Genomic DNA, 907,485 nt, shown 5'->3' on the forward strand with positions numbered 1-907,485 from the left:
TGGATCGAATGATCCCCGCCTGCGATCAGAGGATGACGCAGCGGGAGACGCATCATGGTCGCGCATGTCGACATTGCCGATGACCGCAAGGTCGCGCGGGCCCACCGCTACGCGATCTTGCCGGGGCTGCTGCTGACAGCCGGCATTGCCGGCGCTGCCTTCGCGCTCCGGCAGCTTCCCATGGTGGGCATCCTGAGCCCGATGATCCTCGCCATCATCATCGGCATCGGCTTCCACAACCTCGTCGGCACGCCCGCGCGTGCCAGGCCGGGCGTGCTTTTCGCCATGCGCCGCATTTTGCGCGCCGCCATCGTGCTGCTCGGGCTGCAGCTCACCGCCGCGCAAGTGGCCGAGGTCGGCGCCATGGGCCTCGCGATCATCGCGCTGACCCTCGTCTCCACCTTCCTGTTCACCACCTGGCTGGGCCGGCTGATGGGCGTCGAGCGCGGCCTCGCCCAGCTCATCGCCGCCGGCACCTCGATCTGCGGCGCCTCGGCGGTGATCGCCACCAACACGGTGACGCGCGCGCCCGACGAGGATGTCGCTTACGCGGTCGCCTGCGTCACCGTCTTCGGCTCGGTGGCGATGTTCCTCTATCCCCTGCTCCCGGTGGTGCTCGGCCTCACCCCGCATGCCTATGGCCTGTGGACGGGCGCCTCGATCCACGAGATCGCCCAGGTGGTCGCCGCCGCCTATCAGGGCGGACCGGCGGCGGGCGAATTCGGCACCATCGCCAAGCTGTCGCGCGTCATGCTGCTGGCGCCCATGGTCATCGCCCTCGGCCTCATGGCCGCCCGCCGGGCCGCCCGGCTCGGCCACGATGCCGGCCGCGCCCGGCCGCCCATGCCCTGGTTCGTTCTCGGCTTCCTCGCCATGGTGGGGCTGAACAGCCTCATTACCATGCCGACGGAGATGAAATCGGCGCTGGTGCTGCTCACCACCTTCCTGCTCTCCATGGCGCTGGCGGCGATGGGGCTGGAAACCGACATCGCCAAGCTGCGGGCCAAGGGCGCGCGGCCCTTCCTGCTGGGTTTCGCGGCCTTCGTCTTCATCGCCCTGTTCAGCCTCACTCTGATAAAGATGACCGCCTGAGCGAGGCCGAGGACGGTGGATGACCCTGGAGCAGCTGCGCATCTTTGTGGCGGTGGCCGAGCGCGAGCACATCACGCAGGCCGCCCGGGACATCCACCTCACGCCCTCGGCGACCAGCGCGGCCATTGCCGCGCTGGAGGCGCGCCACGCCACCCGCCTGTTCGACCGCGTCGGCCGGGGGATCGTGCTCACCGAGGCTGGCCGGCTCTTTCTGCCCGAGGCGCGGGCCGTGCTCGCCCGTGCCACCGCCGCCGAGAAGGTGCTGGCCGATCTTGCCGGGCTGGTCCATGGAACCCTGGCCCTCGCCGGCAGCCAGACGGTGGCAAATTACTGGCTGCCGCCGCTGATCGAGCGCTATCGCGCCCTCTATCCCGGCGTCTCGGTGAGTCTCGCCATCGGCAATAGCGACTTCGTCACGGCGCGGGTGCAGGAAGGCGCCGCCGATCTCGGCTTCATCGAAGGCGATGTCGACGCGCCGGTGCTGGCGGCGGCGCCCGTGGCCGACGACGAGATGGTGCTGGTGGCGCCGGTGACGCATCGCTGGCACTGGCGCGCGCCGGCCTCCGCCGCCGAACTGGCGGAGGGGCCCTGGGTGCTGCGCGAGCCGGGCTCGGGCACCCGCGCCATCTTCGAATCCTATCTTCTGGACGCGGGCGTCTCTCCCGGCGCGCTGCGCGTCGAGCTGGAATACCCGTCCAACGAAGCGGTGCGCGCGGCGGTGGAAGCCGGCAGCGGCGCCACGGTCATTTCCCGGCGGGTGGTGGAAGGCGCCATCCGCGCCGGCACCATGGCGCTGATCGACTACCCCCTGCCTTCGCGCCCCTTCCTCTCGCTGCGCCACCGCGAGCGCTACGCCACCAAGGCGGCTCAGGCCTTTCTGGAACTGGCGGCGGCGGCCGGGCGCTAAGGCCTATCGCCCGCCGAAGATGGCGCTGCCGACGCGCACATAGGTGGCCCCCAGCGCGATCGCGGTCTCGTAGTCGCCGCTCATCCCCATGGAAAGCGTCTCCAGCCCGTTGCGCCGGGCGATCTTGGCCAGCAGGGCGAAATGCGGCGCGGCCGGCTCGTCCGCGGGGGGAATGCACATAAGTCCCTCGATCGCCAGCCCGTGCTCCACGCGACAGGCGGCAAGGAACGCATCCGCCTCCTGCGGGGTGACACCGGCCTTCTGCGGCTCCTCGCCGGTATTGACCTGGACCAGCAGCCGCGGCGCGCGCGGGGCGCCCTCGCGCCGCAGCTCCTTGGCCAGCGCGGCGGCGAGCGAGGGGCGGTCCAGCGTGTGGATCACGTCGAACAAAGCGAGCGCCTCGCGCACCTTGTTGGTCTGCAGCGGGCCGATGAGATGGAGGTCGAGATCGGGACAGGCCTCGCGCAGCGCCGGCCATTTTGCCGCCGATTCCTGTACGCGGTTCTCGCCGAACAGCCGCTGGCCGGCGGCGATGGCGGGCGTGATGTCCTCCGGCCCGAAGGTCTTGGAGACGGCGATCAGCCGAACGGAAGCGGGATCGCGGCCGGCCTCGCGGGCGGCCTGCGCGATCCGCGCGCGCACCAGCGCCAGGCGTGCGGTGACAGTGTCGGTCGGATCCGGCTGCATCTGGGCCTCCTCAAGCATGTCAGCGGCATTCGATACGCCAATCCCGCCGGGGCGGGAACGACGCGTTGGGCAAAAACCGCGCCTCTCCGCACCCGGCCCGCCGCAGCGCAGCGAAAGGTTGACCGGGAACGCGACTTCGTGCCTAGTCCGGCGCCATCCGTAAACCTTCTGCGGCCTTTCTTTGCGACGTCCGCCTATCCAAGAAGCCTGTCCATGAGCACCGAGCGCTACAACGCCCGCGAGGCCGAGCCCCGCTGGCAGAAGATCTGGGACGAACGCGGGATCTACCGCACCCGCAACGACGATCCGCGCCCGAAATACTATGTGCTCGAAATGTTTCCCTACCCGTCGGGGCGCATCCATATCGGCCATGGCCGCAATTATGTGATGGGCGACGTGGTGGCGCGCTTCAAGCGGATGAAGGGCTTCAACGTCCTCCACCCCATGGGCTGGGATGCCTTCGGCCTGCCGGCCGAGAACGCCGCCATCGAGCGCAAGACCCATCCGGGCAAGTGGACCTACGAGAATATCGCCACCATGCGCGAGCAGCTGAAGCTGCTGGGCCTGTCGCTCGACTGGTCGCGCGAGATCGCCACCTGCGACCCCTCCTATTATGGCGAGCAGCAGCGCATCTTCCTCGAGTTCCTCAAGGGCGGCTTTGCCTATCGGCGCGAGAGCGAGGTCAATTGGGACCCGGTCGACAATACGGTGCTCGCCAATGAGCAGGTGATCGACGGGCGCGGCTGGCGCTCCGGCGCGCTGGTGGAACGGCGCAAGCTGGCGCAGTGGTTCTTCCGCATCTCCGACGCCTCCGAGGAACTGCTGGCGGGTCTCGACACGCTGGAGCGCTGGCCCGACAAGGTGCGCCTGATGCAGCGCAACTGGATCGGCCGCTCCGAAGGCCTGCATGTGCGCTTCGTGGTCGACCACGCGCCCGAAGGGATGCCGGAAGGCCTCGCCTCGGAGATCAAGGTCTACACCACGCGGCCCGACACGCTGTTCGGCGCCTCCTTCCTGGCGCTCTCGCCCGGCCACCCGCTGACCGAGGCGCTTGCCGCCCACAATGCCGCCCTGGCGACCTTCGTCGAGGAATGCCGGCGCGGCGGCACCTCCACCGCCGAGATCGAGACCCAGGAGAAGATGGGCTTCGACACCGGATTGCGCGTGCGGCACCCGCTCGGCGGGCCGGACCTGCCGGTCTATGTCGCCAATTTCGTGCTGATGGAATACGGCACCGGCGCCATTTTCGGCTGCCCGGCGCATGACCAACGCGACTTCGACTTCGCCACCAAGTACCAGTTGCCGATCACCCCGGTGGTGCTGCCCCCCGATGTCGATCCGGCCAGCTTCTCGGTGGCCGACGGCCCCTATGAGGGCGAGGGCACGCTGTTCAATTCGGGCCTGCTCGACGGGCTCACCGTGCCGGCGGCGAAGGAGAAGGTCGCGCTCACGCTGGAGAACCAGATTCTCGGCAACGCGCCGGTCGGCGAGCGGGCAGTGAATTACCGCCTGCGCGACTGGGGCATCTCGCGCCAGCGCTATTGGGGCTGCCCGATCCCGATCATCCATTGCCAGACATGCGGCCCGGTCCCGGTTCCCGAGGACCAGCTCCCCGTGCGGCTGCCCGACGACGTGACCTTGGACCAGCCGGGCAACCCGCTGGACCGGCACCCCACATGGAAGCACGTGAACTGCCCGCACTGCGGCGCGGCGGCGCGGCGCGAGACGGACACGATGGACACCTTCGTGGACTCGTCCTGGTACTTCGCCCGCTTCGCCTCCGAGCCCGGCACGGCGCCGCTGCAGAAGGCGGCTACCGACCAGTGGCTGGCGGTCGACCAGTATATCGGCGGCATCGAGCACGCGATCCTGCACCTGCTCTATTCCCGCTTCTTCATCCGCACGCTGAACAAGCTCGGCCGCGTCTCGCTGAACGAGCCCTTTGCCGGCCTGTTCACGCAGGGGATGATCGTCCACGAGACCTACAAGGACGCGGAAGGACGCTGGCTCTTCCCCGAGGAGGTGGAGCGCGACGGCGAGGGCCGGCCGGTGAAGGTGGGCACGGGCGAGCCCGTGACCATCGGCGCGCCCGAGAAGATGTCGAAGTCGAAGAAGAACGTGGTGCCGCCGGAGATCGTCGCCGACACCTATGGCGTCGACTGCGCGCGCTGGTTCATGCTCGCCGACACCCCGCCCGAGCGCGACAGCGAATGGACCAGCGCCGGCATCGAGGGCGCGTGGCGCTTCGTTCAGCGCATCTGGCGCCTGATCGGCGACGCGGTGGCTCTGGCACCGGAGGCGGTGGCGCGACCGGCTGATTTCGGTGCCGAATCGATGGCTCTGCGCCGCGCCGCCCACAAATTGGCGGCGCAGGTGGAGGAAGATGTCGAGCGGCTGCGCTTCAATGTCGCCGTGGCGCGGGTGCACGCCTTCGCCAACGTCTTCAGCGAGGCGCTCGCCGCCGCCCGAAAGGCGGAGATCACGCCGGACCTCGCCTTCGCCCTGCGCGAGGCGGCAACCTTCCTCGTGGGGGCGGTTGCCCCGATGGTGCCCCATCTGGCGGAAGAATGCTGGCAGGTGCTGGGCGGCACGGGGCTGATCGCCGAGGCGCGCTGGCCCGCAGTCGAGCCCGCGCTGCTGGTCGATGACAGCGTTACGCTGCCGATTCAAATCAATGGCAAGCGGCGCGGCGAGATTACCGTCGCGAAGGATGCCAGCCCCGCCGAGGTCGAGCAGGCCGTGCTGGCGCTGGACCTGATCGCGCAGGCACTCGACGGGCGCGCCCCGAAGCGTATCATCGTGGTGCCGCAAAGGATTGTGAATGTCGTCGCCTGACCGGAGGAACCTGATGCCCTCACGCCGCCGCTTCCTGGGTCTCGCCGGGGCGGGACTGCTCGCGCTGTCCACCGCAGGCTGCTTCCAGCCCATGTATGCCGAGACCAAGCCCGGCGGCGGCCCCTCGCTGCAGGACAGCCTCAGCCAGGTGGAGGTTGTGTTCTCCGATGGCCGCGTCGGCAACGAGGTCCGCAACGACCTGATCTTTGCGCTCACCGGCGGCGCCGGCAACCCCGCCGGGGCGCCCTACCGGCTGCTGTTGAACGTGCGCAGCACGACGTCGCAGGCCTCCGTCGTCAGCCCGGTGACCGGCCTGCCGGAAGTCGAGGTCGTTTCGGTCGATGTCAACTGGCAGCTCTTCGAGGCGGGCAACACCAAGACGCCGCTGAAGACCGGACGCGCCACCGGCCGCGCCTCGCTGGACAGCGGCTATCAGCGTTTCGCCCGCGCCCGGGCCATTCGCGACGCCGAGAACCGTTCGGCCTCGGTAACGGCCGAGACGATCAAGAGCCAGCTTGCCTCCTTCTTCCTGACGCAGCCCCCCAAGAGCTGAGGCATGGTCGCGGTTCGGCCCGGTGACGTCGAGGCGACGCTGAGCCGCCTCGACCCCCTGCGCCCCATCCTGCTGCTGTTCGGCCCGGATAGCGGCTTGGTGCGCGAACGCGCGCGGGCCTACCTCGCCCGCGCCACGCAGGGATCGGACGATCCCTTCGGCGTGGTCCGGCTCGATGGCGACGAGATTTCTGGCGATCCCGGCCGGTTGGTCGACGAAGCCGGGACGGTGGCGCTGTTCGGTGGGCGGCGCGTCGTTTCGCTGCGGGTCGGCACGCGCAACGTGATGCCGGCGGTGGAAGCGCTGCTGGCCGCCCCTCCCGCCGACGCCATCGTGGTGATCGAGGCCGGCGACCTCAAGCGCGGCGTGGGACTTCGCGCGCTGTGCGAAGGCTCGCCGCATGCGCTCGCCATCGCCTGCTACGCCGACAGCGACCGCGATGTCGCGCGCCTCATCGACACCATGACCGCGGAAGCCGGCCTCGCGATCGACCGCGACGCCCGCGCCGAGCTGGCGGACCTGCTGGGCGGCGACCGCATGGCCTCGCGCGGCGAGATCGCCAAGCTGCTGCTCTATGCCGCCGGCGAGAGCCGCATCACCAGCACGCATGTGCGCGCTATTGTCGGCGATGCCTCCGGGCTGGCGCTGGATGACATCGCCGATGCGACCTTCGCCGGCCAGGCCGCGGAGATGGCCGTCGCCTTCGCCAAGGCCACCGGGGAAGGCATGCGCGCGGATATCGTGCTGGGTGCGGTCTGCCGTACCGCGCAGAGCCTGCACCAGATGCGGCTCGGCATCGAGGCGGGCGGCAGTGTCGAGCGGGCCATCGAAGGCGCCCGCCCGGCCCTCCATTTCAGGCGCAAGCCCCTGATTGAAAAAGCTCTTCGGGGCTGGACCGCGGCGCGGCTGGAAATGGCCCTCTTCGCCCTCGACGACGCGCTGCTCGCCGCCCGGCGCAGTGCCGCGCTGGGCCCGGCGCTGGCGGAGCGGGCCCTGCTGCAGGTCGCGGGCCAGGCCCGTCGCGGCTGACGCGTCAGCCGCCGGCGAGGCGCCGGCAGACCTCGTCGAGCTGATCGAGCGAGGAGTAGCGGATACGGATCTCGCCCGCCTCGCCATCATGCTTCAGCGTGACGTTCAGCCCCAGCTCGTCGGAGAGCCGCCGCTGCAGCGCCGCCGTGTCGGCGTCGAGCGCGGGGTGGGTCTTCACCTTCTTCCCCGGCTTGCCCGCGGCTTCTGCCTTGGCGACGTTGAGTTCCTGCGCCAGCGCCTCGATCGCCCGCACATTCATGCCCTGCGAGACGATGGCCTGCGCCAGCGCCTCGGGATCGTCCTGGGTGAGAAGCGCGCGCGCATGGCCGGCGGAGAGCCGGCCATCGGCGAGAAACTGCTTCACCGTCTCCGGCAGGCGCAGCAGCCGCATCGTGTTGGCGACATGGCTGCGGCTCTTGCCGATCACCCGCGCCAGGTCGTTCTGCGTGTAGTTGAACTGGTCGGCCAGCGACTGGTAGCCGGCGGCCTCCTCCAGCGGGTTGAGATCCGCGCGCTGCACGTTCTCGATGATGGCGATTTCCAGCGCCTCGCGGTCATCGACCACGACGACCACGATCGGCACCTCGTGGAGGTGGGCCCGCTGCGCGGCACGCCAGCGACGCTCGCCGGCGACAATCTCATAGGCATCGCGCTCGCCGGCCACCTCGCGCACCACGATCGGCTGGATGATGCCGCGCTCATGGATCGACGCGGCAAGATCCTCGAGATCGCCCTCCGCGAAGGAGCGGCGCGGGTTGCGCGGATTGGGCCGCAGAAAGGCGAGCGGCACCTTGCGCGCCCCGCCGCCGATGCGGCCACGGTCGTTGGCCGCGCCGCTGTCCTCGCCCATATCGCCAATGAGCGCGGCAAGGCCGCGCCCGAGCCGCGAGCGTCCACCGTCTTCCGACATTGCCATCCCGCTCTCCCTCACGCCGCCGCGACGCGTAAAGTCCGCTCGCGCTGGATTATTTCGGATGCGAGACGAAGATAGGCCTGCGATCCGACGCATTTGAGATCGTAGAGCAGCACCGGCTTGCCGTAGGAGGGCGCTTCCGACACCCGCACATTGCGCGGGATGATGGTTTCATAGACCTTCGCCCCCATGAACTGGCGCACATCGTCGACCACCTGGGTCGAGAGGTTGTTGCGCGCATCGAACATGGTCAGCACGATGCCATGGATGGTCAGCTGCGGGTTCAGCGTGGTGCGCACCTGCTCGACCGTCTTGAGCAGCTGCGAAAGGCCTTCCAGCGCGAAGAACTCGCACTGGAGCGGCACGAGAATGGCGTTGGAGGCCGCCATGGCGTTGACGGTGATGAGATTCAGTGACGGCGGGCAATCGATCAGAACGTAGGTGTAATCAACATCGTTTCGGTCACGCTCGAAATGCTCGGCCGGCGCGTTGAGGCGGCGAATGGCATCGCGGAGCCGGTAGGCGCGGTCGCGCTGGCTGGCAAGCTCCAGCTCGAGGCCGGACAGATCCATCGTCGACGGCGCGATATGCAGGCGCGGCACGGCGGTTTCGAGAACCGCGCCGCGCAGATCAGTCTCGCCGGTGAGCACGTCATAGGTGGACACGCGGCGGCTGCGCCGGTCGATGCCCAGGCCCGTCGAGGCATTGCCCTGAGGGTCGAGATCGATGATCAGCACCGTCTCGCCGATGGCGGCAAGCGCGGTGCCGAGATTGATCGCCGTCGTGGTCTTGCCGACCCCGCCCTTCTGGTTGGCCAGCGCCAGGACGCGGGGGATCGGCCGTGGCGCGGCCGGAGCGAGCGAAGCCTCATCCGTCATGATGTCCACCCTGCGAATTTCCCCTGTCGCCCGCCGATGCGAGCCCGAGCTTCTCCGCCGCCCGGACGATCAGGACATGCCCGCCGCCATCGGTGAGACTGGCCTTAATCTCAGCCTCGATTCTCCAAGATTTAGATGCCTGGGTCAATTCGTTATCAACATCTTGTCCCTTCAGGAACAACCCCGTCGCCCCTTCTGCAAGAAACGGCGCGGTCAGTTCGAGCAGTCTGGGCAATGGCGCAAGCGCGCGGGCGGAAACCACCTCAACCCCGGGTGCGATGCTGCGCGCGACCTGCTCGATCCGCGCCGGCAGCACGGTGACGGGCAGATCCGCCAGCCGCGCCGCCTCGCGCAGGAACGCCGCCTTGCGGCTGTCGCTCTCCACAAGGGTGACGTCGGCGCCCGGCCGCTCGGCCAGCACGGCGGCCACCACAAGACCAGGAAAGCCGCCGCCCGAGCCGAGATCGACCCAGCGCCGCACCTCGCCCACCAGCGGCAGCAGCTGCAGAGAGTCCGCGACATGGCGGGTCCAGACGGCCTTCAGGCTCGCCGGCGCCACGAGATTAATGGTGCGCTGCCACTTTTCCAGCAGTGCCACGATGGTGTCGAGCCGCTGCTCTGTTTCACGTGAAACAGGCGTGAGGCTCAGCGCGTGGCGGCGGTCGGACGAATCGGCGTGAGACATGGCGCAGTATAGCCTGACTGGCGCTTCACGGCGCGCGGCGCGAATGAGCGGCCAGCAGCGCCAGCGCCGCCGGGGTCATGCCGTCGATTCGTCCGGCCTGGCCAATGGTACGGGGCCGAATCGATTCCAGCTTCGCCTTGATCTCGTTGGAGATCCCGGCAAGGCCGCGATAGTCCATCTCGCCGATCTCCGCCGCTTCGTCGCGGCGGAATGAGGCAATGTCGGCTTCCTGGCGGTGAAGATAGACGGCGTATTTGGCGTCGATCTCCACCTGCTCGCCGATACGCGCATCCTCCGCCGCGGCCTCGGGCCAAATGCGGCAGATGTCGGCCCAGCCGACATGCGGATAGGACAACAGGTCGAAGGCGGTCCGCCGCTGCCCGTCGCGGTTCAGGGTCAGGCCGTGCCGGTCGCCCTCCCCCGGCGTGATCGATATGGCGCGGCTCCAAGCCGTCACCCGCGCGAGCGCCTCGCTCTTGGCGGCGAAGTGCGTGCGCCGCGACGCGCCGACGAGACCGAGAGCGTCACCCTGCGCCGTCAGTCGCTGGTCGGCATTGTCGGCCCGCAGCGACAACCGGTACTCGGCGCGCGAGGTGAACATGCGATAAGGCTCGCTCACCCCGCGCGTGACGAGGTCGTCGACCATCACGCCAATATAGGCCTGCGAGCGGTCGAAGACCGCGCCGTCGGCTCCCCCCGCGCGCCGGGCGGCGTTGAGCCCTGCGAGCAGCCCTTGCGCCGCGGCCTCCTCATAGCCCGTCGTTCCATTGATCTGGCCGGCGAGGAACAGGCCGCGCGCCTTGCGCACCTCAAGGGTCGGCTCCAGCTCGCGCGGGTCGACGTGGTCATATTCGATGGCGTAGCCCGGCCGCATCAGGCCGACCCGCTCCAGCCCGGGGATGGTCGCCAGAAGCTGGCGCTGAACCTCCTCCGGCAGCGAGGTGGAAATGCCGTTGGGATAAACCGTCGGGTCGTCGAGCCCCTCGGGCTCCAGGAAGATCTGGTGGCCTTCGCGCTCGCCAAAGCGGACAATCTTGTCCTCGATGGACGGGCAGTAGCGCGGCCCGACGCTTTGTATGTTGCCGGAGTACATCGCCGAGCGGCCGATATTCGCGCGGATCACCGCATGCGTCTGCGGTGTCGTACGGGTAATACCGCATTGCACCTGGCGATTGGTGATGGCGTCGGTCAGGGTCGAGAATGGTTCCGGAGGCAAATCGCCGTCCTGCATCTCCAGCCCCGCCCAATCGATGGTCCGGCCATCGAGGCGCGGCGGCGTGCCGGTCTTCAGCCGGCCGAGCGCCAGCCCCAGCGCCGCCAGCGACGCAGACAGGCCGCGCGCGGGTGCCTCCCCCATCCGGCCGGCCGGTATCTGCTGATCGCCGATGTGGATGAGCCCGTTCAGGAAGGTGCCGGTGGTGACTACGACAGCGCCGGCGCGCATGGTCCGGCCATCTGCGAGAACGAGACCCGCGACGCGGCCGTCCGTGAAGACCAGCCGGTCCGCCTCACCTTCGACGACCGATAGGTTCGGCTGCGAATCGATCGCGCGCTGCATGGCCTGCGCGTAAAGCTGCCGGTCGGCCTGCGCTCGCGGACCGCGCACGGCCGGCCCCTTGCGGCGGTTGAGCACGCGGAACTGGATGCCGCCCTGATCGGCGACCAGGCCCATCAGCCCATCCAGTGCATCGATCTCGCGCACGAGGTGGCCCTTGCCGAGCCCGCCAATCGCCGGATTGCACGACATGGTGCCGATCGTCGCATGGCTGTGCGTTACCAGCGCTGTATGCGCGCCGAGCCGCGCGGCGGCGGCGGCGGCCTCGGTGCCGGCATGTCCGCCGCCGACAATAACGACGTCGAAAGAGAGATCGGGGTTGGTCATGAGGCTCGGAAGGTTGGCGCACCACGACATGAGTGCCGCGCGCGGAATGGAAGAGGTTCAGCCAGCGAATCGGCCCGACGTCAAGCCGGCATGCTTTCGCCGCAAGCTGGGGAAACCGGCGCGACCTGATTCACGTGAAACATTTCGTTTACGAATCGGCCCGCGCGCTGCCGCTGTTTCACGTGAATCCCCTCTCCTCCGGCAGGTTATTTGCCGATGCAGAACTCGCGGAACACGACATCGAGAAGGTCCTCGACGCCGATAGCCCCGGTGATGCGGCCGAGCGCGCGCGCCGCCAGCCGCAGCTCCTCGGCGAGAAGCGCGTCGTCGAGATCGTCCCACCCCCCCAGAGCCACCCTCAGATGCGCACCGGCCTCTTCGGCGTTGGCACGGTGCCGCTCCCGGATCAGCGCGGGGTGCTCACCCTCCCCCGCCCGATCGCCGACGAAGCGCCCAATGGCGTGGGAGAGCTGATCCAGCCCCTGCCCTTCGCGGGCCGAGACGGCGAAGCTCTGCGAGGCCCAATCCCCCTTCAGGGCGCCGGACTCCCCGCGCTTGTCCTGCTTGTTGCCTACCAGCCAGACATCGACGCCGGCGTCGTTGAGAGGCCGATCCGCAGGTGCCGATGCGGCCGCCGCGTCATGCACCCACAGCACGAGATCGGCCTGCGCGATGCGGGCCCGGGCGCGGCGAATGCCCTCGGCCTCAACCTTGCCCTCGGCCTGGCGCAGCCCCGCCGTGTCGACGAGCGTGACCTTGTGACCGTCCAGATCGAGCGCGATTTCCAGGAGGTCGCGTGTCGTCCCGGGCTCGTCCGAGACGATGGCAACGTCGCGCGCGGCCAGCGCATTGATGAGCGAAGACTTGCCGGCGTTGGGCAGGCCGGCGATGGCGACCACCGCGCCTTCCCGAACCATCGCGCCGCGACGATCGGACAGCGCGTGCACAAGCTCGGCCAGCAATGCCTCCACCTCGGGCCGCGCCAATGCGCGGGCTTGCGCCGGCACATCGTCCTCATCGGCGAAGTCGATGCCAGCTTCGACCAGCGCCATCGCCCGGATAAGGCGGTGGCGCCAGTCCTCGACCTGCTGGCCGAGATGGCCGAAGGCGTGGGCGAAGGCCAGCCGACGCTGGGCTTCGGTTTCCGCGCCGATCAGATCGGCGAGGCCTTCGGCCTCGGTCAGGTCCATCCGTCCGTTCAGGAAGGCGCGCCTGGTGAACTCGCCACGCTCGGCCGGGCGCACGCCGGGCACCGCCAGCACCGCGCCGAGCACTGCCGCCATCACGGCGCGGCCGCCATGGATCTGCAATTCGGCCATGTCCTCGCCGGTGGCGCTGTGCGGTGCGGGAAACCACAGTACCAGCCCCTGGTCGAGAGCCTCCCCGGAAACCGGATGACGCAGCCGCGCCAGCGCCGCCCGGCGCGGCTCCGGCCGGCGCCCCGCCAGCGCCGCGATGACCTCCCCCGCCGCCGGGCCGGACAGGCGGATGACCGCCACCGCGCCACCGGTTCCCGAGGACACTGCCGCGATGGTGTCTCCCGTCGCGGCGTCGCCAAATGCGCTTTTCTCCTGCACGCTCACCCGCTACGCCCTATCTCTTGAATCGGCCGCCCGCTGCCGAACAATTGCTGCACCTGTCATACGCCGGAGAGACCGCTTGCCCAATCACCTCGCCGACGCCGCCAGCCCCTATCTGCTGCAGCACAAGGACAACCCCGTCGACTGGTGGCAGTGGCAGCCGGAAGCCTTCGAGGAAGCCCGGCGGACACGCCGGCCGATCCTGCTCTCCATCGGCTATGCCGCCTGCCATTGGTGCCATGTCATGGCGCATGAGAGTTTTGAGGATGATGCGACGGCGGCGGTGATGAACGAGCTGTTCGTCAACATCAAGGTCGATCGCGAGGAACGGCCAGAGGTCGACCAGATCTACATGGCCGCGCTGCAGCAGCTCGGCGTGCAGGGCGGCTGGCCGATGACCATGTTTCTTGACCACGAGGGGGCGCCGTTCTGGGGCGGCACCTATTTCCCCAAGGAGGCGCGCTATGGGCAGCCCGCCTTCACCGACGTGCTGAAGACCATGGCCGGCGCCTATGCCTCCAGCGATCCGCGCATCACCCAGAACCGCGCCGCCCTGCTCGAGCGGCTGCGTCAGAAGGCCCGCCCCGCCGGCCAGGTGGTAATCGGCACCAACGAGCTCGATGACGTCGCCGGGCGCATTCTCGGCATCATGGATACCGAGCATGGCGGGTTGCAGGGCTCGCCCAAATTCCCCAATACGCCGTTTCTGGAGCTGCTGTGGCGCGGATGGGAGCGCACCGGCCGGGAGCGGCTGCGCGACGCGGCGCTGCACGCGCTCGACGGCATGAGCGAGGGCGGCATCTACGACCATATCGGCGGCGGCTATTCCCGCTACTCCGTCGACGATCGCTGGCTGGTGCCGCATTTCGAGAAGATGCTCTACGACAATGCGCAGATCCTCGACCTGCTCGGCCTTGCGTATAGCGAGACGCTGGCCGAGCTGTTCCGCTCCCGCGCCGAACAGACCGTGGGCTGGCTGCAGCGCGAGATGATGACGCAAGGCGGCGCCTTCGCCGCCAGCCTGGATGCCGATTCGGAGGGGCATGAGGGCCGTTATTATGTCTGGACGCTCAAGCAGGTGCTCGATGCGCTCGGCGCCACGGACGCGGAATTCTTCGCCCGCCATTACGACATCGTCCCCTTCGGCAATTGGGAAGGTGTTTCGATCCCGAATCGTTTGAAGGAGGTCGCTCGCAGCGGCGCCGACGAGGCGCGCCTTGCGCTGCTGCGCGACAAGCTCCTCGCGGTGCGCGAGGCCCGCGTGCCGCCCGGCCGCGACGACAAGGTGCTGGCGGATTGGAACGGGCTGATGATCGCCGCGCTCGCCAATGCCGCGCCGCGTTTCGGCCGGCCGGAATGGGTGGAACTGGCCGCCGGGGCGTTCCGCTTCGTCGCGGAAACGATGGTGCGGGAGGGTCGGCTCGGCCATAGCTGGCGCGAGGGAAGGCTCGTCTTCCCCGGGCTCTCCTCGGATTATGCCGCGATGATCGGCGCCGCCCTCGCCCTGCATCAGGCCACCGGGGAACGACATTATCTGGATCTGGCGGTCGACTGGCAGTCACGGCTGGAGAGCCATCACGCCGCCGAGGATGGCGGCTACTACCTCACCGCCGACGATGCAGAGGGGCTGATCCTGCGGCCTGAGGCTACGGCCGACGACGCCGTCACCAACCCGAACGCGCTCATCGCCCGCAACCTCGTCCGCCTTGCCGTGCTGGCGGGCGACGACGCCTATCGGGCGCGCGCCGACCGCTTGTTCGACGGGCTGCTGCCGCGCGCGGCGCCGAATCTCTACAGCCATGCCGGACTGCTCAACGCGCTCGACACCAAGCTGCGGGCGCCGGAGATCGTCGTCGTCGGCAATGGCGAGGATGCCGACGCGTTGTTTGAGACCGCCCGCCGGCTGCCGCGAGCCGACATCACCGTGCAGCGGATCGAAGACGCGGCGCTTCTCCCGCCGGAGCATCCGGCACGCGCCAAGGTGGACGCGCTTGCAGGAGGCAACGCCGCGTTTGTCTGCGCCGGAGGCGTATGCTCGCTTCCCGTTACGGAATCGAATCGATTGGCGGACGCGGTGCAGACCGCCGCGCCGGGCTAGGGCTTGCCGCAGATAGGCTCTCGCAGCTCACACGAAGCCCCCGCCGCCTGTTTGCAGAGCGCGGGGATAAGCCTGTGGATAAGTGGCGCACAAAAACGCCGGCCCCGGCATAAATCCACAGAAATGGCCGCTGACGGGCTTTTTCGGTTCTGTGATGGACGGATCGGAAGTGACCCTCCTCGCCCGCCCTGAGTCAAATGTGAGGGTCATCGTTTCGGGAGCGAAATATCGTTTGGAGGGCATGCACGCCTTCCGAACCGCTCTAACCGAAGTTTTCCGGGCAATTTTGCAATGTCGTGAATGACAGCATCAGCGGCATCGGCTGATGCCGCTTGGTTCAGTATTTCCGGCTGAACTGGATGTTCGCGAACATCAGCGGCACCACCAGCATCAGCGCGCCGGCGAGGTCCGCCTGCAGCACATAGGCGAGCCCCAGTTCTTCCCGCACCGCCGGACCGATGACCGGGTCGGCGAAGTCGGCCACCAGGCTTGCGACGAAGAGCGCGGTGGGAAGCCAGACCGCCAAGGGCAGCCACCAGCGCCGGCAGGCCATCACCCAGCTGAGCGCGGCGATGCCGATGACGAAGAGCCACAGCTCGGCCGGCGGCGGTTCCCGCTCGATCACGCCGGCATGAACCGGAGCGGCAAGCAGCAGCGCCGCAGGAAACGACATCAACGAGAGCTGGAAGAACCGTCCTGCGCTCATGCCCGCCTCCTCGCGGCGTTCGTTCCGTGTTGGGCTCAGGTGTTCATGGAATCGAAGAAGTCGCCATTGGTCTTGGTCTGGCGCAGCTTGTCGACCAGGAACTCGATGGCGTCGACCGTCCCCATCGGGTTCAGGATGCGACGCAGCACGTACATCTTCTTCAACACGTCCGCCGGCACGAGCAGTTCTTCCTTGCGGGTGCCCGAGCGGGTGATGTCGATGGCCGGGAAGACCCGCTTGTCCGACACCTTGCGGTCGAGGATGACCTCGGAATTGCCGGTGCCCTTGAACTCCTCGAAGATCACCTCGTCCATGCGCGAGCCGGTGTCGACCAGCGCGGTGGCGATGATGGTCAGCGAGCCGCCTTCCTCGATGTTGCGGGCCGCGCCGAAGAAGCGCTTGGGGCGCTGCAGGGCGTTGGCGTCGACACCGCCGGTCAGCACCTTGCCGGACGACGGCACGACAGTGTTGTAGGCGCGGCCGAGACGGGTGATCGAATCCAGCAGGATGACCACGTCGCGCTTGTGCTCGACCAGGCGCTTGGCCTTCTCGATCACCATTTCCGCGACCTGCACATGGCGCTGGGCGGGCTCGTCGAAGGTGGAGGACACCACCTCGCCCTTCACCGAGCGTTGCATGTCGGTGACTTCCTCCGGCCGCTCGTCGATGAGCAGCACGATGAGGTAGCACTCGGGATGATTGGTGGTGATGGACTGGGCGATGTTCTGCAGCAGCACCGTCTTGCCGGTGCGCGGCGGCGCCACGATCAGGCCGCGCTGGCCCTTGCCGATCGGCGCCACGACGTCGATGACACGGGCGGAGAAATCCTTGCGGGTCGGGTCTTCGATTTCGAGCTTCAGCCGCTCATCGGGATAGAGCGGGGTGAGATTGTCGAAATTGATCTTGTGCCGGATCTTGTCCGGGTCCTCGAAATTGATCGTGTTGACCTTGAGGAGAGCGAAGTAGCGCTCGCCATCTTTCGGGGAGCGGATCTGGCCCTCCACCGTGTCGCCGGTGCGCAGACCGAAGCGGCGGATCTGGCTGGGCGAGACATAGATGTCATCGGGGCCGGGCAGATAATTGGCATCCGGCGAGCGCAGGAAGCCGAAACCGTCGGAAAGGATCTCGACCACGCCCTCGCCGATAATGTCGGTGTCGCGGGCGGCGAGCTGCTTGAGAATGGCGAACATCAGCTCCTGCTTGCGCAGCGTGCTGGCGTTCTCGACCTCAAGTTCCTCGGCCACGACGAGAAGTTCGGCGGGGTTCTTGGACTTGAGGTCCTGGAGCTTCATTTCCCCCATGGGAAAGGGCCTCGATATTTAAATGTGGACGTAGCCGGTCAGGGAAAGACCCGCCGGAACGACAAAAGGTGGGAAGCGCTGGTCTGCGGACCCAGGCCGAGAATATCGGCTTCTTGTCCGGCACACCGGGCGGCATCGGGGAAGATGCCCGCCTGAACGGAGCGACAGCCAGCTTCGTGGAGTTCGCGCACCATAGGCAAAGGCACGATTCGGCGCAAGTCCGCCGTAAGCGGCTTTAAACCGGTCAAAACGGCTTTACGATGACCATGATGACGATGCCGATCATCAGCAGCGTCGGCACTTCGTTCATGATCCGGTAGAAACGCGCCGGGCGTGCGTTGGCGTCGCGCGCAAAATCGGTGACCCAGCGGGCCTGAAATTCCTGCGCGACGCTCAGCCCGATGACAAGCGCCAGTTTCACGTGAAACCATCCGGCGGCGAACCACCCCCCCTGCCAGGCAAGGTACAGCCCGGCCAGCCAACTTACCCCCATGGCGGGGCGCGCAATGGCCTTGAGCAGTCGCCGTTCCATGATCTTGAAGGTTTCGGACTGCGGCGAGCCAACCGGGGCGTCGCAGTGATAGACCATGAGCCGCGGCATGTAGAGCAGCGCCGCCATCCACGAGATGATGGCGATCACATGCAGCGCCTTGATCCACTCGTAGAGCATGGAAAACACTCGCTTCGCTTCCAAAGCCGTCATGGCCGGGCTTGTCCCGGGCATGACGGCCCGTATGCGGAACCTGGCTCAGCCGCCGCGAATCCGGGCAATCATCTGTTCGACATGGGCGATGGGCGTCTCCGGGCGGATGCCGTGGCCCAGATTGAACACATGCGAAGCCCCCTGGAAATCCGCCAATAGGGCGTCGACCGCGGCATCGAGCGCGCGCCCGCCGGCGATCAGGGTCAGAGGGTCCAGATTGCCTTGCAACGCGCATTTGCCGCCCAGCGCATAGCGCGTCGCCGGCCGATCGGCAGTCCAGTCGAGCCCGACCGCATTGACCCCAGTCGCCCGCACCATGGCGGTGAGGCCCGAGAGCGTCGCCCCCTTCGGAAAGGCGATGATCCGCGCGCCCGGCAGCTCGGCACGCACCAGCGCCACGATCCGGCGGATCGGTTCGATCGACCAGCGCCGGAAGCTCTCGGGATCGAGCACGCCGGCCCAGCTGTCGAATATCTGCACCGCATCCGCGCCGGCCCGGAGCTGGCCGATGAGATAGCGTGCGGAGGTCTCCACCAACCGGTCGATCAGCGCGGTGAAGAAAGCGGGATCGGTCAGCGCCGCCAGGCGCGCCGGCGCCTGGTCGGGCGTGCCCCGCCCGGCGATCATGTAGGTCGCCACCGTCCACGGCGCCCCGCAGAAGCCGAGCAGCGCCGTCTCGGCGGGAAGCTCGGTGCGCAGGCGGCCGACGGCTTCGAGCACCCGGTCGATCTTCGAGGGATCGAGATCCTCGCGCAGCGCCGCGAGTTCGGCTCCATTGGTGACCGGCACGAGGCGCGGGCCCTCGCCGGTCTCGAAGGTCAGCGGACAGCCCAAAGCATGCGGGACGACGAGAATATCCGAGAACAGGATGGCTGCATCGAAGCCGAAGCGTCGGATCGGCTGGAGGGTCACCTCGACGGCATAGTCCGGCGTGTAGCAGAGGGTGAGGAAATCGCCGGCCTTCTCGCGTACCGCCCGATATTCCGGGAGATACCGCCCCGCCTGGCGCATCATCCAGATCGGCGTGCGCTTTGGCACATGCCCGTCCAGCGCCTGCAGCATGATCGACTGTCCGCTCACGCTGCCACCCGTCCTTCCGTCCCTGCCACGCTGCTCACCGTCCGGTTATCCCCGCGCTCTTCATACTTCTTTAATCACTTTGAATCGAAAGTTGTCTGTGTTTAGAGCAGGGGATTAGACATGTTCCTCGCCGCTCACAACACGCCCCCAGCCTGGCGCTCGCCGGTGCGTCCGCGCGCGATGGCAAACGCCAGTACCGATAAGCGCTTATGACAGGCGCGGCAGATTATCCACGCAGTTCGCCATGGCCGTCTTGATTTTGCGCACAGGCGGGTGGCTTGTGGAGGAATCGGGCCTCTATCCCCAGGGCCCACTTGCGAACGTGTAAAGGGCGTGGCTTGTTCCCTGCCTATGCACAGGCCTGTGGATGACCGGCGTGACTGATGCCGCCCGCCCGTCGGAGAGCTATTACCACCTCCATCTCGTGTCGGATTCGACCGGCGAGACGCTGATCAGTGTCGGCCGCGCGGCTGCGGCACAGTATGACGTGAAGCCGATCGAGCACATTTACCCGCTGGTGCGCTCGCACAAGCAGCTCGACAAGGTCGTACAGGCGATCGACGAATTTCCCGGCATCGTGCTCTACACCCTCACCGATCGCGAGCTGCGCAACCGGCTGAAGACCTATTGCCGCGATCATGGCGTGCCGGTGTTGTCGGTGCTGGCGCCGGTGGTGCAGCTGTTCCAGGCCTATCTCGGTGGCGTACCCGAGCCGCGCGTCGGCGGCCAGCATCAGCTCGACGGCGATTATTTCCGCCGCATCGACGCGATGAACTTCACCGTCATGCATGATGACGGGCAGCATGTGGATGGGCTGGAGGCGGCGGATGTGGTGCTGCTCGGCATCTCCCGCTCGTCGAAGACGCCGACCAGCATCTATCTCGCCAATCGCGGCATCAAGACCGCCAACATCCCGCTGGTGCCCAGCCTGCCGGTGCCGCCGGGCCTTGCCGAGCTGAAGCGGCCGCTCATTGTCGGCCTGCTCGCCAGCGCCGACCGGGTGGTCGAGATCCGCCGCAACCGGCTGCTCGGCCTCAATGCCGCGCAGTCAGTGGAAGCCTATACCGACCATGACGCTGTAGCGGAGGAGATCGCCTTCTCCCGCCGGCTCTGCGCCCGCCACGGCTGGCCGATGATCGACGTGACCCGCCGGTCCATCGAGGAGACGGCGGCGGCGATCATCGCGCTGCTGCAGGAACGCCGCCGCAAGATGACAGAGAATCCCAATGGTTGATCGCTCCACCGATACCGGCTTGTGGCGCGGCGCGGCACCGCTGGTGCTCGCCTCGAAAAGCCAGGCGCGCCGAGCGTTGCTGGAGGCGGCACAACTGCCCTTCGAGGCGGCCGGGGTGGCGGTCGACGAGCGCGCGATCGAGGCGCAGGCGGTGCGCGAGGGAGCTGCGCCGCCGCTCGTCGCGCTCATTCTCGCCCGCGCCAAGGCGCTGGTGGGCAGCGCCGCCTCTCCCGGCCGCCTGGTCATCGGGGCTGACCAGACGCTGGCGCTGGGCAGCGAGGCGTTCCACAAGCCGGTGGACCGGGCCGGCGCCAAAGCGCAGATCGCCGCGCTCGCCTGCCGCACCCATGCGCTTCATTCGGCGCTTGCAGTGGCGCGGGATGGCGAGGTGCTGTTCGAGACCGTCGAGACCGCCCATCTCACCATGCGCCCACTGGATGAGACGGCGCTCGACGCCTATCTGGCCGTGGCCGGCGAGGCGGTGCTGTCCAGCGTCGGCGGCTACCAGCTGGAGGGGCTCGGCATCCATCTGTTCGAGCGCGTCGAGGGCGACCATTCGGTGATACTGGGCCTGCCGCTGCTGCCGCTGCTCGCCTTCCTTCGCCGTCGGGGAGACCTGCTGTGACACGCCGCGTCGCGATTATCGGCCATCCCGTAAGCCATTCACGATCGCCGCTGATCCATGGCTATTGGCTGCGCCAGCACGGTATCGATGGCGACTACGGCGTGCGCGACGTCGCGCCGGAGGATATTGCGCCCTTCCTGGCAGACTTCCCGGCGTCCGGCCTGGTCGGCGGCAACGTCACCGTGCCGCACAAGGAGGCGGCCTTCCGGGCCTGCGCGGTGCGGGATCCGGTCGCTGCGGCGCTCGGTGCCGTGAACACGCTCTGGCTGGAGGGCGACAATCTCCACGGCGCCAATACCGATGTTCACGGATTTCTCGCCAATCTGGATGCCGCCGAGCCGGAATGGGCGCGGGCGCTCGGCGAGGCGGTGGTGCTCGGGGCGGGAGGTGCGGCGCGCGCCATCCTCTATGGTTTGCTGGAGCGCGGCGTCGACCGCGTGGTGGTGGCCAATCGCACCCTTGCCCGCGCGCAGACGTTGCGCGACCAGTTCGGCCCGCGAATCCTGCCCGTCGACTGGCGCGATCTCGGCGGGCGGCTCATCGGGTGCCGGCTGCTGGTCAACACCACCTCGCTCGGCATGAAGGGCCAGCCGCCGCTCGACCTGGACCTCTCCGCGCTGTCGCCCGACGCGCTGGTGACCGATATCGTCTATGTGCCGCTGGAGACGCCGCTGCTCAAGGCCGCCAAGGCGCGCGGCCTCGCCACGGTCGACGGGCTCGGCATGCTGCTGCACCAGGCGGTGCCCGGCTTCGCGCGTTGGTTCGGCGTGCGCCCGGAGGTGACGCCCGAATTGCGGGCGCTGGTGATCGCCGACCTGAAGGCCAAGGGGCAGTTCGCGTGAGCCCTGCCCGTCCCTTCCGGCTCGGCCTCACCGGCTCGATCGGCATGGGCAAATCCACCACCGCGCAGATTTTTCGCGACATGGGCGTGCCGGTGCACGATGCCGACGCGGCCGTTCACGCGCTCTATGGCGCGGAGGGCGTTGCGCCGGTGGAGGCGGCGTTTCCCGGCGTGGCGGTTGAAGGGCGCATTGACCGAGGCCTGCTCGGCGCGCGCGTGCTCGGCGACGACGCGGCGATGAAAAGGCTGGAGGCCATCGTCCATCCGCTGGTGCAGGCACGCGAAGCGGCGTTCCTGGAGCGTGCTGCGGTGGCCGGCGAGCCGATCGCCGTGCTCGACATTCCGCTGCTCTACGAGACCGGCCGCGAAGGCCGCGTCGATGCGGTCCTGGTTGTCAGCGCACCGGAAGAGGTGCAGCGCGCCCGGGTTCTTGCCCGTCCGGGGATGACGGAGGCGAAGTTCGCGGCCATCCTCGCCCGGCAGGTGGCGGACGCCGAAAAACGCCGGCGCGCCGATCATGTGCTCGACACCAGCCGGGGGCTGGACCATGCCCGCACCGCCGTGGCAGAGCTGCTGGACGCGCTGCGCCTGAAGCTCGGCCGGCATGAGAAGCAGGGAGACGGCGATGCGTGAGATCGTTCTCGACACCGAGACCACTGGCCTCAACCCGCTCACCGGCGACCGGCTGGTCGAGATCGGCTGCGTCGAGATCTATAACCGCATTCCCACCGGGCAGGTCTTCCACGTCTATCTCAACCCCCAGCGCGACATGCCGGTGGAGGCGTTCAACGTCCATGGCCTGTCGGCGGAATTTCTCGCCGACAAGCCGCTCTTCCCGCACGTCGTGGACGATTTCCTGGCCTTCATCGCCGGCGACCCGCTGGTGATCCACAACGCCGCCTTCGACATCGGCTTCCTCAATGCGGAACTGGCGAAGATCGGCCGGCCGGTGCTGACCTTCGACCGGGTGATCGACACGCTGTCCCTCGCCCGCCGCCGGCATCCTGGTGCGTCGAATCGTCTCGACGACCTGATGAACCGCTACGGCATCAACAGCTCGCGCCGCACCAAGCATGGCGCATTGCTGGATTCGGAGCTGCTGGCGGAAGTCTATGCCGAGCTGTGCGGCGGCAAGCAGACGGCGTTGAGCCTGACCGCCGCCGAAACGACGGCGATCGTGATCGAGGGGCAGGTGGCGACGCCGCTGCAGCGCCCGCGCCCGCTGGCGCCGCGCCGGAGCGAGGCGGAGGACGCCGCGCACGCGGCCTTCATCGCTACGCTGGGCGAAAACGCCATCTGGAACGAATACACGGCCGGAAGCTGACGCCGCCGGCCGTGCTTTTCACATCAGGCTGTCGCGGTCTGGCGCCTCAGGAGGCGAGAACGTTGCTCGGCGCCTGCTGCGCCATGCGCTGGCGATAAAGCGTCACGAAGTCCACCGGGTCGATCATCAGCGGCGGGAAGCCGCCATTGCGCACGGTGTCGGCGACGATCTGGCGCGCGAAGGGGAAGAGCATGCGCGGGCATTCGATCAGCACGAAGGGGTGGATCGTCTCCTGCGCCACGTTCTGGGCGCGGAAGATGCCGGCATAGACCAGCTCCAGCGCGAACAGCGTCTTGCCATTCAGCTCGGCCTTGGCCTCGACCTTCAGCTCGACTTCGTACTCGGTGCCGTCGCGCAGCGGCTTGGCATTAACGTTGATCTGGATGCCGATCTGCGGCTGGCCCTTCACGACCAGCGATTCCGGTGCGCCCGGATTCTCGAAGGACAGGTCTTTCGTGTACTGCGTCAAAACCTGCAGCGTCGGCATCTGGGCGTTTTCGGTTTCGGCCATAGGTATCTCCGTGGGGTTCGCCGGATCGGCCATCCTGGGCACCGGCGAATGCTGCCGCTGGGTCGGTCATCCCGCCTCAGCCGGTCTTTCAAGGGGCGGGTGTCGCTAACACGGTTGGCTGCGGCTCACAAGCGCGCCTTATCTGCCGGCCGCGAGGCGATGCGCGTGCCCGGCCGCTTTGCGCAGGGTGCGCCTTGCTCTACTGTGAGGGGGATGTCTGGATGCGCTGTTCCGCCCGAAGTGATGACCCAGGGGCAGGGACGGGGTGGCGAAATCGGCCAGACGTCGTAAATAGGTCATGCGGGATGTCCGGTCCGCTGTGCCCGAAAGGGCCGGTGCCGGCGCCACATGATAGACAGGCCAGTGTCGGGTATGGATCCGGCGGCGGCATAACAGCGGCGACTGAGACGTGTTCGACATTTATACGATCATCTTCCTGGCCCTCGCCGTGTTCATCTTCATACGGCTGCGGAGCGTGCTGGGTCAGCGGACCGGGCGCGAGCGGCCTCCCTATGATCCGTATTCGCGCAACGATGCCGCAAAGACACCCGTCGGGGCTTCCGACAAGGTGGTGAATTTCCCCGGCGCGGCCAATGACAAGCCAGCCGTTCCGGCACCGGTGGAACCGGTGGCGAGCGACGAGCCGGCGCCGGCGCGCTGGGCGGGCGTGGCCGAAGTCGGCTCGGCGGTGGCCAACGGCCTCGACGCCATTGCCGCGCAGGAGCGCGAATTCGACGCCAAGCATTTCCTCACCGGCGCCAAGGCCGCCTATGAGATGATCGTCGTTGCCTTCGCCAATGGCGACCGTGCCAATCTCAAGGACCTGCTGGCCCGCGATGTGTTTGACGGCTTTGCCGCCGCCATCACCGACCGCGAACAGCGCGGCGAGAAGATGGAGACGCAGTTTGTCGGCATCGACAAGGCGGAGATCATCGAGGCCGAGGCGCGTGGCCGCTCGGCACAGATCACCGTGCGCTTCCTCTCCCAGCTCATTTCCGTCACCCGCGACAAGACCGGCGCGGTGATCGACGGCGATCCCGAGCAGGTGGCCGACGTCACCGATGTGTGGACCTTCGCGCGCGAACTCGGTGCCCGCGACCCCAACTGGAAGCTGGTCGCCACCGAAGCGGCTTCGTGAGAAGATGACGGGGTGCGCACCCATCTCGTCATCGCAGCGCTTTCCGGGATTCTGACCGGCGCCCTTGCCCTCGGCGAGGGTCCCGCTTTTGCGTCCGCACCGCCGACATTGTTTCCGCAGGCGGCTCTCGAGCCGACCGGCTTTGCCGATCTTCCCGGCTGGGCGGCGGACGACCACGCCAAGGCGCTGGCGACCTTCCGCCGGAGCTGCGGCGCTATCGCCCGCAAGCCGGACCTCGTCCAACCTCCCCGCCCGATATTCACCGCGCTGCGGCAGATCTGTGCCCGCGCGGCACGGCTGCCGGTGAAGGTCGACGACAGGGCAGCGCGCGCCTTCTTCGAGAAGGAGTTCCGCCCCTACCAGATCACCGCCCTCGACCAGCCCAACGGTTTCCTGACCGGCTATTACGAGCCGGAAGTGGAAGGCGCACGCACGCGCTCGGACGCTTTTGCCACGCCGCTTTACGCCCGCCCCGGCGATCTCATCATCGAGGCGCCGCCCGGCGGCGGGCCGCCGACCAACAAGAGCGGCGCCTTCCGCAAGGTGGATGGCGCGCTCGTGCCCTATCACGACCGCGCCGCCATCGAGGACGGGGCTCTCGGCGCCGAGGCGCACGCCGTCGCCTGGATCCGCGACCCCGCCGACGCCTTCTTCGCCCATATCCAGGGCTCGGTGCGGGTGCGCCTGCCGGATGGCGAGGTGCTGCGGCTGAACTATGACGGGCACAACGGCCAGCCCTACACGCCGATCGGCCGCCTGCTCATCGAGCGCGGGCTGGTGCCCCGCGAGAAGATGTCGATGGACGCCATCCGCGCCTATATCGCCGCCCATCCCGAGGAAGGGCGCGCGCTGATGCGGCAGAACCGCTCCTATGTCTTCTTCCGTGTCGCCCATGAGCTGAAGGCCGATGACGGCGCGGTGGGGGCGCAGGGGCTGCCGTTGACGGCCGACCGCTCCATTGCCGTCGACAAGGCGATCCATGTCTACGGCACGCCCTTCTTCATCGACGCCGTGCTGCCGATCGGGCCGGAGGCGGCCGACCAGCCTTTCGAGCGGCTGATGATCGCGCAGGATACCGGCTCGGCCATTGTCGGCCCTGCCCGGGCGGACATTTTCTTCGGCGCCGGCAAGGAAGCCGGCACGCGTGCCGGCCGCATCCAGCATCATGGCCGGTTCGTCATCCTGTTGCCGCGCGCGCTCGACCCGGCCCACGCGCGCGTGCCGCTGCCGAAGCGCCGGCCGCTCGTTCCCGCCGCCGTGTCGGAGACGCCGTGATGGCAGGGCCAACCGAGCCGCGCGGGCGTCCGCGCCGGCGGCGCCCCCTCGATGCCGAGGAGAGGGCGCTGTGGGATCATGTCACCCGCTCCATCAAGCCGATTCGCCCGCCGAAGCGGGCCGCCGTGCCGGTGATCGAGACCGTTGCCGTGCCGGAGCCGGAGCCGGCTGCCGACAAGCCGCCCCGCGCCGGCCGGGCCATGCCGATCCCCGTTGTGCCGGTGCCCAAACCGCCCGGCCCGCCGCCGCTAACGCCGCTGGAGCCGAAAATGCGCCGTCGCCTGGCGCGCGGGGCGGAGGTCGATGCACGGCTCGACCTGCACGGCATGACCCAGGCTGCGGCGCATGGCCGGTTGATTTCCTTCCTGCGCGGGGCGCAGGATTCCGGCCATTCGCTGGTGCTTGTCATCACGGGCAAGGGCGAGGCGATGCGCGTGCTGGCCGGCGAGGGCGGGCGCGGGGTGCTGCGCCGGCTGGTGCCGCAATGGCTGGGTGCGCCGGAACTGCGTACCGTGGTGCTCGGCTTCGAGACGGCGGCGCGCGGCCATGGCGGTGAAGGCGCGCTTTATGTGCGGGTGCGCCGCATACGGGGAGGCCGCCCATGACGCCGTTCGGCCGCCGCCTTCGCGAGATGCGGGGCGAGCGTGGCGTGACGCTCAGCCAGATGGCGCAGGCGATCGGCGTTTCCGCCGCCTATCTCTCGGCGCTCGAACACGGCAAGCGCGGCCAGCCGACCTGGCTCATGCTCCAGCGCATCATGGCCTATTTCAACGTCATCTGGGACGAGGCGGAAGCGCTGCGGGCGCTGGCCGAGATGTCCGATCCGCGGGTGGTGGTGGACACGTCCGGCCTGTCGCCGGAAGCGACCGAGCTGGCGAACCTGCTCGCGCGCGAGATCGCCACCCTGCCGCCCGAGGCGGTGGCCGAGCTGCTCGGCCGGCTGAAGATATTGGGACGGCCGGGTTAGCTGCTGAGCATCTGCGTGCTTCGAGACGCGGGGCAAAGGCGCCCCGCTCCTCAGCATGACGCGGTCGTTTCGTCTTCTTCTGCGATGACCCGCTGGGCAAGGTCATTCATGCGTATCGTCATGCTGAGGTGCCGGCCGTCGGGCCGGCCTCGAAGCACGCGGGCGAGGCCCGCGCTCCCCCCGTTTCACGTGAAACCTTCATTCCGCTCAGCACTCGTTACGGTTCCGAATCAGAGAATGTAGCGGCTCAGATCCGTATTGCCGGCGAGGTCGGCGACGCGCTCGCGCACATAGGCGCCATCCACCACGATGGTCTCGCCGCCGCGGTCCGGCGCGGTGAAGGACAGCTCGTCCAACACCCGCTCGATCACCGTCTGAAGGCGCCGCGCACCGATATTCTCGACGCTGGCATTCACCTGCACGGCGATGTCGGCAATGGCCGCCACCGCGTCCTCGGTGATGATGAGCTCGACGCCTTCCGTGCCCATCAGCGCCACCGACTGCTTGACGAGGCTCGCCTCGGTCTCGGTGAGGATGCGGGTGAAATCCTCCCGGGTCAGCGCTTCCAGCTCGACGCGGATCGGCAGCCGGCCCTGCAGTTCGGGCAGGAGATCGGACGGCTTGGAGACGTGGAAAGCGCCGGAGGCGATGAACAGGATATGGTCGGTCTTCACCGCGCCGTGCTTGGTCGAGACGGTGGTGCCCTCGATCAGCGGCAGCAGGTCGCGCTGCACGCCCTCGCGGGACACATCGGCGCCGCCGCGACGCTCGCTGCCGGCGATCTTGTCGATCTCGTCGAGGAAGACGATGCCGTTCTCCTCCACCGAGCGGATCGCCTCCTGCACGATGGCGTCCTGGTCGATCAGCTTGTCGGCTTCTTCCGAGAGCAGCAGGGGATGCGCGTCCTTCACCGTGACGCGGCGCGGCTTGGAGCGGCCGCCAAAGGCCTTGCCGAGCATGTCGCCGAGCGAGACCGCGCCCATCTGCGCGCCCGGCATGCCGGGAATCTCGAACATCGGCATGCCCTGGCCACTGCCGGAGGAAATCTCGACCTCGATTTCCTTGTCGTCCATCAGCCCGTCGCGCAGCTTCTTGCGGAAGCTCTCGCGGGTGCCGGACGAGGCGGTGGTGCCGACCAGCGCGTCGAGCACCCGTTCCTCGGCGGCGAGGTGCGCCTTGGCCTCGACACCCTTGCGGCGCACGTCGCGCACCAGGCCGATGCCGACCTCGACCAGATCACGGATGATCTGCTCGACATCGCGCCCGACATAACCGACCTCGGTGAATTTGGTGGCCTCGACCTTGAGGAAGGGCGCGCCGGCGAGCCGGGCGAGGCGGCGGGAGATTTCCGTCTTGCCGACGCCGGTGGGGCCGATCATCAGGATGTTCTTGGGCAGCACTTCCTCGCGCAGCTGGCCTTCCAGCTGCTGGCGCCGCCAGCGGTTGCGCAGGGCGATGGCAACCGCCCGCTTGGCCTTGTGCTGGCCAACGATGTAGCGGTCGAGTTCGGAGACGATTTCGCGGGGCGAGAAGCTGGTCATGATGATGCAATATGTGTGGTGAGAAGGGCGTTCGGATGCGGCAGGCGCCGCGCGAAACGGGCCGGGAGCAGGGCGAGCACGGCCCGGCGCAGCGGATGCCACAAGGCGCTGAGCAGCAGGATGAAGGCGCCGAGCACGAATATGGTCAGCGGCGTCGTGCTGCCGGCAAAGCCGCTGCCCTTCATGAGCGAGGCAAAGGCAAGGCCGGCATAGGCGAGACCGGAGACCAGCAGCGCGCGGCGGTCGATCAGCACCGCGACCACGCCGAGCCCGGCGAACACCGCGAGTATCGGCAGCGCGCTTCCCTCGCCGGGCGCGCCGTCCGGCCAGATGAATCCGCGGATCAGCGGATGCACGATCATCGGCGCCGCCAGCAGATGCAGCCAGAAGGCGATGTCGGTGCGCCGCGTGAGCCGCTGCGGATCGCTCATGTCGAAGCGCATCGCGAGGGCGAAGACGCAGAGGCCGCAGACCATGAGCACCGGATTGATCGCGGCCGCGAGGCCGCCGGGTGCCGCGGCAGCCACGAGGCCGACCACGACCGAGACCAGAGCGGCGGCCGCGGCGGCGATGGTGATCGGCACCCGAAAGCGCCAATAATGCAGCATTGCGGCCGCCAGCGTCGCCAGTCCGGCCAGCACCAGCACCAGCGGATTCTCGCCGAGCGACAGGAGGCTCGGGATGAGGGGCGGGATGACGCCGAGCCATGTGGACGACGCCATGAACACCGATGCGCAGAACACCACCAGCAGCACGATGCTGGGCAGGGCCATGCGCTGCACGCGGGTGAAGAATTCCGCCAGCAGCCAGCTGGCCACGCCGATGACGGCCCACATGCCGGCAGCGCCGAGCGCCTCGCCGAAATAGCTCAGCGCGCCGAGGAACAGCGCCAGCCCGATGGTGACGAAGATGTCGCCGAAGCCGGTGATGAAGCGCAGCCGCTCGTCGTCGTCCGGCTGCGGGAGGACGGCATCCGTGCCGGGCGCCAGCTCCGCCTCCAGCGCGCGCAGGCTTTCCGCCTGGTCCGGCGTGATGACGCCGCGCTCGGTGGCGATGAGGACGGTGCGGTCCGAGATGGTCACCCGATCGTCTCCACCACGACATTGTGGTTGGTATAGATGCAGATATCGGCGGCGATGCCGAGAGACTTGCGAACGATCGCCTCTGCGTCCTGCCCGCTATCGGCGAGCGCGCGGGCGGCCGCCAGCGCGAAGCCGCCGCCCGAACCGATGGCGGCGATGCCGTTCTCAGGCTCCAGCACGTCGCCGGTGCCGGTCAGCACGAGGGAGATGTTGGCATCCGCCACGATCATCATCGCTTCCAGCCGGCGCAGATAGCGGTCGGTGCGCCAGTCCTTGGCGAGCTCGACGGCCGCGCGCTGCAGTTGGCCGGGATACTGCTCCAGCTTGGTCTCCAGCCGCTCGAACAGGGTGAAGGCATCCGCCGTGGCGCCGGCGAAGCCGCCGATCACGTCGCCCTTGCCGAGCCGGCGTACCTTGCGGGCGTTGGATTTCATCACCGTATTGCCGAGCGTCACCTGCCCGTCGCCGCCAATGGCGACACGCCCGCCGGCGCGGACGGAGACGATGGTGGTGCCGTAAATCGTATCGGGAGAATGGGACATTTAGGGCTCCGGTCGAGAGCCCTTACTTAAGGCCTGAAAACGCCCGCGCAACACGCCGGCCGCCGGTATCGGCTGCCGTGCGTCGGCATATGGCCTTGCAACACGTTAGCTGCTAAGACGCGCGCTCTTTCGGGAGCCTCTCGCCATGCGCACGGCCAGCATCACCCGCGCCACCAAGGAAACGCAGATCCGCCTCTCCGTCGATCTCGACGGCACGGGGAAGGGCACGATCGGGACCGGCGTCGGCTTCTTCGACCACATGCTGGACCTGCTGGCCCGCCATTCGCGCATCGACATGGAGATCGAGGCCAAGGGCGACCTGCACATCGATTTCCACCACACGGTGGAGGATGTCGGCATCGCGCTCGGCCAGGCGGTGAAGACGGCGCTCGGCGACATGCGCGGCGTCACGCGCTACGCCAGCCTGCATCTGCCGATGGACGAGACGCTGACCCGCGTGGCGCTCGATATTTCCGGCCGCCCCTTCCTGGTGTTCCGCACGGAGTTTGCGGTGCCGAAGATCGGCGAGTTCGACACCGAGCTGGTGCGCGAGTTCTTCCAGGCCTTTGCGATGAATGCCGGGCTGACGCTGCATGTCGAGACTCTGTATGGCGTCAACGCGCACCATATAGCGGAGAGCTGCTTCAAGGGGCTGGCCCGCGCTCTGCGCGCGGCGGTGGCCATCGATCCGGCGGCAGTGGGGGAAATCCCCTCCACCAAGGGCAGCCTTGGCGGCTGAACGCACAAGGCTGAGGGAACCCATGGCGGTCTGGACGGTCTTCGAGCCCGAGGAAGCAGGCGAACGGCGCACCACCCTGCACTGGGCGGATGGCTGCGTCTTCATACCCGAGCGCCTGTCGCGGAGCGCGCTCCTCCTCGCGCCGCTGGTACTGCTGCGCCACCGCCTGTGGCTGGCCTTCATCGTCTATGCGCTGGTGCAGGGCGCCCTGGTCGCCGCCATTATCGGCCTCGACCTGGACGGCGCGGCCTTTGCGCTGCTGCTGGTTTCCCATATCGCCGTTGCCGTGGACCTGCCGGGCCTGCGCCGTGCCAAGCTCGCCGGCAAGGGCTATGAGGAGGCAGGCTGCGTGGTGGCGCCGAAGCTGGAGGCCGCCGAACAGCGCTATTTCGATGCCCGGCTCGGCAATGTCATGGTCTCAAGCCCGCCGCCGCCTCCCAGCGCCCGCATCCATGCTGCGGCGCGTCCGGTCACGGCTGGCGTGCTGGGCCTATTCCCGGAGGCCGCCCGATGACACCCCCCGCGCCCGTCGCCCTGATCGATTACGGCTCCGGCAATCTTCATTCCGCCGGCAAGGCGCTGGAGCGCGCCGCGCGCGAGGGCGGCAGCGGCAAGAGCGTGCTGGTGACCGCCGATCCCGAGGTGGTGCGCCGGGCCGATCGCATCGTGCTGCCCGGCGTCGGCGCCTATGCCGATTGCCGGCGCGGGCTCGATGCGGTGCCTGGCATGGTGGAGGCGCTGACCGAGGCGGTCATGGAGCGCGGCCGGCCGTTCCTCGGCATCTGCGTCGGTCTCCAGCTCATGGCGACGCGCGGGCTGGAGCACGGCATCACGCAGGGGCTGGGCTGGATCGACGGCGACGTGGTCAAGATCGAGCCCGCCGACCCCGCCCTGAAGATTCCGCATATGGGTTGGAACTCGCTTGATGTGGCGCGCCCGCACCCGCTGCTGGCAGGCATCCCCACCGGAGAGGGCGGGCTCGACGCCTATTTCGTCCATTCCTACCACCTCCATGCCGCGCGTCCGGGCGACGTGATCGCGACGACCTCCTATGGCGGCGCCATCACCGCCATGGTCGGGCGCGACAATATCGCCGGAACGCAGTTTCATCCCGAGAAGAGCCAGCGCCTTGGCCTCGCTTTGCTCGCCAATTTCCTGAAATGGACGCCGTGATTCTTTTTCCCGCCATCGATCTCAAGGACGGCAAGTGCGTGCGCCTGCAGCAGGGCGACATGGCACGCGCCACCATCTTCAACCATGATCCCGCCCAGCAGGCGGCGCAGTTCGAGGCGCAGGGCTTCCGCTATCTGCACATCGTCGATCTCGACGGTGCCTTCGCCGGCCAGCCGGTGAACGCGGGCGCGGTGGAGCGCATTCTGGAAGCCGTCGGCATGCCGGTGCAGCTCGGCGGCGGCATACGCGATCTCGCCCGCGTGGAAGATTGGCTGGAAAAGGGCATCACCCGTGTCATCCTCGGCACGGCGGCGGTGCGCGACCCGGACTTTGTCAAAGAAGCGGCGCGCCGGTTTCCCGGCCGTGTCGCGGTGGGGCTGGACGCCAAGGACGGGCGCGTCGCCGTGGAAGGCTGGGCGGAGACGAGCGACCTGACGGCGCTGGAACTGGCGCAGCGCTTCGAGGATGCCGGCGTCGCCGCCATCATCTACACCGACATCGACCGTGACGGCCTGCTGAAGGGCCTCAATCTCGACGCCACCATCGCCTTGGCCGAGGCCATTTCCATCCCGGTCATCGCCTCGGGCGGGCTCGCCTCGCTCGACGACGTGAAGGCGCTGCTGGAACCGCGCGCGGCGAAGCTGGAAGGCGCCATCACCGGCCGGGCGCTTTATGACGGGCGGCTCGACCCGCGCGCCGCGCTGGCGCTGGTCGCCGGGCTGCCGGCATGAAGAACGCATCCGCTCGCGGGGATTCCATGCTCAAGGTGCGCGTCATTCCCTGCCTCGACGTGAAGGACGGCCGGGTGGTCAAGGGCGTCAAATTCGTTGATTTGCGCGACGCCGGCGATCCGGTGGAGGCGGCCAAGGCTTATGATGCGGCCGGGGCGGACGAACTCTGCTTCCTCGACATCACCGCCAGCGTCGAAGCCCGCAGCACCCTGATCGACGTGGTGAGCCGCACCGCCGAACAATGCTTCATGCCGCTCACCGTCGGCGGCGGCGTGCGTACGGTGGAAGACATCCGCGCGCTGCTCAATGCCGGCGCCGACAAGGTGTCGATCAACACGGCAGCGGTGAACCGGCGGGAATTCGTGCGCGAGGCGGCTACGAAGTTCGGCGAGCAGTGCATCGTCGTCGCCATCGATGCCAAGAAGGTGTCGGCGGAGGGCGAGCCCGACCGCTGGGAGATCTTCACCCATGGCGGGCGCAACCGCACCGGCCTCGACGCCATCGACTATGCACGGGAGGTCGTGGCGCTCGGCGCTGGCGAAATCCTGCTCACCTCCATGGACCGCGACGGCACCGGCGAGGGGTTCGACCTCGCCTTGACGCGCGCCATCTCCGATGCCGTGACCGTGCCGGTCATCGCCTCCGGAGGCGTCGGCACGCTCGATCATCTGGTGGACGGCATCCGCGAGGGCGGGGCCTCCGCAGTGCTGGCGGCCTCGATCTTCCATTTCGGCACCTTCACCATCGGTGCTGCCAAGGAGGCACTTGCCGAGGCCGGGCTTCCCGTCCGCATCGGCGGTGGCGATCTCGAAGGAGCCGGACAGTGACCGAGACAGCCGCCCGCGTCACGCTCGAGGAACTCGCCGCCATCGTCGCCCGCCGCGCCAATGGCGAGGGCGAGGCTTCCTATACGCGCGCCCTCATCGCCAAGGGCGTCGCCAAATGCGCCCAGAAGCTCGGGGAGGAAGCGGTCGAGACGGCGCTGGCGGCTGTCGGGTCCGATACCAAAGCCGTCGTTTCGGAAAGCGCCGATCTTCTCTACCATCTGGTCGTGCTGCTCCAGGCGCGCGGCGTGTCGCTGGAAGACGTGTATGCGGAACTGGGCCGCCGGACGAACCAGTCCGGCCTCGAGGAAAAGGCGTCCCGGCCCAAGGGCTGAGGCCATTTCGGCCGCAGCGGCGGAACTGCCGCTGCGCGGTATCACGCCTTGTCCTAAAGTGGTATACCGTCGACCAACGCTTGGCGCTTTGAATGTCCGGGCGAGCCGGGAAACGCTGCCATGGATGTGAAGCTCGACGGAGCGGGGCTCTCGCCCTTCCGCAATTTCAGCCGCGCCGAATGGGCGGCCTTGCGTGCCGATACGCCCCAGCCGCTGAAGGCGGACGAGATCCAGCGTCTGCAGGGTCTCAATGATCGGCTGTCGATCCCCGAGATCGAAGAAATCTATCTGCCGCTTTCGCGTCTTCTGTCGATCTATGTCGGCGCGACGCAGAAGCTGTTCCGGCAGATGCAGAAGTTTCTCGGCCCCGAGCAGAACGGCAAGATGCCCTACATCATCGGTGTGGCCGGCTCGGTGGCGGTGGGAAAGTCCACCACCGCGCGCGTGCTGCAGGCGCTGCTGGCGCGCTGGCCGAACACGCCGAAGGTCGCGCTTATCACCACGGACGGCTTTCTCCTGCCCAACGCCATTCTGGAGCAGGAAGGGCTGATGGGCCGCAAGGGCTTTCCCGAAAGCTACGACCTGCCGGCGCTGCTGCATTTCCTCACCGACATCAAGGCCGGGCGGCGGCCGGTGCGGGCGCCGGTGTACAGCCATTTCGCCTATGACGTGACGCCGAACGCCACCATCGAGGTCGACCAGCCCGACATCCTCATCGTCGAAGGGCTCAACGTGCTGCAGACCAGCCGCCCGCCAAAGGACGGCAAGGGCATTCCGTTCGTCTCCGACTTCTTCGACTTCAAGGTGTATATCGACGCCGACGAGACGATCCTTGAGCGCTGGTATGTCGAGCGCTTCATGCGGCTGCGCGAAACCGCGTTCCGCGACCCGAAGGCCTATTTCCACCGCTATTCCAGCTTCACCGATGCCGAGGCCGATGCCACCGCGCGCGCCATCTGGCGCTCCATCAACCTGGTGAATCTGCGCGAGAATGTCCTGCCCACCCGCCAGCGCGCCGATCTCATCCTGCGCAAGGGCGGCGACCACGAGGTCGAACTGGTCTCGCTGAGGAAGCTCTGACGGTGGCGCCGGTCGAGATCGTGCCCGGCTGCCTCTACTGGCCCGGCTGGCTGGACCGGGCGGGCCAGGAAGCGCTGGCCGCCGAGCTGCGCACCATCCTCGCCAAGGCGCCGCTGTTCGTGCCGCGCATGCCGCGCACCGGCAAGCCGTTTTCGGTGCGCATTTCGAGCTGCGGCCCGCTGGGCTGGGTGTCGGACATTGCGGGCTATCGCTACCAGGCCACCCATCCGGAAACCGGAGAGGCGTGGCCGCCATTGCCGCCGCTGCTGACCCGCGCCTGGGCGGAACTGGCGGGTTCGCCGCTGGAGCCGGAGGCGTGCCTGATCAACTGGTACGCGCCCGACGCCCGGATGGGATTGCATCAGGACCGCGACGAGGACGAGTTCTCCGCGCCGGTTCTCTCGCTCTCCCTGGGCGATACGGCCGTCTTCCGCATCGGTGGCACGGCCCGCAAGGACCCCACCCGCTCCATCCGTCTGGCCTCGGGCGATGCGCTGCTGCTGTCGGGCCCGGCGCGGCTGGCCTTTCACGGCGTCGATCGCATCGTGCCCGAGACCTCGACCCTGCTGAAGCAGCCCGGCCGCATCAATCTGACGTTACGGCGGGTACGTCGGGCCGAGCTGGGCGAAATTCGGCCTTGATGAACACGCAGAAAGGGCGAAGTTACGGTTTCCGTAAGCCCGAAGGATTGCGAATGCGCCTTTTTGCCCGCCTTGCTGCCTCTCTTGCCGCCGCTGCCCTTTCCCTGACAGTGCTCGGCCTGCCCGCCTCGGCCCAGACGGTCTTCGCCAATGACGGCACGATCGGCATGGTTCCGCCCGAGGGCATGGTGGCCGTTCCCGGCGTGCCTGGCTTCCAGGATCGCGCCGCGAGTGCGTCCATTCTCATCCTGGAAATGCCCAAGCTCGCCTTTAGCGAGATCACCGGAAATTTCGCACCGGATGAACTCAAGAAGCAGGGCGTGACCGTCGAGGAGAAGCGCGACGTCACGCTCGCCGACGGCGTTCCTGCGGTGCTGCTGAAGGGCTACCAGACGGTCGGCGCCGATGCGCTGAAGAAATGGATCCTCATCGCCGGCGGCAAGGACCAGACCGGCATGGTGACGGTGCAGTTCCCCGAAGCCTCCACTGGCCGCTACCCGGACGCGAAGGTCGAGGATGCCCTGAAGACCGTGGTCTTCCGTGCCCCGCCGAGCACCGAGGAGATGCTCGCCAAGCTGCCGTTCACCCTGGGCGATCTGGCCGGCTATAAGGTGATGAAGGTCGTGGGCACCAGCGCCGTTCTGCTCACCAAGAACGAGGCTGGCGGGGCGGAGCCGCAGAGTCAGTCCTTCTTCATCGTCGCCGCCGGCCCGGGAGAAATCCGCGAGGATGATCGCGAGGGCGTGGCCAAACGGGCGATCTCCAGCGTTCCGGGCGTCAAGGAACTGCGCATCGAGCGCGGCGGCCCGCTGCGCATCGGCGGCCAGCCCGGCTTCGAGCTGATCGGCAATGCGGCCGACCAGCAGACCGGCAAGCCGGTGAAGGTGGCGCAGTGGCTCAGCTTCGGCCGGAACGGCTATCTGCGCATGGTCGGCGTGGCGCCTACCGAGAACTTCGACAGTGATTACGGCGCCATGCGCGGCGTGCGCGACGGCGTGTCGATGCGCTGACAAAAAAGGGCCCCACCGGGGCCCTTTCTACATCTGCCGGTCAAGCAGGGGCTCAGGCTTCCGAGCCCGGCGTTTCGGCCGGCGCAACCTTCGGGCCGCCCTTGGAGACGCCGACCAGCGCAGGACGCAGCACCCGATCGCCCAGCTTGTAGCCGGGCTGGATCACCTGCACGACGGTGCCGGTGGGAACCTCCGCATTGGGCACCTCGAACATCGCCTGATGCATGTTCGGGTCGAACTTGGCGCCCTCCGCCTCGATCCGCGCGACGCCATGCTTGGTCAAGGTGTGGGTGAGGGCGCGGCTGGTCAGGTCGATGCCGTCGAGCAGCGTCTTGAGCGTGCCCTCGGCCTTTTCGCGGGCGTCCGCGTCGATCGCGCCCAGCGCCCGCTCGAAGTCGTCCGCCACGGTGACGATGTCGCGGGCAAAGCCGGTGATGCCGTAGACCTTGGCGTCCGCCACCTCGCGCTCGGCACGGCGGCGCACATTGTCGGCCTCGGCGAAGGCGCGCAGGAACTTGTCCTTCAGGGCAACGATCTCAGCCTCCAGACGCTCCTTTTCGGCCGCGAACTGGGCGGCGAGGTCGTCCGGCGCGGCCGCAGCGCCGTGCTCGGCGTCGACAGTCTGATCGGCCATTTCGGGCTGATCAGCCGGAGTGCGGTTCTCGTCGCTCATGAATACCTCGTCGAAGAATGAACAGGTCCGGCGGCAAGCCGCGCGGACGCCCGCCATATCGGGTTGGACAGCGCAAAAATCAAGCCGCGTCAATCCCCGGCCCGGCAAGGACACGGCTCACCACGCGGGCGGTGAAGTCGACCATCGGCACGATGCGGGCGTAGTTCAGGCGCGTCGGGCCGATGACGCCGAGAACGCCCACCACCCGTCCCTGCCCGTCGCGATAGGGTGCCACGATGGTGGAGGAGCCCGAGAGCGAGAACAGCTTGTTCTCCGAGCCGATGAAGATGCGCAGTCCCTGCGCGTCCTCGGCCCGGCCGAGCAGATCGACCACTTCCTGCTTGGCTTCTAGGTCGTCGAACAGCAGGCGCACCCGCTCCAGATCCTCGATGGCGCGGAGATCGTGCAGCAGCCGCGTCTGCCCGCGCACGATCAGCCGCCGGTCGGCCTTCTCGCCGCCGGACCAGCTGGCCATGCCGCTCTCGACCACCCGGGCGGTAACCTCGTCGAGCTCGGCGCGGCGGGCGGCCAGCGTGCGCTCCACTTCGGTGCGCAGCTCGGCCAGCGTGCGCCCGCGGGTCAGCGACGAGAGGAAGTTGGTCGCCTCCACCAGCGCCGAGGACGGCAGGCCCTTGGGCAGCGGCACGAGGCGGTTCTCGACCTCGCCATCGTCGGAAACGAGGATCAGCAGCGCGCGGGTGGCGTCGAGCGGCACGAATTCGATGTGCTTGAGCCGCACATCGGTTTTGCCGGTGGTCACGACGCCGGCGCCGCGCGACAGGCCGGAGAGCAGATTGGAAGCCTCCGCCAGCACCCCGTCCACCGTCTGCGCGCGGGCGGCGGCGCGCACCTGCGTCTCGATCGAGTTGCGCTCGTCCTCCGACACGTCGCCGATTTCCAGCAGCGCATCAACGAAGAAGCGGAGCCCGCGCTCGGTCGGCAGCCGCCCGGCGCTGGTGTGCGGGGCGAAGATGAGCCCTGCCGCCTCGAGGTCCGCCATCACGTTGCGCACCGAGGCCGGCGACAGCGTCATCGGGATGAGGCGGGAGATGTTGCGCGAGCCGGCAGGCTCGCCCGTCGCCAGATAGGTCTCGACGATCTGCCGGAAGATCTCGCGCGAGCGCTCGTCGAGCCGGGCGAGCGAGGGGGCATTGGCGGACAGAAAGGGATCGAGGGGCATGGACACTCCGAGCCGCTGCCCCGGAAGCGGGAGCACGGCTCCCTACTATCTGTTCTCTCTGCCCGCCTGTTCAAGCCGCAATGATGCCGGAGCGGCCTTAAGCACGGAGCCGACACGAAAACGCCGCCGCTCCCGGTGGGGAACGGCGGCGTTTGGCACCTTCCGCCGCCTGAGCGGCGCGGCAATCAGAACTTGTAGCTGACGCCGGCGCGGACCACGTCGAGCGTGTTGTCGAAACGGGCCCGTTCATTTTGGATGTTGGTGTGGGTCTCGTCGCCGAGATCGATGTGCAGGTACTCGACGCGCAGCAGCCACGCATCCGTGAGGGCGTATTCCACGCCGCCGCCGACCACCCAGCCGACATTGGTGCTGGAGCCGGAGACCGACGAGTTCCTGTCGAGAAGCCCGTCATCGGTATCGCCATAGCCGACCTTCACCTTGCCGAAGGCCACGCCGCCCGTGACATAGGGCAGGAACCGGTCGATGGCGTAACCGAGGCGGCCGCGCACGGTGCCGTACCAGTCGACCTTGGCGGAGAAGATGTCGTCCGAATCGTCGATGCCGGTCTTGGTCTTGTCGATATCGAGATAGGCGAGATCCGCCTCGACGCCGAGCACGACATTATTGTCGAACTGGTAGTTGAAGCCGATCTGGCCGCCGACCGTGAAGCCGTTCTGCTTGTTCTTGGCATGCAGGCCCTCGTCGAGGACGGCATTGTAGGAGTTGTCCTGGACCTCGGTCTCCGACCACGCCCAGCCGGCATTGGCGCCGATGTAGAAGCCGGTCCAGCTGAACACCGGCACCACCGCCACCGGGGCCTTGGTGGGGTAGGACATGTCGGCAGCAAAAGCGCCGGTGCCAGCAAGAAGAGCGGCGGCAAACGCGGCGGAGCCGAAAAGACGAGACATGGGATGAACTCCGGACAGACGCGCTGTGTGAATCTCTTCTCGGTATTTCAAAGAGACAGGGGTGCGGATAGTGCTGGAAAGCAACACGTCGGCTTCATGTGACGCCAAACCCGGCGTTCCATTCCCCGGTTACCGCCCCTTGCCGGGAATGGTGGGACGCACGTAAAAGGGCAGCGAACAAAAAGGAGAAAAGTCCATGCGCCCTTCCCGCCGCCAGCCCGACGAGATGCGAGCCGTGAGCTTCGAGCGCGGCGTGCTGCGCCATGCCGAAGGTTCCTGCCTGGTGAAATTCGGCGAAACTCATGTGCTGGTGGCCGCCACATTGGAAGAGCGCCTGCCGCCCTGGCTCAAGGGACAGGGCCGCGGCTGGGTGACGGCCGAATATGGCATGCTGCCGCGCGCCACCCACGACCGTACGCGCCGCGAAGCCTCAGCCGGCAAGCAGTCCGGCCGCACGCAGGAAATCCAGCGCCTCATCGGCCGCTCGCTGCGCGCCGTGGTCGATCTCGAAAAGCTCGGCGAGCGCCAGATCACCATCGATTGCGACGTGATCCAGGCCGATGGAGGCACCCGCACCGCTTCCGTCACCGGGGCGTGGATCGCGCTGCATGATTGCCTGAGCTGGATGAAGTCGCGCGGCATGCTGCCGACCATCCCGCTGCGCGACCATCTCGCCGCCGTCTCCTGCGGCATCGTTGACGGCGAGCCGCGCCTCGACCTCGACTATGCCGAGGATTCGGACGCCCATACCGACGTCAATTTCGTCATGACCGGCTCGGGCGGCTTCGTCGAGATCCAGGGCACTGCCGAGAAGACGCCGTTCTCGCAGGCCGAGTTCGACGCCATGCTCGGCCTTGCCCGCAAGGGCGTCGGCAAGCTGGTCGACCTGCAGAAGCTGGCCGTGGCATGAGTGCAGAGCACCACCGCCGGCTGGAAGGCCGCGTCATCATCGCCACCCACAATCCCGGCAAGCTGGAGGAGATGGCCGGCCTGCTGGCGCCGTACGGTATTGACGTGGTCTCGGCCGGCGAACTCGGCCTGCCGGAACCGGAGGAGACCGGCCTCACCTTTACCGAGAACGCCCGCATCAAGGCGATCGCCGCCGCCGATGCTGCCGGGCTGCCGGCCTTTGCCGACGATTCCGGCCTGTGCGTCGATGCGCTGGGCGGTGCGCCGGGGCTCTATACGGCCCGTTGGGCCGGGCCGGAAAAGGACTTCATGGCGGCGATGACCCGCGTCGAGGAGGAGCTTCGCGAGGCCAATGCCGAGCTGCCCGACCTGCGCCGCGCCCATTTTATCTCGGCTCTGTGCCTTGCCTGGCCGGATGGCCATGTCGAGGATTTCGAGGGCGTGGTGAACGGCACGCTGGTGTGGCCGCCGCGCGGCCCGGCCGGCTTCGGCTATGATCCCATGTTCCAGCCGGACGGCCAGCCGGAAGACAACCTGCGTACTTTCGGCGAGATGACCGGCGCCGAGAAGCACGGCCTGCCGCCGCTCGGCCGGGGCCTGTCGCATCGCGCCCGGGCCTTCATGTCGCTGGCGCAGGCCTGCCTCGGGGCGAGCTTTGACTGAGCGCGCCCCGGCGCCGCCCCCGGTCGATCCCGGATTCGGCGTCTATGTGCACTGGCCATTCTGCAAGGCCAAATGCCCCTATTGCGACTTCAACTCGCATGTCCGCCACGCCCCGCCCGACCAGGCGCGCTTCGTCGCCGCCTTCAAGGCCGAGATCGCCCATACGCGGATCCGCATCGGCCAGCGCCGCACCCATAGCGTGTTCTTCGGCGGCGGCACGCCCTCGCTGATGGAGCCGGGCACGGTGGGGGCGATCCTCGACGCCATCGACGCGGCCTGGCCGCTCGACGCCGGGGCCGAGGTGACGCTGGAGGCCAACCCTACCAGCGTGGAGGCGGGCCGCTTCCGCGGCTATCGCGCGGCCGGCGTCAACCGCGTCTCGCTGGGTGTTCAGGCTTTGGACGACGCCTCGCTCCGGGCCCTGGGGCGCATGCACACGGCGCAGGAGGCGCTGGGCGCGGTGGCGGTGGCGCGCGCGGCCTTCGAGCGCGTGTCCTTCGATCTTATCTATGCCCGGCCCGGCCAGAAGCCGGAGGACTGGGCACGGGAACTCGGCCGCGCCATCGACGAAGGCTGCGAGCATCTCTCGCTCTACCAGCTCACCATCGAGGACGGCACGCCCTTCGCCGCGCTGCACCGCGCCGGCAAGCTCATCGTGCCGGAGGACGACGTCTCCCGCGCCCTGTGGGACGTGACGCAGGAGACCACCCGGGCCGCCGGCCTTCCCGGCTATGAGGTTTCCAACCACGCCCGTCCCGGCGCCGAGAGCCGGCACAACCTGCTCTATTGGCGCTACGGCGAATATGCCGGCATCGGACCCGGCGCGCATGGGCGGCTCGACACGCCGGAGGGGCGCGTCGCCACCTCCACCGAGCGCGGGCCGGAAGACTGGGTGGGGCGCGTCGAAGCGGCCGGCCATGGCGTCACCGTCGACGAGGCGCTCAGCCGCACCGAACAGGCCGACGAATATCTGCTGATGGGGCTGCGGCTGCTGGAGGGCATCGACACCGGCCGCTTTGCCCGGCTGGCGGGGCGCCCCTTCGACCCGGCGCGGGTGGCGGCGCTGCTGCAAGACGGCATGATCGAGCAGCTGCCGGATGAGCGCCTGCGCGCCACCGCCCTCGGCCTGCCGGTGCTCGACGCCATCGTCGCCGACCTGGCGGCGTGAGTGCTCCTATCAGCCCTGCGCGAAGCTGCGGGGGGCGGGGCTGACGATTTGCGTGGTGCCGCTGGAAATCTGCATCACCGCCAGCCCGCGCTGGTTGGTGCCATCGGCGCGGAAGCGGAAGATGCCGTCGACGCCGGCGAAGCCCGAGGGGTTCTGGATCGCCGCATCGGTGATGCCGGTCTCGCCATAGCCGTTCACCAGCGCCGCCATTAGCGACACCGCGTCATGCGACAGCGTGGTGGTGCGCACCGGCTCGCGGCCGAAGCGCGCCCGGTAGCGTGCGGCGAAGGCGCGGAAGCCGGCGGGATCGGGCGCGGCGAAGATGCCGCCATTCACTGCCGGGTTGGCGAACAGCTTCGCATCGTCCCACAGGCCGGTGCCGATGAGCTGCTTGCCGCCGAGGCTGACGCCGGCCGCCGCCATGGCCTGCAGGATCTGCGGCACGGTGTCGGCGGCATCGGGCAGGAACACCGCATCGGCCTGCGCTACCGAGGCGGCGAGACGGCGCGCGGCTTCCGCGTACTGGCCGGCGCCATAGCGCTCCAGCCCGACGACGCGCCCGCCGACGGCCGGCACGGTCTCGCGGAAGGCGGCCTCGACCACCGAGCCATAGGCGTTGTCCGGCACCAGCCCGGCGAAGGAGCGCCGTCCATTGGCGGCGGCATAGCGGATCGCCCGCTCGACATCGGTCTGCGGCAGGAAGCTGAGAAGATAGACGCCCTGCGTCGCCACATTGGTGTCGGTGGAGAAGCCGACCAGCGGCACGCCGCGCTGCCGCGCCACCTGGCCGGCGGCGCCGACGGAATGGGCGAAGAGCGGGCCGATGATCGCCCGGGCGCCCTCGTCCAGGGCCTGCTGGGCCGCCGCCTGGGCGCCCGGCCCGGTGCCGCCGTCGTCCTTGACGATCAGCCGGATGCGGGCGCCGGCAAATTCCGACAGCGCCATCTCCGCCGCATTGCGCAGCGAGAGGGCCACTGCGCCGGCATTGCCGCTGGCGCCGAGCGGCAGGATGAGGGCGATGGGCGTGCCGCTGCCGAGGCCGGCATTGGGGTCTGGCGGCAGGGCCGGCGCGGGGAGCGCCGCCTGGGGCGCCCCGACCTCCGGCCCGGAGGAACAGGCGGCCAAGGTCGCCGCCCCGGCCAGCATGAGGAAGCCGCGCCGGCTGGTCCGGGCGAGGCGTCTGCGGATGGCGGCCGTGTCCTTCGCGTTCATGCGGTGCGTTCGGCTCGGCTGTGCGCCCGCCCCACTGGCCGACGTCTCCACACCTTTTTAGGACGGGGCAGAACGCCCTGTCACCTTGCGGCCGCCCGCACGGGCCGTGTGGGGCAACATATCCACGCGTTCGGGCGCGTTTTCCGGCGGAGCGCGCCTTTCGGGCATCGGCCACGTGAGGCATGACGCCAAGGCCGGCGCTCTCTACAATAGCCCGATCATGATGCCTTCACCCGACACAGCTTCTCCCGAGCCCAGTCCTGCCCGCAGCTTCCGCATCGGTGCGCACAGCCTTCCCGCCGGGCGCCCGCAGCCGGGGCTGTACATCGTCGCCACGCCGATCGGCAATCTCGGCGACGTCACGCTGCGCGCCCTGGAGACCTTGGCCGGCGCCGACCTGATCGCCTGCGAGGACACCCGCATCACCCGGCGCCTGCTGGAGCGTTACGGTATCGAAACGAAGCTCGTGGCCTATCATGACCACAATGCCGAACAGGCGCGGCCTCGTCTGCTGGCGCGTCTGGCGGAAGGCGGCGTGGTGGCGCAAGTCTCCGATGCCGGCACGCCGCTGGTTTCCGATCCCGGCTACAAGCTGGTGGCGGCGGCGATCGAGGCGGGGCACCGGGTGATTCCGCTGCCGGGCGCCTCGGCCAGCCTGGCGGCGCTGGTGGCGGCCGGGCTGCCGACCGACCGCTTCTTCTTCGAGGGCTTCCTGCCGGCCAAGAGCGGCGCCCGCCGCACCCGCATCAGCGAGCTGAAGACCCTGCCGGCGACGCTCATCCTCTATGAGAGCGGCCCGCGCCTGCCGGAGAGCCTCGCCGATCTCGCCGAGGGCCTTGGGCCGCGTCCGGCGGCGGTGTGCCGGGAACTCACCAAGACCTTCGAGGAGGCGCGGCGCGACACGCTGGACGAACTCGCCGCCTTCTATGCGCAGGCCGGTCCGCCCCGGGGTGAAATCGTGCTGGTGATCGGCCCGCCGGGCGCGCAGGAATCCAGCGAGGCCGATCTCGACGCCGCGCTGAAGACCGCGCTGGCCAGCCTCTCGGTCAAGGATGCGGCGGCGGCGGTGGCCACCGCGACCGGGCTTCCCCGCCGCGCCGTCTATGCCCGCGCGCTCGCCCTGCAGGGCGGCGATGGCTGACGAGGCGTCGCCGGGTGCACTGAAGGAGCGCGCCCGGGCGCGCCGCCAAGCCGCCTTCACCCGTGGGATGGCGGCGGAAGCCGCCGCTGCGGCGCTGTTCGAGGCCGAGGGTTTTGCCATCCTGCACCGGCGGGTGCGCACGCCGCGCGGCGAAATCGACCTGGTGGCAAGGCGCGCCGACCTGCTGGTGTTCATTGAGGTGAAGGCGCGCGCCTCGCTGCGTTCCGCAGCCGAATCCATCCTGGCGCGGCAGCGCCGGCGCATTGTCGGCGCGGCGGAAATCTTCCTGTCGCGCCACCCCGAGCTTGCCGGGCTCGACATGCGGCTTGATGTCGTGCTGGTCGCTCCCGGCGCGCGACCGCTGCACCTGCCCGGCGCCTTCGAAGCTGAATGACGCGGCGCCCGTGGCGCGGCACGGCGCAAGCGATTAAAAGGGGTGAACGCCAAGCGACCTCGTGTCTGGCTGGCTCCCACCTGTCGCAGACGGAATCCCCATGAGCCTTAACGTCGCCGTCCAGATGGACCCGATCGACCGCATCAATATTGCGGGCGATTCCGCCTTCGCCCTCATGCTGGAAGCGCAGGCGCGCGGCCACGCGCTTTCCTACTACACCACCGACCGCCTCGCGATGCGCGACGGCGAGGTGTTCGCCACCGTGCAGCCGCTGGAGGTGCGCGACGTGAAGGGCGACCACTTCGCGCTCGGCGACGCGCACCGGGTGCGGCTCGACACGTTCGACGTGATCCTGATGCGGCAGGATCCGCCCTTCGACCTGAACTACATCACGGCGACGCATCTTCTGGAGCGCATCCATCCCCGGACATTGGTGGTGAACGACCCCGCCCATGTGCGCAACGCGCCGGAGAAAATCTTCGTCACCGAATTTCCCGATCTGATGCCGCCGACGCTGATCACCCGCGATCTCGAGGAGATCAAGGCGTTCCGCGAGGAGTTCGGCGACATCGTCATGAAGCCGCTCTACGGCCATGGCGGCGCCTCGGTGTTTCGCCTCACCCGCGACGATCTGAATTTCGGCTCGCTCTACGATTTGTTCGCCGCCACCTTCCGCGAGCCCTGGGTCATTCAGCGCTTCATTCCCGAGGTGAGACATGGCGACAAGCGCATCATTCTGGTGGATGGCGTCTTCGCCGGTGCGGTGAACCGCGTGCCGAGCGAAGGTGATCTGCGTTCCAACATGGTGCGTGGCGGCGCGGCGGCGGAAACCGACCTGACGCAGCGCGAGCGCGAAATCTGCGAGCGGTTGGGGCCGGCGCTGCGTGCGCGGGGGCTTCTGCTCACCGGCATTGACGTGATTGACGGCAACCTCACCGAGATCAACGTCACCGCGCCAACGGGCATCCGCGCCATCAAGCGGATCGGCGGGCCCGATATCGCGGTGACGGTGTGGGACATGATCGAGGCGAAGCGAGCCTGAACCGCCGCGCAGCCTGCGCTAGCGGGTTTGTTTCGGCTCCAAAACGAAAAACGGCACCGCTTCTTTCTCGCGGTGCCGTTCGTCGTTCCGGGGAAATGGCTTAGTGGACGCTGAGCGTCACCAGCTCGTTCTGCATGGCATTGGCGATCGCCGCCTCGCGGCTGTCGGTCAGCATGATCGGCGTGCCGTCGGCGGCGTGAAGAGTGAACAGCGTCAAGCCAGGAGAGAGATGGGCCTGCGGGAACATCTCGGCCGCGTCTTCGGAGCGGATGGTGCGCAGATACGCAATATGCCCGCCACCCAGATTGGCGAAGTCCTCCGCCGTCAGGGCGCCGGCCAGTGCCGAACCGGCCGAGGCGGCGTCGATGTGAAATTCGTTGGTCATGGTCCGCAACTCCTCAACGTGCTGTCGAGAACGGCTTCGGGCTCCGTCACTCGTCCGTCGCTATGGTGATACGCCGGACGATGCGTTCCGGTTCCGGCCGAACCAGGTCAACCCAGAGGAGTCCGTTCTTCAGCTCGGCGCCGGTGACGCGCATGCCCTCGGCCAGCACGAAGATGCGCTGGAACTGGCGCGCGGCGATGCCACGGTGAAGGAAGACCCGCTCCGGATCCTCGGCCTGGCGGCCGCGGATGACCAACTCCTTCTCTTCCACGGTCACCTCCAGCTGCTCGCGGGTAAAGCCCGCGACGGCCAGGGTGATGCGGAGCCTTTCCGGCTGGTCCGGCGCTGCCACCCGCTCCACATTATAGGGCGGATAGCCGTCCGAACCTTTCATGACGCGGTCGAGCGCCCGCTCGACCTCGTCAAAGCCGAGCAGGAAGGGGCTCGACAGCGAGGGAATACGCGACATGCTCCCAAAGTCCTCTTGAAGCGACTTTGTGTGATGGGACCCCGTCAAGGCATCCCGTTGCGGACGATATGGGAGACCGGTTCGCTCCGCGCAAGACGCGGTTGCCGGGAGGCGCAACGCGGCGCGGGCGGTCGACGCCGCACCGTTGCCGATAGCCGGATTGCGAGAGGGGCCTGCGATCAGGCGGCGTGGCGTTCGCCGTTCACGCCGAAATGGTCGAGATAACGCGGGCTGATCTTCTCGACCGGCAGCACGATCAGCACATCGGTGGTGCCGAACTGGCGATCGACCACGGCGCCGCGGCCGATCTGCGCGCCGAGGCGCAGATAGCCCTTGATAAGCGGGGGCAGTGCCGCGAGCGCGGCCTTCGCGTCCAGCGCCTCCACCGACACGAGGTCCATCGAGGCGGCGCTGTGCGGCAGCGCCTCCGCCGCCCATTCCGGATCCGTCGGGGCGAAATGGTGGAGAAAGGCCAGCGGGCGGGCAAGGGCCTGCGGATCGACGCCCTCCAGGCTGGCGCAGCCGAACATCACGTCGATGCCGTGCCGGCGCACATAGGCCCAGATGCCGTGCCAGAGCAGCTCCACCGTGCGCTTGTTGCGGTAGGAGGCGAGCACGCAGGACCGTCCGAGCTCCAGGAAGCGCCGGTGGGGATGGCGTGCGAGCAGCGGGGCGATGTCGAACTCGCCGGCGGTGTAGAAGCCGCCGTGGCGGTTGGCGATGTCCTGCCGCAGCAGTCGGTAGGTGCCGACGACGCGGGGCACCCGGCGGCCGCGCACGGTGCGGCAGGACTCGTGGTCAAGAACCAGCAGATGGTCGCAAATGCCGTCAAAGGCATCGACATCGCGCCGCGCCAGCCGCATGGCGGCGGCGGGCGTGGCCGACATTTCCTCGTAGAACACTTCGTAGCGCAGGCGCTGGGCGCGGCGCACATCCGCCGCCGTCACCGCCAGCCGTACTTCCAGCGCGCCGATCCGTCCCAGCGCCGCGGGCCCCGGCTCGCTTCGGCTGCCGCGGTGGCGCACGCCTGAATAGGAGCGCAGCGCCGGAAGCAGGCGCGACGGGGCGAAGGCGGCGGGAACCAGCCGCAGCGGTGCGGCGCCGGGGGCCTTCTCCGGGCGCTTGCCGGTCGCGGCAGGGGAGAGAGAGCCCTTGGGGGTGAAAAAACTGCGCAACGCCATCAGGCTGGGCGCGGCGAGCGAGGCGGTCAGGGTGGCGACCCGCGAGGCCGGCGGCGTCTCGACCGTCCTATCGACGAGCATCTGCGTCATGACCGACCCCCCACGCTGCGTTCACTATAGCGCTTTGTGACAGGAATCACATTTCTCGGACGCCCATGTGACAGCGCACACCGCGCGGCATGGCCGGGCGGGATTGCACGGGCGATGGCCACGCCGGCGGGCGGAGCGCGAACTGGCATCACAATGATTCCGAGAGCCGGATCGCGCGCTAAGCGGGCATCCGTCACCCATGCGAGGTGCTTGATTTCCCAGCGCGGAATGGCGCGGTTACGCGGTTGGCGCAAGCATTCTGCCCAGGCGGGACCGAACCCGGCTGAGAGCGGGATCGCACGCGCGTTCGCTGCAAGGGAAGGTCCGCATCGAAGGCCGGTTTGAGGAAATGTGCGAGCGAGCGGGATGGCAAGCGCGCGCTTGAGGGGAGCCGGCGGCGCCGTCCCGTCCGGTATCACCCGTCGCGACCAGGATAGCACGCTTACGCGTTTGCGGGAGCTCACGCAGCACGTAGATAGGCCGGGCCTTGCCCGAGCGGGATCGCACGCGCGCTCGCTGCAAGGGAAGGCCCGCAACGAAGGCCGGTTTGAGGCGATGTGCGAGCGAGCGGGATCGCACGCGCCCGCCAAGCGGGAGAAGCAGTGGGGCAAACACGCCGCCGGCCGTCTGCGAGCGGGATCGCCCGCGCGTTCGCTGCAAGGGAAGGTCCGGCTTCCGCGTCATGTCCCGCGTGCCAGGCGGCGGGTTCGCCGGTGCCGGGGTGAGATGCCGCCGTTGCTGGTGGCAGCGTAGCGCGCGGGCCCGCCCGGCGCCGCGCTCCGCCGTTCGCTCCGCCTTCTCAGGCCGCGGCGGCATTGCGGTCGGCGGCGGCGCGATAGGCGAGGGCTTCGGCGAGGTGCGGACGGCCGACCGATTCGGCGCCCGCCAGATCGGCCAGCGTCCGTGCCACGCGCAGCACCCGGTGATAGCCTCGGGCGGAGAGCCGCATGAGCCGCGCCGCGTCCGTGAGCAGCGCCGTGCCGGCGGCATCGGGCGTGGCGATGTCCTCCAATACGGGGCCGCTCGCTTCCGCATTGGTGAACAGATCGGGCCGGCCAAGGGCCAGGAACCGCTCGCGCTGCGCCCGACGCGCCTGCGCAACGCGGGCGGCGACCGCGGCGCTGGGCTCGGACGGGCCGGTGCGGACAAGGTCGATCGCCGCCACCGCCGGCACGTCCAGATGCAAATCCACCCGGTCGAGAAAGGGTCCGGACAGCCGTGCCTGATATTCGCCGGCGCAGCGCGGGCCGCGCCGGCAGGTCTGGCCGGGTTCACCGGCCCGGCCGCAACGGCAGGGGTTCATCGCGGCGATGAGCTGGAAGCGCGCGGGATAGGAGATGCGGTGATTGGCACGGGCGATCACCGCTTCGCCGGTCTCCAGCGGCTGGCGCAGTGAATCCAGCACGGCCGGGGCGAATTCCGGCAGTTCGTCGAGGAACAGCACGCCATTATGCGCCAGCGACACCTCGCCCGGCCGCGCCCGCATGCCGCCGCCGACCATGGCCGCCATGCTGGCGGAGTGGTGCGGGGCGCGGAAGGGCCGCCGGCTGGTGAGCGCGCCGCCCTGCAGATTGCCGGCGACCGAGGCGATCATCGAGACTTCGAGCAGCTCGGACGGGACGAGCGGCGGCAGGATCGAGGGCAGGCGCTGCGCCAGCATGGACTTGCCGGCGCCCGGCGGGCCGCTGAGCAGCAGGTTGTGGCGTCCGGCGGCGGCGATCTCCAGCGCCCGGCGGGCCGTCTCCTGGCCCTTCACCTCGGACAGGTCCGGCAGATTCGCCGCGCCGCCTTCCAGTCGGGGCTCGGGACGGGGGAGGAGTTGGCGGCCGGCGAAATGATTGACGAGTTGGACCAGCGAGAGCGGCGCCAGCACCGGCATGTCCGGGCTGGCCCAGGCGGCCTCCGGCCCGCAGGCCTCCGGGCAGATAAGGCCATGGCCGCGCGCATTGGCACCGATGGCGGCCGGCAGCACCCCGGCGACGGCGGCGATACGTCCATCGAGTGCCAGTTCGCCGACCACGGTAAAGCCGTCCAGCGCTTCGGGGGCGATGGCGCCGATCGCCGCCATCAGTCCCAGTGCGATGGGCAGGTCATAATGGCTGCCTTCCTTCGGCAGATCGGCCGGGGCGAGGTTGACCGTGATGCGCCGGGCCGGCAGCGCGAGGCCCGAGGCGGTGAGCGCGGCGCGCACCCGCTCCTTCGCCTCGGTGACCGCCTTGTCGGCAAGACCCACCAGATTGAATGCCGGCAGCCCCGGGCTCACCTGGACTTGAACGTCGACCGGGCGCGTTTCGACGCCTTCGAACGCCACTGTCGCCACGCGCTGGACCATCCCCGCCCCTCCGCCGATGTCTCTCAGGCTGCGCCCAGCCCGAGGCATCGGTGGCAGGATAAGGCATCACGCGTCCCGGTCAAGAACATTACATGAACAAAACGCCAGAGAGGTTGACCAAAGGTAAACGCCACCCCAGCTACACTGTTGATAGAAAAATTCTATCAAGGCACGGAACACCTGAATTGATTTCGGTTTCGCCGCGTACCATCCTTACCTTTGGAAAATTCTAAAAGAAGGCTACGGGAGAAATGCCGCATTACGAACCCTGGAGCGAAGAGCGCGCTCGCGCGGTGGTGGATGAGTTCGCTCATCTCGAAGGCCCGCTGATGCCGATGCTCCATGCGGTGCAGGAGACGTTCGGGCACGTGCCCGACGCCGTCGTGCCGATGCTGGCCGAGAAGCTCAACGTCTCGCGCGCCGAAGTCCATGGCGTCGTGACCTTCTATCATGATTTCCGCCACGAGCCGGCGGGCCGCCACGTGCTGAAGCTGTGCCGGGCCGAGGCCTGCCAGGCCGCGGGCGGCGACGCGCTGACCGACCATGCCGAGCACAAGCTTGGCTGCAAGCTCGGCGAGACCACGGCGGACGGCCGGGTCACGGTCGAGCCCATCTATTGCCTAGGCCTGTGCGCCACGGCGCCGGCGGCGATGCTGGATGGCCGGATCGTCGCGCGGCTCAATGAGCGTCGGCTCGACGCTCTGATCGCGGAGGCGCAGTCGTGACCATTCGCATCTACGTTCCCAAGGACGCCTGCGCTATCGCCTGCGGCGCCGACGAGGTCGCCGAGGCGATCGCCGCCGCCGCGCTGGCCGCCCGGCAGCCGGTCGAGATCGTGCGCAACGGCTCGCGGGGCATGCTGTGGCTCGAGCCGCTGGTCGAGGTCGTCACCGACGAAGGCCGTATCGCCTATGGTCCGGTCGAGGCCGGCGACGTCGACGGGCTGTTCGCGGCCGGTTTCCTCACCGGCGGCGCCCATGCGCTGCGCATCGGCAAGCCGGAGGAACACCCCTTCCTCGCCAAGCAGACGCGCCTCACCTTCGCGCGCTGCGGCATCATCGATCCCGCTTCCTATACCGATTACCGCGCCCATGGCGGCTATCGCGGGCTGGAGCGCGCGCTGACGCTCGGCCCGGCGGATATCATCGAGGAAGTGAAGAAGTCCGGCCTGCGCGGCCGTGGCGGCGCCGGCTTCCCGACCGCCATCAAGTGGAAGACGGTGGCGGATGCCAAGGGCGACCGCAAATACATCGTCTGCAACGCCGACGAAGGCGACAGCGGCACCTTCGCCGACCGCATGATCATGGAAGGCGACCCCTTCGAGCTGATCGAGGGCATGACCATCGCCGGCATCGCGGTGGGCGCCACCAAGGGCTATGTCTACACCCGCTCGGAATATCCGCACGCCATCTGGGCGATGGAGAAGGCGATCGAGGTGGCGCGGGCCAATGGCATGCTGGGCACCCATATCGCCGGCTCGCCCTACAGCTTCGACATGGAAGTGCGCATGGGCGCCGGCGCCTATGTGTGCGGCGAGGAAACCGCCCTGCTCGACAGCCTGGAAGGCAAGCGCGGCACGGTGCGCGCCAAGCCGCCGCTGCCGGCGCATAAGGGCCTGTTCCAGAAGCCGACCGTCATCAACAACGTGCTCTCGCTCACCGCCGTGCCGCATATCCTGGCCGATGGCGGCGAGTTCTACGCCAATTTCGGCATGGGCCGCTCGCGCGGCACGATGCCGATCCAGATCGCCGGCAATGTGAAGTTCGGCGGCCTGTTCGAGACCGCCTTCGGCATCACGCTGGGCGAACTGATCAACGATATCGGCGGCGGCACCGCCACCGGCAAGCCGGTGAAGGCCGCGCAGGTCGGCGGCCCGCTCGGCGCCTATGTGCCGACCTGGCAGTTCGACCTGCCCTTCGACTACGAGGCCTTCGCCGCGAAGGACGCGCTGATCGGCCATGGTGGAATCGTGGTGTTCGACGAGGATTCCGACCTCGCCAAGATGGCGCGTTTCGCCATGGAGTTCTGCTCCGTGGAAAGTTGCGGCAAGTGCACGCCCTGCCGCATCGGCTCGACGCGCGGCGTCGAACTGATGGACAAGATCATTGCCGGCGATCGTGTCGAGGCCAACCTCGTGACGCTCACCGATCTCTGCCAGACGATGAAGCTCGGATCCCTTTGCGCCCTTGGCGGGTTTACCCCCTATCCGGTGCTGAGTGCGCTGAACCATTTCCCCGAGGATTTCGGCGCGCCCCCGCGCGTCGTCCTCGAAGCCGCCGAATGAGGAGGACGCATCATGTCACTCGTCCATGAGATCGACTACGGTACGCCCGCTCCCAAGACCGACAAGATGGTGACGCTCACCATCGACGGGATGGAAGTCACCGTGCCGGAAGGCACCTCCATCATGCGCGCCGCGATGGAGATGGGAACGCAGATCCCCAAGCTCTGCGCCACCGACTCGCTGGAAGCCTTCGGCTCCTGCAGGCTCTGCCTGATCGAGATCGAGGGCCGCAACGGCACCCCGGCCTCCTGCACCACCCCGGTGGCGCCGGGCCTGAAGGTTCACACCCAGACGCCGCGCCTGGCGCAGCTGCGCAAGGGCGTGATGGAGCTCTATATCTCCGATCACCCGCTCGATTGCCTGACCTGCGCCGCCAATGGCGATTGCGAGCTGCAGGACATGGCCGGCGCGGTCGGCCTGCGCGAAGTGCGCTACGGCATGGAAGGCGCGAACCACTTCGCCCCCTCCTCCGAGCTGGTGATGCCGAAGGACGAGTCGAACCCCTATTTCACCTATGACCCGGCCAAGTGCATCGTCTGCAACCGCTGCGTCCGCGCCTGCGAGGAAGTGCAGGGCACCTTCGCGCTGACCATTTCCGGCCGTGGCTTCGACAGCCGCGTGTCGCCCGGCCAGTCGGAAGCGTTCCTCACCTCCGAATGCGTGTCCTGTGGCGCCTGCGTGCAGGCCTGCCCGACCGCCACCCTCTCCGAGAAGCGCCTCATCGATATCGGCACGCCCGAGCATTCGGTGGTGACGACCTGCGCCTATTGCGGCGTCGGCTGTACCTTCAAGGCGGAAATGCGCGGCCAGGAAGTGGTGCGCATGGTGCCGTGGAAGGATGGCAAGGCCAATCGCGGCCATAGCTGCGTCAAGGGCCGCTTCGCCTGGGGGTATGCCACCCACCAGGACCGCGTCATCAAGCCGATGATCCGCGCCAAGGTCACCGACCCGTGGCGGGAAGTGTCGTGGGACGAGGCGATCGCCTACACCGCCTCCGAGCTCAAGCGCATCCAGGACACCTATGGCCGCAAGTCGGTCGGCGGCATCACCTCCTCGCGCTGCACGAATGAGGAAGCCTATCTCGTCCAGAAGATCATCCGCGCCGGCTTCGGCACCAACAATGTCGATACCTGCGCCCGCGTCTGCCATTCGCCGACCGGCTACGGCCTGAACCAGGCCTTCGGCACCTCGGCAGGCACGCAGGACTTCGATTCGGTCGAGGATTCGGACGTCATCCTGGTCATCGGCGCCAACCCGACCGACGGTCATCCGGTGTTCGGCTCGCGCATGAAGAAGCGGCTGCGCGAAGGCGCCAAGCTGATCGTCATCGATCCGCGCCGCATCGACCTCGTGCGCTCGCCCCACATCAAGGCCGAGTACCACCTGCCGCTGCAGCCCGGCACCAATGTCGCGGTCGTCACCTCGCTGGCGCATGTCGTGGTCACCGAGGGCTTGGTGAACGAGGCCTATGTCCGCCAGTTCTGCGACTGGGAAGAGTTCCAGGATTGGGCCGAGTTCGTCGCCGATCCGCGCCACTCGCCCGAAGAAGTGGAGAAGCTCTCCGGCGTGCCGGCCGAACAGATCCGCGGCGCGGCCCGGCTCTATGCCACGGGCGGCAACGGCGCGATCTATTACGGCCTCGGCGTCACCGAGCACTCGCAGGGTTCGACCACCGTCATGGCGATCGCCAACCTTGCCATGGCGACCGGCAATATCGGCCGCCGCGGCGTGGGCGTGAACCCGCTGCGTGGCCAGAACAACGTGCAGGGCTCGTGCGACATGGGCTCCTTCCCGCATGAGCTGCCGGGCTATCGCCACATCTCCGACGACGCCACCCGCGCGACGTTCGAAGCCATGTGGGGCCGGCCGCTCGACGCCGAACCGGGCCTGCGCATTCCCAACATGCTGGATGCGGCGGTCGACGGCACCTTCAAGGCCATCTACATCCAGGGCGAGGACATCCTTCAGTCCGACCCGGACACCCACCACGTCGCCTCGGGTCTCGCGGCGATGGAACTGGTGATCGTGCAGGACCTGTTCCTGAACGAGACCGCCGCCTACGCCCATGTGTTCCTGCCGGGCTGCACCTTCCTCGAGAAGGACGGCACCTTCACCAATGCCGAGCGCCGCATCCAGCTCGTGCGCAAGGTGATGGCGCCGAAGAACGGTTATGGCGACTGGGAAGTCACCCAGATGCTGGCCCGTGCCATCGGCATGGACTGGAACTACACCCACCCCTCGCAGATCATGGACGAGATCGCCGCGCTCACCCCGAGCTTCGCCGGCGTGTCGTTCCAGAAGCTGGACGAGATGGGTTCGGTGCAGTGGCCGTGCAACGACGCCAACCCCGAGGGCATGCCCATCATGCACATCAACGGGTTCGCGCGCGGCAAGGGCAAGTTCGTCGTCACCGAATATGTGCCGACCGACGAGCGTTCCGGCCCGCGCTTCCCGCTGCTGCTCACAACCGGCCGCATTCTCAGCCACTACAATGTCGGCGCCCAGACCCGCCGCACCGAGAACGTGGCCTGGCATCCGGAAGATCTGCTGGAAATCCACCCGCACGATGCCGAGCAGCGCGGCGTGCGCGACGGCGACTGGGTGCGCATCGACAGCCGCGCCGGCTCCACCAGCCTGCGCGCGCAGATCACCGACCGGGTCGCGCCGGGCGTCGTCTACACCACCTTCCACCACCCGACGACGCAGGCAAACGTCGTGACCACGGACTTCTCGGACTGGGCGACCAACTGCCCCGAGTTCAAGGTGACCGCCGTCCAGATCGCCCGCTCGAACGGCCCGTCCGAGTGGCAGGAAGACTATGACGAGTTCACCCGCCAGAGCCGCCGTATCGCGGTTGCGGCGGAGTGAGCGGGACGGCCCGTCGATGATCGCGCCGGTCGTCCGCGTTTCCCGCCTTGCCGTCACTCCCTCGGGAGCGGCGGAGGGCGAGCGGGCGATCCCCGAGGAGACGCCCGTCGCCATCGTCCATAACGGCTCCACCTATGCCGTGATGATGGCGACGCCGGCTGACCTCGACGATTTCGGCTATGGCTTCAGCCTGACCGAGGGTGTGATCGACAGCCTTGCCGACGTGCAGTCGATCGAGACGCTGGAGTTCGAGGACGAGGCCGGCGTGCTCGGCGTCGAGGTCCGCCTCTGGCTCGACGAGGCGCGCGCCAGCCAGATGGTGGCTCGGCGCCGGCAGATCGCCGGTCCCACCGGCTGCGGCCTGTGCGGCGTGGAAAGCCTGGAACTGGCGGTGAAGCCGGCCCGCACCGTGGGGGACGAGGCGCGCTTCGGGGCCGCGGAGATTTCCCGCGCGGTGGCCTCGCTGCCGCCGGCGCAACTGCTGAACCACCAGACGCGGGCCGTGCACGCAGCCGCCTTCTGGCAGCCATCCGCCGGGCTGGTGGCGGTGCGCGAGGATGTCGGGCGCCACAACGCGCTCGACAAGCTCGTGGGCCATCTGGTGCGCGGCGGGCATGTGGCGTCGCAGGGCATCGTGCTGCTTACCAGCCGCGTGTCGATCGAGATGGTGCAGAAGACCGCCATGCTGGGCGCTTCCGTCCTGGTGGCGGTGTCGGCGCCGACGGCGCTCGCGGTGCGCACGGCGGAGAAGGCCGGTATCACCCTGGTCGCGATCGCGCGCGACGACGGATTTGAAGTGTTTACCCATCCCCATCGCATCGTGCTGGACGGGGCAGAGAAGGAGCGCATCGCCCATGTCGGCTAACACGATGGATCGCCTGGTCTACATGGCGAACCAGATCGGCAAGTTCTTCGAGCCGCAGGGCCATGAGAAGACCGTGAAGGGCGTCGCCAAGCACATCAAGGACTTCTGGGACCCGCGCATGCGCGCGCGCATCGAGGATCACATCGCCGCCGGCGGCGAGGGGCTGAAGCCCGACGTGCTGGAGGCACTGAAGTCGCTGCCGCCTGTCACGCGCGATACCATTCCGGCGGCCCGCCCGACGCTGGATCCGCCCGGCCCGACCGCCCACCATCACTGATCCCCCACAGCGATCTGAGAGTCATAAGAGGCCGGCACGCCGAAGGGCGCTGCCGGCCTCGTGCGTTTGAGACGCACAAGACGACACGACCTTCCGTAAGGTCATGTTCTCGCGTGCCTTTCTGCCGGACGGCTTATCGCCAAATCGCCCGCCCAAAGGCCCAAACTTCGTCACTACACCACGCTTCTGCCATCGGCCCGCGTCATCGGATCCTCTATTGTGGGATGAATGCGGTGGGTGGAGGACGGCGGGTCCATGCATGAAGACGGACACGGATTGCTGCTGGGGGCACTGATATTCCTCGCAACGGCCGTCATTGCGGTGCCGCTCGCGCGGCGCCTCGGGCTTTCTCCCATCGTCGGATACATCCTCGCCGGCGTCGCCATCGGCCCGTCCGGCATCGGGGCGTTCGACGACCCCGAGCGGATCATCACGGTCGCCGAAATCGGCGTGGTGCTGCTGCTGTTCATCATCGGGCTGGAACTGCAGTTCTCGCGGCTGCTGGCGCTGCGGCGGGCGATCTTCGGGCTCGGCACGGCGCAGCTTCTCTTCAGCGGTGCCGCCATCGCCTTGCTGACCCATTACGCCGCCAATGGCTTCGACTGGCGCGGCGCCCTGGTTGCGGGCATGGCACTGGCACTGTCGGCGACCTCGATCGCGCTGCAGCTGCTTGAGGAGAAGAGCGGGCTCTCGCAGCCCTATGGGCAGCGGGCCTTCGGCGTGCTGCTGTTCCAGGACATGGCGATCGTGCCGCTGCTCGCCCTCCTGCCCTTCCTGGCGCAGGGCGTGCACGAAGAGCGCAGCTTCGCCGAATCGGCGGAGCATGTGGCGATCATCGTCGGGGCGATGCTGGTCATCATCGGGGTCGGGCGTTATCTGCTCACGCCGCTGTTCCGCATCCTCGCCCGCTCGGGCGCGCGCGAGGTGATGACGGCCGCCGCGCTGCTGGTGGTCCTCGGCGCGGGGGCGCTGATGGCCTCGGCCGGCATGTCGATGGCGCTCGGCGCGTTCCTGGCCGGCGTGATGCTGTCGGAATCGAACTTCCGCCACGAGCTCGAGGCCAATATCGACACGTTTCGCGGCCTGCTGATCGCGTTGTTCTTCATGGGCGTGGGCATGTCCATGAATCTCGAGGTGGTGCTCGCCAATGCGCCGCTGCTCATCACCGGCACGCTGCTGGTGACGCTGGTGAAGGCGGTGTCGGTGTGGGCGGTGTTCCGCTTTTCCGACAGCACGCGGGCGGATGCGGTGCGCTCCGCCTCGGTGCTGACGCCGGCGGGCGAGTTTTCCTTCGTGCTGTTTCCGCTGGCGCTCGGCCTCGGGCTGATCGATGCGCGCCAGTCCGACATGCTGGCCGCCTGCGCGGCCATGACCATGCTGCTGGGGCCACCGGTGGCGCTGATCGGCGAGCGTCTGGCGCGGCGGCTGGAAAACCGCACCGAGAGCCTGCCCGATGAGGATTTCACCGACGCCGGCGGCTCCGTGCTGGTCGTCGGGTTCGGCCGCTTCGGCCAGATCGTCTCGCAATGCCTGCTGGCGCGCGGGCTGGAGGTGACCATCATCGACAATGATGTCGAGATGATCCAGAACGCCGGCCGCTTCGGCTTCCGCATCTATTACGGCGACGGCACGCGGCTCGACGTGCTGCGCGCCGCCGGCGCCGAGCGGGCTCGCGTCATCGCCGTGTGCGTAGACCGGCCCGAGACCACGGACCGGATCGTCGAGATCATCCGGCAGAACATGCCGGATGTGCATCTGCACGCGCGCGCCTTCGACCGCACCCACGCGGTGGCGTTGCGGGGGCGCGGCGTCGACTTCGAGATTCGCGAGACCTTCGAATCGGCGCTGGCCTTTGGCGAAGCCACGCTGCGCGCCAATGGCGTCGACGCCGCCACGGCGCTGGCGACGGTGACCGATGTGCGCCAGCGCGACCTGGAGCGGCTGCGCCGGCAGCTTGCCGAGGGCGAGGACCGTGGCCCGCTTCCCCTCGAACCGGAGCCGCTGGTGGTTCCCGAGCGGGCCGCCCGGCCGCTCAACCCGGAAGCGGAGGACGTGCTCAAGCACGAGACCGAATTCTCGTCGTGAGCCTGTGCGCACGCCGCTGCACGATGTCGTGGCGCGCCTGCGGTCGCTTTCACGCCGGTCCCCGTTCCAATTGTCGCATGGCCGGCATAGGCTCACGCTAGACATTCGGCTTGAATGCAATGGGCGCCCGCCCGGGCCCGTGGGTCCTGAAGGTGCGGGCGTCGTATCGGGGAGAACAGCAGATGCAGCTCGGAATCGTTGGCCTTGGCCGCATGGGTGGCAATATCGCGCGTCGTCTCACCAAGGCGGGGCATGACTGCGTCGTGTGGGACCGCAACGAGGCCGCCGTGCAGGAACTGGGCGGCGAGGGCAACCGTCCGGCCGGCGATCTCGCCGATCTCGTCGCCAAGCTCGATGCGCCCCGCGCCATCTGGGTGATGCTGCCGGCCGGCGCGCCGACCGAGACGACCATCGCCACGCTGGCCGGCATGCTGGCGCCGGGCGATGCCATCATCGATGGCGGCAACACCTTCTACAAGGACGACATCCGCCGCGCCGCCGATCTGGAGCCCAAGGGCATCCATTATATCGATGTCGGCACCTCCGGCGGCGTGTGGGGGCTGGAGCGCGGCTACTGCATGATGATCGGCGGCACCAAGGAGGCCGTGGACCGGCTCGACCCGATCTTCGCCGCCCTCGCCCCCGGCCTCGGCGACATTCCCCGCACCCCCGGCCGCGAGGCGCGCGATACGCGCGTCGAACACGGCTACATGCATTGCGGCCCGGCCGGCTCCGGGCATTTCGTCAAGATGGTGCATAACGGCATCGAATACGGCCTGATGCAGGCCTATGCCGAAGGCTTCGAGATCCTCAAGCACAAGAACTCCACCGCCCTGCCCGAGAATGAGCGCTTCACGCTCGACCTCGCCGATGTCTCCGAGGTGTGGCGGCGCGGCAGCGTCGTGTCGTCCTGGCTGCTCGACCTCTCGGCCATCGCGCTGACCAAGGACGAACAGCTGAGCGACTTCCCCGGCGAGGTGGCCGATTCCGGCGAGGGCCGCTGGACGGTGATGGCGGCGATCGAGGAGGCGGTTTCCGCCGAGGTGCTTTCCGCCGCCCTCTACACCCGCTTCCGCTCGCGCCAGGACCACACCTTCGGCGAGAAGCTGCTTTCGGCCATGCGCTACCAGTTCGGTGGCCATACCGAATTCAAGACCAAGTGAGCGGCGGGCCAGCAATCCATGGGAAGCGAGTCCGTCGTCCTCGGCCAGAAGGTGTTGGCGCCCGATACGGCGCCGGCACCGGCCTCGACCTTCTTCATCTTCGGCGCCTCCGGCGATCTCACCAAGCGCCTGCTGCTGCCCTCGCTCTACAATCTCGCCCATGAGGGCGTGCTGGTCGACGATTTCGCCATCGTCGGCGTCGACCATGTCGAGCGGAGCGAGGAGGATTACCGCGCCTTCCTCACCGAGGCGGTGAAGGAACTGCCGGGATCGCTCGATACGGCGGGCGAAACCTGGTGCTGGCTGATCAGCCGGATCTTCTACGTCGCCGGCGATTTCGCGGACCCCGCCACCTATGGGCGCATCCGCGAGCGGCTGGACCAGCGCAAGCCGCAGACCGGCAACGCGGTGTTCTACCTCGCCGTGGCGCCGCGCTTCTTCGCGACCATCTCCGAGCAGCTCGGCGCCGCCGGGCTGCTGAAGGAGGCGGAAGGCGCCTTCCGCCATGTCGTGGTGGAAAAGCCCTTCGGCTCCGACATGGCGTCGGCCAAGACCCTCAACCGCCGCCTGCTGGCGGTCGCCGACGAGCGGCAGATTTACCGGATCGATCATTTCCTGGGCAAGGAAACGGTCCAGAACATGATGGCCCTGCGTTTCGGCAACGGCATTTTCGAGCCGATCTGGAGCAAGGAATATATCGACCATGTGCAGATCACCGCCGCCGAGACGGTGTCGGTGGAGCAGCGCGGCGGGTTCTACGACGCCACCGGCGCGCTGCGCGACATGGTGCCAAACCACATGTTCCAGCTTCTCGCCATGACCGCGATGGAGCCGCCGAACTCCTTCGATGCCGATGCGGTGCGCTCGGAAAAGACCAAGGTCATCGAGGCCATCCGCCATATGCGCCCGAGCGAGGCCATCGGCGCGGCGGTGCGTGGCCAGTACCGCGCCGGCTTCGTCAATGGCGAGGCGGTGAAGGACTATCGGGACGAAAAGGACGTCAATCCCGACAGCCGCACCGAGACCTATGTCGCGCTCAAGTGCTTCGTCGATTCGTGGCGCTGGAACGGCGTGCCGTTCTATGTCCGCACCGGCAAGGCGCTGGCGGTGCGGCGCACCGAGATCGCCATCCAGTTCAAGCGGGCGCCGGGCGTGCTGTTCCGCCATCTGCCCACGGCGCTGAAGCCCAACCTGATGGTCATCCATGTCCAGCCGGATGAGGGCGTGTCGCTGCGCTTCGCCGCCAAGGTGCCCGGCCGCAAGGTGAAGCTCTCGGATGTCGAGATGAGCTTCAAATATGCCGACTACTTCAAGGCGGCCCCGAGCACCGGCTACGAGACGCTGATCTATGACTGCCTGTGCGGCGACCCCACCCTGTTCCAGCGCGCCGATACCATCGAGGCCGGCTGGGAGGCGGTGGAGCCGATCCTTGAGGCGGTCGGGGCCGGCGAAAACGAGGTACAGTACTATTCCGCCGGTTCCAGCGGCCCGGCAATGTCGGACGTGATGCTGGCGCAGGACGGCTTTCAGTGGCTGCCGCTTGAGAGGGATCGCCCGCGATGACCGAATCGAATCTCGCCGACGCGGCGACCGGCGCGCGCGGCGGTGCCGCCAGCGCCCCGGCCTCGCGCATCCGCCTCATGGTGTCGGATGTCGACGGCACCCTCGTGAACAAGGCGAAGGAGGTAACGCCGGTGACCGTGGAGGCGGTGCGCCGCCTGCACGCCGCCGGTATCGCCTTCGCCGCCGTCTCCGCGCGCCCGCCGCGCGGCATGAAGCTGATGGTCGAGGCGCTCAATGTCGACCTGTTCGGCGGCTTCAATGGCGGCTCCATCCTGCGCCGCGATTTCTCGATCGTGGAGGAGCATTTCGTCTCCCCCGACGCGGTACGCGCCGGCATCGCCATGATGAAGCCGCGTGGCGCCTCGATCTGGGTGTTCGCCGACAATGAATGGTTCATCACCGACCCCGGCAACCCCTATGTGGCGGGGGAAACCCGAACCGTCGCCTTCCAGCCGACGGTGGTGGACGATTTCGGCGATCACCTGAACCGCGCCGGCAAGATCGTGTTCTCTTCAACCGATTTCGACATGCTGGCGCAGAGCGAGCCGGAGCTGCAGGCCCTGGTGGGCGCCGGTGCCACGGCGCGGCGCTCGCAGGCCAAATATCTCGATATGACGCCCCCCGGCACCGACAAGGGCCATGCCGTGCGCGCCTTCGCCCGGCACTATGGGGTTTCCCTCGACGAGGTGGCGGTGATCGGCGACATGCCGAACGACCTGCCGATGTTCGAGGTCGGCGGCCTCGCCATCGCCATGGGCAACGGCGCCCCCGAGGTGAAGGAGCGGGCGCACTTCGTCACGCTGACCAACGAAGAAAATGGCGTCGCCGACGCCATCGACCGATTCGTCCTGCCCCGCGCGCCGCGCGGCTAGCCTTTCGCGACGAAGCTCAGTGACCGGGCGCCTCTCATGGACGTCCGGTCGCCCTTCCCAGCGCTCGTAAGGCGCAGGGGGAATGCCGGGCGCGGCCTGGCACGATCAGCCACATATTCAGGCGGTTTGCGCGGCGAGCCGATGAGAGCGCGGCGACGCGCCGTGTCACCTGCAGGGGCGGGAACGCGAGCGCGTGGCTGCGCCGCAGCTTCGGCAATTCAAGAGTGGTACGGACTGAAAGCTGCGGAGGCCGGCAACGGCGCCTGGCCGCAACGAGCGGCGCCGGCACGGCAGGGAATGTTCGCAGCGCAGGAGAGAATTGGTGGAGCCAGGCGGAATCGAACCGCCGACCTCTTGAATGCCATTCAAGCGCTCTCCCAACTGAGCTATGGCCCCACCGAGGGTGCCGGATGCGTGGAGCGCCGGGGCGCTGCACCTTGGGTTCTCATCCGGACTTGCCGACCCGGATCACTCCGGGGCGGAACGGTCGTAAAGCATATGGCGGATCGGACTGCAAGCCTCGATTTCAAATCGAGTGATCCATCCCCAGAGCTTTCGCTGTTCAGCTTTCCTCGTCGTCCTCGATGCCGTCGCCGATCAGGTCGGTCACGTCATCGTCGGCATCCTCGTCTTCTTCGAGGAAGGTATCATCGTCGTCGCTGGCAACCTCGTCCTCGTCGACGTCCAGATCGTCGTCGACGACCGCCGCCTTCGTGGTGCCGGCGGCCTCCTCGTCGGCGTCCTCCAGCGAGACCAGCTCGACCTCGGCGACCTCTTCCAGGTCAGGATCCGCCACGGCTGCCACGGCCGCACGCGGCGCTTCCGCGCGACCACGCGTCACCGGCAGGGTGATCGGCACGATCTGGCCGGTATAGGGCGAGATCACCGGATCCTTGTTCAGGTCGTAGAACTTCCGCCCCGTGACGGGGCAGACGCGCTTGGTGCCTAATTCAGGTTTCACCACGGTTTGGACCTCGGGTGGTGATGGAAAGGGTGCTCCCATTGAACCGCTCGCGGGGCGGAGTCAAGCCGCAACTGCGCGGGGCCGTGGCGGCAGGTAAGCCACCGTGCTAGGACGTGCCCGCATTGCGGCGCCAGAAAGGCTTCCCCGGCGTCGTGAATTACCGCTCCCGGCCGGGGCGGATCCCGAATCTACCGCAAGACAAGGCTTTGTGATGAGCAGCACCGGTCACGCCACTTCCCCCGTTCCCGCCCTCGCCCGCCGCTCGGGCGCGCTGAAGGGCCGGGTGCGCGTGCCCGGCGACAAGTCGGTCTCGCACCGCTCGCTCATCTTCGGTGCACTCACCGTCGGGGAGACCCGAATCTCCGGCCTGCTGGAGGGGGAGGACGTGCTCAACACCGCCAGGGCCTGCGCCGCGCTGGGCGCCCGCATCGAGCGGGTCGGCGAGGGGGAATGGCGGGTGGAAGGCGTCGGTGTTGGTGGCCTGCGCGCGCCCGAAGGCGTGCTCGACTTCGGCAATGCCGGCACCGGCTCGCGGCTGATGATGGGCATGGTGGCCGGCAACCCGATCACCGCCACCTTCGACGGCGATGCGAGCCTGCGCCGCCGGCCGATGCGCCGCATCCTCGATCCGCTGGAGAAGATGGGCGTGGAGGTGGTGGAAGCCGCCGAGGGCGGGCGCCTGCCGCTCACCCTCAAGGGCCCGCAGGAGCTGGTGCCGATCGTCTATGAGAGCCCGGTCGCCTCGGCGCAGATCAAGTCCGCCGTGCTGCTCGCCGGGCTGGGCGCGCCGGGCGAGACCACGGTGATCGAGAAGGAGGCGAGCCGCGACCATACCGAGCGCATGCTCACCCATTTCGGTGCCGAGGTGACGGTGGAGCCCTATGGCGCACACGGCCGCAAGGTGACGCTGAAGGGCAGGCCGGAGCTGAAGCCGGCGCCGATCCGCGTGCCGGCGGACCCCTCCTCCGCAGCCTTCCCGCTGGTGGCGGCGCTGATCGTGCCGGGCTCCGACCTCGTCATCGAGGGGGTGATGACCAATCCGCTGCGCACCGGCTTGTTCATCACGCTCAAGGAAATGGGTGCCGACATCGCGTTCGAGAACGAGCGCGTGGAAGGTGGCGAGAGCGTTGCCGATATCCGCGTGCGCGCCTCGGCGCTGACCGGCGTCCATGTGCCGGCCGAGCGGGCGCCGTCCATGATCGACGAATACCCGGTGCTGGCCGTGGCGGCCGCCTTCGCCACCGGCGAGACGCGAATGAACGGGCTCTCCGAGCTGCGGGTGAAGGAATCCGACCGCCTTGCCGCCGTGGCGGCGGGGCTGGCGCAGGCCGGTGTCGCCTACCGCATCGAGGGCGACGACCTGATCGTCGAGGGCGCGGGCGGCGCGGCGGGGGGCGGCACGGTGGAAACCCACATGGACCACCGCATCGCCATGAGCTTCCTCGTCATGGGCCTCGCCACCGCCAAGCCCCTGTCAGTGGACGATATTTCCTTCATCGCCACGTCCTTTCCGACCTTCCTGTCGCAGATGCGGGAACTGGGCGCGCGCATCGACGCTGAGGCCGTCGCGGCATGATCATCGCCATTGACGGGCCGGCCGCTTCGGGCAAGGGAACGATCGCGCGCCGGCTCGCCGCCCATTACCGCCTGCCGCATCTCGACACCGGGCTGCTCTACCGCGCCGTGGGCGCCAAGGCCTTGGCGGAGCACGTCGATTTCGATGATGAGGCGGCACTGGCGGTGCTGGCGGGCGGGCTCGATCTTGGCGCCTGCGATCCTGAGACCCTGAAATCCGGCGCCGTCGGCGAAGCGGCCTCGCGGGTCGCCGCGGTGCCGGATGTTCGAGCCAAGCTGTTGAGATTGCAGAAGGACTTCGCCGCACAGCCGGGCGGCGCGGTGCTGGACGGGCGCGACATCGGTACCGTCATCGCGCCTGCTGCCGACGTGAAGCTGTTCATCACCGCGACGCCGGAAGCCCGCGCCGCGCGGCGCCACCGCGAGCTGCTCCAGCGCGGCGAAGAGGCGACGCTGGACGCCGTTCTCGCCGATATTCTCAAGCGTGATCAGCGCGATAGCGCCCGCGCCAGCGCCCCGCTCATCCGCGCGGATGATGCCGACATTCTCGATAATACCCGCCTCGACGTCGAGCAGAGCTGGCAGGCGGCGCTCGATCTGGTCGAGCGGCGGCGTCCACATGGGGGGCTTCATGAGCGTGGGCAGTGAGGACGATCAGGCCGATGGCGCCGCCCTGGACCGCCTCGCCCGCGGCAAGGCGCGGCTGGCTGAGATCACCGGCCGCTCGGGGGCCGAGGTGATGGAGGCGCTGGGCGAGGTGGCGCCGGATTTCGCACGCTACATCTTCGAGTTCGGCTATGGCGACGTGTATTCCCGCCCCGGTCTCGATCTGCGCGCGCGCCTGCTCGCCACCGTCGCCGGGCTGGTGTGTCTGGGTCATGCGTCGCGCGAGTTGCGGGTGCATATCGGCTCGGCGCTGAATGTCGGGGCGACGCGCGAGGAGGTGGTGGAGGTCATCATGCAGATGGCGCTCTATGCCGGCTTCCCGGCGGCGCTGGATGCGCTGCTGATCGCCAAGACGGTGTTCGCCGAGCGCGGGCTCACCCCGCCGGCGCCCTGAGCCATGCGCCGGCTGCTGGTCATCGGCATCGGCATGGGCGAGCCCGAGGGGCTGACCGGCCGCGCCATCGCGGCGATCGGGCGGGCGGATGTGTTCTTCCTGCTCGACAAATCCGACGGCGCCGGCGAGCTGGTGAGCGCGCGGCAGGCGCTGATCGCCGGCTTCGGCAGGCCCGGCCACCGGGTGGTGCGCGCCCCCAGCCCGCCGCGCCGCCCCGCCTCCCTTGAGGGCGCCCGGGAGACGTATGAGGGCGCGGTGGCGGACTGGCACGGCGCCCGCGCCGCGCTTCTCGCCGGGCTGATCGCGTCTGAATTGGGCGAGCACCAGACCGGGGCGATGCTCGTCTGGGGCGACCCCATGCTCTATGATTCCACTTTGCGCGTGCTGGCGCGGGCGGGGGCCGGCACGGACTTCCTTGTCGAGGTTTTTCCGGGGGTTACCGCGCTCCAGGCGCTGTGCGCGGCGCATGCCATGCCGCTCAACGCCATTGGCGAGGAGGTGCTGCTCACCACCGGCCGCCATGTCGCCGCCGCCACGCCGCACGCCCCCGCCTTCGCCGTGCTGCTCGACGATGGAGCGGGGCTGGCGGCGCTCATGGCGCGCGGCTTCGACGGCGCGCTCTGGTGGGGCGCCAATCTCGGCACGGCGGCGGAAATCCTCATTGCGGGAAGGCTCCGCGAGGTCGCCCCGGCGGCGCTGGCGGCGCGGGCGCGGGTGAAGGCGGCGCGCGGCTGGGTGATGGATGTGTGGCTGGCGCGGCGGGACGCGCCGCCGCGCGGGTGAGCCCTCCCGGGCCCCGCCCGGCCGTCGCAGCCCTGCGTTCCGCGCATGGATTTCACCCCTCCGGCGGGCGGTAATCGGGCTTCGGCGCGGGCGATTTCCGGCGCATAATCGGTGCTTCAGCCCTCTTGAGGAGGAGACGATGCCCGCCGAGCCGCCCAATTCCGCAGCAGCTGGCCGCCTTGCGCGGAGCCCCGACGCCCCGGACGCCCAACTGCCGGCGCTGCTGCCATCGCAAGCTGCAGAACCGGCCTTTCAGGCTGCAGGGGAGCCCGCAGCCCGGGGACAGGCTGCCGCTTCCGCGCTGGACTGGCTGGCGGCGCCCCCGACCCACCCGGAGGAGATGAAGGCGGCCTATGATGTCCGCCTCGGCCCGATGCGCCTTTCCGGCGGCGCCCGCATGACCCCCGCCGCCGTCATCGCCGCCGGCGTGTGCACCGGCATCATCCTGCTGGGCGTGGCGGTGGTGATCCGGGCGGGGAGACGGTGAGGGCCGCTTCCGCTTCAGGGACGTCGCCGCCAAATACGCCGGTCGCATCCGCGCGCTTGGCTTGATCCGGATGACCGGCTACGATTCGGAATTATCGGAGGAATTAGAAGATAGATGGCGAAGGCAGTGCCATTGCGCGGTGTACAACCTGCACTCCTTAAGTGGGCGCGGGAATCCGTCCATCTGTCGGTTGATGAGGTTGCGGGTAGACTAAACAGAGCGGTTGAGGAGGTAGATGCGTGGGAGAGTGGCGCAGAATCGCCCTCATATGCTCAGTTGGAGAAGCTGGCGTACGACCTCTACAAGCGGCCGCTTGCGATCTTTTTTCTGCCGGCTCCCCCAGCTGAGCCCAAGCCCGAGGCTGAATTTCGCGCTCTTCCTCTCGCCGATCTACGGCGTTTGAAGCGCGATACCATTTTGTTGATCAGACGGGCCCGAGCCTATCAAGAATCTCTAGTAGAGCTCTTCAACGGTCAATCACCTGTCGATGAGCCTATCTGGAAGCAGGTGAGCCTGGATGCCAGAAAGTCTATCACGGAGCAGGCTGATGCGATCCGTGCTGCACTTCGGGTACCTGCTCCGGGAGCGCATGAATGGGGCGCTTCCGACGGAGATGAAGCCTTGAAGCGCTGGCGCAAGGCTGTTGAATCCAGCGGAGTGTTTGTATTCAAGGATTCATTTAAGCAGAGAGAAATATCGGGCTTCTGTCTCGATCACGATCAATTCCCTATAATTATGATCAATAATGGGACTACCAAGACGCGGCAAATATTTAGTCTTATGCATGAATTATCCCATATTTTATTGGGTTGGCGCGCAATAAGTACATTTGATGGAAATTCAGTTAATATGCTTCCGGATCGAGAGAAGCGTATAGAAGTCTTTTGTAATAAGATAGCTGCAGAAATATTGGTGCCATCGGCAGACTTTTCTGAGCAGTTGGAGCGAGTCCCGGTTAATATTGAGTTGGCAGGGCCCGAGCTTTTTGCTTCGCTGGCGGAGCGTTATCGCGTTAGCCGCGAGGTTATTTTACGCCGATTTCGGGATGCGAACCGAGTCAGTCAAGAATTTTATGAGGAGCGCAAGCGAGACTGGGACGGTCAGCGAATTCAGCGAGCCTCATCGGGCGGCAGCTTCTATCTGACTAAGGGTGCATACCTTAGCGAAAAGCTGATGAATGAGGTATTTTCTCGATATGGTCGGCGGCAAATAACAATTGATGAAGCTGCGGATTTTATTGGCGTAAAACCTAAACAAGTTGAAGAGTTGGAAAGTCGATTCCTCCGGGGATTGGCTGCATGATTTATATTATTGACACCAGTAGCTTTAGGGAGCTTGAGCGTTATTATCAGTCTATTTTTGTAACATTTTGGACATTATTTCAGGACGCCGTCGACTCTGGTGAGGTTGTCTCCGTGAGCGAGGTTTGGAGGGAGCTCGGGGCCTGCCCTGAAACAAATGTTATCGAATGGGGTAAGAATAATCCTTCGATATGCCGAAGGCCAACGTCAGAAGAGACCGAGTTTGTAGGTCATATTTTTACAGTTCCCCATTTTTCCCAATTAATATCGGCGAAGGCGCAGACAACTGGACAGCCAGTCGCAGACCCATTTTTGATAGCAGCTGCGAAAATTTACGGCGGAACTGTAGTTACGGAAGAAAGGTTCAAGCCTAACGCGGCAAAAATACCGAATGTCTGCGCCCATTTTGGAATTGAATGCACCAACCTGCAGGGCTTTCTTCAGGCAAAGGGCTGGAGTTTCTAGCTCGCCCCGCCATTCCCCCCACCCGCTGCCCCCGTCGCCCTTGCCCTTCCCCTCCCCTTGCGCTATTGCACGCGCTTGTCCGGGCCACCCCTTCATCGAGGCGGTCCATCGGGAGGGCCGGGGGCGCGGGATGCGCGCTCTCCGTGCTTGGAGGCCAGCCCTCCGATCCTGCCTCGCGGCGTGCCCCGGACAGTACCGCGTGCCTGTGCGTGTCGGCTCCCTCTGAGGGGCCGCGCCCGGGCGGCGTGGCGTAAAGCTTTCAAAGCCTTGTCCCTCACGGCCAGCGCGCCGGGTTCGCCTTTGCGGGTGGACAGCGCCGGGCCTGCCAGTCCCGGCGCCCGTGGAGGAAGAGGCTCATTCAACCCAATCCGGCGCAGATCCTGGCAAGGAGCCTCTATGTCCGCTACTCAAACGCTTGCCGCCGCACGTGACGATTTCGCCGCCATGCTCGAAGAGAGCTTCGGTGAATCGGAGCTCGCCGAAGGTTCGGTCGTCAAAGGTATCGTCGTCGCGATCGAAAAGGATCTCGCGATCATCGATATCGGCCTGAAGACCGAAGGCCGCGTGGCACTGAAGGAATTTGCCGGCCCCGGCCGCGACCAGGAAATCAAGGTCGGCGACGAGGTCGAGGTGTATCTCGAGCGCGTCGAGAACGCGCTGGGCGAAGCCGTGCTCTCGCGCGACAAGGCCCGCCGCGAAGAGAGCTGGGTCCGTCTCGAGAAGGCGTTCAACGCCACCGAGAAGGTCACCGGCGTGATCTTCAACCAGGTCAAGGGCGGCTTCACCGTCGACCTCGACGGCGCCGTGGCGTTCCTGCCGCGCAGCCAGGTGGACATTCGCCCGATCCGCGATGTCGGCCCGCTGATGCACAACCCGCAGCCCTTCCAGATCCTCAAGATGGATCGCCGCCGCGGCAACATCGTGGTGTCGCGCCGCACCGTGCTGGAAGAGACCCGCGCCGAGCAGCGCCACGAGCTGGTGCAGAACCTCGAAGAGGGCCAGGTCATCGACGGCGTGGTCAAGAACATCACCGATTACGGTGCGTTCGTGGACCTCGGCGGCATTGACGGCCTGCTGCATGTCACCGACATCGCCTGGCGCCGCGTGAACCACCCGACCGAGGTGCTCTCCATCGGCCAGACGGTCAAGGTGAAGATCATCAAGATCAACCACGAGACCCACCGCATCTCGCTCGGCATGAAGCAGCTGCTGGGCGATCCGTGGGAGGGCATCGAGGCCAAGTACCCGGTCAATGCCCGCTTCAAGGGCCGCGTGACCAACATCACCGACTACGGCGCGTTCGTGGAACTGGAGCCGGGCATCGAAGGTCTGATCCACGTCTCCGAGATGAGCTGGACCAAGAAGAACGTCCACCCCGGCAAGATCGTCGCCACCTCGCAGGAAGTGGAAGTGGCGATCCTCGAGGTCGACCCGGTCAAGCGCCGCATCTCGCTCGGCCTCAAGCAGACCCTGCAGAACCCCTGGGAAGCCTTCGCCGAGAAGTATCCGGCGGGCGCGACCGTCGAGGGCGAGGTCAAGAACAAGACCGAGTTCGGCCTGTTCCTGGGCCTCGACGGCGACGTCGACGGCATGGTCCACCTGTCGGATCTCGACTGGAACCGTCCCGGCGAGCAGATGATCGAGGAGTTCAAGAAGGGCGACATGATCAAGGCGGTCGTTCTCGACGTGGATGTCGAGAAGGAGCGCATCTCGCTCGGCGTGAAGCAGCTCGGCGGCGACCCCTTCCAGGAGACGGGCGAGCTGCGCAAGGGCGCGATCGTCACCTGCGAGGTGATCGACGTGAAGGATGGCGGCGTCGATGTGAAGATCATCGGTTCCGACATGACCGCCTTCGTGAAGCGCTCGGAACTGGCCCGCGACCGCGGCGACCAGCGCCCGGACCGCTTCGCCGTCGGTGAGAAGTTCGACGCCCGCGTCACCCTGTTCGACCGCAAGGCGCGCAAGGTGCAGGTCTCGATCAAGGCGCTGGAAATCGCCGAGGAAAAGGAAGCCGTGGCCCAGTTCGGCTCGCAGGATTCCGGTGCCTCGCTCGGCGACATCCTCGGCGCCGCGCTGAAGAAGCAGGCCGAGAAGGCGGATTGATCCGCCTTTCCGGTGAGGGCGGAGCGATCCGCCTGACCCGGCTGGCCTGACGGCCGATCGACACGAGTACGGAACGGCCGGCGTGGCGACACGCCGGCCGTTTTGTTTGGGGAGCCTCGCACCCGATGGAACGGCCGCGGAGGATCGGCTCCGGCTCTCACGCCCGTCGGCGGCCCTTCCGCACGGCGTGGCCGCGAGCGATCCGTTCCGGGAAGGAGACGCCATGACGGACGAGGAGGACGGCTCAATCCGTGATGCGCTGCAATGAACATGTGGACCTACACCGCGCAGCATGACGGCAAACGGTTCTTCTTCGATGAGGTCATGAACCTCGTCGCAAGGCTGGAGCCGCATGCCGCCCGGCTCGACGAGGTCGTGAAGACGGGCGGCACGATTGAGCTGATCGTCAGCCTGGACGGGTACAACACTATCGGCGACACGCTGCCGCCGGCGCAGATGGCGCGGCTGGCCCATCTGAACATCGCTCTTGGCATCGAGGTGTTCCCGGAATTCTCGTGACGCGGGCGCCGCGCTGGCACGCCAGTCCGGAACACCGGATCGATCCTGCCGGAGAGCTCACCGCCGCCGAGCCGCCCTCGCCGCCGGCACCGTCATCGCCGCCACGCCGATAACGACCGCGACGAGGCCGAGCCAGGCGGTGGGCGCCAGCGCCTCCCCGAGGAAGACGACGCTGATGCCGACGCCGATCGGCACCCTGAGATAGGCCTGCGCCGTGGCGCCCAGCGGGCCGAGCGTCCGCAGCAGCCGGAAATACAGCACGAAGGCCGCCGCCGTGGAGGCCAGCGCCAGCGCCACCAGCGCCGCCAGCGAGGCGGGCGAGGGGGCGAGCGTCCACGGCCGGTCCACCACCAGCGCCAGCGGCGCCAGCAGCACCGTGCCGCAGAGCAGCGAGCCGCAGGCCGGCAGCATCGGGTCGAGCCCGGCAAAGCGCGCGCCGAACAGCGCCGCGCCGGCATAGCAGGCGGTGGCGAGGAGGATGGCAAGCGGCGCCAGCATCGCGTCCGGTGTCGCGAAGGCTGGTGGGTTGAAAGCCTCGAACCCCACCACGAGGCCCGTTCCCACCAGACCGCAGGCGACGCCCACGAGCCGCAGCGCCCCGCCGGTGGGGCGGCGCCCGCCGGCGGCCATCATCACGAAGGCGAAGATCGGCGTGGTGGCGTTGAGGATGACCGCGAGCCCGGCGTCGAGATGCGTCTCCGCCCAGGCGATGAGGGTGAACGGCACCGCGCTGTTGAGGCAGGCCTGAAAGAGGAAGGCCCGCCACGTCGCCCGGTCCGCCGGCAGGCGAAGGCCGCGCCACGCCAGCAGGACATAGAGCGCGCCGCCGGCCAGCGCCGTGCGGGCGGCGATGAAGCTGAGCGGCGGTATGGTCTCCACCCCGATCTTGATGAAGCTGTAGGAGGCGCCCCACAGCGTCGACAGCAGCAGCAGCAAGGCGAGTTCGACAGCGAGGCGGGGCTTTTCCATAAGGCGTCCGGCGTTGAATGGGCGTCTTGTCTAGCCCGCCGCGCGGCGCCGATGTTTCGGCGGTGGCCGAAGCGTCATCGGCTGACGCGCCGGCCGCCGGCGGCTAGACTTGGCGACATGAACGCCCCCGCACCCCTCGATGCCGCCCCGGCCTTCGCCTCCGGCGCCCGCATCGCCGAGATCGCCGCTCTGCTGGGCGATCCGGCCCGCGCCCACATGCTGCTGGCGCTGATGGGCGGGCAGGCGCTCACGGCCGGAGAGTTGGCGCGCCATGCCGGGGTGAGCGCCCCCACCACCAGCGGCCACCTCGCCCGGCTGGCCGAGGCCGGCATTGTGGCAGCGCGGGCGCAGGGGCGGCACCGCTATTACCGGCTGGCCTCGCCCGAGATCGCCGAGGTCCTGCACGCGCTGATGGTGGCCGCCACAATGGGCCCGCCGCGCCACCGCCCGCCCGGCCCGCGCGACGGCGCGCTGCGCCTCGCCCGCAGCTGCTACGACCACCTTGCCGGCCGGCTGGCGGTGGCGCTGCTCGGAGCATTGGAGGCGCAGGGCCATGTGCGGCTCTCCGCCGAGGGCGAGGCGGCCGAGCCGACGCCGCAGGGGCGGGTCTTTCTCGCCGATTTCGGCCTCGACCTCGATGGGCCGGGCCAAGGCCCTGGGAGAGGCGCCCGCGCCCGCCCGCTCTGCCGCACCTGCCTCGACTGGAGCGAGCGCCGCCCGCACCTTTCCGGCCGGCTCGGCGCCGGCCTGCTGGAGCGGCTGCTGGCGCTCGGCTGGCTTACCCGCGTTCCGGGAAGCCGCGCCCTCGCCCTCGCCCGCGCCGGGGAGGCCGGCCTGATCGCCACCTTCCACTTGCCGCCGGACTGGCGGGAGGGGGTGGGTGCGCCGGTTCGTGTGGCCCGCCTACAAACACCAAGAACGTATTCATGACGGAACAGTACGACGACAATTACGCGACCTGCGATCGCACAGCGGTTCATCTCAACATCTACACCGGCGCGTCGAATCCCGATGAGGTCACGCGCGGGACCGGCATCACACCAACGCGTCTGACGCGGAAGGGGGAAGTTGTCCTGTTGAGCCGTGGGCGCCACCATGTCTCGCCCCTCAATGCATGGTTTCTCGATACGGAGAGCCATGTCACATCACGGGATCTCCGCCGTCATATCGACTGGATGCTGACCCGTCTGGTCGAGGCGCGCTTTGATGCCGCCGCCTTGAGACAAAGAGGATGGGAGATTCGTTTCAACTGCATCTGGTGGTCCCGGTACAATACGGGAGGGCCTATCCTTTGGCCCAGGCAGTTGATGGACATCGGCGCCCTTGGTCTTGAGTGCGGGTTCGAGTTCGCCTTCTACAGTGACACGACCGACGTGGTGTTTGCCGAGGATGCGTGAGGGCGGCTGGACCGCCCTTTTAGGGGGATAAGCCCCGAGGGATGGTGCGCCAGTGCATCTCGCCGATTTTGATCTCCCCTTGTGTGTGCGCCATCTCTCATCGGCGCCGCTTTGAGCCTGCCCCATCCTCCGCTAGCATCGGCGTACCGGCATGCAAGTGACCGGTCGGTGCAGGCGCAGAGGGTGACGTTGATGGCCGCAGAAACGTCGGGCTGGCTGGGCCGGCAGATCGTGCGCGTGGTGCTGCTCAGCCGCTGGGCGATGGTGCCGCTGTTTCTCGGCCTGTCGCTGGGGCTGGTGCTGCTGGTCATCGCCTTCGCGCTGCGGCTGTGGAACTTCGCCTTCCAGCTGGCCAGCCTCACCGAGACGGCGGTGATCATGGAGCTGCTGACCCTGCTCGATCTCGTGCTGGTGGGCGGGCTGATGGTGATCGTCATCCAGTCCGGTTACGAGAATTTCGTCGAGCAGATCGACCGCCGCCATGCCCCGGATTCGCCGGCCTGGATGATGCGGATCAGCTTTTCCGGGCTGAAGCTCAAGCTGTTCGCCTCGCTGATGGCGATCTCGGCCATCACCCTGCTGAAGGCGCTGATGCGGTTGGAAACCGATGTGAGCGAGACGCAGGTGCGCTGGCTGATGGCGGCGAGCGTGCTCTTCCTCGCCGCCTATGCGGTGCTGGCCTTTACCGACCGCTTCGCCGGCACGGCGCGGGACGACTAGGGCCGGGATCAGGCGCGCCTCAGGGCGTCTGGCGGGGCGGGAGCATCCGCGCCGGGTTGCCCACCACTGTGGCCCCGGCGGGAACGTCCTTCGTCACCACGGCGCCGGCGCCGATCACCGCATCGTCGCCAATGGTGACGCCGGGCAGGATGACCGCCTTGCCGCCGATCCACACATTGCGGCCGATGGTGACCGGGCGGCCATATTGCAGGCCGGAACGGCGCACCTCCGGGTCGCGCGGGTGGTCGGCGGTGTAGATGTGGGTGCCGGGGCCGATCTCGGTGCCGTCGCCAATATGGACGGGCATCACGTCGAGGATGACGCAGTCGAAATTGAGGAACACCCCGGTGCCGAGGTGGATGTTGAAGCCGTAATCGCAGTGGAAGGGCGGGCGGATGCCGGTGCGCTCGCCGGCCGAGCCGACACCCTCGCGCACCAGTTCGCGCCGCTCCTCGCGCGAGAGGGTGAGCGAGGTGTTGAACCGCGCCAGCCAGGCGAAGTTGGCGCGCTGCGCCGCCTGGATCTCCGGATCACCGGCACGATACAGGTCGCCGGCGCGCATCTTCTGCAGTTCGGTGCGGGGGGCGGGTTCGGCTGCGGACATGCTCGGCGCTCCGTGGGCGGCACAGGGCCTCTTCCATCGGCGATGGTGGCCGGGACGGCAACACACGTTCGGTTTCCGGCCGTGCCATGAAGGGTCGTCATCCCGGCCGGCGCCGCAGGCGACGCGCCGGGATCGGCTTCAACGATGCAGGCGCAAACGGCACGCGATCCCGGATCGACCTTCGGCCGTCCGGGATGACGCCGGGGGCGGAAGCGCCCGCCCCCTACAGCTCCACCCAGCCCTGCAGCTCGCGCGTGACCACCGCTTCCAGCACCTTGATGCCGCCGGGCGAGTCGTTGAGGCAGGGGATGAAGTGGAACTTCTCGCCGCCATTATGGTGGAAGATCTCGGCGTTCTCGCCGGCGATTTCCTCCAGCGTCTCCAGGCAATCGGCCACGAAGCCGGGGGTGAGCACGGCGAGGCGCTTCACGCCGGATTTCGCCAGCGCCTCGATGGTCTTGTCGGTGTAGGGCTGCAGCCATTCAGCGCTGCCGAAGCGCGACTGGAAGGTGAGGCGCAGCTTGCCCTCGGGCCAGCCGAGCCGTTCGCGCACCAGCCGCGTGGTCTTGTAGCAATAGCAGTGATAGGGGTCGCCCTTGTCGAAATATTCCTTCGGAATGCCGTGGAAGGAGGCGATGACCAGCTCCGGCTCCCAGTCCAGCGTGGCGAGCTGCGAGGTGATGGAGTTGGCCAGCGCCTCGATATAGGCCGGCTCGTCCGGCCAGTGCGGGGCGACGCGCAGCACCGGCTGCCAGCGCATCTTCTTCAGCGCGTCGAAGGCGGCGTCGCACACCGTGGCGGAGGTGGCGGCGGCATATTGCGGATAGAGCGGCACCAGCAGCAGGCGCTCGCAGCCCTGGGCGTGCAGCGCCTCGATGCGCGAGGCGATGGACGGGTTGCCGTAGCGCATCGCCCAATCGAAGACGAGCCGGTCGCTGCGCACGCCCAGCGCGGCCGCCAGCTTTTCCGACTGCGCCCGGGTGATGGTGCGCAGCGGGCCCTCATCGCGTTGCTTGTTCCAGATGGTGGCGTAGTCCTTGCCCTTGGCCTGCGGGCGGATGGACAGGATGATGACGTTGAGGATGAACCACCACAGCACGCGGTTGACCTCGATCACCCGGCGGTCGGAGAGGAACTCCTTGAGGTAGCGCCGCATCGACCAGTAATCGGTGCCGTCGGGCGTGCCGAGATTGACGATGAGCACGCCGATCTTGCCATGGGCGACAGGGGGGTGGCCGACGGGCAGGCCGCCGCCGGGGGCGGGGTGCAGCGCGACGGACGCCGCGTCCAGCGGAACAGGCTTGGTCATCGGAACTCCCTCGACGGATCGCTGCCGGCAGCGTCTGCCGTGCTTATAGGGGGGCGGGCGGCGCATTCCAACCGGGCCGGTGTCGCGGCGCGGGCGCATCTGCGCCGGCTGTTCTACGCCCGCGCGGGCGCCTAGGTTCACCCGGGGAGGAGCATGCATGAACATTTTCGAGGGAGGTTTCGGCCTTGTCGGCTGCGGCCAGCTCGGCGCGGCGATCGGCGGGGCGCTGCTGCGGGCGGGGGCGGTGGCGCCGGGGCGGATGTGGATCGCCAACCGCTCCGGTCCGGTGCCGGCGCTTGCCGTCCCTCCCGGGCTGCGCTGGACGGGCGACGTCCAGGCGCTGGCGGATGAATGCGACACCGTCCTGCTCGCTTTGCCCCCCGCCGCCGGGCGGGCGCTGCGCTTTGCCGGCGCCGGGCGGCTGGTGATTTCGGTCATGGCGGGGGTGAGCGTGGAGGAGCTGCGGGTCATCACCGGCGGGGCGCGGCTGGCGCGGGCGATGTCCAACCCGGCGGCGCAGATCGGCATGGCCTATTCGCCCTGGTTCGCGGCAGACGGCGTCACGCAGGCGGACCGCGCGGTGGTGCGGGCATTGTTCGCCGCCTGCGGGACCACCGACGAGGTGCCGCAGGAGAGCCAGATCGACGTGTTCACCGCCATCACCGGGCCGGTGCCGGGCTTCGTCGCCGCGTTCGCGCAGGCCGTGCAGGACTATGCGCAGGCGCAGGGCGTCGCCCCCGACGTGGCGCGCCGGGCGGTGGGCCAGCTGTTTCACGCCGCCGGTGCGATGCTGGCAACGAGCGAGCGGCCGGCAGAAGCCTTCGTGCAGGAGATGGTGGACTATGCCGGCACCACGGCGGCCGGGCTGGGGGCGCTGCGCACGGCCGGCCTTACCGAAATCGTCGCGCAGGGGCTGGACGCCGCCCGCCGACGCTGCCTCACCATCGGGCGGGAGGAGGGGTGAGGCGTCGTGCGCGCCCTTCTGAGAAGGCTGGTGGGTGCCACGCACCCCGTCGCCTGCATTCGCTGTTGGCGGCCTCGCGAGACCGGAAGTGTGGGTGACCCAGCGGCACTTTCCAATCTCTCCCGCCGCTCTGCTTAGAGGCTCCAGATTTGCTGAAGGGGAGACCATAATACCGCTTGTGTATCGGCGTTCATAACCTCTATGGTTGTAGGTGCAAAATGGGAGACTGCGATGCAGTGTTTCCTCAGAGCCGCCGCTTGTTTGTCAGTGCTCGTCGCGGCGGGGGCAACATTCGGTCAAAATGCAGGGGACTGTTCCTGCGATGAAATAGCCGATGTGGATGCGCGTATGCGATGTCGGCTGCAATGCTTGCCCCCGCCCGTTGCGCCCCTTCCAGATCCTTCTATTCCAACGCTACAGGTCCCGCAGGAGCGCGAGCAACTGCGTACGGATACCAATGCAAAAGGTGGTTAGCCGCGATGCTTATCTCGCCGCTCTTCTGGGGATATGCCGCGCTTTTCGGTACCGCTCTAGCGCTCTGCGGGTCTCTAGCGCTTATTGCTGTAACAACTCTGAAGTTGATCGGAGATAAAATCTCCATTCGGCCCGCCATTACGGCGGTTTCAGCTTTTTCTATGCTCGGTTTTGCTACGGGCTTGATTATGGCTCAGAGCCGCGAGGCAGCCGTCGACGTGGTCCTCCCCGCCATCCTTACTTTCCTCAGCGGCATCTTGGTCTATATGATCGGGGCGAAGGGATTGAGAACTCAGGCGGGTGCCTCGGCTATGGTATTCTGCTTCGCGCTCTCCCTGCTGGTCGGCTCCCAATACGGAGCGTGGCTTCGGTTCGAGCACGATTCGAAGCAGGCGGACGTGTCGTATCTAATCGCGCGTGAAGCGGCGCTGGAACAAGGCCACCACAACTTAGCCATTCGACGGCTGGCCAACGCAAGTGAGATCCAATCTTTCATCTCGGCCTACGCCGAACAGAAGAAGCTAGATCCCGTCCGTCTTTATGAAGCGGTGTACGGCAACAAGCCCTTGCCCTGACTGAGACGAAAGGCAGGACCGGAGCGAAATTCGTCTTGCTCCCCGGTCCTCCTGACCCCTCACCGCACCAATATGTTGCGGAACTGCCAGGGGTCGGAGGTGTCGATGTCCTCGGGGAACAGGCCGGGGCGGCCGTCCAGCGGGGTCCAGTCGGTGTAATAGCCCTTCACCGCGCCGAGATAGGGCTTCTGGATGTCCAGGCAGCGGCGATAATCCATCTCGTCGGTTTCGACGATGCCGGCTTCCGGGTTTTCCAGCGCCCACACCATGCCGGCGAGCACGGCGGAGGTCACCTGCAGCCCGGTGGCGGTCTGGTAGGGGGCGAGGTTGCGGGCTTCCTCGATGGTGAGCTGCGAGCCGAACCAGTAGGCGTTCTTCGCGTGGCCATAGAGCAGCACGCCGAGCTCGTCGCGGCCGTCGACGATCTCGTGCTCGTCGAGAATGGTCCAGTTGCCGTCGAACCGGCCCTCATTGCCGAACATCTCGTGCCAGGACAGCACCGCGTCGTTGCAGGGATGGTAGGCATAGTGGCAGGTCGGGCGGTAGGCCACCTGGGCGCCGTTGCGCACGGTGAAATAGTCGGCGATCGAGATCGACTCGTTATGGGTGACGAGGAAGCCGTGCTGCGGGCCCAGCGTCGGGCACCAGGTGCGCACCTTGGTCGCCGCGCCGGCCTGCATCAAATAGATCGCCGCGCCGGAGCCGAAATTATGGGTGTGGGCGTTGGCGGGCATCCATTTTTCATGGGTGCCCCAGCCGAGCTCGGAAGGCTGCAGCCCCTCGGAAACGAAGCCCTCGACCGACCAGGTGTTGACGAACTTGCCGAAGGGGCGCGGGTCGCGGGCGCGCTGGGTGTCGCGCTCGGCGATGTGGATGCCCTTGACGCCGACCTGGCTCATCAAAGCCGCCCAGCCGTCGCGGGAGGTCGGCTCCTCGAAGGCGAGGCCGAGATCGGTGGCGAGGTTGACCAGCCCCTGCTTGACGAACCACGACACCATGCCCGGATTGGCGCCGCAGCAGGAAACCGCCGTCGGTCCGCCGGGGTTGGCGCGCTTGGCCCTGAGCATGGATTCGCGCAGCGCGTAGTTGGAGCGGCTGGCGGCGGTGGCGTCCTTGTCGAAATAGAAGCCGAGCCAAGGCTCCACCACCGTGTCGATGTAGAGCGCGCCGAGCTCGCGGGCGAGCGTCATCAGGTCGACCGAGCCGGTATCCACCGACAGGTTGATGACGAAGCCGCGCCCGCCGGCGGTCAGCAGGGGGGTGAGAACCTCGCGGTAGTTCTCCTGGGTGATCGCCTGCTGCAGGAAGCGGATGCCGCGCTCGTCAAGGAGGGCGCGGTTGTCGTCCACCGGGTCGATGACGGTCAGGCTTTCCTTGTCGAAATCGAAGTGCCGCTCCAGCAGGGGCAGGGTGCCGCGACCGATCGAGCCGAAGCCGATCATCACGATGGGACCGTCGATTTTTCCGTAGACCGGCCAGACTGACATTCTCGGGGACACTCCTTTGGTTCCGAAGGGGAAAAGATGCGGGCGCACCATGGGGTGCCGCAGCCTGCCGCGTCAATGGTGACGGCTGCGTGACGAGGCGCGGGGGCGGACGAGTAATTGGCAGAACGACGTCATGGCCGGGCTTTGCCCGGCCATCCATGCCTTGGGGCGCCGGTGGCGGCGGCGACGTCGTGGATGCCCGGCCCGAGGCCGGGCATGACGGTGCTGATCGGGCCGGGCGTGTGACGGGCCATCTTGGCAGGCACATACGCCGAAAAGGGGCTCTCGCCGGTATTTGGCAACTGCCACACTCGCTTCATGAGCGGCGGTTTCGTCTATCTCCTGACCAACCGCCCGAACGGCACGCTCTATGTCGGCGTGACGTCGGATCTGGTTCGCCGCGTCTGGGAGCATCGGGAAGGTGCGGTCGAGGGTTTCACCCGCCGCCACGGCCTGAAGCGGCTCGTTTATTTCGAGCGCTACGATGAGATCGTTTTGGCGATAGCGCGCGAAAAGGCCATCAAGCACTGGCCGCGCGCCTGGAAGGTCCGGCTTGTCCATGCCGGCAATCTCGAATGGCGCGACCTTTACGGCGAGTTCGTGCGCTAGCCCCGGCGGCACAGTCGCGGATGCCCGGCCCAAGGCCGGGCATGACCTCGGTCTGGTGGGGCAACAGGTCGGCTCAAAACACCGTCATGGCCGGGCTTGGCCCGGCCACCCACGCCTTGTCGGCAGGGGCGCGGCGGGGTCAAAGTCGTGGATGCCCGGCCCAAGGCCGGGCATGACGGTGCATTGGGTGAAGGCTTGCCCACCCTCACGCGTCGGCGGCGAGGATGTGGTTGCGCACCAGGGGGTAGACCTGCGCCTTCCAGCGGCGGCCGGAGAACACGCCGTAATGGCCGACGCCGGCCTGCATGTGGTGGCGGCGCAGGTGCGGGCGCAGCCCTGAGCAGATGTCCTGCGCCGCCACCGTCTGGCCGACCGCGCAGATGTCGTCGCGCTCGCCCTCCACGGTGAGCAGCGCGGTGCGGCGGATTGCGCGGAAATCCAGGCTGCCGCCGCGATAGGTGAGCACGCCGCGCGGCAGCTCGTGCTGCTGGAACACCTTGTCGATGGTCTCCAGATAGAACTCGGCGGCGAGGTCGAGCACGGCGAAATACTCGTCATAGAAGGTCTTGGTGGTGTCGGCCTTGTCGTGCTCGCCCATGGCGAGGTTCTCGAACAGCCCGACATGCGCCTTCACATGGCGCTGCAGGTTCATCGCCATGAAGGCGCCGACCTGCAGGAAGCCGGGATAGACCCGCCGGCCCGCGCCCTTGAAGCCGGGCGGCACGGTGGCGATGAGGTTCTGCTCGAACCATTCCATCGGCTTGGAGGTGGCGAGCTCGTTGACCTTGGTGGGGTTGATGCGGGTGTCGACCGGGCCGGCCATCAGCGTCATGGAGAGCGGCTGGGCCGGGTTGTTCTCCTGCGCCATCACCGCGCAGGCGGCGAGCACCTGCACGCAGGGCTGGCACACCGCGAGCACATGGCCGCCCGGCCCGATCGCCTCCTGGAAGCGTATGACATGGGCGACATAGTCGTCGAAGCCGAAGCCGCCTTCGGACAGCGGCACGTCGCGGGCATTGTGCCAGTCGGTGATGTAGACGTCGTTCTCCGGCAGCAGGGTCTTCACCGTGTCCAGCAGCAGGGTGGCGAAATGGCCGGACAGCGGGGCGACGACCAGCAGGCGCGGCTGCGGCTGGTCGACATCCTTGGCGAAGTGCACCAGCGAGCCGAAGGGAAGGGTGAGCGCCACCTCCTCGCGCACCGCCACCTCGCGATTGCCCACGCTCACCGTGCCGATGTCGAAGGCCGGCCGCTCATGGCTGAGGCCGGCGCGCTCGATCATCTCGAAGGTGGCGGTGAGGTTGCGCAGCAGCGGCGTGTCACCAAAGCCCCCCATCGTGCCGATCATCTGGCGCGACAGGCGCGCCGCCAGGCGGATCGGGTCGAGCAGGTCGGACTGGGCCTGGTAGGCGGCATAGATCATCGGCGGGGGATCTTCCGGCAAAGGGTCTTCCGACAGGCGCTCGGACGGCGAGAAGGCATGCGCGCTCCGGTGGAAGCCTCGAGCCTCGGGACGGATGCGGGGTGCACCGTCGATGAAGGTCCGGGAGGCCGGCAGGAGCCATCCTAGAGCGGATGCAATGGCGCTGCCAAGGCGGTTGCCGGGCCGCAGGCCGCACGCGGCCGGTGCGGGCGTCACACCCCCGTCAGGGATGGCACGAAGTGTGATTGCGGAAAGGGGGCCGTATCGTCTACGCCCGCCCAGACAGGAAGCCTGCCATGCCCGCGCCGACCTCGACCTCCAGGCCCGCCACCGCGCGCGGGACGAAGAAGGCCCCGGCGAAGGCGGCGGGTGCCAAGGCCGGCGCGACGGCCGGCGCGAAGGCCGGCTCTAAGCCGGGCAAGGCCGCCGCCGCCAAGGCTCCACCGGCGGCGGAGGCGGCCCCGCCGGCCGGCGTGCTGACGATCAGCAGCAAGAACTACTCGTCCTGGTCGCTGCGCGGCTATTTGCTGTGCCGGCTGGCCGGGCTCGACGTGGCGGAGGCACGGGTCTCGGCCGACGACCCCTCCATCCGTGCCGAGCTGCTGCTGCAATCCTCCTCCTTCCTGGTGCCCCGCCTCGACCATGAGGGGCTGCGCATCTGGGACACGCTGGCCATTGCCGAATACCTGCACGAATGGGCGCCAGAGGCGGGACTTCTGCCCAGCGATCGGGCAGCGCGGGCGCATTGCCGCTCGATCTGCGGCGAGATGCATTCGGGCTTCGCCAATCTGCGCTCGGCGCTGCCGATGAACCTCAAGGCGCACCATCCCGGCTTCAAGGTGTGGGCCGGCGCGCAGGGCGACATCTTGCGCATCGTCGAAATCTGGGCCGAGTGCCTGAAGACCTATGGCGGGCCCTATCTGTTCGGCGCGGCCCCGACCATGGCGGACGCGATGTACGCCCCGGTCTGCGCGCGCTTCACCACCTATGACGTGCCGCTCGACCCCAAGAGCCGGGCCTATTGCAAGGCCATCCTCGCCCTCCCCGCCCTGCAGGAATGGGTGGCGGCGGCGCTGGAAGAGCCGGACGAGATGGAAGAGCTGGACGTGGAGTTCTGAGGGGCGCGCGCCTCGTCTCCCGGAGACAGAGCGAAAGAGTCGCTTTTCAGCGCCCATCCTTCGAGGCTCGCTGCGCGCGCACCTCAGGATGACGGCGTGTCAGGGGGCGAAGACCTCGTCATGCTGAGGCGCCGGCCGGTAGGCCGGCCTCGAAGCATGCAGGCCGTTCCCCTCACGCACGTACCAACGACGTCCTTCCGGACGTCGTGGATGGCCGGGCCAAGCCCGGCCATGACGTTGTGTGGGTGGTGAACGAGGCCTCTCAGTGCGCCTCGTCCCAGTTGTCGGCGGCGCGGGCGTCGACCTTGAGCGGCACCTTCAGCGCCACTGCGGGGAAGGCGGCGAGCTCCATCACCTCGCGCACGACCGGGATGGTGGCGGCGACCTCGTCGTCCGGCACCTCGAAGATCAGCTCGTCATGCACCTGCAGCAGCATGCGGGCGGACAGGCGGGCCTTTTCCAGCGCGCCTTCCATCCGCACCATGGCGCGGCGGATGATGTCGGCGGCCGAGCCCTGCAGCCGGGCATTGATCGCCGCGCGCTCGTTGAAGGCGCGGATCGAGGGGTTCTTGGCGTTGATGTCGGGGTAGTGGCAGCGCCGGCCGAACAGCGTTTCCACGTAACCGTGCTCGCGGGCGAACAGCCGGGTCTCGTCCATATAGGCGCGGATGCCGGGGAAGCGCTCGAAATAGCGCTTGATGTAGGCGCCCGCCTCCTCGCGCGGGATCGACAGCTGGTTGGCCAGCCCGAACGCCGAGATGCCGTAGATGATGCCGAAATTGATCGCCTTGGCCCGGCGGCGCACCTCGCCCGGCATGCCCTCGATCGGCACGCCGAACATTTCCGACGCCGTCATGGCGTGGATGTCGAGTCCGTCCTGGAAAGCCTGGCGCAGCGAGGGCGTGTCGGCGATCTCGGCCAGCAGGCGCAGCTCGATCTGCGAATAATCCGCCGAGACCAGCTTGTGGCCCTTGGCGGCGACGAAGGCCTTGCGGATGCGGCGGCCTTCCTCCGAGCGCACCGGGATGTTCTGCAGGTTGGGCTCGGAGGAGGAGAGCCGGCCGGTGGTGGTGGCCGCCAGCGCGTAGGAGGTGTGCACGCGGCCGGTGTCGGGGTGGACATAGGTCGGCAGCGCGTCGGCATAGGTGGATTTGAGCTTCTGCAGCTGGCGCCAGTCGAGAATGCGGCGGGGCAGCTCGTGGCCCTGCTCGGCCAGCTCCTCCAGCACGTCGGCACCGGTGGACCACGCGCCGGTCGGGGTCTTGCGCCCGCCGGGAATGGCCATCTTGCCGAACAATATGTCGCCGAGCTGCTTGGGCGAGCCGGGGTTGAAGGTTTCCCCGGCCATGGCGGAGATGTCGGCCTCCAGCCGGCCCATGCCCTGCGCGAACTCGCCCGACAGCCGCGAGAGCATCTGCCGGTCGATCATGATGCCGCGCGCCTCCATGCGGGCGAGCACGGCGATGAGCGGACGCTCCAGCGTCTCGTAGACCGTGGCCTTGCCCTCGCTGGCGAGGCGGGGCTTGAGCACCCGCCACAGGCGCAGCGTGACGTCGGCATCCTCGGCGGCGTATTCGCTGGCCTTGTCGAGCGGCGCGCGGTCGAAGCGGATCTGCCCCTTGCCCTTGCCGCACACCTCCGCGAACGTGATCGGCGTGTGGCCGAGCCAGCGCAGCGAGAGCGGGTCCATGCCGTGCGGCGAGGCGCCGGCATCCAGCACGTAGGACAGCAGCATCGTGTCGTCATACGGGCCGACCTCGATGCCGGCGCGCCTGAGCACCAGCCAGTCATATTTCAGGTTCTGGCCGATTTTGAGGACGGAGGAGTCCTCCATCAGCGGCTTCAGCACCGCGAGCGCCTCGCCCGGGGGAATCTGGCCGGGCAGCAGCCCCTCGCTGAACAGGCCTTCGTCGCCGCCCTTATGGGTGAGCGGGACATAGCAGGCCTCGCTCGGCCCGGTGGCGAGGGAGAAGCCGACCAGTTCCGCCTGCATCGGGTCGAGGCCGGTGGTCTCGGTGTCCACCGCCACGATGCCGAGGTCGGTGGCGCGGGCGATCCATTCCTGCAGGCGGGCGAGTGTCGTCACCGTCTCGTAGCGGGCGCGGTCGACCGGGGTGGCGCGGGCTTCCGCCTGCCGGGCGGCGGCGAGCGCCTGCGGGGTGAGGCCTTCCGCCGGGCTGGGCTGTTCCTCCAGCGGAACCGCCGTCTCGCCGGTGTCGGGATCGAGGCCCGCCGCGAGCAGGCCGCTCTCGCCGCCGCCCGCCTTCAGGCCGGGATCGGGCTCGACGGCGGCGATGTCGATCTCATAGGCCTCGCCGACGCGCCGGGTGAGGGTGGTGAACTCCATCGCCTTGAGGAAGGCGATGAGCTTGCGGCCCTCCGGCTCGATGACGGCAATGTCGTCGAGCGGCACGTCGAGCGGCACGTCGCGCTTGAGGGTGACAAGCTGGCGCGACAGGCGGGCCTGGTCGGCGAACGCGAGCAGGTTTTCCCGGCGCTTGGTCTGCTTGATCTCGTCGGCGCGGGCCAGCAGCGTGTCGAGGTCGCCATAATCGGCCAGCAGCTGGGCGGCGGTCTTCACGCCGATGCCCGGCACGCCGGGCACGTTGTCCACCGAATCGCCTGCCAGCGACTGCACGTCCACCACCTTGTCGGGGGTGACGCCGAACTTCTCGAACACCTCCTCGACGCCGATCGCCTTGTCCTTCATCGGGTCGTACATGCGCACGAGGCCGTCGACGAGTTGCATCAGGTCCTTGTCGGAGGAGATGACGGTGACGCGGGCGCCCCGCGCCTTGGCCTGCTCGGCATAGGTGGCAATGAGGTCGTCGGCCTCGAAGCCCGCTTGCTCGACGCAGGCGAGATCGAAGGCGCGGGTGGCCTCGCGGATGAGCGGGAATTGCGGGCGCAGGTCTTCCGGCAGCTCCGGGCGCTGCGCCTTGTAGAGCGGGTAGATATCCTTGCGGAAGGTCTGCTCCGACTTGTCGAACACCACGGCGAGATGGGTGGGCCGGGGCTCGAAGCCGGACTGCGCGTCCTTCGCCCGCACCAGCTTCCACAGCATGTTGCAGAAGCCGGCCACCGCGCCGACGGGCAGCCGATCGGACGAGCGGGTGAGCGGGGGCAGGGCGTGGTAGGCGCGGAAAATATAGGCCGAGCCGTCGATCAGGACGACATGGTCGCCGGTCTCGACGTTCTCATGGTGGGAATCTTGCGCGGGCATTGCGGGCTCCGTTTCGGGCCGCACGATGCCCCTGCCGGCTCAAAGGGGCAAGGGGCGGGCGAGTGAGGAAGCGGGACCTTGACGCCGCTCGTGGTCTCCCGCTCGCATGGTGACATCCCACGGCGACATCCCACGGCGACCTGCCATGGCGACATCCCATGGCAGGTGACGCGGCGCGCGTGCGGCGGTACAGAGCGCCATGCCCCGCTACAAGCTCACCATCGAATATGACGGCACGCCCTTTGTCGGCTGGCAGATGCAGGCGGCGGGCACCACCGTGCAGGGCGTGCTGGCGGAAGCGGTGCGCCGCTTTTCCGGCGAGGAGGTGACGGTGCACGGCGCCGGGCGCACCGATGCCGGCGTGCACGCCTCCGGGCAGGTGGCCCATATCGAACTGGCGCGGGAGTGGAAGCCGGACACGGTGCGCGACGCGATGAACGCGCATCTGCGCCCGCACCCGGTCGCCGTGCTGGCGGCCGAGCCGGCGGCACAGGATTTCCACGCCCGCTTCTCCGCCACCGGGCGGCGCTATCTCTACCGCATCATCATCCGCCGCCCCGATCTCGTGCTGGAGCGCAACCGGGCCTGGCGGGTGCTGCGCCCGCTCGACGCCGGCGCGATGGCGCTGGGCGCCGCGCGGCTGGTGGGCCGGCACGACTTCACCACCTTCCGCGCCATTGGCTGCCAGGCCGCCTCGCCGGTGAAGACGCTGGACCGGCTGGCGGTGGAGGAGGTGGCGATCGAGGGGCCGGGAACCGAGATCCGCGTGCACGCGCAGGCGCGCTCCTTCCTGCATCACCAGGTGCGCTCCATGGTCGGCACGCTGGTGAAGGTGGGAGAGGGCGCGTGGACGCCCGACGCTGTGAGCGCCGCGCTGGACGCCGCCGACCGCACCCGCTGCGGCCCGATGGCACCCTCCGCCGGGCTCTATCTGGCGGAAGTAACGTATTGAGCAGGTGAGGCTCGGGCGGCGCAAATCGGTGTGCCTCATAGCCGGCCTGGCGGCCGGCACCTCAGCATGACGAGGATTCCCGGCTTTCCACTGATGCACCGTCATCCTGAGGTGCGCGCGTGAGCGCGCCTCGAAGGAGGGTTGCCCCGGAGGCGTCCGGCGACGGTGGCGTATGTGAGAGGGCCGTCATGGCCGGGCTCGGCCCGGCCATCCACGCCTCTGCGCGCTGGTTGCCCGTAGAAGTCATGGATGCCCGGCCCAAGGCCGGGCATGACGGGGCTCCGGATCAAGGGCTCACGGGAGCGGCCCGCGTGCCTCATAGCCGGCCGGACGGCCGGCACCTCAGCATGACGAGGTTTCCCGGCTTTCCACTGATGCACCGTCATCCTGAGGTGCGCGCGTGAGCGCGCCTCGAAGGATGGTTGCCCCGGAGGCGCCCCGACGCCTCACCCCTGCCCCAGCGTCTCCAGGAAGCGGATGGCCTCGCCCTGTGCGGGGGTGACGAGTTCGCCTTCCCACATCACGCGGTTGCCGCGGAGGAGCGTGCCGACCGGCCAGCCGGTGACCTCCACCCCGTCATAGGGCGTCCAGCCGGCCTTGGAGGCGATCCACTCGTTGCGGATGGTCTGGCGCCGCTTCAGGTCGACGACGGTGACATCGGCGTCGAAGCCGACCGCGATGCGGCCCTTAGTGGCGATGTTGAAGATGCGGGCCGGGCCGGCGCTGGAGAGGTCGACGAAGCGCTCCAGCGTCAGGCGGCCGGCATTCACATGGTCGAGCATCATCGGCACCAGCGTCTGCACGCCGGTCATGCCCGAGGGGCTGGACGGGTAGGGCTTGGCCTTTTCCTCGAGCGTGTGCGGCGCGTGGTCGGAGCCGAGCACGTCGACCACGCCTTCCGCCAGCCCGCGCCACAGCGCCGCCTTGTGGCGGGCCTCGCGCACCGGCGGGTTCATCTGCACCAGCGTGCCGTGCGTGCCGTACCAGCTGGCGTCCATGGTGAGGTGATGGGGCGTCACCTCGACGGTCGCGACATCCTTCTGGGCGCGCAGATACTCGATCTCCTCCTGGGAGGTGATGTGCAGCACGTGCACGCGCTTGCCCTCGGCGCGGGCGAGGTCGACCAGGCGGGTGGTGGCGGTGAGCGCGGCGATCTCGTCGCGCCACACCGGGTGCGAGGCGGCGTCGCCGGCCACGCGCAGGCCCTTGCGCTCCTCAAGGCGCGGCTCGTCCTCGCAATGGAAGGCGGCGCGGCGGCGGATGACCTTGAGGATGGCGCGCACGCCGGGATCGTCGGCCACCAGCAGCGAGCCGGTGGAGGAGCCGATGAACACCTTCACGCCGGGGACGCCGGGCAGCATCTCCAGCTCCGGGAGATCCTTCACATTGTCATGCGTGCCGCCGACGAAGAAGGCGAAGTCGCAATGCATGCGGTGGTGGGCGCGCGACAGCTTGTCGTCCAGCGCCTCGGCGGAGGTGGTGAGCGGGTTGGTGTTGGGCATCTCGAACACGCCGGTGACGCCGCCCATGACGGCGGCGCGAGAGCCCGATTCGAGGTCTTCCTTGTGGTCGAGGCCCGGCTCGCGGAAATGCACCTGGGTGTCGATGACGCCGGGAAGCAGATGCAGGCCGGTGCAGTCGACCGTCTCGCCCGCCTGCCCGGCGTCGAAGGAACCGATGCCGGCGATCCGCCCGTGCCGTATGCCGACATCGCGGGCAATGGTGCCGTCCTGGTTCACCACCGTGCCGCCCTTGAGGAGAAGATCGAAGGTCTGCGCCATGGGGTCCCCGCCGGTGATGAACTGGTTTGCCCGCTCTTACGCCAAATGGGCGCCGAGGTGAACGCCCCCTCGTGGTGGCGACGGCGCGCGGTCAGACGACCGCGAAGCGCACCCGCACCGCCGTGCCGCGGCTGGGCTCGACCCGGTTGGCGAGCTCGACATGGCCGCCGAGCTGGGTGGCGAGGCTCTGGATGATGCGCCAGCCGAGCCCGTCGCCCCGCGACAGGTCGGCACCCGGCGGCAGGCCCCGCCCGTCGTCGGCGATGGTCATTTCATATTGGTTGCCGCCGCTCGACAGCACGGTGATGCCGATCGTGCCGGCATCGGCGTCCACAAAGGCGTGCTTGAGCGAATTGGTGACGATCTCGGCCACCAGCATGGAGAGGGTGGTGAGCTGGGCGACGTTGAGCGGCAGGTTGGGCGAACTCACCGTCGAGGTGACGCCGCGGGCGCCGGACGCGGTGACGAGGTCGCAGCAGAGCTGGCGCAGATACTGCTCGGTCGGCAGGTCCAGCCGCTCGGGCGCATAGAGCTGGCGGTGGATGCGGGCGATGGTGTCGAGCCGCGAGCGCGCCTCATCGAGGGCGGTGACCGCCTGGCTGGCATCCTGCCCCACCTTGCGCTTCTGCAGCGTCAGCAGCGCCGCCACGAACTGCATGTTGTTGGCGACGCGGTGCTGCAGCTCCTGAAACATGGTGCGCTGGCTCTCCAGCAGCCGCGCGGTGGTTTCCTTCTCCGTGCGCAGCCGGTCGGCGGCGCTGAAGGTGAAGTGGATCAGCGTGATGTCGATGGCGGCGATGACGACGAAAAAGCCGAGCGCCAGCAGCGTCTGCCCGTCGAGGCGCATGCCGTTGGCCGGGCCGATGAAGAAGAACCACGCGGCCACGGTGGACAGCGCGGCGCAGATGATGCCCGGCCGCAGCCCGCAGAAGAAGGTGGTGAGGATGACCGCCGGAAAGAAGGTGAGGAACGGAAAGCCCGGCGGCAGCACCGCGTCCACCGCGAAGCGCAGGCCGAGCGCGAGGGCGAACATCAGCACCCCGACCGCATGCGGCAGCCAGGGATGGCGGCGCAGCGGCTGGGCGGCGCGCACCAGCGACCAGAACAACGACCCCTCGAAGAATTTTTCCCGCATGACCGGCGTGCCGCCGCTGCCCGGCGCGGTGGAGGCCACGATTTCCCGCGGCGGGGCGGCTTTTTCGTTCATGAACGTGACGCGGCTGCGCCGGCCGTGCCGCGCGTGTCGGCCCCCGCCAGCGCACGGGCGAGCATGTTTCCAGCAAGGCGGGACAGGAGAAGCCGGGCGGCCGCAAGGGCACCCGTGGAAGTCGCACGCATCGAACTGGACTCCCGGAAGGCGCCGCCGGATTCTGCCGGTGCGCGAGTGTGCCTTGTTCTACAGAACTCGTTACCCGAGTTCTGTCCGCTTGTGAACATTTCGGCGGTATCCGCGTTGAGCCGAAAACGGGGGACGTTTCATGCGCGTCAATGAAAACGACGAAAGCGGCGGGCACGGCGGCGGCGCCGTCCTGTCGTCCGGCGGCAACAACCTGCTGGGCGCGCTTCGCCCGGCCGATTTCACGCTGCTGCGCGCCCATCTCAGGCGCATCGACCGGCCGGCCGGCTCGGTGCTCTATGAGCCCGGCGACGATGTGCGGCATGTCTATTTCCCCTGCGGGCAGGCGCTGGTGTCCTTCATGGTGCTGCTGGAAGACGGCCGGCAGGTGGAGATCACCAGCATCGGCCGCGAGGGCGCGGTGGGCGGCATTGTCAGCCAGGGCCGGCTCCCGGCCTTCTCCCGCGCCGTGGTGCAGATGGGCGGTCCGCTGCTGCGGCTTGACAGCGTCGAGCTGGAGCGCGCCAAGGAAACCTCGCCGCCGCTGCGCAACCTGTTCGCCCGCTACGCCGACTGCCTGCTGGCGCAGGTGTTCCAGTCGGTGGCCTGCAACGCCACCCACAGCATCGACCAGCGCACCGCCAAATGGCTGCTCGCCGCCTATGACCGCACCGGCGACGACACGCTGCGCCTGACCCAGGAGCAACTCGCGGCGATGCTGGCCGTGGGGCGGCCCTATATCAGCCGGGTGCTGGGGGCGATGAAGGAGGCCGGCGCCGTCGAGCCCCGGCGCGGGCGCATCCATATCCGCGATTCCGAGCGGCTTCGCTCGCTGTGCTGCGGCTGCCACGCGGCGGTGCGGCGCCATTTCGACGACGTGCTCGGCGGGGTTTATCCTCGCGGCAACGAGGTGGCGGGCCATGGCATCCTCATCACCAACGGCCCCTCCTTCCGCCCGTGAGCGGGCCGGCGGCACGCCCGCGCATGGCCGACCCGCTTGCGCAGGCCTTGCCTGATCCGCGCGCGCATGGCATGCGGCCGCGCATGGATATCGAAACCGTTCCGCCCATCGTGCCGTCCTTCGCCGCGCTGGCGCCCCGCTACGACCTCGTCCTGTGCGACATCTGGGGCGTGCTGCACAACGGCGTCGCCGGCTCGCCCGCCGCCGCGCAGGCGCTGATGCGTGCCCGTGAGGGGGGCGCGACGGTGATCCTGGTCTCGAACGCCCCGCGCGAGCCGGAAGGCGTCGCCCGCATCCTCGACGGCTTCGGCATTCCGCGCACCGCCTATGACGCTATCGTCACCTCCGGCATGGTGACCACGGCACTGCTGGCCGGAAAGCCCGGCCTTCGCATGTGGCACCTCGGACCGCAGCGCGACCTCGGCATCTATAAGGGCCTCGACCTCACGCTCGCTCCCTTCGAGGAGGCGGAGCTGATCGTCTGCACCGGCCTGTTCGACGACACGGTCGAGACCCCGGACGACTATGCCGACACGCTGAAGGCGGCGCGGGCGCGCGACCTGCCCTTCATCTGCGCCAACCCCGACATCGTGGTGGAGCGCGGCGGCGACCTGATCTGGTGCGCCGGCGCCATCGCCGAGGCCTATGCCGAATTGGGCGGGCAGGTGGTGTTCTGCGGCAAGCCGCACCGGCCGATCTACGAGACCGCCTTCGCCACCGCCGCACAGCTGCGCGGGGCGCCGGTGGAGCGGGCGCGCACCCTCGCCATCGGCGATGCGCTGCGCACCGACCTTGCCGGCGCGCTCGGCTTCGGCATTGACTGCCTGTTCGTGGCGGCCGGCATCCATGCCGGCGAGCTCGGCCTCGAACATGGCGCGCAGGTGGAGCCCCGCGCGCTCGCCCGCCTGCTCGCCGACGGGCCGGGCCGCCCGGCCGCCGTGACCACGCGCCTCGGCTGGTAGCCTTCCCTCGGATTGACGGCGGGGCGGGACGGGGCCACTTAACGAGGCCACCTCACCGCTCCCGCGCCCGGGCCGGGCGCACACTCCTGCGTAGCGCTGCCATGACCCACGCCGCCGCCTCCCCGCACCCCTTCCCCGTTCTGCGCGAGGGCGACGCGCTGCCTGCGGACCTGGCCGCGCCAGTGGTCGCCATCGGCAATTTCGACGGCGTGCATCGCGGCCACCGGGCGGTGATCGGCACCGCCGTCGACCAGGCGCGCTCGCTGGGAAAGCCGGCGCTGGCGGTGACCTTCGAGCCGCATCCACGCGCCTTCTTCCGGCCGACGGAGCCGATCTTCCGCCTGACCCCGGAGCCGATGAAGCTGAAGCGGCTGAGCGAGACCGGCCTCGACGGCGCGGTGGTGCTGGCGTTCGACGCGGCGATGGCGGCGCGCGAGGCCGAGGCTTTCGTCGCCGACATACTGGTCGCGCGGCTCGGCGTCTCCATGGTGGTGGCGGGCTATGATTTTCATTTCGGCAAGGGGCGCGGCGGCTCGCCGCCGTTCCTGCGCGAGGCCGGCAAGCGCCATGGCTTCGGCGTCGAGATCGTCGCGCCGCTGCTGGACGAGGGTGCGCAGGTCTCCTCCAGCGTCATCCGCGCCGCGCTGGCGCAGGGCCGCGTCGAGCAGGCCGCCCATATGCTGGGCGCGCCGTTCGAGATCGCGGCCGAAGTGATCCACGGCGACAAGCGCGGGCGCGATCTCGGCTACCCCACCGCCAATATGCGCCTCGACCCGGCGGTGACCCTGGCCCACGGGATCTACGCAGTGACGGTGGAGATCGACGGCACGCGGCACAAGGGCGTGGCGAGCTTCGGCCGCCGCCCCACCTTCGACGACGGCGCGCCACGGCTGGAGACCTTCATCTTCGACTATGTCGGCGACCTCTATGGCCGGGTGCTGCCGGTCGCCTTCCACGCCTGGCTGCGGCCCGAGCTGAAATTCGACAGCATCGACGCGCTGATCGTGCAGATGGATATCGACAGCGCACGGGCGCGGGCGGCGCTGGGGTAGAAGTCCGGGACCCGGCGTCAAGACCGCGCGTAGCGGCTTGACCGACGTGACCGCCGGCCGTCCCCGCCCTTGCACCGCTTGGCGCCTGCGCTTAAACCGGGCGGCGATGGCAAGGAGCGCGTCATGACGAGCCGCAACAGTGATGGTCGCAACGGGAACGAGCCTGCCGGCGAGGCGGCGGGCGAGGGCACGGCGCACGACTATTCCGCCACGCTGTTCCTGCCGCAGACCGATTTCCCCATGCGCGCCGGCCTGCCGCAGCGCGAGCCGGAGCTGCTGGCGCGCTGGGAGCGGATCGACCTCTATGGCCAGCAGCGCAAGGCGGGGACCGGCAAGCCGCGCTTCGTGCTGCATGACGGCCCGCCCTATGCCAATGGCAACATCCATATTGGCCACGCGCTCAACAAGATCCTGAAGGACGTGGTGGTGCGCGCGCAGGGCGCGCTGGGCCACGATTCCAACTATGTGCCGGGCTGGGACTGCCACGGCCTGCCGATCGAATGGAAGATCGAGGAACAGTACCGCGCGCGCGGCAAGAACAAGGACGAGGTGCCCGTCGTCGAATTCCGCCAGGAATGCCGCGCCTTCGCGCAGGGCTGGATCGACGTGCAGCGCTCCGAGTTCAAGCGGCTCGGCGTCGAGGGCGACTGGTCGCACCCCTATGTGACGATGAGCTACGACGCGGAAGCGCAGATCGCCCGCGAGATCATGAAATTCGCCACCAATGGCCTGCTCTATCGCGGTTCCAAGCCGGTGATGTGGTCGGTGGTGGAGCGCACCGCGCTGGCCGAGGCCGAGGTCGAGTATCACGACCATCAGTCGACCACGATCTTCGTCAAGTTCCCGGTCACCGGATACCGCAAGAGCGCGGCCACCGCCGGCGGCCTGCCCAAGGGGCTGGAGCCGCCGGACGAGGCCGCCGACATCCACCTGTTCCCCTCCTATGAGGGCGCGTCCGTCGTCATCTGGACGACCACGCCCTGGACCATTCCCGGCAACCGCGCCATCGCCTTCTCGCCGAACGTGACCTATGCGGTCTACGAGGTGACGGAAGCCCCGCACGACAACTGGGCCAAGGTGGGCGAGCACTTCATCCTCGCCGACAAGCTGGCGGAAGACGTGTTCAAGGCCGCCCGCGTGACCGGCTATGAGCGCCACCGCGAGGTCGACCCCACCCATCTGGTCTGCGCCCATCCGCTGAAGGGCGTCGAGGGGGCGAGGGACTATTTCGACTTCTGCGTGCCTGTCGTGCCCGGCGATTTCGTGACCGACGACACCGGCACCGGCTTCGTCCACATCGCCCCCGGCCACGGCGCCGACGACTTCAACCTGTTCATGTCCGCGCATCTGGGCGAGGTGCCGCACACGGTCGGGCCGGACGGGCGCTATTACGACCATGTGCCGCTGTTCGCTGGCGCCCGCGTGATGGACGACAAGGGCCGGGATGGCGACGCCAATGACGCGGTGATCAAGGCGCTGGCCGGCGCCGACAAGCTGATCGCCCGCGGCAGGCTGAAGCACCAGTACCCCCATAGCTGGCGCTCCAAGGCGCCGATCATCTTCCGCAACACGCCGCAATGGTTCATCGCGATGGACAAGGACATCGCGGCGGCGGACGGCTCGTCCAATGCCGGCGACACGCTGCGGGCGCGCGCGCTGGGCGGCATTCAGCAGGTGCAGTGGGTGCCGGCCTCGGGCCAGAACCGCATCACCGGCATGATCGAGAACCGCCCGGACTGGGTGGTCTCGCGCCAGCGCGCCTGGGGCGTGCCGATCGCCGTCTTCGTGCGCGACCGGGGCGACGGCACGGTGGAGATTCTGCGGGACGACGCGGTCAACCAGCGCATCGCCGACGCCTTCGCCAATGAGGGCGCCGATGCCTGGTACGAGGAAGGCGCGGGCGCGCGCTTCCTCGGCAATGACCATGACCCGGGCGAATGGACCAAGGTCGACGACATTCTCGACGTGTGGTTCGATTCAGGCTCCACCCACGCCTTCACGCTGGAAGTGCGCGACGACCTGAAGGTGAAGCGCGCCTTCGCCGGCGGGCCGGACCGGGTGATGTATCTGGAAGGCTCGGACCAGCATCGCGGCTGGTTCCATTCCTCGCTGCTGGAGAGCTGCGGCACGCGCGGGCGCCCGCCCTATGACGTGGTGCTGACCCATGGCTTCGTGCTCGATGAGCAGGGCCGCAAGATGTCGAAATCGGTCGGCAACGTGGTCGCCCCGCAGGAGGTGATCAAGAATTCCGGCGCCGACATCCTGCGCCTGTGGGTGTGCGCCTCCGACTATTCCGACGATCTGCGCATCGGGCCGGAAATCCTCAAGACCACGGTCGAGACCTACCGCAAGCTGCGCAACACGCTGCGCTGGCTGCTGGGCTCGCTGCACCATTACCGCGAGGCCGAGCGCGTCGCCTATGCCGACATGCCGGCGCTGGAGCGCATGGTGCTGCACCGGCTGACCGAGCTCGACACCACGGTGCGCGAGGCCTATGCGGCGTTCGACTTCAAGCGCGTGCACGCGGCGCTGACCGCCTTCATGACCAGCGAGCTCTCGGCGTTCTATTTCGACGTGCGCAAGGACGCTCTCTATTGCGATCCGCTCTCCTCGGTGACGCGCCGGGCCTGCCTCACCGTGCTCGACGAGGTGTTCGCCCGCCTCGTCGTCTGGCTGGCGCCGATCCTGCCGTTCACGGCGGAGGAAACCTGGCTGGCGCGCTTCCCCTCCGAGACCGGCTCGGTGCATCTCGAAACCTTCCCCGACACGCCGGCCAAATGGCGCGACGCCACGCTGGCGGATGAGTGGCGCAAGGTGCGCCTGGTGCGGCGCGTGGTGCTGGGCGCGCTGGAGGTGGAGCGGGCGGCCAAGCGCATCGGCTCCAGCCTGGAGGCGGCGCCGGTGGTGCATGTGTCCGACCCCGGCCTGTTCGCGGCGGTGAGCGCGGTGGACCTCGCGGAAGTGTGCATCACCTCCGACGCGCATCTCATGCCGGACGAGGGCCCGAAAGACGCCTTCCGCCTGCCCGACGTGCCGGGCGTGGCGGTGGTGCCAAACCGGGCCGAGGGCCGCAAATGCGCCCGCTCGTGGAAGATCTCGCCGCTGGTCGGCACGGATGCGGACTATCCCGACGTGACGCCGCGCGACGCCATCGCGCTGCGTGAGCTCGCCCATGCACGGCGGGCGGCGGAATGAGACGCGCCCCGTGAAGCTGCGCCTCGCCGGACCGCTGACCCTCTATGGCGGCGCCTTCGCGCTCGCCGCGCTGGTGATCGACCAGGCCTCGAAGCTCGCCGTGCTGCACGGGGTCGATTTCGGCCCCGACGGCATCGTCCCCGTCACGCCCTTCCTCGACATCGTGTGGGCGTGGAACACCGGCATCAGCTACGGCCTGTTCTCGCTGGGTGCCGAGGGCTGGTGGATTCTCGGCGGGGTGAAGGTGCTGGCGGCGCTGCTGTTCTGGCTGTGGCTGGCCTGGATCGACAACCGGCTGGAAGCGGCCGCGGTGGGGCTGCTGATCGGCGGCGCGCTGGGCAATGCCATCGACCGCGCGGCCTATGGAGCGGTGTTCGATTTCATCTCGCTGCACGCCTTCGGCTTCTACTGGTACGTGTTCAACCTTTCCGACGTCGCCATTGTTGCCGGCGTGGGTCTGCTTTTGTATGCTTCCTTCTTCGGAGGCGCCGCAAAATCGCCGCCCTGAGGTGAGATCGGATCTTCCGCACGCTTGAGCGGTCGCCTGGAGGCGGCAGTCTCGCCCGCCCATTCGACCGGCAGGAGACGACCGGATGACGAAACGAGTTCATGCCACCCGCGCCGCGCGGCTCGCCGGCGCCATGGTCTGCACGGTGACCCTCCTCGGCAGCGCGCCGCTTTTTGCGGCCGACGATCCGCCGGAGATGAACCTCACTGGCCAGATCCTCACCGGCCTCGGCTTCGTGGCCCCGCCGCCGCCGGACATCGATTACCGCGAGCGCGCCCCGCTGGTGGTGCCGCCGACCGGCGACATCCTGCCGCCGCCGCGCGACGCCACCGCGATCTCGCAAAACCCGGCCTGGCCGAAGGATCACGACCAGGTCGCCCGCCAGCAGGCGGAAAAGACCAACTGGGCGGATTCGTGGGAATCCATCAGCCGCACCGGCTCGACCGCCTCGCGCACGCTGACGCCGGCCGAGCTCGACAAGGGCTACAAGTCCGGCAAGGCCACCGGCAGCGGCTTCGCCAATCGCGGCAACAACGAGAGCAACCGCCTCTCCGCGAACGAGATGAGCTTCTTCGGCTGGGACAAGAAGAAGGACGAGACGCTGCAGTTCCAGGGCGAACCGGACCGCGAGTCGCTGATCGAGCCGCCGCCCGGCTACCAGACCCCGGCCCCCGGCGCCAAATATGGCGTGGTGGCCGACCGTCCGGAAGACAAGGACTGGAAGATGCCGAGCTGGTTCGACCGCACGCAGAAGAACCACTGACCGGCTGAACCGCGTCCTGCGCGGGCCGCGCCTCCCGGCAGCGGCCCCGGCCGCGACGGGCTGAGGACGGCGCCTCATGGCGCGGCGCCTGCGCCCGCCGGCCTGAGCACTCACTTCGCGGTGATGACCGCCTGTCGCGCGTCGCGGCACCGGCGCTTCGTCGCTACATTGCCCTGCGATCCCCGCCCCGCGCCGCCCGACCCCGGGCAGCGCCCCCTCCGCGTCCTCCGGGGCCGGGCCGCGAAACGGATGCCGCTGTGACTGGAAGATTCATGCCCGCACTCATGCTGCTCGCCGGCGCCGCCGCCGGCCTCGCCATCGCCCCCTCGCGGGCCGACGCCGCCGAGGTGTCCGAGTTCACCCTCGGCAACGGCATGCAGGTGGTGGTGGTGCCCGACCATCGCGCCCCGGTGGTCACCCACATGGTGTGGTATCGCGTCGGTTCGGCCGACGAGCAGGCGGGCAAGTCCGGCATCGCCCATTTCCTCGAGCACCTGATGTTCAAGGGAACGGCCACGCATCCGGCCGGCGAGTTCTCGCAGGTCGTCGCCAAGCTCGGCGGGCAGGAGAACGCCTTCACCTCGCAGGACTACACCGCCTATTTCCAGCGCGTCGCCAAGCAGAACCTCGCCACGGTGATGGGCTTCGAGGCCGACCGCATGACCGGGCTGGTGCTGACCGACGAGGTGGTGCTGCCCGAGCGCGACGTGGTGCTGGAAGAGCGCCGCATGCGCACCGACAACGACCCCTCCTCGCAGCTCTCCGAGGCCGCCCAGGCGGCGATGTATGTCAACCATCCCTATGGCCACCCGATCATCGGCTGGGAAGACGAGATCCGGAAGCTGAACCGCGAGGACGCGCTGGACTTCTACCGCCGCTTCTACACGCCCAACAACGCCATCCTGGTGGTGGCGGGCGACGTGGAGGCGGAGGAGGTGAAGAAGCTGGCCGAGGAGACCTATGGCAAGATCGCGCCACGGGCCGAGACCGCGGCGCGCAACCGCCCGCAGGAACCCGCGCCGCGCGCCGAGCGCCGGCTTGTTCTTGCCGATGGCCGCGTCGGCCAGCCGAGCCTGTCGCGCAGCTACCTCGTGCCCTCCTATCGCGGCGACAAGCAGGAGAGCGTCGCGCTCGACGTGCTGTCGCAGGTTCTCGGCGGCGGCTCGACCAGCCGGCTGTACCGCACGCTGGTGGCCGACAAGGCCGTCGCGGCCAATGCCGGTGCCTGGTATCAGTCCACCGCGCTCGACGACACGCGCTTCGGCGTCTCGGTCACGCCGCGCCCGGAAGTGACGATGGAGGCGCTGGAGACGGCGCTGGACGAGGCGATCGCCGCGCTGGCCAAGGACGGGCCGGATGCCGCCGAGCTGGAGCGCGCCAAGACCCGCCTCGTTGCCGAGGCGATCTATGCGCAGGACAACCAGGCGACGCTGGCGCGCATCTATGGCGCGGCGCTGACCACCGGCTCCACCATCGAGGACGTTAAGATCTGGCCGGAACTGGTGAAGGGCGTCACCGCCGAGCAGGTGCGCGACGCCGCCCGCCGCTGGCTGGTGCCCGCCCGCGCCGTGACCAGCCAGTTGCTGCAGGCCAAGCCCGCCCCGGCTGCCGCCCTGCCCGCCCCGGGCGACGAAAAGGCGGCCCGCCCGGAGGACCGTTCGTGAGCGGGCCTGCCGCCGGCCAGCCTTCCGGCTATCTCCGTCCCCTCCTCTCCCTCGCCGCGGCCACCCTCATGACCCTCGCCCTTGCACCCGCCTCCCCCGCCCAGTCCGAGACCACGCGCATCCAGCGGGTGATCAGCCCCGGCGGCATCGAGGCGTGGCTGGTGCACGACACCACCCTGCCGCTGGTGGCGATGGAGATTTCCTTCCTCGGCGGCGCGGCGCAGGACCCGGCGGAAAAGCCCGGCGTCGCCACCCTCACCGCCTCGCTGCTCGACGAGGGCGCCGGCGATCTCGACAGCCGCGCCTTCCAGGACCGCATGGCGGAAAAGGCCATCGAACTGCGCTTCGACGCCTCGCGCGACAGTGTCGGCGGCTCGCTACGCACCCTGTCGGAGAATGTCGACGACGCCTTCGCGCTGATGGCGCTGGCGGTGAAGGCGCCGCGCTTCGACGACGAGGCGGTGGAGCGCATCCGCCAGGGCCAGCTCGCCATGCTGCGCCGGCGGATGAACGATCCCTCCTCGCTGGCGAGTCTGGGCTGGTCGGCCCGCGCCTTCCCCAACCATCCCTATGGCCGCCCGGTCTCCGGCACGCTGGAAAGCGTGCCCACCATCAGCCGCGACGACCTGAAGAATTTCGTCGTCCGCAATCTCGCCCGCGACAATCTCAAGATCGCGGTGGTGGGCGACATCACGGCGGAGAAGCTCGGCCCGGCACTCGACGCCATGTTCGGCGCGCTGCCCGCCAAGGCTCAGCTGACGCCGGTGCCCGATATCGAGCCGCAGGGCCTCGGCACGGATGTGGTGAAGACGCTGGCCGTGCCGCAGACCTCCATCGTCTTCGGCGGCATCGGCCTGAAGCGGGCGGACCCGGATTTCATACCGGCCTTCGTGCTGAACCACATTTTCGGCGGCTCGGCCTTTTCCTCGCGGCTGTTCAGCGAGGTGCGCGAGAAGCGTGGCCTGGCCTATTCGGTCTACAGCCAGCTCGCCCCGCTCGACCATGCGGCGCTGATCCTCGGCGGCACGGCGACCAAGAATGACCGCGCCGGCGAGAGCGCCGAGCTCATCCGCTCGGAATATCGGCGGCTGCTGACGGTGGGGCCGAGCGAAGAGGAGCTGGAGGACGCCAAGAGCTACCTTATCGGCTCCTTCGCGCTGCGCTTCGACAGCTCGGCCAAGGTGGCCCAGCAGCTGCTGCAGATCCAGATCGACGATCTCGGCATCGACTATATCGACGTCCGCAACGAGCTTGTGGCGCGGGTGACGCTGGACGATGTGAAGCGCGTCGCGGCGCGGCTGAACGAGCATCCCGCCCTGCTGTTCAGCCTGGTCGGCGAGCCGGCCGGCCTCCCCTCCGCTCCCGCCTCGGGCAATGGCGGCTGAGCGGGCTGGACGGCGGCGTTCGATGTTCGCTTGCCAAAGGTCGCGTTGATTGCGACAGGGCATGTTCCCTGTCTGCGATCGCCTGCTATAAGAGCGTCCGGGAAAGCGGATCCAGGATCATCGGCTGTCCGGCGCTCCGGGGGGAAGGCGCCACGGCTCATCCAGCCGGCACGGCGGGGAGTATGCGTATGGGTAACGGGGACGTGCGGAACGGGATGGTCGGCCACGCGGGGCGTGGGCGGGCGCGGACATGGCTTGTGGTTCCGGCGCTGGCGCTGCTGCTGGCGGGCTGCGCCGGCAACGGCATAGGCGGCGGCAACGGCAATGACGGCCCGATGGGCGCCGGCAATGCCGACGAGCAGGGGGCCTTCGGTTCCTCCATGCAGACCACCACGGTGGCGCCGACATCCGGCGCGGGCGTGGCGGCCGCCAATCCCGGCGCCGACGAGTTCACCTGCCCGCCGGTGCAGGTGCGCGCCGGCGCGGCGGCCTGGCAGGTGACGGAGCCCGGCGATGGCGGCGTGCGCTACCAGGCGACGCTCGGCCAGTTCTCGCGCGAATGCCGCTTCAGCGCCCCCGAGATGAACATGCGCATCGGCATCCAGGGCCGGGTGCTGCTCGGCCCCAAGGGCGGCCCGGGCAAGCTGACCGTGCCGATCCGGCTCGCCGTGGTCGAGGAAGGGCCGGCGCCGAAATCGGTGTGGACCAAATTCTATTCGGTGCCGGTGGAAGTCGGTCCCGGCGTCATGCAGGTGGATTTCGGCCTGGTCGCCGACGACGTGAACTTCCCGCGCCCGACGCCCGACCTTTCCGAGCGCTATGTGGTCTATGTCGGCTTCGACCCGCAGGGCAAAGAGGAAAAGGCCACCCGTACCCGCCCGGTGACCCCGCGCGCCCAGCCGCAGGCTCAGCAGGCGGCGCCCCGTGCGACGCCCGCCGTCACCACGGCGCCCCGCCCTGCTGCCCCTGCGGTGACCGCGGCGCCGCGCCCGGCGCCCGCCACCACGGCGCAGCCGCGCCAGATTCCGCCGGCCACCGCTGCGGTTCCTGCCGCGACGGCGGCGCCGCGCAGCAGCACCTCGGCGCCGACCTCCACGGTGCAGAGCGCCCCGGCCACCGCCGCCCCGGCGGCGAGCGCGGCCACGCCGGCGCCGGACAACAGCCAGACGCAGTGGATCGGCGCCCCGGCGCCCTCGACCGGCGGCTTCTCGCAATAGGCCGGGAACGCCCGGCCAGAGGCGAGATCGACGCCTGCAAAAAGCAAAAGCCCCGGTTCGCCCGGGGCTTTTTCGTTGGGACGCGAGGTGCGCGCTTATGCGTCCTCTTCCGCATGGCCGCGGCGGATGCGGCGGACCACAGACCAGATGAGCAGCACCGCGATCGGCACGGCGATGGCGGTGGTGACGCCGACGTCATAATGCAGACCGGCGGCCTCGGCGCGCGGGTGCAGCCCTTCCAGCGCGTAATGCAGCAGGCTGATGACGTAATAGGAAATGGCGGCGACCGAGAGCCCTTCCACCGTCTGCTGCAGGCGCAGCTGCATGCGGGCGCGGGTGTTCATGCTGCGCAGCAGGTCGCGGTTCTGCTGCTCCAGCTCGACATCGACGCGGGTGCGCAGCAGGTTGGCGGCGCTGGTGAGCTTGACCGAGAGATTGGCCTGGCGCTGCTCGATCGCCTGGCAGGTGCGCATGGCGGGCTGCAGCCGGCGCAGCAGGAATTGCTGCCAGGTGGGATAGCCCGAGATCGGCCGCTCGCCGATGGTGCGCAGCCGCGAGGAGACGATCTCCTCATAGGCGCGGGTGGCGCCGAAGCGGAACAGCGAGGCGGCGGCGTCGGCCTCCAGCTGGGCGGCAAGCCCGGTCAGCGCGTCGAGCAGCCGGTTATTGGCGGCGAGGCCCTCGCTCTGGCGCATCTGCTCGGTCAGCGTCGATAGCTCCTGCTCGCTATGGGCGACGGTGGGGGCGAGGCGCTGCGCCTCCGGCAGGCCGAGCAAGGCGAGGGTGCGGTAGGTCTCGATCTCCAGCACACGCTGCACCAGCGCGCCGGCGGCGTCGTCGGTCATGCCGCGATCGCGCACCAGAATGCGCACGAAGCCGGAGGGGTCGGGCTGAAAATCGGTGGCGATCTCGGCAAAGCCGTCCTCGACATCCGAGCGGGCGAGGCTGGTGCGGTCGAACAGCCGGTCGAGGGGGAGCGCGTCGGCCGTGTCGGTGACGAGGTGCAGGTCGACCGCCACTAGCAGCGGCCCGGGCTGGGGAAGCTGGGTGAGCACGTCGGCAAGGCTGGCGCCGGAGGGCTGGAAGGGCAGGCCGCCCTCCACCACGTCCTCGGCCGGCAGCTCCCAGGTATAGGTGGTGAATTCGGCGTGGCGCTCCCAGCGCACGATGAAACGCCCGAAGGCGACGCGATGCTGCTTGGCATCCCGACCCGGCGCCGGCTGGCCGCGGGACATGCACAGGCTGGCGAAGGCGGCGCGGTCGGCCAGGGCCTGGGCGCGGTCGACCAGGAAGGCGACATGCAGGATGCGCGCGGGGGTCGACACCGCCACGAAGGGCCGCGCATGCAGTTCCGCCAGGACCGGGGCGCGCAAGGGATGGTCGTAGAAGGCCTTGCCGGCGGCGGGGGCCGTCGCATTCACTGTCACCGGGCCTGCTCCTCACTTGCCCCCGCAACATACCGTCGCACCGGGGGAACTCCGCGCGCCCCAGTGGGTTGCACGCTCGCGGAGCGCTGGCAAGGGCAGCGTGCGCACGCGCATCGGTGCGGCGCGCGGCGAAGCGTCCCGGCAGGTGGGGGCATGCCTCGGCGCTGCATCGTCGTTCTGCCGCCACGGAACTGTTGCCCGTGAGCATCAGATATTCGGCAAAACGGGAACGATTTAGAATCTGTTTGCAAGGGCAGGGGGGCCAAGAGCATGAAGTCAGACGGTCATTTCGGGATTTGTGACATGAAGTTCTCGCGTGTCTGGGCCGCGTGCCTTGCCGTTGTCGCCGTTCTTGCGCTCAGCTTTGCCGGGCCGGCGCAGGCCCAGTCCAAGCCGAACCCCAACCAGCCCCGGGTCTACCTGCTGCGCGGGCTTGCCAACATCTTCTCGCTCGGCATGGACGACCTCGCCGCCAAGCTGCGCGCGCGCGGCATCGAGGCGAGCGTGCATTCCTATGTCGATTTGGAAACGCTGAGCCGCTACGCCGTCGAGCAGGCCAGCGCCGGCAAGCGCCGGCCCTCCCCGGTCATCATCATCGGCCATTCGCTGGGCGCCGACGCGGCGGTCACCATGGGCAACCGCGTGACGGCTGCCGGCGTCCCGGTGCCGCTGGTGGTGACCTTCGACCCGGTGACGGCGATGACCGCCTCGCCCAAGATCGGCAAGGTGGTGAATTATTACCAGGCAGGCGGTTCCGGCAAGGCGGTGTCCGGGCCGCGCGTCGAGAATATCGACCTCACGGGTTCCGGGGCGCTCAGCCATTTCAACATCGACAAGGCGACGGAGCTGCATAGCAAGGTGATCGCCATGGTGCAGCGCGCCCCGCGCCCGGTGGCCGCCAAGCCGAAGCCGAAGCCCGCCGATGCCGTCGGCATCGCGCCGGCCGCCGCTGTCTCGGCGCCGGCGGTGATTCCCGCAGCGGCGCCTGCCGCTCTCCCGGCCGCCACGCCGGCGCCCGCCGCCTCCACCTCCAGCAGCCTCCAGCCGGCCGCCACGACGGAAACCGCCTCGGCGCCCAGCGCCGTGCCGACCTCCCCGGCCGGGACCGGCACCTCCAACTGACGCACGCGCACCGCTTCCGGGCGGGCATGGCGGGGATAGGACGGCGCGGGCCCGGCAGGGCGCCGCGCCGTTTTTCGTTTCCGGGCGCTGCGTGTGCCCAAGCGATGACGTCGCGCCTCGCTCATTCGTGTTTGGTCTAGTTTTTTTACCATAGGAAGGTTAGAGGCTTTTCCCTAGAATGGCTCGAAACCGGAAGCGTTCGCCGCAAGAGACGCCGGATCGAAAGGGAGGAGTGCCATGTCCGGTCTCGTCATGCCGGTGCCGAAGGCGGATGTGCTGGCCCGCCGCGCCCAGATCGTCGCCGATCTGCGCGCCATCGTCCCCGGCGAGGGGGTGATCGACACCGAGGCCGAGATGCGCCCCTTCGAAAGCGACGGGGTGACGGCCTATCGCCAGCTGCCGCTCGTCGTGGTGCTGCCCTCCACCACCGAGCAGGTCTCGAAAGTGCTGGCCTATGCCAATGCCAACGGCATTCCGGTGGTGCCGCGCGGGGCGGGCACCTCGCTCTCCGGCGGCGCGCTGCCGCTGCAGGACGGCATCCTGCTCGGCATGGGCAAGTTCAACCGCATCCTCGACATCGACTTCGCCAACCGCACCGTGGTCACCCAGCCGGGCGTGACCAATCTCGGCATCACCACGGCGGTGGCGGAACACGGCTTCTACTACGCGCCCGACCCCTCCTCGCAGATCGCCTGCACCATTGGCGGCAATGTCGGGGAGAATTCCGGCGGCGTGCACTGCCTGAAATACGGCCTGACCACCAACAACGTGCTGGGCGTCGAGATGGTGCTGATATCAGGCGAGATCATCCGCCTCGGCGGCAAGCACCTCGATTCCGGCGGGCTGGACCTGCTCGGCCTCATCGTCGGCTCGGAGGGGCTGCTCGGCGTGGTGACCGAGGTGACAGTGCGCATCCTGAAGAAGCCGGAGACGGCCCGCGCGGTGCTGGTCGGCTTCCCCTCCTCCGAGGCGGCGGGCGCCTGCGTCGCCGCCATCATCGCCGCCGGCATCATTCCCGGCGGCATGGAAATGATGGACAAGATGATGGTGCACGCGGCCGAGGCCTTTCTCGGCGCCGGCTACCCCCTCGATGTCGAGGCGCTGCTGATCGTCGAGCTGGACGGGCCGGAGGCGGAGGTGAACCACCTCATCGACCGCGTCGCGGAGATCGCCGGCGGCCTCGGCTGCATGACGCTGCGCGCCTCCACCAGCGAGGAGGAGCGCGTCGCCTTCTGGGCCGGGCGCAAGGCGGCCTTCCCGGCGGTGGGACGCATCTCGCCGGACTACCTCTGCATGGACGGCACCATTCCGCGCAAGGCGCTGCCGTTGGTGCTGAAGCGCATGGAGGAGATGTCGGAGAAATACGGGCTGCGCTGCGGCAATGTCTTCCACGCCGGCGACGGCAATCTCCACCCGCTGATCTGCTACGACGCCAATACGCCGGGCGAGCTGGAGAAGGCCGAGGCCTTCGGCGCCGACATATTGCTGCTCTGCGTCGAGGTGGGCGGCGTGCTCACCGGCGAGCACGGCGTCGGCGTGGAAAAGCGCGACCTCATGCCCTCCATGTTCAGCGAGATCGACCTCGACCACCAGCAGCGGCTGAAATGCGCCTTCGATCCCGAGGCGCTGCTTAACCCCGGCAAGGTGTTCCCGGTGCTGCGCCGCTGCGCCGAGCTCGGGCGCATGCATATCTCGGGCGGCAAGCTGCCCTTCCCCGACCTGCCGCGATTCTGATGACCACGCTTCTCGTCAAGAATGCCACGGTGCTCGTCACCATGGACGGCGCCCGTCGCGAGATATCAGGCGGCGGCCTGTTCGCGCGCGATGGCCTCATCGAACAGGTTGGCCCGAGCGAGAGCCTGCCGGAAACCGCCGACGCGGTGCTCGACCTCGCGGGCCATGTGGTGCTGCCGGGGCTGGTGAACGCCCATCACCATCTCGACCAGACCCTCACCCGCAACCTGCCGGCGGCGCAGAACGTCAACCTGTTCCGCTGGCTCGCCGCGCATTACCGGCTCTGGGCGGCGCGCACGCCGGAGGCCTCGCGCACCGCAACGCTGGTGGGGCTGGCCGAGCTGGCGCTGTCGGGCTGCACCACCTGCTTCGACCACGCCTATGTGTTCCGCAATGGCTGCGCGGTGGACGACCAGATCGGCGCGGCGCGCGAGATCGGCATGCGCTTCATGGTCTCGCGCGGCTCGATGTCGCTCGGCCAGTCCCGGGGCGGGCTGCCGCCGGACGATTGCGTCGAGGCGGAGGACGCGATCCTGGCGGACAGTGCGCGGGTCATCGACCGCTATCACGACGCCGCGCCCGGCGCGCTGCTGCAGATCGCCCTCGCCCCCTGCTCGCCCTTCTCGGTGACGCCGGCGCTGATGCGCGACAGCGCGGCGCTGGCGCGGGAGAAGGGCGTGCGGCTGCACACGCATCTGGCGGAGACCATCGACGAGGAGCGCTTCACCCTGGCGCGCTTCGGCAAGCGGCCGGTCGCCTATATGGAGGAACTGGGCTGGCTGGGCGAGGATGTGTGGTTCGCCCATGCGGTGCATGTGAACGCGCACGAGATTTCCTGCTTCGCCGGGGCCGGGGTCGGCGTGTGCCACTGCCCCTCCTCCAATATGCGCCTCGCCTCCGGCATCGCGCCGGTGAAGGCCTATCGGCGCGCGGGGGTGAAGGTCGGGCTCGGGGTGGACGGTTCGGCCTCCAATGACGGCAATAATCTGCTGGCCGAGGCGCGCCAGGCGATGCTGCTCGCCCGCCTGCAGATCAGCCTGCGCCCGCCCGAAGGGCCGGACACCACGCTTTCCACCGCCGACCCCGCGCGCGATGCGGAGTGGATGACCGCGCGCGAGGCGCTGGAGCTGGCGACGCTCGGCGGCGCGGCGGTGCTCGGGCGCCGCGATATCGGCGCGCTGGCGCCCGGCATGTGCGCGGATTTCTTCGCCCTGCGGCTCGACGACGTGGCCTTTGCCGGCGGGCTTTCCGACCCGGTGGCCGCCGCTTTGTTCTGCACGCCCTTCCGCGCCGCCTTCACCTATGTGCACGGCCGGCCGGTGGTCGCCCATGGCGAGGTGGTGACGATCGACCTGCCGGCGGTGGTGGCGGAACACAACAGGCATGCCGCGCGGCTCGCCGCGCTTTCGGGAGATGGCTTGAGATGAGCGAGAGGCTGTGCCCGCGCGACGAGGCCGATGTGGTGGAGGCCGTGCGCTGGGCCGTTTCCAACCAGCGCACGCTCGATGTGGCCGGCGCCGGCTCCAAGGCGGCGCTGGGCCGGCATATCCAGACCGACGCGACGCTGGAGCTGACGGGCCTGACGGGCGTCACCCTCTATGAGCCGGAAGAGCTGGTTCTGAGCGCCAAGGCCGGCACCAAGGTGGCGGAGATCGAGGCGCTGGTGGCCGCCTCGCATCAGATGATGGCGTTCGAGCCGATGGATTTCGGCCCGCTGCTGGGCGTGGCACCCGGCGGCGGCACGCTGGGCGGGCTGATCGCCTGCAACCTCGCCGGCCCGCGCCGGCCGAGCGCCGGGGCGGCGCGTGATCATGCGCTCGGCGTGCGCGCCGTCTCCGGCCGGGGTGAAGCCTTCAAGGCCGGCGGCCGGGTGGTGAAGAACGTCACCGGCTATGACCTGCCGCGCGGGCTCGCCGGCTCCTATGGCACGCTGGCGGCCTTCACCGAGCTGACCATCAAGGTGCTGCCGCGCCCGGAGACGGTGGAGACGCTGCTGGTGCTCGGCCTCGCGGACGCTGCCGCCAGCGCGGTGATGAGCGCGGCGGTCGGTTCCTATTACGACGTTTCCGGCGCCGCCCATGTGCCGACGGATGTCGCGGCGCGCCTTCCGGCGGTCGCCGGGGCCGGTGCGGCGGTCACGGCGCTGCGGCTGGAAGGGGTGAAGCCGTCGATCGTGCACCGGCGCGGCAAGCTGGAAGCCATGCTAGGCGCCCATGGCACGCTGTCCGTGCTCGACGCCGACGCCTCGCTCGCCTTCTGGCAGGCGGTGCGGGACGTGGAGCCGTTCGCGCTTCCCGTGGGGGCCGATCTCGGCACCGCACCCGTGGTGTGGCGCGTCTCGGTGGCGCCGATGGCCGGGGCTTCCATCGGCGCGGCGCTGCGCGAAACGGGGGCGATGAGCCTTTACGACTGGGCCGGCGGCTTGGTGTGGCTCGAGATGCCCGGCGCCGAGCCGCACACGGCGCGCGTGCGGGCGGCGGTCGCGGCTGCCGGCGGCGGCCATGCGACGCTGATCCGCGCGAGTGCGGCGGTGCGGGCCGGCGAGGAGGTTTTCCAGCCGCTCGACGCCGTCACCGGCGCGCTGATCGGGCGGATGAAGAGCGGTTTCGACCCCGGGCGGGTGCTGAGCCCGGGCCGTATGTATGCGGGAGTGTGAGCCATGCAGACCAGTTTCTCCCTCGCCCAGCTCGCCGATCCGCAGACCGCCCGCTCCGAGCAGGTGCTGCGCGCATGCGTCCATTGCGGCTTCTGCACCGCCACCTGCCCGACCTATGTGCTGCTGGGCGACGAGCTGGATTCCCCGCGCGGACGGATCTACCTGATCAAGGACATGCTGGAGAATGACCGGCCGGCGACGCAGGAGGTGGCCAAGCATATCGACCGCTGCCTCTCCTGCCTCTCCTGCATGACCACCTGCCCCTCCGGCGTGCACTACATGCACCTGGTCGACCATGCGCGCGACCATGTGGAGAAGACCTATAATCGCCCGCTGATGGACCGGCTGACCCGGGCGCTGCTGGCGCGGGTGCTGCCCAGCCGCACGCTGTTCCGCCTCGCCATCGGCGGCGCCATGCTGGCGCGGCCCTTCGCCGGGCTGTTCGAGGCGGTGCCGGGCCTGCGCCCCATCGCCGCCATGCTGCGCCTAGCCCCCGCCCGTCCGGCGACGCGCTCGGCCGACGAGGGCGTGCGCCGGTTCGCGGCGCAGGGCGCCCGCCGCGCCCGCGTCGCCCTGCTCGATGGCTGCGCCCAGCCGGTGCTGCGGCCGGAGATCGACGCGGCGGCGATCCGGCTGATGACGCGGATGGGGGTGGAGATCGTGCGGCCGGTGGGGGGCGGCTGCTGCGGCTCGCTCACCCACCATATGGGCAAGGAGGACCTCGCGCTCGCCAATGCCCGCGCCAATGTCGACGCCTGGATGCGCGAGATCGAGGGTGAGGGGCTGGACGCCATCCTCGTCACCACCTCGGGCTGCGGCACCACCATCAAGGATTACGGCCACATGCTGCGCAGCGAGCCGGCCTATGCCGAACGGGCGGCGAGGGTGTCGGCGCTGGCCATGGATGTCAGCGAATTCCTGGCCGCGCAGGAACTGCCGGCGCCGGTCATCGCCCCCGGCATCCGCGTCGCCTATCATTCCGCCTGCTCGCTGCAGCACGGCCAGCGCGTGCGCACCCCGCCCAAGGCGCTGCTGGCGGCGGTGGGCTTCACCGTGCTGGAGCCGGCCGAGGGGCATTTGTGCTGCGGTTCGGCCGGCACCTACAATATTCTCCAGCCGGAGATCGCGGCGCGGCTGCGGGCGCGCAAGGTGGTCAATATCGAGCGCACCGACCCGCAGGTGGTGGCCGCCGGCAATATTGGCTGCATGACGCAGATCGGCGGCGGCACGCGCCTGCCGGTGGTGCACACGGTGGAACTGCTGGACTGGGCGACCGGCGGGCCGATGCCGGCGGAGCTGGCCGGGATAAGCGTGGCGGCGTGAGCGCCTGACAGGAGGCGCGGCGGGCGGCTATGATCGTGGCCGCTCCGTCGAACCAGGGTCTGCCATGTCTGCCTCGCCCCCGCGTCCCCGCCTTCTGGTACTTTCCCTCGGCGGCACCATCACCATGACGGCGGGCGCCGGCGGGGGCATTTCCCCGACACTCGGCGCCGCCGAGCTGGTGGCCGCCGTGCCCGGCCTTGCCGAGGTGGCCGACATCGAGGCGCGCTCGCCGCTGAAGGTCGGCAGCGCCTCGCTGACGCTGGAGAACATCGTCGCCGTGGCGGGCGAGATCCGTGCCGCCTTCGCGCAGGGATTTGACGGCGCGCTGGTCATCCAGGGCACCGACACCATCGAGGAAACCGCTTTCGCGCTCGATCTTCTGGTGCCGGGGGAGCGCCCGGTGGTGGTGGTCGGTGCCATGCGCGGGCCGCAGCAGCCGGGGGCCGACGGACCGGCCAACCTGCTCGCCGCCGCTCTGGTCGCCACCAGCGAAGCCGCAAGGGGGCTCGGCACGCTGGTGGTGATGAATGACCAGATCCACGCCGCCCGCTTCGTGCGCAAGGCGCATACCGCGCTGACCTCGGCCTTCGTCTCGGAGATGACCGGCCCGCTCGGGCTGGTGGCGGAAGGGCGGGTGCGGATTCTCACCCGCGTGGCGCGTCCATGCCTGCCGGCGCTCGCTACTCCGGACGGTGCCCTCCCGCCTGTCGCGCTGCTGAAAATCGCCATGGGCGACGATGGCCGGCTGCTGCGGGCGGTGCCGGGCCTCGGCTACACCGGGCTGGTGATCGAGGGGGCGGGCGCCGGCCATGTGCCGGGGGCGATGGCCGAAATCGTCGGCGAGGTGGCCACGCGCATCCCGGTGGTGCTGGCGAGCCGCACGCTGGCCGGCCCGGTATTCGAGCGGACCTATGGCTATCCCGGCTCGGAGGTCGACCTGCTGGCGCGCGGCGCACTGTCCGCCGGGCTGCTGGGCGGCGTGAAGGCGCGGCTGTTGCTCACCCTGGCGCTGGCGGCCGGCTGGGAGCGCGACGCGATCGCGCGGGGGCTCGACGCGTTCGGGTGAGACGATGCACCGGCGCCCCCGCTGGCCCCGATGCAGGCTGTCATAGCCGGGCCTCCTGCGTCATTCGCCGCGTACGCCGTCATCCCCGGGCTTGGCCCGGGGATCCACGCCTTCCGTCGCCGTCGAAGACGTAGATGGCCGGGACACGCCCGGCCATGACGGCCCTCGGCCGGCCAGCGGGGTGAAGGCGCCGCGCTCCCTGAACGCAACGGGGCGCCCGAAGGCGCTAGGCTCCGGCAATAAAAAACGGGGCGCCCGAAGGCGCCCCGTTCAAACTCTACGGAAGCTGACGGCCGATCACTCGGCGGCGCCGGCCTCGGTGTCCTCGGCGGGCTTCGCCTTGGCTTCGAGGTCCTCGCCGGTCTCCTGGTCGACGACCTTCATCGACAGGCGGGTCTTGCCGCGCTCGTCGAAGCCGAGCAGCTTCACCTTCACCTTGTCGCCTTCCTTGACGACGTCGGAAGGCTTGGCCACGCGCTCCTTGGCGAGCTGCGAGACGTGCACGAGCCCGTCCTTGGCGCCGAAGAAGTTCACGAAGGCGCCGAAATCGACGACCTTCACCACCGTGCCCTCGTAGATCAGGCCGATCTCGGGCTCGGAGGCGATGGACTTGATCCAGTTCAGCGCCGCCTTGATCGATTCGCCGGAGGCGGAGGCGACCTTCACCGTGCCGTCGTCCTCGATGTTGATCTTGGCGCCGGTCTTCTCGACGATCTCGCGGATCACCTTGCCGCCCGAGCCGATCACTTCACGGATCTTGTCGACCGGGATCTGGATCACCTCGATGCGCGGGGCATGCTCGCCGAGCTCGGAACGGGCGCCGGTGAGCGCCTTGTTCATCTCGCCGAGAATGTGATGACGGCCATCCTTCGCCTGGGCGAGGGCGACCTTCATGATCTCCTCGGTAATGCCGGCGATCTTGATGTCCATCTGCAGGGCGGTGACGCCCTTGTCGGTGCCGGCCACCTTGAAGTCCATGTCGCCGAGGTGATCCTCGTCGCCGAGAATGTCGGAGAGCACGGCGAACTTCTCACCCTCGAGGATGAGGCCCATGGCGATGCCGGCCACCGGGCGGCGCATCGGCACGCCGGCGTCCATCAGAGCGAGCGAGGTGCCGCAGACGGTCGCCATGGAGGAGGAGCCGTTCGACTCCAGGATCTCCGAGACGGCGCGCAGCGTGTAGGGGAACTCGTGCGCGGGCGGCAGCAGCGGGCGGATGGCGCGCCAGGCGAGCTTGCCATGGCCGATTTCGCGGCGCCCGGGCGAACCCATGCGGCCGGTCTCGCCGACCGAGAAGGGAGGGAAGTTGTAGTGCAGCAGGAAGCGCTCCTTATAGGTGCCTTCCAGGCTGTCGATGAACTGCTCGTCCTCGCCGGTGCCGAGGGTGGCGATCACGAGGGCCTGCGTCTCGCCGCGGGTGAACAGTGCGGAGCCGTGGGCGCGCGGCAGCACGCTGGCTTCGGCGACGATCTGGCGGACGGTCTTGGTGTCGCGGCCGTCGATGCGGATCCCCTCGTCGAGGATGTTCCAGCGGACGATCTTGGCCTCGAGCTCCTTGAGCACTTCGCCGAGCACCTGGGCGTCCGGCACGGCCTTGCCTTCGGCAGCCTGGGCGGCGTAGTGCGCCTTGGCCTTCGCCTTGGCATTGCCGACCGCCTCGTAGCGATCCTGCTTGCGGACGATCTTGTAGGCGGCGCGCAGATCGCCGTCGATCAGGGCACGCACCTCGGCCTCAAGCGCCGAATGATCCGGAGCGGCGTAGTCGCGCGGCTCCTTGGCGGCCTTCTCGGCAAGGCGGATGATGGCGTCGATCACCGGCTGGAAGTGGCGGTGGCCGAACATGACCGCGCCGAGCATCACGTCCTCGGAGAGTTCCTTGGCCTCGGACTCGACCATCAGCACGGCGTCGGCGGTGCCGGCGACCACGAGGTCGAGCGCCGATTCCTTGACCTCGTCGGTGGTCGGGTTCAGCACATATTCATTGTCGATGAAGCCGACGCGGGCGCCGCCGATCGGGCCCATGAAGGGCACGCCCGACAGGGTGAGGGCGGCCGAGGCGGCGACCAGCGCCACGATGTCCGGATCGTTCTCGAGGTCGTGCGAGAGCACGGTGACGACGACCTGCGTCTCGTTCTTGTAGCCGTCGGCGAAGAGCGGGCGGATCGGGCGGTCGATGAGGCGGGAGACGAGCGTCTCCTTCTCGCTCGGGCGGCCTTCGCGCTTGAAGTAGCCGCCGGGGATGCGGCCGGCGGCGTAGGTCTTTTCTTGGTAGTTCACGGTCAGGGGGAAGAAGTCCTGGCCGGGCTTCGCCGACTTGGCGGAGACGGCGGTGGCGAGCACGGTGGTGTCGCCATAGGTCGCGAGCACGGCGCCATCGGCCTGGCGCGCCATGCGGCCGGTCTCGAGGGTGAGCGTGCGCCCGCCCCAGTCGAGTTCCTCGCGGTGAATATCGAACATGTCTGTCTCTGGCTTTCCGAAGCGGGGCCATGGGCAAGACGGCGAGAGGTTCGGGCGGTGGCGCCTCAGCGAGGGCGTGCCTTACGAAATCGAGCCTCCGGCGATCCTGCCATGGCGCGCCGCTTCACTATCGGTCGCGGCGAGCCCCATGCCCGCCACTCATGCTTACGTTCTCGGCGCTGCGGGTCCTCCGCGCGCGCCGTCTTTCGCAGCACGAGGCCCGCACCATGGCGGCGCGAGCCTCGCGTCTAACTCAGCGGCGGATGCCCAGGCGCTGGATCAGCGACTTGTAGCGGGCTTCCTCGGTCTTCTTGAGATAATCGAGGAGACCGCGACGCGCCGACACCATCTTGAGCAGGCCGCGACGGGAGTGGTTGTCCTTGGCGTGGCCCTTGAAGTGGCCGGTGAGATTGCTGATCCGCTCGGTGAGGATCGCAACCTGCACTTCCGCCGAGCCGGTGTCGTTCGGCTTGGTGGCGTATTCCTTGATGAGCGCCTGCTTGCGCTCGGCAGTGATCGACATCGGAAACTCCTTTTCCATAAGGGAGGGGGTGAAGAAGCGCTTGCGCGCCGCTTCGGACCATTGCCGCGGGCCGAGCCGGGATGTCGTCCAGCACGGTCGATGCAACAATGGGTTCGCGCGGACGAGGGGGTCCGCGACGCGCGCGCACCATACACGAAAACGCCGCAGGTGCTAGTGGCGGGTCAGCGGGCCAAAGGGGGCGGCGCGAGGCGGCGGCGCCCCCGCCGATGATCACTTGGCCGAGTGGAAGATCCGCTTCGGGTGGATCTCGCCGGCTTCGGCCTCGCCGAGCGCGATGAGGCGCCCGCCGGCGGTGATGGCGACCGGGCCTTCCAGCACCGGCGCGTCGCGCCCACGCAGAATGATCGGCTGGCCATGGGCGAGGCGGGCGGCGTCCGAGGACGAGACGCGCAGCGCCGGCAGGCTGTCGAGCCCGATCTCGACCGGGCGCAGGGCGTAGCTCGGCGGCGCGTCGTCCATCGCCTCGGAAACCTCGCGCAGCTTGGCCAGCGGAATGAGCTCTTCCTCGGGGAAGGTGCCGACGCGGGTGCGGCGCAGCGCCGAAATATGACCGCGCGCGCCAAGCGCCCGGCCGAAATCGCGCGCCAGCGAGCGCACATAGGTGCCCTTGCCGCATTCGGCCTCGAACACCGCGTGGTCGGCATCCGGCTGCTCGACCAGTTCGAGCGAATGGATCACCACCGTGCGGGCGGCGAGCTGCACCTCGATGCCGTCGCGGGCGAGGTCATAGGCGCGCTCGCCATTGATCTTGAGCGCGGAATAGTTCGGCGGAACCTGCTCGATCTCGCCACGGAAGCCGGGCAGCAGGTCGAGAATCGCCTCGCGCGTCGGGCGCAGCTCGGAGGTTTCGGTCGGCTGGCCCTCGCTGTCGTCGGTGTCGGTCTCGACGCCCCAGCGCACGGTGAAGCGGTAGACCTTGCGGCCGTCCATGACGAAGGGGACGGTCTTGGTGGCCTCGCCGAGCGCGATCGGCAGGCAGCCGGAGGCGAGCGGGTCGAGCGTGCCGGCATGGCCGGCCTTCTTGGCCTGGAACAGCCATTTCACCGCGCCGACCGCCTGGGTCGAGGTCATGCCGACCGGCTTGTCGAGCAGCACCCAGCCATCGACGTCGCGCTTGGGCCGGCGCTTGCGCGGCGCGTCGCGCTGGGCGTCGGGGGCCGCCTCGCGGGGGTCGGAATGGGTTTCGGCAGCGGCGCCGGCGGGAGCGGTATCGTCCTCGCCCAGGCTGCTGGTCTCGAGCGGGCCGTTCATGCCTCGTCCTCTCGGCTGTCGTTCGGGTCGGTGTCGGTTCCGTCGAGATCGCGCTTCACCTGCGGCAGGCGCAGCAGGGCGTCGATGCGCGAGCCTTCGTCGAAGGAGGTGTCGATGCGGAAGCGCAGCTCGGGGATGGATTTCAGCGCGACGCGGCGGCCGATCGCGCCGCGCAGCGGCTTGGCATTGGTCGCCAGCGCGGCGATGGCCGCCTTCGGGTCCTTGCCGCCGAGCGGCATGACATAGCAGGTGGCGATCTTCAGGTCGGGGCTCATGCGCACTTCCGGCACGGTGATCACCACCCGGGCCAGCGCCGGATCCGGCAGGTCGCCCCGCGCCAGGATCTCGGCGAGGGCGTGGCGCACCAGCTCGCCCACGCGCAGCTGGCGCTGGCTCGGGCCGGCGCCCGAGCTCGCTTTGTTCTTCATGCGATAAAACCTTCAAGGCCCCGCCCGCATCAGGGGGCAAAGGGGCCGGCCTCGACCGGAGCGAACGGGCTTGGACCGCGCGCTCCCGTGGAAAGGCCGCCCCCGCGTGCGGGAACGGCCGGAACGTGTCCGCTCAGAGCGTGCGCTGCACGACTTCGACGCGGTAGCACTCGATGACGTCGCCGGCGCGCATGTCCTGGTAGTTCTCGAAGGACATGCCGCATTCCTGGCCGGACTGCACCGTGTTGACCGCATCCTTGAAGCGGTTGAGCGTGGCGAGCTTGCCTTCGTGGATCACCACGTTGTCGCGGATCAGGCGGACATGCTGGCCGCGCTCGACCGTGCCGTCGGTGACCAGGCAGCCGGCGACCTTGCCCACCTTGGAGACCGCGAAGATCTCTTTGATGAGGGCGTTGCCGAGCATGGTCTCGCGGTTCACCGGGGCGAGCAGGCCGCCCATCGCCGCCTTCACGTCATCCACCAGGTCGTAGATGATGTTGTAGTAGCGGATCTCGATGCCGGCACGCTCGGCCGCGTCGCGGGCTTCCTTGTTGGCGCGCACGTTGAAGGCGATGATCGCCGCGCCGGCCGTCTCGGCCAGCGTCACGTCGCTCTCGTTCACGCCGCCGGCGCCGGAGTGGATGATCCGGGCCTGCACCTCGTCGGTGCCTAGCTTCTCCAGCGAGGAGGTGATCGCCTCGATGGAGCCCGACACGTCGCCCTTGATGATGAGCGGGAATTCCTTCCGGCCGGCCGTCTTGGCCTGGCTCATCATCTGCTCCAGCGAGCCGCGGACGGTGGCGGAACGGGCCGCCGCCTTCTCGCGCTTCTGGCGCTGGCGGTAGTCGGTGATCTCGCGGGCGCGGGCTTCGTTCTCGACCACGGCGAGACGGTCGCCCGCCTCCGGCGTGCCGTTGAAGCCGAGCACCTCGACCGGGAAGGACGGACCGGCGCTGGTGACGTTGGCGCCCTTGTCGTCGATCAGGGCGCGCACGCGGCCCATCTCGGCGCCGGCGACGACGATGTCGCCGACACGCAGCGTGCCGCGCTGCACCAGCACGGTCGCGACGGGGCCGCGGCCACGGTCGAGCTTGGCCTCGATGACGGTGCCCTCCGCGTCGCGGTCGGGGTTCGCCTTGAGGTCGAGCACTTCGGCCTGCAGGCTGATCAGCTCCAGCAGCTTGTCGAGATTGGTCTGCGCCTTGGCGGAGACCTCGACTTCCAGCGTGTCGCCGCCGAGGCTTTCCACCTGAACCTCGAACTGCAGCAATTCGCTGCGCACGCGCTCGGGCTTGGCGTCCGGCTTGTCGATCTTGTTGATAGCCACGATCAGCGGCACCTTGGCAGCGCGCGCGTGGTTGATGGCCTCGATGGTCTGCGGCATCACGCCGTCATCGGCCGCCACCACCAGCACCACGATGTCCGTCACCTTGGCGCCACGGGCGCGCATCGCCGTGAAGGCGGCGTGGCCGGGCGTATCGATGAAGGTGACCTTGCCGCCGAGCGGCGAGGTGACCTGATAGGCACCGATATGCTGGGTGATGCCGCCGGCTTCGCCGGAAACGACATTGGCCTTGCGGATGGCGTCCAGCAGCGAGGTCTTGCCGTGGTCGACATGGCCCATGATGGTCACGACCGGGGGGCGCGATTCCAGGTGCTCGTCGGTGTCCGTGGTGTCGAACAGGCCTTCTTCCACGTCGGATTCGGCGACGCGGCGCACGCTGTGGCCGAGCTCCTCGGCGATGAGCTGGGCGGTGTCGGCGTCGATCACGTCGGTGATCTTCACCATCTGGCCCTGCTTCATCAGCAGGCGGATGACGTCGACCGCGCGCTCGGCCATGCGGTTGGCCAGCTCCTGGATGGAGATGGTCTCCGGCACGATGACTTCGCGGGCGATCTTTTCCTTCGCCTCGACATGGCGATGGCCGCTCATGCGCTGGGTGCGGCGGCGGAACGAGGCGACGGAGCGCTGGCGCTCGTCATCCGACGACTGGGCGGTGACGACGGTCAGGCGGCCGCGGCTCTTCTCGGGACCGGCGGGACGGGTCGGCTTGGCCGGGGCGGCCGGGCGGGCCGGGGCGCCGCCGGGACCGCGACGGACCGGACGACGATCGTCCTCCTCGGCATCCATCGGGCCGCGCGGCGTGGCGACGCGGGGCGCGCCGGGAGCGGCAGGCGCCGACGACGGGCTGGCGGGCGTGGCGGCGCGGGGCGCATTGCCGGCCGGCGCCGAGGCGGCGGCGGGCTGGTCATCGCCGAAGCGCTTGCGCGCCTCCTGCTCGGACTTGCGCTTGGCTTCCTCGTCGAAGGCGCGGCGCGCGTCTTCCTCGCGCTTGCGGGCTTCGGCGGCGTCGCGCTCGATCTTCTCGCGGGCCTCGCGCTCGGCGCGGCGCACGGCTTCGATCTCGGCGCGCTTGCGATCCTCGACCTCGCGGACGCGGGCGTCCTGGAGGGCGGCGGTGCGGGCGCGGGCTTCTTCTTCCGTAAGGGTGCGCAGCACCACGCCACCCGGGCGGCTGCCCTGCGGGGCCGGACGGGGGCTGGAAAGATTGGCGCCCGGGGAGGGCTGGGTGCGCAGCGGCGGCCGGCCGGAGGGCTGGCTGGACGCGGCGGGCTGGCTCGCCGGCGCGGCGCTGGGCGCCGGGCGCGCGGGGGCCGGTGCCGCCGGGCGTGCGGCCGGGGCGGCGGGCGCAGCAGCAGCGGCGGCCGGAGGCGCAGCGGGTGCGGCCGCAGCCGGCGCCTCGGGCTTGTCGCCCGGGCCGAGCACGCGGCGCTTTACCTTCTCCACCACGACGGACTTGGACCGTCCATGGCTGAAGCTCTGGCGGACGACGCCCTGCTCGACAGGTCGCTTGAGCGTGAGGGTGTTCTTGCCACCCTGTCCGACGCCCATCGTCTTCTCGCCCGGGTTCTTCGTATCGGTCATTCGGTATCCGTTCCTGTACCTTTCCGCCTCATGCGGAAAGGCCCCACTATCGTCGGCCAGCCTGCTTATTCCGCGCGCCAGCCTTCGAGCCTTTTCATGCGCGCGAGGAACCCCGCGCTCGTCGGATGCGCGAGCAGCGCAGCATGTACCACATTTGCCCGCCCCAGCGCCAAGTCCAATTGTGTTCCCGGCAAGCTGTCGATGCGGGCAATCCCGCGGCCGGCCGCTTCACCGATCCGCCGCGCCAGCGCATCGAGCTTGGCGGCCCCGTCCGGGGCGGCTTCGCTCGCGTGCATGAGCACCGCGACCTTCCCGCTCTGCAGCGCCTCGATCACCTTGGCGTTGCCCGTCACCACCTGCCCGGCCTTTTTGGCCAGGCCGAGGGCGCTGAGCGCGTCCTTCTCCAGCAACTGCCCGACGAGGTCGGGCAGTGCCGCGTCGGCACGTCCTTTACCGCGAAAGGCGCGCGAAAACGCCTTCCTCTTCATTGCGTCGGCCAGCACGGCGCGCCGTGCCGTCACCCAGGCGCCCCGCCCGGGAAGCCGGGCGTGGATGTCCGGCACCACCGTGCCATCCGGCGCCACGACGAAGCGCAGCATCTCCTCCACCGGGCGCACCGCCCGGCTGGCGATGCACAGCCGGCTCGGCGCCCGGCCCGCATCGGGCAGGCCGGCGTCGGTCAGCCCGACATCGGTTGCGCCCGCTTCGGTGTCGTCCGGGTCCGCCGCTGGAGGCGCCGTCTCGTCCGTCACCGCTGCCATTCCTTCGGTCCTCAAACCGCGTCTGTGCCGGCCGCCTCGTGTGGCGGCCGCGTCGATCGAGCCGTGGAACCAGCCGTCAGGCCGGGTTCTCGTCGGCGTCGGTCTCCTCGCCGGCCTCGGCCGCGTCATCGGACGCGGCAACGAGATCGTCGGCGCTGATCCAGCCGGCCTTCACGCGGGCCTGCATCACCAGCTGCTCGGCCTCCTCGCGGGAAAGCTCGAAGCCCTCCAGCGCGCCGGCCACGCGGATAACCTCGCCGTCCTTGCGCTCGGTCCAGCCGACGAGATCGTCGGTGGCGCAACCAGCAAGGTCCTCAACCGTCTTGATGTCGTTCTCGCCGAACGCCACCAGCATCGGCGAGGTGACGCCCGGCACTTCGCGCAGCGCGTCCTCGACGCCGAGCGCCTTGCGGCGCTCGTCATACTCGGCCTCGACCTGCGCGAGATGCGCGAGGGCGCGGTTCTGCAGCTCCTGCGCCGTGTCCTCGTCGAAGCCCTCGATGCTCGCCAGCTCGTTCAGCGCCACATAGGCGATTTCCTCGACCGAGGCGAAGCCTTCGGAAGCGAGGAGCTGGCCCATCATCTCGTCGAGATCGAGCGCCTCGGCGAACATCTTGGTGCGTTCGGCGAATTCCTTCTGGCGCCGCTCGCTCTCTTCCGCCTCGGTCATGATGTCGATGTCCCAGCCGGTCAGCTGGGAGGCGAGGCGCACATTCTGGCCGCGGCGGCCGATCGCGAGGGATAGTTGGGCATCCGGGACCACAACTTCAATACGCTCGCGGTCCTCGTCGAGCACCACCTTGACCACTTCGGCCGGGGCGAGGGCGTTGACGATGAAGGTGGCCACGTCCTGCGACCACGGGATGATGTCGATCTTCTCGCCCTGCAGCTCGTTCACCACGGCCTGCACGCGCGAGCCGCGCATGCCGACGCAGGCGCCGACCGGGTCGACCGAGGAATCGCGCGAAGTGACGGCGATCTTGGCGCGCGAGCCGGGATCGCGGGCTACCGACTTGATCTCGACGATGCCGTCATAGATCTCCGGCACTTCCTGCGCGAACAGCTTGGCCATGAACTGGGGATGGGTGCGCGACAGGAACACCTGCGGGCCGCGCTGCTCGCGGCGCACGTCATAGACATAGGCGCGGATGCGGTCGCCGGTCTTGAACACTTCGCGCGGCAGCAGCTCGTCGCGGCGCAGCGAGGCTTCGCCACGGCCGAGATCGACGACGACGTTGCCATATTCGACGCGCTTGACCGCGCCATTGACGATTTCGCCGATGCGGTCCTTGAACTCGTCATATTGCCGGTCGCGCTCGGCCTCGCGCACCTTCTGCACGATGACCTGCTTCGCGCTCTGCGCGGCAATGCGGCCGAAGTCGAAGGGGGGCAGGGTGTCGGCGATCGAATCGCCGATCTGCGCCGCCGGGTTCAGCCGGCGCGCGCCGACCAGATCAATCTCGACGGCCGGGTTGTCGACCTGCTCGACCACCAGAAGGTGGCGGGCGAGGCGAAGTTCGCCGGTGCGGGCGTTGATCTCGGCGTGGATGTCGGTCTCGGCGCCGTAGCGCGAGCGCGCCGCCTTGGCGATCGCATCTTCCATCGCGGCGATCACGATGCTCCGGTCGATCGATTTTTCACGCGCGACCGCATCGGCGATCTGCAGCAGTTCGAGCCGGTTTGCGCTGACGACGGCCATCAATGCGTCTCCTTCGCATGGGATTTGCGTTTGGCGTTGGATTTCTTGCCGGGCTTCGCCGCGCCCTTGGGCTTCAGCAGGGGCTTGGACGCCTGCTTGCCGCGAACCGGCATCTTCTTCGGCGGGATGACGCGCAGCACGCCGCCGCCATCTCCGTCAAACGAACGTTCCGTTCCGGAATCGTCGCTGTCGGAATCGTCGTCCGCCTCGTCGTCGAGCGGCACGTCGCCGATATCGGCGGTGTCGATGTCGTCCTCGTCGATGCCGGCGCCTTCGCGCAGCGCCTTGTCGCGGCGCAGGGCGGCGCGGATCAGCGCGTCCGTCATCACGAGGCGCGCGTCGCCAATGTCGGCAATCGGCAGGGAGACGGTGTCGGGCGCGCCGGCCGGGGCATCGGGCAGGCGCAGCAGCGCTTCGTCACCCTTGGCGCCGACCAATATGCCGCGAAAGCGCTTGCGACCGTCCACCGGCACGGCCATGTCGATTTTAACGTCATGGCCGGCCCAGCGCACGAAATCGGAAACGCGCACCAGCGGCCGGTCGATGCCGGGCGAGGACATTTCGAGATTATAGGCGCCGGTGATCGGGTCCTCGACGTCGAGCACCGGCGAGATGGCGCGGCTCGCGGCCTCGCATTCGTCGATGCCGAAGGAGCCGTCGGCGCGCTCGGCCATGATCTGCAGGGTCGGCGGGCTGCCGCCGGATATCTTCGCCCGCACCAGGCGGAAGCCGAGGCCTTCCAGCACCGGGCCGACAATGGCGGCGACGCGCGCGGCCGGACCGGTCTCGATGACGAGACGCGGCTCGTCGAGGCGGCCCTCGGGCAGGTCGTTGGCGTCAGTAGCGTGGGCTTCGGTTTCGCTCATCGTCCTCGTCGGATCGCCTTACGATCCGCAATGCAAAAAGAGCGGGCCCCGGCGACGGAACCCACTCTCAACCGACCAGATGATCGTTTGTGAGATCGTTGAATGCCGTGCTTATACAGCCAAAGTGCCGCCGGGCGCAAGCTGGCGCTGCGCGGGCGTGCCGGGCCTCGCTTGCCGCCGGCGAAGGCCCGTCGCATAAGCGGCTTATGTGCGCCCCCGTGCCCCCATTTTCCGCGCTGCTGCGCGAACGCGCGCCCGCCAAGGTGAACCTCACCTTGCGGGTGCTGGGGCGGCGCACCGACGGCTATCACGATTTGTCGAGCGTCGTCGTCTTCGCCGGCACGGGCGACCGGCTGGCCCTCGCGCCGGGCGGCGCTCTGGCGCTGGCGGTCGAGGGGGCCGGCGCCATGGCGCTCGCCGGCGAGGCCGACAATCTGGTGCTGCGGGCGGCGCGGGAACTGGCAGAGCGCGTGCCGGGGCTCGTCGTCGGCCGCTTCACCCTGGTCAAGCGGCTGCCGGTGGCGGCGGGGCTCGGCGGCGGCTCGGCGGATGCGGCGGCGGCGCTGCGGCTGCTGGCGCGGGCGAACGGCCTGCCCGCCGACGATGGCAGGCTGTTCGAGGCCGCGCTCGCCACCGGATCGGACGTGCCGGCCTGTCTTCACGGGCGCAGCTGCCTGATGGAAGGGCGGGGCGAGACCCTGACGCCGCTCGCCTCGCCACGCTTCGGCGCCGTTCTGGTCAATCCACGCGTCGCGGTAGCGACCGCCGCGATCTTCCGCGCGCTGGCGCTGGTGCCGGGGACGCAGAGGGTGGCGCCCGCCGCCTTTCCCCTCAACGCCTCGCGCGGCGAACTGCTCGGCTGGCTCGCCGGCGAGCCGAATGATCTCGAACCGCCGGCCCGCGCGCTCGCCCCGGTGCTCGGCGAGGTCGAGGAAGCGCTTCGGGGCACTGCCGGCGCACGCCTGGTGCGGATGTCGGGCTCCGGGGCGACGATGTTCGCGCTTTATGATGATTGCCGCGCCGCCGCCGCGGCGGCCAAGGCGATTGCCGGCCTTCATCCTGCATGGTGGGTGACATCCACCGTGCTGGGCTGAACCGAGAGAAGCGAGCCACGATGCGCACCGCCCTGTTCTTCGCCGCTTCGGCCTTCTTCGAGATCGCCGGCTGCTTCGCCTTCTGGGCGGTGGTGCGCAATGGCGCGAGCGCGCTGTGGCTGGCGCCGGGCGGGCTCAGCCTGCTGGCCTTCGGGGCGCTCCTGACACAGATCGACGCGGCGGCGGCGGGCCGCGCCTTCGCCGCCTATGGCGGGGTCTATGTCGCGGCGTCGCTGGTCTGGCTGTGGGCGGTGGAGGGCTTCCGGCCGGACCGCTGGGACCTCGCCGGGGGCGCGGTCTGCCTGGTCGGCGCCGCGCTCATCGTGTTCGGCCCGCGCGGCTGACGGGTTCAGCGCACTCGCGCGATGCAGAAATCCACCACGTCGAGCAGCGCGTCGCGGGCGGGGCCGGTGGGGAAGCCGTCGAGCGCCCGCTTGGCGGCGGCGCCATAGGCGCGGGCGCGCTCCACCGTCTCGGCAATGGCGCCGTGGCGGACCAGCAGCGCCAGCGCCCGGTCGAGGTCGCCCTCGCCGATCTCGCCCTGTTCGAGGCAGCGGCGCCAGAAGGCCCGTTCCGCCTCGGTGCCGCGCCGCACCGCCAGCACGATGGGCAGGGTGATCTTGCCCTCGCGGAAATCGTCGCCGACATTCTTGCCGAGATCGGCCTGCGAGCCGCCATAGTCCAGCGCGTCGTCGACCAGCTGGAAGGCGATGCCGAGATTCATGCCATAGGCGCGGCAGGCGGCCTGCTCGGCCGGGGTGCGCCCGGCCAGCACCGGCCCGACCTCGCAGGCGGCGGCGAACAGTTCGGCGGTCTTGCCACGGATGACGGCGAGATAGGCCTCTTCGTCGGTGGCGATGTTCTTGGCGGCGGCGAGCTGGGCGACCTCGCCCTCGGCGATGACCACGGCGGCGGTGGAGAGGATGTCGAGCGCCCGCATGTTGCCGACCTCGATCATCATGCGGAAGGCCTGTCCGAGCAGGAAGTCGCCGACCAGCACGCTGGCCTCGTTGCCCCACAGCATGCGGGCGGCGAGCTTGCCCCGGCGCATCTCGCTGTCGTCGACCACGTCGTCATGCAGCAGCGTCGCCGTGTGCATGAACTCGACCGAGGCGGCGAGCTTCACCGTGCCCTCGCCCTCATAGCCCGACAGGGCGCCGGTCGCGAGGGTGAGCATGGGGCGCAGGCGCTTGCCGCCGGACGAGATCAGGTGCTGGGCAACCTCCGGGATCATCGCCACGTCGGAGCCGGTGCGCGACAGGATCAGCGCGTTGACGCGCTGCATGTCGGCACGCACAAGGGTGACGATCCCTTCGATTGAGGGCTCGGGCGTGAGTTCGGCGGCGGAATTGAACGGCAATACGACGGACACGGGTCGGTTCCGGTTCTGACCACGAGAGCATCCTAATACCCCTGTCGGGTCCGGCCAAGTTCGCCGCTGCGGCGCTCCGGGCTGTCTGCGCAGGGGCACCTCGGCGCCCTTTCCTCCCCGCAATAGCGCAATCGCGGGACAAGGGGAAAGCCGCATGGCGTACGGGACTGCGCTTTTGTGCCGATCGTGGCATCATGCCGCCATGCGTGAACTGATGCGAACCAACGATATCGTCTTGATTTCCGCGGTCGCCGCGTTGCTCGACAGCGCGGGGATCGGCCATCTGGTGCTCGACCAGCACATGAGCGTGATGGAGGGCTCGATCGGCCTGCTGCCACGCCGCCTGCTGGTCGAGGACGAGCGGGAGGACCAGGCGCGGGCCCTGCTGGACGAGGCCGGATTCGGCGCCTCCCTCGTCGATGAGGACGACGCCCGGTGAAGGCGCGAACGGCCGAGCGGGACGATTCGCCCGCCGCGACGGGGGCGGCCCATGCGGTGACGCCCGACCACGGCGTGACGGACGAGGCCCTGACCGACGATGCCTTCCTCGGCGGCCGGCTGCGGCTGCTGCAGCCCCTGCGTGGCCACCGCGCCGGCCATGACGCCCTGCTGCTGGCGGCGAGCGCGCCGGCGGCGCAACGGGCGGCCGATCTCGGCGCCGGGGTGGGCGCGGCGGGCCTCGCCTATGCTGTGCGAATCGACAAGACCACGATGACGCTGCCCGAGCTGACGCTGGTCGAGATCGTGCCCGAACTCGCCGCCCTCGCCGCCCGCAACGCCGCCCGCCAGCCGGACCTTGCTGGCCAGGTGCACGTGGTGAATGCCGATGTCGCGACGCTTGGCCGACCCTCCGGTCCTGCGTTTCCCGCCGCCCGATCGGTGGATCTCGTGCTGATGAACCCGCCTTTCAACGATCCCGCCCACCACCGCACCTCGCCCGATGCCGGGCGGGCGCTGGCGCATATGGTGCCGGATGGCGATATCGGAACCTGGCTGCGCGCCGCCGAGCGGCTGCTGGCGCCGGGCGGGCGGCTGGCGCTGATCCACCGTCCCACCGCTGTCGAGGCGTTGCTGGCATCGCTGAAGGGCCGTTTCGGCTCGGTCACGATCCGCCCCGTCCACCCCGCGCCCGAGGCGCCGGCGCATCGCCTGCTGATCGGCGCGATCAAGGGCCGCCGGACGGCTCCCGCCTTCCTTCCCGCCCTCGTGCTGACGGATGCCGCCGGGCGGCCGAGTGCGGCGGCCGTGCAGGTGCTGCGCGACGGCGGCGCCATCGGGCCGGAATGACGAAGCGTCATCCCGACACGGGAAGCATTGAGCGCAGGCCGAAGCCGCCCTATCTCTAGCCTATGGCAAACTCATCCCTCTTCAGCGATTTCCGCCGCCGTCTCGATCCCTTCCTGCCCGCCAGGCTGCGCGGCGGCACGCCTGTCGTGCCGGTGGTGCGGCTGAACGGGGCGATCGGCATGGCCAGCCCCTTCCGCCCGGGCATCACCTTCGCCAATACGTCGCGGGCGCTGGAGCGCGCCTTCGCGGTGAAGGGCGCCAGGGCGGTGGCGCTGGTGATCAATTCGCCGGGTGGCGCCCCGACGCAGTCGCACCTCGTCTACAAGCGCATCCGCTCGCTGGCGCAGGAGAAGCAGCTGCCGGTGATCGCCTTCGTCGAGGATGTCGCCGCCTCGGGCGGCTATATGCTGGCCTGCGCCGCCGACGAGATCGTCGCCGATAATTTCTCCATCCTCGGCTCCATCGGCGTGGTGAGCGCCGGCTTCGGCTTTCCGGCAGCGCTGGAGAAGCTGGGCATCGAGCGCCGGGTCTACACCGCCGGCAACCGCAAGGTGATGCTCGACCCGTTCCAGCCGGAAAAGGCCGAGGACATCGAGCGGCTGAAGGCGCTGCAGCAGGAAATCCACACCGGCTTCGTGGCTCTGGTGAAGGAGAGGCGCGGGGACGTGCTTTCCGGCGACGACGACACGCTGTTCTCCGGCGAGTTCTGGGCGGCGCCGCAGGCGCAGTCTCTGGGGCTGGTGGATTCCATCGGCGATCTCCGGGGCTTCCTGCGTGCCCGCTACGGCCAGACTGTCCGCACCCCGCTGATCGAGGTGAAGCCCGGCCTGTTCGGCCGTCGCTCGCCCGGCGTGGGCATGGGCGGCGCCTTCGGCGGCGGGCCGGCCGCCGAGATCGGCGCCGGGGCGGCGGAGGCCCTCATTTCCGCCGCAGAGGAGCGCGCATTGTGGAGCCGCTTCGGGCTTTGACGCCCGCGGCGCCGCACCCCGTGCCGCACCCCTTGGAGCCATCATCATGCCGCCCGTCTTCGTGATTGCCCTCGGCGCCCTGGGCGCCGCCGCCCTTGTGAAGGTGCTGACGCGCGAATCGCGCCGGGTGAATGGCGAGCTCGACGCCCAGCGCCGGGCCGAGCAGGCCGGCCGGCTGGACGGCCGCACCACGCTGCGCCGCGACCCCGCCACCGGCGACTACCGGCCGGGGGATTCGTAAGGCACAGCTTCCCCGCTGCGCTGCGCCCTCGCCGCGCGGGCCCGGCCATCCCGCCTTGCGGCGTGTGGGCGCATCCTCGCTGGAACGCCTCCAATCTTGCCGCGCGGGCCCATCATTACCGCGAATTCACTTTATATGCCGTGACTTGACCCTTACGCCTTGCGGATAGCTGGGATGGGACGGCACGATGTTGCAGAAGGCGGAGAACGGCTGGACGGGTGAGAAGACGACGCGCCGCCGGCGCCGTCGCCGCTGGCCGTGGGTCCTTGCCGCCGTGCTGCTCGCCGGGGCCGGCTATTATCACTATGCGGGAAGCGCGACCCCCGAGGCTGGGCCGGCCTTCCAGACCGCCACGGTCGAGATCGGCGATATCGAGACCAGCGTCAACGCCATCGCCAAGATGCAGCCCAAGACCTATGTCGATGTCGGCACGCAGGTTTCCGGCCAGCTGCGCACCATTCACCCCGATGTCGGCAGCGTGGTGAAGAAGGGCGACCTGCTCGCCGAGATCGACCCTACCGTCTACCAGACCCGCGTCGCCGGCGACCGCGCCAGCCTCGACAATCTGCGCGCCCAGCTGGCGCAGGCGCAGGCGCAGCTGACCCTCGACACGCTGCGCAACACCCGCGCCCAGCAGCTTCTGGAAAAACAGTCCGGCAGCAAGGACGCCGCCGATGCCGCCACGGCAACGGAAAGCATCAGCGTCGCCAAGATCGACGCACTGAAGGCGCAGATCGCCCAGATGCAGGCGACGCTCGACGGCGACCTCGCCAATCTCGGCTACACCAAGATCTACGCGCCGATGGATGGCACCATCGTTTCCATCACCGCCCGCGAGGGCGGTACGCTGAACGCCAACCAGTCCGCCCCCATCGTGCTGCGCATCGCCGACCTGCAGACCATGACGGTGACCGCGCAGGTGGCGGAAGGCGACATTCCCCGCGTCACCGTGGGCACGCCGGCGTCGTTCTCGACGCTCGGCCTGCCGGACCGGCGCTGGCGCGGCATGGTGCGGCAGATCGAGCCGACGCCCACCATCGTCAACGACGTCGTGCTCTACAACGTGCTGATCGACGTGCCCAATGAAGACCTGATGCTGATGACCGACATGACGGCGCAGGTGTTCTTCCGCCTCGGCGAGGCCAAGGGCGTGCCGCTGGTGCCGACCCCGGCCATCCGCTCGGCGCGCGACGGCACGCAGAGCGTGCGCGTGCTCACCCCGCAGGGACCGCAGGAGCGCACGGTGAAGACCGGCCTGTCCAACCGCAGCCAGACCGAGATCACCGAGGGGCTCTCTCCCGGCGAGACGGTGATCACCGGCACCAACGCCCCGGCAGCCGCCCGCCCGGCGGGCGGGCGCCCGCCCATGCCGCCACGGCTGGGCTGAGGCGGATGACCGAGCTCGCGCGCCGCATCGAGGAAAGCCGGCCGGCCTCCAGCCCCGCGCCGGGCGAGGGCCTGCGGCCGATCGTCGAGCTGGTCGAGGTGAGCCGCATCTACCCCAATGGCGAGAGCGTGGTGCGCGCGCTCGACCGGGTGTCGCTGTCCATCATGCCGGGCGAGTTCATCGCCATCATGGGGCAGTCGGGCTCCGGCAAGTCGACGCTGATGAATATTGTCGGCTGCCTCGACCGGGTGTCCTCCGGCCTCTACCGCGTCGATGGCGTGGATGTGGAGGATCTCGACCCGGACGAATTGGCGGAGCTGCGCTGCTCGGCCTTCGGCTTCGTGTTCCAGCGCTACAATCTCCTGCCCAGCCTGACGGCGGCGGAAAATGTCGCCATTCCCGCCATCTATGCCGGCACGGGGCGCGAGGCGCGCGAGGAGCGGGCGCACGGCCTGCTCGCCCGGCTCGGCCTCGGGGAGCGCAGCGAGCACCGGCCGAACCAGCTTTCCGGCGGGCAGCAGCAGCGCGTTTCCATCGCCCGGGCGCTGATGAACGCCGCGCCGGTGATCCTTGCCGACGAGCCCACCGGCGCGCTCGATTCGCGCTCCGGCGAGGAGGTGCTGGCGCTGCTCGGCGAGCTCAACGCCGAGGGCCACACCGTCATCCTCATCACCCACGACCCCGATGTGGCGGCGCATGCGCGGCGCGTCGTGCGCTTCCAGGACGGGCGCATCGTTTCCGACGAGCGGCGCGAGGCCGAGCCTTCGCGCGCGCCGCTGCCCGGCACCGGCCCGGCCCGGCGCGGCGGGCTGGCGCGCTTCCTGCCGGATCTGGCGGAAGCGGTGCGCATGGCCTTCGCCTCGATGACGGCGAACCTGTTCCGCACCGCGCTGACCTTGCTCGGCATCGTCATCGGCGTCGCCTCGGTCATCACCATGCTGGCGGTGGGCGATGGCGGCAAGCAGAGCGTGCTCGACCGCATCTCGCAGATCGGCACCAATCTGTTGATCGTGCGTCCCGGCGCGCCGGGTATCCGCACCGCCGGCGACAACGCCACGCTGCTGGCCGAGGACGCCGAGGCGCTCAAGGCCATTCCCGGCGTCGAGGCTATCGCGCCCGACCGCTCCGGCCGCTACACGCTGCGCTACGGCTCGCTGGACTATTTCACCACGGTGACCGGCACCACGCCGGACTTCCTGATCGCCCGCGACTGGCCGCTGGCGCGCGGGGTGATGTTCACCGCAGCCGATGTGCGCGCCTATGCCCCGGTGGTGGTGCTGGGCCAGACCGTGGCGCAGAACCTGTTCGGCGCCGACGATCCGGTGGGGCGCTACATATTGGTCAAGAACGTGCCCTATGAGGTGATCGGCGTGCTCGCCCCGCGCGGCGCCAACGCCTTCGGCCAGGACCAGGACGACGCGGCGCTGGTGCCGCTCTCCACCGGCTTCGTGCGGGTGTTCGGCCGTCAGTTCCTCAACTCGGTCACGGTGAAGGTGACGGAGGCCGGCGACATCCCACGGGTGGAGGCGGCGATCACCCGCACCCTCACCGAGCGCCACCAGGCCGAGGACTTCCAGGTGCGCAACACCGCGCAGTTCCTGGAAACGGCGATGGAGACGCAGAACACGCTCACCCTCGTGCTCGGCTGCGTCGCCGCCATCTCGCTGCTGGTGGCCGGCATCGGGGTGATGAACATCATGCTGGTGAGCGTGACCGAGCGCACCCGCGAGATCGGCATCCGCATGGCGACCGGGGCGCGCATGAGCAACATCATGCTGCAGTTCAACACCGAGGCGCTGGTGGTGTGTTCCGTCGGCGGGGCGGTGGGCGTCGGGCTCGGCCTTGCCGCCGCGCTGGGCGTCGAATGGATGGGCGCCACCATCGTGCTCTCGCTGATGCCGCCGCTGATGGCGTTCGGCTGCGCCTTCCTCACCGGCCTCGTCTTCGGCTACCTGCCCGCCCGCAAGGCGGCCGGGCTCGATCCCGTGGTGGCGCTGGCCTACGAGTGAGGGCCCTCAGCCACCGTCATCCCGGACGGCCGCAGGCCGCGCCGGGATCGCGCGCCTTGCATGTGAACGATCCCGGCTCTTCGGCTTCGCCTGCGGCCGGGATGACAGACGCGGGACGCGGCCCTCCCTCTTGCTCCTCGCCGCCCGAACGTTTAGGCCGAACGCTCGATCGGGGCGCTGGAGGCTTGCCGCATGAACGTTCTTCTGCTCGGCTCGGGCGGCCGCGAGCACGCGCTCGCCTGGAAGCTGGCCCAGAGCCCGCTGATCGGCGCCTTCTTCGCGCTCCCCGGCAATCCCGGTATCGCGTCTTTCGCCACCTGCCTCCCCGGCGTGCCGCTGGAAGACCACGACGCCATCGTCACCCTGTGCCTTGCGGAAAAGATCGACCTCGTGGTGGTCGGCCCGGAGGCGCCGCTGGTGGACGGAATCGCCGACCGGCTGGTGCAGGAGGGCATTGCGGTGTTCGGCCCGCGCCGCGTGGCGGCGCAGCTGGAAGGCTCCAAGCTGTTCACCAAGGAATTGTGCAAGGCGCACGCGATCCCCACCGCCGCTTTCGGCCGCTTCACCGATGCCGAGGAGGCCAAGGCCTTCGTGCAGCGCCAGGGCGCGCCAATCGTGCTCAAGGCGGACGGGCTTATGGCCGGCAAGGGTGTGATCGTGGCGATGACGCTGGCCGAGGCGCTGGCCGGCGTCGAGGAGGTGTTCGCCATGGGCGGCATCGGCACCGAGATCCTGATCGAGGAATTCCTCGAGGGCGAGGAGGTGTCGTTCTTCTGCCTGGTCGACGGCGAGACCGTGCTGCCCTTCGGATCGGCGCAGGACCACAAGCGCGCCTTCGACGGCGACGAGGGCCCCAACACCGGCGGCATGGGCGCCTATTCGCCCGCCCCCGTCTTCACCGCCGAGATGGAGCGGCGCACCCTGCACGACATCGTCAAGCCGACCGCGCGGGCGCTGGCCGATGCCGCCAGCCCCTATCGCGGCGTGCTGTTCGCCGGGCTGATGATCACCCGCGAGGGGCCCAAGCTGATCGAGTACAATGTCCGCTTCGGCGACCCCGAATGCCAGGTGCTGATGATGCGGATGGAGGGCGACCTGCTGCCGCTGCTGCACGCCGTCGCCACCGGGCGGCTGGAGGACCAGCCGGTGCCCTTGAAGCCGGACGCGGCGATTTCCGTCGTCATGGCGACGAAGGGCTATCCCGGCGCCTATGCCAAGGGTTCGCGCATTGGCGGGCTTGCAGCGGCCGAGACCATTCCGGGGGTGAAGGTGTTCCACGCCGGCACCCGGCGGGAAGGCGACGACATTCTTGCCAATGGCGGGCGCGTGCTCAACGTCACCGCCGTGGGCGCCAATGTCGCCGAGGCGCGCGAGCGCGCCTATGACGCCGTTGCCCGCATCGACTGGCCGGAGGGCTACTGCCGCCACGACATCGCCTGGCGGGCGCTGGGCGACTGAACGGGTGGGCGCGGCCGATTGCACGCGCCCGGCCCTGGCGGCATCGCGCCGCCGTGCCCATGTTCAAACAAATGCCGCGGGCCCGTGGCAGGAGAAGCGTGTCTCACGCGAGGCGGCTCTGGCACGAGGCGGATGGGCGAAGCCATGGATGAAGCGACCACAGGCCGGCGTCGGCGCCCGCCGGCGGGTGACACGAGCGCCGACGACCCGCACGACCGCGCGGCGCCCGACGGGCTGCCGGTGGCGGGAGAACGCGCCGGCAGCGCCGTCATCTCCTCCTCCGGCGGTGCCGTGCCGGGCGCGGCTGGCCCTGCCGGGCCGACGATCGGCGTGGCGCTGGGCTCGGGCGGCGCGCGCGGGCTCTCGCATATTCTGGTGCTGGAGGCGCTCGACGATCTCGGCCTGCGCCCCACCGCCATGGCAGGGGCCTCCATCGGCGCGCTGTTCGCCAGCGTCTATGCCGCCGGGGTGCCGGCGCGCGACATCCGCCATCTCGTCACCCACACGCTGAAGAACCGGGGCGAGGTGATGAAGCGGCTGCTGGCGGCCCGGGTGGGGCGCATTGCCGACCTGTTCGGTGCCGGGCTCGGCAATCCGGTGCTGATCGACGCCGAGCGCTTCATCGGCGGGTTCCTGCCGGGGATGGTGCCGGAGACCTTCGAGGAACTCTCCATTCCGCTGCAGGTGGTGGCGACCGACTATTGGGAGCGCTGCGAGCGCACCTTTGCGCGCGGCGCCATTCGCCCGGCGCTGGCCGCCTCGCTCGCCATTCCCGGCCTCATCCGCCCGGTGCAGCTCGACGGCCACACGCTGGTCGATGGCGGGGCGGTGAACCCGCTGCCGTTCGATCTGTTGCGCGCCCGGGCCGATGTGGTGATCGCCGTCGACATCACCGGGGGGCACGGCGCCGAGTCGCGCGGCGTGCCGGCGCCGTTCGAGGCGATGTTCGCCACGCTGCAGATCATGGCCTCCTCGATCGTCGGCGAAAAGCTGAAGGCCGGGGCGCCGGACATCCTCATCCGCCCCAACGTGCATGATTTCCGCGTGCTCGACTTCTTCCGCGCCGCCGCCATCCTCAAGGCCGCCGAGCCGGTGAAGGACGAGGTGAAGCGCCGGCTGGAGGCGGTGCTGGGCTAGAACTAAACAGCTAGGTCCGTCGCCCGGCGAAGAAATCGCGCAGCAATTGCGCGGATTCGCGCTCGCCCAGGCCGCCATAGGTGTCCGGCCGGTGGTGGCAGGTGGCCTGGTCGAAGAAGCGCACGCCGCTTTCCACCGCCCCGCCCTTGGGGTCGGGCGCGCCGTAATAGACCCGCCGCAGCCGGGCGAAGGAAATGGCGCCGGCGCACATGGTGCAGGGCTCCAGCGTCACGTAGAGATCGCACGCGCCCAGCCGGTCATTGCCGAGACGGGCGGCTGCGGCGCGGATGACCAGCATTTCCGCATGGGCGGTGGGGTCGGCCTGTTCGCGGGTGCGGTTGCCATCGGCGGCGAGGACCTCGCCCTGCTGCACCAGCACGGCGCCGACAGGCACCTCGCCACGGGCGGCGGCGTTCGCGGCTTCGGCGAGCGCGCGCGCCATGAAATCGGCCCGTGCCGGCACCGCGCCGACATTTTCACCGCCCGAATGGTTCGTCGCCAAGGTCCTGCTCGTCAAAAGCTCGCTTCATACCGCAGGACATGCTAGCACCCGCCGCCCGGAGTCCGGATCATCCCCATGCCCAAAAACACGCCGCCCCGCAAGGATCACAACCGCGTTCCCCGCGCCGCCCGCCCGGCAGCGCCAGAGGAGGCGGGCCCGCGCGAGGCGGAGCGCATCGCCAAGGTGGTCGCGCGCGCCGGCCTCGGCTCGCGCCGCGAAATCGAGGAATGGATCCTCGCCGGCCGCGTGGCGGTGAATGACGAAGTGCTGGAAAGCCCCGCGCGCACCGTCACCGCCGAGGACCGGATCACCGTCGACGGGGTGCCGCTGCCGGACAAGGAGCGCACGCGGCTGTTCCTCTACCACAAGCCCAAGGGCGTGGTGACGACCAATTACGACCCCGAAGGCCGCCCGACCCTGTTCGAAATCCTGCCCGCCGGCCTGCCGCGCCTGGTTTCCGTCGGCCGGCTCGATCTCAATACCGAAGGCCTGATCCTGCTCACCAATGATGGCGGGCTCTCGCGGGTGCTGGAGCTGCCGGAAACCGGCTGGCTGCGCCGCTACCGCGTGCGCGCCAAGGGCGACGTCACCCAGGACAAGCTGGACGCGCTGATCGCCGGCATCACCGTCGATGGCGTGCAGTACGGCCCGATCGAAGCGGTGCTGGACCGCGTGCAGGGTGCCAATGTGTGGCTGACGCTGGCGCTGCGCGAGGGCAAGAACCGCGAAGTGCGCAACGTGCTCGGCTCGCTCGGCCTCGACGTGAACCGGCTGATCCGCCTCTCCTACGGCCCGTTCCAGCTCGGCGAGCTGCCGCAGGGCGAGGCCGAGGAGGTGCGCACCCGCATTCTCGCCGACCAGCTCGGCGAGACGCTGGCCAAGGCCGCCGGCGCCGATTTCGAGGGCCCGATGTTCAACCATGGCGACGAGGACGCGCCTAAGGGGGCGGCCAAGGGAGCCGCCAAGGGGGCCCCCAAGCCGCGCTATGCCAAGCCGGAAGGCGCCGAGGAACGCCACCGCCGCCTGCCCATCGATACCGAGCCGGGCGAGGGCAAGAGCGTGAAGGCCGGCATCCTTGCCGACCGCAAGGGCCGCAAGGTACTGGTGCAGCGCGTGCGTTCCACCGACGCGCCGGCCGAGGACGCACCTGCCCGTGCGCCCGCCCGTGTCCGACGCGACGAGGAACGCGCCAGCGTGCGGACCGGCGAACGCCCCGGCACGGCGCGCGGCGAGCGCGGCGGCGAGCGTACCTTCCGCAAGCGCCCCGATGCGTCCGCTGGCGAGGCCGGAGAGGGGCGCGAGGAGCGTCCCTTCCGCGAGCGCTCGGGCGAGCGCCCCGCCCGCGCCGCCTCCAGCCGCGACCGCAAGGTCGGCGGCCCGCGCCCCGCGCGTCCGCGCGACGATCGCGAGGGCGATGCAGGCGAGCGCAGCTTTCGCCCCCGCGGCGATTCCGACGCGCCGCGCGCGGAGCGTCCCGCCCGTGGCGACCGGCCGGAACGCGGCGAACGCCCCTTCCGCGAGCGCACCCCGCGCCCCGAGGGCGAGCGCGGCGAGCGCCCCTCTCGCGGCAGCGCCCCTTCGCGCGGCGAACGGCCCGAGCGCAGCGAGCGCCCCGCCCGGCCGGAGCGGCCCGAGGGCGGACGCTCCTTCCGTGGCGCCGGCACCAGCCGGCCCTATAGCGGCCGGGTGAAATCCGAGCAGTCGCGCTCCTTCCGGCCCCGCCCCGAGGGTGACGAACGTCCCGCGCGCCGCGAGCGCCCCGAGGGCGACCGTCCGCAAGGGGCGCGTCCGCAAGGGGAGCGTCCGTTCCGAGAGCGCACGTCGCGTCCCGAAGGCGAGCGCCCCGCGCGTTCCTTCCGACCGCGACCGGAAGGCGATGAGCGTCCCGCCCGTCGCGAGCGCCCCGAAGGTGGGCGTCCGCAGGGTGAGCGCCCGTTCCGTTCCAGCGGCGACCGGCCGGCGCGTGACGACCGCGCGCCGCGCGGCGACCGTCCCTCCGGCGGCCGTTCCTTCGGCGACAAGCCTGCAGGTGGCCGTTCCTTCGGTGACAAGCCTGCCGGTGGTCGCTCGTTCGGTGACAAGCCGGCCGGAACCCGGACCTTCGGCAAGGGCGGCGCTGGGAAGAGCTACGGCGCCAAGAATTTCGCCGACAAGCCGGGTGGACGCCCCACGGGCGGCAAGCCCGGTGGTCGTCCGACTGGTGGCAAGCCGACTGGTGGCAAGCCGGCCGGCGGGCGGCCTTCCGGCGGCAAACCGTCTGGCGGCAAACCCTCCGGGCGTCCGCCCCGGTCGCCGCGTAGCTGACGGGCGCGCTCATGCGCATCGTCGGCGGGCGCTTCAAGGGGCGCGCGCTGCGCGGCCCCAGCTCCAACGCCACCCGGCCGACCTCGGACCGGCTGCGCGAGGCGCTGTTCAACGTGCTTGCCCATGCCTATGGCGACGCGGCGGACGGCGCGCGCGTGCTCGACCTGTTCGCCGGCACCGGCGCGCTGGGGCTGGAGGCGCTGTCGCGCGGCGCGCGGATGGCCGTGTTCGTGGACGAGGCGCCCGAACCGCGCGGGCTGATCCGCGCCAATGTCGAGACGCTGGGCGTCGGCGGCATCACCCGCATCTTCCGCCGCGACGCCACCAAGCTGGGCGACGCCTTCGCCAGCGACGCCTTCGACCTCGTCTTCTGCGATCCGCCCTATGGTCGCGGGCTGGCCGAGCAGGCGCTCATCGGGGCGCTGGCCGGCAAATGGCTGGCGCCCGGGGCGCTGCTGGTGGTGGAGGAATCGGTCGAGGCCGCCTTCACCGCCCCGCTGGGTTTCGAGGAGCTGGAGCGCCGGCGCTACGACAGCAGCGAGATCGTCTTCCTGCGCGCGCCGGGCTAGGTCCGGGCGGCTTTCGGCTCAGCCTACCTCTTCGACCGCCGCGAGGATGCGGGCGAGGTCCTCGGGGCGCGAGAGGCGGTGGTCGCCATCCTTGATGAGGCTCAGCACCACATCGTCCTCGGCGAGGCAGGTGACGAGGCGCAGGGCGTGCTGCCACGGCACGTCGGGGTCCGCCACGCCCTGCAGGATACGCACCGGGCAGCCGACGGCGAAGGGCGCGCCGAGCACGAGGTTTCGCCGTCCGTCCTCGATCAGCGCGCGGGTGATGACCTGTCCCGAACCATATTGCGAAGGGCGTACCCAGCGGCCCTCCGCCATTATGGCGGCGCGCACCTCGTCGGGCATCGCCTTCCACATCAGTTCGTCGGTGAAGTCGGGCGCGGGGGCGATGAGCACCAGAGCGGCCAGCCGCCCTGTTTCTCCGCGCGCCGCCAGCGCCCGGGCGAGCAGCAGGGCGATCCAGCCGCCCATCGAGGAGCCGACGACGATTTGCGGGCCCTGCGTCGCCCGATCGAACACCGCGAAGGCGTCCTCGGCCCAGCGCGATATCGTGCCCTGCTCGAAGGCGCCGCTGGATTCGCCATGGCCGGAATAATCAAAGCGCGTGACGCAGCGGTCGGTGCGCGCGCCCCATTCGGCCAGCGCCTCGGCCTTGGTGCCGCGCATGTCGGAGAGAAACCCGCCGCACCAGAGCACGCCGGGATGCGTGGGCGTCGAGCGGCCGGGGGTCACCCGCAGGGCGATCTGGCGCGCGTCGTCGCCAGCGGTGAGGAAGCTGGGCGTGGCGCCCGTTTCGGTGCCGGCGGGGGCGGGTTCGCTCATCTGGTGTTCCTTCCGGTCGGCGCCGCGCACGCAGCAGGTTGGGGCGCCGCGAGGCTTGCGATTCGCTCCCGCCGCGCCATCTTGCCTTACAGGCAGGGATTGCGCGCGAACAGCGTGACGGGCGGCTCGCCAGCGCGAGTGCCCCCGCATGCGGATTTACATGCGATCCAGGCCGTCACGCCGTTGACTTCTGTCGGGTTTGTCACGATCTTCTGCGACCGTTTTACGCGCGCGGACAACAGCCGGCCGGCGACCCTTCGAGGCGCGGTGTAAACGTCTAAATCTGAAATGGCAGAGGAGAAGACGCCATTCGTCGCCCCATGAGACCCGTCGCGCCGGAAAAGGACGGTCCGCGCGTCAACGAAGACATCCGCATCCGCGAAGTTCAGCTGATCGATCAGGAAGGGCTGAATCGAGGCGTCGTGCTGACGCGCGACGCCATCCTGATGGCGCAGGAAGCCGGCCTCGATCTCGTCGAGATCGCGCCCAATTCCGTCCCGCCCGTCTGCAAGATTCTCGACTTTGGCCGGTTCAAGTACCAGAACCAGAAGAAGGCCAACGAGGCGCGCAAGAAGCAGCACGTCGTCGAGATCAAGGAAATCAAGCTGCGCCCCGGCATCGACACCCACGACTATGAGGTGAAGATGAAGTCCATCCACCGCTTCTTCGAGGAAGGCGACAAGGTGAAGATCACCCTGCGCTTCCGCGGTCGCGAGATGGCGCATCAGGAGCTGGGCTACAAGCTGCTGAACAAGGTCAAGGAAGAGCTGGCTCCCATCGCCAAGGTTGAGGCCGAGCCCTCGCTCGAAGGCCGCCAGATGGTCATGGTGCTGGCGCCGCGCTGAGCCTCGCGCTCGGCGCTGCCGCTCCCATCCTGCGACGTCATCCCGGAACGGCCGAAAGGCCGGGTCCGGGATCGTCATTTCTGGCGTCCTTCGTGTCGTCCCGCGGGCACGACCGGGCGCGCTAGTCCGGCAACGCGCCGTTCTCGCCCAGCACGGCGCCGGCGAGATAGAGCGAGCCGGCGATCAGCACGCGTGGCGCCGGGCCGACCGGGAAGGCCGCGAGCCCCTCCAGCGCCGCGGCGACGCTCACGGCGGTGGAGGCGTCCATGCCGTGCGCCCGCGCCGCCTCCGCCACCGCTTCCGGCGGTTGGCCCTTGTGCTCGCCGGGCACCGGCACCGCGACGAGTTCGCGGGCGAGGCCAGCGAAGGGCGCCAGGAAGGCGTCCGCATCCTTTGACCCCAGCATGCCGACGATCAGCACCAGCGGCCGTGAGACCCGGTCTTCGAGATCGGCCAGCGCGGCGGCGAGCGCCAGACCGCCGGCGGCGTTGTGGCCGCCGTCGAGCCAGATGTCGACGCCCTCCGGCGCCCGCGCGGTGAGCGGGCCGGGGACCAGACGCTGCAGCCGCGCGGGCCACTGCGCCGTGCGCATCCCTTCCTCGAAGGCGTGGGCGGGCAGCCCCAGATTGGCGACCCGCAGCGCCTCCACCGCCAGCCCGGCATTGCCGATCTGATGCGGCCCGACAAGGCGTGGGCGCGGCAGGTCCAAGAGGCCGGCCTCGTCGGCGACGACCAGACGGCCGCCCTCCTCATGCGCCTGGTAGTGCTCGCCCATGGTCGACAGGGGCACGCCGAGCCGCGCCGCCTGACGCTCGATCACCGCCAGCGCCTCGCGCGGCTGGTGACCGAGCACGGCGGGCACGCCGCGCTTGAGGATGCCGGCCTTCTCGCCGGCGATCTCGGCAACCGTCTCGCCGAGGAAATCCACATGGTCGATGGACACCGGCGTGATGACGCTCAGCAGCGGCCGGTCAATGACGTTGGTAGCGTCGAGCCGCCCGCCGAGGCCGACTTCCAGCAGGAGGATATCGGCGGGAACTTCCGCGAACAGCAGCAGCGCGGCGGCGGTGGTGATCTCGAAGAAGGTGATCGGCTCGCCGCCATTGGCCGCTTCGGCCCGCGCCAGCGCCTGGGTGAGGCGGGCATCGTCCACCAGCGTGCCGGCAAGGCGGATGCGCTCGTTGAAGCGCACCAGATGCGGCGAGGTGTAGACATGCACGCGCTTGCCGGCGGCCTCCAATATCGCCCGCATGAAGGCGACGGTGGAGCCCTTGCCATTGGTGCCGGCGACATGGATGACCGGCGGCAGGCGATGCTCGGGGTGGCCGAGCCGCTCCAGCAGTCGCCACATCCGGTCCAGCGACAGGTCGATCAGCTTCGGGTGCAGGGCCAGCAGCCGGTCGAAGATGTCGTCCACGGGCCGCCGCGGCCCCTCGGCGGGGGCGGGGCCGGCGGCGGGAAGCGCGGTCATGGCTGGCCTCAGGCGCTCGTCGGCGCGGGGGCCGGCAGGGCCGGGGCTCCGGTCGCCTTTTCCTCGCCCGGCCGCGTCGCGGACTCCTGTGCGGCCTGATCCCGCGCGGAAGCCTCCTTCGCGCCCGGCTCCTTCGCGGAGGCGTCCCTGGGCTCGGCGACGGCCGGCGCACGCATCAACAGGCGGCACAGGCGGGCGAGGGTGGGGCGCATCTCGTGGCGGTGGACGACGAGGTCGATCATGCCGTGGTCGCGCAGATATTCGGCGCGCTGGAAGCCCTCGGGCAGCTTTTCGCGGATGGTCTGCTCGATGACGCGGGGGCCGGCAAAGCCGATCAGCGCGCCTGGCTCGGCGATCTGGATGTCGCCCAGCATGGCGTAGGAGGCGGTGACGCCGCCGGTGGTCGGGTTGGTCAGCACCACGATATAGGGGCGCTTGGCCTCGCGCAGTTCCTGGATGGCGCAGGTGGTGCGCGGCATCTGCATCAGCGAGAGGATGCCCTCCTGCATGCGCGCGCCGCCCGACGAGGCAAACATGATGAAGGGCGTGCCGCGCGAGGCGGCGGTCTCAAGGCCGGTGACGATGGCCTCGCCGGCCGCCATGCCGAGCGAGCCGCCCATGAAGCCGAAATCCTGTACGGCCACGGTGACCGGCAGGCCTTCCAGCTTGCCATAGCCGACCTTCACCGCATCCTGCGCGCCGGTCTTGGCGCGGGCGTCCTTGAGGCGGTCGACATAGCGCTTCTCGTCGCGGAATTTCAGCGGGTCGATGGCCACCGCCGGCAGGGCGATATCGTACCATTTGCCGCCGTCGAACACCGAGCGCAGTCGGGTCGCGGGGTCCATCCGCATATGGAACCCGGAGCCGGGGATGACGTGGAGATTGGCCTCCAGATCCTTGTGGAACACCATCTGCCCGGTCTCGGGGCACTTCACCCAGAGATTTTCCGGCACTTCCCGGCGGTTCAGGAAGGAGCTCAGCTTGGGGACGACGTTCGAGATCCAGTTCAAAGGTCAGGCTCCGGACGGTGGTGCGGGCGGCGGCCCGCGAGGGTTTGCCCCGCCGGCCGCGCCTTCATCTAATGCCGCAGAAGGGCGATGAAAAGGCACAAGCGCGAATCAGGCGCCGGGCCCCTTGCCGCCGGCCCTTACTCCGCCGCCTGCCGGCGCACGCCGCGCACCGCCTCGGCAAGCCGGCCGACCAGCTGGGTAACCGCGGAAACGGTGGCGGGCGTCGCCTTGTCCTCGCTGTCGAGGCTGGCGCGCAGCGCGTCGATCAGCGCCGAGCCGACCACCACGCCATCGGCGCCGGCGGCGATGGCGGCGGCGCTCTCCGGCGTCTTCACGCCGAAGCCGACCGCGACGGGCAGCGTGGTGTGGCGCTTGATCCGCGCCACCGCCTGCCCCACCGCCGCAGGATCGGCCTGCGCCGCGCCGGTGATGCCGGTGATCGAGACGTAATAGACGAAGCCCGCCGTGTTCGCGAGAACGGCCGGCAGGCGCTTGTCGTCGGTGGTGGGGGTGGCGAGGCGGATGAAGTCCAGCCCCGCCGCCAGCGCCGGCAGGCACAGCTCGTTATCCTCTTCCGGCGGCAGGTCGACCACCACGAGGCCATCGACGCCGGCGGCCTTGGCATCGGTGAGGAAGCGCTCGACGCCATAGACATAGACCGGGTTGTAATAGCCCATCAGCACGATGGGCGTGGCGGCATCGCCCTCGCGGAAGGTCTTCACCATGGCCAGCGTCTTGGCCAGCGTCTGGCCGGCTTTGAGCGCGCGCAGCCCCGCCGCCTGGATTGCCGGGCCGTCGGCCATCGGGTCGGTGAAGGGCACGCCGAGCTCGATGATGTCCGCCCCCGCCGCCGGCAGCGCCTTGAGCAAAGCGAGCGAGGTGTCGTGGTCGGGATCGCCGGCGGTGATGAAGGTGACGAGGGCCGCGCGCCCCTCGGCGGCGCAGGCCTTGAAGCGCGTCTCGATGCGGGTGCTCATAGGCTCGTTCCCAGAATGTCCGCCACCTGCGGAATGTCCTTGTCGCCGCGTCCGGAGAGGTTGACCACCATCAAATGGTCCTCGGGCAAGGTCGGGGCGAGGTCGGCGACCCGAGCCAGCGCATGCGCCGGCTCCAGCGCCGGGATGATGCCTTCCAGCTTGGCGACGAGCTGGAAGGCCGCGAGTGCCTCGTCGTCGGTGGCGGAGATGTAGGTGGCGCGGCCGGTGTCGTGCAGCCAGCTATGCTCCGGGCCGATGCCGGGATAGTCGAGGCCGGCCGAGATGGAATGCGCCTCGGCGATCTGGCCGTCATCGTCCATCAGCAGGTAGGTGCGGTTGCCGTGCAGCACGCCCGGGCGCCCGCCGGTGAGCGAGGCGGCGTGCTGGCCCGAGGGAATGCCGTGGCCGGCGGCCTCGACGCCGAAGATCTGCACGCCGGGATCGTCCAGGAACGGGTGGAACAGGCCCATGGCGTTGGAGCCGCCGCCGATGCAGGCGATCAGGCTGTCCGGCAGGCGGCCTTCCATCTCCAGCATCTGCTCGCGGGTCTCCGCGCCGATGATGCTCTGGAAGTCGCGCACCATGGCCGGGTAGGGGTGCGGGCCGGCGACCGTGCCGATGCAGTAGAAGGTGTCGGTGACATTGGTCACCCAGTCGCGCAGCGCCTCGTTCATCGCATCCTTCAGCGTCTTCGAGCCGGACTGGACGGGAACGACGGTGGCGCCGAGCATCTTCATGCGGAACACGTTGGGCGCCTGACGCGCGACGTCGACGGCGCCCATATAGACCACGCAGTCCAGCCCGTAGCGGGCGCAGAGCGTCGCGGTGGCGACGCCATGCTGGCCGGCGCCGGTCTCGGCGATGATCCGCTTCTTGCCCATGCGGCGGGCGAGCAGGATCTGGCCGAGAACGTTGTTCACCTTGTGCGAGCCGGTGTGGTTCAGCTCTTCGCGCTTGAAGTAGATCTTGGCGCCCATCCCGGGCGCGGCGCCCTTGCGCAGGTGCTCGGTCAGCCGCTCGGCATAGTAGAGCGGGCTCGGGCGGCCGACATAATGCTTCAGCCCGGCATCCATCTCCGCCTTGTAGGCGGGGTCGGCCTTGGCCGCCTCATAGGCGGTTTCCAGGTCGAGGATGATCGGCATGAGTGTTTCGGCAACGAAACGACCGCCGAAGAGGCCGAAATGCCCGTTCTCGTCGGGGCCGGTACGGAAGGAATTGGGAGCGTTCACGACGGGCTCGTCTCTCTGGCGGGTGAAGGCTGCGTCGGCGTGGGGCCGGTTGGTTCGGATCGGGCGGCGCGCGCCCGGCCTTCCGCCTCGGCCGCTCGCGCGACGCGCAGGAAGGCCTCGATGCGGGACGGGTCCTTGATGCCGGGTTCGCGCTCGACACCGGAGGATACGTCTACGCCGGACGGATGGATGAGCGCGATGGCCTGCGCCACATTGTCCGGGTCGAGCCCGCCCGACAGCATATAGGGCGCGGCAAGGTCGAGATCGGCGATGAGGGTCCAGTCGAAGGCGACGCCATTGCCGCCCGGGAGCACCGCGCCCTTGGGCGGCTTGGCGTCGAGCAGCAGCCGGTCGGCCACCGCCTCATAGGCGGGAAGCGCGGCGAGGTCGTCCCGCGTGGCGATGCCCAGCGCCTTCATCACCGGCAGGCCGAAGCGCGCCCGCACGGCGGCCACGCGCGCCGGGGTCTCCCTGCCATGCAGCTGCAGCATGTCGGGGCGGACGGCGTCGACGATGGCGGTCAGCGTCGCGTCGTCGGCATCGACGGTGAGCGCGACGATCTGCGCCCGCCCGCGCGCCTGCGCGGCGAGGCGGGTGGCCGTGGCGAGGTCGACATGGCGCGGCGAGGGGGCGAAGAACACCATGCCCACCATGTCCGCCCCCGCACCGAGCGCTGCCTCCAGCGTCTCGGCGGTGCTGATCCCGCAAATCTTGATGTCAAGCGACAAGGACGCCTCCTCGAAGAGAGCCACCTAGCACGGACCGCCCGGCGAGGCGAGGGCATCGCCGAAGCCCATGCTGAAGCGGCGCGACATGGCGTGCCGTTGTGTGCCGCCGTTTGGGAGGTCTCGCCGGCGGGGGTTGAAATTACCCCTTCCGTCACGACATTCCCCATGCTACTCACATTCGACTGTGAAATTATTAAATTCACGCACTTATGATGGATATTGCGGCCCGCATCCTGGTCGCGTCCGGTGCCGACCCTGGAGACTGCCCATGCGCCTCTCGCGCCGCCTGATCCTCGCCTCGACCTTCGCCGCCGCGCTCGGGCCGTTCGTGCTGCCCGCCTTCGCGCCGGAAGCCCGTGCCGCCGAGCCGAACCAGATCCTCAACGCCTCCTATGATGTGGCGCGCGAGCTGTTCGAGGCCGAGAACAAGCAGTTCGAGCCGGCCTACAAGGCCAAGACCGGCAACGACATCAAGGTCAACCAGAGCCATGCCGGCACCTCCAAGCAGGCGCGCTCCATCGTCGAGGGTCTCGAAGCCGACGTGGTGACCTTCAACCAGATCACCGACATCACCTTCCTCGCCGACAAGGGGTATGTCGCCAAGGATTGGCAGACCCGCCTGCCGAACAATTCCTCGCCCTGGTATTCCTTCCCGGCCTTCCTCGTGCGCGAGGGCAACCCGAAGAAGGTGAAGAACTGGGACGACCTCGTCCGTGACGACGTGAAGCTGGTCTTCCCCAACCCGAAGACCTCCGGCAATGCGCGCTACACCTATCTCGGCGCCTATGCCTTCGCGCTGGAGAAGTTCAAGGGCGACACCGCCAAGGCGGATGCCTTCGCCAGGAAGCTGCTCTCCAACGTCGTGGTGTTCGACACGGGCGGGCGCGGCGCCACCACATCCTTCGTGGAGCGCGAGCAGGGCGACGTGCTCATAACCTTCGAGGCCGAGGTGATCGGCGTGAAGGACGCCTACAAGGACAAGAAGTTCGAGGTCGTGGTGCCGGAAATGAGCCTGCTGGCCGAATTCCCGGTGGCGGTGGTCGACAAGGTGGTCGACAAGCGCGGCTCGCGCCAGGTCGCCACCGACTACCTGACCTATCTCTATTCGCCGGAAGGCCAGAAGGTCGCCGCCGAATATAATAACCGCGTCGTCGACCCGAAGGTGGCGGACGAGTTCAAGGGCAAGTTCGCCCCCGTCCGCCTCGTCAAGGTCGAGGACGTGTTCGGCGGCTGGGCCAACGCGCAGAAGACCCATTTCGCCTCCGGCGGCAAGCTCGACGAGCTGTTCGTCGCGCCGTGAACGGCGCAGCGCCCCATCCGCACCGGCGGAGCCTTTGCTGAACGCCGTGCGCTTCCAGAGCGTCGTCATGGCCGGGCTGGTCCCGGCCATCCACGCCTCTCCGGTGATCACGTCGTGGATGCCCGGCCCAAGGCCGGGCATGACGGGGCGGTGGCGGCCGCCGCGCTGGACATTCATGTTGAATTGCGGCATGGCCGGGCTTGTCCCGGCCATCACCGTTTCCGATAAGGCCCGTGCCGAACGGGGCCGCCGATCGAAGGAGCCGCCCGTTGAACCGCGTCATACCGGGCCTTCCGCTCTCGCTCGGCATCACCGTGCTCTATCTCAGCCTGATCGTGCTGCTGCCGCTCGGCGCGCTGGTCTGGCAGGCGCTCGATGTCGGCTGGGAGCGCTACCTCGCCATTATGAGCGGCGCGCGCACCATGGCCGCCTTCCGCGTCACCCTGTCGACCGCCGCCATCGCCACATTGTTCAACTGCATGTACGGGCTGGCGCTGGCCTGGGTGCTGGTGCGCTACGAGTTTCCCGGCAAGCGCTTCCTCGACGCGCTGGTCGACGTGCCGTTCGCCCTGCCCACCGCCGTGGCCGGCCTCGCGCTCTCGGCGCTGTTCGTGAGGAATGGCTGGTTCGGCGCGCCGCTGGCCGCCCTCGGCATCGAGGTCGCCTACACCCCGCTCGGCATCGCCATGGCCATGGCCTTCACCTCCATTCCCTTCGTGGTGCGCACGGTGCAGCCGGTGCTGGAGGATCTCGCCAGCGATGTGGAGGAAGCCGCCGCGACGCTCGGCGCCTCCGATCTGCGCATCTTCGCCCGCATCATCTTCCCGGCCATCCTGCCGGCCTTCCTCACCGGCGCCTCGCTGAGCTTCGCCCGCTCGCTGGGCGAGTTCGGCGCCATCATCTTCATCGCCGGCAACCTGCCGCTGAAGACCGAGGTGGTGTCGCTGCTCACCTTCATCCGCATCGAGGAATATGACTACCCGGCCGCCGCCGCCATTGCCGCGACGCTCCTCGGCTTCGCCTTCGTGATGCTGTTCCTGGTCAACATGATCCAGCTCTGGCAGCAGCGCCGCATCGGCACGGGGGACTGACGATGGCGCGCGAACCGCTTCCCCCCGCCCCCACCCATCTGCCCCGCCGCATCCGTGTCGGCGATGGGCCGCTGGTGCGCGCCGTGCTGGTCGGCGGCGTGCTGCTGGTTACCGCGCTGGTGCTGGTGGCGCCGCTGGTGGCAATCTTCGCCGAGGCTTTCCGCCACGGCGTGGCCGCCTATGCCGCCTCCTTCGCCGCGCCCGACACGCAATACGCCATCGGCCTCACCATCTTCACGGCGCTCATCGCGGTGCCGATCAATGTCGCCTTCGGCATCGCGGCGGCGTGGAGCATCGCCAAGTTTCGTTTTCGCGGCCGCAACCTGCTGGTGGCGCTGGTGGAGCTGCCCTTCTCCATCTCGCCGATCATCGCCGGCGTCGCCTATCTCTTCGTCTATGGCGCGCAGGGGCTGCTCGGGCCATGGCTGGCCGAGCACGACATCAAGATCATGTTCGCGGTGCCGGCGATCATCCTCGCCAGCCTGTTCGTCACCGCGCCCTTCGTGGCGCGCGAGCTGATTCCGCTGATGATCGCTCAAGGGTCGGAGGAGGAAGAGGCGGCGGTGACGCTGGGCGCCGGCGGCTGGCGCATACTGCGCCTCGTCACCCTGCCCAATGTGCGCTTCGCCCTGCTCTATGGCGCGGCCTTGTGCAATGCGCGGGTGATGGGCGAGTTCGGCGCGGTGTCGATCGTCTCCGGCAATATTCGCGGCCAGACCAACACGCTGCCGCTGCAGATCGAGCTGCTCTACCAGGACAACAACGCGGTGGCGGCGTTCGCGGTGGCAACGTTGCTGACCCTCGTCGCGCTGGTCACGCTGGTGGCCAAGGCAATCATCGAGCGGCTCGATGCGGCGCGGGTGAAGGCGCAGGGCAAGCCGGGGCATTGAGGGGGCCGCGCTCTGCGGTCCGAGCCTGCGTGCTTCGAGGCCGCCCGTGCGGGCGGCACCTCAGCATGACGGCCCCTGCACGGAAAGACGACACGTCATCCTGAGGTGCCCGGCCATCGGCCGGGCCTCGAAGGACGCACGCGGCGGATGCCGTGTGGCGGCGCTCAGCCCTTCAACGCCTTCCACACCAGCTCGGCGGCGGCGAGGTCCTCGATGGCGGTGCCGACCGACTTGAACAGCGTGATCTCGTCGGCGCTGCCGCGCCCGGCGGCGGTGCCGGCGGTCAGCTCGAACAGGTCGCCATGGATGTCTTCCGGCTTCAGCAGCCCGCTCGCCAGCGGGATGACGATGTCGCCCGCTTCCTTGCCGGCGCCGGCCCGCGTGTCGACATAGACCCGTGCCCGGCGGATCGCCTCGTCATCGGCCTCGCGCATGGTGGGGGTGAAGCCGCCGACAAGGTCCACATGCTGGCCGGGCTGGAGGTAGCGCCCCTCCACCAGCGGCTGCGGCGACAGCGTGGCGGAGGTGACGATGTCGGCATCCGCAATGGCGGCGCCGCGGTCGGCCTGCGCGCGGGCGTCGAAGCCCTCGCTGCGCAGGCTTTCCGCCATCGCCTCGGCCTTGGCCAAGGTCCGGTTCCAGATGGTGATGGTGCGGATCGGCCGCACGCTGGCATGGGCGCGGGCGAGATAGGGCGCTAGCGCCCCGGCGCCGATCACCGCCAGCCGGCTGGCATCCGGGCGGGCGAGATAGCGCGCGGCGAGCGCCGAGGCGGCGGCGGTGCGCCAGACGGTGAGCGCGCGCGCGTCCATCACCACCAGCGGCTGGCCGGTGGCACCGGAATTGAGGATGTAGAGGCCGGTGATGCTCTCGATGCCGCGCGCATTATTGCCGGGGAACACCGTCACCAGCTTGGTGCCGAGCATGTCCGCTTCGCCGCCACCGCCGGTCCAGGCCGGCATGAGCAGCAGCATCGCGTCCCCGTCCGGGCGCGGCAGCGCGTGATGGTGGCGCACCGGCACGGTGATGGAGCGGCGGAAGGCCGCCTCGATGGCGTCGATCAGCGCGGGAAAGGACAATAGCCCGGCGATCTCGCCGGACGAGACGAAACGAAGATCGCTCATGGATCGAACCTGTCAGGCCGCGTTGCGGCGATGTGCCAGTGCGGTGCGGGCCGGCGCCTCGCGGGTGGACGCGCGCAGCTCCTCGACCTCGTCATGGGCGGAACGGGCCTCGCGCGCGGAACGGCGGGCGGCCTTGCGGTAACGGCCCTGGCTCAGCCACGCGGCGGTGCCGCCCAGCAGCACGCCGATGATCATCGCCGCCGAAACGACGAGGAACAGCGGCAGGTCGATCGACGCGCCATCGGCGCCCGAGAGCGGGTCGACGAACAGCGTCACCGCGTGGCGGTTGGCCACGGCGAGCATGACGAGCCCGACCGAGATCGGCAGGACGATGAGGATCAGCAGCACACGACGCAGCACGAGTTCTCCCTCGGAAATTTATTCCAGATCGACGCCATCATTCAGGCGCTCGCGCATTTCCTTGCCCGTCTTGAAATAGGGCACGGCCTTGCCGTCGACATCCACATGCGCACCGGTGCGCGGGTTGCGTCCGGTGCGCGCCGGGCGCGCCTTGACCGAGAAGGCGCCGAAGCCGCGCAGCTCGACACGGTCGCCGCGCGCCAGCGCCGCCACCACCTCGTCGAGAATGGCATTCACGATGTTTTCGACATCGCGCTGATAAAGATGCGGATTGGCTTCAGCAATCCGCTGCACCAGTTCGGACTTGATCATCGACGCCCCGGCCCCTTTTTTGTTCGGCTCGTCGGTACTCCAAAAAATTGATATTTTGGAAGCTCTTGGCCCCGTCTAGCCTCCACGAGGGTGCCAGAGGGCCAGAAGACCGTCAAGGCGGGCCTGCGTGGCGGCCTCGCCCGCTGCATCTGCCACGAACCGCCCCAGATCTTCAAGCCCGATCAACGACATGAGCTTTATTCCCATACCGTGTAGCCAACCGAATTCGTCGCCGGCACGGCTGGTGCGCCAATCGCGTACGGGAAGATCCTTCTCGACGCCGCGCTCGCGCTCCAGCCAGTCCCGCCCGGTGCGCTCGTCGCCGATCTCGTCGATGAGCCGCATCGGCAGCGCCTGGTGGCCGGTGAACACCCGTCCGTCGGCGGCGAGAGCCAGCTTTTCGCCCTCCAGCAGGCGGCGCTCGGCGACGAGGCCCTTGAACCAGTCATAGCTGTCCTCGACCAGCGAGCGCACCGCCGCGCGGGCGTCCTCGGTCGGCGGGTCGAACATGTTGGGCGCGGCTTTGAGCGGGCTCGACTTGATCTCCTCATAGGAGATGCCGACCGTCTTCATCAGCTCGGAGAAGTTGGGGAACTGGAAGATGACGCCGATCGACCCGACCAGCGCGTTGCGCGGGGCGACGATATGGTCGGCGCCCATGGCGGCGATATAGGCGCCGGAAGCAGCGATTCCGCCCACCACCGCGACGATGGGCTTCTTCTCCGACAGCCGGCGCAGCCCGTCATAGAGCGCGGCCGAACCCACCACGGTGCCGCCGGGGCTGTCGATGGAGAGGATCACCGCCCGGGCGCCCGAGCGGCCGATGGCGTCGAGCATTTCGATCCGCTCGCGCTCATTGCGGATGATGCCGCCAATGGCGACCCGGGCGACATGCGGGGAGGAGCGCGGCAGCAGGCCCCCGTCGCTCCACCAGGCGAAGGCGCCGAGGCCGCCGAGCAGCACGATGAGAAGCGCCAGGACGCGCCAGAAGGCGAGCTTGCGCCGCAGCCGGCGGCGGGCGAGCACCTCGTCGACGTCCAGTGCGCTTGCGGCCATCGCGTCCTCCCATGTCTGCGCCAAGGCGTAGCCGGGCAGCGGGGGCGGCGCAAGGGCGGCGCAGGGGCAGCGGGGAAGGGGGCGGGACGCGCCGCGCCCGCCTCTCCCGATGAAGCCTCAGCTGCCGAAGGGAAAGCGGGCGATTAGCCGGAACGGGCCGGCTTCCTGACGGTAGAGCGCGATCTCGCGCACGATGAGCGGGCCGTCGGCGCCGCTGGCGGAGAAATGCTCGGCCAGTTCCGCCTCGGCGAGCGCCCGCTCCTCGTCGTCCAGCGTGCCGGTCAGCGTCATGTGGAAGCGGAAATCGGCGAGCACATAGGGATAGCCCCAGCGCGCGAGATATTCCTGCTGGCGCGGCGTGAGGGGTGCCCGCAGGCGCTTCTCCCGTTCCGCCTCGGTCATCGGGGCGCGGAAATCGTCGAGGTCGGCGACGGCGCTGGCGGCGAGGCGGTCCAGCGCCGCGCTCGGCGCGGCGAGGCGCAGCGCCAGGAACCGGCCGATGCTGGCCAGCGTCACCCCGGGGCAGGCAAAGCCGGCGCGCTCCTTCGCGAAGCGGGCGCAGGCGGCGTGCAGCTCTTCCTCGGTGCGGCCCGGTGCGAGGCGGAACGGCGCCTTCAGTGTGCCGTGGAAGCCGTAGCGGCGCGGCTCGGCGGTGATCTCGCGCCAGCGGACGGCGTCGAAGCGGCGCAGCGGCAGCGGTGCAGCCTCCGTGCCGGTTTCCGCGTCGTAGCCGAGGGCGGCCGAGCCGAAGCGCCAGAGCGGGCTCTGCGCCGGCGGGGCGAAATAGAGCGCGTAGCGTGGCGTCGCCGGCCGCGTGGCGGCTGCCGCGATGGGCTGCGCGGCGTTCGGTGTGGCGGACATGGGCAGCCCTTTTAGAAGACGCGCCGGCCGGCGACAAAGACCTCGTCGATCCGGGGGGTGTCGTCGGCAAGTCGGAAGCGCACGAGGTCGGCGCGCAGCCCCATTTCCAGCCGGCCGCGATCCTCCAGCCGGGCGAGCCGGGCCGGGGCCGAGGTGACGAGGGCGAGCGCGGCGGGGATGGAGAGGCCGGCCGTCCGCGTCAGCGCCAGCGCCGCCTGCAGAAGGCTCGCCGGCACATAATCCGAGGCAAGGGCGTCGAGCAGCCCGTCGGCGGCGAGGTCGCGCATGGAAACGCCGCCGGCATGCGAGCCGCCGCGCACCACGTTCGGCGCGCCGCCGATCGTGGCGAGGCCCTGTTCGCGGGCCGCGCGGGCGGCCTCCACGGTGGTCGGGAACTCGGAGATGGTGCAGCCCGCCGCCACCGCCTCGTCGACATGGTCGGGCGTGGTGTCGTCATGGCTCGCCAGCACGAGGCCGGAAGAGGCGAACAGCGCCACCATGCGGCTGTAATTGCCGGCGACGGCGCCGCGCGCCCGCTCGATGCGGTCGGCCACCTCGGCATCGATGTCGCCGCCACTCTTGCCGATGCCGGTGAGGTAGACCTTGAGATGCTCGACATTGCGCCATTGGCGGGTGCCGGGCGTGTGGTCCATCAGCGAGGCCAGCGCCAGCGTCGGGCGTCCCAGCGCGGCGTCGACAAGGTCGGGCAAGGTGTGGTCGGTCAGTTCGCAGCGCAGATGGATGCGGTGGTCGACGCGGAACAGGCCGCGCTCGACGCCGGAATCCACCGCGTCGAGCATCACCTCGTAGAGCGCCCGCCGGTCCGCCTTGGCCTGGTCGAAACCGCCGGCGCAGATGGCGTCGAAGACCGTGGTCACGCCCGAGGCCGCCATCTGCGCGTCGTGCGCCAGCGCGGCGGCGCGGGCATCCGGCCAGATCACCTTCGGCCGTGGCACGAAATGGCCTTCCAGCGCATCGGTGTGCAGATCGATCAGCCCGGGCGCGAGATAGGCGCCCTCGCAGTCGATCGCGGCGGGGAGATGCGAGCGGCCTTCGTCGATCGCGCGGATGCGCCCGTCCGCATGGACCAGCGTGCCATCGACGACGCGGTCTTGGAGAACAAGGCGAGCATTGGTGAGAATCACGTCCATGGCGCGCCTCTCGCATGTTGTTGTGACCGTTCGATGAAGTCCCCCATCGGCAGGTCGCTATATTCCGGCCGCGTCGCCATCGGCGCGCGGATCGTGCGCGCCCTCCAGCCCGCCCTTGCCCGGGTGCAGCACCACTGCCCCGGCATGGCCCACCAGGTCGGAGGCCGGCTCGGCCAGCATCTCGACATCGTGACCGGCGACGGCGAGCTGCTCGGCAATGGCGCCGTCGAACGCGCCCTCGATGCGCAGATTGACCGGGTCGGCGCTTCCCTCGCGCCCGAGCCGCCAGCGCGGGGCAGCGATCGCCTCGCCGAGCGGCAGGCCGAACAGGGCGTAGCGGCTGATGACCGCCGCATCGGTCTGCGGCTGGCCGTCTCCCTCCGAGGCGCCGAAGACGACGACGCGCCCGTCCGGCAGGCGCGCGAGGCCGGGAGCCGGCGTGCAAAGCGGGCGGCGGCCGGGCGCGAGCGCGTTCTTCGCCCGTGGATCGAGCGACAAGGTCGTGCCGCGATTGTGTATCAGCACGCCGGTCGCCGGCAGCACGAGGCCGGCGCCGAACGTCCCGTGATTCGACTGGATATAGGAGACCATGATCCCGCTGCGGTCCGCCGCGCCGAGCCACGCCGCCGCGCCGGGCATCGCCCGATGCGACCAGGGCGCGGCGCGCTTCGGGTCGATCGCCGCCGCCTCCCGGGCGAGCGCCTCGGGCGTGAAGGCGTCGGCGGGGTCGTGAAGCAGCAGCTCGCGCTCGCTCATCAGCCCGTCGCGCACCCCGAAGGCCCGTTTGGTGGCCTCGACCAGACCGTGGACATGGGCAGCGCCCTCCGGCCGGGAAACGCCCGCCCGCGCGAAGAGCGCCAGGATGAGCAGCGTCGCCAGCCCCTGCGTCGGCGGGGGCGAGGACCACAGCTCCATCTCCGGCAGCTTGACGGTGAGCGGCCGCCGCGTGGCGGCGCGATAGGCGCGGAAGTCTGCGCGGGTCAGCGGGCTGCCGGCCCGCTCAAGATCCGCCGCCATCTCGCGCGCCACGTCGCCCCGGTAGAAATCGTCCAGCCCGGCGCCGGCGAGCTGCGCCAGCGTGTCGGCGAGGCGCTCGCACGGCAGCACCACGCCCACCGCCGGCACCTTGCCGTCGGGCGTCAGGAAGCCCGCCCGGAAGCCGGGAATCGCCTCGAGCGCGGCGTGGGTCGCCAGGCTTGCCCTGTACAGGGGCGGCGAGACGGCGATGCCGGCGCGCGCGTGCTCGACAGCCGATTCCAGCAGCCGGCGCAGGGGCATCCTGCCGCCGAAGGCCTGAGCCGCCTCCTGCGCCAGCGCCCAGCCGCCCACCTGCCCCGGCACGGTGAGGGCGGCGAGCGGGCCGCGCGCGGGAAGCTCGTCATGGCCGCGTTCCCGATAGAAGGACGGCGTGACGCTCGCCCCGACAGGGCCGGCGGCATCGATTGCGGTGACGCGCCCGGCCGGGTCGCGGATCAGCCAGACGCCGTCGCCGCCAAGCTGGCAGAGGTGCGGACAGGTCACGGCGAGTGTCGCGGCGGCGGCGAGCGCCGCCTCCACCGCATTGCCGCCCTCTTCCAGCACGGCACGCCCCGCCTCGGTGGCCAGAGCGTTGGGGGTCGCCACCATGCCGGCGCCGGCGCGCGCGCTCTCGTGAAGCCGATCGTGAGCCATTTCGCACTCCCCGCGGCGCCGCGGGGAGCCCGCCGCTTGACCCGCGCCGCCGGGCATAGCAGTTTGCGGCCCGCCGAAGTAGACGGATTGGGACGAGATGAGCACGGGCCGACGCATTCGCTGGGACAATGTCAGCACGGTGGGCAGCGCCGCCATCCTGCTGGGTGCCGAGCTCATCGGCGCCGGCCTTGCCGCCGGCTGGGCCATTGCTGCCCTGTTCGACGCCGGCCTGATGTGGGAACTCATTTTTGAAGGTGTGTTCGCCGCACTCGCCATCTACGGCATTTACCGCTTCGTGATGAAGGCGAAGTCGATCGAGCCCTTCGTCGAAGGCTGACCGCGCGCCGCGAGCCGACAGGCTTGCCGCAGATGGGTGGGCGACGCGCCTCGAAGACAGCCGGCAAACCTTTGCCTTGCCGGCTTTTCGTCACATTCGCACGGCTTTGCGGGTACCAAGCTGCCTGATTGGGCGCGAACGACGAAAAATCCGCAAAACCCGCTTGCATATGACGGCGCGAATCCATACATCGCGCTTGCCCAACATTCGCACGTGCCTGTGGTCGCGTGCCGATCGGCGGAAGTCCGGACAAGAGGCCGGAAAGTCGCCAGTCAGATCGGTAGCCGGAGGCGAAACCGGCGCACCTCGCTCTCAGCGGGGAACGTGACTTGAAGCAACGACGTAGCGGGCTTTTTTAGTCTCTGTCGGCCCTCCAAAGGTCGGGAAACTGAAGAGGCACTACATCTTGCCGGGCGTGCGGTCGGGTCTCCCGTACCAAGCGAAGGCATCGAACGGACGCTGCGCTCTCCACACGCGCAGTCGGACGGGTTCGTGCCACGGCTCCATTCCATACGGCCAATCGGCAAAAGCCGTGCGGTCGGCGAACGGATGCGCATTCTCGCCATCAACGCGGCGCATTGGCGCCGCGGGCGGGTGTTCGCATCCGGATGTTCGCTTCATCTGGTTCGAAGCCTTCGGGTCTGTGGGGATCTGCCATGACTGACCGTATCCGTGAATTTCTGCGTACCCGCCGTGAAGACGGTCCCTGTGTCGTGGTCGACCTCGACGTCGTGCGCACCAATTATGCGGCCTTCGCCCGGGCGCTGCCGGACACCCGCGTGTTCTATGCCGTGAAGGCCAACCCGGACGCGGCGGTGCTCGCCGCCCTGGCCCAGCTCGGCTCGTGCTTCGACTGCGCGTCGGTCGCCGAGATCCAGATGGCCCTCGCCGCCGGTGCCACCGCCGATCGCATCTCCTTCGGCAACACCATCAAGAAGGAGCGCGACATCGAGCGCGCCTATCAGCTCGGTGTGCGCCTGTTCGCGGTCGACTGCGTCGAGGAAGTCGAGAAGGTGGCCCGCGTCGCCGCCGGCGCCAAGGTGTTCTGCCGCATCCTGTGCGACGGCGCCGGCGCCGAATGGCCGCTGTCGCGCAAGTTCGGCTGCGAGCCGGACATGGCGGTCGACGTGCTGGAGCACGCCCATCGGCTGGGCCTGCGCGCCTATGGCGTGTCGTTCCATGTCGGCTCGCAGCAGAAGAACGTCGAAGCCTGGGATTCGGCGCTGGCCTCGGCCGGCGCGATCTTCCGCGAATGTGCCGAGCGCGGCTTCTCGCTGAGCCTGGTCAATCTCGGCGGCGGCTTCCCGGCGAAGTACCTGCAGGACGTTCCGGCGGCCGAGGCCTATGGCGAGGCGATCTTCCGCGCCTTGTCCCGGCATTTCGGCAATGCCATCCCGCAGACCATCATCGAGCCGGGTCGCGGCATGGTCGGCGCGGCCGGCATGATCGAGGCCGAAGTGGTGCTGATCTCGAAGAAGTCGACCACCGATTCGGTGCGCTGGGTCTATCTCGACATCGGCAAGTTCGGCGGCCTCGCCGAGACGATGGAAGAGGCCATCCGCTACCCGATCGTGACGCCGCGCGACGGCGACGCGGTGGAGCCCTGCGTGCTCGCCGGCCCGACCTGCGATTCGGCCGACGTGCTGTACGAGAAGACCCCGGTCATGCTGCCGGTGTCGCTCGCCATCGGCGACAAGGTGCTCATCGAAGCGACCGGCGCCTACACCACCACCTATTCGGCGGTGGCGTTCAACGGCTTCGACCCGCTGCGATCCTATGTGATCTGAGCGGGCCGCGCCGGCGCCGTCCGACAGCCTGAATCCGCAATTCCCTGTCCCTCTTTGCCCGGCGATCCCGGGTGTTGGAGGCCATCATGCTCGTCACTTCCGCTCCCGCCATTTCGCTCGAGACTCAGGCTGACATCGCCCAGCGCGAGGCCCTGCTCGATCTCGCTTTCGGCCGCGCCGCCCGCCTCGCCAAGACCAGCGAGCGCCTGCGTGAAGGTCGCAAGCCGGCCGAAGGGCTCGCCTTCGCCTCGCACGGCCCGGACGGCCGCGTGGTCGCGACCCTGCGCCTGTGGCACGTCACGGCGGGCCCGGCCCGGCCGGCGCTGCTGCTCGGCCCGCTGGCCGTGCACCCGTGGTTCCGCGACCGCGGCCTCGGCGCCGCGCTGATGACGACGGCGATCTGCGAGGCGACCCGGCTCGGCCATGGCGCCATCCTGCTGGTGGGCGATGCGCCCTACTACGCCCGCTTCGGCTTCGATGTCGGTATGACGGAGGGCTTGTGGCTGCCGGGGGCGTTCGACCGCAACCGCTTCCTCGGGCTGGAACTGCAGCCGGGCGCGCTCGACGGCGCGCGTGGCCTGGTCAGCCCCACGGGCGCGCCGGTGGAATTGCCGAGCCTTGGCGAACTGGTGGCGCAGGGCGGCGCGGGCGAGATGCGCCGCTCCGCGTGAGCGGGCGGTCGCTCCCCGGCATCTCCGCTCCCGAGGCGACGTCATGGCCGGGCAAGCCCGGCCATCCACGACTTACGCGACTTCGCAAAAACATGAATCCCCGGGCGAGGCCCGGGGATGACGTCGTTCAGGCGGTGCTGCGGCCGTCGTCGCGGCCGCAGCCGCAGCGGGAGAACCGGGATCGGCTTTCGCGACTGAACGCGGAAAATCCCGGATCGCCGCGGCGGCGTCCGGGATGAGGTTTTCAATAACGCTAAATCAGCGAGGGATCAGCCGACGCTGAGCTCGACCGGGATGTTGTTGCGGGTCGCCTTGGAATAGGGGCACATCTGGTGCGCCGCTTCCAGCACCTCCTGGGTCTGCTCGGGGGTGAGGGCGGGCGCCTTGAGGGAGAGCTTGGCGGCGAGGCTGAAGCCGTCATCGCCCTTCACCAGCGAGACCGCGACAGTGACGGCGGCGCCGGTCACGTCCAGCTTCTTCTGGTGGCCGACGGCCTCGACGGCCGAGCCGAAGCAGGCGGCATAGCCGGTGGCGAACAGGTGCTCGGGCGTGGTCTTGCCGGAATCGAGCACGCCGTTCTTGGGCATGCCGAGATCGACCGAGACCGAGCCGTCGCTGGTCTGGGAATGGCCGTTGCGCCCGCCGATGGCGGTGGCAGTCCCGGTGAAGAGAACAGTGCCGGACATGAAAATCTCCCTGGAAAATGCGGGCCGGAACAGGGCGGCCCCGCCAGAAGATGGTGCGGCTTGCGCACCGGGCAACCATTCCGGCGAAATTGTCTTGCGCCGGCGCACGGCGTTTGTGCCTGTTCCCGTTTCGTTTCTTTGCGCTTGCCCCGTGGCCCGGGCCGTCGTACCTCTCGGGCAACTCGCCCGCGCCGCCGGGCTCATCCATTCGGAGCGCGCCTCCATGCCGATCGCGATCCTTCGGGAGCGTGCCGTCGCCCGCATCGCCGGTGCCGACGCCGCCCACTTCCTCGACAACCTGCTCACCTCCCGCACCCCCGCGCCCGGCGAGGCGCGCTATGCCGCGCTGCTCGCCCCGCAGGGCAAGATCGTCGCCGACATGATCGTGCTGGCGACCGAGGGCGGCTTCCGCCTCGACATTCCCCGGGCGGTGGCCGCCGACCTGATGAAGCGGCTGCAGCTCTACCGGCTGCGGGCCAAGGTCGAGATCGGCCTGCTCGACGACCTCGCCGTAGCGGTGGCGTGGGGCGGGGCCAGCCCGCTGGTCGACACGCTGGCCTATGACGACCCGCGCCTGCCGGCGCTCGGCCGGCGCTTCCTGCTGCCGGCCGCCGAGGCGGCGCAGATTTCCATGGTGCCCGAGGCCGAATGGCACGCCCACCGCATCGCCCTCGGCGTGCCGGAAGGCGGGCAGGATTTCCTCTATGGCGACGCCTTCCCGCACGAGGCGGACATGGACCAGCTCGGCGGCATCGATTTCGACAAGGGCTGCTATGTTGGGCAGGAAATCGTCAGCCGCATGCAGCATCGCGGCACGGCGCGCACCCGCATCATCCCACTCGCTCTGTGCGGCCCGCCGCCCGCCGAGGGCACGCCGATCACCGCCGGCGGCAAGAGCATCGGCCGCATCGGTTCGGGCGTGAACGGCCGGGCGCTGGCGCTGGTGCGTCTCGACCGGCTGGAGGAGGCGCGCGCCGCCGGCCAGCTGGTGGAGGCGGACGGCTTCGCGCTGGTGCCCGAGCGCCCGGACTGGGCGCGCTTTGCCGTTCCCGGCACGGAGAGCGCTTCGAGGGAGGACCCGGCATGAAGGTTCACACCCATGAGGACGGCCTCACCCGCTGCGCCTGGTGCGGCACCGACCCGCTCTATGTCGCCTATCACGACAGCGAATGGGGCGTGCCGGAAGAGGACGACCGCGCGCTGTTCGAAAAGCTGATCCTCGACGGCTTCCAGGCCGGCCTCGCCTGGATCACCATCTTGCGCAAGCGCGAGGGATTCCGCGCGGCGTTCGACGGCTTCCAGCCGGAGATCATCGCCCGCTACACGCCCGATAAGGTCGAGGCGCTGATGCAGGATGCCGGCATCGTGCGCAACCGCTCCAAGATCGAATCGACCGTGCGCTCCGCGCAGGTCTGGCTCGACATCCAGGAGCGCGGGCCGGGCTTCTCCAGGCTGCTCTGGGACATTAACGGCCCGGTGCTCGACAACAGGCGCGAACCGGGCGACCCGCCGCTGGTCACCTCGCCGGTGGCGATCGCCATGTCGAAGGAGCTGAAGAAGCGCGGCTTCAATTTTGTCGGCCCGACCATCGTCTACGCCTTCATGCAGGCGGTTGGCATGGTGGACGACCACGCCGTCACCTGCCACCGCCATGGTGCGGCGCGTGACGGCACGCGGGCGTGAGGGCGGCGCGATGAGTGTCGCCGACGAGGCCGTCCCCGCAAAACCCGCCCCCGCCAAGCCTGCCCCTGCGAAGCCCGCCCCCGCAAAACCCTTGCGCGCCTGGCAGCGCATGCTGTCGGGCCGGCGGCTCGACCTGATCAACCCTTCGCCGCTCGACATCGAGATCGAGGACATCGCCCATGGCCTCGCCCGCGTCGCCCGCTGGAACGGCCAGACGCGCGGCGAGCACATCTTCTCGGTCGCCCAGCATTCGGTGTTGGTGGAACTCATCGCCCGCCGGCAGGCGATGACCCGCGGCACCGACATCGACCGGCGCTGGCGCCTCGCCATGCTGCTGCACGACGCGCCGGAATATGTGGTCGGCGACATGATCAGCCCTTTCAAGGCGGTGATCGGCGGCGACTACAAGACCGTGGAGGCGCGGCTGCTGGCGGCGGTGAGCCTGCGCTTCGGCCTGCCGGCGCACTGGTCGGCGGCCCTGGTGGCGCGGGTGAAGGCGGCCGATCGCGCCAGCGCCTTTCTGGAGGCGACCCGGCTCGCCGGCTTCGAGATTGCCGAGGCCCGCCGCTTCTTCGGCGCGCCCTGCCCGCTCGACAGCGCCGACGAGCGGGACTACCTCACCCCCTGGAGCGCGGACGAGGCCAAGGCCCGCTTCCTCGCCCGCTTTCAGGAACTGGTCGCGGAGACACCATGATCCACGTCTGCCCGCTCTCGCGTCTCGAAGAGACTGTCACCCGTACCGGCGCCGAGCACGTGCTGAGCGTCATCAATGTCGCGACGCCGGTGACGCTGCCGGCCACCGTGCTGCGGGAGAACCATCTCTTTGTCGGCTTCAACGACATTGTCGCCCCGCAGGAAGGACTGATCCACCCGGCGGTGGAGCATGTGGAGGCGATCCTCGCCTTTGCCCGCCGCTGGCCGCGCGCCGCGCCGCTGGTGGTGCATTGCTATGCCGGCATCAGCCGCTCCACCGCCTCGGCCTATATCGCCGCCTGCGCGCTGGAGCCGGGACGCAACGAGGCCGAGATCGCGCAGGCGCTGCGCGCCGCCTCCCCCATCGCCACGCCGAACGCGCTGCTGGTGCAGATAGCCGATGCCGCGCTCGGCCGGCAGGGCCGCATGAGCGCCGCCATCGCCGCCATCGGCCGCGGCCGCGAGGCGATGGAGAACGAGCCCTTCGAGATCCGGCTGGGCTGAGGGACCCGGCGCGCCCGTCGCCGGGCCTGCCTGAACCGCGCCGTCACGGCCGGGCCTGTCCCAACCTCGCCCGTCATCCCCGGCTTGGCCCGGGGATCCACGACTTGGCGGAAGTGGGACAGCAGACGTGGATGCCCGGGCCACGCCCGGGGAGGGCGTTGTCTTGCCAAGCAGTGTCGTTTCGCCAGGGCACGACGTTGCCTCCCGGGAATGCCGTCGCGCCAATAGCGCGGGGCCGGGCGTCGGAGCGGCCTCCCCGAGGAGCCTTCCGCCCTCGCCCGCCGTAACCTCAGCCGACCGGCGTTCCGGTGGCGGGCATGACGATCACACGGGTGCCGGTGGGCACGCGGCGGTACAGGTCGATGATGTCCTGGTTGATGAAGCGCACGCAGCCGGACGACACCTGCGTGCCGATGGTCCAGGGCTCGGTGGTGCCGTGCAGGCGGTAATAGGTGTCGCGGCCATCCTTGTAGAGGTAGAGCGCGCGCGGGCCGAGCGGGTTGGTGGGGCCGCCGGGCAGGCCGCCGGCATAGGGGCCGTAGCGCTCCGGCTCGCGGGCGATCATCGCCGGGGTCGGCGTCCAGCCCGGCCAGGAGGCCTTGCGGGCGACGACGCCCTCGCCACGGAAATTGAAGCCTTCCTCGCGGCCGACGCCGACGCCGTAGCGCAGCGCCCGGCCATTGGCCATCACCAGATAGGCGAAGCGCTCGTTGGGATCGACCACGATCGTGCCGGGCTGATAGCGCGTGGGATACGCCACTTCCTGGCGCAGGAAGCGCGGGTCGATCTCGGTCAGGTCGACCGCCGGCACCGGGAAGGGCTCGTCCGTGATCGCCGCATACATGCGCAGATAATGCGGGTCCATCGCGGGCGGCAGGACACGGCTCGTCAGCGGCTCGCGCGTGGTGGCGCAGCCGGCAAGGGCGAGGGGCGAGGCGATCAGGAACAGGCGGCGGTCGAGAAGCATGGGGGGCGCACGCGGGAAACGGAGACGGGGAGGGTGAAATCGGGCAATGATCCTCACCTACCCCGCCAAGCGTGGCAAAGTTCGTACACCCCCGATCACGGGCCTGTCAGGCGGGACGATTCCCGCCCGCTGTGGCACTTCCGCCTCACTCTTGCCGTAGCCGGCCACCGGCCGCAGCGGGGCGTTGCGAGCCGCCATTCATTTTGCTGATGCCCGTCCGGAAAATAATTCGTTTTCCACGCAGGGGCGCCCGGCGCTAGCTTTCCCGGCGAGGCGGCGCGGGCCGCTGAGATTCGAGGCCCTCATGTCCGCCGTCACCGATGCCCCCCGACCCAGCCTCGCGGCCCGTGCTCCCTGGCTGATCGTGCTGTGCGGCTGTCTCATCGCCATGCTCAGCTTCGGCCCCCGTGCCTCATCGGGCATCTTCCTGCTGCCGATGACCAGCGAATATGGCTGGGGCCGCGACACGTTCGGCCTCGCCATCGCCATCCAGAACCTGCTCTGGGGCGTGGGCACCCCGTTCGCCGGCGCCATCGCCGACCGCTTCGGCGTGATGCGCGTGCTGTGGGTCGGCGCGGTGCTGTATGGCGCCGGGCTGGTGCTGATGGCCTATTCCTCGACGCCCGGCCTGCTGCACATGTCCGCCGGCGTGCTGGTGGGCTTCGGCCTGTCGGGCTGCTCGTTCAACATCGTGCTCGCCGCCTTCGGCAAGATGCTGCCCGAGAAGTGGCGCCCGCTCTCCTTCGGCGCCGGCACGGCGGCCGGCTCGTTCGGCCAGTTCCTCTTCCCTCCGCTCGCTGCCGGATTGAACACCACCATTGGCTGGCACGAGACGCTGACGATCTTCGGCCTCGCCATGCTGCTGATCCTGCCCTTTTCGCTGGCGCTGGCGGGGGCGCCCACTGCCGCGAAGGCGGGCGAGCGCCAGCAATCCATCGGTGCGGCGCTGGGCGAGGCGTTCCGCCATCCCAGCTATGTGCTGCTGGTGCTCGGCTTCTTCACCTGCGGCTTCCAGCTCGCCTTCGTCACCACGCATCTGCCGGCCTATCTCATCGATCGCGGGCTCTCCATCACGGTCGGCGGCTGGACGCTGGCGGTGATCGGGCTTGCCAACATGGTCGGCTCGCTGGGCTCGGGCTGGCTGTCCAGCCGCATGCCGCGACGTTATCTGCTGGCGGCGATCTATTTCGCCCGCGGCCTCGCCATCATCGCCTTCATCCTGCTGCCAGCGACACCGGTGACGGCGATCGGCTTCGGCATCGTGCTCGGCCTGCTCTGGCTCTCCACCGTGCCGCCGACCTCGGGGCTGGTGATGCTGATGTTCGGCACGCGCTATCTCGCCATGCTCTACGGCTTCGCCTTCTTCAGCCACCAGGTGGGCGGCTTCCTCGGCGTGTGGCTGGGCGGGCTGCTCTATGAGCGGCTCGGCTCCTATGATTTCGTCTGGTGGCTGTCGGTGGCGCTGAGCTTCGCCTCCGCCGCGATAAACCTGCCCATTGTCGAGAAGCCGGTGGTGCGCAGCCCCCAGCCGGCGGCACCGTGACGCGCGCCTTGTTTGCCCGGTGTTAACCCTCCTCGTTCACGATAGGCCTCGTGATACCGAAGGCGTTGCGGCGGTGCCACACCCGGCGTGTCGCGTGCCCCCACAAGGGACCGTGATTCGCCGCGCGGCCTTGACAAGGCAGGCCCTTCGCAGCGCATCGTAAACGCTCCCGAGCGATGGAAACTCTCATGCGCGTCTCTTCTGCCCTGCCGGCTGTCGCCCTCCTCGCCGCCACCACCGTGGCGCCGATGGCTTCGGCCGAAACGCTGACGGCGCAGGATGCCCAGCGCTTCGTCATGGGGCAGACGTTTTCCTACACCTGCTATGAGGGCACGGCCGGTTCCGGCCGCATCATGCCCGACGGCTCGGTCGCCGGCACCATCCAGATGCGCGGCAAGGGCAATGCGCGCTATGTCACCCTGCCGGCCGGCACCATCATGGTGCGCGGCGAGTCGGTGTGCGCCAAGCTGAAGGGCATGGCGTTCCAGCCCTGTTTCGAGCTGGAGAAGACCGACAAGGTGAGCTTCCGCGGCAACCTTGCCGGCGCGGACCGGCTGTGGTGCGAGTTCAAGCGCGGCGGCAGCGGCCGCACCCGGCTGGCCGAGCGCGGCACCCGCAAGAGCGCGGTGCCGGCCAGCGCGGTCGCCGTCGACGCGGCGACGTCCGAACAGAAGACCGCCGACATCACCACCGAAAAGTAGGCTTCCGCCTCCGGCATCGGCGTAGTCGCCCCGCCGCAGGCGCGGCAAGCGTTTTCGCGCGGCACTGTCAACCGGTTGCGCATTGCGCAGATGCAAGGTCGCTCCGGTATTTGCGGCTATCGTGTTGCAGGCGGCGCTGAGCTAGCTGTGGGTCATCGGCAGGCCTCGCCTGCTACGTCCCTCACCGCTCCCGCGAGACCCGCCATGATCGATTCCCGTTCCGCGCCGTACGGCGCCCTCGTCCTCCGCGTCGCCCTCGGCCTGATGTGGGTGTCCCACGCCTTGCTGAAATATGCCGTGTTCACCATTCCCGGCTTTGCCGGTTTCCTCGGCAGCCTCGGCCTGCCGGAGGCGCTGGCCTGGCCGGTGTTCCTGGCCGAGCTGATCGGTGGCCTGCTGATCATCGCCGGCGTCTATGCCCGGCACGTCGCGCTGCTGCTCATCCCGGTCATGGCCGGCGCGATAAGCGTGCACATTCCCAATGGCTGGCTGTTCTCGTCCGCCGGCGGCGGCTGGGAATATCCCGGCTTCCTGATCGTCGCGTCCTTTGCGCTCTGGCTGATCGGTGACGGGGCCTTCTCCCTGCGCTCGCGCCCGCTGTTCTTCGTCGGGCGCCCGGTCACCGCCTGATCGCGCCATCGCCAAATTGAAAAGGGCGGGTCCCGCGTGGGCCCGCCCTTTTTGTGTCGGCGCTGGACAGCGGCGAACTCAGCCGCCGTCGCCGGGCTTCTGGACGTCCGGCGTCTTATCCACGGCCGCCTTCTGCGCGGCAGGGACAGGGGCGGGCGCCGCTTCGGTCTTCTGGACCTCGCTCTTCTGGCCCTCGTCCTTGCCCGATTTGATGCGCTCGGCCTCGTCGAGCCCAACGGCGATTTTGCGCTCGATATCGGCGAGTTCCTCGGCGTCGGGCTTCAGGTCGCGGGCGTGGTTCCACTTGAAGCGGGCTTCCAGCTTGCGGTCGACCTTCCAATAGGCGTCGCCGAGATGGTCGTTGATGACCGCCTCGTTCGGCTTCAGTTCCACCGCGCGCTCGAGCTCGCGCACCGCCTCGTCATAATGGCCGGTGCGGTAATAGGCCCAGCCGAGGCTGTCGATGAAGAAGCCGTCATCGGGACGCAGCGCCACGGCCTTGCGGATCATCTCGGTGCCGGCGTCGAGATGCACGCCCTGGTCGATCCAGCTATAGCCGAGATAGTTCAGCACATGCGGCTGGTTGGGGCTGAGCGCCAGCGCCTTCTTCAGGTCGGCCTCGGACTTGTCCCACTGCTTGGTGCGCTCATAGCAGGTGCCGCGGAAGTAATAGAGCACCCAGTCCTTGGCCTCCGGCGTGCCCAGCTCGTCGATGGCCTGGGTGTAGACTTCAGCCGCCTCGGCGAATTTCTCGTTGGAGCGCAGCACGTCGCCCAGCGCCATGATCGAGCGCTGGTCCTTGACGTTGGCGCTGACCACCTGCTTCAGCACCGCCAGCGCCTCGTCGTGCCGGTCGATGGCGTCGAGGTTGAGGGCGCGCTGCACCTCGGCATTGGTCTTGAACGGCGAGGAGTCCGGCACGGCGGCATAGAGCGCGATGGCGTCCTCGTGCCGCTTCATGGTCTCGAACAGGTCGGCGAGTGTGATGCCGATCAGCGGCTGCGAGGGGTCTAGCCAGCGGCCGAGCTGGAGATAGACCAGCGCGAGATCCTCCCCGCCCTGGCGGCCCAGCGCCGCGCCGATGCCGTACAGCACTTCCGCCGCGCCGGCGGCGGGGGTGGTTACCAGCGGCGGCAGGGTCTTGCCGGCTTCAAGCTGCTCCAGCGAGCGGGCCACCAGCGGGTCGCCGGGCACCAACTTGTTGAAGGCCTCATAGGTGTCGATGGCGAGCTTCTTGTCGGCGTTGCGCGAGGCCCAGCGCGCATAGGCGTCGACGACGCGCAGCGTGCGCGGGTCGAGCTTCAGCGCCGCTTCCAACCGCTGGCCGGCTTCCTTCTTGACGCCGGAGACGTCGAGGATCAGCCCGGCGTGGAAATCCTTGAAGCCGGCATACCATTCCGGCCCCTGCAGCGCGTCGATCGCCTTGACGCCGGCGCGGGCATCGCCGGAGCCGAACTGGCTCCAGGCGGTGAGCAGCGTCGCGTTCAGCTCGGCGATGGCGCCCTGGCCGGAGCGACGCAGATTGCTGCGGGCGGTGACATATTGCTTGCCCTTGATGGCCCGCACGCCGAGCACCAGCCGCGCCAGCGTGTGCTCGGGATCGATGCGCACGATGCGCTGCGCCAGCTGCACGGCCTCGTCGATCGAGCCTTCCGCCAGCAAGGTGAGGAAGGCGCGTTCCAGCAATTCGCCGTTGCGGGGGAACAGACGCACCAGCTCGCGGTAATAGGCCGCCGCCGCCACCGTATCGCGCTCGCTGATGGCCAGCCGCGCGGCGAGGTAATTGCCGGCGGGGGCGGAGCGGGCGATGAACTCGGCGGGAGGGGCGTCGGCGCGCGCGGGCACGGCAACGCCCAACGCCGTGAGCGGACCCAACGCCGTGAGCGTGGCGAGAATGGCCGCTCCCGGCCGCAGCGACAAACGTCGGAACGTCAAGTTTGAACCTCCTGCGGCAAGCGGAACGACCCTGCGCCACGCGAGTGGCGCCGGGCTCCGGCCTTCATGGCAGATTGGTCCTTTTTAGCCGCTGCCGCAATAACGGGAGACTAATGCGGACCGGACCCTTGCGGGCCCGGCGCCACATTTTCAGACGCGTCGGCCAAGAATAAGGCCGATTACGGCCGCGCCCGCCGCAATGCCCAGCACCGTCTTCACGCTGGCGGGAGGCAGCAGGCCGGCAGGCGCGACGCCCGGTACGACACCGGGAGCAAGCGGCGGCACGGCGCCATAGGCTCCATAGCCACCGAACGCCAGCGGCCGACGGCGACGCCGCGTGCGCAGCAGCGCCACGAGCACGAAGATCAGCCCGAGGACCAGATTGAAGCCGGCGATCACCAGGGAGGCGGTGAGCGCGTCATAACGGTCGGCCAGCACGATGAAGGAGGCCGCCATGAAGAAGATCGCCGAAAGCGCGATCAGCAGGCCGCCGATGACGCACAGCACCGCCGTAATGGCAGCCCTGCGTGCTGTCAGCCGTAGTTCCGCGCCAAAGATGGACAGCAGAAGGCGGAGCATCACTTGCCCCGCGACAGCAGGCCGAACAGGAATCCGACACCCAGCGCCGCGAGCACCGAGCCATAGGGATTGCGCTCGATCGTCGCGCCGAGGTCGCCGCTCAGAGCCTGCGCTCGGGCCTTGGCGTCCTGCAGGGCGGCATAGCCCTCTTCGGCAAGGCCGGAGGCGGCGGCTTCGGCACGGGCGGCACCGGAGCGGAACCGGCCGGTAATGGCGTCGGCCGCGGCCTCGCCTTCCGACTTGGCGATGGCGGTCAGCGTTTCAGTCAGCTTCGCGACATCGCTCCGCAGGGTCGAAAGGTCAGCAGACAGCTTGGCAAAATCGTCCTGCGCATTCGGCTGGGCCATGGGAATCTCCGGGTAAGATCATAACAGGGGACGTCCCACTCAACGCGGGCGCCAGTGCCATGGTTCCCAGTCTAGGCGGTAATCATCGGCGCCGGAACTCGTAGTATCCCGGCATCCGCCCTTCCCGCAGCGCCTTGGCCTCATAACGCGTGCCGGGCCAGCCGTCCCAGGCGAGACGCCAGTCGTCGGCGCGCTCCGCCGTCCAGTCGAATCGGCAATCCGCCAGAAACTGGCGCAGCGTCCAGCCCGCATAATGCTCAATATCCGTGGCGAAGCGGAAATGCCCGCCGGGCACGAGAAGCCGCGCGATCCGGTCGATATTGTCGGCCTGCACGAAGCGGCGTTTCCAGTGGCGGCGCTTCGGCCACGGGTCGGGGTAGAGCAGGTCGATGCGCTCCAGGCTGCCGCCGGGCAGGCGGTCGAGCAGCGGAATCACGTCATCGCCATAGAGCCGCACATTGGCGAGGCCGTCTTCGCTCACCCGCGCGGTCGCCTTGGCGATGCCGTTGAGGAAGGCCTCGGCGCCGATATAGCCGATATCGGGATGCCGCCGCGCCTCCGCCAGCAAATGCTCGCCGCCGCCAAAGCCGATCTCCAGCCGCACCGCGCGCACCGGATGGGGGAAGAGCGCGGCAAGTGCGTTCGCCTCATGCGGCGCCGTGCCGATGTCGTCGAGCGCGATGGCCAGACGCGGCAGGTCCTGTTCCATATGGGCGGCCTGCGCGGTGCGCAGCTTTTTGCCCTTGCGGCGGCCGTAGAAGGCGGCGTCGCGCGGGGCCGGCGCGCCGGGCGGCGCCGCGTCGTCGGTCACGCGGGAGCGGGGTTCGTCGTCGGCGGTCATGGCGAAACTCGAAAAGCAGGCGGGGCGGACAATGACTGTCCGCCCCGCATAATCACAGTGCCTGCCGCGCGCAATCGCGGGCGGGGCGGACCTCTCTCAGCCGACGGCCGACTTCAGCGCCGCGACCAGGTCGGTGCGCTCCCAGGAGAAGCCGCCATCGGCTTCCGGGGCGCGGCCGAAATGGCCATAGGCGGAGGTGCGGGCATAGATCGGCTTGTTGAGGCCGAGATGCTCGCGAATGCCGCGCGGGCGCAGGTTCATCACCTCGCGCAGCGCGCTCTCCAGCTTGGCTTCCTCGACCTTGCCGGTGCCGTAGAGGTCGACATAGACCGCGAGCGGGTCGGACACGCCGATGGCATAGGCGAGCTGGATGGTGCAGCGGTCGGCGAGATCGGCAGCGACGACGTTCTTGGCGAGGTAGCGCGCGGCATAGGCGGCCGAGCGGTCGACCTTGGTCGGATCCTTGCCGGAGAAGGCGCCGCCGCCATGCGGGGCCGCGCCACCATAGGTGTCGACGATGATCTTGCGGCCGGTGAGGCCGCAATCGCCGTCCGGCCCGCCAATGACGAACTTGCCGGTCGGGTTGACGTGCCACACCGTGGCCGGGGTGATCCAGCCATCCGGCAGCGCCTGGCGGATATAGGGCTCCACGATGCTCTGCACGTCGTGCGAGGAGAGGTCGGCATCGAGGTGCTGGGTCGAGAGGACGATCTGCGTCACCTCCACCGGCTTGCCGCCCTCGTAGCGCACCGTCACCTGGCTCTTGGCGTCGGGGCCGAGCACGGTGCTCTCGCCGGAATGGCGGGCATCGGCCAGCAGCTTGAGGATCTTGTGCGCGTAATAGATCGGCGCCGGCATCAGCTCGGGCGTCTCGCGGCAGGCATAGCCGAACATGATGCCCTGGTCGCCCGCGCCTTCATCCTTGTTGCCGGTGGAGTCGACGCCCTGGGCGATGTCGACGGACTGGGCGTGCAGATGCACGTCGATTTCCGCCTTCTCCCAGTGGAAGCCGTCCTGCTCGTAGCCGATATCCTTGATGGCGAGCCGGGCGATGTGGCGGAGGAAATCCTTGGTGAGCTGGGCCGGGCCGCGCGTCTCGCCGGCGATCACCACCCGGTTGGTGGTGGCCAGCGTCTCGGCGGCGACGCGCAGATGGCTCGGGTCCCAGCCGAATTCCGGCCCGTGCTTGAAGAAGGCGTCGACGATCTCGTCCGAGATGCGGTCGCAGACCTTGTCCGGATGGCCTTCGGAAACGGATTCGCTTGTGAAGAGATAGGCTTGGCGGGACACGAGTCGGCTCCTCGATTCTCGGCAGGCGCATCTGCCCGCGCCCGGCCGCGCATCTTTTGCAAGCGCGGTCGGGGCGGTCAAGGTTTTAAAGGCGGAATCGTTCGGAAAAAAGAACGCGGTGGCGCGGAAGTCTCAGGCCGCCGGGGCGGGCTCGGCGAGCGCCTCGACGAGGTCCACGATACGGCGCCGAACCTTGCCATCGGTGATTTTCAGGAAGGCGCGCGTCAAAGCGAGACCTTCCGAAGAGGCAAGGAAGTCGGCGACATAGGCAGGCGAGGCGTCTTCGGCGAAGCCGGCCACTTCACCGCCCATGGTGGGGGCGCCGTCGAAGAAGAAGGAGACCGAAACGCCGAGCACCTGGGAGATGTTCTGCAGGCGGCTGGCGCCGATCCGGTTGGTGCCCTTCTCGTATTTCTGGATCTGCTGGAAGGTGATGCCGAGGCTCTCGCCAAGTTTTTCCTGGCTCATCCCGACCATCATGCGGCGCATGCGAACCCGGCTGCCGACAAACTTGTCGACGGGATTGGGAGATTTTTTAGTCATCGGCTTCCCCGACTGCATACAAAAAAATACCTCTCCCCCCAATGAGAGGGAAAGAAGCAGTGCCCGAGCCCGAGGGCAGTCTAGGCAAACGCGGTTCTACCGTCGATCAATCTAGGCGTGTATATCTCGCAGACGCAGCACGAGTACACCGAAGAGCGCGCCAACCATCAGGAAATACGGTATCAGATTGCCCTGGGCGGCATAGATTGTAGCGGCCAGACCTTGCGGCAAGCTGTCATCCAGCACGCCTCGTACACCCAGGGGTAGAGACGACGTGATTCGGCCGACAGGGTCGATCACGGCGGAAATGCCATTATTGGTGACACGCACCAGCGGCAGTCCTTGTTCGATTGCCCGCAGCCGCGACTGCTCGAAATGCTGGTAGGGCCCCGGCGTCAGGCCGAACCAGGCGTCGTTGGAGAGGTTGAGCAGGAAGCCCGGCCGCTGCCCGTCGGCGAGATCGGCCGGCATCACCTCGTCGGGAAAGATCGCCTCGTAGCAGATCAGCGGCACGGCGGCGGGAAGGCCGGGAATGTCCAGCAGGGTGCGCGTGCGCGCCGCCGCGAACCCGCCGCGAACCCGGGTGAGCGCTTCCAGCCCGATCGCCTCCAGCGTTTCCTGAAACGGCAGATATTCGCCGAAAGGAACGAGGTGCACCTTGTCGGCATTGCCGCGGATCGCCCCGCTGGAATCTATCACCCGCACGCTGTTGAACACGTCCGGCCGGTCGCGTCCGGGCACCGTCTGGAAGCGCGCGGCGCCGGTGACGAGGGTGGTGCCGGGCGGCAGCATCGCCACCATGCGCGCCAGCGCCTCCGGCTCGCGCTCCAGGAAGAAGGGGAACGCCGATTCCGGCCAGAACAGATGGGTGACGCCGTCGAGGCCGCCCTGGCTCTCGCTGGTGGCGATATACAGGTCCATCACCGTGCGGCGTGCGTCGTAGCGGAATTTCTGGTCCTGCGGCAGGTCCGGCTGCATGAGCCGAAGCCGCACGCCGGGCACCGTGCCGATCTCGGTGGTGGCGAGGCGCCACTGCCCGCCCGCCCACAGCGCGGCGAGCAGGCCCACGGCGAGGCCGAGCGGCAGATGGCGCAGACGGCCTGAATCATAGGCGCCGAACAGCGCCGCCGGGCTCGCCAGCGTCGCCAGCGCGATGAGGCACAGCCCGGTCAGCCCGATCACCGAGGCGGCCTGCGCGAAGCGCAGATCGGTGGCCAGCGCATAGCCGAAATCGTTCCATGGGAAGCCGGTCAGCAAGGCGCCGCGCAGCACCTCCGCGACGGTGAGGGCGAGCGCGAAGGCGAGAATGCGCCCCGGGCCCGGCATCCACATCAGCCGGGCCAGCGCGCAGCCAAGGCCGGTATAGAGCGCGAGATAGGCCGGCAGCCCGACTACGGCGAACGGCATGAGCCAGATAAAGGCGTCCGCCTGCACGAGGAACGCCTCGCCGATCCACCACAGGCCGGCGATGAAATAGCCGAGGCCGAACAGCCAGCCGGCAAGGAAGCTGAGCCCCAGCGCGCGGCGCAGCGGCAGGCCGGCGGTGGCGTCGATAAGGAACACCAGAACCGGTAGCGTCAGCGCCAGCACGGGCCACAGGCCGAAGGGCGGCATGGCCAGCGCCGAGAGCCCGCCGGCGAGGAGGGCGGCGAGCGCCCGCCAGCGCGCCGGCGCCGCCCGCAGGAGGCCGGGCATCAGCATGCCAGGCCGGCGGGATGCAGGCCGCGCGGGGCGTCAGGCGGCATTGCTGCCGCGCGCCGGATCGGTGTTCTGCTGGGCCGGAGGCGGCAGCTGGCGCGGCTCCCCGGCGATGGCGCCGGTCGGCCGTGCTTCCCCGCCGGCGTCGCCGCGCGCCGGCGAGATACGCAGCCGCTTGACCCGGCGCGGATCGGCGTCGAGCACCTCGATCTCGAAATCGCCGGGGCCGAGCACGATCTCGCCGCGCACCGGCACGCGGCCGGCCAGCGTCACCAGCAGGCCGCCCAGCGTGTCGACTTCCTCCGCCTCCTCCCCGAGCGCGAAGGCCGGGTCGATCATCTCGGCGACGTCCTCGAGGCTGGCGCGGGCATCGGCAATGAAGCTGCCATCGGCCTGGCGGGCGATGGTGGGCGTCTCGTCCTCGTCATGCTCGTCCTCGATGTCGCCGACGATCTCCTCGACCAGATCCTCCATCGAGACAATGCCGTCGGTGCCGCCATATTCGTCGATGACCAGCGCCAGATGGATGCGGCTCGCCTGCATGCTGGCCAGCAGCTCGATCGTCGGCATGGACGGCGGCACGAACAGCAGGCGGCGGATCAGTTTGGCGCCGCTGAGCGAGTTCGAGAGGTCGATGGCCTTCAGGTTGAAGGCCGGCCGCGCGGCCTTGCCGCCAGCAGTGGGGGCGCTCTCTGCGGCGGGCGCGGCCTCGCGCAGGCCATTGCCGCGTGGAGCGATGCCGCGCGGGGTCATGGCACGGGGCGTCATGGCGCGCTGGGTGAGATAGGTCACGAGGTCGCGGATATGGACCATGCCGACGGGATCGTCGAGCGTGTCGTCATAGACAACCAGACGTGAGTGGCCGGCATCGGCGAAGACCGCCAGCAGTTCGCCCAGCGAGATGTCCTTCTGCACCGCGACGATGTCCGCGCGGGGAACCATCAGGTCGCCGATCCGCAGCTCGCGCAGTTCGAGGATGCTTTTCAGCATCGTGCGCTCGGTGGCGGTGAGGTCGGCGCCCGGCTCCGCGCTGGTCGAGGCGAGGATGGCGGCAAGGTCGGTACGCAGCGAGCCGGTGGAGCGCCAGCCGCCGATCAGGTGGCGGAGGCGGCCGAATATGCCGGCGCGGGGCTCGCTGGAGCGCACGCCGGCCTTGCTTCGCTGCCCGGCGCTCGCCGGGCTGCCACTGGAGGCGCCGCTGCTGGCGGCGCCGCTACTTGGGCCCTCGCTGCCGGGAGAGGAGGACGCGGAAGAGGTTGAAACAGGTTCGGACATCGGCCTTGGATCAGGGTTGCGTGGATAGGTGTGGGTCAGGGGTGAAGAACAGGTTCGGTTTCGGCGTAGGGGTCGGGAATCGCCAGTCCGGCAAGGACGCGGCGCTCCATGGCTTCCATCTCCTCGGCCTCCTCCACGGTTTCGTGGTCGTAGCCGAGCAGGTGCAGCGTACCATGGACGGCCAGATGCGCGAGATGGTCGGCGAAGGGCTTTCCCTCGGCCTCCGCCTCGCGCGCCAGCGTCTCATAGGCAATGGCGATGTCGCCGAGATGGGGATCGCCGCCGGCCCGCGCCACCTCGGGGGTGGGAAAGGACAGCACATTGGTGGCGCTGTCCTTGCCGCGCCAGTCGCGGTTGAGCGCGCGGATGGTGGCGTCGTCGGTGAGCTTCACCGCGATCTCGGCGCCGTCGATGTCCATCTCGTATTCGGTCAGCGCGCCGGCGCAGGCCGCCTTCACCGCCCGCGCCACGAGGTCGTCCGCGCCGGGGAGCGCCGGCCAGGGGCCGGCCTCCACCAGAACGTCGACCTCGATCTGCGCCTCTTCGCTCATCGGCGCGACGCCCCGTCACCGGCGGCCGCTGCGGCCCGCGCCGCCGCATCCTTGGTCTCGTAGGCGGCGACGATGCGGCCGACCAGTTCGTGGCGCACCACGTCGGCGGCGTTGAAGTGGCATACTTCCACGCCCTCGACATTGCCGAGCAGCCCCACCGCCTCGGCGAGGCCCGAGGTCTGGCCCGGCGGCAGGTCGATCTGGCTGGGATCGCCGGTGATGATCATGTGCGAGTTCTCACCGAGGCGGGTGAGAAACATCTTCATCTGCATCGAGGTGGTGTTCTGCGCCTCGTCGAGGATGACGCAGGCATTGGCCAGCGTGCGCCCGCGCATGAAGGCCAGCGGGGCGATCTCGATCTCGCCGGAGATCATCGCCCGCTCGACGAAGGCGCGGTCCATCAGGTCGTGCAGCGCGTCGTAGATCGGGCGCAGATAGGGGTCGACCTTCTCCTTCATGTCGCCGGGCAGGAAGCCGAGCCGCTCGCCCGCCTCCACCGCCGGGCGGGAGAGGATGAGCCGGTCGACGACGCGGCGCTCCAGCAAATGCACGGCATAGGCGACCGCCAGCCAGGTCTTGCCGGTGCCGGCCGGGCCGACGCCGAACACCAGCGTCTGCCGCTTGAGCGCGCGGATATAGGCGTCCTGCGCGGCGGTGCGGGCGCGCACCGGGCGGCGACGGAGCTGGATCTCGTCGAAGCTCTGCTTCTTGGTGGCGGCGTCGAACTCGAACAGCATTCCCTGCGCGGCGGCCTCGCGCAGCACGCCCTCGACATCGCCGGGCAGCAACTCGCCGCCCTTCTTCAGCCGGGCATAGAGCGTTTCCAGCACATGGCGCGCCTGCTCGCAGGCCTCGCGCGGGCCCTCCAGCGTGACATGGTTGCCGCGCTGCTCGGCGACGATTTCCAGCCGCCGCTCGATCAGAGCGAGGTTCTGGCCGTAATGGCCGAAGAGCTGGCTGGCGACTCGGTTGTCGTCGAAGGCGAGGACGATCTGGCCGTTGGCCTCGTCGTCAGGCGCTTCCAGCCAGTGGGCGCTCGGGCGCGCCGGCGCCGGGTTCGGCGCGGCCGGTCGCGGCGCCGTCTGGGTGGAACCGGCGGGCCCGCCCGCTCGGGTGGATACCAAGGCACGTTCCGTATCGCTGCCAGTTCCGGCTCCAGGTCGACGCACGCTCACGCCTCCAGCTTCTCGCTCTGCCCGATGAAACGCGATTCCCGTGCCGGGTTTCCAACGAAGAATTCCCCGCCGCGCAAGTCGCCCGAAAGATTCCTGGTGCTGAACTCGCGCACTTCCACCTGCGCCAGCGTGCCGATGGCCTCCTGAGGGCCTTCGACGACGACGGACTGGAGATAGGGCGAGCGGCCGATGAGCTGGCCGGGGAAACGGCCGGGCTTCTCGATCAGAATGTCGAAGCGCCGGCCGACGCAGGCGGCGTCGAAGGCGGTCTTCTGCGCGTCGAGCCGCGCCTGCAGCGCATGGATGCGCGCCGACTTCACCTCTTCGGGAACCTGCCCGTCCATGCCCGCCGCCGGGGTGCCGGGGCGGGAGGAATATTTGAACGAGAAGGAGGAGGCGAAGCCCACCTTCTCCACGAGGTCCATGGTGTCGGCGAAATCGGCGTCGCTCTCGCCGGGGAAGCCGACGATGAAATCGGAGGAGAAGGCGATGTCCGGCCGCGCGGCGCGCACCTTGGCGACGATGTCGAAGAACAGCTCGCGGTCGTGCTTGCGGTTCATGCTCGCGAGGATGCGGTTGGAGCCGGACTGCACCGGCAGGTGCAGATAGGGCATGAGCGCGGGGATGTCGCGATGCGCGGCGATCAGCTCGTCATCCATGTCGCGCGGATGGCTGGTCATGTAGCGCACGCGGGCGATGCCGGGCACCTCGGCGATGCGGCGGACCAGCTCGGTGAGGTTGGCGCTGCGGCCGGCGGCATCGAGCCCGTGATAGGCGTTGACGTTCTGGCCGATCAGCGTGATCTCGCGCACCCCGCCATCGGCGAGGCGGATCACCTCGTCGAGGACTTTGGAGACCGGGCGCGAGACTTCCGCGCCGCGCGTATAAGGCACGACGCAGAAGGTGCAGAACTTGTCGCAGCCTTCCTGCACGGTCACGAAGGCGGCCGGGCCGCGCTTGGCGATGGCGGCGCGGCTGGGCGCGGGCAGGAAATCGAACTTGTCCTCGACCGGGAACTCGGTTTCGACGATGCCGACCGGCCGGTTGCCGCCCCGCCGTTCGGCAGCGGCGATCAGCTCGGGCAGCTTGTGGTAGCTCTGCGGGCCAACCACGAGGTCGACCGAGCGGGCCCGCTTGAGGATCTCCCCGCCTTCCGCCTGCGCCACGCAGCCGGCGACCGCCACCATCTGCCGGCGGCCGGCCACGTCCTGCGCCTTCTTCAGCCGGCCGAGTTCGGAATAGACCTTCTCGGCGGCCTTCTCCCGGATATGGCAGGTGTTGAGGATGACGAGGTCGGCGTCGTCCGGGGTGTCGGTCTCGACATAGCCTTCCTTGGCCAGCGTGTCCGTCATGCGCTGGGCGTCATAGACGTTCATCTGGCAGCCGAAGGAGCGGACGTAGAGCTTGCGTGATTCAGTCATTGCGTGTCGATCGACCCGTGCCACGCCGCCGCGAGGGGCGCGCTGGCGCATTCCGTTGGAAACCGCGTGGCGCACCGGGCACGCTCTCGCAAGGCGCCCTCGTCCATCGCCGCTCGTTCCCACCTCGGTATCGCGCAGGTCGAGATCGTCTACGTCTCCACGATTGACGCCTATGGCCCTGTGTAGCGGGATTCCCGCCAAAAGGAAATGCGCCGGGGCCGGCGCCATCGCCTCAAAGCCGTGAATTTCCGTCTCATTGTCTCAGGTGGGGCGGCCGGTCAGCGCGCGCGCCAGCATCAGGCGCACCGACCTTTCGGCCTCCTGCGCCGCCGCCTTGCGCCCCGCCGCCGCCAGCGGTTCGCCGAAGCGCAGCTCCACCTCCACCCCGCCGCGCCGCAGCACCTCCATCAGATGCGGGGCGAGGTCCATGTCGCCATACCAGGCGAGTCGCGGGCGCCCGGCGCGCCCGAGCGGCAGGCCGGAAAGCCCGACATAGGCGATGGCGAGCGGCTGGATGGTCGCGCCCGCGCCGTCCGCCTCGCCCAGGCTCTGGCGGGCGGCGCCGATCAGCGCCGAGCGGAAGGGCAGCACCCGGTTGCCGTCGCTGGAAGTGCCTTCCGCGAACAGCACCACCGGGTCGCCATCGTTCATCCGCGCCGCCATCTCGCCGGCGACCCGGCCGGTGGCGGTGCGCGAGGAGCGGTCGACGAAGATGGTGCGCTGGAGCCGGGCCAGAAGCCCGATGCCCGGCCAGCGCGCGACCTCGCTCTTGGCGACGAAGCACAGCGGCAGGCGCGAGCCGAGCACGGGAATATCGAGCCACGACGCGTGGTTGGCGACGATGAGGAGAGGGCGTTCCGGGGCGGGCTCGCCGATCGCCCGCACCCGCACGCCGACCAGCGCCAGAACGATGCGGTGGTAGAGCACGGGAAGGCTGCGCCGCGTCGGCAGGCGCAGTGCCACCGACAGCCATTGCAGGGGAATGCCGACCAGCGTCACCAGCACGACCGGCACGATCACCAGCCAGGCGCGCAAGATCTCAGTCCTTGCCGGACGAATCGGCGGGCGACGAATCGGCAGATGACGAATCGACAGGCTTGGCCAGCGGCGTCGATTTGGGCGCGTCGAGCGGCACGCCGTAGAGCTCCAGCCGGTGGCCGACGAGGCGGAAGCCGAGCTTGCGGGCGATTTCCTCCTGCAGGTGCTCGATCTCCTCCGAGCGGAATTCCACCACATGGCCGGTGCGCAGGTCGATCAGGTGGTCATGGTGCTCGTCCGGCACCGGCTCGTAGCGCGAGCGGCCGTCACGGAAATCATGGCGCTCGATGATGCCGGCGTCCTCGAACAGCTTGACGGTGCGGTAGACGGTGGAAATCGAGATGCGGTCGTCCACCGCGACGGCGCGCCGGTGCAGTTCCTCGACGTCGGGATGGTCCTGCGCGTCGGCAATGATGCGGGCGATCACGCGCCGCTGGTCGGTCATCCGCAGGCCCAGCGTGACGCAGGCTTCCTCGATCGGGGTGGGCTTGTCGTTCATTCCTCGGCCTGTTCCCTTCAGCCCGTCCCGGGTCGGCGTTGCCGCGCGCCCCTGCCTTATGGCGCAGCCAAGCGGGCGAGGGCAATGGGGTCGCTCAGGCGATGTCGCGCCGCATGGTGACCGCCGCGACCGGCGCGCCGGCCTTGTCGCGATAATAGCCGGGTCGCCGGCCGATTTCACGAAAGCCGGTGCGGGCATACAGCCGCAGCGCCGCCGCGTTGCCGTCCTCGACCTCCAGGAACACGGTACGGTAGCCCTCCGCCGCCAGCGTGCCGAAGGCCGCCTGCACCAGCGCGAGGCCGATGCCCGTCCCGCGCCGTCTGCCGTCCACGGCAATGGAGAGGATCTCCATCTCCGGCGCGACGCCGCTCAGCAGGATGAAGCCGACCGGCGCGCCGGTGGGCCCGTCCGTCGCCACCATCCCCCGGCTCAGCCGGTTGGCGATCAGGCGCTCGAACTCGGCCGCGTCCCAGCCGATGCGGAAGGACTGGGCGTGGATGCGCGCGAGCGCGTCGGCATCGGCGGCGCGGAAGGGGCGCAGGGCGACGTCACGCCGGCGACCGAGCGCCGCCCATCCCAGCCAGGCCGGCAGCCGGCTCATCGACGGGCGATCCGCCCGCCGGTCTGCGGCTTGGCATCGGCGTCGCGCAGATAGAGCGGCTTGGGTTCCGAGCGCGCGGGGTCGGCGACGCTGGCGATGCGCGCCAGCCAGACCGGGTCCGGCGTCGCGGTGGCCCGCACCTCGGCGGGAGGATGCGCCCCTGCGGGCCAGGCATCGGCGAGCAGCCCGGCACCGGACCCCACCAGCCGCACCGGCCCGTTGGCGACCGAGCGGACGGCATCCTTCACCGCCATGGCGCGGGGGCTCACCAGCACCCGGCCGGCGGGGCCGATCATCTGCAGATAGACATTGCCGTGCCTTGCATCGATGGCGGCGGCCACCGGCACGCTGTCGTCGCGCGCCAGCAGCGGGGCGGCGAGCACGGTGAGGGTGGGCAGGCCGATCACCCTTTTGCCGGTGGCGAGGCCGAAGCCGCGCGCCGCCGAAATGCCGACGCGCAGGCCGGTGAAGCTGCCGGGGCCGACGGTGACGGCAAAGGCGTCGATCTCGTCGAAATCGGCGCCCGCCGCGGCGAGCACCCGCTCGACCATGGGAATCAGCGCCTCGGCGTGGCCGCGCGCCATGACCACATGCTCCACCGCCCGCGTGTGGTCGGTGGCCATGTCGTGCAGTGCTGCCGAACAGGCCTCAAGCGCGGTATCGATGGCGAGAATCAACATGGGCGAGATATAGGCCACAATCCTGGGGAACGTCCGGTCACCCGCTCACCATGCGCATGGGTGCGGCAGGTTGGAAAGTGGGCGCCGGCCGCGCTCAGACCGGGCGGACCTCGACAACGTCGGGCACGAAGTGGCGCAGCAGGTTCTCGATGCCGTTCTTCAGCGTCGCGGTGGAGGAGGGGCAGCCGGCGCAGGAGCCCTTCATGGCGAGGAACACCACGCCGTCCTTGTAGCCGCGGAAGGTGATGTCGCCGCCATCATTGGCGACCGCCGGCCGCACGCGGGTGTCGATGAGCTCGCGGATGGTGTCGACCGTCCCGGCATCCTTCTCCTCGAAGAAGGCCTCGTCGGCGGCGTGCGAATGGTCCGCCGGCAGGATCGGCTGGCCGGAGACGAAATGCTCCATGATGGCGCCGAGGATGGCGGGCTTGAGATGCGCCCACTCGCCCTGCGCCTTGGTTACGGTGACGAAATCGGAACCGAAGAACACGCCGGTCACGCCCGGCACCTCGAACAGGCGCACCGCCAGCGGCGAGCGGGCGGCCTCATTGGCGTCGCGCGCCTCGAAGGTGCCGTCGCCCAGCACGGTGCGGCCGGGCAGGAACTTCAGCGTGGCGGGATTCGGGGTGGGCTCGGTCTGAATGAACATGTCGGTCTCCTTGCCAACCGGGGTTCAAGGCCGCGGCGACGGGGGAATTTGCTCTTTAGATAAGCGCTCCGGCGGCGCGGGGGAAGGGGCGTGCCGGAAGTCGCCAACGCCTCGCCCGCTCACGCCAGTGCGTCGATCTCGGTATCGGAGAGCGAGCCGGGCACGATGGTGACGGGCACGGGCAGGCCCGCCCACACGCCCTTGGCCAACGAGGCGACGAGCGGGCCGGGCCCCTCATGGCCGGTGCCGGCGGCCAGCACGAGGATGGCGATGTCCTCGTCCTCCTCGATGATCTTGAGGATCTGCTCGGCAATGCCGCCCTCGCGCACCACCCGCTCGGACTCGATGCCCGAGATGCCCTTTGCACGGGACGACAGCAGGTCGAGCCGGGCCTCCGCCTTGTCGGTCGCTTCCGCCCGCATCAGGTCGGCGACGCCCAGCCACTGGCTGGGCGCGTCTTCCAGCTGCAGCACGCTGAGCAGCACCACGGCGCCGCCGGTGCGCGCGGCGCGCCGCGCGGCGTAGTACAGCGCGCGGTCGCATTCCGGCGTGTCGTCGGCGAAGACGAGGAACTTGCGGCGATGGCCGGGTTCATGGCTTTGGCGCCGGCGCGGCATGGGCTCTCCCCGACGGGCGTGTCCTGACGCGAAGGCTAGCGCACGAAGCCGACAATGTCGCGGACATTGGCCATGGTGGCCTCGGCCAGCACCCGGGCGCGCGCCGCGCCATCTCGCAGGATGGCGTCGATATGGTCCGGCTCGGCCACCAGGCGCTGCATCTCGGCGCCGATCGGCCCGAGCTTGGTCACCGCGAGATCGACCAGCGCCGCCTTGAAGGTGGAGAACTGGCCGCCGCCGAACTGGGTCAGCACCGCGTCCTTCGGCACCTCGCCCAGCGCGGCATAGATGCCCACGAGGTTCTCCGCCTCCGGCCGGCCCTTCAGCCCTTCCGCCTCGGAGGGCAGCGGCTCGGGGTCGGTCTTGGCTTTGCGGATCTTCGAGGCGATGAGGTCGGCATCGTCGGTGAGGTTGATGCGCGAGAGGTCGGAGGGGTCGGACTTCGACATCTTCTTCGCCCCGTCGCGCAGGCTCATCACCCGCGCCGCCGGCCCGCCGATCAGCGGCTCGGGCAGCGGGAAGAACGCCTCGCCCAGGCCGTTGGCGGCGATGGAGGGGCCGAAGTCGTTGTTGAACTTCTGCGCGATGTCGCGGGTCAGCTCCAGATGCTGCTTCTGGTCCTCGCCGACAGGCACATGGGTGGCGCGGTAGAGCAGGATGTCGGCGGCCATCAGGTTCGGGTAGGCGTAGAGGCCGACGGACGCGGCCTCGCGGTCCTTGCCGGCCTTTTCCTTGAACTGGGTCATGCGGTTGAGCCAGCCCAGGCGGGCGACGCAGTTGAACACCCAGGCGAGTTCGGCATGGCCGGAGACTTGGCTCTGGTTGAACACGATGTGCTTGGTCGGGTCGATGCCCGAGGCGATGAAGGCCGCGGTGACCTCGCGGATCTGCCGCTTCAGGTCGACCGGGTCCTGCCACACCGTGATGGCGTGCATGTCGACCACGCAATACAGGCAGTCATGACTTTCCTGCAGCGCCACGAAACGCTGGATGGCGCCGAGATAATTGCCGAGATGCAGGTTTCCGGTCGGCTGCACGCCGGAAAAAACGAGCGGCTTGAATTCCATGTCGGGACGTCCTGTGGTCTGCGCCCTGCCGTGCCGCGAAACTTCGCCCCGGCGCGGGGGCGCTATGGCACGCATGAACTGCAGGGGCAAGCACCTTCGGGCCCAGGCATCTGAAGGCGCAGGCTCCCCGGGCGACGCCACGGGGGTGCTATTTGCGGAAGCCCGCCCGCAGCGCGGTGCGGTCGATGCCGCCCAGCACCAGCGCGAGCGTGGCATAGACCGCCGACCCCAGCGCGACGAGGCCGGCCAGCGTGCCGGCGGCGGCAAGCCCCCCCTGCGCCAGCGCGCCCGCCGCGCCCTCTCGCCCCAGCGCGACCGCGCCCGCCATTCCAAGGGCCGCGACCACCAGCCCGCCGAGCCGGCGGCGCGAGGGCGCGGGCAGCACGATCAGCCGGCGGCGGGCCAGGCCGATGCCGAGCCCGGCAAGCCCCACCAGGCTGGAGACCAGCACGCCCAGCGCCGGCCCCGCCATGCCGAGCGCGCCGACGCTGAGAAAGCCGACCAGCGCGCCGGCCGGCAGCGCCGCGAGGCTGGCGAGAGTGACCAGGCGGGACAGGCCGCGCGCGAAGGCGATGGTGATCAGCACTTTTTCCAGCGCCTGCACCGGCAGCGTCAGCGCCAGCAAGGCGAGGGCACCGGCGGTGAGCCTGCTGGCGGAGGCATCGAAGGCGCCGCGCTCGAACAGCACCACGACGATGGGGTGGGCCAGCACGGCGAGGCCCAGCGCCGCCGGCAGCGAAAGCGCCAGCGCCGCCGTGAGCCCGCCCGCGCCGAGGCCGCTCCCGTCTTGCCCCCGCTCCCCTGCCGCCAGCGCCGGCAGCAGCACGGCGCCGGCACTGGCGCCCACCAGCCCGAGCGGCAGCTCGACCAGCCGGGTGGCGTAGAACAGCGCCGCCACCCCTCCGGCGATTCCCGATGCCGCCGCCGCCGCGATGAGGAAGCGCAACTGCGGCAGCGCGGCGGCCAGCAGCGGCGTCGCCGCGCCGGCGAGCAGCGGCAGCGCCGCCTTGAGATCGGCGGGCGCAAGCGAAAGCCGCACCAGCCCGCGCGGCACCGCCAGCATGTTCAGCACGAACTGCGTCGCCGCCCCGGCCACGGCGCCCGCCGCCAGCCAGGCCAGCGCGGCGGAGGGGCTCATGGTGTGGGCGCCGGCAAGCCAGAGCATCACCAGCAGCGCGATAACCGCCACATTGGCGGCGGCCGGGGCCATGGCCGGCCGGGCGAAGCGGCCGGCCGCATTGGCGAAGGCAGCGAGCACCCCGGCCAGCAGGGCGAGCGGCAGGCACACCACCGCCAGCCGCCCGGCCAGCACGGCGCCTGCCGCGCGCGGGCCGTCCATGGCGAAGCCGGGCGCCAGCAGCGCCACCAATTGCGGCATGAACAGGAGGAACAGCCCGGCAAGGGCAAGCCCGGCGAGGCCGAACAGCACCAGCGCCGCCCCGGCCAGCCGGCGGCGCGCCTCGCCCTCGGCCTGCGCCAGCGCCGGCAGCAGCGCGGCGTTGAGCGCCCCCTCGCCCAGCAGCCGACGGGCGATCTGCGGCAGAGCGAGGCCGGCCACCGAGGCGTCGGCCACCACGCCGGTGCCGAACAGCGCTGCCACGCCGGCATCGCGCACGAAACCGAGCACGCGCGAGGCGAGCGTCAGCAGGGCGACGGTGGAGGCGTGGCGGAGCAGGGCCATGGGCCAGCAATAAGCGGCCGGCGCGGGAAGGGGAAGGCGCGAGGCCGGGCCCCCCGCCTTTGATGCCGTCGCCCGGCCCGCTCCCTCCATGGGGCCCATCCTTCGAGGCCCGGCGGGTGGCCGGGCACTTCACGATCATGCTCCCTTGGAATCGAGCGAGAAAGGCGGGCCGGGCTCGGTCGCAGGCGGCGCGAGCGTTGCGGCGCGGGCGCCTGTCTGCTACCGCCAAATCTGCCTTCCCCAGGACGAACCCCTTTCGGAGAAACGCCGTCCATGACCGTCCCCCCGCTCGATGTGATCGGCTTCGGCAACGCCATCGTCGACGTGATCGCCCGTTCCGAAGAAGCCTTCCTCGACCGGCACGGCATGCGCAAGGGCGGCATGACGCTGATCGACGAGGAACGCGCGCAAGCCGTCTATGGCGCCATGGGGCCGGGCGTGGAAATCTCCGGCGGCTCGGCCGCCAACACCATGGTCGGCATCGCCGCGCTGGGCGGCAAGGCCGGCTTCATCGGCAGGGTGCGGGACGACGAGCTGGGCGGCATCTTCGCCCATGACATCCGCGCCGCCGGCGTCGCCTATGCCACGCCCGCCGCCGCGGCCGGCCCGGCCACGGCGCGCTGCCTCATCCTGGTGACGCCGGATGGCGAGCGCACCATGAACACCTATCTCGGCGCGGCGCAGGACCTCTCCCCCGCCGATGTCGACGAGGCCATGGTGGCGAGCGCCAAGGTCACCTATCTCGAAGGCTATCTCTGGGACCCGCCGCCGGCCAAGGAGGCCTTCCTCAAGGCCGCCGGCATCGCTCATGCGGCCGGGCGCACCGTGTCGCTGACCCTGTCGGACGCCTTCTGCGTCGGGCGCTACCGGGCGGAGTTTCTCGATCTTATCCGCCAGGGCACGGTGGATCTCGTCTTCGCCAATGAGGCGGAGCTGATGTCGCTCTACGAGACCGATTTCGACGCCGCCCTCGCCCAGCTGCGCCAGGAAGCGCGCCACGCGGTGGTCACCCGCAGCGAGAAGGGTGCGCTGGCAGCCACGGGAAGCGAGCTGGTGTCCGTCCCCGCCTTCCCGGTGCCGAAGGTGGTGGACACCACCGGGGCGGGAGACCTGTTCGCCGCCGGCTATCTGCACGGCTTCGCCAAGGGCCTCGGTGCCGAGGAATGCCTTCGGCTCGGCGCGCTGTGCGCGGCCGAAATCATCAGCCATATCGGTGCCCGCCCGGAGCGCCGGCTGAAGGATTTTGCGCAGGAGAACGGCCTCGCCGTCTGAACGGCGTCGCCGTCCAGACAAAAAAGAACAGGCCGGTGAGGGGCCGGCCTGCTGGAAGTTGGGAAGTGCCCGCCGCCCGAAGGCGGCGGGTCAGCACATGCGGGGGTCCTTCCCGCGATCAGAACTCGTCGCCGCCGCCGCCGAACCAGTCGCCGCCGCCGAAGAAGCCGCCATCATCGCTCACGGACCCGTCGTCGACGCCGCTCTCGGCGCCCGCATCGGTCGGCTCTTCCGCCGCCGCCGGCGGTTCCGCCGGGGCCTCGGCGGCCTTCGCCTCGCTGCCGCCGCCAAACATGCTGCCGATGGCGCTGCCGAGCAGCACGCCGCCTGCCACGCCCATCGCGGTCTGCGCCGCGCCGGCCAGGAAGCCGCCGCCGCCGCCGAAGCCCGGGCGCCCGAAGCCGCCCTGCGGCTGACCACCGGGCCCGCCCATCGGCTGGCCCTGCGCGGCACCGGACTGCCATGCGGGAGGAGCGTCTGCCGGAATCTGGCTGCCGGCGCCGGCCGCGCCGCTACGCGGCATCGAGGGCACCGGGCTGCGGCGCGCCGGCTCGCTGGAGCCGAACAGGCCGCCGAACAGCCCGCCGCCGCCGGCCGGACGAGCACCCGCCGATTGCTGCGCCTGTTCCTGCGCCTGCCGCTCCAGCTCCTCGATGCGGGCCTGCGCCTGCTGCAGCGCGTAGTCCTGCATCACGATGGTCTGCGCCATCAGATACGGCGCGGCCGGCTGCTGGCCGACGCGCTGGGCGATGAAGCCTTCGGCGTCCGCGTCACGGGGCCCCGACTGGCGCTCGGCCTCGGCGAGCTTGGCGAAGAGGCCGTCAATGGCCTGGCGATCCTGGTCGTTCATGACTGGGTTCCTTTGGCGGTTGTCCGCCTCACTCCCGCTCGCCGGTAAGATTCAGCAGAAGCTGGAAGATGTTGATGAAATTCAGGTAGAGCGAGAAGGCGCCGAACACGGCGAGCTTCTGCTGCGATTCGGCGTCGAAATTGTCGGCGTACTGCTCCTTGATCGACTGGGTGTCCCAGGCGGTCAGGCCGACGAAGACGAGGATGCCGACCACGGAGACGATGAACTGCAGCATCGTCGAGCCGAGGAAGATGTTCACCACGCTGGCGATCACCACGCCGATCAGCCCCATGATCAGGAAGGAGCCGAACTGCGAGAGGTCGCGCTTGGTGGTGTAGCCATAGAGGCTGGTGGCGCCGAACATGGTCGCGGCGATGAAGAAGGTGCGCGCGATCGACGTGCCGGTGAACACCAGGAAGATCGAGGCCATGGACAGGCCCATCACCGCGCAGAACGCCCAGAACATGGTCTGCGCGCTCGACGCCGACATCGACTGCATGCGGAACGAGAAGAACAGCACGAAGGCGAGCGGGGCGAGCATCACCACCCATTTCAGCGGGGTGGAGAAGATCGGCACATAGAGCGCCGGCGTGGTGCCGACGATGAAGGCGACCGCGCCGGTGAGCACCAGGCCGAGCGCCATGTAGTTGTACACCCGCAGCATGTGGCGGCGCAGGCCCTCGTCATAGACGGCCTGGTCGACAGAGGCGGTGCGGGACCATTGGAAGCCGGAATTCGGCGTGTTCATGTCAGTCTCCCGATGAGAAGCATTTGGGTTCAGTAGAGCGTCCGGGCAAGGCGCGCGGCCGCCCGGTCGAGATCACGCGTATCGGTGGCGGCGCCGGTATGGGCGACGAGCGCATAGGCCACCTCGCCGACCTGCCAGTAGGCGGCGGTGAGGTCGTCGCGCGGCACGGTGGTGGCGGGCACCACGTCGAACCCGCCGGGCCGCACCGCGAAGAGCGAGGCGGTGCCGATCTCGCCAGCCCGCAGGGTTATCTCCACGCTGGGGCCGAAGGTGGAGGGGAACACCTGGACGTCCTCCACCTTCCACTCCTCCGGCAGGGCCGGCATGACGATGGCGGTGGCGGCACGGATCTCCGCCGGGTTGTACTGGCGGATGCCCGGCTGCGAGGGCATGTCGGCGCGCACCAGCGCGGTGCGGTGCGCGCGCACCGCGTCCTCGAGATAAGCGGGCGCCAGCCCCGAGGCGACGACGCGGCTCACCCCGAAATGGCCGAACTGCGCATTGGCGATCCAGCCCGCGCCGACCAGCAGCGCCACCACGGCGGCGACCCGCAGCCGGCGGATCCAGCGCTCGCGCGACAGTGCCCCCTGCAGCCGCCGCGCCGCTTCCGCGGTCGCGAGCCGCGCCGCCGCCGTCGAGGCGGCACGCGGCGTCTGCGCCAACGCGAGGCGCAGCTCGTCGCGGATGCGAAGGTCGCCCATCACCCGCGAGGCGGCAGCGGGATTGGCGCTGAGATAGGCCTCGACATCGATGCGCCGCGCCACGCCGAGCTGGTCGTCGACATAGGCCTGCAAATCGTCGCTGGAGACGGGATCAACGGGACGATTCATCCGTACCTCCTACGATGCGCAAATGGTTGGCCGCTTCCGCCCCCGTGCCGTCCTCCATCGCCCGCAGCGTGGCGCGGGCACGGGACAGGCGCGACATCAGCGTGCCCTGAGGAATGCCGAGCGTGGTGGCGGCATCGGCATAGCCGAGCCCCTCTATGGCGACGAGGTGCAGCGCCGCCCGCTGTTCCTCCGGCAGCGCCATGAAGGCGTCGCGCACCTGGGAGAGGCGCAGCCCGTGCTCCTGCGCCGGGGCGGCGATGGTCTCGGCAAGGTCGAGGCTGTCGCGCTCGCGGCGGGCCTCTGCCGCGCGGGAGCGGCGGCGGTCGATGAACACGTTGTGCAGCACGGAGAGCAGCCAGCCGCGCAGCCGCGAGCCTGGCTGGCCCGAGTCGCGCAGTCCCGGATCTGGTTTCCCCTTGCCGGGGGTGCCGCGCTCGGCGTCGAAGCTGCCCCGGCGCTCATAGGCGCGCACCAACGCGTCGTGCACCAGGTCTTCAGCCTCGATGTCGTCGCGCGTCAGGGCGCGCGCATAGCGCCGCATCACGCCGAGCTGGGCCGGCACGTCGAAGGGGGGCTCGTCGCGCTTCATGTCTCGTATACGGAGCCGTGCCCGTCTTTCATCCCGCCGCATCGCGATATTTATCGTCCGCTCCACACATAACGCAGCGGCAGGGCGCGCGCCGCTCACAAGGGTGGGGGCGCCGCACGTGTTCGGCCGCGCCGCGCGCCGCCAGCCATGCGGGAGGCGCGCGGCGTCCCTTCCGTCGTTGCGCTTGCCTGCGCGCCGGGCCAATGCCTAATACGCCGATCGGTCGCGGCGCCCGGCGCCGTCAGCTCAGGGGTGACGAGGGTGCAGAACGCGACGCGCGAGGTTTTGGCCGCCGGCATTCTTCCCGCCCTCGCGGCGCAGGCCGACGAGCTGGCGGGGTGGCGGCGCACCCTGCACGCCATGCCCGAGACCGCCTTCGAGGAGCACCGCACCAGCGCCTATGTCGCGGCGAAGCTGGAGAGCTTCGGCCTGCCGGTGCACAAGGGCCTCGCCGGCACGGGGCTGGTGGCGACGCTGAAGGGCACGGGCGGCAACGGCCCGGCCATCGGCCTGCGCGCCGATATGGACGCGCTCGACATCCATGAGGCCACCAACCTGCCCTGGCGTTCCGACACGCCCGGCAAGATGCACGCCTGCGGCCATGACGGGCACATGACCATGCTGCTCGCCGCCGCGCGGCATCTCAGCGACAACCCGGATTTCGCCGGCACGGTGCATTTCATCTTCCAGCCGGCGGAAGAGAATGAGGGGGGCGCCAAGGTGATGGTCGAGCAGGGGCTGTTCGACCTGTTCCCGATGCAGGCGGTTTACGGCCTCCACAATTGGCCCAACGCGCCCTTCGGCACCTTTCTCGGCCGGCCGGGTGCGATGTTTGCCGCCTTCGACATCTTCGAGGTGAAGGTCATCGGGCGCGGCGCCCATGCCGCCATGCCCCAGCGCGGCATCGACCCGGTGCTGGCGGCCTCCCACATCGTCGCCCAGCTGCAGTCCATCGTCGCGCGCTCGGTCAGTCCGCAGGAGGCGGCAGTGGTCACCGTCACCCAGATCCATGGCGGCGACACCTGGAACGTCATTCCCGACGAGGTGGTGCTGCGCGGCACGGTGCGCACCTTCACCCGCGAGGTGCGCGACCTTGCCGAGGCGCGATTCCGCGCCATCGTCGAGGGCGTCTGCGCCGCGCAGGGCGCTCGGGCGGAGATCATCTACGACCGCCGCTATCCCTCGCTGGTGAACCACGCGCAGGAGTTCGGGCAGGCGCTGGCGGCGGCGCACGCCACGGTGGGGGAGGCGGTGGATCCCGCTTTCGAGCCGATCATGGCGGCGGAGGATTTCGCCTATATGCTGGAGGCGGTGCCGGGGGCCTATCTCTGCCTCGCCAGCGGTCCCGGCGCGAACCTGCACAATGCCGGCTACGACTTCAACGACGCGCTGCTGCCGGTGGGCGCGAGCTATTGGGTGAACCTCGTGGCATCGCTGCTCGGGCCGGCGCCCCGCCCCTGAAGGTTTCGCGAGTGCGCGTGTCGTGACCCCGGTCCCCCCTGCCGAAGCCGCGCCGCCCAACGGGCGCAGCCCGTTCATCATCAAGCTCGGCGTGGCGCAGCTCTGTTCCTGGGGCAGCCTGTTCTACAGCTTCCCGCAGATCGCGCAGGCGATGGGCAGCGATCTCGGCTGGTCGAAGGCCGAGCTGTATGGCGCGGCGACGCTCGGCCTCGCCCTTGCCGGCGTCGCCGCCTATCCGGTCGGCGCGGCCATCGATCGCGACCATGGTCGCGCGATCATGGCAGGGGCCTCCGTGCTGGCCGGCGCCCTGCTCGTGCTGTGGGCGCAGGTGGAGAGCCTGGCGCTGTTCTATGTCGCGGTGGCCGGCATCGGCGCGGTCCAGGCGGCCACGCTCTATGAGCCGGCCTTCGCCGTCGTCGCCCGGCGGGCCGGGCCGCTGCGTGCCCGCGGCGGCATCACGGCGCTGACCCTGTGGGGCGGCTTCGCGTCCACCGTCTTCATTCCGCTGATCCAACTGCTGCTCGACGCCATCGGCTGGCGCGGCACGCTGCTCGTGCTCGGCGGGGTGAATATCCTCGTCTGCGCAACCATGAATTTCCTCGCCGTCGACGCCGCGCGCGACCGGCCCGCGCCGCGCGGCCGCGCGGCCGGCGCGCCGCGCTCGGTCATTGGCGAGGTGGTCCGGCAGCCGGTGTTCTGGGCGCTGGCGGTGGCCTTCACCGCCTATTCCGCGATGTTCTCCGGCTTCACCTTCCACATGTACCCGCTGCTGGTGGAGCGCGGCTTCGACACGGCGAGCGTGGTGAGCGCCCTCGCGCTGATCGGCCCGGCGCAGGTCGGGGGTCGGGTGCTGGTGTCGCTTCTGGCACCGCGCGCGCCGGTGCGGGTGGTCGGCTCGGTCATCGTGGCGGTGTTCCCGCTCGCCTTCCTGGCGCTGGAACTGATCCCGCCGGACTTCGTCTTCGTGGCGCTGTTCGCCCTCGCCTATGGCTCGGTCAACGGCATTCTCACCATCGTGCGCGGGCTGGTGGTGCCGGAACTGCTGACCCGGCGCGCCTATGGCGCGGTCAATGGCGCGCTGGCGGCGCCGGCGACCTTTTCCCGCGCGCTGGCGCCGGCCGGCATGGCGGCGCTGTGGACGGCCTCGGGCTCTTATGACGCGGTGCTGCTCGCCATTGTGGCGCTCGCCTGCGTGCTGGCGCTGGGCTTCTGGTGCGCGGCGGCGATGGCGCGGCCGGTGGAGGACTGAGCACACCCCGGACGGCGCGCATCGCCTGCCGTTCGGAAAAGGTGTTCTCACGCGTGGCGTCAGCCGCCGATCATCCCCGCCGCGCCGTCCCAGCTCAGCTTCAGCGAGATGAGGAACAGCGCGCCCATCACCAGCCGGAAGAACAGCTTTTCCGGCAGCCGCCGGGTAAGCCACACGCCGACGAAGGTTGCCGCCACCGCCACCGGCATCAGCAGCGCGGTGACGGTGAGATTGGCGGGGTTGAGCTGGCCGAGCGCCGCATAGGGAATGAGCTTGATGGCGTTGATGGCCGCGAAGGCCAGCGTGGTGGTGCCGGCATAGACCATCTTCGGCAGCTTCTGCGGCACCACATACATCTGGTAGGGCGGCGCCCCGCCATGGCTGACGAAGCTGGTGAAGCCCGACACCGCGCCCCAGAACAGCCCGCGCGGCAGGTCGGCGGGCCGCGCCTCCTGCCCGGCCCCGCCGAGCCAGCGGATCAGGCAGAAGGCGAGACCGATCAGCCCGACGATCAGCATCACCATCGAATCGGTGACAATGGAGGCGGTGGCCCAGCCGATGCCGATGCCCACTGTCGCGGCGGGGATGAGGATGGCGAGGTTGCGGGAGGAAAATTCGCGCCGATAGGCCCAGACGCCAAACATGTCGCTGACCACATAGACCGGCAGCAGCAGGCCAGCGGCGACCACCGGCGACATGAACAGCGCCATGGTCGGCACGGCGAGCGAGCCGATCATCGGCACGCCGCCCTTGCTCATGCCGACAAAGAAGGCCGCAAGGCCGGCGGCAAGGACGAAGCCGAGATCGGGCACGGGCATGGACGGGGGACCGACGGGAAAGGGCGGAGGAGGGCGCGGCCCTCCCCCTCGTGGCGGCTGCATCCCGCAGCTTGATGAAGCAGCACGCGGTGCAGTCTGGTGTGGCAGTCTGGCGTGGCAGTCCGGCGCTGCCGCCGGATCAGGCGGCCTTGGCGCCGTCCAGCCGCTTGGCGACGATGCCGCGCAGCGAGTTGAGGTCGCGCACGAACTGGCGGATGCCCTCGGAGAGCTTCTCCGTCGCCATCTGGTCCTCGTTGAAGGTGTAGCGGAAGCCGCGCTCGTCGAGATGCAGCCGCTCCGGCGCGCCCTCGGTGTTCGACGGGTCGAGCTTGCGCTCCAGCACGCCGTCATCGGCGGCCAACGCGTCGAGCAGCGACGGGCCGATGGTCAGCCGGTCGCAGCCCGCCAGCGCCTCGATCTCGCCGGTGTTGCGGAAGGAAGCACCCATCACCACGGTCGGGATGCCGTGCTTCTTGTAATAGGCGTAGATCTGCTTGACCGAGACGACGCCGGGATCGGTTTCGGGGGTGAACGGGCCCTCGCCCGCCTTCACGTGCCAGTCGAGGATGCGGCCGACGAAGGGCGAGATGAGAAACGCGCCGGCATCCGCGCCCGCCGCCGCCTGGGCGAGCGAGAACAGGAGGGTGAGGTTGCAGTCGATACCTTCCTTCTGGAGGATTTCGGCGGCGCGGATGCCTTCCCAGGTCGAAGCCAGCTTGATGAGGATGCGGTCGCGTCCGACGCCGCGTTCCTCATACGACTTGATGAAGGAGCGCGCCTTGGCGAGGCTCGCCTGCGTGTCGAAGGAGAGGTCGGCATCCACCTCGGTGGAGACGCGGCCGGGGACGATTTTCGACAGCTCCGTGCCGAAGTTCACCGCCAGCCGGTCGCAGGTTCCCGATACCACCGCGTCCGACGTGCCGCCCTGCCGGCGCCCCCAGTCGATCGCCTCGTCGACCAGCGAGGCATAGGCGGACATTTCCACCGCCTTGAGCAGCAGCGTCGGGTTGGTCGTGCAGTCCTGCGGCTTCAGCCGACGCACCGTTTCGATGTCGCCAGTATCGGAGACGACGACGGTCATGGCACGCAATTGATCGAGTTTGGAGGGCATGGCGCTTTCTCTCTTCTCGCGGGAACGGGACCCCCGTGGTCCGGTCCGCAGGCACGGATAGACGGTCGGCTTGGTTGGACCACATTTGGGGCGCTGTCTTCAAGGTGCCCCAACGATGACGCGCATGTGACGCCGGCAGCAGGACGGCCTTGTCGAGCCCTCGCGGGAGGCGTAAATCTTCACTCCGGCGTGCGGCTGGCGGGACCTTCCATGGACGATATTCACTACCGCGAATACAAGATCCTGCTCCGTCCGGAGCGCTTCTTCGACCCCCACCAGTTCGAGGTTTACTGGCACAAGCTGGGCCTGATCGCCGCCGACTTCAAGGTCGGTGTCGACACGAACAAGGACGGCTTCAAGCGCCAGGTGCGCGAGGTGCTGTTCTACGACACCCCGGACTACGACCTTTACCGAAACGCCTTCATTCTGCGTAAGCGGACCTTCTACACCGATGGCTGGCCGGAGTCGGAGCATGAGCTCACCCTCAAGTTCCGCCACCCTGAACTTGCCGTGGCGGCGGCCGTGGACGTGGTGCCCCATCTCAGCGGCAAGGCCGACATCAAGTTCAAGGAAGAATTGCTGCCGCTGAAGGACAGTCTCGGCGGCATGCGCTCGCTCTATTCGCATAATTGCGTGCTGCTCAGTCCCGGCCTGGTGCTCGATGCCGGCCTTGAGCGCATCACCACCGTGTTCCCGGAACTCGCCGAGCACTGCCCCGCCGACAAGGCGGCAAAGATCTCGCTGGTGAACAACCTTCCCGTCGAGGAAGTGCAGGTGAATGTCGGCGCGTTCGATTTCGGCCACGGGCTGGTCGCCAAGGCCACGCTCTCCGTCTGGCGCGACCGCGCGACCGAGAGCGCGATCATCGGCGAGTTCGCCTTCCAGGCAAAGTTCGACCGCTATGACGCGCTGCACGCCAAGGCGCTGGCGCGCTCCGAAGAGTTCTTCAAGGCGGCGCAGACCCAGGCGCCCGAATGGGTGAAGCTGGGGGCGACCAAGACCGCGCTGGTCTATAATTTCGGCAAGCAGCTCGTGGCGAGTCACGAGGGCTGAACGCTCGCCCATTCGGAACTCCCACGCCATGACCCCCACTTCCCCGCCTGTTCCGGGCGCCTCGGCCGATGCCGGGGCGCCCGTCGCCTATGCCGTCCCGCGCGATGTGCGCCTCTGGGACATCTTCGTCACCTTCCTGTTCATCGGCGCCATCAGCTTCGGTGGCGGCGTGGTGGCCTATCTCCGGGCCAGTCTGGTGCTGAAGAAAGGCTGGCTCGACGAGGAGCATTTCCTCTCGGCGCTGGAGATCGCGCAGGCGCTCCCCGGCCTCAACGCCACCAATATGAGCATCATCGTCGGCGACCGGCTGCGCGGCGTGGCGGGGGCGATCGTCGCCTTCACCGGCATGACGCTGCCCGGGGGCAGCATGGTGCTGGCGCTGGGCGTCGCTTACGCCGCCAACGCGCATAACCCCTATGTCAACGCCGCCCTGGTCGGCGTCGGCGCGGCGGCGGTGGGCATGCTCTCGGCGGTGACGCTGCAGATCGGCCGCAAGCAGCTCAGCCAGAGCATCAACGTGGCCATCATCACGGCGACGGTGGTGATGGTGAGCTTCCTGCACATCTCGCTGGTGTGGGTGCTGCTGACGGTCGGGCCGGTCGCGGTGTTCCTGTTCCGCCCGCGCGCGGGCGATGACGCCGCTGGGGACGGGAAGACGTCATGAACGAAAATCTGTCGGTCCTCGGCGTCTTCTCGCTCCTGTCCATCCTCGCGGTCGGCGGCGGCGCTGCCGTGCTGCCGGAGACCAAGGCACTGGTGGTGGAGACCCATCACTGGCTGACCGACGACCAGTTCCGCGACATTTACGGCCTCGGCCAGGTGGTGCCCGGCCCCAACATGCTGATGGTGATCGTCATCGGCTATCACGTCACCGGCTTTGTCGGGGCGCTGATGGCCTTTCTCGGCTTCTTCCTCCCGGCCGGGGCGATCTCCTGGGCGGCCTCGCGCGTGTGGGACCATTTCGAGGGATCGCGCTGGCGCCGGTCGCTGCAGCTCGGCCTTGCGCCGCTGGTGGTCGGGCTGATGGCCTCGGGCACCATCTCCATTGCCCGCACCGCCATCGACGGCACGCTCACCATCCTCATCGCGTTTGCGGTCTTCGCCGGGGTCTACTGCGTGAAGCGGGTGAACCCGGCGCTCCTGGTGCTCGGCGGCGGGCTGGTGGGCCTCGCTCTGCTCAGCGGCACGGGGGCGGGCATGCCCCCGCCCTGACGGCGCCGCTAGTTCCGGTGCTCCGGCAGATAATGGCTGATGGCATGGGCGAGGCCTGGCGCCGTCAGGCTCTGCAGCCACACCTTGCCCGGCCCGGAGAGCCGCACCAGGAACAGCCCGTCGCCGCCGAACAGCGCGTTGCGCACGCCGCGCATCGTCGTCATCTCGAAGGAAACGCTTTCCTCGAACATGCCGACATGGCCGGGATGGACGAGGATCTGCTGGCCGGCCTGGAGGTCGTAGGTCACCAGCTCGCCGCTCAGCTCGACATAGGCGCTGGCGCGGCCGGCGAGCTTCTGCAGCACGAAACCCTCGCCGCCGAACACCGCCCCGCCGAGCGTCTGCTGGAAGGCTGTGGTGACCTCGATGCCGGTCGTGCCGCACACGAAGCCGTGGCGGTGGACGAGATAGCCGCGTCCCGGCTCGATCTCCACTGTCACGAAGCTGCCGGGCAGCTTGGCGGCGAAGGCGACATTGCCGGGCCCACGCTCGGCGTGGAATTCGGTCATGAACAGGCCGCCGCCCGAGACCGCCCGGCTCACCAGCCCGAACAGGCCGCCCGCGCCGCCGCCGGCGGTGGAGGTGGAGAGGGCGATGTCGCCGGACATCCAGGAAAGCTGGTCGGGCACGCCGATGATGCGGTCGCCGGCATCGAGCTGGAGTTCGAGGACAGGCAGCGTGGTGCCGATGATCTTCGAGCGCATGGAAGGTCTCCGGAAGGGCAGGGTTGCGGGGAGAGCGGACACTTTAGGGGAGGCGCGCAGAGGCGTCGCGCCCCAAACAATTTTTTTGCTGCCGCATGGGGTTACGGCTGGTGCGCGGTAACGCTCATGTTATCGTGCCTTGTTGTCGCCACCTTTCCCGGGAGTGCTTGATGCGTCATCCCTACATCACTACCGCTTTCGCTCGGCTGCGCCGGGCGGTCCTGGGCGCCGCAGTGGCGCTTGCGGCGTTCGGGGCCATCGGCCTTGCGGCCGGCCCGGCCGATGCCGGCGTCGCCATGCCGAGCCTCTCCGCGCCGGCTGCCGCAGCCGACATCGCCGCGCCGTCCGCCGCGCTCACCGAGAATGTGCGCTGGGTGTGCGGCCCGTTCCGCTGCTTCTGGCGTCCGAACTGGAACAACTGGTATGTTCCGCCCTACGCCCGCGGCTGGGGTCCCCCGCTGCGGCCGAACTGCTTCTGGCGTCGGGGCTGGGGTGGCGGCTGGGCGCATGTCTGCCCCTGATCGCCTGCGCACATGCGAGGAGGAAGGGCGCTTCAAGCGCCCTTTTTCTTGGCCGGAAGGACGGGGCAGACTCCGTCCCGGTCGTTCGCGGTACTTTGCCGTTCGTGCTGCGTCCGGCGCTCAGTCGCGGGCGATCATCTCGCGCTCGCCGCGATGCACGGCGAGCTCGCCGGATGGCCGCCCGACACCGCGCCGGCGGTAGACGCTCGGCCGCCGATGCTTGAGCGCGCCGCGCCGCGCCCGCCGTGCCCGCACCTCGCCGACGGGGAGCCGGCCGATCATCGCATAGGCCGGCCGGCGGCTGCCGTCCGCCTCGCTCACCAGCATGGGCAGCCCGAGCGCCTCGCTCCAGCCGCGCCACTCCGCCACCACATCGTCGATATGCGGCGCGCTGTAGAGCGTGACCGCCAGCGCCGGATCCTGATGCGCCAGCACGATCGCGACGCCCTCGCCGTCGCCGTCCGGGTCGAGCAGTTCCACGGCGAGGCCCTGATAGGAGGCGAGCGGCCGTGCTGCCTTCATCGGCACGCCGGCGACCCGACGGCGCAGCACGACATCGCCGAGCCCGAGCTCGACATGCCGCACGCGGTCATCGGCGCCCGGGTCGTGCGATTCGAACCGGAGCGGCCAGCCCTCCGGCCCGGCGGGGCGCTGCAGCGCCACATAGTCACGGGCGGCCGACGTCCACGCCGTGCGCTTGTCTGCTTCCATCATCTGCTGACGCATCTCGCATCTCCCCGCCGATCTTCTGGCTCTGTGGCCTCGGTCGTGGGGACACTGTAGTCGCGGTGGCTTGCCGGCCCGCTTAAGGGAGATGGTTGACGGTTTCTTCTCGGCGGCGAATGGCACCTATGCTTGATGAAACCTTGTCGGATTGCCGCTGAATGCCGATATCGCGTTTGCAATCCTGTGCTCTCCCGCGTACGTCCCCCGAATGGATTCCATGCCGACCCTTGCCAGCGAACTGCCCCACCACGACCCCCTCGCCGATCCCGCCATTGCGGCGCAGCATCTGGCCGACGCGGTGGTGGCCGGCGGCGCCGTGGCGGTGGCGATGTTCCGCGACGGCGTGAAGAGCTGGTCGAAGCACAATGATTCCCCCGTCACCGAAGCCGACATCGCCGTCGATCTGATGCTGCGCGAGCGGCTTAGCCTGGTCGGGCCCGACTATGGCTGGCTGTCGGAGGAGACGGTGGACGAGCCGTCCCGCCTGTCGCGGCGCCGGGTGTGGATCGTCGACCCCATCGACGGCACCCGCGCCTATATGGCCGGGCGCGCGGATTGGTGCGTCGAGGCGGCGCTGGTGGAGGATGGCCGGCCGATCGCCGGCGCGCTGTTCGCCCCGGTCACCAACGAGCTGTTCGTCGCGGTGCTGGGCGGCGGCGCGACGCGCAACGGCCAGCCGATCCACGTTTCGCACACGCGTGCCCTGCCGGGCGCGGTGATTGACGGACCCGCCCCCTGGCTCGCCCATCTCGACCAAAGCGGCAGCTGGCGCCGGGTCGATCGCATCCGCTCGCTGGCGCTGCGCGTCGCCCGGGTGGCCACCGGCGAGCTGGATGCGGCGCTGGCGTCACCGAACGGGAATGATTGGGACCTTGCCGCAGCGGACCTTTTGGTGCACGAAGCAGGCGGACGGCTGACGACGCTCGACGGTCGTCCTCTCGCCTATAACGCGCCGGTGCCGCGGCATGGGGCGCTGGTTTCCGCCGGCAGCCTGCTTCACCCGGCCCTGATGGCCGCGGCGCGCTGACGGCTCCCGAGCACAGGACGCGACCGGAATGCCCGAGACCACCAGTCCCCAGCTTCTGCACCTCGTTTTCGGCGGCGAGCTCGAGAAGATCGACGGCGTGACCTTCAAGGACCTCGACGCGCTCGACGTGGTCGGCGTCTTCCCGAACTACGCCACGGCCCATGCCGCGTGGAAGGCGAAGGCGCAGCAGACCGTCGACCAGGCGCAGACGCGCTATTTCATCGTGCACCTCCATCGCCTGCTGGACCCGGAAGCCAGCGCGAAGACCAGCTGATCGCCGGCCTCCCGCATGTGGCGTCGACTGCGCACCTCTCCGACCGTTCGCACCTTTCTCGGGCGCGGCATGGCATCCTATCTGCGCTTCGTCTGGCGCACGCAGCGCGTGGTGATGGAGCCGGCCAACCTCTATGAGCTGGCCGACGCCCAGCTGCCGATGATCCTCACCTTCTGGCATGGGCAGCATTTCCTCACCCCATTCATCGTCCGGCCCTATCACCGCGCCAAGGTCATGATCTCGCGCAGCGCCGACGCCGACGTGAACGCCATCGCCGCCGAGGCGCTCGGCATCGGCGCGGTGCGCGGCTCGGGCGCGCAGGGGCGCGACTTCCGCACCAAGGGCGGGTTCAACGCCACGCTGGAGATGATCCGCCATCTCGGCGAGGGCACCAATGTCGCGATGACCGCCGACGTGCCGAAGATCTCGCGTGTCGCCGGCCTCGGCGTCGTCACCATCGCCAAGCATTCGGGCCGGCCGATCTACCCGGTCGCCATCGCCACCTCGCGGCGCATCATCGCCCGCAGCTGGGACCGGTCCGCCATTCACCTGCCGTTCGGCCGGGCGGCGGTCGTTGCCGGCGACGGCGTGCGGGTGGCGGCCGATGCCGGGCCGGAGGAACTCGAAGCCGCGCGGCGCGAACTGCAGCGGCAGCTCGAAGTCGCCACGGCGCGCGCCGAGGAACTGGTCGGCCGGCCCGGGGAAGCCCGGGCGCTCGCCGGCAAGGGCGCCGTCGAGGCGCCGACTCCGGCCGGTAAGGGCGCCGTCGAGGCGCCGACTTCCGCCGCAACGGCCGCTGACCACGCGCCCGCCCGCTCCCACAACGGCTAGCGCGCCATGGCCCGCGCCCGCTCTCCCCTCCTTGTCCGCCTTTACCGGACGGCGACCTGGATCGCGACGCCGTTCATCGGCCTGATGCTGGCCCGCCGGCTCAAGCGCGGCAAGGAGGATGGCGCCCGCCTCGGCGAGCGCTACGGCAAGGCCAGCGCGCCGCGCCCGCGCGGTCCGCTGGTGTGGGTGCACGGCGCCAGCGTCGGCGAGATGATCGCCGTCCTGCCGCTGATCGAGCGGCTGCGCGGGCGCGGCTTTCGCGTGCTGTTCACATCGGGCACCCTCACCTCGGCGCGGCTGGCGCAGTCGCGCCTCCCGCCCGACGTGCCGCACCAGTTCGTGCCGCTGGATTCCCCGCTCTTCGTGCGGCGCTTTCTCAAGCACTGGCGGCCCGACCTGGTTCTTCTGGTCGAATCCGAGCTCTGGCCGAACCTGATCATGGAGGTGAATGCGCGCGGCACCCCGCTGGTGCTGGTCAATGCGCGCATGTCGCCCTCCTCCTTCGCCAGTTGGCGGCGCGTGGCCGGCAGCGTCGCGGCGCTGCTGTCCTGCGTCGACCTGTGCCTGGCGCAGGGGCCGGAGGATGGCGAGCGGCTGAAGCAGCTCGGCGCGCCGCGCGTCGTCGCCACCGGCAATCTGAAATTCGACGCGCCGCCGCCCCCCGTCGACATCGCCGCCTTCGACGCGCTGCGCACCGCGACGGCCGGTCGGGTGGTCTTTGTCGCCGCCTCCACCCATCCGGGCGAGGAGGAGATCGTCATCGAGGCGCATCAGCGGCTGGTCAAGGAACTGCCGAACCTGCTCACCGTCATCGCCCCCCGCCATCCCGAGCGCGGCGCCGCGGTGGTGCAGCTGGCGACGGCAGCGGGATGCCCGGCGGTGCTGCGCAGCGACGGCTACCGCCCCGACAAGGGCACCGCCATCTATGTCGCCGACACCATCGGCGAGCTGGGCCTGTTCTACCGGCTGGGCCAGGTGGCGCTGCTCGGCGGTTCTCTGGTGCGCAGAGGCGGGCAGAACCCGATCGAGCCGATCAAGCTCGACACGGCGATCCTGCACGGCCCCAATGTGACGAACTTCAATGCCCTGTATTCCCGCCTCGACGAGGCGGGCGGCGCCGTGCCGGTGACCGATGCCCGCTCGCTCGCGGCTGCCGCCTACATGCTGCTGGCGGATGGCGCCTCGCGCGGGCGTATGATCGCGGCGGGGCAGGCCACGGTGGAGAGCTTCGGCGGCGCGCTGGAGCGCACGCTGGGGGCCATTGATCCCTATCTTGTGCAGATAAGGCTGGAGAGGCACTGAGCTTCATGCGGGCACCGGCCTTCTGGTGGCAACGGCAACACAGCCCGCTGGCAAAGCTGCTGGCGCCGCTGGGCGCGCTGGTGGGCGGGGCGACGCTCGCCCGCATGCGCCAGACGGGGTCCGAGGTCGGCGTGCCGGTGATCTGCGTCGGCAACCCCACCGTGGGCGGCGCCGGCAAGACCCCCACCGTCATCGAGATCGCCCGCCGGCTCTCTTTGCGCGGCCACAAGCCGGCGGTGCTCACGCGCGGCTATGGCGGGCGGCTGAAGGGCCCGGTGCGGGTCGATCCGCTGCTGCACGGCGCCGACGAAGTCGGCGACGAGCCGCTGCTGCTGGCGCGCGCCGCCCCGACCTTCGTCGCCCGGGACCGATTGGCCGGCGCGCAGGCGGCGGCGCAGGCGGGTGCCGACGTGCTGATCATGGATGACGGCTTCCAGAACCCCGCGCTCGCCAAGTCGCTGTCGATCCTCGTCGTGGATGCCGGGGTGGGGGTGGGCAACGGCCTGTGCCTGCCGGCGGGCCCGCTGCGCGCGCCGCTCGCCCCGCAGCTGGAGCGGGCGCAGGCGCTGCTGGTGATCGGCGAGGGTGCGCCCGGCGAGCGCGCCGCCCGCGAGGGCTATGCGGCGGGCGTCGTGGTCCTGCGCGGCCGGCTGGCGCCCGAGGCGCAGGCGGTGGCGCGGCTGTTCGGCAGGCGGGTGCTGGCCTATGCCGGCATTGGACGCCCGGCCAAGTTTTTCGAGACGCTGCGCACGCTGGGCGTGCTGCCGGTGGTGACGCGGGCCTTTCCCGATCACCATGTCTACACGACCGCCGACGTCGAGGAACTCCGCGCACAGGCCGAAGCGCTGGATCTTGTGCTGGTGACCACCGAGAAGGACGCGATGCGCCTCGCCGGAAGCGAGGCGGGCCAGCCCCTCATCGAGGTGTCCGACGTGCTGCCCGTCCGCATGGCGTTGGAGCCGCAGAGCGCCAAGGCGCTGGAGCGGATGATCGGCGGACTGAGAAGCTGAGCCGCGTCCTCAGCGGGGCGCGAGACGAGTGGGAAAGAGCCGGGCGAGCACGGCCTGCGGGCTGGCATAGGCCTCCTGCAGATCGACGCTCCAATAGCGCAGCTCGTCCAGCGGGATCGATTCGCCTGTCACGGCGCACCGCACATAGGTGCCCGGGCGCACGACCCTGAAATCGCCGTCGAGATAGCGGATTTCGGCTTCGCCGGAACTGGGAAAGCGTTCGAAGCGGTTCATGATCCCGCTCCTCCTGTCGGTTCGGTTGGCGCAACAATAAGGACCCGGGGCGGGTGCCGGCAAGCCCGCCGCTCGGGTATAGGCGTAGCGACGTTCAATTATCGAACAAGGTGGGTTGGCGGGCCTCATCCGGCAAGGGCGCGGCGCCCCGGGGTTTTGCCGGTTTGCGGGCAGGGCGGGGCGGCGTCGGCGGAACATCCGGGCCGCGCTCGCTCGCCTGCACGGCCACGCGGCCGTCGCGGAACTCGATGTCCAGCGCGTCGCCGGCAGCGATGCCTTGCGCCGCATGAACTGGGGCGCCCGTCGCGTCGCGGATGACGGCGTAGCCCCGCGCCAGCACCCCCTTGTAGGACAGAGCGGTGAGCAGCTTGGCGGCGGCGTCGAGACGGCCGGCGCGCTCCGTTGCCTGCTGGCGGCGGCAGCGGCGCAGGCGTTCCAGCAGGCCGTCCAGCCGGTCGCGGCCGCGCTCGCGGCGGTCGCGCTGCGACTGGGCGATGAGGCGCAGCCGCGAATCGATCCGCGTCAGGCGCAGGCCATGCCCCGCCGTGTTGGCGCTTAGGCCGCGCGGCAGCCGCGCGCCGACGACGGCGACACGCTCCTGCCGGCGGGCGAGGGCGGAGATCAGCACCTGCGGGGCGAAGCGGCTCTCGGCGCGGGTGAGCCGCAGGCGATGCGCCCCCGCATTGGCTTTCAGCGCACGCGGCAGGCGTTGGCCGGCGATATCGAGCCGCTGGCGCGGCACCGCAAGCACCGCCTCAGCGGAGGGCAGCAGCCGGCCGAGCGCCCGCGCATCGCCGCGCCGCCGGTCCAGCCCGCGCGCAAAGGCGGCGCGCAGCCGCGCATGCAGTTGCGCCACTTCGGCGACGAGGTCGGCCCGCACCGGCACCGCCATCTCGGCCGCCGCCGTCGGCGTCGGGGCGCGCAGATCGGCGGCGAAGTCGATCAGCGTCACGTCGGTCTCGTGGCCGACGGCAGAGATCAGCGGAATGGCGCTTTCCGCCGCCGCCCGCACCACGCTCTCCTCGGAAAAGCCGAGCAGGTCTTCCAGCGAGCCGCCGCCGCGCGCCACGATGATCACGTCCGGGCGGGGGATCGGCCCGCCCGGCACCAGCGCATTGAAGCCGCGAATGGCGGCGCTCACCTCGGCGCCAGACGTGTCGCCCTGCACCCGCACCGGCCACACCAGCACATGGCGCGGGAAGCGGTCGGCGAGCCGGTGCAGGATATCGCGGATCACCGCCCCGGTGGGCGAGGTGACGACGCCGATGACGGCTGGCAGGAAGGGCGGCCGGCGCTTGCGCTCGGCGGCGAACAGACCTTCGGCGGCGAGCCGGTTCTTGCGCTCTTCCAGCATCGCCATGATGGCGCCGGCGCCGGCGAATTCCAGCTGCTCGATGACGATCTGGTAGGAGGACTTGCCGGGAAAGGTGGTGATCCGCCCGATGGCGATCACTTCCAGCCCTTCCTCCGGGCGCACCTTCAGCCGCCCGAACACGCCCTTCCACACCACGGCGTCGAGGCGGGCATTGGTGTCCTTCAGGCTGAAATAGGCGTGGCCCGACGAGTGCGGCCCGCGATAGCCGGAAATCTCGCCGCGCACCCGCACATGGCCGAAGGAATCCTCCACCGTGCGCTTCAGCGCGCCGGAAAGCTCGGAGACGGTCCAGTCGGCGGCGTTGGAGACGGGCGATTCGAGAGGCGTGTCGGGCATGGGGCAGTGATAGTCGCATTTTGGCCGGGCGGGAACGGGGCGGGCTTCGACGTCATCCCGGCCGGAGGCGGAGCCGGAGAGCCGGGATCGCTCTCCGCGGCCCCCCGATCCCGGATCGGCCTGCGGCCGTCCGGGATGACGGCAGCCGGATGATCGCGCCGCGCCCGCGCACCTTGATCGCCGCCCCCGGCCGGCCTAGGTTGCGCCGCCTTTTCAAGCCAACCGCCGGCTCATTTCCATGATCGATCCCGCCTTGCCGCCGCATATGCGCCCCGACAGGTCCTTCCAGGGGCTCATCCTCGCGCTCCACGCCTTCTGGGCGGACAAGGGCTGCGTGGTGCTGCAGCCCTACGACATGGAAGTGGGCGCCGGCACCTTCCACCCCGCCACCACGCTGCGCGCGCTCGGCCCGCTGCCGTGGAAGGCCGCCTATGTGCAGCCCTCGCGCCGGCCCAAGGATGGGCGCTACGGCAAGAACCCCAACCGGCTGCAGCATTACTACCAGTACCAGGTGATCCTGAAGCCTTCGCCGTCCGACCTGCAGGACCTCTACCTCGCCTCACTCTCGGCCATCGGCATCGATCTCAATCTGCACGATGTGCGCTTCGTCGAGGACGATTGGGAGAGCCCGACGCTCGGCGCCTGGGGGCTCGGCTGGGAGTGCTGGTGCGACGGCATGGAGGTCTCGCAGTTCACCTATTTCCAGCAGGTGGCCGGCATCGAATGCGCGCCGGTGGCGGGCGAGCTGACCTATGGGCTGGAGCGCCTCGCCATGTATGTGCAGGGGGTCGAGAACGTCTACGACCTCAATTTCAACGGCCGCGAGGGCGACGAGAAAGTCACCTATGGCGACGTGTTCCTGCAGGCGGAAGAGGAATATTCCCGGCACAATTTCGAGCATGCCGACACCGACATGCTGTTCGACCAGTTCCGCAAGGCCGAGAGCGCGGCGGCGAGATACCTCGAAGCCGGCTGGGAAGATGGCAGCCGCACCCGGCATTTGATGGCGCAGCCTGCCTATGACCAGTGCATCAAGGCCAGCCACGTCTTCAACCTGCTGGATGCGCGCGGGGTGATTTCCGTCACCGAGCGCCAGAGCTACATTCTGCGCGTGCGCGAGCTCGCCAAAGCCTGCGGGGCGGCCTGGCTGGCGACCGCGGCGGGGGGCACGCCCGCGCCCTGATGCCTTTCCCGCCCGCCGGAGCCGCGCCATGTCCAGCATCGACGTCGCGTCCCTTTCCGACGGCCGGCCCGTCGGCACCCTGCCCGCCGGGCCGCGCGCGCTCATCGCCGGGGCGCTCGGCAATGCGCTGGAGTGGTACGACTTCGCCGCCTATGGCTTCCTCGCCGCCATTTTCGCCAGGAACTTCTTTCCCGGCAGCGACGCCTTTGTCGGGCTGATCGCCGCCTTCGGGGTGTTCGCCGCGTCCTTCGTCATGCGCCCGGTCGGCGGCGTCGTGTTCGGCCATATTGGCGACCGCTATGGGCGTCGCCGGGCGCTGTTCATTTCCGCGGGGATGATGACGGGGTCCACCGTCGCCATCGGCCTGCTTCCGACCTACGCCACCCTTGGCGCAGCGGCGCCGCTGCTGTTGCTGCTGCTTCGCCTGCTGCAGGGGCTGTCCATCGGCGGCGAATACACCACCTCGGCGATCTTCCTCGCGGAGAACGCGCCTATGCGCCGGCGCGGGCTGATTGCCTCCTTCGCCGGCTGCGGCGCCTCCGGCGGCACGCTGCTCGGCTCGGCGGTGGGCGCTCTCACCGCGACGGCGATGAGCACGGACGACCTCGTTGCCTGGGGCTGGCGCATTCCGTTCCTGCTGGGCATCCTGCTGGGCGGCTTCACGCTTTATCTGCGCAGCACCTCCACGGGCCAGGATGCCATCGCGCCGGTGCGTCGCCCCGGCCACCTGCCGCTCGTCGAGGCGCTGCGCTCGGACGGGCGCGACATGATCCGCGCGGCGGTGCTGAACCTCACGCTGGGCGTCAGCTTCTACATGCTGTTCGTGTATCTCACGACCTACATGCACCAGGTGGACGGGCTGACCGAGCGCCTGTCGCTGCAGATCAACACCATCAGCATGGTCGTCGTGCTGGTGCTCGCGCCGGTCTTCGCCGCGCTGTCCGACAGGATCGGGCGCAAGCCGGTGATCGTCGCCGGGCTTGCCGGGCTGGTGCTGTTCTCCTGGCCGCTGTTCCGCCTGCTCGATTCTGGCAGCGCTGGATATGCGCTGCTCGGCCAGCTCGGCTTTGCCGTGCTCACCGCCTGCTATGCCGGGCCGATGCCCTGCGCACTGGTGGAGATGTTCCGCCCGGCGACACGCTGCACGGCGCTCTCGCTCAGCTACAATCTCGCCCTCGGAATTGCCGGGGGCACCGCGCCGATGGTCGCGGTCTATCTCGTCGACCGCGAGCAGTACGACATGGGCCCGGCCGTCTATCTCATCGCCGTCGCGGTGCTTTCGCTGGCGGCGGCGCTGACGATGAGGGAGACCCGCGCCGTGCGGCTTTCCTGAACGGACGCCTCCCCTCGCGCGCCGCGACGTGCTAGGGCGTCCCGCGACATTCCCGCAAGGGCGCGCGCCGCAAGGCACCGCCCGCCAGCCACCGCCTGCAGCCGACGTGACGCCATGCCCGATCTCCTGCTCGAACTGTTCTGCGAAGAAATTCCCGCCCGCATGCAGGCCGGCGCGGCGGAGAGCCTGCGCAAGCTCGTCACCGACGCGCTGGTCGAGCGCGGCCTTGTCTATGAGGGCGCCAAGGCGTTCGTCACCCCGCGCCGGTTGGCGCTGGCGGTGCATGGCCTGCCGGCCCAGCAGCCGGACACGCATGAGGAGCGCAAGGGCCCGCGCGTCGGCGCCCCGCAGCCGGCCATCGACGGCTTCCTCAAGGCGGCGGGCCTCGCCTCGCTCGACCAGGCGAGCATCGAGAGCGACCCGAAGAAGGGCGAGTTCTATGTGGCGCGCCTGCACAAGCATGGCCGCGCCACCCCGGACGTGATCGCCGAGATCGTGCCCGCCGTGATCCGCGCCTTCCCCTGGCCGAAGTCGATGCGCTGGGGCAAGGGCTCGTCCAGCCCCACCACGCTGCGCTGGGTGCGCCCGCTGCAATCCATCCTGTGCACCTTCGGCCCCGAGACCGAGGAGCCGGAAGTGGTGGCCTTCGAGGTCGACGGCATCCGCTCGGGCGACACCACGCGCGGCCACCGCTTCCTCTCGGAGGGCACGATCCGCGTGCGCCGGCTGGAAGACTGGATGGCCAAGCTGGAGGCCGCCTTCGTGGTGGTGGACCGCGAGCGCCGCAAGGACATCATCCTCAACGACGCCAAGGACCTCGCCCTCGCGCAGGGGCTGGAGCTGGTGGAGGATGCCGGGCTGCTGGAGGAGATCGCCGGGCTGGTGGAATGGCCCGTCGTGCTGATGGGCGCCTTCGACCCCGCCTTTCTCGACGTGCCGGACGAGGTGATCCGCGCCACCATCCGCGCCAACCAGAAATGCTTCGTGCTGAACGACCCGGCCACCGGGCGGCTCGCCAACCGCTTCATCCTGGTGTCGAACCTCGAAGCCAACGATGGCGGTGCGGCGATCATCGCCGGCAATGAGCGCGTCATCCGCGCCCGGCTGTCGGACGCCAAGTTCTTCTGGGAGACCGACAAGAAGACCAATGCCACCGTGAAGCTGGACGAGCGGCTGGAAAAGTTCGGCAACGTCACCTTCCACGAGAAGCTCGGCTCGCAGCTGGAGCGCATCCGCCGCATCGCCGCGCTGGCGAAGACGCTGGCGCCATTGGTCGGCGCCGATCCGGAGCTGGCCGAACAGGCGGCGCTCTACGCCAAGAGCGATCTGCGCACCGAAGTGGTGGGTGAATTCCCCGAGGTGCAGGGGCTGATGGGCAAGTACTACGCCCGTCTGGAAGGCCTGCCCGAGGACATCGCGCTCGCGGCGGAAGAGCACTACAAGCCGCAGGGCCCGACCGACCGCGTGCCCATCGCCCCGGTCTCGGTCGCCGTGGCGCTGGCCGACAAGCTCGACACGCTGGTCGGCTTCTGGGCCATCGACGAGAAGCCGACCGGCTCCAAGGACCCCTACGCCCTCCGCCGCGCCGCGCTGGGCGTGGTGCGGATCGTGCTGGAGAACCGTCTGCCCTTGAAGCTGCGTGTGATTATTCGCGAAGCTTTGGCCGCACGCACCCATGTTCTCCACTCACAGACCGGTACGGACGGTTCTTACGAGCTGGGACTCAATTTCTACATTGGTGATCACAGAATTGCGTCGTCTCTTATCTCGAAGAAGGATGCTCCGTTTTCTTTTGAAGAAGAAAACGAGGAGATTTCGAAATTTCGCGCTTTCCATGAGAACAGGATCGCAGACGACCTCCTTTCCTTCTTCGCCGACCGCCTGAAGGTCCATCTTCGCGAGGCCGGTGCCCGCCACGATCTGGTCGATGCCGTCTTCGCCCTTCCCGGCCAGGACGACCTCCTGCTCGTCGTGAAGCGGGTCGAGGCGCTGGGGCGGTTCCTCGCCACCGAGGACGGCCGGAACCTGCTCGCCGGCACTAAGCGCGCGGCGAACATCCTGCGCATCGAGGAGAAGAAGGACGGCGTCACCTATGAAGGCGGCGTCGATATCGTTCTGCTGCACGAGCCGGAGGAGCGTGCGCTGGCCGATGCCATCGCCGCCCTCGGCCCGCAGATCGAGGCGGCGCTGGCGCGGGAGGATTTCGAGGCCGCCATGACACTGCTCGCCGGGCTGCGCGCGCCGGTGGACGCCTTCTTCGAGAGGGTGACGGTGAACGCGTCGGAACCCGCGCTGCGGGTCAACCGCCTGCGCCTGCTCGCCGACATCCGCGCCGCCACCCGCGCCATCGCCGATTTCGAGCGCATCGAGGGGTAGGGCGCCGCCGGGCTCTTTACACCGTCATCCCGGAACGGCCGCAAGGCCGTCTGCGGGATCGCGTGCTGTCTTGCCTTCCCGTGCGCGTCGCCCCACACCGTCATCCCGGCTCTCCGGCTTCGCCTGCGGCCGGGATGACGGTGTGGGGCGAGGGAAGGTGGATGGCCGGGTCACGTAAGGGGATGACGGCCGTTGGACCAACGAGGTGAACGGCCTCGCCGCCCCCCGCTTGCGCAGACCCAAGGGCGGAACCATCCGGCGTGCGGCGGCTTATGTCGTTACCATTCAGCGGAGCGTCCCATGGACATCAACATCATCGCAATCCAGCCGATCGTCGCACTGGTCGCCGGCATCCTCATCCTCCTGATGCCGCGCCTTCTCTCCTACATCGTCGCCATCTACCTCATCTTCATCGGCGTCACCGGCCTGCTCGGCACGGGCGGACTCGAAAATCTCGGCCAGCGCCTCGGCATCTAGGCCTTGATGAAGCGCCATGCCCGGGGCCCGGGCATGGCTGGGTTCGGGCATGGCTGGGTTCGGGGAGAGCGAGCGCGTCAGCGCGGCTCGCTTCCGCGCATGGCGTCGACGCTCAGCGGGCCGGGGCCGGCGAAGGTCAGGAAGAAGAATACGAAGCAGTACAGCGCCGCCAGTTCGCCGCCATTCACCAGCGGGAAGAAGTTCTGCGGCGCGTGCACCATGAAATAGGCCACCGCCGTCATGCCCGAGAGGATGAAGGCGGTCGGGCGCGAGAACAGCCCGATCAGCAGCAGCGCGCCGCCGACCAGTTCGATGATGCCGGCGATGCCGGGCGGCGAGGTGAGGCTGACCCCGCTCATCTGGGTCGCCGGGAAGCCAAGAACCTTGGTCGTGCCGTGCTGGAGCAGCAGCAGCGCGGAGGCGATGCGCAGCAGGCTGAGGACATAGGGGGTATAGCGGGTCAAAGTGCCAATCATGGAAGGTGCCTCTCGGGCTCATGGGTTGCCGGCCGGCGGAGCCTGCCTCAACCGTCGCGCTGCGGCAATCGGGTGGGGGCCGCTACCATCGGTGCATGGCACAAAGTTCATGACGCAGCTGCGAATGATGGATTGAAGGAAAGACCTCAAAACGCTAGACCAAGAGTGGGAAAAGCGCCGTGTCCTTTTGCAGGGTGCGGCTCAACCTGTTGGCGTTGCGTATATTTCAGCCACGGCTGAATTTCCATCAGGGCGTCGGGGCTCTCTTCCGCCTCAGCCAAAAGGGCATCTGCAATGACGAAATGGGTCTACACTTTCGGCGACGGCACCGCGGAAGGCGCCTCGCAGATGCGCGATCTGCTGGGCGGCAAGGGCGCCAACCTCGCGGAAATGTCGAATCTCGGCCTGCCGGTGCCTCCCGGCTTCACCATTTCGACCGAGGTGTGCACCTATTATTACGCCAATGGCAACGTCTACCCCGACAGCCTGAAGGGCGATGTCGACGCCGCGCTCGCCCATGTCGGCCAGCTCGCCGGGCGCACGTTCGGCGACCCCGCCAACCCGCTGCTGGTTTCCGTGCGCTCGGGCGCCCGCGCCTCCATGCCCGGCATGATGGACACGGTGCTCAATCTCGGGCTGAACGACGTGACGGTAGAGGCCGTGGCGGCTTCGTCCGGCGATGCCCGCTTCGCCTATGACAGCTACCGCCGCTTCATCCAGATGTATTCCAACGTGGTGCTGGATTTCCCCCATCACCATTTCGAGGAGGTGCTGGACGCCTTCAAGGGCGACCAGGGCTACAGCCTCGACACCGATCTCCATGCCGATGACTGGAAGGAAATCGTCGCCCGCTACAAGGCGCTGGTGCTGCACGAGCTCGGCAGCCCCTTCCCGCAGGACCCGCACGACCAGCTCTGGGGCGCCATCGGCGCGGTGTTCGGCTCGTGGATGAACCAGCGCGCCATCGTCTATCGCCGGCTGAACCAGATCCCCGAGAGCTGGGGCACGGCGGTGAACGTGCAGGCCATGGTGTTCGGCAATATGGGCGAAACCTCCGCCACCGGCGTCGCCTTCACCCGCAACCCCTCCACCGGCGAGAACGCGCTCTATGGCGAGTTCCTCATCAACGCCCAGGGCGAGGATGTGGTGGCCGGTATCCGCACGCCGCAGAACATCACCGAGGTCGCGCGCATCGGTGCCGGCTCGGACAAGCCCTCCATGGAGAAGGCGCTGCCGGAGGTCTATACCGAGTTCGTCCGCATCGCCGGCGTGCTGGAGGGCCATTACCGCGACATGCAGGACCTCGAATTCACCGTCGAACGCGGCAAGCTGTGGATGCTGCAGACCCGCTCGGGCAAGCGCACCGGCAAGGCCTCGCTGCGCATCGCGGTGGAACTCGCCCATGACGGGGTGATCACCCGCGAGGAGGCGATCGGCCGCGTCGATCCTGCCGCGCTGGACCAGCTGCTGCACCCGATGCTCGATCCCAAGGCCGACAAGAAGGTCATCGGCTCCGGCCTGCCGGCCTCGCCCGGCGCGGCTTCCGGCGAGATCGTGTTCTCCGCCGATGAGGCCGAGCTGCTGAAGACGCAGGGGCGCAAGGTCATTCTGGTGCGGATCGAGACCTCGCCGGAAGACATTCACGGCATGCACGCCGCGCAAGGGATTCTCACCACACGCGGCGGCATGACCTCGCACGCCGCCGTGGTGGCGCGCGGCATGGGCAAGCCCTGCGTCTGCGGCGCCGGCACCATCCGCGTTGACTATGCCGCCGGCACGCTCACCTCGGGCGGGGTTACGCTGAAGAAGGGCGACATCCTCACCATTGACGGCGCCACCGGCCAGGTGATCGCCGGCGCGGTGCCGACCCTGCAGCCGGAGCTTTCCGGCGAGTTCGCCACGCTGATGGGCTGGGCCGACGGCGTGCGCCGCCTGAAGGTGCGCGCCAATGCAGAGACCCCGCTCGATGCCCGCACCGCCAAGAATTTCGGTGCAGAGGGCATCGGCCTGTCGCGCACCGAGCACATGTTCTTCGAGGGCGACCGCATCCGTTCCGTGCGCGAAATGATTCTCGCAGATGATGAGAAGGGCCGCCGCGCCGCACTCTCCAAGCTGCTCGCTGCCCAGCGCTCGGATTTCCAGCAGCTGTTCGAGATCATGGACGGGCTGCCGGTGACGATCCGCCTGCTCGACCCGCCGCTGCACGAATTCCTGCCGCACACCGATGCCGACATCGCCGAGGTGGCGCAGGGGCTCGGGGTGAGCGCCGCCAAGCTGGCCGCCCGCAAGCGGGAATTCGACGAGTTCAACCCGATGCTCGGCTTCCGTGGCTGCCGCCTCGCCATTGCCTTCCCGGAAATCGCCGAGATGCAGGCGCGCGCCATCTTCGAGGCGGCGGTGGCCGCCGAGAAGACCACCGGCAAGAAGGTGGTGCCGGAGATCATGGTGCCGCTCATCACCGGCAAGCGCGAGTTCGATCTCGTCAAGCACGACATCGACACGGTGGCGAAGCAGGTGGAAAGCGAGACCGGGGTGACGCTGGAATATCAGGTCGGCACGATGATCGAGCTGCCGCGCGCCGCGCTGATGGCGGGCGAGATCGCGGAAACCGCCGAGTTCTTTTCCTACGGCACCAACGACCTCACCCAGACCACCTACGGCATCTCGCGCGACGATGCCGGCACGTTCCTCGGCACCTACATCGCCAAGGGCATCTTCGCCGTGGACCCCTTCGTGTCGATCGACACCGAGGGCGTGGGCGAACTGGTGAAGATCGCCACCGAGCGCGGCCGCGCGGTGCGCCCCAAGCTCAAGCTCGGCATTTGCGGCGAGCATGGCGGCGACCCGGCCTCGGTCGCCTTCTGCGAGGAGGTCGGGCTCGACTATGTCTCGTGCTCGCCCTTCCGCGTCCCCATCGCCCGCCTGGCGGCCGCCCAGGCCGCGCTGAAAGTGCAGGCCGCCAGCCAGGCGTGAGGGGTCGGCTTCTGACCGCCGCTCCGCAAAACCCGTCATTCCGGACGCCGCGCAGCGGTGATCCGAGATCGCGCGCAGGATTAAGAGCACGCCACCTTCGCGCGATCCCGGACAGGACCTGACGGTCCTTCCGGGATGACGGTCTGTTATGGCCGCAGCCGATTCCGAGAACAGTACCAGTATCGACCGCACCCGAAGCGCGCGGCTCAATTTCCCGTCTTGACTTAGAGCGCGCTCGAACCCCTAGCCTTCGCTGCGTCGTGGCGAAAAGGGCGATCATGAAGATCGGGGAACTGGCCAAGCAGTCGGGATTGTCGGTCCATACCATCCGCTATTACGAGCGGATCGGGCTGCTGCCCTACGCCGACCGGGACCGTTCGAGCCAACGCGATTACGACGCATCGATCCTGGTCTGGATCACCTTCCTCGGCCGTCTCAAGACGGTGGGGATGCCGATCCGTGACATGCTGCGCTACGCAGCCTTGCGGGAACGCGGCGTCGAAACCGAAGCCGAGCGGCGCCTTTTGCTGCAACAGCACCGGGAGCGCGTGGCTCTTCATCTGGCCGAACTGCAAGACTGCCTTCTGGTCCTCGACACCAAGATCGCCGGCTATGCTGGCTCGGAGCAGAGGATGAAGGATTATGACGCAACACCACCGCAGCGCAGACGAAAGCCGGCTGGAACGCGGGCGGCGCGCCCTCGCGGAGATTGACGGCGAGGCCGGCGAAAAGGTCGTCGCCGCGCTCAAAGACATCGCCCCCGATTTCGCGACCTATGTCATCGAGTTCCCATTCGGCGACATCTATTGCCGTCCCGGCCTCGATCTTCGCGCGCGCGAGATCGCGACGGTCGCCGCGCTGACCGCGATGGGCAACGCCGCTCCGCAGCTGAAGGTGCATATCGCGGCCGCTCTGAATGTCGGCCTGTCTCGGGAGGAAATCACCGAGATCATCATGCAGATGGCGGTCTATGCCGGCTTCCCCGCCGCGCTTAACGGCCTTTTCGCCGCGCAGGAGGTATTTGAGCAGAAACGCGCCGCAGTGAAGGTGGGATAAGTGGCAAGTGCCCCGCTGTTCCGCCATGCCCGGGCGTGACCCGGATATCCACGCTGGAGCAGGTGGGCCGCTCACCCGCCCTTCGCCGCCGCCTTTAGCCGGTACAGCGCTTCCAGGGCCTCGCGCGGGGTCATCTCGTCGGGGTGGAAGCCGTCCAGCGCGGTCTTGATCGCCGCCGCCACCGGGTCGGCCTTGGCTACCGGGGCCGCAGGGGGCGGCGCGCGGTTCAAGGCGGCGAAGAGCGGGAGGTCGTCGAGAATGCGCTGGGTGGGAGCGGCGCGGTCGGCGGACTCCAGCTCGGTGAGCACCGCGCGGGCGCGCTCCACCACCGCGTGCGGCAGGCCGGCCAGCTTGGCCACCTGGATGCCGTAGGACCGGTCGGCGGCGCCCGGCACCACCTCGTGCAGGAAGATCACGTCGCCCTCCCACTCCTTCACCTTCACCGTCGCGTTGACGAGGCGGGAGAGGCGCTGGGAGAGCGCGGTGAGCTCGTGGAAATGCGTGGCGAACAGGCCGCGGCAGCGGTTGCTCTCGTGCAGGTGCTCCAGGCTCGCCCAGGCGATGGACAGGCCGTCAAAGGTCGCCGTGCCGCGCCCGATCTCGTCGAGGATAACCAGCGAGCGCTCCGTCGCCTGGTTGAGGATGGCGGCGGTCTCCACCATCTCGACCATGAAGGTCGAGCGCCCGCGCGCCAGGTCGTCCGCCGCGCCGACGCGGGAGAACAGCCGGTCGATCACCCCAAGCCGAGCTGCGCGTGCCGGCACGAAGGCGCCGGCCTGGGCGAGGATGGCGATCAGCGCGTTCTGCCGCAGGAAGGTCGACTTGCCCGCCATATTGGGGCCGGTGACCAGCCAGATGCGCCCAGCGCGGGCGCCATCCGGCGGCGACAGCTCGCAATCATTGGCGACGAAAGGCCCGCCATCCCGCCGCAGCGCCTGCTCCACCACCGGGTGGCGCCCGCCCTCGATGCGGAAATCGAGCCCATCATGGACCTCGGGGCGCACATGGCGCTCGTCCACCGCCAGCTTGGCGAGGCCGGCGGTGACGTCGATCACCGCCAGCGCCTCGGCACAGGCGCGGATGGCCTCGGTCTGGCCCATCACCGCGACGACCAGTTCGTCGAACAGGCGCTGCTCCAGCGCCAGCGCCCGCTCGCCGGCGCTGGAAATCTTCGCCTCCAGCTCGGCCAGCTCGGTGGAAGTGAAGCGCATCGCGCCCGCCATGGTCTGGCGGTGCAGGAAAATCGCGTCGAAGGGCGGCTCGCGCAGCCGGTCGGCATTCTGCTGGCTCACCTCGACGAAATAGCCGAGCACCGCATTGTGCCGGATCTTGAGGGCACGGACTCCCGTCTCCTCGACATAGCGCCGCTCCAGCGCCGCCACTACGCGCCGGCTCTCGTCGCGCAAAGCCCGGGTGGCGTCGAGTTCTTCCGCATAGGCCGGGCGGATGAAGCCGCCGTCGCGGCGGTTGAGTGGCAGCTCGTCGTCGAGCGCCGCAGTCAGCGTCGCCGCCAGCGCCGGGTCGACGTCGGCGAGCGCAGCGGCGGCGGCGGTGAGCTCGTCCGGCGCCGGCGACGCCGCGATGAGCGCGGAAATCGCCATGCCCTCACCCAGCCCCCGGCCGATGGCGGCGAGGTCGCGCGGGCCGGCGCGCCCCAGCGACACCCGCGAGAGGGCGCGGGCGAGGTCCGGGGTGCCGGCGAGCCGCTCGCGCAGCTGGGCGCGCAGGCTGGTCTCCTCGACCAGGCACTCCACCGCGTCAAGCCGGTCGGCCACGCGCCTGGGGTCGGTCAGCGGCTCGGCGAGGCGGCGGGCCAGCAGGCGCGCGCCGGCTGAGGTGACGGTGCGGTCCACCGCCGCGCACAGGCTGCCGGTGCGCTCGCCCGTGGTGGTGCGCAGGATTTCGAGATTCGCCCGCGTCGCCGGGTCGATGATCATCGCCTCTGTGGAAGCCTCGCGCTGCGGCCGGCTGAGCGGCGGGCGGGCGCCGAGCTGGGTGCGCTCGATATAGGCGACGATGGCGCCGGCGGCGGCCAGCTCGGCGCGCGAGAAGGTGCCGAAGGAATCGAGCGTCGCCACCTGGAAGAAGCCGGCGATGCGCCGCTCGGCCGTCGCGCCGTCGAAGCTCTCCTTCGGCAGGGGGGTCACGGCGGGCAGGTCGCGCCAAATCGGGCGCAGCTCGGCCTCGTCATAGACGGCGTCGGCCACCAGCAACTCCGCCGGCTCGATGCGGGCGAGGTCGGCGGATAGCCTTGTGCTGTCGGTCTCGGCGACGCGGAAGGAGCCGGTGGAGATGTCGGCGAAAGCGAGGGCATAGACATAGCCGTCGCCTTCCTCAATGGCGCCGCCCTTTACCCGGGCGAGGCTCGCCAGCACGTTTTCGCGCCGCGCGTCGAGCAGCGCGTCCTCGGTGAGGGTGCCGGGGGTGACGAGGCGGATGACGTCGCGCTTGACCACGCTCTTGGGGCCGCGCTTCTTCGCCTCGGCGGGCGGCTCCATCTGCTCGCACACCGCGACGCGGTAGCCGGCCGCGATCAGCTTGTGGAGATATTCCTCGGCGCGGTCCACCGGCACGCCGCACATGGCGATGTCCTCGCCCTGGTGCTTGCCGCGCTTGGTGAGCACGATGCCGAGCGCGCGCGCGGCGATCTCGGCATCCTCCAGGAACAGCTCGTAGAAATCGCCCATGCGGTAGAACAGCAGGCTGCCCGGATTGGCAGCCTTGATCTCGATGTACTGCGCCATCATCGGGGTGACGCGCTCGGCGTCGGCTGCCGACTTGGGCGCGGTGGTGTTCACGGGCTGATCCATAGAGGGACGCTGGCAGAGGCAGGGGCGGCGTTTCAAGCGCCACGGCCGGTTATCCCCTCACTGTTTCGCAGGAAGGCGCTTTCTGTCGCCCGGAGGGCTCATCCGGGCGGAACAGCGTCAGAGCGCAATGCCGCGCAGCGCTTCGGGGTCCATCAGCCCCATCAGCCGTCCGGCGGCGGCGCGGGCGAAGCGCAGGGTCAGCGCCTTGCGGGTGGCGCCCGGCATCGGGTGGTGCGGCGCCTCGCGCACCAGCCCGGCGCCGAACGGGTCGGCGACAAGAATGCCGGTGTCCTCGGGCAGGATGTGAAGCGGGAAGTCCGGCCCGACGGCGAAGAACAGCCGGTCGCTGTGCAGGCGGTAATCCGTCCATTTGCGGTCCGTGCGGAAGTCGTTGACCGACGACTTGATCTCGATCACCCACACCTCGCCGCGCATGTCGAGGGCGGCGATATCCGCCCGCCTTCCCGAGGCGAGGCAGAATTCCGGCACGCCAACGAGGCCCCGCGCCGCGAGGTAGCGCATGGCGCCGCGCTGGATGCCGCGGGCGGTCTCGGACTGGCGCCCGTCCGGGGGCAGCACCAGGTCGGGCAGGATGAGGTCGGAAAGGGCCGTGTCGCTCATTCCCGTACTCTATCCGTTCTCCCCGCCGCGAGGAAAGGGGTCGCGCGCGGTCTCGATGGCGGGCGCGTCCTCGCCGCGCGAGAAGGGCGGCAGCTCGGCGCCGGCCAGCGGCGTCGCCGGCGGAGGCGGGGCTGCGCCATCATGCAGGCGCCGCACCACGGCGAAGGCGCAGATCAGCGCCGCCACGCCGAAAGCGACCGAGCCGAGCGCCTGGCCGGCGATCACGCCCTCCACGCCATACCAGCGCCCGCCGAGCCAGACGAAGGGAATGGTGCCGAGCGTCGCCCGTCCCCAGTTGAACAGGGTGGAGAGCAGCGGCGCGCCGAGATTGTTGAAGGCGGCATTGGCGACGAAGAGCGCGCCGAAGAACACATAGGCGCCGGCCGCGTACAGGCAGAAGAACTCCACCAGCGCCACGCCTTCCTGCGACAGGCCGAACACGCCGGCGATGGGCTGGCGGGCGAGCGCCAGCAGCAGCCAGACCCCGAGCACATAGCCGACCGTCAAGGTGAGGCTGTCGCGCACGGTCTGCCGCACGCGGTCATAGCGTCCGGCGCCGACATTCTGGCCGATCACCGGGCCGATGGCGCCGGTGAGCGCGAAGAGCGGGCCGAAAGCCACCGGGATCAGCCGCCCGATCACCGCCCAGGCCGCCACCGAGGCGTCGCCATGCGGCGCGAGGGCGTGGGTGACATAGGCATTGCCGACCGGGGTGGCGATATTGGTGAGGATCGCCGGCACGGCGATGGCGGAGAGCGGGCCGAGATCGGCGAGGAAGCCGGCAAGGCTGGGGCGCGAGGCCAGCTTATGGATGCGGATCACCGCGTTGAGGCCATAGGCGGCCATCACCACCCGGGCGATCACGGTCGCAATGGCCGCGCCTTCCACGCCAAGGCCGAGGCCGAGGATCAGCACCGGGTCCAGCACGGCGGTGGCGAGCCCGCCCGACAGCGTGACCCACATGGAGCGGCGGGCATCGCCGATGCCGCGCAGCGTGCCGGACGCCGCCATGCCGATGCCGAGCAGCGGCGTCGACGGCAGCACGATGAGCAGGAAGCTGCGCGCCAGTTCCAGCGTGCGGCCGGTAGCGCCGAGCAGTGCCAGCATCGGGCCGAGCAGGGGCAGCATGATCGCCGTCATCAGGCCGGTGGCGAGCGCCATATAGATCAGCGACGAGGTCGAGAGCCGGCGTCCATTGTCGATCCGCCCGCCGCCTATGGCGCGCGAGACCAGCGCCGAGCCGCCGATCATCACGCCGATGCCGACCGAGGTGGTGAAAAACATCACCGTGCCGGCATAGCCGATGGCCGCCGCCAGTTCCTCCTCGCCGAGCAGCGAGATGTAGAACAGGTTCAGCAGGTCGACGACGAACACCGCGACCAGGCCGATCGAGCCGGCCGCCGTCATGGTCGCGACATGGCGCATCGTCGAGCCTTCGACGAAGCGTGCCTTGAGCGGGCGGTTGCGCGGAGCGGGCGTGTCCATGCGCAGCATATGGCATGCGCAGGTGGCGCCGGACAGGCTGTGCGGCGCAAGCACGTGCTTGCATGCCCGCCCGCGTCTGCGTCACCTGCGTGACACAAGGCGATGATTGAGAAGCGTCATTGAAATCGGCTAGAAGGGCACTCCTCCTTCCGGCCGCTCTCGCGGCCACGCGCCTGTCTCACCCCTGCTCGCGTGCGAACGGACCCGCCAATGACTGCTGAGACCATCGACGACCACACCAAGGCCCGCGTGCTGGTGCAGGCCCTGCCGCACATGCAGCGCTATGACGACGCCGTCATCGTGGTGAAATATGGCGGCCACGCCATGGGCGACGAGCAGGTGGCGCGCGACTTCGCGCAGGACATCGTGCTGCTCGAGCAATCCGGCGTGAACCCGGTGGTGGTGCATGGCGGCGGGCCGCAGATCGGCGCCATGCTCGCCAAGCTCGGCATCAAGTCGGAATTCGCCGCCGGGCTGCGCATCACCGACAAGGCCACCGTCGAGATCGTCGAGATGGTGCTGGCGGGCTCGATCAACAAATCGCTCGTCGGCTTCATCAACGAGGCCGGCGGCAAGGCGCTGGGCCTGTCCGGCAAGGACGGCAACATGGTCGTCGCCTCCAAGGTGACGCGCTCGGTGCGCGATCCCGATTCGAACATCGAGCAGGTGATCGACCTCGGCTTCGTCGGCGAGCCGGAGACGGTGGACACCACGGTGCTCGACCAGATCCTCGGCCGCGAGCTGATTCCCGTCCTTGCCCCCGTCGCCACCGGCAAGGGCGGCGGCACCTTCAACGTAAATGCCGACACCTTCGCCGGCGCCATTGCCGGCGCACTGGACGCCAAGCGGCTGCTGCTGCTCACCGACGTGCCCGGCGTGCTCGACCGCGACAAGAAGCTCATCAAGGAGCTGACCATCGCCCAGGCGCGCGCGCTCATCGCCGACGGCACCATTTCCGGCGGCATGATCCCGAAGGTCGAGACCTGCATCTACGCGCTGGAGCAGGGTGTCGAGGGGGTGGTGATCCTCGACGGCAAGGTGCCGCATGCGGTGCTGCTGGAACTGCTGACCGACCATGGCGCCGGCACGCTGATCACGCGGTAGTCCCAACGTCGCGTGACGCTGGATCCACGTCATCCCCGGGCTTGTCCCGGGGATCCACGGCTTCGGCGAGGCGCACGGGCACGAAAGTCGTGGATGGCCGGGCCAAGCCCGGCCATGACGGCTCTGAAGCCCCGTGGCGATGCGGCTTGCGGAGAGTGTTCCAATCGGCGCTCGCCCCGCCGCGCGGTCTTCGCTATGGAGGAGGTCATGACGACGCCCCCCCGAGACCTCCCCGCCACGCCCGTCGATTTCTCCCACGTCGACACCTGGGTGTTCGACCTCGACAACACGCTCTACCCGCCCGGCCTCGACCTGTGGCGGCAGATCGACATGAAGATGCGCGCCTATATCGCGGACTTCCTCGGCCTGACGCTGGACGAGGCGTTCGCGCTGCAGAAGGGCTATTACCGGAAATACGGCACCTCGCTGCGCGGGCTGATGATCGAGCACGCCATGGACCCGGACGACTTTCTCGCCCATGTCCACGCCATCGACCTTGCCAGCCTGGACGCCGCCCCCGCGCTCGGCGAAGCGCTCGGCGCGCTGCCGGGGCGCAAGCTGATCTACACAAACGGCTCGCGCGGCCATGCCGACCAGGTGTTGGCCAAGCTCGGCATTTCCGAGCATTTCGCCGACGTGCACGACATCGTCTCCTCCGAATTCCACCCCAAGCCGCACGAGATCGCCTATCGCGGCTTCCTGCAGCGCTTCGATGTCGACCCGACCCGCGCGGCGATGTTCGAGGACCTCGCGCGCAATCTCGAAGTGCCGGCGCAGCTCGGCATGCGCACCGTGCTGGTGGTGCCGCCCGGCCTCGCCGTGAACCCCGCCGACCGCGAGGCATGGGAGCATGAGGGCCGCGACGGCGACCATATCGACGTGGTGACGGAAGACCTGACCGCCTTCCTGAACAGCCTGAGGGGCGGCTGACACCACTCGACCGTTGACAGAAGCGGCGCGCGCCCGGACAAGACCCGCGTACAGCGGAGAGTGACATGTCGAGCCAGCTTCAGAGCATCATCGAGACCGCCTTCGACAACCGGGCCGAGATCAATTTCGAGACCGGCGGCGAGATCCGCCACGCGGTGAACGAGGCGCTGGGCCTTCTCGACGCCGGCACGGCGCGCGTGGCCGAGCCGGGTGCGGACGGCAACTGGAGCGTCAACCAGTGGCTCAAGAAGGCGGTGCTGCTCTCCTTCCGCCTCAACGACATGACCGCCATTCCCGGCGCCCCCGGCGGCGCCCATTGGTGGGACAAGGTGCCCTCCAAGTTCGAGGGCTGGGGCGAGGGCGAGTTCCGTGCCGCCGGCTTCCGCGCCGTGCCGGGCGCGATTGTCCGCCGCTCGGCCTTCATCGCGCCGAATGTGGTGCTGATGCCGTCCTTCGTGAATCTCGGCGCCCGCGTCGATGCCGGCTCCATGGTCGACACCTGGGCGACGGTCGGCTCCTGCGCGCAGATCGGCAAGAACGTGCATCTCTCTGGCGGCGTCGGCATTGGCGGCGTGCTGGAGCCGCTGCAGGCCGGCCCGGTCATCATCGAGGATGACTGCTTCATCGGCGCGCGCTCGGAAGTGGTCGAGGGCGTCATCGTGCGCCGGGGCTCGGTGCTCTCCATGGGCGTGTTCATTTCGGCCACCACCAAGATCGTCGACCGCGCCACCGGCGAGATCTTCGTCGGCGAAGTGCCGGCCTATTCGGTCGTGGTGCCCGGCGCGCTGCCCGGCAAGCCGCTGCCCGACGGCACGCCCGGCCCCTCGCTCTATTGCGCGGTGATCGTCAAGCGGGTGGACGAGCAGACCCGTTCCAAGACCTCGATCAACGAGCTGCTGCGGGATTGAGCGGCGGTTCCTCGCGCTCCCGCTTGACCGTCATCCCGGCCGAAGCGTAGCGAAGAGCCGGGATCGCGCGTGGCAGCCGGGGCATGCCGTCGGCGTGCGATCCCGGATCGGCCTGTGGCCGTCCGGGATGACGATGAGAGGAACATGCATGACCACCCCCGCTGCCCTCTCCCAACCTTCCGCCGACCCCGTCGAGATCCTGCGCACGCTCATACGCTGCCCCTCGGTGACGCCGCACGAGGGCGGCGCGCTGGCCTATCTCGACGCCGTGCTGTCCAATGCCGGCTTCGCCACCCACCGGGTGACGCTGACCGGCCCGGACACACCGGATGTGGAGAATCTCTACGCCCGCTTCGGCACGCGCGGTCCCAATCTGTGCTTCGCCGGCCATACCGACGTGGTGCCGCCCGGCAATGCCGAGAACTGGCGCTTTCCCCCCTTCGAGGGGGCGATCCAGGACGGGCTGATCTATGGAAGGGGCGCGGTCGACATGAAGGGCGGCGTCGCCGCCTTCATCGCCGCCGGGCTGGATTTCGCCCGCGCCCATGGCCATGACCCCAATCACGCCGATCTGCCGGGCTCGATCTCCTTCCTGCTCACCGGTGACGAGGAAGGCCCGGCCATCAACGGCACCGAGAAGCTGCTGCGCTGGCTGGCGGACCGCGATGAGCGCATTGACCATTGCGTGCTCGGCGAGCCGACCTCGCGCGCGGAGCTGGGCGACATGGTGAAGATCGGCCGGCGCGGCTCGCTCTCCGGCACGCTCACCGTGCTGGGCCGGCAGGGCCATGTGGGCTACCCACATCTTGCCGAAAACCCCATCCCCGGCATGGTGAAGCTGCTCGCGGGCCTGAAGGCCGAGCCGCTCGACAGCGGCAACGTGCATTTTCAGGCCTCGAACCTCGAAGTCGTGTCGGTCGATGTCGGCAACCCGGCGTTCAACGTCATTCCAGCGCAGGCGCGAGCGCGCTTCAACATCCGTTTCAACGATCTGTGGACACCGGAGACGCTCGCCGCCGAAATCGAGCGCCGCATGGTGGCGGCGGCCGGCAACGAGGTGCGGTTCGAGCTGGCCTTCGAGGCACGCTCTTCCGACAGCTTCCTCACCGCGCCGGGCGACTTCGTCGACCTTGTCGTCGACGCGGTCGAGGCGACCACCGGCCGGCGGCCGGAGCTCTCCACCACGGGGGGCACGTCCGATGCGCGCTTCATCAAGGATTACTGCCCGGTGGTCGAGTTCGGGCTGGTCGGCACCACCATGCATGCGGTGGACGAATCGACCCCGGTCGACGAGGTTGCGGCGCTCGCCCGCGTCTATGCCGCCATGATCGAACGCTATTTCGCGGCTTTCGGGCGCTGAGTGCGGGCTGTCGGGCTATTTGCTCTGCAGCCCCGGCGACAGGGCGTTGACCCGCGACGAGCTGTTGACGTCGGTCGAATAGACGTCGACCTGCACGCCGCCGCTGATCTTCACGCAGGTGGACGAGCCTGCCAGCCGGGTGAAACCGGCGCCGTAGCTGGCACAGGCCGGATCGGACGTAGCGTCCGCCTGTCCCGGCTTCCGGCCGGGGCCGGTGGCCTGCGCCGCCGCCGGCAGGGTGGCGAAGGTCGTCGCGCCGGCGAGAACCAAGGCGAGGGTGCTGTAGCGCAGGCGCGTGCGCCCGGTTTCTGCCATCCTGCTCATGATTCCCCTCGCCGCCTGCCGCATCGCATCGGACTTTCCGACGCGAATGCGGCTCCAATCGGGCCATTGGGGGCGGTCGTCAAGGTAACGCGCGAAAGCCGCTAGGATGACAGCGATTCGTCCCGCCGGAGCCGCCAACATGCCGAACACCCTCCGACCCGTGCTAGCGACCAGTGCTGCCGTGTTTCGCGATGGCCGGGTGCTGCTGGCGCGGCGCGGCCGCGAACCCTCGCGCGGCCTGTGGACGCTGCCGGGAGGCCGCGTGGAGCCCGGCGAAACGCTGGCGGCTGCTGCGGCACGCGAGGTGATGGAGGAGGTCGGCGTCACGTGCCATGTGCTCGGTGTCGCCGGCGCGCTGGATATACTCCAGCGCGATCCGGCCGGCGCGCTGGTCGGCCATTTCGTCGTGGTGAGCCACGCCGCGCGCTGGGTCGGCGGCGAGCCGGCCATCGGCCCCGAGGCGGAGGAAGTCGGCTGGTTCCTTCCCGCGGCGCTGCCGCCGGAGACGACGGAGGGGCTCGCCGGCATCGTCGAGGCGGCCTATCTCCTGGCGCGCGCCGACGACGCACCGGAAGCGCAATAGCCGCCGTGCGGCCTCTTGACGCCCGCGCGGCGCCGGCGCACCACAGCCTCATGCGACGCACCCGACCCCGCGCCCTCCCGCTCGCTGTCCTGCTGGCAGGCCTCGCTCTCGCCGCTCTGCCGGCGGCGGCGCAGTCGACGCAGGGCGGTGCCCCGCCCTATGAGGCCGACCTCCTGCACCTCGCCGAGATCTTGGGCGCGCTGCATTATCTGCGCCCGCTCTGCGGGGCGGCGGAGACGACGCGCTGGCGCGACGAGATGCAGGGATTGCTGGAGGTCGAGGCGCCATCGGGCGAGCGCCGCGGGCAGCTCACCGGCGCCTTCAACACCGGCTATGAAAGCTACCGGCAGGTCTACCGCAACTGCACGCCGTCGGCGGAACTGGCCAGCCAGCGCTATTTGGAGGCGGGCACCAAGCTCGCGCGCGACGTGGCGACCCGCTACGGCAGCAACTAAAGGCCCGGCGACCGAGCCCGCACGATTATGTCACACCTGTCACCTTTATGCCGCGTCAAATTAACCGTCCTTCAATTCTTGGGCGGACGGGCCGGCGGGGCATGCTAAGGTTCCTGCGTTGCGTGCCGCACAGGCGCAGGAATTTCGGCACGCGGAGGGTATGGTTTGTCTCAGCTTCCTGGAACGCTCGACATCGACGACAAGGCCGACCAGGCCCATGAGGATGAGCGCCACGCGGCGCTCGCCTATCTCGATGAGGCGTGGAACGAAGCCGTCTATGACGGGCTCGACGAGGATTGCCTGGCGCAGGCGGCGCTGTTCACCGCCATCCGTTCCATGGTCGCCACCTATGGCGAGGAAGCCGCCGCCGGCTTTGCCGAGCGCCTGGCCGAGCGTATCCGCGCCGGCGAGTACACCATTCCCTATAACCGCCAATAGGGCGCGTTTGCGCGTTCAGCCGCCGCGCCGCCTGATGAGGATGTCGAGGCCGTCGACATCGGCCTCCATGCGCGCCCAGCCGCGCACGAGGTAATAGGGCGCCAGCGCCGGCTTGGCCGCCAGATACACCTGCGCATGTCCGGCCGCGAAGGCCGCCTCTATGGCGTGCGCCGTCAAGGCCGCGCCGAGCCCCTGCCGTCGCGTATCGGGCTCCACCCAGAGCGCGGCCACCCAGGGGGTCAGCGACGGGCGCCGATCGACATCGCTGGCAATGAGGGCGACGCAGCCGAGGAAGCAGCCCTCCGCATGGGCGACAAAAGTCGCCGGGATCGCGCCGGAGCCGAGGCTTTCGTCCAGCCGGGCGCGCAGGGTGGCGAGCGCCACGCCATCCGCCTCCCACCACGCCCGCCAGACCCGCTCGGCCACGATGGCGGCAAAGTCGGGGACGTCGCGCAGATCGGAAAGCACATGGAGCTGGGTCATGCAGACGGATTTCCAACGCAAAAAGCGCGGTGACCTGCGTCACCGCGCCTGAAAATCGCTTGCCGTGCAGGCCCCGAAGGTGGGGCCAACGCGGTCGTGTCAGCGGGGGGCGCCGGGAACGACCTTGGGCTTCGAGGGCAGCAGGCCTTCGCGCTGGGCGCGCTTGCGGGCCAGCTTGCGCGCGCGGCGGACGGCCTCGGCCTCCTCGCGGGCGCGCTTCTCGGACGGCTTCTCGTAATGGCCGCGCAGCTTCATCTCGCGAAAGATGCCTTCGCGCTGCATCTTCTTCTTCAGCGCCTTGAGGGCCTGGTCGACGTTGTTGTCCCGAACGAGAACCTGCACGTGTCTTCCTCTTTCGTGCTTCGCGTATCGCGCATCGTTGAATTCTGGCGACCGGCGCGGGCCTCCCGAAACCTACGGGAAAGCGGGCAGCCGATCAGGGTGAGGGCACATAGCAGGACTCGTTTGCGTTGTCCACCGGCCGCGCGTGCTCTCGCCCGACAAAGCGGCGTGAGCTTGCGCCGCTGCCCGCAACGGGCGCATGTTTTCAACGGCCATACGGCTTTGCGCAAGCCGGCGGGCGCGTCAGGCGCCCCGGATGGCGATCACCTCCGCCACCGCTGCCCGGGTACGGAAGGCCAGTGCCGCCTGGTATTCCGGCGAGTGGTAGCAGGCGAGCGCGGTCTCATAGTCCTTGAACGCGACCAGCACATTGCGCGAGCGTGCCTGCCCGTGCACGCCCTCGTGCCGGCCGCCCCGCACCACGAACCAGCCCTCATATTTGGAAACGGCGTGCGTATCGGCGGCGATGTACGATTTGTAGGTCTCCATGTCGTGCACGTCGATGCGCATCACCCAATAGCCGGTGCCGGGGCCATCCGCAGGGCCTGCGATGGTGGCAGCCGCCGGCTGCTCGCCCGTATAGCCCTCGATGATCAGATGCTCGCCCTCGGACGAGGCGACGCGATGGATGTAGGCGGCCTGGTATTCCGGCGAGCGAAAGCAGGCGAGCGCGGTCTCGTAATCGCGGAACTCTACCACGACATTGCGAGAACGCGCGGTGCCTTCCAGTTCGGCATAGTCGCCCCCGCGCACCAGGAACCGGCCGCCAAAGGAGGCGATCGCCGGCTCCGCGCCTTGCAGATACGGCTTGTAGCCATCGGCATCATGAACATCGAGGCGGCTGATCCAGTAGCCCTTGGCCATCATCTCGGTCCTTATGCGTCGGTAGGGGAAAGCGCGCGGGCGATCTCGGCCTGCACGGCGCGGGCCGCAGCGGCCGGATCGGGCGAGCCGACGATCGGCCGGCCGACCACCAGATGGTCGGCGCCGGCGCGAATGGCGGCGAACGGCGTGGCGATGCGCTTCTGGTCGCCAACGGCGCTGCCGTCCGGGCGGACGCCGGGGGTGACGATGGCGCCCTTGGGCCCGAGCGCGGCACGCACCGAGGCCGCGTCGGTCGGCGCGCAGACGATGCCGTCAATGCCGATCTCGCGGGCCTGCGCCACCCGGCGGGCCACCGTTTCCGCGACACTGGCGGCATAGCCGGCCTCGCCGAGGTCGGCCTCGTCATAGGATGTGAGCACGGTGACGGCGAGGATGCGCAGCGGGCTCGCGCCCTTGCCTTCCATCGCCGCGCGCATGGTCTGGGGGTAGGCGTGCACGGTGGCGAAACTGGCGCCGAGCGCGGCCAGGCTGGCGACACCGCGCGCCACCGTGTTGCCGATGTCGTGCAGCTTGAAGTCGATGAACACCTTGCGGCCGTCGGCGATCAATTCGCGGGCGAAGCCGAGGCCGCCGGCAAAGCCGAGCTCATAGCCGATCTTGTAGAAGCTCACCGTGTCGCCGAGGCGCGAGACGATGCTTTCCGCCGCGCCGACCGAGGAAAGATCGAGCGCGACGATGAGCCGGTCGCGCGGATCGGCAACGGGGGCGTGCATGCAGGCGGTTCTCCGCAGGCTCAGGCGCGCAGACCGGCCCGCAGCGCCGCCTGCTCGATAAGCGCTGTCATCACGCCGCGCAACCTTTCGCGCGCCTTCTCGTCCTTGAAGTCGCCGCGTGCGTCGAAGGCGCCGCTGGCACCGGCCACCATCACCTGCTCGGCGAGCACCAGGCAGCCAAGGCCGAGCGCCAGCGTCTGGCGCAGCATCATGGAGGCGCGATAGCCGCCAAGACCGCCGGGCGAGGAGGAACCGATGGCGTAGACCGGGCCCTTGAAGGCATCGCCTTCCCCGCCACGCACCCGGCTCGCCCAGTCGAGGGCGTTTTTCAGCAGGGGCGGAAGGCCGGCATTGTATTCGGGCGTGGCGATGAACACGCCGTCGGCGCGGGCAAGCTGGTCCCGCAGCTGCCTGGCGGCCGGCGGCACGCCCTCGGCCGCTTCCAGGTCGCCATCATAGATCGGCATCGGATAGTCGGCGAGCGAGAGCAGCACCGGCTCGCATTCCATCAGCGCCAGTTCCCTGGCCGCCAGCGCGGCGAGGCTGGCGGAGAAGGAGCCGGTGCGGATGGAGCCGGCGAACACGACGATACGCGGCGGGCGCATGAAGACCTTCTCCTGTCGAGCGGCCGGTGCGCCAGGCTCACGCGTCGGCGGCGTTCAGCTCCGGCACCGGCGCGCCCTGCGCGGTGGAACGATAGACCCAAACCCGCGCGGGCGGCAGGTTTGCCCAGATGCGCTGGCTGACATGGGCGTCGAACCGCTCCGGCGCCAGCGGCACCGGCGAGACGACCGCATAGGTGAACTGGATGAAGGGCGCGCGCGCCGCGCACAGGCCGAAGGCCTGGTCCAGCAAGGCGTGGCGCTCCGGAGCCGGACGGGTGAACAGCGGCAGGCTCGACACCACGGCGGCGGAGGGCCGGTCGATATTGCCTTCCACCGTCCGGGCCATGTCATAGGCATCGCCACGGATCACGGTGGCGGCGGGGAAGCGCAGCCGCAGCAGCTTGCAGAATTCCGGGTTGTACTCGATCAGCACCAGCCGCTCGGGCGCCACGCCGCGGGCGATAAGCGCCGCCGTCACCGGGCCGGTGCCGGGCCCGAGCTCGATGACCGGGCCGTCCTGCTCCGGGTCGACATAGCTCGCCATGGTGCGCGCCAGTGCCCGGCCCGAGGGCGACACCGCGCCGGTGCGGAGCGGGTTCTGAAACCAGGACTGAAGGAACCGGACTTCGTCGGGACGCTCTTTCGGCGAGGGGCAGGCAGAACGATGGAGCATGCGACTTCAATTCCGGTATGCCGTGGCGGGAAGGCGCGGCGACGCAGGGGCGAAAGTCAGGGGCGCCGGGACACGGGCGCGAAGCGGAGGCGACCGGGCCAACATTAGAGGCCGGACGGCCTCCTGTTAAGGCCCCGCGATGACGCGTCGATTACGTTTCTTCGCTTATTCGGTGTCTCCGGCAAAGAAATCCTTCACCTTGGCGAAGAAGCCGCTGGATTCGGGATGCGTGTCCTTCGAACATTCGGCGTCGAATTCCGTCAGAAGTTCACGCTGACGTCGCGTCAGGTTTTGCGGCGTTTCGACGACGACCTGAACATACATGTCGCCACGGGTGCGGCTGCGCAGCACCGGCATGCCCTTGCCGGAGAGCCGGAAGCGCTTGCCCGATTGCGTGCCCTCGGGAATCTTCACCTTGGTGGTCTCGCCGTCGATGGTCGGCACCTCGCAGGTGCCGCCGAGCGCAGCGGAGACCATGGAGATCGGCGCGCGGCAGAACAGGTCCGCCCCGTCGCGCTGGAAGAAGTCGTGCGGGGCGAGCGACAGGAAGATGTAGAGGTCGCCGGGCGGACCCCCGCGCACCCCCGCTTCGCCCTCATTGCCGAGCCGGATGCGGGTGCCGTCCTCGACACCGGCGGGAATTCCCACCTCCAGAGTGCGCTCCTTGGTGGTGCGGCCGGCCCCGGCGCAGGCCGGGCACGGGTCCTCGATCACCTGGCCACGGCCCTGGCAGGTCGGGCAGGTGCGCTCCAGCGTGAAGAAGCCCTGTGCCTGGCGGATGCGGCCGGAGCCGGAACAGGTGCGGCAGGTGGTGGGCTGGGTGCCGGGCTTGGCGCCGGTGCCGGTGCAGGTTTCGCAGACGATCGAGGTCGGCAGGCGGATGGTGGCATCCTTGCCGGCGAACGCCTCCTCGAGCGTAATTTCCATGTTGTAGCGCAGGTCCGCGCCGCGCTCGCGGCCGCCGCGTCCGCCGCCGGCGCCGCCACCCCCGCCGCGCCGTCCGCCCGACATGCCGAAGAGGTCGTCGAAAATGTCGGAGAAGGTCGAGGCGAAATCCGCGCCGAAGCCCGGCCCGCCGGGCGCGCCCATGCCGCCGTCGAAGGCCGCGTGGCCGAAGCGGTCATAGGCGGCGCGCTTCTGCGGGTCCTTGAGTATGTCGTAGGCCTGGCTGATCTCCTTGAACCGCACCTCGGCCTCGGCACTGCCGGGGTTCTTGTCCGGGTGCCACTTCATGGCGAGCTTGCGGTAGGAGCTCTTCAGCTCGCCGTCGCTGCAGGTCTTGGTGACTTCGAGGAGTTCGTAATAGTCGGTTTTGGACATGGGTCGCTGTGCCGTCGCATCCTTGGCCGCCGCCAGCGCATCCCGCAGCGGGCGGCCCGGGTCGCCATGCAGGAAGCCTGCCGGAAATGTCCGGCGGTGATCGCGCCTGCCGGGCCCGTTCGCAGCCGTGGCACGCGGGCCACTGAGGCAGCCCGGCCACGGAAAGAAATCCGCCCCCGGAAGCTAATCCGGGGGCGGCGCTCAGATGTCGATCAGGCCGACTTCTTCTTGTCGTCGTCGACCTCGGTGAACTCGGCGTCCACTACATCGTCCTTCGGCGCTTCGCCGGTGCCGGCATCGCCCTGCTGCGAGGCATACATCGCCTCGCCGAGCTTCAGCGAGGCCTGCGCCAGCGTGTTGGTCTTGGCGGCGATGGCCTCGGCGTCGTCACCTTCCATGGCCGATTTGAGGTCGGCAAGGGCGGCCTCGATCGCGGCCTTCTCCGGCGCGCCGACCTTGTCGCCATATTCGGCGAGCGACTTCTCGGTCGAATGCACCAGCGCCTCAGCGTGGTTCTTCGCCTCGACGGCGGCGCGACGCTTCTTGTCTTCCTCGGCGTGCGCCTCGGCGTCCTTCACCATCTTGTCGATGTCGGTGTCGGACAGGCCGCCGGAGGCCTGGATGCGGATCTGCTGCTCCTTGCCGGTGCCCTTGTCCTTGGCCGAGACATTGACCAGGCCGTTGGCGTCGATGTCGAAGGCCACCTCGACCTGCGGCACGCCGCGCGGCGCCGGGGGAATGCCGACGAGATCGAACTGGCCGAGGATCTTGTTGTCCGCCGCCATTTCGCGCTCGCCCTGGAAGACGCGGATGGTCACCGCGGTCTGTCCGTCCTCGGCCGTCGAGAACACCTGGCTCTTCTTGGTCGGTATGGTGGTGTTGCGGTCGATCAGGCGCGTGAACACGCCGCCCAGCGTCTCGATGCCGAGCGAGAGCGGGGTTACGTCGAGCAGCAGCACGTCCTTCACGTCGCCCGCCAGCACGCCGGCCTGGATCGCGGCGCCGATGGCGACCACTTCATCCGGGTTGACGCCCTTGTGCGGCTCCTTGCCGAAGAACTGCTTTACCATCTCCTGGACCTTGGGCATGCGGGTCATACCGCCGACGAGCACGACCTCGTCGATCTGCCCGGCCGTGAGGCCCGCATCCTTGAGCGCCTTCTTGCAAGGCTCCATGGTGCGCTGGATCAGGTCGTCGACCAGCGCCTCGAACTTGGCGCGGGTGAGCTTCATGGTGAGATGCTTCGGGCCCGAGGCATCCGCCGTGATGAAGGGCAGGTTGATTTCGGTCTGGGTGGCCGAGGACAGCTCGATCTTGGCCTTTTCCGCCGCTTCCTTGAGGCGCTGCAGAGCAAGCTTGTCGTTGCGCAGGTCGATGCCCTGCTCCTTCTTGAACTCGTCGGCGAGATAGGTGACGAGCCGCATGTCGAAGTCTTCACCGCCGAGGAAGGTGTCGCCGTTGGTGGACTTCACCTCGAACACGCCGTCGCCGATCTCCAGCACCGACACGTCGAAGGTGCCGCCGCCGAGGTCATAGACCGCGATGGTGCCGGCCTGCTTCTTGTCGAGGCCATAGGCCAGCGCGGCAGCGGTCGGCTCGTTGATGATGCGCAGCACTTCGAGGCCGGCGATGCGGCCGGCGTCCTTGGTGGCCTGGCGCTGGGCGTCGTTGAAATAGGCCGGGACGGTGATGACCGCCTTGTCGACCTTGGCGCCGAGATAGGCCTCCGCGGTCTCCTTCATCTTCTGCAGCGTGAAGGCGGAGATCTGCGAGGGCGAGTATTTCTTGCCGTCCGACTCCAGCCACGCGTCGCCATTCTCGCCGCGCACGATCTGGTAGGGGACGAGCTTCTTGTCCTTCTCGACCATGGGGTCGTCATAGCGGCGGCCGACGAGGCGCTTCACCGCGAAGAAGGTGCGCTCGGGATTGGTGACGGCCTGGCGCTTGGCCGGCTGGCCGACGAGCCGCTCGCCATCCTCGGTAAAGGCGACGATGGAGGGCGTGGTACGCGCGCCTTCCGCATTCTCGATCACCTTCGGGGTCGAGCCTTCCATGACCGCGACGCAGCTGTTTGTCGTTCCGAGGTCGATGCCGATGACTTTAGACATATTGTTTCTCCTTCCGGCAGGCCGGCCGGACCTTCTTGAAGCACCCGGGGAGGAACGGACAGGATGTGCCGTGCCCCCGGACCGGCCCCCAAACAATAGGGTACGCCGCTATGCGCGACGTTCGTGGCCGATATAGGGGGCGGCCGTTTCCGCCGCAAGAAGGAGCGTGGGCGGAAAAGCGGCGGCGTGGGCCAACCGCGCCGGGCCTTTCAGTGTGCGGGCCGGCCGCGCCTGCGGCCGTGCGGCTCACACCACCGGCGCGAGGTCGGCCCGGAACCGGCCGGCAAGGGCGCGCAGGACCGGGACCTGGTCCTTCAGCTCGCGCCAATGGCGGGGGTTCAGCTCCAATATGGCGGTGGAGCCGGCTGCGGGGCGCACCGTCTGCACCACGGCGTCCCAGTCGATGCCGCCCCAGCCGATCGGCAGGTGCAGGTCGCCCTCGCCGAAGGCAACCGCCTCGGCCGGATCGTAGAACCACATATCGCCGGCACGCCGCTCATTGGGCCGGCCGAAGGAATCGTGCAGGTGGAAATGGGCGACATGGGGCGCCAGAGCCGCCATCTCGGCGATAGGGTCGAGCCGCGCATCGGCGCAGCGAATATAGGCGTGGCTCACATCCAGCGTCGCCTTCACCGCCGGGTGGTCGATCGCGGCCAGCTCGCCGGCGAGCTTGGCCGGGGTCGCCGTCTCGCGGGCATGAACGAAGCGGAAGATGTTCTCCACGCACAGCGTGACGCCGCAGGCCGCCGCAAGGTCGCCGGCGCGGGCGAGCGCGTCGCGCTGGCGGGAATAGGCGACCTCGAGGTCGTCATCGGGGTCGCGGACGAAGCCGGTATGCATGACGAGATGCGGCGCGCCGAGCGCTGCGGCGATCTCGATATTGGCGGCCAGCACCTTCTCGTGGCGCGCCAGTCGCTCCGGCAGGTCCATGAGGTTGATGGCCAGCGCGCCGTGCACGCTGTAGCCGAGCCGGCGTCCCGCGACGGCCTTCACGAGGTCCTTCACCCGGGAATCGAGGATTCGCCCGTCGACAATGAGGTGCCAGGCATAGACCGGCAGTTCCACCATATCGACGCCGAGGGCCTCCGCCTCGTCGAGCCCGGCCCCCACATCGTCGAACTCGGGACTCCCCTCGCAAAGGGAGTAGCCGCAGGCACGGATGGCGGGGGTCGGGATGTGGAGCTGCATCGTGTGGTTCTTCCCCAGGGAGAGGCGTTGCGAGAGGCGGGGGCGCTGGCGCGACGGCCACACCCCCTACGCCACATTTATGGCACACTCGTTACGGCCGAGCCGAATCGTCAGGAATTTCGGGGCGTTAGCCCGAACGGCCGCAACGCCGGCTTACATGGTCGGCGTCATCCAGCCGGCGACGGCGCCCTGCGAATCACGCACGATCGCGATCCGGCCGACATCGGGGACATCGAAGGGCTCGCGCAACAGGGAGCCCCCGGCGGCAACCGCCCGCGCGCACCGCGCGTCGACGTCGTCGACCGCGATATAGGGCAGCCAGTGTTCCGGCGCGTTGGCGAATTCCGGCCCGTCGAGCGGGAAGATGCCGCCTACCCGGGCCTCGCCATTCTTGATGATCCAGTAGTCCGGCCCGCCCTCCACGGGCATCGGCTCGAAGCTCCAGCCGAGGGCGGCGGCATAGAACGCCCGGGCGGCGGCAACGTTGCGGCTGTTCAGTTCATTCCAGACGAAGATGCCGTGCGGCCGGGACGCGTCCATCGTTTCCTCTCCTGCGGCGTTAACCGTGTGGACACCATAATCCGAAATCGGCAGGCACGTTCGCGCTCCGTGGCGGCCTGCCCCGCCTTGTTGACGCCGCGATGGCTTGCGATGTGGCGCGAACCCTTCTAGACCGATTTCAGGCGCCGCCTGGCGACGGCCCTCCAACCTTCCCGGAAAATGCAGCTCTATCATCATCCCTTCTGCGCCCATTCGCGTCTCGTGCGTCTCGCCCTCGGCGAGATGGGCATCGAGCCCGAACTGATCGAGGAACGGGTCTGGGAGCGGCGGCCCGAATTCCTGATGCTCGACCCCGCCGGCGTTACGCCGGTGCTGGTGGAGGATGACGGCTTCGTGGTGCCGGGCATCGACACCATCACCGAATATCTCGACGAGACCAGGGGCGCGCCGCTGGGCACGCGCCGCCTGCTGCCGGTGCATATCGGCGAGCGGGTCGAGGTGCGCCGGCTCGGCTCGTGGTTCAACCACAAGTTCCACCTCGAAGTGTCCGAGCCGCTGGTCCGCGAGAAGGTCTACAAGCGCTACACGCCGCGCGAGCTCGGCGGTGGGCCGCCCGACATGGCCATCATCCGCGCGGCGCGGGCCAATATCCGCTATCATCTGCAGTATATTGGCTGGCTGCTGAAAGCGCGGAACTGGCTGGCCGGCGAGCGCATGACCTATGCCGACCTCGCTGCGGCGGCGCATATTTCCTGCGTCGACTATCTCGGCGACGTGCCGTGGGACGAGGATGAGGGAGCGAAGACCTGGTACGCGCGCATCAAGTCGCGTCCGGCGTTCCGGCCGCTGCTCGCGCTGACCATGGCGGGCATGCCGCCGGCACCGTCCTACGCGGATCTGGATTTCTGACGCCCGAGGCAGCCAAGGCCTATCTGTTCGCGCTGGCCCGCGAAGAGGGTTTTGACGCGATGGGCATCGCCGGCGCCGATTCCATACCCCATGCCGCGCCGCGTCTGCATGAATGGATCGCCGAGGGGGCCCATGGCGACATGGACTGGATGCCCGAGACGGCGCAGCGCCGCGCCGCCCCCGCGAATATGTGGCCGGACGTCGCCTCCCTGCTCATGCTGGGCCTGAATTACGGGCCGGACGAAGACCCCCGTGCCGTACTGGGCGAGCGCCTGCGGGGCGCGATCTCGGTCTATGCGCGCGGCGACGATTATCACGAGCTGATCAAGGGCAAGCTGAAGCGCATCGCCTCGCGCTTCGTGCCGCGCGCCGGGCCGGCGGGCGCGGTCGAGGTCAAGGTGTTCGTCGATACCGCGCCGCTGATGGAAAAGCCGCTGGCGCAGGCGGCCGGGCTCGGCTGGCAGGGCAAGCACACCAATCTAGTCTCGCGCGACAAGGGTTCCTGGCTGTTCCTCGGTGCCATCGCCACCAATCTCGCGCTACCGGCGGATGCGCGGGAGGTCGACCATTGCGGCTCCTGCCGCGCCTGCCTCGATGCCTGCCCGACCCGGGCCTTTCCCGCGCCGTACCGGATCGACGCGCGCCGCTGCATCTCCTATCTCACCATCGAGCTGAGGGGCGCCATTCCGCGCGAGCTGCGCCCGCTCATCGGCAACCGCATCTATGGCTGCGACGATTGCCTCGCCGCCTGCCCGTGGAACAAGTTCGCGGTGCTCGGCCGCGAAACGCGCCTTTCCGCCCGCGACGACAACCGCGCGCCGGCGCTTGGCGACCTCGCCCGCTTGGACGATGCGGCCTTCCGCACGCGCTTCGCGAAGAGCCCGGTCAAGCGCATCGGGCGCGCCCGGTTCCTGCGCAATGTGCTGGTGGCGATCGGCAATTCCGGTGACGCCGGCCTCGCGCCGGAGGCTGGGCGGCTGCTGGCCGATCCCCTCCCGCTGATACGCGGCGCGGCGGTGTGGGCGCTGTCCCGCCTGTTGCCGCCGGGCGAGTTCGACGCTCTGCGCATCGCCCATGCCGGGGAACGCGACGAGGACGTGCGGGCGGAATGGCGCGCCGCAGCGGCCGACACGGATGGGGAGACGGCATGAACCAAACCTTGCTCTGCCTCGGCTATGGCTATTGCGCCCAGCGCTTCGTCGCGTTGCATGGCGATGCCTTCACCCGCCGCATCGGCACCAGCCGCGAGGGCGAACGGCGCCCCGGCATGGAGATGCTGCGCGTCGACGGGGAGCCGTCGCCGGCGCTGCTGGAGGCGGCCCGCATGGCCGATGCGGTCGTCGCGTCCGCCGCGCCGGGCGATGCGGGCGATCCTTTCCTAGCGGCACTTGGCGAGGCACTGGCGGCGGGGCAGGGCCCGCTGGTCTATCTCTCGACCATCGGCGTGTATGGCGATTCGGCCGGCGCCTGGATCGACGAGACTGCGCCGCTTTCCGCCGCCACGCCGCGCGCGCAGCGCCGCATCGAGGCCGAAGCCGCCTGGCTGGCGCTGGGGCGCCGGGCGGGGCGGCCGGTGGCGGTGCTGCGCCTCGGCGGCATTTACGGCCCCGGCCGCAACGCGCTGATCGACGTGGCGGACGGCACCGCCCGCTGCATCGAGCGCGAGGGGCAGGTGTTCAACCGCATTCATGTCGACGACATTGCCGGCGCCATCAGCGCCGCTATCGCCGAAAAATTCGACGGCGTGGTGAATGTGGTGGACGACGAGCCGTCGCCCTCCTGCGCGCCGGTGCGCCATGCCGCGGCGCTGCTGGGGATGCCACCGCCCCCGGCGGAGAGCTTCGAGGCGGCCGCGCGTTCCATGTCGGCGATGGCGCTATCCTTCTGGGCCGACAACCGGCGGGTCCGCAATGACCGCCTGCACGCGCTGCTGGGCGGCGGCCTGCGCTATCCCACGTTCCGCGAAGGCCTGTCCGCACTCGCGGCAGCGGGATCGAGCCCACCGGGGCGCCCGGCCATCTGAGGCGATCCTGCATCCATGTCCAGTGCGCCGGCCCCGGGACAGGCGAAGGCTCGCATGAAGGATTCGACGGTCCGATCCACGACGTTGCGGATCATCGCGGCGTCGGGGCGCGCATTGTCGCCGAAGATCATGGGCATGATCAGCTTGCCTTGGCAGCCCAGCATGAACTGCCACGCGGCGATCTCGACCTCCTCAATGGCGAGCTCGCCCTGCACGTTCTTGGCCCGCAGCCACTCGGACAGCCGGGTTACCCCGGTTTCCTGTCCGGCCTGCAGAAAGGCGCGACCGATCTCGGGCAGTTTCTCGGCAACCCCGATCACCATCCGCACCGTGCGGATATGGCTCGGCTCCAGCATGGCGTGGATGTAACGGCAGCCCAGGCTGCGCAAGGTGGCCTCGGCCGGGGCGTCGAGGTCGAGGTGGAAGCACGCCTCGGCAGTGCGCTTGCACTCATCCGTCACCAGCGCGGTGAACAGGTCTTCCTTCGAATCGAAATAGACATAGAGCGTGCCCTTCGAGACACCCGCCTCCCGCGCGATCTCGCCCATGCTGGCGCCGTCGAAACCCGAGGCGAGGAAGATCTCGCGCGCACCACGAAGAATCTGGTCACGCTTTGTCGGCGTCGTGCCGGGGTTCTGAGGCGGAGAATCGAGGCCGCTCACCCGCCCGTCATCCGGACGCCGTTCGGCGCGTTGATGTTCAAATTCCGGTAAGGAAGCCATGAATAATCTAATGAACCCAAGCAGCAGAAACGAAACTTAGGGCGGTAGTCTGGAGGGGCAACCCGGTTTAGGCAACGGTGCAACCATTCCATAAGTCCGGCGCAAGGTAAATTGACCGAACGGTTCGGTCGTTGTTGATTGTAAGGGGCGAACCGTCTATTGATCCAGCCTCGCCACCGGACCTGGTTCAAAGGAACCCGCAAGCCTTTGGACGCTACGGGTCTGTTGGCAGAGGGAGGGGGATCAATCCGCCCCCCAATCCCCCTCCCTCATCTCAGTTTGTCAGGCGAAGCACTGGCCGCGGCGAGGCTTTCACATTTGCGTGGGGGCCCAAAGCCGGCGCGAGCGGCCCGTCATGGAGTCAATGCTTGGCGCGGCGGCGCTGCCGGAGTATTGCTGCGACGCCCCCGATGCTTTGGCATTGTCCTGCGCGAATCCGGCTTCATGTTCCGTTCCGCCGCGTCCCCTTCGCTGACCTCCCGCCGTTCTCGTGCGGAAACGACTGGCCGCCCGCGGCCCGTCCCCAACGATCCGCGCCGTCGCGCGGTCCGCACCAGGATATGCCATGGCTAAGCGTCGCCGTGCCGGTCGCCGGCCTATTCCCTTCGCGGCCGAAATGGCGGCGCTGGGCGTGGTGTTCGGGGATATCGGCACCAGTCCCCTTTACGCCTTCAAGCAGGGCCTCAATGCCGTCGGCGGCGCGGGCGTCTCGGACGCGGATGTGCTCGGGCTGCTGTCGCTCATTACCTGGGCGGTCATTCTCTCCGTCACCATAAAATACGTCATGCTGGTGCTGCGGGCGGACAATGACGGCGAAGGCGGCATCCTCGCGCTGGTCACCCTGCTCGATCTGCATCGCTCGGCGAATGGCAAAAGGCTGTTCCTGCTGGTGGCCGGGCTCATCGGCGGGGCGATGCTCATCGGCGACGGCGTGCTCACCCCCGCCATCTCGGTGCTCTCGGCCATCGAAGGGCTGGAGGTCATCGCCCCGGCGCTCGATCATTGGATCGTCGCCGCCACCGTGCTTGTCATCATGCTCGTCTTCATCTCGCAGCGGGCGGGGACGGAGCGGATCGGGGCGTTTTACGGGCCGGTGATGCTAGTCTGGTTCCTGTCGCTCGGGGCGCTCGGCGTCCATGGCATCGTGCAGGCGCCGCAGGTCGTGGCGGCACTCGATCCGCGCCATGGCATCCTGCTTCTCGCCGATCATCCGCTGCTGGCCGGCGCCATTCTCGGCGCCACCTTTCTCGCCATCACCGGCGGCGAGGCGCTCTATGCCGATCTCGGCCATTTCGGCCGGCCGGTGATCACCCGCGCCTGGCTCACCGTGGCGATGCCGGCGCTGCTGCTGAACTATTACGGGCAGGGCGCCAATGTGCTCGTCCACCGCGATTCGGTACGCAACCCGTTCTACGATCTGGCGCCGGACCTCTTCGAAGTCCCGCTGCTGATCCTGGCAACCCTTGCCACCGTCATCGCCTCCCAGGCGATCATCACCGGCGTCTTCTCGCTGGCCAAGCAGGCGATCGAGCTCGGCTATCTCCCGCCGATGCGCATCCGCTACACCAGCGAGCACAACGACCAGCACATCTATGTCGGGCGGCTCAACTGGATCATGATGCTCGCCTGCGCCGCCATCGTGGTCTCCTTCGGCTCGTCGGACCGCCTGGCCTCGGCCTATGGCATCGCCGTGGCCATGGCCATGGTGTCGACCACCATCCTGTTCGTCGCCTATGTGCGCCGCAGCTGGCACTGGCCATTGCCGGCGCTGATCGCCCTCGCCGGCGGGCTGGCGGTCATCGACGTATCCTTCGCCGCGGCCAATCTGACCAAGCTGCACGATGGCGGCTGGCTGCCGGTGACTATCTCCGCGCTGGTGCTGGTCATCATGGTGTCGTGGCGGCGCGGGCTGGAAGGGCTGGGCATCCAGCAGCGCCGCTTCACCGAACCGCTCGACGATTTCGTGGCCAAGGGGCGCCCGCCCGGCTGTGCGGTGAGCCCCCGCACCGCGATCTTCCTGTCGCGCGGCGGCGCCGTCACGCCGGTGGCGCTCGGGCGCCTGTCGGAACTGCTCAACGTGCAGTTCACCCGCGCCGTCATCGTATCGGTCTGGATCGCCTCGCGCCCGCGCGTTCCCGTCGACGAGAGGGTGCGCGTCCTGCCCCTCGACTCGGCCCATCTCAGGGTCGATGTGCGCTTCGGGTATATGCAGCAGATCGACGTTCCCGCCGTGCTGGGGCCCGCGCTCTACGCGCAGGGCATCGATCCCGACGAGGCGGTCTATGTCATCGGTCACGAGCGCGTGATGCCGCCGGACGACATTCTGGGCGTGCGGGACGTGCTGTCGCACGTCTTCGCCTTCCTGGCGCGCAATGCCGAGCGGTCGGTCGACCGCTTCGGCCTGCCGCGCCCGCGCACCATCGAGATCGGCTATCCGGTGCGTCTGTGAGCGCGAGCCGCTGTCACGCCCCCGCGAGCGTCATTGCATCGTCACGCCCGCGCTGCCATCTGGGCGCGACGGACGGGCGTGCGGTAATGCGCCGCCGGGCGCACTGAACGTGTTTCCCAAGCCCGCCGGGTCTGCTAGGGCTGCCTGGTATACCGGCATCATGAGGAGGGCAGGCGCGCGATGAAGGGACTGAAGCTGATCCCCGGCTGGCTGCGCGCGCGGCTGGGCTGGCAAACGCTCGGTCTTGTCGCGAGCCTCGTGATCATCGGGATCGCGGTCTTTGTCCTCTACGAGATGCTGCGGAATATCCGGCCGCGCGAGGTGCTCGAAGCGATTTCGGGCACTGACCCGTGGCGCATCGGGCTGGCGGCGCTGTTCGTGGCGGGCGCCTATTTCACCCTGACCTTCTATGACTGGTTCGCGCTGCGCACCATCGGCAAGCCCCACGTGCCCTACCGCACGGCGGCGCTCGCCTCGTTCACCTCCTATGCCATCGGCCACAATGTCGGGTTCTCCGCCTTCACCGGCGGCACGGTGCGCTATCGCATCTATTCCGCGCACGGGCTCGGCGCGGTGGACGTGGCCAAGCTGTGCTTCATCACCGGCCTCACCTTCTGGCTCGGCAACATCGCCATTCTCGGCCTCGGCATCACCGTCGAACCCTGGGCGGCGAGCGCGGTGGACCACCTGCCGCCCTGGGTCAACCGGCTGATCGGGCTGACGCTGCTGGCCGGCCTCGCCGCCTATATCGTCTGGGTCGGGCTGAAGCCGCGCCGCATCGGCGTCGGCAAGGGGCACTGGACGGTCACGCTGCCGGGCTGGAAGCTGACGCTGCTGCAGATCGTCATCGGCATCATCGATCTCTCCTTCTGCGCCGCGGCCATGTATGTGCTGATGCCGCAGCAGCCCTTCATCGACCCGATCGCGCTCGGCGTGGTGTTCATCTCGGCGACGCTGCTCGGCTTCGCAAGCCATGCGCCCGGCGGCCTCGGCGTGTTCGATGCGGCGATGCTGGTGGCGCTGCCGCAGTTCGAGACGGAGCCGCTGCTGGGCGCGCTGCTGCTTCTGCGGCTGCTCTATTACGTGACGCCCTTCGCCATCGCCCTCATCCTCATGGGCACGCGCGAGCTGATGATGAGCCGCCGTCGCCTCGCGGCGGCGGGAGTCTCGCCCGACCCGCTGGCGGCGCCCCCGGTTATCGCGCCGGATGCGTCAGCCAAGCCTGAATCCGCCAAGCCTGAACCCCGGCGCGCGGCCGGCTAGCGCTTCAGCGCGCGAGGTCCGGCAGCAGCCCGCGCATGCCGGGCGGCAGCTTGCGCACCTTCACGCCCTTGGGAAGCGTGAATATCGCCGGGTCCTGCGGCACGCGCTCGAATTCGGTGACCTCGAACAGCACAACGGGCTTGCCGCCCAAAGTGGCGGTGGTGCGCAGCACGATGCCGTCGGCCGTGACGCAGCTCTCGACCGGCTGGTTCAGCGCCTTGGTGTCGAACCGCCAGAGGTCGCAGGCTTCCCCCAGCGCCTGTCCGGTGCCGGTGCGCGTGCCCTGGCGGGCGGCGTCGGAAAAGGAAAAGCCCGGCGGCAGGTCCATTTCGACGGCCATGCGATCCATGCCCGGCACCTCCACCAGCACGACCATGCCGTGCTTGGCGAGATCGATCAGGCTGACCATCCCGTTGGACAGGCCGTCGCTTTCTATCTCGATGCGCAGGCGCCCCTCGCGGTGCGCCAGCTCCATCTCGATGCCGCGCGGTGCCTTGGCGCGGGCGCGATAGTCGACGGCCGGCGCCGGCATGGGCTCGGCGGCGGCACACGCGACGTCGAGCGACATCCCGATACCGAGCAACCAGCAGGCGATCCCATAGCGGCGCATCCGTGCCCCTTCGCGCATTCTTCAGCCGGCGTGGCGCGCCAGGAAGGTGCGCCCGTCAAGAACGATGGCGGGATCGGGGATCCCCACGATTCCGTCATCCCTGCCGTCATACGGGATTTGGGCGAGGATTTGGCGAATGACTCCGAGCCGCGCCCTCATTTTGTCATTGGCCAGCACCGCGGACCACGGAACGGGCGACTGGCTCGCCTCGATCATGGCGTTGCGATGGGCCGAGATGGCCTCCCAGCGCGACGGCGCCGCAAAGTCGACCGGCGACAGCTTCCAGCGCTTCAGCGGATCCTGGTGGCGCTCGTGCAGGCGCATCAGCTGCATTTCGCGCCCGATATCGAGCCAGATCTTGAACAGGCGGATGCCGTCATCGACCAGCATCTTCTCGAAGGTCGGCACCTGCGTGAGGAAGTGCGCGGTCTGGGCGGGCGTGCAAAAGCCCATCACCGGCTCGATGACGGCGCGGTTGTACCAGGACCGGTCGAAGATCGCGATTTCGCCCCGCTGCGGCAGATGGGCGATGTAGCGCTGGAAATACCACTGCCCGGCCTCCGCATCGGTCGGCTTGTCGAGGGCGACAACGCGCACGAAGCGCGGATTGAGGTGCTGCACCAGGCGGTGAATGGTGCCGCCCTTGCCCGCGGCATCGCGCCCCTCGAAAACGATGGCGACGCGCTCATGCTGCGCCTTGACCCATTCCTGCAGCTTCAGAAGCTCGATCTGCAGGCCGTGCAGTTCCTTCTCATAGGCCTTGCGCTTGGGCCGGTCGCTATAGGGATAGGCGCCGCTGCCATAGGCATGCGCGGCGATGAGCGGATCAAGCACCGGCGCGTCGACCGCGAAGGCGGCGATGGAAGCGGCGAGTTCCGCGTCCATGCGGCCCGCTTTGGACTCCTGCGCCGCTTTTTTCTTCGAGGGGGCCTTCCCACCGGCGGCGGGGGAAGCCGGGACGGGCTTCTTCGTCATATGGAAGCCTTTCGCGTGTAGCATAAGGACGCAACGTGTCGGCCGGGCGAAGGTTCGGTCGCCCGAAGCGATTCGGGTTTCCAACCGGCGTGGAAAACGAGCATATCAGGAAAGACCGGCGCGCCTTTAACGCCGGCCGGGAAACGTCGTGCGCGGCGTGTCGGGCAGGAAGCGCAGGAATGGCCCTGGGTGAGACGCATCAATTGGCGGAGGATACGCTGCGCGGGCGCCTCGTGGGCGCGCGGTGGATTCTCGCCGCGTCCGCGCTGGGCCTCGGTGGCGCCAGCTGGGAGGGCACGATGACGCCCGGCGCGGCGTTGGCGGTCGGCCTTCTCATCGCTGTGGGGGCAAGCCTGCCGGCGCGCAAGCGCCCGGTCGCGGCGGCCTTCGCCCGCTTCGGCGGCGAGCCCAAGCCCTCGCCCCGCGCCGAGGAGCGGCTGCCCGCGCTGGTGCGCGCGCTGCCCGAGGCGGCGCTGCTGCTCGACGCCCGCGGCACCGTGCTGACGGCGAATGCCGGCGCGGTCGGCCTCCTCGCCAGCGTGCGGGTGGGCGATCCGGTCTCCTTTGCCGTGCGCGTGCCGGAGGTGCTGGAGGCCCTGCGCGCCTCGGTCGCCGACGGGGCCGCCCGCCGCATCGAATTCGCCGAGCGGGTGCCGATCGACCGCTGGCTGCGCGCCGACATCGTGCCGATCCGTGCCGGCCTGCTGCGCGAGGGGGCGCCGACCGAGGCGGTGCTGCTGAGCTTCGTCGACCTCACCCCGCAGCGGCGGGTCGAGCAGATGCGCGTCGACTTCGTCGCCAATGCCAGCCACGAGCTGCGCACGCCTCTGGCCTCGCTGTCCGGCTTCATCGAGACCCTGCAGGGCCCCGCGCGCAACGACGCCAATGCCCGCGAGCGCTTTCTCAAGATCATGAACGAGCAGGCGCGGCGGATGTCGCGGCTGATCGACGACCTGCTCTCGCTCTCGCGCATCGAGCTTAACGCCCATCTGCGCCCCGAGGCGGCGGTCGACCTCGCCGCCGTCATCAGCCATGTGCGCGACGCGCTGGCGCCGCTCGGCCGCGAGCGCGGGGTGGACATCGTCTTCGAGCCGCCGGCGGAAGCCGTGGAGGTGCGCGGCGACCGGGACGAGCTGATCCGCGTCTTCGAGAATCTCGTCGAGAACGCGCTGAAATATGGCGGTGCCGGCGGGCGGGTGGAGATCACCATCCAGCGCGAGGGGACGGACGCGCTCGCCACGGTGCGCGACTACGGTCCCGGCATCGCCCCCGAACATGTGCCGCGCCTTACCGAGCGCTTCTATCGCGTCGATACCGCCCATTCGCGCGAACAGGGCGGCACCGGGCTGGGGCTTGCCATCGTCAAGCACATCGTGGCCCGGCATCGCGGCAAGCTGGGCATCGAAAGCGTGCCCGGCACGGGCTCGACATTCTCGGTCCGGCTTTCGACGGGCGCTCCAAAGACTGCAAAAAACGTATAAAAATCAATATATTACACTGTCATCAAGGCTTCATCGAAGGGTCATAGAACCTTGGTGCCCGGGCGGTAAGACTCCCGTGTGAAATCGAAACCGCCCTTCGGCCAATCGCGCATCCGGGCCTTGTCTCCGCGGTGCGGCCGATCTCCCGACCTAAGGAGAAGACCCTTGAAATTTACCCATTTGCTCGGCGCCGCGGCGCTGTCGTTCGGCGCCGTGTTTTCGGGCGCCGCCTTCGCCGCCGACATCAATGGCGCCGGTGCCTCGTTCCCGGCCCCCGTCTACCAGGCCTGGGCTGCCGCCTATAAGGAAAAGACCGGCACGGGCCTGAACTATCAGTCGATCGGTTCCGGCGGTGGCCAGAACCAGATCGTCAACCGCACCGTCGATTTCGGCGCTTCCGACGCGCCGATGAAGGACGACAAGCTCGAATCCGCCAATCTCCTGCAGTTCCCGACCGTGATCGGCTCGGTGGTCGCCATCGTCAATCTCGGCGAAGACCATGCGCTGACCCTCAATGGCGACATCATTGCCCAGATCTACCAGGGCAAGATCACCAAGTGGAACGACCCGCAGATCGTCGCCCTGAACAAGGACGCGAAGCTCCCCGACATCGCCATCGTGCCGGTCTACCGTTCGGACTCGTCGGGCACCTCCTTCGTGTTCACCTCCTACCTCGCTTCGGCCAGTGCGGACTGGAAGTCCGGCGTCGGCGCCGCGACCTCCGTGCAGTGGCCGGCTGGCGCCGGTGCCAAGGGCAATGAGGGCGTTGCCGGCACCGTGAAGAACACCAAGGGCGCGATCGGCTACGTCGAGTTCATCTACGCCGCCGCCAACAAGCTCGCCACCACCGACCTCGTGAACAAGGCCGGCAAGGTTGTGAAGCCCGACACGAAGTCCTTCATGGAAGCCGCTGGCGCCGCTGACTGGAAGGGCGCGAAGAACTTCGCCGCCTCGATGGTGGACACCGCCGGTGAAGGCGCCTGGCCGATCACCTCCGCCACCTACATTCTGCTGCCGAAGAACCCGACCAACGCCGCGCAGTCGGCCGAGGCGATCAAGTTCTTCGACTGGGCCTACGGCCCCGAGGGCGACGCGATCGCCGAGAAGCTGCACTACATCCCGCTCCCGGACGCGGTTGCGGCCGAAGTGCGCAAGGCCTGGACGACGGACGTCAAGGCCGACGGCAAGGCCGTCTGGACCAACTGATACCAGCCGCATAGGGAAGAGGCGGTCCTCGTGGCCGCCTCTTCTCATGCGCCCGGCCGTACTATTTGCTTCAAGCCCGCGACGCCCACGCTCCGTCACAGCACGCCGCCCCTCAAGCCGACCGCGGCTTCGGGTGACAAGGCGCTCTAAGGAACACACCACATGGACGCCACTCTTAGCGGAAGGCAGGCGGGCACCGGCCTGATCGCCGCGCGCAAGCCGACGGGCCGGGTCAGTGACCCCGTATTTGTCGGGATTCTCTGGGGCAGCGGCGTTCTCGTGCTGTTGCTGCTGGGCCTCATCATCGCCATGCTGTTCGAGGGTGGCCTGCCGGCGCTGCGGGAATTCGGCCTGTCCTTCGTCTGGTCGACGACGTGGAACCCGGTGACCGAGGTGTTCGGCGCCGGCGTCATGGTGTTCGGCACCATCTTCAGCGCTGTCATCGCCGTCATCATCGCCCTGCCGCTGTCCTTCGGCATCGCCTTCTTCCTCACCGAGATCGCTCCCGGTCCGCTGCGCCGGCCGATCGGCGTCGCGATCCAGCTGCTCGCCGCGATCCCGTCGATCATCTACGGCATGTGGGGCTTCTTCATCATCGTGCCGCTGATGGCCGCCTATGTTCAGCCGCCGCTGATCGAGTGGCTCGGCCCGCTGCCGGTGATCGGCGCCCTGTTCCAGGGCCCGCCGCTCGGCGCCGGCATGCTCACCGCCGGCCTGATCATGGCCATCATGATCCTGCCCTTCATCACCGCGATGTTCGTCGAGGTGCTGGAATCGGTGCCGCCGATGATCAAGGAATCCGCCTACGGCGTCGGCGCCACCACCTATGAGGTCTACCGCAACGTCTCGGTGCCCTATGGCAGCACCGCCATGGTCGGCGCCGTCATGCTCGGCCTCGGCCGCGCGCTCGGCGAGACGATGGCCGTGACCTTCGTCATCGGCAATGCCACGCGCATGTCGGCCTCGCTCTTCGCCCCTGGCGCCACCATCGCCTCGACCATCGCCAATGAGTTCCCCGAGGCCTCCACGGGCTCGCTGAAACTGCAGTCGCTGCTCGAACTGGGCTTCATCCTCTTCGTGATTTCGTTCATCGTGCTCGCGCTTTCGCGCCTGCTCGTCCGGTCCCGGCTCAAGGGCTGAGGAGAGACACACATGGCATCCCTGGCCCGCCGTCGCGCGACCGACTACACCGTCAAGGCCATCAGCATCGGCTTCGCCGCGCTGTCTCTCGTTCTGCTCGCCTGGATCCTGTGGACCCTGGTGTCGCGTGGCCTGCCCGCGCTCGGCCCGCATGTCTTCACCAAGATCACCGCGCCGCCCGGCGCCGGGGGCGGCCTGCTCAACGCCATCGTCGGCTCGCTGATCCAGATCGGCGTGGCGCTCCTCATCGGCACTCCCATCGGTCTGATGTGCGGCACCTTCCTGGCCGAGAACGGCCGCGGAACCCAGGTCGGCAACGCGGTCCGCTTCGTCAATGACGTGCTGCTCTCCGCTCCCTCGATCCTCATCGGCCTGTTCGTCTACCAGCTCCTCGTCGTCCCCTTCGGCGGCTTCTCCGGCTGGGCGGGCGCGATCGCCCTCGCCATCATCATCATCCCGGTGGTGGTGCGCACCACCGAGGACATGCTGAACCTGGTGCCGATAGGCCTGCGCGAAGCGGCCTTCGCCCTCGGCGCGCCGCAGTGGAAGGTGGTTACCTTCATCACCTGGCGCGCCGGCCGGGCCGGCATCGTCACCGGCATCCTGCTCGCCATCGCCCGCGCGGCCGGCGAGACCGCGCCGCTGCTGTTCACCTCGCTCGGCAACAATGGCTGGTCGCTCAGCCTCGACGCACCCATGGCGAGCCTTCCCATCGCCATCTACCAGTATGCCGCCAGCCCGTTCGAGGATTGGGTGGCGCTGGCCTGGGCGGGCGCCCTCATCATCACCGTCGGGGTTCTGACCCTGAACATCCTTTCCCGCCTCGTCCTGGCGAAGATGAAGTGAGACGGACCATGAATTTCGCACCTGAAACGTCGATCGACATCGCTTCCGCCGTCAACCGCGCCACCGCGCCCTCGACCGAGTCCAAGCTCAAGGTCGAGAAGCTCAATTTCTACTACGGCGACAACCACGCGCTGAAGAACATCAATTTCGAGATCCCGGAAAAGCGCGTCACCGCGATGATCGGGCCCTCGGGCTGCGGCAAGTCCACGCTGCTGCGGGTGTTCAACCGCATGTACCAGCTCTATCCGGGCCAGCGCGCGGAAGGGAAGATCCTGTTCGACGGCGCCGACCTGCTGAGCAAGGAGCTGGATTCCACCGTGGTGCGCTCGCGCATCGGCATGGTGTTCCAGAAGCCGACGCCGTTCCCGATGTCGATCTACGACAACATCGCCTTCGGCGTGAAGCTGCATGAGCGCCTGAACAAGTCGCAGATGGACGAGCGCGTCGAGTGGTGCCTGCGCAAGGCAGCGATCTGGGAGGAAACCAAGGATCGCCTGCACACCTCCGCGCTCGGCATGTCCGGCGGCCAGCAGCAGCGCCTGTGCATCGCCCGCACCATCGCGGTTCGGCCGGAAGTGATCCTGCTCGACGAGCCCACCTCGGCGCTCGACCCGATCTCGACCTCGAAGATCGAGGACCTGATCGACGAGCTGAAGCAGGAATTCACCATTGTCATCGTGACACACAACATGCAGCAGGCGGCGCGTTGCGCCGACATCACCTCGTTCTTCTATCTCGGCGAACTCATCGAGGTCGCCGCCTCGAACGAGATCTTCACCAATCCGCGCGAAGCCCGCACCCGCGACTACATCACCGGCCGCTTCGGCTGATTCCGCGACGAGAGAGGCCTCCCCAATGACCGAACATATCGTCTCGTCGTTCGACACCGACCTGAAGGAACTTGGCCGCCGCGTGGTCGAGATGGGCGGACAGTCCGAGCGCCTCGTCGCCGACAGCGTTCAGGCGCTGGTGAAGCGCGACAGCGAACTCGCCCAGAAGGTGATCGTGCTCGACGGCCCGGTCGACCTGCTGCAGCGGGAGATCGAGGAGAAGGCGGTGCTCGTCATCGCCCGCCGGCAGCCGCTCGCCGGCGACCTGCGCGAGATCGTCGCCGCCATGCGCATCGCAAACGACCTGGAGCGTATCGGCGACCTCGCCAAGAACACCGCCAAGCGCGTGCTCGCCCTCACCGGCGAGTTCCACCCGCAGAAGCTGGTGCGCGGCGTGGAGCACATGTCCAACATCGTGCTCGAGCAGCTGAAAATGGTGCTCGACGCCTATGCCACCCGCGACGCCGCCCGCGCGCTCGACGTCTGGCAGCGTGACGGCGAGGTCGACGTTCTCTACACCTCGCTGTTCCGCGAACTGCTCACCTACATGATGGAAGACCCGCGCAACATCTCGCTGTGCACGCATCTGCTGTTCTGCGCCAAGAACATCGAGCGTATCGGCGACCACGCCACCAACGTTGCCGAGACGATCCACTATCTCGTCACGGGCCAGCTTCTCACCGAGGAACGGCCGAAGCAGGACACCAGCAGCCTGACCAGCGTGGCGTTCCCGACCTGAGAGCCTCGGCACCCCACGAACGTCCGGGAACGCGACCATGCCGACCAACATACTGATCGTGGAGGATGAGGAGCCCCTCACCCTCCTGCTCCGCTACAACCTCGAATCCGAGGGCTACTCGGTGGACAGCGTCGGGCGGGGTGACGAGGCGGAGACTAGGCTGCGCGAAAGCGTACCGGATCTTCTCATCCTCGACTGGATGCTTCCGGGGCTTTCCGGGATCGAGCTCTGCCGGCGGCTGCGGGCCCGGCCCGATACCGAGCGCATGCCGATCCTCATGCTCACCGCCCGTGGCGAGGAGACCGAGCGCGTGCGCGGCCTCGCCACCGGCGCGGACGACTATGTGGTGAAACCCTTTTCGGTGCCCGAACTCGTCGCGCGGGTGCGGGCGCTGCTGCGCCGCGCCAAGCCCGAGCACGTCTCCACCCTGCTGCGCGCCGGCGACATCGAGCTGGACCGCGAGACCAAGCGGGTGCACCGCGCCGGCCGCGAGCTGCATCTTGGCCCCACCGAGTTCCGGCTGCTGGAGTTCCTCATGCAGTCGCCCGGCCGGGTCTATTCGCGCGAGCAATTGCTCGACGGCGTGTGGGGACAGGACGTCTATATCGACGAGCGCACGGTCGACGTGCATGTCGGGCGCCTGCGCAAGGCGCTGAACCGCCCGCGCCAGCCCGATCCCATCCGCACCGTGCGCGGCTCCGGCTACTCGTTCAACGAGATGTTCGCCCGCGCGCATTGAGCGCGCAGGCGAACCGGGGCCACCGCTCCAGGCTGCGTCAGGTGCGGTTGATCGACAGGCCGCCATCGACGAGATGCGCGGTGCCGGACACGAAGGACGCATCGTCCGAAGCGAGATAGAGCACCGAGCGGGCCAGTTCCTCCGGCGCCGCGACGCGCTTCAGCGCATGCAGCCCGGTAATAAAGGCCTGGGCTTCCGGCGTGTCGTTGGCTTCCCGGTACATCTCGGTTTCCACCGCGCCCGGCAGGATCGCGTTGACGCGCACACCCTGCGGCCCGAATTCGGCCGCCAGCACCTGGGTGAGGCCAACGAGCCCGGATTTCGAGGCGGCATAGGCGGCAAGGCCGGGAAAGCCGGCCGTATAGCCCACGAAGGTCGAGGTGAAGACCACCGAGCCGCCGCCGGATTTGAGCATCTCGGCGATCTGGTGCTTGGCGCCGTAGAACGCCCCGGTGAGGTTCACCGCCAGCGTGTCCTCCCAGCCCATGGCGGAAATGCCGGTGCTAGGGCCCTTCTCGCCGAGCGTGCCGGCATTGTTGACCGCGATGTCGAGCCGGCCGAAGCGCTCCACCGCCAGCGCGGCCAGCGCGCGGTCATAGGCCTCCTCGCGCACATCGCCGGCAAGCACGGCCGCTTCGCCGCCTGCCGCCGCGATTTCCGCTGCCAGCGCGTCCAGTTCGCCTTGGCGCCGGGCGCCGAGAACGAGCCGGGCGCCCTCGCGGGCGAACAGCACCGCCACCGCCCGGCCGATGCCGGAACTGGCGCCGGCGATCAGCGCAACCTTGCCATCAAGACGTCCCATCGAAAGTCTCCAACCTGAGGAATCGCCGCCCTCGGCGGCGTGTCGCGGAGGAGTATGGCGATGCCGACGCGTTCGGATTAGACTTCAGCAAGCGGAAACCATGTCCGGAAAACGCGAACGATGAAACTTGACGGGATCGCCGCTTTCGTCGCCATTGCCGAGGCCGGCTCCATCAGCGAGGCGGCGCGCCGGCTGAGACTGGCGAAGTCGGTCGTCAGCGACCGTCTGGCGCAGCTCGAACGCCAGCTTGGCGCCAGGCTGGTCCACCGCTCCACCCGCCGATTGACGCTGACCGAGGACGGGCTGATCTTCCTGGAACTGGCCTCCCAGTCCCTGCGCGGCATCGAGGCGGCCGCCGCCACTCTCGCTGAGCGGCGCGGCACGCTCTCCGGCCCGCTGCGCCTTTCAGCGCCGGTGACGCTGACGGCGCTCCACATCGGGCCGGCGCTCTACCCCTTCCTGCGTAGCCATCCGCAGATCGACCTCAGCATCGAGCTGGATGATCGCGTCGTCGACGCGCAGGCCGAAGGCTATGACGGGGTGATCCGGCACGGGCCGATGCGCGACAGCCGGTTGATGGCGTGGAAGCTCGCGCGCAGCCGGCGGTTGCTCGTCGCCTCGTCCGAATATCTCGAACAGCACGGCACTCCGCGCAATCTTGATGAGCTGGAGCAACACCGGGGTATCTTTTACAGCCATCGCGGCATCGCCGACTGGCGCTTCGAAACGGCGGGCAGGGCAGTGCAGGTGCGTGGAAAGGCCGGGCTGCAGGTCAATAATGGCGTGGTGATGCGTGATGCGGCAGTGGCCGGGCTGGGCGTCACGCTGCTGCCGCTGTTTATCGCCGGGCCTCAGATCCGCGACGGCACGCTGCGGGTGATCGATGTCGGCGCCGAGCCGGAGGCGGAATTCATCTATGTCGCGCATCCCGAGGGCCGGCATCCTTCGGCGAAGCTGCGGGCGCTGGCGGACTGCCTGCGGGAAGCCTTTGGCGATCCGCCCTATTGGGAGGCCGGCCTCTAGACTACGCAGGCGCGCGGCTCAGTCCTGCGGACGATTATGGCCCTTCTTCGGCCAGTTGTGCGAGAGCACGAAGTCGGAAATGCGCGGCGCGATCTCGGCGCGGAACCGCGAGCCGTTGAACACGCCGTAATGGCCGACCGTGGGCTGGAGGTAATGCGCCTTCATGTCATCGGGCAGGCCCGAACACAGCGTTTGGGCGGCGCGGGTCTGGCCGACGCCGGAAATGTCGTCATTCTCGCCTTCGACGGTCAGCAGCGCCACGTTACGGATCTTCGACGGGTCCACCTTCACGCCGCGATGGGTCATGGTGCCCCTCGGCAAGGCGTGGTCAATGAACACGGTCTGCAGCGTCTGGAGATAGTACTCCGCCGGCAGGTCCATGACCGAGAGATACTCGTCGTAGAACTCCCGGTGCTTGGCGGCGGAATCGCCGTCGCCCTTCACCAGATGGCCGAACATGTCGGCATGCGCCCGCAGATGCCGCTCCAGATTCATCGCCATGAAGCCATGCAGTTGCAGGAAGCCGGGATAGACCTGCCGCATCACCCCGGCATTCGGCCAAGGAACGGTGGTGATGACATTGCGGGAAAACCAGTCGATGCCACGGTCCTGCGCGAAGTGGTTTACCGCCGTGGGGCTCTCGCGGGTGTCGATGGGCCCGCCCATCAGCACCATGGAGGCGGGCACGTCCGGGTCGCCCATCTCCTCCATGCGCGCGACAGCGGCGAGCACCGGCACAGCGGGCTGGCACACGGCAAGGGCATGTACGCCGCCGCCGAGATGGCGGAAGATCTCGATCACATAATCGATGTAGTCGTCGAGATCGAACGTGCCCTCCGACATCGGGACGTTGCGCGCGTCGACCCAGTCGGTGATGTAAAGGTCGTGATTGGGCAGCAGGGTCTGCACGGTTCCGCGCAGCAATGTCGCGTAATGGCCCGACAGCGGCGCGACGATCACCATGCGCGGCTGCGGCCGGCGCGGCTTGTGCTGGAAATCGCGCCGGAAATGCAGCAGCTTGCAGAAGGGCCGCTCCCACACCGTCTCGATTTCGACAGGGACGTCGACGCCGCCGACCTTGGTGTCGCAGATGCCCCAATCGGGCTTGCCATAGCGCCGCGTGGTGCGCTCGAACATCTCGAACGAGGCCGACATGGTCTTGCCGAATTCGGTATGGGCGAGCGGATTGGCCGGGTTGCGATAGAACAGCCGTCCGGCATCCGCCATCATGCGCAGCGGATCGAGTGCCGCATGGCCGAGCTCGAACATCCAGTACATGGGCTGCGCGAGCGCCGATGCGGCCTCAAGCGTTGCCTCGGGTGTCTGGACCGCCTCTTCCGCGTCAGGCACGTCGCCGAAAACGCCGATCGCCATGAATGCCTCCGTGAGAGAGAGCCCGCCCCGTACACGCTGTTCTTGTGCGTTGCAGCATAGATAGGCTCTTTCTCGCCGCCGTCAACGCGAGCCTTGCTCTCGCTCTTCGGCCGCCTACGGGGCTATAGAGGCACGGCATCGCCCGCGAGACGGTGCGCAGGGGCCGTTTCATGTCGCTTTCCCTCGACCATCCAATCGGCGAACGTTTCTTCGGCCTGCGGCTCGACACGCTCATTCGCCTGCGATGGCTGGCGATCTCCGGACAGACGGTAGCGATCGTCGTCGTCCAATGGCTGCTCGGCTTCTCCCTGCCCATCGGCGCCTGCCTTGCGGTGGTGGCGCTTTCCGCCTGGCTCAATCTGGCGCTGAGGCTACGCAATCCCGGCGCGCGGCGGCTGTCGGATATCGAGGCGGCGTGGCTGCTGGCCTATGACATCCTCCAGCTCGCGGCGCTGCTGTTCCTGACCGGCGGCCTCGCAAATCCCTTTGCGCTGCTCTTCCTCGCCCCGGTGCTGATATCGGCGACCGCCCTCTCGCCCCGCACCACCATTCTGCTCGGCATGCTGGCGGCGGCGTGCGCCGCGCTGGTCGGGTTCTGGCAGATGCCGCTGCCCTGGGGTGCGGGCGGCACGCTCGGCCATCCACCGGAACTGCCGACGCTCTACCTGCTGGGCATCTGGCTGGCGCTGGCCATCGCCATCGCCTTCATCGGCGTGCACGCCTGGCGGGTGGCGGAGGAAACCCGCGAACTTTCCGAGGCGCTGGCCGCGACCGAGCTGGTGCTGGCGCGCGAACAGCACCTCTCCGCGCTGGACGGGCTGGCGGCGGCGGCGGCGCACGAGCTGGGCACGCCGCTCGCGACCATCACGGTGGTGGCGAAGGAATTGGCGCGCGCCCTGCCCGCGGACAGCCCGCTGAGCGACGACATCAGGCTGATGAGCGAACAGGCCGAGCGCTGCCGCGCCATCCTGCGCCGTCTCACGACGCTTGATGCTGGCGAGGCACCGTTCGATCGCATGCCGATCTCGCACATTCTGGAAGACGTGGTGGCACCGCACCGCAATTTTGGCATCGCCATCGCGGTCACCCTGCCCACCGGCGCGCCCGACGAGCCGATCATTGCCCGCAATCCCGGGCTTCTCTACGGGCTGGGAAACATTGTCGAGAATGCCGTCGACTTCGCGCGGGACCGTGTCAACATCGTCGCCAGCTGGAGCGAGGAGGAGGTGACGATCAGCGTCACCGATGACGGCCCCGGCTTCCCGGTCGAACTGCTCGACAGCATCGGCGCGCCCTATGTCACCAGCCGCGGCCGCAGCCGCTGGAAGCGCGGCGCCGAGCCGGAGGCGGATGAGGGGCAGCAGGGGCTCGGCCTCGGTGTCTTCATCGCCAAGACGCTGCTGGAGCGTACCGGCGCGGCGCTGACCTTTGTCAACCGGCCACCGCCCGCGCATGGTGCCTCGGTCGGCGTACGCTGGTCGCGGCGGGTGATCGACATTTCGGGCGATCGCGGGCCGGGCGGCGGCCATGACGCGCAATCGTGACAGATTTGGGGTGCCGCAATTTTGCGCTCTCGCTATCGGCGGGGTATAAACTCACCCAAAAGTCGACGTTGCGGCGTTCCGCCAGGCCGTTGACCCGGCACTTGCGAACGTCGCAGCCGGCATAAGGGAAAGCGTGAGATGCTCGATATCGCCACGGAACCGCAGGACCGCACGCTGCTGATCGTCGATGACGATCGGCCGTTCCTGCAACGGCTCGCCAGGGCGATGGAGATGCGCGGCTTCACCGTCACCACGGCGGAAACCGTGGCCGACGGCCTTGCCAGCGTCGAAGGCGGCGCGCCGGCCTATGCGGTGGTCGACATGCGGCTCGGCGATGGCAACGGGCTCGACGTCATCTCCGCGCTCAAGCGCCGCCGCCCGGAAGCGCGCGGCATCATCCTCACCGGCTATGGCAACATCGCCACCGCGGTGAATGCGGTGAAGATCGGCGCCGTGGACTATCTCGCCAAGCCGGCGGATGCCGACGACATCTGCGCCGCGCTGAACGCCCAGGGTGACTACAAGCCCCAGTTGCCCGAAAACCCGATGTCGGCGGACCGGGTTCGCTGGGAGCATATCCAGCGGGTCTACGAGCTGTGCAGCCGCAATGTCTCAGAGACGGCGCGGCGGCTTTCCATGCACCGCCGTACGTTGCAGCGCATCCTCGCCAAGCGCGCGCCGCGCTGAACGGCGCTGGCAGAGCCGGCCTCTCCGCCTAACGTGTCGAAGGAGTAGGACATGCGCCTGCGCGCTCTCGGAAACAGCGCTCTCACGGTCTCGGAGCTTGGCTTCGGCTGCATGGGGCTGACATCGGCCTATGGCACCGCGCCAGACAAGGCCGACGCCGTCGCGTTGCTGCGCGGCGCCGTGGAACGTGGCGTCACCCTCTTCGACACTGCCGAATTTTATGGCCCTTTCATCAATGAGGAACTGGTGGGCGAGGCGTTGGCGCCCGTGCGCGACAAGGTGGTGCTCGCCACCAAGTTCGGCTTCAGAATGGAGCCTGGCACGCTTCGGCGCGTCGGCATGGACAGCCGGCCCGCACATATAAGAGAGGTGGCGGAAGCCTCGCTTCGCCGGCTGCGCACCGACCGGATCGACCTGCTCTACCAGCACCGCGTCGACCCGGACGTGCCGATCGAAGAGGTGGCGGGGACCGTGGGCGAGCTGATCCGCGAGGGCAAGGTGCTGCATTTCGGCCTGTCCGAGGCCGGCGCCGGCACAATCCGCCGCGCCCATGCGGTGCAGAAGGTGACGGCGCTGCAGAGCGAATATTCGCTGTGGTGGCGTGAGCCGGAGGCGGAAATCTTCCCCGTGCTGGAAGAGCTGGGCATTGGCTTCGTGCCCTTCAGCCCGCTGGGGCGTGGCTTCCTCACCGGTGCGATGGACGCGCAAACGACCTTCGCCACGACCGATATGCGCGCCACCCAGCCACGCTTCACCGCCGCCGCTCTCAAAGCCAACCAGGCGCTCATCGACGTTCTCAAGGACGCGGCAAAAGCCCGGAGCGAGGGCGACCGCGTTGCCACCCCCGCGCAGATCGCGCTCGCCTGGCTGCTGGCGCAGAAGCCGTGGATCGTCCCCATTCCCGGCACGACCAAGGTTCACCGGCTGGAGGAGAACCTTGCCGCCGGGTCCATCGAGCTGACCCCGGCCGAATTGTCGGGCATCGAAGCCGCGCTCGCCGCCGTCGCGGTGGAAGGCGCCCGCTACCCGGAAGAGCAGATGCGCATGATCGACCGCTGACCGGGCGGCCGAGCCCTCGGCCCTGATGCCACGGCGCGCGCGGCGCGGCGCTTCGCCCTCTGGCGCCGGCTAGGTCAAAAGCTCTTCCAGCGCGTCCACCAGCATGTCGACATGGCCGGTGGTGACGCAGAGCGGGGGGCGGATCTTTAAAACATTGCCGTAGCGGCCGGCGGCGCCGATGAGGATGCCGTGCTGGCGCAGCCCGTTGATCAGCCCCTTGGCGATCTCCGGTGCCGGGCCTTTCTCCGTACCGAACTCGACGCCGATATAAAGCCCCGCCCCGCGCACGGCGGTGATCGGCGCGCGCGCCTGCAAGCGCTTCAACCGCGCCTCGAGATGCCGCCCGACACGGGCGGCATTGGCGATGAGGCCGTCCTCCTCGATCACCTCCAGCACCGCGAGCCCGGCCGCGCAGGCCGCCGGGCTGCCGGCGAAGGTGTTGAAATAGCCGAAATCGGCGCAGAAGGCGGCGAGAATCTCCGGCCGCGTGACGACGCCGGCGATCGGGTAGCCATTGCCCATCGGCTTGCCCATGGTGACGATGTCCGGCACCACGCCATGGCGGGAAAAGCCCCACATGCCCGTGCCGGTGCGCCCGAAGCCCGGCTGCACCTCGTCGGCGATGAACAGGCCGCCGGCGGCGCGGGTCACCTCCACCGCCGGCTTCAGGAAGCCCGGCGGGTCGGCATAGACGCCGTCCGAGGAGAAGATGGTGTCGACAAGCAGGCCGGCGAAGCGGATGCCGTCGGCCTCCAGCGCCGCGATCTCCGCCCGCACGGCGTCGGCGAAGCCCTGCGCCACATCATTGCCGAACAGAGCGGGGTCGGGCGCCGGCACCATGCGCACATGGCGGGGCGGCGCGCCGTTCTTGTAGGAGGAGGGGGAAACCTCCGTCACCGCGGCGGTGTTGCCGTGATAGGCGGTGCGGGTGACGATGATGCCCTCGCCGCCGCTGATCTTGCGGGCGAGGCGGAGGGCGAAATCATTGCTTTCGCTGCCGGTGCAGGTGAGCACGACATTGCTCAGCGCGGGTGGGAAGGTGGCCAGCAGCTTCTCGGCATAGTCATGCGACACGTCGAACAGGTAGCGCGAGTGGATGTTCAGTTCGCCGATCTGCGCGCGTACCGCCTCCACCACCTTCGGGTGGCAATGCCCGACGGTGGGAACATTGTTGTAGAAATCGAGATAGGCGCGCCCGTCCGAGGCGTGGAGATACGCGCCTTCCGCCCGCACCATGCGCAGGGGTTCGTCATAGAACAGCACGGAGCCGGCGCCGAAGCTGGCCCGCCGGCGCTCTACCAGCGCCGCGACATCGGGGGCCATCGGCCCGGTGCTGCCGGAAAACGCGTTGAGCGAGAGAATCTGCAGTTCCTGGCTCTTCACGAGACCGCCCTCCCGGTTACGGCTGCGGTGCCATCACTGTCGTAGCGACGGAGAAACGCGCGGGCGAGGTCGACCGTGCCGTGGGTGTAGCCTTCGCCCAGCGCCTTGGCGGTGGGCGTCTCGGCATGCGAGGCGATCCAGGCAGTGAGCAGCATGCGGCGCAGCATGATGAAGACCGGCAGGATCGCGCAGTCCTCGTCCGGCAGCGGCGCCACCGTGCGGTAGCCCTCGATCCACGCGGCCTGAAGCGCCGGGACATAGGGCTCGTGCTCGCTGAAGCTGATGGCGGCGGCGAAGTCGTAGAGATACCAGCTGAAGCCGCAATCGTCGAAATCGATCACCGAGAGCGTGTCGTCGTCGACCAGCAGATTGGCCACCCGCATATCGGCATGGACGAGGCCGAAGCGGTCCTCGCCGGTGCCATAGGTGTCGAGCAGATCGCGCAGAACCTGGGCGGTGCGCTCCAGCACGGCGCGGCCTTCCGCGTCGAGGCCGAGCGCGGCGCGCCAGTCGCCCCAGAGCTGCACGTCGCCCAGCATGGCGTCATAGTCCCAGCGCTTGCGGGTGAAGCCTTCGGGGCGCTGCCAGCCGCGCGCATGGATATGAAGCCGCGCATTGATCGCGCCGAGCTCGCGGTACCAGCGGGGAAGGTCGTCGCCTTCCGCTGGCTCGCGGCCGGGCACGAGGCCGAATGCCACCACATGCCGGATTGTTCCGTCCTCCTGCAGGTCGGCGATGAGGCGGCCATCGGCCTGCGGCAGCGGTGTGAGCGTCGGCACGATGCTGTCCGCACCGAGCGCAGTCAGCCAGGAGAGCTCGGATTCGATCTCCGCGCGGGTGTGGTAGCCCGGCCGGTGGACGCGGAAGACGACATGGCGCGCCGCGGCGGGATCGTGGGCGCGAAAGGTGGCGTTCTCCGAGATGGTGAGCAATTGCAGGTGCGTCGCCTCCGACAGCCCCCAGCGCGGCAGCGCGGCGCGCAGCCCGGCTTCGAGCCGCGACAGGAAGGCGTCATCATACATCGGCTGGGTTGAGGGCTGGGTCACGGGCTCGCTCACGCTCTGGCCTCCGCCACCGTGATCTCGACCAGCGCACGGCCGAGAGCGCGCGCAACCGCGCCCTCCGGCGGCCGGTCAGTGACGAGGCGCTGAATGTCGGGAATGCGCGCCCAGATCGCCAGCGAGGGCACGTCGAATTTCTGGTGGTCGGAGACGATGATGGTCTCCGACGCCCGGTTCATCATCGCCCGGTAGACCCAGGCGGCGGGAGCCTCGGCGTCGGCGAGGCCGTCCGTGGTGATGCCGGAAATGCCGAGAATGGCGCGATTCACATTGTAGTTCTGCAGGAACTCGGCGGTTTCCACTCCCACCATCATGCCCTCGCGGGCATTGTAGCGGCCGGGGCACATGATGACGTCGATGGTCGGGTTGGCGGAGACCACCGTCGCCACCGAGAAGGAGTGCGTGATGACGGTGAGGTCGCGGCAGGCGGCGGCCATGCGGCGGGCGACATGGGTGGTAGTGGCGCCGGCGCCGATGGCGATGACCTCTTTCGGCTTGATCAGCCGCACAGTCGCCGCCGCGATGGCCTCGCGCTCGGCCACCATCAGGCCATGGCGCTCGGTCACCGAGGGCTCGGAAGCGAAGGGCCGCACCGCGCCGCCATAGGTGCGATTGATCAGGCCCTTCTCGCCGAGCTCGAACAGATCGCGCCGGATGGTCTCGGTGGAGACGTTGAGCTCGGTGGCGAGGTCGCCGACGCGCAGGGTCGCTGAGGCCCGCATCTCGGCGAGGATGCGCGCATGGCGCGCTGCCTTGTCGAGGCGCGGGCGGCGCCGGTCGGCCACGCTTTCCAGGGGCTCGTCCGCGCTCATGCTGCGGCCCGCCGGCGGGCCAGCATGCCGATGAGCCCGCCAGCGAGCAGCAGCGATGCCGCCCCCAGCGTCGCCATGGTGCCCAGCGCCGGCACCATCGGCGTGTAGCCGGCAACCATCTTGGCGTAGAGCCATTCGGGAATCGTCGAGTCGGCCCCCGTCGTGTAGAGCGAAAGCGGGAAATTGCTCCAGGAGAGCAAGAAGGCGAACAGCATTCCGGACCAGATGCCCGGCCACAGCAGCGGCAGTGTCACCTCGCGGAACACCTGCGTGCGCGAGCAGCCGAGGTCATAGGCCGCCTCCTCCAGCGAGGGGTCGAAGCCATAGACCTGGATGGCGATGACCAGCGTGACAACCGGCACGATCCACACCATGTGGGCGAACACCGCCGTCATCCAGCTGGTCTGAATGCCTACCGCGTTGAAACCGAGCAGCATGGCAAGGCCCAGCACCGGCTGGGGGAAGAAGATCGGCAGCAGGATGAGCTTCTGGTAGAGCCGGCGCCCCTTCCAGTCATAGCGGGCGAAGGCCAGCGCACCGAAGGTGGCGATGACGACGGAGAACACCGTCACCAGCAGCGCGATGGAAATCGAGGTCTTCACGATCATGCCGATCTCGATTGAATCCAGCGTCTTCTGCCACCATTCGGTGGCGTAGGTCTTGATGGGCAACCCGAAATACCGGCTCTTGTTGAAGCTGGCCAGCGCGCCGCAGGCGATCGGCAGATAGATCACCACCAGTACGAACAGCGTCCATACCCAGATCGCGGCATTGGTTCGCTTGCGTTCCATCTCAGCGCCTTCCCAGCATGCGGTCGAGGTCCAGCTTCGACAGGGCGAACAGGGTCAGCGCGCCGATGAAGAAGGTAACGACCACGGCGAGGGCCGAGCCGAGCGGCCAGTTCTGCGAATAGGTGAAGGCGATTTCGATCTCGTGCGAGATCACGATGATCGACTGGCCGCCGAGGATCTTCGCCTCCGCCGTCGCGCCGATGGCGAGCACGAAGGTGAGCAGCATGCCGATGAGGATGCCGGGCATGGCGAGCGGAAGCTCGATCTCGCGCCAGATGAACAGGCGGCCGGCGCCGAGGTCGCGTGCCGCATCCACGAGGTCGCGCGGCACCAGAGCGAGGCCCAGCGTCATCGGGAACAGCATGAAGGGCAGGTAGGTATAGACCATGCCGAACAGCGTGATGCCGGGCGTGTACAGCACCTCCGGCCCACCGGGCAGGCCCAGCCATTTCAGCGAGCCGTCGAGCACGCCGTTCTTGATGTAGAACAGCACCCAGCCATAGAGCCGCACATTTTCCGACACGAAGAGCGGAAAGACGAAGAGCACGCTGATCAGCGCCGACCAGCGGCCGAACACCATGTTGAGCCCATAGGCGATGGGGTAGGCGACCACGGCGAGGATCGCCACGGTGAACAGCGCCAGCCCGCAGGACCAGAAGAAGGACAGCCACACCGTGTTGGAGGGGTCAAACAGCGTGGCGAAATTCGCTAGGGTGAAGCTGCGGAAGACGTCGAAACTGCGCGGCGTTGCAAAGGCATAGCCGAAGATCGCCACCAGCGGGGCGAGAAAGCCGATGCCGAGCAGCAGGGCGACGGGAAGCGCGCAGCGGGCACCGACCGACAGCATACGGCCATGGCGCAGCGCGGCGGCGCTTTCCGCAGCGGCCTGGGGCGGTGCCCCGGCGATGGCGAGATCGGCCATGCTCAGCTCTCCAGCGTGAAGGCGTCGGCGGCATCCCAGCCGAGGGTCACCCGGCGGTCGGCGCTGGCCGGCAGGGCGCGCCCGCGCGACAGTTCCACCAGCATCACCTTGGCCCCGACGCGCACCTGGTACTGGATGCGCGAGCCGAGCGAATACTCGTTGTAGACGACGCCTTCCAGCCGGTTGTCGGCCTGCTCGCCGGGGCCGAGGATGCGCATGAATTCGGGACGCACGACCACAAAGGCCTCGTCCAGAACCGCGCCGCTGGCTGGGGGCTGCAGGGTGAAGGTGCCTGGCACGTCGGTGCCGGTCCACGCCCCGTCCGCTCCGCGCCGCACCTGCAGCGTGTTAACCTCGCCGACAAACTCGCAGACGAAGCGGTCGACCGGGGCGCCGTAGATCTCCTCCGGCGTGCCGATCTGCACGATCCGCCCGGCGCGCATGACACCGATGCGGTCCGACATCACCATCGCCTCTTCCAGCGAATGGGTGATGTAGATGAAGGTCTTGCCGGTCTCCCGGTGCAAATCCTTCAGCTCCTTTTCCAGTGTCTTCTTCAGCTTATAGTCGATAGCCGAGAGCGGCTCGTCGAAGAACAGCACCTCGGGGTCATAGGCCAGCGCCCGGGCCAGAGCCACGCGCTGGCGCTCGCCGCCGGAGCACTTCATGACGTTCTTGTCGAAATAGTTCTCCGGCAGGCGGACGATGCGCATCAGCTCCAGTGCGCGCGCCTTTCGGGCGGCGGCGTCGACGCCCTTCACCTTGAGCGGAAAGGCGATGTTCTCGCCGACGCTCTTGTGCGGGAACAAGGCGAGCGACTGGAAGACGAGGCAGGTGGGGCGCTTGTTGGGCGGCACATCGTTGATGAGCTCGCCGTGCAGGGTGATGTTGCCCTCGCTCGGGGTGTCCATGCCGGCGAGCATGCGCAACAGCGTCGTCTTGCCCGAGCCGGAGGGCCCGACAATGGTGAGGAACTCGCCCTCGCGCACGTCGAGGTCGATGCCCTCGACGGCGTTGAACCCGCCGAAGCTCTTGCGCAGGCCGACAAGCTGAAGGATCGGCTTTGGCGGTGATGCGGCGTCGGGGAGGGCGGCCGGCGAGGTCTGGAGCATGGGGTCTTCCACAATGGGCCGGCGACGAGAGGTCGCCGCCGACAGTGATGGTGAGTGATGGGCCGGCTGCGTGCTTCAAGATGCGGGGCGTCGCCTCGCTCCTCAGCATGACGAGGGGCGAGGACCGCCGTCATCCCGAGGTGCCCGGCACTGCCGGGCCTCGAAGGAGGCAGGTCCTCGCCGCCTTATCCCCGCATGCGCTTGGCGGCGTTCATCAGGTCGAGCGCCTTGTCGTAATCCGGCACGATGTCGTATTCGGCCGAGCGGTCCATCTCTTCCTGCAGGCTGTCCCACTGGATGGCGTCGAGCTCGTCCTTGGTGAACAGGTCGAAGCAGGCCTTGTTGCCCATCTGCGCGACCGGGTTGAACGTACCCTCGGCGAAGGCCACCTTGTGCGCGACATCCGGCGCCTGCACATATTTCAGGAAGTCGAGCGCCAGCGGAGACAGGTTCGGGTTGTTCACCGTCGAGGTGATCTCGATCCAGGCGATGCCGCCCTTGCCGCCGGGCAGCGGGCCCCGCAAGGGCGTGATGCCGCGCAGGTTCGGGTGGCCGTCGGCGCGGGCTGGGGAGACCGAATAGGTGCCACCCGTCATATGCAGGTCGATCTCCCCGGAAATCAGCGCCTGGTTCATCGAGGCAATGTCGCCGATCAGCTTGGCGCCCTTGAAGACGCGCTTGGCGGTCTCCTCGAACTTCGCCATCTCGTCGGGGGTGTGGACCTTGAACGGGTCGATGCCGGCGATGATGAAGATGTTGAAGACGTTCCAGTCGTCGGATTCGAGAATGCCGTACTTGCCGGCGAGAGCCGGGTCGTTGAACAGGTCCCAGCCCGTGTCCTCGGCGGTCTTGCGGCTCACCTTGTCGGTGTTGACCACGTAGCTATAGGGCCCGAAGCGCTGGGCCATGCCGATCAGCTCGGAGCCGTCCTCGCTCATCGCCCATTTGTAGGGCGGCTTGAACATGGGCAGCATGGTCTCGAAGAACGGCTCGAACTCCGCCTTGGGCAGCGGCTTGATCAGCTTCTCGGGCAGCATCACCTTGCGCGCCCAGGGATTGTTGACGTTGATCAGGTCCCAGGTGTTGATTTCGCCGGCACGCAGCCGGTTGATCATGGTGGGGTCGTTGGTGAGGCTCTCGGCCTTCACCGTCGCGCCGGTCTGCGAGCGGAACGGGTCGAGCACCTGGGCGGAGTTGTAGCCCTCCCAGCACAGGATGTTCAGCTCCTTCTCGCGCGCCGCGAACGCCTTGTTGGCGTTGAACAGCGGACCGGCGGCGGCGAGCGCGCCAAGGCCCGCTCCCATGCCCTGCAAGACCGACCTTCTCGAAATGCCTGCCATCGCGAAGTCCCTCTGGGTTGTTGGGCGCCGTATGTCGGGCGGCCGCGCGTGCTTTCCACATCCGGCGGGCGGATGTGGAAATTATGTTGGACTGTGTGTGAACCTAAACATTCGAATTTGGCCTTTACAACACCAAATTTGCGGCTCAACCTGATGAAAAGACAGGCAGCCTGTTTTGACGGCATGTCGACCGCCTGCGGTAGGATATGCCGGAAGACAACTCCAGAAATCAGTCGGGAATAGCCGCACCATGTTCACGTCGCTTGAAGGAAAGACCGTCATCGTCACCGGCGCCAGCAAGGGCATCGGGCGCGGCCTCGCGCTGCGCTTCGGCCAGGCCGGGCTCAACGTGCTGGTGGTCAGCCGCTCGCTCGCCGAGGCCGAGAAGGTGGCCGCCGAGATCGGCGCGAACGCCTCCGCCTTCGCCGCCGACGTGACCAAAGCGGAGGACATGACGGCGATGGCGCTGGCGGCGCTGGAGCGCTACGGCGCCATCGACGTGCTCTGCGCCAATGCCGGCATCTTCCCCGCCGCCAAGCTCGGCGAGATGACGGGCGATGATTTCGACCATGTCATCGGCACCAATCTCAAGGGCACCTTCCTCACCGTCTCCGCCGTGCTGCCGGCGATGAAGGCGGCGAAGAAGGGCCGCATCATCATCACCTCCTCCATCACCGGGCCGATCACCGGCTTTCCCGGCTGGACCCATTACGGCGCATCGAAGGCCGGGCAGATGGGCTTCATGCGCACGGCGGCGATCGAACTGGCGCCGTGGAACATCACGGTGAATGCGGTGATGCCGGGCAACATCCTCACTGAGGGCATGGAGGGAATGGGCGAGGCCTATATCGCCTCCACTGCCGCCTGCGTGCCCATGAAGAAGCTCGGCAGCGTGTTCGACATCGCCAATGCCGCGCTGTTCTTCGCCAGCGAGGAGGCGGGGTATATTACCGGCCAAGGCATGGTGATCGACGGCGGGCAGGTGCTGCCGGAATCGCCGATGGCGCTGGACGAGATGGGCGCCGCCTGAAGCCGATATGCGCCGCCCTTCAGAAGGTCGCGGCGAACAGCAGCATCACCTCATGGGCCTCCCGCGACGCCAGCTTCAGCCCCTCCGCACTGGGGCGGAAGGCGTCGGCCGCATAGAGGTTGTAGTCATATTGCAAGGTCACGGCGAACGGGCCGACCGGCGCCCAGGTGAGGTTGGCGCCGGCGTTCAAGTTATCGATGCCGGTGGTGCCATAGGTGGCCTGCGCGAGGGGATCGGCAATGTCGATGCGGCCATAGCCGCCGAAGACGGCCGAGTTCCAGTGCGGGCTCCAATTGTGCAGCAGCTGCCCGACGGCGCTCCAGCCCCGCACCTTCGAGAGCGAGCCATCCGGATGCTGGAAAGCGTCCGGCGGAGAGAAATCCTGGCCGGGATCGAGCAGCCCGAGATAGGACGAGGCCCCATCGGCATAGGCCGCCTGGAGGTACAGCGTGTCGCCCGCCGCGAGGAAGGGCAGGTTGAACATCACCCCGGCCTGCAGCGCGTAGCCCCACTCGCCCGTCGCGGCCCCGATCCGCTCGCTCACCGGCGCCTGCGCGATCTGGTGCAGCGCCCCCGACAGCTTGAAATCGCCCCAGCTTCCGCTCTGACCGAGGGTGGCGACGATCTCCGGCCAGCCGGTCTCCCCGCGCTCACCCTCATCGTCGATGAGCCGGGGGCCCCCGGCCGCCGCCGGCAGGATGCCCCCGGCGCGCTGGGCAGCCCCTTCGAGCGAGAGCTGGGCGGCGAAACCGTCCGGCAGCTTCAGTGTGTAGCCGAGCATGGGAAGCTGGGTTTCGTCGCCAATGGTCATCGGGTCGGTCCCCAGGACATTGGCATTGGCGTAGAAGTCGAAGAAGGATCGCAGATAGCCGAAGGTGAAGCCGGCAAACTCGATGCGGATGTCATAGGGCTGGAACTGCGCCTCGTTCGCCGGCGCCGGGCCCCAGAGGTCGGCGGTGCGCCAGATGATGCGCAGATCGGTGTAGGTGCGCAGCGTCCCGTATTCGGTCTGGGTGCGCGCATCGGTCAGCAGGCCGAAGGTGGATACCCAGTAGCTGCGGGCATTGGCGGCGGGGTAGTCGGTGTAGCTGTTGGCATAGGTCTCGGCCCAGAGATAGCCGCCGATCCGCAGGCAGGTGTCGGAACCGGGGATATAGGCGAAGCCCGGCCCCTCCGCCTTGCACGCCTGGGCAAAGCGGCTGGAGGGCCGGGACGGGGGATCGGCCGCGTGGGCCTCTGGTGCAGCCGCCGCCAAGAGCATGACCAGTGCCGCCGCGCCGCGCCTGCTGCGTGCGGCAGGGCGCGGCAGAGGCTTAAGACGCCGATGCGACCTGTCTGCGGCTTTTGCTGGTTCGCGGCGCATGAGAGGTTAAATATCAGTCCGCCGCTGGATTGATGAGGGCGTAATGGCCGATTCGCATTGTCTGTACCGCCATGGCTTCCTCCGGGTCGGCACCGGCGTGCCGCGCGGGCGGGTGGCTGATCCGGCCTCCGCACTCGCGGAGCATCTGGCGCTGGCGCGCCAGGCCGATGCGCGGGGCGTCGGCGTGATGCTGTTTCCCGAGCTCGGCCTGTCGTCCTATGCCATTGACGACCTGTTGTTTCAGGACGCCCTCCTGGAGCGGGTGGAGGCCGCGATCGGCGACCTCGCTGCGGCCTCGCGCGACCTGTTTCCCGTTCTGGTCGTCGGCGCGCCCTTGCGGCGCGAGGGGCAGCTCTACAATACGGCGGTGGTGATACACCGAGGTGACATTCTCGGCGTGGTGCCCAAGAGCTATCCGCCGAACTACCGCGAATTCTATGAGCGCCGGCACTTCGCGCCCGGTCTTGGCACATCGGGTACGATCCCGGTCGCCGGCATCAGGGCGCCCTTCGGCACGGACCTGCTCTTCCGCAGCGACGGTGAGGTGCCCTTCACCTTCTATGTCGAGATCTGCGAGGATCTGTGGGTGCCGCTGCCGCCCTCGACCCGGGCGGCGCTGGCCGGGGCGGAAGTTCTGCTGAACCTCTCCGCCAGCAACATCACCATCGGCAAGGCACGCCAGCGACGGCTGCTCTGCGCCAGTCAGTCCACACGCTGTATCGCGGCCTATGCCTATTGCGCCGCCGGGCCGGGTGAATCGACCACCGATCTCGCCTGGGACGGGCAGGCGGCGATCTTCGAGAACGGCGCCTGCCTCGGCGAGAGCGAGCGCTTCCCCGATGGGCCGACGCTGCTCGCCGGCGATGTCGACCTCGAGCGCCTGCGGCAGGAGCGCATGCGCACCACCACATTCGGCGAGTGCGCGCGGGCGCAGGGGAGTGGGGATTTCCGCACCCTCGCCTTTGACCTCGGCACACCGCTCGCGCCCGCCCCGCTGGAGCGAATGATCGAGCGCTTCCCCTATGTGCCGGCGGACCCCGAGCGGCTCGCCGAGGATTGCTACGAGGCCTACAACATCCAGGTTCAGGGGCTGGCACAGCGCCTCGCCTCCTCCGGCGTCCGGCGGGCGGTGATCGGCGTCTCCGGCGGCCTTGATTCGACGCAGGCGCTTCTCGTGGCGGTCCGCGCCATGGAGCGGCTCGGCCGGCCGCGCACCGATGTGCTGGCCTACACGCTGCCTGGCTTCGCCACCTCCGACGCCACCCGCGCCAATGCGCAGGCGCTGATCGACACGCTGGGCGTCACCGGCGGCGAGATCGACATCCGCCCGGCCGCGCGGCAGATGCTGGCCGATCTCGGCCATCCTTTCGCGGGAGGCGAGCCGGTCTATGACGTGACCTTCGAGAATGTGCAGGCGGGGCTGCGCACCGATTACTTGTTCCGCCTCGCCAACCAGCAAGGCGGGCTGGTGGTCGGCACCGGCGACCTCTCCGAGCTGGGGCTGGGCTGGTGCACCTATGGCGTGGGCGACCACATGTCCCACTACAACGTCAACGCCTCGGTGCCGAAGACGCTGATCCAGCACCTCATCCGCTTCGTCGCCGCCTCGGGCGATGTCTCGGCCGCCACCGCGCGGGCGCTGGAGGCGGTGCTCGCCACCGAAATCTCGCCGGAGCTGGTGCCGGCGGAGGCGGGCGCCACCATCCAGTCGACCCAGCAGGTGGTCGGCCCCTATGCGCTGCAGGACTTCAACCTGTTCTACCTCACACGCTACGGTTTCCGCCCCTCGCGCATCGCCTATCTCGCCGAGCGCGCCTGGGGCGACGCGGCGCGTGGCGTCTGGCCGGCCAACACGCCTCTCGAGGACCGCCGGGCCTATTCGCGGGCTGAGATACGGCATTGGCTGAAGCTGTTCCTGAGGCGCTTCTTCGCCAACCAGTTCAAGCGCTCGGCGCTGCCCAACGGCCCGAAGATCACCGCCGGCGGCTCGTTGTCCCCGCGCGGCGACTGGCGGGCGCCCTCGGATGCCGGGGCGCAGCTCTGGCTCGACGAACTGGACGCTCATTTTCGGGACGAGGCGTGAGCGCGGCTGACGCCGCTCCGTCGTGGACGGGCCGCTGAGTCAGCTCTCCGCAACAAGGCGTGTCGACAGCGGCAGCGGTAGCGCGTGGCGCAAGCCCTCGCTGCCGGCCAGCAGGCGCGCGGCGATCTCGCTGCCGCGCCGTGCCGCCGCCTGCGCCGTCTCGCCGGCCAACCAGAAATCGATGAAGCCGGCAGCGAAGGCGTCGCCCGCGCCCGTCGTGTTGGCGGGCGTGCCGAGCGGCGGCACGGCGACCTGGGTGCGACCTGCGGCCTCGCTGATCTGCACCGGCCCCGGCCCGTTGGTCAGCACCAGTGCCGCGAGGCCGGGTCCGCCGATCTCCTGCGCGCTGTGGAAGGCGTCGGCGCCGGCGAACAGCGCGTGATCGGAGGCGGAGGCGATCAGCACTTGCGCCGGGCGCCTCTGCATCGCCTCAAGCGGTAACTGCGCCACCACTCGCGTGCGCGCGGCAAGCGCCTCCAGCACGCCGGGCGCGGCGCGGCGGACATTGACATAGGCTAGGTCCACATGGAGCGGCGGCAGGGCGGTGAGGCGCCGGGCCTCGGTGGTGGCGGGGGCGATGATGGTGCGCTCTCCGGTGGGGTCGACCAGAATGTCGAGCGGCTCGGTTGGCGCCTCGTTGGCGCTGAGATGGCCGAGGTCGAAGCCCATCGCCTTCAGCCGGGCGCGGCCGGCGCGGCCGGCGGCGTCGCTCGACAATGTCGCGACAAGGGTGACGCGGTGGCCCAGGGCGAGCAGCGCCGCGCCGGTGTTGAAGCCGCCGCCGCCCATGTGCAGCCTCGCGTCGCGCCGCGTCAGCCGGCCGCCGGCCCGCAAGGGCGCGTCGAGCGGCCAGATGCGGTCGACGTTCACGCTTCCGACGACGAGGATGTGAGCCATGGTTTCCGTGCGCCGGGCTTCAGGTACTGTGCGCGATCGTCGCGGAGGAAATGTAGGCGATGCCCAGCGCCTGAAACCGCGCCCGCGTCGCAGCGTCCGAACCGTCGACATCGATGCTGCGGCAGGCGTCATCGATCACGATCACCTCGAAGCCGGCGCGCCGCGCGTCCTCGGCGGAGTAGCGGACGCAGAAATCGAAGGCGAGGCCGGCGATGAAGAGGCGGCCGATGCCGCGCTCGCGGAGATAGCCGGCGAGGCCGGTCGCGGTGCGGCGGTCATTCTCGTAGAAGGCCGAGTAGGAATCGATGCTCGGGTGATAGCCCTTGCGCAGCACCAGCCCGGCATGGGGAATGTCGAGATCATCGCAGAACGCCGCGCCGCGCGTGCCCTGCACGCAATGGTCCGGCCATAGGATTTGCGAGCCATAGGCGACCTCGATCGTCTCGAACTCGTGTGTGCCCGGGTGCGAGCTGGCGAAGGACAGGTGGCCGGGCGGATGCCAGTCCTGCGTCAGCACAACATTGGCGAAGCGCCGTGCGAGATGGTTGACCACCGGTACCACCTCGTCGCCGCCCTGTACGGCAAGCCGCCCGCCAGGGCAGAAATCGTGCTGCAGGTCGACCACGAGCAGCAGGTCGCTGCTGCGGGGGCGAGGGTCGGTGGTCAGGCTCATGCCGGCGTGATCTCCGCGATACCGCGCAGACTAGCGGCCATAGCGTGACAGGGCGAGGTCGGCGCTTTCAATCTCCGGCGCGCGGCCGCTCATCAGGTCGGCGAGCACGCGGGCAGAGCCGCAGGACATGGTCCAGCCCAGCGTGCCGTGGCCGCCATTCAGGAACAGGTTTGCATAGCGCGTCGGGCCGATGACAGGGGTGCCGTCGGGCGTCATCGGCCGCAGCCCACTCCAGAAGGTCGCTCGACGCAGGTCGCCGCCGCCGCCGAAAAGCTCGCCCACCGAGTGCTCCAGCGTGGCGCGGCGGGACGGGGGAAGATCGAGGTTGAAGCCGGCGATTTCCGCCATGCCGCCGATGCGGATGCGGTCGCCCAGCCGGGTGATGGCGACCTTGTAGGTCTCGTCCATGACGGTGGAAACCGGCGCCCGCGCCTCGTCGACGATCGGCGCAGTGAGCGAGTAGCCCTTGACCGGGTAGACCGGCAGGCGCAGCCCGAGCGGCGCCAGCAGCGCCGGCGCGTAGCTGCCCAGCGCCACTACAAAGGCGTCGGCGGTGATGTCACCGTTCGCGGTCGCCACCGACGCGATCGTCCCGCCGCTGCGGGTGAGGCCCCTTATGTCGACGCCATAGCGGAACTGGACGCCGAGCCCCTCGCACAGCGCCGCCAGCGCGGCGGTGAATTTGAAGCAGTCGCCGGTCTCGTCCGTGGGCAGGCGCAGCCCGCCGACGAGGCGGTGCGCGGAGGGCGCGAGGCCCGGCTCGGCGGCGACGCAGCCGGCGCGGTCGAGCACCTCGAAAGGCACGCCGTCCTTCGCAAGCACCTCGATATCCTTGCCGATGCCGTCGAGCTGCTTCTGGGTGCGGAACACCTGCAGCGTGCCCTGCATGCGTTCGTCATAGGCGATGCCGGTGTCGGCGCGCAGCGCGACGAGAACGTCGCGGCTATATTCGGCGAGGCGCACCATCCGGCCCTTGTTCAGAGCGTAGCGGGCCTGAGTGCAGTTGGCGAGCATGGCCACCATCCAGCGCCAGGTGGCGAGATCCGCCATCGGCCGGATAACCAGTGGCGCCCGCTTCATGAACAGCCATTTCAGCGCCTTGAGCGGGATGCCGGGGGCTGCCCAGGGCGAGGCATAGCCGGGCGAGACCTCGCCGGCATTGGCGTAGCTGGTCTCCAGCGCCGGGCCGGGCTGGCGGTCCAGCACGGTTACTTCATGGCCGGCCTTGGCGAGGTAATAGGCCGAGGTGACGCCGATCACCCCGGCGCCGAGAACGACGATCTTCATAAGCGCATGTCCTGTCGTTCACGTCATCGAGCGAGGCGGTGGAAGCGCGTGCCGAGGCCGGTGAGGATTTCATAGGAAAGGGTGCCGGCGTCGCTGGCAAGGGCGTCGAGCGTCTGGTGGGGCCCGATGAACTCCACCAAGCTGCCGAGGCGCAGCGTGCCCGGCGGCAGCGCCGTGATGTCGACGGTGACGCTGTCCATGGAGACGCGGCCCACGATGGGCAGGCGCACCGGGCCGAGATAGGCAGCGCCCCGGTCGCTCAGGCTTCGGGGCAGTCCGTCGGCATAGCCGGCGGTAAGGGTGGCGAGGCGGCGCTCCGCCGTGGTGACATGGGCGCCGCCATAGCCGATGCGGGTGCCCGCCGGCACAAGGCGGGTCTGGATCACCCGCACCTCCAGCCCCACCACCGGCTGCATCGGGTTGGGCAGCGCCGGATTCGGCGCGCCGCCATAGAGCGCGATGCCCGGCCGCACCAGCGCGCCGTGATACTCCGCGTCGAGGAACAGGGCGCCGGAATTGGCGAAGCTCAGGGCCGCGCCGGGAAAGCACGGCACGAGGCGCCGCAGGGCGGCGAGCTGCTCGCCATTCTGCGCGCTCGACGGGTCGTCGGCGCTGGCGAGGTGGCTCATGATGTGGAGCATGTCGATGCCGGCCAGCCGCTCGGGCGCGGCGGCCAGCTCGGCTGCTTCATCGGGCGGCAGACCGAGGCGGGACATGCCGGTGTCGAACTGCAGCAGGGCCGGTAGCATGACGCCACGGGCGCGGGCGAGGCGCGACCAATTGTCAACCTGTTCAAGGCTGTTGAGCACCGGAACGATGCCAGCATCCGCGCAGAGCGCCTCCGCCCCCGGCTGCAGGCCGTTGAGCACGCAGAGCTGCACGTCCGCTGCAAGCACAGGCTGCAGATCGAGCGCCTCGCCCAGCTGCGCGACGAAGAAATGCCGGCAGCCGGCTGCATAAAGTGCGGGAGCGACGCGCGCGGCGCCGAGCCCGTAGGCATCGGCCTTGACCACGCCCGCCACCCGCGCCGCGCCGGCGCGTGCACACAGAAGCCGGTAATTGGCCGCGAGGGCGCCGAGATCGATGGTCAGGAGGCCCGGCGCGGCATCGACCCTCGCCCGCTGGCTCTGCGACATTTCGCCGAACATCGTCCGTCCTCGCGGCCTTGCCTATCCTGGCAAAATCATAATGCGGGCATCGCGCAAACGGCGGGCGATCCGTGCGCGAAACTTTCGAAAAATACCTTTTGATGCAATAATCGCTGACGATTTCGAAGGATCGATCATGAGCGCGCTCGACCCCACCGACCGCAACATATTGCGCCTGCTACGGCTCGACGCCCGCATGCCGACAGCGCGGATCGCCGAGGAGGTGGGACTGTCGGCCTCGTCCTGCCTGCGCCGCATCAAGCTGATGGAGCATGGCGGGGTCATCCGCGGCTACACGGCGCTGCTCGACCATTCCGCCCGCGAGGCGGCAATGGCGGTGATCATCAACATCACGCTGGAGCGCCAGACCGAGGATTATCTCAACCGCTTCGAGACGGCGGTGCGCCGACATCCCGAAATCCAGGAGTGCTATCTGATGACCGGCGGGTCGGATTATCTGCTGCGCGTCGAGGTGGAGAATGCGGCTGAGTTCGAGCGCATCCACACCGAGATTCTCTCCACCCTGCCGGGGGTGCTGCGCATCCACTCCAGCTTTTCGATCCGCAACGTGCTGGCCACCCGCCGGCGGGCGAAATAGCGCCGTTCACGAAAACAGCGCCAGCAGGCTTTCCAGCCGGTCGATCTCGAGGTCGACCTGGTCGAAGCCGCCACCACTCGGCGTGTAGCCGACGACATAGAGCCCGGCCGCGCGCGCGGAGAGCGCGCCGGAATGGCTGTCCTCCACCGCAACGACCTGTTCGGGCGGCAGGCAGAGCCGTTCGCAGGCCCGCCGATAGGGCTCCGGGTCCGGCTTACCCTTGACGACATCGTCGAGGCTGATCGAGAAGGCGAGGACATCGGCGATGCCCAGCGCGGCGATATTGGCGTCCACCACCGAGCGGCTGGAATTGGAAACGCAGGCCTGCACCACGCCGCGCGCGGCCAGCGCCGTTATGGTGGCGACGGCGCCGGGCAGGGCGATGAGGCTGTCGCGGTTGTCGACATAATGCGCGTTGATGCGCGACGCCCACTCCGCCTCGGCGGTGCCGGCCGGCATGCGGGGCAGCACCCGCTTCCAGACATCGCCCATATGGATGCCGCGAAAGGCCTGATCCGGCAGGTCGGAGAGGTCGGCACCGAACGTGCGGGACGCGGCAATAAGGGCGCGGTGGTGCAGCGGCTCGCTGTCGATCAGCGTGCCGTCAATGTCCCAGGCCACGGCCTTCAGGGCGGCGCTCACGGCGTCCTCGCGCTGAGGCGGGCGTAGAGATCGCGGTAGCGGGCATAGCCGGCGGCGTAGGTGGCGGCAGAGGCGGGGTTCGGCTGCAGAGCCTCGTCCTGCTCGACGAAGCGGGAAATGCCGCTCCACGTCGCCGCGCCGATGCCGACCGCCGCCGTCCACGCCGCGCCGAGCGAGGAGCCGGGGTGCCCCTTCAGCCGGTGCAGGGGTTGCTGCAGCACGTCGGCGACGATCTGCATCCACATCCGCGAGGTGGAGCCGCCATCGGAAACCAGCACGCGGCCGGCCTCGTGGCCCATGTCGCGCAGCACTTCGACATGGTGGGCGCAGGCATAGGCATAGCCTTCCAGCAACGCCCGCCAGACATGGCCGATATCGTGCGAGAGGGTGAGCCCGTCGACCACCCCGCGCGCCGCCGGGTCGTGGATCGGCGTCTTCTCGCCGAGGAAATAGGGCAGCACGGTCAACCCGTCGGCACCCGCCGGGCGGTCGGCGGCGAGAATGTCGAGGTGCTGGTGCAGGCTGAGCCCGGCGCGCTCCGCAGCCGCCGCCTCGCCGCCGGCGAAATTGCGCACGAACCAGTTGAGGCCGGAGCCGCCGGTGGCCATGCACCCATTGGGCATATAGAGGCCGGGGATGAGGTGGTAGTCCAGATAGAGCCGCGGATCCGGCTTCACCTGGTCGGTGGCCACCAGCACGTCGATGGCGCCGCCGAATTTCAACAGGATGTCGCCGCGCTGCGTGACGCCGGCACCGAGTGCCGAGGCGATCATGTCGGCGGCCCCGCCAATGACGGGGGTGCCGGCGGCAAGGCCGGTCTGCGCGGCGCCCTCCGGCGACACGCGGCCCATCACCTCATGCGAGGCGGTCTTGCGCGGCACCGCCTCGCGCGGGATGCGCGCCCAGGCGACAAGATCGTCGTCAATGGCGTGACGGGAGACGTCGACGAAGCCGGCTTCCAGCGCCCAGTTCTGCTCCACCGCACGCTCGCCGGTGAGGCGCCAGTTCACATAATCATAGGAGCCGAACACGGTGGCGATGCGGGCGAACACCTCCGGCTCGTGGCGGGCGATCCAGCGCAGCTTGGCGGTTACGAGCTGCTGGTTGATGCCGTTGCCGGCCTTGGCGATGAAGGCGGCCTCCTCGCGCTCGGCCCGCAGTTCCGCGACTTCCGCCCCGCAGCGCCCGTCGCTCTGCTGGATGGAGGGGCGCAGCAACTGGCCCGCGTCGTCAAGCAGCACGACGGCCGGCAGCATGCCGGTGACGCCGATGGCGGCGATCTCGCCCGGATCGATGCCGGCCCGGTCGATCAGTTCGTGGGTGAGAGCACACACATTCTCCCACCACTCACCCGGATCCTCCTCCGCCCAGCCGGCATGCTTCGAGGTCAGCGTGACCGGCCGCGAGGCGACGCCCAGAATCTCCCCCGGCAGCCGCAGCAGCAGGCCGATGGTGGAGGTGGTGCCGATATCGAGGCCGAGAACGCAGCTCTTCATGGGGAGCCTCTTGGGTCGGTGGGCCAGTGCAGCCGAGAAACACGTGATCCCGGACGGCGGCAAGGCCACCGCGCCGGGATCGTGTACTGAGCGTCACGCGGGCCGCGCTCCCGACGCCGACCGGCGGCCGGTCCGGGAGGACGGCGCGCGATCAGCGGATGGAGTTGACCACATCCATGAAGCGCGACACGCGCGCCGCCTCGACCGCGTTCCAGGTGTTGCCGTCGACCTTGAAATGGGTGCCGATGACGACGCCGGAGGCGACCGAGAAGATGTCGCGGATGTTGTCGATGTTGACGCCGGTATTGGCGAAGATCGGCACGTCCGTCACCGTCTCGGCAACCTTCTTCAGGTGCGACTGGTCCGCCGGCTGGCCGGTGATCGGGCCGGAGACGAGAATGGCGTCGGCGATGGAAGAGAACACCGCGCTCTTGGCCCGCAGCTCGATCGGCCGCTGGTCGAGCGAATGGGCGAACTCGGCATTGATGTTGAAGAGCATCTTCATGTCGTCGCGTTTCAGGTCGTGGCGCAGCCGCGCCGCCTCGGCGCAGTTCGGCTCCCACAGGCCCATGTCGGAGGCGAACAGGCCGGTGAAGATTTCGCGCACGAAAGAGGCCCCGCTGACGGCGCCGATGGCGACGGTGGCGACGGGGTCCCAGAGATAGTTCACGCCGAACGGCACCTTCAGGCTCGGCTTCACCGCCTGCACGATGGCCGACATGGCGGCGATGGAGGCGGGCGAGCCCTTGAAGACATAGGGGCGGTCATTCTCATTGCCGAACATGATGGCGTCGACGCCGCCGGCCTGCAGCTTCTCGACATCGGCGAGCACGCCCTCGATTAGCTTGTCGAGGCCGCCATCGGCATCATAGAGCGGCGCGCCCGGCAGGGCACCGATATGGGCCATGGCGATGACGACCTTCTTCTTGTCGCCGAAACACTCGAAAACCATTCCAACTACTCCTTAGAGGGACGCGGCGCGGGGCGCCTCAATGTCCGGCGGCGGGCGGCGCGATGCGCACTTCGACACGCGCCGCGGCGAGCGCGGCGGCAATGCGCGAGGGCGGCTCGGCGTCGGTGACGAGCAAATTGATGTCGGCCAGCGTGCCGACCTGGACGAGCGACATGCGCTGGAACTTGGCGCTGTCGCACAGCAGGATCTTGAAACCCGACCGGCGCAGATAGACGCGCTTCATATCGGTGTCCTCGAAGGAATAATCGAAGAAGCCTTCCGCCGTGATGCCTGACGTGCCGAGCACCGCCACGTCGAACCACAGCTTCTCGAACTGGGCGATGGCGGTGGGGCCCCAGACGGACATCTCTTCGGGACGCACGCGCCCGCCGGCCACATAGACCTCCGGCGCGCCGCCATCGAGATGGGTGGAGACGCGCAGGCTGTTGGTGAAGATCTTGAGATGGCTGGCCTCGCGCAGATGCCCGGCCATCAGATAGGTGGTGGTGCCGACATCGATGGCGGCAGTGCGGTGGCTGGCAATGATGCCGGCGGCGCAGGCGGCGATGGCCGCCTTGGCCTCGCTGCCCCGGCGCAGGCGGGCGTCGAAGCGCGGCTCCTCGCTGTCCATGGCAACGCTGGTCGGCGCCTCGGCGAGCATCGCCCCGCCATGCACGCGCACCAGCCGGCCTTCGCGCTCCAGCTCCAGAAGATCGCGGCGGATGGTCATGTCGGAGACGCCGAGTTCGGCGGCGATGGCGGCGACGCCGATCGACCCGGACAGAGCCAGCTGGTCGAGAATGCGGGCGTGGCGCTCATGCGAGAGCAGGCGTTGGCGGTCCTCGCCGGCGGGCGGCTCGGCCACGGGGTTCTCACGGAAAGACACGTCTTGGGCCATCGCTCCACCCTGCCTGATCGCGGTTCCGTCACAAGGACGGATTCGCAGCCGGTCGGTCCCTCCTGTCTAGCGGATCAAACGAACAAGATCAAACACAAGATTGCTCTTGATGTGTGATGATGTTCGGATATCCTCATGGGCGAACATGAGGAGACCTGCATGATTCCGACGACCGCGCCCATTCCCGTCTATCCCGAGCTGCAGGGCCGCTTCGCCTTCGTCACCGGGGCGGCGGCCGGTATCGGGCGGGCGATCGCGGCGGCGCTGCTGCGGCAGGGCGTGCATGTGGCGCTGGGCGACATCAACCTCGCGGCGGCGCAGGCGACGGCGGCGGAGCTCGGTGGCGGCGTGGCGGTGGAGATCGACGTACGCGTGCGGGGCTCGGTGGAAGCCGCCTTCGCGCAGGTTCTGGAGCAACTCGGCGGCTGCGACCTGCTGGTCGCCAATGCCGGCGTCTCCACCATGCGCGCGGCGCTGGAGCTGACCGACGAGGAGTGGGACTTCAACTTCGACGTCAACACGCGCGGCGTGTTCCTCACCAACCAGATCGCCGCCCGGCACTTCGTGGCGCAGGGCCGGGGCTGCATCGTCAACACCGCCTCGCTTGCCGCCAAGGTTGGTGCGCCGCTGCTGGCGCATTACTCGGCTTCGAAATTCGCCGTGCTCGGCTGGACGCAGGCGCTGGCCCGCGAACTCGCCGCTCACGGCATCCGCGTCAACGCCGTCTGTCCCGGTTTCGTGGCGACCAGCATGCAGTCGCGCGAGGTCGCCTGGGAGGCGTCGCTGCGCGGCGTGACCCCCGAGCGGGTGATCGAGGACTACATTTCCCAGACCCCGCTCGGCCGGCTGGAAGTGCCGGAGGACGTGGCGGATGTCGTCGTCTTCCTGGCCTCCGAGCAGGCGCGCTTCATGACTGGGCAGGGGGTCAATGTCACCGGCGGTGTCTACACGACGTGAGCCGGGGCTGTGCGAACGGTCCCGGGCCGTCGGAGACGGCGTTGGAATTAAGGCTTGCGATGTTTGATTTTGTGCGCCTACACTCGTTGCACCTTCGGTGCGCCGGGTTGGACTGTGTCCTCCCAGGCGTCCCGCGCGCCCGTGTCCTTCCGTCCCGGGCAGAGGATCGCTGATGTCGTCGATCGAGCTCGATCATGTCTCCAAGCTCTACGCCAACGGCGCCTATGGCGTGCGTGACGTCGACCTGTCGATCGGAGAGGGCGAGTTCGTGATCTTCCTCGGCCCCTCGGGCTGCGGCAAGTCGACGACGCTGCGCATGATTGCCGGGCTGGAGGGCATCACCTCGGGCGATCTGCGCATTGGCGGGCGCAGCGTGAACAATGTCGCCCCGCGCGACCGCAACATCGCGGTGGTGTTCCAGTCCTACGCGCTCTACCCGCATATGAGCGTGCGCGACAATATGGGCTTCGGCCTGAAGATGCGCGGCGTCGCCCGCTCCGTCATCGACGAGAAGATCCGCGAGGCGGCCGGCCTGCTCGGCCTTACCCCCTATCTCGACCGCAAGCCGGCGGCGCTCTCGGGCGGCCAGCGCCAGCGCGTGGCGCTGGGGCGCGCCATCGTGCGTGATCCCGTCGCCTTCCTGCTCGACGAGCCGCTGTCCAATCTCGACGCGCAGCTTCGCGCGGAGATGCGGCTGGAACTCGTCAAGCTGCACCGCCGGCTGGGCCGCACCATCGTCCATGTCACCCATGACCAGGTCGAGGCGATGACCATGGGCGACCGGATCTGCATCATGCGCGAGGGCCGCATGATACAGGTCGGTAAGCCGCTCGATGTCTATGCCGACCCGGTCGACACCTTCGTCGCGCGCTTCCTCGCCACCCCGCCGATGAACCTCGTCCCCGCCCGCCTTTCCGGGCAGGGCGACGGGCTGGTAGTGAGCGGCGAGGGCTTCAGCCTTGACGTGCCGCAGATGCACCGCGCCGCCTATGCGGGCCTCGCCGGGCGCGAGGTGATCTTCGGCCTGCGCCCGGAGGACCTGCACGAGGCGCCGCAGCCGGGCTTCGCGCGCATCGAGGTCACGGTGGTGGCGATGGAATCGCTGGGCGTCGAGAACATTCTGGTCGGCCAGCTCGGAAACGGCGTGGGCACGGAAACGTCAAAGCCGCAGGAAATCTCCGCCCGCCTGTCGCGCCACTTCACCGCGCCGGTGGGCGCCCGCGTGCCGCTCTATCTCGACCCGCGCCCCATGCACCTGTTCGATCCGGAGACGACGCGGGCCTTCCCCCGCCCCAGCCTCCGCCTCGTGAGCAACTGAGGGGAGGGGGCACATGCGGCGCATCGGACTTCATCTGGGCCTTCTCTTCGCCTGCGCCGTCATCCTCGTGCCCCTGCTCTGGGTCATTCGCACCAGCCTGCTGCCCGAGCACCTGTCCTATTCCCCGGAGCTGATGCCGGCGGTGACGCTCGACAATTACGTCGCTCTGTTTACCTCCACCCGCTACGGCCAGTCCTATCTCAACAGCCTGATCGTCGCGGTCGGCTCCGTCGTGGTGTCGCTGCCCTTCGCGGCGATGACCGGCTATGCCTTTGCCCGCTTCAAGACCAGCGGGCGCGCCGGGCGCTTCGCCGTGCTGGCGACCCAGATGCTGCCGCCGGTGGCGATCGTGCTGCCGGCCTTCGCGCTTCTGCGCACGGTCGGCCTCACCAATTCGCTCACCGGCCTCATCATCGTCTATGCGGCGGTGAACCTGCCGTTCCTGATCTGGATCCTGATGGGGTTCTTCGAGGGTATTCCGGTCGATCTCGAATGGGCGGCGCAGACGGACGGCGCCACGGCCTGGGGCGCGTTCTGGCGCATCGTGCTGCCGGTCTCGCTGCCCGGCATCGCGGCGGCCGGCGTGCTCGGCTTCATCCTCACCTGGAACGAGTTCCTGTTCGCGCTGGTGCTGAGCGGTCCACAGACCGCGACCGTGCCGGTGGCGCTGGCCTCGCTACAGACCTCGAACGGCGTGCAGATCGCCAAGGTCTCCGCCGGCGTCGTGCTGGCGGTGCTGCCGCTGGTGATCGCCTCGCGCTTCATCCAGCGCTTCATCGTCCAGGGGCTGACCTTCGGCAGCGTGAAGTGACAGCTCTTTCCGCCGCGTCCGTTCGGGCGTGCGCCAACAAGGCGGGCAAAGCCCGTTCCAGAGGAACAGGAGAACGAGATGCAGTTTAAGTGTAGCCTCAAGGCGGCGCTGCTCGGCGCCACACTGCTTGCGGCGGCCGGCCCCGCCCATGCCCAGAACGTCACCCTGCGCGCCCTGATGGAAGACGTGCCGGAGACGCAGATCATCGAGAAGCTGCTGCCGGAATTCGAGAAGGAAACCGGCATCAAGGTCGAGTTCGAGAAGATCGGCTATGGCGACATGCACGACAAGCTGGTGGCGCAGCTGGTCTCGCCGGAGAGCTATTACAACCTGCTGGAAGTCGACTTCCTGTGGGCGGGCGAATTCCCCGCCGCCGGCTGGCTGGAAGACCTCAACCCCTACATCGCCAAGACCGGTTTCGACCTGAAGCCGTTCATCCCGTCCATGCTGGAACTGCTCGGCCAGACCAAGGACGCGACGCCGATCCTGCCCATGTACAATTACTCCATGGGCCTGATCTACCGCACCGACCTGGTGAACGACCCCAAGATCAAGGCGGATTACAAGGCAAAGACCGGCAAGGATCTCGCCCTGCCGACCTCGCTGGCCGAGTATGTCGCGCTCGCAGCCTTCTTCAAGGCGAACACCTCCGTCGTCGGCGCCGCCATGCAGGGCCAGCGCGGCGACCCGAACGCGATGGAATTCTCCAACTACCTGTTCTCCGCCGGCGGCGCCTATCTCGATGCCGACCGCAAGGTGGTGCTGAACAGCCCGCAGGGTCTCACCGCGCTGAAGGCCTATGCCGAGAACGTGCAGAAGGGCGCGCAGCAGGGCGCCCTCTCCGCCACGCTCGACGACACGATGCGGCTGATGTGCGCCGGCGAGGCGTTCAGCATGGTCACCTATTGGTGGATGCTGCCGCAGCTCGACAATGCCGAGAAGTGCCCGAAGGTCGCCGGCAAGCTGGCGCTTTCCGTCATGCCCGGCGGCCATGGCGAGAGCGGCGGCTGGGGCTGGGGCATCCCGAAGAACACCTCGGATGACTCCAAGGCCGCCGCCTGGAAGTTCATCGAATGGGTGCAGGGCAAGAAGATCTCGGTTGCCCGCGCCATGGAAGGCCACGCGCCGGTGCGCTCGGACGTGTTCGAGGACGCGGCGGTGCTGAAGAAGTACCCCTTCTATAAGACCGGCCTCGATGTCGTCGCCTCCGGCAAGTCGTTCCCGATCTTCGCCTATTCGGCGCAGTACGAGGACGTGCTGGGCGCCCAGCTCTCGCTCGCCGCCGGCGGGCAGGCCAAGCCGGAGGACGCGTTGAAGGCGGCGGCCGACGGCCTGACCCAGCTTCTCGCCAAGTAACGTCGCCAAGTAACCGCGCTATCTAACCCCATCGGCCGGGCTCGCTCCGTGAGCCCCGGAGAGAGCCCGGCCATACGGCGCGCCAGCCTTCCCCCTCGTCGGCTGGCGCGCCGGTCCCTTTCTACCCGAAAATGCTCGGAACAGGACGGACGACGCGCATGCGCTTTGCGGCACTGGCGGATCGGGACTGGCGCACCGGCTGGGCCTTCGCGGCACCGGGGCTCATCACCCTCGCCATCGTCATGGGCCTGCCGCTGGTCTATGCGGCGCTGATCTCGGTCTCGTCGCTGACCCTGCTGAAGCCGATGCTGCAGCCCTTCGTCGGGGTGAAGAACTTTGCCGCCGTGATGAGCGACCCGCTGTTCTGGGACGCGCTGTGGCTGACCATCAAATATTCCGTCGTCACGGTGGCCGGCGAGTTCGTGCTGGGGCTTGGCGTCGCGCTGATGCTGAACCGTGTGGTGACGATGAAGCCGGTCTATTTCGCCATTCTCACCATTCCCATGGCGATGTCGCCGGTGAGCGTGGCGCTGATCTGGCGCATGCTGCTGCAGCCCAATCTCGGCATCGCCAACCAGCTGCTGGAGAGCCTCGGCCTGCCGCGCGTCGACTGGCTCGGCGATGCCGATTTCGCGCTGTGGACCATGGCGGCGATCGACATCTGGCAGCAGACCTCCTTCGTCATACTGATCCTCGCCGCCGGCCTCGCCTCGCTACCGCGCGACCCCTATGAGGCGGCGGAGGTGGACGGGGCCTCGCCGCTCCAGCAATTCTGGTACATCACCCTGCCGATGCTGCGCCCGGTGGCGGCGATCGCGGTGATCATCCAGCTGATCAACGAATTCCGCACCTACGACCTGCCCTATATCCTCACCAAGGGCGGGCCGGGCAATTCCACCGAGGTGCTGAGCTTCTTCGCCTATCGCCGAGCCTTTCTCGGCCTGCACCTAAATGAGGGCGCCGCCGCCGCCTTCGTGCTGCTGCTGATCGTGCTCGGCCTCACCGTGCTGTTCTTCGCCACGCTCGAACGCCGGCGCTGAACGCGCCGGGTCAGGGCATCGTCAGCCGGCGCACCGCGTCGCGCCAGCCGGCGAGCTTGGTCTCGCGCGTTTCCGCCGCCATGGTGGGATCGAAGCGGTGGTCGAGCCGCCAGGAATCGGCGAAGCGCCCCGGCGCCGGCATGATGCCGGCCTGGTAGCCGGCCAGATAGGCCGCGCCCAGCGCCGTCGTCTCGCGGATCACCGGCCGGTCGACCGGGGCGGCGAGCAGGTCGGAGAGGCGCTGCATGGCGAAGTTCGAGGCCACCATGCCGCCATCGACGCGCAGCACCGGCTTTCGGTGGCCCGCGGCGCCCGAGCGCGCCCAGTCGGCATTCATCGCCTCGATCAGGTCGGCGGTCTGATAGCAGACGCTCTCCAGCGCGGCGAGCGCGAACTCCGCCGGGCCAGAATTGCGGGTGAGGCCGAACATGGCGCCGCGCACATCCGGGTTCCAGTGCGGCGCGCCGAGCCCGACAAAGGCGGGAACGAGGTAGACCTGCTGGGCCGGATCGGCCGCTTCGGCCAGCGCCTCGCTCTCGGCCGAGTTCCGGATGATGCCGAGCCCGTCGCGCAGCCACTGCACCGCCGCCCCGGCGACGAAGATCGAGCCCTCCAGCGCATAGGTGCGCTTGCCCCCGAGCTGGTAGGCGATGGTGGTGAGCAGCCGGTTCTGCGAGGCGACTGCGGTCGGCCCGGTGTTGAGCAACGCGAAGCAGCCGGTGCCGTAGGTCGACTTGATCATGCCGGGCTGGAAGCAGGCCTGCCCGACGGTGGCCGCCTGCTGGTCGCCGGCGATGCCGCCAATGGCGATGGCGCCGCCGAACATTTCGGGGAGCGTGGTGCCGAAAGCGGCAGCGCAATCGCGCACTTCCGGCAGCATGGAGCGCGGCACCCGCAGGAGAGCGAGCAGGTCGTCGTCCCAGGCGCCGGTGTGGATGTTGAACAGCAGCGTGCGGGCGGCATTGGTGGCATCGGTGGCGTGCACCGCGCCGCCGGTGAGCTTCCACAGCAGCCAGCTGTCCACCGTGCCGAAGGCGAGCTCGCCGCGCTCGGCGCGGGCGCGCGCGCCCGGGACGTGGTCGAGGATCCAGCCGATCTTGGTGCCGGAAAAATACGGGTCGAGGATTAGTCCCGTGCGCTCGCTGACTAGCGGCTCATGCCCTTCCGCGCGCAGCCGGGCGCAAAGATCGGCGGTACGCCGGTCCTGCCAGACAATGGCGCGGTGGATGGCCGCGCCGGTCTTGCGGTCCCACACCACGGTGGTCTCGCGCTGGTTGGTGATGCCGATGGCGGCGATGTCGGCGGCCCGCAACCCGGCCTGTTCCATGACCGCGCGGCAGGTGGCGAGCGTCGTCCGCCAGAGGTCCTCGGCTTCATGCTCCACCCAGCCGGAGGCCGGAAAGTGCTGCGGGAACTCCTGTTGCGCCTGCGCCGCGATCGAGGTGTCGGGCCGGAACAGGATGGCGCGCGAGGAGGTGGTGCCCTGGTCGATGGCGAGAAGATGGGTCGTCACGTGGCGCTCCGCGAAAAGGCGTCATCCCGGAAAGGTTGGGCCCGTCCGGGATGAGTGTCCGTGTCGAGCGAGGGATGCCGACGGGGTGGCGGCATGACGGATGAAGATCGTCCCGGACGGCCGTCGTCCGGGACGATTTGCCGGGGCGGAGCCGACTATGTGGCTCCTTGCCCCGGCATCAGGGTCAGGCGTCGCTCAGTTTTTGGTGGGCGGGGTTGCGGGCCAAGACTTGATGAGGGTGTCGTAGTCGATTGTCTCGCCCTTTGGCTTTTCGTTGGCGAGCTTGGGCTGGGGGGCGAGGGTGCCGTTTTTCTTGGCCTGCTCGACCCAATAGGCCATGCTTTCCTTCTTGTTGAGCTTGGGGCCGCACTCGCCCTGCACGCCGGACTTTTCGAGGCGCTCCATCACCGAATCCTGCGCCGCGGCGAGTGAGTCCATCGCCGCCTGCGGGGTCTTGGCGCCGGAGGAGGCGTCGCCGATGTTCTGCCACCAGAGCTGCGCCAGCTTGGGGTAGTCCGGCACGTTCGAGCCGGTCGGCGACCATTGCACGCGGGCCGGCGAGCGGTAGAACTCGATCAGGCCGCCGAGCTTGGGCGCGCGCTCGGTCATGTGCTGCGACCAGATATCGCTCTCGCGGATGAAGGTCAGGCCGACATCGCTCTTCTTCAGCGACACGGTCTTGGAGGTGACGAACTGGGCGTAGAGCCAGGCCGCCTTGCGACGCTCCACCGGGGTGGACTTCAGCAGGGTCCAGGAACCGACATCCTGGTAGCCGAGCTTCATGCCGTCCTTCCAGTAGGCGCCCTTGGGCGAGGGGGCCATGCGCCATTTCGGCGTGCCGTCGGCGTTCATCACCGGCAGGCCGGGCTTCACCATGTCGGCGGTGAAGGCGGTGTACCAGAACATCTGCTGGGCGATGGCGCCCTGGGCGGGCACCGGGCCGGCCTCGGAGAAGGTCATGCCGGCGGCCTGGGACGGCGTGTATTTCTTCAGCCACTCGATGTATTTGACGATGGAATAGACCGCCGCCGGGCCGTTGGTGTCGCCGCCGCGCTCGACCGACGAGCCGACCGGGCGGCAGCCTTCCATGCGGATGCCCCATTCGTCGACCGGCAGGCCGTTGGGCAGGCCCTTGTCGCCATTGCCGGCCATGGAGAGCCAGGCATCGGTGAAGCGCCAGCCGAGCGAGGGGTCCTTCTTGCCGTAGTCCATGTTGCCATAGACCTTCACGCCGTCGACCTCCTTCACGTCGTTGGTGAAGAACTCGGCAATGTCCTCATAGGCCGACCAATTGACCGGCACGCCGAGATCGTAGCCATACTTGGCCTTGAACCTGGCCTTGTAGTCGGGGTTGGTGAACCAGTCATAGCGGAACCAGTAGAGGTTGGCGAACTGCTGGTCGGGGAGCTGGTAGAGCTTCTTGTCGGGCGCGGTCGTGAAGGAGAGCCCGATGAAATCCTGCAGGTCGAGCGTCGGGGAGGTGACGTCCTTGCCCTCGCCGGCCATCCAGTCGGTCAGCGGCACCGCCTGCTTGTAGCGGAAATGCGTGCCGATCAGGTCGGAATCGTTCACCCACGCATCATAGATGTTACGGCCCGACTGCATCTGGGTCTGGATCTTCTCGACCACGTCGCCTTCCTGGATCAGATCATGGGTGAGCTTGATCCCGGTGATCTCGGAGAAGGCCTTGGCGAGCGTCTTGGATTCATATTCATGCGTGGTCAGGGTCTCGGAGACGACGTTGATCTCCATCCCCTTGAACGGTTCAGCCGCCTTGATGAACCATTCCAGCTCCTTGAGCTGCTCTTCCTTCGTCAGCGTCGACGGCTCAAACTCGCCGCTGTCGATCCACTTCTTCGCGGCAGCCTCGTCGGCCCTTACCGGGGCGGCGAAGGCGATCAGCGCCAGGGCGCTGGCGGCCAGCAGAAGCCGGCCACGGCTCTTTGACGGCAACATGGGTCTTTCCTCCCGTTTCTTCCCAGAATTCCGCGGCTTGATGCCGCTTAGGCGAATTCACACGAGGCGGAAAACCGCCAGCGCGTAGACAAGGCAGAGCGCGAGCGCCCAGCCGAGATTGGGTCCCGCCAGGGCGAGCCAGGCGAGATTGATGAAGGCGCTGCCGAGCAGCGTGATGAACAGCCGGTCGCCGCGCGTGGTCGGGATGCCGAGCACGCCGACGCGGGCCCGCTCGGGCCGCCACAGGGCCAGCACGGTGAAGAGCGCGAGCAGGCCGACGATGACGGCGAAGAACGCCGCCGTCGGCCAGGTCCACGCCATCCAGGCGGTGTTCTCGGCAAAGTTTTCCATGTCATGCCTCCCCACCGTTATCGAGGAAAGCGACTGTGCCGGTTGCTTCCGCCGCATGGACAAGGAGGCCTAGAACTCCCTGCAGATGCTCCAGTGCGTGCCAGAGCACCATGCCTTCATTGGCAGTGTAGCTGGCGATCTCGCTCCGCAGATCCGCAATGTCGTCGACAACGTCGCCCACGCCCCATTCCGCATCTTTAGTGAGGTCGAAGATGTTACCGATAGCGGTGTGATAATACGGCTGGATAAGCGGAACCGTCGCGATGCCAGACCTCTCCAACGCCGAGATGATCGTCGCGGCCCAAAGCTTGACGTCGGCGACAGCCAAGGACATTTCAGCCATTACACCCTCCCCAGGGCGAAGCCCTTGGCGATGTAGTTGCGCACGAACCAGATCACCAGCGCGCCCGGAATGATGGTGAGCACGCCGGCAGCGGCCAGCAGGCCCCAGTCCATGCCGGCGGCGGAGACGGTGCGGGTCATCGTCACCGCGATCGGCTTGGCATTGGTGGCGGTGAGGGTGCGCGCCAGCAGGAGTTCCACCCAGGAAAACATGAAGCAGAAGAAGGCGGCGACGCCAATGCCGCTGGCGATGAGCGGCATGAAGATCTTGATGAAGAAGCGCGGGAAGGAATAGCCATCAATGGCCGCCGTCTCGTCGATCTCGCGCGGCACGCCGGACATGAAGCCTTCGAGAATCCACACGGCGAGGGGCACGTTGAACAGGCAGTGCGCCAGCGCCACGGCCCAGGGCGTGTCGAACAGGCCGATGGCCGAGTAGAGGTTGAAGAAGGGCAGGGCGAAAACGGCGGGGGGTGCCATGCGGTTCGACAGCAGCCAGAAGAACAAGTGCTTCTCGCCCACGAAGCTGTAGCGCGAGAAGGCGTAGGCCGCCGGCAGCGCCAGCGTGATCGAGATGAGGGTGTTCAGCGCCACATAGGTGAGCGAGTTGATGTAGCCGGAGTACCAGCTCGAATCGGTGAAGATCTTGATGTAGTGCTCGAAGGTGATCTCGCGCGGCCACAGCGTGACCGTCGTGTTGATCTCGAAATTGGTTTTCAGGCTCATATTGACGAGCCAGTAGATCGGCAGGATCAGGAACGCCAGGTACAGCACCATCACGAAGGCGCCGGCACGGGAGGAGGGCTGCGACGAGGAACTCATGCCGGGGTCTCCTCCTGCCGGCGCTCGATGCCGGCATTGGTCATCACGGTATAGAAGACCCAGCACAGCGCCAGCACGATGAGATTGTAGACCAGGCTCATCGCCGCCGCCTTGCCGAGATCGAACTGGCCCAGCGCGATCTTCACGAGGTCGATGGAGAGGAAGGTCGTCGCATTGCCGGGGCCGCCGCCGGTGAGCACGAAGGGCTCGGTGTAGATCATGAAGCTGTCCATGAAGCGCAGCAGCACGGCGATCAGCAGCACCCGCTTCATCTTCGGCAGCTGGATGGTGGTGAAGATCGCCCAGCGCGAAGCACCGTCGATGCGCGCCGCCTGGTAATAGGCATCGGGGATCGACTTGAGCCCGGCATAGCACAGCAGCGCCACGAGGCTGGTCCAGTGCCAGACATCCATCACCACGATGGTGATCCACGCTGCCAGCGGGTCTCCGGTGTAATTGTAGTCGATGCCGAGGGCGTTGATCGCCCAGCCGCCGAGGCCGATATCGGCGCGGGCGAACACCTGCCAGATGGTGCCCACCACGTTCCATGGAATGAGCAGCGGCAGCGCCATCAGCACCAGCGTGGCGGCGACCTTCCAGCCCTCGCGCGGCATGGACAGCGCGACCAGGATGCCCAGCGGCACCTCGATGGCGAGGATGATCCCGGAGAACAAAAGGTTGCGCCACAGCGCGTCGAGGAAGCGACCGCCGAGTTCGGTGGAGGGATCAAGCAGTTCCTGGAACCAGCCGAGCCCGTTCCAGAAGAACTGGTTGTTTCCGAAGGTATCCTGAACCGAATAGTTCACCACCGTCATGATCGGGACGATGGCCGAAAAGGCGACGATGAGGAAAACCGGTGCGACCAGCAGCCAGGCGCGGTTGTTGACGGGCTTGTCCATCAAACGACTCCCTCGCGGCCGGCGGCTTCGCCGGGCACCAGCACGCCATCGGCATAGATGTGGATTTGCCGGGGATCGAGCAGCAAGCCGGCCTGGTCGCCGTCGAGCGACAGGGCTTCCGGCACCATGGCGGCGGCCGGGTTGCCGGCGATTTCGATGCGGGCGATGCGGGCGCGGCCGATATCCTCGATGCGCGTCACCTTCACCGGCAGTCCGGTGCCGGGCACTGCGAGCGTCGCGAATTCCGGGCGCACGCCGAGCTCGATGCGCCCGCCCTTCGGCAGGGCCGGATAGAAGCGGTCGAGCGCGATGGCGACGTCACCGATATGGGCGGCGCGCCCTTCCACCTTTGCCGGCAAAACATTCATGCCCGGCGAGCCGATGAAGTGGCCGACAAATGTGTGGGCCGGGCGCTCGAACAGCTCTTCCGGCGTGCCGGTCTGCACCACGGCGCCGTCATGCATCACCACCACCGTGTCGGCGAAGGTCAGCGCCTCGGTCTGGTCGTGCGTCACATAGATCATGGTGAGATCCAGCGCCCGGTGCAGTTCCTTCAGCGATGAGCGCAGCTGCCATTTCAGATGCGGGTCGATGACGGTCAGCGGCTCGTCGAACAGGATGGCGGCGACATCCTCGCGCACCAGCCCGCGCCCGAGCGAGATCTTCTGCTTGGCATCGGCGGTAAGGTTCGAGGCCTTGCGGTCGAGCACCGAGGTCAGGTCGAGCCGGCTGGCGATCTGCTCGACGCGGCGTGCGATGTCCTCGCGCGGCATCTTCCGGTTCTTCAGCGGGAAGGCGAGGTTCTCGCGCACCGTCATGGTGTCGTAGACGACCGGGAACTGGAACACCTGCGCGATGTTGCGCGCCTCGGTGGGCAGCCTCGTGACATCGCGGTCGTCGAACAGGATGCGGCCGCGCGTCGGGATGACCAGGCCGGAGATGATGTTGAGCAGCGTGGTCTTGCCGCAGCCGGACGGGCCGAGCAGCGCATAGGCCCCGCCCTGCCGCCAGACATGGTTGATCTCCTTGAGCGCATAATCCTGCGGGCCACGCGGGTCGGGCCGGTAGGCATGGGCGAGACCGTCGAGCGTGATGCTGGCCATGGTGCTCTCCCTCAGGCCGCCGCCGCGTCGCGGACCGGCGAAACGCGCCGTCCGTCGACGTCGAACAGCAGAATGTGGCGGGGGTCGATCAGCACCTCGACCGGCGCGCCAGGCTCCAGCCGCCGCACGCCGCCCACCAGCGCGGTGAGGCGTTCCCGGCCCATGTCCATGTGCAGGAAGCTCTCCGAGCCGGTGACCTCGGTCACGGCGATGGTGGCGCCGAGGCGGATGAGGCCGTCGCCCTTGGCCGCGCGCTCGGCGGTGGCGATGTCTTCCACCTCCAGATGGTGCGCGCGCACCCCGATCGTGTAGACGCCGCCCGGCACGGCGGCGAGCGCCCCGCTTGCCGGCAGCACGGTGCCGTTGTCCAGCAGCACCGTTTGGCCCTGCTTGGTGACGCGCAGCGCGTTGAGCGGCGGGTCGGAGAAGACGCGGGCCGTGGCAAGGTTGTCCGGCCGGCGATAGACCTCGGCGGTCGGGCCGAACTGGGTGACGCGGCCCTCCAGCAGCGTGGCGGTCTGGCCGCCGAGCAGCAGTGCCTCGGTCGGCTCGGTGGTGGCATAGACGAACACCGCGCCGGTGGAGGCGAAAATGCGCGGCAGTTCCTCGCGCAGCTCTTCGCGCAGCTTGTAGTCGAGATTGGCCAGCGGCTCGTCGAGCAGCACCAAGTCGGCGCGCTTCACCAGCGCGCGGGCGATGGCGGTGCGCTGCTGCTGGCCGCCCGACAGCGCCAGCGGGGTGCGCTGGAGATAGGGGTCGAGCTTCAGCAGCTTCGCTGCGGAGACGACGCGCGCCTCGATCTCCGCGCGCGGCAGCCCGGCGACGCGCAGCGGCGAGGCGATGTTCTCGTAGACGGTCAGCGAGGGGTAGTTGATGAACTGCTGGTAGACCATCGCGACGCTGCGCTTCTTCACCGGGAGGCCGGTGACGTCGCGCCCTTCCATGCGCACATGGCCGGACGTCGGGGCGTCGAGCCCGGCCATCAGCCGCATCAGGCTGGTCTTGCCGGCGAGGGTGGCGCCGAGCAGCACGTTCAGGCTGCCGCGCTCCAGCCGGAGCGACACGTCGCTGATGAAGGGGACGCCGTGAACGCTGCGCGAGACGTGATCGAGTTCCAGGCTCATTGCGCCGCTCCCCGCAGCGCGGCCGGTGCCGCGCCGTGCGCCGCAGTCTCGGCCATGAAGGCGTCGAGCGCACTTGTCTGTTCGGGCGTGAAGCGCAGGCCGAGCTTGGAGCGGCGCCAGAGCACATCCTCGGCGGTGCGGGCCCATTCCTCCCGCATCAGATAGCGCACCTCCGCCTCGGTAAGGTCGGCGCCGAAAACGCGGCCGAGATCGTGCGCCGAGCGGGCGCCGTCGAGAATGCGCATGGCGCGCGTGCCATAGGCGACGACCAGCCGGCGGGCGAGGCGCTCCTCCAGCCAGGGATGGGCCCGCAGTAACTGGGCGACCACGCGCGGCTGGTCGGTCACCGCGAAATCGCCGCCGGGAAGCGGCGCCGTGCCGGTCCACGAAGCTTTCGAGGCGCCGGGGAGATAGGGGGCGAGTTTCTGCATGGCGTGCTCGGCAAGGCGGCGATAGGTGGTGATCTTGCCGCCGAACACCGAGAGGGCAGGCACGCGCCCGTCGGCGTCGTCCATTTCCAGCACGTAGTCGCGGGTGGCTTCTTGCGCCTTGGAGGCGCCGTCATCATAAAGCGGGCGCACGCCGGAATAAGTCCACACCACGTCGCCAGGCGTCACCGGCTGGCGGAAATACTCGCTGGCGGCGGCGCAGAGATAGGCGATCTCCTCCTCGCTCGCGACCGGCTTGGTGGGCGTGCGGCCGAAATCCCGGTCGGTGGTGCCGATGAGCGTGAAGTCCTGCTCATAGGGGATGGCGAAGATGATGCGGCCATCGGCGTTCTGGAAGATATAGGCGCGGTCATGCTCGTAGAGCCGGGGCACGACGATGTGGCTGCCCTGCACCAGGCGGACATTGGCGGGCGAATTGGCGCGCAGCACATGCGCCAGCACCTCGTGCACCCACGGGCCGGCGGCATTGACCAGCACGCGGGCATTGACCGTGCGGCGGGCGCCGTCCTCCTCGAACGCGATGCGCCAGAATTCCGGCTCGCGGCTCGCCGAGATGACGCGCGCGCCACGGCGGATGTCGGCACCGCGCTCGGCGGCATCAAGGGCGTTCAGCACGACGAGGCGGCTGTCCTCCACCCAGCAGTCGGAATATTCGAAGGCACGGCGAAAGCCCTCGCGCAGCGGCCGGCCCGCGGGGTCGCGCGTCAGGTCCAGCGAGCGGGTGGCGGGCAGGCGCTTGCGGCCGCCGAGATGGTCATAGAGGAACAGGCCGAGCCGCAGCAGCCAGGCGGGGCGCAGCCCGGCGTGGTGCGGCAGCACGAAGCGCAGCGGGCGGATGATGTGCGGGGCGATGGCCCACAGCACTTCCCGCTCGGCAAGTGCCTCATGCACGAGGCGGAACTCATATTGTTCGAGATAGCGCAGCCCGCCATGGATCAGCTTGGTCGAGGCGGAGGATGTTGCGCCGGCAAAGTCACCCTGTTCGAGCAGCACGACCGACGCGCCCCGGCCGGCGGCGTCGCGGGCGATGCCGCAGCCATTCACGCCCCCGCCGATGATCGCAAGGTCGTAAATCTCGTCCAGAATGCGAGCGTTCAAGGCGCGTCTCCCGGTGCACTCCTTTATGGCAGGAATGCTTTCGTTTTTATGTTCATATGGACGCTATACGAAACCATTATCGGTCGCAAGAGCGCAAGAAACGAAAGAAACGAACCTTCGTTTAGGTGCGATGCAGCAATTGCGGCGAATTCCTGGCATGCCAGCGGCGCCGGTTCACGCAGCTGTCGGCCCGCGTGGGTAGCTCGGCTAAAACAGCTGTCGGCGGAACCGCGGGGATGCGCCGTCTGGTGGCCAACGCGCCCTTCTTCGGCCTGTGCGTCAGGCGTTCCCGACGGTCTCCCCGCACCGTTGCACTGCAGCAACGAATTGCTCTTGTCATGTTGAGCAAATGAGACATAACTAAACATAAAGCTAAATCGAACCGGTGCGGGTCGTGCCGGCGTAAGGCCATCGAGAGGGCAAAAAGCCCTTCGTTCTCTGGGAGGAGAGCATGCTGAAGAAGTGGATACCCCTTCTCGGGGCGACGGCCGTCTGTGCGGTAATGTCCGCGCCGCAAGCGGCGAAGGCGGAGCAGCTCACACTGTGCTGGGCGGCCTGGGACCCGGCCAATGCGCTGGTCGAACTGTCCAAGGATTTCACCACCAAAACCGGCATCGACATGAAGTTCGAGTTCGTCCCGTGGACGAGCTATGCCGACCGCTTCCTCAACGAGCTCAACTCGCGCGGCAAGCTGTGCGACCTCATCATCGGCGACAGCCAGTGGGTGGGCGGCGCCGCCGAGAACGGCCACTACGTGAAGCTGAACGACTTCTTCGCGAAGGAAGGCATCAAGATGGATGACTTCGTTCCCGCGACCGTCGTCGGCTATTCCGAATGGCCGAAGAACACGCCGAACTACTGGGCTCTGCCGGCGATGGGCGACGTGGTGGGCTGGACCTACCGCAAGGACTGGTTCCAGCGCCCGGAGATCCAGAAGGAGTTCAAGGCCAAGTATGGCTGGGACCTCGACGCGCCCAAGACCTATGACCAGCTCAAGCAGATCGCCGAGTTCTTCCAGAAGCGGCAGATCGACGGCAAGACCGTCTATGGCGCTTCGATCTACACCGAGCGCGGCTCGGAAGGCATCACCATGGGCGTGACCAACGTCCTGTATGACTGGGGCTTCCTGTATGAGAACCCCAAGAAGCCTTATGACATGCAGGGCTATGTGAACTCGCCGGACGCGGTGAAGGGCCTCGAATTCTACAAGTCGCTCTATGATTGCTGCACGCCGCCGGGCGCCTCCAACGTCTACATGGTCGAGGCGGCCGACGCCTTCAAATCCGGCCAGGTGGCGATGCAGATGAACTTCGCCTTCACCTGGCCCGGCCTCTACAAGGACGAGAAGGTTGGCGGCGACCGCATCGGTTTCTTCCCCAACCCGGCGGAGAAGTACCATTTCGCCCAGCTGGGCGGGCAGGGCATCTCGGTCGTGTCCTATTCCGACAAGCGCGACGCGGCGCTGCAATACATCAAATGGTTCGCCCAGCCCGACGTACAGGCCAAATGGTGGCAGCTCGGCGGCTATTCCTGCCTGAAGGCAGTGGTCGACGCGCCCGGCTTCAAGTCCAGCCAGCCTTATGCCCCGGCCTTCCTGGAATCCATGGCGATCGTGAAGGATTTCTGGGCCGAGCCCTCCTATGCCGAGCTGCTGCAGGCGATGCAGAAGCGGGTGCATGACTATGTCATCGCCGGCAAGGGCACAGCGAAGGAAGCGCTCGACGGCCTGGAGAAGGACTGGACCGAGATCTTCAAGGAAGACGGCAAGATCTGAGGCTCTCTCGCTCGCTCCGAGGGCAGCAGCCCGGGCCTGCGTGCTTCGAGACGCGGGGCGTTACCGCCCCGCTCCTCAGCATGACGAAGGTACTAATTTGCATGCCTCGTCATGCTGAGGTGCCCGGCGCAGCCGGGCCTCGAAGGACGCAGACTCCGCCGCCAATGTTCCCCGCGCGTTCCTCACACGCAGGACCGCTTCCTCCCGACGGCGACCCGGTCGCATCAAAGACCTGACCGGGTCGCTCCTCTCGCTGATCACATCGGATGCGGCCGTGACCATTTCCAACCACTCCCTTGCCGACAAGGCCGCCCATGCGGCCGTGCAGGCGACGCCGGAGCACCTCGTGGTGAGGGTGCGGGCGCTCTCCGACAAGGCGATCGCCTGGCTGTTCATCGCGCCGACGATTCTCCTGCTGCTGGCGATCAACATCTTCCCGCTGTTCTGGGCGATCTACCTCTCCTTCACCAATTACCGCGCCAACCGGCCCAATGCCGAGGTCAAGCATGTCGGACTGGGAAACTATTCGCGCGTGCTCAACGACCCCGATATCTGGGCGTCGATGCAGACCACGGCGCATTTCGTCTTCTGGACCATCCTGCTGCAGACGGTGATCGGCTTCGCGCTCGCCTATCTGATCGACCGCAAGTTCCGCGGACACGCCTTCTGGACGACGCTCATCCTCATTCCGATGATGCTGTCGCCGGCGGTGGTCGGCAATTTCTGGCGCTTCCTCTATGAGCCGCAGATCGGCCTGTTCGCCTATGCCGTCTCCTTCCTCTCCGGCATCCCGACCTCCGAAATCCAGATGCTCGGCAGCGTGAAGCTGGCGCCGTGGGCGATCATCATCGTCGATACCTGGATGTGGACGCCCTATGTGATGCTGATCTGCCTCGCCGGGCTGCGCTCCATTCCCGACTACATCTATGAGGCGGCCGAGGTCGACCGCGCGTCGAACTGGCGCCAGTTCTGGTCGATCACCGTGCCCATGGCGCTGCCCTTCATCATGCTGGCGGTGCTGTTCCGGGGCATCGAGAACTTCAAGATGTTCGACATGGTGAACCTGCTCACCGGCGGCGGGCCTGGCTCCACCACCGAGGTCGCCTCCATCGCGCTGAAGCGGGACGCCTTCGAGGCCTGGGCCACCGGGCGCTCCTCGGCCTTTGCCATCGTGCTGTTCGTCGCGGTGTTCGGCCTCGCCAACATCTACGTCAAGGCGCTCAACAGGGTGAAGCAGCGATGAGCTCCGCCAAAATCACCCCATCGGTAAACGCCGCCCATTCGGTGGTCGAGCCGAGCCCGCGCTCCAAGCGCATCGCCGCGACGCTGGTGATCGTCTACGCGATCATCACCATGATCCCGCTGGTGTGGATCTTCCTCACCTCGATCAAGTCGCCGCCGGATTCGATCTCCTACCCGCCGAAGATCCTCTTCACGCCTTCGCTGGAAGGCTACTGCAACCTGTTCACCACCCGCACGCGGCAGACGCCGGAATACATCGCCTCGCTGCCGGCACCGGACGGGGTGTGCGACGCGGTGACCCGCCAGCGCAACATGGTCATTGCTGGGGCGTCCAACTTCCTGCCGCGCTTCGCCAATTCGCTGATCATCGCCTTCGGCTCGACCTTCCTCGCCGTCGGCCTCGGCACGCTGGCGGCCTATGGCTTCTCGCGCTTCAAGGTGCCGCTGGCCGACGACCTGCTGTTCTTCATCCTGTCGACCCGGATGATGCCGCCCATCGCCGTCGCGATCCCGATCTACCTGATGTACCGCCAGCTTGGCCTCTCCGACACGGCGCTCGGCATGATGCTGCTCTACACGGCGGTGAACGTCTCGCTCGCCGTGTGGCTGCTCAAGGGTTTCATCGACGAGATTCCGCGCGAATATGAGGAAGCGGCGATGATAGACGGCTATTCGCGCCTGCAGGCGTTCCGCAAGGTGGTGCTGCCGCAGGCGACCACCGGAATCGCGGCGACCGCGATCTTCTGCCTGATCTTCGCCTGGAACGAATACGCCTTCGCCTCGCTGCTCACCTCCGGTAGCGCCCAGACGGCGCCGCCCTTCATCCCCACCATCATCGGCGAGGGCGGGCAGGACTGGCCGGCGGTGGCTGCGGGCACCACCATCTTCCTGGTGCCGATCCTCGTCTTCACCATCCTGCTGCGCAAACAGCTGCTGCGCGGGATCACCTTCGGGGCGGTGCGCAAATGAGCGAACAAAGCCTCGCCCCGGTAAAGCCCCGCCGCCCGTTCTTCCTGCGGCGCGGGCCGATGGAAGCGCTCGCCGTCGGCGTTATTGCGCTCGGCTTCCTCATGCTGTTCCAGCCCTTCCTGCTGGTGCTCTACACCTATTCCTTCATCACCCTTCTCGTCGGCACGTTCATGTTCATGATCGTGTCCAAGTTCCCGGAGTAGGCCCATGGCCGAGATCAGGGTCGACCATCTGCGCAAAGCTTTCGGTGACTTCGTCGCGGTGCAGGATTCCAGCTTCACCGTCGAGGATGGCGAGTTCCTTGCCCTTCTCGGCCCCTCCGGCTGTGGCAAGACCACCACGCTGCGCATGATCGCCGGGCTGGAGCTGCCGACCGGCGGCACCATCCGCCTCGGCGGCGAGGACGTGACCTACAAGCGGGCGAGCGAGCGCGACATCGCCTTCGTGTTCCAGCTCTTCGCGCTCTACCCGCACATGAATGTGCGCAAGAATATCGGTTTCCCGCTGCTCGCCCAGGGCGTGCCGAAGGGCGAGATCCGGTCGCGGGTGGAGGAGACGGCGCGCCTGCTGCAGATCGACCACATCCTCGACCGGCCGGTTTCCGGCCTTGCCGGCGGCGATCGCCAGCGCGTGGCGCTGGGCCGGGCCATCGTGCGCCGGCCCATGTGCTTCCTCATGGACGAGCCGCTCGGCACGCTCGACGCCGAGTTTCGCGAGGTGATGGTGCGCGAGTTGCGCGAGCTGCACAACCGCATCCGCGCCACCACGGTCTATGTCACCCATGACCAGATCGAGGCCATGGCGATGGCCGACAAGATCGCGGTGATGAACCACGGCATCATCGAGCAGTTCGGCACGCCGCAGGAAATCTACGACCGTCCCGCATCCATGTATGTCGCCGACTTCATCGGCTCGCCGCCGATGAACTTCATCCGCTTCCAGGCCGGTCTGGCGAAGGGCGCGCGCACGGCACGGATCGGCACGGTGGAGGTGGACATGCCGGAGATTCGCCGCGACGTCGCCCCCGGCGCACTGGCGCTGGGCGTACGGCCCGAGCATGTGCGCTTTTCCGACGCCTCGCCGCTGCGCGGGGCGATCTATGGCAGCGAATATCTCGGCACCAACCAGATCGTCACGGTGGAGACGCAGGGCGGGCTGGTCCGCGCCCGCCTGCCGGCCGAGCACAGCTACGCCATCGGCGAGCCGGTCGGCCTCACCTTCAAGAGCGAGCGGCTGTCGCTGTTCGATGCCGGCTCCGGCCGGGTGATCCCCTCTTCCCTGCACGAGGGTGCGCTTCATCGGGAGGCCCGTCATGGCTGACGTGACACTCAAAGGCGTCACCAAGAGCTTCGGCAAAGCGGGCGCCAAGCGGGCCGTCGACGGCATCGACCTGCATATTGCCGATGGCGAGTTCGTGGTGCTTCTCGGTCCCACCGGCGCGGGGAAGACCACCACGCTCCGCCTCATCGCCGGCATCGAGACGCCGGATGCTGGCACGGTGAGCATTGGCGGGCGGCCCATGGCGGGGCTCGCCCCGGCAAGCCGCGACATTGCCTTCGTCTTTCAGCAATATTCGCTGTACCCGCATCTCACCGTCTACGAGAATCTCGCTTTTCCGCTCCGCTCGCCGGCGAGGCGGATGAATGCCGCCACCATCGATGCGCGGGTGCGCGAAGTGGCGAAGATGGTGCGCATCGACCACAAGCTGGAAAACCGCTCGACCCGCCTGTCGGGCGGCGAGATGCAACGCGTCGCCATCGGCCGGGCGCTGGTGCGGCGGCCCTCCATCTATCTGATGGACGAACCGCTCTCCTCGCTCGACGCCAAGCTGCGCGGCGAATTGCGGCTGGAACTGAAGCGCATCCAGAAGGATCTCGGCGCAACGCTGCTCTATGTCACCCACGACCAGATCGAGGCGATGACCATGGCGGACCGCATCGGCATCCTCGCCGAGGGCCGGCTGGTGCAGATCGGCACGCCGCGCGAGATCTATGCCGACCCGGCCAATCTCCACGTCGCCGCCCGGCTCGGCCAGCCGCACATCAATCTGCTTCCCGTCGGCCTGCTGCCGGATCTGCCGGTGCCCCCCGGGACCAGGACCGTGGGCGCGCGTACCGAACACATCGCCATTGCGCGGCAGGAAGGCGGCAATGCGCGGGTCGACTGGATCGAGCATCTGGGCGACCAGAACCACCTGCACATCAAGCTCGGCGAGCAGAAGCTGGTGACGCTGGCCGACCCCGACATGGCGGTGTCCCCCGGCGACCCGATCAGCCTTTTCTTGAAGAGCCCGCTCTATTTCGGCCCGGACGGCCAGCGGCTGGTGTAGCACGTGACTTGCGTTGGGACGGACGGCGTTCGCGCCGGTGTCCTCAAATGAATGGGAGGCGTCCATGAAACATTTCTTCAACCGGCGGGACAGCATCGTCACCGAGGCGCTGGACGGTCTCTTGCGCACGACGCCTCCCGGCCGGCTGGCCCGGCTCGATACCTATCCCGACATCAAGATCGTGCTGCGCGCCGATTGGGACAAATCGCGTGTCGCCGTGGTCTCCGGCGGTGGCGCCGGCCATGAGCCTTCCCATGCTGGCTTCGTCGGCCGGGGCCTGCTCACTGCCGCCGTCTCCGGCGAGATCTTCGCCTCGCCGAGCGTCGAGGCGGTGCTCACCGCCATCCGCGCGGTGACCGGCGAGGCGGGCTGCCTGCTGGTCGTCAAGAACTACACCGGCGACCGGCTGAATTTCGGCCTCGCCGCCGAGCGCGCCCGCACGGAGGGCTTCAAGGTCGAGATGGCGATCGTCGCCGACGACATCGCCCTGCCCGACCTTCCCCAGCCGCGCGGCGTCGCCGGCACGCTGTTCGTGCACAAGATCGCCGGCCATCTCGCGGAGAGCGGCGCCGATCTCGCCACCGTGGCGGATGCGGCGCGCGCGGCGGCGGTGGACATCGCCTCGCTCGGCGTTTCGCTCTCTTCCTGCTCGATCCCCGGTCAGCCCTTCAAGGAGCGGCTCGGCGCGCAGGAGGGCGAACTTGGCCTCGGCATTCACGGCGAGCCCGGGGTGGAGCGCATCCCGCTGCAGCCGGTGGCCGATATCCTCGCGCTGATGAGCGCGCGCCTCGCGCCGCACCTCGATGCGGGTGCCGACTATGCGCTGCTCATCAACAATCTCGGCGCCGTGACGCCGCTGGAGATGAGCCTGATCGCCGAGGCGGTGCTGGCGTCTCAGCTTGGGCGCGGGGTCAATCTGGTGATCGGGCCGGCAGCGCTGATGACGGCGCTGAACATGAACGGCTTCTCGCTCTCCTTCCTACGCCTCGACGCCGCCCGCGCGGCCGCGCTGACCGCCCCGGCGGAGCCGCTGGCCTGGCGCCCGGCGGTGGAGACCGGCACGGTCGAGGTGCTGCCGGCGCCTGCCGCGCCGCCCGTCGAGACCTCTGCGGCCAGCGCCGACGCGGCGGTCGAGGCGGTCATCCGCCGTGTCTGCGCCACGCTGACCGGGCTGGAGGACGAGCTCAACCGGCTCGACGCCCGCGCCGGCGATGGCGATACCGGGTCCACCGTCGCCATGGGCGCCCGCGCCGTGGAAATGCGGCTGCCCACGCTGCCGCTCGCCGACACGGCCGCCACGCTCAAGGCTGTCGGGGCGGAGCTTGGTACCGCCATGGGCGGGTCGAGCGGAGTGCTGCTCTCCATCTTTTTCACCGCCGCCGCGCAGGCGCAGGCGGAAGGCGGCGCACTGCCCGCGGCGCTGCTCGCCGGGTTGGAGCGCGTGGTGTTCTATGGCGGCGCCGCGCCGGGCGACCGCACCATGATCGACGCGCTCGACCCCGCCCTGAAGGCGCTCGCCGCCGGCAGTCTCCTCACCGCGGCCGAAGCCGCCACGGCGGGGGCGGAGGCGACGAAGGCAATGGTGCGGGCGCGAGCCGGCCGGGCGGCCTATGTCGGCGCGCGCGATCTCGAAGGGTCGCCCGATCCCGGCGCGGTCGCGGTGGCGCGGGTGTTCGAGGCGCTGGCCCGGCGCGGCTGAGCCGGGAAGCGGGGAGGGACGCCGATGCAGTTCGCCGCCGTCGATCTCTCCGAGCTCATCGCGCGGTGCCGTGCGGAGATCGAGCGGCATTGCGAGCATCTCGGCCAGCTCGACAGCGCCATCGGCGATGGCGACCACGGCGCCAATATGCGGCGCGGGCTGGAGGCGGTGTATCGCGAGCGGGCGGAGATTTCCGCCCTGCCGCTGCCGGCGGCACTGGAGCGCGTCGGGCTGGTGCTGGTGATGAACATCGGCGGTGCGGCCGGCCCACTCTATGGCACGCTGCTGATGGAGCTCGGGCGCGGCCTTGCCATGCGGGAGGAGGCGGCCGATTTCGCCGCCACCCTCGCCCAGGCAATCGGGGCGGTGGCGCGGCGCGGCCGTTCCGGGCCGGGCGACAAGACGCTGCTCGACGTTCTCTACCCCGTGCAGGCGGAGGTGGCGGGCTACGCCGCCCCGGTCCGCATCGCCGAATGCGCCCGTCGCGCGGCGCGGGGAACGGAAATGATGCTGGCGCGGCGCGGACGGGCGTCCTATCTCGGCGCGCGCTCCATCGGTCACGAAGACCCCGGCGCGTCGAGCTGCGCCCTGCTCACCGTCACCATCTGCGACTATCTCAAGGACCACGCCCCCTCATGACGCCCGCGCGCACCGCCAATGTGGGGATCGTGATCGTGTCGCATTCGCCGCTGGTGGCGCAGGGCGCCGCCGACATGGTGCGTCAGATGGTGGGGGAGTGTGTGCCGCTTGCCTGGACCGGTGGGAACAGTGAGGGCGGCCTCGGCACCAATGTCGGCGGTATCCTGAGGGCGATCGAGGCGGCATGGTCGGAGGCCGGCGTCGCCATCTTCGTCGATCTCGGCGGGGCGGAGACCAACAGCGAGGCGGCGGTGGAACTGCTGGGCCCGGCCCGCGCGGCCAAGGTCGCCATCTGCAACGCGCCGCTGGTGGAAGGCGCGGTGGTGGCGGCGGCCGAGGCCTCGGGCGGCTCGGCGCTGGCGCGGGTGGTGGCGACGGCGGAGGAACTGTCCTCCTGATGGCCGAGACCCTTCCCGTCATCGGGCGGCCTTCCGCCCATCGCTGCCAGACCGAGGTGGAGGTGACCCACGGCGTGGGGCTGCATGCCCGCCCCTCCGTCGCCTTCACCCGCCTCGCCAAGACCTTTCCCTGCACCATCGAGGTGGCGGTGGACGGTTCGGGCGCGTGGCTGAACGGCAAGAGCATCGTGAAGATCATCGGCGCCCGCATAAGGCGCGGAACCAGAATGAGAATTCGCGCCGAGGGAGCCCGCGCGGAGGAAGCCATCGCCGCGCTGAGCGCGCTGGTGCGGCGCAATTTCGACGAGGACCGCAAGGCGGGCCGGGGTGACGGGCGGGTCGATGGCCGTCCCGTCTGAAGGCCGCCCGTCTGAAGGCAGCCCGTCTGAAGGCCGCCCGCGTGACTTCCACGGCCGGCCCGCCTCGCCCGGCCGGGCCATCGGCCCGGCGCACCGGGCGCTTGAACCGCCGCCGCCCGATGGCGGGCCCGGCGGCGGCGACCCCCGCGCCGCGCTGGAGGCCGCCGTGGCGCAGGCCATCGCGGAATTGCGCGAACTGTCCGCCCGCTCGGAGGGGGAGAGCGCCGGCATCCTCGATTTCCAGATCGAATTGCTGCTCGACGGCGAGCTGCTCGCCCCGGCGCTGGCGCGCATCGCGAGGGGCGAGGGGGCGGCCCTGGCCTTCGCGGCGGCGATGACCGATCAGATCGATGAGATGGACAGTGAGGGCGATGAGGGTGATGAGGAGCACCGCGAGCCTTTCGCGCTCCGCACCATCGACCTTGCCGACCTCCAGCACCGCGTGCTCGACGCGCTTGCCGGCCGCACGCGCGCCGATTTCCCCGAAGGCGCGGTCTATGTCGGGCGCGACATGCCGCCCAGCGTCTTTCTTGCCCATGACTGGGCGAAAGGCGGCGCCATCGCGCTCGCTGCCGGCAGCGCGGCGAGCCATGTCGCGCTGCTGGCGCGGGCGCGGGGCGTGCCGATGGTGGTAGGGCTCGGGGAACTGCCCGGCCAGACGGGCGAGCCCCTGCTGGTGGACGGCACGCAGGGTTTCGCCTGCCTGCACCCCGATGAGCACCCGGGCGCGCCTCTGCCCGAGACGTTTTCCCCGCCTCCTGTCGCCGCCCTTCTCCCCCCGGGCGCGCGGGCCGGGGCGGTGCCCGGCACCCCCGGCCTGTTCGCCAATATCGACACGCTGGCCGATCTCGACGGGCTGGACCCGGCGCGGGTGGACGGCGTCGGGCTGGTGCGCACGGAGTTCCTGCTCGCCACCGCGGCCGAGGCGCTGAGCGAGGAGCGTCACCTTTCCTGCTACCGCCGCATTCTCGCGCATCTCGCCGGCAAGCCGGTGACGCTGCGCATGCTGGATCTCGGCGGCGACAAGGCGCTGCCGGGCCTCGGCGCCGGCGACCCGGCCGGTGTGCTCGGCGAACGCGGCGTTCGGTTCCTGCTCGCCCATCCCGATCTCGCCCGCATCCAGGCCCGTGGGCTCATCCGCGCGGCGGCGCTCGGCCCGGTCAGCGTGCTGCTGCCCATGGTGACGCTGCCTTCCGAACTGGCGGCGATGGCGCTGCTGTTCGACGAGGAGGCGGCACGGCTTGCGCGGCAGGGCGTGGACGGGTTGCGCCCACCGCTCGGCATCATGGTGGAGGTGCCGGCCGCCGCGCTGACGCTCGACCTGTTCGGGGAGGCCGCCTTCTTTTCCGTGGGCACCAACGACCTGATGCAGTATCTCGCAGCGGCGGCGCGCGACAATCCGGCGGTGGCGCCGCTCTATGCGGGAGCTGAGACGGCGATGTTCCGGCTGCTGGATCATGTTTGCACGGTGTCCCGTGCGCTCGGCCGGCCGGTGTCGGTGTGCGGCGATCTCGCCGCCGATCCGGCGGCGCAGGGCCGTCTGCTTGCTCTCGGCCTGCAGGGCCTCTCGATGGCGCCGGCGCGTCTCGACACCGTGCGCGCCGCACTCGGCGCCGCTGTGGCCACGCGCGGGGAAGGCTAGGCATGGCACGCGAGACCAGCGACGAGGCGGTCATTGCCTACAAGACCATCCTTGCCGGCATTCTCGACAACCGGCCCTCCGGCACGCGCCAGCGCCTCGCCGCCGCGCTGGGCAAGCACCGCAGCTTCGTCACCCAGGTGACCAGCCCGAGCTACGACACGCCCTTGCCGGCCCGCCATCTGCCGACCATCCTGCGGGTCTGCCATTTCAGCCCGGCGGAGCAGGAGCGTTTCCTGGCGGCCTATCAGGCGGCGCATCCCGGCCGGCTGAGCGAGGTGGGCGGGGCGTCGACAATGCGCACCCTGGCGCTGATGGTGCCGGAATTCGGCGACGAGAAGAAGAACCGCAGCTTCGACGACGCCGTCTCCGACTTCGTGTCGAAGATGGCGGCGCTGGTGAATGGGGGCGACTGATGCACGCGATGCGGGGCGCCCCTGCCGCCGCCGCACGGCGGGGCTGAGGAATGGGGGAAGGGGCGATGGCGGGATGAAGCGGATCATCAACGCCGCCGACACGCTGGTGGCGGAAAGCCTTGCCGGCTTCGTCGCCGCGCATGAGGACCTCGTCGTCTTCGGCCGCGAGGGCATTTTCGTGCGCCGCCGGGAGTTGCGCCCGGGCAAGGTGGCGGTGATCTCCGGCGGCGGGGCGGGGCACGAGCCACTGCATTGCGGCTTCATCGGCGCCGGCATGCTGGACGCCGCCTGCACCGGCCATGTCTTCACCTCGCCGACCCCCGACCAGATCGTCGCCGCGATGGACGAGACCGACACCGGCGCCGGCTGCCTGCTGGTGGTGAAGAACTATGATGGCGACGTGATGAACTTCGAGATGGCGGCGGAAATGGCGGCCGACCGCCATCGCATCGAGACGGTGATCGTCGAGGACGACGCCGCCTATGGTCCTTCCGTGCGCAGCCGGGGACGGCGCGGGGTCGCCGGCACGGTGGTCGTGGAGAAGATCCTCGGCGCGGCGGCCGAGCGCGGCGCCGACCTTGCCGGGCTGAAGGCGCTGGGCGAGGGGCTTTCCGGGCGGCTGCGCAGCATGGGCGTGGCGCTGCGCGGCGTCACCGTTCCCGACAATGCCCGCGAAACCTTCGCGCTGGGGCCGGACGAAATGGAGATCGGCGTCGGCATCCATGGCGAGCCGGGGCTGTACCGCGCCGCCCTTGCCAGTGCCGACGAGATCGTGCGCCTGCTCTGCGAGCCCGTCCTCGCCCAGCTGCCACCCGTGGACGACGCCCGCCCGCTGCTGATCGTCAACGGCTTTGGCGGCACGCCGCCGATCGAGCTCCATCTCGCCCATGGTCTTGCCCGCGCCTTCCTGCGGGAGAACGGCGTCGTGCCGGCGCGGGCGCTGGTCGGCACGTTCGTCACCTCGCTCGACATGGCGGGGCTGTCGATCACCGTCGCCTTGCTGACGCCGGAGGAGTTCGCGCTCTGGTGCGCGCCGGTGACGACGCCGACGCTGGTCTGGTGAGGCGTCGAACGCAGAAGCGCCCGTGGGCCGTTGCGCGCCGGGGCCGGCTGTTGATAATGACCCGAACCACCGCCGGCCGCCCCGGTGTCCCCGACCGACGCCCCGGAGCGCCATGAGCACGGCCGACACCGCCCCACCGACCTTCTGGACGAGCGTCCGACAGGCGGTTCCCGTCGATCTGGGCTGGCGCAATGTGGTGTTTTCCCTGCGCACCGCCGCGGCGGCGGTTGCCGCCCTTGCCGCCGCCTATTGGCTGGAGCTGCAGGACCCGCAATGGGCGGTGCTGACGGTCTATCTGCTGGCGCAGCCGACCGCCGGCGCGGCAGTGGCGAAGGGCGCCTACCGCATCGTCGGCACGCTGGTCGGCGCCGGCGTGGGCCTCGCCATTCTCGGCCTGTGGTCGCAGGCGCCGATCCCGCTTGTCGGCTGCATCGCGCTGTGGCTGGCGCTGTGCTTCTACATGGGTGCGCAGCGGCGCAACTACACCGCCTACGGCTTCCTTCTCGCCGCCTATACCGCGCTGCTGGTGGGGCTGGAGGGCTCCTTCGCGCCGACGCAGGCCTGGCACATCGCCTTCGACCGCACGGCCGAGATCATCATCGGCATCATCTGCGTCACCGCGGTGAGCGTGCTGGTGTTTCCCGTCTATGCCGGCGACGTGCTGCGCGGCCAGCTCTCGCAGCTGTTCGGCCGGCTCTGCCGCTACGGTGCCGTGGCGCTGCAGCCGCGCACGCCGATGGAAACCTTCGTCGCGCTGCGCCGCGCCATGGTGGAGGCGGTGGTGAAGTTCGACGCGCTGCGCTCCTACACGGTGTTCGAGGCACCGGAAATGCGCGCCAGCGACGCCGGGCTGCGCCGCATGACGCGCGAATTCCTGCGGGTGCTGGCGGTGGCGCGCGGGCTTCACGTGCGGCTGGACGATTTCCAGGTCGAGGGCGCCGGCCCGATCGCCGACCGGCTCCGCCCGACCATGGCCGCCGTTTCCGGATTGCTGGAGCGCCTCGCCGCCGACCCTTCCGCCTTCACCGACACGCGCCGCGTGCGCTCGCAATTGCTGACCGCCCGCGTCGGGCTGAACGACGCGCGCGCCGATCTCGAAGCGATGGCGGGCCGCGTGCCCTTCGTCCCGCTGGCCGACGGAATGCTCATCCTGCGCCGCGCGGGGGACCTGCTGCACGGGCTTTCCATGGTGGTGGTGAGCGAGGCGGCGAGCGTGCGCACCGACCGGCGCTCGGGCACCGGCACCGCATCGCCCGCCGCGCTGGCCACCGCCGCGCGCAAGATCCTGCCACCGTCGCCGGCGGTGCGGCGCGAGGCGCTGCTCGCGGGGCTGCGGGCCGCGCTGGCCCTCATCGTCATGTGCGGATTCTGGGCGGCGACGGAATGGACGGACGGCTTCAACGCGGCGTCCGGCCTCGCGGTCATCCTGTTCTTCTCGATCAATCAGGACCGTCCGGGGCCGCTCGGCTTCTCCTTCCTGCTGTGGTCGGCGCTCGGCATCGGCGCGGCCTACCTCGCCATGGTGCTGGTGCTGCCCCGCATCGAGGGCTTCGAGGCGCTGGGGCTGTTCCTCGTCCTCGCCCTGATCCCGGCCGGGCTGATGGCGGGCACGCCGCAACTGGCGTGGCCGGGCATCGCCTTCGGCGGCTTCTTCGCCTCGGAGATCGGCACCGGCAACGTCTTCCAGCCGGACGAGACGGCGTTCTTCAACGCGGCGCTGTCCATGCTGTTCGGCATGGCGGTGTGCCTCGTGGTGCTGAACCTGCTGCCGGTGAACTCGCTGGCCTCGCGCCGGCATATCTGGTCGGCCACGCTCGGCGCGTTGCTGCCGCAGGCCGCGCGGGGCGTGCGGCACGAGCGTGTGATCCTCGGCGAAATCGTCACCCGGCTGGCCGATCTGCTGCCGCGTCTGGCGCTTTCCCGTCGCGGCGAGGAGGATTTCCTGCGCGGCGCGCTGGGCGCGGCCTCCACCGCGCTCGAACTCGGCCGGCTGCGGCGCCTGCTGGCGGTGCCCGAGCTGCCGGAGGCGACGCGCCGCGTGGTCGCCGGTTTCCTCGAGCGCTTCGCCGACCAGCTCGCGCAGCTTCCGCCGGCGGGGCGGGCGCTGCCGGCGCGCGTCGCCGAGGCGGAAGCCACGGCCAATGAGGCGAATGCGGCGCTCGCCGGGCTCGACCTGCCGCCGGGCTCGCCGGCGGCGGCGCTGAACCTGCGCGCCGGGGCGTCGCTGCGCTTCATCGTCGACCGGTTCGACATCGACCGGGCCTTTCTCCTGCGCAGCTTCGAGGAGGGGTGAGATGGGCTTCGGGACCGCCTTGCCGTTCTATACGCCGGAGGCGTTCGGCATCTATCTGCCACCGGCGCTGCTCTGGGCCGGGGTGGCGCTGGTGCCGTATCTCGTGCTGCGATGGGGGCTGGCCCGCGCCGGCCTCTACCGCTTCGTCTGGCACCGGCCGCTGTTCGATGCGGCGCTTTATGTCATCCTGTTCGGCATGGTCGTCTTCCTGCTGCCGGCGCTGAGGGAGGGACTGGGATGAACTTTGGTGCAGTGCTGCGCGTGGCGGTGACGCTGCTGGCGACGGTGGCGGCGGTCTTCGTCGGCTGGCGGCTGTGGCTCTACTACACCGTGTCGCCCTGGACCCGCGACGCGCGGGTGCTGGCGCAGGTGGTGGAGATCGCCCCGGACGTTTCCGGGCTCGTCGATACGGTCAATGTGAGCGACAACCAGTTCGTGCAGAAGGGCGACGTGCTGTTCGTCATCGACCAGCAGCGCTTCACCGCCGCGCTGCGGCAGGCGCAGGCGGATGTGGAGCTGAAGCAGCAGGCGCTGCGCTATGCCCGCGACACCGCGGCGCGCGACGCCAATCTGGAACGTGCCGACGCGGCGGCCATTGCCGAGCAGACGGTCGAGTTCACCTCCTCCACCGCCGGCGAGGCGCGGGCCGAGCTCGGCGCGGCGCAGGCGGCGCTGACCACCGCCCAAATCAATCTCGAACGCTCCAGCGTGCGGGCGCCGGCGGATGGCTACATCACCAATTTCAACGTCGATGTCGGCGACTATGCGCAGGTCGGCAAGGGCGTGCTGGCGCTGGTCGACAGCCATTCCTTCTATGTCTACGCCTATTTCATGGAGACCAAGCTGCCCTCCATCCGCGACGGCGACACCGCGCGCGTGGAACTGATGGCCGGCGGCGTGGTGATCGACGGCGTGGTCGAGGGGCTGAGCCGCGCCATCGCCATTCCGGGAGAGGGGCTGCTGGCGACGGTGAACCCGAATTTCGACTGGATCCGCCTGGCGCAGCGCATCCCCGTGCGCATCAAGCTGGGCCCGCTGCCGCCCGGCGTGCGTCTGGTCTCGGGCCTGTCGGCCACCGTGGTGGTGCAGCCAAAAGGCGAGTAGGGAGCGGCGAAGATGCCCCCGGCGGTTGACAGGCGATGCCGACCGGTGATCCTTTCATACCAGTGAGGGAGTCACCGTGCTTGATATCCAGCCGATCCGCCGACGCCGCATCTATGAGGACGTTGCCGAGAGATTGCAGCAATTGATGCTCGACGGGACGCTGGGGGAGGGCTCCCTGCTGCCGTCCGAGCGCGACCTGATGGAGCAGTTCCAGGTCGGGCGCCCCGCCATCCGCGAGGCGCTGATGTCGCTGCAGAAGGCCGGGCTGGTGTCGATCGCCAATGGCGAGCGGGCGCGGGTGGTGCGGCCCGATCCGACGCATTTCATCCATGAACTGTCGATCTCGGCGCGTTCCTACCTCGCCCATCCCGAAGGGGTGCGCCACTTCCAGAAGGCCCGCCTGCATCTGGAAATGGCGCTGGCGCGCCACGCGGCGCGCGAGGCGACGCCGGACGACATCGCCCGCATCGGCGACGCCCTGGCCCGCAACCGGCGCGACCTCGACGACATGGCGGCGTTCGAGAAATCCGACATCGCCTTCCATTACGAGATCGTGCTGGTGGCGCATAACCCGCTGTTCAACGGCGTGCACCAGGCGGTGGTGCAGTGGCTGTCGGAGCAGCGCAGCGTGACGCTGCAAATCACCCGGGCGAAGGCCAAGGCGCTCGCCTTCCATGAGCGGATCCACGACGCCATCGCCGCCCGCGACCCCGATGCGGCGGAGACCGCGATGCGCGAGCATCTGGAATCGGTCGCCGCGCTGTATTGGGACCGCGACAAGGCCTGACCGGCCGCAACGCGCGTCGCTCGTTGACCTGTTGACCTGTCATACCAGTTGGCGCTAGCATCCGGCCGTGGTGAGAGCGTGCGGGCGGGCGGCGGTGGCTGCGCGTCTTGCCGAAGCTCCACCGAAGAAAAAGGGCGACGCCGTCGGTGAGGCGAACGCCTGACAATTGGGGAGAAGGGTCGCGCCCGCCGATGGCTACGCCGCCATCCCGGCAGACCCCGCCGCCGCCGAGCCGGAGTGCAGGAATGTTTCTGGGCGTCATTGCCGACGACTTCACCGGGGCGAGCGACATCGCCAACACGCTGGCCAAGGGCGTGCAGCCCGAGGGCGGGCTGCGGACCGTGCAATATCTCGGCGTGCCGGCGACGCGCGCCGCCGCCGATGTCGAGGCCGGCGTGATCGCGCTGAAGAGCCGGTCCATCCCGGCGGCCGAGGCCGTCGCCCAGTCGCTGGCGGCGCTCGACTGGCTGCTGGCGCAGGGCTGCCGGCAGATCGTCTTCAAATACTGCTCGACCTTCGATTCCACCCCGGAAGGCAATATCGGCCCGGTGGCCGAGGCGCTGGCCCGGCGTCTCGATGCACGCGGCGTCGTCGCCTGCCCGGCCTTCCCCGATGCCGGGCGCTCGGTCTTCATGGGCCATCTCTTCGTCGGCGAGCGGCTGCTCAGCGAATCCGGCATGGAGCATCACCCGCTCAACCCGATGACCGACCCGGACCTGCGTCGCTGGCTTGCCCGCCAGAGCGAGGACGCGGTCGGCCTGCTGAGCTGGCCGACGCTGCGGCAGGGCGCCGGGGCGGCACGGGCCGCGCTGGAACAGGCGGGCGCGCGTGGCGAGCGGCTGGTGATTGCCGACGCGATCGCCAATGACGACCTGCTGGTGCTGGCGCAGGCCTGCGAGGGCGCGCGCCTTCTCACCGGCGGCTCCGGCATCGCCCGTGGCCTTCCGCGCAATTTCATCCGCGCCGGGCTGGCGAAGGGCGGCAAGCCGGTGGTCGACGATGTTGGCGGGCCGGAGGCGATTTTGGTCGGCAGCTGCTCGCGCGCCACCCGTGGGCAGATCGAGCGTCACCGCGCCACGCATCCGGTGCTCGGCATCGATGTCGACCAGGTGATGGAGGGCCGCCTGACGGCGGCCGATATCGCTTCCTTCATCAACGCCCATCACGGCGCGGCGCCGCTGGTCTATTCCTCCTCGGCACCGGAGGAGGTGGGGGCGCTGCAGGCGAAATATGGCCGCGAGGCGGTTGCCCAGGCCCTCGACGCGCTGTTCGCCTCGGCCGCCCGGCAGCTTTTTGCGGCCGGCACGCGGCGCATCGTGGTGGGGGGCGGCGAGACCTCGGGCGCGGTGGTCTCGGCGCTCGACGTCACCTCTTTCCGCATCGGGCCGGAGATCGCCCCCGGCGTGCCGGTGCTGGTCGCGGAAGATGGCAGCGGCCTCGGCATGGCGTTGAAATCCGGCAATTTCGGCGGCGAGGATTTCTTCGCCCGGGCCCTCGACATGCTGTCGGGCGAGGGGAGCGCGGCGGCATGAGCGAGGCTTCCACCCGCACATTGCTCGTCCGCTTCGCCCGCTCGCTGTTCGAGCGCGGCTACAGCGTCGGCTCCGCCGGCAATATCAGCGTCGCGGTCGAGGACGGGCTGCTGATCACGCCGACCAATTCCTGCCTCGGCTTTCTCGACGAGGCGCGGATCAGCAAGCTCGACCGCGAGGGCCGCCACATATCCGGCGACGCACCCTCCAAGGAAGTGTTCCTGCACCGCGCCTTCTATGAAACGCGGCCCGGCACCGGCGCGGTGGTGCATCTGCACTCGACCTACGCCACCGCGCTTTCCTGCCTGCCGGAACTCGATCCGCAGGACGGCATTGCCCCGTTGACGCCCTATGTGGTGATGCGCGTCGGCAAGGTGCCGGTGCTGCCCTATGTGCGGCCGGGCGACCCGGCCATGGGCGACATGATCCGCCAATTGCAGGGCGCCTGCGCGGCGGTGCTGCTCGCCAATCACGGCCCGGTGGTTTCCGGCAAGGATCTGTCGAGCACGGTCTATGCCGCCGAAGAGCTGGAGGAGACGGCCAAGCTGCTGTTCCTGCTGCGGGATCGCCAGCCCCGGCTGCTGACCCCGGCGCAGGTGGAGGAGCTGGGACGTGCCTTTGCCAAACCGTGATCCGGGCCGCCGGCCGGGTCATCGAGCCCACCGCGCCCTGAACATTTCGCTGCCGACGGGGACAAAAGACTTGATCTTCGCGCCAGACGATATCATAGATGATATATGATTTGTCACGACGGCGTGCGTCCCGCGTCCCGTCGCGTGCCTGAAAGCCGAGCCGCGCGCGCCATGGGCGGCCGGCGCATGCACCCTTCCTCGACGACGCGCGGAACCTCCGCGCCGGCCGAGAGGCAACAGCAACAAGAAGGCCGCCGCCAAAGGCGCGCCCGGCTACATCGCAATGTCTGCCAGGAACGCGAGCGGCGAGAGGCTGATCGCCAAGGGCAGCACAGGGAGGAAACGACATGCAGACCACCTCGCTCCGCAAGGGCGTACTCGCCGCATCCGCGCTCGCCATGGGCCTCACGGCCACCAGCGCGGCACTGGCCGAATGGAAGCCCAACCGCCCCGTGGAACTCGTGGTTTCGGCGGGACCGGGTGGCGGCTCGGACATCTTCACCCGCGTGGTGCAGGCCGCGCTGACCAAGAACAACCTCGTCGAGACGCCGCTCATCGTCGTCAACAAGCCGGGCGGGTCGGGCTCCGAGGCGTTCAACTATGCCGAGGATAATGTCGGCAGCCCCTACAAGGTGTATTTCGGCACGCAGGACGCCTACGTGCTGCCGCTCGGCACCAAGGTCAATTACGCGATGAAGGACCTGACGCCGGTGGCCTCGATGGTCTTCGACGTGTTCATCCTGTGGTCGAACCCGAAGGCCTCGGGCATCAACACCGCGCAGGAATTCGTCGCCAAGGCGAAGGAAAATCCCGGCAAGGTCCGCGTCGCCGGCGCCAAGGCCAAGGACGCCGACGAGACCGTGGTGACGCTGGTCGAGCGCGCCGCCGGCATCGATCTCGCCTACATCCCCTACAAGTCGGGCAGCGAGGCGGCGATCCAGGTGGCCGGCGGCCATATCGAAGCCAACACCAACAACCCGAGCGAGAGCCTCGAACAGTGGAAGGCCGGCAACCAGAAGCCGCTCTGCGTGTTCACCTCCGCCCGGCTCACCGACAAGACGGTGGTGGCCGACGGCATGAGCTGGGCGGACATTCCGACCTGCGTCGAGGCCGGCATCAATGTGAAGGACTTCGTCCAGCCGCGCACCGTGTGGATGGCGGCCGACGTGCCGGCCGAGGCGGTGGCCTACTACACCGACCTGATGAAGAAGGCGATGGATACGCCGGAGTTCAAGGACTACACGACGCGCAACGTCCAGATCACCAAGTTCATGACCGGCGACGAGCTGAAGACCTTCCTCGCCGAGCAGATCAAGAACTACGAGAAGATCTACGCCGACAATAACTGGCTGCTTCCTGCCAGCCAGTGACGGGCGCGACGGGGCGCCGGAATCACCCGGCGCCGCGGACAGACGAGGAGGGACGGCGGCCCGTGCCGGCGTCCCGGGCCCCCGCGGAGTGAGTGCGATGGACGTTTCCCGCAAGACCATGGAAGCCGCCACGGCGGTGGCGACCGGCGCCGTCGGCGTGCTGATCTGCTACGGCTCGCTGGAGAACGGCATCGGCTGGGGCTCGAGCGGGCCGGAGCCGGGCTATTTCCCCTTCGGCATTGGCTGCCTGATCCTTCTGGGCAGCCTCGCCACCCTGGCGCAGACCTTCTGGAAATATTCCGGCGCGCGGCTGGTGGCGGCGCAGGAAGTCGCCGGCGGGGTCCATGAAGAGCCCTTCATCGACGGGTCGCGGCTGCGCCGGCTGGTGTCCTTCGTGCTGCCGATCGTGGCGATGACGGCCATCTCGATGTGGCTCGGCCTCTATATCGGCATGGGCCTGTACATCTTCTACACGATGCGCGTCTCCGCCGGCTTCCGCACGCTGTCCAGCCTGGCGACGGCGCTGCTGGTGATCGCCATCAACTTCGCCGTCTTCGAGAAGCTGTTCATGGTCCCGCTGCTCAAGGGGCCGATTCTCGAATATTTCGGCATTTACTGAACAACAAAAACAGGACTGAGGACGCGCCATGGGCAATTTCAGCCAGTTGATGGACGGTTTCGGCGTCGCGCTCACCTTCCATCATGTGATGATCATGGTGATCGGCGTGCTTCTCGGCCTCGTCGTCGGCGTCCTGCCGGGGCTCGGCGCGCCGAACGGCGTGTCGCTGCTGCTGCCGCTCACCTTCACCATGGACCCGATCTCGGCGATCATCCTGCTGACCTCGATGTATTGGGGCGCGCTGTTCGGCGGCTCCACGACCTCGATCCTGTTCAACATTCCGGGCGAGCCCTCTTCCGTCGCCACCACCTTTGACGGCCATCCCATGGCCAAGCAGGGCCAGGCGGTGCGGGCGCTCACTCTGGCCTTCGGTTCGGCCGGCTTCGGCGCCATGGTCGGCGTGGTGGTGATCACGCTGCTGTCGAGCTGGGTGGCCAATTTCGCCCTGCAGTTCGGGTCGCCGGAATATTTCGCCGTCTATTTCATGGCCTTTGCCAGCTTCATCGGCATGGCCGGCGGCTCGCCCTTCAAGACGCTGGTCTGCATCATGCTGGGCCTCGCGGTCGGCACGGTGGGCATGGACACGATTTCCGGCGAGGGGCGCCTCACCTTCGGCATCTCGCAGCTCACCAACGGCATTTCCTTCCTCATCGTGGTCATCGGCCTGTTCGGCATCGGCGAATTGCTGCTCACCATCGACGAGGGCTACAAGTTCGATGGGGTGAAGGCCAAGCTCAGCCTGCCGGTGATCTTCCGCACCCTTGCCGAGCTGCCGCGCTACTGGGTCACGCTGCTGCGCAGCGCGCTGGTCGGCTGCTGGATGGGCATCACGCCCGGCGGGCCGACCGCCGCCTCCTTCATGAGCTACGCGCTCGGCAAGCGGTTTTCCCGCCGCGGGAAATATTTCGGCAAGGGCGAGCCTGAGGGCATCGTCGCCCCGGAAACGGCGGACCACTCGGCCGGCTCCTGCGCCCTGCTGCCCATGCTGGCGCTGGGCGTGCCCGGCTCCGCCACGGCGGCGGTGATGATGGGCGGCCTGATGATCTGGGGCCTTTCGCCCGGGCCCATGCTGTTCACCACCCGGCCCGATTTCGTCTGGGGCCTGATCGCCTCGATGTATCTGGGCAATGTCATCGCCGTGGTGCTGGTTCTCGCCACCGTGCCGATCTTCGCCTACATCCTGCGCGCGCCCTTCACCGTGGTGGGCCCGCTCATCGCCATCGTCTGCCTGATCGGCGCCTATACCGTGTCGAACCACATGTTCGACGTATGGGTGGCGCTGGCCTTCGGCCTCGTCGGCTATGTCTTCAAGAAGCTGGACTACCCGCTGGCTCCCTTCGTGCTGGCGGTGGTGCTGGGCGACAAGGCGGAGGACGCCTTCCGCCAGTCCATGCTCTCCTCGGGGGGCTCGCTCACCGTGTTCTTCGAGGGCTCGCTCGTCGCCACCATGATGGGCATCGGCATACTGCTGCTGTCGCTGCCGCTGCTGCAGATGCTGTTCAACCTGCTGTTCCGACGCGGGGACGGCACCGACGCTGACGCCGGCCACCCGTCCCGTAACTGAACCTCGCGAGAGGCGTCGGCGCGGCCGATGCCTGTCGAGTGAGGTATTCAACAACCTTCAGCCAGTGAGATCCCCCATGTTCGGAGCCCTGCGCTTGCCCCACACCATCCTCTTCGGAGGTGGTCAACGCCATGTCATCGGTGCGGCGGCCGCCCGCATCGGCACCCGCACGCTGGTGTGCACCGATTCCCGGCTGGCACAGCTCGACGTGTTCGCCGACCTGCTGAAGGATCTTGCCGCGCATGGCGTCGAGGCGCGGGTCTATGACCGCACCATCGCCGATCTGCCCATCGAATCGATCACCGAATGCGTCGCCAGCGTCGGCGATTTCAAGCCGGACAGCATCATCGGCATCGGCGGCGGCAGCTGCATCGACATGGCGAAGGTGGTGTCGGTCCTCCTGACCCATGGCGGCGAGGTCAGCGCCTATTATGGCGAGTTCGCCGTGCCCGGCCCGGTGCTGCCGCTGATCGCCGTGCCGACGACCGCCGGCACCGGCTCGGAAGTGACCCCGGTCGCCGTCATCCTCGACAGCGGGCGCGGCACCAAGATCGGCATCGCCAGCCCCTACATCATCCCGCATATGGCGGTGTGCGACCCCGAGCTGACCATGACCTGCCCGAAGGGGCTCACCGCCTGCTCCGGCGCCGACGCCCTCGCCCATGCGGTGGAAGGCTTCACCAGCAAGACCCGTACGCCCGAGCCGATGCTCACCGAGCAGCATGTGTTCATCGGCAAGAACCTGCTCTCCGACCATTTCGCCAAGCTCGCCGTGGTCAATGTGTTCCGCTACCTCGCCCGCGCCTGCACTGACGGCAGCGATGTCGAGGCCCGCGAGGGGCTTATGCTGGCCTCGCTTGCCGCCGGCTGCGCCTTCGGCACCTCCGGCACGGCGGCGGCGCATGCCCTGCAATATCCGGTGGGCAACCTCACCCACACCTCGCATGGCGACGGCGTCGGTGCGCTGCTGCCCTTCGTCATGCAGTTCAACCGTTCCGCCAACCCGGAAGCCTTTGCCGAGCTGGCGGATGTGGTCGGCCTCGGCGATGCCGGCATGAGCGTCGACCAGCGCTCGCAGCTCTTCATCGACGAGGTGGCGACGCTGTTCGCCGCGATCGGCATTCCGCGCTCGCTGGCGGCGCTCGGCCTCGGCGCCGGGCATGAACAGGATGTCGCCGCCGGGGCGCTCAAGGCCGAGCGGCTGGTGAAGAACAACCCGCGCCCGCTCGACCTCGCCGCCATGCTGAACATCACCCAGGCCGCCTTCGCCGGCGAACGCGCCGCCTTGCGCGACCTCTGACACCGGGACATCCGCCATGACCATCAACACTGCACGCGCGACGGTCCAGAGCGCCGCGAACACCTATCTCGTGCCCGGCTTCGAGAAGGCGAGCTTCCCGATCCCCACCGACCTGTTGGTCGGCGAGGGCTGGGTGCCCGGCTCCGGCGGCCAGCGCATCGACATCCTCAACCCGGCGACGGGCAAGGTGCTGACCTCGGTCGCCGATGCCAGCGTCGCAGACGGCATGGCAGCGCTGGACGCCGCCGAAGCGGCCGCCCCGGGCTGGGCGGCGACCCCGCCGCGCGCCCGTGCGGTGATTCTGCAGCGCTGCTTCCAGGCCATTGTCGACAATGTCGACTGGCTGGCCCAGCTGATCGCGCTGGAAAACGGCAAGGCTCTGCCGGATGCGCGCGGCGAGGTGCTCTACGCCGCCGAGTTCTTCCGCTGGTATGCGGAAGAGGCGGTGCGCATCAATGGCGACATCGGCATCGCCCCGGCGGGCGGCAACCGCATCATGGTGCAGTACCAGCCGATCGGCGTCTCGCTGCTGATCACGCCGTGGAACTTCCCGGCCGCCATGGCGACCCGCAAGATCGCCCCGGCGCTGGCGGCGGGCTGCACCTGCATTCTCAAGCCCGCGGAAGAGACGCCGCTGACCGCGCTGGCGGTGGGCGAGATCCTGCGCCAGGCCGGGGTGCCGGCGGGCGTGGTCAACATCGTCAACACCTCCGATCCGGCGGGCGTGTGCAGCGCCATCCTGCGCGACCGGCGCACCCGCAAGCTCTCCTTCACCGGCTCCACCGAAGTCGGCCGGATCCTGCTGCGTGAGGCCTCCTACAACGTCATCAACTCCTCCATGGAGCTCGGCGGCAACGCCCCCTTCCTGGTGCTCGACGACGCCGATCTCGATGCCGCCATCGACGGCGCGATGATCGCCAAGATGCGCAATGCCGGCGAGGCCTGCACCGCCGCCAACCGGTTCTACGTGCAGCAGGGCATCTACCCCGCCTTCGTCGACAAGCTGGTGGAGAAGATGGGCGCGCTGAAGCTCGGCGCCGGCACCGACGCCGCCAGCCAGTGCGGCGCCATGATCAACCGCGCCGCCATCGACAAGATCGAGACGCTGGTGAACGACGCGGTGTCGAAGGGCGCCAGCGTGCGCCTCGGCGGGCAGACGCCGGCGGGCGAGGGTTTCTTCTATCCCCCCTCGGTGCTGGCCGATGTGTCGCTGGACGCCAATCTGCTGCGCGAGGAAATCTTCGGCCCGGTGGCGGCGGTGGTGCCGTTCACCGACATCGAGGACGCGGTGCGCATGGCCAACGATACCGAGTACGGCCTCGCCGCCTATGTCTACACCGAGAACATGAAGCTCGGTCTCCAGCTCGCCGAGCGGCTGGAATACGGCATGGTGGCGCTCAATCGCGGCCTGGTCTCCGATCCCGCCGCCCCGTTCGGCGGGGTCAAGCAGAGCGGGCTCGGGCGCGAGGGCGCGCATCACGGCCTGCTGGAATTCACCGAGGCCAAGTATATCGCGGTCAATTGGTGAAGGCGCTCCGGGTGGGCGGCACCCCACGGAGCCCGTCGCCCGCCCGGAGAGTGTTCCGGCGCACGCCCCGCGCGCCGGCGCGTTCGCCGACATGCCTGCGGCCCGGGGCCCGGAAGGCGCCCGCTTGGTTGGGATGATGAAAACCTATATCTTATATTATTCAGGGTTCGGGTTTGATTCACATGGCCGCCACTCCTCAGGAGCCGCTCTCCTTCGTGCGTCTCGCCGCGCTCGACGAGCGACGCCCCACCTATCCGCAGTCGCTGGTAGAGCTCGCCTACGAGCAATTGCTCTCCATGCTGGTGACCATGAGGATCGCGCCCGGCGCCCATATCGGCATCGAGGCGCTGGCGCGCCAGCTGGACATTTCGCAGACCCCGATCCGCGAGGCGCTGACGCTGCTGGAAGCGCAGAAGCTGGCCTACAAGATTCCCAATGTCGGCTTCCGCGCCGCCGAATTGCTGACCCGCGAGGAAGTGCACGACCTGTTCGACCTGCGCCTGCTGATCGAGCCGGCGGCGGCGGCCTTCGCGGCGAAGACGGCGGACGATGCGGCGCTGGCGCGGCTGGCCGGCCTCGCCGGGGAGATGTCGGGCGCGCAGACCGGCAACGAGCTGGCCTATGCGCAGTTCGCCGAGGGCGACGCCAAGCTGCACCATCTGGTGGCGGCGGCCAGCGGCAACCGCTTCATTGCCGAGACGGTGCAGGGGCTGCACGCGCATCTGCACATCTTCCGCTTCCTGTTCAAGACCAACGCCACCGCCAAGGCGGTGCAGGAGCACGAGGCGATCATCGGCGCGCTGCTGGCCCGCGATCCGGCGCGGGCGGAGGAGGCGATGCGCGAGCATCTCGCCGCCTCGCGGGCGCGGATGAACGTGGTGCTGGAAGAGCTGGAGCGCACGACGGCCGAGGCCTCGCCCGATGCCGGCGGGCGCAGCCGCAGGGGCCGCAGCCGGCGTCGCTGAGCGCGGCGCCCCCCTCGCGCCCGACGCGCGGCGGAGGTTTGACAGCCCCGCCTGTGCCTTCTAGATCGTATATGATATATACTAGGCCCCGCAGCTGTGCCCGGCTGCTGCCCGCGCAACGCGGCGGGCAGGCGCCGGCCCGCCGCGCTGATGGCGGAATGAGCGACACATCACGCCATCCGGCGCGCCGCGCGCCTCTGGCACACGCCGATGGCAACCGAAACGGGAGGAATTTCTGATGGTGCTGCCCCTGCAAGGCATTCGCGTGCTCGACATCTCGCAGGTCATGGCCGGCCCCTTCTGCTGCATGCTGCTGGCGGATATGGGCGCCGACGTCATCAAGATCGAGCCGCCGGGCACCGGCGATTCCACCCGCCATTCCATGGGCTTCCGCCTGAAGGGCAGCGACAGCCCGGGCTTTCTCGCGCTCAACCGCAACAAGCGCTCCATTACGCTGGACCTGAAGTCGCCGGAGGACCGCGAGGTGCTCTACGCGCTGGTGAAGACCGCCGACGTGCTGGTGGAAAATGCCCGCCCCGGCGTCGCCGGCCGGCTGGGCATGGACTACCCGACGCTCAAGGCGATCAACCCGCGCCTGGTCTATGCCAGCATTTCCGGCTTCGGCCAGACCGGCCCCTGGTCGCAGCGCCCGGGCTTCGACCTGATCGCCCAGGCGGTTTCCGGCATTCTCAGCTCCAATGGCTTCCCCGACATGGAGCCGGCAAAGAATTCCATCGCCGTGGCCGATCTCGGCGCCGGGCTGTTCAGCGCCTACGCCATTCTCAGCGCGGTGATCGGCCGGCAGACCAGCGGCGAGGGCCAGCATATCGATGCCTCGCTGTTCGAGGCGGCGCTGGCGCTCTCCATCTGGGAGACGACCGAATTGTGGGGCACCGGCAAGTCGCCCACCCCCATCGGCTCGGCCAACCGCATGTCGGCGCCCTATCAGGCGGTGGAGGCCTCGGATGGCTGGTTCGTCATCGGCGCCGCCAATCAGGGCCTGTGGGTCACCTTCCTCAAGGTGCTCGGCCGCGAGGAGCTGCAGGACGACGCGCGCTTTTCCACCAATGCGGCTCGCGTGAACAACCGGCTGAAGCTGATGGAGGAACTCACCCCCACCTTCCTCACCCGCACCCGCGCGCAGTGGATCGACGCGCTGACGGCGGCCGGCGTGCCGACGGCGCCGATCCTCGACTATGGCGAGGCGGTGACGAGCGAGCAGGCGGTGGCCCGCGAGATGGTGCAGATGGTGCCGCACCCGGTGGAAGGTGAATTCCGCGCCCTCGGCTTCCCGGTGAAGATGAGCGCCACGCCGCAGGAAATCCGCCTGCCGCCGCCGCTGCTTGACGAGCATGGCGCCGAGATTCGCCGCGAGCTGGTGGAAAAGGGGCTTCTGACGCCCGCAGCCACGAAAGAGACCGTGTGATGGGCAGCCCGCGCATCGATTTCGACAAGCAGGGCGAGATCGCCTTCGTCCGCTTCAACAATCCCGAGGCGCATAATGCGCTCACCACCCAGATGTGGCTGGACCTGCGCGACGCGGCGCTGAAGATCGCGGGAGATACCTCGATCCGCGTGGCGGTGTTCCGGGGCGTGGGCGGCAAGGCTTTCGTTTCCGGCACCGATATTACCGGCTTCACCAAATTCACCAGCGGCGCCGACGGCGTCGCCTACGAGCACCGCATCGACGCGTGCATGAGCGCGGTCGACGCCATTCCGGTGACCACGATCGCGGTGGTGGATGGCTGGGCGGTGGGCGGCGGGCTGAACATTGCCTCGGCCTGCGATTTCCGCCTCGCCACCCCCGGCGCGCGCTTCGGCTCGCCCATCGGCCGCACGCTGGGCAATTGCCTTTCGGCGCTCTCCATGGCGCGCATCGGCGGCGCGATCAGCGTCGCGGTGGCCAAGCGCATGGTGCTGCTCGGCGAGATCATCACGGCGCAGGAAATGCTCGACAAGGGCTTTTTGCTGAAGATCATCGAGGCCGACGCGATGGACGCCGAAATCGCGGCGCTGTGCGCGCGGGCGGCCGAGAACGCGCCGCTGACCACGCGCGCCACCAAGGCGACGGTGCGGGCCCTGACATTGGGCGAGCTGCCGGACATCGAGGCGATCGTCGCGCAGGTCTATGGCAGCGACGATTTCCGCCGTGGCGTGCAGGACTTCCTCGCCAAGACCAAGGCGGTGCCGAAATGGACGGGCAGCTGAGCGGGCGAGGCTGAAGGCGGCCGGCCCTCACAGGTCCGGCTGCACCTCGTTGTCCAGCACCTTGCGGGTGACGCGCCAGCCATTGAGGTGATGGGCACGTAGCAATTCGCGCAGCAGCGGCCCCTGTCGCTGCTGCAAGGCGAGCAGGATCTGCTCGTGCTCCATCACCGCCCGGCTCCAGCGCTCGCTCACCCGGTTGCCGGCAAAGCGATAGAGCCGCACCCGGGCGCTTTCGGCGCGGTAGACCCGCGACAGAGCGGGGTTGTGGGCGCAGTCGACGATCAGCTGGTGGATCTGCTGGTTGATACGGAAATAGCCGACGAGATCGCCCTCGCGCTGGCAGGCCACCATGCGCGCGTGCAGCGCCGCCACCTCCGCGAACTGCGCCGCCGTGCCGCGCCCGCAGGCGAGCTCGGCGGCCACGCTCTCCAGCCCGGCCAGCAGTTCCATCGCCATGTCGACATCGGCGGCGGAGAGCTGGATCACCTGCGCGCCGCGATTGGGCACGATGTGCAGCAGGCCCTCGGTTTCCAGGATCTTGAACGCCTCGCGCAGCGGCGTGCGGGTGACGCCGAGCCCCTCGGTGAGGCTGCGTTCGGAAAGCCGCTCGCCGGGCGGCAGCTCGCCGGAGAGAATCCGGTCGCGGATGCGCTCGGCGACATGGGCGGCACTGCGCCCGCGCAGGCCGCGCGCGTCCGGCAGCGGGGAATCGGTTGCGCCCGGTTCTTCGAGATATTGCATGCAAGACCGTGACATAATTCTGCGGCGTCGTCCATTGCGCTTGACTTGATCGGCATATTGCATGCAATCTCTCCAACGAGAGGTTCAAGACGCCCGCAAGAGGCGCCGAAAGCCGAGGAAACGTCGAGAGGATGCCGGGCGGCGCGCGGGAGCTTGCCCCCGCTTGCATTCAGTGCGCCGCCGCGTGTGACGCGATCGACCGTCCGCCTCGCCGACCTCGCCGCCACAGGCCGCCCGCGCGGCCAGACCGACCGTGAGGCACCGCATGAACTTCCATCGCTATTTCGCCGTCGACCGGCCCCCGGTCGAGACCTGCGTGGTCGGCACGGGCGGCTTCGGCCGCAGCTTCCTGGCGCAGGGCCTGCGCGTGCCGCGCCTGCGCTGCCGGGTCGCCGTCGACCGCGAGGCGGCGGTGGCGGCCGGGGCGCTGGCCTCGGTCGGCATCGATCCGGCGCGCATCCATGTCTGCGCCACGCCCGCCGAGGCGCAGGCCGCCTTCGCGGCGGGGGACTTCGTGGCGGCGGGCGACCTCGCCACGGTCATCGGGCTCCCCATCGAGGTGGTGGTGGAGGCGACCGGCCATCCGGAAGCCGGCGCCCGCCATGCGCGCCTCGCCATCGAGGCCGGCAAGCATCTGGCGGTGGTCTCGAAGGAACTCGACAGCGTCGTCGGCCCGGGCCTCGCCCGGATGGCGGAAGCGCGCGGCGTGGTGTCCACCCCGGTCGATGGCGACCAGCCGAGCCTGCTGATCGGGCTGGTGAGCTGGGCGGAGACGCTGGGCCTCGACATCGTCTCGGCCGGCAAGTCGAGCGAGTATGATTTCGTGTTCGACGCTGCGACCGGCATGCTGGCCAGCAATGGCCGCACGGTGCATGCCCCCGGCCTCGCGGCCTGCTGGGCGCAGGGCGAGCGCGACTCGGCCGACATCGTCGCGGCGCGCGCCGACATCGCCGCCATGCTGCCGCAGCGCGCGGTGCCGGATCTCTGCGAATTGCAGATCGTCGCCAATGCCATGGGCTTCGCCCCGGACCGGCCGGAGCTGCACGCCCCCATCGCCCGCCCGCTGGAAGTGCCGACCCTGTTCGCGACGCAGGGCGAAGGCGGGCTGTTTTCCGGCGAGCGCCGGATCGACGTGTTCCACTGCCTGCGTACCGCCGCCGAGGCGAGCTTCGCCGGCGGCGTGTTCGTGGTGGTGCGCTGCACCGACCCCGAGACCTGGGAGATGCTGGCGCAGAAGGGCCATGTGCTGAGCCGCAGCGGCGCCACCGCCATGCTCTATCTGCCGCGCCATCTGCTCGGCGTCGAGGCCGCGACCACCATTCTGGAAGCGGCGCTGCGCGGGGCGTCCAGCGGCGGCATGGACCCGCGCCCGCATCTCGACCTCGTCGCCCGCGCGACGCTGGATCTGCCGGCCGGCGGCGTGCTGGCCATGGGCGGGCACCACCACACCATCGAGGGCACGAGCGCCGAGCTGGTGCCGGCCGCGCCGCTGACGCCGGAGGCGCCGGCGCCGTTCTATCTCGCCGCCAATTGCCGGCTGCTGCGGCCCGTCGCTGCCGGACAGCTCATCACCATGGGCGATATCGAGGTTCCCGAGGGCTCCGAGCTTCTGGCGCTGCGGCGCTACCAGGACGCCACCTTCTTCGGCACCGCCCTTTCCCCGATCCCGATGGCGCAGGACGCATGACGCTCCGCGCCGACATCATGGAGAACCGCATGACCCCCCGCATCGCCATCGCCCCGGGCGACCCCGCCGGCATCGGCTCGGAACTGGTCGTCCGCCTGCTCAGCCACGCGCCCAACCGCACAGCGGCCGACATCCTCCTCGTCGCCGACCGCGACGAGCTGGAGGACGCCATGCGCATCTGCAGCACGCGCTTCGACTACGCCGTGGCCGAGGATGCCGAGCGCCCCGCCTTCACCCCCGGCGTGCCGGTGCTGGTGGATTATCGCGGCCGCGCGCAGGCGCCCTTCGCCCGTGCCACCTCCACCGAGAATGGCGGGCGCTACGCCATGGACACGCTGCGCCGCGCCATCGAGTACACCACGGCGGGCGTCACCGAGGCGGTGTGCTTCGCGCCGCTGAACAAGCATTCGCTGCATCTGGGCGGCCTCGGGCATCCCGACGAGACCCATTGGTTCGCCGAGATGCTGCAGCCCAACGGCCCCTATGGCGAGCTCAACGCGCTGGACGGGCTGTGGACCAGCCGCGTCACCAGCCATGTGCCGCTGAAGGATGTCGCCTCGCTGCTCACCGAGGAGCGCATCGTCGGCGCCATCCGGCTCATCCATTCCACGCTGGTACGGGTGGGCGTGGCCGAGCCGCGCATCGCCCTGTGCGGGCTCAACCCGCATGCGGGCGACAATGGCAGCTTCGGGCGCGAGGAAATCGACGTCATCGCCCCGGCCATCGAGGCGGCGCGGGCGCAGGGGCTGCCGGTGGTCGGCATGTTCCCCGCCGACACCCTCTTCCTGAAGAAGGACGAGCTCGACGCGATCGTCACCATGTATCACGACCAGGGCCAGATCGCGATGAAGCTGATGGGCTTCTCGCGCGGCGTCACCGTGCATGGCGGCATGCCGATCCCGATCGCTACCCCGGCCCACGGCACCGCCTTCGACCTGCAGGGCAAGGGCGAGGCCGGCTGGGGTGCCATGCAGGCGGCGTTCGACGTGGCGTGCCGCATGGCGCGCGCCCGCCGGGACGGCGCCCGCGCGGCCTGATATAGCGGGGCCGCTTTCACTGGGATGGCGGCGGCGAGGGCGGGGCCAACGGGCCCGTCCTGCCGCCCGGTCGTGGAGACCTGTCGATGAAGATCCTGATCCTCGGCGCCGCCGGCATGCTCGGCCGCACGCTGCTCTCCCGCCTGGCGGCCGAAGGGCTGGGCGGCGCGCCGGTCACCACCGCCGTGCTGCACGATGTGGTCGATCCGGCGCCGGCGGCCGCGCTGCCCTTCGCCATCGAGAGCCATGCCGGCGACTATGCCGCGCCGGGCGCGGCCGAGGCGCTGGTGGCGGGGCGGCCGGACGTGATCTTCCACCTCGCCTCCATCGTCTCGGGCGAGGCGGAAGCGCGGTTCGAGGAGGGCTACCGGGTCAATCTCGACGGCACGCGGGCGCTGCTGGAGGCGATACGGGCGCTGCCGGATTACGCGCCGCGCGTGGTTTTCGCCTCTTCGCTCGCCGTGTTCGGCGCGCCGTGCCCCGACAGCATCGACGATGATTATCTGTGCGCCCCGGCCTCCAGCTATGGTGTGCAGAAGGCGATGATCGAACTGCTGCTGGCCGATTACAGCCGCCGGGGCTTCATCGACGGGCTGGCGTTGCGCCTGCCCACGGTGAGCGTTCGGCCCGGACGGCCCAATGCGGCGCTGTCCGGCTTCATTTCCTCCATCATGCGCGAGCCGCTGAACGGGCAGGAGGCGGTGCTGCCGGTGGAGGAGGCGATGCGGGTGTGGATCGCCTCGCCGCGCGCCGCCGTGTCCTATCTCCTCCACGCCGCGACGCTCGACACCGGCCCGCTCGGCGCCCGCCGCAGCCTCAACATGCCGGGCGTTTCCGTCACCATCGGCGAACAGATCGCCACGCTGCGGGCCCGCGCCGGCGACCGCGTGGCAGGGCTGATCCGCCGCGCGCCCGATGCGACGGTGACGCGGGTGGTGGGCAGCTGGCCGCAGCATTTCGAGGCAACGCGGGCCCGCGCGCTCGGCTTTGTCGGCGACAGGGATTTCGCCGACATCCTCGACATCTATATCGCGGAAGAGCTGGGCGGCCGCGTTCCGGTGCTCTGAGGTTCAGGCGCCTCGCCCGCGACCAGCCGGCGCAGCACGGCTTCCATCTCGGCGAGGTCGCTGTAGACGATGGCGTAGCGCGGCCGTCGCTCCAGCGTGTCGAAGAAGGCGTCGATTTCCGTGGCGCCGGCCTCCTCGCCGAGTCCGAACTCCGCTTCCATCAGGGCGAGCAGCGCCTCGCCGACGCCGATGGGCTCGACCCGCGTCGGCGAACCCGCCCGAAAGCGCGGAAACACGAAGCAGGCCAAGCGGTTTTCCGGGCCGGCGGCGGGCAGATGCCGGTCACGCGGGACCACCAGATAGCGCCCGCGCTTCTCGCCCATGCCGACCAGCGGCAGGGCGGCGAGGCCGGGATAATAGGTGGCCAGCGGGGCGAGGCTTCCGGGCTTGAGATTGATCGCCCCCGGGCAAGGCAACACCCGCGCCTCGCCATCCACAAAGCCGAGGGCGGGGGAATCGTCCGTGCCGAAGCGCCACCCCCGGGCCACGAGACAGGCGGCCAAGGTGCTTTTGCCGGCACCCGAGACGCCGGCCAGCATCATCGACCCGGCCGAGGTCGCCAGCACCGCGGCGTGAACGAAGATGGAGGGCGGCGGGTCGCGATAGACGAGCTCAAGCAGCCACAGTTGGAATTTACCGCCCATCCGCGCCGCGTCCGGCGTGAACATCTGCCGCGCACCGCAGCGCAGGGTGAAGCCGTCGGCCTCGAGGACGAGATCGATGGTGGCCAGCGGGGCGTGATGCGCGGGGGCGGGGTCGGCAAAGCCCCCGAAGAAGCCCATCAGCCGCTCTCCGCTCGCCCGTCGCGCGGCAACGCCGTCCGGGTCGATGGCGGCTTCGTCATCCTTCGGCACCGGCGCGGCCAGCAGGCGAAGCGCGACCGACCGATCGGCCAGCCTCACCTGGCAGTGCTGGAGCAGTTCTTCGCGCCTTTGCTGGCGCGTTTCCTGGCGCGCCTCTTCGCGGGCGGGCGGCGTGGGTGCCGCGCACCGGGCGTCATCGGCGCCGCGCCGTGATGGGCGCAGGCGAATCCTTCCGGCTGCATCGCTTTCGACCCAGCCGAGCGCCTCCCACTGCGTGAGGCTGTCATGCAGGTCGGCGAGGGGGAGGGCGGCCTGCGCGCCGATGTCGGCGAGGGAAGCGAATGTGTCCGGCAGGGAGAGGAAGAGACGAGCCGCGGCGGCGTTCAGCGCATGCGCCATGGCGCGTTCGGCATCGAAGACGAACAGCATGTCGTCCATGACGCGAAAATAGAACCGATCAGCCTCGGCGGGGCGATTCGGTGCGGGGCTTGGCGGCTTCATGCGGCTCTGAACGGCGCGCCAGCCCCGGCGGGCACCGCCTCAGCTGCCGGCCGTGGCGCGCTTGACCGACATCAGGCCCAGCGTGGCCGGCGCGGCGTAAACCGCCACCTTGCCGAGCCTGCGCAGCGCGTCGCGACGGCGCTCGTCGGTGGCGGCGATCCGGTCCTTGGTCTTCTGGTCGTCACTGGCAGACATTCTTATCCCCGACAGATGCGTTGCAGTGCCGCCGGCGGCACCGCGAAATCCTTCCGGACGTGAGCGCGCAGCCAATCCCCTGCTCGACAGACGTCTCATCCCCTTCAGGCACATCGCGCGATGGCGCGGCAAAAGGGGGTCGCGCACTATCGTACCGTCCCGAAGGGCTGTCCAGTACCCGGCACGATTTCCTCGCACGGGTTTGACGCGGTGCGCAGGACCGCAGCGGGAGGCAAGGCGCCACCGGAACGACATGTCCCTGCCGAGGGCGGCGCGTGCCCGGATTCAGCTGGCGTGGGCGGCGCGGGTCATCATCATCAGGCTCACCGTCGCCGGGACGGCATAGGCGGCGGTGCGCCCGAGACGGCCCAAGGCGGCGCGGCGCCGTTCGTCGGTGGGCGCCACCGGCACGGCCGGAGCCGGGGTCTCGCATTCGGCGGGTGGAACGGGCAGCTCGGACATCGCCAGGCTCGCAAAAAGTTCGGCGACGGGATGGCCGGGCCGAAGAGTGCGGCAATATTGTACCCGCCCATGGGCCGCGTCAATCATCGCTCGCCCGCCCCCGCGCATGGCTATTGCCCGGGCCGGCGGACTGAAATACCGGTGGCGCGGTGGCGAGCGGAAGAGGGGTGACATGCCGAGCCAGCGTCCGGCCGTCGAGGGTCTCCGCCGGCTGTGCGCCCTGCTCTCGCCGTTCTCCGCCCGCGAGACGCTGCTGGCCGACTGGCCCGCGCCGGCGATGTGGCCGTCAATCGTCGCGCAGGCCGACACGCATCGGCTGATCCCGGCGCTTGCCGTCGCCCTCGACCGCCTCGACGCCGCCGACCGGCTCGATCCGGAAGCGGCCGAGCTGCTGGCGCGCATCGCCGCGTGGAACGCGGATCGCAATGAGGGTCTCCGGCGGCAGGTGCACGGGTTGAGCCGCGCCTTCAACGCGGCCGGGCTGCAGCCGGTCTGGCTGAAAGGGGCGCTGGCGCTGCTGCCGGCGGCGGGGCACGCCGGCGGGCGCATGATGCTGGACCTCGACGTCTGGCTGCCCGACGCGAAAGACTAGCGCGCCGGCATCGACGTGCTGGAAGGCCTCGGCTATCGCCACGCTGTCGACACGGATGACCGCGCCAGCCAGCACTATCCCAGCTTTTTCCATCCCGACGAGATGGCGCGCGTCGAACTGCACCGCGCCATCCTGCGTCCACGCGACAGCGCTCTGCTGCCGCCGATGGAGGCAGCGGCCGGAATCGAGTGGCAGGAATGGGAGGGCACGCATATCGGCCGGCTGGACGCGCTCTCGCGGGCGCTGTGCTCCTTCTACCAATGCACCCGCCCCGAATATCGACCGATCACGGCGAGCGAGGTGCCGTTGATGAAAGCGTTCGATTTCGTCGGGCGCATCCATGCGGATTTCGGCGGGGTGCTGCCGCCCGCTTTCCTCGAGCGCGTCGCCATGGCCGGCTGGGAGCCGGCGGCGCGGCGCTTCCTGACGCTGACCGACGTCTATTTCGGGCTTCCCAATCCACTCGCGCCCGATCTCGCCTATATCAGGGCGGTCGAGCGGCGTGCCGGGAGGCCGCGCTGGCACCTCACGCTGCGAACCATGCGGACCCTGCTGACCGCGCGGGGATGGGAGATGGTGCGGCATCCCTGGCGGGCGCCCGGCCAGTTCGCGACCTATGTCGGGCGCCTGTGGGCGCCGGGCGGGGCGCCGCGTTTCTAGCGGCACGGGAGGCCGCCTGCGCAAGAAGCTCGTTGTCGAGCCGGGCCGCGCGGCCTATCACGCGACGGTTCACTCCAGGTGGGGGCACCTGCCCGCCGCCGACCGCCGGGCTGGGCCGGATTGCGAGGCCTCTTCGTCTCCATCCACCGCGCCCTCGCCGCCAGATTGCAAAGGCCCGCCCCCATGGCCGTGACGCTGCTCATCTTCCTCCTCGTCTATGTCGCCATGGGCTTCGGCAAGCTGCCGGGGTTCAAGGTGGACCGCACCGGCGCGGCGGTGGTCGGCGCGCTGGCGATGATGGTGGCGGGCAGCATCGGCACCAAGGCGGCGTGGGATTCCATCGACTATGCCAGCGTCGGCATGCTGTTCGGGCTGATGGTGGTGTCGGCGGCGTTCCTGGTGTCGGGCTTCTATGACTGGACCGCCCAGCGCGTGGCGCTGCTGCCGGTGAGCGCGCCGGTGCTGCTGGCGGTTCTCGTCGGCGTCGGCGGCGCCCTCTCGGCCCTGCTGACCAACGACGTGGTGGTGGTGGCGATGACGCCGCTTCTGGTGTCGCTCACCTTGGCGCGCGGGCTCAACCCGGTGCCGTTCCTGCTGGCGTTCTGCTTCGCCGCCAATACCGGGTCGGCCGGCACGCTGATCGGCAGCCCGCAGAACATGATCGCCGCCCAGCAGCTCGGCCTGTCGTTCAACGGCTTCCTCGGCATTGCCGGCCTGCCGGCGCTGGCCTCGCTGCCGCTGGTCTGGGGCATCGTGGCGCTGATCTATCGCGGCCGCTGGACGCTGCCGGCGAGCCCCGGCGAATCGGTGCCCGTGCCCGCGCCGGGACCGGTTCGGCTCGACCGGCTGGAGACGGCCAAGGCCGCCCTGGTGACGCTCGGCGTGGTGCTGGCCTTCATCCTCAGCGACTGGCCGCGCGAACTGATCGCGCTGGGCGCCGCCGGCGTGCTGCTCATCAACCGGCAGATCGCCTCGCGCGACCTGCTGCGGCACATTGATGGCGATCTTCTCCTGCTCATCATGGGCCTGTTCGTGGTCAATGCGGCGATGGCCGCCACCGGGCTGCCGCAGGACCTGCTGGACGGGCTGCGCGCGGCGGGGTTGAACCTCGACGATCCGCTGGCGCTCTATCTGGTCGGCGGCATATTGAGCAACATCGTCGGCAACAATCCCGCCGTCATGCTTCTCATCCCCTTCCTCACCCCCGGCGGCGACGCCGAGGCGCTCGGCGCCGCGCTGGCGCTGGGCACCGGCTTTTCCAGCAATCTCATCGTGTTCGGCAGCCTCGCCGGCATCATCGTGGTGGAACAGGCCGCCGCCTGCGGGGTGCGCATCTCCTTCGGCGAGTTCGCCCGCGCTGGCGTGCCGGTCACGCTGGCCTGCATGGCGATGGCCGCCGGATGGATCGCCCTGATCGGCTACTGACGCCTTACTGGTCGACGTGGCAGGTCAGTTCGTGCCGGCCATCGGGCAGTGTGCGCGTCGTCAGGCGGTCGGCGAGGCGGGTCATCAGCGCGAGAACCACGCCGTTCATGAGCGCATCCTCGTCGGCATCCTCGTCGAGGGTGGGCGCGGGCCCCGGCTTCAGCGGGCGGCCGCGCCACAGGAAGCTGAGTTCCAGCGCGTATTCGTCGAACCGCGCCGCCACCGCAACCGGCATGTCCGGCGAGAGATTGGTCGCCGCTTCGGCGAATTCTTCGGCGATGCGCGACAGCCTCAGCACGGCTTCCGCCCGCGCGCCTTCGCTGCCGCCGGTCTCGGCCAGAAACGCCTGCAGCGGCGCGGCGCCCTGCGCCGGGCTCCAGCTCAGCCGGTACGCCTTCCGCGTGCCGATGCGGAACAGCGCGTTCAGCAGCAGCGCGGTCAAAAGGCCAAGCACCAGCGACGAGGTGATGAGCGGTTGCAGCTCCGGCGGCAGGTGCTGGGTGTAGAAGCCGCGCATTTCGTCGAAGGACAGGCCCAGAAACAGGCCGAGGCCGATCGCGAGCGTCCGCCGCGCATCGAGCATGCGCTGGCCGAGAATGGCGATGCCGGACATCACCACGAAGGTGGAAGCGAAGAGCAGGGCGGCGCCGAGCACGCCCTGCGGCACTTTCAGCAGAAGTTTCGCGGCCTCCGGCAGGAAGGCGAGGATCATCCAGCCGACGCCCACGCCGATGGCGACCCGGCGCGCCAGAACCTCGGTCGCCTGGGAAAGGCCGACGCTGGCCGAATAGGTGTTTAGTCCCATCGTGCCGATCACGCCGGCGACCAGCGTGCCGATACCGTCGGCAAGCACGCCCGCCTCGATATTGGCGTAGGCGGGCCGCTTCCAGTCGCGATCGTTGATCTTCTGGCTGGCGACCATGTCGCCGAAGCCGCGAAGCGTGCAGGCGAGCGCCCCGACCAGGAAGCCGGGGATCAGCGCCAGGTCGAAACGTGGCGTGACCAGCGGCCAGACGATGCCACGCGGCGTTAGCGTGGCGGGGGCGACAGGCGCGATATCGGCGGGCTGGACCGCGAGGTGCAGCGCGATCCCCACCGCCAGCCCGGCCAGCACGGCGACGGAACGCAGCCGCGCGCCGCCCCACAGGGCGAGGCCGATCATGACGGCGAGCGCCGCCAGCGCCGGGCCGGTCTCCGCCGCTGCCAGCGGGTGCGCGGTGCCGTGGCCGACAATGAGCTTGTACGCGACGATGCCGAGGATGATGCCGATCATCAGCACGGTGAGCCCGACGATCTCCACCGGTAGAAACGGCCGCAGCCGGCCGATCAACCGGCTGAGCACGATTTCGGTGAGGCCGGCGGCGATGGTGAGCCCGGCGACGGCTTCCAGCCCGCCCTGGCGCGCCACGGCGAGCGCCGCCGGCAGATAGGCGGCCGTGAACACCGCCGGCAGCAGGAAGCCGCTGCCGATCTGCGGCAGGCCGAAAAGCCGCCCGCCCCAGCATTGGACGAGCGTCGCCACGCCCATGGCGAGCATGCACAGCTGGAGATAGCGGGCCTGGAATTCGGGGGTCGCGCCGGCGGCCTGCGCCACCAGCAGGGGAAACACCAGCGTGACCGCCATCAGCCCCATATGCTGCACGACCGCCGTCAGCAGCACGGCGGCCGGGGGGCGTGAATGCAGGTCGTAGCGCGCGGTCATGCGGGCCTGCGGTGCGTGGCGCCGCGAGGGAGCGTTGCCGGGAACAGGACTTAGCCCGAAAAAACCGCCGCCGCCAACTGTCCCATGCCGCCGACTTACGCAGGGGCAATGTTCGGGCCTGACGCTGCCCGTCGCCCTGCGCTAGCGCCGCTTGAACGCGTCCATCAGGGCGGCGCCGAGGGCGCCCTGCGGGGCTTCGCGCGGCTCCCGTGCCGGCGGGCGGGCGGGCCCGCGCGGGCCCTGCGGCTTGTCGCGGTTGGGGGTGTCGCGGTTGGGATTGTCGCGGTTCTGCCCCGGGCCGCGTTCGCCCTGCGCGGCGGAAGCGGCGGCGTCGCGGCGCATGGAGAGCGAGATGCGCTTGCGCTTGAGGTCGATCTCCAGCACCCGCACCTTCACCACGTCGCCGACCTTCACCACCTCATGGGCGTCCTTGACGAAGCGGTCGGCGAGCTGGGAGACGTGGACCAGCCCGTCCTGATGCACGCCGATATCGACGAAGGCGCCGAAGGCGGCGACATTGGTCACCGTGCCTTCCAGCTCCATGCCGGGCTTCAGATCCTTCATGTCGTCGATGCCGTCGGCGAAGGTCGCGGTCTTGAAGGCCGGGCGGGGGTCGCGGCCGGGCTTGTCGAGCTCGGCGATGATGTCGCGCACCGTGGGCAGGCCGAAGCGCTCGTCGACGAAGGCGGCGGGGTTGAGCCCCGACAGCGCCGCGCTGTCGCCCATCAGGCTGCGCAGATCGCGCCCGCAGGCGGCAACGATCTTGCGCGCCACGCCATAGGCTTCCGGGTGCACCGAGGAGGCGTCGAGCGGCTCATTGCCGTCGCGGATGCGCAAAAATCCCGCGCATTGCTCGAAGGTGCGCGGGCCGAGCCGGGCGACATCCTTCAGCTGCTTGCGGCTGGCGAAGGGGCCGTTGGCGTCGCGATGGGCGACCACGGCCTCGGCCAGCGCCGTGCCGAGGCCCGACACCCGCGCCAGCAGCGAGGCGGAGGCGGTGTTGAGGTCGACGCCGACCGCGTTCACCGCATCCTCCACCACCGCATCGAGCGCGCGGGCGAGGTGGTACTGGTCGACATCGTGCTGGTACTGGCCGACGCCGATCGACTTCGGGTCGATCTTGACGAGTTCCGCCAGCGGGTCCTGCAGCCGGCGGGCGATGGAGACCGCGCCGCGCAGCGACACGTCGAGGCCGGGAAATTCCGCCGCCGCGAGTTCCGAGGCGGAATAGACCGAGGCGCCGGCTTCCGACACCACGACCTTGAGCGGCCGGGTGCCGCTGTCCGACGGCGGCAGGGCGGCCAGCAAGTCGGCCACCAGCTTTTCCGTCTCGCGCCCGCCGGTGCCGTTGCCGATGGCGATGAGATCGACGCCATGCGCGCGGATGAGGCGGGCCAGCTCTGCCTGCGTGCCGCGCACGTCGTTCTTCGGCTGGAAGGGATAGACCGTGGAGGTGGCGAGCAGCTTGCCGGTGCCGTCCACCACCGCGACCTTCACCCCGGTGCGGATGCCGGGATCGAGCCCCATCGTGGTGCGCGAGCCGGCCGGGGCGGTGAGCAGCAGGTCCTTCAGGTTGCGGGCGAAGACGTCGATCGCCTCCTTCTCCGCGCGCATGCGCAGCTCGGTCATCAGGTCGAGAGAGAGGTGCAGCGACAGCTTCACCCGCCAGGTCCAGCCGGCGACCTCCATCAGCCACGCATCGCCGGGTAGCCTGTCGCCGATGGCGTAGGCCTCGCCGATCATCCGCACCACCGGCTTGAGCGGGCGGGTGTCGTCGGCGTCGACCTCGATCTCCAGCGCCAGCACGTCCTCGTTGCGCCCGCGCAGCATGGCGAGCGCGCGGTGGCTCGGGGCAGTGGCCCAGCGCTCGACATGGTCGAAATAGTCGGAGAACTTGGCCCCCGCCTCCTCCTTGCCGGTCACCACGCGGGCGTGGAGATTGGCGTTCTGCCGCAAATGGCCGCGCAGCCGGCCGAGCAGATCGGCATTCTGCGCGAACTGTTCGGAGAGAATATCGCGCGCGCCTTCCAGCGCCGCCTTCACATCCGCCACCTCGTCGGTGAGGTAGGCCTTGGCGACGTCCGCCGGCACGGCGGCGCGGTCGGCCAGAATCGCCTCGGCCAGCGGCCCGAGGCCGCGCTCGCGGGCGATCTCCGCCCGGTTGCGGCGCTTGGGCTTGAAGGGCAGGTAGATGTCCTCCAGCTCCGCCTTGGTGGTGGCGGCACCGAGCGAGGCTTCCAGCTCCGGGGTCAGCTTTTCCTGCTGGCGGATGGAGTCGAGAATGGCGGCGCGCCGCGATTCAAGCTCGCGCAGATAGATCAGCCGCTCGCCCAGCAGGCGCAGCTGCGTGTCGTCCAGCCCCCCGGTCGCCTCCTTGCGGTAGCGCGCGATGAACGGGACGGTGGCGCCCTCGTCCAGCAGGGCGATGGCGGCTTCCGCCTGCGCCGGGCGCGCATTGATCTCGCCGGCAATCTGGCGGGCGATGGAGGTGGCGAGGGTGCGGGGGTCGGTCATGCGGGAACACGGAATCGCTTGAGGGGGTGGCGAGACCATATTCATTCGGGCGCCGGAAGGCCACGCCGCGACCTCCGGCGGCGTGGCTTGTGGATGGAAGCGCTGCCGTCAGCGGATGAGCGGCAGATAGTGGTGGGGCTGGCGCATGGTCACCAGATCCTTCCGCCGCACCACATTGGTGGGGTAGGGCGTGTCGAGATTGCTGGTGTCAATTTCCGCCGTCACCACGCCCTCGCCGGCGGTAAGGATCGCCTCGCGGCGGGGAAACTCGAAGGTATCCGGCCCGAACACCCCGCTCTTGCCGCCATAGCCGGACGCCTCGTCGAGCACATTGGCGAAGGCGAGATGGACGTTGTTCTCGCCCGCCCGCGCCCGCATCAGGTGCCAGTGATGCGGATCGGCACCGGTGGGGATCGGGTAGTTCTGCGCAATCGCCGTGCCGGCATGGGCCGACGTGAGCGCCCCGCGCAGCGCCGCCGGGCAGAGGATGAGATCGCAGCCGCGCAGCGCCAGCACGCGCCCGGCCTCCGGGAAGGCGGCGTCGTGGCCGATGAGCAGGCCGATGCGGCCGAATGTGGTGTCGAACACGCCCCACTCGCTGCCCGCGCTCGCCCAATTATGGTCCGAGGCGTCGAGATGGGTCTTGCGGTAGCGCCCGATCACCCCCTGCGGCCCGACCAGCACGGCGGCATTGTAGAGCGTGCCGTCCTCCTCCTCCGCAAGGCCGGCGGCGAGGTGGACACCGTAGCGGGTGGCGATGGCGACGAGGCGGGCTACCGCCTCGCCGTCCAGCGGCACAGCGGCGGGCGCGTCGAGGCCGGTGACGGCGCGCTCGGGGAACACCACGAGCTCGGCCCCGTCGGCGCGGGCCTCGCGGGCCAGCTGCTCGATGCGCTCGAGATTGGCGCTCATGTCGCCCGTGGGGGCGAACTGCGCCACCGCGACCTGCGAGCGGCGGCCCTTGGGCAGCGGGCGGTGGCCATACAGGGTGAAGAAGTCGAGCGGGTTCCAGGTGAAGGTGTTGGTCGGCAGCTCCATATAGAGCTCCGGCCGGCGCTGCTCGAACACCGGCTCGCCGAGCATGCGGCGGGCACGGGCGCGCTCCAGGTCGATCTCCACGCAGGCGACGCCGTCGCCGCTGTCGATCACCGCCTCGATGGCGCCGTCCGGGCCGATGACGCAGCTGCCGCCGGAGAACTGCACCGTGCGCTCCAGCCCCCAGCGGTTGGATTCGATGAGGTAGCAGCTGTTCTCCACCGCGCGGGTGATCCAGTAGGGCGCGGGGGTGCGCTCGGCCAGCCAGTTGGAGATGTGGCAGATGATGTCGGCGCCGCCGAGCCCGACCACGCGCGCGGTCTCGACGAAATGGATGTCCATGCACACCAGCATGGCGATGCGCCCGACAGGCGTGTCGAACACCGCATGGCCGAGATCGCCCGGCGCCGACCATTTCGGCTCGGAAATATAGGGGTGGGTCTTGCGGTGAGTGCCGACGACGCCGTCCGGGCCGATGAGCACGGCGGCATTGTAATAGAGGTTGGTCGCCGGATCGACCTCCGGCATGCCGATGACGATGTAGCAGTCCTGCGCGCGGGCGATTTCCCCGAAGCGCTCGGTGGTCGGGCCGGGGATCGGCTCGACGAAGGGGGCGACCTCGGCGCGGTCGAACCAGCAATAGCCGGTCGTGCCCATTTCCGGGGTCACGATGAGCCGCGCGCCCTCGCCGGCGGCCTGCGCGACCAGCGCGGCAAGGCGCGCGATATTGCGCTCCTTCTCGAACATGGTCGGCTCGAACTGGACGGTCGCGACCTTGAGCGGCGTGGTCATCGAAAAGTCTCCGGGCATGGAGGAGCGTTCGGCGCCCGGCCGGTTGAGGCGGCGGGCCCGGAATGTCGCTCGGATGGCGGGCGATGCGGTGTCAGGCGCTCATGGCCGGGACTGGCCCGGCCATAAGGGTGGTCCTGCTCAGGCCGTGAGGTACGACTTCAGGATGGAGGCGCCCATCGTGTATTTGGGGTCAACCATGTTGCCGAGCCGCACGCGGCCGCACTGGGTGAGCAGCATGTAGGCCTCGATCTCGTCGAAGCCGTAATCGGCCGCCATCCAGCGGATGAGGTCGCGATAGGCCATGCGGGTGGCGTCTTCCATCGGCCGGGTGGAGCCGATGGACATGATGAAGTCCTCGGTCTCCAGGCGCGGCGTATGGATGGTCCAGCCCTTGATGAGGTCGATCTGGATGGTGGTGACGGTGGGGTGCTCCAAAGCGACGCCGCACAATTCGCCATCGCCCTGGGTGGCGTGGCAATCGCCGAGATAGAGCAGGCCGCCGGCAATGTTCACCGGGAGATAGATGACCGCGCCGATGCCGACATCCGGCAGGTCCATGTTGCCGCCGTAATAGTCCGGCTGCAGCGAGGTGATCGCCTCGATCTCCGGCGACGTGCCGATGGTGCCGATGAAGGGCACGTAGGGCAGGGTGATCTTGTCGCTCCACTTGGTGCCAGTCTGCGCATCGACATGGAGCTTCTTGACCCGCACCGGCAGCGGCGCGTTCAGCATCGCCGTGTCCTTGGTCGGCACCAGACCGCCGAAATCCGGCATGATCAGCGTGGTGCCCACCGGCTGCGGGCCGCGCGGCACGATGTTCTTGATGTAGACGGCGAGCGTATCGCCCTTTTCCGCGCCATTGACGAAGATCGGGCCGTTCTGCGGGTTGAGATAGGGGAAGTTCAGGATCTCCAGCGGGTTGTCGCTCTCGCTCTTGATCGCGCCCTCGAAGGCGTCATGGGTTTCCGCCGCCACCACCGCGCCGGGATCGACCCGCAGCACCGGGTCGACATAGGGGCCATAGACATAGTGGTACTTGCCCTGCTCCGCCTCGGTGAGGGAGTGGGAGGCGCCGGCCTGGCCTTTGGCGAGGCCTTTGCGTGCCATCAGGGAGTTCGCGAGCCAGGACATGATGTTCTCCTTGGATTTCCGGCTGTTGGTTCAGACGGCGAGGTGGCGGCGCATGGCCTCGCCATCGGCAAGCCCCTCGCGCGTGAGTTCGGCGACGACGCGGCCCTTGTCCATGACGTAGCAGCGCTGCGCCATTGCCCGGATCATGTCGATGTTCTGCTCGACCAGGACGATGGTGACGCCGGTGTCCTTGTTGAGCTGCACCATGATGCGGGCGATGTCCTGCACGATGTTGGGCTGGATGCCCTCGGAGGGCTCGTCGAGCAGGATGAGCTGCGGGTTGGCCACCAGCACCCGGCCGATGGCGAGCTGCTGCTGCTGCCCGCCGGACATGGTGCCGGCGCGCTGGCCCCAGCGCTCGCGCAGGATGGGGAAATAGCCGAGCACGCGCTCGCGGTCGGCGTCGGTGACGCGCCCCGTGCGCATGCCGCCCACCGCGATGTTCTCGGCCACGGTGAGGCGGGGAAACACGTCGCGGCCCTGCGGCACATAGCCGATGCCGAGCCGCGCCCGCTTGAAGGCGGAGAGCTGCTCCACCGGCTTGTCGCCGAACACGATGGAGCCTTCCATCGCCGGCACGAGGCCGATCAGGCTCTTCATCAGGGTGGACTTGCCCACGCCGTTGCGGCCGATGACGGCGACGATCTCGCCCTGGCGCACCTCGATGTCGAGGCCCTGCAGCACCGGCTTGCCGCCATAACCGGCGCGCAGGCCGAGGGTGGAGAGCATGACTTCCTTACGCATGGGGGCCTCCCGCCGGCTCGTGCGCGGTCTCGTGGGCCGTGGTCTGGCCGAGATAGATGGCGGCGACATCCTCATTGGCGACGATCTCGTCGATCGAGCCCTGCGCGAACACCTTGCCCAGATGCAGCACCGTGACCTGCTGCGCGACCTGCCGCACGAAGGCCATGTCGTGCTCCACCGCCAGCACCGTCATGCCCTCGGCATTGAGGCGCTTGACCATCTCGCCGGTGGCGTGGGTCTCCTCCGGCGACATGCCGGCGGTGGGCTCGTCGAGCAGCAGCAGGCGCGGCTTGAGGCTGACCGCCATGCCGATCTCCAGCCACTGCTTCTGGCCGTGCGACAGGTTGCCGGCGAGGCGCCGGGCATCCGCCGTGAGGTTGAGGAAGGCGAGCAGCTTTTCGATCTCCTCGCCCAGCACCGCCGGGTCGTAATGGTGCTGCATCGCGATCTCCAAGTTTTGCTGAACGCTCAGCGCCTTGAAGATGCCGGGCACCTGGAACTTCACGCTCATGCCGCGCCGGATGCGCTGGAACGGCTTGAGGCTGGTGATGTCCTCGCCGCCGAACAGGATGGTGCCGCTGCTCGGCAGGTGCTCGCCGAGGATCAACCGGAACAAGGTCGACTTGCCGGCGCCGTTCGGCCCGATGAGGCAGTGCACCTCGCCGGCCTGGAGCGTCAGGTCGACATTGTTGGTGACGTGCAGGCCGCCGAAGCGCTTGTTGAGGCCCTGGGTCTGGAGCATCGGCATCAGGCGTCTCCCGGCTGCCGCTTGGAGAAGGGCCGGGCGACGAGCCGGGCGAGGGCGAAGATGAGGCCGCGCGGCGCCAGCAGCACGGTGAGCACCAGCATGACGCCCATCACGACCAGCGCGTATTGGCTGCCATGGATGGTGAGCGCCTGGAACACGGCGAGCACGGTGACCGTGCCGACCAGCGTCGTGGTCAGGTCCGAGCGCCCGCCCACCGCGACCCAGACGATGGGCAAAGCGGCGGCGGTCATGCCCATGGAGGAGGGCGTGATGTACTGGCCCCAGCTGGTGTAGAGCACGCCCGATAGGCCGGCGAGCGCCGCGCCGATGACGAAGGTGCCGAGCTGGTATTTGCGGATGTCGTAGCCGAGCATTTCCGCCCGCTCCGGGTTCTCGCGAATGGCGACGAGCACATTGCCGAAGGGCGAGTTCACCAGGATGCGCAGGCCGAGATAGACCAGCACCAGCATGCCGAGCACGACGTAATAGAGCTGCACGTCCGGGAACAGCACGATGTCGCCGCCCGGCCAGGGCAAGGTGAGCGGCGGCATGTTGCTCATGCCGTTGAAGCCGTTGAGCCGGGCCGTGCCGATCTTCCATTCCGGCCCCGCCGTCTGCGCCATGAAGCGCTCCAGCACCAGCGTGATCGACAATGTGACGATGCCGAGGAACACGCCCGAGATGCGCCCGAAGAACAGGAAATAGCCCAGCAGCGCCGCGAACAGCGCGGCAATTGCCACGGCGAACAGCAGCGCGACGAAGGTGAAGCCGTAGGCGGCGCCGAAATTGATGGTGAGAATGCCGTAGCTGTAGCCGGCAATGCCGAAAAACGCCGTCTGGCCGAAGGAGAGCGAGCCGCCATAGCCCCAGATGAGCGACAGGCCCAGCGCCATGAAGATCCAGGTGAAGAAATACACCGTGTTGCCGACCGTATAGCCGTCCGAGAACAGCGGGTAGGCGCAGGCGCCGGCCAGCACCACGAGGAAGCCGATCCAGAAGCCGGGCCCCCGGCCCAGCGTCTGCGGGCCTTCGAGGCGGCGGAAGAAGCGTGAGAGCGCGTTCATGTGTTCGTTTCCGTGTCCGGGATCAGGCCCGCTCGCGCAGGAGGAAGCCGGAGATGCCGCGCGGCAGCACCCGGATGACGATGATGACGGCCATGAGCAGGCCGATCTGGCCGGCGAGCTGGCCGTACCAGGAGGTCATGGTCGCCTTGACCACGGCGAGCACCGCCGCCGCCGGCGCGGTGCCGAGGAACACATCGGCGCCGCCCACGACGACGGTGACGAAGGCTTCCATGATGAAAGTGGTGCCCATGGTCGGCACCAGCGTCATGGTCGGGGCATAGAGCCCGCCGGCAAGGCCCGCGAGGCCCGCGCCCAGCGCGAAGGTGAGGCTGTAGACGAGGCGGGTGTCGATGCCGAGCGCGGCGGCCATGTGCGGCACCTGAATGGTGGCGCGGGCCATGACGCCGAAGCGCGTCCAGTTGAACAGCGCGTAGAGCCCGGCAATGACCAGCACCGCCATGCCGCACAGCACGAGGCGATAGAGCGAATAGGAATAGTCGCCCACCTGGAAGCTGCCGAAGGGCGTGCCCACCCCGGCCATGGTGGAACCGAGCACGATGAGCGTGCCCTGCGTGAAGATGAGGCTGAGGCCCCAGGTGGCGACGATGGTGTCGAGCGGCCGGTCGTAGAGATGGCGGATGACCAGAATCTCCACCAGCGCCCCCACCAGCCCGGCGACGAGCGCGCCGAGGGCGATGGCGAGCGGCAGCGGCAGCCCGGCATGGGCGGCGGAGACGGTGACATAGGCCCCGCACATGATGAATTCGCCATGCGCCAGATTGATCACGCCCATCATGCCGAAGATGACGGCGAGGCCGCAGGCGGACAGCACCAGAAAGGCGAAGGCGTCGCCGAACTGGTAGAGCGCGGAGAAGGCGAGAGTTCCGACATCCATGTGCGGTGGGGCCTTTGAGTTCGGTGACTCGTATCGAGGAATGCGCGAAGGGAGACGAAACGGACGGCGACCGTGCGGGGAAGAAAGCGATCGCCCCGGCCAAGGCTGGGGGGTCTGGCCGGGGCGATGCCCGGGATGCCGCCGAGGGGAACAAGACGGCAGCCGGTTCAGTGGCGGGCGGCGCAACTATACGTCGTCATCCCGAAACGGCCGGAGGCCGTCTCCGGGATCGCATGACCATCTGGCTCGCGATCCCGGCTCGGCGCTTCGGTTGGCCGGGATGACGAAGCGCGGCCGCGTGCCACGCCGGTGTCAGGCCGTCCTGCCGTGATCCGCTCAGTTCTTCGGGGGCGGGTTTGAGGGCGTGTACTGCGCGCTCGGGTCGCTCTTGGTCAGGTCGCAGCCGGCTTCACCCAGCCAGTACGGTTTGATGCCCTCCCACACCTTCGGGAAGGTGATGGAGTGGTCCGCGCCGACCTTGGCGAGGTAGATGGTGTGCGACATGTGCTGGCTCTTCGGGTCGAGGCAGACCTTGCCCTCCGGCGCGTCCATGCAGACATCGCCCTTGGCGATCTCCTTGCGCAGGTCGTCGCGCTTGGTCGACTTCGCGCGCTCCACCATCTGCTTGTAGAGGTAGACCGCGAGATAGGAGTTCTCGGCTTCCTGGTTCACATAGGGCTCGTCCGGGAACTTCGCCTTGAACTTGGCGAAGAAGTCCTTCGAGGCCGGGGTGTCGATTTCCTCGATGTAGTTGGTGGTGACGTACATGTCCTTGAGCGATGGCGGCTTGAAGCGCTTGTGCTCATAGCCCTGGCCGACGTTCACGGAAGAAGCCATCGGCAGGTTGACGTTGGCGGAGGCGGCTTGCTCGTAATAGGAGGCCTGGGCGGTGCCGACCAGCAGCGTCACCACGAAGTCCGGCTTGGCCTTCTGGATGTTCTGGATGTTCTGCGAGAACTGCGACACGCCGAGCGGGATGAAATCCTCGCCGACCATTTCGCCGCCATTCTCCTTGACGATGTTGCGCACCCATTCGGCCGAGATCTGGCCGAAATTGTAGTCGGCGGCGAGCGTGTAGACCTTCTTGCCGTACTTTTCCATCATCCACGGGATGAGGGTCGAGAACTGCTGCTCGGGCACCGCGCCGGTGACGATCATGTTGGCGTCGCAGACGCCGCCTTCATACTGGTTGTTGTAGAAGGCAAGGCCGTCGAACTGGTTGACGATCGGCCGGTAGGCTTCGCGCGAAGCGGAGGAGAAGCCGGCGAACACCGCGTCGACCTTGTCGCGCTGCAGCACGCGGCGCATGAATTCCTGGTAGCGGGTATTGTCGGACTGGGTGTCGTAGATCACCAGTTCGAGCGGGCGGCCATCGATGCCGCCGGCCTTGTTGATCTCCTCGGCGGCGAGCTGGATGGCGTGCACCTTGCCGATGGTCGCGGCGGCGAAGTCGCCGGACTGGTCCTCGAGCACGCCGAGCTTGATCGGATCGGCGGCGAAAGCGGGGGTGAGGCTTTGCGCGGCGCCGAGCAAAAGCGTCCCCGTGAGGGCTGCGGCACGCAGCCCCCGCATGGTCTTCCCGTTCATTTTCTTCTCCTGTGAAAGGTTATCTTCTTTCCGCGCGTGGCTCCGCCGGGCGGTGCTGCATCGGTTCATCGAGGGGGCCAGCCCTCGCCGTCATGAACGTCTCGCAATAGGCCTCGAGAGTCTGCCGCGAGCGCATGCTTTCGCGCCGAAGCCATTCATAGGCCTCGTCGTCATCGACGCCCGCCTCGTTCATGCGGGCGATGATGGCCTTTACCACCGCGCGGCGGCCGCGCCGGCGGCGATCCATGTCGTCGAGCCGCGCCCGGAGGTCGCCGCGCAACAGGAACTGGTTGATGCCGAGGAACAGCGCCGTGTAGACCGCGCCGCCCTGCACCGGCTTGCGCAGGAACGCCGAGGCGCCGAGCTGGATCAGGTGCTTCAGCCGGCTCGGCGCTTCCACGCCGACGAGGCCGATCACCGGCACCGGCGGCTGGTGCGCCCCGGCGTCGATGTCGAGCGCGACCGCATTGTCGAGATCGCCGTCAATGAACAGGATGTCGCGCTCGGGCTGCAGGCTCGCGAGGTCGATCTGCGCGCGCCCGTCCACCAGCGCCGGATAGACCGCTGTGACGCCGAGCTTGCCCAGCGTCTTTTCAAGCGCCTCGACGGCGGTGAGGCTGGACGTGACGATGTGCGCCCGCCCGCCATTGAAGTTCTGGAGCAGCCGAGGTGCCATCACTTTACCACTCTCAGTGAAGAGTTGCGGGCAGCGACCGCGTAGCGCGGCGACGACTGGACGAGATAGGGGTCGGGGCGCACCGGGCCCGGCGCCTCGACGAGAATGTCGAAGCGCGCCTTCGCATTTGAAATCCCGATTCGTGGCGTGAGATAGGCGTGCAGGGTCTGCGGGTCGATGCGCACCTCGCCCTGCGGCGCCAGCAGGTGCTGGCGGGTGGCGGCTTCCTTCACCGCCTCGACGTCGTCAGTGCCGGTTTCGGCCAGCGACAGGATGAGCAGCTTCATCGCGATGTAGGAGGCCTCGGCATCGGCCGAGGTCGCCGGGCCGTCGGGAAACGTCTCGCGGTAGAAGCGGGTGAAGGCGGCATTGGCCGGCGAGGCGAGCGAGGAGAAATACACCGAGGAGGAGAGATGTCCGTCCACCGCCTCCGCGCCGATCTCCTCCAGCTCGGGCTCCGACAGCGTGCAACTCACCACCGGGAAGGTCTTGCGCTGGTCGATGCCGCGCGCGGCGCAGGCGGCGCGGAAGGCGCGGAAGAAGGCGGAGTTGCTGGTGCCGATCAGATTGTTGAACACGAAGGCCGGCCGGGCTTCGAGGATCGCCTCCACCACCTGGTCGATCTCGGTGTCGCCCACCGGCACATAGCGCTCGGCCAGCACGCGGGCGCCGCGCGCGGTCATCGCCTCGCGGAAGATGCGGGTGTTCTCCCACGCCCAGATGTAGTTGGAGCCGATGCAGAAGGCGGAGGAGCCCAGCGTCGCCAGCGCGTGGTCCACCAGCGGCAGCACGTGCTGGTTCGGCGAGGCGCCGGTGTAGATGACGTTGTTGGAGCTCTCGAACCCTTCATAATGCGAGGGATACCAGAGCAGCGCGTCATGCTTCTCGAAGCAGGGGATGACTTCCTTGCGGCTGGAGGAGGTGTAGCACCCCACCACATGGCGAACCCCGTCATGCAGCAATTCGCGGCTCAGCGCCGCGTAGCGCGCGAGATCGCCGCCCGGATTGACCACGACGGGCTCGATGGTGATGCCCGGAGCCGGACGTTCGGCAACCGCCAGCAGCGCGCCGTTCAGCATGGAACGGGGAACGACGCTGTAGGGTCCCGTCGTCGAGAACATGACCCCTATGCGGAAGTGCTTCGACACGCGTCGCTCCAACCGGGCTTCTGACCCAAACGAATCCGGGCCGAAGCCCAAAACAAAAAACGCCCGCCGGCCGTCAGGCCGTGGGCGTCGTTGCCACCAACCAGCAGCGTAGATACGCCGTCGTTGGAAATGTTGCCGAGAAGTGCTGCGACAATGGGCATCTTTGCCCGCCGCTCGTTTATTAGGCTCGCGTGAAGTTACCTCAATGTCAAGAACCTTTTTCGCGCCGTCCCCGATAGCGCCGGTCATCGAGGCCTCAGGCGGGTGCGCTCCCACCGATTCCGCGCGCTTCGGCGAGGATCCAGCCGATAAGGTCGCGCGCGGGTTCCGATACCGTGTTGCCCGGCGCCAGCCAATAGCCGGTCTCGGCGCGCGACAGCGGCGGGCCGATGGCGACCAGCGTGCCATCGGCGAGGGCGCCGTCGATAAGCCCGGCCCAGCCCAGCGCGACGCCCTGGTCGGCGATGGCCGCCTGCACGACGAGTCCATAGGTGTTGAGGCTGAGATCGCTGGCGGCCGGGCCTCGGGAAAGCCCCATGGCGGCGAACCAGTCGCTCCAGCCGAACCAGCGCGGCTGCGGCGTGCTTTCCAGATGCAGCAGCGGCAGGTTGCCGATGCGGCCGGGGTCGCCGCCGAGCCCGTGACGGGCGGCAAAGGCCGGGCTGCACACGGGCGAGATGTGTTCCTCGAAAAGCTGGACGCTTTCCGGCGGGAAGTCGCGGCGCGCGCCGAACAGCACGGCGACGTCCTCCGCCCCGTCGAGACCGGGATCGGCGCCGGCGGAGGCAATGATGTGGACATCGGTTTCCGGCTGGACGCGGCGGAAGCGGGCGACGCGCGGCATCATCCAGAAGGAGGCAAAGCCGTAATCGGTGAACAGCCGCACCACCGGCCGCCGGCTGAGGCGGCGCACCGCGCGGGCGGCGCCGTCGATCTCGGCGACCGCCGCCACCGTGGCGCGGTGCAGAACCTCGCCGGCCGGGGAGAGCGTGCTGCCGCGATGGCCGCGCACGAGAAGCGGCGTGCCGAGCTGGGTTTCCAGCTCGCGCACCACATAGCTCACCGCCGGCTGCGAAAGCCCCAGCGCGCGGGCCGCCGCAGTGATCGAACCGAGCCGGCCGACGGCCTCGAACACCCGCATCCAGCCAAGGTCGAGATGACGTTCAGACATAGAGACAGCTTATGTCGATCATCGAAAATATCGGGCTTCACAGCCCCGAACATTTAACCGCCTGATGGTCGCCATGCAAGGAAAGCCGCAGCTTCGACAAGGCGGCTGCTTGAACATCTCACGGCTCTCACTCCTTCCAGAGGTGTATCCCGATGAACCGTTTCGTGCTGGCCGCTGCTGCCGCTTCCCTCCTCCTCGCCGCCGTTCCCGCCACGGCGGCCGACGCGCCCGCCTGCAAGACCATCCGCATGTCGGACCCCGGCTGGACCGACATCACCTCCACCAATGCCATTGCCGGCGTGCTGCTCGACGGCCTCGGCTACAGCCAGGACGTGAAGACCCTGTCGGTGCCGATCGGCTATGAATCGATGAAGAACGGCAATATCGACGTCTTCCTCGGCAACTGGATGCCGGCGCAGCAGAAATTCATCGATGCGCTGAACGAGGCCAAGGCGGCCGAGGTGCTGGCCACCAATCTCAAGGGCGCCAAGTTCACCCTCGCCGTGCCCAGCTATGTCGCGGAAGGTGGGGTGAAGGACTTCAAGGACCTCGCCGCCAATGCGGAAAAGTTCGACAGCAAGATCTACGGCATCGAGCCGGGCGCGCCGGCCAACCAGAACATCCTCAAGATGATCGACGCCAATGATTTCGGCCTCAAGGGCTGGAAGGTGGTGGAATCGGGCGAGCAGGCGATGCTGGCGCAGGTGAAGCGCTCGCAGAACGGCAAGGCCTGGATCGTGTTCCTCGCCTGGGCGCCGCACCCGATGAACGAGACGTTCGACATCACCTATCTCTCCGGCGGCGATGCCTATTTCGGCGCGAATTTCGGCGGCGCCGACGTGCGCACCTTGGCCCGCACCGGCTGGGCGGCGCAGTGCCCCAACGCGGCGGCGCTGTTCAAGAACCTGACGTTCGATCTCGCCATGGAAAACACCATGATGGGCAAGATCCTCGATGACGGGCAGGACCCGAAAGCCGCGGCCAAGGCGCTGCTCAAGGCCGACCCGGCCGTGCTCGGGCCCTGGCTCGACGGCGTCACCACGCTCGACGGCAAGCCCGGCCTGCCGGCGGTCAAGGCCTCGCTCGGCCTGTGACGCATCGCGGAAGGCCGGCGCACCAGGCTTGCCGGCCTTCCCTTCTGCCGCTGTGTGGACCGTGCCGATGACCGCTCAGAACGCCCGCCCGAACATTCTCATCCTCATGGTCGACCAGCTCAACGGGACGCTGTTCCCGGATGGGCCGGCGGACTTCCTGCACGCCCCCCACCTGAAAGCGCTGGCCGCCCGCTCGGCGCGCTTCGCCAACACCTATACGGCGAGCCCGCTCTGCGCGCCGGCGCGTGCTTCCTTCATGTCCGGCCAGCTGCCGAGCCGCACGCGGGTCTATGACAACGCCGCCGAATTCACCTCGGATATCCCGACCTATGCCCACCATCTGCGCCGCGCCGGCTACCACACGGCGCTGTCGGGCAAGATGCACTTCGTCGGGCCGGACCAGCTGCACGGCTTCGAGGAGCGGCTGACCACCGACATCTACCCCGCCGATTTCGGCTGGACGCCGGACTACACCAAGCCGGGCGAGCGGATCGACTGGTGGTATCACAATCTGGGGTCGGTGACCGGCGCGGGCGTCGCCGAGATCACCAATCAGCTCGAATATGACGACGAGGTCGCCTATCACGCGACGCGCAAGCTCTATGACCTCGCGCGCGGAAAAGACGCCGCACACGCCCGGCCCTGGTGCCTGACGGTGAGCTTCACCCACCCGCACGACCCCTATGTCGCCCGCAAGCGCTTCTGGGACCTCTACGAGGATTGCCCGGCGCTGAACCCGCGGGTGCCGCCCATTCCCTTCGCGCAGCAGGACCCGCACGCGCAGCGCCTGATGCTGGCCAGCGACCATGCCGCCAGCCATGTGAGCGAAGAGGATGTGCGCCGCTCGCGCCGGGCCTATTTCGCCAACATCTCCTATATCGACGAGAAGATCGGCGAACTGCTCGACGTGCTGGAGCGCTGCCGGCTGGCCGAGGACACGCTTATCGTCTTCGTCTCCGACCATGGCGACATGCTGGGCGAGCGCGGGCTGTGGTTCAAGATGAACTTCCTGGAAGGCGCGGCGCGGGTGCCGCTGATGATCGCCGCGCCCGGCCTGCCGGCCGGCCGGGTGGAGCGCGCCGCCTCGACGCTCGACGTGCTGCCGACGCTGGCGGAACTGGTGGGGCTGGACCTTGGCGGGGTCATGCCGTGGACCGACGGCGAAAGCCTTGTCGGGCCGGCGAACGGCACGGGCGAACGCAGCGCGGTGCCGATGGAATACGCCGCCGAGGGCTCCTACGCGCCGCTGGTGGCGCTGCGCGAGGGGCCGTGGAAGCTCATCCTGTGCGAACTCGACCCGCCGATCCTCACCAACCTCGACGACGACCCGCAGGAGTTGGTCAACCGCGCGGCGGACCCGGTCTGCGCCGATGTGCTCGCGCGCCTGACGGCGGCGATGCGGGCGCGCTGGGACCTCGCCCGCTTCGACGGCGAGGTGCGTGCCAGCCAGGCGCGGCGGCACGTGGTCTATGAGGCGCTGCGCAACGGCGCTTATTACCCCTGGGATTTCCAGCCGCTGCAGAAGGCCTCGGAGCGCTATATGCGCAACCACATGGATCTGAACGTGCTGGAAGAGAACCAGCGCTTTCCGCGCGGCGAATAGGCCGGCCGGGCCTGCCAAAGGCCGGCGCCGCGTGCCGCGCCCCTCAATGTTGCGCCGCGTGACCTCACGCTATTGCGATCGACTTTCACCCGAACCTTCCGGATCAGGTGAAACAATGTCGACCTGCGCCCGTTATGCCAACAGCTTCACCGACGGGACGCGAGTGATCTCGTCAGGCGAAAGTCGATTGAAACTGGAGACATGACGCTTTCAGCTTTGTGCTGTTGTGCCGCAATGTCCCGCACTTCAAGGAACTGTGATTATGAAGAAGACCATTTCCATTCCGATGCTCGGTGCCGTTCTCGCGGCTGCTTTTGTCGGCCCGGCGCTGGCCGACACCAATCGTCCGATCATTGGCGGCAATTCCGGCTGGTCGCCGCAGACCAACCAGGCGCAGAGCTATGACCGTTCGGCCAATGATGGCTGGTCGCAACGCGGCCAGGGCACCATGATCGAGGGGCGCAACGCCGCCACGATGGAGCCGAACGTGCAGGGCGTCGAGCCCTACATCGCCAACTCGATCGAGCAGAACGCGCGCAGCACCAACTGAGTGCTCGTGATGCGGGCGCCGCACATGCGGCGTCCCACGTGAAACGGCGGCTCCGCGAGGGGCCGCCGCTTTTCGTTTGAGGCGCCCGCCTAGGGCGCGCTGCCGCCGCCGCCCGGGCGGTTCGGCGGCGAGAGTGCCAGCATGGAGGTGACCGTCTCCGGTGCCGGGCCGGCCGCAATGCCGCGTCGCGGCATGCCCTCCACGAACGGCACGAGCTGCAGCCGCGCGATCTCCAGCACCCGGCGGAGTTCCGTGACGGGCTGCGGGTGTTCGTCCACCCGCAGATCGAGGGCGCAATAATCTTCCTCGCCCTGCACGCGCAGGCTGGCAGACTGGCGGCCGCGCTTGTCGCCGCCCGCCGCGTCGCCCGCCTCCATCGCCCGCATCAGCCGCTCGTCAAGCGCCTCCCCAGCGCTGGCGCGAAAGGCGGCGGCCATAGCGGAGATCACCTCGGGGCCGGTGAGCATGTTGCCCTGCACGGCGAAGCCCTCGCCCACCTCCTGCCCGCACCAGGGCGTGCACTGGGCGCCGGTGAAGGCGGCGGCGTCGCCATGGATGTCGACCACGCCGATCTGGCGTAGCTCGCGCGAGCTGTCCTCCGCCAGCGCGTCCTCCAGCGCCGCGCGCGCGCCCTTTCCGCCGGACACGGCATCCAGCACCCCCAGCGCGAGATAGGGATTCACCCAGGACTGGGTGGAGGCGGCGCCCGTGCGGGCGCGGGTGAACGGGCACATGGAACCGACCGCCGGCACCGCCGTCGCCACGGCTACGCCGAGCAGGCCGCTGGTGGGGCAGCGGGCAACGATGGAAAAGGTCACGCAGGCACCTCCGGCTTCACACGCTCAGATGTCTTAGCACGCGCTGGCGGGCGTCCGGGTCGGTGGCGGCGCCGGTCTCGGCGATCTCGCCGCGGTCGAGCACCGCCCAGCGGTCGGCCACCGCCAGCGCGAAGGGCAGATGCTGCTCGACCAGCAGCAAGGTGGTGCCGTGGCGGTCGCGCGCGCTGCGGATGACGCCGGCGAGCCGGTCGATGACCGAGGGCTGCAGGCCTTCGGTGATCTCGTCCACCAGCAGCAGCTTCGCCCCCGTCGCCAGCGAGCGGGCCATCAGCAGCATCTTCTGCTCGCCGCCCGACAGCGTGCCGGCACGCTGCTTCAGCCGCTGCAGCAGGAAGGGGAAGGAGGCTTCCACCTCGGCCAGCGCCGCCTCGAAATCCGGGCGCCGCACCGCGAGGCGCAGATTTTCCTCCACGCTCATGTCCTGGAACAGCGCCTTTTCCTGCGCGACATAGCCGACGCCGAGGCGGGCGACGCGGTGCGGGGAGAGCCGCGTTGCCTCCGCCCCGCCGATGGCCACGCTGCCGGTCATTTTCGGCAGGAAGCCCATCACCGCCTTGAGCAGGGTCGACTTGCCCATGCCGTTCTTGCCCAGAACGGCGAGGATTTCGCCGGGGGCGATGGCAAGGCTCACCTCGCGCAGCACCACCGCGCCGGCATAGCCGCTGGAGAGGTTATCGACGGAAAGCGCGTTCATGCCGGCATCTCCTGTGCGGGGGGCGCTGCCGTCTCGTGGTCGATGCCGGCATGGCCGGAACCGGCATAGACCTGCTTGACCAGTTCGGACGCCACCACCTCGGCCACCGAGCCGTCCAGAACGATGCGGCCCTGGTGCAGCACGATGACCCGCGAGGAGATTTCCCGCACGAAATCGAGATCGTGCTCCACCAGCAGCACGCACAGGCCCTGCTTGCGGGTCAGATCGGTGAGGATGGCGCCGATCTGCATGCGCTCGGTCTTGGTGAGGCCGGCGGTCGGCTCGTCCAGCAGCAGCACGCGCGGCTCCAGCGCCAGCACCATGGAGAGTTCCAGCGCCTGCTTCATGCCGTGCGAGAGCAGATGCGCGGGCGTGGAAAGCTGCTGGTCGAGCCCGGTGGTCGCCAGAACGTGCATCGCCGCTTCCGGCAAGGGCAGCTCCTGCGCGCGGCGCCAGAGCGAGGGCCTGGCGTGGCGCACGCGGGCGATCTGCAGGCATTGCGCGACGGTGAGCGTCTCGAACACATTGGCCATCTGGAACTTGCGCCCGACGCCGAGCGCCACGCAGGCCTCCGGCGGCTTGCGGCCGATATCATAGCCATTGACCATGATGGAGCCGGCGGAGCGCTCGGCACCGTCGGCGATGCAGCGCATCAGCGTGGTCTTGCCGGCGCCATTGGGCCCGACGAGGCTGACGAGTTCGCCGGGGCGCGCCTCGAAGTCGATGCCTTCCAGCACGGTGAGGCTGCCGAAGCGCTTGACCACGCCGGCCACGGCGAGCGCCGGCCCCTCGCCGGGCGCTACCCCTTGCGTGTCCGCCGCGTCGAGCGTCGAAAGCGTGACGGAGACCGCCGGCCTCGCCGTGCGCGGGCGGATGAGGCCGAGCAGCTTGCGCGGGGCATCGAACACCACCGGCAGCAGGCCGCGCGGAAAGGCGACGATGACCAGCACGAACAGCGTGCCGATGATGAGCTGCCAGACGAAGGGATAGTCGCCGGCGAGCTGCGCGCTCTCGTAATCCACGATCAGCGCGCCGAACACCGGGCCGAGCAGCGTGCCGCGCCCGCCGAGCGCGGTCCAGATCACCAGCTCGGTGCCGAACACGAAGCCGGCGAGCTCGGGCGCCACCACCATGGCATAGCCGGCATAGATATAGCCGGCGACCGCCGCGATGGCGGCGCAGACGAGATAGACGAGGATCTTCAGCCGCGACGTGTCGAGGCCGAGATATTTGCAGCGTTGCTCGTTCTCGCGCACCGCCACCAGCAGCCGGCCGGCGTCGCTCTTGACGAAGATGTAGGCCAGCGTCGTCACCCCGACGAGGAAGCTGCCCGACAGCCAGAACCACGCCTCCATCGACAGGTCGAAGCTCATGAAGCCGGACAGCCCGCTCGACGAGCCGGTGAAGGTGCCGCCGGAATAGAGCAACTGCGTCGCCACGATGGGCAGCACCAGCGTGATGACCGAGGCGTAGAGCGCCGAGGCGCCGTGCCAGAAGGCCAGCCAGCCGACGATGGCGGCGACCAGCAGCGCCCCGCCGACACCGAGCCCCAGCGCCAGAAACGCGTTGGAGGTGGAGAAGTCCATATGGGTGAAGACGAGGCCGGCGGCATAGGCGCCGCAGGCGAAGAACACCGACTGGCCGAAGGTGAGGATGCCGAGAAAGCCCCACAGCAGGTCCACCGTCAGCGCCACCGCCGCGTACAGCAGCGAGCGGGTGAGCACGTTGACCGAATAGGTGTCGAGCACAGAGGGCCCGGCGAAGATCGCCGCCAGCGCGAGCAGGGAAACGGCGAGGATGAGGGAAAGGCGGCGCGCTTCAGTCACGGGCGAACCCCTGCGGGCGGATGCGCAGAATGATGGCGGCAAGAACAGCGATGGTGAGCCCTCCGAGGACCGGGCTGAAATGGGTGGCGACCAGCACCTGCGCGCCGCCCAGCACCAGGCAGGCGAAGAGCAGGCTGACCAGCGAGGCGCCCGACACCAGCACCAGCATGAAGGCGTTGACCAGCCAGGGAACGCCCATGCCGGGATCGACGCTCGACAGCGGCGTGATGAGCGCGCCGGCGACCCCGGCCAGCGCCGAGCCGAGGGTGAAGGTGAGGAAGCGCACGAGGCCGCTATTGATGCCCAGCCCGCGCGCCAGATCCTCGTTCATGATGACCGCGCGCGTCTCCAGCCCCAGCCTGGTGCCCTGCAGCAGCGCGGTGAGGGCGATGCCGAGTACGGCGGCGATGCCGACAAGGGCGAGGCGGTAGGCGGAATAGCTCTCGCCGAACAGATCGAGCGTGCCGTTCAGCGGCGATTGCGCGAACTGCACGCCGCGCCCGAAGGCGATGGTGATGAGCTGGCCGATGATGATGGACAGCCCCCAGGTGGCGAGGATGGCGTCCAGCGGGCGGTTATAGAGCGGGCGCACCACGAAGCGCTCGATCGCCATGCCGACCACGCCGCCGAACAGGGCGGCGGCAGGAATGGCGAGCCAGGGGTTGAGCCCGGCCTGGGTGGTGAGGAGAGCGGCATAGCCGCCCAGCGTCATCAGCCCGCCATGGGCGAAATTGATGATCTTCATGACGCCGAACACGAGCAGCAGCCCGGTCGCCACCGCATACAGGATGGCGGCGGTCGTCACGATGTCCAGCGTCTGGCCGATCATGCGAGGGTCCTTCGGGTTGGAGGCACGTTGGGTCGAGAAGGGTCGGTCCGAAAGCACATCATCTCGAGGTGCGCGCAGCACGCGTCGAAGGATGTCGGAAGAGAGCCGCCTGCGTGTGAACATCCCTCAAAGCCCGGCGGGGCCGGGCACCTCAGGATGAACTTGCGCCTTATTGGCAAGGCGCGGGCCATCCGCGTCGTGGACGTGGCAAGGGGCAGCGGCGGGCCAGACACGGAAGCCGCCGCCCCCGGCCGGCGCTTCGCGTCACCCTTCCTTTACAGAGGGGCGGACGCGTCGCACGGGGCGTCAGGCGAAAGAGCGTACGCTCACTTCAGCTTCGGGCACTGGTCGCCGGGATCGACGTCCTTGAAGGTGGACATGATGCCGACCGAGCCATCGGCCTTCACCTGGCCGAGATACATGGTGAGGGGCGCATGGCGCTGCTTGTTCATGACGATGGTGCCGCGCGGGCCTTCCACCGCGACCTCGGCCAGCGCCGGGATCACCTTGGCGGCGTCGGTCGTGCCGGCCTTCTCCACCGCGGCCTTGTAGGCGTAGACGGCTTCATATTGCGGCACGGAGAGGTCGTTCGGGGTCTTCAGATCCTTGCCGAACTTCTTTTCCATCGCGGCGAGGAAGGCCTTGTTGGCCGGGGTGTCGATATTGGTGAAGTAGGAGCCGGCGATGTAGATGCCCTCGGCATCCGGGCCCATGGACTTGGCGGTGCCTTCATCCACGGCGAGGTTGCCATAGAGCGCCTTGATGCCCGCCGCGCGCAGCTGCTTGGTCAGCGTCACATTCGGCGCGCCGCCGGCGGTAGAGGTGATGATGGCGTCCGGGTTGGCGGCCTTCACCTTGGAAAGGATGGCGGTCCAGTCGGTGGCGTCCATCGGGGCGTATTCGTCGCCGACGATCTTGCCGCCGGTCTTCTCGATATAGTCCTTGGTGAAGGCCAGCATGCCGCGACCGAAGGCGTAGTCGGAGCCGATGAGGAAGTAGGTCTTGGCGCCTTCCTTGTTGAAGAAGTCGACAATCGGGGCGACCTGCTGGTCCGGCACCCAGGCATTCACGAACATATACGGGCTGCAGGAGCGCCCTTCATAGAACGAGGTGTAGATGTAGGGCACCTTGCCGCGATTGACGATCGGCAGGCCGGCATTGCGCGCCGCCGAGGTCTCCATCGAGATCAGCGCGTCGACCTTCTTCTGGAAGATCAGCGAATCGAAGGCCTTCTGCGCGCCGGCGGCACCCGAGGCATCGTCGGCGACTTCCAGCACCACCTTCTTGCCGAGGATGCCGCCCTTGGCGTTGATCTCCTCGACCGCCAGCTCGGCGGACTGCACGACGGAGGGGGCGACCACCGAATTGGCGCCGGACAGGCCGACGGGAATGCCGATGGTGACGGTGTCGGCGGCAAGCGCCGGCCCGGTGAGCAGGCCGGCGGCGAAGGCGCCGGCCATGAGCAGTGAAGTGCGTGACATTGGCTTTCTCCGGAAGGTTATGGACGTTTTTTCGGCGGTGAAGACGTGAGGCTCAGTACCAGCCTCGGGAAATGTCGGAGCCGAGCATCTCGGCATAGACATCGGTGCGCCGGTCGCGCAGCACCTGGTTGAAGTCGTTCCAGTTGCGGGCGCGGCGGGCGGCGCCGAGGTCGATCTCGGCCGAGACGATCTCCTCGCCATCGCGGCTCGCCGGGCCGGCGGCGGGCCAGCCGGTGTAGCTGATGATGAGGCTCTGCCCCTCGAAGGGCTGGCCGCGCTCGGTGCCGATACGGTCGGCGCAGGCGATGTAGAGCGAGTTGGAATGGGCGGCGGCCATGGCGAGGATGTTGGCCATCGCCTCGCGCCCTTCCGCCTGGCCGGGGATCGGCACCCAGTTGGTGGGCACGCACACGATGTCGGCGCCCTGCAGCGCCTGCAGCCGGTAGGTCTCGGGGAACCAGCCATCGTAGCAGATGGCGACGCCGATGCGCCCGAGCGGGGTCTGGAACACCGGGAAGCCGTTATTGCCGGGCTCGAAGAACAGGTTCTCGTTGCCCCACAGATGCATCTTGCGATAGGTGCCGATATGCCCTTCGGGGCCGATCACCACCGCGCTGTTATAGAGCGCGGTGCCCTCGCGCTCGGTGATGCCGGCGACGATGTGGAGGCCGCGCTCCCTGGCGATCTTCGCCCAGGCCACGCAGGTCGGCCCGTCGGGGATGGTCTCGGCCAGCGCGAAGGCCTCCTCGCGGGTCTCGAACACGTAGCCGGTATTGGCGAGTTCCGGCAGCACCAGCAGGGTGGCGCCGGCGTCGGCCGCCTTGCCGATGAGTTCGAGCGAATGCGCGACATTGGCGTTGGTGTCGCCAAAGCGCGGCTCCATCTGCAGGCAGGCCACGCGGACAAGGCTGGAACTCGGCATAGGGGCACACCTCTGCGCTCGCCGCGGCGGCCCGCGGCGTGAAAACAAAAAGCCCCCGGCAGTGCCTTTCGGCACCATCGAGGGCTGCATAGCCTGGATGTAAGGCGGCAACGCTGCCGCCGCGCTCATGAAGCGCTGCACCCATGGAAGCGCAGCGGCGGGGTCCTGTCAAGCATCAATGCACGGGATAAAGGCACGGACGCATTTGCCTAGCGGTTAGGCAGCAGGGCTTACTTGTCGGTATCGCCGTCGCGGTCGAGTTCCGCCAGCATCGCATGGGCGTTGATGATGGAGCCGGCGATGGTGCCGATGGGCACGCGCTTGGCCGTCGCCTGCTTGCGCAGGAACTGGTAGGCGTCGTCCTCGGAGAGGTTGCGCAGTCCCATCAGCAGCCGCGTCGCCTTTTCCACGTCGCGGCGGGTGCGCAGCGTGTCCTCCAGCTTGCCGATCTTGGCCAGCAGCCGCCCCTCATAGCCGCGCTGGGAAAGCGCCAGCACCAGGCTGGAGAGCACGCCGGAGGCGCGGATGGGGCGCACCAGCACGCCATGGGCGCTGGAATCCAGCAGCGCCTTCAGCACGGTGGGGTTCTCGTAGTCGACGATGGCGATATGGGCGATGGCGAGGTCCGCCATGCGCCAGGGCATCGAGCTCCTCGTGTCGCGGTCGAGCAGGAAGAACACCGCGTCGAGCGGCAGCGGAAGCTGCGGGGGCGGCGGCCACACCACCTGCACCTGGCAGCCGATGCGCTGCAGCTGGCGCACCAGATCGTCGCCATCCTGGTCGCGCGGGTGCACCACGGCGACGCGGGTGTTGCGCAGGTTCTGGATCAGCTGCGAGGCGCTCATGCAGGCGGCCCGCCGGGGTTTCTCGCGCCCTCACGCATGGTCGTAAATATGGTCGACGAGGTAGGGGTCGGGTTTCACCGGCGCCTTGGCCTCCCACACCACGTCGAACTCGCCATGCTCGTTCACCATGCCGATGCGCGGCAGCAGGTAGGTGTGGTTGTTATCGGGTCGACGCGGATGCGGCCCTGCGGTGCCTCGAACTCGGTGCCGAGCGCGGCGTCGACGAGACGCTGGGTGTCCAGCGACTTCGCGCGGGCAAGCGCGTCGGCAAAGAGGTGGATCTGGAAATAGGCGGCTTCCGCGTACATCGTCACCGCCGCATCGCGGCCGAAGCGGGCGCGGTAGGCGGCGACGAAGCGGTGATTGGCCGGCGTGTCGAGGCTGGAGAAATAGGGCGCCGAGGTGATGTGCCCGACGCACAGCTCCGGCCCGATGGCGCGGATTTCGCCCTCCGACATGGTGAGGCTGGCGATCGGCATGGTGCGCGGATCGAGCCCGGCCTCGCGGAAGATGCGGTAGAGCAGGTGGGCGCCCTGGCCGACGACGGTGGAAAACACCACCGAGGGCGCGCGCCGGCGGATATCCTCCACCACGCGGCGGATCTGGTCCTCGTGCGGCTGCTCCGGCACATAGGTTTCCGCCACCACCTCGCCGCCCTCGCGCGAGACGAGGTCGCGCATGATGCGATTGGATTCGCGGGGATAGATGTAGTCCGAGCCGACGAGGTAGAAGCGTGGCCCATAGGCGGCGAGCAGGTGCCGCGCCAGCTGCAGGCTGTTCTGGTTGGGCGCCGCGCCGGTGTAGATCACGTTCGGCGAGTACTCGAACCCCTCATAGAGCGAGGGGTACCAGAGCAGGGCGTTGCGCCGCTCCACCGTGGCGAGGATCGCCTTGCGGCAGGAGGAGGTGCAGCAGCCGAAAATGGTGCTGATGCCGTCCTCGGTCAGCAGCCGCTCGGCCGAACGGCGGTATAGCTCGGGGCTGGATTCCGGGTCGTAGCACACCGGCTCGATCAGCCGGCCGAGCACGCCGCCAGCGAGGTTGATTTCCTCGATGGCCAGCGCCGTGCCGCGAAAATGCTCGGTCTCCGGCTCGCGCATGTGCCCCTTGCGGGAGAACAGCACGCCCACCCGCCACAGCGCACCTGAGGCGCCCGACCCATTTTCTGCGCTGCCGAAAGCCGCCACCGCGCCAGCCCTGCCTGTTGTCGTCCTGCCTGCCGGAGTGTCCGACACCCCGGCCGCGTCCGTTTTGGCGCGCGGGCACGCAGCAGGTCAAGGGCACGCCGGCCCGCCCAGCGGCGCGGCAGGGTGCTGATATATCAGGCGGCTATTCTGTCAAAAATGACATTTAGACCATAGGTCAGCCAAGAACATCATCGCCAAGCGGGCGATATAGGCAGGGCTGCGTCCAGAATTGATCAGATGACGTGTCAAAAGCGTCATTATGTGAGTTGCGTTCGCCCGGCGGCATGGGATGGTGGAAAGCTGCGCCCTATTTCGCCTTGTCTCTCACCATCCGGCGATTTCTCATGGCGCCAAGAACTCGAATATTCGGGAACCGGAGAGCGCACATGTCCACATTCTTCCGTGCTGGCGTCGATCGTCGCAATTTCCTCAAGACCACGGCGGTGGCGGCCGGCGGCCTCGTCGCGATGCCCTATATTTCTACGGGCGCCCGGGCGGCCAAGCTCAAGACGGTGAATTTCAGCGAGGCGGTGCACAACCTCGGCTACATCAACCTCTATGTCGGCATGCATGACGGCATCTTCGAGAAGCACGGCCTCGACATGAAGGTATCGGCCGCCGGCGGCGACACCCAGACCTTCGCCGCGGTGCTCGGCGGTTCGGCCGATTTCGCCATCGGCGACGCCACCATGGCGCAGATCTCGCGCGAGAATGGCGGCCCCGGCGTGGTGGTCGGCACGGTGGTGCAGCGCGCGCATTATTTCGGCGTGTCGAAGACCATGGAGCCCTTCACCGACCCGAAGGACCTGAAGGGCAAGAAGGTCGTCACCTCGCCCGAGCCCAACACCAATTATTCCGTCACCAAGCGCATGGTCGAGCAGGCCGGGCTCAAGCTCGGCACCGACGTGATCATCGTGCCGGTGAGCCCGGGCACCGAGATCGGCGCCATGCTGGCGGGCCAGGCCGACATGGCGGTCGCCTACCAGCCGAGCGTCGCCGCCGCCGAGGCGCAGGGCTCCAAGGTGGTGTTCGACTTCTCGAACTATATCGGGCCGTTCTGCAACACCGGCATCATGGTGCTGCCCTCGACCATCGAGAAAGACCCGGAGATGGTGCAGGCGCTGGTGACGGCCTTCGAGGAAGCCTCGCGCAAGACCTATGCCGACCCGGCCTTCTCCAAGAAGGTGGCGCGGCTCGAATTCCCCGATTTGCCGGGCGAGGTGGTCGACAAGGCGATCGATGCCGAGCTGAAATATCTCATCCCGGCGCAGTCGGTCGTCACCAAGCCCGACCAGTGGAAGAACCTGATGGACATGCAGATCTACCTCGGCAACATCAAGGGCACGGTGAGCTTCGACCAGATCATCGACAACTCCTTCGCCGAGAAGGCGGTCAAGCAGCTCGGGTGAGCACAGTGGTTGCGTCCGCCATGGCGGCAAAGGCGGGGGCACCGGCGGCAGCCGGCGCCCCGCCACTCATTGTCGAGCATGTGGCCAAGAGCTTCGATGCCGCCGGCCGGGTCGTGCCGGTCATCGGCGACCTCAGCCTGACGCTGAACGAGGGCGAGATCGTCGCCATTGTCGGCCCCTCGGGCTGCGGCAAGACCACGCTGCTCAACACGCTGTGCGGCCTCATCGCGCCCGATTCCGGCCGGGTGAGCTGGTTCGGCAAGCCGATGGCCGGCCAGCCCGCCGGCGTCGGCTACATGCTGCAGAAGGACCTGCTGCTGCCCTGGCGCACGGCGCTGCGCAACGTCATGCTCGGCCTGGAGATACGCGGCGTGCCGCTCTCCGAGGCCGAGGAGCGCAGCCATGTGATGCTCGACCAGCTCGGCCTGCACGGCTTCGCCGAGCACTACCCCACCACGCTGTCGGGCGGCATGCGCCAGCGCGTGGCGCTCGCCCGCACGCTGGTGAACGAGCCGGACGTGCTGCTGCTCGACGAGCCCTTCGCCGCGCTCGATTTCCAGACCAAGCTGCTGATCGAGAGCGACACCGCCAAGCTGGTACGCGAGAGCCGGCGCTCGGTGCTGCTCATCACCCACGACATCGAGGAAGCGGTCTCGATCGCCGACCGCGTCATCGTGCTGACCAAGCGGCCGACGCGGGTGAAGGCGACCTATGACATCGCGCTGGGCACCGAGCGCACCGACATGATCGCCGCCCGCGAGAGCGCCGGCTTCGTCGACTATGTCCGGCGCATCTGGGCCGATCTCGACGTGACGCGGAACCAGGAGTAACGGCATGCACGGTTCCGCCAGCCCCACCCTCTTCGCCCCGACGCAGGACGCCGCCGCTGCCGCGCGCCTCGCCGCGCACCGGCGCGCCAGGCTGCGCGCCACATCGCTCGTGGTGGCGAGCCAGGTCGCCGTGCTCGCCGCCTTCATCGCCTTCTGGGAATACATGACCGCCTTCGACAAGCAGGCGGCGTTCATGTTCGGCTCGCCTTCCGCCATTGCCGGCTTCCTTCTGACCATGGCGCGCGACGGCAGCCTGTGGCGCGACACCTATGTGACCGGCGTCGAAACGCTGCTCGGCTTTCTGGTCGGCAACGTCATCGGCACGCTGGTCGGCCTGTCGCTGTGGTATTCGCGCTTCGTCTCGCGGGTCATCGAGCCCTTCGTCATCGCGCTCGGCTCGATCCCGATCATCGCGCTGGCGCCGATCATCATCATCTGGTTCGGCACCGGGCTGACCTCGAAGATCGCTATGTCGACTCTCTCGGTGGTGATCGTGGCGCTGGTGACGTCCTACAAGGGCGCGGTGGGCGTGGACGAGGACCAGATCAACCTGATGCGCACGCTCGGCGCCTCGAAGTTCCAGATCTTCCGCAAGCTGGTGGTGCCGGCGTCGCTGACCGACATCTTCGCCGGGCTGCGGCTCACCGTGGGCTTCGCGCTGATCGGCGCCATCGTCGGCGAGTTCATGTCGTCTTCGGAAGGGCTCGGCCACGCCATCTTCAAGGCCGGCTCGCTCTACATCATCCCCAAGGTCTTCGCCGCGCTGGTCGCCACCATCGCGCTCGCCCTCGTCCTCACCTTCATCGTCGGCAAGGTGGAAAAGCTGCTCATGCCCTGGCGTCGCCTGGGCTGAACGCCGCTCCGCCTTTCCGCGTTTCAGTGCCCAATGGAGTGACCATGAACCAGCGTGTCAGCAAAGCCGGCAATATCAAATACGCCCTGTCGGCCAATGATGCCTTCGTCGCTGCCGTCGCGCCCGGCGAGACCTTCGTCGTCGAATGCGCCATCAACGCCAATGACGGCACCATCCGCCATCTCGGCCAGCAGCTGACCGAAGCCGATGTCGACCTGCCCTTCGTCAATGGCGCGACCGGGCCGATCGAGGTGAAGGGCGCCAAGCGCGGCGACATGCTGACGCTGGAAGTCATCGGCATGGAGCTCGACACGCTCGGCTTCACCGCCTTGTGGCCGGGGATCGGCATGTTTCCGGACTGGGTACGGCAGAAGGAATTCGGCCACCTCACCCGTGTCGTCGAGGTGAAGGACGGCATCGTTCACTGGAGCGACAAGGTGAAGCTGCCGGTGCGCCCGATGATCGGCGTCGCCGGCGTGGCGCCCGTGCATGGCGGCGTGCTCACCGTCGACAACGGCACGCATGGCGGCAATCTCGACGTGCAGGAAATCACCCCCGGCAACAGCGTGATGTTCCGGGTGAACCATGACGGCGCCCACCTGTTCCTGGGCGATTGCCACGCGCTGCAGGGCGATGGCGAGGCCAATGGCATGGGCGCCATCGAAATCGGCGCCACGCTCACCGTGCGGGTGACGCTGACGGAGGCGCCGAAGCGACTCAACCATCCGCGCATCGAGACGCCGACGCATATCTGCACGCTCGGCTGCGCCCGCCCGCTGGAAGACGCGATGCGGATCGCCTTCCAGGAAATGATCTACTGGCTGGAGGACGAGTACGGCATCCCGGCGGCGGAAGGCTACATGCTGCTCGGCCAGATCGCCGAGGCCCGCTGCACGCAGGTGGTGAACCCGAAATACACCTATATCTGCAAGGTCGACAAAGCCCTGCTCGCCCAGTTCGCCTCCTGACGGCACCGGCACCGGCGCCGGCGGGCGTACCGCCGGCGCGCCTCAGCGCGTTCCGTTGGCGGCGCCGGGAAAGGCGACGACGTTCTCCTCGCGCCGCGCCATTCCGCCGGCGATCTCGACCAGCTGCTGCGGGGTGAACGGCTTGCCGATCACCGGCGCGTGCGCGAAGGCGGCGGGAAGGCTCTCGCGGCCATAGCCGCTGACGAAGGCGAACGGCACCGACCGACGGGTCAACGCCGCCGCGACGGCATCGACCGGCTTGCCGTGCAGGTTGCCGTCGAGCAGTGCCGCATGGAAGGCGGCGGTCTCAATCATCTCCAGAGCCTCCTCGACGGTGCGCGCGGGTCCGCACACCGTGGCGCCGGCATCTTCCAGAACCGCGATGAGTTCGAGGGCGACGAGGGCTTCGTCCTCGACCACCAGGATGCGGCAGCCATCAAGGGCCTGTGCCTCGCGCGCCGCCAGCGCGGGCGCCGCCGTCGCCGGCGCGCGGCTTGCCATTTCCGCCATCGGCTCCTGCGCGCGGTCGAGGCGCATGAGCAGGTTCCACTCCACCCCGTCGCTGCGATAGGAAACGGCGGCGGTGCCGCCATCGGATTTCATGCTGCTGTCGATGAGGGTGGAGCCGAAGCCGCGCTTCACCGGCGTCTGCACGGGCGGCCCGCCGCTCTCCTTCCAGCGAAGCCGCAACTGCTCGCCTTCCACCGACCAGTCGAGCGCCACCCGCCCGCTCGCCTGCGAGAAGGCGCCATATTTCAGCGCGTTGGTGGCCAGCTCGTGCAGGATCAGCGCCAGGCGCAGCGAGGGCTGCGGCTGCAGCTGCACGCGCGGGCCGGCGGCCTCCAGGCGGGAGGGATCGATCGTGCCGAGCCGCAGCTGGTCCTGCACGAGGTCCATGAGGTCGGCGCCCTGCCAGGTCCGGTCGCTCAGCATGCCATGGGCGCGAGCCAGCGCCTGGATGCGGCCGGAGAAGGTGGCGGAGAACTGGTCGGGGTTGCGGGTGTAGCGCAGCGTCTGCGTGGCGATCGCCTGCACGCTGGCAAGGGTGTTCTTCACCCGGTGGTTCAACTCGCCGATCAGCAGCGTCTGGGTTTCCTCGGCGCGGCGGCGCCCGGTGATGTCGAGGATCTGCACGCTGAGCGACACCGGCGCGCCGTCCGGCCGGCGCAGCACCGAGCTGTACCATTCGCAGTCCAGCATCGAACCGTCGCGGGTGCGGCAGCGCACCGTGTCGTGCCCGCGCTCATGCGAGGCATCGGCCATGGAGGCGGCGAACAGCTCCACCAGTTCGGCGATGCAGGCATCGGGCAGCCAGCCGAGATCGGCGAGGTGATGACCGGTCATCTCGGCCGCCGTCCAGCCGAACATGCGCTCGGCGCCCTTCGACCAGCCGAGGAGACGCATCTCCGGGTCGAACTCGACGATGGCGAGCGGCGAATTGTCGGTATGCGCCCGAAGCCGGTCGAGCGCGCCCCGCAGTTCCGCCGCGGCATTGGCCAGCGCGTCCTTCTGCTGCGCCAGCTGCTCGTGCTGGCGGGCAATGGAGAAGAACACCTCCGCCTTGCTCTTGAGGATCAGCGGATCGATCGGCTTGTAGATGAAATCGACGGCACCGGCCTCGTAGCCCTTGAAGCGGCGGCCCTCGTCGGTGGCGGCGGCGGTGACGAAGATGATCGGCACGCGGCGGGTGCGCTCCGTGCCGCGCATCATTTCCGCGACCTCGAAGCCGTCCATGTCCGGCATCTGCACGTCGAGCAGAGCGAGCGCGAAATCATGCTCCAGCAGCAATTCCAGCGCCTCGACGCCGGAGCGGGCCTTGTACAGCGCCAGCCCGTCCCGGCGCAGCAGGGCCTCCAGCGCGCGCAGATTTTCGTCGATGTCGTCGACCAGCAGGAACTTGATCGGCTCAGGCGACCCCATGGCGTGCCTCCCTGTGAGGAACGGTGGCCAGCCGGCGATAGATGCGTTCGCCGGCGGCGAAGGTGGAGAAGGCGTCGGCATGCTGCGAGAACCGCAGGCTCTCATTCATGCCCAGCCCCAGAAAGCCGCCGCGCGTCAGCGACTCCCGGAACAGCCCCAATGCCCGGTCCTGCAAGGTCGAATCGAAATAGATCAGGACGTTGCGGCAGGAAATGAGGTGCATTTCGGAGAACACCTCGTCGGAGGCGAGGCTGTGTTCGGCGAACACGGTGCGCGCCCGCAGCGACTTGTCGAACGCCGCCGCGCCATAGGCCGCCGTGTAATAGTCCGACAGCGAGGAGTGCCCGCCCGCCTTGCGGTGGTTCTCGGTGAACAGGGGGATGCGGTCGAGATCGTAAATGCCGATCTCCGCCCGGGCCAGCGCCACCGGATTGATCTCGGTGGCGTAGAACATGGTGCGCGCCTCCAGCCCTTCCTCGCGGAACAGGATGGCGAGCGAGTAAAGCTCCTCGCCGGCGCTGCACCCCGCCACCCACACCTTGAGCGAGGGGAAGGTGCGCAGGTGCGGGATCACCTCCTCGCGCAGCGCGCGGAAATAGGCGGGATCGCGGAACATCTCGCTCACCTGCACGGTGAGGCACTCGATCATCGTCGGCAGAAGCTCGGGCTCGCGCAGCAGGCGCGCCTGCACATGCGAAAGCGTCTCGCAGTGCAGGCGCTGGCGCAGCAGCTCCGCCCGCCGGCTGAGCGAGGAGCGGGAATAGGAGCGAAAATCATAGTGGTAGCGGCGATGGATCGCCTCGATCAGCAGGTCGAGCTCGATCTTCTCGCTCACGCCAGGCACGCCGGTCATCGGGGCATCCACACCCGGGCGAGGGAGAGCAGCTTGTCGACGTCCAGCGGCTTGGCGAGATAGTCGTTGGCCCCGGCCGCCAGGCACTGATCCTGGTCGTCCGCCATGGCCTTGGCGGTGAGCATGATGATGGGCAGGCCCTGCCAGTCCTCGCGCCGCCGAATTTCCCGTGTGGCGGCGAGGCCGTCCATCTCCGGCATCATCACGTCCATCAGCACGAGGTCGACCGGCGGGTGGCCCTCGGCCTTCTCCAGCACATCGAGTGCCTCGCGGCCGTTGCGGGCGATGGTCACCTTGGCGCCGTGCGGCTCGAAGATGCTGGTCAGAGCGAAGACGTTGCGCACATCGTCCTCCACCACGAGGATGCGGCGGCCTTCGAGGCGGGCATCGCGGTTGAGCGAGGTGGCGAGCAGCTTCTGCTGCTGCATCGGCAGGTCGGACACCACCTGGTGCAGGAACAGCGTCACCTCGTCGATCAGCCTCTCGGGCGATTTGGCGCCCTTGATGATGATGGACTTAGAATAGCGGCGCAGGCGCAGTTCCTCGGCATCCGTCAGCTGGCGGGCCGTGTAGACGATGACCGGCGGGAACGCCGCCGCCTCATTGTCGGCCAGCCGGCTGAGCAGGTCGAAGCCGGTGGCGTCCGGCAGCGTCATGTCGAGAACCATGCAGTCGAAGGTCTCGCTTTCCAGCTTGGCCAGAGCGGCGGCAGCCGTGGCGCAGCCGACGGTTTCGACCTCCTTGGCCGAGAGAAGCTCGCTCAGGCCGCGCAGCTGGGTGGGGTCGTCCTCGACGATGAGGATGCGCCGCAACTGCCGGGCCATGCGGTCTTCCAGCCGCTCCAGCGCCTGCGCCAGCGCGTCGCGCTTCACCGGCTTCATGATGAAGCTGACCGCGCCATAGGCCATGGCGGTCTGCTCGTAATCATTCGCCGACACGACATGCACCGGGATGTGGCGGGTGCGGGGGTCGTGCTTCATGCGGTCGAGCACGGTGAGGCCGGAATGGTCCGGCAGCCCCATGTCGAGGATGACCGCATGCGGCAGATATTGCCGCGCCGCGATCGCCCCGTCATCGGCGGTCGTGGTGACGATGCACTTGAAGCCAAGCTCGTGGGTGAGGTCGAGCAGGATGCGGGCAAAGGCGAGGTCGTCCTCCACCACCAATATGGTGCGCGAATCCGCCGTCAGATGGGCGCGGTCGTCCTCGATGCCGCTCGGCAGCCGGGCCGAAAGGCCCAGATCGGGCGCGGTGCCGCCGGCGTCCGGCGCACGGCTTTCCACCCGCTGCGGGGCGGGGCTTCGCCGGCCGGAACGGGTCGGCGGCAGAGGGCCGCCGCTGGCGCTGTCGACGACGATTCCGGCGAAGCGCTTGGGCACCACGAGGCTGAAGGTGCTGCCTTCCCCAAGGCGGCTTTCCAGCCGGATCTCGCCGCCCAGCAGGCTGGTCAGCTCGCGCGAAATGGACAGGCCGAGACCGGTGCCGCCATAGCGGCGGTCGATGGTGCCGTCGGCCTGACGGAAGGCTTCGAAGATCGCCTCCTGCTGCTCCTCGGCGATGCCGATGCCGGAATCGCGCACCGAGAACACGATCCGGTCGTCGGCCTCGGCATGGACACCCAGAACCACCTCGCCCTCGGCGGTGAACTTCACGGCATTGGAGAGGAAGTTCTTGAGCACCTGCTCCAGCCGCTGCGGGTCGCTCTCCAGCACGTCGGTCACGCCCGGCCCGATCTCGGCGCGCAGGCCGACGCCCTTCTGCGCCGCCTGCGGCTCGAAGCTCTTGACGAGCTTCTGCGCCAGCGGTCCGATCTCGACCTGCTGCGGCTTCAGCTCCAGCTTGCCCGCCTCGATCTTCGACAGGTCGAGAATGTCGTTGATGAGGGTGAGCAGATCATTGCCCGAGGTCTCGATCATCTGGGCATAGCTGACCTGGTCTTCCGTCAGGTTGCCGACCCGGTTCTCGCCGAGCAGCCGCGCCATGATGAGCAGCGCGTTGAGCGGCGTGCGCAGCTCGTGCGACATGTTGGCGAGGAATTCGGACTTGTAGCGGCTGGCGGCGGCGAGGTCGTTCGCCCGCTCCTTCAGGGTTCCCTGCGTGCGGGCGAGATCGTCGCGCTGGGCCTCGAGAAGCTGGGTCTGCTCCTCGAGCTGGGCGTTGAACTCCTCGAGATCGGCCTGCTGCAGCTCCAGCCGGCGCTGCGATTCCTGCAGCCGCTGGCTCTGTTCGCTGAGCTCCTCATTGGCCGAAGCCAGTTCCTCGCCATGGGCGCGCAGCTCCTCCGCCTGCCGGCGGGTTTCTTCCAGCAGTTCCTCCAGCCGGGTGCGGTACTGCGCCGAGCGCAGCGCCACACCGACGGCGCTCGCGGTGCGCTCCAGGAATTCCAGCGCCTGCGGGTCGGGTTTGCGGCGGAAGCCGAGTTCGAGGACGCCATTGACCTCGTCATCCTCGCGCGTCGGGGTCAGCAGCAGCCAGTCCGGCTTGGCCCGGCCCAGCGAGGTGCCGAAATACAGATAGCCCTCCGGCACGTGGTCGACGGTGACGCTGCGATTGCTGGCGATCACCTGGCCGACCAGGCCGTCGCCGCGCCGGATGCGGGCCGGCACCGGCGCGTCGGCCGGCACCCCGTAGCTGGCGGCGCGGGCGAAGGAATCGCCGTCGCGGACATAGAAGGTCGCGGCCTGCGCGCCCAGCCGCTCGGCGAGGAAGGCGAGGACCCGATCACCCAGCTCCTCGCTGGAGAGGTCGCCCATCATTCGCCGGGAGAGGTCGACCTGCGCCGTCCGTATCCATTCCTCGCGGCGTACCGCCAGCTTGTTGCGGATGAAGAAATAGCCGGTGGCCGCCAGGATCCACACGGTGGCGGTGCCCATCGACCGGTTGAGCAGCGCGAGGCTCGGGTCGATGCCGGGACGATCCACCATGAAGCCGGCGACGATGACGCCGGTGACGATGGCCGCCGTGAACAAAGGCACCTGCGGGCGCCACGCCAGATAGGCGAGCACGATGGGAATGAAATAGGTGACCCAGACGGCGACGCCCAGCGGCACGGAGAGATCCGCGGCGAAGACGAGCGCGGTGAACACCGCAAGAATGGCATAGAGAAGGATCGGCTTCTCTCCGAGCGCCCTGAACCGCACGCCGCCGATACTCCCCACAAGATATTACCCGAAACGGTGCCCGGACACTTCCGCCGCGCGGCGACCGCCGCACACGGCATTCGTCCGGCGCGCATAAACGTGCGGGAGGCCGGAAGGTTCCCGCACGTTTGGAAAAAAATCCGGCCCCGTGCAGCGCGGTCAGGCCGGGATACGGGCTTCCTCGGCGAACTGGGTCTCCACCATCCGCGCATAGAGGCCGCCCGCCCGCAGCAGGTCGGCATGCTTGCCCTGCTCGGCGACGCCGGCCCGCGTCACCACGATGATGCGGTCGGCGGTGCGCACGGTCGACAGGCGGTGGGCGATGACGAGGGTGGTCCGCCCTTGCGAAAGCGCCGCCAGCGCGCGCTGGATCTGCCACTCAGTCTCGCTGTCGAGCGCCGAGGTGGCCTCGTCGAGAATGAGGATCGGCGGGTCCTTGAGGAACATGCGGGCAATGGCGAGCCGTTGCTTCTGGCCGCCCGAGAGCTTCACCCCGCGCTCGCCGATCACGGTGTCGAGGCCGAGCGGCAGCCCGGCGATCACCTCGTCGAGCTGGGCGCGGTGGGCGGCCTCGACAATGGCGGCCTCCTCGGCGTCCAGCCGGCCATAGGCGATGTTCTCCCGGATGGTGCCGCTGAACAGGAACACGTCCTGCTGCACGATGCCGATGTTCCGGCGCAGCGATTCGAGGCTCACATCGCGAATATCGTGCCCGTCTATGGTGATGCGACCCCCGCCCACCTCGTAGAAGCGCGGCAGCAGCGAGCAGATGGTGGTCTTTCCCGCGCCGGAAGGGCCGACAAAGGCGACGCTCTCGCCGGGACGGATGTCGAGATCGATGCCGTTCAGCACCGGGGGTGCGTTGCCATAGGCGAAGCGCACGCCCTCATAGCGGATGGCGCCCGTCACATCGGCCAGCGCGATCGCGCCCGGCCGGTCGGCCACATCCGGCCGCGTGGCGAGGAAATCGAGATAGGAGCGCAGCCCGGCGATCCCCTTGGGGTAGACTTCCATTACCGCCGCGATCTTCTCCAGCGGACGGAAGAACACGCCGACCAGCAGCAGGAAGCCGACAAAGCCGCCATTGCTGAGCTCGCCGCGCAGCACGAACCAGGTGCCCGCCAGCATGATGACCACCTGGGTCAGGCGCATGCCGAGATAGCTGAGCGAGGCGTTCGCGGCCAGCAGCCGGTAGGCCTCGAGCTTGGTGGAGCGGTAGCTGTCATTCTCCACCGCGAAGAGCCGGCTCTCATGCGCCTCGTTGGCGAAGGACTGCACCACGCGGATGCCGCCGATATTCTCCTCGATGCGGGCGTTGAACGCGCCGACCCGGCCGAACAGCGCCCGGAAATTCTCCGTCATCCGCCGCCCGTAGCGGGTGGTGATGAGCGCGCTGGCGGGAACGATGATGGCGGTGAGAACCGCCAGCTCGACATTCACGCTCAGCATCACGGCGAAGGCGCCGATAAAGGTCATCACCGCGATGAACACATCCTCGGGGCCGTGATGGGCGACCTCGCCGATCTCCTCCAGATCCTTGGTGAGCCGGGCCACCAGATGCCCGGTCTTGTGGTTGTCGAAGAAGGAGAAGGACAGCTTCTGCACATGGTCGAAGGCGCGCCGGCGCATCTCGGTCTCGATATTGATGCCGAGCATGTGCCCCCAATAGGTGACCACCGCCATCAGGCCCGCATTCAGCAGATAGATCGCCAGAAGGCCGATGGCTGCCCAGACGATGAGGTGCCAGTCCTGCCCCGGCAGCAGATGGTCGATGAACAGCTTCACCGCGAGCGGGAAGCCCAGCTCCAGCAGGCCGGACAGCACCGCGCAGGAAAAATCGAGGACAAACAGCCCCTTATAGGGGGCGTAATAGGCGAGGAAGGGCCGGATGAGCTTCATGATGGATCGCTTATAGCGGCCTCAATCGGCCAGATCGATACCCGGATGGCCACGTCGCCAATAGGCGGCGATGGCGCACCGGCACTTGGCGAGGCCGCGCTCCCGGGTCATGTGCCGGCGGAGCGCCCGCGCCGTCTGCTGCTCGCAGCCGGCGAAGACGTGGAGGTCGTCGCCGGGCGGCAGGTCGAGGCCGCGCACCGCTTGCTCCAGCAGGTCACCGGTGCCCGGCGCGGCGCCGTTGCGGTGGAGCCATTGCACGTCGAGGCGCGCGGCGGAAGGCAAAGGCTGGTGCTCACGTACATCCGCCACTTCCAGCCGGATGAACGCCTCGGCGTCCGCCGGCAGCGCCGCCACCATGCGGGCGATCGCCGGCAGGGCCGTCTCGTCGCCGGCGAGGACGTAGCGGCGGGCGGGTGGCAGGCCGGCGCCGCCGGGGCCGAGCAGGCCGACGCGGTCACCCGGACGCGCCCGGCGCGCCCAGTCGGCGCCCGGCGTGGCGGCACCCGCGTGCTGCACCACGTCGATGGCGATCTCGCCACGGGCGATGTCGACCTCCCGCACGGTGTAGACGCGGGGAACCAGCGCGTCCGCCCCCGCCGGCCACACCGTGCGCCCATCGGCGGCGGCGTGCGGCCAGGTTGGCGCGCGGCGTTGCGGGGGAATGAGCACCCGCACATGCAGGCCGTCGCCGGCATAATGCGCCGCGTCTCCGGCCAGAACCACCCGCCGCATCAGCGGGGTGAGCTGGCGGGCGCAGGCGACGCGCATCTCGCGGAAATAAGGCAGGGCAGGATTGCCGGCGCCATGTCCCTGCCAGGCGAAAAGCGGCACGGGCCGGGACGCGGCGGCGTGGATATGTTCGGCCATCTGCATCTTCAGTACCGAGAGCCCATTCTCGGTCGCGCTGCGGGCGCGCAAGGCGAGATGGCCGGATGTCTCCACGGTGAGATCGACATCGCCGCACCAGTTCTCCATGCGGGCGGCGTCCGGGCTGCGCCGGCGCAGCGCCTGCGGTTCGAGCCGGTCGCACACGCGAGCCAGCAGTTCCGCGGGAGCGTTGCAGGCGATGGAAGCGTGCGCGGTGAAAGAGTCAGCCATGCCGGCTTCCTCCCCGTTGAAGCAGCCAGATGAGGTAGGGGCCGCCGACCAGCGCCGCGAGCAGGCCGGTGGGCAGCTGATAGGGAAAGGCGAGGGTGCGGGCGAGCCAGTCGGCGAGGAGCATGAGGAGCGCCCCGATCAAGGCGGAGGAAAAAACGAAGGTTCTTCCGTCGGTTAGGCCGGTCAGGCGGGCGAGGTGGGGACCGATCAGGCCGATGAGGCTCAGCGGGCCGACGAAGAACGCCGCTACCCCGGTCATGATCGCGGCCAGCAGGGTGAGCAGCACCTGGCTGGCGACCACCGGCACGCCGAGCGAGCCGCTCACCGCCGGGCCCAGCGGCAGGAGGTTCAACCAGCGATGGGTGAGAACGATAGGCAGCATGAGGACCAGTGCGCAGGCCGCGAGAATCCAAGCTTCGGCGACGCCGACCGTGTCGGTGGAACCGGACATCCAGGCCAGCAGCCGGAAGCTGCCCGGCCCGCCGGCCGCGAACACGGCGGAGAGGATGGCAAGGCCCATGCAGCTGAGTGCGATGCCCGACAGCAGCAGCTTCTCCGCGCCGAACCCGGTCAGCGCCGCCATGGCCAGCACCAGCAGCAGCGCGCCGAGGGCGCCGCCGGCGCTGGCCCCGAGCAGGAGGGCGGTGCCGGGCTCGGGAACCAGCAGGAGAGCCGCCGCGAGACCGACGCCCGCGCCCGCGCTCACCCCCAGCACCTCCGGCCCGGCCAGCGGATTGCCGGTGAGCCGCTGCATGATGGCGCCCGCCGCGCCGAGGAGGCCGCCCGCCGCCGCGGCGGCGACGACGCGCGGCGCGCGGAACACGAGAAGATCGGCCAGCAGCGGCCCGGTGGCGAGCGTCCAGCCGTCGAGGCCGCGCCCGGCCAGCAGGGTGAACGCCGTGACCAGCGCGGCCCCGCCCGCCAGCAAGGCGAGCGCGCGCCCCGGCCGTCGCAGGCGCCGCCGGTGCGCGGCAGCGTCCGCCGGTGCCCGCAGGCTGGCCGGCAGGCGCGGCAGCAGCCAGAGCAGCAGGGGCCCGCCCAGCAGGCCGACGGCCGCGCCGGTGGGAATGAGGTCCCCGCCGCCGCCCGCCGTGAGCTGCACCAGGCTGTCGGTGATCCAGAGCAGCAGGGCGCCGATGAGCGGCGAGGCGAGGAGCAGCGTGCCCGCCCGCCGCGCCCCGCTGAGGCGGGCAAAGGCCGGGGCGGCAAGCCCGACAAAACCGATCACGCCGGCCTGCGAGACCACGCTCGCCGCCAGCCAGACGGCGATGGCGATGACCATCAGCCGCATGCCCTGCACCGCGACGCCCAGGCTTTTCGCGCCGGCATCGTCGAGAATCATCAGGTCGAGTGGACGCAGCAGGAGAAAGGCCGCAGCGGCGCCGAGCGCCAGCCGGGTGCCGATCAGCATGGCCGGCTGCCAGTTCTGCTGGTGCAGCGAGCCGGCGCCCCAGATGAAGAGGGAGAACACATAGTCGCCCCGCGCAAGGATCAGCGCGGCGCTCATCGCGCCGGCCATGAGCGAGAGCGTCATGCCGGCCACGACGACGGTGACCGGCTCGAAATCGCGCCGCCAGCTCAAGGCGAGGACGAGGGCCACCGCGATGACGCCGCCGGCGAAGGCGGTGCCCTCGCGCGAAAACGCCAGCAGCGCCGGCGCGAAGGCGAGCGACAGCGTCAAGGCGAGCTGTGCGCCCGCCGCGATGCCCAGCGTCGAGGGGTCGGCGATCGGATTGCGCAGCACGCGCTGGAGCAGGGCGCCGGAAAGCCCGAGCGCCGCGCCAGCCAGCAACGCGGTCGCGGCGCGGGGCAGCAGGCTGTGCCACAGCAGCAGATCGCGCAGTGCCGGGGTCATGCCCTCCCCGGTCATCGCCGTCTGGCGCGCCAGCACCAGCGCGAACAGGAAGATGCCGAGCGCACCGAGCGCGATCCAGATATGGACGGGCCGAAGCCCGGCGGCGCGCGGCAGGGTCAGCTCAGCCAAGCCCGCCCCCCTTGCGTGCCGTGCCGCTTTCGTCGAGCAGCGCGGCGGTGAGCAGCCGGGCGAAGCGGGCGGCGGTCGGCAGCCCGCCGAACGGGTCGACGCTGTCGAGCACGGCGATCCGGCCGTCCCGGATATTGGGCAGGGCGTTCCACAGCGCGCTGGTCGACAGCACCCGCGCCGCATCGGGCGGCAGCGGCCGAAGCACGACGAGGAAGGCATCGGGAAAGCGCGCCAGCGATTCCAGCCCGATGGGGGCGGAGGCGGCATAGGAGGTCCGCTCGCCCCACGCATTGGCGAAGCCGAGGCGGGCGAGCACCTCGCCGAACAGGCTATCCCGGCCGAAGACGCGGAAATGCCGGGCGTCGCCGAGATTGAGCACCATGACCGGGCGGCCCGCCTGGCGGGCGAGCCGCCGCCGCCCGTCGCCGAGCTCGGCGTTCACGCCATCGATCAGCGCACGCGCCGCCGCCTCCCGCCCGGTCAGGACGCCGATCCGCTCGGCCGCCATTTCGGCCCGCTGGAAGGGTGGGTCGCCGGTGCGGTAGACGGAGATAGTCTCGACCGGCGCGATGAGGCGCAGTTTCGGCTCGATCTGGGTATAATAGTTCGAGCTGAAGATCAGGCTGGGGCGCGCGAGCCTGAGCGCCTCGAAACTTGGCGCCCCGCGCAGGCCGATATCGATCACCGAGGCGGGAACCGGCGGCTCGACCGCCACCTCGCGAAACAGCACCAGCTCGGCCGCCGCCACCGGCGTGATACCCATGCCGAGCAGCGTCTCCAGCAGCGCCCAGTCGACGCTCGCCACCCGCAGCGCCGCGCCCTCCGGCACCGCATCCTGTGCCTGCGCGCTTGCGCTCGCCATCGCCAGCCCCGCGGCGAGCAGGGCACGGCGGCTGAGGCCCGGCCGGCCGCTCACAGCACGTAGCTCATCGGCTTGCCGCTGACCGGATGCGCCATCACGCCCATGTCGAGCCCGTAGATGGCGCGCAGCCGGTCGGGCTCCATGATCTCATGCGCGGCGCCATGGGCGACGAGCCGCCCGCCGCGCAGGGCGAGCAGCGTGTCGCAGGTGCGTGCGGCGAGGTTGATGTCGTGCAGGATGACGACGACCGTCATCCCTCCCGCTTCCCCGCCACCACCGAGCTCGCGCAATATGGCGAGCACCTCCATCTGGTGCGCGATGTCGAGCGCCGAGGTGGGTTCGTCGAGCAGGAGGCACCGCGCGCCCTGCGCAAGCATCAGCGCCAGCCAGGCGCGCTGGCGCTCGCCGCCCGACAGGCTGTCCACCGCGCGGTCGCCAAAGGCGGCCAGCCCGGTGCGCTGGATCGCCGCCGCCACCGCCGCCTCGTCCGCCGTGCCGAAACGGCCGAGCGCCCCGTGCCAGGGATAGCGGCCCAGGCTCACCAGTTCGCGGACATTCATGCCGTCGGAGGGCGGCATGAACTGCGGCATATAGGCGACTTCGCGGGCGAAGGCGCGCCCGGCCCAGGCGCCCAGCGGGCGCCCTTCGAAGCGGATGTCACCGGCGCTGGGGGTGAGCTGGCGCGCCAGCAGCTTCAGCAGCGTGCTCTTGCCGGACCCGTTCGGCCCGATCAGCCCATAGACGCGCCCCGCCGCAAGTTCGAGCGTCAGCGGGGCGAGAATCTGCCGCTCGCCGACCGTGAAGGCCGCCTCGGCCAGGCACCAGAGCGCGCCGGGAGGCGCTGGGAGGGCGTCGTCTACCATTTGTAGGAGAGCGTTCCGATCACGGTCCGGCCGTCGCCATAGTAGCATCCGAAGAAGCCGCAGCCCGAGACATAGGTCTCGTCGGCGATGTTGTTCATGTTGAGCTGGGCCTTGAACGGACCCTTCTCGTAATGAATGGCGGCGTCGAACAGGGTGTTGGAGTTGAGGAAGATGCTGTTGTCGTCGAGCGCGTAGCGGTCGCCGACAAAGCGCACGCCGCCGCCGAAGCCGAAGCCCGCGAACTGGCCCGAGGGGATGGTGTAGTCGAGCCAGAGATTGGCCATGTTCTCCGGCACGTTGGCCGGGCGGTTGCCGGCATATTCGCCCTGGGTGATCTCGGCGTTCATATAGGTGTAGTTGGCGATGAGGTTCAGGCCGTCCGCCAGCCCCGCCACGGCGGTGAACTCGAAGCCCTTGACCCGGACCTCGCCGATCTGGGTCTCGTAGCTCACGCCGTCGATGAGCTGCGAGGACACCACATTGGACTGGGTGATGTCATAGGCGGCGAGGGTGAAGAAGCCGTTCCAGCCGACCGGCTGATATTTCACGCCGACCTCGACCTGCTCGCCCTCCATCGGCTGGAAGGCGCCGCCGCCGAGCTGGGTCGGCATGCTGCCGATGACCGGCTCGAAGGAGGTCGAGTAGTTGAAATAAGGGGCGACGCCGTTGTCGAACAGATAGGTCAGCCCGACGCGGCCGGTGAAGGCGCTGTCGTCCTGGTCCTGCGTGGTGTCGCCGAAATTGGTCAGGCTGGTCGAATCGGTGGTTGCCCAGTCATGGCGCAGGCCGACGGTGAGCAGCCAGTTCTGCAGGCGGATCTGGTCCTGCGCATAGATGCCCGTCTGGGAAATCGTGCCGTCGACGTCGGATGTGTACCACGGCTCCCCGATCGCGCCCGGCCGGTTGTAGACGGGGAACAGGATGTTGATCGGCGAGGCGTTGCCGAAGGCGGTGGAGTTGGACTCGCTGTAGCGGCGGTAGTCGACGCCGATCAGCACCTCATGGTGGAAGGCGCCGGTGTCGAACTTGCCGAGCATCTGGCTGTCGAGATTGAAGGTCTGCTGGTCTTCCGAATTCTCCGACGAGCCGCGATTGGCGACCAGCGGGTTCGTCGTGCTGAGCGCGCTGTAATAGAGGCTATTGTAGTCCCAATCGAGCACCGCGTAGCGGGCGTTCTGGCGGAACTCCCAGGTCTCGTTGAAGCGGTGCTTGAACTCGTAGCCGACGCTGCCGAAGGTGCGGTTGGAATTGTCGTAGTCGGGATCGCCGAGGAAGAGGTTGCGCGGCAGCCGCAGGCCGCCATCGGCGTTCACCGTGTACTGCACCGGCAGGCCGACCGGGGTGCCGGACTGGTCATACTGGATGTTGGCAAGCACGGTGAGCGAGGTGTCGGTCGAGGGCTGCCAGGTCAGCGCCGGGGCGAAGAACAGCCGGTTGTCGTCGACATGGTCTGTCTGGGTGCCGCCGTCGCGGGCGAGGCCGGTGAAGCGGTAGGCGAAGTCGGAGTGGTCTGGAATGACGCCGCCAATGTCGAAGCGGCCGGTATAGCGGTCGAAGCTGCCCGCTTCCGCCTGCACCTCGCCGAAATTGGTGAAGGTCGGGCGCTTGGAGATGAAGTCGATCAGGCCGCCGGGATTGCCCTGCCCGTAGAGCACCGAGGCCGGGCCGCGCAGCACGTCGATCCGCTCCATGCCATAGGGGTCGAGGGCGGTCACGCCGGCGTCGCGCATCAGCTTCAGGCCGTTGAGATACATGCTGTTATCGGCCGCGAAGCCGCGGATGATCGGATAGTCGAAGCGCGGATCGCTGCCGAAGGGCTGGGAGACGACGCCCGCCGTGTAGTCGAGCGCCTGGCCGACGCTCTGCACGGCGCGGGCGTCCATCTGGTCGCGAGTGACGACGGAAATCGACTGCGGCACCTCGATCAGCGGCGTGTCGGTCTTGGTGCCGGCGGTGCTGGTGCGCGCGACATAGCCGTCGGTGTCCTCGGTCCGCTGGCCCTGGATGTCGATCTGCTCCAGCTCGATCGCCGAAGCGGCCTGCTGCGCCCGCGCGCCACCGGCCGGGAGAATCACCGCCGCGCTGCCCATCAGCAGCGACATCATCGAGAGGCCAAGCCGTTCGCGCATCGTGTTACCCGTCTGAACAGTTGAGATGAATTATAAAGAAGCGTTTCCATCCGGCTGCAGGAAACACCGCTTCATACCAATGAACACCCCGCCGTTCTTGTCGCATCCTCTTGTGTTTTGCACGATCGTGTTTTCTATTGCGCTCTGATCAAATGGATTTGGCGCCACAATAAGGCGAAGTGCTACTTCATAGTGATTCAAATCTATGAAGCCTCGCTTTGATCTTGGCGAACGGCACGCAGGATGACATTCCAACCCCGCATGACCTCGTCGGTCGAGGGGATAACCCTTCTCGACAAACTGCGCTGGCGGCGCTGGAACGGCGTCATCGCCGATGTCTGGCATGTGGCCTGCGCGGCGGGCGCGCGCGGCCACTATGTCTCGCAGGACGCGCGGCTGTTCGTCGTTCTGGAGCGCGAGGGCGCGCGCTCGGATGTGCAGCTCTCGGCCGATGGCAGCAGCGGCAAGGTGCAGCGCGCGCCGCACCGGATGAGCTTCGTTCCCGCCGAGATGCCGATCTGGTCCCGCATCGACGAGCCGGTGCGGGTCCGCCATCTCGATCTTCACTTCCACGCCCCGACGCTCAGCGAACGGCTGGGCGAGGATCTCGCTGGCGGCCGGCTGGCGACGCCGCGGCTCGATTTTCTCGACCCGCGCATCTTCACGCTGGCGCAACTCATCGCCGACGAATGCACCGGCCCGGACCGCCATCACGATCTCTATGGCGACGGGCTCACGCTGGCGCTGTTCATCGACCTGCTGCAGCTCGGGCGGGGCAGGCCCGCCGGCGAGGCCGCGCCGCGAGCGACGCTGTCGGCCCGGCAGTTGAAGCGGGTGACCGATTTCATCGAGGCCAACTGCACGCGAAACATCCGGCTCCACGAACTGGCGGAACTCACCGGCCTGTCGCAGTCCTATTTCAGCCATGCCTTCAAGGCGGCCACCGGGGTGCCGCCCCACCAGTGGCATATGAAGGTGCGGCTGCGGAAGGTGCAGGACCTGCTCGCCGCGCGCGACCTGCCGCTGACGCAGATCGCCTCCGTCGCCGGCTTCACCGACCAGGCGCATCTGACGCGCGCCTTCCGCCGGCTCACCGGCTCCACCCCGGCCGCGTGGCGGCGCGCCCATTGCCGCTGACGCTGCAGCGGCTCAGCGCGGCGTGCGCGGCGCTACATGGTCGCGCCGATCTGCCAGGGCACGAATTCATGGTCGCCATAGCCGAGCTGTTCGGATTTCGTGCGGTGGCCGGAGGCGACATCCAGGATCCGCCCGAAAATCTCGCGGCCCTTGTCCTCGATCGACACCCCGTCGAGGATGTCGCCGCAATTAATGTCCATGTCCTCGGCCATCCGCTCATACATCGGCGTGTTGGTGGCGAGCTTGAGCGAGGGCGTCGGCTTTGACCCGAAGGCGGAGCCGCGCCCGGTGGTGAAGGCGAGCACATTGGCGCCGCCGGCGATCTGGCCGGTGGCGGCCACCGGGTCGAAGCCCGGCGTGTCCATGAACACCAGCCCCTTCGCCGTCACCGGCTCGGCATAGCGATAGACCCCGGCCAGCGGCGAGCTTCCGCCCTTGGCGGCGGCGCCCAGCGATTTCTCGAGGATCGTGGTTAGCCCGCCCGCCTTGTTGCCGGGGGAGGGGTTGTTGTTCATCACGCCGCGATGGCGGGCGGCATAGTCCTCCCACCAGCGGATCAGGCCCATCAGCCTGTCGCGGATCTCCGGCGTCACGGCGCGTCGCGCCAGAAGATGCTCGGCGCCGTAGATCTCGGGCGTCTCGGAGAGGATGGCGGTGCCGCCCTGGGCGACCAGCAGGTCCGCCGCAACGCCAAGCGCGGGGTTGGCGGTGATGCCGGAATAGCCGTCCGAACCGCCGCATTGCAGCGCCAGCATCAGATGCGAGGCCGGAACGCGCTCGCGCCGCACCGCATTGGCGAGCGGCAGCATCTCGCGGATGGCGGCGACGCCGGCCTCGACGGTGCGGCGGGTGCCGCCGGTCTGCTGGATGGTCAGGCTGCGGAACCGCTCGCCTTCGACAATGCCGTATTCCTGTTTCCAGCGGTCGATCTGGAACGCCTCGCAGCCGAGCCCCACCATGATGACGGCCGCCATGTTGGGGTTGGCGGCATAGCCCCACTGGGTGCGCTTGAGCAGCTCGAAGCCCTCGCCCTCGGTATCCATGGCGCAGCCGGTGCCGTGCACCAGCGGCACGATGCCGTCGATGTTCGGGAACGCCGCCAGCGCGCCGGAGCGGACGAGCTCCTCCGCCATGAACCGCGCCGCCGTCGCCGAACAGTTCACCGAACTGAGGATGCCGACATAGTTGCGGGTGCCGACCTTGCCGTCCGCCCGGCGAAACCCCTCGAAGCTGGCGGGCGGCTCGATTGCCGCCGCCAGCCTTGCCGCGAGGGCGCCGGCGCCGCCCGTCTCGCGCGCGAAGTCGCGCAGCTCGACATTGTGCTCGTGCAGCCAGGTGCCGGGGGCGATGGCGGTGGCGGCAAAGCCGATGATCTGGCCGAACTTGACGATGGGGGCACCCGCCGGGAGGGGCGCCACCGCCATCTTGTGGCCGCGCGGGATGCGCTCCGTCGCGACGACGCCGGCTACGGTCACGCCGCGGGCGAGGGTATCTACCGCGACGACAAGGTTGTCGCCGGGATCCAGCCGGACGCAGCGCGGGACGGAAGGTGCCGCCCCTTCCGGATCACCCATGGTGCTGCACCTGCTGGCGCTGGTTGCCGAGGCCTTCGATGCCCAGCTCGACGATATCGCCCGGCTGGAGATAGCGCGGCGGCTTCTGCCCCATGCCGACACCCGGCGGCGTCCCTGTGGTGATGACGTCTCCGGGCTCCAGCCGCACGAAGCGCGAGACATAGGACACCAGGAAATGCAGGCCGAAGATCATCGTCGCGGTGGAGCCGGCCTGCATGCGCACGCCATTGACGTCCAGCCAGAGGCCGAGGGCCTGCACGTCGGCAATGGCGTCGGGCGTGACCAGATAGGGGCCGAGCGGGCCGAAATTCGGGCCGCTCTTGCCCTTGGTCCATTGCCCGCCGTGCTCGTTCTGGAACGCCCGCTCGGACACGTCGTGGCAGATGCAATAGCCGGCGATGATGCCCGGGGCCTCGGCTTCCGTGATGTCATAGGCGGCCTCGCCGATGACGATGGCGATTTCCACCTCCCAGTCGAGCTTGGTCGATCCCGGCGGGATGAGGATGGGGTCGTTCGGCCCGCAGATCGAGGAGGGGGCCTTGTTGAACAGCACCGGCTCGTCCGGGATGGGCAGGCCGCTCTCGCGGGCATGGTCGGCATAGTTGAGCCCGACCGCGATGAAATTGCCGACGCCGGCCACGCACGGCCCAAGGCGCACGGGCTCGCTTACCGCCGGCAGGGTGGCCGGATCGATCTCCCGCAGTGCCGCAATGCCGGCGCGCGAAAGGGTTTTGCCGGAAATGTCCGGGACGATGCCCGCGAGGTCCCGGATCTGGCCCTCGCTGTCGAGCAGGCCGGGACGCTCAGAGCCGATCGGCCCGTAACGCAATAGTTTCACGTCTGTGTCTCCAGATGCCGGATCGCCTGCGCCGTCAGGCGATGGTCCCCTTGCGGATGATGACATTGCTGTAGAACAGCCGTTCTCCGGTCGCGATGACGGCGAAGGCCTGCTTCGCGCGCTCATAGAAGGCGTAGCGCTCGATGCGCTTGAGCGTGACCGCGCCGCCGGTGGCCGCGACAAGCGCGGCGTCGATCTCGCGATGGGCGGGCATGATGGTGCCGGGCTCGCCGATCACCTCCATGCCGAGCACCGGGTCGGGCTCGGATTCGTCGATGGGCAGCACGCTGAGCACCGCCCGCAGCATGCGCGGCATGTCGCTCGCCTCCATGCGCACCAGCCGCCGCGCCACCGTTTCGGCCGGAAAGCTGCCATCGGCGATGACGATTTCGTCGCCATGCCCCATGGCGCGCAGCGCGTGGAGAATCTCCGGGTTCAGTATCGGGTCGATGCCGATCAGCATGGTGTCCCCCTCGGTGTCGGTGTGGTCACGAAAGATCGTGCAGGTCGCGCTCGGTTGGCGGCAGGAGGCGAAATTCCGAGAACGCCACCTCAAGGCCGCCGCGCTCCGGCGTGCAGGCCATGGGGCCGACCTGATAGGACGGCGCCACCGGGAAGGGCGCCAGGCGCAGCAGCGGCCATGTCGTGCCGTCGGTGGAGGCCTGCACCCGCAAGGCGCCGTCCTTGACGGTGAGGCGCAGCCGGATGTCGGCGGCATCGCCGTCCACCGCCGTCACCGACCAGTCGGAGCGGCCATCGGTGACCACGACGCTGAAACAGTGATGGCCGTCATTGAACTCGACGCTGGCCTTGACCCAGCGCGTCTCGTCCAGCCGCAGCATCAGGCCGGCCTGGTCGTAGAGCGACTGGTAGTCGGCCTGAACGCGGACTTCCGCCGTGAAGGCTTCGCCGGTGGTGAAGCCGAGGAAATGGCCATTGTCGCGGACGAAGCCGTAATGGGTCTCGCGCCAGAAATCGGTGGCGGCGTCCGTGGTCAAATGGACGGTATCCGCGGCGAGGGACCAGGTGGCGGGTTCGTTGACCCACTGGCCGGTGGAAAGGTCGATCATGGGGATGTCTCCCGGTGCGAGAGGCGGGGAAGCAGGGCGGCGAGGCGGTAGGCGTCGATGGCGTTGCCGGCGAAGAGGCGGCTTTCGGCATCGGGATCGTCGGGAAAGCAGCGATGGGCGAGCGTCTTGACGGCGTCATAGGGTGCGGCGAGCGTCGCCACCGGCCAGTCCGAGCCGAAGATCAGCCGCCGGCGGCCGAAGGCGCGGCGGGCGAGGGCGAGATAGGGATCGAAGGTCGCCGGCGCGAGATCGCCCCAATTGGCCTCGGTGACGAGGCCTGACAGCTTGCACCAGACATTGCCGAACGCCGCGATCTCCTCGAAGCGCGCCGCCCATTGTTCATCGAACCCGCCGGCGATGGGCGGCTTGGCCATGTGGTCGAGCACGAAAGGCGCGGTGGGAAAATGCCGCACGCAGGCGATGGCGGCGGGAAGCTCGCGGGCGCGCACCAGCAGGTCGAAGGTCAGGCCGGCCGCGAACGCCGCGTCCAGCCCGCGCCGGACGCCGGGGCGGGACAGCCAGTCCGCATCGGGCTCGTCATGCACATTGTGGCGCAGGCCGACCAGATGCGCACCGCCCGGCAAAGCACGCAGCCGGGCGATCTCGCCGGCGACATCGGCGCCCTCCAAGTCGACCCACCCCACCACGCCGGCGACGAAGGGGGTGGCGGCGGCGATGGCGAGGAATTCCTCGGTCTCGGCGGCGTCGTGCCGGCACTGCACGAGCAGGGCGGCGCCGACGCCGGATGCGGCGAGCAGCGGGGCGAGATCGCCGGGGCCATAGGGCCGGCGCAAAGGCGCCATCGCCTCGCCCGCCATCCAGGGATAGGCGGCGCGCGAGGGATCCCAGAAATGCTGGTGGGCGTCGATGATCAGGCGCGGGCCGGCACTCATGGCGTGGGCGCCGCCGGATCGATGAGCCCGAGCGCGCGCAGCTCCTCCCACAGCGCCGCCGGGATCGGATGGCGGAACAGCGCCGCGTTCTCGCTCATCTCCGCCTCGTTGCGGGCGCCGGTGAGAATGGAGGCGACCGCCGGATGCGCGGCGGGAAACTGGATCGCCGCCGCCTTCAGCGGCACGCCATGGCGCTGGCACACGGCATCGAGCTGCTGCGCGCGGGCGATCAGCGCGGGGTCGGCGTCGGTGTAGTTGAACTTGGCGCCGGAGGTCGGGTTGGCCAGCAGGCCGCTATTATAGACCCCGCCGATGATGACGCCGATACCCTGGCGTTCGCACAGCGGCAGCAGGTCGGCCAGCGCGCCCTGTTCCAGCAGCGTGTAGCGGCCGGCGAGAAGGAAGCAGTCGAAGCGGCCGGCGCGGGCGAAGTCGGCGAGCATCTCGCTCTGGTTCATGCCGGCGCCGACGGCGGCGATGACGCCTTCGCGGCGCAGGTGGTCGAGCGCGCGATAGGCGCCGTCGAGGGCGGCGTCATAATGGTCGTCGGGATCGTGGATGTGCAGCACGTCGATGCGGCCGGTGCCGAGCCTCTCCAGGCTTTCCTCGAAGGAGCGCATCACCCCGTCATAGCTGAAATCGAACACCGGCCGCTCCGGCGGCGTGCCCTTGTAATAGGCGTCCTCGCCCGCCGCCTCCGCCGGCCGGCGCAGCAGGCGGCCGACCTTGGTGCAGAGCACGTAGCTGTCGCGCGGCTTGCCGGCGAGAAAGGCGCCGAGCCGGCGCTCGGAGAGCCCGTTGCCATATTGCGGGGCGGTGTCGAAGACGCGCAGGCCGAGATCCCAGGCCCGGGCGATGGTCGCCTCCGCCTCGGCGTCGCTGACCGGGGCATAGAGCCCGCCCAGCGGCGCGGTGCCGAGCCCGAGCCGGGTGACGCGGCGACCGGTGGAACCGAGGGGGCCTGTTTGCGTGGGAAGGGGCATGCGTGATCCCGTGGGTCGCGTTGCTGAGGCCGCAGATGTCGCCGGCTATTGCGGATATGTCAATTTATTTTTCGTATGTGAAATTTCTGTTGCCAATCGGAACCAAGCCCGGCATCATTCCACCTGTCGCCTCCGAAGGCCCTTTTGCAGGATTGCCGCATGACGTCCGACCTTCCCGACTTCTCCCAGGGTGTCGCCTTCGTCGAAGGCCGCTATGTTCCGGCGAGAGAGGCCAAGCTGTCCATTCTCGATTGGGGCTTCACCCGGTCGGATGTCACCTATGACGTCGCCCATGTCCGCGACGGCGGCTTCTTCCGGCTGGACGACCATCTCGACCGGTTCGAGCGTTCGCTGGCCGCCTGCCGCCTGAGCCCGCCGCATGACCGTGGCGCGATCGCCGGCATTCTCGACCGCTGCGTCGGCCTGTCGGGACTGCGGGACGCCTATGTCGCCATGGTCTGCACGCGCGGCCGGCCGAGGGTGTTCGGCTCGCGCCGCCCGGCGGATTGCGACAATCTGTTTACCGCCTATGCCATTCCGTGGATCGACGTCATTCCGCCCGACGTGCAGGCACGCGGCGCGCATCTGTATGTCGCCAGCGTGCCGCGTGTCGCGCCCGCCTCGATCGACCCGACCGTGAAGAACTATCACTGGGGGGACCTGACGCGCGGCCTGTTCGAGGCGCACGATGCCGGCGCGGACACCGCCGTGCTGCTGGACAGCGAGGGCTTTGTCACCGAGGGGCCGGGCTTCAACGTGTTCATCGTCCGCAATGGCGAGGTGCTGACGCCGGACCGGGGCGCGCTCGAGGGCATCACCCGCCGTTCCGTGCTCGACCTGTGCGCGCTGACCGGCGTGCCTGCCCGCATCGCGCCGCTGCGCCACGAGGATCTGCTGCAGGCGGACGAGATGTTCTGCACCACGACGGCGGGCGGGGTGATGCCGGTCGCGCGCGTCGACAGCCACATCATGAGCAACGACGCCCCCGGCCCGGTGAGCCTGCGGCTGAAGCAACTCTACTGGCAGAAACATGCCGAAGGCTGGCACCGCACCGAGGTGAACTACGCCGCCGCCGGGACGATGCCCGCCGTGTGAACGGCCCTTCCATAAAAATCCAGAGGACGACTTCCATGCACAGACGCCATTTCGTGGCCGGCGCCGCCGCCGGCCTCGCCGGACTTCTATTGGCCGGCGCCAGCCTTCCCGCGCAGGCCGCGCCCAAGGAATTGCGGGTGCTGACCTGGGAAGGCTATGCCGATGAGCCCTGGGTGAAGGCCTTCGAGGCCAAGACCGGCGCCAAGGTGAAGATCACCTATACCGGCAGCGTCGACGAGATCTTCGCGAAGATGACGGCCTCCAAGGGCGAGGATTTCGACGTCATCGCCATCGAGACCTCGTCCTACAAGCGCCTGACGCAGGAAAAGCTGATCCAGCCGGTGGATATCGGCAAGATCCCCCACGCCAAGGACCTGCTGCCCGCCTTCCGCGACGTCTCCGCCATCGTGTTCGACGGCAAGCCTTACGCCGTGCCTTTCGCCTGGGGCTCGATTCCGCTGATCTACGACAAGGCTGTGTTCGCCACGCCGCCGGCCAGCTGGAACGTGCTGTGGGACGAGCAGTATAAGGGCCGCATCATCGCCATGGACGACGCCAACAACGCGATCGTCACCACCGCGCTGCTGCTCGGCTACAAGGACCCGTTCAACCTCACCGACGCCCAGTTCGCCGAGATCAAGGCCAAGCTGCTCGATCAGAAGCGCTTCGTCTCGACCTATTATGCCGGCTTCGACGATGGCGTGAGCATCTTCGCGCAGGGCGGCGTCGACCTGATGATGTCGATGGGCGAGCCGCAGGCGCCGATGCTGCGCAAGAAGGGCCTCGATGTCGGGCTGACCATTCCCAAGGAGGGCGCAATCGGCTGGATCGACTGCTGGGCGATCAGCGCCGGCGCGCGCGACCCGGAGCTTGCCCATGCCTGGATCGATGCCATGCTGGAGAAGCAGGTCGGCACCTATATCAGCGAGAAGACCGGCTACGGCAACACCACCAATGCCGAGGCGAACGCGGCGATCGGCCTGACCTATGCCGACAAGCTGGTGTTCCTGCAGGCGCCGGAAGACTTCGCCCGCCGTATCGATTTGTGGAACGAGATCAAGGCGACGCCGGTCGAATGACCGGCCTTGCCCTCACCGGAGCGGATGCCGGCATGCGTTTCCCCACCCTCATCCACCTTGCCGGTGTCGGCAAATCCTATGGCGCGGTGAACGTGCTGCAGCCGATCGACCTGACGATCGGCGATGGCGAGTTCCTGACCATTCTCGGGCCCTCGGGTTCCGGCAAGACCACGATATTGCGCATGCTCGGTGGCTTTACGCCGCCGAGCGTCGGCCGGATAAGGCTCGACGGCGTCGACATCACCGACATGCCGATCTTCGAGCGCCCCTTCAACACGGTGTTCCAGGACTACGCGCTGTTCCCGCATATGAGCGTGGCCAGGAATGTCGGCTACGGGCTCAAGATGCGCGGTCGCCCGCGCGAGGAGATCGACGCCAAGGTGGCGGATGTGCTCGCCATGGTCGAACTCGCCGACAAGGCGGGGCGCTATCCCGCCGAGCTGAGCGGCGGCCAGCGCCAGCGCGTCGCCCTGGCCCGCGCCATCGTGTGCGAGCCGAAAGTGGTGCTGCTCGACGAGCCGCTCGGCGCGCTCGACGCTGAACTGCGCCGCTCCATGCAGGATTTCCTCAAGGCGCTGCAGCGACGGATCCGCACCACCTTCGTCTTCATCACCCACGACCAGGAGGAGGCCATCTCCATGTCGGACCGCATCGTGGTGATGGACCATGGCCGGGTGGAGCAGGTGGGCACGCCCAAGGACATTTATTACCGCCCGCAAAGCGAGTTCGTGGCGAAGTTCTTCGGCGAGAACAACATCCTCCCCGCGCAACGCGCGGCCTCCAGCACCGGCCAAGGTGCCGGCACGGCGGCCCATAGCCCGCTCGGCGACCATGAATTGCGCCACCACGTCTTGGACGGCGCGCTTCCCGCCACCCCGTTCTCGATCGCCATACGTCCGGAGAGCTTCAGCCTGGGCGGGGCCGGCGGCGCCGCGCCGGGCAAGCGCATGATGACCGGGCGGCTGGAGAACCTTACCTTTCTCGGCGCCACCACGCAGCTGCTGGTGCGCCTCGGCGAGGGGCCGCACAGCGTGAAGGTGCGGCTGCCGACGCCGGAACTGGCGGGCGGGATCGCCATCGGTGAGCCGGTGCCGCTGTGCTGGTCCGATGCCGATATCAGCGTCCTGCAAGCGTGAGATCCGCCATGGCCGACCTCTCGCTCGCCGCCCCCGGCGCCGACCCAATGCCAGGCGGCGCTTCCCCGCCGCGCGGCCGGACGTGGCGGCGCCTGATGCTGCGGCTGGCCGTCTATGGCCTGCCGGTGCTGCTGATCCTGGTGCCGCTGGCCACCTTCCTGGTCTATTCCTTCTGGACCATCGTCGACGGCCAGCTGGTCCAGAGCTTCAGCCTGGCGAACTATGTCGATTTCCTCGCCAAGCCGGTCTATCGCGGCGTGTTCCTCAGCACGCTCGGCCTTGCCGGCATCGTCGCCGCCACCAGCCTGGTCCTCGGCTACATCGTCGCCTATCTGGTGTGGCGGCTGGAAGGACGGCTGCGCTATCTGCTGCTGCTGCTCAGCGTCATTCCGCTGGCGATGAACTACATCGTCAAGATCTACGCGATGCGCAGCATCCTCGGCTATAACGGCTTCCTGAACTGGGTTCTGGTTCATCTGGGGGTGCTGCAGGCGCCCAGCAAAGTCTTCATCTTCAACCAGACGGCGGTGATGATCACCATGGCGGTGATCTACCTGCCCTATGCCATCCTGCCGATCTTCCTGTCGCTGGAGCGGATCTCGCCCTCATTGATGGCGGCTTCCGCCGATCTCGGCGGGCGGCCGGGCCAGACCTTCCGCCATGTGGTGCTGCCGCTCAGCCTGCCGGGCTCGATCGTCGGTGCGCTGTTCGTGATGGTGCTGGCGCTGGGGGATTATCTGACGCCGCAAATGGTCGGCGGCAATCAGGGCTTCACCTTCGGCCGGGCGATCTGGAGCCAGTTCGGCATGGCGTTCAACTGGCCGTTCGGCGCGGCGCTGGCCGTGGTGCTGCTGCTCTGCGTGGTGCTCATCATCCTCGCCGCCGCGACCATCTCACGCCATGCGAGGGTGAAATGACCATCACCGAGCGGGTCACCATCACCCTGCTATGGACCATCGGCGTCCTCGTCTTCGTCGTGCTCTACGGTCCCGCCTTCATGGTGGTGCTGCTGTCCTTCTTCGACATCGGCCGCGAGGGCATCGACTGGGGCAGCTTCGGCTTCCAGTGGTATGCGCGGCTCGGCGACAATCCGCAGATGCTGGCGGCGCTGGGCAACACGCTGCTGGTGGGCGCCAGCGCGGTGGTGCTGGCAACCGCCCTCGCCCTCGGGCTCGCCTATTACATGAAGACCGGGCGCCGGCGCGGCCGGCCGCTGCTGGAATTCGTCATCTTCCTGCCCTTCGTGCTCCCGGCGATCATCACCGGCATTTCGCTGCTGATCGCCTTCCGCGAGCTGGGTCTGGAGCGCAGCCTGATCACCGTCACCATCGGGCATGTGGTGCTCATCCTCGCCGTCATCTACCGCATGGTGACGATCCGGCTGGAGGCGCTGGAGGACAGCCAGATCGAGGCCTCGCTCGATCTCGGCGCCAATGGCCGCCAGACCTTTCTCCACGTGGTGCTGCCGCAGCTGCGCTCGGCGCTGGTGACCAGCGGGCTGCTGGCCTTCACGCTCTCCTTCGACGAGACGCTGGTGACCTTCTTCCTGGTGGGGGGCGACGCCACCCTGCCGATCCGTCTCTGGGCGATGATGCGGGTGGGTTTCACCCCCGAGGTCAATGCCCTCGTCTCCATAGTCCTGATGGTTACAATCGCCCTTGCCGTTCTCGGCGCGATGTCGCTTAAGGAGACCATGGCGCACAAACGATGATCTTCCCCAAGTCGCAGACAAGCAGCAGGACGTGACGTGGCCGACCAAGACAATCCGACAAGCAATAAACCGCCCGAACTGGGGAAGCTGCTGCGCGACCGGCGGGCTCATCACGGCTGGACGCTCGCCGACGTCAGTTCGATGACCGGTATTTCCACCTCGACCTTGTCGAAGATCGAGAATGGTCTGCTGTCGCCGACCTTCGACAAGGTGCTGCAGCTGAGCCGGGGGCTGGGCGTGGAAATTGCCGACCTGCTGGAGCCGCCGGCCACCGAGGCTGCGGTTCCCGCCATCGTGGTGGCGCGGCGCAGCGTCAGCCGGAATTTCGAAGGACAGCAGCTGCAGACGAAGTACTACACCTATCGCTATCTCTGCTCGGATGTTGCGCATAAGCGGATCATCCCGATCCATGTCGAGGTCCGCGCGACGACGCTGGAGCAGGCGGAGATGTCCTCGCATGTCGGCGAGGAGTTCGTCCAGGTGCTGAAGGGGCGGATCATGCTCCACACCGAATATTACGAGCCGACGCAGTTGAATGCCGGCGACTGCGTCTATCTCGACAGCACCATGAAGCATGCCTACATCTCACTGACGAAATCGCCCAGCGAGATCATGATCACCTGCTCAAGCGCGACGCCGAACCTTGCGCAGACCTTGCGGGAGATCATCAAGGAAAAGATCGTCACAGAGAGCAAGGGGAGCTGAACGCCGTCGCGGCGGCCTGACGCCGCGCGGCTCCGGCGTGACGAGGCGCCTGCGGGGTTGCCCGCCCGGGGTGGAAGCGACAAGCTGCGCGTGCGAGGTCGCAGGCAGAACGGCTGGGGTATTGAGATGAGTGCGCGCGCGCGACGCTTCGCCCTCGTGAGCGGCCGCTGGGACCCAAGCATCGCCGTCGTCGACATCGACGCGGCTCTCGACCCCGCATATGACGGGACGGATCGCGCGGTGATCTCGCGCCCGCGCGTCACCCCCGATCAGATCGAGCACGATGGCACCCGCGTGCCGCTGGTCGGCCTGCCGGTGAGCCTGGTGGCGCTGCCGGCGCTCAATCGCCTGCTCGTCGTCAACCATGCCGGGGCTACCTCCCCGGTCGCCATGGTCGGGCAGCCGCATGGGCATGCCGGCGCGGTTGCGCTCTTCGACCTCACGGCGACGCTGGGGGGGAAGGCGTCCGCGCCGGAGGCCCTGCTGCCCACGGGTACGTTCGGCCCGGTGGGGTGCGCCGTGGCCCCGGATGGCCGCCATGTTCTGGTGGCCGCCGGTGAAGGCGAGGGCCTCGAGGATGGCGGCCGGCAGATCAGCGTCATCGACGTCTCCGCGACAGTGCTGCGGCACAATTTCGACATGCCGCATGCCGGCAGCCCGTGCCCGCGTCCCTCGCCCGATGAAGGCTTCGGCGGCTTTCCCAATCCCGCCGGCCTTGCCATCGCACGAGGTGAACCGGACCTTGTGCTCACCGCCGATGGCGGCAGTTCCGCGCTGAGCGTGTTCCGCCTCGCCGATGTGCTTTCGGGCGGCGGCCATCCCCCGCTGGCGCGGCTGCCCTTGCCGACCGGGCCTTTCGGCGTCGCCGTCAGCCCGGATGGAACGCAGGCGGCCATTGCCGGGCGCGAATGCCCTCGAACCGGCGTGGAGGGTAACACGGTCAGCTTCCTCGACCTCGCGGCGCTGCGGCAGGGGAAGCCGCCGGCGCTCTTCCATGCCGAGCTTGGCGGCGGGGATGGGCGGCCGAGCCGTCCCATGGGCGTCACCTTCGCGCCCGACAGCGCAAGCGCCTATGTCGCCGGCTACCGGACAGGCACCGTCTCGCGGCTCGAGCGTGGACGGGGGGGCACATGGAGCGAGGCAGGTCGGGTCGAGCTCACGGGCGAGGACGGCGCACCGCCCTGCCCACGCGGCGTGGCGGTGACATCGGACGGTGCCCTCCTTCTCGTTGCCGGCGGCCCGCGCGGGGCGGCGGCAAGCAGCGTGCTCTGGCTGCTGGAGGCGCGGCGACTGGTGCCGATCGCGCGGGTGAAGGGCGTCGGAAACGAGTCCTATTTCCTTGAAGTAATTGAGATTTAGCCTCCCCCGCGAATACTGAAGATTCAGTTTGCTTTCCCTAAAGAAAGTGTCAAACTGAATTCATAATTCAAAAGCGTCCAAAGTGACGCCGATTTAAAACGTGCCCTGGGAGGGGACAATGACCGTTTCACGCCGAGATGTAATGCTCGGGGCGGCCGCCTCGGCATGCCTCCTGTCTTCCGGTTCTGGCTTCCTGCGATCCGCCGCCGCCCAGAGCGGCTGGGCCCCGACGCGCGATGTCGAGCTGGTGATTCCGTTCGCGGCCGGTGGCGGCTCGGATCTGCTGGCGCGCATCGTCGGCAAGATCATCGTCGAGGAAAAGCTCATCCCGCAGCCGCTGATGCTGAACAACCGGCCTGGCGGCGGTGGAGCCGTGGGCATCGGCTATGTCGCGGCCAGCCGGCGCAAGGACCCCAACACCATCATCCTGATCAACGGCACGACGCAGATCACGCCGATCCTCAACCCGGCGGCGCGGACCTTGTCCGAAGTGCAGCCGATCATGAACTTCATGCTCGACGACTTCCTGCTCTTCGTCAGCGGCGATTCAAAGTACAAGACCGCTCAGGACATGATTGCGGACATAAAGTCCAAGCCGACCAAGACTTTCAATTTCTCCACCGGCGGCACCACCGATGTCATGGCGATCACGGTGTTCTCCCGCGCGCTGGGCAAGGACATCAATCCGGTCAACTTCAACAGCGGCGGTGAATCGCTGACCGCGCTGCTCGGCGGCCATGTCGACGGCACGATTGGCAATCCGCTGGAGTTCATGGGCCAACTCGCCTCCGGCAAGGTACGCCCGCTCGGCGTGTTCCGTGACAGCCGTTTCACCGCCTTTCCCGATGTGCCGACCTTCAAGGAGATCGGCCTCGACGTGCCGAACTTCCAGATGTGGCGCGGCATCGCCGTGCCGAAAGATGTCGACCCGGCGGCCCAGCTCTATTGGCAGGGAGTGATGGAAAAGGTCGCGGCGTCGCCGGCGATGAAGAAGTACATCGCGGACAATATCGCCACCGAGGCACCCATCGCCGGCGCCGATTTCGTCGCCTTCCTCGCGGCCCAGGAAAAACTCTATCGCGACCTGCTGGCCAAGCCCGCCTGAGGAGAGGTCGATGAGACATCGTGTTCTGACCGGCGACATGATCTTCGCCGTCGGCTGGGCCTTGCTCGGTCTCTACTGGGTGATCGGCTCGCTGCAATATCCCCTGTGGTCCGGCTTCGCGCCGGATTCGGGATTTCTGCCGCTGGTCTATGGGGCGCTGCTCCTCGCGCTCTCGGTGGCGATCGCCTTCTCGCTGCTGCTCGGCGAGCCCGAGGACGACGAGCGCGAGCCGCTGACCAAATCCCTGCTGGTGCTCGGCGCGCTGGTGGCCGCGGTGGCGAGCCTCGGCTTCATCGGCTTCGTGCTGCCGATCTTCGGCCTGATGATGTTCATCTATCTCTATGTCGAGCGGCTGCCGTTGCTGCGATCGACCGTGGTGGCCGCAGCGGTCACCGCGAGCCTGGTGCTGATCTTCGCGCACTGGCTGGCCGTGCCCCTCCCGCTCATGCCTTGGGACAGCTGACATGGAAGCGCTTATGGATCTCGGCGGTGGCTTCAGCACCGCCCTGACACCAACCAACCTGATGATGTGCTTCATCGGCGTGTTTCTCGGGCAGCTGGTGGGGGTGCTGCCGGGCATCGGCCCGTCGGCCGCGATCGCGTTGCTGTTGCCGCTGACCTTCGGCGGCGACCCGACCGCATCGCTGATCATGTTCGCCGGCATCTATTACGGCGCGCAATATGGCGGCACCATCACCTCGGTGCTGATCAGCGTTCCCGGCGAGTCCTCGACGGTGATGACCAGCATCGATGGCTACCAGATGGCCCTCAAGGGGCGGGCCGGTGCCGCGCTCGGCATCGCCGCCATCGGCTCGTTCATCGCCGGCACCATCGCCACGCTGGGGCTCACTTTGCTGGCGCCGCCCTTGGCGCAGGCCGCTTTGGCCTTCGGCCCGCCGGAATATTTCGCGCTGGTGGTGCTGGGCCTTGTCGCGCTTGCGGCGGTCAGCGGGCGTTCGGTGCTGAAGGGCGTGGCGGCCGGCGTCGCCGGGCTGCTGCTGGCGACCATCGGCATAGACCCGCAGAGCGGCGTCTCGCGCTTCGATTTCGGGATGGTGTGGCTGCTCGACGGCATTGAGTTCATCGTCCTCACCGTCGCCCTGTTCGGGGTGGGCGAAGTGCTGGCGACCTGCACCACGGCCTCCGCGCGGCCGGTGGCAGAAGTGAAGAACGTGCTGCCGACGCGGGAGGATTGGCGGCGTAGCCGCATGCCGATCCTGCGCGGCTCCGTTATCGGCTTTCTGGTCGGCGTGCTGCCGGGCACCGGCGCCACCATCGCCAGCTTCATCGCCTACATCATGGAGAAGAAGGTCTCCCGCCACCCCGAGGAGTTCGGCAAGGGCGCCATCGAGGGCGTCGCCGGGCCGGAAGCCTCGAACAACGCCGCCGCCGCCGGCGCGCTGGTGCCGATGTTCGCGCTCGGCGTCCCCGGCTCCGGCACCACCGCCATCATCCTCGGTGCGCTGATCATGTTCGGGCTGAGGCCGGGACCGGAGCTGTTCACCCAGAACGCCGACCTCGTCTGGGCGGTGATCGCCAGCATGTATATCGGCAACGTGCTGCTGCTCATCATGAACCTGCCGCTTGCCGGCCTGTTCGCCCGCCTGCTCAAGGTGCCCTACAAATGGCTCTACCCGCCGATCCTTGCCGTCTGCCTGGTCGGGGTGTTCTCGCAGGCCAACAGCCTCGAGGATTGCTGGCTGGTTGTGGGCTTCGGCGCGCTCGGCTGGGGGATGAAGCGGTTCGACTGGCCGGCCGCGCCCATGGTGCTGGGCCTGGTGCTCGGGCCGATGTTCGAGAGCTCGCTGCGCCAGTCATTGACCATGTCGCACGGCACCGCCTTCATCTTCATCAACCGCCCGATCGCGGCGGCGCTGATGATCGCGGCGGTCCTCTTCATCGCCATCCCGGTCATTGCCGGATATCTCGCCTCCCGTCCGCGCCCGGTGAGCGCAGGAGAAGCCCCATGAACAACGATTTCCGCTCCCGTATCGGCATCGACCTCAACCGCCGGATCGGGCTGGAGCCCGGCCTGGACTGGGCGATCGCCAATGATGTGCGCTTCCTCAATATCTGCCTCGATCCCGATCCGGCATTGCTGGACCCCGCCAATCCCCGCCTTGCCCGCGCGCGGGAGAAGATCGCCGAGGCCGGCATCACGCTGGGCCTGCACACGCTGTCGGCGGTCAATGTCGCCGAGGATTCGCCCTTCCTAAGCGAGGCGACCGATGCCTACCTGACCGCCTATCTGCGCGCCGCGAAGGCCATCGGCGCGGGCTGGGTGATCATGCATGGCGGCTATCATTTCACCGCCGACAAGCGCGAGCGGATGGAGGTCGCCGTCGCCCGGCTCGCCCGCATGAGCGCGATAGCCGAAGACGAGGGCATGACCATCCTGTTGGAGAACATGAACCCGGAGCCCGCCGGCGCCGAGGTCAAGTATCTGGTGCACGACCCCGAGGAGGCGCTTTTCTATTTCGACCGGCTGACCTCGCCGGCGCTGCGCTGGGCCTTCACCACCAACCACGCCCACATGTTGGAATGCGGCATTCGCGGCTTTCTCGACGTGATGGACCTCAGCCGCTGCGGCGAGGTGCGGCTTGCCGACAACCGGGGCGAGATCGAGGAGCATCTCTATCCCGGCACCGGCAACGTCGATTTTGCCGACATCTTCCGCGAGCTGGAGAAGCGGGGCTATCGCGGCCACTACATGCAGGACTATCTCGGCATCGAGGACATGCTGCGCGGCCGCGAGATCATCGCCGATATCGCCGAGCAGTCCATCTCGCGCGAGCCCGTATGAGCGCCGTCTCCGGCCCGCGAAGCCGAAGGCGCGACGTCACTTGCCGCCCTTGGTGACGATGTAGCTGGTGACGACATCCACCACGATGGCCCGGCGTTTGGCCAGCCAGTCCGGCTCGGCGAAATCATGCTGGAACATGCTGCTCAGCGTGTAGCGGTTGGAGACGTGGATGAAGCAGAGGCCGAGGATCGACACGTAAAGGTTCTCGGCGTCCACTTCCTTCAGGAAGATCTTCTCCTTCTGGCCGCGCGCGAGGATGGTGCGCAACTGCTCCAGCAGCGGCCGTGTCATGTAGGGGATGGTGGCGGACCGCCGGGCGGTCCGCCCCATCATCAGGTTCTCGTTCATGATCAGCCGGACGAAATGCGGATCGGTGCTGAGAAAGTCGAAGGTCAGCTCGACCAGCGCCTGCAGCGCCTGGCGCGGATTGGCATGGTCGACATCGAGCGTCTGCTCGCGGTCGCGGATGATCTTGTAGGAAGCCTCCAGCGCGGCGAGGTACAGGTCGTCCTTGTTGCCGAAATAATGGTAGATCATCCCCACATTGGCGGCGGCAGAGGCGGCGATGCGCTCGATGCGGCTGCCGCTGAAGCCGTGCTCAGCGAATTCAGCCATGGCGACTTCAAGAATGCGCTGGCGGGTCGCCGTGGCGTTGCGCTTGGCCGGCATGCGCGCCGGCGCCGGCACGACGGGCGTCTCCGGCTGGTCGTCACCCCTCGCGGGCTTGGCGGATGTCATGGGCGCTCCGGCATGATCGGCAGGCCGGAGAAGGCCCGCACCGCAAGATCCAGCAGATCCACATCCTTGCCGCGCCGCGCCATGATCGACAATGCCACCGGTGCGCCATCCACCGTTCCCACCGGAATGGTGAGCTGCGGCAGGCCGCCGAGCCCGGCGGGGCACAGCAGCTGCATGGCGCGGGCGCGATAGGCGGTCTCGATCTCGGCGGAAGCGGTGGCGCGCAGCGGCGGCAGGCCGGGCGTGGTCGGCAGGCACACCAGCCCCTCGCCGATGGTCGTCGCCAGCGCCGCGGCGATGATGTCGGCCCGAGCCCGCGCCGCCGCGGCCTCTTCCGTGCCGATGAGCCGGGCGGCGGCCAGCCGCTGGCCGACACCGCTGCCGAAGGCCGGCTTCGTCTCGTCGATCCAGCCGCCGAGCGACTGCCAGATTTCCCACGCCTGCACGGTGCGGAAGGTGTCGAGCCATCCCTCGAGGCCGTCCGGGCTCAGCCGGACCGGGGCGGCGGGGCCGAGTAGCCCGGCGAGCCTCTCCACGGCGCCGTCCAGCAGGGCACGGACGTGCGGGTCGCTCTGCGCGAACGCGTCCTGCGCGATCAGCAGGCGGTCGAAGCCGGCCGATGGCGCGGGCCCGAGCAGCACCTCGCCCACCTGCTGCAGCAGGTGGGCGTCGCGGGCGAACCAGCCGACCGTGTCGAAGCGCGGCGCGAAGGGTGCGACGCCGGCGAGTGGAATGGCGCCATGGGTCGGGCGCATGCCGAACAGCCCGCAATAGGCGGCGGGCACCCGTACCGAGCCGCCGCAATCCGTGCCGAGGGCGACGTCCACCAGCCCGGTGGCCACCGCTACGGCGGAGCCGCTGGAGGAGCCGCCGGGCAGTCGGTCGCGGGCGGCGGGGTTGATCGGCATGCCGTAATGGAAATTCTCGCCCGAGATCGAGTAGCAGAGCTCGTCGCTCAGCGTGCGGCCGCACAGGTCGGCGCCGGCCGCCAGCAGGCGCGCCACCGCCTCCGCCGTCGCCGGGGCCGGAGCGTGGGTTGCAAGCCATGCGGGGTGACCGAAGCCGGTGCGGCTGCCCGCGATGTCGAACACGTCCTTTATCGCCAAGGACAGTCCCGACAGCGGGCCCGCCCCGGTGGCGCGAAGGGCCACGTGGTTCTCGTGGCAGAACGCGCCGAAGGGGTCGGCCGGCGGGCGGTCAGGGAGGTCGGCAAGCGGCATGCGTCTGTCTCAGTTGAGCGGCGGGCGATGCAGGGTCGCGGCGGGCCGCGTCAGGGTGCGTCGTCCGCGCTTATAGGCGAACAGGACGGGGGCGAGCTCGGCCACCGCCGCCTCGCTGGTCTGGCAGTCCAGCACGACGAAGTCGGCCGAATTGCCCGGAGCGAGCCCGTAGTCGCGGGCGTTGATCAGCCGGGCCGAGCGCTCGGTGATCATGTTGAAGCATTCGCGCATGTCGGCGGCGGCGCCGATATGGCAGATATTGGCGTTGAGGTTCGCCATGCGCACCAGCGAGCAGTCGCCGAAGGGCGTGAACGGGTTCAGCACGTTGTTGGTCGACAGCGAGCAGTTGACGCCGTGCTGGATCAGCTTGTGGGTGTGGGTGACGCCGCGCGGTTGGTTGCAGTCGCAGTCGCGACCCATCAGGAACAGGTCGGTGGAAGGCAGCACAGTGAGGGCGACGCCGGCATCGCGCAGGCGCCGGGCTGCCGCGTCGAAGCGGGTCGGGCTCGCCCCCGCCAGCTTGGTGACATGGCCGATGGCGGTGCGCCCGCCCCAGCGGTAGCGATCCGCCATGGCGCACACATAATCGAGGTCGAGCGTCTCGGCGCTCGGGCCGAAATCGAGATGCATGTCGATGTCGGCATCGAATTCACGCGCCATCTCGAAGACCCGGTCGATCTGGCCGTGCGGGTCGCTGTCGGTGTAGGGCGCCGCGCCGACCACCCGCGCGCCGTTGTTCAGCGCCGCGATCATCAGCTCGTCCGTACCTGGATTGTTGAGCAGGCCTTCCTGCGGGAAGACGCAGATCTCGATATCGATGGCCCAGCGATATTCCTCGATCAGTGGCCGCACGCCTTCCAGCCCGCGCAGACCGATGCCGGGATCGACCTCCAGCTGGGTGCGCATATGGGTGGTGCCCTGCATCAGGCACTTCTCCAGCGTGCGCTTGCCCCGCGTATAGACGTCTTCCGCCGTGAAGCCGGACTTGGCTGCCGCGACCTCGCTGATGGCTTCCTTCAGGTCGCCATGCTCCGACTGGCAGCGGTCGAGAATGCAGGATTTGTCGAGATGGATATGGCTCTCGACGAAGCCGGGCGAGACGAGCCGCCCGCCGACATCCAGCTCCTCGCCTTCGGCAGTGAGGCCGGCCTCGACAACGGCGATGCGCCCGCGCTCGATGCCGATATCGACCGTGCGCTCGGGCGCGTGGGGCAGGCGGGCATTCCGTACGATCAGGTCCATCGGCGCAGGCTCCTCCGGGCGGGGTTGCGGGCGTGCAGTCAGATATCCAGCGGCATATTTGGCACGGCGAGAACGGCGTCGCGCGTGTCCTCGATGGCCGCGACATCGGCGGCGCTGAAGAGTCTCGGGCCTTCCGCGCAATGGGCGGACACCCAGCCGAACATGTAGCCGTCGCGGCCGATCAGCGGGGCGACCATCTGCGAGCGTGTGCCGAAGACTTCCATCAGCGCCCGCGGCGGCGACAAAGCGGGGTCGGCGAACACGTCCCCCTGTACCAGTGTGCGCCGGTTCGCCTCGATCCAGCGCAGCGTCTTCGCCCGGCGATGGTCGACCGAGGCGCTGGCCATCATCGAGGCGGCGCCGGGGGCCAGCACCTCGGCGCAGGGCACGTTGGCGGAAAGGCCGAGGGCGGGATGGTCGATGCGCACGGTGCAGCGCAGGGCGCCGGTGCGCGCGCGCAGCTCCGCCAGAAGCGGGGCGAAGGCGGCAATGAGGTCGGCGGCGGTGGCGGTCATGGCGTGGGGCTCCCGGCGAGTTCGATGCGCCCTTGCGCGAGGCCGACGCAGAAATGCTTCACGAAGGGTTCGATGGCCGCGAGCTGGGCGCGGCGCGGCGCGTTGGCGGCGAAAATTTCGCGGGCGCGGGCGTTCAGCCGGTCGCGCAGGGCGGGATAGTCGAGGCTGGTCAGCCGCCCGTTCTCCACCACGGTGCGCCCGCCGACCATGACGCGGGTGATGCTGCGGCCCTCCTCGGCGAAGACCAGCTGGTACAGCGCATCGTTCAGCGGGGTGAAGTTCACCGAACCGAGGTCGAGGAAGACGAGGTCGGCCGCGAGGCCCGGGCGGATGTCGCCGATCAGGTCCGCCATGCCCAGCGTCCGGGCGCTGCCGCGCGTCGCCATGGCGAACACGTCGGCCGGGGTGAGCCAGTCGTCGGGATCGAAGGAGGCGGTGCGCGAGAGATAGCAGGCGAGGCGCATCACCTCGAACAGGTTCTGGTGGTCCGAGCAGCTGCAGGCATCGCTGCCGAGCCCCACCTGCACGCCGGCGGCCACCATGGCCGGCACATTGGCGATGCCGCTGCCGAGGCGGAAATTGCTGGACGGGTTGTGGGCGATGGCGGCGCCCCGGCGGCCGAGGAGGGCGAGGTCGTCGCCGTCCAGCCAGATGCCGTGGGCGGCGGTGAAATCGGGGCCGAGAATGCCCAGCCGGTCGAGATGGGCGGTCAGGCTCATGCCGTAGCGGGCCTGCCCCGCGAGCGCCTGGATCTTCGATTCGGCGAGATGCGCGTGCATCGGCGCGCCATATCGGTCGGCCAGCGCGCGGGCGCCGCGCCAGAAATCGTCGGAGCAGTGCAGCGGGATGGTGGGCGCGAGGCCGGGGCGGACCTGCGCCCGGTCGTGCGGCCATTCCGCGAGCACCCGCTCGCAGGCCGCGAGCGCGGTGTCCGAAGAGGCGAGGATGATGGAGTCGACAGCCGCCCGCGCGCCCTCCGGCAGCGCGTCGCGCAGGCCGGGGATGGCCTGCCAGAAGGTGCGGTCGGCGAGCATGGGCGTCACCACCGCCCGCATGCCGGCATCAGCATAGCCGGCGGCGGTGGCGAACATGCCGTCGGGCGAGGGGGTGGGCAGTTCCAGCACCAGATCGTAGCAGGCGGTGCAACCCTTCAGCAGCATCTCGGCGGCCGAGGCCTGCGCCAGCAGATAACGGTCGTCCACATTCTGCCCGCCGCCGGTCCATGGCCCGTTATGCAGGTGCAGCTCCAGCGTCCAGGCCCGTGCCATGCCCTTGGCGATGGCGAGATGGCTGTGGGTGTGGGCGTTCACCAGCCCGGGGGTGATCAGCCGGTCGGTGGCGTCGACGCTCTCGGCCTCGTCCGGCAGCGGCGCCTCCGGGTCGACGATGGCGGCGATGCGGCCATTCTCGATGAGAAGATCGGCCGCGCGGACCGTGCCCTCGGCCGGAAAGGCGATGAGACCGCCGCGGATCGCCTGCGGCCGGGTGGAACGCGCGGTCATGGCCGGTCTCCGGGAAGCACGATGCAGTCGGCGCGGTGGAAGCCGAGCGTGACCGCCGCACCGGGGACGGGCAGGTCGCGGCCGATATTCTTCTCCAGCGACTGCACCAGCGTGCCGTCGGCGAGGCGCGACCAGATGCGCAGGTCGGCGCCGATCGGGTCGTGGCGCTCCACCACGGCGGCGAGGCGGGTGTCGGTGGCGGCGCCGTCCTCCAGCACGGCAAGCCGCTCGGGCCGGATGCACAGCGTCACCCGGCCTTCCGGAACGGTGCCCGGCGCGACGCCGATGCTGCCGAGGGCGGTGGCCACCGTCCCCGCGCCGCCGCCGCGATGGGCGAGCGTGCCGCCGATCCAGTTGGCATGGCCGATGAAATCGGCGGCGAACAATGTCTTCGGGCGCTGGTAGAGGTCCTGCGGGGGGTCGATCTGCTCGATGCGCCCCTTGTTCATCAGCACGATGCGGTCGGCGAGGCCCATTGCTTCCTCCTGGTCGTGCGTCACGATGATGGAGGTGCAGTCGAAGGTCGACAGGATGGTGCGGATTTCCCGCCGCAATTGCAGGCGCAGCTTGGCGTCGAGGTTCGACAGCGGCTCGTCCAGCAGCATGATGTCCGGCCGGGTCACCAGCGCCCGGGCGAGCGCGACGCGCTGCTGCTGGCCGCCGGAGAGCTGGTTCGGCCGGCGCTCCGCAATGCCGGGCAGCTGCACCTGGTCCAGCACCTCGCCGATGCGCCGGCCGATCTCGGCGCGCGGCACGTTGCGGTTCTTCATGCCGAAGGCGATGTTTTGCGCCACGCTCATATGCGGAAACAGCGCGTAATCCTGGAACACCAGCCCGACATTGCGATCATAGGGCTGGCGCAGCGCCATGTCGGCGCCGCCGATGAAGATGCGGCCCTCATCCGCCCACTCGAAGCCGGCGATCATGCGCAATGTCGTGGTCTTGCCGCAGCCCGAGGGTCCGAGCAGGGCGACGATCTCGCCGCGCGCCACCTCGAAGGAGACATTGTCGACCGCCGCCGCGCTGCCGAAGCGCTTGGTGATGTTCTGGAGTTCGAGGACTGCCATGCTCAACGCCCGTATACGCCGCGCCCGACAATCGCATCGAGCCCCGCCAGGCGGTCGAGCAGCACGATCAGCAACACGGTCGCCACGATGAAGATGACCGACAGCGCCGCGATCGTCAGATCGAGATTGGCCCGCATCTGCGCGAGAATCGCCACCGGAAGGGTGAAGGTGAAGGCGTCGGTGAGGAACAGGCTGACGCCGACATCGTCGAAGGAGGTCACGAAGCCGAACACCGCGCCGGCGAAGATGCCGGTGCGCGCCAGCGGCAGGGTGACCTGGGCCAGCGCTTTCCACGGCTTCGCCCCAAGGCTGAGGGCGGCCTCGTAATAGCTCGCCTTGATGCCCACCAGCGACGCCGCCGTGGTGCGCATCACATAGGGAAAGGTGATGAGGATGTGGCCCATGATCAGCCGCGTCATGCCGTCGATGATGCCGAGCCGGCTGGCGAAGATGAGCATGCCGAAGCCGAGCACGACATTGGGCACCACCAGCGGCGAGAGCAGCGCCGCCTGCAGCGCGCCCCGGCCGCGAAAGCTCGCCCGGCTCAGCCCGATGGCGGCGAGGGTGCCGGCCACGGTGGAAACCAGGGTGGCGACGGTGGCGACGATCAGGCTGGTGACCAGGCCGTCATGATAATAGCTGTCGGCCATGAAGCTCTCATACCAGCGCAGCGAAAACTGCGTCGGCGGAAAGGGGCCGATGAAGCCGCGCGCGTCGAAGGACAGCACCACCGCGACCACGATGGGAATCACCGAAAAGGCAATGAACAGCGTGACCAGCGAGAGATAGGCCGCTTCGAACACGGCATCGCCCAGGCGCTTTCCGACCGAGAGCCCGCTCATTTGCCGGCCTCCTGCCAATTGCTGCGCACGAGGTGCAGGAGCCCGTAGAACAGCGTCACCGACACCACCATCATCACGATCGACAGCGCCGCCCCGCCGGGAAAGTTGGCGACCTCGGAAAAGCGGAAATAGATCAGGTTCGAGACGAACAGGATGAAGCCGCGCCCGACCAGCATCGGCACCACCAGATTGCTGATGCAGAAGGCGTAGGCGATGATGCCGGCGGAGAGCAGCCCCGGCAGGCTCATCGCCACGGTGACCTGGAAGAAGGTCTTCCAGCGCGGCGCGCCGAGCGACATCGCCGCTTCTTCAAGGCGCGGATTGATGTTCTGCAGCGTGCCGATGAGCGTGAGGGCGACGAGCGGCAGGGTGGTGTTCATCAGGCCGAGAACCACCATAAGCTCCGCCCCGTCCGGGCTGCTGGGCCGGACCCCGAGCAGGCGGCTGAAGCCGGAGAGCGGCCCGTTCGTGCCGAAGGTCATGGCGATGGCGTAGACCCGCACGATGAGGCTGAGGAACAGCGTGCCCACCAGCCCGCCGATCAGCACGCGGCGCAGGGTGGGCGCCGCGCGGCGCACGATGAAATGCGCCATGGGAAAACCCAGCACCAGCGCGAAGGCCGAGCTGATCAGCCCGACCCGGAAGGTGTCGAGGAAGTAGCGCACATATTCCGGGGCGGCGATCTGGGCGTAATTGTCCAGCGTAAGCGCGCCGGCATCATTGCCGCCGATGCGCCCGCCGATGAACGGCTTCAGGCTTTCATGCCCGAGCGCGAAGAGCGGGCCGAGCAGCAGCGGCGCCATGATGACCAGCGCCGGCCACAGCAGGGCCGCCGTCATTCCCGGCCGCTTCATCGCCGTTCCGCCCGCCCGCGCCATTGCTCAGCCGCGCCGTACCAGCGGAACGATCTCGCGTTCCCAGCGCGCGTTCCACTCGTTCATCACCGAGCCAAGATAGGCGAAATCGGCGAAATAGGCATATTTGGGCAGTTCTTCCGGCGTGTAGTACCAGTCCGCCAGCATCGGGTTGGTCTTGGCGGAAGGCTGGGTCGGGCCGGAGCCGAGATTCATGTTGTAGAGCTCGTTCATCTTCGGTTCGGCGAAGAAATTGGCGAACTCGAAGGCGGCCTTCTCCGGCGCGCCCTTCAGCACGCAGAAGCCTTCATTGTAGAGGAAGCCTTTGTTGTCGGGCATGCGGTTCTTCAGCTTGACGGGGAAGTTCTTGGCGGTGGCGAACCAGCCGCCATTGTTCCAGAATCCGACTGAATATTCACCCGACGCCATGGCGTTGATATACTCGGAATTATTGGTGGCGATCATGCCGATCTGGCCCTTCGCGGCCAGTTCCTTCACCAGGTCCCAGCCCGGCTCGGCGTTCTTCTCGCTGCCGCCGCGCTGGATGGCGCAGCTGACGATGAACAGGCCGGTGAGGCCGATGGGGTAGGGGACGCAGAGCTTGCCCTTGAATTCAGGGCGCAGCAGGTCCTCGACCGAGGTGAAGCCGCCGGGCAGCATGTCCTCGCGATAGCCCCAGAACGCGCCGGCCGTCGACAGCGGCACGGACATCTTCTGTCCCTTGTCGTTCTTCTGGATGAACTGGTCGGGGATGGTTTTGAGGTTGGTGACGATGCTCTCGTCGATCGGCAGCAGCCAGTCTTCCTTGATCATGGCACGGAACACCGGGTCCCACACCGACAGCACATTGTACTGGGTGTTGGGCCAGACCGCCTTGATCTTGGCGACGACGGCCGCCGCGCCGCCCGAATGCAGCTCCCAGGCGATCTGCGTCGGGTTGGTCTTGTTGAAATCGGCGGTGATCTGCTTGGACACCTCGATCCAGTTCGCCCCCCATTGCACCACCAGCAGCCGGTCGGCGGCGCGGGCGGGGGTGATGAGGCCGCCGGTCAGCACGCCGGTGGCGGCGAGGCCGGTGCCGGTCAACGCGGCGCGATTGAAGGCTCTGCGGGTCATCGACATGGGGCGGCTCCGATGCGCGGGGCGCGTTAAGGGCTCAAGGGCGATGCAATTAAGTGTTTACTTAGTCTGTAGCGCGCGGCGCGGGCCGTAAAGCCGAATGATTGGTCGGGCGTTTGCACTGTAAATGGCTGTCGCGACTGACTTTTTAGAGATGCGGGCAGGCGCTGCGCGCCGGCTGGGCAGGGGCTGCCCAAAATTCGATCTGCGGCACGGGTCAGCCCCTCAACCGCCCTCACTCTTGAGCGTACGCATCACCGCCTCGCCGGTCAGGCGGTTGTGCTCCTCCAGCCGTTCGGCGAGATCGAGCCGCGCCCGGGCGCGGAACGCCACCATGATGCCCTCGTGCTCGCCGAAGGACTGGGCGACGCGCGCGGGGTTCTCATTGACCACGAAGCGCAGCCGCAGCACCCGCTTCTGCAGATTGTCATAGGTCTGCAGCAGGATGGGGTTCTGCGTCGACGCCGCCAGCGCGCGGTGGAATTCCTGGTTGAGCGCGGTGTAGGCGGCCGGGTCGGGAGGGTGGCCCAGCGCGGCATGTGCCTGCTCGATCCGCCGGGCGTCCTCGGCCGTTGCCCGCACCGCCGCAAGGCGGCCGATCGTGTGCTCGACCGAGCCCTTCATCTCGAACAGATGCGCCACCTCCACCGGGTCGATGGGCGCGACGATGGAGCCGCGGTTGGGCCGCAGCTCGATGAAGCCCTCGGCCGCGAGCACCTTCAGCGCCTCGCGCAGCGGCGTGCGCGAAATGCCGAAGCGCAGGCAGAGCTGCGCCTCCGGGATGCGCGCGCCGTCGCTGAGTTCGCCGTTCAGCAGCACGGCGCGCAGCTTGGTGACGATCTGTTCGTGCAGCGTGCCCGCCTCTTCCGGCGCGGTCGTCGGGCTCGCCATCGACATCACCGCGCCGGACGTGCCATGCCCGCCGGCGGGGGTGCGGCGAACAGCGAGCCGAAGGGGGCGAGCGCGTCGGTGGCAACGCCCATCGCCTGCAGGCAGCCCCACAGCGTGGTGCTGACGGAATCGAACACCGGGATGCCCAGCGCCCGTTCCACCTGCGCGCCCACCAGAGCGCCACGCATATTGGTGCAGACGATGGCGATGGCGTCCGGCGCGGCGCCGGAAACCTCGGCGCACATCTGCCCGATGCGGTCCTCGTCGATCTCGGCGAAGGAGAAATTGTCGGAGAGCCCGCAATGCGCGCCCGCCACAACCTCGACGCCGATGGAGGCGTAGTTGGCGACGATGCGCTCGCCGACATCGCCGGTATAGGGCGTCACCAGCCCCAGCCGCTTCACGCCGCGCGCCGCAATCAGCCGGTTGAGGCTCAGGATGGCGCTGGTCGCCTTCACGCCGGTGCGGGCGTGGATTTCGGCGCAGAGCCGCTCGTCGGTGTCGAAGCCGAGCCAGCTTGCCGAGGTGCCGTTCCAGGCGATGATGTCGGTGTGCGCATCCGCGAGCAATTCGGCGGCGGCGAGGATGGGCTCCTGGCGGAACTGCTCCGAGGCGCTGTCGTCGAGCGCGATGCGCGTCACCCGGAACCGCCCGAAATGCGCCGAGACCTTCGGGAACAGCGGCTCCAGCATCCGCGCCGTATAGGGCTCCAGCACGGTGTTGGAGGAGGGCGTCAGCATGCCGATCAGGTGCCGGGGGGAGGGGACGACATTTTGCATTCAAAAATGACCCGACATGAGCGGCGTTGAGCAGACGGCGTCGCGCGCGTCTCATCGCTGGCGGCGCCGGTCTCTCTTGGTCTTGCCCTGAGTGCCGGCGTTCGTCAATCCGGTTCAACAGATCTGAATAGACGCTTTTGCATCGTTTTTGCGCAGGGTGTGGCGCGCCGTGCGGCACGCGGCCGCTTCGGCTTCCCGCGCGCTGCCTACAATTTGGTATTTAAGTGAACACTTAGTTGTTGCAGACTTCAGGCACGATAATGAATTCAAAAAATCCTTCCAGGAGCCGTGTCATGCGCTTGTCGATCCTGCTGACCACCGCGCTTTCCGCTGCCTTGCTCGTCGCCGCGCCGGCTCTGCTCCCGGCGCCCGCCGTGGCGCAGGAGGGCAAGACCTTCCGCTACGCCTACCGCGTCGACCCCGCCTCGCTCGACCCGCACGCGCTGGCCGAGACCTTCACCCTGTCCTGGCTCGGGCAGGTCTATGAGCCGCTGGTCGGGCGCGGCAAGAAGCTGGAGCTGGTGCCGGCGCTCGCCACCAAATGGGAGCAGCCGGAACCCAATGTGTGGCGCTTCCATCTGCGCGAGGGCGTGACGTTCGCCGACGGCACGCCGCTGACCGCCGACGACGTGATTTTCTCGCTGCAGCGGGTGAAGAAGGACGGCTCCGACATGGCCTATACGGTGGCCTCGGTGACCGACATCAAGAAGGTGGACGACCACACGGTCGACCTCGTCATGGGCAAGCCCAACCCGATCCTGCCGGTGCAGATCACCTCCACCTACATCATGAGCAAGGCCTGGGCGGAGAAGAACGGTGCGACGGCGCCGGCGAGCGTGAAGGCCAAGGTCGAGAACTTCGCCTCCACCAACGCCAACGGCACCGGGCCGTTCATGATCGCCTCGCGCCAGGCCGGGGTGAAGACCGAGCTGGTGCCCAACCCGAACTGGTGGGGCGAGAAGACCTCCAACGTCGCCAAGGTGGTGTTCACGCCGATCCAGTCCGACGCCACCCGCGTCGCCGCCCTGCTCTCGGGCGAGGTCGACATGGTCTACCCGGTGCCGCAGCAGGACGTCGCGCGCATCGAGAGCTCCGACGGCGCGCAGGTGCTCAAGGGCGCCGAGCTGCGCACCATGTTCCTCAACATGGACCAGCACCGCGACGAGCTGCAGAACTCCGACGTGAAGGGCAAGAACCCCTTCAAGGACAGGAAGGTGCGCCAGGCGGTCTATCAGGCGATCGACATGAACGCGATCCGCGACCGCATCATGGGCGGCACCTCGCACATCGCCGGCACCATGATCGCGCCGGGCATCAATGGCTATGACGCCAAGCTCGACGCCCGGGCCGCGCCCTACGACCCCGAGGCATCGAAGAAGCTGCTGGCCGAGGCCGGCTATCCCGACGGCTTCACCTTCACCATGGACTGTTCCAACGACCGCTACGTGAATGACGAGCGCATCTGCCAGGCCATTGTCGGCATGCTCGGCCGTGTCGGCCTGAAGGTGACGCTGAACGCGCAGACCCGCTCCAAATTCTTCGAGAAGGTGCTGGCCCGCGACACCTCCTTCGCCATGCTCGGCTGGCAGCCGCTGAGCTACGACGCCCATTCGACGCTTCAGGACACCATGAACACGCCGGTGGAGAAGGTCGGCACCTACAATATCGGCAACTACTCCAACCCCAAGGTCGACGCGCTGACGCAGAAGATCGAGGTCGAAATCGACCCCGCCACCCGCAACGCCATGATCGCCGAGGCGATGACTCTCGACAAGGAAGACTACGGCCACATCCCGGTGCATCAGGCCGGCCTCGCCTGGGGCGTGCGCAAGGGCGTGAAGGTCGTCCAGCGCTCGGATGACAGCTTGGAGCTGAAATGGGTCAACGTCGACTGACCGCGTGACGGGGAGGCCGCGACATGAGTTTCGTTCTCGGACGGCTCGGGCAGACCGTGCTGGTGCTGCTGGTCGCGGCTTTCGTCAGCTTCTCGCTGTTCCGCTATGTCGGTGACCCCGTCAACAACATGGTGGGGCAGAGCGCCAGCCTCGCCGACCGCGAGGCGATGCGGGCGGCGCTGGGGCTGGATGACGCCTTCATACTCCAGTTCGCCCGCTTCGTCGGTAACGCGCTGACCGGCGATTTCGGCATCTCCTACCGTTTCGGCCAGAGGGTCTCGACGCTGATCGCCGAGCGCTTTCCCGCGACGCTGGAACTGGCGCTGATCTCCATGCTGGTCGCCACCGGCCTCGGCGTGCCGCTGGGTGTGTGGACCGCGCTGCACCGCGATCATTGGGCGGCGCAGGCGCTGATGGCGGCCTCGCTGATCGGCGTGGCGCTGCCGACATTCCTGATCGGCATCGCGCTGATCCTGTTCTTCTCGGTCTGGCTCGGCTGGCTGCCCTCCTTCGGGCGCGGGCAGGTGGTGGAGGTCGGTGGCTGGAGCACCGGGCTGCTCACAGTGAGCGGCCTGCGCGCGCTCGTGCTGCCCAGCATCACGCTCGGCATATTCCAGCTGGCGCTGATCATGCGGCTGGCGCGGGCGGAGATGCTGGAGGTGATGCGCGCCGACTTCATCCGCTTCGCCCGGGCGCGGGGCCTGCACCCGCGCGCCATCCAGTACCGGCACGCGCTGCGCAACACGCTGGTGCCGGTGGTGACCATGATCGGCCTGCAATTCGGTAATGTCTTCGCCTTCTCGATCATCGTCGAGACCGTTTTCCAGTGGCCGGGCCTCGGGCTCCTGGTGATCCAGGCGATCCAGTTCGCCGATGTGCCGCTGCTGGCCGCCTATCTCGTGCTGATCGCGCTGTGCTTCGCCGTCATCAACCTCGCGGTGGACCTCGCCTATGTCGCCATCGACCCGCGCGTGCGGGCCGGCGGTGCTGTCCGGAGGACGACATGAGCGCCGGCACGGGTCTGGGGGGAATTGGCCGCGCGCTGGGCGGCTTCTGGCAAGGCGATGTCGCCTATCGCTTCCGCCGCTCGCCGGTGGCGATCCTCGCCGCGCTGGTTGGCCTCGCTCTGCTGGTGGCGGCGATGGGCGCGCCGGTGCTGGCGCCCTATGACGCCTTCGACCCCGCTGCCGCCAATGCCGCCGATGCCCGCCTGCCGCCCGCCAGCGAGGGAATGTTCGGCGACTATTACACGCTCGGCACCGATCCGCAGGGCCGCGACATGCTCTCGGCCATGCTCTACGGGCTGCGCACCTCGCTGGTGGTGGGCCTCGCCAGCGTCGCCGCCGCCGCGCTCGCCGGCGTGCTGCTGGGGCTCATGGCCGGCTATTTCGGCGGCGTGCTCGACGCCTTCATCATGCGCGCCGCGGATGTGCAGCTGAGCTTTCCCGCCATCCTCATCGCGCTGCTGATCGATGGCGTGGCGCGCACTGCGATGCCGCCGGAGCTTCACGCGGAACTTGCCGTGCCGATCCTCATCGCCGCCATCGCCGCCTCGTTCTGGGTGCAATATGCCCGCACCGTGCGCGGGCTGGTGCTGGTGGAACGCAGCCGGGAATATGTGCTGGCGGCCAAGGTGACCGGGGTAAGCACGCCGCGCATCCTGGTCTCGCATATCCTGCCCAATGTGCTGGGGCCGGTGCTGGTGATCGCCACCATAAACCTGGCGCTGGCGATCCTCACGGAATCGACGCTGTCCTTCCTCGGTGTCGGCCTGCCTTCCACCCAGCCCTCGCTCGGCTCGCTGGTGCGCATCGGCAACGAGTTCGTGTTCTCCGGCGACTGGTGGATCAGCGCGCTGCCCGGGCTGCTGCTGGTGCTGCTGTCGCTATCGGTGAACATCTTCGGCGACTGGCTGCGCGACGCGCTCAACCCGAAGCTCTCGTCATGAGCGTGCTGCTTTCCGTCCAGGGCCTGAAGGTCGAGATCGCGCGGCGTGGCCGGGCGATGACCGCCATTGACGACGTGTCCTTCGACATCGCGGCGGGCGAGATTCTCGGCGTCGTCGGCGAATCCGGCGCCGGCAAGTCGGTCACTGGCACCGCCGTGCTAGGCCTGCTGGAACGCCCCGCTACGCAGGCGGGTGGCCGCATCCTGTTCGACGGGCGGCGGATCGACACGCTGGACGAGGACGCCCTGCGCGCGCTGCGCGGCAAGGAGATCGCCGCCGTCTTCCAGGACCCGCTGACCAGCCTCGACCCGCTGATGAGCATTGGCGATCAGCTCGTCGAAACCATCCGCACCCATCTCGACCTGACGCAGGCCGAGGCGGTGGAGCGCGCCGCGCGCCTGCTGGCGGAGGTCGGCATTCCCGCCCCGCGCGAGCGACTGGCGAGCTACCCGCATGAGATGTCCGGCGGCATGCGCCAGCGGGTGGTGCTGGCGCTGGCGTTCAGCTGCGAGCCGCGCCTCATCATCGCCGACGAGCCGACCACGGCGCTCGACGTGTCGATCCAGGCGCAGATCCTCGACCTGCTGCGCGCCATGTGCCGCGAGCGCGGCACGGCGGTGATGTTGGTGACGCACGATATGGGCGTGATCGCCGAGGTCGCCGACCGGGTGGCGGTGATGTATGCCGGCCGCATCGTCGAGATCGGCCCGACCGCCAGCCTGCTCGCCGACGCCGCCCATCCCTATACGCGCGGGCTGATGGCCTCGATCCCGGACATGCACCGCCGGGAAGCGGAGCTGGCGCAGATTCCCGGCTCCATGCCGCGCCCCGATGCGCCCGTCGCCGGCTGCGCCTTCCATCCCCGCTGCCCGCAGGCGCTGGCCCGCTGCGCGCGTGAGCGCCCGCCGACCTTTACCGCCGGCGCCAGCGAGGTCGCCTGCTGGCTGGCCGACCCTTCGGCACGGAGCGCGGCATGAGCACGGCGAAGGACATTCTTCTCTCGGTCGACCGGCTCACCGTGCGCTTCGACGCCTCGCCGCCCTTGCTCAAGCGGCTGTTCACCGGCACCGGCCGGCGCACTGTCCATGCGGTGGAAGAGGTGGAGTTCGAGGTGGCGCGGGGCTCCACCTTCGCGCTGGTGGGCGAATCCGGCTGCGGCAAGTCCACCATCGCCCGTACCATAGCGGGCATCCAGCCGCCGAGCGGCGGCACCGTCTCTTTCATGGGCGTCGACATTGCGGGGTTCCGCACCCGCCACGCCGCCATGCCCTATCGCCGCAATCTGCAGATGATCTTCCAGGACCCCTATGCCAGCCTGAACCCGCGCTGGCGGATCGGCCGCATCATCGCCGAGCCGATCCTCACCCATGGCCTGATGAAGCCGGGCGCGGCGTTGAAGGCGCGGGTGGCGGAACTTCTGGAGACCGTGGGCCTGTCACCCGGCGACACCGCCAAGTTTCCGCACCAGTTCTCCGGCGGGCAGCGCCAGCGCATCTCCATCGCCCGGGCCCTGGCGTCGAACCCCGCCTTCGTGGTCTGCGACGAGCCGACCTCGGCACTCGATGTGTCGGTGCAGGCGCAGATCCTCAATCTGATGAAGCGGCTGCAGCGCGAGCGCGGGCTGACCTATCTGCTGATCTCGCACAACCTCGCCGTGGTCGCCCACATGGCCGACGCGATGGGGGTGATGTATCTCGGCCGGCTGGTGGAGCAGGGCGACGCCGCGCAGATCCTCGCCCGGCCGCTGCACCCCTATACGCGGCTGCTGCTCGACACGGTGCCGGACCCGCGCGCCCCGAACCGCACCCGCGCCCGGCTTGCCGGCGAGGTGCCGAGCCCGCTCGACCCGCCCTCGGGCTGCGCCTTTCACCCGCGCTGCCCGCTCGCCACTGAGCGCTGCGCCCGCGAGCGGCCCCGGCCCATTCGCGTCGAGGCGGTTTGCGTCGCCTGCCATGCCGTGGAGGAGGGCCGCCTGCCGTCCCGTCCACCCGCCGCCGAACATTGCCTCGCCACATCGGGAGACGCCGCGTGAAGACCACGATCCTCAACTGCCACGCCCTCACCGGCGCGAACGCCGCCCCGACGCCCGGCCCGGTCGACATCGAGATAGATGGCCGGCTGATCACCGAGATCCGTCCCGCCGGCGCCCGCGAACCCGCCGCCGGGACGGTGATCGACGGGCACGACCTGCTGATCACGGCGGGCCTCATCAACGGCCACCATCACAGCCATGAGGGCTTCTACAAGGGTCGCAAGGACAATCTGCCGCTCGAGCTCTGGATGAACTATGTCCGCCCGCTCAAGCCGATCGAGCTGACGCCGCGCGACGTCTATCTGCGCACCATGATCGGCGCCATCGAGGCGGTGCGCAGCGGCACCACCACCCTGTGCGACGACACCAACCAGAGCCCGCGCATCCGCCCCGACCATGTCGAGCAGGTGTTCCAGGCCTATGAGGATATCGGCATCCGCGCCAATGTCGGCATCACCCTGTTCGACAAGCCGTTCTTCCGCGCCGTGCCCTTCGTCGACGAGGAATTTCCGAGCGACCTGCTGGCCGAATTCGACGGCACCCGCATGTATAGCGGGGCCGAGCTGCTCGACTTCGTGCGCGGACTGGCGCGCGACCATCACCCCTCCACCAACCGCGTCGCCTACATGGCCGCGCCCTCGGCGCCGCAGCGCTGCACGCAGGACTTCCTGCTCGACGTGCGCCGCATGGCCGACGATTTCGACCTGCCGCTGATGATCCATGTGCAGGAGACGCGGATGCAGGTGGTGACCGGCCAGCTGTTCTACGGCTCGACCATGATCGAGTATCTCCACCGCATCGGCTTCATGAAGCCGAAGACGGCGTTCATCCACGGCATCTGGCTCAACCCGCGCGAGATCGAGCTGCTGGCGCGCACCGGCGTGTCGATCCAGCACAACCCGCCCTCCAATCTGAAGGTCGGCTCGGGTCTCGCCCCGGTGCGCGAACTGCTGAAGGCCGGGGTGAATGTCAGCCTCGGCACCGATGGCTGCGGCTCCATCGAGGGCACCGACATGCAGAACGCGCTCTATCTGACGGCGCTGCTGCAGAAGCTGCGCGGCGAGCACACCGACTGGGTCGGCGCCGAGGAGGCGTTCTACGCCGCGACCATGGGCGGGGCGCGGGCGCTGGGCCGCGATAAGGAACTCGGCGCGGTGGAAGCCGGGCGCGTCGCCGATCTCGTCGGCTACCGGCTCGACAGCATTCCCTTCGCCCCGCTCAACAACGCGGTGAACCAGCTGGTCTATGCGGCGAGCCGGGCCGAGGTCGACCTCGTCATGGTCGATGGCGCGGTGATCGAGCGCGACGGCATGCTGACCCGCATCGACGAGGCGGCGATCATCGCGGAAATCCGCGAGGCGCACAGCCGCATCGAGCCGCAGCTTTCCGCCTCGGAGGTCGATGTGGAGCGCATCGCCCCGCATTACGAGCGCATCTACCGGCGCTGCCAGTGCATGGACATCGCGCCGGACACCTTCCCCGCCCGCTTCAGCCACTGAGTGACATCATGACCCGTCCCGCCGATTTCCACGCCCGCGCCATTGAGGTGCTGCACGATGCCAACGAGGCCGCGTGGCGCGAGAGCGACCCGGAAGAGGGCGTGCGCCATTTCACCAACGCCACGCGCGGCCTGCTGGGCGATCCCGAAGCGGTCCACCAGCCCGGCGCGCTGAAGCCCGGCGAAACGCAGTTCGTCGTTTCCGCCTGTTTCTTCATCGCCCCGAGCCGCGACCACATGATTGTCTTCGCCGACAATTTCGGCCTCGGGCGGGCCCGCATCTCCGTCACCGACAGCCGGCCCGGCCACGCGGTGCAGACCAAGCAGGCGGCGGTGGTGCCAAACACCGATGTCGACCCGATCTTCCGCCAGATCATCAAGACCGGCCGCGTCGGCTGCTCGATCTATGTGCCGGTCATGTGGAAGGGCGAGGTGATTGGCATGTTCAACACCGCCTCGCAGGCCCGCTATATCTATGACGAGACCGACATGCGGGTGCAGAAGCTGTTCGTCGCCTGCGCCGCCGCGGTGTGGATGGGGCTGGGCGGCCCGGCACGCGTGGCGGAAGTGGCGGAGAGCCTCGGGCCGTGGAACCCGTGACTCCCTGATCGGTCGGCGCCGGCTCAGAAGCCCAGCGCGCAGCCATCCTTGCGGGGATCGGAGCCGCCCATGAGGAAGCCGCTGACGGGATCGCGCAGGATGATCTGCGCCCCGCCAATGGGCTCGACGGCAAACTTCACCCGGTGGCCGCGTGCCTCCAGCTCGGCGGTGAGGCCGTCGGGATAGGTGGTCTCGATATCCAGCTCGCCATTGAAGGCGAAGGAGCGCGGCGCATCCACCGCCGCCTGCAGGTCGAGGCCACGGTCCAGCAGGCCGGAGAGCAGCGCCGCCTGGCCCGAGGCTTGGTACTGCCCGCCCATCACGCCGAACACGCCGACGGCCTCGCCATCCCTGCGCAGCAGGCCGGGAATGATGGTGTGCATCGGCCGCTTGCCGGGGGCGATGGCGTTGGGGTGGCCTTCGATCAGCCGGAACGAGGCGCCGCGCGAATGCAGCAGCACGCCGGTGGCCGGGTCGATGCGCGTCGAGCCATAGCCGTGGAACAGCGAGTTGATGAACGACACCATGTTGCCGTCCCGGTCGACGACGCTGATATAGACCGTGTCCTTGTGCTCGGGCTCGTCCCACAGCGCCGGCGGCAGGGCGCGGGCCATGTCGATGCGGGCGGCAAGGCGGCGGGCGGTCTCGGCCGAGAGCAGCGTCTCCACCGATACTGTCATCGCCGCCGGGTCGGCGAGCAGCGCGTCGCGGTTGTAATAGGCGAGCTTGCCGGCCTCGGCATGCAGATGCACCCGGTCGGCGAGCGACATGCCCTCGCCGAGGTCGAACTCGCGCAGGATGTTGAGGATCATCAGCGCGGCGAGGCCCTGACCGTTGGGCGGGCATTCCTCGACCGTGTAGCCGCGATACTCGCTGGAGATCGGCGTAGTGTAGAAGGCGCCGTCGGTCATGGCGGCGAAGTCTTCCAGCGTGTGCAGCCCGCCGAGGCTGTTGAGGTAGCGCACGACGGACTGCGCCGTTTCGCCCTCGTAGAAGGCGGCGGCGCCCCTGGCCGCGACATCGCGCAGGCGCTGGCCGAGCAGAGGCTGGGCGTGCCGGTCGCCGGCGACGAGCGGTTTGCCGTCCTTGAGGAAGAAGGCGCTGGCATTGTCGTCCTGCGCCAATAGCGGCGCATCATCCGCCCAGTCGAAGGCGACGCGCTGGGTGACGGGATAGCCGTTCTCGGCATAATCGATGGCGCGGGCGAACAGCCGGTCCAGCGGCAGGCTGGCATAGTCGGCATGCAGCCGCGTCCAGGCGGAAATTGCCCCCGGCACGGTGACGGCATGCGGGCTGGTGCGCGGAATCTCGCTGGTGAGGCCGGCGGCCTTCAGCGCCTCGACGCTGGCGGCCATCGGCGCGCGGCCGCTGCCGTTCAGCGCCACGGTCGGCTGGCCCTTGGGGGCGTACAGCACGAAGCAGTCGCCGCCGATCCCGGTCATCGCCGGCTCGACCACGCATTGCGTCGCCACCGCCGCCAGCGCCGCGTCCATGGCGTTGCCGCCGGCCTGCAGCACCTCGAGGCCTGCCGCCGTAGCCAGCGGGTGCGAGGTGGCGATGGCGGCATCGCGGGCGAAGAGCGTCGGGCGGGCGGGGCCGAAGAAGTCGGTGCGCTGGGTCGAAATCACGGAAGGCGTTCCTCAACCTTGGGGGTGGCGAAGCCATACAGCGTCGCCGCATTGTCTGTCATGATTTTTGCGGCCACCGCGTCGCTGCCGCACCAGTCGCGGAAGAGATCGACCAGCGCGGAATCGTCCGGCGGGTTGCCCGGCTTGGAGGGGTGCGGCCAGTTGGTGGCGAACAGGCAGCGCTCCGGGGCGTGGGCGATGAGCGCGCGGGCCAGCGCGGCGACATCGCTGTAGCCGGGCGCCCCGACTCGCGAGGTCTCGTAGACGCCGGAGGTCTTCACATAGGTGCGCCCGCCGTCGAGCAGGCGCTGCAACGCCGTGAAGCCGGGATGGTCGAGGCCGACGGGCTCCAGGAACTTGCCATTATGGTCGATCACCAGCGTGCCCGGCAGGCGGGCGAGGCGGTCGGCCTGCTCGTGCAGAAGGCGCCCGTCCATCTGCATCTGCACATGCCAGCCATACGCGGCGGTCCTGGCGGCGAGCGGCTCCAGATCATCCCAGCCAAGCGCGCCGCCGCCGATCATGAAGAAGCGGATGCCGCGTATGCCGAGGCGGGTCAACCGTTCAAGCTCGGCATCGCTCACATCGGGCGGCACCACGGCGACGCCGCGCGCGTCTTCCCCGAGGATCGCCATCGCGTCAAGGGTGGCGCGGTTGTCGAAACCATAGACCGAGGGCTGCACCACCACGGCGCGGGTGAGGCCGAGCGTTTCGCGCACCTTCAGATAGGCGGCGATGTCGCCGCCGGCGACGGGGGGAAAGGGCGAATTCGGCGCCGACGGATAGGTCTCCGCTGGACCGTAAATGTGCATGTGGCAGTCGCACGCGCCGGGAGGAGGCCGAAAGGCCGGCGCGCGCACCGGGAGCAGGGCGTTCATCGCGACAACCAATTGGGAAGGCGGTGCGGGTTCTTGGCGTGGATCGGCAGCCGGCCTTCCAGCATCGCCTTGACCTGTTCCACCGTTTCCATCGCCTGGAACTCGGAGGGCTCTATCATCAGCGCCGCCGAATGCGGCGTCGCGACGACATTGGGCAGGCGGGCGAGGCGCAGCGAGGGCTGCTGGTCCGGCCCGTCGCCGACATCGAGCCCGGCGCCGGCGATGGTGCCGGAGGTGAGCGCCGCTTCCAGCGCGTCCTCATCCACCAGGATGCCGCGCGCGACATTGATGAAGAAGGCGTCCCGTCGCATCTGGGCGAAGGCGCCGGCATTCATCATCCGCTCGGTTTCCGGCGTCGCATAGGCGGCGCAGACCACGAAGTTCGGCTTCGACAGCACCTCGTCCAGTCCCACCGGGATGACCGCGCCATTGTCGATCCGGGCATAGGGATCATAGACCGTGACCTTCATCTTGAAGGCCAGCGCCAGCTCGACGATGCGCCGTCCAATCGAGCCATAGCCGATCACGCCAACATGGGCGCCGGCCATCTGCCGGCCGAACACCATGGCATGGGACGCCTGGCCCGCATGGTAGCGCCCGGCGTCACGGGTGATGTTGCGGGCGAGATCGAGCATCAGGGCCAGCGTATGCTCGGCCACCGCGTCGGCATAGCCCGAGGAGCAGTTGCACACGAGGATACCGGCATCGGACGCGGCATCGACGTCGATATTGCGCATGTCGACGGCGCAGCGGGTGAACAGCCGCACGTCGGTCAGCCGTTCCAGCACCGCGCGCGGGCCGGCTGCGAGGCGGTCGGATATGACCACCTCGCAGCCCTCCGCCGCCTTCACGAGTGTGTCTCCCGACAGGGGCTCATTACTGTCGTTCATCACGAGCTCGATCGGCAGTGCCTTCAGGGCGTCGACCGCCCTGTATCCGTAGAAATGCTTGAGCAGGTCGCGGTTGTGGGTGAGCAGAACGCGCATGTCGGTCACCCGTTTTCGTCGGTCATGCCGGCGACGACGTCGGCCGGCAGCTGCGCCATCACCCAGCGATTCATCGCCAGCACCATGTCGTCGCGCCAGGACAGCGGGCCGGGGCGGGCGAGGCAGGAGGAGAGGCCGATCTGCTGCTTCTGCAGGATGTCGACATCCTCCATCGCCACGGCTTCCCAGCGCTTGTAATAGGGCGTGGCGCGCTCTTCGAAATCGGGCAGCTCGGTATAGGCGCGCGGGAAGCACCCCCCGACCGAGAGCACGGAGCGGTCCACCGCGATGGGGCGCACCGCCAGCCACCAGGCACAGTCCTGCGCGTAGACGAACTGCACAGTCGGCTCGATCACCGTGAAGAAGGTGCCCTTGCGCGCCTGCTCGGAGAGGCCCTCGATCGGCGGGAAGGGCGGCTCCTGCCCAAGCACGGCGATGGAGCGGTTCGACTGCACCTGGATGACGTGCCAATTGCCCTGGGTTGGAAAACTCACCGAGCGCTGGGCGCCGACGGTGGCGGCGTGGACGATGCCGGTGTGGTACGTCTCCATGGCGTTTTCGAGCAGCAGCTTCCAGTTGCACCGCGTCTCGATATCCATGTGCCAGGTCGTCACCATGTCGCCCAGCCGGTGGCTGCCGACCAGCTCCGGCATGTTGCCGAGATGGGTCATGAGATCCGGGGCGTGCTCGTCATAATTGAGGAACACCGAGCCCTCCCACACCTCCATGCGGATAGGGATGAGGCCGTGCGGCGGCTTCTCGAATTTCGGCACCTCGCGCATGCCCGGCGCGCCGGCCAGCGTGCCGTCCAGCCGGTAGTTCCAGGCATGGTAGGGGCAGGTGAGGTTCTTGGCGTTGCCGCAGCCTTCCATGATGATGGAGGCGCGGTGGCGGCAGACATTGGCGAAGGCGCGCAGCACGCCATCCTCGCCGCGCACCAGCAGCGCCGGGCCGCCGACGCTGTCGAGCGCCTTGAAGTCGCCGGGGTTGGCAACCTCTTCCACCCGCCCGGCGAAGAACCAGTTCTTCATGTGGATGTGCGCGACCTCGGCCTTGAACACCTCCGGGTCGGTATAGAAGCGCGTCGGCGCGCTCTTGGCATCGCCGAGCGGCGGCTCGGACCAGACATAAGGTTCGGGAACCAGCGTCGTTTCGAGACTCATGACGGCCTCCGTTCAGGGATGCCCGGCATTCAGGCGGTGTTCCGCCTGGCCGAGCTGGACGAGATGAAGGGCGATGACGGCGACATGGCCGGCCAGCATGGCCGACATGCCCTGCACGTCATGGGGCGGGCTCAGCGTGTTGATGTCGACGCCGACCAGATCCAGCCCCTTGAGCCCGTGCAGCAGATCGAACACTTCCGCCACCGGCGGGCCGCCCCAGGTGGGCGTGGCGACGCCCGGCGCGGCGGATGGGTCGAAATAATCCATGTCGAAGGACAGGTGCACCGGCCGGTTGCCCACCACCTCGCGCACCTCGGCGGCGATCGCCTCCGGCCCGCGCCGGCGCACCTCGTCGCCGGGGATCAGCCGGTAGCCGAGCCCGCGCGTGTGGTCATAGGCGCCGCCGACCAGCATGGTGCCGCGCGCGCCGATGTGGAAGGAGCGCTTGGTGTCGATCAGCCCTTCCTGCGCCGCGCGGGTGAAGGTGGTGCCGGTGTTGATATCCTCGCCGGGATAGGCGTCGGTGTGGGCGTCGATATGGATCAGCACCAGTTCCGGGAAACGCCGCGCCAGCGCCCGCAGCACCGGCAGCGTCACCGTGCCGTCGCCGCCGACGCAGAGCGGCACCGCATCGGCGCGCACCACTTCGAACACGGCGGCTTCCATCGCCGCCATGGAGGGGCCGAGATCGGAAGCCACCACGTCGACATCGCCGAGATCGACCACCCGGTCGCCCTCGCGCGGGTCGACATCGGCCAGCGGCGGGTAGAAGGGCCGCACCTCGCTCGACATGGCACGGAAGGAGGCCGGGCCCTGGCGCGAGCCGATGCGGGTGGCATTGGTGCCGCAATCGAAGGGCAGGCCGATGACGGCGATCTGCCCGGCGCTGGCCGAGGTCGCCTGCGGTACGCCGAGAAAGGTCCCCAGTCGCATTCGCGGGGCGGTGCCCAAGGTATCCGTCATGCCTCTGCTCCAAGATAGAAAGACTTCACGCGCTCGGGGTCAATATTCGCGCCGCTATCCTGGTGGACGATGCGGCCGAGGCGCATGATGTAGACGTGGTCGGACAGGCGCATCGCCTCGACGGCGTTCTGCTCGACCAGCAGCACGGTCATGCCCTGCTTGCGGATCTCCAGCACCGTGTCGAGGATGAGGTCGATCATCTGCGGGGCGAGGCCCATGGTGGGCTCGTCCATGATGAGCAGCGAGGGGCGCGACATCAGCCCGCGGGCGATCGCCAGCATCTGCTGCTCGCCGCCCGACAGCGTGCCCGCCAGCTGCGCCATGCGCTCGCCGAGGCGCGGGAACAGCGCCACCATCCGTTCAAGATCGCCGGCGATTTCAATGGCGTCGCCACGCGAATAAGCGCCGAGAACGAGGTTTTCGCGCACGCTCATGCCGGCGAAAACCCGCCGCCGCTCCGGTACATGGGCGATGCCGCGCGCCACCCGCAGCTCCGGCGCCAGCGTGGTGATGTCCTCGCCGGCGAAGCGGATCCGGCCGGCGGTGAGCGGCAGCAGCCCGGACAGCGCCATCAGTGTCGTGGTCTTCCCCGCCCCGTTGGAGCCGACCAGCGAGACGATCCGCCCGGGCTCGACCGTGAGATCGATACCGTCGACGGCGCGGATGCGACCATAGGAGACGGCCAGAGTTTCAACCTGGAGTAGCGGCGGCACGGCCTGGCCGGTGTGACCAGTGAGTGCGGTGGGGTGGACGATGGGTGCAGTGTGGCTCATCGCGCTCACCTCGCCCGGCCGAGATAGGCGGCCTGCACCGCCGGATCGGACAGCACCTGTTCCGGCGGGCCGTCGGCCAGCCGCTTGCCGTAATCGAGCACGGTGAGGTGGTCGCACAGGCTGCGCACCACCTGCATGTCGTGCTCGATCAGCAGCACGGCGATGCCCTGCGCCCGCACCTGCCGCACCAGAGCGGCGATCTCGCTTTTCTCGACCGCGTTCATGCCGGCAAGCGGTTCGTCGAGCAGCAGCAGCTTGGGCGAGGAAATCAGCGCGCGGGCGATCTCCACCCGGCGCTGGTGGCCGTAGGACAGGGTGGTGGCGACGCGGTCCGCCACATCCGCCCCCAGCCCGACGAAGTCGAGCAGCTCATAGGCACGCGCGATCATCGTCCGCTCCGCCGCGCGCGCCGAGCGCGCGCCGAAGACGAGCGACAGCGCGTTGGCGGAAAAGCGCTGATGGGCGCCGACCAGCACGCTTTCCAGCACCGTCATGGCGCCGAACAGGCGGATGTTCTGGAAGGTGCGGGCAAGGCCGGCGCGGGCGAAGCCGTTGACGCCGAGACCGCCTATCTGCGCGCCGTCGAAGATCAGCTGGCCCTCGGTCGGGCGGATGAAGCCGGTCAGCACGTTGAGAACGGTGGTCTTGCCGGCGCCGTTGGGGCCGATCAGCCCGTGAATGGCATTCCCCGCGATGGCCATGTCGAGACCGCCCACCGCCTCCAGCCCGCCGAAGCGCACGGTGATGGCGCGGGCCTCCAGCAGCGGCGCCGGGGAGGGAGCTTTCATGCCGCCCCCTTCACGTTGTCCGCGCCGGCCCGTGTGCTGGGACGTGTGCCGGGCATGGTGAGGGCGACGCGGGCGCTGGCCGCCAGCCCCTGCGGGCGGAACACCATGAGCACGATGAGCACGAGGCCGAGCAGGGCGAAGCGGGTCTCGGGATAGGCCTGCACGAAGGGCAGGTCGAGCGCCAGCTGCAGGAACACGATCCAGATCAGCGCGCCGACGAACGGCCCGACAAAGGTGCCGAGCCCGCCGAGCACCACCAGCATCAAGAGCAGGATGTTCTCGAACAGCGAGAAATTCAGCGGGCTGATATATTGCTGGCTGTGGGCGTAGAACACGCCGACAAAGCCGCCGACGAAGCCACTGGCGGCATAGGCGTAGAGCTTGTAGCGGGCGGTGGGCACGCCCATCGCCTCGGCCGCTTCCTCATCCTCGCGGATCGCCACCCAGGCGCGCCCGACATAGGAGCGCACCAGCCGGGCGATGGCGAACACCACCAGCACGGCGAGCGCCAGGGCGAAGAAGAACTGCGCGCGCGGCGATCCGAGCGCGATGCCGAACAGGTTCGGCGCGGGAATGCCGCGAATGCCCATCGGCCCGTTGGTCACATCCATCCAGTTGATGGCGACCACGCGCACGATCTCGCCGAAGCCCAGCGTCATGATGGCGAGATAGTCGCCGCGCAGCCGCAAGGTGGGCGTGCCCAGCAGCACGGCGAAGCCGGCGGCGAGCAGGCCGGCCAGCGGCAAATTGAGGTAGAGCAGCCACCAGATATCGGCCGGGGCAACGCCGAACTGGTCCTTCAGCACCAGCACGAACAGGATCGAGGTGAGGTAGGAACCGACCGCCCAGAAGGCGACGAAGCCGAGGTCCAGCAGGCCGGCAAAGCCGACGATGACGTTGAGCCCGCTGGCCAGCATGCCGTAGATCACCACCATGGTGAGGATGCGCAACCAGTAATCGGAGGGCACGAACAGCCCGACGAGAATGGCGACCGCCAGCAGGCCGAGCGCCGCGCGGGGGCCGGCGGCGGCAGAGCGCGCCAGCAGGCCATCGAAACGCGCGAAGCCGGCGCGCAGCCAGTCCGCGCCGAATTCCGAGGCGCCGCCGAGCAGGCTGCCGCGCCCGGCGGAATTGAGCTCCGGTTTTCCCAGCAGGCCCTGCGGGCGCAGATAGAGCAGGCCGACCAGCAGCACGAAGCTGATCGCGTCCTTCCAGGCGGTGCCGTTGGGCAGGTAGCCGGAACCCAGCGCCTCGACGAGACCGAGGATGAGCCCGCCCAGCGCGGCGCCGGGAATGGAGCCGATGCCGCCCAGCACGGCGGCGGTCAGCGCCTTCAGCCCCGGCAGGAATCCCATGCTGGAATGGGCGAAGCCATAGGTCTGCGCATAGAGCAGCCCGGCCAGCGCGGCGAAGCCCGAGCCGATGGCGAAGGCGGCGGCCACCACGCGGTTGACCGGGATGCCGACCAGCGTCGCCGCCATCTGGTCCTCGGCGCTGGCGCGCATCGCCCGGCCGAGCGAGGAGCGGGCGATGAACAGCGACAGGCCGAGCATGGCGGCGACGGCGGTGGCCATCACCACCAGGTCCATCACCGAGAGATAGATGGAATCGAACAGCACCACCGGGGGCAGGGTGGCGAGGTGGAATTCGGGGAAGCGCAGTTCCTCCGCGCCCCACACGGTCTGGGCGAGGCTCTGCAGCACCACCGAGACGGCAATCGAGGTGATGAGCGGGGCAAGGCGCGGTGCGTTGCGCAGCGGCCGGTAGGCGATGCGGTCGACGGCGACGCCCACCAGCGCGGTAAGCACGATGGCGCCGAGCGCGGCGACCGGCAGCGAGAAGCCCGGCATCGGCACCACCATGCCGATGAGCCGGACCTCGGGCAGCATCAGCGAGGTGGTGAGGAAGGCGCCGAGCATGAACAGCTCGCCGAAAGCAAAGTTCACCAGCCGCACCACGCCATAGACCAGCGTGAACGCGACGGCGGTGAGGGCGTAGATCGCCCCGAGCACCAGTCCGTTTGCCAGCAGCTGTCCGAGATAGTCCATTGCCTGCCTGTGTTGCCTTCAGGGGCTTCCCGTTCGTGGCCCGGGCGGCCGCGAACGGGTGTGGTTCTGCCTCCGCCGATACGCGGTCGGTAGAGAGAGGGCAGCGGTCCTGCCGCCCTCTCCTCCCTCTCCCGGGCGGGGAGAGGGCGCGTGGCGCGAGGCCTACGGCTGCTTGGGCGCGAGGCCGAACTTGCCGTCCTTGACCGCGAGGAAATACAGCGAGCCGGCGCGGTCGCCCGAGGGGTCGAACGTGGTGGGGCCGGTGACGCCGGGCACGTCCTTCAGCTTGCCGAAGGCGGTGTTCAGGCTTTCGCGGGTGACGGGGCCGTCCTTGGCGGCGAGGTCGACCGCCGCGCCGAGCGCCATGCCGGCGTCATAGCCCAGCGCCGCCCAGGCGCTCGGCTCTTCCTTGAAGCTGCCCTTATAGGCGGTGAGGAAGCCTTCCGTCGCCGGGGTGGCGACCGCCGGGTCGAACATGCCGTAGACGATCATGCCGTCCACTGCGCCGCGGCCGAGCTTCATCAGCTCGACATTGAGCGCGCCGTCGGTCGACAGCAGCTGCGCCTTGATGCCGAGCGCGCGCGCCTGCTCGGCGATCTTCGCCGCCTCGGTGTAGAAGCCGCCGATGAAGATGGCGTCCGGCTTGGCGGCGCGCACCTTGGTCAGCAGGGTGCGGAAATCCTTGGCGCCGAGCAGATAGGATTCGGTGCCGAGAATGGTGGCGCCGTCCTTGGCGGCGGCGTCGGAGAACGCCTTGGCGACGCCGATGCCGTAATCATCCTGCTGGTTCAGCACATAGATCGACTTCAGCCCCAGCGTCTTGGCGGCGTAGTCGCCCATCATGGCGCCCTGCACCGCATCGGTCAGCACGTTGCGGCGGAAATAGGGGCTGACATTGGTGAGCGCCGGGCTGGTGACGGCGGAGGCCAGAACCGGGAGCTTGCACTCGTTGAACACCGGGATGGCGGCAAGCGCGATGGAGGAGAAGGAATAGCCCATCACCACGTCGACATTCTTGTCGGAGCAGAAGCGCTGGGCGATGAGCACGCCCTCGCGCGCCTCGCCGCGATCGTCCACCGCGTCGATCTTGTAGGTGTTGCCGCCCTTCTTGTTCAGCTCCGCCACCGCAAGGTCGAGCCCCTTGCGCATGTTGAGGCCGAAGGCGGCGAAATCGCCGGAGAGCGCGGCGGTGAAGCCGATGGTGATCTCCTCCGCCCGCACCAGCGTGGGGGAAGCGAGAAGGCCGATGCCGAGCATGGCAGCGGCAATGCGAGTGATCGTCATGCGTGTTCTCCTCTGGAAGAGACCGTGCGTTCTGCACGCTGCTTGGTTGCGGCCTTCGCCGTGTGGTGCCGTGTGGGGATCAGTGGAGCTCCACCGTCACCCAGGTCTCGAAGCAGTAATCGTCCGCCAGCGACATCACGCCGATGGAGGCGCGCCCGCCGACGCCGATCTCCGGGCCGAACACCTGCTCGAACAGGTCGGAGAGCCCGCTCGCCACGAGGTGCGGCTGGGTGAAGGCGGGGTCGCAGGCGATGAAATTGAGCGAGCGCACCAGGCCCTTCACCCGGTCGAGGTCGCCGACCGCGTCCTTGATGCAGCCGAGGCAGTTCAGCGCGGTGAGCCGTGCGGCCTCATAGCCCTGTTCAACCGTGACATCGCGGCCGAGCCGGCCGGGATAGAGCGCCTTGCCGGCGCTATCGACGCCGGCGGTCTGGCCGGAGAGGAAGAGCAGCTTGTCGCTGAGATAATGCGGCTTCATCTTGCCGTAGAGCGTGCCGTAATAGCCCTCGCCGCCGCCCGCCTGCGGAAGGACGAGACCAAGCTCCGCCACGCGCCGTGTCGCCGACATCGTCATTCCGGGCTTCCTCCGCAGGTCGAACTCCTCGCTGATTTCCGTTCTAAATTGCAACAAGGTCAAATCGGAAAACAGCGGAAGTCCATAAAGCAAAGTTATAGCCTCAGGGGATTGGGGCGGGTAGGGCGGGCCACAACCGTTTTTTGCCGATGCCGGCCGGCGGCACGGGGGCGCTGCCCTAACTTTGAGCGGGCGGGGATGACAGGCGGGCTCAGGCCGGGTGCACGAGATCCGGCGCGAGCGCCTTGCGGAAGCGCTCCATGAACGCCACCGAGATGCGCGCCGGCGGGCGCGTGCTGGGGCGGAACATGCCGAAGCGATAGGGCACGACGGGGCGGAACGGCACGGCGACCAGCCCCATCGTCTGGAAGAACCGGGCGGTGGCGGGGTCCACAAGCGTGACCGCGCCGAGCTGCTGCACCAGCACGCAGGCGGTGCCGAAGAACTCCACCTCGGCCACCACGTTCCAGTGCGCATGCGCCTCGAAAAACGCCTCGGCGGCGGCGATATGGGTGATGTGCTCGGGAAACAGCGTGACGAAGGGCAGGGAATCGAGCTGCTCCGGCCCGACGCAGCGCTCCTGCGCGAGCGGATGGTCGGCGCGCATCACGCACATGCACGCCACCTCGAACAGTTCGAGCGAGGCGACATGGATGTCGATCGGCAATTCGGCGAAGCCCACGTCGAAGGCGCCGATGGTGCCGAGATCGCGCACCGCATAGGAGGAGCGGGTGATGAAGCGCGCGGTGGCGCCGGTGTTCTCCTTCAGCACATCGGCGATGATGGGCGGCAGCAGATAGGTGGCGAGGCCCGGCGGGCTGGCGATGAGCAGCGTCGCCGAGGACAGGCCCTTGAGGTTGCGCGAGACCGCCAGCGTGCGGTCCATCGCGTCCAGCGTGCGCACGATGGCGGCGAAGAAGGTCTCGGCCTCCGGCGTGGCCTCCAGCCGTCCATGGGCACGGTGGAACAGCTTCAGCCCGATTTCGTCCTCCAGTCGGGCGATGAGGTTGCTGATCGCCGGCTGCGACTTGCCCAGCAGCACGGCGGCGGCGCTCATCGAGCCGTTCTCGTAGACGGCGCGGAAGGCCTCGAGATGGCGGGTGTCCATCGCTTGCGCACTCAACCGGTTGAGGGGCGGCCATCCGGCCAGGTCGAAAGCGCCTGCGCCGCGACCGCTTCCAGCTTGCAGCGGCCGAAGCCGGCCTTGGCCTGCACCGCCATGCCGTGCAACACCGCCATCAGGAAGGTGGCGAGGGCGTCGGGGTTGGCACTCTCCAACAGGTCGCCCTCCGCCTTGGCGCGCTCGAAACGCTCGCGCAGCTGCGCCTCGCCGGCGGCGCGCGCCTCGATCAATGCCTGCCGCACCGGTTCCGCTTCGTCCGAGCCCGCCAGCACGCCATTGATGCCGAGGCAGCCGGTGTGCTCGACATAACGCGTGTTGAGGTCGATCGCGCTGTAGAGGAGGTGCTCCGCCACCTCCCGCGCGGTGGGCAGTTGCAGCGCCACCGGCAGATAGTCGAGATGGCGCTCGTAATAGCGGGCGAGGGCGAGCCGAAAGAGCGCCTCCTTATTGCCGAAGGCGGAATAGAGCGCCGGGCGCTCGACCCCGGTGGCGGCGGTCAGGTCCGCATAGGACGCGGCTTCATAGCCCTTGCGCCAGAACACGCCGAGCACGGCATCAAGGGCTTCTTCCACATCGAAGGCGCGAGGACGGCCCATCAGGCGGGCCCGATCTGTTTCATAACGACCATTATTAAACCGCTTGACAGCCCGCGTCCACGTTTCATACCAATCGTTACATAACGAGCGTTATGAAAACGCTGTCCCATGAACCGCACGCGGAAGCCGGCCCGTGCCGCCCCCCGTGCAGAAGGAATCCCATGTCGAACATATTGCAGGGAAAGGTCGCCCTCGTCACCGGCGGCTCGCGTGGTCTCGGCGCGGCGACGGCAGAGGCGCTGGCCGGCCAGGGCGCGGATGTCGCCATCAGCTATGTCGCCTCGCCCGAAAAGGCCGAGGCGGTGGTGGAGAAGCTGAAGGCGAAGGGCGTGCGCGCCCTCGCCATCCGCGCCGACCAGGCCGACATGGCGGCGGCCAAGCCGCTGGTCGAGGCGGTGCTGGCGCATTTCGGCGCGCTCGACATTCTGGTCAACAATGCCGCCATCGCGGTGCAGGGCAAGACCGTCGACGACCCCGCGCTCGACACCGTCAATCTCGACCGGCAATGGCAGATCAACGTGATGGGCGTGGTCGCCACCACGCGGGCGGCGGCGCCGGTGCTGTCAGATGGCGGGCGCATCATCTTCATCGGCTCCGGCCTCGGCAGCCGCGTGCCGTTTCCCGGCGTGGCGGATTATGCCGGCACCAAGGCGGCCATCGCGGGCTATGCGAAGGGGGTGCAGCGCGACCTCGGTCGGCGCAACATCACCGTCTCGGTGGTGCAGCCGGGCATCATGCCGACCGACATGGCCTCGGCCGTCGCCGACAAATTGCCCGAGGCGATCATGGACCTGCACGCCATTCGCCGGATCGCGACGCTGCAGGAAGTGGCCGGCACCGTGTGCTTCCTCGCAGGCCCTGATGCCGGCTACATCGCCGGCGGCGTGATCGACGTGGCCGGCGGCTTCCAGATCTGACGCCGACGGGCCGAACACCTCCGCGCGGGCCGGAAGCGCAACACCCGGCCCGCGCGTAGCGTTCCCGCCGCCGCATCGGCGCGCGCCTGTGCCAGCAGGCGGCGGCGCGAGCGACAAAGTGACGCCTGCCGCGCATTTTCGACACCGTTCCATGCCATGTTATTGGCTTGGCTGTGTTGACCAACCGGCCCTCACCCCACGAACATCGACGAGCCGCCCGGTTACGCGCGATCGAGGTGCGTAGAGACGGAGATCGAGATGTTGATGGCAGGTGAAAGTGCGCTCGCGAAGGCCGATGCGCGAAGCTGGGCGCGCCGGCTGAACGACTACCGCCAGCCTGATCCGCGCCGCAGCGTCCGCGAACTCATTATCACCGCCGTGCCCTTCGCCCTCGCCTGGGCGGCGATGCTCACCGCGCTCAAGCTGGACCATGTCTGGCTGTACGCCCTGCTCATTCTGCCGGCGGCGGGGCTGCTGGTGCGGCTGTTCATGATCCAGCACGATTGCGGCCACGGCTCGTTCTTCGGCAACCGCAAAGGCAATGACTGGACCGGCCGGGTGATCGGCGTGCTGACCATGACGCCCTATGACCACTGGCGGCGCAGCCACGCGATCCACCACGCCAGCGCCGGCAATCTCGACCGCCGTGGCATTGGCGACATCGACACGCTGACGGTGGACGAATATCTGGCGCGTTCGCGCTGGGGGCGGCTGCGCTACCGCCTGTACCGCCACCCGCTGGTGATGTTCGGCATCGGCCCGATCTACGTCTTCCTGCTGGAAAGCCGGCTGCCGGTCGGCTTCACCCGCAAGGGCTGGACGCCGTGGGTGAGCACGATGACCACCAATCTCGGCATCGCCGTCGCGGCGGGGCTGCTCATGTGGGCCTTCGGCATCGGGCCGTTCCTGCTGGTTCACCTGCCGGTCGTCATATTGGGTGCGGCGGCGGGCGTCTGGCTGTTCTATGTCCAGCACCAGTTCGAGGGCACGCACTGGGACGAGAACGACGACTGGGAGTTCCACGAGGCGGCGCTGCACGGCTCCTCGCATTACGATCTGCCCGCCGTGCTGCGCTGGTTCAGCGCCAATATCGGCATGCACCACATCCATCATCTGTGCAGCCGCATTCCCTATTACCGGCTGCCGGAAGTGCTGCACGACCATCCCGAACTGCGCGATGTCGGGCGACTGACGCTGTGGGAGAGCTTCGGCTGCGTGCGGCTGACGTTGTGGGACGACCGGCAGCGGCGGCTGATCTCCTTCCGCGAGATGCGCGCGCTCTACCAATAGCAGCGTCCACGATGGCGGTGGCATGATCCGGCCGGCCCGGCGCGCGGCTGCGCTATGCTTGCCAGGCCGACACCGGGGCCGTACGCCGGGGGGATCCATGCAGCGCGCCACCGGCACCAGCGAAACGACGGCCCCCGCACCGGATGACCAAACGCATGCCGGCCATTCTCATGGCGACGGGCCGACGGTGGCGGCGCTGCTGGAAACACGGCGGCAGCAGGCGCACCACCCCGACGGCACGGCCGGCCGCTCCGGGTGGCGCCGGGGCCTGCGCGAACTTTACGCCGGGACGGACCGGCGGGCGACGCGCTTCCAGTGGGCGGTCGCCAGCATCGACCTCGTCATTGTCGGCTTTTTCATCCTCACCCCGGTGCTGCAACACTGGCGGGGCTTCCTGTGGATCGACTACGCCGTCGCCCTGCTGCTGGCCGCCGATCTTTCGGCCCGCGCCATCGCGGCGGTGCATCTCGGGCGCTGGCTGCGGCAGCCGGTGGTCTGGGTCGATCTGGTGGTGCTCGCCACGCTGCTCGCGCCGCTGTGGCTGGCAAATCTCGGCTTCCTGCGCATCTTGCGGTTGTGGTCGATGTCGCAGAAGGACATCTTCTGGCGCGCGCTTCGCCGGCGCGGCTATGCGGAGTGGGAAGATGTCGGCCGCGCCGGGATCAACCTCGTCACCTGCCTGTTCGTCATCACCGGCTTTATCTACACCGTCTTCGCCGGACCGGGCTCGGGCATGGAAGGGTGGATCGACGCGCTCTACTTCACCGTCGCCACCATCACGACGACCGGTTTCGGCGACATCACGCTGCCGGGCGCAGCGGGAAAGCTGACCGCGATCGTCACGATGATCGTCGGGATTTCGCTTTTCGTGCGGCTCGCCCAGGCGCTGTTCCGCCCCTACAAGGTCTCGTTCCGCTGTCCGAGCTGCGCGCTGATGCGGCATGAGCCGGATGCCGTGCATTGCAAGGCGTGCGGGCAGCTTCTGACCATTCCCGACACCGGCGGGGAATGAGCCCGCCGAACGCCTCGCTTCAGGGGCGGAGGTAGCTGGCAGGTCCGTGAGCGCGTGCGGCGGAAGGTGGGCGTCACCAGGGGCGTGAAAGCCGGGCGGCGATATGCTTTGATGCGGCCATGCAGCCGCTTTACACCCTGCTCGACTTCCACCTTCAGCCCAGCATGATCTTCGCCCTGATCGGCATGATCATGCTGGCGACGATCGCCATCATCACCTTCTTCGGCTTCGAGGAGTGAGGCCGGGCCTGTGCGCCACATATGGAAACGACCGGGCCATGGGCCCGGTCGCTTATCGGCTTGCACGCGTGGCGACGAAGCCGCGCGCCTAAGGGGCGTAGGTTACGCGCGGTAGCGGGTGCGCTCGGTCTCAACTTCCGACGGGGTGTAGACGGGCGCGTCGGGATCGAAGCGGGTCCAGCCCTCGTCGCGATAAGCGCGCTCGCGGGTCGTGACATCGACCGAGGCCTCGTTGTCGAGGATGGCCTGCGCTTCGACCTCGTGCTCGTCCGGAACCCGGGCGGAGACGACCGTGCCGCCACGGCGGACGCCTTCGGCATAGACATGGGCGCGTTCTTCCGGCACGCCTTCGGCCGTCATGGCGCCGACGATGCCACCGATGGCACCACCCGCCGCCGCGCCGGCGACCACGCCGGCACCCGCCGCCACCAGCCAGCCCGCCGCGACCACGGGGCCGACGCCGGGAATGGCCAGCAGGCCGAGGCCGGTGAGCAGGCCGCCCGCGCCGCCGAGAACCGCGCCGATGCCAGCGCCCGTCGCGGCGCCTTCGCCGGCATGGCCCTCGTGCTCGGTGCGGGTCGTGGTGCCCGCAGTGGTCGTGGTGCCGCTGGTGGTGGTGGCCGTTGTCTCGCGGCCATACCAGTCGTCGCTGTTATTGGCGACGAGGCTGATCTGCGCGCGGTCGATGCCCAGCGCCTGGAGCTTGTTCACCGCCGTGAGGGCGTCTTCGTAATTGTCAAACAGTCCGGTAACGGTCGCCATGTCTTCCTCCGATTATCTCTGTGTGTCTTCAGTTCGGAAAGACGTTGCCCTGGTAGTCGAGCGCAACGTCGTGCGAGGCGCCGTTCTTCATAGCCTTGCCGCGCCAGATGCCGTCATCGTCCTTCTTGAGGCCCATGACATCGGAGAAGCCCTTGGCCGCGATGCGCGACTTAGCCTGCTCTTCCGTGAAGCTGTTCGCTCCCTTTGCCGGCTCAGCGGGGGCCGGAGTCTCCGTGCTGGTCACGGACGGCGTCGCCGGGTCGGGATTTGCCGGCGGCGTCTGGGCCAGAGCCGGAAAAGAAAAAGCGACCGCGGCGATAATGGGCAGTATGTGCTTCATGGAGGCACCCCTTTGATCACGAATTGTGAGAGGTGAACGCAAATTAGGCACAACAGTTCCGAATTATCGCGTGGCAACGGCAAATAATCGGTGGCCGGCGTTGTTAGCGCCGACCACGCGTTTCAGGTATTCTGATCCGCTTGATGATTGAAAACTTGGTGCCGGGCCCGCCACGAGGCAGGGACCGGCGCGAGGCTCAATCGAGGCTGCGCGTCAGCACCGCCAGCCAGTCCGCCTCGGTGACCACGCCGGCCGGGCGCCCCTCGTCGTCGACGACGAACACGGCGTGCACCCGCTGCTGCGCGTAACGCCCGAGCAGGTCGATGGCGGGGTCCTGCGGGCGGGCCGTGGAGGCAGGCGTCATGATCGCGCCGACCGTGCCGGCGGGGCGCACGAGCTCGCGCAGGCCCACGGCGCCGACGACGCGCCCGCTATCGTCCAGCACCGGCAGACGGCGCACGTCCCGCGCGACGAGCAGGCTCCGGGCCTCTTCCGGCGGGGCCGAGGCCTGCACCGCGACCACATCCGCTGTCATGAGATCGCGGCACGTGAGCTGCCGGTAGGCACGCACCAAGGCGCGCTGCTTGACGGTGTTGAGGATGTTTTCGAGATCCTGCGGGCTGATGTCGAACGTGTCGCCCAGTTCCTCGACGGCCTGGGCGATGTCGTCGCGGCTGAACGTCCAGGGCAGCGCCTCCGCCGGCCGGGGGGCGACGGGTGCCGCCGGACGGTGAGGATAGGCATGGCCGGACACGCGGTGATAGGCCCACGCGCTTGCCACCAGAAGCGCCGCATTGACGCCGACCGGCAGGAGCGGGAACGCATAGCTCGATGATGCGCCGGCAAACAGGCCGACGAGAGCCGCTGCGCCACCGGGCGGGTGGAGGCAGCGCAGCAGCGACATCACCGCAATCGCCACGCCCACCGCGAGCGCCGCCGACAGCGCGGAGAGCGGCAGGAAATGCGCGATGACGACGCCGATGAAGGCGGAGACGACATTGCCGCCGATGGTCGGCCAGGGCTGCGCCATGGGGCTGGCCGGGACCGCGAACAACAGGACCGCCGACGCGCCCATGGGCGGGACGATCCACAGCAGCGCGGCGCTGTCCTTGGCCGCAAGGCCGGTGACCAGCGCCGTCAGCCCGATGCCGACGAGGGCGCCGAGGCTGGCCAGCAGGCGGTCCCGCAGCGTGGCGCCCGCGAGGATGGGGTGGAAGAGCGTGAAGCGCGACGGTGCCGGCACGATGATCTCCAGAAGGCTAGGTGGTGGCGCACTAGTGCGGGACGGCTCCCGCCCTTACGGTGCAGGGCCCGGGGCGAGGGGGCGCGCGCGTTCGAGCGACAGGATGAGATGGCGGAAGCCGCTGCGGCGCGCCATCAGATCCGCGAGGGTGCAGGAGTCGAGAACCGCGAAGAAGGCGGCCATCGCCTCGTCCAGCACGGAAGCCAGCCCGCACCCGCCGGACAGCACGCAGCTCGGGCAGTCGGCCAGATCGAAATCTTCCTCGGTATGGCGCAGCAGCGCGCCTATGCGGATCTGCGCCGCCGGGCGGGCCAGACGGAAGCCGCCGCTGCGCCCGCGCACGCTGGCGACATAGCCGGCCCTGCCGAGATCGTGCAGCACCTTCATCAGGTGATTGTGGGAAATGCCATAGGCGGCCGCGATTTCAGCGATCGAACACAGCCTGTCGTCGCGGGCGGCGAGGTAGAGCATCACCCGCAGCGCGTAGTCGGAATAGCGGGTCAGTTGCATGGCTGCGCCCGTCTGGAGGCTTTCCAAGGATCAAAATCATGGATAGCCTATACATGATTTAAGTGCAGGCAAGCATGAGGCTCATCGCGATGGACGCGGCAACGGACGCACGCACGGGCGACGGCAGGGTTCCGGCCGGGGAGGGTGGCGCGACCTGGGGTACGTCGCCGGCCATGGCGGCGTTCACGGTGGATAGCCGCCATGCGGAGAGCGACACGATCACCTCCTTGGTGCTGCGGCCGGCGGATGGTTCGGCTCCGTTTCCCCACCGCGCCGGGCAGCATCTGACGTTGTTCGCGGACATTCCCGCCTTTGGCCGCCAGAAGCGCAACTACACCATTTCCAGCGCGCCGAACGGCGAGACCTACCGGATTTCGGTGAAGCGCGAGCCGGCGGGGCGCGTCTCGCGCTGGCTGCATGAGGCGGCGGTGCCGGGCACGTCCATCGACGTGCTGCCGCCCTCAGGCAGCTTCGTGCTGCCGGAAGATGCCGGCCGTCCGATCGTCATGGTGAGCGCTGGCGTCGGGCTAACGCCGATGGTGGCGATGCTGGAGGCGGTGGCGGCCGAGGGCCGCCGTCGCCCCATTCATTTCGTCCATTGCAGCCGCAACCGCCGCACGCAGGCCTTCCACGCCCATGTGCAGGCGCTCGCACGGGCGCTGGGCACGGTGGAGGCGACCTTCTTTCACACGCAGCCGGACGATACCGAGGTGGAAGGCGTCGATTTCGACCGGCGCGGCCGTCTGACGCTGGAATGGCTCGCCGCCCATACGCCGCTGGCGCAGGCGGAGTACTTCGTCTGCGGCCCGCTGGAGTTCATGCGGGTCTTCGTGCCGGGCCTGCTGGCGCGCGGCGTCGCGCCGGAGCGGATGCACCATGAATTCTTCGGTGCCGTCGAGGACCTGACAGGCGAGGATCCCATGAGTGACGGCCCCACGGCTGCAGGCGCTGCACCCCCCGCCGATGTCGCGCCCCAAAATGCACGCGCGGCGCCTGCGCCAACGGGGCACTGCGTCGATCGCGCCACCGTGGGCGAGGCGCTGCTCGACAGCCTCGCCGACGCGGTGATCGTCAGCGATGCGCCCGGCGACATCGTGCTGTGGAATCCGGGCGCGGAACGCATCTTCGGCTTCGCGGAGAGCGAAGCGCTCGGGCAATCGCTCGACATCATCATCCCCGAGCCGTTCCGCGCCCGGCATTGGGAGGGGTATCGCGAGACGGTGGCCTCCGGCCAGAGCCGCTACGGCGCCGGCGACCTGCTGGCGGTGCCGGGGCTGCACAAGGACGGGCGGCGCCTGTCGATCGAGTTCACCATCGTGCTGCTCAAGGACGCGGACGGCATCGTCACGGGAATGGCCGCGTCGGTCCGCGACGTCTCGGCCCGCTTCGAGGAGACCAAGGCGCTGAAGAAGCGCATCGCGGCGCTGGAGGCGGCGACGGGCACGTCAAAGGAAGCCGGCTCCGGCACCTGACGCCGGGCATCTGCCGCGCGCCGGAGCGTCAGCGGCCGCCTTCCTCGTCGATCATCGTTTCAATGGCGCCGAGCGTCACTTCCATGTCCGCGATCTTGCGGAGCATGTTGTCGGACGGAATGGTGCCGGCATCCGCCGCGGCCTTGATGAGGGCGCGCTGGGCGGCAAGCAAACGGGCGCGGAGGGATTCAAGTTTTTCTGTCATGCGCGATGTCTAGCTGCGCGCAAAGCCGGGCGCAACGGCAGGATTTGCCGGCATTCGCATATCCGGGACTGTTCTTTGCGCGCGGCTCTCGCGCTACACTGGCGGCATGACCGACGTCCTCATCGAATCGGATGGCCCGCGCCGGCTTTCCACCCCCACCGCGTGCGCCGGCTGATCATGTTCCGCTTCATCCATTCGAGCGACCTGCATCTGGGCAAGCGCTTCGGCAATTTCGCGGGCGACCTGCCCGGACGGCTGCGCGAAGCGCGGCACGGCGTCATCGCCCGGCTGGCGCAGCACGCGCGGGAACAGGGCGCCGACACGGTACTGCTCGCCGGCGACACCTTCGACACCGAAACGCCGGCGCCGGAGGTGCGGCGGCAGGCGCTGGCGGAAATGCGCCACCACGCGCCGCTGAGCTGGGTCATCCTGCCCGGCAACCATGATTGCCTGCAGGCGACACCGCTCTGGGCGGCGCTGAAGGCGGAAGCGCCCGAGAACGTGCTCCTCGCCGTGGAGCCGCGCCCGCTGCAGCTGGCGCCGGAGGTGATGCTGCTGCCCGCCCCCTGCACGACGCGGCGGCCCGGCCGCGACCTCACGGAATGGATGGACGGCCAGGCGACGCCCGAGGGCACGCTGCGGCTCGGCCTCGCCCATGGCGCCATTCGCAGCTTCTCCGAGGACGCGCTCGCCGCCGATGTCATCGCCCCGGACCGGGCGCGGCGGGCGGGACTTGCCTATCTCGCGCTCGGCGACTGGCACGGCCCGGTGGAGGTGGATGCGCGCACCCGCTACAGCGGCACGCCGGAGCCCGATCGCTTCAAGCACGAGCGCCCCGGCGAGGCGCTGCTGGTGAGCCTCGCCGGCCCTGCCGCCCTGCCGGAGATTGCGCCGCTCGCCACGGCGAGCTTTTCCTGGCGGATGCTCGACCTGCATCTGCTGGAGGACGACGACCCGGTGCGCGCGCTGGCCGCGCTGCTGCCGGAAGCGAGGTGCCGCCGCCAGACCCTCGCCCGCATCGTCGCGCAGGGGCGGGCGCGGCTGGCCGGGCAGGCGGCGCTGGCCGGCGCGATTGCGGGCGCGGCGCCGGATTTCGCCTTTCTGGCGCTCGACGATGCCGGCCTCGCCACTGCCTGCGAGCCGGACGACCTCGACCGGATCGACCGTGCCGGTGCGTTGCGCGAGGCAGCCGACGCGCTGCTGGCCGAGGCGCAGGACCCCGGCCGCTCGGCGGCGGAGCGCGAGGTCGCGTCGGCGGCGCTGGCGCGCCTGTATTCCTATGCGCAGGATTCTCGCGCGGATGCGGCCGCGCCATGAAGATATCGGCCCTGCGCCTGTTCAATGTGAAGCGCTTCGCCAATCGCGGGGTGGCGATCGAGGGCATCGGCGACGGCGTCAACGTGCTGTGCGCCGCCAATGAATTCGGCAAGTCGACCAGCTTCGAGGCGCTGCACGCGCTGTTCTTCCAGCCGCATTCCGGCACGCCGGGCGAGGTGCAGCGGCTGCGCCCCTATAGCGGCGGCAACCCGCTGGTCGAGGCGGACATCACCACCGCAGAGGGCCGCTTCCGCCTCACCAAGCAGTATTATGGCGGCCGGTCGGCGCGGGTTACCGATCTGGCGAGCGGCCGGCTGGTGGCGCAGGCCGACGAGGCGGAGGCGTTCATCGCCGGCCTCATCCGCGGCGGCACGGCGGGGCCGGCCGGGCTGCTCTGGGTGCGCCAGGGCATCACCGGCATCGAGAAGCGCAGCCGGGCGGAGGAGGACAGCGAGAAGCAGGTGCGAGCGAGCCTGCTGGAATCGGTGCAGGGCGAGGTGGAGGCCATCACCGGCGGCCGGCGCATGGCTGAGATCATGGCGACCACCCAGGAGGCGCTGGCGGAACTCGTCACCGCCACCGGACGGGCGAAGACCGGCGGCCGCTACGCCGCTTCCCTCGATCTGCGCGACCGGCTCGCGGCGGAGGAGCAGCGGCTCGCCAGCGACGTCGCGACCCTGCACGAGGCACTGGCCCGGCGCATGGCGGCCGCCAAGCGGCTCGCCGAGCTTGAGAAGGCCGAGGACCGGCAGGAGCGGCGCCGGGCGGTCGAGACGGCGCAATCGGCCTTCGATGCCGCCAAGGCCCAGGGCGAAACGCTGAAGACCGCCGAAGCGGAACTCCGGCTGGCGCGGGAGCGCCGCGACGCCGCCGACTGCGACGTGACCGCCTTCCGCGCCGCCCTCGCCGAATCGGCGGCGCAGCAGGCCGCCTTGGCAGAGGCCGTGCGCGTCCGTGACGAGGCGGTGGGCCGGCGCCGCGCGGCGATGGCGGGGATCGACACGGCGCGCACGGAAGTCACGGCGGCGGAGAGCGCGGAGCTGGAGACACGCGCTCTCCTCGCCCGGCTCGACGCGGCCCTGCGCGCGCGGGAGGCCGGCGAGCGCCATGCCGCCCTGGAGGGGCGCCTCGCCAATGCCGAGGCCACGCGCCGGGCGCTGGAGGAGGGCGAGGCGAAGCGGGCGCTCACCGCCGTGCCGGCGGGCGCCGTCGACGAACTTCAGGCGCTTGAAATCGACATGGCCAAGCTCCGCGCGGTGGAAGAGGCGGCGCGGCCCTCGGTCACGATCGCCTATGAGACCGATGCCGCCGCGCCCGTCACCATGGACCTCGTCCCGCTCCGCCCCGGCGAGGAGCGTGGCTATGAGGGGCAGGCGCGGCTGGTGATTGCCGGCGTCGGCACGATCACGCTGCGCTCGAACCGCCCGGCCCGCACCGACAACCGGCTGGAACAGCTGCAGGCCCGGCACCGCACGCTTCTCGCCTCGCTGGGTGTCGACGATCTCGCCGCCGCGCGGGAGCGGCAGGCGCGGGCGCAACAGGGCGACGCCGAGCTGCGCGAGCTGCACGGCCGGCTCGCGCTGCTGGCGCCCGAGGGGCTGGCGCGGCTGCGGGAGGAGGTGGCGGCGCAGGCCGTCCTCGGTGCCGGGGCGCTGGAGCTGAAGGAGGACCCGGCGCAGGCCCGCGCCGCACTGGCCGACGCCGAAGAGCGGCGCATGCGCGCCCGGCACGCGCTGCGCGAGGTGGAGCCGCTGCGGCTGCGCGCGGACGAGGCCTTCATCCTGGCGGAGACGGCGCTCGCCTCGGTAAAGGCGGCGTGCACGCAGCTGGAGGCGATGCTGGGGCCGGAGGATGCGCGGGACGCGCGCGGGCAGGCTCTGGCGCGCCGCCTCGCCGAGCTCAGCGGAATATGGACCGAGGCCGAGGCGCGCGCGCAGACCTTGCGGGCGGCAGCGGTCGATCTCGAATCGGCGCAGGCCGCGCTGACGCGCGCCCGCTCGGTCGAGCAGGCCGCCGACACCGAGGCGACGGCGCTGCGGGAGGCCATTGCCGTCCTGAACGCCGAAATCCGCGCGCGCTCCGACGAGGCGGTCGAGGAAATATGGGCCGAGACGAAAGACGCGCTGGTGGCGGCCACCGACCGGGCCGAGGCGTTTGCCCGCGAGGTGCGGACGCTCCAGCGGCTGGCATCGGCGCTGGACGCGGCCCGTTCCAAGGCGCGCGACCTCTATCTCAAGCCTGTCATGGCGGAGCTGCGCCCGCTGCTCGGCCTGCTGTTCGACGATGTCGCGATCACCTTCGACGACAGGACGTTGCTGCCGCAGACCATCCGTCGCAACGGCCATGACGAGGATGTCGAGAGGCTGAGCGGCGGCATGCGCGAGCAGCTCTCGGTGCTCACCCGGCTGGCCTTCGCCCGGCTTCTCGCCCGCGACGGGCGGCCGGCGCCGGTCATTCTCGACGATGCGCTGGTCTATTCCGACGATGACCGCATCGAGAAGATGTTCGATGCGCTCCACCGCCAGTCGCGCGACCAGCAGATCATCGTCTTTTCCTGCCGCCAGCGGGCGTTTCAGAGGCTGGGCGGCAACATCCTGCAGATGACGGATTGGCAGCCCTGACGGCGCGGGCGCCTGCTCGCCACGAGCGAATCCGCAAGCAATCAGCGTAGCTTGGCGATGCCGATGCCGTCGAGCTTGGCGCGATCCTTGATCGATTCCTCGCTGCGGGTCATCGCCTTGGCGATCGCCCGCAGCGCCATGCCCTTCTTGGCGAGGAGCTTCAGCTTTTCCAGCTCCTCATAGGTCCAGGGTTGGCGGTGCCGTTCGAATCTCTCGCCCATGAAGGCTCCTGCTCTGCCGGGGGATTGCCTGCCGGTTTGCGCCCTCTATAGCAGGCCCGGCTGCAAACAGGGCTGCAAACAGGGCTGCGACGCGCTGCTGCAATTGCCTGCTGCAGAACCCCGCTTTCCCGGCTGCATCCACGAGGTGCGCCGGCACAGTTTGCAGCCTCGTCTCACGGTCCTTCGGGAGCGTCCTCGACGTCGACCTCGGGCCGGTCGCCACCCTGGGCAACCTCTTCATGCCAGCGACCGCTCTTGTCCTGATAGGCGATCGGCCGGGTCTCGCCGGAAACCGACTGCCGGATGGCCGCCGCATGCGCCGCAGCGAGCGCGGATTCATGGGTCGGGTGAGTCTCGGAGAAGACGTCGCCGAGCTTGTAGGCCCAGCCCCCGTCATGCTCGACGATCTCATAGCGAATATGGCTCATGGTGATCCTCCCGCCCGTACAACCGCCGAGCCCGAAGCGCGGTTCCGCGCGGCCATTGGCGCAAGGTAGTTAAGGGCAGAACGGGGCGCTTGCCAATCGCCACGGCGTCGCCGGCCTCGGGCGACATTCAGGGGTGTCAGACCCTCAGGGCCTCGATGACAACGCGAAGCCCCGCCGACATGTGCTTGCGGGTGGGGTAGTAGAGATGCAGCCCCTGCTCCGGCGGACACCAGGGCTGCAGGCATTCGATCAGCCGGCCGCTCTCGACATGGGGTCGCGCCCGCAGCTCCCAGACATAGGCGAGCGCCGCGCCCGACAGGGCGGCCTCGATCATCAGTTCATGATCGTCCAGCGACAAGGGTCCCGTCGGCTCGACATCGATCTCCCGGCCACCGCGGCTGAACGACCACGCATAGGGCACCCCGCTGGGATAGAGATTGCGTATGCACGCATGCGCCCGCAGGTCGTCCGGTGTTTTCGGCGGCGGCCGCTTCTCGAAATAGGCCGGCGATCCGACGACGGCGAAGCGCATCTGCGGCTTGATCCGCACCGCCGTCATGCCGTCGCGCAGGCTCTCATGGAGCCTGATGCCGGCATCGAAGCCTTCCTCGACGATGTCGATCAGGCCGTCCGTGGTCACGATTTCAAGCGCGAGATGCGGGTTCGCGGCGATGAGTGGACCCATGACCGGGCCGAGGACGAAGGGCGCTATCGAGGTCGGGGCGTTGATGCGCACCCTGCCGAAGGGCGTTTCGCGGAACTGGTTCAGCGCATCGAGCGCGGAACCGATGTCGCCGAAGGCCGGCGACAGCCGTTCCAGCAGCATGGCGCCCGCATCGGTAAGCGAGACGCTGCGTGTGGTGCGGTGGAGCAGGCGAATGCCGGCGCGTGCCTCGAGATTGCTCACGGCATGGCTGATCGCCGAGGCCGTCACCCCGCGCTCCTCGCCGGCGCGGCGAAAGCTGCGATGGCGCGCCACGGCGTCGAAGGCCGCCAGTTCGGAGAGATCCGTTACCCGCATTAGTGAAATTCGCTCAGCTTTGAACGGCAAATAATCGCTCTAATCACTGCTAATGAAAAGCCCGATGGTCTCTCCCACAGGCCGGCGACGCCGGCCACCAACAGGGAGCAGACCAATGGCCGACTTCATTCCCCCCGCAGCGAACACCTCCTCGCCCTTTGCCGACATGCGCGGACACCACGTCGCGGTCCGCACACCGGGCTTGGAGACAGCCCTTCGCTGGTATGTCGAGAAGCTCGATTTCCGCGTCGTCGCGCGATGGGATTATGCCGACGAGAAGCTCGCTTATCTCGCCCCCGCGACCGACGATCGCTTCTATGTGGAGATCCTCGGCGGCGGTGAGCCCGCCCCGCAGGACGTTCGCCCCTATACCGATCTCGGCGACAGCCTGACATATGCCGGCTACCACCATTTTTGCCTGAACGTGGCCAGCGTCGACGCCACCGTCGCCGCGCTCCGGGCGCGCGGCGTCATGATCGTCACCGAGCCGTTCGAACTCCCGGCGATCAGCCGACGCCTCGCCTTCTTCGCGGACCCGTTCGGCAACCTCATCGAACTGGCCGAAATTCTGCCCTGACAGCCCCGATGGAGGCTGGGTTCTCGCAGAATAGCGGATGAACCCAGCCTCCCATGGGCGGTGTCCGGTGTTGATGAGCGGTATCTAAATGACGCAGGCCTTCTTGCTGAAGATTACATAACATTACACGCCGGCTATTTATCTCCACCCGATCTGCCACACGGGCGTGCGAAGAGGGGTCGTACACTCTATTCAGGCTAAAATTTTCGCCCGTTACTTTAAATTACCTATCGCCATCGCTCACAAAAAGCGGCAATGGTGGGCCGCATCCAAAATCACGGGGGAGCGAACGTGCTCACTGACGCCACCACCACCAACCCGAAACTCGCCGAATTCCAGCAGATCCTGACCGGGATCGCCTCCAACCCGGACGAGGCGAAGCACTTCGCCGCCACCGTCCGTGATCCCGAGGGCATGGCCGCCTATTGTGCGGAGAAGGGCCTCGTCCTCACCTCGGCGCAGGCCGAGACGACCTACAAGGCGATCCGCGACGCGGAGGCGCTCATGCAGGAAGCGGCGGTCGCCGAGAACCGCACGCTCAGCGAGGCCGAGCTCGACAACGTCACCGGCGGCGTCAGCTGGGCGCTGGTCGGCCTCGGCGCCGGCCTCGTCGTCGGCGCGCTCACGGGCGGCATCGGCCTTGCCGTCGCGGGCGCGGCCTTTGAAGTGGTCGGCACGGCCATTCTCGGCGGCACGGTCGGCGGCATTGGCGGCGGCGCGGCCGGTGCCGCGGTCGGCGGCATCGCCCAGGCGGTCAAGAACGCCTTCGACTGAACGGGGCAGGGGCCCGCCCGCCCGGCCGATATGGCATCGGCGGCGGGCGGCGCTCTGCGGTTGCGGTAAGCGAAAGTAACCTGATGGCCGGCCTCTTCCGTCGCGAAGCCCTCGACAGCCTGTCCAACGTCAACCAGCTCGACACCATGCTGAAGGTGACGTCGCCTCTCGGCTGGCTCGCGCTCGGCACCACGCTGGCAATTCTGGGGGGCTGCCTCGCCTGGGCGGTCTTCGGCACCTATCGCGTCACCGTTTCGGGGCCGGGGTTGCTGGTGCGCGAGAACGGCGCCTTCGTGAACGTCCACGCGCCGAAATCGGGCTGGCTGCAGAGCTTCCAGAACCGTGGCGACGATGTCGAGGTGGGCGAAGTGGTGGCGCGCGTCTCCTCGCCGGAGGGGGCGGAGCACCTTGCCGACGCGCAGGGGCGGGTCGAGCAGTTGCGCCAGCAGCGGGCGGATCTGATCGCGCGCTTCGACGAGCGCTTCGCCAAGGAGCAGGGCGTCGCGGAGCGGCGGCGCGAGGCGATCGAGGAAGTTATCGAGCTGGGCCAGGCGCGGGTGCGCGAGCTGCAGGAGCTGTTGCAGACCCGCGAGACGCTGCAGAGCCGTGGGCTCATCACCAATGACCGCATCCTGGAGGTGCGCGAGCGCCTGACGGCGGCGCGCGAGTCGATCTCGCAGGCGCGCGCCGACCTACCCAATATCGACGCCCATCTGCTGACGCTGCAATCCCAGCACGCGCAGGATGTCGAGGCGCTCGACCGCCAATTGCGCGACAGCGAGGGGCAGCGCTCGCAGATCGACGTGGCGGAGACCCTCGCCACGACGATCAACTCGCCGGTGGCCGGCACGGTGGTGCTGAACGAGGCCGGCGGGCTCGCCCTTGTCAGCGCCGGCCAGCGGCTGCTGGTGATCGAGACCGGCGAGCCGCGGCTGGAGGCGCTGCTCTACGCGCCGCCGGATTCGGGCAAGCAGATCCGCCCGGGCATGGAAGTGCTGATGTCGCCCTCCGTCGCCAAGCGGGAGGAATATGGCTCGCTGGTCGGGCGGGTCATCTCGGTCGATCCGGTGCCGGAAACCGAGACGGCGCTGGCCGAGCGGCTGGGCAACCGCGATTTGGTGCGCGAGTTCATGCGCGCCGGTGCGCCGATCCAGATCGAGATCCGGCTCGAACCCGGCCCGTCGGGTGCCGAAAGCTATGATTGGACCTCGCAGCGTGGCCAGGAGATCGAACTGACCTCCGGCACGCTGGTCGCCGGGCAGGTGACCATCCGCACCGGCCGCCCGATCGAGCTGGTGATCCCCGCCATCCGGCACTGGCTCGGCCTATGAGCGAGGTCCGTCCCGCCCGCATTCCGGCGGCACGGCGCCGCCGCGTGCCGACCATCCTGCAGATGGAGGCGGTGGAATGCGGCGCGGCCTGCCTCGCCATGATCCTCGCTCATTACGGCCGCTGGGTGCCGCTGGAGGATCTGCGCGTCGCCTGCGGCGTCTCGCGCGACGGCAGCAAGGCGACCAACCTCCTGCTCGCCGCCCGCTCCTACGGGCTTGAGGCCAAGGGCTGGCGCACCGAGCCCGCCAGCATCGCCGAGCACCGGCTGCCCGCGATCCTGTTCTGGGAATTCAACCATTTCGTCGTGCTGGAAGGCATTGGCCGCAACGGCGTCCACCTCAACGACCCCGCCAGCGGGCCGCGCACGGTCAGCCATGCCGAGTTCAACCGCGCCTTCACCGGGGTGATGCTGGTGATGGAGCCCGGCCCGGCGTTCCAGAGCGGCGGCACGCGCCCGCGCGTGTGGAAGCCGGTGCTCGACCTGCTGCGCTCGTCCAGAGGGGCGGTGGCGTTCCTCGCCATTGCCGGCATCGCCGCCTTGCTGCCTGCGCTGTTCGTGCCGGCCGCCACCAAGATCTTCGTCGACGATATCCTTGTCGACCATCTCGACGACTGGCTGCGGCCACTGCTGCTGGCGCTGGCCTTCGCCGCCATTTTGCGCGGGCTGCTGAGCTGGCTGGAGGGCTATTTCCTCGCCCGGCTGCAATGGAAGCTCGGCCTCGCGCTCGGCGTGGCGCTGAACTGGCACCTGCTGCGCCTGCCGCCGCGCTTTTTCGCCCAGCGCTATGCCGGCGACGTGGCGGCGCGCATGCAAGCGGCCGAGCAGATCTGCGCGCTGATCAGCCAGCATTTCCCGACGCTGTTCATCTCCGGGCTGGCGGTCGGCTTCTATGGCTGGCTGATGGCGATCTACGATCCCGTGCTCGCCTCGGTCGGCGTGGCGCTGGCGGCGCTCAACGCGCTGTTCGCCCGCTGGATGTCGAGCTGGCAGGAAACCGCCGTGCGCGGGCTGCTGCGCGAGCAATCGATGATGGCGTCCGTGGCGATCAACGGCATCGGCGCCATCGAGACGCTGAAGGCCACGGCCGGCGAGGATGATTTCTTCGCCCGCTGGTCCGGCATCCAGGCACGGCTGATGAACGCCGTGCAGGCGCTGCAGGTGCCGACCCAGCTGCTCAACCTCGTGCCCGCCGTGCTCGCCGCCATCGCCACCGCCGCGATCCTCGGCATTGGCGGCCTGCGGGTGATGGACGGGCTCATCACCATCGGCACCCTCGCCGCGTTCCAGACCATCCTTGCCGGCTTCTCCGGCCATGTGAACGCGCTGGTGCTCGTCACGTCCAGCATGCGCGAGCTGCGCGGCAATCTGGAGCGCGTCAGCGACGTGATGCGCTACCCGCTCGACGAGAAATGGACCCGCGACGACATGCCGGGCGGACCGGCGGCGCTGTCGGGAGCGGTGGAGGTGAGCGGGCTCACCTTCGGCTACAACCCGCATCTGCCGCCGCTGGTCGAGGATTTCGCGCTCAATGTCGCGCCGGGCGCGCGCCTCGCGCTGGTCGGGCGCTCGGGCAGCGGCAAGTCCACCATCGCCCGCATGATCGTCGGCCTCACCGAACCATGGTCCGGCACCATCCGGTTCGACGGCCGCCCGCGCGAGGCGATCGCCCCGGCGCTGCTCGCCGCCTCGCTCGGCTTCGTCGACCAGAACATCGTGCTGATGACCGGCAGCGTGCGCCAGAACCTCACTTTGTGGGACCCGACGATCGGCGACGACCAGATCGTGCGGGCGGCGCGCGACGCGGATATCCACGAGGTCATCGCCGTGCGCCAGGGCGGCTATGACGGGCCCATCGAGGAGGGCGCCGCCAACTGGTCGGGCGGACAGGCGCAGCGGCTGGAAATCGCCCGCGCGCTCACCCGCGACCCCAGCATCGTGGTGTTCGACGAGGCGACCTCGGCGCTCGACCCGGCGACCGAGGCGCGCATCCTCGAGAACCTGCGCCGCCGTGGCTGCTCGGTGATCCTCGTCACGCACCGGCTCAGCGCGATCCGCGAGAGCGACGAGATCGTCGTCGTCGACCAGGGGAAGATCGTCCAGCGCGGCACCCATGAGGGGCTGTGGGCACAGGACGGTCTCTATGCGGAGCTGATCCGTGCTGCCTAGCCTTGTCAACGGCGTTCCGCCCATTGCCGCGCAGGAGGCGCAGGCCGGCCTCGATTTGCGCGCGCGGCTCATCCTTGTGGAGAGCGGCACGCTCGACCTGTTCATCCACGACCCCGCCCGCGCCGGCAGCCGGCAGAAGGTGGCGACCATCCCCGCCGGGGGTGCGGTGTTCCCCGTGCCGGGCGACGACCGGTTCGGCCTTGTCGGCTTTCCCGCCGAGGAGACGCGCCTCGTCCCGCTCGACGCCGAGGCCTTCGGACGCCGTCTCGATGCCGGCGACGCGGCGGCGATCGCGCTGGCGGAGGGCTGGATCGAGCTGGTCGCCCGCGCCGTCGCCGTGCCCGGCAGCACGCGCAGCCTCTCGATCACGCCGCAGACCCTGCGCCTGTCGAGCCACGGACCGTCCCGGCCTTCCGGCGCCGTCCTCTGGCTGTCGGTGCAGGAAGGCGCGGTGCATCCCGATCTCGCGCCCGAAGTGGTGTTTGAACCCGGCGCGCCGGCCTTTCCGCTTTCCCCGGCCTCGCCGGGCGGCGCCGTTGCGCAGGCGGGCGGGGCGACGGTGACCTGCCGCTCCAGCGCGGCGCTGGCGGCCGAGGGCGCGCTTGCCGCCGCCTTCCACGCCTATGGCGGCCTCGTCGCGCGGGCGATCGGCAACCGCCTGCAGGCGGAGCAGGACCGGCGGGCCGACAGCTTCGCCCGCGCCGTCACGCGCCAGCGCGAGACGGTGGTGCGCCCGTTCCTCGGCCTCGTCGCGGAAGAGGCGCGCGCGCGCCCTTCCGCCGAGGCGGACCCGCTGGCCGACGCCTTCCGCGCGGTGGCGGCGGCGAACGGGGTCGAACTGGCCGACGATGCGTTCGACGCCTGCCCGCCACCCGGCAAGGCCTCGACCGAGGAGCGGCTGGCCGCCTTTGCCCGTGCCGCCCGGATGCGGCTGCGCGCCGTTCGCCTGGAGGGGCGGTGGTGGCGGCATTCCGGGCAGAATGCCGTGGTCTTCGAGGCGGACAGCCAGATGCCGCTGGCGGCCCTCGCCCGCACCGGCTGGCGGCGCGGCTATGACATAGTGGGGCCGCAGGGGCACGCCGCCGCCGGAAAACGCAGCGCGGGCCGCCTCGCCGCCATCGGCTATGTCGCCCAGCGCGCCCTGCCGGCCGAGCCGATCGACGGCTACGGGCTGCTGCGCTTCTCGGCGCCGCTGGCGCTGCCGCTGATGCTGCCCATCCTGCTGGTGGCGCTAGCGGGCGGCCTGCTCGGGCTCGCCACGCCGCTCGCCACGCAGATCCTGTTCGAGACGGTCATTCCCTCCAGCTCGACCTCGCAGCTCTCCCATCTCGTCGCCGGCCTGGCGGGGCTGAGCATCGGCATGACGCTGTTCACGCTGGTGCGGGCCTTCCTGCTGCTGCGGCTATCGACGCTGGTGAACGCCGATCTCGAAGGCGCCATCTGGGACAAGCTGCTGCGCCTGCCCACCACCTTCTTCCGGCGCTTCACCACCGGCGATCTCGCCCTGCGTGCCGGCGCGGTGAACCAGATGCGCGACATCGCCTCGGGCACGATCCTGAACACCGCGCTGTCGTCGATCTTCTCGGTCCTGAACCTGGTGCTGCTGCTCTATTACAGCTTGCCGCTGGCCGGGCTGGCGCTGCTCGTGGTGGCGGTGCAGGTGACGGTCACGGTTGGCGTCAGCATTGCGATCATGCGGCTTTCGCGCCGCGCGCTCGAGCTGGACGGGCGGCTGCAATCGCTGTCGCTGCAGAACATCAACGCCATCGGCAAGCTCAAGGTGGCGGGCGCGGAATCGCGTGCCTTCGCCCGCTGGGCCACGCCCTTCGTCGAGCGGCGCAACCTCGACCTGCAGCGTCGGCGGCTTTCCGCCATGGCCGATGTCTGCGGCGCGGTGTGCGGCGTGCTCTCGCTGGCGGTGCTGATCTGGGCGGTGGGCCTCGGTGGCTTCGAGATCGGGCTGGCGCAGTTCGCCGCCTTCAACGCGGCGCTGGGCCAGTTCCTCGCCTCGACGCTGGCGCTGGCCGGCGCCCTGCCGGCGCTGCTGCAGATGCGCCCGCTCTATGAGCGCGCCCGGCCGCTGCTCCAGGCCCTGCCCGAGGATGAAGCGCACGCCGCCGATCCCGGCCCGCTGCGGGGCGACGTCGAGCTGCACGAGGTGGTGTTCCGCTATGCGGCCGATGGGCCGGCGGTGCTCGACAAGGTGAGCCTGCGGGCGCGGCCCGGCGAATTCATCGCCATTGTCGGTCCCTCGGGTGCGGGCAAGTCCACCTTGCTGCGGCTTCTGCTCGGCTTCGAGAAGGCGGGCAGCGGCTCGCTGTTCTTCGACCAGAAGGACAGCGCCGCCCTCGACATGCGCGCGGTGCGGCGGCAGATGGGCGTGGTGCTGCAGAACGGCCATGCGGCGACCGGCAGCATCCTGGAGAACATCATCGGCGGCGCCGTGCTGACCGAGGAGGATGCGTGGGAGGCGGCGCGGCTGGCCGGGCTCGACGAGGACGTCCGGCAGATGCCCATGCAGATGCACACGTTCGCCGGCGAGAACGCGATGCTGCTCTCCGGCGGCCAGCGCCAGCGGCTGCTCATCGCCCGCGCGGTGGTCAAGCGGCCGAGGCTGGTGCTGTTCGACGAGGCGACCAGCGCGCTCGACAATCGCAGCCAGCAGATCGTCAGCGAGCGGCTCGCCGGCCTTGAGGCGACCCGCATCGTCATCGCCCACCGGCTCTCCACGGTCGTGGCGGCCGACCGCATCTATGTGATGGAGGCCGGCCGCGTGGCCGAGGAGGGCACCTATGCCGAGCTGGTGGCGCAGGGCGGCCTGTTCGCCGCGCTGGCCCGCCGGCAGAGCGCCTGAGCGCCCGCGCGACGAGCCTTCAGGTGGCGCTCACGGCCGCCAATAGGCCGGGTCCGCGATGGCGGAGGCGTCCGGGAGCGGGGTGCCTGCCGGCGTGAGGTGGATGTTGGTGTAGTCCTCGCACAGGGTCATGAGCCACAGCTGCCGCTTGCCGGTCTTCGGGTCGACGATGACGCGCGCATAGGCGTCGTCGCGGGCCGGCGCGTCGGCGAAGCGGGTGCGCGGCGAGATGTCGAAGGTTCCGCCCACGGGGGGGCCGCAGCGCCCGCGCTGCCGCAGTTCGCGGGCGAGATCGGGCGCCGAGCGGCGGCTGCGCGGGTGGACCCAATCCTCGCGCGCCCATTTTTCCCAGCGCGACAGGCCGAATTCGCGGGTCCAGTAGGTCTGCTCCATCTGCATCGTCGCGCCCGGCGAGAGGCCGTCGCGGCTGACCTGGGCGAAATGACTGGAGACGATCGACACGAGGTGGCGGCCCGCCGTGAAGGTGACGGGCGCGACCAGCCAGGTGGTCAGCGCCCGCCGGTAGCGGGTGGGGCAGGCGCGCGGCAGCGCCGAGGCGGCGCCGGTGGCGAGCCGGCTTTCAAAGACGCCGTAGCCGCCCTGGCCGACCGCCGGAACCGCCGCCGGCGCGATCACCCAGCCGCGAAAGAAGCGCTGCGAGGAGCGGCTGCCATCGCGGCAGAGCGGGGTCTGGTAGATCGACAGGGCGACCGGGCTGTAGCTGCCCATGATGAAGCCATAGCCCTCATCGTGCCACTGGATCGAGGCGCCGCCTTCGCCGGGCCGGCCCGGCCGGCCACGGGCGCCGCTGCACGCGGTCACCGGCAGGCTCAGCGTGGAGGAGACGATGCGGGTCTGGCCGTCGCGGGCCACCGGCCGGTTGAGCTTTGCCACCGTGCCGCCATCGTCGCGGCAGTCGCCGCCGGGGTTGAGGAAGTTGCGCAGCTCATAGGGCGGGCGCTCGCCGGGCCGCAGGTCGCGCCGGCGTTCGCAGCCGGCATCGCCGGGCACGAGGTTCGGCAGGATGGCGTCGGCGGCGTCGACGCACACATCCATCACCATGTAGTCGGCGATGCGTGCCGGCGCGTCCGCCCGCGCGGGCGCGGGCAGGCCGAGAAGCAGCAGGGCGAGAAGCAGCTGGGCGAGCGGCGCCAGGGGGAAGAACGTTCTCACCGTGACCTCCCTTGTGACGGGTGGCGCTTCTCCCGGTCGGAGAGGCGCCGGCGCCGATGCCCGCTCAGTCGGACGACCAGCTCGTGGTGCTGCGGTTGGCCATCGAGCTGATCATCAGCGCCATGCGCAGGAACTTGGTGAACTCCACCCCCGGTGCGTTGGCGACATAGACGATGTCTCCGGCGCGGATTGGGAAGGCGCGGGCGATGAAATAGCCGGAAGGGTCCTTGAGATTGAGCCGGTAGATGACCGGCACCAGCTTGTTGCCGGACAGGAACGGCGATTCCGGGTTGAAGGCCCGCACCACGTCCGCCTGCTCATAGCGGAAGATGAACACGCCGCTGGGGTCGGCCTGGGTGTCGATCAGGCCGCCGGAGGAGCCCACCGCCTCGGCGACGGTGAAGTCCTCGCGATCGATCGCCACCTCGCCCGCGCCCTTGACGGCACCCAGCGCGGTGAAGGTCTGCGGCCGGCGGGACACGTAGACCGTGTCGCCCGGCTGCATGAAGATGTTCTCGTTCGGCTTGGCGAGCACGGCGGTGAGCTGCATGGTCGCGCTGCGCTGGCCACGGGTCACGCGCACGAAGGTCTCGTGCGGCGACGCCTTGATGCCGCCGGCCTGGGCGATGACTTCCAGCAGCCGGTCGCCCTTGACGTTGAGGTTCACCCGGCCGGCGCCGGTGAGGTCGCCCACCACCACCACGGAGGCGGAGGTCTGCTGCGGCAGGGTGATCAGCACCTGCGGGTCGATGGACTTGCCGGTCAGGCCCTGCTCGATGGTCTTGGCGATCTCGCTCGGGCGCTTGCCGACCACCGAGACCTCGCCGACATAGGGCACCTTGATGCGGCCGTCGCGGTCGACGGTCTGCTGCGGCAGCATCTCGCTGCCCGAGCCCGCCTCCGCCCCGCCCCGGCCGAAGAGCCCGCCGGAACTGGCCTCCCAGATCGAGACCTGCACGACGTCGCCGACATTCACCCGGGTTTCGGGCGCGGGCTTGCGGGCGCCAAAGCTCACCGCGAGGCTGGACGAGCGCCAGCGTTGCATGGCGTTCACCACCTGCGTGTCCACGTCGACGATCTCATAGTCGACCGGTTCGCGCGGCTGCATGACCTCCTGCGTTACCGGCCCCGAGCCCGGAAAGAACACGCAGCCGCCGAGCGACAGGCTCAGCGCAACAAACCCCGCGAGACGCGCCGTTGGACCCCAGATATTCAAGCCGGCCGATCCCCTTATACTTCCGTGCGCATCATCTAAGACGGGCAAATATGACCAATTCTATACCGCGTTGCGATACAGGCTTTTAACGTGGCTATATGTGGCTGTGAAAACACATAAATATAAAATCAATATTGAACTATATTGACGGTATTCGATAACGGATCTGGTGTTTGACTACCCCTCACGGGCGGGCGGGCGTGCGAATGCGGCACCGGCCGCCGGGGCGGCCGGTGCCGGGGCGCGCCTTACTCGGCGGCGGTGGCGGTCACGCCGGCATTGGCCTGCCGGGCGAAATAGTTGCGCTCGGCCTTCAGCGCGCGCCGCGCCGCCTGGATGCATTCCTTGCGCTTCTGCACGCTGAGCTCCTTCCACGCGGCCTGGTCGAATTCCACCAGGCGGCGGGCAACGAAACGCTCAAGCTGACGGCTGATTTCAGGAAGATCGTTCATGTCGGCTCCTTCAGGTTAGGTCGGGACCTCCCGACGAAAGGCGTGGATGGCAACTTCAGGCCGAGGGCCCGAAGGGTTCGTCGGCGAGACGCTCCTCGTCGTCTTCCTCCTCGGGGTCGCCGTCGGTGTCGGCCGGCGCTCCCTCGTCGAGGGTGCGGAAGAGGCGGATCGCGTCGCCGATCTGGTCGAACATGTGCAGCCGGCCCTCATGCAGGACCGCGCCGACATCAGCGAAACGTCGCAGCATCTGCGGCGATCGGGTGGTGAAGATCAGCGTCGCCTGCGCCCGGCGCGCCTGCACCAGCTCGGCACAGCGGGCGCGGAAGGCGCCGCTGCCGCCGAACAGCGCCTCGTCGGCAAGGAAGATGTCGAAGGGCAGCGCATAGGAGGCGGCGAAGAGGAAGCGGGAGCGGCGCTCGCGCGTGTAGCTCGCCAGCGGCTGGTCGATCGCGTCGTCCATCTCGGCGAAGTCGGCGACGAAGCGTGTGGCGGCGTCGCCGTCGAAGCCGTTGACGCGGGCGACGAAGTGCAGGTTCTCGCGGCCGGTCAACGCCGCATGGTAGGCCTGCGTGTTGGCGACCGGCGGCGAGATGGAACCGCGCCGGCGTATCTTGCCGCGATCGGGCAGAGTGGAGCCGCCGATCAGACGGATGAGCGTCGACTTGCCGGCGCCGCGCGCGCCGAGAATACCGACCGAAACCTCGCGCGGGAACGACGCATCGAGATGCTCGAACACCCGTCGCGCGCCATGTGCGGCGCGGAAGGTCTTGGCGATGCCGGACATTTCCACGGCCATCATACCAGCCTCGCCCGGAAGACCCGTTCGAGCGCCAGGCCAATGAGCAGCGCGACGACGCCGAAGCCGAGGAGATATCCCTTGTCGAGGGTGAGCGTGGGGTAGGTGAGGTAGAAGCCGGAGCGGAACCATTCCAGCCCGTGCAGCAGCGGGTTCCAGCTCAGCCAGTAGCGGATCTGCGGCGGCATGAAATCCGGCACGAAGAACACGCCCGAGAGGAAGATCAGCGAGCGCGACAGCACGCCATAGATCACCGCCCAGAGGCGAAAGAAGGCGCCGATCACCCCGTTGATCAGGCCGACGCCGATGGCCAGCAGCGCGGTGGCGGCGAAGCCCTCGATGGCCAGCATCGGCCGGATCGGAATGGCGTCGGGAATGCCCATCGCATAGATGACGGCGAACAGCAGCACCGCCACCACCAGCAGCGTCGCGGTTTCCAGCAGCGCGCGCGCCAGCATGATGTCGAGCGGCTGGATCGGCGCCAGCGCCCGCACCAGCCCGCTGGCGCGGATGGCGCTGGTGGTGCGGCCGGACACATGGGTGAACAGGAAGAACGGCAGGATGCCGGTGCCGAGGAACAGCAGCAGGCTGGTGCCGAAATCCGGCCGGCGGCCGATGATGCTGAAAATGCCCATCATCATGGCGAGCTGCAGGATCGGCTCCAGCAGCGCCAGCAGATAGCTGAGGCGCGAATGCACCGAACGCAGCCGCATCTCGCGCAGCATCAGCGCGATGACCACGCGGCCCTGCGTGTGCAGGCCCTGCAGGATCGCGTTGAGGCCGAACCGTTCTTGCGGCGTGTCGGCAGGGGGGGTGAAGGTCATCGCCGCGCCCTCATGCCACGTGGTCGCGGATGGAGAAGAAGATCATCACGCTGATGAACCACAGCGCGCCGGCCGCCAGCAGCACGATGAGGATGGAGACGCTCCGGCGCGGATACTGGCTCGACTGCGGCTGCGCCGGCTGCACATAGGTGGCGACATAGGTCTGCTGGGCGGCGGCCTCCGAGCGCGCCAGTTCCAGCGCCGACAGCGTCGTCTCGTAATATTTCTCGGCGAATTGCCGGCTGAGATCGACGTCCTCGTAATTGGACAGCACATCCGAGAGCACCGGGGGTACGCCCGCCGTGGTGGTGCCGGCGCCGCCGGCGACCGCGTTGGCGCTGCCGCCGCCCTTGCCGATCTCGCGCTCGATGGCGGTGATCTGCTTGCCGGTGGCGGCGATGCGGCTTTCCAGCACTTTCACCGTCGGCGCATTGGCGTCCATGTAGGTGCGCAGCGAGGCGAGCTGGGATTGCAGCCCGGCCAGTTCTCCGCGCAGCTTCATGGCGAGGTCGAGCGTGCCGCCAGCGGTGCGGGCGGCGTCGGGCGTCTGCTCGAGGTCGCGGAACTGGCGCAGGGCGAGGCGGGCGCCGCGCAGCCGGTCCTCGGCGCGGGAAACGTCGGCCTCGGCGAAGGTCACCGCGTCGCGGCGGGCGCGGGCCGAGATGTCGTTGATCAGCCTCTCGCTCTGGCTGACGAGCCGGGCAGCGATCTGGTGGGCGTCCTCCGGGGCGAAGGCGCGCACGCGCACCAGAGCGAGGCCGGTCGCCAGATCGAAGGAGGCGTCGATCATCGATTGCCAGTAGGAGACGAGGCTCTCCATCGTCGCCTCGCCGCCGAGGCGCGAGAGGGGGTCTACCCCGGCGCGCGCATACATCGCGCGCAGGTCGACGGTCTTCATCAGGTCTTCCACCGCCTGGCGGCTGGTGAGGTAGTCGACGACGAGGAAATTGTCGGTAAAGCCGCCGGAGCGCGCTGCCGCGCCGAGGGCGGTGCTGGCGGCGGTGGCGCCGGCCGGCGCGAAATCCTGGCTGCGCACGGCAAAGCGGAACTCGGATACATACTGGTTCGAGACAACGAAGCCGTAATACAGCGCCGCGACGAGGGTCGGCAGCGCCACCATCAGCAGGAACGACGCCCACAGCCCCACCGAGCGACGCTTGCGCGCCTTGCGCGGCAGCCGGGCGGCAAGATCGGCCGTGTCGCGCTGCGGCAGGTCGAAATCACCGCGCTTGGCGACCGGCCGGACCGGCTTGGCGCGTTTTGCCGGGGCGAAGGCGTCGCCCGGTGCCGATGGCTCATGCGGAGCCGGCGCCGGGTCCGCGCCCGGGAGGCCGCGCATGACCGGGCGCAAGGGTTCTTTCCGCAGCGGCGGGGCGGCCTTGAGGGTCTTCGGCGGTTCACCGGATGCATTCGCCCCGGATCCGTCCTTGCCAAAAAGCGCGTGCAGCTTGTTCATGCGATGCTGCCCCCGGATTGCGTCAAGACGGCGTGATTAACGTCTTCAGACAATGCAACAATACTGTTGATTACGACACAGTTCCGTGTCGTTCGACGATTATTGTAGAATTTATCTTGATAGTAAGCTGGTGTTGGCATTAGTTTCGCGGAAAGATCTGCCGCGATGGCGGCATGTTTCGGAATGAATAGGCCCCGATGTCCCACGCGATACTGATGCTCACGGCCCTGGCGGTCACGCTGGTCGGCGCGGGCGGGCTGGACCGTCTGGCCGTTCCGGCGGCGTATCGCGCCCCGCGCCGGCCGGGCGAAGCGCGGGTGCTCGGCGCCCTCATCGCCGGCTGGCTCTGGCTGCTGTGGCTCGGCCTGGCGGCGCGCCCGCTCTTCGCCACCGTGGCGGCGCTCGTCACCCTCGCCGTGTTCGTCCTGATCTCGCGCGCCAAACACGCCTATCTCAGCGAACCGCTGGTGTTCAGCGACCTCGGCTTCGTGCCGACGCTGATCCGCCACCCGGCATTGTTCTATCTCGGCCGAAAGGAGGCCGCCGGCCTCGGCGGCGCCGTGCTGCTGCTGGCCGGGGTCATCGTGGCGTGGACCCGGCTGGAGCCGCGCGCGCTGGGCGGGGCCGCGCAGCTCGGCGTGCTCGCAGGGGCGGGTTTTGTCGCCCTCGCCGTGCCGCTGCTGGCCGGCCGCATCGCCGGGGCGCTGCCCACGCTCTCGCGGCAGGTGCTCGATTTGCCGGCGGAACGTTTCGTCGGTCTTCAGGGGCTCGCTGTCTCGCTGCTGGCCGGCTTCGCCGTGTGGCGGAAGGACGGCCAGCGGGCCGAGGCAAGCCTGCCGCCGCACCGTTCCGCGCCGGAGCTGCAGGCTGGCGGCTATGACGCGGTCATCCTGCTGCAGTCGGAATCCTTCACCGATCTGCGCCGCCGCGGCGTGGCGCTGGAGCTGCCGCATCATGATCGCCTGCGCCGCCGGGCGCTGGCACATGGCCGGCTCGACGTGTCCTGCTACGGCGCCTACACCCACCGCTCCGAGGTGGAGATGCTGACCGGCGTCGCCTTCGCCGACCAGCGCATGGACCGGTTCGACCCCTATCTGCGCCCGGAGAAGCTCGCCCCGGCCTCGCTGGCGCGGCGGCTTCGCGCGCTTGGCTGGCGCACGCGTTTCCTGCACCCGCACGATGCGCGGTTCTTCCGGCGCGACAGGGCGATCCCCCGTCTCGGCTTCGCGCAGTTCATCGACGAGAGCGCCTTCGCCCCGAGCGACCGCTTCGGCCCCTATGTCGGCGACGCGGCGGTCGGCCGTCGCATCGTGCAGGAGATCGAGGCTGCCGGCGCGGCGCTGTTCCTGATGGCGGTCACCATGGAGGCGCACGACCCCTACGGCCCCGGCCGGCTGGACGGCCACGTGCCGGGCATCGACGACCCGGTCGCGCAATATGCCCGCCACGCCGCCCATGCCGACGGCCTGCTCGGCACGGTGACGGACGCGCTCGACAGGCGCACCGACCGCTCGCTGCTGGTCTTCTACGGCGATCATGCGCCGATCCTTCCCGGGCATGAGGGGTTGGCGGACGACCGGGCCACGGATTACCTCGTGCTCGAATGCGGGCGGACGGTCGCGAAGGCGAGCGAGCGCCCGGCGTCGACGCGCTCGCCTGCCGCGATCAACGCCTTGCTGCGCTCGAAGCTCATCGCCGGCCGCCAGGGTGAGGACGGGGCGGGGATGGCCGGCGATTCCGCCACCACATCGATGAGCCGGTCGACGATGGAGAAGTGATCGGACCAGCGCGGCATGCGCACATCCGCCAGCTGGCGCAGCTGGATGGCCCGCGCCTGCGAATCCGGCTGTGCGTAGTCTTCGATCGCCCGCGCCCAGCCGAGCCCGTCGATCGGGTCGAGATAGCAGGGCGCCGGGCCGGCGACGTCGCGAAACGCCTGGAGATCCGAGCAGATCACCGGAACGCGCAGCGCCATCGCCTCGAACAGCGGCAGGCCATAGCCCTCGGCGAAGGAGGGAAACAGCACGCCGCGCGACTGCTTCATCAGCCGCCGCAACTGGCCGTCCGGCAGGCGGTTGCACTCCAGCACATGGTCGCCGAGCTTGCGGCAGCGCTCGATGATGTCGATGACGTTCTCATTCTCCCAGCCGCGCCGGCCGACGATGATCAGCTTCGGCGCCTTGGGCCCGAGCTTTTCCACCAGCACCCGCCAGGCATGCAGCAGCACGAGGTGGTTCTTGCGCGGCTCGATGGTGCCGACCGTCAGGAAGAAGGGGTGTCCGGCCGGCAGCGCCGGCTCCTCCGTGTCGAACTCGTCCTCGATGCCGAGCGGGCTCACCACGCTGGGCGGCACGGCGAGATCGCTGCGTGCGGCAAAGGCGGCAAGCTGGTTCCGCGTGTGCCGCGAGTTGCAGATGACCGCCTCGGCGGAGGCGAGCACCGTGCGCATGCGCGTCTCGTGCTTTTCCGCGTCGCCCGGCCGGACATATTCCGGGTGGGTGAGCGGGATGAGGTCATGCACCAGATACATCGGCTTCAGCCCGTGGCCCCGCACCATGGAGCGCACGCCGGCGATGGAGTTGAGCCCCTCATGCGAGACGTTGAGATAGACCGCGCCCTGCGCGTTGCGCCGCCGCAGCAGGCGCGGCAACAGGTTGACCGGCGAGAACAGGCGCTGCAGCGGGGGGATGGCGTCGGGCAGCGCCGAGCGCGGCGGGGCCGGCGGCTCCATCTCGCTCAGCGCGCCGGGCGCCAGATGGAGAAAGCGTTCCACATCGCCCAACTCCCGCCGGGTGATGCGCCCTTCGGACTGCTTCCACCGCCGGGCCAGCGCCTCGATGAAGGTGGCGATGGTCTCGGCGTCGAGATACCAGGTCGAGGCGCGCACCCGGGCGACGAAGGCGGTACGGTCCTGATAGTGGCGGCTGGCGAGCAGATGCCGGGCATAGGCCAGTTCGACGCGATCAATGCCGGTGGGCGTGGCCTGCGAGGAGCGCCGCAGCAGCCGGGTGATGTCGAGCACGACCTTCATGGCATTTCCTCCTGCGGGACGGAGCCCGCCGCCGGCACATCGCCATCCCTCTCGCCGCCCAACCCGAGCGCGGCGAGGACATGCGAACTCTCATCGATTTCCTCGACGAGGACCCGCACGGCCTCGTCGAGTTGCCGGGTGTCGTGCGCTGCCGTGATGAAGAAGCGCAGGCGCGCCGAACGGTGCGGCACGGCGGGATGGATGATCGGCAGCACGTTGACGCCGCGCGCCAGCAGCCGCTCCGACAGCAGCACCGCCTTGAGGGAATCGCCGACCATGACCGGCACGATGGCGTGGCCCTCCGCCGTCCCGGTGGAGAGGCCGGCCGCCTGCGCCGCCCGAAGGAAATGCCGGGCATTGGCCTGCAGCCGGGCCACATGCTCGCCCTCCTGCTCCATCGCATCGAGGGCGGCGAGCGCGGCGCCGGCCGCCGCCGGCGGCAGGCCGACGCTGTAGACGAAGCCCGGCGCGGAGACCTTGAGATAGTCGACCAGCGCCTGCGACCCGGCAATGTAGCCGCCGCAGGAGGCGAGAGACTTCGAGAGCGTGCCCATCCAGATGTCGACCAGCCGGGGGTCGAGGTGGGCATGTTCGGCGATGCCGCGCCCACCCGCACCCAGCACGCCGACGCCGTGCGCCTCGTCCACCATCAGCCAAGCACCGAAGCGCTGCTTGAGCGCGACGAGCCCGGCAAGGTCGGGCACGTCGCCATCCATCGAATAAAGGCCTTCGACGACGATGAGCGCCCGCTTATGCCGGTGCCGCTCGGCCGCCAACATGCGTTCCAGGGCGGCGAGGTCGTTGTGCGGAAAGCTCCGCCGCGCGGCGCCGGCGAGTTCGACCCCGACGATGACGCTGTTGTGGATCAGCGCGTCGTGGAATACCGCATCCTCGGCACCGACAAGGGTGCCGAGCGTGGTGACATTGGCGGCGTGCCCGGAGACGAAGGACAGGGCGTCCTCGGCCTGGTGCAGCGCGGCCAGGCGCTCTTCCAGCGCGCGGTGAATGGGGCGCTCGCCCGCCACCAGCCGGCTCGCCGAGACGCTGGTGCCGTAGTGCGCGATGGCCTCCTGCGCCGCCCGGCGAACCCCGGGATGGCTGTTGAGGCCGAGATAGTCATAGGAGGCGAAGTTCAGCACTTCGCGCCCCTCGATGCGGGTCAGCGCGCCGGCGCAGCCTTCATGCGGTCGGAAGAACGGGTTGGCGATGCCGAGCGCCTCGCCCGTGGCGCGGATCATCCGCAGCTCGTCATAGCCCGGCAGCGTCTCGAAGGAGGTGTCGTAGGCCGGGGCGGAGGGCGACGCGGCATCGCCCGGCTTTCCCCGCATGCGGGCAAGGAGCGCGGACCGTGCCGCCTCGTCGAGCCGGATATCATGCGTGTGAGCCGTCATCGCAGCAGGCTCCCGTCGCGCCGGCCATCCGTGGCCGCCTTGCCCTTGAGCGCCTCGATCACCGCCGCCGTCGGTTCGGCATCGAGGTGCCGGTCGACCAGCCGGGCGCCTTCCTCCGGGAGCTGGATGCGGGACGCCGGGGCGGCGTGGCCCGCAATGTCGGCAGCGGGGCGCAGCTTGCGCAGCACTTTGTCGGCCACATCCTGCAGGGTCGCCCCGGAACTCAGCCCCAGCATGGGAAGCGCGACCTTGTGGCGGCGCTGCATCTCCATGTCGAGCTCCAGGCCCATCAGCGAATCCATGCCGATATCGCCGAGCGGCCGGGCCGGATCGATGCTGTCGGGCGGCAGGCGCAGGATGCGGCCGAGCTCGGCGGTGAGCAGCCGCAGCACGGTTGCCCTCGCTTCGCCCTCGCTTTGTCCGCGGATGAGCGCCACGAGGTCTGCATCGCCGCCGGCGTCCACAGGGTCATCGAAGGCGGGGCGTAGCGCGGCGAAGCTGGCGCCGGCCATGACCGCGAGATCCCGGCCCGCCCGCCAGTCGACCGGCGCATGGACGCTGACCGGCGGCGTGCCGGGATCGGCGAGGCAGGCGCCGAGATGGTCGAGCGCCTCCGCAGCCGTGAGCCTGCCGAGGCCGAGGCGGCGGGTCAGCTTCTCGGACGTCGCGGTATCGCGCGCCAGCACGCCGGCGTCGGCGATAGCGCCCCAGGCGACGGCGAGCCCGGGCCGGCCCTCGCGGCGGCGGCGGCGCGCCAGCCCTTCGAGATAGGCATTGGCGGCGACATAGGCGGTCTGGCCGGGATTGCCGACCAGCGTGGTGGCGGAGGAAAACAGCACGAAATAATCGAGGTCCAGCCCGGCGGTCGCGGCGTCGAGGTGGCGGGCGCCGTCGACCTTGGGGGCGAGCACCTTCTCGAAGCGGTCGCGATCGAGGTCACGGATCAGCCCGTCATCCAGCACCATGGCGGCATGAACCACCCCGGCAAGGCGCCCATGGCGGGCGCGCAGGCGTTCGATCAGCGCGTTGCAGGCGTCCGGATCGCGCGCATCGAGGCGCTCGGCCACAATGTCCGCGCCCTCGACGGCCAGCGGCGGCTCGACCGTGCCGCGCCGCGACGCCACCACGACATGGCGGGCGCCGCGCGCGGCCAGCCAGCGGGCGGTCTCGCGGCCGAAGCCGCTGCCGCCGCCGACCACCAGGTGCACGCCCGCCGCGCAGGCCTTGAAATCCGCCGGCGCTTCCGCCGGCGCCGGCACGTGCGTGGGCGGGTGGATGATGATCTTGCCGACATGACCGGAGCCCTGCATCAGCCGGAAGGCGGCCCGTGCCTCGTCGGCGGCGAAGGCGCGATAGGGCAGGGGCCGCAGCGTGCCCGCTTCGAACAGAAGGGCGATTTCCGCCAGCATCTGCGCGACCAGCCCCGGCCGGGCGGCGATGAGCTGGTCGGCGTCGACGCCGAAATAGGTGAGGTTGCGGGCGAAGGGCCGCAGCCCGATGGCGGTGTTGGCCACGAAGTCGCGCTTGCCGAGTTCGACGAAGCGGCCGAACGGCTTCAGCGCCCGCAGCGACAGCTCCATCGGCCGGCCGGCCAGCGAGTTCAGCACGACATCGCAGCCGCCGGCGGCGCGCAGTTCCTCCGCGAAGGCGCTGCTGCGGGAATCATGCACCGCCTCGGCGCCGAGCAGGCGGACGAGGGCGCGCTTTTCCGGCGTTCCCGCCGTGGCGACGACGCGCGCGCCGCGCAGCCGGGCGATCTGCAGGGCGGCCATTCCGACACCACCGGCAGCGCCGTGGATCAGCACCGTCTCGCCCGCCTCCAGCCGCGCGCACTGCACCAGCCCGTACCAGGCGGTGAGGAAGGCGACGGGCAGCGTCGCCGCCGCATCGGCCGCGACGCCGGCGGGGGCGCGCAGCACAGCGGTGGCGGGGACGGTGACATGGGTGGCGAAGGCGCCGGGCGCGAAGGCGATGACGGCGTCGCCCGGACGAATATGAGCGACCTCCGCGCCGACCCTGGCGACGGTGCCGGCGCATTCGAAGCCGAGCGTGGGGCCGGCGAAGCCTTGCGCCAGCATGTCGTCGCCGATCAGGCCCTGCGCGAACATCACGTCGCGGAAATTCAGCGCCGTCGCGCCGACCGCGATCTCGACCTCGCCGGGGCCGGGAATGCAGCGCCCCTCGGGCTGCCAGGCGAGGCGATCCAGCGAACCGGGCAGTGACAGGGACAGCCGCGCTGCAGTTTCGGAAGAAGGCGCGCGTGCCGGCTCCGCCGAGGCAAGGCGCAGCGCCTTCAGCCCGCCGCCGTCCAGCACGAGTTCCCGCTCGCCCGGCAACCCGGTGACGGCGCGCGCCAGATCGCCCATGGCGGGCGCGTCGAGGACGGGGCGGGCGAGAGCGATCAGCCGGAGATCGAGATCGGGATATTCGTTCATCGCCGCGCGCCCGAAGGCCCAGAGCGCCGCCGCGTCCGGTGCGTCGCCGAGCGGATCGCCGGCCACCAGCAGGCGCAGGGACGGCGCCTTGGCTCCGGCGCGCAGCGCTTCCAGCACGGTGCGGGCCTCGTTCAGCGCGCCGGCGAGGGAACTGGCGTCCTCACCGGCCGCGAGCCGCCAGACGAGGACGCTGCCGGACGCGGCGACCACCGGCGACGCCGGGTCGGGGTTGAGAATGTAGCCGGCTTCCGAAATGAGGCAAGACCGGACGTCCTCCTTCAGCAGGGCGATGAGGGCCGCGACGCTCACCTGGTCGTCGATGGCCTCGGGCACGGGGGCGGCGAGCAGGGTGACGTCGGTGGAGGCCCGGGCGCCGCGCAGCCGGACGCCGCCGCGCGGGCCGGCGGGCACGTCGAGGGCGAGCAGCCGGGCAAAGCCGGTGGTTGCAAAGGAGAGGGAGACGAGCGCGCCGCCGGGACGCAGCGCACCGCCGAGCCGCCGGGCGGTCTCGCCGGCAGGGTCGAGCGGGAGGCGCGGGTCGAGATACAGGACGAGGTCGGCGCTGGGCGTATCCAGCTGATCCGCCAGGACAATGCCCGCCGACGGCCGGATGCGGTCGGCGAGGGTCGGGCGGGCGGTGGAGGTAGAGGACAGGACGCTCAGAACGATGCGGCCGGCCTCGACAAGCGGGCGCAGCGCGTCGAGCAGCACGCCATGGCGCTCCACCACGGTCACCGCCAGCGGCGCGTCGAGGTCTCGCGCGGCATGCGCGACCAGCGCGGCCGCGTGCCCGGCGAGCGTGCGGGCGGCCGGCGACGCGGCTTCCCACTGGTCGACGAGGCCGCTGGAAGGGACGATGGAGTGCGTGCCGCGCAGATGGTCCGCAAGATCGCTGGCGAGGCGCGCGCCGAGGGCGAGCTCGGCGGCACGGTCCGGCGCCATGCCGGCAATCTCATGCAGCAACGGCTCGGGCGCGGGAAGATCGCTCTGCGGCAGGACGCGCCATCCCTCCCCCGGGGTGTGGCGGGCGAGGCCGCCCTCGGCCAGAAGATCGAGCAGCGACAGGAAGACGGCGCGCCGCTCCGCGGCAAGGCGTCCCTGCCGGACGAGCTTTTCGACATCGAGGGGCGCGCCCGTCCTCACCGCCTCGCCGGCAGTCTCGGCCACGGCCGCATGGGCAATCGCATAGGCCAGCGCGTCCAGGATCAGCGCATCGTCGTCGGACGGCAGGTCGATGCCGGCAGCGAGGAAGGCCTCGACCCGCGCGCGGGCCTGCGTCACCGCCGGGCCCAGACGGATGAAGCTCTGGCGGAAATCGCGCTCCAGCGTGTCGGCGAAGGCCAGCGCAACCGCGCGGAGTTCGACGCCTTCAAGATGCGCGACCGCGATGTCCGCCGCGTCGAACAGGGCGATGTCGAGTTCCAAGGCGCGCGGGCTGGCGCGGTGGATGGTCAGGGCCGCGCGCACCGGCAGCGTCGACCCGCGCACCGTCAGGGCGCCGAAGCGAACCGGAAGGAACGCGATGCCGGGGGCCAAGGCGAAGCCTTCGGCGGCGAGGACCAGACCGTGCAGGGCCGCATCCGCCAGCGTCGGCGCCAGCACATAGGCGTGCTGAGGGCCCTCCGGCGGGGCGAGGTCCAGCGCGATCTCCGCGCCCGCGCGCCGGGCGGCGCGTACCAGACGGAAGGCGGGTCCATAGTCGAGGCCGAGGCGGGCGGCGGCGGCGTAGAGCGCATCGGCATCGAGCGAGGTTTCGCTCTCGGCGAGGGTCGGGCGCGGCGCGGTGGCCGGCGCAAGGCCGCTCTCGGCCAGCACCCGGCCCTGCGCGTTCAGGCTCCAGTCCTGCGAGCCGCGCGAGCGGGAGGAGACGGTGACGCCGCCCGTCGCATCGATCGACACCCGCGTCTCGACGCTCTCGCCCTGCGACAGACGAAGGGCCGCCAGAATGGCGAAGTCCTCCAGCCGCAGATGCGCGGTGCCAAGCACATCGCGCCCGGCCGCCAGCGCCATCTCCGCGAGAGCTGTGGCGGGCAGGACGGCATGGCCGCCAACCCTGTGGTCGGCCAGGAACGGGCGGGTCTCGACGTCGAGCGTGCCGCGCCATTCGCTGCCGCCGCCGAGCAGCCTTGCGCCCAGCAGCGGATGATCGGGAGAGCCGCCGCCGATCAGGTCGATGGCTTCCGACGTGCGCGGCGGGCGGATGGCCTGCCGGTTCCAGGGGGTTTTGGGCAGGTCGATCCGGGCAGGTGCCCGCGACGGGCCGAACAGCGCCTCCTCGTCCACCCTCGCGCCATTGACATGCACCGCGAGCAGACTGCGCTCGATCGGGTCTTCGTCCGCCGTGTCCTTTTCCTGCAGCGAGGCCAGCACGGTCGCGGCGCGGCCCTCATCGGCGAGTATTTCCCGCAGGAAGCCGGTCAGCACCGCCTTGGGCCCGATCTCCAGAAAAATGCCGATGGAGCTGTCGCGCGCCACCGCGCGCACCGCCGCGTCGAACTGCACGGGCTGGCGGATATTGTCCCACCAATAGGACGCATCGAGCGTGTCGTCCGCGATGCGCGCCCCGGTGACGGACGAGACGAAGGGAATCGCCGGCACGCGCGGCGTCAGCATGGACAGGGTTTCGATGATGGGTTCGTAGAGCGGCCCCATGGCGGGCGAGTGAAAGGCATAGTCGATGGCGAGGCGCTTGCCGACCACGCTCTGGCCGCGCGCCCGGCGCAGCACCGCGTCAATGGCCGCGCTGCTGCCCGACAGCGTGACGCCCCTGGGCGCATTGATCGCGCCGATGACGAGATCGGGCTGCCCGGACGCCGCGATCCATGTCCGGGCCTGTTCGGGGCTGGCCATGAGGAAGGCCATGGCGCCGGAACCGCGCGTGCGGCCCTGGAGCTGGCTGCGCCAGTAAATCAGCCGGACCGCGTCAAGCAGGCTCAGAGCGCCGGCGATATGGGCGGCGGCGATCTCGCCGACGCTGTGGCCGACAACCGCCGCCGGCGTGCAGCCGCCGGCCATGAGCGCCCGGGCGAGGGCGACTTCCAAAGCGAAAATGAGCGGCTGGGCGGTTTCCGTCGCGGCGAGGGCGGCCTCGCCCGGCGGCTGTTCGAACGCCGCCGCCAGCGACCAGCCGGCCAGCGGCTTGAAGACAGCGTCGATCTGCTCGACGCCACGGCGAAACGCCGCGCTGGTCTGCCAGGCCGCGTGGCCCATGCCGGCATATTGCCCGCCATTGCCGGTGAACACGAAGGCCACCGCGTCATCCCCGCAGCGTGTCGTGCCGCGCAGCAGCGTTCCCTCGCCGGCGCCGGCTGCGATACGGCGCAGTTTCGCCGGCACGTCCGGCCCGTTCAGCGCCACCGCCAGCCGATGGGGAAGCCGTGCGCGGCCATGGGCGGCGGCATGGGCGATGGGTCCGGGTGCGGGCTCGCCCTCCAGCCGGTCGGCATAGGCCTCGGCGAGAGCGGAGAGAGAGTGCGGATCGGGAGCCGAGATCATCAGCACCGGCGCGGTGGCGCGCGCATCCGCCGCCGGCACCTCGTGCGCCTCCGGCAGGCGGATGACGGCATGGGCATTGGTGCCGCCGAAACCGAAGGACGAGATGCCGGCCAGCCGCGCCTCGGGACCAAGGGACAGCGGCTCGGCCGTGGGGCGCAGGTTCAGCGCCTCGAAATCGATGGCCGCGTTCAGCGTGTCGAGGTGCAGCGAGGCCGGCAGTTCGCGCCGCTCCAGCGCATTCAGCGCCTTCAGCAGGCCGGCAAGGCCGGAGGCGGGCTCAAGATGGCCGATATTCGACTTCACCGAGCCGATGGGCAGCGGCGTGGCCCGCCGGGCGCCAAGCGCCGCGCCGATGGCGCGCGCCTCGGCGGGATCGCCGACCAGCGTGCCGGTGCCGTGCGCCTCGACGAAGGCAAGCTCCTGCGGGTCGAGGCCCCGCTGCGCATAGAGTTCTTCGAGCAGCCGCTGCTGCGCCCGGCTCTCCGGCATGGCGATGCCCAGCGTGCGCCCATCGGAATTGGTGCCGGTCGCCATCACCATCGCGCGCGGCGTCTGGCCGGTGGCGCGCGCGCTCTCAAACCGGCGAAGGATCGTCACCACGCCGCCTTCGGACCGCACATAGCCATCCGCCTCGCCTGAGAACGGGCGGCAGCGGCCGGTGGGCGAGAGCATGCCGGCGCGGGAGAAGCCGATGAAGTTGAAAGGGCTGACCAGGATATTCACCCCGGCGACCACGGCGGTCTCGATCTCGCCGCTCTCGATCGCTTTCACCGCCCGGTCGAAAGCGACCAGCGAGGACGAGCAGGCGGTGTCGATGGTCAGGCTCGGCCCGGTGAAACCGAAGACGTGCGAGATGCGATTGGCAATGATCGAGAGGGCGTTGCCGGTGACGAAATGCGCGTCGGCCGCAGCGATATCCGGCACGAAGTGCAGCGAATGATCGAGCGAGGACGCCCCGACGAAGACGCCGACCGGCGCACCGGCGAGCGCGGTGATCGGCACATTGGCGTCCTCGAACGCCTCGCGCACCAGTTCGAGCAGCAGCCTCTGCTGAGGGTCGATCTGTTCCGCCTCGCGCGGCGAAAGCCCGAAGGCTCCGGCGTCGAACCCATAGATGTCGTCCAGCACCCCGGCGGCGAAGCTGTAGGCCCGGCCCGGCGTGCCGCGCACCGGGTGGAGGAATCGTTCATGCGACCAGCGGTCCCCCGGGATCTCCGTTACCGCGCAGGCGCCACGCGACAGCAGCGACCAGAAGGCGGCCTCGTCCGCGGCACCCGGCAGGCGGCAGGCGCAGCCCATGATCGCCGCCGCATGCGCGGGCTGCGGAGGGCTGGCAGAGAGGGCGGCATCCGGGCCGTGAACGATGCTATCCAATCGGCACCTCATCTAAAGTTCATGCGATATGGCGGCCGGTGGTGACGGCGAGGCGTGGGCGGCGCTGCCCTTGCGGGCCGGCGCCGCCGGCGCCTAGCTGCCGGATGTGGAAGTGGCCCATTCCGACGGGGCCGGGCCTTCCTGCGGCGAGGACGCCGTGCCATGGGCCTCGTCGATGCGGCGCCGGATGCGGGCGGAAATCGCGTCGCTCCACTGGATGAAGTCGTATTTGCGGGTGATGCGGGCCTGGCCCGCCATGGCGCGGGTGGCGCGCAGCTCGGCATCCGCCGCCGCCTGGTACAGCGCCCGGGCCGCCGCCTCGACATCCGGTATGCCCCACTGGCCGATATAGCCCCGGCTCGCCAGATATTCCGGCGGCGCCGGCGTCTGCTGCACCGGAACGAGGAAGGCGTTGTCGGCGTCGCAGAAATCCTGCGAGCCGGAATAGTCGGAGACCACCACGGCCTTGCCCGCGAACATGGCGTCGGCGATGAAATAGCCGAAGCCTTCCGACCGGTGCAGCGACACCATGGCGTCGACGCTCCACATCAGCGTCCAGTATTCCTCGGCGGTGAGGTTGCCCTCGACCAGCGCGATGCGGTCATCGCCGGCGATCCGCTCCTCGATTTCCTCCCAGTAGGAATCGATATTGCTCCAGTGGCCGGGATTGACCTCGCGGATCTTGATCAGCAGCCGCACATTGAGGTCGCTGTCCTCGAACGCCCGCTGGAACGCCTTGACCACGTCGAGCGGGTTCTTGCGCACGATGGACGAGCCGAACTCCGCCGCCGTGAGGAAGATGAACTCGGCCGGATCGCGCCGGAAGCGATCGAGGAACGATACGGCGGCGAGCGGAGCGTGCAGCCCCTTGTCCACCACCGTCACCGGCACCGGGGTGATCTTGCGATAGGCTTCGGCGACGTAATTGCTCGGCGTCCAGATCTCGTCGACGGCGAGCGCGCCGAGCGTGTGGTTCGCCGGCGGGCGGTCGCTCTCCCACAGATAGAAGCCGATGATGTGCGCGTCCTCGCAGATGCCGGCGAAGCGGGCGATCATCTCGGGTGCCCGGTCGGCATTCACGCACAGGATCACGACGCGGGCGCGCGCCCCGACAATGGGATTGTAGCCGGCATCGGGATTGACGCAGGTGCCGTCATCGGCGTTGAACACCAGCGGCGAGAAGGACGACAGCGCCTCGGCGAACATGCTGAGATTGCGCCCGACGCCGGTCTCGTTGGCGTGGCCGATGATGACGAGGTCACGCCGGGGCACCTCGTCGCGCACCGAGACGGGAGGCGCCTCGACCCGTCCCATGGCGGAGAGCGCCGACAGTTCGGGGACGCGCGCATAGACATCGTGCAGCAGCCGCTCGCGCCAGACATCGGCGCCGCTTTCGGCGATGGCGATGTCCGGGCAGGGCGTATCGGCGAGGATGGAGATCAGCGCGAGATCGAAGCGGGTGAAATCGGAGGTGCCGCCGGCGCCCCAATAGGCCCGCCAGACATTCGGCGTGAAGGAAAGCCGGTCCGGCTGGGTGACGTCGAGCGCCACTTCCTTGAAGCTGGTGAGGCGGATGAAGTCCTCGTCGCGCAGCCGGTTGCCGAGGCCTTGGTCTTCCAGCAGGAACAGCCAGTACCAGCTCCAGGGCAGTTCGCGATTGCGGAACATGTCCGCCGGCGCGGAGAGCGAGCGGCGCAGCCCATCCGACACCAGCTTGACGTTGTTCTTGTCGGCGATGAAGGGGGCGGTGGCGAACTTGTACTGGACGAGGCGCAGGCCTTCTTCCGTGAAGATGTCGATATGCGGGTAGTGCCGGCGCCAGAAGGCGAACAGGGTGAGACTGATTTCGTGCTTCATCACCCGGCGGTTCATCACCGGCTCGCTGAGCAGCGCATGTATTTCGTCGGTGAGGCAGAAGACATGGCGCTTGTACCAGTCCTCGAAAACCTCGGAGACGATCCAGTTGGCCACCGACTGCCCGCCGGACAGCTTGCTCTTCAGCTCCAGGCGATTGGCCATGTAGCGAGTATAGACCGAGGCGCGCCAGCGGGCGGGCGGCTCGTCCGAACTCTCCAGGCGGCGGGTGACATTGGGTATGTCGTGCCACACCAGATGGCGCAGCCGCGCCTCGCGGGCCGAGGTTCCCATGCCAACGATGAAATGGGTCAGCTCCTCGCGGGTCTCGGTATCTGCCCAGAAGGTCTGGGCGGCGAAGGGGCCGGCGGCGGCACTCTCGCCATCGACCCGCAACACCATCTGGCGATGCGCGGCGAGGCGGTAGCCGGTGACGTGAATGGGCATGTAGGCGCCGGGTGCGGTTGTGCGTTCGAACACGCAGACCCCGTCGACCTCGAACCGCAGCGCGACCGGCCGCAGCAGGTCGCCACGGTGGAAGCCCCAGGCGACGCATTGCCCGTCTTCGACGAACACGCCGCCGAGCACGTTCTCGCTCTCGGAGAGTATTAAGTAATTCCTACCAGAGCTGACGAGCTCACACGCGCTCTGAAGTTGTTCTTCAGCATTCATGCCTTCGCCGCCCATACGTGTATCGCGCAGATTCTGCACCGGCGACGCCACGCTTTCAGGTCTGAAGTCGCGTCCGGCCTGATGCCCGAAGGTCTCAAAATTCATGAGCCACCCGTTTCGATGGTCGACGTTTCGAGGGGAATCAGCCTTCGAAAGCCGGGAAAGCATTCGAAGATGATGCGTGCCATGTGCATTGCAGCATCAAAACTGGCGACCTGTCTAGAGGTCGCTTCATGTATTGTTGCATGAATCTTCGGCATAGGAGGTACTTGATAACCTGATTTGCCAACAAATCGTCCCATTACGTCAATAGAAGTAAATTCGAATGAATCTACTGACAGTTTCGCCAAGATCGTTGTATCTCGGAGCGATCGATAAGACTCATTCATTTGCGGCAACAACGTGATCTGGCGCAGTATGGTGCCAATTTACCGATTGGTTGCAGGGTATCTGTAAAGATATCCGCCGGCATTCGCAGCCGGCCTCTGTTGCGATGCGGTAGAGTATGGGGCGCAGTGCAATCAGGCGTGGCATACAAAATCCACGTTGGCGGTCGATCTCTGCGGGATGCCGCGGCGACGTCCTTTCGACCCCGGGACAGGCCGTTTGAGGCGCCCGGATGCAAAAAGGTTCCGCGCCACGTGATATTTCATGCGGAGTAGACACGGGGAGTAAATCGAACAATACTACTGACAAGTGTGTTCATGGAGCGTGTGGGTTTTCATGGATATTTCGAATGTGCTTGCAGCGTGTGAGGCCCTATGAAAACACCGCTTGAAGCAATCGTTCGGGGCGAAGGTGAAGTGCGGCTGGGCTGGGCCGGTTCGACCACGCTGATGGACTATCTGAACCTCGAAGACGCCCTCAGCCCGGTGCTCACTGCCATGGTCGGCGGCGTGCCGGTGCGGCGCGTTCCGGCGAAATCGAACTCTGTGCGGATGGCGGCGATCGGCGCCATCGGCCACACATTCGAGGGCGGGCAGGTGCATGTGTGGGGCACCGGCTGCTCCCCCTGGAAGAACCCGTCGGCGCCAGCCGACCGGCGCGTGGCGTTCGCCGCTCCCGGTCATGGCGCGATGGTGCTGCACGCCACCAGCGGGCCAGTGGCCGAGAAGCTGATGGCCAATGGCGGCCCCCGCCCGGGGCTGTATGGCGACCCGGCATGGCTGCTGCCGCGCTTCTATCGCCCCCGCATCCGCAAGAAGTGGAAGCTCGGGGTGATTCTCCACCTCTCCGAACTCGCCGACCGCGCGCACGAGGCGCGGCCGCTACCGGCCTTCGCCCGCTACGCCATTCCCGACGAGCTGAAGGACGACGTCCACCTCATCACCACGGTGACGCCGCTGGGCATGCCGGCGCTGAAGGCCAAGCTCGACGAAATCCTCGCCTGCGAGCGCATCGTCTCGATGAGCATGCACGGGCTGATCATCGCCGAGGCCTATGGCATTCCCTGCCTGTATTTTCCCCCGCTTTCCGAGCCGCGCGGGCTGGGGCGGCTGGCGCTGGACCCGGAAGGGCCGGCGGATCTGCGCGTCGTCGACCTCTATCTCGGCCTCGGCCGGCGCCACATCCCCGCTTATTTCCAAGATCGCGGCCTGCCGACCGACTGGCGGTCGGTGATGGACGCGGTGGACCGCGGCTGGGAGCCGGCCGGTTTCGACGCCGAGCCATTGATCGAGGCGTTTCCGTTCACGCCGTCGCCGCTCAAGGCCCCCTCCGGCAAGAGCATATGGGACCATCCCGTCATAAAGGGGCTGACCTTGCAGCATGACGTGGCGCTGCTGCGCCAGCAGGACCGCGACAGCGATGGCGAGCCCGCTGTCGTACCGGCATCGCCGCCGACGGCGAAAGCACCCCCCACGCCCGCCGCCGTGCCCATCCTTGCGAAGGTGGTCAGCGAGGCACCGGCGCCGTCTTCGGCGATGGGGCCGGGAGCGATGGACCCGGGCGTCGCCACGCTGCTGCGGATGAATGCCGAGCGCATCTCGATCCCGCTCTCCTGGGCGGCGACGACGCGGGAGACCCCGCACGCCAATCTCGGCGATACGCTGAGCGCGCTGATGGTGGCGGGCATGGCGGGCGTCACCGTCCGCCGCGCCGGCTTCGACCAGCCGATCGAGCGCATGGTGGCGGTGGGCACCATCGGCCACAACCAGCGCAACGGCATCCTGCATTTCTGGGGCACCGGCGTCGATGCCGAGCGCAACCCGGTCGACCCGCTGGTGCGCGGCTATGTGCGCCCGGCCGACACCCAGTTCCACATCCACGCCTTGCGCGGACCCAACAGCGCCCGCACCCTGCGCGCCGCCGGCATGGAGGTTCCCGACATTTTCGGCGACCCGGTGTGGATGCTGCCGCGCTTCTGGCCGATGAAGGAGGTCGAGAAGACGCATGATCTCGGCGTCATCCTCCACATCACGGAATTAGAAGACCGCACGCCGGAAGCCACCGCCAAGGCGTCGCTGCGCCGCTATGGCGTGCCGGACGCCTTCAAGGGCCGCATCCGGCTGATCAACACCCATTGCCCGCCCACCGTCGAGGCGATGCGGGCCAAGGTGGCGGAAATCGTCTCCTGCCGTGCCATCGTGTCGACCAGCCTGCACGGGCTCGTCCTCGCCGAGACCTACGGCATTCCCTGCGCGTGGTTCGCCACCTATGGCGACGGCGAGGGCCGGATGCTCGACCTCGGCAACCCGCAGCACCAGATCGACCACCGCATGCGCGACTTCTATTCGGGCGTGGGGCGGACGACGCTGTCCTCCTACTGCCTCGACCGTTCCAAGCCGACCGACTGGGCCGCCGTCTTGTCGTGGGTGCACGGCAAGTGGCGGCCGCTGAGCTATGACGACCGGCCGCTGATCCGCGCCTTCCCGCTGCCGCTGGCGGTGTCGCCGGACGAGATGAACTGGCCGCTGCCGGCCGAGATCGTCGATCGGATCGACTATTGAGGGAAGCCGCGCTCACCCCCGCCGGACACCCGGTTCTGGGCTTCACCGCCGGACGCACGGCCCCGCCGGCGCCGCGCGAGGAGAAGGCGGGGACCGGCGGCAGGATCGACCGGGCGGGCGTGTTTGCCGGCCGCTGCTTCCTGTTTTTGCAGGGCCCGGCCTCGCCCTTCGGCATCACGCTCGCCCGGGCGCTGCGCCAGCGCGGTGCCCGCATCGTCAAGGTTCATCTGTGCGGCGGCGACACGGTGTTCTGGCGAGGAGCCGCGCGGCTGTATCGCGGCCGGCTGGAGGCGTGGCCGGCCTATATGGAGCGGCTGATGGCGCAGGAGGGTGTCAGCGATCTCGTGCTGTTCGGCGATTGCCGCCCCTATCATGCGCCGGCGGTGCGTCTTGGGCGCGGGCGGGGCGTGCGGCTGCATCTGCTGGAGGAGGGCTATGAGCGCCCCGGCTGGATCACCTGCGAATCCCAGGGCGTGAACGCCCATTCCGACCTGCCGCGCACGCCGCAGGGGGTGCGCGACGCCGCCCGCGTGCTTGCGGCCAGCACCCCGGTGCCGGCCCCGCTGGCCGAGCCCTTCGCCCGCCGGGCGCTGTGGGATGTCGCCTGGCACGCCGGCCACACCGCGCTGGCGCCGCTGTTTCCACGCTACCGCCGCCACACGCTGGCGCACCCGGCAACCGATTACACGGGCTGGGTGGTTCGCTGGCTAACTATGTCGCGTGCCAACCGGTGCGATCGCCAGGCGCGGGTGGCGATGGCCGACGGTGCGCCCTATTTCCTGCTGCCGCTGCAGCTGGAGGGCGATTATCAGATGCGCGCCCATTCGCGCTTCCGCTCGATCGAGGAGGTGGTGCGCGAGGTGCTCGGCTCCTTCGCGGCTGCCGCGCCGGCCGGCGCGCGCCTCGTGGTGAAGCGCCACCCCTATGACACGCGCCTGCCGGCGACGCGCCGCCTGGTGGAGCGCGTGGCGCAGGAGCATGGCATTGCCCGGCGCGTCGTGTTCATCGAGCGCGGCGCCATCGATGCGCTGGTGGCGGACAGCGCCGGCGTGGTGCTGGTGAACTCCACCACCGCCATGGTGGCGCTTCAGCAGGGGCGCCCGCTCAAGGTGCTGGGCCGTGCCACCTATGACATGCCCGGCCTGTCGCATCAGGGAGCGCTCGACACGTTCTGGAGCGAGGGCGCGGCGCCCGATCCCGCGCTTTTCGCCGACTATCGGCGGGTGGTGATCGCCCGCACCCAGGTCGCCGGCGGCTTCTTCGCGGCCGCCTCCATCGCCCGCGCCGTGGAGGGGCTCGTTGTCCGCATGGCGGGGGAGGAGGCGCGGCCGGCATGAAGGGGCGCCACATTCTCATCACCGGCGCCTCAAGCGGGCTTGGGGCCGCGCTCGCCCGGCACTATGCGCGGCCGGGCAACACGCTGCTGCTGATCGCCCGCAACGCCGCGCGGCTCGACGCGGTGGCGCAGGAATGCCGGGCGCGCGGGGCGCAGGTGACGACCGAGCCGCGCGACGTGCGCGACGGCGAGGCGCTGGGCCGCTTCATCGCGGAGACCGACGCCCGCATGCCGATCGACATGGTGATCGCCAATGCCGGCGTCGAGGCGAGCCTGGGCGAGGGGGGCGAGGCGGAGCTTCTGCCGGACGCGCTCCGCCAGATCCGCACCAATGTGGAGGGCGCCATCGCCACCGTGCTGCCGCTGCTGAACCCGATGCGGGCGCGGGGGGGCGGGCGGATCGTGCTGGTCTCCTCGCTGGCCGGGCGCATGCCGATGCCCGACCAGCCGACCTACAGCGCCAGCAAGGCGGCGGTGATCGCCTTTGGCGAGGCGCTGCGCCCGGTGCTGGCGGCGCGCGGGGTATGGCTGACGGTCGCCTGCCCGGGCTTCATCGCCACCGGCATGAGCGAGGGTTTTCGCGGCTGGCGGCCGCTGCAGTGGAGTGCCGCGCGTGCCGCCGCCGCCATTGCCAGGGCGGCGGATCGCGGGGCACGCAGCGTCGCCTTCCCGCTGCCGCTGGTGGTGCTCATCGGGCTGGGGCGCTGGGTGCCCGCCTTCCTGCGCGAGGCGGTGCTGAAGCGGTTCTTCGCCGTCCATGTCGGCCCCGCCACCCGGCCAAGCCCCGGCGTGACAGGCAACCCTGCGGCGGAGCCGCGCGATGTCCTGGTGTAAGGCAAGGACAAAAATTCGTATTATTGTTGTCGTCTCAACTATTTAAACAATATGAGGACGTTAATACTTAAAAATTCAATCAAATATGAGTGTATTATTTAGCATTTGACCTGTTGCATTGCACGTATACAGTCTCGCAACTGCGAAATGAGTGGTTCTCATAGGTATTATGACCGCAAGCCAACGTTGAACGTGAGGAGAATACCGATGGCCGACGCTAAAATCGTGCCTGTCATTCTCGCCGGAGGCTCCGGCACCCGCCTCTGGCCCATCTCGCGCGATTCGCTGCCCAAGCAGTTCCTGCCGCTCTCCACCTCGGGCGGCACGCTTTATCAGGACACGCTCCAGCGCGTGGCGCAGGGCGAGATGTTCACCGCGCCGATCATCGTGACCAATGAGGAATTCCGCTTCTTCGCCCAGCGCCAGGCACGCGACATCGGCGTCGAGCCGACCGTGGTGCTGGAGCCGGTGCGCCGCGATTCCGCCCCGGCGCTGCTCGCCGCCACCCTGCTCGCCCAGCAGATGCATGGAGAGGACGCGACGCTGCTGGTGCTGGCCGCCGATCATGTCATCGGCGATGTCGCGCTGTTCCACGACGCCTGCCGCAAGGCGCATGGCACGGCGAAGCTCGGCCATATCGTGACGTTCGGCATCACGCCCACCGAGCCGCGCACCTCCTATGGCTATATCAGGCGCGGCGCAGGGCTGAATGGCGGCGCGGCGGCGCTGGTGGAGGCCTTCGCCGAAAAGCCGAATGCCGAAACCGCCCGCGATTATGTCGAGGCCGGCTATCTCTGGAACTCCGGCAATTTCCTCTTCCCCGCCGATGTGATGCTGGAGGAGGCCGAGAGCTTCGAGCCGGAGATCGTCGAGGCGGTGCGCCGCGCGGTGGAAGGCGCCACCCGCGATCTCGGCTTCTGCCGGCTCGGTGCCGCCTTCCATGGCGCGCCCAGCCTTTCCATCGACTACGCCGTGCTGGAGCGCACCGGCCGGGCCGCCGTGGTGGAGGGCAATTTCCCCTGGTCGGATGTCGGCAGCTGGAACGCGGTGCGCGAGATCAGCGCGCCGGACGAACGTGGCAATGTGCAGCGCGGCCCGGTGCGGATGGTCGATACCGCCAATTCCTACATCCATTCCGAAGGCCCGCTGGTCGCCGCCATCGGCGTCGAGGGGCTGTCCGTCGTGGCGACGGGCGATGCGGTGCTCATCATGCCCTCCGCCCGTTCCGAGGAGGTGAAGCACCTCGTCGCCTCGCTCAAGGCGGAGCGGCGCAACGAGGCCACCGAGCACCCGAAGATGCACCGGCCCTGGGGCAGCTACGAGACCATCAATCTGGGCGGCCGCTTCCGGGTGAAGAAGATCGTCGTCGATCCCGGCGAGCGCCTGTCCTTGCAGCGCCACCATCATCGTTCGGAACACTGGATCGTGGTGACCGGCACGGCCGAGGTCACGGTGGGCGACAAGGTGTCCACCGTGCACGAGAACGAGTCGACCTACATCCCGCTCGGCTCGGTCCACCGGCTCACAAATCCCGGGCGTATCCCGCTCGAACTCATCGAGGTTCAGGTCGGCTCCTATCTCGGCGAGGACGACATCGTCCGCCTCGACGATGTCTACAACCGCGTCGAGGCGGTGGCGCCCGCCGCCATCCCCTGAACCCAGCCAGAAGGATTAGCGACGTGACCGAAGCCACTTTGCGCCAGATCGTCCGCGACAAGGGCGCCGTTCCGCTCACCTGGGCGGCGGCGACGCGGGTTCAGCATTATCTCAACCTCGGCGATGCGCTCAGCCCGGTCATGGTGGCGCTGCTGTCGGGCAAGCCCATCGTCCACCAGGCGCATGACGGCAACAGCGTGCGCATGGCGGCGGTCGGGACCATCGCCCAGAACCTCAAGGGCGGCGACGTCTCGGTGTGGGGCACGGGCTCTTCCCGCTACATCAACACCGGGCAGGAAGGCGAGCGCATCCCCTTCCATCCTGACCCGAAGACCCGCTACCGCGTCCACGCCACGCGCGGCCCGGTGAGCCGGGCCCTGCTGGGCGAGGAAAACGCCGTCGGGGCGCCGGTGTTCGGCGATCCCGTCTGGGCGCTGCCGCGCTTCTACAACCCGAAGCTGGAGAAGAAATGGGAGATCGGCGTCATCGTCCATCTCTCCGACCTCGACGGTCGCTGGCTCGATGCGCTGCCGCGCGAGGCCTATGAGCGCTACCACATCCCGAAGGAATTCGAGGGCAGCGTGCGCATCATCAACACGCTGACCGCGATCAGCGCGGATTCGATGCGCGAGAAGCTCGACGAGATCCTGTCCTGCAAGCGTCTCGTCTCCACCAGCCTGCACGGCATGGTGTTCGCCGAGAGCTACGGCATTCCCTGCCTGTATTTCTCGCCGCGCGGCACGCCGGAGGGGCTGATCGGCCGGGTGATGGACCCCGATGACGGCTTCGATCTGCGCATCACCGACCTGTATCTCGGCCTCGGCATCCCGCAGATCCCGGTCTATGTGCAGCGCCGCAACAAGCGCACCGACTGGGCGCACCTGATGTGGTCGATCGACACCGCCTGGCGGCCGGTGGAGTTCGACACCGACCCGCTGATCGAGGCGCTGCCGATCGATATCGCGCCGATCACCGCGCCGAAGGGCGGCACCGTGTTCGACCATCCGCTGATCCGCGACATCCCTTACGCCCATGGCGGCGGGGCGCCGGTGCCGGTGCGCCCGCAGGTGGCGCAGGTTCATGCTGTTGCGGGGTGACGAGGGCGGCGGTGGAGCCGGGGCGCCGGCCCCGGTGACGCTGGCGACCGCGCCGCCGACCGTGCCGCACCGTGGCACGGTGATGATCGACGGCTATAACCTGGCGCTGGAGGCCGGCACCGGCGTCGCCACCTATGCCCGCAATCTGAGCTTTGCCTGCGGCGCGCTGGGCTATCGCACCGAGGTTCTCTACGGCACGCGGGCCTCGCCGAGCGCCGACCCGCTGCTGCGCGAAATCTCGTTCTTCGATCCCAATGCCGGCTCGCCTTCGCTGATGCTGGAGATCGCCCGGCGGCTGAAGCAGCTCTGCACCTCGCCGCTGGGGGTGCGGGCGCGCGAGGTGCCGCTCACCGGGCGGGTGATCACTCGCAGCTTCCAGTCGCGGCTGCCGCATTACGACCGGATCTGGAACGCGCCGGAGCTGTTCTCGCGCAGCTACTGGCATTTCCACGCCTACAAGCATTTCCTCACCGTCGGCGGCGTCGACAAGCCGGATCTGATGCACTGGACCTACCCGCTGCCGATCCGGCTGCCGGGGGTGCCCAACATCTACACGCTGCACGACCTCGTGCCGCTGCGGCTGCCCTATACGACGCTCGACAACAAGAAGTTCTACAAGCGGATGATCCAGGGCGTGCTCAACCGCGCCGATCATATCGTCACCGTCTCGGAGGCGTCGAAGCGCGATATTGTCGAGCTGTTCGACTATCCCGAGGAGAAGGTGACCAACACCTACCAGGCCGTCTCCATTCCCGCGAAATATGCCGACAAGCCGGACGAGCTGGTGCGCGAGGAAGTGGAGGGCGCCTTCGGCCTCAAATATAAGGGCTACTTCCTGTTCTTCGGCGCCATCGAGCCGAAGAAGAATATCTCCCGCCTGATCGAGGCCTATCTCGCCTCGCAGGTGGAGGAGCCGCTGGTGCTGCTGGGCAAGACGGCGTGGAAGGCGGGCGAGGAGCTGCGCTTCCTCAACGAGGGCAGCAACCGCTACCTCGAACAGCTCGACAACCTGACCTTCGTGCGCGACCGCGTGCGGCGCTTCGACTATGCGCCGTTCCCGCTGCTGGTGAGCCTGATACGCGGCGCCAAGGCGCTGGTGTTCCCCTCGCTCTATGAGGGATTCGGCCTGCCGGTGCTGGAGGCGATGTCTCTCGGCACGCCGGTCATCAGCGCCAACACCGCCTCGATCCCGGAAGTGGCCGGCGACGCCGCGCTGCTGGTCGACCCCTACGATCCGCGCGCCATCGCCAACGCCATCAAGACGCTGTCCACCGACGCCGAACTGCGCGCCACGCTTTCCGCCCGCGGCCGGGCGCAGGCGGCGCTGTTCTCGGAAGCGCGCTACCGCGAGAGGCTGTCCGCGCTCTATGGCCGGCTGCTGCCGGAGACGGCTGCGTCGAAACGATAGGCCGATCGCTCGGCACGATGATGAGGCGCTGACCCCAATCCTCCCATGCGCTAAAACACAGTGGGGGAGGATCGCTCATGGACATACCCGTTCTCGTCGTCGGCGCCGGGCCGGTCGGGCTGACCCTGGCGGCCGAGCTGGCGCGCCATGGGGTGCGCGCGCGCCTCATCGACGCGCTGCCCTCACCCTCACCCTATTGCCGCGCCATCGGCGTCACGCCGCGCTCGCTCGAAATGTTCGAGGATATGGGCGTGGTGGACGCGATGATCGCGGCCGGCCTCTGGCTCGACGGGGTGCGGATGCTGCTGCCGGGACAGCCGCCGCGCGACCTGCGGCGCGACCTCTCCGACCTGCCCTATGCCGCGCTCGGCGTGCCGCAATATGAGACCGAGCGGGTGCTCGCCGCCCATCTCGCCCGGTTCGGCATCGCGCCCGAACGCGGTGTCAGCCTCGCGGGCCTCACGCAGGAGGGCGAAACGGTGCGCGTCGCGCTCGACGGCCCGGATGGCCGCGAAACCACGAGCTTCCGCTTCGTCGTCGGCTGCGACGGGGCGCATAGCGCGGTGCGCAAGGCGCTGGGCATCGCCTTCGAGGGCGAGGGCTGGCCCTTCGAGTTCATGCTGGGCGACGTGGCGATCGACTGGGACGTGCCGCGCGGCCTCGCCCTGTTCGCGGTGAGGCCGGTGGAGGAGGCGCCGCCGGACCTGTTCGTCGCGGTGCCCCTGCCGGAGCGTGGGCGCTACCGCGTCTCGGCCATGGCGCCGGCGCGGCTCTCGGCACCGGCCGGCGGCGGGACGGACCATGGCATCCAGGCCGACCGCCCCGGCGCCAGCCTCGCCGATTTGCAGGAGGTGGCCGACCGGCTGCTGCCGGAGCGCGCCACGCTCGGCGACATGCGCTGGTCGTCGATCTTCCGCATTTCGATGCGGCTGGCCGAACGCTATCGCGACGGCAACGTGTTCATCGCCGGCGATGCTTGCCACATCCACCCGCCGACCGGCGGTCAGGGCATGAACACCGGCATGCAGGACGCCTATAACCTCGCCTGGAAGCTGGCGCTGGTGGCGAAGGGCGACGCCGCCCCGAGCCTGCTCGACAGCTATGAGCCCGAGCGGCGGCCCGTCGCCGAGGCGGTGATCGCCCGCACGACCGAGGAAAGCCTGAACTTCGGCAGGCGCGGCAGCGGCGACCGGCTGGCCGACACGCAGGTGCTGGTGAGCTATCGCGGCGGGCCGCTGGCGCCCGCATCGGAGGAGGGGCTCTGCGCCGGCGACCGGATGCCGGATGTGCAGGGCCTGCGCCGCCACGGGCTCGGCTTTCCGCTGCGGCTGTTCGACATCCTCAAGGGGCCGCGCTTCGTGCTGCTGGTGCCCATGGGCGAGACGACGGCGGCGGTCGAGGAACTCGCCGCCGACCTGCGCCGGCGCTGGCCGGGCGTGCTGCGCGTGGTGGTTGTGGCACCGGGCGGCTCCACACCGGAGGAGGTGCCTGGCCTTGAGGTGCTGACCGACGCCGATGGCGCCTTCGCCGCGACCTTCGGCGGGACGCGGGCATGGCTGGTGCGGCCGGACAATTATCTCGGCTGGTGCGGCCCGGCTGCCGATGCGGGTGTCGACGTGCCGCTTTATCTGAGCGACGTCATCGCAATGAGGTGACCCGTCGCGGCCACCGCGCGGGGCTCAGCGCAGTCTTTCGGCCAGAAAATCCACGAAGACCCGCACCCGCGCCGGCATGTTGGCACCGCCGACGAAGACGGCGTGGATCGGCTCGACGTCGCCGGGATTGAACGGCTCAAGCAAAGGGACGAGGCGGCCGGCTGCCAGGTCGTCGACGATGCTGAATCGCCCGACGCGGGCGATGCCGACCCCGTCCGCCGCGAGCTGCCCCAGCGTCTCGCCATTATTGGCCTCGACGGTCCCGGTCACGGTCAACGCATAGTCCCGTCCGTCCCGGCGGAACGGCCAGACCGGCTCGGCGCGGCGGAAATTGAAGTTCAGGCAATTATGGCGGAGCAGATCCTCCGGAACGCCGGGCGTGCCGTGCCGCTGGAGATAGCTCGGCGCGGCCACGACGGAGCGGCCATTCTCGCCCAGCCGCCGCGCCGTCAGCGCGCTGTCGGCCAGCGGCCCGAACCGTATCGCCACATCCGCCTGCCCCGCCGCGACGTCAACAACGGCGTCGGTGAGGCTGATATCGATGAGGATATGCGAGTAGCGGCGCACGAATTCGCCCAGCAGCGGCACGACGCAGAGCCGGCCATGCGAGAAGGCCGCGCTGACGCGCAGCCGCCCGCGTGGGGCGCCCTGGTCGGCGATCACCCGCTCCGCCTCGTCGAGATCGGCGAGGATGCGCCGGGCGGCGGCAAGGTAGCTCTGCCCTTCCGCCGTGAGGGTGAGGGCGCGGGTGGTGCGGATGAGCAGCCGCACGCCGAGGCGCGCCTCGATGCGGTCGAGGGTCCGGCTGACCGCCGAGGGGGTGAGGCCCAGCGCGCGGCCGGCGGCGGAGAAGCTGCCGGTGCGCGCAATGGTCGAGAACATTTCGAGTTCGCGCGCGCGATCGGCACCCTCATGTCCCATCTTTGCGTCCCGTTCAAAAATGCTTGGCCTGCGACAGGCCTACTCCGGCGTGAGGCGACCGTCCATCTTTGCCGTAAACAGAGTCGCGCGTGTGGAGCCATCATGGACTATCGTCAGTTGGGATCATCGGGACTGCGGGTGCCCGTTCTCAGTTTCGGCACCGGAACCTTCGGCGGCAGCGGACCGCTGTTCGGCGCCTGGGGCCGGAGCGACGCCGGTGAGGCGCGCCGCCTCGTCGACATCTGCCTGGAAGCCGGGGTCAATCTGTTCGACACGGCCGATGTCTATTCCGACGGTGCCTCGGAGCTTGTGCTGGGCGAGGCGATCAAGGGCCGCCGGGATGACGTGCTGATCTCCACCAAGACCGGCCTGCCCACAGGTGACGGGCCGGGCGACTGGGGTGTCTCGCGCAGCCGGTTGATCCGGCAGGTGGAGGCCGCGCTGCGCCGGCTTGGCACCGACCATATCGACCTGCTGCAGCTGCACGCGCTCGATGCGTCGACCCCGGTCGAGGAACTGCTTGCCACGCTGGAGACCCTCGTCGCGTCGGGCAAGGTGCGTTATACCGGCGTCTCCAATTATCCCGGCTGGCAATTGATGAAGGCGCAGGCGGCGGCGGACCGTGACGGGCGCCCGCGCTTTGTCGCCCATCAGGTCTATTACTCGCTGGTGGGCCGGGCCTATGAGGCGGACCTGATGCCGCTCGGCGCCGACCAGGGCGTCGGCGCTCTGGTGTGGAGCCCGCTCGGCTGGGGCCGGCTCACCGGCAAGATCCGCCGGGGCGCGCCGATCCCGCAGGGGAGCCGCCTGCACGAGACCGCCATGTTCGCCCCGCCGGTCGAGGATGAGCATCTCTACCGCGTCGTCGATGCGCTGGAGGCGATCGCCGGGGAAACCGGAAAGACCGTGCCGCAGATTGCGATCAACTGGCTGCTGCAACGCCCCACTGTCGCTTCCGTCATCATCGGCGCCCGCAACGAGGAACAGCTGCGCCAGAATCTCGGCGCCGTCGGCTGGTCGCTCACCCCGGCGCAGATCGCCGCGCTGGATGCCGCCAGCGACGTGCTGCCGCCCTATCCGCACACGCCCTACCGCCAGCAGGAAGGGTTCGCCCGCCTGAACCCGCCGCTGGTCTGAACCGAAAGCCTCGTCATGAAACTGAATCCTCCGCTTCTCGCGCTGGCCGCCGGCGCCTTCGGCATCGGCGTGACCGAGTTCGCGCCTATGGGGCTGCTGCCGGTGATTGCCAGCGATCTGGGCGTTTCCATCCCGAGTGCCGGCCTGCTGATCAGCGCCTATGCCATGGGTGTGATGCTGGGCGCGCCGCTGATGACGCTGACCACCGGCCGCGTGCCGCGCCGGGCGCTGCTCATCGGCCTGATGGCGATCTTCACCATCGGCAATCTGATGGCGGCGCTGTCCACCAGTTATGAAATGCTGCTGGCGGCGCGGCTGGTCACCTCGCTCAACCATGGTGCCTTTTTCGGCGTCGGCTCCATCGTCGCCGCCAGCCTGGTGCCGGAGAACCGGCGCGCCGGGGCGGTGGCGGCGATGTTCATGGGCCTGACCATCGCCAATGTCGTCGGCGTGCCGCTGGCGACCTGGGCCGGCGATCTGGTCGGCTGGCGCGCCGCCTTCTGGGGTATCGCCGTGCTTGGGCTCGTCGCCATGGCGGCGCTGCGGCTGACGCTGCCGAATGTGGCGGCCGATACCGGCGGGGACATGCTGGCGGAACTGAAGGTGCTCGGCCGGGGGCCGGTGCTGCTGGCGCTTGCGCTCACGGTGATCAGCTCCACCGCCATGTTCACCGTCTTCACCTATATCGCGCCGATCCTGCAGCAGGAGACGGGCGCGTCCATCGCGTTCGTCACGACGATGCTGGTGACCTATGGCGTCGGGCTCTCGGTGGGCAACTGGCTGGGCGGACGGTTCGCCGACCGCTCGGTCGATCGCACCCTGATCGTGACGCTGGCGGCGCTGACCGTGCTGCTGGTGGCTTTCGCGCTGGCGATGCCCTTCGCGCTGCCGAGCGCGGTGTTGATCTTCCTGTGGGGCGTGGCGAGCTTCGCGCTGGTGCCGCCCTTGCAGATGCGGGTCATGGCCGCCGCTTCGGACGCGCCCAATCTCGCCTCGGCGATGAATATCGGCGCCTTCAACCTCGGCAACGCCATCGGCGCGGCGCTGGGCGGGGCGGTGATCGCCGGCGGGCTGGGCTATCCTGCGGTTGCCGTGGCAGGGGCGGGCGCCGCCGCTTCCGGCCTCGCTCTGGTGCTGCTGATGGTGCGGCGCCAGCCCGCCCTCCCGGTGTGCGGCGTGTCCTGATCGCCGGAGCCGTCCCTCCGACAGCCGCGCGCGGGCGGGGTGGCCACGCGCGGCAAGTCGGGTAAGCTCGCGCTCACGCCGGGGCCGGAGGTCGGTTCCCGGCGCCGGCCGAGGAAATACGGATGAAGCAGCGAACGATACTCAGCGGCGCCGGTGTCACCCTCTCGGTTGCGGGCCTGCTGGCCGTGACGTGGTTGGAGCACGGCCTGCATCCCGCCTTCACCGGGATAGGGGCTGCCGCCTGCGTCGTCGGTATCATCGGCGGGTTCATGGTCATGTTCGCCGACGAACGGAAGGCGGGTCAGCGCGGCTAGCGCCACGGCGGCAGCGAAGCAACGGCAGGGCGGCGGCGCCCGCTCGGGCGCTCCCGTCGCGGCGAGGGATCACCGGGCGTCCGTGCCATGCGCCGAGGAGGCGTCGTCCGCCGAGGCGCCGCCGAGGCCCATACCCGTGCCTCCGCCACCACCCATCCCCGCGCCCCCGCCGCCACGGGCGTTGGCGCCTTTCTCCGCATTGCCGCGCCCGCCGGGCGATCCCGGCCGCGCGGGTCCCTGGTTGGGGATGACGAGGTCCCCCGGGATCGGGGCGAGATCCAGCGCCTCGCGGATGAAGCTGCGCAGCGACACGACCAGGTCATGCAGATGGACGGGCCGGCCCGAAACCAGCTCGCGCGCCGCCCGTTCGGCCAGCCGTACCTGCTCCTCGGTGCCCAGCAGGATGATGTCGGCCAGCGCCGCCTCGACGGCATCGCGGATGCGCCGCCGCCGGTCCGATCCCTCGCCCGCATCAAGGGCCGGCGGGTCGGCCGCAGCCTCGCCGCTCCCGGTTGAAGCGGGCTGGCGGAAATCCCGCAGATGCCGGGGATCGACCGTCAGGTCGCCGGTGAACGATCCGCCGAGAACCTTGTAGGCGGCGATCAGCGTGCGGAGGCGCTCGTTGATCTGGCGGTTCATCCGCTCGCGGCGCTGCTGGAAGGTGAGCATTACCAGCAGGCGGATGCCGACGCCGACCAGCGCGACCAGTGCGAGGCCGAGCAGCGTCACCAGCAGGCCGTGCCACGAGCTGAAATCGATGTAGCGCAAAGGCGCCTCCTCTCCATTCCCGCGAAGCAGCGGCCGGTCGGCCCGCCGCCTGCAATCGCCTTCCGCTCCGCCTTCGACGGCACGCCGAAGCAGTAGGTGACATGCCGGCGTCTGGAAGAAATGCACCGGCGCCTGCTGCGGGCGCGGGCGGGCGATTCTTTGACATTGATCGCCGGCGAATACTTCAACAATCTCGGTGACGTCGCGCGTCTCTACAAGCGGCGCCATGGCGAGCTTCCCTCCCGCACGCTGCAGGACGTGGTGGCGCGACGATTCCGAGCCTCGTCCTTGAGCCGACGGCGGCGCGGACGCCGGAGTTCGCTGGCAACCCTCGTGCGATTCCCCACCGGCTCCTGTAATGGCAGCGGCCGGTGTGCGCCATGCCGCGTCCCCCGGCGAGCGACCGTGACGACTGTCGCATAAATGCCACCGGCAGGTTTCTTTTCCGGCGTTTCGCAATCCCGGTAGTGCATTTCGCAATCGCGGTTGCGGCGCGGCAAGGCAGGCGCGAAAGCTCACCTTTGGGGAGGCCCCGGCTCGCGCTCCGGCCTGCGCAAGTGTTTCTAGCCCATCACTCCAGCGGGGTTGCGCGGATCGGCGGCCTCTCCACCCACCTCTGATGGCCGGCCTGCGGGCGGTGGGTAGCAGAACAGGAAGGCCGCACCTCGCGGGGCGCGATCCGGGCCTGCCGGCGGCGCGGTCCCGGCCACGGCTATCTCGGCCGGGCTCCTGCCTATGTCCGGCCTTCATCCGTCGGTGGCAGGCCGCCACGCCGTCGAAGGTGTATCAAAACGTAACGGCCTCTCGGCCCGTTACAAGCCAAGACAACATTCGCGACGCACGGGAAACAATCGCGACATTCGCCCCCTAGCATCGGCTCATCGGTCTTTTGAGCGTTGCCCGGCAAAGGTGAGCGGATGAGCAGGCGTATTTTGACATCACCGGCGGCGCGACAACCCTCGAGGCCGAGCCGCCGCACGGCATGTTGAGGCGTCTTTGCGCATCGCTGGCGCCCCCGCCGAGCGGTGCGTAGGCGACAGCGAGGCCGGCGGCGGTAACGATGACCCGTCGCCCACCAAGGCACCGCATGCCGGTCTTGCTGACGCCCTTCCCGACGCCATTCCATGCCATCGACCCATTCGCCCACGAGGCGCCCGTAACGCAGCGGCAGTCTTTCACTGCCGCGACGATGGACATCACCCATGCCCCGTGATCGCAGGCTTGTTGCCGGCGCCGCCCTGTCCCTCGCCGCGGCACTGGTCGCCTCGGCACTGACATGGCACCTCGCCGCGCCGTCGCTGGAGGCGCAAGCCCAGGCGCAGCCGCCGGTGCCGCCGACCGTTCTGGTGTCCGCGCCGGTGGTGCGGGAGACCATCGACTGGCGGGAGTTTTCCGGCCGCTTCGAGCCGAGCGCGGCGGTGGAGATCCGGTCGCGGGTCTCGGGCCATCTCGACTCCATCGCGTTCCAGGACGGCGCCGTCGTTCAGGCGGGCCAAAGGCTGTTCGTCATCGACCCCCGGCCCTACCGCGCGGCGCTGGATCAGGCGCGTGCCCAGAGCGCCAGTGCGGAGGCGCAGGTCGAACTCGCCGATCTGGAACTGCAGCGCGCCGAGCAATTGGTGAGCAGCAAGGCCGTCTCGCAGGCGACACTCGACCAGCGCCGCCAGCAGAAGAAGGCCGCCGATGCCGCCCGCGCGCTTGCCGCGGCGGCGGTGAGCCGCGCCGAGATCGAACTGGGCTTCACCGACGTGCGCGCCCCGTTTGCCGGGCGCGTTTCCAACCGCCGCGTCGATACCGGCGCGCTGGTGACCGACGGCGCGATGTTGACCACCCTCGTCGCGCTCGACCCCGTCTATTTCGTCTTCGACATCAGCGAGCAGGACCTGATGGCCTATCAGGCCGCCGCCCGTCGAGGCGAGGTGCCGCTGCTGAACGGACGGCAGATTGCGATCGAGGCCCGCGCCCAATCGGACGAAGGCTGGCCGCTTGCGGGCACGCTCGACTTCGTCGACAACCGATTGGAAGCCGGCGCCGGCACCCTGCGCGCCCGTGCCGTCATTCCCAATGCGCAGCAGCAGATCACCGCCGGCCAGTTCGGCCGCGTGCGGCTGCCCTTCTCCGGCAGCTACGCGGCGACGATGGTGCCCGAGACCGCCTTGATGACCGATCAGTCCGACCGGGTGGTGTTCACCGTGACGCCGGACGGCACGCTGCGCTCCTCCAAGGTCGATCTCGGCGCGCGGCAGGCGGACGGCCTGCGCATCGTGCGCAGTGGGGTCGGGCCAGACGACCGCGTGGTGGTCAGCGGGCTGCTGCGCGCGCGGCCCGGGCAGAAGGTGACGGCCAAGGCGGCAGAGGGCGAACCGCGCGCGGCCGCCATCACCGCCCCGACCGGCGGCTGAGGAGCAACCGATGCGCCTCGCCCATTTCTGCATCGAGCGGCCGATCTTCGCCGGCGTGATGTCGATCCTCATCGTGCTCATCGGGCTGGCGGGCTATGTCACGCTGCCCCTCGCGCAATATCCCGAGATCGCGCCGCCCACGGTGGTGGTGAACGCGCAATATCCCGGCGCGTCGGCGGAGGTGGTGGCCAGCACCGTCGCGGCGCCGATCGAGCAGGAGATCAACGGCGTTGAGGACATGCTGTACATGTCCTCCCAGGCCACCGGCGACGGGCAGCTTTCCATCACCGTCACCTTTGCCCTCGGCACCGATGTCGACGACGCGCAGGTACTGGTGCAGAACCGCGTCGCCGTCGCCGAGCCCCGCCTGCCGGAGGATGTGCGCCGCCTCGGCGTCACAGTGCGCAAGACCTCGCCCGACCTGATGATGGGCATCCAGCTGTCGTCGCCGGACGGTTCCCGCTCGCAGCTCTATCTCGCCAACTACGCCACGCTGCAGATCCGCGACGCGCTGCTGCGCGTCTCCGGCGTCGGCGATGTCCGCCTCGCGGCCTCGCGCGACTACGCCATGGTGGTGTGGCTCGATCCGGACCGCGTCGCGGCGCGCAATCTCACGGCCGGCGAGGTGGTCGACGCCCTTCGCGCCCAGAACGTCCAGGTCGCCGCCGGCGTCGTCAACCAGCCGCCGACACCGTCGCAGGGCGCGTTCCAGCTCAATGTGGAAGCGCTCGGGCGGCTTTCGGAACCGTCCCAGTTCGAAGACATCATCGTGCGCACCGACACGGAGGGCCGCGTCACCCGCGTGCGCGACATTGCCCGCGTGGAGCTGACCGCGCAGACCTACCGCGCCGGCGCCCGCTTCAATGGCCGCCCGTCGCAGCCCATCCTGGTCTATCAGCAGCCGGGCTCCAACGCGCTGGAAACCGCCGCGCGCGTGATCGCTGAAATGCAGCGGCTCGGCGAGCGGCTGCCGGCGGGCGTGGCCTACGACATTCCGTTCAACCCGACGCTGTTCATTCAGGAATCCGTCGACGAGGTGTACACGACCCTGGCCGAGGCGATCGTGCTGGTCGTCGTCGTCGTGACGCTGTTCCTGCAGAGCTGGCGCGCCGCCCTCATCCCCATATTGGCGATTCCGATCTCGCTGATCGGCACCTTCGCGGTAATGGCGGCGCTCGGCTATTCCCTCAATAATCTGTCGCTGCTCGGCATGGTGCTGGCCATCGGCATCGTGGTCGACGACGCCATCGTCGTGGTCGAGAACATCGAGCGGCATCTGGCGCGCGGGCTTTCACCAAAGGAGGCCGCCCATGTCTCGATGGACGAGATATCGGGCGCGCTGGTCGCCATCGCGCTGGTGCTGTCCGCTGTCTTCATCCCGGCCGCGCTGGTGTCCGGCATCACCGGCCAGTTCTTCCGGCAATTCGCCGTCACCATCGCCGCCTCGACCCTGATCTCCGCCTTCGTCTCGCTGACCCTCAGCCCGGCGCTGGGCGCGCTGCTGCTGAAGCCGCACGCGCACCAGGCCACGCACAGGCGCGGCCCGCTCGGCTGGATTCCGCGCGGGCTGAAGGCCTTCAACACCGGCTTCGACCGGATGTCGCGCGGCTATGGGGCGCTGACCCGGCGCCTGCTGCGCCTCGGCATCTTCATGCTGGTGCCCTATGCCGGCCTGCTGGCCCTCACCGCGTTCCAGATGGAGCGCACGCCACGCGGCTTCATCCCGGAACTCGACCAGGGCTATTTCATCACCGCCGTGCAATTGCCGCCCGGCTCCTCGCTCTCGCGCACCGAGGAGGTGATGGGCCAGCTGTCGACCCGGCTGCTGGAGACCGAGGGCGTCGCCCATGTCGTCACCATCGCCGGCCTCGACGGCGCCACCTTCACCAATGCGTCCAACAGCGGCATCGGCTTCGTGATCCTCGATCCGTTCGCCGACCGCACCGGCCCGGGCCTCGGCATCGATGCCATCATGGCGGCGCTGCCACGGCGCCTCGCCGACCTCACCGAGGCGCGCGTGATCCCCATCAAGCCCGCCTCGGTGCGCGGCATGGGCAATGCCGGCGGCTTCAAGATGATGGTGCAGGACCGCACCGGCGCGCCTCCCGCCGAGCTTGAGGCCGCGGTCGCGGCGATGGTCGCGGAGGCGGCGCGCCATCCCGAGCTGACGCGGGTCTTCACCCCGTTCAACACCTCGACGCCCAAGCTCTATGCCGATATCGACCGGGTGAAGGCCGAGATGCTGGGCGTGCCCTCGAGCCGCGTCTTCGAGGCGCTGGAGGTCTATCTCGGCTCGTCCTACATCAACGACTTCAACTTCCTCGGCCGCACCTTCCAGGTGCGCGCGCAGGCCGACGGCGCCTTCCGCCAGGACGTTTCGGTGATCGCCAATTTCAAGACGCGCAGCGATTCCGGCGCCATGGTGCCGCTGAGCTCGGTCGCGACCTTCGAGGAACGCTCCGGCCCCTACCGTGTGCCGCGCTATAATCTTGCCGCCGCCGCCGAGGTGCAGGGCACCGCCACGCCCGGCACCTCGACCGGCGCCGCGCTGGACCGCATGGAGCGGATCGCCAGCCAATTGCTGCCCGAAGGCTACAGTTTTGAGTGGACCGAGCTTGCTCTGCAGGAGCGGCTCGCCGGCAATTCCGGGCTGATCGTCTTCGCCGCGTCGATCGTGTTCGTGTTCCTGCTGCTCGCCGCGCAATATGAAAGCTGGACGCTGCCGCTCGCCGTCATGCTGATCGTGCCGATGTGCCTGCTGGCGGCGGTCAGCGGCCTGCTGGTCATGTCGATGGACATGAACATCCTGGCGCAGATCGGCTTCGTCGTGCTGATCGGCCTGGCGGCGAAGAACGCCATCCTCATCGTGGAGTTCGCCCGGCAGCGCGAGGACGAAGGCGCGTCGCCGGCGGAGGCCGCTGCGGAGGCGGCGCGCGTGCGGCTGCGCCCGATCATCATGACCTCGCTGGCCTTCATCCTGGGAGCGCTGCCGCTGGTGCTCGCCCAGGGCGCCGGCGCCGAACTCCGGCAGGTACTGGGTATCTCGGTGTTTGCCGGCATGCTCGGCGTCACCTTCTTCGGCCTGATCTTCACTCCGCCTTTCTATGTGATGTGCCGGAGGATCGGGTTCCGCCCGTCGAATGCCGAGAGGCAGCTTCCCGCCGAATGAGCGCCGCGCACCGGCGCGGCCGCGACGCTTGTCATTCTCGTGCGTGTGGTGTTGGGATACGCTGGAGGGCGACTCACCATCGAACGATACGGCAAGGACACCATGAAGGCGCTGGGCTGGTTTCTGCTCTGCAATGCGATGACGATTTCTGTCGCCGCCGCGCAAACCCCCGACATGAAGGGTGATTGGGTCGGAAAGACCAATACGATCATTGCCGGCGTGGGCGGCCCGCACTGGCCGGACAGCAAGGGCACGTGGGAAAAGCCGCTTCTGGCGCAGCGGGACATCACGCTGCGCATCGTCGGCCAGGAAGACCGCCGTTTCTGGGGCGAAAGCATCATTGCCGGCGACGCGGCCTCCGGCGGCGCGGTTACGTCCGAACCCTTCATCGGCACCGTCTCGAAGGGCGGCGACAAGGTGATGATGGCCGACACGGACGGTTATTTCGTCGGCGACCTCTCCGGCACCACGCTTTCCTATTGCTATCTCCAGGCCGGCGCCAAGCAGCCCAACGACAAGCCGGCCGTCGTGACCTGCAACGATGTGACGAAACGCTGATCGCGGACCTGTGGCGGTGACCGGCTTCGTCTCTGGGAGGCCACGCCGTCGCTCATTCGGCCGGCGCGCCCTCGCGCGGGGAGCGTCGACGCCCACACGAGCCTCGACCCCGCCGATCGGATCGACTGCGATCGGCGGGCTCGGATGCCGCCCCCCTCGCTCTGGACATTGAATGGCTCCCTTCTTCGCCCGGCTGACGACCGAACCGGCTCCGCTCGCCTGGCTGGAGCGCCAGCCCTGGCATCCCTGGCTGATCGTCGGCCTCGTCTCGATGGGCGCGTTTATCGGGCAGCTCGACGCCACCATCGTTCAGCTCGCTTTGCCCGTTCTCGGCCACCATTTCGATGCGTCGCTTCAGCATGTGAGCTGGGTGGCGCTGTCCTATCTCGCCGCCTTCGTGGCCTTTCTGCCCATCTTCGGCCGGCTGTGCGAAATGTTCGGTCGCAAGTCGCTCTATATCTTCGGGTATCTTCTCTTCATCGCCGCCAGCGCTCTGTGCGGCTTTGCCTCCAGCTTTGAGCAACTGGTGATCTTCCGCTTCCTGCAGGGGGTGGGCGGGTCGCTGCTGGGCGCCAACAGCATTTCCATCCTGGTGAAAACCATCTCGCCGGAGCAGCGCGGGCGGGCGCTCGGCTGGTTCGCGGCGGCGCAGGCGGTGGGCATGAGCGCGGGGCCGGTGCTGGGCGGCCTGCTGCTGGCGACGCTCGGCTGGCGATGGATCTTCTGGCTCACCGTGCCGTTCGGCGCGCTGGCCGTTCTCCTTGGCTGGCTGGCGCTGCCCCGCAGTACCGGCGCCCAGCCCGATCGCGCCTTCGACTGGGGCGGCGCCCTGCTGATCGGCCCGGCCCTGATTCTCGTCGTGGCCGTGCTCAACTATGTCTCGACCTGGGGTCTGGGCTCCCCCGCGACGCTCGGCAGCCTCGCCATGGCCGCGCTGTTGCTCGGGCTGCTGGTGCGGCGCGAGCGCGGCTTCGCGGCGCCGCTGATCGCCCCGGCCCTGTTCCGCAGCCCCGCCTTCTGCAGCGCGGCGGCCGGGGTGGCGCTGGGCTATGCGCTGCTGTTCGGCATGTTCTTTCTCATGTCCTTTGCACAGGGACACGGCTTCGGCGAGCCGCCCGGCATGGCCGGCCTGCACCTCGCCATCATCCCGGTCGCCATCGGGCTGACGGCGCCGTTCAGCACCACGGTGAAGGAGCGGTTCGCCGGGCGCTGGGTGGGGCCAGCCGGCATGGCGCTGAGTCTCCTCGCGGTCGCGCTGCTCATGTCCACGCTGGGGCGGGTGACCGACCACCGTCTTTTCGACGCCATCGCCCATGCGCTGTTCGGCGCCGGCGTCGGCCTGTTCATCGCCCCCAACAACCAGGTGGCGATCGCCGCCGTGCCGGCCGCGCTTTCCGGCCCCGCCGGATCGCTGCTGAACCTGATGCGCGCGCTGGGCACCAGTCTCGGCGTCGCCGGCGGCGCGACGCTGCTGGCGTTGAACCTCGAAAGCCCGGACGGCGCGTCGCGCGCCTGGCTGTCGTCGAGCGGCGCCGACATGCTCATCGCGGTGCGCCACAGCCTGCCGCTGCTGGCGGGCATCGCCATGCTGGCTGGCATTGCCAGCTGGTACGCCGCGCGCCGGGTCGAGCGAAGCTGAACCACATTTGCTGAAGCGCCGTGCCGCACGGATCGGCGGCGTTGCGGCTCGATTGACTCGTTCAATAAATCGACATACCGTCTGCGCATGTTCGCTATATCTATAGTCGGTATGTAGATCGCATGACCCAGGCCGCCGCCACGCGCTTCCCGTTCTCGATCGGTCACGTCGCGAAGGTGACGGGCGTCGCGGTCTCGACCATCCGCTCCTGGGAGAACCAGGGGCTGCTCACGCCCAACAAGTCGTCCGGCGGCCACCGCTCCTATGGCGAGGCGGATATCGAGCGCATCCGCCGCATCGACCGCATGCGCCGCGTCGAGGGCCAAAGCCTGTCCGGTATTCGCCGCTTCCTCGAAAGCGAGGAGGAGGCCACCGCCGCGCCGGAGAGCGAGACGGCGCCGGTTGCCGCTTTCAATCATATTGGCGCGCGCGTACGCAGCCTGCGCCAGGAGGCCGGCATGTCGCTGCGCGAGCTCTCCGAGCGCACCGACATCGCCTCCTCGCATCTCAGCATGTTCGAGCGCGGCGTGGCCTTTCTCTCGCCGGCGCGGCTCAATGCCATCGCCGAGGTGTTCGGCCGCACGCTCGCGGAACTGCTGGGCGGCACCAAGGGGCGCGACTTCCCGGTGGTGCGCCACGGGCAGGGGCGCATCGTCGGCTCCTTCGGTCCTGGCGTCATCATCGAGCAGCTTACCGTCTCCCAGCGCATGATGGACGCCGAGGTGTGGACCATCGACCCCGACCGCGAGAGCGACGGCTTCTACGCCCATGAGGGCGAGGAACTGATCTACGTGCTGGAGGGCTCGCTCGAACTCGCCCTCGCCGACCGCGACGCCGAGGTGCTGAATCCGGGCGACGGCGCCTATTTCAACAGCCGCATCGCCCATCGCTGGCGCAACACCGGCGACGTGCCGGCCAAGGTGCTGTGGATCAACACCGACAGCGACCGCCTCTCGACCATGAGCTTCGAGAAGAGCGACCGCCGGCTGGGCCTCGGCGCCGGTCTCGGCAGCGGCATTGGCGAGGGCGCGCTGAGCCTTGAGCTGCCGCCGGGCGCCCGCACCTTCCGCGTCATCGAGACCCATACGGAGGGGCACCCCACCCATATTCTGATCGAGCCGCTGGAAGGGCTGGACGCCGACAGCGTCGTCGGCAAGGCCCGCCAGTTCGCCGCGCGCTATGACAGCCTCCGGCCCATGCTCCTGCATGAGCCGCGCGGCCATTCCGGCGCCTTCGGCCTGGTGCCGGTGGCCTCTAGCGCCGCCGATTTCGGCGCCTTCTTCATCTCGTCCTATGGCTATCCCGGCCTGTGCGGCCACGCCATCATGGGCTACACGGCGGCGCTGCGTGCCCTTGGCCGCCTGTCGCGCCACAAGCGCTTCACCATCGAGGTGCCGGACGGCATCCTCGCCGTGCATGTCGGGATCGAGGGTGATGCGGATGCCATCGCACTCGAAATGCCGCCGGCCATCGTCGCGGAAACCGGCCGGCATGCCCGCATTGCCGGGCGCGATCTCACTGTGTCCATCGCCATGTGCGGCGACTGCTACGCCCTCGTCGACGCCGACGCGGCCGGGCTGCGGCTCGATGTGAGCGGTATCGACGATCTGCTCGCCGTGGGCGACGCGCTGCGCCACCATCTGAACGAGGCGCTGCCGCGTCGGCGCGGCGCGCAGCCGGCCATCGATTGCGTGCTGTTCCACGGCGCCGGCGAGGACGGGACGGTGCGCCAGTTCCTCGCCATCGACCGCCAGAAATTCGACCGCTCCCCGGGTGTCGCCGGCCTTGCCTGCCTGCTGGCGCTGCGCGGCGCCGAGGGGACGGCCACGCCGGGCACGCGGCTTCAGGCCGTCAGCCTGTTCGGCGGGCAGCTTTCCGGCGAACTCATCACGACGACCCAGGGTGCCGGCGGCGCCGTGGCGGTCACGACCCGGATCACGGGACGCGCGCACCTCAAGGCCGTGGCGACGCTCATCCAGGAGGTGGGCGATCCTCTCGGCAGCGGCTTCCTGAGATAGGCCCACGCCCCACTACCAAACCAGAGAACTAGGGAACCGACGATGATCACCGCCTCGTCCATCCGGCCGTCCCCGGCCGCCGGCCTTGCATTCCGACGCTTCGTCCTGCTGTTCGTGGCCGCCGTCGTTCTGGCGCTCTCGACCTTCCAGTCCGCCTTCGCCGCCGATCCGAACCTCGTGCTCGACCGCATCCGCAAGAGCGGCGAACTGCGCGTGCCGGTGATGATCGGCGAGGAGCCGGGCTATGTCCGCGACCGCAACACCGGCGAGTGGAGCGGCTTCTATGTGGACTGGGCCAACGACATCGCCACGCTGCTCGGCGTGAAGGTCGTGCCGGTGGAAACCACCTGGGGCAATCTCGCGGCTGATTTCCAGGCCAACAAGATCGACATCGCCTTCGGCCTCAACCCCAACCCGAAGCGCGGGCTGGTGGTCGATTATCTCAGCGTGCCGCTGTTCACCGACGCCTGGGCCATCGTCACCAAGCCGGGCTTCGCCAAGAAGACCTGGGCCGAGCTGAACGATCCCGCCGTGCGTCTGGTCGTGCAGAAGGGCGGCACCATGCAGGTGGTGGCGGAATCGCTCACCCCCAAGGCCACCATCACCCCGGTCGAGGATCGCTCGCTCGGCGTCATGGAGCTGCAGGCCGGCCGCGCCGACGCGATGATCCTCGCCGTGTTCGACGCCATCGAGGTCTCCAAGCAGATCAACGGCCAGATCGTGCTGCCCAGCCCGATGCTGCTCAACCCGGCGACCATCGGCATGCGCCGCGAGGAGGGCAATGAGGGCTATGAGAACTGGCTCACCAACTGGGTGAACCAGCAGCGCGCGCTCGGCCTCGCGCAGGGCAAGCTGCGGCAGACCTTCGAGAAGCGCGGCATCGACCTCTCCGTGCTGCCGCCCGAGTTCAACTTCTGACGCCGCTCCCGGTGCCGGCCTCCGCCGCCGGCACCGGGGCACCCTCTCCCCGATACGCAAGGTTGCCGCGTCGTGTTCGACTGGTCCGTCATCACCCAGAACGCCCATCTGTTCGCCTGGGGACTCATCGTCACCCTCGAGTACACGGTCATCACCTGCGTTCTCGGGCTGGTCATCGGGCTTTTGGTCGCGCTGGTGCAGCTTTCGCCGGTCAAGGCGCTGCGCGTCGTCGGGCGGCTGTTCGTCGAGTTCTTCCGCAACGTGCCGCTGCTGGTCTGGCTGCTGTGGAGCTATTACGCGCTGCCGATCTTCGCCGGCATCAACATCAGCAAGCAGGCCGCCGGCATCCTCGCGCTCAGCCTCTATGGCGGCGCCTATTACGCCGAGATCCTGCGTGCCGGCATCCAGTCGCTCGACCATGGACAGGCCGATGCCGCCAAGGCGCTGGGCATGCGCTCCTGGCAGGCCATGCGCCGCATCATCCTGCCGCAGGCCTTCCGCCAGATGATCCCGCCGCTGGCGGGGCAGACCATCATCCAGATGAAGAACACCACGCTGCTCTCGGTGCTGACGGTGCCGGACCTGCTGTATCAGGCCAGCTACGTGTCCTCGTTCACCTACCGCCCGATGGAGGTCTACACGGTGGTCGGCCTCATCTTCCTCGTCATTCTCATCCCCTCCAACTATCTCGCGCGCCGGCTCGAGATGAACTCGCAGTGAGAGGGCGCGCACCATGACACTTTCCCCCAACGATGCCGCGCCGCTGGTCGAGGTGAGCGACGTGCGCAAGTCGTACGGCTCGCACGAGGTGCTCAAGGGCATCGACCTCACTGTCTATCCCGGCGAAGTGGTGGCGCTGCTCGGCTCATCCGGCTCCGGCAAGACGACGCTGCTGCGCTGCGTGAACCTGCTGGAACATCCCAGCTCCGGCCGTATCGCCATCGATGGCTCGACGATCTTCGACCGGGCGCCGGACGGGCGCGACAATGCCCGCACCAGCAGCCGCGACGTCGCCGCCATGCGCAGCCGCGTTGGCATGGTGTTCCAGCAGTTCAACCTGTTCCCGCACATGAACGTGCTGGCCAATGTGATGGAAGGCCCGCGCACCGTGCTGGGCGAGAGCGAGGCCAGCAACCGCGCCCGCGCCCTCGATCTTCTCGCCAAGGTCGGCATGTCGGACTTCGCCGACCGCATGCCCGGCCGGCTCTCGGGTGGGCAGAAGCAGCGCGTCTCCATCGCCCGCGCGCTCAACATGCGCCCCGCGCTGATGCTGTTCGACGAGCCGACCTCGGCGCTCGACCCGGAACTGGTCGGCGAGGTGCTCAACACCATGATCACGCTGGCCCGCGAGGGCATGACCATGCTGGTGGTGACCCATGAGCTCGGCTTCGCGCTGGAGGTCGCCACCCGCGTGGTGTTCCTCGACCAGGGCGCCATCTGCGCGCAGGGCACCCCGCAGGAGGTTCTGCTCCACCCCACCAATGAGCGCGTGCGCACCTTCGTGAACCGCTTCCACGCCACCGCCGAACTGATGCGCCCGCTGCTGCAGAACTGACGCGCCGGCCGGCGTCTCCCCCCGATCTCCGCTCTTTCTCGCATGCCACCGCGGCGTGCCACGCCCCCGCTTTGTCCCGACACACAAGTTCAGAAGCCGAGACCGCACATGAGCAAGACCAACTGGCAGGGCATCCACAGTGTCCTCGTCACGCCCTTCCTTCCCGAGGGGCCCATCGACTTCAAGCGCTATGAAGAGCTTGCCGAGGCGAACATCGCCAATGGCGCCGACGGGCTCATCGTCTGCGGCTCGACCGGCGAGTTCTACGCCATGAGCGTGGCCGAGCGGGTGAAGCTGTTCGAGGCGACGGTGAAGGTCGCGGCCGGCCGCGTGCCGGTGCTGGCCGGCGTCTCCGACCTGCACACCGACGTGGTGCTGGAGCTGACCAAGGCCGCCGAGACCACCGGCTGCGACGGCATCCTCGCCTTGCCGCCGATCTATTCCAAGCCGGACCTGCGCGAGGCCGAGCACTTCTACCGCCGCATCTGCGCCGCCTCCGGCCTGCCGGTGATGCTCTACAACAGCCCGGTGCGCATTGGCGTCAACATCACGCCCGATCTCGTCGCCCGGCTCGCCGAGATTCCGAACGTCGTCGCCATCAAGGATTCCTCGGGCGACATCCAGCAGGTCGCCGAGCTGTGCCAGAAGGTGAAGGGCGAGCTCGCGGTGTTCGTCGGCTACGAGACGATGATCCGCTCGGCGCTCCCGCTCGGCGTCGTCGGCGTCGTCGCCATGGCGCACCAGCTGTCCGGCCGCCTCGTGCGCGCTTATTTCGACGCCTGCGCGGCTGGCGATACCGCCACGGCGGACCGGCTGGAGCCGGCGCTGTTTGCCATCTACCGCTGCTTCAAGACCGGCAGCTTCTATGCCGGCATCAAGGCGGCGATGAACACGCTCGGCCAGCCGGTCGGCATCCCGCGCGAGCCGCTGCTGCCGTTCACCGACGCCCAGCTCGCCAGCGTGGCGAAGATCCTCGCCGACGCCGACGTCGCCGCCACCCTCCAGACGCTCGCCTGAACGGACACATCTATTATGCGCAGTACCCGCATCATCCAGGGCATCGATTCACACACGGCCGGCTGCCCGCTCCGCCTCATCACCTCCGGCTTCGGGCCGATCCGCGGCGCCACCATGGTGGAGAAGCGGGCCGACCTCATGAGCCGCGACTGGCTGCGCCAGCTTGTGCTGTTCGAGCCGCGCGGCTCGTTCAACATGCCGGCCGCCGTGCTGACCGAGGCCTGTTCGCCGGATGCCGATATCGGCATGCTGATCCTGGAGCCGGACACCTATCCGCCGATGTGCGGTCATTGCGCCATGGCGGTCGCCACCATCGCGGTGGAAGCTGGCTACATCACCGCGCAGGAAGGCGAAACGCTGGTGCGGCTCGACACGCCGGCCGGCGTGGTGCCGGCGCGGGTGAAGGTGGAGAACGGCCGCGCCGTCTCGGTCACGCTGGAGATGCCGCTCAGCTTCCTCTACCAGCGCGACGTGCGGGTGGAGACCAAGAGCTTCGGCACGGTGCGCGCCGACATCGCCTTCGGCGGCGATTTCTACCTCATCGTCAAGGGTTCCGACCTCGGCCTCGACCTCACCACCGACAATGCCTGGGCGCTGGTGAGCGCCGCCGCCGAGCTGCGCGCCGGGCTGAAGGACATTCCCGTCCAGCACCCCACGCTCGCCCATGTCAACGAGATCTATCAGATCGAGATCGTCGGCGAGGGCGACGGGGTGCGCTTCGACGGCAAGAACGTCGTGGTCTGCCCGCCCACCGTCATCGACCGTTCGCCCTGCGGCACCGGCACCGCCTCGCGCATGGCGATGCTGCACGGCAAGGGCGAGCTGAAGGTCGGCGACACCTTCCGCCATGCCGGCATTCTCGACACCGTCTTCACCGGCGCGATCCATGGCGAAGACAGGGTCGGCGAATTGCCGGCGATCCGCTGCACGGTGACCGGCTCGGCCTATCTCACCGGCAGCTTCAACTTCTTCCTCGACCCCAACGACCCGTTCCAGCAGGGCTTCCGCCTCACGGGCGTCTGAGGAACCGGGTTCAGGAGAGGCTCATGTCCCACGATTTCGACCCGAATGGCGTCACCGCGATCACCGATCATCTGATCGGCGGGCGTCGCGTCGCCGGCGACGGCGCGGAGATCGCGCTCCTTCGTCCCTCGGACGGCGCGCCCATCGGCACCATCCGGGCGGCGGACGAGGCGCTGGTGGACGAGGCGATGCGCAACGCCGCCGGGGCCCGCACCGCCTCCGGCTGGGCCAGCGCCACCGCGCTGGAACGGGCGGGCGTGCTCAAGGCGTGGGCCGACCTCATCGACGCGCGGCGCACCGAGCTGGGGCGGCTGGAAGCGGCGACGACGACCCGGCCGGTGGCCGACGTCATCACCCGCGACCTCGTCCGCGCGGCGGGCGCGGTGCGCTATTTCGCCGAATGGGCCGACAAGATCGAGGGCACGCTGATCGCCGGTGCGAACAGCGGCACCACCTTCCTGAAGCCCGAGCCCTACGGCGTCATCGCTTCCATCGCGCCGTTCAACTTCCCGGCCATCAACGCCATCTGGAAGTCCGCCCCGGCGCTCGTCACCGGCAATGCGGTGGTGCTGAAGCCATCCGAGCTCACCCCGTCCTCGGCGGTGAGGATCGCCGAGCTGGCTATCGAGGCCGGCCTGCCCGCCGGCCTGTTCAACGTGGTGCAGGGCGCGGGCGCCACCGGCTCGGCGCTGGTGCGGCATCCGCTGACGGGCAAGATCACCTTCACCGGCTCTTCCGCCACCGGCGCGCGGGTGATGGCCGATGCGGCGATGACCGGCACCAAGCCGCTGACGCTGGAACTCGGCGGCAAGACGCCCCAGCTGGTGATGGACGACGCGCATGATCTCGACGCGCTGGCCGCCACCATCGCCGGCGGGTTCCTCGCCAATGCCGGACAGGTCTGCACCGCCGGCACGCGGCTGATCGCGCCGCGCCGCCTGCTGGACGAACTGACGGCGAAGATCATCGGCATCGCGCAGGCGCGGGTGGCCGGCGCCACCTGGGATACGCGGGCGAGCCTTCCGCCCATCATCAGCGAGAAGCAGGCGGCGCGCATCGACGCCATGCTCGCCGAAACCGTGGCCAATGGCGCCACCATCCTCACCGGCGGCCGGCGCTGCGCCAACATGAACGCCGGTGCCTATGTCGAGCCCACCGTGCTGGCCGGCGTGCCGGATACATCGGTGGGTTTCCGCGAGGAATTCTTCGGTCCCGTCCTGTCCGTCTACGCCTATGACGACGAGGACGAAGCGCTGGCCATGGCCAGCCACCCCAGCTACGCGCTGGCCGCCAGCCTCTACACCACCAGCGCCGCCAAGGCGCTCGCCCTGCCGGCGCGTCTCAATGCCGGCACGGTGTGGGTCAACGGCCATGGCCGCCAGCCCGATTTCGCCACCCCGCAGGGCGGCTTTTCCGGCTCCGGCTTCGGCAAGGAGATGGGGCGCGCGGGGCTTGAAGGCTTCCTGCGCTTCAAGACCGTCTGGCTCAATCACGGCTGAGAACATGTCCGAACACGCATATGACTACATCGTCGTCGGCGGCGGCGCGGCGGGTGCCGTCCTCGCCAGCCGGCTGTCGGAAGCCTCGAACCTGAAGGTCGCGCTGGTCGAGGCCGGGCCGGACACGCCCCCCGGCGCCGAGCCCGCCGACACGCTCGATGCCTACCCGATCGTCGCCTATTTCAACCGGCTCTATCACTGGCAGAACCTCGCCATTCATCTGCGGGACCCCAAGCCGGGGGCCGAAGGCCGGCGCTACGAGCAGGCGCGGGTGATGGGCGGCGGCACCTCCATCAACGGCCAGTTCGCCTTTCGCGGCGTGCCCTGGGACTATGACCACTGGCGGGAAGCCGGCGCCGAGGGCTGGGGCTGGGACGATGTGCTGCCCTATTTCCGCAAGCTGGAGACCGATCTCGATTTCGGCGACAGCCAGATGCATGGCAGCCACGGCGCCCTGCCGCTGCGCCGCATTCCCGAGAGCGACTGGTCGCCCTTCGCGAAGACCGTCGCGGGCGTGTTCGACAAGCAGGGCATCCGCAATATCGGCGATCATAACGGCGTCTTCGACGACGGCTATTTCCCGATGACCATCAACAATGTGAAGGGCGAGCGCGTCTCCACCGCCCGCGCCTATCTCACCCGCGAGGTGCGGGCGCGGCCAAACCTGACCATTCTCGCCGATACCGAGATGAAGGATCTGCTGTTCGAGGGGCGCCGCGTCACCGGGCTCACCGCCGTCGGCCCGCAGGGGCCGCTGACGCTGAGCGCGCGCGAGGTCATCCTCTCCACCGGCGCGCTGCAGACCCCGGCGTACCTCATGCGCGCCGGCATCGGCGATGCCGCGCATCTGGGCGAGCACGGCATCGCGGTGCGCGCCGACCGGCCCGGCGTCGGGCAGAACCTGCAGGACCACCCGATGGTGGCCTTCGCGGCCTATCTGCCGAAATCCGCCCGCCTGCCCGCGACCCAGCGCCGCCATATCCAGATCGGCTACCGCTACACGTCCGGCCTGCCGGAGACGACGCCGGGCGACATGTTCGTGCTGCCCTCCAACCGCGCAGCCTGGCACCCGCTGGGGCGGCGGCTCGCCTCGATCCTGGTCTGCGTGAACCGGCCCTATTCGACCGGCGAGGTGCGGCTGCGCGGACGCGACGCGGCGACCGCGCCCTTCGTCAATTTCCGCCAGCTTTCCGACGAGCGCGACCTGAAGCGGCTGGAGGACGGCATGCACCGCCTGTGGGGCATCGTGTCCGATCCCGCCATGGACGGGGTGATCGACAATGTCTTCCCCGCCACCTTCTCCGAGCGGGTGCGCAAGCTCGGCGCGGTGAACCGCAAGAACTGGTTCATGACGCTGATGGCGGCGGGAATCATGGGCACCGGCCCGCTCTCCCGCCGGCTGATGATCGAGAACATCATCACGCCCGGCCTCAAGGCGCGCGAGATGATGGGCGACCCGCAGGCGCTGCGCGACTGGATCATGGAAAACGCCTGCGGCAGCTGGCACGCGTCCGGCACCTGCCGGATCGGCCGCCCGGACGATCGCCGCGCCGTGGTCGACAGCGCCGCACGGGTCATCGGTGTCGAGGGCCTGCGCGTGGTCGACGCCTCGATCATGCCGGCGGTGATCAGCGCCAACACCATGCTGACCACCATCATGGCCGGCGAGAAGATCGCCGACGCCATCAAATCCGGCCGCTAGGACAGGGGAACGACATGGCGATCCGGCGCTGGATCTCGACCATCGACAGCCACACGGCGGGACACCCGACCCGGGTGGTGACGGGCGGCGTGCCCGTCCTCCATGGCGACAGCGTCGCCGCGCGGCGCGACGATTTCCGCGCCCGTTTCGACCCGCTGCGGACCTTCCTGCTGCACGAGCCGCGCGGCCATGCCGCGATGGTGGGCGTGGTGATGACGGAGAGCCGGGTCGCCGATTTCGGCGCCTTCTTCCTCGGCAGCTACAAATATCTGGAGATGTGCGGCCACGCGACCATCGGCCTCGCCGTCACGCTCGACCATATGGGCCTTATCGGCCCTTCCGACCAGCCGGAGAGCCGCTTCACGCTGGAAGTGCCGGCGGGGATCATCACCGTCAGCGTCACCCGCGTTGGTGGTGCCGTCGCCGCCGTCACCTTCGAGAACGTGCCCGCCCACGTGGCCGCCGCCGATGTGCCGCTGGCGGCAGGCGGGGTGAGCGTCTCGGCCGATGTGGTGTGGGGCGGAAATTGGTATGGCCTCATCGAGGCCGCCGCGGCCGGGGTGGAGCTGACGCCGAACGGTGTGTTGCACGCCATGGCGACCGGCGCCGCGCTGAAGGCCCGGCTCAACGCCCTGATCCGCGAGGGCGGCGTGGCGGGCGCTTCCGAGCCCATCGACTCGATCCTGTTTTATGAGACGCAGTTCGACGAAAAGGGCGTGGTCAGCCGCCAATTGGTGGTGCTGGAATCCAACAAGTTCGACCGCTCGCCCTGCGGCACCGGCTCCTCCGCCCGCCTCGCCCAATTGGTGGCGCGCGGCGTGATCGGCCTCGACCAGCCGATCCGCACCCGCAACATTCTCGGTGTCGACTTTTCCGCCACCGCCCGCGCCATCGAGGGGCGGGCCGGCGCCATCCAGCCGCACATCGTCGGCCTGGCTCACATCACCGGCGAGCATCGCTTCACACTCGCCGACAGCGACCCCCTGCCGGACGGCTTTCTCTGCCGTTGAGGCCAACATTCGGCCCGCACTCCCCGGGCCCAGGAGACCATTGATGACCGACCATTCCGCCTATGACGAGACCATCGAGCTGCTGATCGACGGCGTCTGGTGCCAGGGCTCCGACGGCAGGAGCGAGGTGCTGGAGAACCCGGCTACCGGCGAGGCGCTCGGCACCGTGCCGCACGCCTCCGACGCCGATCTCGCCCGCGCGCTTGAGGCCGCGCAGCGCGGCTTCAAGCTGTGGAAGGCAATGACCGCGCAGGCGCGCTACACGCTGATGATGAAGGCGGCGGACCTCATCGAGGTGCGCAAGGAGCGCATCGGCCGCCTCCTGACACTGGAGAACGGCAAGCCGTTGGGCGAAGCGGTGCCGGAAGTGCAGTTCGCCGCCGATGCCACCCGCTGGTATGCCGAGGAGGGCAAGCGCGCCTATGGCCGGATCGTGCCGGCCCGCATGGCCAATGTCCGCCAGATGGTGCTCAAGGAGCCCGTGGGTCCCGTCGTCGCCTTCGCCGCCTGGAACTTCCCGTCCTCCAACGTCATCCGCAAGATCGCCGGCGCGCTCGGCGCAGGCTGCTCGATCATCATCAAGCCGGCGGAAGAGACGCCCGGCACGGCGGTGGCCATCGCCCGCTGCTTCCAGGAGGCCGGGCTGCCGGCGGGCGTGCTCAATGTCGTGTTCGGCGAGCCCGCCCATGTGAGCAAGGTGCTGATTTCCTCGCCGATCCCGAAGGCGGTGACGCTCACCGGTTCCACGGCGGTGGGCAAGCAGTTGCAGCGGCTGGCGTCCGACACGCTGAAGCGCTGCACCATGGAACTGGGCGGCCATGCCCCGGTGATCGTGCATGGCGATGCCGATCTCGATCTCGCGGCCCGCACGCTGGTGGCGTTCAAGTTCCGCAATGCCGGGCAGGTCTGCACCTCGCCGACGCGGTTCTTCGTGCATGAGCAGCTCTACCAGCCTTTCGTCGAGCGCTTCGTGGAGCTGGCGTCGGTGCTGAAGGTCGGCAACGGCCTCGATGCCGGCACACAGATGGGCCCGATGATCGCCCGCCGCCGCCTCGCCGTCATGGAAGAACTGGTGAACGACGCCGTCGCCAAGGGCGCCGAGCTGAAGCTGGGCGGACGGCGCATCGGCAATCACGGCCATTTCTTCGCGCCGACCGTGCTGGCCGACGTGCCGGCCGATGCGGCCATCATGTCGACCGAGCCGTTCGGCCCCATCGCGCCGATCACCTCGTTCGCCGGCTTCGACGAGGTGATCGAGCGGGCGAACGCCCTGCCTTACGGCCTCGCCTCCTTCGTCTTCACCCGCTCGGGCGCGCTGGCGGCCCGCACCGAGGAAGCGCTCGATGCCGGCCTCGTCGGCGTCAACCACATGGCGGTGTCGACGCCGGAGACGCCCTTCGGCGGCGTCAACGAATCCGGCTACGGCTCGGAGAGCGGCATCGAGGGGCTGGACGCCTTCCTGCGCACCAAGTTCGTCAGCGAACTGGCGGCGCTCTGACGTCCCCGGCGGACCCGCGCGGCGGCGGATCACCGCAAGGCTGCTAACGGGGCGTGTCGAAGTCGGTCGCGATGGAGATGTCGCGCCAGGCGGCGATGTCGGCCCGGAAGGCGTCCAGCTTGTGCTCCGCTATCGCGTGGGCGCGCGGCCCGATGGGAAGGTGCAGCGGCGGGTTGTCGGCATCGACGGCCTGCAGCATGACGGCGACGGCTTTCGCCGGGTCGCCGGCCTGCCGGCCGTCATTGGTCTGGCGGTAGCGACGTCGCGCCGGCACCGTCTCGGCATAGGCGGCGATCTCGCGCGCCGCGGCGTTCATCGAGCGGCCGAGGAACGCGGTGCGGAAGGGGCCGGGCTCGACGATGATCACGCGCACGCCGAGCGGACGCAGTTCGTCGGCGAGCGCTTCGGACAGGCCCTCCACCGCGAACTTGCTCGCATTGTAGAAGCCGAAACCCGCCGAACCGGCGATGCCGGCGCCGGAGGACAGGTTGACGATGCGGGCTCCGCCGCGCTTGCGCAGTGCCGGCAGGGCGGCCCGCGTCGTCTCGATCAGGCCGAAGAGATTCACCTCGAACATCGGCCGATATTCGGCGGGCTCGCCCTCCTCGATCGCGCCGATGAAACCGAAGCCGGCATTATTGACCAGGACGTCCAGGCCCCCGAACGCGCTTTCGGCCAACGCGACCGCCCTCGCGGCGGCACCGGGCACGGTGACGTCGAGCGCGAGGCTGCGCACCGTGTCGGGATAGCGCGCGCACAGCTGCTGCAGCGCATCTGTCGAACGCGCCGTGGCGACGAGGCGGTCGCCGCGTGCGGCCACGGCCTCGGCAAGCTGCTCGCCCAATCCGGACGAGCATCCGGTAATCAGCCAGGTTTTCATCATATTCTCCTTCATCGGAATGGCGCGCGGCGGAAGCCGACGCAAACAACGGCCGGCGCGCGCGCCGGCTATGGGGATGAGGCGAATGTAGGCGTTTGGATTTGTTCGGTAACTGACAGTACCGTACGATCTCCGTTCATTTCTGTCAGGGGCGACCATAGCCGTGCCGGCACGCTGGGCGCCGCCTTCGGGCGCTCGAACAGGTCACCGCCATGCGCTTTTCAGAGAACGGCCGACGGTTTCATTCTGACGGATGATGGCCATGCCATCATCGCTCTGGCGGAGCAGAGAGGGCGCGCTGGCTCTGACAGATCACGGTGCGTTCCCGGCGCTGTAGCTGCAGCGGCGCCTCGCCGCTAGCGCTCGGCGGCGGCCGTGCGGATCAGCGAATCCAGCATCCGCTTGCGCTTGGCCTCGTAGTAATAACCCTTGGCATAGAGCGTCACCGCCCGCTTCTCGTCCCGCCCGGCGACGCGATAGGCATTGGCGAGATAGGCGACCGCGTAGGTCATGTTGGTGTCGGCGTCGAGCAGATCCGTCGGCGAGCCGCGGAAGCCGAGGCCGCGCGCCGTGTCGACGCGGATCTGCATCAATCCCCAATAGGGCCCGTGGCGCTGCCTCGGGTCGAACTTGCTCTCCCGCCAGGCCACGCGGCGGACAAGCGTCGCGGGCACATCGAAGCGTTCCGCGTGGCGCTGGATCAGCGCCTCGATATGCGCAGGTGCCCGCTCGGCCGTCGGCCGGCTGCTGGCGGGCTCGGGGCTGTTATCGATGGGCGCCGCAGCGTCCTCCTGCGGGGTGTCGGCCTCGATGTCGGCAACGATGTCGGGCACCGCTGCCACGAGGTCCGGCTGGGGCTCCGGCGCGGCCATGGCCAGAGCCGTGGCGGGTGCCGTCTCCGAAAGGCGCGGCGGCGGCAGCGGCGCCACCGCCGGCATGACCGTGCTGCGGATCTCCGCAAGACGTTTCGGCGGCAGGGGAACGGGAGACGGCACATCGGAAGGCGCGGCGGCAGCAGCGGAGGCGGCGGCGGATCTCCGCGCCGGCAGCGCGATCGTGGTCACCCGATGCGACGTCTCGATCCGAGTCGCCACCTCGCCTTTCACCACCAGCCACCCGCCGGGCGGCGCGTCATGCGGCACGGTCACCCAGCTGGCATAGGAGGGAGCGACCAGATCCGCCCGCGCATGGGGGAGGGGCGTGAGAAGCACGGCACGAATGGTCTTGTCGGCTGGCCGCGCGACAGGCTGGGCCGGCGTCGTGGCAGACCCGTTCGACGACCGGGTCGAGGCCGGCGCCACGGGCTGCGGGGCAGAGGCCGCCCATGCCGGCGATGCGCCCGGCAGGGCGCCAAAAACCACGGCGCCCACCAGCGCCGGCAGCGCGCCCGCGCGTAGCCTTCGGTTCATTCGTTGCTGTGCCGCTCGCGATCTCACGCCGCTGCGTAGCACAATTAACCAAGGTCGAAAACGCCGCTCTCGCCGCGTCGCCCTGCGCGGGCTGGCTACCGCCCGGAGCATGTGCCCGGCACCCGCCTACAGGCGGCGGCCCGCAGCGTCCGGCTCAAGCCGGCGACAGCGGGATGCTCTGCTCGAACCGGAACAGGTTATCCGGGTCGTAGCGACGCTTCACGGTGCTCAGCCGCGCGAGGTTTTCGCCGTAATAGGCCTGCTGCCAGTCCTTCAGCGTTCGGTCGGGGAAGTTCACATAGGAGCGCGCGAGCACGAAGCGCTGCATGTCGGCGAAGTAATCGTCGAGCCACCGGGCCTGCTGCTCCACCAGCTGCGGCGGATCCAGCGGCGACCAGGTCCGCTCCATCTCGAAGATGAAGTTGGACCCGCGATGCACATAGGCGGTCTCGTCGGGCTTCTTGTCGCCGACCGCGCCGCCGATCGCGAACAGAATTCCCATATTCGTCTGCCGCATCGCGCCGCCCGGCCATTTCGACATCCAGGACAGCGACGCCTCCAGGGCATCGGCGGCCAGTTGCTCGCGTACCATGCTCGAGCGGACGTCGAAGAACCCTTCGGGGTCGTCGGTCACCAGATAGTCGCGCGCCTCCCAGTAGCTCATCTGCCTGATATAGGCGCGCGCCGGCTCCAGCAGGCGGAACAGCGGCTGGATCAGCTCGCGGAAGGCACTCTCCGGGCCGTAGAACAGGCCGAGCGTCTGTGCGGCCAGCTGGTCGCGGCCGGGGAAAGCCCCGGCCTGTTCGGCGGCGACCTTGCTGCGCGTGGAGATGTCGCGCGGGTTGTTGAGCTGCAGGTCCTGCAGCGCCAGCATCAGCTCGACCTGCTTTTGCGCCGGCCAGACGATGTTGAAGACCGTCACCTCCCGCACCGGCACCATGCGATAGGTCAGGCTCGTATGGATACCGAAATTCCCGCCGCCGGAACCGCGCAGGGCCCAGAACAGGTCGGCATTCGTCTCGCTGCTGGCGGTGATCGGTTCGAGGCTCGCCGGCACCAGCTCGGTCGACAGCAGCCTGTCGCAGGTCAGCCCGGCATGCGTGCTGGCAAAGCCCCAGCCGCCGCCGAGCGTCAGGCCGGTGACGCCGACCGTCGGGCAGCGGCCGGACGGGATGGCAAACGGAAAGGCGCTCAGCACGTTGGCCACGTCCTGATTGGTGGCGCCGCCCTGCACGGTAAGGGTCTGCTCGCCGGGATCGACGCTCACCCGGCGCAGGGCGCGCACATCGATCAGCAAGCCCGGCGTGGTCGAGTAGCCGGCATAGGAGTGACCGCCGGAGCGCACCGCGAACACTTCGCGATTGTCGCGCGCCCAGCGCAGGCACCGCACGACGTCGCCCTGCGAGGCGCACAGCGCAATGGCGCGCGGCAGCACATTGTCGTAGCGGGCATTGTTGGAACGGGCGCTGTAGCGGTAGGCGTAGTCGTCCGGCAGCAGAAGCCGGCCCTGCATGTCGCGCGCGAGCGCCGGCAGGCCGCCATCGCCCGCGTTGATCGCGAACTGGGCGAAAGCTGCGTTCGGCGCTGCCGCAAGCGCCGCGCCCGCAGCAGCGCCTGCGCCGATAAATCCGCGCCGGGAAAAAGTCGTCGCCATCGCTGAAGCCCCCAGACAATGGGCTCAGCTTACACGGTCGTCGGTGAATTTTCTCTGACCGCGCCGCGAGGACCCCACCCTGCTCGCCGCGCTCAGCCCGCGCGCCACAGGTGGGGCGGACAATGCAGGCGCGGGCCGGGCGGGTGGAAGGCGATCTAGGGCAGATAGGCGTCGGCGCCGATGGCGATGATGTCTTCTTCGCTGAGCGTGCGGTTCCAGTGTGAATAGAGCGTCTGGCGCGCGGCCGGCAGGCCGACCTCCCGGCGCAGATAGCGATGGATCTGCCGGAAGGCCTTGTGCTCGCAGCCACCCCAGAAGAAGGCGCGGTCTGGATCGGCCGGCCACGCGACGGATCGTACCGCGTCGGGGAGCAGGGCGGTGGTGCCGGGGGCAGCGCCGGCACGATGCAGCCAGCGCAGCTCGACTCCGGGGGGATGGGCCAGCGGCGGCTGTTCGCCCGGATTGTCGACCTCAATGAACGCCGTACCCCGCGCTGTGGCGGGAAGCTGTTCGAGAAGGCGCGCAATGCCGGGAAGGCCGGTTTCGTCGCCGGCCAGCACATAAAAATCCGCCGGCTTCACCCCATTGGCGGCGGGTCCCAATATGCCGACAATATCCCCGGGCGCCGCGTCCAGCGCCCAGCGCGTCGCCGGGCCGGGCCGCGCGTGCAAGGCGAAGTCGATGGTGATCTCGCCCGCGGCGGCGTCGATCCTGCGGAGCGTGTAGACGCGCGTCGTTAATTTCTGCTGCTGCGGCCACAGCACATGGCCGCGATCATCCAGCACCGGCCATTGCGGCGCCGAAACGTCCTTCGGCTGGAAGATGAGCCGGCAATGGAGCTGGTCCGGGCGGTCGTAGCGCGCCAGATTCGCGCCCTTGAAGACGATGCGGCGCATGCGTGGGGTCAGCGCCTCCACCTGCGCGACCTCGAGCACGCGCAGGTCATCCGGAGGTGCGGGACCGAGTTGGTCGCCGCTCCAGACGATATCGAGCTTTTCGCTTGCGGCTATGAAGCTGATCGGCCCGACCAGCGCATGCTTCAGCCGGTTGAAGGCGGTGGGGTCGGGTGTTTCCACCGCGAGCCGCAGCAGGCCGGGGCGCGCGTCGAGGCGGGCACGCCCGAAGGGGCCGGTAATTTCATAGGCCCCATCCTCGCCTTCGACGCGCATGTCGTGGGTGGCGATGGCGGCGAGGATCGGGTCGAGGAATTGGGCGAGCCTTGGAAAGTTGACGCTTGCCGTGGCGCGGTAGAGACGCGGCTCCGCCGGCGGCATCATGGCGTGCCCTCTTTCTCGTGCAGCGAGATCCAGAGCGGGCCGTCGATCGGTTGGCTGAGGAAGCGGTCATTGATCTGCGACAGCGTCGCGGCGGGATCGAGGTCGCGGCAGCGCTGCGGGTGCAGCCATTTTGCCGCGACCTCGACGAACAGCACATTCAGCGGCGGCACGCCGATCAACCCGGTCCAGATGGCGTGCACGCGGCCGTTGCGCACGCTCGCCATCTGGTCGAAGCCGGTGCGGCCCGCGAGGCGCGCCAGCGCCTTGCGCGCGGCATCCGGATCGAGCCCCGGCGCGATGGCGGGGCGGCCGCCGGCGGCCCAGCCGCCGCCGGAGGCGATGTAGGCCTCGTGCGGGGTGCTGATGAGATATTCGAGATGCAGCTTCTGGAACCAGGGCGCCGTCACCGCCGGCAGGGTGCGGCCACCCGCACGCGCAAGCAGGTCGCCCCAGATGCGGTTGCCCGCCGCCCAGCAGCAGTCATCGACGGTCGACTGGATTTCCAGATAGGTGGTGACGGGCGCGGCGCCGACGAGACGATGCCGAACCTCCGCAAGGCGCCGGTCGACGAACGCCGCATAATCGTCCGCCTTCGCCTGCACGCCGAGCAGCTCTCCCCACATCCGCAGATAAGCCCGCAGATCCCGGCCGCTTCCCGCCCCCGCGTCAGGCGCGTTGCTGGACGCATCGCTGAAGACCACCGGAATGCCGTTGTGCTCCAGCCATTGCACCAGCGGGTCGCGCGCCCCCTCCGGCGCCATGAAGAGGTTCGCCACCACGAGATCGGGCGAAAGCGCGGCGATCTTCTCGCGGGAAATCGAATCGGCGGTCATCTGGCCGACGGTGTCGATGCGGCGCCCCCGCTGCATCCGCGCTTGCAGCACCGCACTGTCGATCCGCTCGGTGGCGGCCCAGCCGACGACGAGCGCCGCCGGGTCGGCGTGCAGCACGGACATGCTGAGGATATCCCGCGCTTCCAGCAGGATGATGCGCCGGGGCGGCGCGGGCAGCGATACCACGCGGCCCGCCATGTCGGTCACGGTCAGGGCGGTCTCTGCGAGCGCCGCCTCCGCCTGTCGTGCGGCAAGCAGGCCACCGAGCGCCAGCGCGGCGCAGAAGCCGCGTCGGTTCAGCCGCGCGCCGGCTACCATGTGTAGCGCAGGCCCGCCAGGACGAGCCGGCCATTGCCGAACTGGCAGTAATAGCCCGAGCTGCAGCTGGAATAGTAATCGACATCGAGAAGGTTGGTGACGTTGAGCGTGCCCTGCAGGCCTTGAAACCTCTGGTCGAGAACGCCGAAATCATAACGCAGCGCGGCGTCGACCAGCGTGTAGCCGTCGACCTTCAGGGTGTTGGCATTGTCGGCATAGCTCGAACCGACGAAGCGCACGCCGCCGCCGACCATCAGGCCCCGCAGCACCCCCGTGTCGAAGGTGTAGCCCGCCCAGAACGAGCTGAAATAGTTCGGCACCGCCTGCGGGTGCTTGCCGATATCGGCGGCGACGGTCGACTGGGTGATGGTGGTGTCGAGCAGCGTCACGGCGGCGATCACCTCCAGATTGCGGGTGACATTGCCCCGCGCCTCGAATTCCAGCCCGCGCGAGCGGATCTCGCCCTGCTGGACATTGAAGCCGGGAATGACGTCCTGGGTCAGCACGTTCTGCTGGCGGATGTCGAAGGCGGCGACGGTGAACAGCGCGTCCATCCCCTGCGGCTGATATTTCAGGCCGACTTCATATTGCTCGGCCGTGGTGGGGACGAAAGGCGCGCCGTCGGCATCGACGCCGATGACCGGTTCGAACGAGGTGGAGTAGCTGGCATAGGGAGCCAGCCCGCTGTCGAACAGGTAGAGCAGGCCGGCGCGGTAGGTGGTGGCCTCGCTCTCCTGCTGCGAAGAGCTGGCGGCCAGCAGGTTGTCGGTGTCCTGCTGCAGCCAGTCGTGCCGCACGCCGAGCACGGCGCGGAAGCCGCCAAAGCTGAGCTGGTCCTGCGCATAGAGGCCCGCCTGCCAGAGCGACTGGTCGCTGTCGATCACGGTCGCGAGCGGACCGACGGGCTGGCCATATTGCGGAAACACCACGTTCAGCGGCGTCGCCGCGCCCATCTGGTACTCCCACCCGCTCGTTGAATTCTGGTAGTCGACGCCGAGCAGCACCTTGTGCTGGACCGCGCCGGTGGCGAAATCGAGCTGCGCGTGATTGTCGGAAGAGATGCCGCCGACATCTTCGATCGACTTCACTGCATAGCGCGGAATGAGCCCGGCCGAGGTGATCGGGCCGGCCATCTGCAGCGACTGGAAGTCGACGTCGACATGGGAATAGCGCAGGCTCGACCGGAAGGTCAGCAGCGCGTCGAAGCGATGCTCGAACTTGTAACCGATGCCGTATTGTTCGCGCTCGAACGAGTCATAGGCGGGGTCGCCAATATTCAGATCGCGGTCGAGCAAGGGCTGGTAGGCCGCCGGCGCCAGCGCTCGCGCGTAGAGCGAGTTGAAATAGCCACCGTCCGGGTCCTTCTGATAATAGCTGTAGAGGGTCAGCGACGTGTCGGCGTCGGGCTGCCACGTCACCGCCGGCGCGACCCCGATCCTCTCCTCGTCGACATCGTCATATTGCGTGCCCGACTGGCGTCCGATGGCGCTGAAGCTGTATTGCCACGTGCCGTCCTCGGTCAGCGCGCCCCGCGAGGTAAGCCCGCCCTGGAGGCGGCCATAGCTCCCCCCTTCGAGGCGAAGCTCATTATAGGGCTCGGCGGAGGGCGCGCGGCTGATCTGGTTGACGATGCCGCCCGGGCTGACCGCGCCATAGAGCACGGCCGAGGGGCCCTTCAGCACGTCGATGCGGTCGAGCAGGAACGGGTCGATGGCGGTCTGGGCGAAGGCCTGGCCACGCGGCAGCTTCAAACCGTCGAGGAAGCTCACATAATTGGTCGCGGTGCCGAACGATCCGAACCCGCGGATGAAGATGGAATCGTAGCGGCCATTGGTGTCGCGATCCGAGAGCACGCCGGCCGTGTAGCGCAACGCCTCGCTGACGGTTTGCGGGTTCTGCTCGTCCATCTGGCGCCGCGTGACGCTGGTCACCGATTGTGGCGTCTCCAGAACGGGCGTGTCGGTGCGGGTCGCCGTCGCGCTGCGCCTGAGCAGCAGGGTGTCGCGGGTATCCGTGGGCGCGGTGCCGTCCTCGACCACCGTCACGGTGTCGAGCTGTATGGCGGGCTCCTGGGCCCAGGCGGCACTTGAGGCCGCGCTCATGGCGACCAGCAACGCGCCGATGGATACGGCGTGATGCCGCCCGAACATACTGTGCTGGATCATCATGTCCTCTTGGACCCCTTCGCGCCAGAACGACCCGCCCGAGGCGCGGCGCACACCCGGAGAGCCCGACTTCAACAGGCTTCGGAGATATCTAAACGGGACGATCCCGTCCAGTTTATTCATGTGATTTATCAGTAGATTAGAATTGGAATGGGTTGCAGTTGGCGCTAAAGAGCGGCATGTGCGATGGGACGTTGTCGCCGCATGTCGTCGCATCGCCCATGTCAGGGCGATCGGCAAGGGGGAGTACATGGTCGAACGAAAGGTGCCGCCTCGGGGGCCACGCGGCGGTCGTCCCACGCGGGGGAACGCGCAGGAGCCGGTCGAGCGCATCCTTGAGACGGCGACCCGCCTGTTCGCCTCCCGAGGTTTTGCCGGCACCTCGATCGATCAGGTCGCCGCGCTCTGCGGCGCCGGCAAGGACACGATCTATCGGCGCTTCCCGTCCAAGGTGGCGCTGTTCCAGGGGGTGGTCGAACAGGCACGTGCGCGCGCACTGGGGCGGCTTCAGGAACTGGCACCGATCGAGGGCGGGGCGAGGGAGCGCCTGAGAGGACTGTTGCGCACCTTCCTCGCCATCAACATGGAGCCGGAACTGATCGCGCTGAAGCGCATCACCTTCAGCGAGGCCGTGGTGTTCGAGAAATCGGGCGCCGTTCCCTCGCAGCCCGATCCGCTCATGGCGCGCCTGGTCGAGACGGTCGCGGCGGCGCAGGCGGACGGCGTGCTGCGGGCGGGCAACCCGGAGGACATCGCCGCCCACCTCATCTACAGCCTGGTGGCCATCCCCACGGCCGACGCCTTGCTCGGCGGCGCTCGTTACGAGGAACCGCAGCAACTCGACCGGCATTTCGAGGCCGTGTGCGAATGGCTGATGGCGGGCGTAGCGTCGCCGGTGCCGGAACGGTCAGGCGACAGGATCGGCTGACCGTCAAAGGCAGGGTGACGGATGTGCCGCCCGCCCGCCCGGGCGGGGCGATCTTCGCACGGGCCTGGGCCCGCCCGGTGCAACCCTGCCGGCGGGCGGCGCTGAGCGCGATGCGGTGCGCACGGGTGGAGGCATCCTCGGCCAGACGGGCACTCAACGGATGGTGCCCTGGCGTGAGCCTGCAGAATCCGCCTTCGGGCGCCGAACCGGCGGTCAACGTGCTGTCCGTGCCGTTGCGTTCTACGCAGGGTGCCGCATCGGGCATCCTGGATAACCCGCCCGGGAGTTCGAAGCCCTCACTCGGGATAAGTTTCGCCTTTGTCCGGTGCATCCTTGTGGAACAGGATGAACACCAGGGGGTTGCCGGGCTCGGCCATCGCATCGCTACGCTGGCCGGTCACCTCTCCCGCCACCTGGCTGGTGTATTCGGCGACCACGTCGCCAAAACTGTTGCGCTGGATGGCGAGCTTCTGTCCGGGTTCCACCTTGTCGTTGAGCCTGACCAGATGCTCGACGATCCCGCCCTCGCTCGCCAGGATCGGGAAGGCGCTGTTGCCGACGAAGACGCTCACGTCCTTGCCCGTCCGGCCCATGGGCCCGGCGACGATGCCGTGATGCTTGAGGACATTCATCGTGCCCTCCACGAACAGCGCGATCATGTCGAGGTCCAGCACGCGCGCCGCACCGATCTCCGGTGTGAAGGCGGGGATGCCCACATCCATGAAGGCATTGTGCAGCACGCCGGGATAGACGTGATTGTCGAAGACCTGGCTCACCGGATAAAGCTCCACCATCGCCTTGACCTCGGGCACGTCCATGCCGGCGATGTTGAAGGCGGCGACCTCGAACCCGGTCGTCCCGGTGTGAAAGTCGATGGCGGCATCGGCGTTCGGCTGCAGCAGCCGTTTGAACAGCAGGCCGGCATGCCGGCTGGGCGCGGTGAGGCCATTCTCATTGCCGGGCCATTCCCGGTTCATGTCGATCAGGTCGGCGCCCCGGCCAGCATTGGGCCATCGGCGCTGCAGGCCCTCCATAGCCGGGCGGGACACGTCGGTAACCGCCATGACGGTGCCCGACATCTCGGCCGGATCGAGGCCGTTCATCACGGTCTGGACCGTGTGCACGGAACTCATCTCGTCGCCATGCACGCCGCTGACCAGAACGACACGCTTGCCCGGCCTAGCTCCCCTGGCGACGGTCACGGACACATACCAGTGCTGCCCGCTGGGCATCTCGACGCCCTGAAAATACAGCTGATGCTTCTTCCCCGGCTCCAGATCATCGACGTCGAGCGTGCTGACGACCTTTCTCCCCTGGATGACATCGCCGGTATAGACGGTTGCGGATGCAGGATCGGATGCCGGGCCGGCAGCGTTTTGCGCGGAGCCCTCGGCGCTGGCGGAAGCAGCATGGGCGACGAGCCCGGCGGAGGCGCCGATGGTTGCAGCGGAGGCGATGATGAAGTCGCGGCGATCGAGGCGCTCGTGCGGCTTGTTCGACATGGCGTGGAGCCTTCCTGTGATTTGCCCGCCCTTCTGCACGAAAGGTTACGCCCGGCGACGCCGAGTGCAAGGCAGCCGCGCGCGCCGCAGCCTGGTGCCCGCTCGCGTGCGGCCGCCGACGCTTCTAGATCAGGCACTCATCCAGGACGGCGGTCAGGCTCGCATCATCGAGGTTGCGGCCGATCAACACCAAGCGGCTGCCGTCTGGCGCCTCATCTGCAGGCTCCAGTTCGAACCTGTCGCCAACAAGGTGAAACAGATACCGAATGTCGTGATCGGCGATAGACAGCCAGCCCTTCGCCCGGAACAGACCGGCAGGACGTTCGCAATCGAGGAATCGCTGGAAGCGCGACAGGGCGAAGGGACGCTGTCGCACGTAAGAAACCGCGGTGAACCCGCCGTGCGCCCCCAGGGGCTGCGGCTTTGGCTCGTTCCAGGCGACGAATTTCTGTCCGGCCGCGAAGGCATGAAGGTCGAGCAGAATGTCGAGTGGCGCCTCGCTTCGTACGGTCTCGACAATGCGGATACGCGGATTGAGATCAAGCAGGCGCAAGGTGACGGTCGATACCCGCGCGCGGGCGAGATCACATTTGTTCAATAGCACCATGTCGGCATGGGCGATCTGGCTGCGGGCGACCTCGACATCTGACAGGTCGCTGCCGAAATGCTCGGCATCGGCGACCGCGACGATGCCGCTCAGACTCAGGCTCTCGCGAAAGGGCGCGGCCAGCACCGTGAGCGCCACCGGCAGCGGGTCGGCGACGCCGGAGGTCTCGATGATGATGTGATCGACCGGCTGCGTGCGCTCCAATATCTGCACGAGATTGTCCATCAGGTCGCTGGCGAGCGAGCAGCAGATGCAGCCATTGGAGAGCTCCAGCAGACCGTCCTCGGTGGACGAGATCAGTTCGGCGTCGATATTGACGTCGCCGAGGTCATTGACCAGTACGGCGGCGCGCAAACCCCGACGGTTGGCGAGGATATGGTTCACCAGCGTGGTCTTGCCGCTGCCGAGAAAGCCGGTGATCACGGTCACCGGCGTGCGGGCACCGGGAGCGCGGGAGGGCGGGCGAAAGGTTCGAGGCGCGGCGAACATGGAGAACCTTCAGTCCGGCTTCGCCACGCCGGGAGGGTCGGCCGCAAAGGTGTAGGTCGTGCCGATGGCGGACTGGCTGACGCTCTCCCCATAGGCCTCCGCCAGCGCGTGCAACGCGCGCCAGCCGGTACAGTGGCCGGTGATGATGTGGCCGATGTCGAAGGGGCGCAGCCCCTCCACCGTCTCGGGAATGAGCGTCTCCATCACCCCGCCCAGATGCAACCCGCCCATGACGGCGTGGATCGGCAGGCCCGGGAAAAGCGCCTGCACCTGCGTGCACACATTGACGATTCCCGCATGCGAGCAGGCGCTGAACACGATCAGGCCAAGATCGCGCACATGCACCACCAGCATGCGCTCGTCCATCAGGAAGGGATCCGGCCGCCATTGGTCATTCGGGCCGGGACGGGACAGATGATCGGTGCGGCCCTTCTCGAAGCTGCTGACGCGCGGGATTTCGCCGCTGTAGTAAAAATGACCGTCGAGCAGCAGGCGCTCCCCGTCCTCATTTACCACGCGCCCGCCGAGCGCTTCCATCTGGGCAGGCGTCGGGACATTGGCGACGGGAATGACCGCACCGCTCTTCAGCAGCACGCCGCGTTCGTTGAACATGCCGGAATTGACGTGGACCGTCGGCGAACCGTTGTGTTCGCAGATCGCGGCGATGGCCTCGGGCAGCGCGCCCATGTGATCCCAATGGCCGTGGCTGACCGCGATGGCCTCGACCGAACCGAGGTCGAGGCCGAGATTCTTGACGTTCCGCAGGAAGATCGCGCCTTCGGGACCGGCGTCGAACAACAGCGTGTGCTCGGTATCGTCCCGCTTCGTGCGCAGGAGCAGGCCATAGCCAAGGTTGGCGGCAAGGAGAGTTTCGCCGGAAATCACGCCCGCGCCAGCGTTCACCACATTGGTGAACTCGGAGACAGCAAACAGCGTCTTGCTGACATAGGTGTCACTGACATTGTCGGTGATAACATCCACCGTCAGCGCATCGACCGGCAGCAGATGCGTTGCCGTCCTGTTTGTCATGGCCTCTCTCCGCTGGCGCGATGGCGCTCATCTGACCTCCGAGGCTCGGCAGAGATCAGGCCGCCACCGAGGGTACGAATCCCTCGTTGCACTATAGCGGGCTCCCGGGTGGTTTGCGTGCCATCCATGCCGGTCGCCGCGAGGCTACAGCTCCCTCAAATTGGCAAACCGAATTGCTGGCGCAGCGCCTTGTCGAACAGCCGGGCGGGCATGAGGCGGCGCAGCAGGCTAACCTGTTTCGCCACCTTGCCCACCGGGTAGCGCAGCCTGTGGCGGGACGCCGTGGCCGCCCGGAGCACCGCTTCCGCCACCTCTTCCGGCGTGACCGCCTTCGGCAACGACTTCCTGATGAAGTCATGAACCCAGGCGCGGCCGCCATCGTACTCCGGCTTCTTGGCGTCAGGCTCCAGCGCGCTCTGGTCGAAATTGCCGGTCACCGTTCCGGGCTCGATCAGGGCGACGCGGACATTGAAGGCGCGGACCTCGTGATCGAGCGACTCGGAATAGCCCTCAACAGCGAACTTGCTTCCGGCATAATGGGCCGAATACGGCGCGGGGATGAACCCGAGCGCGCTGCTGAGATTGACGATGCGGCCCTCCCCGCGCGCCCGCATCGACGGCAACACCGCGTTGATGACCCGGACAATTCCGAACAGATTGACGTCGTAAAGGCGCTGAACCTGCGCGGTCGAGGATTCCTCGGCGCCCCCGAACATGCCGACGCCTGCATTGTTGACGAGAACGTCGATGCGTCCGGTGCGCGCGAGCACCTCCGACACGAGGGCGGCCACCGAGCCGTCATCCGTCACGTCGCAGGCCAGCATCGTGACATGGCCCGGGGCGGTTCCGCCCGGTTTGCGGCTGGTGCCGAAGACGGTGAAGCCTGCCCGCGTGAGGGCCTCGGCGCTCGCCCGGCCGATGCCGGACGACGCCCCCGTCACAAGAGCGGTTTTCGGAGAGTGAGAGGACATAGTTGCTGATCCGGTTTGCTGGACGAGGGAACGGGCGCGTCATTGCGGCCCACATAGTCGCCGCCGGCTGGCGCCGCAGGGCCGGCCATGCGGCAGGGTGAGGCGCCGCCGCCGTTACTTCAGCCGGACGACGACCTTGCCTTTGGACCGTCCGGTATCGAGATAGGCCAAGGCCTCGTTGGTCGCTTCGAACGGGAAGACCCGATCCATGATCGGGCGTATGGCCCCGGCCTCGATCAGCGCCGTGATCCGGCTCAACTGCCCGCCATCCGCCCGCATGAACAGGAAGGAATAGCCGATGCCTCGGCGTGAGGCCTTCCTTCGGATACCGAAACTCAGAAGGCGCATGAGCTGCCGCAGCCCCCAGTTCAAGCCCTTCTGCCGGGCGAAATCGGGGTCCGGCGGGCCGGAGATGGAAATCAGCTTTCCGCCGGGCTTCAGCACGGTCAGGGATTTTCGGAGCGTGTCGCCGTCCAGGCTGTTCAAGACGACATCGTAACCCGTCAGGACTTTCTCGAAGTCCTGCGTCTTGTAGTCGATCACGACATCGGCGCCGAGGCTTCGGACCAGATCGACATTGGCGGTGCTGGTGGTGGTCGCGACCGTTGCGCCGATGTGCTTGGCCAGTTGGATTGCGAATGTCCCGACGCCGCCCGAACCCGCGTGGATGAGGATCTTCTGCCCGTTGCGCAGACCGGCGCGGTCGACCAGGGCCTGCCAGGCGGTGAGCCCGACCAGAGGGATGGACGCGGCCTCCTCCATGGTCAGGTTCTTCGGCTTCAGCGCGAGATCATCCTCATGGACGGCAATCCGCTCCGCGAAGGTTCCAACCCGGCCATCGCGCGGACGTGCATAGACCTCGTCGCCCGCCTTGAAGCGGCGGACCTTCGTGCCAACCCGCGCGACCCTTCCCGCCATGTCGTGCCCCAGAATCAAAGGCGGGCGATAGGGAAGAATCGGTTTGAAGGCGCCATCTCGGATTTTGGCATCCAGAGGGTTGAGCCCGGCGGCGTAGACCTCGACCAGGACATCCTCATCCCCCACTTCCGGCTCCGGCCTGTCGCCGAAGCGCAGGACGCCGCTCTTCTTGTACGTATCGAGGGTGAAGGCCTTCATGAGGGTGCGCTCTCTGGATTCCTGCGGATAACCCGCCACCGGTCGGAGGGCCGGGACTGTTGCCGGCGAGCCGGGCCGTGGCGGGCAAAGGCTCAGTCGGCCGTCCGGTAACGCGCGGCGGCGTGTTCCTGGCGGGTGTTCGGCAGCATGGCCTGACGCGCCGCCTGAAAGGCGTTCCACTGTTCCACATCGGGCAGCGGCGGGATGGTGACGGCCTCGCGGCGGTCGAAGCCGGTCATGGCGGCATCGACCAACTCGTTGACGTCCATCACCCCGGTCATGGTGCTGACATCGGCGCCGACATGGCCCCATAGCTCGGTGCGCGTGGCGGCGGGAAGCACCGCCTGCACATAGACGCCCTTCGGGCCGAGCTCGAGGCTGAGCCCCTGCGACAGGAACAGCGCGAACGCCTTGGTGGCACCATAGACGGTCATGGCAAATTCCGGCGCCAGCCCGACCACCGAGCCGACATTGACGATCGCGCCCGCGCCGGCCTGTGCGAGACGCGGCGCGATCGCACTGGCCAACCGAAGGACGGCGGTGGTGTTGAGGGCAAGCAGCTGCGCGACATCATCGGTGCTCTGCTCGATGAAGCTGCCGCCAATGGCCGTTCCAGCATTGTTGATCAGGATACCGATGCGGGCGTCGTCGCGCAGCCGGGCCTCCACGGCCGCGAGGTCGGCGGGCTGTGTCAGGTCGGCCGCGATGATGTCGATCGCCACGCCAGTCTCTTCGCGCAGGCGAGCCGCCAGCGCCTCCATGCGCGCCGTGTTGCGGGCAACCAGCACCAGATCATGGCCACGGCGGGCAAAACGTTCGGCATAAGCCGCGCCGATGCCGGTCGAGGCGCCGGTGATGAGAACGGAGGGATGGGCGGGCATGGGTTGCTCTCTCGTCAATTCGTGGCCATATACATGATGAACATCATGATTGATTCTAAATATGACGATCATCATGTAATTGTCAATGACGTGCGTCGGAGGAATCTGAAATGAAGGTCAGCCGCGAGCAGATGGCGGAGAACCGCCGCCGCATCCTCGACGCTGCCAGCGTGCTGTTTCGCGACAGAGGGTTCGATGCCGTCAGCGTTGCCGAGGTGATGAAGGTGGCCGGGCTCACCCATGGCGGCTTCTATGGGCATTTCGGTTCAAAGGATGATCTGGTCGCGCAGACGCTGGTCCACGCCCTGGCGGTGGACGCTGGCGGAAATGGCGATTTCAACCATTATCTGCGCACCTATCTGTCGCCGCGCCATCGCGACAACCCGGCCGCGGGTTGCCCCGTGGCGGGCCTTGCCGCCGCCATCCGCCACCAGACCCCCGCGGCACGCGCGGCGATGACGGAAGGGCTTCGCTCGCAGATCGCCCGTATCGAGACGGCGCTCCCGGAGGCGCCTCCGGCCGACCGGCGTCAGGCAGCGATTGGAAGCTGGGCCGCGATGATCGGCGCGGTTATACTCGCCCGCGCCATTGATGACCCCGCTCTTTCAGACGAAATTCTCGAGCAGACCCGGGCCTGGATCGAGGCGGGGATCGAGGAGGGGGCAGCCCTGTAATTCCGAGGCCCACGAGTGGAGTTGGATCGCATCTTCGGCTAGCGGCACGCCACCCACCAATTCGACGTGGACTTCGAAGCGTGCGTTACGAAGGTAGCCTTTGCGTCAATTTCGCCCTCGGCAACATGGGGCGATACGTCAGCAGCTCGATTGACGTCCCCAATAGCTGACGGACAGTCACCGGCCCCAAGCCGGTCATTCGTCATAGCGGCTGTGAGCCGGCGGCTTTTACTCATGGGATCGGCGGGCCCGCGGCGGTCAGCTTGCCGGGATGAAACGCAGCGTGCCGGCCCGGCGCGTCGGCTTTCCGGTGTCGCTGGTGTGGTTGATGCCGTCCATGACCGGCACCTCGGGAAAATCGAACGGGCTTATGCCGTCGAGGCAGGCGACGTTGACGGCGTACAGGCGCTGGTCGGAGCGGCGCTGATGGTGGGTGTAGATTCCGCAGCGCGAACAGAAGAAGTGCTGCGCGGCGCCGGTGTGGAAACGGTAGCTGGTCAGCATCTCCGCGCCCTGCAAAATGTCGATCCCACCCATTTCAGCCATCACCACCACCGCGCCGCGCATGCGGCAATAGGAGCAGGTGCAGCGCCGGATCGAGTTGAAGCCCTCGCTGAGCGCCAGGGTGAAGCGCACCGCCCCACAATGGCACTGGCCAGATCGCGTGTTCATGTCGCTCGCCATGTCGTTCCTTGTCGATGTCTCACGCGGCGCCGGCCTGCGTCGCGCGCTCACCGCCTTGCCAGCTTCGGCCCGAGGGCGAGGGCGAGCGGCAGGTTGACGAGTGCGGCGACGGCGGTTCCCAGCGTCGCGATGACGGGGCCGGCCTGATCGCCTATCGCGCCGAACAGCAGCGGCGACAAGGCCCCCGAGCCGATGACGCCCGTATAGAAGATGGCGAAGGCCCGCTCGGTCCGATCCGCCGGTGCCAGTTCGGGCACGGTGCCGTACAGCACCGAGGACGTGCCGTTCAGCGTCAGCCCGAGCAGTGGCAGGAGCACCAGCAGCGGCCCAAGCGGCAGGAAGGCGGCAAGCGCGATCATCAGCGCCGTGAGCCCCTCGGTACACAGGGTGACTCCGACAATGCCCCAGCGCTGGGCGAGCCAGCCGCAGGCCAGCTTGCCCGCCGCACCGCCCAGGAAGACCAGCGCCAGCGCCGTGCCGATGAGCGGCTGCGAGGCCCCCTTCAACTGCAGCAGGAAGGGCAGGAAGGTGAGGAAGCCCATGCGCACGCCGGTGTCGATCACCCCGATGGACAGCAGCAGCGGGAAGCCGCTTCCGCCGCGCGGCGGCGCGGAACGCTGGGCGGGAGGCGGCGGGGCGGGCGCGATCTTCGGCATGGAGACGGCGATGAGGCCGGCGACCGCGATCCCCGCCAGCGCCAGCAGCCAGAGCGAGGGGCGCCATGGCGCGAAGGACAGGCCAAAGGCAAGCGCCGCCGGAATGATCGCCTTGCCGAGGTCGCCGCTGAAATTATAGGTGCCGAGCGGCCCGCGCGCCGCCGATCCATAGGCGCGCGATACCGCGCTGGAGGCGATGGGATGCTGGACGCTGGAGCCGGCCCCGGCGAGGAACAGCGCCGCGCAGAGCCCCAGCGCGCCGCCGCTGAAGCCGGCCAGCCCATAGCCGGCCGCGGCGATCAACGTGCCGAGGATCAGCACCGCGCGCCCGCCCATATGATCGGCGAGCCAGCTCGCCGGCACCTGCAGCGCGGCCATGGCCCCGGCATAGAGCCCGCGCAGCAGCGCCAGCGCGACATAGTCGAGCCCGAACTCGGCCCGCCAGACCGGAAGCAGCACATAGATCGCGTCGGTGTAGCCATCATGCAGCGCGTGGGCGAGGCCGGAGAGCACCAGCGTGCGCCGGCGCGTGTCCGGCGGGCAGGACGGCGCCGGCGACGCGGCGGATCGGGACAGGAAGGATGCTTTTGTCACTTCATCGATATGCGACGGCTGGACGGCGGGCCGCAAACGACTAATTTCACCGCATGACGTCAGATAAACTCACATGACCGCCCCCTCGAAAGAACGCCCATTGCCGCCGCTCAACGCCGTGCGGGCGTTCGAGGCGGCGGCGCGCCGGTTGAGCTTCAAGGACGCTGCGGCGGAACTCGGCGTCACCCATGGCGCGGTCAGCCGGCAGATAAGGCTGCTGGAGGAATGGCTCGGCCCGCCGGCGCTGTTTCGCCGTCTGAGCCACGGCGTCGCCCTCACGGCTGAGGGCCGGGCGCTGCTCGCCGATATCCAGCCCGCGCTGGAGCGCATCGCGCGAGCGGCCTCGGCCCATGGCAGCAGGCCCAGCGGCACGGTGGTGCTGAAGGTAAACGCGCTCGCCACCTTCAGCCTGCGCTGGCTGGTACCGAAGCTCGGCCGGCTGCGCGAGGCGCATCCCGACATCGCCATCGACCTCACGACCGGCAGCGAGCCGGTGGACGGGCTGGCCGGCGAGTACGACCTGATCATTCGCGGCGGGCCGGATGCCTTTAACGGCTTCGAGGCCCGCCTGCTGTTGCCGGAGCGGCGGCTGCCCGCCTGCAGCCCGTCGCTGTTGCACCGCCAGCCGCTGGACGAGGTGGGCGACCTGGCGCGGCACACGCTTTTGCAGGTCGCCAGCATGCCCCGGCTGTGGCGCGACTGGTTGGCGAAGGCCGGGCATGGCGCGCTCGAACCGGCGGCGACGCTGATGCTCGACCATTTCTACCTCTCGATCCAGGCGGCGGTAGACGGGCTCGGCGTGGCAATGGCGCCGTCCACCCTGATCGAGGATGATCTGCGAGCTGGGCGGCTGGTGACGCCCTTTCCGCAGATCTCGCTGCCGTCGCGCGGCTATTTCGCCTACACCCCGGTCGACTCGCCGCTGCGCACCGCCAGCGAAAGGGTCTGCGCGTGGATCGAGGCGGTGCCCGCACATTAGTGGCGGTGCTGGCTAGCGGCGACCGACAATGGGAGGCGTAGTCTCTATCCCCACCGCACCTCCGGCCGCCTTCGGGCACAGGTCTACCGGCACGGAGAGACGCACGGTGGAGGCCGAGAGCGTTGCGCGTGAGCTGTCAAAGGTCAGCCCCAGGAATGGCGATAGCCGCTTGGTCGACAGGCCCAGAGGGCGCTCAACGGTCGATCTGGGGTGCAGCAATTTAAAAATGTGGGGCGGCTAACAGGCCTCGTCCCGAAACTTGTTCGAAATCAAAGATTTAAGCTAAATAACTGGCGGGCCGCGAGCGACCAAGAAGAGAACTATGTGTTCGCTATAGCCCTATGATGCCTGATGACCCACTGGATCCGTTGGCGATGTCCGCTGTCGGAAACTTCGCCGCGTTTCTGGCTGATGAGGCTGCTGAGTTTGTGGTCCCCACTCAAGCGAGGCGAGACCTACCCACTACGACTGCAATATGCGACTAACGTACGATCTCGAACGTTGGTGGCGACGACAGTGAAGCTCATTTGCAATTTGAGACGGAAGTTCGACGCATTCATCGGAGTCGAAGACGGCAGGCAAAGCACGCCAGGCCTTTTCTATCTATTTTTGTTCGCCGCCGGACTTACCATCATTGTGTTCGCTGTAGCCATATTAGGGCGTGGCAGCGCCCAGGAGATGGGTCCGTTCGGCGACTTCATAGGCGGCACCCTCAATCCGCTCCTGACGTTCCTTACCTTCATGGGGCTACTGGTCACCATCGTGCTACAGCAGACGGAACTGCGGGATACGCGGGCCGAGCTGGAACGTTCTGCAACCGCCTTAGAGAAGCAGATCCATGCCACCGACCGACAAAACTTCGAATCCACGTTCTTCCAGATGCTTACGCTGCACAATACCATCGTGAACTCGATCGACCTTTTCTACAGTGGTCGGAAGCGCGCACCAGGGATTAGCACTCCCAAGGGGGCGCGAGATACGAAAGGCCGCGACTGTTTCAGCCAATTTTTTGAGAACTTCAAAGAAGAATACGTCAAAACAGCAGGCCATCCGGATCGCGAACGTCTCCAATTGGCTTACGATGCATTCTGGCAGCGCCGACAGCAGGATTTGGCGCACTACTATCGATACTTATACAATGTTCTACGGTTTGTACATGAAGCGAAAGGGATCGAGGACCGCGGACCATACGTTAAGCTATTGCGAGCGCAGCTCTCCGACTTCGAACTTATTATGCTATTCTATACGGCGCTAAACAAACATGGAATAAATTACTGGAGTTATATCCATGAGTATCAGCTGTTTGACAATCTCCCTGTAGGAATGTTGATCGATCCGATTCACGAGACGTACTATTCTCCGCGGTCCTTCGGCGCGCCAAAGCGACGGCCGCCCGCTGAATGGCCACCCGCGAAGCTGGCTGAGCAATCCGACGCCCGTCAGGGCGGCTAAGGTTTCCGGAGCTTCGCTAGCACAACCTAGCAAACCGACTGCTCTCCAAGCCAGCATGCATCAGCGCCAATCCGGGGGCATTGGCGGGGCGCAAGGACAAAAGGAGAGCTATGTGTGATGTCTGTCCGCGTCAGCCTCTATCGCTACTATGCTTTGGGCATGAGATCCATGTCCACCTGAACACGAGCGATCTTGCGGCGCTGAAAGTTTGGAACCAGCGCCTTCCATTGTTCATAGCGTCGCCAACTCACGCTTCGCGTGCCGTCCCGGCAAGGGTGAGGAGTGTTCCTTTCGGCTTTCGGTCGTAGGTAGAGCGACCTTCTAGCATCTGAACAAAAGCGTCATTTCGATTACTCGCCCTGTCAACAAGTCTATCAAATGCAATTACTTCTAGCATTAGGTTTAGTGCGGAGTAATATCTATAAGCCATCTGTCCGCCATAATTTGTAATAGTAAAGTCTTCCATCTCCAAGTACGCCTTGAGACTATCGTTCCAATCCGCCAAAACATATCCGCGAACCATCATGTCCTGAGGAATAATTATCTCTCTTCCTCCAGAGGTATTAATTTTCCCCTTTTTCCGGATGTCCAAGATCTGTTTTTTCAGCTGGTCAACAGGATCATTCGTTAGGCTATCGCTATCGGCCGCGTACCCCTTCTTCTGCGGGCGCTTCATCTCAACGACCATCAGTTCGTTCTGATTGTTTATAAGGAGGTCATGCGCATACTGGCCCCTAGCCCGATAGCTGCCATCCGGCGTGCGATCGCTCGAAATGTATTGTGCGTAAGCGAGATCGTCATCGAGAATCCAGAGGTTGTGAGAGCTATAATCGACCTCTTCACTGTCCTTGTAGCGAGGATAGATCAGCTCGTGAACCTTGTCCTCTGTTGCGAGCCCGTCCGCCTGCTTCTTTAATAACTCACGAAATATCTGAATTACGTGATTTCGGTAGGACACGTATACGGCCAATGCCTCTTTTGCATCTTCTGGAATTTTTGTCTTAACGATGTGAACCAATTGATCGACACTTACGGTATGATCAATTTTTGTAAAGTCGAATTTCTTTCGGAATCTCTCAACAAATAAATCCTGGGCCAACTGCTCCCGCGTCTCGGTGATCGAGCGCTTTTGCACAAAGTCGGCAGCAGACTTATCACCCAGCCCGCGACGAAGAAGAGGATCAATTGCAATCAGGTGCTCAACCTCGGCGACCATCTTGGCTCGGCGCTCGGCCGTGTAAGCCTCCTCAATATCGAGGATATGCTGCTTTGCTATCGCAATAAGATGATCTTTGATGGATTTTCTCCTACCCGCATGATCTATCTTTCCATGTAGATTGGTAATTCTATCTCGAGACTGAGATGACACGAAGAAATCGCTTGAGACGGCAACTAGATAATAATACCGCCGAACGGCACCGTCTATCTCTTCAGAAAACGGCTTGTCATTCAATCCAGATGAAATATTTTCAAGATCGCTTGCCGCGCGATTGTTTGCATAGAAATATAGTCTGTGCTTCTTGGCTTTATCTTCGCCAACTCTAAAATAATCAAATCTAAATTCACGTTCAACGTGTCCAATATCCAATTTATCAATCTTAGAGCCACCCGTTGAGAGAGATTTGTAAAAATAATCGTGAAGATTTAGCTTTTCGCTCTGAACGGTTAGGGAGAAGTGTTTTGGAATCTTCTTTTGAATAAATTCAATTAGAAAATGATCAAGGAGCGCCGTAGCAATAGTATCTAGAGCAGATCCATCAAAATACTGATCGCCATCCAAATTAAAGAATACCCGTGAAGTCGACTGAGGTGACTTCATCAGCACAGTCAAGCCTGTTTCGAAACGATGCTTTCCAATCGTAGCGTCGGGGCTCACCTCGATGAGGTTGTCCTCAACTGCGAACGGCTCGTACCTGTAGGAATGGCCGGACGTGCCGCCTACCGCGTCAAACTGGCTTGAGGAGTAGTAAACTTCGTCAAATATCCTGAATGCGATGAATCTGCCGAACCCCTTGCCGCCACGTTCGTATTTGTTGCCGGTTAGAGGGGTAAGGAACGCTGTTAAATTTTTCTGATCGAACCCAACGCCGTTATCGATGATCTGGATCTCACAGCCTTCCGCATTCAACTCGATCTCAATGCGCCCGTTCGTCTCGACCTCGTCACCCCAACGTTCTTCGATGGAATGGATGGAGTTGGACACAGCCTCATAGAGAGGGAACAGAAACCCCTGAAGGCCATCCGGTAGGGTCGCCCGCTTCACCTCAGTTTCGAGGTCAATTATCCTGTGCTTCACATCTGACCTCGATACGCCGGCATGCTCACCGTTAATGGAATAGCGAACGTCACCACACCGCAGCACCGCTCTGCACGTCTGTCCCTGTCACTAACATTTGCTATCAGGATGAAGCGTTGGAGGGAAGTTGGGAGCGCAGGCACCTAGCCAGCCCGGTGCCATTTAGCGGCGACGCATCTCCGGCGGGCCGAGGTCGCTGTTCGACCGCTCTCCCCGGGTGATTTCGACCGCATCGTCGCGCGCGGCCTCGATGACCGCGCGCCACTGCTTCCGCGCACGGATACGGCTGTGCCTCAGAACGGATTCAGCGAAGAACAGGCTCCCTTTGTGTTTGAGGAGAGTCGGGAACGCGTCAGCTATCTTTCGTCGCGGATCGTGCGGGATCGCGTCTTCCGACGCATCGTTCTACGCGCCTATGATGAGCGCTGCGCCATCAGCGGCTTGAAACTCATCAATGGCGGCGGGCGGGCCGAGGTCGCGGCTGCGCATATTCAGCCGGTTCAGGCGAACGGTCCGGATATCGTCAGCAATGGATTGGCTTTGTCAGGTACGGCGCACTGGATGTTCGACCGGGGGCTGATCAGTCTGACGGACGATCTCGACGTGCTGATCTCCCGGCACGCCAACGATCCCGATGGCGTGCGCGCCTTCATCAATCGGAGAGGACGCGCAATTGCCCCGCAACGGGCGTTCGAGCGTCCGCATCCGCACTTCCTGCGTTGGCATCGGGAGCACTGCTTCAAGCAGTGAGGCCGACTCCATCGTGACGCTGCAACTGCAGCAAGCCCCCGACATCCCTGCGGATGCGCCGCAGCTCTGGCCACGGGAAATGCCGCCCCTCGGCGCCATCCGCGCCGACGGCAAGCAGCACGTCGAGCTTCGTGGAGAGGCCGCGCAGAGACGTGGCTTCCGCTGCAAGAACTCCCTTCATCAGGCGCTCTTCTTCGTCGGAAGCCGCCTCCTCTTGCTGTCGAGCGACGGAGTAGCCGATGGCGCGATCCGCGTCGTCCCAGCGTTGTTGATGTTTGCGCAGCGCGGCCGCAACTTCATCGCGCCGAGTGCTCAGCGACGGCACATCGGCCGCAAGCTCATCGAACTGTCGCAGTGAGCTGATGCGAATCGCAGACGGCAGCTCGGCTGCAACAAGGACCGCCTGCGGAAATCCGATCGTCCGCGCGAGTTCGGACTCCAAACGCTGCTGTTTCCGACACAGGGCGAGCGTGCGCCGATGAGCGGCGCTCCACGCTTCCCACGCGAGAACGGCCGCATCAGTTGCGCCACCATCTAGCGGCGCGGATGCAGTCGAACGGTTGAAAGAGGTTCCACCGACCGTCAGCAGGGCGGCAGACAGAACGTCCCTCCGGGATGGCCGGGACAGACTCGTGGTAATCTCAGAATCAGCCATGATCCGAGCTCCAATCAGCTTGGTTGTGGTCAGGCCGGGATGGGTGTTCGCGCACTCACCCCGGCCGCTATACGTGCAATGCACGTGCATGACTCTGCCTCGAACTACGCCGGATCGCAAGCAATAAGGCCGATGACGAAACAGCCCTTCACTACCCGCATTGATGCTGACGTACTCGCGCTGGCGCGCCAGCTCGCTGACGCCGAGCGGCGATCGATTACGGCTTTGATTGAAGTTGCCTTGCTCGAATATGCCGAGCGTCGCGGCATCTCAGTCGCCGAAACATCGCAAGAGGTCGCCCAGCCTAAGCGCGGCAAATGATACCGAGATCGGCGACTTCCACGATCAACCGATAGCACGTCCAGCTTCCGTTCATTGCTGCTCATGCGCACAAAAACTGCGACCTCTGTGCAGATCGGCGGCAGTTTCTCTGCAAGTTTTCTGCACGGCGATGCACATCCATTGACATCACCAGTGCAGACTCGACGCCGGTTGGGCTGCCGCTTGGACGGCTTTTGCCCGCGAATCCGCCGCTTCGCCGATCTCGCGTCCGACAGCGCTCGTGGTAGCCTCGGTGCCCGCAGCGTGTCAGCGGCTCCCGCTGGCCAAAACGTGGCCTTCTCGGTCAGAACTTGGTAGTATATTCGGCCGGTATTTTCTGAATTAGCTGGCAGGCAGTGAAGAAGAAGAAATTGAGCGCAAGATAAAGCGATCTGTCGATCGCAATGTCTGGCGACATTGTCCGGTTGTCTGCACATTGGTTTTGGCAGATTGAGGCACCGTGCGGAGCCCAAATCTTAGGGTGCTGAGGGATGGGTCGGCTGACGTAACGTCCTGATCTGGCTTGGAGTTGTTGGCCGAGACCGCAATGTGCGCTCCGCCCTTTGCACGCTGAGACAAGTCTTTGAGCGCCAATCTGCGACCCCGCCGTTTCTACGCTTGATACTCTGGGGCGACGCCGTTCATCGTGCCTGCATGTCACAGGAAGACAGGGACACGTTCCGAGTACGCCCAGGCCGGATCCGTCAGCGCGGCACGCGACAGAGCAGCCTTGCGGCGCTGCCGTTCCGGCGCCAAGTTGAGATCGCGGTGCGCGAGGCCGGCGGCTGGTCGGGCCGGAAGGAAAGCGGGCGCTACAACGCCCGCGGCCGCGGTGTCCGGGCGGTAAGCGCGCTGTCCGGTGTTGACCGCGGCTGGAAGGTCGATGCGGGTGGGCGGTTCCGTTCTCGCCGCGTGGTGGTGAAGGCGCGAGTGGTGAAGCTCGGCGTCGTGCGGGGCCGCGGAGGTCGCAAGACGGTCGGTGCTTCCGCCAAGGCGGTCGATGCACATCTGCGCTATCTCCAGCGCGACGGTGTGACGCCCGACCGGCAGAAGGGACGCTGCTATTCGGCATTCGAGGATGAGGCCGATGGCAAGGTCTTCCTGGAGCGCGGTCGCGAGGACCGTCACCAGTTCCGCTTCATTGTCGCACCAGAAGATGGATTGCAGCTCGGCGACCTCAAAGGCTTCACCCGCGAGCTGATGGGGCAGATGGAAAGCGATCTCGGAACCAAGCTCGACTGGATTGCCGTCGATCATCACAACACCGGCCATACCCACACCCACGTGCTGGTGCGAGGCGTCACCGATGAGGGACGTACCCTTGACCTGAGACCCATTTCTCCTCCGGCTTAAGAGAGAGTCCGAGGGTTGATTTGTGGCCTCATGCGGCCTCGGTTTCCAGTGCGATTGTTGCCGCGAACTCGGCAGGGGATCGATTGCCGAGAGCTGAATGGGGACGGTTCACATTGTAGTCCTCCTTCCATGAGGCGATAGCGGCGCGAGCCTGGGGCAGGTGCGAGAACAGTGTCTCGTTCAAACATTCGTCCCGGAAGCGGCCGTTGAAGCTCTCGACGAAGCCGTTCTGCGTGGGCTTGCCGGGCGCGATGTAATGCCATTCGACGCCGGTCTGCTGGCACCATTTGAGCACCGCCATCGAGGTTAGTTCAGTGCCATTGTCCGACACGATGGTTGAAGGCTTGCCCCGAACAGCCATGATCTCGTCCAGCTCGCGCGTCACTCGAAGGCCGGAGAGCGAGGTGTCGACGACCAGTGCCAGGCACTCCCGGCTGAAGTCGTCGACAACGGCCAGCACCCGGAAGCGGCGGCCGTCCGTGAAGGCGTCCGACACGAAATCGAGACTCCAGCGAAGGTTGACCCGATCCGGCACCAGCATAGGCCGTCTTGTGCCAAGCGCCCGTTTGCGACCACCTCGCCGACGCACCTGGAGCTTTTCCTCTCGATACAGCCGGCGCAGCTTCTTCTGGTTCATCACGATGCCCTGACGCCGCAGCATGACGTGGATCCGTCGGTAGCCGAAGCGGCGGCGCTCGCCGGCCACGGCTTTCATGGCGTCGCGCAGGGCCGCATCGTCAGGACGGACGCTTCGATAGCGCATACTGGTGCGATCGAAGCTCAATGCCTTGCACGCCCGACGCTGGCTCACCCCGTGCTCGGCACAGGCATGGGCCACGGCTTTACGCCTCACATCGAGCGTCACCATTTTTTTGAGGCGACATCCTTCAGGATAGCGTTGTCCAGCATCTGCTCGGCGAGCAGCTTCTTCAGGCGGGCGTTCTCATCCTCAAGCGCCTTCAGCCGGCGGGCATCCGACACGTCCATGCCGCCATACTTTGCCTTGAACTTGTAGAAGGTCGCCGAGGAGATGCCGTGCTTGCGGCACACGTCAGCGGTCTTCGCCCCCGCCTCCTGCTCCTTCAGCATGCCGATGATCTGCTCTTCCGTGAACCGTGAGGCTCGCATCGTCCGTCTCCGTGATCGACGGACTCTACTCAAATCTGGAGGAGGATCGGGGTCTCAGGTCAGCGACGGAAAGGCAGAATTTGCTAAGCCGGCCAATCTGTTCCCGTACGAGCTTAACCGCTATTGCAAATTCATGGGGTATTTGGCCCCCAACCTTGTAGTTTGCCCGACCGTAAACAGCAGGGGAACTGGCTGGGTCGAGGATAATATCGTCCTTGACTTCAACGGGAGCGGGACCGACGACTTTATCTGGTCGCAGTCATATCGTGGAAACTGCGAGGGCCTAACTCAATGCCCGCATCTACGAGGTGGGTCAGATGTCTACAGCATTGACCACACCAAGCCCACGAACAAGCTGAGCATAAAATCGGTCACCATTCCAACGCCGTGGTATCAGTTCAGTCTCAGGGATCCCGTTCCGTATAAACACAATATCGTCGTCGGCGACTTCAACGGCGATGGCGGCGAAGACATATTTATGACGAGTGATGCCGTCGGCGTTACAACGGGGTCCGCCATTCGGCTGTTCAGCTATAATGGGTCTGCCTTGAGCGGACGAACCGTTACAATCGCCGGTCTGTCCACATTGCCGGCGAGTTCGTTTCCTTCACCGTCATTTGCTGCGCCAGACATTGACGGCGATGGCCGGTCGGAACTCGCGCTCGGCACGAAACTCTATAACTTGAACGCGGCGGGCGGGAACTTCGCTCCCAGAGCAACGATCCAGAAGGCCACGTATTCTGCCGATTTCAATGGCGATGGGAAGTCGGATCGCATTGCGATGGGTGCCGGCGGCGGCACAGCCCTTTCTATTGCGTACTCAAACGGCGCGACGTTCGACCCCCCCGTAGACGTTGTCAGTCTCAACTACGATTCACCTCGTATCACCCTTGGGGACTTCGATGGCGACGGCCGGGCCGATATCGCTTTCCAGCCCAGGAGCCAGACCTATTCGAACCTCACCACCCGCGTTTATCTTTCGCGTGGGTCGCAGCCTTGGGAGCGGATCGATCTGCCTCCCATCTATGGAGCGGCCGACTTTAATGGCGACGGGCGGGCGGACATCATCAGGGCTGCCGCCACTCAAGTCTACAACTCGACGAGGGTGAACTATTCGCTCGACGGCCGGGTGTATCTGGCGACCTTTGGCGTGCCGGACCTCCTGACCTCCGTCACCACACCTTACGGCGCCATGACCAGCGTGACCTATGCGCCGTCCTCGGAATGGACGCGCAGCAATCGGCTGCCCTCGACCTACCAGACGGTGAAGGAAGTCTCGGTCTTCGACGGCCGGGCCACCACCTCGACGACAAAATACGCCTATGCCGGCGCGCTGTATGACTTTGCCGAGCGGCGCTTCCTCGGCTATCGCACCGCCACCATGACGCTGCCCTGCGAGAGCTGGGAGACGGCCTGCCCGACGCGTGAGTACACCTTCCGCCAGGATGTGGCGTCCGCCGGCAAGATCGAGCGGCTGGTCTACCGGGACGACAGCGGCGTCGTGTTGCGCGAGGATGGCGAGAGCTACGAGGACATCCGGCTGGACCTGCCGCCGTTCTTCTCCCGCAACACCGCCTCCGAGCGGGTGATGTGGGCCGGCGGCCAGTCCCGCACCGCCCGCACCGAGCGGGTCTTCGATGTCTACGGCAATGTGACGGCGCTGCAGGAGCGCGGCCTCGTCGGCGTGGCGCAGGACGATCGCTCGACGGTAAAGGCCTTCGCGCCGAACAGCACCGCCTACATCGTCGACAGGCCACGCGAGGAGCTGCGCTATGGCTCTGGGGGCACCTCGAGCACGCCGCTGGCGCGCAGCCTGGTGTTCTATGACGGGGCCACGGTGAACGCGACGCCGCCGGTGCGCGGCGACCCGACGAAGATGCGGCGCTGGCTCGGCCCGGCGGATAACTGGGTGGAGCGAACCGCCGAGTATGACAGCTACGGCAACCGCACCGCCGAGATCGACGAGGTCGGCAACCGCACCGAACATGTCTTCGATCCCGTCCATCACCTGCTGGAGGTCGAGACCAAGCAGCCGCCCTATTTTGACGGCGATACCCGCTTCCGCACCACCACCGCGTGGAACCCGACCTGCCGCACCGCGGCGGTCGAGACCGACATCAACCTGCAGCCGACCACCCGCTCCTATGACGCGCTGTGCCGGCTGACCCGACTGGTGCCGCCCGGCAATGACTTCCGGGGCTATGAGTACCGAGACATCGGCAATCCGGCGAGCCAGGGGATCATCGTCACCCGGCCCGGCGCAACGGCGGCGGGCGATGCCTGGACCGGCTACTTCTTCGACGGGCTCTCCCGCGCCTATCTGACCTCGTCGCGCGGGCCGGCGGCGAACCAGGCCATCGTGCTGCAGCGCAGCTTCACCACGCGCGGCGAGATCGCCACCCTCTCTCTGCCCTATTACCAGAACGAGACGCCGCAGTTCTCGAACATGACCTATGACGGCCTCGACCGTCAGACCCTCACCGTCCTGCCAGACGCGGCAACCATCACGCAGAGCTACGGCCTCAGCGCCGCGCCGCTCGGCCTTGTCAGCGCGACCACCACCGACCCCAACGGCAATGTCGCGGTGGTCCACACCGACGCCTTCGACAACAAGGTCCGCGAGGACCGCATGCTCGGCGGCTTCGCCGTCTCCACCAACTATGGCTGGGATGGGCTTAACCGGCTCGCCACCATCACCGATCCGATCGGGGCGCCGTGGTCCTATCAGTACGACACGCTGTCCCGCCGAACCGTCGCACAGGATCCCGATGCCGGGGCGTCGTCTTACAGCTATGACGCCGCCGGCCGAATGCTGTCCCGCACCGATGCACGCGCCACTGTGACCACCTTCACCTATGATCGGCTCTCGCGCGTCACCTCGCAGACGGTGGCGCCAAGCGGCGGGCCCTCCGAGGCCACAACGTCCACCTATGACGAGGCGCGCGCCGGCTTCTACAATGTCGGCAAGCTCACCACACAGACCAAGGCCAACATCTCCACCACCCGCACCGACTACGACATGGCCGGCCGGGCGGTACGCGAGCAATGGACGGTGCCGCCCTCAGGCACAGGGTCAGAGACCTTCACGCTGGAGACCCGCTATGACGAGGGCGGGCGCCTGCGCGGCAAGAGCTTTCCCAATGGCGACGTCGTCGGCACGCCGGCCAATCCGTGGACCTATAACGAGGCCGGCCGGCTGCTCACCGTCCCCGGCCATGTCAGCGCCTTCCTCTATGACGCCGCCGGCAAGACGACCTCGGCGACCTACGCCAATGGCGTGACCACCGCCTTCGCCTATTCGCTGCCGCGCGGCTGGCTCGACCAGGTCACCACGGCGAAGGCCGGTACCACGCTGTTCCAGGCGATCTATGCGCACGATGCCGGCGGGCGCATCACCTCGGTGGCCACGTCAGGCACCGCGCCGACCGTGCCGGGCGACAGCTGGACCTATAGCTATGACGACCTCGACCGGCTGATCACCGCGGACAATACCGACGACAGCCGCGACCAGAGCTTCACTTATGACAATGCCGGCCGCCTGACCTCAGCCACAGGGGTCGGCGCCTACACCTATCCCGCGCCGACCGCGCCTCGCCCGCATGCGCCGCTCACCATCGACGGCGCGGCGCTGAGCTGGGATGCCGGCGGCAACCTCACCAATGGGCGCGGACGCACCCTCGCCTGGGACGGCGAGAACCGTCCTGCCACCATCACGCTCGCCGGCGCCAGCGTGGCGATGACCTACGGCCCCGAGGGCGAGCGGCTAAAGAAGACCACCGCGACGGAGATCCCGCCGGGCTCGGCCTGCACATCCCCGGCGCCGCAGAAGGTGACGCTCACCGTTACCGGCGATATCGAGCGGGTGACCTCCTATTCGTGCGAGGGCACGCCTGCCGCCTGGACGGCGAAGACCTCCTGGCGGCTCGATGTCCACGCCGACACGCAGCTGGTGACGCCGGATGCCGGCGGCGCCACCGCGCCGGTGTTCCTGCATCGCGACCATCTCGCGAGCGTCAAGCTCACCACCGACGCCACCGGCTGCGTCGCCAGCCGCTCGGCCTATCGCCCCTATGGCGACCGGACGCAGGCGGAAGCCCCATCCGTCCCCGGCTGCTCGCCCGCCGCGCCCGCAGAGCCGCGCGGCTTCATCGGCGAGCGCCACGATCCGGAGACCGGCCTGCTCTATCTCCACGCCCGTTATTACGACCCGGTGATCGGGCGGTTCCTCTCCCCCGACACCCTAGACCCGATCGAGCCCGGCGTCGGCACCAACCGCTACGCCTATGCCGACAATGATCCGGTCAACAAGAGCGATCCGAACGGGCATCAAACCAGCGATAATGCTTCAGACCGCACTACAGGTGTAGGCAGCGAGGGCGAGGGAAAAGAGGGCGCCAACAACGCAAACGAAAACGCCGACTCCTCTAACTCAAACCAGACAGAAACTGAGCTCGACACGATAACGGTCGAGAAGGCGCGCAAAGCTAAATTGGGGGGGGCTTCCGGCAAAGGAACGACCCAACTCGCGATGATGGCGCGGCGCAATAAAAGTTTGCCTCCAGAGCTGGACAACTTCTCGGGCGGCGGTGGGCCTCCCTTGGTTAGTTCGCGAGGAGCCGGCCCGGTAAGCGGGAGGTGGGGCGGGCGATATTACAAAGGAGATGGAGGCGGATGGACAAATGCGTTGGAGCACATACTTTACCGACATGGGCCCAATACCGAAGCTACGGGAGTAAGTAAATTCGCGCCAAATACGACCACGAGGGACATAAAAAGCATGGTTGACGAGACATTAAGAGTTGGCAAATCCACTTTCACGGGTCGCGGAGGCTATACGATTGAACATGATTTCGGTCGAAATATCGGAATAAGAATAGATGGCACTCCTACAAATAATCTACGCGTTCATGTTAGAGATGGTGAAATCGATACAGCTTATCCATTTTAAATAAAGGAGATAAATGTGATTGACCTCTTTTTGTCTGTCTTTTTAAGAGAGGAGGTGACTCCATATGTAAAGAAGTTGCTTTGCTCTAAAATAAACAATAGAACAACCATGATAATCGATAAAATAGGACTAAATAAGTATGATATAACGATAGATTTTGAGAAAAATACCGTTCTAATAGAAGAAATAACGTTTATCGAATTCGCTGAAGTTCGAGAAATGTCTATTTCAGAATTCCTTGAAATGCTTAAGTGTTGATTGCGTTTTTTGTCCGACGTAGCCGACGAATAGGGGGGGGCTTATAATTGGACAAGATCGGCTGAGTGCGGTGATTATTGGCATTATTCTACCCAAACATCTAATCGATTCCCGCATCGGCATGAATGCCGCGAAAGCTCTGGCCGAGGTTTCCTCGCCCCATGCGCGGCGCGATGGTGGTGGAGTTCACCGCGCTGATCTCGGACTGCAGCTGACGGATCTTCGCAAGCGCTTGGTCGATCGAGGCGGCATCGATCGCCGGTGCCACGCGGGTGGCCGCGACGTCGTTCAGCGCGGCTTTCGCCTCGCCTGCGGTGCTCGTGAGCTCGCGTAGCGCGGCGCCGCCCTCGAAAGCATCTGAGCGATCCCGCGGAGAGCTGCGGCAGCATGGGCCTGTCGTAGGATGCGGGACGCACTCTGATGGCAGGGCCTTCCAATGCGCGCCGTCTTGGCAGGTTATGCCGTCTTAGGGAGATCATGTCGCCGGATAACAGGTGTTTTGCGGCAGGCCACGCGTCTCCCCATGTGGCCGTCACCGGCACCCTGCGGAAGTGGCCGACAATCCCTGCCGCATTGGCCAACTGGCCAGCAACGGCAGGCGAGGGTTATTCGGCAGTGATCGGCCAAAAGCCATCTTCTTTCGGCTGCGCGGAGCGGCTTGATCGCTGGGCTCCCTCCGGCTGTCGTCGCGCATCGACCGAGTGGCAACTAGGGATCTGGGGGGCAACGCCCTCGCAGGACCGAGCGTTGCAGAGACCGCGGGAGTTCCGCGGCTGCACCCAAGGGACAAAATCCCAGGGGAGGAGACGTCGAGATCAACCGGCGCACGGTGCGCCCAAGGGGATCTCAATGACACTCGCCTCGCTGCTTCTCGTCATCCTCGCCTCCTTCATCCACGCCGCGTGGAACCTGCTCGCCAAGCGCGCGGCCTCGGTCGGGCCGGCGTTCGTCTTCGCCTATAATCTGGCCGCTCTCCAAACTGGCGCCTCGCTCACTCTGGTCGCGCCGATGCGCGAGATGTCGATGATGGTGGGCGCACTGATGGGGATGTTGATCCTCAAGGAGGCGGTGGGGCCGTGGCGGCTGGCAGGATGCGGCGTCCTCATCGCGGGCGTCATTGTGCTTGTAGCAGCATGAGTTACGGTGCGAGCCAAGGCAGGACGATGCCGCTGATTATGCGGCGGTCGATATGCGGCTTGTCGCGCGTATCCGTCGACAAATGCGGCGCTGTCCGACGCAACACTCCGTGAGTGGCTCAGCCTCCGCTCCCGCCACTAAGGGCAAATACAACCGCCAGCGCAAACTCTGAATAGCAATTGAGGGGGCAGCATTTTACGCGACCCGCAATGCGGTTGTCACTATCCCGACCCGGTTGTCCTGTTCGGCCGCCCTAGTTTGCGTTCCGAATTAACCAACCGATTCTCGGTTCAGGCCGTGCGCTGCGCGAGATAGGCGTGGATCTGCGACACGACAGCCGCCCCCTCGCCCACGGCCGCCGCGACACGCTTGGTGGAGCCGGCGCGCACGTCGCCAATGGCGAACACGCCGGGCCGGCTGGTCTCCAGCGGCAGGATCGGCGTCCCGGCCGCGCCGCCGGCGTCTGGTCCCGTCAGGATGAAACCCTGAGGATCGACCGCGACGGACCCGTCGAGCCATACCGAATTGGGATCCGCGCCGATGAACAGGAAAAGGTGCTTCACCGGCAGCCGCAATGTCTCTCCCGTATCGCGGTTGCGGCAAGTCACCGCCGTCAGTCCCTGCGTGCGGTCGCCTTCCAGCGTATCGATCTCGGTACGGGTATGGATCTCGACATTGGGAAGCGCGGCGATGCGATCGATGAGATAGCGCGACATCGAGGCTTCGAGCCCCCCAGCGCGAATGATGAGATGCAGGCGCTCCACCTTCGGGGCGAGGAAAGCAACAGCCTGCCCCGCCGAATTGCCGCCGCCGACCAGCACCACTTCCTGGCCACCGCAGAGCTTGGCTTCGACGGGCGAGGCCCAGTAGGCGACGCCGGCGCCCTCGAATTCCGACAGGTTCGCGATGTCCGGGCGCCGGTAGCGCGCGCCGGTGGCGATCACCACCACCCGCGCGCGGACCGTCCCATGATTGGAAAGATGCAGCCGATGGGATTGGTCCTCGCCCACCTCTCCGTCGAGATGCGCAGCCGCCAGCGGGATGGCGAGTTCCGCTCCGAATTTCTGTGCCTGGTGATAGGCGCGCGCGGCCAGCGCCAAGCCCGATATGCCGGTGGGAAAGCCAAGGTAATTCTCGATCCGGGCGGAGGCTCCCGCCTGTCCGCCCATGGCACGCTGGTCCAGCACCAGCACCGAGAGGCCTTCCGACGCCGCATAGACGGCGGTGGCGAGGCCGGCCGGGCCGGCCCCGACAATGGCCACGTCATAGAGGGTATCGGGCTTCAGTTCGGGAAGCATGCCCAGGCAGGTGGCGACCTCGGCGATGGACGGGCGCTTGAGCACCGTGCCGGTCGGGCACACCAGCAGCGGCAGTTCATCCGGCAGAATGCCCAGCCGCTCGACGACGGCGCGGCCTTCATCGCTCGTGGTGGAATCGAGAGCGGTGAAGGGGTAGCCGTTTCGCGTCAGCAGACCTTCGATCATGACGCGGTTGGTCTCGCCCTGCCGGCCGATCAGCACCGAGCCGGCGGTGTCGCCCTCCAGCAGGCCAACGCGGCGCAGGATCAGCGCGCGCATCAAAACCTCTCCCACCTCAGCCGAGCCGATGGCGAGGGCGCGAAGATGGGCGGCGTCGAGAGGTAACGCCCGGCAACCCTCCGGGCCAGCGGTGGCGGCAGCCAGAGAGGGGCGCCCGGCCAGCTGGCTGATCTCGCCTGTGAACTGGCCGGCCGCCTGCACGACGATCGGCTTTTCATGGCCGAGCCCATCGCGACGCACGACCACGATCGAACCTTGCACGATCAGCCAGGTGGGCACCCCCACATCGCCGACATTGAACAGCGGCGCGCCGGGCTCGAACCGCCCTTCCGGCCCGCTGGCAAAGCGCATCATCGTTTCCATCTGCACCGTGTTGAGTACCGGAAACATCTGCTGCCTGCGCTCGTCGATGAGGCTCATGGCACGTACTCTCGCTGGATTTCGCTGGGCGGGCTCACGGCCTGCGGGTAAGGGCGGCCGACGTGGCAAGGGCGCCAACGCCGGCAGTCCGATGTGTCAACGTGGCAGGAGGTTCTGCTTGGCGAGGTCGATGACCTCGTCGCCGCGCCCGCTCATCACCGCGCGGATCATCCACAGGCCGAACCCCTTGGCCTGCTCGATGCCGATGGTTGGCGGCATGGAGAGCTCCTGCTTGGCGGTCACGACATCCAGCACTGCCGGGCCATCATGTGCCAGCATCTGCGCGACGGCGCCCGGCAGGTCGCCGGGGTCCTCGACCCGGACGCCGAGAATGCCCATGGCGCTGGCCATGGCCGCGAAATTCGGATTCTTCAGGTCGGTGCCGAGCCCGACAAAGCCCGCCGCCTTCATCTCAAGCGCGACGAAGCCGAGCACGCCATTGTTGAAGATCACGACCTTCACCGGCAGCCCCTCCTGCGTGAGGGTGATGAGATCACCCATCAGCATGGAGAACCCGCCATCGCCGGAGAGGGAGATGACCTGTCGCTTGGGCTGCGACGCCTGGATGCCGATCGCCTGCGGCATCGCATTGGCCATGGAGCCGTGCGCCAGCGAGCCCACGAGCCTGCGCTTGCCGTTCATCGCGAGATAGCGCGCCGCCCAGATCGTCGGCGTGCCGACATCGAAGGTGAAGGCGGCATCCTCGGCGGCGAGGTCGCTGACGACCTTGGCGAGATATTGAGGGTGGATCGGCTTGTTGCCGGGCGTCCCGACGGCCAGATCGTCCAGCCCCTTTCGCGAGCGCGTGTAGCGGGCGAGACTGTCGTCGAGATGGCGGCGGTCCGTCTTGGGGGTAAGAAGCGGCAGCAGCGCCGCCAGCGTCGCCCGCACATCGCCGACAATGCCGAGGTCGAGCTTGCAGCGCCGGCCGAGCTGGGCCGCCCGGATATCGACCTGCGCGATCTTTATGCCGGTCGGCAGGAACTGCTTGTAGGGAAAATCGGTGCCCAGCATCAGCAGCACATCGCAGGAATGCATCGCCTCATAGCCGGAGGCGAAGCCGATGAAACCGGTCATGCCGACATCGTAAGGGTTGTCGTACTCGACGCATTCCTTGCCGCCGAGCGCATGCGCGATGGGGCTTTTGAGCGCCTCGGCCAGCGCCATCAACTCAGGGTGGGCGCCGGCGCAGCCCCGTCCGCAGAACAGGGTCACACGACCTGCATCGTTCAGGAGATCGGCGAGCGCCTCGATCTGAGAGACCCCCGGCGTCACCACCGGGACCGGGGGCAGCAGCCCCGCCGCCGGTGAGACGCCGCGTTCCGGTGCGGCGCGCAGCGCCACATCGCCGGGGATGACGACGACAGCCACGCCGCGCTCGCCGACCGCCGCGCGGATCGCGTTTTCGAGCACATAGGGCATCTGCGAGGGATCGGACACCATCTCGCAATAGACGCTGCATTCGCGGAAAAGGTTCTGCGGGTGCGTTTCCTGGAAATAGCCGCCGCCGATTTCCGAGGAGGGAATCTGCGCGGCGATAGCCAGCACGGGGGTGCGGGTCCGCTGGGCATCGAACAGGCCATTGATCAGGTGCAGATTGCCCGGCCCGCACGAGCCGGCGCACACGGCGAGCTTGCCCGTCACCTGGGATTCCCCGGCTGCCGCGAAGGCCGCCGCTTCCTCGTGTCGGACATGCACCCATTTGATGGCGCTGTCCCGCAGGGCTTCCGTCATGCCGTTCAGGCTGTCGCCGACAACGCCATAAATGCGTTCGACGCCCGCCTGATCGAGCGTATCGATGATGAGTTCCGCGATGTTGCGTGACATTGGCCTGGTCTCACCCATGCGTTGGCGCTAGGCGCGCCAGGAAAAAGGGAATCTGCCTATCAGCCCTGCGAACAGAGGTGCGCGATGAGCCGAAGTGCGATCCAAGCTAGCGCGCAGTGGGAGGCGAACCAGACCGACAAACGTGTCGGCGGACCATACCTAGGGATCGTGCTGTGACGCTCAGTGGAGCCTGACCTGTGGCGTGTGGGCTGTTACGTCCTCAGAGCCTACGAAGCCAAGCAAAGCCTATCCGTTGGTAGGCAGAGCCGGGGTGGGCAATCTGAGCCTAGGTATAGGTGCGTCCTTCGGCACCAGAAGCGACGAAAATCCGCCCATGCCAGCACAGCTGCTTGCCTATGAAGCCCCTCGTCGATTTGTGCCGTTCGCTCAAAGGGACCGAGGGCTCTTAGCCGAACTCGTGCCCCTGCAAATCGTCATCGCGATGATGATGATGGCGTAAGGGCTGGACGGCAGAACTCAAAATCGCCGGCTCGCTGTATTTTATGCATCACCTGAGCGACTACGTGCGGCGGGTGATGCGATGGACGGGCGATCGGACCCGTCAGGCGGCAATCTCTTGACGATTTTTACTTGGTTAGCCTTAGGCGTGGTGGTATCGGCCGACGTCGCCATTGTTCGCTCTCCAGCGAATGCCGGCAGGTCGGGCTGCTCGGAGAGCAGCTGCCAGACGCGCTTGGCGCATTCGACGAGGTGGTCGCAGGAAGACGTGATGGCGGGGTCATTCATCCCGGAATTGATGGAGTTGCGGCGCAGGGCCGCCGCTTGAAGCATCATCCCGGTAAGCGCATTGGCAATTTGGCCGCGCTGATCGGCAGCCGCGCGTGAAAGAGCCTCTTCCACTTCGTCCCCCTTCCAATCGGTGGCGTCCTCACTGTGCAGGGCGGTTGTTTTGTCCACGATCGACGAGACCGGACATTCCGAGCGCGCCGTCAGACGCCATTGAGAAGGTTTCATGCCAATGGCCTTCAGGTATCCTGCGTTCCCAAAGAATGACGTAGCAGTGTCGCTCGGCGGCGCGTGTTAAAATTCGCAAATCCGCCTTCCCTGGCGAGCGGCTCAGAGGAAGCGCCGGCCTATTTGAAGGGGTGAGTCCGCGCCGCTTCGCTCGACAGCTCCTTGGCCTCCCGCACCACCACCTGATCGACCTCACTCGCGCAGCGACGGATCAGCGGCGAAAGCAACACATCGGCCTCCATGGCGCGTCCCTGCGTTCGCCACAGGCGGGCAAGGCTGACCGCCCCGAGCCAAACCTGCCTCCTCTGAAAGGAAGCCTTGAATCAGTCAAACAGCGATTTGGGAATCCCTTTTGTCAACAAAGCCTAGCTTGACGCTAGATGCCGACAGTCTGCTTCCGGCCCCAAACCGGCCATTCGTCCTCATTGCAGCGAACCCCTGCCTCCGCCGCCACGGAGCTGTCTTGTCGCTCGGCGCCTCACGCCTTCTTCGCCGGCGCCGTCCTAAGTTCATCGAGATAGTCCGCCCACACCTGCATCATGCGCACGCGCTCGTCCCAATATTCGGCGGCGTGGGTGTAGGCGCGGCGGATGGCGTTGGCGTCCCGATGCGGTAATCCAGCATCAATGCAGGCGAACAAGGTGGTCGGGCCGGCATGCAATCGACCACCTCGGCAAAGAGCGTAGCGAGCAATCGGCCAAGTGCCCTTCGGGCGAACGGCTCAACGGCTCAGCTGCGGTGCACGCCGAAATGCTCCCCTCCGAACTGCACTCACCCATGCCACGGGTATCGGCTGCGCAGTCGCCCCAACGGGAGAGCCGTGAGCCGAGAGGCTGCCTCCGCGAGCTTACCTTCGGCGTGCTGGCCTGCGCTCGAAGGTCACCACGCATGTCCGCTCTGGCTATTTGTCCATTCGGATGGCTTGGCGGGGAATGGGCCGATCGTTGCGGCCGGTCTGCTGGGTGCTTAACGTGCCGAAGCTGCCACTTCTTGCCGGAAAGCAAAGGGGTCTCAGAGAGTCTTATGGATGACCCATGGCGCTGGCGACTTCAGAAACCTCGCATTTAGGTCGGAAGGCAGGAGCTCCCCATGCGCGTTGGACGGTTCACAGCCCTGCTGTTCATTAGCTTCCTGACCGTGGGCGCCGCCTGCGCCCAGACGTGGGAAGAGGCCGATCCGGCCATGGCGGGCTGGTCCGTAGATCGGCTGGAGGCTGCCCGGCAGCAATCCGCGGCTCTAAAGCCGACTGCGCTGATGATCGTGCAGGACGGGCGGGTGATCGCCCGCTGGGGCGACACATCCCACAAGGTGAACGTCGCGTCCGTCCGCAAAAGCCTCCTCAGCGCGCTTTACGGCATTGCAGTCAGTGAGGGACGTATTGACCTGTCGGCGAGCCTTGCCGCGCTCGGCATTGACGACAATCCTCCCCGCCTCACGGACGAAGAGAAGACTGCCACCGTGCGCGATCTGCTGACGTCGCGGTCGGGCATCTATCACCCCGCTGCCCATGAGACGGCGGACATCAAGCGGAAGCGACCAAAGCGAGGAAGCCACCCACCCGGGTCGTTCTGGTTTTATAACAACTGGGATTTCAACGCTCTGGGGACAATCTACCGGCAGCAGACCGGCGAGGACATCTTCCAGAGCTTCGAGCGCCGCATTGCGGCACCCATCGGCATGGAGGATTTCTCGGTCAAGGACGGCCGCTACGCCCTGGAGAGGCTGTCCGAGCACCCTGCCTATCCGTTCCGGCTGAGCGCCCGCGATGCGGCCCGGTTCGGCCAGTTGTTCCTGAATGATGGGGTGTGGGGCAACGCGCAGGTCGTCCCGGCTTCATGGATCAGGGAATCGACCACGACCTATTCCTCGGCGAGGCGGATTCGGCAGGGCTATGGCTATTTGTGGTGGACGCTTCCGGAGGACACATGGGGAGAAAACGCCTTCTACGCGTCGGGCTATGGCGGCCAGATCATCGCCGTCGTGCCGGCCAAGCGGCTGGTGGTCGTGCAGACCGTTGATCTGAGCCAGAATCCGAAGGGCATCCGGACAAGCGCCTTCATCGACCTTTTGAAGGAGATCGCCTCCGCTTCACGGTAAGGGGTCGAACCGCAGCGCACGATCGGGCACCCGTAGGACCGGAAGAACGCGGCCCACGCGAGAGGGCGATCAATGGTCGGTCGGGGCGTGCAGCAATTCAAAAATGTGGGGTAAAATGAGGGTGACTGAGCTAATTCAGTCGAAAAACGCTTTATAAATCAATGCTTTAAGCTAAAAAACTGGCGGAGGGAGCGGGATTCGAACCCGCGATACGGTTTCCCGTATACACACTTTCCAGGCGTGCGCCTTCAACCACTCGGCCACCCCTCCGTCGCCCGGCCGTGGAGGCCGGAACCTTCGACCGGGGCGGGGCCAGCCCGCCGAACCGTCGAAGAGGCGCGGAATATAGCGAAGCGCGCCACTCTGGCAAGCCATCCGCGCCGATCCGTTCGAGCAATCGCGCGAGGCTGGGGAAAAGGCGGGCCGGTGCGGGCCTGTGCGCCGGTCAGTTCAGCGGCGCGCCGGTCGAGGTGATGGCGCAGGTCGCGGCGTCGGCCCGCGGGCCCATCAGGTTCACCCGGTCCTGGCCGGTCGCGCCGGCGACGATGTTGTAGATCGTGGTGCCGGCCGAGCCCGCCGGCTTTCCCCTCGCGGTGAACGCGCAGGAGACGCCCACCGAGCCTACCGTGGCGGCGGTGTTGTTGGCCACCGTTACCCCCATTACCGTCCCGACCTCATTGGTGAAGAGGTCGCCATGGCTGAGGACGAGGCCGGGGAATGTCGGGTCGGCCTGCTGCGCGCCGGCGGGGAGGGCGGTCCCCGTCAGCAACAGCGCGGCGAGGACGGGGAGAGATGATTTCCGGCTGTACGACATGAGCTCCCCGCGATCCGCTGCAGCGTCCGGGCCGTAGACCAGGCACGGGCCGCGCCGGCGCAGCCTAGTCGATGCGCGGTAAAAGTCGAGACAGCGGTTGGCGCGCGCGCCAGCCGAAAGGGCAGGGAAGGGGGACGGAAGGGGCTGGCGAGGGGGGACGGTTGGCAGGGCCCGCGCCAGTCATCGCAAGTCTTGCCCGCCCCCGTGCCGGGCTGGTGCGGCCGATGGGCTACCCCGGTGTCCTGGTGCCTTAATAGTGTGGCGCCGGGTGAACTATATCCACTGTCCCGCCGGCCCCCTGGGCCGGTTGCTCGGGGATTCGCGGTGTTTACCGGCGCATGGAAAGCGCAAGATCACGAGGGTATATTTCGCAGTATTCTGTTTCTGGAACATTTCTTTTTATTGAATACGAGAAGTCTCGCGCAACTAGACAAGGGGGCGCCCGGCGGTATAGTCCGGTGCGGAAGTGTCGCCACGGGAGAGTGGAATGGGTCCCAGCGTGTATCAGGCCGGTCGGCGTCGTGTTGCAGCCGGCTTGCTGGGTGTCGGGATGGCCTCCCTGCTGCTCGCGGCATGTTCGGAAGAGAACAAATATGTTGCTCCCCCGCCGCCGCAGGTCACGGTCGCCACGCCCGTGCAGCAGGAGGTGACGCGCTACCTCACGTTCACCGGCAACACGGCCTCCATCAATTCGGTCGATCTGGTCGCCCGCGTCGAGGGCTTCCTGATGTCGATCGACTACAAGGACGGCGCGGTGATGAAGAAGGGCGACCGGCTCTTCCTCATCCAGCAGAACACCTACCAGGCCAATCTCGACCAGGCGAAGGCGCAGCTCGCCTCCGCCCAGGCGCAGCTCACCAACAGCCAAGCGGAATATCAGCGCCAGTCGACGCTCGGCCAGCAGGATTTCTCCTCGCAGGCAACCGTGGACAAGGCGCGCGCCGCGCGGGACGAAGCCGCCGCCTCGGTGGATGTCGCCAAGGCCAATATCGAGGTCGCCACCATCAATCTCGGCTACACCACGGTGCTGGCGCCGTTCGACGGCATCGTCACCCGCCACCTTGCCGATGTCGGCCAGCTTGTCGGGCACACCGAGCCGACCAAGCTCGCCACCATCGTGCAGATGAACCCGATCTACGCCTATTTCAACATCAGCGAAAATCAGGTCCTGCGCATCAAGGACGCGCTGGCGGCGCAGGGCCGGACCATCGAGGAGGTCAAGCAGATCGAGATCGATCTCGGCCTGCAGAATGAGGGCGATGACTATCCCCACAAGGGCCGGCTCGATTATGTGGCGCCGGAGGTCGATCCCGCGACCGGCACGCTGCTGGTGCGCGGCGTGTTCGACAATCCCACGCTGCAGCTGCTGCCCGGCCTGTTCGTGCGGGTGCGCATTCCCGCCCAGAAAATCCCGAACGCCTTCCTGGTCGCCGATACGGCGATCGGCACGGCGCAGCAGGGCAAATATGTGCTGGTCGTCAACGCGGACGACGTGGTCGAGCAGAAGATCGTCACCGTCGGCCAGCAGATGGGGGCCTACCGGGTGATCGAAACCGGCCTGGCGGCCGGGGACCGCGTCGTCGTCGGCGGCATCCAGCGGGCGACGCCGGGCTCCAAGGTCGCCCCCATCGTGGGCAATGCGGATGGCAGCACGGGGGCGCCGCCGGCCGCCGCGGGCACCGACGCAGCCAAGACCGACGCAGCCAAGACCGACGCAGCCAAGACCGACACGACAAAGACCGACGCGGCGAAAACCGATACGGCACCTGCGGCCAAGCCGGCGAACTGAGCGCCCGGCGGCGGACCGCCGGCGCACCCCATGACGACGTACCGAATGCCGGCCAAAGACTTTGCGACTTCCGCCCCGGCCCGCCCGAACCGAAGGCCCGTGACATGATTTCCCGCTTCTTCATCGAACGGCCGGTTCTCGCCAACGTCCTCGCGCTGGTTTTCGTGCTGATCGGCGCCATCGCGCTCTACACCCTGCCGGTGTCGCAATATCCCAATGTGGTGCCGCCCACCGTCCAGGTGACGACGCTCTACCCCGGCGCCAGCGCCCGTACGCTGGTCGACACGGTGGCGCTGCCGATCGAGCAGCAGGTCAACGGCGTCGAGGGCATGCTCTACATGCAGTCGACCAGCGCCAGCGACGGCTCCTACACGCTGACCGTGACCTTCGCCATCGGCACCGACCCGGACATGGCGCAGGTGCTGGTGCAGAACCGGGTAGCCATCGCGCTCGCCTCGCTGCCGCAGGCGGTGCAGGTGCAGGGCGTCACCACGCAGAAGAAGTCCACCGCCATCCTGCAATTCGTGGCGCTGTATTCGCCGGATGGGCGCTATGACAGCCTGTTCCTCGCCAATTACGGCGTCATCAGCCTGCAGGACGAGATTGCCCGCCTCAACGGCGTCGGCAACGTCAATATTTTCGGCGCCGGCCAGTACGCGATGCGGGTCTGGCTCAACCCGGACGAGTTGCAGGCGCGCCAGCTGACGCCGCAGGACGTCGTCAGCGCCATCCAGCAGCAGAGCCAGGAAGTGGCGTCCGGCGTGGTCGGCATGCCGCCGGTGCCGAAGGGGCAGAACTTCCAGTTCACCCTGCTGATGGACGGCCGGCTCAACGATGCCGCCGACTATGAGAACATCATCGTCAAGGTCTCGAACGCCGATGGCGGCCGCATCACCCGCCTGCGCGATGTGGCGCGGGTCGAGCTCGGCGCGCAGACCTACAGCCAGACCTTCACCTTCAACGGCAAGGCCTCGGCCTCGCTCGGCATCTACCAGCTTCCCGACGCCAATTCGCTGCAGGTGGCGACGGAAGTGCGGGCCAAGATGGAGCAGCTCGCCAAGAGCTTCCCGCCCGGCCTCGCCTATTCCATCCCCTTCGACACCACGGTGTTCGTCAACGCCTCGGTGTCGGAGGTCTACAAGACGCTGTTCGAGGCCGGCATCCTCGTGCTCATCGTCATCCTGGTGTTCCTGCAGGACTGGCGCGCCATGCTGGTGCCGGCGACGACGGTGCCGGTCACCATCATCGGCACCTTCGCGGCGATGGCGGCGATGGGCTTCACGGTCAATCTGTCGACCTTGTTCGCCATCGTGCTGGCCATCGGCATCGTGGTCGACGACGCCATCGTCATCGTCGAAGGCGTCGCGCGCCACATCGAGCGCGGCCTGTCGGGCCGCGAGGCGGCCGAGAAGGCGATGGACGAACTGCTCGGGCCGATCATCGGCATCACGCTGGTGCTGATGGCGGTGTTCCTGCCGGCGGCATTCATGCCCGGCCTCACCGGCCAGATGTACAAGCAGTTCGCGCTGGTCATCGCCGCCACCGCCTTCATCTCAGCGATCAACGCCCTGACGCTGAAGCCGACGCAGTGCGCGCTGTGGCTGCGCAAGCCGGTGCCGGAGGATCAGCGCAACTTCTTCTATCGCGGCTTCAACAAGGTCTATAACCGGGCCGAGCACTGGTATGCCGGGCTCATCCACCACATGGTCAAGGCGAGCGCTGTCGTCGTCACCATCGGCCTGGTGCTGATCGGCCTTGCCATATGGGGCCTCACCCGGGTGCCCACGGGCTTCCTGCCGACCGAGGACCAGGGCTATGTGCTCATCGGCGCGCAGCTGCCCGACGCCGCCTCGCTCCAGCGCACCAACGAGGTGATGGCGCAGATCTCCGCTATTGCCCAGAAGACGCCGGGCGTGAAGGACGTCATCGCCATTTCCGGCGTCTCGGTGCTCGACAACAACGCCACCCTGCCCAATGCCGGCGTCGCCTATGTCATGCTCAATTCCTGGGACGAGCGCGACAAGGCCGGGCAGGGGCTGCTCTGGATCTATCAGACGCTGAGCAAGGAGCTGCAGCAGGTCGAGGGTGCGGTGCCCTTCGTGCTGGTGCCGCCGGCGATCCAGGGCGTGGGCAATGCCTCGGGCTTCACCATGATGGTGCAGCAGAGGGACGGCAGCTTCGACTTCCCCGAGCTGCAGGGGGTGACGCAGCAGATCGTCGCCAACGCCTCGACCCAGACGGCGCTGCAGCGCCTGTCCACCTCGTTCCGCGCCAACGTTCCCCAGCTGCTTTTGAAGATCGACCGCATCAAGGCCGAAACGCTGGGCGTGACGGTCGGCCAGGTGTTCTCGACCGTGCAGGGCTATGTCGGGTCGAGCTACGTCACCCAGTTCAACCAGTTCGGCCAGACCTTCCAAGCCTATATCCAGTCCGAGCCGGATTACCGCCGCACCCCGGAGGAAATCCTCAACCTGAAGATCCGTACCCCGGACGGCACCATGGTGCCGCTCGGCACGCTGGCGCAGGTGGAGCAGGCCTTCGGGCCCTCGCTGATCACGCTGTACAACCTCTACCCGGCCTCGACCATCCTCGGCGGGCCGGCGCAGGGCTTCTCCTCCGGCCAGGCGCTCGACATCATGGACCAGATCGCCGATTCCACCCTTCCGGGCGGCATGGGCTTCGAGTGGAGCGCCATGTCCTATCAGGAGGTGGTGGTCGGCAACGAGGTGTACTTCGTCTTCGGCCTCGCCATCCTGCTGGTCTATTTCGTGCTGGCGGGCCAGTATGAAAGCTGGATCCTGCCCTTCGCGGTCCTGCTGGCGGTCCCACTGGCCTTGCTCGGCACAGTGGGAGCCCTTACGGGGCTGGGCATTTCCAACAACCTCTATACGCAGATCGGCCTGATCCTCCTCATCGCCCTCTCCGCCAAGAACGCCATTCTGATCGTGGAGTTCGCGCGCGAGAAACGCGCCGAGGGCATGGACATCGTCGAGGCCGCCACCGAAGCCGCGAGGCTGCGATTCCGGCCGATCCTGATGACCTCCTTCGCCTTCATCCTCGGCGTCCTGCCGCTGGTGCTGGCCACCGGCGCCGGCGCCGCCTCGCGCAAGTCGATCGGCATCGCGGTGTTCAGCGGCATGCTGGCGTCGACCTGCCTCGCCGTGCTGTTCGTGCCGTCCTTCTACACGGTGCTGCAGCGCTTCGAGGAATGGCGCTCGCGCGGCAAGGCGCCGGCGGGCACCGGCTCGCCGGTCGATGGGGCGCCGCATTCGGCGGCGTGAGCGGGCGCGAGGCGGCAGGGTCGCGCCCGCCCGGCCTTGTGCGCGCCCAGCCTTGCGTGCGCTATCGCCTCAAATCGCGGCACTGTGCTGACGCTTCGCTGGGCGCCTCGTGTGGCGGGCCGGGCGAGGCGGGCGCGCGACGCCCCATTGCCCTGCGGCACGATTCCTGCGTTCATCCCCGTGGTTCCGCCCCGCCTGCGCGCCTCCCGGCGCGCGTGCCGTGCTCTTCCCTGGTTAGTTGGTGCCTATGACAATCTTCGCGAGCTTGCATCACGTCACGGCCTACAGCTATGACCGCCCGGTCTCGCTGGGCCCCCAGATCATCAGGCTGCGGCCCGCGCCCCATTGCCGAACCCCGGTGAAGAGCTATTCGCTCAAGGTCACGCCTTCGAACCATTTCGTGAACTGGCAGCAGGACCCGTTCGGCAACTGGATGGCCCGTTTCGTCTTCCCGGAGAAGGCGACCGAGTTCCGCGTCGAAGTCGACCTCATCGCCGATATGACGGTCTACAACCCGTTCGATTTTTTCATCGAGGAATATGCCGAGAAGCTGCCCTTCGCCTATCCCACCGGTCTCGCCAAGGAACTGATCCCTTATCTGGAGCTGGAGGAGGGCGGCCCGCTGCTCGACGGCTTCGTCGAGACCATCCGCCCGCCTGCCGGCGCGCCCACCGTCGACTATCTGGTCGAGCTGAACCAGAAGGTGCAGCAGCGCGTGGGCTACCTCATCCGCCTGGAACCGGGCGTGCAGACGCCGGACGAGACGCTGTCGCTGGCCTGCGGCTCCTGCCGCGATTCCGGCTGGCTGCTGGTGCAGGTGCTGCGCCGGCTCGGCCTCGCGGCCCGCTTCGTCTCCGGCTATCTCATCCAGCTCAAGCCGGACGTGAAGGCGCTGGACGGCCCGACCGGCACCGAGGTCGACTTCACCGACCTGCACGCCTGGTGCGAGGTCTATCTGCCCGGCGCCGGCTGGATCGGGCTCGATCCCACCTCCGGCCTGCTGTGCGGCGAGAGCCATTTGCCGCTCTGCGCCACGCCGAACCCGGTCTCGGCGGCGCCTATCACCGGTGGCTTCGTGGCCGAGGAAGGGACCAAGACCGACTTCGAATTCGAGATGAAGGTCACCCGCGTCGCCGAGAAGCCGCGTGTCACGCTGCCCTTCTCGGATGAGGCGTGGGCGGCGCTCGATGCGCTCGGCGACAAGGTGGACGCGGACCTCGCGGCGCAGGATGTGCGCCTGACCATGGGCGGCGAGCCCACCTTCATCTCGATCGACGACTACCAGGGCGCGGAATGGAATACCTCGGCGGTGGGGCCAACCAAGCGCGCCCGGGCGGATGACCTCATCCGCCGGCTGCGCAAGCGGTTCGCCCCCGGCGGCATGCTGCATTATGGCCAGGGCAAGTGGTATCCCGGCGAAAGCCTGCCGCGCTGGACCTTCTCGCTCTACTGGCGCAAGGACGGCAAGCCGATCTGGCGCGACCCCGCCTTGATCGCCACCGAGGCCGCCTCCACCGCCTCCATCACGCAGGCGCAGACCTTCATCGAGGCGCTGGCCGACAGCCTCGGCGTCGGTGCCGGCTATGCCGAGCCGGCCTATGAGGACCCCGCGCACTGGATCGTCAAGGAAGGCGATCTGCCGGACAATGTCGACCCGTTCGACACCAAGCTGGAGGATGCCGAGACGCGCGCGCGCTTCGCCCGCGTCTTCGAGCGCGGTCTCGGCAAGCCCAGCGGCTATGTGCTGCCGATCCAGCGCTGGCAGGCCCGCGCCGCCCGCGGCTGGGTCAGCGAGAAGTGGCGGTTCCGGCGCGGCCGCATGTTCCTTGTGCCGGGCGATTCGCCGGCCGGCTTCCGGCTGCCGCTGGCGAGCCTGCCCTGGGTGCCGCCGGCGGCCTATCCCTACGTCAATCCCGCCGACCCCATGACCATCTCCGGCGACCTGCCGGATGCCGAGACCCTGCACCAGCGCTACCGCCGCAGCGCGAGCGAGGAGCCGCACCAGGAGCAGGTCGACCAGGTGCTCACCGGCACCGGCTCGGTGCGCACCGCGCTCACCGTCGAGCCGCGCGACGGTCGCCTGTGCGTGTTCATGCCGCCGACCGAGCGGCTGGAGGACTATCTGGAGCTGCTCGCCGCCATCGAGGTGACGGCCGAGGAACTCAAGCTGCCCGTGCATATCGAGGGCTACACGCCGCCGGTCGATCCGCGTCTCAACGTCATTCGTGTCGCCCCCGATCCGGGCGTCATCGAGGTGAACGTCCATCCCGCCGCCAATTGGAAGACCTGCGTCGAGATCACCCGCGATCTCTACGAGGAAGCCCGCCTCTCGCGCCTCGGCACCGAGAAGTTCATGGTGGACGGGCGGCACACCGGCACGGGCGGCGGCAACCATGTGGTTGTGGGCGGCGCCATGCCGGCCGACAGTCCGTTCCTGCGCCGGCCGGACCTGCTCAAGAGCCTCATCACCTTCTGGCAGCGCCACCCCTCGCTGTCCTACCTGTTCTCCGGCCTGTTCATCGGCCCGACGAGCCAGGCGCCGCGCGTCGACGAGGCGCGCCATGACAGCCTCTACGAACTTGAGATCGCCATGGCGCATGTGCCGACGCCCGGCAAGGGCATGGCGCCGCCGCCCTGGCTGGTCGACCGGCTGTTCCGCAACCTGCTGACCGATGTCACCGGCAACACCCACCGCTCCGAGATCTGCATCGACAAGCTGTTCTCGCCGGATGGGCCGACCGGGCGGCTCGGCCTCGTCGAGTTCCGCTCCTTCGAAATGCCGCCGGACTGGCGCATGTCGCTCGCCCAGCAATTGCTGCTGCGCGCGCTCATCGCCTGGTTCTGGCGCGAGCCGCAGGAGGGCCCGCTGTCGCGCTGGGGCACGGCGCTGGGCGACCGCTTCATGCTGCCGCATTTCGTCTGGGCCGATTTCAGGGACGTGCTGAACGATCTCGGCCGGGCGGGCTACCATGTCGATCCCCTGTGGTTCGAGGCGCAGCGCGAATTCCGCTTCCCCTATTTCGGGCAGGTCGAGCATGGCGGCGTGACGCTGGAACTGCGTCAGGCGCTGGAGCCCTGGAATGTGCTCGGCGAGGAAGGCGCGGCCGGCGGCACGGTGCGTTTCGTCGATTCCTCGGTGGAGCGCCTGCAGGTGCGGGTCGACGGCCTCAATCCCGCCCGCCACGTCGTCGCCTGCAATGGTCGCCGCCTGCCGCTGATGCCGACCGGGCGATTCGGGGAATATGTCGCGGGCGTGCGCTTCAAGGCCTGGCAGCCGGCCTCGGGCCTGCACCCGACCATTCCGGTGCAGGCGCCGCTCACCTTCGACATCGTAGATGTCTGGTCGAACCGGTCGCTGGGCGGCTGCGTCTACCATGTCGCCCATCCCGGCGGGCGCAACTATGACAGCTTCCCGGTGAACTCCTACGAGGCGCAGGCCCGTCGCCTGGCGCGTTTCCAGAACAACGGCCACACGCCGGGATATCTTCTCGTGCCGCCGGAGGAGCCCTCCGCCGAGTTCCCCGCGACGCTGGACCTGCGGCGGCCGGCGCGGATCTGAGGCGATCCGTGCTTCATTCGCGCCACAGTTCGCCACTGCCGCTCCCCGCGCGCCGCTTGGTGCGTGCGGCAGCGGCGCGGGGATGGTATGCCCGTCCTTTGCGGGGGTGAGAGAGAGCCATGCCCGGTCGCAGTGACCCGAAGGCACGCACGCGCCGCTTCGAAGAGGCGGCGGTTGAGGCGTTGCTGGCGGACTACAAGCCGTTGCCCGGCGTCCATGATGAACTCGTGGACGCGGAGGGCCGGCCGCGTGCGCACTGGACCGCCCTGCTGGCGGCGCTGGCGGAGATGGGCGTCGACGAGGTCAACCGCCGCTTCGGCGCCGCCGATCGCCACCTCTACCGCTCCGGCGTGTTCTACCGCGTCTATGACGACCCGAATGGCGGCGAGCGGCCCTGGCCGATCTCGCATCTGCCGCTCGTCATCGACGCCGCCGAGTGGCGGGCGCTGGAGCAGGGGCTAATCCAGCGCGCGCAGATGCTGGAAGCGCTGCTGTCGGATCTCTATGGCGAAGGGCAGTTGGTGCGCTCGGGCGCGCTGCCGGCGGCGGCGGTGGCCGGCAATCCCGATTTCCTGCGCCCCATGGTCGGCGTCGACCCGCATGGCGGCAGCTTCCTCAAGATCTACGCCGCCGATATCGGCCGCGGGCCGGACGGCAATTGGTGGGTGCTGTCCGACCGCACCCAGTCGCCCTCGGGCGCGGGCTATGCGCTGGAGAACCGCATCGCCATCGCCCGCGCGCTGCCGGACCTCGCCCGCTCGCTCAACGTCATGCGGCTGGCCAGCTATTTCCAGGGCCTGCGGGCGGGGCTGACCAAGCTCGACCGCTCCGGCGAGGGGCGGGTGGGGCTGCTCACCCCCGGCCCGCTCAACGAGACCTATTTCGAGCACGCCTATCTCGCCCGCTATCTCGGCTTCGTGCTGCTGGAGGGCGCTGATCTCACCGTACGCGACAACATGGTGTATGTGCGCACCGTGGCCGGCCTCAAGCGGGTGGACGTGCTGCTGCGGCGCCTTGATGCCGACTATGCCGACCCGCTGGAGCTGAACCCGTCCTCACGCCTCGGCGTGCCCGGACTGATGCAGGCGATCCGCGCGGGCGGCGTGGCGATGGTCAACGCGCTCGGCGCCGGCGTGGTCGAGGCGCCGGCGATGATGGGCTTCTTGCCACGCCTCGGCAAACAGGTGCTGGGCGAAGCGCCGGTGCTGCCCAATGTCGCCACCTGGTGGTGCGGCCAGCAGGCCGAGCGCGAGCGGGTGCTCGACAGCCTCGACGATCTCGTCATCGCTCCCGCCTTCCGCCGGCCGGTGCCGGGTGCGCTGGCGGACGGCCCGGTGATCGGTGCCGATCTCGACCCCGCCCAGCGCGCGGCGGTGGAGCACGCCATCCGCACGCGCGGCGTCGACATTGTCGGGCAGGAGGCGGTGCGCCTGTCCACCATGCCGGTGTGGCGCGATGGAAAGCTGGAGCCGCGCCCGTTCATCCTGCGCATCTTCGTGGCGGCGACCGAATCGGGCTGGACCGTCATGCCCGGCGGCTTCTGTCGCGTTTCCGACAGCCTCGACGCCCGTGCCGTGTCCATGCAGGGCGGCGGTCGCTCGGCCGATGTGTGGGTGCTCGACGCCGCGCCGGTGGAGCAGACGACGCTGCTGCCCGCGCCCGGCACGGTGGAGGTCAAGCGCCAGACCGGCCCGCTGCCCAGCCGCGCGGCGGATAATTTCTTCTGGCTCGGCCGCTATGTCGAGCGGGCCGAATGCACGCTGCGCCTGCTGCGCACCCTGGCCGGCCGCCTGTCCTCCACCGCCGATGGCGGCGGCGGCTCGGTGCCGGCCCTGCTCGATCTCCTGAAGGACTGGGGCGCGGTTCCCGACGAACTCACCCGCGCCCGGCCGATCCGCCATGTGCTGGCGGCGCTGACCCGCCGCGATCGGCCGGGCGCCATTCCCAACCTCATCGACAATGCCCGCCACACCGCCTCGGTCATCCGCGACCGGCTTTCGCCCGATGCCTGGCGCACCCTGGCCGATCTCGGCCTGATGATGGCCGAGCCGGCCCCCGCCGCAAGCGCCGAGCCGGACGCCTATGAGCGCGCCGACCGTGCCTTGCGGGCGCTTGCCGCGTTTTCCGGCCTCGCCTCCGAGAACATGAACCGGCTCGCGGGCTGGCGCTTTCTCGATCTCGGCCGGCGTATCGAGCGCGCCATCGCCTCCTGCCGCTTCGCCCGCGCGCTGGTGGGCGAGACGCCGAGCGCCAGCACGCTCGACGTGCTGCTGGAGCTGTGCGACAGCCAGATCACCTACCGTTCGCGCTATGTCATGGTGGAAAGCCGCGCGCCGGTGCTCGATCTCGTGCTGCTCGACCCCGTCAATCCGCGCTCGCTCGCCTTTCAGATCTTCGCCATCAGCGATCATCTCGACGTGCTGCCTGGCCATGCCGGCGATGCGCTGCCGCCGCCCGAGGAGCGCCTCGCCGCCCGCCTGTCGGCGACCATGAAGGCGTTCGACGCGGTGGAGTTCGACAATGCCCGTCTCAGCCAGATCGAGGCCCGGCTGATGGAGCTCTCCAACGACGTAGCGGAGCGCTATTTCATCCACCGCCAGCCGGTGGAAACGCCGTGGGACCTCTTGGCATGAAATACGACATTCACCAGAGCACCGCCTATTCCTACGCCTCCTCGGTGCCGGTGGCGCGCCATGTGGTGCGCATGGTGCCGGTCGACCGGCCGAACCAGCGCGTCGTCGCCAGCCATTTCGTCGTCGAGCCCGAGCCGGTGGAATGGACCGAGACGCGCGATTTCTTCGGCAACAAGGTGGTGCATATCCGCATCGAGACTCCGCATAAGAGCTTCACCGTGAAGACGCGGGCGCGGGTCGAGGTGGACGCACCCGCCGCGATCGCCCCCGATTCCGGCCCGAGCTGGGAGGAGACGCGGGAGGCTGCCGACGAGAGCCTCGATCTTTCCGCGCTGTCGCCGGCGCACTTCCTCTTTGCCAGCCCTGTCGTGCCGCTGAGCGAGCCGATCACCAGCTGGACGGCCGAGAGCTTTCCGCCGGGGCGGCCGATGCTGGCCGCCTGCATCGACCTGATGACGCGCGTCTTCACGGATTTCACCTACGATTCGCGCGCCACCGACGTGTCCACGCCGGCACTTGAAGCCTTCACCATGCGGCGCGGGGTGTGCCAGGACTTCGCCCATATCATGATCGCCGGCCTGCGCGGCCTCGGACTGCCGGCGGCCTATGTCTCCGGCTTCCTGCGCACCGAGCCGCCGCCCGGCAAGGAGCGGCTGCAGGGCGCGGACGCCACGCATGCCTGGGTGGCGGTGTGGTGCGGGGAGGAGATCGGCTGGCAGGGCCTCGATCCCACCAACGACCTTCTTGTTGCCACCGATCACGTCGTGCTGGCCATCGGCCGCGACTACACCGATGTCGCTCCCATTGGCGGCGTGGTGTTCGGCTCGGGCAAACAGAAGCTGAATGTCGAGGTGGACGTCATCCCCCTGCCGGCAGAGCCGCCCGCCGTATCGAAGCCATAGCGCGCGGCCTCGTCCGTCCGGGCCGCCATAGGCCGATCCGGGATCGCCCGCCCGCTTTGCGACGGGAAGACGCCGGCGAGACGTGTTGCCGATTCAATCCGAGGCGAAAGCGCTCTAGACATAGCCGGGACGCCCCCCGAATCGCGCCGCAGCCGAGCGAGCCTCTCATGATCGACCGCCCCCATGACTGACCGCGTCCCTGCCGCCGACGTTGAAGCGGACGGTTTTCTCGCCAGCCTGGCCGTCTATCTGCGCCCGCGCGTTCTCATCGTGGTGCTGCTGGGGTTTTCCTCCGGCCTGCCGCTGGCCCTGTCGGGCGCCACGCTGACCATCTGGATGGCCGAGTCGCAGGTGAACCTCACCACGATCGGCCTCTTCGCTCTGGTCGGGGTGCCCTATAATTTCAAGTTCATCTGGGCCCCGCTGGTCGACGCGCTGGACGTGCCGCTGCTGGGGCGGTGGCTCGGGCGACGGCGCGGCTGGCTGGTGTTCACCCAGCTTCTGCTCGTGCTCGCCGTGGTCTGGCTCGGTTTCCAGGACCCGGTTCTGTCGCCCTGGCATGTGGCCTTCGGCGCCCTGCTGGTCGCCACCGCCTCCGCCACGCAGGACATCGTCGTCGACGCCTTCCGCGTCGAGAGCCTGGAGGTGCGCGAGCAGGCCGCCGGCATGGCCGGCTATGTCGCCGCCTACCGGGTGGGCATGCTGGCCTCGGGCGCCGGCGTCGTGCTGCTGGTGGCATGGTTCGAGGCGCTGGGCGCGCCGCGTGCCGATGTGTGGGCCTATGGCTACCTCGCCGCCGCGGCGATGGTCGGCGTCGGTCTGTTCGCCGCGCTGATGGCCAAGGAGCCGGCGGGCCACCCGGTGACCCGGCCCGAGGAAAACGTGCTCCGCCGCATCGGCGAGACGGCGGTTGGCGCCTTCAGCGAATTCCTGACCCGCAACAGCGCGGTGGCCATCCTGCTGTTTGTGGTGCTTTTCAAGTTCTGCGACGCCTTCGCCGGCACGCTGACCGGGGCCTTCGTCATCGGCATCGGCTTCGACAAGGCGACCTATGCCGGCGTGGTCAAGGGCGTGGGCTTCGCGGCGGCACTGGCCGGCGGCTTCGCCGGCGGGGTGATCGCCCGCGCCCTGCCGCTCTCCACCGCGCTCTGGGTGGGGGGCATCCTGCAGATGCTCTCCAACCTCGCCTTTTCCTGGCAGGCCTGGATGGGCGTGAACGTGCCGGCGCTGATGACGACCATCGTGGTCGAGAATTTCGCCGGTGCCATCGGCACGGTGATCTTCGTCGCCTATATCTCGGCGCTGTGCGGCAACCGCGCCCACACCGCCACCCAATACGCGCTGCTCACCGCGCTCGCGGCGGTGGGGCGCACCTTCCTCGCCTCCTCCGCCGGCTTCGTCGCGGTGGAGACGGGGTGGATCGTGTTCTTCGCCATCACGTCGGTGGCGGCCCTGCCGGGGCTGGCGCTCCTGGCCTATCTGCAGGCGCGCGGCCATTTCCGGGAACTGGCCGCCGGCAGCCGGTGAGGCTGCAGCGCCGCAGCTTGTAGTCTGCAGTGAAATGCAGCAGCTCCCGCAGTTGCGCCGGGGGAAACAACCGCTCAGAAGCTGGTGCGGGCGCGGATGGCGGCGGAGAGCGTGCCCTCGTCGAGATAGTCGAGCTCGCCGCCCACCGGCACGCCATGGGCGAGGCGCGTGACCTTCACCTGCGCCTCGCGCAGAAGCTCGGTGATGTAGTGGGCGGTGGTCTGTCCATCCACCGTTGCGCCAAGCGCCAGAAGGACTTCCGTCACCGCGCCGCCATGCGCCCGCTCGACCAGCGCGGCAATGTTGAGGTCGTCGGGACCTATTCCGTCCAGCGGCGAGAGCGTGCCGCCGAGCACATGGTAGCGCGCATTCAGCGCCGCCGCCCGCTCCAGCGCCCAGAGGTCCGACACGTCGGCGACGACCACCAGCAGGGAAGGGTCGCGCGTATCGTCGATGCAGATCGAGCAGGGATCGCGCACATCCATATTGCCACAGACGCGGCATGTGCAAATCTTGCCGAGCACATCCTCCAGGGCGCTGGAAAGCGGGCTCATCAGCTGCTCCCGCTTCTTGATCAGGTGCAGCGCCGCCCGCCGGGCCGAGCGTGGGCCGAGGCCGGGCACGCGGGCGAGAAGCTGGATCAGGCGTTCGATCTCGGGGCCGGCAACGGCGCGGGGCATGGCATCCTCAAGGCCGGCGGCGTGCGGGCCGGTGGTCACGGTCTAGCGCAGCCGGGCAGGGGTCGCCAAGGGCCACGGCAACCCGTCCGTCCCATCGCCGCACGGGCGCTCCGGTTTTGCTCGACACCCGACAAGGGGGTTGCTAACCCCGATGAGGACCAATGTACGTGTCTCTTCCGGGGGGGAACCGATGACGACGACGAAGGCCGCCGCACGCGCCGTCCCGCGCCTTGTCATCGGGTGCCTGCCAATCCTGCTGCTGGCGGCCGCGTCACCCGCCCACGCGGCCGAGGGGCAGGGGATAGACGGGGCGGCGCTGCCGCTGGTCTGGGGCCTGCCCTTTGTGGGCATGCTGCTGTCGATCGCCATCATCCCGCTGCTGGCCGGGCATTTCTGGCACCATCATTACGGCAAGGTGGCGCTGTTCTGGGCGCTGGCTTTCCTCGTGCCGTTCATCGCCGTCTTCGGCGCGGGCCTGACGGTGTATGAGGTCGCGCACGCGGCGCTGCTGGAATACATCCCCTTCATCATCCTGCTGTTCTCGCTGTTCACCATCTCCGGGGGCATCCTGCTTACCGGCAATCTGCATGGCAGCCCGGGCGTGAACACCAGCCTGCTCGCCATTGGCACGGTGCTGGCCAGCCTGATCGGCACCACGGGTGCCTCCATGGTGCTGATCCGCCCGTTGCTGCGCGCCAATGATGGCCGGCGCTTCAACGTCCACACCGTGGTGTTCTTCATCTTCCTGGTGTCGAACATCGGCGGCTCGCTGACGCCGCTGGGCGACCCCCCGCTGTTCCTCGGCTTCCTGAAGGGCGTGGATTTCTTCTGGACCACGCAGCATCTCTTCCACGACACGGCGACGGTGGCGCTCATCCTGCTCGGCGCGTTCTATCTGCTCGACCGCTATTTCTATGCGCGCGAGGAGAACCTGCCGCCCAAGCCCGACCCGACGCCCGACACGGAGCGTCTCGGCCTGCGCGGACTGCGCAACCTGCCGCTCCTCGCCGGCGTCATTGCGGCCATCCTGATGAGCGCGCTGTGGAAACCGGGCATCGCGTTCGACATTTTCGGCACCCATGTGCCGCTGCCCTCGATCGCCCGCGACCTCGGCCTGCTGGCGCTGGCCGGCATCTCTATCTGGATCACCCCCGCCTTCATCCGCGAGCGCAACGGCTTCGACTGGGAGCCGATCCGCGAGGTCGCCAAGCTTTTCGCGGCGATCTTCCTCACCATCATCCCGGTGATCGCGATCCTGAAGGCGGGGGCGAGCGGCGCGCTGTCGCCGCTGGTGGCGCTGGTGACCGACGAGGCCGGTGGGCCGGTGAATGCCGGCTATTTCTGGATGACCGGCCTGCTGTCGGGCTTCCTCGACAACGCGCCGACCTATCTGGTCTTCTTCAACCTCGCCGGCGGCGACGCGCAGGAATTGATGACCCGCCATGCGGTGACGCTGGAGGCAATTTCGGCAGGTGCGGTGTTCATGGGCGCGCTCACCTATATCGGCAACGCGCCCAATTTTATGGTGCTCGCCATCGCCAGGAGCCGTGGCGTCGCCATGCCGAGCTTCTTCGGCTACATGGCGTGGTCGGGCGTGTTCCTGCTGCCCTGCTTCGCGCTGCTCACCTGGCTGTATTTCCTGTAAGCGGGCTCCCGCCGTCTCAGCTCGCCGGCCGCCGGGCGTCCAGCGAGGCGAAGCGGACGCGGAACCAGCTGTCGAGCATCGCCTTCTCGAACCGCAGCGGCTCGGCGGAGCGCACCGCCGCCGGGTCCATCAAATAGTTCATTGCGCGCAGGGTGTCCTCGCCGCGCGCCACCACCTTGCCACCCCGGCGCACCGTATAGCGCAGCGTCATAGACGGCCACGTGTCCTGCCGCATGACCCTCATATCCCCGGTACGGGAGCGCAGCGGGTTGACGCGGCCGGCGAGGTCGAGGTCGAGAACGGCAATGTCGATGTCGGTTCCCGCCGGCAGCCTTTTGGCGGCGATACGCTGTATGATGCGCTCCAGCCCTTCGAGGGTCAGTCGCTGGTCCACCGGCCCCCAGGCGAGATTGCCGTCGGCGTAGTCCTGCGGCGCCACGAAGGTGACGGCAGTGGCCGCCTGCGCGGTGCCGGGCAGCAGGAGCGCCGCCGCAAGGACCGAAACAGCCGTCCAGCGGGAGAAGCGGGCCATCATCTCATCCTCTCTGCCGGTGGCGGGGCGTCAGCCAGCGTCGCGCTATTCCGCCGCCATGGCCATCCCGGGCTGCGCGCCGCGCACATCCTCGCCGAACGTCGTCTCGAAGCGCGCGAAATGGGTGGCGAAGAGCCCGGTGAGCCGGCGCGCCGCCGCGGCGTGGTCGGCGCGGTGCGTCCACGCCTTCACCGGATCGAGGAGAACCGGGTCGACGCCTTCGAGGGCTGCGGGCACGGAAAAGCCGAAATGCGGATCCGTACGCCACTCCCCGGCCGCCAGTTCCCCCGCCTGCGCGGCATCGACCAGCCGCCGGCTGGTCTCCAGCGGCACGCGGCGCCCAGTGCCGGCGCGCCCGCCGATCCAGCCCGTATTGACCAGCCAGCAGGAAGGTTCATGCCGCGCCAGCAGGTCGCGCAGCAAGGCGCCGTAGACGTCCGGCGCGTGCGGCAGGGCAGGGGTGAAGCAAGGTGCGAAGGGCGCCGCGACGGCCGCCTCGACGATCGTCTCGGGCATCGCGGCACTCCCGCCAGCGCTGTAGCCGGAGAGGAAGTGGTAAAGCGCCTGTGCGGAGCTGAGCCGCGCGATCGGCGGCAATACGCCGAGGGCGTCATGCACCAGCAGGAACAGATGGGCGGGAGGCCGGGGCGCGCCCGGGTTCCGATCCGCCCCGAGCGGCACGATGGCGCGCGCCTGCGACGACGATCCGCCCGGCGCGAAATCGGGCGCGCGGGTGCCGGTATCGACGGGCACGTTTTCCAGCACGGCGCCGAAGCGCCGCGTCGCCGCCTCGGCGCCGGGGTGGTGAGACAGGTCGCGGAGCCGCGCGCAGACGCCGGCCTCTAGCGGCACGATGCCGTCCCGGTTCCAGCCGAGGGCGCCGTCGCCGATCTGCACATGGGTGGCATCGCCCGCCAGCGCGCTCTTGCCGGCGCCGGGAGGGCCGAGGAACAGCGCGACGTCGCCCGCCGGGTCGGCAGTGGCGGCGCCGTTCAGCGGCAATACGCCATGGTTGGGCAGCCGGTGCGCAAGGAAGGTGAAGAGGGCATGGCGTATCGCCTCGCTGCCGGCGATGCCCGCGACCAGCGCGACGCCGCTCTCGACGTCGATGGCGATGGCGCCCGTGGCATCAACGCCATGCGCCTCGGGGTCGATCCGAAAGCCGGGCGCGCAGAGGATGGTGACATCCGGAACGCTGTGCGCGTCGTGCTGGACGTCGGCGGCCGGAAACAGGTGGCGTGCGAACAGGCCATGCCATGCCTGCTCCGAGAGCACGCGCAGCCGCAGGCCGGACCCGGCGTCCACCTGCACGTCCTGCGCGAAAAGCGTGCGGCTGGCGGTATGCGCGAGCAGATCCGATTTGAGCGCCTCGAAATGCGCGCGCGACAGGATGACGGTGCTCTCGCGAAGGGCTTCCTCCGCGCCGTCCTCATGTGGGGATGTGCGGACCACATAGTGCGCGGGCGCAGCGGAAGGTGCTGCAGTGGTCACCACCAGCGCGCCGCTGTCGGAAAGCCTCGCCTCGCCACGGGCCACGGCGCGCTCGCACAGTGCGGCCGCTCCCAGGTTCCAGAACACCCGGCCGGTGAGCGAAAGGCCGCTGGCCGGAAGCCCCTCGGATTCATGGCCGGTATGTTCATTCTGCGTGCCGCTTTGGGTCAAGGTCGGCTCCTCCTACGCATGACAGGAGGCGGCATCCTGCAGGGCCAGTCGGGCCTTTTGCGCGAATTTCCGGGTCGATTGTGTGGCTAAAGCAGGCCGAACCGCGCGTTGCCTGCTACCGACAGCAGCCTCAAACCGCTGCCGTACGGGCGGTGCCGGCGAGTTCGACCAGTACAGCCCGCATCTCCTGCGCGTTCGTGACGCGGCGGCCGAAGTCGAGCCGGCGCACCTGCGTGCCGTCCATAAGGTCGCAGCCCTCGGGGTCGAGCCCGACCATCTTCCAGTGGCCGGGGCCGGTGCCGACGAGGTGAAGCGCATAGAGCTGCACCGCGTCCGCATGGTCGGCATTCATGTGCGCTACGGCGCTCTCCTCGGCGGCGAGAAGGCCGGCGGCATCATCCACCCGGGTGGAAAGCGCTGCCCCCGCGACATCGACAATGCGCCCGAAGCCGGCGACCAGATGAGCGCTCTCCATCTCCACGCGGTAGAAGCCGAAGTCGCTGAAGCCGGCGAAACCCGCCGCGTCCGGGTGCCGCGCGAGGAAACGGCGGCGCGCCGTCGCGATTTCGTCGGCATCGGTGAGCGCGTGGATGCGGCCCTTCAGCCCGGCGCGCGCGCCCTGCAGTTCATCCCCCTTGCGGTGCTCGTCCACCAGAAGCGAGACGCGCGCATCCCGCTTGAGGTTGCCGGTATGGCGGGCGAGCTGCGAGAGCAGGAGCAGCGGCGCACCATCGGGCAGGTTGGCGCATTGCACCAGCGACGCGTAGGGCCCGCCATCGGCGTCGAGCGTCGCCAGCGCAGCCGTCTGGCTCTCGCGAACCAGCCGCTTTACCGCGCGCGCGGGGTCAAATGCCTCTGTGGTCCCGGATGTTTCTGGCATGGGTGAACACTCCGCCCTCAGCGCCGAAGAGGTGCCCGCGCCGACAGCCGGCGTCAAGCGGGTCGCCACGATTGGCGGGCGCGGCCGAAACGCGCTAATTTCCGCTGAATCAGTTTGCGTGTCACATTGTAGCCACGCCGGCGGGGTTCACCCCTTTGTGTTACCGCCGCCGAACAGGAAAGTGCGCAGATGCCGACCATCGCTCTCGTCGACGACGATCGCAACATTCTCACCTCCGTTTCCATTGCCCTGGAGTCGGAGGGCTATCGGATTCAGACGTACACTGACGGCGCCACGGCACTTGACGGCTTCAAGACCAATCCACCCGACCTCGCCATCTTCGACATCAAGATGCCGCGCATGGACGGCATGGAGCTGCTGCGCCGCCTGCGCCAGAAAAGCGATATGCCGGTCATCTTCCTTACCTCCAAGGATGACGAGATCGACGAATTGTTCGGCCTGAAGATGGGCGCCGACGACTTCATCAAGAAGCCGTTCTCGCAGCGCCTGCTGGTGGAGCGCGTGAAGGCGGTGCTGCGCCGCTTCGCGCCCAAGGACGGCACGCTGCCGCGCGAGACCGACAGCGCCAAGGTGCTGGAGCGCGGCCTGCTGCGCATGGATCCCGAGCGCCACACCTGCACCTGGAAGGGCGAGAACGTCACCCTCACCGTCACCGAGTTCCTCATCCTGCAGGCGCTGGCCACCCGTCCGGGCGTGGTGAAGAGCCGCAACGCGCTGATGGATGCGGCCTATGACGACCAGGTCTATGTCGACGACCGCACCATCGACAGCCACATCAAGCGGCTGCGCAAGAAGTTCAAGGTGACGGACGACAATTTCGAGATGATCGAGACGCTGTACGGCGTCGGCTACCGCTTCAAGGAGTAGCGGTTCTTTGCTTGATCCGGAATCGACCCGCCACCCGGTCGCACGCGCGATCGGCGATGAAGGGGAAACGATGGACATGTCCCGGCCCGGCGAGCGCTCGGGCCTGCTCGGCAGCTTGCGCCGGGCGCGCAATTTCGTCGCCTTCAAGAGCTTCTCGAGCCTCACGCGCCGCATCGTCCTGCTCAATCTGGTGGGCATGTGCGTGCTGGTGTCGGGCATCCTCTATCTCTCGGAATTCCGCGCCGGGCTGATCGATGCCCGCGTGCAGAGCCTGATCGTGCAGGGCGAGATCATCGCCGGCGCCATCGCCGCCTCGGCGCAGGTCGAGACCAACGCCATCACCATCGATCCCGAGCGGCTTCTGGAGCTGAAGGCCGGCGAGAGCTACGGCCCCGGCGAGGAGGGCTTTGCCCCGCTCGAATTCCCGATCAATCCCGAACGGGTCGCCCCCGTGCTCAAGCGGCTGGTCGAGCCCACCGGCACCCGCGCCCGCATCTATGACCGCGACGGCGCGCTGCTGCTCGATTCCCGCTCGCTCTATGCGCGCGGCGAGATCCTGCGCTTCGACATGCCCGCCCCCACCACGCCCAAGCCGAACTGGATGGAACGCGGCTGGAACGCGATGAAGTTCTGGTTCGAGCGCGGCGACCTGCCGCTCTACAAGGAGCTGGGCCCCAATAATGGCAAGGGCTACCCGGCGGTGGTCGAGGCGCTGCAGGGGCAGAAGGCGAGCGTGGTGCAGGTCAATGAGCGCGGCCAGGTGATCGTCTCGGTCGCCGTGCCGGTGCAGCGATTCCGCGCCATTCTGGGCGCCCTGCTCCTCTCCACTCAGGGCGGCGAGATCGACGAGGCGGTGGCGGCCGAGCGGCTGGTGATCGTGCGGGTCTTCCTCGTCGCCATGGCGGTGATGGTGGTGCTGTCGCTGCTGCTGGCCGGCACCATCGCCGGTCCGGTGCGCAAGCTGGCCGACGCGGCCGAGCGGGTGCGCCGGCGTACGCGCTCGCGCGTCGAGATTCCCGATTTCACCAACCGTTCCGACGAGATCGGCCATCTCTCCGGCGCCTTGCGCGACATGACGGACGCGCTCTATTCGCGTATCGAGGCGATCGAGAGCTTCGCCGCCGATGTGTCGCACGAGCTGAAGAACCCGCTCACCTCGCTGCGCTCTGCGGTGGAAACCTTGCCGCTGGCGAAATCCGACAATTCGCGCGGCCGTCTGCTGGAGGTGATCCAGCACGATGTGAAGCGCCTCGACCGGCTGATCACCGACATCTCCGATGCCTCGCGGCTCGACGCCGAGCTGCAGCGGCAGGAATCCGAACCCGTCGACCTCGTCCGGCTGCTGACGACCGTCACCGGGGTTCACAATGACGTGCTTCGCGGCGATGGGGTGCGGGTGAGCCTGACCTTCGAGCCCGAACCAGGGGACGGCGGCGCATTCATCGTTCCGGGCCACGATTCCCGGCTCGGCCAGGTGATCAACAACCTGATCGACAATGCCCGCTCCTTCTCCGCCAAGGATGGCGAGGTCCGCGTCACCTGTCGGCGCAACCGCGAGAGCGTGGAGATCATCGTCGACGACGATGGCCCCGGCATTCCCCCGCACGCGCTGGGCCGCATCTTCGAGCGCTTCTACACCGACCGGCCGGAGGAGCAGGGCTTCGGCCAGAATTCCGGCCTTGGCCTCTCCATTTCGCGCCAGATCATCGAGGCGCATGGCGGTCGCATCTGGGCGGAGAACCGCCCGGGTGAGAGCCGTCCGGAGGAACCGACCCCGAAGAAGCCGAAGACCTCGCGTGCCAAGGCCAAGCCGGCGACGGGCGAGGGCGAAACCGGCGCGCCGGCCGCGCGCAAGGCGACGGCCAGGCTGTCCGGCGCGCGCTTCATCGTCCGGCTGCCGGCGAGCTAGCCATGGTGGAGGTTGTTGCAGCACCGGGAAACGGCGCCGCTACCATTCACGCCAGCTGCCTATGCGTCGGCGGGCGGGGCGTGCTGATCCGCGGTGCGTCCGGTGCGGGCAAGTCGCACCTTGCCTTCGCGCTGATCCTCGCCGGTCGTGCCGGTCTGGTCTCATCGGCCCGACTGGTCGCGGATGACCGCGTGTTGCTGTCGCCCCGGGACGGGCGGCTTTTCGCCGCGGCTCCGCACTGTCTGGCGGGGCTCATCGAGGTACGAGGCGCCGGCCTTCGGCGCCTGCCCTTCCTGGCCGAGACCGGGATCGATCTCGTGGTCGACCTCGGTGCCACCGACGCCGCCCGCCTGCCGGAGCCCGCGACGCGGCGTGTCCTGGTCGAAGGAGTGGAGATCGAACGTCTCCCGGTCTTTGCAGGAGGCGACCCCGTGCACCAGGTGCTGGCCGCGCTGCTCACGACGCCGGCGCTGGACGAGGATTCAGGGCCGGGCGGCACTCTCTGACGGGCCGTGCACGGATTTTCCGCTGCGGTACTTGCCATTCGTGTGCAGCGCAACGATGATGTGCGCCCCGCGAAGGGGGCGGCGGGCGATCATGCGTCGATGCCTCCGGCAGTCGCATGGCAGTCGCGCCGAACAGGCGTGCGGCGGAGCAAGATGATAGGTCTCGTACTCGTAACGCACGGACGCCTTGCCAGCGAATTCCGTGCCGCGCTCGAACATGTCATGGGGCCGCAATCCCAGATCGAGACGATCACCATCGGGCCGGACGACGATATCGAGCGGCGTCGCCAGGATATCGTCGATGCGGTCGGGGCGGTGGACAGCGGCGGTGGCGTGGTGATCCTCACCGACATGTTCGGCGGCACGCCGTCCAATCTCGCCATCTCGGTCATGACATCCCCCGATATCGAGGTGGTCGCCGGCATCAATCTGCCGATGCTGGTGAAGCTCGCCACCGTGCGCGGCGAGGTTCCGATGGGCGAGGCCGTGGCGCAGGCCCAGGAGGCCGGGCGCAAATACATCAACATCGCCAGCCGGGTATTGGCCGGAAAATGAGTGCGACCACGGACGCTCTCCGGCGCGAGCTCGCCATCGTCAACCGGCGCGGGCTGCATGCGCGCGCCTCCGCCAAATTCGTGCAGACGGTGGAGCGCTTCGACGCCGATGTGCGCGTCACCCGCGCCGGCGAGACGGTCGGCGGCACCTCGATCATGGGGCTGATGATGCTGGCGGCGGCGCCGGGCACCACCATTCTCGTCGAGGCGAGCGGCCCGCAGGCGCGCGAGGCCATCGACGCGCTGGAGGCGCTCGTGTCCGACCGCTTCGGCGAAGGCGAGTGACATCGCCACGTTCGCCTCGTGCGAGCGCGGCCGTCATATAAAGACATCTTTATATCGTTATTGTATTTGCAGGGCGCGGCTGCTATCACGCTGCCAGCTCATTCATACCGCTTTGCGTCTGGCAGCAGGGAAACCGCATCATGGCCTCCGCCACCGATTACATCGTCAAGGACATCAGCCTCGCCCCGTTCGGCCGCAAGGAGCTCTCGATCGCCGAGACCGAAATGCCGGGCCTGATGGCGACCCGTGAGGAATACGGCCCGAAGCAGGTGCTCAAGGGCGCCCGCATCGCCGGCTCGCTGCACATGACCATCCAGACCGGCGTGCTGATCGAGACGCTCGTGGCGCTCGGCGCCGATGTGCGCTGGGTCTCCTGCAACATCTACTCGACGCAGGACCACGCCGCCGCCGCCATCGCCGCCGCCGGCGTGCCGGTGTTCGCCATCAAGGGCGAGACGCTGACCGAGTACTGGGACTACACCGCCAAGCTGTTCGACTGGCACGGTGGCGGCTATCCCAACATGATCCTCGATGATGGCGGCGACGCCACCATGTATGTCCATCTCGGCCTGCGTGCCGAGAACGGCGACACTGCCTTCCTCGACGCTCCCGGTTCGGAAGAAGAGGAAGTGTTCTTCGCGCTGCTGAAGAAGCAGCTCAATGAGAAGCCCAAGGGCTATTTCAAGGCGATCGCCGACAGCATCCAGGGCGTCTCGGAAGAGACCACCACGGGCGTCCACCGGCTGTACGACATGCAGAAGGCCGGCACGCTGCTGTGGCCCGCCATCAACGTCAACGACTCGGTGACCAAGTCGAAGTTCGACAACCTCTATGGCTGCCGTGAATCGCTGGTCGACGGCATTCGCCGCGGCACGGACGTCATGATGTCCGGCAAGGTCGCCATGGTCGCCGGCTTCGGCGATGTCGGCAAGGGCTCGGCCGCCTCGCTGCGCCAGGCCGGCTGCCGCGTGATGGTCTCCGAAGTCGACCCGATCTGCGCGCTGCAGGCGGCGATGGAAGGCTATCAGGTGGTGACCATGGAGGAGGCGGCGCCGATCGCCGACATCTTCGTCACCGCCACCGGCAACAAGGACATCATCACCATCGAGCACATGCGCGCGATGAAGGACCGGGCGATCGTCTGCAACATCGGCCACTTCGACAACGAGATCCAGATCGCGTCGCTGAAGAACCTGCAGTGGGACAACATCAAGCCGCAGGTCGACGAGATCACTTTCCCCGATGGCAAGCGCATGATCCTGCTGTCGGAAGGCCGCCTGGTGAACCTCGGCAACGCCATGGGCCACCCGTCCTTCGTGATGTCGGCCTCCTTCACCAACCAGACGCTGGCGCAGATCGAACTCTACGCCAACAACAAGGACGGCAAATACAAGAAGGAAGTCTACGTGCTGCCGAAGGCGCTGGACGAGAAGGTGGCGATGCTGCACCTCGCCAAGATCGGCGTGAACCTCACCAAGCTGCGCCCCGACCAGGCCGCCTATATCGGCGTAACCCCCGAGGGCCCGTTCAAGAGCGATCACTACCGTTATTGATCGGCGTTTTACGCAGTAATGCCGTCATGGCCGGGCTTGTTCCGGCCATCCACGGTTACCCCTGAGGCAAAGACGTGGGATGCCCGGGACAAGCCCGGGCATGACGGCCAAGGGTGTGAAGATGCGGGTATGAAGCCCGTTGGGCTCACAGATCCTTCTGCAGGAACACCAGATCGAGCCGCCGGCCGAACTTGGTGCCGATCCCCGGCATGCGGCCGGTCTCCTGGAAGCCGAGGCGCGCGTGCAGCGCCAGCGAGGCCTCGTTGCCGCCGGTGATGCCGCCGATCATCACCTTCTTGCCGAGCGTCCGCGCCGGCTCGAACAGCGCCTCCACCAGCGCCCGGCCGAGCCCGCGCCCGCGAGCGGTTTCCGCGACATAGACGGAATGCTCGACGCTGATGCGGAAGCCGTCGAAGGGCCGGAAATCGCCGAAGCTCGCATAGCCCAGCACCTCGCCACCCTCTTCCGCGACGATGACCGGATAGCCCTTGGCCTGCCGGTCGCGCAGCCAGGCGGCGCGGTTGGCGAGATCGGTCGGCGTGTCGTTCCAGATCGCCGTGGAATTCAGAACGGCGTGATTATAGATGGCGAGGATGCCAACCAGATCGGCTTCCATTGCAGCGCGCAGCATGATCTCTCCCGTTTCCGGCCAAGTCAGCTTAGGGGGCGTGGCGAGGAAATTCCATGGCGGCGCTGGCATGCCGCCGCTACGCTCCCCATATCCGGGTTTCGCGGGTCGACCGCGTCAGGAGGGAAGACCTAAAGGATGAGCTCGACCGATCCGTTCGATCGCATGCGTTTCACCGTCAGGAAGGTGAGCTGGTGGCAGGTGGCGATCATCCTTGCCGTTGCGCTGGCGCTCGGCACCGCTTTGGCGCTGGTCGCGGCCAGCGTGTTCCTCGTGGTTTTCCCGATCATCGTCATTGCCGGCCTTGCCTATCGCCTGTTCGGCGGGCGCAAGCGGGCGGGCCGGGCCGACGGCCCGCCCATCATCGAGGCGGAGTACCGGGTATTGTCGCCGGAAGAGGCGGCCCGCACCGACAAGGATCGCTGGGATTCCGAGCGCCGCGTGCGCTAGAGCACGGGCGCCCGGGGGCGCGGCCGTTCACTTCTCGACAAACGCCTTCTCGATCACGAAGTCGCCCGGCTCGGTGGTCGAGCCTTCCTCGAAGTTCTTCTCCTTGAGAATGACCCGCATGTCGTCGAGCAGCTGCGGGCTGCCGCACAGCATGACGCGGTCATCCTCCTTGTCGAGGGGAGGCAGGCCGAGATCGGCGAACAGCTTGCCGGAGGTGATCAGATCGGTGATGCGGCCCTGGTTGCGATAAGGCTCGCGCGTCACTGTCGGGTAGTAGACCAGCTTCTCCTGCACCAGCTCGCCGAAAAACTCGTTCTCCGGCAGCTCGTTCTCGATAAAGTCCTGATAGGCAAGCTCGCCAACCGTGCGCACGCCGTGGACGAGGATGACCTTCTCGTACGCCTCATAGGTCTCCGGGTCCTTGATGAGGCTCATGAAGGGCGCGAGGCCGGTGCCGGTGGAGAGAAGATAGAGCCGGCGGCCGGGGACGAGATAGTCGACCAGCAGCGTGCCGGTGGGCTTGCGCCCGACAATCACCTCGTCGCCGACCTTCAGGTGCTGGAGGCGCGAGGTCAGTGGCCCATTCGCCACCTTGATCGAGAAGAACTCCAGCGTCTCCTCGTAATTGGCGCTGGCAATGGAATAGGCGCGCAGCAGCGGCTTGCCGTCCACCTGAAGGCCGATCATCACGAACTGGCCGTTCTTGAACCGCAGCGCCGGGTCGCGCGTGGTGGTGAAGGTGAACAGGTTGTCGGTCCAGTGGTGCACCGACAGGACGCGCTCGGTGTGAAGATTGCTCATCTACAATCCATAAAAGTGAAAACTTCCAAACAAACGGAAGTCGATGTAATTCTCCGCCTCCGTGTACTGCGCATTCGCGCCGCTGTCGACCCTTTGTCGCGCCGTCGGCGACGTGGCTTGCACAGCCCACCTAGGCCCGACTCATGGCTTGCCCTTGCCCGCCGGCCGGTGAAACATGCGTCGCCGTCTCTGCCCGGCGGACGGCCGACCCGGGGGAACCATGTTCAGTCACGTCATTCTCGGCGCGCGCGATCTGATGCGGCTGACGGCGTTCTATGACGCGGTGCTGGCACCGCTGGGGTTAGTGCGTGTCGATCAGCCGCCGGATGGCGGCCCGGCAGGCGCCATGTGGGTGATGCCGGGGCGGGCCTGGCCGCAATTCTTCGTGCAATTGCCGTTCAACGGGCTGCCGGCCAGCTGGGGCAACGGCACGCAGGTCAGCTTCGCCGCGCCCTCGCCCGCGGCGGTGGACGCGGCGTGGCGCGCCCTGGTCGACAATGGCGGCATCGACGAGGGGGCGCCGGGGCTGCGCCCGAACTATGCGCCCGATTATTACGGCGCCTATGGCCGCGACCCCGAGGGCAACAAGCTCTGCTTCGTTCACCTCGCCGAACTGGAAGAGCTGACGGTGCGCGCGGGGGCGTGAGGCGGGCGCGCTTCAGCGGCCGGCGTCGCTCTCGCGCCGTGCCTCCACCACCTGCGCCTCCGCCCGTCGGACTACCGCTTCGAGCCGTTCCCCGGCCGCACTGGTCGCGAGGCCCAGCGACAGGTTGAGCGTCGAGGCGGAATAGAACTGATTGTTGAGGCTCGCCAGTTCGCGGATGTTCTCCATTACGGCGAGGCCGGCTTCGCCGTCCACCCCCGGCAGCAGCACAGCGAATTCATTGCCGGCGATGCGTGCGGCGCAATAGGGCGCGTCCACCGCCTTGCCGATGATCTCGCCGGCGCGGCGCAGCAGCATGTCGCCGGCCGCCTGACCCAGTTGCTCGTTCACCTTCTTCAGACCGTTGAGATGGGCCGAGATGATGGTGACCGGGAACGGGCCGCGCCGCTCCAGCCGGTTCAGTTCGTCAACATAGAAGGTGCGGTTGTAGAGCTTGGTCAGCACGTCGTGCTTGCCGAGATATTCGAGATAAGCCTCGGCCTTCTTGCGGGCGGTGATGTCGGTGAGCGCCACCTGCACCAGCGACCAGTCGTCTTCATGGCCAGGCAGCACCGAGAACTGGAGGTGCACGTGCAGAAGGTCGCCGCCCAGCGTGTAGTTCACCACTTCACGCGTGTGGAACAGCTTGCCGTTCCACAGCTCGACGAGCTGCTCGCGGAAATGGCGCTGCATGTCGTCACGAAACACGCTCTGCACATTGTCGACGAGTTCGGTCGTGCTGGCGGCACCGAACATCTCCAGCGTGTGCCGGTTGACCTCAATGACCCGGATCTCGCTGAGGCAGCGCTGCACGAATTCGGGGTGAACGTCGGTGAAGACGCGGAAATCGTCGATGCCGCGGAAGCGCAGATCGTCCATCAATTGCTTGATGGTGGAGAAATCCTCCACCCAGAGCGAGACCGGCGAGTGCTGGAACAGGCCGAGCGCGTAGCGCTCCGCGCTCGCGGCCTGGCGCCGCGCGGCTTCGCGGGCGGTCACATCTTCGGCGGACAGCAGAATCCGCCCCAGCGTCTCCTCATAGCCCGGCAGGACAGTGCCCTTGAGCTGGATATCGAGCCGCTCGCCATTCAGCGTGTAGTTGACCGCCTGGCTGGCGAAGCTCGTATGGCCGTCCCAGAGCTGCGAGAGCTCCTCGATATGGGTGAGCAGCATGTCGTCGCGAAATACCTTGTCGAGATTATCGACGAGGTGGGAGAGGCTGCCGGCCTCGAACAGCGAGAGGGTGCGCTGGTTGACCTTGAGCACCTTTATGCGGCGCGAGCATTCCGCCACGCGGTCGGGATAGCCGCGCAGATGTTCACGCAGCGAGGTGACGCCTTCGGAGCGCCAGCGGTCGAACAGCTCCCGCACCGCGCTGAAATCCTCCAGCCAGAGCGAGATCGGCGCAAGGTCGAACATGTCGTCATGGTCGTCCCCCTGTGCATCGGCGATTCGGGGTTGCAGCGGCGAAACGCTCGATTTGTCCGGCTTCATCGCGGGCTTACCGACCATGTCATGACGTTATGGAAAGGGCGGACGATTGCGCTAGGGAGCGCTCATCAAGGCTTTGCGGGAAGGTATAATTAGACCGCATGGTCTGAAATTACACGTAAATCTAAGGGAGATTCGGCTGGGCCGCAACGCGGACGCTGCATCGATGCCAAAGCTGCGCTGGGATCAAGGCGGTTCTGATCCTATCTTTCTACCAGTGCGGAGCGCCATCCGCGAAGTGGTTTGGGTGTGACATGAGCGAAATTGTCTGTATTTCCCCCATCGACGGGTCCGAATTCGTCCGGCGGCCGGCAGCTTCCGAAGCGGCAATCGCCCAGGCCGTGGCCGAGGCGCGCGCAGCCCAGCGCGCGTGGCGCCACGTGCCGATCGCCGAGCGCACGGCGCATGTGCTGCGCTTCCTCGACGCCATGCTGGCGATGAATCAGGAGATCGTGCCCGAACTCGCCCAGCAGATGGGTCGCCCGGTGCGCCATGGCGGCGAGTTCGGCGGCTTCGAGGAGCGGGTGCGCTATGTCGCCGAAATGGCGCCGGACGCCCTCGCCCCGGTCGTCCCCCATGATGTGCGCCCCGGTTTCACGCGCTATGTCAGGCGCGACCCGCTCGGCCTCGTGCTGGTGGTGGCGCCGTGGAACTACCCCTATCTCACGGCGGTGAACACCATCGCCCCGGCGCTGATCGCCGGAAACGCCGTTCTGCTCAAGCATGCCGCGCAGACGCTGCTCGTCGGCGAGCGGTTCCAGATGGCGATGGACCGCGCGGGCCTGCCCAAGGGCCTGTTCGCCAATCTCGTCCTCACCCACGACCAGACCTCGCGCCTCATCGGTTCCGGGGCGGTGGACTTCGTCAATTTCACCGGCTCGGTGGAAGGCGGGCGGGCCATCGAGCGGGCGGCGGCGGGCACCTTCACCCCGCTGGGGCTGGAACTCGGCGGCAAGGACCCGGCCTATGTGCGCGCCGATGCCGATCTCGATTTCGCGGTGGCGAACCTCGTGGACGGTGCCTTCTACAATTCCGGCCAGTGCTGCTGCGGCATCGAGCGCATCTATGTGCACGATAGCCTCTATGACCGCTTCATCTCCGGCTTTGTCGGCCTGACCTCCCAATATGTGCTCGGCAATCCGCTGGACGAGGCAACGACGCTCGGCCCGATGGCGCAGAAGCGCTTCGCCGATCTCATCCGCGGGCAGATCCGCGAGGCGGTGGACAAGGGCGCGAGGGCCCATATCGACCCGGCCGCCTTCCCCGCGAATAAGGAAGGTACGCCCTATCTCGCCCCGCAGGTGCTGACCGGCGTCGACCATTCCATGTCGGTAATGCGGGACGAGAGCTTCGGGCCGGTGGTCGGCATCATGAAGGTGAAGGATGATGGCGAGGCGCTGGCACTGATGAATGACAGCGTCTACGGGCTCACCGCCTCGATATGGACCACCGACCTTGAGGCGGCCGAGCGGCTGGGCGGGGACATCGAGACCGGCACCGTGTTCATGAACCGCTGCGACTATCTCGACCCGGGCCTCGCCTGGACCGGGGTGAAGGATACCGGGCGCGGCGCCTCGCTCTCGCGCATCGGCTTCGAAAGCCTCACGCGGCCGAAATCCTTCCATTTGCGCCACGGCTGAGGTCACCGGCCTTGCGGCTGCCATAGCGGTGGGCGGCCTCGATGGCGAGGCCGGTGCCGACCGAGCCGAAGGTGTCGCCATCCACCGTGCGCGCCTGCGGCACGGTGGCGCGGATGGCGGCGCGCACATGCGCGAGCCGTGTCGAGCCGCCGGTGAGGAAGAGCGCGTCGATATCTTCCGCCTTCAGCCCGGCCTGGTCGAGGCAGAGGCCGACACGCCGGGCGATGCGTTCGGCAAGCCCCCGCGTATGTTCGACGAGTTGTTCCGGCGTCAGCCCGACGGAAAGCCCCGCTTCCAGCCAGCCGAGATCGACGCGCGCCTCGTCGGCCTCGGCGAGAGCGATCTTGGCCGCCTCGGCCTCCATTGCCAGCGTATGGCCGCGCTGTTCCTCGATCACCCGGATCAGCCGCTCCACCCGCTCCGGCTGGGCCGCTTCGCGGCGGACCTCGTTGAGCTCGCGCACCGTCTTGGAATTGTACAGCCGGTTGATGCTCGACCAGGTCGCCAGCTCGTGGAAATAGCCGCTCGGCACATCACGGCCGGGCCGCTTCATCGAGCTGCGGAAGCCGAGCAGCGGCATCAGCGTCCCGAGGCTGAGGGTGCGGTCGAAATCGGTGCCGCCGATCCGCACACCGTCATTGGCGAGGATGTCGGCGCTGCGGTCCTCCCGCGCCCGCCGGGCGGGCCCCAGCCGGACGATCGAGAAATCCGAGGTGCCGCCGCCAATGTCGGCGATCAGCGCGATTTCCTCGCCGGCCACCTGCTGCTCATAGTCGAGCGCGGCGGCGATGGGTTCGAACTGGGTCGAGACGTCGCGGAAGCCGATATCGCCGGCGATGGCGCGCAGCGTGTCCTCGGCCTTGCGGTTGGCGGCCGCGTCGTCATCGACGAAGAACACCGGCCGGCCGAGCACGACGGAATCCAGCGCGGTGCCGGCGTCTTCCTGCGCGCGCGCCTTCACCGCCCGGAGATAATCGGCGATCACCTCGCGAAAGCCGATGGCCCGGCGGCCGATCTGGGTCTTCTCGTCGATCAGCGCGCTGCCAAGCACAGCCTTGAGGGAGCGCATCAGTCGCCCGTCCTCGCCTTCGACATAGCGGGCCATGGCGGCTCGGCCGATGGTGAGGGTGCCGTGCCGGTCATAAAATACCGCGCTCGGCACCGTGTCCTTCCCATCTTCCAGCGCAGCCAGAATCGGGCCGCCGCCGCGCCAATAGGCGAGGGTGGTGTTGGACGTGCCGAAATCGAGGCCGCAAAACGTCATCTGGTGGCTCCGCCGGAAGGGGCGCTTTCCTAAAGGCTTCGTCTGGCATCTTCAACTGACATGATGTTGACGTTGCGTGCCGGAGACGGCACAGCTGGGGAAATCCTGGAGGAACGACGCCGTGACGCTGCACAACTGGACGATGAAGCACTCGATCGCCGTGGTGGTCATCACGCTCCTGGCCGTCGGCGCCTTCCTGTTCAGCTGGACCTGAACGGCGAGGGTGGGCACGGGCTTCTGGCCATTGTCACATTCGGTCCCTATGTGAAGGCAAGGTCCCGCGACGGGCCTGACCCGCTATGCGCGCCGGCCGGCTGCCTCGGAGCCGGATCGGGCAAGGCGCGCCGGCGGTCTCGCGGCCCCCGGGAGGAGTGACGTCCGCCGTGCTGTCCCAGCCACAGAACGAGAAAAGTGCCGATGCCGGGCAAACCGGCGGGCCGGACGAGACGATGCGCCTGTCCGAGGTGCTCAACGCGATCGCGGCGGACACCTCGCGGGAACGCATCGCGGTCGGCGATCTGCTGAAGGTGATGCAGGAGCGGGCCTTTGGGCCGCTGATGCTGATCTTCGCGCTGCCCAATGCGCTACCGACGCCACCCGGCACCTCTTCCGTGCTGGGGGCGCCTCTGGTGTTCCTCACCGCCCAGCTCGCGCTTGGCTGGTCGCCCTGGCTGCCGCCGATCATCGCGCGCCGTTCCATCGCCCGCAAGGATTTCGCCGCTTTCGTCGGCAAGGCGACGCCCTGGCTGGCGCGGGCCGAAAGGCTGCTGCGCCCGCGTCTGGGCTTTCTGGCGCATCCCCCGGCAGAGAACATCGTCGGGGTGATGTGCTTCGTGCTGGCGGTGGTGCTGGTGCTGCCGATCCCGCTCGGCAACATGCTGCCGGCGCTGGCGATCTGCCTGCTCGCGCTCGGCATTCTGGAGCGCGACGGACTGTGGATCCTCGCCGGGATGGCGGTGGCGGTCGCCTCGCTCGGCGTGGTGTGGGGGGTCGTCTGGGCCTTTGTGAAGGCCGGGCTTTTCCTGCTGCACCGCCTGATCGGCTGACGACCGCCGGCGGGCGGTCGCGCGCGACTTCAAGCCTTGCGAGGCGTCAGCCTTGAGCGCGGGCGTTCTCCAGCGCGCGGGTCAGCATGTCGAGGCACTCATGCGCCTGCTCATGCCCGGTGGCGTCACCGCGCAGGCGGAAGGCGATGTCGCGCAGGTCGCGTATGGCGACATCAACGGCGGTGAAAAGGTCGATGTCCAGATCGACCTCATACGCACTCTCGGGTTCGGCGACGCGGATCGGGAACGGTACAACGTTACTCATGCGACTTCAGGGCTCGTGTTCGGCGAATCGCCGTGGCGTTATCCCCGGAAAGATGCCCGCAATTGGTTAATGACCTCCTCCGGTTACCGGCTTACCCATCGGCAGAAAATGTAGTCAATATACAGTCAATGCCATATTGTATTGACATTGAATGCTCCAGTGACTAGCTCATGAATGCAGCGCGTCGGCGCAGATGGCCGCGCGTGCAGGAGAGGCCGCTATGTCTGTTCGTCTGCCTTCCGTGCCGGTTGCCGACCGGGCTTACCCGCATCTCTCGCCGTTCGAATGCGGCATGCGCGCCTGCTGCCCGCGCTGCGGACAGGGCAAACTGTTCGATGGCTTTCTCAAGCTGGCGCCGCGCTGCGAGGCCTGTGGCCTCGATTATTCCTTCGCCGACCCAGCGGACGGCCCCGCCTTCTTCGTCATCTGCTTCGTCTGCGTGCCGGCGGTGATCTTCGGCCTGTGGCTGGAAGTGGCGTTCCAGGTGCCCTACTGGGTCCACCTCTTCACCACCCTGCCGGTGCTGCTGCTTACCTGCATCCCGCCGCTGCGGCCGCTCAAAGGGTGGCTGGTGGCGAGCCAGTATTACTACAAGGCCGAGGAAGGCCGTCTGGTGACCCATGAGGACGCGCCGGAGGTCACTGCGCCCGCCCGCGACTAAGCGTCGCCCGGCACGGCCCCGGTGCCCACGGTCCCGGTGCCCACGGCCCCGGTGTCGCGGAAGCGTGCCGCGCGCACGCCGGCGGCCGCAAGATCCTCGCCGCATCTGTCGGAGCGGAGATAGGCCAGTTCCCTCTCGCGCGGCTCCAGCAGCGGGTCGAGCGCCCGCAGTTCTGCGTCGACGGTGCCGGGATGGCAGTGCACCAGCACGCGCGTCCCCGGCCCGGCCAGGCTCGCCCGGAACACCTCGCGATAGGGCGGGTCCGGCGTAAAGCCGTAGAGCCCGCGAAAGCTGTCATTGGTGGCGATGCCGGTGCGGGTGGCGCGCGCGGCGCTGCCGGCGGCGAGGGCGCCGATGACCATCGCCTTGCGCAGGCCGAGCCGGCGCCGGCTGGCCCAGGCGACGGGCTCGGCGCAGTTGCGCAGCCAGGGCAGCGCTCCGGCATAGCGCGCCGTTATCTCCTCGATCACGATCTCGCGGATGCCCGGCAGCGCGTGGGCGTGCTGATGGCCGTCGATGAAATCGGGCGCTCTTCCCCATTCATCCTCGAACGCATCGAGCTGGGCGCGCAATTCGTCCCGCAGCGCCGCGCGGGGCAGCGCGCCCGCCAGCGCGCGCAGGATGAGCGGCCCGATCTCCGGCAGGCGCCCGTCCCGCGCCAGCCCCCGCGCTGGCGACAAGGCTCGTTGGCCGGTGAGGGTGAAATGCAGCCCGATATCGGCCGGATGCGCGGCGACCAGCGCGCGGAGCCGGCCTGCCCGCCGCTTCCAGCCGGGCAGGCCGGTCATGGCCCCGGTGGCGGACAGCCGGCCGCGTTCGATGAGCTCTTCGATGGCCTCGCTCACGCCGTCGCTCAAGCCGTAATCGTCGGCGCAGATGACTATGGGTTTCAGATCATATCCCTCTGTATCAGGCTGACAAACAAAGATCACAATCGGCTCATACGTCAATGCAAGTTCTCGAAAGAAGCCGTGCCTTTAATAAAGGGGAGTTCGCCTTACCTGACGGAAAACGCGTCCGTCGCCAAGGCGAGAGGCAAGTAAAACAGCTTGAAAAAATGACGAAAACTTCCCCAAGGTCGCCCGGCCTGATCTCCATCGTGGTCCCGGTGTATAATGAGGCGCGCTGCCTCGCGGAGCTGCACGCCCGGCTTTCCGCCGTGCTGGACGGCTATCCGGAGCTGCGCCGCGAGTTCGTCTTCGTGGACGATGGCAGCCGCGACGACAGCTTCGCGCTGCTGACCGAACTCGGCGCCCGCGACCCTTCGATCAAGGCGCTGCGCTTCGCCCGCAATTTCGGGAAGGAATCGGCGATGGCCGCCGGCCTGCGCGCCGCCGTGGGCGACATGGTCGTGCTGATGGATTCCGACCTGCAGCACCCGCCGGAGGTCATCCCGCAGATGATCGAGCGCTGGCGGGCCGGTGCGCAGATGGTCACCGCCGTGCGCCGTTCGCGCCGGACCGATCCTTTGGGGCGGCGGCTGTTCAGCCGTGGCTTCTATCGCTGCTTCGATGCGCTGTGCGAGGTCGACATCCCGGAAGGGGCGGGCGATTTCCGCTTGTTCGACCGCCGCGTCGTCGACGCGATCAATGCGCTCCCCGAGCGCAACCGTTTCATGAAGGGCATCACCAGCTGGGTCGGCTTCCGGCAGGAGGAAGTCGATTTCGAGGTCGCCGAGCGCGCTGGCGGGGTCAGCTCATTCAGCACCTGGCGGCTGCTGCGCTATGCCCTCGACGGGTTGTCCTCGTTCTCCATGGTGCCGCTGCGCGTCTGGTCGCTGGTCGGGGTGGCGCTTGCCGGCCTGTCGGGCCTCTATGGGCTCTTTCTCATCGGCGATGCGCTGCTGTTCGGCGTGCGCACCCCGGGCTTCCCGACCATCATGGTCAGCATGCTGTTCGTTTCCGGCGTGCAGCTCATCAGCCTCGGCGTCATCGGCGAATATGTCGGGCGCATCTTCACCGAGGTGAAGCGCCGGCCGCTCTATCTCATTGCCGACGAGATCGGCTTCGCGGCGCCGGCGGCGCTGCCGGCCGGTTCCTCCGCCCATGCCGAAATGCGGCAGGCTCCCGCCCTCGTGCCGGATGGTTTCGCCTCGTGAGCCTCGCCCGTTCTGCTGTTCCCGCCGCCGCTTCGGCTCCCCCTGCGCTGCGGCGCTGGTCGTCGATCCCGCTCGTGCGCCTCGCCAGCCTCGCCGTCTTCGCGGCGGTGGCGGCGTGGATCGTCCTCACCTTCCGCGATTACGGCATCAGCAATGACGAGCCGGTGCAGCACACCTATGGCCAGCTGCTGCTGGCCTGGTATGCGAGCGGCTTCACCGATGACCGGGCCTTCCACTACATCAACCTCTATCTCTATGGCGGCCTGTTCGACCTGATCGCGGCGGGCCTGGAGCCCTATGTGCCGCTGCCTCTTTATGAGTGGCGCCATCTGCTTTCGGCCGGTTTCGGTTTTGCCGGGCTGGTCGGCACCTGGCGGCTGGCCAGGCTGCTCGGCGGCGAGAAGGCGGGCGTCGTGGCGGTGCTGCTGCTGGCCTTCACCGGCATGTATGGCGGGGCGATGTTCACCCACACCAAGGACGTGCCGTTCGCGGCGGCCATGGTGTGGAGCCTGTATTTCGTCACCGTGCTGGCGGTGGAATTGCCGGCCCTTCCGCGCTGGCGGAGCGTGCTCGGGCTCGGCGTGGCGGTCGGCTGCGCGCTCGGGCTGCGGGTCGGCGGAGTGTTCGCGGTGCTCTATCTCGCGCTGACCGTCGGCGCCGCTATGCTGGTGTTCCGCGACGTCCGCCTGCCGCTGCGCGTGCTGCCGCGTCTCGTGGTGGCCGGCCTGGTGGCGCTCGCTCTCATGGCGGTGACCTGGCCGTGGTCGGTCCTGCCGCCGACCAATCTGTTCAAGGCCATGGGGGCCTTCAGCAATTTCACCTTCGACCTCAAGACGCTGTTCAACGGCCGGCTGCTGCCGATCGACCATCTGCCGCCGACCTACATGCCGGAATATCTCCTGATCAAGCTGCCGGAGGTGACCTTGCTCGGGCTGCTCGCCGCGCTGACGATGACGGTTCTGGCGGGAGTGAGGCTGGTGCGTGGGCACCGCGTCTGGGCGGCGGTACGGATCCATTCGCACCGCCTGCTGGCCCATCTGCCGCTGGCGCTGGCGATCGTGGTGCCGATCGCCTTCGCCCTGCTCGATCATCCCCCGCTCTATAACGGCATCCGGCATTTCCTCTTCATCCTGCCTCCCGTCACGGTGCTCGCCGCGCTGGGGCTTCAGGGCGCCTGGCGGGCGCTTCGCGGCCGCTCGCGGGTTGCGGCCTCCGGCTTCGCGCTGGCGGCGTTGGGGCTCTTCCTGTTCAACGCCTCGGTCCTGTGGCGCCTGCATCCTTACGAATATGTCGCCTACAACCAGCTCGTCGGCGGCACCACCGGGGCGTGGGGGCGTTTCGAGGGCGATTACTGGTCGGCGAGCCTGCGTGAGGCCGCGCTCGCCCTGCGGCACGGCATGGAGCGCGAAAAGGCGCCGGCCCATCCCTACAAGGTCTCGGTCTGTGCCGAGGATGTGCAGGCGATGACCTATCTCGGCCCGAATTTCCAGGCGGTTGAGGAGTGGGACGATTCCGACTTCGTGCTGACCGCCCACCATGTCGGCTGCGACGAGGCGCCGGGCCTGCCCTATGCGACGGTGAGCCGTATGGGCATCGCGCTGGCCTCGGTGATGGACCAGCGGCTGCGGCACACGCCGGTGGACGCGCCGCTGCCCGACGAGGACGACGACAAGGGGCTGGATCTCGACGCCCCGGTGGTCTCGCAGAAGGACGTCGGGCCGCAGGAAACCGGACCACAGGTGGCCAAGGCGAAGCCATGAGGGGATGGGCATGAACGAGGTGGCGACGAAGCGGGAGGCCGGCACAGCGGCGCTTCTCGCGCGTGTGCGCCACATCGTGCTCTTTGCCGCCCTCGGCGCCGTCGGCACTCTCGCGCATTATGCCGTGCTGATCGGTCTCGTGCAGGGCGGCCTTGCCGGGCCGGTCCTGAGCTCCAGCGCCGGATTTCTCGTGGGCGGGCTGGTGAACTACCAGCTGGGGCGGCGGCTCGTCTTCCGCTCGTCGGTGCCGCATCGTTCGGCGCTGGCGAAATTCTTCACCATCGCCGGCATCGGGCTGATGCTGAATGCCCTGTTGATGGCGCTGCTCACCGGGGTTCTCGGCGCGCCCTATCTTCCGGCGCAGATTCTCGTCACCGGTCTGCTCATGCTCTGGCATTACGCGGGAAACGCGGCGTGGACCTTCCGCGCGGCACGGCCGGCGAGGGCTCCGGCGGAGGGATGATCTCCACAGAGACGGCTTGACTCTCGCCGCGGTTGGAGTCGTTTTATGGGAACAAAACATGAACAATTGAGCGCCCCCATGGACATGATCCGCGATGTGGCGGCGCTGAGGCAGATGCTTTCCGGGCTTGAGGCGGAGCGTCTGCCCGGCGTCGAATCGTCTTTCTCCCTTGGTGCCGACGGGCCGGAAGCGGGCGGCGTACGCCTTGCCCGCGGCGCCCTGCACGAAGTGCAGGCGGCCCAGAGTGCCGACATGCCCGCTGCCACCGGCTTCGCGCTGGCGCTGGCGCTGCGTGCCTTGCGCACCGCCGGCGCGGGGGAGGGGCGTCCGCTGCTATGGGTGCGCCAGGACCTCGCCGATGCGGAGTTCGGCCGGCTCGACGCGCCGGGCGTCGCCCAGCTCGGCCTCGATCCGGTGCACCTCCTTCTGGTGCGGGCCCGCGACGGGGCCGAGGTGCTGCGGGCGGCAGGCGACGCGGCCCGCTGCGCGGGGCTCGGTGCGCTGCTCATCGAGACCTGGGGAACGCCCAAGGCGCTCGACCTCACCACCACCCGGCGCCTCGCTCTGCGGGCGGCTTCCTCCGGGGTGACGAGCTTTCTCCTTCATGCAGCATCCCAGCCTGCGCCGACGGCGGTGGCCACGCGCTGGCGAGTAGCGCCGGCCGCTTCCGCCCCCCTCGCGGGTGACGCGCCGGGCGCCCCGGCCTTTCACGCCACCCTGCTGCGCCATCGCGGCGGAGAGGGTTGCGTTCGGCCGGTAGAGGGCGGCGACTGGAAACTGGAGTGGGACCATGAGGCCTGTAGCTTCCGCGACCTCGCCTCGCTACCTCGCGCTGTGGTTCCCGTTCCTGCCGGCCGACCGGATGGAGCGGCTGCGGCGGAGGCGGGGAGGGGCGAGGTCGTCGCGCTGCGCCGTGCCGGTTGAGGGGGCGGGCGCAGGCTTGGGCGGTCCGCTCGCGCCGGCGCCGCTCGTTTTCGTCGAGAAGGTGCAGGGGGCGCTTCGCCTCGCCGCGGTCGACCGTGCGGCGCGCCGTGCGGGCCTCGCTCCCGGCCTCACGCTCGCCGATGCGCGGGCCCGCATGCCCGGGCTCGCAGTGCTCGACCACGATCCCGCCGCCGATGCCGCCTTTCTGGAGGAGGTGGCGGATGATTGCGACCGCTGGACCCCGCTCGTGGCGCTCGACGCCCCGGACGGGCTCATCCTCGACATTACCGGCTGCGCGCATCTGTTCGGCGGCGAGGCGGCGCTGCGCACGCGGCTTCTTGCCCATCTCCAACACCACGGCCTCGGTGCCGGCGCAGTCATCGCCGGCACGCCGGATGCCGCGCGGGCGCTGGCGCGTTCCGGCAAAGGCGGCGTGGTGGCGCCGGGCGGGGAGGCGGCCGCTGTCGCCGGGCTGCCCGTCGCCCGGCTCGGGGTGAGCGCGCAGGTCGTGACCGGGCTTTCCCGCGCCGGTCTCAAAACCATTGGCGATCTCGCCGCTCGCCCTCCCACGCCGCTGGCCGCCCGCTTCGGCATGGAGCTTCTGACCCGGCTTGAGCGCACGCGGGGGCGCGAGGATGTGCGTATCGTGCCGCGCCGCCCGCTGCCGGCCTGCATCGCCGAGCGGCGCTTCGCGGAGCCGATTGCCCGCACCTCTGACATCGAGGCGACGCTTGCCCGTCTGGTCGACGACCTCTTCTTGACGCTGGAGGCGCGCGGCGAGGGCGGGCGGGCCTTCGAGGCGTGCTTCTTCCGCACCGATGGTGCGGTGCGACGGCTGAAGGTGGAGACAGCGCGGCCCTTGCGCGACGGGACGGCGCTTGCGCGTCTCTGGCACGAGCGGATCGAGGCGCTGGCCGACCCGCTCGACCCCGGCTTCGGCTTCGACCTGATGCGGCTCAGCGTGCTGCGAACCGAGAAACTCACCCCGGCGCAGGTGAGCCTCGACGGCCGCGCGGTGGAGGAAGAGGAGGTTGCGGCGCTGGTCGACCGGCTTGCCGTGCGGCTGGGCCGCGAGCGGGTGCTGCGCTTCCTACAGCGCGACACCCATGATCCCGACCGCGCCAGCGCGCTGGTGCCCGCCGGCGGCGCACCGGTGGCATCGTTCCCCTTGCGGGACGAGGCCTTGCCGCGCCCCCTCACCCTGTTCGATCCGCCCCAGCCGGTGGAGGCGCTGGCCGAGGTGCCGGACGGGCCGCCTTTGCGCTTCCGCTGGCGGCGGGTGGTGCACGAGGTCGCCCGCGCCGAGGGGCCCGAGCGCCTCGCGCCGGAATGGTGGCGGCGGGCGGAGGAGATGCCGACGCGCGACTATTACCGGGTAGAAAACCGCGAGGGTCGGCGCTTCTGGCTGTTCCGTGCCGGGCTTTATGGCCGGGAGGCCCCGGGAGAGGCCGGCCAGCCGCGCTGGTTCCTGCATGGGCTTTTCCCATGAGGCGGTCATGAGCGCGCCCCTCTATGCGGAACTCGTCGCCGCCTCGAACTTCTCTTTCCTGCGCGGCGCCTCGAAGGCGGAATCGCTGGTGCTGCAGTCCCTGCTCCTCGGCCATGCCGGCCTCGGTATCGCCGACCGTAACAGCGTGGCCGGCGTCGTGCGCGCCTATGCGGCGGTGAAGCAGATCGGCGAGCGCCATGCCGGCTTCTGGAGCGCGCGCAGGGAGGGGAGGGAACCGAAGGAGGACGAGAACGAAGCCACCCGTCTCCTGCGCCTACGGGCTGCGGCGGCGGCCGATACCGGCCTGGGCCCGGAACTGCCCCCCTTCACCCTTGCCGTGGGCGCCCGGCTGGTCTTTGCCGATGGCACGCCGGACATCGTCGCCCATGCGCAGGACCGCGACGGTTGGGGCCGGCTCTGCCGCCTGCTCACCACAGGCAATCTGCGCGGAGGAAAGGGGGCGTGTATCCTCAGGCTCGACGACCTGCTTGCCGATGCGCGCCGCCTCTCCCTCATCCTCATGCCGCCGCGACATGTGCCGGCAAAAGGTCAGGCCGCCATCGCCCGGGTGCTGGGGTCGCTCGACGACGCGGCGCCCGGCTCGGTTTGGCTCGGCGCCAGCATGGCGCGCCGGGGCGACGATCGCCGCCGCCTCGCGCCGCTGAAGGCGCTGGCGGCGAAGGTCGGGGTGCCGCTGCTCGCCACCAATGATGTGCTCTACCACCACCCGGACGAGCGCGATCTGCAGGACGTGCTCACCTGCATCCGCGAAGGCGTCACCATCGAGGCGGCGGGGCGGCTTCTGGAGACCAATGCCGAGCGGCACCTCAAAACCCCGGCGGAGATGGCACGCCTGTTCCGCGACGCGCCCGAGGCCGTGGAGGAGACGCGCAATTTCCTCGCCCGCATCGATTTTTCGCTGGGCCAGCTGACATATGAATATCCGCAGGAGCCGGTGCCGCCCGGCCATACGCCGCAGAGCCGCCTGGAGGAACTGACCTGGCAGCGGATCGCCGTCCGCTATCCAGAGGGCGCCTCGGACAAGGTGGTGCACCAGCTGAAGGAGGAGCTCAACCTCATCGGCGAGCTCGGCTATGCCTCCTATTTCCTCACCATCCGCGACATCGTCGATTTCGCCGAGACGCGCGGCATTCTGTGCCAGGGGCGCGGCTCGGCGGCGAATTCCGCCGTCTGCTACGTGCTCGGCATCACCGCCGTCGATCCGGCCACCAGCAGTCTGTTATTCTCCCGCTTCCTTTCGCGTGATCGCGGCGAGCCGCCCGACATCGACGTCGATTTCGAGCATTCGCGGCGCGAGGAGGTCATCCAGTACATTTATGAGCGTTATGGCCGCCACCGCGCCGGCATCGTCGCCACGGTGATCTCCTATCGCCCGAGGAGCGCCATACGCGATGTCGGCAAGGCGCTCGGCCTGACCGAGGACATCACCGCCCGGCTTGCCGGCACTGTGTGGGGAAGCTGGGGCGAGGACATAGAGGACAGCCAGGCCCGCGAGGCCGGGCTCGATCCGTCCAATCCGACGGTCGCCCGCGCCATCGGTATGGCGATGCGCCTTCTCGGCTTTCCTCGCCACCTTTCCCAGCATGTCGGCGGCTTCGTGCTCACGCAGAACCGGCTCGACGAGACGGTGCCGATCGGCAATGCGGCGATGAAGGACCGCACCTTCATCGAATGGGACAAGGACGACATCGACACCCTCGGCCTGCTTAAGGTCGACGTGCTGGCGCTGGGCATGCTCACCTGCATCAAGAAGTCGCTCGATCTGCTGCGCGACCATGAGGAAACCGATTGGGGCCTCGCCGAGGTGCCGAGGGAGCAACCGGATGTCTATGACATGCTGTGCGCCGGCGATTCCATCGGCGTGTTCCAGGTGGAAAGCCGGGCGCAGATCAACATGCTGCCGCGCCTGAAGCCGCGGAAACTCTATGATCTCGTCATCCAGGTCGCCATCGTCCGGCCCGGGCCGATCCAGGGCGACATGGTGCACCCCTATCTGCGCCGTCGGGAGGATAGCGAGCCCGTCTCCTATCCCTCACCGAGGCCGCCACATCCACCTGACGAGTTGCTGGGTGTGCTCGAACGCACTCTCGGCGTGCCGCTGTTCCAGGAACAGGCGATGCAGCTCGCCATGACGGCGGCCAAGTTCTCCTCGGATGAGGCCAACCAGCTGCGTCGCGCCATGGCGACTTTCCGCAATCCCGGCACCATCGGCGGATTCCGCGACAAGCTGGTCATGGGCATGGTCGTGCGCGGCTATGATCCCGCCTTCGCCGCGCGCTGCTTCGAGCAGATCAAGGGCTTCGGCGAATATGGCTTCCCGGAGAGCCACGCGGCGTCCTTCGCCAAGCTGGTCTACATCTCCGCCTTCCTCAAATGCCGCTACCCCGCGATCTTCGCCTGCGCGCTGCTGAACGCCCAGCCCATGGGCTTCTACGCCCCGGCACAGATCGTGCGCGATGCGGGCGAGCACGGGGTGGAAATCCGCCCGCCGGACGTCAATTACAGCTTCCACGACAACACGCTGGAGCGCGACGCGCCGGGCGTCCCGCTGGCCCTGCGCCTCGGCCTGCGCCAGCTTGATGGCTTCAAGGAGGAATGGAGCCTGCAATTGGCACAGGCGCGGGAACGCGGGTTCCTGCACGATATCGAGACGCTCGCCCATCGCTCCCGCCTGCCGGTGGCGGCGCTGCACAAGCTGGCGGATGCCGATGCCTGCCGTTCCATGGAGCTCGATCGGCGCGAGGCGGCGTGGGCGGTGCGCCGGCTGCCGGATGACGCGCCGCTGCCGCTGTTCGCGCTAGTGGAGGCGCGCGAGCTCGGCCCGGATGCGGACGCGCATCTGCCGCTCATGCCGCTGCCCGAGCAGATCGCCGTCGATTACCAGACCACGCGCCTGTCGCTGAAGGGCCACCCCATGGGCATGCTGCGGGAGGTGTTTGCCGCCGAGGGCGTGGCCTCCAGCGCCGAGGTGGCACAGGCCCGCGACGGCTCCCGCGTGCGGGCGGCCGGCGTGGTGCTGGTGCGCCAGCGGCCGGGCAAGGGCAACGCCATCTTCATGACGCTGGAAGACGAGACCGGCATCGTCAACGTGCTGCTCTGGGCCCGCCAGTTCGAGCGTTACCGGGCGGAAGTGATGGGCGCGCGGCTCGTCGTGGTGGAGGGGCGGGTGCAGAAGAGCAAGGAGGGCGTCATCCATGTGATGGGCGAGCGGGTATTCGACCGCACCGGCGAACTGGCCCGCCTGTTCGAGGATCCGCGCCATATGCCCTCGCCGCAGGCCGATCCCGGAAAGGACGAGCGGGTGCGGGGCGGGCGCGAGAAGGGTGCGCCGCCGCGGGAAGCGCATCTCCTCGCCGGCCGCCGTTCGGGTCAGGGCCATCCCCGGCAGGTGCGAGTACTGCCGAAGTCGCGCGACTTCCATTGAGCGACCGGGAAGGGGGCACATAACCTGTCGCGCGCGGCCGGTTCGATGCTAGACGGGTGCAACACGCACGAAGGAGACACCCATGGCGCAGCGCTTCGACGATTGGGAGAAGGACGACAAGGGGCATCTGAAAGTGTGGCCGATGCTGGCCTTCACCACCGCCCTGTTCGGCACGGACAAGGTGGGCCTGCGCCTTGAGATCGGCGCGCAGCAGCCCAAGCCCGGCGAGCCGGTGCCCGCGCTGCAGCTGGTGCTCGACCCCGCGCAGGTGCGCCAGCTCGCCGAGGCGCTGGCCGAGGCCGAGGCGCGCCTGCTCGACGCCCGTTTCTCCACGCTCACCCGCCCCGGCAACGCCTGAGAAGGGATCGCTCCCTCGCGGTCGTGCCCGGCCTTGGGCCGGGCGTTCAAGACGTCCCCAAGTGGACTTCCCCAAGTCGACCTCGCTATGTCGACCGGGGTTGCTTCGTGACGCCGCAAGACACGCAGGCCGGGACAAGCCCGGCCATGACGCTATATCGGGTGGCGCGTCGTGCAGAGGCGTCCGTCGTCCTACGCCGCCAGGAACTGCGCGTCGGCCTGGTCGAGGCGACGGCGGATCTGGGTGACGATGAGCTGCTCGTCCGGCACGCAATTGTCGTAGGTCAGCCGCTCGCCGGCCTTTACCGGCTTCAGCACCCGGGCGCGTTCGGCGAGGCCGAGCGGCAGGGCAAAGCTGTCGCGGGCGTCGCGCCAGCTCATCGTGTAGCCGCGATAATCATACTCGCCGATCTTGCCGAGCAGCGCGCCGGGCGCGAGGTCGCGCTTGGCCACCGCCGTGCATTCGGCCACGGGATGGTCCAGCACCTCCATGTCGCGCGTGCCGTGCATTACTGCGCGCACGGCGGAAAGCGGCACTTCGAGGCTGGTGAGGTGGAAGGGGCGGATCAGCGCGAAGCAGGGGCCGGGCCCGACCTTGAGGTCGATCATCCGCTCCATGGCGCGCGGATGGCGCGGCTTGACGATGCAGAACACGCCGGGCGCCACGCCCTTGCCGAGGGTGAAGTCCACCACGCCGGAGCGCGAGAGGATGCCGCCATCCTCCTTGGTGCACAGCACCTGCGCCAGCACGTCGCGGTCGGCGGCCGGGCCGTGCATGCCCGGCACGTCAGGCACCAGCCCGGTGGCATTGGCGAGCGCCGTCATCTCCACCATGGTCTTGGATCCGTCGACGAACTCCACCAGCATGCGCGGGTTCATGTTGCGCGCCTTTGCCTCGGCCTCGAACTCGTCGGGTACGGCGTCGGGCTTGAAGGCGTTGTTTTTGGCCTTGCCGGCGCAGACGATCTCGAAGCCCAGCGCCTGGGCGAAGCCGATCAGCTCTATGGTGGCGGCCGGCTCGTCGCCCGCCGCGCCGGTGAGCACGACGCCCGCCGCCCGGGCCTCCTGCTTGAGATAGCGGCCGATGGTGATGTCGGCTTCCACGCTCAGCAGCACCACGTGCTTGCCGTTGCGGATCGCTTCCAGCGACACCAGCGTGCCGATGTTCGGGCTGCCGGTGGCGTCGATCACCACGTCGATATGGCCGGAGGCGCACATGGCGCGGTAGTCGTCGGTGATGACGAAATGGCCGGCCTCAATGGCGCGGTCGATGTCGGAGCTGCTGGAGGCGCTGACGATGTCCTCGCGGCGGTGGCCGGCCATCAGCGCGGCATCGATGGCGACCTGCGCGTTCAGCTCGGTGACGGCGCCGATGCGCACGCCCGGCATGAGGGCGGCCTGAACGATGAGGTCGGTGCCCATCTGGCCAGCGCCGGCGAGCCCGATCGTCACCGGCCCGTGCTTGGCGGTCCACTGTTCCAGTTCGGCGGCGATGCCCGTCCGCACGATCCCGCTTGCACCGAGCCTAGTTGCACCGAGCATACGCTCAACCCTTCCCTGAGGCGCGCCTTCGCCTTTCGGCGAATGCGTCATCGCTCTTCGGTACTCGACATTTGTTCCAAGGCAAAGAGCGCCGAGGCCCGCATCCCGCCATTCTGCGCTCAGTAATCCGCGCCGGCCTCTTCAAGTACCGCGGCGGCGGTGATCTCGTCGGTGATGAAGACGGTGGGGCGCAGCATGCGCAGGGCGGCGATCACCGCCTTGGCCTTGCCCGGCCCGCCGGAGGTGAGAATGCGCTCCGGGGTGGCCTGCAGCGTCTCGATCGGGATCGACATGACGCGGGAATTGATCGGGTGGTCGACCGGCCGGCCCTCGATGTCGATGAAGTTGTAGATCACGTCGCCCACCGCGCCGGCGGCGATCAGCGACGCCCAGTCGGCGTCGGAGAAGAAGCCGAAGCGCAGCGATGTGCTCTCCGATTCCATCTCGCCGACGCTGAGCACCACCGCGTCCATCTCGCGCGCGAGGTTGTACACCGTGCCGAGCCCGCAGCGCTCGATCAGCGCCTGCTTGGTCTCGACGCTGTCGACGATGGCCGGTGCGGCGATCAGGTGGCAGTCGGCCTGGAACAGGCGCGAGAGCTGCCAGGCGAATTCCGACGGGTTGTACTGCTTGGCCTTGGTGATGCCGCCCAGCAGCGAGATGACCTGGAGGTTCGAGACCGTCTTCTCGTCGATAAAGCCCAGCGCCCGCATCAATGTGCGGCCCCAGCCGAAGCCGATCTTCATGTCGGAGCGGATGAGGTCGGAGATGAACAGCCCCGTTGCCGCGCCGATGGCGCTGGTGGCGTCCGCGAACGGGCCGGAGACCGGGGCGACCACCGCTTCGCGCAGGCCGAACGCCTTTTGCAGGCCCATCTCCAGCCGGGGCAGTTCGGCAATCTCGCGGCTGAGGGAGATTTTCACCTCGTTCAGCGCCCGCGCATCCGCCAGGAGGCGCACCACGGTGACACGGCCGATGTCCAGCGCCTCGGCGATGGCGCTCTGGGTCATGCCCTCGACATAGTACATCCAGGCCGCGCGCAGCCGCAGCCGGGCCGAGCGTCGGCCGGTCGGGCTCAGATCCGCGAGCGACGAAGTCTCGCTCAGGCCGCCCGGCCTGGTCGTGGCGGCTCCACCCGTCATGCGCAGCTATCCCCCGATGAGCTCTCCGCGTTGCTATAGAGGACGACGCCTCCATCTTCAAACGACACGGGCCCGTCACATGGCCGCGCCCGCGTGGTTACGCAAAAACCCGCTTGTCGACACCGCGTGCGCGGGGCACGTTGCCCGCTCCAGTGCCCAGGCACGCATGGTTCCGGTATGTCCAGCACAGACGAGACGCTCAAGCTCAAGGATTTCCTCTGCTTTGCGGTCTATTCGGCGAACCACGCGTTCAACCGCGTCTACAAGCCGATGCTGGACCGGTTGGGGCTGACCTATCCGCAATATATCGCCATGGTCACGCTGTGGTCCGAAGACGGGATGACCGTCGGGCAGATCGGCGACCGGGTGCTGCTGGAGACCAACACGCTGACGCCGCTTCTCAAGCGGCTGGAAAGCGCCGGGCTGGTGCGCCGGGTGAGAGATGCGGTGGATGAGCGGCAGGTGCGCGTCCATCTCACCGAGAAGGGCCGGGCCCTGCGCCTTGAGGCCCAGCGTGTGCCGGCTGAGATGGGCGTGTGCCTCGACCATGATTCGCAGGAGCTGCGTGAGCTGACCAGTGACCTGAGCCGGCTGCGCGACCGGCTGCTGGCGCGCCTCAAGCCGTAGCTTCGGGGGCGGGAACCGCCTTCTCCGTCGCGGCTTCCTCCCCAAAGTCGATCTGTCCCTCGATGAAGCGCCGGTGCCGCGCGATCTCGCCGGCGAGAAAGTCGAGAAAGGCACGCACGCGCGGCGAGTGGCGCAGGTCCGGGTGGGTCAGCAGCCACAGATCGGCGGCGTAGTCGTTGTCCGGCGGCCCGAGCCGCACCAGCGAGGGGCGGGCATCGCCGATGAGGCAGGGGATGTGGCCGATGCCGATGCCGGCCTCCACCGCCTCGGCAATGCCGAGCACGCTGTTGATTTTGTAGGCCACGCGGTCCTGCGGCACGTTTTCCTGCACGAACTTCACCGTCTTCAGGGCGCCCAGGCTGTCGCCCAGCGACACCCAGTTGCGGGCGTCAAGCTGTTCGGGCGTGACCGCGCGCGGCTCGGGGAAATCGACGCTGCGCCCGTACAGCGCCCAGGCGATGCGGGCGACACGCCGGCCGACGAGGTTCTCCGGCGGGTTGTCGGTGGCGCGGATGGCGACGTCGGCGTCGCGCTTCGACAGATTCAGCGGCTGGTTGCTCAGCACGATGTCGAGCCGCACTTCCGGGTAGCGCTCGCGGAAGGTCGCGAGCATGGGCATCAGCAGGTGGATGAGCAGCGAATCCGGCGTCGTCACCCGCAATTCGCCCGAGGGCGCGGGCTCGCGCCCGGCGAGTTTGCGGCCGACGGCGGTGATCTCCTCGTCCAGCCGGTTGGCCAGCGCCACCATCTCCTCGCCGGCGGGGGTAAGCGCATAGCCGGTGCGATGGCGCTCGAACAGCAGCGTGCCGAGCTGGTCCTCGATCTGCTTGAGCCGGCGGAACACGGTGGAGTGGTTGACGCCCATGGTCATTGCCGCAGCCGGCAGGCCCTTGGCGTCCGCCACGGCCTTGATGAGCCGGAAGTCGTCCCATCCAAGGTTCTTGAAGGGCTCAGCCATGCGGGTCCCCGTCGGTGGCAACGGCTTAAATTGCTGCGCTGACACAGGATTTTCCCCATGCCCGCCAGCCTGCCGGCGAGCGGACGATAGCAGCACAGATGAGATTGCGTCAACGCAATTGGTAAAGGCTGGCATTGCGTCGTTGCCGGGTTATCTCTTGTCGCAACAGGAGCGCAGGTCGCGCTCACGAGAGGGCAAGATCATGAACCGCAATGGCATCCATCATGTGACGGCGATTGCCGGCAATGCGCGCCGCAATGTCGAATTCTATACCCGCGTCCTGGGTCTCCGGCTGGTCAAGAAGACCGTGAACTTCGACGATCCCGGCACCTACCATTTCTATTATGGGGACGAGAGCGGCGCGCCCGGCACCATCCTCACCTTCTTTCCGTGGGACCATGTCGCGCCCGGTCGCCTCGGCGTCGGCGAGGCGCAGGAGACCGCGTTCCGCGTGCCGGCCGCCTCCATCGGGTACTGGACGCAGCGTTTCGTCGAGAAGGGCGTGTCGCACAGCGCCCCGGTGAAGCGCTTCGGCGAGACCGTGCTGGCCTTCAAGGACCCGCACGGTATGCGCCTCGCTCTGGTCGGTGTGGCCGGCGCGGAGAACGAGCCGGCCTGGCTCGGCACGGACGTTCCCGCCGAGAACGCCATTCGCGGCTTTCACAGCGTGAACCTGCTGCTGGCCGAGGCGGCTCCCACCGGCGCCATCCTCACCGATGTGTTCGGCTTCACGGAGATCGGCCGCGAGGGTTCGCTGGTGCGCTTCAAGGCCGAGGGCACCGAGATCGGCAGCATTGTCGACATCCATGAGGCCGGCGGTTTCCTGCCCGCCCGCATGGGCGGCGGCTCGGTGCATCACATAGCATTCCGCGCGGCGGACGACGCGGCCGAGTTCGCCATGGTGAAGAAGCTGGGCGAGAACCACGGCATCGCCACCACGGAGCAGAAGGACCGCAACTACTTCCGGTCCATCTATTTCCGCGAGCCCGGCCACGTCCTGTTCGAGATCGCCACCGACATTCCCGGCTTTGCCGCGGACGAGCCGGCGGCGACCCTCGGCGAGGCACTGAAGCTGCCGGACTTCCTCGAAGGCCGCCGCAGCCAGATCGAGGCCGTGCTGCCCGAGATCGCCTGACCCCCTTCGGCGCCGCCCCTCACCGGGCGGCGACCGCCCCCACTCTGACGAGGAGGCCGTCATGACCGACGCCGTGCTTTCCTTCGTGCATCGCTTTGAGCCCGCCACCCGGCAGGATGTCGCCCCCCTGCTCCTGCTCCACGGCACCGGCGGCGACGAGAATGATCTGATCCCGCTGGGCGACATGATCGCGCCGGGCGCCGCCTTGCTTTCGCCGCGTGGCAAGGTGCTGGAAGGCGGCATGCCGCGCTTCTTCCGCCGCCTGCGTGAGGGCGTGTTCGACGAGGACGATGTGCGCGCCCGCGCCGCCGAGCTCGCGGCCTTCATTGCCGAGGCGCGTGCCGCCTATGGTCTTGCCGCCCCCATCGCGGTCGGCTTTTCCAACGGCGCCAACATCGCCGCCGCCCTGCTGCTGACGCAGCCGAAGGTGCTGGCGGGGGCTATCCTGATCCGCGCCATGGTGCCGCTGGCGGTGCCTCCGGCGGCCGATCTCGCGGGAAAGCGGGTTCTGCTGCTCTCGGGAGCGACGGATCCCATCGTGCCGGAAAACAATGCCGTGCGCCTCGCCGGCCAGCTTCGTGCCGCCGGGGCCGATCTCGATCACCGCACCCTGCCAGCCGGCCACGGCCTTTCGCAGGGTGATCTGACGCTCGCCCGCGCATGGCTCCAGGCCTCGGGCCGGGCGGCGGCCTGACCGATCCGCGCGTTTCCGGCGGAACCGGATGCCTCCGAGCGCATTGCTGCCACGGTGCAGGTGTTCCACACTCGCGCCGTGGCAGCTGGCGTTCGGCGGAGGTAGCGATGCGTTGGGAAGATTTCCGCCGTAGCCGGAATGTCGAGGACCGGCGGGGCGACAGTGGCGGTCTGGGCGGCGGCTTCGGCGGCGGCCGGCGCATGGGCGCGCGCGGTGGGCTTGGCATTGGCGGGCTCATCGTCGTCGGCCTCATCGCCTGGGCCACCGGCATCAATCCGGCGGTGCTGATCGGCGGCGCCGAAATCCTGCTCGGCGACGGCGACAGCAGCGGCTACAGCCAGCAGCAGCAACCGCCCTCCGCTCAGGCCCAGCGCAATCTCAGCCCCGAGGACAAGAAGCTCGGCGAGTTTGCCGCTGTCGTTCTCGCCCAGACCGAGGATGTGTGGACGCCGATCTTCAAGGCGCAGGGCAGCACCTATGCCGAGCCCGGCCTGGTGCTTTTCTCCGGTGCCACCCGCTCGGCCTGCGGGTCGGCGAATTCCGCCACGGGACCGTTCTATTGCCCGCGGGACCAGAAGGTTTATCTCGACACCTCCTTCTTTGACGAGATGAAGCAGAAGTTCCGGGCGCCGGGTGACTTCGCCGCCGCCTATGTCATCGCCCACGAGGTCGGCCATCATGTGGAAAACCAGATCGGCCTGCTGGAGCAGGTGCAGGCGCGCCAGCGTCAGGTCTCGCGAACGGAAGCCAATGCGCTCTCGGTAAAGGTCGAGCTGATGGCGGATTGCCTCGCCGGCGTGTGGGCGCACCATGCCGATGCGCAGTGGCGCATTCTGGAAGATGGCGATATTCAGGAGGCGATGAACGCCGCCTCCGCCATTGGCGACGACCGCCTGCAGAAGCAGTCGCAGGGCCGGGTTGTGCCCGACAGCTTCACCCATGGCAGCTCCGCCCAGCGGATGAAGTGGTTCAAGCAGGGGCTCGATGGCGGGTCGCTGGCGCAGTGCAACACATTCAAGGGCAGCATCTGATGCGGGTCCGCATCTGAACGCCGCCGCCGAGAGGCCGAGATGAATTCCGACACGCCCTTCGTGCCGCTTGCCATCGCGGTGCTCACCATCTCCGACACCCGCACTCCGGCGGATGATCGATCGGGCACGACATTGGCGGACCGCATCACTGCCGCCGGCCACAATCTCGCCGACCGCGCCATCGTGCCGGATGATGTGGAGGCGATCCGCACGCAGGTCGCGGGTTGGATCGCCGATGAAGGGATCGATGTCGTCATCACGACAGGCGGCACAGGCTTCACCGGCCGCGACGTGACGCCCGAGGCGGTGGAGCCGCTGTTCGAGAAGCGCATGGAAGGTTTCTCGACCATTTTCCACATGGTCTCGTTCGGCAAGATCGGCACCTCGACACTGCAGAGCCGCGCGACGGCCGGGGTAGCCAATTCCACCTACATCTTCTGCCTGCCCGGCTCGCCCGGCGCCTGCCGCGACGGCTGGGACGAGATCCTCGTTCACCAGCTCGATATCAGGCACAAGCCCTGCAATTTCGTCGAGATCCTTCCCCGGCTCGACGAGCACCTCAAGCGCGGCAAGCTGCGCGCGCCGCAGGGCGGGACGCTCGGCTAGAGCACGTCCGGTGAAAGTCGGCTCACCGGACGTGCTCTAGGTTTCTGTTTTTACGCATTTTCTTCACGCGAACCGGAACCCACTTCGCTCGAAAATGCTCTAGGTCACAGACCCATAAACGGGATTCCCTTTTGGGTCGGAGGCTGATTCATTTCTCCTGATGGAGGATGAGATGGCCCGCTTTGATCTAACGGATTTCGAGTGGTCGGTGATCCAGCCGCTTTTGCCGAACAAGCCGAGGGGCGTGCCTCGGGTGGACGACCGGCGCGTGCTGAACGGGATTTTCTGGCGACTTCGGACCGGGGCGCCGTGGGCCGACATTCCCGAGCGCTACGGCCCGCACACGACCTGCGTGAACCGCTTCAACCGCTGGCGCAAGGCGGGGGTCTGGGATCGGCTTCTGGAAGCGGTGTCAAAGGCTTACGATGGCGACATCCAGATGATCGATTCCTCCAGCATCCGCGTGCACCAGCACGCCGCCAACGCCCAAAAAAAGACGACCGATCCGGTTGCATGGGTCGCTCGCGGGGCGGCCTGACAACGAAGATCCATGCTCTGGTGGATGCCGAAGGCCTGCCGATCGCCCTGAAATTGACCGAGGGCCAGGCTCATGACGGACGCAGCGCCCGCGACATGCTCGGCGCGCTTGTCGATGGCCAGACCCTCCTGGCCGACCGCGCCTATGACAGCGACGAACTCCGGCAAAGCCTGCGCGAGCGAGGCGCATGGGCCAACATCAAGCCCATGCCGAACCGCAAGAACGTGCCAGCCTTCAGCCCCTTCTTGTATCGCTATCGCAACCTCGTCGAGCGCTTCTTCAACAAGATCAAGCACTACCGCGCCGTTGCGACCCGATACGACAAGCGACCTGACAATTTCCTCGCCGGCGTAAAACTCGCATCACTCAGAATATGGATGCGGTTTAATGAGTCGGTCGCCTAGGGCTCAGGCGTCTTCCGGCAGCAATATCTGCGAGCGCAGCAGCATCAGCCGCTTGCGGCCGACCCGTGCCATCAGGCGACGGCTCGCCTGCGGGCCCGGCATGTGCCCACCCAACGCATCGTAAAGCCGGCGGTGGAGCAGCAACCCCTGTTCCGGGCGCGGCCGGCCGGTAATGGCCTGGCGCATCATCGCCGACGCCTCCCGCAGGCGCGGCGTGACACCGAATCCGTCCAGCGCCAAGCGAAAGGTCGCCGCCCGCTGCTCCGTGGCGCCGATGCGCTCGGCCTGATCGGTGAAATTGCGCACCTCGCGTGCCCAACCCTCCTGAAGCAGCCCGGAAGGCTCCAGGAACAGCAGCCAGGAGGCGCGCGCCGCCGCCGCGCCTTCGCGCAGGCTCGCGCCCCGATCGGCGAAACCGGGCAGGTATTCGCACCCCGCCGCGTCGGCGATCTCGGCTACATCGGCGGAGCCGGCCGAGTCGACGAGAAGCACCTCGCGCACGACGCCGGCGGCGGCGCCGGGCACCAGCGAGGCGAGTGTCGGAATGAGCCGCTTGGCTGTCGCGCCAATGGGAATGACGACCGAGATCACGCGTCCAGTCACCCTCGATGAACGTGGTTCGGGGAAAGGCCGGATGAACGTCCGCGCCAGTCGGATAAGGCGTTTCCTGCCTATCGCACCACTTGCGGGGCGTACAGCCCGGCTGTCGCAATTCCGCTGATGTTCTTGATATGTTCTCAAAGCCGCGCTACAGAATCTCTCATGCAACATCGCGGTTCCGATTCCTCTTCCGGTAATTCCCAGCCACCTCCTGCGCCCCGGCATCTGGGAAGGCTGGCGCAGCAGCGCCGCGACGCCCGGGCGCAGGAGCAGGACGCGACTGCGCGCGACCTCACCGGCCTGTCCGACATCGACGCCGTGGCGCCCCCACCCATGCTGGACTGGATGGTGGAGGCCGAGCGCCGGCGGGGGCGGGGGGCGCTCTCCAATGCGGCGGGACGCTTCGAGCCGCACAGCCGCGAGCGCTTCGACGATGGCTGGATGGGGCTGGACGACCTGCCGCCCTTCCGCACCAGCGTGACGGTGGAAAAGCCACGCACCATCATCAACCGCAACGAATCCCCCGATGTCGGCTTCGATCGCTCGATCAACCCCTATCGCGGCTGCGAGCATGGCTGTGTCTACTGCTTCGCGCGGCCGACCCATGCCTATCAGGGGCTCTCGGCGGGTCTCGATTTCGAGACCAAGCTGTTCGCCAAGCCGGACGCGCCGGAGCTTCTGGCCAAGGAACTGGCCAAGCCGGGCTATGAGCCGCGCACCATCGCGCTCGGCATCAATACCGACGGCTATCAGCCGATCGAGCGGGAATGGCGGCTGACCCGCCGCATCCTCGAAGTGCTGCGCGATTTCGGCCACCCGGTCGGCATCGTCACCAAATCGGCGTTGGTGGTGCGCGACCTCGATATTCTCGGCCCCATGGCCGAGAAGGGGCTGGTGAAGGTGGCGCTGTCCATCACCACGCTCGACCACAAGCTGGCGCGCATCATGGAGCCGCGCGCGGCGACGCCGCAGCGCCGGCTCGATGCGCTGCGCCGCCTCTCCGAGGCCGGCATTCCCACGGCGGTGCTGGTGGCCCCGGTCATCCCCGCCGTCACCGATGCGGAGATGGAGCGCATTCTCGACGCCGCCGCCGCGGCCGGTGCGTCGGAAGCGGGCTATGTCATGCTGCGCGTGCCGCTGGAAATCCGCGACCTGTTCCGCGAATGGCTGCTGGCGCATTTTCCCGACCGCTACCGCCATGTGCTCTCGCTGCTCAAGGAACTGCATGGCGGGCGCGAATATGATTCCACCTTCGGCCAGCGCATGACCGGAACCGGCCCCTATGCCTGGACGCTGGCGCGGCGCTTCGAGATCGCGGTGGAGCGGCTGGGGCTGAATCGTCGCCACACCCGCCTGACCACCCGCCATTTCACCCGCCCGCCGCAGAAGGGCGAGCAATTGTCGCTGTTCGGAGAAGGCTGATGAGCATGATTATCGTCAAGGCCGGGGACGGCAGCACGCCGGCGGACGAGACGCCCGAAAATGGCTCACGCACAGCTGCGGACGAGCGCGCGCGGGAGTTGGAGCCGGGCGACGCGCGGCCTCTGCCGCCTCGCCCGGCGGGAGGGGCTGTGCCGCGTGTGATGCCGCCGCTGCGCCTGTCCCTGGTCACGCTCGGCGTGGCGGATCTGAAGCGGGCGGTGGCGTTCTACGAGGCGCTGGGGCTCGAGCGGCGGGTGAAAGAGGCCACGGGCGCGGCGTTCTTCGACGCCGGCGGCGTGGTGCTCTCGCTCTATCCGCGCCCCGAACTCGCCGCCGATGCGGGCGTGCTGCCGGGCCGCGCCGGTGCCTTTGGCGGCATCGCGCTGGCCTGCAACCGGGCGAGCCGGGCGGAGGTCGACACCACGCTTATCCGCGCCGTGGCAGCGGGCGGCCGGGCGCTGCGCCCGGCGCAGCCGACGTTCTGGGGCGGCTATTCCGGCTATGTCGCCGATCCCGACGGGCACCCGTGGGAGATTGCCCACAATCCCGGCTTTCCGTTCGACGCGGCGGGCCGCATCGTCCTGCCGGAATGATCGTCGCCCCTCGGAGCGGCATGACGGCTCCGGCCAAGGCGCGCCTGCGAAGGCGTTTCGAGGCCGCGTGCCGTCGAGGCGGCGCATAAACGCCGGGGATGCAGGAGGCGCGAGACGCTCCGGCCCCGGTGCCGCACGCGCGCGCCGGAGCCGTGTCGTCATGCGGGCCGAGACGGCCGGCCGTCAGTTGGCGCCGAGCAGGGGCGCCAGTTCCTTGTCGAGCTGCTCGGGGCTCAGCGCGCCGGAAATCTTCTTGCCGTTGATGAAGAAGGTGGGCGTGGCGTCGATGCCGAAGCCGGCGCCGCGCTTGGCCACTTCGTCGATCTGGCCGGCCAGCTTGGTGTCGTTCAGGCAGGCGTTGAACTGGTCCTCGGTCATGCCGCTCTGCTTGGCGATGGCCAGCAGCGCCTGCGCCGGATTGGTCGAGAACGCCCAGTTCTTCTGGGTCTCGAACAGCGTGTCGGTCATCGGGTAATATTTGCCCTCGCCCCCGCAGCGCGCCAGCATGAAGGCGGCCTTGGCGACGATGTCGAGCGGGAACTCGCGCAGGATGAAGCGCACCTTGCCGGTGTCGATGTATTTTTCTTTCAGCACCGGGTAGGTGGTCTCGTGGAAATGTGCGCAATGGCCGCAGGTCATCGAGGCATATTCCACGATGGTGACCGGTGCGTCCGCCTTGCCGAGCACCTGGTCGGGCAGGGCGCCCGGCGCCATCAGGTCGCCGGTGTCGACCGTCTGCGCCTCGGCGCGTCCGAGCAAGGCGCCGCCCAGCGAGCTGAAGGCGGCGACGGTGAGGGCGAGGGTGCCGATACCTTCGAGGAAGCGACGGCGGTCGATCATTGTCGGTCTCCAGAAGAAGGCCGGACGTTCCCGCCGGCTTCGAATGCCCATTCCTGCAAGCTGCCTGCACCCTGGCGAAAAAAACCACCTTTGGCCGGGCAACCCACTAGCGCCTACAGGCAGCGCAGCGACATGGCAACGGTGCGGCGGATTGCCGGTCCTCACCGCTGCGTGAAATCCGGCTTCCCATCGCGCTTCTCCCGCGCCACCAGCGCCCCCAGCCGCGCAAGGGACGCGGCGAGCGCACCGTCCTCGAACGCCCCGGCGCAGGCCGCGATCCGCTGCTGGGCCGCGCCGCATTCCACCGCATCGGGTTCGATGAACCGAAAACGCGGGCGCGGGCGCGGCACCGGCCCCTGCTTGAGCGCCAGCCGGCCGATGCAGCGCCAGCCGAAATAGCGGTTCACCCGGTCGATGACGACAGGCGCCTCGTGCTGCAGCTCGATGGCGAAGCCGCCCTCGACGCGCACATGCAGCACGCCCGGTTCCCCGCTGTCCGGCCGCGAGGGCCAGGCGAGCTTCATCGGCACCGCCCGCGCCGCCAGCGCCTCGCCGACGATGTCGGCCCAGCGGGTGACGATTTCCACCGAGGCGAGGCCGCGCTTGCGACAGCTTTCGGCGATGGTGCCGTCGATCAGGTCGGCGAGCGGGCGCGGTCGGGAGGGGGGAGCCATCGTAATCTCGTCTTGCCCGGCGCGGCCGATGCGGCCACGGTGCGGACGTTGTGCCTGAGGATCGCATGCCTGCCGCCGTCAATCCAGCCGCCCGCCCCGCCCTTGCGCCGCCCGATCCGGCGCTGCTGCTCGCCTGGTACGACCGCCACAGGCGGCGCCTGCCATGGCGCGCGCCGCCGGGCGAACGGCAGGATCCCTACCGGGTCTTTCTTTCCGAGATCATGCTGCAGCAGACCACCGTGGTCACCGTCGCGCCCTATTACGAGGTGTTTCTGCGCCGCTGGCCGGATGTGGCGGCGCTCGCCGGCGCGCCGCTGGAAGAGGTGCTCTCCGCCTGGGCGGGGCTCGGCTACTATGCCCGCGCGCGCAATCTCCATGCCTGCGCCAAGGCGGTCACCGAGCGCCATGGCGGGCGCTTTCCGGCGGAAGAGGCGGAACTGCTCACCCTGCCCGGCATCGGCCCCTACACGGCGGCGGCCATCGCCTCCATCGCCTTCGAGCGCCGCGCCGCGCCGGTCGATGGAAACTGGGAGCGTGTGCTGGCGCGGCTCTTCACCGTGGCCGACCCGCTGCCCAAGGCGCGGCCGAAGCTGCGGGCGCTGGCGCTCACGCTGCTGCCGCAGGCACGCTTCGGCGATTTCGCCCAGGCGCTGATGGACCTCGGCGCCACCATCTGCACGCCGCGCAAGCCCGCCTGCGCGCTCTGCCCGTGGCGCGAGCCCTGCGCTGCCCGCGCCGAGGGCGATCCCGAGCGCTACCCGGTCAAGGCGGCGAAGCTGGCGCGACCGACCCGCGCGGGCGTCGCCTTCCTCGCCGTGCGGGCGGATGGCGCGGTGCTGGTGCGCTCGCGCCCGGCAAAAGGGCTGCTCGGCGGCATGAGCGAGGTGCCCTCGACGCCATGGGAGCCGGGCGGGATCACCCACCCCTCTGCGCACGCCCCGCTGGCGGCGAAATGGACGGCACTCAACACCACCGTCACTCATGTGTTCAGCCATTTCGCGCTGGAATTGCAGGTCTGGAGGGCAGAGGTGCCGGCGCAGACGAAGGCCCCTGCCGGGCACCGCTGGGTGCTTCCGCAAGGCTTTGATGCCGAGGCGTTTCCAACCGTGATGCGCAAGGTATTGCGCCACGTCGAATCGATTTTTTAGCGTGGCCCGAATGAACCTTCCGCCACCTTGATCGTTATTCCTGCAAGCCGCCGCGAGCGGATGAAAACAGGAGACGACGACGATGGGTAGCACCATGGACAAGGCCAAGGGCATGGCCAACGAGGCCGTCGGCAATGTGAAGCAGGGCATCGGCAAGATGACCGATTCCGAGCGCCTCCAGGCCGAAGGCAAGGCCCAGGAATTGAAGGGCGAGGCCCAGCAGGCCAAGGGCGAGATCAAGGAAACGGTCAAGAAGGCCGGCAATCTCTGAGCCTCAGGCCACTTCCATTGAATGACGAGGCCGCCCGTTTGGGCGGCCTTTTTCGTGCGCTGGGCAGGCGGCGAGATATCTGTGTAGTGGCTATTCCGCCGCCATCGCCATTTCCGAGCGCACGACGGCGCGCAGGCTGTCGATGGGCCGCAACCCGTCCCGCGTGGCGATGTGCCAGAAGGTCCAGCCATTGCAGGCGTCCAGCCCTTGGGCGAGGGCGCCGGCGCGGTGGATGGAACCGATCTGGCCGAGGCCCGGCGCCGTCTCCAGCGAGAGCGTGCCGTCGGCCCGCACCATCGCACGCATCTTGGCCTTGGCGTCGGTGAGCAGCGTGCCAGGCGCGACGAGGCCGCGCTCCACCAGCGAATTGAAGGCGATGCGCGGCGCCTCGCGGGCGGTTGGCGCCGTGGCGAGTGCGAGGTCGGGCAGGGGCGTGACGGCGTCGATGCGGGCCTGGGCCGCATCGGCATAGGTCGCGTCGCGCTCGATGCCGACGAAATGCCGACCGAGCCGCTTGGCCACGGCGGCGGTGGTGCCGGAGCCGAGGAAGGGGTCGAGGATCACGTCGCCGGGCTTCGAGGCGGACAGGATGACACGGGCCAGCAGCGCCTCCGGCTTCTGGGTCGGGTGAACCTTATGGCCGTCTTCATCCTTCAGCCGCTCCCCGCCGGAGCAGATCGGAAACAGCCAGTCGGAGCGCATCTGCACATCCTCATTGGCGGCCTTCATTGCCTCGTAATTGAAGGTGTAGCCCTTGGCCTCAGGCTGGCGCGCCGCCCAGATCAGCGTCTCATGCGCATTGGTGAAGCGGCGGCCACGGAAATTCGGCATCGGGTTGGTCTTGCGCCAGACGATGTCGTTGAGGATCCAGAAATCGAGGTCCTGCAGCATCGCGCCGACGCGGAAGATGTTGTGGTAGGAGCCGATCACCCACAGCGTGCCGGTGGGCTTCAGCACCCGCCGCACCGCCAGCAGCCAGGCGCGGGTGAAGGCGTCATAGGCCTGGAAGCTGTCGAACTTGTCCCAGGCGTCGTCCACCGCGTCGACCCGGCTGTCGTCGGGGCGTTTGAGTTCGCCCTGGAGCTGGAGATTGTACGGCGGATCAGCAAACACCAGATCGACCGAGCCGGCAGGAAGCCGTGACAGGGCGGCAACGCAGTCGCCACGCAGAATGGTATCGAGGGGGAGATCGGCAGCAGGGCCAGAGGAACGGGCAATGCCGGATCGGGGAGCCCGAAGGGTCTCCCCGTTGCGAACGACCTTCATGAACGCTCTACCCTACTCAAACAGGACGCAACGGAACTCGTGTATCCACAATCTCCGCCGCACAGGGTAAAGACCGGGTAAAGCGATGCCGCCAAATCCGCATTCCGTGGAGCCGCCGACCAGAGGCTGGGCGAAGCCGGCCTCGCCAGGGGCGGCGCCAATCGCAAGCGAGCTTCCGCGCTGGCATGGCGACGGCCTCTTGGCGCGCTCGTTGCGCTTCACCGTCACGGTGATGGCGCCGATGAGCGCCGGCCTGCTGCTGCACCAGAATTACTGGGTCGGCTACGCGCTCCTCACCTGCATTCTCGGCTTCACGCTGGACACCGGCGGCTCGGTGCTCCACCGGGCCGCGTTGTTCGCCATTGCCGGCGCCGTGGTGGTGGCCGGCGCCACGCTCGGTGCCGGCGTGGCGGGCCATGTGTGGCTGACGGCGACCGCGCTGGTGGGGACGGCGGCTCTCTATGCGCTGGTCGAGGCGGTGCACCCCAGTGCCGCCTTCGCCGCGCGGTTCTTTTGCCTCGCCACGGCGATCGCCGCGATCGAGGTGCCGTTCCAGCCGGCGGACATCGGGGTGGTGGCGGTCTTCGCCGTCTATGCCTGGATGGTGTCGGTCGCGTGGGACCTTGTCACCGGCCTGTGGCGGCCTTCCGCCGCGCCGACGCTTTCCGCCATTGTCGCGCATGTGCGGGAGACGCAGCGGGAGCGGCTGCTGTTCGCCGCCATCGTGGCGGTCGCCGTGGCCGCTGCGTTCCTTGTGGGACACATGCTCGGCCTGCCGCACCCCCATTGGGCGGTGTTCGCGGTGGTGATCGTGCTGCGCGACGACACGCATTTCAGCCGCCGCATGATCGGCTATCTCGTTCTGGGCACGGTGCTCGGCGCCGGTGCCGCCTTCCTCTACGGTGCCGCCGTCACCTCGCCCGCCGGGCTGATGGCCGGCATCACGCTCGCCGCGCTGGTGCGGTGGCCGGGCCAGAAACTCCACGGGGCGCTCGGCATGGCCGCGATGGCGGCTTTCGTCATCCTGCTGCTACAGCTCGTGGGCACGCTGATCGCCGTGCCCATTCACGCGGCCGCCGACCGGGTGGTCGACGTTGTGCTGGGCTGCGCCTTCTCGCTGGCGGCGCTCATCATCAATGCGCGCCTGCGAACCTGGCTGGGCTGGGACACCGCCTGAGAAGGTATGGAGGCCTCCGGCGCGGCACACCGTTCTGGCGGGAGATCCGCATCGAATCGCAACATCTCGTGGATCGAGGCGCCCGCACCACTTGAACTTGTGGCTGCCGGGCGGCACCCTAGGACGATGAAATTCACCCGCCTGCGTCTGACCGGCTTCAAGACCTTTGTCGAGCCGACCGAAATGCTCATCGAGCCCGGCCTTACCGGCATTGTGGGCCCGAATGGCTGCGGTAAGTCGAATCTTGTCGAGGCGATGCGCTGGGTCATGGGCGAGAGCTCCTACAAGGCGATGCGCGCCGAGGGCATGGACGACGTCATCTTCGGCGGCTCCACCACCCGCCCGTCGCGCAACACCGCTGAGGTCGTGCTGGTGGTGGACAATGCCGACCGGTCGGCGCCGGCCGTCTTCAACGATGCCGACCTACTGGAGATTTCCCGCCGGATCGAGCGCGAGGCCGGCTCCTCCTACCGCATCAACGGGCGGGAGGCGCGCGCGCGCGACGTGCAGATCCTGTTCGCCGATGCCTCGTCAGGCTCCCGCTCGCCTTCCATGGTGCGGCAGGGGCAGATCGGCGAGATCGTCGGCGCCAAGCCGACCGCACGTCGCCGCCTGCTGGAGGAAGCCGCCGGCGTCGCCGGCCTGCACGCCCGCCGGCACGAGGCGGAGATGCGTCTGCGCGCCGCCGAGACCAATCTCACGCGCCTCGAGGACGTCATCGGCCAGATCACCGGCCAGCTCGACGCGCTGCGCCGCCAGTCGCGTCAGGCCTCGCGCTACCGGGTGCTGTCCTCCGACATCCGCAAGGCCGAGGCGGCGCTGCTCTGGCTGCGCTGGCTGGAGGCCGAGGGCGGACTTGGCGAGGCGAGCCGCGCGCTCGATCTCGCAGTCCGCGAGGTCGCAGCCCGGACCTTGCAGCAGGGCGAAGCAGCACGCGCTGCAGCCGTGGCGGCGCATGGAATCCCCGCCTTGCGCGAGGTCGATGCCGCCGCCGCCGCCGCCCTCCAGCGCCTCTCCCTGGCGCGCGGCGAACTCGACCGCGAGGAAGCCCGCGCCGGCGCCCGCCGCGAGGAGCTCGACCGTCGGTTGGCGCAACTCGGCGGCGACATGGAGCGCGAGCGGGCGCTCGCAAAGGACGCCGGCGAGATGCTGGATCGCCTCGCCCATGAGGCCGAGGAACTGGCGATCGCGCAGGAACAGGCTGCGCAGATCGGCGACGAGGCGCTGGCCCGCAACGGCGAGGCCGTCAGTCGGCTGGCCGAATCCGAGCACGCCTTCGCCGACGCCACCGCCGCCAATGCCGAGGCGAGCGCCCGGCGCGGCGCGCTGGAGCGCGCCCTGCGCGAGGCTGGTGAGCGCCTGTCGCGGCTCGATCGCGACGTCGAGCAGCTTTCCGGCCAGAAGCGCCAGCTGGAAGCTAATGGCGACGCCGCCCGGCTCGACGAACGGCGCGCCACCGCCGAATTCGCGCAGGATTCCTTTGCTGCAGCGGAAATGGCCGCGCAGGAGGCCGAGAACGCCCATGCGAGCGCCCGCGCCGCGCTCGACCAGGCACGTCGGCCGCTGTCCGATGCCGAACGCGCCGCCCAGCGGCTCGATACCGAGGCCCGCACGCTGGCCAAGTTGCTCGATGTCGGTACCCCGCGGCGCTGGTCGCCGGTGCTTGATTTCATCGAGGTCGAGCGCGGCTTCGAGACGGCGCTGGGTGCGGCGCTGGGCGACGATCTCGACGCGCCGTCCGACCCCGCCGCGCCAGTGCACTGGTCGCTTGTCGTCATGCCGGGCGACGCGCCCCTGCCTGATGGGGCGGAACCGCTCGCCTCTTATGTCGTGGCGCCGAAGGTGCTGGCCCGCCGCCTCGCCCAGATCGGCGTGGTCGACCGGGCGGATGGACCGCGCCTGGCCGCACAGCTGAAGAGCGGCCAGCGCTTGGTATCCCGCGAGGGCGACCTGTGGCGCTGGGACGGCCTCGTCGCCGCCGCTGACGCGCCGACTGCGGCAGCCCGCCGGCTCGCCGAACGCAACCGGCTCGCCGATGTCGAGGCCCAGCTCGAGGGCGCCCGCGCCGAGGTAACGCTTCACCGGCGGGCGCTGGAGACCTCGGAGGCCGTCCTGCGCGCCGCCGCGGCCCGCGAAAATGCCGCCCGCGAAGCCCGTCGCGCCAGCTTGCGTGCCATGGAAGCTGCCCGCGACGAGCTCGCCCGCGCCGAACGCGCCGCCGCGGAGCAGTCGGCGCGGCTGGCAGCGCTTAGTGCCAATCTTGTCCGCCTGCAGGAAGACCGCGAGGCCGCCGCGATCGGGCTGGAGGACGCCGGCGCGGCGATTGCCGGCCACCCGCTCGCCGCCGAAGGTGAGGCCCAGCTGGCGGAGGTTCGCGCCCGTGTCGCGCATGACCGTGCCGTATTGGCCGAGACCCGCGCCCGGGCCGATGCGCTGGTCCGCGAGCGCGAGCAACGTGCCCGCCGCCTCTCGGCCATCGCCACGGAACGGGCCTCATGGGAAGCGCGCGCCGGCGGCACCGGCGAACGGGTGGCAGCGCTGGAGGCTCGGCTTGCCGAGGCCGCTGCCGAGCGCGAGGATCTCGATGATGCGCCGGTGCGTTTCGCCGCCCGCAGCCGCGCGTTGCTCGACGAGGTTTCTCGGGCAGAAGCGGCGCGCCGCGAGGCCGCCGATAAGCTCGCGGCCGCCGAAACTCTGCATGCCGAGGGGGACAAGCTGGCCCGTGCGACGCTCGACGCGCTGGCGGCCGCGCGCGAGGAGAGCGCCCGTGCCGAGGCGCGGGTGGAAGCTGCGCGCCAGCGTCGCGAGGACGTGGCGCGGGAGATCGGCGACGTGCTGGACGGTCCGCCCGAAAACGCGCGCGAAATCGCCGGTTTCACCTCCGACGCCGCGCTTCCCGTGCTGGCCGAGCTTGAAGCCGAGCTTGGCCGGCTCAAGGCCGACCGCGAGCGGCTCGGCGCGGTGAATTTGCGCGCCGAAGACGAACTCAGCGAGATCGAGACCCAGCAGAAGGGGCTCACCGGCGAGCGCGACGACCTCACCGAGGCGATCAAGCGGCTGCGCCAGGGCATTTATGGCCTCAACCGCGAGGCGCGCGAGCGGCTGCAGGTCAGCTTCAACATCGTCGACGGCCATTTCCGCCAGTTGTTCACCACGCTGTTCGGCGGCGGCGAGGCACAGCTCGTGCTGACTGATTCGGACGATCCGCTGGAGGCCGGCCTCGACATCATCGCCAAGCCGCCCGGCAAGAAGCCGCAGTCGCTCTCCCTGCTCTCGGGCGGCGAGCAGGCCCTGACCGCCATGGCGCTGATCTTTGCGGTGTTTCTCACCAATCCGTCGCCGATCTGCGTGCTGGACGAGGTGGACGCGCCGCTGGACGACGCCAATGTGGAGCGCTTCTGCAACCTGCTCGACGAGATGCGGCGCCTTACCGAGACACGCTTCGTCACCATCACCCATAACCCGATCACCATGAGCCGGATGAACCGTCTGTTCGGCGTCACCATGGCCGAGCGCGGCGTGTCGAAGCTCGTTTCCGTCGACCTCGCCACCGCCGAGCGCTTTCTCGAAGCCGGCTGAGCGGCCGCGCCGGCACAGGCGCGTTGCCAGATGGTGGACAAGCGGCACCCATGTGCGGCGTTCGCCGCATTTTGCTCCACACGCTGGCATGCCAAAAACATCGCCGACACCTTCCCCTGGTGCCGGATACGATCGAAACGCCTGCGACAGAGCGTCCTAACTTTGTTTTTGTCGTTGTATTACAAGTACTTAAAAGATGTGTTCACATCCTTGACACCCCTAGGAGCGAACACTATGGTGCGCCCGTCTTCGGGGTCGGAAAATCCTTCTCCGGTCAGGCTTGAGTGCGGGTGATGGACGACCGAGACAAGACGGACGGCCATGGCGGGTCGGCTCGGCCGGATGTTCCTGACGCCGAGCTTTCCGGCAGGCTTCGCGGGCTGGGCAGTGCGCTGGACAAGGTGCAGGCCGAGCGGCGGGCCGAGGAAAAGGCGTCCGCCGTTCAGGATCGGACGTCGTCCTCGGCGGGCATGGCACTGGCTTTCCGGTTGGGGGCCGAGTTCGTGGCGGGCGTGTTGGTCGGTGCCGGTCTCGGCTGGGCCATCGATCGTTTCTTCGGCATCGCGCCGTGGGGAATGATCGTGTTCATACTGCTGGGCTTCGGAGCCGGCATCGTGAACATGATGAGAGCGGCTGGGGAAACCGGCCGCAAGGGCCCGCCAAAGAGCGGGACGTGACCAATTTTGGCGCCGGCCCTGCGGTGGGCGCTCGATAAACGGACGGCGTCGCTCCGGCGGCGTCTTGAGATGGGGACGGGCGCCTGTGGCGCCGCGTGTTGAGGGCAGCGACCGGCGATGGCCAGCGGCAATGTGATCGATCCGATCCATCAGTTCCAGATCCATAAGATCGTGGAATTGGGGCAGCCTGGCGGCGTCGAGCTCGCCTTCACCAATTCCGCCGCCTTCATGTTCGGCATCGTGGCGCTGGTGTTCTTCTTCCTCACCTTTGCGACGCGCGGGCGCACCCTGGTCCCCGGACGCCTTCAATCAATGGCCGAGCTCTCCTACGAGTTCGTCGCCTCCACGGTGCGCGGATCGGCCGGCAATGAGGGGATGAAGTTCTTCCCGCTGGTCTTCTCGCTCTTCATCTTCGTGCTCACCGCCAACATGGTGGGCATGATCCCCTACGCCTTCACCGTCACCAGCCATTTGATCGTCACCGCCGCGCTGGCGCTGCTGGTCATCCTGACGGTCATCATCTACGGCTTCGTACGCCACGGCACCCACTTCCTGCACCTTTTCGTGCCATCGGGCGTGCCCACGCTGCTGCTGCCGTTCATGGTCGTGATCGAGGTCATCTCGTTCCTCTCGCGTCCCATCAGCCTGTCGCTGCGTCTCTTCGCCAACATGCTGGCAGGCCATATCGCCATGAAGGTGTTCGCGGGCTTCATCGTGATGATGACGGCCTCGGGCGTCGTCGGCTGGTTCGGCGCCGTCCTGCCGCTCGCCATGGTGGTGGCGCTCACCGCGCTCGAATTCCTGGTCGCCGCCCTGCAGGCCTATGTGTTTGCGGTGCTGACCTGCATCTATCTCAACGACGCGCTGCATCCCGGTCACTGACCGGCGCGTCGCGGGACTCTCATCCAGCCATCCAACCAATCTGACTATTCCAACAGGAGAAGATCATGGAAGCGGAAGCCGCCAAGTTCCTCGGCGCCGGTCTCGCCACGCTCGGCATGGGCCTCGCCGCCATCGGCGTCGGTACCATTTTCGGCAACTTCCTTGCGGGCGCCCTGCGAAACCCGTCGGCGGCCGATGGCCAGTTCGCTCGCGCCTTCATCGGCGCGGCGCTCGCCGAAGGTCTGGGAATCTTCTCGCTCGTCGTCGCCCTCGTTCTCCTCTTCGTGGTCTGATGCCTCACCCGCCGCCGGGGGCTCCGTTCGCGGCCCCCGGTGGCGGGATGAGTTGTCATCAGCATTGATCGAGGAAGTCTGAAGCCATGTCCGAGACCCACGGTCCGGCCGGTATCATCGTCGCCCAGGCGGCGACGCCCGGCACTTTGCCGGTCGAAAGCGGTGTGGAGATTGCCGTGCCTGCAGGTGAAGCACACGGTAGTAACTTCCCGCCTTTCGATGTTCATACCTTTCCCTCGCAGCTGCTCTGGCTGGTGATTGCGTTTGCCGCGCTCTATCTTCTGATGAGCCGCGTCGCCCTGCCGCGCATCGCCACCATCCTCGAAGAGCGGCACGACCGCATCGCCGATGATATCGAGGAAGCGGGCAAGCTGAAGGCCGAGAGCGAGGCGGCGGCGGAGGCCTATGAAAAGGCACTCGCCAGCGCGCGCAACAAGGCTCATGGCATCGCCACCGAGACCCGCGACACGCTTGCGGCGGAAGCCGAAGCGCGCCGCAAGGCGCTCGAGGCCGAGCTGAACGTCAAGCTGGCCGCGGCGGAAGTGCAGATCGCCGCCACCAAGACGGCAGCCATGGCCAATGTCCGCGGCATTGCCGTCGAGGCGGCCGGCGCTATCGTCAACACGCTGATTGGCACCACGCCCGCGCCGGGCGCGGTCGAAGAGGCGGTCGACACCGCCATCAAGGGCTGAGGAGCGCACCATGGGTAGTGATACTTTCTGGGTCGCCGTCGCCTTTGTTATCTTCTTCCTCCTGCTGGCCAAGGCGGGAGCCTTCACCGGCATGGTCTCCAAGCTCGACGCGCGCGGCGACCGCATCCGTCAGGAACTGGAAGAGGCGCGCCGGTTGAAGGAAGAGGCGCAGAAGCTGGTCGCCGAATATAAGCGCCGCCAGCGCGAGGCCGAGGAAGAGGCGGAGGCGATCGTGACTACCGCCCGGGCCGAAGCCGAGCGTCTTGCCGCAGAAACCAAGCAGAAGCTGGAAGACCTTATCGTCCGCCGCACCAAGATGGCCGAGCAGAAGATCGCGCAGGCCGAGGCGCAGGCGCTCGCCGAGGTGAAGGCAGCGGCCGCCGATGCGGCGGTGAAGGCTTCCGAGGTTCTGCTGACCGCCCAGCTCGCCGGCGGCGCCGCCGATCGGGTGCTCGATGCGGCCGTGGCCGAAGTGAAGTCGAAGCTCAACTGAGCCTTCGACGGTGAGAAAGACCAAAGCCCGGCCCCGCGCCGGGCTTTTTTGCATCTAGCAGGGACGGTGTTATTTTGCCGTCTTCCGACTTGGGGTGGGGGAGCGATGCATGGCCGAGTTCTGGGTGTTTGAAAACCGGACGCACAACTATGCCCGCATCCACCGCCGCACCTGCTGCATGTGCAATGACGGCCGGGGCATGCATACGAGTTCTTCAGGCAGCAATGGACATTGGCATCCGACTTCCTCCCGCGAAGAGGCGCTTCGCTTGGCGCAGCAGCTCGGCCAACTGACCATCAACGAATGCGACACCTGCGGCGGCGAGGCACCGGACGCCGCCCTGCAATGCGTCACCTGAGGCGCGGTCGCCTGAGAGAGAACGGGCTGCCAAGTACGCCGACAGCGCTCCGCTTGGTTGAGTGGCTCAGCTCGTCCAGCGGCGGGGGCGGTAGAAGGTGTGCTCGCCGATGCGGTCGAGCTTGCGCATCTCGCGGATCCAGTTGGGCCGCACGGAGCGCGCGTGGTAATGCGTGGCCCGGCCCACCTTGTCGTCCCAGATGCGCCCGTCCAGCATGTCGGCGGCGATCTCCTTCGCCTGGTTCCACAGCGTCGGCTCGGTCACCACATCGCGAATATTGTCGCAGGCGAAGGTGAACTGGCAGGCAAGGCGGCGATGGGCGTTCTGGTAGACCGCGCGGCAGATGTCGGCGGGATAGTAGCCGGAAAACACGCGGTTCATGACCACCTGCGCCACGGCGATCTGGCCGCGCCTGGGCTCGCCGCGGCTTTCGAAATAGACCGCCTCGGCCAGGCATTTCTCCGCCCGCTCCCGCCGCTTGCCCGCAAGGCCGAGCCGGTCTGCCGGGGAGGGGCCGCCGGTGGCACGACGAAGATCGCCATCCTCGGCTTTCTCCGCCTCGGTCGTCCCGCTGTCGCCGGACGGCAGCGAGGCCATGTGCAGGAAAGGCTGCGGCGGCAGGGCGGTCTCATTCAGCCCGAAGATGAAGGCGCTCTGGCGGTAGAGCGGCATGGAGGGATCGAGCGCATAGGGCTGGGCGCCGGCTGGTCCGTCCTCCTCGTCGTCCCGTGAAAGCGCACTCTCTGTCCCGCCGAGATTGATGGCCGGGCCCTTTTCTTCCAGTTGGGCGGGGTCTCCGGTGGGATCGCCGGCTGGAACCGAATAGAGGCCGTTGGCCTCCGCGCTGGCAATGTCGACGGTATCTTCGTCCTCCAGTGGATCGGTGCCGACCCCGGCAAGGGCGGGCGCGCCGTCGGTTCCCACGCCCGTCCCAAGGGCGGAAGCGGTGCCCTCCTGCGTCGTGGTGCCGGCGCCGGCGAGGCTCGGCGGCGTGGCCTCGCCCGAGACGGCAAGCGGGTCAACATCGAGGGGGGCTTCCACCGCGAGGGCGAGCCGGTCGGTCTTACCATCGCGGTTAATATCGACCGCCAGCGCGGTCTGTGGCGGCGCGGCGATCTCGGAATTGGCGAGCAGGGCGGAGCGTGAGGGCCAGGAAAAGGTTGATGCCTTGAGCAGCCGAACCGGCTCGCCAAGGATGGAGACGCGGGCGCGCTCGGCAACGCCGGGCTGGTGCGCCAGCCGGCTGACCATGTCCTGATAGCCGATGGTGGTGCCGCCGACCACGCACAGCAGTAGCACGGCAGCGCCGGTCTTTCCCAATCTCTGAATGCGTGTTGAAACCCGCATGTCCGCCCGACGCCCTACGCAACCCACACACCCGAAGCCGCTGCACCGTGCCCCGTGCGCCACAGGCAAGAGGTCCGCGCCGCGGCTCACTAGTTGTCGTGCATTAACCTTGCCTGAGCGTTAATGCCGTTGCGGAAACGCGGGAAAGTCGCTGTCCCGCCGTCAGGCAGGACGCGGCGCAGCGGCGCGGCGCAGGCGGTCGGCAATCGCCTCGCCAAGCCCGTGGCGCGGGAGCGGCACGACGGCGATGGCGGAGGCGCCGCTGCCGTCGAGCTCGCGCAGCAGCGCGAACAGCCTCGCGGCTGCTTCGACCAGATCGCCGGCAGGGCTGAGGTCACGCACCAGCGAGGCCGCCGACGTGCCGGGAGGGCGGGCGCCGGCGAAGGTCAGCAGTGCCTCTCCCGGCGTCAGTTCATGCGCATCGAGACGAACAGGCACTGAGGGCGCGTAATGCGAGGCCAGCATGCCGGGCGCCAGCGGCGCGGCCTCGCTTCCAGCGGCCTCCACCGACGAGGCGTGGCTCGCCAGCGTGGCCCCCAGCGCCGCTTCGATCTCCTCGCGCGGCAGTCCGCCGGGGCGCAGCAGCACCGGCGTGGCTCCTGTGCAGTCGAGAATGGTGGATTCAACACCCACTGCGCAGGGGCCGGCATCGAGGATCAGGTCGATGCGGCCGTCCAGATCGGCGAGCACATGGGCGGCGCTGGTAGGCGATACATGGCCGGAGCGGTTGGCGCTGGGGGCGGCGATCGGCCGCCCGGCGGCCCTCAGCACCGCCTGCGCCACCGGATGGGCCGGCACGCGCAAGGCGACGCTGCCAAGGCCGGCCCGGGCGAGATCGCAGGTGGCGTCCGCGATGGCCGGCACGACCAGCGTCAGCGGCCCCGGCCAGAATAGCGCGGCGAGCGCTGCGGCGGCCGGAGCAAGTTCCCCGACCCGGCGCGCGGCGGCGACGTCCGGTATATGGGCAATCAGCGGGTTGAAGCTTGGCCGGCCCTTGGCAGCGTAGAGGCTGGCGACGGCGCGCGGGTCAGTGGCATCGCAGGCGAGGCCGTAGACGGTCTCCGTCGGCAGTGCCACCAGCCCACCGGAGACCAGCACGCGCGCGGCTTCTGCGATGCCGGCGGCATCCGCCGGCAGCACCCGTGTCGCCCGCAATGTCGGCGGATGGCTCACCGCTGTCTCCCGCCTTCCCTCGTCGCTCAAGCGCGCTCGGATAGGCGCTCGTGCCTCGCCGGTCAACGGTGGCAGGCGAGCCGGCTCGGCCACGGCACCGGAAAATTCGGGCGGGCCATGGCTGGCCCCACCGGACGACGTGGCATATCGTCCACCACTCGCCGGGCTAAAAGACCCAACGACCAGAACGACCAAGGATAGCCATGACCACCCTTCTGATCGCGCACGACGCCTGTCTCGAACATCTCACGCCCTCCGGCCACCCCGAGCGCCCCGACCGGGTGCGGGTGCTGAACCGGGTTTTCGAGGGTGAGCAGTTCGCCACGCTGGCGCGCGAACTGGCACCGATCGCGGAGCGCGAGGATATCGTGCGCGTGCATCCGGAAGACTATGTGGCCGCTCTGGAGGAGGCGAATCCGGCGGAAGGGTTGGTGCGGATCGACGGCGACACGGTGATGTCACCCGGCACCGGCGAGGCGATCTGGCGCGGCGTCGGTGGCGCGGTGCTCGGCGTCGACGAGGTGCTCGCCGGCAAGGTGAGCAACGCCTTCGTCTCCATGCGCCCGCCCGGCCACCATGCCGAGACGCGCACGCCCATGGGCTTCTGCCTGTTCAACAATGTCGCCATCGCCGCCCGCCATGCGCAGAAGGTGCACGGCATCGGCCGCGTCGCCATCGTCGATTTCGATGTGCATCACGGCAATGGCACGCAGGAAATCTTCTTTTCGGACCCCAGCGTGATGTACGCGTCCACCCACCAGATGCCGCTTTTCCCGGGCACCGGCGCGGTGGGCGAGCGGGGCACCTCCGACAACATCGTCAACGCGCCGCTGCGCTCGGGCGATGATGGCGAGCATTTCCGCCAGGCGTTCGAGAGCCGCATCCTGCCGCGGCTGGAGGCGTTCGGGCCGGAACTTCTGATCATTTCCGCCGGCTTCGACGCGCATACGCGCGATCCTCTCGGCAACATCAATCTGCTGGAAGACGATTATACCTGGGTGACGAAGAAGCTCATGGACGTCGCCGACAAGCACGCCAGCGGGCGGATCGTCTCGGTGCTGGAAGGCGGCTACGACCTTGAAGGTCTGGCCCGCTCCGCCTCCGCCCATGTAATGGCGCTGATGCGCGGCTGATGCGGGGGTGAGAACGGCGGCCTCTGCCTGTATAAGGGGCCTCAACTCATGGAGGGATGATGCGATGGCCGATGCAGCGGACGTGAATGCGCTGAGCTTCGAGAAGGCGCTCGCCGACCTGGAGACCATCGTCGCCAAGCTCGAAGGCGGCAATGTCCCGCTCGAGGAATCCATCGCCCTCTATGCGCGCGGCGAGGCGCTCAAGGCCCGCTGCGACGCGCTGCTGAAGGACGCCGAGGCACGGGTCGAGAAGATCACCCTCAGCGCCGACGGCCGCCCCACCGGCACGCAGCCCCTGGACGGGGAATAGCGCACGATTGCCCCCGTCCGCCGATGATCATCCGGCTGCGCGCGCATCACCTGCTCTGCCTGCTGACCTTCGTCGGCAAGGGCTACAACCCTGCCTTCGCCGCCAGTTACCGGCGCATTGTCGCCCGGCTTGATGAGGGCGAGGTGATCGAGCTGGTGGATGGGCCTGACGACATCTGCGCGCCCATGCTCGGCGAGCCGGATCATCACTGCCGCAACGCCAGCGTGACGGTACGTGACGCGCAGGCCCGGGTCGACATCGCCCGCCTGCTCGGGCGCCCGCTTGAGCCGGGAAGGCCGCTGGCGCTGACGGCGGAACGTATCACCCGCATGCGCGCGGCTTTTGCCGCAGGGGACATACGTGTCGCCTGCGCCGGGTGCCAGTGGTCGGCCTTCTGCACGGAGATCGCCGCGCAGGGGTTCGCGCAAGCCCTGCTGACCGGCTCTCGCCTCAGCCTGCCCGGCGGCTGCGGCACTCCGGATTGAACACCTGCACCGTCGAGGCAGGGTTGCGGGCGAGCGCCGTCAGCGGCCGCACCGGCCGGCGCACAAGCTCACCCGAGCAATTGGGGCAGATGCCGCCCAGTACGTCGCCGGCGCAATCGGCGCAGAAGGTGCATTCGAAGCTGCAGATCAGCGCCTCGCGCGTCTCGGGTGGCAGCGCGCGATTGCAGCATTCGCAGTTGGGTCGAAGCTCAAGCATGTCGGGCGTCCCGTGTCCTCAGTATACGCCGGGGATAAGCCGCGCGGTGCGCGCGCTATAGGCACGGTACTCGTCGCCGAACGTGTCGAGCATCATCTTCTCCTCCCGGCCGATGCGGAAGGCGTAGAGGATGCCGAAGCCGACGAATCCGGCCGGGCCGACGATCCAGTTCGGGATCAGGATGAGCTGCGCCAGTGCCCACAGGAAGAAGGCCGAGTACATCGGGTGACGCACATGGCGGTACACACCCTCGGTGATCAGCTTGTGCTTGTCCTTGATCTCCAGCGTCACAGACCAGTTCTTGCCGAGATCCCGGTGGGTGCGGCGGAACAGCCACAGCGCGGCGATGAAGGTGAGCGTACCGAGCGCGAACTGCACCGGCGAATAGGGGTAGTTGGCGCCGTCGAACAGCCGGGAGGTGGCCCACAGCAGCGGAATGATGCCCAGGCCCATTGTCGAGCAGGAGAGCAGCACCAGTTCGCGCAGCCGGTCGCGAGCGTCGATCACGCGCTCGCGCTTCACCTTGCGTTCGAAGGGCAGGCGGATGACGTACCAGCCGATGCAGCCGGCGGCCCACACGATCTTGGCGGCGACGAGAAGGGTCATGAAGCGTCCGTTGGTTCAGGCGATCAGGGAGCCGTCCGCCGCGAAGCGGCCGACCGGTCCCTCCGGGCGGGAGGAAAGGTCGGGGAAGGGCAGCGGGCCGAGGGCGAACATGAAATAGTCGTAGGGGGCCTTCTGCTCGTTCGCCAGCAGGAACTGATAATGCAGGCGCATGGCGTGCCAGCGCAGCCGCTTCAGCTTGGCGTGGGTGAGCATTTCCTTGATGTTGGCATTGCGCAGCAGCGGCTGGCTGGGCTCCGGCCGGTCAAAGCCGGCGCGGCGCAAGGTCACCGGGTGGAATTTGTAGAAATTGATGGCGTCGTGCCGCGCCTGATACTCGACCCAGGTGAGACCGCGCGTTGCCGCGACGCGGGCAGCCTGGCGGCGCACCTTGCCGCCCTTGCCGTGCAAGGCGAGCTTGGGGATGGTCGCCCCGCAGGTGAGCAGGTTCACCCGCACCGCGCCGTCCGCCAGAGCGGGATTGCGCTCCAGCGCCCGGTCGATGACGCCAAGCATCAGCGTCGCCCCGAGGCTGTGGCCGACGAGAAGAATCTCGTCATGGGCGCCCGCCTCGACCGCCTTCAGCAGGACGTCCGCGAAGCGGTCGAGGCGGGCGTCGACCACGGGCGTGCGGTCGTGCAAATAGTCGCGCGCCAGGTCCCAGTCGTCGAGCGCCTGGTGCAGCCGCCAGTCGCGTCCCGGCCGGTGGAACAGACCGAAGAAGGTCGCGATGCCGGCGGCGAGGGCGAGAAGGCCGGCGAGGGGGGCCGGCAAAACAAGCCCGGCGGCCCAGAACACCAGTCCGCCCGCCACAAGGCCGGCGCCGAGGAACAGCGCGGCAATGAGGTAGGGAAAGAAAAAGAAGAAGCCGTAGCGCGGGCTGGCGCGGAAATAGCCGCGCGCCGCGCCACCGCACAGGAAATCCCACAGCCCGCCAAAGCCGCGCCACAGGCGCACAGGATCGGGTCGCGCGTCCAGCGTGCCGATGATGTCTTCCCAGCGCAGGATGCGGTAATCGGTGCGGGTAGACCAATTTGGCGCCCGCGTGGCGACATCCCAGCGGGCAAAGGGCTGCATGCCGTCGTCGAGCCGCGGCGTCACCGCCACTTCCACCGACCACAGCGTGCCGAACCGCTCCGCTTGGTTGCCGAAGCGGCCGTGGTGATAGTCCATATCCGTGGGGTCATGTCCCGGCAGAAACAGCACCAGCCGTCGCCAGTTTCGGGTGGCCGGCCCCTCGCCACGAGATTCGGCGTCCGCAGACGCAGCGTGCGCGGAGCCGCCGGAGGCAGGCGCGCCCGGCGATTCTGTCGTGTCTGGCCCGGCCGCGACTCGTGCTTCCATGCCGCGTTTTTAATGGAAGCCGGCGCCGGAGGCCAACGTCCGATTGTCGATCATGCGCGGTCTCCACATTCGGTCGTGACGGGGAAGGTCGCGCTTGCGTGCGTTGCGCGCCCTGCCGTCCTTGTGTATGCCGTTAACTTCGCCCAGAGATGTCTTGCTGCTGCACGTGCGTCGCTGGCGAATGTGTTTTCGGAGCCGTTCTTGACCCGCCCCTCCACGCCGCTACTCGACACCATCCGCGAGCCGGCCGATCTGCGCCGCCTGCCGGAGGAGCAACTGCCGCAGATCGCGGCGGAGCTGCGCGAGGAGATGATCGACGCGGTGTCGGTAACCGGCGGCCACCTCGGTGCCGGGCTCGGCGTGGTCGAGCTCACCGTGGCGCTCCATCACGTCTTCAATACGCCCAATGACCGGCTGATCTGGGATGTCGGTCATCAGTGCTACCCGCACAAGATACTCACCGGCCGGCGCGAACGGATCCGCACGCTGCGGCAGGGCGGTGGCCTCTCCGGCTTCACCAACCGGACGGAGAGCGAATACGACCCCTTCGGCGCCGGCCATTCCTCCACCTCGATCTCGGCCGGCCTAGGCATGGCGGTGGCGCGCGATCTCGCAGGTGCCCAGCGCAATGTGGTGTGCGTGATCGGCGACGGCGCCATGTCTGCCGGCATGGCCTATGAGGCGATGAACAACGCCGGCGCGATGGATTCGCGCCTCATCGTCATCCTCAATGACAACGACATGTCGATCGCCCCGCCGGTCGGCGCTATGTCGGCCTATCTGGCGCGGCTGCTGTCCGGGCGCACCTATCGTTCGCTGCGGGAGACCGCCAAGCAACTCGCCGGCAACCTGCCGAAATTCTTCGGCCGGCAGGCGGCGCGGGCGGAGGAATTCGCGCGCGGCTTCTGGACCGGGGGCACGCTGTTCGAGGAACTCGGCTTCTACTATGTCGGGCCGATCGACGGGCACAACCTGTCTCATTTGCTGCCCGTGCTGCGCAATGTGCGCGATGCCGAGACCGGCCCGGTGCTGGTTCACGTGGTGACACAGAAGGGCAAGGGCTATCCGCCTGCCGAGGCTTCCGCCGACAAATATCACGGCGTGCAGCGCTTCGACGTCGCCACCGGCGCGCAGAAGAAGGCTGTGTCCAACGCCCCCACCTTCACCCGGGTGTTCGCCGAAAGCCTGATCGAGGAAGCGCGCCACGACGACAGGATCGTCGCCATCAATGCCGCCATGCCCGCCGGCACCGGGCTCGACCTGTTCGGCGAGGCCTTTCCCGAGCGCACCTTCGACGTCGGCATCGCCGAGCAGCACGCGGTGACCTTCGCCGCAGGACTGGCGACCGAGGGTTACAAGCCGTTCTGCGCCATCTACTCGACCTTCCTGCAGCGCGGCTATGACCAGATCGTCCATGACGTGGCGATCCAGCGGCTGCCGGTGCGATTTGCCATCGACCGCGCCGGGCTGGTGGGGGCGGACGGGGCCACCCATGTCGGCGCCTTCGACGTGCCGATGCTCGCCACCCTGCCGGGCATGGTGGTGATGGCCGCCTCCGATGAGGCCGAGCTGATGCACATGGTGGCGACCGCCGCCGCCTTCGATGAAGGCCCCATCGCCTTCCGCTACCCGCGCGGCGAGGGCGTGGGGGTGGAGCGTCCGCTCCGCGGCACGCCGCTTGAGATCGGCCGAGGGCGCGTGGTGCGCGAGGGCTCGAAGATCGCGCTGCTCTCGCTCGGCACGCGGCTCGCCGCCTGCCTTTCCGCCGCCGATCAACTCGCCGGCTTCGGCCTGTCGACCACGGTGGCCGATGCGCGCTTCGCCAAGCCGATCGACCGCGAGCTCGTCCTGCGGCTCGCGCGCGAGCACGAGGTTCTGGTGGTGGTCGAGGAAGGCGCCGTGGGCGGCTTCGGCAGCCATGTGCTGACCCTGCTGGCCGAGGCGGGCGCGCTGGATCGCGGCCTTAAGATCCGCACCCTGGCGTTGCCGGATCGCTTCATCGATCATGATTCCCCGGCAAACCAGATGCACGAGGCCGGCCTTGAATCGGAAGGCATCGTCCGGGGTGTCTTCAGTGCGCTTGGGCGCGAGGAAGAAGCCGCGCTCGCGCTGCTGCGCGGCTGAGCCGGCTTGACAGGCGATGAGCCCGCCATCCGCTTCAACGAACCCCTCCTCATCGTCCCGCCGTGACCGCGCTGACCGCGTGCTGGTGGAGCGGGGCTTCTTCGACAGCCGTGCCCGCGCGCAGGCGGCGATTGCCGCCGGCCTTGTCATCGCGGACGGCAAGCAGGTCGCCAAGCCCTCCGAGACGATTTTCGCGGGAGCCGCAATCGAGGCGCGCGAGGCCTATGAATGGGTGTCGCGAGCCGGGCTCAAGCTGGAGGCAGCGCTCGATGCCGCCGGACTTTCCGTCGCAGGGCTGGAGGCGCTCGATGTCGGCGCTTCGACGGGCGGGTTCACGCAGGTGCTGCTGGCGCGCGGCGCTTTGCGCGTACATGCCGTCGATGTCGGGCGCGGCCAGCTCCATGAGCGGCTGCGGGGCGATCCGCGCATTGTCTCGCTGGAGGAGACCGACATCAGGAGCCTTGCCCCGGGGGCGGTGCCTTCAGCCGGTATCATCACGGTCGACGTGTCGTTCATCTCGCTGCAACAGGTGCTGCCGGCGCTGCTGCTTCATCAAGCTGCAGAAGGCCATCTCGTGGCGCTGGTGAAGCCGCAGTTCGAGGTCGGGCGTGACAAGCTGTCCAAAGGCGGAATCGTGAAGGACGAGGAAGCCAGAGCGGGCGCGGTGGCGCGCATCGCGGCCCTGCTGGAAGAGCTCGGCTGGAAGGTGACGCATCGGCTCATCTCGCCGATTCTCGGCGGCGACGGCAATGAGGAATGCCTGCTCGTGGCGGCGCGGGCGGCGTGACACCGCCCGCGCCTTTTCCCGAAGGACAGGGCCGGTCAGGCGCGGCGCGTCTGCCCGCCGCTGGCGACCAGCATGCCGGCGACTTTTTCCGAGACATAGCCGAGCGCGGCGCCGACGATCATCGACAGCACGATGGTTGCCAGCGGGTTGGCGAGGCTGGCCGCGGTGAGGTTGGCGAGGCCATCCGTGGCGAGCAGCGCATAGGCTGCCAGCGCGGCGAAACCGTAGACCATCGCCGGAATGGCGGCGAAGGCCGGCAGGTGGCCGAGCAGGATCATCACCAGCACGCCGACACCGACGCAGATGCCGGCCCAGACGGGCAGGCCGAGCGCCTCGCCGAGACCGCCGCGGCTGACCGCGAGCAGCGTCAGCCACGCCATGACGGCACCGGCGATATTGGCCAGGACCGTCGCCTTGAGACCGGCTTCCTTGCCACCGCAGTGGAAAAAGCAGGCCCAAGCGATGAAAGCGGCCCATATTTGCAGGCCGCCGGCGAGTGGTCCGAGAAACAGCCAGGTGGCTACGCCCCCCAGGACGCCGACACTGATGGCAAGAGCCGAAACAAGCGACATTCTTTCCCCCTTGTTGCTAGGTTCAGATACTTATTATTATGTGCGAATGCTAAGTAAACATGGCTGTCCATTTGAGATGCCGGAATCAGCCGCGAGTAGATTATCGCAATTTATTTGCGGAGGCATGCGGTCAAGAAGTGTTTGTGTGGATGTGTCGCATTATTATCTCTCAAATACATTATAACCCATGGCGCATGACAGAATTGGATCCCGCATGAGCGTTACCCGACTGGACATTGCGCGCATCGGCCACCGCGGCGACGGCATCGCCGACACGCCGGAAGGGTCCGTCTTCGTGCCGCTGACCCTGCCCGGCGAGGTGGTGGAGGTTGAGCGCGAGCAGGACCGCGCCCGGCTCCTCTCCCTCGTCCATGGGAGTGCCGAGCGGGTGGAGCCGATCTGCCCGCATTTCGGCCCGTGCGGCGGCTGCGCGCTTCAGCACTGGGCGCCGGCGCCCTATGAGGCGTGGAAGCGAAGCCTGGTGGTCGAGGCGCTCACGCGCGCCGGCATCGCGACGGAGGTCGCCCCGCTGGTGCCGGCGCATGGCGAGGGCCGTCGGCGGGCGACCTTCCATGCGCGTGGCACCGGCGGCAGCGCGCCGAAGGGGCGCGACGTGCTGGCGGTGGGCTTCGCCGGCCGGCGCAGCCATGCGGTGGTGGCGATCGACGCCTGCCCCATTCTCGCGCCCGGCCTCGATGGAGCGCTCAAAGCCGCCTGGGCGGTGGCGCAGGAACTGGTGCCGATCGCCAAGCCGCTCGACATCCAGGTGACGGCGACCGAGACGGGCCTCGACATGGATGTGCGCGGCAGCGGCCCGCTGAAGCCGAACCGCGTCGTCGCCCTGGCGCAGATCGCCGGCGAGCACGGGCTGGCGCGCCTTACGCGGCATGGCGAACTGGTGCTCCAGCGCGAGCCGCCCATGCTCACCATGGGCCGCGCGCGCGTGGCCCTGCCGCCGGGTTCCTTCCTGCAGGCGACAGCGGCAGGCGAGGCGACCTTGGCGCGGCTGGTGCTGGAGGCGCTGGGGGAGGGCCCGCGCGGCGCAGCCCGGGCGGTGGACCTGTTTTCCGGTGTCGGCACCTTCGCGCTGCGTCTCGCTGAGCGGGTCCGGGTGGCCGCCTATGAATCCTCCGCCCCCGCCATCGAAGCGCTGAACAAGGCGGTGCGCGGCGCGGCGGGGCTGAAGCCGGTGACGGGCGAGGTACGCGACCTGTTCCGGCGGCCGCTGTTGGCGCAGGAAATGAAGGGCATTGACGCGGCTGTGTTCGATCCGCCTCGTCAGGGGGCGGAAGCGCAGGCCCGCCAGCTGGCGGCGAGCGCGGTGCCGCTGGTCATCGGCGTGTCCTGCGATGTCACCACCTTCGCCCGTGACGCGCAGATCCTGATCGAAGGCGGCTACCGACTGGAGCGTGTCACCCCTGTCGACCAGTTCCTCTATTCCGCCCATGTGGAACTGGTGGGGGTCTTCCGCCGCTAACCACGCCGCTATGAGCCGGGTGCGCCACGGGTGAATATGCTGGCGTCCGCCGCCGGCGCAGGCAAGGATGCACCTCCACCGTGTTCCGGAGGAGACCATGAAGGTTCTGCTTATCGCCTCGACCATGGCTCTGGCCGTGGCGTCGACCTGTCTGCGTGCCGAAACCATGACCATGCCGGCCGCGAGCGGGCCGACACCGAAGGCGCTTGCCGCCGCCGCGAAAGTGCCCTCGACCGCCGCCTTCATCCAGACGGCGGCGGCCGCCAACCAGTTCGAGATCGCGTCGAGCCGGCTGGCGCTGGTGAAGTCGCTCAACCCGAAGGTCCGGGTCTTCGCGGCGAAGATGATCATGGATCACAGCCGCATCGGGACGGAATTCGTCGCGGCGCTCCGCACGGCCGATACCGGCATCGTGCCGCCCGCCGGGCTCGGTGCCGATCTCGACGCGGCCATGGCGCGCTTGCGCGCCGCTTCGGGCACCGCCTTCGAGGCGGAATATGTCGCCGCCCAGACCAAGGGGCACCAGGCCGCCGTCGGCCTGTTCGCGGGTTACGCCAAAGGCGGCGCCAACCCGGTGATGAAGGACTTCGCCAAGGCGATATTGCCCACCATCCAGATGCATCTCGGCATGTGCTACCAGCTGGCGGCGGCGCTGAAGAAATAGGCGCGTGGGGCGCGGGGCGCGCGCCTAATTTCCCCAGCGCTCCATCCACATGCGCTCGCCGATGGAGCAGGAGACGCGGGGCTCGGTGGCGGAGGCGGGGCGGATGAGCGGCGGCGTCGGCGGTCTGACGCCGGCGATCTCCAGCACCAGCTTGGTCTTGATGGCGTCGGCGAATTCATGCGGGCCGCGCACCGGGATGACGAAGGCGCCGGGGCCGCCGATGACGCAGTCTTCATAATAGATGTCGAGGTCGTCTATATCGAGCATCGAGCCGCCGGCCTGCTTCAGCATCAAAGGCAGGCCGTTGATGGTGACGCCCCGCGCGGTGATCGCGTCGCGCGTCACGTCCACCAGCGGGCCCTGATTGTTGGTGCCGTCGCCAGAGATGTCGATCACCCGCCGCAGGCCGCGTATGTCGTTGCTGTCGATGAGGTCGGCGCTGAAGGTCATCGCGCTGGAAATCGAGGTGCGATAGACCCGCCGCAGTGGCGCATTGCCGATCGCCTGGGCGAAGGCGCGGGCCTCGGCGGCGCTGCCGATGAGCGTCCAGTCGACGACCAGCTTCTGCTCCTCCGAGCCCGCCCATTCGACATAGGCGATGGCGATGCGGCCATTGGGGCCGAGCCGCAGGGCGTTGAGGAATTCCGGCGAGGTGACGGCCTTCATGTAGCCGTCGCGCTGCAGCGCGAGCTCGTCGAGGTCCATCGAGTAGGACACGTCGACCGCCAGCACCAGCTCGACGTCGACGATCTCGGCGGCTCGCGCGCCGCCTGGAGCCGTGAGGAACAGGCCCGCCGCCAGAGCTATGAACGCACGCACGCACGACATCGCGACCTCCGTCGGTGACGGGACCTCGACGTGTCAGAGACGCGTCACCCGCATGGTGACACGCCGAAGGAGGGGCCAGAAGTCGAAATTGCAGGCAGGCGCGGGCCGGCAATGCCGTTCGCGTGAGCGGCCGCTACCGGGGTAGCGGACGGGTCGAGGGCTCGGACGTCCCGGCTCAGACGTCCAGTGTCTCGGTGCCTGATATCTCGATGCCGAAGCCGGCGACGCCGACATAGGTGCGGGCGCGCGAGGCCAGCAGGCGGATGGAGGAGATGCCGAGATCGCGCAGGATCTGCGCGCCGAGGCCGACCTCGCGCCAGTTCTGGTCGCGCATCTTGGCGCTCTCGATCCGCTCCTCGTCGCCCATTGTCGAGGCAGGCACGCCGGTGGTGCCGTCGCGCAGATAGACCAGCACGCCGCGCCCTTCCGCCTTGATGCGCTCCAGCGAGGCGTGGATCGCCTTGCCGCCGGTGAAGACATCGGCGATCGGGTCGGCGCGGTGCAGGCGCACCAGCACGTCGCGTCCGTCGCCGATCTTGCCGTGGACGAGCGCGATGTGGTTCACCGGCTCGAAGGGCGTGACATAGGAGATGGCGTGCATCTCGCCCACCGCCGTCGGGGCGGCGAACTCGGCGGTGCGGCTCACCAGCTTCTCACGCAGCTGGCGGTAGGCGATGAGGTCGGCGACCGAGATGCGGGTCAGGTTGTGGCTGGCGGCGAAGTCGGTGACCTTCGGCCCGCGCATCACCGTGCCGTCGTCGTTCACCAGCTCGCAGATGACGCCCACCGGCTCGAGGCCGGCGAGCCGGCACAGATCCACCGCCGCCTCGGTATGGCCGGAGCGCATGAGCACGCCGCCTTCGCGGGCGATGAGCGGGAAGATGTGGCCCGGGCGCACGAAATCCACCGCGCCGGCATTGGGATTGCCGAGGCCGCGCACCGTGGCGGTGCGGTCCTCGGCCGAGATGCCGGTGGTGGTGCCGTGCCGATAATCCACCGAGATGGTGAAGGCGGTGGCGTGCGGGGCGTCGTTGTCGGTCACCATCGGGTTGAGCCGCAGCCGCTTGGCATGCTCGGCGGTGAGCGGGGTGCAGACGATGCCGGAGGTGTGGCGGACGATGAAGGCCAGCTTTTCGGGCGTGGCGAACTGGGCGGCGACGATGAGGTCGCCCTCGTTCTCGCGGTCGTCATCATCGGTGACGACGAGCATCTCGCCACGGGCGAAGGCATCGATGGCCAATTCGACGCGGGCCTGCAGATTGTCCGTCATGAATATCGCCTCCACGCTATCGAGCCCGAGGAAATCGTTCGGCGTCACCGCGCCGCCGGTAGCGGCGGCGATGCGCCCGCCCGCTTCCCGCGAGATCCAGGCATTGTCGTCCTTGCACAGCGCGGTGATGCTGGCGGGCGACAGGCCGACGGCGCGCGCGAAGGCGCTGCGGGTCGTGCCGGTCGTGGTGAGCCAGTCCGCGAGTTTCATGGCGGGACTATAGGCCAAGTGACATTCGGCCACAATGAAAGGGCGTGCGTTTTTCAGTAATACTGAAGCCTCCGCGCGGCGAGCCTCACATCCGAACACGCATGCTGAAGCGCCCCGTCGCCCTTTCTGGCGCGGAGCTGCGGGCCGGCACGTCGCTTCCGCCCCTTTGAGAGGGCGTGCGGGGCGCCGGGACGGAAGCCCCGGCGGTCGCCTGCACCGTGTGTGAAAAGTGGTGCAAGCTGGTCGTCAACCGTCCGACGCGCCGTCTCCGGCGCCCCGCAACGCGGTGTTTCTAGGCTTGCTCCATGCGCGCCCGGGAGGACTGTCGCTTTCTATCCTCCCCTGTGGGGTGCTTGACGTGCCGGCGCGCCCTCATCGGACGGACGGCACGCGTCGCCCCGTGGCCGGTGGGAAGACCGGCCGGGGACGCATGGCTTGGGCCGCCGGGCAAAGGGGTGCGTTATCCCCGCCGCTCGGCCACCGCCCCCCATCCCGCGCGAGCCGGCCGCTCCGGTTGCGCCCCCTTCGTCGGGATGAGGTGCAGCTAGGATGGCAGAGAAAACGGAAAACGTCTAGGATTTTATTCCTAGATAAACTCGGCCATGGATGCGCTCGCCGCATCCACTTTCGACATTGTGTTTGGGCGCCGTCATCCCGGACGGCCGTCAGGCCGATCCGGGATCGCGCAAACATGAGGAGAGGAGAACGATCCCGGCTCTTCGCTGCGCTCCGGCCGGGATGACGAACCTCGGCGCGGATGCCGATCCGGGATCGTGCCGACATTGGAGAACGATCCCGGCTCTTCGCTGCGCGCCGGCCGGGATGACGACGCTTAGCCGATGCCGATGTGGCGGCCTCAGCGGGGGAACGGCCAGGCGGGCGGGGTGCCGACCTGGCCCCGCTGGCGCAGGAAATGGTCCGCCAGCACGCAGGCGACCATGGCCTCGCCCACCGGCACGGCGCGGATGCCGACGCAGGGGTCGTGCCGGCCCTTGGTGACGATTTCCGCGTCCTCGCCATGGCGCGTCACGGTGAGGCGCGGGGTGAGGATGGAGGAGGTCGGCTTCACCGCGAAGCGGGCGACCACCGGCTGGCCGGTGGAAATGCCGCCGAGCACGCCGCCGGCATGGTTGGCGAGGAAGACCGGGCGGCCGTCATTGCCCATGCGCATCTCGTCGGCATTGTTCTCGCCGGTCAGCGTGGCGCTGGCGAAACCCTCGCCGATCTCCACGCCCTTGACGGCGTTGATGCTCATCAGCGCGCTGGCGAGGTCGGCATCGAGCTTGCCATAGATCGGCGCGCCAAGGCCCGGCGGCACGCCTTCGGCCACCACCTCGATCACCGCGCCGACGGACGAGCCCGACTTGCGGATGCCGTCGAGATAATCCGCCATGCGGGCGGCGGCCTGCGCATCCGGGCAAAAGAACGGGTTGCGGCCGATTTCGGCGTCGTCCCAATTGGCGCGGTCGATGGTGATTTCGCCCATCTGCACCAGCGCGCCGGTGATGGTGACGCCCGGCAGCACCTTGGCAGCGATGGCGCCGGCGGCGACGCGCACCGCCGTCTCGCGCGCCGAGGAACGCCCGCCGCCGCGATGGTCGCGCAGGCCATACTTCACGTCATAGGCGTAATCCGCGTGGCCGGGGCGATAGCTCTCGGAAATCGCCGAATAATCCTTGGAGCGCTGGTCGACATTCTCGATCAGGAAGGCGATCGGCGTGCCGGTGGAAATGAGCGTGCCGTCCTCCTCCGCCAGCGTGCCGGAGAGGATCTTCACCTCGTCGGGCTCGCGGCGCTGGGTGGTGAAGCGCGACTGGCCGGGGCGGCGGCGGTCGAGCGCGTCCTGCACCTCCTCCAGCCGGAAGCGCAGGCCGGGCGGGCAGCCATCGATCACCCCGCCAATGGCGGGCCCATGGCTCTCGCCAAAGGTGGTGACGCGGAAGAGATGGCCGAAACTGTTGAAGGACATGGCGGCTCCGCCGGCGGCAGGGAGGATCTCGGCGCTTCTAGGCGCCCGTGCGACGGGCGTCAAACCCGGCGGCGGGCCCATCGGTCGCGCTGCGTCATGGAGAATGGCGCCAATCGTGCTACATCATCATCTTCCCTGTTTGCCAACCCCGAGCCAATGCCCCTTTTCGAGATTGCTGTCGTCGTCCTGCTCGTGCTCATCAATGGCGTGCTCGCCATGGCCGAGCTTTCCGTGGTTTCTGCCCGCCCCGCCCGCCTGCGCTCCCTTGCCGATGGCGGCTCACGCGGCGCCCGCATGGCGCTGCAACTGGCCTCCGATCCCGGCCGCTTCCTCTCCACCGTGCAGATCGGCATCACGCTGATCGGCATTCTGGCCGGCGCCTTCTCTGGCGCCACGCTCGGCGGCATGCTGGGCGAATGGCTGCAGGAGCAGGGCGTGTCGCCCGGCCTCGCCGGCGGCCTCGGCTATTCGCTTGTCGTGGCGGCCATCACCTATGTCTCGCTGATCATCGGCGAACTGATTCCCAAGCGCCTGGCGCTGCGGAGCCCGGAAAAGCTGGCCAGCCTGGTGGCCCCCGGCATGGTGATGCTGGCGCGCATCGGCGCTCCGGCGGTGTGGCTGCTGGATATTTCCTCGCGCGTCGTGCTGCGCCTGCTGGGCGAGCACGGCACGAGCGACGAGAACAACGTCACCGACGAGGAAATCCGCGCCATCGTGATGGAGGCGGAGACCGCCGGCGTCATCGACCCGGACGAGCGCAAGATGATTGCCGGCGTGATGCGCCTTGCCGATCGGCCGGTGCGGGCGGTGATGACGCCGCGCACCGATGTCGACTGGATCGACCTGACCGACGACCCCGACGCGGTGCGCCAGACCATTCGCGAGACGCGCCACACCCGCATGCCGGCCTGCGAGGGCACGCCGGAGGAGGCGGTCGGCGTCATCGACATCCGCGACCTGCTGGAAGCCTATCTCGATGGCGAGACGCCCGATCCCCGCCGCTTCGTCAAGCCGGGCGCGGTACTGGTGCAGACGGCCGGGGCGCTCGACGCCATGAAGCTGCTGCGCCACGCCGAATCGCCGCTGGCTCTGGTGGTCGACGAATATGGCTCGATGGTGGGTATCCTCACCCCCGCCGATCTTCTCGACGCCATTGCCGGCACGGTGGTGCTGGACGAGGCGGGCCAGGCCAAGCCCGACGTGGTGGAGCGCGCCGATGGCAGCTATCTGGTCGCCGGCTCGACCCCGGTGGACGAACTGGCCGACGTGCTGGGAATCCGCATGCCGCAGGATGCCGGCTTCCACACTGCGGCCGGGCTGGTGCTGCACGAATTGAAGGCGCTGCCGCAGGAGGGCGCCGCCTTCGAGACGATGGGCTGGCGCTTCGAGGTGGTCGACATGGATGGAAGGCGCGTCGACAAGCTGCTGGTGCAGCGCGCCGTGGTGCCGCGCCGGCGGGCGCCGCTGCTGGGCTGAGCCGGGGGCCGGGCTGTCCTTAGCGCAGCCCGGCGTCCACCGTGAGGGCCGGTGCGGCGGCCGGCAGCCCGCCATAGCGGGTGCCGACGCCGACGACCACGGTGACGATGGCGACGGCGAGCGCCGCGGCGATGAGGCCGTATTCGAGGCCTGTGCCGTGGGAGCGGCGTGCGACGGCGGTGCGGCGGCGCGAAGCCATCGACTGCCCGATCATTTCCCGTTCCACCATTTCGCGCATGGACCTGTCTCTGCTTGAATTCATCCGCATGTCATCTGTCTTGGGACAGATTTTGTTGTGGGGACACCTTGCGCCCCACACCTTGACCACGCGTTAAAGCCGGCGTCCTGCGCGAATCCTCTTGCTCCGTGGTTAATGTTTGCCGCCCCGGCATGGTTAATACTTCGCGACCGCGATGTGGGCCGGGATGTCGGTTGCTGGCCGGCGAGGGGGTCGTCATGGCCGGGCCTGGCCCGGTCCTCCACGACTATGGCGCATGAGGAGGGGAAGTCGTGAATCCCCGGGTCGAGCCCGGGGATGACGGTCATCCACGGCGGGCTGAGACACTCTCAGCTGCGCGGTTTTGCCCGGCGCGTCGGTTCGGCCTGGGCCGGGTCTTCCGGCCAGGGGTGGCGGGGATAGCGCCCGCGCATGTCGGCGCGCACGTCCCGCCACGAGCCGGCCCAGAAGGCCGGCAGGTCGCGGGTCAGCTGGATCGGCCGGTGCGCCGGGGAGAGCAGCGACAGCACCAGCGGCACCCGCCCGCCGGCAATGGCGGGATGGGTGGTGAGGCCGAACAGTTCCTGCACCCGCACATGCAGCGCCGGGCCGCCCTCGGCGGCATAGTCGATGGGCAGGCGCGAGCCGGTGGGCACCTCCATATGGGTCGGCGCCTCGGTTTCCATGCGCCGCGCCAGCTCCCCTGGCAGCAGGGTGGAGAGCGCGCGGCCGAGGCGGTCGGCGGTGAGCGCGCCGAGCGTGGTGATGTCGTCCAGCGCCGGCGCAAGCCAGTCCTCGACGGTCTCGGCGAGGGCGTCCCAGGACAGGTCCGGCCAGAGCTCGGGGGCGCTGGCGTGCAGGAAGCGGGCGCGGTCGAACCATTGCCGCTGCGCGTCGGACCAGTTCAGCCGATCCAGCCCGCGCGACGCGGCGGCACGGGCCAGCGCGCGGGCGGTTTCTGCCCCCGGCTTCACCGGCGCCGTCCGCTCCGCCAGCACCAGCGCGCCGAGCCGGCGAACGTGTCGGGCGCGCAGCGCACTGGCGGCGACGTCGAACGCGGTCTCCATCCCCTCGGTGATCTCAGTGCCGAACTCGGCCTCGATCTCCGCCTCGGTGAGTTCCGCAGCGAGCAGGATGCGCGCCTCGTCGGCGGTGCCGGCCAGCTCGGCGATGGCGAGAAAGCGGGCGCGGGCAAGGGCGGCGGCAGGGTCCAGCGCCGCGCCGCGCCCATTGGCCAGCACGAAGCGCCGCCCGTCGCCGCGCCCGCGCGCCACCCGGTCGGGGAAGGCCAGCGCCAGCAGCACGGCCGGGGAGGGCGCGTCGCCACCGGGCGCCTGCGTGCCGGAGACCTGACGCGCCGCCTCGCCGGCCCAGCGCTCCGCCAGCCGGCGCGCCTCGTCGGCGCGGCGCGAGCGGTCGCGGGAGAGGTCCATCAGCCGGTGGACGAGGTCCGGCGCGTCGCCGCCCAGCCCACGCTCGGAGACGAGGGCGGCGATGCGCGCGGCCTCCTCTCCCACGCCGCGCCGCGCGCCCTCGATCACCATGCGGGCGAGGCGCGGCTCCAGTGGCAGCCGGGCCATGGCGCGGCCGAGCGGGCTCACCTGCCCATCCGGCTCAAGCGCCCCGAGGGCGACGAGCAGGGCCTTCGCCTCGCTCACCGCCGGGGCGGGCGGGGGATCGAGAAAAGCCAGCGTGGCAGGATCGCGGGCGCCCCAGACCGCGAGGTCGAGCACCAGGCGGGAGAGGTCGGCGGCAAGGATTTCCGGCGTGGCGAAAGCTGGCAGGCTGGCGGTTTCCGGCTCGTGCCAGAGGCGCAGGCAGATGCCGGGCTCCGTACGCCCGGCCCGCCCGCGCCGCTGGTCGGCGGCGGCGCGCGACACCCGCACCGTCTCCAGCCGGGTCAGCCCGACGCCGGGCTCGAAGCGCGGCACCCGGGCGAGGCCGCTATCGACGACGAGGCGCACGCCCTCGATGGTGAGGCTGGTCTCGGCGATGGAGGTAGCGAGCACCACCTTGCGCCGGCCGGGAGGCGCCGGGGAGATGGCGCGGTCCTGCTCGGCGGGGGGCAGCGCGCCATAGAGCGGGGCGATGTCGATGGCGGGATCGCGCACCGCCTCGCGCAAAAAACGCTCGGTGCGGCGGATTTCGGCGGCGCCGGGCAGGAAGGCGAGGATGGAGCCGCTCTCGCTTCCCAGCGCGCGGGCGATGACCTCGGCCATCTGCCGCTCGACGGGGGCGCCGGGCACCCGGCCGGCATAGCGGGTTTCGACCGGGAAGGCGCGCCCGAGGCTCTCCACCACGGGCGCCCCGGAGAGCAGCCGGGCGACGCGGGCGCCGTCCAGCGTCGCCGACATGACGAGCAGGCGCAGGTCTTCGCGCAGGGCGCCCTGCGCGTCGAGAGCGAGGGCGAGGCCGAGATCGGCGTCGAGGCTGCGCTCATGGAACTCGTCGAACAGCACGGCGGCGACATCGGAAAGCTCCGGGTCGTCCAGCATCATGCGGGTGAAGATGCCCTCGGTGATGACCTCGATGCGGGTGTTGCGCCCCACCTTGGAGCCGAAGCGGGCGCGGTATCCCACCGTCTGTCCGGCTTCCTCGCCGAGCGTCTGCGCCATGCGGGTGGCAGCGGCGCGGGCGGCGAGGCGGCGCGGCTCCAGCACGAGGATCTTGCGCCCCGCCACCCAGGGCTCGCCGAGCAGGGCCAGCGGCACCCGCGTCGTCTTGCCGGCACCCGGCGGCGCGACCAGCACGGCGGCCGAACCGGCGCGCAGGGCGGCCGTCAGTTCCGGCAGGGCGTCGTCGATCGGCAGGGGCGAGAGGGGAGCGGGCATGGCGCATGCCTATACAGCCGGTTGCCCCATCGCGGAACTGCCGGCCGGGCAGCTGTCCCGGAACGGCCGGCACGTCGCGGATGCGCCGTCATCCTGAGGCGCCGCCGCAGGCGGTCTCGAAGGAGGCGTGTTCACGCGCTCCCAGGCCACCATCCTTCGAGGCCCGGCCGCTGGCCGGGCATCTCAGGATGACGTTCCCCTGTATGGAGGAAGATCTCACTCCCAAACAACGTCATCCCCGGGCTTGACCCGGGGATCCGTGACTATCCGTCAAGCCGTGGATGGCCGGGACAGGCCCGGCCATGACAGGGTGCTGACGTAAAGGCCTGACCCATTCGTCCTCACCCCGGGACACGCCCGGGGATGAGAAACGTCAAAGGCCGGGGCCTCAGAAGATCGCGTCGAGCGTACGGCCCAGCTTTTCGACGATCTCGCCCATCTGGCTCTCGCTGACGATGAGCGGCGGGCTGACGGCGAAGGTGTCGCCGGAGGTGCGCACCATCATGCCCTCATCATGGAACAGGCGTTCCATGCCCTCATAGGCGCGGCGACCGACGCCGTCCGAGCGGGATTCGAAATCCACCGCGCCGACCAGGCCGACGGTGCGGATGTCGAGCACGCCGGGCTTGGAGCGCAGGGTGTGGAAGGCGTCCGCCCAGGTCGACTCGATGTCGCGCACCCGCTCGAACAGGCCTTCCTCGCGGTAGAGGTCGAGGGTGGCGAGCGAGGCGGCGCAGGCCAGCGGATGGGCGGAATAGGTGTAGCCGTGGAACAGGTCGATGACCGGCTGGTCGCTCTTCACGAAGGCGTCGTAGATGTGCTTGCGCACCAGCACGCCGCCCATCGGCACGGCACCCGAGGTGACGCCCTTGGCGAAGGTGATCATGTCCGGCACCACGCCGTAGCGCTCGGCGGCGAAGGCATAGCCGAGGCGGCCGAAGCCGGTGATGACCTCGTCGAAGATCAGCAGGATGCCGTATTTGTCGCAGAGCTCGCGCAGGCGCTTGAGATAGCCGACCGGGGCGGGAAGGGCGCCGGTGGAGCCGGCCATCGGCTCGACGATGACGGCGGCGATGGTGGAGGCATCGTGCAGGGCGACGAGGTTCTCCAGCGCGTCGGCGCGCTCGGCGCCCCACTCCGGCTCGCCCTTGGAAAAGGCCTGCTTCTCGCGGTTGTAGGTGTGCGGCAGATGGTCGACGCCCGGCAGCAGCGAGCCGAACATCTTGCGGTTCGGCGACATGCCGCCGACCGAGATGCCGCCGAAGCCGACGCCGTGATAGCCGCGCTCGCGGCCGATCAGGCGGGTGCGCGTCGCATTGCCGGAGATGGCATGGTAGGCGAGCGCGATCTTCAGCGCGGTGTCGCCCGCTTCCGAGCCGGAATTGCACAGGAAGACGTGGTCGAGGTCGCCCGGCGCCAGCGCGGCGATGCGGGCGGCAACGGCGAAGGCCTTGGGGTGGCCGTACTGGAAGGGCGGGGCGAAATCCATTTCCGCCGCCTGGTTCTGGATCGCCTCGACGATGGGGTCGCGGTTGTGGCCGGCATTGGCGCACCACAGACCTGCGGTGGCGTCCAGCACCGCGCGCCCGTCCGGCGTGTAGTAGTGCATGTCCTTCGAACGGGAGAGAAGCCGGGGCCGCGCCTTGAACGCCTTGTTGGGCGTGAAGGGCATGAAGAAGGCTTCGAGGTCGTTCGGGCTGGCGGCTGCGGAAGAGTAAGCAGACATGGAAATCTCCGGCTGGATACGGCGAATGGGACAAGCCGCGCTTTTTTAGTCATGTATAATACGTAAGCAGGCGACGCTCACGAGAAATAATCATGATGTGATCACTTTCCTTTCTGCCGCGCGTGCCGCCTTGACCCGGCGGCCTCATCGCGGCCATCAACGCGCGGCAGGAATGAGGCGTCACGTTGCGTCACGCCTTCCGGAAGGGGCGCTTCTGCCGTGCCGGGCCGGGTAGAGCCCACACGGCGCAGAATAGGACTTCGCGGTGCCCGAGAGCACGACAGTCGAGACGCCGGGGCAAGATGCGCCCCATGCTGCCGCGCCCCATGCTGCCGCACCCGAAACCGATGCGCCGGCAGCCGCTGCGCCCATACCGGATGCGGCGCCGGCGCCAGACGCGGACGGCACGGCCCCGGACGCGGTGCGGCGGGCACTGATGCGCGTGCTCGACTCCGATGAACTGCGCTCGTCGCCCCAGCTGTCGAACATTCTGCGCTTCGTGGTGGAAGCGACCTTGGAAGGTCGTCGCGACGCGATAAAGGGCTACACCATCGCGGTGGAGGCGCTCGGGCGCGACCCGTCCTTCGATCCGCAGGCGGACCCGATCGTGCGCGTCGAGGCGACGCGGCTGCGGCGGGCGCTGGAGCGCTATTACGCCGGGGCCGGCGCCGGCGAGAGCATCGAGATCGCCATTCCCCGTGGCAGCTATGTGCCCCAGTTCCTGCCACGGCCGGCGGGCGGGGCGGTCGCTTCCCCGATGGCGACACCCGACGCCGCCGCTCCTGCGGTGGAAACCGAGCCGGCGGCTGCCGATGTGACGCCGCCTGCCGCGCCGGTGCAGGGCTTGTCCCCGCGCCGCCGGACAATGCTTCCGGCGCTCGGCCTGCTGCTTGTCGCCGTTGCGATGCTCGTCGTCTCCGGCCTTGCGCTGGAGGGCGTCGATCCGCTCGGTCTGCGGGCCATGCTGGCCGGCGCGTCGTGGCACCCGCTGGAGCGCACCAACAGGCTCGGCATTCCGATGATCGAGGTGCGGGATTTCGAATCGACCGGCGGCGCGCCGCTGCCGCCGAGCGACATTGCCGGCGGTGCCGGCGCCGTGACCAGCGGCGACTTCACCGCACAGGCCATCGAGGTGCGGGTGCGCGACGCGCTGGCGCGCTTCGACCTGCTGGACGTGCTGGCGAGCCCGGATGCGCGCCCGGCGTTGAGCTGTTCCAGCGAGGGCGTCTCGCCCAATTCGGCCTTCGCGCTCGGCGGGCTGGTGGAGAACCACGACAATGGCACGATCTCCGTGCTGCTGCGGCTCTCCGACCTGTGCGACGGCACCATCGTCTGGTCGCGCGAATTCGACAGCCTGCGGCGCGGCGGCGACGCCACCGCTTCCGAAGTCGCGCTGGTGCGCGACATCATGGCGGCGATCGCCGAGCCCTATGGCGTCATCCAGGCACGGGCCCGCGCCCGCGTCACCGCCGCCGGCGGGCCGGAGACCGCCGGGCCCTATGGCTGCGTGCTCACCGCCTATTCCTACTGGCGCTCCTACCTGCCGGCCGAGCACGAGGCGGCGCGCGCCTGCCTCGAAAAGGCGGTGGAGGCCGACCGCACCTTCGCGCTCGGCTATGCGCTGCTGGCCGAGCTTCATCTCGACGAGATCCGCGCCGGCGCCAATCCCCGCGCCGGCACGCCCGCGCTCAACCGCGCCTTGGCGGCGGCCGAGCAGGCGGTGGAACTGGCGCCCACCAGCGCCTTCGCCCGCCGTGTGCTGATGGATGTGCATTTCTTTCGCGGCGAGCGCGGGGCCACGCTGGCGGCGGGGAACAGCGCGCTGGAACTCAACCCCTACGACGTCGACATCATGGCCGATTTCGGCGGACGGCTGGTCGCGCTGGGCCAGACCGCGCGGGGCGAGGCGATGCTGGCGCAGGCGGCGGGCGAGGCGCCGGGCATGCCGCCCTGGGTGGATTACCACCGCGTCATCGCCGCCTATGTCCGCGGCGATGCGCCCGCTGCCGCGGCTGCGGCGGACCAGCTCATGGGCGAGGGCTATCCGCCGGGGCTGCTGGCCCGGGCGCTGGCCAGCCATCTCGCCGGCGAGGATGACGAGGCGCGGGAGGATGTGCGCAAGCTGATGGCCATGGCGCCGGGCTGGGCGAGCGAACCCGACGCGATGATCCACCGCTTCTTTCCCGATGCGGCGCTGGCCGAACGGGTGCGGGCGGACCTTGGCGGGCTGGGCCTGCCGCTGCGCAATGCGGCGGCGGCGGCAAACTGAACCCCTGCCGCGCTGTGTGCGTGGCGCGGGCGGGGCGAACCGGCTATAGGCGTTGGCTTGCCGGGACGCCTCCCCTCCACGCGGAACCTTGCCATGTCGGACAGTTTCGATCTCGCCATCGTCGGTGCCGGCGTCGTGGGGCTCGGCCACGCCATTGCGGCGCGGCGGCGCGGGCTGAAGACGGTTCTCATCGACCGCGACGCGCAGGCCAATGGCGCCTCGGTACGCAATTTCGGCTTCGTCACCGTCACCGGCCAGCAGCGGGGCGAATGCTGGCGCCGGGCCGTGCGCTCGCGCGACATCTGGGCCGAGGTGGCGCCGAAGGCCGGCATCGCGGTGGTGCATCGCGGCCTGCTGGTCGCCGTGCGCCGGCCGGAAGCGATGCCGGTGCTGGAGGCGTTCCGCGCCACCGAAATGGGCGAGGGCTGCGAGGTGCTGACGCCGGCCGAGACCCGCGCGCGGCTGCCGGCGCTGACCGGCGACCTCTCCGGCGGGCTGTGGAGCCCCGATGATCTCCGGGTGGAATCGCGCGACGCCATTCCCCGGCTCGCGGCCTGGCTGGCGGCCGAGGGGGTGGAATTCCGCCGCGAGAGCGCGGTGACCGGGGTCGAGCCCGGAAAGGTTCACACCTCCTCCGGCACGGTGACGGCGTCGCGCATCGTCGTGGCGCCGGGCGACGATTTCCACACGCTGTTCGAGGACCGCTTCAAGGCCTATGGCGTCACCCGCTGCAAGCTGCACATGCTGCGCGTCACCGACCCCGCCCTCGGCCGGCTGCCCGGCTCGGTCATGACCGACCTCTCGCTCGGGCGCTATCTCGGCTATGCCGAGCTTCCCGAGGCGGAGCCGCTGAAGCGGCGGCTGGAAGCCGAGCAGGCCGAGCATCTCAAGCACGGCGTGCACCTCATCGTCGTGCAGTCGGCCGACGGCTCGCTGGTGGTGGGCGACAGCCATCATTACGGCGCCACGCCGGACCCGTTCGCGCCCGACTTCGTCGACGAGCTGATCCTCGACGAATATGCCGCCCTGTTCGGCCGCCGGCCCGGCATCACCGAGCGCTGGATCGGCACCTATGCCTCGGCGCCCGACCGGCTGGCCTTCATCGACCGGCCGCACGACCATATCCGCCTGGTGGTGGTGACCAGCGGCACCGGCGCCTCCACCGGCTTCGCGATTGCCGAGGAGGCGGTGGCGGAGCTGTTCGACTGAGGGGGGCGGCCGAAGGGCCTTTGCTGGGTCCCGGTACAGGGCCGAAGGGTTTCTCCTGGGTCCCGGATCGGCGCTCCGCCTGCGGCGTCGCTGGTCCGGGACACGGGCAGTCTCTGTTTCCCGGACAAGCTGCCTGAAAGGCAGCGCCGATCCGGGACCCAGGAAAGACCCTTCGGCCACATCTCTTTTTTCCACTCCGCGCCGCCGCCTGAGGCCCCAGCCAGAACGCTTCCGCCGACCCCTTCCGCCGCCCCGGCATTGCCGCAGCGCGCCCCATCCTCTAAACCCGCGCCGACACTCGTGAAGGACGGCGCCCATGGCCAAGGACAAACCCACCAAGCTCCGCGCCCGCATGCCGCGCGGCTTTGCCGACCGTGGCCCGGCGGAGCTGGCCCCGACGCGGGCGATGCTGGAGACCATCCGCCGGGTCTATGAGCTCTACGGCTTCGAGGCGCTGGAAACGCCCTTCATCGAATATACCGACGCGCTGGGCAAGTTTTTGCCCGACCAGGACCGGCCCAATGAGGGGGTGTTCTCGTTCCAGGACGATGACGAGCAGTGGCTGTCGCTGCGCTACGATTTGACCGCGCCGCTCGCCCGCCATGTGGCGGAGAATTTCGACAAGCTGCCGAAACCCTTCCGCAGCTACCGCGCCGGCTGGGTGTTCCGCAACGAAAAGCCCGGCCCCGGCCGCTTCCGCCAGTTCATGCAGTTCGACGCCGATACGGTGGGCGCCCCGACGGTGGCCGCCGATGCCGAGCTCTGCATGATGATGGCCGACACGCTGGAAGCGCTGGGCATCGCGCGCGGCGATTATGTGATCAAGGTCAACAACCGCAAGGTGCTCGACGGCGTGCTGGAGGCGATCGGCCTCGGCGGCGACGAGAATGCCGGACGCCGGCTAACGGTTCTGCGGGCGATTGATAAGTTGGACAAATTCCCTGTCAACGAAATCAAACTCCTATTGGGCGAAGGGCGTCGCGATGAGAGCGGGGACTTCACTAAGGGGGCCGGGCTAGACGCCGGCCAGATCGATGCTCTTGCAGATATTCTGAGCTTTTCTGAGACGAGTGAATTCTATGATGACGACAATTCGACGGCTATTCACTCGTTCCAAGTATCCAAATTTTCGATCAACGATAAATTTTCTGAAGGCGTAAATGAACTTGAGGAGATATCTAGGCTATGCGTTGGGTCGGGATATAATTCATCACGAATAAAAATCGACGTATCCGTCGTCCGTGGCCTCGAATACTATACCGGCCCGGTCTTCGAGGCCGAGCTGACCTTCGAGGTGAGGGACGAGAAGGGCCGCCCGGTGCGCTTCGGCTCCGTCGGCGGCGGCGGGCGCTATGATGGGCTGGTCGGGCGCTTCCGGGGGGAAGCTGTGCCGGCTACGGGTTTCTCCATCGGCGTGTCGCGCCTTGCCTCGGCGCTGTCCTATCTGAAGACCGAGGCCGCGCCGGAATTCGGCCCCGTGGTGGTGGTGGTGATGGATCGCGACCAGACCGCGCATTACATGGGCCTCGTCGGCACGCTGCGGCAGGCCGGTATCCGCGCCGAAATGTATCTCGGCAACCCGAAGAATCTCGGCAACCAGTTCAAATATGCCGACCGCCGCAACGCGCCCTGCGTGGTCATCCAGGGTTCGGACGAGCGCGCCGGCGGGCAGGTGCAGATCAAGGACCTGATCGAGGGCGCCAAGGCCGCCGCCGCCATCACCGACAATGCCGAGTGGCGCGAAAGCCGCCCGGCGCAGTTCGCCTGCGGCGAGGATGAACTGGTCGCCAAGGTGCGCGAGCTGCTCGACCATCACGGCGTCCCGCACGGCGACAGGTTGGGGTAGGGGCGCGGCCTGCGTGCTTCGAGGCCCGGCTCTGCCGGGCACCTCAGCATGACGGGGTTTTCCGGAAGGCACCGCCTCGTTTCCCGGACAAGCGGCACACCGTGCCGCGCCGATCCGGGACCCAGGGGGCCGGGTGCATCTTTTCCCGCGCTCTTCCTGAGAAGGCATTTGGCTGCCTGCGGCGGGTCTTCTCCTGGGTCCCGGATCGGCGCTCCGCCTGCGGCTGCGCTTGTCCGGGACACGGCGGGCGCTCCCCCGTTTGCCACACGGCGCTCCGGCTGCGGCGTCGCGGGGCCGGGACACGGCGCACCCGCACACCATGTCGCCGCGCGCGCATGGACCGGGGCGCGGGGCTTTGCTAGAAGCGCGCAGCTTCACCAGCGCCCCATCTGCGCAGACCGGACCCGCCGCATGCCCGCCGACCCCAGCCACGCCGAGGAACTGCTTGCGCTCTATGCGCGCGCCGGATTCGTGCGCGTCGAGCCGCCGGTGCTGCAGCCGGCCGATGCCTTTCTCGACCTGTCGGGCGAGGAGATGCGGCGCACCATGTTCATCACCACCGACCCGGAGGGGCGCGAGCTGTGCCTGCGGCCGGACCTGACCTTGCCGGTGTGCCGCCACTACATCGCGGAAGGCGCCGCGCCGCCGCGTGATTTCGCCTATCTCGGCCCGGTGTTTCGCTCCGATGCGACGGGGGGCGAATTGCTGCAGGCCGGCGTCGAATCATTCGGCCGGCACGACCGCGAGGCGGCGGATGCCGAGCTGCTGGCGCTGGGGCTGGAGACGGCGGCGCTGTGGGGGGTGGCCGGCCCCACCATCCGGCTCGGCGATGCCGGCCTGTTCGCCACGCTGCTCGACGCGCTGAACCTGCCGCCGGTGTGGCGGCGGCGGCTGATCAAGGATTTCGCCCGCTCCGGCGATCTCGGCGCCGACCTCGCTCTGCTCAAGCAGCGCCCGGAGGCCGGCGGCGTCACCGCCCATGCCGGCGTGCTCTCGGCGCTGGCGGGTTCCGACCCCGACGCGGCGCGGGCGCTGGTGACCGATTTGCTCTCCATCGCCGGCATTTCCACCGTGGGTGGGCGCAGCGTTTCGGAAATCGCCGAGCGCTTTCTCGAACAGGCGGCGCCGGGCGATGCCGAGGGGCTGTCGCCCGAGAAGGTGGCGGTGATCGAGCGCTATCTCGCCATTCAGGGCGATCCGGACCAGGCGGCGGCGTCGCTGCGGGCGCTGGCCGACGAGGCCGGGCTGGAGCTTGGCGCGGCGCTGGATTCCTTCGAGAGCCGCACCCATTTCATCGCCGCGCAGGGCATCGAGCCGGCGCGGCTTTCCTTCGCCGCCGCCTTCGGCCGGCCGCTCGATTATTACTCCGGCATGGTGTTCGAGCTGCACGAGAACGGGGCGGGTGCACCGCTCGTCGCCGGCGGGCGCTATGACGCGCTGCTTGCCCGGCTCGGCGCCGGGGAGCCGATCCCGGCGGTCGGCTTCGCGGTCTGGCTCGGCCGGCTGGACGCCGTGGAGGCCCGCCCATGAGTGCGCTGATCGTCGCCGTTCCCTCCAAGGGCCGGCTGCAGGAGAATGCCAGCGGCTTCTTCGCCCGCGCCGGCATGGCGCTGACCCAGTCGCGCGGCGCGCGTGACTATCGCGGCATGCTGACCGGCGTCGAAGGGGTGGAGGTCGCCTATCTCTCCGCCTCCGAGATCGCCAGCCAGCTCGCCTCCGGCGCCGTGCACATGGGCGTCACCGGCGAGGACCTGGTGCGCGAGAACATCGCCGAGGCCGATTCCAAGGTGCTGCTGGTGGAAGGGCTGGGCTTCGGCCACGCCAATGTGGTGGTGGCGGTGCCGCAGGCCTGGATCGACGTGCGCACCATGCGCGACCTCGACGATGTGGCGACACATTTCCACGCCACGCGCGGCCGCCGCGTGCGGGTGGCGACCAAGTACCTCAACCTGACGCGCGCGTTCTTCGCCCGCCACGGCATTGTCGATTACCGCATCGTCGAGAGCCTGGGGGCCACCGAGGGCACGCCGGCGGCCGGCACGGCGGAACTGATCGTCGACATCACCACGACCGGCTCGACGCTGTCGGCCAATGCGCTGAAGGTGATCGACGACGGCGTCATCCTGCGCTCGGAGGCCAATCTCGTCGCCTCGCTGCACGCGGAGTGGAACGGCGCCGCCAAGGCGGCGGCGCGGGCGCTGCTCGACCGGGTGACGGCGGCCAAGCGCGCCGCCACCATGCGCGAGGTGAAGACCCGCTTTGCCGCCTGCGACGCCGGCGTGGTGCAGGAAGCGGTGCGCCGCTTCCGCGCGGTCGCTCCCTTCGGGGCGCCGACCTCCTCCGGCATGGTGACGCTGCACTGCCCGCCGGACACGCTGCACGCGCTGGCGGTGTTCCTGCGCGAACAGGGGGCGGCGACCGTGTCGGTCGGCCCGCTCGACTATGTGTTCGCCGCCGAAAACCCGCTTTACGCGACGCTGGAAGAGCGGATCGGCTAGGGGGACTGTTTCCCGGCCAAGCGGAGCCGAAGGCAAAGCGCCGCGCCGGGACCCAGTGGGAAACGCTTCTGCCGCGCTCTTTGAGGGACTAAGCCGCTGCGCGGGGTTTTCTCCTGGGTCCCGGATCGGCGCCGTGCGGCGCACGGCTTGTCCGGGACACGGGGTGTCACCCCTGCGCGGCGCGAGTCTCTTCCGCCGCATCGAGCGGCAGGGCGAAGGCCGCGGCCTCGATGGCGTGGTCGAACAGCACGACGCCGGGATCGTCCTTGCGCATCGGATCAACCGTGTCCCGGCCTAGCGGCGCCGAAGGCGACGCGTTGCGCCGGGACCCAGCGGGAAACGCTTCTGCCGCATTCTTTGAGGGAGTCAGCCGCTGCGCGGGGTTTTCTCCTGGGTCCCGGATCGGCGCCGTGCGGCGCACGGCCTGTCCGGGACACGGGGTGTCAGCCCTGCGCGGCGCGAGTCCCTTCCGCCGCTTCCGCCGCATCGAGCGGCAGGGCGAAGGCCGCCGCCTCGCCGATGGCGTGGCCGAACAGCACGAGGCACGGGCCGCTGGCGCCGTCCGCCACCGCCGCGTCGAGCGCGGCCTGCAGCGTGCCGACAGTGGCCGGCACCTGCCGCTCCTCCGGCCTTGTGGCGGAGAAGATGGCGATGGCCGGCGTGTGCGGGGCGAGCCCGACCTCCATCGCCTTGGCCGCAAGCTCGCCCCAGGTGCGCTGGGGCATGTAGACCACGGTCGTCGCGGCCGGGTCGGCCAGCGCCTGCCAGTCGAGGTCGCGCGGCAGCTTGCCGTCTCTCGCATGGGCGGTGACGAATTGCAGCCGCCGCGCATGGTCGCGGTGGGTGAGCGAGACGGTGAGCCGGCTGGCCGCGCCCTGCGCCGCCGTGATGCCGGGCACCACTTCCACCGGCAGGCCGGCCTTCTGCGCGGCGGTGATCTCCTCGCCGGCGCGGCCGAACACCATGGGGTCGCCGCCCTTCAGGCGCACCACGCGCTTGCCCTGCCTGGCCAGCGAGACCATCAGCGCGTTGATGTCGTCCTGCTTGCAGGAGGGGCGGTAGCCGGTCTTGCCGACCAGCATCTTCTTCGCCTCGCGGCGGGCGACATCCAGCACGGCCGGTGCGACGAGGTCGTCATAGAGCACGACATCGGCGGATTGCAGCACCCGTACCGCCTTCAGCGTCAGCAGTTCCGGGTCGCCCGGGCCGGCGCCGACCAGCGCCACGGAACCGCGCGGCGTGTCGGTGCGCTCCACCTCGGCACGGCCGAGCAGCGTCTCGCGCAGCGCCTCGGTGGGTGCGTCCTCGGGGGTCTCCAGCGCGGCGTGGGTGAAACGCTCCCAGAAGCCGCGGCGGCCCTGATAGGAGAGGGCGAGCGCTGCGACCGCCGGGCGCCAGCTGCGCGCGGCCTCGGCCCAGCGCTTGAAGCCCTGCGGGATCACCGCCTCGATCTTGGCCCGCACCGCCTGCCCGAAGACCGGGGCGGCGCCGTCGGTGGAAATGCCGATGACGAGGGGCGAGCGGTTGACGATGGCGCCGAAGGCGAAGTCGCAGAAGGCGGGCTTGTCCACCACATTGACCGGCACGCCCACCTCGCGCGCGGCGGCAGCGAAGCGTGCGCCTTCCTCGTCATCCTCGATGGCGCCGATGGCGAGCGCGGCGCCGGCCAGATCGGCCGGCTGCCACTCGCGGGCGATGAGGCGGAGGGCGCCGTCGGGCGGCGCGGCGGCGAGTTCGACCAGTTCCTCGCAGGGATCGGCGGCGTACACCTCGACATGCGCGCCGGCGGCGGAGAGCAGTTCCGCCTTCCAGGCCGCCGCTTCCGAGCCGCCGGCCAGCACCACCCGGCGCCCGGCCAGCGCGAAGAACACCGGCAGGCGGGCGAGCGGGGCCATGCGCGCCGGGGCAGGCGCGACGCGGCGCCCGGGGGCGGAAGGCGAGGGCAGGTGGGCGGAATCGGTCATTGCAGCGAAGGTCCGGACGGTCGATCCCATCTTATCACACAAAATTCTCGTCCATTGAAGTCAATAGACGGGAATTTACGGGAAAATATCAGTGGCTCTTCTCCGAGAGGCGGTCGGTCCAGGCCAGCACGACGCCCGAGAGCACGAAGACGACATGGATGATGACCAGCCACATGAGCTGCTTCTCGTCGACGCCGCGGTCGAGATTCATGAACGCCTTCAGCAGCGCGATGGCGGAGATGGCGACGATCGAGGCCAGCAGCTTCTGCTTGAGGCCGGAAAAGTCGACCTTGGTCATCCATTCCGGCCAGTCCGGGTGGCCGGAGCCGTCGATCTTGGAGACGAAGTTCTCGTAGCCCGAGAAGATGACGATGATCACCAGGCTGCCGGTGAAGGCGAGGTCGATCAGCGCCAATATGCCCAGAATGGTGTCGCTCTCGTCGAACTGCGCGGCATGGGTGACGAAGTGGAACAGCTCGGCGCCGAACTTGAACAGCAGCACCGCCAGCGCGATGACCAGCCCGAGATAGAACGGGGCCATGATCCAGCGGCTGAGGAGAATGAAGCGTTCGATGAGTTTTTCCATGCGCGGCGCATCCCGACCTGCCCCCGCCTTTCGCGGTTGCGAGATGGGTGACATGCCGCCGCGACGGCGGCAAGGGGGATGACGAGGGCGGTGCCGCCGGGCGGGGGAAGACGCGCGCGCGGCGCGGCCAGAACAAACGGGGAGCGAAGGCGCGCGGAGGAAATGCCCGCCGCGCGCAAACCCTTCAGGCCTTTGTCAGGCCGCCACGCCCGTGCCGATGGGGCAGGAGACGCCGGTGCCGTTCAGCGCGCAATAGCCGTTCGGGTTCTTGGCGAGGTACTGCTGGTGGTAGTCCTCGGCGAAGTAGAAGGTCGGGGCGTCGACGATCTCGGTGGTGATGGCCGGAAAGCCCTTGGCCTTCAGCGCGACATCATAGGCCGCCTTGCTGGCTTCCGCCTGCTCCCGCTGCTCCGGCGAGGTGGCGTAGATGCCGGAGCGGTAGGTGGTGCCGACATCATTGCCCTGGCGCATGCCCTGGGTCGGGTCGTGGATTTCCCAGAACAGCTTGAGAAGCTGCTGGAAGCTCACCTTGGCCGGGTCATAGACCACCAGCACCGCCTCGGCATGGCCGGTCATGCCGGTGCAGGTCTCCTCATAGGTCGGGTTCGGGGTGATGCCGTTGATATAGCCGACGGCCGTCACATACACGCCCGGCACCTGCCACAACTTGCGCTCGGCACCCCAGAAGCAGCCGAGCCCGAAAATGGCGGTCTCGAAGCCTTCGGGGTAGGGGCCCTTGAGGGCGTGGCCATTGACGAAATGGGTCTCGGCGGTGGGCAGCGGACGCGAACGGCCGGGCAGCGCCTGCGCCGGGGTGGGCAGGTCGTGACTCTTCTTGAAGAAGAACATGCGGCAAATCCCTTCATGGACTGGCGCCAATATGGGGAGTACCGGGCCTTCGCGCGAGGGCAAACCAAGAGATGCCCCCGCCGGCAGGCTTCACACGGGCGTCATTGCACGGCCGGGCGGCGGCCGATGAGCAGCAGCAGCGCGCCCACGACGCCGAGCACCGCGAATAGCGGCGCGCCGAGCACCGGCACCACCAGATATTCCCACACCGGCGAGGACAGCGTGCCCTCGGTGAAGGCCTGGAAGCGGGTGAGGGTGTCGGGGCTGACGGAGAGCCAGGTGACGCCGAGCGGCGTGGTGACGATCTCCGACGAGGCGATGGAGCGCACGCCGTCCAGCACGAGGGCGACGAAGGCGCCGGCCAGAACCCACAGCCCCATGAAGCGGAAGACGAAGCGGATCATGCGGGGCGTCCCGGTCCTCGGTCGCGAGAGATGCGTCGACGGTGTCTGACCGTCTGTAGGCGGCGCGGGCGGGGGAGGCAAGGCCCGCGCGCGGGTGGCGGGGTTGTCCTCCGGTCGTCATCCCGGACGGCCGCAGGCCGATCCGGGATCGTTTCCCGAATGGAGAGCGGTCCCGGCTCTCCGCTTCGCTCCGGCCGGGATGACGATCCCGCGGGGAGGGCGGCCGATCCAATGCGCGGCATTCGGCCGCCGCCCTCTCATGTCCGTGAAGACCCTTAGCCTTGATGTGGATCAAGGTTCCCGCCCGCCCGCAGCGCGAAAGCTCGGCCCACATCATGGAGTCGTTCCAGATCGGCCGATCGGAACGTGGAGGGTCGAATGACGCAGCTACACAGCCCCGCCGGCGCGGCACGCGGTTCGGGCGCCACCGAGCCGGGCGTCGACCAGAGCGGGAAGAAGATGACCTTCGGCGAGGGCGGCCTCGCCTTCGTCTTCGCGGTACTGGCGCTGGCCTGCATCACCGTGGCGGCGAAGACGCACGATTCCGCTTATGCCTTCCACGCCTATCTCTCGGCGTTTGCCAGCCTGGCCTCGGTGTTCGTCATCCTTAACCGCTATGTCGACCGGCCGGCGGCGCTGCCTCCGCTCGAAATTGGCGGCAAGCCGAACTACAATTTCGGCCCGGTGAAATTCGCCACTCTCGCGGCGCTGTTCTGGGGCATTGCCGGCTTTCTGGTCGGCGTCATCATCGCCTTCCAGCTCGCCTTCCCCTGGCTGAATCTCGACCTGCCCTGGACCGCCTTCGGCCGCCTGCGGCCGCTGCACACCTCGGCTGTGATCTTCGCCTTTGGCGGCAATGTGCTGATCGGCACCTCGTTCTACGTGGTGCAGCGCACCTCGCGGGCGCGCCTTGCCGGCTATCTGGCACCGTGGTTCGTGGTGCTCGGCTATAATTTCTTCATCGTCATTGCCGGCACCGGCTATCTGCTCGGCATCACCCAGTCGAAGGAATATGCCGAGCCGGAATGGTACGCCGACCTGTGGCTGACGGTGGTGTGGGTGGCCTATCTGATGGTGTTCCTGATGACGCTCTGGCGCCGCCGGGAACCGCACATCTATGTCGCGAACTGGTTCTATCTCGCCTTCATCGTCACCATCGCCATGCTGCACATCGGCAACAACGCCGCCATTCCGGTGTCGGTGTTCTCGCCCAAATCCTACATCGTCTGGTCGGGCGTGCAGGACGCCATGGTGCAGTGGTGGTATGGCCATAACGCGGTGGGCTTCTTCCTCACCGCCGGCTTCCTCGCCATCATGTATTACTTCATCCCCAAGCGGGCCGACCGGCCGGTCTATTCCTACCGGCTGTCGATCATCCACTTCTGGGCGCTGATCTTCATCTACATCTGGGCCGGCCCGCACCACCTGCACTACACGGCGCTGCCGGATTGGGCGCAGACGCTGGGCATGACCTTCTCGATCATCCTGTGGATGCCGAGCTGGGGCGGCATGATCAATGGGCTGATGACGCTGTCGGGGGCCTGGGACAAGCTGCGCACCGACCCGGTGCTGCGCCTCATGGTGGTGTCGGTCGCCTTCTACGGCATGGCCACCTTCGAGGGGCCGCTGATGTCGGTGAAGTCGGTCAATTCGCTCAGCCACTACACCGACTGGACCATCGGCCATGTCCATGCCGGCGCGCTCGGCTGGGTCGCCTACATCTCCTTCGGCGCGATCTACTGCCTGGTGCCGTGGCTCTGGCAGAAGCGCGAGATGTATTCGCTGCGCCTCGTCAACTGGCATTTCTGGATCTCGACCATCGGCATCGTCTTCTACATCTCGGCGATGTGGGTGTCGGGCATCCTGCAGGGGCTGATGTGGCGGGCCTACACCTCGCTCGGCTTCCTCGAATACTCGTTCATCGAGACGGTCGAGGCGATGCACCCCTTCTACATCATCCGCGCGCTGGGCGGGGTGCTGTTCCTGATCGGCGGGCTGATCATGGTGTTCAACGTCTTCATGACCATCCGCCAGCCCGAGACCGCGGAGGCCGAGACCGACCTGCGCACCCCTTCCCTCGTGCCGGCTGAGTGAGGACCCGATCATGGCTGACATCGCCACCAAGAAGTCCGTCTGGGCCCGGCACGCCTTCCTCGAGAAGAACTCGATCTGGCTGCTGATCGGCATCCTGCTCGTGGTTGCCATTGGCGGCCTCGTGGAGATCGTGCCGCTGTTCTACCTCAAGAGCACCATCGAGAAGGTCTCCGGCGTGCGTCCCTGGACGCCGCTGGAGCTGGCCGGGCGCAACATCTATGTCCGGGAGGGCTGCTACAACTGCCACTCGCAGATGATCCGCCCGCTGCGTGACGAGGTGGAGCGCTACGGCCATTACTCGCTGGCGGCCGAGAGCATGTATGACCGCCCGTTCCAGTGGGGCTCCAAGCGCACCGGGCCGGACCTTGCCCGCGTCGGCAACAAATATTCCGACGAGTGGCAGCGCCAGCATCTGGCCGATCCGCGCTCGGTGGTGCCGGGCTCGATCATGCCCGGCTACCCCTTCCTGGCGCAGACCCCCCTGAAGACCTACGAGATCGCCGACGACATGAAGGTGAACGCCGTGCTTGGCGTGCCCTATTCGGAGGCGATGGTCACCGAAGCGCTGGCCGACCTGCGGGCGCAGGCCAGCCCCGATGCCGATGCCGACGGGCTGATGGAACGCTACCCCGGCGCGCAGCAGCGCGACTTCGACGGCAATCCCAAGGTCCTGTCCGAGGCGGATGCGCTGATCGCCTATCTGCAGGCGCTCGGCACCATGGTCGACTTCAAGCTCTACGACGACAAGGCAAACATCCGCTGAGGAGGCCGGGATGAACGAGACCTATCGCGCCCTCGCCGAATTCGCCCAGACCTGGGGGCTTCTCTACTTCGTCGGCATCTTCCTCTGCGTGCTCGCCTATGCGCTCTCGCCCAGGCGCAGCAAGCAGTTCGAAGACGCCGCCCGCATGCCGCTGCGCGAGGATTGACCATGGCCGAGCATCACAAGAACGAGGTCGACGCCGTCACCGGCGTGTCGACGACCGGCCACGAGTGGGACGGCATACGCGAATTGAACAACCCGCTGCCGCGCTGGTGGCTGTGGACCTTCTACGCCTGCATCGTCTGGGCGGTGCTGTACTGGATCGCCTATCCCGCCTGGCCGCTGGTGTCGAACTACACCTCCGGCGTGCTCGGCTGGACCTCGCGCGACGCCGTGCAGGTGCAGCTTGCCGATCTGCGGACGCAGCGCGGCGCCTTCGCCGAGAAGCTGGACGCCGCCTCGCTCGAACAGATCGAGGCGACCCCGGAACTGCTGGCCTTCGCCCGCGCCCAGGGGCGGGCCGCCTTCGGCGATAATTGCGCCCCGTGCCACGGCACCGGCGCCGCCGGCGCCAAGGGCTACCCGAATCTCAATGACGACGACTGGATGTGGGGCGGCTCGCTGGCGCAGATCCAGCAGACCATCCTGCACGGCATCCGCTCCACCGATGCCGACGCGCATCTTGGCGACATGCCGGCCTTCGGCCGCGACGGCATGCTGCAGCGGCCGGACATCGTCGCGGTGGCGGATTATGTGCGCTCGTTGTCCAACCTGCCGGCGCCGGCCGGGGCGGCGGGCGACAACGCCAAGGGCAAGGAGGTGTTCGCCGCCAATTGCGCCGCCTGCCACGGGCCGGACGGCAAGGGTAATGTCGAGCTCGGCGCCCCGAACCTTATCGACGGCATCTGGCTCTACGGCTCCGACCGCGACAGCGTGATCGCCACCATCACCAATGGACGCAGCGGCATCATGCCGGCCTGGGCGGGCCGGCTCGACCCGACGACCATCAAGGCCCTCACCGTCTATGTGCATGCGCTCGGGGGCGGACGCTAGCGCCGGCACGCAGGGGCGTGAGCGATGCGGCGGGGCGCGCGGGGGATTTTCTCCGCGACGTCCCGCCGCATAAGCACTTTTCCGCCCGGCAAGCCCCGGATCACCGACGCGGGAGCGCCGGTTTAGAAAACCTCCATGCCGGCGCGGACCGCAGGCTTCGGGGACTGACATGAACATGGCGACCAAGGTCGAGACGCCGGACGAACCCGGCACGGACGAGGACGGCCCGCTCTACGAGGCCCGGCGCCGCATCTACCCCATCGCCGTGCATGGCAGCTTCCGCCGCATCAAATGGGCGCTGCTCATCGTCACGCTGGGCATCTACTATTTGCTGCCCTTCCTGCGCTGGGACCGTGGCCCCAACGCCCCCGCGCAGGCGGTGCTGGTCGACCTCGCCAATGGGCGGTTCTACTTCTTCTTCATCGAGATCTGGCCGCAGGAGATCTACTACCTTACCGGCCTGCTGATCATCGCCGCCCTGGTGCTGTTCCTGATGAACGCGGTCGCCGGCCGGCTGTGGTGCGGCTATCTCTGCCCGCAGACCGTGTGGACCGACCTGTTCCAGGCCATCGAGCGCATGGTGGAGGGCGACCCGCGCGAGCGGCGGGAGAAGCTGAAGACCGCCTCGCGCAGCCAGCGCGCCTTCGAGGCCGCCGCCAAGCATGTGCTGTGGCTGATGGTGGCGTGGTGGACCGGCGGCGCCTGGGTGCTCTATTTCGCCGATGCGCCGACGCTGGTCTGGCAGCTCTTCACCGGCACCGCGCCGCTGGTCGCCTATCTTTGGATCGGCATCCTTACCTTCACCACCTATGTGCTTGCCGGCCATATGCGCGAGCAGGTGTGCACCTATATGTGCCCGTGGCCGCGCATCCAGGCGGCGCTCACCGACGAATACGCCTACAACGTCACCTATCGCCATGATCGCGGCGAGCCGCGCGGCTCGCTCAAGAAGACCGAGGCGTTGCGCGCGGCCGGCGTGCCGGCGGGCGATTGCGTCGACTGCCGGCAATGCGTCGCCGCCTGCCCGACGGGTGTCGACATCCGCCTCGGCAGCCAGCTCGCCTGCATTCAGTGCGGCCTGTGCATCGATGCCTGCGACACGGTGATGAGCAAGATCGGGCGCCCCACCCGCCTCATCGCCTACGACACCGAAATGAACATCGAGCGCCGCCAGCAGGGCCTCGCGCCGGTGACCAGGGTGCTGCGCGCCCGCACCGTGCTCTATGCGGCGCTGATCGTCCTCATCGGCGGCATCATGGTGGCCGCGCTGGCAATGCGTGGTTCGGAAGGCGTCGCCGTCATCCATGACCGCAACCCGCTCTTCGTGCGGCTCTCGGACGGTGCGGTGCGCAACGCCTATACGGTGCGCATCGTCAACAAGCAGCCGATGCCGCGCCGCTTCGCCATCGCGGTGGCCGGCGTACCGGAAGCGCAGCTCGAAATCGTCGGCGGCGTCTCCGCGAGCCGGGACGGCCATCCCGTGGTCGAGGTCGGGCCGGACCAGACCTTCGAACTGCGCGCGCTGGTCTCCACCGCCGCCAAGCTGCCGGCCAATGCCTCGCTGCCGGTGATCTTCACCGTCACCGATGTCGCCGGCGGCGAGACCACCACCGCGCCCGATCATTTCAAGGGCCCCTGAGCCGCAACCGGAGAACCAGCATGGCTTCGCCTATGAACGGGCTCGACGAGATGAAGGGCCGCCCTCTCACCGGCCGGACGGTGCTCGTGTGCTTCGTCGCGTTTTTCGGCGTGGTGTTCACCGCCAATTTCATCATGGTGCGGGCGGCGGTGACCAGTTTCGGCGGGGTGGAGACCGAAAGCTCCTACAAGGCGGGCCTGGCCTTCCGCGCCGAGAGCGAGGCCGCCGCCGCGCAGGCGGCCCGCCATTGGCAGGTGGACGCGCATGTCGAGCCCGGCCGCCTCGACGTGTCCGCCCGCGATGCCGCCGGCCGGCCGATCACCGACGCGGTGCTCGCCGCGACGCTGCAGCATCCGACCAACCGGCAGCTCGACGTGACGCTCGACCCGGTGGCGGTGGGCGCCGGCCAATGGCGCGCCGAGGATGCGGTGACATCCGGGCAATGGGAGCTGGTGATCGAGCTTACCCGCGACGGCGAGCGGCTGTTCCGCTCCACCAACCGCGTCATCATCCGGTAGCGGCGATGGCACGGGAAAATTCGGCCCACACTGTTCTTGCCCGGCCAAGGCCGGCATGGCCGGACCTGGCCCGGTCCTCCATGAATTCTCTGGCGCCGCATTCTCTGGCGCCGCATTCGCTGGCGCCGAGCGCGTCCGTTCAAGACGTGGATGCCCGGGTCAGGCACGGGGATGACGCCGTGCCGGGCGGGGCGCCCGCACAGGACTTCTCCCTGTTCCTGCGCCGCGACCCGGGCGGGGAGGCGGAGATGGCCTTCGCGGTCGAGGGCATCGACTGCGCCGCCTGCATCGACGAGATCGAGGATGCCTGCGAGGCACTGCCGGGCATCGCGCGGGCGCGGCTGAACTACACCACCCACCGCCTCACCATCGGCTGGGAAGCGCGGGCCGAGCCGGCGCCGGGGCAGGTGCTGGCGGCGCTGGCGAGGGCGGGCTACCGCGCCTACCCCTTCGACGCCGGCCGGCTGGAGGCGATCGACGACGCCACCTCCCGGCATTTGCTGCGCTGCCTCGGCGTCGCCGGTTTCGCGGCGATGAACATCATGCTGCTCTCGGTGTCGGTGTGGTCGGGCAATGTCACCGACATCACCCCCGAGACCCGTGATTTCTTCCACTGGCTCTCGGCGCTCATCGCGCTGCCGGCCGCCGCCTATGCCGGCCAGCCGTTTTTCCAGAGTGCCATTCGCGCGTTGAAGGCCCGCTCGCTCAACATGGACGTGCCGATCACGCTCGGCGTGCTGCTGGCGCTCGGTGTCTCCGTGTTCGAGACGCTGAACCATGCCGAGCATGCCTATTTCGATTCGGCGGTCATGCTGCTGTTCTTCCTGCTGGCGGGGCGTTATCTCGACCACGCGATGCGCCGGCGCACGCGGGCGGAGGCCGGCAATCTCGCCGCGCTGAAGGCGGTGTCGGCCAACCGCGTCGAACCGGACGGGCGGCTCGTCACCGTGCCCGCTGCCGCCGTGCAGCCGGGCGACGAGGTGATGCTGCGGGCGGGCGAGCGGGCGCCGGTGGACGGCCTCGTGCTCTCCGGCACCGCCTCGGTGGATGAGAGCCTGGTGACCGGCGAGACGCTGCCGCGCGCCATTGCCGCCGGCGGCATGGTGCATGCCGGCAGCCTCGTCCATGACGGCGTGCTGCGGCTGCGCACCATTGCGGCGGGGGAGGATACCTTCCTCGACGAGATCGAGCGCCTGCTCGACAAGGCCTCCACCGCGCGCGGGCGCTATATCCGCCTCGCCGACCGTGCCGCCCGGCTCTACGCGCCGATGGTGCACACCACGGCGCTGCTGGCGCTGGTCGGCTGGCTGGTTGCCGGGGCCTCGCTGCACCATGCGGTGCTGATCGCGGTGGCGGTGCTCATCATCACCTGCCCCTGTGCGCTGGCGCTCGCCGTGCCGGCGGTGCAGGTAGTGGCGGCAGGCACGCTGATGCGCGCCGGGGTGCTGATCCATTCCGGCGACACCTTCGAGCGGCTGGCGGAGATCGACACCATCGCCTTCGACAAGACCGGCACGCTCACCCTTCCCGAGCCCCGCCTTGCCGACAGCTCCGATGTGCCGGCGCCGCTTCTGGCCGTCGCGGCGCGGCTGGCTCTGGCGAGCACCCACCCGCTGGCGCGGGCGATTGCCGCCGCCTATCCAGACGCTTTGCCGCTGGTTGAGGTGCGCGAGGTGCCGGGCGCCGGCGTCGAGGCGGAGATCGACGGGGTGACGGCGCGGCTGGGCAGCCCGGCCTTTTGCGGCTGCGAGGCGCTGGCCGCCGCGCGCGCCGGCGATGTGCCGGACGCCTCGCTGGTCGCGGTGCGGCTGGGCGACGCATGCGCGGTGCTGGAAATACGGCAAGCGCTGCGCGGCGACGCGCAGGCGGTGATGGACGAGCTGCGCGCCGCCGGGCTGCATGTCGTTCTGCTGTCGGGCGACCGCCGCGCGGCGGTGGCGCCGGTGGCGGCGACGCTGGGCATCACCGATTGGTGGGCGCAGATGCGGCCGGGCGACAAGATCGCCGTGCTGGAAAGCCTCGCCGCCCGGGGGCGGGGCGTGCTGATGGTCGGCGACGGCATCAATGACGCGCCGGCGCTCGCGAGCGCCCATGTCTCGCTGTCGCCCATCAGCGCGGCGGATGTGACGCGAGCGCAGGCCGACGCGGTGTTCCTCGGCGAGCGGCTGGCGCCGGTCGCCTTCGCGGTGAAGGTGGCGCGCCGGGCGCGGCACCTGATGCGGCAGAACCTGATGATCGCGGTGGCCTATAATCTCGTCGCCGTGCCGCTGGCGGTCGCCGGCTATGTGACGCCGCTGGTGGCGGCGCTCGCCATGTCCGGCTCCTCGGTCATCGTCACCCTCAACGCGCTGCGGGCGCGGCAGGGCGGGGGCGCGCTCGCGGGCGCGAAGGAGGCGGCATGAGCGTGCTTCTCTATCTGGTGCCGGCGGCGCTGAGCCTCGGCCTGCTCGGACTGGTGGCGTTCCTCTGGTCGCTGCGCACCGGCCAGTATGACGACATCGAGGGCGCGGCGGTGCGCGTCCTGTCCGATGACGACCTGCTTGAGGGCGCCCGCGACAGGGATCGGCGGCGATGAGTGCTAGCGGTCTCTTTGAGGGCGACGCGGAGGCCGCCCGCGCTGGCCGGCTCGGCTGCGCCTGCCCGGAAGACGGGCCGCGCCCGCTGCGCCGTTCGCTCGGTGCCGGGCGGCTCGCCGGCGGCTTCGCGCTGGTGGTGCTGGCGCAGGCGCTGACGCTGGGCGTGCTGCCGCTGGCCGGCGCCATGCTGGCCCCGCGCCCGGCACTGGCCGCGCTGCCGCTCGCCGCCTTCCTGCTCGGCGCGGCGCTGGCGAGCCTGCCGGCGAGCCTCCTGCTGGACACGTTCGGCCGGCGCGCCGCCTTCGCCCTCGGCGCCAGCCTCGGCGTCGCGGGCGGGCTGGTGGCGGCCTATGGCATGATGCTCGGGGCGTTTCCGATGCTGGTGCTGGGGGCGGTCTGGCTCGGGGCGGCGCAGGGCTTCGGCATGTTCTACCGCCATGCGGCGGCCTTCGGCGCGGATGCGGGAATGCGCGGCGGAGCGCTGGCGCGGCTCATCGGCGCCGGGGCGCTGGCCGGCCTTCTCGGGCCGCTGCTCGCCGGCGCGGCGGAAGAAGCCTTCGCGCCCTACACCTTCGCCGGCACGCTGATCCTCGCGGCGCTCGCCCAGCTCGGCGCGCTGGGCTTCGCCGTGCTGCTGCCGCAGGCGCGCTTTTCCCATGCTGAACTCACCGTCGACGCCATGCCCGCCATAGACGCCCCCGCGACGCCGCTGGCGTGGCGGGGGCTGGTGCTGCCGACGCTGCTCGGCGCGCTGGCCTGGGCGGCGATGACTTCCGCCATGGCCGGCGCCCCGCTGGCGCTGGCCGGCTGCGGCCTCAGCGTGCCGCTGATCTCAGGCGTCGTCGCCTGGCACGTGGTGGCGATGTACGCGCCGGCGCTGGCCGGCGGGGTGCTGGCGCGGTGGATGGGCGCGGCCCCGCTGGCGCTGCTCGCCCTCGCCTTGTGCATCGGCGCTTCGTTCGCCGTCACGCAAGCGATAGACGCCGCGGCCATCGGCGTCGCCTTTCTCGCGGTGGGTGCCGGCTGGGCGCTGGCGAACCTCGCCACCACGCTGGTGCTGCATGGGGGCGGCAGGCCCTCGCGAGCGCAACTCGGCGTGCATGACGGCGTGCTGCTGCTTGCCGCGCTGGCGGGCGTGCTCCTCTAGCCGCCCCACGCTGTCATCCCCGGGCTTGACCCGGGGACCCATGACCTCCCGCGCTCGCGCGCCGGACAAGACGTGCATGGCCGGGTCAAGCCCGGCCCTGACGTACGCACGCGGAGGGCGATCCCGGCTCTCGCCGCGCGCGGCCGGGAGGACGGTGCTGTCCGCGCTGTTGACGCACGCGCGGCTTTATGTAAGTGATCGTTCACTGACAATTCGGTGAGAGGATCGACGATGTTCACCCGGCTGATGACGGCCCGCCGCTTTGCCCCGCTGTTCTGGTGCCAGTTTTTCGCCGCCTTCAACGACAATTTCGTGAAGAACGCGATGGCGCTGCTGATCCTCTACGGCATCGCCCATGTGAATGGCGGCGCGCTGGTGACGCTGGCGGGCGGCATCTTCATCCTGCCCTTCTTCCTGTTCTCCAGCCTCGGCGGCCAGCTCGCCGACCGCTATGACAAGGCGCTGATCGCCCGGCGGGTGAAGTTCGCCGAAATCTGGATCGTGCTCATCGCCAGCGCTGGCTTCGTCATCCAGTCCGTCCCGGTGCTGTTCGTCGGCCTGTTCTTCATGGGCACGCTGAGCGCGCTGTTCGGGCCGGTGAAGTACGGCATCCTGCCCGATCACCTCGCCAAGGACGAGCTTGTCTCCGGCAATGCGCTGATCGAGATGGCGACCTTCGCCGCCATTCTGGGTGGCACGGTGGCCGGGGCGCTGGCCTTCACCCATACGGGCGAATGGGCGGTGGCCGGCTTCACCTTCGTGCTGGCGGTGATCGCCTGGCTGGCGGCGCGGGCCATTCCCCACACGCTGCCGGGGGCGCCGGACCTCGTCATCGACCGCAACATCTGGCGCAGCACCATGACGCTGCTCGCCGATATCCGCGCCGACCGGCCGATCTGGCGCGGGGCGCTGATCGTTTCCTGGTTCTGGCTGGTGGGCGCGGTGGTGCTGTCGCTGCTGCCGACGCTGGTGAAGGAGAATGTCGGCGGGGTGGAGGGCGTCGTCACGCTGTTCCTCGTGCTGTTCACCATCGGCGTCGCCATCGGCTCGACGCTGGCCGCCAAGCTGTCGGAAGGCCACATCCTGCTGGCGCTGGTGCCGGTCGCCGGCCTGCTGATGGGCGGCTTCGCCATCGATCTCGCCTTTCTCATGGGCTCGCTCACCCCGGCGGCCGAGCCGATCGGCTGGTATGACTTCCTCACCTCCGGCGCCGGCGTGCACGCCGCCATCGGGCTGATCGGCCTCGCGGCGGCGGGCGGCGCCTTCGTCGTGCCGACCTTCGCCTTCGTGCAGGCGGCGGCGGGCGAGGACCGGCGCGCCCGGGTGATCGCCGGCAACAACGTGCTGAACGCCGCCTTCATGGTGGCCGGCGCGGTCATCGTCGCCGGGCTGCAATTCGCCGGCCTCGGCGCGCCGGCCCTGTTGGGGGTGATCGGCGCGGCGAGCCTCGTCGTCGCCATCTTCGCCGGCCGCGCCTTCCAGGGCCAGGTGATGCGCGACCTGATCAAGCTGGTGTTCCGGCTGCTGTTCCGCGTCGAGGTGACCGGCGCCGAGCATTTGAAGGCCGCCGGCCCCGGCTCGGTGATCGCCATCAACCATGTCAGCTTCCTCGACGCACCGCTCATCATGGCGCTGCTCGACAATGACCCGGTCTTCGCCGTCGACCGCGCCATTGCCGAGGCGTGGTGGGTGAAGCCGTTCCTCAGCCTCGTACGCGCCTTCCCGCTCGATCCGACCAAGCCGATGGCGACCCGCGATCTCATCCGGCAGGTGCAGCAGGGCGAGCAATTGGTGATCTTCCCCGAGGGGCGCATCACCGTCACCGGCTCGATCATGAAGATTTATGACGGCTCGGCGCTGATCGCCGACAAGGCGGACGCCCCGGTCGTTCCGGTGCGGATCGAGGGGCTGGAGCAGACCTATTTCTCCCGCCTCGACGGCCACCAGACCCGCAAGCGCCTGTTCCCCAAGGTGCGCGTCACCATCCTGCCGCCGCGCAAGCTGAAGGTCGACCGCGAATTGTTCGGCCGCAAGCGCCGGCGCGCCGCCGGGGCGGCGCTCTATGACGTGATGAGCGACCTCGTCTTCGAGACCAGCCATACCAATGTGACGGTCTACCAGGCGGTGGAGGACGCGGCGGTGCGGCTCGGCATGGGGCGCATCGTGCTGGAGGACCCGCTCGGCACCATCCTGTCCTATCGCAAGCTGCTGCTGGGCGCCAAGATCCTCGGCGCGAAGCTCGCCGCGCAGTCCGAGCCCGGGGAGAAGGTCGGCGTGCTGCTGCCCAATGCCGCCGGTATCGCCGTGGTGCTCATGGGGCTTTCCCGCCACGGCCGGGTGCCGGTGATGCTGAACTACACCGCCGGCGCCACCAACCTCGTCACCGCCTGCAAGGCGGCGGAGGTGAAGCTGGTGGTGGCCTCGCGCGCCTTCATCGAGAAGGCGCGGCTGGAGGCGGAGGTGGCCGAGCTGGAGAAGCATGTGCGCGTGCTGATGAGCGAGGACATCCGCGCCTCCGTGACCACGCCGGACAAGATAAGGGCCATGCTGCCGCTGCCGGCGCCCACGCCTGCCCATCCCGACGAGCCGGCCTTCGTGCTGTTCACCTCCGGCTCCGAGGGCACGCCCAAGGGCGTGGTGCTGTCCCACCGCAACATTCTGACCAATGTGGCGCAGGTGGCGGCGCGGATCGATTTCTCGCCCGCCGACATCATGTTCAACGTGCTGCCGGTGTTCCATTCCTTCGGGCTCACCGGCGGGCTGGTGCTGCCGATGGTGTCGGGGCTGAAGACCTATCTCTACCCCTCGCCGCTGCACTACCGGATCATCCCGGAACTGGTCTACGCCACCAATGCCACCGCCATTGTCGGCACCGACACCTTCCTCATGGGCTATGCCCGCACCGCCAACCCCTACGACTTCCGCTCGCTGCGCTTCGTGGTGGCGGGCGCCGAGCCGGTGAAGGCGGAGACCCGGCGGGTGTGGATGGAGAAGTTCGGCCACCGCATCCTGGAGGGCTACGGCGTCACCGAATGCGCGCCGGTGCTGGCGGTGAACACGCCGATGTTCAACCGCGTCGGCACGGTGGGGCGCATGCTGCCGGGCATCCAGCACCGGCTGGAGACCATGGCCGGCATCGAGGAGGGCGGGCGGCTGCAGGTGAGCGGGCCGAACGTCATGCTCGGCTATCTCCGCGCCGAGGCGCCGGGCGTGATCGAGCCGCCCGAGCAGGGCTGGTACGACACCGGCGATATCGTCGCCTTCGACGAAGAGGGCTTCGTCGCCATTCGCGGCCGGGTGAAGCGCTTCGCCAAGATCGCCGGCGAGATGATCTCGCTCGCCGCCATCGACACCATGGTCGCGACGCTGCGGCCCGATGCCGAGCATGTGGCGGTGGCGGTGCCGGATGCGCGACGCGGCGAGCGCATCATCCTGATGACCACGGCGCCGGACCTCACCCGCGCCGCCCTGCAGGCGCATGGGCGCGAGCGCGGCGTGACCGAGCTGATGATCCCGGCCGAGATCCTGCGCATGGATGAACTGCCGCTGCTCGGTTCGGGCAAGGTGGACTTCACCAAGGCGCGCAGCATCGCGCTGGAGATGCTGGCCGCGCGCGGGCCGGCCGGGGCGGCTTCTTGAGCCCGCCCGCCGGCGCGCGCCGGGGGCGCGACGGCGCCGACACCCGCGCGCGCATCGAGGCGGTGGCGCTGGAGCTGTTCGCGCAGAAGGGCGTGGCGGGCACCTCGGTGCGCGACATCGCCCTCGGCGTCGGGGTCAGCGAGGGAGCGCTCTACCGGCATTTCGCCTCGAAGGAAAAGCTGGCGCGCGAACTCTTCCTCACCCGCTACGCCGCGCTGGCGGCCGATATCTGCGCCATAGACGCCGCAGAACCGACGCTGGAGAAGAAGCTGCGGGCGGTGGTGACGCTGGCCTGCGGGCTGTTCGATTCCGAACCGGCGCTGTTCGCCTATCTGCTCATCCACCAGCACGAGCATCTCGGTGGGGTGCCGGAGGCGCCGGAGGCCAATGTGGTGGAGGCGGTGGCGCAGATGCTGCGCGGGGCGGACATCCCCGCCGGGCACGTCACCCTCGCCAGCGCCATGGCGCTCGGCTGCGTGGTGCAGCCGGCGGTGTTCGCCCTCTATGGACGACTGGAAGGCCCGCTATCGGCGCGTGCGGAGGAGATTGCGGCGGCGGTGTTGTGCGTGGTGGAGCGGGCGCGCAAGGGCTGAGCGGCACCATCATGCCCGGTCCGGGCCTGTGAACACCGTCATGCCCGGCCTTGGGCCGGGCATGCACGACTTGGCCGGGAGAAAGAGGGGAAGGCGTGGATGGCCGGGCCAAGCCCGGCCATGACGGACCTCGCTTGAAAGACCGTCATCCCGGACGGCCCGCAGGGCTGATCCGGGATCGTGTGCACGAGAGGCGGAAGACGATCCCGGCGCGCGCTTCGCTTGGCCGGGATGACGGCCCATGAATGGACGGCTCCCCTCATCCCAACCCTCGCCCCCGTCGGTGAGAGGGGAAGCGCCCCTCTCAGAACAGCTTCATGCCCGGGGGGATCGGCAGGCCGGCGGTGATCGACTGGGTCTTCTCCTGAACGATGCGGTCGCCCTTGGCGCGGGCTTCCGCATGGGCGGCGACGACCAGGTCTTCCAGGATTTCCGCCTCGTCGGGGTTGAGCAGGCTCGGGTCGATGCGGATGGCCTTGAGCGCGCCCTTGGCCGAGAGCCGCACCGTGACCATGCCGCCGCCGGCGGCGCCGTCGACCTCGACGGTCTCCAGCTCGGCCTGGAGCTGCTCCATCTTGGACTGCATCTCCTTGACCTTGGACATGATGCCGAGAAGGTCTTTCATCCGGGGACTCCTGTGTCAGAATTCGATTTCGTCGTCGGCGCCCGGCCCATCGTCGCGGGCGGCCATCAGATCGGCGTCGGTCATGTCGGCATCGGGGTTGAAGCCACCTGCCGGCTCTTCGGTCGCCAGCGTGCGCACATCGACGATTGAGGCGCCGGGAAACCGCGCCAGCGCCGCCGCCACCAGCGGGTCGGCGCGCACGCCGGTCATCATCGCGTCGCGCTGGGCGGCGGCCTTGTCGGCCAGCGTCGGCTCGCCCTCTTCACGCGAGATCGCCACCAGCCACCGCCGGCCGGTCCATTCCGAGAGCTTCAGCTGAAGCTCCTGGATCAGGTTCGGTGAGCCGCCGGGGGCGAGCGCCACTTCCAGCTTGCCGTCCTCGAAGGAAACAAGACGGAGATTGTTCTCCAGCGCGAATTTGAGCCGCAGGTCGCGCCGGCTTGCCGCGAGGGCGACGAGATCCTCGAAGCACGCCACCGCCATTGCCGGCGCGGCGGTCGCGGGCTGCGGCGCCGCGCCGGCAGGGCGCGGGGCGCTGCGCGCGGCAACGGAAAGATGGCTGGCCGCGCTCGGCGCAGCGGAGGGCAGCGAGGCCGGCGCGGCATAGCTGCGCGGCGCGGTCGCCGCCATGGCCGAACCGCCGCCGCCGGAACCGCCACCCATTCCTGCACCACCGCCGGAAGGCCGGCCGGCGGGCGCTTCGGCGGCGCCGTCGCGCAGGCGTCGCAAGGCTTCGTCCGGCGTCGGCAGGTCACTGGCATAGGCGAGGCGTACCAGCACCATTTCCGCCGCCTGCATCGGCTTGGCCGCCTGCTGCACCTCGGCGAGGCCCTTGGTCAGCATCTGCCAGGCGCGCGAGAGCACCCGCATCGACAGGCCGCGCGCGAAGTCGCGCCCGCGCGTGCGCTCGGCTTCCACCAGGGCGGCATCGTCGCCGGTCTCGGGCAGGATCTTCATGCGGGTGACAAGATGGGTGAATTCGGCGAGGTCGGCGATCACCACCGCCGGGTCGGCGCCGGAATCATATTGCTCGCGCAGTTCGGTCAGCGCCTGGGCGATGTCGCCCTTCATCAGCGCCTCGAACAGGTCGATGACCCGCCCGCGATCGGCGAGGCCGAGCAGCGCCCGCACCTGCTCGCCATGCACCATGCCGCCGGAGGACTGGCTGCCGGAATGGGCGATGGCCTGGTCGAGCAGCGAGAGCGCGTCGCGCACCGAGCCTTCCGCCGCGCGGGCGATGAGGCTCAGCGCCTCGGCGTCGATGTTCACGCCCTCCGCCGTGCAGATGCCGTTGAGATGACGCGCCAGCGTGCCGGCCTCGACGCGGCGCAGGTCGAAGCGCTGGGTGCGCGAGAGCACCGTGACCGGCACCTTGCGGATTTCGGTGGTGGCGAAGATGAACTTCACATGCTCGGGCGGCTCTTCCAGCGTCTTCAGCAGGCCGTTGAAGGCCGCCGTGGAGAGCATGTGCACTTCGTCGATGATGAAGACCTTGTAGCGCGCCAGCACCGGCTTGTAGCGCGCCGCCTCGATGATCTCGCGGATATCGCCGATGCCGGTGTTGGAGGCGGCGTCCATCTCCTGCACATCGACATGACGGCTCTCGATGATGTCGCGGCAGTGGCGGCCGAGCGCCGGCATGTCCAGCGTCGGTTGCCCGCCTCCCACCGGTCCGTCGGCCGGCTCGTAATTGAGCGCGCGGGCGAGGATGCGGGCGGTGGTGGTCTTGCCGACGCCGCGCACGCCGGTGAGGATATAGGCCTGCGCGATGCGCCCGGAAGTGAAGGCATTGCTCAGCGTGCGGACCATCGCCTCCTGGCCGATGAGATCGGCAAAGGTCTGCGGCCGGTATTTGCGGGCGAGCACGCGATACGGCGTCGCGGCAGCGGCGGGCACGGCAGCCGGCACAGCCGGCGCGGCGCCGAGGTCGAAGCCCAGGGGGGCGTCGTCGTCCGCTGTCGCCGGAAAATCGGGGCTGTCCGCGCTCATGGTCCCTCGCTGCTGGCCCCTTCATATCATCGCGCGACACCGATAGGGCAACCGCGCCTATGGCGAGGTGGGGAAAAATCGGCAGGGGAGATGGGGGGAGGGCGTGGCCGCCGGCGCACCGCCAGGCTGGCAAGGGGCGCGCCTCTACATCTGGCGGGCCCTCGCGGCGGGCCATGCTGGACGAGAGGTGGGAGGCTGGACAGAGACCCGATCCGGGCTCGTTGGGGCTGCTTCCTTCCGGACCTGACCCGGTTGGCGAGTGGCTCGTCCACCGCCAACCTCCCGGCGCCTATATCGTCCAGATGCGCCGGGGATGCAAGAGCCGGAAGAGGGCGCAGAGCGCAGGGGCCGGGCAGCCCGGCGCGGGGACGCCTCGCGTTCGCCCCCTCGCCTAGGCATCGTCCTCGGCGAGGGTGTGGGCGACGATCGCATTGGCATGGCCGTGTCCCATCCCATGCTGTTCTTTCAGCAGGGCGACGAGTTCCATGTGCCTGGCCGGGCGCGCGGCGCGCACCAGCGCCTTCCACTCGGCGATCGGCCGGCCGTATTTCGTCTCGATGGAGGGAAAATAGGACGCCGGTCCCTTGATCGTGTCATCGCTCATAGGCGCCGAGTGGGCATGGGGAGACATTACCTGTCAATGCCCGCAAGGGCACCGAGCCCGGCATCGCAAGGGGCCCGGCAAACGCCCGGCCGATCATGGCGCCGCTGCCGGTGGGCGGCCCCTAGGGCATCTCCGCCATCCGGAAAGTCCCCCTCAAACCGTTGTGACCTCGAAACCCTCAACGTTAATTGAGTGGTTCGGCTTAATATCGAATGTTACCAAGAGGTAGATCGCAATAAAGATCGAAGAGACAAGTATCAACCGAAGGAGTGGTAAGTTGTTACGGTCCATCGATGCGGAATCAACTGTATCAAATTGTATCAAATCGAAAGCTATTCATGAATTGGGCGCGATGCCGAGGCGTGCATCGCGACTGCGCGTGGGTCGTCTGGTGGGAGCTGTGGCGCTGGCCATGTCTGCCGGCGCGCTCACCTTGGCCGCGCCGGTGCTCGCACAGACGGCGCCGCCGACTGCGGGCCCGCCCGCTATCATCGCCCCGGCGGAAGAAGGCTACGATCCCCAATCCGGCCAGCCGGGTAAGGATGTGGTGTGGGTGCCGACACCTGACGCGCTGGTCGAGCGCATGCTCGACATGGCCGAGGTCAGCCCCAAAGATCACCTGATCGATCTGGGCTCCGGCGACGGGCGAACGGTGATCGCGGCGGCCGGGCGTGGCCTGCGCGCGCATGGCATCGAGTACAATCCCGATCTCGTCACGCTGGCCCAGCGGCGCGCCGAGGCGGCCGGGGTTGCCGACCGCGCGACCTTCGAGCAGGCCGACATCTTCGAGACGGACTTCTCGAAGGCGCAGGTGCTGACCCTGTTCCTGCTCCCCGAGCTGAATGAGCGGCTGCGCCCGCATATCCTCGAACTGGAGCCCGGAACGCGGGTGGTGTCCAACAGCTTCGCCATGGGCGACTGGGAAGCCGACCGCGTCGACCGGCTGGGCGAGAACTGCCGCGAGTGGTGCACGGCGCTGATGTGGGTCGTGCCCGCCAAGGTCGAGGGCAATTGGCAGCTCGGCGAGCAGCAACTGCAACTCACCCAGCGCTATCAGAAGATCTCGGGCCGTCTCGGCGACGCGCCGATCGAGAATGGCCGCGTGATCGGCAAGGAAGTGCACTTCACCGCCGGCGGGGTCGACTATGTCGGCGCGGTGTTCGGGACCAGCCTCACCGGCACCGCCTCCGAGGGCCCGCTGAGGAACTGGACCGCCGTCCGCAGCTAGCGGGTGACCTATCGCGCCGGCAGGGCGGCCGCAGGGCCGCCCTTGCGCCGTCGCGCGTCCGCTGCCGTCGCGCCCGCTGCCTTTCCCGACCGTGAAAACTGGAGAGCCCCGTGAAGCTCATCGCGATTCCCCGCGAACCCGCCGGGACGACCACCCATGCCGTGCCGGCGGCGCCGGGGGCACCGAAGGCGAGCCTCTCGACGCTGGACGGCATCGCCATGCTCGTCGGCATCGTTGTGGGCATCGGTATCTTTCGCACGCCGCAGATCGTCGCCCTGAACGTGTCCAGCGAATGGGCCTTTGTGGGCTTCTGGCTGATCGGCGGCGCGGTGACGCTCATCGGCGCCTTCGTCTACGCCGAACTGGGGTCCGCCTATCCCCACGCCGGTGGCGAGTACCATTATCTTCGCCGGGCGCTGGGGCGGCACGTGGCGCTGCTGTTCGCCTGGGCGCGCCTCACGGTGATCCAGACCGGTGCCATTGCCGCCGTCGCCTTCGTGTTCGGCGACTATGCGCAAGGGGTGCTGCCGCTGGGCCCATGGGGTGCGGCGCTCTACGCGGCCGGGGCGATCGTGGTCTTCACCGCCATCAATCTGGGCAGTTCGAAGCAGAGCCGGACGATCCAGCTCGTCTTCACCATCTTCACCATCCTCGCCGTCCTCGCCATCGCCGGCTCCGGACTGGCGCTGGGCAGTGCCCCGACGCCGGTGCCCGCACCGGATGCCGGCTCGGCGAGCGGCGCCTTCGGGCTCGCCATGGTGCTGATATTGCTGACCTATGGCGGCTGGAACGAAGTCGCCTATCTCTCCGGCGAGATGAAGGATGTCCGGCGCAACATGCCCCGGGTACTGGTGACGAGCGTGGCGATCATCACCGCGCTCTATTTCCTCGTAAATCTCGCCTATCTCAACGTGCTCGGCCTCGACGGATTGCGGGCCAGCGACGTGGTGGCGGCCGATACGCTGCAGCAACTCTTCGGCTCGGGCGCCTCGCTGGCCGTGGCGCTGCTGGTGTGCTTCGCCGCGCTGAGCACGATGAACGCGACGATCTTCACCGGCGCGCGGCTGTATTATTCGCTTGGGCGCGAATTGCCGCTGCTGGGCCGCATCGGGCTGTGGGAGGAGCGCAGCAACATGCCGGTCAACGCCATTCTCGCCCAGAGCGCGATCGCGCTTGTGCTGGTGATTTTCGGCGCAGGTACACGGGTGGGGTTCCAGGCCATGGTCGAATATACCGCGCCGGTATTCTGGTTCTTCCTGCTGCTGGTCGGGGTGTCATTCTTCATCCTCCGGCGGCGCGACCGCAGCCGCTCCGACCGCTTCCGCGCGCCGCTCTATCCTCTGACCCCGGCGCTGTTCTGCCTGACCTGCGCCTACCTGCTCTATGCCAGCATCGCCTACACCGGCTATGGCGCACTGGTCGGGGTCGGCGTGCTGCTGGCAGGCGTGCCCTTCATCCGGCTGGGCACCGCCCCGGCGAAGGCCGCGTGAGGCGGGTGCATGCCGTCGCGGCTACGGCCCATCGGGGAGCCGTGAACCGCGCCGTCAGCGCCCGATGTACCGACGGTTAGAACGGAGCGCAGCGGTACGCGGGTTCACGGCCGATGGTCGAGCGGGAGTTGCATAACGTATATTTGAGTATTATTTTGGGCTCATCGTGAAGTTTCGAGAGCGAGCGCATGGAATTGATCCAGGGTGCGTGCGGATAGATGATTGAGCGGACGGAAGCCAATCGTTCCGCCGAGAGGCCATTAATCACGGTGGTGATGGCCGTTTACCGCGAGCCCGCGCAGATGGCGCGATGTGCGCTGCGGAGCGTGCTGGACCAGACATGGTCGCCATTCGAGATCATCATCGTCAATGACAGCGGCCTCCCGCGTGCCGAAATATCGGACCTCGCCGAGCTTGATCGACGCATCCGCGTCATTGATCATCCCGAGAACAGAGGCGGCGCCGCCGCGTACAATACCGGCATAGATGCGGCGCGCGGAGAGCTGATCGCCTTCATCGATGCGGATGATGTATGGTATCCAAATAAGCTGGAGACCCAGCTGGATGTCGACGGTGACCGCACCGGGTGCTTCTTCGCTTCCAACTGCATGCTGGTTTGGAAGGGGGGGGCGGCAGCTGTGTAATCCGACACCTCCCGACCTTCATGCGTCCTTCAGCCGGTTTCTGCTTCGGGACGGCGGAGCGCTCCAATCATCCACTTTGATTGTTCCCACGGAAATTGCCAGGCGGGTCCGCTACACCTCCGGTCTCAGGCGCCATGTGGACTGGGATTTCGTTCTTAGGTTGCAACAGGCTGGCGTTCGTCTCGTCTATGAGCACGAGGCACTGTCGGATTATGTCCTGAGCGACAGGCCCGACCGCGTCAGCCTGCAGAAGAAGTCGTATCTTGTGTCGGTCGAATGGTTCAGATCGACCGGGGATCTCGTACCGGCCGCTGACCAGCAGTATTTTTTCTTTCGCAATTACCCGATGCTGGGGGTCTTACGAGCACCGCTCTCCATGGGCATCGCCACAGTGCAGGTCATCGCGCTCAGTCCTGTCAACGGAGTGAGGGAAGCCGTTCTGGCGGTGTGGCGCGCGTTTCACCGTCGGTTGCGGCCTTCGGTTGCCGACCCGAGCGTGCGCTGACGCCTGCCGCACTCAGCGGCTCAGCATTCCCTTCACCAGCGCGTAGACCGCCTTGACCCGCTCCTCATTGGGGTAGTTGCGGTTGGCCAGCACGACGACGCCGAGTTTTTCCGCCGGCAGCATCACCACATAGGAGCCGAAGCCGTTGGTGGAGCCGGTCTTGTTGATGAAGCTCGCCAGAGCCGGTGGGGAGGGCGGGTCGAGCCGGGTGATCGGCTGCGGTTTTGTCGCCATGTCGGGGGCGTTTCCCTTCAGCAGCCGGTCGAGGCCGACCGGCCAGGGATAGCGCTCCCAGATCATCTCCTGCACATAGTTCGCGGTCTCGAAATAGCCGGTATGGGTCCGGGCGAGCGCCTGGGCGATGTCCGGCGCCACCTCGCCCACGCCCATATTGGCGTCGAGGAAGGCGAGCATGTCGAGCGCGGTGGAGGTGACCCCATAGGCTTCCATCGCCAGTGGCGCCGGGGTGACGCGGGCGGGCTTGTTCGCCTTGGTGTAGCCCATGGCATAGCGGGCCATCGCGTCATCGGGCACCTCGACATAGGTGCTCTTCAGGCCGAGCAGCGGGAACAGGTCGCGCTCCACCGCGCGGGGAAAGCTGATACCGAGCGCCGTGGCGGTGACGAGGCCGAGCACGCCGATGCTGATGTTGGAATAGGCGCGGCGTGTGGCCGGAGGCGCCGCCGGCTTCCAGGCGGCAAGCCACTCGACCAGCTCCTTCTCGTTGCGGATGCTGTCGGGAAGCTGCAGCGGCATCCCGCCTGTCGCATGGGTGGCCAGATCGAGCGGGGTGAGCGCGCCGAAGGCCGTGCCCGTAAGCCTCTGGGCCACATCGGCGATCGGGGCCCCGAGGTCGAGCCGGCCGCGCTGCGCCGCCAGGGCCGCCAGCGCCACGGTGAAGGTCTTGCTCACCGAGCCGAGTTCGAACAGCGTGTCGCCATCCACCGGCTGTCCGTCCTTGCGGGCGGTGTTGCCGATGGCGAGGATTTCGTGCTGCCCGTTGCGGGTGAGGCCGACCACGAGGCCGGGAATGTCGTTGGCCTTGGCGAGGGCGCTGAAGATCGGCGGCGCCACCTTGCCGAAATCCGCCGCCTGCGCCCGCGCCGGCAGCGCCGACGCGGCGAGCGGCAGCAGGGCGGAGGCGAGAACGGCGCGGCGGGACAGGACGGTCATGGGGTCTCCTCGGCACGGACAGCCCGGCTTGGGGCCGTTTCCGACCAGATGCAACGACCGGGTCGGCAAGGGCACTGCAATCGACGAACCGGAGAGGCTTTAGCCGGCGAATGTGTCCGTCGCGCGGATCAGCCGGTCGAGAATCCCCGGTTCGGAATAGGCATGGCCGGCGCCCTCGATCAGGTGAAGCTCGGCGTCGGTCCAGATCTTCGAGAGCTCCCACGCATAGCGGGCCGGGCAGGGCATGTCGTAGCGCCCATGCACGATGACGCCGGGAATGCCCTTCAGCCGGTGGGCGTCGTCCAGCAGCTGGCGCTCGCGCAGCCAGGCCTTGTGAAAGAAATAGTGGTTCTCGATACGGGCGAAGGCCAGCGCGAAATGCCCGTCGCTGAAGGCCGCCGTGAAGCCGGGGTCCGGCAGCAAGGTGATGGTCTGGCCTTCCCAGCTCGACCAGGCCTTCGCGGCTTCCAGCTTTGCCGCCTCATCGTCGCCGGTGAGGAGGGCGCGATAGGCGCTTATGGGGTCGGCGCGTTGTTCGTCGGTCTCCAGCACGCCGAGGAAGCGCTGCCATTTGTCGGGGAACATCTCCGACACGCCGAAGCGGTAATACCAGTCGAGCTCGGCCTGGGTGAGGGTGTAGACGCCGCGAAGGATGAGTTCGCTGACGCGCTCCGGGTGGGTTTGCGCATAGGCGAGCGCCAGCGTCGAGCCCCAGGAGCCGCCGAAAACCTGCCATGTCTCGAAGCCGAAGCGGGTGCGCAGGCGTTCGATATCGGCGACGAGGTCCCAGGTGGTGTTGTGCGCCAGCTCCGCATAGGGCGTGGAGCGTCCGCAGCCGCGCTGGTCGAACAGGATCACCTCGTAGCGGGCGGGATCGAACAGCGAGCGGTGGGCGGGCGAGATGCCGCCGCCCGGCCCGCCATGCAGGAACACGGCGGGCTTGCCGCCCGGGGTCCCCGCGCGCTCCCAGTAGATGGAATGGCCGTTGCCGACATCGAGCATGCCGGTCTCGAACGGCTCGATCGGCGGGTAGAGGGTGCGCAGTTCGCTCATCTCGGATTCCGTGTGGACGGGGCCTATGGTCTAGCGAGCGCCCATGAAGATGAAGGGCGGCGTGTCGCGGAACGCACCGGTGGCGTTGCCGGAATAAATGTTGGTCTGGTTGGGCCCGAGGTCGAGCTTTTTAACGGTGCCGCTTTCGGCCGAGAAGTCGATCTGGTCGAGACGGACCCAGAACGTATTAGGCGTCAACGCCGATTCAAAGAAGTACAGCCGGCGCTTGTGGTCGACAACCGAGCGCCAGCGGGTGGAGGAAACGAAGGGCTGGTCGGGCGTGTTCAGCCCATACGGCACGGAGACGTTGCGGATGACGCTGAAAACGCTGGCGAGGGCGATATCGGGGTCGGTCTCCTGCGGCACCGCCCCGACATAGAAGGCGGCGCGGGCGAAACGGTCGGCGGCGCGATTGGTCCCCGGCAGAAAGGTGAGCCCGCCAATGTCCCGCCAGTAACTGGCGAGGGCCAGTTGCTGGTCGTAGCTCGGCGAGTTGGTCATCACCTGGTGCTGCCGGCCGTGATAGATGACCTGCCGGCCGCCAATATATTCCAGCACCGCGCTGTCGCCGGTCGGGTCGGAGATGGCCATGTGCAGCGTGGCAAGGCGCGAACCATCCGGCAGGTCGGCCGTCACCACGGTGAAGGGCTCCTTCTCCAGCGCCGCCACCGCCTCCGCCACGCTGGCGAAATTGTCCAGCACGTACTGGCCCCAGAGCGAGATCGCGAGAGTGGGCGTGCCGCTGTCGGCCGGCGGGTATTCGCTCTCGGTGAGCCACAGCACATTAGCGGCGAGCCCATTCTCGTTCACCCCGTCGACGGTGGCGATGTCGAAGCCGGTGGCCACCAGGCTGCCGAAACGCGCCGTCCAGCGGATGGAGTTCGGCCCGGCCTTGCCCTCGCGGGCGATGCCGCGCGGCAGGATCCACAGATTGGTGGGGATGTTGTCCTTCCAGTCCATGGAGCGGGCGGTGACGATGTTTCCCTCCGGCCCAAGATAGACCAGCCGGGTGCAGGCCAGCGCCGGGAAGGCGCCGGCGATCAGGGGGCCGGCGGCGACGAGGGCTGCGAGAACCGGCGCGAGCAGGCGGGCGGCAAGCGTCATGTCTGGGCTCCTCTTGGGTCGGCGCGCCGCGTTACGAGACGCGCGCCCCGCGCAGGCTCGGCAGCAGGAAGGCGAGCAGGCCGAAGGCGGGAAGGAAGGCGCAGACCTGATAGACCGCGTCGATGCCGTAGCGATCGGCGAACAGCCCGAGCGCCGCCGCCGCCAGCCCGCCAAGGCCGAACACCAGCCCGTAGAAGAACCCGCCGACAAGGCCGATGCGGTGCGGCATCAGCTCGATGGCGTAGACGAGGATGGCGGCGAAGGCGCTCGACATGACGAGGTTGATGATCACCGTCAGCACGCCGGTCCAGAACAGCCCGGCATAGGGCAGGGCGAGGGCGAAGGGCAGGGCGCCGAGGATCGAGAACCAGATGATCTTGTTGCGCCCGATGCGGTCTCCCAGCATGCCGCCGAACAAGACGCCCGCCGCTGAGGAGACGAGGAACAGGAACAGCATGAGCTGCGAGGCCTGCACCGACACGCCGAAGCGTTCGATCAAATAGAAGGTGTAGAACGAGGTGAAGCTCGCGGTATAGGCGGTCTTCGAGCACAGCAGCACGATCAGGATCGCCAGCGGGAAGGCCACCGCGCGGAACGGCCGGTGCGCCACTTCGGCCTCGGCGGCATGGCCCGGCCTGCGCAGCGGCACGGCCAGCGCGCTGTGCCGGGCGGTCCATGCCAGCAGCGGCATGGCGAGGAGGGCGGCGGCGCAGAACCAGGCGAGACTGGTCTGACCGTTGGGAACGATGATGAACGCCGCCAGCAGCGGCCCGATGGCGCCGCCGGTCTGCCCGCCGACCTGGAAAAGCCCCTGCGCGAAGCCGTGGCGCCCGCCGGACGCCTTGCGCGCCATGCGCGTCGCTTCCGGGTGGAAAATCGACGAGCCGATACCCACGCACGCGGCCGCGAGCAGCAGCAGCGGGTAGGTGCCGGCATGGGCAAGGCCGACGAGACCGATGAGGGTGAAACCCATGCCCGCCACGGTCGAATAGGGCAAGGGATGGCGGTCGGTGTACAGGCCGATCACCGGCTGCAGCAGTGAGGCGGAGATCTGGAAGGTGAGGGTGATGACGCCGATCTGGCCGAAATCCAGCGCATAGGCCGCCTTGATGAGCGGGTAGATCGCCGGGATCAGCGACTGGATCATGTCGTTGAGGAAATGCGCCGCGCTGAGCGCGACCAGTACCGGCATGGCGGTGCGGCGCAGGGAGTCGGCGGGCACGTTCAGGGTCATGGCACTGTACTTCGGCGGACGCGGCGGCCCCATCAGTAGGACAAAGCGCCGCCCGCGACAAATGCCGCGCGCCGAGCGCGCATCCATTGAAGGCGGCACGGCCCGCCCTGCCACAGCTCGCTTCAGGGCGATGGAAACCCGTCCCCGGCGGGGTTATAGCTTGCCGGCGCCCGCGATCCGGCCGGGCCTGGGAGCTGCTGCGACGATGAGCAACGCCTCGACCTTTCTCCTGGACCCACGGCTGGAGGCCGACAGCTTCCCGGTGATCGACCTGCCGCTCGCCACCGTGCGGCTGATGGACGATGCCCGCTTTCCCTGGGTTATCCTGGTGCCGCGCCGCCCCGGCCTTGCCGACCTGATCGACCTCGAGGGGGAGGAGCGCGCCACGCTGACACGCGAGATCGACGCGGTGAGCCGGGCGCTGAAGTCCCTCACCGGCTGCGACAAGCTGAATGTCGCGGCGCTGGGCAACATGGTGCGCCAGCTGCACATCCATGTCATCGCCCGCTTCGAGGGCGATGCCGCCTGGCCGGCCGCGGTGTGGGGCTCCGGCGGCGAGCGGAGCACCTATGCCGCGCCGCAGGCGATGCTGCTGGCCGGCCAGCTGCGCGGGGCGCTGGCCCAATGAGCGACAACGCCGCGACCGACGCCTCGACCGAAGCCTCTCTCGGCCTATGGCCGCATCTTGGCTACACCGGCGCGCGGCTGGATCGCGCCGGGCTGCGGCGCGGCGAGATGGAGAGCTTCCTGCGCGATCCCCGCGCCCGAACCTGCCTCATCGCCGGCGAAAGCGTGGTGCTGCGCCGCAAGCCGGGCTTCATCGCCGGGCTGGAGGAAGGCCCGGATTCCTGCACCGCCCTTTTCCCGCTGCAAGAGGCGGTGGCGCTGGGCGGCCGGCTCGGCGAGGCGTGCCTGCTCGGTCTGGAGGGCGAGGTGCCGCATCTGGTTCTGCCGCTGCCCGCCGCCGCGCTGGGCGTGCTCACCGAGCCGCCGGAGACGCGGCCCGACCTTCTCGTCACCGATTTGCGCAGCATCGCGGTGCGGGAACTGGCGAGCGTGGAGGAGATCGGCCAGCTCGCCACGGCGAAGGCGATGCTGGCCTGGCACGCGCGGCGCAGCTTCTGCTCCAATTGCGGCGAGCGGCTCGTCGTGGCGGAAGCCGGCTGGCGGCGCGAATGCCCGACGTGCGGCACCCAGCACTTTCCGCGCACCGATCCGGTGGTGATCATGCTGACGGTCGACGGCGACGACTGCCTGCTCGGCCGCTCCGCCCGCTTCGCCCCGGGCATGTGGTCCTGCCTCGCCGGCTTCGTCGAGCCGGGCGAGACCTTCGAGGACGCGGTGCGGCGCGAGACGCTGGAGGAAACGGGCGTCGCCACCGGGGCGGTGCGCTATCTCTGCTCGCAGCCCTGGCCGTTCCCGATGTCGGTGATGACCGGCTTCCACGCGCAGGCGACCTCGCGCGCCATCACCATCGACCCGAACGAACTGGAAGCCGCGCGCTGGTTCTCCCGCGACGAGGCGCGGCTGCTGCTCACCCGCACCCACCCGGAGGGCCTGATGGCCCCGCCGCGCATGGCCATCGCCCACCATCTGCTGCGGGCCTTCGTGGAAGGGCGCGATCCGCCGGCGGGATGAGGCTGTTCATCGCCGGACAGTACACACGCTCCAGGGAGATCAAGGGACGGGTTAGCTCCCCGCCTGAGCGACGTCATCCTGAGGTGCCCGGCCATAGGCCGGGCCTCGAAGGATGTCGCGGGAGGCGCGCCCGGAACCCCATCCTTCGAGGCTCGCTGCGCTCGCACCTCAGGATGACGCTGATGCGGGTGGGCAGGTCCGGGACGACGGATGGCTGCATCGCTACCCCAGGTACGCTGTCATCCCCCGGCTGGGCCCGGGGATCCATGACGGCTGCTGCGGGCCTTCGTGGAAGGGCGCGACCCGCCGGCGGGGTGAGGGGGCTCCGCGCGATCCAGGGAAGCCGTCATCCCGGCCGAAGCGAAGCGGAGAGCCGGGATCGCCTGCCGGGATCGCTCCTGTGGGGCACGGTCCCGGATCGGCCTTTGGCCGTCCGGGACGACGGTCATCGTCTGGGTTGCCGGGCAATGGTAGCAAGGACCGCTGTTGCTCGCCTCAATCCCGCGTCCAGGGCCGGAAATGCTTGGAGAGCTTCAGGCCCTGCGCCTGGTAGTTCGAGCCGAGGCCCTCGCCGTAGAGCGTGCGCGGGCGCTCCAGCATGTTCTCATAGACGAGGCGGCCGACGATCTGGCCGTCTTCCAGGATGAACGGCACCTCGCGCGAGCGCACTTCCAGCACGGCGCGGGCGCCGGTTCCGCCCGCCGCGTCATGGCCGAAGCCGGGGTCGAAGAAGCCGGCATAATGCACGCGGAACTCGCCCACCAGCGGGTCGAACGGCACCATTTCTGCCGCGTGGCTGGGCGGCACATGCACCGCTTCTTTGGAGGCGAGGATGTAGAAGGCGTCGGGGTCCAGCACCAGCTCGCGCCGGCCGCGCGTCACCAGCGGCTCCCAGAAATCCTCGACCTCGCAGGCGGCGCGGCGGTCGACGTCGATCACCCCGGTATGGCGCTTGGCGCGGAAGCCGAGCAGCCCGCCAAAACCCTCGCCCGAGAGATCGACGCTCACCGCGATGCCGCCGCCGGCGACATCGGCCAGCGGGCTGTCGACCAGCCGCTCGGCGGCGTTCAGCGCGGCGATGCCGGCCTCGTCCAGCCGCGCGTCGCCGCGGCGGAAGCGGATCTGCGACAGGCGCGAGCCGCGCCGCACGAGGATGGGGAAGGTGCGCGGGCTGATTTCCAGATAGAGCTTGCCCTCATAGCCGGCGGGCACGATGTCGAAGGCGCGCGAGCGGTCGGCAATGACGCGGGTGAACACGTCGAGCCGACCGGTGGAGCTTTTCGGGTTGGCCGAGGCGGCGATGTCGGCGGGCAGCGCCAGCGCCTCCTCCAGCTCCACGAGATAGACGCAGCCGGTTTCCAGCACCTCGCCGCCGGTGAGATCGAGCTGGTGCAGGCCGAGGCGGGTGAGGCGCTCCGCCACCGTCTCGCGGGGGCCGGGCAGGAAGCTGGCGCGGATGCGCCAGGCGACCGGGCCGAGGCGCAGGTCGAGGCTCGCCGGCTGCACCTGGTCGGCATCGAAGGGACGGGCGAGGCGAATGGCGCCGTGCGCCGCCAACGCCTCTATGGCGTGGCCGGGCAGGATGCCTTCGCCGCTCAGACCTGAATCCGCCACGCGCGTCGCTCCGCTGATGATCGCTCGTTCAACCGTGCCGCTGGCTTTAGCGGACGCGCCCCGGCGCGCCAAGCCGTTTAACCAGTCCCTTGACCAAGTCCCTTGACGGGAAGTCCGGCCCAGGAGTAAGCGGAATGATCGACGTGGTCATTTGAGCCGGCCGGCTTGCCGCCACGCTAAACAAGGTTGCTAAACAGGCCGGGGCCGCGCGACAGCGCGGGCGACCCCGGTTGATGCGAGATACCGGAGCCGCAGATGACCGACATCCCCACTCTTCCGCCCGCCAAGCTCTCCGCCGCCGAGATCGCCCAGCTGCGGCCCGAGACCCGCCTCGTGCAGGGGGGCATCCTTCGCTCGCCCTTCGGCGAGACGGCGGAGGCGCTCTACCTCACCCAGGGCTATGTCTATGAGAGCGCCGAGCAGGCCGAGGCCCGCTTCAAGGGCGAGGACCCCGGCTTCATCTACACCCGCTATTCCAACCCGACGGCGTCGATGTTCGAGACCCGCCTCGCGCTGCTGGAAGGCGCGGAAGTGGCGCGGGCCACCGCCTCCGGCATGGCGGCGGTGACGGCCTCGCTGCTGTGCCAGCTCAAGACCGGCGACCATGTGGTGGCGGCGCGGGCGCTGTTCGGCTCCTGCCGCTATGTGATCGAGGAATTGCTGCCGCGCTTCGGCATTGCCGCGACGCTGGTCGACGGCACCGACCTTGCCGCGTGGCAGGCGGCGGTGCGGCCGGAGACCAAGGTGCTGTTCCTGGAGAGCCCGACCAACCCGACGCTGGAACTGGTCGACATTGCCGGGGTGGCGGCGATCTCCAGGGCGGCGGGCGCCTGCCTCATCGTCGACAACGTGTTCGCCACGCCGATGCTGCAGAGCCCGCTGGCGCTGGGCGCCGACGTCGTGGTGTATTCCGCCACCAAGCATATTGACGGGCAGGGACGGTGCCTCGCCGGCGTCGTGCTGTGCGCGGAGAAGTTCCTCACCGACCATCTCCAGACCTTCCTGCGCCAGACGGGGCCGTCCGTCTCGCCGTTCAATGCCTGGGTGATGCTGAAGGGGCTGGAAACGCTGCCGCTGCGGGTCGAGCGTTCGCAGGCCAGCGCGGCGCTGCTCGCCGACCGGCTGGCCGGGCTGGCGGGCGTCACGCGGGCGATTTACCCCTGGCGCGCCGACCACCCGCAATATGAGCTGGCGACCCGCCAGATGCGGGGCGGCGGCACGTTGGTCACCTTCGAGGTGGAGGGCGGCAAGGCCGGGGCGTTCCGCCTGCTCAACGCGCTGAAAGTGGTGCGCATCTCCAACAATCTCGGCGATGCCAAGAGCCTTGTCACCCACCCGGCGACCACGACGCACCAGCGCTTCAGCCCCGAGGCGCGGGCCGAGATGGGCATTTCCGACGGCATGGTGCGGCTTTCCGTCGGGCTGGAGCATGTCGACGACCTCACCGACGATCTCGCCCGCGCGCTGAAGGCGGTCTGATCGGACCGCCGGGCCGGGCGGCGGGGACAAACGCAGCCGTGAAGCGCCGCCGCCTTGCCCTTGCGGGCGAAAAGCCTTTCAGTGAGGCTAGTTGGGCGATTCGGGAGGCGCGGGAGAGACGGCATGTATCGGGCGACGACGAAAGGCGTGCAGGTGACGGTAACGCCGCGCTTCGCACCCGAACGCTCCGATCCCGAGCGTAGCCAGTATTTCTGGGCCTACACGGTGGAGATCGTCAATCTCGGCGTCGACACCGTGCAGCTCCGCTCGCGCCACTGGATCATCACCGACGCCCTCGGCCGGGTGCAGGAGGTGCGCGGGGCCGGGGTGGTGGGCGAGCAGCCCGTGCTGCCGCCGGGCGCGCATTTCGAATATACCAGCGGCGTGCCGCTGCCGACCTCGACCGGCATCATGGAAGGCAGCTACAGCCTTGAGATCCCGAGCGGCGAGACGTTCGACGCCGAGGTGCCGGCGTTCTCGCTCGACGTGCCCGGCGAAGCCCGCACGCTGAACTGAGCCGCGTACGGGCTGCCAAGGGCGCTTCCGGCGGTCCGGCGAAGCGGCTATGGTGGCGGCAGCTTCCACGCCGTGAGCTTCCCGCTGCGCCGAACGGTCTCCTGATCCCGTGATCGACTTCCGCCCGATCGCCGCCATTCTCGGCGTCCTGCTCGCCGTTCTCGGCACGACGATGATGATCCCCGCGCTGGTCGACTTCGTCGCCGGCCGTGGCGATTTCCTCGTCTATGCCGCTTCCGCCGCCATCACCGCCTTTGTCGGCCTGTCGCTTTGGCTTGCCGGGCGGTCGAGCGAGGTGGAGAGGCTGTCGCTGCGCCAGGCCTTCGTGCTGACGGCGGCAAGCTGGGTGCTGCTCTCGGCATTCGCGGCGATCCCCTTCATGTGGGCGGAAACCGACCTGTCGCTGGCCGATGCCTATTTCGAGGCGATGTCGGGGCTGACCACCACCGGCGCCACGGTAATCGCCGGCCTCGACCAGCGCCCGCCCGGCGTGCTCATCTGGCGGGCCTTCCTGCACTGGTATGGCGGCATCGGCATCATCGTCATGGCGATGGCGCTGCTGCCGATGATGCGGATCGGCGGCATGCAGCTTTTCCGCGCCGAATCCTCCGACAAGTCGGAAAAGATGCTGCCGCGCGCGGCGCAGATGGCCAAGGGGCTTCTCGCCACCTACATTTTTCTCACCTTCGCCTGCACGCTCACCTACGCCTTTTGCGGCATGAGCGTGTTCGACGCGGTCGCCCATGCCATGGCGACCATCTCGACCGGGGGGTTCTCCACCCACGACGCTTCGATCGGCTATTTCAACAGCCCCGCCATCGAATATGCGGCGATCTTCTTCATGCTCTCCGGCTCGCTGCCCTTCGTGCTCTATGTCAGGGTGCTGGGGGGCGATTTCAGCCGCATGCTGGCCAATCCCGAGGTGCGGCTGTTCCTGTCGCTGGTGGCGCTGTTCACCGTCATCTCTACCTTCCAGCAGGTGAGCGGCGGCATCCACCATGGCGAGGAGGCGCTGCGCAATGGGCTGTTCAACGTGGTGTCGATCATGTCCACCACCGGCTTCGTGGCGGATGACTACACCCGTTGGGGGCCGCCGACCGAGGCGCTCTATTTCATCCTGCTGTTCCTCGGCGCCTGCACGGGCTCGACCGCCGGCGGCATGAAGAGCTTCCGCATCGCCATTCTGGGGTCGGCGCTGAAGCAGCATCTCAAGCGCGTCATCTACCCCAATGGCGTGTTTCCCGTGCTCTATGGCGGCAAGCCGATCGGCGACGACGTGGTGGCCTCGGTGCTGGCCTTCGCCTTTCTCTACCTCGCCAGCTTCATGCTGATCGCCATCGCCATCAATGCGCTGGGCTTCGACATGGTGACGGCGTTCTCGGCCTCGATCACTGCGGTGGCCAATGTCGGCCCGGGCCTCGGCCCGGTGGTCGGCCCGGCGCAGAACTTCGCCGGCCTGCCCGACCATGTGATCTGGCTGCTCTCCTTCGGCATGCTGGTGGGGCGGCTGGAGCTTTTCACCGTTCTCGTGCTCTTCCTGCCGAGTTTCTGGCGGCGCTAGGCGCGCACCGTTCGCGAAAAGTCGGCAAGTTTCCGGCAGGCTCCAGTTGGGCCGTGCCGCGTAACCCACTATGGTGAGGGCACGCATCGCGACGGGGATTCTCTATGCTGGCCGTACGGACGACGACCGAGGAACTGCTGGCCTATCTGGTCGCTTTCGACACCACGAGCCGCAACTCCAATCTGGACCTCATCGCCTTTGTCCGCGACTACCTCGCGGCCTTCGGCGTCGACAGCGTGGTGGTGCCGAGCGAGGACGGGGAAAAGGCCAGCCTGTTCGCCACCATCGGGCCGAGCGGGATCGGCGGGGTCTGCCTTTCCGGCCATTCCGACGTGGTGCCGGTGGACGGCCAGCCCTGGACCACCGACCCCTTCACCCTGACCCCGGGGGGCGACCGGCTCTATGGCCGCGGCGCCTGCGACATGAAGGGCTTTCTCGCCTGCTGCCTCGCCATGGTGCCCGATATGGTGGCCGCGCCGCTGGCGACGCCGATCCACCTGCTGGTGTCCTATGACGAGGAGATCGGCTGCACCGGCGTGGTGCCGGCCGTGCGTCGGCTGGGGATGGACCTTCCCCTGCCGCGCGCGTGCATTGTCGGCGAGCCGACCTCGATGCGGGTGGTAGACGCCCACAAGTCCGGGCTGGCCTATATCACCACGGTGACCGGGCGGGAGGCGCATTCCTCCATGCCGCAGCTCGGCGCCAACGCCATCTTCGCCGCCGCCGAGCTGATCGGCGAACTCGACCGCATCCGTGCCGAACTGGTGGAAGCCGGCGACCCTTCCGGCCGCTTCGACCCGCCCAACACCACGCTGCAGGTGACGGTGGTCGGCGGCGGCACCGCCGGCAACATCGTGCCGCGCGAATGCGCCATCCGCTGGAACGTGCGCGGCCTGCCGGGCTTCGACGAGGACGCGCTGCTGGAGCGCTTCGAGCGCTTCGCACAGGAGGTGGTGCTGCCGAGGCTGCGCGAGACGGCGCCGGAGGCCGAGATCACCACCGATTTCATCTACAAGGTTCCGCCGTTGTCGCCGCAGACCGGGTCGCCGGCCGAGCTTCTGGCCCTGCGCCTCGCCGGCCAGAACGCCACCCATACCGTCTCCTACGGCACGGAAGGCGGCCACTTCCAGGCGCAGGGCGTGCCGACCATCATCTGCGGGCCGGGCTCGATCGACCAGGCGCACAAGCCGGACGAATATATCGAGGTGGCGCAGCTTCGCGCCTGCGAGCGGTTTCTCAAGGGACTGATCGAGGGCTGCGCGGGGTAGGGGTAGCCTACGTCACGAGGGGCCTGCGCCAGGCCTTTCATGACCTTCCCAGGAACCGGGCCGTGCACGGCGAAGACCCACGCCGCGAATACGTGCACGAGGAAGACGTGCACCGCGAACTGGTGCACCTCCGGGACCTGCATGGCCGGGACAAGCCCGGCCATGGCGTCGCGAGGCACCGACAGGCGCGTCTCAGCCCTGCGCGGCGGTGTCGCCATCCGCCTCGCCATCGACCTCCGCGTCGACGATTTCCTCGGCCCTGAAATCATAGGTGCGGCCGCAGAACTCGCAGGTGACGGCGATCTTGCCGTCCTCGACGAGGCTGGTGCGCTCCTCCTGCGTGAAGCTGCCCAGCACATTCATCACCCGCTCGCGCGAGCAGGAGCACTTGGCGACAACGCTCTCGGCCTCGAACACCCGCACGCCGCGCTCGTGGAACAGGCGGAACAGCAGCCGCTCGCTGGACAGCTCGGCGTCGACGAGTTCCACATCCTCCACCGTGCCCATGAGGGAGAGCGTTTCGACCCAGGCGTCGTCCGCGTCCGCCTCGGGGATGTCGGTGCCCTCCGGCGCGTCGCCGGGATGCAGGTCGACCGTGCGCAGCCGCCCGCCCTCGCTGGGCAGGAACTGCACCATCAGCCCGCCGGCGCGCCAGGAAGAGGGCGCCCCGCCGGGGTGCATCTCCTCGGCGACGGCGAGCCGGACGCGGGTGGGGATCTGCTCCGACTGGGTGAAATACTGGTGCGCGGCGGCTTCCAGCCCCTCGCCCTCCAGCGCCACCACGCCCTGGTAGCGATTGACGCTCAGCCCCTGGTCGATGGTCATGGCGAGGTGGCCGTGCCCGAGCAGCGCGCCGCTGTCGAAGCCGGCGCCGGCCGGCAGGGCCGCCTTCATCGCCTCCAGACGCTCCAGGTCGAAGCGCGCATAGGCGCGCACGTCCCGCGGCGCGGCGAAGTCCACAACCAGCAGGTCCACCGGCCCGTCGGTGCGGGTCTGCAGGATGAAGCGGCCCTCGATCTTCAGCGTCGAGCCGAGCAGCACGGTGAGCGCCACCGCCTCGCCGAGCAGGCGCTTCACGGCGGCGGGATAATCATGATGGGCCAGCACCGCGTCGAGGCTGGTGCCAAGGCGCACGACGCGCCCGCGCACATCGAGCGCGTCGATGTGGAACGGGGTGACGCGGTCGTCCACCGCGCGCGGATCGGGCGCGCGCTGGGCGGGCGAAGGGGAGGGGGATTGGGAATGTGTTGTCATGTCGCCCGCCCATATAGGAGCGCCAGAGGGACTCTGCGAGGGTCAGTCCCGCGAGGGCAAATCTGCGGGGACAAATTCGCGGGCAGCATCGCGAGGGCCCGCGCACATGGCTGCGCGCGGCGGGCCTTCGCTGGGTCTCAGCCGCGCGCGCCTTCCAGGCACCAGGCAAGGATGCCCTTCTGCGCGTGCAGCCGGTTTTCCGCCTCGTCGAACACCACCGATTGCGGGCCGTCCATCACCTCGTCGGTGACTTCCTCGCCGCGATGGGCCGGCAGGCAGTGCATGAACAGCGCGCCCGGCGCCGCCCGGCGCATCAGCGCGCCATTCACCTGGTAGGGCTTGAGCAAATTGTGCCGGCGCTCGGCCTCGGCATCGCCCATCGACACCCAGGTGTCGGTGACGACGCAGTCGGCGCCGTCCACGGCCGCCTCGGCGGCGTGGCCGAAGGTGACCTTCGCCCCCGTCTCGTGCACCCAGTTCACCAGCGCCGGACGCGGGGAAAGCTCCGGCGGGGTGGCGACATTCAGCGCGAAGTCGAAGCGCTGGGCGGCGTGTACCCAGGAGACCAGCACGTTATTGGCGTCGCCGGTCCAGGCGACGGTACGCCCGGCGATGGGGCCGCGATGCTCCTCGAAGGTGAGCACGTCGGCCATCACCTGGCAGGGGTGGGAGTCGCGCGTCAGGCCGTTGATAACAGGCACGGTGGCGTGCGCGGCGAGCTCGGCGAGAGCCTCGTGGTCGAGGATGCGGATCATGATGGCGTCGACATAGCGCGAGAGCACCCGCGCCGTGTCGGCGATGGTTTCGCCGCGCCCGAGCTGCATTTCCGCGCCCGTCAGCATGATGGTTTCGCCGCCGAGCTGGCGCATCGCGACATCGAACGAGATGCGGGTGCGGGTCGAGGGCTGGTCGAACACCATGGCGAGGACCTTGCCGGCGAACGGCTTGTCGAGCGCCACCTCGCGGCGGCGGCTCTTGAGGTCCTTGGACAGATCCATCACCGCCCGCAGCTCGCCGGCCGGCAGCTGGTCGAGATCGAGGAAATGCTTCACGCCCGCCGGGTTCATCGCGTTCATGCCGCCGCTCCTTTCGCGGAGTCGGCCTTCAGGCCGGCTTCGATCCGCGCGCAGGCGGCGTCGAGCTTTTCGAACGCGGCGTCGATCTCCGCCTCGCCGATGGTCAAGGGCGGCAGCAGGCGCACGACATTCTCCGCTGCCGACGGGGCGAGCATGCCCTCAGTGCGCATGGCGGCGATGAGGTCGGTGTTGGGCACCACGGTGCGCAGGCCGAGCAGCAGGCCCTCGCCGCGCACTTCCGCGATGACCGCGGGGTGGCGGTCCTTCAGCTCGGCGAGGCGCTGGCGCAGCCGGGCGGAGGTGGCGAGCACCTGCTCCATGAAGCCGTCCGCCAGCACCACGTCGAGCACGGCATTGGCGACGCTCATGGCGAGCGGGTTGCCGCCATAGGTCGAGCCATGCGTGCCCGCCGTCATGCCGCGCGCGGCGCTTTCGGTGGCAAGGCAGGCGCCGACCGGGAAGCCGCCGCCAATACCCTTGGCCACCGCCATGATATCAGGCGTGATGCCGGCCCATTCATGGGCGAAGAACTTGCCGGTGCGCCCGACGCCGCACTGCACCTCGTCGAGGATGAGCAGCAGGCCATGCTCGTCGCAGAGCTGGCGCAGCGCGCGCAGGAACGGCCACGGCGCGGCGCGCACGCCGCCCTCTCCCTGCACCGGCTCGATGAGGATGGCGCCGGTCTCGGGGCCGATCGCCGCCTTCACGGCGTCAAGGTCGCCGAACGGCACCTGGTCGAAGCCGGGCATAGCGGGGCCGAAGCCCTCCAGATATTTGGCATTGCCGCCGGCGGCGATGGTGGCCAGCGTGCGGCCGTGGAACGCGCCCTCGAAGGTGATGATGCGGGCGCGTTCGGGATGGCCGCTGGCGGAATGGTACTTGCGGGCCATCTTGATGGCGCATTCCAGCGCCTCCGCCCCGGAATTGGTGAAGAACATCGTGTCGGCGAAGGTCGCCGCGACGAGGCGCGCGGCAAGGCGCTCGCCGCCTTCCATGCGGAACAGGTTCGAAGTGTGCCACAGCTTGCCGGCCTGCTCGGTCAGCGCCGCCACCAGAACGGGGTTGGCATGGCCGAGCACGTTCACCGCGATGCCGGCGGTGAAATCGAGATATCGCTCGCCGTCCTTGGTGAACAGCCAGGCGCCTTCGCCCCGCTCGAAGACCAGGTCGACACGATTATAGGTCGGCAGGATGGGGGTGATCACGCGCCCCTCCCTCTTTCAAACATGAGGCGCACCCAGCGGTTACGCCTGCCCAAAAACGAAACGTGCCGCCCTTGCGGGGGCGGCACCCGATGACGACAATTCTATCGATTGGCGACGTGCGGTCAATATTGGCGAGCCCGGCAGCCACGATTTGCCGCCGGGCCGTGTCGTCGCCGGGACTATTCCTGCTCGGCCTCGAAGATCCACAGTTCGAGCGTGGGCTGCGGGTCGCCGGCCTCGTCGGTCATGCCGAAGAAGCCGGGGATGCGGCGCTGCTGCTCGACGCTGAGCACCGCGACCAGCGGCTTGGCGGCGGCGACGATCGACTTGACGTCCGCCGCGCGGGCCGCTTCCGCCCCGGCGAGGCGATCGAGTACGTCGAGGAAGTCGTCCGCCGGCTCGGCCTTGGCGCGGTCCTGCGCGCGGCCGGACGCGTTCTTCGCCGCCTGCCGCAGCGCCGCCTCGAACGGCGGCCAGAGCTTTTCCTGCTCCGGGGTGAGGCGGATGACGGTCTTGAGGGCGATGATGCGGGCGTCGAGCGAGGCCTGCTCGTCATCGTCCGTATAGAGGTCGACCATGGGCGGGGGCGCCTCGGCCCCGGCCGATGTTTCGGCCGGCGGGGTGGGGGCCGGCGGGGTCTGGGCCAGGGCCGGCGCAGCGAGGAGCCCGGCAGCGACGGCGAGCATCGGGGCCAGGGCGGACAGGCGGGTGAGGATGTGGGTCATGACAAATCTCCGCTCGGGCCAGGTTTCACTGCCAGCTGCCGTCGGGCAGGCGACCGTGATAGGGCGTGTTGCGGCAATGGCCCCACGGCCCGCGCCACCAGCCGGGAGGGCAGCCTTGCCGTAATAGACCGGCGCGCCGGGAGGGGCGGCATAACCGCCGCCGGGCAGGGGTCCGTAATAGGGCGTGTTGCGGCAGCCGCCCCAGGGCCCGCGCCATGCGCCGGGGCCGCAGCCCTGGGCGACGGGGGTGGCGAGCGAGCCGGAGGCGTCGGCCGCGAGCGGCGCGAGGGCGTGGGGTGAAGCGGGCGCGGCGTCGGCGGGCACCGACAGGGCGGCAAGGACGGCAAGGCAGGAAAGGGCACCGGCAAGCAGTTTCATCGACGTCTCCCTTGGGGGCGGAAGGTGCGCGGGCATCCTCGCCGCACCTGCTGCGCGAGGCAACGAACTTTGCGTCGAAGCGGCGAAAATAGGAGCGGCTCAAAAGCGCCGCGCCGACGGTCCATGCCGAGGCCGGCCGGGCGGATCCGCCAAGTGCTTGATGCGACTCGGCTTCGCGCGGCACTGTTGCAGTGCGGACTCTAACTGGGGAAAACGATCGTTTCGGACATGAACCTACTCGCCCCGAGTCTACGCATATTGTAGCCTCCCCCCAGTGAGATACGACATCTCGTGCGGCGGCAATTCCCTGGTGGCGTTTGCGGCGTTGGGTTCGGCAGGTTCGACTTGCCGAAGGGGTGAGGGATTCCGCCTCCCGGTCGGCACGAAGGAGGCCATGCGATGAACTGGACGGACGAGCGCGTCGAGCTGCTCAAGAAACTCTGGTCGGAAGGACTCTCGGCCAGCCAGATCGCGGCCGAACTCGGCGGCGTCACGCGTAATGCGGTCATCGGCAAGGTGCACCGGCTCGGCCTTTCGGGCCGCGCCAAGGCTGTTGCCTCGCCGGCACCGCGTCCGCGCAAGCCGCGTCCCGCCCCGACCGCGCAGGTGATGCGCCCGATGGTGCAGGGCAACAACGCGCTGGCCCCGGTGATGCACGCGGTAGCCGAGCCCGAGCCCGAGGTTCTGCCCGATCCGGTCGCCAAGGTGATCCCGATGGGCGAGCGCTGCACCATTCTGGACCTCACCGAATTCACCTGCCGCTGGCCGGTCGGCGACCCGGGCAAGGCGGAATTCCATTATTGCGGCAGCCGCTCCAAGACCGGGATGCCCTATTGCGCCTATCATGCGCGCATCGCCTACCAGCCGATCCAGGACCGCAACCGCCGCCGCGTGGCGCGCTGAGGCGAGGCTGCGCCTTCGGGCGCGCCGACGCCCTGGGTAACGACGAATGCGCATGACGCCGGGACTGCCGGCGTCATAATTGCGACCCACTTTCCCGGCCCGGTCGTCGCATGCTTTTCCGCGCCCTCCAGACGTCGCGACGCAAGACCCCCGCCGAGCCCGAGCCCGGCCATTTCAGCCTGCGCCTCGCTGCGGAAGAGGTGATCGTCCAGCTTCGCCGTAACCCGCGCGCCCGGCGCTACACGCTCCGCGTCCGCGCCGCGACCCGCGACGTGGTGCTGACCCTTCCCGCCCGCGGCACGCTCCACGAAGCGATGGATTTTGCCCGCCGCCACGCCGGATGGGTGGAGGTGCGGCTCGCCCGCCTACCGGAGATCGTGGTCTTCGCGCCCGGGGCGGTGCTGCCGCTGCGCGGCACGCCGCACCGCATCGTGCATCGGCCGGAAGCACGCGGCACGGTGTGGGCTGGTGTCGAGATGGGCGAGCCGGTGCTTTTCGTGGCCGGCGAGGCGGCGCATGTGGCGCGGCGCGTGGGTGATTTCCTCAAGCGTGAAGCCCGTCGCGACCTTGTCGCCGCCGCGCATCGCCACGCGCAGGCACTGGGCGTCAGCCTGGTGCGGGTGACCTTGCGCGACACCGCCAGCCGCTGGGGCTCCTGTTCCAGCGCCGGCGCGCTGTCCTTTTCCTGGCGGCTGATCCTCGCCCCGCCCTCGGTTCTCGACTATCTGGCGGCGCACGAGGTGGCGCATCGGCGCGAGATGAACCACGGGCCGCGCTTCTGGGCGACGGTGGACGCGCTGTTTCCGCAGCGCCACGCCGCCGAGCACTGGCTGAAGAAGCACGGCGCGGAACTTCACCGCTACGGGGCGGAGTAGCGCAGCCGGCAACGGATGCGCCTGCGCGGCGTCATGGCCGGGCTTGGCCCGGCCATCCACGTCTTTGCCGTGTGCCGCAAGTCGTGGATCCCGGGACGAGCCCGGGGATGACGTCGCATGAGCGGGGCCCGGATGACGAGAAAAGACCCAGCCTCACCCGTTGCCGAACAGCTTGTCGAGCAACCAATTGTCGAGGCTCGGGCGCGGCGCCGCCGGGGCGCGCTGAGGCCCGCCGGTGACCACCGGATCCTCCGGCACCTCGCCCGGCGGCAGGCGACCCGCCGCCACGGGGGCTGGGTATTCCGAGCCCGGCAGTGCGACCAGCGGCTGGCCGGCATGCGCAGCCTTCATCACCTGGCTCCAGATTTCCACCGGCAGCCCGGAGCCGCCGGCCTTCTTTGTCGGCGAGGAATCGTCATTGCCGAGCCACACGCTGGTTATGAATCGGCCCGTATAGCCGACGAACCAGGCGTCGCGGTAATCCTGGCTGGTGCCGGTCTTGCCGGCGGCCGGCCAGCCCGGCAGGTCGGCGCGCCGGGCGGTGCCGGTCAGCAGCACGTCCTGCAGCATGCGGTTCATCATCGCCACATGCGGCGGCGCCATCACCATGCCGCGACCGGCCTCGGCATAGGCGTAAAGGATCGTCCCGTTCTTGTCGCGCACCCGCTCGATGATGTGCGGGGTGACGCCGACGCCGCCATTGGCGAAGGGCGCATAGGCGCTCGCCATCTCCAGCACCGAGACCTCCGACGTGCCGAGCGCGATCGAGGCGTTGGGCTCCAGCTTGGAGGTGATGCCCAGGCGATGCGCGGTCTTCACCACCTCGTCCGGCCCCACTTCCATGGCGAGGCGCACCGCCACCGTGTTGAGCGAGAGCGCCAGCGCCGTCTTCAGATCCACCGCGCCGCGATATTCCTTGGAGAAGTTCTCCGGCTTCCAGCCCTTGAGCTGGATCGGCGCGTCGGCGCGCACCGTCTCCGGGGTGAGGCCGCGCTCCATGGCGGTGAGATAGACGAAGGGCTTGAAGGACGAGCCGGGCTGCCGGCGCGCCGACACCGCACGGTTGTACTGGCTCTCCTCATAGGAGCGCCCGCCGACCAGCGCGCGGACGCCGCCGCCGGTGTCCATCACCACCAGCGCGCCCTGCCCGACATCGAGCTTCTTGCCGGATTTCGCCAGCGCGTCCTTCAGCGCCTTGTCGGCGGCGGTCTGGATGGCGGGATCGACCGTGGTCTGGACGATCAGATCCTGCGTCACCGGGCCGACCAGCGTCCTGACCTGCTCCAGCACCCAGTCGGCGACGTAGCCGTAGGAATCCGGCCCCTGCGCCCTCGCCAGCGTCGCCGGGCGGGCAAGGGCAGTGCGGCGCATCTCCGGCGTGATGAAATCGGCCTCTTCCATTGCCGCCAGCACCACCTCGGCACGCGCCCGCGCGCCGTCGAGGTTACGGGTGGGGGCGAGGGCGGAGGGAGACTTGACGAGGCCGGCCAGCATCGCCGCCTCCGACAGCGTCACCTGCCGCGCGGACTTGCCGAAATAGCGCTGCGCGGCCGCCTCCACCCCATAGGCGCCGGCACCGAAATAGACGCGGTTCATGTACAGTTCGAGGATCTCGTTCTTGGAGTATTTCGCCTCCAGCCAGAGCGAGAGGATCAGTTCCTGCACCTTGCGCGACAAGGTGCGTTCCTGGGTCAGGAACAGGTTCTTGGCGAGCTGCTGGGTCAGCGTCGAGCCGCCCTCGCGCACCCGGCCCTTGGTGAGGTTGACGAACACCGCGCGGGCGAGGCCGAGCGGGTCCAACCCGAAATGCGAATAGAAGCGCCGGTCCTCGATGGCCACGAAGGCCTGCGGCAGGTAGGGCGGCAGCGCGCGCAGGGGAACATTGGTGCCGCCCATCTCGCCGCGCGTGGCGATGGCCTGGCCGTCGGCGCCCTGGATGATGACGGTGGGCGGCCGGTCGGGGATGGCGAGGTTCTGGATCGGCGGAAGCTGGCTCGCCTCATAGAAGATGAGGCCGGCAAGCCCGATGGTCGCCCACAGGCCGAGCACCACGCTCCAATAGACCAGCCGTCCCAGCAGGCCGCGCCGCGGCGTGCGGCGGCGCCCGCCTTCGCGGCCGGTGCCGCGCCGGGGTTCGTCCTCGCGCACCCGGCCCCGGCTGTTCCTCGCCATGCGCGGCTCGTCCTCGTAATCGGCCTCTTCCGCGTCGGACCAGTCGTCGTGACGGCTGCGCCGGCTGGCCTGCGCCGGGGCACGGGGCTTGTTGGGGAGCGTCTTGCGCGGGGTGCGGGCGCGTTCGCGCTCCAGCGGAGCTGTCGGGAGGGTGGGGCGGTCGTCGGCATTCAGGCGCAGGTCGCCGTCGAAGCCGGGTGTACCCAGCACCGGCTCGCGTCTCTCCCTGTCGCCGCGTCGTCCGAACATGAGCCCCCGCCCCGCAGGGCACCTGATTGAGCCGGTAAACGAACTCTAAATCAGGGCTTTTAAACGGGGGTTAAGGGGCGATTTAACGAAGCCGGCTACGCCGCGTTGGCCTCGTCATCGGCGTCGAGCACTTGAAGCAGGGCGCGGCGGATGGCGGAGTGGCGCGCGGCGCCCATGATCTTGGCGCCCATGAGGTCGGTGACGTAGAACACGTCCACCGCCCGCTCGCCAAAGGTGGCGATGTGCGCCGAGGCGATGTTGAGGTTGAGCCGCGAGAGGGTCTGCGTCAGCCCGTAGAGCAGGCCGGGGCGGTCGAGCCCCGAGACCTCGATGACGGTGTGGCGGTTCGACCAGGAATTGTTGAGCGTGACCTCGGGCTCCACCGTGAAGGCGCGCGGGCGCTTGGGGGTGCGGCGGGCGACGATTTCGGGCAGCCTTATCTCGCCGGACAGCGATTTCTCGATGGCGGCGGCGATGCGATCGGTGCGGCGCACCTCGTCCTGGTCCTGCTCGAAGGCGCGGGTCAGCGAGATGGTGTCGAGCGCGCGCCCGTCCGTGGTGGTGCTGATCTGCGCGTCGACGATGTGCGCACCGGCGCTGGCGCAGGCGCCGGCGATGACCGCCAGCAGCTTGGGGTGGTCGGGCGCGAAGACGGTCAGCTCGGTGATGCCGCGCTTCGGGTCGGTCTTGGCGCGGGTGGCCAGAACCTTCCCCTGCGCCTCGGTTTCATGGATGAACCGGGCGTGCTCGGCCTGATGGACGCGGTCGGTCTGCAGCCAGTAGGTCGGGTAGTGGCGGGCGGTGTAGGCGTCCAGCGCGCCCGGCTCCCAATCGGCCATCGCGGCGCGGAACTCGGCCTGCGCGCGGGCGACGCGCAGATTGCGGTTGCTCTCCGAGAAGCCGCCGGTGATCACCGGCTCGGTCTCGTGATAGAGCGTGCGCAGCAGCTGCGACTTCCAGTTGTTCCACACCCCCGGGCCGACGGCGCGGATGTCGGCGGTGGTGAGGATGAGCAGCAGCTTCATCCGTTCCAGGGTCTGCACCACGGCGGCGAAGTTCTCGATCGTCTTGCGGTCCGAGAGGTCGCGCGACTGGGCGATGGTGGACATGGTGAGATGCTGCTCGATCAGCCAGGCCACCGTGTCGGTGTCGACCGGGCTGAGGCCGAAGCGCGGGCACAGGCGACGCGCGACGCGGGCGCCGGCGATGGAGTGGTCCTCCGGCCGGCCCTTGGCGATATCGTGCAGGAACACCGCGATATAGATGAGTTGGCGGTTCTTGATCTGCGGCATCAGCTCGTTGGCGAGGCCGTAATCCGGGCGGTCGCCGCGCTCGATCCGCGACAGCGCGCCGATCGAGCGGATGAGATGCTCGTCCACCGTGTACGAATGGTACATGTTGAACTGCATCATCGCGACGATGCGGCCGAATTCCGGAATGAAACGGCCGAGCACGCCGGTCTCGTTCATCCGCCGCAGCACGATCTCCGGGGTTTCACGCGAGCACAGGATCTCGACGAAAAGCCGGTTGGCTTCCGGATTGTCGCGCAGCGTGTGGTCGATGAGCTTGAGCGAGCGGGTGGCGAGACGCATGGCGTCCGGGTGGAAATTGAGCCCGTGCTTCCCCGCGAGGTGGAAGATGCGGATGAGATTGACCGGGTTGCGGCCGAAGGCGCTGGCATCGGCAACGTTGATGCGGTCATTGTCGATGATGAAGTCGGCGCTTTCCTTCAGCGTGCGCCGGCCCGAGCGGCGCAGCCGCGCGATCATGCGGTCGAGCCGCGGCACCGGCTTGTCGTGGCGCTCCTCCAGCGCGGCCGAGACGATGGCGGTGAGATCGCCGACATCCTTGGCCACCAGGAAATAGTGCTTCATGAAGCGCTCGACATCCTTCAGCCCGGGATGGGCGAGATAGCCGAGCCGCTCCGCCATTTCGCGCTGAAGGTCGAAGGAAAGCCGCTCTTCCGCCTTGCCGGTGAGAAAGTGCAGGTGGCAGCGCACCGACCAGAGAAAATCCTCGCAGCGGCGGAAGACCTTGGCTTCCTCGGCGGTGAACACGCCCTTAGCGACGAGCTCGCGGGTCTCGTGCACGCGGTAGACATATTTGGCGATCCAGAACAGCGTGTGCAGGTCGCGCAGCCCGCCCTTGCCGTCCTTCACATTGGGCTCGACCACATAGCGCGCCTGGCCGGCGCGGGTGAGCCGCTCGTCGCGCTCGGTCAGCTTGGCGGCGACGAACTCGACCGCCGTGCCCTGCACGATCTCCTTGTCGAAGCGCGCGGCCATCTCGTCGAACAGCTTGCGGTCGCCGATCAGCAACCTCGCCTCCAGCAGGGCGGTGCGGATGGTCATATCGCCGCGCGCCTGGCGAATGCATTCGTCGACCGAGCGCGTGGCGTGGCCGACCTTCAGCCCCATGTCCCACAGTACGTAGAGAATGGCTTCGGCGACGCTCTCGCCCCAGGCGGTCTGCTTGTAGGGAAGCAGGAACAGGATGTCGGTGTCTGAGCCCGGCGCCATGAGGCCGCGCCCGTAGCCGCCCACGGCGACGATCGCCATGCGTTCCGAGGTGGAGGGGTTGTCTGAGGGGTAGAGATGCTTCACCGCCAGCTCATGCACCAGCGTGATGATCTCGTCCTGCAGGCGGGAGAGGCGCTCGGCGCAGCGGCGGCCCGAGCCCTCCTCCATCAGCCAGCGTTCGGCGGTCTTGTGGCCGTGCTGATAGGCGGTCTTCAGCCGCCGGGCCCATTGCCCGCGCAATTCGATCTCGCGGCCGGACTGGCCCTTGTCGAGTACCTGCCGCGCGATCGCGCTCAGTTCGACGCGCATGGCGTCGATATCGAACAGGTCCTTGAAGGGATGGTCGGCACGGCGGCGGGGTTCGGTCATGGCGGGGTCCGGCTGGTCGGATATCCGCTTTACCCGATCCGGCGGGCGGCGTCATCGTGCGCTGCCGTGAGGAGAGGCAGGATAGTGCGCCACGGATGCGCGTACGCCGGCGTAGAAACGAGACATGCCCGGCACAGGGGCCGGGCATGTCCATCCTGACGGCGCGGCGCGGGCCGGGCGGTCGCTAGTCGAGGGCCGCCCGAAGCGGCCGAACCGTTAGGCGGTGCGTCAGTTGGTGGTCGCACCCGTGCTGGTCGCCTCGGCGCGGGTCTGCTCCAGCGTCTTGAATTCCGGAGCCGCGTTCAGCTCCTCCTTGGTGAGCGAGACCACGATCTTCTGACCATTATCGGTCGGAGTCGCGGTCAGCGAATCGAAGGACACCGCGACCGGCTTGGCGCCGATGCCGAGGAAGCCGCCGACATCGATCACGGCGGCAACGATGCTGCCGTCGCGCTCGACGATCAGGTCGCTGATCGAGCCGAGCTTCTCGTCATTGGCGGTGACGACCTCGCTGCCGGTCAGGTCCGAACCGAGCCATTGACCCGAGCTCTGCGCGTTGACGAATTTCGGCGCGGCCGGCGCGGCGGTTGCAGCGCTGTCCGCCGGAACGGCGGGCGTGGCGCTCGGGGCGGTGGTGGCCGGCATCTCCGAGGCCGGGGCCTGCGGGCTGGCGGCATCGGGCTGCACCGACGTGGCGGCCGGCGGCGTGGTGGCGTCAGGCGTCGGGCTCTGGCCAAAGGCGACCGCCGGGGCGAGCGCCAGGGCAGCGGCGGCAGTGAAAGTCGCGAGCTTGCTGGTCATCGTTTTCTCCCGTCGTGTTTCATCAAATGCGTGTACATGATCGATCATTAGATCGTCTGCATGAGTAACGTACGGGAATAGGAGAGGTTCCGCATATTCTCAGAAGAGATACGGAGTGGTATATATTTAGGGTGTCTCAGTTGATGCGGCTGAGAACCGACGCGTCGGCCACGCAGACCGTCAGCTCTTCCGTCGACAGGCTGGATTTTGTAACCCCGATGGCCGAGAGGCAGCCCTTCGGCGTGCGGGTCGCGCGGCTGGGCGCGAGAGGTGCCGGGACGGCGCCATTGTCGACGACGGCGGAGGGTGCAGCCGGGGCTGCACGCTTGGGCAGATCGGTTTTGGGGAGCGTCGTGACCGGAGCGGCCGACGCGGCCTGCGGGCGCGGCGCGAAATTGAGGCGCGGGCCCTTGGCGGTGCGGTTGACCATCTGCGACTGCATCACCATGCCCGGCGATGCCGCGGCAGGCCCGAAAGCCTCGATGGCCACCGGCTGGGGCGTCAAGCGGGTCATCGAGCCCGTCGCCAGCGCACCGGCGGTGACCGGAACCATCAACGCGACGCCCGTCGTCGCGCCGATGAGATAGGCGGAGCCCTTGAAGATGCTGTCGATGCCCGTCATCACGCGTCCCCTGTCCGGCGCAGACCCGCAGGCATAGGGTCACCGACACGGCGAGTGCGCAGCGCACCCTGCCGCCGGAACGCTTCCGCGGGCATATGTTGCAGTGGAAAACGACTGACGACCTTGGTCGTCATCATCACAGGGTTAATGCACGGATAAGGAATCGGGTTCCCGGCTGGAATCACGATTTCGCGCGCGAACTCCGCGACGGCAGCGTCAGCGCTCGGCGGTGAGGTGGAATTCCGGGACGCTGACGTGGCAGGTGAGCCCGGCGGGTGCGAAGTCGAGCTCCACCTTGCCATCAAGGGCGCGGGCGAGGTTGCGCTCGATCACCAGAGAGCCGAAACCGCGTGCGGCAGGCTGCGAGACGGAAGGGCCGCCGGCTTCGCGCCACAACAGCTCGAAGCCGCCGCCGGCATCCGCCGGCTTGCGTGTCCAGGTGATGTCGATATGGCCGGTCGGCACGGAAAGCGCACCGTATTTGGCGGCATTGGTCGACAGCTCATGGATGGCGAGGCCGATATTCTGCGCCGCTTCCGGCTTCAGGAAGATGCTCGGCCCCTCAATGGTGAACTGGCTGTTCTCGCGATCCAGATGATGGCCGAGCTGCGAGCGCACCATGTCGTTCAGTGAGGCGCCGTACCAGCTTTCCTGCACCAGCAGGTCATGCGACTTCGACAGTGCCTGCAGCCGGGCGCTGAAAATCTCGACGAAACCGTCGATCGAGCCGGCATGGCGGGCGGTCTGGCGTGCCATGGCCTGGATGACGGCCAGGAGATTCTTCGAGCGGTGGGTGAGCTCGCGCATGAGCAGCCGCAGATGCTGCTCATTCTCCTTGCGCTCGGTCACATCCACCACCGCACCGGTCAGGCCGACGGTCGTGCCGGACAGGTCGCGCAGGGGGTCGATGTGGATGTCATACCAGCATTTGCGCCCGCTTTCCTCGATCTCGGTCTCGCCCTTGCGCGACGCCGTGGCGGCAAGCGACTCGCGCTTCAGCAGCATCAGAGCGTGGGCCTGGCTTTCGCCGAGCAGGTCGGCGTCGGTCGAGCCGAGGACTTTTTCCACCGGAAAGCCGAACAGCGGCTTGCTGACGGAGGTGTAGCGCAACTCCGGATCCTGGGTGAAGATCGCGACATTGGAACCGCGCAGCGCCATCTCATAGCGTTGCAGCGCCGTGGCGAGTTCGAGCGTGAGGCGCCGCTGCTCGCTGACCGCCTGGCGCGGCATCGGCATGTCCAGCAGCGCGCCGAAGTTCGACCACAGCGCAACGGCACCCACGACGTTGAGCAGGCTGATGGTCGCCCGGACGGCGGTTGGCAGAAGCCACGATTCGCCGCTGGTGTCGAACAGCACGAGCAGCGAAAGAATGCCGTACATCAGCACCAGCGTCGCCAGGAGCAGACCCAGGAGACGCGTACGGGTGGAGAGGTTGCGGCGCAGGTGCAGCAGGCGCACAAGCCCCACGAAGATCGCCAGCGACGACAGGACCGTTATCCATCGTGCCGCGTCGTCGACGAAATCGATACTAAGCAGGGGCATTTACTGGCTCAGGCGGTCGCCCGCTGCTCCCGCGGACGGGCGCGCCGCTCGAAGAACAGCGCCTGGCTGATCACGGCGGCGACCGTCGAGGGCTGGAACGGCTTGGCGATCAGGAAGGCCGGCTCGGGACGGATGCCGGTGAGGAAGCGCTCGGGATAGGCGGTGATGAAGATCACCGGCACTTCCGTCTTCTCGATCAGCTCGTTTACCGCGTCGAGGCCCGACGAGCCGTCGGCGAGCTGGATGTCGGCAAGGATGAGGCCCGGTGCCTTGCGGCGCGCCAGATCCACCGCTTCCGTATGGGTGCGGGCGATGCCGGTGACCCGATGGCCCAGACCTTCGACAAGCCCTTCGAGGTCAAGGGCGATGAAGGGCTCGTCCTCGATGATGAGAACGTCGGTGGCGATCTCCGCCGCCAGTTCGCGCCCGGCATCCTCGACGAGGTTGCGCAAGGTGGGCACGTCGATGGACAGGATGCCGGCGGCTTCTTCCTCGCTGAACCCTTCCAGCGAGACCAGCAGGAACGCCTGGCGCACCACCGGCGTTATGTGCCCGAGGCGCCGCTCGCCCTGCAGCGGGGCGGGAGCGGCATCGACCTGGGCGTTCAGTGTCACGGAATCCCACAGGCGCGTGAGCAGCGTGTAGAGGGCTACGCGCGGGTCGATCGTGCGGTCGAGCGTCGAGGGGTCGGCAATGAGCGTCTCGAGCATAAAGGTAACATAGGCGTCGCCCGCTGATTGGCTGCCACTCAGAGCGCGCGCATAGCGGCGCAGAAAGGGCAGGTGCTGCGCGACAAGTTGAGAAGTGCTCACTCGCGTCTCCCCGAAGCTGCAATTGTGAAGCGGCTGATAACGCATCATGACGCGTTGGGTTCCCCGCTGCGCGAATTATTTATCGAGAATCGCATCCGGGCCGGAACCGTTTGCCAATTGGCTCGTTGTGACAGCGTATGACGCGACGGAGCCGTCCTCCTCTCGATCAGCCCGGGGGCTCAATGTCGGGAAAGAAACTTATGAATGACGATCAGTCCGAGGGGTCGCCCGCCATGGCGAGCGCTCTCTCTCCTCAGCTCGATGGCGGCAAGGGAACTGCCCTCGGCAGCGATATCCAGTCCAAGATCGGCCAGCATCTGCGCGCCATGTATGACGACGTGGTTCGGCAGGGCGTGCCCGATCGGTTCATGGATCTTCTGACGAAGCTCGACAAGGCGGACGAAACATCCGGCGACGGCGGGGGGCGCCAGTGAGCAGGTTCGACCCGACGCTGCGCGACGAGATCATCGCCTCCATTCCCAATCTGCGGGCCTTCGCCATCTCGCTTTCGGGAAGCGTCGACCGTGCAGACGACCTGGTGCAGGAGACGCTGCTTCGCGCCTTCGCAAACATTTCCAGCTTCCGGCCCGGCACCAACCTGCCGGCCTGGCTCTTCACCATCCTGCGCAACCTCTTCCGGTCCGAATATCGCAAGCGCCGGCGCGAGGTGCCCGATTCCGACGGTGCGTTCGCCGCGACGCTGACCAGCAATCCCGACCAGAACACGCATCTGGACTTCGAGGATTTCCGCGTGGCGCTCGACCAGCTGCCCTCGGATCAGCGCGAAGCACTGGTGCTCGTGGGTGCCTCGGGCTTCTCCTATGAAGAGGCGGCGGATATCTGCCAATGCGCCGTCGGCACCATCAAGAGCCGGGTGAACCGGGCGCGCAAGCGGCTCGGCGAAATACTCGCCCTCGACGATGTCGACGATTTCGGCCCGGACAAGACGACCCGTGCCGTGCTCGCGGCCGAGCGCGCCTGAGCGACGCCCAGGCGCCGGACGGCTTCTGCGTCACGTTCTTCCCGCTTTCCTGACAGCTCCATCGACCTGCCTCGTTGCGCTGCGCAAATGAGAACGCCCCCGGTTTGTCCGGGGGCGTCTTTCTGTCTGCCGTCGGTCTGGAGAAGGCGCCCGGTCAGGGCGCCCGACCCCGGCGCATGAAGCCGAACACGGCGGAAACCAGGAACAGAATGATGGCGACAAAAAAGATGATCTTGGCGATCTCGATGGCGGTTCCGGCGATGCCGCCGAACCCGAGAACGGCCGCGATCAGAGCGACCACGAGAAAGGTAAGTGCCCAACCCAGCATGTAAGCCTCCACATCGCGTTGCGGCGTGCGCCGCGTCGCCATGTAAACCCTCGAAACCGATCGGGTTCCCCACAGCCGCGCAGGCGGTGGCACGCCGTGATGCGCCTTGTTCGCCAACCCAAGGCGCCTATGCTGCCGCATCGTTCAAGTATCCGACAGGGAATGACATGAGCATCAAAGAGCGGGTGAAATCGATACTTCCTCTTGGACTCATGCAGACGGCAAAAAGCGTGCGAAACAGACTTCTGGAGCGCGCCACCGTCGGCGATTTCCTCTTCGATGATAAAACGAAGGTGGGGGCCGATATAGCTTCAAAGTACAATTATGAAGGTAATATTATCGGGTTCTTTGCCGACAACGCCATAGGCGTTGTTCATAAATGGCATCATTATATACCGATATATGATCGGTATTTTTCCAACTTTCGCGGAAAGAATGTACGATTTCTAGAGATAGGCGTCAGCAAGGGCGGGAGCCTGCAGATGTGGCGCAAGTATTTCGGACCTGCCGCCGTCATCTATGGAATCGACATCGATCCTGCCTGCCGGATCTATGACGGCGTCGCCGGCAACGTCCGGATCGGGTCTCAGGATGATGCGGCGTTTCTGAAATCGGTCATCGATGAGATGGGCGGCATCGACATCGTCCTGGACGATGGCAGCCATCACATGAAGCACATACCGGTTTCGCTGGAAGTGCTGTTTGGCAGGTTGAGCGACGGTGGTCTCTATATGATCGAAGATCTGCATTCCGCCTATTGGCGCTCCTATGGCGGCGGATACCGGAGCCGGCGGAACTTTTTCAACTATCTGAGAGATCTGATGGACGACATGCATCATTGGTATCACGGGCGGGCCGCGGTGCATCCGCTGGTTTCGACGACATGCACCGGAATGCACATCCACGATTCGATCGTCATTCTGGAAAAGGGCCGTGTCTACCGGCCCACCCATTCGGTCATCGGCGGCTAGATCCGCTCGGTCAGGCCGGGGGCAACCGCCCGCGCCTCGGTGAGCAGCGCCGTGACGATCGGCGTCATCGGCTCGCGATCGAGCACGACGAGGCCCATCTGGTGCAGCACTTCCGGTCCCTCGATGGGGATGGAGCGGATGCTGGCGGGAAAGGCGAAGACATCGGCCAGCGTGTTCGCAACGACGCTCGCCCATTTGCCGGTGCGCACATGCGAGAGCAGCGCGATGGTCGAATTGGCTTCCAGCATCGGCGTCACCGTGTGGCCGGCCTCGGCGAGCTGCTTGTCGACGATGCGGCGGTTCTGCATGTCGGGGGTCAGCAGGCACAGCGGCACGCGGCCGATTTCCTCCCACGTCACCTTGGCGCGGTCCCCGAGCGGGGAATCGACCGAAGTAAGGAAGCGATACCCTTCCTTGTAGAGCGGCACGGACTTCAACCGGCCCAACGGGTCGTTGTCGAGATAGGTGATGCCGGCGTCGGCCTCCAGATTCTCGATCAGCCGCAGTACCTCGTTGGAGGAAGCGGAAATGAGCGTGAAGCGCACATCGGCATGCTTCTCGCGGAACGGGGTGGTGAGTTCCGACAGCATCGGCATGGCGGTGGGGATGGCGGCGATGCGCAGATGGCCGGAAAGGCCCTTGCGCATGCCGGCGATCTCCTGACGCATGGCGCGCACATCGCCGATCACCCGTCGGGCCCATTGCAGTGCGCGCTCGCCCTCGGGCGTGAAGCCGATGAAGCGCGAGCCGCGCTCGACGAGCCGCACGCCGAGCTGTTCCTCAAGCTGCTTGAGGCCGGCCGACAGGGTGGGCTGGGTGACGCCGCAGGATTCGGCGGCGCGGCCGAAATGGCGCTCCTTGGCAAGGGCGAGCAGGAGTTCGAAACGGTCGATCACGCGGGACGCTTCCTGAATCGGAACGATAGAAACATTCTATCAAACTATCAGCAAAGCCTGTCCTTGCGAATTGGACGGATTAAAGACCAGCGCGTTATTCCGCCGCGCCACGCAGCGGCGGCGTCGAGAGGGGCGGCGTCGGCAGTAGCTCCGGCAGCGCCATATCGCGCGCCGGGCCGTCCGCCTCGAATTCGAGCTGCTCGATGCGCTCGCCGCGCCGGGCGATCTTGTCGGCGGAGGTCAGCGCCTGCGCGACATCCTCGTTCACCTGCCCGAAATGCTTCTGCAAGGCGCCGACCCGGTCGCGCAGGCGGATGACGTCGGCAACCAGCTTGCCGCATTCGGCGCGGATGAGGTCGGCCTGCTCGCGCATGCGCGCATCCTTGCAGATGGCCTGCACCACCTGCACGGCGAGCATCAGCAGCGAGGGCGAGACGAGGATGACCCGGGCGCGGAAGGCCTGCTGGATGATGTCGTCGAAATGCTCGTGCAGCTCGCCATAGACGGATTCGGATGGCACGAACATCAGCGCCACATCCTGCGTCTCGCCGCTGACGAGATAGCGCTCGGCGATGTCCTTGACGTGCCTGCCGACATCCGCCTTCAGCCGCGCCTCGGCGGGCTTGCGGGCCTCCGGCGTCTGCGCCTCGCGGAAGGCGGTGATCGCCTCCAGGGGAAACTTGGAATCGACCAGCAGCGGGCGCTTGTCGCCGGGCAGGTAGATCGCGCAGTCGGCGCGCCGGCCATTGGACAGCGTGTACTGGAAGGCGAAGCTGTCGCGCGGCAGGCCGTCGGCGACGATGGCCTGCAGCCGCCCTTCGCCGAAGGCGCCGCGCGCCTGCTTGTTCGACAGCGTCTCGCGCAGGCTCATCACCTGGCCTGAGAGCTCGCCGAGGCTCGCCCGCGCCTGGTCGACAAGGGCGAGGCGCTCATTGAGCTTGGTGAGGTTCTCGTGCGTCGCCTCGGCGGAGCGGGCGAGGCTCTCGCCCATGCGGTGCGAGGAGGCGTCGAGCCGCTCGGCCACCGCGCGGGCGAGATCGCCCTGCCGCTGTGCCAGAACCTCCGCCATGGACTGCACCCGGCCGATGGTTTCCGCCTGGGTGCGGGCGAGGTCGGCGAGGCGCTCCTCCAGTTCGTCGGCGCGGCGCGCCTGCTCGTCCGCCTCGACGGCGTTCTGCCGGGCCGAGCGGGAGACCGCGCGCAGCACCGCGACCAGCAGGAGGAAGGCGAGCACGCCCGCGCCGGCGAGCGCTTGCGCCAGCGTCACGGGCTGCGAGCCGACCGCGAACAGAACCTGATCCATCGGGCCGTTCTAGCAGATTCGACGGCGGGTGCGAACGTAGAGTGAACATCGCTTGGAAAGCGGGGAATCGCGGCGTTGACGGAAACCGGCGCGGCGCTTATCTGGACGCCCATGTCGATACGCCCGCTCGTAATTCTCCCCGATACCCGCCTGCGCCAGCTCTCCGATCCCGTCGTGCGCGTGGATGCGCGCGTGCGCGCGATCGTCGAGGACATGTTCGAGACCATGTATGACGCCCCCGGCATCGGGCTGGCGGCGATCCAGGTCGGCGTGCCCGAGCGCATCGTCACCGTCGATGTCGGCCCGCGCGAGGCGCAGGCCGAGGGCCGGGACGAGGAAGAGGCGGCCCGCGAGAAGCACCCGATCGCGCTGATCAACCCGGAGATCATCGCGTCTTCCGAGGAGATGTCGGTCTATTCCGAGGGCTGCCTGTCGATCCCGGAATATTACGCCGATGTCGAGCGCCCGGCGAGCGTGCGGGTCCGCTACATGGACCTCAACGGCGAGACGCAGGAGATCGACGCCGACGGCCTGCTGGCCACCTGCGTGCAGCACGAGATCGACCATCTCAACGGCGTGCTGTTCATCGACCACATCTCCAAGCTCAAGCGCGACCGGGTGATCACCAAGTTCACCAAGCTGGCAAGGAAGGAGCGCGACGGCGTCTGACGCCTGCCGCGCGGCCGCCTGCTGCGTTTTCTGCCGTTCTCCAGACCCTGCGGGAGTGCCGATGCGCATCGTCTTCATGGGTACGCCCGATTTCGCCGTGCCGACGCTGGTCGAGATTGTCGGCGCCGGCCACGAGGTCGTCGCGGCCTACTCGCGGGCCCCGGCCCCGGCGGGACGGCGCGGGCTCGACCTCGTGCCCTCGCCCGTGCACCGGGCCGCCGAGCGGCTCGGCATTCCGGTACTCACCCCCGCAACGCTGCGCGATGCCGAGGCCGCCGACACCTTCGCCGGCCATGCGGCGGATGCCGCCGTGGTGGTCGCCTATGGCCGCATCCTGCCGCAGAATATTCTCGATCTGCCGGCGCTGGGCTGCCTCAACCTGCACGCCTCGCTGCTGCCACGCTGGCGCGGCGCGGCGCCGATCCAGCGTGCCATCATGGCCGGCGATGCCGAGACCGGCGTCGCGGTGATGAAGATGGAGGCCGGGCTCGATACCGGGCCGGTGGGGCTGGTGGAGCGCGTCGCCATCGCGCCTGACATGACGGCGGGCGAACTGCACGACCGGCTGATGATCGTCGGCGGCGACCTCATGGGCCGGGCGCTGGCCGCGCTGGAGCGCGGCGGGCTGACCTTCACGCCGCAGCCCGAGATCGGCGTCACCTACGCCGCCAAGATCGACAAGAGCGAGACCCGCATCGACTGGTCGGCGCCCGCCAAGGCGGTGCACGACCATATTCGCGGCCTGTCGCCCTTTCCCGGCGCGTGGTTCGATCTTGCCGGCACGCGGGTGAAGGTGCTGCGCTCGACGCTTGTCTCGGGTGTCGGCGCGCCCGGCGCGGTGCTGGATGGCGCGCTCACCATCGCCTGTGGCGACGGGGCCGTGAGGCTTGTCGAAGTGCAGAAGGCCGGCAGCCGGGCCATGGCGGCGGACGAATTCTTGCGCGGCAGCGAGCTTGCCGCAGGTATGGTGCTGACATGACGGATATTCGCGCGCTCACCCCCGACGATCAGGAGCGCTGGCTGCCGCTCTGGCAGGGCTATCTCACCTTCTATGAGGCCACGCTTCCCGCCGCGGTGACGGCGATGACATGGCAGCGCCTGATCGACCCGGCCGAACCGGTGCACGGCGCGCTGGCCTTCGACGAGAGCGGGCGCGCCGTGGGCCTTGTGCAGTGGATCTTCCACCGCTCGACCTGGAGCGAGGGCAGCGTGTGCTACCTCAACGACCTGTTCGTCGACCCCACCCTGCGCGGCAAGGGCACCGGCCGGGCGCTGATCGCCCATGTCCACGCGGACGCGTTGGCGAATGGCGCGTCCAAGGTCTACTGGCTGACCCACGAGACCAACCAGACCGCGCAGAAGCTCTATAACGCGGTGGCCGAGCGCACCGGTTTCATCCAGTACCGCCAGCTGCTGGCGCCCTGAGGCCTCCCAGCGCGCGGCGGTTCGGGATCGCCGCCGCGCTCCCGTAGAGGCCGGGTTTGGCCCGGTCCTCCGCATCTTTGCGTCGACGGAAGTCGTGGATCCCCGGGTCAGGCCCGGGGATGACGATGGGCCGGAGGCGGCCGCCTGCTCACTTGCCCGGCTGGGCGACGACCCGCAGATACGGCTTCAGCGTCTTCCAGCCTTGCGGAAACTTCTCCTTCGCCGCCTCGTCGCTGACCGAGGGAACGATGATGACGTCGTCGCCGTCCTTCCAGTTGGCGGGCGTGGCCACCGAATGCCGGGCGGTGAGCTGCAGCGAGTCGATCACCCGCAATATCTCGTCGAAATTGCGCCCGGCGCTGGCGGGATAGGTGAGCGAGAGCTTCAGCTTCTTGTCCGGCCCGACGACGAAGACCGAGCGCACCGTCATGGTGTCGGAGGCGTTGGGGTGGATCATGTCGTAGAGGCCGGAAACCGTGCGGTCCGGGTCGGCGATCAGCGGGAAGTTGGGGGCGTAGCCCTGCGTCTCCGCAATGTCGTCGGCCCATTTCGCGTGGGCGTCGAGCGGGTCCACCGACAGGCCGATCACCTTGACGTTGCGGCGGTCGAATTCCGGCTTCAGCCGCGCGACCTGTCCGAGCTCGGTGGTGCAGACCGGGGTGAAATTCTTCGGGTGCGAAAACAGCACGCCCCAGGAATCGCCCAGCCACTCATGGAAGCGGATCGGGCCTTCGGTGGTCTCGGCGGTAAAATCGGGAACGATGTCCCCCAGGCGAATGGTCATGGCGGGCTCCACACGGGCAAAAAACCTACTAGTTTTATAGCATAATGCCCCGCGTCGCGCTTAGGAAGCGCCATCCCGACAAATTCCGTGGAACCGACTCGACACGCATACGTTACCTCACGGGCACCTGCTCGCTGCGGCAAACGCCGCCGCGCGGAATGCCTGTGAATTCGGGAAATGCCGTCGCGATCTGGGGGTCAGGTCCGGCAAGGTCAAATCTGGAGAGGGATCATGCTCAAGATCGTTGTGCTTTCGCTCGCTACGCTCAGCATCGCGGCCTGCACCACCACGGAACGCCGGGCGACCGGCGGCGCGCTCATCGGCGGCGGCGCCGGCGCGGTTATTGGCGGCATCGCCGGTGGTGGCACGGGCGCGGCGATCGGTGCCGGTGTCGGTGCGGGCACGGGTGCGCTCATCGGCGCGGCTACCTCGCCGGGCGACTGCTACGCCTATGACCGCTATGGCCGCCGCGTGGCGGTGCGCTGCTGACAACGCCGGTTTCCCACGACCAGACACGTTCGGAGCGGCCCCTTGCGGGGCCGTTTCCATGTGTGGGCCACCCTATTGGCTGGCCCACAGCACGCGGGCGATCCAGGCGATCTCGCCATCCTGCAGCAGCCGGTCGGGATGATCAGGGTTGAGCGAGCGCAGTTCCACCGTGCGGTTGGTCTGCCGCTTCAGTTCCTTGGCCAGCACTTCCCCCTCGCGCGTTTTCACCACCACCCGGTCGCCCCGCCTTATGGGCGCGCCCGGCGAGACCACGACGACATCGCCGTCGCGGTACAGGGGCAGCATGGAATCCCCGGAAATCTCCAGCGCATAGGCGTGCTCGTCGCCGACATTGGGGAAGGCGATCTCGTCCCACGCGCCGCCGACGGGAAAGCCCGCATCGTCGAAATAGCCGCCCCCGCCCGCCTGCGCGAAGCCGATGAGCGGGATGGCGCGCCGCTTGCCCGAGCCGTCGATCAGCGCCATGAAGTCGTCGAGGCTGGTATCGGTGGCGGCGAGTATCTTGGCGATGCTCTCGGTGGAGGGCCAGCGCGGCCGCCCGTCCGAGGCCTCGCGCTTGGAGCGGTTGAAGCTCGTGGCGTCTAGCCCCGCACGCCGCGCCAGCCCCGACACGCTGAGGCCAAGGCGTTCGGCAAGGCCATCCACGGCACGCCAGATCTGCGCATGGGTCAGCATGATTCGGGTCCGGAATTTTATCTGCAGCGTAGGAATTATACCCTATTTTCGCCTGCGTCCACGGGCTTTTCAACCTCGCGCCGCCGCATTCGGCCCGGCGCTGGACAGGGCAGGCGCGCTGCCTAGGATGGCCGCCCTTCGGAGGAGCGGGCCATGGCGCAAAGCGATGTGGGGAATGCGGATGCCAGCGACGCGGCCGGCGACGCCGGGGCGGTGCTGAGCAGCGCCGCGCGTCACGCCATCGCCTACCGCACCGCGCCGCAGGAGAGCCAGTGCGCCCAGGCGAGCTACGCGCAATCCGTCGCCTCCTTCGACGACCCGCTGCCGGAGCAGGGCGAACCGGCGGAGCAGGTGCTGGACGAGCTGGTGCGCCGCGCCGTGCCGGGCCTGCATGCCAGCACCGGGCCGCGCTTCTTCGGCTGGGTCATCGGCAATTCCCACCCCGTCGGCGTCGCCGCCGACTGGCTGACCTCCGCCTGGGGCCAGAACACCGCCAACCATGTCGCGGCCCCGGCCGCTGCCGCCGCCGAGACCGTGGCCGCGCGCTGGCTGCTGGAGGTGCTGCGCCTGCCCGCCGCGTGCTCGCTCGGCTTCGTCACCGGCGCCACCATGGCGAGCTTTGTCGGCCTTGCCGCCGCGCGCGGCGAGGTGCTGCGCCGGGCGGGCTGGGATGTGGAAGCGCAGGGCCTGTTCGGTGCCCCGCCGGTGCGGGTGCTGATCGGCGCGGAGGCGCATGCCAGTGTGTTCTCCGCGCTGCATTATCTCGGCTTCGGCAAGGCCAGCCTGCTGCGCGTGCCCGCCGACCCGCAGGGCGTCATGGATGTCGACGCCTTCGAGACGATTCTGGCGCGCGACGTGCCCGAGGGCGCGCCGCTGATCGTGGTGACGCAGGCCGGGCATATCCACACCGGCGCTGTCGATGCGCATGAGCGGATCGTGCCGTTGGCCCAGGCGCGCGGCGGCTGGGTGCATGTGGACGGCGCCTTCGGCCTGTGGGCACGCGCCTGCCCCGCCCGCGCGCACCTCGCGCAGGGGCTGGAGGCCGCCGATTCCTGGGCGACGGACGGGCACAAATGGCTGCAGACGCCGTTCGATTGCGGCTACGTGATCGTGCGCGATGCCGAGGCGCATCGCCGGGCGATGACCATCGCCGCCAGCTACCTGCCGGCGGTGAGCGAGCATGAGCGCGACCCCTCGCATTACGTGCCGGAGCTTTCGCGGCGCGCCCGGGGCTTCGCCACCTGGGCGCTGCTGCGTCATTTCGGCCGCAACGGCATCGCCGCCATGGTGGAGCGCCACTGCGCGCAGGCGCGGCTGCTGGCGGCGCTGCTCGCGGCCGAGCCGGGTATCGCCGTGCTGAACGAGGTGGTGCTGAACCAGGTGGCGGTGCGCTTCGGCACCGATGCGGACGAGGCGGTGGGCGATGCCCTCACCCTTGCCGCCATCGCCGCCCTGCAGCAGGAAGGCACCTGCTTCGCCGGCAGTGCGAAATGGCGGGGGCGGTGGATCCTGCGGCTCTCGATCATCGGTGCGTCGACCACGGAGGACGACATCCGCCTGTCCGCGCAGGCGATCGTGCGGGCCTGGCGACGCGTTGCCAGCGGCAGCGCCACCGGATAGGACGGGCTTTCATCGGAACCAGGGGGCGAGACATGCCGCACGCGCAGACCACCCTCATCTACAAGATCGCGCCGCGCGCACTGTGGCAGGCGGCGGAGGCCGCCGGGCAATTCGACGGCGCGCCGGTCGATGTGGCGGACGGGTTCATCCATTTCTCCACCGCCGGGCAGGTCGCCGAGACGGCCGCCAAGCATTTTGCCGGGCAGGACGACCTCTTGCTGGTGGCGGTGAAGACCGATCTTCTCGATCCGGCGGCGCTGCGCTGGGAGCCCTCGCGCGGTGGCGACCTGTTCCCCCATCTCTACGGCGCGCTGGTCCTGGATGCGGTGGCGAGCGTGCGCGAACTGCCGCTGGGCCCGCAGGGCCGCCATGTGTTCCCGGCGCTGGAAGGATGACGCGCGTGAGTTCTCTGCTCGACCTTGCCTTGCCCTTCGCCCGGCTGCTGGACCCGGAGACCGCGCACAGTCTGTCCATCCGCGGGCTGTCCTGCCTGCCGCCCCGGCCCGCCCCGGTGGACGATCCGCGTCTTGCGGTGACGGCTTTCGGCCTCGCCTTTCCCAACCCGGTGGGGCTGGCGGCCGGCTTCGACAAGGAAGCAGAAGTGCCGGACGCGATGCTCGGCGCCGGCTTCGGTTTTGCCGAGGTCGGCACGATCACGCCGCGCCCGCAGCCGGGCAATCCGCGCCCGCGCAATTTCCGCCTCACCGAGGACCGGGCGGTGATCAACCGCTATGGCTTCAACAGCGGTGGCCACGCGCCCGCCGCCGCGCGCCTCGCCGCGCGCCAGGGGCGCCGGGCGCGGGGCATCATCGGGGTGAATGTGGGGGCCAACAAGGATTCCACCGACCGCGCCGCCGATTATGTCTCTGGCATCCGCGCCTTTGCCGGGCTGGCGAGCTATTTCACCGCCAATGTCTCCTCGCCCAACACGCCGGGCCTGCGCGACCTGCAGGAGGAGAGCGCGCTCGACGCGCTTCTGGCGCGGGTGATGGAAGCGCGCGACGCGACGGCGCCCGGCGTGCCGCTGCTGCTGAAGATCGCCCCCGATCTGGCGCTGCCGCATCTCGACGGCATCGTCGCGGTGGCGCGCCGGCGCCGCATTGACGGGCTCATCGTTTCCAACACCACGATCTCCCGGCCGCCGGGCCTGCGCTCGCCGCACAAAGCCGAGACCGGCGGGCTTTCCGGCCGGCCGGTCTTCGCCCTCTCCACCCGCATGCTGGCGGAAGCCTATGTGCGGGTGGACGGGGCCTTCCCGCTCATCGGCGTCGGCGGCATCGACAGCGCTGCCACGGCGCTTGCCAAGATCGAGGCCGGGGCGAGCCTGATCCAGCTCTATTCCGGGCTGGTTTATGAAGGGCTGGGGCTGGTGGAGCGGATCAAGGAGGGGCTGCTGGCGCAGCTCACGCGCGAGAACGCCACGCTCCCCGCGTTGACCGGGCGGCGGGCGGGCGCGCTGGTGGCGACGCCGTTCCCCATCTAGCCGAAGGTCGCCCGCTCCAGCGCCGGCAGGCGCAGGGCCAGGAAGATGCCGCGCCCGGCGATGAAGGCGAGATAGGCCAGCCACAGGCCGGTATTGCCGAGCGGCAGAGTCAGCCACCAGGCGAGGAAAAACAGCGCCACCGCCGGGATCATCATGTTGCGCATGTCGCGCGCCCAGGTGGAGCCGGCATAGATGCCGTCATAGGCGAAGGCGGCGACGCCGAGCAGCGGGGTGAGCGCCGCCAGCGGCAGGAACTGCCGGCCGACCTCGCGCACGGCGGCATTGGCGGAGAGCAGGTCGATCAACGGCCCGCCGCCAACCAGCAGCAGCGCGGTGGCCGGCGCGGCAAAGCCGAAGCCCCAGAACAACACGAGGCGGACGGCGCGGCGAAACCCCGCCCGGTCCCTTGCCCCCACGCTCTGGCCGCAGATCTGCTCGGCGGCGGTGGAGAAGCCGTCGAGGAAGAACGCCGACACCATGATGATGTTGTAGAGCACGGCATTGGCGGCCAGCGTCACGTCGTCATGCCGGGCGCCCTGCGCGGTGAAGAACAGCAGCACGCTCATGATCAGCGCGGTGCGGAGCATGATGTCCCGGTTCACCGCCACCGTCTCGATCAGCCGCGCGCGGTCCAGCACGGTGCGCCACGGCACCCGCCAGTCGCGCCCGATCAGCCGGCCGGCGGCGATGAGCCCGAACAGCGTGCCGACCATTTCCGCCAGCACATTGGCGGCGGCGGCGCCGGCAATGCCGAAATCCCACCACAGCACCAACAGCACCGTGGCCACCGCGTTCACGATGGCGATGAGGATCTGCAGGCCGAGGCCGATATCGGTGCGGGCGATGCCGACCAGCCAGCCGAGCACGGCGAAATTGCCGATGGCGAAGGGGGCCGAGAGGATGCGCACGGAGAAATAGACCATGGCCGCCGCGTGCACGCCCTCGCTGGCGCCCATGCCCAGAAAGGCGATGTCGGCGATAGGCCCGTGCAGCAGGATGAGGGCGAGCCCGATGACGGCTGCGATCAGCAAGGCCCGGATCAGTACCGCGCGCAGCTCCACGCTCTCGCCGCGCCCCAGCGCCTGCGCGGTGAGACCCGCCGTGCCCATGCGGAGCGAGCCGAAGATCCAGAAGGCGAAATCGAACAGCAGCGCGCCCACCGCCACGGCGCCGAGCAGCACCGCATCGCCCAGCCGGCCGATGGCGCCGGTGGCCACCAGCCCGAGCACCGGCGTCGTCATCTGCGCCAGCGTCGCCGGCAGCGCAATGGCGAGGAACCGCCGGGAGGTGACCTCCACCCGGCCGGCGGATGCCAGGCTCACGGTTTCAGCGGCCGCGATTGGCGATGCGCAGGATCAGCCAGAGCGGGATCACGATGACGGCGCCGAGGATGAAGTAGCGCCACAGCCGCTCGATCGCCTCGAAGCTGAAATTGAACAGGTGCCGCACCAGGCTTTCCAGGCTGGAGAGGATGTTCAGCGGGTCGAGGCCGAGCGCCGCGAGAATGACGCCGACCACGACCGACAGCAGCACGAGGCGCATGAGAACCCAGAAGGGCGAACCGCCCATCCAGCGGGCAAACTGATTATCGGCCATGACTCACGGTTCCTCGGCAGGCGAACGCTGCTTCCCTAGCACGGCGGTGGGCCGGCGGGGAGCGTGGCCTTCGTCGCCGATCATCCGCTCCAGCGTTTCCAGCCGGTCCGCCTCGCCGGGCGGCTTGTCCCAGCGCAGCCGGGCGATGCGGGGAAAGCGCATGGCGAGGCCGGAGCGGTGACGGGTGGAGCGGGCGAGCCCCTCGAACGCCACTTCCACAACCAGCCCCTCGGTCGGCGTGTGGGTGACCTCGCGCACCGGGCCGAAGCGGTTCACCGTGTGGCGGCGCACGAAGCGGTCGATCTCGATGAGCTCGGCATCGGTGAAGCCGAAATAGGCCTTGCCGACCGGCACCAGTTCCCCGGCCTCCGTCCACACCCCGAAGGTGTAGTCGGAATAATAGGAGGAGCGCTTACCGTGCCCGCGCTGGGCATACATCAGCACGGCATCGACGCTGTGCGGGTCGCGCTTCCATTTCCACCACGGCCCCTTGGGGCGGCCGGGAAGGTAGAAGCTGTCGGCGCGCTTCAGCATCACCCCTTCCACCGCCTCGGCATCGGCGCCCGCGCCGTGGGCGGCGGGGTCGGCGCGGGCGGCGGCCAGCGCCTCCCATGTCGGGAAGGGGACAAGGGGCGAGAGGTCGAGCCGCCCCTGCGCGGGATGGGCGGCGACCAGCGCCCCCAGCCGCGCCCGGCGGGCCTCGAAGGGCAGCTCGCGCAGGTCCTCGCCGGCCTCCACCAGCAGGTCATAGGCGCGGATATGGGCGGGGAACTCCATCACCAGCTTGGGCGTCACCGCCTTGCGGTTCAGCCGCTGCTGCAGCACATTGAAGGACTGCACGCGCCCCTCGCGCAGGATGAGCAGTTCGCCGTCCACCACGCCGTCAAAGGCCAGCGCTTCGCCAAGATCGGGGAAGGCGCCGGAAATATCCTCGCCGGTGCGGCTGTAGAGTCTCGTGACATGCTGCCCGTCCGGCCCGGCAGCGCGGGCCGCCTGCACGCGGATGCCGTCCCATTTCCATTCGGCGCGAAACGCCGCCGGGTCGAGCTTTTCGATATCCGCCTCTTCCAGCGGATGGGAGAGCATGACCGGGCGGAACGGGGCAGGGTCTTCGGTCTCCGGCTTTGGGCCGTGCCCCTCGGCCCAGGCGAACAGCGCCTCATACGGCGCCTCCAGCCCCGGCCAGATCAGCTCGATGGCGTCGGGCTGGTGTTCGCCCAGCGCGGCGACGGCCGTTTTGGCGAGGCGCGCCGAGACGCCGATGCGCAGGCTGCCGGTGATGAGCTTCAGCAGCGCCCAGCGCCCGGTCTCGTCCAGCCGGTCGAGCAGCGAGGTGAGCACCGCCGCCATTTCGGTACGGCCCATATGGGTGAACGTTTCGACGATCGCCGAAAGCGGCGGCGGCTCGGTGTCGTTCAGCCCGGGGGGCGTCGGCCACATCAGCGCGACGGTTTCCGAGAGATCGCCGACATAATCATAGGACAACGCGAACAGCACCGGGTCGGTGCGCTCGCCGATGAGCTGGCGGATGAGGCCCGGCTTGGCATTGCGGAACGACAGCGCCCCGGTGAGCGCCGCCAGCGCCCAGCCGCGCTCGGGGTCCGGCGTGTGGCGGAAATAATCGGCGATCAGCCGCACCTTGCCATTGCGGCGCGGCTCATAGGCGAGGCGGTCGAGCAAGGCGGCGAAGCGATTCACGGCGCCAGCTCCGGGTCGGAAGTGGGAGGCGTGGCGGCCGAGTCCCCGGCGGAAGCCGCGGCCGCAGAAACATCGGCGACGGTCGCTTCCGGCGCCGTGCCGCTCTCGCCCTCCTCCTCGCCATAGCCGACCATGTGCAGCGGCCGGGCGCGCAGGCCGGCGAGCCCGGCCCAATGCACCAGCGCATCCTCCTGGCCATGGGTGACCCACAACTCCTCGCAGCCGGTGGCGAGGATGGCGGCCTGCAATTCGTCCCAGTCCGCATGGTCTGAGATGATCAGCGGCAGCTCGACGCCGTTCTGGCGGGCACGGGCGCGGATGCGCATCCAGCCCGAGGCGAAGGCGGTGACGGGATCGGGAAAACGCCGCGACCACACATCGGCCAGCGCGCTGGGCGGGCACAGCACCACCGCGCCGGCGCGCTCGGCCGGGGTGGCGTCGCGGGCCGGGCGGGTTTTGCCGAGATCGATACCCTGCGTGCGGTAATAGGCGGTCAGCTTCTCCATGGCGCCATGGAGAAGGATCGGCTTGTCGTGCCCGGCGGCGCGCAGCAGCGCCATCACTCGCTGCGCCTTGCCCAGCGCATAGGCGCCGACCAGATGCGCCCGCTCGGGGAACAGTTCCAGCGAGGCGACGAGCTTGGCGATCTCGTCCGCCGCGGCGGGATGGCGGAACACCGGCAGGCCGAAGGTCGCCTCGGAAATGAAGACGTGGCAGGGCACCGGCACGAACGGCACGGCGGTGGGGTCGGCGCCGGGCTTGTAATCGCCCGAGGCGACGATGGTGCAGCCGCGCCATTCCAGCGCGATCTGGGCGCTGCCGAGAATATGCCCGGCGGGATGGAAGGTGACGCCGACGCCGTTCACCTCCAGCCGCTCGCCGTAATCCGCCGCCTGCGTGGTTTCGGCGAAATTCTCGCCGTAGCGGATGGCCATGATCTCCAGCGTCTGGCGTGTCGCCATGACCGCGCGGTGGCCGGAACGGGCATGGTCGGAATGGCCATGGGTGATCAGCGCCCGCGCCACCGGCCGCGTCGGGTCGATGAAGAAGTCGCCGGCCGGCGAATAAAGCCCCTGTGGGGTGGTGTGGAGAAGCTCTTCCGGGCGCATCGTGGAACCTATATAGGGCGCCCTTCAGCTTTTTCGCGAGATCCCCCCATGGCCTCCGGCCGGCTCATTCTTTCCTCCGGCGACCCCACGGTCGATCGCCGGATCGACTGGGCACGGGCGCTGATGGAAGAGGGCAAGGCGGGCGACGCGGCGGAGCTTCTCACCGAGGCGGTGGCCCGCGCCGGCCATTACGCGCCGGGCTGGTTCCTGCTGGGCGAGGCGCGCGAGGCGGCAGGCGATGCGGCCGGCGCGCGGGACGCCTTCGGGCAGGCGCTGTCGCTCGACCCCGCCGATACGCTGGGCGCCACGCTGCGCCTTGCCCGGCTGGAGGGCGAGGTGGCCGGCATGAGCGAGGCCTATGTGCGCGTGCTGTTCGACCAATATGCCGAGCGCTTCGACGCGGCGCTGGCGCGGCTCGACTATCGCGGGCCGGAGGTGATCGACGCGGCGCTGGCGGGCGCCTGCGCGCGCCTCGGCCGGTCCTATGCCTTCGCCCACGGGCTCGATCTCGGCTGCGGCACCGGGCTGGTCGGCGCCCGCCTCGTCCAGCGCATCGGCATGATGGAGGGGGTGGACCTCTCGCCCAACATGGTCGCGCAGGCGCGGCGGCGGAACATCTATGACGCGCTGGCGGCCGGCGAGATGGTCGCCTTTCTCCGTGACAGGCCGGCGCGCGAGGTCGACCTGGTCTTCGCCGGCGACGCCTTCTGCTATCTCGACGATCTCGGCCCCATCCTGCGGGAGAGCCACCGCGTGCTGGAGCCGGGCGGGGTGCTTGCCTTCACCACCGAGACGCATGACGGCGCCGACGTGCTGCTGCGCAACACGCTGCGCTTCGCCCATGCGCCGGATTATGTCCGCGATCGGCTGGTTGCGGCGGGACTGGCGCCGCTGGTGCTGGAGCCGGTCTCGGTGCGCCGGGAAAAGGACCAGCCGGTCGCCGGCCTCCTCGCCGTCGCGCTGCGCGAGGGGTGAGGGGGCTCGCAATTCGCCGGCGAGGCACTAGCTTCTCGCGGTGCCGATCATGGATGCGCCGCCCGACGATCTTCTGCCCGAGCCGTTCCAGAGCTGGTTTGCCGGCCGGGGCTGGGCGCCGCGTGCGCATCAGCTCGATCTGCTGGCCAAGGCGCGCGAGGGGCGCTCGACGCTGCTGGTCGCCCCGACCGGCGCCGGCAAGACGCTCGCCGGCTTCCTGCCGAGCCTCGTGGAACTCGCCGGCCGGCCGGCATCGCGCAACAGTGCCCGCCCGCCCGGCCTGCACACGCTCTACATCTCGCCGCTGAAGGCGCTCGCCGTCGATGTCGCGCGCAATCTGGAGCGGCCGGCGCAGGAGATGGGACTCCACATCCGCATCGAGACGCGGACCGGCGACACGCCGGCCTCGCGCCGCCAGCGCCAGCGGCGCGACCCGCCGGACATCTTGCTCACCACGCCCGAGCAGATCGCGCTGCTGCTGGCTTCCGACGATGCTGCGCACCTGTTCGGCGACCTTCGGCGCATCGTGCTGGACGAGCTCCACGCGCTGGCCGGCTCCAAGCGCGGCGACCTGCTGTCGCTCGGCCTCGCCCGCCTGCGCGCCATCGCCCCCGCCGCGCAGACGGTGGGGCTTTCGGCGACGGTGGCAGACCCCGACACGCTGCGCCGCTGGCTGGTGCCGCAGCGCGGAAATGGCGAAATGGGCGAACTGGTGGTGGCCGAGGCCGGCGCCGGGGCCGAGCTCTCCATGCTGGAAAGCGCCGCCCATGTGCCGTGGGCCGGGCACACGGCGCGCCATGCGCTGAAGGAGATCTACCGCCTCATCACCCAGCACACCACGACGCTGGTGTTCGTCAACACCCGCATGCAGGCCGAATTGCTGTTCCAGGAGCTGTGGCACGTCAACGACGCCAATTTGCCGATCGCGCTGCATCACGGCTCGCTCGACGTTTCGCAGCGCCGCCGGGTGGAGGCGGCCATGGGCGAGGGCAGGCTGAAGGCGGTGGTGTGCACCTCCTCGCTCGATCTCGGCATCGACTGGGGGGCGGTGGATCTGGTGGTGAATGTCGGCGCACCCAAGGGCTCCTCCCGCCTCATGCAGCGGATCGGCCGCGCCAATCACCGGCTGGACGAGCCCTCGCGCGCCGTGCTGGTGCCGGCGAACCGCTTCGAGGTGCTGGAATGCCGGGCGGCGCTGGAGGCGGTGCGGGCCGGGGCGCAGGACGGCGCGGTGATCCGCACCGGGGCGCTCGACGTGCTGGCGCAGCATGTGCTGGGCATGGCATGTTCCGGCCCGTTCGACGCGGCCGACCTCCACGCCGAGGTGGCCTCCGCCGAACCTTATGCGCAGCTTTCCCGCGCCGATTTCGACGATGTCGTGCAGTTCGTCGCCACTGGCGGCTACGCGTTGCGCGCCTATGAGCGCTTCGCCCGCATCAAGCAGATGAAAGACGGGCGCTGGCGCGTCACCAACCCGATGGTGGCGCAGCAATACCGGCTAAATGTCGGAACCATCGTCGAATCCTCCATGCTGAAGGTCCGCCTTGCCGGTGCCAAGGCGCGGTTCGGCGGCCGGGTGCTGGGCGAGGTGGAGGAGTATTTCGTCGAGACCATGAGCCCCGGCGACACCTTCGTCTTCGCCGGCGAGGTGCTGGAATACATCACCATCGTCGAGAACGAGGTCCGCGTCGCCCGCACCCATGCCACCGAGCCGAGGGTGCCCTCCTATGCCGGCGGCAAGTTCCCGCTTTCCACCTTCCTCGCCGCGCGGGTGCGGGCGCTGCTCTCCGAGCCGGCGCGCTGGGCGAGCCTGCCCGGCCAGGTGCAAGACTGGCTGGAGTTGCAGAAGCTGCGCTCGCGGCTGCCGGGGCGGGAGGATCTGCTGGTCGAGACCTTTCCGCGCGGCGGGCGGTATCATCTCGTCGCCTACCCCTTCGAGGGCCGGCTGGCGCACCAGACGCTCGGCATGCTGCTCACCCGACGGCTGGACCGCGCCGGGCTGCACCCGCTCGGCTTCATGGCCAATGATTATGCGCTGGTCATCTATGGGGTCAGCGACATGTCGCAGGCGATCACCCAGGGGCGGCTCTCCCTGGATGCGCTGTTCGACGCCGACATGCTGGGCGACGACCTGGAGGAGTGGCTCGCCGAATCGGCGCTGATGAAGCGCACCTTCCGCCAATGCGCGGTCATCGCCGGGCTGATCGAGCGGCGTTTCCCCGGCAAGGAGAAGAATTCCCGCCAGGTGACGATGTCCACCGATCTCGTCTATGACGTGCTGCGCCGGCACGAGCCGGACCATGTGCTGCTGCGCGCGGCGCGGGCGGATGCGGCCACGGGGCTGCTGGACATTCGCCGGCTCTCCGACATGCTCGTGCGGGTGAGCGGGCGAATCGATCACGTGCCGCTGACGCGCGTGTCGCCGCTGGCGGTGCCTGTCATGTTGGAGATCGGCCGCGAAATGGTGGCGGGCGGGGCCTCGGAGGCGCTGCTGGCCGAGGCCGAAGACGAATTGATCAAGGAGGCGATGCGTGCCGCCGATGCCGACGACGACCGCCGCCGCGAGCCTGGCCGATGAGCGGGCCCTTGAGGGTGAGTTCGCCCTGGCCGGCGCGCGCGTGGTGCTCGACCCGGCCGGCGCGCTCTGGTGGCCGTCGGAGCGGGCGCTGATCGTCGCCGACCTGCATCTGGAAAAGGGTTCCGCCTTCGCCGCGCGCGGCGTGCCTCTGCCGCCCTACGACACCCGCGCCACGCTCGCCCTGCTGGAGCGCATCGTCGCGCGCTGGATGCCGCGCACCCTCATCGCGCTGGGCGACAGCTTCCATGATCGCGGCGGCGCCGGCCGGTTGGGCACAGCCGAACGCGAGAGCCTCGCCGGCCTGGCGCGCGGGCGCGACATGGTGTGGATCGCCGGCAATCACGATCCCGAGCCGATGCCGGGGATTGGCGGCCTGCATGCCGGCGAACTTTCCATCGGCCCGCTGACCCTGCGCCACGAGCCGGCCGCCGGCAGCCCCGAGGGCGAGATTGCCGGGCATTTCCACCCGGTGGCGCGGCTGGTGCTGCGCGGGCGCAGCCTGCGCCGGCGCTGCTTCGCCACCGACGGGGCCCGCCTGGTGATGCCGGCGCTCGGCGCCTATGCGGGCGGGCTGAACATTCGCGATGCGGCGCTGGCGGGCCTGTTCGCCGGCAATTACGAGGCGCATGTGGTGGGCGCGGCGCGCACCTACCGCATCGCCCACCATGTCTGCCTGCCAGACCGTTAGCCTCGCCGCTAGGCTCAGCGCGAGGCGGTCTGCTGCGGTTCGCCGCCGGTGGCGCCGGCCATCGGGCCGTCATTGGCGTGGGCATCGGCGAGGAGCGGCGTCCAATGCTCCACCTCCCGGCGGGCTTCGGCCAGCGTGTAGGCGTCGAGCGAGGGCGTAATTTGATCGCGCCGCACGGCGGCCTCGCTGTCGCCGCGCGCGGCGGCAAGCGCAAACCAGCGCCAGGCCTCGACCGGGCTCGCCGGCATGCCGAGGCCACGGGCATACAGCACCGCGAGATTATACTGGCTGTCGCGCATGCCGCGTTCGGCGGCGCGGGTGAACCAGCGTGCGGCGCCGGCATAGTCCGACGGGCCGCCATCGCCGGAGGCGAGCATCACGCCGAGATTGTGCATGGAGGCGACATTGCCGGCATTGGCGGCGCGCTCATACAGCGCGCGGGCCTTGGCGAGATCGCGCGGCACGCCGTCCACGCCCTTCTCATAGAGCGCGCCCAGCCGATAGGCGGCGGGCACCGAGCCCCGGTCCACCGCGTAGGCATACCATTGCGCGGCGCGGCCGGGATTGGGCGCCACGCCTTCGCCGTTCAGGAAGCGGCGGGCGATCTCGAAGGCGGCGGCGGGATCGCCTCCCAGCGCGGCGGCGCGCAGGCTCTGGTTGGCAATGCCGCCGGGAAGGTCGCTGGGCAGCGACAGGCTGGACGGGCCGATCATCGCCGGCGCGGGGGTGCCGGGCTGCGGGGCGGCCTCGGGCGTGGCCGGCGTGCCGATATAGGCCGGCGGACGCGGCGCGGGCTTGCCGATGGAGCCGGTGATGTCCTCCGGCCCGGGCACGGAGGCGGGGCCGGCGGCGCGCAGCTGTTCCTGCCGGAGCTGGGCCAGCAGGTGCCACGAGCCATAGGCCAGTGCCGAGCCGCACAGGCCGATGAACAACATGGCGCGCACCCGCGCCAGCCAGCGGCCCGGCTTGGCGCGGTGACGCCCGGCGAGGTAGCCGCGCGGGGGCGGCGGCTGCACATCGGCGCGCGCGGCCGAGGAGAGCCGGGCCGGTTCCGGCGCCGGGCCGGCGGAAGGCTGCGCGGCGCGCCTGGCCTGGGCGATGAACGCGGCGCGCGTCGGGGCGCTGTCGGCGGCCGCCATCTCGGTCTCGGCGACGATGGCCTGTTCGGGAGCCGGCTGCGGCGCGTCGGACGGCGCAGGCTCGCCACCTTCCGTCTCATTGCGGCGGTTCGCCGAGGTGCGGCTGAGCGCTTCCAGGGCGGCGCGCATCAGCTGGGGCTCGAACGCCTTCGGGATCGAGGCCGGAGCCGGAGTGAAGCTCGCGACGCCGGGCGGGGGGGCAAGCACGGGAGGCGGCGCGGGAGTTTCGGCGGCGGCTTCCGGCGGCGCGCGCTCGGCCGTCAATTCGGCGGCGAGCTCGGTGGCGACGGCGGCTTCCGCGCGGGCGGAGAAGGAGGCGTCGACAGATGCGCCGTCGGCTGCCAGCCGGGTCTCGATCTGCGCGACCTCGCGGCGGAGGCGGGTGGCGGCAAGGTCGGGCGGGCCGCTGGGGCCCGAGGGCGGGCGCTGGCGCGGAGGCGCGAGAAGCGTCGCCCGCGTCTCTTCCATCTGGATGAACAGGTCGTTGACCGCGCGCTCGATGCTGGCCAGCTGGCGCGAGACTTCCGCACCGCTGACGGCTTTCTCCACCGTGTGCGTGAGATCCTCGATCTGCCGGCCGAGCGCTTCGAGGCGGGGATTCTCAACCGGCTGGGCGATCGGCCGCTCGATCCGCTCGAGGCGGTCGGAAAGGCCCTTGATCAGCGATTCCATGCCGGCGGGCAGCTCGCGGCGGGCGCTGGCGAGGCCCGACTGGATGGCATCGAGCCGGCTGACCAGGTCGTCGAGCGGAATGACCGGCGCCGGCTGGCTGCCGATCCGGTCGGCCAGCGTGTCGATGCGGCGCTCCAGCGACCCCACCACCGTGCGGACCGCGCGATCCTCATTAGCGGCCATCTCCGAGACCTTGGTCGCCAAAAGCGACACCTGCTCGGCCAGCAGGCGCACCGAATCCGACGACAGTGCGCGCGCCAGAAGCTCGCGGATGTCGCTCACCTGCGCCTGCAGCCGCGCGACGGTGGCACCGTCCACGACCTTGGCGTTGACGATGTCGAGCTTGCGCTCCAGCGCGCCAATGCGCCCGAGCAGCAGAGCGGGGTGCTCCGGCAGAGTGAGGCCGCCGATCATTTCGCGCAGCGCCGCCAGCGCGCCGCGGAGCTCCTCGTCGCGGGTCTGCGACTGCTCGACCCGCTCGGCGAGCTGCTGCACCACGCGCTGCAGCTCGTCGACCGAGCGGCGCGGGGCGAGGGTGGCGAGCGATTGGCGCATGCCCGCCAGCTCGCCCTGCAGCGCCGCCAGCGTGGCGTGAACCGGCGGGGGCGTGACGGCGGGGGCCGCGACGACCTCCGGCTCCGCAGCGAAAGCGGGCGTGGGGCCGGCGTCGGCGCGGGCGGCGGAGGGCTCCGGCGTGATGGGTTCGCGCGGCAGGGGGGCGCGCACGGCTGGTGCGGGTCGCGCGGCCTCGCGGGACGGCGGCGCCGGCTCCGCCCGGTGGCGGGTGGCGGCGTCGCGGTCGAGTTCGCTCTGGCGGGCGGCGATTTCGGCCACGGCGGCTTCGATGGCGGCGGGCGTCGGCACGCTGTCCGGCGTGGTGCCGCGCGGCCGGGTGAGCTGCAGCGCCTCCAGGCGCCGGTCGATTTCGCGGATCGCCGCAGCCAGGCGGTCATCGCGAGGCGCCGCCCCGGCCGAGGCGAGGGACGGGCGGGCGGGAGCCGATGCCGGCGCCGCAGCGGACACGCGGGAGGGGTCTTCGACCCAGCCTGTCGCCGCCTGCGCGGAGGCAGACGCGGCGGATGCCTCGGGAAATGCGGGAGCGGCAGGCGGATCGATGCGTCCGAGCTGGCCGGCCAGTTCCTCGATGCGGCGGCGCAGCTCCGCCAGATTGTTGAGCCCGTCCGCATTTGGCGGCGTGCCGGCGGCGGTGGTTCCCAGCAATTGGTCGCGCAGCCATTGGTCCAATGGCAGGCCGGCCTGCCGGGCGGCGTCGCTCATGGCGCGCCACGCTTCGGGAGCGATATGCCCGGTGGTCGAAGGGGCCTCTTGCCTCACCTTGGTCTCCGTCGCTCCGGCACGGTTGGCGGCGGGAATCACCGCGACGGCCCGTGAAGGCCGGCTGCCGCAACTCTTTCGATTCTTGGTAAAGGTCGCGTTAATGCGCGGCCGCGGTCGGCCACATCGCTGCCATGATGTTGCCGGTTTTCGACACCGTCGCACGGGCCGCCGACTCTGCGGCGTGCGCCCGACAGGCGCCGCGCTCTGCCGAGTCGGAGGGGCGGATTGTGCAGTGCAGCCAAGTTGCCTGCGCCCGGCCGTTCTGGCGGATTTTCAAAAAGTCATTGATTTATAGATACTTAGATTTTCATTTAACAGTAAGTTTCCCTAACGTCGGGTGTGACTTTCTCCCCTAGCGGCAACCTCTCTGCGACAGTGCGGCAACATCGCTGACGCGTTGCCCCCCTTCACTGGAGCTGCCCAGATGGATTTCACCTCCTACGAGGCCGAACGCACCGCCGAAATCTCCCTCGCCCCCTCGGGCGAAACCGGTTTCTTTACCATTGGCGATCTCGCCCGCGAGTTCGGCGTGACGCTGCGCGCGCTGCGCTTCTATGAGGACAAGGGTCTTCTCGCCCCCCGCCGTGAGGGCCTGACCCGCCTTTACAGCGCCGCCGAGCGCTCGCGCCTCGCCATCATCCTCAAAGGCAAGAAGCTCGGCTTCACCCTTGCCGAGATCAAGGCGATGGTGGCCCTGCGCGAAGGCAGCGCGATGCCCGCCGGCGGCCTCGCCCTTACCCGTGAAAAATGCGCCGAGCAGCTTGGCCTGCTTGAGCAGCAGAAGGTCGAGATCGAGGAAGCCATCGCCGAACTGCGCCAGATGGTCAGCGCGTTTTCGGCCCGCAGCGCGGCCTGACGGAAAGGCCGTTTCGGCCTTTGCTATCACTTCAGAATGCGGCGCTCCTCTCGGGCGCCGTTTTCTTTGGCGGGCGTCTTTCTCCTTGAAGGGGCTTTCATTCCCTCGGCGAGGGTGGTGCATTAGCCTGGCGTAGCGGAAGGCCGGGCAGGTTGACGGGTCACCGCCGCCTGACAGGCTGCCGCCGCACAGTGCCACGCTTGCCGAGTGCCCCGATGTCCCGATCGATCGACTATTATTTCTCCGTCATCAGTCCCTGGGCCTTCATCGGCCACGCGCCCTTTCTCGATGTGGCGCGCCGCCATGGCGCGCGGGTGAATTTCCGCCCGGTGCTGCTGGGGGAGTTGTTCGCCGAAACCGGGGGGCTGCCGCTCGCCAAGCGCCACCCCGCCCGCCAGCGCTACCGGCTGCTGGAGCTCAAGCGCTGGCGCGAGGCGCGCGGCATCGATCTCCATGTGAAGCCGGCGCATTGGCCGTTCGACCCCAAGACGGCCGACCGGATGGTCATTGCCGCGCAGATCGCCGGCCATGATGTGGGGCCGCTGACCGGGCGGCTGATGTCCGGTGTCTGGCAGCGCGAGGAGAACCTGGCGGACCCGGCGGCGTTGACGGCGGTGCTCGCTGAACTCGGCCTGCCCGAGGCGCTGCTCGCGGCGGCGGGCGAGGACCGCACCGCCACCATCTATCAAGCCAATCACGACGACGCGATCGAGGCGGATGTGTTCGGCTCGCCCGCCTATGTGCTCGACGGCGAGGTGTTCTGGGGACAGGACCGGATCGATCTGCTCGACCGGGCGTTAGCCAGCGGACGGACGCCGTTCACGCCATAGGCGCGGCGCACCAGGGAGGTTCCGGCATGCGACAGACCAGGATCGCGGCGGCAACCGGGCGGGCAGGGCTCGCCCTCCTCGCCGCAACGCTGCTGATGACGGCGGGGGCGCAGGCGCAGGCGCCCGCTCCTCCATCTCCCGGCATGGCGACGCCCTTCTCCATGCAGCCGGTGGAGGGAGGGCTGATGCGGCTCGACACCCGCACTGGCGCCATGTCGTTCTGCGCCCAGCGCGCCGGTGGCTGGACCTGCGAGGTGGTGCCCGACGACCGGGCAGCGCTGGAGGCGGAGATCGGTCGGCTGCAGGCGCGTATCGCGGCGCTGGAGAGCGGTCGTCCCGGCGCCCGCGCCGGCGTGCCCGACATCATGGTGCGGCCGGACGCGCCGCCGCTCGACGCACCTCCCTCGCCGCCGCCCCCGACCGCGCAGGCGCCGACGCCGCCGGACGCGGATGACGCCCTGCCGCCCGAGGCGCGAAAGCGCCTCGACCAGGCCATGGATGTTGCCGAGCACGCCTTCCGCCGTTTCTTTGAAATGGTGGAGCGCTTCCGCGAGGAATTCCCCAATGGTGCCCGCCAGCCCCCGGCCCCGCCGGCCAAAGGCGAGGGCCTTTAGGTTCAGCAGGTGCCGATGAAGGCGTGGATGCGGGCCAGCGCCTGGTCGGCGAGCGATCCGGGAAAGCCGACAAAGACGTGGCAGCCGCCGGGATAGACCGCGAGTTCGGCCGGGTTGCCGGCGGAAAGCCAGCGCGGCGCCATGAACAGCGTGTCGTCGAGCAGCGCGTCGCGGGTGCCGATGGTGAACAGCGCCGGCGGCAGCCCCGTGAGGTCGGCCTGCAGCGGTGATACATCGTCCGTGCCGATATCGCCGCCCTCGCGCAAATAATGGCCGACGAAGACGTTGATGTCCCGTGTGTTCAGCACCAGCGGCTCGTCGCCCCAGCGCCGCGCGCTCGGCGTCAGGCCGAGATCATAGGCGCCGGCGTTGAGACTGGCGGCGCGGAAGGGAGCAAGCCCGTGCCGGTCGCGCAGGCGCAGCAGCGTGGCGACCGCAAGGTTCGCACCCGCCGATTCGCCGCCAATGGCGAAACGCTCGGTTCCGAAGCGGCCCGGTCCCTCGCGCACCAGCCAGAGCGCGGCGGCCTCGCAATCGTCCGGCCCGGCGGGGTAGGGCAGCTCGGGGGCCAGCCGGTAATCCACTGAGACGACGGCGAAGCCGGTGCGCTCGACAAAGCGGTGGTTGAGCCCGTCATTCTCGCGCGCCGACCCCAGGCACCAGCCGCCGCCGTGAAGGTGCAAATAGACGCCTTTCGGCGGCGCGGCGGGGGTAAGGATGCGCAGCGGGATCGGCCCGCGCGGCCCGTCGATCTCGATCACCTGCGCGAGAGGACTCTCCGGCGACAGCGGGAACGGGCCCTTGCCTTCGAGCCGCAGCTTGCGCAGCACCGCCATGGGAAACACCCAGCGGTCGGGGATGGCGCCGAGCGCCTTCACGATGCTCGCATTCACCGCCCGCGTGTCGGGCGCGACCGAGGCGGGGTCGAACAGGGCGGGATCAACCAGCAAGGGGGTGGAGGGGCGGAGGGTTGCCTGGGGGCGTGCGGACGTCATGAGAGAGCGACACTCCGGAATGGCGTGGCGAAGGCCTGTCATCGGGGATGGATCGGGTCTATCCAATCCCAGCTGGCGCGCTACGTCCAGCGCGCAGGGGCGACAGGAGGAATGCGGATGGCGCGTATCCGGCAAGGCGAGGTGCGCGAAAGCGCGGTCACGCGGCGCTTCTCGACGGTTCTCGCGGTCGATACGCCCGGGCGCGGCTTCACCGAAATAACCGGCGCCGTCTCGGCCTTTCTGGCCGGCGTGCACGCGCGCGACGGCGAAGTCTCGGTGTTCTGCCGGCACACCTCGGCCTCGCTGACCCTGCAGGAGAACGCCGATCCCGACGTGCGGGTCGATCTTCTCACCGCGCTGGAGCGCCTGGCGCCGGAGAATGCCGGTTGGGTACACGCGCTGGAAGGGCCGGACGACATGCCCGCCCACATCAAGGCGGTGCTGACCGGCGTCAGCCTCGCCGTGCCTGTCATCGGCGGGCGCATGGCGCTCGGCACCTGGCAGGGAATCTATCTTGTGGAGCACCGGGTGCGGCCGCACCGGCGCGAAATGGTTGTGGCGTTTGTGGGCGAGGCCCACTAAAGGTCGAGCGTTGACTTGCGATGGGGCCGCTGCGCGTGGACACGACGACGAGTTTCCGGCTGGTGATCGCCGACGATCATCCGCTGTTCCGGGGCGCGCTGCGCGAGGCGGTATCACGTCAGTTTCCCGCCGCGGAACTGTTCGAGGCCGGCGGCTTCGAGGACCTTCAGGCCCTGCTGGAGCGTGAGAGCGACCTCGACCTGATCCTGCTCGACCTCACCATGCCCGGCGTGCGCGGCTTTTCCGGGCTGATGTATCTGCGCGCGCAATATCCCGGCATCCCGGTGGTGGTGGTCTCCGCCAACGAGGAAGCCGGCGTCATCCGCAACTGCATGGAATTCGGCGCCTCGGGCTTCATTCCCAAGACCAGCGCGGTGGAAACCATGCGCGAGGCCATCGCCGCCGTGCTGGAGGGCCGCACTTGGACCCCGCCGGATGTCGACCTCGCCGGCGGCGCCGACAAGGAGACGCAGGCGCTGGTCTCCCGCCTCGCGACGCTGACCCCGCAGCAGGTGCGGGTGCTGATGATGCTGTCCGAGGGACTGCTCAACAAGCAGATCGCCTATGAGCTCGGCGTCTCCGAGGCGACGGTGAAGGCGCATGTCTCCGCCATCCTGCAGAAGCTCGGGGTGGAGAGCCGCACCCAGGCGGTGATCGCCGCTTCCAAGATCGAGGGCGGCACCTGGGCGCAGGGAACCTCGGCGGCGGGGTAGGCCGCGCGAACGGCGCGGCTGCGCTTTTCACCCGACAAACCTGGACCACCATCGCAGCGGGCGGTGGATGACGGTGCCCTGGGGGATGGCCCGGCAAATTTCAGCCGTCCCTATTCTCGCCTCGCGCGTGTGTCCTATATATCGGCAGTCGGCGCCAGGCGCCGCGGCGCAATTCCCCGAGACCCCGGTCGGTGTGAGTTTCCTGCGTCGTTTTGGAGACTGAGAAACACCTTGCGCCAAGACACATCGCGCCAAGAGACCGTGCGCCAAGACGCCGTGCGCCAGGACGCCGTGCGTGCAGATACCGGGCTTGCCCGCGCCGGCTGGACCGAAGCCGACCGCTTCGCTGCTCTCGAAAGCTATGGCATCCTCGACACCCCGCGCGAGCAGGATTTCGACGATCTCGCGCAGATCGCCTCGCAGGTCTGCGGCACGCCGATCGCGGTGGTGAACTTGGTGGGCACGACGCGGCAATGGTTCAAGGCGGAAGTGGGTCTGGGCGTGCGGGAAACCCCGCTGGAGACCTCGTTCTGCGGGCAGGCGATCCTCGCCGCCGACATCATGGTCATTCCGGACGCGACGAAGGATTCGCGGTTCGACTGCAATCCGCTGGTGACCGGCGAGCCCGGGCTGCGCTTTTATGCCGGCGCCTTGCTCAAGACGCCGAGCGGCCTGCCGATCGGCACGATGTGCGTCCTCGATTTCCAGCCGCGTCAGCTGGACGAGCACCAGATCCGCACCCTGAAGCTGCTCGCCCGCCAGGCCATGACGCAGCTTGAGCTGCGCAAATCGCTGGCCGAGAAGGAAGCCGCCATTCGCGAGCAGGAGATGGCCGCCGAGCAGCAGCGCCTTCTGACCTTCGAGCTGAAGCACCGGATGAAGAACATGCTGGCAATGGTGCTGGCCATTGCCAACCAGACGATCCGTTCCGGCGTCACGGTCGACGATGCCCGTTCGACCTTCGCCGCCCGGCTCGGCGCGCTCAGCAAGGCGCAGGATATCCTCACGCAATCGACCTGGACCCAGGCCGGCGTCCGCGATGTCGTGCACAGCGCGCTGTCGCCCCATGGCGTGAACGGCGGGCGCTTTTTGATCGACGGCCCCGAGATCGGCCTGTCGTCGCGGTGCAGCCTCGGCCTGTCGCTGGCGCTGCACGAGCTCGCGACCAACGCCGCGAAATACGGGGCGCTGTCGAACGAGGTGGGCGTGGTCGAGATCACCTGGTCGGTCGACAGATCGGGACCGGCCCCCGAATTCCATTTTCAGTGGGCGGAGCGGTCCGGCCCACCGGTGTCGCCGCCGACCCGGCAAGGCTTCGGCTCGCGCATTATCGAGCGGTTTCTGGGCGATTATTTCCGGGGCAAGGCGGCGTTGAGCTACGCGCCCACGGGCGTCGTCCTCGCGCTGCGCGCCCCGCTTTCCGCGTTGAGCGACGCGGAGGACTGAACGCCCTCACTCCGCCGCCGCGCGGCTGGCGCGGCATTGGGCGAGCAGCGCGCGCAGCGCCGCCGGGCGCACCGGCTTGTTCAGCACTTCCATCTCGGTGGCGCGGGCGGCGTCGCGCACCCGCTTGGAGCGGTCGGCGGTGATCAGCGCCGCCGGCAGGCTGCGGCCGAGCTTCCAGCGCAGCTGCTTGGCGGCCTCGATGCCGTCGCCGGTGTCGAGATGGTAGTCGACCAGCAGCACGTCGGGCGGCGTGCGCCGCTCGCGCAGCATGGCGAGCGCTTCCTCGACGCCGGGGGCCTTCAGCACCTCGCAGCCCCAGCCGGTCAACAATGTCTCCATGCCGTCGAGAATGGCCGGGTCGTTGTCGATGCAGAGCACGCTGAGGCCCTGCAGCGTCGCCCCCGGCGCCGATGCGCGCGGCGAGGCCGGCTCGCGGGCGGGAATGGCCGGGGCGGCCGGCAGTTCCACGGTGAAGACCGAGCCCCTGCCGGGCACGGAGGCAAGCGTGATCGGGTGGTCCAGCACCCGGCCGATGCGCTCGACGATGGACAGGCCGAGCCCCAGCCCGCGCGCCGCCTTGGCCCCCTCGTCCAGACGCTGGAATTCCTTGAAGATGATCTTCTGCTTGGCCTGCGGCACGCCGACGCCGGTATCGAGCACCTGGATGCGGATGCGCCCGCGCCGCCGCCGCACGCCCACCAGCACCCGGCCGCGCGGCGTGTATTTGATGGCGTTGGAAACGAGGTTCTGCAGCAACCGGCGCAACAGCCGCCGGTCGGAGCGCACCGCCGACGAACTCGGCACAAAGGTGAGCCGCAGCCCCTTCTCCATCGCCATCGGGGCGAATTCGACATCGAGCTGGCGGAAGACCTCGTCGAGCCGCAGCGCGGCGAATTCCGGCTTGTGGGCGCCGGCATCGAGGCGGGAGATGTCCAGCAGGGCGCCGAGGATTTCTTCCACCGCCTCCAGCGAGGCGTCGACATTGCGGGCGAGGCGGGCGTCGTCACGCCCCTCGGCGCGCTCGACCAGGCTGGTGGCGTAAAGCCGGGCGGCGTTCAGCGGCTGCAGAATGTCGTGGCTGGCGGCGGCGAGGAAGCGGGTCTTGGAAATATTGGCCTCGTCGGCCTCGGATTTCGCCTGGGCGAGCTGGGTGTTGAGGTTCTCCAGCGCCTTGGTGCGCTCGCGCACGCGCCGCTCCAGCGTCTCGTTGGCGCGCTCCAGCGCCTCGGCGGCCTCCACCGTCGGGGTGATGTCGGTGAAGGTCACCACCACCCCGCCATCCGGCATGGTGTTGACGCGCACCTCCATCACCACGCCGCGCGGGGCGAGGCGCTCCTGGAAAGCGACATTGCGGCGGACATAGCGCGACAGCTTCTCGCGCACGATTTCCTCCACCGGCCCGGCGCCGAACTGGCCGGCGGTGGCGTTGAAGCGGATGATCTGGTCGATGCCGATGCCGATGCGCAGGATCTCCGGCGGCAGGTCCAGCATCTCGCCGAACTGCCGGTTCCAGGTGACGAGCCGGAGGTCGCGGTCGAACACCGCGATGCCCTGGCGCACATGGTCCAGCGCGGTCTGCAGGATCTCGCGGTTGTACTGGATGGCGGCGGAGGCGTCGTCCAGCAGCTTCAGCGCCGCCTTGGTGGAGACGGTGCGCTTCCTCAGCATCAGCGACAGCACCAGCCGCGAGGACGCCGCGCCGATCGCCGAGGCGAGCAGGTGCTCGGCATAACGGATAAGCTGGAAATCCGCCTCGCGGCCCGGCTCCAGCGACACGCCGCGCATCGCCGACACGCTCTCGAACGAGGCGCGGGTGCGGTCCTCGCCGAGATAGCGCGCCACGGTGGCGATGAGTTCGCCCACCGTCACCGGCGAGCGCCACAGGCGGAAGCTCGGCGCGGACGGCACGTGCTCGCTCTGCACGAAGACGCTGGCCTGCAGCCGCTCGATCGGCGTCGGCCGGCGGATCATCGAGGCGGCGAAGAACACCAGCACGTTGACGGTGAGGCTCCACAGCACGCCATGCACCAGCGGGCTCGCCTGCACGCCGAGCAGCGCCTGCGGGCGTAGCCAGGCGAGGTCGAACGGGCCGTTCCTCACTAGCTCCGGGCTGAACAGGCCGGCATCGACGAGGTTGGGCAGCAGCAGCGTATAGCCCCAGAAGACGATGCCGGCGGCGATGCCGGCCAGCGCCCCGAGCCCGGTGCCGCGCCGCCAGACGAGGCCGATGAGCAGCGCCGGGCCGAACTGCGCCACGGCGGCGAAGGACAGAAGGCCGATCTGGGCAAGCTGCGCCTCGCCGGTGACGCGGTAATAGAGATAGGCGGCCAGCAGGATGGCGAAGATGGCGATGCGCCGTACGGTGAGCAGGCGGTGGCCCATATCCACATGGTCCGGCGGCGCCCCGGCGCGGCCGCTCTCGTCCTCGCGCAGCCGCCGACCGCGCACCATCAGCGGCATGAAGATGTCGTTCGACACCATGACCGCCAGCGCCACCGTCTCGACGATCACCATGGCGGTGGCGGCGGAAAGGCCGCCGACAAAGGCGACCAGCGCCATGGCATGCGCGCCGGCCGACAAGGGCAGGGTGACCACATACATGTCGCCATCGATGAAGCCGGGCGGGAAGGCGACGAGCCCGGCAATGGCGATGGGGATGACGAACAGGTTGATCAGCACGAGGTAGAGCGGGAACAGCCAGCGCGCCGTGCGGATCTCGTGCTCGGAGGTGTTCTCCACCACCGCGACGTGGAACTGGCGCGGCAGCAGCAGGATGGCGAGTGCCGAGAGCAGGGTCATCGCCCCCCAGCTTCCCAGAGAGAAGCCCTCCGTCAGTACCGGCAGCACGCCCTTGTCCGCCGCCTGCCGGAACAGATCCCACGGGCCCGCGAACATGCCGAAGACGACGAACAGCCCGACGGCGAGGAAGCTGACAAGCTTGACGATGGATTCCGTCGCCACCGCCAGCATCAGCCCTTCCTGATGCTCGGTGGCGTCGATGTGCCGGGTGCCGAACAGCACCGCGAACACCGCCATGGCGACCGCGATGGTAAGTGCGAGGTCGCCGACCAGCGGGTATTGCAGGCCGAGCCCGTCGAAATCGCCGAGCATGGCAAGCAGCGAGGCGGAGACCGCCTTGAGCTGCAGGGCGATGTAGGGCAGCGAGCCGACAATGGCCACGCACGCCACCAGCGCCGCCACGCCCTGGCTCTTGCCGTAGCGGGCAGCGACGAAATCGGCGATGGAGGTGATGTTCTGCGCCTTGGCGAGGCGCACTATGCGTAAGAGGAACGGCGTGCCGAGCGCGAAGACAAGGATCGGCCCGATATAGATCGTCAGGAAGTTGACGCCCTGCGTGGTGGCAAGGCCGACCGAACCGAAGAAGGTCCAGGAGGTGCAGTAGACCGCCAGCGAGAGCGAATAGATATAGGGACGTCCCTTGCGTCCGCGTCGCGGCAGGCGCCGGTCGCCGAAGCTCGCCACGGCGAAGAGGAAGCCGATATAGACGAGCGCGACGGCAATGATGGACCATGCCTGAAGCATGCACTCTCCCGGCGGCGTGGAGCCGCTGCCTTTATGCGCCGCGCCCGCACGCCCCGGCAAGATGCGGGGCGCTCCGCAGACCCCGCGCCGCGCGCAGGGTTGCCCGCGCCGGCGCGGCGTATCACAGTGGCGCTATCGCGTCGGAGCCAACCGGGGGGAAAGCCATGAGCACGGTTCTGAAGGAATTTCGCGAGTTCGCGGTCAAGGGAAACGTCGTCGATCTCGCCATCGGCGTGATCATCGGCGCCGCCTTCGGGCAGATCGTGTCCTCGATCGTCACCGACCTGTTCATGCCCGTCGTCGGCGCGGTGTTCGGCGGTCTCGACTTCTCGAACTATTTCGTCGGTCTTTCCTCCAGCGTCACGGCCAACTCGCTCGCCGCCGCGCGCGAGCAGGGCGCGGTGTTCGCCTATGGCCACTTCCTCACCGTGGTCATCAACTTCCTCGTCATCGCGTGGATCCTCTTCCTGGTGGTGAAGGGCATCAACCGGCTGCGCCGCAACGCGGCGCAGGAGCCGCCGGCACCGGCGCCGCCGACCAAGGAAGAGGTGCTGCTGGCCGAAATCCGCGACATTCTGGCGAAGAAGGCCGAGCCCGCAGGCATCTCGCCTCCGCCGACTATCTGAGGGGTGTGACGGCGGCGCAAGAACCGCTAGAAGCGCGCATCCCGGTACGGCACAGAGCGACAATGACCCGTTTCACCCGCCTCGCCATTCCCGATGTCGTCCTCGTCCAGCCGGTGCGGCACGGGGATGCGAGGGGCTATTTCTGCGAGACCTACAAGAAGCCGGACTTCGACGCCTTCGGCATCGACATCGCCTTCGTGCAGGACAATGAATCGCTCTCGCGCGAGGTCGGCGTAGTGCGCGGGCTGCATTTCCAGGCCCCGCCCATGGCGCAGGCGAAGCTGGTGCGGGCCGCGCGCGGCGCCATCTTCGATGTCGCGGTGGACATACGAAAAGGCTCGCCGACCTATGGCCAATGGGTGGCGGCGACGCTGACGGCGGCCAATGGCGAGCAATTGCTGGTGCCGCACGGCTTCGCGCACGGCTTCTGCACGCTGGAGCCCGACACCCTCGTCGCCTACAAGGTCGACGCGCCCTATTCGCCGCCGCACGATGCGGGCATCCGCTGGGACGACGCGGCGCTCGGCATCGACTGGCCGGTGGCGGCGGACCGGGCGATCCTCTCGGGCAAGGACCGGACGGCGCCGCTGCTGGGGGATTACGCGACGCCGTTCGCCTTTCCCGTGCCGGTGGAAGCGTGACCGCATGAGCGTTCCCGCGCAGCGCGTTCTCGTCACCGGCGGCGCCGGCTTCATCGGCTCCGCCGTCGTCCGGCGGCTGGTGCGGCAGGGGCGGCAGGTGCTGACCTATGACAAGCTGACCTATGCCGGAAACCTCGCCTCGCTGGGCGAGGTGCATAACCTGCCCGGCCACAGCTTCCTCCAGGCCGATATCTGCGACGGCAAGGCGTTCCGCGCCGCGCTGGCGGAGTTCCGGCCCGATCTGGTGATGCACCTCGCCGCCGAGTCGCATGTCGACCGTTCGATTGACGGGCCGGGCGACTTCATCCGCACCAACATTCTCGGCACCTACACACTGCTGGACGAGGCGCTGGCCTATTGGCGTGCGCTAGATGCCCCGGCGCGCGGGCGCTTCCGCTTCCACCACATCTCCACCGACGAGGTGTTCGGCACGCTGGGGGCGGAGGGCCTGTTCCACGAGGACACGCCGTATCAGCCGAACTCGCCCTATTCCGCCTCGAAGGCCTCCTCCGACCATCTGGTGCGGGCGTGGTTCCACACCTATGGCCTGCCGGTGGTGATGTCGAACTGCTCGAACAATTACGGGCCGTATCATTTCCCGGAAAAGCTGATCCCGCTCACCATCCTCAACGCGCTGGAGGGCGCGCCGCTGCCGGTCTACGGCAAGGGCGAGAATGTGCGCGACTGGCTCTATGTCGACGACCACGCGGCGGCGCTCGACCTCATCGCCACGCGCGGCCGGCCGGGCGAGAGCTACAATGTCGGCGGAAATAATGAGCGCCGAAACATCGATGTGGTGCGCACTATCTGCGCCATCATGGACCGGTTGGTGCCCGACCCGCGCCTCGGCGCGCGCGAAAAGCTGATCAGCTTCGTCACCGATCGCCCCGGCCATGATGCGCGCTACGCCATCGACGCCAGCAAGCTGCAGCGCGAGCTGGGCTGGGTGCCGGCGGAGACCTTCGAGAGCGGCATCGAGAAGACCGTGCGCTGGTATCTCGACAATGCGGCGTGGTGGGAGCCGCTGAAGGCGCGCTATGCCCGCCAGCGCATCGGGCTCGTGCCATGACGCGGCTGCTGCTTGTGGGTGCCGGCGGCCAGGTCGGGCGCGAAATCGCCGACCAGGCCGGGGCGTTCGAGCTGGTGGCGCTCGACCATGCCGGGCTGGACATCACCGATGCCGCCGCGCTCGGGCGCGCGCTGGCAACGGCGCGGCCGGACGTGGTGATCAACGCCGCCGCCTATACGGCGGTGGACCGGGCCGAGAGCGAGCCCGAGCGGGCGCATCGCATCAACGCGGTGGCGCCCGGCCTGATCGCCGAGGCCTGCGCCAAGCAGGGCGCGGCGCTGATCCACCTTTCCACCGACTATGTGTTCGACGGCACCAAGCAAGGCGCCTATGTCGAGAGCGACCCCGTCGCCCCGCTCGGCGTCTATGGCGCCTCGAAGGAGGCGGGCGAGCGGGCTGTGCGCGCCGGGCTGGCGCGCCATCTCATCGTGCGCACGTCCTGGGTCTATGGCGTTCACGGCGCGAATTTCCTCAAGACGATGCTGCGGCTGGCGGCCGAGCGCGACCGGCTGACCATCGTCGCCGACCAGCGGGGCTGCCCCACCGCCACCATCGACATTGCGCAGGGCCTGCTGGCCGCCGCCGGCCCGCTCGCTGCCGGCACGCTGGCGCCGGGCACCTATCACCTCGCCGGCAGCGGCGCGACGAGCTGGTTCGACTTCGCCGGCGCCATCATCACCCGCGCCGGCACCCATACCGGCCGCACTCCCGAGATCGTGCCGATCACCACCGAGGACTACCCGACCCCGGCGCGCCGGCCGGCCAATTCGGAACTGTCGAGCGCGGCGTTCGCGCAGGCGAGCGGCTATCGTGCCGCGCCGTGGCAGGACCGGGTGATCGAGGTGGTCGACCAATTGCTGGCCTCGCCGGTGCGCTGAATGCAGAGGATACGGACCGCGACATGAAGGGCATCATCCTCGCCGGAGGCTCCGGCACGCGGCTCCACCCGATCACCATGGTGGTGTCGAAGCAGCTTCTGCCGGTCTACGACAAGCCGATGATCTATTACCCCCTGACGACGCTGATGATGGCGGGGATCCGGGATATTCTGGTCATCACCACGCCGCATGACAGCGCGCTGTTCGAGAAGCTGCTGGGCGACGGTTCGCAGTTCGGCCTGTCGCTGAGCTACGCCGTGCAGGAAAGCCCGCGCGGGCTGGCGGATGCCTTCATCGTCGGGCGCGACTTCATCGGCGAGGAGCGTGTCGCTCTGGTGCTGGGCGACAATCTTTTCTTCGGCCACGGCCTGCCGGAACTGCTCGCGCAGGCCACCGCGCGCCGCACCGGCGCCACCGTGTTCGGCTATCCGGTGAAGGATCCCGAGCGCTATGGCGTGGTGGAGATGGGCGAGGGCGGCAAGGTCATCTCCATCGAGGAGAAGCCGGCCGCGCCGCGCTCCAATCTCGCGGTGACGGGGCTGTATTTCTACGACAACCGGGTGGTGGAGATCGCCGCCGGCCTCGCGCCCTCGCCGCGCGGCGAGATCGAGATCACCGACGTCAACCGCGCCTATATGGCGAGCGGCGAACTAAGCGTGGTGATGATGGGCCGGGGCTTCGCCTGGCTCGACACCGGCACGCCGGATTCGCTCATCGAGGCGGGGCAGTTCGTGCAGATCCTGGAAAGCCGGCAGGGGCTGCGCATCGCCTCGCCGGAAGAAATCGCCTTCCGCGCCGGGTTCATCGATGTGGCGCAGCTTCGGCGGCTCGGCGAGGCACAGCGGAAATCGCAATATGGCGCCTATCTCCTGCGCCTGGCGGATGAAGGCGCCTGATCGCGCGCCGCATCCATCATTTCCGCTCATCCACGCGTCACGTCTTTTGATGAATGCGCGGTGCCTGTCGGTTGTAGACTGGCGGCCCGCGTCTCTGTTGCAGGTTTCCTATGTCCGCCGACGCCGATCCCTTCTTCTCGAAGCCTTCGCTGCTCGACCACATCCGCCCGCAGGCGCTCTCGCTGCCGGAGAGCGGCATTGTCGAGGTGATGAATTATGGACGCCGCCATGAGGGACTGATCCCGCTCTGGGCCGGGGAGGGCGACCTGCCGACGCCGTCCTTCATCAGCGAGGCGGCGACGCGCTCGCTGGCGGCGGGCGAGACCTTCTACACCTGGCAGCGCGGCATTCCCGAATTGCGCGCGGCGATTGCCGGCTACATGCACCGGCTCTATGGCGTCGCCGACGACCCGGAGCGCTATTACGTCACAGGCTCTGGGATGCAGTCGATCCAGATCGCGCTGGCGCTCACCTTGTCGGCCGGCGAGGAGATCCTCATTCCCTCGCCGTCCTGGCCGAATGCGGCGGCGGCGGCCGAGGTGGTGGGCGCGCGCCCGGTCTTCGTCCCGTTCTCCTTCGACACGGCGCGCGGGTTCTGGCTCGACCTCGACCGGCTGGAAAGCGCGGTGACGCCGCGCACCCGCGTCATCTTCATCAATTCGCCGGCCAACCCGACGGGCTTCGTCGCTTCCGCCGACACGCTGCGCGGCATCCTCGACATTGCCCGACGGCACGGGCTGTGGATCGTTGCCGACGAGATCTATGGCCGCTTCTTCTACGAGGCGGAGGAGGTCGGCCCGGCGCTGGCGCCCTCCTTTCACGACGTGATGGAGGAGGAGGACCGCATCCTGTTCGTGCAGACCTTCTCCAAGAACTGGGCGATGACGGGTTGGCGGCTCGGATGGATCGAGGCGCATCCCTCGCTGGGCCCGGTGCTGGAAAACCTGATCCAGTATTCCACCTCCGGCGTTGCCGCCTTCATGCAGCGCGCCGGCGTCGCGGCGCTGGAGCGCGGCGAGAGCTTCGTCGCGCACCAGATCGAGCGGGCGCGGCGCGGGCGCGACATCGTGGCGAAGGGGCTGGCCGCCTCCAACCGCGTGCGCTTCTCTCCGCCGCCGGGCGCCTTCTACATGTTCTTCGGCGTCGAGGGTGAAAGCGACATGCGGGCGCTGGCGCTGAAGCTGGTCGACGAGGCGGGCATCGGCCTCGCCCCCGGCACGGCCTTCGGTCCGGGTGGGGAAAACTATATCCGCATGTGCTTCGCGCGTGGCGAGGCGCAGATGAGCGAGGCCACCGACCGGCTGGTGCGCTGGCTGCAGCGGTGAGCGGTTGCGACCGGCGCCCCGGCGGAGCAGACTGAAATCATGAAGGATTTCGCGCCGTCCCCTGAGGATCTGCCGCCGCCGACCGTCTCCGAGGCGCGGCTGCTCTCGGTGCTGGATACCGCCGCCGACGGCATCATCGTCATCGACGAGCATGCCCGCATCCTCATCTTCAACAAGGCCTGCGAGACGATGTTCGGCCTCTCCGCCACCGAGGCGGTGGGGCAGAACGTCAAGATCGTCATGCCGACGGAATATGCCCGCGACCACGACGCCTATGTCGGCAGCTACATCCGCACCGGGGTGAAGAAGATCATCGGCATCGGCCGCGAGGTGCAGGGCCGGCACGCGGACGGCACCATCTTCCCGCTGGAGCTTTCCGTCGGCGAGGCGGCCACCCCCGACGGGCGGCAATTCATTGGCATCCTGCGCGATCTGCGCCCGCGCAAGGAGAGCGAGCAGCGGCTCGCCGATTTGCAGAGCGAACTCGTCCACCTCGCCCGCGTCTCGGCCATTGACGAGATGGGCGCGGCCATCGCCCATGAGCTGAACCAGCCGCTGACGGCGCTGATGCTCTATCTGCAGGCGATCCGCCGCGCCCATAGCCGCGGCGTCGACATCGTCGCGGTGCTCGGCGACATTCTCGACAAGGCGGCGGGCGAGGCCGAACGCGCCGGCCACATCATCCAGCGCATGCGCCAGTTCGTCGAGAAGCGCGACCCCGAGCGGCTGGTGCGCCGGCTCGATCCGCTGATCGACGAGGCGATCGACCTCACGCTGCTCGGCCAGCGCCACCGCATCCGCATCGACCGGCGGCAGGGCGAGAACCTGCCGCCGGTGTCGGTCGATCCGGTGCAGATCCAGCAGATCGTCGTCAATCTGGTGCGCAACGCCATCGAGGCGGCCGCCGGGGCCGGCGAGCCGGCGATCCAGATCCGCACCCGCGCAAGCGAGGGCGGCGTGGTGCTGGAGGTGCAGGATAACGGCCCCGGCATCGCGCCCGAGGCGCTGCCGAAGCTGTTCGAGGCCTTCGCTAGTTCAAAACGTCGCGGCATGGGCCTCGGCCTTGCGATTTCGCGGACGATCGCCCAGAACCATGGGGGGGATTTGCTGGTCGATCCGGGCGGCAACGGCAAGGGCGCGTGCTTCTCGCTGGTCCTGCCGGCCGCCGCCGTGGCGGACGAGATCGGGTAAGGGGAGCCGCCTATGGCGCAATTGGGTGAGGTCTTCATCGTCGACGACGATGCCGCGGTGCGCGACGCGCTCTCGCTGGTGCTCAGCCTCGAAGGCTACCATGTGCGCGGCTTTTCGGACGGCGCGGCGTTCCTGTCGGTGGCTCGCACCCATGTGCCGTCCTGCGTCGTGCTCGACGTGCACATGCCCGGCCGCTCCGGCCTCGATATCCTGAAAGAGCTGGAGGCCGACCGCTACCCGGCGCCGATCTTCATCATTTCCGGCCAGGGCGACATTCCCATGGCGGTGGACGCCATCCGCCACGGGGCGCTCGATTTCATCGAGAAGCCGTTCGACGCCGACACGGTGCTGGAGCGGGTGCGCGACGCCATCGCCGCCCATGGACGGCGCGGCTCGGCCGAGCCGGGCGATCTCCTGACGGCGCATTTCCCCGGCCATGACCTGCTGACCCCGCGCGAGCGCGAGGTGCTGGTGCAGATCGCCTCCGGCGCGTCCAACAAGGAGGCCGGGCGCACGCTCGGCATCTCGCCGCGCACCATCGAGGTGCACCGCGCACGCATCATGGAAAAGCTCGGCGCCAAGAACGCCGCCGACCTCGTGCGCATCGTGCTGAAGGACATGCGCGACTGAGGGCAAGGCCGCGCCACGCCGCCGGCCCGGCATCCTCTACGCATCCCTACGAATTGCTGACGCCCTCGCTCTTTGTCCACCCTCTGCGCCAAAGAGTGGGAGAGAGCCGTTGCGTGTTCATGTGGTCGAGGATGATGCCGGGGTGGGCGATTCGCTGGCGTTCATCCTGCGCAATATCGGGCATGCGGTGATCTCCCACCCCGATGCCGAAAGCCTGTTCAAGGGCCCGCTGCCCGAGGCGCGCGACGCCGTCATCGTCGATCTGAGCCTGCCCGGCATTCCGGGCGCCCAACTGGTGCGCTGGCTGCTCAACCTCGCCGCGCCGCCGCGCGTGGTGGTGATTACCGGCCAGTCGCAGGGCTTCATCGACCACCAACTGCGGGGGCTGGTGCCGAGCGGAATCGTGCGCAAGCCGCTCGATGTCGACGCCATCACCCGGGCGCTGCCGGCGGAATGAGCCCGCCGGATCGCGTATCCGACGCCCGGCGGCGGGGCGTGCTCCGCAAAGTCCCTTACGCAGCCGCCCCAACTGTGCGCCCCCGCAACGCCCGCTAACGTTGCGCCAGATCAAAGGTGGAGCGACGCAGATGCGACAGATCATCGACGAACGTACGGGCAGCGTCGTGCGTCCCCCGCATGGGGTGGAGCCCCATTGCCCGACAATGCGCGTTTCGGCCCATGTCACCGTGCTGCACGAGGGCGACCCCGCGCGGCGCATCATGGAAGTGGTCGACGGCGCGGTGATGCTGACCAAGCTGCTGCCGGACGGGCGCCGGCAGGTGGTGGAGCTTCTCGGCCCCGGCGACGTGTTTGGCCTCGCCCATGACGACGCCTATGCCTGCTCGGCGGAGACGCTGACGCCGGCCACCATCAGCACCCATGAGCGCGGCGCGCTGGAGCGCGACCCGGTGCTGGCCGCGCGCCTGCTGCGGCGCTTCGAGGCGCAGCTCTGCGTCATGCATTCCCATGCGCTGGTGCTCGGCCGCATGTCGGCGCTGGAGCGCGTCGCCTTCTTCCTGCTGCGGCTGATGCCCGACAGCATGGTCGGCACCACGCTGCATCTGTCGATGACCCGGCAGGAGATCGCCGACTTTCTGGGCCTGACGCTGGAGACGGTGAGCCGGGCCTTCTCCGAGCTGAAGCGGCGCGGCCTGGTCGTGCTGCAGCGGGCCGACGAGGTGCGCATCCAGGATCGCGGCAGCATGCGGCGGCTGGCCGGCGCGCTCTGACGGGCATCCGCCAGCGGGCGCCCGTGGCAACCACGTTCCAGCACCTGGGCGCCCCACGCGGGCGCCCTTTTTCTTACACGGCGGCCGAATGACGGGCGGCCGCCTGGCCCTGCAGCCGGTGATCCAGCGCTGCTGCCGCGAGGCGCACGAAAGGGCGGCCGGCCGAGGTCATGGCCAGGCGCTGTCCCTCAAGGGTCACGAGGCCATCGGCGGCGAGGCCGGCGAGGTGCGGGGCGGCGTCGGCGAGGGTGGAGGGGTCGAGCTCGACTTCGAGGTCGCACATCAGCCGCTCGATCAGCGCGCCGCGCGTGATGTCATTGCTGGTGAAGGCGATGCCGCGCACGGTGGCGAAGCGGCCCTCGTCCAGCGCTCGCGAATAGGACAGCGCGTCGGGGGCATTCTGGGTGAAGCCCTGCGGGAAACGGCTGATCGCCGAGGCGCCCATGCCGATCAGCACGTCTGCCCGGTCGGCCGTATAGCCCTGGAAGTTGCGCCTGAGCTGGCGGGAGGCGGCGGCGCGCGCCAGCATGTCGTCGGCGCGGGCGAAATGGTCGAGGCCGATGGCGACATAGCCATTGGCCAGCAGCACTTCGCGCGCCGCCTCGGATTGTTCGAGCCGCTCGGCGGCGCCGGGCAGGGCGGCCTCATCGATCCGCTTCTGGTTGGCGCGCATCCACGGCACATGGGCGTAGCCGAACAGGGCGAGCCGCTCCGGCGCCAGCAGCGTGGCGAGCTGCACGGTGCGGCGGATGTCACGCGCGCTCTGGTGCGGCAGGCCGTACATCAGGTCGAGATTGATCGAGGAAATGCCGGCCTCACGCAGCTGGCGCATGGCGCGCTCCACCGTGGCGAAGGGCTGGATGCGACCGATAGCGCGCTGCACATGGGCGCTGAAATCCTGCACGCCGAGACTGACGCGGTCGACACCCATGGCCGCCAGAGCGTCGGCGAGCGGCTCGTCCGTCTCGCGCGGGTCGAGCTCGAAGGCGTATTCGGCGAGCCGGTCGAGATCGAACGCCTCGGCGAGGCGGCTGCCCAGCCGGCGCAGCAGCGGCGGACCGAGCAGGCTCGGCGTGCCGCCGCCCCAGGCGATGTGCGTCACCTGACGGGAGCCGACGCCGGCGGCGACCAGATCGATCTCGCGCGCCAGCCTTTCGGCATAGGCCGCCACCGGCTCGGGCCGCCGCGTCGCCTTGGTGGTGCAGCCGCAATAGAAGCACAGCGCCGTGCAGAACGGCACGTGCAGATAGAGCGAGACGCTGGCCTGCGGCGGCAGACAATCCAGCCAGCCGGCATGCGCCTGCGGCCCGATCGCGCCGGTAAAATGCGGCGCGGTGGGGTAGGAAGTGTAGCGGGGCACGGCCCGCTCTGCGTGGATCAGGGCTGCGTTATGCATGCAGAGGGTTTGACCCGCTGCGGCATTCGTCGCATTGATCCGCCGCAAATGTCGTGCGTCGCGGATCGTTCCCGGCGTCTGCTACGCGTGTCGGTTCCTGCCTCATGCCCCTTCCCGCCTTTCTCAAGAAGCCCGGCTTCGCCTCGAAGCGCATCGCCTGGTATGGCGCGACACTTCTCATCGCCTCGGCTGGCGGCTGTCTCTTCGCCTGGCTCGCCATGCCTGCCGGCTGGCTCTCCGGCGCGCTGGTGGCGACGGCGGTGGCGGCGCTGCTCGGCGCCCCGGTGGGCGTCGAGAAGAACACGCGGCTCGGCGTCTACATCGTGCTTGGCACCTCGATGGGCTCGTCCATCACGCCGGAAACGTTGAGCGGCATCACCTCCTGGCCGGTGACCATGGCCGTCCTGGTGGTGTCGGTGCCTGTCATGATGGTGGCGGTGGTGCTCTATCTGGAGAAGGTCGCCGGCTGGGACCGCCGTAGCGCGTTCTTCGCCGCCGCGCCGGGCGCGCTCTCCACCGTGCTGGTGATGGCGGAGAGTTCCGGTGCCGACACGCGGCGCGTGGTGTTCGGCCAGTCTTTGCGGCTGTTCGTGCTGGTGGCTCTGCTGCCGGCGGCGATCGGCGGTCTGGGGCATGAACCGTCCGGCACGCTGCCGATCAACCCGGTGGTGCCGGATCTCGCCAGCTTCTTCCTGTCGCTCGGCGTCGGCATCTTCGGCGGATTTTTGGCCGAGCGCAGCCGCTTTCCCGGCGGCGCGATGGTCGGCGCCATGCTGGCCAGCGCGGTGGTGCATGGCTTCGGGTGGGTCGAGGGGCGGCTGCCCGACATTTTCCTGATCGTCGGCTTCGTGTTTCTGGGCGCCAATACCGGCAGCCGCTTCGCCGGCACGCGGCTGGCGACGCTCCGCAGCTTTCTCGTGGATTCGCTGGTGGCGCTGCTGATCGCCACCGCCGTGGCGCTGGCCTTCGCCGTGCTCGGTGCCTGGCTCGCCGACGAGCCGCTGCCGAAGGTGCTGGTGGCCTATGTGCCCGGCGCGCTGGAGGCAATGACCATCATGGCCTTCGTGCTCGGCATGGACCCGGCCTTTGTGGCCGCGCACCATCTGGTGCGCTTTCTCGGCCTCGCTCTGGCGATCCCGGTGATTGCCCGGCTGTTCTTCGGGCGGGCGGAAATCCCGTCCGAGAATGTCGAGATCGACAAGACGGAGCCGAAGGACTGAGCGCGGGGCCTCTTTCGGCGCGCACAAACTGTTTCGCGGCGGATTACTCCGCCGGATGGCTACCTTTCGCGGCGGATTACTCCGCCGCTTCCGCCCGCTTCACAAAGCCGAGGCCCAGCCGGCTCCACACATCGGTGAGCGCATAGGCGAGATGGGCCACCAGCGCGTCGTCGTGGAAGGGGCCGGGGGTGATGCGCAGCCGCTCGGCGCCGCGTGGCACGGTTGGGTAGTTGATCGGCTGGATATAGATGCCGTGATCGGCCAGCAGCATGTCGCTGGCAGCTTTGCAGGCTTCGGCGTCGCCGACCATGATCGGCACGATATGCGTATCGGTGACCAGTTGCGGCAGGCCGGCGCGATCGAGCGCGCGCTTCACCTTGGCCACCTGCGCCTGCTGGCGGGTGCGTTCGGCGGGAGACGCCTTGAGATGGCGCACCGAGGCGGCGGCTGCCGCCGCCACGGCCGGGGGCAGGGCGGTGGTGAAGATGAAGCCCGGCGCATAGGAGCGTACGGCATCCATCACCGCCCGCGTGCCGGTGATGTAGCCGCCGACCACGCCGAACGCCTTGCCCAGCGTGCCCTCGATCACGTCGATCCGGTGCATGACGCCGTCGCGCTCGGCCACGCCGGCGCCACGCGGGCCATACATGCCGACCGCGTGCACCTCGTCGAGATAGGTCATGGCGCCATAGCGCTCGGCGAGGTCGCAAATGGCGCCGATGGGCGAGATGTCGCCGTCCATCGAGTAGATGCTCTCGAACACGATGAGCTTGGGCCGGTCGCCGGCGGCGCGCAGCAACTCCTCCAGATGGCCGAGGTCGTTATGGCGGAAGATCACCTTGTCGCGGCCCGCCTGGCGCACGCCCTCGATCATCGAATTGTGGTTCAGCGCGTCCGACAGGATGAGGCAGTCGGGAATCAGCCGGGCAAGTGTGGCGATGCCGGTCTGGTTCGAGACGTAACCCGAGGTGAAGACGAGGCCGGCTTCCTTGCCGTGCAGATCGGCAAGTTCGGCCTCCAGCTCGACCACGGCATGGCTGTTGCCGGAAATGTTGCGGGTGCCGCCGGCGCCGGCGCCGGCCTGCCGGGCGGTGGCGCACATCGCCTCCACCACGCTCTCGTGGCAGCCCATGCCGAGATAGTCGTTGGAGCACCAGATGACGATGTCGCGCTGGCCCTCCGGCGAGTGCCAGATGGCGTGGGGGAAGCGCGCGGTGTCGCGCTCGATCTCGGCGAAGGTGCGGTAGCGACGCTCATTCTTGAGCGTGTCGACGGCATCCTGGAAGAAACGGGCGTAGTCCATGGTGCATCCCAACTCGGCCACCACCCGCTACCGGGCGGGGCGCTATGTCGGCACCATGAACTTTGGAGAGGTTCCGATCAACCCGGCAAACCCCTGACGCGGCGATCGGGCGCGCCTATTGGAAAAACCGCGCGCTCACGTCTCCGCGAGGCCGCGCACCTGCGCCAGCGTCATCGCCACCGAGGCGCTGCCGTCGAAATAGACGAAGCGCAGGGTGCGCCGGCGCGAGGACAGGGCGGCCGGCAGCGGGTCATAGCGGAAGCTGCCGCCACCCAGATGCGGCATCACCGCGCCGACATCGGTGGTCTCGCCGGTCTCCACCCGCAGCAGGCTCACCCGGCGCCCGTCGCCGGTCATGGCGTCGAAGGGCACGCGGGCCAGGCGCAGGAAGCTGGTGGGATCGCTGGTGGTGGCGAAGCTCTCGACGAACGCCTTCTCGACGAGGTCGAGGTCCGGTTCCGGATGGGCGTGGTCGTCCGCCTCCGGTGGCTGCGGCAGGTGCGGCGTCTGCCATTGCGCGGCGGGGCGAGGGGACTGGCCGTGATTGTGGCCGTGGGAATGGGCATGCGCTTCGGCATGGGCGTGGGAATGGCTGTGCCCGCCGGCGCCGTGGTCGTGATGATGATGATCGTGGCCGCGATGCATGGGGTGTCTCCAATTTTAGCCGTGGTCATCCCCGGGCTTGGCCCGGGGATCCACGTTTTCCTCCCGGGCCAATTCCTTGTCGGGCCAAGACGTGGATGGCCGGGCCGAGCCCGGCCATGACGGCGATCAGGCGTGGACGAATCCGGCCCTCAGAAATTCACCGGCTTGTCGATCATGTGCTTGTGGCTGCCGAGCTTGCCGTGGGCGAGCATGGAGCCGAGCGCTTCAACCACCACGCGGGTGGCGAACAAAGCGGTGATGTCGGAGGTGTCGTAGGGCGGCGAGACCTCCACCACCTCCAGCCCGCACAGGCCCTCGGCGGCGACGAGGCCGAGGATCTTCAGCGCCTCGCGCGGCAGGAAGCCGCCGGGTTCTGGCCAGCCGGTGCCAGGGACGAAGCCGCAATCGATGCTGTCGACATCAAACGAGATATAGACCGCGTCGGCGTCCTTCCAGGCGAGTTCGAGCGCGATCTCGGCGGCCTTCCCCAGCCCGATCTTCTCGATATCGTCGATGGTCAGCACATTGGTGCCGCGCTTGCGCGCCTCCTGCACGCCGTAGCGTGGCACCTGCCAGCCGCCGATGCCCAGCTGCACGAGGTTCTTGGGCGAGACATTCGGCAGGTTGGTCGCCCAGTACCAGGGCGTGGTGTGCATGCGCTCGTCGAGATCCTTTTCCTGGATGTCGATGTGGCGGTCGAAATGGATGATGCCGATGCGCTTGGAGGTGCATTCGGCGATGCCGCGCACGCAGGGAAAGCCGATGGAATGGTCGCCGCCTAGCATGATCGGCAGCGCGCCGGATGAAAAGACGTGGCTCACGCCCTTGGAGATCTGGTCGAAGCTCTTTTCCAGATTGGCGGGGATGGTGAACACGTCGCCGGCGTCGCACAGCGTCATCTGCTCGCGCAGATCGACGCCGAGCTCGTAATTATAGGGGGTGTAGAGCGCCGAGATGCGGCGGATGCCCTGCGGCCCGAAGCGGGTGCCGGGGCGGTAGGTGGTGCCGCTGTCAAACGGGATGCCCAGCACGGCGGCATCATAGCGGCCGACATCGCGGACATTCTCGACGTAAGGGGCCTTCATGAAGGTGTTGATGCCGGCGAAGTGCGGCAGCTCGCCGCGCGCGAAGGTGGGGATCGACTTGTCGGTGATCGAATCCGCGCCGGGCAGGCCCATGTCGAGCGCCCATTGCTGCTCCTTGCGCCAGCCATCCTCGGAGAGCCTTTCCTCGGCCTCCAGCGCCTTCCAGCCCTGCATCCCCTTGATCTCGAAATTGGGATGGTGGCGGCGCAGGCGCTGCGGCGTCGTGGCAAGGCCGGCAAACCGGGTGGAGCGTGCCGGGGTCTGGCGCAGAATGGGGGAGTGACGCATGTCATGTCTCCGTTCGTCGAAGGGCCTGAACGGCCCTCGCGGAGGAGACCCGGGCGCAAATGCGAGAGGGTCTTCGCCGCGACTGCCGCCGCGTGATCCTCCCGGGCTTTTGTCCCGCCGTGGACCGGGCGATAGCGTCGCGCCTGGCTGCCCCTCTCGGACCAGCACGCCGCGACAGCGGTCAACGGCGCCGGAACCCTAGGGACATTTGCGCCGAGCCTAGATCGGACCGGCGCCGGGGTGAAGCCCCGATAAGCGGCATTTGCCCGCGCCGTCGCCGAAAGTTCGGGCGTTCGCTATTTCGTGCCGAAGATGCGGTCGCCGGCATCGCCGATGCCGGGCACGATATAGCCGTGGTCGTTGAGATGGCTGTCGACCGCCGCCGTGTAGACCGGCACGTCCGGATGGGCGTCGTGCAGCGTCTTCAGACCTTCCGGCGCGGCGATGAGGCAAACGAACTTGATCGACTGGCAGCCGGCCGCCTTGACCTCCGACACCGCCGCCGCCGCCGAATTGCCGGTGGCCAGCATCGGGTCGAGAATGATGGCGGTGCGCGAGGCGATGTCGCGCGGCAGCTTCAGATAATATTCCACCGCCGCCAGCGACACCGGGTCGCGGTACAGCCCGACATGGCCGACGCGGGCGGCGGGGAGAATCTCCAGCATGCCTTCGAGAATGCCGCCGCCGGCGCGCAGCACCGAGACAAGACAGAGCTTCTTGCCGGCGAGTATAGGCGCCTGCATGGCGGTTAGCGGCGTCTCGATCTCGATCAACTCGGTCGGCATGTCGCGCGTCACCTCATAGGCCAGCAGCATGCTGATCTCGCGCAGCAGCAGCCGGAACTCGTTGGCCGGCGTGCGCGAGCGGCGCATGAGCGTGAGCTTGTGCTGGATCAGCGGGTGGTCGACGATGACGGTGGTCGGCGGCAGGGCGACCTCTGGAAGGCTCGTGGGCGCGTGCATGGTCGGCGTCTCGCTGGATGGGGCGCGCTCGGCGGCGATGTGCCGGAGCCTGCCATTGAGGTCACGATAGCGCGAAACGCGATACAAGAAACGGACCATTCCGTCCGATTTTTTGCCGCGACGCCGAACGCCCCCTTGCGGAAGCGGCCAATCCACGCTCACATACGTTGCTTCCGGAGTGTCGGCGCTGCCGCCGACGTCGAAGCGAGCCAATCATGTCCGTCAATGCCAGTGCAGGCGGTGGTTCCCGCAATCATATTGTCCTCACCTCTCATGGCGCCCCCACCGGCGTCGCCGCCGATGGCCCGACGCTGAACTGGGGGGCGCCCGACCCCGCCCTGCGCGGCCCTGTCGTCGCCACCCTCACCGACATGAAGCGGCGCAACGCCATCGGCACCCATGCCGGCGGCTACGCGGTCTATCGCGCTCTGGCCATCGCCGCCGGCTCGCTGCCCGCCGATTTCAAGGCGGACCTCACCAACACCGCGCCCTCCGACATCATCGGCCCGCACCCGCAATGGGGCGACCCGGGCAAGATCGTCTCGCTCGACCCGTTCGGTCACAAGATCGGCGAGGCGTTTGCCGATGCGGTGGCGGCCGGGCTCGACGTGCGCCCGAGCATCGCCATCACCCGCGCCCATATCGACATGCCGGAAATCCGCGACGCACTGCGCGCCGGGCGGCTGAAGATCGACGGCGACATCATCGGGCCGAAGGGCGATGTGCGCGTGACCAAGGCGGCGATCGAGCCGGTCTGGTATCTGCCGGGCATCGCCGCCCGCTTCGGCGTCAGCGAAGGCGCGCTGCGCCGGGCGCTGTTCGAGCACACCGGCGGCATGTTCCCGGAACTGGTGACGCGCGGCGACCTCAAGGTGTTCCTGCCGCCCATCGGCGGCATGACGCTCTATATGTTCGGCGACCCCGCCAAGATCGGCGACGGCGTCACCCCGCTCGCCTGCCGGGTGCATGACGAGTGCAACGGCTCGGACGTGTTCTCCTCCGACATCTGCACCTGCCGGCCCTATCTCGCCCATGGCATCGAGATCTGCGTGGAGATGGCGCAACAGGGCGGCGTCGGCCTGGTGGTCTATAACCGCAAGGAAGGTCGGGCGCTGGGCGAGGTGACCAAGTTCCTCGTCTACAATGCCCGCAAGCGGCAGGAGGGCGGCGACCTGCCCGAGACCTATTTCAAGCGCACCGAATGCGTCGCCGGCGTGCAGGACATGCGCTTCCAGGAACTGATGCCGGACGTGTTCCACTGGCTCGGCATTTCCCGGATCGACCGTTTCGCCTCAATGAGCGACATGAAGTTCAACGCGCTGGAGCGCGCCGGCATCGCGGTGGGCGAGCGGGTGGCGATCCCCGAGGAGCTGATCCCGCCGGATGCCCGCGTCGAGATGGAGGCGAAGGTTTCGGCCGGCTATTTCAGCGGCGGTTTCCAGAGCCAGTTCGACGCAACTCAAGGGCGGGCGCTGGAGGAATAGGTCTTCTCAGGCTGTTTCCCACGCAACGTCATCCTTCGAGGCCCGGCGACGCCGGGCCTCGAAGGATGGTCATCGCAGAGCCGTCCGGAAGGGGCATCCTTCGAGGCTCGCTGCGCTCGCACCTCAGGATGACGTCGCTCCGGCACGACGTCGGAGCAAGAAAGTACCTTCATGACCCTGCCCAATAGGACCCCGCCCGAACTCGCCGCGCTGCGCACGCCTGCCGCCGTGCGGGCGCGCAGCCATCAGGTGCTCGACTACGTGCAGGCAGGGCGCTCGCCGCACTTCACCGTCGATATGGCGGCGCTGGAAGGGGTGGCGGACTATGTGGCGGATGTGACGCGGCAGGATTATCCGACCCTCGACATTCCCTATCACAGTCGCTGGCGGCACTTCGATGCCGGCGGCGTCGGGCGATGGCCGGCGCTGGCGGGCCGGATGACGACGGTGGACGCGGCCGAGCGCGCCCGCACCATGATCGACCTCGCTGTGGTGAGCGTGCTGCTCGACGCCGGGGCGGGCGACGCCTGGCGCTACCATGAGGCGAGGAGCGGACTCAGCATCGGCCGTTCGGAAGGGCTGGCCGTGGCGAGCCTCAACATGTTCGAGGCCGGCGGCTTTTCCTCCGATCCCGCCCAACCGCTGCGCGCCGACGCGCCGGCGCTGCTCGCCCTCGATGCGGCGACGCTCGGCCGGTATTTCCAGGTGTCGGACGACAACCCGCTGGTCGGGCTGGCGGGACGCGCGGCGCTGCTGAACCGCCTCGGCGCGGCGGTGGCGGAGCGGCCGGACGTGTTCGCCGGCGGCCAGCGGGCGGGCGGGCTCTACGACAGTCTCGCCCCGCAGGCGCATATGGGCCGCCTGCCGGCGGACCGCATCCTCAAGGCGCTGCTCGACGGAATGTCCGGCATCTGGCCCTCGGGGCTGGAGGTGGCGGGCGTGGCGCTGGGCGATGTCGGGCGGCATCCGGCGGTGCGGATGGAAGACCAGTCCGACCAGCTCGTGCCGTTTCACAAGCTGTCGCAATGGCTCACCTATTCGCTGCTGGAGCCCTTCGAGGCCTCGGGCCTCGCCATCACCGAGCTCGACGCGCTCACCGCCCTGCCGGAATACCGCAATGGCGGGCTGCTGGTCGATCTCGGCGCCATCGTGCCGCGCCAGCCGCTCGACCCGGCGCGCAAACACGCCGTGTCGTCCGAAATGGTGGTGGAGTGGCGCGCGCTCACCGTGGCGCTGATGGACCGGCTCGCCGACCGGGTGCGCGAGCGGCTGGGCCTCGATCCCGCGCAGTTCCCGCTCGCCAAGCTGCTGCAGGGCGGCACCTGGACCGCGGGGCGCCGCATCGCCGCCGAGCGCCGCCCGCCCGCCGGCCCGCCGCCGATCGCCATCGACGCCGACGGCACGGTGTTCTGAACCCTTCGTCATCCCGGCTCTGCGCTGCGCTTCGGCCGGGATGACGCCCTCGTCAGATGATCCTCAGTCCAGCTGCGCGCCCGTCGCCTTGACGATCGGCGCCCATTTGGCGATTTCCTTCTTCACGTGCTCGCCCAGTTCCTCCGGCGTCGAGCCGACGGAGACGGCGCTGAAATCGGCGAGGCGCGCCTGCACCTTGGGGTCTTCCAACGCCTTGTTGGCGGCGGCGTTAAGCTTGGCCACAACATCAGGCGGCGTGCCGGCCGGGGCGAAGATGGCATTCCAGGTATAGGTCTCGTAGCCGGGCACCGCCTCGGCGATGGCCGGCACGTCCGGGAAGGACGGCGCGCGCTTCGCCGTAGTGACGCCCAGTGCCCGCAGCTTGCCGGACTTGATGTGGCTGGTGGAGGAGGGGAGGTTGTCGAACATGATCGGCACCTGGCCGGACAGCACGTCGATCAGCGCCGGGCCGGCGCCCTGATAGGGAATGTGCTGCATGTCGACATCCGCCATGCTCTTGAACAGCTCGCCCGAGAGGTGCAGCGGCGTGCCGTTGCCGGAGGAGGCGTAGGAATACTTGCCGGGCTCCTTCTTGAGCAGGGCGATCAGCTCCTCGGTGGTCTTGGCCGGGAAGTCCGGGTTCACCACCAGAACGTTCGGCACCACGACCAGCAGCGACACCGGCGCGAAGCTGGTAACGGGGTCATAGGGCATCTTCTTGTAGAGCGTCGGGTTCAGCGCGTGGGTGGCGACCGTGCCCATCAGAATGGTGTAGCCGTCCGGGGTCGCCTTGGCGACCTGCGCCGCGCCGAGATTGCCGCCGGCGCCGCCCTTGTTCTCCACCACCACGGACTGGCCCAGCTCCGCGCTCATGCGCTCGGCGATCAGCCGGCCGACGAGATCGGTGGAGCCGCCGGCGGCGAAGGGGATGACCAGCGTGACCGGTCGGGTGGGGTAATCCTGCGCGACGGCCGCGCCGGTCAAGACGAGCGAAGCCATGGTGGCGGCGGCGAAAAGCGTGCGTAGCATCGGGCGATCTCCCTGTTGTCCGCGCCCCATGCGCGGGCGTGCCTCTGCGGGCCCTTGGTCTATCTAGAGTGCTGCAACGAGACGTCACGCTCAATCCGCCATGCGTCGCAGATCGGGCAATTCGTCGACCGAGGGGCGCGACAGGCCAGACGATCACCCCGCAGGGCGCGGGGGCTTGGATGCAATCGCAGCATTCGGCGCCATTTCTGCCTGTTCCCTAGGCAGCGAGCCGGCCTGTGGGGTACTCTGCTGCGGGCCAACGGGCGGCCGCCTACTCGCGCGCAGGCCGGGCCAGCATTCGCGGCAGGGTTGCCACGACTGGCATATCGCTTGCGAGAGGCACCGCCTGTTCGGAGCAGTAGGGGAGCCATGCCGACCACATGAGCAAGGGCGCCGACATTGAACTCATTGACGTTACAAAGCGCTACGGCGCCGCGCTGGCGGTTGATTCCGTCTCGCTGAAGATTCCGGCCGGCACCTATTGTTGCCTGCTCGGCCCCTCCGGCTGCGGCAAAACCACCACGCTGCGCATGATCGCCGGGCATGAGAGCATCACCGAAGGCGACATCCGCCTCGGGCCGACCGTGGTGTCGGACCTGCCGCCGGCCAAGCGCGGCACGGCGATGATGTTCCAGAGCTACGCGCTCTTCCCCCATCTCGACACAGTCGACAATGTCGCCTTCTCGCTGAAGATGAAGGGGGTCGACAAGGCGGCACGACGGGCCAAGGCGATGGAGATGCTGAAGCTGGTGCAGATGGACCACCTGGCCGAACGCCGTCCCGCGCAGCTGTCCGGCGGGCAGCAGCAACGGGTGGCGCTGGCGCGCGCGCTGATCACCGACCCGCAGGCGCTGCTGCTGGACGAGCCGCTCTCCGCGCTCGACCCGTTCCTCAAGATCAAGGTGCGGCAGGAGCTGAAGAAGCTGCAGCTGCAGCTCGGCATTTCCTTCATCCATGTCACTCACAGCCAGGAGGAGGCGATGGCGCTCTCCGACCTGGTGGTGGTGATGAATGGCGGACGGATCGAGCAGGCGGGCACGCCGCGCGAGGTGTTCAACCGCCCCGCCACCGCTTTTGTGGCCCGCTTCATGGGCGACCACAACGTCATTGCCGGCCGGGTGACGGCGGTGGGCGAGGACGTGACCTTCGAGGTGCCGGGCGGGGCTTCCTTCCGGGCGCCCGCCGCGCCGGGGCTGGAGCCGGGCGTGCCGGTGGAGATTGCTGTGCGCACCGACCGGGTGCGGCTGGGCGGCGACACGCTGCCGGGCTGCGGCCTCACCGGCCTGGTGCAGAACATCGAATATCACGGCCAGAAGGTGCAGGTGGCGCTGGCCGCCCCGGGTGTCAGCGAGTTTTCGGTGCAGGTGCCCGAGACCGCCTTCTTCGCGGCACCGCTCAGCGTCGGCGACGCCGTGCCGCTCGCCTGGACACCGCAGGATGTTCACATCCTCAAAGCCTCGCCCTCGGCCTGAACCCTACCGACCCACGCCAATGCCGATAACGCTCGGGAGACATCAATGAGCAAGAAGATCACGGATCGCGCCGGTGCCGCCACCACCACCCCCGCCGCCGGCGTGAGCCGCCGCGGCCTGCTGAAGGGGGCGGCGGCGCTCGGCGGCCTCGCCGTCGGCGGCCAGGCGGTGACCGGCTTTCCGACCGTCTGGGCGCAGAACCCGATCACGCTGCGCCAGTTCGGCACCGGCGTCTCGAACCTCAACGCCATCGCCGAGAAGTGCAAGGCGGACCTCGGCATCACCCTGCAGATGACGGCGCTCGATTCCGACGCGGTGTCGCAGCGCGTGGTGACGCAGGCGAACTCCTTCGACATCGCCGATATCGAATACTGGATCTGCAAGAAAGTGTTCGCCGCCGGCACGCTGCAGCCGATGGACGTCAACAAGATCAAGTATTACGACCAGATCGTGCCGATCTTCACCACTGGCAAGCTGACGCCGGAATCGGTGGTCGCGCAGGGCACGGCGCCCAACACGGTCGGCTTCGTCGAGGGGCCGGATTCCAAGAAGTTCGCGCCCGCGCCCACCCAGTGGATGACGCTGATCCCGACCATCTACAATGCCGACACGCTCGGCATCCGCCCGGACCTGGTCGGGCGGCCGATCAAGAACTGGAAGGACATTCTCGACCCCGCCTTCAAGGGCAAGACCTCGATCCTCAACATTCCGTCCATCGGCATCATGGACGCGGCGATGATCTGCGAGAGCGCCGGCATCATCAAGTACGGCGACAAGGGCAACATGACCAAGGCGGAGATCGACACCACGATCGATTTCCTCATCAAGACCAAGAAGGCCGGCCAGTTCCGCGCCTTCTGGAAGACCTTCGACGAAAGCGTGAACCTCATGGCCTCGGGCGAGGTCGTCATCCAGTCCATGTGGTCGCCGGCCGTGGCGGCGGTGCGCTCGAAGGGCATTCCCTGCGTCTACCAGCCGCTGGAAGAAGGCTACCGCGCCTGGGGCGGCGGCCTCGGCATCGCCAAGCACCTGAAGGGCGCGCAGCTCGACGCGGCGTATGAATACATCAACTGGTATCTCTCCGGCTGGGTCGGCGCCTATCTCAACCGGCAGGGCTATTATTCCGCCGTGCTCTCCACCGCCGAAAAGAACATGACGCCGGACGAATGGGCGTTCTGGATGCTCGGCCAGCCCGCCAAGACCGACATCCTCTCGCCGGAAGGCAAGGTGATGTACACGGCCGGCACGGTGCGCGACGGCGGCTCCTTCAAGGAACGCATGGGCGCGGTCGCCTGCTGGAACTCGGTGATGGACGAGGACCGCTACATGGTCCGCCGCTGGAACGAGTTCATCGCCGCGTAAGGCACCCCGAGGCGGAGCGTGCCCGCGTGCTTCGAGGCTCGCTCCGCCCGCACCTCAGCATGACGAGGGGGAAGAGCCTATCGCACTCCTCCCTCACAACGTCATCCTGAGGTGCCGGGCGAGGCCCGGCCTCGAAGGATGTTCGTGAATGCCGCCCTTGACCGGAAGCCCCGCATGACCCTGTCCCGCTTCGCGCCCTACCTTCAGGCGACGCCGCTGACGCTGATCCTGGCGGCGTTCCTCGTGCTGCCGATCGCCACCATCGTCATGGTGAGCTTCTGGGACTATGATTCGATCCAGATCTTCCCGGCCTTCGTCTTCACCAATTACGAGGAGACAATCACCTCGCCGGTGACCTGGAGCACCTATCTCAATACGCTGAAATACACCGTCATCGTCTGGGCGGTGACGCTCGTCGTCGGCTTCTGGGTCGCCTATTACCTCGCCTTCCACATCCGCTCGGCCACCATGCAGATGGTGCTGTTCCTCGTCTGCACCATTCCGTTCCTGACCTCGAACATCATCCGCATGATCTCGTGGATCCCATTCCTCGGGCGCAACGGGCTGCTGAACCAGACGCTGATGACCATGGGCGTCATCGACCAGCCGCTGGAATTCCTGCTGTTCTCGGATTTCGCGGTGGTTCTGGCGATGGTGCATCTCTACACGCTGTTCATGGTCACCCCGATCTTCAACACGCTGATGCGCATCGACCGGGCGCTGATCGAGGCGGCGCGCGACGCGGGCGCCAACGCCTTCCAGATCCTCACCAATGTCATCATCCCGCTCGCCAAGCCCGGCATCGCCATCGGCTCGATCTTCGTGGTGACTCTCGTCATGGGCGACTTCATCACCGTGCGCTTCATGTCCGGCGGGCAGTCCGCCTCGGTGGGGCTGATGATGGCGAACCAGATCGCGCTGCTGCAATACCCGGCGGCGGCGGCCAATGCGGTGATCCTGCTGGCCCTCGTGCTGCTGCTGGTCGCCGGCATCCTGCGCATCGTCAACATCCGCAAGGAGCTGTGAGATGGCGGGGCCGGCGCGCGCGACGAACATTCTTGGAGGCCCGGCTGCTGGCGGGGCACCTCGGGACGACGTGTTTCTGCTGGAGCCGTGCGCCGTCATGCTGAGGTGCGAGCGCGAGCGAGCCTCGAAGCACGCAGGCGTGCTCGATAGGGAGGGACGCTGATGAACTCGGAAAAGCGCGGCGCCGGTTTCTACGTGCTCACCGCCTTCTTCATCCTGTTCGTGCTGTTCCTCTACGGGCCGCTCTCGACCATTTTCATCCTGTCCTTCCAGGGGCCGAATGGCGGGCTCACCTTCCCGATGAACGGCGTCTCGCTGCGCTGGTTCGAGAACCTGCTGTTCGAGCAGCAGGCGGTGGGCGATTTCGGCGGCGCCTTCTCGCGCTCGCTGATGCTCGGCATCATGACCATGCTGACCACCGTCGTGGTCTCGCTGCTGGCGGGCCTCGCCTTCCGCCGGCGCTTTCTCGGCAGCGGGCCGCTGTTCTACCTGACCATCGCCAGCCTGATCGTCCCCTCGATCCTCATCTCGCTGGGCATCGGTCTCGCCTTCAACGTGTTCGGGCTGGAGCCGGCCTGGTACTCCTCCGCCTTCGGCGCGCATCTGACCTGGACGCTGCCCTTCGGCCTGCTCATCATGTTCGCGGTCTTCAACCGCTTCAACCCGGCCTATGAGGAAGCGGCGCGCGACCTCGGCGCCAGCCCGTGGCAGACCTTTGCCCATGTGGTGCTGCCGATCATCCTGCCGAGCCTGATCGGCGTCGGCCTGTTCGGCTTCACCCTCTCCTATGACGAGTTCGCCCGCACGCTGATGACCTCCGGCAGCTTCAACACCCTGCCGCTGGAGATCTACGGCATGACCACAAATGTCACCACGCCGGTGCTCTACGCGCTCGGTACGGTGACGACGCTGTTCTCCATGGCGATCATCCTCATCGCGCTGGCCACCATCGCGGTGCTGCGCAAGCGCCGCGCCCGGCGGCTGGCGGGCTGACCTCCGGGCGCTTGCCCCAGCGGAAACCATGTCGGCTGAACGACTTGCGGGCACATGTCGGCGCGTCTGGCAGGGAACCGGATGGATCATGGCCGGTTGGTATCAACAATAAGCCGCGTGACCGCGCGGTCATCTCGCGCGGGATGAAGGCGCGGCGTCACGGGAGAGACGCCATGAACATCTGCACGACGGACCGCAGCATTTGCGACCTGCTCCACGAGGTGGCCAAGGACGAGCGCAAGCACGCGTTAACCATCAAGCTGCGCAGCGGCGACATGATCACCGCCTATGGCCCGATCGAGGTCGCCGACCGCTTCATGCTGTGCCGGCTGCATGATGGGAATTACGATGGTAGCCAGCTGATCGCGCTCGACACCATCGAGTTCATCCGCTGACCGATGCCGGGCAGGGTCGGTCGCCAGGGCGGGGCCGCTCCCCTGTTGCGGCCGCCCGGATTTGCTAGACTGACGTAACGGCCCCAACCGGGCGGGCCGGCGGTCGCCTCGTCACGCTGCGACCACATCATGCGGGAGCCGAAACATGCGACACGCCCTTTTTCTCTCCACCGCGCTGGTTTTTGCGGCCTCATCGGCCTCGGCGGAAACGCGGTCGACCACTATGAGCTGCGCGCAGGTGAGCGCATTGGTGCAGGAGCGCGGGCAGGTGGTGTTTGACACCGGCGGCGGCGAACTCAGCCGCGTCGTCGCCAATCCGAGTTCCTGCGACCCCAGCCAGGACGGCGCGCCGAGCTGGATTCCCTCGCAGGACCAGAGCCAGTGCCTCGCCGGCTATCGCTGCCAGGAGCGCCAAGGCCACGGCAACTGACGCAAGCGCGGGCCTCGATCGGCGGCAAGCGGGACGGCGCAGCGATGCCCCGCGTGCCGCTCAGGAGGCCATTCCGGCTTGGGAGTCGCGCTGCTGAAGCACGAACGAAGCGCGCAAAGGCCCCGAAACGCAACGCCTGACATCTGTCGATGAATTGGGATGGTGCTGCGAGAGAGGATTGAACTCTCGACCTCTCCCTTACCAAGGGAGTGCTCTACCACTGAGCTACCGCAGCGCCGGGTGCGGCGGACATGGCCCGCCAAGGCGCGGGGACGTTTGCCACAGCGCGCCCGTCGGCGCAAGCGTCGGGTGCGCAATTCGCTGTGCCCTGTGCATGGCGTCGGCCCGGCGCGGCCGGCGCGGCCATCGCTTTCACTGGGGCGAGGTGGGTATTAAGGCTGGTGACGGCGGCGGCTATAGGCGTCGGCTGGCAGGGAGGCAGTGGAATGAGCGGCCAGGAGGAGAGCGCCCGTGCCGAGCGGATGGCGGCGGCGCTGCGCGAGAACCTCAAGCGGCGCAAGCAGCAGGCGCGGGGCCGGCAGGCGCCCGCCGGGGTACCTTCGCCCATGGCGGACGTCGCAGACGTCTCATCCGCCGCGCCGGACGGCGATCCCGATCGACGCGAGGGCGAAGGCTGAGCCGCGTTGTCGCGCCCGGCGACACGCGGTAGAGATTTGCGGGAATTGACGATGGGGCGCCACGAATCGGCCCCATCGCCCATACATGTCGCGGCGGAAAGTGCCGGACGCGACGGCGGCCCGTCTTCCGGGCATGCATCGTGCCGTTGGCCACGCTGGTAGGAGCATCGAATTTCATGGACCGCATCCGCATCGTCGGCGGCAACCCGCTCAACGGGACCATTCCGATTTCCGGCGCCAAGAACGCCGCCCTGCCGCTGATGATCGCGGGCCTGCTGACCGACGAGAAGCTGGTGCTGGAAAACGTGCCGCGCCTCGCCGACGTGTCGCAGCTGCAGCGTATCCTCGGCAATCACGGCATCGACATCACGGTGAACGGCAAGCGGCGGGGCGACGATGCCTATGCCGGCCAGACGCTGGAGATCGACGCGCGGGTGATCGTCGACACCACCGCGCCCTATGAGCTGGTCTCGAAGATGCGGGCGAGCTTCTGGGTGATCGCGCCGCTGCTGGCGCGCATGGGCGAGGCCAAGGTGTCGCTGCCGGGCGGCTGCGCCATCGGCACGCGGCCGGTGGATTTCCATCTCGACGCGTTGCGGGCGCTCGGCGCCGACATCGAGATCGATGCGGGCTATGTGATCGCCCGCGCTCCGAAGGGCCTGAAGGGCGCGCGGATCGTGTTCCCGAAGGTGTCGGTTGGCGCCACCCACACCGCGATGATGGCCGCGAGCCTCGCCGATGGCGAGACCATCATCGAGGGCGCGGCCTGCGAGCCGGAGATCGTCGATGTGGCGGACTGCATCAATGCCATGGGCGGGCGTATCGAGGGGCAGGGCACCCCGACCCTCCGCATCGTCGGCGTGCCGCGCCTCAAGGGTGCGCGCCACTGCGTGCTGCCGGATCGCATCGAGACCGGCACCTATGCGATGGCGGTGGCGATGACCGGCGGCGACGTGCTGCTTTCCGGCGCGCGGGCCGACCTGCTGGACACGGCGCTCGATACGCTGCGCGAAGCGGGCGCGGAGATCACTGTTTCCAATGAGGGGCTGCGGGTGACGCGCAACGGCGCCGGCATTTCCCCGGTCACGGTGACGACGGCACCGTTCCCCGGCTTTCCCACCGACCTGCAGGCGCAGTTGATGGCGCTGACCACGCGGGCGGGCGGCACCTCGCGCATTACCGAGACCATCTTCGAGAACCGCTTCATGCATGTGCAGGAGCTGGCCCGGCTTGGCGCGCGCATCCATCTCGACGGCGAGACCGCGACCATCGAGGGCGTGGAGCGGCTGAAGGGCGCGCCTGTCATGGCCACCGATCTGCGCGCCTCGGTGTCGCTGGTCATCGGAGCGCTAGCCGCCGAGGGCGAGAGCATGATCCACCGGGTCTACCATCTCGATCGCGGCTTCGAGCGGCTGGAGGAGAAGCTCTCCGCCTGCGGCGCCGAAATCGAGCGGCTGGCGGGCTGAGCGGCCGGCTTCGTGCTTACGGTGCCCCCTTGTCCTGCGCCCAGCGCAGCGCCATCTGGGCCTCATGTGAGGTGGCGGAGATGACGACATGGCCGGCTTGAAGCTGATTGCGCTCGACAGCGAGGATCTCGCGGTGCTCTCGGTGCATCTGCAGGACGCGGTGGTCGCGGTGAGCGACATGACCTTCCTGCCGAAGGAGCGGCGCTTCGTGCTGCTGGCCAACCGGTTCGACTGGGAAAAGGCGATTCAGGCGGAGGCGATGGCCGATGCGGACGCGCCGCTCGGCGCGGCGGCTGCGGCAGCAGGCCCCTGCGTGCGCCGTCGCTCCGGGCTGCGCTTCGAGCGGGTGCTCGGCGCGCGGGTGCGCGGGATCGATCTCAAGAACAAGCAGGGCCTGCTGAACCTGCTGGCGCTGAGCTTCGACGAGGTGGACACGCCCTCCGGCACGGTCACGCTGCTGTTCTCCGGCGGCGCGGAGGTGCAGCTCGACCTCGAATGCATGGAAGCGGCGCTGGAGGATCTCGGCCCCGCCTGGGACGCCAAGGGCACGCCCTGCCACGAGGCGTGAGCGGGCCGTCGCGGCCCCGCCGGCGCCGGCGATGAGCGCGCCACCGAGCGCGTCGCGTAGGCCGCTGTCTGAATGTCCTTGTCTTCGGCGAGCCCGGTTGCGATAGGACAGGCGGAACAGGTAAGTGCGCGCCGGCGCGACCTGATGCCCGCCCCGGCGATGGCGCGGGCCGCAGGCGCCCGACGCGCGGCACCGCCGACCCGCAGGACCCCGACATGCCGCTTCGCCTCGACACACGCTCTCCCGACTTTGCAGACCGCTTCCGCGCCTTTCTCGGCACCAAGCGCGAGGTGTCGCCCGATGTGGCGCAGGCGGTGGCGCATATTGTCGAAGAGGTGCGCCAGCGCGGCGACGCGGCGCTGATCGATTTTTCCAGAACCTTCGACCGCGTCGATCTGGCCGCGCTGGGCATCCGCGTGACGGCTGACGAGATCGCCGCCGCGGTGAAGGCCAGCGACCCGGAGACGCTGGAGGCGCTCGCCTTCGCGCATGGCCGCATCCGCTCCCATCACCAGAGGCAGCTTCCGACAAGCGGGCGCTATGTCGACGCCGCCGGCGTCGAACTCGGCCATCGCTGGACGGCGGTGGACGCGGTGGGGCTTTATGTGCCCGGCGGCACGGCTGCCTATCCCTCTTCCGTGCTGATGAACGCCGTGCCGGCCAAGGTGGCGGGGGTAGGGCGCCTTGCCATGGTGGTTCCCTCGCCGGACGGCGTGCTGAACCCGCTGGTGCTCGCTGCTGCCGACCTTGCCGGCGTCGACGAGGTGTACCGGGTGGGTGGCGCGCAGGCCATCGCCGCGCTGGCCTACGGCACCGCCACCATCGCGCCCGTCGCCAAGATCGTCGGGCCCGGCAATGCCTATGTGGCGGCGGCCAAGCGCCATGTGTTCGGCACGGTCGGCATCGACATGGTGGCGGGCCCCTCCGAGGTGCTAGTGATTGCCGATGGTGCGCAGAACCCGGACTGGATCGCCGCCGATCTTCTCGCCCAGGCCGAGCACGATACCGCCGCGCAGTCCATCCTGATGACCGACGACGCGGCGCTGGCCGAGGCGGTGATCGCCGCCGTGGAACGCCAGCTCGCCACCCTGCCGCGCCGTGCCATCGCGGCGAGGAGCTGGGACGAATTCGGCGCGGTGATCCTGCTCGCCAGCCTCGACGAGGCGCCGGCGCTGGCCAACCGCATCGCCCCCGAGCATCTCGAGATCATGGCGGCCGATGCCGAGGCGCTGGCCGGGCGCGTGCACCATGCCGGGGCCATTTTCCTCGGCGCCTACACGCCGGAGGCGATCGGCGACTATGTCGGCGGCTCCAACCATGTGCTGCCGACCGCGCGCTCCGCCCGTTTCTCCTCGGGCCTTGGCGTGCTGGACTTCATGAAGCGCACCTCTATCCTCAAATGCGGGCCCGAGCAGCTTCGTGCACTCGGCCCGGCGGCAATCGCCCTCGGCGAGGCGGAAGGGCTCGGCGCCCATGCCCGTTCCGTCGCGATCCGGCTGAACCTTTGACAGGCGTGCCATGGCCGGGGATGACGCGCATGCAGAGACCCGCCGCCTGACGGCCGTGACGCTGGACAGCGCCTCGATCGGCCGGTCCAATGTCGATGTCGAGCATGAGCGGGCCGTCGCCATCTATGACCTGCTGGCGGAAAACAGCTTCGCCCCGCAGGGCGACCCTGCGCCCGGCCCCTATCATCTCGCCATCTCGCTGAGCGAGGGGCGCCTCGTGCTCAATGTCACCCGCGAGGACGGCGCCCCGGTCGTGCAGCATCAGCTGTCGCTCAGCCCGCTGCGCCGGGTGGTGCGCGATTATTTCATGGTCTGCGAGAGCTATTACTCGGCGATCCGCACCTCCAGCCCGTCGCAGATCGAGGCCATCGACATGGGCCGGCGCGGCCTGCACAACGAAGCCTCCGAGTTGCTGCAGGCGCGGCTGAAGGACAAGATCGATCTCGATTTCGGCACGGCCCGGCGCCTGTTCACGCTGGTCTGCGCCCTGCACTGGAAAGGCTGAGCGTGGACGCGCCCGGCGCCTTCGGGGGTGCAGCGGCCGGGCCCGGCCCGGCGCCCCGCCGCGAGAGGCCGCAATCGGTGCTGTTCATGTGCGGGCAGAACAGCGTGCGCTCTCCCATGGCCGCGGTGCTGACGCGGCATTTGTTCGGCCGCTCGCTCTATGTCGGCTCGGCCGGCGTGCTGAAGGGCGAGGCCGATCCCTTCGTCGCCGCCGCCATCGACGAGGTGGGGCTGGACCTCTCCCGCCACCGGCCGCAGACGCTTGAGGAGCTCGAGGAGAATGAGGGACTCGGCTTCGACCTGGTCGTTACGCTGTCGCCCGACGCCCATCACCGCGCGCTGGAACTGACGCGTACCAACGCCATCGACGTGGAATATTGGCCGACCCCGGATCCGACGCTGGCAAGCGGCAACCGCGAGCAACGGCTCGACGCCTATCGCACGGTGCGCGACGATCTGGAGCGCCGCATCCGCGCCCGCTTCCGGCCGCGATGAGCGGGGTGGAAGATCGCGAAAAGCGTTCAACTTTGGCCGCACATGTTCTAGCGTGCCGGCGAATTGGACCGCCGGGCCTGTCGGCGGAAGAGGGAGTGACTGCGTGAGCGCCCGCCCGACATTGGTGCTGGCCTCGGGTTCGCCGCGCCGGTTGGCGCTGCTGGCCCAGGCCGGAATCGAACCCGACGCCCTGCTGCCGGCCGATATCGACGAAACGCCCGAGCGCGGCGAGCTTCCCCGCCGCCTGGCGCTGCGCCTGGCGCGCGAGAAGCTGGACGCCTCCGACGCCCGCCGCCGCGCGCTGGGCGCGCATGAGGGCGCCTTCCTGCTCGCCGCCGACACGGTGGTGGCGGTGGGGCGGCGCATCCTGCCCAAGCCCGACGTGGCGGAAGAGGCGGCGGATTGCCTGCGCCTGCTCTCCGGCCGCGCCCACCGCGTCTATACCGGCCTGGCGCTGATGACGCCCAAGGGCGGCGTGCGCACCCGCCTCGTCGAGACACGCGTGCGGTTCAAGCGGCTTTCGCGCGAAGAGATGGACGCCTACATCGCGGCGCGCGAATGGGAGGGCAAGGCCGGCGGCTACGCCATACAGGGCCTTGCCGGCGTGTTCGTGGTGAAGCTGGTCGGCTCCTATACCAATGTGGTCGGCCTGCCGCTGGCCGAGACCGTGGCGCTGCTCGGCGGCGAGCGCTTCCCGGTTTTCCAGCGCTGGGGCAACCCGGAATGAGCGCCGACACGCCCCCCGAGGCCGGTGGCAAGCCATGCCCGATCTGCGGCAAGCCGATGACGGTGAAGTACAAGCCCTTCTGCTCCGCCCGCTGCGCGGATGTCGACCTGCACCGCTGGCTCAGCGGCGCCTATGCCATTCCGGTGACCGAGAATGACGACGAGGATGGCGAGGAGCCCTCGCTCGCCCCGAGGCCGCCGCGCGAGGTCTGAGGGCGCGGCCATGTGCCTTTGAGGAAGATGCCCCACTCCCCCCGGGCTAGCCTGCCGAGAGGGGCTGGACGGCATCGGCCGCGCGGCGATCCCAGCTTCTGTGCAAGCGCAGTCGTGGCCGAAGGCAGCGGCCCGTGCCGGCGATCCGTGCCGGCACGCCCCGGATCGCCCCAACCCCTCTCCCGCAACACCGGCGTTCCTGCGGGGCAAGCGACAGCCCGGCCTGGCCAGGATCGGCTTGGCTGGGGAAAGCCCGAATTTCCCTTTCGGGACATATGGACAGGGCGAAGCCAAGACTCTATAACCCGCCCGCTCCGCATGGCTTAAGGCCATTGCCGGCTACGCCCAGGTAGCTCAGTTGGTAGAGCATGCGACTGAAAATCGCAGTGTCGGCGGTTCGACTCCGTCCCTGGGCACCATCTACCCCCTTGATATCGCTAGAATTTTCAGCGCAAGGGGCGGTGATTTTCAGCCAGTTTGTCATATTTTCTGACCCGGTTTGACAGCCTTTGTTCTGCGGCTGTTCACTTCGTGGCCGAAGCGGCCGGCCACCTCATCCATCTTTTTCGACAGGTCCGAGCCCTGCGCGTACATCTGCGCCATGGCCTCGGTCTTCTGGCCGAGTGCGTCGGCGATGGTGCGCAGGTCGGCGCCGCTCTCGCGCAGAATCGCCGCCACCGTGTGACGCAGGCCGTAGAGCGTCAGGCCCTCGCCGATGGCGCCGGCCTTCTCCAGCGTGTGCTGCAGCTTCATCCATGACGAGTTGAAGCCGGAGACCGTCCACGGCCGGCCGCGCGAGTTGGCGCAGAGGGTGATGGCCGAGTGCGCCGGCGCCGCCGCGAGAATCTCGCGCAGCGGATCGATGACGGGCCAGATGACGCCTTCCTCGGTCTTCGACCGGCTGGTGTTGATCCGGCCGCCGGCATAGGCCGTGCGGGGCAGGGTGAGCGCATCCTTCGGCCCCAGCCCAGTAAACATCATCAGGGCCAGCGCCGGCAGCATGTGCGCCGGGGCCGCATCGAGCACCGCGTGGCGCTCCTCATCGGTCCAGCGGCGATTCTGCTTCGGCAGGCCCTTGGGGCGGCGAATGCTGCGGATGCCCTCCGCCGGGTTGTCCTTCATGTGGCCGCGCTCCTTGCCCCAGGCGAAGAGCAGGGACAGGACGGTCTTGAGATAGTTCGCGAACCAGCGCTTGTGCTTGGCCTCGGCCTTGTCGCGCAGCTTCACCACGAAGGGCGAGGTGAAGCGGGTAAGCGGCGTGTCCTCGATTGGCTTGAGATAGTCGAACACCCGCTGGTAGCCGGCCCGCGTCGTGCGGGTCAGGCGTTCGAGGAAATCCTTGCTGCCACGGTATTCCTTGATGAGGGCGCCGAGCGTGCCGGGGCGCGTCGTGGCGGCGCGCTCCTGCAGGGCCGTGATGCGGGCGCACTCCGCCAGAAATGCAGCGGTGCCGATCGGGGCCTTCACAAGATCAACCGGCATTCGGGAAGCGCGGTGATAGCACCGCATCTTCCCGTGCCGGTCCTTGAAGATCTGGAAGCCTTTGACGTGCACCACGGTCATGGCTAGCCCAGCTTTTCGAGAATGGCGTCGTCGCTGTCGGCGGCGCCGGTCTTGAGGCTGTCCACCCACGAATCGAGGTCGCGCACGTCCCACAGGCGCGAGCCGTCGGGATAGGCGACGGCCGGCACGGGGCAGAGCATCTCGAAGCGCGCCGCCGGTAGCCCGCAATAGGCTGCCGCGTCGGACTTCTTCAGCATCCGGTAGGGCTGAACCTGAAGAGAGAGCATCGCCTTCGCCATCGTTTTCAGAGCCCTTTGCTTGTTGCGAGATAGACGACCTTCGCCGGGGCATTTGCCCCGGCGATCTGGCGCTCGACGTCGGCGATGGCGGCGGCGAGTTCGCTGTCGGTGCGATACTCCACCTCCCGGCCGTCGCTGTAGCGCAGGCGGCGGATGCCTTCGGCGCGGGCCGAACGCAGCTTGGCCAGGCGGTCCTCGAGGCTGTCCCTGACCGCCATCACGCGCCCTCGTTCTTGTAGAGGCCACGGAAGTCGATGACGCCGCAGCCGAAGTCGAGCCCGGCCGCAACCTTGACCGCGCGGGTGTCGAAGTCGATCTCGGTGCGGATCTGCGGCCCCTCCGCGCCGGAGACATAGCCATAGACGAGGCTGGGCGCCGCAGCGGGGTCCGCCATGACGTACCAGCCGGCGCCGGTGATGTTGGCGTCGACCACCAGCTCCATCGTGCCCGCCCACGGGTTCACATCGCCCGCCTTGGCGGCGGTGATGGCGGCGAGCACCTGGCGGGCCGCAAGCTCGGTGTCCGGCCCGACCACGAGGAAGCGGGGGGCAAGGTTGAGCGGCACGCCGTCGAGGCTCTTCTGCTTGCGCAGGGAGGCGACGGCGAGGCCGACCGAGATGACCGAGAGGGCGGCGCCGGTGGTGGCCTTGTTGCCGTGGTCGGCATGGAACAGCGCCTTGCCGTCGGACAGGGCGGCATTGGCGGCGAGCAGGCCGTAGACGCGGGCGTTCTCGTCGCTGGCGGCGCGGATGGCGATCATGGAGGAGAAGTCCGCCAGCGCCGACAGGTCGTCATTGATGAGGGCGCGGCGGCCGATGGCGATGCCGGCATTCAGCTCCTTCGCCCGCACCTTCTCGCGGTTCTCCGAGAGGGTGGTGTACTTCAGCTCGCCGCCCTCGTTGGTTTCCTGGAAACGCCCGAAGTCGCCGATGCGCAGGAAATCGTGCTCTCGGAAGTCGTTGAAGACGCGCCGGGCGGCGATCAGGCGATAGGTCGGCTCGGCGGCGGCGTAGTTGGCGAGCAGGGCCTTGTTGGCCGCGTCCGCCAGCAGGAGGGGGAAGTCGCTGGTGGAATGGGCGCCGACGGCACGCTCCATCAGCGCGTTCTGGTCGCGCAGGTTAAGGCGCTCGCCGCGCGCCTGGGCGAGGTCGCCGATCATGTCCAGCATGCGGAAGCCGGCATAGGCGCGCGAGCGCCCCTCCAGCTTCACCCGGCCGGGGGCAAGGCGATGGGCGAGAGCCTCGCCCATGGCGGAACGGATCGCCGCCGGGTCAGTGTGCTCCTGAGTGACGGTCGCCGCCGTGGGGTGGAAGGTCTGCAGCGGGGCGCTGCGGGCCTGCATGGCGGCGAAGGCGGCGCCACGGGCGGCGTCGGTGGTGGCGTTGGTGTCGATCTGGCTGTCGATCCAGCCCTGATCGAGGCCGGCGACGTTGGCGATGGAACGGATCTCCATGTTGATGGCGGCGCGCTCTGCAGCGGCCGGCGGGTTGAGGGGCTGGGTGGAGGGAGCGGGCGCGGGCGCCGGCTCGGTGCTGACCGTCATGTCGTGGCTCCTGATGCCTGCATGCGGGTCGGCGGGGACAACGACGAGGCTGGCCTCGATCAGGGTGAAGCGCTCGGCCACCTTCTCGCGGCGGCCGGTCTTCGGGTTTGTGCGCTCGGACCAGCGCTCGACGCCGTAGCCGATGGAGATGCCGAAAGTGGCACCGTCCGACAGCTCGGCGGCGATGCGCCGGGAGCGGGGATTGTGGCGGGAGAGCGTGGCGCGCCCGAGGAGGTCCCCGCCGACCACGCGCAGCGTGTCGACGTTCCCGAGCTGGCGGTCCACGCTCTCCCTTCCGTGGCTGTCGAGCAGGGGCACGCGGGCGGGCCATGCCGGCTGCGACAGGAGGAGAATCTCGTCATAGGGGCCGCGCACGTCCCAGCGCTCGACAGCGGCGCCGGTGGAGAGCACGGCCTCGAAGGTCTGGCTGTCGGCATCCCAGCTGGAGGCGGGGAGCGGCGCGCGGCGGGTGAGGATCTCGGCGGGAGCGTTCATACTGCTTCCTCCGTGACAGGGATGGCCGGGGCGGCGGCGGGGGCCACCTTGGCGGGCGCGGTGAAGGTGAGGCCGAGGCTTGCCTCGCGGGCCTTGTCGGCGGCGATCTCGGCATCGAGCGCGCCGACATCCATGCCGCGCGCCGCAACCGCCTCGCGGCGGCTCATCAGCCCGGCATTGATCGCCTCGATCTCCGCCTGCACGTCCTTGGCCGGGTCCACCCATTGCTGCTTCGGGGTGATCCAGCGCACCGGGAGCAACTCCTGCGGGCGGGCGGCAAGCCGGCCCTGCAGGCTCTCGATCATCGCCCAGCGGCGCCAGATGGGACGCAGCGCCTGGAACACGATCACGTTGTGCTGGATCATCTCCACCCGGCGGCGCCACTCGACGAGGCCGGCGCGGATCGAGGAATAGTTGACGCTGGAGAGGTCGCCGGTCAGCACCTCATAGGGCAGGCCGAGCGCGGCGGCGATCTCGTGCAGGGTGATGCGGGCGAAGTCGTTCGCCTCCTGCGCAATCGCCGGCGGGTTGGAGAAGGTCACGTCCTTGCCCGGCGGCAGCACCACCATGGCACCCGGCTCCAGCGAGCCGATCAGCGCCTCGCCCTGCGCCTCGCCGCCGAAGGGCGCGGTGCCGTCACTGGTGGTGATGAGGCCGGCGAGCAGGGCGCCGACCTTCTGGCGGGTGAGCTGGGCGCCGTGCCACTCGTCATGCTCGGCCAGCCGCAGGATCGCCGGGGCGAACCACGAGACGCCGCGCACCTGGCCGGGGAAGTCGGGGCGGAACAGATGCACCACGTCCTCGGCCGGCACGCGCACCGGCTGGAGGTTGAGGCCGAGGCCGATCTCCGGGCGCTCCTTGACGATCCAGTAGGCGACGCGGGAGCCGAACATGTCGAACTCGACGCCGTTGACGATGCGCCCGCCATTGGCGAGCGGGCGGGTGAGCGAAGCGTCGAGCTGGTCGGGATCGAGCACGCGGAGGCGCAGGCCCGCCGGGGTGGCGATCAGCAGCGCCAGCGCCTCGCCATCGACCACCATGCCGCCGACCATCAGGGCGGTGAGGCCATAGAAGTCCATCAGGCCGTCGGCATCCGCCTCGTCCGTCCACGCCGTCCAGCGCGCCGCCAGCGTGCCGGTCACGGCCGGGACGATGCCGGTGCCGACAAGGCTGCTGACATGGGCCGCTTTGCCGGCCGCCGCGTGCGGGTTGTTGGCGACGAGATAGCGGGCGCGATAGCCGAGCGGGGCACGCGCCGCCTGCGCCGCCCCGTGCTGGTTGCGCATCGCGCCCCAGCCCGTCGTGCGCCGGCCCGTCGCCGCGCCCTCATAAGAGCGCGAGGCCGGGCGTAGCGCGCTCTTGGCGCGGTCGAGGAGGGAGGAGACGAGGCCCATCATGGACGGTTGCCCTAGAGCGCTTCGAGGCGCTTGAGGACGGTGCGCTGCAGCTCGGAATAGTCGATGCCGAAGAAGAAGCGGCCCCAGAAGCGGCTGTCGTCGAAGGGGATTTGGCCGGAGCCGGTCGTCACGTCCTTGAAGCTCTCGGGATCGCCCGCCTTGGGGCGGCAGAAGGCATAGAGCGGCGTCTCGCCCTCGCGGGTGAAGTCGAAATACGCCATGTTGTCGAAGCACTCCGCATTGGCGAAGTTGGCGGCCGACTTGGTGTCGATGCCGAACTTGGTGACTTCGGCGAGCAGCGCCCACTTCATCACGATCTTCCACGTCACCAGCCGCGAACGCTCGCGGCGGATGGGCTCGACGTCGCCCTCGAAGGGGATGAGGTCGCGCGAGCGCAGGGTGCGCTGCTTCTCGGGAGAGATGCCGGTGAGCAGGGCGACCTGGTCGGAGGTGAAGTACCGCTCGGTGAGCGGGCCGCCGATCTTGGGGATGATGAGGGACATGGGACGATCCTGGTTGCGAAGCATTGAACGCAGTATGCGTGACTCGGTGTAACGAGACAAGTCACGAAACGTACTCCGCAACGAAAATGTTGACCGCCTGACACATCACCCGCCCCGCTACTCGATCACGCCATCCGAATCGACAAGCCCGCTCTCCGCCGGGTCGTGCTCGCAGTCGCAGTCCCAGCGGCCGGTGCCGCCGGCGAACAGGCCCGGCCGGCCGCCCTCCCAGCCGAGCGAGGGCTCTCCATCGCTGTCCGGCTCCTCGTCGCCGCCGTCTTCCTCGTCGGGGTCGGCGTCCAGCTCGTCGAGCAGCACGATCAGCGCCTCGATGGTGCGCTCGGCCCGCTCGCGCAGGCGCTGGCGCTCCACCATGACGAACTCGCGGGTGTGGGCGTTCATGGCCGCACCTCCGGCTGAAGGGCGCCGCGCGGCTTGCGCCACAGCTCGATCGGTTCGGCGGTCTCGGTCAGGATGCCGCCGCGTTGAAAGCGCGGATCGGCCTGCCACTCATAGGCCAGGCGGTTGGCATAGACCCATGCCTCGGCCGGGCGCCCATGCGCGGCACGCCGGGCGCCGGCGCCCTCCAGCATCCAGCCATCGCCCGGCGCCGCCAGCTCATTCATAGCTGCAGCGAAGGCCAGCCACGCCGCACGGGCGCGCTGCAGCGCGTCGGCGGGGGTGATCGGGATCGGCGCCGGCGCTGCAAGGCTCGGCACCGGCGACGCCAGCGCCAGAACGCCCGTCGGCACGGTCACAAGCGCCGCGCCAAGGCAAAGCGCCTGGCGCCGGCTGGGAACAAGGCTCTCCCGTTCGCGAACATGGCTATCCATGCGCGTGCTCCTCAATCTGGGAAGGTTGAAAGGCCGGCGACGCCGCCGGTAGGTTCGATGACGAAGGGGCGTGGCGCGCACCGCGCTGCCCAGGAATCCCAGCGCGGCGGCCGGCCGCGCCACGCCCCTCCGGGCCAGGGGCTCAGCTGATGGCGGGAGCGGTGCCCTCCGGCGCGCTGGCCAAGATCAGCGCGCGGAGACCAGAGGCACCCACCCGCCGGGCCAAGGCTCCGGCCGGTGGCGGGCGGGATGCGTTCCACGCCGGGCAGGAAGTCCAGCACGCCCTAGCGGACGCGCGGCCCCGGATGCCCCGCGTGCGCTTGTCCGAACGCACACCGCCCATCCGGCTAGGAGCCCTCGGCAGCAACGCTGCCGGGCCGCGTGACGCACCTCTCCCGTTCGCGGGCATGGCTGTCCATGCGCGTGCTCCTGTGCTAAAAACTGATACGAATAGTATTGATATGGGGTGCGGTCGGTGACGTCAATACGAAAAGTATCAATTCGGCAGGTGAAGGCCGCGCGTGCCTTGCTGGGTTGGTCGCAAACTGACCTCGCCAACGCATCGGCGATATCCGAACCGACTATCAAGCGCCTGGAGTCTCAGGATGGTGAACTGGGTGGCAGGGTGGATACGGCAGCTGCGATACGCGCAGCCCTTGAGGCTGCCGGCATCATCTTCGTCGACGAGAACGGCGAGGGACCGGGGGTGCGGTTGAAGAAGGGGATACACGATGCCGGTACGTGAGAACGGCGTGTCGGCTGATACCTCCGCTCCGCGTAGGTAGCGATTTATGGAAGCTTTGCGAATAGGCAGGCAATGGACCTTTCAGCGTACTTCGATGACTCGGCCAGCGATACAGGTGAACGTAATCTTGTGTTCGCAGGATTGGTCAATCGTGACGACGCCTGGGAAAAATTCAGCGTGGAATGGAGCGCAGCGCTGGCCAAGACTCCGTCGATCGGACACCTAAAGATGGTGGAGGCAAATGGTCTGCGCGGTCAGTTCGCCGGCTGGACCCGAGACCTTCGCGACCAGAAGTTGGAGGATTTGGCAGAGGTGCTCGACCGGTTTCGGGCCCCGTGGACATTTGATATTTCGATCAGCCGCGCAGAGTACGAAATACACGTTGCTCCAGCATCGCCTAGAGGTCTTTCCACGCCATATTTCGCAATCACCTTCGCAGCGATTTCTGCCGTCGCCCGCTTCTTAGCCAGCGAGGGCGTCGTCACGCCGGTTAGGTTCGTCTTTGACGAGCAGAAGGGGGTAGACACGAATGTCGCCCTTTTTTTCGACTATATGATTGAAAATTTAGACTCGTCCGACCGCGAGCTGATCAAGATGCCAATCGGCTACGGTAACGATATGCGCAACTTGCCCCTGCAAGCGGCGGACATGTTGGCATGGCACATCCGCCGACAACGCGAGGGCAACGAAGACCCCACGATTATGCGCCGAGCTCAGTCCATTCGCTCCGACACGCATATTGAGGCCCGAGTGCCCTCAGAAATGCTTGTTCGCTGGGGCGCCGCTTTCTCTCAGATGCTGCCGATCCTGCAAACCCTCAAGACGAAGGGAGAATGGCAGCGTCTGCAAACGGTTGTGGCACAGGCGAAGCGCGAGGGTTTCAAGCCGCCTCACGGTGACAACGCAGAGAACACACTTGCCAACATTCGGGAGGCCTGGGACCAGTTTCGAGCGAAGACTCAGCGATAAAGACCATTCCAAATGCAGTTGACAAGAAGCAGTCAACTACGCATGGCCCCGGGAAGCTGGCAGTTTTTACAGACGGCGTCGCGCTCACTACATCACCGCAGCGGACGAAGAAGGGGTCGCGAGCCCAATTCTGCTTGGTACGGATGCCTCAACAGATCGGCGCTCAAAGGTCCGCCCTTCTACACTTGCTTCGCCTCTTCGTCGTCGGTTCCTTCAACTTCGGCTTCCGCCCCCTGCGCTGTAGGAATGATTTGATCAGCAGGGTCACGCCCCCCTTCGTAGTGGCGTATCAGTCCCTGCATCGTTTCTTTCGACAAGGTGCGATGTGGTACCGGCCATTCGTCGATTCTCGCAATCACGGCCTCATAGACCTTCCGGGCCCAAGGGATTTCGGCCATGAGCGGCTCGCCATGCTTCCCATGATGATAACGGTAGGCCAGAAGCTTCGAGCCCACACTGAGCGCCGGAACGTCGCTCGCGATGAGATTCGCCATCCTATCGACGTCGATGCCGAGCAGCACTGGGTTCCTCGACAGATCGTCGTTCATAATGTTTAGCTTGTGAAGCGCTTCGAGATCGCCGGCCTCGGCTTCCTTCACAATCTCGTCGGCGCGCTTCCTCAATGCGGCCTGTTCAACCTCCACCTGTCTGTCGGTCAGGTATCGATAGATCTCTGCGAACTCCGGACTGTCCTTCGAGGCGAAACCCAACCCACTGGCGGCTTCATATTCAAGTGGCAGGGGGTCGAGCTTGTTCGCTTCGAGAGTTTCGCTCGCGACCAAATCGTCGATGTAAGCCTTAAAGAACGGTACTACGTCCGCGCCATCCGTCAGGCGGCTGTCCCCCGCCTTGCTATGTTTGATCGCTAGACCTGTAGCATGAAGGATGTCGCCGCGCGTCGTGTACTTCCGCTTGGCGAGCTCTTCCTTCAGTTCTTCGATAGCCGCCTCGGTGTCTTCCATGGGACGCGCGTAGCTGTGCCACAACCGGCGCCATGATGGCTCTGACCGTCCCGCGCCAAAACCGAACTGAGACTTGGTCCACATCGTGAATTCGGCGTCGTTCAGGATGCCACTGGCTTCGAAATCGATGATGCGTCTATATTCCAGAGGTGGCGACTCCACGGCCAAGTGCGCGAAGGTTTCCGAGAACTTTTTCGCAGCCTTAGTCTCTGGATCCTCTTCCTCCCGTTGGTCATGCCGTCCCATAGACCGTAAGGCGAGCGTCATCGACAAGTTGGGCAGTTTGTCCAAAGCCACTTTGCTCAGATTGTTGGATCGCAACCAGAGTGTCGTCGCCACCACGACGAGCATGGTACGTGTGATATGGTCTTCATGACCTTCTCGGATTTCCGGGTCAGTTAATAGGCTGCGCACGAACTGAGCACTGTTAACGATGGCCCACGACAGATTACGCAGGTTTTCGACATGAGACCGGTCAGCTAGATCGATCAGAACGTCCACACGTTCTGTCATGAAGCTCCTCGTGGTATCATCAGGAACTTCGGCAACTGAACGTCTAACTACGCTTTTGACGTCTGCTTCGATACGAACCCGTCGACCGACGATCTTCTCGTTCTGCTCGCCCCAGTTGGCGTCTTTGTGAATCTCGAGCAGTTTTTTTTCGTCTCCGACTAGAATGACGCGGCGGTTGTCTGTCGTGATCAGGGAGTTCACGATTCCCATGATTTCCCCGAAGGCGCCCTCCTCGACGCGTTCAAGATCGTCGAAGACCAGTATGTAATCGACGTGTCGACTTGCAGCACGCTTCGCAATGGCGTCGAACGACGTCTTGGTCGCGTCCTTAATCTTAAATAACTCAAGTGTGCCTGAGATGATTGTCCCGATAAACTTGCCGACCGCAACCTCGCCAGGGCTGGCGGCACGGTGCATCCGCTTCTCCACGTCGGCCGCCGACTTCGCGCCGAAGAGGCTGACGAAGAGGAAAGGCATTGGATGGAAGCGCTTTGCCTTGGCCTGCTCTTGCCGATTGGGTTCGTAGATCTTCTCAAGGAAGTATGTCTTGCCGCTCCCCCAAGGGCCTTCGACCAATATCGCATGGGGGACCGGATGAGCGTCCGCTTCTAAATAAGCGTCGATGACCGCCGTCGCATGTTCGTTCAACTTAGGCGTCTCCTCTTCCCTCAGTACGAAGTACGTGTCACGGCATAGCCGCCAAAAATACGTTTAGTTTGAACTGGCTTGGGTCGGCCTGAACCGGGCACGTGTTCATTCGTGCATCCATTTCCACTTAGAAAGACGTGCCGCTAGCGTTCCAAGAAGGGGGTGTCGGTGTACGCAAGGCGCCAAGGCTCCTGTCCGCCCAAGGCGAATGTGACCACGAATCGCTCAGGCGAGACCTGCTTCCGGCTGGCGGGGGGTACTTCGGCGAGAGCCAGCGGGGCTTCGAGCTTCGACTGAAAGAGATGCACCGTGACGTCCTCCATGAAGCAGCAGAAACGGTCCAGCATTCGGGCGACAAAGGCTGTTACGGGAATGCCATCTATCTCCGGTTCAACGGCTGCGACGGCCGCGCCGCTGTCGCGGTAGGTCACGCGGGGCAGCACCCACCCTTCATGCTCAATAGCGTTTCGGGCGAGGACGAGTTGCTCCGACCACCCCCGAGTGCCCCGCATGTAGTTCGCGAGATCGGGGTCTGTTTGGTCTATGCGTGCGCAGCCTGCATCAAAGGAGGCTTGCTTCTGGAACAGGAAGGCGATTTCGACGCCGAGCTGCCGCGCCAGCGTCTGCATGTTGTGCTTGAGCGCTCTCACAGAACTGTTAAGGAAATTCTCGGTCTCGCGCCGCAGCTCGCGGTCGATGGAATGCCGGATCGTGAGCGTGGTGAAATTCCGCTCGACTGCTTCACCGGTCTGCACGGCGGTAGCATGTTCGGTCCATAGACGGGTTACCTCCTTGGCCGCTTCGCGCGTGCTCGACAAGGCCTGCGTGAGGCCTTCGAACGTCGCATCGAACGCCAAGCGCGCAGCCTCTTGCCGGAAAATGAGGTCTCGGATGATCAGCAGACCGAGTATGAGACGCGCGACATACGGGGAGCTCGTGCCCTCATCGGCCACTTTTTGAACGATGAACTGCTGTGGGAGTGGCCGGACCCGCAGATTGGAACGCTGCTCGAAAAGATGAAGCAAATCCCGGAACTGCGAACGAGACATCGGCAGAACGTAGGAAACTTGCGTGTCAGGCGGGCGGCGCAGGACGCTCTGCCTTTCGGCGGGCAGGCCTGAGAAGACCAGCATCCCCTGAAGGGGGAAGCGGCCACTCATCACAATTGCCCCGCCATCCTGCCAGGGCAGATATCTGAGCGAGCCTAGCGGCTCTCCTCCTCCGGCTGGAAGGAGTTGCAGCGGTGGCTCCGGCAGAAGTCGGTCACTATAAAATTCATGAGGAACGGGCCGAAGTTCGCCTTCGAGGTCGTACTGATACCCGGTCGTCGCAATCGCGTTTGTGAACGGCGCAACCAACGTATGGAAATCGGCTGGGCGGCCGGCTGCTTTTCGGAAGAGGTGGAGGGATTGCAGCATCCGTCCGGTGGTACGCGTGAGGGCGGTACTAGGCGCAGGACCCTTTATCATGACGACGTAGATCGCAGGGGCGGCTGTCAGCCTGCGAGAAGGAAGCAGCCAAGAGCCGCCCAGTTTGGCTTCACCCGGGAACTGCACGGCGTATTCAATTACACCTGCGTCGCCAATCCCGACAATGTCTGGCCATTGGGTACTCGGTGTCTCGGCGTTAAGCGCCTGTAGACGATCCGAGATCGCCTCCATCGGCACGGCCGAGCGCCGAGCGAAAATCACGGCAAGAGTTGCGTCGAAGCCGTCGTTTGGAGTTTCAGGATGCTCCGGCCTTTTCAGCGCTTTTACGGACACGATGCGCCGATAGGCTTCATCAAGCTTAGCTATATCGAGCTCATCGACGACATCGACGACGACGGCCGCGGTATTCGCTGGAATGGGTTCTTCGTTTTTGAGCGCCCCTCCGGCGTCGGGAGCAAAGATGACGATAGGCAAAGGCGCACTTTCGGCTCCGGCACCGACTACGACGCCGCCCCTACGGATACTGTAGCGAGGGCCGATAAGAGGACGCAGCCCGTCGATCAGCAGCCCCGTGACTTCAGATGCCTCCGCCACGGAGACTTGCTCCTCGAGACGCGCCACATGTTGTGATGTTGTGATGTGCCCACCCCTTTCAATGCCCGAGAAGGACTTCTAGCGTCCCCGGGCCGACGGAGAAAGTACTGGTATGCAGTAGTCACTTCTACATCACGCGCTCACCGCAGTTCGTCCGACCAAGCCTGGGGGCAACAGAGCGTGATTTACCCCGTTAGCCCCGCAGTGGCGGTTGACTCGACACGCTCAGGTGCCCCTGGATTGGCGCAAAGGTACCGACGCCTTTCACCTCGCGATTGTCCGCTTTCGGGCCATGGCTGTTGCTGGGTCAATGGCGGAGAAGGGGGCAAAGCCGCCGTTCGCAACGGCGTGCCGGGAGGGCGCTCGGGGCAATGATCCCCTCACCCCACCCAGCTAGACCGCACCACGGCCGGCGCCCGGCGCGGCGCCACCTCGCCACGATCTTCCGCGCCCACAGCTCCCGCCCGCACCTCCGCCGCCTCCACCTTCCCCACCATGTCGGCCAGGCTCATCCCGGCGGCGTATAGCCCGTGCAGGGCGGCCGTGGCGTAGACGCGGCAGTCGAGCGGCTCGTTGCGCACGCCGGGGTCCGGCACCCATTCGATGCGGGCGACGCCGCGCGTGTAGCGGCGCACGGGGCGCTCGGCGACGAGGCCGGTGAACCAGAGATAGTCGCGCTCCGCCGGCCAGTGACAGGCGCCGGGGCCGCCATCGTCGATGCGAAGCCGCGAGAGCAGCCCGTGCTTGAGCGTGTCGACGCCGACAATGTGCACCGGGGCGAGGCTGGCGCTGCGCAGCTTGGGCGGGCGCTTCGGCCAGGGCGGCACGCCGGGGCCGCCTCGCCCCTTGATCGCCCATATCCGGCGGTTGAGCCGCTCGGCCGAGAACCGCATCACCTGGTCGGTGCGATGCCCACCGGAATCGATCGCCACGGCGAGGATCGGGAGGTCGGGGATCGCCTTCGGGTGGCGGAAGCGGCGGGCGAGCAGGCGGTCCAGCGCCGCCCACACTTCGGGGCGCGAGGTGTCGCCGTGCAGGATGTCATAGTCCAGCGACCAGCTGGCTTCGCCCCGGCCCCAGCCGACGAACTCCACCTCTATGCGGTCGTCCTGGGTGTCGACGCCGGCGGTGATGACGGCGACGCCTTCTGGCAGCAGCTCGGTCCATGCCGGGTCGCAGGCGAGGCCACGGCCCTGCAGGGTGTCCGGCGCCAGCGGCGCCATGTCCCGGTCCTCATAGGCCTCGCCGAGCTTCAGATTGGTCCATGTCTTCAGCCGGGCCGGGTCGCGCTTCGAGGTGAGGAAGTCGGCGGCGATCTCGCCCCAGCTCTCAAATGGCGAGTACAGCGCCGAGAGGTGGAAGCCGGCGGTGAGCCCGTCGCCCTGCGCCGTGGCGCGCCATTCGCCCTTGGCCAGCATGGCCGGCTTGTCCGCCTCCTCGATCACCCCGCCGCAGGCCTCGCAGGCATAGAACGCCTTGCGCGGCTCTCCCTCCGGCCAGGTCACGCCGCGCCAGCTCAGCGCCTGGTGCGTGCCGCAATGCGGGCAGGGCACGAAGTAGCGGCGCTGGTCGCTCTCGGCATAGGCCTTTTCGATGCGCGACACGCCGGCCTCGGTCGGGGTGGAGATGAGGAAGATCTTGCGCCGCCCCCGGAAGGTCACGGTGCGCTGCACCGCCAGCGCCACCGGATCGCCCTCGCCATCGGCGTCCGCCGGGAAGGCGTCCACCTCGTCGAGCACGAGATAGCGCGCCGGGGTGGAGCGCAGGCCCGTGGCAGAGTTGGCACCGGTCATGATGAGGGCGCCGCCGGGAAACTCCTTCAGCCCCACCGTATTGCCGGGATCCTTGGAACGGGCCGGGGCGATACGCGATCGCAGCGCGGGCGTGCCCTCGATCAGCGGCTCGATGCGGGTGCGCGAGTTACGCCGCACCATGTCGATGGACGGCCACACGGCGAGGATCAGCCCCGGCGCGTGCGCCACCCAATAGCCGATGGCGTTGAGCCCGGCCTCGGTGCCGCCGGTCTGCGCGCCCTTCATCAGCACCACCCGCTCGACGGGCGAGGCGGTGGAGAGGCAGTCCATGATCTCGGCGAGATAGGGCACGCGGGCGGTGCGCCACGGCCCGGGCTCGGCATTGGTGCCCGGCAGGGTGCGGTTGGCGTCCGCCCATTCGGTCACGGTCAGCTGCAGCTCCGGCCGCAGCCCCCGCCGCCAGGCCGCGTCGACCAGCTCGGCGGTGAGGTCGGCCAGCGTCGCGTGGCTAAGGTCAGTCACCGCAATACTCCTCGCGATAGGAGATGAAGCGCAGCACGTTGGCGAGGAGCTCGGGATAGATGGCGTCGTCCACCACCTCGGCCTGCCGCAGGAAGAACAGCACGTCGATCATGTCCGCCGAATCCACCTCCGGCTTGTCCGCCTCGAAGGCGTCTTCCCGCGCCACCTCCCAGAAGCCCGTGCGCTCCAGCACCCACTCCCGCTCGCCCTGAGCGGCGAAGCGCTCGCGCAGGCGGTCCATGGCGGCGAGCACGTCGCTCATGCGCAGGGTGCGAAGCTCCTTACCCTCATAGCTCACATTGTCATTCGTCATCGTCGTCTCCGGCGGCATCGAGGGTGGCGAGGGGCAGGTTGGCGATCATCATAAGCTGGGCGCGCACCAGCCGGTCCAGCACGGCGACGGTTGCGGCGAGGTCGGCGCCGGTGGTGGAGGCGATCTCCGGCGCCGCCCGGTTCACCCAGCCCAGCCAGGCGTCGCGCTCGAAGCGGGCGCGGCTCTCGATGGTGCGCAGCGTCGCCGCCCGGTCGATCAGCGCCCGCCCCATCCGCTCGGCCTTCAGCCGGGCGATCTCCGCCTCCGCCGCGTCGCGCACGGCACGGGAAGAGGCCGGCATCATCGAGGCGGAAGCCGAGGGAAGGGCGGGGCCATCGAGCGAGGCGCGGCGGCGGTTCGGGTCGACATTTTCCGCCACCCACGCCTTGCCCCGCGCCACATGGATGCGCCCGTTCGGCTCGACGGGAAGCCCGCCGGCGATCATCTGCGAGACGCGCCCGGCAGAGACCCCGATCGCCTCGGCAAAGCCCTTCTTGGAGAGGGTTTCCACCGGCTTGGCGGTCACGTCGCCGAAGAGGGAGGAGCTATGCAAATCCTGCATTCTCAACCCTTTCTCAAGCCGGAGACTTTAGGGCTCAAACCCGCCCCGTCTAGCGAACTCAAGCGCTCCCGCCTCCCGCATACAGGGACCGGGGGGAGGACCCGCGACAGCCGCCGCAGCTCCGCCTCGATCTCCGATTTGGCCTCGTGGAACGCCTCGGGCTCACGATGTGAGGGGACCAAACGGCGAACCCGGCTGGCCAACTCGAGGAGCTTCTGCCCTATCCCATCGTCAGCCTGTCCTGACGGACTCTGACGCACTGACGCACTCTGACGCAGTTCTGTAAAAGGGCATGCGCGCGCACACATGGGGGTTTTGGAAACTGCGTCCGGGTGCGTCAGTGCGTCAGGGTGCGTCAGCTTCTTCGGATCCACGAGCATCACCGCGCCCCTTCCTCGATCGGCCCGAACCAGCGCTCGCCGTTCGGTCCGCGCGGCACGTTTCCCCAGCCGATCCGCGCGAGGCAGTTGGAAATGCGGCGCTGGTCGCTGGTGCCAATGCGTGGCGTGTCCATGCAGAGGGCGTAGAGGGCGACGTCCTTGATCGTCACCCGCGACTTGCCGATCAGCCACGGCGCGATGATCTCCTCCCAGGCGTCGGCCTCGAAGCGCGCCTCCTGCTGCGGCTTGATGTGCGTGCGCTCGAACTCGGCTGAAGGCCACCACGACCGGCCGGCGCGGTAGAGATGAACGGCCTCGGCAAAGAGCTGGTCGCGGTCGCGCTCGAGCGCGTTCGGGTCGATAGTGCCGACCTTCACCGGCCAGTAGCGACGCCCGCCCGTCTCGTCGCGCAGATAAGTCTCCTTGTTCGTCGTGCCGATGAATATGCACTGGCGGGGTATCTCCACCTCGATGCGCCCATAGGGCGGGCGGTAACGCTCGATCGAACGGGTCACGAAGGCCTTCAGCGCCGCATCCTCGGCCTTTCGGATCGCCGACAGCTCGGCAATCTCGATCAGCCACTTGCCGCGCAGGTGCAGGCTGGCGTCCTTGCCGCTGGTGATGTCGGGCATGTTATCGGAGAACCACTCGCCGCCGAGGATGCGGCAGGCCGTGGACTTCATGGCGCCCTGCGGCCCTTCGAGCACCAGCATGTAGTCGGCCTTGCAGCCGGGCTCCAAGATCCGCGCCACCATGGCGATGAGGAACATGGCGCCGATCTGCGAGGTGTAGAGCGTCTTCTCGCAGCCGAGATAGGTCTGCAGCCACGTCACGGCGCGCGGGGTGCCATCCCAGGGCAGGCCGTCGAGATACTCGCGCACGGGGTGATAGCCCCGCTCATGCGCCCGGATGTCGACGGCCTGAAAGGTCGTGTCCTTGCCGAGGCGCGGCAGGCCGGCGCCCTGCAGGTACTCCTGCAGCCGGTTCACGTCGTTGTCGCACAGCTGCCGGGGCACGAAGTCGTCATCGGGGAGTTCGTCGCCCTCGCCGACCTTGGGCACCGGGCTCTCCAACATCATGGTCGAGCGGAACTCGTCGAAGCTGAACAGCTGGGCGATGCCGCGATCGCAGCGCAGGGCGTGCGCCGCGTTCATCAGGTTGCCGAGCGGCTGGCCCTTGTCGTCCCGCGCACAGTCCGCCAGCCAGCCCGAATAGGGCTCCTTGGCCGGCGGGCGAGGGCGGCGTTTCTCGCCGCCATTGCCGGGGCGGGGAGCGCCCGTCGGCGGGTCGACGATGGCGGCGATTGCGGACGCCTGCTCGTGGGTCATCTCGCTCATGCCGTGCCCTCCGAAAGGGCGGCGGCATGGTTTGACAAATCGCCGCTAAGTGCTTGAAAAGTGCCCTTCAGGTTGACGCGAAGAATTGCCGTAAGTACCTGATGATATTCAGACGGCAGCCGCCTGAAAATCGCAGTGTCGGCGGTTCGGCTCCGTCCTTGGCGTCGACCTCAAAGAATATGACGCGGTGTCCTCACTTCCCAAGGTTACTCCCGAGCGCTACTCGGTGTCGCGACCGATCTCGATTACTGGGGTTGGGTGCAATTCGGCCCGGGACGCAGGATTGAGGCGCATATGCCTCAACCGATCGACTTCTTCCTGCTAACCACGACCGACCTCGGCGCCTCGCAGGCGCTAACCGACCACTGGGACCTGAACGGTCGAGCTGACGTCCGACCCGGCAAAGAGAGCCCGCTGGACGAGATTGCGACCAAGCTCGCGGCGAGACTGTCCTAGATGGGGGCGATGAGCCGACAGGCCAGCGCGAATGATGAGGATCAGAATCTCGTCATGCTCACGCCCGGTCTCGTCATAGCCAACGTGGAGTTTTTGCAAAGTCTCATCGAAAGCGGACCGCTGAGGGCTAGACGCTCGAGGGTCCGGTTCCCGCAGCGATCCTAACGACCTCTGGCCGTCGAATTCGCTCGCAAGCGGGCGTTACTGACAGCAGAGAAGGGGCGGCGAGGACCATCAGGCACGGGATCAACGAGGCCGATCGTGCCTGAGCATCAGTCATCCATTCAGTCAAAAAGACTCTCTGGGAAAGGGCGCAGACCTTTCCGCTCGTTGCCGAGCCCCCTGGCGCAATCTCGGGCCAGAGCCTCTTTGAAGACATCGGAAAGGGCGCAGTCCAATCAGCTTGTTGCCAAGCCCCCCGGCGCGGTCTCGGGCGACGTCTCCAACGAGACCCTAGAGGGTCGAGGCAGCCTCGACAACGCCACGGCTTCATCCGGCGTGCCAATGGCCACTTGGTTAGCCTTAGGCGTGGTATCGGCCGAATTCGCCATTGTTCGCTCTCCAGCGAATGCGAGCAGCTCCGGCTGCTCGGAGAGCAACTGCCAGACGCGCTTGGCGCATTCGACGAGGTGGTCGCAGGATGACGTGATGGCGGCGTCGTTCATCCCGGAATTGATGGAGTTACGGCGCAGGGCCGCCGCTTGAAGCATCATCCCGGTAAGCGCATTGGCAATTTGGCCGCGCTGATCGACAGCCGCGCGTGAAAGAGCCTCTTCCACTTGGTCCCCCTTCCAATCGGTGGCGTCCTCACCGTGCAGGGCGGCTGTTTTGTCCACGATCGACGAGACCGGACATTCCGGGTGCGCCATCAGACGCCATTGAGAAGGTTTCATGCCTATGGCCTTCAGGTATCCTGCGTTCCCAAAGAATGACGTAGCAGTGTCGCTCGGCGGCGCGTGTTAAAATTCGCAAATCCGCCTTCCCTGGCGGCCGGCTCGGAAGAAGCGCCGGCCTATTTGAAGGGGTGAGCCCGCGTCGCTTCGCTCGACAGCTCCTTGGCCTCCCGCACCACCACCTGATCGACCTCACTCACGCAGCGGTGGATCAGCGGCGAAAGCAGCGCATCGGCCTCCATGGCGCGTCCCTGCGTTCGCCACAGGCGGGAAAGGCTGATCGCCGCCTTGATTTCCCAGAAGACGGCCTGCTGGTGCCGTGCGAGTTCCACGGCTTGTGTCAGGTGCCGCTCGGCTTCCAGCGCTGCATGAGGACCATCGGCAAGGAGGGCGAACTCACCCGATAGCCGCCGCAGCTCAGGGGCGAACCAGCTCTCCTCATTCTCCTCGGAGCGTGCCAGTGCTTCGGCAAGGCAGTCGTTGGCCCGCTGCAGCTCACCCGCTTTTGCGAGTGCCTGCGCATACTCCGCCAGTATGACGATGTAGTAGACGCCGTAGGAAATGCCGCGCAGCCGTTCCAAGGCGTCGCCCAGACGCTTGATGCCCGCTGGCAGATTGCCCTCGCGGACCGCAATGATTGCGGCGAAACACTGCCCCCAAACCTGCCAGAACTCGATGCCGTCGCGCGCCGATTCCTCGACGAGCCGTGTGGTGAAGCGCCGCGCCCGAGGCAGGTCGTCGGCGAAAAGCGCCACCGGGCAGGCCGCCTGTACCAGCACCTGGCAAAGCGTCAGCCGGTCGTCGGCCGCCTCCGCCGAGGCCACGATGTCCTCGACTTCGGAGATAGCCTGGTCGAACGAGCCTTGCAGCCAGAGAATGCGTGCCAGGAAGCAGCGGGCCATGACCTTCTGCTCGAACACGAAGCGGATGATCTGATCGCCGGTGACCGGGACGACATACCCGTTCACCATATGCTGGAGGTGATGGCGCGCCTCGGTCTGCCGGCCGAGCAGATGCAGGATGTAGCCGATCATGCGATGCCCGACATGGCTGTCGTTCAGGTCGCTGCGGCGCGCTGCGATGTCAGCGAAGTTGTGCGCGAGAGCGAGCGCCTCACGAAACCGGCTGCGGTTGAGCAGATAGGACCAGAGACCCCACAGGGCCCGCAGCTGATAGTCGGTATCGTCGAGGTCTTCCGCGAGTTGCAGCGTCCGCTGCCAGGCCACCCGCGTCTCCTCGACCTGCCCCTTGATCTGCATGAGCGACCAGGCAACCGCTGCCTGGAGGCGCATCTGGACCTTTGCGCAGCCCGCACCGTCGATGCGCTCCAGCGCCATCCGCACCTGCCCGTGGGCCTCGCTGATAAGCTGCAGCTGGAACCACAGCGGAACCGTGCCGAGCGTCAGCGCGACCGCGATCTCGGAATCGCCATCCGGCGAAAATGCCCATTCCAATGCCGCGCGCGCATTGTCGATCAGATGGCGGTGATCGCGTGTCCATTCAGGCGCCGGTTGAACCGCCCAGGCGAGAGCTGCCTGGTCGAGGGCATCGCGAAATATCTCGGCATGCCGCCGGCGCAGAAGCGCGACTTTGCCGCTCTCAGTGAGTTTCAGCACGGCATAGGCACGAGTCATGTCCAGCAGCCGATAGCGCGCCTGCGACCCGTGCATGTCGAACGCCACTAGCGATTTCTCGACGAGGTCGGCGAGGGCATCGACGACTTTCTCGTCGGTGGCCTCCTCATCGGCGACGATGGCGATGGCATCGTCGACGGTGAAGCTGCCGGCGAGTATCGCCAGTTGCCTCAGCACCAGCTGCTCGAAAGGCGACAGCAGCTGGTAGCTCCAGTCGAGCATCGTGCTCAGGGTCTGGTGCCGGCGCAGCGCGGTTCGGCGCCCTGTAAGCTCGAGGCGGAAGCGGTCGTCGAGCCGGCTCGCCAGACCCGCCACGCCCAGGCTCCCGACCCGCACTGCGGCGATCTCCAGGGCGAGCGCGATGCCGTCCAGGCGGCGGCACAGATCGGCGACAAGCGGCGCCTCGGCATCGATCAGCTGAAACCCGTTGAGGGCCGCGGCCGCCCGTTCGACGAAGAGCTGTACCGCCGGATATTGGAGGGCCTCGGCACTCGTCAAATGGGCGTCGGAGGGTGGTGCGTCGAGCGCGGACAGGCGATGGATACGCTCCCCGCGTACTCGCAACGGCTCTCGTGTCGTGGCGAGGATGTGCAGGCCCTCGCCACCGTGGATGAATAAGTGCTCGGCGAGGCTCGCCACCGCATCAATGACGTGCTCGCAACTGTCCAGCAGCAGCAGACGCCGTTGCCCGCGCGTCGCATTGATGAGGCTCTGCACCGGGGCATCCGTGAGCAGGCCTACGCCAAGCGCGGCGGCAAGCGCACCAGCCACCAAGAGCGGATCGCTCAGCGCGGCCAGATCGACAAAGCAGATGCCATCGCCGAAGCTGTCCTCCATCTCGTGCGCTACCGCGATCGCCACGGTAGACTTTCCGATGCCTCCGGGTCCGACGAGCGACACGAAGCGCTGCTCCTTCAGCAGCGACGCGATGGTCTGGACGGTGGCCTTGCGGCCGACGATGCGGGACAGCACAGGCGGGAGGTTCGACGGGACAGGACGCGCGGGCTTCTCCCGCGCTGGCTGCGCTCCTTCGCGTTCGACCGGATGCACGAACGAGTAGCCGCGTCCGGAAACGTTGAGGATGTAGCGGCGCTCGTCCTGGCCATCCCCCAACGCTCGCCGCAGGGCCGCGATATGCACCCGAAGATTGGCTTCCTCGACGAACGTCTCCGGCCATACGCGCTGACCGAGATGGCCTTTGGTGACTACCTCGCCGTGATGTTCAAGAAGGACGAACAGGATGGCGCGCGCGCGGCTGCCGAGATTGACGACATTGCCGTCTTCCGTGAGCAGCTGCTGGGCTGGGAAGTAGGTGAAGGGCCCGAAACGTATCCGCTCGATCGAAAGTGCATCCTGCTCGATCATGAAGGTCCAATATGCAAGAAAGAATCCGGTCCGGTATCGACAGCTGGACACTATTATCCCAATCGGGCGCGCCCGACACAATTTGGGTCGGCCAGTTTGGGGCCCGAGGAGCTAGGTCGATCCTAGGCTCAGCCGGAGACCGCGCAGGATATAGCGCCGGAGCCCGATGAATGTCAGCATGACCGGCAGGCTCGCCACGAGCACGGCCGCCATGACATCTGACCAATCGACCGCGTAGCGTCCCGCCGTGAGTGCATTGACCCGGATCGGCAAGGTGAAATTGGCCGGGCTGCGCAGGATGGTCAGCGCCAGCACGAACTCGTTGAAGGCGGTGATGAAGGCGAAGGTTGCCGTCACCGCGATGGCCGGCAACGAAAGCGGCAGCACGATGAGGCGGAGTATCTGGAGCCGCGAGGCGCCATCGATGCGTGCGGCCTCTTCGAGCTCCACCGGGATGGCGTCGATGTAGCCCCTGAGCATCCAGACCGCGAACGGTATCTGGAACGCCGAGTAGATCCCGATCAGCGCCAGTCGCGTATCGGTCAGCCCCGCCCCGGCGAGCATCTGGGAAAGTCCCAGCACCAGCATGACAGGCGACAATATCTGAGAGCCGAGAAGGGCTTGGGATGCCGCGCGCCGTCCCCGAAATGGCCAGCGCGACAATGCATAGGCCGCCGGCAAGGCGAGCAGGGTCGACAGCATCGCCGTCGCGACGGCGATGACAAGGCTGTTGACCAGCGCCGTCCCGACCTCGGTCCTGTGCCACATGCCGATCCAGAATGTGCCGATGTCACCGTCCCCTGCGCGGCGATGGATGGTGTCGAGCACGACGGCAAACGGAAAAAGATTCAACACGATAAGGGGGAAAAGCGCGCACCAGCACAGCACGCTTCGCTTAATCATGAGCGGGACGCTCCAGCATCCGCAGCAGGAGCACCGTCAGCGCACCCAACGCACAAAACAGGAGGAAGGACAGCGCCGCCGCCTCGTCGAGCCGGCCGAGGGTGAAGGCGAGCTTGTAGAGATAGGTCACGAGAATATCGGTGCCGTTCGCCGGTCCCCCCTGGGTAATGATCCAGATGATGGGGAAAGAGTTCGTCACATAGGCGACATTGAAGATCAGCACGACGCCGATGAAGGGCTTCAGCAGCGGCAGGGTGACCAGACGCAGCCGCGCCCCGGCACCCGCGCCATCGAGCCGAGCTGCCTCGGAAACGGTTGCTGGAATGGAAGAAAGCCCCGCCAGCAGGATGACAGTGCTGAACGGTATGGATACCAGCACGGCGACCAGGATCTCGAAGGCGAAGCTGGCCGGGACAGAGCCGAGCCAGACCACCGGGCGTTCGATCAGGCCGGTGGCCAGGGCCAGTTGGTTCAATAGCCCGGCCTCGTCGCTGAGCACGCGCCGCCATATCACCGCAAACGAGGCGACGGAGATCGCCCATGGCGCGAGGACGAGGAACTGCGCCAGACCGCGGCCGAAAAATCGCCTGTTCAGCACCAGCGCGGTCGGCAGGGCGATGAAAACGGTGCCGGCCACGACCGTGCCCGTCCAGATGACGGTCCGCAGAGCGATATCGGGCAGCAGCGGATCCGCCATCAATCGCGCGAAGCTCCGCAGCCCGACAAATTCACCGATTCGACCGAAGCGAGACACGCTGGAGAGCGACATCCGCACGAGCAGCAGCACCGGCACGACGGTGATGAAAAGGGCGGCCGCGGCGCTGGGGGCAATCAGGAGAAAAAGCGTCTGTCGGTGGTGCAGACGCCGGGCATCACTTGCGGGCAAGCGCGTCATCGATTTGCCGCGCCGCGTCCGTCATCGCCTCTGTGGGTGTTTTCTGGCCGAGATACATGGTCTGCAGCGAGGTCAAAGTGATCTCGGACAACTCGGACCAGCCTTTGATGGTCGGCGCGAAGCGGGCGTGAGCCAGGCCTGCGGCGAAGGCGGCGATGTCGGGATTATCCTTGTAATAGCTGTCGGCGGCGCCTTCCACCGTGACGGGCAGAAGCCCCTCCGCATGGTCGAACTCGGCACGGTATTTGGCGCCGTACAGGAACTGCATGAACTCCCAGGCGGTCTTCTGATTCTTCGATGAGCTGGAAAGCGTGAGGACGTCGGTCACACCCAGCGTGACGGGCTGGGTCTCCACCGGGAACGGCAGGACGGCATAGCGCAGATCGGGCGCTTCCGCCTTCAGCTGCGGCACAAGCATCGGATAGGCGAACACAATGCCGATGCGGCCTTCCTTGAACAGCTTGAACACGTCCTCGCGGCTGTGCGCGGTGGGCGAGGGCTCGGTCGCCTTGTCGTTGATGAGCGACATGTAGAACGTCGCGGCACGAATGGCTTCGGGAGACCCGAGGCCGCTTTTGCCATCCTCGAGGATTTCGCCACCGAAGCCCCACAGGGCGTAATAGAAATAGGTATCGACCTCGACTTCCTTGCCCGGCAGCCCGAACCCATAGGTGTTGGGCAAGGCCGAAATGGCCTTCGCGGCGGTGCGCAGCTCGTCCCAGGTCTTCGGCGCCGGCACGCCGGCCTTGTCCAGCAGATCGGTATTGACCAGCATGGCGCGGGCAGAAGCCGCGGCCGGCAGCCCGAGCAGCCTGCCGTTCACGCTGGCCGGCACGAGGAAGGCTGGGATGAAGGTCGACTTGAACGCCGGTGTCGCCAGCGGATCCAGCGGTTCGAGCAGGCCGTCGGCGGCAAGATCGGAGACCCACATGGTGGGAAAGATGGCAATATCGGGCTGATCGCCGCTACTGATGTCGGTCGTCAGCTTCTGCAGATAGCTGTCCCACGGGATGACCTCGACCTGGATATGCGTGCCCGGATGAAGCGCCTCGTAATCGCGCGCGACGCGTTCAAGGAAGGGACGGGTAAATCCCGAATACTCGCCCGCCGTGAACCGCAGCTCGGCAGCCATTGCGCCGGGAGGCCCTGACGAAAATGTCATAAAGGCGAGCGTGATTAGGAAGCCGACCAGTCGTCCCATAGTCGCCCACCTCCGAGACATTCTGCCGCTACGGCACGCTAGCAACTCAGCCTCATCGAGAAAAGATACGATCACAGATGTCTACATATAATCATGCGCTACGTGAGCCGTTAGGCCTGGCCAAGGGTTCGGGGACATGAAATTCATGAGGTAGAGGTGCCACGGGAAACAGGAATCGAGACCTTGGGATGCTTTTGAGGCTGGACCTTCGGAACAGGTTCCTGGTTCGGCACAACTGAGCGTACTCTTGGCCATGGCAACGAGGTTTCGCGAAATGAAAAGCTCGCCGTTGGCTCTCCGCTGCACAACCCCGCGCATATGAGCGCCAGCATTCTTGAAGGACGGCGTCGCGCCTGAAGTCCTCGGTGAAATTCGCTTTGCCCATCGGCCTCCTTGCCTCAAATTTAGGGAAGAAGGCGTCCAGGAATATAGGGGCGGTTCAATCCCGGTCCATTGTTGAACCGGTTTTAGGAAACTGAACGTACGTAGGCCCCGAGTGGCAGGTTGTGGGTTATCGTCAAGCGAACCTGGATGACCGAAAGGGCGGCGCAAAGCGGGCGTTCGCACAGGTGTGCCACGATGGCCGCTTCGAGTCAGTTACTGCCCTCGACATTCATCGGCGATATGTCAGCTGCTCGATTGACGTCCCCAATCGCTGACGGTCAGTCACCCGCCCAAAGCCGGACGTTAAAAACGCGCTCGGCAAGGTTTACTTCTGGCGTAAGTGGGCATTCGACGAATAATATCATGGCGTCTTGTGTGGATGACTCCCGCGTTGCACGTGGCGATTTGAGGCTAACGACTTGGTTCGGTGCAGTTGTGTGCTCGGTATTGCGCGGCAATAGCTACCTCAGCCGGAGATCGATTTCGGGCCTGTCGCGGCCCGCCCGTGCCGTGCCATGCTGACTCCACGACTCGCGCCATTGTCCTTCGATGAGTAGCCGATCATGAGCATTTCCGACCTCTACGACTCCAGCGATGCCGTGGCCATCGCCGATCTGGTGCGGCGCGGCGAGACTAATCCGGGCGAGCTTCTCGACGAGGCGCTGAAGCGCGTGGCGCAGCTCAATCCGCAGCTCAACGCAGTCACCATGATGCAGGAACAGGTCGCGCGGGGCCTTATCGAGGCGGGCCTGCCGGACGGGCCGCTCAAGGGCGTGCCGTTCCTCATCAAGGACCTCGGCTGCGAGGCGATCGATTTCCCGTCGAATAACGGCTCAAAGCTGTTCGCCAATACGCGCTACGCAAAGGATTCAGCGATCTACGCCCGGATCAAGGCGGCCGGCGTCGTCACTTTCGGCCGCACGACGTCCCCCGAGGGCGGCGTCGGCCCCGTGACCGAGGCGGCGGTTTATGGCGGGCCGACGCGCAACCCGTGGAACCTCGACCACACGCCGGGCGGCTCGTCTGGTGGCTCGGGCGCAGCGGTGTCGTCCGGCATCGTGCCGGCTGCGCATGGTTCGGATGGCGGCGGCTCGGTGCGTATTCCTGCGTCGAGCTGCGGCCTGTTCGGTTTCAAGGCAACGCGTGCCCGGCTGCCCGACGGTCCCTATGTCGGCGAAGGATGGGCCGGCATGGCCATTGACGGCTTCCTCACCCGCTCGGTGCGGGACACCGCCGTGCTGCTCGACGCCACGCAGGGTGCCGACCTCGGCGCGCCCTATGTGGCGCCATCGCTTGAGGGCAGCTTCGTCGGTGCGTTGGAGCGGCGCGACAAGCGGCTGAAGATCGCTTTCGCGACCACGGCGCTGACCGGCGAGGCAATTGATCCCGAATGCCGCGTGGCAGTCGAGAATACGGCGCGCCTGCTAGAATCTCTCGGCCATGATGTCGTGGAAGCGCTGCCCGAGGCTGACACGTCTGGCATGATGGCGGCCTGGACCAAGATCATCGCCTGCGGCTCGGCGCTGTCGGTCGAGAGTGCGGTGCGTCGGCGCGGCACTCCGCTGGGGGATGACGAGATCGAGGACGTCGCCCGCACCGCCATCGCCTATGCCGGCAAGGTGAGCGGCGCCGATTATCTCGAGGCAATCAACAAGGTGCATGCCTATGGGCGCGAGATGGCCGCGTTTCTTGAGCGCTACGATGTGTTCCTGACCGCGACGCTCGCTGAGCCGCCGGCCGTGGTCGGACGCTTCAATCATCGCTCCAAGGAATATGTGGATTACCGCATGGGGCCGCGGCAGGTGTTCGCCTATTCGCCCTTCACCGCCGCCTTCAACGCGTCCGGCCAGCCGGCAGCGTCAGTGCCGCTGCACTGGACGGCGGACGGACTGCCGGTCGGCATTCACCTCGCCGGAGCTTATGGTCGCGACGAGATGATCATGGGGCTGTGCGCGCGATTGGAAGAGGCACAGCCCTGGTTCCACCTTCGCCCGCCGCTGCGCTACACGGCGTCCGCAACCTAGATCGGGCAAATGGCGGATGGGTAGATTCGCATTGAGAAACTGCCTTGCCGGACGACCGGCCGACATCCTAGGCTAATCTCGTCCTTCGACTGCATAGCGAGCGATCACGAGTGAGAAGCATGCTGGAGCCCGCCAAGGCACAGGACGAACGCGTCGCCATCGAAGCCAGGGGCATCGTCAAGGAATTCGGCCACGGACCCGCGGCGCTGCGGGCGCTCGACAATGTATCGATCACCATTCGCGAGAATGAGTTCTTCACGCTGCTCGGCCCGTCCGGCTGCGGCAAGACCACGCTTCTGCGGATGATCGCCGGGTTCGAATACCCGACAGAAGGGTCGATCCTCCTGCACGGGCAGGACATTGCCGAACTGCCGCCGTTCAAGCGGCCGATCAATACGGTGTTCCAGAGCTACGCGCTGTTTCCGCACCTCACGGTCTGGGAGAACATCGCCTTCGGCCTTCAGATGCTCGGCCGTCCCAAGGCCGAGATCGCCTCGCGCGTCGCCGCTATGCTGAAGCTGGTGCGGATGGAAGACCTCGCCCAGCGCCGCACCGACCAGATTTCAGGCGGTCAGGGCCAGCGTGTCGCGCTCGCACGTGCGCTGGCGCCCAGCCCGAAAGTGCTGTTGCTCGACGAGCCGCTTTCGGCGCTGGATTCCAAGCTGCGCAAGGAAATGCAGATCGAGCTGAAGCGCATGCAGCTGGAGACCGGCATCACCTTCGTCTTCGTCACGCATGACCAGGAAGAAGCGCTGACCATGTCCGACCGCATCGCGGTGATGTCGCGGGGCAAGGTACTTCAGGTCGGTTCGCCCTGGGACATCTATGACAAGCCGGCCGACCGCTTCGTCGCCGATTTCATCGGCGAGACAAATCTGCTCTCCGCACAGATCGTTGGCGTCGCGGACGGCGCCGCAAAGGTGCGGCTGACCTCCGGCGCCGAGATCGCGGCGACCATCGCGGAGGGCGCGCAGCCCACCGGCGCGGTCACCATCGTGGTGCGGCCGGAGCATGCCCGCGCGGTGCATCAGGGCGGCCAGCTCTCCGGCGTGGTGGAGAACGTGATCTATTTCGGCACCGATACCCATATCCATATCAAGATGGATGGGGGCGAGACTTTCATGGTGCGCCAGCAGAATTCGCGTACCCAGTCCTGCGGCTTCCAGGTCGGCGACCGCGCCGGCATCGAGATTGCCGCCGATGCCGCGCAAGTGCTGAGGGACTGAGCATGGCGCAGGGCTCGCAAAGCGGCAGGAAGGCGCAGCGCGAGGAAATCCGTTCGCGCTGGCTTCTGTCGGCGCCGGCGCTGATCATCATCTTCATCGCCGCGACCGGCCCGCTGTTCGTGATGCTGGCCTATTCCTTCATGGCCAAGGGCGACTATGGCGACGTGAAGTTCGGCCAGTTTTCGCTCGACGGCTGGTTCTCGGTTTTCCTCCAGCGCGACATGTTCGACGACACCCTCTCGGTGGCGCACGCGCATCTGATGATTTTCTGGCGTTCGGTGCGGCTGTCGCTGATCACCACGGCGCTGACGCTGATCCTGGGCTTTCCCACCGCCTATTTCATCGCGACCCGCCCGGCACGCACGCGCGAGGTGTGGGTGTTCCTCATCACCATCCCATTCTGGACCAATTTGCTGATTCGCACCTTCGCGATGCAGCAGGTGATCCGCAACGAGGGCATCCTGAACACGCTACTGAAGGCGCTGGGCCTCATCGATCAGCCCTTGCAGATCATGTACACCGACTGGGCGATTCTGTTCGGCATGGTCTATGTCTACCTGCCGCTGATGGTGCTGCCGCTCTATGCTAGCATGGAGAAGATCGACTTCCGGCTGATCGAGGCCGGCTACGATCTCTATGCCGGCCGGCTCGCCGTGCTCCGGCGCATCATCATTCCGCTGGTAAAGCCGGGTATCATTGCCGGTTCGATCCTGGTCTTCATCCCCTCGCTCGCCGCCTATGTCATCCCGCGCGTGCTCGGTGGCGGCAAGAACATGATGCTCGGCAACCTCATCGAGCTGCAGTTCGGCGCCGGCCGCAATTGGCCGCTGGGCGCGGCTCTTTCGATTACCGTCATGGCTTTGGTCATGGTCGCGTTGATGTTCTATGTACGCAACGCCTCACGCTCGGGAGCGCAGCATGGTTAGCAAGCGCTTCGACGTTCGCGCGCAGCCGGGGTTTGCGGCGATCGCGATGTTCACCTTCGCCTTCCTCTATCTGCCGATCGCCACGCTGGTCGCCTATGCCTTCAACGCCAGTGAGTCGGTGACGAGCTGGGGCGGGCTGTCGATGCGCTGGTTCATCGACGCCTGGAACAACAGTGCCGTGCAGGACGCGGCGCTGCGCTCGCTGATCATTGCCGGCTTCGCCGCAAGCATCGCCACCGTCGCCGCCACAATGGCGGCGATCGCGACCACGCGCACCGCGCCGTATCGTGGGCTCGGTTTCAAATACGCCTTCATCAACCAGCCGCTGATGGTGCCGGAGATCGTCACCGCCGTGGCGCTGCTGATCGTGTTCTCGCGCATCAAGGTGTGGACCGGCTATTCCGGGCTCGGCTATCTCATCCTCGCCCACACCGCTTTTTGTATCCCGTTCGCCTATCTGCCGATCCGCGCGCGGCTGGAGAACATGGACGCTTCGCTCGAGCGCGCCGCCGCCGATCTCTACGCCACGCCGTGGATGGCCTTCCGCCGCGTGACGCTGCCGTTGCTGCGGCCGGGCATCATCGCCGGCTTCATGCTGGCCTTCGTCATCTCGCTGGACGACGTCGTCATCACCGAATTCGTCAAATCCGGCGGCCAGGACACCTTGCCGACCTACATGCTCGGCCAGATCCGCCGCGCCGTCACCCCCGAAATCAACGCCATCGCCACGGCATTTCTGGCGTTGTCGGTGGTGCTGGTCACTGTTTTCTTCTTCATAAACCGCAAAAAGACCTAGCTCAGTTCTGGGTCATAACAAGCCGACGGAGACGGAGCATGAACTGGAAGATGACGGCCGCGACGGCGGCACTCGCGATCTTCGGATTTGCGGGCAGCGCCAGCGCCGAAGGCGCGCTCAACATCTACAACTGGGGCGACTACACCAGCCCCGAGCTGATCAAGAAGTTCGAGCAGAAATTCGACGTCAAGGTCACGGTCACCGACTATGACGCCAACGACACCGCGCTCGCCAAGGTGCGTGCCGGCGGCCATGGCTTCGATATCGTAGTGCCGTCCTCGAACTATGTGCCGATCTGGGTGAAGGAAGGCCTGCTGCTGGAAGCGCGGCCCGACCAGATGGAGAATTTCAAGAACGTCGATCCGCGCTGGGTCGATGTCGCGTGGGACAAGGGCCGCCACTACACCGTGCCGTGGCAGTGGGGCCTGACCGGCATCGGCATCAACAAGAAGGCGTATAGCGGCGACATCAACACCTCGGCGATCTTCCTCGATCCGCCGAAGGAGCTGGTCGGCAAGATCAACGTCACGCCGGAAATGAACGACGTGCTGTTCGCTACCATCAAATATCTCGGCGGCGACTGGTGCACGGCCGATAAGGACCTGCTGAAGAAGGTGCGCGACACGCTGGTCGCCGCCAAGCCGAAGTGGCTGGCGATGGACTACTCCGTCACCGAGAAGCTGCCCTCCGGCGACTACTCGGCGGTGTATTACTGGAACGGCGCCGTCATGCGCGCGCGTCTCAAAAACCCCGACATCACCTTCGGCTATCCGAAGGAAGGCTTTCCGTTCTTCATGGACAGCGTGGCCATCCTGAAGGACGCCAAGAACCCGGAGAACGCCAAGAAGTTCATGAACTTCATCATGGAGCCGGAAAACGCGGCGCTGATCTCGGCCTTCGCCAAATATGCCAACGGCATCAAGGGCTCCGAAGCGTTCATGCCGGCGGACATGAAGGACGCCCCGGAACTTGTGGTTCCCGCGCAGTTCGAGAAGGCCGGCGAGTTCCTCACCACCTGCCCGCCGGACGTCAGCGAGCTCTACACCCGCATCTGGACCGACGTGAACAAGTAGCTGATTAGCCTTAAATTGCTGACGACGATCCTGCGAGCAGAGCACGCTCGCAGGATTTTTCGTATAAACTGCTGTTAATTTCAGTTTTCAACGTCCGCGCACCACGCCTAAAAGCCGCTTGGAGACTTTCAGCCGGGACGCCTTCATGCCGAGGCCGGGCTGCGGTGACGTGGGCGAGTGTGCGCCCTTCTGGCAGACGCCAACGACACGATGATCGGCGAAGTCGCCGGCCGAGGAGGATGCGGTTTGCGGGTCGCGCCGCGTGGCCCCGGGGAATCTGGCGAGGATCGTCGGCGACGTCCTCGACGGTGCGGGACATCGACGATCGTGGGGGCACACCGCCACGCTTCCGGTGTGGCGGGCGCACATCAGCTGCGGCGCAACGAAAGGGCGTCACGGCGCGCGGTTGATTGTCGAGCAACGAAACGTCAGAGTGAGCGTTGTCTGGCGATGGCAACATGGCACATCGCTCTAGTTTGGAAGGCATCGTCGATGAAGCTCTTGTCGGTACTAAGGGTCGGGCTCCTCGCACTGGTCGCGCTCTTCGGCGCCGTTTCGATGGCAAGCGCCGCTGACGGCACAATCACCATCCGTATCGTCAAAGCCGGCTTCGTCGTCGGCGGGTCGGCTGGCGATGGCGTGCTGACGTTCCAGGGCAAAAAATATCCGCTCTCGGTCGGGGGGCTGAGCTATGGCTTCACCTTCGGCGCTTCCGAGACGCGTTTTCGTGGAACGGTCAAGAACATCCGGCGTCCGTCTGACATCTCCGGGGTCTATGCCCAGGGCGGTGCCGGCGCCGCGCTCGGAAAGGGCGCGCAGGTCGTGGTCCTGACGAACCAGAACGGCGCTGTTCTGGAGCTGGGCGGCGAGCAGAAGGGTCTCATCGTCAGCCTTGATCTGAGCGGACTGGCTTTGTCGCTTAAGTGAGGTTTGCCGCTTGCTATCGGCGCCCTCGATGAACGTCGGAGGGCGCTCATCGACCCAGCGACATCGACAGCCTATTCGCCTGTTCTAAGCGTACGCTGCGCCAGATGGTGAGAAAGATTAGGGCGTGCCGAATATTCGGCACGACTATCGTTTTTACTGCAACGATGTCACAGCTGTAATGGAGCGATCGTCTCCTCTCGTCCGGAAACGGCGAAAGGAGACGATCTGCTGACACTATCATTCCATTGAATCCGCGTTACACGGGCCGCGGGTGAACGGTGGGTACTTCTATGCGCGTGTTGCGCGCAGCAGTTTGACCTCCCGGTTTATGTATCACCCACTCGGAACCCCAGCTAAGGCTCACCGGTCGCCCTGCGCTGCCGGCGGCGAACTCGGCGGAGCAGGCCACGCCGGCGCGCTGTTTTCGGCCAGCGCCGCATCGAGGCCTTCGGCAACCAGCGCGTCTTTGCAACCAGCGCGTCCTTGGCATTCGGCAGGCCGGCGACGGTAAAGCGCTATCCGTCCTCGAAGGAGAAGGTCGCGGCTGGTTCGGTGTCGCCGAACGCGTGCCGCCAGCCTTGCGTTAACGGAGAGGGTGTCTGTCGCCGAAGTCCGGCTTGCTACCAGGTCGTCTCACAGGCCGAGCTTTTCACCACTCGGCGGAGATTGGCGTCGGTTGATGAGCTCATCTATCGACAGGATGCCCGGCCCCTTGGCGATCAGCAGCAGGAAGCAGGTCGCCCACACGCCATGCGTCGGCCAGGCATCGGGATAGACGAAGATCTCGATAACCAGGGTCATCGCCAGCAGCGCCGCTGCGGAGAGCCGCGTTGCAAGGCCGAGCACGAGCAGGACCGGGAAGACGTGCTCCGCGAACGCGGCGAGATGTGCGGCGAGCCACGGATCGACCAGCGGCAGACGGTATTCTTCCTGGAACAGCGCAATCGCACTGTCCGTGACGTGCCAACCCTCCACCTTGGTCTGGCCGGACTGCCAGAACACCGCCGCCGGGAAGATACGGGCGCAGAGCGTGACGAGCGACATCGGGATGCCGTCGAGCCGGTCGCGCAGGCGTAGCGCGGTCGCGACGAGCCCGGAGGCGCGGGTGCCGGCGGGCATGGTGGAAGGCGGGGTCGCAATCTGAAAGGTCATGGCAGGTCTCCTTCCGGGAGGCGGAGATGGGTGGCGAGCCTGCCGCCGATGAGCTCCGCGAGCGCAGCTGCAAGGTCGAAGGCGGGATCGTCGGCTTGCGCTGCTCGTGCAGCATCGGCGAGTGGGTTGCCGGCGCCGAGCGCCGCGAGAAATGTGGCGGTGCCCACCGGGATCGGGCGGAGCACCACGTCGAGATCGGGTCGGTCGATCAGCACCGCCTGCGGCGTCCAGTCGGTGACCGGCGCGTCCGCGCCGTTCGCGGCGGCGAGGATGTCGCCCACCGGGTGAGGCGAGCGGACAATGGTCACCGCCGGGTGCAGCCCGATGCGCAGGTGCTCCAGCGCGCCCGGCGGCAGCGCGGCGAAGGCCGCGCCATCCAGCCGCGGCAGATCGGCGGCATGGTAGGCGCGGGTGCGCGCCGCCTCGATGCGTGCGATGTCGGCCACGTAGGGAAGATCGGCCAGCGGTCCGAAGGTGCTGAGGAAGCCCGGCAGCGCGTCGCCGAAATTCGCCAGCAGCGGCGACGCGGGCGGATGGCGGCGGATGAAATCCCGTGCCATGGCGCCGAAGAAGTCTTCTCCAACGAGCGCGCGCACCGCTGGAAAACGGGCCTCCAGAGCCCCGATGAGGCCGACCGCGACATTGTTGCGATAGACCGCGAAGCGGCGCTTCGCCGGACCCACGAGCCCCGTCGGCAGGCGGCGATCCGGGGAGGTGAGCCCGGCGGCGAAATCTGTGAGCCCCGACATGGCTCAGGCCGCGCGGGCGTGGGCGTGACGAGCCAGCACGGCACCGGCGCGCGCCGCTTCGGCGCGCAGGACGGGCCATTCCGGAACGTCGTTGTCCCATTCGATCAGGCTCGGCAGCGGCCCAGTGCGCGCGATCACCTCCTCGAACAGCGCCCACACCGGATCGGCGACAGGGCTGCCATGGGCGTCGATCAGCAGCGGCGCGCCGGCCTCGTCAGCGTCCTCGTCATGGCCACCGAGATGGATCTCGCCGACCGCCTCGAAGGGGAAGTCAGCGAGATAGGCCCGCGCATCCGTGCCGTGGTTCACGGCAGAGACGAACACATTGTTGACATCGAGCAGCAGGCCGCAGCCGGTGCGGGCGACCAGCGCACCGAGGAAGTCGACCTCGTCGATCGTGCTCTCGGCAAAGCGCACATAGGTGGACGGATTCTCCAGCAGCATGCGTCGGCCGAGTGTGTCCTGCACCTCGCTGATATGGCCGGCGATCCTTGCCAGCGCCGCCGGCGTGTAGGGCAGCGGCAGCAGGTCGTTGAAGAACGCGCCGTCATGGGTCGACCAGGCGAGATGCTCGGAGAAGCTCTCCGGCCGGTAACGGTCGACAAGCGTCCGCAGCCGGGCGAGGTGGGGCTTGTCGAGCGGCCCCTCGCCACCGATGGACAGGCCGACACCGTGGATCGACAGGGCGAAGCGCTCCCGCAACGCGGAGAGTTGGGCGTGAGGGCGACCGCCGTCCCCCATGTAGTTTTCTGCATGGATCTCGACGAAGGCGAGCGGGGCGGCGGAGTCGGCGAGGACGGCGTCGAAATGTTCGGGCTTGAATCCCACTCCGGGGCCGGCGGGGAGCATCGCGGTCATGAGAACCTCCTGGGGCAAGGAGGAGGGCGCCGGGTGGCGCCCTCCATGGGCAGGCGCAGCTCACATCGGCTGGAGATGACCCATGCCCTTCGGGGTCTTGATGGATTCGCAGGTGCCCTTGGCGACGTATTTCCAGGCCTTGGCGTCGTAATTGATCTTGGAGGTTCCGGCGCAGCTGGTGCCGGCACCTGCGGCGCAGTCGTTCTTGCCAGCCATGGAGACGCCGTAGCACTTGTCCATGGTCGGCTGCGGGGCGACCGGGCCGGCGGCCGCGCTGGCGATCATGCCGAGCGCGGCAGCAAGCGAGCCGGCGAGGGTGGCGGCAACGAGGGTGGTCCGGGTGGTGGCGGTCATGGGGGATTGTCCTCTCTAAGGGGGCTTTGCGGCACCGCTGGCGGGTGAGCCCGCGCAGTGCCATTCCCCTTCTTCGGGTGCTTCCGCCATTGCGTTACAGCGGCAGGCGACGAAATATGCGCACGGAAAATTCCGCTCGCCCTAGCGCGCGGCGTAACACTCGGCCCCTAGCCCGCGAACTTACCTTCGGGAATGTGTTGATGGACGATCGCGAGCGGCGCTGGGCGCAGTTGATGCAGGCCGCGCTTGTCGGCGACGGCCCCGCCTATGAGCGGCTGCTGCGCGAGATCGCCCCGGCGATACGTCTCGTGGTGCAGCGGCGCCTGACGCGCCTCGGCGCGCCAACCGCGGAGTGTGAGGACATCGTGCAGGAGACGCTGCTCGCCATTCACCTGAAGCGCCAGAGCTGGCGGACGGGCGACCCGCTCGGGCCCTGGCTGTGGACCATCGCGCGCAACAAGATGATCGACCATCTGCGCCGGCGCGGGCGCCGCGCCGAAGTGCCGGTGGAGGATTTCGCCGAGTTGCTGTCGGCGCCCGAGGAGCGGCCCGGCACGGAGGCGGCCGATGTCGAGCGGCATCTCGCCTTGCTGCCGGAGAAGCAGCGCGACGTGCTGCGCGCGGTGGCGGTGGACGGGGCTTCCATCGGCGAGACTGCGGACCGCATGCAGATGACGAAGGGCGCCGTGCGTGTTGCGCTGCACCGGGCCTTTGCCAGCCTGTCGGCACGACTGAGGACCGAACCGTGAAGGACAAGCAGGCGTGAAGACGGACGATCTCATACGCGGCCTTGCGGCCGATGCGCGGCCGACGCGGGGGCTTGGGACGGGCTTCGCATTGGCGCTGGCCGCCGGCTGTACGGGGGCGCTGGCGCTGTTCGCGATCATGCTGGCGCCGCGCACGGGCATGCCGGGCCTGCTCGCCGAGCCGCGCATTCTTTTCAAGTTCGTCGTCACGCTGTCGCTGGCGGTTGCCGGCGCATGGACGGCCCTACGCCTCGTGCGTCCCGGCGCCGATGCCGCCGGCCCGGCGCGGCTGCTCGCCGTGCCGATGGTGCTGCTTGCGCTAGCTGTCATATGGGAACTGCTCGCCAGCCCGCCGGCGACATGGATACCCGGTCTGATCGGCCACTACGCTCTGTACTGCATGACACTGGTACCGGTGATGGCGGCGCCGGTGCTTGGCGCGGTGCTCCTGGCGTTGCGACGTGGCGCGCCATCCCAACCGGCGCGCGCGGGAGCTGCGGCCGGCCTGCTCGCCGGTGGGCTCGGAGCGGCGCTCTACGCCTTCCACTGCATCGACGATTCCCCGCTCTTCATGCTGACCTGGTATGGCATCGCGGTCGGTATCGTCACCATCGCCGGCGCATTGATCGGCCGGCGTGTGCTTGCGTGGTGATCGCCGCATACGGGCTGTCCGGCCTGGCGCCGCATGTAGAAGCCCAGTGGGTGTTACCCCCTCCCTCGCCGGTCCGGACGACTTTGGCTGCATTTGTGGCGCGGCCTGACGCGGCGGCGTGCTGCCACGGCTATTGGTCCCATCGGATCAGCGAACGTGCACTTGTCAGGTCCGCGAGCAGGCGTTCGACGCTGCCTGATTGCGATTTCGGCGCCGACACCGACAGGAGCGCGCCGCTGTCGGTGAACGCCTGAACCGCCACCTGTACGTCCGGCAGCGCGCCCAACCTCGCCTGGACCAGCGCCAGATCCCCGAACCCGCATGCGACCGTCCCGGAGACGGTCTCTATGAGCGCCGCCTTCTCGGCTTCGCGCAAGCAGAGGGCCGCCGTTCCGCCATAGGCACGCATCAGCCCGCCGCTGCCCAGAAGAATGCCACCGAACCAGCGTGTCACGACGACGGCGACACGGTCGAGGCCTTGCCCGTCAATGGCGGCAAGGATCGGCTTTCCGGCGGTTCCGCTGGGTTCCCCGTCATCGTTGAAACGGTAGCTCTGCCCCAGGCGCCATGCCCAGCAATTATGGTTGGCTGTCGGGTCCGACCGAGCCGCGATGAAGTCTTTCGCCGCCGCCTCGTCCGCGACAGGACCAGCGACCGCGATGAAGCGGCTCTTCTTGATCTCCTGACGGCGTATGGCTGTTTCAACGAGGGTAAGGCGTACGACCATAGGCTCGTCTATCACGACCTGAGAGCCTGTTTGAAAAATCCCTCGGGAGATCGTCATCCCGGCCGTAGCCGAAGCCTCCGAGCCGGGATCGTCCACCGAGGCACCGCCGCGATCCGGGACATGGCTGGCGGCCATGCCGCGATGGCGCCGACGGAAGAGTTTCCAGACAGGCTCCCCGTCTCCAATCTCCTCCGGCATGAGGGGGCCGAATTTCATTGATCCCAACCCCAGCATTCGATCCCCGGGGAGGGTGACATGCTTTCGTCGAGGCCGGCTTAGCGAAAGTCGGCGCCCTGCACGTTAGCCCTGCTGCGACGACGGCATCGACCCGGATAATTGCGCGTTCAGCGTATCGAAGGCGCGCTGGAACACGTTCTGATGCACGGTGGGAATCAGCGTCAGGTCGTCCTGCGGCGAGGCCACCCAGTCGGCCGTCCAGACGGCGAGCGTGGTGCCGTCGGCAGTGACGGGATAGAGCCGCAGCCCGGCATGGTAGTTCAGCCACGGCATCGGGCTCGCATTGATCTTGTAGCGGAACGCCGTGTCAGCATCGGAGAGATAGGTGAGCTGCTCGTGCAGCCGTCCCTCGCCAAACAGGAAGTCGCGCACGCCGCTCACCTTGTCGCTGCGCGCGCCGTCCAGCATCGTCATTGCCGTGATGTCGGGATGCCAGTCCGCCATGCCGGCGAAGTCGCGCACCGCCGCCCAGACGGTGGCCAGGGGAGCATCGAGCCGGGACGCACAGTAGACCTTGGCGGGGCGGAGGCCCTGCCAGCGCGTGTCCTTCGGCGCCGGATGCGTCGCGCTTTCCAGCTTTGACGCCAACGCCGCCAGCCCTCCGGCGAAGACGCCATTGGTGACGATGTCGACATATTTGCCGGCGTCCTCCGGTGCCTCATCGAAGGCGGCTTCCCAGATCGCCAGCGTCTCCTCGCCGGTGGTCAGTGGAATGAGGCTGAACCGCGCCCGGTAGTTATCCACCGGGAAGGCCGGCGTCTCGAAATTATAGGCGAAGAAATACCGGCTATCGTCGAGTTCCAGCAGCCGCTCGCGAACTTTCGTGCCGTCACCGAGGCGGAAGGAGCGGATGCAGCCGACCTCGTCGGCGTCGCGCCCGTCCTCGATGACGCTGTCGAAAATGGCCGGGTTCCAGCCCGGCATGCCGTTAAAATCACGAATAACCGCCCACACCGCCTCGACGGGTGCGGCAATGATGCGGCTCGCATAGGCTTTTGCCATTGTCGTTTCCTCCCTGATCAGCCGTCTTGCGTTCAGCGCGAGATGGCCTTGAAGCGACGGGTCTGGTCGGTCAGCGCCTGCTCGGTCGGCAGGCGTTCCATGCTGCTGGCGCCGTAGAAGCCGTGGATCGCCTCACAATGGGCGAGCACATAGGCGGCGTCGTCCGGCTCGGCGATCGGCCCGCCATGGCACAGCACGATGACATCGTTGCGCACGGAACGCGCGGCCGCCGCGATGGAATCGATGCGCTTGACGCAGTCATCGAGCGTGAAGGCGGTTTCGGCACCGATCGCCCCCCCGGTGGTAAGGCCCATATGCGCGACGATGATGTCGGCGCCGGCCTGCGTCATCGCCCGCGCCTCGTCCTCGTTGAACACATAGGGCGTGGTGAGCATGTCCTTGTGGTGGGCGAGGCGCACCACGTCGACCTCCAGCCCGTAGCTCATGCCGGTCTCTTCCAGATTGGCGCGGAAGGTGCCGTCGATCAGCCCGACGGTGGGGAAGTTCTGGATGCCGGAAAACCCCATCGCCTTGATCTGGTCGAGGAAATAGTCGAACGGGCAGAACGGGTCGGTGCCGTTCACCCCGGCGATCACCGGCGTGTGCTTCACCACCGGCAGCACTTCCTTCGCCATGTCGAGCACGATCTCATTGGCGTTGCCATAGGCCAGCACGCCGGCCAGCGATCCGCGCCCGGCCATGCGGTAGCGGCCGGAATTGTAGATGACGATGAGGTCGATGCCGCCAGCTTCCTCGCATTTGGCGGAGAGCCCGGTGCCAGCGCCGCCGCCGATGATCGGCTGGCCTTGGCGCACCATGTCCTGGAACTTGGCGAGAAGGGTCGAGCGTTCAATGCGTGCCATGTCGGGCTCCAGGGCTCAAAGGCCGGGTGCGATGTCGCGGAAATGGGCGACGAGGGCGTCGGCGAATTCCGGGTCGTTGATGTGGTGGGGAAGGCGGATGATGCGGCGGCGCGCGGTCGCTTTCACCGTCGCCTCCAAGGCGGCGAACAGGGTGGCGTCGGCCTCGGGGTCGTGGAAGGGGGCGCCCGGCGCGTCGATGGCGGAGACGCCGCGCTCGGGGATGAGGAAGCGCACCTCACCCTCGCAGGCGTTCAGCCGCTCGCCGATCCAGCGCCCCATCCGGTCGTTCTCCGCCGGCGTGGTGCGCATCAGCGTCACCTGCGGGTTGTGAATGTAGAACAGGCGGTCGGCATAGGCGGCGGGAACGGTGTCGCGCGCGCCGAAATTCACCATGTCGAGCGCCCCGCAGGAGCCGACATAGGGCAAGCGCGTGCGCGCCACCGCGCCGAAGCGATCCGGCGTGCAGGGGAACACGCCGCCCATCAGCAAATCGCACACCTCGGTGGTGGTGGTGTCGATCAGCCCGGCGAGCAGGCCGGAATCGGCCAGCTTTTCCATCGACTGCCCGCCCGTGCCGGTAGCGTGGAACACCAGCGCGTCGATCCCCGCGCCGAGCCGCTCGGACACCTGGTTCACGCAGGCGGTGGTAACGCCGAACATCGAGAGCCCGATGGCCGGCCGGCTGTCGGTGGCCTGCGGCGGCGCGGAGCGGGCCATGCCGGCCATGGCGTGGGCCGCATTGGCGAGGATGGTGCGCGAGATGCGGTTGAGCCCGGCAAGATCGGTCACCGCGTACATCATGGCGATATCGCTCGGCCCGACATAGGGCGCCACATTGCCGGAGGCGACGGTGGAGACGATGAGCTTGGGCACGCCGATCGGCAGCGCGCGCATCGCCGGCGCCACCAGCGCGGTGCCGCCAGAGCCGCCGAGGCCGATGACGCCGGCCACATCGTCCTTCGCCGTGATGAAGCGCTCGAAAGCCAGCGCCATGGCGCCGACCGAGCGGCCGCGATCGCCGGTGAACACCGCGCCCGGGCCTTCCGGATGCCAACTCGCCACCTGAGAGGCGGGAATGTCCGCCCCGGTGCCGGACTCATGGGTGGACAGATCGACAAGCGTCACAGAGACGCCCTCGGCCTCGATCATGGCCTTCACATAGGCGAGTTCCTTGCCCTTGGTATCGCAGGTACCCGCGACATAGACCCTACCCATGGCGTTCTCCCGATTATTGTCTGTTCTGCCGGCCATCAGTGCGCGCTCACGCCGAGATAGCGGCGCTGCATGTCGTCGTTGCGGGTTATCTCGTCGGCGCTGGCCTCCAGCGCGATGCGGCCATTGACCATCACCAGCACCCGCTCCGACACGCTGGTGGCGACCGAGAAGTTCTGCTCGACCAGAAGAAGGCCGACGCCCTCCCGGTTGATCGTGTGCAGGAGTTCCACCACGTGATCGACGATCACCGGGGCGAGCCCTTCAGTCGGCTCGTCCATCACCAGCAAAGCCGGGTTCAGCAGCAGGGCGCGGGCGATGGCCAGCATTTGCTGCTCGCCGCCGGAAAGCTGGGCGCCGCCATTGCCGCGCCGCTCGGCTAGGCGGGGGAAGGTTTCGTAGACGCGCTCGATGGTCCAGGCGGCGCTCACCGCCTCGCGGCCGCGCGGGGCGGTGAGCACGAGATGTTCATGCACCGACAGGGAGGGGAAAACCCGCCTTCCCTGCGGCACATAGCCGATGCCCGCGCGGGCGATGCGCACCGGCCGCTGCCCGGTGAGATCCTGTCCCGAGAGCGCGATGCGGCCGCCGCGCGCCGGCACCAGCCCCATGATCGCCTGGCATAGCGTGGTCTTGCCCATGCCGTTGCGCCCGATGATCGAGAGCGGCCCGGCCGGCAGGGTGAGCGAAACGCCCTGCAGCACATGGCTGGCGCCGAGATAGACGTCGAGGCCGGCAACTTCGAGAAGGGGAGGGACGGGGTCAGGAGACATGTTTGCCCATGTAGATGTCATGCACGGTGCGATCGTTCTCGATCTCCCGTGGCGTGCCCTCGGCGACCAGCCGGCCATTGTGCATCACGCTCACCTGGTCGACGGCGCGCAGGGCGATGTCCATGTCGTGCTCGATCATCACCAGGGTGATGGCGCGCGGCAGTTCCAGCAGCAGCTTCAGCAGCATCTCGCGCTCGCGCGGCGAAAGGCCGGCCGCCGGCTCGTCCAGCAGCAGCAGCCGCGGCTCGCCGGCCAGCGCCATGGCCAGCTCAAGCTGTCGTCGCTCGCCATGCGAAAGCGTGCTGCAAAGCGAGTCGAGCACCCCGGTGAGGCGCAGCCGTTCCGCCAGCCGGTCGCCGGTCTCCATCTGCGCGAGGCGGCTGGCCGGCCGCGCGATCGACATGCGCCCGCCGGAGACCCCGCGCACAGCGAGGAACAGGCTCTGGCGCACGGTGAGGCCGCCGAACATCAGTGAGGTCTGGTAGGTGCGGCGCAGCCCGTCCCGCACCCGCTTTTCCACCGGCAGGCCGGTGACATCGCGGCCGAACATCAGGATACGGCCCTGCGAGGGTGGGAGGTCGCCCGCCACCAGGTTGAACAGCGTGGTCTTGCCCGCGCCATTCGCCCCGAGAATGGCGCGCCTTTCGCCTTCCGCCACCTTGATGGTGACGTCGCGCACCGCGTGCAGCGCCCCGAAGCGGCGTCCCACGCCCTCGATGACGAGGGCGTGGGGAGCGGCCGCAACCGTTTGAGCCGTTGCGTTCATGGGGCTCACGGGCAGGAGGGATTGTCGCGCGAGGGGCTGCCGAGCTTGGCATAGGTCGCCTCGGACAGGCCGAGGAACTGGTCGACATTCGGCACGCTCTCCACCGGATCGGTGGTCAGGACGCCGTCCTTCTCGACGATCTCATTGATGAAGATGGTGGCGCTGGCCTGCCGGTTCTTGTTGATCGAGACCGGGCCTGTCGGGGTGTCGAAACTCAGCGTGTCGAGCACCTTGCGATAGGCCGCCGCGCCGTCCGAAAGGTCGCCCTTCACCTTCTCCAGGCCGAGAAGCGCCGCCTTGGTGCTTACATAATAGTTGAAGGCGAACAGCGAGGGCGAGGGCAGCCCGTCGGGAAACTTCTTCTTGTAGGCGGCGACAAAGGCCTTCCAGGCTGGGCTCGGGTCATTGTCGGAGATCGGGCCGGAGGAGAGCACGCCCGGCAGCATGGCGCGCGCCGGGCCCTTGGCGGAGAGCACGGTCTGGTCGACGGTGATGGAGCCGCCGATCATCGGCAGTTCGCCGCCGGACTGGGCATACTGGGTGAGGAAGTTCACCGCGTCGGCGCCGCCAAGCACCACGAACATGCCGTCCACCTCGCCCTTGGCGGGCAGCTGCGCGATCACCGAGGAGAAGTCCTTGGTGCCGAGCGGCACGAAATACTTGTTCGGCACCTTGCCGCCGGCGCTGCAATACGTTCCCATGAAGCCGAATATCTGGGCGTAGGGGAAGGAGTAATCCTCGGAGACGAGGACCACCTTGTTCCAGCCTTTCTCCTTCTTCACGTAATTGCCGAGGGCGGCGGTCCACTGCGCGCCTTCAGTGTTGAAGCGGTAGAAATTCGGCGCCGGTTCGACCAGCGTGGTCTCGATGGCGGCCGAGGAGCCGTTGAAGAAGGTGATGTTCGGCACCGTCTTGGCGTAGTCGCGCAGGCGAATGCCCTCGCTGCCGGAAAGTGGGCCGACGACGATCTCCACCTTGTCCTGGTCGACGAGGCGGCGGACGGACTGGAGCGCCACATCCGGGTTGCCGTTCGAGGAGGCCTTGATGAACTCGATCTTCTTGCCGGCAACCGTGTAGCCGAATTCCTCGAAGGCCAACTCCATGCCCCGGAAGGAATCCTTGCCGGGTTCGGCGAAGGGGCCTTCCAGCGTGGTGAGCCCGCCGATGCGGATGGTGTCCTGCGCCAGCGTCGGCGTCGGGATGAGAGCGCCGGCGGTGAGGGCGCCGGCAAGGCTGCCCAGAAGGGCAAGGCGGCGGGTGAAATGGGTCGGCATGGGGTTCCTCCGTTTCATGTTTTATCGTTGGCAGCGTCGAGCCCGGCGGCGGCATCCATCGCCGGGCGGGTCTTTTCGGGCGTTGGCGCGAAGAGCATGCGCACGCGGCGGGCAAGGCCGATCACGCCGTCGGGCGAGAACAGCACGACGGCGAGAAAGATCAGCCCGATGAGGGTGTTGAAGCGTTCGCGGTCGATAAAATCGATGGCGAAGTTCTGCACGATGACAAAGAGCAGCGCGCCGACATAGGCGCCGATCGGGTGGCCCAGCCCGCCCAGCACTGCGGCCATCAGCACGTCGATGGTGGGCACCAGCGCGATGGAGCCGGGCGAAATCGAGCCGTTCAGCCACAGGCTGAGCACGCCACCTATGCCGGCGATCAGCCCGGCGATGCCGAAGGCCGCCACGCGCAGGCTGGCGACGTGATAGCCGAGCGCCGACAGCCGGCGCGGGTTGTCGCGGGCCGCCTGCATGGCAAGGCCGAACGGCGTGGTGGCGAGATAGGTCACGGCGGCATAGCACGCCAGCGCAGCGCCGAGGCAGAGGCCGTAGAAGGCGCGCGGCGTGTTGAAGGCGATGCCGGCCACGCTTGGCGCTTCCACCTGGGTGAAGCCGGTGAAGCCGTTGAACAGAGCGTAATTCTGCAGCGCTAGGTAGTAGAAGCCCATGGCGATGGCGAGGGTCAGCATCAGCGTGTAGATGCCGCTGGTGCGCACCGCGATCAGCCCGACCAGCAGGCCGGCAAGGGTCGACAGGGCGAGCGCGACGGCAACCGCCGCCGGCCATGGCAAGAGCAGGCCGACACCCGCCACCGGCGCCGTGAAGTACGCCACCGCGTAGCCGGCGACCCCCGCCAGCGCCATCTGGCCAAGCGAGAGCATGCCGCCATGGGCCGCGAGAAAGACCAGGCTGAGCGCGATTGTGCCGAGGCCGAGCGTGCGGCCGCCGATCTGCTGCACCCAGAAATCGTTGGCGAAGAAGGGAAAGGCGACCAGCGCCACCAGAAGGGCCGCGCGGAAGAGGGTTCCCGACGTCATGCCGGCCTCCCCATCAGGCCCTGCGGCCGCACGGCGAGCACCGCCACCATGATGACGAAGGTGTACACAACGCCATAAGTGGGCGTGTAGGCGAGCCCGTAGGTTTCGGCGAGCGCCACCAGCAGCGCGCCGATGGCGGCACCGGACAGCGAGCCCATGCCGCCGACGATCACCACGATCAGCGAGGAGAGCAAATAGCGCGCATCCTCGCCCGGCGAGATGGACAGCACCGAGCCGCCGATGACGCCGGCCAACCCGGCCAGCCCCGCGCCGATTGCGAAGACGCCGAGGAACACCTTGGGCACATCGACGCCGAGCGCCTCCAGCATGCGGCGGTCATCGACGCCGGCGCGGATGAGCAGGCCGAGCCGCGTGCGGTTCAGCATGGCCCACAGGCCGATGCCGATCAGCACCGCGAGGCCGATGAGCATCAAGCGCGGCACGGGATAGCGGTTTACCACCGGCAGCGGCACGAAGCTGCGGAAGATGGCGGGCAGGTCGAGCTGGTAGGCGGTGCCGCCCCATTGCGCCAGCATCAGGTCGGCGAGCACGATGGAGACGCCGATTGCGGCAAGCGTCTGGCGCAAATCCTGCCCCTGCATCCAGCCGAACACGGCTTTCTGCAGAAGCGCCCCGGCCAGGGCCGCCGCACCGGCGCCGGCGACCAGCGCCAGCAGCCAGGAGTCTGAGAGCACCGAGACCTCATAGCCAACATAGCCGCCGAGCAGATAGAGCGAGCCATGCGCCATGTTGACGACGCGCATCAGGCCGAAGATCAGGCTGAAGCCGCTGGCAACGATGAAATACAGCGCCGCAAGCGTCAGCCCGTTCAGCGTGACCGTCAGGAAAAGCCGTCCGTTGAAGGTGGCCAGAAGGTCGATCATCGGCGCGTCCAGCCGAACGCGGAGGGTCGACCGGGCGCTGCGCGCGTCCCGCGATCCATAGGCCTACTCCCTGATGTGCCGCGTCCCTTGATCCGGGCGCTCGCTTGATGTTCAGGGATCGCAAGAGCTGTGCCAGCCCAGCCGGCAGGCAGTTGCTGGCATTTCGGGCGACTTTAAGCGTGTCAGGCGGGTATAAATGGGTAGAATGGATGAAATATCTCAGTTTTACTCATTATGACCCAGAGGTCACGCCATGCAGGGAGTGATTGCGGCAGATCTCGCTTGCCGCGAGGCCGCGGCGGCCGAACTGGTCGTGCTCGCGCCTTATCTCGCCGGCCTTTCGCCCGAGGCCGCCGACATTGTCGGCATGATGCCTATCGGCTCGGTGAATGAGAGGCTGCTCGCGGCCCTGCCGCCGCACGCGCCCGCGCCGCCGCGAAAGCTGATCGCCGCGTTGTTTCTGTGCGATCCGTTTCTGGGCGGGCGACGGCTGTTCGAGCGTCTGCGCGCCAGCGGCGTGAGCGGTGTGGTGAACCTGCCGACGACCAATCTCATTCCGCCGGGTGTCTACCGTCAGGCGCTCACCGCGGCCGGCATTGAGCCGGCCGTCGAGCTTGCCGCGCTGGGCGAGGCCCGGCAGGCGGGGCTCGAGGTGATGGCGACGGTGGCCTCCTTCGATCAGGCCGCGCGCGCGGTCGAGGCGGGCATTACCACGTTGCTGTTCCATCCCGGCACGCCGACCGGGGAGGCGGCGCTCGATCTGCGGCTGGTCGAGGGGGTCATCGCCACAATCGGGCGCATCGCTTCCATGCCGCAGCCTCCGCGCCTGGCGTTGTATCGCCATCCCGGCTTCGGCGAACGGCTGGCGCCGGCCGTCGGACTGGTCGCAGATGTGCTGGATTGGGCAGTGCCCGCGCCGCTGCGGGGTGGCGTCTCAGCCGAGGCCGTATAGCCGCATCTTGTTGTAGAGCGTCTTGCGGGCGAGGCCGAGTTCCTGTGCCGCCGCGCCGCGTCGGAAGCGGTGGCGGCGCAGCGCGTCGAGAATCCACTCGCGCTCGTTCTGCACGTCCGGGCCGGCGGAGGCCGGCGGCGGCGAGGCGGCGGGCCGGTCTTTCGGCTCGGCCGGCCGGCCGGCTTCCGCGAAGCGCGGAAGCTGCGCGATGCCGATCCGGTTGCCGTCGCACAGGATCGCCGCGCGCTCCAGCACGTTCCTGAGCTCGCGGATATTGCCCGGCCAGCCATGCGCCATCAGCGCTCGAAGCGCCGGCCCATCCACCGAATCGACATTCTCGTTCACCCCCGGCACTGCCGATTGCAGGAAATGCTCGACCAGCAGCGGGATATCCTCGATGCGCTCGGCCAGCGAGGGCACGCGGATCTCCATCTTGTTGAGCCGGTAATAGAGGTCTTCCCGGAAGGTGCCTTGCGCCACCATCGCCGTCAGGTCGCGATTGGTGGCGCAGATGATGCGCACATTGATGCGGCGCGGCTGGTTGGAGCCCAGCCGGTCCACCATGCCGGCCTCCAGCACCCGCAGCAGCTTGGCCTGCAATTGCGGTTCGAGATCGCCGATCTCGTCCAGGAACAGCGTTGAGCCGTCGGCTTCCTCGAAGCGACCGATGCGGGTCTTCACCGCGCCGGTGAAGGCGCCCTTCTCGTAGCCGAACAACTCGCTTTCCAGGAGATCGCGCGGCAGCGCGGCGCAGTTGACCGCGACCATGGCGCGGCCCGCCCGCCGGCTCTCCGCGTGCAATGCCTGAGCGACCAGTTCCTTGCCGACACCATTGGGGCCCTGAACGAGGATCGTCATGTCGGTGGCGGCAAAACGGTCGATCAGTTGCACCACCTCGCGCAAGGGTGGCGAACGGCCGATCAGCCCGTAGCGCCGTCCCTGGCCGAGCACCGCGTCCTGGATCGCCTCGAGGCGCCGGCTCAGCACATTCACCGACTTGTACTCGGAGGTGGCGCCGGAGACCGCCGCTTCCAGCGGCAGGCGGTCGATGGTCGACCCGCCAATATAACCGTCGGCCTGCCCGGCCTGGCATACGGTGGCGGCGTTCTCCGGCGTGTCGATGGGGCCGCCCTCGACGACGCACAGCACATGCGGGCGTCGCCGCCTTACGCGCTCGAAGATGTCGGAGGCATCGGCGGCGGCCTCGTCGAGTCTGACCGGGCTTGGCAGGCTCTCGCGCCCGCCGCTGTTCCAGCCGAAATTGAGGCAGATGACATCCACGCCGGCATCCACCATCTGCTCGGCCTGCGCGGCGGAGCGGACATAGCCGATCGTCTTCAGCCCCGCCTGCTTGGCCAGCCTCAGCATCTCCACCTCGCGCGCGAAACCGAGGCCAAGGCGGGCGAGCCCGGCCTGCAGCAGCGGATCGAGATGGATGGACGTCGGGAAGTTGGCCATGCCGGCAAAGCCGTCCCGCATCACCTGGGCGACGAGCGCGGAAAGATCTGCTCGCGGGTCGAAGGCCGAGGCCCCGAACACCACCGGCACGGAAACCTTGCAGAGGATTTCGGCAGTGGCGAAGGCCGTCACCATCTCGTTGGCGTCGTGGATCGGCAACATGCAGGCGATCGACGGCGCACCCATGACCCGCACCCGGCCGGCGTTCAGTGCCAGCAGGAAATCGGCGCCGCCACGCTCCGCCGCCTTGGCGATCATGCCGGTGCCAATGGCGGCCCCAATGAGGAAAGGCCTGGTGCCGGATTTGCCATCATAGCCCGGCAGCCAGCCGGCGGCGTCATGTGACGTCGTGGGCCGGCTACTGGATGCGGGTGATCGCACGATGGCAACTCGTCAACGAAGGGACAACCCAGAGTATGGAGCGGCGCTGCCCGCTTTCCATGGCAGCGCTTTTTCCGGTGGCGGCGGCCATTCTACCCATGGTTTCGCGGAAACAAGAACGGCACGCCCTCTATGCGCTTCAGCCATGCGAGTACATTGGACGGCCCGGTGTTGGCACCTGCGCCGTCAGGATCTGCCCCGTCTCCGATTCGGTAATGTAGAGCGTACGCCGGTCGTTGCCGCCATAAGCGAGATTGGTGGTGGCGAGGCCGGCGCAGGATTTCACGCGCGCGACAGGCTCGCCGATGGTGTTGACGATCCACACGCTGCCCAGCCCCAGATGCGCGATGGCGAGCCCGCCCGTCGCATCGATGGCGAGGCCATCGGGCCCATTGCCTCCCGACAGGCGAATATAGGCGCCGACCTTGAACGCCGCACCGGCGGCATTCAGGGGGACGCGCCACACCGCGTTGTCGCGCGTCACGTTCAGGAAGACGACATCCTCGTCGAGATTGAGCACCAGTCCGTTGGGGCTGGGAATGCCCTGCATCAGCATGTCGAGCCGCCCATCCGCCGCGCGCAGCCGGTAAAGGCGGCCACTGGGGTCCTGGAAGCCGGTGAGGCCCTGGTCAGTGAAATAGAGGTCGCCGTTTGAGGCGAAGAACAGGTCGTTCACGCCCTTGAACGGGCCGAACTCGGAGGCCTGCACCACCGGTTCGACGACGCCGCGCTCGGGGTCGAGCCGCAGCACGCCGTGGCGGAAATCCGCGACGAAGATCCGGCCGTCGCGGTGGACCTTCAGGCCGTTCGGCTCGCCGTCATATTCAATCACCAGCGTGAACACGCCGCTCGGCGAGATACGGAAGATGCGTCCCCAGGCGACATCGACGACATAGAGATTGCCGTCCCGGTCGAAGGATGGGCCTTCCAGGAAAACCGGCGTCGGCCGGCCGCCCCGCTGGACCTGCGCCCATTTCGAGGTGCGGCCATGGATGCGGAAATGCTCGGGAACGCGCGCGAAGACCTCGGTCTCGATGACGGGGGGAGGTGCGTACATGGATATCTGCCAGAAATGGGAAAAGGGTCAGCCTTTGCGCGGCGGCGCGGTGGTGTCGCGCACCATCAGGCCCACCGGGATCTCGATGGTTGCCGGCACGGGCTCGCCGGCGACGCGTGCGAGCAGGTATTCGGCGGTGCGCACGCCGATCTCGCGGGCCGGCACGTGCAGCGTGGTCAAGGCCGGGCGGATCTGCGACGCGAAATCGAGATCGTCGAAACCGGCGATCGACAGATCCTGCGGAACGCGGATGCCCTGCCGCGCGCATTCTATGAGAGCGCCGAAGGCCAGCATGTCGTTGCCACAATAGACCGCCGTCGGCGGGTTCGGTGTGCCGAGAAGCGCCCGGAGCGCCAATTGGCCCTCGACGATGCGGTAGGGGCGCTCGATGAGCGCTTCCTGGCCGATCGTCAGCCCGCGGTCGGCGAGCACCCTGCGTATGCCTTCGAGGCGGCCGCGCGCGCGGTCATTGTCGCGGGTGATGCCGGCAATCGCGCCGATGCGGGTATGGCCGAGGTCGAGCAGATGGGTGGCAATCCGCCCGGCGGCCTCGACATTGTCGAAGCCCACGCAGGGCATGTCCTGCGAGAGCACCCATGTCACGACGAAGGGAATGTTGCGTTGCCGAAGGAAGTCCAGCGTCTGCGGATCGTGCTCGGCGCCGACCAGCATCATGCCCTGGGCGCCGTTGGTCACCAGGGCCATCACCCTTTCAAGCTCGTTCTTGCGGTCATAACCGCTGCTCGCCAGCATGAAACCATAGCCGGATTCGCGCAGGCGGCTCTGCATGGCCTCGGCCCCGGCGGCGAAGTTGGGGTTTTCGAGATGCGGAATGATGGCCCCCATGACCGGCATCTGCCGCGACAGCGCGGTGCGAGCGGCGCCCTGCGGCACATAGCCCAGCCGGGTGGCGGCCGCCTCGATGCTGCTCTTCACCTCCGGTGCCACCGGCCCGGTGCCGTTGAGTGCCCGCGACACCGTGGCGCCGGAGACACCGACCGCCCGCGCAATGTCCTCAACCCGGACCCGACCTGACGGCGTACGCTTGGGCCGCACTCGCATTCCCCCTTCATCACATCCGCGTCGACCTTGGCCGAGGCGCGGAAGCAGTGTCAATCAATGAACAGGCCATGGTCGCCAAGGTCCCAGCCGCAGTACCATCCGCCGTGGAACGGCTTGGCCCCCTCCAGCTCCGGCGCGCCATCGGCCAGGACCTCGGCGGCAAAGTCCTCGGCATTGTCGAGCGGCCTGTAGCCCAGAACGGACGCCTCCCGGTTGTCCCAGATCGCGCGGGAGTTGGCGGACATCCCGTAGGCCACGACGTAGTGCAGCAGCGGCGCCTCGATAGAGCAGCGCAGCAGTTCCACCATGTCGCGTGGGCTGATCCACACCGAGAGGTGGCGGATATCCATGGGCTTGGGCCGATACGCCCCGATACGCAGGCTGACGACGCCGAGGCCGTATTTGTCGGCATAGAGCCGCCCGAGCGCCTCGCCGGTCACCTTGCTCACGCCGTAGAAGCTGTCCGGGCGCGGTAGAGCCGTGCTGGTCAGGATCTGGCTCCGGCGGTGATAGCCGACCGCGTGGTGGCTGGAGGCGTAGACCACCCGCCGCACGCCGGCGCGCCGCGCGGCCTCGAACACGTTGTACGTGCCGACGATGTTCGCCGGCAGTACCTGTTCCCAGGCATTGCTCTCGGGCTCCACCGAGACGCCCGCGAGATGGACGACGCAGTCCATGCCCTGCATTGCCGCCTCGAGCGCCGCCAGATCGCAGATATCGACCTTGAGGCATTCCTCGCCCGGCCCGGCCGGATCGACCTCCTCCCTGTCGATCAGGCGCAGGACGGAATAACGGCCGGCCAGCCGATGCCGCGTCTCACGCCCGATTCCCCCCGCCGCACCGGTGATCACGACGCGCATTGCCGAGTTCCCCTCCATCTTCAGGCCGCCAGCGCGCCGACTGCCGCCGGCGCACGGATCGCCAGCTGTGTATCGGCATCGAAGAAGTGCATCTGTTCGGGTGCTATCGAGACCGTCACCCGGTCGTGGACGCGGATGGGCGCGTCCGGTGCGACCCGCGCGACGGTAAGCTGCGTACTGCCGAGCCGAAGGTCGAGGTGCATTTCCGAACCCAGTTGCTCGATCACGTCAACCACGCCGTCAACCTGGTTGTTGGAGGCGCCGAGGGCGATGTGCTCGGGACGGATGCCGACCATGACCTCGCGGCCGGCATGGCCGCGCAGCGCCGCCTTGTTGCGCTCGCCCACCTGCAGCGAGCCGCCTTCGATGCTGACGCGCTCGCCGGCGGCGTCGAGCCGGCCGCGGAACACGTTCATTGCCGGCGCGCCGATGAAGCCCGCGACGAACAGGTTCTCGGGTCGGTTATAGACCTCCAGCGGCGTGCCGACCTGCTGGACCAGGCCGTCCTTCATGATGACGACGAGATCGCCGAGCGTCATCGCTTCCACCTGGTCGTGGGTGACATAGATCGAGGTTGCCGGCACGCGCTCGCGCAGGCGCTTGAGCTCGATGCGCATCTGGGCGCGCAGCTTGGCGTCGAGGTTCGACAGCGGCTCGTCGAACAGGAAGACCTGCGGGTGGCGGACGATGCATCGCCCGAGCGCGACGCGCTGCTGCTGCCCACCCGAAAGCTGCCGGGGACGGCGCTGGAGCAGTGGCTCGATGCTCAGGATCGCGGCCGCGTGGGCGATCTTCTCGGCAATCTTGGCCTCGCTTTCCTTCCGGTTGCGCAGGCCGAAGGCCAGATTGTCGTAGACCGTCATGTGCTGGTAGAGCGCATAGTTCTGGAACACCATCGCGATGTCGCGATCCTTGGGCGGCAGGTCGTTCACGACCCTTCCGCCGATGCTGATCGTCCCGCCGCTGATGTCCTCAAGCCCGGCGATCATGCGCAGCGTCGTCGACTTGCCGCAGCCGGACGGGCCGACCAGGACGGCAAAGGCGCCGTCGGGGATTTTCAGGTCGATGCTGCGCACCGCCGTCACGCCACCATAGCTCTTCACGAGCTTGTTCAGAACGACTTCCGCCATCGGTAAAACTCCAGAATTCGCACCAGGTGCGCGTGATCAGATCTTCAGGCCCGTGATGACGTATTTCTGGCCGAAGAAGGTGATGAGCAGGGCCGGGCCCAGCGCCATGACGGCGGTGGCGCTCATGAGATTCCATTCGATTCCGAGCTCGTGGACGAACTGGGCCATCACCACGGTCAGCACCGGGGTGTTGTGGCTGGTGAGCAGCAGCGCGAAGAGGAACTCGTTCCAGGTCCACAGCCAGCAGAGCACGGCAAGCGCCGCGAGCCCCGGCACGGCGGAAGGCAGCGCCACGCGGATGAAGGCGCCCCAGCGGGTGCAGCCGTCGATGAGCGCGGCATATTCCATCGACGGGTCGATGCCGTCGAAGAACCCCTTCATCAGCCATGAGAAGAAGCAGATGTGGACCGCGATATGCGGAAGCAGCAGGCCGAGATAGGTGTCGTACACGCCAAGGTTCTGCGTGAGGAGATACAGCGGCAGCACCCACGAAATATAGGGAACGCACCGGAACACGTAGATGATCGAGAACCAGCCGCTGGCGATGGGGCCACGAAAGCGGGAGAGCATGTAGCCGCTGGTGACGGTGATGCCGAGAGAGAGGACGGTCGCCAGCGTGGCGATGATCGCGCTGTTCACATAGGCCTTGATCACCGTCCTGTTCTCGAACACCTCGGCGAAGTTATCGAGCGTGAACTCGGTGCCGCGATGGACGTAGAACATGCCGGAGGCGGGGCGCAGCGAGGTCAGCAGCAGCCAGAGCACCGGAAATGCGATGGCGAAGGCGACGCCGATCACGAACATGTAGAAGAAGGCCCGGCGCGCGCCCGGCGCCATCATGGCGAAGAAGCCGCGCTCGGCCTTGTGCCCGCGGGAAGACGTGTCGAGGGTGGCGACGGTCATTTCGATACCTCCACGGCACGGTTGAGCAGCCGGTAGAGCACCAGGCCGAAGATCACGATGACGACGCCGCCGATCAACGCGGCAGCGGAGCCCTTGCCGAAATTCATGCGCTGGAAGGCTTCGACATAGGCATAGATGCTGAACATCTCGGTGGTGCGCGCCGGGCCGCCGCCGGAGATGACCCAGACCTGGTCGAACACGCGGAAGGCATCGATCGAACGGATCACGACGCACACCACGATGACCGGGCGCAGCATGGGCAAGGTCAGGGAGCGGAAGACGCGCCAGCGGCCGGCTGCGTCAATGGCGGCGGCTTCGAACGGCTCCTTCGGCAAGCTCTGCAGGCCGGCGAGAAGCAGCACGGCGAACCAGGGGGTCCACAGCCAGACATCGGCAAGGACGATGACCATCATCGTGGTCCAGCGATAGGCGAGCCAGGCCACCGGGGGCAGGCCGATTCCCTCCAGCACGACGTTCACGATGCCGAACTGGTCGTTGAACATCCAGCGCATCATGATCGAGGCGATGACCGGGGCGACCATCAACGGCAGCAGGATGATGGTGCGCACGACCGACTGGCCGACGAAATTGCGGTTGAGCAGTAAGGCGAGGCCCAGCCCGCAGGTCAGCGAGAGCGAGACGCTGAGCACGAGGAAGAGCAGCGTGTTGGGTATGGCGAGGCCGAAGAACGCCGGATCGGTGATGACTTCGATATAATGCTTCAGGCCGACCCAGGTCTTCTTGGGGTCGTAGAGCATCCAGTCGCGGAAGGAGGCGTTGGCGCCCAGGACGATTGGCACCACCTGGAACAGGGCCATGGTGAGGGCGGCCGGCGCGATGAGCGCCAGCATGAAGCGCTCCTTCTCACCGAAGAACGAAGCAAGGCGTCTCATATTGTGCGGTCCCTGCGCGGAAAGGGAGGCGGAAGCCGCAAAAGCTTCCGCCAAGTTCAGGCCTGGGGAGGGATCAGTTGGTCCGTGCCGCGGCTTCGTGGATGGCGGGAGCGGCCTGTTCCAGCTTCTTCGGAATATCCTCGCGCGACCCATTCAGGGCGCCGACGACACCGTCATTGTAAGCCTTGTGGATGGCCGGCCATTCCGGGGTGTAATAACCGCCAGCGATGACCTGCATCACCTTGAAGACCACTTCGTCGGCGCGGCGGAACAGCGGATCGATCTCGATCAGCGTCTTCCACACTTCGGTGTTCGGCGGCGGGCCGCCGGTGGCCTTCCACAGATCGATCTGGCCTTCCTTGTCGAGCAGCATGGCGCCGAGCATCTTCTTGGCGACTTCCTGGCGTTCAGCCGGCACACCCTTCGGGATCGCCCAGCCCCAGATGTCGTTCCACGCGACATGTTCCCTGCGCGAGGGGCCCAGCGGCAGGAAACCGATGTTGATCTTGCCGGAGACCTTGGACTTCTTGGGATCGTTGAACTGCCCATAGAGCGTGAGATCCGCGACGGTGAAGGCGGCATCGCCCGCCTGGAAGATCGCGTTGGCGTCGTTGCGGGTATAGGAGATCATAGCGGGCGGGCTGATCTTGGTCTTGTTGATCGCGTCCCACCAATATTCGACCACCTGCTGCGAGCAGGGCTCGGCGATCATCGGCTTCCAGCCATTGGCGGCAAGAACCTTGTTGTCGCGCTCATAGGCCGGGGCGAGCACGTCGCAATTGTTCGTCCAGTTGGCCCAGAACCAGCTGAACCAGCTGTGGTTCATGGCCATGCTGCCGACGAAGCCCCACTTCACCTTGCCGTCCTGCTGCAGCTTCTGGGAAAGCGTTGACAGTTCATCCCAGGTCTTGGGCAGGTTCGCCTGATCGACGAGGTCGGTGCGGTAGTAGAACACGCCGAACGTGTGGGCCATGGGCACCACGGTCGGCTTGCCGTCATTGTTGAGGAAGGCGACGTCGACGGTCTGCTTCAGCACCGTGTCCATGCCAGGCACGTCATTGGTCGGGGCAAGCCAGTTTTTCCAGAGCTGACCCCAGTCGTCATTGTGCCAGATAATGTCGTATTGGTCGCCGCCGGAAGTCAGCGTGGCCGTGACCTTCTCCATGAAGATCTCGTAAGCCATCGGAATCTTGATGATGGTCACGCCGTTCTTGGCGGCCCATTTCTCCATGATGGCAATCGAAGCCTCCTGGATCGGATGCTTCATATAGCCGATCTTGATCTCGACCGCAGACGCCGCGCTCGAGGCCATCAGCGCGCTGATGCCCAACGCGCCGGCCGCCACGAACGCGCGGATCTGCGCTGTCCATCCCTTCATGGTCGTCTCCCTGAAATATGGGCGATAAACGCCCTTTTTGTGATTGCTCTTACATTATTTCAGTCAAAATCCATCCGTCAAGTGCAGAGAACTAATTAATAATCGTTATATTTCAATAAGTTACATATTTGCGGGTGTTGTAAAATTTACAACAAGCAGCAAAAGCAGGAGAAGGGCCCAAAATCCGGCGTAGCTCGCCAAGTGATCGTTGTATTCCTTATACCAGATCGCCTTCTCTTCAGTCATTGCGCCCAGGCACAACGGCCTTAGACGAGATCCGGAGTGCTCCACCGCAGGTGAACCGGCAACGCTGCCGGAGAATGCACGTCAAGGATTTTGTCCCGACTGCAAAATTTACATACATCTATTTTCAAGGAAAATCGTTATATCATAGGTACTTGAACTCAGAATTGCGTCCCCAAACCTCTCGTTGACAGGATTCTGAAGCTGTGCGAGCTATGTACATCTTCCACAAGATCGCCCCATCCAGGTCGATATGGGCACTCGCTGATCTAAACGTGAGCGACATGCGTTCTATAGTAAGAAAGTCAAATAAGTCCGATAAAACACACAAATGCATTGTCGCGATGCTTGTCGATCGGCGCTTTTGCCTGCACTCGACGGGGCGTGAGTGATGAAGGATCTCGATTCTGTGTCTCACCCTCAGATGGCGCGGGAAGCCGTTGCCGAGGCCGTCCCTCTGCAGGCCGCCGTGCGGCCATCGGCTCCCGGCATTCCGCACCGGTTCCGCAATTATCTGGCGCTGGACGATTTCGAGCAGGCGGCGCGGCGACACCTGCCGCGGATGATCTATGGCTATGTGTCCGGCGCGGTGGAAACCGGCTCCGGCATGCGGGAAGCACGCCAGGCCTTCGCCGATCTCGCGCTGCTGCCCCGCACACTCATGGATGTCGCGGGCCGGCATCAGGTGCGCGAGCTGTTCGGCCGGTCCTATGCCAGCCCGTTCGGGATCGCCCCGCTGGGGGGCGCGGCCATGGTTGCCTATCGCGCCGACATCGCGCTCGCCGGGGCTGCCCGCACGGCCGGGGTGCCGATGATTCTCAGCGCCTCCTCGCTCATCAAGCTGGAGGAGGTGCAGCGTGAGAACCCGGATGCCTGGTTCCAGGCCTATCTCGCCGGCCACCAGCCGCGTATCGACGCGCTGATCGACCGGGTGCAGGCGGCGGGGTTCGGCACGCTGGTTGTTACCGCCGACACCCCCGTGCCGGGAAACCGCGAGAACAACATTCGCAGCGGCTTCAGCATGCCGTTGCGGATCACGCCCAAGGTCGCGCTCGACAGCGCGCTGCATCCGCGCTGGCTGATCGGCACGGTCGGCCGCACCTTCCTGCACCATGGCGTGCCGCATTTCGAGAACATGGACGCCGCGCAGGGCCCGCCCATGTTCTCGCGCGATTTCGTGCGCAACATGAACAGCCGCGACCAGCTGGCCTGGCGCCATGTGGAGGCGATACGCCAGCGCTGGAAGGGCAAGCTGGTGATCAAGGGGCTGCTGGCCGCCGCCGATGTGCGGAGGGCGCGGCAGATCGGCGCCGACGGCGTGATCATTTCCAACCATGGCGGGCGCCAGCTCGACTATGCGCTGGCGCCGATGCGTGCGCTGCCGGAATTGCGGGCGGAAGCCGAGGGCATGGCGCTCATGCTCGATGGCGGCATCCGGCGCGGCACCGATGTGCTCAAGGCGCTGGCGCTCGGCGCCGATTTCGTCTTCCTCGGCCGGCCTTTCCTCTACGCCGCCTCACTCGGCGGGGCGCCCTGCGTGCTGCACGCCATCCGGCTTCTGTCGGAGGAAATCCACCGCGACATGGCGCTGATGGGCTTGCGCGGGCTCGACGAAATATCCCCTGCCATGGTGCGGCCGATGCCCGGCGGACGCTGAGCGCCGCACCGCCCGCCGCGCAGGAACACCAAGGAGAACAACATGACGAACAAGGACCCTGGTTCCCTCTCCATCATGAGCGCGCTCGCGGTCGAGGTCGCGTTCAAGCGCTGGATCGTGCCGCGCTTCGAGCAGCAGACCGGCATCCGCGCCGATATCGTGTGGGAGCCGACCACCGTGCTGATGCGTCGTGTCGAGAGCGGCGAGCGCGCCGACATCATCCTCGCCATCGACCATGCCATGGACCGGCTTGTGCAGGATGACATCATCCGGCGCAAAACCCGCATTCCGGTTGCGCGGGCCATGGTCGGCCTCGCGGTGCGCAAGGGCGCGCCGCTCCCCGACATCTCCACGGTGGAAGCCCTGAAATCCGTGCTGCTCGGCGCCCGTTCGGTCGCCTTCTCCCTCGGTGGCGCCAGCGGCATCTACTTCCAGCAGCTCATTCAGGAGCTGGGCATTGCCGACGAGGTGAAGGCCCGGGCGGTGACGATTCCCGCCGGTTTCACCGCTGCCAAGGTTGCGAGCGGCGAGGCGGAATATGCGGTGCAGCAGATCAGCGAGCTGATGTCGATCGACGGGGTCGATATTATCGGGCCGTTCCCCGAGGCGATCCAGACCTTCACGGATTTCTCCGCCGCGCTCTTCGCCGACGCCGGCAATCCCGCGGCCGCGCAGGCGTTCCTCGACCTTCTCGAGTCCGAGGAGGCGATCGCTGCCTATGGCAATGGCGGGCTGGCCTCGCTGGTGCGAGCGCCCTCGGCGAAGTGATCGCCGCTCCACGGAAGGTTCCGAACCCATGACGGCCACTCCCCGCATCGTTCTGCTCCATGCCACGCCGGTGGCGATGGAGCCGATCCGCATCGCCTTCAGCCAGCGCTGGCCGACGGCGGAGACGGTGAACCTGCTCGACGACAGCCTGTCGGTCGACCGCGCGCGCGAGCCTGAGCTGACGGAGGCGATGATCGAGCGCTTCGTCGCCTTCGGTCGCTACGCCCATCGCTCGGGCGCCGATGGCATCCTCATCACCTGTTCGGCGTTCGGCCCGGCCATCGACCGGTTGATCGCCGAACTTCCGATCCCCGTGCTCAAGCCCAACGAGGCGATGTTCCGCGCCGCCATCGGCCGGGGCGGTCAGATCGGCATGCTGGCCACTTTTGCCCCGGCGGTAGTGACGATGAACGAGGAGTTCACCGAGTTCGTGCGCCAGGCCGGCACGGCGGCACAGCTCACCACCATTGTCGTCGATGATGCCATGGTGCGGCTGAGGAGCGGCGACGCCGCCGCGCATAATAGTCTGGTGGCCGCACGGGCGCCCGAGCTGAACAACGTCGATGCCATCATGCTCGCGCATTTCTCGACATCCCGCGCGGCCGAAGCCGTCCGCAAGGCCGTCGATGTCCCGGTGCTGACGGCTCCCGAAGCCGCAGTCGACCTGATGAAGCAGCTGGTCGCTGCCTGAGCCGGCATGGCAACGGCCCGGGCGGCTTCCACCAGGCGCGGTCCCGCCCTCCACCGCCGGCGCGGAAGGCCGTGCTCAGCCACCAGTCTCGTCGAGGCGCGAGGGATGCCGCATGAAATCGAAGTCGCATCCCTCGTCCGCCTGCAACACACTGGCCCGATAGAGCCTCGCATAGCCGCGCTCTATCGGGGCGGGTGGGGCGACAAGCGCCGCGCGCCGGCGCGCCAGTTCCTCCTCGCCGACCAGCAGATCGATGCGCCGTCCGGCGGTGTCGAGCCTGATCAGGTCGCCGGTCTCCACCAGTCCCAGCGGGCCGCCCACCGCCGATTCCGGCGTGATGTGGAGCACGATCGTTCCGAATGCCGTGCCGCTCATTCGGGCGTCGGAGATCCGCACCATGTCCTTCACCCCTTGGCGCGCGAGCTTTTTCGGGATGGGAAGATAGCCGGCTTCGGGCATTCCCGGCGCGCCTTTGGGCCCGGCATTCTGCAGCACCAGCACGTCGTCGGCGGTGACATCGAGCGCGGGGTCGTCGATCCGCGCAATCATGTCCGCCACCGAATGGAACACGATGGCCCGTCCGGTATGGGCGAGCAGATGCGCAGAGGCGGCGGCCTGCTTGATGATGGCGCCCCCCGGCGCCAGATTGCCGGAAAGCACCGCCATGGACCCCTCGGCCTTGATCGGCGAAGTGCGGGGGCGGATCACGTCCTGGCCGGGCACGTCCTCGGCCGCCCGCGCGATATCGCGCAAGGTCTCGCCGGTCACGGTCAGCGCATCGAGGTCGATCAGATCGTCCAATTCCCTCAGCAGGCGGGGCACGCCGCCGGCATGGTGGAAATGCTCCATGTAATGGGCGCCGGACGGCTTCAGGTCCACCAGGACCGGTACGCGGCGGCCGATCTCGTCGAGCTCCGCCAGCTCGAAGCGGTGCGGCGTGCGGTTGGCGATGGCGGTGAGGTGGATGATACCGTTGGTGGAGCCGCCGATCGCCTGCATCACGGTCGCCGCGTTGCGAAAGGCGTTCGGGGTGAGCAGCTCGCTCGGGCGCGGGCCGCCCTGCACCGCCATCCGTGCCGCCGTGCGTCCGCTGGCCTCGGCGATCCGCACCCGCTCGGCATGTGGCGCGGGCACCGTGGCGCTCATCGGCAACGACAGGCCGAGTGTCTCGGTGATGCAGGCCATGGTGCTGGCCGTGCCCATCACCATGCAGGTGCCGACCGAGGGCGCGAGCCTGCCATTGATCACCTCGATTTCCTCGGCATCGATGGTGTCCGCCCGATGCGCGCCCCACAGCCGGCGGCAATCCGTGCAGGCGCCGAGCGCTTCGCCCTTGTGATGGCCGATCACCATCGGCCCGACCGGGACCACGACGGTCGGCAGGTCCACGCTCGCCGCCGCCATGATCTGGGCGGGCAGCGTCTTGTCGCAGCCGCCGATCACCACCACCGAATCCATGGGCTGCGCGCGGATCATCTCCTCGGTGTCCATCGCCATCAGGTTGCGCAGGAACATCGAGGTGGGATGGGCGAAGCTCTCATGGATGGAGATGGTGGGAAACACCATTGGCATGCCGCCGCTGAGCATGACGCCGCGCTTCACTGCCTCGATCAGCTGCGGCACGTTGCCGTGGCACGGGTTGAAGTCGCTGTAGGTGTTGGTGATGCCGACGATCGGCCGGCTCAGGGCGTCGTCCGAATAGCCCATCGCCTTGATGAAGGCCTTGCGCAGGAACAGGGAAAACCCGTCGTCACCATAGCTGGTGAGACCCTTGCCGAGACCCCTTGCCATGACGGCTCCCTCTTGCCACTCGCCGCCTCGGCGATCGGGGGAGCATTGGCAAGCTCGGCCTTATTGTCAATAATGCATTGTGCAAATCGCCTATATGGCGGATATTGCCTCTATATTATTGATAATGTGGCTGTCATGGCGCGGGTCTCTTCGCCTGTAGCCGCGAGCTGGGAGCCCCTCATGCGTCGGAACCAGATGCTTTCTCCCGAGGCTGAAGCCGAGGCCGAAGGCGCGCTTCTGCGCCGCCTGGAGGACGACATCATCTTTGGCCGCCTGGCTCCCGGCACGCGCCTCGTCGAGGACGCGATGATGGAGCGCTACGCCGCCAGCCGGCACTATGTGCGCCGCGCCCTTGCCGCCCTGGAGCGCGACGGGCTGGTTCATCTCGCGCGCCATGTCGGGGCCACCGTCTGCACGTTCAGCCCACAGGAAGTGCGGCAGATCTACGAGGTGCGCGAGATGCTCACCCGGCAGATCATCCTGATGATCCCGCTGCCCGCGCCCGCGCCCCTGCTTGCGCGGCTGGAGGCAATCCAGGCCGAGTACCGGCGCGAGGAAGCCGCACCGGATCTGCGGCGCCTGCACGAACTCAACGACGCGTTCCACCTCGCCATGTTCGAGGCCTGCGGCAATCCCTATCTGGTGCGAACCGCCAAGGACTATATGCGGCTGACGCTGCCGGTGCGGGCCGCGAACCTCGCCAGTCCCCAGGGTCTTCAGCGCTCGCGCGGAGAGCACGAGATCATGCTCGATCTGCTGCGCGGAACGGATGGCTGGGCGCTGGCCCAGCTCAATATCGATCACATGCGGGGCAGCAAGAACGACTATATCGCCCGCGCCGCGCAGACGGCCGCTTCGCCGTCCCCGCTCACGGAACGCACAGGAAACCGCTCATGAAACTCGACGCCACCGCCGCCGGCATGTTCCCCATCGCCCCGACCCCGTTTCACCCCGACGGTCGCATCGACGAAGCCTCGATCGACCGCCTGATCGAACGCTATCTCGCCGCAGGGGCGGATGGCGTCACCGTACTCGGCATTCTGGGCGAGGCACCGAAGCTCGAGCCCGAGGAATCGCTGGCGATCACCGCGCGCTTCATCGATGGCTTTGGTGCCCAGCCGGTCATTGTCGGCGTCTCGGCACCCGGCTTTGCCGCCATGCGTTCGTTGGCCCATGCCGTGATGGAACGGGGCGCGGCGGGCGTGATGATCGCGCCGCCGGCCGCGCTGCGCACCGATGAGCAGATCACCGGCTATTTCCGCCAGGCGGTCCAGGCCATCGGCGCCGATATCCCGTTCGTGCTGCAGGACTATCCGCTGACCCTCACCGTGCAGATGTCTCCTTCCGTCATCCGCCGCATCGTCGAGGAAAACCCTTCCTGCGTGATGCTGAAGCATGAAGACTGGCCGGGGCTGGAGAAGATCTCCGCCCTGCGCGCCTTCCAGAAGGAAGGGTCGATGCGCGCTCTCTCCATCCTCACCGGCAATGGCGGGCTGTTCCTCGATTTCGAGATGGAGCGCGGCGCCGATGGCGCCATGACCGGCTACGCCTTCCCGGAAATGCTGGCCACCGTGGTGCGGCTGCAGAAGAGGGGACGCCGCGACGAGGCGCATGATCTGTTCGACGCCCATCTGCCGCTGCTGCGCTACGAGCAGCAGCAGGGCATCGGCCTCGCCGTGCGCAAATATGTGCTCATGCGCAGCGGCACGCTGTCCTGCGACGCGCAGCGCCAGCCCGGCTCCGCGCTTTCCGCCACGGCGCGGGCGGAGGTCGACTACCTGCTGCAGCGGCTGCAACGCCGGGACGAACGGCTCGCGTCGGGGCTCGCCGCCTCGTGAGGCACACCGGCGGGACATGACGAAAAACCAACAAGAACGGGAGGCTTCCGATGGCACTGCTCGGCGTCATTGCTGACGATTTCACCGGGGCGAGCGACATCGCCAATACCATCGCCAAGGGCGTGGCACCGGAAGGCGGGCTGAGGACCGTGCAATATCTCGGCCTTCCCGCCGCCGATGCGGCACCGGATGTGGAAGCGTGCGTCGTCGCCCTCAAGAGCCGCTCCATCTCTGCGGAGGCGGCATGCTCCCAATCGCTCCAGGCGCTGGACTGGCTGCTGCGGCAGGGATGCCGGCAGATCATCTTCAAATATTGTTCGACCTTCGACTCCACGCCGGACGGCAATATCGGCCCGGTCGGCGAGGCGCTCGCCCGCCGGCTCGACGCGCAGGGCGTGATCGCCTGCCCCGCCTTCCCCGATGCCGGACGCACCCTCTACAAGGGCCACCTGTTCGTCGGCGACCGTCTGCTGAACGAATCCGGCATGGAGCACCATCCGCTCAACCCGATGACCGATGCCGATCTGCGCCGCTGGCTCGCGAGCCAGTGCGACGACCCTGTCGGGCTGGTGGACTGGGGCGTGGTGCAGAAGGGGGCTTCGTCCCTGCGCGCCGCGCTGGAAGAGGCCGCCGGGAGAGGCGAGCGCCTCGTCATCGTCGACGCCATCTCCAATGACGACTTGCTGACCATCGCCGCGGCCTGCCGCGACGCGCGCCTGCTGACGGGAGGTTCCGGCATTGCGCGCGGCCTGCCGCGCAACTTCATCTCCGCCGGGCTCGCCGGGGGAGGGGCGGCAGCGACCCCTGCCATCGAGGGGCCGGAAGCGGTGCTGGTCGGGAGCTGTTCCCGGGCCACGCTGGCGCAGATCGAGCATCACGCGGCCAACCACCCGGTCTTCGCCATCGATGTCGAGAAGGTCATGGACGGCGCGCTCGGCCCGGACGATGTCGTGGCGTTCATCCGCGCCCATCATGGCCAGGTTCCGCTCGCCTACTCGTCGTCGCGTCCGGAGGAGGTCGTCGCGCTTCAGCACCGCTACGGCCGCGACGCCGTGGCCCACCGGCTCGACGCGCTGTTCGCCGACGCGGCCCGCGCGCTTTATCGCCTGGGTGTCCGGCGGATCGTGGTCGGCGGCGGCGAGACCTCTGGCGCGGTCGTTTCCGCGCTCGGCCTCACCTCCTTCCGCATCGGCCGGGAGATCGATCCCGGCGTGCCCGTGCTGACCTCCGAGGACGGCATTCCGCTCGGCATGGCCCTCAAATCCGGCAATTTCGGCAGTGTCGATTTCTTCGAGAAGGCGATCCGGGCAATCGGCGGAGGCGCGACGTGACCGCGATGAACGAAACGACGGCACGAACGGAACTGGTCCGGCTCTCGCGCTCGCTCTATGAGCGGGGGTATTCGGTCGGTTCTGCCGGCAATATCAGCGTTGCGATCGCGGATGGGCTGCTCATTACCCCGACCAATTCGTGCCTTGGTTTCCTCGACCCGGCGCGGATCGCCAAGCTGGATCGGCAGGGGCGCCATATCTCCGGCGATGTGCCCTCCAAGGAAATCTTCCTGCACCAGGCCTTCTATGAAACGCGGCCACAGACCGGGGCGGTGGTGCATCTGCATTCCACCTACGCCACGGCGCTCTCCTGCCTGCCCGAGACCGATCCGCAGGACTGCATTCCCCCGCTCACGCCCTATGTGGTGATGCGTGTCGGCAAGGTGCCGCTGCTGCCTTATGTGCGGCCCGGCGACCCCGCCATGGGCGCGATGATCCGCGAATTGGGCGGCGCGCGCGCCGCCGTGCTGCTGGCCAATCACGGCCCCGTCGTCACCGCAGCGGACCTTTCCAGTGCCGTCTACGCCGCCGAGGAACTTGAAGAGACGGCCAAGCTCCTGGTGCTGCTGCACGCCCGCCAACCGCGCCTGCTCACGACCGCCCAGGTCGATGAACTCCACGCTGTTTTCGGTAAGTCGTGACTGCGCCGCCGGTGCATCGCCCACTGAACAAAGGATGACATGGGATGAAGGGCTTCAGCGCTCACATCGGATATCTCTTTCAGGAACTGCCGCTTGAGGAACGCTTCGCTGCGGCACGCGATGCCGGCTTCTCCATGGTGGAGCATCCCTCGCTGTATGCGCTGCCGGCCATACGGGTGAGGCAGCTTCTGTCGGACTGCGGCCTCGGCATCGTCCAGTCGAGCTTCCCAGCCGGCGAGATCGCGCGCGGCGAAAAAGGCTTCGCCGCCCTTCCAGACCAGATTGAGCGTTTCCGCGCCTCGGTTTCAGTGAGCCTCGACTATGCGGTGCAGGCCGGTATTCCCGCACTGCATTGCATGGCGGGTGTGCGTCCGTCCGGCATCGACCCGCAGCGAATGTGGGACACCTACATCGCCAATATGCGGGTGGCGGCGGAAGCCGCCGCCGAGCGCGGCGTGCTCGTCCTGATCGAGCCGATCAGCAGCGGCAGCATCGCCGACTATTTCGTCGAGGACCCTCGGGACGCGGTGCGCGCCATTGCCGACATCGGCGCCTCCAATGTCCGCCTGCTCTATGACGTGTTCCACGCCACGATGATCGGCTCCGATCCCTTCGCCTTCATCCGCGACCATGCGGCACTCATCTACCATGTCCATATCGCGGACCATCCCGGTCGGCACGAGCCCGGAACGGGAACCATCGATTTCGACCGGCTTTACGCAACACTTGAGGACGTTCATTACGACGGCTTCGTCGGTTGCGAGTATGCCCCACGGGGCGAGACGCGTGAGGGGCTGGGCTGGATGAAGCGGGCGGGCACCGCGCGGTACGCAAGAGCCTGAGGTCGGTTGGCGAGACAGGCCCCGTATAAGCGCAGCCGGCAAAGAGCCTCCCCGATGCGAGCGGAACGTTGAGCCGCTCGCTTGGCGCCGGTCCGGTTCGTCGAGGCAGGGCATCGTACGGCCCGTAGGGGCGAGCACGCGGGTTTCCATCATCAAGTTCCCTTCCGACATGTGGAAGGCTATGAAGCGGGTCCGCGCCATTTCCGCGCCGCGTCTATCGCCGCCTCCACGCCGTCCTTGCCGACATCGAGATGGGTCACCAGGCGGAGGCGATCGCCATAAGCCGTTCCGACGCCGACCCCGCAGGAAAGGAAATGAGCTTTCAGCGCCACGGCGCTCGCGCCTGTCACCTTGACGAAAACGATGTTGGTGTCGGGGGGAACGATAACAAAGCCGTCGACCGCAGCGAGGCCTTCGGCGAGGCGGCGGGCATTGGCGTGATCTTCCGCAAGGCGCGTCACGTGTTCGTCCAGCGCGTAAATCCCTGCGGCGGCGACGATACCGGCCTGCCGCATGGCGCCGCCCAGGATTTTGCGCAGGCGTCGACCCTTGTCGATGAGATCACGCGGCCCCGTGAGAACGCTGCCAAGCGGCGCGCCCAGGCCCTTTGACAGGCATGCCGAGACCGTGTCGAAGGGTGCCGCCAGATCGGCGACCGCGACGCCACTGGCCACGGCAGCGTTGAAGATACGTGCTCCATCGAGGTGGCACGCGAGGCCGGCTTCCCGTGCGAGGGCGCACGCGGCGCCGACAGAGCCCTGCGGCAGGATCTGGCCGCCCATGGTGTTTTCCAGCGCGAGGAGCCGGGTTCTCGCATAATGCGGGTCCACCGGCTTGATGGCGGCTTCGATGTCGCCCAGCGCCAGCGTTCCGTCCGGCTGGTTGAGCACGGGCTGCGGCTGGATGCTGCCGAGCACCGCCGCCCCGCCGGCTTCCCAACGATAGAGATGGGCCATCTGGCCGGCGATGAATTCATCACCGCGCTCGCAATGGGTCATCAGCGCGATGAGGTTGGCCTGCGTGCCGGTTGGACAGAACAGGCCCGCCTGCTTGCCCAGCCGCTCGGCGGCGACGTGCTCCAGCCGGTTGACGGTGGGATCCTCGCCATAGACATCGTCGCCGACCTCGGCGGCTGCCATGGCGGCGCGCATGGCAGCGGTCGGGCGGGTGACAGTGTCACTGCGGAAGTCGTAACGGATGTCAGCCACGGGGGTAGCCTGCGGGATATTCGCGCAGCGTCAGCCCGCCATCGATCACCAGGCTCTGGCCGGTGATGTAGCCGGCACGCGCACTGGCGAGAAAGGCGACCGCTTCGGCGATCTCGCTCGGCTCTGCGAGGCGTCCGAGCGGAATGTGCATCTGCGTCGCCGCCAGGAACTCCGGGTCGTACAGGCCGGCGGCGCCTTCGGTCATGACATGGCCCGGCTCGACCGCATTGACGGTGATGCCGGAGCCAGCCGTCTCCAGCGCCGCCGCCCGGACCAGCCCGACCAGCCCGGCCTTGCTCGCCGCATAATGCGCCATGCCGGGGATCGCGGTGCGCGTGCCGGTGACCGAGGAGGTGACGACGATCCGGCCATAGCCCCGGGCGAGCATGGCGGGGAGGAACGCGCGGACAGTGAGGAACGCGCCCTTGAGGTTGACCCCGGTCAACTGGTCCCAGGCGCTCTCCTCCATGTCGACGATCCTCGCAGCCCCGAAGACGGCGGCGTTGGGGCAGAGCACGTCGATCCGGCCCTTCCAGTCGAGGACCCGCTCGGCAAGCAGTGCCATCGATGCGCCGCTGGAAACGTCGGCGGTCTCGCCGCGCACATCAAGGCCGATGGCGGACAACTCCGCCGTCGCGGCCGCGAGCACGTCGCCGTCGCGGTCGACCAGCACGGTACCGGCGCCTTGGGTGGCGAGCACCGTGGCGATGGCCTTGCCGATGCCGCGCGCCGCGCCGGTGACGACCGCGACCTGACCGTTGAACGGACCTGTCATCGAGGCTCCTTTCCGGGATTCAGCCATGGAAGCCAGGCTCCTGCAGACCCTTTACCCCGGGCTCGAAGGCGAACAGGCCGCCGGCTGTCGGCGCGGCCGCGAAACCCGCTTCGTCCATGAAGATCCATTGGCCGTCGATCATGGTGATCGACGCCGAAGTGACGTACAGCGTACCCAGATCGTCACCGCCAAAGGCGCAACTTGTCGGGGTCCGGCAGGGGGTCTGTACCACGCGCTCGACGCTGCCGTCGGGCCGGTAGCGCGTGATGCGGGCGCCGTCCCAATGCGTGGACCAGAGATGGCCTTCGGCGTCGACGGTCGAGCCGTCGGGGATGCCCTCATCCGCGGCGATCCGCGCGAACACCTCGCCATGCCGCAGCGTGCCGTCGTCGACGACCTCATAGACCCAGATCTCCCGATCATGGCTGCGCGTATGGTAGAGGCGCCGCCCGTCCGGGCTGAAGGACGGACCGTTCGAGCAGATGAACCCGTCGGCGACGAGCCTTGGTTGCTTGTCGTCGCCGAGGCTGAAGAGCTGGCCGATCTTGTCGCTCTCCAGCCGGTCCGTGGTGCCGGCGAACAGCCGTCCGTCGCGGTTGACCTTGGCGTCGTTGAAACTGGCGCGCGGCCGGTCGGCGATCGGATTGACCAGCGGAGCCCGGCGGGAAAAGCCGGCATCGATCACCGAAATACCGTCCGAGCCGGCGAGCAGGAAGCCGCCGCCGGCGCGGGGAACCAGGGCGCCCAGCTGTTCGGGAAGGGCGATATCGAATTTGGTGTCCCGGCCGGTCGACGGATCGAAGCGGTGGATCTCCGGCCGCATCTGGTCGATCCAGTACAGGCAGCGCTCGGATGCCGACCACAGGGCGCCTTCGCCGAGCGCGGAGCGCGCCTGCAGCACGCAGCGTAGGGTCATGGGAATCGTACTCTCAATGCTTGACGATAATATCGTTCAGCTCGCGCACGCTGGTCTCGTGCCGCGCGAGGCTGTGGATGACGCGCCCACGCGCCAGCACCACGAAACGGTCGCAGCTTTCATAGGCGTGGTAGAGATTGTGGGTGATGAAGACGGCCGAGACGCCCTCCGCCTTCAGTTCCCCGAGATGGGACAGCAGCTTGTCGGTCTCGCGTACCGAGAGCGCGCTGGTCGGCTCGTCGAGCAGCAGCATCGCGGTCTTGAAATAGACCGCGCGGGCGATCGCCACCGCCTGGCGCTGCCCGCCGGACAGTGTCTCGACCAGTATATCCGGCGAGTCGATGCCGGCGATGCGCACGGTGTTCAGAAGCTGGTCCATGACGATGGCGTTCATCGCCTTCATGTCGAGCAGGCCCAGCGCCCTGGTGCGCTCGCGGCCGGCGAAGAAATTGCGCATGATCGAGGCCGATCCCACCAGCGCAGAATCCTGGTAGATCGTCTCGATGCCGAGCCGCTCGGAATCCTTGCGCGAGCGGATCGTCACTTCCTGCCCGTCGCGCAGGATGCGCCCGCTGCTGGGAAACTCCACGCCGGACATGATCTTGACCAGGGTGGATTTGCCCGCGCCATTGTCGCCGAGCAGACCGACCACCTCGTTGCGCCCAATGGAAAAATCGGCGCCGCTGAGGGCCTGGAGATGGCCGTAGGACTTGCTGATGCCCTCCAGCTGCAGAAGGGGCAGGGCGTCGGGAGTGGCCTTTGCACCGCTCATCGCGCGCTCCTGCGTGCCAGGGAGGTATTGGCGATGACGGCGATGACGAGGATCGCGCCGACGAAGACGTCGAGATAGAAGCCCGGCGCCCGCAGCAGCAGCAGAACGTCTTCCACCATGTAGAGAAGGCAGGCGCCGACCACGATGCCGAGCACCGTGCCGCGTCCGCCGGACAGGAACAGTCCGCCAATGACGCAGACCGCGATGGCGCGCAGTTCCATGCCGAGGCCTTGCGCCGGCGTCGCCGTGCCGACGCGGGTGACCGAGAGAATGCCGGCGAGGGCCGCCGCCAGACCCGACAGCGCGAAGGCGGCGATCTTCACCTTGTGCGTGTCGATGCCCACGGCGCGCGCGGTCTTCTCGCTCCCCCCGACCAGCACCATGTGGTTGCCGAGCTTGCTGCGGTGAAGCAGCAGCGCAGACAGGCCGGCGAGAAGCAGAAACCAGAGGAACGGCGCCTCGATGCCGAAAACCGAGCCGGTGAAGACACGCGCGAAGGCCGGGTCGGGCCGGAACGACACTGCGCCCGCCTCCGAAAGCCAGCGCACCAGGCCACGGACGACCAGCATCGACCCCATGGTCGCGATGAAGGAGGGGATCGCGGTCTTCACGGTGACCAGACCGTTGGCAACGCCGATGGCGACGCCGAGCAGCATCGTGGCGAAGAGCGCGGCGAGCGGCGGTACGCCGGCGCCGTAGAGCAGCGCCATGCAATAACCCGCGAGCGTGTAGACCGAGCCGACCGAGAGGTCATACTCGCCGGTGATCATCAGCAGGCCGACGCCGAGGGCAACGATGCCGATGATCGGAATGGCGCGCTGCAGCAGGCCGATGTTGGAGGCCGACAAATAGCGGAAATCGTCGGGAAACAGCAGGCCGGCGGCGATGCAGATCAGCTGCAGCGCGATGAACAGCAGGCAGATGCTGGCGATCGGCTCGCGCAGCACGCGCTGCCAGCGGCGCGTGCGGCTGCTCGTGGGAACTCCGGCGGTATCCACCGCCACATTTGCCGTCATCGCTTTGTGTCCGGGATAGGGAAGGAGAGGCGTGCCGGTTGGGGACGGGGCGCACCGCCGGAGCTGGTCATCAGCGATAGGTGCCGGTGAATTCCTTCACCGTCTTGGCGTTGGAGGCATCGATGATGGTGCCGCCGATCGGGATCGAGGCCGGCGGGATACCGTAGCGGTCGAAATAGGCGAGCATGACCACCGGCATGTAGCCCTCATAATAAGCGCCGGAATCCACCGTCGCGACCATCTTGCCGGCGATGATGCTGTCGATGATGCCAGGGCTCAGGTCGAAGCCGCCGACCGCGATGGACAGCCCGGCCTCGGCCACCGCCTGCGGCGCGACCTCGGTCACCACGCTGCCGAGCCCGATCACCGCCTTGGTCTTGCTGTTGCCGACCAGATATTGCGACAGGCGCGTCAAAGCCGTCGCCATGGTCGGCGTGGCATCGAGGCGCTCTGACGTGATGCCGGCCGCGTCGAGCACCTGCTTGATGCCGCGATAGCGCTCCGTGCCATAGAATGCGTCGGGGTCTTCCACCGGTGCGACGACGTTGTCGCCGGCCTTGAGACCCGCCGCCTCGATCATCTTGCGGGCGATGCGCTGGCCGGACGCGAAGAAGTCCTGGCCAACATAGGCCTGGCTCTTGGTCGCGTCGGGGTTGGGGTCATTGGTGTCGAAGGTGACGACACCGATGCCGGCATCGCGCGCCTTGCCGATATTGTCGGTGAAGGCGCCAGGCAGCCAGTTCACGACCGCAATGCCGTCGACCTTGTTGGCGATGGCGGTCTCCATCAGGTTGTTCTGCTTGACCGGGTCACTGTCGGCATACTGGATGTCGAGCGAGACGTTGCGGTCGGCGGCGGCTTCCTGCGCGCCCTTGATCACCGGCTGCCAGAACGGATCGCCCGCTGCCGTGTAGATGATGAAGGTGACGTTGACCGGCTTTTCCTCGGCCTGGGCCGGAACGGCAAGGCCAAGCGACAGGGCGGACATGGCCAGGGCAACGAGTCCGTATGTCACCGGGCGTCTTTTGATGGAGAGGCGATCGTTGATCGTCGGCATGGCGGTCTCCGGGGCGAGGGGAAGGCTCAAGCGTGTCGGCGGGTACCGGCGTCGGGCAGCTCCGTGCCGGAAAGGTCGATGACCGCTGACTGGACAATGTGCTGGACGATCCGGTCGGCCGCGCCCTGCGCGTTCCGGGCGCGGACGAGGTCGAGGATTTCCCGGTGGTCGCCGAGTTCGGTGCGCAGCAGCTCGATCGGCATGTCGGACCGCCGCCGGTCTTGCAGCAGATCGAGAATCGAGCGGATGAAATTGGCCGCGACCGAGTTATGCGACGCGTCGGCCAGCATGACGTGAAACAGCCGCGCATGCTCCTTCACCGAGCGCCCGGCCTCCATCGCCATGCGGTGATCCTCCAGAAGGCGGTCGATCGCGAGCAATTCGTCATCGGTCGCCCGGATGCAGGCAAGCGCGGCGGTCCGCGGCTCCAGCATCTCGCGGGATTCGATGAGGTCGAGGATGGCAGCGTCGTTGACGAGGAATGCCATCAGGTCGGGACGGAAGATCTCGTCGCTGCGGGGCGCCTTGATGAAGGTGCCCTGGCCGGGAATGGCCTGGACGACATTGAGCGTGGACAGGATTTGCAGCGCCTCGCGGACCGTGGAACGGCCGACGCCGAGCTTGGCAAGCAATTCCCGCTCGGCCGGCAACTGGTCGCCGGGCTTCCACACGCCGTGTCGGATCATCGAGAGGATCTGGCTGGCGGCCTGCTGGGCCGACGTCTCTTTGAGAATGAGCTGAAATTCCATAACGCCCTCGCGGTCTGACCATAAGGCCATCAGACATCGAGGGCGTCAATGATGAAAATGCGAGCGCGCCCAAGCATTGTGCGGTGCCGCGAACAAGGCGCACCTTCTCTCGCAGTTGCGGTGGTTGTGGTCAGGAGGCCGCCAGGAGGCGGCCCGTCCCGGCACGGGTGGCCTCCTCGGCACAGGCGTGCATTGCGCCGCCGCGACATCCGGTGCCAGCCTCCGGTATTGGGAACCGGGGCGCGCGCAGTTCTCCCCGCCCTCGCGCGGCTGTTTGCGAAGGCAGCTTTGCGGATGTTGTTCGCACCCGCGCAGCGGACCCGCGCCGCTGGCGGGTCAAGGCTCCGTCAGCGCGGAACCGCCGGAGCAATTCGTCCGTCAGCCAAGCCCCGGCATTCGGGGACGGAGCATCTCGGCGATTCGGTCGGGCGATGCAGGGTCGTCACCCGACAAGGGGCGAGCGCGCGCGGGTACGATGACGTCCCTGGCCCTTGGACCCGACCAGCGCACCCTCATGCACCATGACGGTTCCCCCGAGAATGACGGTCATCGGCCATCCCTGCACCTCAAGGCCTTCATAGGGACTGTAGTCTGAGCCATCGTGAAGATCGGCATGGCGGATCGTGCGCCGTACCTGCGGATCCCAGATCGCAATGTCGGCATCCATTCCAACCGCGATCCGTCCCTTGCGCTCCAGCCCGTAGAGCCGCGCATGGTTGGTCGAGGTGAGGGCGACGAAGCGGGGCAGGTCGATCCGCCCCTTCATGAAGCCTTCGGAAAACAGGATCGGCAGCCGGGTCTCGACGCCGGGAATGCCGTTGGGGATATGCCGAAAGCTTGTGCGTCCGCGCGCATTGAGCTTGCCAGCGGGGTCGTCGAACAGGAACGGGCAGTGGTCGGAGGAGAACAGGTCGAACACGCCCTGCTCGATGCCGCGCCAGCAGGCTTCCTGTTCCTTTTTGTCGCGCGGAGGCGGCGAGCAGACGAATTTCGCGCCCTCCCAGTTGCTGCGGTCGAGGTCGTCGGCGGTCAGCATGAGATATTGCGGGCAGGTCTCGCCCACCACCTTGCGGCCGCGGGCGCGGGCCGTGCGGATCTCCTCGGCCGCCGCGCCATTGGAGACGTGGACGATCACCACCGGCACGTCGACCACCTCGGCCAGCGACAGCGCGCGATGGGTCGCCTCGCGCTCGACCACCACTGGCCGGGTGCGGGCATGGGCGCGGGGAGCGACATCGCCGGCCTCTTCATGCTGGCCGATGAGGTAGCGGATGGCGTCCTCGTTCTCGCAATGCACCAGCACCAGCGCTCCGGTCCGCCGCGCGACATCCATGGTGGCAAGGATTTCGGCGTCATTCAGCCGGAGTCCCTCATAGGTCATGAACACCTTGAAGGACGTGTAGCCATCAGAGACCAGCGCCGGCAGTTCCTGCCCCAGGACCGACGGCGTCGGATCGGAGACGATCATGTGGAACGAGACGTCCGTGTAGCACTGGCCCTCCGCCAGGGCGTGATAGTCGGTCACCGCCTCGCGCAGCGACTGTCCCTTCTGCTGGAGGCAGAAGGGAAGCACGCAGGTATTGCCGCCGAACAGGGCGGAGCGGGTGCCGCTCTCGAAGCCGTCCGCCATGCGGATGCCTTCGCCCGCGGGCTGAGCCATGTGGACGTGGCTGTCGATGCCGCCCGGCAAGACGTAGCGCCCCGTCGCGTCGAGGGTGCGGGTGCCGTCCGGCAGGCTCTCGCCGATTTGGACGATACGGCCGTCGCGGATGCCGATATCGGCGGCGAACATGTCGGATGCCGTGGCAATGGTGCCGTTGCGGATGACGAGGTCGAACATGGGTGCACTCTCCGGTCGCGGATGTCAGACCATCACGTCGCCGCCATTGGGGGAGAGCGACTGGCCGCAATAATAGCCGCCGGCGTCGGACGCCAGCAGGAGCGCCGTCGGAGCGATCTCGTCGACCTGGCCGAAGCGGCCCATGGGCAGCTGCGCCTGCTTCATGGCCCGCCAGGCATCGGTCATTCCCATCAGCATGTCGGTCTCGATCGGTCCCGGAGCGATCGAATTGACCGTCACGCCCTTCGGGGCGGCTTCATAGGCGAGCGCCCGGGTAAAGCCGACAATGCCGGCCTTGGCGGCGCAGTAATGCGCGAGGCCCGGCGCGCCCTTATAGGCGAGCTGCGAGGAGAAGTTGATGATCCGGCCCCAGCCGCTTGCCGCCATGGCCGGATAGAAGCGCTGGGTCACCATGAAGGTGCCGCGAAGATGCACGCCGATCATGCGGTCGAAGGCCGCGGTGGTGATGTCCTCGAACGCAAGGTCGCCGCCGATGCCGGCGCAGTTCACCAATATGTCCACCGGGCCGAGGGCGTCGGCACTCCAGCGCGCCAGGGCATCGACCGAGGGTTCGTCGGCAACGTCGCAGACGGTGTGGACGACGTCATGCCCTGCGGCAGCGAGGCGGGCCGACAGCGCGGCGGCATTGGCATCGTCGCCGAACTGGCAGTAGCCTACACGCGCGCCATGAGCGAGGAATAGCTCGACGATGGCCGCGCCGATTCCGCGGCTGCCGCCGGTCACCAGCGCGGTGCGGCCGGCGAGGCTGAAACTGGTCATGATCACTCTCCTAGGAAAGCGCCGTCAGGCGCGACGTTCCGCCAGCCACGCGGCGTAGGCGCGCACGCCGTCCTCCAGCGTGTGGCGCGGCACGAAGCCGAGATCCCGCGCGATGGCGGTGGTATCGAAACGGTGTTGGTAGTCGTCCAGCGGGTCCGGTCCCGGCGCCACGTCGATGTCGGCAGCCGGCAGCACGCGTCCGACCACCTCCGCCACTTCGCCGATGGTCAGGAAGCTGCCGCCGGTGGCGGTGTAGACCGGTTGTGGGCAGAGCGGCGCGTCGTGGGCGCGCAACAGCGCGTCCACCGCATCGTCGACATGGATGAACTGGCGGGGGAAGTCGCGCCCGAACGGCAGCCGGCTCGGCCGGCCGGCCTGTGCATCCTCGATCAGCGTCCGGATCACGCAGTCCGTGGTGCGGCCGGGGCCATAGACCCAGCAGAGCCGGATCGCCGCCGCATCGAGACCATGCTGCTGGCGATAGCCGGCCAGCAACTGCTCGGCGGCGACCTTGGTGGCGCCATAGACGCTGGAGGGCCGGAGCGGCGCATCCTCCGCCAGCCCGGGCGTGCCGGTCTCCGGTTCGCTCGTCGGGCCGAAGGCGCTGGTGGAGGAACAGAACACGAGCCGGCGCATCCGGAAGCTCCGCGCCAGTTCCAGCATGTTGGCGGTCCCGACCACATTGGCCTGAACGATGCCATAGGGGTTGTCGATCATCACCATCGGCCCGGACACCGCGCCACAATGGATGATCGATCCGACGCCCTCGGTGCGCGCTAATGCGTGAAGCCGGTGGATGTCGCCGAGGTCGGCGATGGTGACGGGATGCTGGCCAGGCTTGACGGCGATGTCGATGCCGAGCGCCGGTCGCCCCTCATCGGAGAGGCGCGCCAGCACGCGCTGGCCGATGAGGCCGGAAGCGCCGGTGACGAGAATGGTCGGTTCGGACGTTCGGTCGCTCACCGCAGAACTCCCTGCAGATGGTCTTCACGGGACGGCGCCACCTGTTCGATGGCGAGCTCGGCGGACAAAAGCTTGCGCGTATAGGGGTCCTTCGGCCGGGCGAAGACCTCGTCCATCGCGCCCGCCTCGACAATCCGGCCGCGATTCATGACGGCAACGTCATGGGCGAGCGAGCGCACCGAGTTCAGGTCATGGGTGATGAAAAGCGCGGAGAGCTGCATGCGGCTCTGCAGGTCGCGCACCAGATCGATGATCTGCGCCCGCACCCGGATATCGAGCGCGGTGGTGGGCTCGTCGAAAATGACGAAGTCCGGCCGGGTGGCCAGCGCGCGTGCAATGCCCACCCGCTTCTGCTCGCCGGCGGTCAGCTCATGCGGGAACAGCTCCGCCGTGCGCGTCGGCAGGTCGACGAGCGTGAGCACGTCGTGCACGCGCTTCAGTCGCTCGGCGGAGGAGAGCTTCTCCAGCATCGCCAGCGGTTCGTCGACCAGCTGGCGCACCCGCCAGCGGGGGTTGAGCGCCACATAGGGCTCCTGGAACACCATCTGAATTCGCCGGCGCAGCGGGCGGAAGCGGGCTTCCGGCCAGTGGGTGACGTCGTCGCCATCGAACAGGATGCGCCCGGATGTCGCCTGCAGCAGCCGGACGAGGCACTGGCCGATCGTGGTCTTGCCGGATCCGCTTTCGCCGACCAAAGCGAGGGTCTCGCCCCGCCGCACGGTGAAGGAGACCCCGTCGACCGCCCGCACCTGTTCGCCGGGGCGGCTGCCGGGGAAGATCTTGACCAGGTTCTCGATCGCCAGCAGCGGCGCCCCGCCGCTTGCGACGCCGCGCAGGGAGGGCACCGGGCGCGCCCGGGCCGCGTCGAGCAGCGCGCGGCTGTACTGTTCCTGCGGGGCGGCGATGAAGGTGGCGGTGGGGGCCATCTCCTCGATCCGGCCGCCGCGCATCACCGCGACGCGGTTGCAGTAGTGGGCGACGATGCCAAGATCGTGGGTGATGAGCACCACCGAGCAGCCCATCCGCCGGCTGCGCTCCACCAGCATGTCGAGCACCTGCACCGACACGGTGGCGTCGAGGCCGAGCGTCGCGTCATCGGCGAGCACGATCTTCGGCTCGGCGATCAGGGCCATGGCGATGACCACGCGCTGGGCCATGCCGCCCGACAGCTCGTGCGGATAGGCCTTGGCGCGTTCCTCGGGATTCACGATGCCGACATCCGCGAGGAGCTGCACCGCCTGCGCCCAGGCCGCCTGCCGCGACAGCCGCCTGTGGCTGCGCAGCACGCGCACAAGCTGCTCGCCGACCCGTTCGACCGGATCGAGCAGTGCCTTGGCGTTGGTGCCGATCAGCGAAACAACGCCTCCGCGCAGGGCGCGCCGTTCCGCCGGGGTCATCTGGCTGAGCACCCGGCCCTCGATCAGCACCTCGCCGCGCTCCCGGCGCACGCCGGCCGGCAGCAGATCGATCATTGCGCGGGCGAGAAGCGACTTGCCGGCACCGGTTTCGCCGACAATGCCGAGAATCTCGTTCGGCATCAGCTTGAGATCGAGCCCGTCTAGCAGTGCGCGCTCGCCCTCCGCCGTCTCGGCGACGAGGGTGAGGCCATCGATCTGCAGCACGGGTGTGCGCCCCGTCTCGCGCATCATGGCGTCTCTCCGCTATCGGTCGGCTGGCGAGTGACGCGGGCCGGCGCGCGCTGGCGCGTGGGATCGAGCGCATCGCGCAGGACGTCTCCGAGCAAGGCGAAGCAGAGCACGGCGACGACGATGGCGAGCCCGGGAAACAGGGACACCCACCAGACGCCGAGGATCATCTGCTGGGCGCCGGTGGAGACCATGAGCCCCCATTCCGGCGTTGGCATGCGCACGCCGGCACCGATGAAGGAGAGGCCGGCGGTGAGCAGGATCGCCATTCCGATCGAGATCGAGACCTGCACCATGGCCGGCATCAGCGCATTGGGCAGCAGATGGCGGAACATGATGTGCCGATCGGTGGCCCCCGAGCAGCGCGCCGCAGCGACGAACGGCCGTTCCCGCAGCGACAGTACCTCGGCGCGGATCAGCCGGGCAAAGATCGGGATGAACAGGATCGCCAGCACGATCGCCACGTTCCAGATTTCCTGACCCATCACGGCGACCAGCGCCATGCCAAGCACGAAGATCGGAAAGGCCTGGATGAAGTCGAACAGCCGCATGGCGAGGCTCGAGGCCGCACCGCGGTAAAAGCCGATGAGCAGGCCGAGCGGCACGCCGACCGCAAACGCGACCGCGACCGACACCACGCTGATCAGCAGGTTGATGCGCGTCGCGTAGATGACCCGTGAAAACACGTCCATGCCGGTGATGTCGGTTCCGAACCAGTGCGCCGCAGAAGGCGGCTGCAGCGAGGCGATGGCGTCGGCCTCGACCGGGCTATAGGGGCTGATCACCGGCGCGAACACGATCATGACGATCTGGAGCGCGAGCAGGAGCAGGCCGATCACGGCCGCCGGGCGGCGCAGCGCGGGGGGCAGCTTCATACCCTGATCCTCGGATCGGCGAGTTCGTAGAGAATGTCCACCACGAGGTAGACGACGAGAATGAAGGCGGCGGCGACCAGGACGAAGCCCTGAAGGGCGGGGTAGTCGCTGTTCATCACCGCCTGCACGGCATATTGGCCAAGGCCCCCCCAGGAGAAGATCGTCTCGACGAGCACGGCCGCGCCGAGCAGGAAGCCGACCAGGAAGCCGATCATGGTGATGATCGGCGGCAGGCTGTTGCGCATGGCGGCGCGGATGATGACGCGCTCGGGCACGCCGCAGGCCCGGGCGTGGCGCACGAAATCGGAGCGCCAGACCCCGGCGAAGATGCTCTGCGTCATCTTCATCAGGGCCCCGGCATTGACGATGGCGATGGTCAGCACGGGAAGGACCAGGCGCCCGGCCGCCGAGGTGAACGCGGCGAAGTCGCCGGCGAGCAGGGCGTCGACCGTATAGAAGCCGGTGACGTAAGGCGGCGCGCTCATCATCGCGTCGATGCGCCCGAACGGCGCTGCGGACCAGCCGAGCAGCGAGAAGAAAACATAGATCAGGATCAGACCGATCCAGAAATCAGGAATAGCGCCGGCGGCCAGGCCATAGACGCGAGCGCCCATATCGACCGCCCCGCCGGGCCGCACCACCGAGGCGACGGCGACGGTCACGCCGATGATCACCGTCAGCACCATGGCGTAGGTGATCAGTTCAAGCGTCGCCGGCGCGCGCTCCAGGAGATCGACGGTCACCGGATTGGAGGTGAAGATCGAGATGCCGAGATCGCCATGCAGGACATTGCCGCAATAGGTGATGAACTGCACCCAGACACTGTCATTCAGCCCGAGGCGGTCGCGCAGCTGCGCCACCGCCTCCGGTGTCGCCATATTGCCGAGCAGCAGCACGGCCGGATCGCCGGGCAGCAGGCGGATCAGGAAGAAGGTGACGAACAGCACGCCGAACATCTGGGGCACCAGCAGTGCGAGCCGGGGCAGCACGATCTGAAAAGCGCGGGGAACGCTTTCCCACCGTCGTCTCAGGCCGAGGAGCATGTCTGCATCTCCACAATCACCGCGAAAGGTGCCGCCGTACCGAGGCCGGCCGCGCGTCCGCTCGCGCCGTCACGCGAGCAATAAGCAGGCCGGGGGTATGGGCCCCGGCCTGCGTCCCTCACTTGCTGAAGTCGTACCAGGCGTTGCTGTTGGGGGTGTACCAGGAGAAGCCGTTCACCTTCGAGCCCACCGCAAGCTGATAGCCGGGGTTGAACAGGAACACCCAGGGCGCTTCGGACACGACGATCTTCTGCACCTTCTTCATGTCCTCTTCGCGCGAGGCCTGATCGGTGGAGATGAGCGCCTTGTTGATGAGGGCGTCGACCTCGGCGTTCTTGTAATGCGAGAAGTTCACCATCGACTGGCTGTTGATGAACAGGTTGGTCACGTAGGCCGCGTCCGGCACGATCGCCATGTCGCGGATGAAGAACATCGGCATCGTGCCCTTGCTGTAGCGCTCCACGAGGCTGGAAGCCGGCAGCTTGAGCAGCGTCACCTCGACGCCGGCGCGGGCGAACGCGGTCTTCAGGACCACCGCCATCTGCTCTTCCAGCGGCTCGCCCGTGCGGTAGCCGAGCTCGGTCTTGAAGCCGCTGGGGAAGCCGGCCTTGGCCAGCAGTTCCTTGGCCTTGGCGACGTCGTCCTTGTAGGGGAAATCGTCATCCGTATAGGCGGGGTAGATTTCCGAGACCGGGCTCTTGGTCGGCCGGGCGGTGCCCATGTAGACGCTGGTCTCGATGTCCGGCCGCGGCACGAGATAGTTCATTGCCTGGCGCACCTCGACCTTGTCGAACGGCGCCACGGCATTGTTCATTTCAAGCCGGTGCGTGTAATTGCCGAACACTTCCCACACCTTGATGGACGGCACCTTCTTGGCCAGTGCGATCTCGCGCGGCGTCAGCCATTCGGCGACATCGATCGAGCCGGCCTGCAGGGCGGCCAGACGGTTCGAGGAGGTCGGCATCTCGCGGAAGATCACTTTCTTCAGCTTGGCGGCGCCCCGGTAGTAATAGGGATTGGCTTCGTAGATGACTTCCTGGCCGGGAGAGAATTTCGCGATGTGATAGGGTGCGAAGGAAGCCGAGTCGGTGGACAGGAAGCGCGCCGCCCAGGGATCTTCCTTGGTGATGTGCTTCTTGGCTTCCTTCGAATCGATGATGCCGAGGTCATTGTTGATCCACAGCCGCGCCAGCAGCAGCGAGGGGTGTGGGATCGTCACTTTGACCGTGTAGTCGTCGATCTTCTGGAAGGAATCGAAGCTCTCGATCTTCAGGATCTGCGTCATGTACCAGTGGAACGTGGCCTTCATGTTCCAGCCACGCTCGAAGGTCCACATCACGTCGTCGGCGGTCATCTCGTTGCCCGCCGCGCTCTTCACCCCCTTGCGCAGGTGAAAGGTGATGGACTGGTTATCCGGCGCGATCTCATAGCTTTCGGCCAGCGCCCCCTGGATGGAGGTGAAATCCTCCACCAGTGCGCCGTTGGGGTCGTTCTTCATCGCGTAGACGAGGAGGCGCTCGAAGATGTTGCGCCGGGCCTCGTGGCCGGCCTCGGTGGGGGGATATTCCTGGTCGAGCGATTCCGGAGTGCGTGGGCCGGCGACGATGAGCGTCTCGCTGGCGTTCTGCGCGTGGGCGGACGGGCTCATGGCCATCAGCGCGAGCGCGGCGGCGGAGAGCGTGGACCTCAGGCTGTTCATGCGCATCGGCAGGGTCTCCTCAGGAGAGGTCGGAGGGGGAGGCGGTGAAGGGGGAGGCAGGCACGGCATCCAGCCGGATGCCGACGGGGGGCACGTCGCGGAACTCGCAATCCGCGTCCGATCCGTCCTTGTGGACATGCATGGCGAGGCGGCCCGATGCACCGAGCACTGTGATCGGGACATGCCAGAGGGCGGTGCGGTACTGGAGGCCGGTATCGCCCGGCACCACGAAGGCGGTGAGCGCGGCGAGGTCCGGCCCGCCGTCGGGTGCATCCGGCGCGACGGCGATAAGGTAGGGCAGGCCGTCGAGCGGGAAGAAGGCCTGCGTCGAATGCAGGTGCCGCTCCATCAGGCGCACCTCATGCCGGCCCGGCTCCGTGGGTTCAGGCGCTTCGACGACCTCCAGCACGGCCCGCGCTTGGGGCCGGCCGTTCCACGGCAGGACGGTGCGTGACACGATGGCCACCACATCGCCGTACGGGGCGAAGGCGTCCGGCGTGAGAGGCTGCGCGCAGATCTCACGCATCGCCAACCTCCCCGGCGGTCTGGGCATCGCGTTCGAGCCAGGCGCGCGCGATCTCCTCGCGCGTGGCGAACCAGACGTCGTGATACTGGCGCGCATGGTCGAAGAACCGCTTCAGCGAGCGGATGCGACCGGGGCGCCCGATCATCCGGGGATGCAGGCCGATCGACATCATACGCGGGCCGCGCGCCGCTTCGGCGTGGAGCACCTCGAAGCTCTCGCGCATATAGAGGTAGAAGTCCTCCGCCTGCGCGAGGCCGGGCGAGTTCCAGAAGCGGATGTCGTTGACATCGCAGGTGTAGGGCACCACCAGCCGGCGCTGCCCCTCGACGCTGACGAAATAGGGCACATCGTCGTTATAGGCGTCGGAATCATAGAGGAAACCGCCTTCCTCCGTGAGCAGGCGACGGGTCCGCACGCTGGCGCCGTACCGGCAGTACCAGCCCACGGGCCGCTTGCCGCAGGTGGCTTCGAAGGAGCGGATGGCGAGGGCGATATGCGCGCGCTCTTCCTCTTCAGTTAGGCGGAACACTTCTTCCCAGCGATAGCCGTGACTGCAGATCTCGTGTCCGCCGGCGAGCGCGGCGCGCGCCACGTCGGGGTTCTGCTCGAAGGCTACCGCGCAGGCGAAGAAGGTGGCGGGAATGCGCGCGTCGGCAAGCGACTCGAGGATGCGCCAGATGCCGACACGCGAGCCGTACTCGTACATCGACTCCATGGCGAGGTTACGGATGTCCTTGGGAAAGGCGTAGCTCCCCCATTCCGTCATCGGCTCTTGGTCGGGATCGCCCATGGCGAAGGAGCGCTCCGATCCTTCCTCGTAATTGATCACCACATTGATCGCGAGGCGTGCGCCGTTCGGCCAGGTTCCTGTCGGAAAGCGCGGGCCGTAGCCGACGAGGTTGCGTTCAGGGACGGGGAGCGGAGAGAGTGACATGCGCGCCTCACATATTGCCCGCACTATTGCGTGCAATACTGTAGGCAATGCAATGGGCGTGCCAATTCGTGCCTTGGTGGCATGAGCAATGGGCGGAACGGTGTCGCACGGAGGTTGGGCGCCGGCCTTGTGAGCGCTGGGTGGCCCCTAGGGCGCGGCCCCCGAGGGACGGGTGGGCGAGGCGGATCCACCTCGCGCGCAATCACCTCCGGGCCCGGAGCCTTTCCAATGCATGGAAATGCACCGGAAACGCGCGTTGGCGTGGGAATGTCTCAGCCGCGCAGGAATTCGTAGATGTCGGCTTCCTGGCGGCGCGATTCCGACAGGTTGAGGCTGGCGACGATATGTTCGAAATGATGCGTCATCTCGTGGGCCGCCTCGTCGGGCCGGTTGGCCTCGATGAAGTCGACCAGCCGTTCGTGCTCATGTGTGAGGCACAGGATGCCGGTCTTTTGTTCATACACCGATTGGATCAGCACGCCGCGACGGATCAGCACCGCCAGCATCTTCTCGAAGACCGGGTTGCGGGCAACCTCCGCCACGAGGTGGTGGAAATGCGCGGCGACGCGATTGACGCTGGGGTCCTGCTTCTCGAACATCTCGCGCTCGTGCCGCAGATGGTGGCGTAGCCGCTCGATATCGGCCGGCGTCGCCCTCTGGCAGGCGAGGCGAACCACGATGCATTCAAGCTCGCGCCGTGCCTCATAGACGTGGTGCGCGTCCTCGATCGTCGGGCGGGAAATGAAGGCGCCCCGATTCAGCTGGAAGACGACGACATCCTCGTCTCGCAGACGTTCCAGCACGCGGCGCACGCGCGAGCGGGGCACATCATAGGCGTCGGCCAGCTTCACCTCGTTCAGGTGTTCACCGGCGCGCAGATGTTTGTCGATGATCGCGTCGACCAGCCGGTCATAAATGAGGTCTTCCGTGGGGTGTTTGCCACGGAGCCGGACCCCGTTCTCTTCGCTGGACATTGCTTTCCGTGCTGGGCGATGATTCCGTTGGCGTTCTCTTAAAGCATGGGCGGGTTCGGCGGAAAGCGCAATTTCCGCCGAACCCGCCCCGCATGGAATGCGCCTCCCGGAATGGGGAGGCCCTTGGGCGGCTGGCTGCCGGTTTTTGATGGCGCCGTCGTCCCGCGGGCGAGGAAAGAGACGCCGGGACCCAGGCTCCTCACGCGCGCGCCGCGACGGCGCCGGGGCGCGGTCTGCCGGATAGGGGGCGCTCTACTGCGGCATCCGCTATGAGATCAGAAACAGATACTCATATTGACAGGTCTTTGTTTTCGTCGGAAATTCGCGCTCCGATAAAGAAAAAGATATCGGCATTACCTGTAGAGGTATGTCGGTATTGCAGTGTATGTGAGGTCTGTTTACCTTATTTTGTTGCGGCCTGTGCTGAGGTTCCATGCTTTCAGCTGTGCCTTCTTCTTCTGCACGAGAGATTTCTTCGGCCGGCGTTAGCCCGCGTGGCAAGCATGCCGGTGCGCCGGGTCAGCAGCCGGTCTTTCCCAGTCTTTCACTTCCAAAAGGCGGCGGTGCGGTCCGCGGGATAGGCGAAACCTATTCCGTCAATCCGGCTACCGGAACCGGGCGCCTTGCCCTGCCGCTGCCGCTGACGTCCGGGCGTGGTCCCGTATTCTCGGGCCTCGGCCTCAGCTATGACAGCGGTGCCGGAAACGGGCCGTTTGGCCTTGGCTGGAGCATCGACTGCCCGGCCATCTCGCGGGGCACTGATCGCGGCTTGCCGGCATATCTTGATGATCGGGACAGCGACGAGTTCCTTCTTTCGGGTTCCGAGGCGCTGGTGCGAACGCTCGACGGCGCAGATCAGCCGCTGCGCCGGCCGGATCGTCTGCATGGCCGGGATTTCGAGGTGTCGTCGTTCCGCCCGCGAACGGAGGGGGCTTACGCCCGTATCGAATTATGGTGCGCAAGGCAGGGGGATGAGAGCTTCTGGCGCGTCATCGACCCGACCAATATCACCTCGATCTATGGCGACTCGCCCGCCTCGCGGATCGCCGATCCCACGGATCCCCGCCGCTGCTTCTGCTGGCTTCTGTCCAGGGTCTACGACGACAAGGGCAATCTTGCCCTCTACGACCACGTGGCGGAGAACGACACCGGCGTCGATCTCCACGCCCTTAATGAACAGAACCGCGACCGGCGTTTCATCGGGGCGCAGCTCTATCTGAAAAGCATCCGCTACAGCGCCGACACACCGTGGCATCCGGATCTGAGCCCCGAGGGCGCGCCGGCGGCGCTGCCGACGCTGTGGCGCCATCAGGTGGTCCTCGACTATGGCGATCACGATCCAGATGCGCCCCGCCCCGCGCCCGACCGCGCCTGGGAGGTGCGGCCCGATCCGTTCTCATCGTGCCGGCCAGGGTTCGAGCTGCGCAGCTATCGCCGGTGCCGCCGTATTCTGATGTTCCATAATTTCCCGGAGGAAGCCTCGTGCGGCGAGGAGTGCCTCGTACGATCGGTGGACCTTGGCTACGCCGATGAAACCGGATCGCCAGCGGGACTGGGGCCGCTGCACAGCCTGCTGGCCTCGGTCACCCAGGCGGGCTATCGCCGTCGCGCGCCGGGAACCTATCTGCGTCGCGCGATGCCCCCGCTCGAGTTCGACTACGCCGCCGCCGCTCTCCACCCCGAGCTGATGACGGTCGAGACGGCGGCGGGGAACCAACTCGCGAGCGGCATTGACGGGCGTAAGGTGCAGCTGGTCGATCTCGACGGCGATGGCCGGCCCGGAATTCTCGAGCGCGGCCAGGGAAGCTGGAACTATCGGGCGAATCTGAGCGCCGCGAGCCTCTCGCCGGGTCCTGACGGCACGCGGATTCCCGGCGCCCGCTTCGCTGCGGCGCGCGAACTTGCGGTGGTTCCCGGCCCCGGTTGCGCGCCGAATGGCCTCGGCGGTCAGATACTCGACCTCGCCGGCGACGGGCGGCCCGATCTCGTCTTCTGGCAATCGCCGCTGCCCGGGCTTTTCGAGCGTCGCGCGGATGGCTCCTGGGAGCCGTTCCGGCCGTTCCGCTCGCTGCCGCGCATCGACTGGGACGACCCTGACCTGCGCTTCATCGACCTCACCGGCGATGGACGAGCCGATGTCATCATCACCACCGATGCCGCGCTCGTCTTCCACATCTCGCGCGGCGAGGCGGGGTTCGATCCCGCGCTGCGCCGTCCGCTGCCATTGGACGAGCGCGCCGGCCCCCGCGTGCTGTTCTCGGAGCCGGGCGCGGATGAGAGCATCCAGCTTGCCGACATGACGGGAGACGGCCTGAGCGACCTCGTCCGGCTGCGCTTCGGCGAGGTGTGCTATTGGCCGAATCTCGGCCACGGCCATTTCGGCCGGCGCGTCAGCATGGAGAACGCGCCGCGCTTCGCCGATCGCGCCCGTTTCGATCCGGCAAGGCTGCGGCTTGCCGACATTGACGGCTCCGGCGCGGCCGACCTGCTCTATCTCGGAGAGAACGGGGTCGAGGCGGCCTTCAACCGCGGCGGCAATGGCTTTTCCGATGCACAGCGCATCGCGCGCCTGCCCGACGCTGACCTCGGCGCCTTCGTCGAGCTGACGGACCTGCTCGGCACCGGAACGGCCGCTCTCGTCTGGTCGTCGGCACATGGCGACGGGCGCGGCCACACGGTGCGCTACATCGATCTCATGCGGGGCCGCAAGCCGCATCTGCTGATCGGGGTGCGGAACAATCTCGGGGCCGAGACACGGGTCGGCTACGCTCCCTCCACCCGCTTCGCGGTCGAGGACGCCGAGCGGGGGCAGCCCTGGGTGACGCGGATACCGTTCCCGGTCCATGTGGTCGAGCGGACGGAGGCCATCGACCACATCGCCCGCCTCCGCACCGTGACGCGCTACGCCTATCACCACGGTCATTATGATGGCGAGGAGCGCGAATTTGCCGGCTTCGGTCTCGTCGAGCAATGGGACAGCGAGGAGCCGCGCGACGGCGAGACCGCCGACAATTGGGACAGCGCCACCTGGTCGCCGCCTGTCCTGACACGTAGCTGGTTTCACACCGGCGCGCTGATCGAGGGCCGCGAGATTGCGCACCGCTTCGCCGCCGAAGCATGGTGCGAGCCCTCGCTGCGCGATCCGCTGCGGGCGGAGGACCGCGCCGCCATGCGGTTGCCGGAACCGGTTCTGCCCCCGGGGCTTTCCGCCCGCGAAATGGCGGAGGCGGTCCGCGCGCTGCGCGGCACGCTGCTCCGCAGCGAGGTCTACGCGCAGGATGGCAGCTCCCGCGAGGCCATCCCCTATACGGTGACGGAGACCAGCCCCGCCATCGTGCGGGTCCAGCCGCGCGGGCCGAACCGCAACAGCGTCTTCGCCGTTCGTCCGCGAGAGAGCCTGAGCCTGCACTATGAGCGCGATGCGTCCGATCCGCGCTGTTCGCACGAACTGACGCTGGAGACCGACCGCTTCGGCAATGCTCTGCGCAGCGTCTCGGTCGCCTATCCGCGACGCCCGCCCGCGGCGGTGCCGGAACCCACGTTGGCCGCGGGCTTTCAGGCCATGCTCGGCCGCGACCAGGGTCGGGTCCGTATCACCGCCAGCGAGCGCCGGCTGACCGAGGCGCTGGATGATCCGGCGGCATTCCCGCACGCGCACCGCCTGCCTTTGGTCGCCGAGACGATGACGGCGGCGATCACCGGCGCGTCGCCGGCGGCGAACCGGCCCGGGCTCACCAACCGCTTCCGTTTCGAGGAACTCGACAGCCTGTGGGCGTCGTTGTGGACGGGTGCTCATGATGAACCTGCCGAACAGGTGAATGCCGGCGACATCGACGGCACCTCGCCTGAACCGGCCACGCCCCGCCGGCGTGTTCTCTCGCGTCTGCGCACCCAGTACCGTCGTGACGATTTTACCGGCCTGCTGCCGCTGGGAAAGCTGGAGCCGCTGGCGCTCACCGGCGAGAACTGGGAGCTGGTCTTCACCCCGGAGCTGCTGGCGCAGGTCTATGGCGACAGGATAGGCGAGGGCGATCTCCCGGCCGCCGGATATGTCCGGCTTGCCGACCACACCGGCTGGTGGCGCCCGTCGGGTCGCGCCTTTCTGTCGCCGGGCGACGGCGATCTGCCGGCCGATGAGGCGATCGAGGCGCGGGCGCATTTTTTCCTGATCCGCCGGACGGTCGATCCGTTCGGCAGCGCGGCGCGCATCCATCACGCCCATGACCTGATGCCCGATGAGACGGTCGATGCCGTGGGGAACAGCGTTCGTGCGGCCATCGACTGGCGGGTGATGCAGCCCTTCCGTACGACCGACGCCAATGGCAACCGGGTTGAAGTTGCCTTCGATGCGTTGTGCCGGGTCGTCGCAATCGCCGTACGCGGGCCGGAGGGCAGCGTGCTCGGGGGCGATCTCACCGGCTTCGAGGCCGACCCGGACACACAGGATCTGGCCGCCTTCGCGAGCGATCCGGTCGGCCGTGCGCATGACGCGATGGGGCAGGCCTCGTCGCGGGTTCTGCATGATGCCTTTGCCTATTTCAGGACCCGCGCCCAGCCCGCGCCGACACCTTGCTGGACGGCACGGCTGGCGCGGGAGCGCCACGCTCTCGGGGCGGATGCGGGACTGTCCGATCGGGTCAGCATCGGGCTCAGCCATTGCGACGGCTACGCCCGCGAAATCCAGGTGAAGTCGCTGGCAGAGCCGGGGCCGGTGACGCCGGGTGGCGCGGATGTCGCGCCGCGCTGGACCTGCACCGGCTGGACGATATGCGACAATAAAGGCCGCCCGCTACGAACCTACGACCCCTTCTTCACCGGCAAAGCCGAATATGAGCCGGGCCGGGCGGAAGGGGTGGGCGTCACCACGCTCTACGACCCGCTGGGGCGCCCCAGCGCCGTGCTGATGCCCGACAAGAGCTGGACAAAGGCGACCATCGGCCCATGGCGGCAGGAGGTCTGGGACGCCAACGATACGACAGCAATTGCCGACCCGCGTGAGGACCCCGACGTCGGCCGTGCTTTCGTGCGCTTGCTGGGGGCGGCGCCGGAAGCCTTCCGCTCCTGGCGCCAACGCCGGGAGGCCGGGGAGGTCGGCGCCACCGCCGAGGCGCGGGCGGCCGAAACGGACGCCGCCACCAAGGCGCGCGCACATGGGGCGACGCCCGACATTTCCCATTTCGATGTGCTGGGCGAGATCGCCCTTGCGGTGACGGACATGGGGGACAGGCGCATAGCCGGCCGTACCGCGCGTGACGATGCCGGACGAACGCTCGCCGTCGTCGACGCACGCCTGCGCCGCGTGACCGAGCATGGCACGCACGCCAGCGGGGACCGCTTCCTTGCCGGCTATGACTTCATTGGCCGGCCGCTTTTCCGGCGGGGGATGGACGACGGCGAGCGGCGGGTGCTGCCGGATATTCGCGGCAACGTTGTCCTCGCCTGGGACGCGATGGGGCACCGTATCCGGCACCGCTACGATGCGTTGGGCCGCCCGACCCATCGCTTCGTGGCCCGGGACGGCGCCGAATTTCTGCGCGACCTTTCGATCTATGGCGAGACGGCACCGCCCGGGCGGAACCTGCGCGGCCGTCTGTGGCGGGCCTATGACGGAGCCGGCCTCAGCGAAAGCGAGGCCTATGATTTCGCCGGCAATCTCCTGAGCGCCGCGCGCCATCTTGCACGCGGCTGGCGCGCGGCGCCGGACTGGGCGGCGCTCGACGCGCTGACCGGCGCGGATGCGCTGGACGCTGCCGCCGCGCCCTTGCTCGCACTCGGCGAGCGCTATGTCTCGCTCACCCGGCACGATGCGCTCGGACGCGCCGTGCAGATTGTCGCCCCGCACCGCGAGGGGATGCGCCCCTCGGTCATTCGCATTGGCTATGGCGATGGTGGCCTGGCCGCGACCATGGATGTCTGGGTGCGCCAGCCCGGGGCCCCCGACGCCCTGCTCGACCCCGCGACGGCCGACCGTCGCGTCGTAAGGGATTGCCGACACGACGCGAAGGGGCAGCGTGCATGGATCCGGTTCGGCAATGGCGCCGAGCTGCGCCATGAGCACGATCCCGAGACGTTCCGCCTGCGCCGGCTGACGGCTGACCGTGGCAGCGCATGGCCGGACGTCGAGCGGCTGGTGCAGGAACTCGCCTATGCCTACGACCCGGTGGGGAATGTGACGCGTGTGCGGGACGGAGCCGACCGGCAGAGCGTTGTTTATTTCCGCAACCGACGGGTCGAGCCGGGGCAGGACTTTACCTATGACGCGGCCTATCGTCTGGTGGCGGCGCGCGGCCGCGAGCATCTGGGCCAGACAGCGGGCGTCACCCAGGCGCCGACCGCCGCCGATGCGTGGGAGGAGGGGCGCCAGCGCCTGCCGCACCCCGGCGACGGCCTCGCCATGGGCACCTATCTCGAACGATATGAACATGACGACGTGGGCAATCTCGCGCGTGTCAGCCATACAGCCGAGAGCGGAAGCTGGACGCGCGACTATCACTATGACGCGCCTGCGCTGACGGATGCGGCGGCGAGCGGAGACCGTCTCACCGGGATGAGCGTCTCCGGGCTGCCGGACGTCGTCTTCGCTCATGACGGCCACGGGCGGATGTCCTCGATGCCGCATCTGTCCCTGCTGCTTTGGGATGAGCAGGACCATCTCGTCGCCAGCGCGCGCCAGGCGGTGAATGCCGGTACGCCGGAGACCACGCGCTATGTCTATGCCGCCGGTGGCGAGCGGGTCCGCAAGATCACCGACCGCGCGTCGCCGGCAAATGGCGATCCGCGCCGTCGATCCGAGGTCATCGCGCTCGGCCCCATCGAGATCCGCCGCGACTATGCGGCGGACGGGACGACGGTGACGGTCGAGCGCGAGACGCTTCACCTCGCCTTCGGCAGCGAGCGCGTCGCGATCGTCGAGACGCGCACGATGGGGGTCGACCCGGGACCGGCGCAGCTCTGGCGCTACACCTTCTCGAGCCATCAGGGCTCGGTATCGCTGGAACTCGACGAGACCGGAGCCGTCATTTCCTACGAGGAATACTTCCCCTTCGGCGGCACTTCCTATCAGGCGGTGCGGTCGCAGACCGAGACGCCGAAACGCTTCCGTTTCCTCGGCCGTGAGCGCGATGAGGAAAGCGGCCTGTATCATCTGGGGGCGCGCTATTACGCCCCCTGGCTCGGCCGCTGGACGTCGCCCGACCCGGCGGGTCTCGCCGACGGAAGCAATCGCTACGCTTATGCGGGCAATGACCCGATCGGGCTGGTGGACCCGGGGGGGCTGGCCGGCAGCAACAGTGTCGATGATCTCTTCACCTTCATTCGCAACCAGGCGGGCTTCCAGCAAGGCCAATTGACCCCGCCGACATTCAATTCGGGGAATGCGAGTCCGTTCGGCACCGCGGCCCACCAGCAGGCGACCGACGTCGTCGGCAAGATGCAGACGGCCGGTTTCGAGGGAGCAGACCGGGTCTACTCCGAGGTGGCGGTCAACAAACAGACGGGGGTTGTCACCCAGATCGGCGGCAGTCCTATTGGCGGACACCAGAATCTCGATCTTGTCGCCATGCCTCAGGGCCAGACCCTTGCGCCGGGCTCCACGCTGTCCGCCGGTCAAGCCGAAAAGGTCGGCGACATCAAGTATGGTGGCGGCAAGATCCAGTCGGGCCACGCCGCCCTCGGCCAGCAGGGCGTGACCGTCAACTCGAAGTTCAATGCGGCGGCGGGCGCCCCCAATCTGCCGACACCCGAGGCGGGATCGGTCAATCTTTCCGGGGCCGATGCCGACATCGACGCGACCACCGGCCGGGTGACCGAAGGACCGAACACCGCCGCCGCGCGCGAGCGGGCAGCGGCCAAGGCCGAGGCAAAGGCCGCCACGACCGAGGCCAAGGCTCTCGGCACGGAGGCCAAGGTGCTTGCAGCCGGGGCCGAAGGCCTCGAGGTCGCCTCCAAGACAGCCGCCAAATCCGCCGCCAAGACAGGTGCGAAAACCGTGCTGAAGAAGCTGGGAACCAAGGCGCTGAAGGTCATCCCCTTCGTCGGCATGGGCGCTGGCGCGACCTCGGCGGCCTATGAGGCATCACAAGGCAATATGGGTTCCGCCACGCTCGACGTGGTCGGCCTCGTGCCGGTGGTTGGCGACGTGGTCGATGCCGGGCGTCTCGGCGTCGCGGTGGGGGAGGCGGCGGACCAGCTTCTCGGCATCAGCGATGTCGCGGCGGAGCACGGAGCCGCCGTCGAAGGGGTCGCCAAACGCGTCGGCCTGTCTACCGATAATGCCCGCATCGCGGGAGCCGTCACCGCCGGCCTCAGCGCGATCACCGTAGCGCCGACAATGGCCATCCAGCGCACCGTCACGGGATGGTTCCACTAGCCCCTCGATCGTCGCCACCGTTTCGGGAGCCGTTCCATGAACCGTGTCACCTTTCCGATCACGCCGCACGCGGACGAAGGCTCGATACGTGGGTTGCAACTGGCTCTTGAGGGTCTCCTCGCACGCGACGCCATCGTCGTGCGGGACGAGGCGACCCGTAGGGCGCTCGCCGAAGCCATCGCGCGGGAGCGCGGCTCATACGGCGACGCGACCCGAAAGACCGTGGCGGTGTTCCAGGACGAGTCCCGGCTCGATGAGGGATCTTCCGGGGAAGTGGGCGAGAAGACCGCTGCGGCCATCAACGCGCTGCTTGAGAAGCTCGGTCTTCTGGACCGAACGGCGACGGATGGGGTTCGCATCGTCGCCGGACAGGTCACTGCCGACAAGGCGCCGTTGCCGCGCGGGCTGACCGTTCTGGCTTTTTTGGAGACGCGGGCGGGGGCGATACGGGTTGGTCAGGACGATGTGGACGCCATGGGCGGCTACGCGATCCGCTATCTTCCGGTGCCTGGCGAAGAGACGGCGCTCAGCGTCGTGGTGGTCACCCCGGCGCAGGAGCGCCTCGCCGCGTCAAAGCCCCGGAGGGTCTCGGGCGCGCTGGAGCGCATCGATATTGCCCTGCCGGCCGCAGAGGAGGCGCAGTTGTTCACGGTGAGGGGTAAGGTCGGCGGGTCGGGCCGGCCGGCCGTCTCGGGGATTTCGCTCCGGCTCTACGACGTCAACCCAAGCGGGGCGGCGGGCCTCGTGGAACTCGCCGCCGGCACCTGCGGCGATGACGGACGCTACGCGTTTTCCTTTACGCCCGGCCGCGCCTTGGCCGAGCGCGGCAAGGACCGCCCGGACCTGCTGCTGCAGGCGGTGGAGGGCGAGCGGGTCGTCGCGGCCTCCGACATCCGCTACGATGCCGGGCCCATTGAGACGATCGACCTCGTGCTGCCGGCGGATGCCCGCACCGGCGGGGGGGAGTTCGAGGCGCTGTCAGCAAGCCTGAAGCGGCGCCTGAGCCTGCCGCTGCGCGATTTGCGCGAGGACGGCAAGCACAACGACATCACCTATCTGGCCAACAAATCGGGCTGGGATGCCCGCACCGTCGCAATGGCGGCGCTGGCCGATCGTTTTTCGGCTGACCAGAGCGAGGCCGGCGAAAGCCTGGCGCCCAGTTTTTACTACGCGCTTTTCCGTGCCGGGCTGCCGGCCGAGCCTGCCACGCTCTACAGGAGCCCGCCCGCCACCGTGCGTGCCGCATGGGAGGCGGCGGAGGCCGCGGACATCATACCCCGGGCCGACAAGGCCGAGCGTGAACGCCAGCTTGCCGTGTTCCGGGCGATCGCTGCCCCGCGTGCATTGGACGCCGCCGCCATGGCCGGCGCGTCCACCTTGCGCGAACTCATTGCCGATACGCTGAAGAATGAGGGCGAGCAGCGGCAGTTCGCCCTCCTGCGCGACCGCCATCGCGGGAACGCCAAGGCTTTCTGGGAGGATGCGGAGCGGAATTTCGGACCGGAGCGTGCGGCGCGTCTGAAGCTCGATGGCCGGCTCGGCAGCTTCACCTTGCTCAATGCCCCCTTGATCGCCAAGCTGCACGCGACCCAGGACAAGCCGATCGCCGACCCCTCGGATCTTGCGCGGCGCGGCTATTTCAAGCCCGACCGCTGGAGCGAGCTGGTGGCCGATGCGGTGCCCGCCGCCGTCGAGGGGGACACCGAGGAAAAGCGTCGCGAGACGACAGCCGCGCTGCTGGCCGCGCAGATCCGCCTTGCCTATCCGACGCTGTCCATTGCCGAGCAGGTGCGCGCGGGCGATCTGCCGGTGAAGGGTACGGCGGCGGAAGCGGTGCACGCCTTTCTCGACACGCATCACCAACGCTTCGCCATCGGCGCCCAGCCGGTCGCGCAGTTCCTGCGTCGCGAGGGGATCGAGGCGGCGGCGGATCCGAAGGTCACGGCGGCCGTCGAGCGCATTCATCGCGTCTACCAGATCACCCCGGACGACCGGAGCATGGCGGCGATGCTGTCGCGCGGGTTCGATTCCGCCGCGAGCGTGGTGCGGTATGGGCCGGACGAGTTTGCCTCCGCCATGGGCGAGGCCCTCGGAGGGGCGCCGGCCGCGCGTCTCGTTCACGCCAAGGCGGCGCAGGTTCACGCCGCTGTCCTGTCGATCGCCACCACCTATGTCACCAGCGCGCAGGCACCGGTGATCGGCGGGCGCGCCAATTCCTTCCTGGCCGCGAACGCCGCCGGCCAGGCGGCGCCGGGGCTGGGCGGTGACGTGATCGCCATGCCTACGCTCGAGCAATTGCTCGGACCGATGGATTATTGCGGCTGCGACCATTGCCGCTCCGTGCTGAGCCCGGCGGCCTATCTGGTCGATCTTCTGGAATTCCTCGACCGGCCAAGCGTTGCCGGGGCGAACCCACTCGACGTGCTGCTCGAACGTCGGCCTGATATTGCGGCGCTCGCGCTCAGTTGCGAAAACACCAATGTGCTGATCCCGCATATCGACCTCGTCAACGAGATGCTCGCCCATTTCGTGGCGCATGACCTCGCCATGACGGGCTTCGACGGGCACGACGTCACCCCCGAGGATCGACAGGCGGACCTGCTGGCGGCACCGCTTTATGCCGATGAGGCGGCGCGGCAGAAGCTGGAGACCGCCCTGTTCCCGCCGCCGCTGCCCTTCTCGCAGCGGCTCGAAGCGCTTCGTGCGCATTTTCGGGCGCTCGATACCCATCTCTGGAGTGTCATGACGGCGCTGCGCCCCGGCGAGGCGCTCGGCGCAGCGGCTCCTGGCGGCTATGGCTGGCGCGACATCCTGCGGGAACGGGTGGGTCTTTCGCCCGCCGAAATAAGCCTGCTGACCGATGGCAGCGTTCCGCTCGCCGATCTCGCCGGCCTGGCCGGGGGCATGGCGCCGGATGCCGTCATCGCGACGCTGTCCGAAGCCAAGGGTTTCGCCCGCCGCGCCGGCATCGGCTATGAAGAACTCGGACGTTTGCTGGGTATGCAGTTCGTCAACCCCGAGCGCGGGCTTCTCCCGCGGCTCGAACGGCTGCATGTGCCGTTCACGACGCTGGCGGCGCTGAAGGCGAACACGCTCGCGGAGGCGGATTTCCGCGCCCTGCTGCCGGCGGGGCTGAACGCCGCCGACTATGGCGGCGACGTCGTGGCCTGGGCGAAGAACGATGCCGTGTCGGCGCGCTACATGTCGCTCATCCTGCTCACGGATGAGGGCGCGAGTGCTGACCCCTGCTCGTTCGATCATACGCATCTGCGCAGGGCGGAACCCGACGCGTCGCGGAACCGACTTCGGGCGGTGGATTTCCGGCGCATGCTGCGATTCCTGCGTCTGTGGCGGCGGCTGGGATGGAGCATGGGCGAGGTGGATGCCGCCATCGTCGCCCTCATGCCCAAGGCGCCGGCGCCGGCCGACGAGGCTGCTGAACTCGCCGCGCTCGATGCCGGTTTCGCCGTGCTGCTCGACCGGCTGGGAACGCTGCTGCTGATGATGGACCGGCTGAAGGTGCAGCCGGGGCGCGATCTCGACCGGCTTCTGGCGTGCTGGTCGGATCTCGGCACGTCAGGTGCCGACTCCCTCTATGCCCGGATGTTTCTCAGCCCGGTTACTCTCGCGGCGGACCCGGCCTTTGCCGATGACGGCTATGGCGGCCTTCCCGGCCGTCCCGACGAGAGCCTGTTCGCGCATGCCGAGACGCTGCGCGCGGCCCTGAGCCTTACCGGCGACGAGTTCGGGCTGTTGGCGGCGCATCTCGGCTTCACGGACGCGACGCCGCTGACGCTCGGCAATATCAGTGCGCTGTCGCGGCACGGCTGGCTTGCCCGGACGCTGAAGCTGAGCCTGCGCGAACTGCTGGAGATGATCGTCTTCTGCGGCCTCGACCCTTTTGCAGCGCCTGATTTCCGCGACCCGGGGGAGGGGGAGGCGGACGGGGCGGCCGTGGCGCCGTGCCTGCGCTTCGTGGATTTCGTCGCCGCGCTGCGGGCCGCCGGGCTGAAGCCTGCCGACGTGCTTCTGCTGTTCGCGGGTGTCGATGTAAGTGGCCGATCCACCCTGTCGGCCGAGACCATCGCCACCCTCGCGCACAGCCTTCGTGTCGCGCTGGGCGCCATCACTGCCGAGTTCGCTGTGGCGGCCGATCCCACCGGTGATATCGCGCGCAGCCGCATCGCCCTGGTGTTCGGCCAGGCCACCGCCGACGCGTTCGTGGGCCTGCTCGATGGAACGGCCGTGACGGAGACCGACTATGATCACAGCGGGCCGGAGCTTGAAGCCGACATCGCCGTCGCCGGGGGCGAGCGCCTTGCCTATGACGATCTGCGCAAGCGGCTGGCCTATGGCGGCCTGCTGCTTGCCGACAGGGCGGCGGCACTGAAGGCCGTGCCGGGCGTGTCCGCGGCGTTTTCCGCCGCCATTGACGCTCTCGCAAGCGCGAGCGAGGCACAGGCCGCGCCGATCTTTGCGGCCCTGCCGGAACTGCGCCCGCTGCACGATGCCTTCGTCATGTCGGTGGCGCCGATCGAGGAGCGGCGGCAGGCGCTGCTCGACGGCATCCTGCCCGCTCTCATAGCACGCCGGAAGGAACGCCAGGCGATCGAGACATTCGCCACCGCGATTGCGGCGCCCGCCGAACTTGTGGCGAAGCTCACCCAGGATGCCGCGCTCCTGCACGCCGACGAGGCACCCGCGCGCCCGGCGGTGGCCGACCTCGCCGGCATCGCCGCCGGCGGGCTGGGCCTGCGGGTGTACTGGCGCGGCACCGCGCAGGGCGTGGCGGATCAGGACGTGCCGCTCGTCGCCGCGCTCGACGCGATGCCGGGGACGTCACGTGCCGTTCCCGGCAACCCCGCCCAGCCCATGGAGCCGATCTCGGCCGTCTGGTCGGGCTGGATCGACGCGCCGGAGACCGGTGTCTACGGATTTTCCATCGACACCGATGCCGGCGCCAGCGTCACGGTGCAGGTCGCAGGCGAGACGGTGCCGCTCGACGCGTCGGGCAGCGTCTTTTCGAACCGGCGGCCGGTGACGCTGGCAGCCGGCACTCCGGTGCCGCTTCGGGTAACGATCGAAGGCTTCAAGGGGCGCGCGCGGCTAAGATGGTCGGCACAGGGGACGGGCTGGCAGATCGTGCCCTCGCGCCATTTCTACCCGGACGGCGCAATGGCGCGGCTGGCGGCGACGACGCGCAGGCTGGTCGGCATCGCCTCGCTTGCGGCAGGCCTGAAGCTGCGGCCGTCCGAGATTGGCTGGCTGGGCAGCTTCGCGGCCGGGCGGATCGACGGCGAAGGCTGGTTCAACGCGCTGCCCGCCGCGCCGAAGCTGAAAGCCCTCCCGCAGCCCGTGCTGGCGGCGCGCGTCTCGACCATCGGCCAGTTCGTCGCGCTTCGACAGAAGCTCGCCCCCGACGACGACCGGTTGGTGACGCTGTTGACGGCGCCGACGGCGTCGATGCCCGATGGCTCGCCCGCGCTCGAAGCCATGACCGGCTGGTCCAGCGCGTCGATTGACATGCTGCTGGCACGTTTCGGCGTGGCGCGGGCGGATCTCGTGCGTCCGGCCGTCTTCGCGCGGCTCGCCGAGGCTATCGAGCCGGTGATCGCGCTGCGTATCCCTGCGGGTGCCCTGATGGCGGCGGCAACGGTCGATCCGAGCGCCGCGCAGGTGGCGGCGCTGCAATCCGCGCTTCGCGCCCGCTATTCCGATGCCGAATGGCGCGACCTGTTGAAGCCGGTCAATGACGGGCTGCGCGCCCGCGAACGGGACGCGCTGGTCGCACATGTGCTGCAACGCTTCCAGCTCGATCCCGCCACACGCCATATCGACACGGCGGACCGCCTGTTCGAGCTGTTCCTGATCGATGTACAGATGCAGCCCTGCATGGAAACCGCGCGGATCCGCGCGGCGCTCTCCTCGGTCCAGCTTTTCATCGAGCGTTCGATGATGAATCTGGAGCCGCGTGTCCCGCCCTCGGCCATCCGCGCCGACCAGTGGGAGTGGATGAAGCGCTACCGGGTGTGGGAGGCGAACCGCAAGGTTTTCCTCTGGCCCGAGAACTGGCTGGAACCGGAGTTGCGCGACGACCAGTCGCCCGCCTTCCGCGAGGTGATGGGCTCGCTGCTGCAGAGCGACATCACCGAGGATACGGCGGCGCAGGCGCTCGGCGCCTATCTCATGCAGCTCGACGAGGTGGCCAAGCTCGAACCCTGCGGCATGCACATCGCCGAGCGCGACCCGGGCATTGCCGACGACCTGGTCCACGTCATTTCGCGCAGCCACGGCGCCGGCCGCAAATATTTCCACCGCACGCGGGAGGGCGGCAGCTGGCAGCCCTGGAACCCGATCAAGCTCGATATCGAAGACACGCCAGTCATACCGGTGGTGTGGCGCGGCCGCCTCTTCCTGTTCTGGCTGACGATCCGCAAGGACCCGCTGATCGATCCGAACGCCATGGATACGAGTTCAGCTGTGGGCGACAACATCGCCAGCATGAAGATGGACACGCTGCGCGGCGACATGAAGAGCTTCGCCGCACGCACCACCCAGGTAGCGGTAAGCGCCATTTTGAATTGGAGCGAGAAGGTCGGCGATGCCTGGCAGCCGGCGCGCGCGTCGAATCCCGACCGGCCCACAATGCTCGGCACCTTCGCGGCGGCGGGAGCCAACGCGTTCGATCGGTCGAGCCTGCGTTTGAAGGCGACCGAGACCGGCGACTTTCTTCACGTGTCGATCTCGGGCGCGGGCAGCGGCGCGTTTTATCTCTACAACACCCATGGCACGCCGATCCGCAGCGAAGATGTGCCGCCGATGGAGGGGCTGCTCTTCTTCCTCCTGGGCGAGTCGCGAAAGCTCACCATCTCCCATGGCGCCCTCAGCGCGCGCTACACCAGCCATTTCACCAAGGCCGACGAAACGCGCCGCCTGATCAGCGTCCCCAGCCTCACGCGCCTGGTCGAGTCCTCGTATTACGTGGCGGATGCGTGGCACGCGCCCTTCATCATCGAGGACCGGCGGCACGCTTTTTATGTGCGGACGGCCTCGCGCGGCGTGACCTTTTCCGAGCAGGTGTGGTTGGAACCCGAAACCTCCGGGACGACCGTCATCCCCGGTATTCCGCCGCTGCGGCACGAGTTCCGGGAGATACCGGCCTTCACGCCGCCCGATCCGGTCGGCCCCGTCGCGACGGGCGGGCTCGCGACCCACTACGAACTCGAACGGTTCATCGGCGCCGATACACGGATACGCACGGGAGTGCTCAGCACGGACACCGTCACCTTCGACGGCGTCGAGTTCGGCCTGGCCGGCCCGGTCGCCGGCAAGAAGATTTGAGGGAGGACACCATGCTGATCAGCAGTTCCGCTTATTCCTTCCACGATTATCGCCTCGTCGATCTTGCCCGCCGCTTCGAGACCGTGACGCGGCCGGATGTCGAGTTCACCTACACCTTCGACGCTTTCTTTCACCCGCTCGTCCATCGGCTGGTGGAAGAACTGAACCGCCGCTCGCTGCCCGGCCTGCTCGACGCCGATTTTCATGCCGCGCTCGCCGAGGATTTTTTCGCCGCGGCCTATACGCCGCAGGCCGAGGATCGGCAGGTTGCCTACGGCACCTTTCCGAAGAAGGAGATCGACCTTTCGCCGGGCGGCCCCTATTCGGTTTATAATTGGGAATTGCTGTTCCACCTGCCTGTTACCATCGCGGTGCATCTCAGCAAGAACCAGCGCTTCGCCGAGGCCATGCGCTGGTTCCACTTCGTTTTCGATCCAACCTCGACCGACACATCGCACCCGCCGCCGCAGCGCTACTGGCGCTTCCTGCGCTTTCGCGAGGCAACCGACAGCCACCAGCTGGACGAACTCCTCACCCTGCTCAGCAAGCCCGATCCCGAATGCAGCCAGGCCGAGCTGGATGAGAAGTTGCGCGTGCTCGAAGGCTACGAGGCCATTCGCAACCATCCGTTCCAGCCGCACCGCGTCGCCCGCACCCGGCTGATCGCGTACCAGTACGCCGTCGTGATGCGCTACCTCGACAATCTGATCGCCTGGGGAGACCAGCTGTTTTCGCAGGACACGATCGAGACCATCAACGAGGCCAGCCAGCGTTATGTGCTCGCCGCCAACCTGCTCGGCCCCCGGCCCGAACGTGTGCCCGCACGCGGGCAGGTCCGCACCCGCAATTATCGCGAGCTCAAGGCCGCCGGGCTGGACGCGCTCGGCAATGCCCTGGTCGATCTCGAGGGAAAATTCCCGTTCAACACGTCCGCCCCGTCGTCGCGGCCGCAGGCGCCGCAGAGCGGGCCGTTGTTCGGCATCGGCCGGACGCTCTATTTCTGCATTCCCCAGAACGAGAAGCTGCTGGCCTATTGGGACACGGTCGACGACCGGCTGACCAAGATCCGCAACTGCATGAACATCAGGGGCGTGGTCCGCAGCCTCGCGCTGTTCGACCCGCCGCTCGACCCGGGCATGATGGTGCGCGCCGCCGCCGCCGGGATCGATATCGGCGCGCTGACCGCCGGGTTGAACCAGCCGATCGGCCCCGTCCGCGCGCAGGCGATGATCCAGCGGGCGCTCGAACTGGCAAACGAGGTCCGCTCATTGGGCGGCACGCTGCTGTCGGCGATCGAGAAGCAGGACGGCGAGTCGCTGGCATTGCTGCGGCAGGAGCAGGAAATCCGTGTGCAGGAAATGTCGCGCGAGGTCCGCTATCTGCAATGGAAGCAGGCGGAGGAAGCGACGGAGGCGCTGCTGCGCAGCCGGGCCTCGACCCTGGAGCGCTACGACTACGCCCTGCGCCAGCTGGGATTGCACCGCGACGCGACGGCGCTGCCGGACACCTTCACGCTCGGCGAGCGGCGCGAGATTACCGAGGCCAATTTCGACGGCGCGCTGTCGGCGCTGGTCAGCGAATATGATCGGCCGGTTTCGCTCCAGAACTACCCGGCGCTGGAATTGGCCGGCGAAAGCGCACCCGACCAGGCGGCCGGCGCGGTTGGCAAGGGCGTGATGTTCCTCAACGCCAAGGAGAATGCCGACGTCAACACCCATGGCCCCGCCGCGCAGGCGATCCGCAAGAAGTCGATGATGGCGGATCTCGTTTCCGCGGTCATGGCGATGATTCCCGACATGGGGATCGACCTGCATTTCTGGGGCATGGGCGGCCACGCCAATATCTTCGGCGGGTCCGCCCTGTCCTCGGCGGGGCGGTTCTATTCGCAGGTGAAGGGCATGGACGCCGTCAGCGAGGAAAGCCAGGGCATGGTTTCCAGCAAGCTCTCCGGCTTTGAGCGCCGGGCGGATGACTGGATGCAGCAGGCCAACCTTGCCGGACGGGAACTCGCCCAGATCGGTCGCCAGATCGTCGGCGCCCTGATCGCCGAACAGGGCGCACGCAAGGAGTACGACGTCGTCGGTACGCAGATCGAGCAGGCACGCGAGGTCGACAGCTTTCTGCGCGGCAAATTCTCCAGCGCGGAACTCTATGGCTGGATGCAGGGCGAACTGTCCCGTCTGTGCCACGACTATTATCGTTTCGCCCTCGATACCGCCCGCAAGGCGGAGCGCACGGTGAAGCACGAGCTGATGCGTGCCGAGATCGACGACGTCACCTTCATCCGGCCGGACTACTGGAATGCCGGCCGCCGGGGTCTGTTGGCCGGGGAGGGGCTGCATCTCGATCTCAAGCGGCTGGAGGCGGCCTATGACGAGAACAACCGCCGCGAATTTGAACTGACCCGCCAGGTGTCGCTTCGCCAGCTCGATCCGGCCGCCCTGCTCACGCTGCGGGCCACGGGACGCTGCCGATTCGACATTCCGGAGGCGTTTCTCGATATGGACGGCGTACATATCCATCGCCGGCTGCGATCGGTGGCGCTGTCGCTGCCGGCGGTGGCGGGCCCGTACACGCCGCTGCATGCGACGCTGACCCTTCAGCGCAGCACCATCCGCACCTCGGCCCAGCTACGCGACGGCGCCTATGCGCGGCAGGGCGAGGACAACCGCTTTGTCGACTATCTCGGCAGTTCCGAACAGATCGTCACCAGCAGCGCCGTCGCCGATGCCGGGCTGTTCGATCCCACCTTTCGCGGCGAAAGCCCGCTTCCCTTCGAGGGCGCGGGCGTGGTGTCGAGCTGGCAGCTCGACCTGCCGCGCGAGTTTCCCTCCTTCGATCGCGAGTCGTTGGCGGATGCGGTCCTGCATCTGCGCTACACGGCCCGGCAGGGCGGCGAATTGCTGGCGACGCAGGCCGCGACCGAGCTGCGTGCCGCGCTGGAAGAGGCCGGGACGGCGGGCCTCGCCCTGCTCCTCGCCCTGCCGCAGGACTTCGCGATGGACTGGGCGGCCTTCGTTCACGGCACCGGCGACCTGTCGCTGACGCTGCGCCGCACCGATTTTCCCTATGTCACGCGGGGGAGGGCCATCGCTCTCGACGGCATCACCTTCTTCGCCGGCAGCGGTGGGCGCCTGCAGCGCAGGGACCTGCTCCTGCGCGAGACTGACGCGGCGCGGCTGGATGAATTGTCCGACAACCTGTCGTCCGACGCGGGCGAGGCGGCGTTCGGCGCGCCGGCCGACCCCTCTGTCCTGCGCCGCAAGCCCGACCACCCGGTGTGCCTGCTCCTGCGCTATCACCTCGCCTGACGTTCTATGTCGTGCCGCCGCGGACGGCAAAGCCGGCCTCGGCGTTCTGGACGATTTCCTCGATGCTGAGAAGCAGCCCTTCCCGTGCGGCCATGAAGGTATTTTCGTCCTCGCAGCGCAAATAGGCGAAGACCTCGATATCCTTCGAGGAAGGCCCATAGCCGACAAAGTGGACGTAGGAGGACTCGGGCACCACCAGCGGATCCGCGCCCAGGAGATCGCGGATCCGGGCGAGCAGGAGGCGCATCTGCTCGGGGGTGGTGCCATGGCCGATATGCAGCAGGGTCTGCAGAAGGCGCGTGCGGCGGGCCGAGAAATTGTCGAGATGCATTTGCGAGAATTCACTGTTGGGAACGGTGACCAGGCTCTGCTCCAAGGTGCGGATGCGCGTGGAGCGCAGTCCGATCTGCTCAACCGTGCCGACATCGTCCCCGTAGCGGCAGAAGTCGCCGACCCGCACCGGCCGGTCGGCGAAGAGCGTCAGCCCGCCAATGATGTTCTCCAGCGTAGGCCGCACCGCCAGCGCGATCGCGAGGCCGCCGGCACCAAGACCCGCGACCAGTGGCGCGATCGGAATGCCGATCCGGCTGGCGGCGGCCGCGACCAGGAGGATCAGGAAGACGAGGCTGATCAGGCGGAACAGCATCCGCGTCATCGCCGCGTCGAGATGGAGGCGCCCGTCGGACCCGTTCCCCATGCCGCCGATGGCGTCGGCAAGACGGTTCGACAGCACGAAGACCAGCCAGGCAAGGCCCACGCCCTGGACGGCGAGGACCAGGAAGCCGATGACCTCCATGGGCAGTTCGAGCAGCCCGACGACATTCTCGGCGAGGTTTTCAAACACCTCGGCCAGGACGACAACCAGGATCAGCGCCACCGGCGTTCCAAAGCGCAGCCATGGGCTGGCGGAGCGTCGGTCGTTATCCCAGTTGATGCCGGCCCGAACGATGATCGGCACGAGCGGCAGGCCGATGGCGATCAAGGCCGCCAGCGCGATCCACTGCCAGACGGCATGGCCGGCGACGACGAAGGTTGCCCAATTCGGCAGCCTGTCGCGATATCTCTCGGGCACCCAGTCGCCGGGGCTCGACAGCACATCCTCGTAAATGCCTGCGAGAGCGTTGGGCTGATAGGGAACCTGCCGGACGAGGTCGTAATAGGTGCGAAGGTCCGCGACAGTTTCCTTCGAGAACAGATATTCACCGGCGCGCGACCCATCGGTGATCTTCACGATCTCCAGCTTGGTATTGGGGATCACCCAGCGCGTTAGTTCCTCGTCCTTGCCGACGGCGAGTTCAGTGTCGCCGGGGATCTGCTCCAGGGGCGGGAGTTCAACCCGGTCCAGCACCTCGCTGAGCAGCGCCATGTCGATGAGGGTCGTGGCGCCATAGCCGAGAGCGGGAATCTCGCTGAAATCGATGGTGTCGCGTGCGCGTGCCAGCGCGCGGTCGATCACGCCGCGGCTCTTGCCGCCGCGCCAGGCTTCGGCGCTGTTGCGAAAGTCGCGGATGAAGGTGCTCAGCGTGTCGCGCGGGCTGGAGGTGTCGGCGGCGCGCAGCGGAAAGGACTCGTCGACCGCCTCCGGCGGAGCGGTCTGGGCGAAGGTGGCGGAGGCGCTGCCGAGAACCAGCGCACACAAAATCAGGACGCGGCAGAACAGTCGCAGGCAAGTCGAGCCGGTCACATCATCTTCCGATCTGGTACTCAGAGGGTACGTCGAAATCCGGCGCGTGTCGGCGCTCCCGACTGATTCCGGCCGGCCGGTGACACCGAACGGGAGGCATCGGGCGGACCCCACTCACCCGCACTCAGCATAGCCGCAGCGAAATCGGACGCCAGACCGATTTGCGGACGCGCGATTTCAGCGCCGACGTCACCACGACGGATTCAAGCCATCTCACCTCGCCCCCGGCGCGCGCCCACCATGATGCGCGGGTTCGTCGGCGGTGGGACCGGGCTGCACGGCCCGGATGTCGTTCCACCGTTTGTCTTGATGGCCACGGGCGAGATCGCGGCGACCGGAACGCGCGGGCGCGCCGAAGAACCTTGCCGCTCTCGTCGCCGCCTAGGAAATTTCCGGGCCTCCGATGGTGTCGAGAACGTGCATGGCGGCGTCGGGGATTTCGAGGCGGCTTGCCGCGAGGTTCTCGGCGAGGTGGGCGGTCGAGGAGGTGCCGGGAATGAGCAGGATGTTGGGCGAGCGGCGCAGCAGCCAGGCAAGGGCGACCTGCAGGGGGGTGGCGCCGAGCTCGGCCGCGACCTGCGTCAGCGCGTGCGACTGGAGCGGCGAGAAGCCTCCCAGCGGGAAGAAGGGCACGTAGGCGACCCCCTTGGCGGCCAGCTGCTCGATGAAAAGGTCGTCGCCTCTGTGGGCCAGATTGTACTGGTTCTGCACGCCGACGATCGGGACGATGGCGGCGCCTTCAGCATATTGCGTGGGCGTTACGTTGCTGAGGCCGATGTGCCGGATCAGGCCCTGCTGCTGCAGTTCGGCGAGCGCTGTCAGCGGCGCTTCGATGGACCCTTCGGCGGGCCCGTGAACGTCGAACATGGCGCGCAGATTGACCACATCCAGCACATCCACGCCCAGATTCTGCAGGTTGTCGTGGACGGCGGCCGCCAGGGCCTGCGGCGAGAAGGCCGGCAGCCACTCGGCGTTCGGTCCGCGAACCGCACCGACCTTGGTCACGAGGAGCAAATCCGAGGGGTAGGGATGAAGCGCCTCCCGGATTAGCCGGTTGGTGATGTGCGGGCCGTAGAAGTCGCTGGTGTCGATGTGATTGACGCCGGCATCGCGGGCGGCGCGCAGGACGGCGAGAGCTTCGTCACGATCCCGGGGAGGGCCGAACACGCCGGGGCCCGCCAGCTGCATGGCGCCATAGCCCAGACGATTCACCGTACGGCCCGCGAAGGAATAGGTCAGGGTTGTCATGGTCGTTCTCCTTGGCATGCACGACATATAGACCTTGCCGCCGCGAGCGATAATCGCCCACAATTCGAACGACCTGTGCGGGATACCGAACAATGGCGCACAATCTGGCGGATCTGAACGCTTTCGTCGCGGTCGCGCGGGCGAGTGGCTTTCGCAACGCGGCCCGGATCGAGCGCACAAGCGCCTCGGCTCTCAGTGAGGCGGTGAGACGGCTCGAAGCACGCCTCGGCGCGCGCCTCCTCCATCGGACGACGCGAAGCATCAGCCTGACCGAGGCGGGCGCGCGGCTGATGGCCCGGCTGGAGCCGGCCCTCAGTGAGGTGGACGCCGCGCTGTCGGGAGTCGGGCGGTTGGACGACGAGCCGTCCGGGACCTTGCGGCTGAACGTGCCGGTGAGCGCGGCGCGTCTGATCTTGCCCGATCTCGTGCCGGCATTTCTGGCGGCTTATCCGCACATCCGGCTTGAGATCACCGCGGAGGATGGCTTCGTGGACGTACTGGCCGCCGGAGCTGATGCCGGCATCCGGTATGACGAGCGGCTTGCGCAGGACATGATCGCCGTCCCGATCGGCCCGCGTATGCAGCGGTTCGCCTGCGCCGCCGCGCCCGGCTATTTGGACGCCCGAGGCCGGCCCGACCATCCCAGCGACCTGCTGGGCCATGCCTGCCTGCGCGGACGCTTCTCCAGCGGCGCGACCCCCGCCTGGGAGTTCGAGCGGGGAGGAGAGAGCGTGATGATCGAGGGCGATGGTCCGCTGCTCGTCAACATCGGACCCGCTATCGACCTCGCGGTCGAGGCGGCGATCGCGGGCACGGGGGTCATCTATCTCTTCGAAGCCTGGATCGCGCCGTTCCTGAAAAGCGGCGCGCTGGAACCGGTTCTTCAGGACTGGTGGCCGCGTTTCCCCGGGCCTTTCCTCTATTATTCGGATCGGCGGCTGGTGCCGCCGCCGCTTCGCGCGTTCATCGACTTCCTTCGGTCGCGATAGTCGACATGAAGCCTCTTACGACCGCGCCGCGGCATGGCGGTTGGCGGGGCGCTTCAGGCCGAGATTGTCGCGCAGGGTCGTGCCCTCATAGGCGGTGCGGAACAGGCCGCGGCGCTGCAACTCCGGCACCACCTGCGTGGTGAATTCGGTGAGGCTGTCCGGCAGCACCGGGAAGGCGATCATGAACCCGTCGGAGGCGCCGGCCTCGACCCAGGCCTGCATCTGATCGGCTATGGCGACAGCATCGCCGAAGAAGATCGCCTTGCTTCGGTTGTAGCGCCGGCAAACCTCGCGCAACGTCAGCCCCTCTTTGATGAGGCCGACGATCTCCTCGAAATACACCTGATGGTGGTTCGACGAGGCGGGTACCCGATGCGCCGGCACCGGCTCGTCCAGCGGCAGGTCCGAGAGGTCGGTCTCGAGGTCGGTCTTGAGATAGAGCAGGCCGATGTCGATGTGGACGTTCTCCTGCCAATACGCCCATTTCTCCCGCGCGTGCTGCTCATTGTCGCCGACCACGATGGAAACGCCGGAGAGGATTTTCAGCTCGTCCGGGTGGCGCCCGAAGGCCGGCATGCGGCCCTTGAGGTCGCGGTAGAAGGCGACGGCCTCCTGCGTCGTCGTCCCGGTGCCGAACACCACTTCCGCCGTCTCGGCCGCGAAGGCCTTGCCGGTCTCGGACGCGCCGGCCTGGAAGATCACCGGTCTGCCCTGCGGCGGGCGTGCCATGTTCAGCCCGCCCTTCACCCGGAAGAACTCGCCCTCATGGTCGAGCACGTGGAACTTCGACGGCTCGAACATGCGGGCGTTCGCCTTGTCATAGATGAAGGCGTCGTCCTCCCAGGTGTCCCACAGCCCGCGCACCACCTGGAAGAACTCCCGCGCCCGCGCGTAGCGCCGGTCGTGCGGCGGCAGCTTGTCGAGGCCGAAATTGCGCGCCGCGAAATCATTGGCCGAGGTCACGACGTTCCACGCCGCCCGGCCATGGCTGATATGGTCGAGCGAGGCGAACAGGCGGGCGACGTTGTAGGGCTCGTAGAAGCTGGTGGAGGCGGTGGCCCCGAGCCCGATATGAGAGGTCGATCCTGCAATGGCGGAGAGCAGGGTGATGGGCTCCAGCATGTTCATGTAGAGCGGCCCGCGCGTCCAGGCCTCGAGATTCTCGGTGCGCGCGGCGGGCGTGTCGGCGAGGAAGAAGAAGTCCAGCAGCCCGGCTTCGGCGATGTGCAGAATGCGCCGGAAATAGTCGATGTCGGTCGGCGCCGTGTCCTGCGCGCCGGGCAGCAGCCAGGCCGAGGAGTGGTAGCCATTGGCTTCGAACAGCCCGCCAAGGACCATGTGTTTAACGCACGACATCTGCTTTTCGCCGGCCTGCCCTGGAGAAACCGAACGGGCGAACCCGCCCCCTAATGCCCGCGGCCATTGCGTGGGACCACGTTGAGCGGGCCGTCGGAATCGTCGGCCGACCTGTTGTTCATATACGTCATGAACAGTTCGGCCTGAGAGGAGATGTTGAGCTTCACATAGAGCCGCTTGCGGTGGACTTTCACCGTGTCCTCGGAGATGCCGAGCACGCTGGCGACGGAGGCGTTGGTATGGCCGCGCAGCACCAGCGTCGCGACCTCGATCTCGCGGCGAGTGGCGTTGAAGCGCCGCAGCCACGCGCTGTCGATGTCCTTGCTCTGGCCAGTCGGCACCTTCAGGTCGCGCTGGCAGAGGTCGGGCCGCAGGAGGGCATGCTTGCGCACCAGCGAGGCCAGCAGCGGCTCGGCGGCGTGGAGGTCTTCCAGCACGGACTGGTCGAAGCGCTGCGATCCGGTGCAGCGGCCGAGCGAGATGTGGATGGTCTGCAGGTCGGTCACCGGGCAGAGAATGCCGATCTCGTCGACCAGCGGCACGTCCTTGTAATAGGTGTTGTGATAGGCGCTGCTGGTGAAGTCATGCGCGTAGATTTCCTTGCAGCGGCTGACCCCGATGGTCATGCCCTGCACGGCCGCCGTGTAGAACGGGTCGAGCCGGTAGGCCTCCTTCATGTAGCAGTGGCGGAACCGGTCGGGCTGGATGGTCGAGCAGTGCTCCAGCACGACGGGCGCCTCGGCGGCGGAGAAGGACAGGATGATGCAGCTGTTGAACCCGGTCAGTTCGTAAAGCGCGGCCCGCAGGGTGCGGTGAAAGTCGTCCGTGCCAAGCTGGTCGACAATGCTGCTGAACGAGCGGGACGACAGCGCAAGGCGTGCGCTCTGGGCGCGGTCTACGGCGCTTGGAGCGCTCAATTGTCCGGCATCCGCTAGCATCGACATCCTCCCGGCTGTGGCGGCAGGGCGACGCAAGAACAGGGCCAGCCCCGCCGGGTCTGCGGGTGCGGTAGCGCGCGGCACACCGGCGCGGCCTGCCCGGCAGGAGCGGCGGAGCTGGGGGCCCGGCTGCCGAAAAATGCCCAGGCGGCGTTCAGAATTCGAGCAGATTGTCCCTGAAATGCGCATGTGAATACGCCTTGCGCATCAGCCCGCGCTTCTGCAGGGCCGGGGCGAGCCCGTCCTCGATCTCGGCGAGCGTGCGGCGGTGGAGATTGGGCAGCGAGAACAGGAATCCGTCGCCGCCCACTTCCTGCATCACCTCGCCCATCTGCGCCGCGACATCGTCGGGCGAGCCGAGCAGTTCCACGCCATCGCCGTCATGGTTGAACGAGACGATGGCCTGGCGCAGCGTCTTGTTGCCGGCCGCCTTCTTGAAGTCGTCGAGCAGCTGCTGGTGGCCGTTGGTGGTCAGCTCGCCGATCGGCGCGTCGAGATCCAGCTTGGTGAAGTCGATGTTGGTGATCTTGCCCAGGAAGGCCATCTTGAGGTCGGTCTGCCGGGCTTCCGCCGCCCGGCGCTCGGCCTGGATGGCGCGGGCCTCCGCCATGCTGGCGGCGAGGATCGGCGTGACGAGAAACATCACCTTGCAACTGTCGGGGTCGCGGCCATGGCCCGCCATGCGGGCGCGCACATCGTCGCGATAGTCGCGCATCGCGGTAGCGCCGACCACGCTCGCCACAATCGTGTCGGCATGTCTTGAGGCGAACTCCCGCCCGCGCGCCGAGCCGCCGGCCTGGGCGATGACCGGGCGTCCCTGCGGGGCCGGGCCACAGTTCAGCGGTCCGCGCGAGCTGTAATATTTGCCCTTGAAGTCGATATGGCGCACCCGCTCATGATCGACCAGCATGCCGCTCCCGGCGTCCGCCACCAAGGCGTCCGGATCCCACGATTTCCACAGCTGGTCGACGAGGTCGATATATTCGTCGGCCATGTCGTAGCGCAGATCGTGCTCGGGCAGCGTGTCGCTGCCGAAATTGCGCGCCGCGAAATCCGAGCTGCCGGTGACCATGTTCCAGCCGATGCGCCCGCCCGACACCTGGTCCAGCGTCGCCACCAGCCGGGCGAGCAGGAAGGGCGGGTAGGCGAAGGTTGCCAGCGTCGGCACGATGCCGATATGGCGGGTCGCTCCCGCCATCAGGCTCGCCACCACCGAAGGGTCCTGCCGGGGCACCGAAATGCCGTTGTTGAGGTAGATGGCGCGCGAGCCGGCGAAGCTCTCGCCGATATAGGAGCTGTCCTCCAGCAGCACATAGTCGAAGCAGGCCCGCTCCAGCGAGCGCGCCACATCAAGGAACAGCTCCGGCTTCATCCATGTCTCGGCAATGCGCCCGGTCCATGGCTGGCCCCAGGCCTGCACGCTGGAGCCCTGGAGAAAAAGACCGAGATGGAAGGGGTCTGGCATCGTCTAATCCCTGGAAGTAAGGCGGGCGCCGGGCGGCCACGACGGGGCCACGAGCGCGCCCCGCGAGGATTGACCCTCAGTGCAGGATGGAGCGGATGAACCCGCTCAGACGGGGGTTCTGCGGGTTGTCGAAGATCCTGTCCGGCGGCCCCGATTCGATGATCGTGCCCTCCGCGATGAAATGGACGACATCGGCCAGTTTGCGGGCGAAGGACATTTCGTGGCTGACCACGACCAGCGTCATGCCGCTGTCGGCCAGTGCGCGAATGGTGTCGAGAATGCCGGCCACCAGTTCGGGGTCCAGCGCCGAGGTCGGCTCGTCGAACAGGATCAGCTTGGGCTGCATGGCGAGTGCGCGGGCAATGGCCACGCGCTGCTTCTGGCCGCCGGAAAGCTGGTCGGGATAGAAATCGGACTTGTCGTGCAGCCCCACCTCGCGCAGCAGCCGCTCGGCATCGGCGATCGCCTCCGCGCGGGGGCGCCGCTTCACCATGATCGGGCCTTCGATGACGTTCTCCAGCACGGTGCGATGGGTGAACAGGTTGAAATGCTGGAACACCATCGGCATTTCGCTGCGTGCCGCCCGCAGCACGCGCTCGGGCGCGACATGGAAGACACGCCCGTCCTCATGGCAGAGGGGGCGGCCGTCAAAGGTGATCTCGCCCGCGCTCGGTGTCTCCAGAAAGTTTATGCAGCGGATGAGCGTCGACTTGCCGCCGCCGCTGGGGCCGATCAGGAACGCCACCTCGCCCGCGCGCACGGTGAGGTCGACGCCCTTGAGCACGTTGAGGGCGCCGAAGGATTTGTGCAGCCCGCGCACGCTGAGCAGCGGTGCCTCGCTCATGGCAGCACCGCGATTTCGGGCGCGAGCGCCTTGGCCTTGCGACCCTGCCGGCGCAGATATTTCGGGGTGAGCGAGTGCTCGAGATAGCGGATGAGCCGCGAGGCCGCGAAGCTGAGGATGAAATAGATGATCGCCACCATCATATAGACCTCCATGTTGCGGAAGGTGTTTGAGATGATGATGTTGCCGTTTCGGAGAAGCTCATTGACCGAGATGAATGAGACGAGGGAAGAATCCTTCAGCAGCGCGATGAAATAGCCGCCAATGGTCGGGATCGCGATGCGGAAGGCCTGGGGGAAGATGATTCGCCGGTAGATCATCGGCTTCGACATGCCGATCGACATGCCCGCCGCCCGCTGCCCGGGATCGATGGACATGATCGCGGCGCGAAACACTTCGGACAGATAGGCCCCGAGATTGAGGCTGAGCCCCAGCACGCCAGCCCAGAAGCCCGACAGGGTGATGCCGATCGTCGGCAGGGTGAAGTAGATCACCATGAGCTGGACGATCAGCGGCACGTCCCGCCAGATCTCGACATAGGTCATCAACGGCCAGTCGAGCCAGCGCTTCCCGCTGAGCCGCCCCAGCGCCGTCGCCAGCCCCAGCACGAGCCCGAAGCCCATGCTGAGGAACGACAATTCGAGGGTGACGAGGGCGCCTTCGAGCAGAAACGGGAAATGCCGGGGGATCAGGACGAAGAAGAACTCATACATCTGGCCGTCTCCGGACCCATTATTTCATCGTCTTCTCCTGGTGGGGGGCCCACACGCCATATTTGGTGAGGATGGCCTTGCGCGTGCCGTCGGCGTCCATCGCGACGAGGGCATCGTTGATGGCGGCCAGCAGTTCCGGGCATTCCTTGCGCACGCCGATCGAGGTGCCGCCGAGGATGTAGGGCGCCTTGGCTTCCGCCTCGGCCCATTCCGGCTTGGAGGTGTAGTACATCGGCTCGCCCAGCGAGCGCAGGTCCCCCAGCGATTCCTGCTGCGCCAGCAGCGTCGCCTGGTCCATCACCACCGCATCGGCCTGGCCGTTGCGCAGCGCCGAGAACGGCGCGCCGAAATCGTTGAAGTCCAGCACCTTGCCGGCCTTGCCAGCCTCGACGAGGACATGCGCGTTGAGCGAATCCATGGTGCCGAGCGTCGAGGCCAGGGTCTTGCCCTTCAGGTCGTCGAAGGTCTTGATCGGCGAATCCTTGGTCACGATGACGTAGTCGTAGAGCAGGAAATAGGGGTTGGAGAAGGAGATGCCGGCGCCCTGGATGCGCTCCTGCGTCGCGGCCATGCCGGACAGGATGATGTCCCAGCGGCCCACCTTCAGCCCGGGGATGAGCGAGGTCCACTCGGTGATCACATAATCCTGCTTGGGCACGCCGATGCGCTTGCCGACCTCCTGGAAGATCTCCCATTCCATGCCGCCATAGGTGCCGTCCTCGTTCTTCCAGACGAAGGGCTTGGTCCCCAACAGGCCATTGCCGGCGGTGATGACGCCGGCCTTCTTGATGTCGGCGAGACAATCGGCCCGCGCGCCCGCCACAGCGGAGAGCATCGCCAATGTCGCCAGCGCCGTAAGTTTCATCGCCAATTTCATGATGCGGTTCCCTGCCTTGGTGCGGCCGCGCCGTCCGGCAGCCCGTGCCGGCGTGCGGAATGTGCCGCCAGTTCAATCGCGCGCGGGGAGGCGAACAATAACCAAAGGTGGGTAGTCCGCACCGATGGCGGCGCACCTCGGCACGGCGCCAGCCTGAGGCCGCCAGGGTGGGTGGATCCTCCGGCGCCGCGCGCATCCACTGGCACGCTCATTGCTGAACGGCCTCCGCAGTCCCGTGTCGAGGTCCAGTTCATGATGGCTCCGCCCGCCTACCGTTCGCCTTCCGATTTCAATGCGCGCGCCCATGGCCGGGCACAGGACATCGTTTTCCTGTCGGCACAATTGGGAAATCCGCAGGACGGTCTCGACGCCCAGATCGACCAGGCGGTGGCGAAGATCATCGCTGCGCTGGCCGATGCCGGCGCCGGGCCAGGCGATGTGGTGAAGCTCGGCATTTTCTACCACCGCGCACTGATTACCCACGAGGCGACGATCCTCGCGCGCCTGCGGGCCGCTTTTCCCGCCGAACCGCCGCCGGTCGTCACCGCGATCCCGCTGCATGTCCTCGTCGCCGGTGCTCTGGTGCAGATCGAGGCCATCGCGCTGCACCCCGAGGGCGTGCGGCATGGCCAGCGTGAGGCCGTGTCTGTCGACGCCGCCGGCTTTAGCCGTGCGCTTCGCTGCGGCGACCTCGTTTTCGTCGGCGCGCAGATGGCGCGGGATGCGCAGGGGCAGACGCTGCATGGCGGCGACATCGTCGGGCAGGCAAAAGCCACCATCGGCCATATCGGCGAGGCGTTGAACGAAGTGGGTGCCGATCTCTCCTGCGTCGCCAAGCTGAACACCTATTATGTCGGCCACGGCACCACGGAAGACTGGGCGATGGCGGCCCGCGTGCGCTCCGATGCGTTCCGCAAGCCCGGCCCCGGCGCCACCGGCGTGCCGGTGCCCGGCCCCTATCCCGGCGACGTGCTGCTGCGCCAGGAAGCCATCGGCCTCGTCGCGCCGGACGGCACGGCGGCGCATCGCGACACCAGTTGGCCGGAAGGCACCTGGGACTGGCCGATCCCGGTCTCGTTCGAGCAGGGGTTGAAGATCAACGACCTGCTGATCCTCGGCGGCCAGATTTCCGCCACGCCGAAAGGTGAGGCGGTGTTCCCCGGTGATCTCGGCGCGCAGGCGCGCAACACGATGGAATGCATCGGCCGCATCCTCGGCGGCTTCGGTGCTGGCATTGACGACCTCGCCAAGGTGACGGTCTTCATCGCCACTGCCGGCGAGGACGCAGACATCGCCTGCGTGCTCGACGCCCTCGCCCCCTTTTTCAGCAACGGGCTGCCGGCGCTGACCTTCGTGCCGCTTTCGCGCCTCGGGCTGACCGGGCTGGAAATCGAGATCGAGGGCGTGGGCGCCATTCGCGCCTGAGGCGGGCGGCGACATAACCCTTTGTGGGTAGATATTTTAAGCAGCTGCCATCGTACGAAAATCTGAGTTTCACGCTCCTGGCGGCTTCGGTTGTTTTCGGACAGCCCGCTGCCGGAGGCTTGTCCCGAAGCAGAGGGGTCGTCATGGCATCTCCTTTCCACATGGCCTGGTTTCTTCAGGGCTCCAGCGCGCAAGCCTGGGGCGAGCCGTGGACGGGAAATATCGGCAGCGAGTGGATGAGCGCGGATCTGTTCATGGATCTCGCCCGCTCCATCGAGCGCGCCTGCTTCGACTATCTCCTCATCGAGGATTCGATTTTCATCGGCGAGAACTGGCAGAATTCGCGCGACATCTTCCTCAGGAACGGCATCTGCGTGCCGCGCCAGGAGCCTTCCGTCGTCGCCACCCTGTTGGCCGCCGCCACCAAGCGGCTTGGCATCGTGCCGACGCTCTCGACCTTCGCCTACCATCCGTATCTGACCGCCCGCATCATCGGCTCGCTCGACCAGATTTCCGGCGGCCGCGCCGGCTGGAACCTGGTGACCGGGTTCAACGATCTCGCCGCGCAGAATTTCGGGCTGGAAGGCATGGCCGACCATGACGAGCGCTATGCCATGGCCGAGGAATACGCGACCATCGTCAAGCAGCTCTGGCAGTCCTGGGAGCCGGGGGCGATCATCGACGATCACGCGAGCGGCGTGCTGGTCGATCCCGCCAAGGTCCACACCATCGACTATTCCGGCAAATACTATGCCTCGCGCGGGCCGCTGAACACCGGCCCCTGCCCGCAGGGCCGGCCGGTCATCGCCCAGGCCGGGGGCTCCGCGACAGGGCGTGCCTTTGCCGCCGCCCATGCCGACACCATCGTCGCGGCGCCCTCGGGGGTCGAGAACATGAAGCGCTACCGCGAGGAGGTCCGCGCCCAGATGGCGGCGATGGGGCGCGATCCGGACAGCTGCAAGCTGCTGTTCCTGCTTTCGCCGATCATCGCCGAGACCGAGGACCAGGCGCGCTGGTTTGCCGAGCAGCGCAAGATGCAGACCGCCGAGAGCATTCCCGCCCGCCTCGCCCGGCTCGGCTGGGCCACCAATATCGACTTCTCGCAGTTCGATCTCGACGCGCCGGTGGGTGAGCTGACCACCAACGGCACCCAGTCCACGCTACAGGCCTTCCTGGTACGGGCGGGCAAGCGGACCCTGCGCGAGGCCATCGTCGCGCATTACGGCTCCGGCTATTGCGTGGATGTGGTGGGGACCCCGGACAGCGCGGCCGCGCAGATGGGCGAGATCATGAAAGAGATCGGCGGCGACGGCTTCCTCATCGTGTTGCCCGATGTCAGCCGCCGCTCCATCGCCACCATCACCGACGGGCTGGTGCCGGCTCTGCAACGGCGCGGGCTGATGCGCCGGGCTTATGAGCACCAGCATTTGCGCGACAACCTCCTCGCCTTCTAAAGCCAGGCCCGCCGCGGGCAGCCCGAAGCCGGCGGGATTGTTGGGACCGGGTGCCGAGCGGTGAGACGAACCGACGATTGCGGCACGCGCGCCCGGCGCGATAGGTTCGCGAAAGCCATCGGCGCGGACGCATGGCCCGTGGCGATGTGCGGGCGCAGCCGGCCGCCAACTCACCCTCATGCGGCCTCGCGCAGCCCGCCGTTCCGGAGACATCGACCATGGCGAGACGCGTCGAGCGCAGGTCGTTCAGCTGGCTCACCCTCACCACGGCCCTGCTCGTCGGCACGGTCATGTCCGCGCCGGTGCGGGCCCAGACCGTTCCGCTGACCTTCGGCGCCATTCCCCCTGACGACGTGGTGTCGCTGCCGGAGGGCGGGATCGACAGGGCGCTGGCAGACCTGCCGGCGGCGGTAGAAAGCGTGATGAAGCGCAGCGGCGTCCCCGGCGTTGCCGTCGCCGTAGTGCATGGCGGCAAAACCGTGTTCGCGCGCGGCTTCGGCGTCCGCGAGCTCGGCAAGGAGGCCGCCATCGACACCGCCACGGTGTTCCAGATCGCCTCCATGTCGAAGCCGATCGCCGCCACCATCGCCGCCACGCAGGTGACGGCGGGCAAGGTGAATTGGGACGACCCGGTGGTGAAGCACCTGCCCGGCTTCGCCGTGGCCGACGCCTATGTCACCGCCAATGGCACGATCGGCGACTATTTTTCCCACCGCTCCGGCCTTCCCCACGCAGCGGGCGACACGCTGGAGGATATCGGCTTCGACCGCGACACCATCCTGCAAAGGCTGCGGATGTTGCCGCTGGTGGCGTTCCGGACCAGCTTCAACTACTCGAATTTCGGCTTCACCACGGCGGCGGAGGCTGTCGCGGCAGCGGCCGGCACGCCGTGGCATGAATTGGCGCAGCAGGCGCTGTATCGCCCGCTCGGCATGAAGTCCACCAGTTCGCTCTATGCGGATTTCCTGAAGCGGGACAACCGGGCCACCCTGCACGCGCTGGTGGACGGTCGTTTCGTCGCCCGCTACCAGCGGGACCCGGACCAGCAATCGCCCGCCGGCGGCGTGACCTCCAACGTCGTCGACCTCGCCGCGTGGGTGAAGCTGCTGCTGGCCAATGGCACGCAGGACGGGCAGACGCTGATCGCGCCCGCCGCGATGCTGCCGGCCCTGCGCCCGCAGGCGTTCAGCTCTCCCGCCCGGACGATCGCCGGGCGCTCGGGCTTCTACGGCTTCGGCTTCAATGTCTCGGTAAATGCCGATGGCCGCCCCGCCATGAGCCATTCCGGGGCTTTCACCACCGGCGCCGCCACCAATGTGCAGATGGTGCCCTCCGCCGATATCGGCATCATCGTGCTGACCAATGCCGGGCCGGTCGGCGCCGCCGAGGCCATTGCCGGCCATTTCCTCGACATCGTGCTGTTCGGGGAGGTCACCCGCGACTGGTACGCGGTCATGCACCCGCTGCTGATGCAGTATTACAATCCGGAGGGCGACCTCGTCGGCCAGACCGCGCCGGCCGCTCCCAAGCCGGCGCGCCCTCTGGCGGACTATGTCGGCACCTATGAGAGCGCCTATTTCGGCCCGGCGACGATTTCGCTGGGGGAGGGGGGCCTCGTGCTGACGCTCGGTCCGGCGGCAGTGGCGATGAAGATGACGCACTGGGATGGCGACGTGTTCTCCATCGCGCCGCGCAGCGAGAATGCGCCCTGGGGATCGCTCTCCTCGGTGCGGTTTGAAGGCCCGGGCGGCAAGCCGACATCGGTCCGCGTCGACTATCTCGATGATGAGGGGCTGGCGCTCTGGACGCGATAGGCGCATCGGTTCCACGCTTTATGGTAATGGGCTGACGCGAGGAGCGAACGATGGCCACCGACACCGATGTCCTCGTCGTGGGCGCCGGCCCCACCGGGCTGATGCTGGCCGCCGAGCTTGTGCGGCGGGGCGTGCGGTGCCGGCTGATCGACGCGCATGACCGGCCGCTGTCCTGGGACCGGGCGACGGTGGTGCATCCGCGCTCCATCGAGATCTTCGACGTGCTGGGGATCGCCGGCCCGCTGCTGCATGCCGGCGTCCGCCAGCGCTCGGCACGCATCCACTCCAACGGGGTGATGCTCGGCGAGGTCGACCTTTCGCTGTCGGGCAGCCGTTTTCCCTTCAATCTCGGCGTGTCGGAGGAAATCACCGAAGGCATCCTGACCCGTCACCTCCAAAGACTGGGCGGGACGGTGACGCGCGGCACCCGGCTGGTGGGGCTGGAGGATGAGGGCGGGCAGGTATCGGCCACCGTGCACGACGAGGCAGGCGAGCACCGGGTTTCCGCCCGCTGGGTGGTGGGCTGCGATGGCCATGACAGCGCCGTGCGCGCTCTCGCCGGCATCGAGCAGGACGGCCACGCCATCGAGGAACCGTGGGCGGTGTTCGATGCCGCCGTCGCCGGATGGCCCTACACGCATGAGGGTAATTTCGCCTATTTCGACCCGCCGTCGATCATCCTGACGGCGCTGCCGGACGAGCGCTGGCGCGTCTACGTTCGGCCCAGCACCGACACCTCCGATCTGGTAGCGGACGCTACCCTCACGCTCCAGCGCTATCTGCCCGACGCCGCCTTCGCCGACATCGCCAACCCGGTGCGTTTCCACTGCTACAGCCGGGTGGCGCAGCGCTACCGCAGCGGCCGCGTTCTGCTGGCCGGCGATGCCGCGCACACCTGCAGCCCGCTGCAGGGGCACGGCATGAACACCGGCCTGCAGGACGCGTTCAACCTTGGCTGGAAGCTCGCGCTGGTGAGTTCGGGCCTGTGCGCGAGCGAGCTGCTGGACAGCTATGAAGCCGAGCGCCGGCCGGTCGCGCAGAAGGTGACGGCGATGGGCGACGAGGGCGATAACGCCCAGCTGTTGCGCGATGCCGAGCAGCGGCGCGGGCGCGACGCGGCGATCCGGGCGGCTTTCGCCAACCCCGTCACCCGCCATCAGGAAGCGGTGGCCGAAGCCGAGCTCGATATTGATTATGCGGCATCGCCCATCGTCGCCGGCCGCGCGCCTGCAGGCGCCCTCGCACCCGGCCAGCTCTGGCCCGACAGTATCGCTCTCCGCCCCGCCGAGGGCGGACGGCAGGAGCCGGGCGGGCCGAGCACGGGCCACACCCTTGTGCTGGTGGCGGGAGCTGAGAGCGGCGCCGTGGGTCTCGCCGATCTCCAGCGCGCGCTTGCCCCGCATGTCGGCGGCGCCATTTTTGAGGCGAGTATTTGCCTGGAGGCCCCTGTCTCACTTTCCACCGATGGCGAGCCGGCCAATGAAACCGGGGGCATCGATCCCGGCGTGGCGCAGCGACTGGGCGTCGCGGGACTGGGCCTGTTCGTCGTCCGGCCGGACGGTTATGTCGGACTGCGTGCCGACGACAAGCCCAGCGAGGCGCTGGCCGCCTATGTCGCCGCGCTGGGGGCGACCTCCTAAGCCTCCCATGTGTCCGGCCTTGGCCGCGCGTGCGGCACCGCGCGAAAACGTGATCCTGTTCTTGGCGATGGCCGGCAATTGCGAAAGAAAGGCCAAGATTTCGGAGGCACGGTAACGCCCTGATCTTCGGGAGGACCGTGCCATGCCGGGTTTCCACCGCAGGCGCTGGCTCGCCATTACTGCTTGTCTGTCGGTTGCTTTCGCCGTCTCGGCTTTCGGCATCTGGGGTGCGCCGGCCCGGTCGCCCACACCTGTGCGGGTCGCCGCCGGCGTTCCTGTCGAGGTGGCGGCAGCCGAGCGGCGCGACGTGCCGGTCCATCTCACCGGCATCGGCACGGTCACGCCCTTCAACACCGTCACCATCCGCTCGCGCGTCGACGGCGAACTGCAGCAGGTGCTGTTCAGCGAGGGACAGGACATCCGCAAGGGTGACCTGATCGCGGTTATCGACCCGCGCCTGTTCCAGGCCGCTCTCGACCAGGCCAATGCCAAGCTGCAGCAGGACGAGGCGTCGCTCGCGAATGCCCGGCTCAATCTCGGGCGCGACACCAAGCTCGGCAAGGACGCGTTCGCCAGCCAGCAGATGATCGACAATGAGAGCAGCAGCGTCGATCAGCTTGTCGCCCAGATCGCCCAGGACAAGGCGATGATCGACAACGCCCAGACCCAGCTCTCCTACACGAAAATCACCGCGCCGATTGACGGGCGGGCGGGCATCCGGCTGGTCGACCAGGGCAATATCGTCCACGCGGCGGATGCGGGCGGGCTGGTGGTGCTGAACCAGTTCCACCCGATCAGCGTCGTGTCGACCCTGCCGCAGACCGACGTGCCGGCGATCCGCGCCGCGCTTGCCGCCGGCACCGTGGAGGCGCTGGCGACTTCGCGCGACGACGGCACGACGCTCGATGTCGGAACGGTGGAACTGATCGACAACCAGATCGACCCGCAGAGCGGCACGGTCCGCCTCAAATCCATCTTCCCCAACAAGGCCGACGCGCTCTGGCCCGGTCAGTTCGTCGACGTGCAGGTGCTGGTCGCCACCCTCAAGGCGGCGTTGACCGTGCCGTCCGATGCCGTGCAGCGCGGACCGGCCGGCCCCTATGTCTATGTCGTCGGCGCCGCCGACACGGTCGATGTCGCGCCGGTCAAGGTCGGGCAGATCGCCGACAACACGGCGGTGATCACCGACGGGCTCACTGAGGGCCAGCGCGTGGTGGTGCGTGGCCAGTACCGGCTGGCGCCGGGCACGCGCGTTACGCCTTCGGCGCCCGCCGCGAGCGGGAGCTGACCGCAATGTCGCTCTCCTCCTGGTTCATCCGCCACCCCATCGGCACCTCGCTGCTCATGGCCGGCCTTCTGCTGCTGGGGGCGGCGAGCTTTCCCCGGCTGCCGGTGGCGCCGCTGCCGGATGTCGATTTCCCGACCCTGCAGGTTTCCACCCAGCTTCCCGGCGCCAGCCCGGAGATCGTCGCCTCGTCGGTGACCCAGCCGCTGGAGCGGCAGTTCGGCGAAATACCGGGCGTGGCGCAGATGACTTCCATCTCGACGCTGGGCAATTCCTCGATCACGCTGCAGTTCAATCTCGGCATCGATATCAACGGCGCCGCGCAGGATGTGCAGACCGCCATCAACGCCGCCGGCGGCCAGCTGCCGACCGATCTTCCCTCGCCGCCGACCTACCGCAAGGTGAACCCGGCCGACCCGCCCATACTCGTGCTGGCGCTCACCTCCACCACCTTGCCGATCACCCAGGTCGACGACTTCGCGGAGAATGTGCTGGAGCAGCATGTCAGCCAGATAGACGGGGTGGGGCAGGTGTCGGTCTTCGGCCAGCAGAAGCCTTCCGTGCGCATACAGGTCGATCCCGCCAAGGTGGCCAATCTGGGCCTGTCGCTGGAGGATATAAGGCAGGCCATCGTCACCACCACGGTGAACGCCCCCAAGGGCACCGTGCAGGGCCGGCACCGCACCTTCACGCTCTATGACAATGACCAGCTGACCTCCGCCGCGCCCTGGCTCGACGCCATACTCGCCTTCCGCAACGACGCGCCGGTGCGGGTGCGCGACATCGGCACCGCGGTCGACGCGCCGGAAAACAACCAGCTCGCCGCCTGGGCGGATGGCAAGCCGGCTATCCTCATGCCGGTGTTCAAGCTGCCGGGGGCCAACGTCATCGACACGGTCGACCAGATCAAGGCCGAGCTGCCGCGCCTCATGGCGGGGGCACCGGCCGGCATCGAGCTGCAGATCCTCAGCGACCGCACCGGCACCATCCGCGCCTCGGTAGACGATGTCGAGAAGACGCTCATCATCACCATCGTGCTCGTGGTGGCGGTGATCTTCGTCTTCCTGCGCAGCCTCTGGGCGACGCTGATCCCCTCCATCGCGGTGCCGCTCGCCATCGTCGGCACCTTCGCGGCGATGTATGCGCTCGGCTACAGCCTCGACAACCTGTCGCTGATGGGCCTGTCCATCGCGGTGGGTTTCGTGGTGGATGATGCCATCGTGATGCTGGAGAACATCGAGCGGCATCTGGAGATGGGCAAGACGCCGCTCCAGGCGGCACTCGACGGCTCGGCCGAGATCGGCTTCACCATCCTCTCCATCAGCCTGTCGCTGATCGCGGTGTTCATTCCGCTGCTGCTGATGGGCGGGCTGGTCGGGCGGCTGTTCCGCGAATTCGCGGTCACGGTGACGATCACCATCGCGGTCTCGGCCTTCGTCTCGCTCACCCTGACGCCGACCATGTGCGCGCTGTTCCTCAAGCCCAAGGCAAAGGCGGGGGAGTCGAAGGCGGGGGAGGAAAAGCCGCATGGCCGGCTCTACCGGCTCTCGGAAGACGCCTTCGAAGCACTGCTGTCGGGCTACCGCGTCACGCTCGACCTCGCGCTCGACCACCGGCGCGCGACGCTGGCGGTGTTTCTCGCCGCCGTCACCGCCACCGGCGTGCTGTTCTATTACATCCCGAAGGGCTTCTTCCCGCTGCAGGACACCGGGCTCATTCTCGGCGTCTCAGAAGCGGCGCAGGACATCTCCTTCAGCGAGATGGTCAAGCGCCAGCAGGCACTTGGCGCCATCGTCGCCGCCGATCCGGATGTGGCCACCGTCGGCATGGGGGTGGGCGCGGGCGCCGGGCAGACGGTGAACAATGGCCGCATGTTCATCACGCTGAAGCCGCGCGACCAGCGCCAGGCCTCGGCCTTCCAGATCATCGACCGGCTGAACGCCAGGCTGGCGCATGTCGAGGGCGCCGCGCTGTTCCTGCAGGCGGCGCAGGATCTCAATGTCGGCGGCCGTCTGTCGCGCACCCAGTTCCAGTACACGCTGCAGGACGGCGATATTGCCGAGCTGAACGAATGGGCGCCCAAGCTGCTGGCAAAGTTGAAAGCGCTGCCGGAACTCACCAGCCTCGCCAGCGACCAGCAGAGCGGCGGCACCACGCTGACGCTCAGCATCGACCGCGACCAGGCGGAAAAGCTCGGCATCAGCCCCGCCGATATCGACAACACGCTCTATGACGCCTTCGGCCAGCGGCAGGTGACGCAGTATTTCACCCAACTCAACAGCTACCACGTCATTCTGGAGCTGCGCCCGGACCTGCAGAACTCACCCCGCGCGCTGGACGCGATCTATCTGCGCTCGCCGCTTACCGGCGCGCAGGTGCCGCTCAGCGTGCTGGCGAAATGGACCTCGCTGCCGACCAGCTTCCTGTCGATCAACCACCAGTCCCAGTTCCCCTCGGTCACCCTGTCCTTCAATCTCGCGCCCGGCGTGGCGCTGGGTGACGCGGTGGCGGCGATCCACAAGGCCGAGGTCGATATCGGCGTGCCGCCCACGGTGCTCGGCGCCTTCCAGGGCAATGCGCAGGCCTTCCAGGATTCGCTCGCCAGCGAGCCCTGGCTGGTCGCGGCCGCATTGCTGGTGATCTATGTCATCCTCGGCGTGCTCTATGAGAGCTATGTCCATCCCCTCACCATCCTCTCGACACTGCCTTCCGCCGGGCTGGGGGCGCTCGTCATGCTGTGGATGTTCGGCTTCGATTTCTCGATCATCGCGCTGGTCGGGGTGATCCTGCTCATCGGCATCGTGAAGAAGAACGGCATCATGATCGTCGACTTCGCCATCGAGCGGGAGCGCGTCGAGGGCATGTCGCCGCACGACGCTATCCGCGAGGCCTGCCTGCTGCGCTTCCGGCCGATATTGATGACGACCTTCGCCGCCCTGCTGGCCGGCGTGCCGCTGATGCTCGGCCACGGCACCGGCTCGGAACTGCGCCAGCCGCTGGGCTACGCGATTGTCGGCGGTCTGGTGAGCCAGTTGCTCACCCTCTACACCACGCCGGTGATCTATCTCGCGCTCGACCGGCTGGGGCTGAGGTCGGCGACGGCCCATGCGGTGGCGAAGCCGAAAATCACCGTGTGACGATGCGCCGCCCGGCCGAAGACCTGCACGGCTTCAGAAATCCACCGCGTCACGGATGATCGGGCAGGTCATGCAATGGCCGCCGCCGCGCCCGCGCCCGAGTTCCGAGCCGTCGATGGTGATCACCTCGATGCCTGCCTTGCGCAGCAGGGTGTTGGCGTAGGTGTTGCGATCATAGGCGAAGACGACACCGGGCGAGGCGCAGACGAGGTTGGCGCCGGAATCCCACTGCGTGCGCTCGCGCATATAGTCGTTACCGCCGGTCTCGACGACGCGGATTTCCTTCAGGCCCAGCGCTTCCCTAACCGTTTCCACCAGCCCCTTGTCGCGGGATAGTTCCACGCCGCCCTTCCCGTCCGGCCGGTAGGAGAAGCATTCGATCTTGTCGACGATGTCGGGGTAGAGCAGCACGCAGTCACGGTCGGCGAAGGTGAACACCGTGTCGAGATGCATCGCCGCGCGCAGCTTCGGCATGGCCGCGACGATGACGCGCTCGGCCGCGCCCTGCTCGAACAGCGCCGCCGCCGCCTGGCTGATCGCCTGCCGCGACGTGCGCTCGCTCATGCCGATGAGCACGTTGCCCTTGCCGATCGGCATCACGTCGCCGCCTTCCAGCGTGGCGAGGCCCCAATCCTGCGTCGGGTCGCCCCACCACACCTTCACCTTGCCGGCGAAGTCGGGGTGGAACTTGTAGATCGAACTGGTGAGGATGGTCTCCTCATGCCGGGCCGGCCAGTAGAGCGGGTTCAGCGTGACGCCGCCATAGATCCAGCAGGTAGTGTCGCGGGTGTACAGCGTGTTGGGCAGCGGCGGCAGCAGGTATTCGTTGACGCCGGCGGCGTCGCGGATCAACGCCAGTGTGGCGCCGCCGATGGTTTCCGGAAACTCATAGGTCGACAGGCCGCCGATCAGCGTTTCGGCGAGCTGGCGGTTGGGCAGGCTCTCCAAATAGGAGCGCACCTCGTCGACGAAGCCGAGGCCGATAGTGTTCGGCACCACCTGATGGTCGAGGATCCATGTCCTGGCTTCCGGGATCGCCACGGTCTCGGTGAGCAGATTATGCATCTCCACCACTTCGATGCCGCGGTCGCGCATCTTGGTGATGAAGTCGAAATGGTCCCGCTTGGCGACGTCCACCCACAGCACATCGTCGAACAGCAGGTCGTCGCAATTGCTGGGCGTGAGGCGCTGATGGGCGCGTCCCGGGGCGCAGACCAGCACCTTGCGCAACTGGCCGACTTCCGAATGAACGCCAAACGGGGTTTCCATGGAGAGGCTCCCATAGCTTGTTCGTGTCAGGGGGTGATAAGGCCGGTCGCGAGGCCATAGGCGCCGGCGGCTCCGCCGGCGAGCGTGGCGATGAAGATGACGAGCTCGGCCGGGGTGAACAGCCGCGCCCCCTGCTCGCGCCGCGCCCAGATGTACAGCACGACGGTGCCCGGCACGAAGAGCACGGTCACCAGCAGTACATATTTCAGGCCGGCGGCGACGAACATGAACAGCGTGTAGATGACCGCGATCCAGGCAATGATTTGGTCGCGGCGCTGTTCGTGGGGCGTCGTCTCATAGCCGAGGCCGCTGCGCGCCAGCAGAACGCCATAGCCCGCGACCAGCAGATAGGGCAGCAGCGCGGTCACGCTGGCCATGTCGAGCATGAAATTGAAGGCGTCGCGCGACCAGTAGGTGGAGATCACGAACGACGAGACGACGATATTCGTCATCCACAGCGCGTTCGCCGGCACGCGGTTGCGGTTCTGGGCCGCGAACAGTTTGGGCATGTCCTGCGACTTGGCGGCGGCAAAAAGTACCTCGGCGCAGATCAGCGACCAGGCGAGATAGGCGCCGAGCACCGAGATCAGCACGCCGACCGAGATGAACACCGCGCCCCAGTGCCCGACGACCAGTTCGAGCGCCCCGGCCAGCGAAGGATTTGCCACCCCCGCAATCGCCGCGCGCGGCGCGGTGGCGTAGGGAAGCATGGTGACGGCGACCATCAGGCCGGTGACGGCGACGAAGCCGAGGATGGTGGCCGAGCCGACATCCGAGCGCTTTCGGGCATAGCGCGAATAGACGCTCGCGCCCTCGATGCCGAGGAACACGAAGACCGTGATCAGCATGGTGTCGCGCACCTGCGCCAGCAGTGTCTTCTCCGGCATGCCCACGCCGCCGAAGAAATTCTCCGAAAACTGCGCGTAGTTGAAGAAGAAGATGAAGGCGAGGACGGCCACGATGAGCGGCACGATCTTGGCGACGGTGACCACCGTGTTGATGAAGGTCGCCTGTTCCACGCCGCGCAGGATCATGAAATGGAAGGCCCAGATGCCGGCCAGCGACACGAGGATGGCGGTGGCGCTGCTGCCGTCGCCGAAAATGTCCGGAAAGAACCGCCCCAGCGTCGACCCGATCAGCACCCAGTAGAAAACGTTTCCAAGGCAACTGCCGAGCCAGTAACCGAAGGCGGAGAGGAAGCCCATATAGTCGCCGAAGCCGGCCTTGGCATAGGCGAAGACGCCGGCGTCGATGTCGGGCCGCCGCTCCGCCAGCGCCTGGAACACGCGCGCCAGCATGTACATGCCGGTGCCAGCGATCATCCAGGCGATGATGGCGCCAAACGGGCCGGTCGCGGTGGCGAAGCGGCCGGGCAGGTTGAAGATGCCGGCCCCCACCATGGAGCCGACCACCATTGCGGTGAGAATGGGGAGCGAAAGTTTACCAGCCGAGGTGTCAGCCATGACGCATCATCCGCAAAGCAACGAGCCGTCTCGTCACCATATACCGACGCGACATCGATTAAATAGCCACCTGCCGTCGTTTTTAATTGTCCAGATGCTGCAGGTGCGAAGTCATCACGATATATATGACGCATTTGCGAAGTATTGTCTTTCCGGCTATGGGTTTTCTGTACCATTGGTGGTTTGTTCGTTCTCTTCAAATGCTTCATTGCCAACAGGCGGTCGCGTTTCAGGCAATGGCGCGCGCCCGTGCGGTGGGGCGGCAATGGGGATCCGCACCCGTCGAGGCCGGTTGCGGCGCAGCAGACGGAGGATGGGACGTGTGTTTTTGGCTCGGCGGGGCGGTCTGCATCGTTCGAGCCTCGGCCCGTCGCAGGTCGCGCGGCCAGAGTGGCGCTGACGCCGCAGCAGATCGCGCGATTGACGCCGGCCGCGTGCGCCTTCACCAGAGCGTTGTCGATGGCGGTTCATGCGTTTGGGATTCATGGGTGTGCCGTCACCGCTTGTGAATGACGCCTTGCGGGTTCGGGGAGGGGGCTGATGGACAAGCTCAGCGCCATGACGGTTCTGCTGAAAGTGGTCGAGGCGGGCACCTTGTCGGCCGCTGCCCGGCAGATGGACGTGCCGCTCGCCACGGTCAGCCGGCGGATCGCGGAGCTTGAGGCGCACCTGAAAACCCGCCTGCTGCACCGGTCGAGCCGCCATCTCGGCCTCACCGAAGCCGGACGGCTTTACGTCGAGGCGAGCCGGCGAATCCTCGACCAGATCGAGGAAGCCGACCGCGCCGCCATGGGCGTTCACCGCGACCCCAGGGGACGCCTCACCCTCACGGCGCCGATCGTCTTCGGCCGCCTGCATGTGGTCCCTATCGTGGCAGACTTCCTGGAAATCTATTCCGATATCGACGTGAAGCTGGTGCTCGCCGACCGCGTGCTGGACATCCTGGAGGCGGATGTCGATGTGGCCGTGCGCATCGGCGAGCTGGGCGATAGCAGCCTGATCGTCTCCAGCGTCGGTGCGGTGCGCCGGGTGACCTGCGCCAGTCCGGCCTATCTCGCCGCGCATGGCCGGCCGCGGCGGCCGGGGGATCTGCGCGACCATGTCTGCGTCACCTTCGACAGTCTCGCCTCCCCCGAGGCCTGGCGGTTCGCGTCGCCCGATGGCGATGTGCTGGTGCCGGTGCGTTCGCGGCTGACGGTGACGACGGCCGAGGCGGCGCTTGCGGGCGCTGTCGCCGGGCTGGGGATCACGCGGCTGCTGTCCTACCAGGTCACCGACGCGTGGCGGGCGGGCCAGCTCGAACGCGTGCTGGAGAGCTGCGAACTGCCGGCCTGGCCGGTCAGTCTGGTCTATCCCGGCCAGCAATTGCTGCCGCGCAAGCTGCGGGCGTTCCTCGATTTCGCGGCGCCCCGGCTGCGAGATCGGCTGCGCGCGGACGCTGCCTTCCATTCCGCACGATAGGGTGTCGGCGGAGCGAAGGATGGTTGCTGTTTCTGGAAGCCCTGTTTCCAATGCGGCGGGTTTTGTGGCGTGATCCCGACACCATCTAGCCGGGAGGCGGCCGACGGGCACGGCCGGGGCTCGGACGAGGCGTCACGGGCCATTCTTGCGTGGGCCCGGAGGCATGTCATGTCGTATGGTTTTCTCGATATCGCGATCACCCCCAGCGTGCGCGCCGCACAGGCCGAGATGGGCGTCGATCATCTCTGGGAGAATTTCCGGGGCGACCGCACCTCCGACCGCTTCACCGAGAGCGAGGTGATGTTCATCGCGCAGCGCGACAGCTTCTACATGGCGAGCGTTTCCGAGACGGGCTGGCCCTATGTCCAGCACCGGGGCGGGCCGCCCGGCTTTCTGAAGATGATCGATGAGCGCACGCTGGCTTTCGCCGATTACGGCGGCAATCGCCAATATATCAGCACCGGAAATGTCGCGGCGGACGGGCGGACCTGCCTGTTCCTGATGGATTATCCCCGTCGCGCCCGGCTGAAGATCTATGCCCACGCCGATGTGCTGGCGCTCGACGCCGAACCGGCACTGACCGAGCAGGTGAGCCCGCAAGGCTATCGCGCCCGGCCGGAGCGCCTTTTCCGCCTGCGCCTCGACGCGTTCGACTGGAACTGCCCGCAGCACATCACGCCGCGTTTCACGGAACAGGAGATCGGCGACGCCGTGCGGCCGCTGCGCGAGCGCCTTGCCGCGCTCGAAGCCGAGAACGCCGATCTGCGCGCCCGTCTCAAGCTCGGCAACTCCGACGGCGCGGCGTCCTGACCGGCCCGCCGGTCCGCTGGCGCTTTCAGCGCGGCTGCCAGGCATCCAACTGCGGGCGGGTCGGCATGCCCGCCTGCGCCCCGGTCGCGAGGCAGGCCATCGATGCGGCGGCACAGGCCCGCCCCAGCGCCGCGTCGAGTGTGCTGCGCAGGGCAAGTTCGCCGCGCCGGGCAAGTTCGCTGGCGAGCACGCCGACAAAGGTGTCGCCGGCGCCTGTGGTGTCGACGGGGGAAACCGGCACCGCCGGAACGTGGCGGGTCTCTCCGTCCGGCGTGCTGAAGAAGGCGCCCGACGCGCCGGCGGTCACCACGCAGATCGTGTTGCCTTCACGGGCCAGCCGCCGCGCGGCGGCCTTGAAATCGGTCGCCCCGCCGAGAGCCTTGGCGGCCATGAGCGCCTCGATCTCGTTGACGACGAGGATATCGGTCGTGGCGAGAAGGGCGCGCAGTTCGGCCGCGCCGAGATCGGCGGGTGCGGGCGCCAGATTCCAGATCACCCGCCCGCCGGCATTCCTGACCCGGGTCGCCGCCGCGAGGCTCGCCGCCAGCGGGATTTCCATCTGCATCACCGCCAGCGTCTGCGGGCCGAGCAGGGAGGCCGGCACATCGCTGCCCTCCACCGCCGCATTGGCGCCGCTCGCCACCGTGATGGCGTTCTCGCCAGCGGCATCCACGGTGATGAAGGCGCAGCCGGTCGGCGCGGTGCCGGCGACGATGTGATCGGTCCCGACGCCATTGGCGGCGAGGTTGGCGCGGCAGGCCTCGCCGAAGCCATCCTGGCCGACGCGGCCGACCATGGTGACGTCGCTGCCCATGCGCGCCGCCGCCACCGCCTGGTTGGCGCCCTTGCCGCCGAACAGCGTCCGGTATCCTGGCGAGAGCACGGTTTCCCCCGGTCGCGGAATGGCGGTGACGGCGGCGACGAGATCCATGTTGATCGAGCCGAAGACAAGGATCATCGCAATCTCCCCTTCGCCGCCACCGGTGCCATCAGCCTTCCGCGTCCATCTGGTGCAGTTTTTCCACCCGGCGCCGGAAGTCCTCGTCGGTGGAGAATTCGGCGGCGAGATAGGAGGTCACGAGATCCTGCGCCAGCCACGGCCCGATGATCTGCGCGCCGATGCACATGACGTTCACGTCGTCATGCTCGACCGACTGGTGGGCGGAATGGATGTCGTGGCAGACCGCGGCGCGGATGCCCTTCATCTTGTTCGCGGCGATCGAGGCGCCGACGCCGGTGCCGCACACCATGATGCCGCGCTCGGCCTCGCCCGCCGTGACCTTCGCGGCGACCTGGCGGGCGATGTCGGGGAAGTCGACCGGCTTGTCGTCATACGAGCCGACGTCGATCACCTCGTGCCCGAGGCCGCGAATATGGTCGATGACGGCGCCCTTCAGCGACCAGCCGGCATGATCGGATCCAATGACAAGGCGCATGTTGATTTCCTCGCAGTGTGGGACGTCGGCGGCGCCCGTTCGCGGACGCCGCCGGTTGGGGAGGGCGGGACGGCTCAGCTGGCGCCGCGCATGTTCTCGGGCAGGTCGGTGCCGTGATATTTCTTGTAGATCGCGTTCAGCTTGCCGTTCTTGATGTTCTCGCCGATCCACTCATTGAGCCTGGCGACCAGCCGGGGCTCGCCCTTCTTCACGCCCATGGCGAGGTTGAAGGTGGTGATCAGCACCTTGGGGTCGAAGGCGCGCGCCGGGTTCTTGACGCCGATCTGGTTGACGATGGTGGCCGAGGTGGCGATGAAGTCGGCCTGGCCGGTGACCGCGGCGGTCACCATGGTGGCGTCGTCATCATAGCGCGCGACCTCGAACCCGCCGCCATCCTTGGCGCGGTTGGTCAGGGCGGTGTCCTGGGTGGTGCCGCGCGAGACGGCGATAGTCTTGCCCTTCAGCCCGTCCCAGTCTTTGACCTCAATGGTCTTCAGGCCGCCGACCACCGATTCCAGCGCGGCATAGGGCTGGGTGAAGTCGACCACCTTGGCACGCTCGGGCGTGACGGAGAGGGTGGAGATGACCACGTCGGCCTTGTTGGTCTGCAGGTTCGGAATGCGGGTCGCGCCGGTCGTCTGCACCCACTCGATCTGCAGGCCGAGATCCTTGGCGAGCAGCTCGGCGGTGTCCACATCCGAGCCGGTCGGCTTCATGCTCGCATCCATCATGCCGGACGGCGGAATGGCCATGTCGGTGGCGATGCGGATCTTCTTCGCCGCCATGATGTCGTCGAGCAGGTCGGCGCGGGCGACGGTGCCGCCGAGGAAGCAGGCCGCCGCCACGGCAGCCGCGAACATCGTATGCTTGATCATGCGTCTCTCCCTTGTGTCGTTTGTTGTGTCGGCTCAGAGCCCGGTGCCGACGAACTGCGCGAGTTCGGGCGTGGAGGGCGATGAGAGGATGTCGGCCGATCCCGCTTCGTGGACCTTGCCCTTGTGCATGAACACCACCTGGTCGGCGATGCCGCGCGCGAAGCTCATCTCGTGGGTGACCAGCACCATGGTCATGCCGTCCGCCGCCAGCGCCTCGATGACCTTCAGCACCTCGCCGGTGAGTTCCGGGTCGAGCGCCGACGTCACCTCGTCGAACAGCATCACCTTGGGCTGCATGGCCAGCGACCGGGCGATGGCGGCGCGTTGCTGCTGTCCGCCCGAAAGCTGCTCGGGATAGGCGTGCAGCTTCTCCTCCAGCCCCACCTGCGCCAGCACCTTGGCGGCGAGGGCGCGGGCCTCGGCCTTCGGCACGTTCTTCACCGCGTGCGGGGCGAGGGTGATGTTCTCCTCGATGGTGAGGTGCGGGAACAAATTGTAGCTCTGGAAGACGATGCCGACGTCCTGGCGCAAGGCCCGCACATCGAGCCCGGCGTCGTCGACCCGCCGGCCGCACACCTCGATCTCGCCGCCGTCGATGGTCTCGAAGCGGTCGATGCAGCGCAGCGCGGTGCTCTTGCCCGATCCCGAGCGGCCGATCAGCACCATCACCTCGCCACGCGCGACGGTGAAGCTGACGCCGTCGAGCACTTTGAGGGAGCCGAAACTCTTATGAACATTGCGCAGCGCCACAACGGAGGCGGCGGAAGCGGGCGGGGCAGTGTGGGCGTTCATGGGCGGTTTCCCTAGCGTTCCGCGAGCCGTGTCACGCAAGTGCCGGCTTCTTCTGGAGGGTCGTGCGCTCCAGCCGGCGGCTGAGGCGCGAGAGCGGGTAGCAGAGCGAAAAGTAAACGACGGCGATGATCGAGTAGATGATGAAGGGCTCGAACAGCGAGTTGTTGATGATCTGGCCCGAGCGCGTGAGTTCGACGAAGCCGACCACCGAAGCGAGCGAGGTGTTCTTGATGATCTGCACCATGAACCCGACCGTGGGCGGGGTCGCGAGGCGGATCGCCTGCGGCAGGATGACCTTGATCATGCGCTGGCTGCGCGACAAGGCGAGGCCTTCCGCCGCCTCCCATTGCTGTTTCGGCACCGCCTCGATGCAGCCGCGCCAGATTTCGCCAAGATAGGCCGCGACGAAGATCGTCATCGAGGCGCCGGCGGCAAGCAGGGGCGAGATGTTGAGGCCGATCGCCGCCAGCCCGAAGAACGACAGGAACATGATCACCAGCAGCGGCGTGCCCTGGATGAGCTGCACATAGGCGGCGGCGAGCAGGCGTACCGCGCGGCTCGGCGATACCCGGCCCAGCGCGACGAGGAAGCCGAGCGTGCCGCCGCCGATCAGCGCGATGGCGGAAAGCCCGATGGTCCACAGCGCGCCATGGCCGAGGAAGAGAAGATGGTTGATGTTCAGAGCGCCGCCCATGGTCATCTCCTCACAGCGGGGTGCCGAGACGGCGGCGGCGCGGGAACAGCGCCAGCCCCAGCAGCCAGAAGCCGAACCGCATGATGAAGGACAGCGCCACGTAGATCAGCGCCACCACGATGTAGGTCTCGAAGGAGCGGTAGGTTTCCGACTGGATGTAGTTGGCGACCGCCGTCAGTTCCTCGGCCGAGATCTGCGAGGTGACCGAGGAGGCGAGCATCAGCAGGACGAACTGACTGGTGAGGGCGGGATAGACCCGCTCGATGCCCGGCCAGATGATGACGTGCCAGTAGATCTGCGCCTTGGACAGGCCGAGCCCTTCCGCCGCCTCGATCTGGCCCTTGTGGATGGAATCGAAGCCCGCCCGCATGATCTCCGTCGTATAGGCGCCGACATTGATGGTCAGCGCCACGGCGGCCACGGTGAAGGCGGAGAATTTCAGCCCCAGGCTGGAGAGGCCGAAATAGACGAGGAAGATCTGCACCAGCAACGGCGTGTTGCGGATGGCCTCGACATAGGCGCCGCACAGCCGCTCTACCAGCGCATTGCCGCTGCGCCGGCCGATGGCGCCGAACACGCCGATGGCCGCGCCGCAGAGCACGGCGATGAAGGCAAGCTGCAGCGTCAGCGTGGCGCCGTCGAGCAGGGCACGCCAGCGCTCGAACACGACCGAGAAATCAAGAACGAGACCCATGGGGGAGGCTCCACCCAACTGTCCAGAAGGCGTAGGAAAAGGCCGCCGGCGGCTCAGCCATTGCCGGGGTGGCGCGGCTGGTTGGCCATGCGGTCATAGACGCGGAACAGCGCCTGGTTGCCGTTGGCGCCCTCGCCATGGGCCCGCGCCTCGACATATTGGCTGGTCACAAGCGCGGTTGCCGGAAGCGGCACGGAGAGCGCGAGCGCCTGTTCCTGCACCAGCCGCAAATCCTTCAGCATCAGGTCGATGCGGAAGCCCGCCGCGTCGTCGCCGGCGATCATCGAAGGGCCGAGCCGGTCCAGCATCCAGGACGCCGCCGAGCCGCCGAGCAGCACCTGCCGGAGCTGGTCGAGATCGACACCGAAGGCCCGGCCGAGCGCCAGCGCCTCGCAGATCGCCTGGATGTTGATGCCGCAGATGAGCTGGTTGCACAGCTTCACCGCCTGGCCCGAACCCGGGCCGCCGACATGGTTGATGGTCGTGCCCATTGCCTCGAAGAAGGGGAGGGCGCGGGCGAAGGCCTCGGCGTCGCCGCCGACCATGATGGACAGCGCCGCGTTCTTGGCGCCCACCGGGCCACCGGAAACCGGGGCGTCCAGCATGTCGATGCCCACGGCCTTCAGTTCCGCCGCCATGCGCTGGACTGCCACCGGCGAGATCGTGCTCATGTCGACGACGAGGCGCCCGCGCGGCGGATCGGCCAGCAGCCCGCCGGCGCCGAGAACGACCTCCTCGACCTGCGGCGTGTCGGGCAGCATGGTGATGGCGATGTCAGCATTGCGGGCAGCGTCCGCCGGACTGCTGGCCGCTTCGGCGCCGCGTGCGACGAGTTCGTCGATGGCGGTCGATGCGATGTCGAACACGCGCACGGCAAAGCCGGCCTCGAGAAGATTGCGTGCCATTTCGCGGCCCATCGTGCCGAGGCCGATGAAGCCGACGCTTCCTTGTTGTTCCCGTCCCATAGAGTCCTGCCTTTTTTGTTGTGGCGCGGATCAGTCGAGCTTGGCGGCCCGCTGCCCTCCCTCGATGGCGAGCTTCCGGCGGAATTCGTCGCCGATGGCGAAGTGCTCGCGCAGTGAGCGGTCGGCGATTTCGGGGTCGCCGGCCACGATGGCGTCGAAGACGCGCTTGTGGTCCTCGATGAGGTAGGTGCGCATGTCGAAGACGCGCACGAGATGCCGGCGGTCGACATGCGAGCGCATCAGAACCGCCGACATGGAATCGTAGAGCACTCGGAGCGTCTCCGAGCCGCTGGCCTGGACGATGGCGTGATGGAAGTCGAAGTCGGCGCGGCCGCCGGCATCGGCATCGTCGATCGTCGCCTCGATGCGGCGCAGTGCCGCCTGCAGGCGTTCGAGATCGCTCACATTCGCCCGCTCGGCCGCCAGCCGGATCGACTGGCACTCGATGGCCACGCGCGCCTGCACGATGTCGTCCATCAGGTCGGCGCGGTGGGCGAGGGCGAAGGTGAAGAAGTCGTTCAGCACCGAGATGTCCGGGCGGCGGACGATGGTGCCGACGCGGTCGCGGATTTCGACGATGCCTAGCACGGTGAGCGCGCGCAGCGCCTCGCGCAGAATGGGGCGGCTGACGCCGAGCTGCGCAGCGAGTTCGCGTTCCGGGATCAGCCGGTCGCCGGGCTTGAGGGCGCCGGCGAGCAGCCTTTCGCGGAGGAACGCGAACACCTTCTCGAAGCCCTTGCCGCCCTGCTCGTCGATGCGCGTGATTTCAAACGTCTCGTTCATCGCCGGGGTCTTGCACCGCTCTAGTCTTGCCGTGGTAAGACCACTGTGCATACCAAAGCAGGCGTCGTCAAGCCACCCATGGCGCAGGGGCGCATCGTGGCCGGTGCGGCTGCAGGGATGCAGCCGGCGAGTGGCCTTCCGGCGGCTTTCTGCAGCAGGGTTTTGCAGCGGCAGGTGCAGCCGCGCGCGCAGGTTTGAGGCCGTGCCGCCGGCGCGATTTCCGGTGGCGGATAGAGGCGGGAAGCCGCCGGACGCGGGCGGCGGGACGGCTACAGCGCAGGCGGCCATAAGTCATGGGCGACGGTGGGAAAACTCAGTTTCTACCGCGGAAGGTCGAACCAATGGCCGCTCTTGGTATTATCCCTATCGGAGTAGGCCAGCGCCCAGCAATTTTTCTGGCTCTTCATCGTTCCAACGGCCCAAGGGAGACAGAGAACCAGCATGTGTGGGATTGCCGGTGAGATAAGATTCGATGGCACATTCGCCGACGCGCGCGTCATCTCGTCCATGATGGATATACTTGCGCCACGCGGCCCGGATGGAGCCGGGCTCGAGGCGCGGGGACCTGTCGCCTTCGGGCACCGGCGGCTGCGCATCATCGACCTTTCCGACAAGGCGGCGCAGCCCATGGTCGACCCCGAGCTGGGACTGACCCTCACTTTCAATGGCTGCATCTACAATTACCCCGAGCTGCGCGCGGCGCTGGAAGCCAAGGGCTACCGCTTCTTCTCCGAGGGCGACACCGAGGTGATCCTCAAGGCCTACCACGCCTGGGGCGAGGCCTGCGTCGAGCGCTTCCACGGCATGTTCGCCTTCGCCATTGCCGAGCGCGATAGCGGCGCGGTGGTCCTGGCTCGCGACCGCTTCGGCATCAAGCCGCTCTATTATGCCGAGGGCGACAAGCGCCTGCGCTTCGCCTCCAGCCTGCCGGCGCTGCTGGCGGCGGGGGACATCGACACCACGATCGACCGCGACGCCCTGCACAACTATATGAGCTTCCACGCCGTGGTGCCGCCGCCGCGCACCATTCTCAGGGGCGTGCGCAAGCTGCCGCCGGCGACCATGCGCCGCTACGCCCCGGATGGCAGCTTCACCGAGCGCACCTATTGGCAGGCGCCCTATCAGCGCCGGGCGGAAGACGCCGCCCTCACCGCGCAGGATTGGCGTGACCGGGTGCTCGACGCGCTGCGCACCGCCGTGCGCCGGCGCATGGTGGCGGACGTGCCGGTGGGCGTGCTGCTCTCGGGCGGGGTGGATTCCTCCATCATCGTCGGGCTGCTGGCGCAGGAGGGCCAACGCGATCTCGCCACCTATTCCATCGGCTTCGAGGAGGCCAATGGCGAGAAGGGCGACGAGTTCGTCTATTCCGATCTCATCGCCAGGCATTTCGGCACCAACCACCACAAGATTTTCGTGCCGTCCTCCGACCTCATGGGCGCGCTGCCGGACACCATCCACGCCATGTCCGAGCCGATGGTGTCCTATGACAATATCGGCTTCTACCTGCTTTCCCGCGAGGTCTCGAAGTCGATCAAGGTGGTGCAGTCGGGGCAGGGCGCCGACGAGGTGTTCGCCGGCTATCACTGGTATCCCCCGCTGGCCGAGAGCACCGATGTGGTGGGTGATTACGCGCGCGGCTTCTTCGACCGCGACCACGCCACGCTTGCCCGCCAGCTCGGCCCGCAATGGCTTGCCCACACCGATGCGAGCCGCGACCTCGTCGCCGCGCATCTGATGGCGGACGGCGCCGCGACACCGGTGGACCGCGCGCTTCGGCTGGATTCGCAGGTGATGCTGGTGGACGACCCGGTGAAGCGGGTCGACAACATGACCATGGCCTGGGGACTGGAGGCGCGCGTGCCCTTCCTCGACCATGAGCTGGTGGAACTCGCCGCCACCATCCCGCCCGCTTTCAAGCTGGCTCATGGCGGCAAGGGCGTGCTGAAGGACGCCGCCCGGCTGGTGGTGCCGCATGAGGTGATCGACCGTCCCAAGGGCTATTTCCCAGTGCCGCAGCTCAAATACATCTCCGGCCCCTATCTCGACATGGTGCGGGACGTGCTCGGCTCGCAGGCCGCGCGTGAGCGCGGGCTGTTCCGGCAGGATTATCTCGACACGCTGTTCGCTGACCCCGTCTCCCACATCACCCCGCTGCGCGGGTCGGAGCTGTGGCAGGTGGCGCTGCTGGAAATGTGGCTCCAGTCGCACGGCGTCTGAGCGGGAGGAAAGCAACGTGACATCCAATTGCGCCCTCGATGTCGGCTGGGGACGGCTGATCTTCGGCCAGACCTTCGACAACCTTGCCGATCTGGTCGACACCCTGCGCGAGGAGCGGCCGGACCGGCGCGACATCGCGGTCTATGTCGAGGAGCCGCATGTGCTGCTCTCGCACGCGCCGCAGGAGGTTTTTCTCGACCCCTCCCACACCTTCCGGCTCGACCTTGCCACCTACCAGCCTTCCGAGCGGCCACTGGCCGGCTTTCGTGTGCGCGCGCTGGAGACGGGCGCGGATGCGGACGCCATCAACCGCATCTATGCCTCGCGCGGCATGGTGACGGTGCCGCTGGAGTTCTTCCAGTCGCCGCGCGCCCCCGACCCGCTGACCTATCTCGTGGCGGAGGACGAGACCACCGGTCGCGTCATCGGCACGGTAACGGGCGTCGATCATGGCCTCGCCATTGAGGATCCCGAGCGTGGGTCCTCGCTCTGGTGCCTGGCGGTGGACCCGCAGGCCCGCCAGCCCGGCATTGGCGAGGCGCTGGTGCGCAGCCTCGCCGAGCGCTTCGCCGAAAAGGGCGCGGCCTTTCTCGACCTGTCGGTGATGCACGACAACGTGCAGGCCATCGCGCTTTACGAAAAGCTCGGCTTCGAGCGGGTCACCTATTTCACGGTGAAGCGCAAGAATCCGATCAACGAGAAGCTGTTCGCCGGCCCCGAGCAGAACGAGGGCTTCAACCCCTACGCCCAGATCATCGTCAACGAGGCGCGCCGGCGGGGCATATTGGTCGAGCCGATCGATCCCGTGGGCGGGTTCTTCCGGCTGAGCTTCGGGGCGCGCTCGGTGCGCTGCCGCGAGAGCCTGTCGGAACTGACCTCGGCGGTGGCGATGTCGATCTGCGACGACAAGAGCATCACCCGCCGCACCGTCGCCGAGGCCGGGGTGAGGGTGCCGGCCCAACTCACCACGAGCGCGCCGATGGAGGAGATTGCCGCCTTTCTCAAGCGGCACGGGCGGCTGGTGGTGAAGCCGGCGCGCGGCGAGCAGGGGCAGGGCGTCAGCGTCGGGGTGTCGTCGCTCGACGAACTCGACGCCGCCATTGTCGAGGCGCGCAAATTCGCCAGCGAGGTGCTGGTGGAGGAATGCGTCGAGGGCGAGGACGTGCGCCTGGTGGTCATCAACTTCAAGCTGGTGGCCGCCGCCATCCGCCGCCCCGCCACGGTGGTCGGCGACGGGCGCAGCACCGTGCTCGAACTCATCGAGGCGCAGAGCCGCCGTCGTGCCGCTGCTACTGGAGGCGAATCGCGCATTCCCAACGACGCCGAGACTGAGCGCACCGTGCGCGACGCCGGGATGGCGATGGATTCCGTGCTGCCCGCCGGCCGGGAGCTGAAGGTGCGCCGCACCGCCAATCTCCACACCGGCGGCACCATTCACGACATAACCGACATGGTGCATCCTCTGCTGGTGGAAGCCGGCATCAAGGTGGCGCGGGCCATCGACATCCCGGTCGTCGGGGTCGATCTCATGGTGAAGACGCCGGCCGGACCGGACTATGCGTTCATCGAGGCCAATGAGCGCCCGGGCCTGGCCAATCACGAGCCGCAGCCCACCGCCGAGCGCTTCATCGACCTGCTGTTCCCGCTCGCCATTCCCGCCGGGCTTCGCCAGGTAATGGATGCGCCGCAGGGGAGGGCGGAGGCATGAGCCGGCTGGCCATCGATGCCGACTACCTCGCCAAGGTGCTGCGCAAGCTGCTCGCCATCCCCAGCCCCACCGGCTACACCGACACCATCGTCCGCTTCGTCGCCAAGGAGCTCGCCAGCTTCGACCTGAATGTGGAGATGACGCGGCGCGGCGCCATCCGTGCCGTCCGTCCCGGCGATACCCATCTGGGGGCACGGGCGCTGGTCGCCCATGTCGATACGCTGGGCGCCCAGGTGAAGATGCTGAAGGACAATGGCCGCCTGTCGCTGGTGCCGATTGGCACCTGGTCGGCGCGCTTTGCCGAGGGTGCCCGCGGCACCGTCTTCACCGAGAAGGGTGGCTATAGCGGCACTATCCTGCCGCTAAAGGCCTCCGGCCACACTTTCAACGAGGAGGTGGACCGGCACCCGATCGGCTGGGACCATGTGGAGATGCGGGTCGATGCCCGGGCGCGCAACGCCGCCGATCTCCACCATCTCGGCTTCGAGGTCGGCGACATCATCGCCATCGACCCGCAGCCGGAATTTCTCGACAACGGCTTCATCGTCTCCCGGCACCTCGACGACAAGGCCGGCGTGGCGGTGATGCTGGCGGCGATCCGGGCCCTGCACGAGGCCAAGGCCGAGACGCCGGTGGATATTCACTGGCTGTTCTCGATCGCCGAGGAAGTGGGCGTCGGCGCCTCCGCCGTGCTCACCGCCGATGTCGCCTCGCTCGTCGTCATCGACAACGGCACCACGGCGCCGGGGCAGAATTCCGACGAGTTCGGCGTCACCCTGTCGATGGCCGACCAGAGCGGCCCGTTCGACTATCACCTCACCCGCAAGCTGGCCGAGCTCTGCCGCACCAACGACATACGCTGCCAGAAGGACGTGTTCCGTTTCTACCGCTCGGATTCGGCCAGCGCGGTGGTCGCCGGCGCGGATGTCCGCACGGCGCTGATCACGTTCGGCGTCGATGCCTCGCATGGCTATGAACGCATTCACATGCACGCGCTGCGCTCGCTGGCGGAACTGGTGACGGCCTATGTCGTCAGCCCGGTCGAGATCACCCGCGACTTCCAGCAGACCGCCGACCTCAAGGGCTTCACCCGCCAGCCGACGCGCGAGGCCGTGCAGGCACTGTCGCCGGAGACGGAAAGCGACGATCTGGCGGAGTAGCGGCCTGCGCAGCCTGATTCCCCGGGCCGCTCCCGCCCTGAGCGACCCGGGGCCTTCGTCGAGACGCGCCGTCGCCGCTATTGCTGCGGCTTGGACTTCTCACGAAGTGCCGGCGGGACCCGCATCCCGCCGGAATGGTCAGAAGCTGAACTTCATCGTCGCGTTGAAGCCGTTCTGGGTGACGCCGTCGCCGAACTGGCCGCTATAGGCGACACCCAGCGTGGTTCCGATGCCGATGAGCACGTCGAGCCCTGCCTCCACGACGGCAGCATCCTCGGCGATGGCGATGCCTGCTGTGTCGAAGGATGCCGAGCCAAGGAAAGCCTGCGTGGCCACCGGCGTGATGTCGCCAAAGGCATGCCGCCAGGCCACGGCGCCGCGCAGTGTCGTCTGGAACGTGCCGACAAGCACGTCCTTCTCCAGGCGCAGGCCGAGCGTTGTGAAGGTCGTGTCCATGCCGGACCCGTCGCTGGAAAGGGCCGAGGCGCCCCCTCGCTCGTCATGGCTGTCGGTGTCGAGGCTGACATAAGCGAGGTTGGCGAAGGGCTCGAAGGCGGCGAAGGCGGTGTCCAGCCGGTAGCCGAGTTCGCCGAAGGCCTGAAACAGGCCGGCATTGTAGTCGGCGCTGAGACTGTCGGCGAAGCCGGAGAACGTCACCGAACGGGAGGTCGACACGTCCTGCCACGTATAGGCAAGACCGGTCCGCACGGCGAGGGCGCCCCACTGGTTGCCGCCATAGACGCCGATATGCCAGTTGTCGCTGTCGCCGGACGAGGCGCGCCCATCCACATCGAAAGAGGTGGCGCTATAACCGCCGGCGAGGCCAAGCCGCCAGCCGGCCTCGAGCGACGTGTCGGCACCGATCAGGAAGCCGCCTGTCGAGCCGGAGAGGCCGGCGGCGTTGGCGGTGCCGTCGAATTCGCTCCACGAGCCGAAGCCGGTGGCCCACAGCGCCACGCCCGGTGCGTTGGCCGGGGCGGGAGATGCCTTGTAGGCCAGACCCTGCTCGATCGCCTTGCCGGCCTCGCTCGTCCCGGGCGCCGGGGCATAGCTCATGACAGGCGCGGTGGAGGCGCCGACGGCCCCTTGCGCAGCGCGCAGCCGGTCGACAAGCGCGTTGCGCACGAGACCGCTCTGCTCGACGAAAAGGCTCTGCGCCGAGGCGTGCACCTCGCCCGAGAGCAGGTCGAACGCGCCGCGCGCCTGTGCGTCGGTCTGCACGAACAGCAGCGCGTTGCGCAGCGAACTCGTCGGTCCCTTCGCCGGCAATGTGTCGAGCGCGGCGGCGGTGGAAAGCTGGTTGCGCGTTGCCGCGGCCGCCGTGAAGCTCCGCGCCTGGTCGAAGCGGACATAGATGTCGTTGCCGGTATTGGTGGAGGTGAGGCCGACAAAGGCCGAGACCTCGACTTCTCCGAATACATTGCCGAAATTGCCGTCCACGCCGCCGGCGGCGGTCAGCACATGATAGTCGGTGCCGAAGGCAATGCCATCCATGCCCCGCATGCGGATGCCGGCGCCGCTGTCGATGGTCGCCGTGCCGTCCACCTCGATGAGGTCGGCGCTGCCGGCAAGGTTGACGTCGATGATGTAGGTCGCCCCCTTCTCGAACGACACGTCGCCGCTGAAGCGGGCAATGTCGCCGGCGCCCCCATCGGCCAGGCTGAAGATGCCGCGGTTCGTGAAGGTCTCCAGATTGTCGAACGTCGTCGTCTCGGCCGTGTCGGCAAAGGCGGCGGCGTAGATCGTGCCCTTCTCCCCATTGGTGAGGAGGTCCTGTCCCGCGCCGAAATCATTTGCGCCGGTCACCGTCCAGACCTGCGCGTTTTCCATCGTGTCGGCGGCGTCGGTGAGTTCGACGCGCCCAATCAGGATGCCGTCATTGGTCAGGACGATGCGCCCGCCGGTCGCCTGGATCGCCACGTCGGCCGAGGCGGCGGCGATCTGCTCGCGGGTGATCTCGCCATCCAGCACATCGAGCGGCTGGCTGATGATAACGCCGCCAGCTTCGTTGAGCAGGGTCGCGCCGCCAGTGCCGTCCTGTCCCGAGTAGACGTCGCTGGCGATGATGACGGTGCCGGCAATGAAGCCGAACTGCTCGAACTCGTCGGGGTCCGTTCCCGAGCCGTTGATGATCGAGACGCTGGCGCCGTCCGCATAGATGGCGGCGGAGGCACCGCGGATGAGGCCGCCGGTGTTCTCGATAAGCGTGTCGCCGCCAACGATATAGGCCAGCACGCCATAGCTGCCGGTGCTGGTGATCTGGCCGCCGACGCCGTTGCGCACCGTCGCGTCGCCAACCACCTCGACCAGCGAGACGCCTTCGTCGCCGCCGCCGGTGATCTTGCCGCTGCCATTGCTCACGCTGGCATCGCCTCCGACGTCCCAGATGTCGACGCCATAATCGGAACCGGACATCGTCCCGCTGCCGTTCAGCACCGTGACGTCTCCGCCCGTCCCCCAGGCGCCGAAGGCGGTGGGGCCGGTGATCGAGGAGGCATCGTTCGACACCCACACATCGCCACTGACGTCATAGGCAAAGACGCCGGTGCCGTCGCGGGCCGTTCCGACGATCGTGCTGCCGTTCTCGTTGATGACGGTGAGGCTGTCGGCATGCCAGACATTGATGCCTGCCGCGTTGCCGGTGATGGCGGCGTCGGGCCCGCCGGAATTGGTGATCTTGACCGATCCGACGTCGTTGAAGACAACGCCGGAGAAGCCCTTCCCCGTTCCGCTGATCGAGCCCTCGACCGTTATCTCGATCTCGTCGGCGACCAGTTCGAGGCCGTTATAGCGCGTCTCGATGTTGCCGATGGTGCCGGTGATCTTGCCGTCGGTGGTCTTCAGATAGACGCCGTCGCCATATGCATTGGTGATCGTCCCTGCCGTCTGGTCGATGGCGATGTCGCCGCCGCTGGAGAGGGTGATGTCGATGCCGTCGGCGACGTCGGCCGAGATGTTCACTGTGCGGTCCGTGCGCCCGCTGGTGACGGTCTCGTCATAGCCATTAGGCGAGGGCGTGGCGCAGGTGACGACGGTGCCGTCGCGCACGCAGTCCGCCTGGACCTGCGTTGTCAGGCCGAGCACGGCGACGACGACGCCGCCGACCATCGCCCGGCGCACCGGCGGGCTCTCTGCATTCCACATTTCCGGCGGGTCCCGAGAAAGCCATTGTTCCTGGCCGCAGGGTAGCGGAGCTGAATCGGGAAAGATTACCGAAGGTTACGGCCCGCGTGCCGTTCGCGTCAGAATGTCAGGATAACCGGCTCGCAGAGCTGGTAGCCCCAGTTGCGGATGGCGCGGATCGGCCGCGAGGTTGCTCCGCTCTGCCGCAGCTTGGCGGAGAGGCGGGAGATCGTGACATTCAGCGCGTTGCGGTTCGGTGCACGGTCCGCCTGTTCCAGCACCTCGATGATCTGCCAGGTCTCCAGCCGATGATCCTGCGCGCGCGCGAAAGCCGCGAGAAGCGCCGCCTCGGGCGCTGAAAGCGGCGTCGTGCCTTCCGGTCCGCCGAGCCTCAGCCGTCCCGTGTCAATGGTCAGGCCGGCCGGTCCCGCCGGCATGGGCCGCAGCCGGCGCGACAGGGCGAGAATGGCTGCAGCCAGCTCCTCCAGCGAGACCGGCTTCGGCAGGTAGATATCCGCCCCGCTCTCATAGCCGATCCGCTTGTCGTCGGTGCGGGTGCGGGCGGTCATCATGATGATGCCGATGTCGGGATCGGTCGCGCGCAGCCGGCGGGTAAGGCTTATCCCATCTTCCCCCGGCAGGTTGAGGTCGACCACCACGAGGTCGATCCGCAGTGCCCGGCCGTGCTCGGCAAGGGCTTCGGCGCAATCGAAGCCGACGACATGGTGCCCCTCTCCGCTCAGCGCGGTGAGGATCGCGGCACGCAGATCGTCATTGTCCTCGACGACGGCTATGCTGAGCATGGCAACCACAGGCTGAAGCGCGCTCTTCCCTCGATGAAACCGTAAGACACCGAACCGCCGAGCAGATCGGCGATTCCGTGCACGATGTAAAGCCCAAGGCCCGAGCCGCTCTTTGTGCGTGCGTGCGGGCTACGGTAGTATTTCTCAAACAGCTGGTCAGGGTCGGGTACACCGGTACGACCGCAGAAATTCTCCACGGCAAGACCGATGCCCGCGCTCGCACCCGGCCCTAGCGCGGAGAGCGTGGTGACATCGATCGTCGAGCCCTCAGGCGAGTACTTGAGCGCGTTCTCGATGAGGTTGTGGAGCACCACGGCGATGAGCTGCGCGTCCGACCTCATTGTGGGCAACGCCCCGCCATGCACTCTCACGCGGCCAGGTTCGGTGCTGGCCGCCACGGCCGCCTGCAGCAGCGCCGCGATGTCGACCGGCTCGCGGGCAACGTCCAGCCGGTGTTGATCCATGCGGTCGGCCAGTCCGCAGCGGTCGATGATGCCTGCCATGTTGCCGAAGGCGCTCTCGATCAGCCGGCGCGGCTCGCCGTCGACCTTGGCCGCGCCGACCGCCAGGCGGATGACCGACAAGGGCGTGCGCAGCTCATGTGTCAGCATCGCCATGAACCGGTTCTGCATGTCGAACTGCTTGCGCTGCAGTTCGAGCTGGCGGCGCGTCAGGTCGAGATTCATCTGCGCCTCGATTCCGCTCCGCCGCGCGGCGCGAGAGCGCAGGGCGAGAAGGATGAACATCGGCAGATCGGCCAGAAGGCCATGAATGATGGTGGCGTCGAGGTTCCAGGTGGTGGCGGGGAGCAGGCCGAGCAGCGGCAGCATGGTGAGGAAGAGCGTCACCGCCTGGACCGAGTACACGATCCAGAGGGTGCGCCGTCCCGGCGGCGCCTCCTTGCGCGTGCTGAAGGCCAGCACGGGAAGCAGGGGGGCGATGAGCATCACCACCAGCGCGTTGAGCGCCAAGGCCCGCAGGGTCGCACCGGCCGCGAGCATGGCGAGCGCGATAACGGTGATGCCGAGAAGCGCATCCAGCATCCAGCGGGCGAGCGGATGCAGGTCGAACTGCCGGAGCAGCAACCGGTTGGTCAGGATCGAAAACAGTGATGTCCCGATGATCACCCCGCTGGTCAGCTTGTCGACAAAGCCCGGGGAGGCGTTCGGGAACATGAGCGCGCCATAGCCCATGATCAGGAAATTGTAGCTGATGAAAAACAGCTGGTTGACCGCGAAGCAGCCGACGACCAGGTCGCGGCGCGCGGCAAAGTCCGTGGCGGTCCATAGCAGAATGCAGATCAGCAGGCCGAGAATGAAAATGTGCCGCACGTAAATCTGCAGATCGGCCAGCGCGGCGGCTTGCGGCGCCAGCAGCTCGGCGTGCAGCAGCGATGTGCTCGTGGTCGAAAGCCGCAGATAATAGGTGGTTTCCGGCCCGCTGGGACGAACGGCGAAGCCAAGCGTGACGGAGGCGAGGTCGCGCTGCAGGAAGGGCGTGCGGTCGCCGGTGACGTCCCTTTTCCACCCGCCCGGCGCGCCGGCATCCGGCTCGTAGAGCTCGATGCGGTCGAGATAGGTCGGGCGGATGCGCAGCACCATCGGCTCGCCACTGGCGGGGCCGGTGGTAAGCTTCAACCAGTGAACGGACGGCGTGTAGCCGCGCGTCAGCATGGGCCCGTTGGCGGTGAAGGGCCGCCCGGCCACCTCGTCGATGGTGAGCGTGCCGTCGGGATCCTCCAGTACGGAATAGCTCAGCACGCGATTCGGGGAGGCTCCATCCGTCCCCCATGCGAGGGCGTTGCCGAAGAACAGCAGGCAGAGGGCGATGAGGCCGGCGAGGGCGGCAAGGCCGCACCTCATGCCGGCGGCCCGAGGTGCGCCTGCGCGGGCCGGCATGCGACACGCCGCGCGATCGCGCCCACGCTTAGGCATTCCCTGCAGGCGCGATAGACTGCCGCCAAAGCACCGCTCCACTCCCGAACGGCCTCTTGCCGCTCCCGCGTCACCGACGCGTTTGTGCGCGAGAAGAGGCGATCTGAAAAGACCATTTGCCGATAGCGGCGCGCCTCACCGGCAAATGGGCGCGTCGATAGCCGGCATGGTGCGGGCGGCTAGCGCGGCAGGGCGCGGATTTCGGCGAGCAGCCGGGCCGGGATCAGCACCCCGTCGCGGCTGCGGGTCCGGGCGGCGTAGCGGCGCTCCGAGGCAAGTCGGACGCCGGGCTGCGCCTTGGCGCGCGCGAAGAGTTCCTCCGCATCGGCAAGGCGCTGATCCAGCGTCTCGGCGCCGAATACCGCCGGATCCATGGCGATGAACAGTTCGCCGCCCAGCGGCGGGCCGGAATCGCCATTTTCCATCGCCTTCGCCTGCCGGCTGGTGACGTCGCCAATCAACGGCCCGGCGATCAGTTCCACCATCATCGAGAGGGCCGATCCCTTGTGGCCGCCAAAGGGCAGCAGCGCACCGGCCAGCGCGACGGCGGGGTCGGTGGTCGGGGTGCCGTCCGGGCCGATCGCCCATCCCGGCGGCAGAGCCTCGCCGGCTCGACGCTTCAGTTCCACCTCGCCGCGCGCGGCGGCACTGGTGGCAAAATCGAAGACGAAGGGGCGACCTGCCGGCCCCGGCCAGCCGAAGGCGATCGGGTTGGTACCGAACAGGGGCGCGTTGCCGCCCGCCGGGGCGACGCAGCATTGGCCGACGGTGAAGCACCAGGCGGCGAGTCCTGCCTCGATAGCCGGCTCGATATCCGCCCACAGCGCCGAGAAATGGTAACATTCGTGAATGGCGAGCGCCGCGATGCCGTAGGTCTTCGCCGCCTCGATCAGCGCCGGCACGCCGGTCTCGATCGCCAACGGTGCGAAGCCGCGCCCCGCGTCGACGCGGAGCACGACAGGTGTCGAGCGGGTGAGGACGGGCAGGGCATCGCGCTCGGCCTTGCCGCTGCGCACGCTGTCGACATAGCCCAGCAGCCTGTAAAGCCCGTGCGAATGACAGTCATCCGCCTGGGCACGGATGATGGAACGGGCGATGGCGAAGGCGTGGGGCGCCCCCAGTCCGGCGGCAAGCAGCGTGTCGCGGGTGAGGTCATGCACCTCGTCGAGGCTGAGGCGGACGCTGTCGGGCTCGGTTGCAGGATTCACGTCATCGCCTCACGCTGGCTGCGCTCCAGCTCGCGCAGCAGGTCCTGCTGCACGGTCAGGATGTGTGTGTCGAGAAAATCGCAGGCCGCCATGACATCGCCCGCGCGGCTCAGTTCAGCGAGCGTGGCGTGCTCGTTCACGGCGCGCTGCATCCCCACAAGGCCCATGCCGGCGACGTCGCTCAGATGCACGCGCGTGTAGCGGTCGCTGGCCTGCAGCAGGCTCTGCACGATGGTGAGCGAGCGCGGCAGGTCGGCGCGTGCATACAAGGCCATGTGAAAATCGGCGTTGATCTGGCCCCACCGGCCGAGATCGTTCGCCGCCGTCGCGGTGACCATTTCGTCGTGCTGCGCGTCGAGACGGGCGAAATCCTCGGCATCGAGAAAGGGGATGGAGCGGGCGAGAAGCCGCGGCTCCAGCAGCCGGCGCAGCTCGAACACGTCGCGGATTTCCGCGGTGGAGAGTTCGGCCACCACCGCGCCCTTCTGCGGCACGAAGCGGACCAATCCTTCGGCGTCGAGCTGGAACAGCGCCTCGCGAATGGGGATGCGGCTCACCTGGAAGGCCTCGGCCAGCGCGTCCTGCCGCAATTGGGCGCCCGCCGGGTAGGTCCCGTCGAGAATGGACTTCCGCAACTGGTCGAGGACCGCAGCGGAAAGGGTGCGGTGCTTGAGAAGGGGGTTCATTCGACGCCCGGCCCCGAATAATCACGTAAGGCATATTGACGGATATAATTTATAAAATCTACGATCTAGAAAAACAGGGGAACAGGTACTCATGTCGCAGACCAACGGCGTCGCTGCCGGTGGCAGGCCGTTGCGTGCCGTCACTGCGCTCTCCGAGGGGCTCCTGGTTGGGGAGCGCTTCGCCATCGGCACCCTCATGGCCCTGCTCACGGGGCTGATCCTTCTCAACGTCGTCACCCGCTACGGCCGCGTCCCGCTCTACTGGATCGACGAATCCGCCATCTTCACCACGGTGTGGCTCACCTTTATCGGCGCTTCCGCCATGTCGCGGCTGCGGCTCGATTTCTCGATGACGCTGATGACGGAGCGTCTCTCGCCGGCAGGTGCGCGGGCGATGCGGGTGGTGTCCACGCTGAGCATTCTCGCCTTCGGGCTGGTGCTGGGCGGCATGTGCTGGCTGTGGATGGACCCGGTGGGCATCGCCGCAGCCGGCTTCGATGCGCGCGAGTTCGGCGGGGCGACCTTCAACTTCCTCTATACCGAGCGCACCCAGACGCTGAACTGGCCGAGCTGGGTGGTCTATCTGGTGATCCCGCTCTTCGCCTTTACCCTTATCATCCACAGCGTGGCCAACCTCATCGAGGATCTCGGCCTCGCCGCCCCGCCGGACCGCAGCGCCATCGGCATCCACAATGCCGAGGAGGTCGCCTGATGCTTACCGGCGCCGCCTTCCTCGCCTTGCTGCTGGTCGGCGTGCCGATCGGCATCGCCATCTGCCTCGCCGGCGTGGTCTTCATCCAGGCGTCCGGCAATCCGGTGCTCTATCAGAGCTTCCCGATGCAGATGTTCGGGTCGGTCGACAATTACGGGCTGATCGCCATCCCGCTGTTCATTCTCATCGGCGAGATCATGAATGGCGGCGGTATCACCCGCCAGATCATCACCATGACCATGGCCTTTGTCGGCTCGCTGCGCGGCGGCCTTGCCTATGTGAACATGCTGGCGAACATGTTCGTCTCGTCCATTCTCGGCTCGGCGACCGCGCAGGTCGCCATCATGGCGCAGATCATGGTGCCGGAGATGGAGGCGAAGGGCTACGACAAGACCTTCGCCGCCGGCCTCACCGCCTATGCCGGCATGCTGGGGCCGATCATCCCCCCCTCGATCATGTTCGTCATGTATTCGGTGCTGGCGCAGGTGCCGGTCAGTTCCATGCTGATCGCCGGGCTCATCCCCGGCGTGCTGCTCACGGCGCTGTTCTGCGTCGTCATCGCCATCATGGGCTATTTCTACAATTACCCGCGCGGCGAGAGCTACACCATGCGCGAGCGCGTCGCCACCGTGGTGGCCTGCGCCCCGACCCTGCTGATCCCCATCGTCATCGTCGGCTCCATCCTCACCGGCCTCGCCAACCCGACCGAATCCGCCGCCGTCGGCGCTCTGGCCTCGGTGCTGGTCGGCCGCTTCTGGACGCGGGAGCTGCGGCTCTCGCAACTGCCGAACATGCTGGTGCGGGCGGGCGTTTATTCCGGCATCGTGCTGTTTCTGGTGGCGGCGGCCGGCGTCCTGTCCTGGGTCCTGGTCTTCGCCAAGGTGCCGCAGGAGGTGGCGCTGTGGATCCAGTCCATCGCCACCGGCCCGATCAGCTTCATGCTGCTCGTCAACGTCATATTGCTGGTCATCGGCACGGTGATCGACGGCGCGCCGGGGCTGATCATGACGGTGCCGATCCTGCTGCCGATCGCCACCGAGGTCTACGGCATCGATCCCGTGCAGTTCGGCGTGGTGGCGGTGGTGAACCTCGTGCTCGGCTTCCTCTCACCGCCGGTCGGGCTGTGCTTCTTCGTAGCGGCGGCGGTGACCGGGGCGAAGCCGGGCAAGATGTTCCTCGTCACCCTGCCGTTCTTCTTCGCCGCCTGCCTCCTGCTGGTGCTGCTGTCGATCTTTCCCATTCTGTCCACTGCCCTCGTGCGCTAACCCCTTCGAGCCGAAAGGACCGACATGATGATCTCCCGCCGATCCCTGCTCGCCGCCGCGGCGGCCGGTGCCGCCCTGCCGCTTGCCGCCCCCGGCGTGCTGCGCGCCCAGACCCGCGACCTGCGCCTTGGTCTCATCACTCCGCCCGGCCATCCCTGGAACACCACCGCCCAGAAGATCGGCGATGTGCTGAAGGAGAAGACCGGCGGCAAGCTGACCATGACCGTCTTCCACGCCGGCCAGCTCGGCAATGAAGGCGCCATGATGCAGCAATTGCAGACCGGCGCGCTCGACATGGCCTTCCTGCAGGCGGCCGAGGTCGGCAACCGGGTGCCGAACGTCGCTGCCATCCTCGCTCCCTATGTGATCCGCTCGACCGAGGCGGCCGCCAAGCTGGTGCGCCAGCCTATCGCCATGCAGATGCTGGAGCCCCTGCCGAAGGAAACCGGCACGATCGGCCTCGCCTGGGGCATCACCACCATTCGCGTCGTCATGTCGGCCAAGGAGATCGACGGCATCGCCGGCCTCAACGGCATGAAGCTGCGCATCAACACCACGCCGGCCTTCCGCGATTTCTATTCGCTGCTGGGCGCCGCCCCGACCCCGATCCCGACGCCGCAGGTCTTCGATGCGCTCGCCAACGGGCAGGTCGATGGGCTGGAGGCCGATCTCGACCTGTGCTGGAACCAGCGCTTCGACAAGGTGTCCAAGGTGCTCATGCGCATGAACGCGGTATTCATGCCAATGGTCGCGCTGGCCTCCGGCCGCGCCTGGCAGTCGCTTTCCAGCGAGGATCGCGCGCTCATCACCGCCGCGACAAAGGAAGCGCTCGAAGTGCAGATCGACAACACGGTGACGGACGAGCCGAAGCTGCTCAAGAATTTCGAGGGCACCGACATCAAGATCGTCGTGCCGCCGGCGGCCGATGCGGCGCCGATCATCGCCGAATACGACAAGATCTGGACGCCGAAGGCTCCCATCCTGCCCGAGCTGCGCAAGATCGGCGCCACGCTCGGCTGAGCCGGCGCGAGGAAGCGCGTGCCCCGCGCGAGCGGGCATCTTCACGGCCGGGCGCGTCCCGGCCGTTTTCAGTCGCGGCGTGCCGTCTCGGCGAACCCACCACGACACTCTCCAGGGGTAACAATCCGGAGGCACTCCAAGGTAATTTGGAGCCATGATAAAGTAGAGGCCTGCTTCTTACCTTGCCGCGCCCTGCGTGATACTCGTCCGACTCGTGGGTCTGCGGGGTGGAGTTTGGGCCGGTTCATGCAACCAGACCTGTCGGTTGTCTTCTCAAGCCATGGCGGCGAACTGCGGAGCTATCTGCAACGCAGGCTCGGAGACGGGCATATCGCCAGCGACCTGGTGCAGGATACCTTCCTGAACGTGCTGGAGCGGCCTGAAACCAGCATTCAGGACATCCGCGCCTATCTCTACGCCATCGCCCGCAACCTGCTCATCAACCACCGCAAGCAGGAAGCCCGCCGCCGCACCGAGACCTGCGCGCCGGAAGCCCTGGCGGAGATGGCGGCCGACCAGCCCTCACCGGAAGAGGTGGCCGATTCCCGGCTCCAGCTCGAACGCATCCACGCGCTGGTGCGCGAACTGCCGCAACGCACGCAGGATATCTTCGCCCTCAACCGCATTGACGGGCTGACCCATGCGCAGGTGGCCCGCGAGCTTCGCATCTCGGAAAGCGCGGTGCAGAAGCACCTCGCGCTGGCCATCGCGCATATGACGCATCGCCTGCGCGCACGTTGACGCAACCTGTCGGCCGGCCGGCTTTTACGGTGCCGGCCGCGCGTGCTTGTCTTATAGGGAAATGGGAAACGGCGGGCGGAAGAAGAGCGGTGCGTAGCGTCGAGGATCAGGAGGACGAGGTCGGGCTTTGCGCCGCGGGCTGGGTGGCCCGTCTTGACGGCTCTCCGCTAAGCGAAAGCGAGACGCTCGCTCTGCGCTCATGGCTCGATGCCAGCCTCGACCACCGCGCCGCCTTCGAGGAGGCGCGCGCCACCTGGCAGGATCTCTCTCTGCTGAGGCATGATCCGGGCCCGCTGCGCGCCTTGCTGCCGGCGCAGCGGCGAGGCCGCCTCGCGCGCCGCGCCACCGGCATCGGCGCGGTCCTGGCTCTGGCGATCCTCGCTGCGGGCGTGGCCCGCTTCCAGTTCGGCGACCTGTGGCTGCTCGCCGCCGCCGATTACCGCACCGCGCCGGGCGAGTTGCGGACGGTCACGCTTGCCGATGGCAGCTCGGTCGAGCTGGGCCCCGCCAGTGCCATTGCACTCGATTTCAGTGACACCGAGCGGCGGGTGCGATTTCTCGCCGGCGAGGTGTACTTCGCCGCCGCACCGCGCACGCCCGATGAGCCGCGCCCCTTCGTGGTGGAGGCGGCCGGCGGCACCACTACCGCGCTCGGCACCCAGTTCGTCCTCGAGGAGGCCGGGGAGGGCGCCGATGTGCTCGCCATCGAGCATCAG

At 68.2% G+C, this 907,485-nt stretch carries 799 protein-coding genes, 4 tRNA genes, 1 other RNA gene, 7 pseudogenes and 2 riboswitches (1 of these 813 only partly in view); of the genes and pseudogenes, 418 read left to right on the forward strand and 393 right to left on the reverse strand.

Going from position 1 to position 907,485, the window contains the following annotated elements:
- Positions 1-54: 54 nt before the first annotated feature.
- Positions 55-1,092, forward strand: a complete 1,038-nt coding sequence (locus ACQY76_RS06940; protein WP_428032156.1) for a YeiH family protein — start codon at positions 55-57, stop codon at positions 1,090-1,092.
- 19 nt (positions 1,093-1,111) lie between these two features.
- Positions 1,112-1,999, forward strand: a complete 888-nt coding sequence (locus tag ACQY76_RS06945; RefSeq protein WP_428032157.1) for a LysR family transcriptional regulator — start codon at positions 1,112-1,114, stop codon at positions 1,997-1,999.
- A gap of 3 nt (positions 2,000-2,002) precedes the next feature.
- Here ACQY76_RS06945 and ACQY76_RS06950 read toward each other — a convergent pair whose 3' ends face one another.
- Entirely contained in the window at positions 2,003-2,686 is a 684-nt protein-coding gene (locus tag ACQY76_RS06950) for a YggS family pyridoxal phosphate-dependent enzyme (protein ID WP_428032158.1), read from the reverse strand.
- Positions 2,687-2,899: 213 nt separating this feature from the next.
- Between ACQY76_RS06950 and leuS the strand changes: the two genes are divergently transcribed.
- From leuS to holA, 3 genes are read left to right on the forward strand one after another with little or no spacing between them, the layout of a single operon-like run.
- A complete protein-coding gene (gene leuS, locus ACQY76_RS06955; protein ID WP_428032159.1) occupies positions 2,900-5,521 on the forward strand; it encodes a leucine--tRNA ligase in 2,622 nt (873 codons plus the stop codon).
- 13 nt (positions 5,522-5,534) lie between these two features.
- Positions 5,535-6,074 carry a hypothetical protein gene (locus tag ACQY76_RS06960; RefSeq protein WP_428032160.1) on the forward strand — a complete coding sequence of 180 codons (540 nt, stop codon included), beginning with the start codon at positions 5,535-5,537 and terminating at the stop codon, positions 6,072-6,074.
- Positions 6,075-6,077: 3 nt separating this feature from the next.
- Positions 6,078-7,103, forward strand: a complete 1,026-nt coding sequence (gene holA / locus ACQY76_RS06965; protein WP_428032161.1) for a DNA polymerase III subunit delta — start codon at positions 6,078-6,080, stop codon at positions 7,101-7,103.
- Between the two features lie 4 nt (positions 7,104-7,107).
- Here the strand turns inward: holA and ACQY76_RS06970 are convergent, their stop codons facing one another.
- From ACQY76_RS06970 to mnmE, 5 genes are all read right to left on the reverse strand, one after another.
- A complete protein-coding gene (locus ACQY76_RS06970; protein ID WP_428032162.1) occupies positions 7,108-8,019 on the reverse strand; it encodes a ParB/RepB/Spo0J family partition protein in 912 nt (303 codons plus the stop codon).
- 11 nt (positions 8,020-8,030) lie between these two features.
- Positions 8,031-8,894, reverse strand: coding sequence for a ParA family protein (locus tag ACQY76_RS06975; protein WP_428032163.1), 864 nt, complete (start codon positions 8,892-8,894; stop codon positions 8,031-8,033).
- Complete coding sequence (gene rsmG / locus ACQY76_RS06980) at positions 8,884-9,579, reverse strand: 16S rRNA (guanine(527)-N(7))-methyltransferase RsmG (protein ID WP_428032164.1); 696 nt, start codon at positions 9,577-9,579, stop codon at positions 8,884-8,886. Before rsmG ends, ACQY76_RS06975 begins: the two co-directional genes overlap by 11 nt.
- 25 nt (positions 9,580-9,604) lie before the next feature.
- Positions 9,605-11,461, reverse strand: a complete 1,857-nt coding sequence (mnmG, locus tag ACQY76_RS06985; protein WP_428032165.1) for a tRNA uridine-5-carboxymethylaminomethyl(34) synthesis enzyme MnmG — start codon at positions 11,459-11,461, stop codon at positions 9,605-9,607.
- A gap of 206 nt (positions 11,462-11,667) precedes the next feature.
- Positions 11,668-13,044, reverse strand: coding sequence for a tRNA uridine-5-carboxymethylaminomethyl(34) synthesis GTPase MnmE (mnmE, locus tag ACQY76_RS06990; RefSeq protein WP_428032166.1), 1,377 nt, complete (start codon positions 13,042-13,044; stop codon positions 11,668-11,670).
- A gap of 76 nt (positions 13,045-13,120) precedes the next feature.
- Here mnmE and ACQY76_RS06995 point away from each other — a divergent pair, with 76 nt between their 5' ends.
- Positions 13,121-15,139 (forward strand): thioredoxin domain-containing protein, encoded by a 2,019-nt coding sequence (locus tag ACQY76_RS06995; RefSeq protein ID WP_428032167.1) that lies wholly within the window; start codon positions 13,121-13,123, stop codon positions 15,137-15,139.
- A 337-nt stretch (positions 15,140-15,476) separates the two neighbouring features.
- Here ACQY76_RS06995 and ACQY76_RS07000 read toward each other — a convergent pair whose 3' ends face one another.
- The 4 genes from ACQY76_RS07000 to hemE all read right to left on the reverse strand — a co-directional run bounded on the left by ACQY76_RS07000 (position 15,477) and on the right by hemE (position 18,911).
- Positions 15,477-15,845, reverse strand: coding sequence for a hypothetical protein (locus ACQY76_RS07000; protein WP_428032168.1), 369 nt, complete (start codon positions 15,843-15,845; stop codon positions 15,477-15,479).
- 35 nt (positions 15,846-15,880) lie between these two features.
- A complete protein-coding gene (gene rho / locus ACQY76_RS07005; protein WP_428032169.1) occupies positions 15,881-17,146 on the reverse strand; it encodes a transcription termination factor Rho in 1,266 nt (421 codons plus the stop codon).
- A 244-nt stretch (positions 17,147-17,390) separates the two neighbouring features.
- A complete protein-coding gene (gene hemJ, locus ACQY76_RS07010) occupies positions 17,391-17,816 on the reverse strand; it encodes a protoporphyrinogen oxidase HemJ (protein WP_428032953.1) in 426 nt (141 codons plus the stop codon).
- 78 nt (positions 17,817-17,894) lie between these two features.
- Positions 17,895-18,911 (reverse strand): uroporphyrinogen decarboxylase, encoded by a 1,017-nt coding sequence (hemE, locus tag ACQY76_RS07015; protein WP_428032954.1) that lies wholly within the window; start codon positions 18,909-18,911, stop codon positions 17,895-17,897.
- Between the two features lie 385 nt (positions 18,912-19,296).
- Between hemE and ACQY76_RS07020 the strand changes: the two genes are divergently transcribed.
- Genes ACQY76_RS07020 through dnaQ form a run of 5 tightly spaced genes read left to right on the forward strand, consistent with a single transcriptional unit; the run spans position 19,297 to position 22,953 of the window.
- Positions 19,297-20,163, forward strand: a complete 867-nt coding sequence (locus ACQY76_RS07020; protein ID WP_428032170.1) for a pyruvate, water dikinase regulatory protein — start codon at positions 19,297-19,299, stop codon at positions 20,161-20,163.
- Positions 20,156-20,788, forward strand: coding sequence for a Maf family protein (locus ACQY76_RS07025; RefSeq protein ID WP_428032171.1), 633 nt, complete (start codon positions 20,156-20,158; stop codon positions 20,786-20,788). The genes ACQY76_RS07020 and ACQY76_RS07025 overlap by 8 nt, the downstream gene beginning before the upstream one ends.
- Positions 20,785-21,630, forward strand: coding sequence for a shikimate dehydrogenase (locus ACQY76_RS07030; RefSeq protein WP_428032172.1), 846 nt, complete (start codon positions 20,785-20,787; stop codon positions 21,628-21,630). The genes ACQY76_RS07025 and ACQY76_RS07030 overlap by 4 nt, the downstream gene beginning before the upstream one ends.
- Positions 21,631-21,674: 44 nt before the next feature.
- Positions 21,675-22,262: a dephospho-CoA kinase gene (gene coaE, locus ACQY76_RS07035; protein ID WP_428032955.1), complete on the forward strand. Its 588-nt coding sequence runs from the start codon at positions 21,675-21,677 to the stop codon at positions 22,260-22,262.
- The gene (dnaQ, locus tag ACQY76_RS07040) at positions 22,255-22,953 is read left to right on the forward strand and encodes a DNA polymerase III subunit epsilon (protein WP_428032173.1); all 699 of its coding nucleotides are present in this window, start codon (positions 22,255-22,257) and stop codon (positions 22,951-22,953) included. The genes coaE and dnaQ overlap by 8 nt, the downstream gene beginning before the upstream one ends.
- A 46-nt stretch (positions 22,954-22,999) precedes the next feature.
- Here the strand turns inward: dnaQ and secB are convergent, their stop codons facing one another.
- Positions 23,000-23,464, reverse strand: coding sequence for a protein-export chaperone SecB (secB, locus tag ACQY76_RS07045; RefSeq protein WP_428032174.1), 465 nt, complete (start codon positions 23,462-23,464; stop codon positions 23,000-23,002).
- Between the two features lie 409 nt (positions 23,465-23,873).
- Between secB and ACQY76_RS07050 the strand changes: the two genes are divergently transcribed.
- Genes ACQY76_RS07050 through ACQY76_RS07065 form a run of 4 tightly spaced genes read left to right on the forward strand, consistent with a single transcriptional unit; the run spans position 23,874 to position 26,844 of the window.
- Entirely contained in the window at positions 23,874-24,602 is a 729-nt protein-coding gene (locus ACQY76_RS07050; protein WP_428032175.1) for a Tim44/TimA family putative adaptor protein, read from the forward strand.
- A 12-nt stretch (positions 24,603-24,614) separates the two neighbouring features.
- Positions 24,615-25,877 carry a murein transglycosylase A gene (mltA, locus tag ACQY76_RS07055; RefSeq protein WP_428032176.1) on the forward strand — a complete coding sequence of 421 codons (1,263 nt, stop codon included), beginning with the start codon at positions 24,615-24,617 and terminating at the stop codon, positions 25,875-25,877.
- On the forward strand, positions 25,877-26,482 hold the full coding sequence (locus ACQY76_RS07060) for a Smr/MutS family protein (RefSeq protein WP_428032177.1): 606 nt from the start codon (positions 25,877-25,879) through the stop codon (positions 26,480-26,482). The genes mltA and ACQY76_RS07060 overlap by 1 nt, the downstream gene beginning before the upstream one ends.
- The gene (locus ACQY76_RS07065) at positions 26,479-26,844 is read left to right on the forward strand and encodes a helix-turn-helix domain-containing protein (protein ID WP_428032178.1); all 366 of its coding nucleotides are present in this window, start codon (positions 26,479-26,481) and stop codon (positions 26,842-26,844) included. The genes ACQY76_RS07060 and ACQY76_RS07065 overlap by 4 nt, the downstream gene beginning before the upstream one ends.
- A 230-nt stretch (positions 26,845-27,074) precedes the next feature.
- Here ACQY76_RS07065 and hslU read toward each other — a convergent pair whose 3' ends face one another.
- The 3 genes from hslU to hslV are packed head-to-tail and all read right to left on the reverse strand — an operon-like array spanning position 27,075 to position 30,009.
- Complete coding sequence (gene hslU / locus ACQY76_RS07070) at positions 27,075-28,385, reverse strand: ATP-dependent protease ATPase subunit HslU (RefSeq protein ID WP_428032179.1); 1,311 nt, start codon at positions 28,383-28,385, stop codon at positions 27,075-27,077.
- Positions 28,382-29,467, reverse strand: a complete 1,086-nt coding sequence (locus ACQY76_RS07075; protein WP_428032180.1) for a hypothetical protein — start codon at positions 29,465-29,467, stop codon at positions 28,382-28,384. Before ACQY76_RS07075 ends, hslU begins: the two co-directional genes overlap by 4 nt.
- A complete protein-coding gene (gene hslV / locus ACQY76_RS07080) occupies positions 29,464-30,009 on the reverse strand; it encodes an ATP-dependent protease subunit HslV (RefSeq protein WP_428032181.1) in 546 nt (181 codons plus the stop codon). Before hslV ends, ACQY76_RS07075 begins: the two co-directional genes overlap by 4 nt.
- A gap of 145 nt (positions 30,010-30,154) precedes the next feature.
- On the opposite strand from hslV, the gene hisB reads away from it, so the two are divergent.
- The 9 genes from hisB to ACQY76_RS07125 all read left to right on the forward strand — a co-directional run bounded on the left by hisB (position 30,155) and on the right by ACQY76_RS07125 (position 36,542).
- Positions 30,155-30,748: an imidazoleglycerol-phosphate dehydratase HisB gene (gene hisB / locus ACQY76_RS07085; RefSeq protein ID WP_428032182.1), complete on the forward strand. Its 594-nt coding sequence runs from the start codon at positions 30,155-30,157 to the stop codon at positions 30,746-30,748.
- Positions 30,749-30,770: 22 nt separating this feature from the next.
- Positions 30,771-31,262 carry a DUF2628 domain-containing protein gene (locus tag ACQY76_RS07090; protein WP_428032183.1) on the forward strand — a complete coding sequence of 164 codons (492 nt, stop codon included), beginning with the start codon at positions 30,771-30,773 and terminating at the stop codon, positions 31,260-31,262.
- The gene (hisH, locus tag ACQY76_RS07095) at positions 31,259-31,921 is read left to right on the forward strand and encodes an imidazole glycerol phosphate synthase subunit HisH (RefSeq protein ID WP_428032184.1); all 663 of its coding nucleotides are present in this window, start codon (positions 31,259-31,261) and stop codon (positions 31,919-31,921) included. The genes ACQY76_RS07090 and hisH overlap by 4 nt, the downstream gene beginning before the upstream one ends.
- Positions 31,918-32,652 (forward strand): 1-(5-phosphoribosyl)-5-[(5-phosphoribosylamino)methylideneamino]imidazole-4-carboxamide isomerase, encoded by a 735-nt coding sequence (hisA, locus tag ACQY76_RS07100; protein WP_428032185.1) that lies wholly within the window; start codon positions 31,918-31,920, stop codon positions 32,650-32,652. The genes hisH and hisA overlap by 4 nt, the downstream gene beginning before the upstream one ends.
- Positions 32,653-32,678: 26 nt before the next feature.
- Positions 32,679-33,479 carry an imidazole glycerol phosphate synthase subunit HisF gene (gene hisF, locus ACQY76_RS07105; RefSeq protein WP_428032956.1) on the forward strand — a complete coding sequence of 267 codons (801 nt, stop codon included), beginning with the start codon at positions 32,679-32,681 and terminating at the stop codon, positions 33,477-33,479.
- On the forward strand, positions 33,476-33,811 hold the full coding sequence (locus ACQY76_RS07110) for a phosphoribosyl-ATP diphosphatase (protein ID WP_428032186.1): 336 nt from the start codon (positions 33,476-33,478) through the stop codon (positions 33,809-33,811). The genes hisF and ACQY76_RS07110 overlap by 4 nt, the downstream gene beginning before the upstream one ends.
- Before the next feature lie 120 nt (positions 33,812-33,931).
- Complete coding sequence (coaA, locus tag ACQY76_RS07115; protein ID WP_428032187.1) at positions 33,932-34,891, forward strand: type I pantothenate kinase; 960 nt, start codon at positions 33,932-33,934, stop codon at positions 34,889-34,891.
- A 2-nt stretch (positions 34,892-34,893) separates the two neighbouring features.
- Positions 34,894-35,532, forward strand: coding sequence for an alpha-ketoglutarate-dependent dioxygenase AlkB family protein (locus ACQY76_RS07120; RefSeq protein WP_428032188.1), 639 nt, complete (start codon positions 34,894-34,896; stop codon positions 35,530-35,532).
- 53 nt (positions 35,533-35,585) lie between these two features.
- Positions 35,586-36,542, forward strand: coding sequence for a hypothetical protein (locus ACQY76_RS07125; RefSeq protein WP_428032189.1), 957 nt, complete (start codon positions 35,586-35,588; stop codon positions 36,540-36,542).
- Positions 36,543-36,594: 52 nt separating this feature from the next.
- On the opposite strand, the gene grpE is transcribed toward ACQY76_RS07125, so the two are convergent.
- The 3 genes from grpE to ACQY76_RS07140 all read right to left on the reverse strand — a co-directional run bounded on the left by grpE (position 36,595) and on the right by ACQY76_RS07140 (position 39,303).
- Positions 36,595-37,215: a nucleotide exchange factor GrpE gene (gene grpE, locus ACQY76_RS07130; protein WP_428032190.1), complete on the reverse strand. Its 621-nt coding sequence runs from the start codon at positions 37,213-37,215 to the stop codon at positions 36,595-36,597.
- A 79-nt stretch (positions 37,216-37,294) separates the two neighbouring features.
- Positions 37,295-38,395, reverse strand: coding sequence for a heat-inducible transcriptional repressor HrcA (gene hrcA, locus ACQY76_RS07135; protein WP_428032191.1), 1,101 nt, complete (start codon positions 38,393-38,395; stop codon positions 37,295-37,297).
- A gap of 185 nt (positions 38,396-38,580) precedes the next feature.
- Positions 38,581-39,303, reverse strand: a complete 723-nt coding sequence (locus ACQY76_RS07140) for an outer membrane protein (RefSeq protein ID WP_428032192.1) — start codon at positions 39,301-39,303, stop codon at positions 38,581-38,583.
- 196 nt (positions 39,304-39,499) lie between these two features.
- Here ACQY76_RS07140 and rph point away from each other — a divergent pair, with 196 nt between their 5' ends.
- The 3 genes from rph to hemW are packed head-to-tail and all read left to right on the forward strand — an operon-like array spanning position 39,500 to position 42,043.
- The gene (gene rph / locus ACQY76_RS07145; RefSeq protein WP_428032193.1) at positions 39,500-40,213 is read left to right on the forward strand and encodes a ribonuclease PH; all 714 of its coding nucleotides are present in this window, start codon (positions 39,500-39,502) and stop codon (positions 40,211-40,213) included.
- Positions 40,210-40,875, forward strand: coding sequence for an RdgB/HAM1 family non-canonical purine NTP pyrophosphatase (gene rdgB, locus ACQY76_RS07150; protein ID WP_428032194.1), 666 nt, complete (start codon positions 40,210-40,212; stop codon positions 40,873-40,875). Before rph ends, rdgB begins: the two co-directional genes overlap by 4 nt.
- The gene (hemW, locus tag ACQY76_RS07155; RefSeq protein WP_428032195.1) at positions 40,868-42,043 is read left to right on the forward strand and encodes a radical SAM family heme chaperone HemW; all 1,176 of its coding nucleotides are present in this window, start codon (positions 40,868-40,870) and stop codon (positions 42,041-42,043) included. The genes rdgB and hemW overlap by 8 nt, the downstream gene beginning before the upstream one ends.
- Before the next feature lie 9 nt (positions 42,044-42,052).
- Here the strand turns inward: hemW and ACQY76_RS07160 are convergent, their stop codons facing one another.
- Positions 42,053-43,255 carry a penicillin-binding protein activator gene (locus ACQY76_RS07160; protein ID WP_428032196.1) on the reverse strand — a complete coding sequence of 401 codons (1,203 nt, stop codon included), beginning with the start codon at positions 43,253-43,255 and terminating at the stop codon, positions 42,053-42,055.
- Between the two features lie 223 nt (positions 43,256-43,478).
- On the opposite strand from ACQY76_RS07160, the gene rsmI reads away from it, so the two are divergent.
- From rsmI to gshB, 3 genes are all read left to right on the forward strand, one after another.
- Positions 43,479-44,396 (forward strand): 16S rRNA (cytidine(1402)-2'-O)-methyltransferase, encoded by a 918-nt coding sequence (gene rsmI / locus ACQY76_RS07165; protein ID WP_428032957.1) that lies wholly within the window; start codon positions 43,479-43,481, stop codon positions 44,394-44,396.
- Positions 44,389-44,790: a YraN family protein gene (locus ACQY76_RS07170; protein WP_428032197.1), complete on the forward strand. Its 402-nt coding sequence runs from the start codon at positions 44,389-44,391 to the stop codon at positions 44,788-44,790. The genes rsmI and ACQY76_RS07170 overlap by 8 nt, the downstream gene beginning before the upstream one ends.
- Positions 44,791-44,890: 100 nt before the next feature.
- Positions 44,891-45,832: a glutathione synthase gene (gene gshB / locus ACQY76_RS07175; protein ID WP_428032198.1), complete on the forward strand. Its 942-nt coding sequence runs from the start codon at positions 44,891-44,893 to the stop codon at positions 45,830-45,832.
- Between the two features lie 100 nt (positions 45,833-45,932).
- On the opposite strand, the gene ACQY76_RS07180 is transcribed toward gshB, so the two are convergent.
- From ACQY76_RS07180 to ACQY76_RS07195, 4 genes are all read right to left on the reverse strand, one after another.
- Positions 45,933-46,217: a DUF1150 family protein gene (locus ACQY76_RS07180; protein ID WP_428032199.1), complete on the reverse strand. Its 285-nt coding sequence runs from the start codon at positions 46,215-46,217 to the stop codon at positions 45,933-45,935.
- A 46-nt stretch (positions 46,218-46,263) separates the two neighbouring features.
- Entirely contained in the window at positions 46,264-46,686 is a 423-nt protein-coding gene (locus ACQY76_RS07185; RefSeq protein ID WP_428032200.1) for an Hsp20 family protein, read from the reverse strand.
- Positions 46,687-46,865: 179 nt separating this feature from the next.
- Positions 46,866-47,957, reverse strand: coding sequence for a GNAT family N-acetyltransferase (locus ACQY76_RS07190; RefSeq protein ID WP_428032201.1), 1,092 nt, complete (start codon positions 47,955-47,957; stop codon positions 46,866-46,868).
- A 799-nt stretch (positions 47,958-48,756) separates the two neighbouring features.
- Positions 48,757-50,289 (reverse strand): YifB family Mg chelatase-like AAA ATPase, encoded by a 1,533-nt coding sequence (locus tag ACQY76_RS07195; protein ID WP_428032202.1) that lies wholly within the window; start codon positions 50,287-50,289, stop codon positions 48,757-48,759.
- Between the two features lie 251 nt (positions 50,290-50,540).
- On the opposite strand from ACQY76_RS07195, the gene ACQY76_RS07200 reads away from it, so the two are divergent.
- The 9 genes from ACQY76_RS07200 (at position 50,541) to ACQY76_RS07240 (ending at position 62,266) form a co-directional block, all read left to right on the forward strand.
- Positions 50,541-51,014 carry a formate dehydrogenase subunit gamma gene (locus ACQY76_RS07200; RefSeq protein ID WP_428032203.1) on the forward strand — a complete coding sequence of 158 codons (474 nt, stop codon included), beginning with the start codon at positions 50,541-50,543 and terminating at the stop codon, positions 51,012-51,014.
- A complete protein-coding gene (locus tag ACQY76_RS07205) occupies positions 51,011-52,573 on the forward strand; it encodes a formate dehydrogenase beta subunit (RefSeq protein ID WP_428032204.1) in 1,563 nt (520 codons plus the stop codon). Before ACQY76_RS07200 ends, ACQY76_RS07205 begins: the two co-directional genes overlap by 4 nt.
- Positions 52,574-52,585: 12 nt before the next feature.
- On the forward strand, positions 52,586-55,441 hold the full coding sequence (gene fdhF / locus ACQY76_RS07210) for a formate dehydrogenase subunit alpha (RefSeq protein WP_428032205.1): 2,856 nt from the start codon (positions 52,586-52,588) through the stop codon (positions 55,439-55,441).
- 16 nt (positions 55,442-55,457) lie between these two features.
- Positions 55,458-56,306: a formate dehydrogenase accessory sulfurtransferase FdhD gene (gene fdhD / locus ACQY76_RS07215; protein ID WP_428032206.1), complete on the forward strand. Its 849-nt coding sequence runs from the start codon at positions 55,458-55,460 to the stop codon at positions 56,304-56,306.
- On the forward strand, positions 56,296-56,583 hold the full coding sequence (locus ACQY76_RS07220; protein ID WP_428032207.1) for a formate dehydrogenase subunit delta: 288 nt from the start codon (positions 56,296-56,298) through the stop codon (positions 56,581-56,583). The genes fdhD and ACQY76_RS07220 overlap by 11 nt, the downstream gene beginning before the upstream one ends.
- A gap of 255 nt (positions 56,584-56,838) precedes the next feature.
- On the forward strand, positions 56,839-58,668 hold the full coding sequence (locus ACQY76_RS07225; RefSeq protein WP_428032208.1) for a monovalent cation:proton antiporter-2 (CPA2) family protein: 1,830 nt from the start codon (positions 56,839-56,841) through the stop codon (positions 58,666-58,668).
- Positions 58,669-58,850: 182 nt separating this feature from the next.
- The gene (gene gnd, locus ACQY76_RS07230) at positions 58,851-59,831 is read left to right on the forward strand and encodes a phosphogluconate dehydrogenase (NAD(+)-dependent, decarboxylating) (protein ID WP_428032209.1); all 981 of its coding nucleotides are present in this window, start codon (positions 58,851-58,853) and stop codon (positions 59,829-59,831) included.
- An 18-nt stretch (positions 59,832-59,849) separates the two neighbouring features.
- Positions 59,850-61,394, forward strand: coding sequence for a glucose-6-phosphate dehydrogenase (zwf, locus tag ACQY76_RS07235; RefSeq protein ID WP_428032210.1), 1,545 nt, complete (start codon positions 59,850-59,852; stop codon positions 61,392-61,394).
- Positions 61,391-62,266 carry an HAD family hydrolase gene (locus tag ACQY76_RS07240; protein WP_428032211.1) on the forward strand — a complete coding sequence of 292 codons (876 nt, stop codon included), beginning with the start codon at positions 61,391-61,393 and terminating at the stop codon, positions 62,264-62,266. Before zwf ends, ACQY76_RS07240 begins: the two co-directional genes overlap by 4 nt.
- A gap of 320 nt (positions 62,267-62,586) precedes the next feature.
- On the opposite strand, the gene ACQY76_RS07245 is transcribed toward ACQY76_RS07240, so the two are convergent.
- Positions 62,587-62,662: transfer RNA gene (locus ACQY76_RS07245), tRNA-Ala, on the reverse strand.
- Positions 62,663-62,828: 166 nt separating this feature from the next.
- On the reverse strand, positions 62,829-63,230 hold the full coding sequence (locus ACQY76_RS07250) for a TIGR02300 family protein (protein ID WP_428032958.1): 402 nt from the start codon (positions 63,228-63,230) through the stop codon (positions 62,829-62,831).
- Between the two features lie 211 nt (positions 63,231-63,441).
- Here ACQY76_RS07250 and aroA point away from each other — a divergent pair, with 211 nt between their 5' ends.
- The 9 genes from aroA (at position 63,442) to ACQY76_RS07295 (ending at position 71,523) form a co-directional block, all read left to right on the forward strand.
- Positions 63,442-64,806: a 3-phosphoshikimate 1-carboxyvinyltransferase gene (gene aroA / locus ACQY76_RS07255; RefSeq protein WP_428032212.1), complete on the forward strand. Its 1,365-nt coding sequence runs from the start codon at positions 63,442-63,444 to the stop codon at positions 64,804-64,806.
- Positions 64,803-65,453: a (d)CMP kinase gene (cmk, locus tag ACQY76_RS07260; RefSeq protein ID WP_428032213.1), complete on the forward strand. Its 651-nt coding sequence runs from the start codon at positions 64,803-64,805 to the stop codon at positions 65,451-65,453. Before aroA ends, cmk begins: the two co-directional genes overlap by 4 nt.
- Entirely contained in the window at positions 65,437-65,865 is a 429-nt protein-coding gene (locus tag ACQY76_RS07265; protein WP_428032214.1) for a carboxymuconolactone decarboxylase family protein, read from the forward strand. Before cmk ends, ACQY76_RS07265 begins: the two co-directional genes overlap by 17 nt.
- 3 nt (positions 65,866-65,868) lie before the next feature.
- Positions 65,869-66,648, forward strand: coding sequence for a precorrin-6A synthase (deacetylating) (gene cobF, locus ACQY76_RS07270; protein ID WP_428032215.1), 780 nt, complete (start codon positions 65,869-65,871; stop codon positions 66,646-66,648).
- A gap of 139 nt (positions 66,649-66,787) precedes the next feature.
- Positions 66,788-67,135 (forward strand): hypothetical protein, encoded by a 348-nt coding sequence (locus tag ACQY76_RS07275; protein WP_428032216.1) that lies wholly within the window; start codon positions 66,788-66,790, stop codon positions 67,133-67,135.
- A gap of 114 nt (positions 67,136-67,249) precedes the next feature.
- Positions 67,250-68,437, forward strand: a complete 1,188-nt coding sequence (locus ACQY76_RS07280; RefSeq protein WP_428032217.1) for an ImmA/IrrE family metallo-endopeptidase — start codon at positions 67,250-67,252, stop codon at positions 68,435-68,437.
- Positions 68,434-68,901, forward strand: coding sequence for a PIN domain-containing protein (locus tag ACQY76_RS07285; RefSeq protein ID WP_428032218.1), 468 nt, complete (start codon positions 68,434-68,436; stop codon positions 68,899-68,901). The genes ACQY76_RS07280 and ACQY76_RS07285 overlap by 4 nt, the downstream gene beginning before the upstream one ends.
- Before the next feature lie 396 nt (positions 68,902-69,297).
- Positions 69,298-71,004 carry a 30S ribosomal protein S1 gene (gene rpsA / locus ACQY76_RS07290; protein ID WP_428032219.1) on the forward strand — a complete coding sequence of 569 codons (1,707 nt, stop codon included), beginning with the start codon at positions 69,298-69,300 and terminating at the stop codon, positions 71,002-71,004.
- A gap of 264 nt (positions 71,005-71,268) precedes the next feature.
- A complete protein-coding gene (locus ACQY76_RS07295) occupies positions 71,269-71,523 on the forward strand; it encodes a hypothetical protein (RefSeq protein ID WP_428032220.1) in 255 nt (84 codons plus the stop codon).
- Between the two features lie 57 nt (positions 71,524-71,580).
- Here the strand turns inward: ACQY76_RS07295 and ACQY76_RS07300 are convergent, their stop codons facing one another.
- Entirely contained in the window at positions 71,581-72,492 is a 912-nt protein-coding gene (locus ACQY76_RS07300; RefSeq protein WP_428032221.1) for a DMT family transporter, read from the reverse strand.
- Between the two features lie 117 nt (positions 72,493-72,609).
- Here ACQY76_RS07300 and ACQY76_RS07305 point away from each other — a divergent pair, with 117 nt between their 5' ends.
- The 3 genes from ACQY76_RS07305 (at position 72,610) to ACQY76_RS07315 (ending at position 74,609) form a co-directional block, all read left to right on the forward strand.
- Positions 72,610-73,422 (forward strand): ArsR/SmtB family transcription factor, encoded by an 813-nt coding sequence (locus ACQY76_RS07305; RefSeq protein ID WP_428032222.1) that lies wholly within the window; start codon positions 72,610-72,612, stop codon positions 73,420-73,422.
- The gene (locus ACQY76_RS07310) at positions 73,419-73,889 is read left to right on the forward strand and encodes a DUF4279 domain-containing protein (protein WP_428032223.1); all 471 of its coding nucleotides are present in this window, start codon (positions 73,419-73,421) and stop codon (positions 73,887-73,889) included. The genes ACQY76_RS07305 and ACQY76_RS07310 overlap by 4 nt, the downstream gene beginning before the upstream one ends.
- 192 nt (positions 73,890-74,081) lie before the next feature.
- Positions 74,082-74,609, forward strand: a complete 528-nt coding sequence (locus ACQY76_RS07315) for a YqhA family protein (protein ID WP_428032224.1) — start codon at positions 74,082-74,084, stop codon at positions 74,607-74,609.
- A gap of 19 nt (positions 74,610-74,628) precedes the next feature.
- On the opposite strand, the gene ACQY76_RS07320 is transcribed toward ACQY76_RS07315, so the two are convergent.
- On the reverse strand, positions 74,629-75,213 hold the full coding sequence (locus tag ACQY76_RS07320) for a sugar O-acetyltransferase (protein ID WP_428032225.1): 585 nt from the start codon (positions 75,211-75,213) through the stop codon (positions 74,629-74,631).
- Between the two features lie 223 nt (positions 75,214-75,436).
- Positions 75,437-76,522, reverse strand: a complete 1,086-nt coding sequence (hemH, locus tag ACQY76_RS07325) for a ferrochelatase (RefSeq protein ID WP_428032226.1) — start codon at positions 76,520-76,522, stop codon at positions 75,437-75,439.
- 157 nt (positions 76,523-76,679) lie between these two features.
- Between hemH and ACQY76_RS07330 the strand changes: the two genes are divergently transcribed.
- Together ACQY76_RS07330 and ACQY76_RS07335 are read left to right on the forward strand one after the other, a co-directional pair.
- Positions 76,680-77,486, forward strand: coding sequence for a pyrroline-5-carboxylate reductase family protein (locus tag ACQY76_RS07330; protein WP_428032227.1), 807 nt, complete (start codon positions 76,680-76,682; stop codon positions 77,484-77,486).
- A 479-nt stretch (positions 77,487-77,965) separates the two neighbouring features.
- Positions 77,966-78,535 (forward strand): hypothetical protein, encoded by a 570-nt coding sequence (locus tag ACQY76_RS07335; protein ID WP_428032228.1) that lies wholly within the window; start codon positions 77,966-77,968, stop codon positions 78,533-78,535.
- A gap of 59 nt (positions 78,536-78,594) precedes the next feature.
- On the opposite strand, the gene ACQY76_RS07340 is transcribed toward ACQY76_RS07335, so the two are convergent.
- Positions 78,595-80,022: a homospermidine synthase gene (locus ACQY76_RS07340; RefSeq protein ID WP_428032229.1), complete on the reverse strand. Its 1,428-nt coding sequence runs from the start codon at positions 80,020-80,022 to the stop codon at positions 78,595-78,597.
- Between the two features lie 318 nt (positions 80,023-80,340).
- Here ACQY76_RS07340 and ACQY76_RS07345 point away from each other — a divergent pair, with 318 nt between their 5' ends.
- Positions 80,341-80,631 carry a GIY-YIG nuclease family protein gene (locus tag ACQY76_RS07345; protein WP_428032230.1) on the forward strand — a complete coding sequence of 97 codons (291 nt, stop codon included), beginning with the start codon at positions 80,341-80,343 and terminating at the stop codon, positions 80,629-80,631.
- Between the two features lie 205 nt (positions 80,632-80,836).
- Here ACQY76_RS07345 and ACQY76_RS07350 read toward each other — a convergent pair whose 3' ends face one another.
- The gene (locus ACQY76_RS07350) at positions 80,837-82,054 is read right to left on the reverse strand and encodes a polyhydroxyalkanoate depolymerase (RefSeq protein ID WP_428032959.1); all 1,218 of its coding nucleotides are present in this window, start codon (positions 82,052-82,054) and stop codon (positions 80,837-80,839) included.
- A 296-nt stretch (positions 82,055-82,350) separates the two neighbouring features.
- On the opposite strand from ACQY76_RS07350, the gene ACQY76_RS07355 reads away from it, so the two are divergent.
- Entirely contained in the window at positions 82,351-83,172 is an 822-nt protein-coding gene (locus ACQY76_RS07355; RefSeq protein ID WP_428032231.1) for a glutathione S-transferase, read from the forward strand.
- A gap of 262 nt (positions 83,173-83,434) precedes the next feature.
- Here the strand turns inward: ACQY76_RS07355 and polA are convergent, their stop codons facing one another.
- Entirely contained in the window at positions 83,435-86,395 is a 2,961-nt protein-coding gene (gene polA, locus ACQY76_RS07360; protein ID WP_428032232.1) for a DNA polymerase I, read from the reverse strand.
- A 199-nt stretch (positions 86,396-86,594) separates the two neighbouring features.
- Between polA and truA the strand changes: the two genes are divergently transcribed.
- A complete protein-coding gene (truA, locus tag ACQY76_RS07365; RefSeq protein WP_428032233.1) occupies positions 86,595-87,347 on the forward strand; it encodes a tRNA pseudouridine(38-40) synthase TruA in 753 nt (250 codons plus the stop codon).
- 446 nt (positions 87,348-87,793) lie between these two features.
- Here the strand turns inward: truA and ACQY76_RS07370 are convergent, their stop codons facing one another.
- Positions 87,794-89,128, reverse strand: a complete 1,335-nt coding sequence (locus ACQY76_RS07370; RefSeq protein WP_428032234.1) for a dihydroorotase — start codon at positions 89,126-89,128, stop codon at positions 87,794-87,796.
- Positions 89,129-89,219: 91 nt separating this feature from the next.
- On the reverse strand, positions 89,220-90,335 hold the full coding sequence (locus ACQY76_RS07375; protein WP_428032235.1) for a sensor histidine kinase: 1,116 nt from the start codon (positions 90,333-90,335) through the stop codon (positions 89,220-89,222).
- A 271-nt stretch (positions 90,336-90,606) separates the two neighbouring features.
- Here ACQY76_RS07375 and ACQY76_RS07380 point away from each other — a divergent pair, with 271 nt between their 5' ends.
- The 9 genes from ACQY76_RS07380 to ACQY76_RS07420 all read left to right on the forward strand — a co-directional run bounded on the left by ACQY76_RS07380 (position 90,607) and on the right by ACQY76_RS07420 (position 102,171).
- Positions 90,607-91,425, forward strand: a complete 819-nt coding sequence (locus tag ACQY76_RS07380; RefSeq protein WP_428032236.1) for a Crp/Fnr family transcriptional regulator — start codon at positions 90,607-90,609, stop codon at positions 91,423-91,425.
- Positions 91,426-91,496: 71 nt separating this feature from the next.
- Entirely contained in the window at positions 91,497-92,387 is an 891-nt protein-coding gene (locus tag ACQY76_RS07385) for a TIGR01459 family HAD-type hydrolase (protein ID WP_428032960.1), read from the forward strand.
- A gap of 101 nt (positions 92,388-92,488) precedes the next feature.
- The gene (locus ACQY76_RS07390; protein WP_428032237.1) at positions 92,489-93,439 is read left to right on the forward strand and encodes a bifunctional riboflavin kinase/FAD synthetase; all 951 of its coding nucleotides are present in this window, start codon (positions 92,489-92,491) and stop codon (positions 93,437-93,439) included.
- Between the two features lie 123 nt (positions 93,440-93,562).
- The gene (gene ileS, locus ACQY76_RS07395) at positions 93,563-96,634 is read left to right on the forward strand and encodes an isoleucine--tRNA ligase (RefSeq protein ID WP_428032238.1); all 3,072 of its coding nucleotides are present in this window, start codon (positions 93,563-93,565) and stop codon (positions 96,632-96,634) included.
- The gene (lspA, locus tag ACQY76_RS07400) at positions 96,612-97,142 is read left to right on the forward strand and encodes a signal peptidase II (RefSeq protein ID WP_428032239.1); all 531 of its coding nucleotides are present in this window, start codon (positions 96,612-96,614) and stop codon (positions 97,140-97,142) included. The genes ileS and lspA overlap by 23 nt, the downstream gene beginning before the upstream one ends.
- 85 nt (positions 97,143-97,227) lie before the next feature.
- Positions 97,228-97,905 carry a hypothetical protein gene (locus ACQY76_RS07405; protein ID WP_428032240.1) on the forward strand — a complete coding sequence of 226 codons (678 nt, stop codon included), beginning with the start codon at positions 97,228-97,230 and terminating at the stop codon, positions 97,903-97,905.
- Positions 97,906-98,177: 272 nt separating this feature from the next.
- Positions 98,178-99,569 carry a M16 family metallopeptidase gene (locus ACQY76_RS07410; protein WP_428032241.1) on the forward strand — a complete coding sequence of 464 codons (1,392 nt, stop codon included), beginning with the start codon at positions 98,178-98,180 and terminating at the stop codon, positions 99,567-99,569.
- Between the two features lie 68 nt (positions 99,570-99,637).
- On the forward strand, positions 99,638-100,954 hold the full coding sequence (locus ACQY76_RS07415) for a M16 family metallopeptidase (RefSeq protein ID WP_428032961.1): 1,317 nt from the start codon (positions 99,638-99,640) through the stop codon (positions 100,952-100,954).
- A gap of 188 nt (positions 100,955-101,142) precedes the next feature.
- Positions 101,143-102,171 (forward strand): hypothetical protein, encoded by a 1,029-nt coding sequence (locus tag ACQY76_RS07420; RefSeq protein WP_428032242.1) that lies wholly within the window; start codon positions 101,143-101,145, stop codon positions 102,169-102,171.
- 95 nt (positions 102,172-102,266) lie between these two features.
- Here ACQY76_RS07420 and ACQY76_RS07425 read toward each other — a convergent pair whose 3' ends face one another.
- Positions 102,267-103,598 carry a DUF3422 family protein gene (locus ACQY76_RS07425; RefSeq protein WP_428032243.1) on the reverse strand — a complete coding sequence of 444 codons (1,332 nt, stop codon included), beginning with the start codon at positions 103,596-103,598 and terminating at the stop codon, positions 102,267-102,269.
- A 303-nt stretch (positions 103,599-103,901) separates the two neighbouring features.
- Here ACQY76_RS07425 and ACQY76_RS07430 point away from each other — a divergent pair, with 303 nt between their 5' ends.
- The 6 genes from ACQY76_RS07430 (at position 103,902) to ACQY76_RS07455 (ending at position 111,499) form a co-directional block, all read left to right on the forward strand.
- Positions 103,902-104,720 (forward strand): hypothetical protein, encoded by an 819-nt coding sequence (locus ACQY76_RS07430; protein ID WP_428032244.1) that lies wholly within the window; start codon positions 103,902-103,904, stop codon positions 104,718-104,720.
- 237 nt (positions 104,721-104,957) lie between these two features.
- Positions 104,958-106,454, forward strand: coding sequence for an FAD-linked oxidase C-terminal domain-containing protein (locus ACQY76_RS07435; RefSeq protein ID WP_428032245.1), 1,497 nt, complete (start codon positions 104,958-104,960; stop codon positions 106,452-106,454).
- Positions 106,454-107,881 (forward strand): 8-oxoguanine deaminase, encoded by a 1,428-nt coding sequence (locus ACQY76_RS07440; protein WP_428032246.1) that lies wholly within the window; start codon positions 106,454-106,456, stop codon positions 107,879-107,881. Before ACQY76_RS07435 ends, ACQY76_RS07440 begins: the two co-directional genes overlap by 1 nt.
- Entirely contained in the window at positions 107,878-109,110 is a 1,233-nt protein-coding gene (locus ACQY76_RS07445) for an FAD-binding protein (RefSeq protein ID WP_428032247.1), read from the forward strand. The genes ACQY76_RS07440 and ACQY76_RS07445 overlap by 4 nt, the downstream gene beginning before the upstream one ends.
- A 3-nt stretch (positions 109,111-109,113) precedes the next feature.
- A complete protein-coding gene (glcF, locus tag ACQY76_RS07450; protein WP_428032248.1) occupies positions 109,114-110,433 on the forward strand; it encodes a glycolate oxidase subunit GlcF in 1,320 nt (439 codons plus the stop codon).
- A gap of 64 nt (positions 110,434-110,497) precedes the next feature.
- Positions 110,498-111,499, forward strand: a complete 1,002-nt coding sequence (locus ACQY76_RS07455; RefSeq protein ID WP_428032249.1) for an asparaginase — start codon at positions 110,498-110,500, stop codon at positions 111,497-111,499.
- Between the two features lie 297 nt (positions 111,500-111,796).
- Here ACQY76_RS07455 and pnp read toward each other — a convergent pair whose 3' ends face one another.
- From pnp to rimP, 8 genes are all read right to left on the reverse strand, one after another.
- On the reverse strand, positions 111,797-113,956 hold the full coding sequence (gene pnp, locus ACQY76_RS07460; protein WP_428032250.1) for a polyribonucleotide nucleotidyltransferase: 2,160 nt from the start codon (positions 113,954-113,956) through the stop codon (positions 111,797-111,799).
- A gap of 253 nt (positions 113,957-114,209) precedes the next feature.
- Positions 114,210-114,479 (reverse strand): 30S ribosomal protein S15, encoded by a 270-nt coding sequence (gene rpsO, locus ACQY76_RS07465; RefSeq protein ID WP_131833466.1) that lies wholly within the window; start codon positions 114,477-114,479, stop codon positions 114,210-114,212.
- Between the two features lie 231 nt (positions 114,480-114,710).
- Entirely contained in the window at positions 114,711-115,751 is a 1,041-nt protein-coding gene (gene truB, locus ACQY76_RS07470; protein WP_428032251.1) for a tRNA pseudouridine(55) synthase TruB, read from the reverse strand.
- Complete coding sequence (rbfA, locus tag ACQY76_RS07475; protein WP_428032252.1) at positions 115,748-116,179, reverse strand: 30S ribosome-binding factor RbfA; 432 nt, start codon at positions 116,177-116,179, stop codon at positions 115,748-115,750. The genes truB and rbfA overlap by 4 nt, the downstream gene beginning before the upstream one ends.
- A 133-nt stretch (positions 116,180-116,312) precedes the next feature.
- Positions 116,313-119,105: a translation initiation factor IF-2 gene (gene infB, locus ACQY76_RS07480; protein ID WP_428032253.1), complete on the reverse strand. Its 2,793-nt coding sequence runs from the start codon at positions 119,103-119,105 to the stop codon at positions 116,313-116,315.
- Positions 119,106-119,170: 65 nt separating this feature from the next.
- Positions 119,171-119,866 carry an RNA-binding protein gene (locus tag ACQY76_RS07485; protein ID WP_428032254.1) on the reverse strand — a complete coding sequence of 232 codons (696 nt, stop codon included), beginning with the start codon at positions 119,864-119,866 and terminating at the stop codon, positions 119,171-119,173.
- Between the two features lie 76 nt (positions 119,867-119,942).
- Positions 119,943-121,565: a transcription termination factor NusA gene (nusA, locus tag ACQY76_RS07490; protein WP_428032255.1), complete on the reverse strand. Its 1,623-nt coding sequence runs from the start codon at positions 121,563-121,565 to the stop codon at positions 119,943-119,945.
- Positions 121,565-122,431: a ribosome maturation factor RimP gene (gene rimP, locus ACQY76_RS07495; protein ID WP_428032256.1), complete on the reverse strand. Its 867-nt coding sequence runs from the start codon at positions 122,429-122,431 to the stop codon at positions 121,565-121,567. Before rimP ends, nusA begins: the two co-directional genes overlap by 1 nt.
- Positions 122,432-122,649: 218 nt before the next feature.
- On the opposite strand from rimP, the gene ACQY76_RS07500 reads away from it, so the two are divergent.
- Positions 122,650-123,525: a 4-(cytidine 5'-diphospho)-2-C-methyl-D-erythritol kinase gene (locus ACQY76_RS07500; protein ID WP_428032257.1), complete on the forward strand. Its 876-nt coding sequence runs from the start codon at positions 122,650-122,652 to the stop codon at positions 123,523-123,525.
- Between the two features lie 20 nt (positions 123,526-123,545).
- Positions 123,546-123,869 carry a YnfA family protein gene (locus ACQY76_RS07505; protein WP_428032258.1) on the forward strand — a complete coding sequence of 108 codons (324 nt, stop codon included), beginning with the start codon at positions 123,546-123,548 and terminating at the stop codon, positions 123,867-123,869.
- Between the two features lie 5 nt (positions 123,870-123,874).
- Here the strand turns inward: ACQY76_RS07505 and ACQY76_RS07510 are convergent, their stop codons facing one another.
- On the reverse strand, positions 123,875-124,897 hold the full coding sequence (locus ACQY76_RS07510; RefSeq protein WP_428032259.1) for a polyprenyl synthetase family protein: 1,023 nt from the start codon (positions 124,895-124,897) through the stop codon (positions 123,875-123,877).
- A gap of 202 nt (positions 124,898-125,099) precedes the next feature.
- Between ACQY76_RS07510 and ACQY76_RS07515 the strand changes: the two genes are divergently transcribed.
- The 8 genes from ACQY76_RS07515 (at position 125,100) to ACQY76_RS07550 (ending at position 133,384) form a co-directional block, all read left to right on the forward strand.
- Positions 125,100-125,336, forward strand: coding sequence for a DUF2007 domain-containing protein (locus tag ACQY76_RS07515; RefSeq protein WP_428032260.1), 237 nt, complete (start codon positions 125,100-125,102; stop codon positions 125,334-125,336).
- On the forward strand, positions 125,333-126,184 hold the full coding sequence (locus ACQY76_RS07520; RefSeq protein ID WP_428032261.1) for a tRNA1(Val) (adenine(37)-N6)-methyltransferase: 852 nt from the start codon (positions 125,333-125,335) through the stop codon (positions 126,182-126,184). The genes ACQY76_RS07515 and ACQY76_RS07520 overlap by 4 nt, the downstream gene beginning before the upstream one ends.
- Before the next feature lie 62 nt (positions 126,185-126,246).
- Complete coding sequence (locus ACQY76_RS07525; RefSeq protein WP_428032262.1) at positions 126,247-127,152, forward strand: S49 family peptidase; 906 nt, start codon at positions 126,247-126,249, stop codon at positions 127,150-127,152.
- A gap of 46 nt (positions 127,153-127,198) precedes the next feature.
- Positions 127,199-127,393, forward strand: coding sequence for a hypothetical protein (locus tag ACQY76_RS07530; RefSeq protein ID WP_428032263.1), 195 nt, complete (start codon positions 127,199-127,201; stop codon positions 127,391-127,393).
- A 187-nt stretch (positions 127,394-127,580) separates the two neighbouring features.
- Positions 127,581-128,780 carry an efflux RND transporter periplasmic adaptor subunit gene (locus ACQY76_RS07535; RefSeq protein WP_428032264.1) on the forward strand — a complete coding sequence of 400 codons (1,200 nt, stop codon included), beginning with the start codon at positions 127,581-127,583 and terminating at the stop codon, positions 128,778-128,780.
- Between the two features lie 5 nt (positions 128,781-128,785).
- A complete protein-coding gene (locus ACQY76_RS07540; protein ID WP_428032265.1) occupies positions 128,786-130,789 on the forward strand; it encodes a MacB family efflux pump subunit in 2,004 nt (667 codons plus the stop codon).
- 192 nt (positions 130,790-130,981) lie between these two features.
- Positions 130,982-132,247 (forward strand): phosphoribosylamine--glycine ligase, encoded by a 1,266-nt coding sequence (purD, locus tag ACQY76_RS07545; protein WP_428032266.1) that lies wholly within the window; start codon positions 130,982-130,984, stop codon positions 132,245-132,247.
- A 144-nt stretch (positions 132,248-132,391) separates the two neighbouring features.
- Complete coding sequence (locus ACQY76_RS07550; protein WP_428032267.1) at positions 132,392-133,384, forward strand: patatin-like phospholipase family protein; 993 nt, start codon at positions 132,392-132,394, stop codon at positions 133,382-133,384.
- A gap of 10 nt (positions 133,385-133,394) precedes the next feature.
- Here ACQY76_RS07550 and ACQY76_RS07555 read toward each other — a convergent pair whose 3' ends face one another.
- Positions 133,395-133,826: a nucleoside deaminase gene (locus ACQY76_RS07555; protein ID WP_428032962.1), complete on the reverse strand. Its 432-nt coding sequence runs from the start codon at positions 133,824-133,826 to the stop codon at positions 133,395-133,397.
- Positions 133,827-133,961: 135 nt separating this feature from the next.
- On the opposite strand from ACQY76_RS07555, the gene ACQY76_RS07560 reads away from it, so the two are divergent.
- Complete coding sequence (locus ACQY76_RS07560) at positions 133,962-136,190, forward strand: pseudouridine synthase (protein ID WP_428032268.1); 2,229 nt, start codon at positions 133,962-133,964, stop codon at positions 136,188-136,190.
- 11 nt (positions 136,191-136,201) lie between these two features.
- Entirely contained in the window at positions 136,202-136,759 is a 558-nt protein-coding gene (rsmD, locus tag ACQY76_RS07565) for a 16S rRNA (guanine(966)-N(2))-methyltransferase RsmD (protein ID WP_428032269.1), read from the forward strand.
- A gap of 18 nt (positions 136,760-136,777) precedes the next feature.
- Here the strand turns inward: rsmD and ACQY76_RS07570 are convergent, their stop codons facing one another.
- Positions 136,778-137,581: an alpha/beta hydrolase gene (locus tag ACQY76_RS07570; RefSeq protein WP_428032270.1), complete on the reverse strand. Its 804-nt coding sequence runs from the start codon at positions 137,579-137,581 to the stop codon at positions 136,778-136,780.
- 320 nt (positions 137,582-137,901) lie between these two features.
- On the opposite strand from ACQY76_RS07570, the gene infC reads away from it, so the two are divergent.
- Positions 137,902-138,426: a translation initiation factor IF-3 gene (gene infC, locus ACQY76_RS07575; RefSeq protein WP_428032271.1), complete on the forward strand. Its 525-nt coding sequence runs from the start codon at positions 137,902-137,904 to the stop codon at positions 138,424-138,426.
- Between the two features lie 121 nt (positions 138,427-138,547).
- Here infC and ACQY76_RS07580 read toward each other — a convergent pair whose 3' ends face one another.
- From ACQY76_RS07580 to ACQY76_RS07600, 5 genes are all read right to left on the reverse strand, one after another.
- The gene (locus tag ACQY76_RS07580; RefSeq protein WP_428032272.1) at positions 138,548-139,897 is read right to left on the reverse strand and encodes a bifunctional folylpolyglutamate synthase/dihydrofolate synthase; all 1,350 of its coding nucleotides are present in this window, start codon (positions 139,895-139,897) and stop codon (positions 138,548-138,550) included.
- 8 nt (positions 139,898-139,905) lie between these two features.
- Entirely contained in the window at positions 139,906-140,907 is a 1,002-nt protein-coding gene (gene accD, locus ACQY76_RS07585; protein ID WP_428032273.1) for an acetyl-CoA carboxylase, carboxyltransferase subunit beta, read from the reverse strand.
- Positions 140,908-141,044: 137 nt separating this feature from the next.
- Positions 141,045-141,884, reverse strand: a complete 840-nt coding sequence (trpA, locus tag ACQY76_RS07590; protein ID WP_428032274.1) for a tryptophan synthase subunit alpha — start codon at positions 141,882-141,884, stop codon at positions 141,045-141,047.
- Positions 141,881-143,113, reverse strand: a complete 1,233-nt coding sequence (trpB, locus tag ACQY76_RS07595) for a tryptophan synthase subunit beta (RefSeq protein WP_428032275.1) — start codon at positions 143,111-143,113, stop codon at positions 141,881-141,883. Before trpB ends, trpA begins: the two co-directional genes overlap by 4 nt.
- Positions 143,110-143,841 (reverse strand): phosphoribosylanthranilate isomerase, encoded by a 732-nt coding sequence (locus tag ACQY76_RS07600; protein WP_428032276.1) that lies wholly within the window; start codon positions 143,839-143,841, stop codon positions 143,110-143,112. Before ACQY76_RS07600 ends, trpB begins: the two co-directional genes overlap by 4 nt.
- A gap of 268 nt (positions 143,842-144,109) precedes the next feature.
- Here ACQY76_RS07600 and cysP point away from each other — a divergent pair, with 268 nt between their 5' ends.
- The 3 genes from cysP (at position 144,110) to cysW (ending at position 147,122) form a co-directional block, all read left to right on the forward strand.
- On the forward strand, positions 144,110-145,141 hold the full coding sequence (gene cysP, locus ACQY76_RS07605; RefSeq protein ID WP_428032277.1) for a thiosulfate ABC transporter substrate-binding protein CysP: 1,032 nt from the start codon (positions 144,110-144,112) through the stop codon (positions 145,139-145,141).
- Between the two features lie 269 nt (positions 145,142-145,410).
- Positions 145,411-146,232 carry a sulfate ABC transporter permease subunit CysT gene (gene cysT / locus ACQY76_RS07610; RefSeq protein ID WP_428032278.1) on the forward strand — a complete coding sequence of 274 codons (822 nt, stop codon included), beginning with the start codon at positions 145,411-145,413 and terminating at the stop codon, positions 146,230-146,232.
- Between the two features lie 2 nt (positions 146,233-146,234).
- Positions 146,235-147,122 carry a sulfate ABC transporter permease subunit CysW gene (cysW, locus tag ACQY76_RS07615; RefSeq protein ID WP_428032279.1) on the forward strand — a complete coding sequence of 296 codons (888 nt, stop codon included), beginning with the start codon at positions 146,235-146,237 and terminating at the stop codon, positions 147,120-147,122.
- A 164-nt stretch (positions 147,123-147,286) separates the two neighbouring features.
- Here cysW and ACQY76_RS07620 read toward each other — a convergent pair whose 3' ends face one another.
- The 7 genes from ACQY76_RS07620 to ACQY76_RS07650 form a co-directional block, all read right to left on the reverse strand.
- Positions 147,287-148,246, reverse strand: a complete 960-nt coding sequence (locus ACQY76_RS07620; RefSeq protein ID WP_428032280.1) for an ornithine cyclodeaminase family protein — start codon at positions 148,244-148,246, stop codon at positions 147,287-147,289.
- Between the two features lie 12 nt (positions 148,247-148,258).
- The gene (locus ACQY76_RS07625) at positions 148,259-148,606 is read right to left on the reverse strand and encodes a lipopolysaccharide assembly protein LapA domain-containing protein (RefSeq protein ID WP_428032281.1); all 348 of its coding nucleotides are present in this window, start codon (positions 148,604-148,606) and stop codon (positions 148,259-148,261) included.
- Between the two features lie 18 nt (positions 148,607-148,624).
- Positions 148,625-148,918 carry an integration host factor subunit beta gene (ihfB, locus tag ACQY76_RS07630; protein WP_131833432.1) on the reverse strand — a complete coding sequence of 98 codons (294 nt, stop codon included), beginning with the start codon at positions 148,916-148,918 and terminating at the stop codon, positions 148,625-148,627.
- A gap of 75 nt (positions 148,919-148,993) precedes the next feature.
- A complete protein-coding gene (gene sppA, locus ACQY76_RS07635) occupies positions 148,994-149,974 on the reverse strand; it encodes a signal peptide peptidase SppA (protein WP_428032282.1) in 981 nt (326 codons plus the stop codon).
- A gap of 117 nt (positions 149,975-150,091) precedes the next feature.
- A complete protein-coding gene (locus tag ACQY76_RS07640) occupies positions 150,092-150,835 on the reverse strand; it encodes a DUF1045 domain-containing protein (protein ID WP_428032283.1) in 744 nt (247 codons plus the stop codon).
- A gap of 11 nt (positions 150,836-150,846) precedes the next feature.
- Positions 150,847-151,986 (reverse strand): alpha-D-ribose 1-methylphosphonate 5-triphosphate diphosphatase, encoded by a 1,140-nt coding sequence (locus tag ACQY76_RS07645; RefSeq protein WP_428032284.1) that lies wholly within the window; start codon positions 151,984-151,986, stop codon positions 150,847-150,849.
- A gap of 57 nt (positions 151,987-152,043) precedes the next feature.
- Positions 152,044-153,657: a gamma-glutamyltransferase family protein gene (locus tag ACQY76_RS07650; protein ID WP_428032285.1), complete on the reverse strand. Its 1,614-nt coding sequence runs from the start codon at positions 153,655-153,657 to the stop codon at positions 152,044-152,046.
- Between the two features lie 97 nt (positions 153,658-153,754).
- On the opposite strand from ACQY76_RS07650, the gene ACQY76_RS07655 reads away from it, so the two are divergent.
- From ACQY76_RS07655 to ACQY76_RS07665, 3 genes are all read left to right on the forward strand, one after another.
- Positions 153,755-153,994: a hypothetical protein gene (locus ACQY76_RS07655; RefSeq protein WP_428032286.1), complete on the forward strand. Its 240-nt coding sequence runs from the start codon at positions 153,755-153,757 to the stop codon at positions 153,992-153,994.
- Between the two features lie 656 nt (positions 153,995-154,650).
- Entirely contained in the window at positions 154,651-155,781 is a 1,131-nt protein-coding gene (locus ACQY76_RS07660) for a type III PLP-dependent enzyme (protein WP_428032287.1), read from the forward strand.
- A gap of 86 nt (positions 155,782-155,867) precedes the next feature.
- Positions 155,868-156,452, forward strand: a complete 585-nt coding sequence (locus tag ACQY76_RS07665; protein ID WP_428032288.1) for a GNAT family N-acetyltransferase — start codon at positions 155,868-155,870, stop codon at positions 156,450-156,452.
- 269 nt (positions 156,453-156,721) lie between these two features.
- Here the strand turns inward: ACQY76_RS07665 and ACQY76_RS07670 are convergent, their stop codons facing one another.
- Entirely contained in the window at positions 156,722-157,138 is a 417-nt protein-coding gene (locus ACQY76_RS07670; protein ID WP_428032289.1) for an Ohr family peroxiredoxin, read from the reverse strand.
- A 223-nt stretch (positions 157,139-157,361) separates the two neighbouring features.
- On the opposite strand from ACQY76_RS07670, the gene ACQY76_RS07675 reads away from it, so the two are divergent.
- From ACQY76_RS07675 to ACQY76_RS07690, 4 genes are read left to right on the forward strand one after another with little or no spacing between them, the layout of a single operon-like run.
- Positions 157,362-158,225 carry a YgfZ/GcvT domain-containing protein gene (locus ACQY76_RS07675; protein WP_428032290.1) on the forward strand — a complete coding sequence of 288 codons (864 nt, stop codon included), beginning with the start codon at positions 157,362-157,364 and terminating at the stop codon, positions 158,223-158,225.
- Complete coding sequence (locus ACQY76_RS07680; protein WP_428032291.1) at positions 158,222-158,821, forward strand: DNA-3-methyladenine glycosylase I; 600 nt, start codon at positions 158,222-158,224, stop codon at positions 158,819-158,821. The genes ACQY76_RS07675 and ACQY76_RS07680 overlap by 4 nt, the downstream gene beginning before the upstream one ends.
- Before the next feature lie 10 nt (positions 158,822-158,831).
- Positions 158,832-159,515 (forward strand): YfbR-like 5'-deoxynucleotidase, encoded by a 684-nt coding sequence (locus tag ACQY76_RS07685; RefSeq protein ID WP_428032292.1) that lies wholly within the window; start codon positions 158,832-158,834, stop codon positions 159,513-159,515.
- Entirely contained in the window at positions 159,512-160,018 is a 507-nt protein-coding gene (locus ACQY76_RS07690) for a tyrosine phosphatase family protein (protein WP_428032293.1), read from the forward strand. Before ACQY76_RS07685 ends, ACQY76_RS07690 begins: the two co-directional genes overlap by 4 nt.
- A gap of 289 nt (positions 160,019-160,307) precedes the next feature.
- On the opposite strand, the gene ACQY76_RS07695 is transcribed toward ACQY76_RS07690, so the two are convergent.
- Positions 160,308-160,985, reverse strand: coding sequence for a L,D-transpeptidase (locus tag ACQY76_RS07695; protein WP_428032294.1), 678 nt, complete (start codon positions 160,983-160,985; stop codon positions 160,308-160,310).
- A 304-nt stretch (positions 160,986-161,289) separates the two neighbouring features.
- Here ACQY76_RS07695 and ACQY76_RS07700 point away from each other — a divergent pair, with 304 nt between their 5' ends.
- From ACQY76_RS07700 to ACQY76_RS07710, 3 genes are all read left to right on the forward strand, one after another.
- Positions 161,290-162,528 carry an MFS transporter gene (locus tag ACQY76_RS07700; protein ID WP_428032295.1) on the forward strand — a complete coding sequence of 413 codons (1,239 nt, stop codon included), beginning with the start codon at positions 161,290-161,292 and terminating at the stop codon, positions 162,526-162,528.
- A 188-nt stretch (positions 162,529-162,716) separates the two neighbouring features.
- The gene (locus tag ACQY76_RS07705) at positions 162,717-163,229 is read left to right on the forward strand and encodes a hypothetical protein (RefSeq protein ID WP_428032296.1); all 513 of its coding nucleotides are present in this window, start codon (positions 162,717-162,719) and stop codon (positions 163,227-163,229) included.
- A gap of 204 nt (positions 163,230-163,433) precedes the next feature.
- Positions 163,434-163,859: a DoxX family protein gene (locus ACQY76_RS07710; protein WP_428032297.1), complete on the forward strand. Its 426-nt coding sequence runs from the start codon at positions 163,434-163,436 to the stop codon at positions 163,857-163,859.
- 78 nt (positions 163,860-163,937) lie between these two features.
- Here the strand turns inward: ACQY76_RS07710 and ACQY76_RS07715 are convergent, their stop codons facing one another.
- From ACQY76_RS07715 to ACQY76_RS07805, 19 genes are all read right to left on the reverse strand, one after another.
- Positions 163,938-165,716: a tetratricopeptide repeat protein gene (locus ACQY76_RS07715; RefSeq protein ID WP_428032963.1), complete on the reverse strand. Its 1,779-nt coding sequence runs from the start codon at positions 165,714-165,716 to the stop codon at positions 163,938-163,940.
- Between the two features lie 228 nt (positions 165,717-165,944).
- Positions 165,945-166,373 (reverse strand): phage holin family protein, encoded by a 429-nt coding sequence (locus tag ACQY76_RS07720; protein ID WP_428032298.1) that lies wholly within the window; start codon positions 166,371-166,373, stop codon positions 165,945-165,947.
- Positions 166,373-166,720, reverse strand: a complete 348-nt coding sequence (locus tag ACQY76_RS07725) for a hypothetical protein (protein ID WP_428032299.1) — start codon at positions 166,718-166,720, stop codon at positions 166,373-166,375. Before ACQY76_RS07725 ends, ACQY76_RS07720 begins: the two co-directional genes overlap by 1 nt.
- A gap of 82 nt (positions 166,721-166,802) precedes the next feature.
- Positions 166,803-167,561 (reverse strand): tRNA (guanine(46)-N(7))-methyltransferase TrmB, encoded by a 759-nt coding sequence (gene trmB, locus ACQY76_RS07730; protein WP_428032300.1) that lies wholly within the window; start codon positions 167,559-167,561, stop codon positions 166,803-166,805.
- A 96-nt stretch (positions 167,562-167,657) separates the two neighbouring features.
- The gene (gene metK, locus ACQY76_RS07735) at positions 167,658-168,851 is read right to left on the reverse strand and encodes a methionine adenosyltransferase (protein ID WP_428032301.1); all 1,194 of its coding nucleotides are present in this window, start codon (positions 168,849-168,851) and stop codon (positions 167,658-167,660) included.
- Between the two features lie 132 nt (positions 168,852-168,983).
- A complete protein-coding gene (locus tag ACQY76_RS07740) occupies positions 168,984-169,394 on the reverse strand; it encodes a helix-turn-helix domain-containing protein (protein ID WP_428032302.1) in 411 nt (136 codons plus the stop codon).
- A gap of 111 nt (positions 169,395-169,505) precedes the next feature.
- Positions 169,506-171,095 carry an apolipoprotein N-acyltransferase gene (gene lnt, locus ACQY76_RS07745; protein ID WP_428032303.1) on the reverse strand — a complete coding sequence of 530 codons (1,590 nt, stop codon included), beginning with the start codon at positions 171,093-171,095 and terminating at the stop codon, positions 169,506-169,508.
- A 33-nt stretch (positions 171,096-171,128) separates the two neighbouring features.
- Positions 171,129-172,367: a hemolysin family protein gene (locus tag ACQY76_RS07750; RefSeq protein ID WP_428032304.1), complete on the reverse strand. Its 1,239-nt coding sequence runs from the start codon at positions 172,365-172,367 to the stop codon at positions 171,129-171,131.
- 35 nt (positions 172,368-172,402) lie between these two features.
- The gene (ybeY, locus tag ACQY76_RS07755) at positions 172,403-172,918 is read right to left on the reverse strand and encodes an rRNA maturation RNase YbeY (RefSeq protein WP_428032305.1); all 516 of its coding nucleotides are present in this window, start codon (positions 172,916-172,918) and stop codon (positions 172,403-172,405) included.
- Positions 172,915-174,042, reverse strand: a complete 1,128-nt coding sequence (locus ACQY76_RS07760; RefSeq protein ID WP_428032306.1) for a PhoH family protein — start codon at positions 174,040-174,042, stop codon at positions 172,915-172,917. Before ACQY76_RS07760 ends, ybeY begins: the two co-directional genes overlap by 4 nt.
- Before the next feature lie 47 nt (positions 174,043-174,089).
- On the reverse strand, positions 174,090-175,514 hold the full coding sequence (gene miaB / locus ACQY76_RS07765) for a tRNA (N6-isopentenyl adenosine(37)-C2)-methylthiotransferase MiaB (RefSeq protein ID WP_428032307.1): 1,425 nt from the start codon (positions 175,512-175,514) through the stop codon (positions 174,090-174,092).
- Between the two features lie 261 nt (positions 175,515-175,775).
- Complete coding sequence (locus ACQY76_RS07770) at positions 175,776-176,549, reverse strand: lysophospholipid acyltransferase family protein (protein ID WP_428032308.1); 774 nt, start codon at positions 176,547-176,549, stop codon at positions 175,776-175,778.
- A gap of 4 nt (positions 176,550-176,553) precedes the next feature.
- On the reverse strand, positions 176,554-177,051 hold the full coding sequence (locus ACQY76_RS07775) for a Fur family transcriptional regulator (protein WP_428032309.1): 498 nt from the start codon (positions 177,049-177,051) through the stop codon (positions 176,554-176,556).
- A gap of 94 nt (positions 177,052-177,145) precedes the next feature.
- The gene (locus ACQY76_RS07780; protein ID WP_428032310.1) at positions 177,146-177,652 is read right to left on the reverse strand and encodes a GNAT family N-acetyltransferase; all 507 of its coding nucleotides are present in this window, start codon (positions 177,650-177,652) and stop codon (positions 177,146-177,148) included.
- Complete coding sequence (gene tsaB, locus ACQY76_RS07785) at positions 177,649-178,332, reverse strand: tRNA (adenosine(37)-N6)-threonylcarbamoyltransferase complex dimerization subunit type 1 TsaB (protein WP_428032964.1); 684 nt, start codon at positions 178,330-178,332, stop codon at positions 177,649-177,651. The genes ACQY76_RS07780 and tsaB overlap by 4 nt, the downstream gene beginning before the upstream one ends.
- A gap of 94 nt (positions 178,333-178,426) precedes the next feature.
- Entirely contained in the window at positions 178,427-178,981 is a 555-nt protein-coding gene (locus tag ACQY76_RS07790) for a NifU family protein (RefSeq protein WP_428032311.1), read from the reverse strand.
- Between the two features lie 119 nt (positions 178,982-179,100).
- Positions 179,101-179,598: a universal stress protein gene (locus ACQY76_RS07795; protein ID WP_428032312.1), complete on the reverse strand. Its 498-nt coding sequence runs from the start codon at positions 179,596-179,598 to the stop codon at positions 179,101-179,103.
- 35 nt (positions 179,599-179,633) lie between these two features.
- Positions 179,634-180,665 (reverse strand): tryptophan--tRNA ligase, encoded by a 1,032-nt coding sequence (gene trpS, locus ACQY76_RS07800; RefSeq protein WP_428032313.1) that lies wholly within the window; start codon positions 180,663-180,665, stop codon positions 179,634-179,636.
- Between the two features lie 148 nt (positions 180,666-180,813).
- The gene (locus ACQY76_RS07805; RefSeq protein WP_428032314.1) at positions 180,814-182,346 is read right to left on the reverse strand and encodes a lipid II flippase MurJ; all 1,533 of its coding nucleotides are present in this window, start codon (positions 182,344-182,346) and stop codon (positions 180,814-180,816) included.
- Between the two features lie 273 nt (positions 182,347-182,619).
- On the opposite strand from ACQY76_RS07805, the gene ACQY76_RS07810 reads away from it, so the two are divergent.
- Positions 182,620-183,618, forward strand: a complete 999-nt coding sequence (locus tag ACQY76_RS07810) for an adenosine kinase (RefSeq protein WP_428032315.1) — start codon at positions 182,620-182,622, stop codon at positions 183,616-183,618.
- Positions 183,619-183,736: 118 nt separating this feature from the next.
- On the opposite strand, the gene ACQY76_RS07815 is transcribed toward ACQY76_RS07810, so the two are convergent.
- The 4 genes from ACQY76_RS07815 to ACQY76_RS07830 are packed head-to-tail and all read right to left on the reverse strand — an operon-like array spanning position 183,737 to position 186,635.
- On the reverse strand, positions 183,737-184,468 hold the full coding sequence (locus ACQY76_RS07815) for a DUF2076 domain-containing protein (protein ID WP_428032316.1): 732 nt from the start codon (positions 184,466-184,468) through the stop codon (positions 183,737-183,739).
- Between the two features lie 28 nt (positions 184,469-184,496).
- The gene (locus ACQY76_RS07820; protein ID WP_428032317.1) at positions 184,497-185,216 is read right to left on the reverse strand and encodes a Bax inhibitor-1/YccA family protein; all 720 of its coding nucleotides are present in this window, start codon (positions 185,214-185,216) and stop codon (positions 184,497-184,499) included.
- A gap of 29 nt (positions 185,217-185,245) precedes the next feature.
- Complete coding sequence (locus tag ACQY76_RS07825) at positions 185,246-186,046, reverse strand: anti-sigma factor family protein (RefSeq protein WP_428032318.1); 801 nt, start codon at positions 186,044-186,046, stop codon at positions 185,246-185,248.
- The gene (locus tag ACQY76_RS07830; RefSeq protein ID WP_428032319.1) at positions 186,030-186,635 is read right to left on the reverse strand and encodes a sigma-70 family RNA polymerase sigma factor; all 606 of its coding nucleotides are present in this window, start codon (positions 186,633-186,635) and stop codon (positions 186,030-186,032) included. Before ACQY76_RS07830 ends, ACQY76_RS07825 begins: the two co-directional genes overlap by 17 nt.
- 360 nt (positions 186,636-186,995) lie before the next feature.
- On the opposite strand from ACQY76_RS07830, the gene ACQY76_RS07835 reads away from it, so the two are divergent.
- The gene (locus tag ACQY76_RS07835; protein WP_428032965.1) at positions 186,996-188,096 is read left to right on the forward strand and encodes a M20 aminoacylase family protein; all 1,101 of its coding nucleotides are present in this window, start codon (positions 186,996-186,998) and stop codon (positions 188,094-188,096) included.
- Between the two features lie 22 nt (positions 188,097-188,118).
- Complete coding sequence (locus tag ACQY76_RS07840; protein WP_428032320.1) at positions 188,119-189,345, forward strand: MFS transporter; 1,227 nt, start codon at positions 188,119-188,121, stop codon at positions 189,343-189,345.
- 59 nt (positions 189,346-189,404) lie between these two features.
- Here ACQY76_RS07840 and ACQY76_RS07845 read toward each other — a convergent pair whose 3' ends face one another.
- Both ACQY76_RS07845 and tal read right to left on the reverse strand, forming a co-directional pair.
- Complete coding sequence (locus tag ACQY76_RS07845) at positions 189,405-190,163, reverse strand: sulfite exporter TauE/SafE family protein (RefSeq protein WP_428032321.1); 759 nt, start codon at positions 190,161-190,163, stop codon at positions 189,405-189,407.
- A gap of 139 nt (positions 190,164-190,302) precedes the next feature.
- A complete protein-coding gene (tal, locus tag ACQY76_RS07850; protein ID WP_428032322.1) occupies positions 190,303-191,274 on the reverse strand; it encodes a transaldolase in 972 nt (323 codons plus the stop codon).
- Positions 191,275-191,484: 210 nt separating this feature from the next.
- Between tal and ACQY76_RS07855 the strand changes: the two genes are divergently transcribed.
- Genes ACQY76_RS07855 through ACQY76_RS07865 form a run of 3 tightly spaced genes read left to right on the forward strand, consistent with a single transcriptional unit; the run spans position 191,485 to position 193,539 of the window.
- On the forward strand, positions 191,485-192,327 hold the full coding sequence (locus tag ACQY76_RS07855; protein WP_428032323.1) for a hypothetical protein: 843 nt from the start codon (positions 191,485-191,487) through the stop codon (positions 192,325-192,327).
- Positions 192,328-192,355: 28 nt separating this feature from the next.
- Entirely contained in the window at positions 192,356-192,991 is a 636-nt protein-coding gene (locus ACQY76_RS07860; protein WP_428032324.1) for a chromate transporter, read from the forward strand.
- Positions 192,988-193,539 carry a chromate transporter gene (locus ACQY76_RS07865; RefSeq protein WP_428032325.1) on the forward strand — a complete coding sequence of 184 codons (552 nt, stop codon included), beginning with the start codon at positions 192,988-192,990 and terminating at the stop codon, positions 193,537-193,539. The genes ACQY76_RS07860 and ACQY76_RS07865 overlap by 4 nt, the downstream gene beginning before the upstream one ends.
- A gap of 8 nt (positions 193,540-193,547) precedes the next feature.
- Here the strand turns inward: ACQY76_RS07865 and ACQY76_RS07870 are convergent, their stop codons facing one another.
- Positions 193,548-194,243, reverse strand: a complete 696-nt coding sequence (locus ACQY76_RS07870) for a TIGR00266 family protein (RefSeq protein WP_428032326.1) — start codon at positions 194,241-194,243, stop codon at positions 193,548-193,550.
- 170 nt (positions 194,244-194,413) lie between these two features.
- Here ACQY76_RS07870 and ACQY76_RS07875 point away from each other — a divergent pair, with 170 nt between their 5' ends.
- Positions 194,414-194,764, forward strand: coding sequence for a hypothetical protein (locus ACQY76_RS07875; RefSeq protein WP_428032327.1), 351 nt, complete (start codon positions 194,414-194,416; stop codon positions 194,762-194,764).
- A gap of 120 nt (positions 194,765-194,884) precedes the next feature.
- Here ACQY76_RS07875 and ACQY76_RS07880 read toward each other — a convergent pair whose 3' ends face one another.
- On the reverse strand, positions 194,885-195,490 hold the full coding sequence (locus ACQY76_RS07880) for a DUF6101 family protein (RefSeq protein WP_428032328.1): 606 nt from the start codon (positions 195,488-195,490) through the stop codon (positions 194,885-194,887).
- A gap of 217 nt (positions 195,491-195,707) precedes the next feature.
- On the opposite strand from ACQY76_RS07880, the gene ACQY76_RS07885 reads away from it, so the two are divergent.
- From ACQY76_RS07885 to lpxK, 5 genes are read left to right on the forward strand one after another with little or no spacing between them, the layout of a single operon-like run.
- Entirely contained in the window at positions 195,708-196,517 is an 810-nt protein-coding gene (locus ACQY76_RS07885) for a 3'(2'),5'-bisphosphate nucleotidase CysQ (protein ID WP_428032329.1), read from the forward strand.
- Positions 196,518-196,545: 28 nt separating this feature from the next.
- A complete protein-coding gene (locus tag ACQY76_RS07890; protein ID WP_018388555.1) occupies positions 196,546-196,791 on the forward strand; it encodes a DUF4170 domain-containing protein in 246 nt (81 codons plus the stop codon).
- A 15-nt stretch (positions 196,792-196,806) separates the two neighbouring features.
- Complete coding sequence (locus ACQY76_RS07895; protein ID WP_428032330.1) at positions 196,807-197,622, forward strand: lysophospholipid acyltransferase family protein; 816 nt, start codon at positions 196,807-196,809, stop codon at positions 197,620-197,622.
- A 6-nt stretch (positions 197,623-197,628) separates the two neighbouring features.
- Positions 197,629-198,924, forward strand: a complete 1,296-nt coding sequence (locus tag ACQY76_RS07900) for a 3-deoxy-D-manno-octulosonic acid transferase (protein ID WP_428032331.1) — start codon at positions 197,629-197,631, stop codon at positions 198,922-198,924.
- A 5-nt stretch (positions 198,925-198,929) separates the two neighbouring features.
- Complete coding sequence (gene lpxK / locus ACQY76_RS07905; RefSeq protein WP_428032332.1) at positions 198,930-199,934, forward strand: tetraacyldisaccharide 4'-kinase; 1,005 nt, start codon at positions 198,930-198,932, stop codon at positions 199,932-199,934.
- Positions 199,935-199,943: 9 nt separating this feature from the next.
- Here lpxK and ACQY76_RS07910 read toward each other — a convergent pair whose 3' ends face one another.
- Positions 199,944-200,168, reverse strand: coding sequence for a DUF2093 domain-containing protein (locus ACQY76_RS07910; RefSeq protein ID WP_428032333.1), 225 nt, complete (start codon positions 200,166-200,168; stop codon positions 199,944-199,946).
- 94 nt (positions 200,169-200,262) lie between these two features.
- A complete protein-coding gene (xseA, locus tag ACQY76_RS07915) occupies positions 200,263-201,879 on the reverse strand; it encodes an exodeoxyribonuclease VII large subunit (RefSeq protein ID WP_428032334.1) in 1,617 nt (538 codons plus the stop codon).
- 238 nt (positions 201,880-202,117) lie between these two features.
- Here xseA and ACQY76_RS07920 point away from each other — a divergent pair, with 238 nt between their 5' ends.
- The 4 genes from ACQY76_RS07920 to ACQY76_RS07935 all read left to right on the forward strand — a co-directional run bounded on the left by ACQY76_RS07920 (position 202,118) and on the right by ACQY76_RS07935 (position 207,248).
- Complete coding sequence (locus ACQY76_RS07920) at positions 202,118-203,062, forward strand: glycine--tRNA ligase subunit alpha (RefSeq protein ID WP_428032335.1); 945 nt, start codon at positions 202,118-202,120, stop codon at positions 203,060-203,062.
- Positions 203,063-203,090: 28 nt separating this feature from the next.
- Positions 203,091-204,395 carry an MFS transporter gene (locus ACQY76_RS07925; protein WP_428032336.1) on the forward strand — a complete coding sequence of 435 codons (1,305 nt, stop codon included), beginning with the start codon at positions 203,091-203,093 and terminating at the stop codon, positions 204,393-204,395.
- Positions 204,396-204,509: 114 nt separating this feature from the next.
- Positions 204,510-206,771, forward strand: a complete 2,262-nt coding sequence (gene glyS, locus ACQY76_RS07930; RefSeq protein ID WP_428032337.1) for a glycine--tRNA ligase subunit beta — start codon at positions 204,510-204,512, stop codon at positions 206,769-206,771.
- Positions 206,772-207,071: 300 nt separating this feature from the next.
- A complete protein-coding gene (locus ACQY76_RS07935; RefSeq protein ID WP_428032338.1) occupies positions 207,072-207,248 on the forward strand; it encodes a DUF3096 domain-containing protein in 177 nt (58 codons plus the stop codon).
- 77 nt (positions 207,249-207,325) lie between these two features.
- On the opposite strand, the gene ACQY76_RS07940 is transcribed toward ACQY76_RS07935, so the two are convergent.
- Positions 207,326-207,724: a DoxX family protein gene (locus ACQY76_RS07940; RefSeq protein WP_428032339.1), complete on the reverse strand. Its 399-nt coding sequence runs from the start codon at positions 207,722-207,724 to the stop codon at positions 207,326-207,328.
- Between the two features lie 294 nt (positions 207,725-208,018).
- Here ACQY76_RS07940 and ppdK point away from each other — a divergent pair, with 294 nt between their 5' ends.
- The 3 genes from ppdK (at position 208,019) to ACQY76_RS07955 (ending at position 211,753) form a co-directional block, all read left to right on the forward strand.
- The gene (gene ppdK / locus ACQY76_RS07945; RefSeq protein ID WP_428032340.1) at positions 208,019-210,697 is read left to right on the forward strand and encodes a pyruvate, phosphate dikinase; all 2,679 of its coding nucleotides are present in this window, start codon (positions 208,019-208,021) and stop codon (positions 210,695-210,697) included.
- 278 nt (positions 210,698-210,975) lie between these two features.
- Complete coding sequence (locus ACQY76_RS07950) at positions 210,976-211,410, forward strand: MerR family transcriptional regulator (protein WP_428032341.1); 435 nt, start codon at positions 210,976-210,978, stop codon at positions 211,408-211,410.
- Positions 211,340-211,753: a carboxymuconolactone decarboxylase family protein gene (locus tag ACQY76_RS07955; protein WP_428032342.1), complete on the forward strand. Its 414-nt coding sequence runs from the start codon at positions 211,340-211,342 to the stop codon at positions 211,751-211,753. The genes ACQY76_RS07950 and ACQY76_RS07955 overlap by 71 nt, the downstream gene beginning before the upstream one ends.
- Positions 211,754-211,824: 71 nt before the next feature.
- Here the strand turns inward: ACQY76_RS07955 and mutS are convergent, their stop codons facing one another.
- The 3 genes from mutS to ACQY76_RS07970 form a co-directional block, all read right to left on the reverse strand.
- Positions 211,825-214,563 (reverse strand): DNA mismatch repair protein MutS, encoded by a 2,739-nt coding sequence (gene mutS, locus ACQY76_RS07960; RefSeq protein ID WP_428032343.1) that lies wholly within the window; start codon positions 214,561-214,563, stop codon positions 211,825-211,827.
- A gap of 117 nt (positions 214,564-214,680) precedes the next feature.
- On the reverse strand, positions 214,681-215,184 hold the full coding sequence (locus tag ACQY76_RS07965) for an MmcB family DNA repair protein (protein ID WP_428032344.1): 504 nt from the start codon (positions 215,182-215,184) through the stop codon (positions 214,681-214,683).
- A 9-nt stretch (positions 215,185-215,193) separates the two neighbouring features.
- Complete coding sequence (locus ACQY76_RS07970; protein WP_428032345.1) at positions 215,194-216,669, reverse strand: MATE family efflux transporter; 1,476 nt, start codon at positions 216,667-216,669, stop codon at positions 215,194-215,196.
- Between the two features lie 210 nt (positions 216,670-216,879).
- Here ACQY76_RS07970 and argB point away from each other — a divergent pair, with 210 nt between their 5' ends.
- From argB to dapE, 4 genes are all read left to right on the forward strand, one after another.
- On the forward strand, positions 216,880-217,773 hold the full coding sequence (argB, locus tag ACQY76_RS07975; RefSeq protein ID WP_428032346.1) for an acetylglutamate kinase: 894 nt from the start codon (positions 216,880-216,882) through the stop codon (positions 217,771-217,773).
- A gap of 207 nt (positions 217,774-217,980) precedes the next feature.
- A complete protein-coding gene (locus ACQY76_RS07980; protein WP_428032347.1) occupies positions 217,981-218,703 on the forward strand; it encodes a pyrimidine 5'-nucleotidase in 723 nt (240 codons plus the stop codon).
- Between the two features lie 65 nt (positions 218,704-218,768).
- On the forward strand, positions 218,769-219,611 hold the full coding sequence (dapD, locus tag ACQY76_RS07985; protein ID WP_428032348.1) for a 2,3,4,5-tetrahydropyridine-2,6-dicarboxylate N-succinyltransferase: 843 nt from the start codon (positions 218,769-218,771) through the stop codon (positions 219,609-219,611).
- A 148-nt stretch (positions 219,612-219,759) separates the two neighbouring features.
- The gene (gene dapE, locus ACQY76_RS07990; RefSeq protein ID WP_428032349.1) at positions 219,760-220,971 is read left to right on the forward strand and encodes a succinyl-diaminopimelate desuccinylase; all 1,212 of its coding nucleotides are present in this window, start codon (positions 219,760-219,762) and stop codon (positions 220,969-220,971) included.
- A gap of 15 nt (positions 220,972-220,986) precedes the next feature.
- Here the strand turns inward: dapE and ACQY76_RS07995 are convergent, their stop codons facing one another.
- Positions 220,987-221,295, reverse strand: a complete 309-nt coding sequence (locus tag ACQY76_RS07995) for a hypothetical protein (protein WP_428032350.1) — start codon at positions 221,293-221,295, stop codon at positions 220,987-220,989.
- Between the two features lie 139 nt (positions 221,296-221,434).
- Between ACQY76_RS07995 and ACQY76_RS08000 the strand changes: the two genes are divergently transcribed.
- The 3 genes from ACQY76_RS08000 (at position 221,435) to ACQY76_RS08010 (ending at position 222,771) form a co-directional block, all read left to right on the forward strand.
- Entirely contained in the window at positions 221,435-221,878 is a 444-nt protein-coding gene (locus ACQY76_RS08000; RefSeq protein WP_428032351.1) for an NUDIX hydrolase, read from the forward strand.
- A 50-nt stretch (positions 221,879-221,928) separates the two neighbouring features.
- Entirely contained in the window at positions 221,929-222,333 is a 405-nt protein-coding gene (locus ACQY76_RS08005; RefSeq protein ID WP_428032352.1) for a TIGR02301 family protein, read from the forward strand.
- A gap of 165 nt (positions 222,334-222,498) precedes the next feature.
- The gene (locus tag ACQY76_RS08010; RefSeq protein WP_018388667.1) at positions 222,499-222,771 is read left to right on the forward strand and encodes a hypothetical protein; all 273 of its coding nucleotides are present in this window, start codon (positions 222,499-222,501) and stop codon (positions 222,769-222,771) included.
- 15 nt (positions 222,772-222,786) lie between these two features.
- On the opposite strand, the gene ACQY76_RS08015 is transcribed toward ACQY76_RS08010, so the two are convergent.
- The 11 genes and pseudogenes from ACQY76_RS08015 to ACQY76_RS08065 form a co-directional block, all read right to left on the reverse strand.
- On the reverse strand, positions 222,787-223,254 hold the full coding sequence (locus ACQY76_RS08015) for a GNAT family N-acetyltransferase (protein ID WP_428032353.1): 468 nt from the start codon (positions 223,252-223,254) through the stop codon (positions 222,787-222,789).
- A 99-nt stretch (positions 223,255-223,353) separates the two neighbouring features.
- Positions 223,354-223,596, reverse strand: coding sequence for a 30S ribosomal protein S21 (gene rpsU / locus ACQY76_RS08020; protein WP_131833486.1), 243 nt, complete (start codon positions 223,594-223,596; stop codon positions 223,354-223,356).
- Positions 223,597-223,839: 243 nt separating this feature from the next.
- The gene (locus ACQY76_RS08025) at positions 223,840-224,106 is read right to left on the reverse strand and encodes a DUF1330 domain-containing protein (RefSeq protein WP_428032966.1); all 267 of its coding nucleotides are present in this window, start codon (positions 224,104-224,106) and stop codon (positions 223,840-223,842) included.
- Between the two features lie 54 nt (positions 224,107-224,160).
- Positions 224,161-224,460: pseudogene (locus ACQY76_RS08030) on the reverse strand (DUF1330 domain-containing protein); the annotation flags it as partial.
- Between the two features lie 11 nt (positions 224,461-224,471).
- Positions 224,472-225,194, reverse strand: a complete 723-nt coding sequence (gene pyrF / locus ACQY76_RS08035; RefSeq protein ID WP_428032354.1) for an orotidine-5'-phosphate decarboxylase — start codon at positions 225,192-225,194, stop codon at positions 224,472-224,474.
- Between the two features lie 20 nt (positions 225,195-225,214).
- On the reverse strand, positions 225,215-225,799 hold the full coding sequence (locus tag ACQY76_RS08040) for an NADPH-dependent FMN reductase (RefSeq protein WP_428032355.1): 585 nt from the start codon (positions 225,797-225,799) through the stop codon (positions 225,215-225,217).
- 37 nt (positions 225,800-225,836) lie between these two features.
- Positions 225,837-226,472 (reverse strand): class I SAM-dependent methyltransferase, encoded by a 636-nt coding sequence (locus ACQY76_RS08045; protein ID WP_428032356.1) that lies wholly within the window; start codon positions 226,470-226,472, stop codon positions 225,837-225,839.
- Positions 226,473-226,637: 165 nt separating this feature from the next.
- Entirely contained in the window at positions 226,638-227,792 is a 1,155-nt protein-coding gene (dnaJ, locus tag ACQY76_RS08050) for a molecular chaperone DnaJ (RefSeq protein WP_428032357.1), read from the reverse strand.
- A 212-nt stretch (positions 227,793-228,004) separates the two neighbouring features.
- Complete coding sequence (dnaK, locus tag ACQY76_RS08055) at positions 228,005-229,900, reverse strand: molecular chaperone DnaK (RefSeq protein ID WP_428032358.1); 1,896 nt, start codon at positions 229,898-229,900, stop codon at positions 228,005-228,007.
- Between the two features lie 246 nt (positions 229,901-230,146).
- On the reverse strand, positions 230,147-231,088 hold the full coding sequence (locus tag ACQY76_RS08060) for a sugar phosphate isomerase/epimerase family protein (RefSeq protein WP_428032359.1): 942 nt from the start codon (positions 231,086-231,088) through the stop codon (positions 230,147-230,149).
- A gap of 153 nt (positions 231,089-231,241) precedes the next feature.
- Positions 231,242-231,628 (reverse strand): VOC family protein, encoded by a 387-nt coding sequence (locus ACQY76_RS08065; RefSeq protein ID WP_428032360.1) that lies wholly within the window; start codon positions 231,626-231,628, stop codon positions 231,242-231,244.
- A 180-nt stretch (positions 231,629-231,808) separates the two neighbouring features.
- Between ACQY76_RS08065 and ACQY76_RS08070 the strand changes: the two genes are divergently transcribed.
- Genes ACQY76_RS08070 through ACQY76_RS08080 form a run of 3 tightly spaced genes read left to right on the forward strand, consistent with a single transcriptional unit; the run spans position 231,809 to position 234,521 of the window.
- A complete protein-coding gene (locus tag ACQY76_RS08070; RefSeq protein WP_428032361.1) occupies positions 231,809-232,498 on the forward strand; it encodes a glutathione S-transferase family protein in 690 nt (229 codons plus the stop codon).
- Positions 232,499-232,557: 59 nt separating this feature from the next.
- Positions 232,558-233,649 (forward strand): tRNA epoxyqueuosine(34) reductase QueG, encoded by a 1,092-nt coding sequence (gene queG / locus ACQY76_RS08075; RefSeq protein WP_428032362.1) that lies wholly within the window; start codon positions 232,558-232,560, stop codon positions 233,647-233,649.
- Complete coding sequence (locus ACQY76_RS08080) at positions 233,646-234,521, forward strand: NAD-dependent epimerase/dehydratase family protein (protein ID WP_428032363.1); 876 nt, start codon at positions 233,646-233,648, stop codon at positions 234,519-234,521. Before queG ends, ACQY76_RS08080 begins: the two co-directional genes overlap by 4 nt.
- Here ACQY76_RS08080 and ACQY76_RS08085 read toward each other — a convergent pair.
- A complete protein-coding gene (locus ACQY76_RS08085; protein ID WP_428032364.1) occupies positions 234,446-235,183 on the reverse strand; it encodes a TetR/AcrR family transcriptional regulator in 738 nt (245 codons plus the stop codon). The genes ACQY76_RS08080 and ACQY76_RS08085 overlap by 76 nt on opposite strands.
- A gap of 625 nt (positions 235,184-235,808) precedes the next feature.
- Here ACQY76_RS08085 and ACQY76_RS08090 point away from each other — a divergent pair.
- Both ACQY76_RS08090 and ACQY76_RS08095 read left to right on the forward strand, forming a co-directional pair.
- The gene (locus ACQY76_RS08090; protein WP_428032365.1) at positions 235,809-237,692 is read left to right on the forward strand and encodes a potassium transporter Kup; all 1,884 of its coding nucleotides are present in this window, start codon (positions 235,809-235,811) and stop codon (positions 237,690-237,692) included.
- A 180-nt stretch (positions 237,693-237,872) separates the two neighbouring features.
- The gene (locus ACQY76_RS08095; protein WP_428032366.1) at positions 237,873-238,955 is read left to right on the forward strand and encodes a UPF0104 family protein; all 1,083 of its coding nucleotides are present in this window, start codon (positions 237,873-237,875) and stop codon (positions 238,953-238,955) included.
- Between the two features lie 4 nt (positions 238,956-238,959).
- On the opposite strand, the gene ACQY76_RS08100 is transcribed toward ACQY76_RS08095, so the two are convergent.
- Positions 238,960-239,565: a hypothetical protein gene (locus tag ACQY76_RS08100; RefSeq protein ID WP_428032367.1), complete on the reverse strand. Its 606-nt coding sequence runs from the start codon at positions 239,563-239,565 to the stop codon at positions 238,960-238,962.
- Positions 239,566-239,586: 21 nt separating this feature from the next.
- Entirely contained in the window at positions 239,587-240,540 is a 954-nt protein-coding gene (gene ppk2 / locus ACQY76_RS08105; RefSeq protein WP_428032368.1) for a polyphosphate kinase 2, read from the reverse strand.
- A 179-nt stretch (positions 240,541-240,719) separates the two neighbouring features.
- Between ppk2 and ACQY76_RS08110 the strand changes: the two genes are divergently transcribed.
- From ACQY76_RS08110 to phoB, 7 genes are all read left to right on the forward strand, one after another.
- Positions 240,720-242,021, forward strand: a complete 1,302-nt coding sequence (locus ACQY76_RS08110) for an ATP-binding protein (RefSeq protein WP_428032369.1) — start codon at positions 240,720-240,722, stop codon at positions 242,019-242,021.
- Positions 242,022-242,186: 165 nt separating this feature from the next.
- Complete coding sequence (gene pstS, locus ACQY76_RS08115; protein WP_428032370.1) at positions 242,187-243,227, forward strand: phosphate ABC transporter substrate-binding protein PstS; 1,041 nt, start codon at positions 242,187-242,189, stop codon at positions 243,225-243,227.
- A 162-nt stretch (positions 243,228-243,389) separates the two neighbouring features.
- A complete protein-coding gene (gene pstC / locus ACQY76_RS08120) occupies positions 243,390-244,367 on the forward strand; it encodes a phosphate ABC transporter permease subunit PstC (RefSeq protein WP_428032371.1) in 978 nt (325 codons plus the stop codon).
- Between the two features lie 12 nt (positions 244,368-244,379).
- Positions 244,380-245,213, forward strand: coding sequence for a phosphate ABC transporter permease PstA (gene pstA / locus ACQY76_RS08125; RefSeq protein WP_428032372.1), 834 nt, complete (start codon positions 244,380-244,382; stop codon positions 245,211-245,213).
- Positions 245,214-245,221: 8 nt separating this feature from the next.
- Positions 245,222-246,043, forward strand: a complete 822-nt coding sequence (pstB, locus tag ACQY76_RS08130) for a phosphate ABC transporter ATP-binding protein PstB (RefSeq protein ID WP_428032373.1) — start codon at positions 245,222-245,224, stop codon at positions 246,041-246,043.
- Positions 246,044-246,068: 25 nt separating this feature from the next.
- The gene (gene phoU, locus ACQY76_RS08135; RefSeq protein ID WP_428032374.1) at positions 246,069-246,782 is read left to right on the forward strand and encodes a phosphate signaling complex protein PhoU; all 714 of its coding nucleotides are present in this window, start codon (positions 246,069-246,071) and stop codon (positions 246,780-246,782) included.
- A 37-nt stretch (positions 246,783-246,819) separates the two neighbouring features.
- On the forward strand, positions 246,820-247,521 hold the full coding sequence (gene phoB, locus ACQY76_RS08140; RefSeq protein ID WP_428032375.1) for a phosphate regulon transcriptional regulator PhoB: 702 nt from the start codon (positions 246,820-246,822) through the stop codon (positions 247,519-247,521).
- Between the two features lie 37 nt (positions 247,522-247,558).
- Here the strand turns inward: phoB and ACQY76_RS08145 are convergent, their stop codons facing one another.
- Positions 247,559-248,323 carry an SDR family oxidoreductase gene (locus tag ACQY76_RS08145; protein ID WP_428032376.1) on the reverse strand — a complete coding sequence of 255 codons (765 nt, stop codon included), beginning with the start codon at positions 248,321-248,323 and terminating at the stop codon, positions 247,559-247,561.
- Between the two features lie 120 nt (positions 248,324-248,443).
- Here ACQY76_RS08145 and ACQY76_RS08150 point away from each other — a divergent pair, with 120 nt between their 5' ends.
- Positions 248,444-249,346 (forward strand): LysR family transcriptional regulator, encoded by a 903-nt coding sequence (locus tag ACQY76_RS08150; RefSeq protein ID WP_428032377.1) that lies wholly within the window; start codon positions 248,444-248,446, stop codon positions 249,344-249,346.
- An 18-nt stretch (positions 249,347-249,364) separates the two neighbouring features.
- Here ACQY76_RS08150 and ACQY76_RS08155 read toward each other — a convergent pair whose 3' ends face one another.
- Positions 249,365-250,720, reverse strand: coding sequence for a polyhydroxyalkanoate depolymerase (locus ACQY76_RS08155; RefSeq protein ID WP_428032378.1), 1,356 nt, complete (start codon positions 250,718-250,720; stop codon positions 249,365-249,367).
- A 170-nt stretch (positions 250,721-250,890) separates the two neighbouring features.
- Here ACQY76_RS08155 and ACQY76_RS08160 point away from each other — a divergent pair, with 170 nt between their 5' ends.
- The 3 genes from ACQY76_RS08160 to ACQY76_RS08170 all read left to right on the forward strand — a co-directional run bounded on the left by ACQY76_RS08160 (position 250,891) and on the right by ACQY76_RS08170 (position 254,010).
- Entirely contained in the window at positions 250,891-252,264 is a 1,374-nt protein-coding gene (locus tag ACQY76_RS08160) for an ActS/PrrB/RegB family redox-sensitive histidine kinase (protein WP_428032379.1), read from the forward strand.
- Between the two features lie 138 nt (positions 252,265-252,402).
- Complete coding sequence (locus ACQY76_RS08165) at positions 252,403-252,951, forward strand: ActR/PrrA/RegA family redox response regulator transcription factor (protein WP_428032380.1); 549 nt, start codon at positions 252,403-252,405, stop codon at positions 252,949-252,951.
- 51 nt (positions 252,952-253,002) lie between these two features.
- Positions 253,003-254,010, forward strand: a complete 1,008-nt coding sequence (locus tag ACQY76_RS08170) for an aldo/keto reductase (protein ID WP_428032381.1) — start codon at positions 253,003-253,005, stop codon at positions 254,008-254,010.
- Between the two features lie 69 nt (positions 254,011-254,079).
- Here the strand turns inward: ACQY76_RS08170 and ACQY76_RS08175 are convergent, their stop codons facing one another.
- The 7 genes from ACQY76_RS08175 to ACQY76_RS08205 form a co-directional block, all read right to left on the reverse strand.
- Positions 254,080-255,333, reverse strand: a complete 1,254-nt coding sequence (locus ACQY76_RS08175) for an aspartate aminotransferase family protein (RefSeq protein ID WP_428032967.1) — start codon at positions 255,331-255,333, stop codon at positions 254,080-254,082.
- 56 nt (positions 255,334-255,389) lie between these two features.
- Positions 255,390-256,415 (reverse strand): phosphotransferase enzyme family protein, encoded by a 1,026-nt coding sequence (locus ACQY76_RS08180; protein ID WP_428032968.1) that lies wholly within the window; start codon positions 256,413-256,415, stop codon positions 255,390-255,392.
- Positions 256,416-256,447: 32 nt separating this feature from the next.
- On the reverse strand, positions 256,448-257,266 hold the full coding sequence (locus ACQY76_RS08185; protein WP_428032382.1) for a DeoR/GlpR family DNA-binding transcription regulator: 819 nt from the start codon (positions 257,264-257,266) through the stop codon (positions 256,448-256,450).
- Positions 257,263-258,057, reverse strand: a complete 795-nt coding sequence (locus ACQY76_RS08190) for an ABC transporter permease (RefSeq protein WP_428032383.1) — start codon at positions 258,055-258,057, stop codon at positions 257,263-257,265. The genes ACQY76_RS08185 and ACQY76_RS08190 overlap by 4 nt, the downstream gene beginning before the upstream one ends.
- A gap of 1 nt (position 258,058) precedes the next feature.
- Positions 258,059-258,979: an ABC transporter permease gene (locus ACQY76_RS08195; RefSeq protein ID WP_428032384.1), complete on the reverse strand. Its 921-nt coding sequence runs from the start codon at positions 258,977-258,979 to the stop codon at positions 258,059-258,061.
- Positions 258,980-258,981: 2 nt separating this feature from the next.
- The gene (locus ACQY76_RS08200; RefSeq protein ID WP_428032385.1) at positions 258,982-260,091 is read right to left on the reverse strand and encodes an ABC transporter ATP-binding protein; all 1,110 of its coding nucleotides are present in this window, start codon (positions 260,089-260,091) and stop codon (positions 258,982-258,984) included.
- 185 nt (positions 260,092-260,276) lie between these two features.
- A complete protein-coding gene (locus tag ACQY76_RS08205) occupies positions 260,277-261,431 on the reverse strand; it encodes an ABC transporter substrate-binding protein (RefSeq protein WP_428032386.1) in 1,155 nt (384 codons plus the stop codon).
- Between the two features lie 250 nt (positions 261,432-261,681).
- On the opposite strand from ACQY76_RS08205, the gene fabG reads away from it, so the two are divergent.
- Positions 261,682-262,461 carry a 3-oxoacyl-ACP reductase FabG gene (fabG, locus tag ACQY76_RS08210; RefSeq protein ID WP_428032387.1) on the forward strand — a complete coding sequence of 260 codons (780 nt, stop codon included), beginning with the start codon at positions 261,682-261,684 and terminating at the stop codon, positions 262,459-262,461.
- A 19-nt stretch (positions 262,462-262,480) separates the two neighbouring features.
- Here fabG and ACQY76_RS08215 read toward each other — a convergent pair whose 3' ends face one another.
- Positions 262,481-263,722 (reverse strand): porin, encoded by a 1,242-nt coding sequence (locus ACQY76_RS08215; protein ID WP_428032388.1) that lies wholly within the window; start codon positions 263,720-263,722, stop codon positions 262,481-262,483.
- A gap of 145 nt (positions 263,723-263,867) precedes the next feature.
- On the opposite strand from ACQY76_RS08215, the gene ACQY76_RS08220 reads away from it, so the two are divergent.
- Complete coding sequence (locus tag ACQY76_RS08220; protein WP_428032389.1) at positions 263,868-265,907, forward strand: NAD(+) synthase; 2,040 nt, start codon at positions 263,868-263,870, stop codon at positions 265,905-265,907.
- A 39-nt stretch (positions 265,908-265,946) separates the two neighbouring features.
- Here ACQY76_RS08220 and ACQY76_RS08225 read toward each other — a convergent pair whose 3' ends face one another.
- Genes ACQY76_RS08225 through alr form a run of 4 tightly spaced genes read right to left on the reverse strand, consistent with a single transcriptional unit; the run spans position 265,947 to position 269,912 of the window.
- On the reverse strand, positions 265,947-266,804 hold the full coding sequence (locus ACQY76_RS08225) for a PfkB family carbohydrate kinase (protein WP_428032390.1): 858 nt from the start codon (positions 266,802-266,804) through the stop codon (positions 265,947-265,949).
- A 19-nt stretch (positions 266,805-266,823) separates the two neighbouring features.
- Complete coding sequence (gene pncA / locus ACQY76_RS08230; protein WP_428032391.1) at positions 266,824-267,477, reverse strand: bifunctional nicotinamidase/pyrazinamidase; 654 nt, start codon at positions 267,475-267,477, stop codon at positions 266,824-266,826.
- Between the two features lie 30 nt (positions 267,478-267,507).
- Positions 267,508-268,764, reverse strand: coding sequence for a D-amino acid dehydrogenase (locus ACQY76_RS08235; protein ID WP_428032392.1), 1,257 nt, complete (start codon positions 268,762-268,764; stop codon positions 267,508-267,510).
- A gap of 23 nt (positions 268,765-268,787) precedes the next feature.
- Positions 268,788-269,912 carry an alanine racemase gene (alr, locus tag ACQY76_RS08240; protein WP_428032393.1) on the reverse strand — a complete coding sequence of 375 codons (1,125 nt, stop codon included), beginning with the start codon at positions 269,910-269,912 and terminating at the stop codon, positions 268,788-268,790.
- 136 nt (positions 269,913-270,048) lie between these two features.
- Here alr and ACQY76_RS08245 point away from each other — a divergent pair, with 136 nt between their 5' ends.
- Positions 270,049-270,510, forward strand: a complete 462-nt coding sequence (locus ACQY76_RS08245; protein ID WP_428032394.1) for an Lrp/AsnC family transcriptional regulator — start codon at positions 270,049-270,051, stop codon at positions 270,508-270,510.
- 6 nt (positions 270,511-270,516) lie between these two features.
- Here ACQY76_RS08245 and ACQY76_RS08250 read toward each other — a convergent pair whose 3' ends face one another.
- The 4 genes from ACQY76_RS08250 to ACQY76_RS08265 all read right to left on the reverse strand — a co-directional run bounded on the left by ACQY76_RS08250 (position 270,517) and on the right by ACQY76_RS08265 (position 274,498).
- Positions 270,517-271,152 (reverse strand): HAD family hydrolase, encoded by a 636-nt coding sequence (locus ACQY76_RS08250; protein ID WP_428032395.1) that lies wholly within the window; start codon positions 271,150-271,152, stop codon positions 270,517-270,519.
- Positions 271,149-272,648, reverse strand: a complete 1,500-nt coding sequence (locus tag ACQY76_RS08255) for an FGGY-family carbohydrate kinase (protein ID WP_428032396.1) — start codon at positions 272,646-272,648, stop codon at positions 271,149-271,151. The genes ACQY76_RS08250 and ACQY76_RS08255 overlap by 4 nt, the downstream gene beginning before the upstream one ends.
- Positions 272,649-272,799: 151 nt before the next feature.
- Positions 272,800-273,600, reverse strand: coding sequence for a BtpA/SgcQ family protein (locus ACQY76_RS08260; protein WP_428032397.1), 801 nt, complete (start codon positions 273,598-273,600; stop codon positions 272,800-272,802).
- 37 nt (positions 273,601-273,637) lie between these two features.
- On the reverse strand, positions 273,638-274,498 hold the full coding sequence (locus ACQY76_RS08265) for a DeoR/GlpR family DNA-binding transcription regulator (RefSeq protein WP_428032398.1): 861 nt from the start codon (positions 274,496-274,498) through the stop codon (positions 273,638-273,640).
- Between the two features lie 159 nt (positions 274,499-274,657).
- Between ACQY76_RS08265 and ACQY76_RS08270 the strand changes: the two genes are divergently transcribed.
- From ACQY76_RS08270 to ACQY76_RS08290, 5 genes are all read left to right on the forward strand, one after another.
- A complete protein-coding gene (locus tag ACQY76_RS08270) occupies positions 274,658-275,455 on the forward strand; it encodes an SDR family NAD(P)-dependent oxidoreductase (protein WP_428032399.1) in 798 nt (265 codons plus the stop codon).
- Between the two features lie 172 nt (positions 275,456-275,627).
- Entirely contained in the window at positions 275,628-276,773 is a 1,146-nt protein-coding gene (locus tag ACQY76_RS08275; RefSeq protein ID WP_428032400.1) for an ABC transporter ATP-binding protein, read from the forward strand.
- A gap of 13 nt (positions 276,774-276,786) precedes the next feature.
- Positions 276,787-277,584, forward strand: coding sequence for a carbohydrate ABC transporter permease (locus ACQY76_RS08280; RefSeq protein WP_428032401.1), 798 nt, complete (start codon positions 276,787-276,789; stop codon positions 277,582-277,584).
- 78 nt (positions 277,585-277,662) lie between these two features.
- Positions 277,663-278,940: an extracellular solute-binding protein gene (locus tag ACQY76_RS08285; RefSeq protein ID WP_428032402.1), complete on the forward strand. Its 1,278-nt coding sequence runs from the start codon at positions 277,663-277,665 to the stop codon at positions 278,938-278,940.
- 158 nt (positions 278,941-279,098) lie between these two features.
- Positions 279,099-279,980, forward strand: coding sequence for a carbohydrate ABC transporter permease (locus tag ACQY76_RS08290; RefSeq protein WP_428032403.1), 882 nt, complete (start codon positions 279,099-279,101; stop codon positions 279,978-279,980).
- Between the two features lie 10 nt (positions 279,981-279,990).
- On the opposite strand, the gene glpK is transcribed toward ACQY76_RS08290, so the two are convergent.
- The 9 genes from glpK to glpD all read right to left on the reverse strand — a co-directional run bounded on the left by glpK (position 279,991) and on the right by glpD (position 289,637).
- A complete protein-coding gene (gene glpK, locus ACQY76_RS08295; protein ID WP_428032404.1) occupies positions 279,991-281,493 on the reverse strand; it encodes a glycerol kinase GlpK in 1,503 nt (500 codons plus the stop codon).
- A 195-nt stretch (positions 281,494-281,688) separates the two neighbouring features.
- Complete coding sequence (locus ACQY76_RS08300; protein ID WP_428032405.1) at positions 281,689-283,449, reverse strand: ABC transporter substrate-binding protein; 1,761 nt, start codon at positions 283,447-283,449, stop codon at positions 281,689-281,691.
- Positions 283,450-283,506: 57 nt separating this feature from the next.
- A complete protein-coding gene (locus ACQY76_RS08305; RefSeq protein WP_428032406.1) occupies positions 283,507-283,800 on the reverse strand; it encodes a DUF2160 domain-containing protein in 294 nt (97 codons plus the stop codon).
- A gap of 1 nt (position 283,801) precedes the next feature.
- Positions 283,802-284,143, reverse strand: a complete 342-nt coding sequence (locus ACQY76_RS08310) for a hypothetical protein (RefSeq protein ID WP_428032407.1) — start codon at positions 284,141-284,143, stop codon at positions 283,802-283,804.
- A complete protein-coding gene (locus ACQY76_RS08315; protein WP_428032408.1) occupies positions 284,143-284,964 on the reverse strand; it encodes a carbohydrate ABC transporter permease in 822 nt (273 codons plus the stop codon). Before ACQY76_RS08315 ends, ACQY76_RS08310 begins: the two co-directional genes overlap by 1 nt.
- Positions 284,961-285,863: a carbohydrate ABC transporter permease gene (locus tag ACQY76_RS08320; RefSeq protein ID WP_428032409.1), complete on the reverse strand. Its 903-nt coding sequence runs from the start codon at positions 285,861-285,863 to the stop codon at positions 284,961-284,963. Before ACQY76_RS08320 ends, ACQY76_RS08315 begins: the two co-directional genes overlap by 4 nt.
- A complete protein-coding gene (locus tag ACQY76_RS08325) occupies positions 285,863-286,966 on the reverse strand; it encodes an ABC transporter ATP-binding protein (protein WP_428032410.1) in 1,104 nt (367 codons plus the stop codon). Before ACQY76_RS08325 ends, ACQY76_RS08320 begins: the two co-directional genes overlap by 1 nt.
- 11 nt (positions 286,967-286,977) lie before the next feature.
- Entirely contained in the window at positions 286,978-288,090 is a 1,113-nt protein-coding gene (locus ACQY76_RS08330) for an ABC transporter ATP-binding protein (protein ID WP_428032411.1), read from the reverse strand.
- Positions 288,087-289,637 carry a glycerol-3-phosphate dehydrogenase gene (gene glpD, locus ACQY76_RS08335; protein WP_428032412.1) on the reverse strand — a complete coding sequence of 517 codons (1,551 nt, stop codon included), beginning with the start codon at positions 289,635-289,637 and terminating at the stop codon, positions 288,087-288,089. Before glpD ends, ACQY76_RS08330 begins: the two co-directional genes overlap by 4 nt.
- Before the next feature lie 451 nt (positions 289,638-290,088).
- On the opposite strand from glpD, the gene ACQY76_RS08340 reads away from it, so the two are divergent.
- The 27 genes from ACQY76_RS08340 to ACQY76_RS08470 all read left to right on the forward strand — a co-directional run bounded on the left by ACQY76_RS08340 (position 290,089) and on the right by ACQY76_RS08470 (position 318,066).
- Positions 290,089-291,411, forward strand: a complete 1,323-nt coding sequence (locus tag ACQY76_RS08340) for an ABC transporter substrate-binding protein (RefSeq protein ID WP_428032413.1) — start codon at positions 290,089-290,091, stop codon at positions 291,409-291,411.
- A gap of 274 nt (positions 291,412-291,685) precedes the next feature.
- The gene (locus ACQY76_RS08345; protein WP_428032414.1) at positions 291,686-292,654 is read left to right on the forward strand and encodes a carbohydrate ABC transporter permease; all 969 of its coding nucleotides are present in this window, start codon (positions 291,686-291,688) and stop codon (positions 292,652-292,654) included.
- A complete protein-coding gene (locus tag ACQY76_RS08350; RefSeq protein WP_428032415.1) occupies positions 292,651-293,622 on the forward strand; it encodes a carbohydrate ABC transporter permease in 972 nt (323 codons plus the stop codon). Before ACQY76_RS08345 ends, ACQY76_RS08350 begins: the two co-directional genes overlap by 4 nt.
- Entirely contained in the window at positions 293,619-293,825 is a 207-nt protein-coding gene (locus tag ACQY76_RS08355; RefSeq protein WP_428032416.1) for a hypothetical protein, read from the forward strand. The genes ACQY76_RS08350 and ACQY76_RS08355 overlap by 4 nt, the downstream gene beginning before the upstream one ends.
- A 4-nt stretch (positions 293,826-293,829) precedes the next feature.
- A complete protein-coding gene (locus tag ACQY76_RS08360) occupies positions 293,830-294,942 on the forward strand; it encodes an ABC transporter ATP-binding protein (RefSeq protein WP_428032417.1) in 1,113 nt (370 codons plus the stop codon).
- Positions 294,935-295,951, forward strand: coding sequence for an ABC transporter ATP-binding protein (locus ACQY76_RS08365; protein ID WP_428032418.1), 1,017 nt, complete (start codon positions 294,935-294,937; stop codon positions 295,949-295,951). The genes ACQY76_RS08360 and ACQY76_RS08365 overlap by 8 nt, the downstream gene beginning before the upstream one ends.
- Positions 295,952-296,015: 64 nt before the next feature.
- Positions 296,016-297,650, forward strand: coding sequence for a dihydroxyacetone kinase subunit DhaK (locus ACQY76_RS08370; protein ID WP_428032419.1), 1,635 nt, complete (start codon positions 296,016-296,018; stop codon positions 297,648-297,650).
- Positions 297,651-297,674: 24 nt separating this feature from the next.
- Positions 297,675-298,289, forward strand: a complete 615-nt coding sequence (gene dhaL, locus ACQY76_RS08375; RefSeq protein ID WP_428032420.1) for a dihydroxyacetone kinase subunit DhaL — start codon at positions 297,675-297,677, stop codon at positions 298,287-298,289.
- Positions 298,286-298,687, forward strand: a complete 402-nt coding sequence (gene dhaM / locus ACQY76_RS08380; protein WP_428032421.1) for a dihydroxyacetone kinase phosphoryl donor subunit DhaM — start codon at positions 298,286-298,288, stop codon at positions 298,685-298,687. Before dhaL ends, dhaM begins: the two co-directional genes overlap by 4 nt.
- Positions 298,687-299,046 carry an HPr family phosphocarrier protein gene (locus tag ACQY76_RS08385; protein WP_428032422.1) on the forward strand — a complete coding sequence of 120 codons (360 nt, stop codon included), beginning with the start codon at positions 298,687-298,689 and terminating at the stop codon, positions 299,044-299,046. The genes dhaM and ACQY76_RS08385 overlap by 1 nt, the downstream gene beginning before the upstream one ends.
- Positions 299,030-300,688, forward strand: a complete 1,659-nt coding sequence (locus ACQY76_RS08390) for a putative PEP-binding protein (RefSeq protein WP_428032423.1) — start codon at positions 299,030-299,032, stop codon at positions 300,686-300,688. Before ACQY76_RS08385 ends, ACQY76_RS08390 begins: the two co-directional genes overlap by 17 nt.
- Before the next feature lie 2 nt (positions 300,689-300,690).
- Positions 300,691-301,101 carry a hypothetical protein gene (locus ACQY76_RS08395; protein ID WP_428032424.1) on the forward strand — a complete coding sequence of 137 codons (411 nt, stop codon included), beginning with the start codon at positions 300,691-300,693 and terminating at the stop codon, positions 301,099-301,101.
- A gap of 73 nt (positions 301,102-301,174) precedes the next feature.
- Entirely contained in the window at positions 301,175-302,164 is a 990-nt protein-coding gene (locus ACQY76_RS08400) for a dihydroxyacetone kinase subunit DhaK (RefSeq protein ID WP_428032425.1), read from the forward strand.
- 112 nt (positions 302,165-302,276) lie between these two features.
- Entirely contained in the window at positions 302,277-304,457 is a 2,181-nt protein-coding gene (locus ACQY76_RS08405) for an FUSC family protein (protein WP_428032426.1), read from the forward strand.
- 1 nt (position 304,458) lies between these two features.
- Positions 304,459-304,698 carry a DUF1656 domain-containing protein gene (locus ACQY76_RS08410; RefSeq protein ID WP_428032427.1) on the forward strand — a complete coding sequence of 80 codons (240 nt, stop codon included), beginning with the start codon at positions 304,459-304,461 and terminating at the stop codon, positions 304,696-304,698.
- Positions 304,695-305,561: an efflux RND transporter periplasmic adaptor subunit gene (locus tag ACQY76_RS08415; protein ID WP_428032428.1), complete on the forward strand. Its 867-nt coding sequence runs from the start codon at positions 304,695-304,697 to the stop codon at positions 305,559-305,561. Before ACQY76_RS08410 ends, ACQY76_RS08415 begins: the two co-directional genes overlap by 4 nt.
- A 76-nt stretch (positions 305,562-305,637) precedes the next feature.
- Positions 305,638-306,348, forward strand: a complete 711-nt coding sequence (gene nanR / locus ACQY76_RS08420) for a transcriptional regulator NanR (protein ID WP_428032429.1) — start codon at positions 305,638-305,640, stop codon at positions 306,346-306,348.
- Between the two features lie 245 nt (positions 306,349-306,593).
- Positions 306,594-307,880 (forward strand): 3-oxo-tetronate kinase, encoded by a 1,287-nt coding sequence (gene otnK / locus ACQY76_RS08425; protein WP_428032430.1) that lies wholly within the window; start codon positions 306,594-306,596, stop codon positions 307,878-307,880.
- A complete protein-coding gene (gene otnC / locus ACQY76_RS08430; RefSeq protein WP_428032431.1) occupies positions 307,877-308,512 on the forward strand; it encodes a 3-oxo-tetronate 4-phosphate decarboxylase in 636 nt (211 codons plus the stop codon). The genes otnK (ACQY76_RS08425) and otnC (ACQY76_RS08430) overlap by 4 nt, the downstream gene beginning before the upstream one ends.
- A 347-nt stretch (positions 308,513-308,859) precedes the next feature.
- On the forward strand, positions 308,860-309,882 hold the full coding sequence (locus ACQY76_RS08435; RefSeq protein ID WP_428032432.1) for a Bug family tripartite tricarboxylate transporter substrate binding protein: 1,023 nt from the start codon (positions 308,860-308,862) through the stop codon (positions 309,880-309,882).
- Positions 309,883-309,979: 97 nt separating this feature from the next.
- Positions 309,980-310,501, forward strand: a complete 522-nt coding sequence (locus ACQY76_RS08440; protein ID WP_428032433.1) for a tripartite tricarboxylate transporter TctB family protein — start codon at positions 309,980-309,982, stop codon at positions 310,499-310,501.
- A gap of 28 nt (positions 310,502-310,529) precedes the next feature.
- Positions 310,530-312,065 carry a tripartite tricarboxylate transporter permease gene (locus ACQY76_RS08445; RefSeq protein ID WP_428032434.1) on the forward strand — a complete coding sequence of 512 codons (1,536 nt, stop codon included), beginning with the start codon at positions 310,530-310,532 and terminating at the stop codon, positions 312,063-312,065.
- 76 nt (positions 312,066-312,141) lie between these two features.
- Positions 312,142-313,365: an iron-containing alcohol dehydrogenase gene (locus ACQY76_RS08450; protein ID WP_428032435.1), complete on the forward strand. Its 1,224-nt coding sequence runs from the start codon at positions 312,142-312,144 to the stop codon at positions 313,363-313,365.
- A 16-nt stretch (positions 313,366-313,381) separates the two neighbouring features.
- A complete protein-coding gene (locus ACQY76_RS08455; protein ID WP_428032436.1) occupies positions 313,382-314,893 on the forward strand; it encodes an NAD-dependent succinate-semialdehyde dehydrogenase in 1,512 nt (503 codons plus the stop codon).
- A gap of 182 nt (positions 314,894-315,075) precedes the next feature.
- Positions 315,076-315,858: a GntR family transcriptional regulator gene (locus tag ACQY76_RS08460; protein ID WP_428032437.1), complete on the forward strand. Its 783-nt coding sequence runs from the start codon at positions 315,076-315,078 to the stop codon at positions 315,856-315,858.
- 238 nt (positions 315,859-316,096) lie between these two features.
- The gene (locus ACQY76_RS08465; RefSeq protein WP_428032438.1) at positions 316,097-317,284 is read left to right on the forward strand and encodes a CaiB/BaiF CoA transferase family protein; all 1,188 of its coding nucleotides are present in this window, start codon (positions 316,097-316,099) and stop codon (positions 317,282-317,284) included.
- Positions 317,284-318,066 carry an enoyl-CoA hydratase gene (locus ACQY76_RS08470; RefSeq protein ID WP_428032439.1) on the forward strand — a complete coding sequence of 261 codons (783 nt, stop codon included), beginning with the start codon at positions 317,284-317,286 and terminating at the stop codon, positions 318,064-318,066. Before ACQY76_RS08465 ends, ACQY76_RS08470 begins: the two co-directional genes overlap by 1 nt.
- Before the next feature lie 27 nt (positions 318,067-318,093).
- Here the strand turns inward: ACQY76_RS08470 and ACQY76_RS08475 are convergent, their stop codons facing one another.
- A complete protein-coding gene (locus tag ACQY76_RS08475; RefSeq protein ID WP_428032440.1) occupies positions 318,094-318,807 on the reverse strand; it encodes a GntR family transcriptional regulator in 714 nt (237 codons plus the stop codon).
- 265 nt (positions 318,808-319,072) lie between these two features.
- Here ACQY76_RS08475 and ACQY76_RS08480 point away from each other — a divergent pair, with 265 nt between their 5' ends.
- From ACQY76_RS08480 to denD, 3 genes are all read left to right on the forward strand, one after another.
- Entirely contained in the window at positions 319,073-320,494 is a 1,422-nt protein-coding gene (locus tag ACQY76_RS08480) for an NAD(P)H-dependent oxidoreductase (protein ID WP_428032441.1), read from the forward strand.
- The gene (locus tag ACQY76_RS08485) at positions 320,491-321,531 is read left to right on the forward strand and encodes a 4-hydroxythreonine-4-phosphate dehydrogenase PdxA (protein WP_428032442.1); all 1,041 of its coding nucleotides are present in this window, start codon (positions 320,491-320,493) and stop codon (positions 321,529-321,531) included. The genes ACQY76_RS08480 and ACQY76_RS08485 overlap by 4 nt, the downstream gene beginning before the upstream one ends.
- 86 nt (positions 321,532-321,617) lie before the next feature.
- Complete coding sequence (denD, locus tag ACQY76_RS08490) at positions 321,618-322,598, forward strand: D-erythronate dehydrogenase (RefSeq protein ID WP_428032443.1); 981 nt, start codon at positions 321,618-321,620, stop codon at positions 322,596-322,598.
- On the opposite strand, the gene ACQY76_RS08495 is transcribed toward denD, so the two are convergent.
- The 3 genes from ACQY76_RS08495 to ACQY76_RS08505 all read right to left on the reverse strand — a co-directional run bounded on the left by ACQY76_RS08495 (position 322,556) and on the right by ACQY76_RS08505 (position 324,559).
- Positions 322,556-323,902, reverse strand: a complete 1,347-nt coding sequence (locus ACQY76_RS08495) for a hypothetical protein (RefSeq protein ID WP_428032444.1) — start codon at positions 323,900-323,902, stop codon at positions 322,556-322,558. The genes denD and ACQY76_RS08495 overlap by 43 nt on opposite strands.
- 39 nt (positions 323,903-323,941) lie before the next feature.
- Positions 323,942-324,097, reverse strand: coding sequence for a hypothetical protein (locus ACQY76_RS08500; RefSeq protein ID WP_428032445.1), 156 nt, complete (start codon positions 324,095-324,097; stop codon positions 323,942-323,944).
- A gap of 285 nt (positions 324,098-324,382) precedes the next feature.
- Positions 324,383-324,559, reverse strand: coding sequence for a hypothetical protein (locus tag ACQY76_RS08505; protein ID WP_428032446.1), 177 nt, complete (start codon positions 324,557-324,559; stop codon positions 324,383-324,385).
- Between the two features lie 172 nt (positions 324,560-324,731).
- On the opposite strand from ACQY76_RS08505, the gene ACQY76_RS08510 reads away from it, so the two are divergent.
- From ACQY76_RS08510 to ACQY76_RS08520, 3 genes are all read left to right on the forward strand, one after another.
- A complete protein-coding gene (locus ACQY76_RS08510; RefSeq protein WP_428032447.1) occupies positions 324,732-325,151 on the forward strand; it encodes a nucleotidyltransferase family protein in 420 nt (139 codons plus the stop codon).
- Between the two features lie 15 nt (positions 325,152-325,166).
- Positions 325,167-325,811, forward strand: coding sequence for a hypothetical protein (locus tag ACQY76_RS08515; RefSeq protein ID WP_428032448.1), 645 nt, complete (start codon positions 325,167-325,169; stop codon positions 325,809-325,811).
- A 183-nt stretch (positions 325,812-325,994) separates the two neighbouring features.
- Positions 325,995-327,236: an SLC13 family permease gene (locus tag ACQY76_RS08520; protein WP_428032449.1), complete on the forward strand. Its 1,242-nt coding sequence runs from the start codon at positions 325,995-325,997 to the stop codon at positions 327,234-327,236.
- A gap of 4 nt (positions 327,237-327,240) precedes the next feature.
- Here the strand turns inward: ACQY76_RS08520 and ACQY76_RS08525 are convergent, their stop codons facing one another.
- The 12 genes from ACQY76_RS08525 to ACQY76_RS08580 all read right to left on the reverse strand — a co-directional run bounded on the left by ACQY76_RS08525 (position 327,241) and on the right by ACQY76_RS08580 (position 342,443).
- Positions 327,241-328,938 carry a solute carrier family 23 protein gene (locus tag ACQY76_RS08525; RefSeq protein ID WP_428032450.1) on the reverse strand — a complete coding sequence of 566 codons (1,698 nt, stop codon included), beginning with the start codon at positions 328,936-328,938 and terminating at the stop codon, positions 327,241-327,243.
- Between the two features lie 141 nt (positions 328,939-329,079).
- Complete coding sequence (locus tag ACQY76_RS08530) at positions 329,080-331,452, reverse strand: Tex family protein (protein ID WP_428032451.1); 2,373 nt, start codon at positions 331,450-331,452, stop codon at positions 329,080-329,082.
- A gap of 108 nt (positions 331,453-331,560) precedes the next feature.
- On the reverse strand, positions 331,561-333,279 hold the full coding sequence (locus ACQY76_RS08535; RefSeq protein WP_428032452.1) for a nitrilase-related carbon-nitrogen hydrolase: 1,719 nt from the start codon (positions 333,277-333,279) through the stop codon (positions 331,561-331,563).
- 138 nt (positions 333,280-333,417) lie between these two features.
- Positions 333,418-334,410 (reverse strand): acetamidase/formamidase family protein, encoded by a 993-nt coding sequence (locus ACQY76_RS08540; RefSeq protein ID WP_428032453.1) that lies wholly within the window; start codon positions 334,408-334,410, stop codon positions 333,418-333,420.
- Between the two features lie 30 nt (positions 334,411-334,440).
- The gene (locus ACQY76_RS08545) at positions 334,441-335,154 is read right to left on the reverse strand and encodes an ABC transporter ATP-binding protein (RefSeq protein WP_428032454.1); all 714 of its coding nucleotides are present in this window, start codon (positions 335,152-335,154) and stop codon (positions 334,441-334,443) included.
- The gene (locus ACQY76_RS08550; RefSeq protein ID WP_428032455.1) at positions 335,147-335,902 is read right to left on the reverse strand and encodes an ABC transporter ATP-binding protein; all 756 of its coding nucleotides are present in this window, start codon (positions 335,900-335,902) and stop codon (positions 335,147-335,149) included. The genes ACQY76_RS08545 and ACQY76_RS08550 overlap by 8 nt, the downstream gene beginning before the upstream one ends.
- Positions 335,902-336,966 (reverse strand): branched-chain amino acid ABC transporter permease, encoded by a 1,065-nt coding sequence (locus ACQY76_RS08555; RefSeq protein WP_428032456.1) that lies wholly within the window; start codon positions 336,964-336,966, stop codon positions 335,902-335,904. The genes ACQY76_RS08550 and ACQY76_RS08555 overlap by 1 nt, the downstream gene beginning before the upstream one ends.
- Before the next feature lie 22 nt (positions 336,967-336,988).
- Positions 336,989-337,861 carry an ABC transporter permease subunit gene (locus ACQY76_RS08560; RefSeq protein ID WP_428032457.1) on the reverse strand — a complete coding sequence of 291 codons (873 nt, stop codon included), beginning with the start codon at positions 337,859-337,861 and terminating at the stop codon, positions 336,989-336,991.
- 336 nt (positions 337,862-338,197) lie between these two features.
- Positions 338,198-339,448, reverse strand: coding sequence for an urea ABC transporter substrate-binding protein (locus ACQY76_RS08565; RefSeq protein ID WP_428032458.1), 1,251 nt, complete (start codon positions 339,446-339,448; stop codon positions 338,198-338,200).
- A 19-nt stretch (positions 339,449-339,467) separates the two neighbouring features.
- Complete coding sequence (locus ACQY76_RS08570; protein WP_428032459.1) at positions 339,468-340,124, reverse strand: ANTAR domain-containing response regulator; 657 nt, start codon at positions 340,122-340,124, stop codon at positions 339,468-339,470.
- Positions 340,124-341,245 carry a transporter substrate-binding domain-containing protein gene (locus ACQY76_RS08575; RefSeq protein ID WP_428032969.1) on the reverse strand — a complete coding sequence of 374 codons (1,122 nt, stop codon included), beginning with the start codon at positions 341,243-341,245 and terminating at the stop codon, positions 340,124-340,126. The genes ACQY76_RS08570 and ACQY76_RS08575 overlap by 1 nt, the downstream gene beginning before the upstream one ends.
- A gap of 283 nt (positions 341,246-341,528) precedes the next feature.
- Positions 341,529-342,443, reverse strand: a complete 915-nt coding sequence (locus ACQY76_RS08580) for a LysR family transcriptional regulator (protein WP_428032460.1) — start codon at positions 342,441-342,443, stop codon at positions 341,529-341,531.
- Positions 342,444-342,595: 152 nt separating this feature from the next.
- On the opposite strand from ACQY76_RS08580, the gene choX reads away from it, so the two are divergent.
- From choX to ACQY76_RS08595, 3 genes are all read left to right on the forward strand, one after another.
- Positions 342,596-343,537: a choline ABC transporter substrate-binding protein gene (choX, locus tag ACQY76_RS08585; RefSeq protein ID WP_428032461.1), complete on the forward strand. Its 942-nt coding sequence runs from the start codon at positions 342,596-342,598 to the stop codon at positions 343,535-343,537.
- 67 nt (positions 343,538-343,604) lie between these two features.
- On the forward strand, positions 343,605-345,140 hold the full coding sequence (gene betC, locus ACQY76_RS08590; protein WP_428032462.1) for a choline-sulfatase: 1,536 nt from the start codon (positions 343,605-343,607) through the stop codon (positions 345,138-345,140).
- A 262-nt stretch (positions 345,141-345,402) separates the two neighbouring features.
- Entirely contained in the window at positions 345,403-345,690 is a 288-nt protein-coding gene (locus ACQY76_RS08595) for a hypothetical protein (RefSeq protein ID WP_428032463.1), read from the forward strand.
- A gap of 89 nt (positions 345,691-345,779) precedes the next feature.
- Here ACQY76_RS08595 and ACQY76_RS08600 read toward each other — a convergent pair whose 3' ends face one another.
- From ACQY76_RS08600 to ACQY76_RS08635, 8 genes and pseudogenes are all read right to left on the reverse strand, one after another.
- Positions 345,780-346,508, reverse strand: a complete 729-nt coding sequence (locus tag ACQY76_RS08600) for a DUF1028 domain-containing protein (RefSeq protein WP_428032464.1) — start codon at positions 346,506-346,508, stop codon at positions 345,780-345,782.
- A gap of 16 nt (positions 346,509-346,524) precedes the next feature.
- Positions 346,525-347,223, reverse strand: coding sequence for an ABC transporter ATP-binding protein (locus ACQY76_RS08605; RefSeq protein ID WP_428032465.1), 699 nt, complete (start codon positions 347,221-347,223; stop codon positions 346,525-346,527).
- Positions 347,220-349,049 (reverse strand): ABC transporter permease subunit, encoded by a 1,830-nt coding sequence (locus ACQY76_RS08610; RefSeq protein WP_428032466.1) that lies wholly within the window; start codon positions 349,047-349,049, stop codon positions 347,220-347,222. Before ACQY76_RS08610 ends, ACQY76_RS08605 begins: the two co-directional genes overlap by 4 nt.
- Positions 349,042-349,878, reverse strand: a complete 837-nt coding sequence (locus ACQY76_RS08615; RefSeq protein WP_428032467.1) for a branched-chain amino acid ABC transporter permease — start codon at positions 349,876-349,878, stop codon at positions 349,042-349,044. The genes ACQY76_RS08610 and ACQY76_RS08615 overlap by 8 nt, the downstream gene beginning before the upstream one ends.
- Positions 349,879-350,204: 326 nt before the next feature.
- Positions 350,205-351,338 carry a substrate-binding protein gene (locus ACQY76_RS08620; RefSeq protein WP_428032970.1) on the reverse strand — a complete coding sequence of 378 codons (1,134 nt, stop codon included), beginning with the start codon at positions 351,336-351,338 and terminating at the stop codon, positions 350,205-350,207.
- Positions 351,339-351,411: 73 nt separating this feature from the next.
- On the reverse strand, positions 351,412-352,242 hold the full coding sequence (locus ACQY76_RS08625; protein WP_428032971.1) for a nitrilase family protein: 831 nt from the start codon (positions 352,240-352,242) through the stop codon (positions 351,412-351,414).
- A 269-nt stretch (positions 352,243-352,511) separates the two neighbouring features.
- Positions 352,512-353,126 carry an ANTAR domain-containing response regulator gene (locus ACQY76_RS08630; RefSeq protein ID WP_428032468.1) on the reverse strand — a complete coding sequence of 205 codons (615 nt, stop codon included), beginning with the start codon at positions 353,124-353,126 and terminating at the stop codon, positions 352,512-352,514.
- Between the two features lie 30 nt (positions 353,127-353,156).
- Positions 353,157-354,226, reverse strand: a pseudogene (locus ACQY76_RS08635) (transporter substrate-binding domain-containing protein).
- 473 nt (positions 354,227-354,699) lie between these two features.
- Here ACQY76_RS08635 and ACQY76_RS08640 point away from each other — a divergent pair.
- Genes ACQY76_RS08640 through ACQY76_RS08655 form a run of 4 tightly spaced genes read left to right on the forward strand, consistent with a single transcriptional unit; the run spans position 354,700 to position 358,373 of the window.
- Complete coding sequence (locus tag ACQY76_RS08640) at positions 354,700-355,722, forward strand: ABC transporter substrate-binding protein (protein WP_428032469.1); 1,023 nt, start codon at positions 354,700-354,702, stop codon at positions 355,720-355,722.
- 20 nt (positions 355,723-355,742) lie between these two features.
- A complete protein-coding gene (locus ACQY76_RS08645; RefSeq protein WP_428032972.1) occupies positions 355,743-356,552 on the forward strand; it encodes an ABC transporter ATP-binding protein in 810 nt (269 codons plus the stop codon).
- 4 nt (positions 356,553-356,556) lie between these two features.
- Positions 356,557-357,405 carry an ABC transporter permease gene (locus tag ACQY76_RS08650; protein ID WP_428032470.1) on the forward strand — a complete coding sequence of 283 codons (849 nt, stop codon included), beginning with the start codon at positions 356,557-356,559 and terminating at the stop codon, positions 357,403-357,405.
- Positions 357,406-357,449: 44 nt separating this feature from the next.
- Positions 357,450-358,373, forward strand: a complete 924-nt coding sequence (locus ACQY76_RS08655; RefSeq protein WP_428032471.1) for an acetamidase/formamidase family protein — start codon at positions 357,450-357,452, stop codon at positions 358,371-358,373.
- Between the two features lie 42 nt (positions 358,374-358,415).
- Here ACQY76_RS08655 and ACQY76_RS08660 read toward each other — a convergent pair whose 3' ends face one another.
- The 9 genes from ACQY76_RS08660 to ACQY76_RS08700 all read right to left on the reverse strand — a co-directional run bounded on the left by ACQY76_RS08660 (position 358,416) and on the right by ACQY76_RS08700 (position 373,121).
- Positions 358,416-360,293 (reverse strand): response regulator, encoded by a 1,878-nt coding sequence (locus ACQY76_RS08660; RefSeq protein ID WP_428032472.1) that lies wholly within the window; start codon positions 360,291-360,293, stop codon positions 358,416-358,418.
- Complete coding sequence (locus ACQY76_RS08665) at positions 360,280-361,146, reverse strand: CheR family methyltransferase (RefSeq protein ID WP_428032473.1); 867 nt, start codon at positions 361,144-361,146, stop codon at positions 360,280-360,282. The genes ACQY76_RS08660 and ACQY76_RS08665 overlap by 14 nt, the downstream gene beginning before the upstream one ends.
- On the reverse strand, positions 361,143-364,286 hold the full coding sequence (locus tag ACQY76_RS08670; RefSeq protein ID WP_428032474.1) for a response regulator: 3,144 nt from the start codon (positions 364,284-364,286) through the stop codon (positions 361,143-361,145). The genes ACQY76_RS08665 and ACQY76_RS08670 overlap by 4 nt, the downstream gene beginning before the upstream one ends.
- 159 nt (positions 364,287-364,445) lie before the next feature.
- Positions 364,446-366,185, reverse strand: a complete 1,740-nt coding sequence (locus ACQY76_RS08675; RefSeq protein ID WP_428032475.1) for an ABC transporter ATP-binding protein — start codon at positions 366,183-366,185, stop codon at positions 364,446-364,448.
- A 21-nt stretch (positions 366,186-366,206) separates the two neighbouring features.
- Positions 366,207-367,283 carry a DUF2218 domain-containing protein gene (locus tag ACQY76_RS08680; protein ID WP_428032476.1) on the reverse strand — a complete coding sequence of 359 codons (1,077 nt, stop codon included), beginning with the start codon at positions 367,281-367,283 and terminating at the stop codon, positions 366,207-366,209.
- Positions 367,276-369,267 carry a Fe(3+)-hydroxamate ABC transporter permease FhuB gene (gene fhuB / locus ACQY76_RS08685; protein ID WP_428032477.1) on the reverse strand — a complete coding sequence of 664 codons (1,992 nt, stop codon included), beginning with the start codon at positions 369,265-369,267 and terminating at the stop codon, positions 367,276-367,278. The genes ACQY76_RS08680 and fhuB overlap by 8 nt, the downstream gene beginning before the upstream one ends.
- The gene (locus ACQY76_RS08690) at positions 369,260-370,129 is read right to left on the reverse strand and encodes an iron-siderophore ABC transporter substrate-binding protein (RefSeq protein WP_428032973.1); all 870 of its coding nucleotides are present in this window, start codon (positions 370,127-370,129) and stop codon (positions 369,260-369,262) included. The genes fhuB and ACQY76_RS08690 overlap by 8 nt, the downstream gene beginning before the upstream one ends.
- Before the next feature lie 50 nt (positions 370,130-370,179).
- Positions 370,180-370,992 (reverse strand): ATP-binding cassette domain-containing protein, encoded by an 813-nt coding sequence (locus ACQY76_RS08695; RefSeq protein ID WP_428032478.1) that lies wholly within the window; start codon positions 370,990-370,992, stop codon positions 370,180-370,182.
- Positions 370,986-373,121 (reverse strand): TonB-dependent siderophore receptor, encoded by a 2,136-nt coding sequence (locus ACQY76_RS08700; RefSeq protein ID WP_428032479.1) that lies wholly within the window; start codon positions 373,119-373,121, stop codon positions 370,986-370,988. Before ACQY76_RS08700 ends, ACQY76_RS08695 begins: the two co-directional genes overlap by 7 nt.
- Before the next feature lie 243 nt (positions 373,122-373,364).
- On the opposite strand from ACQY76_RS08700, the gene ACQY76_RS08705 reads away from it, so the two are divergent.
- On the forward strand, positions 373,365-374,258 hold the full coding sequence (locus ACQY76_RS08705) for a helix-turn-helix domain-containing protein (RefSeq protein WP_428032480.1): 894 nt from the start codon (positions 373,365-373,367) through the stop codon (positions 374,256-374,258).
- Between the two features lie 32 nt (positions 374,259-374,290).
- Here ACQY76_RS08705 and ACQY76_RS08710 read toward each other — a convergent pair whose 3' ends face one another.
- The 6 genes from ACQY76_RS08710 to ACQY76_RS08735 are packed head-to-tail and all read right to left on the reverse strand — an operon-like array spanning position 374,291 to position 379,616.
- A complete protein-coding gene (locus ACQY76_RS08710) occupies positions 374,291-375,832 on the reverse strand; it encodes a UxaA family hydrolase (protein WP_428032481.1) in 1,542 nt (513 codons plus the stop codon).
- Positions 375,825-376,670 carry a fumarylacetoacetate hydrolase family protein gene (locus tag ACQY76_RS08715; RefSeq protein ID WP_428032482.1) on the reverse strand — a complete coding sequence of 282 codons (846 nt, stop codon included), beginning with the start codon at positions 376,668-376,670 and terminating at the stop codon, positions 375,825-375,827. Before ACQY76_RS08715 ends, ACQY76_RS08710 begins: the two co-directional genes overlap by 8 nt.
- A gap of 34 nt (positions 376,671-376,704) precedes the next feature.
- Entirely contained in the window at positions 376,705-377,133 is a 429-nt protein-coding gene (locus tag ACQY76_RS08720) for an RbsD/FucU family protein (protein ID WP_428032483.1), read from the reverse strand.
- Positions 377,134-377,158: 25 nt separating this feature from the next.
- Positions 377,159-377,740: a DUF1349 domain-containing protein gene (locus tag ACQY76_RS08725; protein ID WP_428032484.1), complete on the reverse strand. Its 582-nt coding sequence runs from the start codon at positions 377,738-377,740 to the stop codon at positions 377,159-377,161.
- On the reverse strand, positions 377,737-378,633 hold the full coding sequence (locus tag ACQY76_RS08730; protein WP_428032485.1) for an amidohydrolase family protein: 897 nt from the start codon (positions 378,631-378,633) through the stop codon (positions 377,737-377,739). Before ACQY76_RS08730 ends, ACQY76_RS08725 begins: the two co-directional genes overlap by 4 nt.
- Positions 378,630-379,616, reverse strand: coding sequence for an aldo/keto reductase (locus ACQY76_RS08735; RefSeq protein ID WP_428032486.1), 987 nt, complete (start codon positions 379,614-379,616; stop codon positions 378,630-378,632). Before ACQY76_RS08735 ends, ACQY76_RS08730 begins: the two co-directional genes overlap by 4 nt.
- 159 nt (positions 379,617-379,775) lie before the next feature.
- Between ACQY76_RS08735 and ACQY76_RS08740 the strand changes: the two genes are divergently transcribed.
- From ACQY76_RS08740 to ACQY76_RS08790, 11 genes are all read left to right on the forward strand, one after another.
- Positions 379,776-380,711, forward strand: coding sequence for an aminotransferase class IV (locus tag ACQY76_RS08740; protein WP_428032487.1), 936 nt, complete (start codon positions 379,776-379,778; stop codon positions 380,709-380,711).
- Positions 380,712-380,746: 35 nt separating this feature from the next.
- Entirely contained in the window at positions 380,747-381,790 is a 1,044-nt protein-coding gene (locus tag ACQY76_RS08745; RefSeq protein ID WP_428032488.1) for an ABC transporter substrate-binding protein, read from the forward strand.
- Between the two features lie 32 nt (positions 381,791-381,822).
- Entirely contained in the window at positions 381,823-382,926 is a 1,104-nt protein-coding gene (locus tag ACQY76_RS08750; protein WP_428032489.1) for an ABC transporter ATP-binding protein, read from the forward strand.
- Between the two features lie 8 nt (positions 382,927-382,934).
- On the forward strand, positions 382,935-383,843 hold the full coding sequence (locus ACQY76_RS08755) for an ABC transporter permease (RefSeq protein ID WP_428032490.1): 909 nt from the start codon (positions 382,935-382,937) through the stop codon (positions 383,841-383,843).
- Positions 383,840-384,637, forward strand: coding sequence for an ABC transporter permease (locus tag ACQY76_RS08760; protein WP_428032491.1), 798 nt, complete (start codon positions 383,840-383,842; stop codon positions 384,635-384,637). The genes ACQY76_RS08755 and ACQY76_RS08760 overlap by 4 nt, the downstream gene beginning before the upstream one ends.
- A gap of 36 nt (positions 384,638-384,673) precedes the next feature.
- Positions 384,674-385,342, forward strand: coding sequence for a helix-turn-helix domain-containing protein (locus ACQY76_RS08765; RefSeq protein ID WP_428032492.1), 669 nt, complete (start codon positions 384,674-384,676; stop codon positions 385,340-385,342).
- Between the two features lie 126 nt (positions 385,343-385,468).
- On the forward strand, positions 385,469-386,701 hold the full coding sequence (locus ACQY76_RS08770) for a YncE family protein (protein ID WP_428032493.1): 1,233 nt from the start codon (positions 385,469-385,471) through the stop codon (positions 386,699-386,701).
- A 118-nt stretch (positions 386,702-386,819) separates the two neighbouring features.
- On the forward strand, positions 386,820-387,806 hold the full coding sequence (locus tag ACQY76_RS08775) for a Bug family tripartite tricarboxylate transporter substrate binding protein (protein WP_428032494.1): 987 nt from the start codon (positions 386,820-386,822) through the stop codon (positions 387,804-387,806).
- Between the two features lie 10 nt (positions 387,807-387,816).
- Positions 387,817-388,269 (forward strand): tripartite tricarboxylate transporter TctB family protein, encoded by a 453-nt coding sequence (locus ACQY76_RS08780; RefSeq protein ID WP_428032495.1) that lies wholly within the window; start codon positions 387,817-387,819, stop codon positions 388,267-388,269.
- A 1-nt stretch (position 388,270) separates the two neighbouring features.
- Positions 388,271-389,776 (forward strand): tripartite tricarboxylate transporter permease, encoded by a 1,506-nt coding sequence (locus ACQY76_RS08785; protein ID WP_428032496.1) that lies wholly within the window; start codon positions 388,271-388,273, stop codon positions 389,774-389,776.
- Complete coding sequence (locus tag ACQY76_RS08790) at positions 389,773-390,609, forward strand: sugar phosphate isomerase/epimerase family protein (protein ID WP_428032497.1); 837 nt, start codon at positions 389,773-389,775, stop codon at positions 390,607-390,609. Before ACQY76_RS08785 ends, ACQY76_RS08790 begins: the two co-directional genes overlap by 4 nt.
- Positions 390,610-390,645: 36 nt before the next feature.
- Here ACQY76_RS08790 and ACQY76_RS08795 read toward each other — a convergent pair whose 3' ends face one another.
- From ACQY76_RS08795 to ACQY76_RS08845, 11 genes are all read right to left on the reverse strand, one after another.
- The gene (locus tag ACQY76_RS08795) at positions 390,646-391,347 is read right to left on the reverse strand and encodes a TetR/AcrR family transcriptional regulator (protein WP_428032498.1); all 702 of its coding nucleotides are present in this window, start codon (positions 391,345-391,347) and stop codon (positions 390,646-390,648) included.
- The gene (locus ACQY76_RS08800) at positions 391,344-392,567 is read right to left on the reverse strand and encodes an amidase (RefSeq protein WP_428032499.1); all 1,224 of its coding nucleotides are present in this window, start codon (positions 392,565-392,567) and stop codon (positions 391,344-391,346) included. The genes ACQY76_RS08795 and ACQY76_RS08800 overlap by 4 nt, the downstream gene beginning before the upstream one ends.
- 9 nt (positions 392,568-392,576) lie before the next feature.
- Positions 392,577-393,809, reverse strand: coding sequence for an amidohydrolase family protein (locus tag ACQY76_RS08805; RefSeq protein ID WP_428032500.1), 1,233 nt, complete (start codon positions 393,807-393,809; stop codon positions 392,577-392,579).
- Between the two features lie 38 nt (positions 393,810-393,847).
- Positions 393,848-394,324 (reverse strand): GAF domain-containing protein, encoded by a 477-nt coding sequence (locus tag ACQY76_RS08810; protein WP_428032501.1) that lies wholly within the window; start codon positions 394,322-394,324, stop codon positions 393,848-393,850.
- Positions 394,321-395,826, reverse strand: coding sequence for an amidohydrolase family protein (locus ACQY76_RS08815; protein ID WP_428032502.1), 1,506 nt, complete (start codon positions 395,824-395,826; stop codon positions 394,321-394,323). The genes ACQY76_RS08810 and ACQY76_RS08815 overlap by 4 nt, the downstream gene beginning before the upstream one ends.
- Positions 395,823-396,893 carry an ABC transporter ATP-binding protein gene (locus ACQY76_RS08820; protein WP_428032503.1) on the reverse strand — a complete coding sequence of 357 codons (1,071 nt, stop codon included), beginning with the start codon at positions 396,891-396,893 and terminating at the stop codon, positions 395,823-395,825. Before ACQY76_RS08820 ends, ACQY76_RS08815 begins: the two co-directional genes overlap by 4 nt.
- Before the next feature lie 2 nt (positions 396,894-396,895).
- On the reverse strand, positions 396,896-397,735 hold the full coding sequence (locus ACQY76_RS08825; protein ID WP_428032504.1) for an ABC transporter permease: 840 nt from the start codon (positions 397,733-397,735) through the stop codon (positions 396,896-396,898).
- Positions 397,732-398,574, reverse strand: a complete 843-nt coding sequence (locus tag ACQY76_RS08830; RefSeq protein WP_428032505.1) for an ABC transporter permease — start codon at positions 398,572-398,574, stop codon at positions 397,732-397,734. The genes ACQY76_RS08825 and ACQY76_RS08830 overlap by 4 nt, the downstream gene beginning before the upstream one ends.
- Positions 398,575-398,616: 42 nt before the next feature.
- On the reverse strand, positions 398,617-399,711 hold the full coding sequence (locus ACQY76_RS08835) for an extracellular solute-binding protein (protein WP_428032506.1): 1,095 nt from the start codon (positions 399,709-399,711) through the stop codon (positions 398,617-398,619).
- 222 nt (positions 399,712-399,933) lie between these two features.
- The gene (locus ACQY76_RS08840) at positions 399,934-400,599 is read right to left on the reverse strand and encodes a GntR family transcriptional regulator (RefSeq protein ID WP_428032507.1); all 666 of its coding nucleotides are present in this window, start codon (positions 400,597-400,599) and stop codon (positions 399,934-399,936) included.
- Positions 400,600-400,604: 5 nt separating this feature from the next.
- Positions 400,605-401,378, reverse strand: coding sequence for a maleate cis-trans isomerase family protein (locus tag ACQY76_RS08845; protein ID WP_428032508.1), 774 nt, complete (start codon positions 401,376-401,378; stop codon positions 400,605-400,607).
- 293 nt (positions 401,379-401,671) lie between these two features.
- Between ACQY76_RS08845 and ACQY76_RS08850 the strand changes: the two genes are divergently transcribed.
- From ACQY76_RS08850 to ACQY76_RS08880, 7 genes are read left to right on the forward strand one after another with little or no spacing between them, the layout of a single operon-like run.
- Entirely contained in the window at positions 401,672-403,273 is a 1,602-nt protein-coding gene (locus ACQY76_RS08850) for an ABC transporter substrate-binding protein (protein ID WP_428032509.1), read from the forward strand.
- 23 nt (positions 403,274-403,296) lie between these two features.
- Positions 403,297-404,280, forward strand: coding sequence for an ABC transporter permease (locus ACQY76_RS08855; RefSeq protein ID WP_428032510.1), 984 nt, complete (start codon positions 403,297-403,299; stop codon positions 404,278-404,280).
- On the forward strand, positions 404,277-405,221 hold the full coding sequence (locus ACQY76_RS08860) for an ABC transporter permease (RefSeq protein WP_428032511.1): 945 nt from the start codon (positions 404,277-404,279) through the stop codon (positions 405,219-405,221). The genes ACQY76_RS08855 and ACQY76_RS08860 overlap by 4 nt, the downstream gene beginning before the upstream one ends.
- Positions 405,218-406,198, forward strand: a complete 981-nt coding sequence (locus ACQY76_RS08865; protein ID WP_428032512.1) for an ABC transporter ATP-binding protein — start codon at positions 405,218-405,220, stop codon at positions 406,196-406,198. Before ACQY76_RS08860 ends, ACQY76_RS08865 begins: the two co-directional genes overlap by 4 nt.
- Positions 406,195-407,253 (forward strand): ABC transporter ATP-binding protein, encoded by a 1,059-nt coding sequence (locus tag ACQY76_RS08870; RefSeq protein ID WP_428032513.1) that lies wholly within the window; start codon positions 406,195-406,197, stop codon positions 407,251-407,253. Before ACQY76_RS08865 ends, ACQY76_RS08870 begins: the two co-directional genes overlap by 4 nt.
- The gene (locus ACQY76_RS08875; RefSeq protein ID WP_428032514.1) at positions 407,250-408,752 is read left to right on the forward strand and encodes an amidohydrolase family protein; all 1,503 of its coding nucleotides are present in this window, start codon (positions 407,250-407,252) and stop codon (positions 408,750-408,752) included. The genes ACQY76_RS08870 and ACQY76_RS08875 overlap by 4 nt, the downstream gene beginning before the upstream one ends.
- An 8-nt stretch (positions 408,753-408,760) precedes the next feature.
- The gene (locus tag ACQY76_RS08880) at positions 408,761-409,351 is read left to right on the forward strand and encodes a GAF domain-containing protein (RefSeq protein ID WP_428032515.1); all 591 of its coding nucleotides are present in this window, start codon (positions 408,761-408,763) and stop codon (positions 409,349-409,351) included.
- A gap of 23 nt (positions 409,352-409,374) precedes the next feature.
- Here ACQY76_RS08880 and ACQY76_RS08885 read toward each other — a convergent pair whose 3' ends face one another.
- The 12 genes from ACQY76_RS08885 to ACQY76_RS08940 form a co-directional block, all read right to left on the reverse strand.
- Positions 409,375-410,979 carry a gamma-glutamyltransferase family protein gene (locus ACQY76_RS08885; RefSeq protein ID WP_428032516.1) on the reverse strand — a complete coding sequence of 535 codons (1,605 nt, stop codon included), beginning with the start codon at positions 410,977-410,979 and terminating at the stop codon, positions 409,375-409,377.
- The gene (locus tag ACQY76_RS08890) at positions 410,976-411,791 is read right to left on the reverse strand and encodes an amidohydrolase family protein (RefSeq protein WP_428032517.1); all 816 of its coding nucleotides are present in this window, start codon (positions 411,789-411,791) and stop codon (positions 410,976-410,978) included. The genes ACQY76_RS08885 and ACQY76_RS08890 overlap by 4 nt, the downstream gene beginning before the upstream one ends.
- Positions 411,792-411,853: 62 nt before the next feature.
- The gene (locus ACQY76_RS08895) at positions 411,854-412,843 is read right to left on the reverse strand and encodes an NAD(P)-dependent oxidoreductase (RefSeq protein ID WP_428032518.1); all 990 of its coding nucleotides are present in this window, start codon (positions 412,841-412,843) and stop codon (positions 411,854-411,856) included.
- A 5-nt stretch (positions 412,844-412,848) separates the two neighbouring features.
- On the reverse strand, positions 412,849-414,006 hold the full coding sequence (locus ACQY76_RS08900; protein WP_428032519.1) for an aromatic ring-hydroxylating oxygenase subunit alpha: 1,158 nt from the start codon (positions 414,004-414,006) through the stop codon (positions 412,849-412,851).
- A gap of 12 nt (positions 414,007-414,018) precedes the next feature.
- Complete coding sequence (locus tag ACQY76_RS08905; protein ID WP_428032520.1) at positions 414,019-414,969, reverse strand: arginase family protein; 951 nt, start codon at positions 414,967-414,969, stop codon at positions 414,019-414,021.
- Positions 414,966-415,742, reverse strand: coding sequence for an ABC transporter ATP-binding protein (locus tag ACQY76_RS08910; RefSeq protein ID WP_428032521.1), 777 nt, complete (start codon positions 415,740-415,742; stop codon positions 414,966-414,968). The genes ACQY76_RS08905 and ACQY76_RS08910 overlap by 4 nt, the downstream gene beginning before the upstream one ends.
- A gap of 5 nt (positions 415,743-415,747) precedes the next feature.
- Positions 415,748-416,530 (reverse strand): ABC transporter ATP-binding protein, encoded by a 783-nt coding sequence (locus ACQY76_RS08915; RefSeq protein WP_428032522.1) that lies wholly within the window; start codon positions 416,528-416,530, stop codon positions 415,748-415,750.
- Positions 416,527-418,578 carry an ABC transporter permease gene (locus ACQY76_RS08920; RefSeq protein ID WP_428032523.1) on the reverse strand — a complete coding sequence of 684 codons (2,052 nt, stop codon included), beginning with the start codon at positions 418,576-418,578 and terminating at the stop codon, positions 416,527-416,529. The genes ACQY76_RS08915 and ACQY76_RS08920 overlap by 4 nt, the downstream gene beginning before the upstream one ends.
- Before the next feature lie 162 nt (positions 418,579-418,740).
- Entirely contained in the window at positions 418,741-419,862 is a 1,122-nt protein-coding gene (locus tag ACQY76_RS08925) for an ABC transporter substrate-binding protein (RefSeq protein ID WP_428032524.1), read from the reverse strand.
- A 79-nt stretch (positions 419,863-419,941) separates the two neighbouring features.
- Complete coding sequence (locus tag ACQY76_RS08930) at positions 419,942-420,436, reverse strand: RidA family protein (RefSeq protein WP_428032525.1); 495 nt, start codon at positions 420,434-420,436, stop codon at positions 419,942-419,944.
- A 211-nt stretch (positions 420,437-420,647) separates the two neighbouring features.
- Complete coding sequence (locus ACQY76_RS08935; protein ID WP_428032526.1) at positions 420,648-421,544, reverse strand: LysR family transcriptional regulator; 897 nt, start codon at positions 421,542-421,544, stop codon at positions 420,648-420,650.
- 11 nt (positions 421,545-421,555) lie between these two features.
- The gene (locus ACQY76_RS08940; RefSeq protein WP_428032527.1) at positions 421,556-422,155 is read right to left on the reverse strand and encodes a TetR/AcrR family transcriptional regulator; all 600 of its coding nucleotides are present in this window, start codon (positions 422,153-422,155) and stop codon (positions 421,556-421,558) included.
- 161 nt (positions 422,156-422,316) lie between these two features.
- On the opposite strand from ACQY76_RS08940, the gene ACQY76_RS08945 reads away from it, so the two are divergent.
- The 3 genes from ACQY76_RS08945 to ACQY76_RS08955 all read left to right on the forward strand — a co-directional run bounded on the left by ACQY76_RS08945 (position 422,317) and on the right by ACQY76_RS08955 (position 425,374).
- Complete coding sequence (locus ACQY76_RS08945) at positions 422,317-423,072, forward strand: SDR family NAD(P)-dependent oxidoreductase (RefSeq protein ID WP_428032528.1); 756 nt, start codon at positions 422,317-422,319, stop codon at positions 423,070-423,072.
- A gap of 258 nt (positions 423,073-423,330) precedes the next feature.
- On the forward strand, positions 423,331-424,362 hold the full coding sequence (locus tag ACQY76_RS08950; protein ID WP_428032529.1) for a fatty acid desaturase: 1,032 nt from the start codon (positions 423,331-423,333) through the stop codon (positions 424,360-424,362).
- Between the two features lie 97 nt (positions 424,363-424,459).
- Positions 424,460-425,374 carry a potassium channel family protein gene (locus ACQY76_RS08955; protein WP_428032530.1) on the forward strand — a complete coding sequence of 305 codons (915 nt, stop codon included), beginning with the start codon at positions 424,460-424,462 and terminating at the stop codon, positions 425,372-425,374.
- A gap of 341 nt (positions 425,375-425,715) precedes the next feature.
- Here ACQY76_RS08955 and ACQY76_RS08960 read toward each other — a convergent pair whose 3' ends face one another.
- The 4 genes from ACQY76_RS08960 to ACQY76_RS08975 form a co-directional block, all read right to left on the reverse strand.
- The gene (locus ACQY76_RS08960) at positions 425,716-426,375 is read right to left on the reverse strand and encodes a hypothetical protein (RefSeq protein WP_428032531.1); all 660 of its coding nucleotides are present in this window, start codon (positions 426,373-426,375) and stop codon (positions 425,716-425,718) included.
- A gap of 28 nt (positions 426,376-426,403) precedes the next feature.
- Positions 426,404-426,715: a PepSY domain-containing protein gene (locus ACQY76_RS08965; RefSeq protein ID WP_428032532.1), complete on the reverse strand. Its 312-nt coding sequence runs from the start codon at positions 426,713-426,715 to the stop codon at positions 426,404-426,406.
- Between the two features lie 196 nt (positions 426,716-426,911).
- Positions 426,912-427,958 (reverse strand): HPP family protein, encoded by a 1,047-nt coding sequence (locus tag ACQY76_RS08970; RefSeq protein ID WP_428032533.1) that lies wholly within the window; start codon positions 427,956-427,958, stop codon positions 426,912-426,914.
- Positions 427,959-428,012: 54 nt separating this feature from the next.
- Positions 428,013-428,468: an RrF2 family transcriptional regulator gene (locus ACQY76_RS08975; RefSeq protein WP_428032534.1), complete on the reverse strand. Its 456-nt coding sequence runs from the start codon at positions 428,466-428,468 to the stop codon at positions 428,013-428,015.
- 74 nt (positions 428,469-428,542) lie between these two features.
- Between ACQY76_RS08975 and ACQY76_RS08980 the strand changes: the two genes are divergently transcribed.
- Positions 428,543-429,940, forward strand: a complete 1,398-nt coding sequence (locus ACQY76_RS08980; protein ID WP_428032535.1) for a PAS domain S-box protein — start codon at positions 428,543-428,545, stop codon at positions 429,938-429,940.
- A 28-nt stretch (positions 429,941-429,968) separates the two neighbouring features.
- Here the strand turns inward: ACQY76_RS08980 and ACQY76_RS08985 are convergent, their stop codons facing one another.
- On the reverse strand, positions 429,969-430,145 hold the full coding sequence (locus ACQY76_RS08985) for a hypothetical protein (RefSeq protein ID WP_428032536.1): 177 nt from the start codon (positions 430,143-430,145) through the stop codon (positions 429,969-429,971).
- A gap of 177 nt (positions 430,146-430,322) precedes the next feature.
- Here ACQY76_RS08985 and ACQY76_RS08990 point away from each other — a divergent pair, with 177 nt between their 5' ends.
- Positions 430,323-431,462 (forward strand): metallophosphoesterase family protein, encoded by a 1,140-nt coding sequence (locus ACQY76_RS08990; protein WP_428032537.1) that lies wholly within the window; start codon positions 430,323-430,325, stop codon positions 431,460-431,462.
- Positions 431,459-434,083 (forward strand): AAA family ATPase, encoded by a 2,625-nt coding sequence (locus ACQY76_RS08995; RefSeq protein WP_428032538.1) that lies wholly within the window; start codon positions 431,459-431,461, stop codon positions 434,081-434,083. Before ACQY76_RS08990 ends, ACQY76_RS08995 begins: the two co-directional genes overlap by 4 nt.
- A 41-nt stretch (positions 434,084-434,124) precedes the next feature.
- On the opposite strand, the gene ACQY76_RS09000 is transcribed toward ACQY76_RS08995, so the two are convergent.
- The 3 genes from ACQY76_RS09000 to ACQY76_RS09010 form a co-directional block, all read right to left on the reverse strand.
- A complete protein-coding gene (locus tag ACQY76_RS09000; RefSeq protein ID WP_428032539.1) occupies positions 434,125-434,304 on the reverse strand; it encodes a hypothetical protein in 180 nt (59 codons plus the stop codon).
- A 173-nt stretch (positions 434,305-434,477) separates the two neighbouring features.
- The gene (locus ACQY76_RS09005) at positions 434,478-434,732 is read right to left on the reverse strand and encodes a DUF2188 domain-containing protein (RefSeq protein WP_428032540.1); all 255 of its coding nucleotides are present in this window, start codon (positions 434,730-434,732) and stop codon (positions 434,478-434,480) included.
- A gap of 136 nt (positions 434,733-434,868) precedes the next feature.
- Positions 434,869-435,753: a LysR family transcriptional regulator gene (locus ACQY76_RS09010; protein ID WP_428032541.1), complete on the reverse strand. Its 885-nt coding sequence runs from the start codon at positions 435,751-435,753 to the stop codon at positions 434,869-434,871.
- A 115-nt stretch (positions 435,754-435,868) separates the two neighbouring features.
- On the opposite strand from ACQY76_RS09010, the gene ACQY76_RS09015 reads away from it, so the two are divergent.
- From ACQY76_RS09015 to ACQY76_RS09035, 5 genes are all read left to right on the forward strand, one after another.
- Entirely contained in the window at positions 435,869-436,330 is a 462-nt protein-coding gene (locus ACQY76_RS09015; RefSeq protein WP_428032542.1) for a VOC family protein, read from the forward strand.
- Positions 436,331-436,621: 291 nt separating this feature from the next.
- A complete protein-coding gene (locus ACQY76_RS09020; RefSeq protein ID WP_428032543.1) occupies positions 436,622-437,104 on the forward strand; it encodes a hypothetical protein in 483 nt (160 codons plus the stop codon).
- Between the two features lie 83 nt (positions 437,105-437,187).
- Positions 437,188-438,435 carry an NHLP bacteriocin system secretion protein gene (locus tag ACQY76_RS09025; protein ID WP_428032544.1) on the forward strand — a complete coding sequence of 416 codons (1,248 nt, stop codon included), beginning with the start codon at positions 437,188-437,190 and terminating at the stop codon, positions 438,433-438,435.
- Positions 438,432-440,603, forward strand: a complete 2,172-nt coding sequence (locus ACQY76_RS09030; protein ID WP_428032545.1) for an NHLP family bacteriocin export ABC transporter peptidase/permease/ATPase subunit — start codon at positions 438,432-438,434, stop codon at positions 440,601-440,603. Before ACQY76_RS09025 ends, ACQY76_RS09030 begins: the two co-directional genes overlap by 4 nt.
- Complete coding sequence (locus ACQY76_RS09035; RefSeq protein WP_428032546.1) at positions 440,593-443,457, forward strand: NHLP bacteriocin export ABC transporter permease/ATPase subunit; 2,865 nt, start codon at positions 440,593-440,595, stop codon at positions 443,455-443,457. Before ACQY76_RS09030 ends, ACQY76_RS09035 begins: the two co-directional genes overlap by 11 nt.
- Positions 443,458-443,487: 30 nt before the next feature.
- On the opposite strand, the gene ACQY76_RS09040 is transcribed toward ACQY76_RS09035, so the two are convergent.
- The 6 genes from ACQY76_RS09040 to ACQY76_RS09065 all read right to left on the reverse strand — a co-directional run bounded on the left by ACQY76_RS09040 (position 443,488) and on the right by ACQY76_RS09065 (position 449,257).
- A complete protein-coding gene (locus tag ACQY76_RS09040) occupies positions 443,488-444,630 on the reverse strand; it encodes a hypothetical protein (protein ID WP_428032547.1) in 1,143 nt (380 codons plus the stop codon).
- A gap of 64 nt (positions 444,631-444,694) precedes the next feature.
- The gene (locus ACQY76_RS09045) at positions 444,695-445,738 is read right to left on the reverse strand and encodes a polysaccharide biosynthesis/export family protein (RefSeq protein WP_428032548.1); all 1,044 of its coding nucleotides are present in this window, start codon (positions 445,736-445,738) and stop codon (positions 444,695-444,697) included.
- Positions 445,739-446,094: 356 nt separating this feature from the next.
- A complete protein-coding gene (locus tag ACQY76_RS09050; RefSeq protein ID WP_428032549.1) occupies positions 446,095-446,298 on the reverse strand; it encodes a hypothetical protein in 204 nt (67 codons plus the stop codon).
- A gap of 55 nt (positions 446,299-446,353) precedes the next feature.
- Positions 446,354-447,097, reverse strand: a complete 744-nt coding sequence (locus ACQY76_RS09055; RefSeq protein WP_428032550.1) for an ABC transporter ATP-binding protein — start codon at positions 447,095-447,097, stop codon at positions 446,354-446,356.
- On the reverse strand, positions 447,094-447,918 hold the full coding sequence (locus ACQY76_RS09060) for an ABC transporter permease (protein ID WP_428032551.1): 825 nt from the start codon (positions 447,916-447,918) through the stop codon (positions 447,094-447,096). The genes ACQY76_RS09055 and ACQY76_RS09060 overlap by 4 nt, the downstream gene beginning before the upstream one ends.
- 10 nt (positions 447,919-447,928) lie before the next feature.
- A complete protein-coding gene (locus ACQY76_RS09065; RefSeq protein ID WP_428032552.1) occupies positions 447,929-449,257 on the reverse strand; it encodes a hypothetical protein in 1,329 nt (442 codons plus the stop codon).
- 332 nt (positions 449,258-449,589) lie between these two features.
- Between ACQY76_RS09065 and ACQY76_RS09070 the strand changes: the two are divergent.
- Positions 449,590-450,873: pseudogene (locus ACQY76_RS09070) on the forward strand (LTA synthase family protein); the annotation flags it as partial.
- An 89-nt stretch (positions 450,874-450,962) separates the two neighbouring features.
- On the opposite strand, the gene ACQY76_RS09075 reads toward ACQY76_RS09070, so the two are convergent.
- From ACQY76_RS09075 to ACQY76_RS09090, 4 genes are all read right to left on the reverse strand, one after another.
- A complete protein-coding gene (locus tag ACQY76_RS09075) occupies positions 450,963-452,405 on the reverse strand; it encodes a glycosyltransferase family 4 protein (protein WP_428032553.1) in 1,443 nt (480 codons plus the stop codon).
- Positions 452,402-453,796, reverse strand: a complete 1,395-nt coding sequence (locus ACQY76_RS09080) for an aminotransferase class I/II-fold pyridoxal phosphate-dependent enzyme (RefSeq protein WP_428032554.1) — start codon at positions 453,794-453,796, stop codon at positions 452,402-452,404. The genes ACQY76_RS09075 and ACQY76_RS09080 overlap by 4 nt, the downstream gene beginning before the upstream one ends.
- Positions 453,793-461,100: an SDR family NAD(P)-dependent oxidoreductase gene (locus tag ACQY76_RS09085; protein WP_428032555.1), complete on the reverse strand. Its 7,308-nt coding sequence runs from the start codon at positions 461,098-461,100 to the stop codon at positions 453,793-453,795. The genes ACQY76_RS09080 and ACQY76_RS09085 overlap by 4 nt, the downstream gene beginning before the upstream one ends.
- A gap of 93 nt (positions 461,101-461,193) precedes the next feature.
- A complete protein-coding gene (locus ACQY76_RS09090) occupies positions 461,194-463,626 on the reverse strand; it encodes a glycosyltransferase (protein ID WP_428032556.1) in 2,433 nt (810 codons plus the stop codon).
- Between the two features lie 761 nt (positions 463,627-464,387).
- Between ACQY76_RS09090 and ACQY76_RS09095 the strand changes: the two genes are divergently transcribed.
- The 7 genes from ACQY76_RS09095 (at position 464,388) to ACQY76_RS09125 (ending at position 474,560) form a co-directional block, all read left to right on the forward strand.
- On the forward strand, positions 464,388-466,574 hold the full coding sequence (locus ACQY76_RS09095) for a polysaccharide pyruvyl transferase family protein (RefSeq protein WP_428032557.1): 2,187 nt from the start codon (positions 464,388-464,390) through the stop codon (positions 466,572-466,574).
- Positions 466,571-467,911 carry a capsule biosynthesis protein gene (locus ACQY76_RS09100; RefSeq protein ID WP_428032558.1) on the forward strand — a complete coding sequence of 447 codons (1,341 nt, stop codon included), beginning with the start codon at positions 466,571-466,573 and terminating at the stop codon, positions 467,909-467,911. The genes ACQY76_RS09095 and ACQY76_RS09100 overlap by 4 nt, the downstream gene beginning before the upstream one ends.
- Positions 467,908-468,744, forward strand: a complete 837-nt coding sequence (locus tag ACQY76_RS09105) for an SDR family NAD(P)-dependent oxidoreductase (RefSeq protein WP_428032559.1) — start codon at positions 467,908-467,910, stop codon at positions 468,742-468,744. The genes ACQY76_RS09100 and ACQY76_RS09105 overlap by 4 nt, the downstream gene beginning before the upstream one ends.
- A gap of 207 nt (positions 468,745-468,951) precedes the next feature.
- The gene (locus ACQY76_RS09110; RefSeq protein ID WP_428032560.1) at positions 468,952-470,400 is read left to right on the forward strand and encodes a mannose-1-phosphate guanylyltransferase/mannose-6-phosphate isomerase; all 1,449 of its coding nucleotides are present in this window, start codon (positions 468,952-468,954) and stop codon (positions 470,398-470,400) included.
- A 23-nt stretch (positions 470,401-470,423) separates the two neighbouring features.
- Positions 470,424-471,497 (forward strand): polysaccharide pyruvyl transferase family protein, encoded by a 1,074-nt coding sequence (locus tag ACQY76_RS09115; protein WP_428032561.1) that lies wholly within the window; start codon positions 470,424-470,426, stop codon positions 471,495-471,497.
- Entirely contained in the window at positions 471,481-472,905 is a 1,425-nt protein-coding gene (locus ACQY76_RS09120; protein WP_428032562.1) for a glycosyltransferase family 4 protein, read from the forward strand. Before ACQY76_RS09115 ends, ACQY76_RS09120 begins: the two co-directional genes overlap by 17 nt.
- A gap of 77 nt (positions 472,906-472,982) precedes the next feature.
- On the forward strand, positions 472,983-474,560 hold the full coding sequence (locus ACQY76_RS09125; protein ID WP_428032563.1) for an FAD-dependent monooxygenase: 1,578 nt from the start codon (positions 472,983-472,985) through the stop codon (positions 474,558-474,560).
- A 24-nt stretch (positions 474,561-474,584) separates the two neighbouring features.
- On the opposite strand, the gene ACQY76_RS09130 is transcribed toward ACQY76_RS09125, so the two are convergent.
- Entirely contained in the window at positions 474,585-475,481 is an 897-nt protein-coding gene (locus ACQY76_RS09130) for a LysR family transcriptional regulator (RefSeq protein ID WP_428032564.1), read from the reverse strand.
- Between the two features lie 102 nt (positions 475,482-475,583).
- On the opposite strand from ACQY76_RS09130, the gene ACQY76_RS09135 reads away from it, so the two are divergent.
- The 3 genes from ACQY76_RS09135 to ACQY76_RS09145 all read left to right on the forward strand — a co-directional run bounded on the left by ACQY76_RS09135 (position 475,584) and on the right by ACQY76_RS09145 (position 478,117).
- Positions 475,584-476,618, forward strand: coding sequence for an aldo/keto reductase (locus tag ACQY76_RS09135; protein ID WP_428032565.1), 1,035 nt, complete (start codon positions 475,584-475,586; stop codon positions 476,616-476,618).
- A 15-nt stretch (positions 476,619-476,633) separates the two neighbouring features.
- On the forward strand, positions 476,634-477,803 hold the full coding sequence (locus tag ACQY76_RS09140; protein WP_428032566.1) for an MFS transporter: 1,170 nt from the start codon (positions 476,634-476,636) through the stop codon (positions 477,801-477,803).
- 122 nt (positions 477,804-477,925) lie between these two features.
- Complete coding sequence (locus ACQY76_RS09145; RefSeq protein WP_428032567.1) at positions 477,926-478,117, forward strand: hypothetical protein; 192 nt, start codon at positions 477,926-477,928, stop codon at positions 478,115-478,117.
- Positions 478,118-478,186: 69 nt separating this feature from the next.
- Here ACQY76_RS09145 and ACQY76_RS09150 read toward each other — a convergent pair whose 3' ends face one another.
- A complete protein-coding gene (locus tag ACQY76_RS09150) occupies positions 478,187-478,885 on the reverse strand; it encodes a hypothetical protein (RefSeq protein ID WP_428032568.1) in 699 nt (232 codons plus the stop codon).
- A gap of 1,202 nt (positions 478,886-480,087) precedes the next feature.
- On the opposite strand from ACQY76_RS09150, the gene ACQY76_RS09155 reads away from it, so the two are divergent.
- The 14 genes from ACQY76_RS09155 (at position 480,088) to ACQY76_RS09220 (ending at position 498,893) form a co-directional block, all read left to right on the forward strand.
- A complete protein-coding gene (locus ACQY76_RS09155; RefSeq protein WP_428032569.1) occupies positions 480,088-481,287 on the forward strand; it encodes an efflux RND transporter periplasmic adaptor subunit in 1,200 nt (399 codons plus the stop codon).
- A 10-nt stretch (positions 481,288-481,297) separates the two neighbouring features.
- Positions 481,298-484,456 carry an efflux RND transporter permease subunit gene (locus ACQY76_RS09160; RefSeq protein ID WP_428032570.1) on the forward strand — a complete coding sequence of 1,053 codons (3,159 nt, stop codon included), beginning with the start codon at positions 481,298-481,300 and terminating at the stop codon, positions 484,454-484,456.
- A 48-nt stretch (positions 484,457-484,504) separates the two neighbouring features.
- Positions 484,505-485,014 (forward strand): hypothetical protein, encoded by a 510-nt coding sequence (locus ACQY76_RS09165; RefSeq protein WP_428032571.1) that lies wholly within the window; start codon positions 484,505-484,507, stop codon positions 485,012-485,014.
- A gap of 172 nt (positions 485,015-485,186) precedes the next feature.
- Positions 485,187-486,653 carry an MFS transporter gene (locus tag ACQY76_RS09170; RefSeq protein WP_428032572.1) on the forward strand — a complete coding sequence of 489 codons (1,467 nt, stop codon included), beginning with the start codon at positions 485,187-485,189 and terminating at the stop codon, positions 486,651-486,653.
- A 122-nt stretch (positions 486,654-486,775) separates the two neighbouring features.
- A complete protein-coding gene (locus tag ACQY76_RS09175; RefSeq protein WP_428032573.1) occupies positions 486,776-488,671 on the forward strand; it encodes a proline racemase family protein in 1,896 nt (631 codons plus the stop codon).
- A 42-nt stretch (positions 488,672-488,713) separates the two neighbouring features.
- The gene (locus ACQY76_RS09180) at positions 488,714-489,589 is read left to right on the forward strand and encodes a transporter substrate-binding domain-containing protein (protein ID WP_428032574.1); all 876 of its coding nucleotides are present in this window, start codon (positions 488,714-488,716) and stop codon (positions 489,587-489,589) included.
- 72 nt (positions 489,590-489,661) lie between these two features.
- A complete protein-coding gene (locus ACQY76_RS09185) occupies positions 489,662-490,309 on the forward strand; it encodes an amino acid ABC transporter permease (protein WP_428032575.1) in 648 nt (215 codons plus the stop codon).
- A gap of 13 nt (positions 490,310-490,322) precedes the next feature.
- Positions 490,323-491,144: an amino acid ABC transporter ATP-binding protein gene (locus ACQY76_RS09190; protein ID WP_428032576.1), complete on the forward strand. Its 822-nt coding sequence runs from the start codon at positions 490,323-490,325 to the stop codon at positions 491,142-491,144.
- Positions 491,145-491,252: 108 nt separating this feature from the next.
- Positions 491,253-492,161 (forward strand): 4-hydroxy-tetrahydrodipicolinate synthase, encoded by a 909-nt coding sequence (gene dapA / locus ACQY76_RS09195; protein WP_428032577.1) that lies wholly within the window; start codon positions 491,253-491,255, stop codon positions 492,159-492,161.
- Between the two features lie 15 nt (positions 492,162-492,176).
- On the forward strand, positions 492,177-493,184 hold the full coding sequence (locus ACQY76_RS09200) for a proline racemase family protein (protein ID WP_428032578.1): 1,008 nt from the start codon (positions 492,177-492,179) through the stop codon (positions 493,182-493,184).
- A 23-nt stretch (positions 493,185-493,207) separates the two neighbouring features.
- Positions 493,208-494,683 carry an aldehyde dehydrogenase family protein gene (locus tag ACQY76_RS09205; RefSeq protein WP_428032579.1) on the forward strand — a complete coding sequence of 492 codons (1,476 nt, stop codon included), beginning with the start codon at positions 493,208-493,210 and terminating at the stop codon, positions 494,681-494,683.
- A 4-nt stretch (positions 494,684-494,687) separates the two neighbouring features.
- Positions 494,688-496,385, forward strand: a complete 1,698-nt coding sequence (locus tag ACQY76_RS09210; RefSeq protein ID WP_428032580.1) for a GMC family oxidoreductase — start codon at positions 494,688-494,690, stop codon at positions 496,383-496,385.
- Between the two features lie 14 nt (positions 496,386-496,399).
- Entirely contained in the window at positions 496,400-497,395 is a 996-nt protein-coding gene (locus ACQY76_RS09215; RefSeq protein ID WP_428032581.1) for a proline racemase family protein, read from the forward strand.
- 43 nt (positions 497,396-497,438) lie between these two features.
- Entirely contained in the window at positions 497,439-498,893 is a 1,455-nt protein-coding gene (locus tag ACQY76_RS09220; RefSeq protein WP_428032582.1) for an NAD-dependent succinate-semialdehyde dehydrogenase, read from the forward strand.
- Positions 498,894-498,936: 43 nt separating this feature from the next.
- On the opposite strand, the gene ACQY76_RS09225 is transcribed toward ACQY76_RS09220, so the two are convergent.
- The 6 genes from ACQY76_RS09225 to ACQY76_RS09250 all read right to left on the reverse strand — a co-directional run bounded on the left by ACQY76_RS09225 (position 498,937) and on the right by ACQY76_RS09250 (position 507,429).
- Positions 498,937-499,773, reverse strand: a complete 837-nt coding sequence (locus tag ACQY76_RS09225) for an oxidoreductase (protein WP_428032583.1) — start codon at positions 499,771-499,773, stop codon at positions 498,937-498,939.
- A gap of 356 nt (positions 499,774-500,129) precedes the next feature.
- Entirely contained in the window at positions 500,130-501,182 is a 1,053-nt protein-coding gene (locus tag ACQY76_RS09230; RefSeq protein WP_428032584.1) for a transglycosylase SLT domain-containing protein, read from the reverse strand.
- 154 nt (positions 501,183-501,336) lie between these two features.
- Positions 501,337-502,836: an FAD-binding oxidoreductase gene (locus ACQY76_RS09235; RefSeq protein ID WP_428032585.1), complete on the reverse strand. Its 1,500-nt coding sequence runs from the start codon at positions 502,834-502,836 to the stop codon at positions 501,337-501,339.
- Positions 502,837-502,991: 155 nt separating this feature from the next.
- Positions 502,992-504,113, reverse strand: a complete 1,122-nt coding sequence (locus ACQY76_RS09240) for a DUF2218 domain-containing protein (RefSeq protein ID WP_428032586.1) — start codon at positions 504,111-504,113, stop codon at positions 502,992-502,994.
- The gene (locus ACQY76_RS09245) at positions 504,110-505,264 is read right to left on the reverse strand and encodes an ABC transporter substrate-binding protein (protein WP_428032587.1); all 1,155 of its coding nucleotides are present in this window, start codon (positions 505,262-505,264) and stop codon (positions 504,110-504,112) included. The genes ACQY76_RS09240 and ACQY76_RS09245 overlap by 4 nt, the downstream gene beginning before the upstream one ends.
- Positions 505,258-507,429, reverse strand: coding sequence for a TonB-dependent siderophore receptor (locus ACQY76_RS09250; RefSeq protein WP_428032588.1), 2,172 nt, complete (start codon positions 507,427-507,429; stop codon positions 505,258-505,260). The genes ACQY76_RS09245 and ACQY76_RS09250 overlap by 7 nt, the downstream gene beginning before the upstream one ends.
- Positions 507,430-507,679: 250 nt before the next feature.
- Here ACQY76_RS09250 and ACQY76_RS09255 point away from each other — a divergent pair, with 250 nt between their 5' ends.
- Positions 507,680-508,357 (forward strand): TetR/AcrR family transcriptional regulator, encoded by a 678-nt coding sequence (locus ACQY76_RS09255; RefSeq protein ID WP_428032589.1) that lies wholly within the window; start codon positions 507,680-507,682, stop codon positions 508,355-508,357.
- 296 nt (positions 508,358-508,653) lie between these two features.
- On the opposite strand, the gene ACQY76_RS09260 is transcribed toward ACQY76_RS09255, so the two are convergent.
- From ACQY76_RS09260 to ACQY76_RS09285, 6 genes are all read right to left on the reverse strand, one after another.
- Positions 508,654-509,859, reverse strand: coding sequence for a M14 family metallopeptidase (locus ACQY76_RS09260; RefSeq protein WP_428032590.1), 1,206 nt, complete (start codon positions 509,857-509,859; stop codon positions 508,654-508,656).
- A gap of 124 nt (positions 509,860-509,983) precedes the next feature.
- Positions 509,984-510,895: a CobW family GTP-binding protein gene (locus ACQY76_RS09265; RefSeq protein WP_428032591.1), complete on the reverse strand. Its 912-nt coding sequence runs from the start codon at positions 510,893-510,895 to the stop codon at positions 509,984-509,986.
- Positions 510,896-510,964: 69 nt separating this feature from the next.
- Positions 510,965-511,984, reverse strand: coding sequence for an MBL fold metallo-hydrolase (locus ACQY76_RS09270; protein WP_428032592.1), 1,020 nt, complete (start codon positions 511,982-511,984; stop codon positions 510,965-510,967).
- Between the two features lie 155 nt (positions 511,985-512,139).
- On the reverse strand, positions 512,140-512,955 hold the full coding sequence (locus ACQY76_RS09275; RefSeq protein WP_428032593.1) for an oxidoreductase: 816 nt from the start codon (positions 512,953-512,955) through the stop codon (positions 512,140-512,142).
- 114 nt (positions 512,956-513,069) lie between these two features.
- On the reverse strand, positions 513,070-514,071 hold the full coding sequence (locus ACQY76_RS09280) for an NADP-dependent oxidoreductase (RefSeq protein WP_428032594.1): 1,002 nt from the start codon (positions 514,069-514,071) through the stop codon (positions 513,070-513,072).
- 92 nt (positions 514,072-514,163) lie between these two features.
- Positions 514,164-514,952, reverse strand: coding sequence for an SDR family NAD(P)-dependent oxidoreductase (locus ACQY76_RS09285; protein ID WP_428032974.1), 789 nt, complete (start codon positions 514,950-514,952; stop codon positions 514,164-514,166).
- Positions 514,953-515,062: 110 nt separating this feature from the next.
- Here ACQY76_RS09285 and ACQY76_RS09290 point away from each other — a divergent pair, with 110 nt between their 5' ends.
- Complete coding sequence (locus tag ACQY76_RS09290; RefSeq protein ID WP_428032595.1) at positions 515,063-515,626, forward strand: TetR/AcrR family transcriptional regulator; 564 nt, start codon at positions 515,063-515,065, stop codon at positions 515,624-515,626.
- A 258-nt stretch (positions 515,627-515,884) separates the two neighbouring features.
- Here ACQY76_RS09290 and ACQY76_RS09295 read toward each other — a convergent pair whose 3' ends face one another.
- Together ACQY76_RS09295 and ACQY76_RS09300 are read right to left on the reverse strand one after the other, a co-directional pair.
- The gene (locus tag ACQY76_RS09295; RefSeq protein ID WP_428032596.1) at positions 515,885-516,310 is read right to left on the reverse strand and encodes a GFA family protein; all 426 of its coding nucleotides are present in this window, start codon (positions 516,308-516,310) and stop codon (positions 515,885-515,887) included.
- Positions 516,311-516,357: 47 nt separating this feature from the next.
- Positions 516,358-517,560, reverse strand: coding sequence for an MFS transporter (locus ACQY76_RS09300; RefSeq protein WP_428032597.1), 1,203 nt, complete (start codon positions 517,558-517,560; stop codon positions 516,358-516,360).
- 73 nt (positions 517,561-517,633) lie between these two features.
- Between ACQY76_RS09300 and ACQY76_RS09305 the strand changes: the two genes are divergently transcribed.
- Positions 517,634-518,539 carry a LysR substrate-binding domain-containing protein gene (locus ACQY76_RS09305; RefSeq protein WP_428032598.1) on the forward strand — a complete coding sequence of 302 codons (906 nt, stop codon included), beginning with the start codon at positions 517,634-517,636 and terminating at the stop codon, positions 518,537-518,539.
- Positions 518,540-519,055: 516 nt separating this feature from the next.
- Positions 519,056-519,991, forward strand: coding sequence for a putative phage abortive infection protein (locus tag ACQY76_RS09310; protein WP_428032599.1), 936 nt, complete (start codon positions 519,056-519,058; stop codon positions 519,989-519,991).
- A gap of 247 nt (positions 519,992-520,238) precedes the next feature.
- On the opposite strand, the gene ACQY76_RS09315 is transcribed toward ACQY76_RS09310, so the two are convergent.
- On the reverse strand, positions 520,239-522,254 hold the full coding sequence (locus ACQY76_RS09315) for an ATP-binding protein (protein WP_428032600.1): 2,016 nt from the start codon (positions 522,252-522,254) through the stop codon (positions 520,239-520,241).
- A gap of 216 nt (positions 522,255-522,470) precedes the next feature.
- Between ACQY76_RS09315 and ACQY76_RS09320 the strand changes: the two are divergent.
- Positions 522,471-523,037: pseudogene (locus tag ACQY76_RS09320) on the forward strand (HNH endonuclease); the annotation flags it as partial.
- Here ACQY76_RS09320 and ACQY76_RS09325 read toward each other — a convergent pair.
- Complete coding sequence (locus ACQY76_RS09325; RefSeq protein ID WP_428032601.1) at positions 523,027-523,692, reverse strand: hypothetical protein; 666 nt, start codon at positions 523,690-523,692, stop codon at positions 523,027-523,029. The pseudogene ACQY76_RS09320 and the gene ACQY76_RS09325 sit on opposite strands and share 11 nt — an antisense overlap.
- Before the next feature lie 132 nt (positions 523,693-523,824).
- Between ACQY76_RS09325 and ACQY76_RS09330 the strand changes: the two genes are divergently transcribed.
- On the forward strand, positions 523,825-524,013 hold the full coding sequence (locus ACQY76_RS09330) for a ribbon-helix-helix protein, CopG family (RefSeq protein ID WP_428032602.1): 189 nt from the start codon (positions 523,825-523,827) through the stop codon (positions 524,011-524,013).
- 654 nt (positions 524,014-524,667) lie between these two features.
- Positions 524,668-525,366 (forward strand): hypothetical protein, encoded by a 699-nt coding sequence (locus ACQY76_RS09335; RefSeq protein WP_428032603.1) that lies wholly within the window; start codon positions 524,668-524,670, stop codon positions 525,364-525,366.
- A gap of 55 nt (positions 525,367-525,421) precedes the next feature.
- Here ACQY76_RS09335 and ACQY76_RS09340 read toward each other — a convergent pair.
- Positions 525,422-526,494 (reverse strand): annotated as a pseudogene (locus tag ACQY76_RS09340) (IS3 family transposase); the annotation flags it as partial.
- A gap of 781 nt (positions 526,495-527,275) precedes the next feature.
- Between ACQY76_RS09340 and ACQY76_RS09345 the strand changes: the two are divergent.
- On the forward strand, positions 527,276-531,442 hold the full coding sequence (locus ACQY76_RS09345; protein WP_428032604.1) for an RHS repeat-associated core domain-containing protein: 4,167 nt from the start codon (positions 527,276-527,278) through the stop codon (positions 531,440-531,442).
- A gap of 15 nt (positions 531,443-531,457) precedes the next feature.
- Positions 531,458-531,700 carry a hypothetical protein gene (locus ACQY76_RS09350; protein ID WP_428032605.1) on the forward strand — a complete coding sequence of 81 codons (243 nt, stop codon included), beginning with the start codon at positions 531,458-531,460 and terminating at the stop codon, positions 531,698-531,700.
- 100 nt (positions 531,701-531,800) lie between these two features.
- Here the strand turns inward: ACQY76_RS09350 and ACQY76_RS09355 are convergent, their stop codons facing one another.
- Positions 531,801-531,968 (reverse strand): hypothetical protein, encoded by a 168-nt coding sequence (locus ACQY76_RS09355; RefSeq protein ID WP_428032606.1) that lies wholly within the window; start codon positions 531,966-531,968, stop codon positions 531,801-531,803.
- A 581-nt stretch (positions 531,969-532,549) separates the two neighbouring features.
- Between ACQY76_RS09355 and ACQY76_RS09360 the strand changes: the two genes are divergently transcribed.
- Positions 532,550-532,837: a hypothetical protein gene (locus tag ACQY76_RS09360; protein ID WP_428032607.1), complete on the forward strand. Its 288-nt coding sequence runs from the start codon at positions 532,550-532,552 to the stop codon at positions 532,835-532,837.
- Positions 532,838-533,127: 290 nt separating this feature from the next.
- Here the strand turns inward: ACQY76_RS09360 and ACQY76_RS09365 are convergent, their stop codons facing one another.
- From ACQY76_RS09365 to ACQY76_RS09385, 5 genes are all read right to left on the reverse strand, one after another.
- On the reverse strand, positions 533,128-534,795 hold the full coding sequence (locus ACQY76_RS09365) for an FAD-dependent oxidoreductase (RefSeq protein WP_428032608.1): 1,668 nt from the start codon (positions 534,793-534,795) through the stop codon (positions 533,128-533,130).
- 96 nt (positions 534,796-534,891) lie between these two features.
- Positions 534,892-536,622 (reverse strand): ubiquinone-dependent pyruvate dehydrogenase, encoded by a 1,731-nt coding sequence (poxB, locus tag ACQY76_RS09370; RefSeq protein ID WP_428032609.1) that lies wholly within the window; start codon positions 536,620-536,622, stop codon positions 534,892-534,894.
- 501 nt (positions 536,623-537,123) lie between these two features.
- A complete protein-coding gene (locus ACQY76_RS09375) occupies positions 537,124-537,597 on the reverse strand; it encodes a hypothetical protein (RefSeq protein ID WP_428032610.1) in 474 nt (157 codons plus the stop codon).
- A gap of 119 nt (positions 537,598-537,716) precedes the next feature.
- Positions 537,717-537,839: a hypothetical protein gene (locus tag ACQY76_RS09380; protein ID WP_428032611.1), complete on the reverse strand. Its 123-nt coding sequence runs from the start codon at positions 537,837-537,839 to the stop codon at positions 537,717-537,719.
- Between the two features lie 236 nt (positions 537,840-538,075).
- Positions 538,076-538,258 (reverse strand): hypothetical protein, encoded by a 183-nt coding sequence (locus ACQY76_RS09385; RefSeq protein WP_428032612.1) that lies wholly within the window; start codon positions 538,256-538,258, stop codon positions 538,076-538,078.
- A gap of 428 nt (positions 538,259-538,686) precedes the next feature.
- Between ACQY76_RS09385 and ACQY76_RS09390 the strand changes: the two genes are divergently transcribed.
- Positions 538,687-539,694, forward strand: a complete 1,008-nt coding sequence (locus ACQY76_RS09390) for a serine hydrolase domain-containing protein (protein ID WP_428032613.1) — start codon at positions 538,687-538,689, stop codon at positions 539,692-539,694.
- Positions 539,695-539,874: 180 nt separating this feature from the next.
- On the opposite strand, the gene ACQY76_RS09395 is transcribed toward ACQY76_RS09390, so the two are convergent.
- Positions 539,875-539,964: transfer RNA gene (locus ACQY76_RS09395), tRNA-Ser, on the reverse strand.
- Positions 539,965-540,139: 175 nt separating this feature from the next.
- Positions 540,140-540,508, reverse strand: a complete 369-nt coding sequence (locus ACQY76_RS09400; RefSeq protein WP_428032614.1) for a hypothetical protein — start codon at positions 540,506-540,508, stop codon at positions 540,140-540,142.
- A gap of 487 nt (positions 540,509-540,995) precedes the next feature.
- Here ACQY76_RS09400 and ACQY76_RS09405 point away from each other — a divergent pair, with 487 nt between their 5' ends.
- The 6 genes from ACQY76_RS09405 to ACQY76_RS09430 all read left to right on the forward strand — a co-directional run bounded on the left by ACQY76_RS09405 (position 540,996) and on the right by ACQY76_RS09430 (position 554,199).
- Entirely contained in the window at positions 540,996-542,297 is a 1,302-nt protein-coding gene (locus ACQY76_RS09405; RefSeq protein ID WP_428032615.1) for an efflux RND transporter periplasmic adaptor subunit, read from the forward strand.
- Between the two features lie 104 nt (positions 542,298-542,401).
- Positions 542,402-545,578: an efflux RND transporter permease subunit gene (locus tag ACQY76_RS09410; RefSeq protein ID WP_428032616.1), complete on the forward strand. Its 3,177-nt coding sequence runs from the start codon at positions 542,402-542,404 to the stop codon at positions 545,576-545,578.
- Positions 545,579-545,825: 247 nt separating this feature from the next.
- On the forward strand, positions 545,826-549,137 hold the full coding sequence (locus ACQY76_RS09415; protein WP_428032617.1) for a DUF2126 domain-containing protein: 3,312 nt from the start codon (positions 545,826-545,828) through the stop codon (positions 549,135-549,137).
- 119 nt (positions 549,138-549,256) lie between these two features.
- Entirely contained in the window at positions 549,257-551,770 is a 2,514-nt protein-coding gene (locus ACQY76_RS09420) for a circularly permuted type 2 ATP-grasp protein (protein WP_428032618.1), read from the forward strand.
- Complete coding sequence (locus ACQY76_RS09425) at positions 551,767-552,672, forward strand: transglutaminase family protein (protein ID WP_428032619.1); 906 nt, start codon at positions 551,767-551,769, stop codon at positions 552,670-552,672. The genes ACQY76_RS09420 and ACQY76_RS09425 overlap by 4 nt, the downstream gene beginning before the upstream one ends.
- A 183-nt stretch (positions 552,673-552,855) precedes the next feature.
- Positions 552,856-554,199 (forward strand): AmpG family muropeptide MFS transporter, encoded by a 1,344-nt coding sequence (locus tag ACQY76_RS09430; RefSeq protein WP_428032620.1) that lies wholly within the window; start codon positions 552,856-552,858, stop codon positions 554,197-554,199.
- Positions 554,200-554,273: 74 nt separating this feature from the next.
- On the opposite strand, the gene recR is transcribed toward ACQY76_RS09430, so the two are convergent.
- Positions 554,274-554,879, reverse strand: a complete 606-nt coding sequence (gene recR, locus ACQY76_RS09435) for a recombination mediator RecR (protein WP_428032621.1) — start codon at positions 554,877-554,879, stop codon at positions 554,274-554,276.
- A gap of 190 nt (positions 554,880-555,069) precedes the next feature.
- On the opposite strand from recR, the gene ACQY76_RS09440 reads away from it, so the two are divergent.
- Positions 555,070-556,524 carry a sodium:proton antiporter gene (locus ACQY76_RS09440; RefSeq protein ID WP_428032622.1) on the forward strand — a complete coding sequence of 485 codons (1,455 nt, stop codon included), beginning with the start codon at positions 555,070-555,072 and terminating at the stop codon, positions 556,522-556,524.
- A gap of 16 nt (positions 556,525-556,540) precedes the next feature.
- On the opposite strand, the gene ACQY76_RS09445 is transcribed toward ACQY76_RS09440, so the two are convergent.
- From ACQY76_RS09445 to ACQY76_RS09455, 3 genes are all read right to left on the reverse strand, one after another.
- Entirely contained in the window at positions 556,541-557,056 is a 516-nt protein-coding gene (locus ACQY76_RS09445; protein ID WP_428032623.1) for a DUF3016 domain-containing protein, read from the reverse strand.
- 45 nt (positions 557,057-557,101) lie between these two features.
- Positions 557,102-558,718 (reverse strand): phosphoenolpyruvate carboxykinase (ATP), encoded by a 1,617-nt coding sequence (locus ACQY76_RS09450; protein ID WP_428032624.1) that lies wholly within the window; start codon positions 558,716-558,718, stop codon positions 557,102-557,104.
- A gap of 130 nt (positions 558,719-558,848) precedes the next feature.
- Positions 558,849-559,598: a HugZ family protein gene (locus tag ACQY76_RS09455; RefSeq protein ID WP_428032625.1), complete on the reverse strand. Its 750-nt coding sequence runs from the start codon at positions 559,596-559,598 to the stop codon at positions 558,849-558,851.
- A gap of 189 nt (positions 559,599-559,787) precedes the next feature.
- Here ACQY76_RS09455 and ACQY76_RS09460 point away from each other — a divergent pair, with 189 nt between their 5' ends.
- The 6 genes from ACQY76_RS09460 (at position 559,788) to ahcY (ending at position 565,293) form a co-directional block, all read left to right on the forward strand.
- Positions 559,788-560,486: a response regulator transcription factor gene (locus ACQY76_RS09460; RefSeq protein WP_152303983.1), complete on the forward strand. Its 699-nt coding sequence runs from the start codon at positions 559,788-559,790 to the stop codon at positions 560,484-560,486.
- Positions 560,487-560,556: 70 nt separating this feature from the next.
- Entirely contained in the window at positions 560,557-562,395 is a 1,839-nt protein-coding gene (locus ACQY76_RS09465) for a stimulus-sensing domain-containing protein (RefSeq protein ID WP_428032626.1), read from the forward strand.
- Positions 562,396-562,397: 2 nt separating this feature from the next.
- The gene (locus ACQY76_RS09470) at positions 562,398-562,901 is read left to right on the forward strand and encodes an HPr kinase/phosphorylase (RefSeq protein ID WP_428032627.1); all 504 of its coding nucleotides are present in this window, start codon (positions 562,398-562,400) and stop codon (positions 562,899-562,901) included.
- Positions 562,902-563,054: 153 nt separating this feature from the next.
- The gene (locus ACQY76_RS09475; protein WP_428032628.1) at positions 563,055-563,456 is read left to right on the forward strand and encodes a PTS sugar transporter subunit IIA; all 402 of its coding nucleotides are present in this window, start codon (positions 563,055-563,057) and stop codon (positions 563,454-563,456) included.
- Positions 563,453-563,740 carry an HPr family phosphocarrier protein gene (locus tag ACQY76_RS09480; RefSeq protein ID WP_428032629.1) on the forward strand — a complete coding sequence of 96 codons (288 nt, stop codon included), beginning with the start codon at positions 563,453-563,455 and terminating at the stop codon, positions 563,738-563,740. Before ACQY76_RS09475 ends, ACQY76_RS09480 begins: the two co-directional genes overlap by 4 nt.
- Positions 563,741-563,880: 140 nt before the next feature.
- On the forward strand, positions 563,881-565,293 hold the full coding sequence (ahcY, locus tag ACQY76_RS09485; protein WP_428032630.1) for an adenosylhomocysteinase: 1,413 nt from the start codon (positions 563,881-563,883) through the stop codon (positions 565,291-565,293).
- Between the two features lie 145 nt (positions 565,294-565,438).
- Here the strand turns inward: ahcY and ACQY76_RS09490 are convergent, their stop codons facing one another.
- Positions 565,439-565,924 carry an N-acetyltransferase family protein gene (locus ACQY76_RS09490; RefSeq protein WP_428032631.1) on the reverse strand — a complete coding sequence of 162 codons (486 nt, stop codon included), beginning with the start codon at positions 565,922-565,924 and terminating at the stop codon, positions 565,439-565,441.
- Between the two features lie 135 nt (positions 565,925-566,059).
- Between ACQY76_RS09490 and ACQY76_RS09495 the strand changes: the two genes are divergently transcribed.
- Positions 566,060-566,371, forward strand: coding sequence for a hypothetical protein (locus ACQY76_RS09495; RefSeq protein ID WP_428032632.1), 312 nt, complete (start codon positions 566,060-566,062; stop codon positions 566,369-566,371).
- A 27-nt stretch (positions 566,372-566,398) separates the two neighbouring features.
- Here ACQY76_RS09495 and ACQY76_RS09500 read toward each other — a convergent pair whose 3' ends face one another.
- Positions 566,399-567,172 carry a ferredoxin--NADP reductase gene (locus tag ACQY76_RS09500; RefSeq protein ID WP_428032633.1) on the reverse strand — a complete coding sequence of 258 codons (774 nt, stop codon included), beginning with the start codon at positions 567,170-567,172 and terminating at the stop codon, positions 566,399-566,401.
- 220 nt (positions 567,173-567,392) lie between these two features.
- Between ACQY76_RS09500 and ACQY76_RS09505 the strand changes: the two genes are divergently transcribed.
- The gene (locus tag ACQY76_RS09505) at positions 567,393-567,818 is read left to right on the forward strand and encodes a VOC family protein (RefSeq protein WP_428032634.1); all 426 of its coding nucleotides are present in this window, start codon (positions 567,393-567,395) and stop codon (positions 567,816-567,818) included.
- 12 nt (positions 567,819-567,830) lie between these two features.
- Here the strand turns inward: ACQY76_RS09505 and ACQY76_RS09510 are convergent, their stop codons facing one another.
- A complete protein-coding gene (locus tag ACQY76_RS09510; protein WP_428032975.1) occupies positions 567,831-569,309 on the reverse strand; it encodes a diguanylate cyclase domain-containing protein in 1,479 nt (492 codons plus the stop codon).
- Positions 569,310-569,560: 251 nt separating this feature from the next.
- Between ACQY76_RS09510 and ACQY76_RS09515 the strand changes: the two genes are divergently transcribed.
- Positions 569,561-570,946 (forward strand): aldehyde dehydrogenase family protein, encoded by a 1,386-nt coding sequence (locus ACQY76_RS09515; RefSeq protein WP_428032635.1) that lies wholly within the window; start codon positions 569,561-569,563, stop codon positions 570,944-570,946.
- Here the strand turns inward: ACQY76_RS09515 and ACQY76_RS09520 are convergent.
- Positions 570,909-572,210, reverse strand: coding sequence for an Hsp70 family protein (locus ACQY76_RS09520; protein ID WP_428032636.1), 1,302 nt, complete (start codon positions 572,208-572,210; stop codon positions 570,909-570,911). The genes ACQY76_RS09515 and ACQY76_RS09520 overlap by 38 nt on opposite strands.
- Positions 572,211-572,659: 449 nt before the next feature.
- Between ACQY76_RS09520 and ACQY76_RS09525 the strand changes: the two genes are divergently transcribed.
- Complete coding sequence (locus ACQY76_RS09525) at positions 572,660-573,256, forward strand: exopolysaccharide biosynthesis protein (RefSeq protein ID WP_428032976.1); 597 nt, start codon at positions 572,660-572,662, stop codon at positions 573,254-573,256.
- Between the two features lie 46 nt (positions 573,257-573,302).
- Here the strand turns inward: ACQY76_RS09525 and ACQY76_RS09530 are convergent, their stop codons facing one another.
- A complete protein-coding gene (locus tag ACQY76_RS09530; protein ID WP_428032637.1) occupies positions 573,303-573,521 on the reverse strand; it encodes a hypothetical protein in 219 nt (72 codons plus the stop codon).
- Between the two features lie 220 nt (positions 573,522-573,741).
- Here ACQY76_RS09530 and ACQY76_RS09535 point away from each other — a divergent pair, with 220 nt between their 5' ends.
- Complete coding sequence (locus ACQY76_RS09535; protein WP_428032638.1) at positions 573,742-574,182, forward strand: DUF983 domain-containing protein; 441 nt, start codon at positions 573,742-573,744, stop codon at positions 574,180-574,182.
- On the opposite strand, the gene ACQY76_RS09540 is transcribed toward ACQY76_RS09535, so the two are convergent.
- Complete coding sequence (locus tag ACQY76_RS09540) at positions 574,179-575,027, reverse strand: ChbG/HpnK family deacetylase (protein WP_428032639.1); 849 nt, start codon at positions 575,025-575,027, stop codon at positions 574,179-574,181. The genes ACQY76_RS09535 and ACQY76_RS09540 overlap by 4 nt on opposite strands.
- 212 nt (positions 575,028-575,239) lie before the next feature.
- Between ACQY76_RS09540 and ACQY76_RS09545 the strand changes: the two genes are divergently transcribed.
- The 7 genes from ACQY76_RS09545 to ACQY76_RS09575 all read left to right on the forward strand — a co-directional run bounded on the left by ACQY76_RS09545 (position 575,240) and on the right by ACQY76_RS09575 (position 584,719).
- Positions 575,240-576,280, forward strand: a complete 1,041-nt coding sequence (locus ACQY76_RS09545; RefSeq protein WP_428032640.1) for a glycosyltransferase family 2 protein — start codon at positions 575,240-575,242, stop codon at positions 576,278-576,280.
- Complete coding sequence (locus tag ACQY76_RS09550; RefSeq protein ID WP_428032641.1) at positions 576,277-578,040, forward strand: ArnT family glycosyltransferase; 1,764 nt, start codon at positions 576,277-576,279, stop codon at positions 578,038-578,040. Before ACQY76_RS09545 ends, ACQY76_RS09550 begins: the two co-directional genes overlap by 4 nt.
- A gap of 10 nt (positions 578,041-578,050) precedes the next feature.
- Positions 578,051-578,503 (forward strand): GtrA family protein, encoded by a 453-nt coding sequence (locus ACQY76_RS09555; protein WP_428032642.1) that lies wholly within the window; start codon positions 578,051-578,053, stop codon positions 578,501-578,503.
- A 78-nt stretch (positions 578,504-578,581) separates the two neighbouring features.
- Positions 578,582-579,427, forward strand: coding sequence for an ImuA family protein (locus tag ACQY76_RS09560; protein ID WP_428032643.1), 846 nt, complete (start codon positions 578,582-578,584; stop codon positions 579,425-579,427).
- A 61-nt stretch (positions 579,428-579,488) separates the two neighbouring features.
- A complete protein-coding gene (locus tag ACQY76_RS09565) occupies positions 579,489-580,916 on the forward strand; it encodes a Y-family DNA polymerase (protein ID WP_428032977.1) in 1,428 nt (475 codons plus the stop codon).
- 7 nt (positions 580,917-580,923) lie between these two features.
- Positions 580,924-584,361 carry an error-prone DNA polymerase gene (locus tag ACQY76_RS09570; protein ID WP_428032644.1) on the forward strand — a complete coding sequence of 1,146 codons (3,438 nt, stop codon included), beginning with the start codon at positions 580,924-580,926 and terminating at the stop codon, positions 584,359-584,361.
- Between the two features lie 82 nt (positions 584,362-584,443).
- Positions 584,444-584,719: a hypothetical protein gene (locus ACQY76_RS09575; RefSeq protein WP_428032645.1), complete on the forward strand. Its 276-nt coding sequence runs from the start codon at positions 584,444-584,446 to the stop codon at positions 584,717-584,719.
- 191 nt (positions 584,720-584,910) lie between these two features.
- Here ACQY76_RS09575 and ACQY76_RS09580 read toward each other — a convergent pair whose 3' ends face one another.
- Positions 584,911-586,260, reverse strand: a complete 1,350-nt coding sequence (locus tag ACQY76_RS09580; RefSeq protein ID WP_428032646.1) for an NAD(P)H-dependent oxidoreductase — start codon at positions 586,258-586,260, stop codon at positions 584,911-584,913.
- Positions 586,261-586,379: 119 nt separating this feature from the next.
- Positions 586,380-587,402 carry a sugar-binding transcriptional regulator gene (locus ACQY76_RS09585; protein WP_428032647.1) on the reverse strand — a complete coding sequence of 341 codons (1,023 nt, stop codon included), beginning with the start codon at positions 587,400-587,402 and terminating at the stop codon, positions 586,380-586,382.
- A 177-nt stretch (positions 587,403-587,579) separates the two neighbouring features.
- Between ACQY76_RS09585 and ACQY76_RS09590 the strand changes: the two genes are divergently transcribed.
- On the forward strand, positions 587,580-588,029 hold the full coding sequence (locus ACQY76_RS09590) for a MarR family winged helix-turn-helix transcriptional regulator (RefSeq protein ID WP_428032648.1): 450 nt from the start codon (positions 587,580-587,582) through the stop codon (positions 588,027-588,029).
- On the opposite strand, the gene ACQY76_RS09595 is transcribed toward ACQY76_RS09590, so the two are convergent.
- The gene (locus ACQY76_RS09595) at positions 588,019-588,987 is read right to left on the reverse strand and encodes a LysR family transcriptional regulator (protein ID WP_428032649.1); all 969 of its coding nucleotides are present in this window, start codon (positions 588,985-588,987) and stop codon (positions 588,019-588,021) included. The two genes, ACQY76_RS09590 and ACQY76_RS09595, sit on opposite strands and share 11 nt — an antisense overlap.
- A gap of 202 nt (positions 588,988-589,189) precedes the next feature.
- Here ACQY76_RS09595 and ACQY76_RS09600 point away from each other — a divergent pair, with 202 nt between their 5' ends.
- From ACQY76_RS09600 to ACQY76_RS09620, 5 genes and pseudogenes are all read left to right on the forward strand, one after another.
- Positions 589,190-590,122, forward strand: coding sequence for a ring-cleaving dioxygenase (locus ACQY76_RS09600; protein ID WP_428032650.1), 933 nt, complete (start codon positions 589,190-589,192; stop codon positions 590,120-590,122).
- 61 nt (positions 590,123-590,183) lie between these two features.
- A complete protein-coding gene (locus ACQY76_RS09605) occupies positions 590,184-590,816 on the forward strand; it encodes an alpha/beta hydrolase (RefSeq protein WP_428032651.1) in 633 nt (210 codons plus the stop codon).
- 107 nt (positions 590,817-590,923) lie between these two features.
- A complete protein-coding gene (gene ypfJ / locus ACQY76_RS09610) occupies positions 590,924-591,847 on the forward strand; it encodes a KPN_02809 family neutral zinc metallopeptidase (RefSeq protein ID WP_428032652.1) in 924 nt (307 codons plus the stop codon).
- Positions 591,848-591,886: 39 nt separating this feature from the next.
- Complete coding sequence (gene moaB / locus ACQY76_RS09615) at positions 591,887-592,453, forward strand: molybdenum cofactor biosynthesis protein B (protein ID WP_428032653.1); 567 nt, start codon at positions 591,887-591,889, stop codon at positions 592,451-592,453.
- Between the two features lie 172 nt (positions 592,454-592,625).
- A pseudogene (locus ACQY76_RS09620) lies at positions 592,626-593,395 on the forward strand (IS5 family transposase).
- 3 nt (positions 593,396-593,398) lie between these two features.
- Here the strand turns inward: ACQY76_RS09620 and ACQY76_RS09625 are convergent.
- Positions 593,399-593,986, reverse strand: coding sequence for a glycosyl transferase (locus ACQY76_RS09625; RefSeq protein ID WP_428032654.1), 588 nt, complete (start codon positions 593,984-593,986; stop codon positions 593,399-593,401).
- 342 nt (positions 593,987-594,328) lie between these two features.
- On the opposite strand from ACQY76_RS09625, the gene ACQY76_RS09630 reads away from it, so the two are divergent.
- Both ACQY76_RS09630 and ACQY76_RS09635 read left to right on the forward strand, forming a co-directional pair.
- Entirely contained in the window at positions 594,329-595,417 is a 1,089-nt protein-coding gene (locus tag ACQY76_RS09630; RefSeq protein WP_428032978.1) for a PA0069 family radical SAM protein, read from the forward strand.
- Positions 595,417-596,010: a VOC family protein gene (locus ACQY76_RS09635; protein ID WP_428032655.1), complete on the forward strand. Its 594-nt coding sequence runs from the start codon at positions 595,417-595,419 to the stop codon at positions 596,008-596,010. The genes ACQY76_RS09630 and ACQY76_RS09635 overlap by 1 nt, the downstream gene beginning before the upstream one ends.
- 183 nt (positions 596,011-596,193) lie before the next feature.
- Here ACQY76_RS09635 and ACQY76_RS09640 read toward each other — a convergent pair whose 3' ends face one another.
- Both ACQY76_RS09640 and ACQY76_RS09645 read right to left on the reverse strand, forming a co-directional pair.
- Complete coding sequence (locus ACQY76_RS09640) at positions 596,194-596,850, reverse strand: DsbA family protein (RefSeq protein WP_428032656.1); 657 nt, start codon at positions 596,848-596,850, stop codon at positions 596,194-596,196.
- 161 nt (positions 596,851-597,011) lie between these two features.
- Positions 597,012-597,524, reverse strand: a complete 513-nt coding sequence (locus tag ACQY76_RS09645) for a DUF721 domain-containing protein (RefSeq protein ID WP_428032657.1) — start codon at positions 597,522-597,524, stop codon at positions 597,012-597,014.
- Between the two features lie 65 nt (positions 597,525-597,589).
- On the opposite strand from ACQY76_RS09645, the gene mutY reads away from it, so the two are divergent.
- Together mutY and ACQY76_RS09655 are read left to right on the forward strand one after the other, a co-directional pair.
- Positions 597,590-598,672, forward strand: coding sequence for an A/G-specific adenine glycosylase (gene mutY, locus ACQY76_RS09650; RefSeq protein ID WP_428032658.1), 1,083 nt, complete (start codon positions 597,590-597,592; stop codon positions 598,670-598,672).
- A gap of 82 nt (positions 598,673-598,754) precedes the next feature.
- On the forward strand, positions 598,755-598,943 hold the full coding sequence (locus ACQY76_RS09655; protein ID WP_428032659.1) for a CsbD family protein: 189 nt from the start codon (positions 598,755-598,757) through the stop codon (positions 598,941-598,943).
- 90 nt (positions 598,944-599,033) lie between these two features.
- On the opposite strand, the gene ACQY76_RS09660 is transcribed toward ACQY76_RS09655, so the two are convergent.
- Positions 599,034-600,209 (reverse strand): site-specific DNA-methyltransferase, encoded by a 1,176-nt coding sequence (locus ACQY76_RS09660; protein ID WP_428032660.1) that lies wholly within the window; start codon positions 600,207-600,209, stop codon positions 599,034-599,036.
- Between the two features lie 199 nt (positions 600,210-600,408).
- Here ACQY76_RS09660 and ACQY76_RS09665 point away from each other — a divergent pair, with 199 nt between their 5' ends.
- From ACQY76_RS09665 to ACQY76_RS09700, 8 genes are all read left to right on the forward strand, one after another.
- Entirely contained in the window at positions 600,409-601,386 is a 978-nt protein-coding gene (locus tag ACQY76_RS09665) for an FUSC family protein (RefSeq protein ID WP_428032661.1), read from the forward strand.
- A gap of 126 nt (positions 601,387-601,512) precedes the next feature.
- On the forward strand, positions 601,513-604,965 hold the full coding sequence (locus ACQY76_RS09670) for a chromosome segregation SMC family protein (RefSeq protein WP_428032662.1): 3,453 nt from the start codon (positions 601,513-601,515) through the stop codon (positions 604,963-604,965).
- A gap of 293 nt (positions 604,966-605,258) precedes the next feature.
- A complete protein-coding gene (locus tag ACQY76_RS09675; protein WP_428032663.1) occupies positions 605,259-605,642 on the forward strand; it encodes an AtpZ/AtpI family protein in 384 nt (127 codons plus the stop codon).
- Between the two features lie 132 nt (positions 605,643-605,774).
- Entirely contained in the window at positions 605,775-606,524 is a 750-nt protein-coding gene (locus tag ACQY76_RS09680; protein WP_428032979.1) for a F0F1 ATP synthase subunit A, read from the forward strand.
- 65 nt (positions 606,525-606,589) lie between these two features.
- On the forward strand, positions 606,590-606,817 hold the full coding sequence (locus ACQY76_RS09685; protein WP_018389010.1) for a F0F1 ATP synthase subunit C: 228 nt from the start codon (positions 606,590-606,592) through the stop codon (positions 606,815-606,817).
- An 86-nt stretch (positions 606,818-606,903) separates the two neighbouring features.
- Complete coding sequence (locus ACQY76_RS09690; RefSeq protein ID WP_428032664.1) at positions 606,904-607,509, forward strand: F0F1 ATP synthase subunit B; 606 nt, start codon at positions 606,904-606,906, stop codon at positions 607,507-607,509.
- A 10-nt stretch (positions 607,510-607,519) separates the two neighbouring features.
- Positions 607,520-608,002, forward strand: coding sequence for an ATP F0F1 synthase subunit B (locus tag ACQY76_RS09695; protein ID WP_428032665.1), 483 nt, complete (start codon positions 607,520-607,522; stop codon positions 608,000-608,002).
- Positions 608,003-608,111: 109 nt separating this feature from the next.
- Positions 608,112-608,360: a hypothetical protein gene (locus ACQY76_RS09700; RefSeq protein WP_428032666.1), complete on the forward strand. Its 249-nt coding sequence runs from the start codon at positions 608,112-608,114 to the stop codon at positions 608,358-608,360.
- A gap of 66 nt (positions 608,361-608,426) precedes the next feature.
- On the opposite strand, the gene ACQY76_RS09705 is transcribed toward ACQY76_RS09700, so the two are convergent.
- Positions 608,427-609,680, reverse strand: a complete 1,254-nt coding sequence (locus ACQY76_RS09705) for a cell wall hydrolase (RefSeq protein WP_428032667.1) — start codon at positions 609,678-609,680, stop codon at positions 608,427-608,429.
- Between the two features lie 189 nt (positions 609,681-609,869).
- Positions 609,870-610,880: an L-threonylcarbamoyladenylate synthase gene (locus ACQY76_RS09710; protein ID WP_428032668.1), complete on the reverse strand. Its 1,011-nt coding sequence runs from the start codon at positions 610,878-610,880 to the stop codon at positions 609,870-609,872.
- Positions 610,881-611,083: 203 nt separating this feature from the next.
- On the opposite strand from ACQY76_RS09710, the gene ACQY76_RS09715 reads away from it, so the two are divergent.
- The 3 genes from ACQY76_RS09715 to ACQY76_RS09725 all read left to right on the forward strand — a co-directional run bounded on the left by ACQY76_RS09715 (position 611,084) and on the right by ACQY76_RS09725 (position 612,808).
- Positions 611,084-612,013: a histone deacetylase family protein gene (locus ACQY76_RS09715; protein WP_428032669.1), complete on the forward strand. Its 930-nt coding sequence runs from the start codon at positions 611,084-611,086 to the stop codon at positions 612,011-612,013.
- Positions 612,014-612,077: 64 nt separating this feature from the next.
- On the forward strand, positions 612,078-612,323 hold the full coding sequence (locus tag ACQY76_RS09720) for an exodeoxyribonuclease VII small subunit (RefSeq protein WP_428032670.1): 246 nt from the start codon (positions 612,078-612,080) through the stop codon (positions 612,321-612,323).
- A gap of 23 nt (positions 612,324-612,346) precedes the next feature.
- Positions 612,347-612,808: a DUF1284 domain-containing protein gene (locus ACQY76_RS09725; protein WP_428032671.1), complete on the forward strand. Its 462-nt coding sequence runs from the start codon at positions 612,347-612,349 to the stop codon at positions 612,806-612,808.
- Here the strand turns inward: ACQY76_RS09725 and ACQY76_RS09730 are convergent.
- Genes ACQY76_RS09730 through ACQY76_RS09740 form a run of 3 tightly spaced genes read right to left on the reverse strand, consistent with a single transcriptional unit; the run spans position 612,774 to position 614,801 of the window.
- Entirely contained in the window at positions 612,774-613,025 is a 252-nt protein-coding gene (locus tag ACQY76_RS09730; protein WP_428032672.1) for a DUF1272 domain-containing protein, read from the reverse strand. The genes ACQY76_RS09725 and ACQY76_RS09730 overlap by 35 nt on opposite strands.
- An 18-nt stretch (positions 613,026-613,043) precedes the next feature.
- Positions 613,044-613,631, reverse strand: coding sequence for a protein-S-isoprenylcysteine O-methyltransferase (locus ACQY76_RS09735; RefSeq protein WP_428032673.1), 588 nt, complete (start codon positions 613,629-613,631; stop codon positions 613,044-613,046).
- Between the two features lie 15 nt (positions 613,632-613,646).
- Entirely contained in the window at positions 613,647-614,801 is a 1,155-nt protein-coding gene (locus tag ACQY76_RS09740; protein WP_428032674.1) for a hypothetical protein, read from the reverse strand.
- Positions 614,802-615,173: 372 nt separating this feature from the next.
- On the opposite strand from ACQY76_RS09740, the gene dxs reads away from it, so the two are divergent.
- Together dxs and ACQY76_RS09750 are read left to right on the forward strand one after the other, a co-directional pair.
- Positions 615,174-617,096, forward strand: coding sequence for a 1-deoxy-D-xylulose-5-phosphate synthase (dxs, locus tag ACQY76_RS09745; protein WP_428032675.1), 1,923 nt, complete (start codon positions 615,174-615,176; stop codon positions 617,094-617,096).
- Between the two features lie 16 nt (positions 617,097-617,112).
- Entirely contained in the window at positions 617,113-617,883 is a 771-nt protein-coding gene (locus ACQY76_RS09750; RefSeq protein ID WP_428032676.1) for a TlyA family RNA methyltransferase, read from the forward strand.
- A gap of 35 nt (positions 617,884-617,918) precedes the next feature.
- On the opposite strand, the gene ACQY76_RS09755 is transcribed toward ACQY76_RS09750, so the two are convergent.
- Positions 617,919-618,455: a DUF1097 domain-containing protein gene (locus ACQY76_RS09755; RefSeq protein ID WP_428032677.1), complete on the reverse strand. Its 537-nt coding sequence runs from the start codon at positions 618,453-618,455 to the stop codon at positions 617,919-617,921.
- A 214-nt stretch (positions 618,456-618,669) separates the two neighbouring features.
- Between ACQY76_RS09755 and ACQY76_RS09760 the strand changes: the two genes are divergently transcribed.
- Together ACQY76_RS09760 and ACQY76_RS09765 are read left to right on the forward strand one after the other, a co-directional pair.
- Positions 618,670-619,932, forward strand: a complete 1,263-nt coding sequence (locus ACQY76_RS09760) for a class I SAM-dependent RNA methyltransferase (protein WP_428032678.1) — start codon at positions 618,670-618,672, stop codon at positions 619,930-619,932.
- Between the two features lie 97 nt (positions 619,933-620,029).
- Positions 620,030-620,596 carry a DUF4142 domain-containing protein gene (locus ACQY76_RS09765; protein ID WP_428032679.1) on the forward strand — a complete coding sequence of 189 codons (567 nt, stop codon included), beginning with the start codon at positions 620,030-620,032 and terminating at the stop codon, positions 620,594-620,596.
- Positions 620,597-620,620: 24 nt separating this feature from the next.
- Here ACQY76_RS09765 and ACQY76_RS09770 read toward each other — a convergent pair whose 3' ends face one another.
- From ACQY76_RS09770 to aroC, 3 genes are all read right to left on the reverse strand, one after another.
- Positions 620,621-621,424 carry a DUF1194 domain-containing protein gene (locus tag ACQY76_RS09770; protein ID WP_428032680.1) on the reverse strand — a complete coding sequence of 268 codons (804 nt, stop codon included), beginning with the start codon at positions 621,422-621,424 and terminating at the stop codon, positions 620,621-620,623.
- Positions 621,425-621,599: 175 nt separating this feature from the next.
- A complete protein-coding gene (ribB, locus tag ACQY76_RS09775) occupies positions 621,600-622,904 on the reverse strand; it encodes a 3,4-dihydroxy-2-butanone-4-phosphate synthase (protein WP_428032980.1) in 1,305 nt (434 codons plus the stop codon).
- Positions 622,905-623,760: 856 nt separating this feature from the next.
- Entirely contained in the window at positions 623,761-624,873 is a 1,113-nt protein-coding gene (gene aroC / locus ACQY76_RS09780) for a chorismate synthase (protein WP_428032681.1), read from the reverse strand.
- A 156-nt stretch (positions 624,874-625,029) separates the two neighbouring features.
- On the opposite strand from aroC, the gene ACQY76_RS09785 reads away from it, so the two are divergent.
- Positions 625,030-626,349 carry a hemolysin family protein gene (locus tag ACQY76_RS09785; RefSeq protein WP_428032682.1) on the forward strand — a complete coding sequence of 440 codons (1,320 nt, stop codon included), beginning with the start codon at positions 625,030-625,032 and terminating at the stop codon, positions 626,347-626,349.
- A 19-nt stretch (positions 626,350-626,368) separates the two neighbouring features.
- Here the strand turns inward: ACQY76_RS09785 and ACQY76_RS09790 are convergent, their stop codons facing one another.
- From ACQY76_RS09790 to ACQY76_RS09800, 3 genes are all read right to left on the reverse strand, one after another.
- Positions 626,369-626,587 (reverse strand): hypothetical protein, encoded by a 219-nt coding sequence (locus ACQY76_RS09790; protein ID WP_428032683.1) that lies wholly within the window; start codon positions 626,585-626,587, stop codon positions 626,369-626,371.
- A 329-nt stretch (positions 626,588-626,916) separates the two neighbouring features.
- A complete protein-coding gene (hrpB, locus tag ACQY76_RS09795; protein WP_428032684.1) occupies positions 626,917-629,397 on the reverse strand; it encodes an ATP-dependent helicase HrpB in 2,481 nt (826 codons plus the stop codon).
- Between the two features lie 388 nt (positions 629,398-629,785).
- Positions 629,786-631,123, reverse strand: a complete 1,338-nt coding sequence (locus ACQY76_RS09800; protein WP_428032685.1) for an aspartate aminotransferase family protein — start codon at positions 631,121-631,123, stop codon at positions 629,786-629,788.
- 436 nt (positions 631,124-631,559) lie between these two features.
- On the opposite strand from ACQY76_RS09800, the gene ACQY76_RS09805 reads away from it, so the two are divergent.
- The 5 genes from ACQY76_RS09805 to hisG all read left to right on the forward strand — a co-directional run bounded on the left by ACQY76_RS09805 (position 631,560) and on the right by hisG (position 638,945).
- A complete protein-coding gene (locus ACQY76_RS09805) occupies positions 631,560-633,392 on the forward strand; it encodes a tetratricopeptide repeat protein (protein WP_428032686.1) in 1,833 nt (610 codons plus the stop codon).
- A 93-nt stretch (positions 633,393-633,485) separates the two neighbouring features.
- Positions 633,486-634,601, forward strand: coding sequence for a TIGR03364 family FAD-dependent oxidoreductase (locus tag ACQY76_RS09810; protein ID WP_428032687.1), 1,116 nt, complete (start codon positions 633,486-633,488; stop codon positions 634,599-634,601).
- 316 nt (positions 634,602-634,917) lie between these two features.
- Positions 634,918-636,447: a histidine--tRNA ligase gene (gene hisS / locus ACQY76_RS09815; RefSeq protein ID WP_428032688.1), complete on the forward strand. Its 1,530-nt coding sequence runs from the start codon at positions 634,918-634,920 to the stop codon at positions 636,445-636,447.
- A gap of 411 nt (positions 636,448-636,858) precedes the next feature.
- On the forward strand, positions 636,859-637,977 hold the full coding sequence (locus ACQY76_RS09820) for an ATP phosphoribosyltransferase regulatory subunit (RefSeq protein ID WP_428032689.1): 1,119 nt from the start codon (positions 636,859-636,861) through the stop codon (positions 637,975-637,977).
- On the forward strand, positions 637,974-638,945 hold the full coding sequence (hisG, locus tag ACQY76_RS09825) for an ATP phosphoribosyltransferase (protein WP_428032690.1): 972 nt from the start codon (positions 637,974-637,976) through the stop codon (positions 638,943-638,945). The genes ACQY76_RS09820 and hisG overlap by 4 nt, the downstream gene beginning before the upstream one ends.
- A 443-nt stretch (positions 638,946-639,388) precedes the next feature.
- On the opposite strand, the gene cysG is transcribed toward hisG, so the two are convergent.
- From cysG to ACQY76_RS09845, 4 genes are all read right to left on the reverse strand, one after another.
- Positions 639,389-640,840: a siroheme synthase CysG gene (gene cysG, locus ACQY76_RS09830; RefSeq protein ID WP_428032981.1), complete on the reverse strand. Its 1,452-nt coding sequence runs from the start codon at positions 640,838-640,840 to the stop codon at positions 639,389-639,391.
- Between the two features lie 157 nt (positions 640,841-640,997).
- Positions 640,998-641,495: a TIGR00645 family protein gene (locus ACQY76_RS09835; protein ID WP_428032691.1), complete on the reverse strand. Its 498-nt coding sequence runs from the start codon at positions 641,493-641,495 to the stop codon at positions 640,998-641,000.
- Positions 641,496-641,690: 195 nt separating this feature from the next.
- Positions 641,691-642,344 (reverse strand): peptide-methionine (S)-S-oxide reductase MsrA, encoded by a 654-nt coding sequence (gene msrA, locus ACQY76_RS09840; protein WP_428032692.1) that lies wholly within the window; start codon positions 642,342-642,344, stop codon positions 641,691-641,693.
- A gap of 101 nt (positions 642,345-642,445) precedes the next feature.
- Entirely contained in the window at positions 642,446-642,748 is a 303-nt protein-coding gene (locus ACQY76_RS09845) for a hypothetical protein (RefSeq protein WP_428032693.1), read from the reverse strand.
- Positions 642,749-643,207: 459 nt separating this feature from the next.
- Here ACQY76_RS09845 and ccoN point away from each other — a divergent pair, with 459 nt between their 5' ends.
- From ccoN to ACQY76_RS09900, 11 genes are all read left to right on the forward strand, one after another.
- Complete coding sequence (ccoN, locus tag ACQY76_RS09850) at positions 643,208-644,842, forward strand: cytochrome-c oxidase, cbb3-type subunit I (protein WP_428032982.1); 1,635 nt, start codon at positions 643,208-643,210, stop codon at positions 644,840-644,842.
- A 10-nt stretch (positions 644,843-644,852) separates the two neighbouring features.
- Positions 644,853-645,605: a cytochrome-c oxidase, cbb3-type subunit II gene (ccoO, locus tag ACQY76_RS09855; RefSeq protein WP_428032694.1), complete on the forward strand. Its 753-nt coding sequence runs from the start codon at positions 644,853-644,855 to the stop codon at positions 645,603-645,605.
- Between the two features lie 10 nt (positions 645,606-645,615).
- On the forward strand, positions 645,616-645,771 hold the full coding sequence (locus ACQY76_RS09860; RefSeq protein ID WP_091438507.1) for a cbb3-type cytochrome c oxidase subunit 3: 156 nt from the start codon (positions 645,616-645,618) through the stop codon (positions 645,769-645,771).
- A gap of 2 nt (positions 645,772-645,773) precedes the next feature.
- Entirely contained in the window at positions 645,774-646,658 is an 885-nt protein-coding gene (gene ccoP, locus ACQY76_RS09865) for a cytochrome-c oxidase, cbb3-type subunit III (protein ID WP_428032695.1), read from the forward strand.
- A 169-nt stretch (positions 646,659-646,827) separates the two neighbouring features.
- A complete protein-coding gene (ccoG, locus tag ACQY76_RS09870) occupies positions 646,828-648,297 on the forward strand; it encodes a cytochrome c oxidase accessory protein CcoG (RefSeq protein ID WP_428032696.1) in 1,470 nt (489 codons plus the stop codon).
- 20 nt (positions 648,298-648,317) lie between these two features.
- Entirely contained in the window at positions 648,318-648,815 is a 498-nt protein-coding gene (locus ACQY76_RS09875; RefSeq protein WP_428032697.1) for a FixH family protein, read from the forward strand.
- A gap of 80 nt (positions 648,816-648,895) precedes the next feature.
- A complete protein-coding gene (locus tag ACQY76_RS09880; protein ID WP_428032698.1) occupies positions 648,896-651,217 on the forward strand; it encodes a heavy metal translocating P-type ATPase in 2,322 nt (773 codons plus the stop codon).
- A complete protein-coding gene (gene ccoS / locus ACQY76_RS09885) occupies positions 651,214-651,390 on the forward strand; it encodes a cbb3-type cytochrome oxidase assembly protein CcoS (RefSeq protein WP_428032699.1) in 177 nt (58 codons plus the stop codon). The genes ACQY76_RS09880 and ccoS overlap by 4 nt, the downstream gene beginning before the upstream one ends.
- The gene (locus ACQY76_RS09890; RefSeq protein ID WP_428032700.1) at positions 651,387-652,538 is read left to right on the forward strand and encodes an MFS transporter; all 1,152 of its coding nucleotides are present in this window, start codon (positions 651,387-651,389) and stop codon (positions 652,536-652,538) included. The genes ccoS and ACQY76_RS09890 overlap by 4 nt, the downstream gene beginning before the upstream one ends.
- 231 nt (positions 652,539-652,769) lie before the next feature.
- Entirely contained in the window at positions 652,770-656,177 is a 3,408-nt protein-coding gene (locus tag ACQY76_RS09895; protein WP_428032701.1) for an acyl-[ACP]--phospholipid O-acyltransferase, read from the forward strand.
- A complete protein-coding gene (locus ACQY76_RS09900; protein WP_428032702.1) occupies positions 656,174-656,770 on the forward strand; it encodes a TetR/AcrR family transcriptional regulator in 597 nt (198 codons plus the stop codon). Before ACQY76_RS09895 ends, ACQY76_RS09900 begins: the two co-directional genes overlap by 4 nt.
- A 304-nt stretch (positions 656,771-657,074) precedes the next feature.
- On the opposite strand, the gene ACQY76_RS09905 is transcribed toward ACQY76_RS09900, so the two are convergent.
- From ACQY76_RS09905 to ACQY76_RS09920, 4 genes are all read right to left on the reverse strand, one after another.
- Positions 657,075-657,395, reverse strand: a complete 321-nt coding sequence (locus ACQY76_RS09905; RefSeq protein WP_428032703.1) for a YbaB/EbfC family nucleoid-associated protein — start codon at positions 657,393-657,395, stop codon at positions 657,075-657,077.
- A gap of 15 nt (positions 657,396-657,410) precedes the next feature.
- A complete protein-coding gene (locus ACQY76_RS09910) occupies positions 657,411-659,384 on the reverse strand; it encodes a DNA polymerase III subunit gamma/tau (protein WP_428032704.1) in 1,974 nt (657 codons plus the stop codon).
- A 186-nt stretch (positions 659,385-659,570) separates the two neighbouring features.
- Positions 659,571-659,668: signal recognition particle sRNA small type (gene ffs / locus ACQY76_RS09915), an RNA gene on the reverse strand.
- Positions 659,669-659,775: 107 nt separating this feature from the next.
- Positions 659,776-659,988, reverse strand: a complete 213-nt coding sequence (locus ACQY76_RS09920; RefSeq protein WP_428032705.1) for a DUF4287 domain-containing protein — start codon at positions 659,986-659,988, stop codon at positions 659,776-659,778.
- Between the two features lie 352 nt (positions 659,989-660,340).
- Between ACQY76_RS09920 and ACQY76_RS09925 the strand changes: the two genes are divergently transcribed.
- The 4 genes from ACQY76_RS09925 to ACQY76_RS09940 all read left to right on the forward strand — a co-directional run bounded on the left by ACQY76_RS09925 (position 660,341) and on the right by ACQY76_RS09940 (position 663,855).
- The gene (locus tag ACQY76_RS09925) at positions 660,341-661,216 is read left to right on the forward strand and encodes an SAM-dependent methyltransferase (RefSeq protein WP_428032706.1); all 876 of its coding nucleotides are present in this window, start codon (positions 660,341-660,343) and stop codon (positions 661,214-661,216) included.
- A 110-nt stretch (positions 661,217-661,326) separates the two neighbouring features.
- Positions 661,327-662,706, forward strand: a complete 1,380-nt coding sequence (locus tag ACQY76_RS09930; protein WP_428032707.1) for an APC family permease — start codon at positions 661,327-661,329, stop codon at positions 662,704-662,706.
- Between the two features lie 218 nt (positions 662,707-662,924).
- Entirely contained in the window at positions 662,925-663,350 is a 426-nt protein-coding gene (locus tag ACQY76_RS09935; RefSeq protein WP_428032708.1) for a glycosyltransferase family 2 protein, read from the forward strand.
- A 136-nt stretch (positions 663,351-663,486) separates the two neighbouring features.
- On the forward strand, positions 663,487-663,855 hold the full coding sequence (locus tag ACQY76_RS09940; RefSeq protein ID WP_428032709.1) for a hypothetical protein: 369 nt from the start codon (positions 663,487-663,489) through the stop codon (positions 663,853-663,855).
- A 12-nt stretch (positions 663,856-663,867) separates the two neighbouring features.
- Here the strand turns inward: ACQY76_RS09940 and ampC are convergent, their stop codons facing one another.
- The 4 genes from ampC to ACQY76_RS09960 form a co-directional block, all read right to left on the reverse strand.
- Entirely contained in the window at positions 663,868-665,028 is a 1,161-nt protein-coding gene (gene ampC, locus ACQY76_RS09945) for a class C beta-lactamase (RefSeq protein WP_428032710.1), read from the reverse strand.
- 99 nt (positions 665,029-665,127) lie between these two features.
- Positions 665,128-666,081, reverse strand: a complete 954-nt coding sequence (pip, locus tag ACQY76_RS09950) for a prolyl aminopeptidase (protein WP_428032711.1) — start codon at positions 666,079-666,081, stop codon at positions 665,128-665,130.
- Positions 666,082-666,111: 30 nt separating this feature from the next.
- Positions 666,112-667,185, reverse strand: coding sequence for a linear amide C-N hydrolase (locus ACQY76_RS09955; protein WP_428032712.1), 1,074 nt, complete (start codon positions 667,183-667,185; stop codon positions 666,112-666,114).
- 31 nt (positions 667,186-667,216) lie between these two features.
- Positions 667,217-668,419, reverse strand: a complete 1,203-nt coding sequence (locus tag ACQY76_RS09960; RefSeq protein ID WP_428032713.1) for an MFS transporter — start codon at positions 668,417-668,419, stop codon at positions 667,217-667,219.
- Between the two features lie 205 nt (positions 668,420-668,624).
- Between ACQY76_RS09960 and ACQY76_RS09965 the strand changes: the two genes are divergently transcribed.
- Both ACQY76_RS09965 and nudC read left to right on the forward strand, forming a co-directional pair.
- On the forward strand, positions 668,625-669,047 hold the full coding sequence (locus tag ACQY76_RS09965) for an HIT domain-containing protein (RefSeq protein ID WP_428032714.1): 423 nt from the start codon (positions 668,625-668,627) through the stop codon (positions 669,045-669,047).
- Positions 669,044-670,057: an NAD(+) diphosphatase gene (gene nudC / locus ACQY76_RS09970; RefSeq protein ID WP_428032715.1), complete on the forward strand. Its 1,014-nt coding sequence runs from the start codon at positions 669,044-669,046 to the stop codon at positions 670,055-670,057. Before ACQY76_RS09965 ends, nudC begins: the two co-directional genes overlap by 4 nt.
- A gap of 495 nt (positions 670,058-670,552) precedes the next feature.
- Here nudC and ACQY76_RS09975 read toward each other — a convergent pair whose 3' ends face one another.
- Positions 670,553-671,671: a 2'-deoxycytidine 5'-triphosphate deaminase gene (locus ACQY76_RS09975; RefSeq protein WP_428032716.1), complete on the reverse strand. Its 1,119-nt coding sequence runs from the start codon at positions 671,669-671,671 to the stop codon at positions 670,553-670,555.
- Between the two features lie 133 nt (positions 671,672-671,804).
- Positions 671,805-671,885, forward strand: a riboswitch (SAM riboswitch).
- Between the two features lie 41 nt (positions 671,886-671,926).
- Between ACQY76_RS09975 and ACQY76_RS09980 the strand changes: the two genes are divergently transcribed.
- From ACQY76_RS09980 to argE, 4 genes are all read left to right on the forward strand, one after another.
- Positions 671,927-673,150, forward strand: a complete 1,224-nt coding sequence (locus tag ACQY76_RS09980; RefSeq protein ID WP_428032717.1) for an O-succinylhomoserine sulfhydrylase — start codon at positions 671,927-671,929, stop codon at positions 673,148-673,150.
- Positions 673,151-673,273: 123 nt separating this feature from the next.
- On the forward strand, positions 673,274-673,666 hold the full coding sequence (apaG, locus tag ACQY76_RS09985; protein WP_428032718.1) for a Co2+/Mg2+ efflux protein ApaG: 393 nt from the start codon (positions 673,274-673,276) through the stop codon (positions 673,664-673,666).
- Between the two features lie 109 nt (positions 673,667-673,775).
- Positions 673,776-675,227 (forward strand): TrkH family potassium uptake protein, encoded by a 1,452-nt coding sequence (locus ACQY76_RS09990; protein ID WP_428032719.1) that lies wholly within the window; start codon positions 673,776-673,778, stop codon positions 675,225-675,227.
- A gap of 104 nt (positions 675,228-675,331) precedes the next feature.
- Entirely contained in the window at positions 675,332-676,495 is a 1,164-nt protein-coding gene (gene argE, locus ACQY76_RS09995; protein ID WP_428032720.1) for an acetylornithine deacetylase, read from the forward strand.
- A 192-nt stretch (positions 676,496-676,687) separates the two neighbouring features.
- Here argE and ACQY76_RS10000 read toward each other — a convergent pair whose 3' ends face one another.
- From ACQY76_RS10000 to ACQY76_RS10020, 5 genes and pseudogenes are all read right to left on the reverse strand, one after another.
- Positions 676,688-677,749, reverse strand: a complete 1,062-nt coding sequence (locus ACQY76_RS10000; RefSeq protein ID WP_428032721.1) for an Hsp33 family molecular chaperone — start codon at positions 677,747-677,749, stop codon at positions 676,688-676,690.
- 137 nt (positions 677,750-677,886) lie between these two features.
- Positions 677,887-678,825: an ornithine carbamoyltransferase gene (gene argF / locus ACQY76_RS10005; protein WP_428032722.1), complete on the reverse strand. Its 939-nt coding sequence runs from the start codon at positions 678,823-678,825 to the stop codon at positions 677,887-677,889.
- Positions 678,822-680,030 carry an aspartate aminotransferase family protein gene (locus tag ACQY76_RS10010; protein ID WP_428032723.1) on the reverse strand — a complete coding sequence of 403 codons (1,209 nt, stop codon included), beginning with the start codon at positions 680,028-680,030 and terminating at the stop codon, positions 678,822-678,824. The genes argF and ACQY76_RS10010 overlap by 4 nt, the downstream gene beginning before the upstream one ends.
- Positions 680,031-680,209: 179 nt before the next feature.
- Complete coding sequence (locus ACQY76_RS10015) at positions 680,210-680,755, reverse strand: Spy/CpxP family protein refolding chaperone (RefSeq protein WP_428032724.1); 546 nt, start codon at positions 680,753-680,755, stop codon at positions 680,210-680,212.
- A gap of 25 nt (positions 680,756-680,780) precedes the next feature.
- Positions 680,781-681,133: pseudogene (locus ACQY76_RS10020) on the reverse strand (GCG_CRPN prefix-to-repeats domain-containing protein).
- A gap of 399 nt (positions 681,134-681,532) precedes the next feature.
- Between ACQY76_RS10020 and ACQY76_RS10025 the strand changes: the two are divergent.
- Together ACQY76_RS10025 and ACQY76_RS10030 are read left to right on the forward strand one after the other, a co-directional pair.
- Complete coding sequence (locus tag ACQY76_RS10025; RefSeq protein WP_428032725.1) at positions 681,533-682,036, forward strand: GcrA family cell cycle regulator; 504 nt, start codon at positions 681,533-681,535, stop codon at positions 682,034-682,036.
- Between the two features lie 110 nt (positions 682,037-682,146).
- Positions 682,147-682,911 carry a M48 family metallopeptidase gene (locus ACQY76_RS10030; protein ID WP_428032726.1) on the forward strand — a complete coding sequence of 255 codons (765 nt, stop codon included), beginning with the start codon at positions 682,147-682,149 and terminating at the stop codon, positions 682,909-682,911.
- A 153-nt stretch (positions 682,912-683,064) separates the two neighbouring features.
- Here the strand turns inward: ACQY76_RS10030 and ACQY76_RS10035 are convergent, their stop codons facing one another.
- The 6 genes from ACQY76_RS10035 to ACQY76_RS10060 all read right to left on the reverse strand — a co-directional run bounded on the left by ACQY76_RS10035 (position 683,065) and on the right by ACQY76_RS10060 (position 691,997).
- Positions 683,065-685,332 (reverse strand): transglycosylase domain-containing protein, encoded by a 2,268-nt coding sequence (locus ACQY76_RS10035; RefSeq protein ID WP_428032727.1) that lies wholly within the window; start codon positions 685,330-685,332, stop codon positions 683,065-683,067.
- Positions 685,333-685,427: 95 nt separating this feature from the next.
- Complete coding sequence (locus ACQY76_RS10040) at positions 685,428-688,220, reverse strand: [protein-PII] uridylyltransferase (RefSeq protein WP_428032728.1); 2,793 nt, start codon at positions 688,218-688,220, stop codon at positions 685,428-685,430.
- Between the two features lie 228 nt (positions 688,221-688,448).
- The gene (locus ACQY76_RS10045; RefSeq protein WP_428032729.1) at positions 688,449-689,021 is read right to left on the reverse strand and encodes a PRC-barrel domain-containing protein; all 573 of its coding nucleotides are present in this window, start codon (positions 689,019-689,021) and stop codon (positions 688,449-688,451) included.
- Between the two features lie 136 nt (positions 689,022-689,157).
- Entirely contained in the window at positions 689,158-689,643 is a 486-nt protein-coding gene (locus tag ACQY76_RS10050; RefSeq protein WP_428032730.1) for a hypothetical protein, read from the reverse strand.
- Between the two features lie 216 nt (positions 689,644-689,859).
- Positions 689,860-691,185 carry a sensor histidine kinase gene (locus tag ACQY76_RS10055; RefSeq protein WP_428032731.1) on the reverse strand — a complete coding sequence of 442 codons (1,326 nt, stop codon included), beginning with the start codon at positions 691,183-691,185 and terminating at the stop codon, positions 689,860-689,862.
- 8 nt (positions 691,186-691,193) lie between these two features.
- Positions 691,194-691,997 carry a response regulator gene (locus tag ACQY76_RS10060; protein WP_428032732.1) on the reverse strand — a complete coding sequence of 268 codons (804 nt, stop codon included), beginning with the start codon at positions 691,995-691,997 and terminating at the stop codon, positions 691,194-691,196.
- Between the two features lie 200 nt (positions 691,998-692,197).
- Here ACQY76_RS10060 and ACQY76_RS10065 point away from each other — a divergent pair, with 200 nt between their 5' ends.
- The gene (locus ACQY76_RS10065; RefSeq protein ID WP_428032733.1) at positions 692,198-692,431 is read left to right on the forward strand and encodes a NepR family anti-sigma factor; all 234 of its coding nucleotides are present in this window, start codon (positions 692,198-692,200) and stop codon (positions 692,429-692,431) included.
- Positions 692,428-692,979 carry a sigma-70 family RNA polymerase sigma factor gene (locus tag ACQY76_RS10070; RefSeq protein WP_428032734.1) on the forward strand — a complete coding sequence of 184 codons (552 nt, stop codon included), beginning with the start codon at positions 692,428-692,430 and terminating at the stop codon, positions 692,977-692,979. The genes ACQY76_RS10065 and ACQY76_RS10070 overlap by 4 nt, the downstream gene beginning before the upstream one ends.
- A 154-nt stretch (positions 692,980-693,133) precedes the next feature.
- On the opposite strand, the gene ACQY76_RS10075 is transcribed toward ACQY76_RS10070, so the two are convergent.
- Complete coding sequence (locus ACQY76_RS10075) at positions 693,134-693,307, reverse strand: DUF1328 domain-containing protein (protein ID WP_018389091.1); 174 nt, start codon at positions 693,305-693,307, stop codon at positions 693,134-693,136.
- 167 nt (positions 693,308-693,474) lie between these two features.
- Here ACQY76_RS10075 and ACQY76_RS10080 point away from each other — a divergent pair, with 167 nt between their 5' ends.
- Positions 693,475-694,278, forward strand: coding sequence for a class I SAM-dependent methyltransferase (locus ACQY76_RS10080; RefSeq protein WP_428032735.1), 804 nt, complete (start codon positions 693,475-693,477; stop codon positions 694,276-694,278).
- Here the strand turns inward: ACQY76_RS10080 and ACQY76_RS10085 are convergent.
- Together ACQY76_RS10085 and ACQY76_RS10090 are read right to left on the reverse strand one after the other, a co-directional pair.
- Positions 694,275-695,174 (reverse strand): LysR family transcriptional regulator, encoded by a 900-nt coding sequence (locus ACQY76_RS10085; RefSeq protein WP_428032736.1) that lies wholly within the window; start codon positions 695,172-695,174, stop codon positions 694,275-694,277. The two genes, ACQY76_RS10080 and ACQY76_RS10085, sit on opposite strands and share 4 nt — an antisense overlap.
- Before the next feature lie 94 nt (positions 695,175-695,268).
- Positions 695,269-696,477: a DNA recombination protein RmuC gene (locus ACQY76_RS10090; protein WP_428032737.1), complete on the reverse strand. Its 1,209-nt coding sequence runs from the start codon at positions 696,475-696,477 to the stop codon at positions 695,269-695,271.
- A gap of 111 nt (positions 696,478-696,588) precedes the next feature.
- On the opposite strand from ACQY76_RS10090, the gene def reads away from it, so the two are divergent.
- The 3 genes from def (at position 696,589) to ACQY76_RS10105 (ending at position 698,571) form a co-directional block, all read left to right on the forward strand.
- Entirely contained in the window at positions 696,589-697,146 is a 558-nt protein-coding gene (gene def, locus ACQY76_RS10095) for a peptide deformylase (protein ID WP_428032983.1), read from the forward strand.
- A 61-nt stretch (positions 697,147-697,207) separates the two neighbouring features.
- Positions 697,208-698,125 (forward strand): methionyl-tRNA formyltransferase, encoded by a 918-nt coding sequence (gene fmt, locus ACQY76_RS10100; protein WP_428032738.1) that lies wholly within the window; start codon positions 697,208-697,210, stop codon positions 698,123-698,125.
- On the forward strand, positions 698,122-698,571 hold the full coding sequence (locus tag ACQY76_RS10105; RefSeq protein ID WP_428032739.1) for an N-acetyltransferase family protein: 450 nt from the start codon (positions 698,122-698,124) through the stop codon (positions 698,569-698,571). Before fmt ends, ACQY76_RS10105 begins: the two co-directional genes overlap by 4 nt.
- A 148-nt stretch (positions 698,572-698,719) precedes the next feature.
- Here ACQY76_RS10105 and ACQY76_RS10110 read toward each other — a convergent pair whose 3' ends face one another.
- Positions 698,720-699,355 (reverse strand): peroxiredoxin, encoded by a 636-nt coding sequence (locus ACQY76_RS10110; RefSeq protein WP_428032740.1) that lies wholly within the window; start codon positions 699,353-699,355, stop codon positions 698,720-698,722.
- A gap of 231 nt (positions 699,356-699,586) precedes the next feature.
- Between ACQY76_RS10110 and ACQY76_RS10115 the strand changes: the two genes are divergently transcribed.
- Positions 699,587-699,844: a YMGG-like glycine zipper-containing protein gene (locus ACQY76_RS10115; protein WP_428032741.1), complete on the forward strand. Its 258-nt coding sequence runs from the start codon at positions 699,587-699,589 to the stop codon at positions 699,842-699,844.
- 72 nt (positions 699,845-699,916) lie between these two features.
- On the opposite strand, the gene ACQY76_RS10120 is transcribed toward ACQY76_RS10115, so the two are convergent.
- Positions 699,917-700,540: a S24 family peptidase gene (locus tag ACQY76_RS10120; protein WP_428032742.1), complete on the reverse strand. Its 624-nt coding sequence runs from the start codon at positions 700,538-700,540 to the stop codon at positions 699,917-699,919.
- A 153-nt stretch (positions 700,541-700,693) separates the two neighbouring features.
- On the opposite strand from ACQY76_RS10120, the gene ACQY76_RS10125 reads away from it, so the two are divergent.
- From ACQY76_RS10125 to ACQY76_RS10135, 3 genes are read left to right on the forward strand one after another with little or no spacing between them, the layout of a single operon-like run.
- Positions 700,694-702,160, forward strand: coding sequence for a pyridoxal phosphate-dependent decarboxylase family protein (locus tag ACQY76_RS10125; protein ID WP_428032743.1), 1,467 nt, complete (start codon positions 700,694-700,696; stop codon positions 702,158-702,160).
- Between the two features lie 32 nt (positions 702,161-702,192).
- Entirely contained in the window at positions 702,193-702,555 is a 363-nt protein-coding gene (locus tag ACQY76_RS10130; protein WP_428032744.1) for a DUF952 domain-containing protein, read from the forward strand.
- Positions 702,556-702,560: 5 nt separating this feature from the next.
- Positions 702,561-703,643 (forward strand): quinone-dependent dihydroorotate dehydrogenase, encoded by a 1,083-nt coding sequence (locus ACQY76_RS10135; protein WP_428032745.1) that lies wholly within the window; start codon positions 702,561-702,563, stop codon positions 703,641-703,643.
- Here the strand turns inward: ACQY76_RS10135 and ACQY76_RS10140 are convergent.
- From ACQY76_RS10140 to ACQY76_RS10155, 4 genes are read right to left on the reverse strand one after another with little or no spacing between them, the layout of a single operon-like run.
- Positions 703,640-704,965, reverse strand: coding sequence for an MATE family efflux transporter (locus ACQY76_RS10140; protein WP_428032746.1), 1,326 nt, complete (start codon positions 704,963-704,965; stop codon positions 703,640-703,642). The two genes, ACQY76_RS10135 and ACQY76_RS10140, sit on opposite strands and share 4 nt — an antisense overlap.
- A 4-nt stretch (positions 704,966-704,969) precedes the next feature.
- Complete coding sequence (locus tag ACQY76_RS10145) at positions 704,970-705,239, reverse strand: DUF6460 domain-containing protein (protein ID WP_428032747.1); 270 nt, start codon at positions 705,237-705,239, stop codon at positions 704,970-704,972.
- 3 nt (positions 705,240-705,242) lie between these two features.
- On the reverse strand, positions 705,243-706,937 hold the full coding sequence (locus ACQY76_RS10150) for a cisplatin damage response ATP-dependent DNA ligase (protein ID WP_428032748.1): 1,695 nt from the start codon (positions 706,935-706,937) through the stop codon (positions 705,243-705,245).
- Positions 706,934-708,046 (reverse strand): ligase-associated DNA damage response exonuclease, encoded by a 1,113-nt coding sequence (locus ACQY76_RS10155; protein WP_428032749.1) that lies wholly within the window; start codon positions 708,044-708,046, stop codon positions 706,934-706,936. Before ACQY76_RS10155 ends, ACQY76_RS10150 begins: the two co-directional genes overlap by 4 nt.
- A 48-nt stretch (positions 708,047-708,094) precedes the next feature.
- Here ACQY76_RS10155 and ACQY76_RS10160 point away from each other — a divergent pair, with 48 nt between their 5' ends.
- The 3 genes from ACQY76_RS10160 to pdeM are packed head-to-tail and all read left to right on the forward strand — an operon-like array spanning position 708,095 to position 712,287.
- Positions 708,095-709,021 (forward strand): class I SAM-dependent DNA methyltransferase, encoded by a 927-nt coding sequence (locus ACQY76_RS10160; protein WP_428032750.1) that lies wholly within the window; start codon positions 708,095-708,097, stop codon positions 709,019-709,021.
- Between the two features lie 49 nt (positions 709,022-709,070).
- Positions 709,071-711,599, forward strand: coding sequence for a ligase-associated DNA damage response DEXH box helicase (locus ACQY76_RS10165; protein ID WP_428032751.1), 2,529 nt, complete (start codon positions 709,071-709,073; stop codon positions 711,597-711,599).
- Positions 711,562-712,287, forward strand: coding sequence for a ligase-associated DNA damage response endonuclease PdeM (gene pdeM / locus ACQY76_RS10170; protein ID WP_428032984.1), 726 nt, complete (start codon positions 711,562-711,564; stop codon positions 712,285-712,287). The genes ACQY76_RS10165 and pdeM overlap by 38 nt, the downstream gene beginning before the upstream one ends.
- A 14-nt stretch (positions 712,288-712,301) precedes the next feature.
- On the opposite strand, the gene ACQY76_RS10175 is transcribed toward pdeM, so the two are convergent.
- Positions 712,302-715,433, reverse strand: a complete 3,132-nt coding sequence (locus ACQY76_RS10175; protein ID WP_428032752.1) for a hypothetical protein — start codon at positions 715,431-715,433, stop codon at positions 712,302-712,304.
- 427 nt (positions 715,434-715,860) lie between these two features.
- Between ACQY76_RS10175 and ACQY76_RS10180 the strand changes: the two genes are divergently transcribed.
- The 3 genes from ACQY76_RS10180 to ACQY76_RS10190 all read left to right on the forward strand — a co-directional run bounded on the left by ACQY76_RS10180 (position 715,861) and on the right by ACQY76_RS10190 (position 717,736).
- Positions 715,861-716,292 (forward strand): MerR family transcriptional regulator, encoded by a 432-nt coding sequence (locus tag ACQY76_RS10180; RefSeq protein WP_428032753.1) that lies wholly within the window; start codon positions 715,861-715,863, stop codon positions 716,290-716,292.
- A 215-nt stretch (positions 716,293-716,507) separates the two neighbouring features.
- Positions 716,508-717,122 carry a 2-hydroxychromene-2-carboxylate isomerase gene (locus tag ACQY76_RS10185; RefSeq protein WP_428032754.1) on the forward strand — a complete coding sequence of 205 codons (615 nt, stop codon included), beginning with the start codon at positions 716,508-716,510 and terminating at the stop codon, positions 717,120-717,122.
- A gap of 26 nt (positions 717,123-717,148) precedes the next feature.
- The gene (locus ACQY76_RS10190; RefSeq protein ID WP_428032755.1) at positions 717,149-717,736 is read left to right on the forward strand and encodes a hypothetical protein; all 588 of its coding nucleotides are present in this window, start codon (positions 717,149-717,151) and stop codon (positions 717,734-717,736) included.
- A gap of 2 nt (positions 717,737-717,738) precedes the next feature.
- Here the strand turns inward: ACQY76_RS10190 and ACQY76_RS10195 are convergent, their stop codons facing one another.
- The gene (locus tag ACQY76_RS10195) at positions 717,739-718,731 is read right to left on the reverse strand and encodes an alpha/beta hydrolase (protein WP_428032756.1); all 993 of its coding nucleotides are present in this window, start codon (positions 718,729-718,731) and stop codon (positions 717,739-717,741) included.
- 117 nt (positions 718,732-718,848) lie between these two features.
- On the opposite strand from ACQY76_RS10195, the gene ACQY76_RS10200 reads away from it, so the two are divergent.
- The 3 genes from ACQY76_RS10200 to ACQY76_RS10210 all read left to right on the forward strand — a co-directional run bounded on the left by ACQY76_RS10200 (position 718,849) and on the right by ACQY76_RS10210 (position 721,472).
- Entirely contained in the window at positions 718,849-719,313 is a 465-nt protein-coding gene (locus ACQY76_RS10200) for a secondary thiamine-phosphate synthase enzyme YjbQ (protein WP_428032757.1), read from the forward strand.
- A gap of 20 nt (positions 719,314-719,333) precedes the next feature.
- On the forward strand, positions 719,334-720,026 hold the full coding sequence (locus ACQY76_RS10205; RefSeq protein ID WP_428032758.1) for a response regulator transcription factor: 693 nt from the start codon (positions 719,334-719,336) through the stop codon (positions 720,024-720,026).
- 63 nt (positions 720,027-720,089) lie between these two features.
- Positions 720,090-721,472 (forward strand): sensor histidine kinase, encoded by a 1,383-nt coding sequence (locus ACQY76_RS10210; RefSeq protein ID WP_428032759.1) that lies wholly within the window; start codon positions 720,090-720,092, stop codon positions 721,470-721,472.
- 6 nt (positions 721,473-721,478) lie between these two features.
- On the opposite strand, the gene ACQY76_RS10215 is transcribed toward ACQY76_RS10210, so the two are convergent.
- Positions 721,479-725,015 (reverse strand): PAS domain-containing hybrid sensor histidine kinase/response regulator, encoded by a 3,537-nt coding sequence (locus ACQY76_RS10215; RefSeq protein ID WP_428032760.1) that lies wholly within the window; start codon positions 725,013-725,015, stop codon positions 721,479-721,481.
- 164 nt (positions 725,016-725,179) lie between these two features.
- Between ACQY76_RS10215 and mscL the strand changes: the two genes are divergently transcribed.
- The 10 genes from mscL to ACQY76_RS10265 all read left to right on the forward strand — a co-directional run bounded on the left by mscL (position 725,180) and on the right by ACQY76_RS10265 (position 733,500).
- Positions 725,180-725,641, forward strand: a complete 462-nt coding sequence (gene mscL / locus ACQY76_RS10220; RefSeq protein WP_428032761.1) for a large conductance mechanosensitive channel protein MscL — start codon at positions 725,180-725,182, stop codon at positions 725,639-725,641.
- Between the two features lie 62 nt (positions 725,642-725,703).
- Positions 725,704-726,282: a dTDP-4-dehydrorhamnose 3,5-epimerase gene (rfbC, locus tag ACQY76_RS10225; RefSeq protein WP_428032762.1), complete on the forward strand. Its 579-nt coding sequence runs from the start codon at positions 725,704-725,706 to the stop codon at positions 726,280-726,282.
- Positions 726,283-726,286: 4 nt separating this feature from the next.
- On the forward strand, positions 726,287-727,351 hold the full coding sequence (gene rfbB, locus ACQY76_RS10230) for a dTDP-glucose 4,6-dehydratase (RefSeq protein WP_428032763.1): 1,065 nt from the start codon (positions 726,287-726,289) through the stop codon (positions 727,349-727,351).
- On the forward strand, positions 727,348-728,229 hold the full coding sequence (gene rfbD, locus ACQY76_RS10235) for a dTDP-4-dehydrorhamnose reductase (protein ID WP_428032764.1): 882 nt from the start codon (positions 727,348-727,350) through the stop codon (positions 728,227-728,229). The genes rfbB and rfbD overlap by 4 nt, the downstream gene beginning before the upstream one ends.
- Before the next feature lie 23 nt (positions 728,230-728,252).
- Entirely contained in the window at positions 728,253-729,125 is an 873-nt protein-coding gene (rfbA, locus tag ACQY76_RS10240; protein WP_428032765.1) for a glucose-1-phosphate thymidylyltransferase RfbA, read from the forward strand.
- Positions 729,126-729,235: 110 nt separating this feature from the next.
- On the forward strand, positions 729,236-730,450 hold the full coding sequence (locus tag ACQY76_RS10245) for a pyridoxal phosphate-dependent aminotransferase (protein ID WP_428032766.1): 1,215 nt from the start codon (positions 729,236-729,238) through the stop codon (positions 730,448-730,450).
- Positions 730,451-730,489: 39 nt separating this feature from the next.
- Positions 730,490-731,641 (forward strand): two-component system sensor histidine kinase NtrB, encoded by a 1,152-nt coding sequence (locus ACQY76_RS10250; protein WP_428032767.1) that lies wholly within the window; start codon positions 730,490-730,492, stop codon positions 731,639-731,641.
- 12 nt (positions 731,642-731,653) lie between these two features.
- Positions 731,654-732,271, forward strand: coding sequence for a response regulator transcription factor (locus ACQY76_RS10255; RefSeq protein WP_428032768.1), 618 nt, complete (start codon positions 731,654-731,656; stop codon positions 732,269-732,271).
- Positions 732,272-732,380: 109 nt separating this feature from the next.
- Complete coding sequence (locus ACQY76_RS10260) at positions 732,381-732,728, forward strand: response regulator (protein ID WP_428032769.1); 348 nt, start codon at positions 732,381-732,383, stop codon at positions 732,726-732,728.
- Between the two features lie 130 nt (positions 732,729-732,858).
- Positions 732,859-733,500, forward strand: a complete 642-nt coding sequence (locus tag ACQY76_RS10265) for a Crp/Fnr family transcriptional regulator (RefSeq protein WP_428032770.1) — start codon at positions 732,859-732,861, stop codon at positions 733,498-733,500.
- Positions 733,501-733,573: 73 nt separating this feature from the next.
- Here ACQY76_RS10265 and hemN read toward each other — a convergent pair whose 3' ends face one another.
- Positions 733,574-734,896, reverse strand: coding sequence for an oxygen-independent coproporphyrinogen III oxidase (hemN, locus tag ACQY76_RS10270; protein ID WP_428032771.1), 1,323 nt, complete (start codon positions 734,894-734,896; stop codon positions 733,574-733,576).
- Between the two features lie 104 nt (positions 734,897-735,000).
- On the opposite strand from hemN, the gene ACQY76_RS10275 reads away from it, so the two are divergent.
- Entirely contained in the window at positions 735,001-736,116 is a 1,116-nt protein-coding gene (locus ACQY76_RS10275; protein WP_428032772.1) for an AbrB family transcriptional regulator, read from the forward strand.
- Between the two features lie 76 nt (positions 736,117-736,192).
- Here ACQY76_RS10275 and hemA read toward each other — a convergent pair whose 3' ends face one another.
- The 4 genes from hemA to upp all read right to left on the reverse strand — a co-directional run bounded on the left by hemA (position 736,193) and on the right by upp (position 740,399).
- The gene (hemA, locus tag ACQY76_RS10280) at positions 736,193-737,419 is read right to left on the reverse strand and encodes a 5-aminolevulinate synthase (protein ID WP_428032773.1); all 1,227 of its coding nucleotides are present in this window, start codon (positions 737,417-737,419) and stop codon (positions 736,193-736,195) included.
- A 135-nt stretch (positions 737,420-737,554) separates the two neighbouring features.
- On the reverse strand, positions 737,555-738,064 hold the full coding sequence (locus ACQY76_RS10285) for a hypothetical protein (RefSeq protein WP_428032774.1): 510 nt from the start codon (positions 738,062-738,064) through the stop codon (positions 737,555-737,557).
- A gap of 149 nt (positions 738,065-738,213) precedes the next feature.
- Positions 738,214-739,437 carry an agmatinase family protein gene (locus ACQY76_RS10290; RefSeq protein ID WP_428032775.1) on the reverse strand — a complete coding sequence of 408 codons (1,224 nt, stop codon included), beginning with the start codon at positions 739,435-739,437 and terminating at the stop codon, positions 738,214-738,216.
- Positions 739,438-739,533: 96 nt separating this feature from the next.
- Positions 739,534-739,650: riboswitch (guanidine-I (ykkC/yxkD leader) on the reverse strand.
- An 83-nt stretch (positions 739,651-739,733) separates the two neighbouring features.
- A complete protein-coding gene (gene upp / locus ACQY76_RS10295; RefSeq protein WP_428032776.1) occupies positions 739,734-740,399 on the reverse strand; it encodes a uracil phosphoribosyltransferase in 666 nt (221 codons plus the stop codon).
- Between the two features lie 215 nt (positions 740,400-740,614).
- Between upp and ACQY76_RS10300 the strand changes: the two genes are divergently transcribed.
- Both ACQY76_RS10300 and ACQY76_RS10305 read left to right on the forward strand, forming a co-directional pair.
- Positions 740,615-741,883 (forward strand): GTP cyclohydrolase II, encoded by a 1,269-nt coding sequence (locus ACQY76_RS10300; RefSeq protein ID WP_428032777.1) that lies wholly within the window; start codon positions 740,615-740,617, stop codon positions 741,881-741,883.
- 171 nt (positions 741,884-742,054) lie between these two features.
- Positions 742,055-743,296, forward strand: coding sequence for a URC4/urg3 family protein (locus ACQY76_RS10305; protein WP_428032778.1), 1,242 nt, complete (start codon positions 742,055-742,057; stop codon positions 743,294-743,296).
- Between the two features lie 63 nt (positions 743,297-743,359).
- Here the strand turns inward: ACQY76_RS10305 and ACQY76_RS10310 are convergent, their stop codons facing one another.
- On the reverse strand, positions 743,360-744,325 hold the full coding sequence (locus ACQY76_RS10310; protein ID WP_428032779.1) for a Bug family tripartite tricarboxylate transporter substrate binding protein: 966 nt from the start codon (positions 744,323-744,325) through the stop codon (positions 743,360-743,362).
- A 380-nt stretch (positions 744,326-744,705) separates the two neighbouring features.
- Here ACQY76_RS10310 and ACQY76_RS10315 point away from each other — a divergent pair, with 380 nt between their 5' ends.
- The 6 genes from ACQY76_RS10315 to ACQY76_RS10340 all read left to right on the forward strand — a co-directional run bounded on the left by ACQY76_RS10315 (position 744,706) and on the right by ACQY76_RS10340 (position 750,003).
- A complete protein-coding gene (locus ACQY76_RS10315) occupies positions 744,706-745,797 on the forward strand; it encodes an ABC transporter ATP-binding protein (RefSeq protein WP_428032780.1) in 1,092 nt (363 codons plus the stop codon).
- A 45-nt stretch (positions 745,798-745,842) separates the two neighbouring features.
- Complete coding sequence (locus tag ACQY76_RS10320) at positions 745,843-747,159, forward strand: ABC transporter substrate-binding protein (protein WP_428032781.1); 1,317 nt, start codon at positions 745,843-745,845, stop codon at positions 747,157-747,159.
- A gap of 174 nt (positions 747,160-747,333) precedes the next feature.
- Positions 747,334-748,185 carry an ABC transporter permease gene (locus ACQY76_RS10325; RefSeq protein ID WP_428032782.1) on the forward strand — a complete coding sequence of 284 codons (852 nt, stop codon included), beginning with the start codon at positions 747,334-747,336 and terminating at the stop codon, positions 748,183-748,185.
- A gap of 162 nt (positions 748,186-748,347) precedes the next feature.
- Positions 748,348-749,178 (forward strand): ABC transporter permease, encoded by an 831-nt coding sequence (locus tag ACQY76_RS10330; RefSeq protein WP_428032783.1) that lies wholly within the window; start codon positions 748,348-748,350, stop codon positions 749,176-749,178.
- Positions 749,179-749,351: 173 nt separating this feature from the next.
- Positions 749,352-749,573, forward strand: a complete 222-nt coding sequence (locus ACQY76_RS10335; protein WP_428032784.1) for a hypothetical protein — start codon at positions 749,352-749,354, stop codon at positions 749,571-749,573.
- Positions 749,574-749,718: 145 nt separating this feature from the next.
- On the forward strand, positions 749,719-750,003 hold the full coding sequence (locus tag ACQY76_RS10340) for a hypothetical protein (RefSeq protein ID WP_428032785.1): 285 nt from the start codon (positions 749,719-749,721) through the stop codon (positions 750,001-750,003).
- Positions 750,004-750,163: 160 nt separating this feature from the next.
- On the opposite strand, the gene ACQY76_RS10345 is transcribed toward ACQY76_RS10340, so the two are convergent.
- Positions 750,164-750,238, reverse strand: a tRNA-Thr gene (locus ACQY76_RS10345).
- 211 nt (positions 750,239-750,449) lie between these two features.
- Here ACQY76_RS10345 and ACQY76_RS10350 point away from each other — a divergent pair.
- The 9 genes from ACQY76_RS10350 to ACQY76_RS10390 all read left to right on the forward strand — a co-directional run bounded on the left by ACQY76_RS10350 (position 750,450) and on the right by ACQY76_RS10390 (position 756,540).
- The gene (locus ACQY76_RS10350; protein WP_428032786.1) at positions 750,450-750,641 is read left to right on the forward strand and encodes a hypothetical protein; all 192 of its coding nucleotides are present in this window, start codon (positions 750,450-750,452) and stop codon (positions 750,639-750,641) included.
- A 176-nt stretch (positions 750,642-750,817) separates the two neighbouring features.
- Positions 750,818-752,107 (forward strand): UDP-N-acetylglucosamine 1-carboxyvinyltransferase, encoded by a 1,290-nt coding sequence (gene murA / locus ACQY76_RS10355; protein ID WP_428032787.1) that lies wholly within the window; start codon positions 750,818-750,820, stop codon positions 752,105-752,107.
- A gap of 88 nt (positions 752,108-752,195) precedes the next feature.
- Positions 752,196-752,675, forward strand: coding sequence for a DUF2948 family protein (locus tag ACQY76_RS10360; RefSeq protein WP_428032788.1), 480 nt, complete (start codon positions 752,196-752,198; stop codon positions 752,673-752,675).
- A 215-nt stretch (positions 752,676-752,890) separates the two neighbouring features.
- Positions 752,891-754,183 carry a histidinol dehydrogenase gene (gene hisD / locus ACQY76_RS10365; RefSeq protein ID WP_428032789.1) on the forward strand — a complete coding sequence of 431 codons (1,293 nt, stop codon included), beginning with the start codon at positions 752,891-752,893 and terminating at the stop codon, positions 754,181-754,183.
- A 10-nt stretch (positions 754,184-754,193) separates the two neighbouring features.
- Complete coding sequence (locus ACQY76_RS10370; protein WP_428032790.1) at positions 754,194-754,688, forward strand: UPF0262 family protein; 495 nt, start codon at positions 754,194-754,196, stop codon at positions 754,686-754,688.
- 86 nt (positions 754,689-754,774) lie between these two features.
- Complete coding sequence (locus tag ACQY76_RS10375; RefSeq protein ID WP_428032985.1) at positions 754,775-755,182, forward strand: low molecular weight phosphatase family protein; 408 nt, start codon at positions 754,775-754,777, stop codon at positions 755,180-755,182.
- Positions 755,183-755,285: 103 nt separating this feature from the next.
- A complete protein-coding gene (locus tag ACQY76_RS10380) occupies positions 755,286-755,909 on the forward strand; it encodes a Maf-like protein (RefSeq protein WP_428032791.1) in 624 nt (207 codons plus the stop codon).
- Complete coding sequence (yacG, locus tag ACQY76_RS10385) at positions 755,906-756,121, forward strand: DNA gyrase inhibitor YacG (RefSeq protein ID WP_428032792.1); 216 nt, start codon at positions 755,906-755,908, stop codon at positions 756,119-756,121. Before ACQY76_RS10380 ends, yacG begins: the two co-directional genes overlap by 4 nt.
- Before the next feature lie 343 nt (positions 756,122-756,464).
- Positions 756,465-756,540 (forward strand) — tRNA-Phe (locus ACQY76_RS10390).
- A 61-nt stretch (positions 756,541-756,601) separates the two neighbouring features.
- On the opposite strand, the gene ACQY76_RS10395 is transcribed toward ACQY76_RS10390, so the two are convergent.
- The 8 genes from ACQY76_RS10395 to ACQY76_RS10430 form a co-directional block, all read right to left on the reverse strand.
- A complete protein-coding gene (locus tag ACQY76_RS10395) occupies positions 756,602-757,603 on the reverse strand; it encodes a tyrosine-type recombinase/integrase (RefSeq protein WP_425106605.1) in 1,002 nt (333 codons plus the stop codon).
- Positions 757,604-757,686: 83 nt separating this feature from the next.
- Entirely contained in the window at positions 757,687-757,911 is a 225-nt protein-coding gene (locus ACQY76_RS10400; protein ID WP_246544935.1) for a hypothetical protein, read from the reverse strand.
- A 17-nt stretch (positions 757,912-757,928) separates the two neighbouring features.
- On the reverse strand, positions 757,929-758,141 hold the full coding sequence (locus ACQY76_RS10405; protein ID WP_428032793.1) for a phage head-tail joining protein: 213 nt from the start codon (positions 758,139-758,141) through the stop codon (positions 757,929-757,931).
- A complete protein-coding gene (locus ACQY76_RS10410) occupies positions 758,141-759,961 on the reverse strand; it encodes a prohead protease/major capsid protein fusion protein (protein WP_428032794.1) in 1,821 nt (606 codons plus the stop codon). Before ACQY76_RS10410 ends, ACQY76_RS10405 begins: the two co-directional genes overlap by 1 nt.
- The gene (locus tag ACQY76_RS10415) at positions 759,958-761,358 is read right to left on the reverse strand and encodes a phage portal protein (protein WP_428032795.1); all 1,401 of its coding nucleotides are present in this window, start codon (positions 761,356-761,358) and stop codon (positions 759,958-759,960) included. Before ACQY76_RS10415 ends, ACQY76_RS10410 begins: the two co-directional genes overlap by 4 nt.
- An 11-nt stretch (positions 761,359-761,369) precedes the next feature.
- Positions 761,370-761,861 carry a hypothetical protein gene (locus tag ACQY76_RS10420; RefSeq protein ID WP_428032796.1) on the reverse strand — a complete coding sequence of 164 codons (492 nt, stop codon included), beginning with the start codon at positions 761,859-761,861 and terminating at the stop codon, positions 761,370-761,372.
- A gap of 117 nt (positions 761,862-761,978) precedes the next feature.
- Positions 761,979-762,263, reverse strand: coding sequence for a hypothetical protein (locus ACQY76_RS10425; RefSeq protein ID WP_428032797.1), 285 nt, complete (start codon positions 762,261-762,263; stop codon positions 761,979-761,981).
- On the reverse strand, positions 762,260-762,694 hold the full coding sequence (locus ACQY76_RS10430; RefSeq protein WP_428032798.1) for a hypothetical protein: 435 nt from the start codon (positions 762,692-762,694) through the stop codon (positions 762,260-762,262). The genes ACQY76_RS10425 and ACQY76_RS10430 overlap by 4 nt, the downstream gene beginning before the upstream one ends.
- Before the next feature lie 508 nt (positions 762,695-763,202).
- Here ACQY76_RS10430 and ACQY76_RS10435 point away from each other — a divergent pair.
- Positions 763,203-763,439 (forward strand): helix-turn-helix domain-containing protein, encoded by a 237-nt coding sequence (locus ACQY76_RS10435; RefSeq protein WP_428032799.1) that lies wholly within the window; start codon positions 763,203-763,205, stop codon positions 763,437-763,439.
- A 72-nt stretch (positions 763,440-763,511) separates the two neighbouring features.
- Entirely contained in the window at positions 763,512-764,408 is an 897-nt protein-coding gene (locus tag ACQY76_RS10440) for a DUF3800 domain-containing protein (protein WP_428032800.1), read from the forward strand.
- A gap of 179 nt (positions 764,409-764,587) precedes the next feature.
- On the opposite strand, the gene ACQY76_RS10445 is transcribed toward ACQY76_RS10440, so the two are convergent.
- The 11 genes from ACQY76_RS10445 to ACQY76_RS10495 form a co-directional block, all read right to left on the reverse strand.
- Positions 764,588-766,531, reverse strand: a complete 1,944-nt coding sequence (locus ACQY76_RS10445; protein ID WP_428032801.1) for a P-loop NTPase fold protein — start codon at positions 766,529-766,531, stop codon at positions 764,588-764,590.
- A 143-nt stretch (positions 766,532-766,674) separates the two neighbouring features.
- Positions 766,675-768,555, reverse strand: a complete 1,881-nt coding sequence (locus ACQY76_RS10450; RefSeq protein WP_428032802.1) for a hypothetical protein — start codon at positions 768,553-768,555, stop codon at positions 766,675-766,677.
- 380 nt (positions 768,556-768,935) lie between these two features.
- Positions 768,936-770,831 (reverse strand): phage terminase large subunit family protein, encoded by a 1,896-nt coding sequence (locus ACQY76_RS10455; RefSeq protein WP_428032803.1) that lies wholly within the window; start codon positions 770,829-770,831, stop codon positions 768,936-768,938.
- On the reverse strand, positions 770,824-771,144 hold the full coding sequence (locus ACQY76_RS10460; RefSeq protein WP_428032804.1) for a hypothetical protein: 321 nt from the start codon (positions 771,142-771,144) through the stop codon (positions 770,824-770,826). Before ACQY76_RS10460 ends, ACQY76_RS10455 begins: the two co-directional genes overlap by 8 nt.
- Positions 771,134-771,706: a hypothetical protein gene (locus ACQY76_RS10465; RefSeq protein ID WP_428032805.1), complete on the reverse strand. Its 573-nt coding sequence runs from the start codon at positions 771,704-771,706 to the stop codon at positions 771,134-771,136. The genes ACQY76_RS10460 and ACQY76_RS10465 overlap by 11 nt, the downstream gene beginning before the upstream one ends.
- A 379-nt stretch (positions 771,707-772,085) precedes the next feature.
- A complete protein-coding gene (locus ACQY76_RS10470; RefSeq protein WP_428032806.1) occupies positions 772,086-773,423 on the reverse strand; it encodes a VapE domain-containing protein in 1,338 nt (445 codons plus the stop codon).
- Between the two features lie 854 nt (positions 773,424-774,277).
- Entirely contained in the window at positions 774,278-774,772 is a 495-nt protein-coding gene (locus tag ACQY76_RS10475) for a hypothetical protein (protein WP_428032807.1), read from the reverse strand.
- Between the two features lie 119 nt (positions 774,773-774,891).
- Positions 774,892-777,771 carry an ATP-binding protein gene (locus ACQY76_RS10480; protein WP_428032808.1) on the reverse strand — a complete coding sequence of 960 codons (2,880 nt, stop codon included), beginning with the start codon at positions 777,769-777,771 and terminating at the stop codon, positions 774,892-774,894.
- A 111-nt stretch (positions 777,772-777,882) separates the two neighbouring features.
- Positions 777,883-778,674 carry a carbohydrate ABC transporter permease gene (locus ACQY76_RS10485; RefSeq protein WP_428032809.1) on the reverse strand — a complete coding sequence of 264 codons (792 nt, stop codon included), beginning with the start codon at positions 778,672-778,674 and terminating at the stop codon, positions 777,883-777,885.
- Positions 778,667-779,569, reverse strand: a complete 903-nt coding sequence (locus ACQY76_RS10490) for a carbohydrate ABC transporter permease (protein WP_428032810.1) — start codon at positions 779,567-779,569, stop codon at positions 778,667-778,669. The genes ACQY76_RS10485 and ACQY76_RS10490 overlap by 8 nt, the downstream gene beginning before the upstream one ends.
- The gene (locus tag ACQY76_RS10495) at positions 779,547-780,845 is read right to left on the reverse strand and encodes an ABC transporter substrate-binding protein (protein WP_428032811.1); all 1,299 of its coding nucleotides are present in this window, start codon (positions 780,843-780,845) and stop codon (positions 779,547-779,549) included. The genes ACQY76_RS10490 and ACQY76_RS10495 overlap by 23 nt, the downstream gene beginning before the upstream one ends.
- 872 nt (positions 780,846-781,717) lie before the next feature.
- Between ACQY76_RS10495 and ACQY76_RS10500 the strand changes: the two genes are divergently transcribed.
- The 6 genes from ACQY76_RS10500 to ACQY76_RS10525 all read left to right on the forward strand — a co-directional run bounded on the left by ACQY76_RS10500 (position 781,718) and on the right by ACQY76_RS10525 (position 788,126).
- Positions 781,718-783,178 (forward strand): amidase, encoded by a 1,461-nt coding sequence (locus ACQY76_RS10500; protein WP_428032812.1) that lies wholly within the window; start codon positions 781,718-781,720, stop codon positions 783,176-783,178.
- A gap of 119 nt (positions 783,179-783,297) precedes the next feature.
- On the forward strand, positions 783,298-784,404 hold the full coding sequence (locus ACQY76_RS10505) for an ABC transporter ATP-binding protein (RefSeq protein ID WP_428032813.1): 1,107 nt from the start codon (positions 783,298-783,300) through the stop codon (positions 784,402-784,404).
- A 2-nt stretch (positions 784,405-784,406) separates the two neighbouring features.
- Positions 784,407-785,330 (forward strand): ABC transporter permease, encoded by a 924-nt coding sequence (locus ACQY76_RS10510; RefSeq protein ID WP_428032814.1) that lies wholly within the window; start codon positions 784,407-784,409, stop codon positions 785,328-785,330.
- On the forward strand, positions 785,323-786,126 hold the full coding sequence (locus ACQY76_RS10515) for an ABC transporter permease (protein ID WP_428032815.1): 804 nt from the start codon (positions 785,323-785,325) through the stop codon (positions 786,124-786,126). The genes ACQY76_RS10510 and ACQY76_RS10515 overlap by 8 nt, the downstream gene beginning before the upstream one ends.
- Positions 786,127-786,164: 38 nt before the next feature.
- Positions 786,165-787,199, forward strand: coding sequence for an extracellular solute-binding protein (locus tag ACQY76_RS10520; RefSeq protein ID WP_428032816.1), 1,035 nt, complete (start codon positions 786,165-786,167; stop codon positions 787,197-787,199).
- 492 nt (positions 787,200-787,691) lie between these two features.
- On the forward strand, positions 787,692-788,126 hold the full coding sequence (locus ACQY76_RS10525; protein ID WP_428032817.1) for a hypothetical protein: 435 nt from the start codon (positions 787,692-787,694) through the stop codon (positions 788,124-788,126).
- A gap of 633 nt (positions 788,127-788,759) precedes the next feature.
- Here the strand turns inward: ACQY76_RS10525 and ACQY76_RS10530 are convergent.
- The 4 genes from ACQY76_RS10530 to ACQY76_RS10545 are packed head-to-tail and all read right to left on the reverse strand — an operon-like array spanning position 788,760 to position 791,239.
- Positions 788,760-789,278 (reverse strand): DoxX family protein, encoded by a 519-nt coding sequence (locus ACQY76_RS10530; RefSeq protein ID WP_428032818.1) that lies wholly within the window; start codon positions 789,276-789,278, stop codon positions 788,760-788,762.
- Positions 789,275-790,027 (reverse strand): putative DNA-binding domain-containing protein, encoded by a 753-nt coding sequence (locus ACQY76_RS10535; RefSeq protein ID WP_428032819.1) that lies wholly within the window; start codon positions 790,025-790,027, stop codon positions 789,275-789,277. The genes ACQY76_RS10530 and ACQY76_RS10535 overlap by 4 nt, the downstream gene beginning before the upstream one ends.
- A 3-nt stretch (positions 790,028-790,030) precedes the next feature.
- Entirely contained in the window at positions 790,031-790,885 is an 855-nt protein-coding gene (locus tag ACQY76_RS10540) for a DUF692 domain-containing protein (RefSeq protein WP_428032820.1), read from the reverse strand.
- Between the two features lie 60 nt (positions 790,886-790,945).
- Positions 790,946-791,239 carry a DUF2282 domain-containing protein gene (locus ACQY76_RS10545; RefSeq protein WP_428032821.1) on the reverse strand — a complete coding sequence of 98 codons (294 nt, stop codon included), beginning with the start codon at positions 791,237-791,239 and terminating at the stop codon, positions 790,946-790,948.
- A gap of 200 nt (positions 791,240-791,439) precedes the next feature.
- Between ACQY76_RS10545 and ACQY76_RS10550 the strand changes: the two genes are divergently transcribed.
- Together ACQY76_RS10550 and ACQY76_RS10555 are read left to right on the forward strand one after the other, a co-directional pair.
- Positions 791,440-791,988, forward strand: coding sequence for a sigma-70 family RNA polymerase sigma factor (locus ACQY76_RS10550; RefSeq protein WP_428032822.1), 549 nt, complete (start codon positions 791,440-791,442; stop codon positions 791,986-791,988).
- A 13-nt stretch (positions 791,989-792,001) separates the two neighbouring features.
- Positions 792,002-792,637, forward strand: a complete 636-nt coding sequence (locus ACQY76_RS10555) for an NrsF family protein (RefSeq protein WP_428032823.1) — start codon at positions 792,002-792,004, stop codon at positions 792,635-792,637.
- Between the two features lie 130 nt (positions 792,638-792,767).
- On the opposite strand, the gene ACQY76_RS10560 is transcribed toward ACQY76_RS10555, so the two are convergent.
- The 9 genes from ACQY76_RS10560 to ACQY76_RS10600 all read right to left on the reverse strand — a co-directional run bounded on the left by ACQY76_RS10560 (position 792,768) and on the right by ACQY76_RS10600 (position 801,412).
- Positions 792,768-793,364, reverse strand: coding sequence for an IMPACT family protein (locus tag ACQY76_RS10560; RefSeq protein ID WP_428032986.1), 597 nt, complete (start codon positions 793,362-793,364; stop codon positions 792,768-792,770).
- A gap of 300 nt (positions 793,365-793,664) precedes the next feature.
- Complete coding sequence (locus tag ACQY76_RS10565; RefSeq protein WP_428032824.1) at positions 793,665-794,603, reverse strand: SRPBCC family protein; 939 nt, start codon at positions 794,601-794,603, stop codon at positions 793,665-793,667.
- 32 nt (positions 794,604-794,635) lie between these two features.
- The gene (locus tag ACQY76_RS10570; RefSeq protein WP_428032825.1) at positions 794,636-795,466 is read right to left on the reverse strand and encodes a phosphoenolpyruvate hydrolase family protein; all 831 of its coding nucleotides are present in this window, start codon (positions 795,464-795,466) and stop codon (positions 794,636-794,638) included.
- A 15-nt stretch (positions 795,467-795,481) separates the two neighbouring features.
- Positions 795,482-796,681 carry a Tm-1-like ATP-binding domain-containing protein gene (locus ACQY76_RS10575; RefSeq protein ID WP_428032826.1) on the reverse strand — a complete coding sequence of 400 codons (1,200 nt, stop codon included), beginning with the start codon at positions 796,679-796,681 and terminating at the stop codon, positions 795,482-795,484.
- Positions 796,682-796,716: 35 nt separating this feature from the next.
- The gene (locus ACQY76_RS10580) at positions 796,717-797,451 is read right to left on the reverse strand and encodes an ABC transporter ATP-binding protein (RefSeq protein WP_428032827.1); all 735 of its coding nucleotides are present in this window, start codon (positions 797,449-797,451) and stop codon (positions 796,717-796,719) included.
- Positions 797,441-798,217 (reverse strand): ABC transporter ATP-binding protein, encoded by a 777-nt coding sequence (locus ACQY76_RS10585; protein ID WP_428032828.1) that lies wholly within the window; start codon positions 798,215-798,217, stop codon positions 797,441-797,443. Before ACQY76_RS10585 ends, ACQY76_RS10580 begins: the two co-directional genes overlap by 11 nt.
- A gap of 5 nt (positions 798,218-798,222) precedes the next feature.
- Positions 798,223-799,491 carry an ABC transporter substrate-binding protein gene (locus tag ACQY76_RS10590; RefSeq protein ID WP_428032829.1) on the reverse strand — a complete coding sequence of 423 codons (1,269 nt, stop codon included), beginning with the start codon at positions 799,489-799,491 and terminating at the stop codon, positions 798,223-798,225.
- A gap of 14 nt (positions 799,492-799,505) precedes the next feature.
- The gene (locus ACQY76_RS10595) at positions 799,506-800,528 is read right to left on the reverse strand and encodes a branched-chain amino acid ABC transporter permease (protein WP_428032830.1); all 1,023 of its coding nucleotides are present in this window, start codon (positions 800,526-800,528) and stop codon (positions 799,506-799,508) included.
- A complete protein-coding gene (locus ACQY76_RS10600) occupies positions 800,525-801,412 on the reverse strand; it encodes a branched-chain amino acid ABC transporter permease (RefSeq protein ID WP_428032831.1) in 888 nt (295 codons plus the stop codon). The genes ACQY76_RS10595 and ACQY76_RS10600 overlap by 4 nt, the downstream gene beginning before the upstream one ends.
- Positions 801,413-801,674: 262 nt before the next feature.
- Between ACQY76_RS10600 and ACQY76_RS10605 the strand changes: the two genes are divergently transcribed.
- A complete protein-coding gene (locus ACQY76_RS10605; RefSeq protein ID WP_428032832.1) occupies positions 801,675-802,364 on the forward strand; it encodes a phosphoenolpyruvate hydrolase family protein in 690 nt (229 codons plus the stop codon).
- Here the strand turns inward: ACQY76_RS10605 and ACQY76_RS10610 are convergent.
- The 8 genes from ACQY76_RS10610 to ACQY76_RS10645 form a co-directional block, all read right to left on the reverse strand.
- Positions 802,347-804,203, reverse strand: coding sequence for a phosphoenolpyruvate hydrolase family protein (locus ACQY76_RS10610; RefSeq protein ID WP_428032833.1), 1,857 nt, complete (start codon positions 804,201-804,203; stop codon positions 802,347-802,349). The genes ACQY76_RS10605 and ACQY76_RS10610 overlap by 18 nt on opposite strands.
- 139 nt (positions 804,204-804,342) lie before the next feature.
- On the reverse strand, positions 804,343-805,260 hold the full coding sequence (locus ACQY76_RS10615; protein WP_428032834.1) for an SMP-30/gluconolactonase/LRE family protein: 918 nt from the start codon (positions 805,258-805,260) through the stop codon (positions 804,343-804,345).
- Between the two features lie 27 nt (positions 805,261-805,287).
- Positions 805,288-806,322, reverse strand: coding sequence for a substrate-binding domain-containing protein (locus ACQY76_RS10620; RefSeq protein WP_428032835.1), 1,035 nt, complete (start codon positions 806,320-806,322; stop codon positions 805,288-805,290).
- A 50-nt stretch (positions 806,323-806,372) separates the two neighbouring features.
- The gene (locus ACQY76_RS10625; RefSeq protein WP_428032836.1) at positions 806,373-807,182 is read right to left on the reverse strand and encodes an NAD-dependent epimerase/dehydratase family protein; all 810 of its coding nucleotides are present in this window, start codon (positions 807,180-807,182) and stop codon (positions 806,373-806,375) included.
- A gap of 20 nt (positions 807,183-807,202) precedes the next feature.
- Positions 807,203-808,312 carry an ABC transporter ATP-binding protein gene (locus ACQY76_RS10630; RefSeq protein WP_428032837.1) on the reverse strand — a complete coding sequence of 370 codons (1,110 nt, stop codon included), beginning with the start codon at positions 808,310-808,312 and terminating at the stop codon, positions 807,203-807,205.
- A gap of 36 nt (positions 808,313-808,348) precedes the next feature.
- Positions 808,349-809,215 (reverse strand): carbohydrate ABC transporter permease, encoded by an 867-nt coding sequence (locus ACQY76_RS10635; RefSeq protein ID WP_428032838.1) that lies wholly within the window; start codon positions 809,213-809,215, stop codon positions 808,349-808,351.
- On the reverse strand, positions 809,212-810,108 hold the full coding sequence (locus tag ACQY76_RS10640) for a carbohydrate ABC transporter permease (RefSeq protein ID WP_428032839.1): 897 nt from the start codon (positions 810,106-810,108) through the stop codon (positions 809,212-809,214). Before ACQY76_RS10640 ends, ACQY76_RS10635 begins: the two co-directional genes overlap by 4 nt.
- A gap of 73 nt (positions 810,109-810,181) precedes the next feature.
- Positions 810,182-811,486, reverse strand: coding sequence for an ABC transporter substrate-binding protein (locus ACQY76_RS10645; RefSeq protein ID WP_428032840.1), 1,305 nt, complete (start codon positions 811,484-811,486; stop codon positions 810,182-810,184).
- A 667-nt stretch (positions 811,487-812,153) separates the two neighbouring features.
- On the opposite strand from ACQY76_RS10645, the gene ACQY76_RS10650 reads away from it, so the two are divergent.
- Genes ACQY76_RS10650 through ACQY76_RS10660 form a run of 3 tightly spaced genes read left to right on the forward strand, consistent with a single transcriptional unit; the run spans position 812,154 to position 814,845 of the window.
- Positions 812,154-813,386: an alpha-hydroxy acid oxidase gene (locus tag ACQY76_RS10650; RefSeq protein ID WP_428032987.1), complete on the forward strand. Its 1,233-nt coding sequence runs from the start codon at positions 812,154-812,156 to the stop codon at positions 813,384-813,386.
- Positions 813,387-813,428: 42 nt separating this feature from the next.
- Complete coding sequence (locus ACQY76_RS10655) at positions 813,429-814,154, forward strand: molybdate ABC transporter substrate-binding protein (protein ID WP_428032841.1); 726 nt, start codon at positions 813,429-813,431, stop codon at positions 814,152-814,154.
- 28 nt (positions 814,155-814,182) lie between these two features.
- Positions 814,183-814,845, forward strand: coding sequence for an aspartate/glutamate racemase family protein (locus tag ACQY76_RS10660; RefSeq protein WP_428032842.1), 663 nt, complete (start codon positions 814,183-814,185; stop codon positions 814,843-814,845).
- 75 nt (positions 814,846-814,920) lie between these two features.
- Here ACQY76_RS10660 and ACQY76_RS10665 read toward each other — a convergent pair whose 3' ends face one another.
- A complete protein-coding gene (locus ACQY76_RS10665; protein ID WP_428032843.1) occupies positions 814,921-816,636 on the reverse strand; it encodes an IlvD/Edd family dehydratase in 1,716 nt (571 codons plus the stop codon).
- Between the two features lie 180 nt (positions 816,637-816,816).
- Here ACQY76_RS10665 and ACQY76_RS10670 point away from each other — a divergent pair, with 180 nt between their 5' ends.
- From ACQY76_RS10670 to ACQY76_RS10690, 5 genes are read left to right on the forward strand one after another with little or no spacing between them, the layout of a single operon-like run.
- Positions 816,817-817,533: a GntR family transcriptional regulator gene (locus ACQY76_RS10670; protein ID WP_428032844.1), complete on the forward strand. Its 717-nt coding sequence runs from the start codon at positions 816,817-816,819 to the stop codon at positions 817,531-817,533.
- Positions 817,530-818,474 (forward strand): dihydrodipicolinate synthase family protein, encoded by a 945-nt coding sequence (locus tag ACQY76_RS10675; protein ID WP_428032845.1) that lies wholly within the window; start codon positions 817,530-817,532, stop codon positions 818,472-818,474. Before ACQY76_RS10670 ends, ACQY76_RS10675 begins: the two co-directional genes overlap by 4 nt.
- A gap of 50 nt (positions 818,475-818,524) precedes the next feature.
- The gene (gene otnK / locus ACQY76_RS10680) at positions 818,525-819,805 is read left to right on the forward strand and encodes a 3-oxo-tetronate kinase (protein WP_428032846.1); all 1,281 of its coding nucleotides are present in this window, start codon (positions 818,525-818,527) and stop codon (positions 819,803-819,805) included.
- A gap of 5 nt (positions 819,806-819,810) precedes the next feature.
- Positions 819,811-820,446 carry a 3-oxo-tetronate 4-phosphate decarboxylase gene (gene otnC / locus ACQY76_RS10685; protein ID WP_428032988.1) on the forward strand — a complete coding sequence of 212 codons (636 nt, stop codon included), beginning with the start codon at positions 819,811-819,813 and terminating at the stop codon, positions 820,444-820,446.
- A gap of 44 nt (positions 820,447-820,490) precedes the next feature.
- Complete coding sequence (locus ACQY76_RS10690; protein WP_428032847.1) at positions 820,491-821,288, forward strand: hydroxypyruvate isomerase family protein; 798 nt, start codon at positions 820,491-820,493, stop codon at positions 821,286-821,288.
- Between the two features lie 179 nt (positions 821,289-821,467).
- Here the strand turns inward: ACQY76_RS10690 and ltaE are convergent, their stop codons facing one another.
- From ltaE to ACQY76_RS10775, 17 genes are all read right to left on the reverse strand, one after another.
- On the reverse strand, positions 821,468-822,496 hold the full coding sequence (gene ltaE, locus ACQY76_RS10695) for a low-specificity L-threonine aldolase (RefSeq protein ID WP_428032848.1): 1,029 nt from the start codon (positions 822,494-822,496) through the stop codon (positions 821,468-821,470).
- A complete protein-coding gene (locus tag ACQY76_RS10700) occupies positions 822,489-823,271 on the reverse strand; it encodes an SDR family NAD(P)-dependent oxidoreductase (protein ID WP_428032849.1) in 783 nt (260 codons plus the stop codon). Before ACQY76_RS10700 ends, ltaE begins: the two co-directional genes overlap by 8 nt.
- A gap of 19 nt (positions 823,272-823,290) precedes the next feature.
- Positions 823,291-824,187 carry an SMP-30/gluconolactonase/LRE family protein gene (locus tag ACQY76_RS10705; protein WP_428032850.1) on the reverse strand — a complete coding sequence of 299 codons (897 nt, stop codon included), beginning with the start codon at positions 824,185-824,187 and terminating at the stop codon, positions 823,291-823,293.
- Between the two features lie 13 nt (positions 824,188-824,200).
- Complete coding sequence (locus ACQY76_RS10710; protein ID WP_428032851.1) at positions 824,201-824,959, reverse strand: ATP-binding cassette domain-containing protein; 759 nt, start codon at positions 824,957-824,959, stop codon at positions 824,201-824,203.
- Positions 824,956-825,975 (reverse strand): ABC transporter permease, encoded by a 1,020-nt coding sequence (locus ACQY76_RS10715; RefSeq protein ID WP_428032852.1) that lies wholly within the window; start codon positions 825,973-825,975, stop codon positions 824,956-824,958. The genes ACQY76_RS10710 and ACQY76_RS10715 overlap by 4 nt, the downstream gene beginning before the upstream one ends.
- A gap of 70 nt (positions 825,976-826,045) precedes the next feature.
- Positions 826,046-827,032, reverse strand: a complete 987-nt coding sequence (locus tag ACQY76_RS10720; protein ID WP_428032853.1) for a substrate-binding domain-containing protein — start codon at positions 827,030-827,032, stop codon at positions 826,046-826,048.
- A 26-nt stretch (positions 827,033-827,058) separates the two neighbouring features.
- Positions 827,059-827,781, reverse strand: coding sequence for a FadR/GntR family transcriptional regulator (locus ACQY76_RS10725; protein ID WP_428032854.1), 723 nt, complete (start codon positions 827,779-827,781; stop codon positions 827,059-827,061).
- 442 nt (positions 827,782-828,223) lie between these two features.
- Positions 828,224-829,621 carry a dihydropyrimidinase gene (hydA, locus tag ACQY76_RS10730; protein WP_428032855.1) on the reverse strand — a complete coding sequence of 466 codons (1,398 nt, stop codon included), beginning with the start codon at positions 829,619-829,621 and terminating at the stop codon, positions 828,224-828,226.
- A 24-nt stretch (positions 829,622-829,645) separates the two neighbouring features.
- Positions 829,646-830,401, reverse strand: coding sequence for an SDR family NAD(P)-dependent oxidoreductase (locus ACQY76_RS10735; RefSeq protein ID WP_428032856.1), 756 nt, complete (start codon positions 830,399-830,401; stop codon positions 829,646-829,648).
- 24 nt (positions 830,402-830,425) lie between these two features.
- Positions 830,426-831,364: an NAD-dependent epimerase/dehydratase family protein gene (locus tag ACQY76_RS10740; RefSeq protein WP_428032857.1), complete on the reverse strand. Its 939-nt coding sequence runs from the start codon at positions 831,362-831,364 to the stop codon at positions 830,426-830,428.
- On the reverse strand, positions 831,361-833,013 hold the full coding sequence (locus ACQY76_RS10745) for an ATP-binding cassette domain-containing protein (RefSeq protein ID WP_428032858.1): 1,653 nt from the start codon (positions 833,011-833,013) through the stop codon (positions 831,361-831,363). Before ACQY76_RS10745 ends, ACQY76_RS10740 begins: the two co-directional genes overlap by 4 nt.
- Complete coding sequence (locus ACQY76_RS10750) at positions 833,010-833,885, reverse strand: ABC transporter permease (protein WP_428032859.1); 876 nt, start codon at positions 833,883-833,885, stop codon at positions 833,010-833,012. Before ACQY76_RS10750 ends, ACQY76_RS10745 begins: the two co-directional genes overlap by 4 nt.
- Positions 833,882-834,928, reverse strand: a complete 1,047-nt coding sequence (locus ACQY76_RS10755) for an ABC transporter permease (RefSeq protein WP_428032860.1) — start codon at positions 834,926-834,928, stop codon at positions 833,882-833,884. Before ACQY76_RS10755 ends, ACQY76_RS10750 begins: the two co-directional genes overlap by 4 nt.
- A 118-nt stretch (positions 834,929-835,046) precedes the next feature.
- Entirely contained in the window at positions 835,047-836,627 is a 1,581-nt protein-coding gene (locus ACQY76_RS10760) for an ABC transporter substrate-binding protein (protein WP_428032861.1), read from the reverse strand.
- Between the two features lie 19 nt (positions 836,628-836,646).
- Positions 836,647-837,153: an ureidoglycolate lyase gene (locus tag ACQY76_RS10765; protein ID WP_428032862.1), complete on the reverse strand. Its 507-nt coding sequence runs from the start codon at positions 837,151-837,153 to the stop codon at positions 836,647-836,649.
- Entirely contained in the window at positions 837,146-838,087 is a 942-nt protein-coding gene (locus ACQY76_RS10770; RefSeq protein WP_428032863.1) for an allantoinase PuuE, read from the reverse strand. The genes ACQY76_RS10765 and ACQY76_RS10770 overlap by 8 nt, the downstream gene beginning before the upstream one ends.
- A 272-nt stretch (positions 838,088-838,359) precedes the next feature.
- Positions 838,360-839,061, reverse strand: coding sequence for a GntR family transcriptional regulator (locus ACQY76_RS10775; RefSeq protein ID WP_428032864.1), 702 nt, complete (start codon positions 839,059-839,061; stop codon positions 838,360-838,362).
- Positions 839,062-839,494: 433 nt separating this feature from the next.
- On the opposite strand from ACQY76_RS10775, the gene ACQY76_RS10780 reads away from it, so the two are divergent.
- From ACQY76_RS10780 to ACQY76_RS10790, 3 genes are read left to right on the forward strand one after another with little or no spacing between them, the layout of a single operon-like run.
- Positions 839,495-847,429 carry a SpvB/TcaC N-terminal domain-containing protein gene (locus tag ACQY76_RS10780; RefSeq protein ID WP_428032865.1) on the forward strand — a complete coding sequence of 2,645 codons (7,935 nt, stop codon included), beginning with the start codon at positions 839,495-839,497 and terminating at the stop codon, positions 847,427-847,429.
- Between the two features lie 36 nt (positions 847,430-847,465).
- Positions 847,466-854,770, forward strand: a complete 7,305-nt coding sequence (locus tag ACQY76_RS10785; RefSeq protein WP_428032866.1) for a neuraminidase-like domain-containing protein — start codon at positions 847,466-847,468, stop codon at positions 854,768-854,770.
- An 11-nt stretch (positions 854,771-854,781) separates the two neighbouring features.
- Positions 854,782-858,081, forward strand: coding sequence for a hypothetical protein (locus ACQY76_RS10790; protein ID WP_428032867.1), 3,300 nt, complete (start codon positions 854,782-854,784; stop codon positions 858,079-858,081).
- 4 nt (positions 858,082-858,085) lie between these two features.
- Here ACQY76_RS10790 and ACQY76_RS10795 read toward each other — a convergent pair whose 3' ends face one another.
- Both ACQY76_RS10795 and ACQY76_RS10800 read right to left on the reverse strand, forming a co-directional pair.
- Entirely contained in the window at positions 858,086-859,765 is a 1,680-nt protein-coding gene (locus ACQY76_RS10795) for a mechanosensitive ion channel family protein (protein WP_428032868.1), read from the reverse strand.
- Between the two features lie 381 nt (positions 859,766-860,146).
- The gene (locus tag ACQY76_RS10800; RefSeq protein ID WP_428032869.1) at positions 860,147-861,013 is read right to left on the reverse strand and encodes an aldo/keto reductase family oxidoreductase; all 867 of its coding nucleotides are present in this window, start codon (positions 861,011-861,013) and stop codon (positions 860,147-860,149) included.
- A gap of 92 nt (positions 861,014-861,105) precedes the next feature.
- Between ACQY76_RS10800 and ACQY76_RS10805 the strand changes: the two genes are divergently transcribed.
- Positions 861,106-862,002 (forward strand): LysR substrate-binding domain-containing protein, encoded by an 897-nt coding sequence (locus tag ACQY76_RS10805; RefSeq protein WP_428032870.1) that lies wholly within the window; start codon positions 861,106-861,108, stop codon positions 862,000-862,002.
- Positions 862,003-862,017: 15 nt separating this feature from the next.
- Here ACQY76_RS10805 and ACQY76_RS10810 read toward each other — a convergent pair whose 3' ends face one another.
- The 6 genes from ACQY76_RS10810 to ACQY76_RS10835 form a co-directional block, all read right to left on the reverse strand.
- A complete protein-coding gene (locus ACQY76_RS10810; RefSeq protein WP_428032871.1) occupies positions 862,018-863,358 on the reverse strand; it encodes an LLM class flavin-dependent oxidoreductase in 1,341 nt (446 codons plus the stop codon).
- Between the two features lie 50 nt (positions 863,359-863,408).
- Positions 863,409-864,275 carry a helix-turn-helix transcriptional regulator gene (locus ACQY76_RS10815; RefSeq protein WP_428032872.1) on the reverse strand — a complete coding sequence of 289 codons (867 nt, stop codon included), beginning with the start codon at positions 864,273-864,275 and terminating at the stop codon, positions 863,409-863,411.
- A 175-nt stretch (positions 864,276-864,450) separates the two neighbouring features.
- Positions 864,451-865,761, reverse strand: a complete 1,311-nt coding sequence (locus ACQY76_RS10820) for an NtaA/DmoA family FMN-dependent monooxygenase (protein ID WP_428032873.1) — start codon at positions 865,759-865,761, stop codon at positions 864,451-864,453.
- Positions 865,762-865,837: 76 nt separating this feature from the next.
- The gene (locus tag ACQY76_RS10825) at positions 865,838-866,605 is read right to left on the reverse strand and encodes an amino acid ABC transporter ATP-binding protein (RefSeq protein ID WP_428032874.1); all 768 of its coding nucleotides are present in this window, start codon (positions 866,603-866,605) and stop codon (positions 865,838-865,840) included.
- Positions 866,602-867,318: an amino acid ABC transporter permease gene (locus ACQY76_RS10830; RefSeq protein ID WP_428032875.1), complete on the reverse strand. Its 717-nt coding sequence runs from the start codon at positions 867,316-867,318 to the stop codon at positions 866,602-866,604. The genes ACQY76_RS10825 and ACQY76_RS10830 overlap by 4 nt, the downstream gene beginning before the upstream one ends.
- 19 nt (positions 867,319-867,337) lie before the next feature.
- Positions 867,338-868,195: a substrate-binding periplasmic protein gene (locus ACQY76_RS10835; RefSeq protein WP_428032876.1), complete on the reverse strand. Its 858-nt coding sequence runs from the start codon at positions 868,193-868,195 to the stop codon at positions 867,338-867,340.
- Between the two features lie 252 nt (positions 868,196-868,447).
- On the opposite strand from ACQY76_RS10835, the gene ACQY76_RS10840 reads away from it, so the two are divergent.
- From ACQY76_RS10840 to ACQY76_RS10865, 6 genes are all read left to right on the forward strand, one after another.
- Positions 868,448-869,620 carry a RidA family protein gene (locus ACQY76_RS10840; RefSeq protein WP_428032877.1) on the forward strand — a complete coding sequence of 391 codons (1,173 nt, stop codon included), beginning with the start codon at positions 868,448-868,450 and terminating at the stop codon, positions 869,618-869,620.
- A 143-nt stretch (positions 869,621-869,763) separates the two neighbouring features.
- Positions 869,764-871,074, forward strand: coding sequence for an NtaA/DmoA family FMN-dependent monooxygenase (locus ACQY76_RS10845; protein WP_428032878.1), 1,311 nt, complete (start codon positions 869,764-869,766; stop codon positions 871,072-871,074).
- Positions 871,075-871,292: 218 nt separating this feature from the next.
- Positions 871,293-872,888 (forward strand): serine hydrolase, encoded by a 1,596-nt coding sequence (locus ACQY76_RS10850; protein ID WP_428032879.1) that lies wholly within the window; start codon positions 871,293-871,295, stop codon positions 872,886-872,888.
- A 50-nt stretch (positions 872,889-872,938) separates the two neighbouring features.
- Complete coding sequence (locus ACQY76_RS10855) at positions 872,939-874,528, forward strand: FAD-dependent monooxygenase (protein WP_428032880.1); 1,590 nt, start codon at positions 872,939-872,941, stop codon at positions 874,526-874,528.
- Between the two features lie 142 nt (positions 874,529-874,670).
- A complete protein-coding gene (locus ACQY76_RS10860) occupies positions 874,671-875,816 on the forward strand; it encodes an efflux RND transporter periplasmic adaptor subunit (RefSeq protein ID WP_428032881.1) in 1,146 nt (381 codons plus the stop codon).
- Positions 875,817-875,821: 5 nt separating this feature from the next.
- Positions 875,822-878,950, forward strand: a complete 3,129-nt coding sequence (locus ACQY76_RS10865; RefSeq protein WP_428032882.1) for an efflux RND transporter permease subunit — start codon at positions 875,822-875,824, stop codon at positions 878,948-878,950.
- A 33-nt stretch (positions 878,951-878,983) separates the two neighbouring features.
- On the opposite strand, the gene ACQY76_RS10870 is transcribed toward ACQY76_RS10865, so the two are convergent.
- Positions 878,984-880,219, reverse strand: a complete 1,236-nt coding sequence (locus ACQY76_RS10870) for an arginine deiminase (protein WP_428032883.1) — start codon at positions 880,217-880,219, stop codon at positions 878,984-878,986.
- A gap of 26 nt (positions 880,220-880,245) precedes the next feature.
- A complete protein-coding gene (locus tag ACQY76_RS10875) occupies positions 880,246-881,682 on the reverse strand; it encodes a basic amino acid/polyamine antiporter (RefSeq protein ID WP_428032884.1) in 1,437 nt (478 codons plus the stop codon).
- Positions 881,683-882,222: 540 nt separating this feature from the next.
- On the opposite strand from ACQY76_RS10875, the gene ACQY76_RS10880 reads away from it, so the two are divergent.
- Complete coding sequence (locus tag ACQY76_RS10880; RefSeq protein WP_428032885.1) at positions 882,223-883,143, forward strand: LysR family transcriptional regulator; 921 nt, start codon at positions 882,223-882,225, stop codon at positions 883,141-883,143.
- A 168-nt stretch (positions 883,144-883,311) separates the two neighbouring features.
- Positions 883,312-883,953 (forward strand): pyridoxamine 5'-phosphate oxidase family protein, encoded by a 642-nt coding sequence (locus ACQY76_RS10885; protein ID WP_428032886.1) that lies wholly within the window; start codon positions 883,312-883,314, stop codon positions 883,951-883,953.
- A gap of 25 nt (positions 883,954-883,978) precedes the next feature.
- Here the strand turns inward: ACQY76_RS10885 and ACQY76_RS10890 are convergent, their stop codons facing one another.
- The 8 genes from ACQY76_RS10890 to ACQY76_RS10925 form a co-directional block, all read right to left on the reverse strand.
- The gene (locus ACQY76_RS10890; RefSeq protein ID WP_428032887.1) at positions 883,979-884,911 is read right to left on the reverse strand and encodes a ribokinase; all 933 of its coding nucleotides are present in this window, start codon (positions 884,909-884,911) and stop codon (positions 883,979-883,981) included.
- A gap of 31 nt (positions 884,912-884,942) precedes the next feature.
- Entirely contained in the window at positions 884,943-885,389 is a 447-nt protein-coding gene (gene rpiB / locus ACQY76_RS10895) for a ribose 5-phosphate isomerase B (RefSeq protein ID WP_428032888.1), read from the reverse strand.
- A 74-nt stretch (positions 885,390-885,463) separates the two neighbouring features.
- Entirely contained in the window at positions 885,464-886,264 is an 801-nt protein-coding gene (locus ACQY76_RS10900) for a transporter substrate-binding domain-containing protein (RefSeq protein ID WP_428032889.1), read from the reverse strand.
- 33 nt (positions 886,265-886,297) lie between these two features.
- Positions 886,298-887,056: an amino acid ABC transporter ATP-binding protein gene (locus ACQY76_RS10905; RefSeq protein WP_428032890.1), complete on the reverse strand. Its 759-nt coding sequence runs from the start codon at positions 887,054-887,056 to the stop codon at positions 886,298-886,300.
- Between the two features lie 31 nt (positions 887,057-887,087).
- The gene (locus tag ACQY76_RS10910) at positions 887,088-887,750 is read right to left on the reverse strand and encodes an amino acid ABC transporter permease (RefSeq protein WP_428032891.1); all 663 of its coding nucleotides are present in this window, start codon (positions 887,748-887,750) and stop codon (positions 887,088-887,090) included.
- Between the two features lie 10 nt (positions 887,751-887,760).
- A complete protein-coding gene (locus ACQY76_RS10915) occupies positions 887,761-888,444 on the reverse strand; it encodes an amino acid ABC transporter permease (RefSeq protein ID WP_428032892.1) in 684 nt (227 codons plus the stop codon).
- Between the two features lie 53 nt (positions 888,445-888,497).
- Positions 888,498-889,409: an NAD(P)-dependent oxidoreductase gene (locus tag ACQY76_RS10920; protein ID WP_428032893.1), complete on the reverse strand. Its 912-nt coding sequence runs from the start codon at positions 889,407-889,409 to the stop codon at positions 888,498-888,500.
- Positions 889,410-889,439: 30 nt separating this feature from the next.
- On the reverse strand, positions 889,440-890,192 hold the full coding sequence (locus ACQY76_RS10925; RefSeq protein ID WP_428032894.1) for a FadR/GntR family transcriptional regulator: 753 nt from the start codon (positions 890,190-890,192) through the stop codon (positions 889,440-889,442).
- A 441-nt stretch (positions 890,193-890,633) separates the two neighbouring features.
- On the opposite strand from ACQY76_RS10925, the gene ACQY76_RS10930 reads away from it, so the two are divergent.
- Genes ACQY76_RS10930 through ACQY76_RS10940 form a run of 3 tightly spaced genes read left to right on the forward strand, consistent with a single transcriptional unit; the run spans position 890,634 to position 895,277 of the window.
- Positions 890,634-892,409 carry an N-acetylglutaminylglutamine amidotransferase gene (locus ACQY76_RS10930; protein WP_428032895.1) on the forward strand — a complete coding sequence of 592 codons (1,776 nt, stop codon included), beginning with the start codon at positions 890,634-890,636 and terminating at the stop codon, positions 892,407-892,409.
- Positions 892,410-892,425: 16 nt separating this feature from the next.
- A complete protein-coding gene (gene ngg, locus ACQY76_RS10935) occupies positions 892,426-894,117 on the forward strand; it encodes an N-acetylglutaminylglutamine synthetase (RefSeq protein WP_428032896.1) in 1,692 nt (563 codons plus the stop codon).
- Entirely contained in the window at positions 894,114-895,277 is a 1,164-nt protein-coding gene (locus ACQY76_RS10940; protein ID WP_428032897.1) for an osmoprotectant NAGGN system M42 family peptidase, read from the forward strand. Before ngg ends, ACQY76_RS10940 begins: the two co-directional genes overlap by 4 nt.
- A gap of 138 nt (positions 895,278-895,415) precedes the next feature.
- Here the strand turns inward: ACQY76_RS10940 and ACQY76_RS10945 are convergent, their stop codons facing one another.
- The 5 genes from ACQY76_RS10945 to ACQY76_RS10965 form a co-directional block, all read right to left on the reverse strand.
- Positions 895,416-898,421: an autotransporter outer membrane beta-barrel domain-containing protein gene (locus tag ACQY76_RS10945; protein WP_428032898.1), complete on the reverse strand. Its 3,006-nt coding sequence runs from the start codon at positions 898,419-898,421 to the stop codon at positions 895,416-895,418.
- A gap of 98 nt (positions 898,422-898,519) precedes the next feature.
- Positions 898,520-899,203, reverse strand: a complete 684-nt coding sequence (locus tag ACQY76_RS10950) for a response regulator (RefSeq protein ID WP_428028776.1) — start codon at positions 899,201-899,203, stop codon at positions 898,520-898,522.
- Positions 899,191-901,101: a 7TM-DISM domain-containing protein gene (locus ACQY76_RS10955; RefSeq protein WP_428028777.1), complete on the reverse strand. Its 1,911-nt coding sequence runs from the start codon at positions 901,099-901,101 to the stop codon at positions 899,191-899,193. The genes ACQY76_RS10950 and ACQY76_RS10955 overlap by 13 nt, the downstream gene beginning before the upstream one ends.
- 215 nt (positions 901,102-901,316) lie before the next feature.
- Positions 901,317-902,345, reverse strand: a complete 1,029-nt coding sequence (locus ACQY76_RS10960; protein ID WP_428028778.1) for an Ldh family oxidoreductase — start codon at positions 902,343-902,345, stop codon at positions 901,317-901,319.
- On the reverse strand, positions 902,342-903,031 hold the full coding sequence (locus tag ACQY76_RS10965) for a GntR family transcriptional regulator (RefSeq protein ID WP_428028779.1): 690 nt from the start codon (positions 903,029-903,031) through the stop codon (positions 902,342-902,344). Before ACQY76_RS10965 ends, ACQY76_RS10960 begins: the two co-directional genes overlap by 4 nt.
- Before the next feature lie 91 nt (positions 903,032-903,122).
- Between ACQY76_RS10965 and ACQY76_RS10970 the strand changes: the two genes are divergently transcribed.
- The 5 genes from ACQY76_RS10970 to ACQY76_RS10990 all read left to right on the forward strand — a co-directional run.
- Positions 903,123-903,743, forward strand: coding sequence for a TRAP transporter small permease (locus ACQY76_RS10970; RefSeq protein WP_428028780.1), 621 nt, complete (start codon positions 903,123-903,125; stop codon positions 903,741-903,743).
- Positions 903,743-905,008, forward strand: coding sequence for a TRAP transporter large permease (locus ACQY76_RS10975; RefSeq protein ID WP_428028781.1), 1,266 nt, complete (start codon positions 903,743-903,745; stop codon positions 905,006-905,008). Before ACQY76_RS10970 ends, ACQY76_RS10975 begins: the two co-directional genes overlap by 1 nt.
- 24 nt (positions 905,009-905,032) lie before the next feature.
- The gene (locus tag ACQY76_RS10980) at positions 905,033-906,028 is read left to right on the forward strand and encodes a TRAP transporter substrate-binding protein (RefSeq protein ID WP_428028782.1); all 996 of its coding nucleotides are present in this window, start codon (positions 905,033-905,035) and stop codon (positions 906,026-906,028) included.
- A 246-nt stretch (positions 906,029-906,274) separates the two neighbouring features.
- Entirely contained in the window at positions 906,275-906,769 is a 495-nt protein-coding gene (locus tag ACQY76_RS10985; protein WP_428028783.1) for an RNA polymerase sigma factor, read from the forward strand.
- 89 nt (positions 906,770-906,858) lie between these two features.
- Positions 906,859-907,485: the 5' portion of a FecR family protein gene (locus tag ACQY76_RS10990; RefSeq protein ID WP_428028784.1), read on the forward strand. 351 nt of this gene lie beyond the right edge of the window; the window shows 627 of its 978 coding nt (coding positions 1-627); its start codon is at positions 906,859-906,861; its stop codon lies beyond the right edge, outside the window.

The organism is Ancylobacter sp., assembly GCF_965279025.1.
Taxonomy (GTDB): Bacteria; Pseudomonadota; Alphaproteobacteria; order Rhizobiales; family Xanthobacteraceae; genus Ancylobacter.

What these genes read in the sequence shown, in the direction of transcription:
- ACQY76_RS09920 (WP_428032705.1), bottom strand. Translation starts at nt 659,988, where the DNA reads ATGAGCGATGACACGATCAAGGGACCGGCGTCCTATTTTCCCTCCATC.
- ACQY76_RS09010 (WP_428032541.1), bottom strand. Translation starts at nt 435,753, where the DNA reads ATGCGGGTAACGGATCTCTCCGAACTGGCGGCCTTCGACGCCGTGGCG.
- grpE (WP_428032190.1), bottom strand. Translation starts at nt 37,215, where the DNA reads ATGAGCGACGAGAACCGCACTCCGGCTGATCAGCCCGAAATGGCCGAT.
- ACQY76_RS10515 (WP_428032815.1), top strand. Translation starts at nt 785,323, where the DNA reads ATGGTTAGCAAGCGCTTCGACGTTCGCGCGCAGCCGGGGTTTGCGGCG.
- ACQY76_RS08495 (WP_428032444.1), bottom strand. Translation starts at nt 323,902, where the DNA reads ATGAAGCCGCCAAGCCCCGCACCGAATCGCCCCGCCGAGGCTGATCGG.
- ACQY76_RS10470 (WP_428032806.1), bottom strand. Translation starts at nt 773,423, where the DNA reads ATGAGCGAGATGACCCACGAGCAGGCGTCCGCAATCGCCGCCATCGTC.
- dnaK (WP_428032358.1), bottom strand. Translation starts at nt 229,900, where the DNA reads ATGTCTAAAGTCATCGGCATCGACCTCGGAACGACAAACAGCTGCGTC.
- ACQY76_RS09910 (WP_428032704.1), bottom strand. Translation starts at nt 659,384, where the DNA reads ATGAGCGCGGACAGCCCCGATTTTCCGGCGACAGCGGACGACGACGCC.
- ACQY76_RS09560 (WP_428032643.1), top strand. Translation starts at nt 578,582, where the DNA reads ATGGACATGATCCGCGATGTGGCGGCGCTGAGGCAGATGCTTTCCGGG.
- ACQY76_RS10125 (WP_428032743.1), top strand. Translation starts at nt 700,694, where the DNA reads ATGGCGCAAAGCGATGTGGGGAATGCGGATGCCAGCGACGCGGCCGGC.
- hemE (WP_428032954.1), bottom strand. Translation starts at nt 18,911, where the DNA reads ATGCTGCAGGCGCTGGACGGGCATGTGCCAAAGCGCACGCCGATCTGG.
- ACQY76_RS08500 (WP_428032445.1), bottom strand. Translation starts at nt 324,097, where the DNA reads ATGTCTGCCAGTGACGACCAGAAGACCAAGGACCGGATCGCCGCCACC.
- ACQY76_RS10465 (WP_428032805.1), bottom strand. Translation starts at nt 771,706, where the DNA reads ATGCAGGATTTGCATAGCTCCTCCCTCTTCGGCGACGTGACCGCCAAG.
- ACQY76_RS09335 (WP_428032603.1), top strand. Translation starts at nt 524,668, where the DNA reads ATGTCACAGGAAGACAGGGACACGTTCCGAGTACGCCCAGGCCGGATC.
- ACQY76_RS07795 (WP_428032312.1), bottom strand. Translation starts at nt 179,598, where the DNA reads ATGCCGCGCCGGCGCCAAAGCCATGAACCCGGCCATCGCCGCAAGTTC.
- ACQY76_RS10300 (WP_428032777.1), top strand. Translation starts at nt 740,615, where the DNA reads ATGTCCGTCAATGCCAGTGCAGGCGGTGGTTCCCGCAATCATATTGTC.
- truB (WP_428032251.1), bottom strand. Translation starts at nt 115,751, where the DNA reads ATGAACGGCCCGCTCGAGACCAGCAGCCTGGGCGAGGACGATACCGCT.
- ACQY76_RS08110 (WP_428032369.1), top strand. Translation starts at nt 240,720, where the DNA reads ATGGCCCTGGGTGAGACGCATCAATTGGCGGAGGATACGCTGCGCGGG.
- ACQY76_RS09235 (WP_428032585.1), bottom strand. Translation starts at nt 502,836, where the DNA reads ATGGCGACGACTTTTTCCCGGCGCGGATTTATCGGCGCAGGCGCTGCT.
- ACQY76_RS10475 (WP_428032807.1), bottom strand. Translation starts at nt 774,772, where the DNA reads ATGAAACCTTCTCAATGGCGTCTGATGGCGCACCCGGAATGTCCGGTC.
- ACQY76_RS08040 (WP_428032355.1), bottom strand. Translation starts at nt 225,799, where the DNA reads ATGCGCCCGCCGCGTATCGTCGTGTTCGCCGGCTCCATCCGCACCGGC.
- ACQY76_RS10275 (WP_428032772.1), top strand. Translation starts at nt 735,001, where the DNA reads ATGCCCCTTCCCGCCTTTCTCAAGAAGCCCGGCTTCGCCTCGAAGCGC.
- ACQY76_RS08720 (WP_428032483.1), bottom strand. Translation starts at nt 377,133, where the DNA reads ATGCTGATCGGCATCGACCCGATACTGAACCCGGAGATTCTCCACGCG.
- ACQY76_RS08445 (WP_428032434.1), top strand. Translation starts at nt 310,530, where the DNA reads ATGGGCAATTTCAGCCAGTTGATGGACGGTTTCGGCGTCGCGCTCACC.
- ACQY76_RS10885 (WP_428032886.1), top strand. Translation starts at nt 883,312, where the DNA reads ATGTCGTATGGTTTTCTCGATATCGCGATCACCCCCAGCGTGCGCGCC.
- ACQY76_RS09755 (WP_428032677.1), bottom strand. Translation starts at nt 618,455, where the DNA reads ATGTCGCTTGTTTCGGCTCTTGCCATCAGTGTCGGCGTCCTGGGGGGC.
- ACQY76_RS10425 (WP_428032797.1), bottom strand. Translation starts at nt 762,263, where the DNA reads ATGAACGCCCACACCCGCGAGTTCGTCATGGTGGAGCGCCAGCGCCTG.
- ACQY76_RS08440 (WP_428032433.1), top strand. Translation starts at nt 309,980, where the DNA reads ATGGACGTTTCCCGCAAGACCATGGAAGCCGCCACGGCGGTGGCGACC.
- ACQY76_RS07185 (WP_428032200.1), bottom strand. Translation starts at nt 46,686, where the DNA reads ATGTCGCGTATTCCCTCGCTGTCGAGCCCCTTCCTGCTCGGCTTTGAC.
- ACQY76_RS07330 (WP_428032227.1), top strand. Translation starts at nt 76,680, where the DNA reads ATGAACATTTTCGAGGGAGGTTTCGGCCTTGTCGGCTGCGGCCAGCTC.
- ACQY76_RS08285 (WP_428032402.1), top strand. Translation starts at nt 277,663, where the DNA reads ATGCAGTTTAAGTGTAGCCTCAAGGCGGCGCTGCTCGGCGCCACACTG.
- ACQY76_RS07675 (WP_428032290.1), top strand. Translation starts at nt 157,362, where the DNA reads ATGCCGATCGCGATCCTTCGGGAGCGTGCCGTCGCCCGCATCGCCGGT.
- ACQY76_RS08605 (WP_428032465.1), bottom strand. Translation starts at nt 347,223, where the DNA reads ATGAACGCGCTTTCCGTCGATAACCTCTCCAGCGGCTATGCCGGCGCG.
- ACQY76_RS07875 (WP_428032327.1), top strand. Translation starts at nt 194,414, where the DNA reads ATGCGTCATCCCTACATCACTACCGCTTTCGCTCGGCTGCGCCGGGCG.
- ACQY76_RS07385 (WP_428032960.1), top strand. Translation starts at nt 91,497, where the DNA reads ATGCGGCCGCGCATGGATATCGAAACCGTTCCGCCCATCGTGCCGTCC.
- ACQY76_RS10305 (WP_428032778.1), top strand. Translation starts at nt 742,055, where the DNA reads ATGACCCTGCCCAATAGGACCCCGCCCGAACTCGCCGCGCTGCGCACG.
- ACQY76_RS07370 (WP_428032234.1), bottom strand. Translation starts at nt 89,128, where the DNA reads ATGGCGCAGACCTTCGATCTTCTCCTCAAGGGCGGCACGGTGGTGAAC.
- ACQY76_RS08870 (WP_428032513.1), top strand. Translation starts at nt 406,195, where the DNA reads ATGAGCACGGCGAAGGACATTCTTCTCTCGGTCGACCGGCTCACCGTG.
- ACQY76_RS07670 (WP_428032289.1), bottom strand. Translation starts at nt 157,138, where the DNA reads ATGTCCGGCACTGTTCTCTTCACCGGGACTGCCACCGCCATCGGCGGG.
- ACQY76_RS08510 (WP_428032447.1), top strand. Translation starts at nt 324,732, where the DNA reads ATGCCGAGCCAGCGTCCGGCCGTCGAGGGTCTCCGCCGGCTGTGCGCC.
- ACQY76_RS08225 (WP_428032390.1), bottom strand. Translation starts at nt 266,804, where the DNA reads ATGGCTCACATCCTCGTCGTCGGAAGCGTGAACGTCGACCGCATCTGG.
- ACQY76_RS08785 (WP_428032496.1), top strand. Translation starts at nt 388,271, where the DNA reads ATGGAAGCGCTTATGGATCTCGGCGGTGGCTTCAGCACCGCCCTGACA.
- lpxK (WP_428032332.1), top strand. Translation starts at nt 198,930, where the DNA reads ATGCGGGCACCGGCCTTCTGGTGGCAACGGCAACACAGCCCGCTGGCA.
- ACQY76_RS07295 (WP_428032220.1), top strand. Translation starts at nt 71,269, where the DNA reads ATGAACATGTGGACCTACACCGCGCAGCATGACGGCAAACGGTTCTTC.
- hrpB (WP_428032684.1), bottom strand. Translation starts at nt 629,397, where the DNA reads ATGCCCGCTCCCCTCTCGCCCCTGCCGATCGACGACGCCCTGCCGGAA.
- ACQY76_RS09660 (WP_428032660.1), bottom strand. Translation starts at nt 600,209, where the DNA reads ATGAAGGTCGTTCGCAACGGGGAGACCCTTCGGGCTCCCCGATCCGGC.
- ACQY76_RS07815 (WP_428032316.1), bottom strand. Translation starts at nt 184,468, where the DNA reads ATGAACGACCAGGATCGCCAGGCCATTGACGGCCTCTTCGCCAAGCTC.
- leuS (WP_428032159.1), top strand. Translation starts at nt 2,900, where the DNA reads ATGAGCACCGAGCGCTACAACGCCCGCGAGGCCGAGCCCCGCTGGCAG.
- dnaJ (WP_428032357.1), bottom strand. Translation starts at nt 227,792, where the DNA reads ATGTCCAAAACCGACTATTACGAACTCCTCGAAGTCACCAAGACCTGC.
- ACQY76_RS07350 (WP_428032959.1), bottom strand. Translation starts at nt 82,054, where the DNA reads ATGATCTATGCCGCCTACCAGGCCCAGTCCGACCTGCTCGACCCGATC.
- ACQY76_RS08690 (WP_428032973.1), bottom strand. Translation starts at nt 370,129, where the DNA reads ATGGCGAGCGCAAGCGCGCAGGCACAGGATGCGGTGCCGGAGGGCGCG.
- ACQY76_RS07515 (WP_428032260.1), top strand. Translation starts at nt 125,100, where the DNA reads ATGCGTGAACTGATGCGAACCAACGATATCGTCTTGATTTCCGCGGTC.
- ACQY76_RS08675 (WP_428032475.1), bottom strand. Translation starts at nt 366,185, where the DNA reads ATGAAGCTCATCCGGCCCTTCCTCGCCTATTACGCCCCCTATAAGGGG.
- ACQY76_RS10945 (WP_428032898.1), bottom strand. Translation starts at nt 898,421, where the DNA reads ATGTGGAATGCAGAGAGCCCGCCGGTGCGCCGGGCGATGGTCGGCGGC.
- ACQY76_RS08710 (WP_428032481.1), bottom strand. Translation starts at nt 375,832, where the DNA reads ATGGGTGATCCGGAAGGGGCGGCACCTTCCGTCCCGCGCTGCGTCCGG.
- trpS (WP_428032313.1), bottom strand. Translation starts at nt 180,665, where the DNA reads ATGGAATTCAAGCCGCTCGTTTTTTCCGGCGTGCAGCCGACCGGAAAC.
- ACQY76_RS08160 (WP_428032379.1), top strand. Translation starts at nt 250,891, where the DNA reads ATGTCGCTTTCCCTCGACCATCCAATCGGCGAACGTTTCTTCGGCCTG.
- ACQY76_RS07880 (WP_428032328.1), bottom strand. Translation starts at nt 195,490, where the DNA reads ATGCGTCAGCAGATGATGGAAGCAGACAAGCGCACGGCGTGGACGTCG.
- ACQY76_RS09925 (WP_428032706.1), top strand. Translation starts at nt 660,341, where the DNA reads ATGCCGAGGCGTGCATCGCGACTGCGCGTGGGTCGTCTGGTGGGAGCT.
- ACQY76_RS08520 (WP_428032449.1), top strand. Translation starts at nt 325,995, where the DNA reads ATGGCCGTGACGCTGCTCATCTTCCTCCTCGTCTATGTCGCCATGGGC.
- ACQY76_RS09120 (WP_428032562.1), top strand. Translation starts at nt 471,481, where the DNA reads ATGCTGTTGCGGGGTGACGAGGGCGGCGGTGGAGCCGGGGCGCCGGCC.
- ACQY76_RS08860 (WP_428032511.1), top strand. Translation starts at nt 404,277, where the DNA reads ATGAGCGCCGGCACGGGTCTGGGGGGAATTGGCCGCGCGCTGGGCGGC.
- ACQY76_RS08460 (WP_428032437.1), top strand. Translation starts at nt 315,076, where the DNA reads ATGGCCGCCACTCCTCAGGAGCCGCTCTCCTTCGTGCGTCTCGCCGCG.
- ACQY76_RS10565 (WP_428032824.1), bottom strand. Translation starts at nt 794,603, where the DNA reads ATGGCAAAAGCCTATGCGAGCCGCATCATTGCCGCACCCGTCGAGGCG.
- ACQY76_RS07310 (WP_428032223.1), top strand. Translation starts at nt 73,419, where the DNA reads ATGACGGAACAGTACGACGACAATTACGCGACCTGCGATCGCACAGCG.
- dapD (WP_428032348.1), top strand. Translation starts at nt 218,769, where the DNA reads ATGTCGAGCCAGCTTCAGAGCATCATCGAGACCGCCTTCGACAACCGG.
- glcF (WP_428032248.1), top strand. Translation starts at nt 109,114, where the DNA reads ATGCAGACCAGTTTCTCCCTCGCCCAGCTCGCCGATCCGCAGACCGCC.
- ACQY76_RS10765 (WP_428032862.1), bottom strand. Translation starts at nt 837,153, where the DNA reads ATGCGTGAGATCTGCGCGCAGCCTCTCACGCCGGACGCCTTCGCCCCG.
- ACQY76_RS09905 (WP_428032703.1), bottom strand. Translation starts at nt 657,395, where the DNA reads ATGAAAGACCTTCTCGGCATCATGTCCAAGGTCAAGGAGATGCAGTCC.
- ACQY76_RS07435 (WP_428032245.1), top strand. Translation starts at nt 104,958, where the DNA reads ATGTCCGGTCTCGTCATGCCGGTGCCGAAGGCGGATGTGCTGGCCCGC.
- ACQY76_RS08365 (WP_428032418.1), top strand. Translation starts at nt 294,935, where the DNA reads ATGGCTGACGTGACACTCAAAGGCGTCACCAAGAGCTTCGGCAAAGCG.
- ACQY76_RS09535 (WP_428032638.1), top strand. Translation starts at nt 573,742, where the DNA reads ATGTCTGTTCGTCTGCCTTCCGTGCCGGTTGCCGACCGGGCTTACCCG.
- ACQY76_RS08405 (WP_428032426.1), top strand. Translation starts at nt 302,277, where the DNA reads ATGAGCACGGCCGACACCGCCCCACCGACCTTCTGGACGAGCGTCCGA.
- ACQY76_RS08045 (WP_428032356.1), bottom strand. Translation starts at nt 226,472, where the DNA reads ATGCTCCATCGTTCTGCCTGCCCCTCGCCGAAAGAGCGTCCCGACGAA.
- ACQY76_RS10810 (WP_428032871.1), bottom strand. Translation starts at nt 863,358, where the DNA reads ATGTCGTGCGTTAAACACATGGTCCTTGGCGGGCTGTTCGAAGCCAAT.
- ACQY76_RS09125 (WP_428032563.1), top strand. Translation starts at nt 472,983, where the DNA reads ATGGACATACCCGTTCTCGTCGTCGGCGCCGGGCCGGTCGGGCTGACC.
- ACQY76_RS08920 (WP_428032523.1), bottom strand. Translation starts at nt 418,578, where the DNA reads ATGGACTATCTCGGACAGCTGCTGGCAAACGGACTGGTGCTCGGGGCG.
- ACQY76_RS10880 (WP_428032885.1), top strand. Translation starts at nt 882,223, where the DNA reads ATGGACAAGCTCAGCGCCATGACGGTTCTGCTGAAAGTGGTCGAGGCG.
- ACQY76_RS10890 (WP_428032887.1), bottom strand. Translation starts at nt 884,911, where the DNA reads ATGATCCTTGTCTTCGGCTCGATCAACATGGATCTCGTCGCCGCCGTC.
- ACQY76_RS10375 (WP_428032985.1), top strand. Translation starts at nt 754,775, where the DNA reads ATGTGCGGGCAGAACAGCGTGCGCTCTCCCATGGCCGCGGTGCTGACG.
- ACQY76_RS07540 (WP_428032265.1), top strand. Translation starts at nt 128,786, where the DNA reads ATGACCGAGCTCGCGCGCCGCATCGAGGAAAGCCGGCCGGCCTCCAGC.
- otnC (WP_428032988.1), top strand. Translation starts at nt 819,811, where the DNA reads ATGAACGAAACGACGGCACGAACGGAACTGGTCCGGCTCTCGCGCTCG.
- ACQY76_RS09845 (WP_428032693.1), bottom strand. Translation starts at nt 642,748, where the DNA reads ATGATCCGCTTCGTCTTCCGCTTCATGGGGCTGTGGGTTCTGGCCGGC.
- ACQY76_RS07935 (WP_428032338.1), top strand. Translation starts at nt 207,072, where the DNA reads ATGGACATCAACATCATCGCAATCCAGCCGATCGTCGCACTGGTCGCC.
- ACQY76_RS07315 (WP_428032224.1), top strand. Translation starts at nt 74,082, where the DNA reads ATGGCCGCAGAAACGTCGGGCTGGCTGGGCCGGCAGATCGTGCGCGTG.
- pstA (WP_428032372.1), top strand. Translation starts at nt 244,380, where the DNA reads ATGGCATCCCTGGCCCGCCGTCGCGCGACCGACTACACCGTCAAGGCC.
- ACQY76_RS10630 (WP_428032837.1), bottom strand. Translation starts at nt 808,312, where the DNA reads ATGGCGGAAGTCGTTCTGAACAAGCTCGTGAAGAGCTATGGTGGCGTG.
- ACQY76_RS08855 (WP_428032510.1), top strand. Translation starts at nt 403,297, where the DNA reads ATGAGTTTCGTTCTCGGACGGCTCGGGCAGACCGTGCTGGTGCTGCTG.
- ACQY76_RS08775 (WP_428032494.1), top strand. Translation starts at nt 386,820, where the DNA reads ATGACCGTTTCACGCCGAGATGTAATGCTCGGGGCGGCCGCCTCGGCA.
- ACQY76_RS10025 (WP_428032725.1), top strand. Translation starts at nt 681,533, where the DNA reads ATGAACTGGACGGACGAGCGCGTCGAGCTGCTCAAGAAACTCTGGTCG.
- ACQY76_RS09155 (WP_428032569.1), top strand. Translation starts at nt 480,088, where the DNA reads ATGCCCCGTGATCGCAGGCTTGTTGCCGGCGCCGCCCTGTCCCTCGCC.
- ACQY76_RS06945 (WP_428032157.1), top strand. Translation starts at nt 1,112, where the DNA reads ATGACCCTGGAGCAGCTGCGCATCTTTGTGGCGGTGGCCGAGCGCGAG.
- ACQY76_RS10350 (WP_428032786.1), top strand. Translation starts at nt 750,450, where the DNA reads ATGAGCGGCCAGGAGGAGAGCGCCCGTGCCGAGCGGATGGCGGCGGCG.
- rsmG (WP_428032164.1), bottom strand. Translation starts at nt 9,579, where the DNA reads ATGTCTCACGCCGATTCGTCCGACCGCCGCCACGCGCTGAGCCTCACG.
- recR (WP_428032621.1), bottom strand. Translation starts at nt 554,879, where the DNA reads ATGCCCCGCGCCGTTGCCGGCCCCGAGATCGAACGCCTGATCCAGCTT.
- ACQY76_RS10925 (WP_428032894.1), bottom strand. Translation starts at nt 890,192, where the DNA reads ATGAACGAGACGTTTGAAATCACGCGCATCGACGAGCAGGGCGGCAAG.
- ACQY76_RS10530 (WP_428032818.1), bottom strand. Translation starts at nt 789,278, where the DNA reads ATGACCTTTCAGATTGCGACCCCGCCTTCCACCATGCCCGCCGGCACC.
- ACQY76_RS09495 (WP_428032632.1), top strand. Translation starts at nt 566,060, where the DNA reads ATGAGCTCGACCGATCCGTTCGATCGCATGCGTTTCACCGTCAGGAAG.
- ACQY76_RS10490 (WP_428032810.1), bottom strand. Translation starts at nt 779,569, where the DNA reads ATGACGCGCTTGCCCGCAAGTGATGCCCGGCGTCTGCACCACCGACAG.
- ACQY76_RS10110 (WP_428032740.1), bottom strand. Translation starts at nt 699,355, where the DNA reads ATGACCATTCGCCTGGGGGACATCGTTCCCGATTTTACCGCCGAGACC.
- ACQY76_RS09765 (WP_428032679.1), top strand. Translation starts at nt 620,030, where the DNA reads ATGAAGGTTCTGCTTATCGCCTCGACCATGGCTCTGGCCGTGGCGTCG.
- ACQY76_RS10785 (WP_428032866.1), top strand. Translation starts at nt 847,466, where the DNA reads ATGAACCGTGTCACCTTTCCGATCACGCCGCACGCGGACGAAGGCTCG.
- ACQY76_RS10700 (WP_428032849.1), bottom strand. Translation starts at nt 823,271, where the DNA reads ATGACAGGTCCGTTCAACGGTCAGGTCGCGGTCGTCACCGGCGCGGCG.
- ACQY76_RS09190 (WP_428032576.1), top strand. Translation starts at nt 490,323, where the DNA reads ATGACACTTTCCCCCAACGATGCCGCGCCGCTGGTCGAGGTGAGCGAC.
- ccoO (WP_428032694.1), top strand. Translation starts at nt 644,853, where the DNA reads ATGGCTGACATCGCCACCAAGAAGTCCGTCTGGGCCCGGCACGCCTTC.
- ACQY76_RS09935 (WP_428032708.1), top strand. Translation starts at nt 662,925, where the DNA reads ATGATTGAGCGGACGGAAGCCAATCGTTCCGCCGAGAGGCCATTAATC.
- ccoP (WP_428032695.1), top strand. Translation starts at nt 645,774, where the DNA reads ATGGCCGAGCATCACAAGAACGAGGTCGACGCCGTCACCGGCGTGTCG.
- ACQY76_RS08680 (WP_428032476.1), bottom strand. Translation starts at nt 367,283, where the DNA reads ATGGCTGACTCTTTCACCGCGCACGCTTCCATCGCCTGCAACGCTCCC.
- ACQY76_RS10970 (WP_428028780.1), top strand. Translation starts at nt 903,123, where the DNA reads ATGTCGCAGACCAACGGCGTCGCTGCCGGTGGCAGGCCGTTGCGTGCC.
- ACQY76_RS08305 (WP_428032406.1), bottom strand. Translation starts at nt 283,800, where the DNA reads ATGGAAAACTTTGCCGAGAACACCGCCTGGATGGCGTGGACCTGGCCG.
- upp (WP_428032776.1), bottom strand. Translation starts at nt 740,399, where the DNA reads ATGCACGCGCCCACGAGCCTTCCAGAGGTCGCCCTGCCGCCGACCACC.
- apaG (WP_428032718.1), top strand. Translation starts at nt 673,274, where the DNA reads ATGTATCGGGCGACGACGAAAGGCGTGCAGGTGACGGTAACGCCGCGC.
- ACQY76_RS10415 (WP_428032795.1), bottom strand. Translation starts at nt 761,358, where the DNA reads ATGATGGGCCTCGTCTCCTCCCTCCTCGACCGCGCCAAGAGCGCGCTA.
- ACQY76_RS10805 (WP_428032870.1), top strand. Translation starts at nt 861,106, where the DNA reads ATGGCGCACAATCTGGCGGATCTGAACGCTTTCGTCGCGGTCGCGCGG.
- ACQY76_RS07900 (WP_428032331.1), top strand. Translation starts at nt 197,629, where the DNA reads ATGGCCCGCGCCCGCTCTCCCCTCCTTGTCCGCCTTTACCGGACGGCG.
- ACQY76_RS08625 (WP_428032971.1), bottom strand. Translation starts at nt 352,242, where the DNA reads ATGGAGCCGCGCTTTGGCGACACCAACGCCAATGTCGCGCATTCGCTC.
- otnK (WP_428032846.1), top strand. Translation starts at nt 818,525, where the DNA reads ATGGCACTGCTCGGCGTCATTGCTGACGATTTCACCGGGGCGAGCGAC.
- ACQY76_RS10690 (WP_428032847.1), top strand. Translation starts at nt 820,491, where the DNA reads ATGAAGGGCTTCAGCGCTCACATCGGATATCTCTTTCAGGAACTGCCG.
- cysG (WP_428032981.1), bottom strand. Translation starts at nt 640,840, where the DNA reads ATGGCCCCGCTCGCCCGCCTGCCGGTGTTCTTCGCGCTGGCCGGGCGC.
- ACQY76_RS07485 (WP_428032254.1), bottom strand. Translation starts at nt 119,866, where the DNA reads ATGGCAGCGGTGACGGACGAGACGGCGCCTCCAGCGGCGGACCCGGAC.
- ACQY76_RS10585 (WP_428032828.1), bottom strand. Translation starts at nt 798,217, where the DNA reads ATGAACGCAACGGCTCAAACGGTTGCGGCCGCTCCCCACGCCCTCGTC.
- ACQY76_RS09460 (WP_152303983.1), top strand. Translation starts at nt 559,788, where the DNA reads ATGCCGACCATCGCTCTCGTCGACGACGATCGCAACATTCTCACCTCC.
- ACQY76_RS07665 (WP_428032288.1), top strand. Translation starts at nt 155,868, where the DNA reads ATGCTCGTCACTTCCGCTCCCGCCATTTCGCTCGAGACTCAGGCTGAC.
- ACQY76_RS10775 (WP_428032864.1), bottom strand. Translation starts at nt 839,061, where the DNA reads ATGTCCAGCGAAGAGAACGGGGTCCGGCTCCGTGGCAAACACCCCACG.
- ACQY76_RS07535 (WP_428032264.1), top strand. Translation starts at nt 127,581, where the DNA reads ATGTTGCAGAAGGCGGAGAACGGCTGGACGGGTGAGAAGACGACGCGC.
- ACQY76_RS10905 (WP_428032890.1), bottom strand. Translation starts at nt 887,056, where the DNA reads ATGAACGCCCACACTGCCCCGCCCGCTTCCGCCGCCTCCGTTGTGGCG.
- ACQY76_RS10405 (WP_428032793.1), bottom strand. Translation starts at nt 758,141, where the DNA reads ATGGCGGTCAGGGACAGCCTCGAGGACCGCCTGGCCAAGCTGCGTTCG.
- ACQY76_RS08235 (WP_428032392.1), bottom strand. Translation starts at nt 268,764, where the DNA reads ATGAAGATCGTCGTTCTCGGCGCCGGGGTGATCGGCGTCACCTCGGCC.
- ACQY76_RS10755 (WP_428032860.1), bottom strand. Translation starts at nt 834,928, where the DNA reads ATGCTCCTCGGCCTGAGACGACGGTGGGAAAGCGTTCCCCGCGCTTTT.
- ACQY76_RS10120 (WP_428032742.1), bottom strand. Translation starts at nt 700,540, where the DNA reads ATGCTGACCCATGCGCAGATCTGGCGTGCCGTGGATGGCCTTGCCGAA.
- ACQY76_RS08965 (WP_428032532.1), bottom strand. Translation starts at nt 426,715, where the DNA reads ATGAAGCACATACTGCCCATTATCGCCGCGGTCGCTTTTTCTTTTCCG.
- ACQY76_RS08415 (WP_428032428.1), top strand. Translation starts at nt 304,695, where the DNA reads ATGAACTTTGGTGCAGTGCTGCGCGTGGCGGTGACGCTGCTGGCGACG.
- ACQY76_RS08530 (WP_428032451.1), bottom strand. Translation starts at nt 331,452, where the DNA reads ATGACCGACCCCCGCACCCTCGCCACCTCCATCGCCCGCCAGATTGCC.
- ACQY76_RS09090 (WP_428032556.1), bottom strand. Translation starts at nt 463,626, where the DNA reads ATGAATGCTGAAGAACAACTTCAGAGCGCGTGTGAGCTCGTCAGCTCT.
- hisD (WP_428032789.1), top strand. Translation starts at nt 752,891, where the DNA reads ATGCCGCTTCGCCTCGACACACGCTCTCCCGACTTTGCAGACCGCTTC.
- ACQY76_RS07690 (WP_428032293.1), top strand. Translation starts at nt 159,512, where the DNA reads ATGATCCACGTCTGCCCGCTCTCGCGTCTCGAAGAGACTGTCACCCGT.
- ACQY76_RS09270 (WP_428032592.1), bottom strand. Translation starts at nt 511,984, where the DNA reads ATGACAAACAGGACGGCAACGCATCTGCTGCCGGTCGATGCGCTGACG.
- ACQY76_RS10600 (WP_428032831.1), bottom strand. Translation starts at nt 801,412, where the DNA reads ATGATCGACCTTCTGGCCACCTTCAACGGACGGCTTTTCCTGACGGTC.
- ppk2 (WP_428032368.1), bottom strand. Translation starts at nt 240,540, where the DNA reads ATGACGAAGAAGCCCGTCCCGGCTTCCCCCGCCGCCGGTGGGAAGGCC.
- xseA (WP_428032334.1), bottom strand. Translation starts at nt 201,879, where the DNA reads ATGCCCGACACGCCTCTCGAATCGCCCGTCTCCAACGCCGCCGACTGG.
- ACQY76_RS08385 (WP_428032422.1), top strand. Translation starts at nt 298,687, where the DNA reads ATGGCCGAGACCCTTCCCGTCATCGGGCGGCCTTCCGCCCATCGCTGC.
- ACQY76_RS08195 (WP_428032384.1), bottom strand. Translation starts at nt 258,979, where the DNA reads ATGGCCGATCTCGCCATCGCCGGGGCACCGCCCCAGGCCGCTGCGGAA.
- ACQY76_RS10550 (WP_428032822.1), top strand. Translation starts at nt 791,440, where the DNA reads ATGGACGATCGCGAGCGGCGCTGGGCGCAGTTGATGCAGGCCGCGCTT.
- ACQY76_RS07780 (WP_428032310.1), bottom strand. Translation starts at nt 177,652, where the DNA reads ATGAGCCGGCTGCCGGCCTGGCTGGGATGGGCGGCGCTCGGTCGCCGG.
- ACQY76_RS09800 (WP_428032685.1), bottom strand. Translation starts at nt 631,123, where the DNA reads ATGTCTGCTTACTCTTCCGCAGCCGCCAGCCCGAACGACCTCGAAGCC.
- ACQY76_RS10540 (WP_428032820.1), bottom strand. Translation starts at nt 790,885, where the DNA reads ATGACCGCGATGCTCCCCGCCGGCCCCGGAGTGGGATTCAAGCCCGAA.
- hisF (WP_428032956.1), top strand. Translation starts at nt 32,679, where the DNA reads ATGCTCAAGGTGCGCGTCATTCCCTGCCTCGACGTGAAGGACGGCCGG.
- ACQY76_RS07970 (WP_428032345.1), bottom strand. Translation starts at nt 216,669, where the DNA reads ATGGACACGCCCGCTCCGCGCAACCGCCCGCTCAAGGCACGCTTCGTC.
- ACQY76_RS10780 (WP_428032865.1), top strand. Translation starts at nt 839,495, where the DNA reads ATGCTTTCAGCTGTGCCTTCTTCTTCTGCACGAGAGATTTCTTCGGCC.
- ypfJ (WP_428032652.1), top strand. Translation starts at nt 590,924, where the DNA reads ATGCGTTGGGAAGATTTCCGCCGTAGCCGGAATGTCGAGGACCGGCGG.
- ACQY76_RS09600 (WP_428032650.1), top strand. Translation starts at nt 589,190, where the DNA reads ATGAACCGCAATGGCATCCATCATGTGACGGCGATTGCCGGCAATGCG.
- ACQY76_RS07065 (WP_428032178.1), top strand. Translation starts at nt 26,479, where the DNA reads ATGACGCCGTTCGGCCGCCGCCTTCGCGAGATGCGGGGCGAGCGTGGC.
- ACQY76_RS10250 (WP_428032767.1), top strand. Translation starts at nt 730,490, where the DNA reads ATGAAGGATTTCGCGCCGTCCCCTGAGGATCTGCCGCCGCCGACCGTC.
- ACQY76_RS09750 (WP_428032676.1), top strand. Translation starts at nt 617,113, where the DNA reads ATGAGCCCGCCATCCGCTTCAACGAACCCCTCCTCATCGTCCCGCCGT.
- ACQY76_RS10760 (WP_428032861.1), bottom strand. Translation starts at nt 836,627, where the DNA reads ATGAACAGCCTGAGGTCCACGCTCTCCGCCGCCGCGCTCGCGCTGATG.
- ACQY76_RS10825 (WP_428032874.1), bottom strand. Translation starts at nt 866,605, where the DNA reads ATGAGCGAGGCACCGCTGCTCAGCGTGCGCGGGCTGCACAAATCCTTC.
- ccoN (WP_428032982.1), top strand. Translation starts at nt 643,208, where the DNA reads ATGACCTTCGGCGAGGGCGGCCTCGCCTTCGTCTTCGCGGTACTGGCG.
- ACQY76_RS09295 (WP_428032596.1), bottom strand. Translation starts at nt 516,310, where the DNA reads ATGGCGAGCGACATGAACACGCGATCTGGCCAGTGCCATTGTGGGGCG.
- ACQY76_RS08645 (WP_428032972.1), top strand. Translation starts at nt 355,743, where the DNA reads ATGGCGGCAAAGGCGGGGGCACCGGCGGCAGCCGGCGCCCCGCCACTC.
- ACQY76_RS09965 (WP_428032714.1), top strand. Translation starts at nt 668,625, where the DNA reads ATGAGCAACGCCTCGACCTTTCTCCTGGACCCACGGCTGGAGGCCGAC.
- ACQY76_RS09110 (WP_428032560.1), top strand. Translation starts at nt 468,952, where the DNA reads ATGGCCGACGCTAAAATCGTGCCTGTCATTCTCGCCGGAGGCTCCGGC.
- ACQY76_RS10770 (WP_428032863.1), bottom strand. Translation starts at nt 838,087, where the DNA reads ATGTCACTCTCTCCGCTCCCCGTCCCTGAACGCAACCTCGTCGGCTAC.
- ACQY76_RS10105 (WP_428032739.1), top strand. Translation starts at nt 698,122, where the DNA reads ATGACGGATATTCGCGCGCTCACCCCCGACGATCAGGAGCGCTGGCTG.
- ACQY76_RS07280 (WP_428032217.1), top strand. Translation starts at nt 67,250, where the DNA reads ATGGCGAAGGCAGTGCCATTGCGCGGTGTACAACCTGCACTCCTTAAG.
- ACQY76_RS09045 (WP_428032548.1), bottom strand. Translation starts at nt 445,738, where the DNA reads ATGCAGCCGCGCGAACCGGTCGACTATGAGATCGTCGACGTGGACACG.
- ACQY76_RS08100 (WP_428032367.1), bottom strand. Translation starts at nt 239,565, where the DNA reads ATGCGCCGCTATGGGATCGCCTGCTGGTTGCTCGGTATCGGGATGTCG.
- ACQY76_RS10160 (WP_428032750.1), top strand. Translation starts at nt 708,095, where the DNA reads ATGGCCTCCGGCCGGCTCATTCTTTCCTCCGGCGACCCCACGGTCGAT.
- rbfA (WP_428032252.1), bottom strand. Translation starts at nt 116,179, where the DNA reads ATGAAGAACAAAGCGAGCTCGGGCGCCGGCCCGAGCCAGCGCCAGCTG.
- ACQY76_RS07340 (WP_428032229.1), bottom strand. Translation starts at nt 80,022, where the DNA reads ATGTCAGTCTGGCCGGTCTACGGAAAAATCGACGGTCCCATCGTGATG.
- ACQY76_RS07550 (WP_428032267.1), top strand. Translation starts at nt 132,392, where the DNA reads ATGGATGAAGCGACCACAGGCCGGCGTCGGCGCCCGCCGGCGGGTGAC.
- hisB (WP_428032182.1), top strand. Translation starts at nt 30,155, where the DNA reads ATGCGCACGGCCAGCATCACCCGCGCCACCAAGGAAACGCAGATCCGC.
- ACQY76_RS09325 (WP_428032601.1), bottom strand. Translation starts at nt 523,692, where the DNA reads ATGGCTGATTCTGAGATTACCACGAGTCTGTCCCGGCCATCCCGGAGG.
- ACQY76_RS10850 (WP_428032879.1), top strand. Translation starts at nt 871,293, where the DNA reads ATGGCGAGACGCGTCGAGCGCAGGTCGTTCAGCTGGCTCACCCTCACC.
- ACQY76_RS09130 (WP_428032564.1), bottom strand. Translation starts at nt 475,481, where the DNA reads ATGGGACATGAGGGTGCCGATCGCGCGCGCGAACTCGAAATGTTCTCG.
- dhaL (WP_428032420.1), top strand. Translation starts at nt 297,675, where the DNA reads ATGCAGTTCGCCGCCGTCGATCTCTCCGAGCTCATCGCGCGGTGCCGT.
- ACQY76_RS07390 (WP_428032237.1), top strand. Translation starts at nt 92,489, where the DNA reads ATGACCCACGCCGCCGCCTCCCCGCACCCCTTCCCCGTTCTGCGCGAG.
- cysP (WP_428032277.1), top strand. Translation starts at nt 144,110, where the DNA reads ATGCGCCTCTCGCGCCGCCTGATCCTCGCCTCGACCTTCGCCGCCGCG.
- ACQY76_RS08455 (WP_428032436.1), top strand. Translation starts at nt 313,382, where the DNA reads ATGACCATCAACACTGCACGCGCGACGGTCCAGAGCGCCGCGAACACC.
- yacG (WP_428032792.1), top strand. Translation starts at nt 755,906, where the DNA reads ATGAGCGCCGACACGCCCCCCGAGGCCGGTGGCAAGCCATGCCCGATC.
- ACQY76_RS07725 (WP_428032299.1), bottom strand. Translation starts at nt 166,720, where the DNA reads ATGGCCCAGCCGAATGCGCAGGACGATTTTGCCAAGCTGTCTGCTGAC.
- ACQY76_RS09055 (WP_428032550.1), bottom strand. Translation starts at nt 447,097, where the DNA reads ATGATGGCCGTGGAAATGTCCGGCATCGCCAAGACCTTCCGCGCCGCA.
- ACQY76_RS10900 (WP_428032889.1), bottom strand. Translation starts at nt 886,264, where the DNA reads ATGATCAAGCATACGATGTTCGCGGCTGCCGTGGCGGCGGCCTGCTTC.
- ACQY76_RS09515 (WP_428032635.1), top strand. Translation starts at nt 569,561, where the DNA reads ATGAGCGAAATTGTCTGTATTTCCCCCATCGACGGGTCCGAATTCGTC.
- ACQY76_RS08985 (WP_428032536.1), bottom strand. Translation starts at nt 430,145, where the DNA reads ATGACAGAAAAACTTGAATCCCTCCGCGCCCGTTTGCTTGCCGCCCAG.
- ACQY76_RS10980 (WP_428028782.1), top strand. Translation starts at nt 905,033, where the DNA reads ATGATGATCTCCCGCCGATCCCTGCTCGCCGCCGCGGCGGCCGGTGCC.
- ACQY76_RS09770 (WP_428032680.1), bottom strand. Translation starts at nt 621,424, where the DNA reads ATGTCGTGCGTGCGTGCGTTCATAGCTCTGGCGGCGGGCCTGTTCCTC.
- ACQY76_RS10720 (WP_428032853.1), bottom strand. Translation starts at nt 827,032, where the DNA reads ATGCCGACGATCAACGATCGCCTCTCCATCAAAAGACGCCCGGTGACA.
- ACQY76_RS07455 (WP_428032249.1), top strand. Translation starts at nt 110,498, where the DNA reads ATGTCTGCCTCGCCCCCGCGTCCCCGCCTTCTGGTACTTTCCCTCGGC.
- ACQY76_RS09685 (WP_018389010.1), top strand. Translation starts at nt 606,590, where the DNA reads ATGGAAGCGGAAGCCGCCAAGTTCCTCGGCGCCGGTCTCGCCACGCTC.
- hydA (WP_428032855.1), bottom strand. Translation starts at nt 829,621, where the DNA reads ATGTTCGACCTCGTCATCCGCAACGGCACCATTGCCACGGCATCCGAC.
- ACQY76_RS08080 (WP_428032363.1), top strand. Translation starts at nt 233,646, where the DNA reads ATGAACCAAACCTTGCTCTGCCTCGGCTATGGCTATTGCGCCCAGCGC.
- ACQY76_RS08580 (WP_428032460.1), bottom strand. Translation starts at nt 342,443, where the DNA reads ATGTCTGAACGTCATCTCGACCTTGGCTGGATGCGGGTGTTCGAGGCC.
- ACQY76_RS07525 (WP_428032262.1), top strand. Translation starts at nt 126,247, where the DNA reads ATGGCAAACTCATCCCTCTTCAGCGATTTCCGCCGCCGTCTCGATCCC.
- ACQY76_RS07170 (WP_428032197.1), top strand. Translation starts at nt 44,389, where the DNA reads ATGGCTGACGAGGCGTCGCCGGGTGCACTGAAGGAGCGCGCCCGGGCG.
- truA (WP_428032233.1), top strand. Translation starts at nt 86,595, where the DNA reads ATGCCCCGCTACAAGCTCACCATCGAATATGACGGCACGCCCTTTGTC.
- ACQY76_RS09430 (WP_428032620.1), top strand. Translation starts at nt 552,856, where the DNA reads ATGACTGACCGCGTCCCTGCCGCCGACGTTGAAGCGGACGGTTTTCTC.
- rph (WP_428032193.1), top strand. Translation starts at nt 39,500, where the DNA reads ATGCGCCCTTCCCGCCGCCAGCCCGACGAGATGCGAGCCGTGAGCTTC.
- ACQY76_RS08095 (WP_428032366.1), top strand. Translation starts at nt 237,873, where the DNA reads ATGAAGGGACTGAAGCTGATCCCCGGCTGGCTGCGCGCGCGGCTGGGC.
- ACQY76_RS07180 (WP_428032199.1), bottom strand. Translation starts at nt 46,217, where the DNA reads ATGACCAACGAATTTCACATCGACGCCGCCTCGGCCGGTTCGGCACTG.
- ACQY76_RS06940 (WP_428032156.1), top strand. Translation starts at nt 55, where the DNA reads ATGGTCGCGCATGTCGACATTGCCGATGACCGCAAGGTCGCGCGGGCC.
- ACQY76_RS10035 (WP_428032727.1), bottom strand. Translation starts at nt 685,332, where the DNA reads ATGTTCGGACGACGCGGCGACAGGGAGAGACGCGAGCCGGTGCTGGGT.
- ACQY76_RS10395 (WP_425106605.1), bottom strand. Translation starts at nt 757,603, where the DNA reads ATGCCGGTTGATCTTGTGAAGGCCCCGATCGGCACCGCTGCATTTCTG.
- ACQY76_RS09530 (WP_428032637.1), bottom strand. Translation starts at nt 573,521, where the DNA reads ATGAGTAACGTTGTACCGTTCCCGATCCGCGTCGCCGAACCCGAGAGT.
- ACQY76_RS06975 (WP_428032163.1), bottom strand. Translation starts at nt 8,894, where the DNA reads ATGACGGATGAGGCTTCGCTCGCTCCGGCCGCGCCACGGCCGATCCCC.
- ACQY76_RS09440 (WP_428032622.1), top strand. Translation starts at nt 555,070, where the DNA reads ATGACGACGACGAAGGCCGCCGCACGCGCCGTCCCGCGCCTTGTCATC.
- ACQY76_RS10830 (WP_428032875.1), bottom strand. Translation starts at nt 867,318, where the DNA reads ATGTATGAGTTCTTCTTCGTCCTGATCCCCCGGCATTTCCCGTTTCTG.
- ACQY76_RS08780 (WP_428032495.1), top strand. Translation starts at nt 387,817, where the DNA reads ATGAGACATCGTGTTCTGACCGGCGACATGATCTTCGCCGTCGGCTGG.
- ACQY76_RS07305 (WP_428032222.1), top strand. Translation starts at nt 72,610, where the DNA reads ATGAACGCCCCCGCACCCCTCGATGCCGCCCCGGCCTTCGCCTCCGGC.
- hslV (WP_428032181.1), bottom strand. Translation starts at nt 30,009, where the DNA reads ATGTCCCATTCTCCCGATACGATTTACGGCACCACCATCGTCTCCGTC.
- hslU (WP_428032179.1), bottom strand. Translation starts at nt 28,385, where the DNA reads ATGACCAGCTTCTCGCCCCGCGAAATCGTCTCCGAACTCGACCGCTAC.
- ACQY76_RS08395 (WP_428032424.1), top strand. Translation starts at nt 300,691, where the DNA reads ATGGCACGCGAGACCAGCGACGAGGCGGTCATTGCCTACAAGACCATC.
- ACQY76_RS10875 (WP_428032884.1), bottom strand. Translation starts at nt 881,682, where the DNA reads ATGGCTGACACCTCGGCTGGTAAACTTTCGCTCCCCATTCTCACCGCA.
- rimP (WP_428032256.1), bottom strand. Translation starts at nt 122,431, where the DNA reads ATGAGCGAAACCGAAGCCCACGCTACTGACGCCAACGACCTGCCCGAG.
- ACQY76_RS09410 (WP_428032616.1), top strand. Translation starts at nt 542,402, where the DNA reads ATGATTTCCCGCTTCTTCATCGAACGGCCGGTTCTCGCCAACGTCCTC.
- ACQY76_RS09135 (WP_428032565.1), top strand. Translation starts at nt 475,584, where the DNA reads ATGGACTATCGTCAGTTGGGATCATCGGGACTGCGGGTGCCCGTTCTC.
- ACQY76_RS07345 (WP_428032230.1), top strand. Translation starts at nt 80,341, where the DNA reads ATGAGCGGCGGTTTCGTCTATCTCCTGACCAACCGCCCGAACGGCACG.
- ACQY76_RS08810 (WP_428032501.1), bottom strand. Translation starts at nt 394,324, where the DNA reads ATGACCGCCACCGCCGCCGACCTCATTGCCGCCTTCGCCCCGCTTCTG.
- mnmG (WP_428032165.1), bottom strand. Translation starts at nt 11,461, where the DNA reads ATGACCAACCCCGATCTCTCTTTCGACGTCGTTATTGTCGGCGGCGGA.
- ACQY76_RS10845 (WP_428032878.1), top strand. Translation starts at nt 869,764, where the DNA reads ATGGCATCTCCTTTCCACATGGCCTGGTTTCTTCAGGGCTCCAGCGCG.
- ACQY76_RS09005 (WP_428032540.1), bottom strand. Translation starts at nt 434,732, where the DNA reads ATGAGCCATATTCGCTATGAGATCGTCGAGCATGACGGGGGCTGGGCC.
- argE (WP_428032720.1), top strand. Translation starts at nt 675,332, where the DNA reads ATGCTGGCCGTACGGACGACGACCGAGGAACTGCTGGCCTATCTGGTC.
- ACQY76_RS09225 (WP_428032583.1), bottom strand. Translation starts at nt 499,773, where the DNA reads ATGAAAACCTGGCTGATTACCGGATGCTCGTCCGGATTGGGCGAGCAG.
- ACQY76_RS10360 (WP_428032788.1), top strand. Translation starts at nt 752,196, where the DNA reads ATGGCCGGCTTGAAGCTGATTGCGCTCGACAGCGAGGATCTCGCGGTG.
- ACQY76_RS07920 (WP_428032335.1), top strand. Translation starts at nt 202,118, where the DNA reads ATGATCGATCCCGCCTTGCCGCCGCATATGCGCCCCGACAGGTCCTTC.
- ACQY76_RS07870 (WP_428032326.1), bottom strand. Translation starts at nt 194,243, where the DNA reads ATGCGCTCGAAGATCATCGGCACCACGCTGCCTGTCCTCGAACTCCAG.
- ACQY76_RS10255 (WP_428032768.1), top strand. Translation starts at nt 731,654, where the DNA reads ATGGCGCAATTGGGTGAGGTCTTCATCGTCGACGACGATGCCGCGGTG.
- ACQY76_RS07680 (WP_428032291.1), top strand. Translation starts at nt 158,222, where the DNA reads ATGAAGGTTCACACCCATGAGGACGGCCTCACCCGCTGCGCCTGGTGC.
- ACQY76_RS09140 (WP_428032566.1), top strand. Translation starts at nt 476,634, where the DNA reads ATGAAACTGAATCCTCCGCTTCTCGCGCTGGCCGCCGGCGCCTTCGGC.
- ACQY76_RS09860 (WP_091438507.1), top strand. Translation starts at nt 645,616, where the DNA reads ATGAACGAGACCTATCGCGCCCTCGCCGAATTCGCCCAGACCTGGGGG.
- ACQY76_RS07375 (WP_428032235.1), bottom strand. Translation starts at nt 90,335, where the DNA reads ATGAACGAAAAAGCCGCCCCGCCGCGGGAAATCGTGGCCTCCACCGCG.
- ACQY76_RS09545 (WP_428032640.1), top strand. Translation starts at nt 575,240, where the DNA reads ATGACGAAAACTTCCCCAAGGTCGCCCGGCCTGATCTCCATCGTGGTC.
- ACQY76_RS07265 (WP_428032214.1), top strand. Translation starts at nt 65,437, where the DNA reads ATGAGCGTGGGCAGTGAGGACGATCAGGCCGATGGCGCCGCCCTGGAC.
- rfbD (WP_428032764.1), top strand. Translation starts at nt 727,348, where the DNA reads ATGACGCGGCTGCTGCTTGTGGGTGCCGGCGGCCAGGTCGGGCGCGAA.
- ACQY76_RS10500 (WP_428032812.1), top strand. Translation starts at nt 781,718, where the DNA reads ATGAGCATTTCCGACCTCTACGACTCCAGCGATGCCGTGGCCATCGCC.
- ACQY76_RS09445 (WP_428032623.1), bottom strand. Translation starts at nt 557,056, where the DNA reads ATGGCCCGCTTCTCCCGCTGGACGGCTGTTTCGGTCCTTGCGGCGGCG.
- ACQY76_RS07805 (WP_428032314.1), bottom strand. Translation starts at nt 182,346, where the DNA reads ATGGCCCTGCTCCGCCACGCCTCCACCGTCGCCCTGCTGACGCTCGCC.
- ACQY76_RS08260 (WP_428032397.1), bottom strand. Translation starts at nt 273,600, where the DNA reads ATGGTTTTCGAGTGTTTCGGCGACAAGAAGAAGGTCGTCATCGCCATG.
- ACQY76_RS09345 (WP_428032604.1), top strand. Translation starts at nt 527,276, where the DNA reads ATGGGTGCCGGCGGCGGCACAGCCCTTTCTATTGCGTACTCAAACGGC.
- ACQY76_RS09465 (WP_428032626.1), top strand. Translation starts at nt 560,557, where the DNA reads ATGGACATGTCCCGGCCCGGCGAGCGCTCGGGCCTGCTCGGCAGCTTG.
- otnC (WP_428032431.1), top strand. Translation starts at nt 307,877, where the DNA reads ATGAGCGAGGCTTCCACCCGCACATTGCTCGTCCGCTTCGCCCGCTCG.
- ribB (WP_428032980.1), bottom strand. Translation starts at nt 622,904, where the DNA reads ATGAAACTCGCGGACTGGCTCACCACGACCGGCACGACCCGCAGCGCC.
- ACQY76_RS09580 (WP_428032646.1), bottom strand. Translation starts at nt 586,260, where the DNA reads ATGCTCGGTGCAACTAGGCTCGGTGCAAGCGGGATCGTGCGGACGGGC.
- ACQY76_RS10800 (WP_428032869.1), bottom strand. Translation starts at nt 861,013, where the DNA reads ATGACAACCCTGACCTATTCCTTCGCGGGCCGTACGGTGAATCGTCTG.
- ACQY76_RS09400 (WP_428032614.1), bottom strand. Translation starts at nt 540,508, where the DNA reads ATGTCGTACAGCCGGAAATCATCTCTCCCCGTCCTCGCCGCGCTGTTG.
- ACQY76_RS08535 (WP_428032452.1), bottom strand. Translation starts at nt 333,279, where the DNA reads ATGACCACGCCGCTCAAGGTCGCGACCGTCCAGTTCGAGCCGACCATG.
- ACQY76_RS08370 (WP_428032419.1), top strand. Translation starts at nt 296,016, where the DNA reads ATGAAACATTTCTTCAACCGGCGGGACAGCATCGTCACCGAGGCGCTG.
- ACQY76_RS09170 (WP_428032572.1), top strand. Translation starts at nt 485,187, where the DNA reads ATGGCTCCCTTCTTCGCCCGGCTGACGACCGAACCGGCTCCGCTCGCC.
- ACQY76_RS07685 (WP_428032292.1), top strand. Translation starts at nt 158,832, where the DNA reads ATGAGTGTCGCCGACGAGGCCGTCCCCGCAAAACCCGCCCCCGCCAAG.
- ACQY76_RS08835 (WP_428032506.1), bottom strand. Translation starts at nt 399,711, where the DNA reads ATGTCGATGACCCGCAGAGCCTTCAATCGCGCCGCGTTGACCGGCACC.
- ccoS (WP_428032699.1), top strand. Translation starts at nt 651,214, where the DNA reads ATGAGCGTGCTTCTCTATCTGGTGCCGGCGGCGCTGAGCCTCGGCCTG.
- ACQY76_RS08280 (WP_428032401.1), top strand. Translation starts at nt 276,787, where the DNA reads ATGCGGCGCATCGGACTTCATCTGGGCCTTCTCTTCGCCTGCGCCGTC.
- ACQY76_RS09595 (WP_428032649.1), bottom strand. Translation starts at nt 588,987, where the DNA reads ATGGCTGAGCCCTTCAAGAACCTTGGATGGGACGACTTCCGGCTCATC.
- ACQY76_RS09380 (WP_428032611.1), bottom strand. Translation starts at nt 537,839, where the DNA reads ATGGAGGCCGATGTGTTGCTTTCGCCGCTGATCCGTCGCTGCGCGAGT.
- coaA (WP_428032187.1), top strand. Translation starts at nt 33,932, where the DNA reads ATGGATGTGAAGCTCGACGGAGCGGGGCTCTCGCCCTTCCGCAATTTC.
- ACQY76_RS07820 (WP_428032317.1), bottom strand. Translation starts at nt 185,216, where the DNA reads ATGAACACGCCGAATTCCGGCTTCCAATGGTCCCGCACCGCCTCTGTC.
- ACQY76_RS07000 (WP_428032168.1), bottom strand. Translation starts at nt 15,845, where the DNA reads ATGAGCGCAGGACGGTTCTTCCAGCTCTCGTTGATGTCGTTTCCTGCG.
- ACQY76_RS10790 (WP_428032867.1), top strand. Translation starts at nt 854,782, where the DNA reads ATGCTGATCAGCAGTTCCGCTTATTCCTTCCACGATTATCGCCTCGTC.
- ACQY76_RS07410 (WP_428032241.1), top strand. Translation starts at nt 98,178, where the DNA reads ATGCCCGCACTCATGCTGCTCGCCGGCGCCGCCGCCGGCCTCGCCATC.
- ACQY76_RS08215 (WP_428032388.1), bottom strand. Translation starts at nt 263,722, where the DNA reads ATGCTCTTGGCGGCGGCTGCACCAGAGGCCCACGCGGCCGATCCCCCG.
- ACQY76_RS07060 (WP_428032177.1), top strand. Translation starts at nt 25,877, where the DNA reads ATGGCAGGGCCAACCGAGCCGCGCGGGCGTCCGCGCCGGCGGCGCCCC.
- ACQY76_RS09655 (WP_428032659.1), top strand. Translation starts at nt 598,755, where the DNA reads ATGGGTAGCACCATGGACAAGGCCAAGGGCATGGCCAACGAGGCCGTC.
- ACQY76_RS09570 (WP_428032644.1), top strand. Translation starts at nt 580,924, where the DNA reads ATGAGCGCGCCCCTCTATGCGGAACTCGTCGCCGCCTCGAACTTCTCT.
- ACQY76_RS09520 (WP_428032636.1), bottom strand. Translation starts at nt 572,210, where the DNA reads ATGACGTTTTGCGGCCTCGATTTCGGCACGTCCAACACCACCCTCGCC.
- ACQY76_RS08560 (WP_428032457.1), bottom strand. Translation starts at nt 337,861, where the DNA reads ATGGATGTCGGAACTCTCGCCTTCTCCGCGCTCTACCAGTTCGGCGAC.
- ACQY76_RS10715 (WP_428032852.1), bottom strand. Translation starts at nt 825,975, where the DNA reads ATGACGGCAAATGTGGCGGTGGATACCGCCGGAGTTCCCACGAGCAGC.
- ACQY76_RS09365 (WP_428032608.1), bottom strand. Translation starts at nt 534,795, where the DNA reads ATGAGCCTCATCGACGAGCGCAGGCAGCAGATGTTTCCGGTACTCAAC.
- ACQY76_RS07405 (WP_428032240.1), top strand. Translation starts at nt 97,228, where the DNA reads ATGACGAAACGAGTTCATGCCACCCGCGCCGCGCGGCTCGCCGGCGCC.
- ACQY76_RS07790 (WP_428032311.1), bottom strand. Translation starts at nt 178,981, where the DNA reads ATGTTCATTCAGACCGAGCCCACCCCGAATCCCGCCACGCTGAAGTTC.
- ACQY76_RS10545 (WP_428032821.1), bottom strand. Translation starts at nt 791,239, where the DNA reads ATGACCGCCACCACCCGGACCACCCTCGTTGCCGCCACCCTCGCCGGC.
- ACQY76_RS10975 (WP_428028781.1), top strand. Translation starts at nt 903,743, where the DNA reads ATGCTTACCGGCGCCGCCTTCCTCGCCTTGCTGCTGGTCGGCGTGCCG.
- ACQY76_RS10635 (WP_428032838.1), bottom strand. Translation starts at nt 809,215, where the DNA reads ATGACCGTCGCCACCCTCGACACGTCTTCCCGCGGGCACAAGGCCGAG.
- ACQY76_RS09510 (WP_428032975.1), bottom strand. Translation starts at nt 569,309, where the DNA reads ATGAAGCCGGACAAATCGAGCGTTTCGCCGCTGCAACCCCGAATCGCC.
- ACQY76_RS08995 (WP_428032538.1), top strand. Translation starts at nt 431,459, where the DNA reads ATGAAGATATCGGCCCTGCGCCTGTTCAATGTGAAGCGCTTCGCCAAT.
- ACQY76_RS09065 (WP_428032552.1), bottom strand. Translation starts at nt 449,257, where the DNA reads ATGCGCGGCCTCCCGGGCGCGGACCCGGCGCCGGCTCCGCATGAGCCA.
- ACQY76_RS10920 (WP_428032893.1), bottom strand. Translation starts at nt 889,409, where the DNA reads ATGGGACGGGAACAACAAGGAAGCGTCGGCTTCATCGGCCTCGGCACG.
- ACQY76_RS09470 (WP_428032627.1), top strand. Translation starts at nt 562,398, where the DNA reads ATGGTGGAGGTTGTTGCAGCACCGGGAAACGGCGCCGCTACCATTCAC.
- rho (WP_428032169.1), bottom strand. Translation starts at nt 17,146, where the DNA reads ATGGGGGAAATGAAGCTCCAGGACCTCAAGTCCAAGAACCCCGCCGAA.
- ACQY76_RS10145 (WP_428032747.1), bottom strand. Translation starts at nt 705,239, where the DNA reads ATGGCCGATAATCAGTTTGCCCGCTGGATGGGCGGTTCGCCCTTCTGG.
- ACQY76_RS10665 (WP_428032843.1), bottom strand. Translation starts at nt 816,636, where the DNA reads ATGGCAAGGGGTCTCGGCAAGGGTCTCACCAGCTATGGTGACGACGGG.
- rfbC (WP_428032762.1), top strand. Translation starts at nt 725,704, where the DNA reads ATGACCCGTTTCACCCGCCTCGCCATTCCCGATGTCGTCCTCGTCCAG.
- ACQY76_RS10535 (WP_428032819.1), bottom strand. Translation starts at nt 790,027, where the DNA reads ATGTCGGGGCTCACAGATTTCGCCGCCGGGCTCACCTCCCCGGATCGC.
- ACQY76_RS09015 (WP_428032542.1), top strand. Translation starts at nt 435,869, where the DNA reads ATGGCCGACTTCATTCCCCCCGCAGCGAACACCTCCTCGCCCTTTGCC.
- ACQY76_RS10560 (WP_428032986.1), bottom strand. Translation starts at nt 793,364, where the DNA reads ATGGTCGTACGCCTTACCCTCGTTGAAACAGCCATACGCCGTCAGGAG.
- ACQY76_RS10525 (WP_428032817.1), top strand. Translation starts at nt 787,692, where the DNA reads ATGAAGCTCTTGTCGGTACTAAGGGTCGGGCTCCTCGCACTGGTCGCG.
- ACQY76_RS10575 (WP_428032826.1), bottom strand. Translation starts at nt 796,681, where the DNA reads ATGGGTAGGGTCTATGTCGCGGGTACCTGCGATACCAAGGGCAAGGAA.
- ACQY76_RS07700 (WP_428032295.1), top strand. Translation starts at nt 161,290, where the DNA reads ATGTCCGCCGTCACCGATGCCCCCCGACCCAGCCTCGCGGCCCGTGCT.
- ACQY76_RS08270 (WP_428032399.1), top strand. Translation starts at nt 274,658, where the DNA reads ATGATTCCGACGACCGCGCCCATTCCCGTCTATCCCGAGCTGCAGGGC.
- ACQY76_RS08960 (WP_428032531.1), bottom strand. Translation starts at nt 426,375, where the DNA reads ATGGCGACCGTTACCGGACTGTTTGACAATTACGAAGACGCCCTCACG.
- ACQY76_RS10870 (WP_428032883.1), bottom strand. Translation starts at nt 880,219, where the DNA reads ATGGAAACCCCGTTTGGCGTTCATTCGGAAGTCGGCCAGTTGCGCAAG.
- ACQY76_RS07560 (WP_428032268.1), top strand. Translation starts at nt 133,962, where the DNA reads ATGCCCAAAAACACGCCGCCCCGCAAGGATCACAACCGCGTTCCCCGC.
- ACQY76_RS07320 (WP_428032225.1), bottom strand. Translation starts at nt 75,213, where the DNA reads ATGTCCGCAGCCGAACCCGCCCCCCGCACCGAACTGCAGAAGATGCGC.
- ACQY76_RS07655 (WP_428032286.1), top strand. Translation starts at nt 153,755, where the DNA reads ATGAGCACGGGCCGACGCATTCGCTGGGACAATGTCAGCACGGTGGGC.
- infB (WP_428032253.1), bottom strand. Translation starts at nt 119,105, where the DNA reads ATGACCGATACGAAGAACCCGGGCGAGAAGACGATGGGCGTCGGACAG.
- ACQY76_RS10015 (WP_428032724.1), bottom strand. Translation starts at nt 680,755, where the DNA reads ATGACCCACATCCTCACCCGCCTGTCCGCCCTGGCCCCGATGCTCGCC.
- ACQY76_RS10265 (WP_428032770.1), top strand. Translation starts at nt 732,859, where the DNA reads ATGCGACAGATCATCGACGAACGTACGGGCAGCGTCGTGCGTCCCCCG.
- ACQY76_RS07505 (WP_428032258.1), top strand. Translation starts at nt 123,546, where the DNA reads ATGCGCACCGCCCTGTTCTTCGCCGCTTCGGCCTTCTTCGAGATCGCC.
- ACQY76_RS07025 (WP_428032171.1), top strand. Translation starts at nt 20,156, where the DNA reads ATGGTTGATCGCTCCACCGATACCGGCTTGTGGCGCGGCGCGGCACCG.
- ACQY76_RS09740 (WP_428032674.1), bottom strand. Translation starts at nt 614,801, where the DNA reads ATGGACTATCACCACGGCCGCTTCGGCAACCAAGCGGAGCGGTTCGGC.
- ACQY76_RS08615 (WP_428032467.1), bottom strand. Translation starts at nt 349,878, where the DNA reads ATGATCGGCCAGACGCTGGACATCGTGACGACCGCCGCCATCCTGTAT.
- ACQY76_RS08910 (WP_428032521.1), bottom strand. Translation starts at nt 415,742, where the DNA reads ATGAGCCACACTGCACCCATCGTCCACCCCACCGCACTCACTGGTCAC.
- ACQY76_RS10245 (WP_428032766.1), top strand. Translation starts at nt 729,236, where the DNA reads ATGTCCGCCGACGCCGATCCCTTCTTCTCGAAGCCTTCGCTGCTCGAC.
- ACQY76_RS08770 (WP_428032493.1), top strand. Translation starts at nt 385,469, where the DNA reads ATGAGTGCGCGCGCGCGACGCTTCGCCCTCGTGAGCGGCCGCTGGGAC.
- ACQY76_RS09670 (WP_428032662.1), top strand. Translation starts at nt 601,513, where the DNA reads ATGAAATTCACCCGCCTGCGTCTGACCGGCTTCAAGACCTTTGTCGAG.
- ACQY76_RS08545 (WP_428032454.1), bottom strand. Translation starts at nt 335,154, where the DNA reads ATGCGTAAGGAAGTCATGCTCTCCACCCTCGGCCTGCGCGCCGGTTAT.
- ACQY76_RS10485 (WP_428032809.1), bottom strand. Translation starts at nt 778,674, where the DNA reads ATGATTAAGCGAAGCGTGCTGTGCTGGTGCGCGCTTTTCCCCCTTATC.
- ACQY76_RS09480 (WP_428032629.1), top strand. Translation starts at nt 563,453, where the DNA reads ATGAGTGCGACCACGGACGCTCTCCGGCGCGAGCTCGCCATCGTCAAC.
- ACQY76_RS08265 (WP_428032398.1), bottom strand. Translation starts at nt 274,498, where the DNA reads ATGGCCCAAGACGTGTCTTTCCGTGAGAACCCCGTGGCCGAGCCGCCC.
- ACQY76_RS08890 (WP_428032517.1), bottom strand. Translation starts at nt 411,791, where the DNA reads ATGCACATTTACGGTCCAGCGGAGACCTATCCGTCGGCGCCGAATTCG.
- ACQY76_RS08630 (WP_428032468.1), bottom strand. Translation starts at nt 353,126, where the DNA reads ATGAGCGCCTCGCAGCTGATCCAGAACCTGCGCAACACCCGCGTCGCC.
- ACQY76_RS10910 (WP_428032891.1), bottom strand. Translation starts at nt 887,750, where the DNA reads ATGGGCGGCGCTCTGAACATCAACCATCTTCTCTTCCTCGGCCATGGC.
- ACQY76_RS09955 (WP_428032712.1), bottom strand. Translation starts at nt 667,185, where the DNA reads ATGACGCTTGCCGCCCGCCTGCTCGCGCCGGTTCTCGCAGCCCTCGTC.
- ACQY76_RS06950 (WP_428032158.1), bottom strand. Translation starts at nt 2,686, where the DNA reads ATGCAGCCGGATCCGACCGACACTGTCACCGCACGCCTGGCGCTGGTG.
- ACQY76_RS06970 (WP_428032162.1), bottom strand. Translation starts at nt 8,019, where the DNA reads ATGGCAATGTCGGAAGACGGTGGACGCTCGCGGCTCGGGCGCGGCCTT.
- ACQY76_RS08660 (WP_428032472.1), bottom strand. Translation starts at nt 360,293, where the DNA reads ATGGGGTCGCCTGAGCCGATCAAGTTCCTGCTGGTCGACGACATCGAC.
- ACQY76_RS08950 (WP_428032529.1), top strand. Translation starts at nt 423,331, where the DNA reads ATGTTGATGGCAGGTGAAAGTGCGCTCGCGAAGGCCGATGCGCGAAGC.
- rpiB (WP_428032888.1), bottom strand. Translation starts at nt 885,389, where the DNA reads ATGCGCCTTGTCATTGGATCCGATCATGCCGGCTGGTCGCTGAAGGGC.
- pdeM (WP_428032984.1), top strand. Translation starts at nt 711,562, where the DNA reads ATGCCGACGACGACCGCCGCCGCGAGCCTGGCCGATGAGCGGGCCCTT.
- ACQY76_RS09175 (WP_428032573.1), top strand. Translation starts at nt 486,776, where the DNA reads ATGACCCAGGCCGCCGCCACGCGCTTCCCGTTCTCGATCGGTCACGTC.
- ACQY76_RS09880 (WP_428032698.1), top strand. Translation starts at nt 648,896, where the DNA reads ATGAATTCTCTGGCGCCGCATTCTCTGGCGCCGCATTCGCTGGCGCCG.
- ACQY76_RS07965 (WP_428032344.1), bottom strand. Translation starts at nt 215,184, where the DNA reads ATGAGCGACACGGCCCTTTCCGACCTCATCCTGCCCGACCTGGTGCTG.
- ACQY76_RS10855 (WP_428032880.1), top strand. Translation starts at nt 872,939, where the DNA reads ATGGCCACCGACACCGATGTCCTCGTCGTGGGCGCCGGCCCCACCGGG.
- pstB (WP_428032373.1), top strand. Translation starts at nt 245,222, where the DNA reads ATGAATTTCGCACCTGAAACGTCGATCGACATCGCTTCCGCCGTCAAC.
- ACQY76_RS08485 (WP_428032442.1), top strand. Translation starts at nt 320,491, where the DNA reads ATGACGCTCCGCGCCGACATCATGGAGAACCGCATGACCCCCCGCATC.
- cmk (WP_428032213.1), top strand. Translation starts at nt 64,803, where the DNA reads ATGATCATCGCCATTGACGGGCCGGCCGCTTCGGGCAAGGGAACGATC.
- ACQY76_RS10040 (WP_428032728.1), bottom strand. Translation starts at nt 688,220, where the DNA reads ATGACCGAACCCCGCCGCCGTGCCGACCATCCCTTCAAGGACCTGTTC.
- ACQY76_RS10030 (WP_428032726.1), top strand. Translation starts at nt 682,147, where the DNA reads ATGCTTTTCCGCGCCCTCCAGACGTCGCGACGCAAGACCCCCGCCGAG.
- ACQY76_RS09505 (WP_428032634.1), top strand. Translation starts at nt 567,393, where the DNA reads ATGTTCAGTCACGTCATTCTCGGCGCGCGCGATCTGATGCGGCTGACG.
- ACQY76_RS09215 (WP_428032581.1), top strand. Translation starts at nt 496,400, where the DNA reads ATGGCGATCCGGCGCTGGATCTCGACCATCGACAGCCACACGGCGGGA.
- ACQY76_RS10840 (WP_428032877.1), top strand. Translation starts at nt 868,448, where the DNA reads ATGATGGCTCCGCCCGCCTACCGTTCGCCTTCCGATTTCAATGCGCGC.
- ACQY76_RS07855 (WP_428032323.1), top strand. Translation starts at nt 191,485, where the DNA reads ATGGACGATATTCACTACCGCGAATACAAGATCCTGCTCCGTCCGGAG.
- ACQY76_RS07835 (WP_428032965.1), top strand. Translation starts at nt 186,996, where the DNA reads ATGCCCGAGACCGCCTTCGAGGAGCACCGCACCAGCGCCTATGTCGCG.
- ACQY76_RS09500 (WP_428032633.1), bottom strand. Translation starts at nt 567,172, where the DNA reads ATGAGCAATCTTCACACCGAGCGCGTCCTGTCGGTGCACCACTGGACC.
- ACQY76_RS08825 (WP_428032504.1), bottom strand. Translation starts at nt 397,735, where the DNA reads ATGAGCGGGCTCTCGGTCGGAAAGCGCCTGGGCGATGCCGTGTTCGAA.
- ACQY76_RS09030 (WP_428032545.1), top strand. Translation starts at nt 438,432, where the DNA reads ATGAGCGAGGTCCGTCCCGCCCGCATTCCGGCGGCACGGCGCCGCCGC.
- hemH (WP_428032226.1), bottom strand. Translation starts at nt 76,522, where the DNA reads ATGACCAAGCCTGTTCCGCTGGACGCGGCGTCCGTCGCGCTGCACCCC.
- lnt (WP_428032303.1), bottom strand. Translation starts at nt 171,095, where the DNA reads ATGCTGATGCCCGGCCTCCTGCGGGCGGCGCCGGCGCGCTGGCGGGCG.
- ACQY76_RS10655 (WP_428032841.1), top strand. Translation starts at nt 813,429, where the DNA reads ATGACGAACAAGGACCCTGGTTCCCTCTCCATCATGAGCGCGCTCGCG.
- ACQY76_RS07090 (WP_428032183.1), top strand. Translation starts at nt 30,771, where the DNA reads ATGGCGGTCTGGACGGTCTTCGAGCCCGAGGAAGCAGGCGAACGGCGC.
- infC (WP_428032271.1), top strand. Translation starts at nt 137,902, where the DNA reads ATGAGACCCGTCGCGCCGGAAAAGGACGGTCCGCGCGTCAACGAAGAC.
- ACQY76_RS07810 (WP_428032315.1), top strand. Translation starts at nt 182,620, where the DNA reads ATGACCGTCCCCCCGCTCGATGTGATCGGCTTCGGCAACGCCATCGTC.
- ACQY76_RS10615 (WP_428032834.1), bottom strand. Translation starts at nt 805,260, where the DNA reads ATGTACGCACCTCCCCCCGTCATCGAGACCGAGGTCTTCGCGCGCGTT.
- ACQY76_RS07440 (WP_428032246.1), top strand. Translation starts at nt 106,454, where the DNA reads ATGACCACGCTTCTCGTCAAGAATGCCACGGTGCTCGTCACCATGGAC.
- ACQY76_RS08800 (WP_428032499.1), bottom strand. Translation starts at nt 392,567, where the DNA reads ATGCCGCTTGCCGACCTCCCTGACCGCCCGCCGGCCGACCCCTTCGGC.
- ACQY76_RS09785 (WP_428032682.1), top strand. Translation starts at nt 625,030, where the DNA reads ATGCCCCTTTTCGAGATTGCTGTCGTCGTCCTGCTCGTGCTCATCAAT.
- ACQY76_RS08290 (WP_428032403.1), top strand. Translation starts at nt 279,099, where the DNA reads ATGCGCTTTGCGGCACTGGCGGATCGGGACTGGCGCACCGGCTGGGCC.
- ACQY76_RS08815 (WP_428032502.1), bottom strand. Translation starts at nt 395,826, where the DNA reads ATGACCGCGCGTTCCACCCGGCCGCAGGCGATCCGCGGCGGTCTCATC.
- ACQY76_RS08410 (WP_428032427.1), top strand. Translation starts at nt 304,459, where the DNA reads ATGGGCTTCGGGACCGCCTTGCCGTTCTATACGCCGGAGGCGTTCGGC.
- ACQY76_RS09260 (WP_428032590.1), bottom strand. Translation starts at nt 509,859, where the DNA reads ATGTCGAACAAGCCGCACGAGCGCCTCGATCGCCGCGACTTCATCATC.
- ACQY76_RS08990 (WP_428032537.1), top strand. Translation starts at nt 430,323, where the DNA reads ATGTTCCGCTTCATCCATTCGAGCGACCTGCATCTGGGCAAGCGCTTC.
- tal (WP_428032322.1), bottom strand. Translation starts at nt 191,274, where the DNA reads ATGCCCTCCAAACTCGATCAATTGCGTGCCATGACCGTCGTCGTCTCC.
- ACQY76_RS08700 (WP_428032479.1), bottom strand. Translation starts at nt 373,121, where the DNA reads ATGCGCGAACGGCTTGGCCTCTCGATGATGTCGCTGCTGATGGGCAGC.
- ACQY76_RS07300 (WP_428032221.1), bottom strand. Translation starts at nt 72,492, where the DNA reads ATGGAAAAGCCCCGCCTCGCTGTCGAACTCGCCTTGCTGCTGCTGCTG.
- queG (WP_428032362.1), top strand. Translation starts at nt 232,558, where the DNA reads ATGGGCATCGCCGGCGCCGATTCCATACCCCATGCCGCGCCGCGTCTG.
- ACQY76_RS08930 (WP_428032525.1), bottom strand. Translation starts at nt 420,436, where the DNA reads ATGACGATGTCGGCGACACGGCGCGTGGCGGAGCTTGGTCTCGTCCTT.
- ACQY76_RS09525 (WP_428032976.1), top strand. Translation starts at nt 572,660, where the DNA reads ATGCGCCTGTCCGAGGTGCTCAACGCGATCGCGGCGGACACCTCGCGG.
- fdhD (WP_428032206.1), top strand. Translation starts at nt 55,458, where the DNA reads ATGATCGCGCCGGTCGTCCGCGTTTCCCGCCTTGCCGTCACTCCCTCG.
- dhaM (WP_428032421.1), top strand. Translation starts at nt 298,286, where the DNA reads ATGACGCCCGCGCGCACCGCCAATGTGGGGATCGTGATCGTGTCGCAT.
- hisS (WP_428032688.1), top strand. Translation starts at nt 634,918, where the DNA reads ATGGCCAAGGACAAACCCACCAAGCTCCGCGCCCGCATGCCGCGCGGC.
- betC (WP_428032462.1), top strand. Translation starts at nt 343,605, where the DNA reads ATGACCGCTCAGAACGCCCGCCCGAACATTCTCATCCTCATGGTCGAC.
- ACQY76_RS07125 (WP_428032189.1), top strand. Translation starts at nt 35,586, where the DNA reads ATGCGCCTTTTTGCCCGCCTTGCTGCCTCTCTTGCCGCCGCTGCCCTT.
- phoB (WP_428032375.1), top strand. Translation starts at nt 246,820, where the DNA reads ATGCCGACCAACATACTGATCGTGGAGGATGAGGAGCCCCTCACCCTC.
- denD (WP_428032443.1), top strand. Translation starts at nt 321,618, where the DNA reads ATGAAGATCCTGATCCTCGGCGCCGCCGGCATGCTCGGCCGCACGCTG.
- ACQY76_RS07940 (WP_428032339.1), bottom strand. Translation starts at nt 207,724, where the DNA reads ATGATTGGCACTTTGACCCGCTATACCCCCTATGTCCTCAGCCTGCTG.
- ACQY76_RS08940 (WP_428032527.1), bottom strand. Translation starts at nt 422,155, where the DNA reads ATGGGCCGTCCTCGCGCCTTCGATGTGGAAGAAGCCCTTGATGCCGTG.
- ACQY76_RS09105 (WP_428032559.1), top strand. Translation starts at nt 467,908, where the DNA reads ATGAAGGGGCGCCACATTCTCATCACCGGCGCCTCAAGCGGGCTTGGG.
- cysW (WP_428032279.1), top strand. Translation starts at nt 146,235, where the DNA reads ATGGCGCGCGAACCGCTTCCCCCCGCCCCCACCCATCTGCCCCGCCGC.
- ACQY76_RS10290 (WP_428032775.1), bottom strand. Translation starts at nt 739,437, where the DNA reads ATGCGTCACTCCCCCATTCTGCGCCAGACCCCGGCACGCTCCACCCGG.
- ACQY76_RS10985 (WP_428028783.1), top strand. Translation starts at nt 906,275, where the DNA reads ATGCAACCAGACCTGTCGGTTGTCTTCTCAAGCCATGGCGGCGAACTG.
- ACQY76_RS09890 (WP_428032700.1), top strand. Translation starts at nt 651,387, where the DNA reads ATGAGTGCTAGCGGTCTCTTTGAGGGCGACGCGGAGGCCGCCCGCGCT.
- ACQY76_RS07650 (WP_428032285.1), bottom strand. Translation starts at nt 153,657, where the DNA reads ATGGCTCACGATCGGCTTCACGAGAGCGCGCGCGCCGGCGCCGGCATG.
- ACQY76_RS09285 (WP_428032974.1), bottom strand. Translation starts at nt 514,952, where the DNA reads ATGCCCGCCCATCCCTCCGTTCTCATCACCGGCGCCTCGACCGGCATC.
- ACQY76_RS08650 (WP_428032470.1), top strand. Translation starts at nt 356,557, where the DNA reads ATGCACGGTTCCGCCAGCCCCACCCTCTTCGCCCCGACGCAGGACGCC.
- zwf (WP_428032210.1), top strand. Translation starts at nt 59,850, where the DNA reads ATGGGAAGCGAGTCCGTCGTCCTCGGCCAGAAGGTGTTGGCGCCCGAT.
- ACQY76_RS07190 (WP_428032201.1), bottom strand. Translation starts at nt 47,957, where the DNA reads ATGACGCAGATGCTCGTCGATAGGACGGTCGAGACGCCGCCGGCCTCG.
- aroC (WP_428032681.1), bottom strand. Translation starts at nt 624,873, where the DNA reads ATGTCCTTCAACAGTTTCGGCCATCTCTTCCGCGTCACCACCTTTGGC.
- holA (WP_428032161.1), top strand. Translation starts at nt 6,078, where the DNA reads ATGGTCGCGGTTCGGCCCGGTGACGTCGAGGCGACGCTGAGCCGCCTC.
- ACQY76_RS07580 (WP_428032272.1), bottom strand. Translation starts at nt 139,897, where the DNA reads ATGACCGCGCTTCCCGCCGCCGGCCCCGCCCCCGCCGAGGGGCCGCGG.
- ACQY76_RS09810 (WP_428032687.1), top strand. Translation starts at nt 633,486, where the DNA reads ATGTCGGACAGTTTCGATCTCGCCATCGTCGGTGCCGGCGTCGTGGGG.
- ACQY76_RS08730 (WP_428032485.1), bottom strand. Translation starts at nt 378,633, where the DNA reads ATGAGTGCCGGCCCGCGCCTGATCATCGACGCCCACCAGCATTTCTGG.
- ACQY76_RS10930 (WP_428032895.1), top strand. Translation starts at nt 890,634, where the DNA reads ATGTGTGGGATTGCCGGTGAGATAAGATTCGATGGCACATTCGCCGAC.
- ACQY76_RS10595 (WP_428032830.1), bottom strand. Translation starts at nt 800,528, where the DNA reads ATGACGTCGGGAACCCTCTTCCGCGCGGCCCTTCTGGTGGCGCTGGTC.
- ACQY76_RS10180 (WP_428032753.1), top strand. Translation starts at nt 715,861, where the DNA reads ATGGATTTCACCTCCTACGAGGCCGAACGCACCGCCGAAATCTCCCTC.
- ACQY76_RS07380 (WP_428032236.1), top strand. Translation starts at nt 90,607, where the DNA reads ATGCGCGTCAATGAAAACGACGAAAGCGGCGGGCACGGCGGCGGCGCC.
- ACQY76_RS08340 (WP_428032413.1), top strand. Translation starts at nt 290,089, where the DNA reads ATGCTGAAGAAGTGGATACCCCTTCTCGGGGCGACGGCCGTCTGTGCG.
- ACQY76_RS09645 (WP_428032657.1), bottom strand. Translation starts at nt 597,524, where the DNA reads ATGGCTCCCCCCTCCCGACCGCGCCCGCTCGCCGACCTGATCGACGGC.
- hemJ (WP_428032953.1), bottom strand. Translation starts at nt 17,816, where the DNA reads ATGCTCTACGAGTGGATCAAGGCGCTGCATGTGATCGCCATCATCTCG.
- ACQY76_RS09805 (WP_428032686.1), top strand. Translation starts at nt 631,560, where the DNA reads ATGCGCGTGCTCGACTCCGATGAACTGCGCTCGTCGCCCCAGCTGTCG.
- ACQY76_RS10285 (WP_428032774.1), bottom strand. Translation starts at nt 738,064, where the DNA reads ATGCATCGCGGCCACGATCATCATCATCACGACCACGGCGCCGGCGGG.
- ACQY76_RS10965 (WP_428028779.1), bottom strand. Translation starts at nt 903,031, where the DNA reads ATGAACCCCCTTCTCAAGCACCGCACCCTTTCCGCTGCGGTCCTCGAC.
- ACQY76_RS08900 (WP_428032519.1), bottom strand. Translation starts at nt 414,006, where the DNA reads ATGAGTCTCGAAACGACGCTGGTTCCCGAACCTTATGTCTGGTCCGAG.
- ACQY76_RS10155 (WP_428032749.1), bottom strand. Translation starts at nt 708,046, where the DNA reads ATGCGCCCGGAAGAGCTTCTCCACACCACCCCACAGGGGCTTTATTCG.
- ACQY76_RS10205 (WP_428032758.1), top strand. Translation starts at nt 719,334, where the DNA reads ATGGGGCCGCTGCGCGTGGACACGACGACGAGTTTCCGGCTGGTGATC.
- ACQY76_RS09820 (WP_428032689.1), top strand. Translation starts at nt 636,859, where the DNA reads ATGCCCGCCGACCCCAGCCACGCCGAGGAACTGCTTGCGCTCTATGCG.
- ACQY76_RS09690 (WP_428032664.1), top strand. Translation starts at nt 606,904, where the DNA reads ATGTCCGAGACCCACGGTCCGGCCGGTATCATCGTCGCCCAGGCGGCG.
- ACQY76_RS08925 (WP_428032524.1), bottom strand. Translation starts at nt 419,862, where the DNA reads ATGACGATCACTCGCATTGCCGCTGCCATGCTCGGCATCGGCCTTCTC.
- ACQY76_RS09585 (WP_428032647.1), bottom strand. Translation starts at nt 587,402, where the DNA reads ATGACGGGTGGAGCCGCCACGACCAGGCCGGGCGGCCTGAGCGAGACT.
- ACQY76_RS07910 (WP_428032333.1), bottom strand. Translation starts at nt 200,168, where the DNA reads ATGAACCGCTTCGAACGCTTTCCCAGTTCCGGCGAAGCCGAAATCCGC.
- ACQY76_RS10650 (WP_428032987.1), top strand. Translation starts at nt 812,154, where the DNA reads ATGGCGCGGGAAGCCGTTGCCGAGGCCGTCCCTCTGCAGGCCGCCGTG.
- ACQY76_RS09075 (WP_428032553.1), bottom strand. Translation starts at nt 452,405, where the DNA reads ATGAAGGTCGTGCTCGACATCACCCGGCTGCTGCGGCGCTCCTCGCAG.
- alr (WP_428032393.1), bottom strand. Translation starts at nt 269,912, where the DNA reads ATGTTCGGCGAAATGTCGCAGAGCCAGCGGGCGAGGGTCGATGCCGCG.
- ACQY76_RS09290 (WP_428032595.1), top strand. Translation starts at nt 515,063, where the DNA reads ATGAAGGTCAGCCGCGAGCAGATGGCGGAGAACCGCCGCCGCATCCTC.
- ACQY76_RS08850 (WP_428032509.1), top strand. Translation starts at nt 401,672, where the DNA reads ATGCGCTTGTCGATCCTGCTGACCACCGCGCTTTCCGCTGCCTTGCTC.
- ACQY76_RS10480 (WP_428032808.1), bottom strand. Translation starts at nt 777,771, where the DNA reads ATGATCGAGCAGGATGCACTTTCGATCGAGCGGATACGTTTCGGGCCC.
- ACQY76_RS10955 (WP_428028777.1), bottom strand. Translation starts at nt 901,101, where the DNA reads ATGCCGGCCCGCGCAGGCGCACCTCGGGCCGCCGGCATGAGGTGCGGC.
- ACQY76_RS07240 (WP_428032211.1), top strand. Translation starts at nt 61,391, where the DNA reads ATGACCGAATCGAATCTCGCCGACGCGGCGACCGGCGCGCGCGGCGGT.
- def (WP_428032983.1), top strand. Translation starts at nt 696,589, where the DNA reads ATGTCGATACGCCCGCTCGTAATTCTCCCCGATACCCGCCTGCGCCAG.
- ACQY76_RS10420 (WP_428032796.1), bottom strand. Translation starts at nt 761,861, where the DNA reads ATGTCCCTCATCATCCCCAAGATCGGCGGCCCGCTCACCGAGCGGTAC.
- ACQY76_RS08200 (WP_428032385.1), bottom strand. Translation starts at nt 260,091, where the DNA reads ATGCTCCAGACCTCGCCGGCCGCCCTCCCCGACGCCGCATCACCGCCA.
- ihfB (WP_131833432.1), bottom strand. Translation starts at nt 148,918, where the DNA reads ATGATCAAGTCCGAACTGGTGCAGCGGATTGCTGAAGCCAATCCGCAT.
- ACQY76_RS10315 (WP_428032780.1), top strand. Translation starts at nt 744,706, where the DNA reads ATGAGCAAGGGCGCCGACATTGAACTCATTGACGTTACAAAGCGCTAC.
- ACQY76_RS07660 (WP_428032287.1), top strand. Translation starts at nt 154,651, where the DNA reads ATGACTGACCGTATCCGTGAATTTCTGCGTACCCGCCGTGAAGACGGT.
- ACQY76_RS10735 (WP_428032856.1), bottom strand. Translation starts at nt 830,401, where the DNA reads ATGACCAGTTTCAGCCTCGCCGGCCGCACCGCGCTGGTGACCGGCGGC.
- ACQY76_RS09245 (WP_428032587.1), bottom strand. Translation starts at nt 505,264, where the DNA reads ATGGTAGCCGGCGCGCGGCTGAACCGACGCGGCTTCTGCGCCGCGCTG.
- ACQY76_RS10370 (WP_428032790.1), top strand. Translation starts at nt 754,194, where the DNA reads ATGGCCGGGGATGACGCGCATGCAGAGACCCGCCGCCTGACGGCCGTG.
- ACQY76_RS07955 (WP_428032342.1), top strand. Translation starts at nt 211,340, where the DNA reads ATGACGCAACACCACCGCAGCGCAGACGAAAGCCGGCTGGAACGCGGG.
- ACQY76_RS08895 (WP_428032518.1), bottom strand. Translation starts at nt 412,843, where the DNA reads ATGCGCGTTCTGCTCACCCACAACCGCGACCTGCTCAAGCATTTCTAC.
- mscL (WP_428032761.1), top strand. Translation starts at nt 725,180, where the DNA reads ATGAGCACGGTTCTGAAGGAATTTCGCGAGTTCGCGGTCAAGGGAAAC.
- ACQY76_RS09635 (WP_428032655.1), top strand. Translation starts at nt 595,417, where the DNA reads ATGAGCATGATTATCGTCAAGGCCGGGGACGGCAGCACGCCGGCGGAC.
- ACQY76_RS10950 (WP_428028776.1), bottom strand. Translation starts at nt 899,203, where the DNA reads ATGCTCAGCATAGCCGTCGTCGAGGACAATGACGATCTGCGTGCCGCG.
- gnd (WP_428032209.1), top strand. Translation starts at nt 58,851, where the DNA reads ATGCAGCTCGGAATCGTTGGCCTTGGCCGCATGGGTGGCAATATCGCG.
- ACQY76_RS10080 (WP_428032735.1), top strand. Translation starts at nt 693,475, where the DNA reads ATGAGCATCAAAGAGCGGGTGAAATCGATACTTCCTCTTGGACTCATG.
- ACQY76_RS10165 (WP_428032751.1), top strand. Translation starts at nt 709,071, where the DNA reads ATGGATGCGCCGCCCGACGATCTTCTGCCCGAGCCGTTCCAGAGCTGG.
- ACQY76_RS08915 (WP_428032522.1), bottom strand. Translation starts at nt 416,530, where the DNA reads ATGAAAGCTCCCTCCCCGGCGCCGCTGCTGGAGGCCCGCGCCATCACC.
- ACQY76_RS10660 (WP_428032842.1), top strand. Translation starts at nt 814,183, where the DNA reads ATGACGGCCACTCCCCGCATCGTTCTGCTCCATGCCACGCCGGTGGCG.
- ACQY76_RS07140 (WP_428032192.1), bottom strand. Translation starts at nt 39,303, where the DNA reads ATGTCTCGTCTTTTCGGCTCCGCCGCGTTTGCCGCCGCTCTTCTTGCT.
- ACQY76_RS08000 (WP_428032351.1), top strand. Translation starts at nt 221,435, where the DNA reads ATGCCGAACACCCTCCGACCCGTGCTAGCGACCAGTGCTGCCGTGTTT.
- ACQY76_RS10065 (WP_428032733.1), top strand. Translation starts at nt 692,198, where the DNA reads ATGAATGACGATCAGTCCGAGGGGTCGCCCGCCATGGCGAGCGCTCTC.
- ACQY76_RS08565 (WP_428032458.1), bottom strand. Translation starts at nt 339,448, where the DNA reads ATGAACGGGAAGACCATGCGGGGGCTGCGTGCCGCAGCCCTCACGGGG.
- ACQY76_RS09050 (WP_428032549.1), bottom strand. Translation starts at nt 446,298, where the DNA reads ATGAACGATCTTCCTGAAATCAGCCGTCAGCTTGAGCGTTTCGTTGCC.
- ACQY76_RS08255 (WP_428032396.1), bottom strand. Translation starts at nt 272,648, where the DNA reads ATGAAGAGCTGCGTTCTCGGCCTCGATATCGGCACCACCTCCACCATC.
- ACQY76_RS08090 (WP_428032365.1), top strand. Translation starts at nt 235,809, where the DNA reads ATGGCTAAGCGTCGCCGTGCCGGTCGCCGGCCTATTCCCTTCGCGGCC.
- ACQY76_RS09405 (WP_428032615.1), top strand. Translation starts at nt 540,996, where the DNA reads ATGGGTCCCAGCGTGTATCAGGCCGGTCGGCGTCGTGTTGCAGCCGGC.
- pnp (WP_428032250.1), bottom strand. Translation starts at nt 113,956, where the DNA reads ATGTTCGATATTCACCGCGAGGAACTCGACTGGGGCGGGCGCACGCTC.
- ACQY76_RS09210 (WP_428032580.1), top strand. Translation starts at nt 494,688, where the DNA reads ATGTCCGAACACGCATATGACTACATCGTCGTCGGCGGCGGCGCGGCG.
- ACQY76_RS09080 (WP_428032554.1), bottom strand. Translation starts at nt 453,796, where the DNA reads ATGACGGCTCACACGCATGATATCCGGCTCGACGAGGCGGCACGGTCC.
- ACQY76_RS07530 (WP_428032263.1), top strand. Translation starts at nt 127,199, where the DNA reads ATGCCGCCCGTCTTCGTGATTGCCCTCGGCGCCCTGGGCGCCGCCGCC.
- ACQY76_RS07275 (WP_428032216.1), top strand. Translation starts at nt 66,788, where the DNA reads ATGCCCGCCGAGCCGCCCAATTCCGCAGCAGCTGGCCGCCTTGCGCGG.
- ACQY76_RS10710 (WP_428032851.1), bottom strand. Translation starts at nt 824,959, where the DNA reads ATGAGCGGTGCAAAGGCCACTCCCGACGCCCTGCCCCTTCTGCAGCTG.
- ACQY76_RS08955 (WP_428032530.1), top strand. Translation starts at nt 424,460, where the DNA reads ATGCAGCGCGCCACCGGCACCAGCGAAACGACGGCCCCCGCACCGGAT.
- ACQY76_RS09720 (WP_428032670.1), top strand. Translation starts at nt 612,078, where the DNA reads ATGGCCGATGCAGCGGACGTGAATGCGCTGAGCTTCGAGAAGGCGCTC.
- ACQY76_RS09960 (WP_428032713.1), bottom strand. Translation starts at nt 668,419, where the DNA reads ATGACCCTGAACGTGCCCGCCGACTCCCTGCGCCGCACCGCCATGCCG.
- ACQY76_RS08550 (WP_428032455.1), bottom strand. Translation starts at nt 335,902, where the DNA reads ATGCCGATGCTCCAGACCCAGGGCCTCAACAAGCGCTTCGGCGGCCTG.
- ACQY76_RS09280 (WP_428032594.1), bottom strand. Translation starts at nt 514,071, where the DNA reads ATGAAGGCCTTCACCCTCGATACGTACAAGAAGAGCGGCGTCCTGCGC.
- ACQY76_RS10915 (WP_428032892.1), bottom strand. Translation starts at nt 888,444, where the DNA reads ATGGGTCTCGTTCTTGATTTCTCGGTCGTGTTCGAGCGCTGGCGTGCC.
- ACQY76_RS08740 (WP_428032487.1), top strand. Translation starts at nt 379,776, where the DNA reads ATGACGTCCGACCTTCCCGACTTCTCCCAGGGTGTCGCCTTCGTCGAA.
- ACQY76_RS08865 (WP_428032512.1), top strand. Translation starts at nt 405,218, where the DNA reads ATGAGCGTGCTGCTTTCCGTCCAGGGCCTGAAGGTCGAGATCGCGCGG.
- ACQY76_RS08465 (WP_428032438.1), top strand. Translation starts at nt 316,097, where the DNA reads ATGGTGCTGCCCCTGCAAGGCATTCGCGTGCTCGACATCTCGCAGGTC.
- trpA (WP_428032274.1), bottom strand. Translation starts at nt 141,884, where the DNA reads ATGAGCACCCGCATCGAGACGCGCTTCAAGGCCTGCGCCGCCGAGGGG.
- mutS (WP_428032343.1), bottom strand. Translation starts at nt 214,563, where the DNA reads ATGGATCAGCCCGTGAACACCACCGCGCCCAAGTCGGCAGCCGACGCC.
- ACQY76_RS10745 (WP_428032858.1), bottom strand. Translation starts at nt 833,013, where the DNA reads ATGATGCGCGAGACGGGGCGCACACCCGTGCTGCAGATCGATGGCCTC.
- ACQY76_RS10185 (WP_428032754.1), top strand. Translation starts at nt 716,508, where the DNA reads ATGTCCCGATCGATCGACTATTATTTCTCCGTCATCAGTCCCTGGGCC.
- ACQY76_RS07555 (WP_428032962.1), bottom strand. Translation starts at nt 133,826, where the DNA reads ATGGCGCGCGCGCTCGCCGAAGCCGCGAACGCCGCCGCCCGTGGCGAG.
- ACQY76_RS07335 (WP_428032228.1), top strand. Translation starts at nt 77,966, where the DNA reads ATGCTTATCTCGCCGCTCTTCTGGGGATATGCCGCGCTTTTCGGTACC.
- ACQY76_RS08300 (WP_428032405.1), bottom strand. Translation starts at nt 283,449, where the DNA reads ATGTTGCCGTCAAAGAGCCGTGGCCGGCTTCTGCTGGCCGCCAGCGCC.
- ACQY76_RS08310 (WP_428032407.1), bottom strand. Translation starts at nt 284,143, where the DNA reads ATGGCTGAAATGTCCTTGGCTGTCGCCGACGTCAAGCTTTGGGCCGCG.
- ACQY76_RS09695 (WP_428032665.1), top strand. Translation starts at nt 607,520, where the DNA reads ATGGGTAGTGATACTTTCTGGGTCGCCGTCGCCTTTGTTATCTTCTTC.
- ACQY76_RS10400 (WP_246544935.1), bottom strand. Translation starts at nt 757,911, where the DNA reads ATGCTCTCTCTTCAGGTTCAGCCCTACCGGATGCTGAAGAAGTCCGAC.
- fmt (WP_428032738.1), top strand. Translation starts at nt 697,208, where the DNA reads ATGCGCATCGTCTTCATGGGTACGCCCGATTTCGCCGTGCCGACGCTG.
- ACQY76_RS08450 (WP_428032435.1), top strand. Translation starts at nt 312,142, where the DNA reads ATGTTCGGAGCCCTGCGCTTGCCCCACACCATCCTCTTCGGAGGTGGT.
- ACQY76_RS10310 (WP_428032779.1), bottom strand. Translation starts at nt 744,325, where the DNA reads ATGCTACGCACGCTTTTCGCCGCCGCCACCATGGCTTCGCTCGTCTTG.
- ACQY76_RS08735 (WP_428032486.1), bottom strand. Translation starts at nt 379,616, where the DNA reads ATGCCCCTTCCCACGCAAACAGGCCCCCTCGGTTCCACCGGTCGCCGC.
- ACQY76_RS09455 (WP_428032625.1), bottom strand. Translation starts at nt 559,598, where the DNA reads ATGCCAGAAACATCCGGGACCACAGAGGCATTTGACCCCGCGCGCGCG.
- ACQY76_RS09060 (WP_428032551.1), bottom strand. Translation starts at nt 447,918, where the DNA reads ATGACCTTCACCCCCCCTGCCGACACGCCGCAAGAACGGTTCGGCCTC.
- ACQY76_RS07710 (WP_428032297.1), top strand. Translation starts at nt 163,434, where the DNA reads ATGATCGATTCCCGTTCCGCGCCGTACGGCGCCCTCGTCCTCCGCGTC.
- fdhF (WP_428032205.1), top strand. Translation starts at nt 52,586, where the DNA reads ATGTCACTCGTCCATGAGATCGACTACGGTACGCCCGCTCCCAAGACC.
- ACQY76_RS08505 (WP_428032446.1), bottom strand. Translation starts at nt 324,559, where the DNA reads ATGTCCGAGCTGCCCGTTCCACCCGCCGAATGCGAGACCCCGGCTCCG.
- ACQY76_RS08795 (WP_428032498.1), bottom strand. Translation starts at nt 391,347, where the DNA reads ATGACATCCGCCAAGCCCGCGAGGGGTGACGACCAGCCGGAGACGCCC.
- sppA (WP_428032282.1), bottom strand. Translation starts at nt 149,974, where the DNA reads ATGGCCGCAAGCGCACTGGACGTCGACGAGGTGCTCGCCCGCCGCCGG.
- ACQY76_RS08060 (WP_428032359.1), bottom strand. Translation starts at nt 231,088, where the DNA reads ATGCAGCTCCACATCCCGACCCCCGCCATCCGTGCCTGCGGCTACTCC.
- ACQY76_RS08025 (WP_428032966.1), bottom strand. Translation starts at nt 224,106, where the DNA reads ATGCGCATCGACGTGCACGACATGGAGACCTACAAATCGTACATCGCC.
- ACQY76_RS07430 (WP_428032244.1), top strand. Translation starts at nt 103,902, where the DNA reads ATGAAGTTCTCGCGTGTCTGGGCCGCGTGCCTTGCCGTTGTCGCCGTT.
- ACQY76_RS10195 (WP_428032756.1), bottom strand. Translation starts at nt 718,731, where the DNA reads ATGACGTCCGCACGCCCCCAGGCAACCCTCCGCCCCTCCACCCCCTTG.
- ACQY76_RS10675 (WP_428032845.1), top strand. Translation starts at nt 817,530, where the DNA reads ATGAAACTCGACGCCACCGCCGCCGGCATGTTCCCCATCGCCCCGACC.
- ACQY76_RS08470 (WP_428032439.1), top strand. Translation starts at nt 317,284, where the DNA reads ATGGGCAGCCCGCGCATCGATTTCGACAAGCAGGGCGAGATCGCCTTC.
- trmB (WP_428032300.1), bottom strand. Translation starts at nt 167,561, where the DNA reads ATGACCGCCGACGACGAACCCCGCTCCCGCGTGACCGACGACGCGGCG.
- tsaB (WP_428032964.1), bottom strand. Translation starts at nt 178,332, where the DNA reads ATGTTGATTCTCGCCATCGATACCGCGCTTGAGGCCTGTTCGGCAGCA.
- ACQY76_RS09475 (WP_428032628.1), top strand. Translation starts at nt 563,055, where the DNA reads ATGATAGGTCTCGTACTCGTAACGCACGGACGCCTTGCCAGCGAATTC.
- ACQY76_RS10460 (WP_428032804.1), bottom strand. Translation starts at nt 771,144, where the DNA reads ATGACGAATGACAATGTGAGCTATGAGGGTAAGGAGCTTCGCACCCTG.
- phoU (WP_428032374.1), top strand. Translation starts at nt 246,069, where the DNA reads ATGACCGAACATATCGTCTCGTCGTTCGACACCGACCTGAAGGAACTT.
- purD (WP_428032266.1), top strand. Translation starts at nt 130,982, where the DNA reads ATGAACGTTCTTCTGCTCGGCTCGGGCGGCCGCGAGCACGCGCTCGCC.
- ACQY76_RS08185 (WP_428032382.1), bottom strand. Translation starts at nt 257,266, where the DNA reads ATGAGCGCGGACGAGCCCCTGGAAAGCGTGGCCGACCGGCGCCGCCCG.
- ACQY76_RS09240 (WP_428032586.1), bottom strand. Translation starts at nt 504,113, where the DNA reads ATGATGCCGCCGGCGGAGCCGCGTCTCTACCGCGCCACGGCAAGCGTC.
- ACQY76_RS07995 (WP_428032350.1), bottom strand. Translation starts at nt 221,295, where the DNA reads ATGAGCAGGATGGCAGAAACCGGGCGCACGCGCCTGCGCTACAGCACC.
- ACQY76_RS07645 (WP_428032284.1), bottom strand. Translation starts at nt 151,986, where the DNA reads ATGGACGTGATTCTCACCAATGCTCGCCTTGTTCTCCAAGACCGCGTC.
- ACQY76_RS10865 (WP_428032882.1), top strand. Translation starts at nt 875,822, where the DNA reads ATGTCGCTCTCCTCCTGGTTCATCCGCCACCCCATCGGCACCTCGCTG.
- ybeY (WP_428032305.1), bottom strand. Translation starts at nt 172,918, where the DNA reads ATGAGCGAAGAGGCGCAGATCGAGGTCGACGTTCTGGTGGAGGCCGGC.
- ACQY76_RS09630 (WP_428032978.1), top strand. Translation starts at nt 594,329, where the DNA reads ATGCTGGACTGGATGGTGGAGGCCGAGCGCCGGCGGGGGCGGGGGGCG.
- ACQY76_RS10215 (WP_428032760.1), bottom strand. Translation starts at nt 725,015, where the DNA reads ATGCTTCAGGCATGGTCCATCATTGCCGTCGCGCTCGTCTATATCGGC.
- ACQY76_RS10075 (WP_018389091.1), bottom strand. Translation starts at nt 693,307, where the DNA reads ATGCTGGGTTGGGCACTTACCTTTCTCGTGGTCGCTCTGATCGCGGCC.
- ACQY76_RS07620 (WP_428032280.1), bottom strand. Translation starts at nt 148,246, where the DNA reads ATGAGCGATCTTCGTTTCGTCTCGTCCGGCGAGATCGCCGGGCTATTG.
- ACQY76_RS08330 (WP_428032411.1), bottom strand. Translation starts at nt 288,090, where the DNA reads ATGAGCCTGGAACTCGATCACGTCTCGCGCAGCGTTCACGGCGTCCCC.
- ACQY76_RS07355 (WP_428032231.1), top strand. Translation starts at nt 82,351, where the DNA reads ATGCCCGCGCCGACCTCGACCTCCAGGCCCGCCACCGCGCGCGGGACG.
- ACQY76_RS10050 (WP_428032730.1), bottom strand. Translation starts at nt 689,643, where the DNA reads ATGACGGGCATCGACAGCATCTTCAAGGGCTCCGCCTATCTCATCGGC.
- ACQY76_RS08620 (WP_428032970.1), bottom strand. Translation starts at nt 351,338, where the DNA reads ATGGCCGGCGCCTTCGCCGCCGGCCTGCTCACCGGGCCGGCGCTTGCC.
- ACQY76_RS07200 (WP_428032203.1), top strand. Translation starts at nt 50,541, where the DNA reads ATGCCGCATTACGAACCCTGGAGCGAAGAGCGCGCTCGCGCGGTGGTG.
- ACQY76_RS10620 (WP_428032835.1), bottom strand. Translation starts at nt 806,322, where the DNA reads ATGCGAGTGCGGCCCAAGCGTACGCCGTCAGGTCGGGTCCGGGTTGAG.
- gshB (WP_428032198.1), top strand. Translation starts at nt 44,891, where the DNA reads ATGAGCCTTAACGTCGCCGTCCAGATGGACCCGATCGACCGCATCAAT.
- ACQY76_RS10510 (WP_428032814.1), top strand. Translation starts at nt 784,407, where the DNA reads ATGGCGCAGGGCTCGCAAAGCGGCAGGAAGGCGCAGCGCGAGGAAATC.
- coaE (WP_428032955.1), top strand. Translation starts at nt 21,675, where the DNA reads ATGGGCAAATCCACCACCGCGCAGATTTTTCGCGACATGGGCGTGCCG.
- ACQY76_RS09715 (WP_428032669.1), top strand. Translation starts at nt 611,084, where the DNA reads ATGACCACCCTTCTGATCGCGCACGACGCCTGTCTCGAACATCTCACG.
- ACQY76_RS09725 (WP_428032671.1), top strand. Translation starts at nt 612,347, where the DNA reads ATGATCATCCGGCTGCGCGCGCATCACCTGCTCTGCCTGCTGACCTTC.
- ACQY76_RS07830 (WP_428032319.1), bottom strand. Translation starts at nt 186,635, where the DNA reads ATGAAGCGCGACGAGCCCCCCTTCGACGTGCCGGCCCAGCTCGGCGTG.
- ACQY76_RS08695 (WP_428032478.1), bottom strand. Translation starts at nt 370,992, where the DNA reads ATGGTAGACGACGCCCTCCCAGCGCCTCCCGGCGCGCTCTGGTGCCTG.
- nusA (WP_428032255.1), bottom strand. Translation starts at nt 121,565, where the DNA reads ATGGCCGTCGTCAGCGCAAACCGGCTCGAACTGCTGCAGATCGCCGAT.
- ACQY76_RS09735 (WP_428032673.1), bottom strand. Translation starts at nt 613,631, where the DNA reads ATGACCCTTCTCGTCGCCGCCAAGATCGTGTGGGCCGCCGGCTGCATC.
- ACQY76_RS07445 (WP_428032247.1), top strand. Translation starts at nt 107,878, where the DNA reads ATGAGCGAGAGGCTGTGCCCGCGCGACGAGGCCGATGTGGTGGAGGCC.
- ACQY76_RS08975 (WP_428032534.1), bottom strand. Translation starts at nt 428,468, where the DNA reads ATGCAACTGACCCGCTATTCCGACTACGCGCTGCGGGTGATGCTCTAC.
- ACQY76_RS09180 (WP_428032574.1), top strand. Translation starts at nt 488,714, where the DNA reads ATGATCACCGCCTCGTCCATCCGGCCGTCCCCGGCCGCCGGCCTTGCA.
- pyrF (WP_428032354.1), bottom strand. Translation starts at nt 225,194, where the DNA reads ATGCACGCCCCCGTTGCCGATCCGCGCGACCGGCTCATCGTCGCGCTC.
- ACQY76_RS10705 (WP_428032850.1), bottom strand. Translation starts at nt 824,187, where the DNA reads ATGACCCTACGCTGCGTGCTGCAGGCGCGCTCCGCGCTCGGCGAAGGC.
- cobF (WP_428032215.1), top strand. Translation starts at nt 65,869, where the DNA reads ATGCGCCGGCTGCTGGTCATCGGCATCGGCATGGGCGAGCCCGAGGGG.
- ACQY76_RS07195 (WP_428032202.1), bottom strand. Translation starts at nt 50,289, where the DNA reads ATGGTCCAGCGCGTGGCGACAGTGGCGTTCGAAGGCGTCGAAACGCGC.
- ACQY76_RS10725 (WP_428032854.1), bottom strand. Translation starts at nt 827,781, where the DNA reads ATGGAATTTCAGCTCATTCTCAAAGAGACGTCGGCCCAGCAGGCCGCC.
- ACQY76_RS09875 (WP_428032697.1), top strand. Translation starts at nt 648,318, where the DNA reads ATGGCTTCGCCTATGAACGGGCTCGACGAGATGAAGGGCCGCCCTCTC.
- ACQY76_RS09760 (WP_428032678.1), top strand. Translation starts at nt 618,670, where the DNA reads ATGAGCGTTACCCGACTGGACATTGCGCGCATCGGCCACCGCGGCGAC.
- ACQY76_RS08170 (WP_428032381.1), top strand. Translation starts at nt 253,003, where the DNA reads ATGCGCCTGCGCGCTCTCGGAAACAGCGCTCTCACGGTCTCGGAGCTT.
- ACQY76_RS09305 (WP_428032598.1), top strand. Translation starts at nt 517,634, where the DNA reads ATGACCGCCCCCTCGAAAGAACGCCCATTGCCGCCGCTCAACGCCGTG.
- ACQY76_RS07925 (WP_428032336.1), top strand. Translation starts at nt 203,091, where the DNA reads ATGTCCAGCATCGACGTCGCGTCCCTTTCCGACGGCCGGCCCGTCGGC.
- ACQY76_RS10640 (WP_428032839.1), bottom strand. Translation starts at nt 810,108, where the DNA reads ATGAGACGCCTTGCTTCGTTCTTCGGTGAGAAGGAGCGCTTCATGCTG.
- rsmI (WP_428032957.1), top strand. Translation starts at nt 43,479, where the DNA reads ATGCCTTCACCCGACACAGCTTCTCCCGAGCCCAGTCCTGCCCGCAGC.
- ACQY76_RS08275 (WP_428032400.1), top strand. Translation starts at nt 275,628, where the DNA reads ATGTCGTCGATCGAGCTCGATCATGTCTCCAAGCTCTACGCCAACGGC.
- ACQY76_RS10330 (WP_428032783.1), top strand. Translation starts at nt 748,348, where the DNA reads ATGAACTCGGAAAAGCGCGGCGCCGGTTTCTACGTGCTCACCGCCTTC.
- ACQY76_RS08595 (WP_428032463.1), top strand. Translation starts at nt 345,403, where the DNA reads ATGAAGAAGACCATTTCCATTCCGATGCTCGGTGCCGTTCTCGCGGCT.
- nudC (WP_428032715.1), top strand. Translation starts at nt 669,044, where the DNA reads ATGAGCGACAACGCCGCGACCGACGCCTCGACCGAAGCCTCTCTCGGC.
- dnaQ (WP_428032173.1), top strand. Translation starts at nt 22,255, where the DNA reads ATGCGTGAGATCGTTCTCGACACCGAGACCACTGGCCTCAACCCGCTC.
- ACQY76_RS10520 (WP_428032816.1), top strand. Translation starts at nt 786,165, where the DNA reads ATGAACTGGAAGATGACGGCCGCGACGGCGGCACTCGCGATCTTCGGA.
- lspA (WP_428032239.1), top strand. Translation starts at nt 96,612, where the DNA reads ATGCACGGCGGGCGGCGGAATGAGACGCGCCCCGTGAAGCTGCGCCTC.
- ACQY76_RS09160 (WP_428032570.1), top strand. Translation starts at nt 481,298, where the DNA reads ATGCGCCTCGCCCATTTCTGCATCGAGCGGCCGATCTTCGCCGGCGTG.
- ACQY76_RS09835 (WP_428032691.1), bottom strand. Translation starts at nt 641,495, where the DNA reads ATGGAAAAACTCATCGAACGCTTCATTCTCCTCAGCCGCTGGATCATG.
- ccoG (WP_428032696.1), top strand. Translation starts at nt 646,828, where the DNA reads ATGAACATGGCGACCAAGGTCGAGACGCCGGACGAACCCGGCACGGAC.
- ACQY76_RS08820 (WP_428032503.1), bottom strand. Translation starts at nt 396,893, where the DNA reads ATGGCAGTCCTCGAACTCCAGAACATCACCAAGCGCTTCGGCAGCGCG.
- ACQY76_RS08905 (WP_428032520.1), bottom strand. Translation starts at nt 414,969, where the DNA reads ATGACGGATACCTTGGGCACCGCCCCGCGAATGCGACTGGGGACCTTT.
- ACQY76_RS07285 (WP_428032218.1), top strand. Translation starts at nt 68,434, where the DNA reads ATGATTTATATTATTGACACCAGTAGCTTTAGGGAGCTTGAGCGTTAT.
- ACQY76_RS08665 (WP_428032473.1), bottom strand. Translation starts at nt 361,146, where the DNA reads ATGACCGGCGTGCCTGGCGTGAGCGAGAAGATCGAGCTCGACCTGCTG.
- ACQY76_RS08805 (WP_428032500.1), bottom strand. Translation starts at nt 393,809, where the DNA reads ATGGACCTGATCGTACGGAATGCCCGCCTGCCCCACGCGCCCGAGCGC.
- ACQY76_RS07825 (WP_428032318.1), bottom strand. Translation starts at nt 186,046, where the DNA reads ATGAATCGTCCCGTTGATCCCGTCTCCAGCGACGATTTGCAGGCCTAT.
- ACQY76_RS08065 (WP_428032360.1), bottom strand. Translation starts at nt 231,628, where the DNA reads ATGGACGCGTCCCGGCCGCACGGCATCTTCGTCTGGAATGAACTGAAC.
- ACQY76_RS09275 (WP_428032593.1), bottom strand. Translation starts at nt 512,955, where the DNA reads ATGTCCTCTCACTCTCCGAAAACCGCTCTTGTGACGGGGGCGTCGTCC.
- ACQY76_RS10335 (WP_428032784.1), top strand. Translation starts at nt 749,352, where the DNA reads ATGAACATCTGCACGACGGACCGCAGCATTTGCGACCTGCTCCACGAG.
- ACQY76_RS08640 (WP_428032469.1), top strand. Translation starts at nt 354,700, where the DNA reads ATGTCCACATTCTTCCGTGCTGGCGTCGATCGTCGCAATTTCCTCAAG.
- ACQY76_RS08705 (WP_428032480.1), top strand. Translation starts at nt 373,365, where the DNA reads ATGACATTCCAACCCCGCATGACCTCGTCGGTCGAGGGGATAACCCTT.
- argB (WP_428032346.1), top strand. Translation starts at nt 216,880, where the DNA reads ATGACTGCTGAGACCATCGACGACCACACCAAGGCCCGCGTGCTGGTG.
- ACQY76_RS09415 (WP_428032617.1), top strand. Translation starts at nt 545,826, where the DNA reads ATGACAATCTTCGCGAGCTTGCATCACGTCACGGCCTACAGCTATGAC.
- ACQY76_RS08360 (WP_428032417.1), top strand. Translation starts at nt 293,830, where the DNA reads ATGGCCGAGATCAGGGTCGACCATCTGCGCAAAGCTTTCGGTGACTTC.
- pstC (WP_428032371.1), top strand. Translation starts at nt 243,390, where the DNA reads ATGGACGCCACTCTTAGCGGAAGGCAGGCGGGCACCGGCCTGATCGCC.
- ACQY76_RS10750 (WP_428032859.1), bottom strand. Translation starts at nt 833,885, where the DNA reads ATGAAGCTGCCCCCCGCGCTGCGCCGCCCGGCGGCCGTGATCGGCCTG.
- ACQY76_RS07980 (WP_428032347.1), top strand. Translation starts at nt 217,981, where the DNA reads ATGACGACGCCCCCCCGAGACCTCCCCGCCACGCCCGTCGATTTCTCC.
- ACQY76_RS09700 (WP_428032666.1), top strand. Translation starts at nt 608,112, where the DNA reads ATGGCCGAGTTCTGGGTGTTTGAAAACCGGACGCACAACTATGCCCGC.
- ppdK (WP_428032340.1), top strand. Translation starts at nt 208,019, where the DNA reads ATGACGAAATGGGTCTACACTTTCGGCGACGGCACCGCGGAAGGCGCC.
- ACQY76_RS10340 (WP_428032785.1), top strand. Translation starts at nt 749,719, where the DNA reads ATGCGACACGCCCTTTTTCTCTCCACCGCGCTGGTTTTTGCGGCCTCA.
- ACQY76_RS09420 (WP_428032618.1), top strand. Translation starts at nt 549,257, where the DNA reads ATGCCCGGTCGCAGTGACCCGAAGGCACGCACGCGCCGCTTCGAAGAG.
- ACQY76_RS07865 (WP_428032325.1), top strand. Translation starts at nt 192,988, where the DNA reads ATGAACGAAAATCTGTCGGTCCTCGGCGTCTTCTCGCTCCTGTCCATC.
- ACQY76_RS07845 (WP_428032321.1), bottom strand. Translation starts at nt 190,163, where the DNA reads ATGCCCGTGCCCGATCTCGGCTTCGTCCTTGCCGCCGGCCTTGCGGCC.
- fabG (WP_428032387.1), top strand. Translation starts at nt 261,682, where the DNA reads ATGTTCACGTCGCTTGAAGGAAAGACCGTCATCGTCACCGGCGCCAGC.
- ACQY76_RS08390 (WP_428032423.1), top strand. Translation starts at nt 299,030, where the DNA reads ATGGCCGTCCCGTCTGAAGGCCGCCCGTCTGAAGGCAGCCCGTCTGAA.
- ACQY76_RS10670 (WP_428032844.1), top strand. Translation starts at nt 816,817, where the DNA reads ATGCGTCGGAACCAGATGCTTTCTCCCGAGGCTGAAGCCGAGGCCGAA.
- ACQY76_RS08540 (WP_428032453.1), bottom strand. Translation starts at nt 334,410, where the DNA reads ATGTCCTGGCTCGCGAACTCCCTGATGGCACGCAAAGGCCTCGCCAAA.
- ACQY76_RS09095 (WP_428032557.1), top strand. Translation starts at nt 464,388, where the DNA reads ATGAAAACACCGCTTGAAGCAATCGTTCGGGGCGAAGGTGAAGTGCGG.
- choX (WP_428032461.1), top strand. Translation starts at nt 342,596, where the DNA reads ATGAACCGTTTCGTGCTGGCCGCTGCTGCCGCTTCCCTCCTCCTCGCC.
- ACQY76_RS07220 (WP_428032207.1), top strand. Translation starts at nt 56,296, where the DNA reads ATGTCGGCTAACACGATGGATCGCCTGGTCTACATGGCGAACCAGATC.
- ACQY76_RS10820 (WP_428032873.1), bottom strand. Translation starts at nt 865,761, where the DNA reads ATGCCAGACCCCTTCCATCTCGGTCTTTTTCTCCAGGGCTCCAGCGTG.
- ACQY76_RS09575 (WP_428032645.1), top strand. Translation starts at nt 584,444, where the DNA reads ATGGCGCAGCGCTTCGACGATTGGGAGAAGGACGACAAGGGGCATCTG.
- ACQY76_RS09220 (WP_428032582.1), top strand. Translation starts at nt 497,439, where the DNA reads ATGACCGACCATTCCGCCTATGACGAGACCATCGAGCTGCTGATCGAC.
- moaB (WP_428032653.1), top strand. Translation starts at nt 591,887, where the DNA reads ATGAATTCCGACACGCCCTTCGTGCCGCTTGCCATCGCGGTGCTCACC.
- dapE (WP_428032349.1), top strand. Translation starts at nt 219,760, where the DNA reads ATGACCACCCCCGCTGCCCTCTCCCAACCTTCCGCCGACCCCGTCGAG.
- ACQY76_RS10320 (WP_428032781.1), top strand. Translation starts at nt 745,843, where the DNA reads ATGAGCAAGAAGATCACGGATCGCGCCGGTGCCGCCACCACCACCCCC.
- ACQY76_RS08570 (WP_428032459.1), bottom strand. Translation starts at nt 340,124, where the DNA reads ATGGCACCTCGGCTGCTCCAGAACTTCAATGGCGGGCGGGCGCACATC.
- ACQY76_RS09000 (WP_428032539.1), bottom strand. Translation starts at nt 434,304, where the DNA reads ATGGGCGAGAGATTCGAACGGCACCGCCAACCCTGGACCTATGAGGAG.
- ACQY76_RS08480 (WP_428032441.1), top strand. Translation starts at nt 319,073, where the DNA reads ATGAACTTCCATCGCTATTTCGCCGTCGACCGGCCCCCGGTCGAGACC.
- ACQY76_RS08555 (WP_428032456.1), bottom strand. Translation starts at nt 336,966, where the DNA reads ATGAACGCGCTCTCACGCTTCTTCCGCCGCCTCGAAGGCCCGCAGACG.
- ACQY76_RS08945 (WP_428032528.1), top strand. Translation starts at nt 422,317, where the DNA reads ATGTCGAACATATTGCAGGGAAAGGTCGCCCTCGTCACCGGCGGCTCG.
- ACQY76_RS08320 (WP_428032409.1), bottom strand. Translation starts at nt 285,863, where the DNA reads ATGGACAAGCCCGTCAACAACCGCGCCTGGCTGCTGGTCGCACCGGTT.
- ACQY76_RS07775 (WP_428032309.1), bottom strand. Translation starts at nt 177,051, where the DNA reads ATGAACGACAAGCCCACCCCGATCGAGGAAGCCTGCGTCACGCTGGGC.
- hrcA (WP_428032191.1), bottom strand. Translation starts at nt 38,395, where the DNA reads ATGCCCCTCGATCCCTTTCTGTCCGCCAATGCCCCCTCGCTCGCCCGG.
- ACQY76_RS09605 (WP_428032651.1), top strand. Translation starts at nt 590,184, where the DNA reads ATGACCGACGCCGTGCTTTCCTTCGTGCATCGCTTTGAGCCCGCCACC.
- otnK (WP_428032430.1), top strand. Translation starts at nt 306,594, where the DNA reads ATGTTTCTGGGCGTCATTGCCGACGACTTCACCGGGGCGAGCGACATC.
- ACQY76_RS09590 (WP_428032648.1), top strand. Translation starts at nt 587,580, where the DNA reads ATGTCCAGCACAGACGAGACGCTCAAGCTCAAGGATTTCCTCTGCTTT.
- ACQY76_RS08165 (WP_428032380.1), top strand. Translation starts at nt 252,403, where the DNA reads ATGCTCGATATCGCCACGGAACCGCAGGACCGCACGCTGCTGATCGTC.
- ACQY76_RS08845 (WP_428032508.1), bottom strand. Translation starts at nt 401,378, where the DNA reads ATGCAAAATGTCGTCCCCTCCCCCCGGCACCTGATCGGCATGCTGACG.
- ACQY76_RS10130 (WP_428032744.1), top strand. Translation starts at nt 702,193, where the DNA reads ATGCCGCACGCGCAGACCACCCTCATCTACAAGATCGCGCCGCGCGCA.
- ACQY76_RS10430 (WP_428032798.1), bottom strand. Translation starts at nt 762,694, where the DNA reads ATGGATAGCCATGTTCGCGAACGGGAGAGCCTTGTTCCCAGCCGGCGC.
- rsmD (WP_428032269.1), top strand. Translation starts at nt 136,202, where the DNA reads ATGCGCATCGTCGGCGGGCGCTTCAAGGGGCGCGCGCTGCGCGGCCCC.
- ACQY76_RS07860 (WP_428032324.1), top strand. Translation starts at nt 192,356, where the DNA reads ATGACCCCCACTTCCCCGCCTGTTCCGGGCGCCTCGGCCGATGCCGGG.
- ACQY76_RS09255 (WP_428032589.1), top strand. Translation starts at nt 507,680, where the DNA reads ATGGTCGAACGAAAGGTGCCGCCTCGGGGGCCACGCGGCGGTCGTCCC.
- ACQY76_RS09675 (WP_428032663.1), top strand. Translation starts at nt 605,259, where the DNA reads ATGGACGACCGAGACAAGACGGACGGCCATGGCGGGTCGGCTCGGCCG.
- ACQY76_RS09330 (WP_428032602.1), top strand. Translation starts at nt 523,825, where the DNA reads ATGACGAAACAGCCCTTCACTACCCGCATTGATGCTGACGTACTCGCG.
- hemA (WP_428032773.1), bottom strand. Translation starts at nt 737,419, where the DNA reads ATGGACTACGCCCGTTTCTTCCAGGATGCCGTCGACACGCTCAAGAAT.
- ACQY76_RS07160 (WP_428032196.1), bottom strand. Translation starts at nt 43,255, where the DNA reads ATGAACGCGAAGGACACGGCCGCCATCCGCAGACGCCTCGCCCGGACC.
- ACQY76_RS09980 (WP_428032717.1), top strand. Translation starts at nt 671,927, where the DNA reads ATGACCGACATCCCCACTCTTCCGCCCGCCAAGCTCTCCGCCGCCGAG.
- hemN (WP_428032771.1), bottom strand. Translation starts at nt 734,896, where the DNA reads ATGCATAACGCAGCCCTGATCCACGCAGAGCGGGCCGTGCCCCGCTAC.
- ACQY76_RS08760 (WP_428032491.1), top strand. Translation starts at nt 383,840, where the DNA reads ATGACCATCACCGAGCGGGTCACCATCACCCTGCTATGGACCATCGGC.
- ACQY76_RS10570 (WP_428032825.1), bottom strand. Translation starts at nt 795,466, where the DNA reads ATGGCACGCATTGAACGCTCGACCCTTCTCGCCAAGTTCCAGGACATG.
- ACQY76_RS09425 (WP_428032619.1), top strand. Translation starts at nt 551,767, where the DNA reads ATGAAATACGACATTCACCAGAGCACCGCCTATTCCTACGCCTCCTCG.
- ACQY76_RS09490 (WP_428032631.1), bottom strand. Translation starts at nt 565,924, where the DNA reads ATGCTGCGCGCTGCAATGGAAGCCGATCTGGTTGGCATCCTCGCCATC.
- ACQY76_RS10190 (WP_428032755.1), top strand. Translation starts at nt 717,149, where the DNA reads ATGCGACAGACCAGGATCGCGGCGGCAACCGGGCGGGCAGGGCTCGCC.
- ACQY76_RS07640 (WP_428032283.1), bottom strand. Translation starts at nt 150,835, where the DNA reads ATGTCCGCCACACCGAACGCCGCGCAGCCCATCGCGGCAGCCGCCACG.
- ACQY76_RS08015 (WP_428032353.1), bottom strand. Translation starts at nt 223,254, where the DNA reads ATGACCCAGCTCCATGTGCTTTCCGATCTGCGCGACGTCCCCGACTTT.
- ACQY76_RS10505 (WP_428032813.1), top strand. Translation starts at nt 783,298, where the DNA reads ATGCTGGAGCCCGCCAAGGCACAGGACGAACGCGTCGCCATCGAAGCC.
- ACQY76_RS09390 (WP_428032613.1), top strand. Translation starts at nt 538,687, where the DNA reads ATGCGCGTTGGACGGTTCACAGCCCTGCTGTTCATTAGCTTCCTGACC.
- ACQY76_RS07720 (WP_428032298.1), bottom strand. Translation starts at nt 166,373, where the DNA reads ATGCTCCGCCTTCTGCTGTCCATCTTTGGCGCGGAACTACGGCTGACA.
- ACQY76_RS10090 (WP_428032737.1), bottom strand. Translation starts at nt 696,477, where the DNA reads ATGGATCAGGTTCTGTTCGCGGTCGGCTCGCAGCCCGTGACGCTGGCG.
- ACQY76_RS09250 (WP_428032588.1), bottom strand. Translation starts at nt 507,429, where the DNA reads ATGATCCAGCACAGTATGTTCGGGCGGCATCACGCCGTATCCATCGGC.
- glyS (WP_428032337.1), top strand. Translation starts at nt 204,510, where the DNA reads ATGCCCGATCTCCTGCTCGAACTGTTCTGCGAAGAAATTCCCGCCCGC.
- ACQY76_RS08245 (WP_428032394.1), top strand. Translation starts at nt 270,049, where the DNA reads ATGAGCGCGCTCGACCCCACCGACCGCAACATATTGCGCCTGCTACGG.
- ACQY76_RS07895 (WP_428032330.1), top strand. Translation starts at nt 196,807, where the DNA reads ATGTGGCGTCGACTGCGCACCTCTCCGACCGTTCGCACCTTTCTCGGG.
- ACQY76_RS08150 (WP_428032377.1), top strand. Translation starts at nt 248,444, where the DNA reads ATGAAACTTGACGGGATCGCCGCTTTCGTCGCCATTGCCGAGGCCGGC.
- ACQY76_RS09230 (WP_428032584.1), bottom strand. Translation starts at nt 501,182, where the DNA reads ATGAACCGAAGGCTACGCGCGGGCGCGCTGCCGGCGCTGGTGGGCGCC.
- ACQY76_RS09375 (WP_428032610.1), bottom strand. Translation starts at nt 537,597, where the DNA reads ATGAAACCTTCTCAATGGCGTCTGACGGCGCGCTCGGAATGTCCGGTC.
- ACQY76_RS08325 (WP_428032410.1), bottom strand. Translation starts at nt 286,966, where the DNA reads ATGGCCAGCATCACGCTCGACGGTCTCGCCCATGCCTACCGGCCCGAC.
- ACQY76_RS08220 (WP_428032389.1), top strand. Translation starts at nt 263,868, where the DNA reads ATGGCCGATTCGCATTGTCTGTACCGCCATGGCTTCCTCCGGGTCGGC.
- argF (WP_428032722.1), bottom strand. Translation starts at nt 678,825, where the DNA reads ATGAACGCGATGAACCCGGCGGGCGTGAAGCATTTCCTCGATCTCGAC.
- ACQY76_RS09895 (WP_428032701.1), top strand. Translation starts at nt 652,770, where the DNA reads ATGTTCACCCGGCTGATGACGGCCCGCCGCTTTGCCCCGCTGTTCTGG.
- ACQY76_RS07225 (WP_428032208.1), top strand. Translation starts at nt 56,839, where the DNA reads ATGCATGAAGACGGACACGGATTGCTGCTGGGGGCACTGATATTCCTC.
- rfbA (WP_428032765.1), top strand. Translation starts at nt 728,253, where the DNA reads ATGAAGGGCATCATCCTCGCCGGAGGCTCCGGCACGCGGCTCCACCCG.
- ACQY76_RS10000 (WP_428032721.1), bottom strand. Translation starts at nt 677,749, where the DNA reads ATGACAACACATTCCCAATCCCCCTCCCCTTCGCCCGCCCAGCGCGCG.
- ACQY76_RS08435 (WP_428032432.1), top strand. Translation starts at nt 308,860, where the DNA reads ATGCAGACCACCTCGCTCCGCAAGGGCGTACTCGCCGCATCCGCGCTC.
- ACQY76_RS07705 (WP_428032296.1), top strand. Translation starts at nt 162,717, where the DNA reads ATGCGCGTCTCTTCTGCCCTGCCGGCTGTCGCCCTCCTCGCCGCCACC.
- ACQY76_RS08655 (WP_428032471.1), top strand. Translation starts at nt 357,450, where the DNA reads ATGAACCAGCGTGTCAGCAAAGCCGGCAATATCAAATACGCCCTGTCG.
- mutY (WP_428032658.1), top strand. Translation starts at nt 597,590, where the DNA reads ATGCCTGCCGCCGTCAATCCAGCCGCCCGCCCCGCCCTTGCGCCGCCC.
- ACQY76_RS08575 (WP_428032969.1), bottom strand. Translation starts at nt 341,245, where the DNA reads ATGTTCTCGACGACGGGACCCTACAGCGTCGTTCCCCGTTCCATGCTG.
- ACQY76_RS08315 (WP_428032408.1), bottom strand. Translation starts at nt 284,964, where the DNA reads ATGAGTTCCTCGTCGCAGCCCTCCTCCCGTGCCGGCGCCTTCGTGATG.
- rpsA (WP_428032219.1), top strand. Translation starts at nt 69,298, where the DNA reads ATGTCCGCTACTCAAACGCTTGCCGCCGCACGTGACGATTTCGCCGCC.
- ACQY76_RS08350 (WP_428032415.1), top strand. Translation starts at nt 292,651, where the DNA reads ATGAGCTCCGCCAAAATCACCCCATCGGTAAACGCCGCCCATTCGGTG.
- ACQY76_RS07420 (WP_428032242.1), top strand. Translation starts at nt 101,143, where the DNA reads ATGGGTAACGGGGACGTGCGGAACGGGATGGTCGGCCACGCGGGGCGT.
- ACQY76_RS10940 (WP_428032897.1), top strand. Translation starts at nt 894,114, where the DNA reads ATGAGCCGGCTGGCCATCGATGCCGACTACCTCGCCAAGGTGCTGCGC.
- secB (WP_428032174.1), bottom strand. Translation starts at nt 23,464, where the DNA reads ATGGCCGAAACCGAAAACGCCCAGATGCCGACGCTGCAGGTTTTGACG.
- ampC (WP_428032710.1), bottom strand. Translation starts at nt 665,028, where the DNA reads ATGACCGTCCTGTCCCGCCGCGCCGTTCTCGCCTCCGCCCTGCTGCCG.
- ACQY76_RS08935 (WP_428032526.1), bottom strand. Translation starts at nt 421,544, where the DNA reads ATGGACACCCGCCATCTCGAGGCCTTCCGCGCCGTCTACGAGAACGGC.
- ACQY76_RS08180 (WP_428032968.1), bottom strand. Translation starts at nt 256,415, where the DNA reads ATGTATGATGACGCCTTCCTGTCGCGGCTCGAAGCCGGGCTGCGCGCC.
- ACQY76_RS08725 (WP_428032484.1), bottom strand. Translation starts at nt 377,740, where the DNA reads ATGATCGACCTTTCCACCGGCCAGTGGGTCAACGAACCCGCCACCTGG.
- ACQY76_RS08400 (WP_428032425.1), top strand. Translation starts at nt 301,175, where the DNA reads ATGAAGCGGATCATCAACGCCGCCGACACGCTGGTGGCGGAAAGCCTT.
- ahcY (WP_428032630.1), top strand. Translation starts at nt 563,881, where the DNA reads ATGGCCTCCGCCACCGATTACATCGTCAAGGACATCAGCCTCGCCCCG.
- ACQY76_RS08155 (WP_428032378.1), bottom strand. Translation starts at nt 250,720, where the DNA reads ATGGCGATCGGCGTTTTCGGCGACGTGCCTGACGCGGAAGAGGCGGTC.
- poxB (WP_428032609.1), bottom strand. Translation starts at nt 536,622, where the DNA reads ATGTCACGCAACATCGCGGAACTCATCATCGATACGCTCGATCAGGCG.
- ACQY76_RS09025 (WP_428032544.1), top strand. Translation starts at nt 437,188, where the DNA reads ATGGCCGGCCTCTTCCGTCGCGAAGCCCTCGACAGCCTGTCCAACGTC.
- ACQY76_RS10055 (WP_428032731.1), bottom strand. Translation starts at nt 691,185, where the DNA reads ATGCCCCTGCTTAGTATCGATTTCGTCGACGACGCGGCACGATGGATA.
- ACQY76_RS08145 (WP_428032376.1), bottom strand. Translation starts at nt 248,323, where the DNA reads ATGGGACGTCTTGATGGCAAGGTTGCGCTGATCGCCGGCGCCAGTTCC.
- ACQY76_RS08980 (WP_428032535.1), top strand. Translation starts at nt 428,543, where the DNA reads ATGAGGCTCATCGCGATGGACGCGGCAACGGACGCACGCACGGGCGAC.
- ACQY76_RS07750 (WP_428032304.1), bottom strand. Translation starts at nt 172,367, where the DNA reads ATGTCCGAACCTGTTTCAACCTCTTCCGCGTCCTCCTCTCCCGGCAGC.
- ACQY76_RS10645 (WP_428032840.1), bottom strand. Translation starts at nt 811,486, where the DNA reads ATGAAGGGATGGACAGCGCAGATCCGCGCGTTCGTGGCGGCCGGCGCG.
- ACQY76_RS07020 (WP_428032170.1), top strand. Translation starts at nt 19,297, where the DNA reads ATGACCGGCGTGACTGATGCCGCCCGCCCGTCGGAGAGCTATTACCAC.
- ACQY76_RS07885 (WP_428032329.1), top strand. Translation starts at nt 195,708, where the DNA reads ATGCCGACCCTTGCCAGCGAACTGCCCCACCACGACCCCCTCGCCGAT.
- ileS (WP_428032238.1), top strand. Translation starts at nt 93,563, where the DNA reads ATGACGAGCCGCAACAGTGATGGTCGCAACGGGAACGAGCCTGCCGGC.
- hisG (WP_428032690.1), top strand. Translation starts at nt 637,974, where the DNA reads ATGAGTGCGCTGATCGTCGCCGTTCCCTCCAAGGGCCGGCTGCAGGAG.
- ACQY76_RS08880 (WP_428032515.1), top strand. Translation starts at nt 408,761, where the DNA reads ATGACCCGTCCCGCCGATTTCCACGCCCGCGCCATTGAGGTGCTGCAC.
- ACQY76_RS10860 (WP_428032881.1), top strand. Translation starts at nt 874,671, where the DNA reads ATGCCGGGTTTCCACCGCAGGCGCTGGCTCGCCATTACTGCTTGTCTG.
- ACQY76_RS10590 (WP_428032829.1), bottom strand. Translation starts at nt 799,491, where the DNA reads ATGCCGACCCATTTCACCCGCCGCCTTGCCCTTCTGGGCAGCCTTGCC.
- ACQY76_RS10115 (WP_428032741.1), top strand. Translation starts at nt 699,587, where the DNA reads ATGCTCAAGATCGTTGTGCTTTCGCTCGCTACGCTCAGCATCGCGGCC.
- ACQY76_RS08745 (WP_428032488.1), top strand. Translation starts at nt 380,747, where the DNA reads ATGCACAGACGCCATTTCGTGGCCGGCGCCGCCGCCGGCCTCGCCGGA.
- ACQY76_RS08205 (WP_428032386.1), bottom strand. Translation starts at nt 261,431, where the DNA reads ATGGCAGGCATTTCGAGAAGGTCGGTCTTGCAGGGCATGGGAGCGGGC.
- ACQY76_RS08005 (WP_428032352.1), top strand. Translation starts at nt 221,929, where the DNA reads ATGCGACGCACCCGACCCCGCGCCCTCCCGCTCGCTGTCCTGCTGGCA.
- miaB (WP_428032307.1), bottom strand. Translation starts at nt 175,514, where the DNA reads ATGACTGAATCACGCAAGCTCTACGTCCGCTCCTTCGGCTGCCAGATG.
- ACQY76_RS08175 (WP_428032967.1), bottom strand. Translation starts at nt 255,333, where the DNA reads ATGGCCCCCGATGTCGCGGCGCTGGTAGAGCGCCGGCGGGCCAGCTTC.
- ACQY76_RS07740 (WP_428032302.1), bottom strand. Translation starts at nt 169,394, where the DNA reads ATGACTAAAAAATCTCCCAATCCCGTCGACAAGTTTGTCGGCAGCCGG.
- msrA (WP_428032692.1), bottom strand. Translation starts at nt 642,344, where the DNA reads ATGTTCTTCTTCAAGAAGAGTCACGACCTGCCCACCCCGGCGCAGGCG.
- ACQY76_RS08070 (WP_428032361.1), top strand. Translation starts at nt 231,809, where the DNA reads ATGCAGCTCTATCATCATCCCTTCTGCGCCCATTCGCGTCTCGTGCGT.
- murA (WP_428032787.1), top strand. Translation starts at nt 750,818, where the DNA reads ATGGACCGCATCCGCATCGTCGGCGGCAACCCGCTCAACGGGACCATT.
- ACQY76_RS08525 (WP_428032450.1), bottom strand. Translation starts at nt 328,938, where the DNA reads ATGACCGCGCGCTACGACCTGCATTCACGCCCCCCGGCCGCCGTGCTG.
- ACQY76_RS09730 (WP_428032672.1), bottom strand. Translation starts at nt 613,025, where the DNA reads ATGCTTGAGCTTCGACCCAACTGCGAATGCTGCAATCGCGCGCTGCCA.
- ACQY76_RS10200 (WP_428032757.1), top strand. Translation starts at nt 718,849, where the DNA reads ATGGCGCGTATCCGGCAAGGCGAGGTGCGCGAAAGCGCGGTCACGCGG.
- ACQY76_RS10835 (WP_428032876.1), bottom strand. Translation starts at nt 868,195, where the DNA reads ATGAAATTGGCGATGAAACTTACGGCGCTGGCGACATTGGCGATGCTC.
- ACQY76_RS09205 (WP_428032579.1), top strand. Translation starts at nt 493,208, where the DNA reads ATGTCCCACGATTTCGACCCGAATGGCGTCACCGCGATCACCGATCAT.
- aroA (WP_428032212.1), top strand. Translation starts at nt 63,442, where the DNA reads ATGAGCAGCACCGGTCACGCCACTTCCCCCGTTCCCGCCCTCGCCCGC.
- ACQY76_RS10440 (WP_428032800.1), top strand. Translation starts at nt 763,512, where the DNA reads ATGGACCTTTCAGCGTACTTCGATGACTCGGCCAGCGATACAGGTGAA.
- ACQY76_RS08750 (WP_428032489.1), top strand. Translation starts at nt 381,823, where the DNA reads ATGCGTTTCCCCACCCTCATCCACCTTGCCGGTGTCGGCAAATCCTAT.
- ACQY76_RS08755 (WP_428032490.1), top strand. Translation starts at nt 382,935, where the DNA reads ATGGCCGACCTCTCGCTCGCCGCCCCCGGCGCCGACCCAATGCCAGGC.
- ACQY76_RS09145 (WP_428032567.1), top strand. Translation starts at nt 477,926, where the DNA reads ATGAAGCAGCGAACGATACTCAGCGGCGCCGGTGTCACCCTCTCGGTT.
- ACQY76_RS09640 (WP_428032656.1), bottom strand. Translation starts at nt 596,850, where the DNA reads ATGATCGACCGCCGTCGCTTCCTCGAAGGTATCGGCACCCTCGCCCTC.
- dapA (WP_428032577.1), top strand. Translation starts at nt 491,253, where the DNA reads ATGAGCAAGACCAACTGGCAGGGCATCCACAGTGTCCTCGTCACGCCC.
- ACQY76_RS08190 (WP_428032383.1), bottom strand. Translation starts at nt 258,057, where the DNA reads ATGGAACGCAAGCGAACCAATGCCGCGATCTGGGTATGGACGCTGTTC.
- ACQY76_RS07570 (WP_428032270.1), bottom strand. Translation starts at nt 137,581, where the DNA reads ATGAGCGAACCCGCCCCCGCCGGCACCGAAACGGGCGCCACGCCCAGC.
- ACQY76_RS06960 (WP_428032160.1), top strand. Translation starts at nt 5,535, where the DNA reads ATGCCCTCACGCCGCCGCTTCCTGGGTCTCGCCGGGGCGGGACTGCTC.
- ACQY76_RS08790 (WP_428032497.1), top strand. Translation starts at nt 389,773, where the DNA reads ATGAACAACGATTTCCGCTCCCGTATCGGCATCGACCTCAACCGCCGG.
- ACQY76_RS10580 (WP_428032827.1), bottom strand. Translation starts at nt 797,451, where the DNA reads ATGTCTCCTGACCCCGTCCCTCCCCTTCTCGAAGTTGCCGGCCTCGAC.
- ACQY76_RS10325 (WP_428032782.1), top strand. Translation starts at nt 747,334, where the DNA reads ATGACCCTGTCCCGCTTCGCGCCCTACCTTCAGGCGACGCCGCTGACG.
- ACQY76_RS09360 (WP_428032607.1), top strand. Translation starts at nt 532,550, where the DNA reads ATGACACTCGCCTCGCTGCTTCTCGTCATCCTCGCCTCCTTCATCCAC.
- polA (WP_428032232.1), bottom strand. Translation starts at nt 86,395, where the DNA reads ATGCCCGCGCAAGATTCCCACCATGAGAACGTCGAGACCGGCGACCAT.
- ACQY76_RS10625 (WP_428032836.1), bottom strand. Translation starts at nt 807,182, where the DNA reads ATGCGCGTCGTGATCACCGGTGCGGCGGGGGGAATCGGGCGTGAGACG.
- ACQY76_RS09555 (WP_428032642.1), top strand. Translation starts at nt 578,051, where the DNA reads ATGAACGAGGTGGCGACGAAGCGGGAGGCCGGCACAGCGGCGCTTCTC.
- ACQY76_RS08840 (WP_428032507.1), bottom strand. Translation starts at nt 400,599, where the DNA reads ATGGCGAGCCCGACGACCGCGCCGGAAGAGGCGGGCACGCTGCACGAA.
- ACQY76_RS08475 (WP_428032440.1), bottom strand. Translation starts at nt 318,807, where the DNA reads ATGCAATATCTCGAAGAACCGGGCGCAACCGATTCCCCGCTGCCGGAC.
- pip (WP_428032711.1), bottom strand. Translation starts at nt 666,081, where the DNA reads ATGAGCGAACTGCGCACCCTCTACCCGCCGATCGAGCCGTTCGAGACC.
- ACQY76_RS07415 (WP_428032961.1), top strand. Translation starts at nt 99,638, where the DNA reads ATGACCCTCGCCCTTGCACCCGCCTCCCCCGCCCAGTCCGAGACCACG.
- ACQY76_RS08830 (WP_428032505.1), bottom strand. Translation starts at nt 398,574, where the DNA reads ATGACGGCGGCCCTGCTGTGGCCGGCGCTGGTCATCATGGCGCCGCTG.
- pncA (WP_428032391.1), bottom strand. Translation starts at nt 267,477, where the DNA reads ATGAGCCTGACCACCGACCCTCGCCCCCGCAGCAGCGACCTGCTGCTC.
- ACQY76_RS07950 (WP_428032341.1), top strand. Translation starts at nt 210,976, where the DNA reads ATGAAGATCGGGGAACTGGCCAAGCAGTCGGGATTGTCGGTCCATACC.
- ACQY76_RS10410 (WP_428032794.1), bottom strand. Translation starts at nt 759,961, where the DNA reads ATGAACGCTCCCGCCGAGATCCTCACCCGCCGCGCGCCGCTCCCCGCC.
- ACQY76_RS10045 (WP_428032729.1), bottom strand. Translation starts at nt 689,021, where the DNA reads ATGACCAGCAAGCTCGCGACTTTCACTGCCGCCGCTGCCCTGGCGCTC.
- rdgB (WP_428032194.1), top strand. Translation starts at nt 40,210, where the DNA reads ATGAGTGCAGAGCACCACCGCCGGCTGGAAGGCCGCGTCATCATCGCC.
- ACQY76_RS07695 (WP_428032294.1), bottom strand. Translation starts at nt 160,985, where the DNA reads ATGCTTCTCGACCGCCGCCTGTTCCTGATCGCCTCGCCCCTCGCCCTT.
- ACQY76_RS09200 (WP_428032578.1), top strand. Translation starts at nt 492,177, where the DNA reads ATGCGCAGTACCCGCATCATCCAGGGCATCGATTCACACACGGCCGGC.
- rfbB (WP_428032763.1), top strand. Translation starts at nt 726,287, where the DNA reads ATGAGCGTTCCCGCGCAGCGCGTTCTCGTCACCGGCGGCGCCGGCTTC.
- rpsO (WP_131833466.1), bottom strand. Translation starts at nt 114,479, where the DNA reads ATGTCGATCACTGCCGAGCGCAAGCAGGCGCTCATCAAGGAATACGCC.
- ACQY76_RS09790 (WP_428032683.1), bottom strand. Translation starts at nt 626,587, where the DNA reads ATGCGCGAAATGGTGGAACGGGAAATGATCGGGCAGTCGATGGCTTCG.
- ACQY76_RS07890 (WP_018388555.1), top strand. Translation starts at nt 196,546, where the DNA reads ATGCCCGAGACCACCAGTCCCCAGCTTCTGCACCTCGTTTTCGGCGGC.
- hisH (WP_428032184.1), top strand. Translation starts at nt 31,259, where the DNA reads ATGACACCCCCCGCGCCCGTCGCCCTGATCGATTACGGCTCCGGCAAT.
- ACQY76_RS08355 (WP_428032416.1), top strand. Translation starts at nt 293,619, where the DNA reads ATGAGCGAACAAAGCCTCGCCCCGGTAAAGCCCCGCCGCCCGTTCTTC.